Raw genomic sequence first — 919,911 nt, 5'->3', positions numbered from 1 at the left:
GGCTCGGCAGCGCCTGGAGACCGTGAACGATATCATGCTCAACGGAAGCATCTTCGCCTTTCAGGCGCGCCAGCTTCGCCACCAGCATCAGCAGAACGGTCAACTGAGTGGTAAACGCTTTGGTGGAGGCGACGCCGATTTCGGTGCCCGCTTTAGTCATCAGCGCCAGATCGGATTCACGCACCAGCGAGGAGCCCGGTACGTTACAGATGGCCAGCGAACCCAGGTAACCCAACTCTTTAGACAGACGCAGCGCCGCCAGGGTATCGGCCGTTTCTCCAGACTGGGAAAGAGTGATCATCAGGCTGTTACGGCGCACAGCGGATTTACGATAGCGGAACTCAGATGCGATTTCGACGTCACACGGCACGCCCGCCAGGGATTCAAACCAGTAGCGAGAGACCATACCGGAGTTGTAAGAGGTACCGCAGGCCACGATCTGAATGTGCTCGACTTTGCTCAGCATTTCGTTGGCATTGGCGCCCAGCTCGCTCAGATCCACTTCACCATGGCTGATGCGCCCGGTCAGGGTGTTTTTAATGGCGTTTGGCTGTTCGTAGATCTCTTTCTGCATGTAGTGACGATAAGCACCTTTGTCGCCCGCGTCGTATTGCAGGTTTGATTCGATTTCCTGGCGCTTAACCTGCTCGCCTTTCGTGTCGAATACGGTCACGCTGCGACGTGTCACCTCGGCAATGTCGCCCTCTTCCAGGAAGATAAAGCGACGGGTAACCGGCAGCAGCGCCAGCTGGTCGGAAGCGATAAAGTTTTCACCCATGCCAAGACCAATCACCATCGGACTACCGGAACGCGCGGCCAGCAGCGTGGACGGGTCGCGGGAATCCATGATCACCGTACCGTAAGCACCACGCAGCTGAGGGATAGCGCGCAGCACCGCATCACGCAGTGTACCGCCCTTTGCCAGCTCCCAGTGCACCAGGTGAGCAATCACTTCGGTGTCGGTTTCAGAGACGAAGGTATAGCCGCGCGCTTTCAGTTCTTCACGCAGCGGTTCGTGGTTTTCGATAATGCCGTTATGCACGACCACGATGTGTTCAGACACATGCGGGTGTGCGTTGCCTTCAGATGGCTCACCGTGGGTCGCCCAGCGGGTATGCGCAATACCGGTGCCACCGTGCAGCGGATGTTCCTCCGCCGCCTGGGCCAGCATCTGCACTTTACCGAGACGACGCAGACGGGTCATATGACCTTCTGCATCGACGACAGCCAGACCGGCTGAGTCATAACCACGGTATTCCAGACGACGTAAACCTTCGAGAAGGATTTCAGCAATATCACGCTGCGCAACTGCGCCAACAATTCCACACATAGTTAGATTTCCTGATTATGGCGTTATGCCATGCGTTGTCGCTGACCTGTATTTGCCCTTTCCGGGCCCCCCGAGCCTTGTAGAGAGTGGGGTTATTTTTATGGGTACTGCTGGTGGGGGGAGGATTATGTTATCCCCTCACCCCAGCCCTCTCCCCATAGGGGAGAGGGTGAAAACCGCACCATTCAGTTCCCCTCTCCCCTATGGGGAGAGGGTCAGGGTGAGGGGTGTGTATTGTCGTTACTTTTTCTTCACCGGGCGTTTCCAGCCCTGCTTGCTGACCTGCGGAACGCGGCTTAACACCAGCTCGTTCTCGGCCACATCGCGCGTAACGGTTGTCCCGGCGGCAATGGTCACGCCTTTGCCCACGGTAACAGGCGCCACCAGCTGGGTATCGGAACCTACAAACACGTCATCACCGATGATGGTTTTAAACTTATTGGCACCGTCATAGTTACAGGTAATCGTCCCTGCACCGATGTTTACGTTGTCGCCAATTTCCGCATCGCCCAGATAGGTCAGATGACCGGCTTTCGAGCCTTTACCGAGACGTGCTTTTTTCATTTCCACGAAGTTACCTACATGAGCGCCTTCCAGCAGCTCAGCGCCCGGACGCAGACGCGCAAACGGGCCGATGGTACAGGCGGGATCCAGACGCGCATCTTCTACCACGCTGTACGGGCTGATTTCGCAGTCGTCACCGATCACGCTGTTTTTAATCACACAGCCGGTGCCGATTTTGACGCGGTTGCCCAGCGTGACGTTACCTTCCAGGATAACGTTAGTATCTATTTCAACGTCGCGCCCGTGGGTCAGCGTGCCACGCAGATCGAAACGCGCCGGATCGCGCAGCATAACGCCCGCCAGCAACAGTTTTTCTGCCTGCTCGGACTGGTAAATACGCTCCAGGCGTGACAGCTGTAGACGGTTGTTTACCCCGTCCGTTTCGCTGATACGCGCCGGATGAACGGCGGCAATCTCACGCCCTTCCTGGTACGCCATCGCAATGATGTCGGTGATGTAGTATTCACCCTGCGCGTTGTTATTATTGAGTTTGGACAGCCAGCGCTTCATATCCGCACCGTTCGCAATCAGGATGCCGGTGTTGATCTCCTGAATCTGACGCTGTTCGTCAGTGGCATCTTTATGCTCAACAATCCCGGTTACCTTGCCGTTTTCACGCGTAATGCGGCCATAGCCGGTTGGATCGTCCAGCACGACGGTTAACAACCCAATGCCACCCTGCGGTTTGGCTTCACGCAGGCGAGTGAGGGTTTCAACGGAGATCAGCGGGACGTCGCCGTAGAGCATCAGGATGTCTTCATCATCAGCGAAGAAGGGTGCAGCCTGCTGCATTGCATGACCCGTACCCAGCTGTTCTGCCTGTAGCACCCAGTTGAGATTGTCGTCACGCAGCGTTTTTTTCAGCAGATCGCCGCCATGTCCATAAACCAGATGCACCTGGCTGGCGCCTAATTCATTAGCTGCATCAATAACATGCTGCACCATTGGCTTTCCTGCCAGTGTGTGGAGCACTTTAGGCAGATCGGAATACATGCGGGTACCTTTGCCTGCGGCAAGGATCACCACGCTCATCGCACTGTTTAACATACGCATCCTGACGGTAGTTTGTGTGAGAAGTAAAAACGTTTGATGCTTAAAATTCTACATCTTTTTCATCATGAATTAAGGCCGAAAAAAAAAGCCAGCCTGGGATCCAGACTGGCTTTTGTGCTTTTCAAGCCGGTGTTACATCGCTTTTTTGGTCAACTCGATAACGCGCAGTTTCGCGATCGCTTTGGCCAGCTCCGCAGACGCCTGAGCGTAATCCACGTCACCATGAGAGCTGCTAATGTGCTCTTCAGCCTTACGCTTCGATTCCAGGGCTCGCGCTTCGTCGAGATCCTGGCCACGAATAGCGGTATCGGCCAGAACGGTCACACTGCCTGGCTGCACTTCAAGAATGCCGCCGGACAGATAGATAAACTCTTCATGACCGAACTGTTTAACGATGCGGATCATACCAGGCTTAATGGCGGTGAGCAGCGGTGCGTGACCCGGGAAAATACCCAGTTCACCTTCACTACCCGTTACCTGGATTTTCTCGACCAGACCAGAGAACATTTGTTGCTCTGCGCTGACGACGTCCAGGTGGTAAGTCATTGCCATATCACCCTCCGATTAAGGCGTTAAAGTTTTTTGGCTTTTTCCACGGCTTCTTCGATGGAACCAACCATGTAGAACGCCTGCTCTGGCAGGTGATCGTATTCGCCTTCCATGATGCCTTTAAAGCCACGGATGGTGTCTTTCAGGGAAACGTATTTACCTGGAGAACCGGTGAATACTTCCGCAACGAAGAACGGCTGGGACAGGAAGCGCTGGATCTTACGCGCACGTGCTACCACCAGTTTGTCTTCTTCAGACAGTTCATCCATACCCAGGATGGCGATGATGTCTTTCAGTTCCTGGTAACGTTGCAGCAGGGACTGTACGCCACGCGCGGTGTCGTAGTGTTCCTGGCCAACAACCAGTGGATCCAGCTGACGGCTGGTAGAGTCCAGCGGGTCAACGGCCGGGTAGATACCCAGAGACGCGATCTGACGGCTCAGTACCACGGTTGCATCTAAGTGAGCAAAGGTGGTGGCTGGAGATGGGTCAGTCAAGTCATCCGCAGGTACGTATACCGCCTGAACGGAGGTGATAGAACCAGTTTTGGTAGAGGTGATACGTTCCTGAAGAACACCCATCTCTTCCGCAAGCGTAGGCTGATAACCTACCGCTGAAGGCATACGACCCAGCAGTGCAGATACTTCAGTACCGGCCAGGGTGTAACGGTAGATGTTATCAACGAACAGCAGAACGTCACGGCCTTCGTCACGGAACTTCTCAGCCATCGTCAGGCCAGTCAGCGCAACGCGCAGACGGTTTCCTGGTGGCTCGTTCATCTGGCCGTAAACCAGGGATACTTTATCCAGAACGTTGGAGTCGGTCATTTCGTGGTAGAAGTCGTTACCCTCACGAGTACGTTCACCAACACCCGCAAACACGGAGTAACCGGAGTGCTCGATCGCGATGTTACGGATCAGCTCCATCATGTTTACGGTTTTACCTACACCCGCACCACCAAACAGACCAACTTTACCGCCCTTCGCGAACGGGCACATCAGGTCGATAACTTTGATGCCGGTTTCCAGCAGTTCCTGAGAGCTGGACAGCTCTTCGTAGGAAGGTGCCGCGCGGTGGATAGCCCAACGCTCTTCTTCACCGATGTCGCCTTTCATGTCGATTGGTTGACCCAATACGTTCATGATACGACCCAGTGTTGCTTTACCTACCGGGACTTCGATCGGGTGCTCAAGGTCTTTCACTTCCAGACCACGACGCAGACCGTCGGAAGAACCCATGGCGATGGTACGCACGATACCGCCGCCGAGCTGCTGCTGAACTTCCAGCACCAGGCTCTCGTTACCATTTTGTACCTCAAGCGCGTCGTACACGCGTGGTACGGCGTCCTGAGGGAACTCGACGTCCACCACGGCGCCGATTACCTGGACAATCTTTCCAGTAGCCATCTTGAATCCTCTACGTAATTCGTAAACCTGGTTAAACCGCGGCGGCCCCCGAGACGATCTCGGTGAGTTCCTGAGTAATGCTGGCCTGACGAGCTTTGTTGTAAACCAACTGCAGCTCTTTAATCAGGCTGCCGCCATTATCGGTCGCGGCTTTCATCGCCACCATTCGTGCGGCCTGCTCGCTGGCCAGGTTTTCTACAACGCCCTGATAAACCTGAGATTCAACGTAACGACGCAGCAGGGTATCCAGCAGCGGTTTCGGATCGGGTTCATACAGGTAATCCCAGGCTTTCTGTTTCAGCTCGTCATCTTCTGATGCCGGTAACGGCAGCATCTGAGTGAGCGTAGGCACCTGAGACATGGTGTTAATAAATTTGTTGCTGACAACGTACAGTCTGTCCAGACGGCCTTCATCGTAGGCCTGCAACATCACTTTAACCGGGCCGATCAGTTCGGACAGGGACGGGTTATCACCCATACCGGTCACCTGAGCGACAATGTTGCCACCAACGGAGTTAAAGAAAGAGACGCCTTTAGAGCCAATCAGTGCCAGATCGCACTGAACGCCTTTATCGGACCAGCCTTTCATATCCGCCAGCAGTTTTTTGAACAGGTTAATGTTCAAGCCGCCACACAGACCACGGTCAGTCGACACCACCAGGTAGCCCACGCGCTTAACGTCGCGTTCTTCCAGGTAAGGGTGCTTATATTCCAGATTACCGTTTGCAAGGTGACCAATCACTTTGCGCATGGTCTCTGCATAAGGACGGCTGGCCGCCATGCGATCCTGCGATTTACGCATTTTGGAAGCGGCGACCATCTCCATCGCTTTAGTGATCTTTTGCGTGTTCTGGACGCTTGCGATCTTACTACGTATCTCTTTTGCGCCGGCCATGAGCTTCTCCTCAATGCCAGACGGCTTGTCCTGAGACAAGCCGCCGGACGATTACCAGGATTGGGTTGCTTTGAAGGAATCGAGGATAGCTTTCAGCTTGCCTTCGATTTCGTCGTTATAGCCACCGGTCTGGTTGATCTCTTGCATCAGCGGAGCGTGATCACGGTCGACGTAAGCCAGCAGAGCGGCTTCGAAGCTACCGATTTTCGCCAGTTCCACATCTTCGAGGTAACCGCGTTCAGCCGCGAACAGTACCAGGCCCTGCTGAGCAACAGACATTGGCGCGTACTGTTTCTGCTTCAGCAGCTCGGTCACTTTCTGACCGTGGCTCAGCTGTTTACGGGTTGCTTCGTCCAGATCGGATGCGAACTGAGAGAACGCAGCCAGTTCACGATACTGTGCCAGCGCGGTACGGATACCACCGGACAGTTTCTTGATGATCTTGGTCTGAGCAGCACCACCCACACGGGATACGGAGATACCCGGGTTAACCGCCGGACGAATACCGGAGTTAAACAGGTTGGTTTCCAGGAAGATCTGACCATCGGTAATGGAGATTACGTTGGTCGGAACGAACGCAGAAACGTCACCCGCCTGGGTTTCAATGATCGGCAGAGCGGTCAGAGAACCTGTTTTACCCTTCACTTCACCTTTGGTGAAGTTCTCGACGTATTCCGCGTTAACGCGGGAAGCACGCTCCAGCAGACGAGAGTGGAGGTAGAATACGTCGCCCGGGAATGCTTCACGTCCTGGTGGACGACGGAGCAGCAGGGAAACCTGACGATAAGCAACAGCCTGTTTAGACAGGTCATCGTATACGATCAGCGCATCTTCACCGCGGTCACGGAAGTATTCGCCCATTGCGCAACCAGCGTATGGTGCCAGGTATTGCAGTGCAGCAGATTCAGACGCGGTAGCTACCACAACGATGGTGTTAGACAGTGCGCCGTGCTCTTCCAGTTTACGAACCACGTTGGAAATGGTGGACGCTTTCTGGCCGATAGCCACGTACACACATTTGATGCCGGAATCACGCTGGTTGATGATGGCGTCGATTGCCATCGCGGTTTTACCGGTCTGACGGTCACCGATGATCAGTTCACGCTGACCACGACCGATTGGGATCATGGCATCAACGGACTTATAACCCGTCTGCACTGGCTGATCAACGGACTGACGGTCGATAACGCCTGGTGCGATAACTTCGATTGGAGAGAAACCATCGTGCTCAACCGGACCTTTACCGTCGATTGGCGCACCCAGGGTGTTAACAACGCGACCCAGCAGGCCACGGCCAACCGGCACTTCCAGAATACGGCCAGTACACTTAACCTTCATGCCTTCGGCAAGGTCAGCGTATGGACCCATCACAACGGCACCTACGGAGTCGCGCTCCAGGTTCAGTGCGATAGCGTAACGGTTACCCGGCAGGGAAATCATCTCACCCTGCATACAATCGGCCAGGCCGTGGATGCGGATAACACCGTCACTTACAGAAACAATAGTACCTTCGTTGTGAGCTTCACTCACAACACTGAACTGAGCAATGCGCTGCTTGATCAGTTCGCTGATTTCGGTGGAATTCAGTTGCATGCTCCAGTCCCCTTAAGACTGCAAGACGTCTGCAAGGCGCTCAAGACGGCCGCGTACGCTGCCATCAATGACCATATCACCCGAACGGATGATTACGCCTGCCATTACAGACTTATCGATTTTGCAATTCAGCTTAACTTTGCGTGACAGACGTTTTTCCATCGCGGCGGTGATTTTCGCAAGCTGTTCATCACTCAGTTCAGTCGCGGAAGTTACTTCAACTTCAGCGGTAGCTTCACTAAGGGCACGTAAGTGCTCAAACTGCTCGAGAACATCCGGGAGCACACGGAGACGACCATTTTCCGCCATCACCTTAATCAGGTTCTGGCCGTTGGCATCCAGTTGCTCTCCGCACACGGCGATAAACGACGCGGCGAGGGTTTCAGGCGCTAACGCACCAGAAAGCAACTCGGCCATTTGTTCGTTTTTCGTCACCTCAGCGGCAAACGCCAGCATATTCTGCCAGCGATCGACATTTTGGTGTTCGACAGCAAAGTCAAAAGCTGCTTTGGCGTAGGGGCGAGCTACCGTAACAAATTCAGACATCAGCCCCTCCCTCCTTACAGTTCAGCGACAAGTTTGTCCACGATGTCGCTGTTAGCAGCTTCATCCACGGAACGTTCGATGATCTTCTCGGCGCCAGCAACAGCCAGAATCGCAACCTGCTTACGCAGTTCTTCACGAGCACGTTTACGCTCAGCTTCAATTTCAGCCTGAGCCTGTGTCACGATCTTAGTACGTTCCTGTTCTGCTTCAGCTTTGGCTTCGTCCAGGATCTGAGAACGGCGTTTGTTAGCCTGTTCAATGATTACCTGAGCTTCAGCTTTCGCTTTTTTCAGCTGGTCTGTCGCGTTGGCCTGTGCAAGGTCCAAATCTTTCTTAGCGCGTTCTGCGGAAGCCAGACCGTCAGCAATTTCTTTCTGACGTTTTTCGATGGCAGCCATTAAAGGCGGCCATACATACTTCATGCAGAACCAGACAAAGAGAATAAACGCGATGGCCTGGCCGAGGATTGTTGCGTTCATGTTCACAGCACAATACCTCTTAAATTTCTGTGGCTTGGGGTTTTAAAACAACTACTACGCGACAGCAAACATCACGTACAGACCCAGACCTACAGCGATCATTGGGATTGCATCCACCAGACCCATAACGATAAAGAACTGAGTACGCAGCAGAGGAATCAGATCAGGTTGACGCGCTGCGCCTTCCAGGAATTTGCCCCCGAGGATGCCGATACCGATCGCAGCACCGATAGCCGCCAGACCCATCATCACAGCGGCAGCCATGTACAGCAGATCCATATTCAGGTTTTCCATGACAGTCTCCAGTTTGTTTCAATTAAAACGTAGTAGTGTTGGTAAAAAATCAGTGCTCTTCAGACGCCATCGACAGATAGACGATCGTCAGAACCATGAAGATAAAGGCTTGCAGCGTAATGATCAGGATGTGGAAAATGGCCCATGGCACATTCAGAATCCACTGTGACCACCACGGCAGAAGACCCGCGATCAGAATGAAAATCAGCTCACCCGCATACATGTTGCCGAACAGTCGCAGACCCAGTGAAACAGGTTTGGACAGCAGGCTAACGCCTTCCAGGATCAGGTTGACCGGAATAAACGCCCAGTGGTTGAACGGCTGCAAGGTAAGCTCTTTCACAAAGCCGCTTACGCCTTTCATTTTGATGCTGTAGAAAAGAATCAGGATAAATACGCCCAGCGCCATCGACAGGGTGATGTTCACGTCGGCAGACGGAACCACGCGCAGGGCAGGCAGACCGAAGACATGCTCGCCGATCCACGGCAGGAAATCGATAGGCAGAAGGTCCATCAGGTTCATCAGGAAGACCCAAACGAACACGGTCAGGGCCAGCGGAGCAATCAGCTTGCTCTTACCATGGTACATGTCTTTGACGCTGCCATGGACAAAGCCGATGATCATCTCGATGAACGTCTGGAATTTCCCTGGAACACCGCTGGTCGCTCGTTTAGCAACACCGCGGAACATGGCCAGGAACAGAAGACCCAAAACCACCGAGAAGAACATGGAGTCGATGTTGATCGTCCAGAAGGTGGCCGGGGGGTTATGTGGATCCACCAGCGAGAATGTACGCAGGTCCAGCTGAAGGTTATTCAGATGGTGACCTATGTAATCCTGCGGCGTCATATTTTCTGAAGCCATGATGCCTTTTACCCTTTGTTATTGATTACAGCTGGAGCCAGAACTTGTACCACCAGCACCAAAACCCACGTTGCTATCAGCGGCATGAATACCACTTTCAAAACCGCCAGCGCCATCACCAGTAGAGCAAAGGTCAGCAACACCTTACACACTTCGCCGAGAGCGAAGGACCAGGCCACGCGGCCTTTGGCGGGTGTATGCGCCTGATGACGCCAGGCAAAAATCATAAACAACACGTTTGGCAGAACCACCGCCAAACCTCCGCACGCGGCGGAGATGCCCCAGAAGGGGTCTTTGAGGCTAAACAGCAGTCCACTTGCTATCACAGCCAGAAACTGAATGAACAGAAGCTTACGAGCAACGTTTCTACTCAAGAGCGACACAGACATCACGTTTTTACTCCTGCTCCCTTCGAGGTATGCCGCGTGTCGTATAAAACGTCCTTTAAGGCTCAGAGTCAAGCATCAAAAAGCGGTCAAATTATACGGTGCGTACCCGTGATTTCAAACATTAAGTAGCGAAAAGGTGAATAAATGTTTAAATATTTTTCCCCAGTCCTATTTTTCAACTTTTGAACTCAGTGCCAACCTTCAGGCAAAACTGCAAACAGCGCGGAAACGTTGGTGATAAAGCGTGCACGAGATCACAAAATACACATTTGCGATAAAGTGGTATTTATCAAAGACGTAAAACGATTTATTTCATCCGATTGAAATTAAAGCAAAAAAATCGCAACTATTTTTAAAACAGAGCCGTATACAACAAAAACCTTTTATTGACATTCTTAATAAATATTTAACATCTCATTCTTGTTGCCTTTACCCATTTTTAGCAGGCTGATATTTTCATGGTTGACTATCTTCAGGGTGAACGAATCACTTCAGGTTAACCATAAGAAAATCCATGGTGACAACAAGGTTAAATTAACTACGGCCAAATCAGACTGGATGTGCTGCTTTTTAACACCATCAGAACAGCACAAATTCCACATTTTTTATTAATTTTTTAAAATGTGTTTGGCTTAATTATCACCAGATGACGCTCACCTTCGAGCTGAGGGATCTGGAGTTTTTCAATGGATTCCACTGCAAAACCGTCCGGAAGCTGCTCTATTTCGTCCCCCGGAAGTTGTCCTTTCAGCGCATAAAAACGGCCCTTATCCGCCGGCAGGTGTTTGCACCAGCTCACCATGTCATTGAGTGAGGCAAATGCGCGGCTGATAACGCCGTCAAACGGTGGCTCTGCCGGGAACTCCTCTACCCTGCTCTGCACGGGCGTGATGTTTTCCAGCTTCAGCTCATGCTGAACCTGTCGTAAAAAGCGTACGCGCTTGCCCAGACTGTCCAGCAGCGTGAAATGACTCTCCGGTCGAACAATAGACAACGGAACGCCCGGCAAGCCCGGACCGGTGCCCACGTCGATAAAACGTTCACCGGTAAGATACGGCGCCACAACGATGCTATCGAGAATATGGCGAATCAGCATCTCGTTGGGATCGCGTACGGAGGTGAGGTTGTACGCTTTATTCCATTTGTTCAGCATATCGACATAGGCCACCAGCTGATTTTTCTGGTGATCGGTGAGCGAAATACCTGCCTGTTCCAGCAGACGAGAGAGTTTATTGAGCACGGTGGATACCTGTTGAGAGATTTTTCGCCCGGTGGCACTGCCGCTTACCGGGCCTACGATTAAGTAGGGCGGGTAAGCGAAGCGCCACCCGCCAAAAGCAATGTTAATTACGCGCTACGGCGCAGCATACCCTGCTTTTTCAGCCACACCAGCAGAATCGAAATCGCGGCAGGTGTGACACCGGAGATACGTGAGGCCTGGCCAATCGACACAGGTTTGTGATCGTTCAGCTTAGCGATCACTTCGTTGGAAAGCCCCGTCACCTGACGATAGTCCAGCATTTCCGGCAGCAGCGTATTTTCGTTGCGCTGCTGTTTTTCGATCTCATCCTGCTGACGCGCGATGTAACCTTCGTATTTCACCTGAATCTCGACCTGTTCAGCCGCTTCAGCGTCTTCAAGGCCCGGTGCGAACGCGGTCAGTTTGACCAGATTCTCGTAGGTGACTTCAGGACGGCGCAGCAGATCTTCACCACTGGCTTCGCGCGAAAGCGGCGCAGTTAAGTGAGCGTTCACTTCAGCAGCAGTTTCCGCCTGCGGATTCACCCAGGTGGTTTTCAGGCGCTGACGTTCCTGTTCGATACGCTCCAGCTTCTCGTTGAAGCGCGCCCAGCGTTCGTCATCCACCAGACCCAATTCGCGGCCCACCTCGGTCAGACGCAGATCGGCATTGTCTTCGCGCAGCATCAGGCGATATTCCGCACGAGAAGTAAACATGCGGTACGGTTCTTTGGTCCCCAGCGTGCAGAGATCGTCGACCAGAACGCCCAGGTAAGCCTGAGAACGCGCCGGTGCCCAGCCCTCTTTCTCGGCAGAGAAGCGAGCGGCGTTCAGACCGGCCAGCAGCCCTTGTGCGGCAGCTTCTTCGTACCCGGTGGTGCCGTTAATCTGGCCTGCGAAGAACAGACCCTGGATGAATTTGCTTTCCAGCGTCGGCTTCAGGTCACGCGGATCGAAGAAATCGTACTCAATAGCGTAGCCAGGACGAACGATCTTCGCGTTTTCCATCCCCTGCATTGAACGCACAATCTGCATCTGCACGTCGAACGGCAGGCTGGTGGAGATGCCGTTCGGGTAAATTTCGTTCGAGGTCAGCCCTTCAGGTTCGAGGAAGATCTGATGCTGGTTACGATCGGCAAAGCGCATCACTTTATCTTCGATCGACGGGCAATAACGTGGGCCGATCCCTTCGATCACGCCGGCGTACATTGGGCTGCGATCGAGGTTGCTGCGGATCACGTCATGGGTTTTTTCATTGGTGTGCGTGATGTAGCACGGCACCTGCTGCGGATGTTGCGCCGCATTGCCCATGAACGAGAACACCGGCATCGGGTTATCACCGTGCTGCTGTGCCAGTACGCTGAAATCAATGGTACGCGCATCGATTCGCGGCGGCGTACCGGTTTTCAGGCGGCTTACGCGCAGCGGCAGCTCACGCAGACGACGAGACAGCGGAATCGACGGCGGATCGCCCGCACGGCCACCGCTGTAGTTGTCCAGACCAATATGGATTTTACCGTCCAGGAATGTCCCGACCGTCAGCACCACCGCTTTTGCGCGGAACTTGAGACCCATCTGGGTCACGGCGCCAACAACACGATCGTTTTCCACGATAAGATCTTCTACAGCCTGCTGGAAGATCATCAGGTTCGGTTGGTTTTCCAGCGCGGTGCGCACAGCCTGACGGTAAAGCACGCGGTCTGCCTGTGCACGGGTGGCGCGAACAGCCGGACCTTTACTCGCGTTTAGTATCCTAAACTGGATGCCCGCATGATCGATCGCTTTCGCCATCAGGCCGCCAAGTGCATCCACTTCTTTTACCAGGTGTCCTTTCCCAATGCCGCCAATCGCCGGATTACAGGACATTTGTCCCAGCGTGTCGATATTGTGTGTCAAAAGCAGGGTCTGCTGACCCATTCGCGCTGCGGCCATTGCGGCCTCAGTGCCTGCGTGACCCCCGCCAATGATGATGACGTCAAAAGGATCCTGATAAAACATGGTGGTCTGCCTCGCGTAAAGCGGTATGAAAATGGATTGAAGCCCGGGCCGTGGATTCTACTCAACTTTAGTCTTTCGAGAAAGCATTGGGATCCTGGGCTATTAAAAAGAAGATCTTTTTATTTAGAGATCTGTTCTATTGTGATCTCTTATTAGGATCGCAGACCTTTGTGGATAAGTCCGATCCCATAAATAAGATCATGCAGTTAGGAAGGATCGTTTGCTGTGAATGATCGGTGATCCTGGACCGTATAAGCTGGGATCAGATCGCCACTTTATACACAGGTCAAAAACTAAACTAACGTTGTTCTTTGGATAACTACGGGTTAATACGAGCTTTTAACCAGAGTTATCCACATCTGATCGCACGATCTTTAATCGTTTTTGAGTAAATTTTTCCATTCCGCGAGCCAGATCTCGGCTGGATCTTCGGGAATATCATGATCGAGGATGTTGATCTTCAGCGTTTCACCCAGCTGTTTTGCTCCGCAGGCGGTCACCGCAGCTTCTACTTTCTCTATGGCGCCACAGAAAGTGTCATATTCACGGCTGCCGATCCCCACAGCGCCAAACCGGACGTTTGACAGATCGGGCTGTTGTTCCAGCAGTTCGTCATATAAAGGTTGCAGGTTATCCGGCAGATCGCCCGCGCCGTGCGTGGAGGTGATCAGCAGCCAGACCCCGTCAGTCGGGAGATCTTCCAGCAGCGGTCCGTGCAGCGTTTGTGTAGAAAAGCCCGCGTCTTCCAGCTTCTCAGCCAGATGTTCCGCTACATATTCCGCACCGCCCAGGGTGCTGCCGCTGATAAGAGTAATGTCCGCCATTGATCGCTCGCTCAGATAAAGAGGCGGCCATTGTACGCTGTGAACGAGCTGGGATCTACCTGTGGAAAATGTGGGAATGAAATTGCCCGATCACGGGCGGATAGTACGCATGATCGGGTTTTGCAGGGAGATCAGGGTTTCGGTGGACTGAATTTCATCGATTGTTTGGATCTTGTTGATAAGTACCTGCTGGAGGGCGTCGATGGATCGGCACATGACCTTTATAAAGATGCTGTAGTGCCCGGTGGTGTAGTACGCCTCAGTGACTTCATCCAGCGCGTTCAGCTTCTCCAGCGCGGAGGGGTAATCTTTGGCGCTTTTCAGAATAATGCCAATGAAGCAGCAGACGTCGTAGCCGAGTTGCTTCGGGCTGACATCAATGCGTGCGCCGGTGATGATCCCGGCCTGCTTCATTTTCTCTACGCGAACGTGAATGGTCCCCGGGCTGACGCCAAATTGTTTCGCCAGTTCGGCATACGCGGTGCGTGCGTTGGCCATGAGCGCTTCCAGAATGCCGCGGTCCAGATTGTCGATCTGATAATTTTCCATAGGTTTTTCTTATGAAGATTAATGATTCCTTCTATTCTAGCGTCTTATTTTAACGAATCAAAAGTGAAGGTGGCTTTTTGTTGATAGGTTATTGAATTAAGCGCCTGTTCTGTTGCTTAATCAGTATCAACAGGACGCAGGAGTATAAATAATGAAAACCGCTTACATCGCAAAACAACGCCAGATCAGTTTCGTTAAATCCCATTTTTCTCGCCAGCTGGAAGAGAAGCTTGGCCTTATTGAAGTGCAGGCGCCGATTCTGAGCCGCGTGGGTGACGGGACGCAGGATAACTTGTCTGGTTGCGAAAAAGCGGTACAGGTAAAAGTGAAAACACTGCCAGACGCCCAGTTCGAAGTGGTTCACTCCCTGGCGAAGTGGAAGCGTCAAACCCTGGGACAACACGACTTCAGCGCGGGCGAAGGGCTTTACACGCATATGAAAGCCCTTCGCCCCGATGAAGACCGCCTCTCCCCCATTCACTCTGTCTACGTTGACCAGTGGGACTGGGAGCGCGTAATGGGTGACGGCGAGCGTCACGTCGGTACGCTGAAATCTACCGTTGAGGCGATCTACGCCGGGATCAAAGCGACCGAAGCGGCCGTGAGCAAAGAGTTTGGTCTGGCACCGTTCCTGCCGGAAACGATCCACTTTGTTCACAGTCAGGAGTTGCTGAGCCGTTTCCCGGATCTGGATGCCAAAGGCCGTGAACGCGCGATCGCCAAAGAGCTGGGCGCGGTATTCCTGATCGGCATTGGCGGGAAATTGTCTGATGGTAAACGTCACGACGTCCGTGCGCCGGATTACGATGACTGGAGCACCGTGGGCGAGAGCGAATATGCCGGTCTGAACGGCGATATTCTGGTCTGGAACCCGGTTCTGGAAGATGCGTTTGAACTCTCTTCGATGGGGATCCGCGTGGATGCTGAAGCACTGAAGCGTCAGCTGGCCGTGACCGGTGATGAAGATCGTCTGCAACTGGAATGGCACCAGGCGCTGCTGCGCGGTGAAATGCCACAGACCATCGGCGGTGGTATTGGCCAGTCTCGTCTGACCATGCTGCTGTTGCAACTGTCCCATATCGGTCAGGTGCAGTGTGGGGTCTGGCCGCAGCAGGTACGTGAGAGCGTCGGTTCTCTTCTTTAATTAACGTCGCCAGCGTCTGAGCAGGCGGCTACGCAACCCGGTATCAAAGCGCCAGATGTGATCGAAGATGCGCATGATGCCGGGTTTTCCATGTGCAGACATCGCCACGGCATGGAAACGGTGCTGGTGCACGCGCTGCATCTCCTTCACTTTATTCACGACGTCGTCCGGCAGCCGCTGGGCAATAAAATCGGAAATCACCACCGCATCCGCGTCGTACCAGTCTCCGCCCTGCATGCGCTCAATGATGCTGCGAAAACAGCTGGCCAGATCGGTGCCGCCGCGAAAGCGCTGGCTTAAAAAGCGGATCGCCTGCTCCAGCCCCTGTGGGCTGGTCAGTTCATACCCCACCACTTCGCTGGAAAATAACATGATGTAGCAGCGACGACGATCGGCGAGCGCCACGCGCATCAGAGCCAGGCAGAACGCTTTTGCACACTGCTCGTTAAATCCACCCATCGATCCGGACGTATCTACGCAAACAATGAATGGACCGCGCGGTTGCTCATCAAAGTCCTGATGCACCACCGGGCGCTGGCTGATTTTTTCGCGCCAGGCTTCGCCATGCAACCGATAGGTAAGAAGCTGTTTTTCCACCAGACGGCGATAAAACTCATACTCCAGTTCGGTCATTCCCAGCGTGCTGAGTTCCGTAGGCAACAGGCGCAGGATATCATCGCTTTGCTGTAAGCCGTCCACCTGCTCCGGTACGGTGGAGGGCTCGCGTACCAGCGTACGAAAGGTTTCCATCGGCGCATCTTTCTTTGGAATTGACCTGGCCTCCCGGGATCGACCAAGCTGTTCTGCAAGCTTCATCAGCTCCGGCTGTTGTGCCAGAAAGTCGCCGTACTTCACGATCAACTGATAATCGCCACGTTTTAACTGACCGGCACTCATATCCCAGAGTCGACCGGCGGCGTTTTCATTCTCCACCAGCACCTGTTCTAGCTGGCCGCTTAACGTCATCCGCTCCTGAACTTCGCTTAACAGCTGTTCGCGCTCTTCGTCCAGCAACTGCTGGTTGAGAGAGGTGGCCTGAACGACAAGACTGAGCCGCCAGCGCTGTAAAAACAGCGTATGCAGGGCGGGAGTAAAGCTGGGGTTGTCCGTGACCAGCGCTCTGGCCTGGCTGGCAAACGGGGAGTGAACGTTATCTAGCAGCGTCAGGGTTTGCTGTAGCTGGGCAATAAACTGCGGCGTTGAAAGCCGCTGGCACTGCTGGTAACCAGCCACTTCCTCTGTCAGTTCCGGCGGGACTTCCGTCTCCTTAAACCGCTGGCGCAGATTATCGCGCCAGCGGGGAAGATCGTCCGTCATTGCTTTTCTGAGCTTCGGAAATTTTTCAAAGAAGGCCGCCAGCTGCGGTGAAGCGAGCAGGGTAATGACGACCTCTTCGATCAACCCTTCCTCGCTAACCGCCAGCATGACGTTAAGCGTGTCCAGCGTTAGCATTGACGCGCCTGTTTAATCTGCGCGCTGACATCCTGCAAGCTGGCTTCAATGCGACCTAACCAGTCGCTATGGATAAAGAGGCATTTCTGCTGCTCGCTGAAGCGCGTGTGCTGCTGATGCCATTCGTTATCCAGCGCTTCGAGCTGCTGTTTGATCTCCTCCGGAAGACTGTCAGAGGCCGTGCCCGGCAGCGCCAGGCGCGATCCCTGAAGGCTGACGTCGCGGATCACAAGGTGCTGGCTGCTGTCGACTTCCATCGACAGCGGCTGTGCAAAGCCGATACCGTTGAGTTTACCGCGGATCTCGCCGCCCTTATCCAGCCACTGAACCAGCGCAACGCGTTCGATCGTCACGTGCACCACCTGCATATCATGAAGCTTCAGCGGCTGCTGAAGAAGAAGCGTGAGCGAGGCGTCAGTCAGCTCGGCTGGCAGTTCATAGTGCGGTTTACGGGCAAACATCCCGCCAAGACGGTTCACCTTCAGCGCGGTTTTGTCACTTTGCTGCTGCTGAAGCTGAAGACGACGTTGGGCAATCGCCCCCAGTTGATTAAGCATGGATTGCTGACCCCACGCGTGCCCGGTCATCAAAACGTCCAGCTGCTGCTGCATCAGATTCATCCCTTCTGCGTCGTGCCACAGACAGTCTTTCAGCAGGATTAGGTCGATGGGGGCGACAGCATCGCGGCCGCTGAACAGGGCGCTTGCCTGAAGCAGACGAATGGCTTTTTTCCAGCGACGGTCGGAGACGTACGGCGCGGAGGGCAATAAATCAAGCTGCTGGCGCAGCATGAAGATCAGCTCAAAGACGGCATCGGGCAGCTTAATTTTGCCTATCTCTTCCTGCCACTGGTCATACTCTTCGTCCGTGACCTGTAATGATGGTGCCACCGGATTTTCGTTTTCGTCCTGCTGGCTTACCAACATTGAGCGGAAGTTCGATTTGTCCTGGACTTTATCCAGCCACAGGCGGATCAGCATGCGGTCATACAGTGCTTCCAGGCTGCTGTCGGCTTCGGGAAGTTCGTTAGACGCGGCCACCAGCAACCGCATGGGGATCTTCTCTTCGCTCGCGCCGTTGCGGAAGCGGCGTTCGTTGATTGCCGTCAGCAGGGTATTCAGAATGGCCGGGCCGGCTTTCCAGATCTCATCAAGAAAGACGATTTCCGCTTCCGGGAGATAGCCCGCCGTCAGACGTTCATAGCGTCCCTCATCTTTTAACGCCTGAATGGAGAGCGGGCCGAAAACTTCTTCCGGCGTGGAGAAACGCGTCATCAAATACTCGAATGCACGAGCGTTCTGGAAAGCGAATTTGAGGCGGCGTGCGATCAGACTTTTGGCAATGCCCGGCGGACCCAGCAGAAACACGCTTTCCCCGCTCAGCGCCGCCAGTAAACAGAGGCGAATGGCGTGGCTACGCTCGTAAAGGCCTTTCTCCAGCGCACTGCTGAGGCGGGAAATTCTTTCTGCTAATAAATGTGAGTGAGCCATAATAGTTTTGCATCCTTTCGCCGTCGTGGCGGCTAATTGAAGCGAGTATAGACGTTTCGGTCTGGCCTAGTAATAGGCTGAAGTGCGGCGCTATTTTCTTTGCGCTACATTAATGCGGCTGCATTTAGGGGTACGATTTTGCATTGAATCGTGCATACTGTGCGCTTTTTGTGGGCCAAGGGACTAAGCACACATTTGTTATTCAAACGAAAAGACTAGTCTATGAGCACTGATAATAAGCAATCATTACCCGCAGTAACGCTTGCAGCGATCGGGGTTGTCTACGGTGATATCGGCACCAGCCCGCTTTATACGCTTCGTGAATGTTTGTCCGGTCAGTTTGGTTTTGGTGTAGAGCGTGACGCCGTATTTGGTTTCCTCTCGCTCATCTTCTGGCTGCTGATCCTGGTGGTCTCCCTTAAGTATCTCTCTTTCGTTATGCGGGCTGATAACGCGGGCGAGGGCGGTATTCTGACCCTGATGTCCCTTGCTGGGCGCAATACGTCTGCAAGAATGACCTCCGTGCTGGTCATCATTGGCCTGATTGGCGGCAGCTTCTTCTATGGGGAAGTCGTGATTACGCCAGCGATTTCGGTGATGTCGGCCATAGAGGGGCTGGAGATTGTCGCGCCTCAGCTTGATACGTGGGTGGTGCCACTCGCTATTATCGTGCTGACGTTGCTGTTTGCTATACAAAAACACGGTACCGGGCTGGTGGGTAAGCTGTTCGCGCCTATTATGCTGGCCTGGTTCCTGATCCTGGCGGCGCTGGGCTTACGCAGTATTATTGCCAACCCGGATGTCCTGCACGCGCTGAACCCAATGTGGGCGGTGCATTTCTTCCTGGAATATAAAGTGGTGTCGTTTGTGGCGCTGGGCGCGGTAGTGCTTTCCATTACCGGTGTTGAAGCGCTGTATGCAGATATGGGCCACTTCGGGAAACTCCCAATTCGCGTCGCCTGGTTTAGCGTTGTTCTGCCTTCACTGGTGCTGAATTACTTCGGCCAGGGCGCGCTGCTGCTTGCCCATCCTGAAGCGATTAAAAACCCGTTCTTCCTGCTGGCGCCGGACTGGGCGCTGGTTCCGATGCTGATCCTGGCGACGCTGGCGACGGTCATTGCCTCTCAGGCTGTTATTTCCGGCGTATTCTCCCTGACGCGTCAGGCCGTGCGTTTGGGTTATCTCTCCCCAATGCGCATTATCCATACCTCTGAGATGGAGTCAGGCCAGATCTACATTCCGTTCGTCAACTGGCTGCTCTATTTCGCGGTGGTGATTGTTATCGTCAGCTTCGAGCACTCCAGTAACCTGGCGGCGGCGTACGGTATCGCGGTAACCGGAACGATGGTGTTGACCTCTATTCTCTCCACCACCGTGGCGTACCGTAACTGGCACTGGAATAAGTTCCTGGTGGGGCTGATCCTGGTTGGCTTCCTCTGTATCGACGTACCGCTGTTCTCTGCGAACCTCGATAAGATTGTCTCCGGTGGCTGGCTGCCGCTGACGCTGGGTCTGGTGATGTTCATCGTGATGACGACGTGGAAGAGCGAACGTTTCCGCCTGCTGCGTCGTATGCATGAGCACGGTAATTCTCTGGAGGCGATGATCGCCTCGCTGGAGAAATCCCCGCCGGTGCGTGTGCCGGGTACGGCGGTGTATATGTCTCGTGCGCTGAACGTGATCCCGTTTGCGCTGATGCATAACCTTAAGCACAACAAAGTGCTGCACGAGCGCGTGATCCTGCTGACGCTGCGTACCGAAGATGCGCCGTATGTTCACAACGTGCGACGCGTACAGATTGAGCAGCTGTCGCCAACCTTCTGGCGCGTGGTGGCAAGCTACGGCTGGCGCGAAACGCCGAATGTGGAAGAGGTATTCCACCGCTGCGGTCTGGAAGGGTTGAGCTGCCGCATGATGGAGACATCGTTCTTTATGTCCCACGAGTCGCTGATCATCGGCAAGCGCCCATGGTATCTGCGTCTGCGCGGTAAGCTGTATCTCATCCTGCAACGTAACGCCCTGCGTGCGCCTGACCAGTTTGAGATCCCGCCCAATCGCGTGATTGAGCTGGGGACGCAGGTCGAGATTTAATTCTCAGTGCGGCCTGATGCCCTCACCCAGCCCCTCTCCCACAGGGCTGAGGGATCCCCAGTAATTTTTTTATGCAGAAGCAATAAAGTTGCTTTCTAAATGACTGAGGGCTGTCAGCGATGCCCTGGTCCGGCTGTAAATCGCTGAGGCGTTTCCTGCAGGCCGGGGCGAGGCGCAGGGATGCGCCGAGAGGGCGGCTTTACAGGGACGTTGCCTCCGCCCGTACCCGATAAGCCGGAAGGAATAAGCCGAGGGCACCGCGAAGCGGCGATTTACCGCCGGGAGCCCGGGTCGCCAGGGTGGTGGCGACTGAGCCACCCTGGCACGTTCACCGGTCATGTCGTTACAGAGTAGCAAGGAACATAAAGTGAACGGAATGACCACCACCGCCGTATGTTCCCCTCACCCTAACCCTCTCCCCGGAGGGGCGAGGGGATTGCTCAGTGCTCGCATTAATTTGTGGGGAACCCTCAGCCCACAGGGAGAGGGCGCAAACATAAAAAACGGTAAGCTGACGGTTACCGTTTTGCATTTACCTCCTTTGCATTTCACTTAGCGAAACGTTTCGACGCCGATCACAAATCCGTTACGTCATGATGGTTTTCTGAACACTTCTGCGGCTACACTGTTTTTAGCGAAACGTTTCGCTAGTGGAGCAAAAAATGAAGAAAGGCACAGTACTCAACTCAGAAATATCATCGGTGATTTCCCGTCTTGGGCATACCGATACGCTGGTGGTTTGCGATGCAGGCTTACCGGTTCCGCGCAGCACAACCCGTATCGATATGGCGTTAACGCAGGGCGTACCCTCGTTCATGCAGGTACTGGAAGTCGTGACGGCGGAGATGCAGGTTGAGGCGGCCATTCTCGCGGCGGAAATCAAACAACATAATCCGCAACTCCACGAAACGTTGCTCAGCCACATTGAGCAACTGCAACAGCACCAGGGAAACACCATAGAAATTCGTTACACAACGCACGAGCAGTTCAAACAACAAACCGCAGACAGTCAGGCGGTGATTCGCAGCGGGGAGTGTTCCCCGTATGCGAATATCATTCTCTGTGCTGGCGTCACCTTCTGAGGCCATCATGGACGCATTACTGCAACTCAAAGGGATCGATAAGTCGTTCCCGGGCGTTAAAGCCCTCTCCGGCGCGGCGCTGAACGTCTATTCCGGGCGCGTAATGGCGCTGGTGGGCGAAAACGGCGCCGGTAAATCCACCATGATGAAAGTGCTGACCGGGATCTATCAACGCGATGCCGGTTCGCTGCTGTGGCTGGGTAAAGAGACCACCTTCAACGGCCCGAAATCCTCTCAGGAAGCGGGCATTGGCATCATCCACCAGGAGCTGAACCTGATCCCGCAGCTCACCATTGCGGAGAACATCTTCCTCGGCCGTGAGTTCGTGAACCGGTTTGGCAAAATCGACTGGAAAACCATGTATGCCGAAGCGGACAAACTGCTGGCGAAGCTGAATCTGCGCTTTAAGAGCGACCGACTGGTGGGCGACCTTTCCATCGGCGATCAGCAGATGGTGGAGATCGCGAAGGTGCTGAGCTTCGAGTCGAAGGTCATCATTATGGATGAACCGACCGACGCCCTGACCGATACCGAAACCGAATCCCTGTTCCGCGTGATCCGTGAGTTGAAATCCCAGGGGCGCGGCATTGTCTATATCTCTCACCGCATGAAAGAAATTTTCGAGATCTGCGACGACGTCACCGTCTTCCGCGACGGGCAGTTCATTGCCGAGCGTGAAGTGGCCACGCTGACCGAAGATTCGCTGATTGAAATGATGGTGGGACGTAAGCTCGAAGACCAGTATCCGCGTCTGGACAAAGCGCCAGGAGAGATCCGCCTGAAGGTGGATAACCTCTGCGGGCCGGGTGTGGATGACGTCTCCTTTACCCTGCGCAAGGGCGAGATCCTTGGCGTCGCGGGCCTGATGGGCGCGGGACGTACCGAACTGATGAAAGTGCTCTATGGCGCACTGCCGCGCACCAGCGGCTACGTTACCCTTGACGGCCATGAGGTGGTCACCCGCTCGCCGCAGGATGGCCTGGCGAACGGCATTGTCTATATCTCCGAAGACCGTAAGCGTGACGGCTTAGTGCTGGGCATGTCGGTAAAAGAGAACATGTCCCTGACCGCGCTACGCTATTTCAGCCGCAGCGGCGGCAGCCTGAAACACAAAGATGAGCAGCAGGCGGTCAGCGATTTTATCCGTCTCTTTAACGTTAAAACCCCATCGATGGAGCAGGCGATTGGCCTGTTGTCCGGCGGTAATCAGCAGAAAGTGGCGATTGCCCGCGGGTTGATGACGCGCCCGAAAGTACTGATCCTCGATGAGCCAACTCGCGGCGTTGACGTGGGCGCGAAAAAAGAGATCTATCAGCTGATTAACCAGTTCAAGGCCGACGGTCTGAGCATCATTCTGGTCTCTTCCGAGATGCCAGAAGTATTAGGCATGAGCGATCGCATTATCGTCATGCATGAAGGGCATCTCGGTGGTGAATTCACTCGCGAGCAGGCCACCCAGGAAGTTCTGATGGCTGCCGCTGTGGGCAAGCTTAATCGCGTGAATCAGGAGTAAGAAGATGACTACCCAGGCTGTTTCTGGTCGCCGCTATTTCACAAAGGCATGGCTGATGGAACAAAAATCGCTGATTGCCCTGCTGGTGCTGATCGCGATTGTCTCGACCATGAGCCCGAACTTTTTTACCGTCAATAACCTGTTCAACATTCTTCAGCAGACCTCCGTCAACGCCATTATGGCGGTGGGGATGACGCTGGTGATTTTGACCTCGGGTATCGATCTGTCCGTCGGTTCCCTGCTGGCGCTCACCGGTGCGATTGCCGCGTCGATTGTCGGTATTGAGGTCAACGCGCTGGTGGCCGTTGCTGCTGCGCTGGCGGCAGGTGCGGCAATTGGCGCGGTAACCGGCGTGATTGTGGCAAAAGGCCGCGTACAGGCGTTTATTGCCACGCTGGTGATGATGCTGCTGCTGCGCGGCGTCACCATGGTGTACACCAACGGTAGCCCGGTGAATACCGGCTTTACCGAAAACGCCGATCTATTTGGTTGGTTTGGTATCGGACGCCCTCTGGGTATCCCGACGCCAGTCTGGATCATGGCTATCGTCTTCCTGGCGGCATGGTACATGCTGCATCATACCCGTCTGGGTCGTTATATTTATGCGCTGGGCGGTAACGAATCGGCAACGCGTCTGTCCGGTATTAGCGTCAACAAAGTTAAAATTATCGTTTACTCCCTGTGCGGTCTGCTGGCATCTCTGGCGGGCATCATCGAAGTGGCGCGCCTCTCTTCCGCGCAGCCAACGGCGGGTACGGGCTATGAGCTGGATGCCATCGCGGCAGTGGTTCTGGGTGGTACGAGCCTTGCGGGCGGTAAAGGTCGCATTGTTGGGACATTGATCGGCGCACTGATCCTCGGTTTCCTGAATAATGGTTTGAATTTGTTAGGTGTTTCCTCCTATTACCAGATGATCGTTAAGGCAGTGGTGATTTTGCTGGCGGTACTGGTAGACAACAAAAAACAGTAACTGACGACACTACAGGACATCTTAGATATGAACATGAAAAAACTGGCTACCCTGGTTTCTGCTGTCGCGCTGAGCGCAACCGTAAGTGCTAACGCCATGGCGAAGGACACCATCGCGCTGGTTGTCTCTACCCTGAACAACCCGTTCTTCGTCTCCCTGAAGGATGGCGCGCAGAAAGAAGCAGACAAACTGGGTTACAACCTGGTGGTGCTGGATTCTCAGAACAACCCGGCGAAAGAGCTGGCTAACGTTCAGGACTTAACCGTTCGTGGTACCAAAATCCTGCTGATCAACCCAACCGATTCCGACGCGGTCGGTAACGCCGTGAAGATGGCAAACCAGGCGAAGATCCCGGTAATCACCCTGGACCGTCAGGCGACCAAAGGCGACGTTGTTAGCCATATTGCGTCTGATAACGTACTGGGCGGCAAAATCGCCGGTGACTACATCGCGAAGAAAGCAGGTGAAGGCGCGAAAGTGATCGAGTTGCAGGGTATCGCCGGGACTTCCGCGGCCCGTGAACGTGGTGAAGGTTTCCAGCAGGCTGTAGCGGCGCACAAATTTAACGTGCTGGCGAGCCAGCCGGCAGACTTCGACCGTACAAAGGGTCTGAACGTCATGCAGAACCTGCTGACCGCGCATCCTGATGTGCAGGCGGTATTTGCACAGAACGACGAAATGGCGCTCGGTGCGCTGCGTGCGCTCCAGACTGCGGGTAAATCAGATGTGATGGTTGTCGGATTTGACGGCACGCCGGATGGTGAAAAAGCAGTAAATGATGGCAAACTGGCTGCGACCATTGCTCAGCTGCCTGAGCAGATTGGCGCGACTGGCGTGCAAACTGCCGATAAAGTGCTGAAGGGCGAAAAAGTTCAGGCCAAATATCCTGTTGACCTGAAACTGGTCATTAAGCAGTAAAAGCGATTCAGGCAGTCGCTGGCTGCCTGAGGGACACCAAATAAAAGAAAAGTGTGGCATACGCCACCGGGTAATACCGGTGGCGCTCTCAGATGGACACCTTAATACATGAAAACCGCAGGCAACCTCGTCGTCCTTGGCAGTATCAATGCCGATCACATTCTTAACCTTGAAACGTTCCCCACTCCGGGCGAAACCGTCACCGGCAATCAGTATCAGGTCGCGTTCGGCGGTAAGGGTGCAAACCAGGCAGTTGCCGCCGGACGCAGCGGGGCAAATATCGCGTTTATCGCCTGTACGGGTGATGACGATACCGGCGAGCGCGTACGCAAACAGCTGGCAAGCGACAAAATCGACATCGCACCCGTCAGCGTGGTTGCAGGGGAATCTACCGGCGTGGCGCTGATTTTTGTCAATGCGGAAGGTGAGAATGTCATCGGTATTCATGCGGGGGCTAATGCCGCGTTAACGACTGAACGCGTCGAAGCGCAGCGTGGGATCATCGCCGGAGCGGAAGCTCTGCTGATGCAGCTAGAGTCACCGGTTGAAAGCGTGCTGGCCGCTGCGAAAATTGCGCATGAAAATCATACGTCTGTCGTACTTAACCCGGCGCCTGCCCGTGTATTATCAGACGAGCTGCTGGCGCTGGTGGATATCATCACCCCGAACGAAACCGAAGCGGAAAAGCTGACGGGTATCCGTGTCGAAAATGATGACGATGCCGCGCGTGCCGCGCTTGCGCTGCATGATAAAGGCATCGGCACCGTGATCATCACCCTCGGCAGCCGTGGGGTGTGGGCTAGCGTCAATGGCGAAGGCCGTCGCGTACCGGGCTTTAAGGTCAAAGCCATTGATACCATCGCCGCAGGTGACACCTTCAACGGTGCGCTGGTAACGGCGCTGCTGGAAGGAAAAGCAATGGATGACGCGATTCGCTTCGCGCATGCCGCCGCCGCGATTGCGGTGACGCGTAAAGGCGCTCAGCCTTCTGTTCCATGGCGTAAAGAGATTGATGAATTCTTAAGTCAGCAGGGGTAACGCTTGGCCACAATGAAAGATGTCGCCCGTATGGCGGGCGTTTCTACCTCGACTGTCTCCCACGTTATCAATAAGGATCGCTTCGTCAGCGAGGCGATTCGGGAGAAAGTTGACGCTGCAATTAAAGAACTCAACTATGCGCCGTCTGCGCTGGCCCGCAGCCTGAAGCTTAACCAGACGCGCACCATCGGCATGCTGATCACCGCCAGTACCAACCCTTTTTATTCTGAACTGGTGCGCGGCGTGGAGCGCAGCTGCTTCGAGCGCGGCTACAGCCTGGTGCTGTGCAATACCGAAGGCGATGAGCAGCGCATGAACCGAAACCTGGAGACGCTGATGCAAAAACGCGTCGACGGGCTGCTGCTGCTCTGTACCGAAACGCATCAACCCTCGAAAGAGATTATCCAGCGCTACCCTTCTATTCCTACGGTCATGATGGACTGGGCGCCGTTCGACGGCACCAGCGATCTGATCCAGGATAACTCGCTGCTGGGTGGCGATATGGCGACTCAGCATTTGATCGACAAAGGTCATACCCGCATTGCCTGTATTACCGGCCCGCTGGATAAAACCCCGGCGCGCTTGCGTCTGGAAGGCTATCTTTCGGCCATGGAACGGGCGGGGCTTGCCATTCCTGATGGCTATCGCATCACCGGCGATTTCGAATTTAATGGTGGATTTGAAGCTATGCAGAAACTGCTGGCGCAAGAGCCGCGCCCGCAGGCGGTGTTTATCGGTAACGATGCGATGGCATTCGGAGCTTATCAGGCGTTGTATCAGGCGGGATTACGTGTTCCGGACGACATGGCGATCGTCGGTTATGATGATATCGAACTGGCGCGCTACATGACGCCGCCGCTGACCACCATTCATCAGCCGAAGGATGAACTGGGTGAGCTGGCCATCGATGTGTTGATCCACCGCATGGCTCAGCCCACGCTGCAACAGCAACGTTTGCAGCTTACTCCTGTTCTGATGGAACGCGGTTCGGTTTAGCCTTATCTTTATGACGCTCTTTAATCAGGTTCCGGCCGTCTTTTGGTTTTAACAACATAAAGACCACCGCCGATACCACGGTAAGCGCGCCCATGGTGATAAAGGTATAGTGGAACTGCTCAACGGTATTTGTACCGTCAAACCCTTCATAAAACCGCAGTACCGCCGCGCTCACGGCAACCCCGAGGCTGATCGACAGCTGTTGAGTGACCGCCAGTACGCTGTTGCCGCTGCTGGCATTCTCGTCGGTGAGGTCCCCAAGGGTGATGGTGTTCATCGACGTAAACTGCGTCGACATGGCCATACCCAGCACAAACAGCGGCAGGATCAGCATCCAGATGGGTAACGCCGCAGATTGCAGGGAGAACTGCGCAATCATCAATCCAATAAATATCGTCACGCCAACCAGCGTCTTACGATAGCCAAACCAGCGCAGCACCTGCGTGACCGTCGATTTTGCCAGAATTGAGCCCATCGCTGTGGGGGCCATCATGCAGCCAGCAATCAGGGCCGGATAGCCGAAACCGACCTGGAGCATCAGCGGCATCAGGAACGGTACGCAGCCCGTGCCCAGACGCGAGGCAATATTGCCCGCGATCCCGACGGAAAACGTTCGGGTGTTAAACAGAGATAAAGAGATAAGCGGTGTCGGATGGCGACGCGCATGACGGATATATAGAAGGAACAGCAGAATACCGCTAAGAATAATGGCCAGCGCCAGCCACGTCGCTACGATTTTCTCGCCAAACAGCTCCATCCCGCTGGAGAACAGGACCAGGCTCAGGCCAAACAGGAAGAAGCCGCCCATATCGAAGCTGCGTCGTGGTGTGGTGAAGTTCGGCATATATTTGCGGGCATAGATTAGCCCTGCCACACCAATCGGAATATTAATCAGGAAGATCCAGTGCCAGCTTGCCCAGGTCACCAGTACGCCGCCGAGAACCGGGCCAAGTATCGGGCCGACCAGCCCCGGCATAGTCACAAAGTTGAGCACCGGGAGCAGTTCGCTGCGCGGATAGGCGCGCAATAACGCCAGACGCGCGACGGGCATCATCATCGCGCCGCCTATCCCCTGTAGAACGCGGAAGATAACCAGTTCCGTCAGAGAGGTAGAAAGGGCGCAAGCCAGAGAACCGAGGGTGAACAGCGTCACCGCCAGCATAAACACTTTGCGCGTGCCGAAACGATCGGCCAGCCAGCCGCTGACCGGAATGAGCATCGCCACCGTCAGGGTATAACTGATGATGGCGGATTGCATCGCCAGTGGGGAGCGGTTAAGGCTTTGGGCTATTGCGGGAAGGGCGGTATTGAGGATAGTGGCATCCAGTGCCTGCATAAAGAACGCCATGGCTGCAATCCACGGCAATCCGGCCATACTGCGTGCTTTTTTCTCTGTCATTTATTTACCTGCTGGTGGGTTGGCGCGGCCAGCAACGCCTGGCACGCACTCAGGGCTCGCTGCCCCTCGCTTTCCTGAATGGCATCGACTATCGCCTGATGCAGATCCAGCTTCACCACCTCATCCTGTGTGATAGAGGCAAAGTAAGTGTGGTACACAGAATGGAATAAAGAAGCAAAGGAGGTCAGGAAAGGATTTCCGCTCATATTATAGATATGTTCATGCCAGGCCATATCGACCTCTATCCAGCGCTCGCGGTTAAAGTGCTTTTTCAGATCCACCATCTCTTCCATAAAAGTATTGAGCTGCGCTTTTTGCTCTGCTGTGCCGAGCGTGGCGGCAAGCAGACAGGCCTGAGGCTCAAGACTGCTGCGCATGACCAGAAAGTGATCGACGACCTGATTAAAGTTATCTTCGGTCATCCACCAGGTGAGTAACTCCTGATCGAGAAAGTTCCAGTTCCCCTGAGGCATAACGCGGGTGCCAATGCGCGGGCGTGGAAGCACCATCCCTTTCGCCGTTAATGTTTTTACCGCTTCGCGAACGGCGGTACGGCTTACACCAAACTGATCCCCCAGCTCCATCTCGCTGGGCAGGATGCTACCTGGGGCATATTTACCCGCTAAGATCAGCTGAGCCAGCTTTTCTGCCAGCACATAGGACAGGTTTTTTTGAGCTGCCAGCTGTTGTGCGCTTAATGGCATCGCTTTTATTCCTTAAATATTGATGCGGCTAATTATGCCATCTCAGGGGTGATTGTGGTTGCAGATACATCAATTAGAACAATTTGTAGCTTGATCTCATCGCTTTTGGTGAAAAAAAACACGGTCAGAAACTTTTTTTAAATTACCTCTTGTCACTTCAGAAGAACTCCCTATAATGCGCCTCCACTGACACGGAACAACGGCACGCAAGCCGCCGGGTCAGCAGAGAAAAGCAAAATAAACGCTTGACTCTGAAGCGGGAAAGCGTAATATGCACACCCCGCGCCGCAGCGAAAACGTAGCGGCACTGCTCTTTAACAATTTATCAGACAATCTGTGTGGGCACTCAAAGTGACATGGATTCTTAACGTCCTCGGACGAAAAATGAATACCAAGTCTCTGAGTGAACATACGTAATTCATTACGAAGTTTAATTCACGAGCATCAAACTTAAATTGAAGAGTTTGATCATGGCTCAGATTGAACGCTGGCGGCAGGCCTAACACATGCAAGTCGAACGGTAACAGGAAGCAGCTTGCTGCTTCGCTGACGAGTGGCGGACGGGTGAGTAATGTCTGGGAAACTGCCTGATGGAGGGGGATAACTACTGGAAACGGTAGCTAATACCGCATAACGTCGCAAGACCAAAGAGGGGGACCTTCGGGCCTCTTGCCATCGGATGTGCCCAGATGGGATTAGCTAGTAGGTGGGGTAACGGCTCACCTAGGCGACGATCCCTAGCTGGTCTGAGAGGATGACCAGCCACACTGGAACTGAGACACGGTCCAGACTCCTACGGGAGGCAGCAGTGGGGAATATTGCACAATGGGCGCAAGCCTGATGCAGCCATGCCGCGTGTATGAAGAAGGCCTTCGGGTTGTAAAGTACTTTCAGCGGGGAGGAAGGCGACAGGGTTAATAACCCTGTCGATTGACGTTACCCGCAGAAGAAGCACCGGCTAACTCCGTGCCAGCAGCCGCGGTAATACGGAGGGTGCAAGCGTTAATCGGAATTACTGGGCGTAAAGCGCACGCAGGCGGTCTGTCAAGTCGGATGTGAAATCCCCGGGCTCAACCTGGGAACTGCATTCGAAACTGGCAGGCTAGAGTCTTGTAGAGGGGGGTAGAATTCCAGGTGTAGCGGTGAAATGCGTAGAGATCTGGAGGAATACCGGTGGCGAAGGCGGCCCCCTGGACAAAGACTGACGCTCAGGTGCGAAAGCGTGGGGAGCAAACAGGATTAGATACCCTGGTAGTCCACGCCGTAAACGATGTCGACTTGGAGGTTGTGCCCTTGAGGCGTGGCTTCCGGAGCTAACGCGTTAAGTCGACCGCCTGGGGAGTACGGCCGCAAGGTTAAAACTCAAATGAATTGACGGGGGCCCGCACAAGCGGTGGAGCATGTGGTTTAATTCGATGCAACGCGAAGAACCTTACCTACTCTTGACATCCAGAGAACTTAGCAGAGATGCTTTGGTGCCTTCGGGAACTCTGAGACAGGTGCTGCATGGCTGTCGTCAGCTCGTGTTGTGAAATGTTGGGTTAAGTCCCGCAACGAGCGCAACCCTTATCCTTTGTTGCCAGCGGTTAGGCCGGGAACTCAAAGGAGACTGCCAGTGATAAACTGGAGGAAGGTGGGGATGACGTCAAGTCATCATGGCCCTTACGAGTAGGGCTACACACGTGCTACAATGGCGCATACAAAGAGAAGCGACCTCGCGAGAGCAAGCGGACCTCATAAAGTGCGTCGTAGTCCGGATTGGAGTCTGCAACTCGACTCCATGAAGTCGGAATCGCTAGTAATCGTGGATCAGAATGCCACGGTGAATACGTTCCCGGGCCTTGTACACACCGCCCGTCACACCATGGGAGTGGGTTGCAAAAGAAGTAGGTAGCTTAACCTTCGGGAGGGCGCTTACCACTTTGTGATTCATGACTGGGGTGAAGTCGTAACAAGGTAACCGTAGGGGAACCTGCGGTTGGATCACCTCCTTACCTTAAAGAACCTGCCTTTGCAGTGCTCACACAGATTGTCTGATGAAAAGTAAATAGCAAGGCGTCTTGCGATTGAGACTGTACGTCCCCTTCGTCTAGAGGCCCAGGACACCGCCCTTTCACGGCGGTAACAGGGGTTCGAATCCCCTAGGGGACGCCACTTGCTGGTTCGTGAGTGAAAGTCACCTGCCGTCATATCTCAAAACTGACTTGCGAGTCATGTTTGAGATATTTGCTCTTTAAAAATCTGGATCAAGCTGAAAATTGAAACGACACACAGCTCATGTGTGTTCGAGTCTCTCAAATTTTCGCAATCGGAAGTGAAACATCTTCGGGTTGTGAGGTTAAGCGACTAAGCGTACACGGTGGATGCCCTGGCAGTCAGAGGCGATGAAGGACGTGCTAATCTGCGAAAAGCGCCGGCGAGGTGATATGAACCTTTGACCCGGCGATGTCCGAATGGGGAAACCCAGTGCAATTCGTTGCACTATCGTTAACTGAATACATAGGTTAACGAGGCGAACCGGGGGAACTGAAACATCTAAGTACCCCGAGGAAAAGAAATCAACCGAGATTCCCCCAGTAGCGGCGAGCGAACGGGGAGCAGCCCGGAGTCTGAATCAGCTTGTGTGTTAGTGGAACGGTCTGGAAAGTCCGACGGTACAGGGTGATAGTCCCGTACACGAAAGCACACTTGCTGTGAACTCGAAGAGTAGGGCGGGACACGTGGTATCCTGTCTGAATATGGGGGGACCATCCTCCAAGGCTAAATACTCCTGACTGACCGATAGTGAACCAGTACCGTGAGGGAAAGGCGAAAAGAACCCCGGCGAGGGGAGTGAAAAAGAACCTGAAACCGTGTACGTACAAGCAGTGGGAGCCTCTTTATGGGGTGACTGCGTACCTTTTGTATAATGGGTCAGCGACTTATATTCTGTAGCAAGGTTAACCGTATAGGGGAGCCGAAGGGAAACCGAGTCTTAACTGGGCGTTAAGTTGCAGGGTATAGACCCGAAACCCGGTGATCTAGCCATGGGCAGGTTGAAGGTTGGGTAACACTAACTGGAGGACCGAACCGACTAATGTTGAAAAATTAGCGGATGACCTGTGGCTGGGGGTGAAAGGCCAATCAAACCGGGAGATAGCTGGTTCTCCCCGAAAGCTATTTAGGTAGCGCCTCGTGAACTCATCTTCGGGGGTAGAGCACTGTTTCGGCTAGGGGGCCATCCCGGCTTACCAACCCGATGCAAACTACGAATACCGAAGAATGTTATCACGGGAGACACACGGCGGGTGCTAACGTCCGTCGTGAAGAGGGAAACAACCCAGACCGCCAGCTAAGGTCCCAAAGTCATGGTTAAGTGGGAAACGATGTGGGAAGGCACAGACAGCCAGGATGTTGGCTTAGAAGCAGCCATCATTTAAAGAAAGCGTAATAGCTCACTGGTCGAGTCGGCCTGCGCGGAAGATGTAACGGGGCTAAACCATGCACCGAAGCTGCGGCAGCGACGCTTAGGCGTTGTTGGGTAGGGGAGCGTTCTGTAAGCCGTTGAAGGTGTGCTGTGAGGCATGCTGGAGGTATCAGAAGTGCGAATGCTGACATAAGTAACGATAAAGCGGGTGAAAAGCCCGCTCGCCGGAAGACCAAGGGTTCCTGTCCAACGTTAATCGGGGCAGGGTGAGTCGACCCCTAAGGCGAGGCCGAAAGGCGTAGTCGATGGGAAACAGGTTAATATTCCTGTACTTGGTGTTACTGCGAAGGGGGGACGGAGAAGGCTATGTCAGCCGGGCGACGGTTGTCCCGGTTTAAGCATGTAGGCGGAGGTTCCAGGTAAATCCGGTACCTTATTAACGCTGAGGTGTGATGACGAGGCACTACGGTGCTGAAGTGATAAATGCCCTGCTTCCAGGAAAAGCCTCTAAGCATCAGGTAACACGAAATCGTACCCCAAACCGACACAGGTGGTCAGGTAGAGAATACCAAGGCGCTTGAGAGAACTCGGGTGAAGGAACTAGGCAAAATGGTGCCGTAACTTCGGGAGAAGGCACGCTGATATGTAGGTGAAGTCCCTGCGGACGGAGCTGAAATCAGTCGAAGATACCAGCTGGCTGCAACTGTTTATTAAAAACACAGCACTGTGCAAACACGAAAGTGGACGTATACGGTGTGACGCCTGCCCGGTGCCGGAAGGTTAATTGATGGGGTTAGCGGCAACGCGAAGCTCTTGATCGAAGCCCCGGTAAACGGCGGCCGTAACTATAACGGTCCTAAGGTAGCGAAATTCCTTGTCGGGTAAGTTCCGACCTGCACGAATGGCGTAATGATGGCCAGGCTGTCTCCACCCGAGACTCAGTGAAATTGAACTCGCTGTGAAGATGCAGTGTACCCGCGGCAAGACGGAAAGACCCCGTGAACCTTTACTATAGCTTGACACTGAACACTGGTCCTTGATGTGTAGGATAGGTGGGAGGCTTTGAAGCGTGGACGCCAGTCTGCGTGGAGCCAACCTTGAAATACCACCCTTTAATGGCTGGTGTTCTAACGTAGACCCGTAATCCGGGTTGCGGACAGTGTCTGGTGGGTAGTTTGACTGGGGCGGTCTCCTCCCAAAGAGTAACGGAGGAGCACGAAGGTTGGCTAATCCTGGTCGGACATCAGGAGGTTAGTGCAATGGCATAAGCCAGCTTGACTGCGAGCGTGACGGCGCGAGCAGGTGCGAAAGCAGGTCATAGTGATCCGGTGGTTCTGAATGGAAGGGCCATCGCTCAACGGATAAAAGGTACTCCGGGGATAACAGGCTGATACCGCCCAAGAGTTCATATCGACGGCGGTGTTTGGCACCTCGATGTCGGCTCATCACATCCTGGGGCTGAAGTAGGTCCCAAGGGTATGGCTGTTCGCCATTTAAAGTGGTACGCGAGCTGGGTTTAGAACGTCGTGAGACAGTTCGGTCCCTATCTGCCGTGGGCGCTGGAGAATTGAGGGGGGCTGCTCCTAGTACGAGAGGACCGGAGTGGACGCATCACTGGTGTTCGGGTTGTCATGCCAATGGCACTGCCCGGTAGCTAAATGCGGAAGAGATAAGTGCTGAAAGCATCTAAGCACGAAACTTGCCCCGAGATGAGTTCTCCCTGAGACTTTAAGTCTCCTGAAGGAACGTTGAAGACGACGACGTTGATAGGTCGGGTGTGTAAGCGCAGCGATGCGTTGAGCTAACCGATACTAATGAACCGTGAGGCTTAACCTTACAACGCCGAAGCTGTTTCGGCGAAGAGACAGACACGATTTTCAGCCTGATACAGATTAACAGAATTTGCCTGGCGGCTTTAGCGCGGTGGTCCCACCTGACCCCATGCCGAACTCAGAAGTGAAACGCCGTAGCGCCGATGGTAGTGTGGGGTCTCCCCATGTGAGAGTAGGGAACTGCCAGGCATCAAACAAGTGAAGAGGCCATCCGGAAGGATGGCCTTTTTGCGTTTGTTTGCTGAAAAACGGCAGGCCGGGTAAGGCGAAGCCATCACCCGGCAACTCAGACTGCACACCACGCCAAAATAAACTCTGCAATCCCCTCCACATTATTCAAATCCAGAACCGGTACTTCCAGCGTCAACGCAGCGTCACTGGCCACAGCAATCACATGTTCATCCAGCGTTAACTCACTTACATCATGCCCGGCACCGTTTCTGAACAGCAGGATCTTCGCAACAGCCTCGTGCTTAAACCCCTCAACCAGCACCAGATCCAGCGTGGAATGATCCATCCGGCTGACAAGATAAGCGAGATCCAGCGGTGCTTCATCCGGAGTTTCTGTCATTAACGCCCAGCGCTGGTTACTCGCCACCATCGTTTGTGCAGCGCCAGCCTTACGCAGCTCATAGCTATCTTTCCCCGGCTTATCGACATCCATGTTATGGTGCGTGTGCTTAATCAATCCGGGACGAATACCTTTAGCGCAAAGTGCAGGTATCAGCTTTTTTAGCAGCGTAGTCTTCCCGGTGCCGCTCCAGGCAGAGATCGCTAATACGGGTATCATTTCTTCTCCTGCATCATCTGCAAATCTTCCGTCGTGTTTACATTCACAAACGCCGATTTCATGTCGCTGAAATCAACGGAATGCCCTCCCGACTGGCGCATAAATACCATGACGCGTCGCTCTCCTGCGGCCAGGTAATCTTCCAGCGCAGATATTAACGAGCGATTAATCAATGCGATCGTCGGATGGTCGCGTTCGCCGTCGTGTACCCAGACGACGGGAGCACCCTCGCACCGCTGCACCAGACGTTCAACCAGACAGGACGGGATGAAGGGCGTATCACATGAACAAAAGAGAAACCACTCTCCGTGCGACTGCTGCATAACGGAAAGCATTCCCGCCAGCGGGCCGGGGTAGTCCACAAGCTTATCCTGATAAACCGGATATCCACTGCGCTGATAAATATCAACATGTCGGTTAGCGCTGATCGCCATCGACGACACCTGATTTGCCAGGGTATCAGCAACATGCTGCCATAAGGGGGTGTTGTTCAGGAGCTGAAGACCTTTATCTTTTCCGCCCATTCGCGTTGCCCTGCCTCCGGCAAGAACGACCCCGATGATTTCCTGGCATTGATTCACGAATATCGCCTCTTTTATTGTGGGATTGACCCTGCTAACGTGTCTCTCTAAATGAAAGGAGCACTACCATGAAATGTAAACGTCTTAATGAAGTCATTGAGCTTCTCCAGCCGGCCTGGCAAAAAGAGCCAGAGCTGAATCTGATGCAATTTTTACAGAAACTGGCGAAAGAGTCAGGTTTTGATGGCGAACTGGCAGACCTTTCTGACGACATCCTGATCTACCACCTCAAAATGCGTGACTCGGCTAAAGATGCTGTTATTCCTGGTATTCAGAAAGATTATGAAGAGGATTTTAAAACCGCATTACTGCGCGCCCGAGGCGTAATTAAAGAGTAAAAGCTTGTAAGCGGAGCCACCGAAATCGCCACAAGATGATATCCTGAATCATTCGTATAATTTCCGGATGATCGGATGAACGACCAGGCTTTTACTTTCCAGACACTACACCCGGATACCATTATGGATGCGCTGTTCGAGCAGGGTATTCGGGTGGATTCCGGGTTAACCCCTTTAAACAGCTACGAAAACCGTGTCTACCAATTTCAGGACGAAGAGCGCCAGCGCTTTGTCGTAAAGTTTTACCGGCCACAGCGCTGGTCCGCAGAACAAATTCAGGAAGAGCATCAGTTTGCCCACGATCTGCTGGATGACGATGTTCCCGTTGCGGCACCGCTCAAATTTAATAACCAAACGCTGCTGACCCATCAGGGTTTTTACTACGCGGTATTTCCGAGCCTGGGCGGAAGACAGTTTGAGGCAGATAATATCGATCAGATGGAATGGGTTGCCCGTTATCTGGGGCGCATTCATCAGACGGGACGTAAAAAATCGTTTGTTGCCCGACCGACGATTGGTGTTCAGGAATATCTTATTGAGCCGCGAGAGGTATTCGAAACATCGGCGCTGATCCCAAAGGCGCTTAAGGATAATTTCCTCACGGCGACCGATAAGCTTATTGATGCTGTAAAAGCCTGCTGGCGGGATGATATTACCGCTCTACGCCTGCACGGTGACTGCCACGCCGGGAATATTCTCTGGCGCGACGGCCCGCTATTTGTCGATCTTGATGACGCTCGTATGGGACCTGCGGTGCAGGATCTGTGGATGCTGCTTAACGGTGATAAAGCCGAGCAGCGCATGCAGCTTGAGACCATAATTGAAGCTTATGAAGAATTTAGCCCCTTTAATTCAGACGAAATTGCCCTGATAGAGCCTTTACGTGCGATGCGATTTGTTTATTATCTCGCGTGGTTAATCAGGCGTTGGGAAGACCCGGCTTTTCCCCGAAATTTCCCCTGGCTTACCGGGGAGGATTACTGGCGCAACCAGATATCCACATTTACCGAGCAGGTTAAGGTTCTACAGGAACCCCCTCTGCAATTAACGCCGATGTATTAATTGGACACACCCAGGAGAGAGTTAATCATGAAAAAAATTTGGCTGGCGCTGGCTGGTATGATTCTGGCATTTAGCGCAACTGCTGCGCAGTTTACCGACGGCAAGCAGTACATTACGCTGGACAAGCCTGTAGCTGGCGAGCCTCAGGTGCTGGAGTTCTTCTCCTTCTACTGCCCGCACTGCTACGAGTTTGAGCAGGTACTTCATGTTTCTGACAACGTGAAGAAAAAGCTGCCGGAAGGCACCAAAATGACGAAATACCACGTTGAGTTCCTTGGCCCATTGGGTAAAGATCTGACTCAGGCATGGGCGGTTGCGATTGCGCTGGGTGTGGAAGATAAGATCACCGCGCCTATGTTTGAAGCCGTACAGAAAACCCAGACCGTACAAACTACGGCAGATATCCGTAAAGTGTTTGTTGATGCCGGTGTGAAAGGTGAAGACTACGACGCTGCCTGGAACAGTTTTGTGGTGAAATCTCTCGTGGCACAGCAGGAAAAAGCTGCCGCTGACTTCCAGTTGCAGGGCGTGCCAGCGATGTATGTTAACGGTAAATACCAGGTAAATATGCGTGGTATGGACACCACCAGTATGGATATCTTCGTACAACAGTACGCTGATACCGTGAAACACCTGGTTGAGATGAAGTAACAAACATAAAGAAAACGCCGGTCATTGACCGGCGTTTTTGTATGAAGATTTTAACTCCGCTATCTGTTCGTCTTTCTCTTTCCAGAGTGTATTGAGCCAAAGCTGGAAACGACGTTTGAAGTTTTTATCGTTAACGTAATCACCGTGCAGTTCCGTATCGATGGGCAACAGATCAACGCGGACTACGATACGCGTCAGCTTGCCGCTGAGCATATCGTAGAACGGCGTCCTGTCGTTTTCCGGATAGCAGAGCGTTACGTTCAACAATTTATCAAACTGCTCACCCAGCACGTTGAGGGCCATTGCGATACCCGCTGCCTTTGGCGGCAACAGGTGCTGATACGGAGAGCGAGTCTGCTGGCGCTTCTCTTCGGTAAAGCGCGAACCTTCGACGAAATTAACTATGGTGGTGGGATGCGCGCGAAACTTCTCGCAAGAACGGCGCGTAGTTTCCACGTCCATACCGCGGCGTTCCGGATGACGAATCAGATAGCTGCGTGAATAGCGTTTCATAAACGGCATATCCAGCGCCCAGCAGGCCAGACCAATGAAAGGCACCCATGCCAGTTGCTGTTTCAGAAAGTATTTGTTCATCGGAATATGTTTGCGAAACAGCACGCACAATACAACGATGTCGGCCCAGCTGTGATGATTGCAGATCAGCAGATACCAGTTCTTTTTATTCAGCTTCTCAAGGCCCTGAACGTCCCACTTTAACCAGGGGTTCAGATACAACAGGATCGCCAGCCCTTCACACCAGCAGTACATCATAAAATTACAAAAAGCAGACACTGCACGCCATACCGGAGGGACGGGCAGCAGGAGCTTAATTATTCCGGCAACGATGATTGGCACAGAACAGGCGATGGTAACCAGAATAGTTAAAATGACGCTTAGCAATAAGGTTATCGCAGCGAGTATTTTCGACATAATGAATTTTTTCAGATAGTTAGCTGTAATTAAGCAGCCGGCTATCCGGTGCTGGGCGCCGATCTTATCAGATATTGGCCCAGACCAGGGCGCTTTCGCACGAAGAGGCTGCGGCTTTTCCTGCCATGCAGCGAAATTTTCTATATAGACAGGGTGCTTACGTCTTATATCCACATAGACTAAATAACCATCAGCGGGGTGGGATCTTAAGTGATCTAATTTCAACTAATTGATTTTATTTGATAAATAAGTTTTCAGTATCAGTTTTATAGAACTGTTATTCACCTGTATTAAAAATATGCACAAACTTATCCACAGTTTGTTTTTGCGATCGATCTTCACGATCGCAAAATCTTTTTCTGTATAAAGCGCTAAAACCTGATGTTTTCATCCTTCTGTGGCATCCTTTACCCATAAATTAATTAAAGGCACGGACATTATGGTTCAGATCCCAGAAAACCCACTTATACTCGTCGATGGCTCTTCTTACCTTTATCGGGCGTATCATGCGTTTCCTCCTCTGACCAACAGCGCAGGGGAACCTACCGGCGCAATGTACGGCGTGCTGAATATGCTACGCAGCCTGATTCTGCAATACCACCCAACCCATGCGGCCGTGGTGTTTGATGCGAAGGGGAAAACCTTCCGCGATGAATTATTTGAGCATTACAAATCTCACCGTCCTCCCATGCCTGACGATCTGCGTGCGCAGATTGAACCGCTGCACGCTATGGTCAAAGCGATGGGGCTGCCTTTGCTGGCTGTCTCGGGCGTTGAGGCTGACGACGTTATTGGCACCCTGGCGCGCGAAGCTGAAAAGGCTGGCCGCCCGGTGCTGATCAGTACCGGTGATAAAGACATGGCGCAGCTGGTAACACCTGGGATCACGCTGATTAATACCATGACCAATACCATTCTTGGCCCGGAAGAAGTGGTTGCCAAATATGGCGTGCCGCCAGAACTCATTATTGATTTCCTCGCCCTGATGGGGGATTCCTCGGATAACATCCCTGGCGTGCCGGGCGTGGGCGAAAAAACAGCTCAGGCGCTGCTGCAAGGGTTAGGTGGGTTGGATACGCTGTACGCTGAGTCCGACAAAATTGCCGGACTTACCTTCCGTGGTGCAAAAACCATGGCCGGAAAGCTCGCCGATAACAAAGAGGTGGCTTACCTCTCTTATCAGTTAGCCACCATCAAAACCGACGTCGAGCTGGAACTTACCTGCGACCAGCTTGAAGTGCAGGAACCCGCCGCAGAAGAACTGCTTGGCCTGTTCAGAAAATACGAATTTAAACGCTGGACCACGGATGTCGAAGCCGGGAAATGGCTTCAGGCGAAAGGGGCAAAAGCTGCGGCGAAGCCGAAAGAAACTATTGTTGTCGATGCCGAAGAGCAGGCAGAAGAAGAAGCGGCAGCGCTCTCATTCGATAACTATGAAACCATCCTTGAAGAGTCGCAGCTCGTCGCCTGGATTGAAAAGCTGAAAAAAGCACCGGTATTTGCGTTCGATACCGAAACGGACAGTCTCGATAACATATCTGCCAATATGGTGGGCCTGTCATTCGCGACGGAGCCGGGTATGGCAGCCTATGTTCCGGTAGCGCATGACTATCTGGATGCGCCGGAGCAGATCTCGCGCGAGCGCACCTTAGAACTGCTGAAGCCGATTCTGGAAGACGAGAAAGCGCTGAAGGTCGGGCAAAACCTGAAGTACGACCGCGGTATTCTGCAAAACTACGGCATTGAACTGCGTGGTATCGCTTTTGACACCATGCTGGAATCTTACATTCTGGACAGCGTGGCGGGCCGCCATGATATGGATTCCTTATCCGATCGTTGGCTGAAACACAAAACCATCACCTTTGAAGAAATTGCCGGTAAGGGCAAAAATCAGCTGACCTTTAACCAGATCGCGCTGGAAGAAGCAGGCCGCTACGCCGCGGAAGACGCTGATGTTACGCTACAGCTGCATCTCAAAATGTGGCCGAAATTGCAGAAGCACGAAGGGCCGCTGAATGTTTTCCAGAACATTGAGATGCCGCTGGTGCCTGTGCTGTCCCGCATTGAGCGTAACGGCGTCAAAATCGACCCAACGGTGCTGCATAATCACTCTGGCGAGCTGGCGCAGCGCCTGACCGAGCTTGAACAGAAAGCGCATGAGCTTGCTGGAGAGGCATTTAACCTGTCGTCACCGAAACAGCTGCAAACCATCCTGTTTGAAAAGCAGGGTATTAAACCGCTGAAGAAAACGCCGGGCGGCGCGCCTTCAACCTCTGAAGAGGTGCTGGAAGAGCTGGCGCTGGACTATCCGCTGCCAAAAGTTATCCTGCAGTACCGTGGTCTGGCGAAGCTGAAATCGACCTATACCGACAAACTGCCGTTGATGATCAACCCGAAAACGGGTCGCGTGCACACCTCCTATCACCAGGCTGTAGCGGCGACCGGGCGGCTTTCGTCAACCGATCCTAACCTGCAAAACATTCCGGTGCGTAATGAAGAGGGCCGCCGTATACGCCAGGCTTTCATTGCGCCAGAGGATTATCTGATTGTCTCCGCAGACTACTCGCAAATCGAACTGCGTATTATGGCGCACCTGTCGCGTGACAAAGGCCTGCTGACGGCATTTGCTGAAGGGAAGGATATCCACCGGGCGACAGCTGCCGAAGTGTTTGGCCTGCCGCTGGACAGCGTGACAAACGAACAGCGTCGTAGCGCTAAAGCGATTAACTTTGGCCTTATTTACGGCATGAGCGCATTTGGCCTTTCACGCCAGCTCAACATTCCGCGTAAAGAGTCGCAGAAGTATATGGATCTCTACTTTGAGCGCTATCCGGGCGTGCTGGAATATATGGAGCGTACCCGCGCGCAGGCGAAAGAGAAAGGCTACGTTGAAACGCTGGATGGCCGTCGTCTTTACCTTCCGGACATCAAATCCAGCAACGCCGCGCGCCGTGCTGGCGCTGAACGTGCTGCTATCAATGCCCCGATGCAGGGCACTGCGGCAGATATCATCAAACGCGCGATGATCGCCGTTGATGCCTGGCTGGAAAAAGAGAAACCGCGCGTGAAAATGATCATGCAGGTACACGATGAACTGGTATTTGAAGTCCATAAAGACGACCTGGAAAAGGTCTCTCAGAAGATCCATGAACTGATGGAAAACAGCATGAAGCTGGACGTTCCGTTGCTGGTGGAAGTGGGTAGCGGCGAAAACTGGGATCAGGCTCACTAAGCGTTATCGGAATAACGCGCGTTTTATGTAAGTAAGCAACATAAGTACGCGCGTTTTGTGACGATCATTAGAATTCCCTATGTAAAGAATGAAAAAAAACTACAAAAAGTGCTTTTTCAAGAGACAAAAAAAGAGTAGAGTTAACGACGTAGGGTACAGAGGTAAGATGTTCTATCTTTCAGACCTTTTACTTCACGTAATCGGATTTGGCTGAATATTTTAGCCGCCCCAGTCAGTAATGACTGGGGCGTTTTTTATTGCGGGAAGGAAAGTTTCGGGCGAAAAAAACGCGGTCATCGCCGCGCCTGTTGTTACTCTGCTTCCGCTTCTGTCGCCGGTTCCAGATCGTTAAACCAGCTGTCTAGCTTCTGTCGCAGTTTGTCCACACCCTGCTTTTTCAGCGAGGAGAACGGTTCAACCTGTACATCACCGTTGAATGCCAGCACCGCTTCACGCACCTTGTTCACCTGCGCCTTGCGCGCGCCGCTCGCCAGCTTATCCGCTTTTGTCAGCAGCACCAGCACCGCAATATCGCTTGCCACCGCCCAGTCAATCATCTGCTGGTCGAGATCTTTTAGCGGGTGTCGAATATCCATCAGCACCACCAGACCTTTCAGACACATTCGTTTTTCCAGGTATTCACCCAGCGCACGCTGCCATTTGATCTTCATCTCTTCCGGTACCTGCGCGTAACCGTAGCCCGGTAAATCGACCAGGCGTTTGCCTTCAGCCACTTCAAACAGGTTAATCAGCTGAGTACGGCCAGGTGTTTTTGAGGTACGCGCCAGGTTTTTCTGATTGGTCAGCGTATTCAGGGCGCTGGATTTTCCCGCATTGGAGCGGCCAGCAAATGCCACTTCAATCCCTGTGTCTGAGGGCAGGTGGCGAATATCGGGCGCACTGGTGACAAAATGCGTCTGTTGGTAGTTCCAGGTAGTCACGTGGTCGTCTCCAAAAATCGTAATCTGCGGGGGATTATACCTGAATGCGGGCAAAAGGCTTTTCCCTTCGTCATTGACGTGTAAGTGAAAGCCCTACGGAATGTAAGAGATCTGCCCTTAAGCGTATGAGAAATTTAAGAGAAATCGCAGGCGCTAAAAAACTCAAAATATTAAAATTCAAAGAGTTATTAATGAGTAATTATCTGAAAATCCGGTTTAGTACCTTTTCGTTGCTTGTTAGTTTAAGAGAACAAGGTAAAGTGTGCGTCAAGGCGAGGATGCCAGCAGGAAAACGACTTAAGGATAAGGGTCAGGAGCGCCAGGAGGCGAAGACTCAGGATTGTCAGGACGACCGGCGCCTGGAGGCGTTTTTAACAGGAAACGGAACCGTATCACGGACGGTAGTAGCCAAGGGATAAACAGGGTTTGTTGAAGGCAAACAGGGAATGTCTGACCCGTTAAGGGTTGTGAGTCAGGAAAAAAGGCGACAGATTGCTCTGTCGCCTTTTTTCTTTGCTTGCTTTCTGCTAGATTTCGCCGCAATTCTATACTGAAGAAAACGACTTAAAGATAAAACATCATGAAAAAACCGACCTCCGCTGCGGGCGCGAAACGCCCTGCAAAAGCACGCCGCAAAACGCGCGAAGAACTGAATCAGGAAGCGCGCGATCGCAAACGCGATAAAAAGCATCGTGGCCATACTGCGGGTAGCCGTGCTAACGGTGGCGGTGCCGCAGGCGCTTCTGCAAAAGGTAAACAGCAGAAAGATCCTCGTATCGGCAGTAAAACTCCCATTCCACTGGGCGTGACAGACACGCCGGTCACTAAGCAGCACAAACCAAAGAGCGAGAAACCTATGCTTTCACCGCAGGCTGAGCTGGATATGCTGGAGAACGATGAGCGCCTGGATGCGCTGCTGGAACGTCTTGAAGAGGGTGAAACCCTGACCGCTGAAGAGCAGTCCTGGGTAGATGCCAAACTGGATCGCATTGATGAACTGATGCAGAAGCTGGGTCTGTCCTACGATGATGAAGAAGACGAAGAGGAAGACGAAAAGCAGGAAGATATGATGCGTCTGCTGAAAGGTGGAAACTAACATTTGCACCCGGCAGGTACACTCGTCCTGCTTATAACCCTTCCGGTTATATGTTATCTGGTGTGGTTATTCGTTAAACTACGGCGGTTGTCGCGGCGACAGAAGTGGCTGCGCACCCGAATGATGGCCCGCAACGGGACCAGAACGGGCCGCCGTATACGAACGCGACACCAACGGAAGGAGTGAGCATGTCTGTACCATCTATCGACTGGGATTTGGCCCTGATCCAGAAATATAACTATTCCGGGCCGCGTTATACCTCATACCCCACCGCGCTGGAGTTTTCTGACGCTTTCGGCGAGGCGGATTTTCAGCATGCTGTGGCGCGCTATCCCGAGCGCCCGCTGTCGCTCTACGTCCATATTCCGTTCTGCCACAAGCTCTGCTACTTCTGCGGCTGCAATAAAATCGTTACCCGCCAGCAGCACAAAGCCGATCAATACCTCGATGCGCTTGAACAGGAAATTCTGCACCGCGCACCGCTGTTTAAAGGCCGTCACGTCAGCCAGCTTCACTGGGGCGGCGGTACGCCAACCTATCTGAATAAAGCGCAGATCAGCCGCCTGATGGCGCTACTGCGCGGCAATTTCAGTTTTAACGACGACGCTGAAATTTCGATCGAGGTCGATCCGCGTGAAATCGAGCTGGATGTGCTGGATCATTTACGCGCCGAAGGCTTCAACCGCCTGAGTATGGGCGTACAAGACTTCAACAAAGAAGTGCAGCGCCTGGTCAACCGCGAGCAGGATGAAGCGTTTATCTTTGCCTTACTCAACCATGCGCGTGAAATCGGCTTTACCTCAACGAATATAGACCTGATTTACGGCCTGCCGAAGCAGACGCCGGAGAGCTTCGCCTACACGCTTAAACGCGTGGCTGAGCTCAACCCGGACCGTCTGAGCGTCTTTAACTATGCGCACCTGCCGACGCTGTTCGCCGCGCAGCGCAAAATCAAAGATGCGGATCTGCCTTCCGCCCAGCAGAAGCTGGACATTTTGCAGGAGACCATCGCCTCGCTGACCGAAACCGGCTATCAGTTTATCGGGATGGATCACTTTGCCCGCCCTGACGACGAACTGGCGATTGCTCAGCGCGAAGGTGTTCTCCATCGTAACTTCCAGGGATACACCACCCAGGGAGATACCGATCTGCTCGGAATGGGTGTCTCCGCTATCAGCATGATTGGCGACTGCTACGCCCAGAACCAAAAAGAGCTGAAGCTGTATTACCAGCAGGTTGATGAAACGGGCAACGCGCTGTGGCGCGGCATTGCGTTAACGCGCGACGACTGCATCCGTCGTGATGTGATTAAGGCGCTTATCTGCAACTTCCGTCTCGAATTCCGCGAGGTGGAGTCGCAATGGGATCTGCAATTCAGCGATTACTTTGCCGAAGACCTGAAGCTTCTGGCGCCGCTGGCGAAGGACGGGCTGGTGGATGTGTCGGAGAGCGCGGTGGTCGTCACGCCGAAGGGGCGTCTGTTGATTCGTAATATCTGCATGTGCTTCGATGCCTATCTGCGCCAGAAAGCGCGTTTACAGCAGTTCTCGCGCGTGATTTAAGTTGCAATGCCGGATGGCGCTTCGCTTACCAGGCCTACAACTCGCAACTATGTAGGCCGGGTAAGGCGAAGCCGCCACCCGGCTTTTCATCGACAGCTCGTTAGCTAAACAGCCCAACCAGTGCCGCACACAATACCGCCGCAAAGGCAGTTTGTGGCGTGTGGCTTTCTGCTGCACCGCTCGAAAGCAAGGTCACTAATGATTCCAGCATGATGCTCCCCCCAGTTTCCGGGCACGATCATACAAAACTCATCGGAACAGTAAAGCGCAAAATAACGGCACTTTGCGCTCAATTAGTAACCTTTACACAGCGGAGTAAGATCACTCCATTCCCAGCTCTTTCAGCTTGCGCGTGAGGGTGTTTCGACCCCATCCCAACAGGCGAGCCGCTTCCTGTTTGTGGCCCTGGGTATGACGAAGCGCGGTGGTCAACAGCGTGCGCTCCATTTCAGGCTGTGCTTCAGAAAGCAAGTTTTGATGACCGGAACGCAGCGCGCGATCTGCCCACTGCGCCAGCAGCGTCGCCCAGCTATCCGGCAACGTATGTCCTGCGGTGCTCTCGGGCACGGTGGCTTCAAACAGTTCTGCCGGTAAATCCTGAATCAGCACTTCCTGGCCGGCGGCCATCACCGTCAGCCAGCGACAGGTGTTTTCCAGCTGACGCACGTTGCCCGGCCACGCCAGACGGGTGAGGGCGGCATCCGTTTCCGGATGAAGCTGCTTGGCTTCCACGCCCAGCTCGCGGGCCGCCACCTGCAGGAAATGGCGCGCCAGACGCGGGATATCTTCCCGACGCTCGCGCAGCGGCGGCAGGTGGACGCGGATCACGTTCAGACGATGGAATAAATCCTCACGGAATTTCCCCTCCTGTACGCGCAGCTCCAGGTTCTGATGCGTCGCGGCGATAATGCGTACGTCCACCTTCACCGGCGCATACCCGCCCACGCGGTAAAACTGTCCATCTGCCAGCACGCGCAACAGTCGGGTCTGTACATCCAGCGGCATATCGCCGATTTCATCCAGGAAAAGCGTGCCGCCGTCAGCCTGTTCAAAGCGTCCCTGACGAATGGTATTGGCTCCGGTAAACGCCCCTTTTTCGTGGCCGAACAGCTCAGATTCAATTAAATCCTTAGGGATCGCTGCCATGTTCAGGGCGATAAAGGGGGCTTTCGCCCGCGGGCTGTGGCGATGCAGGGCGTGTGCGACCAACTCTTTACCGGTCCCTGATTCACCGTTAATCAAGACGCTGATAGACGAACGCGACAGACGCCCGATGATGCGAAACACGTCCTGCATGGCCGGCGCTTCACCGATGATGTCCGTCGTCGGTCCAAAGTCGGGGGCATTGCGGGGCTGCTGTTGCTCCTGATAGTGGCTGATAGCGCGCTCAACCAGCGCAACGGCTTCGTCGATATCAAACGGTTTTGGCAGGTAATCAAACGCGCCCTGCTGGTACGCGCTGACGGCAGCATCCAGGTCGGAGTGGGCGGTCATTATGATGACCGGAAGCATAGGGTGGCGCTGTTTGATCTGCTTTAAGAGCGCCAGTCCGTCCATTCCCGGCATGCGAATATCCGAGAGCAGAACGTCCGGCGTTTTGGTGGTGAGTGCGTCGAGCACCTCGCTGCCACTCTCAAACGTCGTGCAGCTTAATCCCGCTCCTGTGAGCGCGCGTTCAAGCACCCAACGGATGGAGCTATCGTCATCGACTACCCAGACTATCCCTCGTTGCATAAACGTCACCTTTATTTTTTAATCGGCAGGAAAACCGAAAACTCGGTATGTCCCGGCCAACTGGTAAATTCAATTTTGCCGGAGTGTTGGTCAATCAAATTTCGGGCTATGGATAACCCCAGCCCGGTGCCGCCTTCGCGACCGCTGACCATCGGGTAGAACAGGGTGTCCTGGAGATGCGGCGGGATCCCCGGTCCGTTATCTTCCACATCAATACGTGCTGCCAGACGATAACGTACGCCGTGCAGCGTCAACTGGAACGCGGTGCGGGTACGCAGAATAATTTCGCCACCCTCCGGGCCCAGCGCCTGCAACGCGTTACGCACAATGTTCAACAGCACCTGTTCAATCTGGTCCGGATCGTGCGCCAGCTCCGGCAGGCTTGGGTCATAGTCACGCACCAGCGTGACGTTATCCGGCAGCTCCATCGAGACGAGTTTCACCACCCGCTCCGCGACCTTGTGAATGCTTTCTGAAACGTGCATCCCTGGCTGCTGCGGCCCGAGCAGGCGATCGACCAGATTACGCAGACGGTCCGCCTGCTCAATAATGACGTTGGTATACTCCGCCAGGGCAGGGTCAGGCAGCGCTTTGGTCAGAAGCTGTGCCGCACCGCGTAAGCCGCCCAGCGGGTTTTTGATCTCATGGGCCAGCCCGCGCACCAGGTCGCGCGCCGCAATCTGCTGCGCATGCTGAAGCTGCTCCTGGCTGAGACGACGCTGGTTATCCATCGGCGCCATTTCCAGCAGAATCATGCCATCTGGCAGGCGCTGTGCGGTGAGGGACAAAATATGCGAGCGTCCGTCAATCACCAGCGTCACTTCGTTATCGGTGAAGCCCTGACCCGCCTGCAAACTCTCCTGCATCAGGCCAATATTCAGCGAGAAATAGCTCAGCAGTTCTGGCAGCGGCGTGCCAAACAGTTTACGGGCGCTTTGGGCGAGCAGCTGCTGCGCCGCCGGGTTGGCGTAATGCACCGCCAGCTCGTCGTCGACCAGCAAAATACTGTTAATTAAAGAATTGAGGATCTGCCCAGCATCGGGCAGCGTGCCAGTTGCCATTCAGCAGTCTCCTGGAGTCGTTGCACTATTTTAGTGCAGTATAGCGTTTTAGAGGTAAAAAGCGCGTGAGATCAGGTTGTTGGTGGAGAAAAAAGCCCATCCGAAGATGGGCTAAAGTTTCCACGGCAACGACTCCCGACGCGTATGCGCCGGGTAAAACAAATCAATTAAACGCTGTAGTACAGTTCGAACTCAACCGGGTGCGGCGTCATGCGAACGCGGTCGTTTTCTTCGGTACGCAGCGCGATGTAAGCGTCGATAGCTTCATCGGTGAACACGCCGCCAGCGGTCAGGAACTCGCGGTCTGCGTCCAGCGCCTGGAGGGCTTCTTCCAGAGAGCCGGCAACCTGTGGGATCTCTTTCGCTTCTTCTGGCGGCAGGTCGTACAGGTTTTTGTCCATGGCTTCGCCCGGGTGGATCTTGTTCTTGATACCGTCCAGACCGGCCATCAGCAGTGCTGCGAAGCACAGGTATGGGTTAGCCGCCGGGTCCGGGAAGCGCACTTCGATACGACGCGCTTTCGGAGACGCAACCACCGGGATACGGATAGAAGCAGAACGGTTACGGGCAGAGTACGCCAGCATTACTGGTGCTTCGTAGCCAGGGACCAGACGCTTGTAGGAGTTAGTGGTTGGGTTCGCCAGGGCGTTGATCGCTTTAGCGTGTTTGATAACACCACCGATGTAGTGCAGCGCCTGCTCGGACAGACCCGCGTACTTGTCGCCAGAGAACAGGTTAGTGCCGTTCTTGGACAGGGACATGTGGCAGTGCATGCCGGAACCGTTGTCGCCAAACATTGGTTTTGGCATGAAGGTCGCGGTTTTACCGAAACGGTGCGCAACGTTGTGTACAACGTATTTGTAGATCTGAATCTCATCCGCTTTTTTGGTCATGGTGTTGAAGCGGGTAGCGATCTCGTTCTGGCCAGCCGTTGCCACTTCGTGGTGGTGCGCTTCAACAACCAGGCCCATCTCTTCCATGATCAGACACATGGTAGAACGGATGTCCTGAGAAGAATCGACCGGAGGAACCGGGAAGTAACCGCCTTTCACGCCCGGACGGTGACCTTTGTTACCACCTTCGTACTTGGTGGAAGAGTTCCATGCGCCTTCGATGTCATCGATAGCGACGTGGGAACCAGAAATGGAAGCACCAAAACGGATGTCGTCGAACAGGAAGAACTCTGGCTCTGGCCCGAACAGAACGGTGTCTGCAATACCGGTAGAACGCAGGTACTCTTCAGCGCGTTTTGCGATGGAGCGTGGGTCACGGTCATAGCCTTGCAGCGTGCCAGGTTCCAGGATATCGCAGCGGATGATCAGCGTAGGTTCTTCGTAGAACGGGTCAATGAGCGCAGTGGTTGCATCTGGCATCAGAACCATGTCGGATTCGTTAATGCCTTTCCAGCCGCCAATGGAGGAGCCGTCAAACATTTTGCCTTCTTCAAAGAATTCGGCGTTCACCTGATGAGCAGGGATCGTGACGTGCTGTTCTTTACCTTTGGTATCGGTGAAGCGCAGATCAACAAACTTCACTTCATGTTCGTTCAGCATCGTCAAAACGTGTTCAGCGGACATACTTAACTCTCCAGATTGGTCATTGTCGTCGTGGTAACGAGGTCTTCAAATCGGCTGGGCTGCCATATTTTTACTGTATTTCTGTAAAGCGAAATCTGTGCCAACTTTTAAAACACCCCAAAAAGGCGTTATCATGCGCACCATAGTGCAGAAGGGCTGCACCACATTGGATTCGTTGCACCATTATAGTGCTTCAGTGTGAACATTGAGCACCATATTGGTGCAATTTACGTTAAAGTGCCCTTTTACCGCTCCGTGAAAGCGATCACAAAGCATCTCTGCAATACTTGTTTGCGGGGGATGTTTGTGATCCTGTTTTGTAGTGCGATTAATCCGTGTACAATAACGCGCTATTTCTAAATGCCTGAGGCAAAGTTGTGATCGAAAAATTGCGTAATATCGCCATCATCGCGCACGTCGACCATGGTAAAACTACCCTGGTTGACAAGCTGCTACAGCAGTCCGGTACGTTTGATGCTCGTGCCGAAACTCAAGAGCGTGTGATGGACTCCAACGATTTGGAGAAAGAGCGTGGGATTACCATCCTCGCCAAAAACACCGCTATCAAATGGAATGACTACCGTATCAACATCGTTGATACCCCAGGGCACGCCGACTTCGGTGGTGAAGTTGAGCGCGTGATGTCCATGGTGGATTCCGTGCTGCTGGTGGTTGACGCATTTGATGGCCCTATGCCGCAAACGCGCTTCGTGACCAAAAAAGCATTTGCCCACGGCCTGAAACCTATCGTTGTGATCAACAAGGTTGACCGTCCTGGCGCGCGTCCTGACTGGGTTGTTGACCAGGTCTTCGACCTGTTCGTTAACCTCGACGCGACTGACGAACAGCTGGACTTCCCTATCGTTTATGCGTCTGCGCTGAACGGTATCGCCGGTCTGGATCACGAAGACATGGCGGAAGACATGACTCCGCTGTACCAGACGATTGTTGACCGCGTTCCTGCGCCAAACGTTGACCTGGAAGGCACCCTGCAAATGCAGATCTCCCAGCTCGACTACAACAACTATGTTGGCGTAATCGGCATTGGTCGTATCAAGCGCGGTAAAGTGAAGCCTAACCAGCAGGTCACTATCATCGATAGCGAAGGCAAAACCCGTAACGGTAAAGTCGGTAAAGTACTGACTCACCTGGGTCTTGAGCGTATCGAGAGCGACATCGCTGAAGCGGGCGACATCATCGCTATCACCGGTCTGGGTGAACTGAACATCTCCGATACCATCTGCGATCCGCAGAACGTCGAAGCGCTGCCAGCCCTGTCCGTTGATGAACCAACCGTATCCATGTTCTTCAACGTCAACACCTCTCCGTTCTGTGGTAAAGAAGGTAAGTTCGTTACCTCTCGTCAGATCCTTGACCGCCTGAACAAAGAGCTGGTGCACAACGTTGCGCTGCGCGTTGAAGAAACCGAAGACGCTGATGCATTCCGCGTTTCCGGTCGTGGTGAGCTGCACCTGTCTGTTCTGATTGAGAACATGCGTCGTGAAGGTTTCGAGATGGCGGTATCCCGTCCGAAAGTTATCTTCCGCGAAATCGATGGCCGTAAACAAGAGCCGTTCGAAAACGTCACGCTGGACGTTGAAGAGCAGCACCAGGGTTCTGTCATGCAGGCACTGGGTGAGCGTAAAGGCGACCTGAAAAACATGAATCCAGATGGCAAAGGCCGCGTACGTCTCGACTACGTGATCCCAAGCCGTGGCCTGATCGGCTTCCGTTCTGAGTTCATGACCATGACCTCCGGTACCGGCCTGCTGTACTCCACCTTCAGCCACTATGACGACATCCGTCCTGGCGAAGTGGGCCAGCGTAACAACGGCGTACTGATCTCCAACGGTCAGGGTAAAGCGGTTGCGTTTGCGCTGTTCGGTCTGCAGGATCGCGGTAAGCTGTTCCTGGGTCACGGTGCTGAAGTTTACGAAGGCCAGATCATCGGTATTCACAGCCGTTCTAACGACCTGACGGTAAACTGCCTGACCGGTAAGAAACTGACCAACATGCGTGCGTCCGGTACTGACGAAGCGACGGTTCTGGTTCCACCGATCAAGATGACGCTGGAGCAGGCTCTGGAATTCATCGATGATGACGAACTGGTAGAAGTGACGCCTCAGTCAATTCGTATCCGTAAACGTCACCTGACCGAGAACGATCGTAAACGTGCTATGCGCGGTGCGAAAGAAGAGTAATTCGGTTATGCCGTAGGCCGGGTAAAGCGCAAGCGCCACCCGGCAACGAAAAGCCGCTGAGCGATCAGCGGCTTTTTTATTAGAAGGAATAACGTAACCCTAACCGAATCCGGTACTGCTCGCGGTTGTAATCATTCCATCGGTCCAGCCACTGGAGTTCGAAGTACGGCAGCCAGTTTCTGTCGATTTTATAGCTGAACTTGTTGGTAATTTCCCAGTGATGATCTTTGCCATTTTTGCTGTGGTAATCATTCACCCGCTGGAAAAAGTGCGGCTCAAAGGTGTAGAAAAACGCATCCGTCACTTTGAAATTCCAGTAGTTGGCGAATTCGTGCGTGTCGTTTTTATCCATCTGTCCGTTATAGTCCGGCGTATCGTAATTGTTATGGTTATAGCGATAGCGGAACGTCAGATTAAACCAGTCCGTAAATTTATAGTTAGTATCTAAATAGAGTGCTCCACCCGATCCTGCGCTGCTGTCGTTAATTAACCCGCCGGGCTGGAAGGTGAGTTTGTCGGTCGGTTTGAAGAGCGGATACCAACCCTCGATTTCGTTATAGCTGTGCTTCAGTTCGTCCCATTTCCCCACGTTATAAGCGTTGGTGAACATCAGCCCCGCGCCCATATCGAAGTTATAGCCCGCACGCAGGATCACCTCGTGCAGCTCAGAGGCCGTATTGTACGCTTCGCGCGTTTCGACATAGGCCCCGGCAAAAACCGGGCAGGACACAGACGACACGATCAGTACGGTGATGATTCTATTCATAATTTGTCCATGTATCAGGTACAGAAAGGCCTCCCTCCTGATTAACAGGAAGGACATATTGGCCGGATTTATAGTTATAAAGTGACTGCTGACGCTTTATTGTTGGTGGTTATCTCAGGGGTATTTGCTGTCTGTTTTTTCCGTTTTCCAATCTCCTCGATAATAAAGGCGAAGCGCGCTTCGTTGAGTTTATAAAACAGCCCCATGGTCACGGCAGCAACGATCGCCAGGCCGCACGGCCAGAGGAAAATCAGCTGACGCAAACCCAGCAGCGTGCCCGCGCTCTGCACGGCATGGGGAACGTAGCCAATCTGGGTCAGCATGATGCCGGGCAGAAAACCGGCGAGCGCAGCGGAGATTTTGCGCGAGAAGGTATAGCCGGTATACACCGACCCTTCGGCGCGAATCCCGGTTTTCCACTCGCCGTAATCAACCGTATCCGGCACCAGCGCCCAGTTCAGGCTGTTCACAAACGCCGTGCCGAAGAAGGCCATGCAGGAAAAGAGCACAAACAGCAGGGAGCTGGTCCCCCAGAAGAAATTCAGCACGTCGCCCACCGCCCACAGCGCCAGCCCGCCCAGATAGACCGGTTTCTTGCCAAAGCGCTTTACCGCACCGGGCACCAGAAACACGCCAATCAGAATGCAGCCCATGCTGAAAAAGCCCATCCACGACAGGAGATGCAGATCGTTCAGCACATACTGGGTGTAATAGACCTGAATCGCCAGCTTGATGTTAAACGCGGCGAGGGTACAGAGGTTGGCGATGCACAGCACCAGCAGCGGCGGATTGCGGAAAATTGCGCAGAATGATTTCAGAATGCCGGGCTTATGGTGATCGGGCGTAAGCTCGACGTAGCGCTCTTTCACCCCGCTGTAGCACCACCACATGCAGAACAGCCCCCCGGTGACGAACACCAGCGCGGCCACCAGATAGCCGAGTGAGGGCTGGCTGACGAACAGCGCCTGAATCGGCATAAAGCCGACGGTGCAGAGCAACAGTCCTACCGTTGCGCCGCCCTGACGCCACGCCGCAAGCTGCGCGCGCTCGTTCGGGTTTTTGGTGATGGCCGGAACCATTGCACCGTAGGCGCAGTTCATCAGGCTGTAGCAGAGGCCAAACATCATGAAGAGCACGGTGGCGAGGGCCGTTTTCACCGTCAGGCTAAAGTCGTTGGCCATAAACTGCGCCGTGGCCACCAGCGCCACCGGGACGGAGGCGTAGAGAATGAATGGCCGGAATTTCCCCCGCGCGCCGATATTACGCCGGGAGTCCAGCAGCACCCCGGTCAGCATGTCGGTAAACGCGGTAAAGAACTTGGCGACCAGAAAAATGATGCCGCCGTAGAATGCGGGCATGCCCAGCTCGTCCGTGTAAAACTTCAGCAGATACAGCGTGCCAATACAGAGCATCAGGTTCGAGCCAAAATCGCCCATCCCGTAGGCGCACTTCTCTCGCAGGCTCAATTTCAGGGTTAACGGATCAGTATTGTGTGTCATGGTCGATCCTCAAAGCGCCCCGCAGGGCGCTCAATCACGTCATTTATGCCGTACGTTTGCGCAGCTCAATTTCTTCCACGATGCGCACATACATCTTCTCGTTGAGGTTGTAGAAGCAGCCCATCGCCACGATGGTGATGACCGCCAGCAGGCTCGGGTAGATAAATATCAGCTGCCGCAGCCCTTCAACCGTGCCGGCGGATTGCACCACGTTGGGCACATAGCCAATCTGCGTAAGCATGATCCCCGGGAAGAAGCCCGCCAGCGCCTGCGATACCTTGCGGAAGAAGGTAAAGCCGGTATAGACCGTCCCCTCGGAGCGTACGCCGGTGCGCCACTCGCCGTACTCCACGGTATCGGAGACCAGCGCCCAGTTCAGGCTGTTCACGAACGCGGAACCGAAGAACGCCAGACAGGAGAACGCCACAAAGCTCACCGAGCCGCCGCCGAAGAAGTAGTTAAGCAGATCGCCTGCCACCCAAATTGCCAGCCCGCTGATATAGACCTTTTTCTTACCAAAGCGCCGCACCGCGCCAGGCATCATAAAGACGCCGATAAAAATACAGCCCATGCTGAAGAAGCCCATGTACGACAGCAGGATCGGGTCGTTCAGCACGTACTGCGTGTAGTAGACCTGAATGGCGAGTTTGACGTTAAAGGCACCCAGCGTGCACAGGTTAGCGATGCACAGGATAAACAGCGGACGGTTCCCGGCGATGGCGCGAAACGACTGCAACAGCCCCGGTTTCTGCGCCGGGTTAGCAGGTTGCGTCTCAACGTAACGCTCGGTTACGCCCTTATAGCACCACCACATAAAGAACAACCCGAATAGCGAGAAGAGGGTGGCGGCAAAGATGTAGCCAAGCTGGTCATTGCCCTCAATGAGGTTCATCACCGGTACAAAGCCCACCGTACAGAGCAGCAGGCCGAGCGTGGCGCCGCCCTGACGCCAGGCCGCCAGCGAGGCTCGCTCGTCCGGGTTTTTGGTAATGGCGGGCACCATCGCGCCGTAAGAGCAGTTCATCATGCTGAAGAACAGGCCGTACAGCATGAACAGCACCGTTGCCATCACCGTTTTGCCGGTCATCTCAAACGGTGTGCCGACGAAGTTGGCAATCGCCAGCAGCGTCACAGGGAAGGCTGCATACAGCACGAACGGGCGGAATTTCCCTTTCGGGCCAATCTTGCGCCGGGAGTCGAGCATGATCCCGGTGCCCATATCGGTGAAGGCGGTAAAAAACTTCGCAATCAGGAAGATAATCCCCCCGTAAGTACCGGGCAGTCCCAGCACGTCGGTGTAGAACTTCAGCAGATACAGCGTGCCGATATCCAGCAGGATGTTAGAGCCGAGATCGCCCATCCCGTAGGCGAGTTTTTCTTTAAACGGCAGGCGCAGGGTTGCCGGGTCAGAAGTATGTTGACTCATTATTGTTCTCCGTCTGCCCGCAGGTTTCCCCGCGGGCGAGCCTTATCAGATATGACGTAAGGTGCTAAACAGATCTGCCCATTCGCTTTGCTGGCGATAGAAGACCGGCGGTTTGCCGAGCGGGGCATCAACGGTCACGTCACCGCCCTGGCAGGTTTCCCCCGTCCACGCATTGACCCAGCTGTCCTGCGGCAAATAGAGCGACCAGTCGCGGCGTCCCTCTTCATGAACCGGCGCCACCAGCAGATCGCGGCCAAACAGGTACTGGTATTTCAGCGTGTAGGCGCGCGCGTCGTCCTCGTAGTGCAGAAACAGCGGACGCATCACCGGCAGGCCGCTTTTCGCGTTCTGCGCAACCGCAGCTTTGATGTACGGCTTCAGAGTGGTGAACACGGTGGTCATGCGCGCGAAGTGCGCGATGGTTTCGGCGTCGCTGTCGAACTGCCAGTTGTCGCCAGGGCGATTGCCCTCGTGGGTACGCATCATCGGCGTAAAGGCGCTGAAATCGCACCAGCGCAGCAGCAGCTCTTTGCTGCGCTTCATCTCGAACAGCGTCGTATAGCCGCCAATGTCGCTGTGGTGCAGCCCGTGCCCGGTCATCGCCAGAGACAGCGCCGCCGGTACGACGGACGCCAGACCGTCGTCCAGGCTCCAGTCGACGTTCTGATCCCCCGCCCACATCATCACCGAGTGCTTCTGGCTGCCGGTGTAGCCCGCGCGCATGAAGAACAGGATCTCCCCGAGCTTGCCGGTCTCCTCCAGTGCTTCGTAGTTACATTTCGCCCACAGGGCAGGCCAGGCGTTATGCATGATCTCCGCGCTAACGCCGTTGTGCAGGAAGGTATCGGTCGGCAGATATTCCCCGAAATCGGCCATCCAGCCGCCGCAGCCCAGTTCGATCAGGTTCTTTTTGATGACCTCTTTGTACCAGCCGTAGGCTGCCGGGTTGGTCAGGTCGATAACGCCTGCGTAGAACTCGCCGAACTCAACGTGGTAATCCTCGCCGTTGGCGTTTTTGGTCAGATAGCCGCGTTTCGCCGCCTCTTCGCAGAGATCTTTATCGCTGGCGACGTACGGGTTGATATAGGAGAGGAACTGCACGCCCTCCTGTTTCCACTGCGCAATCCGCTCATCAAGCTGCGGATAGAGCGCGCTGTTCCACTTCCAGTTCCACATCACGCGTTTGCCGAAGGAGGTCATCCGGATGCCGGACCAGTCCTGCGCCCAGATGCCGTTGACCTTCACACCGCCCTCGCGCATGGCGTCGAGCTTCTGCTGACACACCTCGGTGCCACCCTGAATACCCAGCGTCACGCCGTCGTAAACCCAGTCCGGCAGTTCAGGCTGACGCCCCAGCAGGCCGGTCAGTTTTTCCAGCAGATCGACGTAGGTTTCTGCGCATTCGAAGCGCAGCGTGGCGTTATCTTCCCAGAACGCCAGCTCGTGGAAGTCCGGCGCGCTGAAGTCGAAGTTCATATAACAGCTGTTATCCACGTGGCAGTAGTACTTCTGGGTGCTCACGAAGGTAGGCTGCGGGAAGAAGGTCCAGTAGTAATCGCCGCCCGCGTTCTCTTTGCAGTCGGCCTGCCAGGTGACATAGGTCTGCTTATTGCGGCCCACGCCCTGCTCGCTGGTCCACAGCGGAAACGGCTTGCCGCGCAGATCGAAATACGAGAACTGCTCGCCGCAGCCGTAGATATGATCGTCAGGCTGAGCTGCCAGCCGCAGCCAGATGCGGTTATGGCTGGCGGCGTCATTTTTCAGCTTCAGCTCCAGACGGCCTTCACCATCCACGCCCACCAATAACGTCGCGCTCACCGCGTCGCCGCGGGTAAAGCGGATTGCCCAGCCCGTGCTTTGCTGCGTAACGGTCGCGTTCGTCAGGGCAATCTTTTCGTTGAGCTTGTCTTTGATGCTGAAGTTGCCGCGAAACATCTCGATATCCGCCTCACCTGCGCCGATCCACAGGCAAGGGGCATCCGCAGAGTGGGATAAAATCAGACGGTCCTGCCAGCGCAGGGTAAAACCACTTTCGTTATTTTTCAGGTCAATATTGTGTAGGGTACGCATAAAAACTCCGTCTTTATTATTTGGCCAGGCTATCCAGTAATCCGGCGGCTACGGCAGGCGCTAAGCCCGGCGCCAGCGGCAGGCGGGGGATCACCAGGCAGTGCAGCAGATGGTAAATATCCTGCTTGCCGTCCCAGACTTTGGTGGTCACTTCGTTATTGGTGTCCAGCTCCTGCCACCATGAACCGTTTTCGTAATCCATCAGGTACTTGATGCAGTAATCCCACCACTTCTGATACCAGGCTTCGTACTGCGCCTCACCGGTGACGGTGTAGAGCGCGTAAGCCGTACCCATCGCTTCGACGATTGGCCAGCGCACGCGTTCGCGGACGATTGGCTTGCCGTCCCAGCCCACGGAGTAGACAAATCCATCGGCCCCGTCGGGTGCCCAGGCGTCCCGGATGGTGGCGTGGAACAGGCCTTTCGCATCTTCCAGCAGCCATTCCGGCGGGGTTTCAAAGCGCGCTTCCAGGGCGGCGCGCAGGTGCAGCATCAGGCGACCCCACTCAATCCAGTGCCCCGGCGTGCCGCCGTAGGCGCGGAAGCGGTGGGCGGGATTATCAATGTTGTAATCGCGGATCGGGTTCCAGTTGGTGTCGAAATGCTCGTTAACGCGGTACTCCCCTTTGCGCGCCACGTCGTGAATAATCACCGAGGCGATGCGCAGGGCGCGGTCGAGCCATTTACGGTCGTGGGTCACGTCATAAACGATCAGGAAGGCTTCCACGGCGTGCATGTTGGCGTTACCGCCGCGGTAATCTTCCGTTTTGCTGAAGGCTTCATCCCAGGACTCCAGGCACATCTGCTCCTGTTCGCTCCAGAAGTAGCGCTCAATCACCTCGATGGCGTCGTCCAGCAACTTGCGTGCCTGCGGATGGCCGGTGGTGACGGCGCTCGCCGCGCCCAGCAGGACGAAGAAATGCTGATAGCCCTGCTTGGAGGCATCAATTACGCCTTCATCGTTTACGCAGGCGTACCAGCCGCCGTGCTGTTTGTCGCGCAGCGGACCGTTCAGGGCATTAATGCCGTGCTCAACCAGGGCGTACGCACCAGGACGTCCCATGTTCGCCGCCACCGCGTACACGTGCAGCATGCGGGCTGTGATCCACAGATGGGTGCCCATATCGCTACGCACCTGCCCGTTATTGCCCAGCCAGCCAAAGCCGGTCGGTACGGCGGCGTTTTTACCGAAATCGAGAATGCGGTCGGTCTCTTGTTCGAGCCAGCGGTTATGGCTCAGGGTATTAAACCATTTCATGTTCGGATCCTTTCTTAACGGCGAGCCATCATTTCGTCGACGATCTCACCCAGACGCTGAAGTTTTGGTACGGAAATATCACGCAGCATCAGCTCGGTGTCCGGCAGGCCAATCACAGAGGACCAGACGGCGCGACCGGCTAAAAAGCCCGATGCCCCCGCCTGCATCGCCACGCTCACCGCGCGCGGGAATAACTTATCGTCCACGCCGGAGGAGAGGATCACCCACGGCATGGCGATGTTCTCGTTCAGCTTCTGCGAGGCCGCCAGCAGCTCCTGCTGCGTGCCCTTACCAAACAGCGGCATTTCCACTTTGTAGAGGTCGGCACCGCTGTCGCCCAGCTCTTTGGCCGCATCGATAATCGCCTGCTCGCGGTCAAACGCGGCGCCGCGGCGCGGTGGACGCACAACCGGCTCGATAATGCTCAACAGACCGTTATCGTGGCACAGCGTATTGAACGCTTTCACCATCTCCAGGCGCTGCTGCGGATCTTCATCGCTGCGCCACAGCACCAGCAGCTTCAGCGCCTTGCCGCCGTCGCGTTTGACCGCCTGCGCGTCAATGCTCTTGTCGATCACCACGCTGTCGACCGGAATACCGTTCCCCGGAATAAACTCGTCGGCTGCCACAATCATCGCGCAGCTTTTGGCCACGGCCTGCTGCTCGACAATCTGGCGATAGCAGAACTGCTGGTCGACGAGGATCGCAGAGGCGTACGGCGACAGAATTTTTGCCGCGTTGACTTTAAAATCCGTCAGGTGCTGGTCGGTTACCGGTACCGGCGCGCCTGCCGCCGCAAACATCAGGCGCATCGCTTCGCGCTGATCCACGGCCAGCATCGCAAAACCGCCGGAAGGTCGGGTGATATCTTTCAGGGTGTACATCGTCATTCCTCAGTCCTTTCGTATCAGTGTGATTTTTTCAGCCCGGCAGATGCGCGAACCTGTTCAAGAATGGCTGTCCAGTCTTCGCGCCCGCGCCCGGCGGCGCGTGCCTGGTTGTAAACTTCGCGTGAAGCCGCGCCCAGCGGCATTGGGACATGCAGCTGGTTGGCCACGTCGAGGGCTATCCCCAGATCCTTATGCGCAAGGTCGATCATGAAGGCGGGTGAAAGATCCCCTTTCAGCACCTTGTTCGGCCATGACGTGGTGAAGTGGCCTTTGCCCGCAGGTGTGCCGCTCATCACCTTGAGCGCCACGTCAAAGGAGAGGCCAAGCGCTTCGCACAGAACGGCGGCCTCGGCGGAAAGGGCGTTCAGGGCGATGCTCATGTAGTTATTGATGAGCTTGACGCGGATGCCCATTCCCGGCCCGCCGGCGTTAATCAGTTCATTACCCATCGCCATTAAGACGGGGGTGGCACGCTCAACCTGCTCTGCCGTGCCGCCTGCCAGCAGGAGTAGCGTACCGGCGATGGCATGATCAGAGGTGCGCCCGACGGGCACGTCCATCAGGCTGAAGCCTTGCTCAGCCATGTCGCGGATCAGCGCGTCGGTTTGCAGCGGGTGAATGGTGGACATATCAATGACCAGCGCGTCGCGGGATAATCCTTCGCACACGCCGTGCTCGCCGAACAGCACGCTGCGCACCAGGTCGCCGTTTGGCAGCATAGTGATCACGAATTCGGCATCCGTTGCTGCCTGTGCGGGCGTTGCCGCCGCCCGGGCGCCGCTCTCTACCAGCGCCTGAACCGCCTGCGGGTTCACATCAAAAACGTTAAGCTGGTGGCCCTGTTTCAATAGATTCTTCGCCATGGGCGCGCCCATCTGTCCTAAGCCGATAAATGCGATTGCTGACATGCCTCTCTCCTGTCACATCGTGTCAATTTTTGCGCGTTTGTGGTGTCTGTTTTTGATCGTATTTGTAATTTATAGTCAAAAAATTGACACGGGTCACTTTTTAAACATTTGGTGAAATTAAAATGAAGGCATCAGAAATCGCAGAAGGAATCACCATGACTCGCATCGTTTGTGTCGGCATTACCGTGCTGGATCGCATTTGGTATCTCGATGATTTACCAAAAGAAGGTGGGAAATATGTCGCAAAAGACTACACGGAAGTGGGCGGCGGCCCGGCGGCAACGGCGGCAGTGGCAGCCGCGAAACTGGGCGCGGAAGTGGATTTTATTGGTCGGGTGGGGGACGACGATACCGGCAGACGGTTGCTTGCGGAGCTGGAATCCCTGGGGGTGAACACCCGCTATACGCGCGTAGTTAAGGGAGCCCGATCGTCGCAATCGGCGGTGCTGGTGGACGCAGGTGGGGAAAGAGTGATTGCCAACTACCCCAGCCCCGATCTGCCCGCCGAGGCAGGCTGGCTGCATGAAATCGACTTCTCTCAGTGGGATATTGTCTTAGCCGACGTGCGCTGGCATGACGGGGCAAAACAGGCATTTACACTGGCCCGTCAGCAGGGCGTTCCGACGTTGCTGGATGCGGATGTTACCCCGCAGGATATCGCGGAGCTGATCGCCTTAAGCGATCACGCGGCCTTCTCTGCGCCTGGGCTGCGGCGTTTAACGCAGTTGGATGAAACAGAAGACGCATTAAAAAAAGCACAAATGCTCACAAATGGACATGTGTATGTCACGCAGGGGCGAGACGGCTGTTTTTGGCTGGAAAACGGCGCGCTATGTCATCAGCCTGGTTTTGAAGTGAACGTCATTGATACCACCGGCGCGGGCGACGTGTTCCACGGTGCGCTGGCGGTCAGCCTGGGGCAGAAATTGCCCGCCGCAGACGCCGTGCGTTTTGCCAGCGCCGTCGCAGCACTGAAATGCACAAAGCCCGGCGGGCGCGCGGGTATACCCGACTGTGATCAAACCCGCTCTTTTTTGTCACTTTTTGTATAAAATGCGGGGCGTGATGGTTTTCAGAGGACAGCCCATGAGCCTTACCGAACTGACCGGCAACCCGCGTCACGATCAGCTGCTGACGCTGATTGCCGATCGCGGCTATATGAACATTGATGAACTGGCGCAGCTGTTGGATGTGTCGACGCAAACCGTGCGCCGGGATATCCGCAAGCTCAGCGAGCAAGGGCTGATCACCCGTCATCACGGCGGCGCGGGCAGGGCATCCAGCGTGGTCAACACGGCGTTCGAACAGCGTGAAGTCTCGCTTACCGAAGAGAAACGGGCGATTGCCGAAGCGATTGCGGACTATATCCCGGATGGCTCGACCATCTTTATCACTATCGGCACAACGGTGGAGCACGTTGCACGGGCGCTGCTTAATCATAATCATCTGCGCATTATCACCAACAGCCTGCGGGTGGCGCACATTCTTTATAAGAACCCGCGTTTTGAGGTGATGGTACCTGGCGGTACGCTGCGCCCGCATAACGGCGGCATTATCGGGCCTGCGGCAACGGCGTTTGTGTCTGGCTTCCGGGCGGACTACCTCGTGACCAGCGTGGGGGCGATAGAGCACGACGGCGCGATGATGGAATTTGACGTTAACGAAGCCAGCGTGGTGAAAACCATGATTGCCCACTCCCGTCACATTTTACTGGCGGCCGATCATACGAAATACCACGCCTCCGCGGCGGTTGAAATTGGCAACGTGGCGCAGGTGACGGCGCTGTTCACCGATGAGCTGCCCGGCCCGGCGCTGCAAAGTCACCTAAAATCCAGCAAGGTTGAGGTTGTCGAAGTGAATTCCGGAGAAGAGCAGCAGGCTGGCTGATCGTCTTATGGCCCGATATTGCGATTCGGGCCTTTCCTTTCTCTAAGCTGAATCTGGCGCATAGCTAAACTTTCTCTTTCCCGCTACAGTTACTTTTCCACGGCGAAAGGAGATAAACATGCTTTATATCTTTGACTTAGGAAATGTAATCGTCGATATCGATTTTAACCGGGTGCTGGGCGCATGGAGCGATTTTAGCCGTGTTCCGCTGGCGACGTTAAAGCAGAATTTCGCGATGGGTGAGACTTTCCATTTGCACGAGCGCGGTGAGATCAGCGACGAAGCGTTCGCAGAGCGTTTCTGTCAGGAAATGGGTCTCTCGTTAAGTTACGAGCAATTTTCCCACGGCTGGCAGGCCATATTTGTCGCGATCCGCCCCGAAGTGATCGACATCATGCACAAGCTGCGCGAGCAGGGGCATCGCGTTGTCGTGCTGTCTAATACCAACCGCCTGCATACCACCTTCTGGCCGGATGAATACCCTGAAATTCACGCGGCGGCAGATAACGTGTATCTCTCCCAGGAGATGGGGATGCGTAAACCTGAGGCGCGCATCTATCAGGCGGTATTGCAGGAAGAAGGATTCACGGCAGCGGATGCGGTCTTTTTTGACGACAACGCCGATAATATAGAAGGGGCTAATCAGTTAGGTATCACCTCCATTCTGGTGACCGGAAAAGAGACGATACCGAACTACTTTGCGAAGCAGTTATGCTAAAAACCGTTCATCAAAAAGCCAATCACCACACGCGCCCGCTGAGGGCGTGGCTGAAACTCCTCTGGCATCGCATTGATGAGGACAACATGACCACGCTGGCGGGCAATCTCGCTTACGTGTCCTTGCTCTCGCTGGTTCCGCTGGTGGCGGTGATTTTTGCGCTTTTTTCGGCGTTTCCGATGTTTGCCGATGTGAGCATGCAGCTTCGCCATTTTGTTTTCGCAAACTTTATTCCTGCCACCGGCGATGTGATCCAGAACTACATTGAACAGTTTGTCGCTAACTCCAGCAAGATGACGGCGGTGGGGGCGTGTGGGCTTATTGTTACCGCGCTGCTGCTGATGTACTCCATCGACAGTGCGCTCAACACTATCTGGCGGAGCAAAAAAGTCCGCCCAAAGATCTATTCCTTTGCCGTCTACTGGATGATTTTAACCCTCGGCCCCTTGCTGGCGGGGGCTAGCCTGGCGATCAGTTCCTACCTTCTTTCGCTGCGCTGGGCGAGCGATTTAAACAGCGTGATCGATAACGTGCTGCGCATCTTCCCGCTGATTTTATCGTGGCTTTCGTTCTGGCTGCTTTATAGCGTGGTGCCAACTACGCGCGTACCCAACCGGGATGCCGTGGTGGGTGCGCTGGTCGCGGCGTTGCTCTTTGAGTTGGGCAAGAAAGGATTCGCGCTTTATATCACCATGTTCCCCTCTTATCAGCTGATTTACGGCGTACTGGCGGTGATCCCCATTTTGTTTGTCTGGGTCTACTGGACGTGGTGCATCGTCTTGCTTGGCGCCGAAATAACTGTCACTCTCGGGGTCTACCGCGAACTTAAAAAAGCAGCAGAAGCTGAAAAACAACAAGAAGCAGACCAACCATGATTGCATTGATTCAGCGCGTAACCCGTGCCAGCGTCACCGTGGCGGATGAGGTGACGGGTGAAATCGGCCCAGGACTTTTGGTGCTCCTGGGTGTCGAAAAGGATGATGACGAACAAAAAGCCAACCGCTTGTGTGATCGCGTGCTGGGCTACCGCATTTTCAGCGATGCGGAAGGCAAGATGAACCTGAACGTTCAGCAGGCGGGCGGCAGCGTGCTGGTGGTGTCCCAGTTTACGCTGGCTGCGGATACCGAACGCGGCATGCGGCCGAGTTTTTCGAAGGGCGCGGCACCGGATCGCGCAGAAGCCCTTTACGAGTACTTTGTTGAGCGCTGTCGCCAACAGGACATGAATACACAAACCGGACGATTCGCTGCGGATATGCAGGTTTCGCTGGTGAACGATGGCCCCGTCACATTCTGGCTCCAGGTATGAGCCAACTGGCGGCCTGGCCGCGGGTAACAAGAGAGAGTACAGCTATGTATCACCTTCGAGTACCGCAAACGGAAGAAGAGTTAGAGGTTTATTACCATTTCCGCTGGGAAATGCTGCGCAAGCCACTGCATCAACCTAAAGGGTCTGAACGCGACGCCTGGGACGCGATGGCGCACCACCAGATGGTGGTTGATGAAGAGGGCAATCTGGTTGCCGTGGGGCGTCTGTATATCAATGCCGACAACGAAGCTTCAATCCGCTTTATGGCCGTTCACCCCTCCGTGCAGGACAAAGGCCTCGGAACGCTGATGGCCATGACGCTGGAATCCGTCGCCCGTCAGGAAGGGGTCAAGCGCGTCACCTGTAGCGCCCGTGAAGATGCCGTTGAGTTCTTTGCCAAGCTTGGTTTCGTGAATCAGGGGGAAATCACCGCCCCGCAAACTACGCCGATTCGTCACTTTTTGATGATCAAACCCATCGCCACCCTGGACGATATTCTCCATCGTGCCGACTGGTGCGGGCAGCTCCAGCAGGCGTGGTATCAGCACATTCCGCTCAGTGAAAAAATGGGCGTGCGTATTCAGCAATATACCGGGCAAAAATTTATTACCACCATGCCGGAAACCGGCAACCAGAACCCACACCATACCCTGTTTGCCGGTAGCCTGTTTTCACTCGCCACGCTCACCGGCTGGGGACTGATCTGGCTGATGCTGCGCGAACGTCATCTCGGCGGCACCATTATTCTGGCCGATGCCCATATCCGCTACAGCGCGCCGATCAGCGGCAAGCCGAGCGCGGTAGCTGACCTGGGCGCACTGGGCGGCGATCTCGACCGTCTGGCGCGTGGGCGTAAAGCACGCGTACAAATGCAGGTTGAGCTGTTCGGCGATGAAACGCCGGGCGCGGTGTTTGAAGGCACCTATATCGTTCTGCCTGCGAAGCCGTATGGCGCGTATGAAGAGGGCGGGAATGAGGAGGAGTAGCAGTCGTCTGGAAAGCGGCTCGCAAATACACAACGTAGCAGGAATTATACTTCGCTTTATTCAGCGTATCCCATTAACGTAATCAGCTAGGGGTACGTCATTGACGTACATTGGATGTTTGCTACTATAAGCCAATGGCGTACGATATATGCTATTCATTGAAACGGATATTTTTACAGAAGACGTCAAAACGTTACTGGATGACGACGAATATCATAGGTTCCAAATATTCCTGGCAACGCAACCGGATTACGGCGATCTGATCCAGAATACGGGAGGCTTGCGAAAGATTCGCTGGCTTGCTGGCGGTAAGGGAAAGCGTAGTGGAGTCAGAGTTATCTATTTTCACCGTACGCGTGAGTGTGAAATCAGGTTGCTGCTCATCTATCGCAAAGGGATCAAAGATGACCTCTCCGCGGGTGAAAAAGCCATACTGAAAAAGATGATTGAGAGGTGGTAAATGGATAAGGCGCTGTTTGAGCGATTAACCCAAAGCATTGCGCAAATCAACGAAATTGCCGAGGGCCAACGAGAGCCGTCGCGTACGTTTCAAATTGATGCGATGAAAATAAAAGAAATTCGTCAGGCGTCCGGGTTGTCGCAGAGTAAATTCGCGAACTTAATCTCAGTTAGCGTTGATACGTTGCGTAACTGGGAACAAGGCAGACGCTCACCTACAGGCCCCGCTAAAGCGCTATTGCGCGCCATTGCTAACGACCCTCAACATGTCATCCCAGCCCTAACGCAGTAAATAGCCCGGTTGCACAGAGGCTCGCCGGGCTTTAGTGGAGATTACTCCCCTTCCCCCGGGAACAGGAACGGGTTGATCGAGCTACGGGCAAAGCCCTCCTGCTCCATCTTCGCGTCCAGGATCAGCGAGGCGAGATCGTCGGCTACCGCTTCGACTTTCGGGTCTTTTTCCTGATACAGAATCTTCAGGTAGGTCCCGCAGTCGCCGCAGCTTTCGGCTTTCACCGCCGCGTCTTCGTTTTCCAGCGACCAATAGTTCAGATCGCGGGTCTGTTCGCAGTTGCTGCACTTGATGCGCACCACGTGCCACTCGGTTTCACACAGGTTGCAGTGCAAGTAGCGCAGCCCCTGCGTCGTACCAATCTGTACCATGCTGGAGACCGGCATTGAGCCGCACACCGGGCAAAACTGGCGCGCTTCGCCATATTCAGCGCGGGCTTTACCCGGGATCAGGCTCGCCATTTGCGCCCAGTAGAGCGACAGCGCAGCCCAGATGAACGGCGCTTTATCGCTGCTCACCAGCGAGAAGTCGGAGGCAAACAGCGCGCTCGCCATCTCTTCCAGCTCTTGCTCTGAGGCTTTTTCCAGGTTCTCAATGACCGCCAGCGCCGTGCCGCTCATTTCGGGCTTCAGCTCGGCAATCAGTGAATGCAGCAGCTTATGCCAGTGCTTGTCGCGCGGCAGAACGTGAATGTCCAGCGGCGGCTTGCCCTGCGCGTTGGCTTCTTTGATGCGTGCGGTCAGATCCATTTGCAGCGGGTGGTCGTATAGCACCACTTCCTGCGCATGGGCGACCAGCGCGGCAAAACGCAGAAAATCGCCCAGCGGGTTGTTCTCTGCCAGCTCGCGCAGACGCTCTGCGCGGCGGTTGTAGAGGTTCTTGAGTCTGGGGAACAACAACGGCGGAATATAATCCGCCGTGCGTTTCTCGCTCGACCCCAGCTCATCTTGCGGGATTATGCGAATACTCATTCAGATGACTTTTCCTGTTTCTGGCGGACTTCACGGTACCAGCGCGGGTGATGTTTCTTCGCCCACGTACTGGTTACCCATCCTTCCACCATCGCGGTAATGGTGCCTTTCACCCAAAGGGCGGCGTAGATATGCACCATGATAACCACAATTAACGCCACTGCGGCAAATGAATGCAGCATCAGCGCAAATCGGATCACCGGGATTGAGAAAGCAGGCGCAAAGTACGGACGCCAGATGATCACGCCGCTCACCAGCAACAGGACCAGGAAGATAATCGCCGCCCAGAATACGCATTTCTGGCCGAAGTTATAACGCCCGGTATCACCCACTTCCTCGTTGACGACGATCTTACGAATATTCTTCGCCCAAAAGATATCATCCCGATTGATTAGGTTATGGTGCCAGTAGCGGAAAAACATGATGATAAACGAGGCAAACATCACCACACCCACGAACGGGTGCAGGATGCGCGCCAGCTGCGGCGTGCCCAGTATCTGCATCAGCCAGTTGAAGGAGGGGAAGAAGAACCCCAGCCCGCTTATCGCCGCCAGCATGAAGCAGAAGGCGGTGACCCAGTGGTTGATGCGTTCCGGCGCGGTGTAGCGCACGATGGTGTCACGTTTTCTCATTTGCGCACCTCGTCTTTCTCTTCATGCAGGTTATCGTCTTCCTCTTCCGCGCGGTTCGGACCAACGCCGACGTAGTGGAAGATGCTCGCTGCAAAGGTGGCCGCAAAACCGACCGCGGCCAGCGGTTTCCAGATACCTTTCCAGAACTTCACGGTGGCGCTGATTTCCGGGTTCTCCGGCAGGCCATGGTACAGATTCGGCTTGTCGGCGTGGTGCAGCACGTACATCACGTGCGTACCGCCAACCCCGGCCGGATCGTACAGGCCCGCGTTATCGTAACCACGGGTTTTCAGCTCGCCCACGCGCTCTGCCGCCAGCGTTTTCATATCCTCTTTAGAGCCAAAGTGGATAGCGCCGGTTGGGCAGGTCTTCACGCAGGCTGGCTCCTGACCGACATTTACGCGGTCAACGCACAGCGTACATTTGTAGACGCGGTTGTCTTCCGGGTTCATGCGCGGCACGTCGAACGGACAGCCCGCGATGCAGTAGCCGCAGCCAATACACTGCTCAGACTGGAAGTCGACGATGCCGTTGGCATACTGAATGATAGCCCCTTCTGACGGACACGCCTTCAGGCAGCCCGGATCCGCACAGTGCATACAGCCGTCTTTGCGGATAAGCCATTCCAGTTTGTCGTTCTGTTCCACTTCCGAGAAACGCATTACCGTCCAGGACTTGGCGGTCAGGTCCGCCGGGTTGTCGTACACCCCGACGTTGTGACCCACTTCGTCACGGATGTCGTTCCACTCTGAACAAGCCACCTGACAGGCTTTACAGCCGATACAGGTGGTCACGTCGATAAGCTTCGCCACTTCCTGCTGGTGGTCCCGCGCCTGAGGCGCGGGCGTGAAACCGTTAGTCGCGGAACGACGGATAATGTCTTGAGATTGATAAGCCATAAGTCGTCTCCGTTACACCTTTTCCACGTTCACGAGGAAGGCCTTAAATTCCGGCGTCTGCGTGTTCGCATCACCGACGAACGGCGTCAGGGTATTCGCAATGAACCCTTTCTTCGCCACGCCCTCATAACCCCAGTGAATTGGGATGCCGATGGTATCCACCTGCTGACCATGAACGTTCAGCGTGCGAATACGCTTGGTCACCACCGCCTTGGCTTTGATGTAGCCGCGGTTAGAGGAGACCTTCACGGTATCGCCATGGGCGATGCCGAGCTTGCCCGCCAGCTTCTCGCCGATCTCCACAAACTGTTCCGGCTGCGCGATGGCATTCAGCAGCGCGTGCTTGGTCCAGTAGTGGAAGTGCTCAGTCAGACGGTAAGTGGTGCCGACATACGGGAACTTGTCCTTTTTACCCAGCGCTTCAAAATCGCCCTTGAAGATACGGGCTGCCGGGTTAGAGACCACGTTCGGGTGCAGCGGGTTAGTACCCAGCGGCGTCTCAAACGGCTCATAGTGTTCCGGGAACGGACCTTCCGCCATCTTATCGATAGCAAACAGGCGCCCCATCCCTTCAGGCTGCATGATAAACGGCCCGACATCGCTGCCTGGTGCGGCAGTGCTGTAGTCCGGAATATCCACGCCGCCCCATTTCGCGCCGTCCCACTTGAGTAGCTGACGCTTCGGATCCCACGGGTTGCCCTGCGGGTCAGCAGAGGCACGGTTATAGAGGATGCGGCGGTTAAGCGGCCATGCCCATGCCCAGCCCAGCGTATTACCGAGGCCCGACGGGTCGGCGTTATCGCGGTTGGCCATCTGGTTGCCTTTCGGCGTCCAGCTACCGGCAAAGATCCAGCAGCCGCTTGACGTCGTACCGTCGTCACGCAGGTGTGCGAAGGTGCTGAGCTGATCGCCTTTCTTCGCCAGCACGGTGCCGGTCGCCGGGTCGATAACGTCCGCCAGCGCCTTACCGTTGCTCTCCATGGCCACTTCTTCCGGCGCAGGGTTTTCCGGCGTCGAATAGTTCCAGGTCATGTTCAGCACCGGCTCAGGCGTTGCGCCGCCTTCAGCCGCGTACATTTTACGCAGGCGTAAGAAGATACCGGCCAGGATCTCGCCGTCGTTCAGGGCGATGCCCGGGGCGTCCGCGCCTTTCCAGTGCCACTGCAACCAGCGGCCAGAGTTGACGATAGAGCCGTTCTCTTCCGCGAAGCAGGTGGACGGCAGACGGAACACTTCGGTCTGAATCTTCGACGGGTCGACATCGTTCGACTCACCGTGGTTCTGCCAGAACGTCGAGGTTTCGGTATTGAGCGGGTCAATTGTCACCAGATACTTCAGTTTCGACAGAGACTCGACAACCTTGTTCTTGTTCGGGAACGACGCCACCGGGTTAAAGCCCTGGCAGATATAGCCGTTGACCTGGCCCTGGTGCATCATTTCGAAGTACTGGAGGACGTCGTACCCTTTGTCCCACTTCGGCAGCCAGTCAAAGCCCCAGCTGTTTTCCGCCGTCGCCTTGTCGCCGTAGAAGGCTTTCATCAGCGAGACGAAGAACTTCGGATAGTTGCCCCAGTAGTTTACCTGGCCTTCGAGCAGCGGTTTTGGCGTGCTGGCCGTCAGATAGGTTTGCAGGTCAGTCTGTTTCTCGCTCGGCAGGTTCATGTAACCCGTCAGGCTCTGAGACAGCAGGCCAAGGTCGGTCAGGCCCTGGATGTTGGAGTGACCGCGCAGGGCGTTAACGCCGCCGCCTGCCATCCCCATGTTGCCGAGCAGCAACTGAACCATCGCCATGGTGCGGATGTTCTGCGCGCCGATGGAGTGCTGCGTCCAGCCGAGTGCATACAGGAACGACGCGGTTTTATCTTTGGCGCTGGTTTCGGCGATAAGCTCGCACACCTTCAGGAAGTCCGCCTTCGGCGTCCCACAGATGTTTTCGACAACCTCTGGCGTATAGCGGGACACGTGCTCTTTCAGCAGGTTCCACACGCAGCGCGGGTGTTGCAGGGTGGTGTCGCGCTTCGCAAAGCCGTTTTCGTCCAGCTCGTAGTTCCAGCTGGTTTTGTCGTACCTGCGTTTTTCGGCGTCATAACCGCTGAACAGGCCATCTTCGAAGTGGTAATCCTCACGCACGATCAGGCTGGCGTTGGTATAGGCTTCGGTGTACTCGCGGTTATATTTTTCGTTGGTCATCAGGTACAGCAATACGCCTGACAGGAAAGTGATGTCAGTACCTGAACGAATAGGGGTGTAGAAATCCGCCACTGACGCTGTACGCGTAAAGCGGGGATCGATCACAATCAGCTTCGCGCCGTTGTGGATTTTGGCTTCCATCGCCCAGCGGAACCCGACAGGGTGCGCTTCAGCGGCGTTACCGCCCATCACCACAATAAGGTTGGCGTTCTTGATGTCGACCCAGTGGTTGGTCATCGCACCGCGACCAAATGTTGGAGCAAGACTTGCTACCGTTGGTCCGTGTCAGACACGCGCCTGGTTGTCGACCGCGAGCATACCGAGTGCGCGCGTAAATTTCTGGGTTAAATAGCCGGTTTCGTTACTGGACGCTGAAGCACACAGCATGCCGGTGGAGAGCCAGCGGTTAACGGTGGTGCCTTCGGCATTCTTCGCAATAAAGTTGGCATCGCGGTCTTCTTTCATCAGCTTAGCGATGCGATCGAACGCCTCTTCCCAGCTGATTTGCTGCCATTTGTCAGAGCCGGGAGCGCGGTACTCAGGAAACTTCAGGCGGCTTTCGGAGTGGATAAAATCTACCAGACCGGCCCCTTTCGGACACAGCGCACCACGGTTGACCGGATGATCCGGATCGCCTTCGATGTGGAAAATAGATGCTTTGGCGTTTTTCGCACCGTCGCCGAGGCTATACATTAACAGCCCACAGCCGACGGAGCAGTACGTACAGGTGTTACGGGTTTCGCGGGTGCGCAGCAGTTTATACTGCCGAGTTTCCGCCAGCGCTACACCGGGCGCAAAGCCCAGTGCCGCCGCCGTGGTGCCTGCCATACCGCCAGCGCAGATCTTAAAGAACTGCCTTCTGCTGACCTGCATGGGTCACTCCTTGGTTCATTACGACATTGCTATGTAGTTTTACTTTGCGGTTGAGAATTAACCGCAAAGGAGAAAAATTTGCGTTAATCCCTCATTTCTCCGAGGGATAAGCCCAGAATACCACAATGTCGGTACGCCTGTTCCAACGGCGTTAAAACAAAGTGAACGTATTATCACGGCATTGATTATAAAGTGTGATATCAATCACATTTCTCTCTGCGGATGTTAAGGGTGTGTAGCAGATGACCGGTTGCACCCCTCCGAATTGAGTAGGAGAATGGATGCTGAAAAGTTGATCCATACTATGCGTAAGGTCCGCTGTTTGTGGTGCAATAGCAGGCTCACTTCCGTGGTTGTTCAGGAATACCGTCGTGTTTAAACAAAACCGTGCTACCCACACGTCGCCACTGCCTGCGGGCATTGTGGAACTGTCGGTACACAGACCGCCTCACATTTCACATGCCACGCCGGATTTTCTGGCGGAAGAGGTCCCCGTTGCCCTGGTTTACAACGGGATTTCGCATGTGGTGATGATGGCCTCGCCGAAAGATCTCGAGCTGTTCGCCATCGGTTTCTCCCTCTCGGAAGGCATCATTGCGCATCCGCAGGAGATCTACGGCATGGACGTCGTACCGGCCTGTAACGGTCTCGAAGTGCAAATCGAACTCTCCAGCCGCCGCTTTATGGGGCTGAAAGAGCGCCGCCGGGCGCTGGCCGGACGTACCGGCTGCGGCGTGTGCGGTGTTGAACAGCTTAACGATATCGGCAAACCCATTATCCCGCTGCCGTTCACCCAGACGTTCAATCTGGCGCATCTTGATCGGGCGCTTGAGCACCTGAATGACGTTCAGCCCATCGGCCAGCTCAGCGGTTGTACGCATGCGGCGGCGTGGGTATTGCCGTCGGGGAGCATTGCAGGCGGGCATGAAGATGTTGGCCGCCACGTCGCGCTGGATAAGCTGCTGGGCCGTCGCGCTCGGGAAAACAACGTCTGGCTGCAAGGGGCCGCGCTCGTTTCCAGCCGCGCCAGCTACGAGATGGTGCAAAAATCCGCCATGTGCGGCGTGGAAATTTTGTTTGCGGTGTCAGCGGCAACCACGCTGGCGGTTGAAGTGGCGGAGCGCTGCAACCTGACGCTGGTGGGGTTCTGCAAGCCAGGCAGGGCGACAATTTACACCCATCCGCAGCGATTAATTGTTAATCAGTAATTTTGAATGAGTATAGCAAATCCTTCCGCTTTTAGTTGTTCATGATGAGGTCTAGTATTTATCTCATCAAGGCCCGGTGCCTTATCTAAACAACTTAACGAAAGGGTTTATCTCATGAAAAGCATCAAAACTTTTGTCGCAGTAATCGCTCTTGCTACATCTTTCGGTTCTTTCGCTGCGCAGACTGTGACCGCATCCGCCTCTACGCTGGACGGTGCTGAAGCTAAAATCGCCGCACAGGCTCAGGAAGCGGGCGCGTCATCCTACAAAATTACCCAAGCATTCACCGGTAACCGCGTACACATGACCGCTGAACTGAACAAATAATTTCGCAGTACCGTCGAAAGAGCGCCCCTGGGGCGCTTTTTTAGTTTATGCCCGCCAGACGCAGTAGCGCCGTCACCACCGCCGCCGCGACGATCACCACAATTAACGGCATTTTGCGCCAGGCCAGAAACACCGCGAACCCCACCCCCAGCACGCGCGCCATCCCGGCAAAATGGTCCCCTTCATAAAACGTTGTCGCCAGCGCGACGGAGAACAACAAAACGGTAGCCGCGTCTGAAAGCAGCGCCTGCGACCGTTCAGAAAGCGCCAGCCGGCTGCCGAGTTTTGCCCCGCCGAGACGCATCAGATAGGTTCCGGCAGAAAGAATGGCGATGCCGAGAATAAAGACCGTCATGTTTTCCATTATTTTTTCCTCGCGGCAAGGCCGAGCAAAGAGAGCAGCACCGGCAGGCCCACCGGTGCGAACGGCACGGCGGCCAGCGACAACAACGCGCCGCTACAGGCGCGGATCAGCGTGGTGCGGTTTTTAAATGCCGGCACCACTAACGCCAGCAGGATCGCCGGGAACACCGCGTCCAGCCCGATGGTTTCCGGGTCTGGCAGTAGCTTGCCGACCATCGCCCCCAGCACCGCGCCCAGCGGCCAGATGATTGCCACGCCTAACCCGCACAGCCAGTAGGCCGCTTTACGCTGCTCGGCGGTTTTTTGCGACAGGCCAAACACCACGCTTTCATCGTTCATGATATGACAGCCCAGAAAGCTCAGGCCGCGCTTGCCCACCAGGTCACGCACCGTCACGCCGAACGGCACATGGCGCGCGTTTACCAGTAAACCGGCTGCGGCCGCCGCCAGCGGATTGCCGCCGCTCGCCACGATGCCGATGAACATAAACTCGGATGCGCCTGCCAGCACCGTGAGGGAGAGAACAAACGGCACCCACAGCGGGAAGCCGTAGGCCATCGCCAGTGAGCCATAAGACATGCCGACCACGCCCACCGCGAGGCAGACCAGGACGATCGCTTTTATCGTGTCGCCTTTCAGGCAAGAGAGGTGATTCTTCATACCATTTTAGCCATATCGAACGTATTTCCATTATAATGAACGCATCAAAAACGTTTTACAAGGCGAACGATTCGTTCGTTATAGAGACAATGAGGCCGTTATTATGACGCAGCCAATCAGCGTAATCGCCAGAAGCCTGGTGCGAGAACGCCTGCGAACCGGGCTATCACTGGCGGAAATTGCCCGCCGTGCCGGGATCGCCAAATCCACGCTTTCACAACTGGAGTCTGGCAACGGCAACCCTAGCCTGGAAACGCTCTGGTCGCTTTGCGTGGCGCTGGATATTCCGTTTGCCCGGTTACTGGAGCCACAGCAGCCCGTCACGCAGGTGATCCGCCGCGGCGAGGGCACAAAAGTTGTCGCCGGGCAGGCGAACTACGAGGCGATTTTGCTCGCGGCGTGTCCGCCGGGGGCGCGTCGTGATATCTACCTGCTGCTGACTCAGCCGGGGGCAGACCGTATTTCCCAGCCGCATCCGCCTGGGTCGGTTGAGCATATTATCGTGACCCAGGGGCGGGCGATGGTCGGCCTGATCGACGCGGCAGAAGAGCTCGGCCCGGGAGATTACATTTGCTATCCCGCTGACCAGCCGCATATCTTTAAGGCGCTGGAGCCAGATACGCACGCGCTGCTGGTGGCGGAACAAAGCTAAACAGCGGCAAACCCGCTGCCGGTAAGACGACAGCGGGGCGATAAAATGAGACTAAGATCATAAAACAAAATATCCATATTAAATATATTCGACCATTAAATCATTTATGGCGTGAATTGTTCTTTGTACTTTAATTTAAGTTTAATACAGTTTTTAGAATATTTAATCATTTGGATTATAAATGAATATGAAAGACTAATTGTTCGTTTATGCGAGAATTCATTGGGTTAGGTGGGAGACGTCACGTTTAATGGCGATACTTTATCCTGTTAACCTATTTTTGTTATTCATATAATTTATGTGTGATTACCTTGTTTTTTCGCAGGGTTGCTTATTTTTATGATTTGTTAACCTCTGAAATATATTTACACATAATTTTTATAGGGGTATGTTTGTTCTAAGAAATAATCATTATTCGCGCATTGGCTCTTATAACGATAAGGGCATGTAAAGGAGACAATAAAAATGAAAAAAAGAGTGCTGGTAGCATTTATTGTATCTGTCGGAGTAAGTGGCGCTGTCTATGCAAATAATACCGTACGTTTTTTAGGAGAAGTTACCGATCAAACCTGTACCATAAAAATTAATGGCACCGATTCTTATCCGGTTGTCCTGTTGCCTGCCGTTAGTAAAAGCGAGCTGACGGCCGCGGGGTCCAGCGCAGGGCAAACGCCTTTCACTGTGACGTTGAGCGGCTGCGATGTTACTGCGACGTCGTCATCTTCGGCAGGCGTACGTTTTGTCAGTAATTATCTGGACGGTAACAACCTAAAAAATATCGCGGCGGCAAGCCCGGCGACGAACGTTGCTATTCAGCTACTTGAAGGCACGACCGAGCTGGACTTCACCAGCGGCATAGCAAAAACGTCTATGCAGACGGTAGGTGGAACGAGCGGTCCAGACTCTGTCTCCTTTGATATGGCTGCACGTTACTACTCTTCTGCTGGCGGGGCTACGGCCGGAGCAGTAGAAGCGCAAGCACAGTTCGCAATTACCTATTTGTAACTCTTTTAGGCGCTACTTAACGTAGCGCCATTTATTCCCTATTAATTAGGGAGGTGTATATGCTGTACACTAATAAATGCTGTTTTATTGCTGTAATGGCATTTTTGTCTTCTATTTTTATATCGAACATAGCATCTTCCAGTGTTATTCTTAAAGGTAATAGAATAATTTATTCTGCTGATGCAAAAGATAAGGTTGTAGAATTTTCTAACAATGGTGATACACCGATGCTGGTGCAGGTGTGGCTGGATAAAAATAACCCAGATTCAACGCCAGACACAGCGGATGCACCTTTTATCGTCACGCCACAAATATTTCGGATTAATGCGCTGAATGGTCATGCGCTGCGGCTAAAATTTACAGGGCAGACCCAACAACTCCCACAGGATCGCGAGTCCGTGTTCTGGTTTAATTATTTGCAATATCCCGCCATTAAATCGTCCGATCTTGCACAGAATCGCCTGGCATTGATTGTAAAAAGCCGGCTCAAAGTATTTTATCGCCCGCCCGGTCTGCGCGGCGACGCCAGTCAGGCTCTGACGCAACTTCAGGTGCAGCGTAAAGGAAATATGCTGACGTTACAAAACCCTACGCCATGGCATATTTCACTGCGCAACGCGCTGTTAACCCGAGGTGAGAAATCTACGGCGGTTGGCCAATCGGTGATGATTCCACCATTTGGCGACACACGCTGGGTTTTAACCGATCCGGTGGCCACATCTGTCACGGTTTACGCCATGAATGATTATGGCACGGCGGTGAGCCACACCTTCACGCTGCCTCGCTAGAAGTCGACATGGAAAGAGTGGGCAGGGAGGGTTTTATGCTCCGACATCGCGCGTATCCCCGGTGTTGTCTGTTTGTCTCGACGCTGACGTTAATCAGCGCCTCTTTCGTGCAAGCGCAAGAAGCGTATGTCTTTGACGCGTCGCTACTTCGCGGGTCTGGCCTGAATAAGGTTGATATTGAACAGTTAAACCAGGATTCAATGATCAAGCCCGGCAGTTATACACTGGATCTATATGTTAACGGTACGCTGGCCGCGAGGGATGACATCGTATTTACAGCCGTGGAACATCGCGTAATGCCGTGTTTTAGCTGGGGTACCTTAAAAAAGATTGGGCTGAAATCGTTGCCGGAAGAGCCTGGAGAAGGCTGCTATCGTCCGGACAATGCGCTTTTTTCCGGCATCACGGTGAGCAGCGTGATGTCGCAAATGCGTGTTGATTTTTCGGTACCACAAACCCTGCTGGATAAACTGCCGCGAGGAGGAATACGTGAAGAGAGCCTGGAGTCCGGAGAAAGTATGCTCTTTCTCAACTACATGGCTAACCAGTACCACGTCACGCAAAAGCAGGATGGCGGTGGCACGACAGACTCCACTTACCTGAACCTGAATGGCGGGTTAAATCTGGGACTGTGGCGCTATCGTCAGCAGTCTGCGCTCAACTATGACAGCGATCTGGGCAGCCATTGGACAACAACGCGGCGCTATGTCCAGCGAGCGATTGTGCCGCTGCGCAGTGAAATGATGATTGGCGAAGGCTACACCGACGGCAGATTTTTTTCCGGGATCAGCTTTCGCGGCGTGCAGCTCACCTCCGATACCCGAATGCGTCCGGAATCTCAGCGCGGCTACGCGCCAGTGGTGCGTGGGATTGCGCGAACCAACGCCAAAGTGACCATTCGCCAGGGCAACAACACGCTCTATGAAACCACGGTCGCGCCCGGTGCGTTTGCGATTGACGATCTTTATCCCACTAATTACGCAGGTGATCTGAACGTCATTGTCACGGAAGCGGATGGGAATGAAAGTACGTTTAACGTACCCTTTTCCGCGCTGGCGGAATCCATGCGCGCGGGGTTTTCGGAATACAGTGCGACAGTGGGGCGCGTGCGGGACGTGGGCAACAATGACGAATTCAGTGAAATTGTCTGGCAGCACGGGGTAACGAATGCGCTCACTATCAATGCGGGCAATCAACTGGCAAACGGCTATCAGGCGTTTATGCTCGGCGGCGTTTACAGTTCCACGCTGGGCGCATGGGGGATGGACAGCACTTTCTCGCGCGCACGGCTGAACAGCGACGATTACCAAACCGGCTGGATGTCCAGGCTCAACTACAGTAAACATTTTCCACAGACGGGGACGTCGGTTGCGTTGGCGGGCTACCGCTACTCTACAGGCGGCTATGCTGAGCTGTACGATGTGCTCGGTTCACGCGCTGCGCATAATGAGGAGTGGCAATCCTCCACCTGGCGGCAGCGCTCCAGGGTTGAGCTTTCGGCCAGCCAGGCGCTGGACTGGTTGGGTAATATTAATCTTTCCTTCTCTTCACAGGACTATCGCGACCAGAAAAGCCGCGATAAGCAGCTTCAGGCCAGCTGGAGTAAGGCATTTGCCTACGGCATATCGGTGAACCTTACGGCGGCGCGCACCCGACGAATCACCCCATCTTCACAAAACGGCATGGGGAACGCCGTCGACTGGAGCGACGCCTGGCAGGCAAAAACGCAAACGCTGTGGTCATTATCGTTTTCTATTCCGCTTGGGCAGAGTCGCTACTCGCCAATGCTTTCGATTAGCGCTAACCATAGTGATGATGACGGCGGAGATTATCAGTCGACGCTTAGCGGGGTGATGGGTGAGCGCGATCCGCTGAGCTACAGCCTCAACTACGCCACAAACGATCGCGGGGAGCAGTCCGTCTGGGGAGCAAATTTTCAGAAGAATTTCCCTTGGGCCAGCGGCGGCGCGTCGTGGTCTTCCTCCAGCGATTACTGGCAGGCGTCGGCATCGTTACAGGGGGCACTGGTATTGCATCGTGGAGGTATCACGCCGGGACCGTATCTTGGTGACACCTTCGCATTAATTGAAGCACCCGGTGCGGATGGCGCACGGATATCCGGCGGGCAAGGGGCACAGGTGAACGCGTTTGGCTATGCGCTTGCACCATCGTTGGTGCCTTATCAGTTCAATACTGTCAGCCTGGACCCGCAAGACATGGCCGACGATGTGGAACTCCAGATATCGGTTCAGCGTGTTGCGCCATTCGCCGGGGCGATGGTTCGCCTGCGCTACACCACGCTTCAGGGACAGGCCATGTTGATCACTGCGCAGAGGCTGAAAGGTGAGGTTATCCCGATGGGGGCCGCCGTTTACGATGAGTATGACAACAGCATTGGCATGATGGGGCAGGCGAGTCAGCTTTATTTTCGCGCCAGCGACGAGAAAGGCATATTGCGGATTAAGTGGGGGGAGGCCCAGCAGGAAAGCTGTCGAATAGCCTGGCAAAATACGCAGCCGTCGGAACCGTTACGGGTATTAACGTTGCCTTGCCGTTAAGCCCACCAGGGAGGAAATCATGAACAGACTACGTTTTGTCGTCGCGGCATTTTGCCTGATGAGCGTGGCGGCGTTTGCCCAGTGCGAAAAAGGGCCAAAATTCGAGCACACCGAAGAGGACGCAATGGGGACAGGGCTTGCGCTGGGGCGTATCAATGTCAGCAGCATTGACGTTCAGCCGGAAGGTACAGTTTTGGCTAGTAGCGTGGTGCGCTTCTCTGATAATCCGCTCTATAGCAGCCCCGATAATATTTTGTGGGTCTGCGATATTAGCGATAAAAATAACATCTTCGAAATCATTGCCACTAACGGAGATGACCGTTACGGCGGCTACTGGGATATGGGGCAGGCAAGCGGTAATCCGAATGTTTACGGCACCTTATTTAAAAAAGTCGGGGTGCGTTTAACGCACCTTAACTCAGGCACTGTGTTTACCCGAAATTATCAACGGATACCGATGACCCGTTACGCGGTCTCAGACGATGGCAAAAAAATTTATATTCGGGTCAAGGATTTTAGCCCCATTCGCGCCGAGGCGATTCGTCTCAGCGCAGATGTTCCCACCAACACGGGAGCCGGAACCTGGTGTGGCGCTCCGGTGAGTAGCGGCAGCTATAGCTGTAATCAGCCCAATGGCTACGTCAGTTTTTGTTCGCCGGGCAGTAAAAATAACGATGCTTACTGTGATTCCGGAGACTCGGCAACCAGTTACACCGGGTGGGGTTACGATAACTGGATGGCGTTAAACATGGGAACGGCACCTGTCTCAACGCTGACCACCATCGCTACGTGCGTGGCGAAAAACGTCACGCCTGTGGTCGTGTTCCCTTCTATTTCGCGAACTGAGCTGGAAAGCGGCAAAGCGGCGCAAGCCAATTTCAGCGTGACGGTTCGTTGTGAAAATACAGCCGTCGGCGGTGTGGCGCAAAACCAGACGGCGCTGGGGTTACAGGTGCCTTACGAAAGCTTTCTCGCCGCGCAAACTCTTGGGCTGGTAAACAGCAGCGGCGGGGTGAGCCATCTCCTTTCCGAGAATTACGGACAAACCGGTATGGCAAGGGGAGTAGGGATACAGATTGCTAATGCCAGCGACGGTATAGTTCGCCAGTTCCTCGGTTGGGATCGCTGTACGACCACCAGTTGCGCAACGGGCAATAGCGGTGGCTGGTATCCCGTCAATGTAGGGGCAACCCGAATTGCAGGATCAGGGAATACCCAGGACTACCTGATTAACTTTAATGCTTCACTGGTGCGTTTACCTGACGAGGCGATCGCTGCCGGTAAGGTAGATGCCAGGGCGTATGTTTGGGTGAAAGTGCAATGATGCGTATTTCTCTGTTATTGCTATGGATGCTTGTGTCCTGGCCCTGCGCAGCGGGCATTATTGCCTCCGCAACGCGTGTGATTTTTCATGAAGGCGAAGCGCAACAGAGTCTGATGCTGGTGAATACCAATCCGTGGCCGGTAGTCGTGCAAACCTGGGTGGATGATGGCGATATCAATCGCGAACCGGGAAGTGTTAAAACGCCATTTGTTGCGGTGCCGCCGTTGTTTCGTCTGGAGCCTAAGGGCGTACAAGGGCTACGTATCATGCACAACAAAGCGCGTATGCCCACTGACCGGGAATCGGCATTCTGGCTGAACATCTATGAAATCCCGCCTACCGGAAGTGTTGCCACACAACAACAAAGCATGGTGCTGACGATGAATACACAGATGAAAATATTCTGGCGTCCGGCGTCGCTCAACAATCCAGAAAGCGCGTGGGCGCGATTAACCTTTCATCGCGAGGGTTCTGTGCTGGTTTGTCATAATGATTCGCCTTACTTTGTCTCTTTTGCGGGCATTAACTTTAAGGCAGGCGAAAAGCTGTATCCGGTGACACAACTACCCGACATGATGGTTGCCCCCTTCGGGGAGAAGCGCTACGCCTTTGCCGCCAATGCCCCCTTCTCCGGGCAGGTGCAGGGGGAGTTAATCGACGACAACGGTAATAGCGCTGTTTATAACTGGCCGGTTAAATAACGCGACCCGACACAATATGCCGGGCCATGGCTCAGTCCAGGTAAAACACCTCGTTCAGCTCCGCACTCACCGGGCTGTTGTCCGGGTTAGACGGCATAACGTCAGCCATATGTTTCCACCAGCGCTGGCAGACGTCGGTGTTTGCCACCGCGTTCCAGCGCTCTTCCGATTCAATCTCCACTGTCGCAAACAGCAGGTTGCGGGCTTTGTCGAGGTAAATGGCGTAGTGGTGCGCGCCGTGGGCTTTCAGCACCGCTTCCAGCTCAGGCCAGATCGGGTTGTGGCGGCGCGCATACTCCTCGTGCGCATCCGGGTTTACCTGCATCACAAACGCTTTGCGGATCATAATGCCTCCAGGTACAGCTCGCGGACCTCATCGCGGCTGGCGGTACGTGGGTTGCACGGCGCGCACGGGTCAGCGAGCGCTTTATCCAGCCAGCCTTCAATATCGGCTTTGGTCACGCCAAGCTGGCTAAATCCGGACGGAATGCCGACCCGGGCGCTTAGATCGCGAATCGCCTGAATGGCGGACATGCTGGCCGCTTCGTCGCTCATGCCGCGCGTGTCAACGCCCATCGCCTGCGCCACACGGGCGAATCGGGCGACCGCGTTCGGGCGGTTAAAGTTTTCGATGATCGGCAGCAGGATGGCGTTGCAGACGCCGTGCGGCAGGTTGTGCGTCGCGCCCGGCTGGTGCGCCAGAGCATGCACCAGCCCCAGCCCGGCGCTGTTAAACGCCATGCCCGCCAGATACTGCCCAAAAGCCATCTGCTCGCGCGCTTCCAGGTTGTGACCGTCGTCGACCGCTTTCGGCAGCCAGAGGTTGATCAGACGAATGGCTTCCAGCGCGTTGGCATCGGTCAGTGGGTGCGCGCCCACGGAGACGTAAGCTTCAATGGCGTGGGTTAGCGCGTCCATGCCGGTTGCGGCGGTCACGGAGGCCGGAATATCGAGCATCACGCTGGCATCGTCCACGGCGATATCCGGGATGATGTTCGGGTCGATGATCACCTCTTTCACCTGCCGCGCGGAGTCGATGATCACCGCGTTGCTGGTCATCTCCGCTGCCGTGCCTGCGGTGGTGTTGATCGCCACCAGCGGCACGCCCGCGTTTTTCACCTTGCCGACGCCGGAATAATCGGTTGACGGACCGGGGTTGGCGGTGAGGATTTTGATTGCCTTGGCGGTATCAATCGGGCTGCCGCCGCCAAAGGCAATCAGGTAATCACACTCTGCATCCTGATATGCCGCATAGCCTTTTTGCACCAGCGCTTCCGTCGGATTCGGGAATACTTCATCGAACAGGTGATACGACATCTGATGGGCGTCGAGCGCGGAAAACAAACTGTCGAGCAGGCCCAGCTTCACCAGCTGGCCGTCGGTGACAATCAGCGCTTTTCCCCACTGCTTGTTTGCCACCAGATTGACCATATCGCCGATCGCGCCCGCGCCGTGCAGGCTGATTTTGGGGAGTGCCAACATAAAGCTCATGATAATTCTCCTTAATATGCTTTTGAGGTAATCCGTTCCCCTCACCCTAACCCTCTCCCCGGAGGGGAGAGGGGACTGCTTGGTGCGGCTTTTCACCCTCTCCCCTCAGGGGAGAGGGCAGGGGTGAGGGGCAATTTAATTCCGTCTTCGCTGCATCATCCGGCGGGTAATAATCGGCAGCGAAATCACCACGATCAGCATCGCGCCGATAATCACCGACATCACAATGCCGGGCACGTTGAGCAGGCTCAGGCCGAAGGTCACCAGCCCCATCAGGAAGGCGGCGATAATCACGCCCACCATGCTGCCGGACCCACCGAGAATATTGACGCCGCCGAGCACCGCCATCGTCACCACCGCCAGCTCCCAGCCCATCGCGATGGTCGGGCGGGTGCTGCCCAGACGCGAGGTAAGCAGCACCGACGCCAGGCCGGACATCAGCCCAACCAGTGCGAAGAGGATCAGGTTGTGGCGCTTCACGTTGATGCCGGAGTACCACGCGCCGGTCGGGTTGTTGCCGATGGCGTAGGTGCGGCGGCCAAAGTTGGTGCGGTGCAGCACAAAGGCAAACAGAGCGGCCAGCACGATAAACAGCGCGAATTCAAACGACAGCGCGCCCCAGACGTAGCCCTGGCCGAACCAGGCGAAGCTCTCAGGGTAGCTGTTCAGCGCCTGGTCCCCGAGCAGAATGTAGGTGATCCCGCGGTACAGGCTCATCGTGCCGATGGTGATGACGATGGACGACAGGTTAAAGCGCGTCACCAGAATGCCGTTGAACAGCCCGCACAGTAGCCCGACGCCTAATCCGACGCAGACCAGCAGCGGCGTATCGACGCCCGCCGCCGCGCAAAAGCCCATCACCGTGGAGCTGAGCGCGATGGTGGAGGCTACCGACAGGTCAATTTCCCTGGCGATAATCAGCATCGCCATCGGCAACACGATGATCGCTTTTTCGGTGAAGTTGAACGTCGCGTCGGAGAGGTTCCAGATATTGAGAAAGTAGGGTGAGGCGAGCGCGTTCACCAAGAACACCGCCAGCGTCACCGCCAGCAGGAACCCCTCCCAGCACAGCAGACGCTGGAAGATGCCCGGCGCAGAAGTGGGTTTGATTGCTTCAGATGTCATCATTTTGCTCATGATTTCACCGCCAGTTTCTGACGTGCCAGCGCCGCATCGCGCAGTATCAATCGGCCTTTACGTTTATTGCCGCGCTCGTTCAGCAGCACCGCTATCACAATTACCGTGCCGGAAATCGCCATCTGCCAGAACGGTGAGACGCCGATCACCGGCAGGGCGTTGTTAATCACCCCGAGGAACAGTGCGCCAAACAGACAGCCGAGCACGCGCCCGGTGCCGCCCATGGTGCTGATCCCCCCAATCACACAGGCTGCCACCACCTGCAATTCAAAACCGTTAGCGACGTCAACATACGCAACGGCAAAGCGCGATATCCACAGGTAGCCGCAGAACCCGGCCAGCAGACCGGAAAGGCAGAAACTAATGAACTGCATTTTTCCGGCGTTGATCCCGGTGTAGTACGCTGCCGTGGCATTACCGCCTGCGGTGTAGAGCGCTCGTCCGGTGCGGCTGTAGCGCAGGAAGTAGCCCACCAGCAGCAGCGCGGCGATGGCGCACCAGCTCAGCACCGGCAAGCCCAGCACTGACGCACGTGGCAGGCCGAGGAAATCTGTACCCATCTGGTTTGAGTTCACCCAGCCGCCGCCGGAGAGCAAAAAGATCATTCCGCGGTAGATGCTCATAGTGCCGAGCGTTACCACAATCGCCGGAATGCCCAGCTTCCACACCAGCAGGCCGTTTATCGCGCCCATCAGCAGCCCAAGCACGCTGGCAAGGATCAGCAGCGCCCAGACGGGCACGTCCGGGTAATGGAAATTAATCAGGGCGACAATCATCCCGGTCAGGGCCAGATTGGCCGCCATCGACAGGTCGATGCCTTTCGTGAGCAGCACCATCATCTGCCCGAGCGCGAGGACGATCAGAATGGCGGTGTCGTTAAACATCTCCACCAGGTTGTCCGGCGCGATAAACGATGGCACGCGGCTACCAATGGCGACGATCATCAGGATAATCACCGCGCCCAGCAGGGCTTCGCGGTGTTTTAAGAGTGAGCTAAGCATTATGCCGCCTCCTGTTTTGCACCGCTGGCGGCGCTGACGATGGTTTCCGCCGTCGCGTCTCCCGCCCGGTACTCGGCCACCATCAGCCCCTCGTGCATGACGATAATGCGATCCGCCATGCCCATCACTTCCGGCAGTTCGGACGAGACCATAATTACCGCCAGCCCCTGACTGACCAGCTCGGACATAAACTGATGCACGGCTGCTTTTGAGCCGATATCGATGCCTTTTGTCGGCTCATCGAGGATAATCACGTCAGGGTGCGTCGCCAGCCATTTGCCGATCACGACCTTTTGCTGGTTGCCGCCAGAGAGGGTCTCCACCGCCTGCTTCCAGCTGAAGGCTTTCACTTGCAGGCGTTTGGCGTATTCGTCCGCCAGCTTCCATTCACGGTCGTCATGCAGCACACCGTTCGGATTGAGCTTGCTGAGCTGAGGCAGGCTGATGTTCTGGGCAATCGGCAGGGCGATAATCGCCCCCTGTTTCTGTCTTTCTTCCGGCACGCAGACGATACCGGCTTTGATCGCATCCGCAGGCTGGCGGAAGCGCCGGGGCTGTCCGTTGAGGATAATTTCCCCGGACGATGGCCGCGTGACGCCGGAAAGCGCCTGCATCAGCTCGGTACGCCCGGCCCCCACCAGCCCGTAAAAGCCGAGGATTTCTCCTTTACGCAGGGAGAACGAGATATGCGCAAACTCGGTCGGATGGCAGAGGTTTTTCACCTCCAGCACCGTCTCGCCTTTTTCGCAGTCTATTTTAGGGAAAGTTTGGGTAATGGCGCGCCCGACCATCATCGACACCATGCGCTCCTCGGTGATCTCATTTATTGCACCTGCGCCGACGAACGCGCCGTCGCGCAAAATAGTGTAGTGATCGGCCAGCTCAAAAATCTCGTCGAACTTGTGGGAAATAAACAGGATGGCTTTGCCCTCCTGCTTTAAGCGCTCCACAATCTGGTAAAACTCGAGGATTTCATGCTGCGACAGCGCCGCCGTCGGTTCATCGAGGATCACCACCTGCGCCTCAAACGACAGCGCGCGGGCAATCGCCACCATGTGACGCTGGGCGATGCTCAGGGTTTTCAGCGTCGCGCGCGGGTCGATTTGCACTTCCAGCCGCGTGAGGATCGCCTGCGCCCGGCGGTGCATTTCCGGCCAGTCGAGCTTTTTCAGGAAGCCTTTGTGAAGGTACTGACCGACAAAAATATTCTCGGTGACCGAGAGTTCATCAAACAGCACGGTTTCCTGGTGAATGGCGGTGATGCCCATTTTATGCGCCGACTCCGGCGTCGGGAGATGAACGGGGATCGCTTTATAGAGAATTTCGCCCTCGTCGGGCTGGTAAATGCCGGTCATCACTTTGACCAGCGTCGACTTGCCCGCGCCGTTTTCGCCGATAAGCGCCGTCACTTTGCCGGGCCACAGCGCAAGCTGCACGTTCTCAAGAGCACGCACGCCGGGGAACACCTTGGTGATGCCAGAAAGCTGTAGCAATGGGGTCATGATAGTTCTCCTGGACAGAGGAATTTGTAGGGCGGGTAAGCGGCAGCGCCACCCGCCTTTTGCCGGATGGCGCTACGCTTATCCGGCCTACAAATTGCATCAAAAGATTTTCGAGAACTTATCAATATTGCTGGCATCGTAGACGAACGGCTCGGCCATCGCGCCGTTGCCGTCAGCATCCAGCTTCACTTTGCCCAGTCTGCCCATGCTGGCCTCACCTTTCGTGGCCGTGCCTTTCACCAGGTCATCCGCCAGGTAGGTTACCGCATAGCCGAGGTCAATCGGGTTCCAGATGGCAAAGCTCTTGCTCGCGCCGGACTTCACCGCGCCCGCCATCTCGGACGGCAGGCCTAAACCGGTGACGTACACTTTGCCAATCTTGCCCTGGTCCTTCACCGCCTGCGCAGCGGCCACGATGCCCACGGACGATGGCGAAACAATCACTTTCAGTTCGGGGTAGGTTTTCAGCAAGCCGACCGCTTCGCGGTAGCTTTTGTCAGAGAGATCGTCTCCGTAGGCCACGGTCACCAGATTGACGGACGGGTACTTCGGCAGCACCTTTTTCATCTCCGCAATCCAGGTATTCTGGTTGGTGGAGGTTGGCGTGGCACTCAGCACCGCCACGTCGCCCTTCTCCACGTTCAGCGCTTTCAGCGCGTCGGCGGCGAGCTTCACGTTGGTTTCGCCAATCAGGGCATTATTGGACGGGTTGAGGTGGATCTGGCGTCCGGCTTTCGCCACCCCGGAGTCCCACGACACAACCTTAATGCCGCGCTGCATCGCTTTTTTCAGCACCGGCACGACGGCGTCCGGATCGTTTGCGGAAATCGCGATCGCATCCACGCCCTGGGCGATCAACCCGTTCAATACCTCGATCTGCGCTTCCGCCGTGGTGGTGGTCGGGCCGGTATAAATCACTTTCACATCGCCTAACTCTTTGGCCGCCTCCTGCGCGCCGACGTTCGCTGCCTCGAAGAATCCATTTCCTAAGGACTTCGCCACCAGGGCGATTTTCACTTCTGCTAAAGCGGAACCGGACAACGCCAGAGCGGCAACGGTGAGGATCAAGCTTGCTTTTATTTTCATTGCTTTTACTCCACTGACTTGAGTTAGTTGTAGGGATTGCAGGTGGTTTTCGCCCCGTCTCAATGAGCGGGGCGCGATGTTGTTATTGGTACAGATCTAACGCCGACTGCATGGGGGTGACGCCAAAGCGTTTGCCCAGGGCGATCAGCTCTTCCCGGGTGATGGTCTGCTTCATGCCGCCCATGGAATAGACCTTCACCAGCACTTCCGCGGATTTCTCGGCGGTGTCGATCAGGCCGAAGGTTTCATCCAGCGTCGGGCCGCTGCCGAAGACGCCGTGGAACGGCCACAGCACCAGTGAGTGCTTCTGCATGTCCGTTGCGGTCGCCTGGCCGATTTCGTCGGTGCCCGGCACCATCCACGGCAGAATGCCGACGCCGTCCGGGAACACCACCAGACACTCGGTACTGCCTTCCCACAGTTTGCGAGTGAAGAAATCAGAATTATTTTCCAGCACGTAGGTCAGGGCGATCAGGTTGGTGGCGTGGCAGTGCATGATTACGCGGTCCTTGCCATTGGTCGCCTTGATGCGCTCGCAGTGGGAGAGGAAGTGTGCCGGGAGTTCGGATGTCGGTACCGCGTCGTCCGTCAGACCCCAGAGAATGTGGTAGCCCGCACCGTCGCTGTCCACTTTAACCACGCCAAGGTTGGCCTGCGGGTCGAGCTGGACGTTGCGGAAGAACTTCCCGGAACCGGTGACGATAAACGGCGTGTTGGCGAGCAGCGGCATCGGCTGGCTCAGGGCGATATAGCGCGGCTTCTGGTGGAAATCGGCGGCAAATGGCTCGATATCTGCGTCGTCCAGGCGTAGCGTCAGGTTGCCGCCGTTGCGCTCATCCCAGCCTTTGAGCCAGGCGTCAGAGGTGGCTTTGATCATGCCCTGGACGAACCAGGAAGTGGTGATGGTCTGCATAGTTTTCATTTCCAGTTATCGCGGTGAGGTTGAACCCCTCACCCTAACCCTCTCCCCAAAGGGGAGAGGGGATGGTTTGCTCCCTCTCCCCTTTGGGGAGAGGGCAGGGGTGAGGGGGCAGTTACCCGCGCTGACTCAACACGTCTTCCTCATATGCCCGCACGTTGTCCAGCCACTGGCTGCCCGCAGGCGCATCGTGACGCTGGCAGTACATCTCCCACACCGCCTGCCACGGCAGGGATTTCTGCTCTTCCAGCAGCGCCAGGCGCGCGGTGTAGTCGCCGTTTTCTTCCAGCTGTTTCAGGGCGGCGACAGGCTCCAGCAGCGCGCGCAGCAGGGCTTTCTTCATGTTGCGGGTGCCGATAACCCACGCCGCGATGCGGTTGATGGAGGCGTCGAAGAAGTCGAGGCCAATGTGTACGCGGTCAAAGAGGTCGTGGCGGATGATTTCGCTGGCAATGGCCTGGGTTTCGTCATCCAGCAGCACCACGTGGTCGCTGTCCCAGCGCACCGGGCGGCTGACGTGCAGCAGCAGACGCGGCACGTAGAGCATGGCGGCGGAAATTTTGTCGGAGATCACCTCGGTTGGGTGGAAATGGCCGGCATCCAGGCACAGCGCGGTCTGGCGGCTGGTGGCGTAACCCATGTAGAACTCGTTTGAGCCCACGGTGTAGCTCTCTGCGCCAATGCCGAACAGCTTGCTTTCGACGGCGTCGATGTGGTGCGCCGGGTCCAGTTTTTCGCTGATAGCTTCATCCAGCGCGGCCAGCAGACGCTGACGCGGGGCCAGTCGGTCTACGGTGATGTCTTTCATGCCGTCCGGGATCCAGATATTCATTACCGACGGCGTGCCAAGCTGCTCGCCGAAATACGCCGAGACCCGGCGGCTGGCTTTGACATGGTCGATCCAGAACTGGCGGATTTCGTCGTTGGCGTGCGCAAGGGTAAACCCGTCCGCGCTCAGCGGGTGCGAGAAGCAGGACGGGTTAAAATCCAGACCCAGCCGGTTGGCCTTCGCCCACTCCACCCAGTTCTTAAAGTGTTCCGGTTTGATTTCGTTACGCGCGACCGGCTCGTCGGATTCGAGATAAATGGCGTGCAGGTTCAGGCGCTTTGGCCCGGGGATCAGGCTCAGCGCCAGCTCCAGATCCGCACGCAGTTCGGTGGCGTTGCGCGCTTTGCCCGGGTAGTTACCCGTGGCCTGAATACCCCCCGTCAGGGAACCGCCCGGGTTCTCGAAACCGGCGACGTCATCACCCTGCCAGCAGTGCATGGAGACGGGCAGACGGTCGAGCTGGCGCAGCGCCTCTTCGACATCCACGCCGACGGCGGCGAAACGCTGTTTAGCCAGGTCCCAGGCTTGTTCAAGTTGAGTGGTCATGCGCAAAGCTCCTTAGTCAGTCGTTTTTGCTGAAACTGCGCCCGGTAGCGGGCAATTTCATGGCAGGGATGGGGGGTGAAGGTGGTCAGGCTGTTATTCGCCGTCACCACCGAACGGAAATCGTCGACGTTTGAAAGTTCGTCCAGGGTCATCAGCTGAATGCCGATATTGCCGAGCGTGGAGGCTTCAATCGGACCTGCCACCACGGTAATGCCGCAGGCATCCGCGCAGAGCTGGTTCAGCAGCTGGTTCTGGCAGCCGCCGCCCACGATATGCAGTTGTGTGAACGGTTTGCCGCGAAGGTCAGCCAGCTCGCTCAGGATGTCGGCATACAGCAGGGCGAGGCTGTCAAAAATGCAGCGTGCCAGCTCGGCGGGGCGGGAAGGTACCGGCTGCCCCGCTTCAAAACAGGCGGCCTGGATTTCGGCACTCATGTGCACCGGGTTGATAAAGCGATCGTCGTTCGGGTTGATCAGGAAGGTGCAGGCCTTCAGCATTTCGGTTTCCGCGATAAGCGCGGGCAGGTCGGTGATGTTCTGCTCTTTCAGCACCCGCTGGAGCAGCCACAGCCCCATAATGTTCTTCAGTACCCGGTAGCGGCCTTCGGCACCGCCTTCGTTGGTGATGTTCGCCGCCATCGCGGCATCGCTGGTGTACGGGGTTTTGCTCTCGAAGCCCATCAGCGACCAGGTGCCGGAAGAGAGATAGGCCGCATCTTTGTCGGCGAGCGGCGAGGCAATGACCGCGCTCGCGGTGTCGTGACTGGCGACGGCGACAACAGGGATTTCATTCCCCTGCGGGCAAAGCCAGTGGCCGATCACATTGCCCGGATGGGTTGGCGCGCCGAACCAGGACGGCGAGGCGCCCGTCCAGGCCAGCAGATGTTCATCCCAGTTATCGGTGTTGATGTTGACCAGCTGCGTGGTGGTGGCGTTGGTGTATTCCCAGTTCATATTGCCGGTCAGACGGTAGCTTAAGTAGTCCGGGATCAGCAGCGCATGCGCCACCTTTTCGACCAGCTCAGGCTGTTGCTCAACCAGCGCACGTAGCTGATACAGCGTGTTAAACGGCAGGAACTGGATGCCACTGCGACCATAGATGTTCTCCTTGCCAAGCTGCGCGATGGCGTGCGCCATCAGCCCATCGGTGCGGCTGTCGCGGTAGGAGACCGGCAGGCCGACGCGTTCGCCGTGACTGTCCAGCAGCACGTAATCCACACCCCAGGTATCAATGCCGATACTGTCGATGCGAATACCGTCTTCGCAGACGTTGTGAAGTCCGGTGCGGATCTCTGCTTCCAGGGCGTCGATATCCCAGGTAACAAAACCGTCCTGTTTTTGCAGACAATTGGCGAAACGGTGCATTTCGCGAAGCGTAAGGGTGTGCAGGTCGCAGTCCCAGGTGGCGAGCATTACACGGCCGCTGGATGCGCCTAAATCGACAGCCACACAATGGCGAAAAGTCATGGTCGGGTCCTTTCTTAAGTCATTAGCGAGGAGTGTAAGAAAGGGAAGAAATAGCCACCTTCTCGCCACTGACAGCCCAAATCTCGCGCTGGCAAGAAAGCAAAGATGAACGTGAGGGAGTTCACAGTTTCCAGTAATCGCGGGGTTTGCAGGCAGTGTGACGCTGACCGCATTTCCCGATCTTTCCGCCTGTTTCTTGAAAAACCGGCAGCTTTTGCGCGGTTTGCTGTCAAAAATTTAAGGTGAGCGGGGAAGGCCTTAATTACTATTTTGAGAACTTTTCTCATTGGTAGAGGCCGTTATGACCGTACTGCACAGCGTCGATTTTTTTCCTTCGGGGGCTTCGCCGGTTGCGATTGAGCCACGGCTGCCTCAGGCTGCGTTCCCGGAACATCATCATGATTTTCATGAAATTGTGATTGTTGAGCACGGAACGGGCATCCACGTGTTTAACGGTCAGCCGTATACCATCAGCGGCGGTACGGTGTGCTTCGTGCGCGATCACGACAGGCACCTGTATGAACATACCGATAACCTGTGCCTGACCAATGTGCTCTATCGTTCTCCGGATGCGTTTCAGTTTCTCTCCGGGCTGAATCAGCTGTTGCCGCAGGAGAAGGACGGCCACTACCCGTCGCACTGGCGGGTGAATCAGTCCACGTTGCAGCAGGTGCGTCAGCTGGTAAGCCAGATGGAGCAGAGCGAGGATGGACAGGAGACGCACGCCATTGCTACCCGCGAGATGCTGTTTATGCAGCTGCTGGTGCTGCTGCGGCGCAGCAGCCTGGTGGAAGGGCTGGAAAATAACGATGCGCGCCTGAATCAGCTGATGGCCTGGCTGGAAGATCATTTTGCCGAAGATGTCTGCTGGGAAACGCTGGCGGATGACTTTTCGCTCTCGCTGCGCACGCTGCATCGTCAGCTCAAGCAGCATACCGGGCTGACGCCGCAGCGCTACCTCAACCGTCTGCGCCTGATCAAAGCGCGTCACCTTTTAAGGCACACGGATGAAAGCGTCACGGATATCGCCTATCGCTGCGGTTTCGGCGACAGTAACCACTTTTCAACGCTGTTTCGTCGGGAATTTAGCTGGTCGCCGCGCGATATCCGTCAGGGGAAAGACGCGTTGCTTCAGTAACGCGAGGGCAGTCACCGTTTTTTTACCGCAGAAAGGCTAATAATGTCCGGTTATTCGCCGTCGAGGTTGTGGTGTGGCTGCTCAGTTAATTCTTCGTAAAGATGATTTTTTTGCCTCCGCGAGTCAGGCCGTCGCGGTGGCGGACCGCTATCCGCAAAACGTCTTTGCCGAGCATACCCACGAGTTCTGCGAGCTGGTGCTGGTGTGGCGGGGCAACGGCCTGCACGTCCTCAACGACCGTCCCTACCGCATCACGCGCGGAGACCTGTTCTACATCCGCGCCGAAGATAAACACTCTTACGCCTCGGTTAACGATCTGGTGTTGCAGAACGTCATCTACTGCCCTGACAGGCTTAAACTGAATGTCGACTGGGCGGGCAATATCCCCGGTTTACATGATGCCAGAGGCGAACCGCACTGGCGCTTAAGCAGCAACGGCATGGCTCAGGTGCGCCAGACGATTTCCCAGCTGGAGCAGGAGAGCCAGAAGAGCGATCCGGTGGCAAACCAGATGTCGGAGCTGCTTTTTGCCCAGCTGGTGATGACCCTGAAGCGCCATCGTTACGCTACGGATAATCCCTCTGCCACCACGCAGGAAGCGCTGCTGGATAAGCTCATCACCCGGCTTGCGGGCAGTCTTAACAAGAGTTTCGTGCTGGAAAAATTCTGCGAGCAGGAGCAGTGCAGCGAGCGCGCGCTGCGCCAGCAGTTCCGCACCCAGACGGGGATGACGGTAAACCACTATCTGCGCCAGCTGCGCATCTGCCACGCTCAGTATCTGTTACAGCATACTGAGCTGATGGTGAGTGAAGTGGCGATGCGCTGCGGCTTTGAGGACAGTAACTACTTTTCGGTGGTGTTTAACCGTGAGGTGGGGATGACGCCGGTTCAGTGGCGTCATCGCAGTCGAAAGGCAGCGTAATCAGTTCGCCATGCCGAGGCCGACGATATTGGCCGCAATAATTATCACCACGCAGCCCAGGCTCAGCACGCCAACCGGACGACGCCCGGCGTTGTTCCACTCTTTCAGCACCAGCCCAACCAGCCCGCCGCACAGCACGTAGAAGCTCATGTGCAGCATCCAGCTCATGTAGTCATACTGCGCCGGAATACTGGCGTGACCCCAGGCGTAAAAGAAGAATTGCAGATACCACATCAGACCGCCGAGGGCGGAAAGCAGGACGTTGGTGACGATCAGCGGTTTTGCCAGCGAGAAGTCGGCTTTTACCGACAGATTCTTCACTTTTGCCAGACGAATGAAGCAAAAGCCGAGGTTTACCAGCGCGCCGCCGCCCATGATCACCACGTAGCTTGGCAGGGCAACGTACAGCGGGTCGACGCCCAGCGCTGCAGCGGCGTCGTGCATCGGTTTGGCGGCGTTCATCGCGAACGACATGCCCGCCGAGAAGACGCCGCACATCACCGCCAGTAGCAGCCCTTTCTTCAGGTTGAACTCTTCGGCTTTGATGCCCATCTTGCGTTCTTTCAACTGGCCCGCGCGGGTGACAATTCCCACGCCGATCACCGCTACCAGCACGCCCAGCAGCGTCATTCGCCCACCCTGGGTGTTGATCAGCACATCGAAGTTGCCGTTGAGGATTGGCGTCATCAGGGTGCCAACAATCAGCGTAATGCCGATCGCGATGCCAATCCCCATCGACATGCCGAGGTAGCGCATGGTGAGGCCGTAGTTGATATTACCGATACCCCACATCGCGCCGAACAGGAATACCGGCAGCAGGGTGGAGGCGTTGAAGGAGGAGAAGTAGCCCCAGAAATCGGGCAGCAGCATGGCGCTGATTGTCCACGGCAAAATCAGCCAGGACACGGTACCGCCAACGGACCACATGGTTTCCCATGACCAGCCTTTCACCTTTTTAAACGGGGCATAGAAACAGGCTGCACTGGCCGCGCCTATCAAATGCCAGAAAATACCCATCGTAATCGCATGATTCATTTTTACATCCTCATCGTTTTTATAGCCGGAGGCTTCCCGCCGACTTGATGAGTGTAAAAATTAGGCGGTTTGGGAACCTTCAGAAGGTTGCCGCACTTTTGTTTTGAATGGCAATCAGCTCGTTAACCGCGTGAGCAGACTCACAATTCCTTCATTTCTCAAAAACCGAATAACCTTATAAAAACTACGGCATTGATAATCATTTTCAATATCATTTAATTAACTATAATGAACCAACTGCTTACGCGGCATTAACAGCTGTGCCGCCCGACAATAATGGAGAGGATTATGAGTTATACACTGCCATCCCTGCCGTATGCCTACGACGCACTGGAACCGCATTTCGACAAGCAGACGATGGAAATCCATCACACTAAACATCACCAGACCTACGTGAATAATGCGAATGCTGCGCTGGAAAGCCTGCCAGAGTTCGCTAATCTGCCTGTTGAAGAGCTGATCACCAAACTGGACCAGCTGCCAGCAGACAAGAAAACCGTGCTGCGCAACAACGCGGGCGGTCACGCTAACCACAGCCTGTTCTGGAAAGGCCTGAAAACCGGCACCACCCTTCAGGGCGACCTGAAAGCGGCTATCGAGCGTGACTTCGGTTCCGTTGACAACTTCAAAGCGGAATTCGAAAAAGCCGCTGCAACCCGTTTCGGTTCTGGCTGGGCGTGGCTGGTCCTGAAAGGTGACAAACTGGCGGTCGTTTCAACCGCAAACCAGGACTCCCCGCTGATGGGTGAAGCTATCTCTGGCGCATCCGGCTTCCCAATTCTGGGTCTGGACGTGTGGGAACACGCTTACTACCTGAAGTTCCAGAACCGTCGCCCTGACTACATCAAAGCCTTCTGGGATGTAGTGAACTGGGACGAAGCAGCAGCGCGTTTCGCCGCTAAAAAATAAGGTTGCATTGACGCCTGTGAGAAGCGAGTCTGATGACTCGCTTTTTTTGTATCTGAAGGAGTGGAGATGCATTACCCGGTGAATGTGTTTACAGGCAAGGTAAGGGAGTACGAAGGCAGTCGCTCGAGCGCTATAGCCAAAGTGCAGGTCGACGGTGAGCTGACGCTTACCGAGCTTGGTCTGGCGGGTGACCAGCAGGCCGAAAAGAAAATCCACGGCGGGCCCGATCGTGCGCTGTGCCACTATCCGCGCGAGCACTATCAGCACTGGAAAACCGAATTTCCTGAACAGGCGGACCTTTTCGTCGCCCCCGCGTTTGGCGAAAATCTCTCAACGGAAGGGCTGACGGAGAAGAACGTCTTTATTGGCGATATTTATCGCTGGGGCGATGCTCTGATTCAGGTCACCCAGCCGCGCTCGCCGTGCTTCAAGCTTAACTACCATTTTGGCATTCAGGATATGTCGGCCCAGCTGCAAAACGCGGGTAAAACCGGCTGGCTGTATCGCGTTGTGCAGGCGGGACAGGTTTCGGCGGATGCGCCGCTTGAGCTGGCTTCGCGCCTGAGTGAGGTGTCGGTATACGAGGCCTGTGCCATTGCCTGGCATATGCCCTTCGACGATGAACAGTTTCACCGCCTGCTGTCAGCGGCAGGATTATCCACTAGCTGGACCAGAACGATGCAGAAGCGGCGGATAAGCGGCAAGATCGAGAGCAGTTCGCGGAGATTGTGGGGGAAATAATTGCCCCTCACCCCGGCCCTCTCCCCAAAGGGGCGAGGGTGAAAAGACCGCACCGAGCCGTCCCCTCTCCCCTATGGGGAGAGGGTTAGGGTGAGGGGATTACGAACGCTTATACAGCGGCAGCCACAGCGTTAGCCGCAGCCCGCCCAGCGGGCTGTCATCGGCTTTCACCCAGCCACGGTGCTGCTGCATGGCGGTTTCAACAATCGCCAGACCCAGCCCCGTACCGCCAGATTCACGGTCGCGCGCCTCGTCGGTACGGTAGAACGGACGGAAAATCTGCTCGCGATCTTCCGGGCTGACGCCTGGACCGTCGTCGTCCACGATGATAGTGATCCCGTCTTTATCCACCGAAAACGCCACTTCAATCTTCGTGTGCGAGTAGCGCAGGGCGTTACGCACGATATTCTCCAGCGCGCTTTCCAGCGTGTTGGGGTTACCGTACAGCGGCCACGGGCCCGGCGGGAAATTGACGGTGAAGGATTTGCCCATCTGTTCCGCTTCGAAGGCCGCGTTGTCCAGCACCTCATGCCAGAGGTGATTGGCTTTCACCGTTTCGCTCACCAGCGCGTTTTTCTGCTGATTGCGCGACATCACCAGCAGATCGTTGATCATGCTGTCCAGGCGATGCGCTTCCGTCTCAATACGCTCCAGCTCTTTGCTCTCACCGCTGCGACGGCGCAGCAGGGCGGTACCCAGCTGTAAACGCGTGAGCGGCGTACGCAGCTCGTGGGAGATATCCGACAGCAGACGTTGCTGGGCCGTCATCATTCGATCAAGCGCGCTCACCATCTGGTTAAAACTGGTTCCGGCGGCCAGGAACTCCTGCGGCCCGGATTCCAGCTCCGGATGCTGCCTCAGGTTGCCCTGCGCCACTTCGTCCGCCGCGTTTTTCAGCTTACGCGCCGGTTTCGCCAGGCTCCACGCCAGCCATAACAGCAGTGGGGAACTAACCAGCATGGTGACAATCAACAGCAACAGCGGACGGTCAAATAGCAGGTTGATGAAGTCGGACTGGGAACTGCTCGCGGGGCGAATCAGGTAGAGCTGGTAGTTATCTTCCCCATCCCGCACCGAGAAAGGGCCCACCATTTCTACCCGACCATATTTCTTTTTCTGCGGGTGATCGGCGTTATCCGCCTGGCCAATAAAGTTGCGGATAATCTGCATTTCATTGCGATCGGCCCCAATCACGCGGCCTTCACTGGTGACCAGTAAAAGACGTTGTCCGGGGGGCGCCCACTTGTCGATAGCGCGAAACAGCCTGCGCCACCACATTAAATCGTTCGGCGGATCGTTTGCCAGCTCCGCTTCCACGTGCTGCTCGATCATCACGCCCTGACGTTGCTCGCTGTCGAGCAGCTCCGTCATCTGGCGTGAGTCGAGTTTTGGCAACATCAAAACGAGCATTAAAACCAGTGCCAGCGTCAGCCAGAAGATGGCGAAGATGCGGGCGGTTAAGCTGCCTATCATGAAGCGGAAACCATCAGATAACCGCGACCACGCAGGGTTTTAAACCAGGGGTGACCGTCTTTACGTTCTGGCAGCTTACGGCGCAGGTTCGAGATATGCATATCGATGGCGCGGTCAAACGGGGTGAGGCGTTTGCCCAGCACTTCCTGGCTCAAGTGTTCACGCGACACCACCTGGCCGAGATGCTGCGCCAGCAGATACAGCAGGGTGAACTCGGTGCCGGTTAGCTCCAGCGTTTCACCGTCGAAGCTCGCTTCCTGGCGGCCCGGGTTCAGGCTCAGGGAGTCCACTTCCAGCGTAGGTGAGCTGTTGTCGGTATTCTGCTGCTGCTCGCTCCAGTGAGAGCGGCGCAGGATCGCGCGAATACGGGCCACCAGTTCACGGTCGTTGAACGGCTTAGGTAAATAGTCATCCGCACCCAGCTCAAGGCCGAGTACGCGGTCAAGCTCGCTGCCGCGCGCGGTCAGCATAATGACGGGGGTCTGGTGTGTCTGGCGAAGTTCTTTCAACGTATCAATACCGTTTTTCTTCGGCATCATGACGTCGAGCAAAAGTAAATCGATGCTGTCGTCAAGGAGACTCAGCGCCTGTTCCCCATCATGGGCAACCAGGACGTTGAAACCTTCCATGTCGAGCAACTCCTTTAAAAGAGATGTGAGCTCTCGGTCATCATCAACTAACAGGATTTTATTCATTGTTTAAATACCTCCGAGGCAGAAATTACGACATCAAGGCTATCTAATCCATGACTTTACGTTGTTTTACACCCCCTGACGCATGTTTGCAGCCTGAATCGTAGACTGTCTCTCGTTGAATCGCGAAACGAAAGATTTTGGGAGCAAGTGATGCGCAAAGTTACCGCTGCCGTCATGGCCTCAACGCTGGCCTTCTATGCGTTTAGCCAGGCTGCTGTAGCTATCAACAGCGATAACGGTTCCTCAGTAGAGGGCGCAACGCAGCACAGCAGCCAAAGCCATATGTTTGACGGCATAAGTTTAACCGAACATCAGCGTCAACAGATGCGAGATCTGATGCAGAGGGCACGACACGACCAGCCCCCTGTTAATGTTAGCGAAATGGAGACAATGCATCGCCTTGTCACCGCAGAAAATTTTGACGAAAGCGCTGTACGCGCTCAGGCAGAAAAAATGGCGCAGGAACAGGTTGCCCGCCAGGTAGAAATGGCGAAGGTTCGCAACCAGATGTTCCACCTGCTAACGCCCGAGCAGCAAGCGGTTTTGAATACCAAACATCAGCAACGTATGAACCAGTTGCGTGAGGTTGCACGGATGCAGCGAAGCTCAGATATGACGCTTTTCAGTAGCAATAGCAGTACCCGTAGTAACCAGTAAACCCTGTTTTCCTTGCCATAGACACCATCCCTGTCTTCCCCCACATGATGTGGGGGTTTTTTTTGCCCATCGTTCAGTGTTGTTAACGCTTTATTCATCCTTTCACTCCACCGCCATCCGTTATACTAGCGCCATGGCATGACAGGAGTGTTTATGAATCAATCCTATGGACGGCTGGTAAGCCGGGCCGCAATAGCCGCGACGGTGACGGCGTCGTGTTTGCTGATCATTAAAATTTTCGCGTGGTGGTACACCGGCTCGGTCAGTATTCTGGCGGCGCTGGTGGATTCGCTGGTGGATATTGCCGCCTCGCTGACCAACCTGCTGGTGGTGCGCTACTCGCTGCAACCGGCGGATGAAGAGCATACGTTTGGCCACGGCAAAGCGGAATCGCTGGCCGCGTTGGCACAAAGCATGTTTATTTCGGGCTCTGCGCTTTTCCTGTTTTTGACCGGCATTCAGCATCTTGTTTCGCCGTCACCAATGAACGATCCGGGCGTTGGCGTGGTCGTAACGGTAGTTGCACTTATAAGCACACTTGTTCTTGTAACGTTCCAGCGCTGGGTTGTACGCAAAACACAAAGCCAGGCTGTACGGGCCGATATGCTTCATTATCAGTCTGATGTTATGATGAATGGGGCTATTCTTATTGCGCTCGGTCTGGCCTGGTATGGCTGGCATCGTGCCGATGCGTTGTTTGCGTTAGGGATAGGGATCTATATTTTATACAGCGCGTTGCGGATGGGGTATGACGCGGTACAGTCGCTTCTTGACCGTGCGCTTCCGGATGCAGAACGTGATGAAATTTATGCCATCGTGACCCACTGGCCTGGCGTCAGTGGTGCTCACGATCTTCGTACGCGGCAGTCAGGGCCGACCCGCTTTATTCAGATTCATTTGGAAATGGAAGACAACCTGCCACTGGTTCAGGCGCATATGGTCGCTGAACAGGTGGAGCAGGCGATTTTGCAGCGTTTCCCTGGGTCAGACGTCATTATTCACCAGGATCCGTGCTCTGTCGTCCCCAGAGCGTTTTGAGCTTTCGTAATTCGTTGTAAAAAAGTGAGCCAGACCAGCATTTTGTGGATAAATTACCACCATATGGCCTGACCTGAATCAATTCAGCTGGAAGGGATTGATATACTATTTGCAGTATTCGACGGTTGAACAGTTTCTTCCGGCAGCAGATTTCAATTTTGCATTCCTAAGTTCAGAGGTAGTCATGATTAAGAAAATCGGTGTGTTGACAAGCGGCGGTGATGCGCCGGGCATGAACGCGGCAATCCGTGGGGTTGTCCGTGCAGCGCTGACGGAAGGTCTGGAAGTTTTTGGTATCTATGACGGTTACCTGGGTCTGTATGAAGACCGCATGGTTCAGCTCGACCGCTACAGCGTGTCTGACATGATCAACCGTGGCGGTACTTTCCTCGGTTCCGCGCGCTTCCCGGAATTCCGTGACGAACACATCCGTGAAGTGGCTATCGAAAACATGAAAAAACGGGGTCTGGATGCGCTGGTGGTTATCGGCGGCGACGGCTCGTACATGGGTGCAAAACGTCTGACTGAAATGGGCTTCCCGTGCATCGGCCTGCCTGGCACTATCGACAACGACATCAAAGGCACTGATTACACCATCGGTTACTTCACCGCGCTGGGTACCGTTGTGGAAGCGATTGACCGCCTGCGTGACACCTCTTCCTCTCACCAGCGTATTTCCATTGTTGAAGTGATGGGCCGTTACTGCGGTGACCTGACCCTGGCAGCGGCCATTGCCGGTGGCTGTGAGTTCGTGGTAGTTCCGGAAGTAGAGTTCAGCCGTGAAGATCTGGTCGCAGAGATCAAAGCCGGCATCGCGAAAGGTAAGAAACACGCCATCGTTGCTATCACCGAGCACATCTGTGACGTTGACGAGCTGGCGAAGTACATCGAAACCGAAACCAAACGCGAAACCCGCGCGACCGTTCTGGGTCACATTCAGCGTGGCGGTTCCCCAGGCCCGTACGACCGTATCCTGGCGTCCCGCATGGGTGCGTACGCGATCGAGCTGCTGCTACAGGGCCACGGCGGCCGCTGCGTCGGTATTCAGAACGAGAAACTGGTTCACCATGACATCATCGACGCCATTGAAAACATGAAGCGTCCGTTCAAAGGTGACTGGCTGGACTGCGCGAAAAAACTGTACTGATCGGCTCTGTTGCCCGGTGGCGGCAAGGTAAATGCAAAACGGTAACCCTTGGGTTACCGTTTTTTATGGTTGCTCCCTCTCCCGTGGGAGAGGGTTGGGGTGAGGGCATCAGGCCGCTCATTCACTTTTTTTATTCCTCCACGTTATAGCCAATCTTTTTTTATTCTTTAATCATCGGTTAGCTTTCTGGCACGCTGCATTCATCAAAACACTACACAAGAGAGCCGGGCGATGAATAAATGGGGCGTGGGGTTAACATTATTGCTGGCATCGACCAGCGTTCTGGCAAAGGACATTCAGTTACTGAACGTGTCGTACGATCCGACGCGTGAACTGTACGACCAGTACAACAAAGCTTTTGCGGCGCACTGGAAACAGGAAACCGGCGATAACGTGGTGGTTCGCCAGTCTCACGGCGGTTCAGGTAAGCAGGCGACATCGGTGATCAACGGCATTGAAGCCGATGTGGTTACCCTGGCGCTGGCTTATGACGTGGACGCGATCGCGGAGCGTGGCCGTATCGACAAAAACTGGATCAAGCGCCTGCCGGACAACTCTGCGCCATACACTTCGACCATCGTCTTCCTGGTGCGCAAAGGCAACCCGAAACAGATTAAAGACTGGAACGACCTGATTAAGCCGGGCGTGTCTGTCATCACGCCGAACCCGAAAAGCTCCGGCGGCGCACGCTGGAACTACCTGGCGGCCTGGGGCTACGCCCTGCACCACAACAACGGTGACCAGGCTAAAGCGCAGGAATTCGTGAAAGCGCTGTTTAAAAATGTCGAAGTGCTGGACTCCGGCGCGCGCGGCGCAACTAACACCTTCGTCGAGCGCGGCATCGGCGACGTGCTGATTGCCTGGGAAAACGAAGCCCTACTGGCGACCAACGAGCTGGGTAAAGACAAATTCGAGATCGTGACCCCGAGCGAATCCATCCTGGCTGAGCCGACCGTCTCCGTCGTCGATAAGGTTGTTGATAAGAAGGGCACCAAAGCGGTGGCGGAAGTCTACCTGAAGTACCTCTACTCACCGGAAGGGCAGGAAATTGCGGCGAAAAACTTCTACCGCCCGCGCGATGAGGCCGTCGCGAAGAAATACGAAAATGCCTTCCCGAAACTGAAGCTGTTCACTATCGATGATGTTTTTGGCGGCTGGACCAAAGCGCAAAAAGAGCACTTCTCTAACGGCGGCACCTTCGACCAGATCAGCAAGCGCTAAGCGTTTTACAAAGAACGACACGGTAACCCGGTGTGAGAAATCCACCGGGTTTTTTATTTGGTCATCATTTTGCGTTACTCTTTTGCCTCTATTGAAAACAGGGAACGCGTTGTGAAAAAAATTATCTTACTGATTCTGATCGTTATCGCCCTTGCCGCAGGCGGCGTGTACTGGATGAAAGCGGGTAATCCGAATGCGTTGCGCCATATCGTGCTCGACCAGTGTGTGCCCAACCAGCTGCATAACCGTAACCCGGCACCGTGTGCGCAGGTGATGCCAGATGCGGGCTACGTGGTGTTCAAGGACCGCAACGGACCGCTGCAATACCTGCTGATGCCCACGTACCGTATCAACGGCACCGAAAGCCCGCTGCTGACTGAGCCTCAGACACCGAATTTCTTCTGGCTGGCATGGCAGTCTCGTCATTTTATGAGCATGAAACGGGGAGCCGACGTGCCTGACAGCGCTGTTTCTCTGACCATCAACTCCCCGACCGGGCGCACGCAGAACCATTTTCATATCCACATCTCCTGCCTGCGCCCGGACGTGCGCGAGAAGCTGAACGCGGCGCAGGGGCAAATCAGCACCCAGTGGCTACCGCTTCCGGGCGGGCTGGAAGGGCATGAGTACCTTGCCCGTCGGGTGACGGAGAACGAACTGGTGCAGCGCAGCCCGTTTATGATGCTGGCGGAAGAGCTGCCGGAAGCGCGCGACCATATGGGACGCTTCGCGCTGGCGATGGCGCAGCAGTCGGACGGCTCATTTGTACTGCTGGCGACGGAGCGTAACCTGCTGACCTTTAACCGTGCGTCGGCTGAGGAATTGCAGGATCATCAATGCGATATCCTGAAGTGACCCCACCATAAATAGCGTTTACTCGCCCTGCCTGTCGCCGTAGACTTGCTGAAAAATTCTACAGGAGACAGGTATGTCGCTCTGGTTAACGCATCCTCTGCTGCTTCCCTCGCTGATCGTCGGCGTCACCATCGTGCTGTGGGCGACGTCGCTGTTGCCGGAATTTATCACCGCGCTGCTGTTCTTTACGGCGGCGATGACCGCCAGAATCGCCCCGCCGGAAGTGATCTTTGGCGGCTTCGCCTCGTCTGCCTTCTGGCTGGTGTTCAGCGGCTTTGTGCTGGGCGTGGCGATTCGGAAAACCGGCCTGGCGGACAGGGCCGCCCGGGCGCTGTCGGCAAAGCTTACCGACTCCTGGGTGCTGATGGTGGCAAGCGTTGTGCTGCTGAGCTATGCCCTGGCATTCGTGATGCCGTCGAACATGGGACGTATTGCGCTGCTGATGCCGATTGTCGCCGCGATGGCGAAGCGGGCCGGCATTCCTGATGGCTCGCGGGCCTGGTTTGGCCTGGCGCTGGCGGTCGGGTTTGGCACTTTCCAGCTCTCGGCCACTATTTTGCCCGCTAACGTGCCAAACCTTGTGATGAGCGGCGCGGCGGAAGGCTCATACGGTATCCACCTCAACTATGTCCCGTATCTGCTGCTGCACACGCCGATGCTGGGTATTCTCAAAGGCCTGATTCTGATTGGCCTGATCTGCTGGCTGTTCCCCGGTAGCCCGAAACCAGCGAAGGATCTGACGCCGTCTGAACCGATGGGGCGTGACGAAAAACGACTCGCCTGGCTGCTGGCGGTGGTGTTGACGATGTGGGTAACGGAGAGCTGGCACGGCGTGGGCCCAGCGTGGACAGGGCTGGCGGCCTCGGTCATCGTTATGCTGCCGCGCATCGGATTTATCACCGGCGAGGAGTTCTCGGCGGGGGTGAATATGCGCACCTGTATTTACGTCGCGGGTATACTCGGGCTGGCCATTACGGTGACGCAGACCGGTATCGGTGCGGCCGTAGGCGAGGCGTTGCTCCATATCATGCCGCTGGATGCAGACCGCCCGTTTACCAGCTTCCTGGCGCTGACGGGGATCACCACGGCGCTCAACTTCATTATGACCGCCAACGGCGTTCCGGCGCTGTACACCACGCTGGCGCAGAGCTTCTCCGACGCGACCGGCTTCCCGCTGCTGTCGGTGATCATGATTCAGGTGCTGGGGTATTCCACGCCGCTGCTGCCGTATCAGGCGTCGCCGATTGTGGTGGCGATGGGCTTAGGGAAAGTGCCTGCGAAGGCGGGGATGCTGCTCTGCCTGGCGCTGGCGATTGCGACGTATCTGGTGCTGCTGCCGCTGGATTATTTGTGGTTTAGCGTATTAGGACGTTTGTAGTGGTTTTGTAGGGCGGGTTAGCGAAGCGCCACCCGCCCCAAAGGCAATTACGCCTGCTTAGCCGCTTCTGCCGCTTTAACGATCACCGCGAAAGCGTCTGCTTTCAGGGATGCGCCGCCAACCAGCGCGCCATCGATGTCTGGCTGGGTGAACAGCTCAGCTGCGTTTGATGCGTTAACGGAACCGCCGTACTGGATGATGACCTGCTCAGCCACTTTCGCGTCTGCTTTTGCAATGTGGTCACGGATGAACTTGTGCACCGCCTGTGCCTGCGCTGGAGTTGCAGATTTGCCGGTACCGATCGCCCAGACTGGCTCGTAAGCAATAACCGCTCCTTCGAACGCTGCCGCGCCCTGGGTTTTCAGCACAGCGTCGATCTGACGTGCGCACACTTCTTCGGTTTTACCCGCTTCGTTTTCTGCTTCGGTTTCACCGATGCACAGAACCGGGATCAGACCCTGCTCTTTCAGCACAGCGAATTTCTTCGCGATGAACTCGTCAGATTCTTTGTGGTAGGTGCGACGCTCAGAGTGGCCGATGATGATGTATTTCGCGCCGATGTCTTTCAGCATTTCAGCGGAGGTTTCACCGGTAAACGCGCCAGACAGGTTAACGTCAACGTTCTGCGCGCCCAGAATGATGTGGCTGCCGTCAGCGGCACGTTTAGCCAGATCCAGGTACATATCCGGCGGAGCGATAGCAACCGCGCAGCCGGTCACGCCAGCCAGCTCTTTACGCAGGTTAGCAACCAGTTCGTTTACCATGTGGCGGCTGCCGTTCAGTTTCCAGTTACCCATCACTAAAGGATGTCGCATTTCAATTCTCCACGCTCAATAAGCGAATTAAGGAATATGGCCACCCTTAAGGGCAGCATGGTCTGTGAATCAGTATAGAGATTTTCCCTCGAAAGGCTTTGCTTTTTGTCATTAATTCGCCCCCTCGAGTGCGTCTGATAGGGCCAGCTTAATCGGTTCAACCGCGAAGGTCAGCCCCTTTTCGCCGTTATCTGCGACGACATAGCGAACGGCACCTTCCGTATCGGCGTAATAGCGTTTGTTTTTCCCGGCGGTAAGCAGTTTTTGCAGCTTTTGCTGGCTTTGCGCTTTCGTGAAGGTGGGGGTAAAGGCGCGCAGAATAGCGCTCATATACTCCAGCGCTTTCGCTTTCGCCGCTTTCTGCTCTGGGCCCTGAATCGGCAGCCAGGTGATCTGCATGCTTTTGATTTTTAACGTTCCGCGCTCAAGGGCAGTGGAAGCATATAGATTCTCGTTAATTTTGCTGGCAGCGCGGGTCAGGGTTGGCGTATCGCGGGCACCGTCAATCGCACGGAACTCCCCCAGCGCAAGCGAGGGGTTTTCTTTATTGAAGGCTTCGCGGAACTGGCTGATAGATTGATCGAAAGAGGGGGCGCCCGCCAGAAGGTAGGGGGCGGTGACCGGGGAAGCCGGTTCCGCGGCGTGCAGAGAAAAACTGGCGCTCAGCATCGCTAAACACAAATAAAGAGAGTGTGCCGAACTTTTCATCAACATTGCCCCTGGCCGTTATTGCCCATGATTAAAACGATATCTGGTCGGCTTGTCAAAAGGTCACAACTCCAGGGTAAAATGCGGGCTAAACAATAATAAGGAACCTTACATGACCATACAGCAGTGGTTGTTTTCATTCAAAGGGCGTATTGGACGCCGTGACTTCTGGATCTGGATGGCAGCGTGGGTTGTCGCCATGCTGCTTCTGTTTTTTGTTGCCTATAACGCCTGGCTGAGCACGCAAACTGCGGCTTTTGCGCTGGTCTGTTTACTGTGGCCAACCGCCGCCGTGGTGGTGAAACGTCTGCACGATCGCGGTCGCTCCGGCGCTTGGGCTTTTTTGATTATTCTGGCGTGGATGCTGGTGGCGGGGAACTGGTCAATGCTGCCCTCCATCCTCCCGTGGGTGGTGGGCAGACTGCTGCCGACGGTTATCTTTGTGATGATGGTTGTCGAACTGGGTGCGTTTATTGGCACCCAGAGCGAGAACAAATACGGAAAAGATACCCTTGAGGTGAAGTACCGCTGATCACCAGTAGTGTTCGGCGGTCATATGGCCCGGTCGGCGGCGAAGGTGTTTCGTCATCTGCCGGGTATCCTTCAGCAGTTGCTGCGTATCGCGCACCATTTGCGGGTTACCGCACAGCATCACGTGGCTGGTTTCGGTATTCATCGGTAAACCCACCGCCTCTTCCAGCGCGCCGCTTTCAATCAACGCCGGAACGCGGCCGGTTAACGAGCCAGCTGCGGTTTCGCGGCTGACCACCGTCTGAATTTTTAACTTCCCGCCATATCGCTGTTCCAGCGCCTGCATCTGCGGCAAATAGCTCAGGTCTGCGGCGTAGCGCGCGGCGTGAACCAGCACGATATTCTTAAAGCGCTCCAGATCTTTGCCGTACTCCAGGATAGAGAGATACGGGCCGATGGCCGTGCCGGTCGCCAGCATCCAGAGCGTGTCACAGTCGGGGATTTCATCCAGCACGAAGAACCCCGCCGCGTCGGAGACAATCTGCACCTCATCGCCCGGTTTCAGCGCGGCGAGGCGCGGGCTGAGCTTACCGTCCGGGACGGTGACCAGATAGAACTCGAGATCCGGGTTATCAGGCGCGTTAACGTAAGAGTAGGCGCGCTGTACGCGTTCACCGTCGATATCCAGCCCGAGCTTGGCAAACTGCCCGGCGGTAAACGGATGAACGGGAGCGTGCAGCGTGAGGCTAAATAGCGCATCGGTCCAGAACTGTACCTTTGTGACTTTACCTGTTACCCAGTCCGCCATGATCTTCTCCTGTGCTGTTTCTCTCTTCTATCTTCCGTACTTGTGGGAAACATTTCCAGCCCATTCGGGCCGGAAAGCTCTATCGATCAAACGGTTTTACAGAATGTACGTCTGTACGTCCGGGTCTTTGCGGTCGAGATAATGAATGGACTGAATGCGGCGAATGGTGCGGGATTTGCCGCGGATCAGCAGGGTTTCAGTGGTGGCCATGTTTCCCTTGCGGGTGATGCCATCCAGCAGATCGCCTTTGGTGATGCCGGTTGCGGAGAAGACCACGTTATCGCTGCGAGCCATCTCGTTCAGCGCGAGCACTTTATAGGCCTCGATGCCCATCGCCGCACAGCGCGCCAGTTCGTCTTCACCAATGCGAAGGTTCTCGTCGCTGTCGCCTTTGACCTCATGGCGTGGCAGCAGACGCGCCTGCATATCGCCGTCCAGCGCGCGGATCACTGCCGCAGAGACCACACCTTCCGGCGCGCCGCCGATGCCGTAAAGCACGTCGACCTCGCTGTCCGGCATGCAGGTCAGAATAGAGGCGGCAACGTCGCCATCAGGAATGGCAAATACGCGCACGCCGAGTGCTTGCAGATAAGCGATGGTGGCGTCGTGGCGCGGTTTCGCCAGGATGGTCACGGTGAGTTCGTTGAGCGGTTTACCCAGCGCCGCTGCGATATTGCGCAGGTTGGCATCCAGCGGCAGGCTAAGGTCGATAGCGCCTTTAGCACCAGGACCGACAATCAGCTTTTCCATGTACATATCTGGCGCGTTGAGGAAGCAGCCCTTATCGCCCACCGCCAGCACCGCCAGCGCGTTGGCCTGGCCCATCGCCGTCATGCGCGTGCCTTCGATCGGGTCGACCGCGATATCCACCGCATCGCCTTTGCCCGTCCCGACTTTTTCACCGATGTAGAGCATCGGGGCTTCGTCGATTTCGCCTTCGCCAATGACGATAGTGCCATCGATATTGACCTGATTAAGCACAATGCGCATGGCGTGGACGGCTGCGCCGTCTGCGGTATTTTTGTCGCCACGGCCCAGCCACTTGTAGCCTGCGAGGGCGGCAGCTTCGGTGACGCGGGAAAACTCGATAGCAAGTTCACGTTTCATGAGGTACTCGTACAATCAAAAGGAATTGCACGAAGTTTATCACAGAGTGGGGAGGGGGAGGGGTGGTGCGGTCTGAGCCCCTCCCCCCGGCCCTCTCCCCAAAGGGGAGAGGGTTAGGGTGAGGGGTGAGTCTGTCTTACTCGTCGTGCTCTTCCCATGCCAGGGCTCGTTTCACCGCTTTCTTCCAGCCGCTGTAGCGGTAGTTGCGCTCGGTGGTTTCGATGCCTGGACGGAATTCGCGTTCGATCACCGCTTTTTCCTGAAGCTCGTCGAGGTTTTGCCAGAAGCCAACCGCCAGACCTGCCAGATACGCCGCGCCCAGCGCCGTCACTTCTCGCACCTCAGGACGTTCAACGCGGGTACCCAGAATGTCGGACTGGAACTGCATCAGGAAGTTGTTTGCTACCGCACCGCCGTCCACGCGCAGGGCGTGCAGACGAATGCCGGAGTCCGCCTGCATCGCTTCCAGCACGTCGCGCGTCTGGTAGGCGATAGATTCCAGGGTCGCACGAATAATGTGGTTTGAGTTCACACCGCGCGTCAGGCCGAAAATCGCGCCGCGGGCGTACGGATCCCAGTACGGTGCGCCCAGACCGGTAAACGCTGGCACCACGTATACGCCGTTGGTGTCTTTCACTTTGGTCGCGAAGTATTCGGAGTCAAACGCATCGCTGATCAGCTTCATCTCGTCGCGCAGCCACTGAATGGAGGCGCCCGCCATGAATACCGCCCCTTCCAGGGCATAGTTCACTTCACCGCGTGGGCCGCATGCGATGGTGGTCAGCAGACCGTTTTCTGATTTCACCGCTTTCTCGCCGGTGTTCATGAGCATAAAGCAGCCGGTGCCGTAAGTGTTCTTCGCCATCCCTTCCTTGACGCACAGCTGGCCGAACAGCGCCGCCTGCTGGTCACCGGCAATACCGGCGATAGGAATACGGGTGCCGCCTTTACCGCCGATGTTGGTCTGGCCGTAAACTTCTGAAGATTTGCGCACGTCTGGCAGCATCGCACGCGGAATGTCCAGCGCGTCCAGCATCTTGTCATCCCACTCCAGGGTGTTGATGTTGAACAGCATGGTGCGCGAGGCGTTGGTGTAGTCGGTGACGTGAACGCGTCCCTGAGTCATCTTCCAGATAAGCCAGGTATCGACGGTGCCAAACAGCAGCTCGCCGCGTCGTGCACGCTCGCGTGAACCTTCCACGTGGTCGAGGATCCACTTCACTTTGGTGCCGGAGAAATACGGGTCAATGACCAGACCGGTTGTACTGCGCACGTACTCTTCCATTCCGTCGCGCTTCAGTTTTTCGCAGATCTCTGAGGTGCGGCGGCACTGCCAGACAATGGCGTTGTAGATGGGCTTACCGGTTTCGCGCTCCCAGACAACGGTGGTTTCACGCTGGTTGGTGATACCGATAGCGGCAATCTCGTCAGAACTGATGTCGGCTTTCGCCAGCACTTCCACCAGCGTGGAGCTTTGTGACGCCCAGATCTCCATCGGGTCGTGTTCAACCCAGCCTGGACGCGGATAGATTTGCTCAAATTCGCGTTGAGACACGCTGACAATGTTCGCGTCATGATCCATTACGACAGCGCGGGAGCTGGTAGTGCCCTGGTCGAGCGCAACGATATATTTTTTTTCGGTCATGGTATGTGTCCCGTAGTCAGATTACAGCGAAGCTTTTTGTTGTGTGGTGGAAGTCGACTCTTTTTCCTCTTCCACACAGGTGTCGCACGGTAAGTGGCGACCAATTAATTTGCGATAGCCGAATGCGCCCAGCGCCGCCCCTACGATTGGCCCGAACAGCGGAACCAGGAAGTAAGGAATGTCTTTGCCGCCGGTAAAGGCGACATCGCCCCATCCTGCAAAGAAGGCGAAGGTTTTTGGACCCAGGTCACGCGCCGGATTCATCGCAAAGCCGGTCAGCGGACCCATTGATGCGCCAATTACCGCAATCAGAAGGCCAATCAAAAGTGGTGCCAGCGGGCCGCGCGGAATGCCGTTTCCGTCGTCGCCCAGCGCCATAATGACGCCCATCAGAATAGCGGTAATCACCATTTCAACTGCGAACGCCTGCACAAAATTAATATGCGGATTCGGATACGTTGAGAAAATGCCTGCCAGATCCAGACTTTCGACACTGCCACGCACCATATGATGCGTCTGTTCGAAGTCGGTGAAAAGATTGTAATAAAGCCCGTAAACTAACGCCGCTGCGCAAAAGGCGCCGGCAAATTGTGAAATGATGAAAGGGACAACTTTGCGTCCGTCAAAGCACGCGAATAGCCACAACGCGATGGTCACCGCCGGGTTAAGATGTGCGCCGGAAACCCCTGCGGTCAGGTAGATGGCCATCGCCACGCCCAAACCCCAGATAATACTGATTTCCCACTGACCAAAACTGGCACCTGCCACTTTCAGTGCAGCGACACAGCCTACTCCGAAGAATATCAACAACCCGGTACCCAGGAACTCGGCAATGCACTGGCCTTTTAAGGTTGATGTCTGACTCATAATCGGAATCCTGCAAAAGAGTAATGTTTATTGTTTGCGTGACCGCCCGTGACAGCCACGATGCCCTGTAGACATAGTGTTAATTTATCGTTAACGAGCACAAACGAGAAATATCGAAATCAAAATGTGTGGTCTGTGTCAATAAAATGAGCGTTTTCGCGCCATAAAGCGCGTTTTTGCATCAACGGTATAATGTGAGCTGAATCATTTCATTAACTAAAGAGTTAACAATTTAGGGGTATATGCCGCGAACGCACCAGGACCAGACCTAAAAGTGTTGCAAACCGCGATCTGCGCGGTGTGTCGCTGGACACAGAGCGCCGCGCTCCATACAATCGACGGTATATGTCGTGCGCGTTTACGTTAAAGCGTCGCCTTGCAATTCAGGAGAGGTAGCATCATGTCTTTAGAAGTGTTTGAGAAACTGGAATCGAAAGTACAGCAGGCGATCGACACCATCACCCTGCTGCAGATGGAAATTGAAGAGCTGAAAGAGAAAAACAACTCCCTGTCCCAGGAAGTTCAGAATGCTCAGCACAGCCGTGAAGAACTGGAGCGCGAAAACAACCAGCTGCGCGAACAGCAGAACGGCTGGCAGGATCGCCTGCAGGCACTGCTGGGACGTATGGAAGAAGTTTAATTCCGGTGGGGTTAACTGATTAGGCCGGGTAAGGCGAAGCCGCCACCCGGCTTTTTTATGGTTATTGCTCACGGATTTCAACCATAAAAAAGGCCGCCAGAGGCGGCCTTAACGCTACTTGTCCTGCGCTGTCGTAGCAAAAGCAACAAACCCAACAGGTTCATCGCTCTTTACAACGAGTACGCTGGCGACAATGAACGCGATACATAAATAGCGTTTCATTATGCGGTCCCTGCTGCTTACCGCTCCACCGTTCACCACCGGTGATAAGTCGGTGGACACAAGCCCGGTTAAAGGTTGCTTTACGGTTGTGAATACACCTTTCCCTGGACCGGCGCCCATTTGCGAGATGGCGGAAAGGGACACAGCATCATAATGAGCAACACCTGCGGAGTTAAGGTTCCCACACATAATTAGGAATTCATAAAGGGTCGACAGGGGTTACCTGAGGAATGAATCAGGGTAAGATAAAAATCCTGGTTAAAGGTTGCAATATCACCCAACGGACCGCGAATCCCGAGGGACAAAAAAACCGCCACATTGCTGTTGGCGGTTTTTTTATGCATCTCGCTTACCGATTAACTACTCAATATCCAGCGCATCCTCAGAAAGGATAATGCCGGTATTGTCAGCATAAAGGTGGTCGCCCGAGAAGAAGGTCACGCCGCCGAAATTGACGCGCACGTCGCTTTCGCCGATGCCGTCGCCCGCTGCGCCTACCGGTATGGCCGCGATGGCCTGAATCCCGATATCCATGTCTTCGAGATCGTCCACCTGACGCACGGAACCGTACACCACAATGCCTTCCCACTCGTTCTGGACGGCAATTCCCGCCAGTTCAGCATCAATCAATGCACGGCGCACGGAACCGCCGCCGTCGACCACCAGAACGCGGCCACGGCCGTTCTCTTCGAGCAGATCGTACAGCAACCCGTTGTCCTCGAAACATTTCACCGTGATGATTTGTCCGCCAAACGACGACCGTCCACCAAAGTTGGAGAACAGGGGTTCAACGACGTTGACATCTTCCTGGTAGATGTCACAAAGCTCGGAGGTATCGTATTTCATAGGTTTAACGCTCTGTTGCTGCGAATGTGTTCAGTATATCGTGCGAAATGCCTTGTTGGCAAAATCATCAATTGTTAATTGATATTTGTCAGCTAACTCAGCGTCTGGCTTAAGACAATCCCGATGACGAACAGCAGGTTAGTCAGCAACGCGCCTTTTACCGTGCGCTCCAGCATCGGCGGCATGGCAGCCGGGCTGAGTTCACGTATGACATAGCGGGCCTGCTTGACCAGCAGCGGTGCGGCGAGCACAAACAGCCAGCCCCACAGGCTGTGCAGAGAGATCAGATTGAACAGCGCCAGGCAGACCAGCGCGCCGATGAGCAGGCAGGCGTGATAGCGGCGGGCATTCACCGGGCCCAGACGCACGGCCAGCGTGTTCTTACCGTTCTCACGGTCGCTGTCGATGTCGCGCAGGTTATTGATATTCAGCACCGCCGTCGCCAGCAGACCGCAGGCGGTCGCGGGCAGGAACAGGGCGGGGATCACCGTATGCGCCTGCAAGTACCAGCTTCCCATGACGCTCAGCCAGCCGAAGAACACCAGTACGGAGATGTCGCCCAGACCAATATACCCGTAAGGACGCGTCCCAACGGTATAGGTAATTGCTGCAATAATGGCGAGCAAGCCCAGCACCAGGAAGCCAATGAAATCGCTGGTGGTTTTCGAGGCGACCGTCACCAGCGCCAGGCCGGACAGGCAAATCAACACCACGGTGATAATCAGCGCCCGCTTCATCTGTGCCTGGGTAATCACCCCTTTTTGCATCCCGCGCAGCGGCCCGATACGATCAGGTTTATCGCTGCCTTTTACCGCATCGCCGTAATCATTGGCGAGATTAGAGAGGATTTGCAGTAGCCCGGCGGTGACAAGCGCCAGACCAGCCACCAGGGGATCGAAATGCCCCTGCCACCAGGCAAGTGCGGTACCGACGATAATGGCGGCAAAAGCCAGAGGAAGCGTTTTTGGACGCAGACTTTCGAGCCACGCCTGCGTACGGCTGATATCAGTCATAGTTATTTAGCCAATAAAAATGGGGGCCATAGCCCCCATCAACAGTGATGAAAATGCATTGAACGCGATTATAGAATAAAACGGCTCAGATCTTCATCTGCCACTAACGCATCCAGGTGTTTGCCCACATACTCTGCGTCAATGGTAATGGTTTGACCGTTAAGGTCGCTCGCATCGTAAGAGATATCTTCCACCAGGCGTTCCAGCACGGTGTGCAGACGACGCGCACCGATGTTTTCGGTGGTTTCGTTGACCTGCCATGCGGCCTGAGCGATGCGTTTGATCCCATCGTCGGTGAACTCGATATTCACGCCTTCGGTCGCCATCAGCGCTTTGTACTGTACGGTCACAGAAGCGTTTGGCTCAGTCAGGATACGTTCGAAATCTTCAGTGGTCAGCGCCTGCAGCTCAACGCGGATTGGCAGACGACCCTGCAGTTCCGGAATGAGATCGGATGGGCTGGCAACCTGAAACGCACCTGACGCGATAAACAGAATGTGGTCAGTTTTCACCATGCCGTGCTTGGTAGAGACGGTGCAACCTTCCACCAGCGGCAGCAGGTCGCGCTGAACGCCTTCGCGGGAAACATCCGGGCCGGAGCTGTTGCCGCCGCGCTTACAGATTTTGTCGATTTCGTCGATAAACACGATACCGTGCTGCTCAACCGCGTCGATAGCGTCCTGTTTCAGCTCTTCCGGGTTAACCAGCTTCGCTGCTTCTTCTTCAATCAGCAGCTTCATCGCGTCTTTGATTTTCAGCTTACGCGCTTTCTGCTTCTGCCCGCCCAGGTTCTGGAACATGGACTGCAACTGGCTGGTCATCTCTTCCATGCCCGGAGGGGCCATGATTTCCACGCCCATTGGCGCGGCAGCGAGATCGATCTCAATCTCTTTGTCGTCCAGCTCGCCTTCACGCAGTTTTTTGCGGAATGCCTGACGCGCAGCAGAAGGTTCAGGCTGCTGTTCAGCCTGTCCCCAGTTATTTTTTGCCGGTGGGATCAGCACGTCGAGAATACGCTCTTCGGCCATCTCTTCGGCGCGATAGCGGTTTTTCTCAATCGCCTGGACACGCACCATCTTAATCGCTGAATCGGTCAGGTCGCGGATGATGGAGTCCACTTCTTTACCCACATAGCCCACTTCGGTGAACTTGGTGGCTTCAACTTTGATGAACGGCGCGTTAGCCAGTTTGGCCAGACGACGGGCGATTTCGGTTTTACCCACCCCGGTCGGGCCGATCATCAGAATATTTTTTGGTGTCACTTCGTGGCGAAGCTCTTCGTCGAGCTGCATGCGACGCCAGCGGTTACGTAGTGCGATAGCCACGGAGCGCTTGGCGTTGTCCTGGCCGATAATGTGTTTGTTCAGTTCGCTGACAATTTCGCGTGGGGTCATTTCAGACATGGGCGATCCTTACGCTTTGGAGGTCAATTCTTCGATGGTGTGATTGTGGTTGGTATAGATGCAGATATCACCTGCAATATCCAACGCTTTCACCGCGATATCGCGCGCGTTCATGTCGGTATTTTCCAACAGCGCACGGGCTGCGGCCTGGGCGTACGGGCCGCCAGAGCCGATGGCAATCAGGTCGTTTTCAGGCTGAACCACGTCGCCGTTACCGGTGATGATCAGCGAGGCGTTTTCGTCAGCCACGGCCAGCAGCGCTTCGAGCTTGCGCAGCATGCGGTCGGTACGCCAGTCTTTTGCCAGCTCAACGGCGGCTTTCACCAGATGACCCTGATGCATTTCCAGTTTGCGTTCAAACAGTTCAAACAGCGTGAAGGCATCAGCCGTGCCGCCTGCGAAACCGGCGATCACTTTGTCGTTATAAAGACGACGTACTTTCTTCACGTTGCCTTTCATGACGGTATTACCCAGCGTGGCCTGGCCATCACCGGCAATTACCACCTGGCCGTTACGGCGTACACTTACTATTGTTGTCACGAGCAGACCCCCTGGTTACAGATTCGGGAAACAGAAGCCCTGAGCCTGTGCTCAGGGCTGAATTAAATGATAGATGGGGGGGATTTTGGGGGTTTCAACCCCCGGAGGCGAGTCGAATGCAGTTTGTGTGGCCAGCCACTTTCAAACGGGAAATGGTGCCGTCTGCGTTTTCTTTGCCTTTGACCGGTCCAATCACCACGCGATTCCAGCCGTTATTGGTGGTAATGCGTGAGTCAAATCCTTCAAATGCCAGCTGAGCTCGCACCGTTTCTGCCTGCTCAGCGCCTTTAAACGAACCGCACTGAACCATCCAGCGGCGTTCATCTTTTTTCTCAGCCGTCTGCTTTGGTGCCTCGGTCTCTTTAGTGACCGGCGCAGCCTGCTGCGTTTTTGGCTGTTGCGCAGTGGTATGTGCAGGCGTCTGCAACAGATCCTGATACGGCTGTGCTGTTTGCTTCTGCGGCTGGGCTTTCGGCTGCTGCTGAACAGGCTGCGTTTGTACAGTACGCGTCTGCTGCTGCGGTTGTGTACGCGGCTGTTGTACCGGCTGCGTCTGCGTCCACTGCTGCTGTTGCGTTTGCTGCTGTGCCTGACGCTGGCGCTGCAACGTTTGCTGACGCTGCGCCGGGGTTTGTTCGTTCCACGGTACTTCGTTCAACTGTGTAGGCTGCTGGCGCATGTCCGCCTGCATCTGAGCGAGCAACTGGCGCTGTTCGTCCGTCAGCTGATCGGCATTCTTCACTTCACCCCCGGCAGAAGGCTCGGTAGGCGCACGTACGCCAGGCTGGCGGCTTTCCAGCTCTTTAATGTAGCGCCAGCGCTCTTCAGGCTTCGGAGGAAGGCCGTTGCCGACGACCTTGTTACCCTGAAGGGCTTCAGACTCTTCTTTTTTATGATGCGTAATGAAGTAGAGGCCGCCAATAAAGGCCACCAGCACAGCCGCAGCAATGGCGACCATGGCTGGGGAGACAGCAGACAGGCTACGTTGCTTGCTTTTTGAACTACTCTTTTTGCGTCGCGAAGGTGCCGGCTGGCCGCGACGTACATAATCTCGTTGTGCCACTATCGTTTCGCTGTATTTATTCGTTCGTCAGCCCGCCATGTTACTTAAGCGACGGGGCTTTGACCAGATAAGGGTGTCGAAAGGTATTTACTTTAAGTTAATGCCTGGGTAGAGCCGCGCACAATCAGCTCACAATCCAGTAGTCGTGACCCACTGCTAACTGTTTGACCGTGCAGCTGATCCAGCAAAAGCAGCATCGCTTCCCGGCCAATGTCATACCGCGGCTGCGAAACAGTCGAAAGCGGCGGATCGCAAAACTCCGAAAGCGAAATATTATCAAAACCGATTATCGACAGGTCCTTCGGCACGCGCAGGCCGTGACGTTTGGCGTAGGATAACGCCCCCAGCGCCATCACGTCGCTGTGGCAGAAGACCGCGGTAGGCGGTTCTGGTAAGGCAAGCAATTTTTCCAGCGCCTGCCCGCCCGCTTCAAAGGTGAAATCACCGCGCGCAATGTAGTGCGGATCGACAACAGCCCCGGTACGGCGAAGCGCCTGAACGTAGCCCTGCAACCGGTAATGACACAGCGGCATCTCTTCTGGTCCGGCAATACAACCGATACGCTTATGCCCCAGCTCCTGAAGATAGTTCACGGCGTTGAACGCGGCGGTGAGGTTATCGATATGAACGGTCGGCAGCTCCAGCTCCGGCGCGAATTCGTTCGCCATGACCATTGGCGGTAAATTGCGCTGTTCTTCAATGCTGGCATCAAACGGCAGGCGTGAGCCAAGCAGCAGCATGCCATCAATCTGCTTGGTGATGATCAGGTCGATGAACGTTTTTTCCTGCTGGTTCTGGTGGGCACAATCACCAATCAGCACCAGATAGCCCTGGGCGGCGGCCGTGACCTCAATGCCGCGGATGATTTCGCTGAAGAAGGGATCGCAGATGTCCGGCACGATCACCAGGATGGTGCGGGATTCGTTGCGTTTAACGTTGCGCCCCATGGCTTGCGGGAAATAACCGACCTCAAGCGCCGCCTTTTCAACCCGGTTTCGGGTCGCCTGGGAGACTTTGTCAGGGTTCATCAATGCGCGGGACACGGTTGCTGTTGAGACTTGTGCTTTCTCGGCAACGTCTTTCATGGTCGCCGAGGCAACCTCTTTCCTGGACTTCAACGTCTTCTCCTCGCCTGAACACCGAACTGCGGACCGCACCATTTTTACAGATAGTTAATGGAATCGGTTACAGAATTTTCATAAAAAGTGTGAGGCGCATTAAATTTTTCGATCCGTCTTCAGCCTTCAATCGGATCGACGTCCAGAACCCACTTCACTTTTCGCGCTTCCGGCAGGGTATTAATCAGCGCCAGCGTGCCGCTGACGATCTGCTGTAAACGGATACGCGAAGGGTGCTGAAGTAAGAGTTGCCAGCGGAAACGGCCGCCGCGTTTCGGGGCGAGCGCTGGTACCGGGCCTAAAATCCACAGCTGATTATCCACCAGTGGGCTGGCCTGCAGGAGATTTCTCAGCTGTTGCAGGAATAGCGGCGCCTGCTGGTTGTTATGATCTTCCGCACGGATGATGACGTGGCTGGTCCACGGAGGAAGCTGCATCGTCTGACGTTCGGCCAGCGCCTGGTCCGCGAAGGCGTCATAGCCTTTGTGCAGCAGCGTTTGCAGCAGCGGGTGCTCAGGATGGTGCGTTTGCAGCACTACTTCGCCCTGCTTACCCGCTCGACCGGCGCGACCAGCAACCTGGGTATAAAGCTGTGCGAAACGCTCGGCGGAGCGAAAATCCGCGGAGAACAGCGCGCCGTCGACGTCCAGCAGGGCGACCAGCGTCACGTCCGGGAAGTGATGCCCTTTCGCCAGCATTTGAGTGCCAATCAGGATGCGCGCGCCGCCGCGATGCACTTCCGCCAGCTGCTGCTCCAGTGCCCCTTTGCGGCTGGTGGTATCCCTGTCGATACGCGAAATGGGCACATCAGGGAAGAACGGCGCCAGCGCCTGTTCGAGCTGCTCCGTCCCCAGACCCACCGGCACGATGTGCGTTGAGCCGCAGGACGGGCACTGACGGGGTACCGGACGCTGGCTGTCGCAGTGGTGGCAGCGTAAATGGCGCTGAGCCTGGTGGAAGGTGTAGTAGTGATCGCAGCGCGGGCACTCGGCAATCCAGCCGCAGTCGTGGCACAGCAACGCAGGCGCGAAGCCGCGGCGGTTCAGAAACAGGATCACCTGGTTGCCCGCCTGCAAATGTTGGCGCATGCGGCTAATCAGCGCAGGCGCTAACCCGGCCTGCACCTGCTGGCCTTTCAGATCCAGCACATGCTGAATGGCCGGACGGGCATTCCCCGCGCGGCGCGTCAGGCGCAGCATGTGGTATTTACGCTGGCGAACGTTGTGCAGCGTTTCAAGCGCGGGGGTGGCGGACCCCAGAATAATGGGGATTTGCTCGCTGTGGGCGCGGTACACGGCTAAGTCGCGGGCGTGATAGCGCCAGCCTTCCTGCTGTTTATAGGAGCTGTCATGCTCTTCATCGATCACGATAACGCCGAGATTTTTAAACGGCGTAAAGAGTGAGGAACGGGTGCCAATCACAATCGCCGCTTCGCCGTTTTTCGCTTTCAGCCAGGCGCTGAGGCGCTCGCTGTCGTTCAGGCCGGAGTGCAGAACCTCAACGGGCGCATTAAAGCGTTCACGGAAACGGGCGATGGTTTGCGGCGTCAGGCCGATTTCCGGCACCATTACCAGCGCCTGTTTGCCCTGTGCGAGCACGTTTTCCAGTACGCTCAGATACACTTCGGTTTTACCGGAGCCGGTGACGCCCGCCAGCAGCCAGGCGGAGAAACGATCGGCGGCGCTGTGAATCGCGCCCACGGCGGTGGCCTGCTCGGTATTCAGACGCAGGCGATCGCCCGAGACGGAAAAGCCGTCGCGCCAGTCGTGAAGGGCAGGTGCTTCGCTGGCCAGCTCGCTCAGCCCTTTCTTCCTTAATGCCTGCAACGCGGTTTCGCTCACCTCGAGCTCGTCGACCTGATGGCGCCAGATTTTCCCCTGGCGTAGCGCGGCCAACGCCTGCTGTTGTTTTTGCGAGCGCTTCAGGCTGTTAATGTCGACCGCCTGACCCTGCTCGGTGGCAAACCAGTACCACATTGGCGCATGGCTGGCGCGCTTACCCTGACGCAGCATAATCGGCAGGGCGTGGAACAATACGTCGCCAATAGGATGGTGATAATAATCTGCCGCCCACAACAGCAGTCGCCAGGTGCTTTGAGAGTAAACAGGTTCATCGTCCAGCACTTCAACGATCGATTTCAGCTCGGTAAGCGGCAGCTCGCTTTTATCGCTGATGGAGACGACGATCCCCACGCGCTGCTGTTTACCGAACGGCACGGTCACGCGACAGCCCGCTTTGGCGCTCATGCTGTCGGGCAGCAGGTAGTCAAAGGTGCGGGGAAGCGGAACGGGCAGGGCAACGTGAGCGACGGGCATCGAATCTTCCTGACTTGAAAAGTGGCGCGTTAGTATACACATTAGTGAAAGCGGCGTGCGGATCAGTTTGCATACGTTGGTTAAATTCTGTATGATTCGCCGCCTTTGGTGTACTTTACGCCAAAGAACTTACATTCAACATCGCGTGGTGTCTGGCGTTAGGGCTGGAAGAGCGACGCGGCCTTAACTGAGGTTCTCCCATGAAAAAAGATATTCACCCGAAATACGAAATGATTACTGCAAACTGCTCTTGCGGTAACTCTATCCAGATCCGCTCTACCGTGGGTCACGATCTGAACCTGGACGTGTGCGGCAAATGCCACCCGTTCTACACTGGTAAGCAGCGTGATGTTGCAACCGGTGGCCGTGTTGACCGCTTCAACAAGCGTTTCAGCATCCCGGGCGCTAAATAAGTTTCCCGAAAAAAAGGCACCGCAAGGTGCCTTTTTTGTATCCGCTTATCAGTATTCCCACGTATCCGGGTCGATACCCAGTTCACGCATGATCACCTTCGCCTCTTCTGGAATTTCGTCACTGCGCTCTTTGCGCAGATCGTCATCGTTCGGCAACGGTTGGCCGGTAAACGCATGCAGGAACGCTTCGCACAGCAGTTCGCTGTTAGTGGCGTGACGCAGGTTGTTCACCTGACGACGCGTACGTTCATCGGTGAGGATCTTCAACACCTTCAGAGGAATGGACACCGTGATTTTCTTGACTTGCTCACTCTTCTTACCGTGCTCAGCGTATGGGCTGATATATTCGCCGCTCCATTCAGCCATGAGATACCTTTAATCCTCTCAGTCATTAATCTAAAGGTGCAAAACCGGTAACCATCAGTTTTGAACCGTAATCTTGCGTAGTTTACCGTAGAGACGATACCGAGGCACGGATATTGCCGCTGTAGCGTGTCCTAAAGCATATAATTTTAACGGCTATTTGCGCATTGCTCAATCTATACGCAAAGAAGTTTAGATGTCCAGATGTATTGACGTCCATACTTTCAATGTTTACTCTGGTGCCTGACTTTTCACCTCATTCGCCAGGAAGCCTCACCATGACGCGTAAACAGGCCACCATCGCAGTGCGTAGCGGATTGAATGATGACGAGCAGTACGGCTGCGTTGTCCCGCCAATTCATCTCTCCAGCACCTATAATTTCACCGGATTTAATGAACCTCGCGCGCATGACTACTCGCGTCGCGGCAATCCTACGCGTGACGTCACCCAGCGCGCGCTGGCGGAACTGGAAGGCGGCGCAGGTGCGGTATTAACCAATACCGGCATGTCTGCCATTCATCTGGTGACCACGGTGTTCCTGAAACCTGGCGATCTGCTGGTGGCGCCGCACGACTGCTACGGCGGCAGCTATCGTCTGTTTGATAGCCTGGCGAAACGTGGCTGCTACCGCGTGTTGTTTGTCGATCAAAACGACGAACAGGCGCTGAAACAGGCGTTAGCCGAACAGCCAAAGCTGGTTCTGGTGGAAAGTCCAAGCAATCCATTGTTGCGCGTAGTCGATATTGCGAAAATTTGTCAGCTCGCAAGGGATGCGGGAGCGATAAGTGTAGTGGATAATACGTTCCTCAGTCCGGCCCTTCAGAACCCACTGGCACTGGGTGCCGATCTGGTGTTGCATTCATGCACGAAATATCTGAACGGCCATTCTGACGTGGTAGCGGGTGTGGTGATTGCCAAAGATCCTGATGTTGTCACTGAACTGGCATGGTGGGCCAATAACATTGGCGTCACCGCGGGCGCGTTCGACAGCTATTTGCTGCTGCGTGGTATCCGCACCCTGTCACCGCGTATGGACGTGGCGCAGCGTAATGCCCAGGCGATCGTGGATTTCCTGAAAACCCAGCCGCTGGTGAAGAAGCTTTATCACCCGTCGCTGCCGGAAAACCAGGGGCACGAGATTGCCGCGCGCCAACAGAAAGGATTTGGCGCGATGTTAAGTTTTGAACTGGACGGTGACGAGCAAACGCTGCGTCGCTTCCTGAGCGGGTTGTCATTGTTTACGCTGGCGGAATCCTTAGGGGGAGTTGAAAGCTTGATCTCCCACGCCGCAACCATGACGCACGCAGGTATGGCACCCGAAGCACGTGCCGCCGCCGGGATTTCCGAGACGCTGCTGCGTATCTCGACCGGTATTGAAGATTCTGAAGATTTAATTGCCGATCTGGAAAATGGCTTCCGGGTCGCAGCCAAGGGGTAATCATGAGTGTGATAGCGCAGGCAGGGGCGAAGGGTCGTCAGCTGCACAAGTTTGGTGGTAGTAGTCTTGCTGATGTGAAATGTTATCTGCGTGTCGCAGGGATCATGACCGAGTATTCACAGCCGGGGGACATGATGGTTGTCTCTGCGGCGGGCAGCACCACCAACCAGCTGATTAGCTGGCTGAAACTGAGCCAGACCGATCGCCTCTCTGCGCATCAGGTGCAACAGTCCTTACGTCGTTACCAGAGTGAACTGATTGCCGGTTTGCTGCCTGCGGACGTGGCGGACGGACTGATAAGCGCCTTTACTCACGACCTTGAGCGTCTGGCAGCTCTGCTGGACAGCGGCATTACCGATGCGGTGTATGCGGAAGTGGTTGGCCATGGTGAAGTGTGGTCTGCGCGCCTGATGGCCGCCGTGCTGCAACATCTTGGCGTGGAAGCCGCCTGGCTCGACGCGCGTGATTTCCTGCGTGCCGAACGCGCCGCACAGCCGCAGGTAGACGAAGGGTTGTCCTACCCGCTGCTGCAACAGCTGCTGGTGCAACATCCGGGTAAACGTATTGTAGTGACCGGCTTTATCAGTCGCAGCAACGCAGGTGAAACCGTACTGCTGGGCCGTAACGGCTCTGACTACTCGGCAACGCAGATTGGCGCCCTGGCGGGCGTGTCCCGCGTCACCATCTGGAGCGACGTGGCCGGTGTCTACAGCGCGGACCCGCGCAAAGTAAAAGATGCCTGCCTGCTGCCGCTGCTGCGTCTCGACGAAGCGAGCGAGCTGGCGCGTCTGGCGGCACCAGTGTTGCACGCGCGCACGCTACAGCCGGTTTCCGGCAGCGACATCGACCTGCAACTACGCTGTAGCTACACGCCGGATCAGGGTTCCACTCGCATCGAGCGCGTGCTGGCATCCGGTACGGGCGCGCGCATTGTCACCAGCCACGATGACATCTGCCTGATTGAGTTCCAGGTGCCTGCGGGCCAGGATTTCAAACTGGCGCACAAAGATATCGACACCATCCTGAAACGTGCCCAGGTGCGTCCGCTGGCCGTTGGCGTGCATAACGATCGCCAGCTGTTGCAGTTCTGCTATACCGCTGAAGTGGTGGACAGCGCCCTGAAGATTCTGGATGAAGCGGGACTGCCGGGCGAGCTTCGCCTGCGTCAGGGACTGGCGCTGGTGGCAATGGTGGGCGCGGGCGTCACCCGTAATCCGCTGCACTGCCACCGCTTCTGGCAGCAGCTGAAAGGGCAGCCGGTGGAGTTCACCTGGCAGTCGGAAGAGGGCATCAGCCTGGTTGCTGTTCTGCGCAAGGGGCCAACCGAAAGCCTGATTCAGGGCCTGCACACCTCCCTGTTCCGCGCGGAAAAACGCATCGGCCTGGTACTGTTCGGGAAAGGGAATATCGGTTCCCGCTGGCTGGAGCTGTTCGCCCGCGAGCAGGTAACGCTTTCGGCGCGTACCGGGTTTGAATTTATTCTGGCTGGGGTGGTGGACAGCCGCCGCAGCCTGCTGAACTACGAAGGGCTGGACGCCAGCCGGGCGCTGGCCTTCTTTAACGATGAAGCGGTTGAGCAGGACGAAGAGTCGCTGTTCCTGTGGATGCGCGCGCACCCGTACGACGATCTGGTGGTGCTGGACGTTACCGCCAGCGAACAGCTGGCCGATCAGTATCTGGATTTCGCCAGCCACGGTTTCCACGTCATCAGCGCCAACAAACTGGCGGGCGCGAGCAGCACTGATAAATACCGTCAGATCCATGACGCATTCGAAAAAACGGGCCGTCACTGGCTGTATAACGCCACCGTTGGCGCGGGCCTGCCGGTGAACCATACCGTGCGCGACCTGATTGAAAGCGGCGACAGCATTCTGGCGCTGAGCGGGATCTTCTCCGGCACGCTCTCCTGGCTGTTTTTGCAGTTTGACGGCACCGTTCCGTTCACCGACCTGGTGGATCAGGCGTGGCAGCAGGGCTTAACCGAGCCGGATCCGCGCGTTGACCTTGCCGGTAAAGACGTGATGCGCAAGTTGGTGATCCTGGCGCGTGAAGCGGGCTACGACATTGAGCCGGGTCAGGTACGCGTTGAGTCTCTGGTGCCTGCGGGCTGCGAGGAAGGATCTGTCGATCACTTCTTTGAGAACGGCGACGAGCTGAACGAGCAGATGGTGCAACGTCTCGAAGCGGCAAACGAGATGGGCCTGGTGCTGCGTTACGTGGCGCGCTTCGAGGCGAACGGTAAAGCGCGCGTGGGCGTGGAGGCGGTACGTCCTGAACATCCGCTGGCGGCGCTGCTGCCGTGCGATAACGTCTTCGCCATCGAAAGCCGCTGGTACCGCGATAACCCGCTGGTGATCCGTGGCCCGGGTGCGGGGCGCGATGTGACCGCCGGAGCCATTCAGTCCGACATTAATCGCCTGGCTAAGCTACTGTAACCCCTCACCCTAACCCTCTCCCCTTAGGGGAGAGGGGACTGCTCGGTGCGGTCTTTCCCCCCTCGCCCCTTTGGGGAGAGGGCTGGGGTGAGGGGCCTTCTCACCCCCCATCATGAACGCCCTTCATCTTCCCTGAACAAACCTCACCGTTAATGTTGATTATTTCTGTTGACGTCATCCCGCTTTTCCGTCATTTTTACATCTGGACGTCTAAACGTATAGAAGTTCACAACACAACAAACAATGACACGCGAAAGATAGAGGTAAGGTATGAGCTTTTTTCACGCCAACCAGCGGGAAGCCCTGAATCAGAGCCTGGCCGAAGTAAACGGCCAGATTAACGTCTCTTTTGAATTTTTCCCGCCGCGCACCAGTGAAATGGAGCAAACCCTGTGGAGCTCTATCGATCGCCTGAGCAGCCTGAAGCCGAAATTCGTCTCCGTAACCTACGGCGCCAACTCCGGTGAGCGTGACCGCACGCACAGCATCATTAAGGGCATTAAAGACCGAACCGGTCTGGAAGCGGCACCGCACCTCACCTGTATCGACGCCACTCCTGATGAACTGCGCGCGATTGCTCAGGACTACTGGAACAACGGCATTCGTCATATCGTTGCCCTGCGCGGCGACCTGCCGCCGGGGAGCGGTAAGCCGGACATGTACGCCACCGATCTGGTTGCCCTGCTGAAAGACGTTGCTGACTTTGATATTTCCGTTGCCGCTTACCCGGAAGTTCACCCGGAAGCGAAAAGCGCCCAGGCGGATCTGCTTAACCTGAAGCGTAAGGTGGACGCAGGTGCCAATCGCGCCATTACTCAGTTCTTCTTTGATGTGGAAAGCTATTTACGCTTTCGCGACCGCTGCGTCTCGGCGGGTATTGATGTCGAAATCATCCCTGGCATTCTGCCGGTCTCGAACTTCAAACAGGCGAAGAAATTCGCGGATATGACCAACGTGCGCATTCCGCTGTGGATGTCCAAAATGTACGAAGGTTTGGACGATGACCCGGAAACACGCAAGCTGGTGGGGGCCAATATCGCGATGGATATGGTGAAGATTTTAAGCCGTGAAGGGGTGAAGGATTTCCACTTCTATACGCTTAACCGCGCGGAGATGAGTTACGCCATTTGCCATACGCTGGGTGTCCGCCCGGCGTTATAAAGTAAAAAACCCTCATAAAGTGAGGGTTTTTTACTCGAACAGAAAGTTAAAAGGTATTAGCTATCGAATCTGTGGATTAATTCAACTATCTCTTATCGCTAGTGGTGTATATCGTAACGGTAACACTGTAAAGGGAGCATAGCGATGAGCATGTCAGACGAGACCAATAACGCGGCATCCGCCGGCAAATGTCCGTTCCACCAGGGCGGCGTCGATCACAGCGCGGGTGCAGGTACCGGCAGCAAAGAGTGGTGGCCTAAACAACTCCGCATCGATTTACTTAATCAACACTCCAGCCGTTCAAACCCTCTGGGTGAAGACTTCGACTACCGCAAAGAATTCAGTAAGCTCGACTATTCCGCCCTTAAGGGCGATCTCAAAGCACTGTTAACCGACTCACAACCGTGGTGGCCTGCCGACTGGGGCAGCTATGCGGGCCTGTTTATCCGTATGGCCTGGCACGGTGCGGGTACCTATCGCTCCGTTGATGGTCGCGGCGGTGCCGGTCGCGGTCAGCAGCGTTTTGCGCCGCTGAACTCCTGGCCTGATAACGTCAGCCTGGATAAGGCTCGCCGTCTGCTGTGGCCAATTAAGCAAAAATACGGACAAAAAATCTCCTGGGCCGACCTGTTTATCCTCGCGGGTAACGTGGCGCTGGAGAACTCCGGCTTCCGCACCTTTGGTTTCGGTGCCGGGCGTGAAGACGTCTGGGAACCGGATCTGGACGTGAACTGGGGCGATGAAAAAGCCTGGCTGACTCACCGTGACCCGGAAGCGCTGGCGAAGCGCCCGCTGGCCGCCACAGAAATGGGCCTGATTTACGTTAACCCGGAAGGGCCAAACGCCAGTGGTGAACCGCTGTCTGCGGCGGCGGCGATCCGCGCTACCTTTGGCAACATGGGCATGAATGACGAAGAGACCGTTGCGCTTATTGCAGGCGGCCATACGCTCGGTAAAACGCACGGTGCAGGCGAAGCCACGCACGTGGGCACTGACCCTGAAGCGTCGCCTATTGAAGCGCAGGGCCTGGGCTGGGCCAGCACGCACGGCACCGGTATTGGCGCTGACGCCATCACCTCCGGGCTGGAAGTTATCTGGTCTCAAACCCCAACCCAGTGGAGCAACTATTTCTTCGAGAACCTGTTCAAATACGAATGGGTGCAGACGCGTAGCCCGGCGGGCGCAATTCAGTTTGAAGCCGTGGATGCGCCGGAAATTATGCCTGACCCGTTCGACCCGTCGAAAAAACGCAAGCCAACCATGCTGGTCACCGACCTGACGCTGCGTTTTGATCCGGAATTCGAGAAAATTTCCCGTCGTTTCCTGAACGATCCGCAGGCCTTCAACGAAGCCTTTGCGCGCGCGTGGTTCAAGCTGACCCACCGCGATATGGGGCCAAAAGCGCGGTACATCGGCCCGGAAGTACCGAAAGAAGATCTGATTTGGCAGGATCCGCTGCCTCAGCCGGTGTTCCATCCGACGCAGGAAGATATTGAAAGCCTGAAAGCGGAAATCGCGGCCTCTGGTCTCTCCGTGAGCGAGCTGGTTTCCGTGGCCTGGGCGTCGGCATCGACCTTCCGCGGCGGCGACAAGCGTGGCGGCGCTAACGGCGCGCGTCTGGCGCTGGCACCTCAGCGCGACTGGGACGTTAACGCCGCGGCGGTGCGGGCATTACCGGCTCTGGAAGCGATCCAGCGCACCACCAACAAAGCGTCACTGGCCGATATCATTGTGCTGGCGGGTGTCGTGGGCGTTGAGCAGGCGGCGAAAGCGGCAGGCGTTTACGTCAACGTACCGTTCACTCCAGGTCGTGTGGATGCGCGTCAGGATCAGACGGATATCGAGATGTTTAACCTGCTCGAACCGATTGCCGACGGTTTCCGTAACTATCGCGCACAGGTGGATGTGTCCACCACGGAGTCGCTGCTGATCGACAAAGCCCAGCAGTTGACCCTGACCGCGCCGGAACTGACGGTGTTGATCGGCGGTTTGCGCGTGCTGGGTGCAAACTTCGATGGCAGCAAGAATGGCGTGTTTACTAACCGCGAGGGCGTGCTGAGCAACGACTTCTTCGTCAATCTGCTGGATATGAACACCCAGTGGAAAGCGACCGACGACTCAAACGAGCTGTTTGCCGGTAGCGATCGCGCCAGCGGGGAAGTGAAATATACCGCCACCCGCGCCGATTTGGTCTTCGGTTCCAACGCTGTCCTCCGCGCGCTGGCCGAAGTTTACGCCAGCAGCGATGCACAAGAGAAGTTCGTCCGCGACTTCGTTTCCGCATGGGCGCGAGTGATGGATTTGGATCGGTTTGACGTGAAGTAACCCTTGTGCCGGGTGGCGGCTACGCCTTACCCGGCCTACAAATTAAAGTGCCATGTAGGCCGGGTAAGGCGTAGCCGCCACCCGGCTTTTCTATTACTCCCACTCCTGCAAGAATCGCTGTCCATACTGGTCCGCCACCAGCAGCGCCGCATAGACCTGATCCGGCGTTACGCCGCCAGGCATGTTGTGAATGGTTTCCCCTTCGGCACAGGACGCCTCCGCGATCAGCCGCATTTTAGCCGGAATATCCTCTTTGATATTCAGCTGCGCCAGCGTAATTGGCAGCCCGACGCTATGGCACAGCGCCGCAACGGTTTCGATTTCTTCTACCGGCGCGTTCTCCAGTACCAGTTGCGTCAGCGTACCAAATGCCACTTTTTCACCGTGGTAGAAATGGTGCGCATCCGGCACCGCCGTCATGCCATTGTGAATGGCGTGTGCCGCCGCCAGCCCGCCACTTTCGAAGCCCACGCCGCTCAGATAGGTGTTGGCTTCAATAATGCGTTCCAGAGCAGGCGTCACCACGTGTTGTTCCGCCGCCAGCATCGCTTTCTCGCCCTCTTCAACCAGCGTGTTGTAGCACAGCTCAGCCAGCGCTAACGCTGCCTGCGTGCACTTGCCACCCGCCATGGTCGTGGCGCCGCTGCGCGAACAGGCGCGCGCTTCAAACCAGGTTGCCAGGGCATCGCCAATCCCGGCGGCCAGCAGGCGCGCAGGTGCGCCCGCCACCACCCTGGTATCGACAATCACCATGTTCGGGTTGTGCGGCAGCATCAGGTAGCGATCGAACTCGCCGCTGTCGGTATAAATCACGGAAAGGGCACTGCACGGCGCATCGGTGGAGGCAATGGTCGGGGCAATAGCCACCGGCACGTCCATAAAGTGCGCCAGCGCTTTGGCGGTATCCAGCGTTTTTCCGCCCCCGATACCCAGCACCGCCAGGCAGTCGGTACTGTCGGCCTGTTTTTTCAGGCGATCGATTTCATTTTGCGAACATTCGCCGCCAAACGGTGCAATTTCGGCATGGAGTCCGGCTTTTTTAAAACTCTGACGCAGGGTTTCTTCGGCAAAACCCAGCACAAATTTATCGCCTACCACCAGCCAGCGAGTCGCCAGCGGCTTCAGGTAGTCGCCGAGACGAGTAAGAACATCAGCGCCCTGGATGTACTTCCCCGGCGATTGAATGATACGGTCCATAACATTTCTCCCTTAGAGGTTGAGGTTACCAAACGCGTTTTTCCAGTCCTGCTCGAACTTCTCTATGGCTGACTCTACCGCTGGCGTGCCGAGCATTTGTTGCGCTACGTCTAAGGGAAGCGTGATTGCCTCACATCCTGCCAGCAGGCAATCCAGCGCCTGGCGCGGCGTTTTAAAGCTGGCAGCCAGCACCATGCTCTCTGGCGCATGCTGTTCCAGCAGGGATTGCAGTTCCTGTACCGTGCGAATGCCGTCACCGCCCTGCGCATCGACGCGGTTTACATACGGTGCGACATATTTCGCTCCTGCCAGCGCGGCCAGTAACCCCTGAGCGGCGCTGTAAACGGCGGTTCCCAGCGTGGTAATTCCCTCTTTCTTCAGCGCTTTAATCGCGATGAGCCCCTGTGCAGTGACGGGAATTTTTACCACGATGTCCGGCAGGGCATTGTTCAGCCGTTTTGCTTCCGCCACCATTCCTTCGGCGTCGCGGCTCATGGTTTGGGCAAACAGCCTGCCCTCCGGGCCGATAGCATGCTGCAGGCGCGGCAACACCTCCCAGACAGATTCGCCGCTGGCGGCTACGATGCTTGGGTTGGTGGTCACGCCCGCAATGGGAAAAATGCGCGCCAGGTGTTCAACTTCTGCCACGTTGGCGGTATCCAGGTACAGTTCCATTATTTTTCCTTAAGTCAGAAAGGTTGAATAAAGGATACGGCGCACCCAGTCGCGGCGAATACAGGTCAATTTTGCCAAATACTGGATAAATGTAATGTCCCTGGCGAAGTGAGAGAGCGATCACAAGGCTACTTTTTGGCGATCAGCTGGCTGTGATACTGGCGTCGATATTCGGAAGGGGAACGTTCAGTGTGCTTGCGAAAGAGACGGCAAAAGTAGTTACTGTCCGTAAATCCACAGCTTGCAGCGATATCTTTGATTTTAAACTCGTAGCCTTTAAGAAGCTGACGCGCGTGCTCGAGGCGTGTTTGCGTAAGATATTCGTTGAACCCCACGCTGCCTGTTTTTTGAAAAAGATGAGAAAGGTAGTTCGGTGAAATATAAAACGCCTGCGCCACCGATTCACGGGTCAGTGCAGAGGCGTGATGTTCTTCGATGTAGTGACGAATCGCTTCAAATAATGCACGGCTGCGGCTGGCGGTATGGATATCGCTGCCCAGCAGATCGCGACAGTGGCTGAGCAAACTTAATACCACCAGTCTGGCCGTTTCCCGATCGTCTGGCTGCATTTGCAATTCAGCGAGCGTCTGCAAAAGGAATGCGCCCACTCGCGGCCCGCGTCTGGCAACCTGTTGCTGTTGCAAAAGCGTGTTGTCGCGCTCGAGCTGAAGAGTCAGTTGTTGCTTGCCGAAGCTGATGTTGAGCGAAAAGGCGGGTTGAAGCGGAATATTACCGGATGAAAAAAATAACGCTTCGCAGGCCGTATCAAAGCTAAGCACGAGGCAAGGTGACGTTCGGGGGAGCGGTTTAGCCGAAGGGGGGAAATGCACCTGACGCAGCGGCAAGGTGCCGTTGATCAGGTCATTCAGGATGTGGGTAATGTCGTGGTGCATGGTGTGGATACCAGGGTATTGCCCGGCGACGCTGGCGCTTGCCGGGCCTACGAAAAGCCTATTGTAGGCCGGGTAAGCGTAAGCGCCACCCGGCAAAACCGATCAACCGGTGTTACGCATCCCCGCCGCAACGCCCGCAATCGTCACCATCAGCGCCTGTTCAACGCGCGGATCCGGCTCTTTACCTTCCTCTTCCGCCAGACGCGAACGGTGCAGCAGTTCAGCCTGTAAAACGTTCAGCGGGTCGGTGTAGATGTTACGCAGTTGGATAGACTCGGCGATCCACGGCAGGTCTTCCATCAGGTGGGAGTCGTTAGCGATATCCAGCACCACTTTGATGTCGCCTTCCAGCAGCTCGCGTAGCTCTTTACCCAGCGCCCACAGCTCGGGTTTCACCAGACGCTGATCGTAGTATTCCGCCAGCCACAGGTCGGCTTTCGAGAAGACCATCTCCAGCATGCCCAGACGGGTAGAGAAGAATGGCCAGTCGCGGCACATGGTTTCCAGTTCGCTCTGCTTACCGTCTTCCACCACTTTTTGCAGCGCCGCACCGGCACCCAGCCAGGCTGGCAGCATCAGACGGTTTTGCGTCCAGGCAAAGATCCACGGAATGGCGCGCAGGGATTCAACGCCGCCAGTAGGACGACGCTTGGCCGGGCGCGAGCCGAGCGGCAGTTTACCCAGCTCCTGCTCAGGCGTGGCTGAGCGGAAGTAAGGCACAAAGTCTTTGTTTTCACGCACGTAGCCGCGATACAGATCGCAGGAGATGTCAGACAGCTCGTCCATAATCCGGCACCAGGATTCTTTTGGCTCCGGCGGCGGCAGCAGGTTGGCTTCCAGGATCGCACTGGTATAGAGCGACAGGCTGCTGATGGTCACTTCCGGCAGGCCGTACTTGAAGCGGATCATCTCGCCCTGCTCGGTCACGCGCAGTCCGCCTTTCAGGCTTCCTGGTGGTTGGGAGAGCAGCGCCGCGTGTGCAGGCGCACCGCCACGACCAATTGAGCCGCCGCGTCCGTGGAACAGGGTCAGTTCAATACCGGCTTTTTCGCAGGTTTTGATTAGCGCATCCTGCGCCTGATACTGCGCCCAGGAGGCTGCCATCACGCCCGCATCTTTCGCGGAGTCGGAATAGCCAATCATCACCATCTGCTTGCCCTGAATAAAGCCGCGATACCAGTCGATGTTCAGCAGCTGGGTCATCACGTCGTTGGCGTTGTTCAGGTCGTCGAGAGTCTCAAACAGCGGTGCTACCGGCAGAGCGTAGTCGATGCCCGCTTCTTTCAGCAGAAGGTGAACGCCCAGCACGTCGGACGGGGTCTTCGCCATGGAGATCACATAGGCGGCCACCGATCCTTTCGGGGCATCCACGATCGCTTTACAGGTGTTGAGCACTTCGCGGGTGTCATTGCTTGGCTCCCAATTGCGCGGCAGCAGCGGGCGCTTGGAGTTCAGCTCGCGGATCAGGAACGCCTGTTTGTCGGCTTCGGACCAGCTTTCATAGTCGCCAATGCCGAGATAACGGGTCAGCTCGCCCAGCGCTTCGGTATGACGGGTGCTTTCCTGACGGACGTCGATACGCACCAGCGGCACGCCGAAACACTTCACGCGGCGCAGAGTGTCGAGCAGTTCGCCATTGGCAATGATGCCCATCCCGCAGGCCTGAAGCGATTTATAACAGGCGTACAGCGGTTCCCAGAGCTGTTCGTTCTGGCTCAGCAGACCTTCCGGCTTCGGCAGGCGCTGGCCTTTCAGGCGCGCTTCCAGCCAGGCCTGCGTGGCCATCAGCTGACCGCGCAGTTTTTTCATCAGGAAACGGTACGGCTCACTGGCACCTTCTTCACCGGCCAGCGCGCGCAGTTCCGGCGTCGCTTCTACCATCGACAGCTCGGAGATCAGCACCTGAATATCTTTCAGGAACAGATCGGTTGCTTTCCAGCGGCTCAACAACAGGACGTGACGGGTGATTTCCGCCGTCACGTTCGGGTTGCCGTCGCGGTCGCCGCCCATCCAGGAAGTGAAGCGAACCGGCACAAAGTCGACCGGCAGGCGATAGCCCAGATTTTCTTCCAGCTGTTCGTTCAGCTCGCGCAGGTAGTTTGGCACCCCTTCCCACAGGCTGTTTTCCACCACCGCAAAGCCCCATTTGGCTTCGTCGACCGGGCTTGGGCGATGCTTACGAATTTCATCGGTGTGCCAGGACTGAGCAATCAGCTGGCGCAGGCGGCGCATAAGCTGGTTACGTTCGTAGTCGGCAATGTCTTTGTTATCCAACTGCTTCAGACAGTTGTTCACTTCCACCATTTTGTGGATCAGCGTACGACGCGTGATTTCGGTTGGGTGTGCGGTCAGCACCAGCTCCAGCGAAAGGGATTCCACCGCTTTTTTGATGGTCGCTTCGTTGAGGTTGGGCTGATCTTTGAGTTTACGAAGGGTGCGGGCAATGACTTCCGGGTTGCTGGCCGCTTCGCCTTTTGGCGAAATGCTGTGGTATTGCTCAGCGGTGTTTGCCAGGTTCAGAAACTGGCTGAAGGCGCGGGCAACGGGCAGTAGCTCATCATTAGAGAGGTTCTGCAAGGTGGTGAGCAGCTCCTGACGATTGGCCTCGTTACCGGCGCGGGAAGATTTGGACAGCTTGCGGATGGTTTCAACACGGTCGAGGATGTTCTCCCCCAACGCATCTTTGATGGTATCTCCAAGCACTTTGCCGAGCATACTGACATTACTACGCAACGCGGAATATTGTTCGTTCATAAAAACCCAGTCACCCCATCATTTTTGTTTATGCCCAGGCGAAAATTTTCTGGACATTATTTTGTCATCTCCCTTTATAAAGCCACGTAAAACCCCCGTCGTCAATTGCTGCGAAAACGGTTCAGCAGATGAATAAATGCGGGCAATTTACGAAATTTAATTCGTATTGCGTCAGATAAGAGATGCTTATGGGAATGTGACGGAGATCGCGGGATTTACTCCCCTCACCCTAACCCTCTCCCCAAAGGGGAGAGGGTACTTGAACACCCTCTCCCCTTTGGGGAGAGGGTTAGGGTGAGGGGCCGTTTTAATGCCAGCAGAAGTGATGCACAACCTGGGTAATGAGTTCGCGGGTGGGCTTGATGAAGCGGGTTTCGAGATATTCGTCCGGCTGGTGGGCCTGGTTGATGGAGCCAGGGCCCAGAACCAGCGTCGGGCACAGGGTCTGAATAAACGGCGCTTCGGTACAGTAGTTCACCACGTCGGTTTTCTCCCCGAGCAGTTTTTCCACCACCTGAACCAGCTGGTGGTCAGGCGGGCATTCGTAGCCTGGAATCGGCGGATGCAGTTCGGAGACCGTCAGACGTCCCGGCCAGCGCTCGCTGACCGGGGCCAGCGCTTCGTTCAGTAAGCCATCCAGATCGCTCAGCGTCATGCCCGGCAGAGGACGGATATCCATATGCAGTTCGCAGCAGGCGCAGATACGGTTGGACGCATCACCGCCGTGCAGGCTGCCGAGGTTCAGCGTCGGATACGGCACGGTGAACGCCTCGTAGTGATAGCGCTCTTTCAGATCGTCGCGCAGGGTCATGATGCGGCCAATCGCGTCATGCATCAGCTCAATGGCGTTCACGCCGCGCGCCGGATCGCTGGAGTGACCAGACTGGCCCAGCACGCGCACTGCGGTAGAAATATGGCCTTTGTGCGCCCGAATCGGTTGCAGAGAGGTAGGTTCACCGATGATCGCGCAGTCCGGGCGAATCGATGTGTTTTCAGAGAAATACCGTGCGCCCGCCATGCTGGTCTCTTCATCGGCGGTCGCCAGAATGTAGAGCGGCTTTTTCAGCGTTGTCACGTCCACGTCACGCAGCGCGTCGAGGATAAAAGCAAAGAAGCCTTTCATGTCCGCCGTGCCGAGACCGTAGAGCTTGTTGTCGTGCTCTGTCAGGGTGAACGGATCGCGGGTCCAGCGGCCATCGTCAAACGGCACGGTGTCAGTGTGACCAGCCAGCAGCAGGCCGCCAGCGCCATGTCCGGTGCTGGCGAGCAGGTTAAATTTGTGACGTGTTCCGGGGACGGGCTGAACCTCAACGTTAAACCCAAGATCGCTAAACCAACCCGCCAGCAGATTGATTAAAGACTCATTGCTCTGATCCAGCGCTTCTTCCGTTGCGCTGATGGACGGTGTGGCAATCAGGGCGCGGTAAATCTCGATAAATGGCGGTAAGTTCATTTTCATTGTTGACACACCTTAGGTCATGATAGTATCAATATTCATGCAATAAATGTGAATAAAAATACATTAACGTTGAGCATAAAGGAACCCGATGTTGAATACGCTGATTGTAGGCGCTAGCGGTTATGCGGGCGCAGAGCTTGTAAGCTACGTGAATCGCCACCCACATATGACCATAACCGCTTTGACCGTGTCAGCGCAAAGCAATGATGCCGGAAAGTTAATTTCCGATTTGCATCCACAACTTAAGGGCGTGGTTGATTTGCCTTTGCAGGCCATGTCTGACATCAGCGAGTTTACCGACGGCGTTGACGTGGTGTTTTTAGCCACCGCACACGAGGTCAGTCACGACCTGGCGCCGCAGTTTCTGGCAGCCGGTTGCGTGGTCTTCGATCTCTCCGGCGCGTTTCGCGTTAACGACAGCGCGTTCTACGAAAAATATTACGGCTTCACCCATCAGCACCCGGAACTGCTCGAAAAAGCGGTGTACGGCCTGGCGGAGTGGAGCGCAGATAAACTGAAAGAAGCGAATCTGATTGCCGTGCCTGGCTGTTACCCGACGGCGGCGCAGCTCTCCCTTAAGCCGCTGATCGACGCGGGTCTGCTGGATCTTGACCAGTGGCCGGTGATCAACGCCACCAGCGGCGTGAGCGGCGCCGGGCGCAAGGCCGCGATCTCCAACAGTTTCTGCGAAGTGAGCCTTCAGCCGTATGGCGTGTTTAATCACCGTCATCACCCTGAAATCACCACCCATCTGGGCGCGGAGGTGATCTTCACCCCGCACCTCGGTAGCTTCCCGCGCGGGATCCTCGAAACCATTACCGGCCGCCTGAAGCCGGGTGTGACCAAAGACCAGGTGAGCGAAGTCTTCACGCAGGCGTATGCGGATAAACCACTGGTGCGTCTGTATGACAAAGGCGTACCAGCGCTGAAAAACGTGGTCGGCCTGCCGTTCTGCGACATCGGCTTTGCCGTGCAGGGCGAGCACCTGATTGTGGTCGCCGCGGAAGATAACTTACTCAAAGGCGCTGCCGCACAGGCAATGCAGTGTGCAAATATTCGTTTCGGCTTCCCTGAAACGCAGGCTCTTATTTAAGGTGTGATGATGAACCCATTAATTATCAAACTCGGTGGTGTACTGCTGGACAGCGAAGAAGCGCTGGAGCGCCTGTTTACCGCGCTGGTGAACTATCGTGAATCACATCAACGTCCGCTGGTGATTGTCCACGGCGGCGGCTGTGTGGTGGACGAGCTGATGAAAGGGCTCAACCTGCCGGTGATTAAGAAAAATGGCCTGCGCGTCACGCCTGCCGACCAGATTGACATTATTACTGGTGCGCTGGCGGGGACGGCGAACAAAACGCTGCTGGCGTGGGCGAAGAAGCACCACATCGCGTCCGTTGGTCTCTGTCTGGGCGATGGCGATAGCGTGAAAGTGACCCAGCTCGACGAAGCGCTTGGCCATGTTGGACTGGCGCAGCCAGGTTCGCCTAAGCTGATTAACACCCTGCTGGAAGGTGGTTTTCTGCCGGTGGTGAGCTCAATCGGCGTGACCGAAGAGGGCGAGCTGATGAACGTCAATGCGGACCAGGCGGCAACCGCGCTGGCGGCCACGCTGGGCGCAGACCTGATCCTGCTCTCCGACGTGAGCGGTATTCTGGACGGCAAAGGCCAGCGTATAGCGGAAATGACCGCCGCAAAAGCCGAACAGCTGATCGATCAGGGCATTATCACCGACGGCATGATCGTTAAGGTGAACGCGGCGCTGGATGCCGCGCGCACGCTGGGTCGTCCGGTGGATATCGCCTCCTGGCGTCACGCGGAGCAACTCCCGGCGCTGTTTAACGGTACGCCGATTGGTACGCGTATTCTGGCTTAAGATTCTGTGCCGGATGGCGCTTCGCTTATCCGGCCTACGTGAATTTTGTAGGCCCGGTAAGCGCAGCGCCACCGGGCAAAAATATCATCATTAAGGAAATTCGTTATGGCACTTTGGGGTGGGCGTTTTACACAGGCAGCGGATCAGCGGTTCAAACAGTTCAACGACTCTTTGCGCTTCGACTACCGCCTGGCCGAACAGGATATTGTCGGCTCTGTGGCCTGGTCCAAAGCGCTGGTGACCGTGGGCGTGCTGACCGCAGAGGAACAGCAGCAGCTGGAAGAGGCGCTGAATAATCTGCTGGAAGAGGTGCGTCTGGATCCGCAGCAAATCCTCCAGAGCGATGCCGAAGATATTCACAGCTGGGTGGAAGGCAAACTCATCGACAAAGTCGGCCAGCTGGGTAAAAAACTGCATACCGGCCGTAGCCGTAATGACCAGGTGGCGACCGACCTGAAGCTGTGGTGCAAAGAGACCATAGGCGAACTGCTGGCGGCAAATCGTCAGTTGCAGGGCGCGCTGGTGGACACTGCGCAGAACAATCAGGATGCGGTGATGCCGGGTTATACCCACCTGCAACGCGCGCAGCCGGTGACGTTCGCGCACTGGTGTCTGGCCTACGTTGAGATGCTGGCGCGTGATGAGAGCCGTTTACAGGATACCTTAACGCGTCTGGACGTCAGCCCGCTGGGCAGCGGCGCGCTGGCCGGTACGGCTTATGAAATCGACCGTGAGCAGCTGGCAGGCTGGCTGGGCTTTGCTTCCGCCACCCGCAACAGCCTGGACAGCGTCTCTGACCGTGACCACGTGCTGGAGCTGCTGTCGAATGCCTCTATCGGGATGGTGCACCTGTCGCGCTTTGCCGAAGACCTGATCTTCTTTAACTCTGGCGAAGCGGGCTTCGTCGAGCTGTCCGACCGCGTGACGTCCGGCTCCTCCCTGATGCCGCAAAAGAAAAACCCGGATGCGCTGGAGCTGATCCGCGGCAAATGTGGCCGCGTGCAGGGCGCGCTGACCGGCATGATGATGACCCTGAAAGGGCTGCCGCTGGCATACAACAAAGACATGCAGGAAGACAAAGAGGGGCTGTTCGACGCGCTCGACACCTGGCTGGACTGTCTGCATATGGGCGCGCTGGTGCTGGACGGCATTCAGGTGAAACGTCCGCGCTGCCAGGAAGCGGCGCAGCAGGGCTATGCTAACTCTACCGAGCTGGCAGACTACCTGGTGGCGAAAGGTGTACCGTTCCGCGAGGCGCACCATATTGTGGGTGAAGCGGTAGTGGAAGCGATTCGTCAGGGTAAAGCCCTTGAAGAGCTGGCGCTTGCCGACCTGCAAAAATTCAGTGCGGTTATTGGGGAGGATGTCTACCCGATTCTGGCCCTGCAATCCTGCCTGGATAAGCGTGCAGCGAAAGGCGGAGTCTCGCCGAAGCAGGTAGCGCAGGCGATTGCGGACGCGAAAAACCGGTTGGTTTGATTTGTGCGGGCTGGTGCCCTCACCCCGGCCCTCTTCCACAGGGAGAGGGAGAAAAACGGAGCCTGGCTTAGTGCCGGGCTTTTTTATACGCAAAAAAAAGCGGACCACGGGGTCCGCAAAAGTTCACGTTGGCTTTAGTTTTTCGAGTTTTGAGAGAAACTCGCTGACGGTGCGGGGTCGTTTTGGGTCAAACACGTGCCGCCTCGTCTATGTGATGTATTATTCAACAGAATGCTTGATAGGGATAATCGTTCGTTGCTATGCTATCTATCGCCATGAACTATCGTGGCGACGGAGGATGAATAATGAATATTCGTGATCTTGAATACCTGGTAGCGTTAGCTGAGCATCGCCATTTTCGCCGCGCGGCAGACTCCTGCCACGTCAGCCAGCCAACGCTGAGCGGTCAGATCCGCAAGCTGGAAGATGAGCTGGGCGTGATGCTGCTGGAGCGCACCAGTCGTAAGGTACTGTTCACGCAGGCAGGTCTGCTGCTGGTGGATCAGGCGCGCACCGTACTGCGCGAGGTCAAAGTGCTCAAGGAAATGGCAAGCCAGCAGGGGGAGGCGATGTCCGGCCCGCTGCATATTGGCCTGATCCCAACCGTTGGCCCGTATCTGTTGCCGCAAATCATTCCGCTGCTGCACCAGACGTTCCCGAAACTCGAAATGTACCTGCATGAAGCGCAAACCCATCAGCTGCTGGCGCAGTTAGACAGCGGCAAGCTCGACTGCGCGATCCTGGCGCTGGTCAAAGAGAGTGAAGCCTTTATTGAAGTACCGCTGTTCGATGAGCCGATGATGCTGGCGATCTATGAAGATCACCCGTGGGCGAACCGCGATCGCGTGCCGATGGCCGATCTGGCCGGAGAAAAGCTGCTGATGCTGGAAGACGGCCACTGTCTGCGCGATCAGGCGATGGGCTTCTGCTTCGAAGCGGGTGCAGATGAAGATACCCATTTCCGCGCAACCAGCCTGGAAACGCTGCGTAACATGGTCGCGGCGGGAAGTGGCATTACGCTGCTGCCTGCGCTGGCCGTGCCGCGCGAGCGTAAGCGTGATGGCGTGGTCTATCTGCCGTGTATTAAGCCAGAGCCGCGTCGCACGATCGGCCTGGTTTATCGTCCGGGTTCACCGCTGCGCAGCCGCTATGAGCAGCTGGCAGAGGCCATCCGTGGTGCAATGGATGGCCATTTCGACAACGCGTTAAAACAGGCGGTTTAAGCCGTTCAGCGCAGCTACCCGATAGGCTTCCGCCATGGTCGGGTAGTTAAAGGTGGTGTTAACGAAGTACTCGATGGTGTTGCCACCACCTTTTTGCTCCATGATCGCCTGGCCGATATGAATGATTTCCGCGGCACGTTCACCAAAGCAGTGAATACCGAGGATCTCTTTCGTCTCGCGATGGAACAGGATCTTCAGCGTACCCACGCTCATCCCCACAATTTGTGCGCGCGCCAGGTGTTTAAACTGGGCACGACCCACCTCGTAAGGCACCTTCATGGCCGTCAACTGCTGCTCGGTTTTGCCGACAGAACTGATTTCCGGGATGGTGTAGATGCCCGTCGGGATGTCCTCGATCAGATGCGCCGTCGCTTCACCTTTCACCAGCGCCTGTGCGGCGATGCGGCCCTGATCGTAAGCAGCGGAGGCCAGACTTGGGTAACCAATAACGTCGCCCACCGCGTAAACGTGCGGCAGCGCAGTCTGGTACATGCTGTTGACCTTGAGCTGACCGCGGCTGTCGGTTTCAAGCCCGATATTCTCCAGCTGCAATGAATCCGTGTTGCCGGTACGGCCGTTGGCGTACAGCAGGCAGTCCGCCTTCAGCTTCTTACCAGATTTCAGGTGCATGATCACACCGTCGTCGCAGCCTTCGATTTTCTCGTACTCTTCGTTGTGGCGAATCACCACGCCACTATTCCAGAAGTGGTAGGAGAGGGAATCTGACATCTCCTGATCGAGGAACGCCAGCAGCCGGTCGCGGGTGTTGATCAAATCGACTTTGACCTCCATGCCGCGGAAGATCGACGCATATTCACAGCCAATCACGCCCGCGCCATAGATGATCACATGGCGTGGCTCGTGGTGCAGGCTGAGGATGGAGTCGCTGTCGTAAATGCGTGGATGAGAGAAGTCCACGTCTGCCGGATGATATGGGCGCGATCCGCAGGCAATCACAAATTTTTCAGCGGTGAGCGTCTCAACCGAACCGTCGTGGCACTCCAGCGCCAGGGTGTGTTCATCCACAAAATGCGCGTTACCCTGCAGAATTTCACAGTGGTTGCGCTCATAGAAACCCTGACGCATGCGCGTCTGCTGGTTAATGACCGTGTCTGCGTGATTCAGGATATCGGCAAAAGAAGAACGAAGAAGTCGGGAGTGGTCGCTGTAAAGAGGGTTCTGGTTAAATTCGATAATGCGGCTAACGGCGTGGCGGAGGGCTTTCGAAGGGATGGTGCCCCAGTGGGTGCAACCGCCGCCGACATTATGGTAGCGCTCAATAACCGCTACTCTGGCTCCCTGTTTTACCAGACCCATAGCAGCACCTTCGCCGCCGGGGCCGGAACCAATAACTATTGCGTCGTAATCGTAGGAATGTGGCATGGCAAGGCTTACCTGTTCTTATACATAAAAGCAACAGAATCATAACATCATTGCCTGGGTAACCCAATTATCGTTGTGCTTTTTTCGGGCAGTGGAGCACAAACCGCGCGTAAACAATCATTCACAAAGCCAGGTAAACAGATTAATTTTATTCTCTGGTATAGTGCCAACGGGCCTTTGGAAGGATTCAACTATCGTGATGGGCGTAAGAGCACAACAAAAAGAGAAAACCCGGCGTTCGCTGGTGGAAGCCGCATTCAGTCAACTGAGTGCTGAGCGGAGTTTTGCCAGTTTAAGCCTGCGCGAAGTGGCGCGCGAGGCCGGGATTGCGCCAACGTCCTTCTATCGTCATTTCCGTGATGTGGATGAACTGGGCCTGACCATGGTCGACGAGAGCGGTTTGATGCTGCGCCAGCTTATGCGTCAGGCGCGTCAGCGTATTGCCAAAGGCGGCAGCGTGATCCGCACCTCCGTGTCGACATTTATGGAATTTATCGGCAATAACCCTAACGCGTTTCGCCTTTTGCTGCGCGAGCGCTCTGGCACGTCGGCGGCGTTTCGTGCCGCCGTCGCGCGTGAAATTCAGCATTTCATCGCGGAACTTGCCGACTATCTTGAACTCGAAAACCATATGCCGCGTGCGTTTACTGAAGCACAGGCCGAGGCGATGGTGACCATTGTTTTCAGTGCGGGTGCCGAAGCGCTGGATGTCAGCATTGAACAACGTAAGCAACTCGAAGAGCGACTGGTATTGCAGCTGCGAATGATTTCTAAAGGTGCGTACTACTGGTATCGCCGTGAACAAGAGAAGTTGGCACATCAAAACGATGAGTGAAGGTGAGTAATGAAACAGTCAGGTCAGGATAAAGGAACGCTGTTGCTGGCATTGATCGCTGGCTTATCCATTAACGGTACGTTTGCGGCGGTTTTCAGCTCAATTGTACCGTTCTCGATTTTCCCGATTATCGCGCTGGTGCTGACGGTGTATTGCCTGCATCAACGTTATCTGAACCGCACCATGCCGGTTGGGTTACCGGGGCTGGCCGCAGCCTGTTTTATTCTGGGTGTACTGTTGTACAGCACCGTGGTGCGTGCAGAGTATCCGGATATCGGTTCTAACTTCCTGCCTGCGGTGCTGTCTGTGGCGCTGGTGTTCTGGATTGGCTCGCGCATGCGTAGCCGCAAGAGCCAGTTACCAGAGTAAAGGGTTTTGTCATTGTAGGCCGGATAAGCGAAGCGCCATCCGGCTTTTTTGGCAGGTGGCGCTTCGCTTACCTGCCCTACAAGGCCCACATTACTTCGCCGTGAGCAGTACGCCGCACTCCATATGGTGCGTATATGGGAACTGATCGAACAGCGCCAGACGTTCAACCTTGTGCGTCTGGCTTAATGTTTCCAGATTCTTGCACAGCGTCTCCGGGTTACAGGAGATGTACAAAATACGCGGGTACGCCTGCACCATCTTCTCGGTTTCGCTGTCCAGGCCACTGCGCGGCGGATCGACAAAAATTGTCTCACACTGGTAGCTCTTCAAATCAATCCCTTGCAGGCGGTTAAACTTACGTACGCCGTTCATCGCCTGGGTAAACTCTTCTGCCGCCATACGAATGATCTGCACATTATCAATATGGTTAGCGGCGATGTTGTACTGCGCGGCGGCCACCGACGGTTTGGCTATTTCCGTCGCCAGCACGCGTTCGAAGTTACGCGCCAGCGCCAGCGAGAAGTTGCCGTTACCGCAGTAGAGCTCCAGCAGATCGCCCGTCGACCCTTCCGTCGCATTCAGCGCCCACTCCAGCATCTGCACGTTCATTGCCGCATTCGGCTGGGTGAAGCTGTTCTCCACCTGACGGTAAACCATCTCTTTTCCTGCCACCGGCAAACGCTCGTCGATGTAATCCTGGTCCAGCATGATTTTGGTTTTGGTCGCGCGGCCAATCAGGTGCACGTTGATGTTCTGCGCGCGCAGCGCATCGCGCAGGGCTTCTGCCTGCTCGCGCCACTCGTCGGTCAGCGCTTTGTGATAGAGCAGAGAGACAATGGCCTGATTGCTTTGGGTGGTCAGGTAGTCAATCTGGAACAGCTTGTTGCGCAGCACCGGATTAGTGCGCACACCGTCGATCATCAGCGTCATTAGCTGGTTGATAAGCTCACTCGCCGCCGGGAAACTGTCTACGCGAATCCGGGATTTCGTCTGCTGATCGAAAATGATGTGGTACAGGTCATCGCCATCGTGCCAGATGCGAAACTCAGCGCGCATACGGTAGTGGCTGACCGGAGAACGAAACACCTCGGGAACGGGCGCGTTGAAAGGCGTCATCATACTTTGCAGGCGGACAACTTTTTCTGCCAGCTGTGCGTCGTACTGTTCTGTCGGGAGGTGTTCGGGGGTCATGATGCGTCCTGAGTGATAAAGAATTACGCGGGGATTGTAGGGATTGTGCAGTGGATGTCCAGATTTAATGGCTAATAGCTATCTGGACATCTATACGTGTCTAATTGTAGCATTCTGTTTCCGGTCTCCTGAGAGTGAAAAGGGAATCCAGTGCAAATCTGGAGCTGACGCGCAGCGGTAAAGACTGGCGGGATGAGAGTTGTAGACACTGTGAAAACGGGAAGTCTTCATCCGTATAACGCCACCCAGCCCGAAGACCTGCCGGGATCACGTCGCATTTGGTTTCATCATCGCGTGCTATCGATGAGGCCTGCGGCATCCTTCTTATATTGTGGATGCTTTAACAATGATTAAAAAAGTATCGCTGTTGACGGCGTTTTCCGTCACGGCATTTTCGGGCTGGGCGCAGGAAAGCGCCGACTCGTTGGTGGTGACAGCAAACCGTTTCGAACAACCTGAAAAATCTGTTCTGGCTGCGACTTCTGTCGTGACGCGGGCCGATATCGACCGCTGGCAATCCACCACGGTTCTGGATGTCATGCGTCGCCTGCCTGGCGTAGATACGGCACAAAATGGCGGGATGGGGCAGCTCTCTTCTCTCTTTATACGCGGTACGAACTCCAGCCATGTCCTGATTCTCGTCGACGGGATCCGTCTTAACCAGGCGGGCGTCACGGGGTCGTCCGATCTCAGCCAGTTTCCGATCTCCCTGGTGCAGCGCATCGAATATCTTCGTGGACCGCGTTCGGCGGTGTACGGCTCGGATGCGATCGGTGGTGTAGTCAACATTATCACTACGCGTGCGAAGGATGGCACAACGCTGAATGCTGGCGTTGGGACACACGGCTTCCAGAATTATGGTGGCAGCACCCAGCAAACATTGGGTGAAAGTACGCGCGTTACGCTGGCGGGGGATTACACCTACACAAAAGGCTTTGACGTCGTTGCTGACGGTAATAACGGCGGCCTTGCCCAGACCGATCGCGACGGCTTTATGAATAAAACGCTCTACGGCGCACTGGAGCATGCTTTCTCTGAGCAATGGAGTGGTTTCGTTCGCGGCTATGGTTACAGCAACCGTACCGCCTATGACGGCTATTACAGTTCATTTACCCCTGATGTGCTGGTTGATACCCGCCAACTCTATAGCCAGACCTGGGATGCCGGATTGCGGTTTAACCGGGATGTTTTCCATTCACAGTTGCTCTCCAGCTACAGTCACAGCAAAGACTACAATTACGATCCGCACCTTGGACGCTATGACTCCACAGCAACCCTGGATGAAATCAAACAGTACAATGTTCAGTGGACCAACTCAGTTGACGTGGGACATGGCAACATCGGCGCGGGCGTTGACTGGCAGAAACAGAGCACCGAGCCGGGTACCAACTACGTAACCAACGCCTATGACCTGCGTAACACTGGCGTCTACCTGACTGGGTTGCAGCAGTTTGGAGATTTCACTCTGGAGGCGGCAGCCCGCAGCGATGACAACTCTCAGTTTGGTCGCCATGGTACCTGGCAAAGTAGCGCAGCCTGGGAGTTCGTTGACGGTTACCGCTTCATAGCCTCTTATGGCACGGCCTATAAAGCGCCGAATCTGGGTCAGCTCTATGGCTTCTACGGCAATACCCATCTTGATCCTGAAGAGAGCAAGCAGTGGGAAGGGGCGTTTGAAGGCCTGACGGCAGGCGTAAGCTGGCGCGTATCCGGCTATCGTAATGACGTTGATAATCTCATCGACTTCAACAATAACCTGCAGCAATATTACAACGTCGGCAAAGCACGCATTAAAGGTGTAGAAGCGACAGCGTCGTTTGATACGGGTCCGTTGACGCATACTGTGGGCTACGACTATGTGGATGCCCGCAATGCGGCAACCAATCAACTTCTGGACCGTCGTGCTAAACAGCAGGTGAAATATCAGCTTGATACGCAGATCTATGATGTTGACTGGAGCCTGACGTATCACTATCTCGGCACGCGCTACGACACCGACTTTGGAACCTATCCGTCAGAGAAAGTTAAAATGGGCGGCGTCAGCCTGTGGGACGTCGCGGTTTCATATCCTGTCACCTCACATCTCACAGTTCGTGGTAAAATAGCCAACCTGTTCGATAAAGATTACGAGACAGTTTATGGCTATCAAACTGCAGGACGGGAATACACCTTGTCTGGCAGCTACACCTTCTGATCCGCGTCCCACCGTGCTGGTGTTTGATTCCGGCGTCGGTGGGCTTTCGGTCTATGATGAGATTCGGCAGCTCCTGCCGGATCTCCATTACATCTACGCCTTCGATAACGTCGCGTTCCCGTATGGGGAAAAGAGTGAAGACTTTATCGTTGAGCGTGTGATTGAAATCGTCACTGCGGTACAAAAGCGCTATCCCCTGGCGCTGGCGGTTATTGCCTGTAATACGGCAAGCACGGTCTCTCTTCCTGCCCTGCGCGAAAAATTCCCGTTCCCGGTTGTGGGCGTTGTCCCGGCAATCAAACCTGCGGCGCGTCTGACGGCGAACGGTATCGTGGGGTTGCTGGCGACACGCGGTACGGTAAAACGTCCTTATACGCGTGAGCTTATTGAGCGCTTTGCCAATGAATGCCAGATCGCCATGCTCGGCTCCGCGGAGCTGGTGGAAATGGCGGAAGCGAAACTGCACGGCGAGACGGTATCGCTTGAAGAGCTGCGTCGCATTCTGCGTCCATGGCTGCGGATGCAGGAACCACCGGATACGGTTGTTCTCGGCTGCACCCATTTCCCGCTATTACAGGAAGAGCTGTTAAAGGTTTTGCCTGAAGGGACCCGGCTGGTGGATTCCGGTGCTGCGATTGCGCGTCGGACGGCCTGGCTACTGGAGCACGAGGCGCCGGATGCGAAATCAGCGGATGCGAACATCGCTTTCTGTATGGCGATAACAAAAGAAACCGAACAACTTTTGCCCGTTTTACGTCGTTATGGCTTCGAAACGCTCGAAAAACTGGCGCTGTAGCACGGTTTTGAGCAAAAAAGAGACGGTTGAACGTTTTTTTTCAAAGAGGGGTTGTCAACGTCTGAGAACTCCCTATAATGCGCCTCCACTGACACGGAACAACGGCTTACAAGCCGCCGGGACAGCGGGGTTCAGAGATGAACGCCAACAGAGAAAAGTGAAAATAATTGCTTGACTCTGAATGAGGAAAACGTAATATACGGGACCTCGCAACGGTGAGCGAAAGCCGCGTTGCACTGCTCTTTAACAATTTATCAGACAATCTGTGTGGGCACTCAAAGTGACATGGATTCTTAATGTCCTCGGACACTAAATGAATACCAAGTCTCAACGAGTGAACACGTAATTCATTACGAAGTTTAATTCATTGAGCATCAAACTTTTAAATTGAAGAGTTTGATCATGGCTCAGATTGAACGCTGGCGGCAGGCCTAACACATGCAAGTCGAACGGTAACAGGAAGCAGCTTGCTGCTTCGCTGACGAGTGGCGGACGGGTGAGTAATGTCTGGGAAACTGCCTGATGGAGGGGGATAACTACTGGAAACGGTAGCTAATACCGCATAACGTCGCAAGACCAAAGAGGGGGACCTTCGGGCCTCTTGCCATCGGATGTGCCCAGATGGGATTAGCTAGTAGGTGGGGTAACGGCTCACCTAGGCGACGATCCCTAGCTGGTCTGAGAGGATGACCAGCCACACTGGAACTGAGACACGGTCCAGACTCCTACGGGAGGCAGCAGTGGGGAATATTGCACAATGGGCGCAAGCCTGATGCAGCCATGCCGCGTGTATGAAGAAGGCCTTCGGGTTGTAAAGTACTTTCAGCGGGGAGGAAGGCGACAGGGTTAATAACCCTGTCGATTGACGTTACCCGCAGAAGAAGCACCGGCTAACTCCGTGCCAGCAGCCGCGGTAATACGGAGGGTGCAAGCGTTAATCGGAATTACTGGGCGTAAAGCGCACGCAGGCGGTCTGTCAAGTCGGATGTGAAATCCCCGGGCTCAACCTGGGAACTGCATTCGAAACTGGCAGGCTAGAGTCTTGTAGAGGGGGGTAGAATTCCAGGTGTAGCGGTGAAATGCGTAGAGATCTGGAGGAATACCGGTGGCGAAGGCGGCCCCCTGGACAAAGACTGACGCTCAGGTGCGAAAGCGTGGGGAGCAAACAGGATTAGATACCCTGGTAGTCCACGCCGTAAACGATGTCGACTTGGAGGTTGTGCCCTTGAGGCGTGGCTTCCGGAGCTAACGCGTTAAGTCGACCGCCTGGGGAGTACGGCCGCAAGGTTAAAACTCAAATGAATTGACGGGGGCCCGCACAAGCGGTGGAGCATGTGGTTTAATTCGATGCAACGCGAAGAACCTTACCTACTCTTGACATCCAGAGAACTTAGCAGAGATGCTTTGGTGCCTTCGGGAACTCTGAGACAGGTGCTGCATGGCTGTCGTCAGCTCGTGTTGTGAAATGTTGGGTTAAGTCCCGCAACGAGCGCAACCCTTATCCTTTGTTGCCAGCGGTTAGGCCGGGAACTCAAAGGAGACTGCCAGTGATAAACTGGAGGAAGGTGGGGATGACGTCAAGTCATCATGGCCCTTACGAGTAGGGCTACACACGTGCTACAATGGCGCATACAAAGAGAAGCGACCTCGCGAGAGCAAGCGGACCTCATAAAGTGCGTCGTAGTCCGGATTGGAGTCTGCAACTCGACTCCATGAAGTCGGAATCGCTAGTAATCGTGGATCAGAATGCCACGGTGAATACGTTCCCGGGCCTTGTACACACCGCCCGTCACACCATGGGAGTGGGTTGCAAAAGAAGTAGGTAGCTTAACCTTCGGGAGGGCGCTTACCACTTTGTGATTCATGACTGGGGTGAAGTCGTAACAAGGTAACCGTAGGGGAACCTGCGGTTGGATCACCTCCTTACCTTAAAGAACCTGCCTTTGTAGTGCTCACACAGATTGTCTGATGAAAAACAGCAGTAAAAAATCTCTGCAGGCTTGTAGCTCAGGTGGTTAGAGCGCACCCCTGATAAGGGTGAGGTCGGTGGTTCAAGTCCACTCAGGCCTACCAAACTCCTTTTAAAGGATGAGCGGTACAGAGATTACAAACGATGGGGCTATAGCTCAGCTGGGAGAGCGCCTGCCTTGCACGCAGGAGGTCTGCGGTTCGATCCCGCATAGCTCCACCATCCTTTACTGCGAACACAAGAAAACTTCAGAGTGAACCTGAAAAGGTGCACTGCGAAGTTTTGCTCTTTAAAAATCTGGATCAAGCTGAAAATTGAAACGACACATCTTTAATGGTGTGTTCGAGTCTCTCAAATTTTCGCAATCGGAAGTGAAACATCTTCGGGTTGTGAGGTTAAGCGACTAAGCGTACACGGTGGATGCCCTGGCAGTCAGAGGCGATGAAGGACGTGCTAATCTGCGAAAAGCGCCGGCGAGGTGATATGAACCTTTGACCCGGCGATGTCCGAATGGGGAAACCCAGTGCAATCCGTTGCACTATCGTTAACTGAATACATAGGTTAACGAGGCGAACCGGGGGAACTGAAACATCTAAGTACCCCGAGGAAAAGAAATCAACCGAGATTCCCCCAGTAGCGGCGAGCGAACGGGGAGCAGCCCGGAGTCTGAATCAGCTTGTGTGTTAGTGGAACGGTCTGGAAAGTCCGACGGTACAGGGTGATAGTCCCGTACACGAAAGCACACTTGCTGTGAACTCGAAGAGTAGGGCGGGACACGTGGTATCCTGTCTGAATATGGGGGGACCATCCTCCAAGGCTAAATACTCCTGACTGACCGATAGTGAACCAGTACCGTGAGGGAAAGGCGAAAAGAACCCCGGCGAGGGGAGTGAAAAAGAACCTGAAACCGTGTACGTACAAGCAGTGGGAGCCTCTTTATGGGGTGACTGCGTACCTTTTGTATAATGGGTCAGCGACTTATATTCTGTAGCAAGGTTAACCGTATAGGGGAGCCGAAGGGAAACCGAGTCTTAACTGGGCGTTAAGTTGCAGGGTATAGACCCGAAACCCGGTGATCTAGCCATGGGCAGGTTGAAGGTTGGGTAACACTAACTGGAGGACCGAACCGACTAATGTTGAAAAATTAGCGGATGACCTGTGGCTGGGGGTGAAAGGCCAATCAAACCGGGAGATAGCTGGTTCTCCCCGAAAGCTATTTAGGTAGCGCCTCGTGAACTCATCTTCGGGGGTAGAGCACTGTTTCGGCTAGGGGGCCATCCCGGCTTACCAACCCGATGCAAACTACGAATACCGAAGAATGTTATCACGGGAGACACACGGCGGGTGCTAACGTCCGTCGTGAAGAGGGAAACAACCCAGACCGCCAGCTAAGGTCCCAAAGTCATGGTTAAGTGGGAAACGATGTGGGAAGGCACAGACAGCCAGGATGTTGGCTTAGAAGCAGCCATCATTTAAAGAAAGCGTAATAGCTCACTGGTCGAGTCGGCCTGCGCGGAAGATGTAACGGGGCTAAACCATGCACCGAAGCTGCGGCAGCGACGCTTAGGCGTTGTTGGGTAGGGGAGCGTTCTGTAAGCCGTTGAAGGTGTGCTGTGAGGCATGCTGGAGGTATCAGAAGTGCGAATGCTGACATAAGTAACGATAAAGCGGGTGAAAAGCCCGCTCGCCGGAAGACCAAGGGTTCCTGTCCAACGTTAATCGGGGCAGGGTGAGTCGACCCCTAAGGCGAGGCCGAAAGGCGTAGTCGATGGGAAACAGGTTAATATTCCTGTACTTGGTGTTACTGCGAAGGGGGGACGGAGAAGGCTATGTCAGCCGGGCGACGGTTGTCCCGGTTTAAGCATGTAGGCGGAGGTTCCAGGTAAATCCGGTACCTTATTAACGCTGAGGTGTGATGACGAGGCACTACGGTGCTGAAGTGATAAATGCCCTGCTTCCAGGAAAAGCCTCTAAGCATCAGGTAACACGAAATCGTACCCCAAACCGACACAGGTGGTCAGGTAGAGAATACCAAGGCGCTTGAGAGAACTCGGGTGAAGGAACTAGGCAAAATGGTGCCGTAACTTCGGGAGAAGGCACGCTGATATGTAGGTGAAGTCCCTGCGGACGGAGCTGAAATCAGTCGAAGATACCAGCTGGCTGCAACTGTTTATTAAAAACACAGCACTGTGCAAACACGAAAGTGGACGTATACGGTGTGACGCCTGCCCGGTGCCGGAAGGTTAATTGATGGGGTTAGCGGCAACGCGAAGCTCTTGATCGAAGCCCCGGTAAACGGCGGCCGTAACTATAACGGTCCTAAGGTAGCGAAATTCCTTGTCGGGTAAGTTCCGACCTGCACGAATGGCGTAATGATGGCCAGGCTGTCTCCACCCGAGACTCAGTGAAATTGAACTCGCTGTGAAGATGCAGTGTACCCGCGGCAAGACGGAAAGACCCCGTGAACCTTTACTATAGCTTGACACTGAACACTGGTCCTTGATGTGTAGGATAGGTGGGAGGCTTTGAAGCGTGGACGCCAGTCTGCGTGGAGCCAACCTTGAAATACCACCCTTTAATGGCTGGTGTTCTAACGTAGACCCGTAATCCGGGTTGCGGACAGTGTCTGGTGGGTAGTTTGACTGGGGCGGTCTCCTCCCAAAGAGTAACGGAGGAGCACGAAGGTTGGCTAATCCTGGTCGGACATCAGGAGGTTAGTGCAATGGCATAAGCCAGCTTGACTGCGAGCGTGACGGCGCGAGCAGGTGCGAAAGCAGGTCATAGTGATCCGGTGGTTCTGAATGGAAGGGCCATCGCTCAACGGATAAAAGGTACTCCGGGGATAACAGGCTGATACCGCCCAAGAGTTCATATCGACGGCGGTGTTTGGCACCTCGATGTCGGCTCATCACATCCTGGGGCTGAAGTAGGTCCCAAGGGTATGGCTGTTCGCCATTTAAAGTGGTACGCGAGCTGGGTTTAGAACGTCGTGAGACAGTTCGGTCCCTATCTGCCGTGGGCGCTGGAGAATTGAGGGGGGCTGCTCCTAGTACGAGAGGACCGGAGTGGACGCATCACTGGTGTTCGGGTTGTCATGCCAATGGCACTGCCCGGTAGCTAAATGCGGAAGAGATAAGTGCTGAAAGCATCTAAGCACGAAACTTGCCCCGAGATGAGTTCTCCCTGAGACTTTAAGTCTCCTGAAGGAACGTTGAAGACGACGACGTTGATAGGTCGGGTGTGTAAGCGCAGCGATGCGTTGAGCTAACCGATACTAATGAACCGTGAGGCTTAACCTTACAACGCCGAAGCTGTTTCGGCGAAGAGACAGACACGATTTTCAGCCTGATACAGATTAACAGAATTTGCCTGGCGGCTTTAGCGCGGTGGTCCCACCTGACCCCATGCCGAACTCAGAAGTGAAACGCCGTAGCGCCGATGGTAGTGTGGGGTCTCCCCATGTGAGAGTAGGGAACTGCCAGGCATCAAATTAAGTAGTAAGCCGGTGCATTAATCCGGTGGTTACAGAAGTATTCGGTGGAGCGGTAGTTCAGTCGGTTAGAATACCTGCCTGTCACGCAGGGGGTCGCGGGTTCGAGTCCCGTCCGTTCCGCCACTTATTAAGACATTAAGCCTGCCCAAAGGGCAGGCTTAATGGCAAAAAAATTTAGGGGCGTAGCTCAGTTGGTAGAGCACCGGTCTCCAAAACCGGGTGTCGCGAGTTCGAGTCTCTCCGCCCCTGCCATATAGAATCCTTTGCTTCGGCAAAGGATTTTTTTTTGCCTGCAAAACGGCTCAACACCTTCCTGAAGAATAATCAGCCTGCGTTTCCGCAGGCTTTTGCGTTAATCCAGTATGCTGGTTTTTAACAGATCTTTTATCTGCGACTGCTTATCGCTGTTTTGCAGCCAAATGGCATACAGCGGCCTGGAGAGCGTTGTTGAATCGGTGACAACATGGAGTGCAGGTTTATTATCCGCCCAGCGAACAGGTAACCATGTACAGCCTTTCAGTGTGGGAAGATGCTGGCATGCGATCTCCGCAGAGCTTGTCGTGAGTTGCGGGATATCATCGCTGGCAATTAACCCCGTCTCGTGCTGCTGAAAATCAGGCCCCCATTCCAGGCGTAAATAATTCAGGTCGGCCTTCATCATTGCAGGCTCGGATGCATAGAGCGCCAGGCTAAACTGTCCAACAATCTGGCTGCTAAATTCATCCATCTTGGGGGCTTCTGTGGTGATCAGCAGATCAAGCTGCCGCTCGTGGAGTTGCTTAACCAGCGACTGGCGTTGCGCAATCCTCGCCTCAAATTGCAGATGATTGTGTGTGCGATATAGCCGCATAAGCCACTGGCTGAGCATGCATTCCCATAGTGAAGCGCTGGCACCGATCGAGAATTCATTATGCCGGGATGTGTGCGCAACCTCCTTTCGCGCTGCCTGCCAGGTATTCATCAGGGTTTCTGCATAAGGCAATAGCTTTTCACCGGCCGGGGTTAGACGAATATTGTTGCGATGGCGGGTAAAAAGGTTCACACCCAGTTGATTTTCCAGCTGTCGAATACGAAAACTGACTGCTGACTGCGTCAGGTAGAGGGCTTCAGCTGCTCGCCCAAAGTGTCGCGTTCTGCTCACTTCGAGGAAAGTTTTTAGCAATTCCGTATCCACATCTTTCTCCACAAAATTATTTGTCGTTATGATTTAAATGTTTTGTTTTACACTCTGTCAAGCGTAACTAATACTCCGCGCCATAAATAGCTCGGCCAAAGAATTAGGAGCGTGTAGGATGGCGGAAAGCTTTACGACGACTAATCGTTTTTTCGATAATAAACATTATCCGCGCGGGTTCTCTCGTCACGGCGATTTCACTATCAAAGAAGCTCAACTTCTTGAGCGCCATGGTTATGCCTTTAACGAGCTGGATCTGGGTAAGCGCGAACCGGCAACCGAAGATGAAAAACAGTTTGTCTCTGTTTGTCGTGGTGAGCGTGAGCCGCAGTCTGATGCAGAACGTGTATGGATCAAGTATATGGCTCGCATTAAGCGTCCTAAGCGTTTCCATACGCTGTCTGGCGGCAAGCCGCAGATGGAAGGTGCAGAAGACTACACCGAGTCTGACGATTAAGAAGAGAAGGGGCTACGGCCCCTTTTTTATGCCAGCATTTTTTGCAGATGCAACAGCAGCCGATCGATCGCACGGTAGCTTAATGCCTCCTGCAAATGTCGCCTCTCTATTCCGGGGCAGCCCTCCACGTCAGCGACCGTGCGCGCAACTTTCAACAAACGCTGCCACGCGCGAATGGATAACCCAAACCGCGTCAGTGTCTCTTCCAGCCAGCCTGCATCTTCGGCGTTGAGAGAGCAAAACTGTCGGATCCCGCTGTTATCCAGCCGGGCATTCAGCCTGTTCTGACGAGCATACTGCCGCGCCTGAGCCGCAATAACCCGTTCTCGCACCACTGCTGAGCTTTCGCCTTTGATACCGGTTTGCCTCAGCAGACCGGGCGGTGGCAGGGGGATCTCGAGAGATAAATCAAAACGGTCGAGGAAGGGGCCGGACAGCTTACTCAGATAGCGCAGCGTCTGCTCCGGCGTACAGCGGTTATGGTTGCCCTGATAATGGCCCGTTGGGCTAGGATTCATCGCGGCGACCAGCTGAAACTGCGCAGGGTAGCTTATTTTGGCGCGTGTACGAGACAGATGGATTTCGCCGGATTCAATCGGCTCCCGCAACGCATCCAGCACGCGGCGTTCAAACTCTGGCAATTCATCCAGGAACAGAATGCCGTTGTGTGCCAGTGAGATTTCACCCGGTCCGGGAATTGAGCCCCCGCCCACCATCGCGGTAAGAGACGCACTGTGGTGTGGCGAGCGGAAAGGACGGCGGCGCCACTGTTTATGCAGCGATATTGAACTGACCAGGCTAAATATCGCGGCGCTTTCCAGCGCTTCGTGATTATTGAGGGGGGGCAGCAGGCCGCTCAACCTGCTCGCCAGCATCGTTTTCCCCGTGCCTGGCGGACCTATCAGTAGCAGGTTATGCCCACCCGCGGCCGTTATTTCTAACGCCCGCTTACCCTGTTCCTGACCCATAATATCGCTGAGGTCATCGGGTGAATCTGCCACTACCTCCTCATTCTCCTGCGGCTCGGCAAGCTCGTGTCGGCCTTCCAGCCAGGCGCAAACCTCCTGCAAATGTCCCGCGACAAGACACCCCTTTTCGGCGATAAGGCTGACTTCAGAGGCATTTTCATTGGCCACAATGATTTGCCTTCCCGCGCGTATGGCTTCAAGCGCACCCGAGATTGCTCCGGGAACGCCTCTTAACGCGCCTGTAAGCGCTAATTCACCCACGAACTCGCACGAGCTTAACCCTGGCGTATTGAGCTGTTCAGAAGCCGCGAGAAGCGCTATAGCAATAGGTAAATCATATCGCCCTCCCTCCTTTGGCAAATCGGCGGGCGCAAGGTTGATGGTGATCTTCTTCGCCGGAAAAGCATAACCGCTATTAATAATTGCGCTGCGCACGCGATCCCTGGCCTCCTTAACGGTCGTTTCGGGTAAGCCGACCAGCGTCAGTCCGGGCAGTCCATTACTTAAATGAACCTCTACAGAAATAAGCGGTGCCTTCACGCCGATGGCCGCGCGTGTATAAACAACTGACAGTGACATAAGCCCCTCCTTGGCGGTGACTATGCCAGCATCATTTTTTCCTGTTTAGCGCTAATTCCCTGAAATACGGCGCTCGTTCCAGCCTTTTAGCGGCTAAATGTAATCATTACATGTCGGTGGAATCGGCCTCGCAGAAAAGAAATCATGCGCGCCTTGCCTGATGAAACAGGACAAAAAAATGAAAAATCTTCATTTCTATTTTTTCCCTATATAAAACAACGATTTTGAAAGAAATAGTTCGCCTGCTACAGAAGTGGGTCATAAAAAAATCTTGTGTCAGATGAAATATCTGTGGTAACTCTTTAGGTATTCCTTCGAACAAGATGCAAAAAGAACTGAAAATGACAGCCCTTCTACGAGTGATTAGCCTGGTCGTGATTAGCGTGGTGGTGATTATTATCCCACCGTGCGGGGCTGCACTTGGACGAGGAAAGGCTTAGAAATCAAGCCTTAACGAACTAAGACCCCCGCACCGAAAGGTCCGGGGGTTTTTTTATGACTAAAAAACTTAAATGAGGAGCAGAGAATGACGACTAGCACAAAATTCTGTTTCTCCAGATTTATGACGGGGAACTAACTATGAATGGGGCACAATGGGTAGTACATGCGTTGCGCGCGCAGGGAGTCGAAACCGTATTCGGTTATCCGGGTGGCGCGATTATGCCGATTTACGATGCACTGTATGACGGCGGCGTGGAACACCTCTTGTGCCGACACGAGCAGGGCGCAGCGATGGCCGCCATCGGTTATGCCCGTGCGACCGGTAAAACCGGCGTCTGTATGGCCACCTCCGGTCCGGGCGCAACGAACCTGATCACCGGCCTGGCTGACGCGCTGCTCGATTCCGTACCCGTGGTGGCGATCACCGGCCAGGTGGCCTCTCCGTTCATCGGCACCGATGCCTTCCAGGAAGTGGATGTGCTCGGTTTATCGCTTGCCTGCACCAAACACAGCTTCCTCGTTCAGTCTCTCGAAGAGCTGCCGCGCGTGATGGCCGAAGCGTTCGAGGTTGCCAGCTCTGGCCGTCCTGGTCCGGTTCTGGTAGATATCCCGAAAGATATTCAGGTTGTACTCGGCGATCTGGAACCGCACTTCTCCACCGTTGAAAGCGACGACGTGTTTCCCCATGCGGAGGTTGAAGAGGCTCGCCAGATGCTGGCGCAGGCGAAACAGCCGATGCTGTATGTAGGCGGCGGCGTGGGCATGGCGCAGGCCGTTCCTGCCCTGCGCGAATTTATCGCAGTAACGCAAATGCCCGCCACCTGCACGCTGAAAGGATTGGGCGCGGTCGACGCGGACTATCCATACTATCTGGGCATGCTGGGGATGCACGGCACCAAAGCGGCAAACCTGGCGGTGCAGGAGTGTGACCTGCTCATCGCCGTCGGCGCCCGTTTTGACGACCGCGTCACCGGCAAGCTGAACACCTTTGCGCCGAACGCCAAAGTGATCCATATGGACATCGACCCGGCGGAGATGAACAAACTGCGTCAGGCGCATGTCGCGTTGCAGGGCGATCTCAACGCGCTTTTACCGGCGCTGGAGCAGCCGCTGGATATCAACCCATGGCGTCAGCACACCGCAGATATGCGCGCTGAACACGCCTGGCGTTACGATCACCCCGGCGAGGCCATCTATGCGCCGCTGTTGTTGAAACAGTTGTCCGACCGCAAACCCGCAGACAGCGTGGTGACGACGGATGTCGGCCAGCATCAGATGTGGTCAGCCCAGCACATGACCTACACCCGCCCGGAAAATTTCATCACCTCGAGCGGCTTAGGCACGATGGGCTTCGGCCTGCCCGCTGCCGTGGGCGCACAGGTTGCCCGCCCGAACGATACCGTTATCTGTATCTCCGGTGACGGCTCCTTCATGATGAACGTCCAGGAGCTCGGCACCGTGAAGCGTAAGCAGTTACCGCTGAAAATCGTTTTGCTCGATAACCAGCGTTTGGGAATGGTTCGCCAGTGGCAGCAGCTGTTCTTCCAGGAGCGTTACAGCGAAACGACCCTGACCGACAACCCCGATTTCCTCACCCTGGCCAGCGCCTTCGGCATTCCTGGCCAGCACATCACCCGTAAAGACCAGGTTGAAGCGGCACTCGACACCATGCTGTCAAGCGAAGGGCCATACCTGCTTCATGTCTCAATCGACGAGCTTGAGAACGTCTGGCCGTTGGTACCGCCCGGTGCCAGTAACTCACAAATGCTGGAGAAATTATCATGATGCAACATCAGGTCGCCGTGCAGGCTCGCTTCAACCCGGAAACGTTAGAACGCGTATTGCGTGTGGTCCGTCACCGTGGTTTTCAGATTTGCTCTATGAATATGGAAACGGCCACGGATGCACAAAATATCAGTATCGAATTAACCGTTGCCAGCCCGCGGCCGGTCGACTTACTGTTTAGTCAGTTATCAAAACTGGTAGACGTTGCCCATGTTGCCATCTGCCAGAGCACAACCACATCACAACAAATCCGCGCTTAAGCGTGACAGGACGAAAAAATGACGATAAAAAAAGCTGATTACATTTGGTTCAATGGTGAGATGGTTCGCTGGGAAGACGCGAAAGTTCACGTGATGTCCCACGCGCTGCACTACGGCACCTCCGTGTTTGAAGGCATCCGTTGCTACGATTCTCACAAAGGACCAGTGGTGTTCCGCCATCGCGAACACATGCAGCGTCTGCATGACTCAGCCAAAATTTATCGTTTCCCGGTCTCCCAAAGCGTTGATGAGCTGATGGAAGCCTGCCGCGAGGTGATCCGCCAGAACAAACTGACCAGTGCCTATATTCGTCCGCTGGTCTTCGTGGGTGATGTCGGCATGGGTGTCAATCCGCCCGCTGGCTATAACACCGATGTGATCATTGCTGCGTTCCCGTGGGGCGCCTACCTGGGCGCGGAAGCACTGGATCAGGGGATCGACGCAATGGTTTCTTCCTGGAACCGCGTGGCACCAAACACTATCCCGACCGCGGCTAAAGCGGGCGGTAACTACCTCTCCTCACTGCTGGTTGGCAGCGAAGCGCGCCGTCACGGTTACCAGGAAGGTATCGCGCTCGATGTAAATGGCTACATCTCCGAAGGTGCGGGCGAAAACCTGTTTGAAGTGAAAGACGGCATTCTGTTCACCCCGCCGTTCACCTCGTCCGCGCTGCCGGGCATCACCCGCGACGCCATCATCAAGCTGGCAAAAGATCTGGGTATCGAAGTACGCGAGCAGGTGCTGTCCCGCGAATCCCTGTACCTGGCTGACGAAGTGTTCATGTCCGGTACCGCGGCTGAAATTACACCGGTGCGTAGCGTCGACGGCATTCAGGTGGGCGAAGGCCGCTGTGGTCCGGTCACCAAACGCATTCAGCAAGCCTTCTTCGGCCTGTTCACCGGCGAAACAGAAGACAAATACGGCTGGTTGGATCAGGTTAATCACTAAATATAAATTTGGGACGGCACGCACCGTCCCATTTAATAGTCAGACGGGAGTAAATAAAGCATGCCTAAGTATCGTTCAGCCACCACCACCCACGGCCGTAATATGGCGGGTGCCCGCGCACTGTGGCGCGCCACCGGAATGACCGACGCCGATTTCGGCAAGCCAATTATCGCCGTGGTGAACTCCTTTACCCAGTTTGTGCCGGGCCACGTGCACCTGCGCGATCTCGGTAAGCTGGTTGCCGAGCAAATCGAAGCCTCCGGCGGCGTGGCGAAAGAGTTCAACACCATTGCGGTGGATGACGGTATCGCAATGGGCCACGGGGGGATGCTCTATTCACTGCCGTCGCGCGAGCTGATCGCCGACTCGGTGGAGTACATGGTTAACGCCCACTGCGCCGATGCGATGGTCTGTATCTCCAACTGCGACAAAATCACCCCGGGGATGCTGATGGCCTCCCTGCGCCTGAACATTCCGGTGATCTTCGTTTCCGGCGGCCCGATGGAAGCGGGTAAAACCAAGCTTTCCGACAAAATCATCAAGCTCGACCTGGTCGATGCGATGATCCAGGGCGCGGACCCGAAAGTCTCTGACGAGCAGAGCGACCAGGTGGAACGCTCCGCGTGTCCGACCTGCGGCTCCTGTTCCGGGATGTTCACCGCCAACTCCATGAACTGCCTGACCGAAGCGCTGGGCCTTTCTCAGCCGGGTAACGGCTCGCTGCTGGCGACCCACGCCGACCGTAAGCAGCTGTTCCTTAACGCGGGCAAGCGCATCGTTGAGCTGACCAAACGCTACTACGAGCAGGACGATGCCAGCGCGCTGCCGCGCAACATCGCCAGTAAAGCGGCGTTCGAAAACGCCATGACGCTGGATATCGCCATGGGCGGTTCCACCAACACCGTTCTGCACCTGCTGGCCGCCGCGCAGGAAGCCGAAATCGACTTCACCATGAGCGACATCGACAAGCTCTCCCGCAAAGTGCCGCAGCTGTGTAAAGTCGCGCCGAGTACCCAGAAGTACCATATGGAAGACGTGCATCGTGCTGGTGGTGTCATCGGTATTCTCGGCGAGCTGGATCGCGCAGGGCTGCTGAACCGCAACGTGAAAAATGTGCTCGGCCTGACGCTGCCGGAGTCGCTGGACCAGTACGACGTGATGCTGACCAAAGACGACGCGGTGAAAAAGATGTTCCGCGCCGGTCCGGCAGGTATTCGCACCACGCAGGCGTTCTCGCAGGATTGCCGCTGGGACACGCTGGATGACGATCGCGCCGAAGGCTGCATCCGCTCGCTGGAACATGCCTACAGCAAAGACGGCGGTCTGGCCGTGCTGTACGGTAACTTTGCGGAAAACGGCTGCATCGTGAAAACCGCAGGCGTGGACGACAGCATTCTCAAATTCACCGGTCCGGCAAAAGTGTATGAAAGCCAGGACGAGGCGGTAGACGCTATCCTCGGTGGCAAAGTGGTGGAAGGCGACGTGGTGGTCATTCGCTACGAAGGGCCGAAAGGCGGTCCGGGCATGCAGGAGATGCTCTACCCGACTACCTTCCTGAAATCGATGGGCCTCGGCAAAGCCTGCGCGCTGATCACCGACGGTCGTTTCTCTGGCGGCACGTCAGGCCTCTCCATTGGCCACGTCTCCCCGGAAGCGGCAAGCGGCGGCAATATCGCGATCATCGAAGATGGCGACCTGATCGAAATCGACATTCCGAACCGCGGCATTCAGCTGAAGCTGAGTGACCAGGAGATTGCGGCCCGTCGTGAAGCGCAGGAAGCCCGCGGCGACAAAGCCTGGACGCCGAAAGACCGCCAGCGTGAAGTCTCCTTCGCCCTGCGTGCCTATGCAAGCCTTGCCACCAGTGCAGATAAAGGCGCGGTGCGCGATAAATCTAAACTTGGGGGCTAATGATGGCCGAGTCACAACCCTTATCCGCCGCCCCCGAGGGGGCGGAATACCTGAGAGCGGTGCTGCGCGCGCCGGTCTATGAAGCCGTGCAGGTCACGCCCCTGCAAAAAATGGACAAACTCTCCTCGCGCCTCGACAACGTCATTCTGGTGAAGCGCGAAGACAGGCAGCCGGTGCACAGCTTCAAGCTGCGCGGCGCCTACGCGATGATGGCCGGGCTGACGGATGAGCAGAAAGCGCGCGGTGTCATTACCGCGTCGGCGGGCAACCACGCGCAGGGCGTGGCGTTCTCCGCGGCCCGTTTAGGGCTGAAAGCGCTGATCGTGATGCCGGTTGCCACGGCGGATATCAAAGTCGACGCGGTGCGCGGTTTTGGCGGGGAAGTGCTGCTCCACGGCGCGAATTTTGACGAAGCGAAAGCCAAAGCGATTGAGCTGGCGCAGCAGCAGGGCTTCACCTGGGTCCCGCCGTTCGACCACCCGATGGTGATTGCCGGGCAGGGCACGCTGGCGCTGGAGCTGCTGCAGCAGGATGCCCATCTTGACCGCGTCTTTGTCCCGGTGGGCGGCGGCGGTTTAGCCGCAGGCGTGGCGGTGCTGATCAAACAGCTGATGCCGCAGATCAAAGTCATTGCCGTGGAAGCGGAAGACTCCGCCTGCCTGAAAGCGGCGCTGGATGCCGGGCATCCGGTAGACCTGCCGCGCGTCGGGCTGTTTGCCGAGGGCGTGGCGGTGAAGCGCATTGGCGACGAAACCTTCCGCCTGTGCCGGGAATATCTCGACGATATCGTCACGGTGGACAGCGATGCGATCTGCGCGGCGATGAAAGATCTGTTCGAAGACGTTCGGGCGGTGGCGGAACCGTCCGGCGCGCTGGCGCTGGCGGGCATGAAAAAATACATCGCGCAGCACAACATCCGCGGCGAGCGTCTGGCGCACGTGCTTTCCGGTGCCAACGTGAACTTCCACGGCCTGCGCTACGTTTCCGAGCGCTGCGAGCTGGGCGAACAGCGTGAAGCCCTGCTGGCGGTGACCATTCCGGAAGAGAAGGGCAGCTTCCTGAAGTTTTGCCAGCTGCTGGGCGGCCGTTCGGTAACGGAGTTTAACTACCGTTTTGCCGACTCCAAAGACGCCTGCATTTTTGTCGGCGTGCGTCTGAGCCGTGGCGTGGAGGAGCGCAAAGAGATCCTCAGCCTGCTGCATGACGGCGGCTACAGCGTGGTCGATCTCTCCGACGACGAAATGGCGAAGCTGCACGTGCGTTACATGGTCGGCGGCCGTCCATCCAAGCCGCTCAAGGAACGCCTGTTCAGCTTCGAGTTCCCGGAATCGCCGGGCGCGTTGCTCAAGTTCCTGCACACGCTGGGCACCCACTGGAACATTTCTCTGTTCCACTACCGCAGCCACGGTACCGACTACGGCCGCGTGCTGGCGGCGTTCGAGCTGGGCGAGCACGAGCCGGATTTCGAAACGCGCCTGAACGAGCTGGGCTATGAGTGCCATGACGAAACCCACAACCCGGCGTTCCGCTTCTTCCTCGCGGGCTAAGGGTTGAGCTGCGTGTAGGCCGGGTAAGCGCAGCGCCACCCGGCTTTAGTGGTTCGGCAATATCTTCCAGAACGCATCAATAAGCGGCTCATGCAGCCGCTTTTTTTGTGCGCACACGCCAAGCTCGAACGGCGTTTTTTCGTCGCTGCGTTCTAAAATCATTACGCGATTGCGCACTGGCTCCGGGCTGTTTTCCAGCACCACTTCTGGCAGCAGCGCCACGCCGCAGCCGAGCGCTACCATCGACACCATCGCCTCATGGCCGCCGACCGTGGCGTAAATCGACGGGTTGCTGATTTTCTGGCGGCGGAACCACAGCTCAATGCGGCGGCGCACCGGCCCCTGATCGGCCATGATAAACGGCACCGTCGACCAGTCCGGTTTCTCCACCGAGACCTGGTTGCGCACCGGGCAGGGCAGCGCCGGGGCAATCAGTACTACCGCCAGATTCTCCAGCATTGAGAACGCTACCGCGCCCGGCAGGGTTTCCGGCTTCCCGGCAATCGCGAGATCCGCTTCGCCCGTGACCACTTTTTCCATCGCGTCGGCGGCATCGCCGGTGGTGAGCTTAATTTCAACCGACGGATGTTCCGCGCGGAAGCGGTCGAGAATGGGGGGAAGATGGCTGTAGGCGGCGGTCACGGAGCAGAAAATATGCAGCTCGCCGGAAAGCGACGGCCCCTGCTGGTCGATGGTGTGCCGCAGCTGCTGGTACTGCAACAAGGTTTGCTGGGCAAAGATGCGCAGCTCTTCACCGGCTTCCGTGAGGGTGACGGTGCGGTTATCGCGCACGAACAGCGGCTGGCCGAGGTCTTCCTCAAGGCGCTGGATCTGGCGCGACAGCGTGGAAGGACTGACGTGCATCGCCCGGGCGCTGCGGCCAAAGTGACGGCTTTCCGCCAGATGCAGGAACATTTTCAGATCGCGTAAATCCACCGATTCCACTCCCTCTTTTTACATTGCATAAATTGCAATGTGACGTTGTGAATATATCAATTTCCGCAATAAATTTCCTGTTGTAATGTGGGTACATTCTCGCTAAAACGCGAACCGAACAATAAGACGCACAACATCACGAGGTATCACCCATGGCTAACTACTTTAATACACTGAACTTGCGCCAGCAGCTGGCGCAGCTGGGCAAATGCCGCTTCATGGCGCGCGATGAATTTGCTGATGGCGCGAGCTACCTTCAGGGTAAAAAAGTGGTCATTGTTGGCTGTGGCGCACAGGGTCTGAACCAGGGCCTGAACATGCGTGACTCCGGGCTGGATATCTCCTACGCCCTGCGCAAAGAAGCGATTGCTGAAAAGCGCGCTTCCTGGCGTAAAGCGACCGAAAACGGCTTCAAAGTAGGTACCTACGAAGAGCTGATCCCGCAGGCGGACCTGGTGGTTAACCTGACGCCAGACAAGCAGCACTCAGACGTTGTGCGTTCCGTACAGCCGCTGATGAAAGACGGCGCCGCGCTGGGTTACTCCCACGGCTTCAACATCGTTGAAGTGGGCGAGCAGATCCGTAAAGACATCACCGTAGTGATGGTGGCACCGAAGTGCCCGGGCACCGAAGTGCGCGAAGAGTACAAACGTGGTTTCGGCGTACCGACGCTGATCGCCGTTCACCCGGAAAACGATCCGAAAGGCGAAGGCATGGCGATTGCCAAAGCCTGGGCAGCGGCCACCGGCGGCCATCGTGCGGGCGTACTGGAATCTTCCTTCGTTGCGGAAGTGAAATCTGACCTGATGGGCGAGCAGACCATTCTGTGCGGCATGCTCCAGGCTGGCTCCCTGCTGTGCTTCGACAAGCTGGTGGAAGAGGGCACCGACCCGGCATACGCGGAAAAACTGATTCAGTTCGGCTGGGAAACCATCACCGAAGCGCTGAAGCAGGGCGGTATTACGCTGATGATGGACCGTCTGTCCAATCCGGCAAAACTGCGCGCGTTCGCACTCTCTGAACAGCTGAAAACCATCATGGCACCGCTGTTCCAGAAACACATGGACGACATCATCTCCGGCGAGTTCTCTTCCGGCATGATGGCGGACTGGGCGAATGACGATAAGAAACTGCTGACCTGGCGCGAAGAGACCGGTAAAACCGCGTTCGAAACGGCACCACAGTTCGAGGGTAAAATCAGCGAGCAGGAGTACTTCGATAAAGGCGTACTGATGATCGCGATGGTGAAAGCGGGCGTTGAGCTGGCGTTCGAAACCATGGTGGATTCCGGCATCATTGAAGAATCTGCGTACTATGAATCGCTGCACGAGCTGCCGCTGATCGCAAACACCATCGCCCGTAAGCGTCTGTATGAGATGAACGTGGTGATCTCCGATACCGCCGAGTACGGTAACTATCTGTTCTCTTACGCCTGCGTACCGCTGCTGAAAGAGTTCATGACTACCCTGCAAGCAGGCGATCTGGGTAAAGCGATTGCGGAAGGTGCGGTTGATAACGCGCAGCTGCGTGACGTAAACGAAGCGATTCGCAGTCACGAAATCGAGAAAGTGGGCCAGAAACTGCGTGGCTACATGACCGATATGAAACGTATCGCAGTAGCAGACTAAAAAGACAATCGGGTGGCGCAAGCCACCCGAACTGTTTTAGCTACGCAGTATCGCGCCGGGATAACCCAGCTGGCGCCACGCCTCATACACCACCACCGACACCGCATTCGACAGGTTCATGCTGCGGCTGTCCGGCATCATCGGAATACGAATTTTTTGCTCAGCGGGCAGGGCATCCAGAATGGTGGCCGGCAGGCCGCGGGTTTCCGGACCAAACATCAGATAATCTCCGTCCTGATAGCTTACGGCGCTATGCGCTGGCGTGCCTTTGGTGGTCAGGGCGAACATGCGCTGCGGCTTCTCTGCGTCCAGAAACGCGGCGTAATCGTGATGACGAACGACGGCAGTAAACTCATGGTAGTCCAGCCCCGCGCGGCGCAGACGTTTGTCGTCCCACGTAAAGCCCATCGGCTCAATGATGTGCAGACGAAAACCGGTGTTGGCGCACAGGCGGATGATATTGCCGGTATTGGGTGGGATTTCTGGTTCGAATAAGACGATGTTAAGCATGCTGCCCCCTTAATTGCGGGGGGCAGAATAGCAGAAAAGAGAGGGACTAGGCGACGCCCGGCTCCTGCGAGCGGCTATACAGCATTTTGTAGACGGTTGCCGCCGCGGCCACGAGAGCAGGCACGCTGAGGATCATCAAAATACTGTCCGCCTGCCACTGCATGGAAAGAAGCTGGGCGCTGGTCATGGTGCCCGCCACGCCGCCGAAGCGGCCGATCCCCTGCATCCAGGCGATACCCGTCGCGCGGCACTCGGTAGGGTAAAAGGTGGCGGCCAGGGTCTGCATCCCCGACTGCGCGCCGTTCATCGCGATCCCCATCAGGAAGATTAACCCGCCAAACAGGGCGATATGATTATGCTCAATGCCGAGTAAAAGAATCAGGCCCATCGTCAGCACGAAACCACACGCGACCACCTTGTGCGCTTCCCAGCGGTCCATCATCCAGCCCGCGAGCAGAATGCCAGCGGTGCCGCCGAAGGTGAACAGCGAGGTGAGCCAGGCGGATTCCGCCAGCGCATACCCCATCCCCTGCATCAGCGTTGGCATCCAGCTCAGCAGGACGTAATAAATCACCAGTCCCATAAAGTAGGTGACCCACAGCATCAGGGTGCCGGGCAGCCAGGGCATGGAAAACAGCTGCGACACGCTGCCTTTTTTCGACGCGACCTTCTCCTCCGCCAGGAAAAAGCCTGTGACGCTATCCAGCGTGCTGCGGGCGAACCGGCTGGCGATGCGGCGAACCTGCGCGACGTCTTTCCCGCGCTGCACCAGAAACTTCACCGACTCCGGCAACAGCAGCGCCAGCAGCACCGTTAAAATCAGCGGCGCAATCGCGCCGGTCAGCAGCACGCTTCGCCAGCCATGGTGAGGGATAAGCCAGGACGAGATCGCCCCGCCGCCCGCCGCACCCAGCGGAAAGCCGCAGTACATGGTGTTAATTGCCATGGCGCGGCAGCGCTGGGGGGCAAACTCTGAGATCAGCGTGATGGCGTTAGGCATCGCGGCGCCCAGCCCGAGACCGGTCAGAAATCGCCACAGCGTCAGGGTATTCAGACTTTGCGCCCAGGCCGTGCCCAGGCTCGCCAGGCCGAAGAACAGGCATGAAAAGACCAGTACGCGCTTGCGTCCCATACGGTCCGATACCGGACCTGCAATAAGAGCTCCCAGCGACAGCCCCAGTAGCGCCGCACTCAACACCGGCCCCAGATCCTGTTTATGTATTCCCCACTCCGCCGACAGCGTAGGCGCAATGTAACCCATCGCGGCGGTATCGAAACCATCGATCGCCAGCACCAGAAAGCCCAGCACAATAAGAAGCCAGTGAAACCCTGAAAAAGGACTCTCATCGATCACCTGCTGAATATCCACCCGACCTGAATACGTCATACGTTCCCCTCCGATGTGATGTTGTTTTTGTGATCTTGTATTTGCTTGTCTATACAATTGCGGAGGGGCGGGGCATGTCAAATTTTCTTATCCAGAATGTTACGCAGGTGTTATTTTCGACAAAAAAAAGCGCCCGAGGGGGAAGTCGGGCGCGGAAGAAGGGGAGGCTAACCGGGGGAGATCAGGCCGCGTTTCCCTGAGAAAGGGGGGCCAGCGCCGCAGGCAGCTTACTGAGCTCCTGCACCAGAGAGTCTTTGCTGATTTCACCGATTGTTTTCGCACCGGTCAGGGTCATCGCCACCTTCATCTCTTTCTCGATCAGGTTCAGCAGATTCGCCACGCCCGCCTGGCCGCTGGTGGCCAGCGCGTACAGGTAAGCACGGCCCAGCAGCACACTGTCTGCGCCCAGGGCAATCATGCGCACCACGTCCAGCCCGTTACGGATGCCGCTGTCGGCCAGAATCGCAATATCGCCTTTCACCGCATCGGCAATGGCAGGCAGCGCCCGGGCGGAGGAGAGCACCCCGTCAAGCTGGCGGCCACCATGGTTAGAGACCACGATCCCATCGGCGCCAAAACGCACCGCGTCGCGGGCATCTTCCGGGTCGAGGATCCCTTTGATCACCATCGGGCCGTCCCAGAATTCGCGGATCCACTCCAGGTCTTTCCAGGAGATGGATGGATCGAAGTTGTTCGCCAGCCAGCCGATGTAATCTTCCAGCCCGGTCGGTTTACCCAGGTAGGCCGAAATATTGCCCAGATCGTGCGGACGGCCATTCACGCCGACATCCCACGCCCACTGCGGGTGCGTCACCGCCTGCCAGTAGCGGCGCATCGCGGCGTTCGGACCGCTCATGCCGGAGTGCGCATCACGGTAGCGGGCGCCGGGCGTGGGCATATCGACGGTAAAGACCAGCGTTGAGCAGCCTGCCGCTTTGGCGCGCTCCAGCGCGTTACGCATAAAGCCGCGATCGCGCAGGACGTACAGCTGGAACCACATCGGGCGCTTGATGGTCGGGGCGACCTCTTCAATCGGGCAGACGGACACGGTGGAAAGGGTAAACGGAATGCCTTTGGCATCTGCTGCGGCGGCGGCCTGCACTTCGCCCCGGCGGGCATACATGCCGCATAAGCCGACGGGCGCAAGCGCTACCGGCATGGAGAGCGTCTCGTTAAACAGCTTCGTCTCAAGGCTCAGGTCAGACATATTCTTCAGCACGCGCTGGCGCAGGGCCACTTCCGACAGGTCCTCCACGTTGCGGCGCAGGGTATATTCGGCGTACGCCCCGCCGTCAATGTAGTGGAACAGGAATGGCGGCAAAATGCGCTGTGCCGCGGCGCGATAGTCACTGGCTGCGGAAATAATCATGCTTTGTTCTCCCTGGAAATATCACTCTCGCCAGGCAGACGGGTAATACGCGCCTGTCGGGCCTGATCTTCATCGAATCGTTTAATGGTGGTATGCACGAAGCCGAGATGCGCCATCATCGCCTTGCGCGCGGCCTCGGCATCACCGGCCAGAATGGCGTTGAGCACCGCCTCGTGCTGTTCGGTCAGCTGGGCAAACACCGGCGGCACCAGATACATGCGCTGGCGGCTCTGCTTCACGGAGGATTGCAGCAGGTCGAAGAACCCGCGCATGGTTTGCAGCAGGACCACGTTGTGCGAGGCCTCGGCAATCGCCAGATGGAACCGCACGTCCGCCTGGGAGGCGATGTCCGGGTCGCTGCTTTGCGTGGCTTCAAAACAGGCTTTGAGCTTCTCTTTGTCGGCGTCGGTTGCCCGCATCGCCGCGTGCCACGCGGTGCTGGTTTCGATGGCGTGACGCGCTTCGAGGATGTCGAAGCTGTAGTCCGGGTCGTTTTCCATCAGCGTCTTCAGCGGCTGCACGATGTTTTGTTCAGACCAGTCGTCATGCTGCCAGCGCACGAAGGTGCCGCCGCCTCGACGGCTCAGCAGCACCCCTTCGCTGACCAGCGTCGCCAGCGCCTCGCGCAGTGAATTGCGCGACACGCCAAGCTGGGCGGCAAGCTGACGCTCGGCGGGCAATCTCATGCCCGCTTCCAGCTGTTGTTCTTCTATCAGCGCCCGTACGCGAGTGGCAATCTCGTCGGACAGGCGTCTGGGCATCACTATCATGGAATCATCCAGGTTAAGACATAGGCCTGCAATGTGGTGATCACGCCCACCATGCAGGTAAATATCAGGCTGTGTTTAACGGTAAAGCGGAACAGATCCGACTCTTTGCCTACCAGCCCCACCGCGGCACAGGCAATGGCGATGGACTGCGGTGAGATCATCTTCCCGGTCACGCCGCCGGTGGTGTTCGCGGCGACCAGCAGCACGTCCGAGACGCCAATCTGCTGCGCGGCTGTGGCCTGTAGGGCGGCAAACAGGGCGTTAGATGACGTATCTGAACCGGTCAGGAACACCCCCAGCCAGCCGAGGAACGGCGAGAAGAAGGTAAACGCGTGGCCGGTATGCGCCAGCGCTAACGCCAGCGTCGACGACAGGCCGGAGTAGTTCGAAATAAACGCGAACGCCAGCACCATGCCGATGGAGTAAATCGGCAGCATCAGCTCTTTAATCGTCGCCGCAAAGGTCTGCACCGCGGCGGCAGGCTTCATGCGCAGCCACACTACGGAAAGGATAGCGGCAAACAGGATGGCCGTGCCGGTGGCTGAGAACCAGTCAAACTTAAACACTGCCGCATACGGCGTGGCGTCGTGTACCACCGGCGGCATACGGGCGACCATTTTGTCGAGGAACGGCACGGAGATATTAATCACCATGTCGTACAGCGCGCCGCCCGGGGCGAACAGGGCTTTAAACGGCGGAATACTCCACAGCGTCACGGTGGCGGTCAGGAACAGGAACGGTGACCACGCGCGCACAATCTGTCCGGCGGTATAGCCGGTGCGCGCCAGCGTCTGATCCACGTGCGATGCGCCCATGTCAGCAAAGCGGAAGATACGTACCGGCTGCCAGCGTTTCAGGAACAGCGTCAGACAGACCAGCGACACCAGGGAAGAGATGATGTCCGGCAGTTCCGGGCCGAGGAAGTTGGAGCTGAGATACTGGGCAATGGCGAACGAACCGCCCGCTACCATCACCGCAGGCCAGGTCTCCTTCACGCCGCGCCAGCCGTCCATAATCGCCATGATCCAGAACAGCACGATAATGGTCAGGAACGGCAGCTGGCGGCCCACCATCTGGCCGATCTCGAAGCTGTCCAGCCCGGTCACCTGGCCCGCCACCAGAATAGGAATGCCCATCGCGCCAAACGCCACCGGCGCGGTATTCACAATCAGGCACAGGCCAGCGGCATACAGCGGGTTAAAGCCCAGACCGACCAGCAGGGCGGCGGTGATGGCCACCGGTGCGCCGAATCCTGCCGCCCCTTCCAGAAATGCTCCGAAGGAGAAGCCGACGATCAGCATCTGCAAACGCTGGTCCGGCGTGATGGAGAGAATCGACGAGCGAATAATGTCGAACTGCCCGGTTTTGACCGAGATTTTGTAGACAAAGACGGCGGCGATGATGATCCACGCAATCGGCCACAGTCCGTAGAAGAAGCCATAGACGACGGAGGCCAGCGCGCGATCGACCGGCATTTTGTAGAAGAACAACGCCACCATCAGGGCGATGGCAACGGTATACGTCGCGGCGAGGTAGCCCTTCAGCTTGAGCTTAATTAGCGCAAAGAAGAAAAACAGGATCGGTAGCGATGCGATCAGGCTCGACAGCCAGATATTTCCGGCCGGATCGTAGTTTTGTTGCCAGAGGCTCATGCAGGTCTCCTGAGGACCACACAGGTGTTCGTCGGGTGAGTCTCTGCTCATCTCTGCGTCACACTTAGTGTAAAAGTGGTCCTTCCAATATTGTGATGTAGGGTTAATGACAACAAATGGTTAACCAAGTGTTGCTATTCAGCAATTGTTTTGTGAAGTGGAGCATCGAAATTGTGAACGATGGATAGCTTTGTGCGCGATTGGTAGGACCAAAACCGCAAAATCAAATCACCGTGTGCGTTGGGAGCGGTGGTCAGGTGGAGAGCCTTACACTCGCCTTTTAAGCAGATACGGCGCGTAAAAGAGGTTATATAAAAAGGAGAGGTGATAATGTTTCGTGAATTGAATGAGGTTTGTTTGTTTTATTTGTGTTTTTGAGAAGCTGTATATGTGTGAGCAGAGTGATATATTTCCTATAAATAAAAATTTTTTTTGGTTAAAAATGCGAAATCTAAGCTGTAGCAAAAAATTTTAATTAAGGTAAATTTCACATATAGATTTTAACAGTGTATTACAAACGATCAATTGATGATCGATAAAGAAATATCCTGTTCAATTGTGGTTTTTCAGGATAAAGGGTAAGAATTTTGCGCTGAACAGACATTTTTTGGCTAATAATATTCTGAAATAAATTGATCAAACAATGATCAGTTAACTCTCTTGTAATTTAGTTGCGGTATTAAAAGCAGATTAATAATTATTAGGGCAATCGAAAGGGGTTAAATTTGTTAGCTGAGTGTTAATTTCTGAGTGTTTACAGACGCGGCATATTGCTTTTCAATGCGTAGACGTTAAAAGGCATTTGATTTACTATTTATTCAGAAGCAACGTAACAGAAGATTTTAAATTTATTACTAACCACAACGTATTCAGTGTTATTTTCGGCCAGAAGTCATTCCTCAGTTGAAGGATATCTGTGTATGGCCTTCTGAAAATATACGGATTATCACCATGGGATGGACCCTGCTTTATTCTATAAGGTCGCGTCACCCATTCTGCTAAAAACCTTTCGGTGGCGTTTTTAAATCCTTATAGCGGTTATTGTACCTGGTACAACAAGTCTATATCTGTTTAATTTACAGAGGGGAAAGTGTTCCAAATGAAAATCAAAAATGTGGCGCTGGCGATTGCCGCGGCGGGGCTGCTGTTATCTTCTCAATCAGTACTGGCAAGCAGTGATTCTGGCGTTAATGCTTCTCTGGATACCGGTGCGGGTTCGCAAAGTACGGGCGGGGTGATCAATTTTACCGGGAAGATTACCCTTATTTCCTGTGATATTACTCCGGCCTCTAAAAACAAAACGGTAGACCTTGGGGCGTGGGCAAAAAGCTACTTTGACGATCACAACGAAACGACGCCGCGCGAGTTCAAAATCAACGTGGAAAACTGCCCGGAGACGGTTGAATCGGTTGCGGTACTGTTTGACGGAACCAAAGATACGGTGAATGACACACTGCTTCAGGTTACGCCAGGTGAAGGTATGGCGACGGGTGTCGGCGTGAAGCTTTATAACAGCGATCGCAGCACGGCGATTAAACCGGGTACGGTATCTGAAACAACCGCACCGGATGATCAAGGCAATGCTGAATTAACTTTCTATGCCGCACTTGACAAAGATGGCACGGAAATCAACGCCGGCGATGTTAACGCCGTATCCAACTTCCTGATGGTTTATAACTGATTTCACTGTCAGCCACCTCCAGAGATAATAATGATGAAACGTTTATCGTATATTATGCTCACTGCATTAATGGTTAGTTCTGCGTCAGTTTCTGCTGGCGTTGTAATGGGGGGAACACGGATCGTATACCCGCAAAACAGCAAGGAGGTGGCATTTTCTGTTTCTAATATGGAAAGTGCGGTTCCCTATCTTATTCAGTCGTGGGTTGAAGGCGATGGGCCGGATAAAAATAACGCTGCGCCATTTATTGTCACACCACCTCTGTTCAGACTTGATCCGGAGCAGACCAACACGCTGCGTATTCAATATACCGGCGCTCCGCTGCCCACAGATCGTGAATCTGTATTCTGGCTCGATATTAAAGCGATAGCGCCAAAGCCAAAAGAGAGCAGCAACGAATTACAGGTAAACGTCAAATCGAAATTTAAAATCTTCTACCGCCCGGACAACCTGAAAGGGGACGCCGCCACGGCCTGGCAGAAAATAACGTTTTCGCGAACGGGAAAAGGGCTTAAGGCCGCTAACCCGACGCCATACTACGTCTCTTTTTATCGTCTGACCGTTGGCGGGCATAAAATTGAGCAGCCGGGCATGATCGGTCCAGGGGAAACCCGGGAATGGCCTGTGTCCGCCTCCGGGGGCGTAAGCTGGTCGGCTATTAATGATTTTGGTGCCATCACCGCCACCCACACCCAGCCTCTTTAAGACCATGCCTTTTCGCCTGTTTTGTTACGCGCCGCTTTCGGTGTTGCTGCTTAGCTTCAGCCGCACGGGGATGGCCGAGGATTACTTTGATCCCGCCGCGCTGGAGCTTTCCTCTACTGAACAGAAAACGGCGGATCTGCACTATTTCTCTGAAAAGGGCGGGCAGATGCCAGGCACCTGGCTCGTGACGCTGGAGATTAACGGACGCGAGGAGCGGCATCAGGAGATCACCTTCGTCAATGAGAAAGGCAGCCTGCAACCCGTTTTTAGCGTATCGCTGCTGGAAGCGCTTGGCGTAAATGTAGGGGCCATTCCTGCATTCTCCCGGTTGCAGGAGGGAGAAACGTTCACGCACCTCGAGGATTTTATTCCGGCAGCGCGAACCTCTTATGATTTCAACCAGCAGCGTCTCTTTCTCAGCCTGCCGCAGGCGGCAATGAAACACCGCAGCCGTGGCTACGTGCCGCAGTCGCAGTGGGACGATGGTATCCCGGCGGCATTTACTGATTACAGTCTGTCGGGCGGTCAGGCCCGTCATCAGAGCGGGGTCACAACATCCAGCTATCTGAGCCTGCGTAACGGCATCAATCTGGGGGCGTGGCGGCTGCGTAACACCTCGGCCTGGAGCCACAGCGACGCGGGCGGCGACCATTTTCAGTCGCAAAGTAGCTGGCTGACCCGGGATATTCGCCGTCTTAACAGCCAGCTACGGATCGGTGATGCCTGGACCGCAGGCGACGTCTTCGATAGCGTGGCGTTTCGCGGGGTACAGCTCTCATCAAGCGAAAGCATGTTGCCCGACAGCCAGCGCGGCTTCGCACCAACCATCCGCGGCGTCGCACACAGCTTCGCTAAAGTCTCCGTTTCGCAAAATGGCTATGTGATCTATGAAACCTGGGTGGCCGCCGGGCCATTTATCATTAACGATCTGTTTCCGGGCGCACAAAGTGGCGATCTACAGGTTACGGTCACGGAAAGTGACGGCTCTACGCGCGTCTTTACCCAGCCCTATTCTGCGGTGCCGTTTATGCGACGCCAGGGCAGCCTGAAATACAGTCTCAATGCAGGACGATTTCACTCCGGCTCCGGTGATGCGCGTTCGCCCGAATTTGTTGAAGGCGCTTTCTTCTACGGTCTGCTCTCCAGGATGACGGTGTATGGCGGCTTTCGTACGGCGAGCAACTATCAGGCCGGTGCAATTGGCGTAGGCAGAGGGTTTGGCGCATTTGGCTCGCTGGGTATTGACGATACGCTGGCAAAAAGCCGTTTACCCGACGGCAAAAGCGCGATGGGACAGGCGTGGCGCATTCAGTACCAGAAAGATTTCAGCGCTACCGGCACCGCCTTCAACCTGGCGAGCTATCGCTATGCCTCGCGCAATTACTACGAATTTAGTGAACTGAATCAGTCTGACAGCCAACAGCTGCAACTCAATAATCGCCGTAGCCGCTCGCAGGTCACTTTTTCACAGACGCTGGGTCAGTTCGGCAGCCTCAGCGTCTCGGCATGGATGCAGGATTACTGGCATACGTCCGGGCAGGATAAAACCATCCACATTGGCTGGTACACCAGCTGGCGGGGTATTTCCTGGGGCGCGGGGTATGACTACACCGACTCAGCGCTTGAGCAGCATCCCGATCGCACCGTATCGTTTAACGTCAATGTTCCGCTTGGCAACTGGCTGCCGGGCAGTTCGGTCAGTTACTACGCCAACCACAACAATCGTGGGATGACCACGCAGCAGGTGTCACTCAACGGCAGCGCGCTGGCGAACCGCAACCTGAATTACAGCGTTCAGCAGAGTAAGACCAGTGAGGGAGAGGCCGACAGCACCAGCCTGGCGCTGCAATACAACGGTGGCTACGGCAACGTCAGCCTCGGTTATGACCACAGCCGAAACGGTAGCAACGCGAGTCTTGGACTCGCCGGAGGCGTTGTCGCCACGCAGTATGGCGTCACGCTTAGCCAGCCGCTGGGCGATACCGTCGCCCTGCTGCGCGTGCCCGGCGCGGCGAACGTTGAGCCGGAGGGCTACAACGGGATCCATACCGACAGCCGCGGCTATGCGGTCATGCCAACGCTCTCGGCGTATCGCAAAAATACCGTCAGCCTTGATACGGCGACGCTGGGTGAGAACGTCGACATTGAGCAAAGCGGTCTGACGCTCATTCCCACCAGCGGCGCGGTGGTGCTGGCCAATTACACAACCCACATTGGTTATCGCGTTCTGTTTTCCCTGCGCTACCACGGCGAACCGTTGCCGTTTGGCGCGCAGGCTGAAGTGGTGGAGCAGAACCGCCATTCTGCAAACCGAAGCATGGTCGCTGACGGCGGTCAGGCCTACCTGAGCGGAGTACCCGAGCGCGGCACCCTGCGCGTCACCTGGTATGAAAACGGGGAGCAGCAGCAATGCCAGACACCTTTCAGACTGGGGAAAGCTCATATGGCCCCCGGCATCGCTACGCTGTCTCTTGAGTGCCACTAGAGGAATATCATGCGTCACTTTATTCACTGGTTTTTCTATCTGAGCCTTCTTTCGCTTTTTGGCATGCTGAGTTTTCATGCGCACGCTCAGGCCTCGCCCTGCCGCACCACGCGCGATCAGTGGGTTGTCCAGGTACCCTACGCCATTGGATATGCTCCCGGCACCGCGGATTGGACGCCGGTTTCCGCGCCGATACAGTCTACCGGGCAAGACTTCTACAACTGTGATGGCGGTAGTGACCCCTGGCGTAGTATCGGATTTGTCGAGCTGGATAACCCCGTCGGCACCGTGGTGGGGGAAGACGGTGCGTCGCGGCACGTCTACAAAACCCAGATTGACGGCATCGGCTACGCGCTCGGGTTCCGCGAGCAGCAGTACTGTGGTGCGGATGCCGTACAGTATATTGACGGCACCAGCCCGGTAGACGGCAACGAGTCCCGGCGTATCTGCGATGCCTCACAGAATCCTGCCTTTGCCAGCGCCCCAACGTATAAATTGCAGTTCTGGGTGGTGTTTTACAAAATCCCGACGACCAGCCCCATGCCTGACGATAACGCCAACTCCCAGGAGCAAAATGTCGGATCGCTGATATTGCAGGCGGGAGAAAATCAAGCCAGCGCCACCAACGTGGCGACACCAGTACAGATTCATCTCGCCAGCTTCACCGTCAGGCGTACCAGCTGCTCAGTGGGCTCTCGCAGCATTCTTGTTCCCATGGGGAGCGTGAGCCAGCGTGAATTTCACGGCATCGGCTCCCGTGCCGGAGGCGGACGCTTCAGCATTCCGGTGACCTGTGAAAATAACACGGCGGTTAAGATGGGTTTCTTTGGCGATACCACGCCGGGCAACGATCGGGCGCTGGCGTTGACGAAGCAGGAGGATAGCGCCAGCGGTGTCGGGATCGAACTGCTTTACGGTGACAATACCGGTTCGGTTCAGGGGCAGGTGGTATCGTGGAACACCCCGCAGGTGTCAGCGCTTGGCCAGGTGGGGGATAACCAGACGCAGACCTTCTGGTTTGATGCGCATTACATTCAGACGGAAGAGAACGTAACGGCGGGAAAAGCGGATGCGATGGCCACGTTTAACCTGATTTACAACTGAGTTTCCCCTGCGCAGCGGCAGGGGAGAGCGATCAGAACGCGGTCTTACTAAAACCCGTCATCTCTTTCAGGCCCATTTCGCGGCCAAGCTCAGTCATCGGGTGCACCACCACCAGGCCACGGACGCTTTTCTTCAGCTTGCCCATGTCGGCCTGCTCTTTTTTGGTGATCGCGCGGCGATGCGGCATGTTCATCAGCTTCTGCGCCTCTTTACTCAGCTTCTGGCCTTTCACATCGCGCAGGCGCTCAATTTCCGCCTCCAGCTTCACGGACTCTTTTTCCAGCTCGGCATATTTCTCGGCGGAATCAACAAGGGAGAGGCCAGCCATCTGATGGCGGATCAGATCCAGACGGTCGCTCAGGCGTTTAATTTCGTTCTTTTCGACTTCTTTCATGACAAATAACTCTGAAAACGGGGAATTTACAGGGAAGGATACACCAATGTGTGCGGGCTTACTTCTGAAACGCTTTTTTTAAGCTGATTTTAGAAATCAGCTCAGTCAGGGAAAGCACCATGGTGGAGCGGACAACTTGTTGATAACGCAGCTTTTGCATCATGTACAGCTCAGGGTCGCTGTCATCAAAATGAGGTGCGGGAGGGAGCGCGGCTACGCAGTGCAGTTCGCCGAAGGGCCCGAGTATCTCATCATCGGTGAAGGTGTACTCATTGCCGTCATGATTGAGCTCTTCGCGCAGCGCCATTAACAGCTCGGCGTCTTCATACTCCTGACGGTTGAGCACGCCAAGCCCGTAGATCAGCTTCAGCCGTACCGATAAATCGCCCAGCGGTCCGTCTCCGTCCAGTAACGGTTCTACAGCATACTTTACCGCGTAGTCGTCTTTGCGAAACACCTGAAGCACCAGAATGTTCACCGCCTCGGTTAACAGCTCGACGGCGGCGATCAGGAAACTTCGTACGGTTTTGCCAGCATTCAGACGCTCAAGCACACGATTTTCAAAGGCCTGGGTTTGTTCCATTATTGCCTGCATATCTGACAATCTGTTATTCGGGCGCAGGCTAACCTGCGCCGGACTCTGCATCATTTGGTTGCGTTGTATGCGCTGACCGCCTCCGCAACCACGTCACTGTTGGCATCCAGACCGGAAATCTGCGCCAGCGCAGCCTGTGCGCCTTTGTCATCAATCAGCTGAGCCAGCTCAATCGCCTGCGGGTCCTGCTCGCTGCGGTAGTGCATTGCGGCAGCAATCCCTTTCACCAGGTTAGCGTGCGGCAGACCGTATTCCAGCGTGCCCAGCAGCGGTTTAATCAGGCGGTCGCCCGCGCTCAGTTTACGCAGCGGCTGACGACCCACTCGCTCAACGTCATCTTTCAGATACGGGTTTTCAAAACGACCGAGGATTTTCTGGATGTATGCTGCGTGTTTATCAGCATCAAAACCGTAGCGTTTGATCAGCACCGCGCCGCTCTCTTCCATTGCCCCTTTGACCACCGCACGGATGTTCTCATCGAGGATCGCGTCACGAATCGTCTGATGACCGGCCAATTTCCCGAGGTACGCGGTTATAGCATGCCCGGTGTTCAGCGTGAAGAGTTTACGTTCGACAAATGCCATCAGATTATCGGTTAATTCCATTCCCGGAATGGTCGGCAGCGCGCCTTTAAACTGAGTTTTATCAACGATCCACTCGCTGAAGGTTTCCACCGTCACTTCCAGCGGGTCGTTGGTGGCGGATTCTGATGGCGGAACGATGCGGTCAACGGCGGAATCCACAAAACCAACGTGCGCTTCAACCCAGGCTTTATCTTCCTCAGCCACAGCGGCCAGAACGTGGCCTTTCAGCTGCGTGGTGCCGCGCACCATGTTTTCACAGGCGATGATGTTCAGCGGCGTTTCAACGCCTTGTGCTTTACGCTTCGCCAGGCCTTTCGCGACCGCCGGGGCGATACGCTCAAGCACCACCGGACCCACGGCTGTGGTGACCAGATCAACGCTCGCGATGAGGTCAATCACGTCGTCGCCAATGCTGCTTACCGCGTTGACGCCAGAGACCGTTTCAACCTGTTCGTTTTCACCCACCACGTGAACCTGATAGCTATGACGGGCATTCAGGGCATCAAGAACCACCTGATTCACATCGGCGAATGTCAGGGTAATGCCTGCGTCTGCCAGCAGTTTACCGATAAAGCCACGTCCGATATTACCTGCGCCAAAATGTAATGCTTTCATAGTGTTAACCTTCATCAATGTTTTTACCCGAGAGGGCTGGGGTGAGGAACGTTTTCCCCCTCACCCTAGCCCTCTCCCCGGGGGGAGAGGGAAGAGGCGCTGTTACTTGTTAAGCAGAGCCAGAACTTCTTCAACGCTGGTGGTATTGGCCAGACGCTCAATAACCGTTTCGTCATCCAGCGCGTTGGTCAGGCTGGTAATCACCTGGATATGCTCGTTATTGCGAGCGGCGATACCAATCACCAGACGGGCGATGTCGTCCTCTTCTTCACCGAAGCGCACGCCATCAGGATACTGACAGAACACCACGCCGGTTTTCAGCACGCGGTCTTTCGCTTCAACCGTACCGTGCGGAACCGCGATGGATTCACCCAGGTAGGTTGGGGTCAGCTTTTCACGCTCCAGCATCGCCTCAACGTACTCAGGCTGAACGTAGCCGCCTTTCACCAGCTGCTCACCGGCGAAGCGAATGGCCTCTTCTTTATTGGTCGCCGTGCGGCCAAGGAAGATATTTTCTGCGCCCAGTTTGAACAGATGCGCGTTGCTCTCGTCGAAGCTGTCTTGCAGGCTGGTGCGCACTTTCACTTCGTTATCTTCATGGCGCTGGGCCGCAACCAGACGTTCGGTCAGGCTGGTGTACAGGCCGCTGTCGAGGAAGTTGGTCAGGGAAATGTGCTGCGCCTGCGGCACCTGACGCATGGCGCGCTCGGTCAGATCGCGGTGCGTGATCACCAGGTCAACGTCCGGCGGCAGGTTGTTAATCGCGCTGTTGGTCACGGAGATGTTGGTCAGACCCGCATCCTGCACTTTCTTACGCAGCACGCCCGCACCCATTGCGCTGGAACCCATACCGGCATCACAGGCCACGATAATTTTACGCACGTGGCTCAGGTCGTTAGAGACATCACCCGCCGCCAGCGGTGTTGCGCCTTTGGATTCGGCTTTCATGTCATGCATACGACGGGTTGCCGCTTCGATATCGTCGTCTTCTTTCACCTTGCTGGTTTTCAGCAGGATAGCGGAGACCACGAAGGAGACGGCCATGGCCGCACAGATCGCCGCGATGTTCGCGAAGTAGGCGCCTTTCGGGGTCATCGCCAGCACCGCCAGAATAGAGCCTGGAGAAGCAGGAGACACCAGACCACCGCCCAGTACGCTCAGGGTGAACACGCCGGTCATACCGCCAAGGATAACGGCCAGGATCAGACGTGGGTTCATCAGCACATACGGGAAGTAAATTTCGTGAATACCGCCCAGGAAGTGAATGATCGCCGCGCCGCCAGCAGACTGTTTCGCGCTGCCGCGACCAAAGAACATGTACGCCAGCAGAACGCCCATACCCGGACCCGGGTTCGCTTCAATCAGGAAGAAGATGGACTTGCCGAGATCGTGTGACTGCTGGATACCCAGCGGTGAGAAGATACCGTGGTTGATGGCGTTGTTCAGGAACAGGATTTTCGCCGGTTCAACGAAGATAGACGCCAGCGGCAGCATGTCGTGCGCCACCATGAAGTTAACGCCCGCCGCCAGCAGCTTGGAGAGCACTTCAACCGCAGGGCCAATGCCGAGGAACGCCAGAATCGCGAGGATCATCCCGATGATGCCCGCGGAGAAGTTGTTCACCAGCATTTCGAAGCCGGATTTGATCTTGCCATCAACCCAGACGTCAAATTTCTTGATCGCCCAGCCGCCCAGAGGACCGGCAATCATCGCACCGAGGAACATCGGCATATCCGCACCGACAATCACCCCCATGGTTGTGATGGCACCCACGACACCACCACGGTCACCGCCCACCAGACGACCACCGGTATAACCGATGAGCAGCGGCAGCAGGTACGTAATCATTGGGCCAACAAGTTTCGCCAGCGTTTCGTTAGGCAACCACCCTGTCGGAATAAATAATGCGGTGATAATACCCCACGCGATAAACGCGCCGATATTTGGCATCACCATGTTGCTGAGGAAACGACCAAAGCTTTGCACTTTGATCTTGAAATCGGATGACATAAAACACCCCTTCTTATGTTTACGCTTAGGCTTGTGGCCCGAGGTTTATCGTTAATGTGCGGCGGCAGAGGTAGCCGGGCCCTGTTCTGATGCTGTGAAATCTGGCACTGAATCGTTCAACTGTCCAGACAGTGGAATTTTGTGTGATCTGAATCACATGAATGTAGGGGGTGAGGATATTAATGAAGTGATCGCGATCACATAATGGGTGTGTAAAAAAAATACATTGCTCAGAATTACGCCAAAATGAGGGCTGTTTTGTGATTAATATCACAATGTTAAGTTGGCTGTTTGTTTCCAGATTGTGATTTGATTCACAAAATATTTTTATGCAGATTTCTCCCGTATCCCCTCACGGCAGGAATGCGATACGTACACCTGCCTTTTTTCACGGCTTGATCCATACTGACCTCTTTATGGGCATTAAGGATAAGCAATGAAACTCATCGGCAGTTATACCAGTCCTTTCGTGCGTAAGATTTCGATTCTCCTGCTGGAGAAAGGGATTGAATTTGAATTCGTAAATGAACAACCGTACAACGCAGAGAACGGCGTTGCGCAGTACAACCCGCTGGGGAAAGTCCCGGCGCTGGTAACGGACGAGGGCGACTACTGGTTTGATTCCCCGATCATTGCGGAGTCCATCGAGCTGCTTGGCGTTGCGCCAGCCATGCTGCCGGCGGATCCAAAAGCAGCGCTGGCGATGAAGCAAATTGAAGCCCTGGCGGATGGCATTATGGATGCGGCATTAACGTCCGTACGCGAGCAGGCAAGGCCCGCCGCCCAGCAGTCAGAAAATGAGCTGCTGCGCCAGCGCGAAAAAATCAGCCGCAGCCTGGATATGTGCGAACAGCTGATCCGCGACGGGAAAATTCAGAGCGATAGCCTGAATCTGGCGACGATCGCCATCGCCTGCGCCATTGGCTACCTTAATTTCCGCCGCGTCTCGCCGGGCTGGTGCGTGGATCGTCCGCTGCTGGTCAAACTGGCGGAGACGCTCTTCCAGCGCGAAAGTTTCGCCCGGACTGAACCACCAAAGGCTTGATGCGGGTTATAACACTTCCTGGCGGGAGGCGGTACAATCCCCCCACATGTTAACTCCCTCTCCCGTCGGGAGGGGGGAAGATATTTACTCGCCAGGCGCATTCATGACTACTCATCATTCCCTCTACAGCCAGATCCCCGCTACCGATCGTCTGCTTCGTGATCCGCGCATCACTGCGGTGCTGGAGCAGTTTGGCCATACTGCAACGGTCGACATGCTACGCCAGCTTCAGGACGATGCGCGTCGTCATATTCAGGCTGAAAACGCGCTACCCGGCTGGTGCGAGGCATGGGCGCAGGAAGTTGAATGGAGGCTGAGCAAGCACGCGCAAAGCGCGTTGCGCCCCGTTATTAACCTGACAGGCACGGTTCTGCACACCAATCTGGGCCGGGCACAGCAGGCAGAAGAAGCAATAGAGGCCGTCACCCGGGCCATGCGCTCGCCGGTGACGCTGGAGTACGATCTGGACGGCGCCGGGCGCGGGCATCGCGATCGCGCACTGGCGGATCTTCTCTGCCAGATCACCGGCGCGGAAGATGCCTGCATTGTGAATAACAACGCGGCGGCGGTGCTGTTAATGCTGGCGGCCACCGCGAGCGGAAAAGAGGTTGTCGTCTCTCGCGGCGAGCTGGTGGAGATCGGCGGGGCGTTTCGTATTCCGGATGTCATGCGCCAGGCGGGCTGCACGCTGCATGAAGTGGGCACAACCAACCGTACCCATGCAAAAGATTATCGCGCGGCGGTGAATGAAAACACTGCCTTGCTGATGAAAGTGCATACCAGTAATTACCACATTGCGGGGTTCACCAAAACGGTGGAAGAGGCCGAACTGGCCGCCATCGGGCGCGAGCTAAACGTGCCGGTGATTGCCGATCTCGGCAGCGGGTCGCTGGTGGATATGCGCCAGTACGGTCTGCCGAAAGAGCCAATGGTGCAGGAAATGGTTGCTGCGGGCGTAAGCCTGGTCAGTTTCTCCGGCGACAAACTGCTGGGCGGGCCGCAGGCGGGGATTATCGTCGGCAAGCGCGAACTGATTGCGCAGCTACAGCAGCACCCACTGAAGCGCGCCCTGCGTGCCGATAAAATGACGCTGGCCGCGCTGGAAGCCACGCTGCGGCTCTATCTCCACCCGGAGAAACTGGCTGACCGCCTGCCCACGTTGCGTTTGCTGAGCCGTGATGAAGCCTCTGTTCGCGCGCGGGCGGAAGCGCTACTGCCGCAGGTTGCTCCCCATTACCCTGAGTTTGAAGTTCGTATCGAGCCTTGCCTGTCGCAAATTGGCAGCGGCTCGCTGCCCGTGGACAGGTTACCGAGCGAAGCGCTGACGTTCACCCCGCGCGACGGACGCGGAAGCCAGCTTGAGGCGCTGTCGGCGCGCTGGCGTGCATTACCGACGCCAGTGATTGGCCGGATCGGTGATGGTCGTATGTGGCTGGATTTACGCTGCCTGGAAGATGAAGGGCGGTTTCTGGAGATGATGTTGAAATGATTATTGCCACCGCCGGTCACGTTGACCACGGCAAAACCACGTTATTGCAGGCCATTACGGGCGTGAATGCCGATCGCCTGCCGGAAGAGAAAAAGCGCGGCATGACCATTGACCTGGGTTACGCCTACTGGCCACAGCCCGACGGTCGCGTGCTGGGCTTTATCGATGTGCCCGGCCACGAGAAGTTTCTTTCCAATATGCTCGCGGGCGTGGGCGGGATCGATCACGCTCTGCTGGTTGTCGCGTGCGATGACGGGGTGATGGCGCAAACGCGCGAGCATCTGGCGATCCTGCAACTGACGGGAAACCCGCAGTTGACCGTCGCCCTTACCAAAGCGGACCGTGTGGATGAGGTGCGTATCAACGAGGTGCGTGAAGAGGTGCTGGCGGCGCTGAGTGAATATGGTTTTAAGGATGCCGCTCTGTTTGTCACCGTGGCGACAGAAGGCCGCGGTATCGACGCTCTTCGCGACCATTTGCAGCAGATCCCGTCTCGTGAACATGCCAGCCATCACCGCTTCCGTCTGGCGATCGACAGGGCGTTTACCGTGAAAGGGGCTGGGCTGGTGGTGACCGGTACCGCGCTGAGTGGCGAAGTTAACGTGGGCGATACCCTGTGGCTGACGGGCGTGAACAAACCCATGCGCGTGCGCGGGCTTCACGCGCAAAACCAGCCGGTGGAACAGGCCCACGCCGGGCAGCGTATCGCCCTGAATATTGCTGGTGATGCCGAAAAAGACCAGCTTAACCGCGGCGACTGGCTGCTGGCCGACGCGCCGCCGGAGCCTTCTAAACGGATTATCGTTTCTCTACAGACCCACACGCCGCTGACCCAGTGGCAGCCGCTGCATATCCATCACGCGGCCAGCCACATCACCGGACGCGTGTCGCTGCTGGAAAACGATCTCGCCGAACTGGTGTTCGACTCCCCGCTCTGGCTGGCGGATAACGACCGCCTGGTTCTGCGCGACATCTCCGCGCGCGAAACCCTGGCGGGCGCCCGCGTGGTGATGCTGAATCCGCCCCGTCGCGGCAAGCGTAAGCCCGAGTATTTAGCGTGGCTGGCCTCGCTGGCCCAGGCTCGTGACGACAAGTCTGCGTTAGATATCCACCTTGAGCGTGGTGCGGTGGATCTGGCTGCGTTCGCCTGGGCGCGCCAGCTCAGCGGTGAAGGATTGCGTCTTCTGACGCAGGAGCCGGGTTTTATTCAGGCTGGCAACAGCCTGCTGAACGCGCCGGTGGCGGCGCGCTGGCAGCGCAAAGTGCTGAGCACGCTGGCGACCTATCATGAACAGCATCAGGATGAGCCAGGCCCGGGCCGTGAACGTCTGCGGCGCATGGCGTTGCCCATGGAAGACGACGCACTGGTGCTGTTGCTGATTGAAAACATGCGTGAAAGCGGCGTGATTGCAAGTCATCACGGCTGGCTGCACCTGCCGGAACACAAGGCCGGTTTTACCGCTGAGCAGGACGCGGTCTGGCAAAAAGTGGCGGCGCTGTTTGGCGATGAACCCTGGTGGGTGCGCGATCTGGCGCGTGAAACCAATACCGATGAGCAGCTGATGCGTCAGGTACTGCGGCATGCGGCACAGCAGGGCATGATTGTGGCGATCGTGAAAGATCGTTATTACCGCAACGATCGGATCGTGGCGTTTGCGAACCTGATCCGGGAGCTGGATCAGGCGCGCGGATCAACCTGCGCCGCAGACTTCCGCGATCGGCTGAATGTTGGACGCAAACTGGCGATTCAGATCCTGGAGTATTTCAACCGCATCGGGTTTACGCGTCGTCGTGGCAATGACCATGTGCTACGCGACGCGCAGTTATTTCCGTAAGCGTTAAGCGCTGCGCGCCTGCTTCTGCTTAGCCAGCCAGACCGCGCCCAGCCTTCCCGCCTGGTTACCCAGCTCGCAGGGAAGGATGGGCACCCGGAGCGCTTCCCACTCCTCGAATCGCTGTAAATATTTATCCAGCAGGAGATAGATTTTCTCCTGCTCACTAATGCCGCCGCCAATCAGCACCGCCTGCGGATCAAACATAGAGATCACGCTGTAAATACCGCGCGACAGACAATGCGCCCACGCTTCAATGGCCTCGCGCAGATGCACGTCGCTGTCCATGCGTTTAAACAGCTCCTCACCATCAGGCATCTCATCTTCCGACACGGCCAGCGCGCGGCGGCAGGCTTTCATCAGGCCACTGGCGGACGCCACTTCATGCATCGGTTCGCCCTCATTGCCTACGGGTAGCACGCCAAACTCACCCGCCCGGTAGTGCGACCCGCGGTAGAGATCGCCCTCCATGACGATACCGCCGCCGATGCCGGTGCCGATGGTGATGCAGACGAAATGCTCATAGTCCTTGCCCGCGCCCTGCCAGCGCTCGCCTAGCGCCGCGCAATTGGCATCGTTTTCGATTGTCACGGGGAGATCGGTCAGCTGTGCGAACAGTTCGCACAGGTTTTCGCCGTCAAGATAGTCCAGCGCCCCGGCTTTGGCCGCTTCGCCGGTATGGTGATTGATATGTCCTGGAAAACTCACGCCAATACTGGCGATCTCGTGCTCCTGGCAGTATTTATCCACTACCGTTTTCCACTTCTCTTTGAAGGTGCTTTCATCGTCCGGCGTATCATATTCATCGGATGTCAGTTCTTCGCCGTTTTCATTAATTACGCCGTGTTTGATGTGGGTTCCACCCACGTCAAAGCCGATAAATAGCTGCATTGCATCGTTCCTCATGAGCCCTTGAGCTATTAAGTATGGCTGCGGCGGCAGAAACGAAACGTAAAGTACGGTAATCCGTGATGCGGCTCGTAAACCCGCTACCCGCTGGCGAGAAAATCACCAGCCGGAACTACCCTTGTTGTACAACAACAGCAAGGAGACGGTCATGACAAACAATCCTCCCTCATCGCGTATCCAGCCTGGCGAGTATGGTTTTCCCCTTAAGCTGAAGCCCCGCTATGACAACTTTATCGGCGGCGACTGGGTGGCGCCCGTCGACGGTGAATACTATTCCAACCTGACGCCCGTTACCGGCCAGCCGCTGTGTGAAATTGCCAGTTCGGGCAAACGGGATATCGATTTAGCGCTGGATGCGGCGCATAAGGCGAAAGATAAGTGGGGGCAAATGTCCGTTCAGGACAGAGCGGCCATTTTGTTCAAAATCGCCGATCGGATGGAGCAGAATCTGGAGCTGCTGGCGACCGCAGAAACGTGGGACAACGGCAAGCCGATCCGCGAAACCACGGCGGCGGACGTGCCGCTGGCGATCGACCATTTCCGCTATTTTGCGTCCTGCATCCGTGCCCAGGAGGGGGGAATAAGTGAAGTTGACAAAGATACCGTGGCGTATCACTTCCACGAGCCGCTCGGCGTGGTGGGGCAAATTATTCCGTGGAACTTCCCGCTGCTGATGGCGAGCTGGAAAATGGCGCCCGCGCTGGCGGCGGGTAACTGCGTTGTGCTGAAACCTGCACGCTTAACGCCGCTTTCGGTACTGCTGCTGATGGAGGTAATTGGCGACCTGTTGCCGCCGGGGGTCATTAACGTGGTCAACGGGGCCGGGGGAGAGATCGGCGAATATCTGGCTACTTCAAAGCGTATCGCCAAAGTGGCGTTTACCGGCTCAACGGAAGTGGGTCAGCAGATTATGCAGTACGCGACCCAGAACATCATTCCGGTCACCCTGGAGTTGGGCGGGAAATCGCCGAACATCTTCTTTGCCGACGTGATGGATGAAGAGGATGCCTTCTTCGACAAAGCGCTGGAAGGGTTTGCGCTGTTTGCGTTTAACCAGGGCGAAGTCTGCACCTGTCCGAGCCGCGCGCTGGTGCAGGAATCCATTTATGAGCGCTTTATGGAGCGGGCGATCCGGCGCGTGGAGTCGATTCGCAGCGGTAATCCGCTGGATAACGTTACCCAGATGGGGGCGCAGGTATCGTATGGCCAGCTGGAAACCATCCTCAACTATATTGATATCGGTAAAAAAGAGGGGGCCGATGTGTTGACCGGCGGTCGTCGTAAGGTGCTGGGCGGCGATTTGCAGGAGGGCTACTACCTTGAGCCGACTATCCTGTTCGGTAAGAACAACATGCGCGTTTTTCAGGAGGAAATTTTTGGACCGGTGCTGGCCGTCACCACGTTTAAAACCATGGACGAGGCGCTGGAGCTCGCTAACGACACGCAGTATGGCCTGGGGGCGGGCGTCTGGAGCCGTAACGGTAACCTTGCCTATAAAATGGGCCGCGGCATTCAGGCCGGACGCGTATGGACAAACTGCTATCACGCCTATCCGGCTCATGCGGCGTTTGGCGGCTACAAACAGTCGGGCATCGGGCGCGAAACCCATAAAATGATGCTGGAGCACTACCAGCAAACGAAATGTCTGTTAGTCAGCTACTCCGATAAACCGCTGGGGCTGTTTTAATCTCCCGGGCGGCCTGAGCCGGGTTAAAGCCGGGTGGCGGCTTCGCCTTACCCGGCCTACTTTTTACTCCCTCTCCCGTGGGAGAGGGCTGGAGTGAGGGCAACAGGCCGCAGTTATTCAGCCTTCATCCACCCATATCCGCATTTCCCCTTCTCCCCGGTTTGCCCAGCTGAACCATGGAATAAAGGTCAGCGTCTGGGGCTGACGTTCTACCGGCGAGTGGTCGTACTGCCACAGGGCATCAGTGTCCTTCGCCTGACACCCAATCCCTTCCGCCTGTATCAGCATCTTGTGCGCGAAAATGCCTTTGCCTTCAAATACCCGAAACGCGCTGTCTTGCGGCAAAGAAAGGTTATGCAGATTTGCGCCGTTATCGGCTTCTTCCAGGCAGTAAACCAGCGGCCCACGCTGCAATGCGACTTTCCCCGCCTGCTGGCGCACCTGCGGGTTGCCGTACACGCGGCGGACCGGCATCGGTAACGTCAGCGTCAGCGTGTCGCCTTCCTGCCAGCGGCGGTTGAGGTATAAATATCCACGGGAGACCTCGCCTGTAATGGCTTGACCATTGAGCGAAACAGCCGGTTCCGCACACCAGTCCGGCAGCCTCAGGGCCAGCGTGTGAGTCACCGGAACAGGTGAGGTTATCTCGATTTTCACCTGCTCATGCCACGGATAGTTTCCGCTAATCCACAGCTGGAGGGTGTGTTCCCCCACCGGAATGGCGACGTCGTTCCCCACGTACAGGTTGATCAACAGCGCGTCCGGGCGAACGGTATAAATATAGTGCCCCAGCGAGGTCAGCACGCGCGCAATATTCGGCGGGCAACAGGCGCAGCCGAACCAGCGCTGGCGCACCGGTTTCACGTGGTCATAGATATGGTTAAAGGCCAGTGTTTTCGGGTGCACTTCCAGCGGATTCACATAAAAGAAATGCTTACCGTCCAGCGCCATGCCACCCAGCACCGTGTTGTATAGTGCGCGCTCCATCACGTCGGCGTAGTGGCCGTCCGCCTCCATCTCCAGCATTCGGCGGGCAAACATCATCAGGCCGATGGAGGCGCAGCTTTCGGCATAGACCGTATCGTTGGGCAGATCGTAATCGCTGCTGAATGCCTCGCCGCTGCTTTGCGAGCCAATCCCGCCGGTGATGTACAGCTGGCGCTGTGCCATGTTGTTCCACAGCCGCAGGCAATCCTGACGTTTCCCTTCGTCGTTGCTCAGGCGCGCCAGATGCGCCATGCCCGCCATCAGATAGACAAAACGCACGGCGTGGCCGATGGCCGTTTGTTGTTCGGCAAGGGGCTGATGCGCCTGGCTGTAGGCTTTGTCCTTGACCATCCACGCCGGGCCATAGGTGTTCCAGTATGACGTTCTGCCGCGCTTCTCATATTCGATATCGTAGAAGTGAGGCTGTGTGCCGCGTTCCTCAATAAAGTATTTCACCAGATTGAGATAGCGTGGCTCCTGCGTGACGTCGTACAGCCGCATCAGCGCCAGCTCGATTTCCGGGTGGCCCGGATAGCCGTGCAGCTGGTTTTCGCCCGGGCCAAACACGCTGTCGATATGATCCGCCAGCCTGCACACCACGTCCAGCAGGCGGCGCTTTCCGGTTCCCTGGAAATACGCCACGCCCGCTTCAATCATATGTCCGGCGCAGTACAGTTCGTGGCATTCGGCCAGATTGGTCCAGCGCTCGGCCGGTGCTTTCACCGTGAAATAGGTATTGAGATAGCCATCTTCACACTGCGCCGCTGCGACCAGCTCGATCACCTCGTCGGCGGTTTTTTCCAGTTCGGCATCCGGCTTCTGGCACAGCGACCACGCTACGGCTTCGAGCCATTTCGCCACGTCGCTGTCCTGAAAGACCATCCCGTAAAACTCCCCCTGTTCCAGACCGGCCGCGATGCGGAAGTTGGCGATGGCGTGGCTGGGTTCAGCCTCCGCCACGCGATCGTTAAGCGCATCCCACTGGTAGGGGATTACCACATCGCGGACCAGCCGTTGGTACTGACCAAGAAACGGGTCGTTGATTTTCAGCTGATGCAGGTCGGCTTCCATTATGGTCATATCGTTCTCCTCAGGACTGTACATGACGCTGGCGCAAATCGGTGGCAATGCGCGACATCACGGGATTGTTAAGCCTGCACCAGCGGATAGCGACCGCCAGCAGCAGGTGGAAAAGGGCAGGGAGCAGCGTCTCCATGGCGGTGATGCCCTGCAATGAGGCGGGTGTCTGGTTGCCCGCGCCTGGCTGATAGGCCACGGCAATAAACACCAGGCTGATGATCCCGGCGCTGGATGCCCACGCGAGCTTGATGAAAAATAGATTGAAGGCGAAATTCATCCCCGAGGAGCGCACGCCGGTTTTCCATTCGCCGTAGTCATCGGCAAAGGCCATTAGCGAGAAGTGAAGCGGCAGGGTGAAGCCCAGGATCACGCCGTTACTTAAAATCACGATAAGCCAGAGCGTCTGGTGCGCCGGGCCACCTGGCAGGAACCACATTCCCATAGCAAGCGCAGCGAGCACCAGGTTGGTGTAGTAGTAGAGTTTGACGGTATCAATCCGCCGCGACAGCGGGTTGACGATCACCGCGCCCAGAATGGCGGCAAAGGTCACCATGGTGAAAAACAGCGAGGTGTACGCCGTGCTGCCCTGAAGCACGTAGGTGATGAAGTACATGTACCCGCCGCCGCGAATGTTGAAGACGTTGATCAGCAGAAACGACATCACCAGCATCAGCAGCAGCTGATCGTTTTTACGCAGGCCCGCCAGGTGCTCGCGCAGGGTGAATTTCCCCATCAACGCAAGCGGGACGCGCTCGCGCACCCAGAAGAAGCAGCACAAGAACATCACCACAGCGATGGCGCACAGTACGCCGACGCCCAGCTGATAACCCCGGGCGGTATTGCCCTGTCCCAGCTCTGACACCAGCCACGGCAGGCCAACGGAGACCAGAAAGCCCGCCACGCCGCACAGTACGAAGCGCCAGGACTGGCAGGATATTACCTCGTTGTGGCGGGTGGTCATGGTGTTGATCAGCGCGCAATATGGCACGTTGATGGCGGTATAGCCCACTGAAAGCAACAGATAGGTGCCGAACGCCCAGGCGATTTTCACGCCCATGCTGGCGTCCGGGACGGTGAAGGTCAGCACGCCGACGATCCCGATGGGAAGCGCGACCCACAGCTGCCACGGACGAAAACGCCCCCAGCGGCTCTGCGTGCGGTCGGCAATCACGCCCATCACTGGATCGGAAATCGCGTCAAATACCCGAAGGGCAATAAACAGCGTGCCCACCAGCGCGGGCGTCAGGCCAAATACATCGGTATAGAAAAAGGTCAGGAAGTTCATGATCAGGCAGGTAATTACCGTGCCGCCCGCGTCGCCCAGGCCGTAGCCAATTTTCTCGCGGACTGACAGTCGGTCATCGGCTGCCTGTTTTGCAACTTCTGCGTCTGTAATCGGTGTGGAAGTCATGGGGTAACTCCTCGATAAACGATTTTTTATCGTATTTGTGCAAGGTACCTCATTTATTCTGCATTCAACGGGCAGACCAACAAGGGAAGGGAAAAGTATAAAAAGGTGACGATTCCGACCTGATGGTAAAACTGTGAGTTTGATCGAGCTGTTCTGCTGATATTTATTAATAATCAAACAATAAACGCAATATTAGCCACCATAAAAGCGGGAAATTGAATATCCATGCTTGAATTATCCATAGCACTTCCGATTAAGGTTCAAAATGGCGGGTTATTTATCTCCCGGGGTGTGGGTCGTCATCCCGCACGAAAATTATCTTCGTGGGAGATAATCTTTGTCGAAAAAGGGACATTAACGATCCAGGAGGAAAATACGCTGTTTGAGGTAAACGCCGGCGAGAGTTTATTACTTTGGCCGAAGCGGCGGCATGTCGGCGTGGAAGATTTTCCGGGCGATCTCAAATTTTACTGGCTGCATTTTGAGGTGGATGAAGGCTTGCCTGCGTTGCCAGGTGCGACGCCACTGTCGATTGAGCAACACTGTAGCGTGCGGGATCCGCAATATGTTATTGCGTTATTCCGTCAGTTTTTAAGCGAGCAGGAAAAATTACAGCGTAGCCAGGCGCTGGAGATAATTTTGCTGTTAATTTTGCAGCAGATATCGCTCTCGCCGGGATATGAAGATAAAGCGGATGATGCGGGCGCAGCAATGGCGTGGAAGGCCAAACAGCTTATCCGCACTCACTTTCATTTGCCCATATCCACTTCACAGCTGGCGAAAGAGCTGCACTGCAACGCAGATTACCTGGGGCGAGTATTTCGCCGGACGTTTCATTTAACCCTGACGGAGGCAATACACCGCCAGCGCGTCAGGGCCGCTGAAAAATTGTTGCTGAACGATGCGGCCTCATTAACTGAAGTGGCCACCCGGTGCGGTTTTAATGACGTGGGTTATTTCCGGCAGATATTCTCGAAACATACCGGGTTAACGCCCGCCGTCTGGAAACGGCGGTACTGTAAAGAGCATATTAATTCCGGATGAGCGCATCCTCTTTGACCCATCACACCTTCGCTGCCTCGGACGTTATGTATGATGTGCTCAGAACCGGGTTTTAATGCACGCGAGGCGTAACTGATGAACCGATTTATTCTGACGGATCCTGAAAAATGTATCGGGTGCCGCACCTGTGAGGTGGCGTGCATGATGTCGCATCAAAGCAGCGCCACGCCAGAAGCGTTTACGTCACGTATCCGCGTGGTTAAGGGGGGAACCTTCACCACGGCCGTGGGCTGCCATCAGTGTGAAGATGCGCCCTGCGCGAATGTCTGCCCGACGGGGGCCATTTACCGTGCTGCGGGAGCCTGGCTCGTTGAGCAGGCTCGCTGTATCGGCTGCAAAAGCTGTATGGTGGCGTGCCCGTTCGGGGCAATGCAGGTTCGGGTTGTGGGAGATCGCGTTCAGGCGCTGAAATGTGATTTGTGCATGCATCGCGAGGGCGGTCCCGCCTGCGTCGAAGCCTGTCCCACCCACGCGCTGCGCTGCATAGAACCCGCCAGACTACGCGCGGAACGGCTGCGTAATCTGGCCTGAGGTTTTATTAACCGGCCTCGCGCCAGGCGTTCTCAATCTCTTCGGCGAGAATTTTCACACCCGCTTCGATTTTTTCCGGGTCCGGGACGTAGTTCATGCGCATGCACTGGTGCGTATGCGGCCACGGCTTATCCAGACCCGGGAAGAAGTAATCCCCCGGGACCATCAGCACGCCACGCTTTTTCAGACGCTGATAAAGCAGCTCTGTCGTAATGGGCAGATCCTTAAACCACAGCCACAGGAAAATTGCCCCTTCCGGTTTATGGATCAGGCAGCGTTCCTCCGGTAAGTAGCGGCGAAGGATGGCGATAGTTTCCTGAACGCGCTGAGAGTAAAACGGCTTGATCACCTCATTTGACAGGCGCAGCAGGTCGTTACGCCTGATCATCTCGCACATCATCGCCGGGCCGATGCCGCCAGGGGAAAGGCTGATAATGCCGTTCATGTTGGTAATGGCGGTGATGATTTTCTCGTTAGCAATGATAATGCCGCAGCGGCTGCCCGGCAGGCCCAGCTTGGAGAGGCTCATGCAGAGGATGATGTTCGGGTTCCACAGCGGACGCGCTTCGCTGAAGATGATCCCCGGGAACGGTACGCCATAGGCGTTATCGATCACCAGCGGGATGCCGTGCTGATTCGCCAGCGCATCCAGCTTCATCAGCTCGTCGTCGGTGATCACGTTCCCCGTCGGGTTGGTGGGACGAGATACGCAGATCATGCCCGTCTCTTCACCGATATGCAGATGTTCAAAATCGACGTGATATTTGAACTGGCCCTCTGGCAACAACTCGATATTCGGACGTGCGGAAACAAACAGGTCTTCTTCGAGGCCGGCATCGGCATAGCCGATATACTCCGGTGCCAGCGGGAACAGCACTTTTTTCGTGGTGCCGTCGGCGCGGCGTCCGGCGAACAGATTGAATAAGTAGAAAAACGCGCTCTGACTGCCGTTTGTCAGTGCAATGTTCTGTGGTTCGATATCCCAACCCAGCGCTTCCCGCAGCATTGTCGCCAGAAGCGTCAGTAGTTCTGTTTTACCCTGAGGGCCGTCGTAATTACATAGCGCATCGGTTGCTTTACCGTTTTCCAGCATGTCTGCCAGCAGCGTCTGGAAGTAGGTGTTCATCTCCGGAATTTGAGCCGGGTTTCCGCCGCCAAGCATGATAGCGCCTGGGGTGCGCAGCCCGTCGTTGAGGTCCTCCATCAGGCGGGTAATGCCTGAATGGCGGGTAAATTTGTCGCCGAATTGTGAAAACGTCATAGCAGGTGATCTGTCGGGCTTAATATGAAAGGCAGTAACCATAACGCCAGCACCGTGTTGGTGCAAATCGGCGGATGTGGTCGGATTTGTTGTTTTGTATGGTGGAGAGGGATTATTGCAGTGAATCGTTCTGATGAATGTACCCCTCACCCCGACCCTCTCCCCAAAGGGGCGAGGGTGAAAGACCGCACCGTGCAATCCCCTAGCCCCTTAGGGGAGAGGGTTAGGGTGAGGGGGCTGTTCTACTGATTACCCGCCCACACCACCATCACCTTATCGCCCTTGTGCTCGCGCACAAAGCCGTAGCCTTCTTTCATTGACAGCGTTGTTTGCTTGCCTTCACCCACAGCCGGATGACGGGCGCGGAACTGCCCCAGAAGCTGCCAGTGGGCGACAGTTAACGCCTGTTTACCCGTGACGTCCTGCCAGTTCATATCCGAACGGGTTCCCTGTAGCGGATCGGAGCCCGTCGGACCAAATGGACGCTCTGATTCATCGCCGTAATAGATCTGCACGCTTCCCGGCGCCAGCAGCAGTAACTCAGCGGCGCGCTGACCCCCTTCACGGAACAGACGCGTATCGTGGGAGGAGAGATAGCTCAGCACGTTAAAACTTTGCAGCTTTTCTGCCATTTGCTGCCAGGTCAAATCCATATCTGCCAGACAGTCCACTGCTTTCGCCGCCTGCTCCTGATAGTCAAAGTTGATCATCGCATCGAAGCCGTGGCGGTAATAATCGCTGTGCATCACGCCGTGGCCCCAGGATTCACCGGTCATCCAGAACGGCGCATCGTCGAGTTTTTTGTCCGGGTTGGCTGCCTTCCACGCGGCCAGCGCCTGGCTGGCCTGGTCTTTCAGTTGCTGCCAGGCTTCATGCTCAACGTGTTTGGCGGTATCGACCCGGAAACCGTCGATGCCGTAGTCACGTACCCACTGGCTAAGCCAGTGGGTCAGGTAATCTCGCGGCGTGAAATTCGTCATCACTTTCGCGTTGGTGTCGGGCTTGTGTTGATAAAAGTTCGGCAAACCTGACGGGGTTTTTGATTCCGTTTTCAGATCCGGCAGGAAGGCCAGGGACATGGTCAAGTCGTCAAAGCCCGGGTTGTCGTAATCACCGATATCGGTACGGATCCATTTTTTACCCCACCATTTTTCCCATGCGGCTTTGTCACTGAAGTTGATGTAATCGTTGAAGCTGTGCCAGCTTTGACCCGCGCCTGGCTTCCAGTCAGTCCAGCGTTCGCCGAGCGTTTTTTTCAGCTCATCTCCCTGTAAATAGAGTGCGCCAAACTGATATTGCTGCATATCTGCAAGCGTCGCATAGCCCGCGTGGTTCATGACAACGTCAAACAGGACGCGGATACCGCGCCTGTGCGCGTCGTCGACAAGCTGGCGTAAATCATCTTCGTTGCCCATGTTGGCGTCGAGTTTCGTCCAGTCCTGGGTGTAATAACCGTGATACGCGTAGTGGGGGAAATCCCCTTTGGTGCCGCCGCCAACCCAGCCGTGGATCTGCTCCAGCGGGGAGCTTATCCAGAGCGCATTCACGCCCAGTTGCTGAAGGTAATCCAGTTTGCTGGTAAGCCCTTTCAGATCGCCGCCGTGGAAAGTACCTATCTCCTGCATACCATCTTTATGGCGGCCATAGCTGTTGTCGTTGGTGGGGTCGCCATTCACGAAGCGATCGGTCAGCACGAAATAGACGGTGGCGTTTTGCCAGCTGAACGGCGCGGGTTTGTCCGTTTCGGCGCGCTCAAGCAGCAGCAGGCCATTGCTGTTGGCGGCTGGCTGAAGAGTCACTTTGCCATTTTGAACGGTCGCGGTCTGTTTGCTGTAAAAATCACGCACCACCGTGCCTTCCGGGAACGTGTTAACGACGTCGATCGTGAGCGGTTTGCCGTCCCACTTCGGGCACTGGCGGGTAACGTTTGCGACAGGCTGTGGCGCCGCACTTTGTACCGTCAGCATCAGCGTCGGCGTTCCAGAGCGCGTATCAATACGCATCTGATAAACGCCGTCACGGAATAATCGCCACTGCGGTGGCGTGCCTTCGCACGGTTTGAGCGACAGCATCTCGTTGAGCTTAATGGCCTTTGTCGGCTGCCAGCACGCGTTGTCAAGACTCAACGTCAGTGGACGGGTACCCTTCGCAAGCGTTGCCTGGCTGGTAAAGACGCCGGTACCTTCAGCGTTGAATGCGTCAAAACCCGGCGATGACCAGTCGGCATGCGCGAATGCGGGTAACATCAGAACAACTAATGCAGTGCGTTTCATTCCATTTTCCTGTCGCGGCATTTTTGACCAGTGTGCCATTCGGCTCAGGGGAAAAACTCCTCCTCTGAGGCTTTCTGCCAGGAGGACGCGTAGGGATGAGTGATCCCGCGCAAAATTAGGCAGTTATCTGCGATATCGCGCACATTTTTCCAGTGTTGGTGCTTTAATGAGCATGTTCCGGATGACATAGTTTCGGAATTGGACTATTTATAGACGTGCTCTTGAAGACTATTTTTGGTACGATTTGAGATTCCGCTCTCAAATTTTGAAGAAAATAAGGTGTTGGAATGCTTACATCCGACCAGGAGACCTAATGATATCGACTCCCATTCGACGATATGGGGCCGCGATACTCATGTTACTCACCATGGCATTTTCAGGTGAGGTGCTTGCAAAGACGCACACGGATACAACGAGTAAGAAAGCCCACGTAATAAAGACGACAAGCAGTAAGGTTAGCAGTAAACAAGAGTATTCTCGCAATAGTGCAAAGAGTAGTTCACTTCCTGATTTGCGAAAATACCCTTCCGGGACACCAAGGAAAAAAGCGTTTCTCCGGACGGTAATGCCTTACATTAAAAGTCAAAATGCCGCGATTACTGCGGATCGTAACTGGCTGATCGCCAAACAGTACGATAGCCGCTGGTCGCCGTCTGAGCGCACTCGCCTGAAAGACATCGCCAAACGCTATAAAGTGAAGTGGAGCGGGAACACGCGTCGTGTGCCGTGGAACACTCTGTTAGAGCGTGTGGACATTATTCCAGGCAGTATGGTCGCGACAATGGCCGCCGCCGAAAGCGGTTGGGGCACCTCGAAGCTGGCGCGCAACAACAACAATCTGTTTGGCATGAAATGCGCAAAAGGTCGTTGTACTAATGCACCCGGCAAGGTGAAGGGCTATTCACAGTTTGAATCGGTGAAAGATTCCGTGAATGCCTATGTGGTGAATCTGAACACCCACCCGGCCTACTCTTCGTTCCGTAAGTCACGCGCGCAGCTGCGTAAGGCGGATCAGGAAGTGACGGCCACGGCGATGATCCACAAGCTGAAAGGTTATTCCACCCAGGGACAGCGCTACAACAACTACCTGTTCTCCATGTACCAGGATAACCAGCGTCTGATTGCCGCACATATGTAATAAAAAACGCCTTCCACTGGAAGGCGTTCTTTTTTCTAGAGCAGGGCTTCACTGTACCGTTCCCGGTACTCCTTCGGCGTGGTGTCATACTCTTTCCTGAACACCGAATAGAAATACTGAAGCGACGGATAGCCGCACATCTGTGAAATCTCGTTGATCGACAGCGAGGTGGAGATCAGCAGACTGCGCGCTTTCTCCAGCTTTTCCGCATGGATCACGGCGTGGATCGTCTCACCGACTTCCTCTTTAAACCGCTTCTCCAGATTCGAACGTGAAATGCCGACCGAATCCAGCACCTGATCGACCTTAATCCCTTTGCAGGCATGATTGCGAATGTAGTGCATCGCCTGAATCACGGCCGGATCGTTTAAGGAACGGTAGTCAGTTGAGCGACGCTCGACCACGCGAACGGGCGGAACCAGCAGACGCTGGAGCGGCAGGGATTCGTTGTCTAACAGTCTGTGCAGCAGCTTTGCGGCCTGATAGCCCATCTGACGGGTACCCTGCGCCACGGATGAGAGCGCCACGCGCGACAGATAGCGCGTAAGCTCTTCGTTATCAATACCAATCACGCACAGCTTTTCAGGCACAGGAATATGCAAATGTTCGCACACCTGTAATACGTGGCGGGCGCGGGCGTCCGTCACGGCGATAATCCCTGTCTGGGGCGGCAGTGTTTGCAGCCAGTCAGCCAGGCGATTCTGTGCGTGCTGCCAGTTTTCTGGCGCGGTTTCCAGCCCCTGATAAACGACGCCGCGATACTTCTCCTGGGCAACCAGCTGGCAGAAGGCATACTCACGCTCCATCGCCCAACGCTTTCCGCTGGTGGCGGGCAATCCGTAAAACGCAAAACGATGGACGCCTTTCTCCTTTAAATGGAGGAAGGCGGTCTCAACCAGGGCATGGTTATCCGTGGCGATGTAGTGAACGGGGGGGTAATGTTCCGCTGAATGGTAAGAGCCGCCAACGCCCACGATAGGTACGTCGACGCCACTCAGCAACTGTTCAATCACGGGGTCGTCAAAGTCAGCGATAACCCCGTCTCCCAGCCAGTCTTTGATGTTCTCCAGACGGGTACGGAAATCTTCTTCGATGAAAATATCCCATTCGGATTGCGACGCCTGCAAATATTCACCAACCCCCTCAACCACCTGACGGTCATAGGCTTTGTTGGCATTGAATAACAACGTAATGCGGTGACGCTTTTCAAACATGGCTCACTTTCCCAAATTAGTCACGATACGGTTCTCAGGCGCGCCGCTTGGTGGCAGAGTCCATCCAGACTGCCAGCAAAAGAATGGCCCCTTTGACGATATACTGCCAAAACGTCGGCACGTCCATCATACTCATCCCGTTATCCAGCGAAGCCATAATAAATGCGCCCATCACCGCCCCCGCCACGCTGCCAATGCCTCCGGCGAGGCTGGTCCCGCCAATCACGCAGGCGGCGATGGCGTCCAGCTCGGCAATATTACCGGCAGACGGGGAACCCGCACCCAGACGTGAGCTGAGGATCAGCCCCGCGATGGCTACCATCAGGCCGTTGATGGCAAAGACGGCGAGTTTGGTGCGCTCGACGTTGATACCAGATAAACGCGCGGCTTCAAGATTGCCGCCGATAGCATAAATACGGCGACCGAATGCGGTACGTGTGGCCATAAACATCCCACCTAACAGCAACAGCGCCAGCAGCAGAACGGGCGTTGGGACACCGCGATAATCGTTTAGCAGCCAGATGGCCCCCAGCACAATCACCGCAGTAAGCGCCTGACGGCCGACAACCGAGGTTGAGGCAGGCGAGGCCAGCCCCAGCGCCTGGCGACGCATGCGTCCTCGCCATTGCCACACGACAAACGCCATCAGCCCAACCACACCGATCGTAAAACCGACGCCATCAGAGAGGTAGCTTTGGCCAATCTGGGACATCGAGGCGCTGGTCGGGGAGACGGTAGTGCCGTTGGTGATCCCAATCAGAATACCGCGGAAGGCCAGCATCCCTGCTAAGGTGACAATAAACGACGGGACTTTACGGTAGGCCACCCACCAGCCGTTCCACGCACCCAGCAGCAGACCCAGTACCAGCGTGACCGCAATCGTCAGCGGCAGCGGCCAGCCGAGCCAGACGTCAAAAATTGCCGCCACGCCGCCGAGCAGACCCATCATCGACCCTACCGACAGGTCAATTTCCGCTGAGATAATCACAAAGACCATCCCCACCGCCAGGATCCCGGTGATGGCGGTCTGACGCAGCAGGTTAGAGACGTTACGTGCGCTCAAATAGGAGCCATCGGTCATCCAGGTAAAGAACAACATGATGACGATAATGGCGGCAATCATTACAAAAACTTGCAGATTCAGCGATTTAAGTCCTGCGAACGCACCGGGCGTCGGAACAGCGACTTTGATATCAGACGGGTTGCTTTTCGACATGGCGTTCGCTCCTTAAGGCAGCTTCCATCACCTGCTCTTGCGTCAGGTTCTGGTTGTTCAGGTTGGCTTTGAGTTTCCCTTCATGCATGACCAGCACGCGGTCGCTCAGCCCCAGCACTTCAGGCAATTCGGACGAGATAACAATGACGGCAATCCCTTGCTGCACAAGCTGGTTGATCAGCTTGTAGATTTCATACTTCGCGCCGATATCGATCCCGCGCGTGGGTTCGTCCAGAATTAAAATGCGCGGATTAAGCAACAGGCAGCGTGCCAGAATCGCTTTCTGCTGGTTGCCGCCGCTCAGGCGACCTATCGCCAGTTCCGGCGAGGAGGTTTTCACCTTGAGCCTGGCAAGTGACTGAAGAATACACTGCTGTTCTGCGGCATCATCCAGGCTGCTCAGCGCGCCGGAAAACTGGCTGAGCGCCGCCAGCGTGATATTTTTTCCCACCGCCATGACCGGCACGATGCCGTCTTTTTTGCGGTCTTCGGGCACCATAGCAATGCCTTTGGCAATGGCCTGCTGGCAGTTGTCGATTTTTACCGGCTGACCGTCGATATAAATTTTGCCTTCCCAGCGCCCCGGCCAGACGCCAAACAGACACTGCACGGCCTCGGTTCTTCCGGCACCCACTAAACCCGCAATACCGAGAATTTCGCCGCGGTGCAGCGAGAAGGAGAGGTTATCCACGCGCTTGATGTGGCGGTTAACGGGATGCCACGCCGTCAGGTTTTCCACGCGCAGGAGTTCTTCTCCTATGGTGTGTGGTTCGTTGGGATACAGTGCGGTGAGTTCGCGACCCACCATCATGGTGATGATGTCATCTTCGCTCATGCCTTCTGCTTCACGCGTGCCAATGTGCTGCCCGTCGCGGATGACGCAGATGGTGTCGGAAATAGCTTTCACCTCATTGAGCTTGTGCGAAATATAGATGCAGGCGATACCGTGGTTTTGCAGGTCGCGGATGATATTGAGCAGAACGGCGGTTTCCTGTTCGGTGAGCGAGGCGGTTGGCTCGTCGAGGATCAGCAGGCGTACCTGTTTATTTAGCGCCTTGGCGATCTCCACCAGCTGCTGCTGGCCCAAACCTAAGTCGCCCACGCGCGTATCCGGTGAGATAGCGAGACTCACCTGGGCCAGCAGTTTTTCGCAGCGCAGCGTCATGGTGTCGTAATCCAGTACGCCGTGGCGCGAGAGTTCGGCCCCAAGAAAGATATTTTCCAGCACGGTAAGGTGCTTCACCAGCGCCAGCTCCTGGTGAATGATAGCGATGCCTTTGCGTTCGGTATCACGAATGTGCGTGGCCTGAAGCACCTCACCGGCAAAGACGATTTCGCCCTCGTAGCTGCCGTGCGGATAGATCCCGCACAGCACCTTCATCAGCGTGGATTTCCCCGAGCCGTTTTCGCCGCACAGCGACATCACTTCGCCGGGGTTCAGCCGCAGGCTTACGTTGTCGACCGCTTTCACCGCCCCGAAGGCTTTGGTGATGCTTTTCATTTCAAGTAAATAAGACATAACTGCTCCGCATAGCCCGACAGATGAACAGGGCAGGTCGATGCGCCCCCGCCGGGCAGGGGCTGCGCTGGATTACAGTTCACTCTTCTTATGGAAACCGTCTTTCACCACCGTGGCGTCAATATTCTCTTTGTTGACTTCGATAGGGGTAAGCAGGCGAGCTGGCACGTCTTTCAGGCCGTTATTTAACGTCGCGTCTGCTTTAGGTTGCTGGCCATTGCCCAGCTCAACGGCAATTTCGGCGGCGGTATTGGCAAGCTCGGTAATGGGCTTATAGACCGTCATAGTCTGGGTACCCGCGATAATGCGTTTTACACCCGCAAGGTCGGCGTCCTGTCCGGAAATAGCGACTTTCCCGGCCAGACCCTGCGCGCTCAGCGCCTGAATGGCGCCCCCCGCAGTGGCGTCGTTAGAGGCCACCACTGCATCGATTTTGTTGTTATTTGCGGTCAACGCGTTTTCCATAATTTTCAGCGCGTTTTCCGGTAACCAGCCGTCAGCCCACTGGTCGCCGACGACTTTAATTTTGCCCTCGTCGATATACGGCTTCAGCACTTTCATTTGTCCCTGACGGAACAGTTTGGCGTTGTTATCCACAGGTGAGCCGCCCATCAGGAAATAATTCCCTTGAGGCACTTTTGCGATCAAGCTTTTAGCCTGTAATTCACCCACCTTTTCATTGTCGAACGAAATATAATAATCAATATCCGCATTATTAATCATGCGGTCATAAGCCAGGACTTTTATGCCTTCCTGTTTTGCTTCTTTCACCACGTTGCTTAATACCTGGCCGTTATACGGGATAATGACCAGCACATCGACGCCACGGTTGATCATATTCTCAATTTGCGACATTTGCGTCTCTTCGTTGCCGTTAGCGGACTGAACGAACACCTCCGCGCCGAGAGATTCCGCTTTTTTAACAAAGATATCGCGATCTTTTTGCCAGCGCTCCAGGCGTAAGTCATCAATCGCCATGCCGATTTTGACCTCTTTGGCGTGGCCGGCAAAGCTTGCAAGCAGGAGAGTAGTGCAGAGCGTTAGGGTCAGGTTCTTTATCTTCATAATTATTAGGCCTTTTTGTAGGGGTATGTGTAGCTGAGATAAAAGAAACATTCACTGCTGAGACGCAGCAAATTTTTAACGTGGAAAGGCCTGCTGGCAATTACAGATTTTTATCTTCTCATTACGATATTTGGTTTATTTCTGAATTTATGACCGCGATCGGATTTTATAAAACGTAACCTATTAATTACATTTGATTCTGGAATGCGCGCCGAAAAATAGTTTGTCTGCACATTATTTTGCGAGCCAGCGCACAATTGCGCATTCTCTCAATAGCAGTGTGAAATAACGTAATTGAGCAACCTCCAATGTCTATTCACTATTACTCCAGAAGCAAGACCACGCCGCATACCCTGATTATGGAGCTCAATATGCAAGCTTATTTCGACCAACTCGATCGCGTTCGTTTCGAAGGCACGAAAACGACCAATCCTTTAGCATTTCGTCACTACAACCCGGATGAGCTGGTGCTGGGTAAGCGCATGGAAGATCACTTGCGCTTTGCCGCCTGCTACTGGCACACCTTCTGCTGGAACGGTGCCGATATGTTCGGCGTGGGCTCTTTTGACCGTCCATGGCAACAGCCGGGCGAGGCCATTGAGCTGGCGAAGCGTAAAGCCGACGTCGCGTTCGAGTTCTTCCATAAGCTGAACGTACCGTATTACTGTTTCCACGATGTGGACGTGTCGCCGGAAGGGGCGTCGCTGAAAGAGTATCTGAACAATTTTGCGCAGATGGTCGACGTGCTGGCTGAAAAACAGCAGCAAAGCGGCGTGAAGCTGCTCTGGGGTACGGCTAACTGCTTTACCAACCCTCGCTATGGCGCGGGCGCGGCAACCAACCCGGACCCGGAAGTCTTCAGCTGGGCGGCAACCCAGGTGGTGACTGCGATGAACGCCACGCATCAGCTGGGTGGCGAGAACTACGTTCTCTGGGGCGGTCGTGAAGGCTATGAAACGCTGCTGAATACTGACCTGCGCCAGGAGCGTGAGCAGATTGGCCGCTTTATGCAGATGGTGGTGGACCACAAGCACAAAATCGGCTTCCGCGGTACGCTGCTGATTGAGCCAAAACCACAGGAGCCAACCAAGCATCAGTACGACTACGATGTCGCCACCGTGTATGGCTTCCTGAAGCAGTTTGGTCTGGAAAAAGAGATCAAAGTGAATATTGAGGCTAACCACGCCACGCTGGCGGGCCACTCGTTCCATCACGAAATCGCCTCTGCGATTGCGCTGGGCATCTTCGGATCGGTGGATGCGAACCGCGGCGATCCGCAGCTGGGCTGGGATACCGACCAGTTCCCGAATAGCGTCGAAGAGAATGCGCTGGTGATGTACGAAATCATCAAAGCGGGCGGTTTCACCACCGGCGGCCTGAACTTCGACGCCAAAGTGCGTCGCCAGAGCACCGACAAATACGATCTGTTCTACGGGCATATTGGCGCGATGGACACCATGGCGCTGGCGCTGAAGGTGGCGGCCCGTATGATTGAAGACGGTGAGCTGGATAAGCGCGTGGCGAAGCGCTACAGCGGCTGGAACAGTGAGCTGGGCCAGCAAATTTTGAAAGGTCAGTTATCGCTTGCGGAGATCGCGAAGTACGCTGAACAGCATCAGTTGGCACCGCAGCATCAGAGCGGCCATCAGGAACTGCTGGAAAACCTGGTCAATCACTACCTGTTCGATAAATAACAGCATTCATGCCCGGTAAGCGCAGCGCCGCCGGGCATTTCTGTCAAAGGAGTCACCACATGTATATCGGGATCGATCTTGGCACGTCGGGGGTGAAAGCCATCCTGTTAAGCGAGCAGGGCGATGTGTTAGCCACGCAGACTGAAAAGTTGCAGGTTTCACGCCCGCAGCCACTTTGGTCGGAACAAGATCCGGAGCAGTGGTGGCAGGCGACGGACCGCGCGATGAAAGCCTTAGGTGAGCAGCACAGCCTGCGCGACGTGAAAGCGCTGGGCATTGCCGGGCAAATGCATGGCGCCACGCTGCTGGATAGCCAGCATCGCGTTCTGCGCCCGGCTATTCTCTGGAACGATGGCCGCTGTGCGGAAGAGTGCGCGATCCTTGAGGAGCGTGTGCCTGCGTCCCGCGAGATTACGGGCAATCTGATGATGCCCGGTTTTACCGCGCCAAAACTCCTGTGGGTGCAGCGCCATGAGCCTGAGATTTTTCGTCAGGTGGCGAAGGTTCTGTTGCCGAAAGACTACCTGCGTTTTCGCATGACGGGGGATTTTGCCAGCGACATGTCTGACGCCGCGGGCACGATGTGGCTCGACGTGGCGAAACGGGACTGGAGCGAAGCGATGCTGGATGCCTGCCAGCTGACGCGCGATCATATGCCTGCGCTGTTTGAAGGCAGTGATATCACGGGCGCTTTGCAGCCTTCTGTTGCTGAACGCTGGAATATGCCAGCCGTACCTGTCGTTGCCGGCGGCGGCGATAATGCGGCGGGTGCGGTCGGCGTGGGGATGGTGGAGACAGGACAGGCCATGCTTTCGCTCGGCACTTCCGGCGTCTATTTTGCCGTCAGTGACGGCTATCGTAGTAACCCTGAAAGCGCCGTACACAGCTTCTGCCACGCGTTGCCGGGTAAATGGCATTTGATGTCGGTGATGCTGAGCGCGGCTTCCTGCCTCGACTGGGCGGCAAAGCTGACCGGAATGGCGGATGTCCCGGCGCTTATCGCAGCGGCACAGCAGGCGGATGATACTGCCGGTGCGGTCTGGTTTTTACCGTACCTTTCCGGCGAGCGGACGCCGCATAACAACCCGGAAGCGAAAGGGGTCTTCTTCGGCCTTACCCATCAGCACGGCCCGGCAGAGCTGGCGCGCGCGGTGCTTGAAGGGGTCGGTTATGCGCTGGCGGACGGCATGGATGTCGTGCATGACTGTGGCCTGACGCCATCCAGCATTACGTTAATTGGCGGCGGGGCACGAAGCAGCTACTGGCGGCAAATGCTTTCCGATATCAGCGGGTTGCAGCTGGACTATCGTACTGGGGGAGATGTTGGTCCGGCGCTCGGTGCGGCACGGCTGGCGCAAATTGCGCTGAACCGGGATAAACCACTGCCCCAGCTTTTGCCCCAGCTGCCGCTTGAACAGCAGCATCGTCCTGATGCGAAAAATCATGCTCGCTACGCTGAAAGACGAGACGTTTTCCGCAAAATCTATCAGCAGCTTTTACCGCTAATGTCATAAACAGGAGCCGGGTGGCGCTAACGCTTACCCGGCCTGCCAGCCTTCAACCGGGTTAGCTCACAAACCTGCGTGTATCGATGCGTTGCAGCAGCATTGAGAGCAGCAGGCTGACAACCAGCGTAACGGTAAATATCCAGACAATATCCAGCACCGGCCAGCTTTTAAGCTCAACGCCGCGGGTGCGCAGGGCGTGGATCACCAGCGCGTGAAAACCGTAAATGCCCAGCGAGTGGCGAGAGATAAACCCCAGCACCGGAAGCGGGCGGGCATTCAGGGTGTTTTTAAACAGGGTCAGCAGCGAAACCGCGCAGATAAAGACCATCGGCCCGCAGTAGAGATACCAGGTATCGGCAAAGTTTCCGCGCCATTGCAGCTCGTGCAGCGTCCCTCGAGAGATAATAAACACACCGGCGATAAATGCTGCCGCGCAAAGCCAGTTTATTCCTCTCTTTTGCGTCTCCATCATGCCGATGGCGCGCCCCAGCATGCCGTACAGCACGTAATAAAACGTATCGCCGTTGATATAGAGGTTAACGGGCAGCCATTCAAAGCCATCAATTTTCTGTGAGACGGTATTCGGGTTTGCCACGATCCCGATTATTACCATCAAGGCCAGCAGCATTTTACCGCTAACGTTTTTTACCTGAATTAACGGCGAAACCAGATAGATAACCATTATCGCGAAGAAAAACCACAGATGATAGAACACCGGTTTTTGCAACAAATTGAGCAGGGAACGTTCAGCATTAATTGAAGTGAACAGGATGATATAGAGCAGCGAAATGGCGCTGTAAAACAGCAAACAGGAGACAATACGGATGAAATGTCTCGGCTGCGCGCTACGCTCGCCAAAAAAGAGAAAACCGGAAATCATAAAGAACAGCGGGACGCTCACGCGTGAGGCTGAGTTCAGAATATTGGCGACATCCCAGTTAACAGGGCTGATACTGTGCGCGTTCGTGACATACCAGGTCGTAGTGTGGATCATCACCACCATCAGACAGGCTATTCCCCGCAGGTTATCAATCCAGTTAATTTTTGACTGCATCAGTTCCTCTGTATTCCTGATAAAGAAAGTGTGACTGCGATTGCGTAAAACTTTTCCCTTGGAAAATTCTGAGTTTAGCCAGGCTGTCTTGTCGGGAGCTGGCGAGATTCGCAGAATGTTGAACATTAATCTATAAACGTGTTGCTACTAAAAATAACAGCCACTGACCAGGGCGGTAATAAAAATGATGATGAAGCGTGGGGCGTCACTCTTTCTGCTGCTTTTATTAGCAGGGTGCAGTGCTTCTCAGGAGGCTCCAGTCCAAAAAGCGCAGCAGGGGAAAATGAGCCCGGAGCGTTCCCTGAATATGGAACAGCTGTGCAGGGATCAGGCGGCTCACCGCTATAATTCCGAAGCACAGAAAATTCATATTAACGGCTTCGAGCGCTTTCAGGGCAGCTATGAACTGAAAGGCTATACGGCGCGTAAAGAGGGCTTTGTCTGCTCTTTTGATGCAGACGGCCAGTTTTTACATCTCTCAATGCGCTAAATTGCTCGTATAAGCAGCAACCAGAGCCTTCGCAGGTTCTGGCTGTAGGGCTTATTCCCCAATTTTCCCTAAACAACCCCGTTTCGTACTGTATATCTTGCAGCCAGCGGGTATACTGATCCCTTCCATTTAAAACCACACGTATCCAGCACGAAATACTATGCAAAAGTTTGATACCAAGACCTTCCAGGGCCTGATCCTGACCTTACAGGATTACTGGGCTCGTCAGGGCTGCACCATTGTTCAACCTTTGGACATGGAAGTTGGCGCAGGCACCTCACACCCGATGACCAGCCTGCGCGCGTTAGGGCCAGAGCCGATGGCGACCGCCTATGTTCAGCCATCCCGTCGTCCGACCGATGGCCGTTACGGCGAAAACCCGAACCGTTTGCAGCACTACTATCAGTTCCAGGTGGTGATTAAGCCATCACCTGACAATATTCAGGAACTGTACCTCGGGTCACTGAAAGAGCTGGGTATGGATCCGACCATTCACGACATTCGTTTCGTGGAAGATAACTGGGAAAACCCAACGCTGGGTGCCTGGGGTCTGGGTTGGGAAGTGTGGCTGAACGGCATGGAAGTGACCCAGTTCACCTACTTCCAGCAGGTTGGCGGTCTGGAATGTAAACCGATCACCGGCGAAATCACCTATGGTCTGGAACGTCTGGCCATGTACATTCAGGGCGTAGACAGCGTTTACGACCTGGTCTGGAGCGACGGCCCGCTGGGTAAAACCACCTACGGCGACGTGTTCCATCAGAACGAAGTGGAGCAATCCACCTATAACTTCGAATACGCGGACGTGGACTTCCTGTTCACATGCTTCGAGCAGTACGAGAAAGAAGCCCAGCAGCTGCTGGCGCTGGAGACTCCGCTGCCTCTGCCTGCCTACGAGCGTATTCTGAAGGCTGCCCACAGCTTCAACCTGCTGGATGCCCGCAAAGCGATCTCCGTGACTGAACGTCAGCGCTACATTCTGCGTATTCGTACCCTGACCAAAGCCGTTGCTGAAGCTTACTACGCGTCCCGTGAAGCCCTTGGCTTCCCGATGTGCAACCGAAACAAATAAGAGGCGGCCATGTCTGAGAAAACTTTCCTGGTGGAAATCGGCACTGAAGAGCTGCCACCAAAAGCCCTGCGCAGCCTGGCTGAATCTTTCGCTGCGAACGTCACTGCTGAGCTGGATAACGCTGGCCTGGCGCACGGTAAAATTGAGTGGTTTGCTGCACCGCGTCGTCTGGCGCTGAAAGTGGCAAACCTGGCGGCGTCTCAGCCGGATCGCGAAGTTGAAAAACGTGGCCCGGCCATTGCCCAGGCGTTCGACGCGGAAGGCAAGCCGAGCAAAGCGGCTGAAGGCTGGGCGCGCGGCTGCGGTATCACCGTCGATCAGGCCGAACGTCTGACCACCGACAAAGGTGAATGGCTGCTGTATCGTGCCCATGTGAAAGGCGAAAGCGCGGAAGCGCTGCTGCCAGATATGATTGCGACCTCGCTGGCTAAGCTGCCGATTCCTAAGCTGATGCGCTGGGGCGCGTCTGACGTTCACTTTGTGCGTCCGGTTCACACCGTGACCCTGCTGCTGGGCGATACCGTTATTCCGGCGACCATTCTGGGCGTGGCGTCCGATCGCGTGATCCGCGGCCACCGCTTTATGGGCGAGCCGGAGTTCACCATCGACAATGCTGATCAGTACCCGCAGATCCTGCTGGAGCGCGGTAAGGTCATTGCTGACTACGAACAGCGTAAAGCCAAAATCAAAGCTGACGCCGAAGAAGCGGCGCGCAAAATTGGCGGTAATGCCGATCTGAGCGATAGCCTGCTGGAAGAAGTGACCTCTCTGGTCGAATGGCCGGTTGTGCTGACCGCGAAATTCGAAGAGAAATTCCTGGCCGTTCCGGCTGAAGCGCTGGTGTACACCATGAAGGGTGACCAAAAGTACTTCCCGGTTTACGCCAACGACGGCCAGCTGCTGCCAAACTTCATCTTCGTCGCGAACATCGAATCGAAAGATCCGAGCCAGATTATCTCCGGTAACGAGAAAGTGGTGCGTCCACGTCTGGCGGACGCCGAGTTCTTCTTCAACACCGACCGTAAAAAACGTCTGGAAGATAACCTGCCGCGTCTGCAAACCGTACTCTTCCAGCAGCAGCTGGGTACGCTGCGCGACAAGACTGACCGTATCGCGGAGCTGTCCGGCTGGATTGCCCGTGAAATTGGCGCCGACGTTAACCACGCTACCCGCGCGGGCCTGCTCTCCAAGTGCGACCTGATGACCAACATGGTGTTCGAATTTACCGACACCCAGGGCGTGATGGGCATGCACTACGCGCGTCATGACGGCGAAGCGGAAGACGTGGCTGTGGCCCTGAACGAGCAGTATCAGCCGCGCTTTGCCGGTGACGATCTGCCGTCTAACCCGGTTGCCTGCGCCGTGGCGATTGCCGATAAGATGGACACCCTGGCGGGTATCTTCGGTATCGGTCAGCATCCGAAAGGCGACAAAGACCCGTTTGCGCTGCGTCGTGCTGCGCTGGGCGTGCTGCGCATCATCGTAGAGAAGAACCTCAATCTCGATCTGCAAACGCTGACCGAAGAAGCGGTCCGTCTGTACGGCGATAAGCTGACCAACGCGAAGGTTGTGGATGATGTTATCGACTTTATGCTCGGTCGTTTCCGCGCGTGGTATCAGGACGAAGGTTACTCCGTTGATACCATTCAGGCGGTGCTGGCGCGTCGTCCGACCCGTCCGGCAGATTTCGATGCGCGTATGAAAGCGGTATCCCACTTCCGTACGCTGGAAGCGGCGTCTGCGCTGGCCGCGGCCAACAAGCGTGTATCCAATATCCTCGCGAAATCCGACGAGACGCTGAACGAACGCGTAAACGCTGCAACCCTGAAAGAGCCGGAAGAGATTTCTCTGGCGATGCAGGTTGTGGTGCTGCGCGACAAGCTGGAGCCGTATTTCGCGGAAGGTCGCTACCAGGAAGCACTGGTGGAGCTGGCGGAGCTACGTGACGTCATCGATGCCTTCTTCGAGAAGGTGATGGTGAATGTGGAAGATAAAGAGCTGCGTATTAACCGTCTCTCGATGCTTGAGAAACTGCGTGAGCTGTTCCTGCGCGTGGCGGATATTTCGCTGCTGCAATAATGTAAAAAACCCGCCCCTGACAGGCGGGAAGAACGGCAACTAAACTGTCTCTCTTCGCCAATGGCGCCATAACTGCGTTGGCTGCGCTCGTTCACCCGAATCACTTACTAATGTAAGCTCATCGGGATTCGCTCGCTTGCCGCCTTGTTCTGACGTCATTGGCTTTAAGATACTTTTCCTTATTTACATTTACACTCTCTCAAACACCGTCGCGATCCCCTGACCCAACCCGATACACATCGTCGCTAGTCCGAACTGGGCATCTTTGCGTTCCATCAGGTTGATCAGCGTGGTGCTGATACGCGCCCCGGAGCAGCCCAGCGGGTGACCGAGGGCGATCGCGCCGCCATTGAGGTTAATCTTCTCGTCGATCTGATCCATCAGCCCCAGATCTTTAATGCACGGCAGGATCTGCGCGGCGAACGCTTCATTCATCTCGAAAAGGTCGATATCACTTGCGCTCAGCCCCGCTTTTTTCAGCGCCAGTTTTGACGCCGGGACCGGACCGTAACCCATGATGGAAGGATCGCAGCCCACGACTGCCATCGAACGCACGCGGGCGCGTGGCGTCAGGCCTAATTCGCGGGCGCGGCTTTCGCTCATCACTAACATGGCGGCGGCACCGTCGGACAGGGCAGACGAGGTGCCCGCCGTTACCGTGCCGGTGACCGGATCAAACGCCGGACGCAGGGTAGAAAGCGCTTCAACAGTGGTTTCAGGACGGATAACTTCGTCGTAGGTGAACTGCTTCAGTACGCCGTCTGCGTCGTGACCGCCGGTTGGGATGATCTCATTCTTAAAGGCACCAGACTGCGTGGCGGCCCAGGCGCGGGCATGCGAGCGCGCGGCAAAGGCATCCTGCATTTCACGGCTGATGCCGTGCAGACGGGAGAGCATCTCGGCGGTCAGGCCCATCATACCGGCGGCTTTCGCCACGTTGCGGCTCATGCCCGGATGGAAATCGACCCCGTGGCTCATCGGCACGTGGCCCATGTGCTCCACGCCGCCCACCAGACAGGCCTGCGCATCGCCGGTCATGATCATCCGTGCCGCGTCGTGCAGCGCCTGCATCGACGAACCGCAAAGACGGTTGACGGTGACCGCCGGAACCGAATGCGGGATCTCCGCCAGCAGAGACGCGTTACGGGCGATGTTGAAACCCTGCTCCAGCGTCTGCTGGACGCAGCCCCAGTAAATATCGTCCAGCGAAGCAGGGTCCAGCGCCGGATTACGCGCCAGCAGGCTACGCATCAGGTGCGCGGAGAGATCTTCCGCACGCACGTTACGGAATGCACCGCCTTTTGAACGGCCCATCGGGGTGCGAATCGCATCAACAATGACAACCTTTTCCATTGTGACTCCTTAAGCCGTTTTCAGCGCGCCAACCGGACGGGCTGGCTCAACTGCTGGGTAGTAGGGTTCGTTATGGCGCGCTTTGTTACGCAGACCTTCCGGCACCTCATAAAGCGGGCCGAGGTGCTGGTACTGCTGAGCCATATCGAGATAGCGGGCGCTGCCGAGCGTATCCAGCCAGCGGAACGCGCCGCCGTGGAACGGAGGGAAGCCGAGGCCGTACACCAGCGCCATATCCGCTTCTGCCGGGCTGGCGATAATGCCTTCTTCGAGGCAGCGCACTACTTCGTTGATCATCGGGATCATCATCCGGGCGATGATCTCATCGTCAGTGAAGTCGCGTTTTGGCTGACTGACGTCGGCCAGCAGGCCATCCACCGCCGGATCTTCTTCTTTCTTCGGTTTGCCTTTGCTGTCTTCTTTATAGCGCCAGAAGCCCAGACCGTTTTTCTGCCCAAAGCGGTTGGCGTCGAACAGGGCGTCAATGGCGTCGCGATAATCTTTCTGCATGCGCTGCGGGAAGCCCGCCGCCATCACCGCCTGCGCGTGATGGGCAGTGTCGATGCCGACAACGTCCAGCAGGTACGCCGGGCCCATCGGCCAGCCGAACTGTTTTTCCATCACTTTGTCGATTTTGCGGAAGTCTGCGCCGTCGCGCAGCAGCTGGCTGAAACCGGCGAAGTACGGGAACAGCACGCGGTTAACGAAGAAGCCCGGGCAGTCGTTAACGACGATTGGCGTTTTGCCCATCTTGCTCGCCCACGCCACCACTTTGGCGATGGTTTCGTCGGAGGTTTTTTCCCCACGAATCACTTCGACCAGCGGCATGCGATGCACCGGGTTAAAGAAGTGCATCCCGCAGAAGTTTTCCGGACGCTTCAGCACGCTCGCCAGTTCGCTGATAGGAATGGTGGAGGTGTTAGAGGCCAGCACGGTTTCCGGACGCACCTTGTCTTCGGTTTCGGCCAGCACCGCTTTTTTCACTTTCGGGTTCTCGACGACCGCTTCAACCACCACGTCCACACGGTCGAAACCGCTGTATTCCAGCACTGGCTGGATGGTGGAGATCACACCTGCAAGCTTCAGACCATCAATTTTGCCGCGCTCAAGCTGTTTATTCAGCAGCTTGGCCGCTTCGGTCATGCCCAGCGTCAGGGATTTCTCGTTGATGTCCTTCATCACCACCGGCACGCCTTTCCAGGCAGACTGATAGGCGATGCCGCCCCCCATAATGCCCGCGCCGAGTACCGCCGCGTGTTTTGGCGTTTCAACGTTTTTGGTGAGTTGTTTGGCTTTGCCTTTCACGAACTGATCGTTAAGGAAGATACCAACCAGCGCGCGGGCTTCGTTGGTGTGCGCCAGCGGGACAAAGCTCTGGTTTTCAAGCTTCAGAGCGTCATCACGGCCCAGACGGGCTGCCGCTTCAATGGTTTTCACCGCCGTGATCGGCGCCGGGTAGTGTTTACCCGCCGTCTGCATCACCATGCCTTTGGCGATGGTGAAGCTCATGGTGGCTTCAATTTTGCTGAGCTTCAACGGCTCCAGCTTCGGCTGACGTTTGGCTTTCCAGTCGAGGTCGCCGTTAATGGCCTGACGCAGAATGGCGAGTGCGCCTTCAACAAGCTTCTCAGGTTTTACAACGCCGTCGACCAGGCCAATTTTCTGCGCCTGTTCTGCGCCGACGTCTTTACCCGCGGCAATGATCTCCAGCGCGCTGTCGGCGCCCAGCATGCGCGGCATACGCACCGAGCCACCAAAGCCCGGCATAATGCCCAGTTTGGTTTCCGGCAGGCCGATGCGCAGGTCTGGGGTCGCCAGACGGTAATCAGTGGCTAACACGCATTCGCAGCCGCCGCCCAGCGCGTAACCGTTAACGGCAGAAAGGGTCGGGACAGGCAGATCTTCCAGACGATTAAAGACGCTGTTCGCAAAGTGCAGCCACTGGCTCAGCTGTTCTTCGGGCACCAGGAACAGCGACAGGAATTCGGTGATATCCGCGCCAACGATAAAGGCCGCTTTGTTGGAGCGCAGCAGCAGCCCTTTCAAATCTGATTGCTTTTCAAGTACATCCAGCGCCTGGCCAAGACTGGCCACCGTCGCGGTATCAAGCTTGTTCACTGAGCCGGGGGCATCGAACACCAGTTCGGCAATGCCATCTTCCAGCCAGTCTACGTACAGGGTGTCGCCTTTGTAGAGCATGTCGGTCTCCTGAATCCAGCAATTGGATCTGGTCATACCAGATGAAACGGAGTGTGGAATTTATGTTAATAAAATGCAAATTAGTCATTAAGAAATTGCTGCGCTGATCACGGTCGGTGGAAATCACGCAGCCGGAGTGAGGTGTGCTAAGATGCGATGACTTGAGGTCAAAAAAACGAAAGGAAGAATGATGGACTCACTGGCTTCGCTTTATAAAAATCATATCGTTACCCTACAGGAACGTACCCGCGATGTACTGGCCCGCTTCAAGCTGGATGCCCTGCTGATCCACTCCGGCGAGCTGATGAATACTTTTCTTGATGACCACGCTTATCCCTTCAAGGTTAACCCGCAGTTTAAAGCCTGGGTGCCTGTCACGCAGGTTCCAAATTGCTGGCTGCTGGTGGATGGCGTGAACAAGCCGAAACTGTGGTTCTACCTGCCGGTCGATTACTGGCACAACGTGGAGCCGCTGCCGACCTCATTCTGGACCGAAGAAATTGACGTGATTGCGCTGCCAAAAGCAGACGGCATTGGCAGCCAGTTGCCAGCGGCGCGTGGGAACATCGGCTACATTGGTCCGGTTCCTGAGCGTGCGCTGGGTCTGGATATTCCGGCAGATAAACTCAACCCGAAAGGCGTGCTGGATTATCTGCACTACTATCGCGCCTACAAGACCGACTACGAACTTTACTGCATGCGTGAAGCGCAAAAAACGGCGGTGAATGGCCACCGTGCGGCGCACGAAGCGTTCCAGTCCGGTATGAGCGAGTTCGATATCAATCAGGCCTACCTGACGGCGACCGGCCACCGCGATACCGACGTGCCGTACAGCAACATCGTGGCGCTGAATGAACATGCCTCGGTTCTGCACTACACCAAACTGGATCATCAGGTTCCGGCTGAGATGCGCAGCTTCCTGCTGGACGCGGGGGCTGAGTACAATGGCTATGCGGCAGACCTGACCCGTACCTGGGCGGCGAATGCGGATACTGATTTTGCGCAATTGATCAAAGACGTGAACGATGAACAGCTGGCGCTGATTGGCACCATGAAGGCCGGAACCAGCTATGTGGATTATCACATCCAGTTCCATCAGCGCATCGCTAAACTGCTGCGTAAGCATCAGATTGTCAAAGACATGAGCGAAGAGGCGATGGTTGAGAACGATTTGACCGGGCCATTTATGCCGCACGGTATCGGCCACCCGCTGGGTTTACAGGTTCATGACGTCGCGGGCTTTATGCAGGATGATACCGGTACGCACCTGGCGGCACCGTCTAAATATCCTTATCTGCGCTGCACCCGCGTTCTGGCGCCGCGTATGGTATTGACCATTGAGCCGGGCATCTACTTTATTGAATCCCTGCTGGCGCCGTGGCGGGAAGGGCAGTTCAGCAAGCACTTCAACTGGGAGAAAATTGAAGCGCTGAAGCCGTTTGGCGGCATTCGTATCGAGGATAACGTGGTTATTCACGAGAACAGCATTGAGAACATGACGCGAGATCTGAAGCTGGCCTGATGGAAAGCTGGCTGATACCGGCCGAGCCGGTCACCTTTGTTGAGGAAATCAAGAAAAGCCGCTTTATCACGCTGTTGGCGCATACTGACGGCGTGGAGGCGGCGAAGGCGTTCGTCGAGTCCGTCCGCGCGCAGCACCCCGATGCCCGCCATCACTGTGTGGCGTGGGTCGCAGGGCCGCCAGACGACTCACAGCAGCTCGGGTTTTCTGACGACGGTGAACCGGCGGGTACGGCCGGAAAACCGATGCTATCCCAGTTGATGGGCAGCGGCGTGGGTGAAATCACCGCCGTCGTGGTCCGCTACTACGGGGGCATTTTGTTAGGCACCGGAGGGCTGGTGAAAGCCTACGGAGGGGGTGTCCAGCAGGCGCTTAATCTGCTGATAACAACCCGCAAAACGCCACTTACGGAATATACTTTGTTATGCGATTACGCCCAGCTATCGGGTATCGAAGCACTGCTTAAACAGTTTAACGGCGTCATCGCACACAGTGATTATCAGGCAATGGTGCAATTACGCGTGGCGCTTCCTCAGGCGGAACTGGCTGCTTTTTCAGCAAAACTCGCTGATTTTAGTCGCGGTTCATTGCAATTACTGCCGATTGAAGAATAATCCCCACCTCACAATTTTGATTACCTAAGGAAGCGGCAGAGATGCATTTTCGTGCCATTACCCGAATCGTTGGATTGCTGGTCATACTTTTCTCCGGGACAATGATCATTCCCGGACTGGTGGCGCTCATCTACCGGGACGGCGCGGGGCGTGCATTTACACAAACCTTTTTTGTCGCGCTGACGATTGGCTCCCTGCTGTGGTGGCCAAACCGCCGTGAGAAAGGTGAACTGAAATCCCGGGAGGGTTTTCTGATCGTGGTCCTGTTCTGGACGGTACTGGGAAGCGTGGGTGCGCTGCCGTTTATCTTCTCTGAACAACCGAATCTCACCGTCACGGATGCGTTTTTTGAATCGTTCTCCGGATTAACGACCACCGGGGCCACCACGCTTGTGGGGCTGGATTCACTCCCGCATGCAATTCTCTTTTACCGGCAGATGCTCCAGTGGTTCGGCGGTATGGGGATCATCGTGCTGGCGGTGGCTATCCTGCCGATTCTGGGCGTCGGGGGGATGCAGCTTTACCGGGCTGAAATGCCTGGCCCGTTGAAAGATAACAAGATGCGCCCGCGTATTGCGGAGACGGCGAAAACCCTTTGGCTTATTTATGTCCTGCTGACGGTGGCCTGCGCGCTGGCGCTGTGGTTTGCCGGGATGCCTGCGTTTGATGCCATCGGGCACAGCTTTGCCACTATCGCTATCGGCGGGTTCTCCACCCACGATGCCAGCGTTGGGTACTTCGACAGCCCGACGATCAATACCATCATTGCCATCTTTTTGCTGATCTCAGGCTGTAACTACGGTCTACACTTCTCGTTGCTTAGCGGCCGGAGCCTGAAGGTGTACTGGCGCGACCCGGAATTCCGGATGTTTATTGGCGTCCAGTTGACCCTGGTGATCATCTGTACCCTGGTACTATGGTTCCACGATGTCTATAACTCGGCGGTCACGACCCTGAACCAGGCCTTCTTCCAGGTGGTATCGATGGCGACAACCGCCGGTTTCACCACGGACAGTATTGCGCGTTGGCCGCTGTTCCTGCCGGTGCTGCTGTTGTGCTCTGCGTTTATCGGCGGCTGTGCCGGGTCGACGGGCGGCGGCCTGAAGGTGATCCGTATTCTGCTGCTGTTCAAGCAGGGGAACCGTGAACTTAAACGTCTCGTCCACCCGAATGCGGTTTACAGCATCAAGCTGGGCAATCGTGCACTGCCGGAGCGTATCCTCGAAGCGGTGTGGGGATTCTTCTCCGCTTATGCGCTGGTCTTTATTGTCAGTATGCTGGCGATTATCGCCACGGGCGTGGATGATTTCTCTGCCTTCGCCTCTGTGGTGGCAACGTTAAACAACCTGGGGCCGGGGCTGGGTGTCGTGGCGGATAATTTCGCCAGTATGAACCCGGTGGCAAAGTGGATCTTAATCGCCAATATGCTGTTTGGTCGTCTTGAGGTCTTTACGCTGCTGGTGCTGTTTACCCCAACATTCTGGCGTGAGTAAGGAGACATTGGTGAAAACGTTAATTCTATTCTCAACGCGTGATGGGCAAACGCGTGAGATTGCTTCATATCTGGCTTCTGAACTCAAAGAGCTGGGCATTTATTCTGATGTGGTGAACCTGAATCGCACTGAACAGATTGCCTGGCAGGATTACGACCGTGTGGTCATTGGCGCTTCAATTCGTTACGGTCATTTCCATCCGGCGCTGGATCGCTTTGTGAAAAAGCATACGGCGGAGCTCGCTAAGCTGCCCGGCGCGTTTTACTCGGTCAACCTGGTTGCCCGTAAAGCAGAGAAGCGTACACCGCAGACTAACAGCTATACGCGCAAGTTTTTGCTGAGCTCGCCATGGCAGCCCGATATCTGTTCTGTCTTTGCGGGCGCGCTGCGTTACCCGCGTTACCGCTGGTATGACCGCTTTATGATCCGCCTGATCATGAAGATGACGGGCGGGGAAACGGATACGCGTAAAGAAGTGGTTTATACCGACTGGGATCAAGTGGCCAGTTTTGCCCGTGAAATTGCACGTTTAACGGACGATTCGCGGGTTAAATAAGCGTTGAGTTTGAAAAGTGAGCGAACGAAAAGTTTTTTGTATTTAGTGCTTGTCACTTCAGAAGAACTCCCTATAATGCGCCTCCACTGACACGGAACAACGGCATACACGCCGCCGGGTCAGCAGAGAAAAGCAAAATAAACGCTTGACTCTGAAGCGGGAAAGCGTAATATGCACACCCCGCGCCGCAGCGAAAACGTAGCGGCACTGCTCTTTAACAATTTATCAGACAATCTGTGTGGGCACTCAAAGTGACATGGATTCTTAACGTCCTCGGACGAAAAATGAATACCAAGTCTCTGAGTGAACATACGTAATTCATTACGAAGTTTAATTCACGAGCATCAAACTTAAATTGAAGAGTTTGATCATGGCTCAGATTGAACGCTGGCGGCAGGCCTAACACATGCAAGTCGAACGGTAACAGGAAGCAGCTTGCTGCTTCGCTGACGAGTGGCGGACGGGTGAGTAATGTCTGGGAAACTGCCTGATGGAGGGGGATAACTACTGGAAACGGTAGCTAATACCGCATAACGTCGCAAGACCAAAGAGGGGGACCTTCGGGCCTCTTGCCATCGGATGTGCCCAGATGGGATTAGCTAGTAGGTGGGGTAACGGCTCACCTAGGCGACGATCCCTAGCTGGTCTGAGAGGATGACCAGCCACACTGGAACTGAGACACGGTCCAGACTCCTACGGGAGGCAGCAGTGGGGAATATTGCACAATGGGCGCAAGCCTGATGCAGCCATGCCGCGTGTATGAAGAAGGCCTTCGGGTTGTAAAGTACTTTCAGCGGGGAGGAAGGCGACAGGGTTAATAACCCTGTCGATTGACGTTACCCGCAGAAGAAGCACCGGCTAACTCCGTGCCAGCAGCCGCGGTAATACGGAGGGTGCAAGCGTTAATCGGAATTACTGGGCGTAAAGCGCACGCAGGCGGTCTGTCAAGTCGGATGTGAAATCCCCGGGCTCAACCTGGGAACTGCATTCGAAACTGGCAGGCTAGAGTCTTGTAGAGGGGGGTAGAATTCCAGGTGTAGCGGTGAAATGCGTAGAGATCTGGAGGAATACCGGTGGCGAAGGCGGCCCCCTGGACAAAGACTGACGCTCAGGTGCGAAAGCGTGGGGAGCAAACAGGATTAGATACCCTGGTAGTCCACGCCGTAAACGATGTCGACTTGGAGGTTGTGCCCTTGAGGCGTGGCTTCCGGAGCTAACGCGTTAAGTCGACCGCCTGGGGAGTACGGCCGCAAGGTTAAAACTCAAATGAATTGACGGGGGCCCGCACAAGCGGTGGAGCATGTGGTTTAATTCGATGCAACGCGAAGAACCTTACCTACTCTTGACATCCAGAGAACTTAGCAGAGATGCTTTGGTGCCTTCGGGAACTCTGAGACAGGTGCTGCATGGCTGTCGTCAGCTCGTGTTGTGAAATGTTGGGTTAAGTCCCGCAACGAGCGCAACCCTTATCCTTTGTTGCCAGCGGTTAGGCCGGGAACTCAAAGGAGACTGCCAGTGATAAACTGGAGGAAGGTGGGGATGACGTCAAGTCATCATGGCCCTTACGAGTAGGGCTACACACGTGCTACAATGGCGCATACAAAGAGAAGCGACCTCGCGAGAGCAAGCGGACCTCATAAAGTGCGTCGTAGTCCGGATTGGAGTCTGCAACTCGACTCCATGAAGTCGGAATCGCTAGTAATCGTGGATCAGAATGCCACGGTGAATACGTTCCCGGGCCTTGTACACACCGCCCGTCACACCATGGGAGTGGGTTGCAAAAGAAGTAGGTAGCTTAACCTTCGGGAGGGCGCTTACCACTTTGTGATTCATGACTGGGGTGAAGTCGTAACAAGGTAACCGTAGGGGAACCTGCGGTTGGATCACCTCCTTACCTTAAAGAACCTGCCTTTGTAGTGTCCACACAGATTGTCTGATGAAAAACAGCAGTAAAAAATCTCTGCAGGCTTGTAGCTCAGGTGGTTAGAGCGCACCCCTGATAAGGGTGAGGTCGGTGGTTCAAGTCCACTCAGGCCTACCAAATTTTTGCTGATGCTGCGTTGCGGCGACACTCACATACCTGAGTATGCTTCGTGTCACCACGCCTTGCCTCAACAAAAATTACCGGTAGAGAGATAACTACGATGGGGCTATAGCTCAGCTGGGAGAGCGCCTGCCTTGCACGCAGGAGGTCTGCGGTTCGATCCCGCATAGCTCCACCATCCTTTACTGCGAACACAAGAAAACTTCAGAGTGAACCTGAAAAGGTGCACTGCGAAGTTTTGCTCTTTAAAAATCTGGATCAAGCTGAAAATTGAAACGACACACAGCTCATGTGTGTTCGAGTCTCTCAAATTTTCGCAATCAGAAGTGAAACATCTTCGGGTTGTGAGGTTAAGCGACTAAGCGTACACGGTGGATGCCCTGGCAGTCAGAGGCGATGAAGGACGTGCTAATCTGCGAAAAGCGCCGGCGAGGTGATATGAACCTTTGACCCGGCGATGTCCGAATGGGGAAACCCAGTGCAATCCGTTGCACTATCGTTAACTGAATACATAGGTTAACGAGGCGAACCGGGGGAACTGAAACATCTAAGTACCCCGAGGAAAAGAAATCAACCGAGATTCCCCCAGTAGCGGCGAGCGAACGGGGAGCAGCCCGGAGTCTGAATCAGCTTGTGTGTTAGTGGAACGGTCTGGAAAGTCCGACGGTACAGGGTGATAGTCCCGTACACGAAAGCACACTTGCTGTGAACTCGAAGAGTAGGGCGGGACACGTGGTATCCTGTCTGAATATGGGGGGACCATCCTCCAAGGCTAAATACTCCTGACTGACCGATAGTGAACCAGTACCGTGAGGGAAAGGCGAAAAGAACCCCGGCGAGGGGAGTGAAAAAGAACCTGAAACCGTGTACGTACAAGCAGTGGGAGCCTCTTTATGGGGTGACTGCGTACCTTTTGTATAATGGGTCAGCGACTTATATTCTGTAGCAAGGTTAACCGTATAGGGGAGCCGAAGGGAAACCGAGTCTTAACTGGGCGTTAAGTTGCAGGGTATAGACCCGAAACCCGGTGATCTAGCCATGGGCAGGTTGAAGGTTGGGTAACACTAACTGGAGGACCGAACCGACTAATGTTGAAAAATTAGCGGATGACCTGTGGCTGGGGGTGAAAGGCCAATCAAACCGGGAGATAGCTGGTTCTCCCCGAAAGCTATTTAGGTAGCGCCTCGTGAACTCATCTTCGGGGGTAGAGCACTGTTTCGGCTAGGGGGCCATCCCGGCTTACCAACCCGATGCAAACTACGAATACCGAAGAATGTTATCACGGGAGACACACGGCGGGTGCTAACGTCCGTCGTGAAGAGGGAAACAACCCAGACCGCCAGCTAAGGTCCCAAAGTCATGGTTAAGTGGGAAACGATGTGGGAAGGCACAGACAGCCAGGATGTTGGCTTAGAAGCAGCCATCATTTAAAGAAAGCGTAATAGCTCACTGGTCGAGTCGGCCTGCGCGGAAGATGTAACGGGGCTAAACCATGCACCGAAGCTGCGGCAGCGACGCTTAGGCGTTGTTGGGTAGGGGAGCGTTCTGTAAGCCGTTGAAGGTGTGCTGTGAGGCATGCTGGAGGTATCAGAAGTGCGAATGCTGACATAAGTAACGATAAAGCGGGTGAAAAGCCCGCTCGCCGGAAGACCAAGGGTTCCTGTCCAACGTTAATCGGGGCAGGGTGAGTCGACCCCTAAGGCGAGGCCGAAAGGCGTAGTCGATGGGAAACAGGTTAATATTCCTGTACTTGGTGTTACTGCGAAGGGGGGACGGAGAAGGCTATGTCAGCCGGGCGACGGTTGTCCCGGTTTAAGCATGTAGGCGGAGGTTCCAGGTAAATCCGGTACCTTATTAACGCTGAGGTGTGATGACGAGGCACTACGGTGCTGAAGTGATAAATGCCCTGCTTCCAGGAAAAGCCTCTAAGCATCAGGTAACACGAAATCGTACCCCAAACCGACACAGGTGGTCAGGTAGAGAATACCAAGGCGCTTGAGAGAACTCGGGTGAAGGAACTAGGCAAAATGGTGCCGTAACTTCGGGAGAAGGCACGCTGATATGTAGGTGAAGTCCCTGCGGACGGAGCTGAAATCAGTCGAAGATACCAGCTGGCTGCAACTGTTTATTAAAAACACAGCACTGTGCAAACACGAAAGTGGACGTATACGGTGTGACGCCTGCCCGGTGCCGGAAGGTTAATTGATGGGGTTAGCGGCAACGCGAAGCTCTTGATCGAAGCCCCGGTAAACGGCGGCCGTAACTATAACGGTCCTAAGGTAGCGAAATTCCTTGTCGGGTAAGTTCCGACCTGCACGAATGGCGTAATGATGGCCAGGCTGTCTCCACCCGAGACTCAGTGAAATTGAACTCGCTGTGAAGATGCAGTGTACCCGCGGCAAGACGGAAAGACCCCGTGAACCTTTACTATAGCTTGACACTGAACACTGGTCCTTGATGTGTAGGATAGGTGGGAGGCTTTGAAGCGTGGACGCCAGTCTGCGTGGAGCCAACCTTGAAATACCACCCTTTAATGGCTGGTGTTCTAACGTAGACCCGTAATCCGGGTTGCGGACAGTGTCTGGTGGGTAGTTTGACTGGGGCGGTCTCCTCCCAAAGAGTAACGGAGGAGCACGAAGGTTGGCTAATCCTGGTCGGACATCAGGAGGTTAGTGCAATGGCATAAGCCAGCTTGACTGCGAGCGTGACGGCGCGAGCAGGTGCGAAAGCAGGTCATAGTGATCCGGTGGTTCTGAATGGAAGGGCCATCGCTCAACGGATAAAAGGTACTCCGGGGATAACAGGCTGATACCGCCCAAGAGTTCATATCGACGGCGGTGTTTGGCACCTCGATGTCGGCTCATCACATCCTGGGGCTGAAGTAGGTCCCAAGGGTATGGCTGTTCGCCATTTAAAGTGGTACGCGAGCTGGGTTTAGAACGTCGTGAGACAGTTCGGTCCCTATCTGCCGTGGGCGCTGGAGAATTGAGGGGGGCTGCTCCTAGTACGAGAGGACCGGAGTGGACGCATCACTGGTGTTCGGGTTGTCATGCCAATGGCACTGCCCGGTAGCTAAATGCGGAAGAGATAAGTGCTGAAAGCATCTAAGCACGAAACTTGCCCCGAGATGAGTTCTCCCTGAGACTTTAAGTCTCCTGAAGGAACGTTGAAGACGACGACGTTGATAGGTCGGGTGTGTAAGCGCAGCGATGCGTTGAGCTAACCGATACTAATGAACCGTGAGGCTTAACCTTACAACGCCGAAGCTGTTTTGGCGAAGAGAGACAGACACGATTTTCAGCCTGATACAGATTAACAGAATTTGCCTGGCGGCTTTAGCGCGGTGGTCCCACCTGACCCCATGCCGAACTCAGAAGTGAAACGCCGTAGCGCCGATGGTAGTGTGGGGTCTCCCCATGTGAGAGTAGGGAACTGCCAGGCATCAAACAAGTGAAGAGGCCATCCGCAAGGATGGCCTTTTTGCGTTTCTGCACCTGCTTCCTTTCCATAAACTAATCACCCATCCCTTCGTATATACGGTAAACTATCCCGGTTTTTGCATCAGGATAGCGTCTATGAATCACTCCCTTAAGCCCTGGAATACCTTTGGTATTCAACGGAATGCTAATCAAATTGTACGTGCCGACAGTGCTCAGCAGTTGCTGAATGCCTGGCAAAACGCAACAGAAAACGGTGAACCCGTACTTATTCTGGGCGAAGGAAGTAATGTCCTGTTTCTCGATGATTTTGCGGGGACGGTAATCGTTAATCGCATCATGGGGATTGAGCGTAAAGAGAGCGCTGACAGCTGGCATTTACACGTGGGTGCTGGCGAAAACTGGCACCATCTGGTGCAATATACCCTTGAAAAAGGGATGCCCGGACTGGAAAACCTGGCCCTGATCCCGGGCTGTGCAGGATCATCTCCTATTCAAAACATCGGTGCCTACGGCATCGAACTGAAAAACGTCTGCGAATATGTCGACTGCATCGAACTGGCTACGGGAAATGCTCAACGCTTAACCGCAGAGCAGTGCCGCTTTGGCTATCGCGACAGCATTTTCAAGCACGACTATCAGGATCGTTTTGTCATTGTGGCCGTTGGCCTGCGTCTGCCGAAAGCATGGAAACCCGTTCTGACTTACGGCGATCTGGCCCGTCTCGATCCGGCTACCGTCACACCGCGTGAGGTTTTTGATTCCGTTTGCCACATGCGAATGACCAAGCTACCGGACCCGAAAGTGAATGGAAATGCGGGCAGTTTCTTCAAAAATCCGGTGATCGGCAGCGAAAATGCGAAAGCGTTTCTCGCAGGCTGGCCAACGGCCCCGCATTATCCTCAGGCGGATGGCAGCGTGAAGCTGGCCGCAGGCTGGCTTATCGATCAATGTGAATTAAAAGGTACTACGCTTGGTGGCGCTGCTGTTCATCGTCAGCAGGCGCTGGTACTGATCAACCAGTCCAACGCGACAAGTGAGGATGTCGTCAACCTGGCGCACCATGTTCGCCAGCGTGTGGGCGAAAAATTTAACGTCTGGCTGGAGCCTGAAGTTCGCTTTATTGGCCGAACGGGCGAAGTGAATGCCGTGGAGACCATTGCGTGAAGGACAATACTATTCCGTTAACTCTCATCGGTATTCTTGCTGATGGCGAGTTTCATTCTGGCGAGCAGCTGGGCGAACAGCTGGGCATGAGCCGCGCTGCCATCAATAAACATATTCAAACGCTCCGCGACTGGGGCGTGGATGTGTTTACGGTGCCGGGAAAAGGCTACAGTCTGCCGGAACCAATCCAGTTACTGAATGAAGAGATCATCCGCAGCCAGATTGGACACGGTAACGTCGCGGTATTGCCGGTCATTGATTCGACGAACCAGTATCTGCTGGATCGCCTGAGCGAGCTGAAATCCGGTGATGCCTGCGTTGCCGAGTACCAACAGGCAGGACGTGGCCGCCGGGGGCGTAAGTGGTTTTCGCCATTTGGTGCCAACCTCTACCTTTCCATGTACTGGCGGCTTGAACAGGGGCCAGCTGCGGCCATCGGGCTGAGCCTGGTCATCGGCATTGTGATGGCAGAGGTGCTGCATGATTTGGGTGCCGATCAGGTGCGGGTAAAATGGCCCAACGATCTGTATCTCAACGATCGAAAGCTGGCGGGGATCCTGGTCGAACTGACAGGAAAAACAGGCGATGCCGCACAGATCGTCATTGGGGCGGGGCTGAACATGGTGATGCGAAACGTGCAGAACGATGTCGTGAACCAGGCCTGGACCAACCTACAGGAAGCGGGGATCACCATCGATCGCAATACGCTTGCCGTCCGCATGATCAATGAGTTGCGTAGTTCGCTGACGCTCTTTGAACAAGAGGGGTTAGCGCCATTCCTTTCCCGCTGGGAAAAGCTGGATAACTTTATTAACCGACCGGTGAAGCTGCTGATTGGGGATAAAGAGATTTACGGCACATCACGCGGCATTGACGCGCAGGGCGCGTTGCTGCTTGAACAGGATGGCGTGATTAAGCCCTGGGTGGGCGGTGAAATTTCGTTACGAAGTGCAGAGTAACCCTCTCCCCCACAGGGGAGAGGGTGTAGCAGGTCACTGCGGATACGGCACCCAATCCCCGGCATTCAGTCGGACATAAGGCTTATTCTGATACTGGATCACCACCGCATTGGCGTTTTCCGATACCTCCGCCGTCTGCGGCAGCCCGCTGGTGAGCTGACCCCAGTTCACGCTATCTTCCACAAACAGCTTACCGTCTACAGCGCGAGCAACCAGTTCCGAGATGGCCAGATAGCTGCTTGGCTGGGTGATCTCAACTGGCGCGCCCTGATGCGGTGCCTTCATGCCAAAGAACTTAATCCCGGCCGGAACGTTTGTGATGGACGGGCTTGGGATATCGCGCAGACCAGACACCTGCATCCTGTCGCCTTTCAGCGCTCCACCATGTTCCGGGACCACCACCACCATCACTTTACGACCTGATTTTTCCAGCTCGTTAAAGAACGCGTTCAGCTCGTCAAAGAACTTCTGCGCACGGGCCTTGTAATCGGCCGTTTTGCTTACGCCCGGATAATGGTTCCCGTCGTGAAGCGGCAGCGTATTATAGAACGTCGCGCTACGCGTCCCTTCCTCTTTACCGACGGTGTCGAACCAGCGCTGAAGTACGGCGGTATCGTCATAGACCGGCGAGCCATCGAAGCCCAGTAACGTCACTGGCAGCCCTTTCTGGTCCATCAGTGGGGCCTGCATGCCACCCTGTTCACGCACTTCTTTCAGGAAGTTACCGAACTGACCGTTATGGCCCATCATCAGGTGTTGGGTAAAGCCCAGTTTTGCCAGGTTATCAAACAGGTAACACTGGTTAGCTGCCGGCTGGTAGAGGTTCTTATGCGAGGGCTGCCCACAGCTCGCGCGCAGCAGGCGGATAGCCGCCGGGCCGCTGTACGACGTGGCCGAGTTGAAGTCTTTGAACTGAATATCGAAATGCGACCACAGCGGGTGCGACATCAAACCAGCCGCATCAACGTCAGCCCAGGACAGAGAACAGATGTTAATGACCAGCAACTCAAACGGCTGAGCATCAGCAGGCAGCGCGTCCGGGAATTTCGTCTGACGCTTATCTTCCGCAGCGTAAAAACTGGAGAGCCACGCGTTCAGGTTCGTGGATGTAGGCGGCGCCGTCTGCGCTGGAATATCCCCAACCACAGGCGTATCCCCTGCTGTTGCGACGGTAGCGGCGGCGGAACCGCCCGTGGTGGTTACGGTTGTCGTCGGCTGACCGGCTGGCCACAGCGAGAAGCTCGGGCCCGTCAGCGTCAGTACGTTTAGCCAGATCATAATCGCGACGACAAACACCGTCACCCGGATCCACTGAGACAGGAACAGCCAGGCAACCAGCAGGACAAATACCGCGCCAATCATCTGCCAGTTAATAAAGCGCTCAACCAGATCGAGCATATAGTCCGCACTGAAACCTGCGACCTGGGAACCCTGGCTCATAATGCTTTCGGGGCCGGGTAGCCAGGTATCATGCCAGAACAGGGCGAAACCGATAGGGATAGCAATCCAGTGACGTATACGGTGCAGCCTGAGATTCGGGATTGGCATCAGCAGGAATGCCATAAACACCAGATTAAGCAGCGGGTGGAAATTAAGATAGCCTGCCCACAGCAGACCAAACTTCACCAGAAAGTAGAAATTCCAGCCGGACAGACCGCGCCAGTATTGCCAGAGTGGCGATGGCGCTGAAGAGGTATAGGTAGAATTAGTCATGTTTTCGGTTTGCCTTGACGTTTGAAGCGCGAGTCAGTGTTCCGGCGGGTTTAATATAGCGAGGTTTGACGAACAGTAATCTGATCGTATCGCGAATACGGCGCAGGGAATGGCGTGCATAGTAGCCAAGCGGCAAAAAAATCAGCGCGCACAGAACAACCAGTTGGATGATATCGCTGATATTCATAATGGAACGCTCTCCTTGTTCTCATCCATTAAGCGTAGCGGCTCAGGAACCCGACGCCATACGTGCCCATCATGTTTCGCGTTCAGAACCGGTTTGGCACCACTTGTAACAGGCAACGGTTTGGCCCATTTTTCAGGTGCCAGGGCTCGCATCTGGACAAGCTCAGCGCTGATCAAATTATCTTCAAACCAGACCATGCGGTTCGAGAAAATATCCCCGGTAGGCAGCGGGAAGATATGGTTCAGGGCGGTATCCAGATCGTTCACCCGACAGAAGGAGAGGAACAGCACCAGGCGATTATCGCCAATGGTCATGATATCCCCGATACGATTAGGGCGGCACAAGGTGAGCGCCTGCTCAACGCGAATGCCCGGCACAGGACGCAGGGCAACCATCACCCCTTTTCCGTCTGCCGGTAAAAGCGTATTGCTCATCATGTTGCCCACCGCATCGCAGAAGGTGTCCCATTTCTGGTAGCCGCGCAGTTTCATCGGCTGCGTCATTGAAAGCAGGGTGCTGATATCTTCCGGAACATATCGATTAAACTGCTGGCCCTGAATGCTTTCGATCAGCGTCAGACAGCGCGACAGGGGAGCATTCCAGGGAATGACCATATTCGCGCCGCAGCCCAGTAATAAGCGCTCATCGGTGGCGCGCAGGCTGGTATTATTTTCACGTACCACGATTTTTAACGCGCTGCCGCGCTGGCGACGTAATGTGTGAATGTGCCGTGCCAGCGTTTCGATTTGGTTATTCTGGATCAACGAGAAGATAATGGTCGCCGCCTGCGTGGTGCGCGCCTCATCAAATAAGGCCTCGTTGGTTTCGAACAGTGACCAGTGCTCAGACAGTGCAGGCGCACCTTCCAGTACCGCAATATGACTCAGAACGCGCTTTTCATCACTGCGTGGCTGAACCACCGTCTCTTCCTGTTGAGCAAGATGCCACTCGTCCCCGACATTTTTGAGGGTAAGCTGCTGTCGGGAGCTCACCCCTTTTTCATTGCACCAGAAAGCCACGTCGTAAAGATGGCTGTCAGTCTGGACACGAATACTGGCCAGGCCATAGAGGGAACGGTATTCACTCATTAAAAGTGAAAAAAGTTTGTCGTTATTACTGCCCGGGTTAACAACCAATAAGGTGCAATTTTGATTTTTTGCCCATCTGCTGATTCTTCCCAGCCATTTCAGCAGTTTTTCAGACGGGATATTTTGTAGACCGTTTTGAGAACATTTAAGAATCAGTAAATAGTGTTCAGGAACAATAGAGCACTGAATATCGCGGGGCAAAAAGTATAAACTGTCGGCCTCCGCTGGCATGGAAAATAATCGTACTGTCTGGGGTCCACGGTCAGTTTCGAGCCTGATGATTGACTTTGGCTCATCGCCCATCGTAATGACGGCCACGCGGTAATCCTTACCCTGCGCCGCTATCGTCTGGTTTACCAGACTGATGGCATCTTCATTACGATCCGTATTAACCCACCAGACTCCTCCGACTGGCATGTGGCGCAATTCGTCCCATAATGACTGGATGCCAATAGAAAATATGGAGTCCACGGTGTCCCTCTTTTCGTCGAATTTCTATGTCTCTCAGTTTACTAGCGAAAGCGTAGAAATAAACCTAACATTGAAATTAAAGAACATCAGATTTAGCATGTAAATGAAATTTCGTGGGCAGGACGCCTCGCTGCATCTGAATCTTATGATTTTACTCAAAGGGATGAAATAAGAATGCAAAATAACGAACCCGCAACTCCAGTCGACCCAAGCCTGGGTTACACATTCCAAAACGATTTTCTGGCGCTCACGCAGGCTTTTTCATTGCCTGAAATAGATTACACCGATATTTCCCAGCGGGAACAGTTGGCTGCGGCTATTAAACGTTGGCCGTTATTAGCTGAGTTTGCCCAACAACAATAAGGAAGCCATTGATGGCCGTACTAGGATTACAGGGCGTCCGTGGTGGAGTGGGTACAACTTCCGTAACCGCGGCGCTGGCGTGGTCATTACAGGTTTTAGGTGAATCAGTACTGGTTATTGATGCCTGCTCCGATAATTTGCTGCGCATGTCTTTCAATGTCGACTTTACGCATGAAAACGGCTGGGGGCGCGCGCTTCTGGACGATAAAGACTGGCGGGATGCGGGTTTGCGCTATACCTCCCAGCTCGATTTGCTTCCCTTTGGTCAGATGACGGAAACCGAACGCGGGAATGAAGCTGCGTTTCAGCGCCTGTTCTCTCGCTTCACCACCGCTTTGCAGAGTCTGAAAGAGAGCGGACACTATCAGTGGATCCTGCTGGACCTGCCGCACGGCGCCGCGTCGCTGACCCGCCAGCTTCTGTCGCAGTGCGACCATGTGCTCTCCATTGCGAACGTAGATGCGAATTGTCATATCCGTCTGCATCAACAGGCAATGCCTGCCAATGCCCATATTCTGATTAACGATCTGCGCATTGGCAGCCAGATCCAGGACGATCTGTACCAGGTCTGGCTCCAGAGTCAGCGCCGCCTGTTGCCAATGGTTATTCATCGTGACGAATCGTGACGAAGCGATGGCGGAGTGCCTCGCTTCCAAACAACCGCTTGGGGAGTACCGTAGTGATTCACTGGCGGCAGAAGAGATCCTGACGCTGGCCAACTGGTGTCTGCTGCACTTTGCGAAACGGCCGGAGCCTGCCGGGAGTTCAGTATGAGCCGCCTGACCAACTGGTTGCTCATCCCGCCGGTCAGTTCGCGCTTAAGTGAACGCTACCGCCATTACCGTCATCACGGCGCCTCATCGCTGAGCGCTGCGCTGGGCTGCTTATGGATGATTCTGGCGTGGATGTTCATCCCCCTCGAACATCCACGCTGGCAACGTATTCGTGCGCGCCACGGTGAACTCTATCCGCATATCAACCCTGACAAGCCGCGTCCGCTCGATCCCGCGCGCTACGCTATACAGTCCATCTGGCTTCTGGCGACCTCAACGGGTGCGGAGAAAAAAACGTCCCGCTGGCGCAGCTTCGATCGCGTGCAGAACTTACGTGAACACTATCACCAGTGGCTTAACCGGCTACCCGACCGGGTTGGCGATAGAACAGGTCATTTAGATAATCACAAAGAGCTCGGGCACCTTCACCCGGGCTTACGGCGTTTTATTCTCGGCGTGGTGGTGGTGTTCTCGCTCATACTGGCGCTGGTCTGTATTACCCAGCCCTTCAACCCGCTGGCACAGTTTACCTTCCTGATCCTGCTGTGGGGCGTGGCGCTGCTGGTGCGGCGCATTCCGGGGCGTTTTTCTGCCCTGATGCTGATCGTGCTGTCGCTGACCGTTTCCTGCCGCTACATCTGGTGGCGATATACCTCAACGCTGAACTGGGACGATCCGGTCAGCCTGGTGTGTGGGTTAGTGCTGCTGTTTGCTGAGACCTACGCCTGGATCGTGCTGGTGCTGGGTTACTTCCAGGTTATTTGGCCGCTGAATCGACAGCCGGTGCCGCTGCCAAAAGACACGACCCAGTGGCCAACGGTGGACCTCTTCGTGCCGACCTACAACGAAGACCTGTCGGTGGTGAAAAACACCATTTACGCCGCGCTGGGTATCGACTGGCCGAAGGATAAAATCAAAATCTGGATCCTCGATGACGGTGGCCGCGCCGAGTTCCGCCAGTTCGCGGACGAAGTGGGGGTAGAGTACATCGCCCGTACCACGCATGAACACGCGAAAGCCGGTAACATCAACAATGCGCTGAAATATGCCAAAGGGGAGTTCGTCTCTATTTTCGACTGCGACCACGTGCCAACGCGCTCGTTCCTGCAAATGACCATGGGCTGGTTCCTGAAGGAGAAAGAGCTGGCGATGATGCAGACGCCGCACCACTTCTTCTCGCCGGACCCGTTTGAACGTAACCTCGGTCGTTTTCGTAAAACCCCGAACGAGGGCACACTGTTCTATGGTCTGGTGCAGGACGGGAACGACATGTGGGACGCAACATTCTTCTGCGGCTCCTGTGCGGTGATCCGCCGTAAACCGCTGGATGAAATTGGCGGGATCGCCGTCGAGACGGTCACGGAAGATGCGCACACTTCGCTGCGTCTGCACCGTCTTGGCTATACCTCCGCCTACATGCGCATTCCTCAGGCGGCGGGGCTGGCCACGGAATCCCTGTCGGCGCACATCGGCCAGCGTATTCGCTGGGCGCGCGGCATGGTGCAAATTTTCCGCCTCGATAACCCGCTGATGGGTAAAGGACTGAAACTGGCGCAACGGCTGTGCTACGTCAACGCCATGTTCCACTTCCTGTCGGGTATTCCACGGCTTATCTTCCTCACTGCGCCGCTGGCGTTCCTGCTTCTTCACGCTTACATCATCTATGCGCCTGCGCTGATGATTGCCCTGTTCGTTCTGCCGCACATGATCCACGCCAGCCTGACGAACTCGAAGATTCAGGGGAAATATCGCCATTCGTTCTGGAGTGAAATCTACGAAACGGTGCTGGCCTGGTATATCGCGCCGCCAACCATGGTGGCGCTGATTAACCCGCATAAAGGGAAATTCAACGTCACCGCGAAGGGCGGGCTGGTGGAAGAGGAGTATGTCGACTGGGTGATCTCCCGGCCCTATATCTTCCTGGTGCTGCTGAATATTGTGGGCGTGATTGTTGGGGTCTGGCGCTACTTCTACGGCCCGGAAAACGAAATTCTGACGGTCTTCGTGAGTATGGCGTGGGTGTTTTATAACCTGATTATCCTCGGTGGCGCGGTGGCGGTATCGGTGGAGAGCAAACAGGTTCGCCGCGCGCATCGCGTCGAAATCAGCATGCCAGCGGCCATTGCCCGCGACGATGGACATCTCTTCTCCTGTACCGTACATGACTTTTCGGATGGCGGTCTGGGTATCAAGATTAACGGTCAGGCGAAGGTGCTTGAGGGGCAGAAGGTCAACCTATTGCTTAAGCGCGGCCAGCAGGAGTATGTCTTCCCGACGCAGGTGGTGCGTGTGAGAGGAAATGAAGTGGGTCTGCAACTGATGCCGCTGACTAAAAAGCAACACATTGATTTTGTGCAGTGTACGTTTGCCCGCGCGGATACGTGGGCTCTCTGGCAGGACAGCTTCCCTGAGGATAAGCCTCTGGAAAGCCTGCTGGATATTCTTAAGCTGGGGTTCCGTGGCTATCGTCACCTTGCAGAATTTGCCCCGTCGTCGGTGAAATTAATTTTCCGGTCACTTACTTCACTGGTTTCCTGGGTCGTGTCGTTCATTCCGCGTCGACCTGAGCGAGATGAAGCGAAGCAGGCGGACCCGGTTATGGCTCAACAATGATGATAACGCGATGAAAACAAAACTTTCCTGGTTATGTGCAGTGGCAATGGGGATGAGTGCGCTCCCTGCAACAGTGGCTAACGCGGCGCCTGATAACGCAGCGACCACACCCGCGCCAACGGTGCCTGTCGTCGCGCAAGCGACCGATCCGGTAGTGACGGCGGCGCCGGGGCAGACGGAAAACGTCGTCCCGAATCAGCCGACGACGGGGAATACGCTGCCCGCCGACAACCCGGTGGTTGGGCAGGTTATGCCTGGCGTGCCGGGAGCCAGTGCACCGGTGGTTGCGGAAAATACGCCGTCGCGTGACGTTAAGCTGACGTTCGCCCAGATCGCGCCTCCTCCGGGCAGCATGGTTCTGCGCGGCATCAACCCAAATGGCGGTGTCGAATTCGGTATGCGTAGCGATGAAGTCGTGTCGAAAGCGATGCTCAACCTGGAATACACGCCATCGCCGTCGCTGCTGCCGGTGCAATCCCAGCTTAAGGTCTATCTGAATGATGAGCTGATGGACGTCCTGCCCGTCACCAAAGAGCAACTGGGTAAGAAAACCCTGGCTCAGGTGCCGATTAACCCGCTGTTTATCACCGACTTTAACCGCGTGCGTCTGGAATTTGTCGGCCATTACCGCGATGTCTGTGAAAACCCGGCCAGCAGCACCCTGTGGCTGGATGTTGGTCGTAACTCTTCGCTTCAGATGACCTATCAGCCGCTGGCGTTGAAAAACGATCTCTCCGCCTTCCCGGTGCCGTTCTTCGACCCGCGTGATAACCGTCCACTGAACCTGCCAATGGTGTTTGCGGGCTCTCCTGATGTGACCGAACAGCTGGCGGCCTCTATCGTGGCATCCTGGTTTGGTTCCCGCTCCGGCTGGCGTGGCCAGAGTTTCCCGGTTATGTACGACAAAATGCCGGACAAAAACGCGATTGTGTTTGCCACCAACGCCAAACGCCCGGCATTCCTGCGGGACCATCCAGAGGTGAAAGCGCCCACCATCGAGATGATCAGCCATCCCGACAATCCGTACGTGAAGCTGCTGGTGATCTTCGGGCGTGATGATAAAGATCTGGTGCAGGCGGCAAAAGGCATTGCGCAGGGCAATATCCTGTTCCGCGGTAATAGCGTCGTGGTGGATGAGGTGAAACCGCTGCTGGCACGTAAGCCTTATGATGCGCCGAACTGGGTCCGCACCGACCGCGCGATTACCTTCGGCGAGCTGAAAACCTATGAAGAGCAATTGCAGTCAACCGGGCTTGAACCTTCTCCTGTCAGCCTGTCGCTGAACCTGCCGCCGGATCTCTATCTGCTGCGCACCAACGGTATTGATATCAACCTGAACTACCGTTACACCGCGCCGGTAACCAAAGACAGCTCGCGCATGGATATCAGCCTCAACAACCAGTTCCTGCAATCCTTCAGCCTGACCAGCAGCCAGGAGACAAACCGGTTGATGCTTCGTCTGCCTGTATTGCAGGGGCTGCTGGATGGTAAAACCGATGTGTCGATCCCGGCGCTGAAGCTCGGTGCGGTGAACCAGCTGCGGTTTAACTTCCAGTACATGAACCCGATGCCGGGTGGATCGGTGGAAAACTGTATTACCTTCCAGCCGGTGCAAAACCACGTGGTGATTGGTGATGATTCCACAATCGACTTCTCGAAGTATTACCACTTTATCGCGATGCCGGATCTGCGTGCGTTTGCTAACGCCAGTTTCCCGTTCAGCCGCATGGCTGATCTCTCTGAATCGATTGTCGTGATGCCAAAAGCGGCCAACGAAGGCCAGGTTGCCACGCTGCTGGACACCATGGGCACCGTCGGGGCGCAAACCGGCTTACCGGCTATCAACGTGACGGTGACGGATGACGGTAGCCAGATCCAGAACAAAGATGCCGATATCATGGTCATCGGCAACATTCCGGACAAGCTGAAAGACGAGAAGCGCGTCGATCTGCTGGTGCAGGCGGCTCAGTCATGGGTCAACACGCCGCTGCGTCAGACCGAGTTCCCGAGCATCATGCCGGACAGCGGCGATCGTCAGGCCAATATCAGGACGACCGTAAGCTCAACGGGTCCAATGGCTGCGATTGTCGGTTTCCAGTCTCCGTATAACGACCAGCGCAGCGTGATCGCCCTGCTGGCGGACAGCCCGCGCGGCTATGAGCTGCTCAACACGGCCATGAACGACAGCGGTAAACGGGCGGCAATGTTCGGTTCCGTCTCGGTCATCCGTGAGTCGGGGGTAAACAGCCTGCGCGTGGGGGATGTCTACTACGTCGGTCATCTGCCGTGGTTCGAACGCCTGTGGTACGCCCTCTCTAACCACCCGGTGCTGCTGGCTGTGCTGGCTGCGCTCAGCGTTGTATTGCTGGCGTGGGTATTGTGGCGTCTGCTGCGAATCATCAGCCGTCGTCGTCTTAACCCGGACCATGAGTAAGCCGTGATGAAAATCTTTCGCGGGTGTGTAGTCGCAGCGTTGATGCTGACGGCGGCGAATCTTCACGCCGCCTGTCGCTGGCCTGCCTGGGAGACGTTCAAACAGGATTATATGAGCGAAAGTGGGCGCGTCATTGATCCCAGTGACGCGCGCAAAATTACCACCTCCGAAGGGCAAAGCTACGGACTGTTCTTTGCCCTGGCAGCAAACGATCGCAAGACGTTTGATCTGCTGCTGACATGGACGCGCGATAACCTTGCCGAGGGGGATTTAGCCCAACATCTCCCGGCGTGGCTATGGGGAAAAAAGGACGACAACACCTGGGCGGTTATCGACCCTAACTCCGCGTCCGATGCCGATATCTGGATTGCCTGGTCGCTGCTGGAAGCCGGGCGGCTGTGGAAAAATCCCGATTACACGCGCACGGGTAAGGCGCTGTTGACGCGCATTGCCAGTGAGGAAGTGGTGAAGGTGCCGGGGCTGGGTTCTATGCTGCTGCCGGGTAAAGTCGGTTTTGCCGAAGAGAGTGTCTGGCGCTTCAACCCCAGCTACTTGCCGCCGCAGCTTGCGAGCTATTTCACCCGTTTCGGCGCACCGTGGACAACGCTCCGTGAAACCAACCTGCGTCTGCTGCTGGAGACCGCGCCAAAAGGATTTTCCCCGAACTGGGTGAAATACCAGAAAAAGGGCGGCTGGCAGTTGAAGCAGGATACGACCCTGATCGGCAGTTACGATGCGATTCGCGTCTATCTGTGGGTAGGGATGATGAACGATAACGATCCGCAGAAAGCCCGGCTACTGGCGCGTTTCAAGCCCATGGCGACCACCACAATCAAACAAGGCTTACCGCCGGAAAAAGTGGACGTAGCGACCGGGAAACGTACCGGAGATGGGCCGGTAGGGTTTTCTGCCTCCCTGCTTCCATTTTTACAAGAACGGGACGCGCAGGCGGTGCAACGCCAGCGTGTCGCCGATCGTTTTCCCGATAACAAAGCTTATTACAGCTACGTTCTGACCCTCTTTGGACAAGGGTGGGATCAGCATCGTTTTCGTTTCACCGCGCAAGGTGAATTACTACCGGATTGGGGCCAGGAATGCGCACGTTCACACTAAATCTACTCGCCTTATCGCTTGGCCTGGCGCTCATGCCCCTGGCCCAGGCCGCCAACTCCCCGCAGCAGAGACAGCTGCTGGAACAGGTTCGTCTGGGGGAATCCACCCAGCGTGAGGATTTGGTGCGCCAGTCGCTCTATCGCCTTGAGCTGATCGACCCCAACAACCCGGACGTGATTGCCGCTCGCTTCCGCTACCTGTTACGACAGGGGGATACGGCGGGCGCGCAAAAAGAGCTGGATCGCCTGAAAGGAATGGCACCCGATTCCAGTGCGTACCAGTCTTCCCGTACGACCATGCTGCTCTCCACGCCGGATGGTCGCCAGGCCCTCCAGCAGGCTCGTCTGCTCGCCACCACCGGGCACACGCAGGAAGCTATTGCCGCGTATGACAAACTGTTTGACGGTAATCCGCCCAGCGGCGACATCGCGACGGAGTACTGGAACGTGGTGGCGAAAGAGCCTGCCCGCCGCAATCTGGCCATTAATCAGCTGAAGAAAATCAACGCCAGCAGTCCGGGCAACGCCCCGCTACAGGCTTCGCTGGCGCAGCTTCTGTTCCAGAGCGGACGGCGTGATGAAGGGTTTGCGGTGTTACAGGAGATGGCCAAATCGAACAATGGCCGCAGTCAGGCGTCGGACATGTGGTACCAGCAGATCAAAGATCAGCCGGCCAGCAGCGCCAGCGTTACCGCGCTGCAACAATACCTGAGCGTGTTCAGCGATGGCGATAACGTGACGGCGGCGCGCGCCCAGCTTGAAGCGCAGCAAAAACAGCTCGCCGATCCGGCGTTTCGCGCCAAAGCCGAAGGGTTAGCCGCAGTGGATGCCGGGCAGGGCAGTAAAGCGGTAACGGAGTTGCAGAAAGCAGTCAGCGCCAACCACGCCGACAGTGAAGCCGTAGGCGCGCTGGGGCAGGCCTATTCGCAGAAAGGCGATCGCGCCCGCGCGGTTGCGCAGTTTGAAAAGGCGATCGCCCTCGATCCGCAGAGCGACAACCGGGGCAAATGGGACAGCCTGCTGAAGGTTAACCGATACTGGCTGCTGATCCAGCAGGGTGATAACGCCCTGAAAGCCAACAAGACAGCCCAGGCGGAACGCTATTATCAGCAGGCGCGCAACATTGACAATACGGACAGCTACGCGGTCCTGGGGCTGGGTGACGCGGCGGCGGCGCGGAAAGATAACGACGCGGCTGAACGCTATTATCGCCAGGCATTGCGGATGGACAGCGGCAACAGCAACGCGGTACGCGGTCTTGCCAATATTTATCGCGAGCAGTCTCCGGAGAAGGCGACGCAGTTTATTCAGTCGCTCTCTGCCAGCCAGCGCCGCAGCATTGATGATATTGAACGTAGCCTGACGAACGAGCAGCTCTCGGCTCAGGCTGAACAGCTGGAAAGCCAGGGAAACTATGCGCAGGCCGCAGAAATTCAGCGCCGACGCCTTGCGCTTTCCCCGGGCGACGTGTGGATCACCTACCGACTGTCACGCGATCTGTATAGCGCGGGTCAGCGCAGCCAGGCGGATAACCTGATGCGTCAGCTGGCAAGCCAGAAACCGGGCGATCCGGATCAGGTTTACGCCAGCGGGCTGTACCTGTCCGGTAACGATCGGGACCGGGCCGCGCTGGCGCATCTGAACACGCTGCCGCGCGACAAGTGGAACGGCAACATCCAGGCGCTGGCGGACCGCCTGCAAAGTAATCAGGTGCTGGAAACCGCCAACCGCCTGCGCGACAGTGGAAAAGAGCAGGAAGCGGAAGCGCTGCTTCGCCAGCAGCCCCCGTCCACCCGTATTGACTTAACGCTGGCAGACTGGGCTGAACAGCGTGGCGATCACGAGGCCGCGAAAACCGCCTACAACACCGTCCTGCAACGGGAACCGCAGAACGAAGACGCAATTCTCGGCCTGACCGAAGTCAATCTTGCTCAGGGCAACAGGGACGCCGCTCGCGCTGAGCTGGCGAAACTGCCCGCGGCACAAAACGGCGAACCGCTCTCCCTCAATATGCAGCGCCGGATCGCCATGGCGCAGGCCGGTCTGGGTGATCCTGCCGCGGCAGAAAAGACCTTCAACGCCATTGTTCCTCAGGCAAAATCGCAGCCGCCTTCTATGGAAAGCGCGCTGGTGATGCGTGATGCCGCCCGTTTCCAGGCGCAAAACGGCCAGCCTCAGCAGGCGCTGGAAACCTGGAAAGATGCGATGGTCTCATCGGGCATCACGACGACCCGTCCGACCGATAACGACAGCTTTACGCGTCTTACGCGTAACGATGAGAAAGATGACTGGCTGAAGCGCGGCGTGCGCAGCGATGCAGGCGATCTTTATCGTCAGCAGGATCTGAACGTCACGCTGCAACACGACTACTGGGGATCCAGCGGCACGGGGGGCTATTCCGACCTGAAAGCGCACACCACTATGCTCCAGGTGGATGCGCCGCTATCGGATGGCCGCATGTTCTTCCGTAGCGATCTGGTCAATATGAACGCCGGTTCCTTTGATACGGACAATGGAACCTACGATCCAACGTGGGGTACCTGCGCCGAAACGCCATGTCACGGCAGCACGAACCAGTCGGCCAACGGCGCCAGCGTGGCCGTCGGCTGGCAGAACCAGACCTGGGCGTGGGACATAGGTACAACGCCGATGGGCTTCGACGTGGTCGATGTGGTGGGCAGCCTGAGCTACAGCAACGACTTAGGGCCGATTGGCTACACCCTGAACGCCCATCGCCGTCCGATTTCCAGCTCCGTGCTGGCCTTCGCCGGGCAAAAAGATCCTAATACCGACACCACCTGGGGCGGCGTGCGTGCTACCGGTGGCGGCGTGAGCATGAGCTACGACAAAGGCGAAGCTAACGGGATCTGGTCAAGCCTGAGTGCCGACAGCCTCACCGGGAAGAATGTCGAAGATAACTGGCGGGTCCGCTGGATGACCGGCTATTACTACAAGCTTATCAATCAGAACAACGAGCGTCTGACGGTCGGTGTGTCCAACATGCTCTGGCATTACGATAAGGATTTAAGTGGCTATTCGCTGGGCCAGGGCGGTTACTACAGTCCCCAGGAGTATGTGTCGTTTGCCTTACCGGTGAACTGGCGTAAACGCACAGAGAACTGGTCATGGGAACTGGGCGGTTCCGTCTCATGGTCCCATTCAAAAACAAAAGATGTGATGCGTTATCCGTTGCAGGGGCTGATCCCGGACAATGAGCCAGGCCGTTATACCGATAAAGGTGTGATGGGAACCGGAAGTAGCTCGTCAGGGACGGGTTATACCGCAAGGGCGATTGTTGAACGCCGTGTGACGTCCAACTGGTTTGTCGGTCTGGGCGTCGATATTCAGGAAGCGAAAGACTATACCCCGAGCCATGCGCTGCTCTATGTTCGGTATTCTGCCGCTGGCTGGCAGGGTGATATGGACTTACCGCCGGAACCGCTGGTGCCTTATGCAGACTGGTGATCGGATTTTTGCTTAATCTAATTGTAAGTCTCTCTTAAAAGTGCAGCTATCGGGTATACTCGGGCGCACCAGGTTTACGCCCTGGTGCGCCCTGCGCTTCGAGTTTTGTGGAGAGTCATTTTGCGTGTCAGCCGTTCCTTAACGATCAAACAGATGGCGATGGTGTCTGCCGTCACAATGCTGTTTGTCTTCATCTTCTGCGTCATTTTGCTGTTTCATTCCGTACAGCAGAATCGCTATAACACGGCTTCGCAACTGGAAAGTATTGCCCGCTCGGTGCGGGAACCCCTGTCGGCCTCGATCCTGAAAGGGGATATCCCCGAGGCGGAATCTATCCTGAAGCGCATTCAGCCCGCCGGTATCGTGAGCCGCGCCGACGTCGTGCTGCCGAACCAGTTCCAGGCGCTGCGGATGAGCTTTATCCCGGAGCGTCCCGTCCCGATGATGGTGATGCGCCTGTTTGAACTGCCGGTGCAGATTTCCCTGCCTCTCTATTCCCTGGAAAGACCGGCTAACCCGCAGCCGCTGGCCTATCTGGTACTACAGGCGGACTCGTACCGCATGTATAAATTCGTCATGAGTTGGGTTGCTACGTTAGTGACTACTTACTTACTTTTGACCTTAATGTTGAGCGTGGCGCTGACGTGGTGCATCAACCGGTTAATTGTGCATCCGTTGCGCCGCATAGCCCGGGAGCTGAATGACCTCTCTCCGCAGGAGCACATGGGGCATCAGCTTCCCTTGCCGCGTCTGCATCACGACGATGAAATCGGCATGCTGGTCCGCAGTTACAATATCAACCAGCAGCGTGTCCTGCGTCAGCAGGAAGAGGTCAGTAATAACGCCACCCGTTTCCCGGTTTCCGACCTGCCGAACAAAGCGTTTTTAATGGCCCTGCTGGAGCAGACCGTCGCTCGCCAGCAGACCACCGCGCTGATGGTGATTGCCTGCGAGACCTTGCAGGACACGACGGGCGTGCTGAAAGAGAGCCAGCGCGAGATGCTATTACTGACGCTGGTGGAAAAAATCAAATCTGTGCTGGCGCCGCGCATGGTACTTACCCAGGTCAGCGGCTATGACCTGGTGGTGATTGCGCACGGTGTAAAAGAGCCGTGGCACGCTATTACGTTAGGTCAGCAAGTACTCACTGTCATAAATGAGCGGCTACCTATTCAGGGTATCCAGCTTCGCCCAAGTGCCAGCATTGGTATCGCAATGTACTACGGTGGTCTGACCGCCGAGCAGTTATACCGTCGGGCTTTCTCAGCAGCGTTTACCGCGCGCCGAAAAGGCAAAAACCAGATCCAGTTCTTTGATCCGGAGCAAATGGAAAAAGCCCAGCAGCGCCTGACGGAAGAGAGCGACATTCTGACGGCGATGGACAATCGCCAGTTTGCGCTCTGGCTACAGCCGCAGGTGGATTTGCGCACGGGTGAAGTGACCAGCGCCGAAGCGTTGCTGCGCATGCAGCAGCCGGACGGCACGTGGGAGCTGCCTGAGGGGATGATCGAACGTATCGAGTCCTGCGGCCTGATGGTCACCGTCGGATACTGGGTGCTGGAAGAGTCGTGCCGCCAGCTTGCGGCCTGGCAACAACGGGGCATCACGCTGCCGCTGTCGGTGAATCTTTCTGCGCTACAGCTGATGCACCCGACTATGGTGCCGGATATGCTCGAGTTGATCCATCGCTACCGCATCCAGCCCCACACGTTGATCCTGGAAGTCACCGAGAGCCGTTGTATTGACAATCCTGACGACGCTGTCGCCATTCTGAAACCGCTGCGTAATGCCGGGATCCGCATTGCGCTTGACGATTTTGGTATGGGGTATTCCGGCCTGCGTCAGCTCCAGCACATGAAAACCCTGCCGGTGGACGTCCTGAAAATCGACAAAACCTTTGTGAAAGGGCTGCCGGAGGATTGCAGCCTGGTGCAGGCCATTATCCAGATGGCGCACAGCCTGAACCTGCACGTGACTGCCGAAGGTATTGAGGCCGAAGCCCAGCGCGAGTGGCTGGCTGCGGCGGGTGTGGAGAGCGGTCAGGGCTTCCTGTTTGGCCGCGCCGTGCCGACGGATACCTTTGAGCGACGCTATCTCGCCGACGATGGCAATAACGCAAAAGTGTAATTTTGTTGCTGGCTTGTGCGAGCCAGCTCAAAGTTCTTAACATTTGTGTTTCAAATTTGAACCCCGTTTATTTCTGTCCTGTTATGTGGGTGTTATTTTAAAGCCGCAGGTTAACCATAACCTTACAAAGCCTGTAGTTATTCTTTCCAGGGACACCCTATGAAAACCTCACTCTTCAAAAGTCTTTACTTCCAGGTCCTGACAGCCATCGCCATCGGTATTCTGCTCGGTCACTACTACCCGGAGCTGGGCGCGCAAATGAAACCGCTTGGCGACGCGTTCGTTAAACTCATCAAAATGATCATCGCGCCGGTCATCTTCTGTACCGTGGTGACCGGTATCGCCGGCATGGAAAGCATGAAGGCGGTCGGGCGTACGGGGGCGGTTGCCCTGCTGTACTTCGAGATTGTCAGTACCATCGCGCTGATTATCGGCCTGATTATTGTCAACGTGGTACAACCTGGCGCGGGCATGAACGTTGACCCGGCCACGCTGGATGCGAAAGCGGTGGCGGTTTACGCTGAACAGGCGAAAGATCAGGGGATTGTTGCCTTCCTGCTGGACGTGATCCCGAGCAGCGTGATTGGCGCGTTCGCCAGCGGAAATATCCTCCAGGTACTGCTGTTTGCCGTGCTGTTTGGCTTTGCCCTGCACCGTCTTGGCAGCAAAGGTCAGCTGATTTTTAACGTCATTGAAAGCTTCTCGCAGGTTATCTTCGGCATCATCAACATGATTATGCGTCTGGCCCCGATTGGTGCCTTTGGCGCGATGGCCTTCACCATCGGGAAATACGGCGTCGGCACGCTGGTACAGCTTGGCCAGCTGATTATCTGCTTCTACATCACCTGTATTCTGTTTGTGGTGGTGGTGCTCGGCTCCATCGCTCGTGCGACCGGCTTCAGCATCTTCAAATTTATCCGTTACATTCGTGAAGAGCTGCTGATTGTCCTCGGCACATCCTCTTCTGAGTCCGCGCTGCCGCGTATGCTCGATAAAATGGAAAAGCTGGGCTGCCGTAAGTCAGTGGTGGGGCTGGTTATTCCTACGGGCTACTCCTTTAACCTGGACGGCACCTCGATTTACCTGACGATGGCGGCGGTCTTTATTGCTCAGGCCACCAACAGCCACATGGATATCTTCCATCAGATTACGCTGCTGGTCGTCCTCCTGCTCTCCTCGAAAGGGGCGGCGGGCGTAACGGGTAGCGGATTTATCGTGCTGGCGGCCACTATTTCAGCGGTTGGCCATCTGCCGGTGGCGGGTTTGGCCCTGATCCTCGGTATCGACCGCTTTATGTCTGAAGCCCGCGCGTTAACCAACCTGATTGGTAATGGTGTGGCGACGGTTGTGGTGGCGAAGTGGGTAAAAGAGCTGGATCACAAGAAACTTAACGATACGCTGAATAATCGCACATCTGAGGACAAAACCCCCGGTTTATCCTCTTAATCCCTCATAAATGCCCGTATTCCCTTGTGGGGATGCGGGCACCTGCGCATAATAACCGCTCATACCTGTCATATTTCGACAAAATTTTTTTGGGTATATTTCGCTTCCGCCCGTGACGTTTAGCTGAACACGCTGTCTAATCGGAAGGTTTTCATCGTCATCTTTGAGTGCTCACGTCGCGAGACACTCTCTTTAACCAGGAATGTTGATCAGGGGTTCACATGCAGGGCACAAAAATTCGACTCTTAACCGGCGGTTTGCTGATGATGGCAGCAGCCAGTTATGTGCAGGCAGATGCGCTCCAGCCAGACCCGGCCTGGCAACAGGGAACACTGGCGAACGGATTCCAGTGGCAGGTGTTATCCACTCCGCAACGTCCGAGCGATCGCATTGAAATTCGTCTGGCTGTGAATACCGGCTCCCTCACTGAAAGCACCCAGCAGACCGGCTTAAGCCATTTTATTCCTCGACTGGCGCTCACCCAGAGCGGCAGTTTGCAGGCGGTTCAGGTGCGTTCTTTATGGCAACAGGCCATCGATCCTAAACGTCCGCTGCCCCCGGCTGTGGTCTCCTATGACTACACCATGTTTAATCTGAGCCTGCCCAACAACCGTAACGATCTGCTTAAAGAAGCGCTTACCTATCTATCCGATGCCACCGGCAAACTGGCGATTACGCCTGAGACCGTAAACTATGCGTTGAGCAACAGCGACATGGTGGCGACCTGGCCGACGGATACCAAAGAAGGCTGGTGGCGCTACCGCCTGAAAGGGTCCACGCTGCTTGGCCACGACCCGGCAGAACCGCTGAAACAGCCGGTGGATCCAGAGCAGGTGAAATCTTTCTACCAGCAGTGGTACACCCCGGATGCCATGACCCTCATTGTAGTGGGCAACGTGGACAGCCGTGCGGTGATAGAGCAGATCAACAAAGCCTTTGGCGATCTAAAAGGGAAGCGTGAAACGCCCGCCCCTGTTCCTACTTTGTCCCCGCTGCGTCCTGAGACGGTCAGTATCATGACGGATACCGTGCGTCAGGATCGTCTTTCGATGATGTGGGATACCGCCTGGCAGCCGATCCGCGAGTCCTCGGCGCTGTTGCGTTACTGGCGTGCGGACCTGGCGCGTGAAGCGCTGTTCTGGCATGTTCAGCAGACGCTCAGCAAGAACAACGTGAAAGACATTGGTCTGGGCTTTGACTGCCGCGTGCTGTTCCAGCGCGCCCAGTGCGCCATTAACGTCGAATCGCCGGGTGATAAGCTGAATGCCAATCTCGGCGTGGTGGCGAAAGAGCTGGCTAAAGTGCGTAAAGAGGGCCTGTCTGAAGAGGAATTTAACGCGCTGGTGGCGCAGAAATCCCTCGAATTGCAGAAACTGTTTGCCACCTATGCCCGCGCCGATACCGATATCTTAATCAGCCAGCGCATTCGCTCCTTACAGAATCAGGTCGTGGACATCGCGCCGGAGCAGTATCAGAAATTGCGTCAGGATTTCCTGAACGGTCTGACCGTGGAGATGCTGAATCAGGATCTGCGGCAGCAGCTGTCTCAGGATATGGCGTTGATTCTGTTGCAGCCGAAAGGTGAGCCGGAATATGACATGAAAGAGTTAAAGGCCACCTGGAACGCCATCATGGCGACGCCGTCGCAGCCAGTACAGGCGGCGGCCGATGATTTGCACCAGGATGCGAGCGATATTCCGCAGGGCCAGTAAGGCCCTGCGTTCCCTCTCCCTGTGGGCTGAGGGATTTTATGCAGAAGCAATAAAGTTGCTTTCTAAATGACTGAGGGCTGTCAGCGATGCCCTGGTCCGGCTGTAAATCGCTGAGGCGTTTGCCTTCCGGCCGGGGCGAGGCGCAGGGATGCGCCGAGAGGGCGGCTTTACAGGGACGTTGCCTCCGCCCGTACCCGATAAGCCGGAAGGAATAAGCCGAGGGCACCGCGATGCGGCGATTTACCGCCGGGAGCCCGGGTCGCCAGGGTGGTGGCGACTGAGCCACCCTGGCACGTTCACCGGTCATGTCGTTACAGAGTAGCAAGGAACATAAAGTGAACGGAATGACCACCACCGCCGTATGTTCCCCTCACCCTACCCTCTCCCCGGAGGGGCGAGGGGATTGCTCAGTGCTCGCATTAATTTGTGGGGAACCCTCAGCCCTGTGGGAGAGGGTTAGGGTGAGGGCATCAGCCCGCCCATTCCTTAAGCAGGCATCGCCTCGCGCGGAATAATCGCTCCGCGATACTGAATCACCGTGCTGGCCGTCAAGTGTCCGCGCTGCGCTGCCGCTTCTGGCGTACCTCCCGTCAAACGTACCGCCAGATACCCCGCGCTGAAAGAATCGCCCGCCGCAGTGGTATCGATCACTTTCTCTTTCGCCAGCTTCACCGCCGGCACCTCTGTCACGGCTTCACCCGCCACCGCCACCAGGCAAGACTCCGCCCCGCGCTTAATCACCACTTCGCTGACCCCAGCGGCCTGCGTCCGGGCGATGACCTCATCAACCGGCTTTTCACCCCACAGGGCATCTTCATCGTCCAGCGTCAGGAAGGCGATATCGGTGCATTCCAGCATCTGCTGATACACCTGCTGCGTCTCTTCGCGGCTGGCCCAGAGGCGCGGACGGTAGTTGTTATCGAAAATCACCTTACCGCCGTTGGCACGGCATTCGCGCAGCAGTGACAGCAGCTTTTCACGGCTCTGCTGGCTCAGGATCGCCAGGCTGATCCCGCTCAGGTAGAGGTAATCGAAGGTGGCCAGCTCTTCGCAAATCGCAGCGGCGGCATCGCTTTCCAGCCAGAATTTGGCAGCCGCTTCATTACGCCAGTAATAGAAGGTGCGCTCGCCGGTACTGTCGGTTTCGATGTAGTACAAACCCGGCAGACGGTTTTCCATTCGCTGGATCAGCGAAGTTTCAACGTTTTCACCCTGCCAGGCCTCCAGCATCTGCTGGCTGAAGCTGTCCGTTCCCAGCGCGGTAACGTAGCTCACGCTCAGCGCGTCGGGGGCGACCTGACGGGCAATGTAAACGGAGGTGTTCAATGTATCGCCGCCAAAACCGCGGCTGACTTCCGCGCCTTTCTGGGACAGCTCAATCATGCATTCGCCAATCACGGCAATTTTCTTAGACATAGTCGTGAACCTGAACAGAGTAATTAAGAGTAGTGTGCGCTGTGTGTTTTTTACGGTCAACTATATTAAAACGACGTTCCATTATTTTTTTGAGCCAGCGCGTGTTCCGGCATATTTCTGTCATCTTAATTTCATTTTCCCGCTGAATTGAACATAAAGTTCTCACCTGGCGGGCCGATAACTCAGTGACGAGTCCAGAAAGGCTATCCCATACAACAGGACATCCGAAATGAAGTCAGAGCAGGTTATCCAGCGGCTGAGCACTACGCCTGAGGCAAGTATTGAGAACTTGCAGGAGCATCGCTACTGGCTGCAATGTGAGCGAGCGTACACCTATCAGCCTATCTACCGTACTGACGGTCGGTTAATGGCAATTGAGGTGTTAACGGTCGTCACTCATCCATCGAACCCTTCGCAGCGTATCGCGCCGGACCGCTATTTTGCGGAGGTTGCCGTGCGTCAGCGCATCGACGTGCTGGAAGAGCAGTTGAGAATGCTGGCGACGAAGCAGGCGTTCTTCGAGCAGCACGGTATTCTGGCTTCGGTGAACGTGGATGGTCCAACCCTGATGGCGTTACGTCAGAATGCGACGCTGCAGGCGCTGATTGCCACCTTGCCGTGGATGCGCTTCGAGCTGGTGGAACATGTTCAGCTGCCGCAGGACTCCTCATTTGCCTCGATGTGTGAGTTTGGCCCGCTGTGGCTGGATGATTTCGGTACCGGTATGGCCAACTTCTCCGCCCTGAGCGAAGTGCGTTATGACTACATCAAAGTGGCCCGCGATCTGTTTATCATGCTGCGCCAGACACCGGAAGGACGGAACCTGTTTACGATGCTCCTGCAACTGATGAACCGCTATTGCCAGGGCGTCATTGTGGAAGGCGTAGAGACGCTGGAAGAGTGGCGCGACGTGCAAAATTCTCCGGCAGCGGCAGCACAGGGTTATTTCCTCTCTCGTCCTGTCCCCATGGATACCCTGGAAAAGGTGATAACCACCCTCTGATCTGCCCGCTTCCCTTTGTCTGAACTATAGTTTTAAAGGCAAGTTCATCAGGAAAGGGGACAACAATGACAAAAACAACCAGGGTGATTTCCTGGACAGCAGGGATTTTCTTGTTGCTGATCGTGGTCTTAATCATCATTATCGCCACGTTTGACTGGAACCGCCTCAAACCGACCATCAACCAGAAAGTCTCGACCGAGCTAAACCGCCCCTTCGCAATACGTGGCGATTTGGGGGTCGTGTGGGAGCGTCAGAAAGAGGAAACCGGCTGGCGAAGCTGGGTGCCCTGGCCGCACGTTCACGCTGACGACATCATTCTTGGCAACCCGCCGGACATCCCCGAAGTGACCATGATCCACCTGCCGCGCGTGGAAGCCACGCTGGCGCCGTTAGCCCTGTTAACCAAAACGGTGTATCTGCCGTGGATCAAACTTCAGCAGCCCGACGCGCGGCTGATTCGCCTGTCGGAGAAAACCAACAACTGGACGTTCGATCTCGCCAGCAGCGGCGATAAAGATCCGAATGCGCAGCCCTCTTCATGGTCCTTCCGCCTCGACAATATTCTGTTCGATCGGGGGCGGATCGCCATTGACGATAAAGTAAGTAAGGCTGACGTGGAGATCCTCGTCGATCCGCTGGGCAAGCCGCTGCCGTTTAGCGAAGTGACGGGCAGCAAAGCCAAAGGCGATGACAGCAAAGCTGGCGATTACGTCTTCGGCCTGACAGCGAAAGGGCGCTACAACGGCCAGCCACTGACCGGTAAAGGCAAAATCGGCGGTATGCTGGCGCTCAGGAGCGAGGGTACGCCATTCCCGGTGCAGGCGGACTTCCGCTCGGGCAATACCCGCGTGGCGTTCGTGGGCACGGTTAACGACCCGATGAACATGGGCGGCGTCGACCTCCAGCTTAAGTTTGCCGGGGATTCGCTGGGTGAATTGTACGATCTCACCGGCGTGCTGCTGCCGGATACCCCGCCGTTTGAAACGGACGGGCGGCTGGCCGCAAAAATCGACGCTGAAAAATCGTCCGTCTTTGACTACCGGGGGTTCAACGGCCGCATCGGCGATAGCGATATACACGGCACGCTGACCTACACCACCGGAAAACCGCGCCCGAAACTGGAGGGGGACGTTGAATCCCGCCAGCTGCGTCTGGCCGATCTTGGTCCGCTGATTGGCGTAGATTCGGGTAAAGGCACGAAGTCAAAAGAGGTCAAAAAGGACGCTCAGCCTGCGGGTAAAGTGCTGCCCTATGACCGCTTCGAAACCGACAAGTGGGACGTAATGGATGCGGACGTGCGCTTCAAAGGACGTAAAATTGAGCATGGCAGCACGCTGCCGTTGAGCAACCTCTCGACCCATATCATCCTGAAAAACGCCGATCTGCGCCTGCAACCGCTGAAGTTTGGCATGGCCGGGGGAACCATTTCCTCGAATATCCACCTGGAGGGGGATAAAAAGCCGATGCAGGGAAGGGCGGAGATCCAGGCGCGTCGTCTGAAGCTGAAAGAGCTGATGCCGGACGTGGAGTTGATGCAGAAAACCCTCGGTGAGATGAACGGCGATGCGGACATTCGCGGCACGGGTAACTCTGTGGCCGCGCTGTTAGGCAGCGGAAACGGCAACCTGAAGCTGCTAATGAACGACGGGCTGGTGAGCCGTAACCTGATGGAGATCCTGGGGCTGAACGTCGGTAACTTCATCGTCGGACAAATCTTCGGAGACGATGAAGTGCGCGTGAACTGCGCGGCGGCAAACGTGGACCTGGTCAACGGTGTGGCGCGTCCGCAGATTTTCGCATTCGACACGGAAAACGCGGTTATCAACATCACCGGTACCGCCAGCATGGCGTCCGAGCAGCTGGATTTAACCATCGATCCGGAAAGTAAAGGCATTCGCATCATCACCCTGCGCTCGCCGCTCTACGTTCGCGGGACCTTCAAAGATCCGCAGGCGGGCGTGAAGGCCGGACCGCTGATTGCGCGCGGTGCGGTTGCCGCCGCCCTCGCCACGCTGGTCACCCCTGCGGCGGCGCTGCTGGCGTTGATTTCGCCGTCAGAAGGCGAAGCGAATCAGTGTCGGACGATTTTGTCGCAGATGAAGAAGTAAGGTGTGGCCTGTTCTTGCCGGGTGACGCTGCGCTTACCCGGCCTACATGTGAATCGTAGGCCGGGTAAGGCGTAGCCGCCACCCGGCATTCGCTTACAGAGTCTGATGCTTAGTTTCGTGCGTCAGCAGCAGCGCAATCAGCGTCAACGCTGCCATGGCCGCCAGATAGACACCCACATAGAACAGACCATAGTTCGCCTGAAGCCACGTGGCGATATACGGGGCCACCGAGGCGCCCAGAATAGACGAAACGTTATAGGAGAACGACGCGCCGGTATAACGCACTTCAGTCGGGAACAGCTCCGGCAGCAGCGCGCCCATTGGGCCAAAGGTCAGCCCCATCAGGCTCAGACCAATCAGCAGATACGCCATCACCAGCGCAGGGCTACCTGAACCCAGCAGCGGCGGGAAGACAAACAGTGCGAACAGGATGATCAGCGAGGTGATGACGATCATGCTTGAACGACGGCCAAATTTATCTGCCAGCAGGCCCGCGATGGGCACCATCACGCCAAATCCAATAACCGCCATCATCAGCATCCACAGCACTTCGTTACGCGGCAGGCCCAGTCCGACCGGTACGGCGGCGGTACTGTAGGTCATGGAGTACACGGTCATGATATAGAACAGCGTGTAGGTCGCCAGCATGATGAACGTACCCAGCACGGTCACGCGGAGGTGTTTGGTCAGCAGCGTCCCCAGCGGAACTTTAACCTGCTTTTTCGCCGCGGCGACTTTAGCGAAGACCGGCGTCTCGTGCAGCGACACGCGCACGTACAGGCCAATCAGCACCAGCACGGCAGAGAAAACGAACGGAATACGCCAGCCCCAGCTCATGAACTGTTCATCGGTCAGCAGCCAGGAGAGGAGCAGGAAGGTGCCGTTCGCGAAGAAGAAGCCAATCGGCGCGCCGAGCTGTGGGAAAGAGCCATACAGGGCACGCTTACGCGCCGGGGCGTTCTCGGTCGCCAGCAGCGCCGCGCCGCCCCATTCCCCGCCCAGCCCCAGGCCCTGACCAAAGCGCGCCAGCGCCAGCAGCACAGGCGCCAGAATGCCGATAGTTTCATAGGTCGGCAGCAGGCCGATGGCGACGGTGGAGATCCCCATCGTCAGCAGCGAGGCAACCAGCGTCACTTTACGACCGACGCGATCGCCAAAGTGGCCAAAGACCGCTGAACCTATAGGACGCGCAACGAAGGCGATAGCAAAGGTAGCTAAAGACTGTAGCGTGGCTGCCGTCGGGTCGCCCTGTGGGAAGAAAATATGCGGAAAGACAATGACCGCAGCGGTGGCGTAAATATAAAAGTCGAAGAACTCAATGGCGGTGCCAATCAGCGATGCGACGACGACTTTATTGCGGGAGTTGACCGGAACGTGTTCCGCCCCTTCGTTAAGTGTGGTGGCTGTTGCTTGCATAATATTTTCTTATTTTTGGACGAACGAAGGGCCATATTAGGCACAGCAAAAGCGACATTTCAATCTGTAACAAAGGCGTGACATGGTCATAAAAGCAACAAAAAGCGGATAATTTTCAGGCCAGCGAAAACACTTCCATGAAATGCTTCACACATTTTAAATATCAGTCATTAAAACTGGTTTTGAGTTAAATAAAAGTTACGGTCTGGATTTATATGCTGAAATGATGAATCGGGCTGAAATATCAGCCCGACAGGACATCAGTGGTGGGTTTTTCCCGGCATGCGCGGGTCGTCTTTATACTCTGCGGTGGCGATCCACGCGGCACAGAACAGCGTCAGGCGTGCGAAGAAATAGAAGAAGGCCATCAGCCCCAGCACCGAACCAAAGGCCGCGCCGGAGGGGGACTTCACCAGCGATGGCAGCGTATAGGTCATCACAATTTTGATCACCTCAAAGCCAATGGCGGCAATCAACGTCCCACGGATCAGCGCCTTCTTGCGCGGCCGATGGCGGGGCAAACGCCAGAAGATCCAGAAGAACAGCAGGTAGTTAGCAAAGATGGAGATAGCAAGCCCTATACCGCGCCAGGCCGGTTTCAGCCATTCAATGTAGTCCAGATACAGCGCGGAGATAATCATCTGCTGCGCAGAACCGGCGACCGAGGTGATAGAGAGCGTGATGACCAGCGCCACCAGCAGACCAATCAGCGAGATAAAGTCGCGCAAATACTTCACCCATATCTTCTCTTGATCCTGCGGCGTACGCTCCCAGACGTCACGCGACTGGGCGCGAATGGCTTCACGCAGGTTGCCCATCCAGTTAACCCCGGAATAGAGCGCAATCAGCAACCCGACGATACCCACGGTGGTACGCTGCTGCACGGCGGTATTGATGGTGCTTTTGAGCGTCGTGGCGAGCGTCTGGTCGCTGACGTTGGTCAGGATCTTATTGAAGATGTCCTGCAACAGCGTCGGGTGAGACGCCAGAACAAAACCGGCGGCAGCAAACGACACCATCAGGATGGGGATCATCGACAGGAAAGAGAAGTAGGTGATCGCCGCGCCAAACTGATTTCCCATGCGGTCGTTAAAGCGCTCAGCGGCGCGGATCAGGTGAGCAATCGCGGGTATCTGCTGAATTTTTTCGGCTATGCCGGTCACGGTGCCCAGCGCTTTGCTGGTCGTTCCAGGCTCCTTCGGCGCTTCAGGCTCGTTATCCATCTTTTTGATGGGTTCATAATCTAAATGTTGAGTCGGTCGTTGCGGGTTATTTTCCGGCGTCACGCGCATTTTCCTTTTCGTTGAGCTGGATGTTACTGAATTATAGCTTGCGACTAGTCCACGTAACTTTTTGTGAGTTCGGTAAGCCACTCCATAAACACATGCACCCGACGGGAGAGGTTACGGCGGTGGGGATAAATGAGGGAGACGGGCATTGGTTCAGCCCGATATTGCGGCAGGATCTCAACGAGTTTTTTCGTGCGCAGGGCATCACGCACCCCGACGCGCGGGACCTGAATAATGCCAAGCCCGGCGATACAGGCGGCCTGGTAGGTTTCCGTGCTGTTAACCGTCAAAACGCCTCCCGTTTTTATCCACTGGGTCGCGCTGCCGTTGAAATACTCAAAACCCAGAGGACGGGTGCCCAGCGTGGCGGAGTAATGAATGAGGGCGTGTGAGCCCAAATCATCCAGCGTCTCAGGGTAGCTGAATCGCGTGAGATAATCCGGGCTGGCGCAGTTAATCACTGAAAGCTTCCCAAGCGGGCGGGCGATAAGCCCGGAGTCCTTCAAGTTTCCCACGCGAACCACGCAGTCAAATCCTTCGCGGATGACATCGACCAGACGATCGCTGCTGCTTAGCTCAAGCTCAATGCCGGGAAACTGTTGTAAAAATGCAGGCAGTTTCGGAATGACGACATTTCGTGCAATGGCAACGGGCATATCCACACGTAGCCGACCGCTGATGGTGGAAGGGTCGTGCAGAAACATGCCGTCCAGTTCGTCCAGATTCATCAGCAGATCTTTTGCGCGTTCGTAATAAACCATGCCGTCCTGCGTCAGGCTGACGCGGCGGGTAGTGCGGTGCAGCAGTTGAGTGCCAAGCGCGTTCTCCAGCGCCTGGATCTGCCGCGAGACACTCCCCTTCGGCAGGCTTAACGTCTCCGCCGCGCGGGTAAAACTCTCCAGTTCCGCGACGCGAAGGAAAAGCTGCATTGCGTATATTTTATCCATAGATATGGGTCATTGTTGTTTGAAATGAAACAGTGAAGCGTTGGCGGCACTATTTATTGATTTTCTACCATCTAATAAGCTCATTCTCAATCTTCATCGCAGTCGAAACGAGGTGAATTATGCGTGAACGTATTGCATTAGTGACGGGCGGTAGCCGCGGCCTGGGTAAAAATGCGGTTTTGAAGCTTGCTGCGGAAGGGACAGATATCATCCTGACCTGGAACAGCAGTCAGCAGGAGGCGCAGGAAGTTGTACACAAAATTGAGGGAATAGGTAAAAAAGCGGCAGCATTGCAGCTTAACGTCGGCGATACGGCAAGTTTTGCGCGCTTCGCTCAACAGGTGAAGGAAACCCTTACACACGTCTGGCAACGTGACACCTTTGACTATTTAGTGAACAACGCAGGTACAGGGTTATACGCACCCTATACCGAGACGACAGAAGCGCAGTTTGATGATGCGGTGAATATTCACTTCAAAGGTCCGTTTTTCCTCACACAACAGCTGCTGCCGCTCATAAAAGACGGAGGACGGATCCTGAATGTCTCAAGCGGACTGGCCCGTTTTACTCAGCCAGGTTCAGGGACTTACGCGGCAATGAAAGGGGCGATGGAAGTGCTGACCCGCTATCAGGCAAAAGAGCTTGGCGTGCGCGGAATTTCCGTCAATATCATCGCGCCTGGCGCGATTGAAACCGACTTTGGAGGCGGACGCGTAAGGGATAATGCGGAGCTTAACCAGCTGCTGGCCTCGCAGACGGCGCTGGGACGGGTGGGCCTGCCCGATGATATCGGTGACGCCATTGCGGCGTTGCTCAGTGACAAACTGGGCTGGATGAATGCGCAACGTATTGAAGTTTCAGGCGGTATGTTCCTGTAATGTTCAGACTTAAGGGGGAGGGAACCCTCTTAAGGAAATCCTTAAAGCAGGTGTGTCTAAATGATGAAAGATATAAAGAGAGCTGGGTGAATTGTAACCTCTCCATTCATTGAGTTTTTTCTTAAAAAATGCCTCTGTAGAATCCCCCTTCGCTATTCTCAGAGGAGTAATACGATGCGAGTAATCATGTTTGACAGGCAGTCATTATTTATTCATGGAGCGAAGTGCAGTTTGCAGAAATTAATTCCGGAAATAGATTTGACAGGAACTCGTCAGACTGATGAATTATGGGCACACTTATCCGCGTCACCTTCCGCTATCGTCATGATAGATGGGTATTTAATTCATGATAACGGTGTGGCTTTACCGGAAGAGATTATGAATCGTTTTCCAACAGCGCGCGTGGTGCTGGTGTTAACGAAAAAAGAGCCTCGCTGGGTTGAGCAAATGCTACAGCGCAACGTGGTAGCAATAATCCCTCGTAATGCGAATCCCGAACGCTTTTCCGCCGTGCTGGATTCTGTATCGCGAGGGATGGTCTGTTTTCCCGGCGAGTGGATGAACCAGCACTCCTCTCATGATGAGCTGTCATTGTTAAGTGAGCGCCAGCGTGAGGTATTGAAATTACTGGCGGCCGGAGAGTCAAATAAAGAGATAGGTCGTAATCTCAATATCAGTGCGGCAACGGTAAAAGCCCATCTTGAGACGCTTTTCCGTCGTCTTGATGTCAAAAACCGGACGCAGGCCGCGATGTACTATACCCGGGCGACGGCCTGAAGGATCTTCTCTGGCAGAGGGGAATCTTCCCCAAAACTGAAGAGCGTTAATACCAGTGCATCATGCTGCTGTTGGGTTAATGGGCGTTTGTTCATTTCCCGCAGCAGCGACTCACATAAATGAATATCATTGAAAAGCAAATTCTCCGCCTCAGTCGGCGTGATGAGGCCGTTAAACTTTTCCCACTGGCGAATCACGTGACCGTAACCTATAACCCATATTCCCTTTTCGTCACGGTATTTCTCCAGGGAAAGACCCTGCTGTTTTTTAATTAATGCGATTGCAGCAGAAGATATCTGCATTGCATAACCCGTCATAAGCGTTTCCTCTTTATGGCGGAACTATAAAGGGAAAACAGCCCGGGGAATATCCGCCAAATGGCCGTTGATCAGGTTTTACTGAACGGATATTCCTTTTTCAGTAAACCGAATAGCCAGTCGTTATGCCATTGCCCTGAAAGGAAATAACTCTCGCGCAACTCACCTTCCAGCTGAAAACCTGTTTTTTCCAGCAGTCGCCTTGAGGCGATATTTCCCGCCGTCACGGTCGCGGTGAGCCGACGGATATTGCCCTGGGTCAGCGCGAAATCACACACCGCCCGCAGAGATTCAAAGCCGTAACCTTTCCCCTGCGCAGAGGGCGCAAAGAGAAAACCGACTTCGGCACAATCTGCTTCCCGGTGCACATAGCCGGTTACGCCCAGCGGCGTCTGGCTGGCCGTCTCACGCACCACAAGGCAGAGCCAGTGCGAGCTGCCCGGTGCCCACGGCAACAGACGAGACACAAAGGCCTCCCGAATGTCAGCCTCGCTACGCTCATGGGCGACAAAACGCATCACGTCAGGATTTTGCTGTAGCGACAGAAAAAAGGGCCAGTCTTGCTCTTGCAGCGGCAAGCAGGTGAGACGCGCGGTGGTTAAGGCGGGCATGACGATCCTCCGGAGACATTGCAAATGATTATAGGGTTGTCACTTTATTTCAACAGAAAGTCAGGTATGTTTAACCTCCTATAAATAAAAAGAAAAACGACTTTTAATGCCGCTTTGGCGGTACTCATTGTCTCTCAAGGAAAACAATGATGATTAGCTCATCGCATCATACCCGCGAACAGTTTGAACACTGTCTGGCGGCGATCCGCCAGGCGTCTGTTGAAATCTTACTTCTGTTGAATGTACATGTTTCTGAAGGAAAAGATCCACGCTGGTTTCTGGAACAACTGGATAGCGCCCGCCTGGGGCTGGGCGGGTGGGGTGCCGTAGCCAGAAAGCTGAACCTGAATGATGCGGAAATGACGGCCTTTACGCTGCAATTACGCTTGCTTCAGCAGCGCGTTCCCCAGTATGAAAGCGGGCAGGATGTCAGCGAAAACCAGCTGATTGCGGCGATGCGCTTCGTCACATCCCTTGAATATCTGCGTCTGCAACAGCCCCTTCTGACCTACGATACCGGGAGGGTGCCAGACAAGGCGAGCCAGCTCCAGGCGCAGAAACAGGTGCGTGCCATTGAGCTGATGATAAAAGGATTGATACAGCAGGCATGGCCCGATCCGGTGCGGCTGAATAATCATCTTAAGACCTTGTTTAATGCTGAACGTGTGCGTCGCTGGCTGAAAAACGGTGAAATTAATGATGTTCTGAGCGGCATGTTATTTAGTGAGCTGGCCCAGCTGCTGGTGGATAAGAAAGAATTTAGCCGCTACTACGCGTCGCTGTTTAACGCCCCGGACATGCTGACGCTGCTGGTAGAACCCCGCAAAACCCTGCAAACCTTCCTCGAAGATATCCGTCAAATCCGCAACAGCATCACCGTGCAGCAGCCGTTGAGCGGGGCGCAAATCCAGCTGCTCGACAGCTATTACACGCAGATCACCCGCTCCGTTCAGCGCGCGTTTGAGGAAGGGCGGACACGCGTTAACCCGGCGGCGCTGATGGCGGTGGATGAAAGCGAGCTGCATGCATTCTGGGAAAAGGCGCAAAAAATAGACCGCACAACAGGCGGCGATCTGTTTGAAGTGCGTGACAGCATAGAGAAACCGACTCAGCGCGCCGCGCGTACGCCAGAGCAGCGCGAACAGCTGATTTCCGGCGTGCTGTGGGGAGCGGTTGGCGTGATGGTTATCGCGATTGTCGTGGGAGGAGCCTGGCTGGTAACCAGCAGTAAACCGCAGCCGACTGTGGCCAGCACGGCATCTCCCGCGCCGGTGCAGGAGATGCGCGAAACGCCTTCCTCGCGAGAAACGCTGACGCGCATGGGTGTCACCTGGGATGAGAACAACTTCCGTTCAGCGATTAGCCGCAATGATACCCGCGTGGCGCTCCTGTTCTTGCAGGGTGGCATGGACTGGAAAATGTCATGGACGGAGGAGGCATTGTCGGCAGGCTACGATGACGTGCTGGAAGTGATGTTGCGCTACCGCCTGCAAATGACAGAGCAAAAGCCCTGCCGACGCTTTATTAATACGCTTAGCCATGCGATGGCGAACGGCGAATCGCTGACGTCTATGCGTAAGCAGTACCTGAAAGCATTCTGTACCGTCCCGGCGGTAGTGAAACGTCAGCAGCACGACGCCGATACGGCAACGCGCCGCGCGAAGACACAGCCCGATGCCAGTACAAAAAAATGGCAGTCCATCCAGACTGCCATTTATGAGGTGATCCGCTGATTATTTTTCCCCCTCACCCCGGCCCTCTCCCCAAAGGGGCGAGGGAGAAAAGGCCGCACCGTTAAGTCCCCTCTCCCCTCAGGGGAGAGGGTCAGGGTGAGGGGTGAGACTCAGGGCTCCCCATACAGCCCAATCAACCGCCGCACCACCCCATTCGTCCAGCCGAAGCCATCCTGCAACGGATACTCCCCCCCGCCACCTTCGCGTGGCGTGCTGCTGGCGATGTGGTACTTCTCAATCAGCTTATGATGGGTTTTGTAGTAATGGTTTACCGTGTGCAGCCAGCTCCAGGCGATCTCATCCCCCAGCGAGTCGTTGCCGTACTGCTTGAACCCCTGGATCGCCATCCATTGTAGCGGTGCCCAGCCGTTCGGCTTATCCCACTGCTCACCTGTTTCATATTCGGTGGCGAGAATACCGCCCGGCGTGAGCAGACGGGCTTTAACGGCATCGGACAGCCGTTCAGCCTGCTCATGGGTCGCCATGCCCACATACAGCGGCACAATGCTGGCCGCAGAGAACAGCGCCAGGGCTTCACGGCGCCAGTCGTAATCACGATAACAGCCGTTCTCTTCGTCCCACAGATAGCGGTTCACTGCCGCGCGCCGGTCGCTGGCTTTCTGGCGGAATAGTTCAGCCGTCTCTTTATCCCCTTTCGATGCTGAGATATTGGCGATAGCGCTCTCCAGTTTGAACAGGAATGCGTTCAAATCGATGGGGATAAATTGCGTCGTACGGATGCTGGCCAGCCGCGCAGGATCGCGCAGCCAGCGGGACGAGTAATCCCATCCTGAGGCTGCCCCGGCGCGCAGGTCGCGATACACCTCGTTCGGCGGACGACCGGAATGACGGGCGGTTTCAACGTCCTCAATCCAGGATTCATCCCGTGGCGTATCACGATCGTCCCAGTAGCGGTTGAGCAATGAGCCATCCGGCATGCGCACCGCACTGCGATAGGCCTGGTTGAGCAGCAGCGATTCCGCCCCGTCCATCCAGAAGGCGTACTCCATCTTGAGATGCTCAAGATAGCGCTTCGCCCCGCGCACGCCGTCCTCTTCAAACAGCTCCACCATCAGGGCAAAAACCGGCGGCTGGGAGCGGCTGAGGTAGTAGGTGCGGTTGCCGTTCGGGATATGTCCGTAGCGCTCAATCAGCCAGGCGAAGTTATCGGCCATGCATTTCAGCAGATCGTTACGACCGCTTTCTGCCAGCCCCAGCATGGAGAAATAAGAATCCCAGTAGTAGGTCTCGCTGAATCGCCCGCCGGGCACAATATAGGCCTGCGGCAGCGCCAGCAGCGACGACCACGGGATATGATCCTGCGGCTCGCGCGTCAGCACCGGCCACAGGTTATCAATGTGTTCTTTCAGGGAGAAGCCGGGATCAGAGACATACTCTTTACTGTAGTCCTCCGGCAGCCAGAAGTGATTCTCCACAAAGCGCGCCAGGTCAAAATCCCGATGACGACGCACTTTACGGTAGCGGATCAGGATATCCAACGGGTCCATTTTCGGCGCGCAGTCTGGGAAAGTTTTGCTGTCCGCAAACAGCCGTGTCGACTGCACATGTTCGAACAGTTCAAGATAACGATCGGCAGGCGTCAGGGCATCGGAGGCAGGTAGCCCCTCGATCATTTCGGGTTCCGGCTCCGCCTCAATCATTTCATCCAGTTTCAACTCGCAGGGATCGGTCTCGTAGCGCAGCTCTTCTGCAATCTCGAACTCGATGTTCTCGGTAGCCTGTAGTTTCTGGTTGAACATGGTGATAAGGACCTCCGGTTGTGTGTTCTAAAAGACAGGTTTTTCCGGGCGTCTTATAAGCGTAGACATTCGCTTCGGTGGATGTGGAGGGATATGTGCGTTAGATCACGATTTTCGGAGCATTCGTTTTGCAACGATTTATGAATGTTAAAAAAATGCCCCTTTGAAGAGGGGCATCAATATCAACGCATTGTTACAAACTCTTCTGCCGCAGTGGGGTGGATCGCCACGGTGTTATCGAAGTCTTTTTTCGTTGCGCCCATCTTCAGCGCCACTGCGAAGCCCTGCAGGATCTCGTCCATGCCAAAGCCTATGCCGTGGATGCCGACGATCTTCTCGTCCGGGCCCACACAGACCAGCTTCATGCGGCACGGCTGACGGTGCGAGGTGACCGCGGTATACATCGCGGTAAACGCCGATTTATACACTTTCACCTGATCGTCGCCGTACTGCTCGCGCGCCTGCGGCTCGGTTAAGCCGACGGTGCCGATTGGCGGGTGGCTGAAGACCACGGTCGGGATGTTGCTGTAATCCAGATGTTCGTCCGGCTTGTTGTTAAACAGACGCTCGGAAAGACGACGCCCCGCGGCCACGGCAACCGGCGTCAGTTCTACGGCACCTGTGTTATCACCAACGGCATAAATACCCGGTACGCTGGTGTTCTGGAACTTATCAACGACGATGTAGCCTTTTTCATTGGTTTTCACCCCGGTTGCGGCCAGGTTGAAGTTGTCGGTGGCCGGTTCACGACCAATCGCCCAGATCAGGCAATCAACGGTCTGGCTGCGGCCATCTTCCAGCTCCAGGGTCAGGCTACCGTCCGCATTTTTAACCACCGCTTTTGGCACGGCGTTGGTGTGCAGGGTTGGGCCTTCGGCGTTCATCACCTCGACCAGCGTGTCGACGATTAGCGGATCAAAGCTACGCAGCGGCGCGTGTTTACGCACAAACAGGTGCGCTTCCGCCCCAAGGCCGTTAATCACGCCGGCCAGCTCAACCGCGATGTAACCCGCGCCTACAATAGCAACGCGCTCTGGCAGAGCAGGCAGCTCGAAGAACCCGTCGGAGTCGATGCCGTATTCCGCGCCCGGAATGTTCGGATGGCTCGGACGGCCACCGGTGGCGATCAGGATGTGATCGGCGGTGATCGTCTCGCCGTTCACTTCGATCGTCTTCGCATCCACGAAACGGGCGAAGCCGCGGATCACGTCGACGTTATTCTTGCCCAGCACGTTATCGTACGAGGTGTGAATACGGTCGATATAGGCGGTACGGCTGGCGATCAGCTTATCCCAGTCGAAGTGGTTAATGGTGGTGTCAAAGCCGTAGTCCGGGCCATACATATGGATAGCTTCACGGATTTGCGCGGCATGCCACATCACTTTCTTCGGTACACAACCCACGTTTACGCAGGTGCCGCCGAGTTCTTTGGCTTCAATCAGCGCACACTTCTGGCCGTACATGGCCGCACGGTTGATGGAGGCGATGCCGCCGCTGCCGCCGCCGATTGCGATGTAGTCATAATGCTTAGTCATAGCTTTTGTCCTTAATCGTGAATTGCCGCGATTGTATACCTGAAATCAATAGGTTCCACCGATGGCTGCGATTACTCCGGCACGATCCAGCTTACGGTGGCGTGGCCCGTACCGGCTGGCACCAGCGTTTTGTGCAGCCACGGCAGCACATTGTTCATCTGCGCTTCGAGCTTCCACGGCGGGTTAATCACAATCATGCCGGACGCGGTCATGCCGCGCTGGTCGCTGTCGGGACGCACCGCCAGCTCAATCTGCAGGATTTTGCGGATGCCGGTCGCCTCCAGATCCTTGATCATGCGTTTAATTTGCGCGCGTAGCACTACCGGATACCACAGGGCATAGGTTCCGGTCGCAAAGCGTTTGTAACCTTCGTTGATACCGGCCACCACCGCCTGATAGTCGGTTTTGATTTCGTACGGCGGGTCGATCAGCACCAGGCCGCGACGCGAAACCGGCGGTAGTTTGGCTTTTAGCTGCTGGTAGCCATCGGCTTTGTCCACGCGGGCGCGGTTATCTTTCTGAAACTCAGCGCGCAGCAGCGGGAAGTCGCTTGGGTGCAGCTCGGTCAACTGGAGGCTGTCCTGCTCGCGCAGCAGCTGGCGGGCAATCAGCGGAGAGCCAGGGTAATAGCGCAGCTGGCCGTTGCGGTTGAAATGATTCACCACGCCGATGTACGGCTCCAGTTCGGCAGGCAGATCGTCCTGCTGCCAGATACGGGCGATGCCTTCCAGATATTCACCGGTACGCTCGGCATGTTCGCCGCTCAGCTGATAACGGCCCGCCCCCGCGTGGGTGTCCAGGTAGAGAAACGGCTTGTCTTTCTCTTTAAGCGCTTCAATGATCAGGCTCTGAACGGTGTGTTTAAGGACGTCGGCGTGGTTGCCAGCGTGGAAGCTGTGGCGATAACTGAGCATGGGTAATGATTTTCCGCTGAATTGACGATTTGCCACAGTTTACAGCAGAACGGCACAGATTACCCGTAGGCCCGGTAAGCGCAGCGCCACAGGGCGTTTTTCGACAACCTCCGGCATTGAAATCCTCTACACTTAACCCCATTACAGAAAACAATATGCACAGCGCCGGATGCGCGCTTCATTCATCTATTTCAACAGGACAGCGTTTATGACCAATCCATTACTGACGCCTTTTTCGTTGCCACCGTTTTCTAAAATCCTCCCTGAGCATGTGGTTCCAGCCGTTACCCAGTCGCTGGAAAACTGCCGCGCGGCGGTAGAGAACGTGGTCGCGCAGGGCGCGCCGTACACCTGGGAAAATCTGTGTCAGCCGCTGGCCGAAGTGGACGACGTGCTGGGGCGCATTTTCTCCCCGGTGAGCCACCTGAACTCGGTGAAAAACAGCCCGGAGCTGCGTGAAGCCTACGAACAGACCCTGCCGCTGCTCTCCGAGTACAGCACCTGGGTCGGCCAGCACGAGGGGCTCTACAAAGCCTACCGCGACCTGCGCGACGGCGACCATTATGCCGAACTGAACACGGCGCAGAAAAAATCGGTCGATAACGCGCTGCGTGATTTCGAACTGTCCGGGATTGGCCTGCCAAAAGAAAAACAGGTTCGCTACGGCGAAATCGCTGCGCGCCTGTCCGAGCTGGGCAACCAGTACAGCAACAACGTCCTCGACGCCACCATGGGCTGGACGAAGCTGATTACCGATGAATCCGAACTGGCCGGTATGCCGGAAAGTGCGCTGGCGGCGGCAAAAGCCCAGGCCGAAGCGAAAGAGCAGGAAGGTTTCCTGTTAACGCTGGATATCCCAAGCTATCTGCCGGTGATGACCTACTGCGACAACCAGGCCCTGCGCGAAGAGATGTACCGCGCCTACAGCACCCGCGCCTCCGATCAGGGGCCGAATGCCGGTAAGTGGGATAACAGCCCGGTGATGGCGGAGATCCTCGCCCTGCGCCACGAGCTGGCACAGCTGCTGGGCTTCGACAGCTACGCGGATAAATCCCTCGCCACCAAAATGGCCGAGAACCCACAGCAGGTGCTCGACTTCCTGACCGATCTGGCGAAACGCGCCCGTCCTCAGGGTGAAAAAGAGTTAGCTCAGCTGCGCGCCTTTGCGAAAGCGGAGTTCGGCGTGGACGAGCTTCAGCCGTGGGATATCGCATACTACAGCGAAAAACAGAAACAGCACCTCTACAGCATCAGCGACGAACAACTACGTCCGTACTTCCCGGAAAACAAAGCCGTCAACGGTCTGTTCGAGGTAGTAAAGCGCATCTACGGCATTACCGCGAAAGAGCGTACCGATATCGACGTCTGGCATCCGGACGTGCGCTTCTTCGAGCTGTATGACGAGAACAACGAGCTGCGCGGCAGCTTCTATCTCGATCTCTACGCGCGTGAGAACAAGCGCGGCGGGGCGTGGATGGACGACTGCGTGGGCCAGATGCGTAAAGCGGATGGTACCCTGCAAAAACCTGTCGCCTACCTGACCTGTAACTTCAACCGTCCGGTGAGCGGCAAACCTGCGCTGTTTACCCACGATGAAGTGATCACCCTGTTCCACGAGTTCGGTCACGGCCTGCACCACATGCTGACCCGCATCGAAACCGCTGGTGTCGCCGGTATCAGCGGTGTGCCATGGGATGCGGTCGAGCTGCCAAGCCAGTTTATGGAGAACTGGTGCTGGGAGCCGGACGCGCTGGCGTTTATCTCTGGTCATTACGAAACGGGCGAACCGCTGCCGAAAGAACTGCTGGATAAAATGCTGGCGGCGAAAAACTACCAGGCGGCGATGTTTATCCTGCGTCAGCTGGAGTTCGGCCTGTTCGACTTCCGCCTGCACGCCGAGTTCAGCCCGGAGCAGGGGGCGAAAATCCTCGAAACCCTGGCTGAGATTAAAAAGCAGGTTGCCGTCATTCCAGGCCCGACCTGGGGACGCTTCCCGCACGCGTTCAGCCATATCTTCGCAGGCGGGTACGCCGCAGGCTACTACAGCTACCTGTGGGCCGACGTGCTGGCGGCGGATGCCTTCTCGCGCTTCGAAGAAGAGGGGATTTTCAACCGCGAAACCGGTCAGTCGTTCCTCGACAACATCCTGACGCGCGGCGGTTCAGAAGAGCCTATGGAGCTGTTCAAACGCTTCCGTGGCCGCGAGCCGCAGCTGGATGCGATGCTGGAGCATTACGGAATCAAAGGCTGATTGCTACGTGAAGATCTGCTTAGTAGATGAAACAGGCGCCGGTGACGGCGCCTTATCTGTTCTGGCGGCCCGCTGGGGGCTGGAACATGATGAAGAGAACCTGATGGCGCTGGTGATGACGCCGGAACATCTGGAGCTGCGCAAGCGCGATGAGCCAAAGCTTGGCGGGATTTTTGTCGATTTTGTCGGCGGCGCGATGGCGCACCGGCGTAAGTTCGGCGGCGGTCGCGGCGAAGCGGTGGCCAAGGCGGTTGGCATTAAAGGGAGCTATCTTCCGGACGTGGTGGACGCCACGGCGGGGCTGGGGCGCGATGCGTTTGTGCTGGCCTCGGTGGGCTGCCGTGTGCGGATGCTGGAGCGTAATCCGGTTGTCGCCGCGCTGCTCGACGACGGGCTGACGCGAGGCTATGCGGACCCGGAAATCGGCTCGTGGTTACAGGAACGTTTGCAACTTATTCATGCCTCCAGCCTGACGGCGCTGACCGATATCACCCCGCGCCCGCAGGTGGTCTATCTCGACCCCATGTTCCCGCATAAGCAGAAAAGCGCGCTGGTGAAGAAAGAGATGCGGGTGTTTCAGTCGCTGGTGGGGCCAGATTTAGATGCCGATGGCCTGCTGGAGCCGGCTCGTCAACTGGCGACGAAGCGGGTGGTGGTGAAACGTCCTGACTATGCGCCGCCGCTGGCGGACGTTGCGACCACTAACGCGGTGACCACCAAAGGGCATCGCTTTGATATCTACTCAGGTACGCCGGAATAAAAAAAGCCGGGTGGCGGCTTCGCCTTACCCGGCCTACATTCAGTGCCGCTTGTAGGCCCGGTATGCGTTAGCGCCACCGGGCTTTTTTGCACTTACTCGTCTTCTTCGTCACGCAGTGGAACAATCAGCATATCCACGTGTACGGTGTTAATCAGCTGACGTGCGGAAGACATCAGTTTGCTCCAGAAGTCCTGATGGTGACCACATACCACCAGGTCCATATCGTATTTCTTAATCGCATCAACCAGCACCTGGCCCAGATCGCCGCTACCGCTTAAGGTTTCAGTAATTGGATAGCCCGCGTTGGTAGAAAGCTCGCTCAGCGCGTGGTGAGTCTCTTCGGAGATGCGTTTCTGCATATCGCCGAGATTCACGTCGATCAGACCGGTGTAGAGGTCGGAGTAATTCACATCAACGTGAATCAGCGAAACTTTCGCGTTGTAGGGACGTGCCATGGATACTGCTTTATCAACCAGCACTTTACTCTCCGGGGAGAGGTCTACCGCGATAAGAATGTGTTTGTAAGCCATAGTGTTACTCCTTCCTTAAGTTATCGATGACTAAATGGGAAAGCCGTCGTCTGATGCTTTCATTACGGCCCAGTTAAACATATTTTTCAAGCTTTGGTGTTGATAACGATTAACCTTGTGGCAAAAAAATTAACGGATCTCCTACACTATTTAATGAGCCGTTCGGATATTAAAACGCGAACCGGATCGACTTTTAGTCATTCTTTCACTGAACTGTCTGTCAGGGCATTGGGGTGCGGTAGCTCAGGAGCCTTGCTTCGTGGGTGGACGCCGGGGAGGATGTATGATTAGCACCGTCGCATTGTTTTGGGCGTTATGCGTGGTTTGCATAGTGAATATGGCGCGCTACTTCTCATCGTTACGTGCGCTGTTAGTGGTACTTCGTGGTTGCGATCCGTTGCTTTATCAATATGTGGACGGTGGAGGGTTCTTCACCTCGCACGGACAGCCCAGCAAGCAGATGCGTCTGGTGGGGTATATCTACTACCAGCGCTACCGCGATCACCACGATGAAGAGTTTATCCGTCGCTGCGAGCGCCTGCGTCGTCAGTTCATTTTGACCAGCGCCCTGTGTGGTCTGGTTGTGGTGAGTATGATTGCGCTGATGATATGGCACTGAGCATAAAAAAAGCGGGCCAGTTTCCTGACCCGCTTTTTTGTCGCCTTCAGCCGATTAAATTAGCTTCAGCGAAATCCAGTACAGACCGCCAGACAGCAGGATGGACGCCGGGAGGGTGAACACCCAGGCCATCAGAATGTTGGTCACGGTTTTACGCTGCAAACCGCCGCCGTCAACAATCATGGTACCTGCCACGGACGAAGAGAGTACGTGGGTGGTGGAGACTGGCATACCGGTGTAGCTCGCCAGACCGATAGACACTGCCGCCGTCATCTGCGCGGACATGCCCTGAGCATAGGTCATGCCTTTCTTACCGATCTTCTCACCGATGGTGGTCGCCACACGACGCCAGCCAATCATCGTACCGATACCCAGCGCCAACGCGACCGCCATGATGATCCAGATTGGCGCGTACTCAATGGTGTTGAGCATATCGCCTTTCAGTTTCTTCAGCAGACGCTTATCGTCAGCATTGACCTCTGGCAGCTTCGCGACTTTATCGGTCACGTCGGAGATACAGAGCATGATACGACGCAGCTGACCACGCTGTTCTACAGCCAGTTTGTCGTAGCTTTCGATATCGGCCAGCATGCCTTTCGCACGTTCCAGCGCGTTAATCGCGTTTGCCGGGTGGCAATGGAACTCGCCCGGTGCAGTCAGTGCGCCAGAGTCAGGAGAAGGGATCAACTGGTCTACGCCGGTCGCTTTCTTCAGCAAATCAGGATGCTGCTGGAAGTAAGTCTCAACGTTGTTTACCGCATCACGGGTACGGGTGATCTCATAGCCAGAGGCGTTCATGTTAACCACGAAGCCTGCCGGTGCGACGCCAATCAGAACCAGCATCACCAGACCGATACCTTTCTGACCATCGTTCGCGCCATGAGAGAAGGCGACGCCGATAGCGGAAATGATCAGCGCGATACGCGTCCAGAACGGCGGCTTTTTCTTGCCGTCTTTCTTCTCACGCTCTGCTGGCGTCAGGTGGATACGTGCACGTTTCTTCGTGTTGCTCCAGTAGCGACGCAGGATGAAAATCAATCCACCTGCTACCACCAGACCGACGATAGGGGAGATGATCAGAGAGCCGAAAATACCCAGTACTTTAGGAAGGTTCAGCGCATCAACAACCGATGTACCGGTCATCAGGGCGTTAGTTAAACCGATACCGATAATCGCGCCGATAAGGGTGTGAGAGCTGGATGCCGGCAGGCCGAAATACCAGGTACCGAGGTTCCAGATAATCGCAGCAAGCAGCATTGAGAACACCATGGCCAGGCCATGACCGGAACTCACATTAAGCAGCAGATCCGTTGGCAGCATATGCACAATGGCATAGGCAACGCTCAGTCCGCCCAGGAGGACACCAAAAAAGTTAAATACCGCCGCCATAACGACCGCAAGCTGCGATCGCATTGCGCGAGTGTAGATAACCGTTGCAACTGCGTTTGCAGTGTCGTGGAAGCCATTGATCGCTTCGTAAAACAGCACAAAAACCAGAGCAAGCAATAATAAAAGCCCGGTATGTAAATCCAGGCCGGCAAACAAATGTAGCATAGGACGTTACGCCATTTTGAGGACATGAACGCGGCGCATTATCCAGGACAAATGCGCAACGGGCAAAGTGAAATATAGACTTTTTTTGACATACCACCTGATTTGAGAAATGTGCCTGAATAGATAATCTTTAAATATCAATGAAATGGCTTTGTAATATCTTTTTACGCTGGTGCGACCACTGAGGAAACTTTACAATCCGCGGCAGTTAACGAAGAGGATTTTGACGTGGAAAGGTTTGATGCCGTAGTAATTGGCGCCGGTGCGGCGGGTATGTTTTGTGCGGCAATGGCCGGACAAGCGGGTCGTCGTGTGCTGCTGCTGGATAACGGAAAAAAGCCTGGCCGCAAGATCCTGATGTCCGGTGGCGGGCGCTGCAATTTCACTAATCTTTATGTCGAGCCTGCGGCCTATTTGAGCCAGAACCGTCATTTTTGTAAATCTGCGCTGGCGCGCTACACGCAGTGGGATTTCATCGAACTGGTGGGTAAACACGGCATCGCGTGGCATGAAAAGACGCTGGGACAACTGTTCTGCGACGACTCTGCCCAGCAAATCGTGGATATGCTGGTGGCCGAGTGCGAGAAAGGCGGCGTAGTCATGCGCCTGCGCACCGAAGTGCTGGACGTCGCCCGTAACGAGCAAGGGTACACGCTGCAACTCAACGGCGAAACCGTCAGCGCCGATAACCTGGTGATCGCCAGCGGCGGCCTCTCGATGCCGGGGCTGGGTGCCTCACCGTTCGGCTACAAAATCGCCGAGCAGTTTGGCCTGAAAGTATTACCCACGCGCGCCGGGCTGGTGCCGTTCACGCTGCATAAGCCGCTGCTGGAACAGCTTCAGACGCTCTCCGGCGTGTCTGTACCGGCGGTCATTACGGCCGAAGACGGCACGGTGTTCCGCGAAAACCTGCTCTTTACCCATCGCGGTCTCTCGGGGCCAGCGGTATTGCAGATCTCCAGCTACTGGCAGCCGGGGGAGTTTGTCTCCGTAAACCTGGTGCCGGACTGCGATCTGGACGCCTTCCTCAATGAGCAACGCGCCGCGCACCCGAATCAAAGCCTGAAAAATACCCTGGCGATGCAGCTGCCGAAGCGTCTCGTGGAGTGCTTGCAGGTGTTAGGGCAAATTCCGGATGTTGCGCTTAAGCAGCTCAACAGCCGCGAGCAGGACACGCTGGTGGAGACGCTGACGAACTGGCGCGTGCAGCCAAACGGCACCGAAGGCTACCGCACGGCGGAAGTGACGCTGGGCGGCGTGGATACAAACGAACTCTCATCCCGCACGATGGAAGCCCGCAACGTGCCGGGTCTTTATTTCATTGGTGAAGTGATGGACGTGACCGGCTGGCTCGGCGGGTATAACTTCCAGTGGGCGTGGGCCAGTGCCTGGGCATGCGCGCAGGCACTCGCTGATGTCCGAGGACAATAAAGTTGTACACAAAGCACTAAAGTTGTAACCATTCTCAAAAAACGACGCTAATGTTGTATACTTACTGAATGTGTGGTTATAGGGTTGGAGACTATAAAATGCACATATAGGTACGTATCAATGTCGTTTTTAGGGTACGATCATGGCTAGGGGTAGGCGTCTCAAATCCTATTTGGATTATGAAAATGCGCTAGGTGACGGCATAGGAGTGGGCTATGGCCAAAGTTATCAGCCCTGGCTTAGAGCTCAGGACGTTAAATCCCGTGGAAACCGTTCGATAGTCTTTGGCCTTAAGACGTTTCGAAACCATCATCTCCTTTCTTCTGTCGAAAGTAACTTTTTCTATCTGGCTGAGTTTAATGACTCGGTGATTGATATCCGGGAACAATTCCCACTCTTTCCTCTCCGGCTTACCCAACAAATAGCAAATCATCTACATTTTCAACATCCTATGGTGAGGGGAGTAAGAGGAGTACCTGTCGAAGTTCTGAATGTTATGACAACCGATTTTTTACTGACCTTGAGAACTCCTGAAGGCGGACTTCGATACAAAGCTATAGCAGTAAAACATAACGAGAGCATACCTGAACGCGAAGCCCAAAAACTTGAAATAGAGAGGATGTTTTGGCAGTTGATTGATGTTGAGTTTCAAATTTATGTTGGCTCGGAACTCAATAACGTCGTCGGTAAAAACATTTGCTGGGCTACTTCTGTATTAAGAGATGGTTCTGAATTTTATGATAAATATCCTCTTGATAAAATCCTATGGAAGCTTAAACCAGATGTTTATCCCATAGTAGGACTACGTGCAATGATTTCATCAATCTTTGGGGTAGATGCACAAGAAGCGATGATGTTATTGCAGGCAATGATTGGATTAAAAATGATAAATGTTGATTTATCATATCCAATACTCGAAACCGGTCTGATAAAGATAATTTCCAATGACCACTATATAGGACTGAACGCAAATGGATATTATTAGGAATTCAGTCTGGCTCTCTCAAGGCACTGATTTGCTTGCAGAGGGACTTTACCGTGTTTTGGATTTTGACAGAAAGGTCGATTTGTTAATTTTGTTTAAAATAAAATCAGAAAGAACGGGTAAGCCAATCCCTTTCTCATTTTCAATGTTTAAATATTATATTGAATCAAATAGCATAACTTGTAAAGATTATATATATCCTTCATATATGTTAGTAGATGAGAAAGAATTAACAGATAAAGACAGAGGAAGGCGAGATGAAAATTACAATATCATTAAAGATCTTGTAGATGACAGAATGTTTCTGTTCGACTATGCATTACATAAAAAGTCGCACCTTTTAATGGATTACTCCAGAAATAAAAAAATATCACAATATACTATCAGAACGCTTCTGGCGTTGTATTGGCGACATGGGCAGGATATTTATGCATTGCTACCCGCATTCTCGAACTGTGGCGCCGCTGGGAAAAGTAGAATCAAACATGAAATTAAACTTGGGAATTCCAAAAAAAACAGAGCATTACCTAATGAACGATCACGTGTTTTCATTCTTAATGAAAGAGATATAAATAATATTAGAAAATCTCTCATTACGTATCATTATAAAGTTAACGGAGATACGATAAAGAAAACATTAGAGAGACATATTGATTTGTATTTTAGGGATGAAATTAAAACAGCAAACCTAGAAAATAGAGCTCCATATGTTCCTTCTTTAAAACAATTTTCATACTGGAATAAAAAACTCTTCACTAAAGATTTCTCGATAAATAAGAAGAACACGAAAAAAGAAATAGACCTCAAAATGCGGGCGCTTTTAGGTAGTGTGGCTAATACAACTGTTTTGCCGGGTGATGTTTTCGAAATAGACTCAACTGTCGCTGATGTACATCTTATTTCGAGTTTAAACAGACGAAAAGTCATTGGGCGTCCTACTATTTATACAGTGGTGGATCGTGCAACAAGAATGATTGTTGGCCTTCATGTTTCTTTATACCATGCTTCATGGCGAGCCGCCCGACAAGCGTTAGCAAATTGCTTTATGCCAAAAAAAGAATATTGTAGATTATTTGGAATCTCTATTACTGATGATGATTGGCCTTGTTCTCACATTCCATTAACATTGATGTGTGACAACGGGGAGATGATTGGTCTTAAACCTCAGGAAGAGATGACCCCCCTGACAAAACTTGAGTTTGCGCCAGTCGGTAGAGGCGACAGAAAAAGCATTGTTGAACGCTGTTTCGGCATTCTGAATGATGAGGTTATTCATAGGCTTATTGGAACAACACGAAGGGGAAAGATTGTTAAAGGAGAGCCAACACCGCAATCCAGGGCTTGTTTAACGATTCAGGAGGTCACGTCTTTACTGATTCGGGAGATACTTGCACATAATCAGAGAACGTATGAGGAACTGGCTTATATCAATCCCTTACTGATTGAAAATGATCTCGTAATATCACCAAAAAATAGTTGGATGATAAGCTTAAAGCACGGGAGATTCAGCGCAAGAGCCGTTGGGGCCGACGAAGTGATCGCACGATTGTTAATCCCTGTGAACGCTAACATTACCGCCGGTGGGATTCAGTACAATAATCTTTTTTATGAATGTGATCCTGAAATTGCATCAGGTGTCAGAGTATTTGGAAGAACCACTTGTGAAGCAAGAATAGATGACAATTGCGTAGATTATATATATGTAAGATTTGACAAAAATAGCATTTTCAAAAAACATTACCTACTTAAGAAAAGAGATGTATTTAAAGGGAAAGCTCATCTTGATACAGATGTAATGGCTGATTGGGTAGATACTCAAAAAGAAATTAATTTATTTACTCTGGATTCGCTCAGCAATATCAATAATAAAGATGAATTTAACAGGAAAGGTAACGAAAGATTAAATGAAATATACGAATCTCGTCGGGTACATGGTAAAGATATTAAAAAAAACAGGAAAAATGAACTTGATTCATTAGGGCGAACTCATGTTGCTAATGGAAGATCTGAACCCCTACTTCCTTCATCCAGTAATGTTCTGCTTTTGCCTGGCCGGGAGGAGAAACAAAGATGGTTAAAAGGTAAGAAGAAGACTGAGGACGCAGAATAATGAACCTTATACGGCGCGTTTCAGCGATATATAAAGAACAGGAGTTACCTGAGTATCGTGGCAATCCCTTAATTGAAGCACTTCCTGAAGCGCTTACGGAAGATGAAGTACTTCTGGAAATGAGTTATTTCCCCGAAATTGACGAAAAAATCCGCTGGACTGCCCCGGCGAATGTTAGAGAGCAGTATGTCGAACGTATAAAGAAATTCCGTTGCCCTCAAACCAATCTTATCCAGGCTTATAAGATGATCTTACGGGCACTTAGGGAAAGCTATGCAGCTCGTAATCCTTTAAAAAGCGGAACAATTCAATATCTTCATTACTATGGAAATGAGCGTCCTGATATTGAGCCAGAAAGTGGATATTTTAAATCCCAGGCTGAAACTATTACGATAGTTGGAATGAGTGGTTCTGGAAAAACTACCATGATTGAGCAAGTCATGGATCATTTCCCTCAGATTATAGAACACAGCAGCTATAAAGGAGTTTTTCCCGGCTTCAGTAAGCAAATTGTATGGGTAAAGATTAATTGTCCATACAATTCAAGTGTGAGAGACCTTTGTGAAGAGATTTTACAAAAATTAGATGATGCAATTGGTATTGAACGAACTACACCTGAGATTAGAAATGGTGCTCTGGCTCGCCAGATTGCACAAAGAATTAAATCATCATTTTTGGGTATCCTTGTTATTGATGAAATGCAGAGGCTTAAATTTTCAAGAACCGGGGGTGAGAGTAAGTTGATTGATTTTTTACATGAAATTGTAGATTCCATGGGGGTATCTATGGTTTTTTGTGGAAATCATCCTTTTGACGAGACGCTGACAAAGAAAATGAGAATTGCCAGGCGGGCAGAGTCTGGTGGTTACATGAAAATTAAGAATGTTAGATACGATTCACAAGACTGGCAATCGTTTATTCATTATTTATGGCCATTACAATGGACAAATGTTGAAACTCCATTAAATGATGAGTTAAACGAAAAATTATTCATTTTATCTAAAGGCAATATTGGATTGGCTCAGATGATTTATCGGGGGGCACAATTAAAGGTTATCGGTAGCGGCAATGAAATCATCACTGGCGCAGTCTTGTCGGCCTCTGTACCGGTACTCGTGAGTCATACGGAGGAATATAAGGATACTCCACTCCCGGGGGCCGCGACTGAAGATGAGGAAGCTAAATGGCTCTCTGCATCTAATGAGGGTGATGCTTCGGCTAAAATCATGGCAGAGAAGTCCCTAAAGTCTTTGATCCCTGGGGATATAGACAGGCCACAGCACAAGGAATTCGTAGGAAAAATAGACGAGGTTTTGCGCAATTTCGACGAGAAAATACTGTCTCTTGACCACGATCTTGTTATCAACAGAACAGCTGAAAAGAAAAATACCTACGATGCTCTTCAGCGTTGCGGGCTTATAAATATAGATCCACTTAATAAATTGTAATGAGGTAACAGTTCGTAACGGTCAAAGAGAGGTGTGGGAAATGAGAATGTTGCCTGTTTTGCCTGATGAATCCTTGTTCAGCCGGTTTTGTCGGACAACTACCGTGTACGGTATGTCCCCATCTTCTCTGTTAACGATCATTTTCAACAAACCTGATATGAACGTCCATCCAATTCTCAATTCAGGATTAAAGGCTATTTCTCTTCATACATCCGAAAGTGCAGATCAGCTCTGGCATGAACAGACTTTACTCCCTCTTTTTGCCTGGGCACTACCAATCAGTCGTAATGAAATTATGGATTTCAACACGACCCCTGCCAGGCTTAATCGATTGTGCCGCCTTAGTAATTTTTCACTAGGGCAGCGCACACTATTGAAGTTTTGCCCGGTTTGCGCTCGTGAAGATACTTTTCATTATGGTGTTACTTATTGGCATCTGGCGCATCAGCTTCATGGGGTTACAACCTGCCATCGGCATCCGGTAGCGCTTGAAAGCATCCATGTCCCTTCTTCACCGCACATACGTATTGGACTGATGCCTCCTGTTTCGTATACAGAACAACTTAGCAATGAGATAGACTTCGATTTTGCTAAGTTTTGTTATGAGTCCCTAAATATAATCAGAAGAAAAGATATTACACACCCCAATTACATGGATGTACTTAAAAAGTTGAATTTATTATCATTGGATGGAAATTTAAAGAAAAATGTATTCTACGCACATGTTTATGCTAAGTGCCAGTTATTTGGGGAGGGTTCATCGGGACTTATACCAACATCCCTAACTGATTATCATTACTGGGAGCCTATACTCAAAGACAAATGTTGTCAGCATCCCACAAAGCATCTTTTGCTTTGTTATTGTTTGTTAAATACTTGCTGGCCAACGTATGCAGGAAGTCGTACTAATAAAAAGAAAGAAATCTTTAAAAGTCATAAGAAATACAGTTTTCATATAGTTGAAAATAATACTAGTGTTAGCAACCTTGGGAAGGAATTTAGTCGCAGCAGATGTTACATTAAAACACTTATTTATAAAAAATACCTGAGGGCGTTTAAGCGAAACACAAAAATTAATATATTCACTGAATTGCTTATCAAGTCTATGGCTGTAAGGGGGTTTAGTCTGGCATCCATAGCTGAGAAAAACTCATTATCGGAAGGAGCTGTATCCTCTGTAATTTCATCTTGTTACGGTTTATGCTCATGGCGTAAAAAATGTAAAAAAGATTCTTTAAGACGGCGTCATAAGCAGAAAATATTAAGATTTATACATAATCAATCCGTTTCTATAACACGAAAGTTAGTCAAAGAAAGTTGTTATGCAAGTTTCTATTGGCTAAATAAACATGAATGTGACTGGCTTAATTCCTGTCTTCCTAAAACAATACGATGCTATAAAAATAAAAGAGTAGACTGGAGCGAGAGAGATATTATCTCATCATCATTAATAAATGATGTTTTATCTCAGGGGCAGTACTCGATGTCACTTACAAGTCTAGATGCTTTACTGGGAGGGCATGGCTGGCTTTTGAAATACAGAGATAAACTACCAATGACAATGATACTTCTCAGAAAAATGGAACTAATTAAATAAGAGGGAGTTATATGGTTTACGAAAATGAATTGTGGCACAGTTTTCTTCTGCGTTCACAGATAATGTATAACTTATCCAATTGCAGGAACATAATATCAAAGCATGGCGCACTAAGGTACGATGCCTTTCCTCGTTTCGAACTGATTGATATGTACAAATTGCATAGCTTGCAGGATATATATGACATTCTTGCCACTAGAAATGGTTATATACTAACTTCCAATATAGTGTCGTTATCTTCTGGTGTTTACGGGTATTTTAACGCTGTTGAAGATGCCTGTCGGAAAAATTTTCACATAACTAATTCATATCCATTGGTAAACATCTCAAACATTCGTTACTGTCACAAATGTATTGTTGAAGATATACACTCTAAAGGCATTGGTTATCTGCGTCATAGATGGTTGTTTGAATCTAAATGTGCAGTTCATAGTACCAGTTTATATGAGGTTTGTTTTGATAACTATTTGAATGCAGTGAAAGGACTTAGTGACTTAATTATAAGTGGAATAAATCCTCATGGTTATTGTTCCCTTGTGGTTGACGTTTCAAACCCTTTCAAAAATCCAGTGTATATATTACCATGTGCACGTAATAAAATTTTAAAATGGATTTCGGACAATAAAAATATGCTGATTTACTTTCTCTTTGATCTCTTCAAATGTAAGTCGCATTCAAGTTTATCTAAGGTTATCGAAGTCAAGATAATGCATGATAGATATATTTCTGCGGTGTTCAAGATGTTAAGTGAAGTTAATTTTTGTAATTTCAACTCATTTATTTCTGATATTTTTGAGGACGTAAGTTATGCCTCTATCGGACTTGATGATTATTCTGTTAATGTGCATTTTCTCAGGCTAAGGGCTGCAGATTGTAAATTTTGCCAGTTGAATGGTAAATATTTTTGCTCACTTTACAATGTAAAACTTCTTCGCTAATTTCACTTCATTTATAAAATACTAAGAAAGCTAGTTAGATAAGGTTTTATATTTTGATTGGGGCAGGAATAAATTATCACTCATAGAGTTTCCCTGGGGGTTACCACCTGTGTATGATGCCGGTTAGCAACAACGTCTAAAAGACCTGCGATCACGTGGGTCCCTCTCCAGCAAAGGGGCAAGGGGTGCTATATAACGGTGTACTGCTTACCCAATACGGCCTTGTATTTGAAAGATGCCGCATCTTGGCAAGATTCGTATTACAGCCTATAGTCTGTTAATGAGCATTACAGCCTATATGCTGTAAATCCCTGCGTTATGCTTGTTAACCCGTCGATACGGAAGGTCACTTATGAACACTCAATACGCTTTGAAGACTTTGAATCAGTTACGTCCTGTTTTAATCGGCTTTCGCAAAGCCAATGGACTGACGCAAAAAGATGTTTCTGAACGTTTGGGTATAACACAGCAAACTTATGCCCGACTAGAGGCCAACCCTGCAAGTGCGGGTTTTGAGCGTTTGTTTAGGGTGTTCAGCGTCCTTGGAGTGGAGATCGTACTTTCATCCAGGGAACCATTGTCAGATGCAAAGCCCGAATACGGAGCTATGCACAATTATTCTTCACTTCCAGCCAGGCGGGAGAAATGGTGACGCCTGGCGCTTCCCGGTCTAATTTTTCTTCAACAAGATTAACCCCTTAGCGGCCTGAAGTATCAGGTTGCGATAGAGCCTTTCATTTCTTCTGTTATGTTAAATACACCATTTTGAGCTATTTCGCTCGGCCTTAAATTATCTCTTCATTCTTCAGTGAAAATTTTATGTCGATCACATTATCGATGAATTTAGGAAATAATCCGTAAATGAAAATCTATCTTCTTTTAAATTCATCAGTGTCAGTAGCAAATATTACGCATAAAAGAATGGTTATTATTATCATTTAAATTATAAAGCTCATGAGTCAATTCCAAAAAATATAATAAGCATTGAAATCATTACCCGTGATTCTGGAGTTTTAACTTTGCCATGTAACCAACCACAAGTTAGTTTCCGGTGTTTTGAGGGGCAGTAAAGTTCTGAAAGCGCGACCAGATCATAATCCCGAAATGTCGTTAAGATATTCTGAATAACGGTTATCCCTGCTTGTTGGCAGGCATTTGAAAATATATTTTGTATTCAGGTTGCAGCAAAACGCTTTCTTACACACAGGACTTCATATGCGGCTCAGAAAATTAAAACTGAAAAACTTCAGAGGCTACAAAAACTCTACTGAAATCATTATTGATGAAAGCATGACGGGTATTGTCGGTCGTAATGACTTTGGGAAATCAACGCTTCTGGAAGCGCTGGCTATTTTTTTTGAAACAGAAGGAATGAAGGCTGACAAGAATGACATGAACTGTTTCAGCCTAAGAGAAGGGGACGGCCGTTTTGAAATAGCCTGTGAATTTGATGACCTGCCCGATTTTATCATGATCGACGACAGGGTGCAGACCACGCTCGCCTCAGAACATCTGCTGAATGAGGACGGCAATTTTGAAATCGTCAAAACGTTTAAAGCAACGACCTCAGGAAAACCGGAGCAGACCTGCATCCGCTGCATCCACCCGGATGAGGAGCCCCTGAGAAATTTACTGGGCATGAAAATTTCTGAGCTCAAGGCGGTGGGAAAAGAAGTTGAAAAAAATGTGGCGGATAAACGCACTGCATCGTTATGGCGTCAGGCCATCAGGGAAGCCGCAGCCCCCTATACCTGTTCGGAAATTATGCTGGATGTCGATAAAGAGTTCGGAACCGACACAAAATCATTATGGGGTAAGATCCTCGATTTGCTGCCCACGTATGCGATTTTCAAAGCCGACAGGGAAAGCAGCGACGGGGATTCCGAAGCTAAAAACCCCTTACAGCAGGCCGTAAAAGACGCTCAGGCTGCGCTGCAGGACAAAATTACAGCGCTGGAAAATGAGATTCAGGACAGCGTCCTGGATGTCGCACAGAGAACGCTGGATAAATTACGTGAAATGGCCCCCGAACTCGCCAGTGAACTGACTCCACGATTTAAGGAGAAACCCAAGTGGACCTTCAATTTCACCCTGGACGGGGAAAATGGCATCCCCATCAATAAGCGCGGCAGCGGGATAAGGAGGCTTATCCTGTTGAATTTTTTTCGGGCTGAGGCTGAAAAGAATGTCGCGGGGACGCCCAGAAATGTGATTTATGCCATAGAGGAGCCTGAAACGTCACAGCATCCGAACTATCAGATGATGCTGATGAAAGCGTTACTGGCACTGGCAGGCCAGCCGCACCGTCAGATTATCGTCACCACCCATGTCCCGGCGCTGGCCGGATTAATCCCTGTCGAAGGCGTACGTTATGTTACCCGAAATGAGGCGGGTGAACCCGTAGTAAAAATGCCGGATGACGCAGTGCTGAAGGAAGCCACTGAAAGCCTGGGGGTGCTGCCAGAGACCGGTATGGAAAGGGCGCAGGGGATTGTTCTGGTAGAGGGAAAGTCGGATGTTACTTTCCTGAGGCATGCGGCCAGTTCATTAAAACAGTCAGGTGCGCTGCCAGCCTCTCTGGAGGACGTGAAAATAGTGCCAGTCCTCATAGGAGGGTGTGGTAGCGTCAAACACTGGGTTACATTGAATCTGGCCAAAGATCTGGGGCTTCCCTGGTGCGTATTTCTGGACTCCGATATTGGGGGAGACCCTGCACAGGTTCTGTCCATCCAGAAGCGTAAAAAAGAAGTAGAGGAGGCCGGTAAGGTATTTTTCGCTACGCGCAAACGTGAGATAGAAAACTATCTGTGCCCGGATCTTATCGAGGAAATTACTGGTGTAGCCGTCACGTTTACGGACACCTGTGACGCTAAAAAAATAATCGGCCGGGCTGTGGGAATGAAACCCGATAATGTACTAGATAAATTCTGGCCTCAGATGACATCAGAAAGAATCATCTCAAGATCAACCTATCATGACGGAACGCAGGAGAGAAGCGAGCTGGTTGAGATCCTGAGCGACATTGTATCCATGACGAGATAATGTATTAAATAAGCATCTCAGGTGCTTATATTCCGGTCCTCAACAAAGGACCGGAGTACAGAGTAGTAAAAACCCGCAATTAATCGGGTTTGAATTATATAAAGATTAACCGACTCCCGCGCCCAGGAACGATGTAAAATCACGCTTGTCGTGACATTTCTACAATGTTTACTTTTGACTATCAAGCCATTTATTCATCTGCTCAATTTCACCTTTTTGAGCTTTAATGATGTCCTGCGCGAGCTTTCTCATTTTCGGATCTTTTCCGTATTTGAGCTCGGTCTCAGCCATTGCTATTGCCCCTTCATGGTGCGCTACCATGCCTTTCGCAAAAGCCTTGTCGGGATCGGACTCATTTACGGCAGCCATCATTTTGTCATGCATGTCTTTCATGCCAGCCATATATTCCTGTGACGAAGCCGAGGTAGACATATCAGTCATTTTCATTTCTGAATGTTCTGCTGAAATCGCTGGCAGGGATAACATTAATACTGCAAATAAAGTGTTTCTGGCTTTCATAAAAAATATCCTTTTAGCGTTGATGCCCGTTAACTGTAGCAGAATCTGATAAAAATGCCCCCTGTAGGGGGCAAAGATGTTGCCATATATCCGGTTACGGAAAAATCTATCAAGGAAATAAGGACAGCACAGATACTTCCCTCGCCGTCAGCCTGCACTGAGCATGCGACGATGCGCTTCGGCCATGGCCTGATGTGGGCCAGACTGACCGTTATTCATAAATTCATGGGCAACTGCAGCTCTTTCATGCTCATTCATTGCCGCTAATGACTTCGACGGCCCGGTAGGGGAAACGGTCTGACTTCCCATCATCCTCTGATGACTTTCCACCATTTTCTGGTGCGCATCCGCCGACCCGTTCGTCATGGTTTCATGAGCAATAATGGCCTGTTCATGCTGGTCCATACCGGCCATACGAGGTGCAGTCCCCTGGATCCCGACAGGAGCCGCAGCAGACTGCATCTGGTGAGCAGGTGCCTGTGCATTGTTGACCCGCTCATGGATATTCACGGTTTCAGTGGCCCAGGCCGAAGAAATTAAGCCAAAGCCCAGCAAGGATGCTAATACGATATTTTTCATGATAACTCTCCATTTCTTAATTAGTGATGTCCGGGGGAGTACAACCGGTGTTTTCAGTTCCATAACTGAAACAGGTTCGGAAGTGTTTATTTCTCCGGGAGAGGACTGGATATTCATTTCCTGGCGTCCACTGACGCCGGATATTGATAAAGCAATCCAGCCTTCCTGATAAGTTGCACTAATTATATCGAATGGCTTCTGTTTGCTGCATGACAGGCTAATGACATCTTTGTCATTTAAATCTTTATTCCCAGCACTGGGTGTCCGGAATCATTTTCTCCAGTCTGGGCACGGATAAGATAAAACGCGTTGAGTGTACGTCCGATTCCACCTGCACTCTTCCGTGATGTGCTTCCACGATTGACTTCACAATCGCAAGGCCGATGCCGCTGCCTTCTCCTTTTCGTTGTCTGGACGGATCCACCCGATAAAAACGGTCAAACAACCTTGATAAATGCTCTTCAGGGATTGGTTTCCCCGGATTTTCAATCACAAGGTCAAAAAAGCTCTCCTGCTCTCTTATTGAGACGGTGATTGCCTGTCCCTCTGGGGTATAACGCAGGGCGTTGGATAACAGATTATTGATCGCTCTTCTGAACATTTGTGGATCTCCCTCAACCAGGCAGGGCATCCCGTTAAATTTGAGCATAATATTGCGTTCTTCGGCCCAGGCTTCGAAAAACTCGAAGACTTTCATGACTTCTGCTCTGAGGTCAAACCGAACCCTGTCAGGTATCAGCTGATTATTGTCCGCCTGTGCCAGGAACAGCATGTCGCTGACCATTTTGGTCATCCGGTTATACTCTTCAAGGCTGGAATAGAGGACATCCTCAAGTTCCTTCTGCGTTCGATCCTGACTCAGAGCGATTTCAGTCTGCGTCACCAGATTGGTGATGGGTGTTCTGATCTCGTGCGCGATATCGGCAGAGAAATTGGCCTGGCGGGTAAAAACATCCTCAATCTTTCCAATCATATGATTGAACGAGATAACCAGCTGCTCCAGCTCAATGGGAACGCGTGTCGGTTCCAGCCGCGCATCAAGATTCTCGGAGGTGATGTTTTTAATGGCATTGCTGACATTACGAAGGGGCAGGTGCCCCTGACGGACAGCAATGCGAATGATCAGAACAATCAGCAGGCTTATCACGACGGCAATCGCAATCAGATTTTTTTTCAGCGCATCGAGGTAATGGAGATGGAAATTAATGGAGAGGCCAGTCAGCATGACATAGTTCTGCTGTTTGCCCTGAAATGTCGCCTGGCCAGAGGAGGCGATAATCCGGTACGTTTCCATCTTCATTCCGGACCCGGTATCCATCGCTCTCGCAGTATCCTCCACCGTCCAGAGAAAGACATCCCGTGCGCGGCTGTGCTCGCTAAAATCGGCTGAATTCACGGCCGGGCGTAGTGCTGCCCCCTGCGCAGAGCTGTACAGCACCTCACCCCGGGGATTGAGGAGCAAAAGGGCAACGTTGCGGTAGCTGGCGATCGATTCCTTTATTTTGCTTACTTTTTTTTCATCCGGATCTGCCGGGGACTGGAGTATACGGCTCAGTGTGGTGCTGATTTGTTGCAGATCGCTGACATCCTGCTCGGCAAAATGCTTTTCAACAGAATGCAGCATAAACCAGGTGAAGGCGATAAACGCCAGTATTGTGGACAGGCTGATAAAAAAGGTCAGCCGCAGAGCGAGTGAGAAAGGTCGTCTGGACGGTTTGCTATGCATCCGGGATCTCCAGCATGTAGCCCACGCCCCGCACTGTCTGGATCAGTTTTGTCCCGTAATCGTTGTCTATTTTAGCGCGGAGTCGCTTTACTGCGACATCAATCGCGTTAGTGTCGCTGTCAAAATTCATGTCCCAGACCTGAGAGGCAATCAGGGAGCGGGGAAGAACTTCTCCCTGATGGCGAATGAAGAATTCCAGCAAGCTGAACTCTTTACTGGTGAGCACAATGCGGTTCCCGGCGCGGCTGACTTTTCTGGATACGAGATCAACCGAGAGGTCAGCCACTTTAAGCTGGCTTTCCGTGATCATCGTGTTTCCCCGCCTGAGGAGGGTTCTTACCCGGGCGAGCAGTTCAGCAAACGCAAAGGGCTTCACCAGATAATCGTCCGCACCCAGCTCAAGTCCTTTGACCCTGTGTTCAATCGTGCCAAGGGCCGTCAGCAGTAATACCGGCATCCCCTTTCCGGCACTGCGCAGCATACGGATGATATCCCAGCCGTTTACATCAGGCAGCATGATATCCAGGATGGCTAAATCATACTCGGCTGTCATGGCAAGATGATATCCGGTCAGACCATTATCAGCGTGATCCACGACGAACCCCGCCTCTGTCAGCCCCTTGCTGAGATATTCACCTGTTTTAATTTCGTCTTCAACGATTAATATTTTCATCATGCTCCCCGGCTGGCTGCTAATGTCATTTTATTGCGCCCACGATCGTTATCAACGGATTACAGCAAAAATGACAACATTGTCATTATCCTGTCACCCGGCAAACAGAGAGCGTTCGGTAAAGTATCCCTATCAATACTCTGGACTTCGTTTGAACCATTTACCAGGTCTGCCTGTACGAGAAGCGTTATGTTCAAATTAAAATTACTCAGCATCAGTACCATATTCATCCTGGCTGGTTGTGTTTCTCTGGCACCTGAATATCAGCGTCCGCCAGCTCCGGTTCCCCAGCAGTTTTCATTGTCTAAAAACAGTCTGACGCCTGCGGTAAACAGCTATCAGGATACGGGCTGGCGAAACTTTTTTGTCGATCCCCAGGTCAGCAGGCTTTTCGGTGAAGCCCTGAATAATAACCGTGATTTGAGAATGGCTGCCCTGAAGGTTGAAGAGGCCCGGGCCCAGTTCAACGTCACGGATGCAGATCGTTATCCCCAACTGAATGCCTCATCCGGGATCACATACAACGGTGGTCTGAAAGGTGACAAGCCGACCACACAGGAGTACGACGCGGGTCTGGAGCTCAGCTATGAGCTCGATTTTTTTGGCAAACTTAAGAACATGAGTGAGGCTGATCGCCAGAACTACTTTGCCAGCGAAGAAGCCCGTCGTGCCGTACACATCCTGCTGGTCTCCAACGTTTCACAGAGCTATTTCAGCCAGCAACTGGCGTACGAACAACTCCGTATTGCGCGGGAAACGCTGAAAAATTATGAACAGTCTTATGCATTCGTTGAGCAACAACTGGTGACCGGGAGTACGAACGTTCTGGCGCTTGAACAAGCCAGGGGGCAAATCGAAAGTACCCGCGCCGAAATAGCCAAACGAGAAGGCGATCTGGCTCAGGCAAACAATGCCCTGCAACTGGTGCTGGGAACGTACCGCGCAGTTCCGTCAGAAAAAGGGATTAAAGGTGGGGAGATCGCACCAGTAAAATTGCCACCAAATCTGTCGTCACAAATATTGCTGCAGCGTCCGGATATTATGGAAGCGGAATACCAGTTGAAAGCGGCTGATGCCAATATTGGCGCAGCGCGAGCGGCTTTTTTCCCGTCCATTACCCTGACCAGTGGTCTCTCCTCAAGCAGTACGGAGCTGTCCAGCCTCTTTACGTCAGGAAGTGGAATGTGGAATTTTATTCCTAAAATTGAAATTCCTATATTTAATGCTGGCAGGAACAAAGCCAATCTGAAGCTGGCTGAAATTCGCCAGCAACAGTCCGTGGTTAATTACGAACAAAAAATTCAGTCAGCCTTTAAGGATGTTTCCGACACGCTTGCGCTGCGCGACAGCCTTAGCCAGCAACTTGAGTCACAGCAGCGTTATCTTGATTCACTTCAGATAACTCTACAGCGTGCCAGAGGATTGTATGCAAGTGGTGCTGTCAGTTACATCGAAGTGCTGGATGCAGAACGTTCCCTCTTCGCGACGCAGCAAACCATTCTCGATCTTACCTATTCCCGACAGGTTAACGAAATTAATCTGTTTACCGCGCTGGGTGGCGGTTGGGTAGAGTAAATTTATTCAATTAATCAGGAAATTAAAATGCGTAATTCACTTAAAGCCGTTTTATTTGGTGCCTTCTCTGTCATGTTTTCTGCCGGTCTTCATGCTGAAACACATCAGCATGGCGATATGAATGCTGCCAGTGATGCTTCGGTACAGCAGGTTATCAAGGGCACCGGTATCGTTAAAGACATTGATATGAATAGTAAAAAGATTACCATTTCGCACGAAGCAATCCCGGCGGTGGGCTGGCCTGCAATGACCATGCGCTTCACTTTTGTTAATGCAGACGACGCTATCAATGCCCTGAAAACCGGCAACCATGTCGATTTCTCGTTTATTCAGCAGGGCAATATCTCCTTACTCAAAAGCATTAACGTTACGCAATCCTGATTAACAGTCCGGAGCGAATACATCCAGTGCGCCTGAACATTCATTATGGGATTACTGTGAATGAATAATCGTGCGCATATGCCAGGTGTTTTGATTTTTCAGCGAGAAATTGTATGGCTTCTTTAAAGATAAAATATGCTGCAATAATTATCAGCAGCCTCATAGCAGGGGGGCTGATATCGGTTACTGCCTGGCAGTATTTAAACTCATCACAAAAAACAGTACCAGCAGAACAAAAGGCACCGGAGAAAAAGGTACTTTTCTGGTATGACCCTATGAAACCGGATACCAAATTTGATAAACCCGGAAAATCGCCTTTTATGGATATGGACCTTGTGCCGAAATATGCTGATGAAAGTGGCGATAAAAGCAGTGGCGGGATCCGTATCGATCCAACTCAGGTTCAGAATCTGGGATTAAAAACGCAAAAAGTCACGCGAGGAATGCTGAATTATTCTCAGACAATCCCGGCTAATGTCAGTTACAACGAATATCAGTTTGTCATTGTGCAGGCGCGTTCTGACGGTTTCGTCGAAAAAGTGTATCCCCTGACGATTGGCGATCATGTGAAGAAAGGCACTCCGCTTATCGATATCACCATTCCTGAATGGGTTGAGGCACAAAGTGAGTTTCTGCTGTTATCCGGTACAGGCGGTACGCCAACCCAGATAAAAGGGGTTCTGGAGCGACTTCGTCTGGCTGGTATGCCGGAAGAGGATATTCAAAGGCTGCGTTCAACCCGCACAATCCAGACCCGTTTTACCATTAAAGCACCTATTGATGGTGTCATTACTGCATTTGACCTGCGCACCGGCATGAATATTTCCAAAGATAAGGTGGTGGCTCAGATTCAGGGGATGGACCCGGTCTGGATCAGCGCTGCAGTGCCAGAATCTATCGCCTATCTGCTGAAAGATACGTCGCAGTTTGAAATTTCGGTACCGGCTTATCCGGATAAAACATTCCATGTCGAAAAATGGAACATTCTTCCCAGCGTGGATCAGACAACCCGCACGCTTCAGGTCCGCCTCCAGGTTACTAACAAGGATGAGTTTCTCAAGCCGGGCATGAATGCCTATCTCAAACTGAATACCCAAAGTCAGGAGATGCTGCTGATAACAAGCCAGGCCGTTATCGATACCGGCAAAGAACAGCGCGTGATTACTGTTGATGATGAAGGCAAGTTTGTGCCGAAACAGATCCACGTTCTGCATGAATCACAGCAACAGTCCGGCATTGGCTCCGGTCTTAATGAAGGCGATACCGTGGTGGTCAGTGGCCTGTTCCTCATTGACTCCGAAGCCAATATTACGGGCGCGCTGGAACGTATGCGCCACCCTGAAAAAACAGAAAACAGTATGCCAGCAATGTCTGAGCAGCCTGTAAATATGCATTCAGGGCACTGAGGAGACGACGATGATTGAATGGATTATCCGGCGCTCTGTCGCCAACCGTTTCCTGGTCATGATGGGCGCACTGTTTCTCAGCATCTGGGGCACATGGACGATAATTAACACGCCGGTCGATGCGCTGCCTGACCTGTCAGATGTGCAGGTCATTATTAAAACCAGCTATCCCGGACAGGCTCCGCAGATTGTAGAAAACCAGGTCACCTATCCGCTTACCACCACCATGCTGTCCGTACCTGGCGCAAAAACCGTGCGTGGCTTTTCACAGTTCGGTGATTCGTATGTGTATGTCATTTTTGAAGACGGGACCGATCTGTACTGGGCCCGTTCGCGCGTGCTGGAATACCTGAATCAGGTTCAGGGCAAACTGCCTGCGGGTGTGAGCTCTGAAATCGGTCCGGACGCCACGGGAGTGGGCTGGATATTTGAATATGCCCTGGTCGATCGCAGCGGAAAACACGACCTTTCAGAACTGCGTTCTTTGCAGGACTGGTTTCTGAAATTTGAACTGAAGACCATCCCGAACGTGGCTGAGGTAGCCTCGGTTGGTGGCGTGGTGAAGCAGTACCAGATTCAGGTCAATCCGGTAAAACTGTCCCAGTATGGGATCAGCCTGCCCGAAGTGAAACAGGCTCTTGAATCGTCTAACCAGGAGGCCGGTGGTTCATCCGTTGAAATGGCCGAAGCGGAGTATATGGTCCGTGCCAGCGGTTATCTTCAGAGCATTGATGATTTTAATAACATCGTCCTGAAAACAGGTGAGAACGGCGTGCCGGTTTATCTGCGGGATGTTGCCCGCGTGCAGACCGGGCCCGAAATGAGGCGTGGTATTGCCGAGCTGAACGGCCAGGGAGAAGTCGCTGGCGGCGTGGTGATCCTGCGGTCGGGTAAAAATGCGCGCGACGTTATCACGGCAGTGAGGGATAAACTGGAGACGCTGAAGGCCAGCCTGCCGGAAGGCGTTGAAATCGTGACCACCTACGATCGCAGCCAGTTAATCGACCGGGCGATTGATAACCTCAGTTCCAAACTTCTGGAAGAGTTTATCGTGGTGGCCATCGTCTGTGCTCTGTTCCTGTGGCACGTACGTTCTGCCCTGGTGGCGATTATCTCTCTGCCGCTTGGCCTGTGTATCGCCTTTATCGTCATGCACTTCCAGGGACTGAACGCCAATATCATGTCGCTGGGAGGGATAGCGATTGCCGTCGGTGCGATGGTGGATGCCGCCATTGTGATGATTGAAAATGCGCACAAACGGCTTGAGGAGTGGGATCATCAGCATCCGGGTGAGCAGATTGACAACGCCACCCGCTGGAAGGTGATTACCGACGCCTCCGTGGAAGTGGGACCCGCGTTGTTCATTAGCCTGCTGATCATCACCCTGTCCTTTATTCCTATCTTTACCCTGGAAGGGCAGGAAGGTCGTCTGTTTGGCCCGCTGGCATTCACGAAAACGTACTCCATGGCGGGAGCGGCCGCACTGGCCATCATCGTCATTCCTATTCTGATGGGATTCTGGATCCGGGGGAAAATTCCTGCAGAGACCAGTAACCCCCTGAACCGGGTGCTGATCAAAGCGTATCATCCTTTGCTGCTGCGGGTCCTCCACTGGCCAAAAACAACCCTGCTGGTTGCGGCCTTGTCCATTTTCACGGTTATCTGGCCACTGAGTCAGGTGGGCGGTGAATTTCTGCCGAAGATTAACGAGGGCGATCTGCTGTATATGCCGTCGACCTTGCCTGGCGTCTCTCCGGCAGAAGCTGCAGCGCTCCTGCAGACAACAGACAAGTTAATCAAAAGCGTTCCTGAAGTGGCTTCTGTATTTGGCAAGACCGGTAAAGCAGAGACCGCAACGGATTCCGCGCCGCTCGAAATGGTGGAAACCACGATCCAGCTCAAACCTGAGGATCAGTGGCGTCCCGGCATGACAATTGACAAGATTATTGATGAACTCGACAGGACAGTCCGTTTACCGGGTCTGGCAAACCTCTGGGTGCCGCCTATCCGTAACCGTATTGATATGCTCTCAACCGGGATCAAAAGCCCGATAGGTATCAAAGTGTCCGGGACTGTTCTGTCCGATATCGACGCGACGGCGCAGAGTATCGAGGCGGTAGCCAAAACCGTGCCTGGCGTGGTGTCTGTCCTGGCTGAGCGACTTGAGGGCGGGCGCTACATCGATATCGATATCAACCGGGAGAAAGCCTCCCGCTACGGGATGACGGTAGGTGATGTCCAGCTGTTCGTCTCTTCAGCAATCGGAGGTGCTATGGTGGGTGAGACAGTTGAAGGGGTGGCCCGGTACCCTATTAACATTCGCTACCCGCAGGATTACCGGAACAGTCCGCAGGCGCTGAAACAGATGCCGATCCTGACCCCGATGAAGCAGCAGATCACGCTGGGCGATGTCGCGGATATTAACGTCGTTTCTGGACCAACCATGCTGAAAACCGAAAATGCCCGGCCAGCCAGCTGGATTTATGTTGATGCCCGCGGCAGGGACATGGTGTCGGTGGTTAACGACATTAAGACGGCCATCAGCGAGAAAGTGAAACTGAGACCGGGAACCAGTGTGGCATTCTCCGGACAGTTTGAACTGCTTGAGCATGCCAACAAGAAACTGAAGCTGATGGTGCCGATGACGGTGATGATCATTTTCATCCTGTTGTATCTGGCATTCCGCCGGGTTGACGAAGCCCTGCTGATCCTGATGAGCCTGCCGTTCGCCCTAGTTGGCGGAATATGGTTCCTGTACTGGCAGGGCTTCCATATGTCAGTGGCGACCGGAACCGGGTTTATCGCCCTGGCCGGGGTGGCAGCAGAGTTTGGCGTGGTCATGCTGATGTATCTGCGTCATGCCATTGAAGTGCACCCGGAATTGTCCCGTAAAGAGACGTTCACACCGGAAGGTCTTGATGAAGCCCTTTATCATGGTGCCGTGCTGCGTGTCCGGCCGAAAGCCATGACCGTGGCGGTGATCATCGCGGGTCTGCTGCCGATACTCTGGGGAACCGGCGCAGGTTCAGAAGTCATGAGCCGTATTGCGGCCCCCATGATTGGCGGGATGATCACAGCTCCGCTGCTGTCCCTGTTCATTATTCCTGCCGCCTATAAACTCATCTGGCTGCGCAGACATAAAAAGAGCGTGTCATAACCCTGAAAGGACACCCCTGCGGGTGTCCTTTTGCATAAATTCACCCTGACGTCAGGGTTTACATCGATAACATACAGAGGTGAGTATGAAAAAAATAATTTTAATGGCCCTGGCTTTTGGCCTTTCACTTCCGGCAATGGCAGGTGAAAAAGTAATAGACATGTACAAGTCTGAAAACTGTGGTTGCTGTTCCCTGTGGGGCAAGGCGATGGAAAAGGACGGGTTTGAGGTACGGACCCACGTCATGAATGATCAGGCTCTGTCAGCCCTGAAAGAAAAATATGCTGTTCCTGCTGAGCTGAGAAGCTGTCATACCGCAGTTACTGGTAATTTGATCATTGAAGGTCATGTGCCTGCCACAACGATACATAAGGCAATGCAGTCTGGTTCAGGGATTTATGGCCTTGCCACCCCCGGTATGCCTGCGGGAAGCCCGGGAATGGAGATGGGGGCCCGTAAAGAGGCTTACGATGTTATCGCATTCTCTCCGGAGGGCAGTAAAAAGATCTTCCAGCGAATCGAATAGTCAGCGGAACGGCTGATAACGGGACGCCGGTAGCAGGCACTCCTGTGCCGGCGACATTCGTGGTAATCGCATCCATGACATAACCTGAATACAGAAGACGCTTCAGGTTTGCATAAGGAGAGTTACTGTGAAAAATGACAATGCAGTGCAACACAACAACCAGACTGCCTCTGAACAGACATTATCCCCGGACGAGAGTCACGTATTGCATAAGGTGAGAGATCCCGTGTGCGGGATGACAATCATGCCCGATAAGGCGCACAGCAGCATTCGATACCAGGAGCATCAGCTTTATTTCTGCTCCGCCAGCTGTGAGAGCAAATTTAAAGCTCATCCCGATCATTATCTTACAGAAGATGCCAGTGAACATTCCCATCACCACCATCACCACCATCACCACCATCACCACGAGGTCATCCCTGATCAGATAAAACAGCCTCACCACCAGGCGGAGAACGATATTTCTGAAGGTGTGTGGACATGCCCGATGCACCCGGAGATACGCCGTCGTGGTCCAGGAAGCTGTCCTGTCTGTGGAATGGCACTGGAACCACTCGTAGCCACGGCATCCACGGGGCCAAGCGATGAACTTCGCGACATGACAAGACGCTTCTGGCTGGGGTTGTTGCTGGCGTTTCCGGTTCTGATACTCGAAATGGGATCTCATCTGTTTCCCGCCTTGAGAAATATAGTATCGCCACAGTACAACACATGGCTGCAGCTGCTTCTGGCCTCTCCTGTCGTGTTGTGGTGTGGCTGGCCATTTTTCGCCCGGGCCGGGATGTCGTTACGTAACCGTTCCCTGAATATGTTTACCCTTGTTGCTATGGGGACCGGCGTAGCCTGGGTTTACAGCGTCATTGCAACTGTCTTCCCCTCCTGGTTTCCTGCATCGTTCAGAAACATGGATGGCCTGGTGGCCGTTTATTTTGAAGCCGCGGCAGTAATTACGGTGCTTGTACTGCTGGGACAGGTTCTTGAGCTGCGGGCACGGGAACAAACCTCAGGTGCCATTACTGCGCTTCTGAACCTTGCCCCCAAAACCGCCAGGCGGCTGGACCATGACGGTCATGAAACGGATATTAATGCGGAAGATGTCCTGCCTGGCGATAAGCTCCGCATCAGACCTGGGGAGAGTATTCCGGTCGACGGTATCGTGGTCGAAGGCACAACAACCGTTGATGAATCGATGGTGACCGGGGAGTCTATGCCGGTTACCAAAACGGAGGGTGCCCCTGTCATTGGGGGGACGATTAATCAGACAGGTAGTCTTATCATCCGTGCAGAGAAAGTCGGAGATGAAACGATGCTCTCACGAATTGTTCAGATGGTCGCTGATGCACAGCGTTCGCGAGCCCCCATCCAGAGAATGGCTGACAGCGTTTCAGGCTGGTTTGTTCCTCTGGTGATACTTATCGCGGTTGTTGCTTTCGTGATCTGGTCTGTCTGGGGGCCCGAGCCCAGGATGGCGCACGGTCTGATTGCGGCTGTGTCGGTCCTGATTATTGCCTGTCCCTGCGCGCTGGGGCTGGCCACGCCGATGTCGATAATGGTGGGGGTGGGCAAAGGAGCCCAGGCCGGGGTGTTAATCAAAAATGCCGAAGTCCTTGAGCGTCTTGAAAAAGTGGACACGCTGGTTGTCGACAAAACAGGCACGCTCACGGAAGGTTCGCCTACGGTGACAGGAATTATCAGTCTCAGTCCGGGTGGGGAAGCCTCTCTTTTGCGTGTAACGGCCGCAGTGGAAAAAGGCTCGCAGCATCCGCTGGGTATGGCAGTCGTCAGAGCAGCACAGGAAAAGGGGATCGCAATACCCGCAGTCACTCATTTCGATGCGCCGTCGGGTAAAGGTGTCACAGGCGATGTCGAAGGTCAACGGATTGTTATTGGTAATGAACTGGTTATGCAGGAAAACAGTATCGTTGTTGATAATCAAAAGGCCGTTGCGGATACGTTGCGGATGGAAGGCGCTACCGTTATCTATGTGGCCACGGACGGGGACCTTGCAGGCCTGATAGCTATTTCGGATCCCGTGAAAGCAACCACGCCGGATGCACTTAAAGCGTTGCGTCAGGCGGGGATCCGCATCGTTATGCTCACCGGGGATAACCAGCTTACCGCTGAAGCAGTCGCACGGAAACTGGGAATAGATGAGGTTGAAGCCGGGATTCTGCCGGATGGCAAAAAAGCAGTGATAACCCGACTGAAAGCGTCTGGCCATGTGGTTGCGATGGCCGGAGACGGTGTGAATGATGCCCCGGCGCTGGCAGCGGCTGACGTGGGAATAGCCATGGGAACGGGTACAGATGTGGCAATTGAAAGTGCCGGAGTCACCCTTCTCAAAGGCGACCTGATGATACTGAACAGGGCCCGTCATCTGTCAGAGATCACCATGAAAAATATCCGACAGAATCTGTTTTTTGCATTTATCTACAACGCACTTGGTGTGCCGGTGGCTGCAGGCCTGCTTTATCCTGTGTATGGAATACTGCTGTCGCCAGTTATTGCGGCGGCGGCCATGGCTCTTTCTTCCGTCAGCGTCATTGTGAATGCGTTGCGTCTGAAAAGTGTCAGGCTCGGGAAATAACACTGAGTGAAGGGTCTGTTATGAACAGAAGGAGTCCAGTATGAAAAGTACCACCTATGCGCTTATTGCTGTCGCCGCGATCGCGGCATTTGCCCTCCTGCGAGAACACTGGTCACATGTGGCAGGTTACTGGCCATATCTGTTATTGCTGGTCTGCCCGCTAATGCATCTTTTCCACGGCCACGGAGGGCATGGGGATCACCAACATCACGGAAGTGAAAACGATAAAAAAAATTAATCCGGCAAACGGGGCCGCGTCGCGGTCCCGTTATCAGTCCAGGTATCGTTCGTAGTCTCTGGCATGCGCAAAGGCATGCTGTTCGAGTTTGTTATCAGCGGGTGCCGATGCCCGGAACGCCAGTGAATTAACAGGATTGTTATTGATGACCAGCTCGTAATGTAAATGAGGACCGGATGAACGTCCGCTGTTACCGGATAACGCAATAGCACCTCCCCGGGTAACTCTGGCCCCTTTAGTAACGAGTATTTTATTGAGGTGGAGATAGCGAGTTTTAACACCGGCTTTTCCCGTTACTTCAACAAAATATCCCATGGTACTGTTGTATTCGGCCCGGGTGATTTTTCCGTCGATGACGCTGACTATTTTCGTGTTCATGGGCATGGAATAATCAATGCCATTATGGGGACTCACTTTTCCCGATACCGGGTTAAGTCTTGCAGGATTGAAAGGTGAACTGAGTCTTGCTGTGGCTGGTAACGGATAATCGAGACTGCCTTTCCCGGAAGTATCGGAAAGATTATAGAACTTTTTGTCTGATATACGATACGCCGTGTAATTAAATGAGCCGGACGTAAATTTATAAGCCACTACACGTGATTTTCCCGCTTTCTTTTGCAGTACGAGTTTTAATGATTCATTTTTTTTCAAATGCCGAAGATTAAAGCGGGAAGGCAAAGAGCGCTGAAGGATAGCGATCTCGTTCGATTCCAGCCCCGAGCGGGTGGCTGAAAGGTAAGCATTTTCTTTTACGACATCGGTAGAATACATTTACTGGAATTCGCCGTTAGCATGAACACTGCGGCGTATGCTAGGGGTTTTCAGGAGGCGTGTCATCTGCCAGTTAATCGGGAGTACCGTTGATGGTCGTCATTTTTGTAACATATCTTGTTTCCCGTTTGCTCCTGAAGATCTGGGAACTGTATGACCAGCCTGACGGTGATGATTAACGGGACTGAAACAGGTTACGGCAGAGCAATATGGGGCTCATGTCCTGCTACGTAACCCGTCAGTAAAGCCCTGCTAAGCACTAACCCGCCTGCAGTTACCTGGAGGAATACAGGCCGCGAAGCTTTCTTGCCTGTGTCTGATGAGCTTCCGCACCGGCATTATTGACCTGCTCATGCACGAGGGCGGCTTTCTCTCCGGCATTCAGTTCGTTAAAAGAAGAAGAGGAGGTCTTTGAATTTGCACCACTGTCGGACAGCATTTTTTTATGTTCCTCAATCATTTTCTGATGTGCATAGGACGCGCTGTTGTTCATAAATGAATGAGCAACAATGGCCCTTTCATGTTCATTCATTTCAGAGAATGAGGGCGTGTTGTTTTTATTAACCCTGTCCGGTAAGTTTTCATGCGTCGAGGAATTCACATGACTGACGGCTGAGGCATTATTAACAAATCGATGTGCTTCATGGGCAATATCACTGGACTGAGCAAAAGCTGCCCCACAAAATAAAGCTGTAAACGCAGTGGCCGTGATTAATATATTCATGTGTAATTACCTTCTGAGGTACATAAAAGATGTCCTTATGATCATATATAAAAATAATCAACCTGTGGGGAAGATGACGTAAATGTAATACAGCTATGTACATTACACGATTGTAATGAATTTGTTTCTTAAGGTGTGCTAGATTCATTTCATTGTAAGTGGATGAACCAGTAATTTAATTTAAATCGGTTCTCGAATTCTGTCAGTAACCATACTTTAAATAAGGGAATGCGCATGCTGTTGAAAACGTCTCGACGAACTTTCCTGAAGGGGTTAACCCTCTCTGGCGTAGCCGGAAGTCTTGGCGTATGGAGTTTCAATGCGCGTTCCAGTCTGAGCCTGCCAGTTGCCGCATCCCTGCAGGGTACTCAGTTTGACCTGACCATTGGTGAAACGGCCGTCAATATCACGGGCAGTGAGCGTCAGGCCAAAACAATCAATGGAGGCCTGCCGGGGCCCGTTCTTCGCTGGAAAGAAGGTGACACCATTACCCTGAAGGTCAAAAACCGTCTTAATGAACAGACGTCCATTCACTGGCACGGCATTATTCTTCCGGCCAATATGGATGGTGTTCCGGGGCTGAGTTTTATGGGCATAGAGCCTGATGATACCTACGTTTACACCTTTAAGGTTAAGCAGAACGGGACTTACTGGTACCACAGCCATTCCGGTCTGCAGGAACAGGAGGGGGTATACGGTGCCATTATCATCGATGCCAGGGAGCCAGAACCGTTTGCTTACGATCGTGAGCATGTGGTCATGTTGTCTGACTGGACCGATGAAAATCCTCACAGCCTGCTGAAAAAATTAAAAAAACAGTCGGATTACTACAATTTCAATAAACCAACCGTTGGCTCTTTTTTCCGCGACGTGAATACCAGGGGGCTGTCAGCCACCATTGCCGATCGGAAAATGTGGGCTGAAATGAAAATGAATCCGACTGACCTCGCGGATGTCAGTGGCTACACCTACACCTATCTCATGAACGGGCAGGCCCCGCTGAAAAACTGGACCGGACTGTTCCGTCCCGGTGAAAAGATACGCTTACGGTTTATCAACGGCTCGGCAATGACCTATTTCGATATCCGTATCCCCGGGCTGAAAATGACGGTCGTGGCTGCAGATGGCCAGTATGTAAACCCGGTTACCGTTGACGAATTCAGGATTGCCGTTGCCGAAACCTATGATGTCATTGTGGAGCCTCAGGGTGAGGCCTATACCATCTTCGCACAATCCATGGACAGGACCGGTTACGCTCGAGGGACACTGGCCACGAGAGAGGGGTTAAGTGCTGCCGTTCCCCCCCTCGATCCCCGTCCTCTGTTGACCATGGAAGATATGGGTATGGGGGGAATGGGACATGATATGGCAAGAATGGACCACAGCCAGATGGGAGGCATGGATAACAGCGGAGAGATGATGTCTATGGACGGTGCTGACCTTCCGGATAGCGGGACATCCTCCGCGCCCATGGATCACAGCAGCATGGCCGGTATGGATCATTCCCGGATGGCCGGAATGCCGGGTATGCAAAGTCATCCTGCGTCAGAAACGGATAACCCACTGGTTGATATGCAGGCGATGAGCGTCTCTCCGAAATTAAATGATCCGGGTATTGGTCTTCGAAATAACGGAAGAAAGGTTCTCACGTACGCGGATTTGAAAAGCCGCTTTGAGGATCCTGACGGACGTGAACCTGGCCGTACCATAGAACTGCATTTAACCGGCCACATGGAAAAGTTTGCCTGGTCATTTAACGGAATCAAGTTTTCAGATGCCGCACCGGTGCTGCTGAAATACGGTGAGCGGCTCAGGATCACGCTGATCAACGATACCATGATGACTCACCCCATTCACCTGCATGGTATGTGGAGCGATCTGGAAGATGAAAACGGTAATTTCATGGTTCGTAAACACACAATAGATGTTCCCCCTGGTACAAAACGCAGTTACAGAGTGACAGCAGATGCGCTTGGCCGCTGGGCGTATCACTGCCATTTGCTCTATCACATGGAAATGGGAATGTTTCGTGAAGTCCGGGTGGAGGAATGATGCGAATGAAGAGAAATTTGAAGGCCATACCTGTTCTGGTCGCCGGTTTGTTTACCTCACAGCTTTCTATTGCGGCGGGCTCCGTCTCTGCAGATCCCCACGCCGGGCACGACATGTCTGCCATGCAGATGCCAGCAGATGAGAATTTCACTGAGATGACGTCAATGGAGCCCATTGTAACTGAGAGCAGAACGCCAATTCCGCCTGTTACCGATGCCGACCGGAAGGCTGCATTCGGCAATTTACAGGGGCATGCGATTCACGACAGTGCGATTAATTATCTGGTTCTGCTGGATCAACTGGAATGGCAACGGTCGGATAACACCAACAATTTCAGCTGGAGTGTTAACAGCTGGATTGGAGGCGACACAGATCGGATTTGGCTAAAGAGTGAAGGTGAACGAAGCAATGGGGAAACGGAGGCGGCTGAAGCGCAGTTACTCTGGGGACATGCGGTTGGCCCATGGTGGGATTTGGTTACGGGTGTCAGGCAGGATTTCAGACCTGCTTCTGCCCGGACCTGGGCTGCTGTCGGTTTTCAGGGGCTGGCACTCTATAATTTTGAGTCTGAAATTACGGGTTTTGTCAGTAATGGCGGAAAAGCAGCCCTTCGTCTGGGAGGAGAATACGACGTTTTACTGACTAACCGGCTCATACTCCAGCCATCCTATGAGGTGAATTTCTACAGTCAGGATGATGAATCGCGGGGTCGCGGCAGGGGACTGACTGACACAGAGCTGGGGCTCCGGCTGCGCTATGAAATACGCCGTGAGTTTGCACCCTATATAGGCGTTTCCTGGAATCAACTTTACGGGAAAACATCCGATATGGCGAAAAGAGAAGGTGAGAAAGACCATCAGGTAGTATTCCTGGCGGGAGCCAGAATCTGGTTTTAACGCACTGATATAAAACACTCAACTAAACAGGTAAATAAAATGTCGATTTTAAATAAAGCCATTCTTACAGGTGGCCTCGTTATGGGCGTTGCTTTCTCTGCTATGGCCCATCCGGAATTAAAAAGCTCTGTGCCACAGGCTGATTCAGCCGTAGCGGCCCCGGAAAAGATTCAGCTTAATTTCTCGGAAAATCTGACCGTGAAATTCTCAGGTGCAAAATTAACGATGACGGGTATGAAAGGCATGTCATCACATTCTCCGATGCCGGTCGCGGCAAAAGTGGCGCCAGGCGCTGACCCTAAATCGATGGTCATTATTCCGCGAGAGCCTTTACCCGCTGGCACTTATCGTGTTGACTGGCGCGCGGTTTCTTCAGATACGCACCCTATTACCGGTAATTACACCTTTACAGTGAAGTAATATTATGAACGACCTGATTATGATTGTTATTCGTTTTCTTCTTTATCTGGATTTGATGGTAATATTTGGATTGCCATTTTTTCAGATATATGGAATAAGCGGTGTCAGACATGAAACCTATAACCTGACTAATTTCAGGTCGTTTATAACCTTTGCTGTTGTTACAGGCATCATTCTTACTGGCATTAATATGCTCCTGGTATCTAATGCCATGAGTGGAGTAACTGACCTCAGAGAATTATCCATCCATGTTATCGAGATGGTGATAGAAGAAACTGATGTGGGTATTAGCTGGATTGTCAGGCTCTGTGCCCTGTTTACCACACTCGGTGCTTTGTTCCTTTACACTAATAAGAGAGTATTGTCCTGCCTGCTGATGACGATGAGTGGGGGCGTGGCGCTGGCTACACTTGCCTGGGGAGGACACGCCGTTATGCATGACGGTCTGCATTACTATCTCCATTTACTGAGCGATCTGACCCATCTCGGCGCTGCAGGTGCCTGGACAGGTGCTCTGGTTGCATTTGCTATCCTGCTGATGCGCAGAAACGAGCATAATGCACAGAGCGTCATTGTGATATCTGACTCCCTGGCAAAATTTGCCACGGCAGGAACGGTGATTGTTGTAGCCCTGATCCTGAGTGCGCTGGTCAACTATCTGTATATTGCTGAGGGTAACTTAACTCCCTTATTCAACAGTTCCTGGGGGAGGATATTGCTTGCCAAGACGGCTCTGTTTGTTCTGATGCTTCTTCTGGCTGCAGCAAACCGGTTTCACCTGGGTCCCCGGCTTGAAGTTATGGTCAGGGAAGGGAATTATGATCGCAGCGTTGCCCTGATGCGAAACAGCATCCTGACAGAATTCGTTGTTGCGATTATCATTCTGGGCGCCGTAGCGTGGCTCGGAATGCTTGCTCCGTCTCAGGTCAGCTAGGGGACAGCCAAAGCTCATGCGTGAGATTTTTACTTTCATATCAGCGAGTTGACCATGCAGCGTATTTTAATCGTTGAAGACGAACAAAAAACAGGTCGTTACCTGCAGCAGGGACTGGTTGAGGAAGGCTATCAGGCCGATCTCTTTAATAATGGCCGCGATGGTCTCGGGGCCGCGTCGAAGGGACAGTATGATTTGATAATACTGGACGTGATGCTGCCTTTCCTCGACGGGTGGCAAATCATCAGCGCACTGAGGGAGTCCGGGCACGAAGAACCGGTCCTGTTTTTAACCGCAAAGGACAACGTGCGGGACAAAGTGAAAGGACTGGAGCTTGGCGCAGATGACTACCTGATTAAGCCCTTTGATTTTACGGAGCTGGTTGCACGTGTAAGAACCCTACTGCGCCGGGCACGCTCGCAGGCCGCAACAGTCTGCACCATCGCCGATATGACCGTTGATATGGTGCGCCGGACCGTGATCCGTTCGGGGAAGAAGATCCATCTCACCGGTAAAGAATACGTTCTGCTTGAGTTGCTGCTGCAACGCACCGGAGAAGTGTTACCCAGGAGTCTTATCTCGTCCCTGGTCTGGAACATGAATTTTGACAGTGATACGAATGTGATTGATGTCGCCGTGAGACGTCTGAGAAGTAAAATTGATGATGACTTTGAGCCAAAACTGATCCATACCGTTCGCGGTGCCGGATATGTCCTGGAGATCAGAGAAGAGTGAGGTTCAAAATTTCCCTGACCACACGCCTGAGCCTGATTTTTTCTGCGGTGATGCTTACGGTATGGTGGTTATCAAGTTTTATCCTGATTAGCACCCTTAATGGCTATTTCGATAATCAGGACCGCGATTTTCTGACAGGTAAACTTCAGCTCACCGAAGAGTTTCTTAAAACAGAGACGTTCAGGAACAAAACGGATATTAAGTCATTATCAGAAAAAATAAACGATGCGATGGTGGGGCACAATGGCTTATTCATTTCTATAAAAAACATGGAAAATGAAAAAATTGTTGAACTCTATGCCAAAAATTCTGTTGTTCCAGCGGTCCTGCTTAATAAGTCGGGTGATATTCTCGACTATATGATCCAGACGGAAGAAAATAACACCGTGTACCGCAGTATCTCGCGGCGGGTTGCCGTGACGCCGGAACAGGGTAAAAGCAAACATGTCATCATTACGGTTGCCACGGATACTGGGTATCACACCCTGTTTATGGACAAACTCAGTACCTGGCTGTTCTGGTTCAATATCGGTCTGGTCTTTATTTCTGTTTTTCTGGGCTGGCTGACCACACGTATTGGTCTGAAACCGCTACGGGAAATGACCAGTCTGGCTTCCTCCATGACCGTACACAGCCTGGATCAGCGTCTAAATCCCGATCTGGCTCCGCCGGAAATCTCTGAGACCATGCAGGAGTTCAATAATATGTTTGATCGCCTGGAGGGGGCATTCCGGAAACTGTCAGATTTCTCGTCTGACATCGCGCATGAGCTGCGCACACCAGTCAGTAATCTGATGATGCAGACGCAGTTTGCACTGGCTAAGGAAAGGGATGTTTCGCATTACCGCGAAATTTTATTCGCTAACCTGGAAGAACTGAAAAGGTTGTCACGAATGACCAGTGACATGCTTTTTCTGGCACGTTCAGAGCATGGTCTGCTGCGGCTGGATAAACATGATGTGGATCTGGCAGCCGAACTGAATGAATTACGTGAGTTGTTCGAGCCCCTGGCAGACGAAACAGGAAAGACAATCACGGTTGAAGGAGAGGGCGTTGTTGCCGGAGACAGCGATATGCTCCGACGTGCTTTCAGTAACCTGCTTTCCAATGCAATCAAGTATTCTCCCGATAACACCTGTACAGCGATACACCTTGAGCGTGACAGTGACTGTGTGAACGTGATGATTACGAATACGATGTCCGGCCAGGTTCCCGCTAATCTGGAACGTTTGTTTGACCGGTTCTATCGCGCAGACTCATCAAGGTTCTACAACACGGAAGGCGCGGGGCTGGGATTATCAATTACAAGGTCGATCATTCATGCTCACGGCGGCGAGCTGTCAGCAGAACAGCAGGGGCGTGAAATTGTGTTCAAAGTGCGCCTGTTAATGGATTAATCCCGTTGTTCAGGAGAAACCTGGAAGGTGACAAAATTGTCATCATTCAGTCACGCGATAAACAGAGGCGGTTTTTTATAATTATTCATAAATCAGGAGCAGCGTGATAACACAATCACCTGGTTCCTGGAGTGATGATTAACCCGCCCTGAGATCAACTGCTTTCTCTGTTATAAGCCATTGATTGTTTGGGTATGTAAACACCGGAGACCCAACCATGAAAAAGATTCTCGTATCATTTGTTGCCATTATGGCTGCCGCTTCATCTGCCATGGCTGCAGAGACAATGAACATGCATGACCAGGTAAATAATGCACAGGCACCTGCCCACCAGATGCAGTCATCTGCTGAAAAAAGTGCAATTCAGGGAGACAGCATGACAATGATGGATATGAGCAGTCACGATCAGGCCGCAATGTCCCATGACATGATGCAAAACAGCAATTCTGCTGCCCACCAGGACATGGCTGAAATGCATAAAAAAATGATGAAAGCTAAACCCGGAGCTACCAACGAAACAGCAAAGTCATTTTCTGAAATGAGCGAGCATGAGAAGGCCGCAGCTGTACATGAGAAGGCGAATAATGGTCAGTCTTCCGTTGTTCACCAGCAGCAGGCTGATAAGCATCGCAGTCAGATCACCCAGAATTAACCCGCAGCTCCACTTGTTAGACCCTCATTTGACGCCGAAGTCACTGGCTTACGCTCCCGTCCGGGAGCGTTTTTTTTTCCCATATATCAAACTTTAACTCTGAAGAGGTGGAAGTATCTGACCAACACTGTCACGTAACGCCAGATAACTACAAAAACACCTTTTTCCTCCTGTAAATTGCAGTTCCTGCAAGAACATCAAGGCATAATGTTGGAACAGCGTGTGATACACACTTAGCATCATGTTTTGTATGTGTTTTTTTTAAAACTTTACAACTTTAAAGTCTTTTTCAGGTTAAAGGATACAACTTTAATGTCTCTACACAGCTGAGGGTAAATGACAAGCGGGCGCGGTCATTCATCATTGCATTTCAGGGGCTGACGGCGACGTCAGCCAGGTGTACAACGTCCAGAATATTGCTGGCGGCCACGGTTCCCATCTTGATGTATGACGCTGCGCTGACGCCGCCAATGTGCGGCGAAATGATGACGTTATCGACGGTCTGCCACAGGTTCGGGGCGGTCAGTGGCTCGCTGGTAAAGCTGTCGAGTGCTGCGCTGTGCAAGGTTCCATCCTTCAGCGCGTGTAACAGGGCTTCATCGTTAATTAACCCGCCGCGCGCTGTGTTCACCAGAATCGCGTTACGTTTACAGTGCGCGAGCGTGTCTGCGTTGATCATTCCTCTGTTGTCGTCAGTGAGCGGACAATGCAATGAGATAACATCGGCACGGGATAAAAGGTCGGGTAAGGTGTTTGCCCGTTCACAACCAGATGGCATCGTTTTAGCGTAAGGATCATACGCCACAATCTGCATGCCGAATGCCTGCCCCACCAGCGCAACCCGCGAGCCAATCGCCCCCAGACCGATAAGCCCCAGCGTCATGCCTTCCAGCTCGATAGATTTGTGCGTGGCTTTATCCCAGTGCCCGTCGCGCAGACGTTTATCGAGGGTGACCACGGATTTGGCACAAGCCAGAATCAATCCCCAGGTATGTTCTGCAACCGCTGCCGCATTGGCGCCGGGGGCGGAACGAACGGCGATATTACGCGCCGCTGCCGCTGGCTGGTCTATCACGTCAATGCCGCTTCCGTGTTTCGATATAACCTGTAATGCAGGGGCTGCATCCATGATCCTTGCGGTTATTTTGCCGTAACGCACCAGGATGGCCACAGGATTGTGCCGTTCGCACAGCGTAACCAGCTGATCTTCTGTGGGCTGGTGACCGGCATACACCACGTCAAAGTCTCGCAGCATGCTGACAGCCTGGTCCGCCAGGTCGCATCCCGTGACCAGTACAACGCGTTTATCTTCCATTACAGCGTCTCCCCGTCAGATAACATGCCTGCCTTACGCAGCGCGTCGTTAAGCCAGTGTGGACGTAAATCGCCCTCACGAATAGCAGCAAGACGTCGGGTCTCTGTTTCGAGTTTCCCTTTGGCCATGGCGATAACGGCCTGCACTTCATCACGCGGGATCACCACCACGCCGTCGATATCCGCGACCACCAGATCCCCGGCTCGTACCGTTGCACCAGCGATAGAGATGGGGTGATTAACCCGGCCAGGAATTGATTTTGTCGGGCCACAGGGGTTAAGACCGGCGGCGAAGACGGGGTAGTGCCCTTTACTCAGGGTATCGGCATCACGTACCGCCCCGTCAATGATGATGCCCGCAATACCGCTTGCCTGGGCCTGCGTCGCCATAATCTCACCGAGCAGCGCACAGGTCAGGTCGCCTTTCCCGTCAACAACCAACACATCGCCAGGCTGTGCTACGGCCATTGCGGCATGGATGGCCAGATTATCTCCCGGGCGCACCTCCACGGTGACTGCCGGGCCCGCAACGGCCATGTGAGGCGCGAGCGGTTTGATACGACCATGGAGTGTACCGCGGCGACCGGCAACATCCGCCAGAATGGCGGCCTGATACTCGGCAGCCTGGTGAACCTGTTCAGCCGATACGCGTTCGACCTGACGATTAATCAATGATTTTTCAGAAACGGACATATATGCCTCCATATTGTTTTACTGTGTACAATGCAGGTGTACAATACAAAACAACTATAGCGGTGTTACTTTCCCATTAGCCAGATCTGCGATGGCGTTTGTGATGTAAACACGAAGTGACTCACAAAAATTGAGGTACACTCACTGCCGAGCAGAAAAGGAGATGATGATGGGTAACGAAGGCGTTGTAGCGGTCGAAAAGGCGCTGGCTTTACTGGATTGCTTCCGTCCCGGCGATGAGAGCCTGACGCTGACCGCGCTGGCGCAGCTATCGGGTTATCACAAAACCACGGTTTACCGGTTAATGAATTCGCTTGAGCGAATGAACTATGTCGTCAGGCATGATGACGGCAATTATGCGCTTGGCCCACGTCTGCTTTACCTTGGCAAACTTTATGAACAATCTTTCCATCTTTCCCGGGTGGTGCAGCCTGAGCTTCAGGCGTTATCACAGGCCTCTCAGGAGAGCGCCAGCTGGTATGTGTTAGAAGGCGGGCAACGTCTGTGCCTGTTCCGGGCAGAAGCATCGCACGGGTTGCGTCACAGCAATCTGCCGGGTACTCAGTTTCCGCTGGACGATTCTGCCATCAGTAAAGTGCTTCGCCACTGGGGCCTTAATGACGCGCTGCCAGAGGGGGAGCCCGCTGTTCCGCTCTATACCGCAGGCGCCCGTGACCCGCATACTGCGGCGTTCGCAATGCCCGTCTTCGGCGTCAATGACAAGCTGATTGCGGCGCTGGCGTTGACCGGGCCCATCTCCAGACTGATTGAAGATCGCCGTGAACAGGGGATCAGCCAGCTAATGCATGCCACCGCCAGCCGCCTGTCACAGAAAATGGGGGCCAGTAAGCCTTTTTGCCAGCAGTTTTATGGGGAAACGCAGGATACTGCGGAAGAGAGTCTCTAAGCATAAAGCGGGACGTGCGTCCCGCTTTTGTTATGTCTAATGGGTGACCTGCTTTTCATGCAACTGAGCATTGCTGGCCTGGCGTCCCATCACCAATACCGCGATACCCCCCGTGACGCATAACGCCGCCAGAGGAAGCATGGCCAGCGTGTGGCTACCCGTCCGTTCGTTGATAATACCGTAAGCGTTGACCATCACCGCACCGCCGATAAGGTTAGCGATGGCGCCAATTGCAGCCAGCCCCGCAGCCGCCGACGTGCTGCTCATCCAGCCTGACGCCAGCGCCCAGAAAGGCCCCTTCATTGAATACGCCCCTATCAGCATGATGCTCAGGATAACAATGGTGGCGGAAAGAGAGACGCTGACAAAGGCGGCAAATACGCCTGCGGCAATAATGAAAAGGGTCAGAGCGGTATGCCAGCGGCGTTCGTTGGTTCGGTCCGAACTGCGTCCCCACACAATCATCAGTACGGATGCCAGACCGTAAGGAATGGCGTTGAACAGACCCGTCTCCAGATTATCAAGGTGGAACGATTTCAGCAGCTGCGGTGACCAGACGCTGATGGTGGTGCCCGCTGATGACGCGCCTGCGTAAATCAGCGCCAGCAGCCAGATTTGACGATGCCTGAGCAGCTGCCATGTCGTCTGGTGTCCGATATTTTTTTGCTGTTGACGCTCGGTTTCAAGCGTCGTTTCCAGCCATTTTTTCTGTTCCGCGTTAAGCCAGTTAGCCTGGTGCGGACGATCGCGAAGAACAAACCAGGCGGCAATACCCAGCAGGACGGCGGGTAAACCTTCAATGATAAACAGCAGATGCCAGCCGCGCAGACCCAGCCATCCATCCAGCGACAGAATCAACCCGGACAGCGGCGAGCCAATAAAATTGGCCAGCGGGATCGCGACCATAAAGGACGCGATAATTCGCGCACGGTAGCGGGAAGGGATCCACCAGGTCAGAAAGAGTACGACGCCGGGGAAGAAGCCCGCCTCCGCGGCACCCAGCAGAAAACGCACGATATAAAGCGACGTCGTGTTTTGTACCAGTGCCATACACATGGATACCACCCCCCAGCTGATCATAATGCGGGGGATCCACAGACGTGCGCCAACTTTCTGCATTGCCAGATTGCTTGGAACTTCAAACAGAAAATACGCCACGAAATAGAGGCTACTGGCGAAGCCAAACGCCGCTTTGCTGAGACCGAGATCCTCATTCATCTGTAGCGAAGCCATGCCGATATTGCCGCGATCGATAATGGAGACCAGATAACTGACTATCAGAAACGGGAGGATACGCCAGATCACCTTGCGCATAGTCTCTCTTTCTATGTCCTCAGTGGCGGCAGTGCCATTACGAATATGTTCTGTCATGTGTTCCTCGCAGGGTCTGTTCTTGGTTTTATCAGGTACAACTCTGTTTTATTAAACAAAACCACTATAGCGTCGGCGCCTTCTTTTTATCCAGTTAATGGAAGGTTTAAATGATGTAAATAAGACGTGACTCACAGTTAACGGGCTTTACCTCGTGAGCCTAAACGACAGATGCGCCACCCCCCGTTGTGAGGTAAAGTACACACCTTGCGCAGCCAAAGAGCTGCGGTTTTGTGGGGTATAGGCGAATAACACGTTCCCCCATTCTCACTTCTGGTTTACGCCAGCCTGCATGGTGTTGTGTTTTGTCTTCTTAAAAGGGTTGTCTATGTCTGCTGCTCATCTCGGTTTCCCGACGGAAACCGTTGTTGTCTTTGTGGTGATGGCCGTTGGGGCGATGTTTATCGACCTCTTCATGCACCGTCACGATAAACCGATCTCGCTGAAAAGCGCGGCCATGTGGTCCATCTTCTGGGTCATGATGGCGATGGCGTTTGCTGGCTTCTTATACGTGCACCACGGCGCGGAGATGGCCAGTCTTTTCCTCACCGGCTATGCACTGGAAGAGGTGCTCTCCGTCGACAACCTGTTTGTGATGATGGCGATCTTCGCCTGGCTCGGCGTGCCGGATAAGTATCGTCACCGCGTGCTCTACTGGGGCGTGCTGGGGGCGATTGTGTTCCGCGGTATTTTTGTTGCCATCGGCACCAGCCTGCTGAGCCTGGGGCCATACGTTGAGGTGATTTTTGCGCTGGTCGTCGGCTGGACGGCGGTGATGATGCTGAAACGCAATGAAGAGAGTGATGAAGTCGAGGATTACTCCAACCATCTGGCGTACCGCCTGGTAAAACGCTTCTATCCGGTCTGGCCAAAAATCAGCAGCCACGCGTTTATCCTGACCCAAAAAGAGGTGGACGCCGAGCTGGAGAAGCCTGAAAACAAGGATGTGATGGTAGGTCGCGTGAAGAAGGCGAAGCGCTACGCGACGCCGCTGCTGCTCTGCGTGGCGGTGGTAGAGCTGTCCGACGTGATGTTCGCCTTCGACTCCGTTCCCGCGATCATTGCCGTCAGCCGCGAGCCGCTGATTATCTACAGCGCCATGATGTTCGCGATCCTCGGCCTGCGTACCCTCTACTTCGTGCTGGAAGCGCTGAAGCAGTATCTGGTGCATCTTGAGAAAGCGGTAGTGTTACTGCTGTTCTTCGTGGCGTTCAAGCTGGGGCTGAATGCGACCGATCACTTCTGGCATCACGGTTATAACATCGGTGCCACGGCAAGCCTGTTTGTGGTGCTGGGGGTTCTGGCGCTGGGGATTATTGCGAGCGTGATGTTCCCGGGGAAACGTGAGGCCTGATGTATCGCTTTTCTCCCTCTCCCTGTGGGAGAGGGCCGGGGTGAGGGCACCGGGCCGCACCTAACCCTTAATTGGTGAGTTTCGGCGCTTGCGCGGATGATGGAAATGGCGCCAGTGCGGATCCTGCGCCGCCGCCAGCAGCTCGTGGTCGCCACGTGTGTCGCCCCAGGCGCGCAGGTGATATGCGTTCAGATCGCCATACACCTTTTCCAGCCTCGCCACTTTCTGCGCGCAGCGGCAGTTGTTGCCGGTGATCCGCCCGGTCAGCTTGCCGTCTTTCACTTCCAGCTGCGTGCCAATCAGCTTAATGCCGAGCTTATCGGCCCACGGCTGCAATACCAGCGCCGGGGAGGCGGAGCAAATCGTCACTTCCGCACCGGAATTAACTTCGTTGGCGACAGCCATGACCCCTTCCGGGCGCATCAGCTTGTTCCAGTATTTTTCACAGAAGGCCTCTGCCTGCTGACGTAACCAGTGCTCATCCACCCCCGTCAGGAAGGTTTTGATCAACACCTCTTTCAGCTCATCACGCGTCAGCTTGCGACGCACGCAGTGCAGCGTGGGCAGGGCCATGCGCACCAGGCGACCCGCAAAGTAGCGCTTGCCAAAGGCAAAGCGCAGGAACGGAATAAAACTGTCGTGGTGCGTCAACGTACCATCAAAGTCAAAGACAGAGAGCACGCTGGACTTCGCCACGGCTTCGTCGGCAATCATATTGGTCATAAATACGTCTTAGCTGAAATACACATTCTGTTCACTAGTTTACCTGCTTTACCTTCACAGTCCTTCTATCCGATCTCATTTTTTCTCGAACCTGTGGCCTGACGTGTCAAACTATGTCATCCACCACGCCACCGTCAACGCGCAGCGCCGCGCCGGAAGTCGCGGAGGCCTGCATGGAACAGACATACACCACCATATTCGCCACTTCTTCTACCGTTGCGGCGCGCTGAATAACCGAGCTGGGGCGATTCTCCATCACGAACGCTTTCGCCAGCTGCTCCAGCGATTTGCCGGTTCTCTCCATCTCGTCTTTCATCATTGCGGCAAAACCGTCCGACATTGTCGGGCCCGGCAGCACGCTGTTCACCGTGACGCCGCTGCCTGCCACGAACTTCGCCAGACCGCGCGCCAGCGAGAGCTGGGCGGTTTTTGTCACGCCATAGTGGATCATATCCGCAGGAATATTGCAGGCCGATTCTGACGAGATAAACACTACCCGACCCCAGCCTTTTTGTACCATACCGGGCAGCAGGGCACGGGAGAGGCGCACGCCGGACATCACGTTGGTTTGCCAGTAGCGTTCCCAGGTCTCGTCGTCGGTGGAATAAAAATCCTGCTGGCCATAGATCCCGGCGTTATTCACCAGAATATCGACGTGCGTGGCGACCCTGAGCAGTTCGTCAACGCCCTCCTGCGAGCTCAGGTCGGCGATGGCGGCACGGACCTGTACGCCTGGCACCACCTGCTGGAGCGCCTGAATGCCTTTGTTCACCGAGTCGACGCTGCGCCCGTTGACGATCACTTCCGCACCGCTCTCCGCCAGTCCGCGGGCGATGGCAAACCCAATACCGCCGGTGGACGCGGTCACCAGCGCTACTTTCCCCGTTAAATCGATTTTCATCGTTCACTCCTTGTCGTTTTATGGTTCAAAACTTAAAGCGTAGCAGTTGACGATGACGGCTCCTGTTTAAAAAGGCGCAACAGCGTCTCAACCTGCTCGTCCAGCGGGCTGAGGGAGCGTTTAACGATGAGGTGCAGCGGCGTGGCGCGTCGAACGCCGTGGCTGAGGGGCAGGATTTGGAGGATGCCCTGCTGGAGCGGGGTCTGAATGCGTTCTTCCGGTAACCAGCCATATCCAACCTGATACATCACTGCTTCGATCGCGGCATCGATGGTGGAGAATGTCCACGACTCCCCGGTGGGGCGAACGGTGGGCTGGCTGTCTGCGATCTGAATGCGCGGCCACGGTCGAAGCATCTCGTCGTTAAGCGGTGTATCCAGCGCAAACAGCGGGTGCGCGTGATGCGCGACGGCAACAAAATCGATATTCATCAGCCATTCGCCCAGGCCGGTAATGTCCTGGCGGCGGGTTAAGACCATCACGTCGGCCTCATCATTGAGCGCATCTGCGCGGCTGTTTTCCAGTACCTCGGTAAGCCGCACCTGCGTTTGCGGGTACAGCTGCTGAAACTGGCGCAAAATCGCGAACAGCCGGCTGCGCGGAAAAATACTGTCTACCATCAGGTCGATACGGGTTCGCATCCCGCTGCGCAGGGTCGCAGCGCGCGTTTCAACATAGGCGAAGGCTTTCAGCAGCGGTTTAACCTGGTTCAGCAACAGCTCACCCGCCGGGGTCAGCACGGCACGGCGTCCCTCTGTCATCAGGAGCGCTACGCCCAGCCGCTCCTGCAAAAGCGACAGGTTATAGCTGACCGAGGACTGGCTGCGATGGGTCTCTTCCGCCGCCTTAGCGAAGCTGCCAGCCTCGATGACTCTTTCCAGCAAGGCCCACTGTTCGAGCGTCGTCTTGTGCATGATTAATCTAAATTTTGGATGAATTTGATTCAAACATAGCGTTATTCATTCATTTTTTGAAGGGGTACGATCGTCTCATCAAAACAAAGGAGACATCTTATGAGCACCTTCGATAAACATGATTTAAGCGGCTTCGTCGGCAAACATCTGGTATATACCTACGACAATGGCTGGAACTACGAAATTTACGTTAAAAACGAGAACACGCTCGACTACCGTATTCACAGCGGTCTGGTGGGCAATCGTTGGGTGAAAGATCAGCAGGCCTACATTGTCCGCGTCGGGGAAAGCATCTATAAAATTTCCTGGACGGAGCCAACCGGTACCGACGTGAGCCTGATTGTGAACCTGGGCGACCGCCTGTTCCACGGCACCATCTTCTTCCCACGCTGGGTCATGAATAATCCGGAAAAAACCGTCTGCTTCCAGAACGATCACATTCCGCTGATGAACAGCTACCGTGATGCCGGGCCAGCGTATCCAACCGAAGTGATTGATGAATTTGCGACGATTACTTTTGTACGCGACTGCGGTGCGAATGACGATAGCGTTATTGCGTGTGCTGCCAGCGAGTTGCCAAAAAACTTTCCAGATAATTTAAAATAAGCTTAGCAACGCATTAAATGTACAACGGCCATTTCGGTTTTAACCCGAATGGCCGTTTTTTATGCTGCAGAAATACCGGAGTAAGTCACCGATTCCGCCGTTAAGGTGAAAGGCGTAGGAGTACAGACCGCCAGGCTCAGCGAGCCGAAGCGCAGCTGGCTGACCGGGAGCGACTGGGCGGTGCTGTCAATGCTGACAATCTGCCACGCGCTGCCGCCACGCTGTTTGACGATCGCCTCTTTGCGCGTCCAGATGCGCCAGAATGCGGAAAGCTGCTCTTCCGGTGCTTCACGCTCCAGCTCGTCATGCTCGGTGAGGCTGAAAACGGCATTCGCCAGCGCCTGCCAGTTCTCCCGCGGGCGGATCACTTCGATATCGCAGCCAACCTCGCCTTCATCGCTTATCAGCATGGCAATATCGTCCCCGCTGTGGCTCAGGTTAAACCACAGCGGATGGCCGTTAGCGAAGGCCGGTTTTCCCTGCTCGCCGTAGATTATCTCGGGAAGCGGTGAGGGGGATAAAGTTCTGGCGAGCAGCGTCCGGCCTGCAAGCCAGGAAGCGTATCGCGCACCCTGAGGTGCCATGTCTGCGAGCGTTGACGCCAGCGGGTCCGCGCTAAGGGTGGAGATCTTTCCCAGTACAAACTGGTACATAGTTACGCCCAGCGTTTAATGATTATCGAGGTATTAATGCCGCCAAAGGCAAAGTTATTGCTCTGAATAAATTCGCAATCAATCGGGTGGATTTCCCCCATAATATAATCTAAAGCGCCGCATTGCTCATCCGGTTGTCTTAAATTGAGCGTCGGCGTGAACCAGCCCTCCCGCATCATATGCAGACTCAGCAAGGCTTCCAGCGCGCCGCAGGCACCCAGGGTATGGCCGAAATAGCTCTTTAAGGATGAAATGGGCACGCTGTCGCCGAAAATAGCGGCGGTCGCCTGACTCTCGGCGATATCCCCGCGATCGGTTGCCGTGCCGTGGGCAGAAATGTAGCCAATGTCCTGCGGGCTAAGACCCGCCATCGCCAGCGACTGCTCCATACACACCTGCATGGTTTCACGCTGGGGCTGGGTGATGTGCGCCGCATCGCAGTTGGTGGCAAAGCCCACGATCTCGCCATAGATTGTCGCCCCGCGTGCTCTGGCGTGATCCAGCGCTTCCAGCACCAGCGTGCCCGCCCCTTCGCCAATCACCAGGCCATCGCGCTGAACGTCAAACGGCGACGGCGTGGTTTTGGGCGCGTCGTTACGCTGGCTGGTGGCAAACAGGGTATCGAAAACCGCCGCTTCCGACGGGCACAGCTCTTCCGCGCCGCCTGCCACCATCACGGTCTGGTAGCCGTGACGAATCGCTTCCCAGGCGTAGCCAATCGCCTGGCTGCCAGAGGTACAGGCGCTTGAGGTGGGGATCACCCGTCCGCGCAGGCCAAAGAACAGTCCGGTATTCACCGCCGTGGTGTGCGGCATCATCTGCACGTAGGTGGTGCCGGTGATGTTGTGGGTGTGCTTTTCGGTGAGCATGGAGGCAAACTCGCTGACCGGTCCGGTGCTGCCCGTCGACGAGCCGTAGGCGATGCCGGTCTGACCGTTGGTCAGTACCGCGTCGTCGATCAGGCCCGCCTGCTCCAGCGCCAGCTCGGTGGCGCGGGTTGAGAGCAGCGACACGCGGCCCATGGCGCGAATGCGCTTACGGGTATAGTGAGCGGGCAGAGTGAAATCTTCAATCGGCGCGGCGAGCAGGGTTTGCAGGCCGTCATACGCCTGCCACTCCGTCATGGTACGTACCGCATTTTCATACTCGCGCAGACGGCGCGAGATGGTCGGCCAGTCCTCGCCGAATGCGGTGATGCCGCCCATGCCCGTAATCACTACCCGGCGGGTCATAGCATGCCTCCGTTGATCGATATCACCTGTCGCGTCACATAGCCTGCTTTATCCGACATCAGGTAGCTCGCCAGCCCGGCCACTTCCTCGGCCTGGCCCATACGCTGCATCGGGATCATCGACATCGCCGCGTTCAGCGCGGCTTCATCCATCTCGCTCATACCGGTATCAATCAGCCCCGGCGCGATGCAGTTGACGGTGATTTTGCGTTTTGCCAGCTCGGTGGCGAGCGCTTTGGTGGCGCCGATGATCCCGGCTTTCGCCGCGCTGTAGTTCACCTGCCCACGGTTGCCCATAATGCCTGACACCGACGACAGGGTGATGATCCGCCCGCCCTTGCGGGTGCCGATCATCGGCATAATGCAGGGATGAATGACGTTATAAAAACTGTCGAGATTGGTGTGGATCACGCTGTCCCAGTCATCGTCGCTGAGCGCCGGAAATGCGCCGTCGCGGGTAATACCGGCGTTACTGACCACGCCATACCACGCGCCGTGGTCAGCGATCGCCTGTTCCAGCACCGTACGGCACTGCTCGCGGTTGCCCACGTCAAAGGTGAGTAAACGGCCTGCGCCGCCTGTCTGGACAATCGCCTCAAGCGTCTCCTGCGCGCCCGCTTCATCACGATGGTAATGCACGCCGACGGTGAAACCGTCCGCCGCAAGCTGAAGGGCGATAGCGCGGCCAATGCCTTTGCTGGCGCCGGTGACCAGTACGGATCTCATGATGGTGTTCCCTGGTTAAAAAGTGTGGTTAATTCTTCCTCGCTCGGCTGGAAGGTGTTTACGCGGCCCGTGGCGAGGGAAATATTATCCGCATGAATTGTGCACTCGAAGCTGCCAAAGCGCTCATCCTGCATCAGACGTTCGATGGTGATGATCAGCGTGCTGCCTGCGGCAAAATGCCCTGCGTCGCACACCAGCTCGCGCGCGCCCAGCACCATACCCAGCGCACAGTGCGGCAGCCCTTTTTGCATCCGGTGCCATTCAGACCAGACGCCCACGGTCTGAGCCATCAGCTCCAGCGCAAACCAGCCGGGCAGGTTGCCGCCTGCGTCCAGAAACGGCGCCAGAACGCCCCGTTCGTTCACCGTCACGTTGCAAATGGCGCGGTCATCGGTGACGCTTTCCACGCTCTCAAGCAGCAGCATCGGCGTGTCGTGAGGAAGATAATCCCCGGGTGGTAAGTAGCGCATCATACTCTCCCCAGCAGAAGGCTGGCGTTGTTGCCGCCAAACGCGAAGGAGTTTGACAGGATCACCGCTTTTTTCAGCGGTACGCTCTGGTGCAGTAGGCCGAAGGCGGGCAGGGTGTCGTCCGGCGCGTAGCGGGAAAAATCCTGCGGCGGCAGCGGCAGGTCTCGGGTCAGGATCAGCCAGCTCAGGGCGGCCTCGGTGATCCCGGCGGCACCCAGCGTGTGGCCGGTAAGATGTTTCGTGGAGCTGCACGGCACTCGGTCGCCAAAGAGATCGTGGATCACCTGCGCCTCAATGCGATCGTTCAGCGGCGTGGCGGTGCCGTGCAGGTTGATATAACCGACGTCCGCCGCCGTCATGCCCGCCTCGTTCAGCGCCTGGGTGATGGCGCGGATCGCCCCTTCGCCCTGCGGATGTGGGGCGGAAATATGGTACGCATCGCTGGATTCCCCCGCGCCCAGGAGCGCAATCTCACCCGGCTCGCGGGTCAGTACCATCAGTGCTGCCGCTTCGCCAATGGTGATCCCCCGACGGTTGCGGCCAAACGGTTCGCACAGGGTCGGGGAGAAGGATTCCAGGCTGTTGAAGCCGTTGACCGGCATGCGGCTCAGGCTGTCGGCCCCGCCGACGATGGCGACGTCCACCAGACCGGCGTCGATCAGGCGACGGCCGCTGATGATCGCCCGTGCGCTGGAGGAGCAGGCGGTCGAGATGGTATTCGCCGGGCCGTCCAGCGCAAGCCAGCTGGCGAGAAAGCGCGACGGATCGCCCAGCTCCTGCTGCGGATATTGCCACTGCGGACTGCGCTCGCCGTTCTGCGTGCGGCGCACGTACTCATCACCCTCGTCCAGTCCGGAGGTGCTGGTGCCCAGCACCACCGCCACGCGGTCGCGCCCCACGCGCGCAATGGCCGCATCGACGGCGGGCCGGATTTGCGCCAGCGCCGCCAGCAGCAGCTGGTTGTTGCGACTTCGATGCGCAGAAAAAGACCCGGGAACAGGGGGAAGATCACCCTCCACCCCGCCCAGCACGGCCTCGGGTAAGCCCTGTAGCCAGCCCGCACGCTGGCGCATCCCGGGGGCCACGCCAGCGTTCAGGTTTGCCGCTATTTCATCAGCCGAGTTGCCGAGCGCGTTGACCATGCCAACGGCAGAAAGGTAAATCATCTCAGTCACCCAGATATTGAATGGTGATGTGGTAGTGAAAAGCGTGCTGCACAATGCTAATCGGTTCGCGCCTGCCGTTACGGTTCAGGTAGGCAATTTCCGTGACCAGCTTGCCATCGGGGTTGCGCAGTTCGCGTCTGGTGTCAGTATCGTTCAGCGTCCAGCCTTTCGGCAACTGCGGCTGCCAGGCGCTGAGCGGCCAGTGGCTGAGCATCACGTCGGCCAGCACCTGGCTGGCGGGCGGCAACTGCGGCATCACAACCGACTGCTCGGTGTGGATCCCGGTGTCGTCGTAGGTGGCGAGGAACAGGCGGATCCCGACGGAGGAGAGGCCGGCAAGCGTCACTTTATTTCCATCGGCGTTCAGCATCACCAGCAGCGACTGGGTCTGGCCTTTAAAACTGCCGGTAAGCAACTGCTGCGCGCGGATGGCAGGCGTGATGCCCGGCGGTGGCAGCGTGACGCGGGTACCGGGCTGGAGCCAGGCCTGAGGACGCGCGTCATCGTGGTTCGTCGTATGGCTACACCCCGCCAGCAACAGGGTCATCATCACTGCCGCCAGGCGAATGAAACGGGTCATGGTAAGTTCTCTTTGTTAGTCGGCATCGCCAGCGGGGCGAGCAGGAACGCGGTGAAGATACCGCTCACCAGCACAATGCCAAAGCTGCTGATGGCCTGAGTGGTGCTGAACACCAGCATCCCCAGCGTCAGTAGGGTGGTCATCATGGCGAGGGTAATCGCCAGCATGGAGGTCAGCGGCGTGCCGCGCGGGTTGCTGAAAAACAGCGTGTAGTTGATGCCAATGCCGAGGACCAGCACCAGCGCCAGCAGGGAAAACAGGTTCACCGGATGGCCCGTCACGGCCAGCGCCGCCAGCCCGCCGCCCAGCGACAGCACGGACGGCACCAGCGCCACCAGCCCTTTTCGCCAGCCGAGGCGCACCACCGCGCCGCAGGCAATCACCGCCAGCGCCACGCCCAGCAGCCCCGTCAGCAGCGCGCGGTAGAGTGCAAACAGGCTGTCGAAGCTGGCCTTACGGTCAACCCAGACGACTCTGGGATGGCGGGCGGCCAGCTCACCGAGCGCAGCGCTGTTTCTGACGCCATCGACCGGGACCAGCACACCGCTTTTGCCGTCCGGCAGCGTCAGCCACAGCAAACGCCAGCCCTCGCTGGCCGGACTGGCAAGCCACGCCTCCACGCTGACAGGCATGGCGTTCAGATTCGGGGCGACGGCATTCAGCCCCGTGCTTTGCAGCATTTTCGTCACCGTCGGCGCGGCGTTACGCAGAAGTTGCAGATCGCTGTTCTGCCGCGCCAGCGAGTTCAGCGGCAGGGTGCGCCAGCGGGTTAATTCTCCGGCTTTTTGCGCCTGCGCCAGCGCCGGGGTAAACGCCTCCAGCCGCTCCAGCGTTTCCTGAGCCGACTCGCCATACACCACGAACCACTTCTGATCGACATTTTGCCCGGTCAGGGCGGTGATGGTTTTTTCCTGCGCCAGAATGTCCTGCGGCAGCGCCTGAAGCCGGGCGATATCGTCATCCACCCGCAGGCTGGCGATCCCGATGGCGGAGAGCAGCGCCAGTGCTACCGGCAGCCCGACGGAGAGGGTTTTGCTGTCGCGCCAGGCGTTCAGCCAGCGCTGCATCATCCCTCTCAGGGGGATCGGGCGAACCGGCAAGCCACGGCACAACCACGGGTGCCAGAAAATTACCGTCAGGCACGAGGCGCTCAGCCCTGCGGCGGCGAACACCGCCATCTGACGAATGCCGGGGAAGGGGGCCAGCATCATGAAGAGATACGCCACGACGGTGGTCAGCAGCGCCAGCAGCAGCGCGTTACGCACTTTTGCCAGGCTTTGCCAGGGCGAGTGTTCCGCGCCGTGCACCATCCGCTCCGTGAGGTAGTAAATCGTATAGTCCGCCGAGATGCCGATGATGCTCATGCTCATCACCAGCGTCATCAGGTGCAGCTCACCGAACAGCAGGAGCGTCACGACCGTCCCCGCCAGCGCGCCGATGGCAATAGAGAGCAGGCTCAGCAGCAGCGGACGCACGGAGCGAAACACCGACACAATCAGCAGGATCACCCCGAGCACCGTGGCGACGCCAAGCGTGGAAATATCTTTTTTAGCCTGCTGGCTGGCGTAATCGCTGTAGAACACCGTCCCGCGCGAGAGCAGCTGCGCCTGTGGATACTGGCTTTTCAGCGTCTGCTGCATCGCGTTGAGGGTGGTCACCAGCTCGTGGGTTTGCTGCATGTCAAACGACGAGCCTGCCAGCTCGCCGTGCAGCAGATACCAGTAGTTCCCGGCCGCATCTTTTGTCACCAGCCAGCCGTCCATCAGCTGCATCTTCTGGCTGTTCTTCGCCAGCGCGAGCTGCGCGCCGCGCATCAGCATCAGCGGATCGTTTTGCAGCTCCTTGCCGCTCACGCCGGAAAAGGCGGAGTAGAGCTGGGACAGGATCCACTGAGCCTGCGCTTCACCGCCGTTTTGCAGGCGGGCGCGGGTGGCCGGATCGACCAGGCCATTGCGGTGCTGCCAGAAGAAATCTCCCCAGGCCTGTTGCCCGGCGGCATCCAGCGGACCTTTTACGACACTCAGCGCCTGGCTGCGTTGCAGCAGGGTTAACCACTGCTGCGCCACGCGCGGGTCCGGCTGTTTACCAGGGCTGACCAGCCAGATGAGCTGGCGGTCGAGGCGCTGCATAAATCCGTCGTTGAGGGCGGGAGGGATCGCGCCGAGCGTCTGTTTCGGCAGCATGGCGAGCACGCTGCTGTTCAGCCGCGCGCCAGGCAGCAGCGACAGCAGCACGCCCAGCAGGATCAGGCATACCGCGGCCCACAGCAGCGCCGGGCGCAGGGCGTTACGGTGCGGCAAAGCGCTGGCGTTCTGCATCGGTCAGGCGGGCGGGCGTCAGTTGGTGGCGGGAGAGGGCGATATCCGTCGTGTCGCCCTGCTTATCGTTCAGGCGAATGGATTCCAGATAGATCGCGCCCTTCAAATCAAGGGTGGAGAAAATCTTGTCCAGCGGCGTGGTAACGGGCGTCAGCACCAGCGACCAGCGGCCTTCACCCAGGTCTTTGAAATCGACGCGGAAGTTCTCTTCCAGCACCTTGCGGTCGGCCTGGAACAGCGCCCGCAGCAGATGGTTGAACTGGAACATCTGCGGGTTAGTGTCGGCGGTAATGGTCTGCGGCGGCTGACCGTTGACGATTTGCACCATCCGTTTGTCATCCAGCAGCAGCGTCATCGGGAACGGCGCTTTTTGATCCCACAGCAGGCCATTGTCACGGGCGATCAGCATCTCCCCCTGCGAGCGCAGGGGCTGAGGCATGTCCTTGATCGTGCGGATCTGTTCGAAGTGTGCGCGCACCACCGGTTGCTCTGCAAACCGCTGTTGCAGTTCATCCAGCGTGACCGCGTTCACCAGCGGGCTTACCAGCAGCGCGAGTAGCGTTATCCACTTCATGGCGCGATCCCCATGCGTTCGAACAGAATGGCCGGGCTGACAAAGCACATCTCCCGGCTTGCTTCCTCCACGGCCACCTGAATGGTGTAGCCGGTGGTGGTGCGTTTCCCGGTTGGCGCGTCGAAGATTTGATAGGCGATGCGCAGACGGTTTTCAACCTCTTCAATGTGGGCGCGGACGCGAATGCGCTGCTCGAAGGTCACCGCGTCGCGGTATTTCACCCGGGTATCCACCACCGGCCAGACGTAGCCGGACGCTTTCATCTGGCGATAGCCGTAATCAAACTGGTTGAGCAGCGCTTCGCGGGCAATCTCAAAATAGCGGAAATAGTTGCCGTGCCACACCACGCCCATCATATCGACGTCGTGGAACGGAACGGTGATTTCAACTTCAGCCGTAAAGCGGGGATCGGTCAGCACCCTTTACTCCTTCTCGTTGACCTCTGGCAGCTGCCAGAAATCGAAAAAATTAAACCAGTCGAGCGGCGACAAGAGCGCGTAATGCTCCAGCCGCTGCGCATAGCGATCGACGGTCTGCTGTAGCGCCTGCTGGCGTTCGCCGCGCGGCAGCAGCAGCGGGTCGGCAAACGGCTCGCAGTGCAGGGTCAGCTTTCCCTGCTGGCAGAGGGCAAAAATCAGCACCACCGGGCAGCGCAATAGGGACGCCAGGATAAACGGTCCCTGCGGGAACGGCGCGGGCTGGCCCATAAATTCGCTCCATATCACCCGCCAGCTGCCGCCGCGCTGCGGGGTGACGGCGATCCGATCGCCCACGATCGCCACCCATTCGCCGCGATCCAGCTTCTCTTTAATGAGGATGGCGGTCTCCGGGCCAATGTCGGTGACCGGCATCAGGTGAATGCCCGCCTGCGGCGCCATCTCCTCCATCACCTGTTTAAAACGCTGAGCATTGTCGCTAAAGACCAGCGCGTTGATGGTTTTCGCCCCTTCGCGCTGGGCCAGCGCCCGGCAGGCTTCCACATCGCCAAGATGCGACGCGAGCAGCAGTTTGCCCTGAGGATCGTCAAGACCCAGCGCCTCCTGCGCGCCTGGCGCAAAGACCAGATCGCGATGAAGCTTCATTTCGCCGCGCCAGCTGGCCACTTTGTTCAGCATGGCATGACCGAAGCGCAGGAAGTGGGAAAAACTGTTAAGCCGTACGGGTTGCGGCATTTGCCGCTGTGCCATCACCGTTTTAACCCGCGTCAGCCACTGCTGCGACGCCTGACGCGCAGCGCGGGCGGTCAGCCAGTAGACGGCCGTAACCGGCCACAGCAGGATGGTAAACGCCTTTCGCCCCAGCAACTGCCAGACGCGCAGCATCAGGCGCATGCCCCATAATCCTTTCACCTCCTGCTGCTGCGCCCAGTGCTGCGAGCGGCGACGCATCAGCAGGGAAGGAATGCGCGGCAGCATGCCGAGAAACAGACGGGTATGCATCAACGAGATGCGCACGTTGTCTTTCAGGGCATCGAAATGGGATACCCCGTCCGGCGGATAGGTCACGCGGGTGGGCAGAAAATAGCTGGTGTTGCCCTGCCAGTAGAGGCGCACCATCACTTCAGTATCAAAATCCATCCGCCTGCCGAGCGGCGTGCCCGCCGCCAGGCGCATTACCGGCGCTATCGGGTAAACGCGAAACCCGCACATGCTGTCTTTCAGTTGCAGGGAGAGGGTTTCAATCCAGACCCAGACGTGTGTTATCCAGCGCCCGTACAGGCGCGAACGGGGGATCGAGTCATCATAAACGGGCTGACCGGAAATGAGCGCATCGGGATGGCGTTCGGCCAGCGCCAGCAGTTTGGGGATGTCTTCAATAGCGTGCTGGCCGTCAGCGTCCACCTGAACGGCGTGGGTGAAGCCGCGATCGGCACAGGCTTTCAGCCCCTGCATCACCGCCGCGCCTTTGCCGCTGTTTTCGGCGAGGCGCAGCAGCGTGACCTGCGGACGATCCGCCGCCAGCGCTTCAAGCGTGCGGCGCGTGGTTTCATCACTGCCGTCGTCCACCACCAGACAGGGCAGATCGAAAGGCGCCAGGCGCGCCAGCACCGAAGCCATCATCGCCCCGTGGTTGTAGCACGGGATCAGGACGCAGGGACGGAAGGTTACTGACATAGGCGAATCTTCCCGCTGCTGGCGGTGTGGCGCTCGTTACCCGCATGGCGCTGGTAGCTAAAGGTCAGCATCTGGCGTTCGGGCTGCCAGGCAAGGAGCAGCGTGACCGTGTTCTCCGGCAACAGCGGGGCGGCGAACTTTACGTTCTGAATACTGTGAAAACGGTAGCCCGGCGCCAGCGCGGCGGCGTAATGCATCACCCGGTCGAGCTGGGCCACGCCCGGCAGCAGCGGCTGTACGGCGAAATGTCCCTTAAACCAGAGCAGGTCAGGATCAAGATAAAGGGTTATCTCCAGATACCCGGGGCCAGGCTCGCGGCGTTCGATTTCAGGGATTTTCATGAAACAACTCCTGTAGCTGCGCAGTTACGCGCTTGTTCATGCTGTTGACCGGAATTTCATCAACGATCCGCCAGTAGCGCGGCACGGCAACCGGTTCAAGCCAGGGGCGAAGGGCGCGACGCCAGGCGAGCTCCTGCGCTTTTTTGCTCTGTTCGTGTTGCTGACGCACCGCTTCATTCAGCACCAGCAATACGCCAATACCCTGACGCCCGCCGCGCGTCACCGTCAGCGCGGCGGCTTCGCGGATGCCGTCCAGCGCCAGCAGGCGGCGCTCAATGTCATCGAGCGAAATGCGCTTATCTTCAATTTTGACCACCCGACCGCGGCGCCCGACGAGGCTGAACTGCCCGTCAGCCGTGAAGTGCAGGATATCATCCAGCAGGACCCCCTCCGCCTCGGGGATCAGCGGCGACGTCACGCGATCGCCGTGAAACGTCACGCCGGGGAAAGGCTGCCAGCGGATGCTTTCCTCCTGACGGTAGCGCCAGGCCATAACCCCCGTTTCTGTGCTGCCGTATATTTCATCCGGCCAGACGTTGAGCCAGGCCTGAACCGCGGCGACCTCCTGCCAGGGCAGCGCGCCGCCAGCGGAGAAGAGCAGGTTGACGGGGGGCGGCGTCAGCGACGCGTCCAGCCGCTTGAGAAACGCCGGACTGCTGATGAAAAGATAGCGTTTATCGTCGGGAAGGGCAGAGAGCTGCTCGGCATAGTTGAGCAGGCTGGCGTGCAGCGGCAGGCCGAGCGCCATGGGTAAGACGACACGAAACGTCAGGCCATACAGGTGGTGCAGCACCACGGAAGCGACGACGTGACAGCCTGCCAGACGCTCGCCAAAATGTTCCGCCAGCAGACGAGCCTCACGATCCAGGCTGACCACCGGCTTACTCACCCGCTGCGGCGTGCCGGTCGAGCCGGAGGTGTAAAGCTCGATCGTGCGCATCTCATCGATGGCAGGCAGCGGTGAAAAGGGATGGCCTGCCCGCTGAGCGGAAGCAACCCGCAGCTGTCGCCCCTGAAAATCGAGCGTGGTGTCGCTCAGGACGCCGCTGAACAGCGCCCGCTGTTCGTTAAGCTGTGCCGCCCGGCTGTGCCCGGGGAGGACCGGCGTTTTACCCGCATGCAGCGTCGCCAGCAGCGCGACAATAAACAGATAGCCGTTTTCGATGCACAGCGCCCAGCGCTCGCCTTCTTCATCACGCAGCGTGTCGACCAGCTGAGTGACGTCGTGGCGCAGATCGCCAAGCGTCCAGAGATGGTTGTCCTGCCAGGCGACAGGGGTGTCGTCAGGGCGGGGGGCACTGAGCCACTGGCTAAGCGGGAGAGGGTTAAGCATCGTTTTTCATCACCCGTTGTCGCACCAGCCACTCGCCGGCCATCAGCGTGCCCATCAGGAGATAGGCAATCATCCCGTTCCACAGCGTCCACAGACGGATATCGGCGTGTACTACGGTAAACAGCGCGATCGCCCCGTTAATAATAAAAAAGCCGCACCAGACCCGGGTAACCCGGCGCGTGTAACGTACCCCGACGGGGGAGAGATCCGGTTCACGCAGGCGCGCCAGCCGTTCGACGACAGGCATTGCCGTCCACAGCGAACCGCCAAACACCACCAGCATCACCAGATTCACCACCACCGGATAAAACAGCACCCACTGGTGCGCGTGCAGGACGTAGCTCGCCGCGCAAAGCGCTATGCCAGCCAGCGCCACGCTCACGAAAAGATAACGCAGGGGACCGCCCTGCCGACGGGCCTGGCAGACGCGTAACAGCAGCACCAGCGCCATCACGGGCAGTATCCCGTGCAGGCTATTATTCGCCAGCCCGAAGCCGATCAAAAACGGCCATGCCAGCAGCATCAGCCCCGTCAGGGCGGGAAGAACTGGAATCGAACGCACGTTACGCGTCGCGCTGAAGCTGTTCCACAACGTCCACGACGTCCTGCACCGTGCGCACCGCTTTGAAGGTTTCGGGCTTAATTTTATGGCCCGTTTTCTTTTGCAGGTGCACTACCATATCGACGGCATCAATGCTGTCGAGATCCAGATCCTCGTAAAGACGTGCCTCAGGGGTAATATCCTCCGGAGCGACTTCAAACAGCGTAATAAGAAGCGCAGAGACTTCCTGATAAATCGTTTGTTGTTCTGTCATAGCGGTCATTCTCAGGCGCGTTGTTGATGAATAAAAGCCGCGAGCGTGGCAACGGAATAGAAGTGCTGACGCATCTCGTCACTTTCGGCAGAAAGCACTACGCCGTACTGATTTTTTACCGCCAGCCCCAGCTCAAGGGCGTCGATTGAGTCCAGACCGAGGCCGTCGCCAAAGAGCGCGGCGTCTGTATCAATATCCTCTGGGGTAAGTTCTTCCAGATTCAGCGTAGAGATAATGAGATTCTTAATTTCAAGATAGAGCGCTTGCATCTTTCGTTCCTGACAAAGATTGAAGACCGGTTGTTAACTGATGCTGCATATGCCGGTTTAACTGCCTTGCCGCCAGCGCGGGTTCGTGCTGACTCGCATCATAAAAATCATGAATGTTGATGCGTTCGCGAACATCCACGGTGAAAACAGGTTTGTTGGGGGGCACGTTATACCAGCTGCTCTGTTTATCCAGCATCCGTTCGCTACAGTGGATCACCACCACGCGCACGGCGCTGTTGCAGCGAACGGCGATATTCGCCGCCCCACGTTGCAGGGTCATGGCTTCTCCCACCCGGGTGCGGGTGCCTTCAGGGAAGATAAGCAGGGTGTCGCCCTGGGCCAGACGCTGCTGGCTTGCGGCAAGCAGCGTGTCGGCTTCGCTGTTAATCAGATAGTCCGCCGCGCGGATCACGCCGCTGACGAACGGGTTACGCAGCAACGCGCTTTTCACCAGACAGTCAGTTTCGTTCATCACCGACGCCAGCAAAACGTAGTCCAGCAGCGAGGGATGGTTCGCAATCACCAGACAGCCTCGCTCGGCGCGCAAAACGTCCAGGTTGTTGAAATGGTAATCCAGTACCCCTACACCGCGTACCACCGCGAGGAACAGGCGGAAACTGGCAGAAATAGTGCGGCGTGCCAGGCGGCGACGTTGAGTGCGGTCACGCTGGAAAATCAGCAGCAGGTTAAACCACACCAGCGACAGCGTCAGCCCGCCGAGGCCGAACAGGGCGAAGCACAATCCGGTCATCAGCATGCGCCATACCCGATCGAGGCGGGAACGTAACCCTCTCATTGGCGCGTCCATTGCCACAGCAGGCGCTCGCCCGGCAGGGTAAACTGGCGCTCGTCCCGCAGGTAATGGCGCAGGAACTGCAGGCTTTGCGGCAGCGAGGGCTCTTCAGGCCTGCGATTGGCGTGCGTTTCACAGCTGAGCGTATTTCCGGCCTCAATTACCAGCGCCAGCGCGTAGGGCCAGACGGGCATCTGCGGCGGCAGCCCGGCGTGATAAAACTCCGGCAGCAGACCGTCGAAATCTACCAATAACACGCGTGAGTAGCCCGCATGCAGCAGGCTCAGCACCTCGCATAAGCTCTGCTGGAAGGTATCCATACCGGCGGAAACCGACGAAGAGACAACCGGCTGACGCGCGGCGATAGTGAGATTGCCGACCGCCGAGTTGTGTACCGACATGGCAAAATCGGTGGGGGAAACGGGCTGATCTGCCGCCAGGGCCTGGAGAATACGAAAATTGCGTTCCAGCTCCCCGTGACGGCTGCTGTAGACGACGGCGTCGATGCGGTGTTTGCGCAGCATCATCAGGCCGAGATCAACGGCCAGCTTGCTGCCTGAATTCAGGCGGCGGGCGGTCATCATCGGCAGATCGGTCAGTTTCGCCAGCGGTGCATCAGGATCGATGGCGTCAGACCGGCGTGACCATGCCTGCCATTCGTCGGCATCGCTGAGTCCTGGCGCTCTTGCCTGCCAGTCGATAAGGGTAAGTGTAAATTTCATCTACGCGCGTCCGCGATAAACCTGTTTCTGTGACTTTTTCTTCGCCAGCGCGATTTGCTGCGCACATCGTACAATGTTGTCGTCGCGCTGGCGAATAAACGTCACTTTTAACCCTTTCCACCCGGTTATCCCGGCAAACGGCTTTTTGGCCGACCCGGACCCAGCAGGATGGCGAGTTTACTGCCTCCTTTCGTGGTTTCCATCCAGATTTTACAGACGCTGGTGAGCGGCACGGAGAGCAGCATGCCCACCGGTCCCAGCAGCCATCCCCAGATCAGTAAAGATAAAAACACCACCATCGTCGACATGCCCAGACGGTGACCCATCATGCGCGGTTCGAGAATATTGCCCAGCACCATATGCACGACGAGGAACAGCGCTCCTACCAGCATGCACTCATAAAAACCGTTAAACAGGAACGCCTGGATCATCGGCGGAACGGCAGAAAGCACCGCGCCGATATTGGGCACGTAGTTCAGTAAAAACGCCAGCACGCCCCACATCAGCGCGAACTGCACGTCCAGCAGCACCAGCCCCAGCCAGACGATCACGCCGGTCCACAGGCTTAACAGCGTTTTCAGCGCCAGATATTTGGACACACCCTTCAGCGCGCGATGCAAGCCGGCAATGTGGATCTGCGGATTGTTCAGGGCAAAACGCAGCTTATACGGCACGTGGCGCACTTCGAACAGCATAAACACCACCGTCATCACCAGCAGCAGAATGCTGGCCATTGCCCCGGAAAGCCCGGTCATCAACGTGGTGGCGTAGGTCATCACCTTCTCGGAATCCATCCGGCGCAGCATCCGTTCCGGTGAGATATGCAGATTCACGAACGGCAACATGCGCTGGAGATCGACCAGCTTGCGCGTCAGCTCTTTATTGTACTGCGGCAGCATGGTGGAAAATTCGCTCAGCGAGGCGGCGAGCACGCCGAACAGCGCCGTCAGGACAACCAGCATCACCATCACCACAATGGTAATCGCGACCGGGCGGCTGATGCCCCGGCGTAAAAACCACGTCACCAGCGGGTTGAGGACGATGGCGAAAAACAGCGCCAGCAGAAGCTGAACAATGATATCCGCCGCCGCATGGATACCCGCAAGGATAACCACCAGGCAGGCGAGTTTTAATAAAATATGAAGTCCGGCTTTGTCGGGCGGGCTGGCAGTCATAAGAATTCCTTTTTCCGGGGGGCTTGCTAATTGTAGTGCGCCGGATTCGCTTCGTCTGGAGCGTTAGTCTTAAAGTCATGGAAAAAAAATGGCCCCCGGCGCAAGCGACGGAGGCCACGTCATCCTGGTGAACGATTACTGGATCACGAGGGTGTTAATGATGTTTTCAGCGGTTGCCTGCGCTTTTTGCTGATTATCTGCAGGCAGAGTGATCTGCATGGTCAGCAGTTTATTATCTACCTTGCCGAGAACCACGGAGGAGTAAGCGGTCTGGCCTTTGGCGGAGATGATGCTGTCCAGCTGTTGCAGCGTGTGGCCTTTCAGCTCGATAGACTTATTGGTCACCACCTGAAGCTGCGGGTCGCGGCTGCGCTGCTGATCTTCCAGACGTTTGGACAGCACACCCAGATCTTCGCTGGTATCGTCACCGACAATCACAATGACTGCTTTTTGCCCGGTGGCATCGGAGTAGACGTGCATGTTGTTCGCCTGGGTGCCCAGCTTACCGCTCTGATCGGTCATGTCCGCGGGCAGAGAGAAACTGAGTTTGCCATCCATCAGGCTCACCGGCTGACCGGTGGCGTTGCTTTCTGCTGACGCGCCCTGAGCAGGCGTTTTGGTGTCGCTGTTATCACAGGCTGCAAGGCCAACAACCAGCAGGCCAATCCCGACATATTTAACCAGATTGCGCATTGACTTCTTCCTTTCGATAAACGGCCATAGCGGCTCATTCGTTCATCTTATCACAACTGATAAAGCGAACCCTTAACCTGCCTGCAATGCGGAGATTTCAGATTTATCTGCCAGTCTTTTCAGCAGCATATTCAACAGCACGCCGTACATCGGCAGGAAGAAGACCAGGCTGATAAGCACCTTAAAGGCGTAGTCCACCAGAGCGATTTCCATCCAGTGTTCTGCCATGAAGGCGTCCGGGCTGCGCCAGAAGGCAATGAAGAAGAAGGCCAGCGTATCGCTCACGTTACCGAACAGCGTGGAAGCCGTTGGAGCCATCCACCAGCGATGGTTCTGACGCAGGCGGTTAAACACGTGGACATCGAGGATCTGCCCCAGGGCATAGGCCATAAAGCTGGCGGCGGCAATACGCGCGACGAACAGGTTGAAGTGCGTCAGCGCTTCGAAGCCCTGCCAGCTTCCCATGTAAAACAGCGAGGAGATGGCGTAGGAGACAAACAGTGCCGGGATCATCACCGCAAAAATAATCCGCCGCGCCAGCGGTGCGCCAAAAATACGCACGGTTAAATCCGTCGCGAGGAAAATAAACGGGAAACTGAACGCGCCCCAGGTGGTATGGAAACCAAAAATGGAGATGGGGAGCTGTACCAGATAGTTACTGGAGATGATCACCAGCAGATGAAATAGCGAAAGCCAGAACAACGCCTTGACGCGCTGCGATTGTGTAAAGGAGTTCATATTGTACCTTTTTGATTAATATTTGGGGTGAGGGAACCCAATAAAGCCGCCGCATGATACTGCTTTAACGACACTTTGCAATGGCTAATTTTCACGCAATCGTTAACCTGGTTTGCATTGGCGATAGCGGGGCGTAAACTACATCCGTTTTTACCTGAACGAGAAGAACATGACCGACCTGTTTTCCAGCCCAGACCACACGCTTGATGCTCAGGGCCTCCGTTGCCCGGAGCCGGTAATGATGGTGCGTAAGACCGTCCGTAACATGCAGAGCGGCGAAACGCTGCTGATCGTCGCCGATGACCCGGCTACCACCCGTGATATCCCCGGCTTTTGTACCTTTATGGAACATGAGCTGGTGGCGCAGCAAACCGAGACCTTGCCGTACCGGTATTTGATTCGTAAGGGGTAAGTGCGGCCTGACGCCCGGCGGCGCTTCGCTTGCACGGGCCTACGGGTGTAGTAGGTCGGGTAAGGCGCAGCCGCCACCCGACAAGTACTCATCACAATTTCGAACCATCGTTTCAAAATTTCGCGCTTTTTGTGAGGCGCTTCACCCTCCTTTTTCCAGCCGTAGTCTAATTTTTAAACGTCAAAAACTAAAACATCGTTTTAACGCTTATTTCACTACCCTGGAGTTGACTCAATGAAAACGACCCTCAAGCCGTTACTGGCTGCTCTGTGCCTGTCTGCTTTTGCCTGCACCGTTTCTGCCCAGACCATCAAAGCCGCCGATGTGCATCCTGAAGGCTACCCGAACGTGGTGGCGGTTCAGCAGATGGGTGAAAAACTCAAACAACAAACCGATGGCAAGCTGGAGATTAAGGTCTTCCCCGGCGGCGTGCTGGGGGATGAAAAGCAGATGATTGAGCAGGCGCAGATGGGGGCGATAGACATGATCCGCGTCTCTATGGCGCCGGTTGCCGCCATCCTGCCGGATATCGAAGTGTTTACGCTGCCCTACGTATTCCGCGATGAAGACCACATGCACAAGGTGATCGACGGGGATATCGGCAAGCAGATTGGCGACAAGCTGACCGCCAACCCGAAATCGCGCCTGGTCTTCCTCGGCTGGATGGATTCCGGCACCCGCAACCTGATCACCAAAGAGCCAATCGTTAAACCGGAAGACCTGAAAGGGAAGAAGATCCGCGTCCAGGGTAGCCCGGTGGCGCTGGCCACGCTGAAAGCGATGGGGGCGAACTCGGTGGCGATGGGCGTCAGCGAGGTTTACAGCGGCATGCAGACCGGGGTGATCGATGGCGCGGAGAACAACCCGCCAACCTTTATCGCCCACAACTACATGCCGATCGCCAAAAACTACACGCTGAGCGGCCACTTTATCACTCCGGAAATGCTGCTCTACTCCAAAGTGAAATGGGACAAGCTCAGCGCTGACGAACAGCAAAAGATCCTGACGCTGGCCCGCGAAGCGCAGTTCGAGCAGCGCAAGCTGTGGAATGCGTATAACGACCAGGCGCTGGCAAAAATGAAGGCTGGCGGCGTGAAGTTCCACGATATCGACAAAACGGTGTTCATCAAAGCCACTGAGCCGGTGCGCGCGCAGTATGGCGACAAGCATCAGGATCTGATGAAAGCCATCGCTGACGTTCAGTAATCCGGAGTACGTATGTCCGAACTCTACCTGAAGTGGATGGACCGTCTGTACCTGCTCGCAATGGTGGTGGCGGGTCTCTCGCTACTGGTGATGACGATTGTGATCCCCATTGGCATCTTCTCTCGCTATGTGCTCAATCGCGGCGAATCCTGGCCGGAGCCGATCGCCATTATCTGCATGGTGACGTTTACCTTTATCGGCGCGGCGGTGAGCTATCGCGCCGGGTCGCATATCGCGGTCAACATGCTCACCGACCGCCTGCCCGCGTCGCTGCAAAGAGTATGCGCGCGAGTGGTGGATCTGCTGATGCTGCTCATCTCCGGCCTGATGTGCTGGTACAGCTACTGGCTTTGCGTCGAGCTGTGGGAGCAGCCGGTGGCGGAGTTTCCGCTCCTGACCTCCGGCGAAAGCTATCTGCCGCTGCCTGTCGGGTCGGCCATTTTGATCCTGTTTGTGCTTGAACGCCTGCTGTTTGGCTCGCAGGAAAACCGTCCGGTCGTGCTGATCGGCAATCACAGTTAAGGGGTGAACAATGGATGCTTTTGTTTTGTTATTCACCCTCGCCATTTTGCTGGCGCTGGGGATGCCGGTGGCCTTCGCCGTCGGCTTAAGCGCCGTGGCGGGCGCGCTGTGGATTGACCTGCCGCTGGAGGCGCTGATGATCCAGATCACCAGCGGGGTCAATAAATTTACCCTGCTGGCAATCCCGTTCTTCATTCTTGCCGGGGCGATCATGGCGGAAGGGGGCATTGCCCGACGGCTGGTGAATTTCGCCTACGTGTTCGTCGGCTTTATCCGCGGTGGGCTGTCGCTGGTGAACATTGTCGCCTCGACGTTCTTCGGCGCGATTTCCGGCTCGTCGGTGGCGGATACGGCGTCTATCGGCAGCGTGATGATCCCGGAGATGGAGAAGAAGGGTTATCCGCGCGAATACGCGGCGGCGGTGACGGCCAGCGGGTCGGTGCAGGCGATTCTGATCCCGCCCAGCCACAACTCGGTGATTTACTCCCTGGCGGCGGGGGGAACGGTCTCCATCGCCACACTGTTTATCGCGGGCGTGCTGCCGGGCCTGCTGCTGGGCGTGAGCCTGATGGTGCTCTGCCTGTGCTTCGCCCGCAAGCGCGGCTACCCGAAGGGGGACAAAATCCCGTTCAGGCAGGCGCTGAAAATCATGCTCGATGCCCTGTGGGGGCTGATGACGGTGGTGATTATCCTCGGCGGGATCTTGTCCGGGATATTCACGGCGACCGAATCTGCCGCCGTGGCCTGCCTGTGGGCGTTTTTCGTCACCATGTTTATCTACCGCGACTACAAGTGGAGCGAACTGCCGAAGCTGATGTGCCGCACGGTGAAAACCGTCACCATCGTGATGATTTTAATCGGCTTTGCCGCGGCGTTTGGGGCGGTGATGACCTACATGCAACTGCCGATGCGCATCACCGAATTCTTCACATCGCTCTCCGATAACAAGTACGTGATCCTCATGTACCTCAACATCATGCTGCTGCTGATTGGCACGCTGATGGACATGGCGCCGATCATCCTCATCCTGACGCCGGTGCTGCTGCCGGTGACCAATGCACTGGGTATCGACCCGGTGCATTTTGGGATGATCATGATGGTTAACCTGGGGATTGGGCTGATCACGCCGCCGGTCGGATCGGTGCTGTTTGTGGCGAGTGCGGTGAGTAAGCAGAAGATCGAACACGTGGTGCGGGCGATGCTGCCGTTTTATGGTATGTTGCTGGTCGTGCTGGGGATGGTGACGTACATTCCGGCGATTTCATTGTGGTTGCCGGGGCTGTTAGGAATGCAGTGACGCGTGCGGCCTGATGCCCTCACCCCGGCCCTCTCCCGCGGGGAGAGGGGGCAAACACGAGAAACGGCAACCCGGTTGCCGTTTCACTTTTACCTTTGACGCAACAGCCGCAACGCGTTCGCCGTAACCAGCACCGTCGCCCCCGTATCCGCCAGTACCGCCAGCCACAGTCCGGTCATGCCGAGCAGCGTGGTGACCAGGAAAATCCCCTTCAGACCCAGCGCAATGGCGATGTTCTGCCGAATATTGGCGCGCGTCGCCCGCGCAAGTTCTATCATCTGCGCCAGCCCGGTCAGGCGGTTGTGCGTCAGCGCCGCGTCGGCGGTCTCCAGTGCCACGTCGGTGCCGCTGCCCATCGCAATGCCGATGGTGGAAGCTTTCATTGCCGGGGCATCGTTTATTCCGTCCCCGACCATCGCCAGCGGGGCGTTGCTGTTCAGCTCGGTTACCGCGCTGACTTTATCCGCAGGCAACAATCCGGCCTTAAACTCCAGCCCCAGCTCGCCTGCAATCGCCGCCGCCGCGCGCGGATTATCGCCGGTCAGGATCACGCCCTGTACTCCCAGCCTGTGTAGCGCGTCGACGGCCTCTTTCGCATCGTCACGCAGGGTGTCGCGCAGCGCCAGCATGCCCATCGGCACACCGTCCTGCATCACGGTAACGACCGTCTGCCCGGCCTGCTCCAGCGCCTCAACCTGTGGAGTAGAGCGCGCGTCCGCCGCGGCGATCAGCACTTTTTTGCCTTCGACCACAGCTTCAATCCCTGACCCGACCAGCGCTCGCTGGGCCGTTGCCGGAGGGATGTTCAGCCCGCGGCCCTTCGCTTCACGCACAATCGCCTGCGCCAGAGGGTGGGTGGAGCCCAGCTCCACGGCAGCGGCCAGCGTCAGCAGGGCGTCTTCACTGATGTCCTGCGGATACACGCCGGTCACCTGCGGCTTGCCGACGGTCAGCGTGCCGGTTTTATCGAAGGCGATGTGCTGAATCTGGCTCAGCTGTTCCAGCGCCGCGCCGCCCTTAATCAGCGCCCCGCGACGTGCCGCCGCCGCCAGCCCGGAGGTAATCGCCGCCGGGGTGGAGATCACCAGCGCACACGGACAGCCGATCAGCAGCAGCGTCAGCCCTTTGTAAATCCAGCCCTCCCACGGCGCGCCGAAGAACAGCGGCGGGACGACGGTGACCAGCAGCGCCACCAGCATGATGGCGGGGGTGTAAATCCGGCTGAAGCGATCGATAAAGCGTTCTACCGGCGCGCGGCGCTCCTCGGCCTCTTCAATCAGCCTGAGGATGCGGTCGATGGCGCTGTCGCCCGGTTCGGAAATGACCGTCAACTGCACCAGTCGGTCGACGCTGGTGGCGCCCGCAGGCACCTTTTCACCCGCCGCGCGCGCAACCGGGATGGATTCCCCGGTCAGGGCACTTTCGTCAAAACTTGCGGTGGCGGTAACGAGGGCCCCATCGGCTGGCAGACGTCCGCCTGCGGGCACTTCAATCACGTCACCCGGTCGCAGGGTGTTGATGGCGACCGTTTCACGCTGACCATCAATAACCCGCGTGGCGGTTTCCGGCTTTAGCGCCATCAGCGCGCTCACCCCTTTACGCGCCCGGCTCGCCGCCCAGCCCTCAAGGCGTTCGCCAATTAAGAACAGCAGCAGCACCATCGCCGCTTCCGCCGTCGCGCCAATAAACAGCGCCCCGATAGCCGCCACGCTCATCAGCGTTTCGATGGCAAACCAGCTGCCGCTTCTCATCAGACGCAGCGCCTGACGGGCAATCGGGAACAGGCCAACCAGCGTGGTGGCGATAAACGCCAGGTTGCCGAACGGGTGGTTGATCTGCTCCAGCCCCCAGCTCAGGGCCATCATCATGATGAGGGTGATAAGGGGCAGGTTTTCTTTTAGCGGGGACGTTTTTTCTGCGGGCGCCGTTTCGCTGCGCAGGGTATAACCCGCTTTGCTGACGGCGGCTTCAACCTGTCTGCTGACGTCGTTTTCGGCGCTGACCAGCAGCTTTTCGGTAGCGAACAGCACCTGAACGTGGCTCACGCCCGGCACCTGCTTCACCGCGTTTTCCACTTTGCGGGCGCAGGCCGCGCAGTCCATGCCGTTGACGACCCAGCTGTAGTGATTGCCGCTTTCAGGCAGCGTTTGAGTTTGCGTTTCGCATGCGCCCTCGCAGCAGCAGTCCTCTTTTGGCGGAACCGGGCTGAGCTTAAGTGCCGAGAATTGGGGAACTTTTTTAGGTATTTCTGGAGTCGACATGGCAGTCTCCGGTAATGATAATTTTCTCATTAACCGCAGCATACACTCTGGAGTCGACTCCAGAGTCAAGCGTTATTTAGATATACAGTGAACGCACAATCAGGAAGTGTCCGGCAAAGTAACAGGCGGCAGAAATCGCATTATCCGCACGGAAGCGGCGGCGATAGTGGCTGCCCAGCCAGACGATGTTACCCAACAACAACAGTGCGGCACCGAAGAACGCGGACATCGCAGGCGCTGTCGGACGGAAGAACCACAGCTCGCCCGCCAGCCACACCATCACCAGCGTCATGGCGATAAACGTACACACCGGCAGACGCATCTCTTCCAGACGCGACCAGATCACCGCGATCAGCAGGGCGCCAATCACCAGCAGCACCAGCGGCAGCGGCCAGAAGATGGAGAGCGTCATCTGGCTGGCAAAGTAGATGGTATAGAGCAGATGCGACAGGAAGAATGCCCCCACGGCGTACAGCAGACGCTGGCGCGGCAGCAGGGTTAAGGCATCGCCAATCAGGGACGCACACAGCCCCGCGAGGACAAGATAGCTGATGGCGTTAAACATCGGTGCCTGCCAGGCAAGCAACAGCAGGAGCAATAGCGTGACGGGTTTAAACAACCAGCGCTGCCAGGCTGGGCCACGGTAAGACGCATCGACGTAAAGCCATGCGGAAAAACAGACAGCGATAAATGACCAAAGCATATTAACTCCCTGTAACTGTTGAGGCTGAATGATCAGTTTCTGATCCAGTGTAGTGACGCGAGCGGGCGTTTGGCAATGCCGGGGCAGGCGAGGTATCCTGAATTCCGCATAATCTGATGGGATTTTTCAATGAGCAAGATGCCGCTGTTTTTTATTGTCGTGCTGGCGATTATCGTCATTGCCGCCTCGTTTCGCTTCGTGCAGCAGCGCCGTGAGAAGGCCGACAACGATGCCGCGCCGCTGATGCAAAAGCGCGTGGTGGTGACGAACAAGCGCGAGAAACCGCTTAATGACCGCCGATCCCGCCAGCAGCAGGTGACGCCTGCGGGCACAACGATGCGCTATGAAGCGAGCTTTAAGCCGGAAACCGGCGGGCTGGAGATGACCTTCCGACTGGAGGCGCAGCAGTACCACCAGCTGACGGTGGGGGAGAAAGGCACGCTGAGCTACAAAGGGTCGCGGTTTGAAGGGTTTGAACCGGAGCAGTAATTTTCCCCTCACCCCGGCCCTCTCCCCGAAGGGGAGAGGGTGTAAGCGTCCCCTCTCCCTGTGGGAGAGGGTTAGGGTGAGGGCATCAGGCCGCACCTTACTTCTTCACCTGCGCCTTAAACTTCTTCATCCACACCAGCAGCTCAAATACGCCGAAAATAAACACCCGCAGCTGCTGCCAGCCGGTCATCGGTGGGCTATCTTTCGGCAGTCCGTTTTTCAGCATCACCATCTGTAAGGCATGCATGAACGCGGTAAAAATCAGCGCCACGTTAATGAAGATATTCAGCGGACGCGGGAACGGGTGCACCAGATTCAAAATCAAAAAAGCCCAGACGCCCAGCATCAGCAAGCGCCCTACGTTAATCAGTACTGGCATCGGATCCTCCTTGTGCCTGACGGTGATACAGACGATAAGCCACCTGGCCGGCGACCTTCTCGCGGTGCAGATCCCAGTGAACGGGAACGGGCGGTAGACCATTTTCCACTTCGCTTTCAACGTAAATCAGCGCGTCGTCTGCCAGCCAGCCATTTTTTTCCAGCAACGATAATGTCTCTTCCAGCAGCCCTTTACGGAACGGCGGGTCAACAAAGACCACGTTGAACGGCGTCCCCTGTTGCGCGAGGAAGCTCAGCGTGTTGGTATTCACCACTTTGGCGTTGGTTGCTTTCAGCGTAGCCAAATTTTGCTGCAACGTCTGCGCGACGCCGCGCTCCATCTCCAGCAGCGTGGCGCTCGCAGCATAGCGCGACAGCGCTTCCAGCCCTAATGCACCGCTTCCGGCGAAGCAGTCCAGGCAATGGGCGTCTACCATTGACGGGGCGAGCCAGTTAAACAGCGTCTCGCGAACGCGGTCCGTGGTAGGGCGTAAACCGGGGCTGTCCGGCACCGGTAATTTCCGGCCTCGCCACTGACCGCCGATAATGCGAATTTGACCGGCCGGGGCGCGGGTGGGTTTCTTCATCTCAGGAAAGCTCTGTTAACAATGCCCTGCGATTGCGGGCGGTGATGTCAATTAAGTAAAGTGTTAGACTATTTCATCATTTTTTTAGCTTCCCTGTATATAGCGCCGCGAGGAGTGTAGTCGCAGATGGCAAAACAAAAAAAACGTGGCTTCTTTTCCTGGTTGGGTTTCGGTGAAAAAGAGCAAGAAACAGAACAGAAAACCGAAGAACAGCAGGTTGTAGAAGAGCAGTCACAGCCTGAAACGCCTGTCGAAACCGCTGCGGTTGTCGAAGCGGAAGAGCCAGCCCACAGCAAAGAAGAGATTGAATCCTTTGCCGAAGAGGTGGTTGAGGTTACCGAACAGGTTCAGGAGAGCGAAAAACCAGAGCCGGTTATCTTTGAAACCCTTACCGAAGCGCCGCAGGCCGCTATCGAACACGAAGCGCTGCCGCTGCCGGAAGAGGTGAAAGCTGAAGAGGTTTCTGCCGAAGAGTGGCAGGCCGAAGCGGAAACCGTTGAAATTGTTGAGGCGGTGGAAGAAGAAGCGGCCCTTGAGCCAGAGCTGACCGACGAAGAGCTGGAGGCCCAGGCGCTGGCGGCGGAAGCGGCTGAAGAAGCGGTCATCGTCGTGCCGGTGGAAGAGCAGGCCGAAGAAGAGATCGTTCAGGAGCAGGAAAAACCGACCAAAGAAGGTTTCTTCGCGCGCCTGAAGCGCAGCCTGCTTAAAACCAAAGAAAACTTAGGTTCCGGATTTATCAGTCTGTTCCGCGGCAAGAAGATCGACGACGATCTGTTTGAGGAGCTGGAAGAGCAACTGCTGATTGCGGACGTGGGCGTGGAAACCACCCGGAAAATCATCGCCAACCTGACCGAAGGGGCGAACCGCAAACAGCTGCGTGACGCCGAGGCGCTGTACGGCCTGCTGAAAGACGAGATGGGTGAAATTCTCGCAAAAGTTGACGAACCGCTTAATATTGAAGGCAAAATGCCCTTTGTTATTCTGATGGTTGGCGTCAACGGCGTGGGTAAAACCACCACCATCGGCAAGCTGGCGCGCCAGTTTGAGCAGCAGGGCAAATCGGTGATGCTGGCGGCGGGCGATACCTTCCGTGCGGCAGCGGTGGAACAGCTCCAGGTGTGGGGCCAGCGCAACAATATTCCGGTCATTGCCCAGCACACCGGCGCGGATTCCGCGTCCGTGATTTTCGATGCCATCCAGGCGGCGAAGTCGCGTAACGTGGACGTGCTGATTGCAGATACCGCAGGGCGTTTGCAGAACAAATCGCACCTGATGGAAGAGCTGAAGAAAATCGTTCGCGTCATGAAGAAGCTGGACGAAGATGCACCGCATGAAATTATGCTGACTATCGACGCCAGCACCGGACAGAACGCCATCAGCCAGGCGAAGCTGTTCAATGAAGCGGTAGGACTGACCGGGATCACGCTGACCAAGCTGGACGGCACCGCGAAAGGCGGGGTGATCTTCTCCGTGGCCGACCAGTTCGGCATTCCTATCCGTTATATCGGTGTGGGCGAGCGTATTGAGGATTTACGTCCGTTTAAAGCGGACGACTTTATTGAGGCACTATTTGCCCGAGAGGACTAACAATGATTCGCTTTGAACACGTCAGCAAGGCCTATCTCGGCGGGAGACAAGCGCTGCAGGGGGTAACATTCCACCTCCAGCCAGGCGAGATGGCATTCCTGACCGGCCATTCCGGCGCGGGGAAAAGTACCCTGCTCAAGCTGATCTGTGGGATCGAGCGGCCAAGTGCCGGGAAAATCTGGTTCAGCGGCCATGAAATTAGCCGTCTTAAGAACCGTGAAGTGCCGTTCCTGCGTCGTCAGATTGGCATGATTTTCCAGGATCACCACCTGCTGATGGATCGCACGGTTTTCGATAACGTCGCGATCCCGCTGATTATTGCCGGCGCCAGTTACGATGATATCCGCCGTCGCGTTTCGGCGGCGCTGGATAAGGTCGGGCTGCTGGACAAAGCGAAGAACTTCCCGATCCAGCTCTCCGGCGGTGAGCAGCAGCGCGTGGGCATCGCCCGTGCGGTGGTGAACAAGCCTGCCGTCTTGCTGGCGGATGAACCGACCGGTAACCTGGACGATGCCCTCTCTGAAGGGATCCTGCGTCTGTTTGAGGAATTTAACCGCGTGGGGGTCACGGTACTGATGGCGACGCACGACATGGGGCTTATCTCACGCCGTTCGTACCGCATGCTGACCCTGAGCGACGGGCATTTGCACGGAGGCCACGGTGAATAAGCGTGATGCAATGAACCAGATACGGCAGTTCAGCAACCGGTTTGACCGTTTCCGCAAGCCTCAGGGCGGCGGAGACGGCAATCGCCATGCGCCTAAGCGTGCCAAAGCGACACCGAAACCGAACTCCCGTAAAACCAACGTCTTCAACGAACAGGTGCGCTACGCCTTCCAGGGCGCGTTGCAGGATCTAAAAAGCAAACCGCTGGCGACGTTCCTGACGGTGATGGTGATTGCCATCTCCCTGACGCTGCCGAGCGTCTGCTACATGGTTTACAAAAACGTAAACCAGGCGGCGTCCCAGTACTATCCGTCGCCGCAGATTACCGTTTATCTGGATAAAGCCCTCGACGATAACGCTGCGGCTCAGGTAGTGGGGCAGATTCAGGCCGAGCAGGGCGTGGAGAAAGTGAACTATCTTTCCCGCGATGAAGCGCTGGGCGAATTCCGCAACTGGTCCGGGTTCGGCGGCGCGCTGGATATGCTGGAAGAGAACCCGCTGCCCGCCGTGGCGGTGGTGATCCCGAAGCTCGATTTCCAGGGCACCGATTCGCTCAACACCCTGCGCGACCGCATTACCCGCATCAATGGGATTGATGAAGTGCGCATGGACGACAGCTGGTTTGCCCGTCTTGCCGCCCTGACCGGGCTGGTGGGGCGCGTATCGGCGATGATCGGCGTGCTGATGGTGGCGGCGGTGTTCCTCGTCATCGGTAACAGCGTGCGCCTGAGCATCTTCGCCCGTCGCGATACCATCAACGTGCAGAAACTGATTGGCGCAACGGATGGTTTCATCCTCCGCCCGTTCCTCTATGGCGGCGCGTTATTAGGTTTTTCTGGTGCATTTCTTTCATTGATTTTGTCAGAAATTTTGGTGATGCGGCTGTCGTCTGCCGTCACCGAGGTGGCGCAGGTTTTCGGAACGAAGTTTGATATCAGTGGCTTAGGGTTCGATGAGTGCCTGCTGTTGCTGCTGGTCTGCTCCATGATCGGCTGGGTGGCGGCATGGCTGGCAACGGTTCAACATTTACGCCACTTTACTCCCGACTAATAAAAGCGTGATATAATCTTTCCCTGCACCGAGATGTTCGCTTGCAGGGAAAGCGTCCCTGTTGTCTCTTCCCCTGTAATCATCTTCATGTCACATTTTGTGCGTAATTTATTCACTGTTGCACCTGGAACTTGTGGATAAAATCACTGTCTGATAAAAGAGTGAATGCTAATCTCGTTGCTCAAACGCTTTGGCATGGTTGTTGCCTGACGGGGACAACCTGGACCAGAAGAAACATTGAGAGGAATGAATGACCAAAGAAATGCAAACTTTAGCTTTAGCCCCTGTTGGTAACCTGGAATCTTACATCCGGGCTGCGAACACCTGGCCGATGTTAACGGCTGAGGAAGAAAAGGAGCTTGCTGAAAAGCTGCATTACCAGGGCGATCTGGAAGCAGCTAAAACGCTGATCCTGTCTCACCTGCGCTTTGTTGTTCACGTTGCTCGTAATTATGCGGGCTACGGCCTGCCGCAGGCGGACCTGATTCAGGAAGGTAACATTGGCCTGATGAAGGCGGTACGTCGCTTCAACCCGGAAGTGGGTGTGCGACTCGTCTCCTTCGCCGTGCACTGGATCAAAGCGGAAATTCACGAATACGTCCTGCGTAACTGGCGTATTGTGAAAGTCGCCACGACGAAAGCGCAGCGCAAACTGTTCTTCAACCTGCGTAAAACCAAGCAGCGTCTGGGCTGGTTCAATCAGGATGAAGTGGAAATGGTGGCGCGCGAGCTGGGCGTTTCCAGCAAAGACGTCCGCGAGATGGAATCCCGTATGGCCGCGCAGGACATGACGTTTGATATGTCTGCCGACGACGATGCCTCCGACAGCCAGCCGATGGCCCCGGTCCTGTATCTGCAGGATAAAACCTCTAACTTTGCTGACGGCATTGAAGAGGATAACTGGGAAGACCAGGCGGCAAACAAGCTGACCTTCGCGATGGAAGGCCTCGACGAGCGTAGCCAGGATATCATCCGTGCCCGCTGGCTGGACGAAGATAACAAGTCCACGTTGCAGGAACTGGCCGACCGCTACGGCGTCTCCGCTGAACGTGTGCGTCAGCTTGAGAAGAACGCCATGAAAAAACTTCGCGCCGCTATCGAAGCGTAATTTCCTCGAAGTACACCGAGAACCCCTGGATGAGAGTCTGGGGGTTTTGTTTTTTTAGCGCCCGCTCTGGCGAATTTCTCCCCCCTGGCAAACACTTACTGATGCGCTAAGCAGGCGACTTTCAGAGGGTGACAGGGTGAAAAATAACGAACTGAACGACCGGCGTTTACAGGCGACGCCGCGCGGTATCGGCGTCATGTGTAACTTCTATGCCGATAAAGCCGAAAACGCCACGGTGTGGGATGTAGAAGGTAACGAGTATATTGATTTTGCCGCCGGGATCGCCGTGCTGAATACCGGGCATCGCCATCCTAAAGTTATCGCCGCCATCGAAAAACAGCTTCATGCCTTTACCCATACCGCTTACCAGATCGTCCCCTATGAAGGTTATGTGGCGCTTGCCGAGCGCATCAACCAGCGCGTACCCATAGAGGGGCCAGCCAAAACCGCCTTTTTCTCAACCGGTGCAGAAGCGGTCGAAAACGCGGTGAAAATTGCCCGGGCGTACACCAGTCGTCCCGGCCTTATCACCTTCGGCGGCGCGTTCCACGGCCGTACCTTTATGACCATGGCGCTGACCGGCAAAGTGGCGCCCTATAAGCTCGGCTTCGGCCCGTTCCCCGGCTCGGTGTACCACGCGCAATTCCCCAACAACCTGCACGGCGTCAGTACCGCCGAAGCGTTAAAAAGCCTGGAGCGCATCTTCAAAGCCGATATCGCGCCCGATCAGGTGGCGGCAATCATTATTGAACCGGTTCAGGGCGAGGGCGGGTTCAACGTCGCGCCCGCTGATTTTATGCAGGCGCTGCGTGCCCTGTGCGATACCCACGGGATTTTACTGATTGCCGACGAAGTGCAAACCGGCTTCGCCCGTACCGGCAAGCTATTCTCCATGGAAAACCACTGCGTGAAGCCCGATCTGATCACCATGGCGAAAAGCCTGGCGGGCGGAATGCCGCTCTCTGCCGTCTCTGGCCGGGCAGAGGTGATGGACGCGCCCGCTCCGGGCGGACTGGGCGGCACCTACGCGGGTAACCCGCTGGCGATTGCGGCGGCCCATGCGGTGCTGGACGTGATTGACGAGGAAGATCTCTGCACGCGCGCGTCTCATCTCGGCCATCATCTTGTCGAGGTGCTGAATAAAGCGAAGGATGGCTGTCCCTGGATCGCCGATATCCGTGGGCAGGGCTCGATGGTGGCGGTGGAATTTACCGATCCGCAAACCGGACAGCCGTCGCCGGAATTTACCCGTCAGGTTCAGGAGCGCGCGTTGAACGAAGGGCTGCTGCTTTTGAGTTGCGGCGTCTACGGCAACGTTATCCGCTTCCTCTACCCGCTCACCATCCCCGAAGCGCAGTTCCGTAAAGCGCTGGATATTATTTCCGCCTCGCTGACACGATAAAGCCAAAAGCCCGGCTGAAATGACAGTCGGGCTTATCATATTTTCATTTCAAATTAGCTATTCCAAAATCATAAAAATGGGGTATGTTTTAGCAGAGTATGCTGAAAAAGCGCGAACAGCACGCCTATAATTGAAATAAAGCGCTACACAACAACATCACAACAATCGTTATAACCATAATAATGGGGAATCTCAGGATGAACATGAAGGGTAAAGCGTTACTGGCAGGATGTATCGCGTTGGCATTCAGCACTATGGCGCAGGCCGATATTAAAGTGGCCGTGGTGGGCGCGATGTCCGGTCCGGTAGCACAGTACGGCGACCAGGAATTTACGGGCGCGGAACAGGCGGTTGCAGACATTAATGCTAAGGGCGGCATCAAGGGCGAAAAGCTGCAAATCGTAAAATATGACGATGCCTGTGACCCGAAACAGGCGGTCGCGGTGGCGAACAAAGTGGTAAATGACGGGATCAAATACGTTATCGGTCACCTGTGCTCCTCTTCCACCCAGCCCGCGTCTGACATCTACGAAGACGAAGGCATTCTGATGATCACGCCGGCTGCGACGGCACCAGAGCTGACCGCGCGCGGCTATAAGCTGATCCTGCGTACCACCGGTCTGGACTCGGATCAGGGGCCAACCGCCGCGAAATACATTGTTGAAAAAGTGAAGCCGCAGCGCATCGCGATTGTTCATGACAAACAGCAGTACGGCGAAGGCCTGGCCCGTGCGGTGCAGGATAACCTGAAAAAAGCGAATGCCAACGTGGTGTTCTTTGACGGTATCACCGCCGGTGAGAAAGACTTCTCGACTCTGGTAGCGCGTCTGAAGAAAGAGAATATCGACTTCGTTTATTACGGCGGCTACCACCCGGAAATGGGGCAGATCCTGCGTCAGGCGCGTGCGGCGGGTCTGAAGACACAGTTCATGGGGCCAGAAGGCGTGGCGAACGTTTCCCTGTCTAACATCGCGGGTGAGTCTGCTGAAGGGCTGCTGGTGACCAAACCGAAAAACTACGACCAGGTGCCTGCGAACAAACCTGTTGTAGATGCCATCAAGGCGAAGAAACAGGATCCAAGCGGTGCGTTCGTCTGGACCACTTACGCAGCGTTGCAGTCTCTGCAAGCGGGCCTGAACCAGTCAGCCGATCCGGCGGAGATTGCCACCTGGCTGAAAGCGAACTCGGTGGAAACCGTGATGGGGCCGCTGTCCTGGGATGAGAAGGGCGACCTGAAGGGCTTCGAGTTCGGCGTGTTTGACTGGCATGCCAACGGCACGGCGACAGACGCCAAATAAAAGCAAAAAGGCAACATAAGTTGCCTTTTTTAATGTTTTCTCCCTCTCCCCGTGGGAGAGGGCCGGGGTGAGGGCATCAGGCCGCAGAGCCCCGCTTTTGCCCGGTGGCGCTTCGCTTACCGGGCCTACAATCAGCCTGGGAAAATGCGGCAGATAATGCGGCAGACAATGTAGGCCGGGTAAGGCGCAGCCGCCACCCGGCTTTCTTTTAGCGCTTCTCCCACCCGTTCGCCTGCGCCGTAAACCCTAACGCCTGCATAAACGCCGCCATTACGCCGCGATCCTCCACGCCCACGTCGGCCATCCACCAGGAGGTCACGCTCGGGTTTTCGCGGATCACCTCTTCAATCAAATACTGCCCGACCCCGCGACGACGGGTCACGTCGCGCACGCGCAGGGAGTCCAGCGCCCCTTCCGTGCCGCTCAGCGTTACGCGGACGGCGGCCAGCAGGCGCTCGTTAAAGCGCGCGGCATAGATGCGGTGGTTCTCATCGACGGCCAGCGATGAAGAAGAATATTCCGGCCAGATCTTGCCCAGGTCGATATGATCCTGGTCGCTAAAGGTCACCAGACGCACGATAGTCAGTTTCATTAGCTGCTTGTCCAAATCAAAAAGAGTACGGCCAGTGTACTCAATTTAATTGCTCAGGCACTTTCTCTTTTTCTTCCCATTTACCAGGTGATTAGTTTTTTGGCAACGCGATGGGCAGTTTGAAAACACATGGATCGAAAAATAAGCAGAATTTTAACCTGAATGGTAGTGATTTATTCGGCGCTTTGTACCGTTATTTTATGCTGCAAACTGCGCTTTTATTTGTTTATCTCCGTCTGATTTCAGAATATTATCTTTGCTTAATCGCCTGAAAAATAGAGATATTAGTCTGGTTTTTGTTAAAAACCTGCGCTAAACCATTAAAGGCACTGGTAAAAATAGCGTTGTTCATTAAAAGTACAGAATGCTTTTTAACCATAATAAAACAAAATATATACATCACTTCACGAATGGGGATTCTGAGATGAAAAGGAACGCGAAGACGTTAATCGCGGGGATGGTCGCACTGTCGATCTCGCATGCCGCTATGGCAGACGACATTAAAGTTGCGGTAGTGGGTGCGATGTCCGGCCCCGTTGCCCAGTGGGGCGATATGGAGTTCAACGGCGCGCGTCAGGCCATCAAAGATATCAATGCTAAAGGCGGCATCAAAGGCGACAAGCTGGTGGGCGTGGAGTATGACGACGCCTGCGATCCAAAACAGGCCGTCGCGGTCGCCAACAAAATCGTTAACGACGGTATCCAGTACGTCATCGGGCACCTGTGTTCCTCCTCCACGCAGCCTGCGTCTGATATCTACGAAGACGAAGGCATCCTGATGATCACCCCGGGCGCCACCAACCCGGAACTGACCCAGCGGGGTTACCAGCACATTATGCGTACCGCCGGTCTGGACTCCTCGCAGGGGCCAACCGCCGCCAAATACATCCTCGAAACCGTTAAGCCACAGCGCATTGCCATCATTCATGACAAACAGCAGTACGGTGAAGGCCTGGCGCGCTCCGTACAGGACGGCCTGAAAAAAGGCGGGGCGAATATCGTCTTCTTCGACGGCATTACCGCCGGTGAGAAAGACTTCTCCGCGCTGATCGCCCGCCTGCAAAAAGAGAATATCGACTTCGTTTACTACGGCGGCTACTACCCGGAAATGGGGCAGATGTTGCGCCAGGCGCGCGCCACCGGTCTGAAAACCCAGTTTATGGGGCCTGAGGGCGTCGGTAATGCCTCCCTGTCGAACATCGCGGGCGATTCTGCCGAAGGCATGCTGGTGACGATGCCAAAACGCTATGACCAGGATCCGGCGAATAAAGCTATCGTGGATGCGCTCAAGGCACAGAAGAAAGATCCGAGTGGCCCATACGTCTGGATCACCTACGCGGCCGTGCAGTCGCTGGCCACGGCCATGGATCGCACCGGCAGCAAAGAGCCGCTGGATCTGGTGAAAGATTTAAAAGCACACGGGGCGAACACCGTGATTGGGCCGCTGAACTGGGATGAGAAAGGCGATCTGAAGGGATTTGAATTTGGTGTCTTTAAGTGGCACGCCGACGGTTCGTCCTCGGTCGCCAAATAATAATCCCACCGCCCGGTTTACCGGGCGGATATAAAAAGGTTTGCATATGTCCGAGCAGTTTCTCTACTTTTTGCAGCAGATGTTTAACGGCGTCACGCTGGGAAGCACCTACGCGCTGATCGCCATCGGCTACACGATGGTTTACGGCATTATCGGCATGATCAACTTCGCCCACGGCGAGGTGTACATGATCGGTAGCTACGTCTCCTTTATGATCATCGCCGCGCTGATGATGATGGGCATCGACAGCAGCTGGTTGCTGGTGGCCGCCGGGTTTGTCGGCGCGATTGTGATTGCTAGCGCCTACGGCTGGAGCATCGAACGGGTGGCCTACCGGCCGGTGCGCAGCTCCAAGCGCCTTATTGCGCTGATCTCCGCCATCGGTATGTCCATCTTCCTGCAAAACTACGTCAGCCTGACAGAAGGTTCGCGTGACGTGGCGCTGCCAAGCCTGTTTAACGGCCAGTGGATTGTGGGGGCCAGCGAAAACTTCTCTGCCTCTGTCACCACCATGCAGCTGGTTATCTGGATTGTGACCTTCCTGGCGATGCTGGCCCTGACCGTTTTCATCCGCTACTCCCGCATGGGACGCGCCTGCCGCGCCTGCGCGGAAGACCTGAAGATGGCGAGCTTGCTCGGGATCAACACCGACCGCGTGATTGCCCTGACCTTCGTGATCGGTGCAGCGATGGCGGCGGTGGCGGGCGTGTTGCTCGGCCAGTTCTACGGCGTAATCAACCCGTACATCGGCTTTATGGCCGGGATGAAAGCCTTCACCGCCGCGGTACTGGGCGGTATCGGCAGCATTCCGGGCGCGATGATTGGCGGCCTGATTTTGGGCGTGGCCGAAGCGCTCTCCTCGGCGTACCTGAGCACCGAATATAAAGATGTGGTGTCGTTTGCCCTGCTGATTCTGGTTCTGCTGGTGATGCCTACCGGTATTCTGGGCCGTCCGGAGGTAGAGAAAGTATGAAACCGATGCATTTTGCGATGGCGCTGCTTTCTGCCGCCATGTTCTTCGTCCTGGCGGGCGTCTTTATGGGCGTTCAGTTAGGGCTGGACGGCACGAAGCTGGTGGTGGATACCGCCCCCGATATCCGCTGGCAGTGGGTGTTTATCGGTACTGGCGTGGTGTTCCTGTTCCAGCTGCTGCGTCCGCTGTTCCAGAAGACGCTGAAGAACGTCTCCGGGCCGAAATTCGTCCTTCCGGCGATCGACGGTACAACCGTAAAGCAGAAGCTGTTCCTTGTGGCGCTGCTGGTGGCTGCCGTGGCGTGGCCGTTTATGGTATCGCGCGGGACGGTGGATATTGCCACCCTGACCATGATCTACGTGATTCTGGGGCTGGGTCTGAACGTGGTGGTGGGGCTGTCTGGCCTGCTGGTGCTGGGCTACGGCGGGTTCTACGCCATCGGCGCGTACACCTTCGCGCTGCTGAACCATTATTACGGCCTCGGCTTCTGGACCTGTTTGCCGCTGGCGGGGCTGGTCTCTGCCGCCGCGGGCTTCCTGCTCGGCTTCCCGGTGCTGCGCCTGCGCGGTGACTACCTGGCGATTGTGACCTTAGGCTTCGGCGAAATCGTCCGTATCCTGCTGCTCAACAATACCGAAGTGACCGGCGGTCCGAACGGCATCAGCCAGATCCCGAAACCGACCTTCTTCGGCCTGGAGTTCAGCCGTACCGCCCGCGAAGGCGGCTGGGATACCTTCAGCAACTTCTTTGGCATCAAATACGACCCGTCCGACCGCGTGATCTGGCTCTACCTGGTGGCGCTGCTGCTGGTGGTGATTACCCTGTTTGTGATCAACCGTCTGCTGCGCATGCCGCTGGGCCGCGCATGGGAAGCGCTGCGTGAGGATGAGATCGCCTGCCGTTCCCTGGGCCTGAATCCGACCCGTATCAAGCTGACCGCGTTTACCATCAGCGCCGCGTTTGCCGGTTTCGCCGGAACGCTGTTTGCCGCGCGTCAGGGCTTCGTCAGCCCGGAATCGTTCACCTTTGCCGAATCGGCCTTCGTGCTGGCGATTGTGGTGCTCGGCGGGATGGGTTCCCAGTTCGCCGTGATCCTCGCGGCCATCCTGCTGGTGGTCTCGCGCGAGCTGATGCGCGACTTTAACGAATACAGCATGCTGATGCTGGGTGGCTTGATGGTGCTGATGATGATCTGGCGTCCGCAGGGCTTGCTGCCGATGACGCGTCCACAGCTGAAGCTTAAGAGCGCGGAAGCGAAAGGAGAGCAGGCATGAGTCAGCCATTATTATCCGTTAACGGTCTGATGATGCGTTTTGGTGGCCTGCTGGCGGTCAACAACGTGAATCTGGATCTGCATAAGAAAGAGATTGTCTCCCTGATTGGCCCGAACGGCGCAGGGAAAACCACAGTATTCAACTGCCTGACCGGTTTTTACAAGCCGACAGGTGGCACCATCATGCTGCGCGACCAGCACCTCGAAGGGCTACCGGGCCAGCAGATTGCCCGCATGGGCGTGGTGCGTACCTTCCAGCACGTGCGTCTGTTCCGTGAGATGACGGTGATTGAGAACCTGCTGGTGGCGCAACATCAGCAACTCAAAACCGGCCTCTTTTCCGGCCTGCTGAAAACCCCGGCCTTCCGCCGCGCGCAGGAGGAGGCGCTCGATCGCGCCGCCACCTGGCTCGACCGTATCGGCCTGCTCCAGCACGCCAACCGTCAGGCGAGCAACCTCGCCTACGGTGACCAGCGTCGCCTTGAGATCGTGCGCTGCATGGTGACCCAGCCGGAGATCCTGATGCTCGACGAACCGGCGGCGGGCCTTAACCCGAAAGAGACCAAAGAGCTGGACGAGCTGATTGCCGAGCTTCGCGATCATCACGACACCACCATCCTGCTGATTGAGCATGACATGAAGCTGGTGATGGGCATTTCGGACCGTATCTACGTGGTTAACCAGGGCACGCCGCTGGCGAACGGCACGCCGGAAGAGATCCGCAGCAACCCGGACGTGATCCGCGCATACCTTGGTGAGGCATAAGATGGAAAAAGCGATGTTAACGTTCGACAAGGTCAATGCGCACTACGGCAAGATCCAGGCGCTGCACGACGTCAGCCTGCATATCAATCAGGGCGAAATCGTCACCCTGATTGGCGCCAACGGCGCGGGGAAAACCACGCTGCTCGGCACCCTGTGCGGCGATCCGCGCGCCACCAGCGGGCGGATTGTGTTTGACGGCAAAGATATTACCGACTGGCAGACGGCTAAAATTATGCGTGAAGCGGTAGCGATCGTCCCGGAAGGGCGTCGCGTGTTCTCGCGCATGACGGTCGAAGAGAACCTGGCGATGGGCGGTTTCTTCGCCCACCGGGATGAATACCAGACCCGCATCAAATGGGTATACGAACTCTTCCCGCGCCTGTGGGAGCGGCGAATTCAGCGCGCGGGCACCATGTCCGGCGGGGAGCAACAGATGCTGGCGATTGGCCGCGCGCTGATGAGCCAGCCGCGTCTGCTGCTGCTGGATGAACCGTCGCTCGGGCTGGCGCCTATCATCATTCAGCAGATTTTCGACACCATCGAGCAGCTGCGCAAAGAGGGGATGACCATCTTCCTCGTCGAGCAGAACGCCAACCAGGCGCTGAAGCTCGCTGACCGTGGCTACGTGCTGGAGAACGGCCGCGTGGTGCTCTCCGATACCGGCGATGCGCTGCTGGCGAACGAAGCGGTGCGGAGCGCGTATTTGGGCGGCTAAGCCGTCTGTATCGCCCGGTGGCGCTGCGCTTACCGGGCCTACGGATACCATGTAGGCCGGGTAAGGCGAAGCCGCCACCCGGCTTTTTTTCATATTAACCCCTTCACACAACCATCATCCCTCTGACGCCTGGCTGTCACCTATCTGTAAACAAAAAGTTATTTTTCTGTCATTCGAGCATGTCATGTTACCTCGCGAGCACAAAACGCGTGATATCGCGCATCCGGCATAATAAGAGAGATGACAATGACATCGTTACGACACACAGCTTTGGGACTGGCAATCGGTCTGGCTTTTGCGACGAACGCAATGGCTGTGACCACCATTCCGTTCTGGCATTCTATGGAAGGGGAGTTGGGTAAAGAGGTTGACTCCCTGGCGCAACGTTTCAACGACACCCACCCGGACTACAAAATTGTGCCGGTGTACAAAGGCAACTACGAGCAGAGCCTGAGCGCGGGCATCGCCGCCTTCCGTACCGGCAATGCGCCAGCCCTGTTACAGGTTTATGAAGTCGGCACCGCGACCATGATGGCCTCCAAAGCCATCAAGCCGGTCTATGAAGTGTTCAAAGACGCGGGCATCAACTTTGACGAATCCCAGTTTGTGCCGACCGTCTCCGGTTACTACACCGATTCCAAAACCGGCCACCTGCTGTCTCAGCCGTTTAACAGCTCCACGCCGGTGCTGTACTACAACAAAGATGCCTTCAAAAAAGCCGGTTTAGATCCGGAACAGCCGCCAAAAACCTGGCAGGATCTGGCGGAGTACACCGCGAAGCTGAAAGCGGCGGGGATGAAGTGCGGCTACGCCAGCGGCTGGCAGGGCTGGATCCAGATTGAAAACTTCAGCGCCTGGCACGGCCTGCCGGTTGCCACCAAAAACAACGGCTTCGATGGCACCGACGCGGTTCTGGAATTTAACAAGCCGGAGCAGGTGAAGCACATCGCGCTGCTGGCCGATCTGAACAAGAAGGGCGACTTCAGCTATTTCGGGCGCAAAGACGAATCCACCGAGAAGTTCTACAACGGTGACTGCGCCATTACTACCGCGTCTTCCGGTTCGCTGGCGGACATCCGTCACTACGCCAAATTCAACTACGGCGTGGGCATGATGCCGTACGACGCTGATGTAAAAGGCGCGCCGCAGAACGCCATCATCGGCGGGGCGAGCCTGTGGGTGATGCAGGGTAAAGACAACGGCACCTACAAAGGCGTGGCCGAGTTCCTCGACTTCCTGGCGAAGCCGGAAAACGCCGCCGAGTGGCACCAGAAGACCGGCTACCTGCCGATCACCAAAGCCGCGTACGACCTGACCCGGGAGCAGGGCTTCTACAGCAAGAACCCGGGCGCGGACATCGCGACGCGTCAGATGCTGAACAAGCCGCCGTTGCCGTTCACCAAAGGCCTGCGTCTGGGCAACATGCCGCAGATCCGCACCATCGTTGATGAAGAGCTGGAAAGCGTCTGGACCGGGAAGAAAACGCCACAGCAGGCGCTGGATTCAGCGGTAGAGCGCGGCAACCAACTGTTACGCCGCTTTGAGCAGTCGACGAAATCGTAATTAAAACCTTACCCCTCACCCTAACCCTCTCCCCATAGGGGAGAGGGGACTGCACGGAGCCGTCTTTTCTCCCTCGCCCCTATGGGGAGAGGGCCGGGGTGAGGGGCGAAAACCTACTTGAGCTAACCTATGTCATCATCCCGTCCGGTGTTCCGTTCCCGCTGGCTGCCGTACCTGCTGGTCGCGCCGCAGCTGGTCATCACCGTTATCTTCTTTATCTGGCCTGCGGGCGAAGCGCTGTGGTACTCGGTACAAAGCGTCGATCCGTTCGGGCTTTCCAGCCAGTTTGTCGGGCTGGACAACTTTACCGCGCTGTTCCATGACAGCTACTACCTGGACTCCTTCTGGACGACGATCAAATTCAGCGCGCTGGTCACCGTCAGCGGTCTTGTCGCGTCGCTGTTCTTCGCCGCGCTGGTGGATTACGTAGTGCGCGGCAGCCGTCTGTATCAGACCCTGATGCTGCTGCCTTACGCTGTGGCTCCCGCCGTGGCCGCCGTGCTGTGGATCTTCCTGTTTAACCCGGGGCGCGGGCTGATTACCCACTTCCTGGGCGAGTTTGGCTACGACTGGAACCACGCCCAGAACAGCGGTCAGGCGATGTTCCTGGTGGTGTTCGCCTCGGTGTGGAAGCAGATCAGCTATAACTTCCTGTTTTTCTTCGCCGCGCTACAGTCTATCCCGCGTTCGCTGGTGGAGGCCGCCGCGATTGACGGCGCAGGGCCCGTTCGTCGCTTCTTCAAACTGTCGCTGCCGCTGATCGCCCCGGTGAGTTTCTTCCTGCTGGTGGTCAACCTGGTGTACGCCTTCTTCGACACCTTCCCGGTGATCGACGCCGCCACTGCGGGCGGTCCGGTACAGGCGACGACGACGCTGATCTACAAGATCTACCGCGAAGGCTTTGCCGGGCTTGATCTCTCTGCCTCTGCCGCCCAGTCCGTGGTGCTGATGTTCCTCGTCATCATCCTGACGGTGGTGCAGTTCCGCTATGTTGAAAGTAAGGTGCGCTACCAATGATTGAGAACCGTCGCGGGCTGACGATTTTCAGCCATACCCTGCTGATCCTGGGCATCCTCGTCATCCTGTTTCCACTGTACGTGGCCTTCGTCGCCGCCACGCTGGACACCAAAGCGGTGTTCGACACGCCGATGACGCTCGTCCCCGGCGGGCATCTTTTCGAGAACATGAAAACTATCTGGACCCAGGGCGTGGGGGCCAACAGCGCGCCGTTCTGGCTGATGATGCTCAACAGTTTCATCATGGCGTTCGGCATCACCATCGGCAAAATCACGGTGTCGATGCTTTCGGCCTTCGCCATCGTCTGGTTCCGCTTTCCGCTGCGTAACCTGTTTTTCTGGATGATTTTTATCACTCTGATGCTGCCGGTGGAGGTGCGTATCTTCCCGACGGTGGAGGTGATCGCCAACCTGAAGATGCTCGACAGCTACGCGGGCTTAACCCTGCCGCTGATGGCTTCGGCGACCGCCACCTTCCTGTTCCGCCAGTTCTTTATGACCCTGCCGGATGAGCTGATTGAAGCCGCGCGTATTGACGGCGCCTCGCCGATGCGCTTCTTCCGCGACATCGTGCTGCCGCTGTCGAAAACCAACCTTGCGGCGCTGTTTGTGATCACCTTTATCTACGGCTGGAACCAGTACCTGTGGCCGCTGCTGATCGTTCAGGACGTCAACCTCGGCACCGCCGTGGCAGGCATCAAAGGCATGATCGCCACCGGCGAAGGCACCACCCTCTGGAACCAGGTAATGGCGGCGATGCTGCTCACCCTTATCCCCCCGGTCGTTATCGTTTTAGCCATGCAGCGTGCGTTTGTGCGTGGTTTAGTGGACAGTGAGAAATAAGATGGCAGGTTTAAAATTACAGGCAGTAACCAAAAGCTGGGACGGCAAAACCCAGGTCATTCAGCCGCTGACGCTCGACGTGGCGGACGGGGAATTTATCGTCATGGTCGGTCCGTCCGGCTGTGGGAAATCCACGCTTCTGCGCATGGTGGCGGGGCTGGAACGCGTGACGTCCGGGGATATCTGGATTGACCGCCAGCGCGTTACCGAGATGGAACCCAAAGATCGCGGCATCGCGATGGTGTTCCAGAACTACGCCCTCTATCCGCACATGAGCGTGGAAGAGAACATGGCCTGGGGGCTGAAAATTCGCGGCATGGGCAAAGGCCATATCGAGGAGCGCGTGAAAGAAGCCGCGCGCATTCTGGAGCTGGACGGCCTGCTCAAGCGCCGCCCGCGCGAGCTTTCCGGCGGCCAGCGTCAGCGCGTGGCGATGGGGCGCGCCATCGTGCGTGACCCGGCGGTCTTTCTGTTCGACGAACCGCTGTCAAACCTCGACGCCAAGCTGCGCGTGCAGATGCGCCTTGAGCTACAGCAGCTGCATCGCCGCCTGAAAACCACGTCCCTCTACGTGACCCACGATCAGGTAGAGGCCATGACTCTCGCCCAGCGCGTGATGGTGATGAACAAAGGCATCGCCGAGCAGATTGGCACCCCGGTGGAAGTCTACGAAAAACCGGCCAGCCGTTTTGTGGCGAGTTTTATCGGCAGCCCGGCGATGAACCTGCTGGACGGGCGGATCAATGCTGCAGGAACCCATTTTGAGCTGGAAAGCGGGATGGCGTTGCCGATCAACTGGTACTATCGTGGCTACGCCGGGCGTAAGATGACGCTCGGTATCCGCCCGGAGCATATTGGTTTGACGTCTCAGGCGGACGGCGGCGTGCCGCTGGTGATGGACACGCTGGAGATGCTGGGCGCAGACAACCTGGCGCACGGACGCTGGGGCGAACAAAAGCTGGTGGTGCGCCTGCCGCATCAGGAGCGCCCGAAGGCAGGCAGCACGCTGTGGCTGCATATGCCGGAAAATCACCTGCACTTATTTGACGGTGAAACAGGACAACGAGTATGAGCAACTGGCCTTACCCCCACATTGTCGCCCACCGTGGCGGCGGTAAACTGGCGCCGGAAAACACCCTGGCGGCAATTGACGCTGGCGCGCGCTACGGCCACACGATGATCGAGTTCGACGCCAAGCTGTCGAAGGACGGCGAAATTTTCCTGCTGCATGACGACAACCTTGAACGCACCAGCAACGGCTGGGGCGTGGCGGGCGAACTGCCGTGGCGCGATCTGCTGAAGGTGGACGCCGGAAGCTGGTTCAGCGGTGAATTCAAAGGCGAACCATTGCCGCTGCTGGCGGAAGTGGCGGACCGCTGCCGACAGCACGGCATGATGGCTAACATCGAAATCAAACCGACCACCGGCACCGGGCCGCTGACGGGCAAAGTCATCGCGCTGGCCGCGCGTGAGTTGTGGGAAGGGATGACGGTACCGCTGCTGTCGTCGTTTGACATCGACGCGCTGGAAGCGGCACAGGCGGCCGTACCAGAGCTGCCGCGCGGGCTGCTGCTGGATGAGTGGCGAGAAGACTGGCGCGCGCTGACTGCCCGCTTAGGTTGCGTGTCGATCCACCTCAACCATAAGCTGCTGGATGAAGCGCGCGTGATGCTGTTAAAAGAGGCCGGTCTGCATATCCTGGTCTACACCGTCAACAAACCCCAGCGTGCAGCCGAGCTGCTGCGCTGGGGCGTGGACAGCATCTGTACCGATGCGATTGACCAGATCGGGCCGAACTTTATTTATTAAGCATACTGCCGTTCTGCTGGGTCGGCAGCATATGCTGCTGACCGCTGCTTTGCGACACCCCGCCCCTTAACATCCCACCGTTTGAGTTTGACAGCGGCTGCTCGCGCATCTGGCCCTGCTGCACGCGCTGGGTATTAGCGTTCATCTGGTTTTGCAGGTGCTGCTGCTGCACCTGGGTCTGCGTCTTTAACTGCTGATTAAGCATCCCTTTCTGCTGCTGTTGCTGGCTCATCATCTCCGTCTGCATACGCTGCTGGCTCGGAATGACATAGCCCTGCTGGTTCGGGTTGTTCAGCGTGTTTATCGGCTGTGCGAGCGCGGCGAACGGAAGCAGCGCGATCAGGATCGGTAATCGTTTCATGGTTATCTCCTCCTTTGAGGCTTCTCTTAAGTTTATCCTGATTCCGACATAACGATGATTTTTTAAGAGTTGTGAACCAGGCTTAAGCGGGGAATATAGGCCCCTTCACCTGGAGAACAATAATGATGAAACCAACCTTTTTGCGCTGGGTCGCCATCGCTGCGCTGATGGCAGGCGGCACATTTACCGTGGCGGCCAATCCGCCCGCCGCTCCTCCGGTCTCTTACGGCGTGGAGGAGGATGTTTTTCATCCCGTGCGGGCGACGCATGGCATGGTGGCCTCGGTTGACGCGCTGGCAACTCAGGTGGGCGTCGATATTCTTAAACAGGGCGGTAACGCGGTGGATGCGGCGGTCGCGGTCGGGTACGCACTGGCGGTAACGCATCCACAGGCGGGGAACCTGGGCGGCGGCGGGTTTATGATGCTGCGCACGAAAGACGGTAAAACTACGGCCATCGACTTCCGTGAGATGGCACCGAATCAGGCCTCCCGCGATATGTTCCTCGACGATCAGGGCAATCCGGACAGTAAAAAATCCCTGACCTCGCACCTTGCCTCCGGCACGCCGGGCACCGTTGCGGGGTTCTCGCTGGCGCTGGAAAAATACGGCACGCTGCCGCTGAATAAAGTGGTACAGCCTGCCATCAGGCTGGCGCGCGACGGCTTCGTCGTCAACGACGCGCTGGCGGACGACCTCAAAACCTACGGCAGCGAAGTTATTCCCAATCATGAAAACAGCAAGGCTATCTTCTGGAAAGACGGCGAGCCGCTGAAGAAGGGCGATAAGCTGGTGCAGAAGAACCTCGCAAAAAGTCTCGAACTGATTGCCGAAAACGGTCCGGACGCCTTCTATAAGGGGCCGATTGCCGATCAGATTGCCGATGAGATGCAGAAGAACGGCGGGCTGATCACCAAAGCGGATCTGGCGGAATATAAGGCGGTGGAGCGCGAGCCGATCAGCGGCACCTATCGCGGCTACGAGGTCTTCTCCATGCCGCCGCCGTCCTCCGGGGGCATTCACATTGTGCAGATCCTCAATATTCTGGAAAACTTCGATATGCACAAGTTCGGCTTCGGTAGTGCCGATGCCATGCAGGTGATGGCGGAGGCGGAAAAGCGCGCCTACGCGGACCGCTCGGAATACCTTGGCGATCCGGATTTCGTGAAGGTGCCGTGGCAGGCGCTGACCAACAAAGCCTATGCCAAATCGATTGCCGATGAGATCGACATCAACAAGGCTAAACCGTCCAGCGAGATCCGCCCGGGCAAGCTGGCGCCGTATGAAAGTAACCAGACCACCCACTTCTCGGTCGTGGACAAAGACGGAAACGCGGTGGCGGTGACATACACGCTCAACACCACCTTCGGCACCGGGATTGTGGCGGGCAGTAGCGGTATTTTGCTGAACAACGAGATGGATGACTTCTCGGCCAAGCCGGGCGTGCCGAACGTCTACGGGCTGGTCGGCGGCGATGCAAATGCGGTCGGGCCGAAGAAGCGCCCGCTGTCGTCCATGTCGCCCACCATCGTGGTGAAAGACGGCAAAACCTGGCTGGTGACCGGCAGCCCGGGCGGGAGCCGGATTATCACCACCGTGCTGCAAATGGTAGTGAACAGCATCGACTTTGGGATGAACGTCGCCGAAGCGACCAATGCGCCGCGTTTCCATCACCAGTGGCTGCCGGACGAGTTGCGCGTGGAGAAGGGCTTTAGCCCGGATACCCTCAAGCTGCTTGAGCAGCGCGGGCAGAAGGTGGCGGTGAAGGAGGCGATGGGCAGCACCCAGAGCATTATGGTCGGGCCGGACGGGGCACTGTTTGGCGCGTCGGATCCGCGGTCGGTGGATGATTTAACGGCGGGGTATTGAGGGCTCCCCTCACCCTAACCCTCTCCCCATAGGGGAGAGGGGATTGCACGGTGCGGTCTTTTCTCCCTCGCCCCTTCGGGGAGAGGGTCGGGGTGAGGGGTTACTTCATACGCGCCATATAATACGCATCCACGTACTCGCCGTTGCGCAGGGCGTAGCGCCTGCCGGTGCCTTCAATCTCAAACCCGTGCTTTTTGTACACCGCGATTGCCGGTTCGTTATCGACAAACACCGTTAACTCGATGCGGTCGACGCGCAGCCAGTTATCGCACATATCAATCATGGTGCGTATCAGCGCGCTGGCGACGCCCCGGTTTTGCCACTGCGCACCTACACAAATTCCAAAATCGGCAACGTGGCTGCGGCGCGGACGCTGGGCTACGGCAATGCACAGATGCCCGGCGACGGTATCATCAATACAGGCGACAAGCTGCTTGATACCGGGCTGATCGGTTAGCCGGTCATGCCACATCTGCTCTGAGGGATGAGGAACCTGTAGCGTGTTGTGGTACACCTCCGGCTGGGCGTGGATCTGACGAATGGCGTCGTAATCTTTCGGTTCAGCGTGGCGTATCACTATCTCACTCATTCCTTGTTCCTCAGTCAGTTAAAAGTCCCTTCCAACATCAGTGACTTTAAAAGTTGAGTCAATCGCTATTTTTTGCAAAAAGTGTTGGACAAGTGCGAATGAGAATGATTATTATTGCTCTGCATTCAGGAAGACCTCCTACGGGAACCTGAAAGCACGACATTGCTCACATTGCTTCCAGTATTACTTTAGCCAGCTTCTCGCTGGCTTTTTTTTTGTTATGGTTAGACTCAGTAACCTTCCAAAAGGACTGAGCCATGACACTACATTGTGCATTTATTGGATTTGGCAAAAGCACCACGCGTTACCACCTTCCGTATGTTCTTAACCGAAAAGAGACCTGGCACGTGGCCCATATCTATCGCCGCCGCGCGAAGCCAGAAGAGCAGTCTCCGCAGTATTCCCATATTCATTTCACCAGCGATCTTGATGAAGTGTTAAATGATCCGCAGGTGAAGCTGGTGGTGGTCTGTACCCACGCCGACAGCCACTTTGACTACGCAAAACGCGCGCTGGAAGCAGGTAAAAACGTGCTGGTGGAAAAACCGTTCACCCCGACCATCGCCGAAGCGAAGGAACTCTTTGCGCTGGCGAAAAGCAAAGGGCTGACCGTCACGCCGTACCAGAACCGTCGCTTTGACAGCTGCTTCCTGACGGCAAAAAAGGCAATCGAAAGCGGCAAGCTCGGCGAGATCGTTGAAATCGAAAGCCACTTCGATTACTACCGCCCTGTGGCAGAAACCAAACCCGGCCTGCCGCAGGACGGTTCGTTCTACGGTCTGGGCGTACACACCATGGACCAGATCATCTCCCTGTTTGGCCGCCCGGACCACGTGGCGTACGACATCCGCAGCCTGCGCAATAAGGCCAATCCGGACGATACCTTCGAAGCACAGCTGTTCTACGGCGACCTGAAAGCCATCGTCAAAACCAGTCATCTGGTGAAAATCGACTACCCGAAATTTATCGTTCACGGCAAGAAAGGCTCATTTATCAAGTACGGCATCGACCAGCAGGAGACGAGCCTGAAGGCCAACATCATGCCGGGCGAACCGGGCTTTGCGGCAGATGATTCCGTGGGCGTGCTGGAGTACGTGAACGACGAGGGCCTGACGGTCAGGGAAGAGCTGAAGCCGGAAACGGGCGATTATGGACGCGTCTACGATGCGCTGTATGAAACCCTCTCCAGCGGCACGCCGAATTACGTCAAGGAATCTGACGTTCTGACGAACCTGGAAATCCTTGAACGGGCCTTCGAACAGGCTTCCCCTGCCACGGTAACCCTCGCAAGATAAGCAAAAATGGCTCCTTTGTGCTTGTTCTAAATTTTTGAACAGAGGAGTCAATTTTCACCCTCTATGATCCCTGAGCGTTTGCGTCCACACTTACTCCATCGAAACGAACTGAGGGTGAAAACAATGATCTACTTACGCAAAGCAAACGAACGTGGTCACGCGAATCATGGCTGGCTGGACTCATGGCATTCATTCTCGTTTGCCGACTACTACGACCCGAACTTCATGGGCTTCTCCGCGCTGCGCGTCATTAACGACGACGTGATTGATGCAGGCCAGGGCTTCGGTACCCACCCGCACAAGGACATGGAAATCCTGACCTATGTGCTTGAAGGGGCGGTTGAGCACCAGGACAGCATGGGCAATAAAGAGCAGGTTCCGGCGGGCGAGTTCCAGATTATGAGCGCGGGGACCGGGGTGCGTCACTCTGAGTACAACCCGAGCAAAACGGAAAAACTGCACCTGTATCAAATCTGGATCATTCCAGAAGAGACCGGCATCACGCCACGCTACGAACAGCGCCGCTTCGATGCGAAACAGGGTAAACAGCTGGTGCTCTCCCCGGATGCGCGTGAAGGTTCCCTGAAAGTGCATCAGGATATGGAGCTGTACCGCTGGGCGCTGGCGAAAGATGAACAGTCTGTGCACCAGATCGCCGCCAACCGCCGCGTCTGGATCCAGGTGGTGAAAGGCGAGGTGTCCATCAATGGCACCAAAGCCACCACCGCCGATGGCCTGGCAGTCTGGGATGAGCAGGCGCTCTCCGTGCATGCCGACAGCGAAAGTGAAATTCTGCTGTTTGATCTGCCGCCGGTCTAAATAATTTCTCAACCTTCCCTTTAAACGGGGAAGGTTGAGCTTTGTCCGTGATAAACTGAGCAAATCTCTCACTTCAAGATTTCTCAGGACGATGAAAAAGAAACGCCCCGTACTTCAGGATGTCGCCGATCGCGTCGGTGTGACCAAAATGACGGTCAGCCGTTTTTTACGTAACCCGGAGCAGGTTTCCGTGGCGTTGCGTGGCAAGATTGCCGCCGCCCTTGATGAACTGGGTTATATCCCCAACCGCGCGCCCGATATTCTCTCTAATGCGACCAGCCGTGCGGTGGGCGTCCTGCTTCCTTCCTTAACCAACCAGGTTTTCGCTGAAGTGCTGCGTGGCATCGAAAGCGTGACCGATGCCTTTGGTTATCAGACCATGCTCGCCCACTATGGGTACAAGCCGGAACTGGAAGAGGAACGTCTTGAATCGATGCTTTCCTGGAACATTGACGGCCTGATTTTAACGGAACGTACTCACACCCCGCGCACGCTGAAAATGATTGAAGTGGCAGGCATTCCGGTGGTGGAGCTGATGGACAGCCAGTCGCCGTGCCTCGACATCGCCGTGGGGTTCGATAACTTTGAAGCGGCGCGTCAGATGACGGCGGCGATCATCGCCCGCGGTCATCGCCATGTGGCCTATCTGGGTGCGCGTCTGGATGAACGTACTATCATCAAACAGAAGGGATACGAGCAGGCGATGCTCGACGCCGGTTTAACCCCGTACAGCGTGATGGTGGAGCAATCTTCCTCTTATACGTCGGGTATTGAGCTGATGCGTCAGGCGCGACGCGAGTATCCGCAACTGGACGGTATTTTCTGTACCAACGATGACCTTGCGGTCGGCGCCGCGTTTGAGTGTCAGCGCCTGGGTTTAAAAATCCCGGATGATATGGCGATTGCCGGCTTCCACGGCCACGACATTGGCCAGGTGATGGAGCCGCGTCTGGCAAGCGTCCTGACCCCGCGTGAACGCATGGGCCGCATTGGTGCAGAACGCCTGCTGGCGCGCATTCGTGGTGAGGCAGTTACCCCTAAAATGTTAGATTTAGGTTTCACCTTGTCACCGGGTGGATCTATTTAATCCGACAAATTTGAAGTAGCTCACACTTATTCACTTCACGCACGTTTGGATATTGCTTCTCTTATGCCCCGGCAGGACAATGTTACCGATAACTGTTACCCGTAACAATTGACTGAGGGACACCCTTTGAGCACGACTAATCACGATCACCACGTTTACGTCCTGATGGGCGTGTCCGGTAGCGGTAAATCTGCCGTGGCGAGCGAAGTGGCGCATCAACTCCAGGCTGCGTTTCTTGATGGTGACTTCCTCCATCCGCGCAGCAACATCATGAAAATGGCTTCCGGCGAGCCGCTGAATGACGACGACCGCAAACCCTGGTTGCAGGCGCTGAATGATGCCGCGTTCGCGATGCAGCGCACCAATAAAGTCTCCCTGATAGTCTGTTCCGCGCTGAAAAAAACCTATCGCGACCTGCTGCGCGATGGCAACCCGAACCTCTCTTTCATCTACCTGAAAGGCGATTTCGGGGTAATTGAAAGCCGCCTGAAGGCGCGTAAAGGCCACTTCTTCAAAACCCAGATGCTGGTAACGCAGTTCGAAGCGTTGCAGGAGCCGGGGGCTGACGAACAGGATGTCTTAGTGGTTGATATCGATCAGCCGCTGGAAGGTGTTGTTGCCAGCACCATCGAGGTTATTAATAAAAGGCAGTAAGTTTTGAGTACATTAACGCTAGTTTTGACAGCAGTGGGTTCCGTATTGCTGCTGCTGTTTTTAGTGATGAAGGCACGTATGCACGCCTTCGTTGCTTTGATGGTGGTTTCTATTGGTGCCGGTCTCTTTTCCGGAATGCCGCTCGACAAAATTGCGGCGACGATGGAAAAAGGGATGGGCGGCACGCTCGGCTTCCTGGCCATCGTAGTCGCGCTCGGCGCGATGTTTGGCAAGATTTTGCACGAGACGGGCGCGGTCGATCAGATTGCCGTCAAGATGCTGAAATCCTTCGGACACAGCCGTGCGCACTACGCGATTGGTCTGGCCGGTCTGATTTGCGCGCTGCCGCTGTTCTTTGAAGTGGCGGTGGTGCTGCTCATTAGCGTGGCGTTCTCCATGGCACGCCATACCGGTACCAACCTCGTGAAGCTGGTCATACCGCTGTTTGCGGGCGTGGCGGCGGCGGCGGCGTTTCTGCTGCCGGGGCCTGCGCCGATGCTGCTGGCTTCCCAGATGCATGCTGACTTTGGCTGGATGATCCTGATTGGCCTGTGTGCGGCGATCCCGGGGATGATTATCGCCGGTCCGCTGTGGGGCAACTTCATTAGCCGTTACGTTGAGCTGCACATTCCGGATGACATCTCCGAGCCGCACCTGGGCGAGGGCAAAATGCCGTCCTTCGGCTTCAGTCTGTCGCTGATCCTGCTGCCGCTGGTGCTGGTGGGCCTGAAAACCATCGCTGCGCGTTTTGTGCCGGTGGGGTCAACCGCTTACGAATGGTTCGAATTTATTGGCCATCCGTTCACTGCGATCCTGGTGGCGTGTCTGGTCGCGATTTACGGCCTGGCGATGCGTCAGGGCATGCCAAAAGATCGCGTGATGGAGATATGCGGTGCCGCGCTACAACCGGCGGGTATTATTCTGCTGGTGATCGGGGCGGGCGGCGTGTTCAAGCAGGTGCTGGTGGATTCCGGTGTGGGTCCGGCGCTGGGCGAAGCGCTGACCGGAATGGGCCTGCCGATTGCGGTCACCTGCTTCGTGCTGGCCGCGGCGGTGCGTATCATTCAGGGCTCCGCGACCGTGGCGTGCTTAACCGCGGTGGGGCTGGTGATGCCGGTGATTGAACAGCTGAACTACTCCGGCGCGCAGATGGCGGCGCTCTCTATCTGTATCGCGGGCGGTTCGATTGTGGTTTCTCACGTGAACGACGCAGGCTTCTGGCTGTTCGGTAAATTTACCGGCGCAACCGAAGCGCAAACCCTGAAAACCTGGACGCTGATGGAAACTATCCTCGGCACGACGGGTGCGGTTGTCGGGATGATTGCGTTTACGCTGCTGAGCTAACGAGACCGTATTTTGTCGGGTGGCGGCTTCGCCTTACCCGACCTACAAAAAAATCAGGTCCCGTAGGCCGGGTAAGCGTAAGCGCCACCCGGCTTTTTTACATCTTCACCCTTTCATCCATGCCCGGATCCCATCCAGGAACATCTGCGTCGCCATCATCACCAGAATCAGCCCCATCAGGCGCTCGAGGGCGTTCACGCCTTTCTCGCCCAGCAGGCGCAGGAACAGCGACGACTGCAGCAGAATAATAAATGTCCCGCCCCAGGCGATCAGCAGGGCAATGACCAGATGGCTCATCTGATTCGGATACTGATGCGACAACAGCATCAGCGTTGCCAGAATCGTTGGCCCGGCGACCAGCGGAATCGCCAGCGGCACGATAAACGGTTCTTCACCCGCAGGCAGGCCGCTGCTGCTGCCTTCCGCGCTCGGGAAAATCATCTTTATGGCAATCAGGAACAAAATGATCCCGCCGGAAATGGAGACCGTTTCGGCGCGTAAGTTCAGGAAAGCGAGGATTTTTTCACCGGCGAACAGGAAGATAAACATCACCAGCAGGGCGATGAGCAGCTCGCGGATCATGATCGCCCGACGGCGCTTCGGCTCGGTGTGCTTCAGCACCGACATGAAGATCGGCAGATTACCGAGCGGATCCATAATCAGGATCAATAAAACCGCTGCGGAAATGATTTCACTCATCTTAAATTATCCCTGATACTTATTGTGGTCATTGCGATGATTAGCACTTTTTCTGATTGCCGGGCAATCATCGATTAATTTCGCTTGCGACTTTGGCAGCATTTTGTAATGTGAAGCATATCCCAGTTCAATACTGGCTTGCACAATCAGCACACACCCCTTGCAGGAAAAAAATGCTATGAAAAACGTTGGTTTTATCGGCTGGCGCGGTATGGTCGGCTCTGTACTCATGCAACGCATGGTTGAAGAGCGCGATTTCGACGCTATCCGCCCGGTCTTCTTCTCCACTTCCCAGCTCGGCCAGGCTGCACCGTCCTTTGGTGGTACCACAGGCACGTTGCAGGATGCTTACGATCTGGAAGCGCTGAAGGCACTCGACATTATTGTGACCTGCCAGGGCGGCGATTATACCAACGAAATTTATCCGAAGCTGCGTGAAAGCGGCTGGCAGGGCTACTGGATTGACGCGGCCTCTTCGCTGCGTATGAAAGACGATGCCATCATCATTCTCGACCCGGTTAACCAGGATGTCATCACCGACGGCCTGAACAACGGCGTGAAAACGTTTGTTGGCGGTAACTGCACCGTCAGCCTGATGCTGATGTCCCTCGGCGGCCTGTTCGCACAGGATCTGGTGGAGTGGGTCTCCGTAGCGACCTATCAGGCGGCGTCCGGCGGCGGCGCGCGTCATATGCGCGAGCTGCTGACCCAGATGGGCCAGCTGCACCAGAGCGTCGCGACCGAGCTGGCAAACCCGGCGTCCGCGATCCTCGATATCGAGCGTAAAGTCACTCAGCTCACCCGCAGTGGCGAATTGCCGGTGGATAACTTTGGCGTACCGCTGGCCGGCGGCCTGATCCCGTGGATCGACAAACAGCTGGATAACGGCCAGACCCGCGAAGAGTGGAAGGGCCAGGCTGAGACCAACAAAATCCTCGCCACCGCGAACACCATTCCGGTTGACGGTCTGTGCGTGCGTATCGGCGCGCTGCGCTGCCACAGCCAGGCTTTCACCATTAAACTGAAAAAAGATGTGTCTATTCCGACCGTGGAAGAGCTGCTGGCCGCGCACAACCCGTGGGCGAAAGTGGTGCCAAACGATCGCGATATCACCATGCGCGAACTGACCCCGGCAGCCGTTACCGGCACGCTGACCACCCCGGTTGGCCGCCTGCGCAAGCTGAACATGGGACCGGAGTACCTCTCCGCGTTCACCGTTGGCGACCAGCTTCTTTGGGGTGCCGCCGAGCCGCTGCGCCGCATGCTGCGCCAGCTGGCGTAATAATTTGTTAAACACCGGGGGTGAATGTCACCCCCTTTTTTTGCGTACTACATGGAGTAAAACGCAGATGTCTTATTTTTTATCAGGAGGGCCCACGACGTTGGCTATGCTTTAAGGAAGATTTATTTCTCACCTGAGGGTAGGGCGGAGCAGAGAGGATTAACTGCACCGTTTAGGTCACATTAAAAGTCGTCCCGGAGCGCGTAAAAAGGGCGACATAAAAAAACAGGATGAATACCATGTCCGATCGTATTTCGAGAGACGTGATTAATGCGCTTATTGCGGGTCACTTTGCCGACCCCTTTTCTGTGCTAGGGATGCACCGTACAGAGGCCGGACTGGAAGTTCGGGCGCTGTTACCGGATGCAACAGAAGTGTGGGTTATCGAACCCAAAACCGGCCGCAAGGTGGGTAATCTGGAATGCCTCGACTCGCGTGGCTTCTTCTCGGGCGTCATGCCCCGCCGTAAAAATCCTTTTCGTTATCAGCTTGCCGTTATCTGGCACGGTCAGCAAAACCTGATTGATGATCCCTATAGCTTCGGCCCGCTCTTAAAAGAGATGGACGCCTGGCTGCTGTCCGAAGGGACCCATTTACGCCCCTACGAAACGCTGGGTGCCCATGCGGATACCATGGACGGTATCACCGGCACGCGCTTTGCCGTATGGGCGCCAAACGCCCAGCGCGTCTCCGTCGTCGGGCAGTTCAACTACTGGGACGGTCGTCGTCACCCCATGCGCCTGCGCCGGGAAACCGGTATCTGGGAGCTGTTTATCCCCGGCGCGCACAACGGTCAGCTCTACAAATTCGAGATGATCGATGCCAACGGCAAGCTGCGTATTAAATCCGACCCGTACGCCTTTGAGGCCGAACTGCGCCCGAATACCGCCTCGCTGATTTGCGGCCTGCCGGAGAAGGTTGTCCAGAGCGAGGAGCGCAAGCAGGCCAACCGCTTTGATGCGCCGATCTCCGTCTATGAAGTGCATCTCGGCTCCTGGCGTCGCCACACCGATAACAACTTCTGGCTGAGCTATCGCGAGCTGGCGGACCAGCTGGTGCCGTACGCCAAATGGATGGGCTTTACCCATCTGGAGCTGCTGCCAATCAACGAACACCCGTTCGACGGTAGCTGGGGCTATCAGCCGACCGGGCTATATGCGCCTACGCGCCGCTTCGGCACGCGCGATGACTTCCGCTATTTCATTGATGCCGCGCACGCCGCCGGACTGAACGTGATCCTCGACTGGGTGCCGGGCCACTTCCCGTCGGATGATTTTGCGCTGGCAGAGTTTGACGGTACGAAGTTGTACGAGCACAGCGATCCGCGCGAAGGCTATCACCAGGACTGGAACACGCTGATCTACAACTACGGTCGCCGTGAAGTGTCAAACTACCTGGTCGGGAACGCGCTGTACTGGATCGAACGTTTCGGCATTGATGCCCTGCGCGTCGATGCGGTGGCGTCGATGATCTACCGCGACTACAGCCGCAAAGAGGGTGAGTGGATCCCAAACGAGTATGGCGGGCGTGAAAACCTCGAAGCGATTGAGTTTCTGCGCAACACCAACCGCATCATCGGCGAGCAGGTGGAAGGCGCCGTGACTATGGCGGAAGAGTCAACCGACTTCCCGGGCGTTTCCCGTCCACCGGCAATGGGCGGCCTGGGCTTCTGGTACAAGTGGAACCTCGGCTGGATGCACGACACGCTCGACTACATGAAGCTTGACCCGGTTTATCGTCAGTATCACCACGATAAGCTCACCTTCGGGCTACTCTACAACTACACCGAAAACTTCATGCTGCCGCTGTCGCACGATGAAGTGGTACACGGCAAGAAATCCGTTCTCGACCGCATGCCGGGGGACGCGTGGCAGAAGTTTGCCAACCTGCGCGCCTATTACGGCTGGATGTTCGCCTTCCCGGGCAAAAAGCTGCTGTTTATGGGCAACGAATTTGCGCAAGGGCGCGAATGGAACCACGACACCAGCCTTGACTGGCATCTGCTGGAAGGCGCGGACAACTGGCACCATGGCGTGCAGCGTCTGGTCCGCGACCTGAACCTGACCTATCGCCACCACAAAGCGCTGCACGAGCTGGACTTCGATCCGTACGGCTTTGAGTGGCTGGTGGTGGACGGCCACGAGCGCTCGGTGTTTGTCTTTGTACGACGTGATAAAGCCGGTAACGAGATCATCGTCGCCAGCAACTTCACGCCGATACCGCGCGAACACTACCGCTTCGGCATAAACCAGCCGGGCAAATGGCGCGAAATCCTTAACACCGACTCCATGCACTACCACGGCAGCAACGCCGGTAACGGCGGGCTGGTACAGAGCGACGCCATCGAAAGCCACGGTCGTCCGAACTCCCTTGGCCTGACGCTGCCGCCGCTGAGCACAATCTGGCTGGTGCGGGAGGGAGAATGACGCAGCTCTCGGCAGGTAAACCCGAACCGCTCGGGGCGAGTTTTGACGGAAAGGGGGTGAACTTTACGCTCTTTTCTGCCCACGCTGAGCGGGTGGAACTCTGTGTGTTTGACGGGGAAGGTAACGAACACCGTTACGATTTACCGGCGCGCACGGGGGATACCTGGCATGGCTACCTGCCCGGAGGACGGCCGGGGATGCACTACGGTTTTCGCGTACACGGCCCCTGGGAGCCCTCTCAGGGGCACTGGTTTAACCCGGCGAAGCTGCTGATTGACCCATGTGCGCACCGCGTGGACGGCGAGTTTAAAGACGGCCCGCTGTTCCACGTTGGCTACGGCGAACCAGACCACCGCGACAGCGCACCCGTCGCGCCCAAAAGCGTGGTGGTACACGATCTCTACGACTGGGAAGACGATGCCCCTCCGCGCACGCCGTGGGGCAACACCGTTATTTATGAAGCCCACGTCAAAGGGCTGACGTATCTGCATCCGTCAATCCCCAAAGAGATGCGCGGTACCTACAAAGCGCTTGGGCATCCGACGATGGTCGCGTACCTGAAGCACTTAGGGATCACCGCCCTGGAGCTATTGCCCGTGGCGCATTTTGCCAGCGAGCCGCGGCTGCAGCGTCTTGGGTTAAGCAACTACTGGGGCTACAACCCGCTGGCGATGTTCGCCCTCGACCCGCGCTACGCGGTGCATCCGGAGAAGGCGCGGGATGAGTTTCGCGATGCGGTGAAGGCGCTTCACGCGGCGGGTATCGAGGTCATTCTGGACGTGGTGTTGAACCACAGTGCAGAAAGCGATCTTGATGGCCCGACGCTCTCACAGCGCGGAATCGATAACCGTAGCTATTATTGGATCAGGGACGACGGCGATTACGAGAACTGGACCGGGTGCGGTAACACCCTCAACCTCAGTCATCCGGCCGTTACGCATTACGCGTACGCGTGCCTGAAATACTGGGTTGAGACGTTCCACGTGGACGGTTTTCGTTTCGACCTGGCGCCGGTAATGGGGCGCACCCCGGCGTTCAGCCAGCAGGCGCCGCTGTTTGAGGCCATCAAAAACTGTCCGGTGCTTTCAAAGGTGAAGCTGATTGCGGAGCCCTGGGACATCGGCGAGGGCGGTTATCAGGTGGGGAACTTCCCGCCGCTGTTTGCCGAGTGGAACGACCACTTCCGCGATGCCGTCCGCCGCTTCTGGCTGACGCGCGATCTGTCGCTGGGGGAGTTTGCCGGTCGCTTTGCCGGCTCCAGCGATCTCTTTAAGCGTGACGGCAAACGTCCGTCGGCCACCATTAATCTGGTGACGGCGCACGACGGTTTTACGCTGCGCGACTGCGTTTGTTTCAATCAGAAACACAATGAGGCAAACGGCGAAGAGAATCGCGATGGGACTAACAACAACCATAGCTTTAACCATGGTATAGAAGGGTTAGGCGGAAGTCTGGATGTGATCGAGCGGCGACGCGCCAGCGTTCATGCGCTGCTGACGACGCTTTTGTTGTCGCAGGGCACGCCGATGCTGCTGGCGGGCGATGAGCACGGTCACAGCCAGCACGGCAACAACAACGCCTATTGCCAGGACAACACCCTGACCTGGCTCAACTGGGAAGAAGCGAACAGCGGGTTGACCCATTTCACCGCGGCGCTGATCCATCTTCGCCAGCACATCCCCGCGCTCACCGCCGACTGCTGGTGGGAAGAGGGCGACGGCAACGTTCGCTGGCTGAATAAAGACGCGCAACCGTTAAGCGCGCAAGAGTGGCAACACGGCATACCCTGTCTGCAAATCCTGCTTTCGGATGCGTGGCTGGTGACGCTGAACGCGACGGATGACGTCGCAGAGATTGTTTTACCTGACGGGGAATGGCGAGCCATTCCTCCCTTTGCCGGAGCGGATAATCCGGTTGTTATGGCTGTCTGGCACGGGCCTGCGCACGGAGTGTGCGTATTCCAAAGATGATAAAAAAGGAGTTAGTCATGGTTAGATTAGAGAAGAACGATCCGTTAATGTTGGCGCGCCAGCTACCATTAAAAACAGTTGCCCTGATCCTCGCGGGCGGGCGTGGTACCCGTCTGAAAGATTTGACCATCAAGCGCGCCAAACCGGCCGTTCACTTTGGTGGTAAGTTCCGTATTATCGATTTTGCACTCTCCAACTGCCTGAACTCAGGCATTCGCCGTATTGGCGTCATTACCCAGTATCAGTCGCACACGCTGGTGCAGCACATTCAGCGCGGCTGGTCATTCTTCAGCGAAGAGATGAACGAGTTTGTCGATCTGCTCCCGGCGCAGCAGCGCGTTCACGGGGAGAACTGGTATCGCGGCACGGCGGATGCCGTGACCCAGAACCTCGACATCATTCGCCGCTACAACGCGGAATACATCGTTATCCTCGCCGGGGACCACATCTACAAGCAAGATTACTCCCACATGCTGATCGACCACGTCGAAAAAGGTGCGCGCTGCACCGTGGCGTGTCTGCCGGTGCCTGTTGCAGAAGCAACCGCGTTTGGCGTGATGCATGTAGATGGCGATGACAAGATTATCGACTTTGTCGAAAAACCGGCGAATCCGCCAACCATGCCGGGAGACGACACCAAATCGCTCGCCAGCATGGGGATCTATGTCTTTGATGCCGATTATCTTTATGAGCTGCTGGAAGAAGACGACAAAGACGAAAACTCCAGCCACGACTTCGGTAAAGACATCATCCCGAAAATTACCAAAGCTGGCATGGCGTATGCACATCCTTTCCCATTGTCCTGCGTGCAGTCCGATCCGAATGCGGAACCTTACTGGCGCGACGTCGGCACGCTGGAAGCGTACTGGAAAGCCAACCTCGATTTGGCATCTGTGACGCCTGAACTGGATATGTACGACCAGAACTGGCCGATTCGCACCCATATGGAATCGCTGCCGCCGGCGAAGTTCGTCCAGGATCGCTCCGGCAGCCACGGTATGACGCTGAACTCGCTGGTCTCTGGCGGGTGCATTATCTCCGGTTCGGTGGTGGTGCAGTCCGTGCTGTTCCCGCGCGTGCGTATAAACTCATTCTGTAATATCGATTCGGCAGTCCTGCTGCCGGATGTCTGGGTAGGGCGCTCATGTCGTCTGCGTCGCTGCGTTATCGACCGTGCCTGCGTCATTCCCGAAGGGATGGTGATTGGGGAAAACGCGGAAGAAGATGCACGTCGTTTCTACCGATCGGAAGAGGGGATCGTGTTAGTAACACGGGAAATGTTGCGGAAGCTGCAAATCAAACAGGAGCGATGATGCAGGTTTTACACGTATGTTCTGAGATGTTCCCGTTGTTAAAAACGGGCGGACTGGCGGATGTTCTTGGTGCATTACCGGCGGCGCAAATTGCCGGAGGGGTGGATACCCGCGTGTTGTTACCCGCTTTTCCGGATATCCGGCGTGGTATTCCCGATGCGAAGGTTGTTACCCGCCGCGAGACCTTCGCGGGACGTATCACCCTGCTGTTTGGACATTACAATGGCGTAGGTATTTACCTGATTGATGCGCCGCATTTATACGACCGACCCGGCAGCCCGTATCACGATACCAACCTGTACGCCTATACCGATAACGTGCTGCGCTTTGCCCTGCTCGGCTGGGTGGGGGCGGAGATGGCCGTCGGGCTGGATCCGTTCTGGCGTCCGAACGTGGTGCACGCGCACGACTGGCATGCGGGGCTGGCTCCTGCGTATCTGGCGGCGAAAGGACACCCGGCGAAATCGGTGTTTACGGTGCACAACCTGGCGTATCAGGGCATGTATTACGCGCATCATATGAATGACATCGATCTGCCATGGTCGTTCTTTAACATGCACGGACTGGAGTTTAACGGACAGATTTCGTTCCTGAAGGCCGGTCTGTACTACGCCGACCACATCACGGCGGTCAGCCCAACCTACGCGCGGGAAATTACCCAGCCGGAGTTCGGTTACGGTATGGAAGGGCTACTGCAACAGCGCCACCGTGAAGGTCGTCTGTCGGGCATTCTGAACGGCGTGGATGAACAGATCTGGAATCCGGAAACGGACCTCCTGCTGGCAGCGCGCTATGGTCGCGACTCCGTGGAGGACAAAGCGGAGAACAAGCGTCAGCTACAGATTGCGATGGGGCTGAAGGTCAACGACAAGGTACCGCTGTTTGCGGTGGTCAGCCGCCTGACCAGCCAGAAAGGGCTGGATCTGGTGCTGGAAGCGCTGCCGGGATTACTGGAGCAGGGTGGGCAGCTTGCGCTGCTCGGCGCGGGCGACCCGGTATTGCAGGAAGGTTTCCTCGCGGCCGCGGCGGAACATCCGGGGCAGGTGGGCGTGCAGATTGGCTATCACGAAGCGTTCTCGCACCGCATCATGGGCGGCGCAGACGTGATTCTGGTGCCGAGCCGTTTCGAGCCCTGCGGCCTGACGCAGCTCTATGGTCTGAAATACGGCACGCTGCCGCTGGTACGCCGCACGGGCGGGCTGGCGGATACGGTGTCTGACAGCTCCCTGGAAAACCTGGCGGATGGTATCGCCAGCGGGTTTGTTTTCGAGGACAGTAATGCCTGGTCGCTACTTCGGGCGATCCGGCGTGCTTTCGTCTTGTGGTCCCGTCCATCCCTGTGGCGTTACGTACAACGTCAGGCGATGTCCATGGACTTTGGCTGGCACGTTGCGGCGCAGTCCTACCGCGACCTTTATCAACGCTTGATGTAACGAGGCGAAGTTACTGATATGAATGCTCCATTTAGCTACTCTTCCCCCACGCTCAGCGTTGAGGCGTTGAAACACTCCATCGCCTATAAGCTGATGTTTACCATTGGGAAAGATCCCGTTATTGCCAACAAACATGAGTGGCTGAACGCCACGCTGTTTGCGGTGCGTGACCGTATGGTCGAACGCTGGCTGCGCTCCAACCGCGCCCAGCTCTCGCAGGAGACGCGACAGGTGTATTACCTGTCGATGGAGTTTTTGATTGGTCGCACCCTCTCCAATGCGCTGTTATCGCTCGGGATTTATGACGACGTCAAAAACGCACTGGAAGAGATGGGGCTGGACTTAGAAGAGCTGATTGACGAAGAGAACGACCCGGGGCTGGGTAACGGTGGTCTCGGGCGTCTTGCCGCCTGCTTCCTCGATTCACTGGCGACGCTGGCGCTGCCGGGACGCGGGTACGGTATTCGCTACGACTACGGCATGTTCAAGCAGAACATCGTTGATGGCCGTCAGAAAGAGTCGCCGGACTACTGGCTGGAGTACGGTAACCCGTGGGAGTTCAAGCGCCACAACACGCGCTACAAGGTGCGTTTTGGCGGGCGTATTCAGCAGGAAGGGAAAAAATCCCGCTGGGTGGAAACCGAAGAGATCCTCGCCGTGGCCTATGACCAGATTATCCCCGGCTACGACACCGATGCGACCAACACGCTGCGCCTGTGGAACGCGCAGGCCAGTAGCGAGATCAACCTCGGTAAATTCAATCAGGGTGACTACTTCGCGGCGGTGGAAGATAAAAACCACTCTGAGAACGTGTCCCGCGTCCTGTATCCGGATGACTCGACCTACTCGGGCCGCGAGCTGCGTCTGCGTCAGGAGTATTTCCTCGTCTCGGCAACGATTCAGGATATCCTTAGCCGTCACTATCAGCTGCACAAAACCTATGCGAATCTGGCGGAGAAAACGGCGATTCACCTCAACGATACCCATCCGGTGCTGTCGATCCCTGAGCTGATGCGCCTGCTGATTGACGAGCATAAGTTCAGCTGGGATGACGCGTTTGAAGTGACCTGCCAGGTGTTCTCGTACACCAACCATACGCTGATGAGTGAAGCGCTGGAGACGTGGCCGGTGGATATGCTCGGCAAAATTCTGCCGCGCCACCTGCAAATCATCTTCGAGATCAACGACTACTTCCTCAAGACCTTGCAGGAGCAGTACCCGAACGATACCGGCCTGCTGAGCCGCGCCTCGATCATTGATGAATCCAATGGTCGCCGCGTACGCATGGCCTGGCTGGCGGTGGTGATCAGCCATAAGGTTAACGGGGTTTCAGAGCTGCATTCGAACCTGATGGTGCAGTCGCTGTTTGCAGACTTTGCGAAGATCTTCCCGACGCGTTTCTGCAACGTGACCAACGGCGTCACCCCGCGCCGCTGGCTGGCGCTGGCGAACCAGCCGCTGTCTGACGTGCTGGACGAAAATATCGGCCGCACCTGGCGCACCGATTTGAGCCAGCTGAGCGAGCTTGAGCAGCACATTGATTTTCCGACGGTGAACAAAGCCGTACGGGAAGCCAAGCTGCTGAACAAGAAACAGCTGTCAGTCTGGCTGGCGATGCATCTCAACGTGGTGGCGAACCCGAAAGCGCTGTTCGACGTGCAGATCAAACGTATCCACGAGTACAAGCGTCAGCTGATGAACGTCCTGCACGTCATCACTCACTACAACCGCATTAAGGCTGACCCGACGGCGGAGTGGGTGCCGCGCGTGAAAATCTTTGCCGGTAAGGCGGCCTCCGCGTACTACATGGCGAAGCACATCATTCATCTTATCAACGATGTGGCGAAGGTAGTGAACCAGGATCCGGACATTGGTGACAAGCTGAAAGTGGTGTTTATCCCGAACTACAGCGTAAGCCTGGCGCAGCTGATTATTCCGGCGGCGGATCTCTCTGAGCAGATTTCCACGGCGGGGACGGAAGCATCCGGCACCAGCAACATGAAGTTTGCCCTGAACGGCGCGCTGACCATCGGCACGCTCGACGGCGCAAATGTCGAAATGCTGGAGCATGTGGGCGCGGAGAATATCTTTATCTTCGGGAATACGGCGGAAGAGGTAGAGGCGCTGCGCAAGCAGGGCTACTCGCCGCGTGAGTATTATGAAGAGGATGAAGAGTTACGCCAGGTGCTGACGCAAATCGCCACCGGGGTGTTTAACCCTGAGGAGCCTGGGCGCTATCGTGACCTGGTGGACTCGCTGATTAACTTTGGCGATCACTATCAGGTGCTGGCGGATTACCGCAGCTACGTGGATTGTCAGGATAAGGTGGACGAACTGTACCGTCAGCAGGAGAAGTGGACCAGCGCCGCGATGCATAACATCGCCAACATGGGATACTTCTCGTCAGACAGGACCATCAAAGAGTATGCCGAGAATATCTGGCATATTGATCCGGTGAGGTTGTAAAACAAAGCCGGGTGGCGGCTCCGCCTTACCCGGCCTACTCGATCCTGTAGGCCCGGTAAGCGCAGCGCCACCGGGCATTTTTTGTCACCCTCAGGACGCCAGTGACAATTCACGCTTTCCCGCATGCTGTTGCAACCATTGCGCCACGCGAGACTGCTGCTCGGCATTCAGCCACATCCCTTCTTTAGTACGACGCCAGATGGCATCGTCCAGACGGCGCACCCACTCGTGTTCCACCAGGTAGCGCAGTTCCGCTTCGTACAGCTCATGGCCAAAATGCTCGCCCAGATCGGCAATCTCTTTCGCGTCGCCGAGGAACAGTTCGGTATTGCTGCCGTAGGTGCGGGCGTAGTGGCGCGCCATTCCTTCGGTAATGAACGGGAAGCGGCGACGCAGCTTCGCGGCGTAATCGTCGCGGTTATTGCCGATATCGCCGCCAGGCAGCACGGCGCCTTTCGTCCACGCCGGGCCGATGCCTTTGTAATACGGCGCCAGTTTCTCCAGCGCATGCTCCGCCAGTTTACGGTAGGTGGTGAGCTTACCGCCAAACACCGACAGCAGCGGCGCCTGACCGTCCACGTCATGAATATCAAGCGTATAGTCACGGGTGATGGCCTGCGGTGAGTCAGACTCGTCATCACACAGCGGACGCACGCCGGAGTAGGTCCAGACCACGTCATCGCGCGCCAGCTGTTTTTTAAAGTGCGCGTTGTACACTTTCAGCAGGTAGCTGACTTCGCTCTCTTCAATCTCAACGTTTTTCGGATCGCCCTTGTACTCCACGTCAGTGGTGCCGATGATGGAGAACTCGTCCATCCACGGGATCACAAACACGATGCGCTTGTCTTCGTTTTGCAGGATATAAGCCTGCTTCTGGGTATGCACGCGCGGCACCACAATGTGGCTGCCCTTGATCAGGCGGATGCCGTACGGAGAAGGCAGGTGCATACCGTCATCGAAGAACTGTTTCACCCACGGGCCGGTGGCGTTCACCAGGCCGCGCGCTTTCCAGCTAAACTTCTCGCCGGTATCCACGTCTTCCGCTTCCACGATCCACAGGCCGTTTTCGCGGCGCGCGGCGATCGCGCGGGTACGGGTTTTCACCTCGCCGCCTTTCTTCTCGACCATCTGCGCGTTAGCCAGCACCAGACGCGCATCGTCCACCCAGCAGTCGGAATATTCGAAACCGCGCACGATTTCAGGCTTAAGGACCGATTCTGAGCCAAAACGCAAACCGGTCGAACCCGGCAGGCTGGTGCGTTTACCCAGATGATCGTACATGAACAGGCCGATGCGGATCATCCACGCCGGACGCAGGTGCGGGCGGTGGGGCAGGCGGAAGCGCATCGGGATCGCCAGATGCGGAGCCATTTTCAGCAGCACTTCGCGTTCGGCCAGCGCTTCGCTGACCAGGCGGAATTCGTAGTGTTCCAGGTAGCGCAGGCCTCCGTGGATCAGCTTGGAGCTGGCGGACGACGTCGCGCAGGCGAGATCGTTAGCTTCCAGCATCAGCACGGATAAACCGCGTCCTGCGGCATCAACCGCAATACCGGCACCGTTGATGCCCCCGCCTATCACAATCAGATCTTTGGTTTCCATAACACCCTCATGCACTTTCGTTAAAGCTCAAAAATGTTCGATATCGCTCATAATAGCAAAGGAACGCGCTTTTGGTAACATCAAAAAAACAATTTAGAGTGATATGGATAACATAATGGCGTTTACCCGCCGCCAGGACGTACACTACGGGGTAAAATGGTGCGACTAACTTTTCTCCCTCTCCCTGTGGGAGAGGGCTGGGGTGAGGGCACCAGAGCGCACCCAACCAGAACAACAGAAAGAGAACACCATGGATCAGTTTGAATGTATTAACGTAGAAGAAGCCCATCAGAAGATGCACCAGAAAACCGCGGTGCTGGTGGATATCCGCGATCCGCAGAGCTTTGCGATGGGCCACACGCCGGGCGCGTTCCATCTCACCAACGACACGCTGGGCGCGTTTATGCGCGATAACGACTTCGACACGCCGGTGATGGTGATGTGCTATCACGGCAACAGCAGTAAAGGCGCGGCGCAGTATCTGCTCCAGCAGGGTTACGACGCGGTATACAGCGTCGATGGCGGCTTCGATGCATGGCATCGTCATTTCCCGGCAGAAGTTGAATACGCGTTTGAGCGCTGATCCCGCTATACTGTCCCCTTTTGTGTGGAAATAAGCGACCACTGCCCATGTTGATGATCACCTCTTTTAGCAACCCGCGCGTCGCCCAGGCGTTTGTCGACTATATGGCGACGCAGGGCATTATCCTGACTATTCAGCAGCATACACAGACGGATGTCTGGCTGGCAGACGAAAGCCAGGCTGGGCGCGTGAACGCCGAGCTGGCGCGTTTCCTGGAAAACCCGGGCGACCCGCGTTATCTGGCAGCAAGCTGGCAATCCGGCCAGACCGACAGTGGCCTGCACTATCAACGTTTTCCGTTTCTCGCCACCCTCCGCGAGCGCGCAGGACCGTTTACGCTGCTTTTGATGGCAGCCTGCATCATCGTCTTCATTATTATGAGCGTGGTGGGCGACCAGAGCGTGATGATTGCCCTCGCATGGCCGTACGATCCCTCCCTGCAATTTGACGTCTGGCGCTACTTCACGCATGCGCTGATGCACTTCTCGGTAATGCATATCCTCTTTAACCTGCTGTGGTGGTGGTATCTCGGCGGGGCGGTGGAGAAGCGGCTCGGCAGTGGCAAGCTGATTGTGATCACCCTTATCAGCGCCCTGTTAAGCGGCTATGTGCAGCATAAATTCAGCGGTCCGTGGTTTGGCGGGTTATCCGGCGTGGTGTACGCCCTGATGGGTTACGCCTGGCTCAGAGGCGAGCGCGACCCGGAAAGCGGCATCTATTTACAACGTGGATTAATAACCTTTGCGTTAATATGGCTTATTGCCGGATGGTTTGATCTGTTTGGTATGTCTATCGCCAATGGTGCGCACGTTACCGGCCTGGCGGTCGGGCTGGCGATGGCGCTGGCCGATACGCTCCATGCGCGAAAACGAACATAATTCCCAGGGATATTTCATGAAACAAACACAACGTCATGACGCCATTATCGAACTGGTAAAAAAACAGGGATACGTCAGTACTGAAGAGCTGGTGGAGCAGTTTGCCGTCAGCCCGCAAACCATCCGTCGTGACCTCAACGACCTGGCCGATCAGAACCGTATTCTGCGCCATCACGGCGGCGCGGCGCTGCCGTCCAGCTCGGTGAACACCTCATGGCATGATCGTAAGGCGACGCAAACGGCAGAGAAAGAGCGTATCGCCCGTAAAGTGGCGAGCCAGATCCCGAACGGCGCGACGCTGTTTATTGATATCGGCACCACGCCGGAAGCGGTCGCCCATGCGCTGCTGAATCACGAGAACCTCCGCGTGGTGACCAACAACCTGAACGTGGCCAACACGTTGATGCAGAAAGACGATTTTCGCATCATCCTCGCGGGCGGCGAACTGCGCAGCCGCGACGGGGGCATTATCGGCGAAGCGACGCTCGATTTTATCTCTCAGTTCCGCCTCGATTTCGGCATTCTGGGGATCAGCGGCATCGACACCGACGGCTCGCTGCTGGAGTTTGATTACCACGAGGTGCGCACCAAGCGCGCGATTATTGAGAACTCGCGCCACGTGATGCTGGTGGTGGATCACTCGAAATTTGGCCGCAATGCGATGGTCAACATGGGCAGCATTAGCATGGTGAATGCGGTCTACACCGACGAGATGCCGCCGGCGGGCGTGTTGCAGGTGATTAAGGATAACAATTTGCAGCTGGAATTGTGCTAGCGGTTGTGTCGGGTGGCGCTGCGCTTACCCGACCTACAAATTGTTCTCCCTCTCCCTGTGGGAGAGGGCCGGGGTGAGGGCATCAGGCCGCACAAAACTAAACTCCGTACCCCATCATCTTCAACAACTGCTGCGCATGCTGCACCGCGTCCTGACGGTGCGCCACGCCCAGCTTCTGATACAGATTGCGAATGTGCGTTTTGATGGTGGTTGCCGCCACCGCCAGCTCACCGGCTATCTGCTCGTTGCTGTAGCCTGAATAGATCAGCCCCAGCACCTGCCATTCACGCTGTGTGAGCGGGCTGGTGCGGATAAGCTCCGGCACTTCCGGATGGTTCAGCAGACGTTCAACAAAGTTCTCATCGAAGTGCGCAAACTTGTGGCGATGGTGCTGGTTGATCTCGCGCAGAATGCGCTGGGCGCGATGCTGATCGAGTTCCGGCAGCGTGTTGAGCTGAATCAGCTGGCGCAACTGCTGGGCCATCACTTCACCCTCAATCACAAAGTGGCTGATAAACCCGGTGCGGTTCGCCAGCTGCAACGCTTCCAGCAGCACGCGCTGGGCATCGTTTTTACGTCCCGCCTGCCAGTAAAGCTGGTTTAACAGCAGCAGGTTGCGGTTTAAATCGCTCATCAGGCGCAGGCTACGGGCGTTTTCGTTTAACTCTTCCAGCACGATTTCGGCAGGCTCGAAGTCACCCAGCAGGATCTGCACGCGGGCAATATTGCGCCACTGGCTTTGCAGGAAGTGGTTATTGGCAAATTCTGGTTTAGGCGTGTGACGCAGCCAGTTGGCGGCTGACTTTTTATCGCCGGTCATCTGCCAGTAAATCACCCGGACCTTATCGGCGTTGGAGACCCAGTCGCTATGGTACTGCCCGTTGCCGAGCAGGTTTTCCAGACGGTTAAGGTGGTTGCGGGCATTATCCAGGTCGCCGCGTGCCAGCGAGCACTGCACCAGCAGGGCCAGGCACTGGAGTTGCTGCTGCGGCTGGAAGCTCGAAAGCACATTCAGGCCCTGGCGGGCGCAGCTTTCTGCTTCATCCAGACGCGACCATGCCCAGAGCAGCTGAGCGCGAATACGCAACAGGAACTCGTGCATCGGCAGCTGTTCCAGATGCTGTTCACGGATCAGCTGGAACGCTTTCTCCTGGTTTTCCCAGGCGGCCTGCAGGAACCCCTGAGCAAATAAAATCTCGCTTTGCTGGATCAGGCTCCAGAGGGCGTAATGCCAGACATCGTGGCGGCGGGCCATCTGTTCGGTTTGCTGCATGAGCGAAAGCGAACGCGTGAGGTCGCCCTTACAATGCAGCACTTCGCCGTGTACCGAGGTGGCCACAATACGGCTGTAGAAATTCGCCAGCGGCAGCTCATCCAGCGCGACCATCGCCAGCCGTTCGGCTTCTTCCGGGTCGCCGTCGTTAATCGCCACCTGCGCACGCAGGGCGTTAAATTCGCCGTGCAGGGTGGCATCCATCTCGCTTTCCATTTCCTGCTCGGCGCGCGCCAGCAGGGTGTTCACTTCGCTGTAGCGATGCTGGCTCTGCATCAGCCAGGCCTGGAGCAGCACCAGACGCGGATTCTCCAGCAGGCTCTCCCACGGCAGCGCTTTTAACGACTCTTCCAGCAGCGTCAGTTCGCTGTGGTTGAACAGTCCCCACGCGTGGTTGAGCAGAATATCGCGCAGCATACCGGCATCTCCGGCGGCCAGCGCATGGTGGATAGCCTCGCTCGGGAAACCTTGCGCCATCCAGCTTTCGGCGGCGGCGCGGTGAATTTCTGGCAGCTCTGCGGCCATCTCCCACTGGCAACGCTGGCGCAGGAAGCTGCCAAACAGCGGATGGTAGCTAAACCATTCGCCGGGATCGTCCATTCGCGTCAGGAACAAACCCTGACGTTCAATCTCTTCGAGCTGAAGCTGCCCGTTTTCAATACCGGTGACGCGCACAATCAGCGCATCGTTCATCGAACGTAGCAGGGAGCTTTTCAGCAGGAAATGGCGGGTAGTGAGGTCTACGCTGTTGAGTACCTCATCCACCAGATAATCCGACAGGTGGCTGGCGTTGATGCCCGCCAGGCGGCGCGCGGACTGGTGCGTTGGGCTATTGTTTTGCCGCGCGGAAAGGGCAATCAGCTGAAGCGCCGTGGCCCAGCCTGCAACGTCATCACACAGGCGGCTGCTTTCTGACGCCTCAATCGGAGAAGTCAGACGGCAGTCAAAGAACTGTTTCGCTTCCTGATGGGTAAAGGCCAGCTGCTGACTGCCAATTTCCAGTAGCTGATCGCGCACCCGCAGGTTGGCAATGCCCAGCTGCGGAAGGTTGCGCGACAGGACGACCAGCGTCAGGTTTTCCGGCTGATGGCGCAGGAAGAACCGCATCGACTCGTGAATAACCGGGTTGGTGATCAGATGATAATCATCAATCACCACATACAGCGGGCGATGCCATTCGGCCAGTTCGATAAACAGCTGGGAGAACAGAGAGGACAGGCTGGCGTACTGGCGCTTTTGCACCATCACCTCGCTGGTGACGCAGTGTCCGTTGGTTGCCTGCTGAATCGCGGCAATTAAATAGCTGGCAAAACGCTCCTGCTGGTTATCACCTTCATCCAGGGAGTACCAGCCAAGATCGCTTTTACCTGCCGCCCATTGCGAAATGAGCGTTGTTTTTCCATAACCCGCAGGACTCGTAACCAGCGCCAGTCGGAAATTATGCGCACCGGAAAGTTTAGCCAGCAGGCGCTCGCGGACCACAGTATGGTCAAGACGAACCGGGCGACTTAATTTGGACGGAATCAACATAGTTTTCACTTCACTGTGGGGAACGAGAGAATTTATTTTTTTTGCGCTTCGTAATTAATATCTATAAGTTCGGCCAATAGAGGAACTATTGCAAGTTATGTCTGGGTTTGGAGGCTCTGAATTTGCACTCTGTCACAAAACATTCTCATCATTGGTGGAACTTTTCATAAATGGCTGGATGCCGCGCTGTTACTGGCTTGTCTGCATGGCGTGCGGTTGCGCTGAAACTGGTTTCAGAAAGAGATAATGACGGTGAAGTTAATTAACTTTGGGGAAAGTTGCTCTGGCTTAATAGTGTTGCTGGAAAGCCGCTGTACGTGAGAAATATTATTCTACGTAAGTAATCATTTCAGCGATGATTAATTTCCTCCGAAACTGCATTTCATTTCTTTGACGCTCTTCCGGGATCGCTTTTTCAGCGAAGCGCACACTTACACAGTGGCCTCGATCACACTTTTATGCTCATCCCCGCTACTCCTCCCTGCCTAATCCCCGACAGGAGGAGGAAGAGGCGCAATGAGCCAGGCACACTAGCGCCAAATGTGTTTTCTCTCTACAGGATGCCGATTCCCTATGTCACAGCCTACTTTCAACAAAGCTCAATTCCAGGCTGCCCTGACGCGTCAGTGGCAGCGTTTTGGCCTTCATGCTGCAAACGAGATGACGCCTCACCAGTGGTGGCAGGCGGTGAGCGGGGCGCTCGCAGAGCAGCTGGACGCTCAGCCCGCGACGAAGCCTGTGAAAGGCCAGCGTCACGTCAACTACATTTCGATGGAGTTCCTGATTGGCCGTCTGACGGGTAACAATCTGCTGAACCTTGGCTGGTATCAGGACGTCGGCGATGTGCTGAAAGAACACGACATCAACCTGACCGATCTGCTGGAAGAAGAGATTGATCCGGCGCTGGGTAACGGCGGTCTGGGACGTCTGGCAGCCTGCTTCCTGGATTCCATGGCAACCGTGGGCCAGTCGGCCATTGGCTATGGTCTGAACTACCAGTACGGTCTGTTCCGCCAGTCGTTCGCTGACGGCCACCAGATGGAAGCGCCGGACGACTGGCATCGTAATACTTACCCGTGGTTCCGCCACAACGCACAGCTGGATGTGCAGGTCGGGATTGGCGGGAAAGTCACGAAGCAGGGGCTCTGGGAACCAGCGTTCACCATTACCGGTGAAGCCTGGGATCTGCCGGTGCTCGGCTACCGTAACGGCGTGGCGCAGCCGCTGCGTCTGTGGCAGGCGAAGCACGCGCATCCATTCAACCTGACTAAATTCAATGACGGTGATTTCCTGCGCGCCGAGCAGCAGGGTATCGACGCCGAGAAGCTGACCAAAGTGCTCTACCCGAACGACAACCATCTGGCGGGTAAAAAGCTGCGCCTGATGCAGCAATACTTCCAGTGCGCCTGCTCCGTGGCGGACATTCTGCGCCGCCACCACCTGGCGGGCCGCAAGCTGGCGCAGCTGCCGGACTTCGAAGTTATTCAGCTCAACGACACGCACCCAACCATTGCCATCCCGGAACTTCTGCGCGTGCTGATCGACGAGCATCAGCTGAGCTGGGACGACGCCTGGGCCATCACCAGCCGCACCTTCGCCTACACCAACCACACCCTGATGCCGGAAGCGCTGGAGTGCTGGGATGAGAAGCTGGTGAAAACGCTGCTGCCGCGCCATATGCAGATCATCAATAAGATTAACGACCAGTTCAAAACGCTGGTGGAGAAAACCTGGCCGGGCGATAAGGCCGTTTGGGCGAAGCTGGCCGTGGTACACAACAAACAGGTGCGCATGGCGAACATGTGCGTGGTAAGCGGCTTTGCGGTGAACGGCGTGGCCGCGCTGCACTCGGATCTGGTGGTGAAAGATCTCTTCCCGGAATACCACCAGCTGTGGCCGACCAAATTCCACAACGTGACCAACGGCATTACGCCGCGTCGCTGGATCAAACAGTGCAACCCGCTGTTGGCCGGCCTGCTGGACAAGACCCTGAAGAAAGAGTGGGCCAACGATCTGGACCAGCTCATCAACCTGGAAAAATACGCTGACGACGCGAAGTTCCGCGAGCAGTACCGCGCCATTAAGCTGGAGAACAAGGTACGTCTGGCCGAGTTCGTGAAAATGCGTACCGGAATTGAAATTAACCCAAATGCGATTTTCGATATCCAGATCAAACGCCTGCACGAGTACAAACGTCAGCACCTGAACCTGCTGCACATTCTGGCGCTGTACAAAGAGATCCGCGAGAACCCTCAGGCCGACCGCGTCCCGCGCGTGTTCCTGTTCGGTGCGAAAGCGGCGCCGGGCTACTACCTGGCGAAAAACATTATCCTTGCCATTAATAAAGTGGCGGCGGCGATCAACAACGATCCGAAAGTGGGCGACAAGCTGAAGGTGGTGTTCCTGCCGGACTACTGCGTCTCTGCGGCTGAAATGCTGATCCCGGCGGCGGATATTTCCGAGCAGATCTCTACCGCCGGTAAAGAAGCGTCCGGCACCGGCAACATGAAGCTGGCCCTGAACGGCGCGCTGACCGTCGGCACGCTGGACGGTGCGAACGTTGAAATCGCCGAGAAGGTCGGTGAAGAGAACATCTTTATCTTCGGCCATACTGTTGAAGAAGTGAAAGCCATCAAAGCCAAAGGGTATGACCCGGTGAAATGGCGTAAAAAAGACAAAGTGCTGGATGCGGTGTTGAAAGAGCTGGAAAGCGGGAAGTACAGCGACGGCGACAAGCACGCGTTTGACCAGATGCTGCACAGCATGGATAAACAGGGCGGCGACCCGTACCTGGTAATGGCGGACTTTACCGCTTACGTTGAAGCGCAGAAGCAGGTCGACGTGCTGTACCGTGACCAGGATGCCTGGACTCGCGCATGTATCCTGAACACCGCGCGCTGCGGTATGTTCAGCTCTGACCGCTCAATCCGTGATTATCAGGCTCGTATCTGGCAGGCAAAACGCTAAGGAAGCGCGATGGAGAGTAAACGTCTGGACAGTGCCGCGCAGGCGGCGGGAATTAGCCTCAGTTACATCAATGCGCACGGCAAACCGCAGTCTATTGGTGCGGACACCAAAAGACGTTTGCTGGATGCCATGCACAAAACCGACGCGAAAGCGTCGGGAGCGCCGGTGCCGAACGTGAAGGTCTTTACCGCGGGCAAGAAGATGCCGCTGGCGGTGGAAGGGCGCGGCGAGTTCAGCTGGCTGCTCACCACCGAAGAGGGGCATCAGCATAAAGGCCATGCCACCGGCGGCAAAACCCTCACCCTTCCGGCGAAGCTGCCGGAGGGCTATCACAGCCTGACGCTCACCCAGAATGACAGCCGCTTCCACTGTCGGGTGATCGTCGCGCCGAAGCGCTGCTATGAGCCGCAGGCGCTACTCGAAGGCAAAAAGCTGTGGGGCGCCTGTGTGCAGCTTTACACCTTGCGTTCAGACAACAACTGGGGCATTGGCGATTTTGGCGACCTGAAAAAGATGCTGGCATCTGTTGGTGAGCGCGGCGGGGCATTTATCGGCCTCAACCCGATCCACGCCCTCTATCCGGCGAATCCGGAAAGCGCCAGCCCGTACAGCCCGTCTTCCCGCCGCTGGCTGAACGTGATCTACATCGACGTTAACGCGTTAGACGATTTCAAAAACAGCAAAGAGGCGCAGGCGTGGTGGAAGCTGGACACCACCCAACAGATGCTGAAACAGGCCCGCGATGCGGACTGGGTCGATTATGCCTCCGTGACCGCGCTGAAAATGGCGGCGCTGCGTCTGGCCTGGAAGGGCTTTGCGAAGCGTGACGACGAGCAGATGGCAGCCTTCCGCCAGTTTGTGATGCAGGAAGGCGAGAGCCTTTACTGGCAGGCTGCGTTTGATGCGCTGCATGCGTATCAGGTCCAGGAGGATGAGATGCGCTGGGGCTGGCCGGTGTGGCCGGAAGCGTATCAGTCCGTGGATACCCCGGAAGTGAAGGCGTTCTGTGAGACGCATGCCGACGAGGTGGATTTCTATCTCTGGTTGCAGTGGCTGGCGTACAGCCAGTTTGCTGCCTGCTGGCAGGTGAGCCAGGGCTATAACATGCCGATCGGTCTGTATCGCGATCTGGCCGTCGGCGTGGCGGAAGGTGGGGCGGAGACCTGGTGTGACCGTGAACTTTACTGTCTGAAAGCCTCCGTCGGTGCGCCGCCGGATATTCTGGGCCCGCTTGGTCAGAACTGGGGCTTGCCGCCGATGGATCCACACGTGATGGCGGCGCGTGCCTACGAGCCGTTTATCGATCTGCTGCGCGCTAACATGCAGAACTGCGGCGCGTTGCGTATCGACCATGTCATGTCTGTGCTGCGTCTGTGGTGGATCCCGTACGGTGAAACGGCCGATCACGGGGCGTACGTGCAGTATCCGGTGGACGATCTGCTCTCAATCCTCGCGCTGGAGAGTAAACGTCATCAGTGCATGGTGATTGGCGAAGATCTCGGTACCGTGCCGGTTGAGATTGTCAGCAAGCTCCGCGACAGCGGGGTTTACTCCTACAAAGTGCTCTATTTTGAAAACGACCATGAGAAAACCTTCCGCGCGCCGAAAGCGTACCCTGAACAGTCAATGGCAGTCGCGACGACGCATGATCTTCCTACGCTCAGAGGCTACTGGGAAAGCGGCGACCTGACGCTCGGCAAAACGCTGGGTCTCTACCCGGATGAAGAGGTTCTGCGTGGGTTGTATCAGGATCGCGAGCTGGCGAAACAGGGGCTGCTGGATGCGCTGCATAAGCATGGCTGTCTGCCGAAGCGCGCCGGGCATAAGGCGGCGCTGATGTCGATGACGCCAACGCTTAACCGTGGCTTACAGCGCTATATTGCCGACAGCAACAGCGCGTTGCTCGGTCTGCAACCGGAAGACTGGATTGATATGGCGGAGCCGGTAAACATACCCGGTACCAGCTATCAGTACAAAAACTGGCGTCGCAAGCTGTCCACTACGCTTGAAGCGATGTTCGCCGATGACGGGGTGAACAGGCTGATTAAGGATTTGGATAAACGGCGAAAAGCAGCCGCGAAGAAATGATAAAAAACCCGCCAGTGGCGGGTTTTTTATTGCCCGGTGGCGCTAACGCTTACCGGGCCTACAGGTATCGAGTAGGCCGGGTAAGGCGTAGCCGCCACCCGACTTAGGGCATCAGACCACCATATTCAACAGCAGCACCCCGACCAGACCGCACACCGAAATAATGGTTTCCAGCGCGGACCAGGACTTGATGGTTTCACCGATGGTCAGGTTGAAGTACTCCTTGAACAGCCAGAAGCCCGGATCGTTCACGTGGGAGAAAATCACGCTACCGGAACCGACCGCGATAACCATCAGCTCAGGGCTGACGCCCGTCGTGGCAATCAGCGGTGCAACGATGCCGCCCGCGGTGATCGCCGCAACGGTCGCAGAACCCAGCGCAATACGCAGAACGGCGGCGATAGACCACGCCATCAGCAGCGGGGAGACGTTGGTTTCGTGCATCATGGCAGCAATGTATTTATCCACGCCGCTGTCGACCAGCACCTGCTTAAACGCGCCGCCACCGCCGATGATCAGCAGCATCATGGCAATGATTTTGATGGAAGAGGTCAGCGTGTCGTTGATCTGATCCATGGAACGACCACGGTTAAGACCGAAGGTGAACATGGCGATCAGGACCGCAATCAGCGTTGCCATCACCGGGTCGCCCAGGAACTCCGCAACGGACAGGAACGCGTGACCTTTCGGCAGAACCATCTCTGCTACGGCACGCATTGCCATCAGGATCACCGGCACCAGAGAGGTCCAGACGCTGACGCCAAAGCCAGGCATCTCTGCATCTGTGAAGGTTTTGGCGCTGTACAGGCCTTCCGGGATGGGCTTATCAATGCCTTTCAGGAAGCGTGCATAAACAGGACCGGCCAGGATAACCGTTGGGATCGCCAGAATCGTACCGAACAGCAGGGTTTTACCCATGTCGGCATGGAAGATGGTGGCGATAGCCGTTGGACCCGGATGCGGCGGCAGGAAGCCGTGGGTGACGGACAGCGCCGCAGCCATCGGTACGCCTACGAACAGCAGCGGGATGTTGGCGGCAGCGGCGATGGTGAACACCAGCGGCAGCATCAGGACGAAGCCCACTTCATAGAACAGTGCGAAACCGACGGTAAAACCGGTTAACACCACCGCCCACTGGATGTGCTGCTTGCCAAATTTATCGATAAGGGTAGTGGCAATACGCTGCGCGCCACCGCAGTCCGCGAGCATTTTACCGAGCATGGCGCCGAAGCCCATGATCAGCGCCAGGCTGCCGAGCGTACCGCCGACACCGGCTTTAATGGAGCTGATAACTTTAACCAGCGGCATTCCCTGCATCAGACCGACTGCAAGTGCCACCAGAACCAGAGCGATAAATCCGTTCATTTTGAAGCGGATCATCAAGAGCAGTAATAACACAACACCGATAGCGACGATGACTAATGGCATGATTGACCTGGCCTTTGAATTGTTATGGGTAACGTCATTGTTTCAACGACAAATTCCGGTTGTCCCAACTGGGAACAGAGTAGTAACGGCACTCATACTGATGCCTGCGAAAACGATAAGTTTAGTCGGCTGTTATAAGGGTGTTGAGTGCCCATGGGAATGATACGGGTAACATGATGTGATTGAGAATCACCCAGGGAGGCAAAATTTGAATTATGAGACGCAGGTCAACATATAGAGGGGGAGGCAAGAAAAAGCAGGCCCGGTAAGCGCAGCGCCACCGGGCAATACAGACGGGCACTGAATTAGTAGTAAGAGTGCTCGCCGCGCTGGTGTTCGGTCAGATCGCGCACGCCTTTCAGTTCCGGGAATTCGTTCAGCAGCTGCTTCTCGATCCCTTCTTTCAGGGTTACATCGACCATGGAGCAGCCGTTACAGCCGCCGCCGAATTGCAGGATCGCCAGACCATCTTCGGTGATTTCCATCAGGGAAACACGTCCACCGTGGCCGGCCAGCTGCGGGTTGATCTGCGATTGCAGCAGATATTCCACACGCTCCATCAGCGGGGCATCGTCAGAGACTTTACGCATCTTCGCGTTTGGCGCCTTCAGCGTCAGCTGAGAACCCAGCTGGTCGGTGACGAAATCAATCTCCGCATCTTCAAGATACGGCGCGCTCAGCTCATCAACGTATGCGGTGAGCTGTTCAAATTTAAGGGCAGTGTCAGTTGCTTCCACAGCATCCGGAGGACAATAAGAGACACCACATTCTGCATTCGGAGTGCCTGGATTGATCACAAACACGCGGATCTGCGTCCCTTCTTCCTGATTTGCCAGCAGTTTGGCAAAGTGCGCTTGTGCAGAATCGGAAATACGGATCATAGCTTTGGCCTAATAGTTGACTAAATTACCTGGGTATAATCATACGCCCATTGAAGAAGGGCTACAAGGTACGGCACAGACACCATACCTGAACTGACGCGGCGCCGCTTTGCAAAAGCAGTCGGGAAAGTTCAGCCACGGTACTGCCCGTGGTGACGACATCATCCACAATCGCGATATGGAGACCGTTGACCGGCAATTCAAGGCGAAAGGCGTTTTTCAGGTTTCTTTGGCGCGACCGTGCGTTGAGCCGGTGCTGAACGGCAGTGGCATGAATACGTTTCAGCGCAGAGGCGGGGTACCGGCAACCCAGCCAGCGGGCGAGCGGACGGCACAGCAGGTCGCTCTGATTGTATCCCCGCCGCCAGTGCCGACGCTGAAAGAGTGGCACGTTCACGAGCGTGTCGACCGACGGTAGCCCGCGCGTTCTTCGCGCCTGCAATACCGCCAGTAATAACAGGCGTGCCAGTGGCTGCGCCAGCGCGAACTGGCTGGAAAACTTAAACTGATGAACCAGACGACTCAGCGGCAAAACGTAATCATCCACCGCCACCAGCGCGCTCCACGGCGGCGCTTTTTTCAGGCATCGACCACAGGGGAGCGTCTGGCTTACGGCAGGCAAGCCGCATTGCGGACAGCCCTTCAGGTAACCCAGCGCTCCCGTGCAAACGGAACAGACGCCCCACGCGCTCAGCGCAAGTGGCATTCGGCATAGCCAGCACAAGCCGGGCACTGTTAGCATACGCAACCTCCATGTGAAAAAAGAGAACGTTAACTGATGAAGACGCTGTGGTGGCAGACCGTTGGGACGGGAAATTGTCATCTTGTGCTGCTGCACGGATGGGGACTGAACGCCGAAGTGTGGCGTTGCATAAGTGAGGAACTGGCCTCGCAATTTACGGTACACCTGGTGGATCTGCCGGGGTATGGCCGTAGCCACGGCTACGGCGCGATGACGCTCGAGGACATGGCGGAGCAGGTTCTGGAAGCGGCGCCGCAAAAAGCCGTCTGGCTCGGCTGGAGCCTGGGCGGGCTGGTGGCAAGCCAGATTGCGCTGCGCCATCCTGAGCGGGTCCAGGCGCTGATCACCGTTGCCTCATCACCCTGTTTCAGCGCCCGCGAGGCGTGGCCGGGCATCAAACCTGAGGTGCTGGCCGGGTTCCAGCACCAGTTGAGCAAAGATTTCCAGCGGACGGTGGAGCGTTTCCTGGCGTTGCAGACGATGGGAACAGAAACCGCCCGTCAGGACGCGCGGATGCTGAAGCAGACGGTGCTTTCCCTGCCGATGCCGGAGGTTGAGGTGCTGAACGGTGGACTGGAGATCCTGAAAACGGCCGATCTGCGTGAGCCGCTGGCGTCACTGACGGTGCCGCATCTGCGTATTTATGGCTATCTGGATGGGCTGGTCCCGCGCAAGGTTGTTCCGCTGCTGGATGCGCTGTGGCCGGAGAGTGAATCAATGGTGGTTGCCAAAGCGGCACATGCGCCGTTCATCTCTCATCCTGCTGAGTTTTGTTCGGCGCTGACCGGTTTTATCAGCGAAGCGTCCACCACTCCCTGAGGCAGGCTTTACCTTCCGGACAACTTTTACAACTGCCGGACAGACAACTGTCCGGCTCTTCCTGAATTCGCACGGCTTTCCCCATCGCCTCCAGCCTTTCCAGCATGGCATCGATCATCGGCTGCGGCGTATGCAGGCTGAGGCTGAGCTGCTTCGCCTCCATTCGTCCCTGTAACGCCAGTAAGTCACGGACCTGAATCAACGATGCCATCTTTTTTTCCCTCAGTGACAGTCGCCCGCAGGGCTACTACAGCAGGTCGTTGGGGTTTTGCGCGTTGCCAGCAGGTTAACGTCAACGCGGCTACGTGCCCGGCGCAGCAGGCCAATCACCATCACGTTAAACAGGATCACCGCGAGGATACAGACCAGGCTGTAGCGCGGATGCTGGCTGTAATTGACGGTTTGATAAAACACGGTCGCCAGCGAGTAGGCAATGTTCAGCCCCCACAGAATGGAGAAGCCCATCCAGCCGCGGCTGGACTCACGGGCAATGGCGCCCATGACCGAGATGCACGGAATATAGAGCAGGACGAAGATCAGGTAGCTGTAGGCCGCCGACGCGCTGCCAAATTTCTGGCCCATCACGCCCATTGCTCCGGTCGCCATTACGCCGTCGCCTTTGCTGGCTTCAATCGGGTTCGCCAGCACGCTCAGGCTGAAGGTGTCTTTCAGGCTCTGCCAGGTCTCTTCTACTGCACCCAGAAGTTCGTCACCGAGGCTGAACTCTGCCGGGTTGAACTCCTCTTCCTGGATGTTTTCCGCGGTGTAGAGCGTGTTCAGGGTGCCGACAACCACTTCTTTTGCCATCGCGCCGGTGAACAGGCCCACGGTTGCCTGCCAGTTGTCTTCCTGTACGCCAATCGGTTTGAAGACCGGCGTAATGATCCGGCTGACGGAGGCAAGGGCAGAGTCATTAATGTTGTCCGCGGCCTGGCCGCTCAGGGTGAAGCTGTTCAGGGCGCTCAGGAAAATGCTGACCACTACAATCACCTTACCGGCGCGCAGAACAAAGCCCTTCAGGCGCTGCCAGGTTTGAATAATCAGGCTTTTCAGATGCGGAACGTGATAAACCGGCAGTTCCATCACGAACGGCGACGCTTCGCCACGCATGATGGTGTGCTTCAGCATCAGGCCGGTGAGAATAGCCATCACGATACCCAGCACATACAGGGAGAAGACGGCAAGCGCCCCTTCCTGACCAAAGAACGCCGCGGCAAAGACCGCGAAGATCGCCAGACGTGCGCCGCAGGACATGAACGGCGCCATCATGATGGTCATCAGGCGTTCGCGCGGTGCGTCCAGCGTACGCGCGCCCATGACTGACGGCACGTTACAGCCAAAACCGACAATCAGCGGCACGAAGGATTTCCCCGGCAGCCCCAGCGCCTGCATCAGGCGGTCCATCACGAAGGCGGCGCGTGCCATGTAACCGGAATCTTCAAGGAAGGAGAGGAACAGGTACATCATGCCGATCTGCGGCACCAGCGGCAGGACGGTGTTGATCCCGCCGCCGATCCCCTGCGCAAGGAAGATGGTCAACCATTCCGGGAAGTGGAGGGTGTAGCCCAGCCACTGAATACCGTGCACGAAGATAGCGACTGAGCCGCCATCAAAGATGGGTTGTAATGCACCGCCGATGTTTATAGCGAGCAGGAACATTACGTACATCACCAGTAAAAAGATTGGCAAACCGAGGAAGCGGTTGAGCACAATCTTATCCACGGCGGCGGTGAAGCGGCTGGGTTCAGCGGTTAATGCATTGCTGACCACGTCACAGATAGCGGCGATGGCCTGATAGCGCGCATCCGCAATGTGCAGGGCCGGGTCATCCAGCTCGTCGCTCAGGCGAGCCTGTGCAACGCTCAGTTTATCCGCCGCATCGCCTGCGTAGGCGCGGCTGTAGATATCGCCTTCCAGCATTTGCAGGCCAAGCCACAGGCGCTGTCTGGCGGGCATGGCGTTGTCCATCTCCTGCGCCAGCTGCCCGGCCTCGCGCAGCAGCGGCTGGGCGTAGTGCACCAGTTCGACGTCGGCATTGCCCGTGTGGCGGTCAATTGCCAGCTTCAGGGCGTCAATGCCGCGCGCGCGGGTAGAAACCAGCGGAACCACCGGGCAGCCCAGACGGGCGGAGAGGGCGTCGACGTCGATGCGCAGCTTTTGCTTCTCGGCGATGTCGAGCATGTTAAGCGCCACGATGCAGGGGATCCCCAGCTCCAGCAGCTGTAGCGTGAGGTACAGATTTCGTTCGAGATTGGAGGCATCCACCACATTGATGAGCAGATCCGCGTCGCCGCTCAGAATATAGTGGCAGGCAATTTGCTCATCGAGAGAGGTCTGAGATGAAATTGTGGTGAGTGAATAGGTCCCCGGTAAATCAACCAGCGTGACCTGATTATCTGTCGTTGTGAACTGGCCTTCTTTGCGTTCAACCGTTACGCCTGCCCAATTTCCCACACGCTGGCGTGCGCCGGTTAACTGATTAAATAAGGTTGTCTTGCCGGAATTAGGATTGCCAATTAAGCCAATAGTTAATTTTTTCATTGTTTTAGACTCACTGAAACCGCTGGCTTGTTAACGGGATAAAGATTCAACTTCAATTAATGCGAGGTCTTTTTTACGCAGAACCAGATTAACGCGTCGGGTTTCGATATGAACAGGATCGCCCAACGGCGCCACGCGCACCACCTGGAATGATGAGCCGGGTAGCATGCCCAGTGACAGTAGCTTCTGCCGATAGGCCGGGCTTATCTCACGGGTAAAACCGATAATTTTCCACGCACTTTCTGGAGTGAATTGCATAGCGCCTGATTCCACGAGAGGTTAAATAATCAACACTGCGATGATAATGAGAATAGTTTTTATCAGCAATAATAAAAATGTGACGGGATGTTGTTAATCGTATTAATTTGCGGTCTGCTTGACCTTGCTCAATATTTGCGGGAATACCCGGGAAGGAATAAAAAGCGTATTTGTTAATGGAGTGATAAATAGCGGTTTAAATATGGATATGCAATCGGTTTCATATTTTACGATATAATTTTTCCCCTCACCCCGGCCCTCTCCCCAAAGGGGCGAGGGTTAGGGTGAGAGGCATTTACAGGATTAGCGTTTCTTACCCATCGCCGCTGCCAGAGCATCCATCATCGCGCTGTTGCCTGCTGGCTGTGCGTCACGTCCGCGTGGCTTCGCGGCTTTCGCTGCCGGACGCTGCTGTTCACGGCCACCGCCATTACCGCCACGGCGCGCGTTAGTGTCGCCCGGCTGCTCGTCCAGACGCATGGTCAGGGCGATACGCTTGCGCTGAAGATCCACTTCCAGCACTTTCACCTTCACGATGTCGCCCGCTTTGACCACGGTGTGCGGATCTTCAACGAACTTGTCGGCGAGGGAAGAGATATGCACCAGACCGTCCTGATGCACGCCGATATCCACAAACGCGCCAAAGTTGGTGACGTTGGTTACCGCCCCTTCCAGCACCATGCCCGGCAGCAGGTCGTTCATGGTTTCCACGCCGTCAGCAAAGGTCGCGGTTTTAAACTCAGGACGCGGATCGCGGCCCGGTTTTTCCAGCTCTTTGATGATGTCAGTGACCGTCGGCACGCCGAACTGTTCGTCGGTAAAATCCACCGCTTTCAGGTTACGCAGCGCGCTGCTGTCGCCCATCAGGTCTTTCAGCGCCTGCTGGGTGGCGGCCAGGATACGCTCGACAACCGGATAGGCTTCCGGGTGAACGGTAGAGGCATCCAGCGGGTTATCGCCGTGGTTGATGCGCAGGAAGCCCGCGCACTGCTCAAAAGCTTTCGGCCCCAGACGGCTCACCTTCAGCAGCTGCTGGCGGTTCTGGAACTGACCGTTCTCATCACGCCAGGCGACGATATTCTGCGCCATCATACGGGTCAGGCCTGCTACGCGGGTCAGCAGCGGAACGGAAGCGGTGTTCAGGTCCACGCCGACGGCGTTAACGCAGTCTTCCACCACCGCATCCAGCTTGCGCGCCAGCTGCGTCTGGCTCACGTCGTGCTGATACTGGCCCACGCCGATGGATTTCGGGTCAATTTTCACCAGCTCCGCCAGCGGATCCTGCAAACGACGGGCGATAGAGACCGCACCGCGCAGGGAAACGTCCAGTTCCGGGAACTCCTGCGCTGCCAGCTCAGAGGCGGAATAGACAGATGCCCCCGCTTCGCTGACGATCACTTTCTGCGCCGTCACTTTCGGGAACTGCTTCTGCACGTCGAGATAGAAACGTTCGGTTTCGCGGGACGCCGTACCGTTACCGATGGCAACCAGCTCAACGTTGTACTTCTCGCACAGCGCGGCGACCACGACAGCCGCTTTCGCTGCCTGACCGGTATGCGGGTAAATGGTGTCGGTGGCAACCAGCTTGCCGGTGCCGTCAACCACGGCCACCTTCACGCCGGTGCGCAGACCCGGATCGAGACCCATGGTGGCGCGCAGGCCAGCCGGCGCAGCCATCAGCAGGTCGTGCAGGTTACGGGCGAAGACGTTGATCGCTTCGTCTTCGGCGCGCTCGCGCACGGTGCCCATCAGCTCGGTTTCGAGGTGCATGAGCACCTTGATGCGCCAGGTCCAGCTCACCACGCCTTTGCGCCAGCTGTCCGCCGGGGCGTTGTTCAGGCGCAGGCCCAGATGGTCGATTATGATCTGCTCACAGTGGCTCTCTTTAGGCGGCTCGTCAAACTGCGGATCGGCATTCAGGGAGAGTTGCAGCACGCCTTCGTTACGACCGCGGAACATCGCCAGCGCGCGGTGAGACGGCGCGGTAGAAATGGGTTCGTGGTGATCGAAGTAGTCGCGGAATTTCGCGCCTTCGTCCTCTTTGCCGGACACCACGGTGGAGACGATATGGGCGTTCTTCCACAGGTAATCACGCACTTTGGCCAGCAGCGCCGCGTCTTCGGCGAAGCGCTCCATCAGAATGTAGCGAGCGCCGTCCAGCGCGGCTTTGGTGTCCGCTACGCCTTTTTCGGCGTCGATAAATCTGGCGGCTTCGGTTTCCGGATCGTGAGACGGCTCGTTCCACAGCAGGTCGGCCAGCGGCTCAAGGCCGGCTTCGATCGCAATCTGCCCGCGCGTGCGGCGCTTCGGTTTGTACGGCAGATAGAGATCTTCAAGTTCGGTTTTGCTCAGGGTACCGTTAATGGCTTTTTCCAGGTCACTGGTCAGCTTGCCCTGCTCGCCGATAGATTTGAGGATCGCCTGACGTCGGTCTTCCAGCTCGCGCAGATAGCCCAGACGGGTCTCAAGGTTACGCAGCTGCGTGTCATCCAGACCGCCGGTGACTTCCTTACGATAACGTGCAATAAACGGCACGGTGTTCCCTTCATCAAGCAGACGAACGGCAGCTTCTACCTGTTCGGCTCTGGCCTGAATATCACCCGCAATAATGCGGCAGAGCGACTCTTTCATCATGGTCAGTTCATCTTGTGGATCGAAAATCAGGGGGATAGTTATACGGGCTGACACCAAAAAATGCCAGCCGGGGAGGGCGCTCTCGGACTATTTAACATACTCGATTTCGTTGACGTACCAGCTTGCTTCACCCGCGGGCGTCTGGACAACGGCTAAATCGCCCACCTCTTTTTTCAGCAGGGCGCGGGCCATGGGTGAATCGATAGAAATGTAATCCTTACGACCGAAAATTTCATCATAGCCAACGATACGAAAACGCAGGGTGTCGCCGTTGTCGTTTTCAATTTCGACCCACGCGCCGAAAAACACTTTACCTTCCTGCTGCGGGGAGTAATCGACAATTTTGAGATTCTCGAGGCATTTCGTCAGGTAGCGTACCCGGCGATCGATTTCGCGCAGTCGCTTTTTATTGTACTGATAGTCCGCATTCTCGCTGCGGTCGCCCAGACTTGCGGCCCAGGTGACTTTTTTGGTCACTTCCGGACGCTCTTCGCGCCACAGGTAATCCATCTCTTTTTTGAGTTTCTCGTACCCTTCGCGGGTGATCAGAGGCGTTTTCATGGTGCTGCCTTTAATGCCGGTTAACTGTCTTTGCGCACAATACGTAGCGCACAGTGTAACAGACAAGATTAATAATGATTTATGTGATGAAATGAACAGATAAGCTGCTGTTAAATATGCTTTGTAACAATTTCGTCTAGAATTTATACCAGAATTTGCTGGTCGAACCCGTGCACTTTTTTAGAATACGCTGTTCCAGGCTTATCCGAACCTTTGGGAGTACACACAATGCAAGAGAACTACAAAATTCTGGTCGTAGATGACGACATGCGCCTGCGTGCGCTGCTGGAACGTTATCTGACCGAGCAGGGCTTCCAGGTTCGTAGCGTCGCGAACGCGGAACAGATGGATCGTCTGCTGACGCGTGAATCCTTCCACCTGATGGTGTTGGACCTGATGCTGCCTGGCGAAGATGGGCTCTCTATTTGCCGTCGTCTGCGTAGCCAGAGCAACCCGATGCCAATCATCATGGTGACGGCGAAGGGTGAAGAAGTTGACCGTATCGTCGGCCTTGAGATTGGCGCTGATGACTACATTCCTAAGCCGTTCAACCCGCGTGAACTGCTGGCGCGTATTCGCGCCGTGCTGCGTCGTCAGGCGAACGAGCTGCCGGGCGCGCCGTCTCAGGAAGAGGCCGTCATTGCATTCGGTAAGTTCAAGCTGAACCTCGGCACCCGTGAAATGTTCCGTGAAGATGAGCCAATGCCGCTCACCAGCGGCGAGTTTGCGGTACTGAAAGCGCTGGTCAGCCACCCGCGTGAACCGCTTTCACGTGACAAGCTGATGAACCTGGCGCGCGGCCGTGAATACTCCGCAATGGAACGTTCTATCGACGTGCAGATCTCTCGTCTGCGCCGCATGGTGGAAGAAGATCCGGCGCATCCTCGTTATATTCAGACCGTGTGGGGTCTGGGCTACGTGTTTGTCCCGGACGGCTCTAAAGCATGAGGCGAATGCGCTTCTCGCCGCGAAGTTCGTTTGCCCGCACGCTGTTATTGATCGTCACCCTGCTGTTTGTCAGCCTGGTGACGACCTACCTGGTGGTGCTGAACTTTGCGATCCTGCCGAGCCTTCAGCAGTTTAATAAGGTGCTGGCATACGAAGTGCGTATGCTGATGACCGACAAACTGCAACTGGAGGACGGCACGCAGTTGGTTGTCCCCCCGGCGTTCCGTCGGGAAATCTACCGTGAGTTGGGCATTTCTCTCTACTCGAACGAAGCGGCGGAAGATGCCGGCCTGCGCTGGGCGCAGCACTATGAATTCCTTAGCCAGCAGATGGCGCAGCAGCTTGGCGGCCCGACGGAAGTGCGCGTTGAGGTCAATAAAAGCTCGCCGGTTGTCTGGCTGAAAACCTGGCTGTCACCCAACATCTGGGTGCGTGTTCCGCTCACCGAGATTCATCAGGGCGACTTCTCACCGCTGTTCCGATACACCCTGGCGATCATGCTGCTGGCCATCGGTGGCGCATGGCTGTTTATTCGTATCCAGAACCGACCGCTGGTCGACCTGGAGCATGCGGCATTGCAGGTTGGTAAAGGTATTATCCCACCGCCGCTGCGCGAGTATGGCGCATCGGAAGTGCGCTCGGTAACGCGTGCTTTTAACCACATGGCGGCAGGCGTTAAACAGCTGGCTGACGACCGTACGCTGCTGATGGCGGGGGTTAGCCATGACCTTCGCACCCCGCTGACACGTATCCGGCTGGCAACAGAGATGATGGGCGAGCAGGATGGTTATCTTGCAGAGTCCATCAACAAGGATATCGAAGAGTGTAACGCCATCATCGAGCAGTTTATCGACTACCTGCGCACCGGGCAGGAGATGCCGATGGAGATGGCGGATCTGAACGCGGTTCTGGGCGAAGTTGTTGCCGCCGAAAGCGGCTACGAACGTGAAATTGCGACCGACCTTCAGGCGGGCGAGATTCAGGTACGTATGCACCCACTCTCCATCAAACGCGCGGTAGCGAATATGGTGGTCAACGCGGCGCGCTACGGCAACGGTTGGATCAAAGTCAGCAGCGGTACGGAACTCAACCGCGCCTGGTTCCAGGTGGAAGACGATGGCCCGGGCATCAAGCCTGAGCAGCGTAAGCACCTGTTCCAGCCGTTTGTGCGCGGCGACAGCGCGCGCAGCACCAGCGGAACCGGCTTAGGCCTGGCGATTGTGCAGCGTATTGTTGATAACCATAACGGACTGCTGGAAATTGGCACCAGCGAACGGGGTGGTTTGAGCATTCGCGCATGGTTACCGGTGCCGGTTTTACGGGGGCAGGTGAAAGAGAGTTAAAAAAGGGTGGGGCCTGATGCCCTCACCCCGGCCCTCTCCCACGGGGCTGAGGGTTCCCCACAAATTAATGCGAGCACTGAGCAATCCCCTCGCTCCTCCGGGGAGAGGGTTAGGGTGAGGGGAATATACGGCGGTGGTGGTCATTCCGTTCACTTTATGTTCCTTGCTACTCTGTAACGACATGACCGGTGAACGTGCCAGGGTGGCTCAGTCGCCACCACCCTGGCGACCCGGGCTCCCGGCGGTAAATCGCCGCTTCGCGGTGCCCTCGGCTTATTCCTTCCGGCTTATCGGGTACGGGCGGAGGCAACGTCCCTGTAAAGCCGCCCTCTCGGCGCATCCCTGCGCCTCGCCCCGGCCGGAAGGCAAACGCCTCAGCGATTTACAGCCGGACCAGGGCATCGCTGACAGCCCTCAGTCATTTAGAAAGCAACTTTATTGCTTCTGCATAAAAAAATTACTGGGGATCCCTCAGCCCACGGGGAGAGGGAGAAAACATTAAAAAAGGCAACTTTCGTTGCCTTTTTGCTTTTACCTTGGTCCCGCACTCACCAGCGCAGCACCCGCCGGGGTGTCGGTATACTTCTCGAAGTTTTCGATAAACAGTTTCGCCAGCGATTCTGCCTTCTCGCGCCACTGTTCCGGTGAACCGTAGGTGTTGCGCGGGTCAAGGATACGCGTATCCACGCCCGGCAGCTCGGTTGGGATCGCCAGATCGAACATCGGCAGCGTAAAGGTCTCGGCGTTATCCAACGAACCATCCAGAATCGCGTCGATGATGGCGCGTGTATCTTTGATGGAGATACGTTTGCCCGTCCCGTTCCAGCCGGTGTTCACCAGGTATGCCTGTGCGCCGGATGCCTGCATGCGTTTCACCAGCACTTCCGCATACTGCGTTGGGTGTAGCGACAGGAACGCCGCGCCGAAGCATGCGGAGAAGGTTGGGGTTGGCTCGGTCACACCGCGCTCGGTACCCGCCAGCTTAGCGGTAAAGCCAGAGAGGAAGTGGTACTGCGTCTGGCTGGCGGTCAGGCGGGAAACCGGTGGCAACACGCCGAACGCGTCTGCGGTCAGGAAAATCACCTTCGTGGCGTGGCCCGCCTTCGACACCGGCTTCACGATGTTGTCGATGTGGTAAATCGGGTAAGAGACGCGGGTGTTTTCGGTTTTGGACGCATCGTCGAAGTCGACAGAGCCATCGGCACGCACGGTGACGTTTTCCAGCAGCGCATCGCGGCGAATCGCGTGGTAGATATCCGGCTCTGCCTCTTCAGACAGGCGAATGGTTTTCGCGTAGCAGCCGCCTTCAAAGTTAAACACACCGTCGTCGTCCCAGCCGTGCTCGTCGTCGCCAATCAGACGACGTTTTGGATCGGTGGACAGAGTCGTTTTACCGGTGCCGGAAAGGCCGAAGAACACCGCCACGTCACCTTTTTCACCGACGTTCGCCGAGCAGTGCATGGAGGCGATACCGCGCAGCGGCAGCAGGTAGTTCATGACCGAGAACATCCCTTTCTTCATTTCGCCGCCGTACCAGGTACCGCCGATCAGCTGGATACGCTCGGTCAGGTTGAAGGCGATGAAGTTTTCGGAGTTCAGACCCTGTTCTTTCCACTGCGGGTTGGTGCATTTCGCGCCGTTCATCACGATAAAGTCAGGGGTGAAGTTTTGCAGTTCTTCATCGGTCGGACGAATGAACATGTTCTTCACGAAATGCGCCTGCCAGGCCACTTCAGTGATAAACCGAACGGAGAGACGGGTGTCGGCGTTAGCGCCGCAGAAAGCATCGACGATGAACAGACGCTTGCCGGAAAGCTGATGGGTGACGAGCCCTTTCAGATGCTGCCAGGTTTCAGGAGAGAGCGGTTTGTTATCGTTCTTCCCTTTGCCTTTATCGGCCCACCACAGCGTATCGCGGGTGGTATCATCTCGGACGATGTATTTATCTTTCGGCGAACGGCCGGTAAAAATACCGGTATCGACGGCGATAGCACCAAGATTCGTCAACACACCTCGATCGTATCCTTCCAGTGCCGGATTGAGCTCTTCCTGATACAGCGTATCGTAATCGGGGTTGTAGACCACTTCCTGGACGTCGTGAATACCATAAGCCTTGAGATCTTGCGGGGTTAAACCATTAACACGCATATCACTGCTCCTTAGCCAATATGTACTGCCTGAAATTGTAGGGTTTTTCTGGGGATGTTAACCGCGACGGGGCTCATAGATTTACGTATCTGGTCAAAACCCTTACTAACGGAAAACGCTGCGACTCCAGTCACAGGGCGGGCAGATTATCGCAGGAATCGCTTTTTGGTTGGGGAAAATGTTCTTAAAAGGTTAATCTCTGGTGAATTTATCCAGAAGAATGTGAATGTAATCGCATACATGAAAGAAAATTACGTAAGAGTTACATTGGGAAAACGATTCAGGTCTCTTGGGTCAGCTATTTTCAGAGTTTGAGGTGGGGGCCAGAGTTTTGCCTTGATGAGACAATAGATTTTTCATGAACAAGGGATGAGAAATGGAAAACCGTGAGACGTTATCTCCTTCAACGCGCGTAGCCGTCGTGCTGGCGGGGGCTCTACAGGGCGTAATTTGCTATGTAATTACGTGGTATATCGAGTACGCAAAATTGCCATCGGATACGCTGTGGCTGATGTGTGTAGTACCTGCCACCGTGATAATGACAACCACGTTGTCTCTTGCCATGACGTCATTCAGAAAGCCATTTTTGTGGCTGTCACTCGGGATGATCGGCGCGGCAGTCGCGGGTATGGGCGGCTGGCTTAAGTGGAGCGTTGCAGGACTCGAAAGCTGGAATCTCAGAGATGAGATGCTCGTTTTCGGTTTTCATCTGCTGCTGATGACGCTGTTCGTGTTGCCATGGCTTCAGCGGCGTCTGGATCCCGTCCCGACTACCTCGTTCTACAGCGACTTTTATCAACGAAACTGGCATAACGCGCTGACGCTGCTCATTATTTTTGTTTCGAATGGTCTCTTCTGGCTGGTGCTTTTCCTCTGGGCCGAGCTTTTCGAACTTATCGGCATCGGCTTTTTTGATCGGCTTTTCTTTCATTCTGACGGATTTATTTCAGTGGCGATTGGCGTGGTTTCAGCCAGTGCGGCCGTGCTCACGCGCATGCAGGTAAGGTTAATCCTTGCCCTGCAAAATCTGCTGACCCTCATAGCCACCGGTCTGCTTCCCCTGATGGCGGCGCTGGCGCTGCTCTTTATTGGCGCGTTGCCTTTTGTCGGCTTTGAATCCATTTCAGCCAGAATATCCGCCGCGGGCTTGCTGACCACCTTAGCGCTGCTGCTGTTATTCCTGGTGACGATAGTGTGGCATCCACAGCGTCAAACGCTGCCTTACTATGCCCCGCTGCGAGGGATGATTCGCCTTGCTGTGGCTATCGTACCCGCGTACCCGGTTCTGGCGGGGTGGGCGCTGTGGCTACGCATTTCGCAATACGGCTGGTCACCCGAGCGTCTGTACGGGGTATTGATAACCATCGTGGCGCTGGTCTGGGCGGTCGGTTTTTGCGCCAGCGTTCTGATTCAGCGCCGTGAACCGCAGAAGATCCATGCGTACGTCATCCCGACGACCGGGCTGCTTTCCCTCATCTTCCTGGCGTTGATCCATACCCCCGTGCTGGATCCGTGGCGAATAAGCGTTGCAAGCCATATGGCCCGCTATCAGGACGGCAGAATAACGGCGGATCAAGTCAGCCTGTATATGCTCAGTAACGCTGGACGAAAGGGGCGGGAGGCGATGCTCACGCTGCAAAACGATCCGCAGTTTATCTCTAACCCAAAACGCCAGCGTGAAATAAATGGTCTTCTCTCCAGGAACGCTGGCGGAGCAGGTAAGATGACCGCCGCGATGCTGGAAAAACAGGTCCAGCTCGCACCGGGAATGGCTCGTCCTGATAAGACATTGTGGCAAGCCATGCTCAGCAATCAGTATCGCTTTGAGAGCTGCGATAGCGCCCAGAGTAACTGTTTACTCATGCCGCTGGATCTTAACGGCGACGGCAAGCCTGAGGCCGTGCTATTTCAATTTACCGATCGCACGATTGTGGCTTACACACAAACCAACACGGGCTGGAGGATCGCCGGGGACGCGTGGAAAATGCCGGAGGCATTGACCAGAGAAGAACTTGATCGCGCATTAAGGCAGAGGAAAGTGAAATCTGTCGTGAAGCCCTGGGCGGATATTGATATTTTTGGGGAGCGTGTCGATATGAGCTACGACAGTTACAATAATGCGCAGCGGCGTTAGTGCTCTTTCTTGCCGGGTGGCGCTACGCTTACCCGGCCTACAATTAGCAATCATATCAAAAAATTGCACAATTCATTGTAGGCCCGTGAGAGCATAGCGCCGCCGGGCAACAGGCTCAGAGCTTAGTGAACCTGCGGATCCGCCGGAGAGGCGTTATTGCGGATCTCCGCGATATCCATCGAATTGAACACGTAGTGCGTACCGCAGTAGTCACAGTGCATATCGATTTCACCGTCTTCCGCCATGATGCTGTCGATCTCTTCATCCGGCAGCGTTTTCAGGGCGCCAGCACAACGCTCGCGGGAGCAGGTGCACTTAAATTCCACCGCCTGCGGATCGTAAACCGTCACTTCTTCTTCGTGGTAGAGACGCCACAGCACGTCGGTCGCCGACAGGGTGAACAGCTCTTCCGCTTTGATGGTTTCCGTCAGCGTTGCCAGATGTTCGAAATCATTGGTCTGCGCATCCTGCGCAGGCAGAACCTGAAGCAGCATACCACCGGCAGCAGGCTGGCCATCCACTTCACCGGTGCGGATGAACAGACGGGTTGGCAGCTGTTCGGAACGCATGAAGTAATCTTCCAGGCAGGCGGCAAGCGTATCGCCTTCGAGACCGACAACGCCCTGATAGCGCTCACCTTCTTCAGGCGAGATCGTGATAACCAGGTAGCCGTTACCGACCAGCGTTTTCAGATCCGCATTTTCAGGGATATCGCCCTGAACGCGCGCCACGCCGCGCATCTGCTGCTGGTTATTGCCGTTGATCACCGCCAGCGACATTGGGCCATCGCCCTGCAACTGGACGGTAATATCGCCAGCAAACTTCAGCGTGGCGGTCAGCAGGCTGGTGGCAACCAGCAGTTCGCCCAACAGGGTTTTTACCGGCAGCGGGTAGTTGTGGTTTTCCAGAATCTGTTTCCAGGTTTCGGATACGGTGACCAGCTCGCCGCGCACGGCGAATTGTTCAAACAGATAGCGGTGTAATTGGTCGTGTTGGGCCATTTTCATCTCTCATGCAGGTGAGGGTTACTCGCTCTCACCGTGTTTAAATTTCATCAGATCGCGGCGCTCTTTTTTATCCGGTCGCCGGTCCGGGTGAGGCATCGTCAGCGCGTTCATTTTGCGCGCCAGCGCGGTTTTCTCGCGCTTCTCTATGCTTTCGGCCGTCTCTTCATACAGCAAAACGGCTTCGGTTGCGGGCCGCCGCTGTTCGGTAATGGCTTTCACCACCACCGTTTTCTCATCGTTGCCCTGGCGAAGCGTTAACGTGGCATTCAGTTCAACCAGCTTGCTCGGTTTGCTGCGCTGACCGTTGTAATGCACCTTTCCGCCGTCAACCATTTCACGGGCAAGGGCGCGCGTTTTGTAAAAACGGGCGGCCCACAGCCATTTATCCAGTCTTACCCCATCAGAGGGTTTTTCTTTCATGGCGTCTCCTTCACGGTGAGTGAGGGGATCATCCGGCGATAGTCGTTCAGCCCCGGATGTCGCAGATAGCTTTTTTCAGCCAGGCCGGAATCAGGATTGGTCACGCCCAGACAATAGCGAATGCCAAATGCGGCCGCAGAATCCAGAATCGGCTCGCTGTCGTCAATGAACAGCGTGCGTTCCGGCTGTAAACCGGTCTCTTCCACCACGGCATGCCACAACCGCTGATCCTCTTTCGGATAACCAAATGTGTGGGTGGAAAGCAATAAATCAAGGTGCGAAGCAAGACCGGTATGTTCCAGCTTCACGGCCAGGTTATGGGGATGCGCATTTGTCAGCAAAATACGGCGCTTACCGCAGGCTTTCAGCGCGTCCAGGAACGGGACCGTATCTTCGCGCAGAACGGCGCGTGCGCCCTGGGCGGTGGTCATGGCGCAAATATCCAGACCGAGTCGCTCGCTCCAGTAGTCAAGACAGTACCAGTTTAGCGTATGCTGCACCGCGCTATATTGCGAACGAATGAATTCCTGCGCTTCCGCCGGGGAGATCCCCTGCTGTTCACCGTACGTTTCCGGAACCAGCTTTTGCCAGAAATAGTTATCAAAGGCGAGATCAAGCAGCGTGCCGTCCATATCAAGCAGGACGGTATCGACCGCCTGCCAGTCGATATTAAGATGCATAAGGGGGAACTCCAGCCAGAAGAAACGTGCGCGACAGGGTAGCACAACTTGTCGCGCAGGGACGTTATCCGATCAGGCTCTCAGAAGAGGAGATCAGTTTCGGGTTTAGACAATTTTCGTAGTAGGCCTGGATTTCTGCCAGTCGCGTGCGGGAGCGCTGATAGCGGCGTACGGCCTGATAACCGTTCCAGATAATACACGCCAGCATCGCAATCAGCAGCAGGGATGTCCCTACATAGCGCCACAGGCCAGCGCTATCCGGCATACGGTGCAGGCCAATATGACGCGTGCCGTTGGCGTCGGTAAAGAGGGTGGTGACGATCCCTTCCGCGCTGAATGGCGTCTGCATCAGCATCTGCGCCAGACGCTGGAATTCGCTCCACTGCTCCTGGGCAGGATAGTCATACAGCGAAACCTGCGGATAGGGTTGATCCACCAGGTCGCTGCCTTCATCGCTGGCAATCACAAAACCGCCAGGCGCCGGGCTGTTAAGCGCCTGGGCGGCACGGGTGGTTTCACGCATCACGAAGGGGGCGGTAGAGGTCGCCACCAGGTTATCCAGCGACTCGGCGCTGACCGGACGCAAAAGCACATTCACACCATCGAGGCGTCCCGCTTCGGCGCGTTTCACCAGCGCGTCCCAGTCTTTGCTGTTGCCGAGGTTGACCAGCGCGTTCTTCAGCCGGATACAGTCATCCTGAGCTGAGCAGAGATCTTCTGTTTTCAGGACGATTTCGCCAAAGTCATCCAGCAGCACCATGCCGGACTTCTGAATGGCCGAACGCAGGGCAGGGCTGACGCGAGAATCATCATCCGGTTTTGGATGGAGCTGGCGATTAATCGTCTGGGTGAGCGCGGTGGCCTTATTGACCACATCCGATTCCGGAAGCGGCAGCGGAGAGGCGTCATTCCAGATGATCTGAGAGCAGTCGAACGGCGCGAACGGCGAGTTCTGGCGCGTGTTCCAGGCGCCCGGTGAGTGGATATTACACATCCCGGTGCCTTTCAGCCGCAACGTATCCCCCACGCGTACACCCGCTTCTTCGAGCTGCTGTACGCTGGTGGCTTCCACGGTTTGCGCCCCTTTGATCCATGACAGGGTAAATTTAATCGGCATATCCAGCGGCACGAAAAGCAGCAGCATGAGGAAGATTAACGCGGCGCCACCGGCAATCACCGCGCTGCGAAGCCAGTGCTGAAGCGGGAAGTTTTTCACTTCGTCGTGCAGGGATAAGTAACGTCCCTGGCGTACAACGTGGCGGTCGAGATAGATATCAATATCCGTTTTGTGGCCCAGGTCCTGCGCAATCCACGGCTGCCAGTGGCGCGGATAGATGAGATCGATGATCCCGAGCGAGATATTGTTGATATGTTCCTGATCGTTTTCGCCGAACAGTCCCCAGCGTTTTGGGGTTCCGCGCAGGCAGTGAATTTCGCGTAATGACGTTTTTGCCGGCGGGGCAAATATGCCACACAGCCCGGCGACCAGAAGCAGTACTGCGCCGCCCGCGAGCCACGGAACAAACACGTCCGGCGTCAGCAGGCAGATGAAAAAGAGCAGGAACGAGACGACAATCAGCACCGCTTCGCGAATGCCATCCGGGCGGCTCAGGACGTACTCTTCATGCGTTTCCTGGCGGATGTTGAGCAGTTCAATCTGCTCTGTCTCTTCACCACGAATAGAGGCCTGCGTTCCGCTCGCGCGTTCCAGCGCAAAGCGTGGCGCTTCCTGAACATATTCGCTCAGAGTATGACCATTAAGGGAGATAACCAGCGGCAGCGTATCGGTATGGATGAGCTCGACGCTGTTTTCGTCGTTGATATACTGCTCCCAGAAGGGAGGCAGGTGCACTTCAACAGAGTCGAGATAGTAACGCCATTTGTTGGGATCGTCGGTTGTGATGCCGTAGCGGGTAATGGAGCGCGTTACGCACAAAACGGTGTCGCTTTGTGCGTTAAGGTTGAGCGATACGGGGGCGGCGCTGGCGCCGGTAGGGCCAGGCGAAAGCCGGGATCGGTTCAGCGTGTCGAGATACTGCTCAACGGTGCTGCGTTCCTCTGGCGAAAGCTTGCGCGTGTTTGCCCCGGCAAACGCGTTCAAAAAGGGCAGCCGATAACGGCGATGTACGCGGCGCCTGAATACCCACACCGCAATCGACGCGCAGGCCAGCACAGCAGCGAGAAAAATCAAAATGGTGCTCATGCTTTCCCCATCTTACTTATCTTCTTACAGGTGTTGTCAGTCGCACCTTTTGTACAATGAATGAGATTCTGTGGTCGGCTATCGGCAAGTATGGAGTCTAACTTGAGCATGTTGACGCGCATCCCAGTGACCGGTAATGATAACAAAGCCTGTTCCGGCGCGATATCAGCAAATTCCTGGAAACTTTTCAACCTCTTGACATTTGTTTTGAAATGAGAATTGCCTACAGTTACGTTGCATAAATGTAAATAAAGAGCAATTGACATTGCCGAAACCGTGCGGCGTATCGCACAATAAAGCCAGTTCACCCAGCAAAGACCCGTCAAGATGACCAAACCCTTACAAAAGCCCACCATTCTGAATGTTGAAACCGTCGCAAAATCGCGTCTGTTTAATGTTGAAAGTGTGGATCTGGAGTTCAGCAACGGTGTGCGTCGTGTTTATGAGCGTATGCGCCCCTCCTCGCGTGAAGCGGTGATGATAGTGCCTATCGTCGACGAGCACCTGATCCTCATTCGTGAATACGCCGTGGGCACTGAATCCTACGAGCTGGGCTTCTCCAAAGGACTGATCGATCCGGGCGAAACGGTGTTTGAAGCGGCAAACCGGGAGCTGAAAGAAGAGGTCGGCTTTGGCGCGAAAGAGCTGACGTTCCTGAAAAAGCTGAGCATGGCGCCGTCCTATTTCTCCAGCAAAATGAACATTGTTGTCGCGGAAGATCTCTATCCTGAATCGCTGGAAGGAGACGAGCCGGAACCGCTGCCGCAGGTTCGCTGGCCGCTGGCTCATCTGATGGATTTGCTGGAAGATCCTGACTTTAACGAGGCACGCAACGTGAGCGCACTGTTCCTGGTGCGGGAGTGGCTGAAGGGGCAGGGGCGTTTGTAGCGCCACCATTAAAAACGGCAACCGATGGTTGCCGTTTTGCATTACGCTGTAGGCCGGGACAGGCGTCGCCACCGCCCGGCTTTTTTGTTGGCGTCAGAACAGTTCGTGCGTTTCGCCGTTATCAATGATTTCGGTACCCACCTCATGCACCGCCTGCGTGGTTGGCTGCGTACCCTCGATGAAATACTCGGCACGGCTGTTGCCGCCATTCGCGAGCTGTCCGGTGCTGCGGTCAATATTGATCGTGACAATGCCCGGTGGAGGCGTTAGCGGCTGCTCCGGCACGCCCTCGAGAGCGGCCTTCATGTAAGCATCCCAGGCCGGTTGCGCACTCTTAGCCCCACCCTCGTAACCGGAAATCTGATCTTTAATTGCGCCAGAAGCGGTTGTGCGTCCCAGAGTGCGGCGGTGATCGTCAAAACCAATCCAGACCGAGGTGACAACGCCCGGGCCATAACCTGAGAACCAGGCATCTTTTGAGCTGTTGGTTGTGCCTGTTTTGCCGCCGATATCGCGGCGCTGCAAATCGCGGCCCGCTCGCCAGCCGGTGCCTTGCCAGCCCGGTTCGCCAAAGATGTTGGTGTTCAGCGCGCTCTTAATCAGGAACGACAGCGGCGTGCTGATCACGTGCGGAGCATACTCCTGCGCGCCACTCTGGGCGACCAGCGCCTGATTGGCCTGTTCCAGCTGAGGCTGCGGCACCGCCAGATTCTGACGTTCCTGAGAGATGGCAACATCTTCCATATCCTTGTTTTCAAGGACATTGGATTTTGGCGTGTCGCCGTAAATCACCGGAATATCGCATTCAGGGCAGGCAATTTTCGGCTTCGCTTCAAACAGTACGCCGCCCTGATCGTTCTCGATTTTGCTGATGAAATACGGATCGACCAGGAAGCCGCCGTTTGCCATAACCGAGTAGCCACGCGCGACCTGGAGCGGTGTGAAGGACGCGGAGCCGAGCGCCAAAGATTCGGTATGAACGATGTTTTGCGCCGGGAAGCCGAAGCGTTGCAGATACTCTGCCGCATAATCAACGCCCATCGCACGCATCGCGCGAACCATGACCACGTTCTTCGACTGGCCAAGGCCCTGACGCAGACGGATAGGGCCAGCGTATTGCGCCGGAGAGTTCTTCGGCTGCCAGTCAGAGCCCGCACCGGCATCCCATCGGGAAATTGGCACGTCGTTGAGAATGCTGGCGAGCGTTAGCCCCTTGTCCATCGCCGCGGTATACAGGAACGGTTTGATGTTCGAACCGACCTGACGCAGCGCCTGGGTTGCGCGGTTAAATTTGCTCTGGTTGAAATCGAACCCGCCAACCAGCGCCATCACGGCACCGTTCTGCGGATTGATGGAGACCAGGGCAGAGTTGACGTCCGGCACCTGTGCCAGCCACCAGGCATCGCCTACCTGACGCACCCAGATTTGTTGTCCGGTTTGTACCACATCCGTCACTTTACGTGGAGTAGGCCCCTGAAGGGTGTCAGAACGGTACGGACGCGCCCAGCGGATACCCTCCATACGCAGCGAAACGGATGTACCATCGGCCATCATCGCCACCGCTTCCTGCGGATCGGCCTGGATGACCACCGCCGGACGCAGCGGGCCATAGGTCGGCAGCGCTTTCAGGGAATCAGTGATTTTTTTGCTGTCCCATGCGCCTTCGCCCACTCTCCACAGCACGTTGGACGGGCCGCGATAGCCGTGACGCATATCGTAATCCATCACGTTATTACGCACCGCCTGCTGGGCAGCCTGCTGCACCTTGCGGGTCACGGTGGTATAAACGCGATAGCCGTCTTCATATGCTTTGTCGCCGTAGCGGCGCACCATCTCCTGGCGAACCATTTCCGTCAGATACGGCGATGAGAAAGCAATTTCCGGTGCATGGTAATTGGCATCAATCACATCGCTGCGTGCCCGATCGTACTCATCCTGGCTGATGTAGCCTTCGCTCAACATACGCGATAGCACAACGTTACGGCGCGCGGTGGCGCGGTCCAGCGAGTAGAGCGGGTTAAACGTTGATGGCGCTTTTGGCAGGCCGGCAATGGTCGCCATTTCGCTCAGCGTGAGCTGATCGATCGACTTACCGAAATAGACCTGAGCCGCAGCCCCTACACCATAGGCGCGGTAGCCCAGATAGATCTTGTTGAGGTAAAGCTCAAGGATCTCGTCTTTGCTCAGCAGTTGCTCAATGCGGATCGCGAGGAACACTTCTTTGATCTTACGTATCAGCGTCTTTTCCGGGCTGAGGAAGAAGTTACGCGCCAGCTGCTGGGTAATGGTACTTGCCCCCTGAGAGGCATGACCGGAGAACAGCGCCACGCTTGCCGCACGGAAAATACCGACCGGATCGACACCGTGGTGCTCGTAAAAACGGCTATCCTCGGTGGCGATAAAAGCCTTCACCATCACGGGTGGAATTTGATTTAAGGTCAGTGGGATACGACGTTTCTCGCCGTATTGCGCCATCAGTTCACCATCGGCGCTATAGACCTGCATAGGGATCTGAAGCCGCACATCACGAAGTGTGGCGACATCAGGGAGTTGCGGCTCGACATATTTGTACAAACCAATAATCGAGCCTGCTCCCAGCAGAATGCAACAGACTGCAAGGATCAATAAATACTTTACGAACTTCACCGGAGATTTCCCATTTGGTTTAGCCTGGGCAGTTTCTAAACAATCGCGCGGTAGTATAAAGGCAAGCCTGATTCATTGATATAGCCGTCACTCCGACGGGCGATAAGGAGATCGTGAAGTATGGCTTTTAAAACGTGGCAAACAGGCGTTCATATTCAACAGGATAAGGTGATTGCCGTGGCGCTGACCAGAGAGCGGGCCGGCTGGCGTTTACGGCGCTGGTGGGCGGTGCCGCTGTCGGACGGGGTTATCGGTGAAGGCAAAATACTTAAGCCAGAACAACTGGTTAACGCATTACGTGGCTGGCGGAAAACATTGCCGCACTCGCATCGGGTATTTCTCTCATTTCCGGCAACGCGCGTTCTGCAACGCGCGTTGCCCCGTCCATCCGTTACCTTGCGTGACAGCGAACAGCTCACCTGGGTAGGCGCCGCATTAGCGCGTGAGCTGGAGATGCCTCCCGATACGCTCTGCTTTGACTACGCGCAGGATACGTTCAGCAACACTTTTCAGGTTACCGCCGCGCAAAACAGAGAGGTCGATACCCTGTTGTCGCTGGCGAAAGCGCTGCGTTTGCGCCTGGCCGCAATCGTCCCGGATGCCGGCGCACTGGCTAATCTTCTCTCTGCTGTTGCCCCCGTCCGGTGCGTAGCCTGGAGGGATAAACACCAGTGGCTGTGGGCGATGCGTCACCAGTGGGGGCGGCGCTACACCACAGAAGCGGCGACGGTGAATGAGCTGGCGGCGTTGCTTGCGCTTTCTCCTTCTGATATCGCCGTGTTTGATGCTGCCCGCGATCCGTGGGAAGCGGTGACGCTGTGTCAGCCGCCGTTGCCAGAATGTGGTGCTGATTACACCGTCGCCCTGGCGCTGGCCATGAGCGAGGCGCCGTAATGAGCATGCCCAATCTTTTACCCTGGCGTCGGCAGCAACGTAATCAGCGCCTGCGTTTTTGGGGGCTGCTGTTTACCGCCTCATTGTTGGTGATGCTGGCGGGAGGCGTCAGCCTTCGGGCGACGCAGACTCTCGCGTCACAGGCGTTGCAGAGCGATCTGGCGGGAACGCGTGCGGTGCAGAAGGTATTGAAAGCCCGTCAGCCGCAGTCTGCGGGGCTGGAACCCCCTTCGCAGCCGCCCGAGACGGTGGCATGGCAACCCGCGCTTGAATCCCTTGCCAGTGCAATGCCCCGGCAGGCGTGGCTGACGGCGCTGCGTTATCAGCCACCCTCGCTGATCCTGACGGGCTATACCACCTCACTCCCAACGCTCTCCGCCATGACCGATGCGCTGAAAAGGGTGACGGGGTTTAACCCCGGACCGGCAGGCGAATTGCAACAGGATAGCCAGGGGCGATGGATGTTCTCTTTTCAACTGCATAGCCGGAGGTAGCCAGTGGGCATCTGGTATCAACGCTGGACAGATGCACGTCCTTCCCGGCGCGTCCTTTGCTGGTTGATCGCGTCGGGGATCGTTGCGTTTGCGATTTGGGGAGCGCTGCTCAGACCCGCTGCTCTGTGCTACGCCGATATTCAGGTGCAGGCCAGCAGTGCGAAGCGAATCAACGCCTCGCTGTGGCCGAAGGCCGGGCGGCGACCTGTGGTTACGCAAGTGAAGCCGGTGCAGCCCTTTTCTCCGCTGGCATTTCAGCGTGAGGACGCAAGGCTGGTGTACTGGAAACCGCAGCAGAGTGGGGGAGAGCTGGCGCTGGATGCCTTGTGGGGCGCAGTTCCGGCGCTCTTTTCCCGGCTGGCGCTTGAGAACGTGCGGGTGAGCGCGTTTTCCATCACCCCACAGGGAAAACAGCTACGCCTTAGCCTGCAACTGGAGATAGGTCATGCGCAGTAAAACCCGTTTGCTGATCCTGCTTTCTCCGCTTTTCCTGACCGGGATGCGGGATCCCTTCTCCGTGCCGGAAGAACGTTGCGCAGCAGGGCAACTCAGCCAGTGGCGGTATCAGGGAGTCGTCAGCGGCAGCAGGGATATCGGCCTTATGCAGGACGGGCAGAACCGCTGGCACCGGGTAAAAACGCAGATGCGGTTACCGCCAGGCTGGCGGGTGAGTGCGATAGATACACAACAACTGACCGTTGATGTCGGCGAGATGTGCGAGCCGAAGCGATGGACATGGCAGCGAGAAGGAACGAAAAAAAGTGAAGATATGGATAGGGCTGTTACTGGCGGCACTCAGCCAGCCCCTGTGGGCCGCGACGCCAAAACCGGTCACCCTGCTGGTGGATGATGTCCCGGTGGTGCAGGTATTACAGGCGATGGTAGCGCAGGAGGATCGCAATCTGGTGGTGTCGCCGGATGTCAGCGGTTCGCTTTCGCTGAATCTAACGCGGGTGCCCTGGAGGCAGGCGCTTCAGACGGTAGTGAACAGTGCCGGGCTGGTATTGCGGGAAGAGGGCGGCATTTTTTATGTGCATACGGCGGCCTGGCAGCGGGAGCAACAGACGCGTAAAGAGCAGGAGCGGGCCCAGCGTCTGCTCGACGCTCCGCTGCTCTCTCACAGCATTCCGTTTGCTTATGCGGATGCGGCCGAATTGCAAAAAGCGGCGGAAAAGCTCTTAAGCCCGAAAGGCAGTCTCTCCGTCGACAAGCGCACCAACCGTCTCCTGGTCAGGGATAACAAGTCGGTGGTGGATATGCTCCAGCGCTGGGCAGCGCAGATGGATCTGCCCGTCGAGCAGGTAGAACTGGCGGCGCAGATTGTGACCATCAGTGAAAAATGCCTGCGTGAACTGGGGGTGAAATGGAACCTCGCTGACGCAACGGAGGCCGGTAAGGCGGGTCAGGTCACGACGTTGGGCGCTGACCTGTCGGTGGCCAGTGCAACCACACACGTTGGGTTTAATATCGGGCGCATCAACGGCAGGATGCTGGATCTTGAGTTGTCGGCGCTTGAGCAAAAGCAGCAGGTGGATATCATCGCCAGCCCGCGGCTACTGGCGTCACACATGCAGCCGGCCAGCATCAAGCAGGGCAGCGAAATCCCGTATCAGGTTTCCAGCGGCGAAAGCGGGGCGACCTCCGTTGAGTTTAAAGAGGCGGTATTAGGCATGGAGGTCACGCCGGTGGTGCTTCCGGGCGGCCGCGTTCGTCTGAAGCTGCATATCAGTGAAAATATGCCTGGCCAGGTGCTGCAACAGGCGGACGGCGAAACGCTGGCGATTGATAAGCAGGAGATCGAAACGCAGGTAGAGGTAAAAAGTGGGGAAACGCTCGCGCTGGGCGGGATCTTTTCGCAAAAGAATAAAACCGGACGCGACAGCGTGCCCGTGCTGGGCAACATTCCGTGGCTGGGTCAGTTGTTCCGCCATGACGGAAAAGATAACGAACGGCGCGAGTTAGTGGTGTTTATCACGCCACGTCTGGTCAGTATTCATTAATGGGTAACGATCCCCGCAATGATTTTGCATTCAGTTTGTTGCAGATGTTTGACGTGGGGCATGAATTAGCATACAAGGAGTACCGATTTGAGTTGGACTTACGTCTTATTTCCTTATGCGCCGGGAACGGTGATTTAATCAGTTGCCAAACAAGCCGGAGTATTGAGATAATTTTTCGTCTGACTCTCGCTCTATTGCAAATGAGGTTTCAGTTCATGTCCTGCTACGCCGGGTGTCTGCGCAGCGGGGATTACCATTAACGAATAGTCTTAGTAGTACCGAAAAAATGGCAGAGAAACGCAATATCTTTCTGGTTGGGCCTATGGGTGCCGGCAAAAGCACTATTGGGCGTCAGTTAGCTCAACAACTCAATATGGAATTTTACGATTCTGATCAAGAGATTGAGAAACGAACCGGAGCGGATGTGGGCTGGGTCTTCGACGTAGAAGGCGAAGAAGGTTTCCGTGACCGAGAAGAAAAAGTGATCAACGAACTCACGGAAAAACAGGGCATTGTGCTGGCAACAGGCGGCGGCTCTGTAAAATCTCGCGAAACCCGCAACCGTCTCTCCGCCCGTGGCGTAGTGGTCTATCTTGAGACGACCATCGAAAAACAGCTGGCACGCACGCAGCGTGATAAAAAGCGCCCGTTGTTGCAGGTTGAAACACCGCCACGTGAAGTTCTGGAAGCTTTGGCCGATGAACGCAATCCTCTGTACGAAGAGATTGCTGATGTGACCATTCGTACTGACGATCAAAGCGCTAAAGTGGTTGCAAACCAGATTATTCATATGCTGGAAAGCAACTGATTCTGGCTTTATATACACTCGCCTGCGGGTAAAAGCATTTAAGGTGGATGTCGCGTCATGGAGAGGATTACAGTTACTCTCGGGGAACGTAGTTACCCTATCACCATCGCGGCTGGTTTGTTTAACGATCCAGCTTCCTTCTTACCACTGAAAGCGGGTGATCAGGCGATGCTGGTCACCAACGAGACGCTGGCTCCGCTTTATCTCGACCGTGTACGCCACCTGCTTGAGCAGGCGGGCGTGAAGGTCGACAGTGTGATTCTGCCCGATGGCGAGCAGTACAAAAGCCTGACGGTACTGGATACCGTCTTTACCGCACTTCTGCAAAAACCGCACGGTCGTGATACAACACTGCTTGCCCTGGGCGGCGGCGTTGTGGGCGATCTGACCGGTTTTGCAGCCGCCAGCTACCAGCGCGGTGTGCGCTTTATTCAAATTCCAACCACGTTGCTCTCACAGGTCGATTCTTCTGTGGGCGGTAAAACGGCGGTTAACCATCCGCTCGGCAAAAACATGATTGGCGCGTTCTACCAGCCTGCATCGGTGGTGGTGGATCTCGACTGTCTGCAAACCTTGCCAGCGCGCGAACTGGCGTCCGGCCTTGCAGAAGTGATCAAATACGGCATTATTCTTGACGGTGAGTTCTTCACCTGGCTGGAAGAGAATATGGATGCGCTGCTGCGCCTCGATGGGCAGGCAATGGCCTACTGTATTCGCCGTTGCTGTGAGCTGAAAGCAGAAGTCGTTGCCGCAGATGAGCGTGAAACCGGCTTACGTGCTTTACTGAATCTGGGGCATACGTTTGGTCATGCGATCGAAGCCGAAATGGGCTACGGTAACTGGCTTCACGGTGAAGCTGTCGCTGCCGGAATGGTCATGGCGGCCCGTGCCTCTGAACGTCTGGGGCAGTTCAGGCCGGAAGAGACAGCACGTATCATCACGTTGCTTAAACGTGCTGGCTTGCCGGTGAGTGGTCCGCAGGAAATGTCTGCGCAGGCGTACCTTCCCCACATGATGCGCGATAAAAAAGTATTGGCAGGTGAGATGCGTCTGGTACTCCCGCTTGCAATAGGGAAAAGTGAAGTGCGCGGCGGAGTGCCGCACGAAGTCGTACTTGGCGCTATTGCTGATTGTCAGCAGGCGTAACAACTAGAAAGGTCAGGCTGCTGTAACAGGTGGTCGTTTTAGCTTCAGGTAAATGCAGAGTCGTTGGCAGAAGCCTTTGAGTGGGGTGTTAAATGGATGAATTCAAACCAGAAGACGAGCTGAAACCCGATCCCAGCGATCGTCGTACTGGTCGTTCTCGTCAATCTTCAGAACGTGATAACGAGCCGCAGATCAACTTTGACGATGTCGATCTGGATGCAGACGATCGTCGCCCTTCGCGTAGCCGTAATGCGCGAAATGAGCGTGAAGACGAGGAGTATGAATCCGAAGAAGAGTTAATGGATGAACAGCCTGTTGAACGTCGTCCGCGCAAACGTAAAAAAGCGGTAGCGGCAAAACCGGCCTCCCGTCAGTACATCATGATGGGCCTTGGCGTTTTGGTTCTGGTATTGCTGATTGTCGGCATTGGTTCCGCGCTAAAAGCACCTTCTACCCATTCTACCGAGCAGACAGCGTCTGCCGAGAAGAGCATCGACCTGTCTGGTAACGATGCGAGCAACCAGGCGAATGGCGCTCAGCCAGCGCCGGGCACCACTTCCGCAGAGCAGACCGCAGGTAACACCAGTGCCGGTCAGGATATCTCTCTGCCGCCCGTCTCTGCGACCCCAACTCAGGGCCAGGCGCCTGTTACGCCGGAGGGCCAGCAGCGTGTTGAAGTTCAGGGCGATCTGAATAACGCGCTGACGCAGCCGCAGAATCAGGAGCAGGTTAACGCTGCCGTGGTGAACTCCACGCTGCCTACTGAACCTGCCACCGTTGCGCCAGTTCATGGCAGCAATGCCCAGCAGCAAACGGCGGCAACGGAAACCAAACCGCGCCATACCCAGACTGCGCCGCGTCAGGAGCGTAAGCAGGCTGTGATTGAGCCGAAGCGTGAGACGAAACCGCAGACCGTGGCAAAAGCGCCAGAAACGAAAGCGCCAGCGCAGACAAAACCTGCGGTGAGCCAACCGGTTAAAGCGCCAACGCCTGCGGCAACCGCTGCACCTAAAGCAACGGCGACCACAACCGCGCCTGCTGCAACTGCGGCACCGGCTGCTACGCCAACCGCTAGCGCATCCAGCACCGCGGCAGGTAAAACGACGGGTAACGTGGGTTCTCTGAAATCCGCATCATCCAGCAACTACACGTTGCAGCTGAGCAGTTCGTCTAACTACGACAACCTCAACGCCTGGGCGAAGAAATCGAATCTGAAAAACTATGTGGTTTATCAGACGACCCGTAACGGACAGCCTTGGTACGTTCTGGTAAGCGGAGTTTATGCCTCAAAAGATGAAGCAAAACGAGCCGTCTCCACGCTGCCTGCCGATGTGCAGGCGAAAAACCCGTGGGCGAAGCCAATTCATCAGGTGCAGGCCGATCTGAAGTAATGTTTAAAGCGCAGGATGCTGTCGGAGCTTTCTCCACAGCCGGAGAAGGTGTAATCAGTTAGTCAGCATGAAAAAAAATCGCGCTTTTCTTAAATGGGCAGGGGGGAAATACCCCCTGCTCGACGATATTAAAAAGCACCTGCCGAAAGGCGAGTGTCTTATCGAGCCCTTCGTGGGTGCTGGATCGGTATTCCTGAATACCGATTTTTCTCGTTATATCCTGGCGGATATTAACAGCGACCTTATCAGCCTCTATAACATCGTCAAACTGCGTACCGATGAGTATGTGGAAGAGGCGCGGAAGCTGTTTACGCCAGAGAACAACAACCCGGACATTTACTATCAGTTCCGCGCTGAGTTTAATCAGAGCCAGGACCCGTTCCGTCGCGCGCTGTTGTTTCTTTATCTCAACCGCCATGGCTACAACGGTCTGTGCCGGTATAATCTGCGTGGCGAGTTTAACGTGCCGTTTGGCCGCTATAAGCGTCCCTATTTCCCGCAGGACGAGCTGTATCACTTTGCTGAAAAAGCGCAGAATGCCGAGTTCTACTGTCTCTCCTATGAAGAGTGCATGGAGCTGGCGGGCGTAAACTCGGTGGTCTACTGCGACCCGCCTTACGCGCCGCTGTCTGCCACGGCAAATTTCACCGCCTACCACACCAACAGCTTCAGCCCGGCCGAGCAGGCGCGTCTGGCTGAGATGGCGGAAAAGCTGGTCAGCAAAAGAATTCCGGTGTTAATTTCGAATCACGACACGCCTGATACGCGCGAATGGTACAAAGCCGCGAAGCATTTTCAGGTAAAAGTGCGGCGTAGCATTAGCAGCAACGGCGGCACACGTAAAAAGGTGGACGAACTTCTGGCGCTTTATCGACCCTGAGCCTTTGCCCGCCGGTAAACACATTTCAAGGAGATGCGGATGAAACAGTTTTTGATTGCCCCCTCAATTCTGTCGGCCGATTTTGCCCGCCTGGGTGAAGACACTGCCAAAGCTCTCGCGGCTGGCGCAGATGTCGTCCATTTCGACGTTATGGATAACCACTACGTTCCCAACCTGACCATCGGTCCGATGGTGCTTAAAGCGCTGCGTAACTACGGGATCACCGCGCCCATTGACGTGCATCTGATGGTGAAACCGGTTGATCGCATCGTGCCTGATTTCGCCGCGGCGGGTGCCAGCATCATCACTTTCCACCCGGAAGCCTCCGAACACGTTGACCGCACGCTACAGCTGATCAAAGAGAACGGCTGTAAGGCGGGGCTGGTCTTTAACCCGGCGACCCCGCTGAGCTATCTCGACTACGTGATGGACAAGCTGGACGTGATCCTGCTGATGTCCGTCAACCCGGGCTTTGGCGGCCAGTCGTTTATTCCTCAGACGCTCGACAAGTTGCGTGAAGTGCGCCGCCGCATTGATGAGTCTGGCTATGATATTCGTCTGGAAGTGGACGGCGGCGTGAAGGTCAATAACATCGGTGAGATTGCGGCGGCAGGGGCGGATATGTTCGTCGCAGGCTCCGCCATCTTCGATCAACCGGATTACAAAAAAGTCATTGATGAAATGCGCCGTGAACTGGCGAAGGTAAGTCATGGATAAATTGCAGGCTATTCGGGGGGTAGCATTTGACCTCGACGGCACGCTGGTCGACAGCGCGCCAGGATTAACCCGCGCCGTCGATCAGGCGCTGTATGCCCTTGAACTCCCCGTTGCGGGCGAAGAGCGCGTCGTGAGGTGGATTGGTAACGGTGCAGACGTGCTGATGGAGCGCGCGCTGACCTGGGCTCGTCAGGAACGTGCCTCTCAGCGTTCTGCGCAAGGGAAACCGAGTGTTGACCACGCGGATATTCCCCAGGATGAGCAGCAGCGTATTCTGCGCAAACTGTTCGACCGTTTCTACGAAGAGACCGTCGAAGAGGGCAGCTTCCTGTTCCCGGATGTCGCTGAAACGCTGAGCGCGCTACATGCGAAAGGCATCCCGCTGGGGCTGGTGACCAACAAGCCAACACCGTTCGTTGCGCCTCTGCTGGAAGCGCTGGATATCGCGAAATACTTCTCCGTAATTGTGGGCGGCGATGACGTGCAGAATAAAAAGCCGCATCCGGAACCGCTATTGCTGGTGGCAGGAAAATTATCCTTAGCGCCTGCGGAGCTGCTCTTTGTCGGGGATTCCCGCAATGATATTCTGGCTGCCAGAGCGGCAGGTTGCCCGTCTGTTGGTTTGACCTACGGCTACAACTACGGTGAAGCCATTACGCTGAGTGAGCCGGACGTTGTGTTCGACCACTTCAAAGATTTGTTGCCCGCACTCGGGCTCTCGCACAGTGAACATCAGGAATTGAATAATGACTAAGCCCATCGTTTTTAGTGGCGCACAGCCTTCAGGTGAACTGACCATTGGTAACTACATGGGTGCGTTACGTCAGTGGGTGAGCATGCAGGATGACTACCACTGCATTTACTGCATCGTGGATTTGCATGCTATCACCGCGCGTCAGGATCCCGAGAAGCTGCGCAAGGCGACGCTCGATACGCTGGCGCTGTACCTGGCGTGCGGTATCGATCCCGAGAAGAGCACCATTTTTGTTCAGTCTCACGTGCCAGAGCACGCGCAGCTGGGCTGGGCGCTGAACTGCTACACCTATTTCGGCGAGCTGAGCCGCATGACCCAGTTCAAGGATAAATCTGCGCGCTACTCTGAAAACATCAACGCCGGTCTGTTTGATTATCCGGTGCTGATGGCGGCAGATATTCTGCTGTACCAGACCAACCAGGTACCAGTGGGCGAAGATCAGAAGCAGCACCTGGAGCTGAGCCGCGATATCGCCCAGCGCTTCAATGCGCTTTACGGCGACGTGTTCAAAGTGCCTGAGCCGTTTATTCCGAAATCCGGCGCGCGCGTGATGTCGCTGCTGGAGCCGACCAAAAAGATGTCCAAGTCTGACGATAACCGCAACAACGTTATCGGCCTGCTGGAAGATCCAAAATCGGTGGTGAAAAAGCTCAAGCGTGCGGTGACCGACTCCGACGAGCCGCCAGTGGTGCGCTACGACGTGCAGAACAAAGCGGGCGTATCCAACCTGCTGGACATTCTCTCCGGTGTGACCGGACAGAGCATCCCTGAGCTGGAAAAACACTTTGAAGGCAAAATGTACGGCCACCTGAAAGGCGAAGTGGCAGACGCCGTTTCCGGCATGCTGACCGAGTTGCAGGAGCGCTATCACCGTTACCGTAACGACGAAGCTTTCCTGCAAAAAGTGATGAAAGAGGGCGCGGAAAAAGCCAGCGCGCGCGCCTCCGAAACCCTGAAAGCGGTGTACGACGCGATTGGGTTTGTGGCGAAACCTTAAGCCGCTTTGCCGGGTGGCGCTTACGCTTACCCGGCCTACGGGACCGTGTAGGTCGGGTAAGGCGGAGCCGCCACCCGACAAAACTGACGAAAAAAAACCGGGAAATCCCCGGTTTTTTTACGCCTGAAAAACGCTTACTGCTGTGCCGCCGGGCCGCAACCGCCAATGATCTTCGAAATGGAGATCGCCGGGTGAAGCAGGTAATCGTAGCTGCAATTATTTTTAGTATTTTGAACGTGACCGGTGCAGGCCGTCAGAGTTGTTAACAGGCCGACCAGAACGGCAGCTTTTGCCAGTTTGAACATACGCATTCCTTGTCAATAAAATCAAAAAATTGGATGTAACACGAGGGAATAAATGGAAAAGTTCCATTACGCGGGCGGTATGTTATCGACTGAGGTAAGAAGGGAGTAGTCCGCTTCAAGACTACTCCCGGGAGAGAGATTGTGCGTTAGTGGCTGGAGAACCAGTTCAGTTTTTCACGCAGTGCTACCACGCGGCCCACCACGATCAGCGCCGGGCTTTCAACCTGCTGCGCCAGCTCGCCCAGCTGCGTCAGTACGCCATCGACCACGCGCTGCGTAATGGCGGTACCGTTTTCTACCAGTGCGACCGGCATATCTGCTTCCATGCCGTGCTCCAGCAGTTTCGCCTGAATCGTGGCTGCCTGATTTAGCCCCATATAGAAGACCAACGTCTGCTTTTCAGCGGCCAGATTATGCCAGTCCAGTTCGCTGCCGGTTTTCAGGTGGCCTGTCACCAGGCGCACGCTCTGGGCATAGTCGCGATGGGTTAACGGAATGCCGGAATAGGCAGAACAGCCGGATGCCGCCGTAATGCCCGGCACCACGGAGAACGGAATGCCCGCGTTGCAGAGAGTTTCCAGCTCCTCGCCGCCGCGACCAAAGATAAACGGATCGCCCCCTTTCAAACGCACCACGCGCTTACCTTTTTGCGCTTCCCGCAGCAGGATCTGGTTGATCTCCTCCTGCGGTACGCAGTGATAACCTGCCCGTTTGCCGACGAATACGCGGTCAGCATCGCGGCGCACCAGATTCATGATGTCATCAGAGACCAAACGGTCATACACCACGATGTCCGCCTGCTGGATCTGCTGGAGACCCTTCAGCGTCAGCAAGCCCGCATCGCCGGGACCTGCGCCCACCAGTACCACTTCACCGCGATGATCCAGCGGTTCAGAGAGGAGTTGCTCGGTCGTCTCTTCAACCGCTTTGGCGTCCTGATTGGCCAGCGACTGCGCCAGCCTGTCGTTGACAAAGAACTTCTCCCAGAAGCGACGGCGTTCGCCCACGGTTGCGAAGGTTTGCTTCACGCGGGAACGCAGCTGCCCGGCGTAATGGGCAATCTGACCAAGGTGTTGAGGCAGCACGGCTTCCAGTTTTTCCCGCAGCAGACGGGCAAGAACGGGCGAGCGGCCACCGGACGACACCGCAATCATCAGCGGCGAGCGGTCGATAATGGATGGCATGATAAAGCTCGCCTCTTTCGGCGCATCCACCACGTTACAGAAGATGCGGCGCGCTTCGCAGGCGTCGCTGACGCGCTGGTTAACGTCATCGTTATCCGTTGCGGCGATGGTCAGCCAGCAGGTATCCAGCAGGGATTCATCAAATTCGCCCTGCACCTGCGTGAGCATCCCTTCCTGCGCCCAGACGTCAAACTGTGGGGCGAAGGTGAGGGCGTTAACGGTCAGTCTGGCGCCCGCCTCTAACAGCAGGCGCGCCTTGCGTTCAGCCACATCGCCGCCGCCCACGAGCAGGCAGTCGCGGTTGCGTAATTGACAAAAAATCGGCAGGTGATCCACGACGTTACCTCACAGCATTCATGGCGGGGGAAGAATTGACGTCAGGATAACAGCAGGAATCGTACAGAACATACGGTTTTTCCTGCCGTTACCCATAAGGGGTCATAAGCCTTTCCTATTGAAAAGGCGAGGGGTTACGCTTTCAGCTGCACCTCGCCGTCCTTCACGCGGACGTCGTAGTGTTTGACCGAGAAGCTTTCATCTTCCATGCAGCGCCCGTCGGTTAAGCGGAAGCGCTGCTTTTTCAGCGGGCTGGCAACCCACAGTTCGCCCTGGTGCTCCGCAATCAGACCGCGGGAGAGCACGCTGGCCTCGAAGAACGGGTCGATATTGCTGATGGCAAAGACCTGTTCATCGTGGCGAGGGCGGAAAATCGCTACCTGCTCGTTGCCCAGCAGGGCACAGACGCCGGTTGCTGGCAGAATGTCGTTAATGTTGCAGATGTTTACCCACTGGCTCATGCGTTTTCCTCCACCAGCATCACCGGAATACGTTCATACGGGGTCGCTGGACGATGCTGTTCACGCTCCGGCACCACCTGCACGTTCGGGTCGCGCTGGGTGCTGTTGATAAAGTGTTTGAAGCGCGTCTGCGCCGCTGGCGTGTTCACGGTTTCGGTCCACTCGCAGATTACCGCCTCGCGCAGGCGAGTCATCTCGGATTCCAGCTGTTCATTCAGGCCCAGCTTGTCGTCGATAATGACTGACTTCAGGTAGTCGATGCCGCCTTCGAGATTATCCAGCCAGGACGCGGTACGGGTCAGCTTATCGGCGGTACGAATGTAGAACATCATGAAGCGGTCGAGGTATTTGATCAGCGTATCGCGATCGAGATCGGCAGCCAGCAGATCGGCGTGGCGAGGTTTCATCCCGCCGTTACCGCACACGTACAGGTTCCAGCCTTTCTCGGTGGCGATAATACCCACGTCTTTACCCTGTGCTTCCGCACATTCACGGGTACACCCTGAGACGCCGAACTTCATTTTGTGCGGCGTACGGATACCTTTGTAGCGGTTTTCCAGCTCGACGCCGAAGCCCACGCTGTCGCCCACGCCGTAGCGGCACCAGGTGCTGCCCACGCAGGTTTTCGCCATGCGCAGCGCCTTGGCGTACGCGTGACCGGTTTCGAAGCCCGCCTCAATCAGCTGACGCCAGATTTCCGGCAGATCATCTTTCTGTGCACCAAACAGGCCGATACGCTGGGAACCGGTGATTTTGGTGTACAGATTAAACTCACGGGCGATACGGCCCACGGCGACCAGCCCTTCAGGGGTAATTTCTCCCCCGGCAGAACGCGGGATCACCGAGTAAGTCCCGTCTTTCTGAATATTGGCCAGGAAGTTATCGTTGGTGTCCTGAAGCGGAGTGTGTTCTGGTTTGAGCACATATTCGTTCCAGCAGGACGCAAGCAGGGAACCGACGGTAGGCTTACATACTTCACAGCCATAGCCCTGGCCGTGTTTCTCCAGCAGTTCGTCGAAGGACTTAATGCCTTCCACGCGGATCAGGTGGTACAGCTCCTGGCGAGAGTAAGCGAAGTGCTCGCACAGGTTGTTGTTCACTTCAATGCCCTGTTTTGCCAGCTCGGCGTTCAGCACCTGGGTGACCAGCGGGATACAGCCGCCGCAGCCGGTCCCGGCTTTGGTTTCCGCCTTCAGCGCCGCAACGGTGTGGCAGCCTTTGTTAATGGCGGAGATCAGCATGCCTTTGGTGACGTCGAAGCAGGAGCAGATTTGCGCGCTGTCCGGCAGTTTATCCACGCCAATGGACGGCTTACCGCTGGAGGCGTGCGCCGGGAGGATCAGCGCATCCGGGTTTTCCGGCAGCTCAATGGCGTTCAGCACCAGCTGGAGCAGGTTGCCGAAGTCGCTGGTGTCGCCCACCAGCACCGCCCCGAGCAGGGTTTTGTTGTCCTGGCTGACGATAAGACGTTTGTAGACTTCTTTGCTTTCGTCCAGATAAACATAGCTGCGGGAGTTCGGGGTGCGACCATGCGCATCGCCAATACCGCCCACGTCCACGCCCAGCAGCTTCAGCTTCGCGCTCATGTCTGCGCCGGTGAAGGCGTTTTCGCTGCCGAGGATATGGTCAACGGCGACCTGCGCCATTTTGTACCCAGGTGCAACCAGACCGTATACGCGGTTATTCCAGCTGGCGCATTCGCCGATGGCGTAGATGTCCGGATCGGAGGTCTGGCAGGTGTCGTTGATCATGATCCCGCCGCGCTGCGCAACGGCCAGACCGCACTGAGTAGCCAGCTTGTCGCGCGGGCGAATGCCGGTGGAGAAGACGATGAAATCCACTTCCAGCTCGCTGCCGTCGGCAAAGCGCATGGTTTTACGCGCTTCAGTGCCTTCCTGCACGATCTCTTTGGTGTTCTTGCTGGTGTGAACCTTCACGCCCATGCTTTCGATTTTACGGCGTAACTGGTCGCCACCCATATGGTCCAGCTGCTCCGCCATCAGCATCGGGGCAAATTCGATGACGTGGGTTTCAACGCCGAGGTTTTTCAGTGCGCCTGCCGCTTCCAGACCCAGCAGACCACCGCCGACAACCGCGCCACGTTTGCTTCGACGTGCGCAGGATTCAATGGCGTTGAGGTCTTCAATGGTACGGTAAACGAAGCAATCCTGGGTTTCCGAACCTTTAATCGGCGGGATCCACGGATACGAGCCTGTCGCCATGATCAGCTTATCGTAAAAAACCGTGCGTCCGGCGCTGGAGTGGATCACTTTCTCCTGACGGTTGATGGTGATAGCGCGTTCGCCCACCAGCACTTTTACGCCATGCTTCTCGTAGAAACCTTCGCGCACCAGAGAGAGTTCTTCGGCGGTATGGTGAGAGAAGTAGGAAGACAAGTGCACACGGTCGTACGCCTTGCGGGGTTCTTCACAGAACACGGTAATATCGAACTGGTTAGCATCGGCTTTATCGAGAAGATCCTCAATAAAGCGGTGGCCGACCATGCCGTTACCGATGATAGCGAGTCTGACTTTGCTCATTTTTGCCTCGATTTCTTTTCTATTACTGCCTACCTTAACGATTCAGCAGGGGCACTTATTGATGCAAATCAAATACGCCTTCACCTACCCCTTAGGGGGTATATCTATGATTTGTCAGGATTTTTATAAGTGACGGATATTGTTTGATTTTTGTGCTTGCTTGTTTTTCGCACAATTTTGGTGGGGTTTTTTACCCATCGGCGGGCGGGGCGGGTGAGCAGGGGAAAACCCCTTTGCAGTACGCAAAGGGGTTACGGCGATTAGTGGGTAGCTGTTGCCGGGTTGTGTTGACGGTGACGGGTCACAAAGCCCAGCACGAAACACATGATGAACACCACGGCGTACAGACCGTTAGCGGTATGCAGCGCCGCCAGCGGGCCGCTGTGCGCCACAATTGGGCCCGTGACCACGAAGGTCAGCATGGTGCCGATGGTGCCGCAGGTCAGCACGAAGTTCACCAGCTTTGGCGAGGCCACTTTGGTCTGAAGAGAGCCAAGGGTGATGATCGAGGTATAAATCGCGCTGGAGAAGAAGCCCAGGGTCAGGATGAACCACGGCATATGCTCCGGGGAACCGTTGATGAACAGATACATCAGCACGGTTGCCAGACCCGCCAGAACGGTCAGGATCCGTTGCAGGTCGAAGAAGCGCAGGATAAAGCTAAACGCCCACATGCCGAACATGTAAGACATCCAGAAATCGCTCACCAGTTTACCCGCGTCGTTCAGACTCATGCCCAGACCTTTCGCATACTCAGGAACCCAGGAGATAAAGCCCAGCTGGCCCAGGATGTAACACAGCGCGGCGATGGAAAGGAACAGTACGCCGATACCCCATTTTTCTTTCGCAACTGGCTCAGACGTGGTCTGCGCTTTTTTGCCCAGCACCGGGAACTCGCAGCCGAAGGTGAGAATAAAGATCGCGACATAGACCAGACCAATGCAGGCGTACACCCAGTACCACTCAATGCTGCGCGCCAGAAGATACGCGGCGACCATCGGGAAAATCATCCCGGCCATGCTGAAGAAGGAGTCGGTGAACAGCAGACGCGCGCCGCGCTGGCGGCCTTCATACATATGGGTGATCAGGAACGTACCGATCGACATGGTGATCCCGCTTACCAGGCCCAGCACGAACATGGCGGCAGAGAAGAGGGCGATGCTGTGGCTCAGCACCAGGCCCGCCACGGCGGCAACCATCAGCACGAAGCCGAAGCGCAGCTGGGTTTTCAGCGGCACGATTTCCATCAGCCAGGCATTAAGGAAAATAGAGATCAGGATCCCCGCGTTCAGGAAAGTGAAGGTATTGCTCATGCTGGAAACGGGCAACTGGAAGTAGTCTGCGATATTTCCCATCACCATCCCGGTGACGATCACCAACGCGCCGGTCAGGGCGTAGGAGAAGAAGCTGATCCATGTGAGCTTGATGCGATTGCTGTTAGTCATGTCTGGCCTGTTAAAAGTAAAGAAAAACGCAATGACTGCGTTTGAGCGGGCAGATTTTAGTCGCGAAAGTGATCTAATTAAATCTTTTCAGAAAATATTGAGCACAATTGCAGGCTTTAACGTGATGGAGATCACATTATATCGCGGGGTGAACAATCGTTTGCGCGGTAATAATTGTTTCAATTTCGTAAAATTAGGTAAAAGACTGGTCTGGGGTCATACTGCTCTTTAGAATCAAGCCATTCGCTTTTTATACTGCGCTTTGTTAAGGAATTCTCATGCTCAAATCAACACTGGCGGCTGTCGCAGCTGTGTTTGCTCTTTCTGCCGTTTCCCCTGCTGCGCTGGCAGCCAAAGGAGACCCTCACGTCCTGCTGACTACCTCTGCGGGGAATATTGAGCTGGAGCTGGATAGCCAGAAAGCCCCTGTTTCCGTGAAAAACTTCCTCGACTACGTGAACAGTGGTTTTTATAACAACACCACGTTCCACCGCGTGATCCCGGGCTTTATGATTCAGGGCGGCGGTTTCAACGAGCAGATGCAGCAGAAAAAGCCTAACCCGCCAATCAAAAATGAAGCGGATAACGGCCTGCTGAACAAGCGCGGCACCATTTCTATGGCGCGTACGGCGGATAAAGACAGCGCCACCAGCCAGTTCTTCCTCAACGTGGCGGATAACGCCTTCCTGGACCACGGCCAGCGCGACTTTGGCTACGCGGTGTTCGGTAAAGTGGTGAAAGGCATGGACGTGGCGGACAAGATCTCTCAGGTTCAGACTCACGATGTCGGTCCATACCAGAATGTGCCGTCTAAGCCAGTGGTGATTCTCTCCGCGAAAGTGCTGCCGTAATCGTTCCCTCACACGGGCACATCCTGCCCGTGTCTTTCCGCCCTCCCTGCGAAAGCGCGTTTTGCTGCTTATACTTGTGGCAAACGGACTATTCAGGGAGGCGTAGTGAAAAAACTCACCGACAAGCAAAAATCCCGACTCTGGGAGCAACAGCGTAGCGCCAATCTTCAGGCCAGTTGCCTCCTTGAAAAAGGCAAGGGTCCCGCTGAACCCGATATCGAGATGCTGGCACTGGGGCCTTCTGCACCGGGTTTACCCCATCTGTGCCTTATTCACCGCCATTTATTCCGCAACGAAATGAAAGGCGCTGGCGAGCTGCGCACCGCCGATATCTCCAAGGGCGACATTCCATTTTGCCATTTCGAGTACATCGAGAAGGTGGGTAATGAGCTGATGGCTTCGCTGGAAAGCGATAAATATCTGGTGGGCCTTCAGAAAGAAGAGTTTACAGACGGAATCAGTCATTACTACTGTGAAATCAACATGCTACATCCGTTTATGAGCGGTAATGGCGTGGCTCAGCGGATCTTCTTTGAACAGCTGGCGATCCATGCGGGCTACGTGCTGAACTGGCAGGGGATCGACCCGGACGACTGGGCATCTGCCAACCAGAGCGGGGCGATGGGTGATCTGACCGCCCTGAATGCTATCTTTGCCAAAGTTGTGAGCGAAGCGCGGGGATCTGAGTAAAATAGGGCTGCCATTTTTTCAGGAGCCGCCATGATTCTGCTGATTGATAACTACGATTCCTTTACCTGGAACCTTTACCAGTATTTTTGTGAGCTGGGGGCAGAGGTGGTTGTCCGCCGTAACGATGAGATCGCGCTGGCTGACATTGACGCGCTGGCGCCCCAGAAAATCGTGATTTCGCCCGGGCCGTGTACGCCGTCGGAGTCCGGTATCTCGCTGGAGGTAATCCGCCACTATGCGGGCAAGCTGCCGATTCTGGGCGTCTGCCTGGGTCACCAGGCCATTGCGCAGGTCTTTGGCGCCAGCATTGTCCGTGCCGCGAAAGTCATGCACGGCAAAACCTCACCGATCACGCACACCGGTACCGGCGTATTCCTGGGGCTAAACAATCCGTTAACCGTGACGCGCTACCATTCTCTGGTGATTGATCCGCCGACCCTGCCCGCAGACTTTGAAGTGACCGCCTGGAGTGAGACCCGGGAAATCATGGGCATTCGCCACCGCGAGTACGATCTGGAAGGGGTGCAGTTCCACCCGGAAAGCATTCTCAGCGAACAGGGGCACGCACTGCTGGCCAATTTCCTTAATCGCTGAATATCTGTTGCCTTGTTGTGATTTTTTATGCATATTTTGTGATTATATTTTCACAATCACTGTGACATAAAAATGGATGGTCATGACATGGCAACTGAACAACCAGCAATTACCCGCGCGACATTCGATGAAGTGATCCTGCCGATTTATGCACCGGCTGAGTTTATCCCGGTGAAAGGGAGAGGCAGCCGCGTCTGGGATCAGCAGGGCAATGAGTATGTTGATTTCGCAGGCGGTATTGCGGTGACGGCGCTGGGCCATTGCCATCCTGCGCTGGTGGACGCGCTGAAAACGCAGGGCGAAACGCTGTGGCACACCAGCAACGTGTTCACTAACGAACCGGCGCTGCGTCTGGGGCGTAAGATCATCGATGCCACCTTCGCCGAACGCGTGCTGTTTATGAACTCCGGCACCGAAGCCAACGAAACCGCCTTTAAGCTTGCGCGCTACTACGCAACCACGCGTCATAGTCCGTACAAAACCAAAATCATCGCCTTCCATAACGCCTTCCACGGTCGCTCGTTCTTTACCGTTTCCGTTGGCGGCCAGCCGAAGTATTCCGACGGCTTTGGTCCGAAACCTGCGGATATCATCCACGTGCCGTTTAACGATCTGCACGCCGTTAAAGCGGTGATAGACGATCACACCTGTGCCGTGGTGGTCGAACCCATTCAGGGGGAAGGCGGCGTCACGGCGGCCACCCCGGAATTTCTGCAAGGTCTGCGTGAGCTGTGCGACGAGCACCAGGCGCTGCTGGTGTTTGATGAAGTGCAGTGTGGGATGGGGCGTACCGGAGACCTGTTCGCTTATATGCACTACGGCGTAACGCCGGATATTCTGACCAGCGCGAAAGCGCTCGGCGGCGGTTTCCCGGTCAGCGCGGTGCTCACCACCCAGGATATTGCTTCCGCATTTCATGTGGGCTCACACGGCTCCACTTACGGCGGTAATCCGCTGGCGTGCGCCGTGGCGGGAGCGGCGTTCGACATCATTAATACGCCGGACGTCCTGAATGGCGTGAATGCGAAACGCGCCCTTTTTGTGAAACATCTTCAGCAGATTGACGAACAGTTTGATGTCTTCAGTGAAATCCGCGGGATGGGACTGCTGATCGGCGCCGAGCTGAAGCCTCAGTACAAAGGCCGCGCGCGCGATTTCCTGCACGCCGCCGCGCACGAAGGCGTCATGGTGCTCAACGCCGGGCCGGACGTGATGCGCTTCGCGCCGTCGCTGGTGGTGGAAGACAAAGACATCGAAGACGGGTTAACCCGTTTTGCTGCGGCGGTGGCGAAGATCGTCAGAGGCTAATACGCGGTTCGTTTTAACCGGCGCGTTAACCAAATCCCGTGATGCGGACGCTGACGCCATGCCACCGACGAAATGGTGTGCATGGTGTTGAGATGCCCGAGAACGCGCTGTAAATGCTGCTCAAGGGTGCTCATCGGCCCGTGGGTCAGCGTCTCCGGCGCTTCCAGAATGTTCGAATCCCCTGACTCGCCCGGAGCGTCGTACTCCAGACGCTGCTGACAGCGCTGGAGGGCAATTTCACACGACTGCAAATAGCGCTGCGCCAGATCCGGCGTCAGCATGGTGTGCTCGCGCGCCAGCGTGGTCATGGCATTGATGTGTTCGACGATAAACTGGCTGTGCGTGACCCACAGCTTCATGTCTGCCAGATAGTGCGAGTTGAAGCCCGGCTCCTGCATGGCCTGGTTAAGGGAGTTGAACAGGGCATTATGCGCCTGGTTGACCTTCATGCGCTCGTAGGCCAGCGGAGACGGCTGCGGGTCGTCGCTCAGGATCAGGCGAATGGCCTGCTGATCCGCCTCCAGCGCGTCGTGGGCGTTTTGCCTCAGTAATCCACTTTGCCACTGCGGCCACAGCCAGACCATGCCGCCAAAGGCGATCAGGCAGCCAATCAGGGTATCGACCAGGCGGGCAATAATTAACTGATCGGCGTTGAGCGTAAGCAACTGCAGGGTGTACACCGCCGTTACCGTAAAGCCCACCGTCGCCCAGCCGTAGTTTTTACGGATGATCAGATAACTCACCATCGTAATCGCCAGCATGCCGACCAGCGTATACCCTTCCGGCACGTGGAAGTGCAACGTTACGCCCGCGATAATCAGCCCCGCCATCGTGCCGCCCGCCCGATGCAGAATGCGCACCCGCGTGGCGCCATAGCCGTTCTGGGTGACAAACAGCACGGTCATTAAGATCCAGTAGGGTTTCGGCAGGTGCAGGGCCATTCCCATCAGGCTGGCGATGCTGAGCATGACGCTAATTCTTGCGGCGTTGCGCAGGGCGGAAGACTTCAGTGACAGGTAGCTTTTGAGCGCAGGCAGCAACGGCAGTCGTTTTTGCTTATCGGCCATCAGGTCCCGGGTATAAAGCGGGCGCTGGGTGCGCAACACCCGGGCGATGCGGCTGAAATGCCAGGCGGCAAACTGCCCGACCGGGTTATCCGCGTGCTGACGCGCAATCTTTTCCAGCGCGCCGAGCTGTTTGTCCATGTTAAAGCGCGTCGGATAGCGGTGATAGAGGATATCGTCAGCCAGCACCCGCAGGCGCGCCGCGACGGTCTGCGCGTTCCAGCGGATCACCGCTTCCGCATGGCTGCGCTCCACCAGCTTTTGCACCTCTTCCGGATTATGAAGGCTGACGGAAATATGCTCCTGCAAATCCAGCCCGACCTGGAAGGTACGCAGCAGCCGCTTATATTCATGATTTTTGTTGGCGGCAAGCATGTGCAACTGCTGATAGCACTGGCTGATCAGATCCACCACTTTTTGCTGGCGTGCCAGCAGCGGCGGCAGGGATTTTTCCGGGTCGGTATGTTGCGTGAGCAGGGTGTATTTTGCTTCGCAGTATTCAGCAAGCTGCACGTAGAGCAGGCTCAGGGATTCGCGAAGCGGCTGTTCCCGCCACAACCAGAACCAGAACCAGTTAAACAGCCCGTACCACAGCGTGCCGAGGGCGTAGATCAGCAATGGCTCCCACACCGGCATATTGCCCGCAAGGCTTAAGGTGAAGATGGCGGCAATCAGCGACGCGGGAAGCAGGCGGGCGTGCAGCGAGCTGATTTCAGCGGTTACGCCAAGCGTCATCGCCAGCACGGTCAGGATCAGCGGCAGAGGAATGTCGCGGGCCAGTAAGAGTTGCACGGCAAGGCTACAGCCGGCAAACAGGCAGCCGCCAATAATCAGGCGTTTGAAAAAGCGTTTATGCGGGGTGTCCAGACCGGCAATGTTGCAGCAGGCGGGCACGAGGGAAAACAGCAGGCCTTGCTGAAGATGTCCGAGGATCAGGCCCACGGCCACGGGAAGACACAACACCAGCGTTTGTCGCAGTGCGTAGTTAACTTCCGGGTGATAGATCAGCCTGCGCCACATAAGGAGTAGAGACAAAAACGGCGTGCCACCCTGCGGCGGCACGCCGTTTTACCGGAATTAACGGGTCCCGTAAACCACGATGGTTTTACCGTGGGCGGAGATCAGGTTCTGGTCTTCCAGCATCTTCAGGATACGGCCCACTGTTTCACGGGAGCAGCCGACGATCTGACCGATTTCCTGGCGGGTAATTTTAATTTGCATACCGTCAGGGTGGGTCATGGCGTCTGGCTGTTTCGCCAGGTTCAACAGAGTCTGCGCGATACGACCGGTCACGTCCAGGAAGGCGAGGTTACCCACCTTCTCAGAGGTCACTTGCAGACGGCGTGCCATCTGGGAAGAAAGACGCATCAGGATGTCAGGGTTGACCTGAATCAGCTGACGGAATTTCTTGTAAGAAATTTCAGCCACTTCACATGCTGTTTTTGCACGAACCCAGGCGCTACGTTCCTGGCCTTCTTCAAACAGGCCCAGTTCACCGATAAAATCGCCCTGGTTCAGATAAGAAAGGATCATCTCTTTCCCTTCTTCATCTTTGATCAGCACGGCCACCGAGCCTTTAACGATGTAATACAACGTTTCCGCTTTTTCACCCTGGTGAATCAGCGTGCTCTTTGATGGGTACTTATGAATGTGGCAATGAGACAAGAACCATTCGAGAGTCGGGTCTGTTTGCGGTTTGCCAAGCACCATGCGCTGTTATCCTCTGTTATAAGCTGTCACCAGAGTCATAAGATGCATCCGGACTCTGGGGTTGCAATCGAATTCTTACCCATACCTGGGAAGTCGGCTGTCGTAACGTTTCGCAGCCAGTAAAGTTTGATGTCCTCTGCATACATGTGTAACGTCAATGTATTACTGTAGCATCCAGAGTGTTTTAGCATAGCTTTCGCCGCGTGTCTCCTGGTGTCTCGCTTCAGCATGACGCAGGTCGCCTTCCGTTGCGAGAAATGTAACGTACACGTAATCTGTCATAAAAAATGCAACGTTGGAGTGAGTGAATATGCAAGCGCGTGTGAAATGGGTTGAAGGGTTAACGTTCCTGGGCGAGTCTGCTTCCGGGCACCAGGTTTTGATGGATGGGAACTCCGGCGATAAAGCTCCAAGCCCGATGGAAATGGTGCTGATGGCGGCAGGTGGATGCAGTGCGATCGACGTGGTGTCGATCCTGCAAAAAGGCCGTCATGACGTGACCGATTGTGAAGTGAAGCTGACGTCAGAACGTCGCGAAGAGGCGCCACGTCTGTTCACGCATATTAATCTGCACTTTATCGTCACCGGCAAAGAACTGAAGGATGCGGCGGTCTCGCGTGCGGTTGACCTGTCAGCGGAGAAATACTGCTCTGTGGCGCTAATGCTGGAGAAAGCGGTAAACATCACCCATTCGTATGAAGTGATCGAGGCTTAATTTTTGGCGGGTGGCGCTTCGCTTACCCGCCCTACAAAAGCACGCCCGTAGGCCCGGTAAGCGCAGCGCCACCGGGCAAAACAACTCACGCGATTTGCTTTCCTTCCATCAGCCGCTGCACCAGCGGTGTCATGATCAGCTCCATTGCCAGCCCCATTTTTCCCCCGGGCACCACTAACGTATTCATGTGCGAAATAAACGAACCCTGTAGCATCGCCAGCAGCCAGGGGTAATCAATGCCTTCCAGGTTGCGGAAGTGGATCACCACAAAGCTCTCGTCCAGGGAAGGGATGCTTTTTGCCGCGAACGGGTTGGAGGTGTCCACGGTGGGGACGCGCTGGAAGTTAATGTGGGTTCGGGAGAACTGCGGCGTCAGGAAGTTGATGTAATCTTCCATGGAGCGCACCACCGAGTCCATGACCGCCTCTCGCGAATGGCCGCGCTCGCTCATGTCACGCGTCAGCTTCTGGATCCACTCAAGGTTAACAATCGGCACCACCCCCACCAGCAAATCCACGTGGCGCGCCACGTCGTGCTGAGGCGTCACCACGCCGCCGTGCAATCCTTCGTAAAACAGCACGTCAGTCGGTTCCGGCAGCGGCTGCCAGGGCGTGAACGTGCCGGGGACCTGGTTCCAGGGCACGGCTTCATCGTAGGTGTGGAGATACTTGCGGGACTGCCCGGTACCGCTTTGCCCGTATTCACGGAAGGTTTGCTCCAGCAGGCCGAAGTCATTCGCCTCCGGGCCAAAATAGCTGATGTGTTTACCCAGATCGCGCGCCTTGCGGATGGCCATATCCATCTCCGGGCGCGTGTAGCGGTGAAAGCTGTCGCCCTCTACCTCTGCCGCCCGTAAGTTAAGCTGGGCGAAAATCTTGCGGAAGGCGAGGCTGGTGGTAGTGGTTCCCGCCCCACTCGAACCCGTAACGGCAATAACCGGATGTCTGGCAGACATAGCAACTCCCTGACTGGAAAAGTGTAAAGATCAGCCGTGAAACGCGTTGCGTGGCATGATATTGACCGTCTCATGCAGTTCGGACCATACCAGCACCACGTCGCCGCTTTTAAGCTGGCGCTTCACATCGCTGACCTTTTGTTCAAGCGAACGTTCATGTTCACCATAATCGGTGCCTTCGCGCAAGACAAAGCTTTCAATCAGATTATCGAGCGTGTCGGGAGAGAGATCCTGCCAGGGAATAATCATTTTTTACCGTCCAGATAGGCCGTTAACCAGTCGGGTATACGCGTCTCAAGCCACATTTTTGGCCGACGCAGCGTGCCGCCAACAAAGCCCACGTGCCCGCCGAACTCAGTGAGCTGATACTCCACGTTATCCGGCAGATAGTCAGGGGCGGGGATCGAGTGATGATCCATAAACGGATCGTCTTTGGCGTGGATAATCAGCGTGGGTTTCGTGATTTGATTCAGTAAAGGCATGGCGCTGCACTGACGGTAATAGTCAATCGCATCGGCAAAGCCGTGAATTTTAGAGGTGATCAAATCATCAAACTCGCGCAGGCGCTTCACGCGTTTGAGCTGTTGCAGCGTCACAGGCAGCGTATCCGGATAGGCCTTAAGTTTACGTGCGGCGTTGGCTTTCAGCAGGTTGAGCAGGTAGCGCTGATAGACCCGCGAAAATCCCTTTTCCATATGATAACTGCACTGCTCCAGCATAAAGGGCGCAGAGACAATCACCGCCGCATCCAGCGGCACCGCGTCGCTCTCCTTCGCCAGCAGGCAGGCCAGCATATTCCCGCCCAGCGAATACCCCACCGCTGCCGTTGGTGCCTCGCCGAAATTGTCTCTTAGCCAGCGCAGGAACCAGGAGCCGTCCTCGGTTTCACCCGAGTGATAAATGCGTTTCTGACGGTTAGGCTCGCCGCTGCATCCGCGAAAATGCATCACCACCCCAAGCCAGTCGCGGGCTTTCGCCGCCTCAATGAGACCGTGTGCGTAAGGGCTGTGCAGGCTGCCTTCCAGGCCGTGAAACACCACCAGACGGGGTTTATGTCTGGCCCGATCCGGATCTTCGCTCCAGGCGAGATCCAAAAAGTCACCGTCCGGCAGGTCAATGCGCTGCCAGTGGGGGTTGAACTGCACCTTGCGGCGGATCAGGCGCGGCAGCATGGTTTGCAGGTGAGGGTTAGCCACACCGCGCATGGGCACGAACTCTGCGCTCTCTTCGGCTGCAATGTCGAAGTCTGAGGGAATGATTTGGGTCATAAGGGCGATGCTGATTCTTGTCAGAAATTAACTATACCTTCCGAATTGTACCCCGTTTAGCCCGTTTTTCCGAAACATGAACTGATCCCGATCACATTTCTTTACCTTGATTATTACTCTCAGGCTAATGATTACGTCCTACGCTTAATTGATGCCTTTCTCACCAGAGCGCACACTTTACTCAACGTTAAGCAAATCAGAATGATGTGCTGAATCAGGAGGTTAATAATGTTATCTGGGCAAACACCCACCCGGCAATGGAACACCCGACGCAGCGAGAAAGCGCGTCGTCTGGCGTCCGTACCGGTGCAGGGCAAGGTACTGCCAACCGGCGATCTTGTCGCCATGCTGGAAAAACTGATCGCACCAGGCGACAAAGTCGTTCTGGAAGGCAACAACCAGAAGCAGGCGGATTTCCTTTCCCGTTCACTGGCCGAAGTGAACCCGCAAATCGTGCACGATCTGCATATGATCATGCCGAGCGTGGGCCGCAGCGAACATCTGGACATCTTTGAGAAAGGCATTGCCCGCAAGCTCGACTTCTCCTTCTCCGGTACGCAAAGCCTGCGCATTTCGCAGCTGCTGGAGGATGGTCAGCTCGAAATCGGGGCGATTCACACCTACATCGAACTCTACTCACGTTTATACGTCGACCTTTCGCCAAACGTGGCGCTGATTGCCGGTTTTAAAGCGGACCGTAAAGGTAACCTCTACACCGGGGCGAGTACCGAAGATACCCCGGCGCTGGTGGAAGCCGCCGCGTTCCACGACGGCATCGTCATCGCACAGGTGAACGAGCTGGTGGACGACGAGTGCGACCTGCCGCGCGTCGATATTCCGGGCTCGTGGATCGATTACGTGGTGGTGGCGGACAAGCCGTTCTTTATTGAACCGCTCTTCACCCGCGACCCGCGCCTGATTAAACAGGAACACATCCTGATGGCGATGATGGCGATTAAAGGCATCTACGCTGAACACCAGGTGCAGTCACTGAACCACGGGATTGGCTTTAATACCGCAGCGATCGAACTGCTGCTGCCAACCTACGGCGAACAGCTCGGACTCAAAGGCAAAATCTGTAAACACTGGACTTTGAACCCGCATCCAACGCTGATCCCGGCCATCGAAAGCGGCTGGGTGGAGAGCGTCCACTGCTTCGGCGGCGAGCTGGGGATGGAAGAGTACATCCGCGCCCGTCCGGACGTGTTCTTTACCGGTGCTGACGGCTCCATGCGCTCTAACCGCGCCTTCTGTCAGCTGGCTGGTCAGTACGCGGTCGATATGTTTATCGGCTCCACGCTACAGGTTGATGGTTACGCTAACTCCTCAACCGTGACCCGCGGCCGTCTCTCCGGCTTCGGCGGCGCACCAAACATGGGCCACGATCCGCACGGTCGTCGCCACGCCACACCGGCCTGGCTGAACATGATCACCGAGCCTGACCCGATGCAGCGCGGTAAAAAGCTGGTTGTGCAGATGGTGGAAACCTTCCAGGCGGGCGTGAAGCCAACCTTCGTGGAGAAACTCGACGCCGTAGACGTGGCGAAAGCCTCCGGCATGCCGCTGGCGCCGGTTATGATTTACGGCGATGACGTCACCCACGTGCTGACGGAAGAGGGGATTGCTTACCTCTACCGGGCAAAAGATCTGGAAGAGCGTCGCGCCATGGTCGCCGCCGTGGCGGGTATCACCGATATCGGTCTGGGCGTTGATGCCAAACGCGTGGCGGAACTGCGCCAGAGCGGCAAGGTTGTGTATCCGGAAGATATTGGCATTCGTCGTACCGATGCCACCCGCTCTCTGCTGGCTGCGGGCAGCGTGGCTGACCTCGTTGAGTGGTCCGGCGGCCTGTATAACCCACCTGCGAAATTCCGGAGCTGGTAATGAAACTTCTGCCCCAGATCCAGGTTGAAGGCGGTGCCGAATGGCTGGCGCGAACCGCCACGCAGTGTCTGATTGACGAAGCACGTTTAAGCCCGAAGCCCGGTCTGGTGGACAGCCGGGGGAACGGCGCGCATCACGATTTATCGCTTGCGCTGATGGAGCGCTCCGCTCACAGCCTGACCCCCACGTTTCAGGCGCTGGCGCAACAGAGCTGGCAGCGTCCGGCGGATATTGCCCTCAGGCAAACCGTTGGCCGCCTGGGTCGTGAAGGCGAACGGCAGATGATGGCCGCTACCGACGGCGTGAACACACACCGTGGCGCGATCTGGGCGCTGGGATTGCTGGTGAGCGCGGTGGCGATGCTGGGCGGCGATGCCCGGGCGCAAACCGTCGCGAACACCGCCGCTCAGCTGGCGAAACTGCCGGATGACGCGGCGCCGAAAGTATTCAGCAAGGGGTTACGCGTCACGCACCGCTACCGTGTACCGGGCGCGCGTGAAGAGGCTCAGCAGGCGTTTCCGCACATCATGCAGCGCGCGCTGCCGCAGCTTCACCTCAGCCGTCTCAACGGCAGCAGCGAAACGCAGGCCAGACTCGACGCGCTGATGGCGATCATGACCTCGCTCACCGACACCTGCGTGCTGTCGCGCGCCGGCATGGAGGGGCTGGATGCCATGCAGAACGGCGCCCGTGCGGTGCTGAACGCGGGAGGATGCGCAACACTTGCGGGGCAGCAGGCGCTGGCGCGGTTAGACCGTCAGATGCTGACGCTTAACGCCTCGCCGGGCGGAGCCGCAGACCTGCTTGCCGCCACGCTGTTTCTTGACCGCGTCGAAACGCCCTATTCAAAGCATTAAGAGGATGTTATGGAAAAAATCACATTGACCGTGCCCGCCAGCCGCGAAGTAAGCGGCAGGGCGCTGGCAGGGGTAGTCGGTTCCGGGGATATGGAGGTGCTTTTCACCGCCGAACCGGGCCAGACCTTAATCATTGATATCACCACCTCCGTCGACAACAGCCGTGGGCGCTGGGAGGCGTTGTTCAATCGCCTGCAAACCGTCAGCAGCCTGCCCGCAGGTAAGCTGACCATCCACGACTTCGGCGCGACGCCGGGCGTGGCACGCATTCGTATCGAACAGGTTTTTGAAGGGGTGAACCATGCGTGATGACAGCAGCTTTATCGAATTAAAAGCGCGCCAGCGTGCGCAGGCGCTGCTCGACGACGGCAGCTACCGCGAACTACTGGATCCGTTTGAAGGCATTATCTCTCCGTGGCTTGGGCCACAGGGGATTGTTCCTCAGGCCGATGACGGCATGGTAGTCGCGAAAGGGACTATCAACGGCCAGCCTGCAGTGGTGGTGGCGATTGAAGGCACCTTCCAGGGCGGCAGCATGGGCGAAGTGTCCGGTGCCAAAATGGCGGCGGCGCTGGAGCTGGCTGCGGAAGATAACCGCAACGGCATTCCGACTCAGGCGGTACTGTGCCTCGAAACCGGCGGCGTACGTTTGCAGGAAGCCAACCTCGGCCTGGCGGCGATTGCCGATATCCACGCCGCGATCGTTGACCTGCGTCGCTATACCCCGGTTGTCGGGATTGTCGCCGGGACCGTGGGCTGCTTCGGCGGGATGTCTATCGCCGCGGCGCTGTGCAGCTACCTGATTGTGACCCGCGAAGCGCGTCTTGGCCTCAACGGCCCGCAGGTTATTGAGCAGGAAGCGGGCATTGAAGAGTATGACTCCCGCGACCGTCCGTTTATCTGGAGCATGACCGGCGGCGAAGTGCGCTATGAAAGTGGGCTGGTGGACGCGCTGGTGGGCGACGGCGTGAACGCGGTGAAAGCCGCGATGAACGAGGCCATCGCCAAAGGCGTACCGGCGAAACATCGCACCGATAACTACGACGATTACCTGAACCGTCTGACGAATTTCGACACCCGCAAACAGGCCGATGCCGAACAGATTAAAGCGCTTTTTGCCCGGGAGGTGAAATGATGACTAACTCAATTAGCCGTGGCGAACTCTGGCTGGAAACTCTGGCCCCGAACGCGAAACGTCTGGAGGGGTTATGCCCGTCCGTGCAGGCGGCAGACGGCGAGCTGAACGGTGAAACGGTGCGCTTTGTCGCCGTGGTGCCGGACGCCAACAACCACTTCCCGCGCGCGGCGCAGGGTGAAGTCGGCCTGCTGGAAGGATGGACGCTGGCAAAAGTGGTCAGCGAAACCGTCGCCGCTGACGCCGATAAAGCCGTGAAGCGCCCGATTGTGGCGGTGATCGATGTCCCAAGCCAGGCCTATGGCCGTCGCGAAGAGGCGTTTGGTATCCACCAGGCGCTGGCCGGCGCCGCTGCCGCCTATGCCAATGCGCGGCTGGCGGGGCATCCGGTGATTGGTCTTATCGTCGGTAAGGCCATGTCCGGCGCGTTTCTGGCGCACGGCTACCAGGCCAACCGCCTGATTGCCTTCAACGATAAAGGCGTGCTGATCCATGCCATGGGCAAAGAGTCTGCGGCGCGCATTACGCTGCGTACCGTGGAGGCGCTGGAAAAACTGGCGGCAACCATTCCGCCAATGGCGTACGACATCAGCAACTACGCCACGCTGGGGCTGCTCTCCGACCTGCTGGATATCAGCAACCCGGATGCCCCTTCCGAAAGCGATCTGACGCGGGTGAAAACTACCCTGCAACAGGCCATCAGCGACGCTCGTCAGGACACCACGTTGAAAAACCGTCTGGGTGCTGACAACCGCCGCAGCTCGGCGCTCGTACGTGAACGTATGCGAGCCAGCTGGTAAGTAAAAAGAGACCTGCCAGATGCATTACCCCGTGGGCGCGCCCGTTGCGTCCACGCGGGAACCTGCATCCTGAAAATAATAAACATCGCGCCAGTGCTTAAACTTTTTTACTACAGGTGATTTATGACTTACGTAATTGTTCATGCTCTTGCACCGATTTTCGTCATCATGCTGCTGGGATTCTGGGCCGGTAAAGCAAAGATGGTCGATAACAAAAATGTTTCCCTGCTGAATATCTTCGTTATGGATTTTGCACTCCCTGCCGCGCTGTTCAGCGCCACCGTGCAAACCCCGTGGACCGGCATTGTGGCGCAGTCGCCGCTGATCCTGGTGCTCACCCTGGCGATGTGGATCACCTATGCGGCCATCTACTTCCTCGCCACCAAAGTCTTTAAAAAATCTCCGCAGGATGCGGCCGTACTGACGCTGACCGTCGCTCTGCCAAACTATGCGGCGCTCGGCCTGCCGATTCTGGGCAGCGTGCTGGGTGAAAGTTCTTCTACTTCACTCTCCGTGGCGGTCTCCATCGCCTGTGGTTCGGTGCTGATGACCCCGTTCTGCCTGCTTATTCTGGAGCGTGAAAAAGCGCGCGCCGAGGGCAATAACTCCGGTTCAACGCTTTCCATGCTGCCGGTGCTGATGTGGCGCTCCATTAAAAAACCGATCGTGATGGGCCCGCTGCTGGGGGTGATCCTGTCCGCTATCGGCATCAAAATGCCAGAGCTGGTACTGGCGGCGATTAAACCTCTGAGACTGTCCGCGACCGCTGCGGCGCTGTTCCTGACCGGGGTGATCCTCTCCGCGCGTAAGCTTCAGATCAACACCATGGTGATCACTTCCACTATCGCCAAGCTGCTGGTCCAGCCAGCGATTGCCTGGGGTATCGTTTTAATCTTCGGTCTGCACGGCTCCGTGGCGATCACCGCCATCCTGATGATTGCGCTGTCTGCGGGCTTCTTTGGCGTGGTGTTCGGTAACCGCTTTGGCGTGCAGTCGCCGGATGCTGAAGCCGTGCTGCTGTTGAGCTCCATACTGTGTATTCTGTCGCTGCCGCTGTTTATCTCGCTGACTTCAGGAATGTAATTATGACCACAACATTACGCCCACACGACCTCATCTGGCTTACCGCGCGCGACGCTCTGGAAGGGATTACCGAATCCTGGGTAGACGCGGCCTGGCATACCGGGCTACCGGTAGTGGTGCGGCGTGATGTTGATAATGAAGGCCGTATTCCCGTTGGCGTGCGCGGATTGCGCCGCGACCAGCGGGCGGCCGGATGGGTGAAGCCTGAGAACGCGTTGCGCGTGGTGTCGCCCGAAGAGTTGAGCGTTGCCGCCGACCTGCTGCGTTCGCCGTTTGTCACTCAGCCGCCGGTTCAGGTGGCACTTCAGCTTGCGCAGCAGTCGTGGCCGTGGACGTGGGGGATAACCGGTAGTACGGGTTACGCGCTGGCGACCGGCATTCCGGTGATCCACGCCGATAGCGATCTCGATCTGCTGATCCGCGCCCCGCGTACCGTTTCCCCTGAGGCGTTTACTGACTGGCAGGCTCAGCTCAACCGTGCGTTGTGCCGGGCGGATACGCAGGTGGACACGCCCGAGGGCGGATTCGCGCTGGCAGAATGGTTACGCGACGGCAAAACGCTGCTAAAAACGCAATGTGGACCGCGCCTGGTAGCGGATCCATGGCACAGGGAGGAGTAATGAAAATACTGTTTACCTTTCCGGGGCAGGGCACACAGCACGAAGGTATGCTGCAAAACCTGCCGGGAACGGAGCTGGAGCAGGCCCGTGCTGTGCTGGGGGCGGAAGTCGATACCCTGGACAGCGCATCCTCGTTAACCCACACCCGTGCGGTTCAGCTTTCACTGCTGATTGCCGGCGTGGCCTGGGCGCGCGAGCTGGAACGTCGCGGCGTGTCGCCGGATATTGTCAGCGGTCTGTCCATTGGCGCTTATCCTGCGGCGGTTATCGCAGGCTCGCTGGACTTTACGGATGCGCTGAAGCTGGTGGCGCTGCGCGGTGATTTGATGGAGCAGGCGTATCCGCACGGCTACGGCCTGACGGCGATTATGGGGTTGACCCTGCCGCAGGTGGAAAACCTGATTCAGGGGACTGGAACCTATATCGCTAACCTGAACGCCGAAACGCAGATCGTGATTGCCGGAACCGATGACGGTATGGCGCAGGTGGCGGAGCGCGCGCTGGCGAAGGGTGCAAGCAAGGCCAAACGGCTGGCGGTGAGCGTGCCATCGCACTGCGCGCTGCTGGCGGAACCGGCGAAGAAGCTGGCAGCGGCGTTTGAATCGGTCACGCTTTCCCGTCCCCGCTGCGCGTACCTGAGCGGCAGTACCGGACGCGTGCTCTGGCAGCCGGAGAAAATTGCCGACGATCTGGCAATGAACATGGCGCGAACCGTGCGCTGGCAGGAGGCGGTGATTTCCGCTAACGAGCGTGAAGCGCGGCTGGCGATTGAGATGCCGCCGGGAGGCATATTAACCTGCCTGACGCGGCAGGCGGCGTGGGAAGGCGAATCCATTTCGCTGGAGCGCAGCGGGGTGGACGTGGCGGTGCATCTGGCGGGTCGACTGCGTGCGTGAGTTTTTTTGCCCGGTGGCGGCTGCGCCTTACCGGGCCTACGGGTTCGGTTGTATTATTTTGTAGGCCGGGTAAGACGCAACGCGTCGCCACCCGGCAAGGCCTCAGGCTCCGTCCTGCAAACTTCTGGCGTACATCCGCCCTTCCGCGGCCAATGCTCGCAGGCTCGGATCCTGCTCGCGGTTGCGGGCAAAGACGATCGCAATCAGCTGCTGCATCTGGTACGGCTGTGCCAGCTTCAGTAGCTGCACCGAATTTTCGTACACTTTCTTCATCCTGCCCGGCATCAGCGTAAACCCGACCCCCGCCTGCACCAGGCTCAGCATCGAGAAAATATCGTTTACCCGCGTCACAATCTCCGGCTCGAAACCGGCAATATGAAACGCTTCCTGAAACCCGGCGTAAGTGGCGAACCCTTCCGCGAGGGCGACAAACTTCTGATCTTTATAGTCACGCAGATCGGCGGGACCGCTGGTATTCAGCGTGGCAGAGGCCGGTGCGGCAAGGAAAATATCGTCATGGAACAGGGGCAGCACTTCGAGGCTGTTACGGTCGATATCGCTCTCGGAGATAGAGATTAAAATCGCATCCAGCGACCCCTCATCCAGCATATGGAGCAGGGTTTCGTTCGAGCCCATCGTCAGATCCATCTCCAGATCCGGACGGCGCAGCTTCATGCCCATTATCAGGCGCGGCACGGTTTCCAGCGTCAGCGAGTAAAGCGTACCGACGCGCAACCGTCCCTGGCCGATACCGGCAATCTTGCGCGACTCTTCCAGCCCGCGCTCCATCACCTGCATCACCTCCTGACAATACTCCAGCAGCGTCCACGCGGAGGGGAGGGCAATCAGGTTACGCCCTTTGTGAGCAAAGAGCGGGCAGCGGACGTTCTCTTCGAGGGTATGCAGCGCGCGGTGCACGCTGACACCGCTCAGGCCGAGCGTTTCGGCGGTACGTGCGATATTGCCCTTGTCCATGAACGTCATGAAGATGCTGAGCTTACGGAATGTAATCTCGCTCGTGGTATCGAAGCCCATAACCCTCCCGGCGTGTTAGTCGGCTTGCAGCATCGCTTCCAACTGTTCCTGCGCGTCCAGCCATGCCATTTCGCACTCTTCGAGGCTGGATTTGGCTTTCGCCTGCGTTTGCAGACAGTCCGTCAGCTCCGCTTTGCGGCTCTGATCGTACAGTTCGCTGTCGCCCAGCTTCTCTTCGACGGCAGCAAGCGTGGCGTTGAGCTTTTCCATCTCTTTTTCGAGACGGGCAATCTCTTTACGCAGCGGCTGCGTCTGGGTGCGCAGTTCCGCTTCACGGCGCTTCTGATCTTTACGCGCCTGGGCGCTGTTGGCGTTGTCTTTCGCTGACTCTTCCGGCTGGTTTTCCTGCTTCTGCACGTCCGTCAGCCACTGCTGATAATCTTCCAGATCGCCGTCGAACGGCTCCACTTTGCCGCCGTGCACCAGGTAGAGATCGTCGGTGGTGGAGCGGATCAGGTGGCGGTCGTGCGATACGACAACCAGCGCCCCTTCGAACTCTATCAGCGCTTCGGTCAGCGCCTGGCGCATGTCGAGATCGAGGTGGTTGGTCGGTTCATCAAGCAGCAGCAGGTTCGGGCGCTGCCAGACGATCAGCGCCAGCACCAGACGGGCTTTTTCGCCCCCGGAGAAGCGCTCGGTGTTTTCCGTCACCTTATCGCCCTGGAAGCCAAAGCCGCCGAGGTAGTCGCGCAGTTTCTGCTCCATCTCCTGCGGCGCCAGGCGCGCCAGGTGCTGGATCGGCGATTCATCCGCGCGTAAAAATTCCAGCTGATGCTGGGCGAAGTAGCCAAGCTTGATGCCTTTCGCCAGGCCGATTTCGCCGCTGACCGGGTTAAGCTCGCCCGCCAGCAGCTTGATCAGCGTCGATTTACCGGCGCCGTTACGTCCCAGCAGACCAATGCGTGAACCTGGCACCAGGTTGAGCTTGATAGAGTCGAGGATAATGCGATCGCCATAGCCCGCGCTCACTTTTTCCATTTTCAGCAGCGGGTTCGGCAGGCTCTCCGGCTCGCGGAAGCTGAAGTGGAACGGGTTATCCACGTGCGCGGGGGCAATCATCTCCATGCGTTCCAGCATTTTGACGCGGCTCTGCGCCTGCTTGGCTTTTGACGCCTTGGCCTTGAAGCGATCCACAAAGCTTTGCAAGTGCGCCACGCGCTGCTGCTGGCTTTCATACATCGCCTGCTGCTGGGCGAGGCGCGTCGCGCGCTGGCGCTCGAAAGAGCTGTAGTTGCCGGTGTACTCGAACAGGCTTTGCTGTTCGATATGAATGATTTTATCCACCACCGGGTCGAGGAAGTCGCGGTCGTGGGAGATCAGAATCAGAGTGCCCTGATAGCTCTTGAGCCACTTCTCCAGCCAAATAACCGCATCGAGATCGAGGTGGTTGGTCGGTTCATCGAGCAGCAGGAGGTCAGAGCGGCAGATCAGCGCCTGCGCCAGGTTAAGGCGCATACGCCAGCCACCCGAGAAATCGCTCACCGGGCGTTCAAGCTGTTCGTTGCTGAAGCCCAGGCCGTGCAGCAGGCTGGAGGCGCGGGAGCGAATGGTCCAGGCGTCGATGGCGTCCAGCTTGCCGTGGACGGTGGCGATGGCGTGGCCGTCGTTGCGTTCGTTGGCGGCGTTGAGCTCCGCTTCGAGCTTGCGGTATTCACGGTCGCCGTCGATAACATAGTCGAGCGCCGGTTCGCTCAGCGCGGGGGTCTCCTGGTTTACCCAGGCGAGCTGCCAGTTGCCCGGGAAGGTAAAGTTCCCGCCATCCGCGCTTATCTCGTTTTTCAGCAGTGCCAGCAGGGTGGATTTACCGCAGCCGTTTTTGCCGACCAGCCCCACTTTCTGGCCCGGGTTGATGGTAGCAGTCGCGTTATCCAGCAGGACGCGCACGCCGCGACGAATTTGTAACGAGGAGAAAACAATCATAGAAGCGCCGTATGTTCCGACTATGTTAATTTGTCATTATGATAATGTAAGGTGTGGGCCAATTTCCCCACCGGGCCGCCATGGTAGCCCAAAACGACAACAATACACAAAAACAGAACCGGGAGGGGAGTGATGTCTCAGACAGCGAAAGTGCTGCTGCTGTATGCCCATCCGGAATCACAGGACTCGGTGGCAAACCGGGTGCTGCTTAAGCCGGCCACACAGCTCAGTAACGTAACGGTGCACGATCTCTACGCGCACTATCCCGATTTCTTTATTGATATTCCTTACGAGCAGGAACTGCTGCGTCAGCACGACGTGATTGTGTTCCAGCATCCGCTTTATACCTATAGCTGTCCGGCGCTGCTGAAAGAGTGGCTGGACCGCGTGCTGAGCCGGGGCTTTTCCAGCGGGGTGGGGGGCAACCAGCTGGCGGGAAAGTACTGGCGGAGTGTCATCACCACCGGTGAGCCGGAAAGCGCTTACCGTCACGACGGGCTGAACCGTTACCCCATGAGCGACATTCTGCGGCCGTTTGAGCTGACGGCGGCGATGTGCCGTATGCACTGGATGAGCCCGATTATTATCTACTGGGCACGGCGGCAGGATCCGAAAGCGCTGGCGAGCCATGCCAGGGCCTATGGCGAATGGCTGGCGTCACCGATTCCGGCGGGAGGACGCTAATGGACGGTTCGAATTTACTCCTCGCCGGGGTGCTGTTTTTGTTCGCCGCCGTCGTCGCGGTCCCCCTTGCCGCGCGTCTCGGCATTGGCGCGGTGCTGGGCTATTTGCTGGCGGGGATAGCCATTGGTCCCTGGGGGCTTGGGTTTATCAGCGATGTGGATGAAATTCTCCACTTCTCCGAGCTGGGCGTGGTGTTCCTGATGTTTATCATCGGGCTTGAGCTTAATCCGTCCAAGCTGTGGCAACTGCGGCAATCTATTTTTGGCGTCGGGGCGGCGCAGGTATTGCTCAGCGCCGCCATTCTGGCGGGCCTGCTGATGCTGACGCAGTTTTCCTGGCAGGCCGCGGTGATTGGCGGGATCGGTCTTGCGATGTCGTCGACGGCGATGGCGCTTCAGCTGATGCGCGACAAAGGGATGAACCGCAACGAGGCGGGGCAACTGGGCTTTTCGGTGCTGCTGTTCCAGGATTTAGCGGTGATCCCGGCGCTGGCGCTGGTGCCGCTGCTGGCAGGCTCCGGAGACGATCATTTCGACTGGATGAAGATCTCCATGAAGGTGCTGGCCTTCGCGGGGATGCTGATCGGCGGACGGTTTTTACTGCGTCCAGTGTTCCGGTTTATTGCCGCATCCGGCGTACGCGAGGTCTTCACCGCCGCAACGCTGCTGCTGGTGCTTGGTTCAGCGCTGTTTATGGATGCGCTGGGGCTGTCGATGGCGCTCGGGACGTTTATCGCCGGGGTGCTGCTTGCGGAAAGCGAGTACCGCCACGAGCTGGAGACCGCCATCGATCCGTTTAAGGGGCTGCTGTTAGGGCTGTTCTTTATCTCGGTGGGTATGGCGCTTAATCTTGGCGTGCTCTATACCCATCTGCTGTGGGTTATTGCGAGTGTCGCCGTGCTGGTGGCGGTCAAAACGCTGGTGCTTTATCTCCTCGCGCGGATTTACGGGCTGCGCAGCTCGGAAAGGATGCAGTTTTCCAGCGTGTTAAGTCAGGGCGGAGAGTTTGCGTTTGTGCTGTTTTCCACTGCGTCGTCTCAGAAGCTGTTCAAAGATGACCAGATGGCGCTGCTGCTGGTGACGGTCACGCTGTCGATGATGACCACGCCGCTGCTGATGAAGCTGGTGGACAAACTGCTGTCGCGCCGCCTGAATCCCGCAGACGATGAAGACGAAGCGCCGTGGGTGGAAGATGATAAACCGCAGGTGATCGTCGTGGGCTTTGGCCGCTTCGGACAGGTGATTGGTCGCCTGTTGATGGCAAATAAAATGCGCATTACGGTGCTGGAGCGCGATATCAGCGCCGTCAACCTGATGCGCAAATATGGTTATAAGGTGTACTACGGGGATGCGACGCAGCTTGAGCTGTTGCGCTCGGCGGGCGCAGAGGCTGCGGAGTCCATCGTCATCACCTGTAACGATCCGGAAGACACAATGAAGCTGGTGGAGCTGTGCCAGCAGCATTTCCCGCATCTGCATATTCTGGCGCGTGCGCGCGGACGTGTTGAGGCTCACGAACTTTTGCAGGCGGGTGTGAAACACTTCTCCCGCGAAACCTTCTCCAGCGCGCTGGAGCTGGGGCGCAAGGCGCTGGTTTCGCTGGGTATGCATCCTCACCAGGCGCAACGCGCCCAGATGCATTTCCGCCGGCTGGATATGCGAATGCTGCGTGAACTGATGCCTGTGCACAGCGACACGGCGCAGATCTCCCGCGTGCGGGAAGCGCGTCGCGAACTGGAGGAGATCTTCCAGCGTGAGATGCAACAGGAACGACGCCAGCTCGACGGCTGGGATGAATTTGAATAAAGGGTAACGAAAGATGGCTTTACGTAAACGCTTTATCGCGGGCGCAAAATGCCCGTCTTGCCAGGCGCAAGATACGCTGGCCATGTGGCGGGAGAATAATATCGATATTGTTGAATGTGTTAAGTGCGGTCACCAGATGCGTGAGGCCGACAAAGAAGCCCGCGATCACGTTCGCAAAGAAGAGCAAGTGATCGGCATTTTTCATCCAGACTAGCGATATGCTCTGAGTTTTTTTAAGCTTAAGGGTACACGGGTGCAGAATTCCGCTACAATCTGCGCCAGCAATTTTCCCACGCTCAGGAGATATCATGAAAGTAGCAAAAGACCTGGTGGTCAGCCTGGCCTATCAGGTACGTACAGAAGACGGTGTGTTGGTTGATGAGTCTCCGGTGAGTGCGCCGCTGGACTACCTGCATGGTCACGGTTCCCTGATTTCCGGCCTGGAAACGGCGCTGGAAGGTCATGAAGTTGGCGACAAATTCGACGTTGCTGTCGGCGCGAACGACGCTTACGGTCAGTATGATGACAACCTGGTTCAGCGCGTTCCTAAAGACGTGTTCATGGGCGTTGACGAGTTGCAGGTTGGCATGCGCTTCCTGGCTGAAACTGACCAGGGTCCGGTTCCGGTTGAAATCACAGAAGTTGAAGACGACCACGTTGTGGTTGACGGCAACCACATGCTGGCTGGTCAGAACCTGAAGTTCAACGTAGAAGTTGTTGCTATCCGTGAAGCGACCGAAGAAGAGCTGGCTCATGGCCACGTTCATGGTGCGCACGGTCATGACCACGATCACGGCCACGACGGCTGCTGCGGTGGTCACGGCCACGATCATGGTCATGACCACGGCCACGGTAAAGGTGGTTGCGGTAACGGCGGCTGCGGCTGCCACTGATTCCGTACTGCGGAAAATAAAAAAGCGGGATAATCCCGCTTTTTTTACGCCTCAATAATGAGGTGGTGGCGTCTCTTCAGCCTGAGAGGCGATGTGCGACGACTGCGTTGCCTTCACTTTTTCAGTGAGAAGTCGCATCAAATCGCGCATTTTTGCCATTTCAAGCTCATGAGCCGTCACGGTCTGGTTCAGTTCTTCGATGGTGATGTCCTGAAAAGCCAGGCGGCTTTCCAGCTCAGCCAGTCTCGCTTCGAGCGTTGTATCCTTCATCATTCACCTCGTTTATCTCTCATGCGCCATAATGGACCAGCGGCGGCGAAGTTTATCTGACTTTTTCCTTAAGTACAGTATCCATCTCCCTGACAAGAAACTTATTTAAACAAAAATAGTCTGAAAAGAAGCGACATTCGGGGGAGTCTGTCTGTAGATTTCTTCCACAACGTTTTATAGTACGTCACTCATTTACGTTTAACACTGGGGTGAGAGACCTCAGGTCCTGGAGATATGGATGAAATCACTGTTTAAAGTTACGCTGCTGGCGACCACTATGGCTGTAGCGCTCAATGCGCCGCTGTCTTTCGCTGCTGATACTGCTGCGAAGCCTGCTGCGACTACAGACAGCAAAGCGGCATTCAAGAATGACGACCAGAAATCCGCCTACGCACTTGGCGCGTCTCTGGGCCGTTACATGGAAAACTCTCTGAAAGAACAAGAGAAACTGGGCATCAAACTGGACAAAAACCAGCTGATCGCAGGGGTTCAGGATGCGTTCGCAGACAAGAGCAAACTGTCTGACCAGGAAATCGAGCAGACTCTGCAAGCGTTTGAAGCGCGCGTGAAAGGCGCCGCTCAGACCAAGATGGAAGCAGACGCTAAAGATAACGAAGCGAAAGGCAAAGCCTACCGCGATAAGTTCGCTAAAGAGAAAGGCGTTAAAACGTCTTCTACTGGCCTGATCTATATAGTTGAGAAAGAAGGTACCGGCGACGCGCCTAAAGACAGCGACACCGTTGTAGTTAACTACAAAGGTACGCTGATCGACGGTAAAGAGTTCGATAACTCTTATACTCGCGGTGAGCCTCTCTCCTTCCGTCTGGACGGTGTGATCCCGGGCTGGACCGAAGGCCTGAAGAACATCAAGAAAGGCGGTAAAATCAAGCTGGTCATCCCACCGGATCTGGCTTACGGCAAAACCGGCGTTCCGGGTATCCCGGCTAACTCTACGCTGGTATTTGATGTAGAACTGCTGGACATCAAACCGGCGCCGAAAGCGGATGCGAAAACAGACGCACCGGCTGACGACAAAGCCGCAGCAGCTAAGAAGTAATGCTGAAAAAAACCGCCGCCTTTACAGGCGGCGGTTTTTTTATTGTGGGGCAGATATAATTAACACTGGAAAGCGTTATACACGCTGTATTAATTTAGTTGTCCGTGTAGATAATGAGCCTGCCCTGAAAACCTAACGACAGGCTCCTGAAAAGGAGTGTTTTTTTCATGTCCAGGTCGCTTTTAACCAACGAAACCAGTGAACTTGATTTGCTGGATCAACGTCCATTTGACCAGACCGACTTCGATATTCTGAAATCCTACGAAGCGGTAGTGGACGGGTTAGCGATGCTCATTGGTTCCCACTGCGAAATCGTATTGCATTCCCTGCAAGATCTTAAGTGTTCCGCTATCCGCATTGCGAATGGTGAGCACACTGGCCGTAAAATTGGTTCGCCAATCACCGACCTTGCATTGCGTATGTTGCATGACATGACCGGCGCGGACAGCAGCGTCTCAAAATGCTATTTCACCCGCGCCAAAAGCGGCGTGCTGATGAAATCAGAAACGATCGCGATTCGAAACCGCGAACACCGGGTGATCGGTTTGCTGTGCATCAACATGAACCTTGATGTGCCATTCTCGCAAATCATGAGCACTTTCATTCCGCCAGAAACGCCGGACGTGGGCTCATCGGTGAACTTTGCCTCTTCTGTTGAGGATCTCGTGACACAGACGCTGGAGTTCACCATTGAAGAGGTGAATGCCGATCGCAACGTATCCAACAACGCCAAGAATCGTCAGATCGTCCTGAACCTCTATGAGAAAGGGATTTTTGATATCAAAGATGCCATCAACCAGGTGGCCGATCGCCTGAATATCTCCAAACACACGGTTTACCTCTATATTCGCCAGTTCAAAAGCGGCGACTTCCTGGGGCAAGACAAGTAATGCGTTTTGCGTTAATGGTGACGGGCCCGGCGTACGGTACCCAGCAGGCCAGCAGCGCGCTACAGTTTGCCCATGCGCTGCTTGATGCCGGTCATGAACTGGCAAGCGTCTTCTTCTATCGTGAAGGGGTCTATAACGCGAACCAGTTTACGTCCCCGGCGAGCGATGAGTTTGACCTTGTGCGCGCCTGGCAAAAATTAAACGAAACGCAGGGCGTCGACCTGCATATCTGCGTCGCGGCGGCACTGCGTCGCGGCGTGACGGATGCGACTGAAGCCGAACGCCTTGGTCTGGCAGGGGCTAACCTGCAACCGGGCTTTTCGCTCAGCGGATTAGGCGCATTAGCACAGGCGGCGTTGACCTGCGACAGAGTGGTGCAATTTTGATGAAGCGCGTAGCGTTTGTTTTTACTTCTGCCCCGCATGGCAGCGCTTCAGGCCGGGAAGGGCTGGATGCATTGCTGGCGACCTCGGCTTTAACCGAAGATATTGGCGTCTTCTTTTTAGGCGATGGCGTATTCCAGCTTCTGGCAGGCCAACAACCGCAGGCTATTCTTGCGCGCGACTACATTGCGACCTTTAAAGTTCTGCCGCTCTATGACATTGAAACCTTCTATGTGTGCGCCGACTCGCTGGCCGCTCGTGGGTTAAATGAGAAAATACCGGTCGTGCTGGACGTGACGATCCTGACATCTTCTGCGCTGCGCGAACAACTTTCTCACTACGATACCGTTCTGACTTTCTGAGGCTGTCATGCTCCATACCCTGAGCCGTTCACCGTGGCAATGCGATATCGACACGTTACTGAGCATGCTGCGCGAAGGCGATGATCTGCTGCTGATTCAGGATGGCGTGCTCGCGGCGCTTGATGGCAGCCGTTTTGTTGAAATCCTCGCTAATGCCCCCATAACAGTCTCTGCGCTTAAAGAGGATCTGGATGCGCGGGGTCTTTCTGGTCAAATTTCAGCCAAAATTGACGTGGTTGGCTATACTGATTTCGTCAATCTTACTGTGACGCACGCCAGTCAAATGAACTGGTGATTTGAGATCGCTGTATATTTCTTGACACCTTTTCGACGTAGCCCTAAAATTTCGCGTCCTCATATTGTATGAGGTCGTTTTATTACGTGTTTACGAAGCAAAAGCTAAAACCAGGAGCTATTTAATGGCAACAGTTAACCAGCTGGTACGCAAACCACGTGCACGCAAAGTTGCAAAAAGCAACGTGCCTGCGCTGGAAGCCTGCCCGCAGAAACGTGGCGTATGTACTCGTGTATATACCACCACTCCTAAAAAACCAAACTCCGCACTGCGTAAAGTATGCCGTGTGCGTTTGACTAACGGTTTCGAAGTGACTTCCTACATCGGTGGTGAAGGTCACAACCTTCAGGAGCACTCCGTGATCCTGATCCGTGGCGGTCGTGTTAAAGACCTTCCGGGTGTTCGTTACCACACCGTTCGTGGTGCGCTGGACTGCTCAGGTGTTAAAGACCGTAAGCAGGCTCGCTCCAAGTACGGCGTGAAGCGTCCTAAGGCTTAATGGTTCTCCGTTAAGTAAGGCCAAACTGATTTATCTTAATGTCAAACTAAACTCGTAGAGTTTTGGACAATCCTGAATTAACAACGGAGTAATCCCATGCCACGTCGTCGCGTCATTGGTCAGCGTAAAATTCTTCCAGATCCGAAATTCGGATCAGAACTGCTGGCAAAATTTGTAAATATCCTGATGGTAGATGGTAAAAAATCTACTGCAGAAGCAATCGTATACAGCGCGCTGGAGACCCTGGCTCAGCGTTCTGGTAAAAATGAACTGGAAGCTTTCGAAGTCGCTCTCGACAACGTGCGCCCGACTGTAGAAGTTAAGTCTCGCCGCGTTGGTGGTTCTACTTATCAGGTTCCAGTTGAAGTTCGTCCGGTTCGTCGTAATGCTCTGGCAATGCGTTGGATCGTTGAAGCTGCTCGTAAACGCGGTGATAAATCCATGGCTCTGCGTCTGGCGAACGAACTTTCTGATGCTGCAGAAAACAAAGGTACTGCAGTTAAGAAACGTGAAGACGTTCACCGTATGGCAGAAGCCAACAAGGCGTTCGCACACTACCGTTGGTAATCCCTTCGGAGTCGTAGTCACCAGGCGGGCGCTTCAGAGAAGCCGCCCGCTCTGGGTAACTTAACTGAACGCCTAAAGATATAAACGAGGAATCAAATGGCTCGTACAACACCCATCGCACGCTACCGTAACATCGGTATCAGTGCGCACATCGACGCCGGTAAAACCACTACTACCGAACGTATTCTGTTCTACACCGGTGTAAACCATAAAATCGGTGAAGTTCATGACGGCGCAGCCACCATGGACTGGATGGAACAGGAGCAGGAGCGTGGTATTACTATCACCTCCGCAGCGACTACTGCTTTCTGGTCAGGTATGGCTAAGCAGTACGAACCGCATCGCGTAAACATCATCGACACCCCAGGGCACGTTGACTTCACCATCGAAGTAGAACGTTCCATGCGTGTTCTTGACGGCGCGGTAATGGTTTATTGCGCAGTTGGTGGTGTTCAGCCACAGTCTGAAACCGTATGGCGTCAGGCTAACAAATATAAAGTTCCACGCATCGCGTTCGTTAACAAAATGGACCGTATGGGTGCTAACTTCCTGAAAGTTGTTGGCCAGATCAAAACCCGTCTGGGCGCGAACCCTGTTCCGCTTCAGCTGGCAATTGGTGCTGAAGAAGGCTTCACCGGTGTTATCGACCTGGTGAAAATGAAAGCCATCAACTGGAACGAAGCAGATGCGGGCGTTACCTTCGAATACGAAGATATCCCGGCAGAGATGCAGGACCTGGCTGACGAATGGCACCAGAACCTGATCGAATCCGCAGCAGAAGCTTCTGAAGAGCTGATGGAGAAATACCTGGGTGGTGAAGAACTGACTGAGCAAGAGATCAAATCTGCTCTGCGTCAGCGTGTTCTGAACAACGAAATCATCCTGGTAACCTGTGGTTCTGCGTTCAAGAACAAAGGTGTTCAGGCAATGCTGGATGCGGTAGTTGACTACCTGCCATCCCCGGTTGACGTTCCTGCGATCAACGGCATCCTGGACGACGGTAAAGATACTCCGGCTGAGCGTCACGCAAGTGATGACGAGCCGTTCTCTGCGCTGGCGTTCAAAATTGCTACCGACCCATTCGTGGGTAACCTGACCTTCTTCCGCGTTTACTCTGGTGTGGTTAACTCCGGTGACACCATCCTGAACTCCGTGAAATCGGCGCGTGAACGTTTTGGCCGTATCGTACAGATGCACGCTAACAAACGTGAAGAGATCAAAGAAGTTCGTGCGGGCGACATCGCTGCTGCTATCGGTCTGAAAGACGTGACTACTGGTGACACCCTGTGTGACCCGGATCACCCGATCATTCTGGAGCGTATGGAATTCCCTGAGCCGGTAATCTCCATCGCGGTTGAACCAAAAACCAAAGCTGACCAGGAAAAAATGGGTCTTGCTCTGGGCCGTCTGGCGAAAGAAGACCCATCATTCCGCGTATGGACTGATGAAGAATCTAACCAGACCATCATCGCTGGTATGGGTGAACTGCACCTGGACATCATCGTTGACCGTATGAAGCGTGAATTCAACGTTGAAGCGAACGTGGGTAAACCTCAGGTTGCTTACCGCGAAGCGATTCGCGCGAAAGTTACCGATGTTGAAGGTAAACACGCTAAGCAGTCTGGTGGTCGCGGTCAGTACGGTCACGTTGTGATCGACATGTACCCACTGGAGCCGGGCTCTAACCCTAAAGGTTACGAGTTCATCAACGACATCAAAGGTGGTGTAATTCCTGGCGAATACATCCCTGCCGTTGATAAAGGTATCCAGGAGCAGCTGAAAGCTGGTCCTCTGGCTGGTTACCCGGTTGTAGACATGGGTGTTCGTCTGCACTTCGGTTCTTACCACGACGTTGACTCCTCTGAACTGGCGTTTAAACTGGCTGCGTCTATTGCCTTTAAAGAAGGCTTTAAGAAAGCAAAACCAGTTCTGCTTGAGCCAATCATGAAGGTTGAAGTAGAAACTCCGGAAGAGAACACCGGTGACGTTATCGGTGACTTGAGCCGTCGTCGCGGTATGCTGCGTGGTCAGGAATCCGAAGTAACTGGCGTTAAGATCCACGCTGAAGTTCCGCTGTCTGAAATGTTCGGATATGCAACTCAGCTGCGTTCTCTGACCAAAGGTCGTGCATCATACACTATGGAATTCCTGAAGTATGATGATGCGCCGAACAACGTTGCTCAGGCCGTTATCGAAGCCCGTGGTAAGTAATCCACAGGATTAAAACCTAAGTCCCGTGCTCTCTCCGAAGGGGAGAGCACTATAGTAAGGAATATAGCCGTGTCTAAAGAAAAATTTGAACGTACAAAACCGCACGTCAACGTTGGTACTATCGGCCACGTTGACCATGGTAAAACTACCCTGACTGCTGCAATCACTACCGTACTGGCTAAAACCTACGGCGGTGCTGCTCGTGCTTTCGACCAGATCGATAACGCACCAGAAGAAAAAGCTCGTGGTATCACCATCAACACCTCTCACGTTGAGTATGACACCCCGACTCGCCACTACGCACACGTAGACTGCCCAGGCCACGCCGACTATGTTAAAAACATGATCACCGGTGCTGCGCAGATGGACGGCGCGATCCTGGTTGTTGCTGCGACTGACGGCCCTATGCCTCAGACTCGTGAGCACATCCTGCTGGGTCGTCAGGTAGGCGTTCCTTTCATCATCGTGTTCCTGAACAAATGCGACATGGTTGATGACGAAGAGCTGCTGGAACTGGTAGAGATGGAAGTTCGTGAACTGCTGTCTCAGTACGATTTCCCAGGCGACGACACTCCAATCGTTCGTGGTTCCGCGCTGAAAGCGCTGGAAGGCGACGCAGAGTGGGAAGCGAAAATCATCGAACTGGCTGGCTTCCTGGATTCTTACATCCCAGAACCAGAGCGTGCGATTGACAAGCCATTCCTGCTGCCAATCGAAGACGTATTCTCCATCTCCGGTCGTGGTACCGTTGTTACCGGTCGTGTAGAGCGCGGTATCATCAAAGTTGGTGAAGAAGTTGAAATCGTTGGTATCAAAGAGACTGCGAAGTCTACCTGTACTGGCGTTGAAATGTTCCGCAAACTGCTGGACGAAGGCCGTGCTGGTGAGAACGTTGGTGTTCTGCTGCGTGGTATCAAGCGTGAAGAAATCGAACGTGGTCAGGTTCTGGCGAAGCCAGGCTCAATCAAGCCACACACCAAGTTCGAATCTGAAGTGTACATTCTGTCCAAAGACGAAGGCGGCCGTCATACTCCGTTCTTCAAAGGCTACCGTCCACAGTTCTACTTCCGTACAACTGACGTGACCGGTACCATCGAACTGCCAGAAGGCGTAGAGATGGTAATGCCAGGCGACAACATCAAGATGGTTGTGACTCTGATCCACCCAATCGCGATGGATGACGGTCTGCGTTTCGCAATCCGTGAAGGCGGCCGTACCGTTGGCGCGGGCGTTGTTGCTAAAGTTCTGGGCTAATTAATTATCCCTGAAATAAAAAGGACGCTTCGGCGTCCTTTTTTGTTTTCTGCCGTTGGGCATTGTCATAAAAATTCGCATTTTTTGCTTTCTCCCGCCACGTATTCCGACGCCCGTGCTATTGTAATCATAACCATTCTCACTTACACTTTGCGCATATTTTGAACGGGAGTCTTTATGTACGTTTGTTTATGTAATGGTGTAAGCGACAAAAAAATTCGTCAGGCCGTTCGCCAGTTTCAACCACAATCTTTCCAGCAGCTTCGTAAGTTTGTTCCGGTGGGAAATCAATGCGGTAAATGCGTTCGCGCAGCGCGTGAGATCATGCAGGACGAACTGATGCAGATCCCGGAATTCAAAGAGATCGCGTAAGCCTCCATCTTTTTTTTGACATCCCCGTAGCCCGATCTACGCTTCAATGAGTGGAAGCGGAGGGACTATATAATGAAAGGTGATGTTAAAATCATAAGTTATCTCAATAAATTATTGGGAAATGAGCTTGTCGCAATCAATCAGTATTTTCTCCATGCAAGAATGTTCAAAAACTGGGGACTGACTCGCCTCAACGATGTTGAATACCATGAGTCCATTGATGAAATGAAACACGCCGATAAATATATTGAGCGTATTTTATTCCTCGAAGGCATTCCTAACCTACAGGATCTCGGAAAACTGGGCATCGGAGAAGATGTTGAAGAGATGCTGCGTTCTGATCTCCGGCTAGAGCTGGAGGGTGCAAAAGACCTGCGTGAAGCCATTGCCTATGCAGACAGCGTACATGACTACGTCAGTCGGGATATGATGATCCAGATCCTGGCCGATGAAGAAGGGCACATCGACTGGCTTGAGACCGAACTGGATCTCATTAGCAAAATTGGCCTACAGAACTACCTTCAGTCTCAGATCAAAGTGGAAAGTTAATCAGGCTTTCCCAGCCAACGCATAAACCCGCTGCCGCCAGAAATGGCCCAAAAGGCAGTGGGTTTTTTAATGCCTGCTTATCAGGGTTGAACAACGAGAAACCAACCAGATACAGCAGAGCCATTAACGCGGCCACTAATGCCAGTACTGGCAGTACACACCAGCCATGCCATGCTCCCAGCGCCGCCAGATATTTTATGTCGCCATACCCCATCCCTTCACATCGGCAGATGAGTCGATATCCCCAATAGATAACGGCGAATCCGGCGTATCCTGCCGTCGCACCCACTACCGCGCTCGGCAAAAAATCAGGATGAAGACAAAGCTGGTAGAGCAGGCCCGTCCATAGCAGCGGGCAAAGGAATTTATCGGGAAGCAGCCCCGTGCGAATATCGGTGCGTACAAGCAAGGCCGATAACGCAAAATAGATCAGCAGAAAGGGGAGGGACATTAGCATAGCGAGAGCCTCAAAATGGTTTGAGCGCATACTCGTAATAATCAGCATGCCCGGCAATGTGTAAAAACACCAATTGCGCAGCGGCTTCAGACAAAGAGTTGAGAAGGGATACTTTGCATAAAAAATTGCGATGCCTTACGCAGAGTACGACTTTGGCGCTTAATTTCTAAACGGCACTTGCGTCTTTCGCTGATTTACGTATAATGCGCGGGCTTGTCGTAATTGACGGCGGGTTCAATCTGAACCAGAGTAGCTCACTTTGTTACTCAACAATGCTCCCAATTGGGGAGCTACGTAAGAACGGTTACACTCTCCCATCAATCGTAATGGGTTTGAGGAGTAATCATTTTCGTTTATAAAATAATTGGAGCTCTGGTCTCATGCAGAACCAAAGAATCCGTATCCGCCTTAAAGCGTTTGATCATCGTCTGATCGATCAATCAACCGCGGAAATCGTCGAGACTGCTAAGCGCACTGGTGCGCAAGTCCGTGGTCCGATCCCGCTGCCGACCCGCAAAGAGCGCTTTACCGTTCTGATCTCTCCGCACGTTAACAAAGATGCGCGTGATCAGTACGAGATCCGCACTCACAAGCGTCTGGTTGACATCGTTGAGCCAACTGAGAAAACCGTTGATGCTCTGATGCGTCTGGATCTGGCTGCCGGTGTAGACGTGCAGATCAGCCTGGGTTAATCAGGTCATCGAGCGATTGAGAGGTTGATACAATGATTGGTTTAGTCGGTAAAAAAGTGGGCATGACCCGCATCTTCACTGAAGATGGCGTTTCAATCCCAGTAACCGTAATCGAAGTTGAAGCAAACCGCGTTACCCAGGTTAAAGATCTGGCTAACGATGGCTACCGCGCTGTTCAGGTGACCACTGGTGCTAAAAAAGCTAACCGTGTAACCAAACCAGAAGCGGGTCACTTCGCTAAAGCTGGCGTAGAAGCTGGCCGTGGTCTGTGGGAATTCCGTCTTGCTGAAGGCGAAGAGTTCACCGTAGGTCAGGACATTAGCGTTGAGCTGTTTGCTGACGTTAAAAAAGTTGACGTAACCGGTACCTCTAAAGGTAAAGGTTTTGCTGGTACCGTTAAGCGCTGGAACTTCCGTACCCAGGACGCTACTCACGGTAACTCCTTGTCTCACCGCGTTCCGGGTTCTATCGGTCAGAACCAGACTCCGGGCAAAGTGTTCAAAGGCAAGAAAATGGCAGGTCAGCTGGGCAACGAACGTGTAACCGTTCAGAGCCTGGACGTAGTACGTGTTGACGCTGAGCGCAACCTGCTGCTGGTTAAAGGTGCGGTCCCGGGTGCAACCGGTAGCGACCTGATCGTTAAACCAGCTGTGAAGGCGTAAGGGGATAGCAATGGAATTAGTATTGAAAGACGCGCAGAGCGCGCTGACTGTTTCCGAAACTACCTTCGGTCGTGATTTCAACGAAGCGCTGGTTCACCAGGTTGTTGTTGCTTATGCAGCTGGTGCTCGTCAGGGTACTCGTGCTCAGAAGACTCGTGCTGAAGTAACTGGTTCAGGCAAAAAGCCATGGCGCCAGAAAGGTACCGGCCGTGCGCGTTCAGGTTCTATCAAGAGCCCGATCTGGCGTTCAGGTGGCGTGACCTTCGCTGCGCGTCCACAGGACCACAGTCAAAAAGTTAACAAAAAGATGTACCGCGGCGCGCTGAAAAGCATCCTGTCCGAACTGGTACGTCAGGATCGTCTGATCGTTGTCGAGAAGTTCTCTGTTGAAGCGCCTAAAACTAAGCTGCTGGCACAGAAACTGAAAGACATGGCTCTGGAAGATGTGCTGATCATCACCGGTGAGCTGGACGAGAACCTGTTCCTGGCCGCGCGTAACCTGCACAAGGTTGACGTACGCGACGCGACTGGTATCGACCCGGTTAGCCTGATCGCCTTCGACAAAGTCGTAATGACTGCTGATGCTGTTAAGCAAGTTGAGGAGATGCTGGCATGATTCGTGAAGAACGTCTGCTGAAGGTGCTGCGCGCACCGCACGTTTCTGAAAAAGCGTCTACTGCGATGGAAAAAACAAACACCATCGTTCTCAAAGTTGCTAAAGACGCGACCAAAGCAGAGATCAAAGCTGCTGTGCAGAAACTGTTTGAAGTCGAAGTCGAAGTCGTTAACACCCTGGTAGTTAAAGGGAAAGTTAAACGTCACGGACAGCGTATCGGTCGTCGTAGCGACTGGAAAAAAGCTTACGTCACCCTGAAAGAAGGCCAGAACCTGGACTTCGTTGGCGGCGCTGAGTAAGTCGGAGGAGTAATACAATGGCAGTTGTTAAATGTAAACCGACATCTCCGGGTCGTCGCCACGTAGTTAAAGTGGTTAACCCTGAGCTGCACAAGGGCAAACCTTTTGCTCCGTTGCTGGAAAAAAACAGCAAATCCGGTGGTCGTAACAACAATGGCCGTATCACCACTCGTCACATCGGTGGTGGCCACAAGCAGGCTTATCGTATTGTTGACTTCAAACGCAACAAAGACGGTATCCCAGCAGTTGTTGAGCGTCTTGAGTACGATCCGAACCGTTCCGCGAACATCGCGCTGGTTCTGTACAAAGATGGCGAACGCCGTTACATCCTGGCCCCTAAAGGCCTGAAAGCTGGCGACCAGATTCAGTCTGGCGTTGATGCTGCAATCAAAGCAGGCAACACCCTGCCGATGCGCAATATCCCGGTTGGTTCTACCGTTCATAACGTAGAAATGAAACCAGGTAAAGGCGGTCAGCTGGCGCGTTCCGCGGGTACTTACGTTCAGATCGTTGCGCGTGACGGTGCTTATGTCACCCTGCGTCTGCGTTCTGGTGAAATGCGTAAAGTCGAAGCAGACTGCCGCGCTACTCTGGGCGAAGTTGGCAATGCTGAGCATATGCTGCGCGTTCTGGGTAAAGCTGGTGCTGCACGCTGGCGTGGTGTTCGTCCTACCGTTCGCGGTACTGCGATGAACCCAGTCGATCACCCACATGGTGGTGGTGAAGGTCGTAACTTTGGTAAGCACCCGGTAACTCCGTGGGGCGTTCAGACCAAAGGTAAGAAGACCCGCAGCAACAAGCGTACTGATAAATTTATCGTACGTCGCCGTAGCAAATAATTTTAGAGGATAAGCCATGCCACGTTCTCTCAAGAAAGGTCCTTTTATTGACCTGCACTTGCTGAAGAAGGTAGAGAAAGCGGTGGAAAGCGGAGACAAGAAGCCCCTGCGCACTTGGTCCCGTCGTTCAACGATCTTTCCTAACATGATCGGTTTGACCATCGCTGTCCATAATGGTCGTCAGCACGTTCCAGTCTTTGTTACCGACGAAATGGTTGGTCACAAACTGGGTGAATTCGCACCGACTCGTACTTATCGCGGCCACGCTGCTGATAAAAAAGCGAAGAAGAAATAAGGTAGGAGGAAGAGATGGAAACTTTAGCTCAACATCGCCATGCTCGTTCTTCTGCACAGAAGGTTCGCCTTGTTGCTGACCTGATTCGCGGTAAGAAAGTGTCGCAGGCCCTGGACATCCTGACCTATACCAACAAGAAAGCTGCGGTATTGGTCAAGAAAGTACTGGAATCTGCCATTGCTAACGCTGAACACAACGATGGCGCTGACATCGACGATCTGAAAGTCGCGAAAATTTTCGTAGATGAAGGCCCAAGCATGAAGCGCATTATGCCGCGTGCGAAAGGTCGTGCAGATCGCATCCTGAAGCGCACCAGCCACATTACTGTGGTTGTGTCCGATCGCTGAGACTCTGGAGACTAGCAATGGGTCAGAAAGTACATCCTAATGGTATTCGCCTGGGTATTGTAAAACCATGGAACTCTACCTGGTTTGCGAACACCAAAGAATTCGCTGACAACCTGGACAGCGATTTTAAAGTACGTCAGTACCTGACTAAGGAACTGGCTAAAGCGTCTGTATCTCGTATCGTTATCGAGCGTCCAGCTAAGAGCATCCGTGTGACTATTCACACTGCTCGCCCTGGCATCGTTATCGGTAAGAAAGGCGAAGACGTAGAAAAACTGCGCAAGGTCGTAGCGGATATCGCTGGCGTTCCTGCACAGATCAATATCGCTGAAGTTCGTAAGCCTGAACTGGACGCTAAATTGGTTGCTGACAGCATCACTTCTCAGCTGGAACGTCGTGTTATGTTCCGTCGTGCTATGAAGCGTGCTGTACAGAACGCAATGCGTCTGGGCGCTAAGGGTATCAAAGTTGAAGTTAGCGGCCGTCTGGGCGGCGCGGAAATCGCACGTACCGAATGGTACCGCGAAGGTCGCGTACCGCTGCACACTCTGCGTGCTGACATTGACTACAACACCTCTGAAGCGCACACCACTTACGGTGTAATCGGCGTTAAGGTATGGATCTTCAAAGGTGAGATCCTGGGTGGTATGGCTGCTGTTGAACAACCGGAAAAACCGGCTGCTCAACCTAAAAAGCAGCAGCGTAAAGGCCGTAAATAAGGAGCGTCGCTGATGTTACAACCAAAGCGTACAAAATTCCGTAAAGTGCACAAAGGCCGCAACCGTGGTCTGGCGCAGGGTACGGATGTTAGCTTCGGCACTTTCGGTCTGAAAGCTGTTGGCCGTGGTCGTCTGACTGCACGTCAGATCGAAGCAGCACGTCGTGCAATGACCCGTGCAGTTAAGCGTCAAGGTAAGATCTGGATCCGTGTATTCCCGGACAAACCGATCACCGAGAAGCCACTGGAAGTTCGTATGGGTAAAGGTAAAGGTAACGTGGAGTACTGGGTTGCCTTGATCCAACCGGGCAAAGTCCTTTATGAAATGGACGGTGTTCCGGAAGAGCTGGCCCGTGAAGCCTTCGGCCTGGCAGCAGCGAAACTGCCTATCAAAACCACCTTTGTAACTAAGACGGTGATGTAATGAAAGCAAAAGAGCTGCGTGAAAAAAGCGTTGAAGAGCTGAACGCTGAGCTGCTGAACCTGCTGCGTGAGCAGTTCAACCTGCGTATGCAGGCTGCAAGTGGCCAGCTGCAACAGACTCACCTGCTGAAGCAAGTGCGTCGCAATGTTGCGCGCGTTAAGACTTTACTGACTCAGAAGGCGGGTGCGTAATGACCGATAAAATCCGTACTCTGCAAGGTCGTGTTGTTAGCGATAAAATGGAGAAATCCATTGTTGTAGCTATCGAACGTTTTGTGAAACACCCGATCTACGGTAAATTCATCAAGCGTACGACCAAACTGCACGTACATGACGAGAACAACGAATGTGGTATCGGCGACAAGGTTGAAATCCGTGAATGCCGTCCACTGTCCAAGACTAAGTCCTGGACGCTGGTTCGCGTTGTAGAGAAAGCGGTTCTGTAATAGAGTACGCATTCTCAATACGAATAAACGGCTCAGCAATGAGCCGTTTATTTTTTCTACCCATATTGCAGAAGCGGTGTTATAATGCCGCGCCCTCGATATGGGGCTTTTTAACGGCTCTGATTTTAGAGTCTCAGGTAGTAGTTGACATTAGCGGAGCACTAAAATGATCCAAGAACAGACTATGCTGAACGTCGCCGACAACTCCGGTGCACGTCGCGTAATGTGTATCAAGGTTCTGGGTGGCTCGCACCGTCGCTACGCAGGCGTAGGCGACATCATCAAGATCACCATCAAGGAAGCAATTCCACGTGGTAAGGTCAAAAAAGGTGATGTGCTGAAGGCGGTAGTGGTGCGCACCAAGAAGGGTGTTCGTCGCCCTGACGGTTCTGTCATTCGCTTCGATGGTAATGCATGCGTTATTTTAAACAATAACAGCGAGCAGCCTATCGGCACGCGTATCTTTGGGCCGGTAACTCGTGAACTTCGTACTGAGAAGTTCATGAAAATTATCTCTCTGGCACCAGAAGTACTCTAAGGAGCGAATCATGGCAGCGAAAATCCGTCGTGATGACGAAGTTATCGTGTTAACCGGTAAAGATAAAGGTAAACGCGGTAAAGTAAAAAATGTTCTGTCTTCCGGCAAACTCGTCGTTGAAGGTATCAACCTGGTTAAGAAACATCAGAAGCCGGTTCCGGCCCTGAACCAACCAGGCGGCATCGTTGAAAAAGAAGCTGCTATTCAGGTTTCTAACGTTGCAATCTTCAATGCGGCTACCGGTAAGGCTGACCGTGTAGGCTTTAGATTCGAAGACGGCAAAAAAGTCCGTTTCTTCAAGTCTAACAGCGAAACTATCAAGTAATTTGGAGTAGTACGATGGCGAAACTGCATGATTACTACAAAGACGAAGTAGTTAACAAACTCATGACTGAGTTTAGCTACAATTCTGTCATGCAAGTCCCTCGGGTCGAGAAGATCACCCTGAACATGGGTGTTGGTGAAGCGATCGCTGACAAGAAACTGCTGGATAACGCAGCAGCTGACCTGACAGCAATCTCCGGTCAAAAACCGCTGATCACCAAAGCACGCAAATCTGTTGCAGGCTTCAAAATCCGTCAGGGCTATCCGATCGGCTGTAAAGTAACTCTGCGTGGCGAACGCATGTGGGAGTTCCTTGAGCGCCTGATCACTATTGCTGTTCCACGTATCCGTGACTTCCGTGGCTTGTCCGCTAAGTCTTTCGACGGTCGTGGTAACTACAGCATGGGTGTCCGTGAGCAGATCATCTTCCCAGAAATCGACTACGATAAAGTCGACCGCGTGCGTGGTTTGGATATTACCATTACCACTACTGCGAAATCTGATGAAGAAGGCCGTGCTCTGCTGGCTGCCTTTGACTTCCCGTTCCGCAAGTAAGGTAGGGTTACTGAATGGCTAAGCAATCAATGAAAGCACGCGAAGTAAAGCGCGTAGCTTTAGCTGATAAATTCTTCGCTAAACGCGCTGAACTGAAAGCGATCATTTCTGATGTGAACGCTTCCGACGAAGATCGTTGGAATGCGGTTCTCAAGCTGCAGTCTCTGCCGCGTGATTCCAGCCCGTCTCGTCAGCGTAACCGCTGTCGTCAAACAGGTCGTCCACATGGTTATGTGGGCAAGTTTGGGTTGAGCCGTATCAAACTGCGTGAAGCCGCCATGCGCGGTGAAGTACCAGGCTTGAAAAAGGCTAGCTGGTAATTACCAATTGAATCACGGGAGTAAAGACAGATGAGCATGCAAGATCCGATCGCGGATATGCTGACCCGTATCCGTAACGGTCAGGCCGCGAACAAAGTTGCGGTCACCATGCCTTCCGCCAAGCTGAAAGTGGCAATTGCCAACGTGCTGAAGGAAGAAGGTTTTATCGAAGATTTTAAAGTTGAAGGCGACACCAAGCCGGAACTGGAACTTACTCTCAAGTATTTCCAGGGTAAAGCTGTTGTAGAAAGCATTCAGCGTGTCAGCCGCCCAGGCCTGCGCATCTATAAGAAAAAAGATGAGCTGCCAAAAGTAATGGCTGGTCTTGGTATCGCAGTTGTTTCTACCTCTAAAGGTGTTATGACTGATCGTGCAGCGCGCCAGGCTGGTCTTGGTGGCGAAATTATCTGCTACGTAGCCTAATCGGAGGAAAGAATGTCTCGTGTTGCTAAAGCACCGGTCGTTATTCCTGCCGGCGTTGATGTCAAAATCGACGGTCAGGTTATTACGATCAAAGGTAAAAACGGCGAGCTGACTCGTACCCTCAACAAAGCTGTTGAAGTTAAACATGCAGATAACGCTCTGACCTTCGGTCCACGTGATGGTTTCGTGGATGGATGGGCTCAGGCTGGTACCGCGCGTGCCCTGCTGAACTCAATGGTTGTTGGTGTTACCGAAGGCTTCACTAAAAAGCTTCAGCTGGTTGGTGTAGGTTATCGTGCAGCTATCAAAGGGAATGCAGTAGGCCTGTCTCTGGGCTTCTCACACCCTGTTGAGCATCCGCTGCCGGCCGGAATCACTGCAGAATGCCCGACTCAGACTGAAATCGTGCTGAAAGGCGCTGATAAACAGCTGATCGGTCAGGTTGCAGCAGATCTGCGCGCCTACCGTCGTCCTGAGCCTTATAAAGGCAAGGGTGTTCGTTACGCCGACGAAGTCGTGCGTACCAAAGAGGCTAAGAAGAAGTAAGGTAACACTATGGATAAGAAATCTGCTCGTATCCGTCGTGCGACCCGCGCACGCCGCAAGCTCAAAGAGCTGGGTGCAACTCGCCTGGTGGTACATCGTACCCCGCGTCATATTTACGCACAGGTAATTGCACCGAACGGTTCTGAAGTTCTGGTAGCTGCTTCTACTGTAGAAAAAGCTATCTCAGAACAATTGAAGTATACCGGTAACAAAGACGCCGCTGCAGCTGTAGGTAAAGCTGTTGCAGAACGCGCTCTGGAAAAAGGCATCAGCAATGTTTCCTTTGACCGTTCCGGGTTCCAATATCATGGTCGTGTCCAGGCACTGGCAGATGCTGCCCGTGAAGCTGGCCTTCAGTTCTAAGGTAGAGGTGTAAGATGGCTCACATCGAAAAACAGGCTGGCGAACTGCAGGAAAAGCTGATCGCGGTAAACCGCGTATCTAAAACCGTTAAAGGTGGTCGTATTTTCTCCTTCACAGCTCTGACTGTAGTGGGTGATGGTAACGGTCGCGTTGGTTTTGGTTACGGTAAAGCGCGTGAAGTTCCAGCAGCGATCCAGAAAGCGATGGAAAAAGCCCGTCGCAATATGATTAACGTCGCGCTGAACAACGGTACCCTGCAACACCCAGTTAAAGGTGTTCACACGGGTTCTCGTGTATTCATGCAGCCAGCTTCCGAAGGTACCGGTATCATCGCCGGTGGTGCAATGCGCGCCGTTCTGGAAGTTGCTGGAGTTCATAACGTTCTGGCTAAAGCATATGGTTCCACCAACCCGATCAACGTGGTTCGTGCAACTATTGATGGCCTGGAAAATATGAATTCTCCAGAAATGGTCGCTGCCAAGCGTGGTAAATCCGTTGAAGAAATTCTGGGGTAATTGACCATGGCAAAGACTATTAAAATCACTCAAACCCGCAGTGCAATCGGTCGTCTGCCGAAACACAAGGCAACGCTGCTTGGCCTGGGTCTGCGTCGTATTGGTCATACCGTTGAGCGCGAGGATACTCCTGCTGTTCGTGGTATGGTCAACGCGGTTTACTTCATGGTTAAAGTTGAGGAGTAAGAGATGCGTTTAAATACTCTGTCTCCGGCCGAAGGCTCTAAAAAGGCGGGTAAACGCCTGGGTCGTGGTATCGGTTCTGGCCTCGGCAAAACCGGTGGTCGTGGTCACAAAGGTCAGAACTCTCGTTCTGGCGGTGGCGTACGTCGCGGTTTCGAGGGTGGCCAGATGCCACTGTACCGTCGTCTGCCGAAGTTCGGCTTCACCTCTCGCAAAGCAGCGATTACAGCGGAAATCCGTCTGTCTGACCTGGCGAAAGTTGAAGGCGGCGTTGTAGACCTGAATACGCTGAAAGCAGCTAACATTATCGGTATCCAGATCGAGTTCGCGAAAGTGATCCTGTCTGGTGAAGTTTCTACTCCGGTAACTGTTCGTGGCCTGCGTGTTACTAAAGGTGCTCGTGCTGCTATCGAAGCTGCTGGCGGTAAAATTGAGGAATAAGTAGCAGATGGCTAAGCAACCGGGATTAGATTTTCAAAGTGCCAAAGGTGGATTTGGCGAGCTGAAACGCAGACTGCTGTTTGTAATCGGCGCGCTGATTGTGTTCCGTATTGGCTCTTTTATTCCGATCCCTGGTATTGATGCCGCTGTACTTGCCAAACTGCTTGAGCAACAGCGAGGCACCATCATTGAAATGTTCAACATGTTCTCTGGTGGTGCTCTCAGCCGTGCTTCTATTTTCGCACTGGGTATTATGCCGTACATTTCGGCATCGATTATTATCCAGCTGCTGACGGTCGTTCATCCGGCCCTGGCAGAGTTGAAGAAAGAAGGGGAGTCTGGACGTCGTAAGATTAGCCAGTACACCCGTTACGGCACTCTGGTGCTGGCAATATTCCAGTCGATCGGTATTGCTACCGGTCTTCCGAATATGCCTGGTATGCAGGGCCTGGTATTAAACCCAGGCTTTGCATTCTATTTCACCGCTGTTGTAAGTCTGGTCACAGGGACCATGTTCCTGATGTGGCTCGGCGAACAGATTACTGAACGAGGTATCGGTAACGGTATCTCAATCATTATCTTCGCCGGTATCGTTGCGGGTCTCCCGCCGGCCATCGCCCATACTATCGAGCAAGCGCGTCAAGGCGACCTGCACTTCCTCCTGTTGCTGTTGGTTGCAGTATTAGTATTTGCAGTGACGTTCTTTGTTGTCTTCGTTGAACGTGGTCAACGCCGCATTGTGGTGAACTACGCTAAACGTCAGCAGGGTCGTCGTGTCTATGCTGCACAGAGCACACATTTACCGCTGAAAGTGAATATGGCGGGGGTTATCCCGGCTATCTTCGCTTCCAGTATTATTCTGTTCCCGGCAACCATCGCGTCATGGTTCGGGGGCGGTACTGGTTGGAACTGGCTGACAACAATTTCGCTGTATTTGCAGCCTGGGCAACCACTTTATGTGTTACTCTATGCGTCTGCGATCATCTTCTTCTGTTTCTTCTACACGGCGTTGGTCTTCAACCCGCGTGAAACAGCAGATAACCTGAAGAAGTCCGGTGCATTTGTACCAGGAATTCGTCCGGGAGAGCAAACGGCGAAGTATATCGATAAAGTAATGACTCGCCTGACTTTGGTTGGTGCGCTTTATATTACTTTTATCTGCCTGATCCCGGAGTTCATGCGTGATGCAATGAAAGTACCGTTCTACTTCGGTGGGACCTCACTGCTTATCGTTGTTGTCGTGATTATGGACTTTATGGCTCAAGTGCAAACTCTGATGATGTCCAGTCAGTATGAGTCTGCATTGAAGAAGGCGAACCTGAAAGGCTACGGCCGCTAAATGGTCGTCTGAGAAGTTACGGAGAGTAAAAATGAAAGTTCGTGCTTCCGTCAAGAAATTATGCCGTAACTGCAAAATCGTTAAGCGTGATGGTGTCATCCGTGTGATTTGCAGTGCCGAGCCGAAGCATAAACAGCGCCAAGGCTGATTATTTCGCATATTTTTCTTGCAAAGTTGGGTTGAGCTGGCTAGATTAGCCAGCCAATCTTTTGTATGTCTGTACGTTTCCATTTGAGTATCCTGAAAACGGGCTTTTCAGCATGGTGCGTACATATTAAATAGTAGGAGTGCATAGTGGCCCGTATAGCAGGCATTAACATTCCTGATCAGAAACATGCTGTGATCGCATTAACTTCGATCTACGGCGTCGGCAAGACCCGTTCCAAAGCCATTCTGGCTGCAGCGGGTATCGCTGAAGATGTTAAGATCAGTGAGCTGTCTGAAGAACAAATCGACACGCTGCGTGACGAAGTTGCCAAATTTGTCGTTGAAGGTGATCTGCGCCGTGAAATCAGCATGAGCATCAAGCGCCTGATGGATCTTGGTTGCTATCGCGGTTTGCGTCATCGTCGTGGTCTGCCAGTGCGCGGTCAGCGTACTAAGACCAACGCACGTACCCGTAAGGGTCCGCGCAAACCGATCAAGAAATAATCGGGGTGATTGAATAATGGCAAAGGCACCAGTTCGTGCACGTAAACGTGTAAGAAAACAAGTCTCTGACGGCGTGGCTCATATCCATGCTTCTTTCAACAACACCATCGTTACTATTACTGATCGTCAGGGTAACGCATTGGGTTGGGCAACAGCCGGTGGTTCCGGTTTCCGTGGTTCTCGCAAATCCACTCCGTTCGCAGCTCAGGTTGCAGCAGAGCGTTGCGCTGAAGCCGTAAAAGAATACGGCATCAAGAATCTGGAAGTTATGGTTAAAGGTCCGGGTCCGGGTCGTGAATCTACTGTTCGCGCTCTGAACGCCGCTGGTTTCCGCATCACGAATATTACTGATGTGACTCCGATCCCTCATAACGGTTGTCGTCCGCCGAAAAAACGTCGCGTATAACGCTCGTTTTTTAGGTTAGTTGGAGATAGAAAATGGCAAGATATTTGGGTCCTAAGCTCAAGCTGAGCCGTCGTGAGGGCACCGACTTATTCCTTAAGTCTGGCGTTCGCGCGATCGATACCAAGTGTAAAATTGAACAAGCTCCTGGCCAGCACGGTGCGCGTAAACCGCGTCTGTCTGACTATGGTGTGCAGTTGCGTGAAAAGCAAAAAGTTCGCCGTATCTACGGTGTGCTGGAGCGTCAGTTCCGTAACTACTATAAAGAAGCAGCACGTCTGAAAGGCAACACAGGTGAAAACCTGCTGGCTCTGCTGGAAGGTCGTCTGGACAACGTTGTATACCGTATGGGCTTCGGCGCGACTCGTGCTGAATCACGCCAGTTGGTTAGCCATAAAGCAATCATGGTAAACGGTCGTGTTGTTAACATCGCTTCTTATCAGGTTAAAGCGAATGACGTTGTTAGCATTCGTGAGAAAGCGAAAAAGCAATCTCGCGTGAAAGCCGCTCTGGAGCTGGCTGAGCAGCGTGAAAAGCCAACCTGGCTGGAAGTTGATGCTGGCAAGATGGAAGGTACGTTCAAGCGTCAGCCTGAGCGTTCTGATCTGTCTGCGGACATTAACGAACACCTGATCGTCGAGCTTTACTCCAAGTAAAGCTTAGTACCAAAGAGAGGACACAATGCAGGGTTCTGTGACAGAGTTTCTAAAACCGCGCCTGGTAGATATCGAGCAAGTGAGTTCGACGCACGCCAAGGTGACCCTTGAGCCTTTAGAGCGTGGCTTTGGCCATACTCTGGGTAACGCACTGCGCCGTATTCTGCTCTCATCGATGCCGGGTTGCGCGGTGACCGAGGTTGAGATTGATGGTGTACTTCATGAGTACAGCACCAAAGAAGGCGTTCAGGAAGATATCCTTGAAATCCTGCTCAACCTGAAAGGGCTGGCGGTGAGAGTTCAGGGTAAAGATGAAGTTATTCTTACTCTGAATAAATCTGGCATTGGCCCTGTGACTGCAGCCGACATCACCCACGACGGTGATGTTGAAATCGTCAAGCCGCAGCACGTGATCTGCCACCTGACCGATGAGAACGCAGCTATTAGCATGCGTATCAAAGTTCAGCGCGGTCGTGGTTATGTGCCGGCTTCTGCCCGAATTCATTCGGAAGAAGATGAGCGCCCAATCGGCCGTCTGCTGGTCGACGCATGCTACAGCCCTGTAGAGCGTATTGCCTACAATGTTGAAGCAGCGCGTGTAGAACAGCGTACCGACCTGGACAAGCTGGTCATCGAAATGGAAACCAATGGCACAATCGATCCTGAAGAGGCGATTCGTCGTGCGGCAACCATCCTGGCAGAACAACTGGAAGCTTTCGTTGACTTACGTGATGTACGTCAGCCGGAAGTGAAAGAAGAGAAACCAGAATTCGATCCGATCCTGCTGCGCCCTGTTGACGATCTGGAATTGACTGTCCGCTCTGCTAACTGCCTCAAGGCAGAAGCTATCCACTATATCGGTGATCTGGTACAGCGTACCGAGGTTGAGTTGCTGAAAACGCCGAACCTGGGTAAAAAATCTCTTACCGAGATTAAAGACGTGCTGGCTTCACGTGGTCTGTCTCTGGGCATGCGCCTGGAAAACTGGCCACCAGCAAGCATTGCTGACGAGTAACCGGATCACAGGTTAAGGTTTTACTGAGAAGGATAAGGTCATGCGCCATCGTAAGAGTGGTCGTCAACTGAACCGCAACAGCAGCCATCGCCAGGCTATGTTCCGCAACATGGCAGGTTCACTGGTTCGTCATGAAATCATCAAGACGACCCTGCCTAAAGCGAAAGAGCTGCGTCGCGTAGTTGAGCCGCTGATTACTCTTGCCAAGACTGACAGCGTTGCTAATCGTCGTCTGGCATTCGCCCGTACTCGTGATAACGAGATCGTGGCAAAACTGTTTAACGAACTGGGCCCGCGTTTCGCGAGCCGTGCCGGTGGTTACACTCGCATTCTGAAGTGTGGCTTCCGTGCAGGCGACAACGCGCCGATGGCATACATCGAGCTGGTTGATCGTTCAGAGAAAGCAGAAGCTGCTGCAGAGTAATCTGTAGTAACGTAAAAAAACCCGCCTCGGCGGGTTTTTTTATATCCGCAGAATCTCCACTTATCTACAATGTCTGTATCTTTTCTGCTCATCCCCTGGAGTTCATTATGTGGTTGCTCGATCAGTGGGCTGAACGCCATATTAGCGATGCCCAAAACAAAGGCGAGTTTGAAAATCTCCCCGGTAGCGGTGAGCCACTGGTGCTGGACGATGATTCACACATTCCCCCTGAATTACGAGCCGGTTATCGCTTACTGAAAAACGCAGGTTGTTTACCCCCTGAACTTCAGCAACGCAATGAAGCCGTCGAGCTTGCCGATCTGCTTAAAGGCATTCATAAGAATGACCCGCGGTACTCCGAAATCAGCCGTCGATTAGCGCTCATCGAAATAAAACTGCGCCAGACGGGAATGAATACTGACTTTTTGCATGGTGAGTACAGTGAAAGGTTAATGCAAAAAATAAACGAGGAGTAGCCATGTACCGCATAGGTGAACTTGCGAAGCTTGCTAACGTAACGCCGGATACTATCCGCTACTACGAAAAGCAGCAGATGATCGATCATGAGGTCAGAACAGAAGGTGGATTTCGCCTTTATACGGATAACGACCTGCAACGCCTTCGTTTTATCCGCTATGCCCGGCAACTCGGCTTCACGCTGGAGTCGATCCGTGAACTGCTGTCGATCCGTATCGATCCTGAACATCATACGTGTCAGGAATCTAAAAGCATCGTTCAGGCCCGGCTGGATGAAGTTGAAGGACGAATTCAGGAGCTGCAGGCCATGCAACGATCTCTACAAAGGCTGAATGACGCGTGCTGCGGTACTGCTCACAGCAGTGTTTATTGCTCAATACTGGAAGCCCTTGAACAGGGCGCCAGTAGTGAAACTCAGGGTTGTTGATTTTTTATCAGCCACGGACTAGACTCCCGCCGACATTAACTATGCTCAGGAGAAATGATGAGCCGCTATCAGCATACTAAGGGACAAATTAAGGATAACGCCATTGAGGCATTGCTTCACGACCCGCTTTTTAGACAGCGTGTTGAGAAGAACAAGAAGGGAAAAGGGAGTTATTTGCGTAAAGGTAAACATGCACAACGTGGTAACTGGGAGGCCAGTGGCAAGCAAGCTAATCGCTTTTTTACCACTGGCCTTTCTGTTTCTCTCGCCTGATTAAACGCGGTTATTCTGCTCTTTTAACAGATCGCGAATTTCAGTCAGTAAGACTTCTTCTTTAGTTGGTGCTGGCGGGGCAGCAGCCGGTTCTTCTTTTTTACGGTTAAGTCTGTTGATAAGTTTGATCGCCATGAAAATGGCAAATGCCACGATCACGAAATCAAATACGTTCTGAATGAATACGCCGTAGTGCATTACAACCGCAGGGATATCGCCCTGAGCTTCCCGAAGGGTGAAGGCGAATTGTTTGAAATCAATGCCTCCAATCAACAGTCCTAACGGCGGCATAATAATGTCGGCGACTAATGATGAAACGATCTTACCGAACGCCGCACCAATAATGACACCCACAGCCAAATCCACCACATTCCCGCGCATCGCAAATTCGCGAAATTCTTTAATAAAACTCATTATGTTCTCCTTGTGCCAGCTGACGCCTATAAGTTTAACAAATGATTAGCTAATTGCCATTGGGGATAAATAATCGTTATGAAAAATAAAAGGCATGAAAATTAGAAGGTTAATATTTGGGTGCCCTCGTCTGAGCACCCAAATCATTACAGGAAGAACGGGCTTGGCTGGAATAAACGCTCGACGTCGGTAATAAATTTTTTATCGGTCAGGAACATAATAACGTGGTCACCCTGCTCAATACGTAAATTATCATTGGCGATCATCACATCATTACCTCGCACTACTGCGCCGATAATGGTGCCTGGTGGAAGTTTAATTTCATCGATTGCGCGACCAACAACGCGTGACGTCGTTTCATCCCCGTGAGCGACGGCTTCAATGGCTTCAGCAACACCACGACGAAGAGATGACACGCCGACAATATCCGCTTTACGCACATGGCTTAGCAGGGCAGAGATGGTGGCTTGCTGGGGTGAAATAGCAATATCAATTACGCTACCCTGTACCAGATCGACATAAGCCTTACGCTGGATAAGCACCATAACTTTTTTCGCCCCCATACGTTTAGCGAGCATGGCGGACATAATATTCGCTTCGTCGTCGTTGGTGACGGCAATAAAAAGATCAACCTGATCGATATGCTCTTCGGCCAGCAATTCCTGATCCGAAGCATCGCCATAAAACACGATGGTATTCTGAAGTTTTTCAGCCAGCTCTGACGCGCGTTGTTGATCCCGTTCGATCAGCTTCACGCTGTAGTCTTTTTCCAGCCGTCTCGCCAGACCTGCGCCAATATTACCGCCGCCAACCAGCATAATACGTTTATACGGTTTTTCGAGACGCTGTAGTTCACTCATCACCGCACGGATATGCTGAGAAGCCGCAATAAAGAAGACTTCATCCCCGGCTTCTACAATGGTGGAACCTTGCGGACGAATAGGTCTGTCGTGACGGAAAATCGCCGCAACACGCGTATCGATATGTGGCATATGCTCGCGCATTGTCGACAGGGCATTACCAATCAGCGGGCCCCCGTAATAAGCCTTCACGACCGCCAGGCTTACTTTCCCTTCAGCAAAGTTCACAACCTGCAACGCGCCCGGGTACTCAATCAGACGATAAATACTGTCGATAACCAGCTGTTCAGGCGCAATAAGATGGTCGATGGGTACCGCTTCGGAATTAAACAGCTTTTCCGCATCCCGGACATAGTCCGGAGAACGAATGCGGGCGATGCGGTTTGGGGTGTTGAAAAGCGAGTAGGCCACCTGACATGCAACCATGTTGGTTTCATCAGAACTGGTTACTGCAACCAGCATGTCGGCATCGTCCGCGCCCGCTTCCCGAAGCACACGTGGATGAGAGCCGTGCCCCTGAACAACGCGGAGGTCGAACTTGTCCTGCAAAACGCGCAGGCGATCGCCATTGGTATCCACAATGGTGATATCGTTGTTTTCGCCCACGAGATTTTCCGCCAGCGTTCCGCCAACTTGCCCTGCGCCCAGAATGATAATTTTCATCTTTTGTGACCTGTTCTCAACATCACTCTTTAATTAGCTTAGCGTAAAAGAAACCATCACCCTCTTCTGCGCCCGGCAGGTTTTGCAGACCCGGGTGCTCAGGCGTTCCCGTATCGTGCAGCGTAGCGTCCGGGGTGCGTTTCAGGAAAGCCGCAATTTGCTGACTGTTCTCTTCCGGGAGAACAGAGCAGGTTGCATACACCAGGGTTCCGCCGGGTTTGAGATGCGGCCAGATGGCATCCAGAATTTCGGATTGCAACTGGGCAAGCTCCTTGATATCACGATCGCGACGCAGCCATTTGATATCGGGATGACGACGAATCACGCCGGTTGCTGAGCAGGGGGCGTCCAGCAAAATGCGATCGAACCGGGTATCACCACACCAGTCAGCGGGTTTGCGTCCATCGCCTTGCTTAACCTGTGCTTTCATACCCAGACGCTTAAGGTTGTCATAGACGCGTGAAAGGCGCTGCTCATCAACATCCACGGCCATCACGCTGGCCTGCGGCGCCACTTCCAGGATGTGCGTTGTTTTCCCCCCTGGCGCCGCACAGAGATCGAGGATTTGCTCCCCGTCTTTCGGCTCAAGCCAGGTCATGCAGCCCTGAGCAGATGCGTCCTGTACCGTTACCCAGCCCTCTTCAAAACCGGGTAATGCATGTACCGGTGCAGGGGAGGCTAAACGAACCGCATCAGGATAAGCAGCGTGTGTGAAGCCGCTCATTCCGGCCTCTTCCAGCAGGGCCAGCCATGCGTCGCGTGTATGATGGTTACGATTGACGCGTAACCACATCGGCGGACGTTGATTATTGGCATCCACAATGTCTTGCCATTGCTGTGGGTAGGCTTTTTTAAGGCGATTCAGCAGCCATTCAGGGTGAAGGAAGCGCGCTTCGCTTTGCGCAAATTCTGCCAGCAGTTCGTCCTGCTGACGCTGGAACTGACGCAGCACGCCGTTGATCAATCCTTTTAGCTGAGGACGTTTAATCGCAACGGCACCCTCCACTGTCTCGGCCAGCGCAGCATGAGGTGGAATGCGGGTATGAAGAAGCTGGTAGAAACCGACCATGATCAAATAATGCACGGTACGCTGCTTGCCGCTCATCGGGCGTGACATCAGCTTGTTAATCAACCACTCAAGCTGAGAGAGGGTGCGCAGCACGCCAAAGCACAGCTCCTGAAGCAGGGCTTTGTCTTTATCGGAAACCTTTTGTTGCAGTGGAGGCAGGACATTACTCAGTGACTGGCCCTGCTCGATAACCTGCTCAACGGCCTGAGCCGCCATAGTGCGTAGATTTTGTCTTTTCATAACCGTAAAAATAAAAATGCCCGGAAACACCGGGCCTTAAGAATAAATTTGTTCAGGCAAGGCGATTGCCAGGGATGAACCATTCACGACGAGAATTTAATAGATCCTGCGCGCTCATTGCCTTTTTACCGGCCGGTTGCAGCGATTCAAGATTCAGTATCCCTTCTCCGGTCGCAACCTGGATACCGTTTTTGCTGGCGTCGATAATCGTACCGGGCTCTGCCGATGCATTGCCGTTAATAACTGAAGCTTTCCAGACTTTCACTGGCTGCTCATCAATCATCAACCAGCTCATCGGCCATGGATTAAAGGCGCGAATGCAGCGTTCGAGTTGAGCTGCTGACAGGGACCAGTCGATCCGGGCTTCTTCTTTACTCAGTTTCTCAGCATAGGTCACCTGTGCCTCATCCTGCACTTCAGGTGTCGCTGTATTGTCAGCAAGCTGTTGCAGCGTCTCAATCAGCCCCTGCGGGCCGAGATCCGCCAGCTTGTCATACAGCGTGGCGCTGGTATCTTCTGCGGTGATGGGACACGCCAGTTTATACAGCATGTCGCCCGTGTCTAAACCTATGTCCATCTTCATGATTGTCACGCCAGTTTCAGCATCGCCTGCCCACAGAGCACGCTGAATAGGAGCTGCACCACGCCAGCGTGGGAGCAAAGAACCATGAACGTTCACACAGCCCAGGCGGGGCATATCGAGTACCGCTTTCGGCAGAATGAGGCCGTAAGCCACAACTACCATCACGTCCGCGTTCAGGTCTGCCACTAACTTCTGGTTTTCCTCAGGTCGTAATGACGCAGGCTGGAAAACCGGTACACCATGTGTTTCTGCCAGTACCTTAACCGGGCCAGGCATCAGTTTTTTACCGCGGCCAGCCGGACGGTCCGGCTGAGTAAATACGCCAACAATCTGATGGCCAGACGTTAACAGCGCGTCGAGATGACGCGCTGCAAAATCAGGGGTACCCGCGAAGATTATACGTAGTGATGTAGACACGTTATTCCTTGTATCCGGGGGCGTTAAGCGCGAGAACGCAAACGATCCAGTTTCTCAACTTTCTGACGAATACGCTGTTGCTTCAGAGGTGAGAGGTAATCGATAAACAGTTTACCGACCAGGTGATCCATCTCATGCTGAATGCAAATTGCCAGCAGATCGTCGGCTTCCAGCTCAAACGGATTGCCGTCACGATCCAGTGCGCGGATTTTAACTTTTTCGGCACGTGGCACCAAAGCGCGCTGTTCAGGGATAGACAGACAGCCTTCCTCAATACCTGTTTCGCCGCTTTTTTCCAGCAGCTCAGGGTTGATCAGCACCAGGCGCTCATCACGATTTTCAGAAACGTCGATCACAATAATACGTTTGTGAATGTCTACCTGGGTCGCGGCAAGGCCAATGCCTTCTTCAGCGTACATGGTATCGAACATATCATCGACGATACGCTGAATTTCTGCATTCACTTCTTTAACCGGTTCCGCGACGATGCGAAGGCGCTCGTCAGGAATATGTAACACTTGCAAAACTGCCATAAATTTCCAGAGTCGTGTTCAGGAGTTGATAAGAATATTACTTCTATTCTAGACAAATCCCCGGTCGATTGACAGCATCAGTGACCAATCGCAAAGATTGCTGAGGCTGCTTATGGCAGGGAAAAGGATGACGTCCACAGAGATATGGTTACGGCTTATAAACATCGGGTCGTTATACGGTGATGCGATGCTGGAGATTGCGCAGAGGCTGCTTCGCCAGGCAACCGTCGATGCTGAAGCTGTCAACGCGTCAGGGCTTTCGCCCAAACATGCCGTAAAGTTTTTTTCGTTCAGTGAGAGTGAGCTTGAACGTAGTCTGGAATGGCTGGAACACGCCGACAACCACCTTCTCACGGCGGATGATCCTCGCTTCCCGCCATTGTTGCGTTCTATCCCTGATTTTCCCGGGGCGCTATTTGTGCGAGGCCGCGTTGACGTGCTTAATAGCATGCAGCTTGCGGTTGTGGGCAGCCGTGCGCCCTCGTGGTATGGCGAGCGTTGGGGGAAAATGCTGAGCGAACAGCTGTCCCAATGTGGCTTTACGATCACCAGTGGTCTGGCTTGCGGCATCGACGGTGTAGCACATCATGCGACGTTGTCTGCAAAAGGGCGAAGTGTCGCCGTGCTTGGCAATGGTCTTTTTAGTCTCTATCCGCGTCGTCATCACATTCTGGCTGAGCAACTTATCGCTTCAGAGGGGGCAATAGTGTCTGAGTTTTCACTCTCAACACCGCCCAGACCGGGTAACTTTCCACGGCGTAACCGGATCATCAGTGGGTTAAGCCAGGGTGTGCTGGTGGTCGAAGCTGCGATTCGGAGTGGATCGTTGGTTACCGCAAGGTGCGCACTGGAGCAAGGGCGTGAAGTTTTTGCGCTGCCCGGCCCGTTGGGGAACCCCGGCTGCGAAGGCCCTCACTGGCTGATAAAACAGGGGGCGACGCTGGTGACCTGCAAAGAAGATATCCTTGAAAATTTGCAGTATGGACTGCATTGGTTGCAGGATGATCTCCAAAAGCGACATATTTCATCGGATCAGGAGGCAGTAGCATTGCCATTTCCCAAGCTCCTGGCTAACGTAGGAGATGAGGTAACACCTGTTGACGTTGTCGCTGAACGTGCCGGCCAACCTGTGCCAGTAACGGTAGCACAGCTACTCGAACTGGAGTTAGCAGGGTGGATCGCAGCTGTACCCGGCGGCTATGTCCGATTAAGGAGGGCATGCCATGTTCGACGTACTGATGTATTTGTTTGAGACTTACATCCACAACGAAGCAGAAATGCAGGTGGATCAGGACAAATTAACACGGGATCTGACCGACGCAGGTTTTGAGCGGGAAGATATATATAATGCGTTGATGTGGCTGGATAAGTTGGCTGATTATCAGGACGGCCTCGCCGAACCGATGCAGCTTGCTTCTGACCCATTGTCTGTGCGCATCTATACAGCTGAAGAGTGTGAAAGGCTGGATGCCAGCTGCCGGGGATTCATTTTATTCCTCGAGCAGATTCAGGTGCTAAACCTCGAAACGAGAGAGATGGTGATAGAGCGCGTCATGGCGCTGGATACTGCTGAGTTTGAACTGGAAGATCTGAAATGGGTGATCCTGATGGTTCTGTTCAACATTCCAGGCTGTGAAAATGCCTATCAGCAAATGGAAGAATTACTCTTTGAAGTGAATGAAGGTATGCTGCATTAATTCTATGTGCAGCAACAAGAGTTGTTATGGCCAAATCAGCACTCTTCACGGTGCATAAAAACGAGCCCTGCCCACAGTGCGGGGCAGAACTTGTTATTCGGTCCGGGAAACACGGTCCGTTTCTCGGTTGTTCAAACTATCCGGAATGTGATTATGTCCGTCCCCTGAAAAGCCAGGCGGATGGACATATCGTCAAAATTCTGGAGGGACAGCTTTGTCCTCTCTGTGGCGGTGAACTGGCGCTGCGGCAGGGGCGGTTCGGGATGTTTATCGGATGCAGCCGCTACCCGGAGTGTGAACATACGGAACAAATTGATAAGCCAGATGAAACGGCAATTGCCTGCCCTCAGTGCCAGCGTGGCCAATTGGTGCAGCGGCGCTCTCGTTATGGCAAGACCTTCCATTCGTGCGATCGCTATCCTGAATGCCAGTTCGTCATCAATTTCAAACCAGTAGCGGGCGTCTGCTCTCATTGCGATTATCCGTTACTTATAGAGAAGAAAACCGCGCAAGGCTTGAAACGCTTTTGCGCCAGTAAACAATGTGGAAAGCCGGTTTCGGCGGATCAAATCAGTGAATAATAACCTGCCATCAGGCTCCATCGCGCAGGCGGTGGAAATCCTGAAAAAAGAAGAAGTCATCGCCTATCCAACAGAAGCCGTTTTCGGGGTCGGGTGTGATCCTGACAGCGAAGTCGCCGTTAACCGTCTGCTGGCGCTAAAACAGCGGCCTGTCGAAAAAGGATTGATTTTGATCGCTGCGAACTACGAGCAGCTTAAGCCTTATATTGATGATTCCATGCTGACACCTGCACAGCGGGAAACCATTTTCTCTGCGTGGCCTGGTCCCGTGACGTTTGTTTTTCCTGCACAGCCGACAACGCCGCGCTGGTTAACCGGGCGTTTCGATTCACTCGCGGTACGCGTCACCGACCATCCGCTGGTGGTGGAGTTATGCCAGGCATTTGGTAAACCTCTGGTTTCAACCAGCGCCAACCTGACCGGGCTTCCCCCTTGTCGGACAACCGAAGAAGTTCTGGCGCAGTTCGGGAATGATTTCCCGGTAGCCGTGGGTGAAACCGGTGGTCGTCTTAACCCGTCAGAAATTCGCGATGCCTTGACCGGCGAACGTTTTCGCCAGGGATAATGTGATGGAAACCTATGCTGTTTTTGGTAACCCGATCGCGCACAGCAAGTCGCCTCTGATCCATCGGCTGTTTGCGGAGCAATTGCATATAGATCACCCGTATGGTCGGGTTCTTGCGCCTGTTGATGCATTTATACCGACGCTGAATAGCTTTTTTGATGCGGGTGGTAAAGGTGCGAACGTCACGGTGCCTTTTAAAGAAGAGGCTTTCGGGCGCGCGGATGAACTGACCGAACGTGCGTCGCTCGCTGGCGCCGTCAATACTCTTAAGCGGCTTGAAGATGGTCGCCTTCTGGGCGATAACACCGATGGGATTGGTTTACTCAGCGATCTGGAGCGATTGTCGTTTATTAAACCAGGCTTTCGGATCCTGCTGATCGGCGCGGGTGGCGCCTCGCGCGGCGTATTGCTTCCTCTTCTTTCGCTGGATTGTGCGGTGACAATCACCAACCGTACTTTCTCCAGAGCAGAAGAGCTGGCGGCGTTGTTCGCACACACAGGCAGCGTAGCTGCGGTAGCACCTGACGATCTCGCGCGTCACGAATTTGATCTTGTGATTAATGCCACCTCAAGCGGTATTAATGGAGAGATCCCGGCGATTCCTGCATCCCTGATTCATTCCCACATCTACGCCTATGACATGTTTTATCAAAAAGGGAAAACGCCCTTTCTGACCTGGTGCGAACAACAGGGGGCAAAACACGTGGCTGATGGTCTGGGAATGCTGGTGGGGCAGGCGGCTCATGCGGTGCTACTCTGGCATGGCGTGTTACCCGCTGTAGAACCGGTGATTGAAAAGCTGAAACAGGAACTGACGGCGTGAATCAGGCGATTCATTTTCCCGACAGAGAAATCTGGGATGAAAACAAGCAAGCGGTTTGTTTCCCGGTGTTGGTGCATGGAATGCAGCTCACCTGTGCGATTAAAGGGGAAACGTTGCTTCAGCGCTTTGGGGGGGCAGATCCGTTAGCGGTCTTTTGCGAAAATCGCTGGGACCTGGAAGAGGATGCCAGCGATTTGATCCGCGATCAGCAGGAAGACGATCAGGGTTGGATCTGGTTATCCTGATCCAGATAGTCATTTTTCCATTTAACGTAATTGTTCGCTGAGTATTTCAATCCTTCGATCTCCGTCTCTTTTAGGGGGCGGATCTGTTTAACCGGGCTGCCTAAATAGAGATACCCACTTTCAAGACGCTTGTTTTGCGGAACAAGACTCCCTGCGCCAATCATTACGTCATCTTCTACAATGACGCCATCCAGCAAAATCGATCCCATCCCAACGAGAACCCTGTTACCGATCGTGCAGCCGTGGAGCATCACTTTATGGCCGACGGTAACATCTTCCCCAATAATGAGCGGGTTGCCCTCAGGGTTATAAGATGACTTATGAGTCACATGCAACACGCTGCCGTCCTGAATATTGGTGCGTGCACCGATTGCAACGTAGTTAACATCGCCCCGGATCGCGACAAGTGGCCAGATGCTGACATCATCGGCCATGCGAACATCACCAATGACCACGCTGCTGGCATCGATCATCACGCGATCGCCTTTTTGGGGGAACAGATGTTTATAAGGACGTAATACTGCAAACATATCTACCTCGATACAGATGAGCGTTATTAAAGAAGACTTTGATCGTATTCCTGGAGCGAGGCAAGGCAAAATGCGTCAATTTTTAAGCGGATCGGGTGGGTTTTCAGCGAAAAGCACGGAAAATCATCAGTTGGAAAAAAAGATCTAAAAAATACTTGTGCTAAAAACTGGGATCCCTATAATGCGCCTCCATCGACACGGCAGATGTGAATCACTTCACAGACAACCCGGTCGGTTGAAGAGAAAAATCCTGAAATAACGGGTTGACTCTGAAAGAGGAAAGCGTAATATACGCCACCTCGCGACAGAGCGCTGAAGCGCGTCGCAACTGCTCTTTAACAATTTATCAGACAATCTGTGTGGGCACTCAAAGTGACATGGATTCTTAACGTCCTCGGACGAAAAATGAATACCAAGTCTCTGAGTGAACATACGTAATTCATTACGAAGTTTAATTCACGAGCATCAAACTTAAATTGAAGAGTTTGATCATGGCTCAGATTGAACGCTGGCGGCAGGCCTAACACATGCAAGTCGAACGGTAACAGGAAGCAGCTTGCTGCTTCGCTGACGAGTGGCGGACGGGTGAGTAATGTCTGGGAAACTGCCTGATGGAGGGGGATAACTACTGGAAACGGTAGCTAATACCGCATAACGTCGCAAGACCAAAGAGGGGGACCTTCGGGCCTCTTGCCATCGGATGTGCCCAGATGGGATTAGCTAGTAGGTGGGGTAACGGCTCACCTAGGCGACGATCCCTAGCTGGTCTGAGAGGATGACCAGCCACACTGGAACTGAGACACGGTCCAGACTCCTACGGGAGGCAGCAGTGGGGAATATTGCACAATGGGCGCAAGCCTGATGCAGCCATGCCGCGTGTATGAAGAAGGCCTTCGGGTTGTAAAGTACTTTCAGCGGGGAGGAAGGCGACAGGGTTAATAACCCTGTCGATTGACGTTACCCGCAGAAGAAGCACCGGCTAACTCCGTGCCAGCAGCCGCGGTAATACGGAGGGTGCAAGCGTTAATCGGAATTACTGGGCGTAAAGCGCACGCAGGCGGTCTGTCAAGTCGGATGTGAAATCCCCGGGCTCAACCTGGGAACTGCATTCGAAACTGGCAGGCTAGAGTCTTGTAGAGGGGGGTAGAATTCCAGGTGTAGCGGTGAAATGCGTAGAGATCTGGAGGAATACCGGTGGCGAAGGCGGCCCCCTGGACAAAGACTGACGCTCAGGTGCGAAAGCGTGGGGAGCAAACAGGATTAGATACCCTGGTAGTCCACGCCGTAAACGATGTCGACTTGGAGGTTGTGCCCTTGAGGCGTGGCTTCCGGAGCTAACGCGTTAAGTCGACCGCCTGGGGAGTACGGCCGCAAGGTTAAAACTCAAATGAATTGACGGGGGCCCGCACAAGCGGTGGAGCATGTGGTTTAATTCGATGCAACGCGAAGAACCTTACCTACTCTTGACATCCTGAGAACTTTCCAGAGATGGATTGGTGCCTTCGGGAACTCTGAGACAGGTGCTGCATGGCTGTCGTCAGCTCGTGTTGTGAAATGTTGGGTTAAGTCCCGCAACGAGCGCAACCCTTATCCTTTGTTGCCAGCGGTTAGGCCGGGAACTCAAAGGAGACTGCCAGTGATAAACTGGAGGAAGGTGGGGATGACGTCAAGTCATCATGGCCCTTACGAGTAGGGCTACACACGTGCTACAATGGCGCATACAAAGAGAAGCGACCTCGCGAGAGCAAGCGGACCTCATAAAGTGCGTCGTAGTCCGGATTGGAGTCTGCAACTCGACTCCATGAAGTCGGAATCGCTAGTAATCGTGGATCAGAATGCCACGGTGAATACGTTCCCGGGCCTTGTACACACCGCCCGTCACACCATGGGAGTGGGTTGCAAAAGAAGTAGGTAGCTTAACCTTCGGGAGGGCGCTTACCACTTTGTGATTCATGACTGGGGTGAAGTCGTAACAAGGTAACCGTAGGGGAACCTGCGGTTGGATCACCTCCTTACCTTAAAGAACCTGCCTTTGCAGTGCTCACACAGATTGTCTGATGAAAAGTAAATAGCAAGGCGTCTTGCGATTGAGACTGTACGTCCCCTTCGTCTAGAGGCCCAGGACACCGCCCTTTCACGGCGGTAACAGGGGTTCGAATCCCCTAGGGGACGCCACTTGCTGGTTCGTGAGTGAAAGTCACCTGCCGTCATATCTCAAAACTGACTTGCGAGTCATGTTTGAGATATTTGCTCTTTAAAAATCTGGATCAAGCTGAAAATTGAAACGACACATCTTTAATGGTGTGTTCGAGTCTCTCAAATTTTCGCAATCGGAAGTGAAACATCTTCGGGTTGTGAGGTTAAGCGACTAAGCGTACACGGTGGATGCCCTGGCAGTCAGAGGCGATGAAGGACGTGCTAATCTGCGAAAAGCGCCGGCGAGGTGATATGAACCTTTGACCCGGCGATGTCCGAATGGGGAAACCCAGTGCAATCCGTTGCACTATCGTTAACTGAATACATAGGTTAACGAGGCGAACCGGGGGAACTGAAACATCTAAGTACCCCGAGGAAAAGAAATCAACCGAGATTCCCCCAGTAGCGGCGAGCGAACGGGGAGCAGCCCGGAGTCTGAATCAGCTTGTGTGTTAGTGGAACGGTCTGGAAAGTCCGACGGTACAGGGTGATAGTCCCGTACACGAAAGCACACTTGCTGTGAACTCGAAGAGTAGGGCGGGACACGTGGTATCCTGTCTGAATATGGGGGGACCATCCTCCAAGGCTAAATACTCCTGACTGACCGATAGTGAACCAGTACCGTGAGGGAAAGGCGAAAAGAACCCCGGCGAGGGGAGTGAAAAAGAACCTGAAACCGTGTACGTACAAGCAGTGGGAGCCTCTTTATGGGGTGACTGCGTACCTTTTGTATAATGGGTCAGCGACTTATATTCTGTAGCAAGGTTAACCGTATAGGGGAGCCGAAGGGAAACCGAGTCTTAACTGGGCGTTAAGTTGCAGGGTATAGACCCGAAACCCGGTGATCTAGCCATGGGCAGGTTGAAGGTTGGGTAACACTAACTGGAGGACCGAACCGACTAATGTTGAAAAATTAGCGGATGACCTGTGGCTGGGGGTGAAAGGCCAATCAAACCGGGAGATAGCTGGTTCTCCCCGAAAGCTATTTAGGTAGCGCCTCGTGAACTCATCTTCGGGGGTAGAGCACTGTTTCGGCTAGGGGGCCATCCCGGCTTACCAACCCGATGCAAACTACGAATACCGAAGAATGTTATCACGGGAGACACACGGCGGGTGCTAACGTCCGTCGTGAAGAGGGAAACAACCCAGACCGCCAGCTAAGGTCCCAAAGTCATGGTTAAGTGGGAAACGATGTGGGAAGGCACAGACAGCCAGGATGTTGGCTTAGAAGCAGCCATCATTTAAAGAAAGCGTAATAGCTCACTGGTCGAGTCGGCCTGCGCGGAAGATGTAACGGGGCTAAACCATGCACCGAAGCTGCGGCAGCGACGCTTAGGCGTTGTTGGGTAGGGGAGCGTTCTGTAAGCCGTTGAAGGTGTGCTGTGAGGCATGCTGGAGGTATCAGAAGTGCGAATGCTGACATAAGTAACGATAAAGCGGGTGAAAAGCCCGCTCGCCGGAAGACCAAGGGTTCCTGTCCAACGTTAATCGGGGCAGGGTGAGTCGACCCCTAAGGCGAGGCCGAAAGGCGTAGTCGATGGGAAACAGGTTAATATTCCTGTACTTGGTGTTACTGCGAAGGGGGGACGGAGAAGGCTATGTCAGCCGGGCGACGGTTGTCCCGGTTTAAGCATGTAGGCGGAGGTTCCAGGTAAATCCGGTACCTTATTAACGCTGAGGTGTGATGACGAGGCACTACGGTGCTGAAGTGATAAATGCCCTGCTTCCAGGAAAAGCCTCTAAGCATCAGGTAACACGAAATCGTACCCCAAACCGACACAGGTGGTCAGGTAGAGAATACCAAGGCGCTTGAGAGAACTCGGGTGAAGGAACTAGGCAAAATGGTGCCGTAACTTCGGGAGAAGGCACGCTGATATGTAGGTGAAGTCCCTGCGGACGGAGCTGAAATCAGTCGAAGATACCAGCTGGCTGCAACTGTTTATTAAAAACACAGCACTGTGCAAACACGAAAGTGGACGTATACGGTGTGACGCCTGCCCGGTGCCGGAAGGTTAATTGATGGGGTTAGCGGCAACGCGAAGCTCTTGATCGAAGCCCCGGTAAACGGCGGCCGTAACTATAACGGTCCTAAGGTAGCGAAATTCCTTGTCGGGTAAGTTCCGACCTGCACGAATGGCGTAATGATGGCCAGGCTGTCTCCACCCGAGACTCAGTGAAATTGAACTCGCTGTGAAGATGCAGTGTACCCGCGGCAAGACGGAAAGACCCCGTGAACCTTTACTATAGCTTGACACTGAACACTGGTCCTTGATGTGTAGGATAGGTGGGAGGCTTTGAAGCGTGGACGCCAGTCTGCGTGGAGCCAACCTTGAAATACCACCCTTTAATGGCTGGTGTTCTAACGTAGACCCGTAATCCGGGTTGCGGACAGTGTCTGGTGGGTAGTTTGACTGGGGCGGTCTCCTCCCAAAGAGTAACGGAGGAGCACGAAGGTTGGCTAATCCTGGTCGGACATCAGGAGGTTAGTGCAATGGCATAAGCCAGCTTGACTGCGAGCGTGACGGCGCGAGCAGGTGCGAAAGCAGGTCATAGTGATCCGGTGGTTCTGAATGGAAGGGCCATCGCTCAACGGATAAAAGGTACTCCGGGGATAACAGGCTGATACCGCCCAAGAGTTCATATCGACGGCGGTGTTTGGCACCTCGATGTCGGCTCATCACATCCTGGGGCTGAAGTAGGTCCCAAGGGTATGGCTGTTCGCCATTTAAAGTGGTACGCGAGCTGGGTTTAGAACGTCGTGAGACAGTTCGGTCCCTATCTGCCGTGGGCGCTGGAGAATTGAGGGGGGCTGCTCCTAGTACGAGAGGACCGGAGTGGACGCATCACTGGTGTTCGGGTTGTCATGCCAATGGCACTGCCCGGTAGCTAAATGCGGAAGAGATAAGTGCTGAAAGCATCTAAGCACGAAACTTGCCCCGAGATGAGTTCTCCCTGAGACTTTAAGTCTCCTGAAGGAACGTTGAAGACGACGACGTTGATAGGTCGGGTGTGTAAGCGCAGCGATGCGTTGAGCTAACCGATACTAATGAACCGTGAGGCTTAACCTTACAACGCCGAAGCTGTTTCGGCGAAGAGACAGACACGATTTTCAGCCTGATACAGATTAACAGAATTTGCCTGGCGGCTTTAGCGCGGTGGTCCCACCTGACCCCATGCCGAACTCAGAAGTGAAACGCCGTAGCGCCGATGGTAGTGTGGGGTCTCCCCATGTGAGAGTAGGGAACTGCCAGGCATCAAATTTAGCGTGCTGATATGGCTCAGTTGGTAGAGCGCACCCTTGGTAAGGGTGAGGTCCCCAGTTCGACTCTGGGTATCAGCACCACTTTATACTTAGGTTAAAGTTCGGCAAGAAGTAAAAGAATTTGTCTGGCGGCTTTAGCGCGGTGGTCCCACCTGACCCCATGCCGAACTCAGAAGTGAAACGCCGTAGCGCCGATGGTAGTGTGGGGTCTCCCCATGTGAGAGTAGGGAACTGCCAGACATCAAACAAGCAAAAAGGCCATCCGAAAGGATGGCCTTTTTGCGTTATGCCCTCAGCTAAACCAATTTCCTTATCAGATATTCCAACGAGTGCCGTTAATACCTTACTGACGTATTAAAGCGTCTTAACCCAGCTATAAATGAATTCACGGAATGCATAATGCTTACTCGCAGCAGCGTTAAATCAATTCAGTGATTCAGACTGAGGTTGTATAGGTAAGGAAATAGGGCTATAAAAAAAACAGGATACTGAATCTAAAAATTATCTGATGATATCTGAGAGGGGAAATATACATCCCTTTGATTAGATAAAATAAAAGCGCGGCGATGGCCGCGCTTTTAAAAGTATTATTTAGTCAGGGCGACAATACCGAGAGTCAGGCCAGCTATTGCTGCGGCGCCACCGGCAATCGCACCTGCTGTTTCCCAGTTATCCTGGGTAGTCCCCTTCATACAGGTATTGGTGTGAACCAGTCGCCCCTGATCGTCGTATATCGGTACACAGGGAGAGTCGTGCGCGCAACCAGCAAGCAGCGCAGCGAGAAGTGCAACGGAAAGGAATCTTTTCATGATGTTACCTCAATATGATCGCTTATTCGCTTAAGAGCCGATGCGGCAATTTACGAATTGATGATTATTTTACCACCGCACTAATACCATACAGCACGGGGAATAATCTCAAATTGTGTGGATTGTAAAAATCATGGAGAAAAAAGAGGGGCGTTGATTATTTATGGAGGAAATGTGAAGAGATGTCTTTTTATTAGAATGCTGACAGGAAATTAAAAAGGCACCAGAGGTGCCTTTATGATTTTCATTAATCCTTATGCTTTGTAAACCGTCTCCGGACAACAACGAAGAAAACAGGAACAAAGAAAATGGCCAGCAGAGTGGCTGACAGCATCCCTCCCATCACGCCCGTCCCGACAGCGTTTTGTGCCCCACTACCTGCGCCACTACTGATGACCAGAGGCATAACACCAAGGATAAATGCCAGAGAGGTCATCAGGATAGGGCGCAGACGCATACGTGAGGCTTCCAGCGTGGCTTCAATAATCCCTTTGCCTTCTTTATCCATAAGATCCTTGGCGAACTCAACGATCAGTATGGCGTTTTTGGCTGATAAACCAATTGTCGTAAGCAGACCAACCTGGAAGTAAACGTCATTGTTCAGCCCACGTATTGATGCAGCCAGAAGCGCGCCGATCACCCCCAGGGGCACAACCAGCATGACCGAGAATGGAATTGACCAGCTTTCATAGAGAGCCGCCAGACACAGGAACACCACAATCAGTGAAATGGCATACAGTGCTGGAGCCTGATTTCCGGAAAGACGTTCCTGATAAGACATCCCCGTCCAGTCGTAGCCAATTCCGGAAGGCAGTTTCGACGCAAGGCTTTCCATCATCTCCATTGCCTCACCGGTACTTTTGCCTGGCGCAGACTCACCGAGGATCTCCATTGATGGCATCCCATTGTAACGTTCCAGACGAGGTGAGCCGTACACCCAGTGAGAGCTGCTAAAGGCAGAGAAAGGCACCATTTCGCCGTTAGCACTACGCACATACAGGTCGTTAATATCTCCTGGTAACATACGGAAGCGAGCATCAGCCTGGACATAAACTTTTTTCACGCGTCCATGATCGATAAAGTCGTTCACATAAGTGCCACCCAATGCTGTTGAGATGGTCTGATTGACATCAGATATGCTCACACCCAGCGCCTGGGCCTTCTCCTGGTCGACATCCAGTTTGTACTGTGGCGTATCTTCCAGTCCGTTAGGACGCACGCGGACCAGTAAGTCAGGATGTTCCCTTACCATGCCAAGCAGTTGGTTACGTGCCTGCGTGAGCTGCGTATGTCCCAGGTTTGCCTGGTCAATCAGTTCAAAGTCAAAGCCTGTTGCGGTACCCAGTTCAATAATGGCAGGGAGGTTAAACGGAAATACAAGACCATCTTTGATCTGGCTAAACGCTTTCGTTGCGCGGCTGACAATCGCCTCAACGCCGTTTTCCTTGCCCGGGCGTTCTTCCCATGGCTTCAGGCTGACGAAAGCGATACCGGAGTTCTGCCCCTGCCCGCTAAAGCTAAATCCGTTTACGGTAAAGACCGATTCAACGTTCGCTTTCTCTTTCGTCAGATAATAGTCCTGAACCTGATCGAGTACCTGCTGGGTACGCATCTGCGTCGCCCCTGCCGGCAGCTGAACCATCGTCATAAACACCCCCTGATCCTCTTCCGGCAGGAAGGAGGAAGGCAGGCGCAGGAACAGTACTGCCATGCCGCCGACGATGATGACGTAAACCAGCAGATAGCGTCCAGTCTTACGTAAAATGCCGCTCACGCTGTTGCTGTAGTGCTCCACGCTCTTATCAAAAAGCGCGTTAAACCAGCCGAAGAATCCACCTTTCTTTTCATGATGGTCGCTGGAAACCGGTTTGAGCAGCGTTGCACATAAAGCAGGCGTTAATATCAACGCCACCAGCACCGATAAGGCCATCGCGGAGACAATGGTCAGCGAGAACTGGCGATAGATAGCCCCGGTTGAACCTCCAAAAAATGCCATCGGAATAAACACCGCTGAAAGCACCATGGCAATGCCCACCAGAGCGCCCTGGATTTGCTCCATCGACTTCTGGGTCGCCTCTTTTGGCGGCAGCTTGTCCTCAACCATGACGCGTTCTACGTTCTCAACCACCACGATGGCATCATCGACGAGCAAACCTATCGCCAATACCATCCCGAACATCGTCAGGGTGTTAATGGAGAAACCAAACGCAGCCAGTACTGCAAAGGTACCCAGTAGCACCACGGGCACGGCAATAGTCGGAATAAGGGTTGCCCGCAGGTTTTGCAGGAACAAGTACATCACCAGGAACACGAGAACGATCGCTTCAAACAGCGTCTTCACCACTTCATGGATTGAGATCTTCACGAAAGGTGTGGTGTCGTACGGATAAACGACTTTCAGGCCCTGAGGGAAGAAGGGCTGCAACTGCGCCAGTTTACTCTTAATGGCGGCAGCGGTATCCAGCGCGTTTGCGCCAGTCGCCAGCTTGATCCCGAGCCCCGTTGCTGCCTGGCCATTGATTTTGGTGACCATGTTGTAGTTTTCGCCACCCAGCTCAATGCGGGCCACATCTTTCAGGTGGACCATTGAACCGTCCTGGTTCACCTTCAGCGTCACACGGCCAAACTCCTCCGGCGATTTCAGGCGCGTTTGAGCAATAATTGAGGCGTTCAGTTGCTGCCCTGGTACGGACGGCGTACCTCCCAACTGGCCCGCAGCAATCTGGTCGTTCTGCGTTTTCAGTTGGTTAATGACATCCAACGGCGTGAGCTGATATTTATTCATCGCGTTGCTGTCCAGCCAGATGCGCATTGCATACTGCGCACCGAACAGCTGCACATCACCGACGCCGGAAGTACGGCTGATCGCATCTTTTACGTTAGAAGCGACATAGTCGGAGATATCATCCTGAGTGAGGTTTTTATTATCCGACACAAATCCCGCGACCAGCAGGAAGCTGCTGCTGGATTTTTCCACGCCGATCCCCTGTTGCTGTACTTCTTGCGGTAGCAGCGGCATAGCGAGCTGGAGTTTGTTCTGAACCTGCACCTGCGCGATGTCAGGATCCGTACCCGACTCGAACGTCAGGGTGATGGTGACGTTACCGGCAGAATCACTGGTGGACGACATGTACATCAGATTGTCGATTCCGTTCATGTTCTGTTCGATAACCTGCGTCACGGTATCCTGGACCGTCTGGGCATCAGCGCCAGGGTAGGTCGCTGTCACCGCAACTGCTGGCGGCGCAATGGTTGGATATTGCGCCACCGGCAGTTTTAAAATGGCCAGCCCGCCCGCAATCATCAGAATGATGGAGAGCACCCAGGCGAAAACAGGCCGTTGAATAAAGAAATTAGCCATCTCGTTATCCCTTAACTGGCTGGAGTCGCGGCGGTATCAGGAATAGCCACGGCGGTGACGCCAGGGCGAACTTTTTGCAGGCCGCTGATAATGACGCGGTCGCCATTTTTCAGACCTTCCGTGATCAACCACCGATCGCCAATCGCCTGCGGTGCAACGACAGTGCGAGATTCCACCTGGTTTTTATCGTTTACCACAAGCACGGTTGCATCACCGCGAGGTGTACGGGTTACCCCCTGCTGGGGAACAAGGATGGCATCAGGCTGTGTGCCTTCGTCAATGCGTGCACGGACAAACATACCCGGTAACAGCATATGCTGAGGGTTAGGGAAGAGAGCGCGAAGGGTGATTGAGCCGGTACTTTCATCTACCGTGACATCAGAGAACTGGAGCGTTCCTTTCAGCGGATAAGGCTGGCCATTTTCCATCAGCAACTCAACGCTGCTGGTGTCTCCCTTTTGCAGGCTCGTCTGCTGCTTCAGACGCATAAAATCGCTGCTGGATTGCGTTACATCGACATAAATGGGATCGAGCTGCTGAACTGTCGCCAGTGCGGTTGACTGACCATTAGTGACTAACGCCCCTTCAGTGACGCTGGATTTGCCAATGCGCCCGTTGATTGGCGATGTGACTTTCGTATAAGCAAGATTGATCCGCGCGCTCTCAACGCCAGCTTTCGCGGCAACGACGCTTGCATCCGCCTGCTGGGCGGTTGCCACCGCCTGATCATACTCCTGCTTGCTCACATATTGCGTACCGACCAGCGGAAGGTAACGTTTTACCGTCAGATGGGCTATGTTTGCCGCAGCCTGCGCTTTTACCAGTTCACCTTTCGCATTGTCGTAGGCTGCCTGATAGGTGGCCGGATCGATCTGATAAAGTGATTCACCCGCTTTGACGTCGCTGCCTTCGGTAAAATTACGGTGCAGAATGATACCACTTACCTGGGGACGAACCTCCGCCACACGATAAGCGTCAGTTCTGCCTGGCAATTCCGTCGTTACGGCCAGTGGCGCGCTTTTGACAATATGAACACTGACCTGAGGAGCTTGCCCATGCTGCTGTGGGTTTTCTTGCCCATCGCACCCGGCGAGCAGTGCAGCACAGACAATGAAACCGGATAAGGGTAAGCGTCTGAAGTGATTCGTCATTACTGTTCCTTAAACTACCCTTGAACCGATATATGCCATAAGTCGGTGAAAGGGTGTGAGGCAAAAAAAGAAATGTAGCTGCGTATAATAATGAGGGTATTCAAGGTTTTTTAATTTATAAGTGCTGATGGAGGTAATAAAAAGCAAAATCAGATTCTGAACCAGTGTATTCGAAATCCGGCTTCTGTCAGGATAATCAACGGAATACTTATGAGTAAATACAAACTATTTATTTAATGAATTTGATTCGCTCAATTTATTCGTATGAATTATAAATTAAATGAATTGACTTTTTTTGTGCAAAACTAAAACGGGTTATGGTGAATACTTTGACTTACACGACCCTTTAATAACGTTTGATGTCGTATCAACCGTATAAGTAATGAGTAGCAGGCTATGGCGCGTAAAAAGAAAGAAGAGGCTCAAAAGACCCGGCAGCAGCTGATTGAAGCCGCTATCGGGCTATTCGCGACACGTGGCGTGGCTAATACCACGCTTACCGACATCGCCGATGCTGCACAACTTACTCGCGGGGCGGTTTACTGGCATTTTTCGAGTAAAGCGGAAATATTTAACGCCATCTGGGAACAGCAATTGCCGCTGCGTGAAATGATTCGTGACAGGTTAATACTTTCTGAAAAAGATGACCCTTTGTTAATGCTTCGTGAACAGTTTATTGTCGCACTGCAATATATTGCGAGCGAGCCACGTCAGTATGCTCTTTTACAAATTCTGTATCATAAGTGTGAATTTCATGACGATGTGATTTCAGAATGTGAAATACGCAAGCGGATCGGTTTAAACGATACTTATCTTCGCAGGACGTTGAGACAATGCGTTGCGCGTAGCATTATTTCTTCCCAAACTAATATTGAACTGGCGCTGATTGTTTTCCACGCATTTTTTAGCGGAGTCATTAAAAACTGGTTAATGGATAGCAACAGTTTTAATCTGTACAAACAGGCGCCGGCGCTGGTGGATAATATTCTTGCGACACTAAATATCACTCGAGTGGCGCCAGTGTTCTACGATACAGCCTCATGATTGCATACGGGATGGTGACATCTCCCCGTGCTGGCACTGTTCCATAATAGCCTGCGCGGTAATCGGTTTGCCCAGCAGATAACCCTGTAGCGTATTGCATCCCAGTTCTGTCAGAAAGGTCTGCTGCGCTGCGGTTTCGACCCCTTCTGCCACGACCTTCAGATTCAGCGTTTTTGCCAGGGCAATAATCGCCGAGACGATCGTCGCATCTTCACTCTCTCCACTTAACTCTTTTACAAAAGCACGATCGATTTTCAACTCGCAGGCAGGGAGTCGCTTAAGATAAAGAAGGCTTGAATAACCTGTACCAAAATCGTCTATCGAGGCTTTTACGCCCGCATCCGTCAGCGCTGTCAGGACACGAACGCTTTCGTCCGGATTGCTCATCGCCGTGGTTTCGGTCACCTCCAGGATCAACATGCCGGGCGGTACGCTATGGCGCGTCAGACAATCGAGAACCGTTTTAACCAGCGACGGCTGTTCGAACTGCAACGTAGAAAGATTCACCGCCATTGACCAGTCCGTGTGGCCCTGAAGGTGCCATTCTCGCAGCTGGCGGCAGGCCTCGTCGATTACCCAGTTTCCAATTGGAATAATCAGCCCGGTTTTCTCTGCAAGCGGTAGAAACAGGTCGGGGGGCAGTAATCCCTGTTTGGGATGCTGCCAGCGTAACAGCGCTTCGAATCCGATGACCGGCCCGGCAGGGGCGTGGAATTTAGGTTGATAAAGCAGACGTAACTCATTACGGTCGATGGCCTGCCACAGATCATTCATCAGCTGAAGATGCGTCTGCGCCAGCGTATTCATTGACGGCTGAAAGAAGTGATAACCGTTACGACCCATATGTTTCGTGTGGTACATCGCAGCATCAGCGTTAAACATCAGTTCACGATCGGTTTTGCCATCGTGTGGATAGAGCGCAATGCCAATGCTCAGGGTGACCATCAATTCGTAAGGATCGAAATGGAACGGGCTATCAATGACGCGTACCAGTGAATTTGCCAGTGAGGCAGCATCATCCGGGGTAGTGGTTTCGGCCAGCAGGACAAATTCATCCCCACCGATACGCGCCAGCGTGTACTGACCTTTCAACTGCAACAGCAAACGCTGAGTCACCGCAACCAGAAGATTGTCACCGACATCATGGCCATAGGCATCGTTGACGGTTTTAAAGCCATCAAGATCCATAAACATCAGCGCGAAAGGGCTTCCTTCGCGATCGGCCTTGCTGATGGCCTGATCGAGGCGATCCTCAAGCAGAATACGATTGGGTAAGCGCGTCAGCGTATCATGCAACGCCAGCTGTGCGAGTTCACGGTTAGCTTCTGCCAGGGATGAGGCCAGCAGCGAGGTACGAGCCTGAAGGCGGGCATCGAACATCGACACCAGCAGCGTAATCCCCAGAATAGCGAGCGCGACCACGCTAACCAGTATCGCCAGCCAGCTCCCGTTAATACCATGATGGTGGACCATCGTCGACATTGGAAATTGTGCTGCTTCCATGCCGGCGTAATGCATGCCAGCGATAGCGATGCCCATGGTGATCGCCGCCCCCAGACGCATCAACGCCATTCGTGCAGCTTCCTGACGTAAACGGAACGTCAGCCAAAGAGCGGCCAGTGAAGCGGCAAGGGCTATGCCCACAGAGATAGCCATCCACGTTTTATCCCAGACAATACCCGGAGTGACCTCCAGGGCAGCCATACCGGTGTAGTGCATGGTAACTATGCCTGCACCCATCACGACGGCGCCAGGCAGCAGTCGGCGCAAATGTAGCTGCTCGCCGCTAACGAGCCACAGGGCGAACATTGACGAGCTGATGGCGATAATCATCGAAAGCACGGTCAGGGTCGCGTTGTAACTCATGCTCATGGAAAGATCCATCGCCAGCATACCGATGAAATGCATCGCCCACACGCCAATCCCCATCGAAACTCCGCCACCTGCCAGCCAGACGCGTGCAGCGACGCCCTGGCTTCCGGCAACGCGCGCAGCCATATTCAGCGCGGTATAGGCGGCAAGAATGGCGACAATAAAGGAGATGACGACGAGGATTTGGTTGTATTGGCTAACCAGCATGGTCTGTTCACTCGTTGTGAGACGTTAAGCAAGAGCGGTTGGAAAGGGCACAGACATTATCATCGTCAGGAAATGACGAAAAGTGATTTAAGCCCCTGTTTTTATTGGGTGATAACAGAGGGGTACAGGATGGAAGAGGCTAGTCCAGCTCTGAGCAGTTGACCAGTTTTAGCGGGTTCACGGAATTCATATTGCGACATTTATCGGTTTCGGTGCTCATCAGTTCAATCCACTGCATCAGCAGCGCATCGAAAATGAAAACAGAGACAGCAAAAACGACCAGCCACCAGTATTTACGAATCATGTGTCATTCCGCGAAAAGAGAGCCTGTAAGGTGGTGGAAATATACACGAAAAGCGGGCGTTGAAAAGTGGGGAAGGAGAAGGTTTACAAAGCGTTGACGGTCGCTCATCCGGGCAATAAAAAAGGCGCTTCCCCATGCCGAAGAGCGCCTTTTTAAACAAGCAGTTAGCTAATCGAAATTAGTTCATGCCGTATTTTTTCAATTTCTTACGCAGGGTACCACGGTTGATGCCCATCATCAGGGCAGCGCGGGTTTGATTACCACGGGTGTATTGCATCACCATGTCCAACAGTGGCTGTTCAACTTCAGCCAGTACCAGCTCATACAGGTCATTAACATCCTGACCGTTCAGTTGAGCAAAATAGTTCTTCAGTGCCTGTTTAACCGAGTCACGCAGGGGCTTTTGAGTCACCTGATCCTGAGAGTTAACGGTAGAAACGGTCAGTACGTCAGAATTTACGCGTTGTTCGAACATAGTTCTGTCAGCTCTTTATTTCATTACGCAAGATTTTCGAAGTATGCCTCCAACGCCTCCAGCTGTTCGCTGGCATCCTCAATGGCGTTGAATGTGCGCCGAAACTGGTCATTTGGAGCGTGCTCCTGGAGATACCAGGATACGTGTTTACGCGCAATTCGGTACCCTTTTGCCTGGCCGTAGTGGTCATGCAGTTCCCGAACATGCGAACAAAGCAAGCGCTTAACCTCTGCCAGAGGCAGCGGGGCAAGCAGCTCCCCAGTGTCCAGATAATGCTGGATTTCCCGAAAGATCCAGGGTCTTCCCTGAGCGGCACGTCCTATCATCAGAGCATCAGCTCCCGTATAGTCGAGCACAGCTCTGGCTTTAAGCGGGTCAGTTATGTCGCCATTCGCGATAATCGGAATGGAAACTTTCTGCTTAACTGCCCGAATGCTGTCGTATTCAGCTTCACCGTTGAACAAACAGGCGCGAGTGCGTCCATGAATGGTCAGGGCCTGAATGCCACAGTCTTCGGCCAGTTGGGCAATCTCTACACAGTTACGGTGTTCCGGCGACCAACCCGTGCGAATCTTCAACGTAACAGGAACGTCCACTGCGCTGACAACCGCCGTCAGGATTGACTTCACCTGGTCGGGGTATTGCAGAAGGGCTGAACCTGCAAGCTTGCGATTCACCTTTTTGGCCGGGCAACCCATATTGATATCAATAATCTGGGCGCCACTTTCCACGTTAATACGCGCGGCATCTGCCATCTCTTCAGGCACGCTTCCGGCAATTTGCACGGTGCGGATACCTGGCTCATCCACGTGCACCATCCGAAGGCGGGACTTGTCGCTTTCCCAAACCTGCGGGTTAGACGACATCATCTCGGAAACGGTTAATCCTGCTCCCATCTCGTAGCACAGCGTCCTGAACGGCCGGTCGGTAATACCTGCCATTGGGGCTGCGATCAGGCGATTTCTAAGCTGGTGGTGTCCGATGCGCATGAGTTAAGAAATGACCATACTGTGACTGCAAGGCGGCGTATATTACGCATTTTTTGCACGAGATGAAAGGCCAAACTTTGAACAATCCTCTGTTGTAGATCAAGGAATCGCCAGTCATTCTTTTCGGATAAGATTATTCGCTATTTAAATCATTGTGTTATGAAGAAATGAACATTTTGTGGGCGCTTACAATTTCCCGTAACTTCTCATCATTTCTGAATAAATGAATCAATTGGCCGGGATAATCTGCTGCGATATGCAGCAGATTATGGCGCTTCTTTGCGATCTGCGTCGCATTTCAGCACAGGATATCAGCGCAAAAAATCGGCTTATTCAACAACCAGACGGCCATGAAGCGGCTGAACCGGGCGGCTGTTTTCGTGGTGCATAGTGTGAGTGAATTTTTGCAGCTGTTCAGCAGAGACGGTCAGCGGATGCTTGAGCACCAACCATGTCACCCCTTCTGAGCACGGTGGCGTGGTCAGGGAGCCGCTAAAACGCCAGTAGGTTTTATCCGCAGGCAGTAATTTATTCATATAGAGGGTTGGCTTAATTGTAACGTTCTGGTCAACCTGTCCTGGCATCACGCCCCAGAGTTTATCCAGTGCAGCGTTTGCCGCGCCCTGATCGAACATAACGGCAACGACCGTCAGTTCGCCGTCAGCGTTTTTATGGACCAGATGCATTTCCATTGCGTATTTTTTACCGTGCACCGTGTTTTCGGAAGGCGCATGGAAATGGAACTGCTGTAATGTCCAGGTCTGTTTATCAAGCGTGATGCTGTCGCGTGTATCGGCATTTTCACTCGCCTGGATAGTATGGCCGTTGTTTGTCAGTGTGACCGGGCCGTCGATATAGTGCGTTTCCAGCGGAGAGATGTGAGCTTTGACCGTATTATCAATGTTAACCGGCGACTGATACATCCCGCTTTTACACGTCTTGTACGCCTCGTCCAGTTCGCCCCAGTGTTCCGGTGCGCCTTCTCCTTGATAGCTCCAGTGTGAGGCGTAAGTTGAAGCCGAAATCACGCTCAGCGCCAGCAGCGCTGCCTTGCCTGAAATGTGTTTCATCGTATTCTTCCTGTGAATTTTATTATACAAATCAATGATTAACATTGTGATTTGTGTGGTTATTTTATCGAAGAAAGGATGAAGGGGGGAGAAAAAACCGAAGGAAAAAGGCGTGGTCAGACGACCACGCCAAAGGCTTATTTTTTACGACCGGTGATGCGACACCACTCTTCTTTCTCGACAACCGGGTCGAGCGCAAAGAGATCGGCGTAGGCTTCACAGACGCTGTCTGCCTGGCTGGCAAGGATACCGGACAGGCCCAGCAGACCGCCTTCAACCGGCAGCACGCTGATTAACGGCGCCAGCTCGCGTAACGGGCCAGCCAGGATATTCGCGACCACCACATCGGCTTTCATGGCCTCTGGCTGTGCATCGGGCAGATACAGTTCAAGGCGATCGGAAACGCCATTACGCTCGGCGTTATCACGGCTGGCCTGAATCGCCTGCGGATCGATGTCGATCCCGATGGCTTTTGCCGCGCCCAGTTTCAGCGCCGCGATAGCGAGGATCCCGGATCCGCAACCGAAGTCGATCACGGTTTTGCCTTCCAGATCCAGGCCATCCAGCCATTGCAGGCACAGGGAGGTTGTCGGGTGGGTACCGGTGCCGAACGCCAGACCCGGATCCAGCATTACGTTGACCGCATTTTCATCGGGAACGTCGCGCCAGCTTGGGCAGATCCACAGACGCTGACCAAACTGCATTGGATGGAAGTTGTCCATCCACTCGCGTTCCCAGTCTTTGTCTTCCAGCTGTTCGATTTTATGCGCGAAACCCGCGCCCAGCAGCGGATGGTTTTCCAGAATCGCCACGACCTCTTTCATGTCGGTTTCTGCATCGAACAGGCCGATAACGTCCGTATCACCCCACAGGCGCGTTTCGCCTGGTAGCGGCTCAAAGACCGGCGTGTCATGCGTGTCCTGGAACGTGATAGAGACCGAACCGGCCTCCATCAGCGCATCACTCAGTTCTTCGGCGTTCGCGCCGGTTGTGTTCAGTTTCAATTGGATCCACGGCATGGCAAAACTCTTTATTTATCAGTAGAAATCAGGGTGGCGGGTGGAACGGGACGGCCAAAACGGTTACCCACCACAAACGCCAGTAAACTTAACAGTAACGAAGGCACGATCGGGTGAAAGCCAAGATACTGAATTTTCAACGTGGCGAGAACGGCATACAGGACGCCCCCGACAATCATGCCGCTTAATGCACCCGCGGCATTCGCGCGTTCCCAGTACAGCCCCAGCACCAGCGGCCACAGGAAAACGGCTTCCAGCCCGCCAAAGGCGAGCAGGTTCAACCAGATGATCATCTCCGGTGGACGCCACGCGGCCAGCAGCAGCAACGCCCCCAGCACCAGGGTAATCACCGCCGACATGCGCTTGAGGCGTCGCTCATTTTCGACCTGTTCAGGGCGCAAATTCAGATAGAGATCTTTAATGATCGTAGCGGAACTTTGCAGCAACTGAGCGTTGATGGTCGACATAATGGCCGCCATGGGTGCGGCGAGGAAAATTCCGGCGGCAAACGGCGGAAGTACTTTCACCATCAGGGTTGGAATGACCAGATCCGGTACGGTAAGGTCAGGGATCACCGCGCGTCCCAGCGCGCCCGCCAGGTGCATACCAAACATCAGGATTGCCACCACAATTGTCCCGATAATAATCCCGCGGTGTACCGCTTTGCTGTCTTTATATGAGATGCAGCGCACGGCGGTATGCGGCAGGCCAATCACGCCAAAGCACACCAGCACCCAGAACGAGGTCATAAAGGTTGGCGAGAGGATGTCATCCGCCCCCTGCGGCGAGACCAGTTTCGGATCGATCGCTTCCAGGGTTTCAACCGCATGGCTCAGGCCCCCTGCGGCATGCACGATACCCACCAGCAGAACGAGAGTGCCAATGAGCATCACCATCCCCTGCATCGTGTCGTTGAGTACGCTGGCGCGGAACCCGCCAAACGCGGTGTACAGCGCGATACTCACACCGAAAATGACCAGACCCGTCTCGTAGGGGATCCCGGCTGCCGTTTCCAGCAGACGTGCGCCGCCGATAAACTGCACCGTCATCGCACCAATAAACGCCACCAGCAGACTCAGGCTTGCCAGCCATACCAGCAAGCGACTCTGATAGCGGGCAAACAGCATATCGTTCAGCGTCACGGCATTGTAGCGACGGGCCAGAATGGCAAACTTTTTACCCAGTATGCCCAGAGAGAGCCAGATGGCAGGCAGCTGGATCATGGCCAGCAGTACCCAGCCCAGTCCGTACTTATAAGCGGCGCCCGGGCCACCGATAAACGAGCTGGCGCTGATGTAAGTAGCGGTCAGCGTCATGGCCAGCACGACGCCACCCATTGAGCGGCTCCCGAGGAAATACTCGTTCAGAAAGGTGCCGGTCGAACGTTTACGCATCGCATAAACCGACAGGCCAAACACCAGGAACAGGTAAGCGACAAGCGGCAGAATGACTTCAAGCTGCATCATCGTCCTCCAGGGAGATATCGCGATAGATGAATTTCACCATCGCCCAGCACAGCACAATAAACACCAGCGGCAGCAGCAGGCAGGCCATTTCAAACCAGTGCGGGAGGCCGGTAATGCCAATCGCTGAATCAGGTAAGTAAGCAGTTACTAACCATGCAGCGAGATAGAGAAGGGTCAGCCACAGCGCCCAGCGCGCTTCTTTATGGGCCTGAACAAAACGTTTGTCCATTTTTTGTCCCTTGTGGATGAAGAAAGCGGGGATTGTACATGATGGGGCTTTGCGATCCCCAGAAATAAAAAAGGCCGGATAATCCGGCCTTTTAGCAACACTGGTCTCTTACTTCTCGTTCAGACCGAGTTTTTTCTCCAGGTAGTGGATGTTAGTACCACCATTCTGGAAGTGCTCGTCGCTCATGATGCGCATCTGGAGATCTACGTTGGTTTTGATCCCGTCGATGATCAGCTCCTGAAGGGCGTTCTTCATGCGGGCAATGGCCACGTCACGGTTTTCGCCGTAGCAGATCAGCTTACCGATCATTGAGTCATAATACGGCGGTACGGTGTAACCGGCGTAAATATGGGACTCCCAGCGCACACCAAAGCCACCCGGCGCGTGGAAACGCGTGATTTTACCCGGGCTTGGCAGGAAGGTGTTCGGGTCTTCGGCGTTGATACGGCACTCTACCGCATGGCCTTTAACCACAACTTCTTCCTGTTTGATGGACAGCGGCTGACCGGCTGCGATACGCAGCTGTTCTTTGATCAGGTCAACGCCGGTGATCATTTCGGTAACCGGGTGTTCAACCTGAATACGGGTGTTCATTTCAATGAAGTAGAACTCGCCGTTTTCGAACAGGAACTCAAAGGTACCCGCCCCGCGATAGCCGATATCGACACACGCTTTGGCGCAACGCTCACCGATGTAGCGACGCAGTTCCGGCGTAATGCCCGGCGCTGGCGCTTCTTCGACGACTTTCTGGTGACGACGCTGCATGGAGCAGTCACGTTCAGCCAGATAGATCGCGTTGCCCTGACCGTCAGCCAGCACCTGAATTTCGATGTGGCGTGGGTTTTCCAGGTATTTTTCCATGTACACCATGTCATTGCTGAAAGCCGCTTTCGCTTCCGCTTTGGTCATGGAGATGGACTGCGCCAGTTCAGCATCGCTGCGTACAACGCGCATACCGCGACCGCCGCCGCCGCCGGACGCTTTGATGATCACCGGGTAGCCAATGCGTTTAGCATGGGCGCGGTTAGCATCCATATCGTCGGTCAGCGGGCCGTCAGAGCCCGGTACGGTTGGCACGCCAGCTTTTTTCATCGCGGTGATGGCAGACACTTTGTCACCCATCAGGCGAATGGTGTCGGCTTTCGGGCCAATGAAGATAAAGCCAGAGCGTTCAACCTGCTCAGCAAAGTTGGCGTTCTCAGAGAGGAAACCATAACCCGGGTGAATCGCGACCGCGCCAGTGATTTCGGCGGCGCTGATGATCGCCGGGATGTTCAGATAGCTTTTTACGGACGGAGCCGGACCGATACAGACCGTCTCATCCGCCAGCAATACGTGTTTTAAATCGCGATCCGCGCTTGAGTGCACGGCCACGGTCTTGATGCCCAGTTCTTTACAGGCACGAAGAATACGCAGTGCAATCTCGCCACGGTTGGCGATAACAATTTTATCCAGCATGTTCGCCTCGTTACTCGATGACGACCAGCGGCTCGTCAAATTCTACCGGCTGACCACTTTCGACCAGAATCGCTTTCACAGTACCTGATTTGTCTGCTTCGATCTGGTTCATCATTTTCATGGCTTCAACGATGCACAGGGTATCGCCTACGTTGACTTTCTGACCCACTTCGATGAACGCTTTCGCGTCCGGGCTCGGGGTGCGGTAGAAAGTACCAACCATTGGGGAACGTACGATGTGACCACTGATTTCTGCAGCTGCTGCAGGTGCGGCTTCTGCTGCTGGTGCAACGGCTGCGGAGAGCGCAGGCTGCTGCACTGGCGCAGCATAAGCTTGCTGCATTACCGGGAAGCTAGCGGCTGGGGCTGCACGGCTGATGCGTACAGACTCTTCGCCTTCAGAAATTTCCAGTTCGGAGATGCCTGATTCTTCAACCAGCTCGATCAGTTTTTTAATCTTACGAATATCCATGAGTGGGTTCCGTACTCTTGTTTAGTGTGATTGTGACAAGCGTTTTACCGCTGTCTGTAAAGCGTATGAATAGCCGTCTGCACCCAGCCCACATATCACGCCAGCGGCGATATCTGACAAGTAGGAATGGTGGCGGAACGGCTCTCGGGCGTGCACGTTACTCAGATGGATCTCGATAAACGGGATACTCACCGCGAGCAGTGCGTCGCGTATAGCAACACTGGTGTGCGTAAACGCGGCCGGATTGATCAGGATATAGTCCACAGTGTCTTTAGCCTGATGAATACGGTCGATGATTGCGTACTCCGCGTTTGACTGAAAATGGTCCAAATCCACATTCAGCGAGGCTGCTTCCGTACCCAGACGGTTAACAATTTCGCTCAATGTCAGCGTGCCGTACTTCTCTGGCTCACGGGTGCCGAGCATGTTCAGGTTCGGTCCGTTCAATACTAAAATTTGGAATTTGTCAGCCATTGTGCCGCTATCTCCTGCGATTTTCGGGTAAAAAACAACATATACCCTCAACACGCAATTGTCACCCTTTCAGAGGCCAAAAACCCCTGTCCGGAAAACCGAAGTCGCACATTATAACGATTTCGTAGCATTTGGCAGCTAAATACTGGTCTTATCAGGGAAGATTATCAACCGCTATCAGAAAAAGATTCGCGGCTGATAAATAATCTGCGGGAAAACGCACAGTTTCGTGGACTATCGTACCCACTGGCGGAACTTCTTGTAACGCCATGCTAAAAGGGCCAATGCCAGCAGGGCGTAGATGACCGGCTGAGGAGATAATATCTTCACCGACCACAGGTAATGGATGGGCGCGAGGATCGCGACAAGATAGACGAAGTTGTGCAGCAGTTGCCAGCGCCGTCCCATTTTTCGCTGCGCGTACTGCGTGGATGTCAGTGTCAGCGCCAGTAAAACCAGCCAGCTTACGATACCCAGCGTCAGATAAGGACGCGTAACCAGTTCGCTGCCAAGGAGTGCCAGGTTGTTAATGCCCAGTTCCAGCAGGGCGTAACTGGTGAGATGCAGCGTCGCCCAGGCAAAACACCATAGCCCCAAAAGCCGACGGGTACGTATTAGCAATGGCTGTTTAGCGTAGCGCGCAAGCGGTGAGACGAGCAAGGTCGCCAGCAAAAATTTCAGAGCCATCCGACCCGTAAAATGCTGAATATCTTTAGCCGGATCGGCACTGAACTGTCCCTGGCTGGCTGCCCAAAAGAGCCAGATAAAGGGGAGCAATCCGGCTAAATGCAGGAGTACCTTCAGCCAGGTTATCTGCTTTGCCGTTAAACGCACTTAGAAGTTCTCCCGTAAATTCAGCCCACGATAGAGGGATGCCACCTCATCTGCATAGCCGTTAAACAGCAGCGTTGGCTTGCGTTTAACATCCAGCGCGCCGCCGGAACCGATAAAACGTTCCGTCGCCTGCGACCAGCGTGGATGATCAACGTGCGGGTTAACGTTGGCAAAAAAACCATACTCATCTGGCGCTGCGAGGTTCCAGGTGGTGGGTGGGCGTTCACGGGTGAGCTTAATGCTGACGATCGATTTGATGCCCTTGAAACCGTATTTCCACGGTACGGTCAGGCGAATGGGCGCCCCGTTTTGCGGCGGCAGCGCTTTGCCGTAAACCCCGACGGTGAGCAGCGTAAGCGGATGCATGGCTTCGTCGAGACGTAAACCTTCAACGTAGGGATACTCCAGCCCGCCGCCGATAAACCGATCCTTCTGGCCTGGCATCTCGTCCGGGGCATAGCGCGTCTGGAAGGAAACATACTTCGCGTTGCTGGTGGGCTCAACCAGCGCCAGCAGTTTATGCAAAGGGAAACCTACCCACGGCACCACCATCGACCAGGCTTCCACACAGCGCATACGGTAAATGCGTTCTTCAAGTGGGAAGCGGGTGGTGAGGTCATGATGATCCAGCGTCAGCGGCTTTGCCACTTCGCCATCAATCTTCAGCGTCCAGGGATCGGTTTTCATGCTCCCGGCGTTGGCGGCAGGATCGGCCTTATCAAGGCCAAACTCATAGAAGTTGTTATAGCCGGTGACTTTATCTTCCGGCGTCAACGTCAGTTTATTCTGCCATTGCGCCGGTTTGGTGAAGTTAAGCGGTGCGCCAGAGGGGGCTTTCGGGCGGTCATTGCCCTTAAACCAGTCGAGCAGATCGGCGTGGGCCGCAGGGGTGAGCGTCAGGGCAGTGGCGCTGATGCCAAGCATTTTCAGGATCTGGCGACGCTGTAGCATAAAGACAGACTCGGACGTTACGTCGGCTTCCGTCAGTTTTCGGGTTTTCATGGCATCCTCCGTCAGGCGTTTTTCTAAGCATGACGGAGGAGGAGGGTTAGCGCGAATATGTCACGGAAATTTGAATATTAGGCGATTTTAACCAGCGCACGACCGTGGAACTGGTTGCCCATGATTTTATTGGCGTACTCTGGCGCCTGGCTCAGGGTGATCTCAGTGGCGCTCTGCTCATAGAATGAGGCTGGCAGATCCCGCGCCAGACGTTCCCAGGCCTCAGCCCGCCGCTCGGCTGGGGTCATGACCGAATCGACACCCTGAAGACGCACGTTACGCAGAATAAATGGCATCACCGTCGTCGGCAGGGCAAAACCACCCGCCAGACCACAGGCCGCCACGCAGCCACCGTAATTCATTTGCGCCAGCACCTTCGCCAGCACTTTGTCGCCGACGGTATCTACAGCGCCAGCCCAGACCTGTTTTTCCAGCGGACGGGTCTCGGCGAATTCGTCGCGGCTCAGAATACGGCTTGCGCCCAACTGACGTAGATAATCATGCGTACTTTCGCGGCCAGAGACGGCGGCGACCTGGTACCCCAGCTTGTGCAGCAGCGTGACGGCCGTGCTGCCCACGCCACCGCTGGCGCCGGTCACGACAATTTCGCCAGAGTCAGGACGGATCCCGGCCTCTTCCAGCGCCATCACGCAGAGCATGGCGGTGAAACCTGCCGTGCCGACGATCATCGCCTTACGGCCGTCCAGGCCTTTCGGCATCGGGACCAGCCAGTCACCTTTTACGCGCGCCTGCGCTGCCAGTCCTCCCCAGTGGTTTTCACCTACGCCCCAGCCGGTGAGCAGCACCTGCTGTCCGGCGTGAAAACGCGGATCTTCACTGGTATGCACGCGGCCAGCCAAGTCGATGCCTGGCACCATTGGGAAATTTCGGATGATTTTACCTTTTCCCGTAATGGCCAGTGCATCTTTATAGTTCAGGCTTGACCAGTCGATATCTACGGTCACGTCGCCCTCCGGCAGGCGGCTCTCGTCAATGGCTTGCACCGAGGCAACGGTTTTGCCGTCCAGCTGTTCTAAGATCAAAGCCTGCATACAGGGTCCTCACTAGGATTGATGATGGGAAAATATGTACTGAAGACTATACTCGCTCAATGAAACGCAGTGCCGATTTAACGCAATAAATTGCCAGATACACCAGGTTTGGTAGTATGCCGCATTTGAAATGCAAGTTAGCGCTCACTTGCGACCCCTTCAACCCACGGAGTAATCTCAAGGATGCGATTAACGACGAAGTTCTCAGCTTTTATCACCTTGCTGACGGGACTGACCATATTTGTCACGCTAATCGGCTGCTCGCTGAGCTTTTATAATGCCATCCAGGATAAGCTGGTTAACCGGGTAGAATCGGTTGCATCGGTTATCGACACTCGCCTGATTACAACCTCCTTCCCGGCACTTTCGCGTGAACTGGATGAGTTAATGGTGCCTGTGGATATCGTGCAGATCGACATTAAACAGGGGAAGCAGACCGTTTTCAGCCATACCCGTCAGGGCAGCTACCGTCCTGCCGGCACGGTAGATCAGTATCGGGACATAACGGTACGCTCACTTAAACATCCGGGTATGACAATCCATCTGATGTACCAGGATCCGATGAGCAACTATTTACGCTCGCTCATGACCACCGCGCCCTTAACCATCGCCGTTGCCTTGATCGTCCTGCTGATTTTCCTCGCCGTTCGCTGGCAGCGTCGTCAACTTTCCGGCCAGGAACTGCTGGAAACACGCTCGGTGCGAATACTGAATGGCGAGCGGGGTCCGCAGGTACGGGGATCGGTTTATGAATGGCCATCACGTACCAGTAGCGCCCTGGACGTGCTGCTCTCCGAAATCCAGTTTGCCAGCGATCAGCGTAGCCGTATGGACACGTTGATTCGCTCCTACGCCGCGCAGGATAACAAAACGGGCCTTAACAACCGGCTCTTCTTTGATAATCAGCTGGCTACGCTTCTTGATGACCCCGAAAAGGTGGGGACGCATGGCGTGGTAATGATGATTCGCCTGCCCGACTTCGATCTGCTCCGTGATACCTGGGGCCAGCGCGTGGCGGAAGAGAATCTCTTCACGCTGATTAACCTGCTATCCACCTTTATTATGCGCTACCCCGGCGCGTTACTGGCACGCTACCACCGCAGCGACTTTGCCGTCTTGCTGCCGCATCGCACCTTAAAGGAGTCCGAGAGTATCGCCAGCCAGCTGTTGAAAGCCGTCGATGCGCTACCCCAGAGCAAAATGCTCGACCGCGACGACATGGTGCATATGGGCATCTGTGCCTGGCGCGGCGGTCAGTCGACGGAGCAGGTGATGGAACATGCAGAAGCGGCCACGCGCAACGCCGTATTGCAGGGGGCGAACGGCTGGGCGGTCTATGATGATACGCTACCGGAAAAAGGGCGCGGCAACGTACGCTGGCGAACCCTGATTGAACAGATGCTGAGCCGGGGTGGACCGCGCATCTATCAAAAACCGGCGGTCATAAAAAATGGTCATGTCCATCATCGTGAGCTGATGTGCCGTATTTTTGATGGGACCGAGGAGGTTATCTCCGCAGAGTATTTGCCGATGGTGCTGCAATTCGGATTGTCCGAAGAGTATGACCGCCAGCAAATCACCCGCCTCATTCCGTTCTTATCGTACTGGCCTGAAGAAAATCTGGCTTTACAGGTGACCGTCGAATCGCTGATCCGTCCGCGTTTTCAGCGTTGGTTACGTGACACGTTAATGCAATGCGAAAAATCGCAACGCAAACGCATTATTTTTGAACTTGCAGAGGCAGATGTAGGTCAACACATCAGCCGGTTGCGCTCGGTTGTGCGTTTAATCAATGCGCTTGGGGCTCGCGTGGCGGTAACACAGGCGGGTCTTACCCTGGTCAGCACCAGCTGGATCAAAGAGCTGGATGTCGAATTATTGAAGCTGCATCCGGGTCTGGTAAGGAATATCGAAAAGCGCACGGAAAACCAGCTGCTGGTACAAAGCCTGGTGGAGGCGTGCAAAGGAACGCAAACGCAAGTATTTGCCGCAGGCGTACGTTCACGCAGTGAATGGCAGATGTTGACAGAGCGCGGCGTGACGGGCGGTCAGGGGGATTTTTTTGCCGCCTCTCAGCCGCTTGACACCAATGTGAAAAAATATTTGCAAAGATACTCTGTTTGACCTGCCGTTTACTTTGTTTTCACGTAGAATATCGCGCCTGTAGCTTTGAGTAAGACGAGCATAAAAGCCAGTGAACGACCTTTTATAGGTTACAAGTGAAAGTGAGGGACGCTGCTGTTTACTCAGCCCTGAGGGATTCAGGGGATGAATTTGTAACAAAGGAAACGTGCTGCACTAATTTTCACCGTAGCAGACGATTTTTGCGCCTTGTCGCTGCTGCGTGTGGTTGGTAAAGTAAGCGGATTTTGTTTTCCGCCCCAGCTTTCAGGATTATCCCTTAGTATGTTGAAAAAATTTCGTGGCATGTTTTCCAATGACCTGTCCATTGACCTGGGTACCGCGAATACCCTTATCTATGTAAAAGGACAAGGCATCGTATTGAATGAGCCTTCCGTTGTGGCCATTCGTCAGGATCGTGCTGGTTCGCCAAAAAGCGTGGCCGCAGTAGGCCATGATGCGAAGCAGATGCTGGGCCGTACGCCGGGCAACATTGCCGCGATCCGCCCAATGAAAGATGGCGTTATTGCTGACTTCTTCGTGACCGAAAAAATGCTTCAGCACTTCATCAAGCAGGTTCACAGCAACAGCTTCATGCGCCCAAGCCCGCGCGTACTGGTGTGTGTGCCGGTTGGCGCAACCCAGGTTGAACGCCGTGCAATCCGTGAATCCGCTCAGGGTGCCGGTGCGCGTGAAGTGTTCCTGATTGAAGAACCGATGGCTGCGGCAATTGGTGCGGGTCTGCCGGTTTCTGAAGCAACTGGTTCTATGGTGGTGGATATCGGTGGCGGTACCACTGAAGTGGCCGTTATCTCCCTGAACGGCGTGGTGTACTCCTCTTCCGTGCGTATCGGCGGCGACCGTTTCGACGAAGCCATCATTAATTACGTTCGCCGTAACTACGGCTCTCTGATCGGTGAAGCGACCGCAGAGCGCATCAAGCATGAAATCGGTTCTGCCTATCCGGGTGATGAAGTTCGCGAGATCGAAGTTCGCGGTCGTAACCTGGCAGAAGGCGTGCCACGCGGATTCACCCTGAACTCCAACGAAATCCTGGAAGCGTTGCAGGAGCCGCTGACCGGCATCGTGAGCGCGGTGATGGTAGCGCTGGAACAGTGCCCGCCAGAGCTGGCCTCCGATATCTCCGAGCGCGGTATGGTTCTGACCGGTGGTGGTGCGCTGCTGCGTAACCTCGACCGCCTGTTAATGGAAGAGACAGGTATTCCTGTCGTAGTTGCAGAAGATCCACTGACTTGCGTCGCCCGTGGTGGTGGCAAGGCGCTGGAAATGATCGACATGCACGGCGGCGACTTGTTTAGCGAAGAGTAGTCGGGTGTGAGAGGGTAGCAAATGGCTACCCTTTCTCTCTGACGCGAGAATACGCATAGCCTATGAAGCCAATTTTTAGCCGTGGCCCGTCGCTACAGTTTCGCCTGATCCTGGCGGTTCTGGTGGCGCTCGGGGTCATTATTGCCGATAGCCGCCTCGGTACGTTCAGCCAGATCCGAACGTACATGGATACCGCCGTCAGTCCTTTCTACTTTATTTCAAATGGTCCCCGTGAACTGCTCGACTCCGTGTCGCAAACGCTTTCATCGCGTGACCAGCTCGAACTCGAAAACCGTGCATTACGCCAGGAACTGCTGCTGAAAAACAGCGAGCTACTGATGCTGGGGCAATATAAGCAGGAAAACGCGCGTCTGCGGGAACTGCTTGGCTCGCCGCTGCGCCAGGATGAACAGAAAATGGTCACCCAGGTGATCTCCACCGTAAACGATCCATACAGCGATCAGGTGGTGATTGATAAAGGCAGCGTGAACGGCGTATACGAAGGTCAGCCTGTCATCAGCGATAAAGGCGTTGTGGGCCAGGTCGTGGCGGTTGCCAAACTGACCAGCCGTGTGCTGCTGATTTGCGATGCCACCCATGCACTGCCGATTCAGGTGCTGCGTAACGATATTCGCGTAATTGCCGCCGGTAATGGTTGTACGGACGATCTGCAACTGGAACACCTGCCCGCCAACACGGATATCCGCGTGGGTGACGTGCTGGTGACGTCTGGTCTGGGCGGTCGTTTCCCTGAAGGCTACCCGGTTGCGGTTGTCTCTTCCGTGAAGCTCGACACTCAACGTGCCTACACCGTGATCCAGGCGCGTCCAACGGCTGGCTTGCAGCGTTTACGCTACCTGCTGCTGCTATGGGGCGCCGATCGCAACGGCGCTAACCCGATGACGCCGGAAGATGTGCATCGCGTGGCCAATGAGCGCCTGATGCAGATGATGCCGCAGGTGCTGCCTGCGCCGGATGCAATGGGGCCACCTGCGCCCGTACCGGCTCCGGCGACGGGGTTAACGCAGCCGCTACCGGATGCGCCGCCACCGCCGCAAGTCTCGGGTGGAGGGCAGTAGTGGCCAGTTATCGTAGCCAGGGGCGCTGGGTAATCTGGCTCTCATTCCTCGTTGCATTGTTGCTGCAAATTATGCCCTGGCCGGACGACATTCTTGTTTTCCGGCCAAACTGGGTATTACTCATTTTGCTCTACTGGATCCTTGCCCTGCCGCACCGCGTAAATGTCGGCACAGGTTTTGTGATGGGTGCCATACTGGATCTTATCAGTGGCTCTACGCTTGGCGTCCGCGCCTTATCCATGAGCATTATTGCGTATCTCGTTGCACTCAAATTCCAGCTCTTTCGTAACCTTGCGCTCTGGCAACAGGCGCTGGTGGTGATGTTGTTGTCGCTCGCTGCGGATATCGTTGTTTTCTGGGCAGAGTTTTTAGTGATCAACGTCTCTTTCCGACCGGAAGTGTTCTGGAGTAGTGTAGTAAACGGTGTGCTCTGGCCGTGGCTGTTCCTGCTGATGCGTAAAATTCGCCAGCAGTTTGCCGTGCAATAAAAGGTTTCTATGACGTCTTTGTATCTTGCCTCCGGTTCTCCGCGTCGCCAGGAACTGCTCGCGCAGTTGGGTGTATCCTTCGAACGCATCGTTACCGGTATCGAAGAAAAACGTGCTGAGGGCGAAAGCGCTCAGCAGTATGTCTCCCGTCTGGCGCGTGAAAAAGCGCAGGCGGGCGTTGCATGCGTGCCGCGTGACTTACCGGTGCTGGGGGCCGATACCATCGTCATTCTCAATGGTGAGGTGCTTGAGAAACCCCGCGACGCAGACCATGCTGCGCGGATGCTGCGTAACATGTCCGGGCAAACCCATCAGGTGATGACGGCGGTAGCGCTGGCAGACAGCCAGTACGTTCTGGATTGCCTTGTGGTAACGGAAGTGACGTTCAGAGTCCTCACCGACGAGGAGATCGCCGGCTATATCGCCAGCGGTGAACCTATGGATAAAGCAGGTGCATACGGTATTCAAGGGTTGGGTGGCTGTTTTGTCAGGAAGATAAATGGCAGCTATCACGCCGTAGTCGGCTTACCGCTGGTGGAAACGTATGAGTTGCTGAGCAATTTTAACTCACTGCGTGAGGGAAGGGATAATTATGACGGCTGAATTGTTGGTAAACGTAACGCCATCGGAAACCCGTGTGGCCTACATTGATGGTGGCATTCTTCAGGAAATTCATATTGAGCGTGAAGCGCGGCGCGGAATCGTAGGCAATATCTACAAAGGTCGTGTCAGTCGTGTACTGCCGGGTATGCAGGCGGCTTTTGTAGATATTGGGCTCGATAAAGCGGCGTTTTTGCACGCCTCCGACATCATGCCGCATACCGAATGCGTGGCAGGCGAAGAGCAAAAGCAGTTTGCCGTGCGCGACATCTCTGAGCTGGTGCGTCAGGGCCAGGATCTGATGGTGCAGGTGGTAAAAGATCCGCTGGGCACCAAAGGCGCGCGTCTGACCACCGACATCACCCTTCCTTCACGTTATCTGGTCTTTATGCCGGGGGCGTCGCACGTCGGCGTGTCACAGCGTATTGAGAGCGAAAGCGAGCGTGAACGCCTGAAAAAGGTGGTCAGCGCCTACTGCGACGAGCAGGGTGGGTTTATTATCCGTACCGCAGCGGAAGGGATCAGCGAAGAAGACCTGGCCTCGGATGCGGCCTATCTGAAGCGCGTCTGGACCAAAGTGATGGAGCGTAAAAAACGCAACCAGACCCGCTACCGGCTGTACGGTGAGCTGGCGCTCGCTCAGCGCGTATTACGTGATTTCGCCGATGCGCAGCTCGACCGAATCCGCGTGGACTCGCGTCTGACGTACGAAGCCTTACTGGAGTTCACCGCCGAGTACATCCCGGAAATGCCGGGGCTGCTGGAGCATTACACCGGACGCCAGCCGATATTTGATCTCTATGACGTTGAAAACGAGATCCAGCGTGCGCTGGAGCGTAAGGTTGAGCTGAAATCGGGTGGCTATCTGATTATTGATCAGACCGAAGCGATGACCACCGTCGACATCAACACCGGCGCGTTTGTCGGCCATCGCAACCTCGATGACACCATCTTTAATACCAATATAGAAGCGACGCAGGCCATCGCACGCCAGCTTCGCCTGCGTAATCTGGGCGGTATTATCATCATCGACTTTATCGATATGAATAATGAAGACCACCGCCGTCGCGTGCTGCACTCCCTGGAGCAGGCGCTGAGTAAAGATCGCGTGAAAACCAGCATCAATGGCTTCTCGCAGCTCGGTCTGGTGGAAATGACCCGGAAACGGACCCGCGAAAGCGTGGAACATGTCCTGTGTAATGAGTGTCCAACCTGCCATGGACGCGGAACGGTAAAGACGGTGGAGACGGTCTGCTACGAGATCATGCGTGAGATTGTCCGTGTCCATCATGCCTACGACTCAGACCGTTTTCTGGTCTATGCTTCCCCTGCGGTGGCGGAGGCCCTGAAAGGGGAAGAGTCGCACGCGCTGGCGGAAGTGGAAATCTTTGTCGGCAAACAGGTAAAAGTGCAAATTGAGCCGCTCTATAACCAGGAGCAGTTTGACGTCGTCATGATGTAAACGCAGTTCGCTGCGAGATTTAAGGCTGACAAGGAGAGACGCGTGAGGCGATTGCCGGGGATTTTACTGCTTACAGGGGCAACGCTGGTCGTGATTGTCGCGTTGCTCGTGAGCGGGCTGCGTCTCGCCTTGCCGCATCTGGACAGCTGGCGGCCGCAGATCCTGGCAAAAATCGAATCTGCCACCGGTCTGCCGGTGGACGTGAGCCATATCGAGGCAAGCTGGCAGAACTTTGGCCCGACGCTTGATGCGCGGGATATCAGCGCCAGCCTGAAAGATGGCGGCCATCTTAAAATCAAACGCGTCACCCTGGCGCTGGATGTCTGGCAAAGCCTGCTGCATCTGCGCTGGCAGTTTCGCGATCTCACCTTCTGGCAACTTCAGCTGATGACCAACACGCCGCTGCAAAGCGGCGACAGCGATCGTGGGCTGGAAACCAGCCGTATCAGCGATCTCTTCCTGCGTCAGTTCGATCATTTCGATCTCCGCGACAGCGAAGTGAGCTTTATAACCCTTTCCGGACAGCGCGCTGAGCTGGCGATCCCACAGCTGACCTGGCTAAACGGGAAAGATCGCCACCGCGCCGAGGGGCAGGTGAATCTCTCCAGCCTGAACGGGCAGCACGGCGTTATGCAGGTGCGGATGGATCTGCGCGACGACAATGGCCTGCTGAACAACGGCAGGGTGTGGCTACAGGCGGACGATGTGGACGTGAAGCCGTGGCTGGGTGAGTGGCTACAGCAGAACATGCAGCTGGAAACCGCGCGCTTCAGCCTGGAAGGCTGGATGACCCTGACGAACGGGGCGTTCGCCAGCGGCGATATCTGGCTTAAGCAGGGGGGCGCGAGCTGGAAGGGGGAAAACCATCAGCATCAGCTTTCCGTCGATAACCTCACCGCACACGTGACGCAGGATAAAGGCGGCTGGCAGTTCGCTATTCCGGATACGCGCATCTCCATGGATAACAAACCCTGGCCGCGCGGCGCACTGACGCTGGCGTGGATGCCGGAGCAGGACGTCGGCGGTATAAACGGTAAACGCAGCGATGAGCTGCGTATCCGCGCCAGTAACCTGGATCTGACGGCGATCGAAGGGTTGCGTTCAATGGCCGCAAAACTCTCCCCGGAGCTGGGCGAAATCTGGCTGGCGACGCAGCCGAGCGGGCAGATAAACCGGCTGGCGCTGGATATTCCGCTCCAGGCCACGGAAAAGACGCGTTTTCAGGCGGCATGGAAAAATCTCGCATGGAAACAGTGGAAGCTGCTGCCGGGTGCCGAGCACTTCAGCGGTAAACTGGAAGGAAGCGTGGAAAACGGCAGGCTGACGGCAGAAATGCAGGAAGCAAAAATGCCGTACGAAACGGTCTTCCGTGCGCCACTGGAGATCGAAAAGGGAAACGCCACCCTCAACTGGCTGAAGAATGACAAAGGTTTTCAGCTCGATGGTCGCGATATTGATGTAAAAGCCAAAGCGGTACATGCCCGCGGTAATTTCCGTTATCTACAGCCTGAAGGCGATGAGCCGTGGCTGGGCATTCTGGCGGGCATCAGCACGGATGATGGTTCGCAGGCGTGGCGCTACTTCCCGGAAAACCTGATGGGGAAAGCGCTGGTAGACTATCTCAGCGGCGCCATTCAGGGCGGTCAGGCGGATAACGCCACGCTGGTCTACGGCGGCAATCCGCACCTGTTCCCGTATAAGCATAACGAAGGCCAGTTCCAGGTTCTGGTGCCGCTACGCAACGCCACCTATGCCTTCCAGCCGGACTGGCCCGCGCTGAAGAATCTGAATATCGAACTCAACTTCCTGAATGACGGCTTGTGGATGAAGACGGACAGCGTTGCGCTGGGCGGCGTAACAGCAAGCAACCTGACGGCAAACATCCCGGATTACTCCAAAGAGAAACTGCTGATTGATGCGGATATTAAGGGGCCGGGTAAAGCGGTTGGCCCATATTTTGAAGATACGCCGCTGGATGACTCCCTGGCAGCCACTCTCCAGCAGTTGCAGTTAGATGGTGATGTGAATGCTCGCTTACATCTGGATATCCCGCTCGACGGTGAAATGACCACCGCCAAAGGCGACGTTCGTCTGAACAATAACAGCCTCTATATCAAGCCGCTGGACAGCACGCTGAAAAACCTTAGCGGTCAGTTCAGCTTTGTTAACGGCAATCTGAAAAGTAAGCCGCTGAAAGCGACCTGGTTCAATCAACCCGTCAATATCGATTTCTCCACCACCGAGGGCGATAAAGCCTACCAGGTGGCGGTCAATATGGACGCGAACTGGCAGCCGTCACGCATGGATGTTCTGCCGAAGCCGATTGAGAATGCGGTGGACGGCGCGGTGTCATGGAATGGCAAGGTCGCCATCGACCTGCCTTATCATGCCGGTGCGCGCTATAACGTCGACATTACGGGCGATCTAAAAAACCTCAGTAGCCAGCTTCCCGCACCGCTGAACAAGAAAAGCGGTGAAGCACTGCCCGTCAACGTTAAGGTTGCGGGCAACCTTAACAGCTTCGATTTAACCGGAAACGCTGGCGGAACAAACCACTTCAACAGCCGCTGGCTGCTTAACCGCAAGCTGACGCTGGACAGGGCGATCTGGACGACGGACAGCCGTACCACGCCGCCGCTGCCGGAGCAGGCGGGCATTGAACTGAATCTCCCGCCGATGGATGGCGCAGAGTGGCTGGCACTGTTTCAGAAAGGTGTCGGGCAAAACGTCGATCAAACGGCGCAGTTCCCGCAGTCCATTACCTTGCGCACGCCTGCGCTGACGCTGGGTGGGCAGCAGTGGAACAACCTGAGTATTGTCTCCCGGCCGACGGTGAACGGCTCAAAGGTCGAGGCGCAGGGGCGTGAAATTAACGGTTCGTTGACGATGCGCGATAACGCGCCATGGCAGGCGGCTATCCGTTATCTCTATTACAACCCGACCTTTACGGCGTCTAAAACACAGTCGACAAGTACGTCTCCTTTCAGCAGCAGTGGAACGTCGCGCGTGGATTTCAGCAACTGGCCCGATCTCCAGCTGCGCTGTGCGGAGTGCTGGCTGTGGGGACAGAAATATGGCCGTATCGACGGTGATTTTGCTATTCAGGGCAATACGCTGAGCCTCTCTGGTGGGCTGGTGGATACCGGCTTTGGCCGCATGACCGCCGCTGGCGAGTGGGTGAACAAACCGGGTGAACAGCGCACCTCGCTGAAGGGCGATATTAAAGGCAACAAGCTGGACGCAGCGGCTAACTTCTTTGGGATCAGCACGCCGCTTCGCGGATCGTCCTTCGATGTGAATTACGATCTGCACTGGCGCGCGGCACCGTGGCAGCCGGACGTTGCCTCGCTGAACGGTATCCTCAGAACCCGTTTTGGTAAGGGACAAATTGCCGATGTTAGCACCGGTCATGCAGGGCAAATACTGCGCCTGCTGAGCTTTGACGCGCTGCTGCGCAAGCTGCGCTTCGATTTCAGCGATACCTTCAACGACGGTTTCTATTATGACTCCATTCGCGGAACGGCCTGGATCAAGGACGGCGTGATGCATACCGATGATACGCTGCTGGACGGCCTGGAAGCGGACATCGCCATGAAAGGATCAGTGAACCTCGTGCGCCGGGAGCTGGATATGGAAGCGGTTGTTGCCCCGGAAATCTCCGCTACAGTGGGTGTTGCTACCGCTTTTGTGGTCAATCCGATAATCGGCGCGGCGGTATTTGCCGCCAGCAAAGTGCTGGGGCCGCTCTGGAGCAAAGTCTCGATTCTGCGCTACCGCATTACGGGCCCAATCGATAAACCGCAGATTAATGAAGTGCTGCGCCAGCCGCGCAAAGAAGCACAGCAATGATTTGACGTGGGCAGGTAATTGCCTCACTCTCAATAATATTGATTTTATACCGCCACTGGCGGCAACGAACGAGTAGCAATACGATGAGTCTGAACCTGGTAAGTGAACATTTGCTCGCAGCGAACGGCCTGAGCCATCAGGACCTGTTCTCCATTCTTGGTCAACTGACCGAACGCCGCCTCGACTACGGCGATCTCTATTTCCAGTCGAGCTATCACGAATCCTGGGTTTTAGAAGACAGCATCATTAAAGATGGTTCTTATAACATTGACCAGGGCGTCGGCGTGCGCGCCGTCAGCGGCGAAAAAACCGGTTTTGCTTATGCAGACCAGATAAGCCTGGCCGCGCTGGAGCAGAGCGCGCAGGCGGCGCGAACCATTGTGCGTGATACCGGCGACGGTCGCGTGAAAACCCTGGGTGAAGTGCAGCACGCTGCGCTTTATACCAGCATCGACCCACTGCAAAGCATGAGCCGCGAAGAGAAGCTGGACATCCTGCGTCGCGTGGACAAAGTGGCTCGCGCGGCGGACAAACGCGTGCAGGAAGTCTCTGCCAGTCTGAGCGGGGTCTATGAGCTGATTCTGGTGGCGGCGACGGACGGTACGCTGGCCGCCGACGTGCGTCCGCTTGTGCGCCTCTCTATCAGCGTGCAGGTGGAAGACGACGGCAAGCGCGAGCGCGGCTCAAGCGGTGGCGGCGGTCGTTTTGGCTACGACTGGTTCCTCGGCGACGTTGACGGCGAAGCGCGCGCGGATGCGTGGGCAAAAGAAGCCGTGCGCATGGCGCTGGTCAACCTGTCTGCCGTGGCGGCACCTGCCGGTACGCTGCCGGTGGTTCTGGGCGCAGGCTGGCCTGGCGTGCTGCTGCACGAAGCGGTCGGTCACGGCCTGGAGGGGGATTTCAACCGTCGCGGGACGTCCGTATTCAGCGGTCAGATGGGGCAGCTTGTCTCCTCCGAGCTGTGTACCGTGGTGGATGATGGCACCATGCTCGACCGTCGCGGCTCGATTTCTATCGACGATGAAGGCACGCCGGGCCAGTACAACGTGCTGATCGAAAATGGCGTACTGAAAGGTTACATGCAGGACAAGCTTAACGCGCGTCTGATGGGCGTTGCGCCAACGGGTAACGGTCGTCGCGAATCCTACGCGCACCTGCCGATGCCGCGCATGACCAACACCTACATGCTGCCGGGTAAATCCACGCCGCAGGAGATTATCGAATCCGTTGATTACGGTATCTTCGCGCCAAACTTTGGCGGCGGCCAGGTGGATATCACCTCCGGTAAATTTGTCTTCTCTACCTCAGAGGCGTATCTGATTGAGAAGGGCAAAGTGACCAAAGCGGTGAAGGGCGCAACCCTGATTGGCTCTGGCATTGAGGCCATGCAGCAGATTTCCATGGTGGGTAACGACCTGAAGCTGGATAACGGCGTGGGCGTTTGCGGCAAAGAGGGTCAGAGCCTGCCGGTAGGCGTGGGCCAGCCAACCCTGAAGGTCGATAACCTGACGGTGGGCGGCACGGCGTAATTTTTTCATTTTCCCCTCACCCTAACCCTCTCCCCAACGGGGAGAGGGGACTGCTCCGTGCCGTCTTTTCTCCCTCGCCCCTTTGGGGAGAGGGCCGGGGTGAGGGGGGAGGCCTACTCTTTCCTTCTTCCCCGCATCCCCTGAAACAGCTCTGCCACTTCCACAAAATAGTCCGTCAGATAGTTAATACAGACCTGCACCTTCAGCGGCAGCTTGTCCTTTTCGGTATAGAGCGCGTACACCGGGCGCGGATCCGACTGGTAGCGCGGGAAGAGGATCTCCAGTTCGCCGCTGTTGATCTCGTTGATCACCCACATCAGCGGCACGTAGGCGATCCCGGCCCCGGCCACCAGCCAGCGTGAGATGGTCATCGGATCGTTGGTCACGAAGCGGCCTTCAGGCAGCAGTTTGGTGGAAAGCCCTTCTGGCGCGATCAGTTCAAATTCGTTATCTGGGCGAACGCTGTATTCCAGCCACGAGTGGTTGCTCAGGTCAGCAGGTTTTTCCGGTACGCCATACTGTGCCAGATAGCTTTTCGAAGCGCAGACCACCATCGGCATGCTGCCCAGTCGACGCGAGAACAGGCTCGAGTCCTGCAATGCGCCAACGCGGATCACCACGTCTAACCCATCGGCAATCAGATCCGGTGCCGGAATACCCGTTACCAGATTAACGGTTAAACCGGGATACTCTTTCAGCATTTCCGCCGTCATGGCAGCGAGAACATTTTGTGCCATAGTTGAAGAACACCCGATACGCAGCGTGCCGATAGGCGTGTTGTTAAAGGCGTAGAGCTGCTCGTGAACATCCTGCACTTCATGCAGCATTCGACGGCAGCCCTGATAGTAAATTTTACCCGCTTCCGTCAGCCCAATGCTGCGGGTGCTGCGGTTGAGCAGCTTTACCTGGAGCTCATCTTCCAGTTTTGACACTGTCTGGCTAATGGATGAGACGCTCATTTGTAGCTGACGTGCTGCGGCGGTAAAAGAGCCTTGCTCAACCACTTTCGCAAAGACGGACATGCGTTTTAGACGTTCCATTGTTCACTCTGGCTTAAAAGTGATTTAGATCACATATGATAGATAACAGCATAACAGTTACGTTAATATATTATTAATTACATAACGGCTGCGCCACTCTCGCCCGGCAATTCATGCTCTCCTGCGGCGGCGTGAGCTTAATAATCCAGTAACCTGCATCTCTTTAATCAAGGTCAACATGAGTCTGTTTCCCGTTATCGTGGTGTTCGGTCTGTCGTTCCCACCGATATTTTTCGAGCTTCTTTTATCACTGGCGATCTTCTGGCTGGTGCGCAAGGTGCTGGTCCCTACCGGGATTTATGATTTCGTCTGGCATCCTGCATTGTTCAATACCGCGCTGTATTGCTGCCTGTTCTATTTAATATCGCGCATGTTTGTCTGAGGTTGATGTGAAAACGCTAACAAGAAAAATCTCCCGCACTGCCATCACTATGGCGCTGGTCATCCTGGCGTTCATCGCTATTTTTCGCGCCTGGGTTTATTACACCGAATCCCCGTGGACGCGCGATGCGCGTTTCAGCGCGGAGGTGGTCGCGATAGCACCCGATGTCGCCGGTCTCATTACGGCGGTCAATGTCCACGATAACCAGCTGGTGAAAAAAGATCAGGTACTGTTCACTATCGACCAGCCGCGCTATCAAAAAGCGCTGGAAGAAGCGGAAGCCGACGTAGCGTATTACAACGCGCTGGCCGCTGAAAAACGCCGTGAAGCAGGACGTCGTAACAAGCTGGGCATCCAGGCCATGTCCCGGGAAGAGATTGATCAGTCCAATAACGTGCTGCAAACCGTGCTGCATCAGCTGGCAAAAGCGCAGGCGACGCGCGATCTGGCGAAGCTCGATCTGGAACGTACCGTTATCCGCGCCCCGTCCGATGGCTGGGTAACCAACCTCAACGTCTATGCGGGTGAGTTTATCACGCGCGGCTCTACGGCCGTGGCGCTGGTGAAACAGAACTCTTTCTACGTCCTCGCCTATATGGAAGAGACCAAGCTGGAAGGCGTGCGTTCGGGCTATCGCGCCGAAATCACGCCGCTCGGCAGCAACCGGGTCCTGAAAGGAACCGTGGACAGCGTGGCCGCGGGGGTGACCAACGCCAGCAGTACCAATGATTCAAAAGGGATGGCGACCGTCGATTCTAACCTCGAGTGGGTTCGTCTGGCGCAGCGCGTACCGGTACGCATTCGTCTGGATGAGCAGCAGAGCAACCTCTGGCCCGCAGGCACCACGGCGACGGTAGTGATCACCGGTGAAAAAGACCGTGATGCCAGCCAGGATTCTATCTTCCGTCAAATCGCCCATCGCCTGCGCGAGTTTGGTTGATCGCTATGGGCATTTTTTCCATCGCCAGCCAGCACATCCGCTTCGCCGTGAAGCTGGCATGCGCCATTGTGCTGGCGCTGTTTGTTGGCTTCCATTTCCAGCTTGAAACGCCGCGCTGGGCCGTTCTGACCGCCGCGATCGTCGCCGCCGGCCCTGCCTTCGCGGCGGGTGGCGAGCCTTACTCCGGGGCAATTCGCTATCGCGGGATGCTGCGTATTATCGGCACCTTTATCGGCTGTATCGCCGCCCTGACCATTATCATCCTGATGATCCGCACGCCGCTGCTGATGCTGATTGTATGCTGTATCTGGGCGGGTTTTTGCACCTGGGTCTCTTCGCTGGTGAAGGTGGAGAACTCGTACGCCTGGGGCCTGGCGGGATATACCGCGCTGATTATTATCATCACCATTCAGAGTGAACCGCTGCTTGCTCCGCAGTTCGCCGTGGAACGTTGTAGCGAGATTGTCATTGGTATCGTCTGCGCGATTGTCGCCGATCTGCTCTTCTCTCCGCGATCCATCAAGCAGGAAGTCGATCGTGAGCTGGACGCGCTGATTGTTGCCCAGTACCAGCTCATGCAGCTGTGCATTAAGCACGGCGACAGCGAAGAGGTCGACAAGGCCTGGAGCGCGCTGGTGCGCCGCACGCAGGCGCTGGAAGGGATGCGCAGTAATCTCAATATGGAGTCTTCCCGCTGGGAGCGTGCCAATCGTCGACTGAAAGCGATCAATACCGTCTCGTTAACGCTGATCACCCAGGCGTGTGAAACCTACCTGATTCAGAACTCTCGCCCCGAAGTGGTAACGGATACCTTCCGCGAACTGTTTGATGAGCCTGTGGAGACGGTGCAGGACGTGCATCGACAGCTTAAACGCATGCGTCGTGTGATTGCCTGGACGGGCGAACGGGATACGCCAGTCACCATTTATACCTGGGTTGGCGCCGCAACGCGCTACCTGCTTCTGAAACGCGGCGTGATTAGCAACACCAAAATCAGTGCGGCGGAAGAAGAGGTGTTACAGGGCGAAGTGGTGATCAAACCGGAATCCGCCGAGCGTCATCATGCGATGGTTAACTTCTGGCGTACCACCCTGGCCTGTATACTCGGCACGCTGTTCTGGCTGTGGACCGGCTGGACGTCCGGCAGCGGCGCGATGGTGATGATTGCCGTCGTTACCGCGCTGGCGATGCGTCTGCCCAACCCGCGCATGGTCGCTATTGATTTTCTGTACGGCACCATTGCGGCGTTACCCATTGGCGCGCTCTACTTCCTGGTAATCATCCCCTCGACGCAGCAAAGCATGCTTTTGCTCTGTATCAGCCTGGCGGTGATGGCGTTCTTTATCGGGATTGAGGTACAAAAACGCCGTCTGGGATCGTTAGGTGCGCTGGCGAGTACGATTAACATCCTCGTGCTGGATAACCCGATGACCTTCCATTTCAGCCAGTTCCTGGATAGCGCATTAGGCCAGCTGGTGGGCTGTTTCCTGGCGATGATGGTGATCCTGCTGGTGCGGGATAACTCTCAGGCGCGGACAGGGCGCGTGCTGCTCAATCAGTTTGTGTCGGCCGCCGTATCGTCCTTGACCACCAACACCGCGCGGCGCAAGCAGAACCACCTTCCGGCCCTTTACCAGCAACTGTTCCTGCTGTTGAATAAATTCCCGGGCGATGTCGCTCGCTTCCGTCTGGCGTTAACCATGATTATCGCGCACCAGCGTCTGCGGAACGCGCCAGTGCCGATCAACGACGATTTGTCCGCTTTCCACCGCCAGCTACGGCGAACGGCGGACCATGTGATATCGGCATCCAGTGATGACAAACGTCGCCGCTACTTTAAGCAACTGCTGGAGGAGCTGGATATCTACCAGGAGAAACTGCGAGTCTGGGAAGCGCCGCCGCAGGTTACCGAGCCGGTAGAGCGGCTGGTGTTTATGCTGCACCGCTACCAGAATGCGCTGACAGACAGCTAACGAAGAGAAAACCGACGCCAAAAGCGTCGGTTTTTTTGTGGCTATACTTATTCTTGCAGGTTCAAACATTCAGGAAGGGAGGACACATGACAACCCAGGCTCTTCAGGACAGTATTCTTTTTCAGACCGGGTATCTGGTTAACGGTATCTGGAAAACACTCGACACCACGTTTGATGTGCTAAACCCGGCCACGGGCGAGGTGGTTGCGAAAGTGGCGAAAGCAGGGAAAGCCGAAACCGAAGAGGCCATTGCGGCCGCGACGAAAGCCTTTCCCGCATGGCGCGCAAAAACGGCAAAAGAGCGTTCCGCGATCCTCTATCGCTGGTATGAACTGATTATCGAGAACAAAAGCTGGCTCGGGCGGCTGATGACCACCGAGCAGGGCAAGCCGCTGAAAGAGGCTGAGGGCGAGGTGGACTACGCTGCCAGCTTTATTCAGTGGTTTGCGGAGCAGGCCAAGCGCGCTAACGGTGAAATCATTCCTCCGGTTAAACCCGGCTCCCGTATTCTGGCCACTCGTGAACCTGTTGGGGTGGTTGCTGCTATCACGCCATGGAATTTCCCGATGGCTATGCTCACCCGTAAGCTCGGCCCGGCGCTGGCAGCAGGATGTACCGGCGTCATCAAGCCTGCAAACAACACGCCGCTGAGCGCCTTTGCGCTGCTGACGCTGGCGAAGCAGGCCGGTGTGCCGGATGGTGTGCTGAATGCGGTCGCGGGGAGCACCTCAGAAATTAGCGACGCCATTATGGCCAGCCATGACGTGCGCAAAATCTCGTTTACGGGGTCAACCGCCGTCGGGAAAACGCTGGTTCGCAATTCCGCTGAGACCATGAAAAAGGTATCGATGGAGCTGGGCGGCAATGCGCCGTATATCGTTTTCGAGGACGCGGATATTGAGGCCGCCGTCAAAGGCGCCATCGCCAATAAATTCCGTAACGCCGGGCAGGTCTGCGTCAGCGTAAACCGTTTCTATATTCAGGAGACGGTCTATGACAAGTTTGTCAATCAGCTTGCCGATGCGGTGAAGGCGCTGAAGGTGGGTAACGGTCTGGACGAGGGCGTCGTTGTCGGCCCGCTGATTGAGCCTTCGGCTGTCGAGAAAGTCCGTGAGCACGTCGAAGATGCGGTAGCGAAGGGGGCCACGGTGCTGGCTGGGGGTAAACCGCACGAACTTGGCGGCAACTTCTGGATGCCAACCGTACTCGGTGACTGCCATGAAGGCATGAAGCTGGCAGAAGAGGAGACCTTTGGTCCCGTTGCCGCCTGCTTCCGCTTCACGTCGGAAGACGAAGTGGTTATGCGCGCTAACAATACGCCTTACGGGCTGGCGGCCTACTTTTATACCCAGAATCTCTCGCGCGTGTTCCGCGTCTCACAGGCCATTGAGAGCGGCATGATCGGAATTAATGAATGTGCGGTCTCGACCGAGCTGGGTCCGTTTGGGGGCGTAAAAGAGTCCGGGCTGGGGCGCGAGGGGTCCGTGCTGGGGCTGGAGGAGTTTCTGGAAGTTAAAACCCTGCATATCGGGGGCTTATAATAGACAGGGCGGCATCTGCCGCCCGCCTGTACCGGGTGGCTGGCAATGAAAATTTATACCTTTGATTTTGACGAAATTGATAGTCAGGAAGACTTCTACCGCGAGTTTATCCGGGCGTTCGACCTGGAGCGGGGCAGCGTAAACAATCTTGATATGCTATGGGATGTGGTTACCGGCGACAGGCTGCCGTTACCGCTGGAGATCGAATTTACCCATCTGCCTGAAAAACTGCGCAGACGCTTTGGCGCATTGATTTTATTGTTTGATGAAGCGGAGGAGGAGCTGGAAGGGCAACTGCGTTTCAACGTGCGCCAGTGATAAAAAAGCCCCTGACCGGGAGGTCAGGGGCAAGTCGTATGATGAGATACGACGAGGGTTTATTTGTACAGTTCTGCGGTAGCGTGCCAGTGGTCGCCACTGCGCGCTTCGATGATGCGATAAGATGACGCACCCTGTTCTTCCGCTTTTTTGTTCAGCATTTCGTGCATGTCCATCGGAGAAGTACCGATGGCACCAACAGAAACGGTCCCGATAGCCTGACGGGATTGTGCCTGTTCGGCGTTAATAGTGTCGGCTGCAAACGCACCGAATGACAGGACTGACAGTACGCTCAGGGCAGCTACAGTGGTTTTAATTTTCATGATTATTTACCTCGTCAATTATTTTACTGGGGTCTTTGTTCTGTGACCCTCATCACAAAATCAAGTATACACTAATCACGGAAAAAATTAATACCAGACTAATGGTTTCGCCTGTTATTACGTGTTAAAAACATCATTTTTTATAACGGGAATGAATAAAAAAGGGCGTTACTCTGCAGGTGTTATGATTTTTTATTATGTAAATCAATTGGATAGGCGGCTTTGATTTTTAGTGCGATTTTACGGCAGATCATTCACTGAATGAATGTTAACAGGCGGTAAAAAGCACTATTTGCAAAAGCAGCAGGCAGAGAAAAGCAGGGTAAAACGAGGCGGCCGCAGAATGATCCCCGCAGCCAGGCGCTACGGGGCAGAAGATTACAGCTCCTGTTCGAACAGGACCAGAATCGCTTCGTAGAGGTCTTTCACCGAGAAACCATTTGCCGGGGTCGTAAAAATGGTGTCATCGCCGGCGATGGTCCCGAGGATCCCCTCTGCTTTACCCAGCGAGTCCAGCAGGCGGGCAATCAGCTGGGCTGCACCCGGGCTGGTGTGGATCACGACCACGGCATCGTTATAGTCAATGTCCAGAACCAGGTTTTTCAGCGGGCTGGAGGTCGTTGGCACGCCAAGTTCAGCAGGCAGGCAATAAACCATCTCCATTTTGGCGTTGCGCGTACGCACTGCACCAAACTTGGTTAACATGCGGGAGACCTTCGACTGGTTGATGTTGTCGAAGCCTTGCTCCTGCAACGCCTGAACAATTTCTCCCTGAGAACTGAATTTCTCTTCTTTGAGTAGCGCTTTAAACGCTTTCACTAATTCTTCTTGCTTAGACGAGCTTCGCATAAGTCACCCGGAATATAACGATAGAAACAACATTATTATGCATGTGGATGAATTTTTATGCAAATTATCTACCTGGCACCAGGCTGAAATAATGTTATGAAAGGGAGAGATTTTATCAGATTTCGTTATCAGAAAACATGCCTGGGTCACGCCGCGCAAATAAGCTTAAAAGTAAATTAAATGTTATCAAAATGATGTTGTTTTGGTGGCGTGGCAGGGTGTATTGTAACCCCCTCTTAATTCGTTGTTGCCCACAGCCTGATAGCATTCGGGTGAAGGTCAAAGACGTGCGACCTCAAATTCTTTAGCGATGAAAATTGTAATTAATGACGTGCTGAATTATGGTCGCCGCAACGGAGTTACAGATACTTAAGTTAACCATAATAAGGAGTTTAGGATGAAAGTCGCAGTCCTCGGCGCTGCTGGTGGTATCGGCCAGGCGCTTGCCCTACTACTGAAAACCCAACTGCCTTCAGGCTCAGAACTCTCCCTGTACGATATTGCTCCGGTAACCCCAGGTGTGGCGGTTGACCTGAGCCACATCCCGACAGCTGTGAAAATCAAAGGCTTCTCCGGTGAAGATGCGCGTCCTGCGTTGCAGAATGCCGATGTGGTGCTGATCTCCGCGGGTGTTGCACGTAAACCGGGTATGGATCGTTCAGACCTGTTCAACGTCAACGCGGGCATCGTGAAAAACCTGGTTCAGCAGATCGCTGAAACCTGCCCGAAAGCGTGCATCGGTATCATCACCAACCCGGTGAACACCACCGTTGCCATCGCAGCAGAAGTGCTGAAGAAAGCGGGCGTTTACGACAAGAACAAACTGTTCGGCGTAACTACGCTGGATATCATCCGTTCCAATACCTTCGTGGCTGAGCTGAAAGGCAAGCAGCCAACGGAAGTGGAAGTGCCGGTTATCGGCGGACACTCTGGCGTGACCATCCTGCCTCTGCTGTCGCAGATCCCGGGCGTGAGCTTCACCGAGCAGGAAGTGGCTGACCTGACCAAACGTATTCAGAATGCAGGCACCGAAGTGGTGGAAGCGAAGGCGGGTGGCGGTTCTGCAACCCTGTCTATGGGCCAGGCGGCGGCGCGTTTCGGCCTGTCTCTGGTTCGCGCGCTGCAGGGCGAGAAAAACGTGGTTGAATGCGCTTACGTAGAAGGCGACGGTGAACACGCGCGCTTCTTCTCTCAGCCGCTGCTGCTGGGTAAAAACGGCGTTGAAGAGCGTAAGTCTATCGGCACGCTGAGCGCGTTTGAGCAAAACGCGATGGAAGGCATGCTGGATACGCTGAAGAAAGACATCACGCTGGGCGAAGAGTTCGTTAACAAGTGATCTTGTCCCGGTAAAAAAAACGGAGCGCTAAGCTCCGTTTTTTTATGCCCGTCAGTTAGTGGCCGGGTATTCCTGGATGGTGACCTGAATCGTGAGCTTCTTGTCATTACGCATGACTTCTACGGGGATGATAGAGCCCGGTCGAATTTCCGCCACCTGGTCCATCGTTTCAAGCGCAGAGACCGCCGGCGTGCCGTTGACGGAAAGAATAACGTCGTTCACCTGGATACCTGCATTGGCCGCCGGGCCGCCAGGTGCCACTTCGTTGACCACAATCCCCTGGATCTGATCGATACCACCGCCCTGCGTATGCATCGGCGCGATTTCACGCCCGCCAATACCGATGTAGCCACGGATCACGCGGCCATCGCGGATCAGCTTGTCCATGATCTTGGTCGCCAGCTGGAACGGAATGGCAAAGCCAATCCCTTCCGGTGTTTCACCATCGTTGCTCTTGTCGAAGGAGAGGGTATTAATGCCCATCAGTTCGCCCAGAGAGTTCACCAGCGCACCGCCGGAGTTACCGTGGTTGATCGAGGCATCGGTTTGCAGGAAGTTCTGCCGCCCTGACGGGTTCAGTCCAATTCGACCTGTCGCGCTGATGATCCCCTGAGTGATGGTCTGGCCCAGGTTGTACGGGTTACCGATCGCCAGCACCACATCGCCGATGTGCGGCGTTCGTTTGCGATTAATCGGGATAGTCGGCAGACCGCCCGTGGCGTTGATCTTCAGCACCGCCAGATCGGTCAGGCTGTCCGACCCCACCAGCAGGGCTTCAAACACGCGGCCATCCTGCAAGGCGACGATAATCTGGTCGGCATCGTTGATCACGTGTTTATTGGTGATGATGTAACCCCGGTCATCCATGATCACACCGGAACCGAGCGTGCGGATCTCCAGCTGGTTATGAGCGGAACTGTTAAGCCCGCGGTTATAGACGTTAACCACGGCGGGGGCGGCACGGCGTACCGCCTGATTGTACGTTGCAGGCGTTTCATCCGTGCTGTCGAACTGAGGAGCCGACAGTTTGTTGAACTGGCGTAAAGATGGCATAGCCACCAGCAGCAGACCGGCAACGATCAAACCAATGACAATTGAACGAAAGAGCTTTAAAAGCATGATGCGTGTGTCGTTAAAAAAGGAACGGTTTGCAGCATAACATGAGTTATCCGGACATCACACGCAGCGGCGATGCCCGGAGTCGCAAATGGTTAACGCAGTAAAATGTAGAGGGTGTCGTTGCCACGGATAATTTGCAGGGCAATGACCGCCGGTTTACTCTCCAGCACCTTGCGCATTTCGGCAATAGACTGCACGCGAGTGCGGTTCACGCCCACGATCACGTCGTCCTGATGTAAACCTGCCTGCGCGGCCGGGCTGCTCTTCTCAACGGCAGTGACAGAAATGCCTTTCGTGCCGTCTTTAAGCTGACCGTCGCTCAGCGTTGCGCCCTGTAGCGCCGGGGAGATCTGTTCTGCACTGGCGGAAGAGGAGGTGCTCTTGTCCAGTGTCACTTCCACGGTCAGCGGTTTGCCCTCGCGGATCAGGCCCAGCTTCACTTTAGCGCCAGGCTCCGTGGTGGCAATACGCGAACGTAATTCAGCGAAGCTGCTCAGCGGTTTATCGTTCAGGCTGACAATAACGTCACCGGATTTCACGCCCGCTTTCGCAGATCCTGAGTTGGGCAGCACTTCGCTGACAAACGCCCCGCGCTGGACGTTGAGCTTAAAGGCTTTGGCGATATCGGCGCTCATCTCCATGCCTTTAATGCCCAGCAGCCCGCGCTTAACCTCGCCAAACTGTATCAGCTGTTGAGACAGGGTTTTCGCCATGTTACTCGGAATGGCAAAACCAATCCCGATGCTGCCGCCGCCTGGTGCGAGGATAGCGGTATTAATGCCGATCAGTTCGCCGTTCAGGTTAAGCAGCGCACCGCCGGAGTTGCCCCGGTTGATGGAGGCATCGGTCTGGATGAAATTTTCCAGCCCTTCGAGATTCAGGCCGCTGCGCCCCAGGGCAGAGACAATCCCGGAGGTGGCGGTCTGCCCTAAACCGAACGGATTACCGACCGCGACGGCAAAATCACCCACGCGCAGCTTATCGGAATCGGCGATGGCGATCTGGGTCAGGTTGCTGGGGTTTTGCACCTGTAGCAGGGCGATATCACTCTGATCGTCACCGCCGATCAGTTTGGCGTCAAACTCCCGGCCATCGTTCAGCTGAACGCTGATTTTATCAGCCTGGCTGATCACGTGGTTATTGGTCAGGATATAGCCTTTGGCCGCGTCGATAATCACGCCTGAACCAAGGCCTTCAAACGGCTGAGCCTGCTGATCCGGCGCCTCTTCGCCAAAATATTTCTTCAGCTCTTCGGGAATACGCTGGCTTTGGCGTGCCGTCCCTTCCACCTGAACGCTGACTACCGCAGGCAGGACTTTTTCAAGCATCGGCGCAAGGCTGGGAATGGCTTCTTGTCCTGGCACCTGCGAAGGTAGTGCCGCACTGGCGGGGAAGGACGCCGAGAGAGATAACCCGACACTTAACGCTAAGGCGCTCAACAGCTGGTTTTTTTTCTTCATCGATGCTGACTCTCGTATCCTGGAATGAAAAAGAACGGCCCCAAAAACATCTTGATGTTATTGAATTTTCAACCGCTGAACAATGAGGTGTTTGACTAAATAATAGCTGGGGACGGGAAGAAAGGACGGGCGCATAAGGTGCGCCCGTAAAATTTATTCAGGTTGTGCGATTAATCGCGCTTTACGCCACCGCGCAGCAGGCCGGACGCGCCGTCTGAATAGTCGCGTGGCATCTGAACCGGTGCCTGATCGTTACCGGCCTCAGAGTCCGCCAGACGATTGCGGAAGGGGTTGCTCTCCGCGGTCATTTCCGGCAGCAGGCTGCTGGAGCTTTTCGCCATGTGCTGGTAGAGCTGGCGATAATCTGTCGCCATGTTGTCCAGCAGCTCAGCGCTACGGGCAAAGTGGCTGACCAGCTCTTCGCGGTATTCTTCCAGTTCGGCTTTGTTCTTTTCCAGTTCGTATTGCAGTGACTGCTGCTGACGCAATTTGCGGTTACCGAAACGCATGGCCACAGCACCAATGATGATGCCGACGACTAAACCGATTAGCGCATATTCCCAGGTCATGAACTTCTCCCGTTGTCTTGTTGTTCCGTAGGGTGTTGGCTCGGCTCCTGCCTGTGCCTGATTATGCCACTATAACCGCTATTTCCGCAGAAGTGGAATCCTGACGTATCATCGCGTAGTGTAGAACGGCCTTTTTTTCATCAGCCACGCGCGCTGATGAGGTTTAACTAAAGGAATAACAATAACATCATGCAAAACCTGTCCCCATCATCGCGTTACCAACTCGCCCTGAGTGAGGGCACACACCAGCCGGATGATGTCCAGCGTGAAGCGGTAAACCGCCTGGACACGATTTACCAGGAGCTTCTGGCGAAACCCGCCGATGCGGTGCAGAGCAGTGGGCTGAAGGCGGCATTCGGCCGTTTACTGGGCAAAAAAGAGCCCACGGTAAACGCACCGGTTCGTGGCTTATATATGTGGGGCGGCGTTGGACGGGGTAAGACCTGGCTGATGGACATGTTCTACCAGAGCCTGCCCGGCACGCGTAAGCAGCGTCTGCACTTTCACCGTTTTATGCTCCGGGTCCATGAAGAGCTGACGGCGCTCCAGGGCGAAACCGACCCGCTGGAAATCGTGGCGGACCGCTTCAAGGCGGAAACGGACGTACTCTGCTTCGACGAATTCTTTGTTTCCGATATTACGGACGCGATGCTGTTGGGGGGGCTGATGAAAGCGCTGTTTGCGCGTGGGATCACCCTGGTGGCGACCTCAAATATCCCGCCGGATGAGCTTTATCGCAACGGTCTCCAGCGGGCGCGTTTCCTGCCAGCAATAGATGCCATTAAGCAGCACTGCGACATCATGAATGTCGACGCTGGCGTCGACTATCGTTTGCGCACGCTGACGCAGGCGCACCTGTGGCTTTCACCGCTGAACGCCGACACAGCCAGCGAGATGGATAAACTCTGGCTGGCGTTGGCAGGGGCGCCGCGGGATAACGCACCAGCGCTGGAGATTAATCATCGTCCGTTGCCGACGCTTGGCGTAGAGAACCAGACGCTGGCCGTCTCGTTTGCAACGCTCTGCGTGGACGCCCGCAGCCAGCATGACTACATTGCGCTTTCGCGTCTGTTCCATACCGTTATGTTATGGGATGTGCCCGTCATGACCCCACTCATGGAGAGCGAAGCGCGCCGCTTCATCGCGCTGGTGGACGAGTTTTATGAGCGCCACGTCAAGCTGGTAGTCAGTGCCGAGGTGCCTTTATATGAGATCTATCAGGGCGAGCGCCTGAAGTTTGAGTTCCAGCGCTGCCTGTCGCGCCTGCAAGAGATGCAGAGCGAAGAGTACCTCAAGCGTGAGCATATGCCATAAATGCTACCCTCTCCCCGTGGGCTGAGGGATCCCCAGTAATTTTTTTATGCAGAAGCAATAAAGTTGCTTTCTAAATGACTGAGGGCTGTCAGCGATGCCCTGGTCCGGCTGTAAATCGCTGAGGCGTTTCCTGCAGGCCGGGGCGAGGCGCAGGGATGCGCCGAGAGGGCGGCTTTACAGGGACGTTGCCTCCGCCCGTACCCGATAAGCCGGAAGGAATAAGCCGAGGGCACCGCGAAGCGGCGATTTACCGCCGGGAGCCTGGGTCGCCAGGGTGGTGGCGACTGAGCCACCCTGGCACGTTCACCGGTCATGTCGTTACAGAGTAGCAAGGAACATAAAGTGAACGGAATGACCACCACCGCCGTATGTTCCCCTCACCCTAACCCTCTCCCCTGAGGGGCGAGGGGATTGCTCAGTGCTCGCATTAATTTGTGGGGAACCCTCAGCCCCGTGGGAGAGGGGCTGTGGGTGAGGGCACCAGGCCTTAACAAACGCTACCCTCTCCCCGTGGGAGAGGGGCTGTGGGTGAGGGCACCAAGCCTTAACAAACGCTACCCTCTCCCTGTGGGAGAGGGGCTGGGGGTGAGGGCACCAGACCTTAACAAACGCTACCCTCTCCCTGTGGGAGAGGGGCTGGGGGTGAGGGCACCAGACCGCACAATACGTAGCCCCGAAAAACCCATCCCAAATCACATTTAAGGGTCGATCTTTGACCTCAACTTCTCTATAATCTTGCGACCCCACGTTACGAGAAGGTTTTTTTCCCGAAACTTTCTATGTGTCGGCATGTGCTATTCGAAGGGGTAGGTTTGCCGGACTTTGTCGTGTGAACCTCAACTGACTAAACGTTTGGGTGTTCACCAACGTGTAACTTATTATTTGGGTAAGCTTTTAATGAAAACTTTTACAGCTAAACCAGAAACCGTACAGCGCGACTGGTATGTTGTTGACGCGACCGGTAAAACTCTGGGCCGTCTGGCTACTGAACTGGCTCGTCGCCTGCGCGGTAAGCATAAAGCGGAATATACTCCGCACGTTGATACCGGTGATTACATCATCGTTCTGAACGCTGACAAAGTTGCTGTTACCGGCAACAAGCGTACTGACAAAATGTACTACCACCACACCGGCCACATCGGTGGTATCAAAGAAGCGACCTTTGAAGAGATGATTGCCCGCCGTCCTGAGCGTGTGATTGAAATCGCGGTTAAAGGCATGCTGCCAAAAGGCCCGCTGGGTCGTGCTATGTTCCGTAAACTGAAAGTTTACGCAGGCAACGAGCACAACCACGCGGCACAGCAACCGCAAGTTCTTGACATCTAATCGGGATTATAGGCAATGGCTGAAAATCAATACTACGGCACTGGTCGCCGCAAAAGTTCCGCAGCTCGCGTTTTCATTAAACCGGGCAGTGGTAAAATCGTAATTAACCAGCGTTCTCTGGAACAATACTTCGGTCGCGAAACTGCCCGCATGGTAGTTCGCCAGCCGCTGGAACTGGTTGATATGGTAGAAAAACTGGATCTGTACATCACCGTTAAAGGTGGTGGTATCTCCGGTCAGGCAGGTGCGATCCGTCACGGTATCACCCGCGCGCTGATGGAGTACGACGAATCCCTGCGTTCTGAACTGCGTAAAGCTGGCTTCGTTACTCGTGACGCTCGTCAGGTTGAACGTAAGAAAGTGGGTCTGCGTAAAGCACGTCGTCGTCCACAGTTCTCCAAACGTTAATCTATTCTGCTTACGCAGAACGATTGGCGAAAAACCCGCTTCGGCGGGTTTTTTTATGGATAATGCGCAGGTTATCCACAGTAACATTTCATATATCTTCTCTTTTTCCACATTTCCGGCATCCCCTCACCACAAAGCCATCAAAATCTGGTAAACTATCATCCAATTTTATGCCCAAATATCGGTGAATACTCGATTTTTGTTCGATTCTTGAACAATGTGTTTTCTCTGGGATGGGCGATACATCATCTGGCTGGCCCCGTTGGGCTGGTAGCAGTAAAAATTCTGAATATACCTGGAGGTTTTCATGGCTGTCGCTGCCAACAAACGTTCGGTAATGACGCTGTTTTCTGGTCCTACTGACATTTATAGCCATCAGGTTCGTATCGTGCTGGCCGAGAAGGGTGTCAGTTTTGAGATCGAGCATGTGGAAAAGGATAACCCGCCTCAGGATCTGATCGATCTCAACCCGAGCCAAAGCGTACCGACGCTGGTGGATCGTGAGCTGACCCTGTGGGAATCCCGTATCATTATGGAATACCTGGATGAGCGTTTCCCGCATCCGCCGCTGATGCCTGTTTACCCTGTTGCGCGTGGTGAAAGCCGCCTGTACATGCAGCGTATCGAGAAAGACTGGTACTCGCTGATGAACGTTATCGTTAACGGTTCCTCTTCAGAAGCGGATGCTGCGCGTAAACAGCTGCGTGAAGAGCTGCTGGCGATTGCGCCGGTATTTGGTCAAAAACCTTTCTTCCTGAGCGATGAGTTCAGCCTGGTAGATTGCTACCTGGCACCGCTGCTGTGGCGCCTGCCAACCCTGGGCGTAGAATTCAGCGGTCCTGGCGCGAAAGAGCTGAAAGGCTACATGACTCGCGTATTCGAACGCGACTCTTTCCTGGCATCCTTAACTGAACCGGAGCGCGAAATGCGTCTCGGCCGAGGCTAATGACTGTGGAAATGTCACAACTTTCACCACGCCGTCCGTATCTGCTGCGCGCCTTCTATGAATGGCTGCTGGATAACCAGCTCACGCCGCACCTGGTTGTGGATGTGACGTTGCCGGGCGTGCAGGTTCCAATGGAATACGCACGCGACGGACAGATTGTACTGAATATTGCGCCACGTGCAGTGGGTAACCTGGAACTGGCGAACGACGAAGTGCGCTTTAATGCGCGTTTCGGCGGCGTGCCGCGTCAGGTTTCCGTTCCGCTGGCTGCGGTTCTGGCTATCTACGCCCGTGAAAACGGTGCAGGTACCATGTTCGAACCGGAAGCGGCTTATGATGAAGAGGTCGCCAGCCTGAACGATGATGGGACATCCGATGAACGTGAAAGCGACACGGTAATGTCTGTGATTGATGGCGATAAACCCGACCATCACGACGACAATGACCCTGATGACGATCCGCCTCCGCGCGGTGGTCGTCCGGCACTCCGTGTCGTCAAATAAACTTCATAAAGCACAATATTTTTTCCGAACCTGCACAACTGTGCAGGTTTTTTTATTTTCTGCATAAAATTACTCTCTAAAAAACTTGTGTCTTTGCAAAAGATATCGGTCTATTAATTGGCATGGGATTAATCTTGTTGGGTTATTTTCTGTAGGACAGTTAAATTTATCTTCAATAATGTTTTATTTTAATTTGATTGTATCCGATATCACCCTGTGAAAATATATATGTGCGTTAACAAAAACGGATTTTCTTTTAAGGACAAATTATGAATATCACTTTTAAAAAATTATTTTCATCTGCTGCTATTTGTGCAGCCCTCGCCATGTCAAATGCACACGCTGCTAATGATGTGACGTTGAAAGTTATTGGTAATATCGTTCCTGGTTCCTGCGTACCCTCACTGCCAAACGGTGGAGTGGTAGATTATGGCACAATGCCAGCTTCTACCATCAATCCAACTGGCACGGCGAATACACTGGTTCAGTTGGGGGCTAAAAGTATTACTCTCACTATTACCTGTGATAGCGATACCAGCGTTGGGGTGACTTCTACGGATAACCGCCATGATACTCGTGTGGGCCTGGGGAGCGCCGCTTATATTGAAAATGGGTTTTTCGATAATGTAAATGCTAACGCTTCAGGAAACGCCTATGGCTTGGGTAAAACGAGTGCGGGTGTGAATATTGGCTCCTATGTAATTGCAGCAGATCCCGTTAATACAACAACAGATGGTGTTGTCGCTGATCTCATTGCAGCCACAGGTACCGATACATCAAATTATACCTGGGTAAAATCCAGTACGGGTGCTTTTGCACCAGTTAACAGTGGCACAGGCCAGACACGTGTCTTTACGGCTGCTGCATCGGGAACCACCACACCAAAAGCTTTTAAAGTTATGAATATGCCGTTACGCATTACAACTGCGCTTCAGGACAACACTGTATTGGGTACAGGCGATACTATCACGCTTGACGGTAATGCCACGCTGAGCCTTGTTTATCTTTGATATTCGTTATTGCTAAATGCTGTAGAAAATAAATCGGGAAATGAAAATAATGGAATTTAAAAAAGTACTCTCGGCAGCAACCGTCGCCGTAGCCTTCGGTTTATCCGCTTTTGCTGCCCAGGCCGCTAACGATGTTACGCTGAAAGTTGTCGGTACGATTAACCCGGCTGCATGTACGCCGACCCTGCCTGATGGCGGCGTTGTAGATTATGGAACGGTACTGAACCAAAATATTGCACCGACCGGTGCGACAAACAAGCTGGTACAATTGGGGCAGAAAAGCATCACGCTAAATATCAGTTGCGAAAGCAACATGAGCGTTGCTTTTACCTCCACCGATAACCGCCTGGACAGTCGCGTTAACCTGTCTTCAACCGCGTTTATCGCAGGTAGCGGTACGGATAAATCAGACTTCAGCAACACCGCTGGTGCCTTTGGTCTGGGTAAAACCACCGCTGGCGTGAGCATTGGTGCTTACACCGTTGCCATCAATACTGAAGCGGTCACAGCGGATGGCGCGAATGTTGACACCCTGGTAACAGGGAGCATCACTGAAGGCCAGCGTTCCTGGGAGAAAGTTGCGCCAGGCCTGGGTTACCTCTGCTCGCTTAATGGCTGCACGGGCTACCAAAAAGCGAATACCGTAGCAACAGCCGGTACCACGCAGCCAAAAGCCTTCAAACAGCTTAGCGTGCCGTTGCTGGTTACCTCTGCAGTGCAGGATAACTCGGTATTAGGTACGACTGACGTAATTACGCTGGACGGTAACGCAACCATTAGTCTGGTATATCTCTAATAATTTAACGCTTAATTAACGTGGCAATGGTTAGAGTATTTAAAAGCCATTGTCACGCTTTTTTTGCATTAAAATAGCTTTCTCTGCCGCAAGAATAATAAAAATAATGCCGGTATGATTTTTATTTATTTATGTGAGTGGAAAGTCATGAAGAAAATTCTATATCTTGCGTTGTTGGCTGTAGCGACAAAGTGTTGTGCCACCGGTATGGTTCCAGAAACATCGGTTTTATTAGTCGATGCACAAAAAGGCGAAGCCAGTATGAATGTTAAAAATACGGATTCGCAACCTGCATTGCTTTATACAAACATTGTAGATTTACCTGATAGCGATAAATCTATTCGTTTAATCGTTTCTCAACCTGTAGTCCGTGTCGACGCCGGGGAAACACAGCGAATGCGTTTTCTGCTGCAAACCAGCAAACCCATGAAGTATGAAGAACTTAAACGCGTCACGTTCGAAGGCATTCCTCCAAAGGAGAAAGGAGAAGATAAAGTTGCGTTGACTATCCGCCAGGATCTTCCTGTTGTAATTCATCCTGCGGGTCTACCTGAGGAGACGCAGCCATGGAAATTTTTGACATGGAACAAAAAGGGTGATGGCCTGGTTATCAACAATCCCAGCGATTACGTTGTTCGTATAACGGCATCCTTTAAAACATTACCCTCAGGAAAAGCGGGTGTGCTGGATAAGACCTACATCCTTCCTCACACCTCGATAAAAACAACATTACCAAATTTCTCTGATAATAAAGTTGAATTCTATCCGGCGAGTCGTTACGGCTATAAAGGGGATCGCTTTACTACAGATTTGAAGTAAGCCTCTATAAGGACAGCAAAGGATATGCAGCAAAAAACGTTACTCGCCTGTCTCATTGGCCTGGTCTGTTCTGGCCAGGCGATGGCTCAGCAGATGGAGACTGCTGCCATTAATTTTGATCAGGAAACGCTTCGTTCACTGGGGATAAACCCGGACGTATCAAATTATTTCTCTCGCAAGACGAAGTATTTACCGGGTAGCGTTTCCGTCGCCCTGAAGGTGAATGGTGATAATAAAGGCAACGTTATTGCTCGTTTCGACAACAACGGCGATCTCTGTTTCGACAAACCTTTTATGGAGCAGGCAGGATTAAAAGTTCCCTCTGACTATGAGCTCGGCTGCTACGATTATACCGGTCATATCCCGAGCGCTATTGTGGAGGCTTCGCCTGCGCAAGAATCTCTAAGTCTGGTTGTACCGGCGGATCGGATAGCAAACAGCGAATCGGATATCGGAGCTTATACTTCCGGTGGCACTGCTGCGCTGTTGAATTATTCTCTTCTCTCCTCGCGCAATGAGTTTGGTGACGGGCACTCTGACTATTCACAGGCCATGCTGGACGGTGGGGTCAATTTCGACGACTGGATCTTACGTACTCAGCAACTGCTGAGCCGGAGCGACGGAGAATTCGAGAGTAATAACTCGTCGACCTATTTGCAGCATACTTTTGTCCCCCTGAAAAGTACCCTGAGGGCGGGCGAGGTCAATATCAATAACTCCCTTCTTCAGGGAACGGGAATCTATGGTATCGAGCTTTCACCGGAGAGCGCCTTACAACAGGGCGGTAGCGGAGTGAGCGTGTCCGGTATCGCCAATACGCCTCAGGCCCGTATTGAAGTGCGTCAGCAAAATGTTCTGGTGTACAGCACACTGGTGCCGGTCGGGCCGTTTAATCTCACCGATGTGCCGGTACGTAACGGCGTTAGCGATCTGAACGTGACGGTAGTGGAAACCGATGGCAGCCAGCACAGCTATGTGGTGCCCGCAGCGCTGTATAACCAGAGCGCAGGGGCGCCTTCAGGATATCACTTCGCGCTGGGACGAGTGAGCGATAGCTATAGTGAAACGCCATGGGTAGCCAGCCTTTCTGGAGGCTGGAAACTAAGCGAACGGGTGAATGTCAACGCAGGCTCAATCGTAGGCGAAGATTACCAGGCTGTCGCCACCAGCCTTGATACAGTGCCGCTACCAGCCTGGCTTGTTTCACTCCAGGCGAACCAGTCCAACGATTCGAAAGATTCACTGAAAGGGCAGAGGTACACGCTATCGGCAACATGGAGTTCTGACCCCGCATTTGGCATGGGGGCTAACGCCTCTGTTACGCATAAATCGCAAGACTATCGCGAACTTTTTGAAGCACTGGATGATGATTTCGACAGCGGTAATAAAAATGAGTATTCCGCCGGGCTGACCTGGAGTGTGCCCTACTTAGGCACGCTTAGCACCAGCTACTACCAAACGCAGGGTTATGATAAGTCAGATGATTCCCGCTTCATCTCTGCGGGTTGGAACAAGTCATTCAAGTACGCCACGATTTCCATGAACTGGCAACATCAGTTGAGTGCAGATGAGGAGAATGAGGATGATGGCGATCTGTTCTACGTCAACCTCAGTATTCCTTTTGGTGCCAGCAATAGCGTTAGCCTGTACAGCCGTCATGATGACCATAAAACGCGGTATGGCGCCTCTGCGCTTGGCGTCGTAAGTGATACCACATCCTGGTCGCTGGGAGCTGAACACGATCAGGCCACGAATCGCGATAATGTAAACGGTGGGATAAGCAGCAACCTTCACTATACGCAGCTTGGCCTGAGCGCCAGTTCGGATAACGAGAATAGCCGCAGCTATTCAGGATCGCTACAGGGGGGCATCGCGGTTCATGGACAAGGCGTTACGTTCTCTCCATGGGCGATCCGCGACACGTTCGCGATCGCTGCTCTGGATAAACCCGTCTCCGGTGTGAGGATTGACACGCCCCAGGGGCCGGTATGGACCGACTTCCGTGGTCAGGCAGTGGTACCGTCAGTGGGAGCCTGGCGCCCAGCGCGGGTAGAAGTGGATACGGAAACATTGCCGAAAAATATGGATATCGGGAATGGAACCCGTGTCGTCACGCTTGGCAAAGGAGCGGTAGGGCATCTTGATTTTACTGCGTTAACCCAGCGACGTGCACTGGTGAACGTTACCCTGGCAAACGGTAAAAAGCTGCCGAAAGGGATCGCCCTTGAGGATTCGCACGGAAATTATCTTACGACCTCAGTGGATGACGGCGTGGTCTTTTTTAACGATGTTGAACCTGCTCAACAGGTGGTGGCAAAACTGGATAACGGCACCTGTGCATTTGGTCTGAAGCTTCCGAAAGAGGCAAATACCGATACATTCTATGAAACTGTCAATGAGGTGTGTAAATGAAGGCGCTTTTTTTAGCCGTGTGCGCAATGGCGTTTTCTCTGCATGCTATGGCTGACTGCCAGTTAGTATCAAGCCAGCAAAAACTCAGCTATGGCCGTATGAGTGCCGCAGAGCGCCAGGCGGAAGGGAACAGGTTGATTGAGATGCCGGAGAAACAGATTGTCCTGAACGTGATATGCGATGAACCGTCGCGTATTCGTCTCTTTCTGGGAAGTAACGTACCGAAAGGGCATGAATTTGGTTTTGGTGATAACGGCGTCATGCGCGTTACTGCCGCGCAGGCAACGGTGGACGATCGTACAGTCAATCTGGCGGCTATCCATGCCGGTGACCCGTGGGTTACCAATGGCGGCGTGAGAGAGATCGCGCCAGCGCTTAACGAAGGGATTGCGTTTATCAACGGTCAGGAGCTGCGGGGAAAAACGGCGTCTGTCACGCTTACCATCAAACCGCGCTTCAAAAGTAACCATATTACGGACAGAGAAGTGTGGCGCGGAAATTTACGCGTAAGGATGGATGTACAATGAAAAAGCGTATAGCGCTATTACTCTGCGGAATGTCTGCCGCTTCAGCGGTATGGGCAACTGATACGGTCAATATTGATGTGGATGTCACCGTTGACGCTGCCGCCTGTACACCGGCGTTGAGCAATGGCGGTGTGGCAGATTTCGGCACGCGCTATGCGGGGTCGCTCTCCTCCAGCGCATTCACACAGCTTGGTACTCGCGATCTTACACTATCGGTGACGTGTGAATCTTCTACGGGAGTTGCGATTACCGCGCGTGATACCCGCGCCAGTTCCGTGGTCGTTGGCAAAGATAAATCCGGGCAAGAAGGGGTAAAATTCCAGATAAATAACGGTGCCTATGTGCGTGATACGACCCGCCTGTTTGGTTTAGGATTGACCAGCGAGCAGAAGCCGATTGGCAGTTATGGGGTGCAAATTAACGCGGCAGGCGTGACGGCAGCCGACGAAAGTGCCGCTGTTCAGGTGGAGATCGCCGGGGCCGCGACCAAAAATGGTCCATGGACGCGCACGACGCTATTGCCCTTGCCGACCCAGCAGGACTTTTTCTATACGTTTGTGCAAAAAGGCACGGATATTCCGCAGCCGATCTCATCGGCGGTTGTTCCGCTACAGGTGAGCGCCGCTGTCGCCAACGGGCTTGGCAGCGGGCAAGAGATCAAGCTGGACGGCGAGGCGGTGATTACGCTGGTCTATTTATAATCTCTTTTCTGTAAAAGAATATCGAAAATAGACGCGCCAGTTCACCACTGGCGCCGCGCTTACCAGGTCTGCAAAGAGGCTGCGATTTGTAGACCTGATAAAGCGTAAACAGGCTGATACGTCTCCGGATGAGATTTCCTGAAGCGATAATTACCGTTTAAAGGTCACCGCTTCCGGCTGCGTCAGATGCAGCGTTGTCTGGCTGGGTACCGTCTCGGCGATAACCCGCCCGTGACGAACAGAATAACGCGCAGGCGTCTGGCGACGAACCGCATCAAAGCCATTTTCGGCCGGTAAAACAACCAGGTTCGCAGAATTACCCACCTTCACGCCGTAGTCCTGCAGGTGGAGCGTTTTCGCGCTGTGGGTGGTGATCAGATTCAGCCCGTCGTTAATCTGCCCGTACCCCATCAGCTGGCAGACGTGTAAACCCATATGCAGCACCTGCAACATATTGGCGGTGCCCAGGGGATACCACGGATCGAAAACGTCATCATGCCCAAAGCAGACGTTGATCCCCGCCTCCAGCATCTCTTTCACGCGCGTTACGCCGCGGCGCTTAGGATAGGTGTCGAAACGGCCCTGAAGGTGGATGTTCACCAGCGGATTGGCGACGAAGTTGATGCCCGACATTTTCAGCAAACGAAACAGGCGGGACGCGTAGGCGCCATTATAGGAGTGCATCGCTGTGGTATGGCTGGCGGTAACGCGCGCGCCCATCCCGTCACGGTGCGCCAGCGCGGCGACGGTTTCCACGAAGCGCGACTGTTCATCATCGATTTCGTCGCAGTGTACGTCGATCAGCCTGTCGTACTTCTGCGCCAGTGCGAAGGTTTTGTGCAACGACTCCACACCATACTCGCGGGTAAATTCAAAGTGCGGAATTGCGCCAATAACGTCCGCCCCCATACGCACCGCCTCTTCCAGCAACGCTTCACCGTTGGGATAAGAAAGAATGCCCTCCTGGGGGAACGCCACGATTTGCAGATCGACCCACGGGGCGACCTCCTGCTTCACTTCCAGCATCGCTTTCAGCGCCGTCAGCGTGGGATCGGAGACGTCAACGTGAGTACGCACATGCTGAATGCCGTTGGCCATCTGCCACTTCAGCGTCTGCATTGCGCGGGTCTTAACATCTTCGTGGGTGAGCAGCGCCTTACGTTCAGCCCAGCGCTCAATCCCCTCGAATAAGGTACCAGACTGGTTCCAGCTCGGTTCACCAGCCGTTTGAGTGGTATCCAGATGGATATGCGGCTCAACGAAAGGGGGAATGATCAGCCCGCCTTCAGCATCAAGCACCTGGCCCACAGGTGACGATGCCGCGTCCTGCGGTTCAATACGGCTAAAGCGCCCGTTTTCAATTGCGATCTGCCATAACCCCTCTTGCCCCTGTAAACGGGCCTGACGAATGGTGAGGGTATTATTCTGCATGTGGAGCCTCCGGGGCGGTAGCAAAGGTACGTCTGACTAAGGGGGTTAACAGAAGGTAGCTGAATACGCCGCCGAGGACCGCATTCACCGGCACTATACCGGGAATAATATTCCCGGCAGCCACGCCGAGCGCGACCGAAAGAATGGCTACCCAGTTGACCGGCACAAAGGTAGCGCTATGGAAGCTGGCGTAGCGGCGGCGGTTGATCAGATAGTCGGCGATAATCACCCCACCGACGGGAGGGATCGCCGCCGACAGAAAGGTGAGCCAGCCGACAAAGTTATTGTACAGCCACAGCGCGCAGAGCGTGCCGATAATACCGTTAACCACCGACAGCGTGCGGCTGGAAAGGCCGGTCACGTTGGCAAAGCCCAGACCCGACGCATAGAGCGCGTTGTCGTTGGTTGTCCAGATGTTCAGGCCGAGAACGATAATGGCGGGCAGCAGTAGCCCCTGAGCGATCATCACGTCCGAGATATCCGCCTGTCCAACTGCCGCGGCGCCTGCCGCACCGAAGATAAACATCAGCGAGTTGCCAAGGAAAAACGCCACCATTGCCACCACCACGGCGCCTTTCGCGTTACGCCCAAAGCGGACGAAGTCGGCGGTCAGCGTTCCGGCGCTGATGAAGGAGCCGACGACCAGCGCCAGCGCGCCTGAAAAATTGAGCGGGGTCTGTGGCACCATCGCTTTAAAATGATCCAGCCCGCCCACGCCGTCCACCGCCAGCCAGACGGAGTAGCTACCGAGGATAACTATCGCGGGAACGGCGATGATCGAAAGAATCGTCAGCGCTGAGATACCAAAGAAGATGGTCATGGTCATCAACAGACCGGATACCGCGATCAGGATATTGACGTCGATGCCCGTGGCTTTACTCACCGGGATGGCAAACATCGCTACGCCGACGCCAAACCATCCTACCTGCGTACCGCCTAAAAGCATGGAGGGAAGCCAGGAACCTTTTATACCGAACGAGTAACGCGCAAGAAGATGGGTTGAGAGGCCGGTTTGTGCGCCAATGTAGCCAAGAAAAGCAGTGTAAATACCGAGGAGGAGATTGCCGAAGAGAACTGCGAGGAAGAAATCATTATAGGAAAGACCGGTACCGAGCGTACCTCCGGTCCACATACTGGCGGAAAAAAAGGTTAACCCTAACATCACAAAAGTGAGTGGAACCACGCCTTTCCGCGCCGCCAGAGGGACGGGGCCCTGGCTATAATTGTTATCTTGCGACACAACGCCTCCTTGAATTTTGGCCAAAAAATCCGCCGCATAATATACATTTTTTTCATGAAAGCAAACGTTTACGTCAGGATCTACGCTGCTTTTTTGCTTAAAAAGGTATCATTAACTTAAGGGCAGGCTACTGAAAACAGGCTCCCCAGCGTTCCGCTTTATGCTTCTGCCGGGGAGTCAGAGGGGCTTACACTTCCAGGAAGTTCATGATCCCGTCAGCCGCTTTACGGCCTTCGGCAATCGCCGTCACCACCAGGTCAGAGCCGCGAACGATGTCGCCACCGGCGAAGATTTTCGGGTTGCTGGTCTGGAACGCGTTGTCGCTGCCTTCCGGCGCAATTATGCGGCCCTGAGAGTCCAGCTCTACGCTGTGCTTCGCCAGCCACTCCATGCTGTGAGGACGGAAACCAAACGCCATCACCACGGCGTCAGCCGGGATCACGTGTTCAGAACCGGCCACGATCTCCGCGCGACGACGGCCTTTCGCATCCGGCGCGCCCATCTCCGTGCGCGCCATCTTCACGCCGCTCACTCTACCGTTGGCATTCACCTCAATACCCAGAGGCTGGATGTTGAACTGGAACTCCACGCCCTCTTCACGCGCGTTTTTCACTTCGCGCTTAGAGCCCGGCATGTTCTCTTCGTCACGACGGTAGGCGCAGATGACGTGCGCCGCGTTCTGACGAATGGAGGTACGCACGCAGTCCATCGCGGTATCACCGCCGCCCAGCACCACCACGCGTTTGCCTTCCATGCTGACGAACGGCTCATCGGCGGTCTCACCGTAGCCCATGATCTGCCTGGTGTTGGCAATCAGGAACGGCAGCGCGTCGTACACGCCCGGCGCATCTTCGTTCTCCAGGCCACCGCGCATGGACTGATAAGTACCCACGCCCAGGAACACGGCGTCGTAATCCTTCAGCAGGTCGTCGAGCTGCACGTCACTGCCCACTTCCACGTTCAGTTTGAACTCAATGCCCATGCCGGTGAAGATTTCGCGGCGGCGGGTCATCACCTCTTTCTCCAGCTTGAAGGCCGGGATACCGAAGGTCAGCAGGCCGCCAATCTCAGGGTGGCGATCAAAGACCACCGCCTTCACGCCGTTACGGGTCAGCACGTCCGCACAGGCCAGGCCTGCCGGGCCCGCGCCGATAATCGCCACGCGCTTGTCGGTTTGACGCACGCCGGTCATATCCGGACGCCAGCCCATTTCGAACGCTTTATCGTTGATATAACGTTCGATGTTGCCGATGGTCACCGCGCCAAACTCGTCGTTCAGCGTACAGGAGCCTTCACACAGACGATCCTGAGGGCACACGCGGCCGCACACTTCCGGCAGAGTGTTGGTCTGATGAGACAGCTCGGCGGCTTCAAAAATACGCCCTTCGTTGGCCAGCTTCAGCCAGTTCGGGATGTAGTTATGGACCGGACACTTCCATTCGCAGTAAGGGTTACCGCAGGACAGGCAGCGGTCTGCCTGTGCTTTGGCCTGGCCTTCTGAAAACGGCTCGTAGATTTCAACAAATTCAATTTTACGGATCTTCAGCGGTTTCTTTGGCGGATCAACACGCTGAAGGTCGATAAACTGGTAAACGTTCTGGCTCATCTGAATTCCTTACTGCGCCTGCACGCGCAGCTCTGCTGCGCTACGACTACGGTGACCCAACAGGGCTTTAACATCGCTGGACTTCGGCTTAACCAGCGCAAATTTCGCAGAGAACGCCGGCCAGTTGGCCAGGATCTCTTCGCCGCGCGAAGAACCGGTATGCTGCACGTGTTCGGTAATTAAGCCGCGCAGGTGTTCTTCGTGGATGGCCAGCGTATCAACGTCCAGCACTTCCACCAGTTCCGGGTTCACGCGTTTGCGGAACTCACCGTCTTCATCCAGGACGTAGGCAAAACCGCCCGTCATGCCCGCGCCAAAGTTCACGCCGGTTTTACCCAGGACGCACACAATTCCGCCCGTCATGTATTCACAGCCGTTATCGCCGATGCCTTCCACCACGGTGATGGCACCGGAGTTACGCACCGCAAAACGCTCGCCCGCACGGCCCGCGGCAAACAGACGACCGCCGGTTGCACCGTACAGACAGGTATTGCCGATGATGCTTGCTTCATGGCTGCGGAAGGCTGAACCAACCGGAGGACGCACCGCCAGCAGACCGCCCGCCATGCCTTTTCCGACGTAGTCGTTGGCATCACCGGTCAGGTATAACTCAACGCCGCCCGCGTTCCACACACCGAAGCTCTGACCCGCGGTACCGCTGAAGTGCGCGGTAATCGGATCCGACGCCAGGCCCTGGTCACCGTGCGTTTGCGCGATGTAACCGGAGAGGGATGCACCCACGGAACGATCGGTGTTGCGGATATCAAACCAGAACGTTTTGCTCTGCTTCTCATCCACGTACGGCTTCGCCTGTTGCAGCAGCTGCGCGTTCAGCACGCCGTTGTCGAACGGCGGGTTGTTCTCGGTGCAGTAAACCGCTTTGCCAGGATGCGGCTGAGCGGTTTCCAGCAGCTTAGACAGCTCCAGCTTCTGCTGCTTGGCCGTGAAGCCCTCAAGCTCTTTCAGCAGGTCGGTACGGCCAATCAGATCCACCAGACGCTTCACGCCCAGCTGCGCCATCAGCTCGCGGGTTTCACGGGCGATGAAGTCAAAGTAGTTAGTCACTTTGAACGGGAGGCCGTGATAGTGATTCTTACGCAGCTTTTCGTCCTGGGTAGCAACGCCCGTTGCGCAGTTGTTCAGGTGGCAAATACGCAGGTATTTACAGCCGAGCGCAACCATCGGGCCGGTACCGAAGCCGAAGCTTTCCGCACCCAGAATCGCCGCTTTGATGATGTCGAGGCCGGTTTTCAGCCCGCCGTCTACCTGCAAACGGATTTTGTGACGCAGGCCGTTGGCGACCAGCGCCTGCTGGGTTTCCACCAGACCAAGCTCCCACGGACAACCCGCGTATTTTACGGAGGAGAGCGGGCTTGCGCCGGTGCCGCCGTCGTAGCCGGCGATGGTGATCAGATCCGCATAGGCTTTCGCCACGCCGGTGGCGATGGTGCCAACGCCCGGCTCGGAAACCAGCTTCACGGAGATCATCGCTTTCGGGTTGACCTGTTTCAGGTCGAAAATCAGCTGCGCCAGATCCTCGATAGAGTAAATATCGTGGTGCGGCGGCGGGGAGATCAGCGTCACGCCCGGCACCGAGTAGCGAAGCTTAGCGATGTACGGGGTGACTTTATCACCCGGCAGCTGACCGCCTTCACCCGGTTTCGCACCCTGCGCGACCTTAATCTGGATCACGTCGGCGTTAACCAGGTACGCAGGCGTTACGCCGAAACGGCCGGACGCTACCTGCTTGATACGGGACACTTTATTGGTGCCGTAACGGGCAGGATCTTCACCGCCTTCGCCGGAGTTGGAGTTGCCGCCGATGCTGTTCATGGCTTCCGCCAGCGCTTCGTGGGCTTCCGGGCTCAGCGCGCCGATGGACATCGCCGCGGTATCGAAACGTTTGAACAGCTCAGATGCGGGTTCAACCTCGTCAATGCTGACCGCTTCCTCACCCGGATTGAGGGCAATGAGATCGCGCAGCGTCGCCGCCGGACGGTTGTTCACCAGCTCAGCATACTGCTGATAATCGCTGTACTCGCCGCTTTGCACCGCCTGTTGCAGTGTGCGCACCACGTCCGGGTTATAAGCGTGATACTCACCCCCGTGAACGTATTTCAGCAGACCGCCCTGTTCCAGCGGCTTACGTGCCAGCCAGGCGCGTTTCGACAGGTTCACCAGATCCTGCTGGAAGTCAGCAAAGCCTGCGCCACCAATACGGCTGATCACGCCCTGGAAGCAGAGGTTGGCAACGTCGTCATGCAGACCGACCGCTTCAAACAGCTTCGAGCAGCGGTAAGAGGCGATGGTCGAGATGCCCATTTTGGACATGATCTTGTACAGACCTTTGTTGATGCCGTTACGGTAGTTCAGCATCACAGCACGGTAGTCTTTATCGATCGCGCGGGTATCCACCAGGCGGGCCAGCGTTTCGTAGGCCAGATACGGGTAGATCGCCGTGGCGCCAAAGCCTAACAGCACCGCAAAGTGGTGCGGGTCGCGCGCGCTCGCAGTTTCAACGATGATGTTGGCATCGCAGCGCAGGCTCTTGTCCACCAGACGCGTCTGGATAGCCCCCACCGCCATGGGTGCAGGCACCGGCAGACGGTTTTTCGCGATGTTGCGGTCAGACAGCACCAGCAGAACGGTGCCGTTACGCACCATCTGTTCGGCTTTGTCGCACAGCGCGTTCACCGTCTCTTCGAGGCTCGTTTCGGTCACGTCGAAGGTGATATCGAGCGTGTCGGCGCGATAGTGCTCCTCGGTCATGGTGGTGAGCTGTTTGAAATCGGAGTACAGCAGGATCGGTGATTTAAAGGTCAGACGGTGCGCCTGGCCTTCGGCTTCACAGAATACGTTCATCTCACGGCCGATGCTGGTGGCCAGCGACATGACGTGGGCTTCGCGCAGCGGATCGATTGGCGGGTTGGTGACCTGCGCAAACTGCTGACGGAAATAGTCGTAAATAATGCGTGGCTGGCTGGAGAGCACAGCAAACGGGGTATCGTCACCCATTGAGCCGACCGCTTCCTGGCCGTTTTCGCCGAGCACGCGAATAACCGAGTCCAGCTCTTCCGCGCTGTAGTTAAACTGCTTCTGGAAGCTCGCGAGGGTGTCATCGTCCAGCTCGCGGCTACCCACTTCTTCGTCCGACAGATCTTCAAACGGCACCAGACGACGCACGTTTTTCTCCATCCACTCTTTGTACGGATGGCGGCTCTTCAGATCGTTGTCGGTTTCAGCAGAGTGCAGAATACGCCCACCGCGGGTGTCAATCACCATCAGCTCGCCCGGTCCGACGCGGCCTTTCTCGACCACTTCGTCTGGCTGGTAATCCCAGATACCCACTTCTGAGGCACAGGTGATGAGCTTGTCTTTGGTAATGACATAGCGCGCCGGACGCAGACCGTTACGGTCCAGGTTACAGGCGGCAAAACGTCCGTCGGACATAACGATGCCTGCCGGGCCATCCCACGGCTCCATGTGCATGGAGTTAAAGTCAAAGAACGCGCGCAGCTCAGGGTCCATATCCGGGTTGTTCTGCCAGGCCGGCGGTACAAGCAGACGCATGGCGCGTACGATATCCATACCGCCCGCCAGCAGCAGTTCCAGCATGTTATCCATTGAGCTGGAGTCCGAGCCGGTTTCGTTCACGAACGGCGCGGCATCGTGCAGGTCCGGGATCAGCGGGGTCTGGAACTTATAGGTACGGGCGCGGGCCCACTGGCGGTTACCGGTGATGGTGTTGATCTCACCGTTGTGCGCCAGGTAGCGGAACGGCTGAGCCAGCGGCCAGCGTGGAACGGTGTTGGTGGAGAAGCGCTGGTGGAACAGGCAAATGGCCGATTCCAGACGCAGATCCGCCAGGTCCAGGTAGAAGCGCGGCAGGTCAGCCGGCATGCACAGACCTTTATAGATGTTCACCAGGTTAGAGAGGCTACAGACGTAGAACTCTTTATCGTCCTGAAGACGTTTTTCAATGCGGCGGCGGGCAATAAACAGACGGCGTTCCATATCACGCGGACGCCAGCCCGCAGGCGCGTTGACGAAAATCTGTTCAATACGAGGCAGCGAGGAGAGGGCGATTTCACCGAGCACCCCTTCGTTGGTTGGCACATCGCGCCAGCCGACAATCGACAGGGTTTCACGCTGAAGTTCTTCTTCAACGATGCGGCGTGACGCGGCAGCTTTTTCAGGATCCTGATTCAGGAACAGCATACCGACAGCGTAGTTTTTAGCTAAACGCCAGCCGCGCTCTTCCGCCACGATGCGGAAGAAACGATCCGGTTTTTGCAGCAGCAGACCGCAACCGTCGCCGGTTTTACCATCGGCAAGGATGGCGCCACGGTGCTGCATACGGGCCAGTGCGTGAATAGCAGTACGCACTACCTTGTGGCTAGGTTCGCCTTCTATGTGGGCGATCAGGCCGAAACCACAGTTATCCTTCTCAAGGGATTTATCGTACAACATATCAGTGAACCTCCCCAGGCTCGTCGGGCTTCCCACTGAACTTTACCGTGGCGCACAGGCGCAGAAAGAGCATGGCGACGGGGTTAGCGTTTCATACGCGGACCTCGCATTCGCCCTCTTTTTCATCCTTTCGCGCAGGTAAACAAGTTTGAGGACTTGCTTCAGAGGGAATCTCAATTACTGCATAAATATGATGAGCAGGCCGCTCATCCAGAAAGCTTCCAGCGGATTTCCAACTTATCGGGAATTGGTACACAGGTCAAATGGCAATCTTATTTATACAAAAATGTGCTAAAGAGTGCTCATATTGTTGTTTTTATTGATTATTTCACTATTTTTACAACCACTTAAAGCGCCGGGAAGGTGCAGGGGAGTGTGATCTGACTCACTATATGAAAGCGGTATTATCAATGCAGCGTGCTGAAATGCAGATTTATAGCAGAATAATAATCTGGGGTGGCATTCAAACCCGCATAAAATCACTATTTTTCAGACCTGGCGCTATAAATGAAAAAAACCATCAGAACATAAGGAAAAGTAATTACGTGCAGGGTGAATGAAATCTCGGTAATCGTGATTATTTATTCAAATAGATAAAGGCCGTCCAGGGCGATTGATCCAGGTCATCGCCGACAGAGGCTAAAAATGGCAGGCTTGTCCCCTTTCTTCGGGACGGTCTATCAGATTATGCAGTTACAGAAATTAGTCAATATGTTTGGTGGGGATCTTTTGCAGCGCTACGGACAAAAGGTTCACAAACTGACGCTGCACGGCGGCTTTAGCTGTCCGAACCGCGATGGCACCATCGGGCGTGGTGGCTGCACCTTCTGTAACGTGGCCTCGTTTGCTGATGAAGCTCAACAGCATAAATCTATCGCTGAACAACTCGCCCATCAGGCGAGTCTGGTGAACCGCGCGAAGCAATATCTGGCCTATTTCCAGGCCTACACCAGCACGTGGGCGGAGGTGCAGGTGCTGCGCGCTATGTATCAACAGGCGGTTGCTCAAGCGAACATTGTCGGGCTGTGCGTGGGGACGCGTCCGGACTGCGTGCCGGACGCCGTGCTGGATTTACTTAGCGAGTACAAAGAGAAGGGCTACGAGATCTGGCTGGAGCTGGGCTTGCAGACCGCGCACGACAAAACCCTGCACCGTATCAATCGCGGGCATGATTTTGCCTGCTACCAGCGCACCACGCGTCTCGCCCGCGAGCGTGGTTTAAAAGTCTGCTCGCATCTGATTGTCGGCTTGCCGGGAGAAGGGCAGCAGCATGGCCTTGAAACGCTGGAAAAAGTTGTTGAGACCGGCGTGGACGGCATTAAGCTGCACCCGCTGCATATCGTTACGGGAAGCATTATGGCGAAAGCCTGGGAAGCGGGGCGGTTAAGTGGCATCGAACTCGACGACTATACGGTGACGGCGGGGGAGATGATTCGCCACACGCCGCCGGAGATTGTTTACCACCGCATCTCGGCAAGCGCCCGCCGCCCAACGCTTCTGGCACCGCTCTGGTGTGAGAACCGCTGGACGGGGATGCTGGAAATCGACCGCTATCTACAGGAGAACGGCGTACAGGGGTCGGCGCTTGGCCGCCCGTGGGTTCCACCGCTACCGGCGACGGCCGCCTAACAGACTTCCCAGCATGCCGCGCACTATCTGGTTGGTAATCTGACGCGTCGCGCTTTTTGCCATGGTCTGCACCACGCCATCGCGTTTGCCGCCGCGCGGCCCGGTGCTGCCGAACAGAATATCTTTCAGCCCGCCGAGAATGCCGTCGTCCACGGCTACAGATTGCCCTTTGGCGGCAGGCGCATTCTGCGATTCGGCAGTCGCCTGCACCCCTTTTTGTAGCATCTCGAACGCGGATTCGCGATCCACCTCGTCTTCATACTTCCCGTACACCGGGGAGTGGTTGATCAGGCCGTTGCGTTCATCGTCCGTTACTGGCCCCATGCGCGAGCAGGGCGCAATCACCATCGCGCGCTCGACAACTGTCGGGCTGCCTTTTGCATCGAGGAACGAAATCAGCGCTTCACCGGTGCCCAGCGCCTGAATGGCGGTTTCGGTATCAAAGGCCGGATTGGCACGCATGGTTTGCGCCGCGGCTTTCACCGCTTTTTGATCTTTCGGCGTAAAGGCGCGCAGGGCGTGCTGCACGCGGTTACCCAGTTGCCCCAGTACGTTGTCCGGAATATCCGACGGGTTTTGCGACACAAACCAGACCCCGACGCCTTTGGAGCGGATCAGGCGGATAACCTGTTCAATTTTATCCAGCAACACCTGCGGCGCGTCGTTAAACAACAGGTGCGCTTCGTCAAAGAAGAACACCAGTTTGGGTTTTTCCAGATCGCCTGCTTCCGGCAGTTGTTCGTAGAGTTCAGAGAGCATCCACAGCAGGCTGGCGGCGTAGAGCTTCGGCATCTGGTAGAGCTTCTCTGCGCTCAGAATGTTGATGATGCCTTTGCCGCTGCTGTCGGTGCGCATCCAGTCTTTGATATCCAGCATTGGCTCGCCGAAGAAATGCTCGGCGCCCTGTTGCTCCAGCGTCAGGAGCCCGCGTTGAATGGCGCCCACCGAGGCGCTGCTGATATTGCCGTACTGGTTCTGGAAGGATTTGGCGTTATCGCCAATGTACTGGGTGATGGCGCGCAGATCTTTGAAGTCGAGCAGCAGTAAGCCCTGATCGTCGGCGATACGGAAAATAATGTTCAGCACCCCGGACTGCACGTCGTTAAGATTAAGCAGACGGGCCAGCAGCAAAGGGCCGAGGTCGGAGACGGTGGCGCGCACCGGATGCCCTTTTTCGCCGAAGATATCCCAGACCACCACTGGATTACCGTGCGGCGTCCAGTCCGTGATGCCGATATTTTTCAGGCGCTCGAGCAGTTTTTCTGACGCCGTGCCTTCCTGAGCCACCCCGGTTAAATCGCCCTTCACGTCAGCCATAAAAACCGGCACGCCAGCCTCGGACAACGACTCAGCCAGCTTTTGCAGGGTGACGGTTTTTCCCGTCCCGGTCGCGCCGGTGATCAGGCCATGACGGTTCGCCATCGCGGGCAGTAAAAACAGCTCTTTTTCCAGCGTCCTGGCGATTAACAATGGTGTACTCATGATGCACGTCCTCTCGTAGTCCTGGGTGGAGTATAGGCAACCTGACGGCAAAATGTCTGCGTAAATTCCTCACTTTGCGGCGCATTATCCAGTGCGGACTATGCTTTTGCATACGGTAAACAAAATTTTGGGAAACTATGTCCAGATTCTTTTTTAACGACCGCAAACAGCTTGTCAACGATGCCATTGAAGGCATACTTCTCTCCGCGCCGCACGGTAATCTCGTCAAACTGGATATCGATCCGGCCATCCGCGTGGTGGCACGCGGCGACTGGGATAAAAGCCGCGTGGCGGTGATCTCCGGTGGCGGCTCCGGCCATGAACCGGCACATGCCGGGTTCGTCGGTAAAGGCATGCTTACCGCAGCGGTGTGTGGCGATTTGTTCGCCTCCCCAAGCGTGGATGCGGTCCTCAATGCCATTGTGGCGGTGACGGGCGATCGTGGCTGCCTGCTGATTGTGAAAAACTACACCGGCGACCGGCTTAACTTTGGCCTGGCGGCGGAAAAAGCCAAACGCTACGGCCTGAAGGTGGAGATGGTTATCGTCGCGGATGATATTGCCCTGCCGGATAACAAGCAGCCGCGTGGTATCGCGGGAACGGCGCTGGTGCATAAGATTGCGGGATATGCGGCAGAGCAGGGGAAATCGCTAAACGACGTGCGGGATATAGCGCAACAGGCCTGCGATAACCTCTGGAGCCTGGGCGTGGCGATGCAAACGTGCAACCTGCCGGGCAGCGATGATGAAGAGGGGCGCATAAAACAAGGCCATGTCGAGCTGGGTTTGGGCATTCACGGCGAGCCGGGGGCATCGGTGGTGGATACGCAAAACAGCAAAGCCATTATCGACACGCTGGTGACGCCGTTACGCGCGCAGGCGGGGGACGGGCGCTTTGCGGTGCTGATCAACAACCTCGGCGGCGTGTCAGCGCTGGAGATGGCTCTGCTCACCAAAGAGCTGGCGCATTCGGCGCTGAAAGAGAACATAGCGTATCTGATTGGCCCGGCGCCGCTGGTGAGTGCGCTGGATATGAAAGGGTTTTCTCTGACGCTGCTGAAGCTCAACGATTTCTTCGAGAAGGCGATTCACGCCGAGGTCGAGACGCTGGGCTGGCAGAAGCCCGTCGCGTTCGCGCCCCTGCGTACCGTCCCCCATAGCGCCCTTCGTGACCGCGTGGAATATACCCCATCGGACAATCCGCAGGTGAGCGAGGCCGTCGCTTCGGTAACGAAGACATTGATCCAGCTGGAAAACCGCCTCAACGCGCTGGATGCCAAAGTAGGCGATGGCGATACGGGCTCCACCTTTGCGCAAGGGGCGCGGGATATTGCGCAGCGACTTGAGGAGAACAACCTGCCCCTTAACGACGTGCCGACATTACTCCTGCTGGTGGGGGAGCGGCTGGCTACGGTAATGGGCGGGTCGAGCGGGGTGCTGACGTCGATCTTCTTCACGGCGGCAGGACAAAAGCTTCACGATGGACAGCCGCTACCAGAAGCATTGTTGAGCGGACTGGCGCAGATGAAGCAGTATGGCGGTGCAGATCTTGGGGATCGCACGCTGATCGACGCCCTGCAACCGGCGCTGGAGGCGTTAAGGGATAGCGATCTGCGGACGGCGGCGCAGGCTGCGCAGCAGGGCGCCGAAGCAACGGCAAAAATGGCGAAAGCCGGCGCGGGACGCTCGTCGTATGTCAATAAAGAGAACCTGGATGGGGTGATGGATCCGGGAGCGGTCGCGGTAGCGGAAGTATTTAACGTATTGGCGCAGCAGTGAAAGTAGGCCGGGTCAGGCGAAGCCGCCACCCGGCAAACTCACATCAGAAATCCGCTTTCAACACTACGCGGTAGCGGGCTTTACCGTCGCGCACGTGCTGGATTGCTTCGTTGATTTTTGACATCGGATACAGTTCGGTGGTCGGCGCCACTTTTGTGCGTCCGGCAAACTTCATCAGCTTGCGTAACTCATATGGCGTGCCGGTAGCAGATCCGGATACGCTGCGATCGCCGCCGATCAGGGTAAACGCCGGAACCGGCAGCGGCTTCATCACCGCACCCACGGTGTGGAAGTTACCGCCGTAGGCCAGGGCCTCAAAGTACGGCTGCCAGTCGAGATCGACGTTGACGGTGTTGATGATCAGGTCAAACTGGCCTGCCAGGGCTGTGAGCGCCTCGGGATCGCGACTGTTCACCACTTTATCCGCACCCATCGCCAGCACTTCCTGCTCTTTCGCCGGGTTAGAGCTGAACGCCGTCACTTCACAGCCCATCGCGTGCAGCAGTTTGATGGCAATATGCCCCAGCCCGCCAATACCGATCACGCCCACGCGGCTGGTGGCAGTTACGTGATGCATCAGCAGCGGTTTAAATACGGTGATACCGCCACACAGCAGCGGACCTGCTGATTCAATATCAATGCTGTCCGGCAGCGGGATAACCCATTGCCAGTCGGCGCGTAGTTTATCGGCGAAACCACCCTTGTTCAGGATGGTCGGCGTAGCGCCCTCAAGGCAGTTGATCTGGTTACCGCTAATACAGGCGTCGCAGTGGCCGCAGCTGCGTGCCGTCCAGCCGATACCCACGCGCTGGCCCACTTTCAGCCCTTTGTCCTGCGCGGCGCTGCCGAGCGCCACGACGCGGCCAATGACTTCGTGCCCGGCAACCAGCGGATAGCTGGAAAAGCCCCATTCATTGTCGATCATCGAGAGGTCTGAATGGCAGATCCCGCAGTAATCCACCTGTACTTCGACGTCTTCCGCTTTTAGTTCGCCCGCATCGTACTCGTACAGCTCAAGTTCTGCACCCGCCTGCGGTGCGGCGTAGCTTTTTATCTTCGACATCGCGTTTCCCCTGTTTTGGTGTGAACTGTGAGTGTAGAGCATTCAGTTTACAGACGCTTAACAGAAGACGGCAGGAACAAAACTTACAGACTTTTCAGCATCCTGACTTCGCAGTCCACGTGGCCCGTGCAGCCCAGTGGGGCATCGATATGCTCAAAGCCCAGATGCTCATACAGGCCAATGGCCTCTTTAAGGAAAGCGGTGGTTTCAAGGTAGCAACGTTTAAAGCCCTGTGAGCGTGCATGTTCCAGGGCGACCAGCGCCAGCTTTTTCGCCAGGCCTTGTCCGCGTATCGTTGGCAGGAAATACATTTTCTGGAGTTCACAGATATCCGGCTCGCTGCAGAGCAGGGGGGCAATGCCGCCGCCGCCCACGACCTGGCCGTCCTGCTCGATGACCCAATAGGCATGGCCCGGCTGGTTGTACAGCTGAAAAAGTTCGTCCAGATTGGGATCGGCCACGGTGTAGCCTTTGTCGGCGGTCAGGCCATATTCGGCCGATACCGTGCGGATAACGGCGGCGATAGCCGGGTTGTCCTGCTCAGTGATCCGACGCATTGTCGTCGCGACGGGGGTAATCACGCTCATAGCATTACTCATGACAAAAATTGACACACAACCGCTGTTAATAGCACCGCAGAAAGGGGAGTGCAAGCGAGGAGTTTTCAGGAAGGATACCCCTTACGCCCTGAAGCGTAAGGGGTAAAAGCATTACAGGGCTGCGATAACCGCCTGCTGCTCGATCAGTTTGGTCTTCGCATCGGCGAAGGCAACCAGACGCTCACGCTCTTTGGCGATGACCGCTTCCGGCGCGCGGGCCACAAAGCCTTCGTTCGCCAGTTTGCTTTCGATTTTGCCGATTTCCACGTCGACTTTCGCCACTTCTTTCGCCAGACGAGCCAGCTCAGCGTCTTTGTCGATCAGGCCCGCCATCGGGATCAACAGCTCCGCGCCATCGATAATTTTGGTGACGGAAACCGGACCTTTATCATCGGCAGGCAGCACGGTGATGCTTTCCAGACGCGCCATGGTTTTCAGGAAGGTGTTGTTCTCGGTGACGCGACGAACGGCAGCTTCGCTGCAACCGCGCAGCAGCAGCTCCAGTGGTTTACCCGGAGCGATATTCATTTCTGCACGAATGTTACGTACCGCAACGATCGCCTGTTTCAGCCACTCGGTATCCGCAGACGCGGCTTCATCCACTTTCGCGGCATCGAATGCCGGGAACGGCTGGAGCATGATGGTATCGGCGTTAATACCGGCAATCACCTTCACGCGCTGCCAGATGGTTTCGGTGATGAACGGAATGATCGGGTGCGCAAGGCGCAGCAGACCTTCCAGGACGGTAATCAGCGTATTACGCGTACCGCGCAGCTCCGCCTCAGTGCCGCCGTTCATGACCGGCTTCGCCAGCTCCAGATACCAGTCACAGAACTGGTTCCAGGTGAATTCGTACAGGATGCCTGCCGCGATGTCGAAGCGGTAGCTGTCCAGCGCGTCGCGGAACGATTTCACCGTCTGGTTAAATTCCGCCAGGATCCAGCGGTCTGCCAGAGACAGGGTCATTTCGCCGCCGTTAAAGCCGCAATCCTGATCTTCGGTGTTCATCAGCACGAAGCGGCTGGCGTTCCACAGCTTGTTACAGAAGTTACGGTAACCTTCGAGACGCTTCATATCCCAGTTGATGTCACGACCGGTGGAGGCCAGCGCCGCCAGGGTGAAGCGCAGGGCGTCGGTACCGTGAGATTCGATCCCGTTCGGGAACTGCTTCTCGGTACGCTTGCGGATTTTCTCCGCCAGCTGCGGCTGCATCATGTTGCCGGTACGTTTTTCCAGCAGCTCTTCCAGAGAGATACCATCAACCATGTCCAGCGGGTCGATAACGTTACCCTTGGATTTGGACATCTTCTGGCCTTCGTCGTCGCGGATCAGGCCGGTCATGTAGACGGTATGGAACGGAACCTGCGGCTTGCCATCTTCGTCTTTGATGAAGTGCATGGTCATCATGATCATGCGGGCGATCCAGAAGAAGATGATGTCGAAGCCGGAGACCATCACGCTGGTAGGATGGAACTGACGCAGCGCGTCGGTGTTTTCAGGCCAGCCGAGGGTAGAGAAGGTCCACAGCGCGGAGGAGAACCAGGTATCCAGCACGTCTTCGTCCTGGCGCAGGGCCACGTCAGCGCTCAGGTTGTTTTCCTGACGCACTTCCTCTTCGGTGCGGCCAACGTAGACGTTGCCTTCATTGTCGTACCACGCCGGGATACGGTGACCCCACCACAGCTGACGGGAGATACACCAGTCCTGAATATCGCGCATCCAGGAGAAGTACATGTTTTCGTACTGCTTCGGCACGAACTGAATGCTGCCGTTCTCAACCGCTTCCACAGCCGGTTTCGCCAGCACGTCGGCACGCACGTACCACTGATCGGTCAGCATTGGCTCGATAACTACGCCGCCACGGTCGCCGTACGGCACGGTCAGATCGTGAGGTTTAATCTCTTCCAGCAGGCCGAGCGCGTCAACGGCGGCTACGACGGCTTTACGCGCGGCAAAGCGCTCCAGCTTCTGGAACTCAGCCGGGATGTCGCTGGAATAAACGTCGGATTCGTTGCCTTTGGTGTCGTACACTTCTGCGCTTTCGCGGATATCGCCGTCGAAGGTCAGAATGTTGATCATCGGAAGTTGATGGCGACGACCGACTTCATAGTCGTTAAAGTCATGCGCCGGGGTGATTTTCACGCAGCCGGTGCCTTTTTCCATGTCGGCGTGTTCGTCGCCCACAATCGGAATACGGCGGTTCACCAGCGGCAGCACCACAAATTTGCCGATCAGATCTTTATAGCGCGGATCTTCCGGGTTAACGGCCACGCCGGTATCGCCCAGCAGGGTTTCCGGACGGGTGGTCGCCACCACCAGGTAATCTTTACCGTCTGCGGTTTTTGCACCGTCGGCCAGCGGATAGCGGATGTGCCACATGGAGCCTTTAGACTCGCGGTTTTCCACTTCCAGGTCAGAGATGGCGGTACGCAGTTTCGGGTCCCAGTTGACCAGGCGTTTGCCACGGTAAATCAGGTCTTCTTTGTACAGGCGCACGAAGACTTCTTTCACGGCGTTGGACAGGCCTTCGTCCATGGTGAAGCGCTCACGCTCCCAGTCCACGGAGTTGCCGAGACGGCGCATCTGACGGGTAATAGTGCCGCCGGATTCCGCTTTCCACTGCCAGATTTTGTCGATAAACGCGTCGCGACCGTAGTCGTGGCGGGTTTTACCCTCTTCAGCGGCAATTTTACGCTCAACCACCATCTGGGTCGCGATACCCGCGTGGTCAGTCCCCGCCTGCCACAGGGTGTTTTTACCCTGCATACGCTGGTAGCGGATCATGGTATCCATGATGGTCTGCTGGAAAGCATGCCCCATATGCAAACTGCCGGTGACGTTCGGCGGCGGGATCATGATGCAGAAGGACTCTTTGCTTTCGTCGCCGTTAGGCTTGAAATAGCCCTGCTGTTCCCAGTGCTCGTAAAGCGGCTGTTCGATATCGCGTGGGTTATATGTCTTTTCCATTATTTCCAGGTTGCCGTATTCAGGTTAAAACCGGCCAGGCGGTACGCTTTGTAGCGTTCGCGCGCCAGCTGTTTCAAAGATTCTTCGTAAGGGACAAAGTCTACCACTTCTGTGAAAGCGGTGGCAAAATCTGCAAAGTCTGTCCGCAGGCTAATGAGAATGTCGCGCGCGCTGCTGTTGCGTTTTTGCGGCCAGGCAATCTCCACCGGTGCCCCGCCGCGTGGACCTTCGCCCGACAGGTTATGCGGAACAAAACTCTCCGGCGGGCGCGCCCATAGCGCTTCATCCAGACGAATCGCCTGCTGCTCATCTTCACAGGCAATCAGGACGCGTTTACCTGCGCGCCAACGTTCTGCGGCAATTTCACACACCAGTTGTTCAACGGCGCTGAGGCCATCCTGATGGGTGTCATTGTCCAGAAGGTAGAACGTTGCATTCTTCATATATGGGGTTTCTTGTCGTGGATTTAAATGCAAAGCCGGGTGGCGCTACGCTTACCCGGCCTACGGTTGAGTGACGTTGTAGGCCGGGTAAGGCGAAGCCGCCACCCGGCGTTTTTCATCACTCGTCGCCGTTAAAACCCGCGCGATTGAGCAGGAACTGCGACAGCAGGGCCACCGGACGTCCGGTCGCGCCTTTGGCTTTACCGGAGCGCCATGCGGTCCCCGCGATGTCCAGGTGCGCCCAGTTGTACTTGCGGGTGAAGCGCGCCAGGAAGCAGCCTGCGGTAATTGCGCCGCCAGGACGGCCACCAATGTTCGCCATGTCCGCGAAGTTAGACTCCAGCTGTTCCTGGAACTCGTCCCCCAGCGGCAGACGCCATGCGCGGTCGCCAGCCTGCTCGGACGCGCCGATCAGCTCATGCGCCAGCGGATTGTGGTTCGACATCAGGCCGGTGATGTGATGCCCCAGCGCAATCACGCAGGCGCCGGTCAGGGTAGCTACGTCGATAACCGCTTCAGGTTCGAAACGCTCAACGTAGGTCAGCACGTCGCACAGCACCAGACGGCCTTCGGCGTCGGTGTTCAGCACTTCAACGGTCTGGCCGGACATGGTAGTCAGCACATCACCCGGGCGATAAGCGCGGCCGCCAGGCATGTTTTCGCAGCCCGCCAGCACGCCGATCACGTTGATGGGCAACTGAAGTTCCGCGACCATGCGCATGACGCCGTAAACCGCCGCCGCGCCACACATGTCGTACTTCATCTCATCCATGCCTTCTGAAGGCTTGATGGAGATACCGCCGGAGTCGAAGGTCAGCCCTTTGCCAACGAGCACGATCGGACGCGCGTCTTCAGACGGATTGCCTTTGTATTCGATGACCGACATCAGGGATTCGTTCTGGGAGCCGTTACCGACCGCCAGATAAGAGTGCATCCCCAGCTCTTTCATCTGCTGTTCGCCGATAACGCGGGTGATGACGTTCTTGCTGTAGGCGTCAGCCAGCTGGCGCGCCTGTGACGCCAGGTACGCGGCGTTACAGATGTTTGGCGGCATATTGCCAAGATCTTTTGCCGCTTTAATACCGGCAGCAATCGCCAGACCGTGCTGAATGGCGCGCTCGCCGCTGGTCAGCTCGCGACGGGTCGGCACGTTAAAGACCATTTTACGCAGCGGGCGACGCGGCTCGCTTTTGGTGGTCTTCAACTGATCAAAGCTGTAGAGGCTCTCTTTTGCGGTTTCGACGGCCTGGCGTACTTTCCAGTACGTGTTGCGGCCCTTAACGTGCAGCTCCGTGAGGAAGCAGACGGCTTCCATCGAACCAGTATCATTCAGTGTATTAATGGTTTTCTGAATAACCTGCTTGTACTGGCGCTCATCAAGCTCACGTTCTTTACCGCAGCCAATCAGCAGAATACGCTCGGACAGGACGTTTGGAACGTGGTGCAGCAACAGGGTCTGCCCTGGTTTGCCTTCCAGTTCGCCACGGCGCAGCAGGGCGCTGATATAGCCGTCGCTGATTTTATCGAGTTGCTCGGCGATCGGGGAGAGTCGGCGTGGTTCAAAGACGCCCACAACGATGCAGGCACTCCGCTGTTTCTCCGGGCTACCGCTTTTTACACTGAACTCCATGCACTACGCTCCTGAATCTTAAAGACAACGGCGGCGGCTACGGATAGAATTGAAACCTTTCGTAACTCATGTCCGCCGTTGTGGTGACTTCGTGTTAATCTTACGTTACTACGGTTTCGACACGTCAATAAATGTCATGAAGCGCGAATCCGCCGGGTTTTTTAATCTTAGCGATGATTTCGACGACTCAAGAGAATAAATGACGTTTAAGCCATGAAACAAGCTAAATTCCTGCATAAGACGAGTTTTAACGGGCGTATTTAAAGTGATAATCATAAGATATCTGGTTCGGGAGACGCTGAAGAGCCAACTGGCGATCCTCTTTATCCTCCTTCTGATCTTTTTCTGTCAGAAGCTGGTCAGGATCCTCGGCGCGGCAGTTGATGGCGAAATCCCAACGAATCTGGTGCTTTCCCTGCTCGGGCTTGGCGTGCCGGAAATGGCGCAGCTTATCCTGCCGTTAAGCCTGTTCCTTGGTCTGCTGATGACCCTGGGTAAGCTCTATACCGAAAGTGAAATCACCGTGATGCATGCCTGCGGCCTCAGTAAGGCCGTATTGGTAAAGGCAGCCATGGTGCTGGCGCTGTTTACGGGCATTGTTGCCGCGGTTAACGTCATGTGGGCGGGGCCGACCTCGTCCCGTCATCAGGATGAGGTGCTGGCGGAAGCAAAAGCTAACCCGGGGCTGGCGGCGCTGGCGCAGGGGCAGTTCCAGCAGGCGACCGACGGTAACTCCGTGCTGTTTATCGAAAGCGTCGATGGCAGCCGCTTCAATGACGTGTTTCTTGCTCAACTGCGCCCGAAAGGTAACGCTCGCCCTTCTGTGGTAGTGGCGGATTCCGGTCAGCTGGCGCAGCGTAAAGACGGCTCTCAGGTTGTCACGCTGAACAAAGGAACGCGTTTCGAAGGCACGGCTATGCTGCGTGACTTCCGTATCACCGATTTCCAGAACTACCAGGCCATCATTGGTCATCAGGCCGTCGCGCTCGATCCAACGGATACTGAGCAGATGGATATGCGCACCTTAATGAATACTGATACCGATCGTGCGCGTGCTGAACTGCACTGGCGTATCACGCTGGTATTCACCGTATTTATGATGGCGCTGATGGTAGTGCCGCTGAGCGTGGTAAACCCGCGCCAGGGCCGCGTGCTGTCGATGCTGCCAGCGATGCTGCTGTATCTGGTGTTCTTCCTGCTGCAAACCTCAATCAAGTCTAACGGCGGGAAAGGAAAAATTGACCCGATGATCTGGACCTGGGTCGTGAATGGTTTGTATCTGCTGCTGGCAGTCGGACTCAACTTGTGGGACACGGTGCCTGTGCGTCGTCTTCGTGCCCGGTTTACGCGTAAAGGAGCCATCTAATGCAGGCGTTTGGCGTACTTGACCGCTATATCGGTAAAACAATTTTTACCACCATCATGATGACCCTTTTCATGCTGGTGTCGCTCTCGGGCATTATCAAATTTGTCGACCAGCTGAAAAAAGCCGGGCAGGGGAGTTACGACGCGTTGGGCGCCGGGATGTACACCCTGCTCAGCGTACCAAAAGATGTGCAGATCTTCTTCCCGATGGCGGCCCTGCTGGGTGCGCTGCTGGGCCTGGGGATGCTGGCTCAGCGTAGCGAACTGGTGGTGATGCAGGCATCGGGCTTTACCCGTATGCAGGTTGCGCTGTCGGTGATGAAAACCGCGATCCCGCTGGTGCTGCTGACCATGGCGATCGGCGAATGGGTCGCGCCGCAGGGCGAACAGATGGCGCGTAACTACCGTGCTCAGGCGATGTACGGCGGTTCTCTGCTCTCCACGCAGCAGGGATTATGGGCGAAAGATGGCCAGAACTTCGTCTATATCGAACGCGTGAAAGGGGATGACGAGCTGGGTGGCGTGAGTATCTATGCTTTCAATAACGATCGTCGTTTGCAGTCAGTGCGTTATGCCGCCTCTGCTAAATTTGATGCAAACAACAAGCTGTGGCGGTTATCCCAGGTTGATGAATCTGACCTGACTAACCCGAAACAGATCACCGGTTCGCAGACCGTTAGCGGTACCTGGAAAACCGACCTGACGCCGGACAAGCTTGGCGTCGTGGCGCTTGATCCCGATGCGCTCTCCATCAGCGGTCTGCATAACTACGTGAAGTATCTGAAATCGAGCGGGCAGGATGCGGGGCGTTACCAGCTCAACATGTGGAGCAAAATCTTCCAGCCGCTGTCCGTGGCGGTGATGATGCTGATGGCGCTGTCGTTCATCTTTGGACCGCTACGTAGCGTGCCGATGGGGGTTCGCGTGGTAACCGGTATCAGCTTTGGCTTCGTGTTCTACGTCCTCGATCAGATTTTTGGTCCGCTGACGCTGGTGTATGGCATTCCGCCAATTATCGGCGCGCTGTTGCCGAGCGCCAGTTTCTTCCTGATCAGCCTCTGGATGCTGCTAAAACGCTCCTGATAAACCTTCTTCCTCGCTCCCGCTTGCCCGGGGGCGAGGCTAATCTCCTGTTTCACCCCGCACTTTTTCTCACAACCTTCAACGCCTCGCCGTGAATTTGAGTATTATTGAGCGATAAAGTCGTGAAGGGATCCTCTATGAAGCAAATTCGAATGCTGGCCCAGTACTACGTCGACCTGATGATGAAGCTCGGGCTGGTGCGTTTTTCCATGCTGCTGGCGCTGGCGCTGGTCGTTCTGGCCATCGTCGTGCAAATGGCCGTGACCATGGTTCTGCATGGTCAGGTCGAGAGCATCGACGTGATCCGCTCTATTTTCTTTGGCCTGCTGATCACCCCATGGGCGGTCTATTTCCTCTCCGTGGTGGTTGAGCAGCTGGAAGAGTCCCGACAGCGTTTATCGAAACTGGTGGATAAGCTGGAAGAGATGCGCGAGCGCGATCTTAAACTCAACGTTCAGCTCAAGGACAACATTGCCCAGCTGAATCAGGAAATTTCAGACCGTGAGAAGGCGGAAGCCGAGCGTCAGACCACGCTGGAGCAGCTGAAAATTGAGATGAAAGAGCGTGAGGTCACGCAGATCCAGCTTGAACAGCAATCCTCTTTCCTGCGCTCGTTCCTCGATGCGTCGCCGGATCTGGTGTTCTACCGTAATGAAGATAAAGAGTTCTCCGGCTGTAACCGGGCCATGGAACTGTTGACCGGGAAAAGCGAAAAGCAGTTGATACACCTGAAACCTCAGGATGTCTATTCCGAAGAGGCGGCGGCAAAAGTGATGGAGACGGATGAAAAGGTCTTCCGCCATAACGTCTCGTTGACCTATGAGCAGTGGCTGGATTATCCCGACGGGCGCAAAGCCTGCTTTGAAATCCGCAAAGTGCCTTATTACGATCGGGTGGGCAAACGTCATGGTCTGATGGGCTTTGGCCGTGATATCACCGAGCGTAAGCGATATCAGGATGCGCTGGAGCGCGCCAGTCGTGACAAGACCACCTTCATCTCCACCATCAGCCATGAGCTTCGTACGCCGCTAAACGGTATCGTGGGGCTGAGCCGTATTCTGCTGGATACCGACTTGACCAGCGAGCAGGAAAAATACCTCAAAACGATCCACGTTTCGGCGGTCACGCTGGGCAATATCTTCAATGATATTATCGACATGGATAAGATGGAGCGCCGTAAGGTTCAGCTCGACAACCAGCCGGTTGATTTTACCGGCTTCCTCGCGGACCTGGAGAACCTGTCAGGTTTGCAGGCCCAGCAGAAAGGATTGAGCTTCGTGATGGAACCGACGCTGCCGCTGCCGCATAAAGTGGTGACGGACGGCACGCGTCTGCGTCAGATCCTGTGGAATCTCATCAGCAACGCCGTGAAGTTTACCCAGAAGGGACAGGTTGCGGTGCGCATTCGCTATGATGAGGGGGACATGCTGCACTTTGAAGTTGAGGACTCGGGTATCGGCATTCCTCAGGATGAGCAGGATAAGATCTTCGCCATGTATTATCAGGTTAAAGACAGCCACGGCGGTAAACCGGCGACCGGCACGGGCATTGGCCTGGCGGTGTCGAAACGTCTGGCGAAAAGTATGGGTGGGGATATCACCGTTGCCAGCCAGCCGGGTAAAGGCTCCACCTTTACGCTTACCGTCCACGCCCCTGCTGTTGCTGAAGAAGTGGAAGATACGTTTGAGAACGACGATATGCCGCTTCCAGTCCTGCACGTCCTGCTGGTTGAAGATATTGAGCTGAACGTCATTGTCGCCCGGTCGGTACTGGAAAAACTCGGTAACAGCGTGGATGTCGCGATGACCGGCAAAGCCGCGCTGGAGATGTTCACGCCGGGCGAGTACGACCTGGTGCTGCTCGATATTCAGCTACCGGACATGACCGGGCTGGATATCTCCCGCGAGCTGACGCACAAATATGCTCCTGACGAGCTGCCGCCGCTGGTTGCGTTGACCGCAAACGTGTTGAAAGATAAAAAAGAGTACCTCGAGGCCGGTATGGACGATGTGCTCAGCAAGCCGCTGGCAGTACCTGCCCTGACGGCGATGATCAAGAAGTTCTGGGATACCTGTGATGAAGAGGAGAGCACCATGACGTCTGTTGATAGCGCTAAAACCCAAACGATACTGGATACCGCCATGCTGGAGCAGTATATCGATCTGGTGGGACCCAAACTGATCACCGATGGCCTGGCCGTGTTCGAAAAAATGATGCCGGGCTATCTGAACGTGCTCGAATCCAACCTGACGGCGCGTGACCAGAAGGGCATCGTCGAGGAGGGACATAAAATCAAAGGCGCAGCTGGTTCAGTCGGGTTACGCCATCTCCAGCAACTGGGCCAACAGATTCAGTCGCCTGATTTACCTGCCTGGGAAGATAACGTAGGTGATTGGGTTGAAGAGATGAAACAAGAGTGGCAAAACGATGTTGCAGTGCTGAAAGCCTGGGTAGAATCCCGAAAAAAATGACCCCGGCTATACCGGGGTGCGCGAATACTGCGCCAACACCAGGGAAATCGTGGCTGCGCCTGATTTTTATGGGTTGTTTTCGCATGGACGCCGCCTGAAAATTAAGGCCGCACGCAGATAAGATAGCAAATCTTAAACAGTTTGTTACATGAATCAGTGAAATGTGTGAAGCATAGCGTTTTAATCAGAATTTTTAATGTGCTTCAGCGAGTTGCATAGAAGGATCGTCAGAATGAAGAAAGTGGGTGTCGTGCTGAGCGGATGTGGCGTTTACGATGGTTCAGAGATACATGAAACCGTGTTAACGCTGCTGGCATTATCGCGCCAGGGGGCCGACGTTATCTGCTTCGCTCCGGATAAAACGCAGGCAGACGTGGTTAATCATCTTACCGGCGAGCCAATGGCGGAAAGCCGTAACGTGCTGATTGAAGCGGCGCGTATTGTGCGCGGGGATATTCATCCGCTGGTACAGGCCGATGCGGCTGAGCTAGATGCGCTCATCGTGCCGGGCGGCTTTGGCGCGGCGAAAAACCTGAGCACGTTTGCAACGCAAGGCGCGGCGTGCCATGTCGATCCCGATTTGAAAGCGCTATCGCTGGCGATGCATGCGGCAGGTAAGCCGCAGGGCTTTATCTGCATTGCGCCAGCCATGCTGCCGAAAATTTTTGATTTCCCGCTGCGGCTCACGATCGGAACCGACATTGATACTGCTGAAATTGTCGAAGATATGGGCGGCGAACACGTGCCATGTCCGGTAGACGACATTGTAGTGGATGAGGACAATAAAATCGTCACCACGCCGGCGTATATGCTGGCGCAGAACATTGCCGAGGCTGCTGCAGGCATTGAAAAGCTGGTGGACAGAGTGCTGGTTCTTACCGAATGAGCCGTAAATTATCCCCTGGCGGGTGGTTAAAACGGATCCTGCTGCGTATTGTGCTGGTCCTGGCCGTTTTTTGGGGCGGAGGCATTGCGCTGTTCAGCATCCTGCCCGTCCCGTTCTCGGCCGTGATGGCAGAGCGGCAGATTAGCGCCTGGCTCTCGGGTGATTTTGGCTATGTTGCCCACTCAGACTGGGTCGGCATGGATGAAATCTCCCCGTGGATGGGGCTGGCGGTCATTGCGGCAGAAGATCAGAAATTCCCGGAGCACTGGGGTTTTGACGTGGCGGCTATCGAGAAGGCGCTGGATCATAATGAACGTCATGAAAACCGCGTCCGCGGTGCGTCGACGCTTTCTCAGCAGACGGTAAAAAATCTGTTCTTATGGGACGGTCGCAGCTGGGTGAGAAAAGGGCTGGAGGCCGGGCTGACGCTGGGCGTCGAGACGGTGTGGAGCAAAAAACGCATTTTGACCGTCTACCTGAATATCGCGGAGTTTGGTGACGGCGTGTTTGGCGTCGAATCGGCATCGCAGCGCTATTTTGGCAAGCCCGCCAGCAGGCTGACTATGTCCGAAGCGGCACTGCTTGCCGCCGTGCTGCCGAACCCGCTGCGTTTTAAGGCCAGCGCGCCGTCAGGCTACGTGCGAAGCCGCCAGGCGTGGATTATGCGCCAGATGCGTCAGCTGGGTGGGGAAGGGTTTATGGAGCGAAATAATCTTATGTAAAGCGGGTAAGCGCAGCGCTACCCGCCGACGTGGCGAACGTTAATCTTCGTCAAACCCGGCGTTAAACAGGGCAATCACTGCCGCCAGCGCTTCTTCTTCCTGCGGGCCGGTGGCTTCAACTTCAATCTGGCGGCCTTTGGCAGAATCCAGCATCAGCAGCGCAATCACGCTGTTGGCTTCTGCCTCGGTTCCCTCATCGTTGCGCAGCAGCACCTCAGCATCAAAACCCTGCATCAGTTCAAACAGCTTCATCGCCGGGCGCGCATGCATGCCCAGCTTATTGGTGATTTCGACGGTCTGTTTTACGGTCATGTTTTACGTTTTTCCAGCGTGCGATGACGGGACTGAACGTTCTTCCCGCGTGAGCGGAAGTAATCGGCCAGCTGTTCGGCAATGTAGACCGAACGATGTTTACCGCCGGTACAGCCAATCGCCACCGTCAGATAGCTACGATTGTTTGTCTCCAGCATAGGTAACCATAGCTCAAGGTAGCTTCGCGTCTGGTAGATAAAATTGTGTACTTCTGTGTGTCGGTCGAGGAACGCCGCCACCGGCTTATCCAGACCGGTCATCGGACGCAGTTTCGGATCCCAGTGTGGGTTCGGCAGGAAACGCACATCAAAAACGTAATCCGCATCGATAGGGATACCGTGCTTAAAGCCGAAGGATTCAAACACCATCGTCAGTTCGCGCTCGCGCTTGCCGAGTAAGCGAGTACGCAGCATTTCCGCCAGCTCGTGGACGGACATTTCTGAAGTGTCGACAATCAGGTCGGCCCGGGAACGCAGCGGCTCAAGCAGATCGCTCTCTTTATCAATGGCGCTTTCCAGCGAAAGATTTTTACTCGAGAGCGGATGCAAACGACGTGTATCGCTGTAACGGCGGATCAGCGTGTTGCGGTCAGCATCCAGGAACAAGAGCTGAGGCGAGAAGCACTCCGGCAGACTGTTCATTGCCTGCTCGAAGATTTCCGGCGATTCCGGCATGTTACGCACGTCAATACTGACGGCGGCAGAGATTTGCCTGTCCGCCAGCGTCCGCGCCAGATCGGGTAACAGCACTACCGGCAGGTTATCTACGCAGTAAAATCCCATGTCTTCCAGCGCGCGCAGGGCCACGGACTTCCCGGACCCCGAACGACCGCTGACGATCATCAGCACCATTTTCCGTTTCTCCTCAGGGCTGCCGTTCTGAAGGCCCTTTCCCGATTATGCCTCATCCTGATTGCCTTCTGCTTCAGTGATAATTTGATAAAGCTCTTCATCACTTTGAGCTGAGCGCAGTCGACGACAAATGGTTTTATCCGCCAGACGTTTGGCAACCAGCGACAGCGTGTGCAGGTGGGTTTTGGTCTGATCGGCAGGAACCAGCAGCGCGAAGAGCAGATCCACAGGCTGGTTATCGATGGCGTCAAAAGCGATAGGCGTTTCCAGTTGCACAAACACCCCCACGGCACGCAGCGTATCTTCTTCCAGCTTGCCATGCGGGATCGCAATGCCATTGCCGATGCCGGTACTGCCCATTTTTTCACGGGTCAGAATGGCTTCAAACACGATCTGCGGCGGCAGACCCAGCTGTTTTGCGGCCAGCTCACTGATGATTTCCAGCGCACGTTTTTTGCTCTGGCAGTGAACGCCACTGCGGGTACAATCCTGGTTAAGGACATTGCTCAGTTGAAGAGCGGAATCGTTGTTTATCATAATTTCACCTAAGCGCTAACTGTACAAATGGCCTGTTGTGTTTCACAACAGGCCGTCCTGCACCCGTTAACTGCCCGGACAATTAGTGTTGTTTCAGTTTATCTTTATGTTTATTGAGCTGTCTCGCAAGCTTATCAATCAAGCCGTCGATAGCCGCGTACATGTCTTGCCCTTCCGCACTGGCATGAAGTTCCCCTCCGTTGACGTGCAGGGTCGCATCCGAGATATGCGTCACTTTCTCCACTTTCAACACAACATAGACCTGGTTGATCCTCTCGAAATACTGCTCGAGTTTCGCGAACTTAGCGTTTACAAAATCGCGTAAAGCCTCAGTAATTTCGACGTTATGTCCGGTGATATTGAGCTGCATAGTGTCTTCCTTATCGGTTGTGTCAAACCAGTTGTTTACGCTGGTTAGACGGCGGAATGGATAAAGACTCTCGATACTTCGCGACAGTACGGCGTGCCACCATAATACCCTGATCGGACAGCATGGTGGTTAACTTACTGTCACTGAGTGGCTTCGCGGGGTTCTCCGCGGCGATCAACTTCTTCACCAGTGCGCGAATAGCTGTTGACGAGGCTTCGCCGCCGCCTTCGGTGTTCACGTGGCTGGAGAAGAAATACTTAAGCTCAAAAATACCGCGTGGGCTGTGCAGATACTTCTGCGTGGTCACGCGGGAAATGGTTGATTCATGCATCTCGACGGCCTGGGCGATGTCCGCCAGCACCATCGGTTTCATAAATTCTTCGCCCTGCTCAAAGAATGCCTGCTGCTGTTCGACAATACAGCGGCTGACGCGCAGCAGCGTGTCATTACGGCTTTCCAGACTCTTAATCAACCAGCGTGCTTCCTGAAGGTTGCTGCGAATGTATTGATTATCAGCGTCGTTACGGGCGCTGGTGCACATGGAGGCGTATTGCTGGTTGATTTGCAGGCGAGGAATGCTGTCGGCGTTCAGTTCAACGACCCAGCGGCCATTGTGTTTTCTCACCAGCACATCAGGAATAACGTATTCCGGTTCGCTGGTCTGGATAGATTGCCCCGGACGCGGATCGAGTGACTGGATCAGATTCACCGCTTCCTTCAGCACCTCTTCTTTGAGGCGCGTGACGCGCATCAGGGTGCGGAAGTCGTGATTTGCCAGCAAATCCAGATGCTCGCTGATGATGAGCCGGGCTTCGTCAATCCACGGTGTCTCTTTGGCAAACTGCGAAAGCTGGATCAGAAGGCAGTCGCGCAGATCTTTCGCGGCGACGCCAATCGGGTCGAAACGCTGAACGCGTTTCAGGACGGCTTCGATCTCTTCCAGTTCAATCTCGTCATCGCCGATGCTTTCCAGAATCTCGTCCAGCGTCACGGTCAAATAGCCCGTGTCGTCAACGGCATCGACAATCGAGGTGGCAATGGCGCGATCGGTATCGGAGAAAGGCGTCAGCTCCACCTGCCACATCAGGTAGTCCTGAAGCGACTGGGTAGTTTCGCCCTGGTAGACCGGGAGTTCATCGTCCTGGTAATCTGCACGCGTCCCGGAAGGGGTACCCGCGGTGTAGATTTCATCCCAGCTGGCATCCAGCGGCAGTTCCTCCGGCATCTCTTTCTGTTCGAGCGCATCTACGGAGTCGAGCGTTTCTGTGTCCTGCGTCTGCTGAGCGTCTACCTCGTCATGAAGATCGGTTTGCTCCAGCAGCGGATTGCTGTCCAGCGCCTGCTGGAGCTCCTGCTGGAGTTCTAACGTGGACAGCTGCAACAGACGGATTGCCTGTTGTAGCTGCGGCGTCATGGCCAGTTGCTGGCTGAGCCGTAATTGCAAACCTTGCTTCATGTTCAGAGCGTTTTTCTCCGGTTCGGCGTGACTTAACCTCTACCCTATCAGAGTCTGAAGTCTTCCCCAAGGTACACGCGCTTAACATGCTCATCTTCGAGGATTTGCTGCGGCGTACCGTGGGCAATCAGATGGCCCTGGCTCACTATGTAGGCGCGCTCACACACGGCCAGCGTTTCACGAACGTTGTGGTCCGTGATCAGCACGCCAAGCCCGCTGTCGCGCAGGTGCTCAATAATACGTTTGATATCGATAACGGAGATGGGGTCAACGCCCGCAAACGGTTCATCCAGCAGGATAAATTTCGGGTTTGCTGCCAGCGCGCGCGCAATCTCAACGCGGCGGCGTTCACCACCTGACAGCGCCTGACCGAGGCTGTCACGCAGATGTTCGATATGAAACTCTTCCATCAGCTCGTTCGCACGGTCAGTGCGCTGCTCGCTGGTCAGATCGTCACGGATCTGAAGCACGGCCATTAGGTTGTCGAACACGCTTAAGCGGCGGAAGATGGAGGCTTCCTGCGGCAGATAGCCGATGCCACGACGCGCGCGGGCATGCAGTGGCAGCAGGCTGATATCTTCATCATCGATGATGATGTTGCCGGCGTCACGCGGGACGATGCCCACCACCATGTAGAAGGTCGTGGTTTTACCCGCCCCGTTAGGGCCAAGCAAACCCACGATTTCGCCGGAGTTGACGGTCAGACTGACATCTTCGACGACGCGGCGGCCCTTATACGCTTTCGCGAGGTTTTTTGCAGTTAAAGTTGCCATAACGAATTAGTTACTCTTTTTCTGTGCCGGAGCCTGGCCGTTGTTCTTGTCCTGCAATTGCGAAGGCACAAGAACGGTCGTGACGCGTTTGCCTTTTTCACTGGAGGCCTGCATTTTCTGCTCTTTCACCAGATAAGTGATCTTGTCGCCTTTGATATTGCTGTCCAGCTGTTCCAGGTAAGCATTACCGGTCAGGATGACCAGATCCTTCGCCAGTTCATAGTGCATATGCGAGGCATGGCCTTTCACCGGCTTGCCGTTGTCCTGCATCTGGTAGAAGGTGGCCGGGTTGCCATAACCATCGATAATCTCTTTGCCCTGCTCGCCGCCCGGTCGGGTAACGACCACTTTGTCGGCGTTGATTTTGATGGTGCCCTGGGTCATGACCACGTTGCCGGTAAAGGTGACGACGTTACCCTGCATATCCAGAGACTGGGTATCGGATTCAATATGAATCGGCTGTTCGGTGTCGCCAGTCACAGCAAGCGCGGGAAGACTGGCCGCCAGCAGCGCGCTGGCGATAACAACTTTAAGGCTGAGTTTGTTTGTTTTGAATTTCATAGGAGGTTCTAACCTTTTCAATCAGCTCGGCGTTTTTGCTGCGTAAGTTCCCGCGCATTCTTAAACCGCTGGAATTAAATGTTGTGCCATACAGGGTGACTAAATCCTGCGACGTGACATCCTGGGTGACCAGGTTGATCTGGGCGTTATCCGTCGTAATTTTTCGCAGTTGCGCGTCAGCGGTCAGGGCGTTGACTTCAACGTGACCATACAGGTAAAGCATACGGTCATTTGTCAGTTTTGCCCGGTCAGACTTGATAGACCACGTCGGCACTTTGTCCGTATCAAAGGTGGTCATGACCGGTTGGGTAAACCACGAAGTACCGTCATCTGAAAAATATTCTACATGCTGAGCAACGAGGCGATAGTTCAGCGCGCCTTCCGGGCTATAGACCACGGTGTCGCTGTGATCGCTTTTATAGGTCGGGTCGCTCGTGTTAACCACTTCCGCTTGCGTATCTTCGCGGTCAGCGAGGTTTACGCCAATCAGTACCAGGGCGACAAGCGCAAGCAGAATGATAACCCAACGTCTGGTTTTACTCATATCGATTGCCCTTTCGCCTCATCAAGCTTGCCCTGCGCCAGCAGAAGCAGATCGCAGACTTCGCGGACGGCGCCGCGGCCACCGTGAATATGGGTAACATAATCAGCACGCGGGATCAGCAGCGGGTGCGCGTCAGCCACGGCGATGCTCAGACCCACCTCCGCCATGACTGGCCAGTCGATCAAATCATCCCCGACGTATGCCACATTCTCTGGTGCAATGGCCAGTTTTCCCAACAGATCCCGGAAGGCTACCATCTTATCAGACTGCCCCTGATAGAGATGGGTAATGCCCAGCGTTTCACACCGATCTTCTACCAGTTTAGCTTTCCGCCCGGTGATGATTGCAACTTCAATACCGGACGTGAGCGCACAGCGGATACCGTAACCGTCGCGAACGTTAAAGGCTTTCAGCTCTTCGCCGTTATTGCCCATATAAATCAGACCGTCGGAGAGCACACCATCCACATCGAGGATCAGCAGGCGGATATTTTCCGCCTTTGCCATCATGTGGGCGCTCACCGGGCCATAACAGGTTGCAAGGGATGCACCCGCATTACTCATTGTCTTATCCTTCATTACACTACGCCAGCGCGCAGCAGATCATGCATATGTACCACACCCAGCAGTTGGTCGCCATCGGCAACCATCACTGAGGTAATATGACGGGACTGCATCAGGTTCAGTACATCTACCGCCAGCGTGCCCGGACGGACGCGGATCCCGCCTGGTGTCATTACATCAGCGATGCCCAGCGTTCGGACATCCACACCCATATCGAATACCCGGCGCAGGTCGCCGTCGGTGAAAATGCCCTGAATCTTCATCAGATCGTCGCAGATAACCGTCATGCCCAGGTTTTTACGGGTGATCTCCAGTAACGCGTCGCGCAAAGAGGCCTCTTTGCTGACGTGCGGGATCTCATCCCCGGTGTGCATAATATCGTTGACCCGCAGCAGCAGTTTGCGCCCGAGCGCGCCGCCGGGGTGAGACAGAGCGAAATCTTCAGGCGTAAAACCGCGGGCTTCCAGCAGCGCAACGGCAAGGGCATCGCCCATCACCAGCGCGGCGGTTGTGCTGGAGGTCGGCGCCAGCCCCAGCGGACAGGCTTCTTTCGGCACCTTCACGCACAGGTGAATATCTGCCGCACGCGCCATGCTGCTTTCCGGGCGGCTGGTCATGCAAATCAGCGGTACGTGCAGACGCTTCAGCACCGGGATCAACGCCAGGATTTCATTCGATTCCCCGGAGTTGGACAGCGCAATAACCACGTCCTGCGGCGTAACCATGCCGAGGTCACCGTGCGCGGCTTCACCGGGATGAACGAAGAATGACGACGTGCCGGTACTGGCAAAGGTCGCCGCCATTTTGCGCCCGATATGGCCGGATTTGCCCATCCCCATCACCACGACTTTACCGGCGCAGTAGAACATCTTCTCACAGGCCAGACTAAAATCCTGATTAATGTACTGATCTAACTGCGCCAGACCTTCACGTTCAATCTCCAGAACGTTTTTGCCTGCTTTCTGAAAGTCAAAACCCGGCTGCAATTCTATTTGCGACATAATGCGTTTCCGTTTACCCAGAGAGAAGTGGCGAGAGCCAGTACAGCATCGCCAGCCATACGATAAATCCACCCGTCAGCAGCGCGCCCGCGCCTTTGCCGATCTGCTCTTTTCGCCGCCAGCAGAGCAGGGCGAAAATTACGCTGACCAGTAGCATCACACCGTAATCGCGCGTGAAGACCATAGGGTTAAACGGCCCCGGTGAGATTAATGCCGGCAGCCCCGTCACGATCGCGATATTGAAAATATTCGAACCAATGATATTGCCAATGGCGATATCATCTTCCCCTTTACGCGCCCCGGCGATGGCGGTAGCCAGCTCTGGCAGGCTGGTGCCGATGGCGATGACCGTCAGACCGATTGTCAGTTCGCTCATCGCAAACGCGTTCGCCAGCACCGTCGCGTTATCGACCACCATCCGCGTGGCCATTGGCATTATAATCAGCGCGACGCCCAGCCACAGCAGGGCGACGGGTAAGGTCCCTTCCCGTGGCAGCTCGGCGAGATGCTCACGCGTGAGGCTATCATTACCCTGTTTTTCCGCCAGACGTGCGATCTTCACGCTGTAAAGCAACCAGATCACGGCCAGGGCGAGCAGGAATATACCGTCACCGACGCTCAGCACCCCGTCATAAAGCACATAGCCTGCCAGCAGACTGACGACTAACATTAGCGGCAATTCACGACGCAAAACATCGGAATGTACGCGAAATGGATGCAGTAATGCGGCTAAGCCTAAAATCAGCAAGATATTGACGATGTTAGAGCCAATCGCAGTGCCAATAGCGAGGTCAACCTGGCCATGCAACGAGGCTGAAACAGAAACGATGATTTCAGGAAGCGATGTGCCTACACTGACCACCGTCATCCCAATAATGATGGGCGGCATGCCAATGAGTCGACAGAGAATGGATGCGGCAAAGACCAAACGGTCAGCACTGTAGACCACCAACAGTAAACCAATTATTAACAGTGCTGTTGCTAAAAGCATCAAAAGTCCTTTCTTCAGGTATACTCGCTGGTCCACTGCGCACGAATTTTAGCGCCAGATGAAGTCTGAGACGTGACGAATTCCTAATTTTGACTTTATGCGCCGGAAAAGTAAAACAAATGCCAGCTTTCGCTAACCCCAATAGTGAATATTCTGTAAAAATGCGGGGTTTAGGGCTGATTTACGCTTCATGCCAGCAGTGAAGCAAGGTAAGTAAGGAACCATAAATGAGCCAAACGATGGCGAATATAGTCGATGTCCGGGGCGTCAGTTTTTCTCGCGGCAACCGGGTGATATTTGATGATATTTCGCTGACCGTGCCGCGCGGTAAAATCACCGCCATCATGGGGCCGTCAGGGATCGGTAAAACGACGTTGCTGCGTCTTATCGGCGGGCAAATCCCCCCTGATAGCGGCGAAATTCTCTTCGACGGTGAAAACGTCCCGGAGATGTCTCGCTCGCGCCTCTACACGGTTCGCAAACGGATGAGCATGCTCTTTCAGTCGGGTGCGCTGTTCACCGATATGAACGTATTTGACAACGTGGCCTATCCGCTGCGTGAGCACACCCATCTTCCTCCTGCGCTGTTGCACAGCACGGTGATGATGAAGCTCGAAGCTGTGGGGTTGCGGGGGGCTGCGAAACTTATGCCGTCCGAACTCTCGGGTGGGATGGCGCGCCGCGCCGCGCTGGCGCGTGCTATTGCCCTGGAACCCGATTTAATCATGTTCGATGAACCGTTCGTCGGGCAGGACCCTATCACCATGGGCGTGCTGGTGAAGTTAATCTCGGAGCTGAACAGCGCCCTTGGCGTCACCTGCGTGGTGGTTTCCCACGACGTGCCGGAAGTGCTGAGCATTGCTGATTATGCCTATATTGTGGCTGACAAAAAGATCGTCGCCCACGGCAGCGCTCAGGCGTTGCAGGAGAATGGCGATCCGCGCGTGCGGCAGTTCCTGGACGGTATCGCAGATGGGCCGGTGCCTTTCCGCTATCCGGCGGGCGACTATCATGACGATTTACTGGGAATAGGGAGTTAATCCACTCATGCTGTTAAATGCGTTGGCGGGTCTTGGACACCGTGGCCTAAAAACCATCAGTACGTTCGGGCGTGCCGGATTAATGTTGTTCAACGCGCTGGTTGGCAAACCGGAGTTCCGCAAGCATGCGCCGTTACTGGTGCGGCAGCTTTATAACGTCGGCGTGCTGTCGATGCTTATCATCATCGTGTCGGGTCTGTTTATTGGCATGGTGCTGGGGTTGCAGGGGTATCTGGTGCTGACAACCTACAGCGCGGAAACCAGCCTTGGCATGCTGGTGGCGCTCTCGCTGCTGCGTGAACTCGGGCCGGTTGTAGCAGCGCTGCTGTTCGCCGGGCGTGCCGGATCAGCGCTGACGGCTGAAATTGGCCTGATGCGCGCCACAGAGCAGCTCTCCAGTATGGAGATGATGGCGGTCGATCCGCTGCGCCGGGTGATCTCGCCGCGCTTCTGGGCCGGGGTTATCTCCTTACCGTTACTGACTATCCTCTTTGTGGCGGTAGGTATCTGGGGAGGCGCGCTGGTTGGCGTCAACTGGAAAGGCATTGATGCCGGGTTCTTCTGGTCTGCCATGCAGGACGCCATCGATCTGCGGATGGATCTGGTGAACTGTCTGATCAAGAGCGTGGTTTTCGCTGTGACGGTTACCTGGATTGCGTTGTTTAATGGTTACGATGCCATTCCGACGTCGGCGGGCATTAGCCGTGCAACGACGCGTACTGTCGTACATTCGTCGCTGGCCGTTTTAGGTCTGGATTTTGTGCTCACCGCACTGATGTTTGGGAATTGAGTTCATGCAAACGAGAAAAAATGAAATTTGGGTTGGCGTGTTTTTGCTTCTGGCGCTGCTGGCCGCGCTGTTTATCTGCCTGCGCGCGGCGGACATCACCTCTGTTCGCACCGAGCCGACGTATCGCGTCTACGCGACTTTCGATAATATCGGCGGCCTGAAGGCGCGCTCACCGGTCCGTATTGGTGGCGTCGTTATTGGACGTGTCGCTGACATTACGCTTGATGAGAAAACCTATCTGCCGCGCGTCGCAATGGATATCGAAGAACGCTATAACCACATTCCGGACACCAGCTCGCTCTCTATCCGCACCTCTGGCCTGCTGGGGGAGCAATATCTGGCCCTTAACGTTGGTTTTGAAGATCCTGAGCTGGGAACGTCTATCCTTAAAGACGGTAGCGTAATCCAGGATACCAAGTCAGCGATGGTGCTGGAAGATATGATTGGTCAGTTCCTTTACAACAGTAAAGGGGATGATAAAAAGTCTGACGATGCCCCTGCGCAGAGTGAAGACCACACCAACGTCGAACCGACGCCAGGCGCGACGAATTAATTTCAGGAGAAGTCATTCATGTTTAAACGACTGTTAATGGTTGCCATGCTGGTCATTGCCCCTCTAACCGCGGCGCACGCTGCGGATCAGAGTAACCCGTACAAACTGATGGATGAGGCCGCGAAGAAAACCTTCGACCGTCTTAAAAACGAACAGCCCAAAATCCGTTCTAACCCTGATTATCTGCGCGATGTGGTGGATCAGGAGCTGCTGCCGTATGTGCAGATCAAGTACGCGGGCGCACTGGTGCTGGGCCGTTACTACAAAGACGCGACCCCGGCGCAGCGCGAGGCTTACTTTGCGGCGTTCCGTGAATACCTGAAACAGGCTTACGGCCAGGCGCTGGCGATGTACCACGGGCAGACCTATCAGATTGCCCCTGAACAGCCGCTGGGCGATGCCACCATCATTCCTATCCGCGTGACGATTATCGATCCAAACGGTCGTCCACCGGTACGCCTGGACTTCCAGTGGCGTAAAAACAGCCAGACCGGAAACTGGCAGGCGTACGACATGATCGCTGAAGGCGTCAGCATGATCACCACTAAACAGAACGAGTGGAGCGATCTGCTGCGCACCAAAGGCATCGATGGCCTGACGGCTCAGCTTCAGTCCATCTCTCGTCAGAAAATTACCCTGGACGAGAAGAAGTAATGTCACAGCAGCTTAGCTGGGCGCGTGACGGCGAGACGTTGACGCTGACGGGAGAGCTGGATCAGGATCTGCTTAACCCGCTGTGGGACGCTCGCCATAACGCGATGCAGGGCGTGACGTTGATTGATCTCCATGGCGTCACGCGGGTAGATACCGCCGGTATCGCCCTGCTGGCGCACCTGGTGGCCACGGGCAAAAAGCAGGGGAGTAGCGTCACCCTGACGGGGGTAAGCGATAATGTCGTAACCCTTGCACAGCTTTACAATTTGCCTGAAGACGTATTACCTCGCTAACTTTTTCAGTACGTTACTTCCGAAAGCCCCGACAGTTTACGCGTCGGGGCTTTTTGCTTGTTTAAGACCGCGCCACTTTGCTCTAAGATGTTGAGCTTGTTTTCACTATCAGATGATGTAGACCCCATGGAAAATAATGAAATCCAGACAGTGCTGATGAATGCACTCTCCCTTCAGGAAGCCCACGTCTCTGGCGATGGCAGTCACTTCCAGGTTATTGCTGTGGGTGAGATGTTCGACGGAATGAGTCGCGTGAAGAAACAGCAGGCTGTGTACGCGCCGCTGATGGAATACATTGCGGATAACCGCATCCACGCCCTGTCGATTAAAGCGTTCACCCCACAGGAGTGGGCACGCGATCGCAAACTAAACGGTTTTTGAGCTGAGGGCGAAGCGCCCGCAGCACGGTTGAATTTATAAGAGAGCAAACGATGGATAAATTTCGTGTACAGGGACCCACGCGTCTCCAGGGCGAAGTCACAATTTCTGGCGCTAAAAACGCCGCGCTGCCCATTCTTTTCGCTGCGCTGCTCGCAGAAGAGCCGGTAGAGATCCAGAACGTACCGAAGCTGAAAGATATCGACACGACCATGAAGTTGCTCGGCCAGTTGGGCACCAAAGTGGAGCGTAACGGTTCCGTCTGGATCGATGCCAGCAACGTGAACAACTTCTCAGCGCCGTATGAGCTGGTGAAAACCATGCGTGCTTCCATCTGGGCGCTTGGCCCGCTGGTTGCGCGTTTCGGTCAGGGACAGGTTTCACTGCCGGGCGGATGCGCTATCGGCGCCCGTCCAGTCGACCTGCATATCTTCGGTCTGGAAAAACTGGGCGCGGAGATCAAGCTGGAAGAGGGGTACGTTAAAGCGTCCGTCAATGGTCGCCTGAAAGGCGCGCACATTGTCATGGACAAAGTGAGCGTGGGCGCAACGGTAACCATCATGTCGGCTGCTACGCTGGCAGAAGGCACTACCATCATCGAAAACGCCGCCCGAGAGCCGGAAATCGTGGATACCGCGAACTTCCTGGTCGCGCTGGGGGCGAAGATCAGCGGGCAGGGCACAGACCGTATCACCATCGAAGGCGTTGAACGTCTGGGTGGTGGTGTGTACCGCGTACTGCCAGACCGTATCGAAACCGGTACTTTCCTGGTAGCGGCTGCCATTTCTGGCGGTAAGATTGTTTGTCGTAACGCACAACCGGATACCCTGGATGCGGTGCTGGCGAAACTGCGCGATGCGGGTGCGGACATTGAAATTGGTGAAGACTGGATCAGCCTCGATATGCACGGGCAGCGTCCTAAAGCCGTTAACGTGCGCACTGCGCCACATCCGGCATTCCCGACGGATATGCAGGCACAGTTCACCCTGTTGAACCTGGTGGCCGAAGGCACAGGCTTCATCACGGAAACTATCTTCGAAAACCGTTTCATGCACGTACCGGAACTGATCCGTATGGGTGCGCATGCTGAGATTGAAAGCAACACGGTCATTTGCCACGGCGTTGAAAAACTGTCCGGTGCGCAGGTGATGGCGACCGATCTGCGCGCGTCTGCGAGCCTCGTACTGGCAGGTTGTATTGCAGAAGGGACTACCGTTGTCGATCGTATCTACCACATCGATCGTGGTTACGAGCGTATTGAAGACAAACTGCGCGCGCTGGGTGCGAATATCGAGCGTGTGAAGGGCGAGTAATCGTTCCGGCACCCCCCTGCCAGAACAGGCCGGGGGATTGCTGTTCCTGTAAATCCGGGTGCATCAGTCCTGATGTGCTTTCTTCGCTTTGCTCTGGCGCATCATGCGCGTTCTGTCGATAAATTCATGAGTAATGGGATCGTGATAGCGTGACGGCCATATCACCCACGGATGCGTATCCAGCGCCGTCGCAATAATCAGTTCCCCCTTCGGCCATGGGCGGGTCAGGGCGTTTGCCAGCGTCGACGAGCTCAGCCCATGACGGCGTGATTCGGCAGCCAGCGATGTCCCTTTTTTACGCAGTGCCGCAATAATGTCAGCAGAATGCCAGTCGATGAATTTTGTATCCATAATGCTGTCCTTGTGTTCGTTATCGTCCACGTCGTTTCGTGTGAAAAGACAGCATTACTATACTCACTTCGAACATCTGTTCTAAAAAGTTCATGTTACGAGAAGCAATATTCAGAATAAGGCACGGCTTTATACATACGGCCTGTAACCTGATGAGCTTACGCGTAAATGTAATTTATTGGTGCGTACTGGAACCCCCCTACGAGATCGCAGGGAGATGAGGAGGGGATTAACGGTCGCGCTGGACGGCGATGTGCGCGAGGCCGATTAACGCATCACGCCATGGGCTGTCGGGAATGACCTGAATTGCGGCGATGGCTTTGTCTGCTTCTTCTTCAGCACGCTGACGCGTCCATTCAAGGGAACCACAGATGGCCATTGTTTCCAGTACCGGTTCCAGAAGATGGCGACCATTTCCCTGCTCGATAGCCTCCCGGATCATTTTCGCCTGCTCTGGTGTGCCATTGCGCATCGCGTGGAGCAGCGGCAGCGTTGGCTTGCCTTCGTTCAGGTCATCGCCAACGTTTTTACCGAGCGTTTCGCCATCCGCGCTGTAGTCCAGCAAATCATCAATCAGCTGGAACGCGGTGCCGAGGTAACGGCCGTAGTCCTGAAGCCCTTTTTCCTGAGCTTCGCTACAGCCTGCCAGAATGCCGGAGCACTGCGCGGCGGCTTCAAACAGACGTGCGGTCTTGCTGTAAATCACCCGCATATAGTTTTCTTCGGTGATATCCGGGTCGTTGACGTTCATCAACTGTAGGACTTCGCCTTCAGCGATAACGTTTACGGCTTCTGACATCACTTCCAGCACCTTCAGCGAGCCAAGGCTGGTCATCATCTGGAAGGCTCGGGTATAGATAAAATCCCCTACCAGAACGCTTGCCGCATTACCAAACGCGGCATTGGCGGTGGCTTTGCCACGACGCATGTCTGATTCATCCACAACATCGTCATGAAGCAGGGTGGCGGTGTGGATAAATTCGATCAGCGCCGCGATCGTGACGTGGGCATTTCCCTGATAGCCAACCGCGCGTGCGGCCAGAATGGCAATCATCGGACGAATACGTTTACCGCCGCCGCTGACGATGTAATAGCCCAACTGATTGATCAGCTGAACGTCAGAGTTGAGTTGCTCCAGGATTGCTGCATTCACACCCGCCATATCTTGCGCGGTTAACTCATTGATTTTTTCTAAATTCATCGCAAAAGCCGGGCTTTTTATCCTGTTTATCCCACACGAGATGGGTACACAAAGGGTTTCGGTTTATAAATAGTATTGCTGATTGTACTGAAAAAATGGCTCAGATAAACGTTACCGTACGTGTTGTGTTTTTTTTCTTCATGTATTGATGGTAGCACTTGTCAAAGGCTCGCGTTTTGCGTAATATTCGCGCCCTATTGTGAATATTTATAGCGCACTCTGAATCATACGAGGATGTGCGCGGAAGCGGAGTTTATATGTACGCGGTTTTCCAAAGTGGTGGTAAACAACACCGAGTAAGCGAAGGTCAGACCGTTCGCCTGGAAAAGCTGGACATCGCAACTGGCGAATCTGTTGAGTTCGCTGAAGTTCTGATGATCGCAAACGGTGAAGAAGTCAAAATCGGCGTTCCTTTCGTTGATGGCGGCGTTATCAAAGCTGAAGTTGTTGCTCACGGTCGTGGCGAGAAAGTTAAAATCGTTAAGTTTCGTCGTCGTAAACACTATCGTAAGCAGCAGGGCCACCGTCAGTGGTTCACTGATGTGAAAATTACTGGCATCAGCGCCTAAGACCTGAGGAGAGATTTAAATGGCACATAAAAAGGCTGGCGGCTCCACACGTAACGGTCGCGATTCAGAAGCTAAACGCCTGGGCGTTAAGCGTTTCGGTGGCGAATCCGTTCTGGCGGGTAGCATCATCGTTCGTCAGCGTGGCACCAAGTTCCACGCGGGTACCAACGTAGGTTGCGGTCGTGACCACACTCTGTTTGCTAAAGCAGACGGTAAAGTGAAATTTGAAGTTAAAGGCCCGAACAACCGTAAATACATCAGCATCGTTGCTGAGTAAGGTTTTCTCGGTCCGGTAACGGATTAAAGCCCCGCAACGTGTTGCGGGGCTTTTTACATTGGAAACCCGGAAAATTTTCTGTAGGGAAAACGGGCATGAAGCAGCAGGCCGGCATTGGTATTCTTTTGGCGCTCACTACCGCGATGTGCTGGGGTGCACTGCCAATTGCAATGAAGCAGGTACTGGAAGTGATGGAACCGCCCACGGTGGTGTTTTATCGCTTCCTGATGGCAAGTATAGGCCTGGGCGCCATTCTGGCCGTCAAAGGTAAGCTGCCACCGCTGCGCATCTTCCGAAAACCGCGCTGGCTGGTGTTATTGGCTATCGCGACGGGCGGTCTGTTCGGTAACTTCATTCTGTTCAGCTCTTCCCTGCAATATCTTAGCCCTACAGCGTCTCAGGTGATTGGTCAGCTATCACCGGTCGGCATGATGGTCGCCAGCGTATTCATCCTCAAGGAGAAGATGCGCGGTACGCAGATCATCGGGGCAAGCATGTTGCTTTGCGGTCTGGTGATGTTCTTTAACACCAGTCTGATCGAGATTTTTACCCGCCTGACGGATTACACCTGGGGTGTCATTTTTGGGGTGGGTGCAGCAACGGTCTGGGTGAGTTATGGCGTCGCGCAAAAGGTGTTATTGCGTCGTCTTGCCTCACAGCAGATCCTCTTTTTGCTGTACACTTTGTGTACACTGGCATTATTGCCGTTAGCTAAGCCGGGGGTGATTACCCAGCTCAGCGACTGGCAACTGGCGTGCCTCATTTTTTGTGGGCTGAACACGCTGGTCGGTTATGGCGCGCTGGCTGAAGCTATGGCGCGCTGGCAGGCAGCACAGGTTAGCGCCTTAATCACGCTTACCCCGCTGTTTACGCTGTTATTTTCAGATTTGTTATCAATGGCCTGGCCCGATGTCTTCGTCAAGCCGATGCTCAACCTGTTGGGTTATCTCGGTGCGTTTGTCGTGGTTGCGGGCGCGATGTATTCCGCCATTGGTCATCGTCTCTGGGGGCGTTGGCGCAAAAATGAAGCGGTTGTAATAGTCCCCCGCTCAGGCGAATGAGTTACGGAGAGTAAAATGAAGTTTGTTGATGAAGCGACGATTCTGGTCGTGGCAGGTGATGGCGGTAACGGTTGTGTAAGCTTCCGCCGTGAAAAATATATTCCTCGTGGCGGTCCTGACGGCGGTGACGGTGGGGACGGTGGCGACGTGTGGCTGGAGGCGGATGAAAACCTCAACACGCTGATCGACTACCGTTTCGAAAAATCTTTCCGCGCCGAACGTGGGCAGAATGGCCAGAGCCGCGACTGTACCGGTAAACGCGGTAAAGACGTGACGATCAAAGTGCCGGTAGGTACGCGTGTCATCGATCAGGGCACGGGCGAAACCATGGGTGATATGACCAAACACGGTCAGCGCCTGATGGTGGCGAAAGGCGGCTGGCACGGTCTGGGTAACAGCCGTTTCAAATCTTCCGTTAACCGTACCCCGCGTCAGAAAACCATGGGTACCCCGGGTGATAAGCGCGACCTGCAACTGGAACTGATGCTGCTGGCGGATGTGGGGATGCTGGGTATGCCAAACGCCGGTAAATCGACGTTTATCCGTGCGGTCTCTGCGGCGAAACCAAAAGTGGCAGATTATCCGTTTACGACGCTGGTACCGAGCCTGGGCGTTGTCCGTATGGATAACGAGAAGAGCTTCGTGGTCGCTGACATCCCGGGTCTGATTGAAGGGGCAGCAGAAGGCGCCGGTCTGGGGATTCGCTTCCTGAAGCACCTTGAGCGTTGTCGCGTACTGTTGCACCTCATCGACATCGATCCAATCGACGGTTCCGATCCGGTTGAAAACGCCCGTATCATTATCGGTGAGCTGGAGAAATACAGTGAAAAACTGGCGCAAAAACCGCGCTGGCTGGTATTTAACAAGATCGACCTGATGGATAAAGCGGAAGCTGAAGCGAAAGCTAAAGCGATTGCCGAAGCGATGGGTTGGGAAGATAAGTACTACCTGATCTCTGCCGCCAGCCAGGTTGGCGTGAAAGATCTCTGCTGGGATGTGATGACCTTTATCATCGAGAATCCGGTTGTTCAGGCAGAAGAGGCAAAACAGCCTGAAAAAGTCGAATTCATGTGGGATGACTACCACCGCCAGCAGCTCGAAGAGCTGGAAGCGGAAGAAGATGATGAAGACTGGGACGATGACTGGGATGAAGACGACGAAGAAGGCGTCGAGTTCATCTACAAGCACTAACCTCAGTATAAAGCCCCTTAACGGGGCTTTTTTTTATCCTATTTTCGCCGGTAACCAACAGCTGGCGATGAGGCCGCCCTCAGCGCCGTTCTCCAGCGTTAAATAGCCATGATGGAGCTGTACGATACGCTGTACGATGCTCAGCCCAAGGCCGCTGCCGCCGTAGCGCTGGTCGAGACGTCGGAAAGGTTCGGTGATCGACTGGCGGTGTGCCTCATCAATACCCGGCCCCTGATCGGTAACGCTCACCTGGGTACCGCTTTCCGTCGCTGTTAATGCCACTTCAATGGTTGTGCCTGCCGGGCTGTAGCGGGCGGCATTCTCCAGAAGGTTCCTTAGCATCAGACGTAACAGGACGGCGTCGCCCTGTACCGTCAGCGGGCTGTGAGCAGGCCATATCACCGTATGCTCTCTGGCTTCATGCTCCAGGCTGAGCGGTGCAATGATCGTCTCAGTCCAGTTCACGGTATCGTAATGGCCACTGGCCATCGCCTGTCCGGCACGCGCCAGCATCAGCAGCTGTTCCACCGTGTGCATCAACTGATCGATCCGGTTTATCAGTGGCGTGGCCTGCGGGGAGCCGGACTGAGCCATCAGTTCCAGATGGAGCCTGATCCCCGCAAGCGGCGTACGTAACTCGTGTGCCGCATCGGCGGTAAACAGGCGTTCCTGTTGAATAGTGTGGTCCAGCCGGGCGAGGAGTTGATTGAGCGATGTGGTCACAGCGCCTATCTCTTCCATATCAGAATACATCGGCAGAGGAGTCAGATTATCCGCCGAACGGTTCGCAAGGCTGGCGCGAAGTTTGTTGAGTGGTCGGGTGATCCAGGTGACGGCCCAGAATGAGAAGAGCAGGGTAAAACCGACCATCACCAGAGAAGGGACCAGCAGGGAGGCAATGGCTTCGCGGATCTCTTTTTCGACATGGTTGTTGCGCGCTTTCGCAGACAATGTTTCGTTCACCAGAAAACCGATTTGCTCGCGGCTCTCATGCCACAGCCAGACTACGCTAACCAGTTGAAAAAATAGCAGTATAACCGCCAGCAACACCATTAATCGCCGGCGCATACTGTTCATTTCTGGCTCTCCAGACGGTAACCCACGCCACGTACGGTTTTGATGCGATCTTTACCGAGCTTGCGGCGCAGATTATGAATGTGAACTTCAAGCGTGTTTGATCCTGGATCGTCCTGCCAGGAGTAGATGTCCTGTTGCAGCGTTTCACGGTGCACGGTCTGCCCGCTGCGCATGATCAGACGCGTCAGCAGAGCGAACTCTTTTGGGGTCACTTCCACAGGCTGAGACTGGCGCAGCACCTGCTGAGTTTGCAGATTGAGGGTGATATCCCCGTCCGTCAGCAGGTTGTCGCTGTGGCCCTGATAGCGGCGGATTAACGCCCGTACGCGAGCCTGTAGCTCGGCAAGGGCGAAGGGTTTTACCAGATAATCGTCAGCGCCAGAATCCAGCCCGTTAATTCTGTCTTCAATGGCATCGCGGGCGGTAAGAATCAATACGGGATTCTCCACTCCGCGACGACGCCACTGGCAGAGCAGCGTCGCGCCGTCTTTATCCGGCAGTCCCAAATCCAGGATCACAAGGCTGTATTCTCCGCTCTGGATCAAGGCATCTGCTTCAGCCGCCGTGGCGGCACAATCCAGGGCGTAGCCCTCATTCTCCAGTGCCAGCGCTAACCCTTCCTGTAATAACAGATCGTCTTCAACTATCAGTAGTTTCATCGCTAGTTATTCTGGTAGATGTCCTTATAGAGCCTGCTTTCGAAACGCACCAGTGGAATACGACGATTGCGCTGGTCAGCCGGTTCGACGGCATAGCCGGACAGATACTGCACAAAGGCCATGCGTTGCCCGCTGGCTGTCGTGATAAAACCGGCAAGGTTGTAAACGCCCTGCAGGGAACCCGTTTTGGCTGACACTTTGCCATCCACGCCTGCAGCGTGAAGGCCCGCACGGTACTGAAGTGACCCATCGTGTCCGGCGAGCGGCAGCATTGTAATAAAGTTTAGCTCAGCGTCATGCTGAGCGATGTACTGCAACACCTGCATCATGGTGGCCGGTGAGATCAGGTTATGGCGCGATAAACCGGAACCGTCGACAGCGATCGTATTGCCCAGATCGATACCCGCCTGCTGGCGCAGGATCTGACGTACGGCATCAGAACCGGCCCGCCAGGTTCCTGGCACACCAAAGCGCGCGTGCCCAATCATACGGAACACCGTGTCGGCAATCATGTTATCCGACTTTTTCAGCATAATCTTAAGCAAATCATGCAGTGGCGCGGACTGTTTACTGGCAATCACCGTGCCTGGTTCATTCACCTGCGTCTGGCGCAGCAGCGTTCCGGTGTAGGTTATGCCCGCCTGCTTCAGTTCATCTTTAAAAATGGCACCGGCATAGCCTGCGCCATCCTGAATGGCAAAGGCCAGCGGGAGGGGATCGGCCCGCTGGGTCAGGCAGCCGGTGAGCGTATAGCGATTGAGATCGCCCGGTACCACGTCGAGCTCACAATACTGTGCCTCCGGGGAGCCTTTCGCCAGCGTCCGCACCTGGCTGAACATCGTGACCGGGTAGTAAGACGCCACGCGGATAAACGCTAAGTCATTGGGTTTTGGCGCGCTGTAAAGCGATACGGAGAAGCAGTTACGGTCAACGATGGCGGCGGCTGGCGGGGCGCTAAAGCACTGCGTCATGTCGTTCCATGGCCAGCCAGGCGCTTTATCGTGGCTGGCGAAAATGGAGGTGTCGATCAGCACGTTGCCATCAATTTTTGTTACGCCGGATTTTTTCAGTACCGCCACCATGTTGCGGACATCCTGGCGCTTAAAGGTGGGATCGCCACCAAAACGGGCGATAAGATCGCCTTTCAGTTCGCCACCCTCAACGTTACCTCTGGTTTCAAGGGTGGTAGTAAAACGGAAGTCAGGCCCGAGCTGGAGCAGGGCGGCGAGGGCAGTGATCACCTTCTGGGTACTGGCAGGCAGCGCCATCTGTTGACTGTGATAGTCAATCTCGGGAGCCTGCGCGCCAACCTTCTGCACCATCAGGGCAAGGTTCGCGCCGGCGGGCAGTTGATTAATGTACTCATCAACATTCGCGGCCTGAACGGTGAACGTTATACTGGTAGTCAATCCGATGATAAAACTGGAAAATCGCATAATCTCGCGCTAACAACCCGAAAACAAACCGTCATACTACGGTGCATGGCACTGTAAAGTAAACGATGACCCATAGTGAACTTCGCGGTAAAATGCGTATCAAATTGAAAAATTGCTGCTGACCTGGGGCGTTGCTCCCGGGTCGGTTTTCTTTTTGCTTCTGGCCTGTTCAGGTGGGCTGGAGCAGGGAACACTGCTCCCAACAGGAATGTTTAAGAGGTATAACAAATGCAAGCTATTCCGATGACCTTACGTGGTGCCGAAAAACTGCGCGAAGAGCTGGATTTTCTGAAATCCGTACGTCGCCCTGAAATCATCGCCGCTATCGCGGATGCGCGTGAGCATGGCGACCTGAAAGAGAATGCTGAATACCACGCGGCGCGTGAGCAGCAGGGTTTCTGCGAGGGGCGCATCAAAGATATCGAAGCGAAACTGTCCAATGCGCAGGTTATCGATATCACTAAAATGCCAAACAACGGTCGCGTGATCTTCGGCTCTACCGTCACCGTCCTGAATCTGGACAACGACGAAGAGCAAACCTATCGCATCGTGGGTGATGATGAAGCGGACTTCAAACAGAACCTGATTTCGGTGAACTCCCCGATTGCTCGCGGCCTGATTGGCAAAGAGCAGGATGATGTTGTGACTATCCGCACCCCGGGTGGCGAAGTGGAATACGAAATTATTAAGGTTGAATACCTGTAATTCGCTTCTCTTCTAAGATGTTGATACATTGTAAAGAAAAGAAAAAGGCCGCATAGCGGCCTTTTATCAACTCAAGGAGCATGGCATTTTGCTCGCCTGCTGAAAGAAATCCCTCGTTTCACACAGAAAATGTGTTTGATTCAGGATATCCTTAACGTGGCAGCGAGATTTTGCGCTCTTTAGATGGGCGATAGAGCACCAGCGTTTTACCGATGACCTGTACATTACAGGCGCCGGTTTCGCGCACGATGGCTTCCACGATCAGGTTTTTAGTGTCTCTGTCTTCAGAGGCGATTTTCACCTTGATCAGCTCGTGGTGTTCCAGCGCTTGTTCAATCTCGGCAAGCACCCCTTCGGTCAAACCATTGTTGCCAAGCATCACTACAGGCTTGAGCGGATGTGCCAGACCTTTAAGGTGCTGTTTTTGTTTAGTACTCAGATTCATCGTATATTTTTGCTTACGTTAGGATTGAAAACGGTTCATTCTACCGCCATCTCCCTAATATCGCCAAATAGCTGCGTAGAAATTTACGTCACAGGCAAGTAACGATGAACCAGGACGGAAATGTTAAATGACAGGTAAAAAGCGTTCTGCCAGCTCCAGCCGCTGGCTTCAGGAACACTTTAGCGATAAATATGTTCAACAGGCGCAGAAAAAGGGGTTACGTTCCCGTGCCTGGTTTAAACTTGATGAAATACAGCAAAGTGACAAACTTTTTAAACCGGGAATGACGGTGGTCGACCTCGGTGCGGCACCTGGCGGATGGTCTCAGTATGCGGTTACGCAGATCGGCGGAACGGGCCGAATCATCGCATGCGATCTTTTACCAATGGATCCCATCGTCGGTGTCGACTTCCTTCAGGGCGACTTTCGTGATGAATTAGTGCTTAAAGCATTACTTGATCGTGTAGGTGACAGTAAGGTCCAGGTTGTCATGTCGGATATGGCACCAAATATGTGTGGAACACCGGCGGTGGATATCCCCCGCGCCATGTATCTGGTGGAACTAGCGTTAGAAATGTGTCGTGATGTACTAGCGCCTGGTGGTAGTTTTGTTGTGAAGGTGTTTCAGGGCGAAGGTTTCGAGGAGTATCTTAAGGAAATTCGCTCCCTGTTTGCGAAGGTCAAAGTTCGTAAGCCGGACTCTTCCCGGGCCCGTTCCCGTGAAGTGTATATTGTAGCGACCGGGCGAAAATGATAACCGGTAGATTTCAGGCGAAAGTTTGAATGAAACTGGATATAGAGTATCCTGACGCTGTTTTTAACACAGTTGTAATATGAGGTTAATCCCTTGAGTGACATGGCGAAAAACCTAATACTCTGGCTGGTCATTGCCGTTGTGCTGATGTCAGTTTTCCAGAGCTTTGGGCCCAGCGAGTCGAATGGCCGCAAGGTGGATTATTCTACCTTCCTGCAAGAGGTCAATCAGGACCAGGTTCGCGAAGCGCGTATCAACGGACGTGAGATCAACGTTACCAAGAAAGATAGTAACCGTTACACGACTTACATCCCGGTGAACGATCCTAAGCTGCTTGATAACCTTCTGACCAAAAACGTCAAAGTGGTAGGCGAGCCGCCGGAAGAACCAAGCCTGTTGGCTTCTATCTTCATTTCCTGGTTCCCGATGCTGCTTCTTATCGGTGTCTGGATCTTCTTTATGCGCCAGATGCAGGGCGGTGGTGGCAAAGGTGCCATGTCGTTCGGTAAGAGCAAGGCGCGTATGCTGACGGAAGACCAGATCAAGACCACCTTTGCTGACGTAGCAGGTTGTGACGAAGCAAAAGAAGAGGTGGGTGAACTGGTTGAATACCTGCGCGAGCCGAGCCGTTTCCAGAAACTGGGCGGTAAGATCCCGAAAGGCGTCCTGATGGTCGGCCCTCCGGGTACCGGTAAAACCCTGCTGGCAAAAGCCATCGCGGGTGAAGCGAAGGTCCCGTTCTTTACTATTTCAGGTTCTGACTTCGTTGAAATGTTCGTGGGTGTCGGTGCATCTCGTGTGCGTGACATGTTCGAGCAGGCTAAGAAGGCAGCACCGTGCATCATCTTCATCGATGAAATCGACGCCGTTGGCCGCCAGCGTGGCGCAGGCCTGGGCGGTGGTCACGATGAACGTGAGCAGACCCTGAACCAGATGCTGGTTGAAATGGACGGCTTTGAAGGTAACGAAGGTATCATCGTTATCGCGGCAACTAACCGTCCAGACGTACTCGACCCTGCGCTGCTGCGTCCAGGCCGTTTCGACCGTCAGGTTGTGGTCGGTCTGCCGGATGTTCGTGGTCGTGAACAGATCCTGAAAGTGCATATGCGTCGCGTACCGCTGGCGCCAGATATCGACGCGGCAATCATCGCGCGTGGTACTCCAGGCTTCTCCGGTGCGGATCTGGCTAACCTGGTCAACGAGGCAGCACTGTTTGCCGCTCGCGGTAACAAACGTGTAGTGTCCATGGTGGAATTTGAGAAAGCGAAAGACAAAATCATGATGGGTGCGGAACGTCGCTCCATGGTGATGACGGAAGCGCAGAAAGAGTCCACGGCATATCACGAAGCGGGCCACGCGATTATCGGTCGTCTGGTGCCGGAACACGATCCGGTACACAAGGTGACGATCATTCCACGCGGTCGTGCGTTGGGTGTGACCTTCTTCCTGCCTGAAGGCGACGCGATCAGCGCCAGCCGTCAGAAGCTGGAAAGTCAGATTTCAACCCTGTACGGCGGTCGTCTGGCAGAAGAGATCATCTACGGTGCGGAACATGTTTCCACCGGTGCGTCGAACGATATTAAAGTGGCGACAAACCTGGCACGTAACATGGTGACCCAGTGGGGCTTCTCCGACAAACTCGGTCCGCTGCTCTATGCAGAAGAAGAGGGCGAAGTATTCCTGGGCCGCTCCGTGGCAAAAGCGAAACATATGTCCGATGAAACGGCTCGTATCATCGACCAGGAAGTGAAAGCGCTGATTGAGCGTAACTACGCTCGCGCCCGTCAGATCCTGAATGACAATATGGACATCCTGCATTCGATGAAAGATGCGCTCATGAAATATGAGACCATCGATGCTCCGCAGATTGACGACCTGATGGCTCGCCGCGAAGTGCGTCCGCCAGCAGGCTGGGAAGACCCAGGCGCGTCTAACAATTCTGACAACAATGGCACCCCGCGTGCACCGCGTCCGGTCGATGAACCGCGTACGCCAAACCCGGGCAACACCATGTCAGAGCAGTTGGGCGACAAGTAAGTCACTGCTGTTGAAGCGTTTGTCTGTACATCAAACCCTGGAGCGTGCTCCGGGGTTTTTCTTTTTTATATAACCATGCAAATAACAGGGATTTAGCCATGAAACTCTTCGCCCAGGACTCGCATCTCGACCTTTCACATCCGCATGTGATGGGGATCCTGAATGTCACGCCTGATTCCTTCTCTGACGGCGGCACGCATAACTCGCTTATCGACGCGGTTAAACACGCGAATTTAATGATCAACGCGGGTGCCACCATCATTGACGTTGGAGGGGAGTCAACGCGGCCTGGCGCGGCGGAGGTTTCGGTGGAAGAAGAGCTGGCGCGCGTGGTGCCGGTGGTGGAGGCTATCGCCCGGCGCTTTGAAGTGTGGATCTCCGTTGATACCTCCAAACCCGAAGTGATCCGTGAAGTGGCGAGAGTGGGCGCTCACATTATCAATGATATCCGCTCGCTGATCGAGCCGGGCGCAATTGAAGCCGCCGCTGAAACCGGGCTACCGGTGTGTCTGATGCATATGCAGGGCCAGCCTAAGACAATGCAGGAGGCGCCAAAATATGAAGATGTGTTTGCCGACGTCACCCGCTTCTTTATTGAGCATATCGAACGCTGTGAACGTGCGGGTATCGCAAAAGAGAAATTGCTGCTCGACCCGGGCTTCGGTTTCGGTAAAAATCTCTCACACAATTACGCGTTGCTTGCGCGCTTATCAGAGTTTCATCAGTTCGGCCTGCCACTGCTAGTGGGAATGTCGAGAAAATCGATGATTGGTCAGTTGTTGAATGTCGGGCCGAACGAACGTCTGAGCGGCAGTCTGGCCTGCGCGGTGATTGCCGCGATGCAAGGTGCACACATCATTCGCGTCCATGACGTAAAAGAAACAGTAGAAGCCATGCGTGTGGTGGAAGCCACACTGGCAGCGAAGGAAAACAAACGCTATGAGTAATCGTAAATATTTTGGTACCGATGGCATCCGTGGGCGCGTAGGCGATGCGCCAATTACCCCTGACTTTGTCCTGAAGCTGGGCTGGGCGGCGGGTAAGGTACTGGCGCGTCATGGCTCCCGTAAGATCATTATTGGTAAAGATACCCGTATTTCGGGTTATATGCTGGAGTCCGCGCTGGAAGCCGGGCTGGCGGCGGCGGGGCTTTCAGCTTCCTTTACGGGGCCAATGCCGACCCCTGCTGTTGCCTATCTGACTCGTACCTTCCGTGCGGAAGCGGGCATCGTCATTTCAGCTTCTCATAATCCGTTCTATGACAACGGTATCAAATTCTTCTCCATCGACGGCACTAAACTGCCGGATGACGTGGAAGAGGCGATTGAAGCGGAAATGGAGAAAGAGATCACCTGTGTCGACTCCGCTGAGTTGGGTAAAGCCAACCGTATTGTCGATGCCGCAGGCCGCTACATTGAATTCTGCAAAGGCACGTTCCCGAATGAACTGAGCCTGGCACACCTCAAAATTGTGGTGGACTGTGCAAACGGTGCGACCTATCACATTGCGCCGAATGTTTTCCGCGAGCTGGGTGCGAAAGTGATCACCATCGGCTGCGAGCCGGACGGTCTGAACATCAATGAAGAAGTCGGCGCGACAGACGTGCGTGCCTTGCAGGCGCGTGTACTGGCTGAAAAAGCCGATCTGGGTATTGCCCTGGATGGCGATGGCGATCGTGTGATCATGGTTGACCACGAAGGTAACAAGGTCGATGGCGATCAGATCCTCTACATCATTGCGCGTGAAGGCCTGCGTCAGGGGCAACTGCGCGGTGGCGCGGTGGGCACGCTGATGAGCAATATGGGTCTGGAGCTGGCGCTGAAACAGCTGGGCATCCCGTTTGTTCGCGCGAAAGTGGGTGACCGCTACGTGCTGGAAAAACTTCAGGAAAAAGGCTGGCGCATTGGCGCGGAAAACTCCGGCCACGTGATCCTGCTCGATAAAACCACCACCGGTGACGGCATTGTGGCGGCGCTTCAGGTTGTTGCCGCGATGGCGCGTAACCATATGAGCCTGCACGATCTGTGCAGCGGCATGAAAATGTTCCCGCAGATCCTGGTGAACGTGCGTTTCACCGCTGGTAAAGGCGACCCGCTGGAAAATGATAACGTGAAAGCGGTGATGGCAGAGGTGGAAGCGACGCTTGGCAGCCGTGGACGCGTCCTGCTGCGTAAGTCGGGTACCGAGCCGCTGATCCGCGTGATGGTGGAAGGTGAAGACGAAGCGCAGGTAACTGAATTTGCGCACCGCATTGCGGATGCAGTGAAAGCTGCATAATCTTTCAGAATAAGTGTTTAAAAAGGCGGCGTTTGCCGCCTTTGTTTTAAGCAATTAATCGCTTTTTGCTGTTTTTTTCCGCAGTTGATACAATGCCTCGAAAATGCCCTTGCGAAGGTGATTCGCTTTGGTTAGTATTCACACCCGCTTCAGTGGGAAACAAAATCCTGCTAATTGGTCGAAGCATTGGTATGCGGCAAATCCGCAAGGAACAGGTTGATTATGTACGAAGCTCTTTTAGTTATTTTCCTTATTGTAGCCATCGCTCTCGTAGCGCTGATTATGCTGCAGCAAGGTAAAGGCGCTGATATGGGAGCCTCCTTCGGAGCAGGCGCTTCCGGTACGCTGTTCGGTTCAAGTGGTTCTGCGAACTTCATGACCCGTACGACGGCGATTCTGGCTACGCTGTTCTTCATCATCAGTCTGGTGCTGGGCAATATCAACAGCAACAAGACCAGTAAAGGAAGCGAGTGGGAAAATCTGAGCGCGCCAGCAAAAAGTGAGCAAACTCAGCCAGCTGCACCGGCTAAGCCAACCAGCGATATCCCGCAGTAAGTATTCAGTACCGAGGTGGTGGAATTGGTAGACACGCTACCTTGAGGTGGTAGTGCCCTAACGGGCTTGTGGGTTCGAGTCCCATCCTCGGTACCAATATTCCAGAAGAAAGACGTCGCAAGACGTCTTTTTTTTCGTCTGTACATTCTGTGTTTCCGATCTATTGTAGGGCGGGTAAGCGCAGCGCCGCCCGCCGTTTTGCCCGGTGGCGCTGCGCTTACCGGGCCTACGAAGACCACAAAAAAGGCGCCCATTGGGCGCCTTTTGCATGTCTTGCTGTCGATTACTTCTTATCGCTGTGTTCCAGATTCTCAACCTGCGGCAGACCATTACCGGAATTCGCGGAGAGCAGGCCATTCTCAACATAGTTGAACAGCTTCTCACGGGTATCGGTGATGTCCAGGTTACGCATGGTCAGCTGGCCAATACGATCGTCCGGAGAGAATACTGACTCACCTTTCTCCATGGTCAGACGCTCTGCTTTATAGGTCAGGTTGTCAGACACGGTATTGAGGATGGAGTAATCATTGCCGCGACGCAGTTCCAGCGTCACTTCGCCGGTGATTGCGCTCGCCACCCAACGTTGCAGGGCGTCACGCAGCATCAGCGCCTGTGGATCAAACCAGCGACCCTGATACAGCAGTTTGCCCAGCTGACGGCCATGAGCGTGATACTGCTCAATGGTGTCTTCGTTGTGAATACCGGTCAGCAGACGCTCGTAAGCGATGTGCAGCAGCGCCATCCCCGGAGCTTCGTAAATGCCACGGCTTTTCGCTTCGATGATACGGTTTTCGATCTGATCGCTCATACCCAGACCGTGACGACCGCCGATGCGGTTCGCTTCCAGCATCAGTTCAACATCGTCTGAGAAGGTTTTACCGTTCAGGGCAACCGGATGGCCGCGTTCGAAACGCACGGTCACTTCTTCCGCCGGGATCTTCACGTTCTCATCCCAGAATTTTACGCCCATGATCGGGTTAACAATTTTTACGCTGGAGTTCAGGAATTCCAGGTCTTTCGCTTCGTGCGTCGCACCCAGCATGTTGGAGTCGGTTGAGTAGGCTTTCTCAACGGACATCTTATAGTCAAAGCCGCAGGCAATCATAAACTCAGACATTTCATGACGGCCACCCAGTTCGTCGATGAAGTCGGTATCCAGCCACGGTTTGTAGATCTGCAACTCAGCGTTGGTCAGCAGACCGTAACGATAGAAACGTTCAATATCGTTGCCTTTATAGGTACTGCCATCACCCCAGATGTTCACGCCATCTTCTTTCATGGCGGCGACCAGCATGGTGCCGGTGACAGCACGACCCAGCGGAGTGGTATTAAAATAGGTCAGGCCGCCGGTAGTATTATGAAAAGCACCGCACTGGATAGCGGCAATGCCTTCAGCGACCAGTTGCTTACGGCAGTCAATCAGACGTGCGTTCTCTGCGCCATACTCCATGGCACGACGAGGGATCGCGTCATAATCTTCCTCGTCCGGCTGACCCAGGTTCGCAGTATATGCATACGGAACCGCTCCCTTCTGGCGCATCCACAGCAGTGCAGCGCTGGTATCCAGGCCGCCTGAGAAAGCGATGCCAATACGTTGTCCTACCGGAAGATGCTTGAGAATCGTCGTCATAGAATAAAACCCTGCTTGATTGACTGATTAGAGACCGCTTTCGCTCTCTTGTGCATTTTTATGCAAAATAAGTGAGTATTCATTTAATCATCTTTTGTCGAAGACCGGAAGAGACTCGTGCGTTTTTTGTAAAAAAATTGGTCTGTTCTGTCTGGCAGAAGCTGGGTTGACAGGTGGGGTCAACTATCAATATACTAAACGCCGATTTTACGTCCCGTCTTCGGTACCAAATCCCAGCATTATTTGCAAATTCTGTCCAAAACGCGTAGAATTTGCCACGTTTCAGGCGCGGGGTGGAGCAGCCTGGTAGCTCGTCGGGCTCATAACCCGAAGGTCGTCGGTTCAAATCCGGCCCCCGCAACCACTTTCCTGTAAAGTTCTTTTTCAAATATACTGTGAAGACTTAGAGCCTTCGTAGCTGGATTTGAAAAAATTCTTTCGGAAAGTGCTCCAGGCCACAGTTGTGGCTATAGGGTTCAGTTATCTAAAGCCCCGATTTATCGGGGTTTTTTGTTATCTGACTACAGAATAACTGGGCTTTACGCCCTTTTTTTATGTCTTGGGGGTGGGCTTGTCCACATTAGAGCAAAAATTAACAGAGATGATTACTGCACCGGTCGAAGCACTGGGCTACGAACTGGTCGGCATCGAATTCGTTCGCGGCCGCACATCGACGCTGCGCATCTATATTGATAGTGAAGATGGCATCAATGTTGATGATTGTGCTGATGTCAGCCACCAGGTGAGTGCGGTTCTTGATGTTGAAGATCCGATTACCGTTGCGTACAACCTGGAAGTTTCCTCACCTGGCCTCGATCGTCCGATGTTCACGGCCGAGCACTATGTGCGCTTTACCGGTGAAGAAGTGGCTCTCGTTCTGCGTATGGCCGTACAGAACCGCCGTAAATGGCAGGGAATTATCAAAGCCGTTGATGGTGAAATGATCACGGTGACAGTCGAAGGCAAAGATGAAGTGTTCGCGCTGAGTAATATCCAGAAGGCGAACCTGGTTCCCCACTTTTAACAGTCTGGATTGAGGTGAAAAGCCCGCGATGAACAAAGAAATTTTGGCTGTTGTTGAAGCCGTCTCCAACGAGAAATCACTGCCGCGTGAGAAGATTTTCGAAGCGCTGGAAAGTGCACTAGCTACAGCAACCAAGAAAAAATACGAACAAGAGATCGATGTTCGCGTAGAAATCGATCGTAAAAGCGGTGACTTCGATACATTCCGTCGTTGGGTAATCGTTGAAGAAGTGACCCAACCGACCAAAGAGATCACCCTGGAAGCGGCACGTTTTGAAGACGAAAGTCTGAACGTGGGTGACTACGTTGAAGATCAGATTGAATCTGTCACCTTCGACCGTATCACCACCCAGACCGCGAAGCAGGTTATCGTGCAGAAAGTTCGCGAAGCCGAGCGCGCGCTGGTTGTCGATCAGTTCCGCGATCAGGAAGGCGAAATCATCACTGGCGTGGTGAAGAAAGTGAACCGCGATAACATCTCTCTGGAGATCAAATCCGAAGGGCTGCCGGGTAACGCTGAAGCTGTTATCCTGCGTGAAGACATGCTGCCGCGTGAAAACTTCCGCCCAGGCGACCGTATTCGTGGTGTGCTGTATGCCGTACGTCCTGAAGCACGTGGTGCACAGCTGTTCGTGACGCGTTCTAAACCAGAAATGCTGGTTGAACTGTTCCGTATCGAAGTGCCGGAAATCGGCGAAGAAGTTATCGAAATCAAAGCGGCGGCCCGCGATCCGGGTTCCCGTGCGAAAATTGCGGTGAAAACCAACGACAAGCGTATCGACCCGGTCGGTGCTTGCGTCGGTATGCGTGGCGCACGTGTTCAGGCGGTTTCTACCGAACTGGGCGGCGAGCGTATTGATATCGTTCTGTGGGACGACAATCCGGCGCAGTTCGTGATCAACGCAATGGCACCGGCCGATGTGGCGTCTATCGTTGTTGACGAAGACAAACACACCATGGATATCGCTGTAGAAGCGGGCAACCTGGCGCAGGCGATTGGCCGTAACGGTCAGAACGTACGTCTGGCGTCACAGCTGAGCGGCTGGGAACTCAACGTGATGACCGTTGATGACCTTCAGGCCAAGCATCAGGCTGAAGCCCACGCGGCGATCGATACCTTCACCAAATACCTGGACATTGACGAAGACTTCGCCACTGTGCTGGTTGAAGAAGGTTTCTCTACGCTGGAAGAACTGGCCTACGTGCCAATGAAAGAGCTGCTGGAAATTGACGGTCTGGATGAACCAACCGTTGAAGCCCTGCGTGAACGCGCTAAAAACGCACTGACCACCCTGGCGCTGGCTCAGGAAGAAAGCCTTGGCGATAAGAAGCCGGCTGATGACCTGCTGAATCTGGAAGGTCTTGATCGTGCGATTGCGTTCAAGCTGGCTGCCCGTGGTGTTTGTACGCTGGAAGATCTCGCTGAGCAAGGCGTTGATGACCTGGCTGATATCGAAGGTTTAACCGACGAGAAAGCCGGCGAACTCATCATGGCCGCACGTAATATTTGCTGGTTCGGCGACGAAGCGTAATAAACTGTAGCAGGAAGGAACAGCATGACTGATGTAACTGTAAAATCGCTGGCTGCTGAGATTCAGACCTCCGTGGACCGCCTGGTACAGCAATTTGCTGATGCAGGGATCCCGAAGGCCGCTGATGACTCGGTGACCGCGCAAGAAAAACAAACCTTGTTAGCGCACCTGAACCGTGAACACGGCTCTACGCCTGACAAGTTAACGCTGCAGCGCAAAACGCGTAGCACGTTGAACATCCCTGGTACCGGTGGCAAAAGCAAATCGGTACAAATTGAAGTCCGCAAGACGCGCACCTTTGTAAAACGTGATCCGCAAGAGGCAGAACGCCTTGCTGCGGAAGAGCAGGCACAGCGTGAAGCGGAAGAACAAGCTCAGCGTGAGGCAGAAGCCACTGCTAAACGCGAAGCAGAATTAAAAGCTGAACGTGAGGCCGCAGAAAAAGCGAAACGCGACGCCGGTGAAAAAGCGAAGCGTGACGCTGCGGAAAAAGACAAAGTGAGCAATCAACAGACCGACGAAATGACCAAAACTGCCCAGGCTGAAAAAGCCCGCCGTGAAAATGAAGCTGCCGAGCTGAAGCGTAAAGCGGAAGAAGAAGCCCGCCGAAAGCTTGAAGAAGAAGCTCGCCGCGTCGCCGAAGAAGCGCGTCGCATGGCAGAAGAAAACGAGAAGAACGGTGTGAATACCGCTGAACCAACTGAAGACAACAGCGATTATCACGTAACCACTTCTCAGCATGCGCGCCAGGCAGAAGACGATAACGACCGTGAAGTTGAAGGTGGTCGTGGCCGTACTCGCAGTACAAAAGCGGCGCGTCCTGCGAAAAAAGGTAACAAGCACGCTGAATCTAAAGCTGACCGTGAAGAAGCACGTGCAGCGGTTCGCGGTGGTAAAGGCGGTAAGCGTAAAGGTTCCGCTCTGCAGCAGGGCTTCCAGAAGCCAGCTCAGGCCGTTAACCGTGACGTTGTGATCGGCGAAACCATCACCGTTGGCGAACTGGCTAACAAGATGGCGGTGAAAGGCTCTCAGGTCATCAAAGCGATGATGAAGCTGGGCGCAATGGCCACCATCAACCAGGTCATCGACCAGGAAACCGCACAGCTGGTTGCCGAGGAGATGGGCCACAAAGTTATCCTGCGTCGTGAAAACGAGCTGGAAGAAGCAGTAATGAGCGACCGTGATACGGGCGCAGCGGCTGAACCGCGCGCACCGGTTGTGACCATCATGGGTCACGTTGACCACGGTAAAACCTCTCTGCTTGACTACATTCGTTCTACTAAGGTTGCCTCCGGCGAAGCGGGTGGTATTACCCAGCATATCGGTGCTTACCACGTAGAAACCGAAAACGGCATGATCACCTTCCTGGATACCCCAGGCCACGCAGCGTTTACCTCAATGCGTGCTCGTGGTGCTCAGGCAACGGATATCGTTGTTCTGGTTGTTGCTGCCGATGATGGCGTGATGCCACAGACCATTGAAGCTATCCAGCACGCGAAAGCGGCGCAGGTGCCTTTGGTTGTTGCAGTCAACAAAATCGATAAGCCAGAAGCCGATATGGATCGCGTTAAGAACGAACTGTCACAGTACGGCGTTATGCCGGAAGAGTGGGGCGGTGAAGCGCAGTTCATCCCTGTATCTGCAAAAGCAGGTACCGGTATCGACGACCTGCTGAACGCTATCCTGCTTCAGGCTGAAGTTCTGGAGCTGAAAGCGGTTCGTAAAGGTATGGCGAGCGGCGCGGTAATCGAATCCTTCCTGGATAAAGGTCGTGGTCCGGTTGCAACCGTTCTGGTTCGCGAAGGTACTCTGCACAAGGGCGACATTGTTCTGTGTGGTTTCGAATACGGTCGCGTTCGTGCGATGCGTAACGAACTGGGTCAGGAAGTGCTGGAAGCGGGTCCGTCCATCCCAGTGGAAATCCTCGGCCTGTCCGGTGTTCCGGCTGCCGGTGACGAAGTAACCGTGGTACGTGACGAGAAGAAAGCACGTGAAGTGGCGCTGTATCGTCAGGGTAAATTCCGTGAGGTGAAACTGGCTCGCCAGCAGAAATCTAAACTCGAGAACATGTTCGCCAACATGACTGAAGGCGAAGTTCACGAAGTGAACATCGTTCTGAAAGCGGACGTACAGGGTTCTGTGGAAGCGATCTCCGACTCCTTGCTGAAACTGTCTACCGACGAAGTGAAAGTGAAGATCATCGGTTCTGGCGTAGGTGGTATCACCGAAACCGACGCAACCCTGGCAGCCGCGTCCAACGCTATCCTGGTTGGCTTCAACGTTCGTGCTGACGCATCTGCGCGTAAAGTTATCGATGCTGAAAGCCTGGATCTGCGTTACTACTCCGTCATCTATAACCTGATTGACGAAGTGAAAGCAGCGATGAGCGGCATGCTGTCTCCTGAGCTGAAACAGCAGATCATCGGTCTGGCTGAAGTACGTGACGTGTTCAAATCACCGAAATTCGGTGCGATCGCGGGCTGTATGGTTACCGAAGGGACCATTAAGCGTCACAACCCAATCCGCGTACTGCGCGACAACGTGGTTATCTACGAAGGTGAGCTGGAATCCCTGCGCCGCTTCAAAGATGACGTTAACGAAGTTCGTAACGGCATGGAATGTGGTATCGGTGTTAAGAACTACAACGACGTTCGCGTTGGCGATATGATCGAAGTGTTCGAGATCATCGAAATTCAGCGTACCATCGCGTAATCTTCGTCAACTGAAGATTAGTTAGCGTAGGCCGGGTAAGCGAAGCGCCACCCGGCAGTAATTTTAAAAAGGGGCTTAAGCCCCTTTTTTGTCTGGAGAATTTATTATGGCGAAAGAATTTGGTCGCCCACAGCGCGTCGCGCAGGAGATGCAGAAAGAGATCGCTCTCATTCTGCAACGTGAAATCAAAGATCCACGCGTGGGGATGATGACCACCGTGTCTGGCGTGGAAATGTCCCGCGACCTGGCGTACGCCAAAGTGTTTGTGACATTCCTGAATGACCAGGATGAAGACGCCGTGAAGAACGGCATTAAAGCGCTGCAGGAAGCCTCTGGTTTCATCCGCTCTCTGCTTGGCAAAGCGATGCGTCTGCGTATTGTGCCGGAGCTGACCTTCTTCTACGACAACTCGCTGGTTGAGGGTATGCGTATGTCCAACCTGGTGACCAGCGTGGTGAAACATGACGATGAGCGTCGTGTTAACCCGGCGGACGACAGCAAGGAGGACTGATGAGTCGTCCTCGTCGTCGCGGTCGTGACGTGCATGGCGTGCTGTTGCTGGATAAACCACATGGCGCATCCAGCAACGACGTGCTGCAAAAAGTAAAGCGTATTTATAACGCCAATCGCGCGGGGCACACCGGCGCGCTGGATCCGCTGGCAACCGGGATGCTCCCGATCTGCCTGGGTGAAGCGACAAAGTTTTCCCAGTATCTGCTGGATTCCGATAAGCGCTACCGCGTGATTGCCAAACTGGGCCAGCGCACGGACACTTCCGATGCGGATGGTCAGGTGGTTGAAGAGCGCCCGGTAACCTTCAGCGCAGAGCAACTTGATGCGGCGCTGGAGAGCTTCCGGGGCGACACAATGCAGGTGCCGTCGATGTATTCGGCGTTGAAATATCAGGGCAAGAAGCTTTACGAATATGCGCGTCAGGGCATTGACGTTCCGCGTGAAGCCCGTCCGATTACCGTGTATGAGCTGTTGTTCATTCGCCACGAAGGTGATGAGCTGGAGCTGGAAGTACACTGTTCGAAAGGGACCTACATCCGCACCATCATTGACGACCTCGGTGAAAAGCTGGGCTGCGGCGCGCATGTGATTTATCTGCGTCGTCTGGCGGTCAGCAAGTATCCGGTCGAACGTATGGTAACGCTTGAGCATCTGCACGCCCTGGCTGAACAGGCGCAAGCGCAGGGAATTGCGCCGGCAGATCTGCTGGATCCGCTGCTGATGCCAATGGACAGTCCGGCAGCAGATTTCCCGGTTGTTAATCTTCCTTTAACATCGTCCGTTTACTTTAAGAACGGAAACCCGGTCCGCACAACGGGGGCGCCGCTTGAGGGCCTGGTCCGTGTGACGGAAGGGGAGGAAGGCAAGTTTATCGGGATGGGCGAAATGGACGGTGAAGGGCGCGTTGCCCCGCGTCGTCTGGTCGTCGAATACCCGGTCGAAGCGTGACGGTGATAACGCCTCACCTTGCGATAAGCAGGGGAGACGAGTAGAATATCGCCGCTTAACGCCTGGTAAATTGTTTAACAATCTGCGGGGCGTACATGGGATAGCTGAATTAGAGATCGGCATCCTTACATTCTTTATACTTTGGAGTTTGAAAATGTCTCTAAGCGTTGAAGCTAAAGCTAAAATCGTTTCTGAGTTTGGTCGTGGTACTAACGACAGCGGTTCTACCGAAGTTCAGGTTGCACTGCTGACTGCACAGATTAACCACCTGCAGGGTCACTTTGCAGAGCACAAAAAAGATCACCACAGCCGTCGTGGTCTGCTGCGTATGGTTTCTCAGCGTCGTAAACTGCTCGACTACCTGAAGCGTAAAGATGTTGCACGCTACACCGCGCTGATCGAGCGTCTGGGTCTGCGTCGCTAATTCTTGCGAGTTTCAGAAAAGGGGGCCTGATGGCCCCTTTTTTCAACCAGACGGCAGCAATTCAGGGGAAACTATTGTATTGTTGCTATAAATGATCTTCATTGCAGAGGTTCGCGCGGCTAATGAGAGGCTTCACCCATGGGGGTGTCGGTTGTCATTAGTCGCGAGGATGCGAAGAGGGTCGGGTTAAATCGTCAGCACACCTGAGGTGTGCTTTCAAACATTTAAGAAAGGACAGAATTTTGCTGAATCCGATCGTTCGTAAATTCCAGTATGGTCAGCATACCGTCACGCTGGAAACCGGCATGATGGCTCGTCAGGCTACTGCTGCCGTAATGGTAAGCATGGATGACACTGCTGTATTCGTTACCGTAGTTGGCCAGAAAAAAGCTAAACCAGGTCAGGACTTCTTCCCACTGACCGTTAACTACCAGGAGCGTACCTACGCTGCCGGTAAAATCCCGGGTGGCTTCTTCCGTCGTGAAGGCCGTCCAAGCGAAGGCGAAACCCTGATCGCGCGTCTGATTGACCGCCCGGTTCGTCCGCTGTTCCCGGAAGGCTTCGTCAATGAAGTGCAGGTTATCGCAACCGTTGTTTCCGTTAACCCACAGGTTAACCCGGACATCGTAGCGATGATCGGTGCGTCTGCTGCCCTGTCACTGTCTGGTATCCCATTCAATGGCCCAATCGGTGCCGCGCGCGTCGGTTACATCAACGACCAGTACGTGCTGAACCCAACTCAGGAAGAGCTGAAAGAGAGTAAGCTGGACCTGGTTGTTGCCGGTACTGAAGCAGCAGTTCTGATGGTTGAATCTGAAGCAGAACTGCTGAGTGAAGACCAGATGCTGGGCGCAGTGGTCTTCGGCCACGACCAGCAGCAGATTGTTATCCAGAACATCAACGACCTGGTGAAAGAAGCCGGTAAACCACGTTGGGACTGGCAGCCAGAAGCGGTAAACGACGCGCTGAACGCACGCGTAGCTGCACTGGCAGAATCTCGTCTGAGCGATGCATATCGCATTACAGACAAACAGGAGCGTTATGCTCAGGTTGACGTGATCAAAGATGAAACCATCGCAACCCTGATCGCGGAAGACGAAACGCTGGACGCTAACGAGCTGAGCGAAATCCTGCACGCTATTGAGAAAAACGTTGTTCGTAGTCGCGTACTGGCAGGCGAGCCGCGTATTGATGGCCGTGAAAAGGACATGATCCGTGGTCTGGATGTGCGTACTGGCGTGCTGCCACGTACTCACGGTTCCGCGCTGTTCACCCGTGGTGAAACCCAGGCGCTGGTTACCGCTACCCTGGGTACTGCACGTGACGCACAGAACATCGATGAACTGATGGGCGAGCGCACTGACAGCTTCCTGTTCCACTACAACTTCCCTCCGTACTCTGTGGGCGAGACCGGTATGGTTGGCTCACCGAAGCGTCGTGAAATTGGTCACGGTCGTCTGGCGAAGCGCGGCGTGCTGGCAGTAATGCCAGAAGCAGACAAATTCCCGTACACCGTACGTGTCGTGTCTGAAATCACTGAATCCAACGGTTCTTCTTCCATGGCTTCCGTGTGTGGTGCCTCTCTGGCGCTGATGGATGCAGGCGTGCCGATCAAAGCCGCCGTTGCGGGTATCGCAATGGGTCTGGTGAAAGAAGGCGACAACTTCGTTGTTCTGTCTGACATTCTGGGTGACGAAGACCACCTGGGTGATATGGACTTCAAAGTGGCGGGTTCCCGCGACGGTATCTCTGCCCTGCAGATGGATATCAAAATTGAAGGTATCACTAAAGAGATCATGCAGGTTGCTCTGAACCAGGCTAAAGGTGCGCGTCTGCACATCCTGGGCGTGATGGAACAGGCTATCAACGCACCACGCGGTGATATCTCTGAATTCGCTCCGCGTATTCACACCATCAAGATCAATCCAGACAAGATCAAAGATGTTATCGGTAAGGGCGGTTCTGTTATCCGTGCACTGACCGAAGAAACGGGCACCACCATCGAAATCGAAGATGACGGTACTGTGAAAATCGCAGCAACCGACGGTGAGAAAGCGAAATATGCTATCCGCCGTATCGAAGAGATTACAGCAGAAATCGAAGTGGGCCGTATCTACAATGGTAAAGTGACCCGTATCGTTGACTTTGGCGCATTCGTTGCCATCGGTGGCGGTAAAGAAGGTCTGGTACATATCTCTCAGATCGCTGACAAGCGCGTTGAGAAAGTGACCGATTACCTGCAAATGGGTCAGGAAGTACCGGTGAAAGTTCTGGAAGTTGACCGCCAGGGCCGTATCCGTCTGAGCATTAAAGAAGCAACCGAGCAGTCTCAGCCTGCTGCGGCGCCGGAAGCTCCGGCTGCCGAACAGCAAGGCGAGTAAGGTTGCCATTTGCCCTCCGCGCAGGCGGAGGGCTTATTATCAGGCAGGACGCCTTGTTAAGCCGCCGGGGGACAGGACGTTCATCCAATAGTTGTCTTCGGGAGTGGGAAATGAAGCCTTTTTTGCGCTGGTGTTTCGTTGCGACAGCTTTAACGCTGGCAGGATGCAGCAACTCTGCCTGGCGTAAGAGCGAAGTCCTCGCAGTGCCATTGCAACCGACTTTGCAGCAGGAAGTGATTCTGGCACGCATGGAACAAATACTTGCCAGTCGGGCTTTAACCGATGACGAACGCGCACAGCTTTTATATGAGCGCGGAGTGTTGTATGATAGTCTCGGTCTGAGGGCATTAGCGCGAAATGATTTTTCACAAGCGCTGGCAATTCGACCTGATATGCCTGAAGTATTCAATTACTTAGGCATTTATTTAACGCAGGCAGGCAATTTTGATGCTGCCTATGAAGCGTTTGATTCTGTACTTGAGCTTGATCCAACTTACAACTACGCGCACTTGAATCGCGGTATCGCATTGTATTACGGCGGTCGTGATAAGTTAGCGCAAGATGATCTGCTGGCGTTTTATCAAGACGATCCTAATGATCCTTTCCGCAGCCTGTGGCTTTACATCGTTGAGCAGAAGCTCGATGAGAAGCAGGCCAAAGAAGCACTGAAACAGCGCTTCGAGAAATCGGACAAGGAACAGTGGGGATGGAACATTGTCGAGTTCTACCTGGGCAACATTAGCGAAGCAACGCTGATGGAACGCCTCAAGGCGGACGCAACGGATAACACCTCGCTCGCTGAGCATCTCAGTGAAACCAACTTCTATTTAGGTAAGTACTACCTAAGTCTGGGGGATATGGACAGCGCTACGGCACTGTTCAAATTAGCGGTTGCTAACAACGTACATAACTTCGTTGAGCACCGTTATGCATTGTTGGAATTATCGCTCTTGGGCCAGGAGCAAGACGACCTGGCAGAATCGGACCAGCAATAGCTGACGACATAAACATCAGCCCGTAATCTTTTGATTGCCATCACCTTCACTGGTGAGGGCGTTGTTGTTCGTCAATACACCTAATTTGAGCCGGTTCACACTTTTCAATGAAAATTGCTAATCATTTTCACGATGAGCTAAGTAGACTGGCCGCCATTAATATCGAGGCACTTGTACTACATGGCTGAATTCGAAACCACTTTTGCAGATCTGGGCCTGAAGGCTCCTATCCTTGAAGCCCTTAACGATCTGGGTTACGAAAAACCATCTCCGATCCAGGCTGAGTGTATCCCACACCTGCTTTCTGGTCGTGACGTGCTGGGCATGGCCCAGACCGGTAGCGGTAAAACCGCAGCATTCTCGCTGCCGCTGCTGAACAACATTGATCCGGACCTGCGTGCACCGCAGATCCTCGTCCTGGCTCCAACCCGTGAACTGGCTGTTCAGGTTGCTGAAGCAATGACGGAATTCTCTAAACATATGCGCGGCGTAAACGTGGTAGCCCTGTACGGCGGCCAGCGTTATGACGTGCAGTTACGCGCCCTGCGCCAGGGCCCACAGATTGTTGTCGGTACGCCGGGCCGTCTGCTGGATCACCTGAAGCGCGGTACCCTGGACCTCTCTAAGCTGAGCGGCCTGGTACTGGATGAAGCAGACGAAATGCTGCGTATGGGCTTCATCGAAGACGTTGAAACCATCATGGCGCAGATCCCGGAAGGTCATCAGACCGCTCTGTTCTCTGCAACCATGCCAGAAGCGATCCGTCGCATTACCCGCCGCTTCATGAAAGAGCCGCAGGAAGTGCGTATTCAGTCTAGCGTGACCACTCGCCCGGACATCAGCCAGAGCTACTGGTCTGTATACGGCATGCGCAAAAACGAAGCGCTGGTCCGTTTCCTGGAAGCGGAAGATTTTGATGCGGCGATTATCTTCGTACGTACCAAAAACGCGACCCTGGAAGTGGCTGAAGCGCTGGAGCGTAGCGGCTATAACAGCGCAGCGCTGAACGGCGACATGAACCAGGCGCTGCGTGAGCAGACTCTGGAGCGTCTGAAAGACGGTCGTCTGGATATCCTGATTGCAACCGACGTGGCAGCACGTGGTCTGGACGTTGAGCGTATCAGCCTGGTTGTAAACTACGATATCCCAATGGACTCCGAGTCTTACGTTCACCGTATCGGCCGTACCGGTCGTGCGGGTCGTGCGGGCCGTGCGCTGCTGTTCGTTGAGAACCGCGAGCGTCGTCTGCTGCGTAACATTGAACGCACCATGAAGCTGACCATTCCAGAAGCTGAGCTGCCAAACGCAGAACTGCTGGGCAAACGCCGTCTGGAAAAATTCGCCGCGAAAGTACAGCAGCAGCTGGAAAGCAGCGATCTGGATCAGTACCGTGCGCTGCTGTCCCAGATCCAGCCTGTCGCTGAAGGCGAAGAGCTGGACATGGAAACCCTGGCCGCAGCACTGCTGAAAATGGCGCAGGGCGAACGTAGCCTGATCGTGCCACCTGATGCACCGATGCGTCCTAAGCGTGAGTTCCGTGACCGTGACGATCGTTTCGAACGTCGTGGCGACCGTAACGACCGTGGTCCACGCGGTGACCGTCCAGAGCGTGGTGGTGAAGACCGTCCACGTCGCGAGCGTCGTGACGCTGGCGAAATGGAACTGTATCGCATTGAAGTGGGCCGTGATGATGGTGTTGAAGTTCGTCACATCGTTGGCGCGATCGCTAATGAAGGCGACATCAGCAGCCGTTACATCGGTAACATCAAGCTGTTCGGTTCACACTCAACGATCGAGCTGCCAAAAGGCATGCCGGGCGAAGTACTGCAGCACTTTACTCGCACCCGCATTCTGAACAAGCCAATGAACATGCAACTGATGGGTGATGCACAGCCTCGCTCTGACCGCGGTGGCGAACGCCGTGGCGGTGGTCGCAGCTTCGGTGGCGAGCGTCGTGAAGGCGGTCGTAGCGAAGGTCGCACTGGCGAACCTCGTCGTTTCTCCGGCGAGCGCCGTGAAAATCGTGGCCCACGCCGCGAAGAAGGCACCAGCCGTCGTCGTTTCGGTGACGCGTAAGCCTTTTCGCTTTTGACGTAAAGTAAAATATACAGCCCCGATAGTTGTTATCGGGGCTTTTTTTATTCCTTTTGTACTCTTGTACTGGTACAGTGCATCACATTAAAATGCACACCACATTTTTGACTGGAGATAAGGCCGCATGGCAACACTAACCACCACCCAAACGTCACCTTCGCTGCTTGGCGGCGTGGTGATCATCGGCGGAACCATTATTGGTGCCGGGATGTTCTCCCTGCCAGTGGTTATGTCCGGTGCGTGGTTCTTCTGGTCGCTGGCGGCGCTGGTTTTCACCTGGTTCTGCATGCTCCATTCCGGGCTGATGATCCTTGAAGCAAACCTGAACTACCGCATTGGCTCCAGCTTCGACACCATCACCCGAGATCTGCTGGGCAAAGGCTGGAACATGGTGAACGGGTTGTCCATCGCGTTTGTACTCTATATCCTGACCTACGCGTACATTTCAGCGAGCGGATCGATTCTCCATCACACCTTCTCCGAGATGTCGCTGAACGTTCCGGCGCGTCTGGCGGGTCTCTGCTTCGCGCTGGGCGTGGCGTTTATCGTCTGGATGAGCACCAAAGCGGTCAGCCGCATGACGGCGATCGTGTTGGGCGCCAAGGTCATCACCTTCTTCCTGACCTTCGGCAGCCTGCTGGGGCACGTCACGCCGGCCACGCTGTTTAACGTTGCGGAAGTGAACACCTCCTACACGCCATACCTGCTTATGACGTTGCCATTCTGTCTGGCGTCGTTCGGCTACCACGGCAACGTACCGAGCCTGATGAAGTACTACGGCAAGGATCCGCGCACCATCGTGAAATGCCTGATTTACGGCACGCTGCTGGCGCTGGGGCTGTATGTGATCTGGCTGCTGGGGACGATGGGTAACATCCCGCGTCCGGAATTTATCGGCATTGCGCAGAAGGGCGGTAACATTGATGTGCTGGTACAGGCGCTGAGTGGCGTGCTGAACAGCCGCAGTCTGGATCTGCTTCTGGTGGTCTTCTCTAACTTTGCGGTGGCGAGCTCATTTCTCGGCGTGACGCTGGGCCTGTTTGACTACCTGGCAGATCTGTTTGGTTTTGATGACTCTGCGATGGGGCGCTTCAAAACGGCGCTGTTAACCTTCCTGCCGCCGATTGTGGGCGGCCTGCTGTGGCCGAACGGTTTCCTGTACGCCATCGGCTATGCAGGACTGGCGGCTACCATCTGGGCGGCGATTGTACCGGCGCTGCTGGCGCGTAAATCACGTAAGCGCTTCGGCAGCCCGAAATTCCGCGTCTGGGGCGGAAAACCGATGATTGCGCTGATCCTGGTATTTGGTCTCGGCAATGCGGTTGTGCACATGCTGTCGAGTTTTAATCTGTTGCCCGTGTATCAGTAAACAGAAAGCCCGGTGGCGCTACGCTTACCGGGCCTACAGGGATCGCGTAGGCCGGATAAGGCGAAGCCGCCATCCGGCAAAAAACTACCCCACCAACTCCTCTTTCACCTGCATCGCCAGATCAAATGAATGCAAACGCGCCTGATGATCGAAAATCTGGCCGTTGACCATAATTTCATCCGCCTGCGTTTCTCGTAGCACTGCCTCCAGACCGTGACGCACCTTCGCCTTATCACCCACCAGCGACATGCTCAGGGCCTGCTGCACGCCATACTGCTCGGAGGCCGACCACAGCTGATGCATATTTTCTACCGGTGGTGGCAACTGGCCCGTCTCGCCGCGACGCAGCTTCACAAACGCCTGCTGCATGGAGGTAAACAGGAATTCCGCGTCGCGGTTGCTGTCGGCGGCAATGATATTGATGCACACCATCGCATACGGCTTCTCAAGACGCTCGGAAGGCTTGAAGTTTGTGCGGTAGAGATGCAGAGCCTGATGCAGCATATCCGGTGCGAAGTGGGAAGCGAACGCGAACGGCAGCCCCAGCTGTGCGGCAAGCTGTGCGCTGTACAGACTTGAGCCTAACAGCCACACCGGGATTTTCTCGCCGTAGCCCGGCACCGGGCGCACGTGCGGGTTAGGATCGCTCGCATCGAACCAGTCTACCAGCTCCGCTACATCACGCGGGAAGTTGTCGATATCGCCGCTCATATGGCGACGCAGGGCGCGCATGGTCGGTTGGTCGCTGCCCGGCGCGCGACCAAGACCCAAATCAATGCGACCGGGGTAGAGTGTATTCAGGGTGCCAAACTGCTCGGCAATCACCAGCGGGGCATGGTTCGGCAGCATCACGCCACCGGAGCCAAGGTGCAAAGTAGTGGTATTCGCCGCCAGATAGCCAATCAGCACTGAGGTGGCAGCGCTGGCGATGCCCACCATGTTATGGTGCTCCGCCAGCCAGTAGCGGTGATAGCCACGTTTTTCGGCAAGCTGAGCCAGATCCAGAGAGTGCGAAAAGGCTTCTCTTGCCGAGGAGCCTTGTGGAATCGGTGCCAGATCCAGCACCGAAAACGGAATGGTTTTGTCAGTCATAACAGCTCACTTTGTCGACGGTCAATCTTTAATACTGCATTAAAAAATGATAACCGTTGTTAACAAAGTGAGCTTTTTTACCCCTGCAATTCCAGCCCGGCGAGACGTTTCCAGTAACCGTTGCAGTCGCTGTTTGCCGTCAGCGGCAGCGGCGAGGTGCCGTTTTCGTTGGCACGGAAGGCGTCCAGCATGGCGAACACGCCGGTATCGAGCGGCGAAAGACGCACCATATCCACCAACCCATGCATTGACGCCAGCTCGTTGCCGAGGTTATAGACGTAACCGCTCATAGTCTGAATGCCGTTGAGGACAAACACCTGCTGATTCTCCTGCGACAGCATGCTGCGTCCGTTCGGGTACTTAATGCAGCAGGTTTCACACTCGTCTTTCGGGCGATCTTCGGAACGCGCGGTGAAGCAGCGGGCAGAGTAGGCCAGCGGCAGATGGCCGTAGCTCAGCACTTCGACTTCAAACTGATTGCGAATGCCCAGCTCGTCACACTGATTTAGCAGGTTGACCAGCCAGTCGCGGGAGAGCTCAACCGGCATGCACCAGCGTGTCATCCCCTGTTTGAGCAGCAGGCGCAGGGTCACCGCGTTATAGCAGTTCAGCGCATGTCCGGCGACAAACGGCAGCTTACGCTCGGCGCACATGTTCACCACGCCCAGGTCGCTCGCCTCCAGCAGGAACTCACCGTTTTCGACGTAGCGCTTCAGCTCGCCCAGTTCAGAGGACGCCTGCACCAGCGCCAGCGTCGAGAGCACCACCTGCTTGCCGCTGCCGGCCAGGCTTTTCGCCATATCCAGCCAGTCGCCCACTTTGGTGGCACGGCGCTTGCTGCACACCGCTTCGCCGAGGTAAATCACATCGGCGCTGCTGTTAGCCGCCTGCTGGTAAAAATCTTCCAGCGTCTCTTTTGGCCAGTAGTAAAGCACCGGCCCTAATGAATATTTCATGATTATCTCACTGCCATTTACGGTGATACGCGCCGAGCGTGGTTTGCGTGCCTTCGGACATCGCGCCGAGCGTCTCCATCCAGGCCGCCTGCGGGGCGTAGTTTTGCGGGTCCGCCATGCAGCGGTCGATGGCCTGACGCCACACCTTCGCCACCTGGCTCACGTAGGCCGGGCTACGCTGGCGGCCTTCGATTTTCACCGAGGCAATGTTGGCGGCCAGCAGTTCCGGCAGCAGCTCCAGCGTGTTGAGACTGGTGGGCTCCTCCAGCGCGTGGTAGCGCTCGCCGTCCACCAGATAGCGGCCTTTGCACAGTGTCGGGTAGCCCGCGTTTTCACCGTCCTGATAGCGGTCGATTAACACGTTATTCAGGCGCGACTCCAGTCCCTGCGGCGTTTGCTGCCAGCGAACGAAGCGGGCAGGCGAGCAGGCACCGACGGTGTTTGGCGATTCCCCGGTAAGATAGGAAGAAAGATAGCAGCGGCCTTCGGCCATGATGCACAGGCTGCCGAAGGCAAAAACCTCCAGCGGCACTGGCGTGACGCGCGCCAGTTGCTTAACCTGATGAATAGAGAGCACGCGCGGCAGCACCACGCGGGCTACGTCAAAGTGTCGATGATAAAAACGCACGGCCTCTTCATTGGTGGCCGATGCCTGAACAGAGACGTGGCGCTCAATATGCGGATAACGTTCTGCCGCATACTCAAGCATAGCGAGGTCGGCCAGGATCAACGCATCGGCGCCCAGCTGGGCCGCCATATCCACGGCGCGCTGCCAGCGGGCGTAGCCATCAGGATGGGCAAAGGTATTGATGGCGATGTGCAGTTTGCGCCGGTGCTGGTGAACGAAGTTAACGGCTTCCTGAAGCTTTTTCTCCGTAAAGTTAAGACCCGCAAAATGGCGGGCATTGGTATCATCTTTCAGCCCGATATAGACCGCATCGGCCCCATTTTCGATGGCCGCCTTAAGCGCCGGAAGGTTTCCGGCAGGGCAGAGCAGCTCCATAATTTATCCCGATGTTGTCGATCGCAGGGATCGTAAAAAATGTTAACGAGCTGGGATTTTAATTAACCCATACGCGACAATTTTTGATTTAAGGCAGCTAATGGCGTATTGATGGCACCAATAATGAGGTATACCGGGCAACGGTTTGTTGATTTACGCCGCTATCTTCTTGTCGGGATATGGCAAAATAGCAGGACTATAGCTATCAGGGAGTAAAGCTCGTGCTGGATAAACTGCGTTCACGTCTCGTACAATTTGGCCCATCAATGCTGAGCGTGCCGGTAAAACTGGCGCCGTTCGCGCTTAAACGCCAGGTGCTGGAACAGGTACTGAGCTGGCAGTTCCGCCAGGCGCTACAGGACGGTGAGCTTGAGTTTCTGGAAGGCCGCTGGTTAAAGATTGAAGTACGCGATATCGGGTTGCGCTGGTTTACTTCCGTAGAGAACGATCGGCTTATCGTCCGTGAAACCGCCGAGGCGGATGTCAGCTTTAGCGCGGATGCCAGCGATCTGCTGATGATCGCCGCGCGCAAACAGGATCCGGACACCCTCTTCTTCCAGCGTCGTCTGGTGATTGAAGGCGACACGGAGCTCGGTCTGTACGTCAAAAATTTAATGGATGCCATTGAGCTGGAGCAGATGCCGAAAGCACTGCGTATGATGTTGATGCAAATGGCAGATTTCGTTGAGGCCGGGCTAAAAACCCCGCCGGACAGTAAACACACTTCAGTAGGTGAACCATGCTGATTCGAGTCGAAATTGGGATTGATGCGCCGGGTATCGATGCGTTGTTACGCCGCTCTTTTGCAGGCGACGCCGAAGCTCAACTGGTTCACGATCTTCGCGAAGATGGCCTGATTACGCTGGGCCTGGTTGCCACCGACGATGAAGGGCAGGTAGTCGGCTACGTGGCGTTCAGCCCGGTGATTGTGCAGGGTGAAGAGTTGCAGTGGGTCGGCATGGCGCCGCTGGCGGTGGATGAAAACTACCGTGGACAGGGCCTGGCACGCCAGCTGGTCTATGAAGGGCTGGATTCCCTGAATGAATTCGGCTATGCCGCTGTCGTCGTTCTGGGCGATCCGGCGTTCTACGAGCGTTTAGGCTTTGAGCCAGCGTCCAGATACGATCTGCGCTGCCACTGGCCAGGCACGGAAACATCTTTCCTGGTCCATCCTCTGGCGGACGATTCGCTCGATGGGGTTACCGGTCTGGTGGAGTACCACGATCATTTCAATCGTTTTTAAGCAGGCTTTCGCGTAGCGCCTCGAAAGAGCCGTCCCCGTTGACGAGACGCTCTTTCTGGCGCTTCGTCAGCTGCTTGATGCGGTATTCCAGCCTGAGCGCCAGGGATCTGTCGCCCACGGCGGCTGAAAACGCCAGCTGAAGTTCACCTTTCCCCCGCAGTGCTTTCGCCCCTTTTCCCGTTTGATGTTGTAAAAAACGCCGTGCCACATCGGTAGTGATCCCGGTGTAGAGTGCGTTATCAGCGGTTCGGACAAGATAGAGAAACCAGCACACGGTAAACAGATTCAGTATGTTAAGGTGAACGCACCATAGCATGAGAGAGAGCGAAAATGGAAACACTGGCCGCCATTAACCGCTGGCTGGCAAAGCAGCATGTTGTGACCTGGTGCGTCTGTAAAGACGAGGAGATGTGGTGCGCAAATGCCTTTTATTACTACGATCCCGAGCGCGTGGCCTTTTACGTGATGAGCGAAGACAAAACGCGGCATGCGCAGATGACGGGCCAACAGGCAAAAGTGGCGGGCACGGTAAATGGTCAGCCTAAAACCGTTGCGCTGATCCGCGGGGTCCAGTTCAAAGGCGAAATTCGTCGCCTGGAAGGTGAGGAAAGCGACGCCCAGCGTAAACGCTATACGCGCCGCTTCCCGGTGGCCGCAGCGCTAAAAGCCCCGGTGTGGGAAATCCGCCTCGATGAGCTGAAATTTACCGACAACACCCTGGGCTTTGGCAAGAAGCTGCACTGGTTACGCACCGAGCAGGCGTAGCGCTTCGCGGTTAAACGCTGGAAGATCGTCCGGCGTACGGCTGGTGATCAGCTGATCGTTATCGTTCACCACTTCCTGATCGTAGAACTCGGCACCGGCGTTTTTCAGATCGATAACGATCGGTTTCACCGCGGTGAGCTTACGCCCGCGTACCACCTCGGCGCTGATGAGCAGCTGTGGACCGTGGCAAATGGCAAACACCGGTTTACCGGTGCCGACGAAGTCACGGGTAAAGGTGACGAAACGCTCGTCCCCGCGCAGGGAATCCGGTGAATGGCCGCCCGGTAACAGCAGGGCGTCGAAATCCGACGGGCTGACGTTATCAATGGATTCGTCAATGGTCACGCTGGCTTCACCCTTGTGGCCCTTCACGGTTTTACCCGCTTCTTTTTCGATGGTGACCACCTCGTGGCCCGCCTTGCGGAATGCCTCTGCTGGCGACGTAAATTCTGAATCTTCAAACTCGTCGGTAATCAAGACTGCGATTTTTTTACCCATGCTTCCTCCGTTGTTTTCGCTTCAGACTGTTTTTTTCCCGTTTGTGGTAAATACTTACCGGTAACAGACTTTTAAGTGTGGTAGAGCAGGCCCAGATCGCAAACGGACAATTCTGTAAAGGGGACAAGATGAGTCAGGTACTGATTACCGGCGCAACCGGGCTGGTGGGTGGACATCTGCTGCGGCTGCTGATCCAGGATCGGCATATCAACTATATCGCCGCCCCGACGCGTCGCCCGCTGTTGGATATCACCGGCGTCTATAACCCGCACGATCCCCAGCTTACCGACGCGCTGGCGCAGGTGCAGGATCCCATTGATATCGCCTTTTGCTGCCTTGGCACCACCCGACGGGAAGCGGGCAGTAAGGAAGCCTTTGTCCATGCAGATTACACGCTGGTGGTAGATACCGCCCTGACGGCCAAAAAGCTGGGTGCAAAGCATTTCCTGGTGGTCAGCGCGCACGGCGCGAACGCAGGCTCGCCGTTTTTTTACAACCAGGTGAAGGGCAAAATGGAAGAGGCGTTAATCGCGCAGCAATGGGAGCGCCTGACCATCGTGCGGCCTTCCATGCTGATGGGCCACCGCGACGAACGGCGTTTTAACGAGTCTTTTTTCGCTCCGCTGTTTCGCATCCTGCCAGGTAACTGGAAGTCCATCGAGGCGCGGGATGTCGCGCAGGCGATGCTGAAAGAGGCACTGGCTCCGTCGCAAGAGGGGGTTAATATTATCCCTTCGGCAAAACTGCGTGAAATCGCGCAGGGCGAGGCGTAAACTTCCCCGGCTTATTAAATAACACTTTCCGGGGAATGGTATGACTGGTCAGTCTTCATCTCAGGCGGCAACACCTGTTCAGTGGTGGAAGCCCGCACTCTTCTTTCTCGTGGTCATCATTGGCCTCTGGTATGTGAAATGGCAGCCGTACTACGGTAAAGCCTTCACCGCCGCCGACACCCACAGCATCGGTAAATCGATTCTCGCGCAGGCCGATTCCAGCCCGCTTCGCGCGGCGTGGGATTACGCAATGGTCTATTTTCTTGCCGTCTGGAAAGCGGCGGTATTGGGCGTATTGCTGGGCTCGCTGATTCAGGTACTTATCCCGCGTAACTGGCTGATAAAAACCCTGGGACAACCGCGCCTGCAGGGCACGCTGCTGGGAACGATTTTCTCCCTGCCGGGCATGATGTGCTCCTGCTGCGCTGCACCGGTGGCGGCGGGTATGCGCCGACAGCGCGTGTCGATGGGCGGCGCGCTTGCCTTCTGGATGGGTAACCCCCTGCTGAACCCGGCAACGCTGGTGTTTATGGGCTTCGTTCTCGGCTGGCATTTCGCGTTTATCCGTCTGGCGGCTGGCCTGCTGACGGTGGTGCTTGTCGCTACGCTGGTGCAGCACCTGGTGAAAGACAACGAGGCCGGGCCTGCCTCCGTTGAGCTGGACCTCAGCGATCCGCAGGGCAGTTTCTTATCTCGCTGGGGCAAAGCGCTGTGGCAGCTTTTCTGGAGCACAATCCCGGTCTATATCCTGGCCGTACTGGTGCTGGGGGCGGCGCGCGTCTGGCTGTTCCCGCATGCGGATGGCGCTATCGACAATACGCTGATGTGGGTGATTGCGATGGCGGTGGCCGGTTGCCTGTTTGTGATCCCAACCGCGGCGGAGATCCCGATTATTCAGACCATGATGATGGCTGGCATGGGTACCGCACCGGCGCTGGCGCTGCTCATCACGCTGCCGGCGGTGAGCCTGCCGTCGCTGATCATGCTGCGTAAGTCATTCCCGGCGAAAGCGCTGTGGCTGACGGCGGGGCTGGTGGCGTTGAGCGGAGTGATTGTGGGGAGTATGGCGCTTGTGTGAAAGAAAGCCCGGTGGCGCTGGCGCTTACCGGGCTTACAGTCAGGTGTGAATTACTTGATATAAGTAAAGGCGGTGGTGACGTGCTTCACGCCGCTCACCCGGCTGGCGATATCCGCCGCCGCTTTCCCTTCACGTTCTGTCACCAGGCCCAGCAGGAACACTTCGCCGTTCTCCGTGGTTACTTTCACGTTTGAGGATTTCACCTGGTCGGTACCCAGCAGCTGGGAACGCACTTTGGTGGTGATCCAGGTATCAGATGACGCGGTGCCGAGACCAATCGGCTGGCCCTGGCGGATCTCGTTAAACACTTCCGCCGTACCTTCTACGCCCATCGCGATCTGTTTGGCGCGCGAGGCGAGTTCAGGGGTTGGCGCCTGGCCTGCCAGCAGAACTTTACCCTGATAAGCCGTCACGTTAATGCGTGCTTCCTTCTTGATCTGTTCGTCTTTCGACAGCGCACTGTTTACGCGCAGCTCAAGCGTACCGTCATCCACCTGCGTCCCAACGGTACGCGGATCGGTCGCTGCTTTGGTGCCGACCGCTGCGGTACCGACTACAGCGGCAGCGATGCATCCCTGAAGCAGTAATGCAGACATCACGACTGCAAGGGCCGATAAAACCTTCATGAGAACTCCTTAATCATCCTGGTGAGGGAAAAGCGTGTTATCGATCAGATCGCATAAGCAGTTCACCGTGAGCATATGCATCTCCTGGATGCGGGCGCTACGGTGCGAAGGAATGCGGATCTCCACATCCTGCGGCCCCAGCAGGCCAGCCAGCTCACCGCCGTCGTAACCGGTCAGGGCGACAATCGTCATGTCCCGGGTTACTGCCGCTTCAACCGCCTTAACGATATCCCGGCTGTTACCGCGCGTGGAGATCGCCAGCAGCACGTCTCCGGCATGGCCTAAGGCGCGCACCTGCTTGGCGTAAATTTCGTCATGCAGACGATCGTTGGCAATCGCAGTTAAGACCACGTTATCGGTGTTTAGTGCAATGGCAGGTAAACTCGGTCGCTCGGTTTCGAAGCGATTGATCATGCTGGCAGCAAAATGCTGTGCGTTGGCGGCGGACGTGCCATTGCCACAACAGAGGATTTTGTTGCCGTTGAGCAGCGACTGAACCAGCGTCATCGCTGCACGCGAGATCGCGTCCGGAAGGGCTTCCGCTGCGGCAATCTGCGTTTGAATGCTTTCTGTGAAGCACACTTTTATTCGTTCGAGCACGGTATCCCTTTAAAATCTTATTTATGCGTCTTCGCCAAACGCGTTTTTAAGCCAGTCGATCGCATTTCCGGTGAAGGCTACCACATCGAAACGGCAATCCACAGTATCAAAACTCCCATTATGGCGGGCAAGCCACAAGTGGGCAGTCTGTAATAATTTTTGTTGTTTGGCGAGCGTCACGCTGGCGGCAGCACCGCCAAAACGGGACGACTGTCGGTAGCGTACTTCAACAAACACGATGGTTTGACCGTCTTTCATAATCAGGTCAATCTCGCCGCCGCGCCCGCGAACGTTGGCGGCGACAAAGCGCAGTCCTTTGCCTTCAAGCCAGCGGCGCGCTTTTAGCTCCCACGCGTCGCCGGTCTCTTTGCGGCTTAACTGGCCGGGACGATCTGCCCCTGCTGGTATTTGAGCCATGATAACTTCCTGTTAATCACACAATCCTGATCGGCGGTCAGATCGCCGGTATTCCCGTTAAGCTCAAAGCCCGGTACCTGGCGCATCTGGGTAAAGTGGTTTGCCAGCGCCCAGGCATCGACGCCCATCGCGTACAGGCGCGCCAGGGAATAATCATTGCGCACCGCGCCCAGCGCCTGCTGCATCAACTGCGGGTTGCTGCCTGCCAGCATAGGGATCTCGCTGTATTGCAGTCCTTCCATTTCCAGACGGAAATCCGGGCCTGCGGTACCCTGTGCGCTGCGGGAGCTGGCGTAGAGCGTTGCGCCGCTCTGGCTGCCGTTACGCATGGCGATCATTGGTTTGATAAAGGCGATCTCTTCCGGCGTAGCGACGATGTATGCCGAATCCACTTTACCGCCGCCGCTGATTTGCGCGTCGGTAGGGGGGGCTGGGATCGTCAGACCGCCGATGGTGACGCTCTGCTGCTGCGGCAGGCTGGCGGATACCGGGCTACCGTTGAGGGCAATACCTGCCCCGCCGTTCACGCCCGCTCTCAGTTCGGAAGCTGAGCCAAATTTCTGCTGCAACACCACGCCACCGCCAAGGGTCTGCCACTCTTGCGCAAAGGCGTTGGCAACGCGGTCGCCCAGCGTGCTGCGTGGGATCAGCAGCAGCGGCGCCTGCTTGCCCTGCTCGTGAATATGACGGGCCGCATCGCGGGCTTCATCCTCCGGAGAGAGGGCGAAGTAACAGATATTGGCGCGGTTCTGAACCTGCTCAGGCTGGTTAAGCGCCAGCACGTTCAGCGTGGTGTTGCTCTTCATCAGCGCTTCCACGTTGTTTTTCAACAGCGGGCCGACAACGATGCTGGCCCCGTCCTGCTGAACCTGCGCCAGCACCTGGTCAAGCGGCTGGGCGCTGGTGTCGTAGATTTTCAACTCTGCACCAGGGTTAGCGCTGGTGGTGGCCACAGCCTGCGGCTGGGCTGCTGGCTGCTGTTCCGGCTGCGCGGTTTGCGGCTGAGGTTGTTCTGCCGTCGCGGGCGCCGGGGTTTCAGCCGGGGCCTGTGTTGCCGCAGGCGCTGAGGTAGCGGGTTGCGTCGTTGGGGCGGTAACCGGATTCTGCATGGTGCCCTGGGCAGGGGTTTGCGCGGTGGTCAGGTCGCTGGTTTCGGCGGCTGACGGACTGACGACGTCATTCACATTCGCCGCCTGTGCTGCCTGCGCCGGAACGGCGCTGCCGGTGACGGCGGTAGTGCCGTTTTTCGCGGCTTCAAAACCTTGCTGAATGGCGCGGCCAAACACCGCTGCCTGGCCGTTTAACGGCAGCAGCAGGGCGATTTTGCTGGTGGAGGCGGGCTTAAAGTTTTGCACGTTCACCAGCTGCGTTGGCAGCATTTTTGCTCCCGGGTTTTGCGGGTAGCGCTTTTGCCAGTCGGTAATGCCGGCTTTCAGCATGTTCGGATCGCTGCGGTTGTTGAACCACATCTGTTGCAGATCCAGCCAGCCTTGCAGGACATTTTCATCGGCGTTGATCACCAGCGCTCTGGCCTGATCCTGGGTCATGGAGGCGAGTGCCTGCCAGGTTGCGTCAATATTTTTCTGCTTGTCCGCACCCGCAAGCAGAGGCTCCTGGGCAATCAGCGCGCGGAGAAGCGTCAGGGAGGGGCGACCCTGCTCAGCGGTGATACCGGCCTGCCAGAAACGGGCCTGCTGATTCTTATCCAGCGCGCTCAGTTCGATAGTGCCGAGGATCTTCTTCGCGCCGTCGAAATCTTTCAGCGCGACCTTCAGTTCTGCCGACAGCAGCGTCTGCTCATGGTGCTGATCGTCGTTAAGATCCTGCGGCAGCTGGCTGAACAGCTCGGCGGCCTGCTGGGTTTTTCCTTCCTTCAGCAGTGCACGAATGGCGAGTAATTGCCAGTTGATCCTGGTATCATTTGAACTCTGCGACATTTGTTGCAGATAAAAGCCAGAATCAGCCTGAGCGGATCCCTGCATATGAGCAGTGCTCTGGTCGGGTGCCTGAGTGCCGCAGCCGGTAAAGATCAGAGCTGCCAGCAGGAGGGGCACGCTGTGCGCGGCTTTTTTACGAAGAAACGTTAACGGTACCATACTGTATCCAGTGATTTTTTTACGCAATGCTCAATATTAAATCGGCAATACGGACGAAACAATGAAACAACACGAAACGGCAGATAATTCTCAAGGCCAGCTTTATATTGTACCTACTCCTATCGGGAATTTGTCTGATATTACCCAACGTGCACTCACTGTATTGCAAGCTGTTGATTTAATTGCTGCTGAAGACACCCGTCATACCGGTTTACTGCTGCAGCACTTTGCCATTAACGCCCGTCTGTTTGCCCTGCACGATCACAATGAGCAACAAAAAGCCGAAACGCTGGTGGCGAAGCTGAAAGAAGGGCAGAACATCGCGCTGGTCTCCGATGCGGGTACGCCGCTTATCAACGATCCGGGTTACCATCTGGTGCGCACCTGCCGTGAAGCAGGGATCCGCGTTGTGCCGCTGCCGGGGCCGTGTGCTGCTATTGCCGCATTAAGTGCGGCGGGCCTGCCGTCCGATCGTTTCTGCTACGAAGGTTTCCTGCCTGCTAAATCCAAAGGCCGTCGCGACGTGTTAAAGGAGCTGGAAGCAGAGCCGCGTACCCTGATTTTTTACGAATCAACCCACCGCCTGCTGGAAAGCCTGGACGATATGGTTACCGTCTGGGGCGAATCCCGCTACGTGGTGCTGGCGCGCGAGCTGACCAAAACCTGGGAAACCATTCACGGCGCGCCGGTTGGCGAACTGCTGGCGTGGGTGAAAGAGGATGAGAACCGCCGCAAGGGCGAAATGGTGCTGATTGTCGAAGGGCATAAAGCGCAGGAAGACGCCCTGCCTGCCGATGCGCTGCGTACGCTGACCCTGCTACAGGCTGAACTGCCCCTGAAAAAAGCGGCGGCGCTGGCGGCGGAGATCCACGGCGTGAAGAAAAATGCGCTGTATAAATATGCGCTGGAGCAGCAGGGGGAGTAAGCCCCTGCCGCCTGTTTTGCCGGGTGGCGGCTTCGCCTTACCCGGCCTACACCGTGTCAAAGCCTTACTATTTTCCCGGAATCGCCTCAAACACCAGCGTTTCCAGCGGTTGCAGCGTAATCACCACAGCGTTTTTATATTCCTCTGGTACGGTCGAATTACTGCCGTACACGGCTTTCAGGGTAAACTGCGAGCGCTCTCCTGCCGGGATCTCAAAATCTTTGGTTAAATCCAGGTAGTAACGTTGCGGCTTATCCGACGGGTTGCGTAAACCAAAAATCGCTTTGTCTTTACTCCATGAGGCCCAGCCGTAAACCTCAAGCGAAGTTGGGTCACCGCCAATCCAGTGCGTATCCACCAGCACGCTGGCATTCTCACGCGACCACTTCGCCGCCTGTGCCAGGGTGTCCCACTTCGCCTTGTTAAGCATGGACGGCGTGATGTACAGCTCCTGAAGTTGAGTTCCGGTCGCGAAGTAGCTCCAGACCTGATCGGCAAAATCACCGTCCGTTTGTACTTTCTCCAGTCCATAGTAAGCGTTCTCTGCACTGACGATCCCGTGGTACATCAGGGAGTTCAGCGGGAACAGCGGGCCTTTGCGTACGATGGAGCGATAAGTTTCGGCATCCCGGTAGGTCATCCACTGCTGCACTGGCGTGCCGGGACCGTACAGGTTGATATCATCGCCCTGACGCCAGATTGAATCAGCATAGAACAGCCAGGACGGGCTCGCGTCGGTCCCGGTGGTCAGGTTGATAAACAGGTTCGGGTTTGCGCTGCGCATGTTGTGCAGCAGGGCAATGGACGCGTCAAAATCCGATGCAAATGGGCTGTCCTTGATATGCGAATTGGCGTTACCCATTCCGTCGAGCTTGAACGAGGTAATGTGCTCGTTTTTGATCAGCTTAATGATCTGATCGTTAAAGTTTTTAAAGTAGTTCGGCCCCGACAGCGCCAGCTTGCCGTCTACGGTTTCGAAACCATACTCTTTTGCATACGAGACGCGAATATCGCGCGGCTTGTTGTAACCGCCCCACGGTGAAAGCCACAGCCCAACCGAGCTATGCAGGCTATCGGCTTTTTCCCTGACTTTGCCAAAACCGTTGCTGAATGCCGGGCCAAACAGCCAGCGTCCGGTGCGATCGTCCCAGCCATCGTCCAGCAGGAACGCGTCCAGCGCCACCCCGCGTCCGGCAATAAATTCTTTATTCCATTCGTCCATCCGTCCAATGACATCCTGCTCGGAGTAAGGAGTAAAGAAGCCGATGTCCATCCAGCTGTTGTAGTGCAGATAAGGCTTATAAGGCCGCGGGCGCACGGCATCGATAAACTGGTTTACGCTTCGCCGCAGCTGATTAGTTTCCGGGAAAGTGCCGAACCAGGTGGTAAAACTGACCGGTGTCTCAGGCAGAATTGGCGTTTTCAGCTCCACGTTGAGGTTCGTGGTGGCTTCATAAGCGTAAGTATTCACAATCGGTTTGTCTGGCAGGATGAAGAACGAGTCGGCCACGATTGGCGAGCTGTTAATCGCCCCGTCAACGTAAGGTGCCTGAGACTGCTTCTTCGTCGGGAAGAAGGTCATTTTCGCTACGTCCCGCGGCTGCCCGACGGCGGCGATGGTGTAGCCGATGCTGGCGTATTTTCCCTTCACCAGGTTCAGTTTCACCGTTACGTTAAAATCCGGATGCGTAAAGTCGATGACTATCGCGTTGCCCTGCTTTTCGACGTGCTTGATTTTGAAATCAGCGGTGTGGATTTTTGTTTCATCCGGCAGCGTCAGAAAGAACAACTCCTGGGGCGTGAGCGGATGGTTAGCTTTGCTGTCCGTTACCACTACCGTTGCATTTGCATCATCAAACGAAAGGGCAATATTGTTGTTACTGAGCGCGTAGTTTGCTGCCGCCGCGCCATGAGAAACACAGAGAGCCAGCAGTGAGAGAGTGAGCCTTTTTTTCATCGGGGTAAGATCCTTATCAGTAATGCTTCAGCATTCGGTTGATGGACTGTTCCAGCCAGTAGCGCTGGGTGCCGAAGTTAATACGCAGGTAGTTTTCGCCGTTTTGTACGTAGTGGCTGCCATCTTCGATGACCACGCCAGCCTGTTTGGCGAAATGTTGGGTTAGCGCCGTCGCACTGCGATCGTCTGCACTGACGTCTATCCAGGCGAGATACGACGACTCCGGGTTCATCATCTTCCATGCAGGGAAGTGGGTCTGGATGGCATCTGCAAGGTAGCGGGCATTGCCGCGCAGATAACCATTCAGCGCGTCGAGCCATGGCAGACCTTGCCGATAGGCCAGAATAATTCCCCACACGCCGAAGATATTGGGCGAGGTAATGGAGTTCTTCTCCAACTGCTGGCGGAAACGCTGGCGCAGCGAATCGTCTGGAATCATTGAGTAGGATGTTTTTAGCCCGCCAAGGTTGAAGGCTTTATTGGGGGAGGTCAGCACAATCAGGTTGTCCTGGGCGGCACAGCCCGAAGTCAGACAGCTGACGAATGTACCGTCCAGAATGTGCTCGGCGTGAACCTCATCAACCACCAGAATCGTGCCGTAGCGCTTACAGAGATCGGACACCTGGCGTATCTCATCCGCGCGCCAGATGCGGCCCGAGGGGTTATGCGGCGAGCAGAAAAACCACAGTTTTGGACGGTGAGTTTTGAGCTGAACTTCAATCAGATTAAAATCCAGCTGATAGCGGTTTTCCTTCACGCTCAGCGGATTTGCAAGCACCCGCACGCCCTGTCGCTGTGTCGCCATCGCAAACGGGTCATACACCGGGGTGTTCATCATCACGCAGTCGCCGGGATTGCAGAACGCCTGAACCGTATAGTGCAGCGTAGAAACGGTGCCGTAGGTCAGGGTGATCCATGACTTATGCACCTCAACCTGATGACGGGTGCGCTGGAAGGCGATGACCGCATCGTAGAATTCGTCGAAGCACCAGGTGTAACCGAAGGTGCCATGCTCCACGATGCGCTGAAAGCCTTCAATCACGGCGGGTGGCGAGGTGAAATCCATGTCTGCTATCCACAGCGGGATAAATCCCTCCGGGACATCACCGAAACGCGAACACACAAACGCATGATCCCATTTACGGCATTTATCGCTTTTACGCTCAATGATTCTGTCGAAATCAAACACAACGACCCCCTGTTAAATTAAGGCTTCAATGCCGGATTTGACGCTCTGCACCTGCGGGCCGATGATCACCTGAACGCTGTGGGCATCAAGCACCACGACTGACAAGGCGCCAGCGGCCTTCAGCGCCTGCTGGTCGATAAGCCCCATATCTTTCACCACCAGACGTAAGCGGGTAATGCAGTTGTCGAGCGACTCAATATTCTCTTTACCGCCAAGCGCGCGAAGAATAAGCCCATGATCGTATTTTGATTTTCCACGTGCCCGGGTATTGGCTTCCACCGCCTGGAGCGCACCCTGCGCGTCAACCTCACGGCCTGGCGTTTTTATATCGTGCTTGAGGATGTACCAGCGGAAGACGAAGAAGTAGATAGCAAACCAGGCAATACCCACCGGGAACAGCAGATACCATTTGGTCGACATCCCCTGCATGACGCCGAAGATCAGCAGATCCAGAATACCGCCGTCAGTGTTGCCGATGGTGACGCCGAGCAGCGCCATCACCATCAGCGCCAGGCCAGACATAACGATATGAAACGCGTAAAGCACAGGGGCAATAAACAGGAACAGGAACTCAATCGGCTCTGAAATACCCGTGACAACTGAAACCAGCACGCCTGAAAGCAGCAGCCCTTTAATCACCGGACGGTTTTCCGGGCGCGCGGTGCGGTAGATAGCGTAAGCCACGGCAGGCAGGCCGAAGATAAAGGTCGGCATAAACCCTTGCGATAAAAATGCCGTAACGTGCGGGCTAAACGGCAGACCCGCTTTCAGCTCGGCGTAGAAAATGTTCAGCGCACCGGCCACTTCCTGGCCGTTAACCATCTCAATGCCGCCCGCCGGGGTGAAGCGCACCATCGCCAGCAGAATGTGATGCAGGCCAAAAGGTTTGAGTAGCAGCACGCCCACGCCATACAGGAACGGCCCAAAGACGCTGGTGCTCTGGATGATATGACCAATCCCGGCAATGCCCATTGCCACATATTCCCACAGCAGGGGGATGACCAGGCCGACCAGCGACAGGGTGAGGGCGGTAACAATCGGAACAAAACGAATGCCGCTAAAGAAGGCAAATGCGTCGTGCAGCACCGTGTCCTGGAAGCGTTCGTGCAGGAAGTAGGTGATCACCCCTACCACAATGCCGCCGAGCACGCCCATCTCCAGCGTTTGAATGCCAAGCACGATGGATTGTCCCACCTGTCTCATGGTGGCGGCATCCGCAAGCTGGTGGGTGGCGGTCAGGTAGTAGTTGATGCTCATGTTCATCAGCATGTAGCCAACGAATCCGGCAAAAGCGCCCACCGCTTTATTACGCCTGGCAAGGCCCATTGGGATCGCCATGGCAAACATCAGCGGCAGATAGGTAAATGCAAAGCCGCCGACCATGGCGATAAAACCAAAGGTGAGCTGCGTTAACTCGCCGCCCAGAAAGGGAAAACTTTTGATGGTGGAAGGGCTGGTGACAGAACTACCGATACCTAACAACAACCCCATAAAGGCCAATAGCGAAACCGGGAACATAAACGTCTTTCCCAGGCTCTGGAAAAACTCCCACGCTTTCGATTTAAACGACTTTTCCTGTGTCATGTAGGGACTCCTCGGATTTTTAGGATAATGGAAGGCGCTGTCCGGCTTAAGGACGCGCCTTCATATTTGCGAGGCTTATAGTTATTTTTTAGGTACTAACGTTATGCGCGATGGGTTCAGGCTTCAGCCGGAAGCAGCAGCCGGTTCGCCGAGCCGCAAACGGTGATTTTGCTTCTGACCACCTCTTTCATGGCATCCATGCCGACGCGCATGTAGAAGCGCGGATCGTTGCCCTGTGGGTTCTCGGCAAACCAGGCTTTGACTGCGTCAGAGAAGGCGATTTTCAGCTCTGTTGCGACGTTAACTTTGCAGACGCCCAGCTCAATGGTGCGGCGCACATCCTCATCCGGAACATCGCTCGCACCGTGCAGTACCAGCGGCACTGTCACTACCTCGCGGATCTCGGCCAGCCGCTGGAAGTCGATTTTTGGGCGTTTGGTATAGAGGCCGTGCGCGGTTCCGATGGCAACGGCGAGGCTGTCCACGCCTGTCAGTTCGACAAAGCGTTTTGCTTCCTGCGGGTCGGTCAGGAACGCGCTTTCGGCGTCGACGCTCATGTCATCTTCCACTCCACCCAGTCGGCCCAGTTCGGCCTCGACGCTACAGTCGTTGAGGTGACAGAAATCGACGACCGATTTCACCAGCTTGACGTTTTGTTCGAAGGGGTAATGGCTACCGTCGATCATTGCGCTACGTACGCCGGCATGGACTTTGCGGCGAATGTCATCCAGCGATTCGTGGTGATCGAGGTGTAGCGCCAGCGGCATGTCATAAGTAAGGGAATATGCGCTGCACAAGGCGTAGATCTCTTCCAGCGCAATATGTTTAAACGTCCCCGGCGTACCCGCGAGGATCACCGGGGATCGCATTTCGCTACAGACTTCGAGGATCGCCTGGATCGTCTCGGCGTTATGAATGTTAAAGGCCGGAACGGCATAGCCCTTTGCCTGTGCGTCCTGCAAAAGATATTTGGTGGTAATAATACTCATGAGCCTGTCCTCTTAAGCCTGCCACGGATGAATAACGACGCCCTGGACCACACGGTTAACCGTACCGCTGGCGGATGGCGTATCTGGCGTATTGCCAACGTGCAGAGACTGGGTCAGTGCGAAGACCTGGGCGTACATCAGGAAGCAGAACGCCTGCTCCATATCGTTAAATGAACGAGAAGGCGGCAGCAGGATATGCGGGCCAGCTTCAATGACCGGATCCGTTTCGGCTGCAATGGCTACTACCCGCATAGCCTGACGATCGCGACGTAGCTCGGCGAGCAGATCCAGATCGTACTGACGCGTGTACGGATGGCTGGAGACAAACACGACGACCAGCGTTTCGTTGTCCACCAGCGACTTAGGCCCGTGACGGAAACCCGTTGGCGAATCGTAGAATGCCGCCAGCTTGCCGGCGGTCAGCTCCAGCACTTTCAGCGCAGACTCCCGTGCGGCGCCCTGTAATCCACCGCTGCCCAGATAAACAATGCGTTTCCACGGTTCGTTACCAAAGACGCCGGGGCTGAAATCGCCAAGCGATGTGAGGATCGCCTGACAGCGATCGGACACGTCGCGGAACGTTTTGCTGTTGATCGTTTCCGGTGCGAATACCGCCAGGCAGCTCGCCATCATGGTGGTGATGCTGCTTGTCATCGCGAACCCGCGATCGTGCGTTTCGGCTGGCATGAGCAGAGCGCAGGCGTTATCGCTGTCGACGGCATTCTGATACAGGCTGCCCGCTTCATTACAGGTGATCGACAGGTGGTAGCACTCCGGTACGAACTGATTCGCCAGCTCAACGGCGGCGACGCTCTCCGGGCTATTGCCAGAACGGGCGAAAGAGACCAGAAGCAGCGGGTGCGCAGGGCTGAAATAATCCATCGGGTTGGTGACCAGATCGGTCGTAGGTATCGCGGTGATGTTTTTCCCCGTGTGGCTGGCAAGCCATGGCGCAATGATGTCGCCGATAAAAGCGGACGTACCCGCACCGGTCAGAACGATCCGCAGATCGGGCTTGCGCAACAGTGGCGTCAGAAAACTGTCGATCGACGCGCGCAGATTATCAATATTGTTGAGCGAGCGAAGCCAGCTGGCTGGCTGCTGGCGGATCTCTTTTTCGGTCCAGGTGCCGGTGGTGGCGGTAGTGGTTTGTGGCATAACTCAGTCCTTAGTCGTGTGAATTCCACATCAGACGCTGGCAAACGTGTCGCTATCTTTCGTTTCGTTTCACTTGTTCACTTTAGCAGTTAAATAAAATCTATAGAAAAGAAATCGAAAGTTCAATGGCGTAAAAGAAATAAAACGAAAAGTGTGATCGCGAAAGGAAAGGAGAAAGTCAAGGAAAGGAAAAGAAAGGCCTTACGATCGTCTTCCGTAAGGCCAACAGGGCACACTGTGAAAGGGCTACAGGGAAAGAGCCTGACCCTGGATCCAAATCTGCCGGAGGTGTAAACCCGCATCCAGCGCAATAATATTGGCGCGTTTGCCCGGCGCTAACGATCCCAGCAGGTGATCCATACCAAGCAGACGGGCGGGATGCAGTGAAGCCATATGGATAGCTTGCTCTGGGGCGACCCCCGTATGCTCCACCATATTTCGCACGGCGGCATCCAGCGCGAGCGTGCTGCCCGCAAGCCCGCCTGAGGCCGTGCGGACAACGCCGCCCTGCATCTCGACACTTTCACCACACAACGTATAGCCCCCATCAGGCATACCCGCCGCCTGCATGGCATCGGTAATCAGCACCGTACGATCCTTCGCGCAGCAACAACACAGCCGCATGGCTCCAGGATGAACGTGATGCCCGTCGGCAATAAGCTCCAGCCACGCGCGTGGGTCCGTAAGGCCAGCGCCAACCATGCCGGGCTCCCGGTGGTGTAACCCCGTCATGCCGTTGTAGCAGTGCACCAGCCCGGCTGCGCCTGCATCAAATGCGGCCAGGGTTTGCGCGTATGTAGCGGCGCTGTGGCCCAGCATGACGCGTATCCCTTTTTGCTTGAGGTGATGGATCGCCTTCAGGGCTTCCGCTTTTTCCGGAGCAAGCGCCACTACCCGCAGCGTGTTCTGCGAAACCGCAATCAGATCATCAAGTTCCGCGAGATCCAGTTCGCGAAACAGTTCTTGCGGATGTGCCCCTTTGTTCTGCGGCGTAAAGTACGGGCCTTCCAGATAGCTGCCCAGGACCTGCGCACCGGGGCCACCGACATGACAGCGTCGGGCAATGCGCCGTAACGCGCCATGGATCGCCTCCAGCGGAGCGGTGACGGTGGTAGGCAGAAACGCCCCCACGCCTTCACGCGCTTTATGCATGGCTAACCGGTCCAGCACGTCGGGGGCATCATCCATCACATCCACACCCGCGCCGCCGTGGACGTGGATATCAATGTATGCCGGGCAAAGCAGGTCTGCCTCGCGGGTGTTAATCCCTGCCGGAATCGGCTCGATGGCGGTGATGACGCCTCTATCCATGCGCAGCTGATGGTCATCCAGCCAGCCCTGCCCGGTAAGCAGACGACGCGCGCGCAGCAGCTGGCTCATATCCCTTCCTCGGCGGGCGCTTCCTCGCGACAGCGTGCAAGCTCATCCACCAGGCTGGTCAGGCCGCGATGGCCGCACTCCAGCGCCTGCAAACGAAATGCTTCACTGCTTAACCCTTCGCGCTCCAGAACCATCTCCAGCAAAAGCTGGAGATTGGTGCCGGTGATCACTTCGCTGCCGGGGTGTTGCATCGCGAGGGTAGAGGCCACACGAAACGGCGTACCGCCGAGAAGATCGGTGAGAAACACGATATCGTGCTCTGCATCCAAATCATTCACTGCCTTCTCAAGCTGCGCGGTCAGCTGCGCAGTGGTGGAGCTTTCCGGAAAATCGATGGCGATAAACTGCGGCTGTTCGCCGAGGATTTGCTTCATCGCCTGTTCCAGCCCGCTGGCAAAACCGCCATGACCCGTCAAAATAATGCCTAACATCGCAACCTCTTTGCTTTTACAGGAAGTGACAGAATTTACCGACAACGCCCAGCACCACGGTGATACCAATCAGGCGCAGCGGGCTCCAGCCACGGCGTACCAGCCAGAACATGGTCAGGGTGTAGACCAGCGGCAGAAAGGCGGGCATCAGTTTGTCGATCACGTCGGTTTGCAGTTTGACGACCGCATCCCCGGCTTTAATCTCAAGTGTGGTATTCAGGCGCACATAGGTTGCCACCAGCGCACCAATCACCGTCATCCCGACAATGGACGCAGCATGACCAACCTTTTTGGTGTTGGCCTTGATCAGCGGGATCGCGGCGACACCCATCCGGTAGGCATAGTGCGCCAGACCAAAACGCAGGCCGAGATGCACCACGTTAAACAGCACGATAAAGACCACGGCGCCAAGAATGGATCCCTGTAGCGCCAGGCTGGCGCCAATCCCCCCGCAAATAGGCAGCAGGGTTAGCCAGAACATGGCGTCACCAATGCCACCGAGCGGTGCACCGACGGCAATTTTAGTGCTCTGGATGCTGTTCACATCCTGCTTGGAACGCTCCATTGCCAGAATAATGCCGATGACGAAGGTCACCAGGAACGGGTGGGTGTTAAAGAAGCCCATATGGCCTTTCATGGCGCGCGCCAGGTCCCGCTTATTGGTGTGGATCTTTTTCAGCGCGGGCAGTAGCCCATACAGCCAGCCGGAGGCCTGCATTCGCTCGTAGTTGAACGAGGCCTGTAGCAGCATGGAACGCCAGGCGACACGGTTAATATCCTTTTTCGTTAGCTCAGCGCCAATACTCTGGTCTTCGTAGACGTTTTCATTCACGCCGGTCAGCAGCGTCTCTTCACTTTCAGACACGCCCGGCAGGGTGGTTGGATTAGATGCCATCTTCAAATTCCTCTTTCTGGGCCGCAGGCGCCGTCGGTTCAGGCGATTTGCGCAGCAGGTCGATCAGCGCCATCGCCAGCGCAGCCGCGGCAATCGCCAGCACCGGCAGTTTCAGCCAGGCCGCGGCGACAAAGCCGATAATGAAGTAAGGGATGTAGACGTTTTTCATCATGATCTTCAGCAGCACGGCGAAGCCGATCGCTGGCATGATGCCGCCCGCGACGCCCAGACCGTCGATCAGACGTTCCGGCAGGACATCAATGGCGGTTTTCGCGTGTTCAGCCCCGAAGTAGATGGGCAGAAACGCACACAGGAAGTAGAAGACGCCGAGCGCCAGCAGTGCCAGATAGTTGACCCGTTCAATACCACGGGTGTCTGCGTTAGCCGCCATGCGATCGCAGCGGGACATCACGCCGGACATCACCGAGAAGAGGAAAGTGATCCCCATCTGAACCGCCACGGCAAACGGCACGGCGACCCCAACCGCGACATCCGGCTTCACGCCTGTGGTAATGGCAAATGTGGTGCCAACGATGGTGCCGATAATCACGTTTGGCGGCTGCGCGCCCGCCAGCGGCGCGAGACCCATCCAGACCAGTTCTAACGTACCGCCGGTCAGAATTCCGGTGTGCAGATCGCCCAGAATCAGGCCAACCAGTGGCCCGAGCACCACCGGACGGTGCATGTGTGTTAAGCCGTTAAACATATCCAGGCCCGCGATAAAGGCGAGAAGCCCCAGCGCGAAAGCCTGCAACAGACTGATTTCCATTGTGAATCCCTCAGAGCAGTTTAAAGAGATCCAAAGCAGTCTCTGTTGGAACGCCCTGAACGAAGCATTCCACTCCGGCCGCCTTCAGGCCGTTAAACGCGGCGATATCGTTCGCGTCTACAGATACCGTTTTGGCAATTTGCTGTTTGCCACTGGCGTAATGCATATTTCCGACGTTAATACGGGTGATGGGCACGCCGCCCTCGACCAGCGTTAAAAAATCAGCCGGTGTTTTACAAACCAGCAGAATTTTCTGCCGGTCGGCGGCGCGATGAATGTTGTCGATCACTTTTTGCAGGGACCAGAAACGCACGGCGATGCCTTCCGCAAGCACCATCTCCATCAGGTTTTGCTGAACCGGATCGTCTGCAACCTCGTCATTTGCCACCAGCACCAGGTTCGCCCCCGCAAACCCCACCCACTGTACGCCCACCTGACCGTGGATCAGGCGTTCATCAATGCGGCATAAGACAATGTTTGGCATAGCGTTTTCCTCTTTTTTAATTATGCGTGTTGAGTCGTTACGCCTTCGCAGGCGGTATGGTACTGCTGGAGTATGTCCTGAATGTGGTCGAGAATGAGCTCCCGTGGTATGGACCTGAGAGCACCCTCGCGAACTTTGCTGTACTGCAACGGCAGATACTGGCTGATCAGCGGCAGTGGGATCGGTTCATCCGCCAGGTTGCGTACCAGTCGCTCAAAAGCCTCGTCAATCTGGCTGTCTGGCCAGTAATAGCGCACGCGGTCGGAATAGCTGTAACCGCGGGCCAGGCGACGGGCATTGCCGTCGCCGTGATAGTGGCTTTGCCAGTATTCCGGGCGATCGAGCATCACGTTTTCCAGGACGTGACGCAGTCCTGAGCAGGCTTTTGCCGGCAAAAGCTCTTCTTCAATTGCAGCCAGTGAGAACAGCGCTTCGCGCAGCGCGAAGGTTAGCGCAGGGCCGACTTTCAGAATGGCGAAGTGATCTTTCACCAACTGGCGCAGCGCCTGCGGCGTCTGGTAATCGGTAGAGTGTGCTTCAAATACGAGCGTGTCGTAGGCTTCAACCATTTTGCTCAGTGCGACGGCTTTATGCGGTTGATAGTCACAAACGTGCGCATGGTCAAACTCAACGCCAGGCTGAACCACCAGGCCAATAATGCGCGGCCAGATGTCGCTTAACCCTTCCTTCTCGAATGCGTGGCGGTGTGCCTCAAGCGTGGCACGTGCCGCCTCTGGTGTGGTGACCTCAAGCTCGGTCAGCGTTTCGTGTGCCCCACCGGGAACCGGAACTTCCGTGCCGATAACGTAGACCAGATCCGCTACGCCAAATTGCTCGAGACAGGTGGTTTCGGCAATTTTAGCCAGCCGAGCGGCACGCCCGGCAACGATTGCATCGGTTAAAGGAACCGGATCGTCTTCGCAGGACATGCTGCAATCGAGGTGAATTTTTTTAAATCCGGCCGCCACGTAGCTCCTGATCAGATCGTCGGCATTCGCCATCGCCTGCAAAGCTGGCAGGTTTTGCCAGCGGTTAGGACCTAAATGATCGCCGCCAAGGATCAGCTGTGAGGTGGGGAAACCGAGGGATCCCGCCAGATTGCAGACAAACCCATAAAAATCGGCGGGCGTCATACCGGTATAGCCGCCAAACTGATCCACCTGGTTTGAGGTGGCTTCAATCAGCAGAGGCGTCTGTTGTGAATGGGCGTAACGAATTGCAGCTTCAAGTACCAATGGATGTGCGGAACAGACGGCGTAAATCCCGTTTGTATTCCCCCGTTTATGTTGTTCCACCATTTCTGTCAGATGTTTCACTTTCCTCTCCATTTCGGATGGTGTTGGTATTCATCTTTCGTTTTGTTTCATTTGATACTGCATTATGGTGGGGTAAAAATAAAACGAAAGATAATAGTTTTCCGATCTGTTTCACAAAAGAAACATAATGAAAGGTTTCAGCGGCGGTTAAGCTTGCGTCTGCTCACCATACAGGGCTTGCATTCCCTCAAAAGAAAGGCGTTAATAAGCAAAACGAAATGAAACGAAAGTTTATTTACTAAGGAGCTCGTATGAGCAGCACCGATTCATCCGCAGAGAAGCGCATCACCGGCACCAGTGAAAGGCGAGAGCAGATCATTCAGCGGTTGCGGGCGCAGGGAAGCGTGCAGGTTAACGATCTTTCTCTTTTATACGGCGTGTCGACGGTGACGATCCGTAACGATCTGGCCTTTCTGGAAAAGCAGGGGATTGCCGTTCGCGCTTACGGCGGCGCGCTGATTTGCGAAGGCAATGCCCCCGGCGTGGAGCCGTCCGTTGAGGACAAAAGTTCCCTTAATACGGCTGTGAAGCGCAGCATCGCGCAGGCGGCGGCTGAACTGGTGAAGCCGGGTCATCGCATTATTCTGGACTCCGGCACCACAACCTTTGAAATTGCCCGCATGCTGCGCCAGCATACCGATGTCATTGCCATGACCAACGGGATGAACGTGGCAAACGCGCTGCTGGAAGCGGAGGGAGTGGAGCTGCTGATGACCGGCGGGCACTTGCGCCGTCAGTCGCAGTCCTTCTATGGTGACCAGGCGGAGCAGTCCTTACAGAATTACCATTTTGACCTGCTGTTCCTGGGCGTCGATGCCATCGATCTCGATCGGGGGGTGAGTACGCACAACGAGGATGAAGCCCGTCTGAACCGGAAAATGTGCGAGGTGGCGGAGCGTATTATCGTTGTCACTGATTCCAGCAAGTTTAACCGTTCAAGCCTGCATAAAATCATTGATACTCAGCGGATCGACATGATTATCGTTGATGAAGGTATTCCGGCGGAAAGCCTGGAAGGGTTACGCAAAAGCGGGATCGATGTGGTGCTGGTCTAAAGAGGCTTTTCCCCTCACCCTAACCCTCTCCCCATAGGGGAGAGGGGACTGCTCGGTGCGGTTTTTTTACCCTCTCCCCGGTGGGGAGAGGGCAGGGTGAGGGGCCATCACGTCACCGGTGCCGGGTTAAACACCGCCAGCGAGTTATGCAATCCCCATTGATCGGAGAAGGTTTTCTTCCGTCCGCTTGCCACATCCAGAATGAAGTGGAACAGCTTCCAGCCCACCTCTTCAATACTCTCTTCCCCGGTGGCGATGGTGCCCGCGTTGATATCCATTAAGTCATACCAGCGGTTTGCCAGCTCGGTGCGGGTCGCCATTTTGATCACCGGTACCGCAATCAGGCCGTACGGCGTGCCGCGTCCGGTGGTAAAGACCTGTACCGTAATGCCGGATGCCACCTGCTGGGTGCCGCACACGAAATCACTGGCAGGCGTTGCCGCGTAGATCAGACCGCGTTTGGTTGGTCGCTGGCCAGGTGAGAGCACTTCCACAATCGCGCTCTGGCCGGATTTGGCAATCGACCCGAGGGCCTTTTCCACCACGTTCGCCAGGCCGCCTTTCTTGTTACCCGGAGACGGGTTGGCGCTGCGGTCGGTTTTGCCCATGTCGAGATAGTTATCGTACCAGGCCATCTCCTCCAGCAGGCGTTTACCCACCTCCTCGTTGACGGCGCGCGGCGTAAGCAGGTGGATGGCGTCACGCACTTCGGTGACCTCGGAGAACATCACCGTGGCGCCGCAGCGCACGAACAGATCGGAGGCATAACCTACCGCCGGGTTAGCGGTGACGCCGGAAAACGCATCGCTGCCGCCACACTGTGTCCCAACCACCAGTTCAGAGGCCGGGCAGGTTTCACGCTGGCGTTTGTTCAGCTTCTCCAGATGGCGCTCTGCCACCTGTAAAATGTCGTCGACCATCGATCTGAAGCCGACATGGTGTTCATCCTGAAGACGCACAATACTGGCCTCGTCAACCGGAATGGCTTTCACATCCTCAGTACCCTGCAACAGGCGTTCTGGCTGCAATTTTTCACAGCCGAGGCCAATCACCATCACCTCGCCGCCAAAGTTTGGGTTAAGGGCGATATTGTGGATCGTGCGGATCGGCACGACCGCTGCGGGCGCGTTGATCGCCACGCCGCAGCCGTACAGGTGGTTAAGCCCCACCACGCCGTCAACGTTGGGGTATTTCGGCAGCAGATCGCGCTCAATAATTTTCACCACGTAATCCACGACACCCGCCACGCAATGCACGCTGGTGGTGATGCCAAGCAGGTTTTTGGTTCCCACACTGCCATCCGCGTTGCGGTAACCTTCGAAGGTATAACCCTCCAGCGGAGGTAACGGCTCAGGGACGCGGGTAGCCAGCGGCAACGTCTCCAGCGGCGGGGCGGTGGGCAGCTCAACCAGCGACTCCTCAATCCAGCTACCCTGCGGGATAGCGCGCACCGCATAGCCGATGACTTCGCCGTAGCGCACGATTTCGCCCTGCGCCGGGATATCGACCAGTGCGACTTTGTGCCCCTGCGGAATGTGCTCAATCAGCTCCAGCCCGTCCGGAAAGCGGGTACCCGCTTTTAAGCCATTGTCGTTGACAATAATCGCCACGTTATCGGTATCGTGCAATTTTATATAGAACGCCGTCGGCGACGCCTGTCGAATTTCAATATCGGCCATTGTTCACTCATCTCCAGCAAAATATCTGATACTAAATATAGCCAGATGGTTAATCGTTTCTTATTGAGGAAATAAAGAATGTCAGGAGAGGAAAAGTGAGAATGTGATCGCGATCGCTCCCGACACACTAATCGTTGATTCTGTGCATCAGCGCCCACTGCATTGGGCATATGCTCAAAATAGCGTGCTAACCCCGTTGGATAATTGAGCATTGAGACAATGTGCTGCCGGGTGGTGACGATTATACTGAATGACGATTTTATAACGCCAAAATTCAGTCAGTAAATAAATATAACGCTGACGCTGAGTCGGAATAAATAAGAAAAGCTACTGGCTAAAACTGCGGAATTAAAAAAGGTATACGTAATGAGTAACGACATCTTCCCGAATAAATTTAAAGCGGCCCTTGCGGCGCATCAGATTCAGATTGGCTGCTGGTCTGCGCTGGCCAACCCCATCAGCACCGAAGTGCTGGGCCTGGCCGGATTCGACTGGCTGGTGCTGGACGGCGAACATGCGCCAAACGATATCAACACGTTTATTCCGCAGCTGATGGCGCTGAAAGGCAGCCACAGCGCGCCGGTGGTGCGTTTACCTACCAACGAGCCGGTGATCCTCAAGCGTCTGCTGGATATCGGCTTCTACAACTTCCTGATCCCGTTTGTTGAAACGGAAGAAGAAGCGGTGCTGGCCGTAGCTGCCACCCGCTATCCGCCGGAAGGGATCCGCGGCGTGTCTGTCTCTCACCGCGCCAACATGTTTGGCACCGTGCCGGACTATTTCGCCCAGTCCAACAAGAACATCACCATTCTGGTTCAGATCGAGAGCCAGCAGGGGGTCGATAACGTCGACGCCATTGCCGCGACCGAAGGTGTCGACGGTATTTTCGTCGGCCCGAGCGATCTGGCGGCCGCCTTTGGTCATCTGGGCAACGCCAGCCACCCGGACGTGCAGCGGGCAATCCAGCACATTTTTGCCCGTGCCAAAGCGCACGGTAAACCGTGCGGCATTCTGGCGCCGGTGGAAGCCGATGCCCGCCGCTACCTGGAGTGGGGCGCAACGTTTGTCGCCGTCGGCAGCGACCTCGGCGTATTCCGCGCCGCCACGCAGAAATTAGCAGACGCTTTTAAAAAATAACCATCATTGAGGAAACAGATTATGACGCTGAAAGTGGGTTTTATTGGCCTGGGTATCATGGGCAAACCAATGAGCAAAAACCTCATCAAAGCAGGTTACTCACTGGTGGTTTTAGATCGTAATTCAGACGCGGTGGCAGAAGTGATTGCGGCTGGCGCAGAAACGGCGACAACTGCAAAAGCGATCGCCGAGCAGTGCGATGTCATTATCACCATGCTGCCAAACTCCCCGCACGTGAAAGAGGTGGCGCTGGGTGAGAACGGCATTATCGACGGCGCGAAGCCGGGCCTGGTGGTGATCGACATGAGTTCTATCGCACCGCTGGCGAGCCGCGAAATTAGCGAGGCGCTGAAAGCGAAAGGCGTGGAGATGCTGGATGCGCCGGTCAGCGGCGGCGAACCGAAAGCCATCGACGGTACTCTGTCGGTGATGGTGGGGGGTGATAAAGCCGTGTTCGACAAATACTACGACCTGATGAAAGCCATGGCTGGCTCCGTGGTGCATACCGGTGAAATTGGCGCAGGCAACGTCACCAAGCTGGCAAACCAGGTGATTGTGGCGTTGAACATCGCGGCCATGTCCGAAGCACTGACGCTGGCCACCAAAGCGGGCGTTAATCCGGATCTGGTCTATCAGGCCATTCGCGGTGGTCTTGCGGGCAGCACCGTGCTGGATGCCAAGGCACCGATGGTGATGGATCGTAACTTCAAGCCGGGCTTCCGCATCGATCTGCACATTAAAGATCTGGCGAATGCGCTGGATACCTCCCACGGCGTGGGCGCGCAGTTGCCGCTGACTGCCGCCGTCATGGAGATGATGCAGGCGCTGCGTGCGGACGGTCTGGGCACCGCCGATCACAGCGCGTTAGCGTGCTATTACGAAAAGCTGGCGAAGGTTGAAATTGCTCGCTAATGACGTCCCGCCCGGTGGCGTTACGCTTACCGGGCCTACGGCTCAGGCATACAACTATGAAAATCGTAATCGCGCCAGACTCTTATAAAGAAAGCCTGTCTGCCACTGAGGTGGCGCAGGCGATAGAAAAAGGATTTCGGGAAATTTTCCCCGACGCTCATTACGTGTCTGTTCCCGTTGCTGACGGCGGAGAAGGTACGGTTGAAGCGATGATCGCCGCGACGCAGGGCACCTGGCAGCAGGCTGTCGTCACCGGCCCGTTAGGGGAAAAGGTGAAGGCCAGCTGGGGGATCTCGGGCGACGGTACCACCGCGTTTATCGAGATGGCCGCCGCCAGCGGCCTGGTACTTGTTCCTCCCGCGCAGCGTAACCCGCTGGTCACGACGTCGCGCGGGACGGGGGAGCTGATCCTCCGCGCGCTGGATAAAGGCGCGCGCAACATCATTATCGGTATCGGCGGGAGCGCAACCAACGATGGGGGCGCGGGTATGATGCAGGCGCTGGGCGCGAGGTTTACGGATGCGAACGGGACGGAGATCGGCTACGGCGGCGGCAGCCTGATGGCGCTGAACCGTATTGATATTTCTGATCTTGATCCGCGTCTTCAGGGGTGCGCAATCCGCGTCGCCTGTGACGTGACGAATCCGCTGGTCGGTGAAAGCGGCGCGTCGCGTATCTTTGGCCCGCAAAAAGGCGCCACGGAGGAGATGATCCTCGAACTCGACGCCAGTCTTAGCCACTACGCCAACGTGATCAAAAAATCGCTGCGCATTGACGTCAACCCGGTTCCGGGGGCAGGAGCGGCGGGCGGCATGGGCGCGGCGCTGATGGCCTTCCTGGGCGCTGAGCTGAAAAGCGGCATTGAGATTGTCACTCAGGCGCTCAATCTTGAAGAACATATTCACGACTGCACGTGGGTGCTGACGGGAGAAGGGCGCATCGACAGCCAGAGCATTAATGGCAAAGTGCCCGTCGGCGTGGCGAGCGTCGCCAAAAAATACCATAAGCCGGTGATAGGGATTGCCGGAAGTCTGACGCAGGATGTGGGTGTGGTGCATCAGTACGGCATCGACGCGGTGTTCAGCGTATTGACCCGCATCGGTTCACTGGAAGAGGCGTTCCAGGGAGCGTACGACAACATTTACCGCGCCTCGCGCAATATCGCGGCCACATTGCAGGTAGGCATGCGTAGCCAGGGGTGACAGCGGCGCGCAAACCCTCTATACTGCGCGCCGAAGCTGACCAGACAGTCGCCGCTTCGTCGTCGTCCCTTTCGGGGGAGACGGGCGGAGGGGAGGAAAGTCCGGGCTCCACAGGGCAGGGTGCCAGGTAACGCCTGGGGGGGAAACCCACGACCAGTGCAACAGAGAGCAAACCGCCGATGGCCCGCGTAAGCGGGATCAGGTAAGGGTGAAAGGGTGCGGTAAGAGCGCACCGCGCGGCTGGTAACAGTCCGTGGCACGGTAAACTCCACCCGGAGCAAGGCCAAATAGGGGTTCACATGGTACGGCCCGTACTGAACCCGGGTAGGCTGCTTGAGCCAGTGAGCGATTGCTGGCCTAGATGAATGACTGTCCACGACAGAACCCGGCTTATCGGTCAGCTTCAACTTCTTACGAAACCCCGCTTCGGCGGGGTTTTTGTTTTCTGAAGGTTGCAGGCCGGGTAAGCGAAGCGCCAAACAACATCAATTCTCAGTTTTGCGACGCTAAGCGCATTTCACTGTTTTACCGACTATGCATTCCTTTCATCTGCTGCGCATGATCGTAATCACAAAATTTAACGCTATAAAATTAGAAAATTTTAGTGTTGAACAGATGTTGTTAATGTTGACTCAGTGATGCTGAATGTTATTCATTTGATAATTTAATATTGAATCTAAAAACATTCTTCTGGTGAATGTGTGATATATCCCACTCTTTAACCGGAAGCTGAGAAAATATTCCTGATAAAGTTGATAAACCACAAAAAAGTTTTAAAAGAATAATGATGGTTTATTAACCTTTAATTGCCTGAAAGATAGTCTTTATTAATATTGTTAAGGCAGAAAAATTCATGCTGGTTATTGCCATAAAATAAATTTATTACCGCGGATTTTGTTGATCAATATCAGCGTAATTGCGTATTTTTAGCTATCTAACTGTTTGAATAATAAGATTATAAATCGATTTTAAATGTGGTTGTAAAAATGGCATCCTGGCAAATTGTGAGTAACAGCACATACCCCCTTAAACAATATTGGGTAGAATCCGCTGCGTCATAGGGAAATAAGCGCAGAATATTATGAATACTATTATTCTACCGAAAACACAGCACCTCGTGGTATTTCAGGAAGTCATCAAAAGTGGCTCTATAGGTTCTGCTGCAAGACAACTGGGGCTGACGCAACCTGCCGTCAGCAAAATCATCAGCGACATCGAATCCTACTTTGGGGTGGAAGTGATGGTGCGTAAAAACACCGGCGTAAAACTCACTGCCGCCGGTCAGGTGCTGCTGTCCTACGCTGAGTCGATCACCCGCGAAATGAAAAACATGGTGAGCGAGATCAACAGCCTCAGTTTCAGTACCGTCATGGACGTCTCCTTCGGCTATCCGTCGCTGATTGGCTTCACCTTCCTGTCCGGGATGATCAAAAAATTCAAGGAAGTGTTCCCGAAGGCGCGCGTCTCAATGTATGAAGCGCAGCTCTCTTCATTCCTGCCCGCCATTCGCGATGGCCGGCTGGATTTCGCCATCGGCACGCTGAGCGATGGGATGTTGCTCCAGGATCTTCACGTTGAGCCACTCTTTGAATCTGAGTTTGTGCTGGTGGCGAGTAAATCACGAACGTGCACCGGCCCGACCAGACTGGCATCGCTCACGCACGAGCAGTGGGTGATGCCGCAAACCGATATGGGCTACTACAACGAACTCCTGACCACCCTGCAAGATAACCACATCAGCATTGAAAACATCGTCCAGACCGATTCCGTCGTCACCATCTATAACCTTGTTCTCAATGCCGATTACCTGACGGTGATCCCCCGTGACATGATTGCGCCATTCGGCTCGGACCAGTTTATTGTCCTGCCGGTGGAAGATGAATTACCCGTGGCGCGTTATGCTGCCGTGTGGTCAAAAAATTACAGTATTAAAAAATCGGCGTCAGTATTAGTTGAACTGGCAAAACAATATTCGTCGATGAATATCGAAAAACGACGATAGAAATAATGATGATTTAAAATACCCGGAGCGACGATTTTTAACGCTCTGATACCCTGACTTTGCCTGAAAACAATGAATTATTATAACGAGGATATTATGCACATTACTTACGATCTCCCGGTGACCATTGACGATATTCAGGACGCCAGAAAAAGACTGGCGGGAAAGATCTATAAAACCGGTATGCCGCGCTCAAATTATCTGAGCGAACGGTGTAAGGGGGAGATATTCCTGAAATTTGAAAATATGCAGCGTACCGGTTCGTTTAAAATACGTGGGGCGTTTAATAAATTAAGCTCGCTGACCGATGCGGAAAAACGCAAGGGCGTGGTTGCCTGTTCCGCAGGGAACCACGCGCAGGGGGTGTCGCTATCCTGCGCCATGCTCGGCATCGACGGCAAAGTGGTAATGCCTATGGGCGCGCCGAAATCCAAGGTGGCCGCCACGCGCGACTACTCCGCCGAAGTGGTGCTGCATGGCGAGAACTTTAACGACACTATCGCCAAAGTGAGCGAAATCGTCGAGATGGAAGGGCGCATATTTATCCCGCCTTACGACGATCCGAAAGTGATCGCCGGTCAGGGCACCATCGGCCTGGAAATCCTCGAAGATTTATACGACGTGGATAACGTGATTGTTCCCATCGGCGGTGGTGGTTTAATTGCCGGTATTGCGACAGCAATTAAATCCATCAACCCAACTATCAATATTATCGGCGTGCAGTCTGAAAACGTGCACGGAATGGCGGCGTCGTATCAGACCGGTGAAATAACGAACCACCGTATTACCGGCACATTAGCGGACGGCTGCGACGTGTCTCGCCCGGGTAATTTAACCTTCGAAATCGTTTGTGAACTGGTTGACGACATTGTGCTGGTCAGCGAAGACGAGATTCGCAACAGCATGATCGCGCTTATTCAGCGAAATAAAGTGGTTACGGAAGGTGCTGGCGCGCTGGCGTGCGCGGCGTTATTAAGCGGCAAGCTGGACCACTATATTCAGGGCCGTAAAACCGTCTGCATTATTTCCGGTGGCAATATTGATCTCTCCCGTGTTTCCCAAATTACCGGCTTCGTTGACGCATAAAGGTGACCTATGAGCAACACAGAAAGCATTATCGTTGGCCAGACAAAAACGTCCTCCTGGCGTAAATCGGATACCACCTGGACGCTCGGCCTGTTTGGTACCGCCATTGGCGCTGGCGTGCTGTTCTTCCCCATCCGCGCAGGCTTTGGTGGCCTGATCCCTATTCTGCTGATGCTGGTTCTGGCGTTCCCCATTGCCTTTTACTGCCACCGCGCGCTGGCGCGTCTGTGTTTGTCCGGCAGTAACGTCTCCGGCAACATCACCGAAACGGTGGAAGAGCATTTTGGTAAGACCGGCGGGGTGGTGATCACCTTCCTCTACTTCTTTGCTATTTGCCCGCTGCTGTGGATTTACGGCGTCACCATTACCAACACCTTTATGACCTTCTGGGAAAACCAGCTCCAGATGCCTGCCCTGAACCGCGGCGTGGTAGCGCTGTTCCTGCTGCTGCTGATGGCCTTTGTGATCTGGTTCGGTAAAGACCTGATGGTGAAGGTGATGAGCTACCTGGTGTTCCCGTTCATCGCCAGCCTGGTGCTGATTTCTCTCTCGCTGATCCCGTACTGGAACTCAGCGGTGATCGACCAGGTTAACCTGAGCGATATCGCCTTCACCGGTCATGACGGCATTCTTGTCACGGTGTGGCTGGGGATTTCCATTATGGTCTTCTCCTTCAACTTCTCGCCTATCGTCTCCTCGTTTGTGGTCTCCAAGCGCGAAGAGTACGAGCCGGAGTTTGGTAAAGAATTCACCGAGCAGAAATGTTCCAAAATCATCGGTCGCGCCAGCCTGCTGATGGTGGCGGTGGTGATGTTCTTCGCCTTTAGCTGCCTGTTTACGCTCTCTCCGCAGAACATGGCGGACGCCAAAGCGCAGAACATTCCGGTGCTCTCTTACCTGGCGAACCACTTTGCGTCGATGTCAGGCAGTAAATCCACATTCGCCACGGTGCTGGAGTACGGCGCGTCCATCATCGCGCTGGTCGCTATCTTTAAATCCTTCTTCGGCCACTACCTGGGCACGCTGGAGGGGCTGAACGGCCTGATCGTTAAGTTCGGCTACAAGGGCGACAAGAAGAACGTCTCCGTGGGCAAGCTGAACACCATCAGCATGGTCTTCATCATGGGCTCCACCTGGATTGTGGCCTATGCCAACCCGAACATTCTCGACCTTATTGAAGCCATGGGCGCGCCAATTATCGCCTCTCTGCTGTGCCTGCTGCCGATGTACGCCATCCGCAAAGCACCGGCGCTGGCGAAATACAAAGGCCGGACCGAGAACATCTTCGTAACCGTGGTCGGCCTGCTGACCATTCTGAACATCGTGTACAAACTGTTTTAAACCAAAGCTCAGGAAGAGCGGAGCCATACCATGATTGAGTTTCCGGTAGTACTGGTCATTAACTGCGGATCGTCCTCTGTTAAGTTTTCGGTGCTGGACGCCGCAGGCTGCGATGCCCTGCTGACGGGCATTGCGGACGGCATCAACACAGAAAAAGCCTTTATTTCCGTGAATGGGGGTGAGCCAGTCAGACTGGCTCATCAGGACTACGAAGGGGCGCTGGCCGCCATCGCCCTGGAGCTGGAGAAGCGCGACCTGATGGGCAGCGTGGCTTTGATTGGCCATCGCATTGCCCACGGCGGCGATCTCTTCAGCGAGTCGACCCTGATCACGGAAGAGGTGATGGAGCAGATCCGCCAGGTCTCCCCGCTGGCGCCGCTGCATAACTACGCTAACCTGAGCGGCGTGGAAGCCGCAGAGCGACTCTTCCCCGGGGTGCAGCAGGTGGCGGTATTTGATACCAGCTTCCACCAGACCATGGCGCCGCAGGCGTATCTGTACGGCTTGCCGTACCGCTATTTTGAAGAGCTGGGCGTGCGCCGCTACGGCTTCCACGGTACCTCTCACCGCTACGTGGCGGCGCAGGCGCACGCGCTTCTCGGGCTCTCCGCCGAAGACAGCGGCCTGGTGATTGCCCATCTCGGCAACGGGGCGTCCATTTGCGCGGTGCGTAACGGCAGAAGCGTGGACACGTCCATGGGGATGACGCCGCTTGAAGGACTGGTGATGGGCACGCGCTGTGGCGACGTAGATTTTGGCGCGATGGCGTGGATTGCCCGGCAGACCGGCCAGACGTTCGAGGATCTGGAGCGCGTGGTCAACAAAGAGTCCGGGCTGCTGGGGATCTCCGGCATCTCCTCCGATTTGCGCGTGCTGGAGAAAGCCTGGCATGACGGCAACGAGCGGGCGCGGCTGGCGATAAAGACCTTTGTCCACCGCATAGCGCGGCATATCGCCGGTCATGCCGCATCCCTGCACCGTCTGGATGGCGTGGTGTTTACCGGCGGGATCGGTGAGAACTCCGTGCTTATCCGCGCGCTGGTGGTGGAGCACCTGAAGGTGTTTGGCATCATCCTCGACGAGTCCAAAAATGCCCTGCCGGGCAGCGCGGGTGAGCGCGTGATCTCCACCGAGTCGTCCCGCGCGGCCTGCGCGGTGATCCCTACCAATGAAGAAAAAATGATCGCGCTGGACGCCCTCCGTCTTGGGAAGGTCACCCCGGCTGCGGCTTACGCCTGATAAAGCGAGAATCTGATGAAAGTAACAATCGATACGGGCGTCGCGCCTTACAGCGACGCATGGGCCGGGTTTTGCGGTGAAGAATGGAAAAACGCCGTTAACGTGCGCGATTTTATTCAGCATAACTACACCCCTTATGAAGGCGATGAAGCTTTCCTCGCGCAGGCGACGCCAGCAACGACGGCGCTGTGGCAGAAGGTGATGGTCGGCATTCGCCAGGAGAATGCTACTCACGCTCCGGTGGATTTTGACACCAACATCGCCACCACCATTACCGCGCACGGGCCGGGCTATATTGACCAGGAGCTGGAGACGATCGTCGGCCTGCAAACCGACAAGCCGCTCAAGCGGGCCCTGCATCCGTACGGCGGGATCAATATGATCCGCAGCTCGTTCGAAGCCTACGGTCGCGAGATGGATCCGCAGTTTGAATATCTCTTCACCGACCTGCGCAAAACCCACAACCAGGGCGTATTTGACGTTTATTCCCCGGAGATGATGCGCTGCCGAAAATCTGGCGTGCTCACTGGTCTGCCGGACGGCTACGGGCGCGGACGCATCATCGGCGACTACCGCCGCGTGGCGCTATACGGTATCAGCTATCTGGTGCGCGAGCGTGAACTTCAGTTCGCCGATCTCCAGGGGAAACTGGAGCGCGGAGACGATCTGGAGGCCACGATCCGCCTGCGCGAGGAGCTGGCGGAGCATAAGCGTGCGTTGCTCCAGATCCAGCAGATGGCGGCGAACTATGGCTTTGATATTTCACGTCCGGCGATGAATGCGCAGGAAGCGGTGCAGTGGGTCTACTTTGCCTACCTTGCCGCAGTGAAATCCCAAAACGGCGGGGCGATGTCGCTGGGGCGCACGGCCTCGTTCCTCGATATCTACATTGAACGCGACATGCAGGCAGGAAGGCTGAACGAGGTGCAGGCCCAGGAGCTGATCGACCACTTCATCATGAAGATCCGCATGGTGCGCTTCCTGCGCACGCCGGAGTTCGACACGCTCTTCTCCGGCGATCCGATCTGGGCCACGGAAGTGATCGGCGGCATGGGGCTGGACGGGCGCACGCTGGTGACCAAAAACAGCTTCCGCTATCTGCATACCCTGCACACCATGGGGCCTGCGCCGGAGCCAAACCTGACGATCCTCTGGTCCGAACAGCTGCCGATCGCGTTCAAGAAATACGCCGCGCAGGTCTCGATCGTCACCTCCTCGCTGCAATACGAGAACGACGATCTGATGCGTGCCGACTTCAACAGCGACGACTACGCCATTGCCTGCTGCGTCAGTCCGATGGTGATCGGCAAGCAGATGCAGTTCTTCGGCGCACGCGCCAACCTGGCGAAAACGCTGCTGTACGCGATTAACGGCGGGGTGGATGAGAAGCTGAAGATCCAGGTGGGGCCGAAAACCGAGCCGCTGCTGGATGAGGTACTGGATTACGACACCGTAATGGCGAGCCTCGATCACTTCATGGACTGGCTGGCAGTGCAGTACATCAGTGCGCTGAATCTCATTCACTACATGCATGATAAATACAGCTACGAAGCCTCGCTGATGGCGTTGCACGACCGGGACGTTTACCGCACCATGGCCTGTGGCATTGCCGGGCTGTCGGTGGCGGCGGATTCCCTGTCGGCCATCAAGTACGCCACGGTAAAACCGGTGCGCGACCACACCGGTCTGGCGGTCGATTTCGTCATCGAAGGCGACTATCCGCAATACGGCAACAACGACGATCGCGTGGACAGTATCGCCTGCGATCTGGTTGAGCGCTTTATGAAGAAAATCCAGGCGCTGCCGACGTACCGCAACGCCGTGCCGACGCAGTCGATCCTGACCATCACCTCCAATGTGGTTTACGGGCAGAAGACCGGCAACACGCCGGACGGACGTCGCGGCGGTACACCGTTTGCGCCTGGCGCCAACCCGATGCACGGGCGCGACAGAAAAGGGGCGGTGGCGTCGTTGACCTCGGTCGCCAAGCTGCCGTTCACCTATGCCAAAGACGGGATCTCCTACACCTTCTCCATCGTGCCGCAGGCACTGGGCAAGGACGAGCTGGTGCGCAAAACCAACCTTGTCGGGCTGCTGGACGGGTACTTCCACCACGAAGCGACCATCGAGGGCGGGCAGCACCTGAACGTCAACGTGATGAACCGGGAGATGCTGCTGGATGCCATCGCCCATCCGGAGAACTATCCGAACCTGACGATCCGCGTTTCAGGCTATGCGGTGCGGTTTAACGCTCTGACGCGCGAGCAGCAGCAGGACGTGATTTCGAGGACGTTTACGCAGGCAATATAACACAGGCCCCATCTTCAGCCTCCTCAGATGAGGAGGCTTTTAATTTTGTGAACACCGTCAATTTTAGAAAACTCGCTCTCTTTTCTGCTATCCCGAAGTAATATTTTCCTCTCGCCTAAGGAAATCCCTATAAAAGTTGTGACTTTTTTCTCCCGCGCTCCGGATATGATCTCCCCATACCAATAACTCACACCTGCACCCTCTGACTCGCAATCGCTGGCGATCGGAACCTTATAAAAACAAATCGTTACCCTACAAAATAAGCGAGTGCCCAATGAATATGGCAACAAACAGCAGTGTGATTGTGAGTGATTCCCCTGCGGCAAGGCGGGCGGGAATGAGCGAAAGCGAATGGCGAGAGGCGATTAAATTCGACAGCACCGATACGGGCTGGGTCATCATGAGTATTGGGATGGCTATCGGCGCGGGCATTGTTTTTCTTCCGGTGCAGGTTGGATTAATGGGGCTATGGGTATTTTTACTCTCGTCGATAATTGGTTATCCGGCCATGTACCTGTTCCAGCGCCTGTTTATTAATACGCTGGCGGAATCACCGGAATGTAAAGACTATCCGAGCGTTATTAGCGGATATTTAGGCAAAAACTGGGGCATCTTATTGGGTGCACTTTATTTCGTGATGCTGGTGATCTGGATGTTTGTCTATTCGACGGCCATTACCAACGACAGCGCATCCTATTTACACACCTTCGGCGTAACCGACGGTTTGCTCTCGGAAAATCCGTTCTACGGCTTATTCCTGATCTGCATTCTGGTCGCCATTTCGTCGCGCGGTGAAAAGCTGCTGTTTAAAGTCTCCAGCCTGATGGTGCTGACCAAATTATTTGTGGTGGCGGCGCTGGGGCTTTCGATGATTGGCCTCTGGCATTTAGCCAACGTCGGTATGCTGCCGCCAATGGGGCTGCTGATTAAAAACGCCATTATTACGCTGCCTTTCACCTTAACCTCCATTCTGTTTATTCAGACATTAAGCCCGATGGTGATTTCCTATCGTTCAAGGGAAAAATCCGTTGAGGTGGCGCGGCATAAAGCGCTGCGGGCAATGAATATCGCCTTTGGCGTGCTGTTTGTGACGGTCTTTTTCTACGCTGTCTCCTTCACCCTGGCGATGGGGCACGACGAGGCGGTAAAAGCCTACGAGCAGAATATTTCCGCCCTGGCAATCGCAGCACAGTTTATCAGCGGTGACGGCGCGGGCTGGGTCAAAATTGTCAGCGTAATCCTCAATATTTTCGCTGTGATGACCGCGTTCTTTGGCGTCTATCTCGGCTTTCGTGAGGCGACGCAGGGCATTGTGATGAACATCCTGCGCCGCAAAATGCCGGCGGAGAAAATCAATGAAAATGCCGTCCAGCGCGGGATTATGCTGTTCGCCATCCTGCTGGCCTGGAGCGCGATTGTGTTAAACGCGCCGGTGCTGAGCTTCACTTCCATCTGTAGCCCTATTTTCGGGATGGTGGGCTGCTTAATTCCGGCGTGGCTGGTCTACAAAGTGCCCGCACTTCATAAATATAAAGGCGTATCGCTGGTGATTATTGTGATTACCGGGCTGCTGCTTTGTGTTTCTCCTTTCCTCGCCTTCTCATGAGGTTAAATAAGGTCGTAACGATGTCTGAGCAAATTAATCCTTTATGGAACCATTTTATTCGCGCGGTGCAGGAAGAGGTAAAGCCTGCGCTGGGCTGTACCGAACCCGTCTCGCTGGCGCTGGCGTGCGCGATGGCTGCCGGACAGCTTGACGGTGAGGTGACGCGTATCGAGGCGTGGGTATCGCCGAACCTGATGAAAAACGGGCTTGGCGTAACGGTGCCCGGTACCGGTATGGTCGGTTTACCCATCGCGGCCGCGCTGGGGGCGACAGGCGGTAATGCACACGCCGGGCTGGAGGTGTTGAAAGACGCGTCGTCCGAGGCGCTAACGCGCGCCAAAGCACTGCTGAACGCGGGTCTGGTGCAGGTAAAATTGCAGGAGCCGTGCGATGAGATCCTCTATTCACGTGCCTGCGTTTACGTCGGTGAATCCTCGGCGATGGTGACCATCGCTGGCGGGCACACTCGCGTGGTGGAGGTAGTTTGTCAGGGCGAAACGCGCTTCAGGCTTGACGATAATCAGAGCCAGAACAGCGACGATCCGCTGGCGGTGCTCTCGACCACCACGCTGTCGCAGATCCTTGAGTTTGTGGAACAGGTGCCGTTCGACGCGATCCGCTTTATCCTCGATGCGGGACGGCTGAACGATGCGCTCTCCCGCGAAGGTTTACGTGGCAACTGGGGGTTGCATATTGGTGCGACGCTCAATAAACAGCGCACACGCGGATGGATGGCGCAGGATCTGGGGTCAGACATTGTTATCCGCACCAGCGCAGCCTCGGATGCCCGCATGGGGGGCGCGACACTGCCGGCGATGAGCAACTCGGGTTCCGGGAATCAGGGCATCACCGCCACCATGCCGGTGGTGGTGGTGGCTGAGCACGTTCAGGCCGATGACGAACGGCTGGCGCGGGCGCTGATGCTCTCGCACCTGTCGGCGATCTATATCCATTACCAGCTTCCGCGCTTGTCCGCGCTGTGTGCGGCGACAACGGCCGGAATGGGGGCTGCGGCGGGGATGGCGTGGCTGATGGGCGGATCTTACCAGACTATTGCCATGGCGATCGGCAGTATGATCGGCGACGTCAGCGGGATGATCTGTGACGGGGCGTCTAACAGTTGCGCAATGAAGGTCTCGACCAGCGTCACCAGCGCCTGGAAAGCCGTGATGATGGCGCTGGATGATACTGCCGTGACGGGCAACGAGGGGATTGTGGCCCACGACGTGGAGCAGTCGATCGCGAACCTGTGCGCGCTGGCGTGCCGCTCGATGCAGGCAACGGACCGGCAGATTATTGAGATTATGGCGAGTAAGGTGTAAAAATTTCCCCTCACCCCAACCCCTCTCCCCATAGGGGCGAGGGCTCGATCGTTCCCTCTCCCCTTTGGGGAGAGGGCTAGGGTGAGGGGCGAGTCTGTTCTTTAAACCGGCAAATCAATCAGCAGCGCGCGCAGCGGCGTATCCGCCACCAGGGTGATATTCGCTTCATCACGAATAAACGCGCCGTCGCCGCAGGTGAGCGCCTCTTTCTCTTCCGCGTGCGTCACCGCATGCACCGTTCCGTGAATGGACTGCAGATAGGCGCGCGGGCCATGAAGCTGGAAGCTTGCCTGTTCACCTTTTTTCAGTTCGATATGGTGCAGCCACACCTGCTGGCGTAACTGCAGGCTGCCTTTGCTGCCGTCTGGCGAGGCAATCAGCTGCTGTTTATCGCCCTTCAGATCGATTTTTTGCACCAGCGGATTTTCCCGCTCCGGACAGGCATCCAGCCACAGCTGCATGCGGGTCAGCGTTTTGTCTTTGCTGAGGTTATGCTCGCTATAGCTAATACCCGGCTGCGTGGAAATTAACAGCGCCTCGCCAGCCTTCGCCTGGACATGATTGCCCTCGCTATCGCGGTATTCTGCCTCGCCTTCCAGGATCAGGTTCAGGATATCGACTTTCGGGTACGTGCGCGGCTGGAAGGACGCGCCCGGGGCGAGCACTTCCTGGTTCAATACGCGCAGTGAAGCGTAACCGAGAAGTTTAGGGTCAAAGTAGTGTCCAAAGGAAAAGGTGTAGCGGGCCTGCAACCAACCGAAATCGGCTTGTCCGCACTGTTTCGCTGTTCTTGTCGTAATCATAAACTTGACCTCTCTTTACACTAAATCAATGGTAAAGGTATGGACGCTGCATTGTTAGCCAGATATTCTGCCCGGTATGTTCAAATTTCCTGAATGAGAACGAGATGGCTAAAGAGAGAGCATTGACGCTTGAGGCGCTTCGCGTCATGGACGCGATTGACAGGCGCGGCAGTTTTGCCGCGGCGGCAGATGAACTGGGGCGCGTTCCGTCTGCGCTGAGCTATACCATGCAAAAGCTGGAGGAGGAGCTGGATGTTGTGCTCTTCGATCGCTCCGGCCATCGAACAAAATTCACCAACGTTGGGCGGATGCTGCTGGAGCGCGGCCGCGTATTGCTGGAAGCGGCGGATAAACTGACGACCGATGCCGAAGCGCTGGCCCGCGGCTGGGAAACCCATCTGACGTTAGTGACCGAAGCGCTGGTGCCCACCGAGGCGCTGTTCCCGCTGGTGGACAGACTGGCCGCGAAAGCCAATACCCAGCTGTCGATCATCACCGAGGTACTGGCCGGGGCGTGGGAGCGTCTTGAGACGGGCAGGGCGGATATCGTCATTGCGCCGGATATGCATTTCCGCTCCTCGTCAGAAATTAACTCGCGCAAACTGTATAGCGTGATGAACGTCTACGTCGCTGCGCCGGGTCACCCGATCCATCAGGAGCCGGAACCGCTCTCTGAGGTCACGCGCGTGAAATACCGCGGCGTGGCGGTGGCGGATACCGCGCGCGAGCGCCCGGTGTTAACGGTGCAGTTGCTGGATAAACAGCCGCGTCTGACGGTGACGTCGCTGGAAGATAAGCGTCAGGCGCTGCTGGCGGGGCTGGGCGTGGCGACCATGCCGTATCCGTTCGTCGAAAAGGACATTGCAGAGGGACGGCTGCGCGTTGTCAGCCCGGAATACACCAGCGAAGTGGATATTATTATGGCGTGGCGTCGTGACAGCATGGGCGAAGCCAAATCATGGTGTTTACGCGAAATTCCGAAGCTTTTCACGCAATATAATAAATAAAATCGTAATTTGTAGGCCCGGTAAGCGAAGCGCCACCGGGCTTTTTTTTATGCGCAGATCTTCGGATCCGGACCAAAGCGGTTTTCTCCCGGCGTTCCGCTCTGACAGTTGAAAATCAAAATCACGATCCAGCCGATAAGCGGGATCAACAGCAACAGCAGCCACCACGCCGAACGATCGGTGTCGTGAAGACGACGAAACAGTACGGCCCATGAAGGCAGCAGAACCAACACACCATAAATGGTGGTGAGAATGCCTTCGCCCCCCTCGCGTTCCCAGCCGAGGATTTTGTCCACAATACCCAGCACCATAATCAGGACGAAGTTCACCAGAACGAACATCCAGTACTCTTTACGGCGGGCACGGCCACCAAATCCAACGTAGTTGCGCAGTACTTTTAAATACCAGTCCATTTTTCCTTGCCTCTTAGTCAGTCAATCACTTGTTTTCTAAGCGATCGAGGTAAGGATAGATGTATGCCGTGAATTAAAAAAGGGAATCAATTGATTCCCTAAATAATTATCCGAAACGCACGTCGCGCCCGTGTGGTTCATCCAGATCCTGCCACGGACCAATGGAGATAATGCCCGTTGGGTTGATGGTCTTATGACTGCGGAAATAATGGGTGCGAATATGGTCAAAATTGACCGTCTCCGCAATACCCGGCATCTGATAGATGTCGCGCAGGAAACCGTGCAGGTTCAGATAATCGCTGATGCGATGCTTGTCGCACTTGAAGTGGGTGACATACACCGGATCGAAGCGGATCAGCGTCGTCCACAGGCGGATGTCTGCTTCGGTGAGGCGATCGCCCGTTAAATAACGATGCTGGCCGAGGATCTGCTCCAGACGTTCCAGGGATCCAAACACGTTGCCGACCGCTTCGTCGTACGCTTCCTGACTGGTGGCAAAACCGGCTTTATAGACGCCGTTGTTGACGTTGTCGTAGATCCAGCCGTTCAGCTCGTCAATTTTCTCGCGCAGCTCAACCGGATAGTAATCCCCGGCGCGGGCGCCGTGCGCGTCAAACGCGGTATTGAACATGCGAATGATTTCAGCGGATTCATTGCTGACGATCGTCTGGTTTTTCTTGTCCCACAGCACAGGCACCGTTACGCGTCCGGTGTAGTGCGGATCGGCGCGCAGATAGAGCTGATACAGGAAATCGTGATGATAAAGCTCATCACCCGTCGCGGCCGGGAAGTCACTGTCGAACGTCCAGCCGTTTTCCAGCATCAGCGGGTTGACCACCGAAACCGGAATTAGCGATTCGAGACCTTTAAGTTTGCGCACAATCAGCGTGCGGTGCGCCCACGGACAGGCGAGAGAAACATACAGATGATAACGATCTTTCTCCGCCGCAAAGCCCCCTTCGCCACTCGGGCCGGGCGCGCCGTCGGCGGTCAGCCAGTTACGGAAGGCCGAAACAGAGCGCTTAAAGCGTCCACCGGTGGATTTGGTGTCATACCAGACATCCTGCCAGACGCCGTCTACGAGTTGTCCCATTTTTTACTCCTCCGTCAGATAGCAAAAGCGAGGAGATGTCTCCTCGCTTTGAATTTAATCAGTATAGCGTGCTTACCACTTCTTATTCAGAAGACGGTCGATGCTGTAGGCGCCCGGACCCGTGATAGCCAGCAGCAGGAAGCCACCTGCGATGGTCAGGTTTTTCATGAACATCAGAGAGTTCACGCCTTCCGCAAAGTTGCTGTGGAAGATGAACGCGGTCAGCAGGGTAAAGCCTGCGGTGAACAGCGCCGTGGTGCGGGTCAGGAAACCGAACAGCACTGCCAGGCCGCCGCCGAACTCAAGCAGGATGGTCAGTGGCAGCAGGAAGCCCGGCACGCCCATCGCTTCCATATACTGCTGAGTGCCCGCATAGCCGGTAATTTTGCCCCAGCCTGCGGTGATGAACAGCACAGGTATCAGAATACGCGCTACCAATACACCAACATCTTCTAATTTTTTCATTTTACTCTCCAGGAAACCACATCAGCGGCTAAACGTTATTTGCGTGCAAATTCGGGTAGATACCGCGTCTTTGCTGTCGATGGAGAGGAGTGTAAACGGGGCGGATGGCAATTGTTAGCAAGGAAAACTGTCAATCTTTTTCAAAGATATTGAGTAAGGGAGCATAGAGAGATTTTGCCGGGTGACGGCTACGCCTTACCCGGCCTACTTTTTTACCGTAGGCCGGGTAAGCGCAGCGCCACCCGGCGAGAAGGCTAGCGCAGCTGCTGCTGACGAATCGTTGCTTTCACCAGACGCCATGCGCTCCAGACACCAAAGCCACGGCGTGCCCAGCGAATCAGCATGTTTGGATGACGAATCGTCCAGATCGCCATCACGCTGCTACCCACCAGCGCCCACGAACGCAGGCTCAGAAGAGTATTCCAGCCGCGATCGTAACGCTGGGTCAGCTCCAGCCAGTCGCGACGGCTGGCGGACAGGTCCAGCCGCTGCTGCTGGATCTGGCTCAGCAGATACGCTTTCCGCTTTTGACGTTCGGCTTTGTCGCTCACGACTTATCATCCTCCAGCAGGGCGCGGTCGTTGGCCAGCTCCTGGCGCGTATGGCGCAGGAAGGTCGACGTGCGCGCTTTATGCAGGGTCCAGATACCGCCTATCAGCGCCGCCACCAGCAGAACCACGGTAGTCGCAATCATCGCGTTCAGTCGATACTGTGGATCGATAGCCCAGATGATTAACACCATCAGGCTCATCAGACCAAACGCGGCAAAGAGCATCGTAAGCCCAAGCATGAGCAGCATCTGGAAGAGATTGGCTTTCTCCTCTTCCAATTCCACTACCGCAAGCCGGACGCGCGTTTCGGCAATCCCGACCAGCGTCGTAAGAATACGCTGGCCGATGCCGAGGACGTTTTTAGCAGGCCCTTGTGCGTGACGTGGATCTTCCATAATCAACGACGCGTCAGCAGGACACCCAGCACCACACCCACTGCGGCACCAATACCAACGCCTGTCCATGGATTGTCACGTACATATTCGTCTGCGCGCGCAGCCGCTTCGCGGGTCTGTTTCGCCAGTGCATCACCGGTTTCACCCAGACGGTAACGGCTCTCTTTCAGTGCCTGCTCCGCTTTGCTGCGCAGTTTGCTGACTTCTTCTTTCGATTTATCGGCAGAAGAGTTCAGCACCTCTTCCAGGGTGTCCGCCAGGGATTTCAGCTCAGCGCGCAGATGTTCTGAAGTTGTATCTTTTGACATAATTCTCTCCTGTTGAGATTTCCGTTAACTCAATAATCGCGAGCTTCCAGCGCTTTCAGTTCGTCCTGCGCCTCTTGCAACTTCCTCTCGCGCTTGGCAATTTTTTCCGCATCACCTTTCTCTTTCGCTTCTTGCAGGTCTTGACGGCGCTCGGCTATCTCGTCCTTCTGTTCAGCGATTTTTTCCTGATGATCGGCACGCAGCTTGCTGTCCGTACAATTGTCTTTCACTTCGCTCAGCGCTTTTTTCAGTCCGTCGATCCGGTGCTGATTGTTATGCTTTTCGGCATAACTGATTTCGCGTTGAATATCCTGTTCTTTCTCCTGACAAAGAGACATAGCGAAGGAAGCTGTGCTTAAAGAAAAAAGGGCCAGAGCCAGGGTGATGCGGTATTTCATTATAGAAACCTTCCATTGTGTTACGGCGTTAGCCGTGTTCCAGAACTATGCGGAGAACATCTGAGGGGTGCTCCGCGTACTTAAGCATAGTAAGTAAACGGGAGTTTCACCAAAGTGGGTGAAAATATTCGGAATATTAGTCGTTAGCCAAATCGATGCGACGTGTCGCGTAACCGTGACATCCAGGAGGCTACGTGGCTGTCATCATCCTGTTGCGCGATGATGTAACCCTGCGGCAACGTGCGGTCCAGCACCGCTTTCGCCGCGGCGCTTTGCGCACTGGAGTCAAATTTTATCAGCAGCACATCGTCTTGCGGCGTGATGCTCTTAAAGCGGATCCCGTTAGCGTCCAGATGATGCCAGATGGAAAAACCATCCGGCACGCTGGTTCCTTGACTCACAGGACGGATAGTCAGCGTCGACTCCTGGTGCTGTAGGGCAGACCATAGCAGGATGAGAGCGCTGAACATCATTAGCGCGACGATGGCGTAAGAGAAGCGGCGCAGCGCGAGCGGGGAGATAACCATCGTTAACCCCTGGCTCCGTATTTCTTTTTCCACAGTACGACCAGTGAACCGACCAGGCCAAACACCAGCAGGACGACGGGCAGCAGCATCAGGCAAGACATCAGCTGGTCTTCATATTTCATAAAGACCGGCGTTTTACCGAGCGCGTAGCCGAGCGTGGTCAGGATCAGAACCCACAGCAGGCCGCTCATCCAGTTAAAGAACTGGAAGCGCGCGCTGCTCAGGCCGGACAAGCCCGCAATGGTCGGCAGCAGGGTGCGTACGAATGCGATAAAGCGGCCAATCAGCAAGGCGGAGAGCCCGTGCTTATGGAAAAGGTGGTGCGCTCGCTGGTGATAATGTGCCGGAAGATGCGAAAGCCAGTTCTGAACGATTCGCGTGTTGCCCAGCCATCGCCCCTGAATATAACTCACCCAGCAACCCAGGCTGGCGGCAATGGTCAACAGCAGAACCGTTTGTGGGAAAGCCATCGCCCCTTTTGCACAAAGCACCCCGACCAGCACCAGCAGGCTGTCGCCCGGTAAAAAGGCAGCAGGCAGCAGACCGTTCTCTAGGAACAGGATCATAAATAATACAAAGTAGAGCATGCCAATCATGGACGGGTTGGCCAGCGTTTCGAAATCCTGAGCCCAGAGGGCGTTCAGTAGTTGGGTCAAAAGTTCCATTCAGTGTTCCTGGAAATCGGTTAACGTCACGCCTGTAATTCGGGAAATACAGCACGGCGACATTGTTATGATTTCATTATGGTCGCTCGCGGACACATTGATGTGTGGCCAACACTGTTCCCTGTTAATTGGCTGGTTAGCAAGCACTAACTTACAAAATAACGAAGTGAATCCAATTGTAACAAAGCCCGACGTTCTGCGTCACAGAATTTGAGGGGAAACACGATTTTGGCGTAAGCCACGGAGGGGAGCGAGAAATTTTACAAAGGCTGACACTATAGAGGTTTTCTTACCCTGTCTGGCCGGAAGGCGCGGCGGTGCGCCTGCCAGCAGTTCGGGGCGTTATTTTGCGAGATTGGTCGCGGTATCGAGGTGAACCACCGGATTATCAGCAAAAAGATAGCGGTCAGCGTTAAATTCAAAGTCATCACTCGTTTCATTAAAAAGCATCTGTTTAGTGTTCTCCAGATGCTGCCACATTGCCAGTTTCGCCGCATGCGGATCTTTACGAATCAGGGCCTTAAGAATCTGGTCGTGGTCGTCACACCAGTTGTCTACCGTGCGGGAATCAATGTGATCGTGCAGTTTCTTCCAGTACGGGTTGTGAACGCGCTGAGTCCACATTTTTTCAACGATTGCCGCCAGCGCTGTGTTCTGAGTCGCAAGGGCGACCTGAACGTGGAATTGCAGGTCCCATTCGGAATCGCGGAAACATTTTTCTTTACGCGCATGATCCTGGATTTCCATCAGCTTCATGATGTCCTGCTTGGTGACCTGCGTCGCTGCGAATTCTGCGATATTGCTTTCAATCAGCTGGCGAGCCTGGAGAAGCTCAAACGGACCGTAGCTGGCAAATTCCAGACTTTCGTCCGGCGTGGGGGAGTGTTTCGCCTGGCTGGAAATCACGTGAATACCGGAACCTTTGCGTACCTCAACATACCCTTCAACTTCCAGCATGATGATGGCTTCGCGGACCACCGTGCGGCTGACGCTTTTTTCATCCGCAATAAAACGCTCAGCGGGAAGTTTATCACCGACAAGATAGACCCCTTGCTCGATGCGATCTTTCAGCTCGGCGGCAAGTTGTTGATATAAACGACGTGATTCGGTGATTTCCATATGCGCTCCAGGCAGGGTACGGCGAATGATTTGTTATACCACTTTTGCGTGCCACTCTCCAGATTTCGCCATTAAAAAAGCCGCCCGGAGGCGGCTTTTGCGACGTTTTTGCCGGGTGGCGCTACGCTTACCCGGCCTACGGTTTTATCGGGTGTTGTAGGCCGGGTAAGGCGAAGCCGCCACCCGGCACAACAAGCTAACTCTGCGTCGCCGGTCCCCCAAGGGACTCTTTCGCCAGTTCCTCGGCGGATTTACTCTTCAGCACCGTCCAGATAACCACCGCGCCCAGCAGGTCGAAGATGGCCAGTACCGCGAACAGCGGGCTGAAGCCGATGGTGTCTGCCAGCGCGCCGACCACGAGGGCGAACAGGGTACTTGCGGTCCAGGCGGCCATCCCGGTCAGACCGTTGGCGGTGGCAACTTCGTTACGACCAAACACGTCGGACGAGAGCGTAATCAGTGCGCCAGACAGAGACTGGTGAGCAAAGCCCCCGATACACAGCAGGGCGATAGCCACGTAAGGACTGGTGAACAGGCCAATCATGCCAGGGCCAATCATCAGCAGGGCACCCATGGTGACCACCATCTTACGGGACACAATCAGGTTCACGCCAAACCAGCGCTGGAACAGCGGTGGCAGGTAGCCGCCGACGATACAGCCCAGGTCTGCAAACAGCATTGGCATCCAGGCGAACATCGCGATCTCTTTCAGGTTAAAGCCGTAGACTTTGAACATGAACAGCGGGATCCAGGCGTTGAACGTACCCCAGGCCGGTTCCGCCAGGAAGCGTGGCAGGGCGATACCCCAGAACTGACGGGTACCCAGGATCTGCCAGACGGACATTTTCTTGCCGTTGTCGGTCTGATGATGAGATTCCTGACCATTGATAATGTAGTCACGTTCTTCGGTAGACAGCTTTTTCTGGTCGCGCGGGTGTTTATAGAAGATCAGCCACGCCATGGCCCAGGCAAAACTCAGCACACCGGAGATGATGAACGCCATTTGCCAGCTGTGCATCACAATCGCCCACACCACCAGTGGCGGAGCGATCATCGCCCCGATGGAGGAACCCACGTTGAAGTAACCGACAGCGATTGAACGTTCTTTTGCCGGGAACCATTCAGAGCTGGCTTTCAGACCCGCAGGGATCATCGCCGCTTCGGCAGCACCTACCGCACCACGCGCCAGCGCCAGCCCGCCCCAGCTGCCAGCCAGCGCCGTCGCCCCGCAGAAGACGGCCCATGCTACAGCGAAGAAGGCATAACCAATTTTTGTACCCAGAATATCGAGAACATAACCTGCAACAGGCTGCATTACGGTGTAAGCGGCAGAATACGCCGCAATGATGTAAGAGTATTGTTGTGTGGAGATATGTAACTCTTCCATCAACGTTGGCGCCGCTGCTGCCACGGTGTTACGTGTCAGGTAGCCCAGCACGGTGCCGAGCGTCACCAGTGCGATCATGTACCAACGTAACCCTTTAATTTTACGCATGTAAAACCTCATCGTTATGTTATTTCCGTGTCGGGACACGGCAACAACTCAACCGTTGCCGGGAGCTGTTCTGTAACGGGAGGGGCGTAACCGGGAACCTGTCCCGGAACGGCCCGAACCTTGCCATAAGTCATCGTGCTAAGTCGGCTTCCGTACCGTTAAATCCGATGTAACAAACACCGGTAATGCATTCCGTCGGCTTATAGTTTGCGACGGCGAAAAGATAACTTGTCATACAACTTTAAAAGGTGAGTGACATCACAAAAGAGTGAATCTTTGTAGGGATATTATGCGGCGTGCGTAAAGCCAGATCTGGCGCGGCCTGCAAGAAGGTTTACCCCTTTGAGGGTAATTTATTTGTCGACGTTTATTGATCTAACTCACGAAAAAAACGTCGGACTCTGGAAATTGGTGTGATAACTTTGCAGCATCTGAACATAAGCTTTCTGACGCTCCCGTAATGAGGAAGACGATAATGACACCGTTTATGACCGAAGATTTCCTGTTAGATACCGAATTTGCTCGCCGCCTGTACCACGACTACGCAAAAGATCAGCCGATTTTCGACTACCACTGCCATTTACCGCCGCAACAGGTTGCCGAAAATTACCGTTTCAAAAACCTGTATGATATCTGGCTGAAGGGTGACCACTATAAGTGGCGCGCGATGCGCACCAACGGCGTGGCCGAGCGCCTGTGTACCGGCGACGCGACCGATCGCGAGAAGTTTGACGCCTGGGCCGCTACCGTTCCCCACACCATCGGTAACCCGTTATACCACTGGACGCACCTCGAACTGCGTCGTCCTTTTGGTATCACCGGCAAGCTGCTCTCTCCCGCCACGGCGGATGAGATCTGGGATCAGTGCAACGAACTGCTGGCGCAGGATAGCTTCTCGGCGCGCGGCATCATGCAGCAGATGAACGTGAAGATGGTGGGCACAACCGACGATCCGATCGACTCCCTGGAGCACCACGCGGTTGTCGCGAAGGACAGCACCTTTGACGTCAAAGTGCTGCCAAGCTGGCGTCCGGATAAAGCCTTCAACATTGAGCTGCCGACCTTTAATGACTACATGACGAAGCTGGCGGAAGTATCGGATACCGATATCCGTCGTTTCGCCGATCTGCAATCCGCGCTGACCAAACGTCTGGATCACTTTGCCGCACACGGCTGTAAAGTGTCTGACCACGCGCTGGACGTGGTGCTGTTCGCGGATTCCAGCGAAGCCGAGCTGGACAGCATCCTGGCGCGTCGTCTCTCCGGCGAAGCCCTGAGCGAGCATGAAGTCGCCCAGTTCAAAACCGCGGTGCTGGTGTTCCTCGGTGCGGAATATGCCCGTCGCGGCTGGGTTCAGCAGTACCATATCGGCGCGCTGCGTAATAACAACCAGCGTCAGTTTAAACTGCTGGGCGCGGACGTAGGCTTTGACTCCATCAACGACCGCCCTCTGGCGGAAGAGCTGTCAAAACTGCTGAGCAAACAGAACGAGCAAAACCTGCTGCCGAAAACCATTCTCTACTGCCTGAATCCGCGCGATAACGAAGTACTGGGCACCATGATCGGCAACTTCCAGGGCGAAGGGATGCCGGGCAAGATGCAGTTCGGTTCCGGCTGGTGGTTTAACGATCAAAAAGACGGCATGGAGCGTCAGATGACGCAGCTGGCGCAGCTCGGCCTGTTGAGCCGCTTCGTTGGCATGCTGACTGACAGCCGCAGTTTCCTCTCCTATACCCGCCATGAATATTTCCGCCGCATTCTGTGCCAGATGATTGGCCGCTGGGTGCACGCGGGTGAAGCACCAGCGGATATCCAGCTGCTGGGCGAAATGGTGAGAAACATCTGCTTTAACAATGCGCGTGACTACTTCGCCATTGAACTGAACTAAGGCCGTTTGAGGTTGATATGCAATACATCAAAATCCATTCGCTGGATAACGTTGCCGTCGCGCTGGCAGATTTAGCCGAAGGGATGGAAGTGACCTTCGACAACCAGTCGGTGACGTTACGCCAGGCCATTGGACGTGGACATAAGTTTGCCCTGATCCCCATTGCGAAAGGGGAGAACGTGGTGAAGTACGGTTTGCCCATCGGTCATGCGCTGGCGGATATTGCGCCGGGTGAATACATTCATTCCCACAATACCCGCACCAATCTCAGCGATCTGGACGAGTACAGCTATCAACCTGACTTCCAGCCAGAAGAAGGACAGGCGGCCGATCGTGAGGTACAGATTTACCGCCGCGCCAGCGGCGAGGTGGGGATCCGCAATGAGCTGTGGATCCTCCCGACTGTCGGCTGCGTGAACGGGATCGCGCGTCAAATTCAGACGCGTTTCCTGAAAGAGACTAATGATGCTGAAGGCACCGACGGTGTGCATCTGTTCAGTCACACCTATGGGTGCTCCCAGCTGGGTGACGACCACATCAATACCCGCACCATGCTGCAAAACATGGTGCGCCACCCGAACGCGGGCGCGGTGCTGGTGATCGGCCTCGGCTGCGAGAACAATCAGGTCGACGCCTTCCGCGACACGCTGGGCGAATTTGACCCTGAGCGCGTGCACTTTATGGTGTGTCAGCACCAGGACGACGAAGTGGAAGCGGGCGTTGAACAGCTGCATCAGCTGTACGAGGTGATGCGTCACGACAAGCGCGAGCCGGGCACGCTGAGCGAACTGAAGTTTGGCCTGGAGTGCGGCGGATCTGATGGCCTTTCCGGCATTACCGCTAACCCAATGCTGGGTCGCTTCTCGGATTACGTGATTGCCAACGGCGGCACTACGGTGCTGACCGAAGTGCCGGAGATGTTCGGCGCAGAGCGCATTCTGATGAGCCACTGCCGCGACGAAGAGATCTTTGAGAAGACCGTCACCATGGTCAACGACTTCAAACAGTACTTCATCGCCCATAACCAGCCGATATACGAGAACCCGTCGCCGGGGAACAAGGCGGGCGGGATCACCACGCTTGAAGAGAAATCCCTGGGCTGCACTCAAAAAGCGGGCGCCAGCCAGGTGGTGGACGTGCTGCGTTATGGTGAACGGCTGAAAACGCACGGCCTGAACCTGCTCAGCGCACCGGGCAACGATGCGGTCGCCACCAGCGCGCTAGCGGGAGCGGGCTGTCATATGGTGCTGTTCAGTACCGGGCGCGGTACGCCGTACGGCGGGTTTGTGCCGACGGTGAAAATCGCCACTAACAGCGAACTGGCGGCGAAGAAAAAGCACTGGATCGACTTTGACGCGGGCCAGCTGATCCACGGCAAAGCGATGCCGCAGCTGCTGAGCGAATTCGTGGACACGATTGTGGAATTTGCCAGCGGCAGGCAGACCTGCAACGAGAAGAACGACTTCCGCGAGCTGGCGATCTTTAAGAGTGGTGTGACGCTATAAGTCGGGTGCGGGCTGGTGCCCTCACCCCGGCCCTCTCCCACAGGGAGAGGGTGCAAACACTAAAAACGGCAACACATGTTGCCGTTTTGCATTTACCTTGTAGGCCCGGTAAGGCGTAGCCGCCACCGGGCTTTTCTTTTTAACCTCGCAGGGCGTTCTTCGCTAAACGCGCATCTTCCGCCTGACAGGCTGCGGCGGTAAACAGCACGTCGGTAGAGGAGTTCAGCGCGGTTTCGCAGGAATCCTGCAATACGCCGATAATGAAACCGACCGCGACAACCTGCATGGCAATCTCGTTCGGAATACCGAACATGTTACAGGCCAGCGGGATCAGCAGCAGAGAGCCGCCCGCCACGCCGGATGCGCCACAGGCACACAGCGATGCAACGACGCTCAGCAGCAGCGCGGTTGGCAGATCTACCGGAATACCCAGCGTATGCACCGCCGCCAGCGTCAGCACGGTGATGGTAATCGCCGCACCGGCCATGTTCACGGTTGCACCCAGGGGAATCGACACCGAATAGGTATCGCGGTCCAGGTTCAGCTTCTCCGCCAGCGCCATGTTCACCGGTATGTTCGCCGCTGAGCTGCGGGTGAAGAAGGCATACACGCCGCTCTCGCGCAGGCAGGTCAGCACCAGCGGATACGGGTTGCGGCGGATCTGCCAGAACACCAGCAGCGGGTTGATCACCAGCGCCACCAGCAGCATACAGCCGACCAGGACGACCAGCAGCTGCGCGTAGCCCCACAGTGCGTCGAAACCGGTGGTGGCCAGCGTCGAAGAAACCAGACCAAAGATACCGACTGGTGCAAAGCGAATCACCAGCTTCACCATGAAGGTCACTGCATTGGACAAATCGTTAACCAGGTTTTTCGTGGTCTCGTTGCCATGACGCAGCGCGAAGCCCAGACCAATCGCCCAGACCAGGATGCCAATGTAGTTTCCGTTCATCAGTGCGGTGATGGGGTTAGAGACCATGCTCATCAGCAGGCCGCGAAGGACTTCCACAATCCCGGACGGCGGGGTGATATCACCGGCCGCGCTGGTCAGGTGCAGCGTGGACGGGAACAGGAAGCTAAACACAACGGCCGTTAAGGCAGCAGAGAAGGTTCCCAGCAGATACAGGAACAGAATAGGGCGAATGTTGGTTTTTTGTCCGTGCTGGTGGTTGGCAATCGACGCCATCACCAGCATTAGCACCAGTACCGGGGCGACGGCCTTCAGTGCGCCAACGAAAAGGGTGCCGAGCAGTCCCGTCGCTTCCGCCGCAGGTTTTGACACCATCGCCAGCAGAATACCCAGTACCAACCCGACCAGAATTTGTTTTACAAGACTGCCCTGCGCCAGGCGCGCAAGCAGGCCCTTAGATTGTGTGCTCATACGTTATTCCTGAGTGAAATTGCGTTCCATCCTGGATGTGCTCTAAGTCACATTTGTATCCGGATGTAAGTATTTGTTTGCCTGGTTGAGTATCAGGGAAAGCAGCGAAAGGCGGAAGCGTAAAATGCTGGATTTTACGTGTTGCGTCATGTTTTTTAACTATTGGTTAACGAAAGTGCCGGGTGGCGCTGCGCTTACCCGGCCTGCATTGCATTTCCCCCTCTCCCTGTGGGAGAGGGGTGGGGTGAGGGCATCAGCCCGCACCGAACGTTGCACTAAGCCTGCTGCTTCTTATCGTGCTGGCGGTTAACCCAGGTATTGATAATCAGCGTCACCAGCAGAATGCCAAACACCACGCCGAGCGAAATGGCGATCGGGATATGGTAGAAATCAACAATCAGCATCTTGATACCGATAAAGACCAGAATCACCGACAGACCGTACTTCAGCATTGAGAAGCGCTCTGCCGCGCCCGCCAGCAGGAAGTACATCGCACGCAGGCCGAGGATCGCGAACAGGTTCGAGGTCAGGACGATGAACGGGTCGGTGGTAACCGCGAAGATAGCCGGGATACTGTCCACCGCGAAAATCACGTCGCTCAGCTCGACCAGAATCAGCACCAGCAGCAGCGGGGTGGCGAACAGCAGGCCGTTCTTACGCACGAAGAAATGCTCGCTCTCGATCTTGTCCGTCATGCGCAGATGACCCCGGATCCACTTCACCAGCGGCTTATCACCGATACCGGTATCGTCTTCTTTCGCCAGCGCCATTTTGACCCCGGTGAACAGCAGGAACGCACCAAACACGTACAGCAGCCATTCGAACTGGGTAATCAGCCAGCTACCGGCGAAGATCATGATGGTACGCAGGATGATGGCGCCCAGCACGCCGTATACCAGCACGCGGCGTTGCAGGGCCGCAGGCACGGCGAAGTAACTGAACAGCATCAGCCAGACGAAGACGTTATCAACCGCCAGCGCTTTTTCAATCAGATAGCCGGTGAGGAAGGCGAGTGCCTGAGGATCGGCCACCGCGCGACCTTCGGTTGAGGCCAGATACCACCAGAAGGCGGCGCAGAAAAGAAGTGAGAGGGTAACCCATACCAGCGACCAGACGGCGGCTTGCTTAACGCTCATGCCGTGTTCGCCGCGACGACCCTGCAAAAAGAGGTCGATCGCCAGCATGATGAGCACGACAACCGCGAATCCGCCCCACAGCATTGGAGTGCCGACAGAATGCATACTATTTTCCTTACACATAAAAAAACAAAAACGGCTATGGTCAGAAGACGATAGCCGTTAGCTTTTTATGCATAGACCTCGCCTTCCGGCAAGGTCTCACTTACAACCACGAAGGTTGCCCGGCGACCGGATGCGGTTTTGCACACATCGTAATGACGATCCACCGGCGAAGAAGTTACTCCCCTTTGCAGGTAACAAATTATGTCAGACCATTGATTTCGTCAATGGTCTGCACGATTTCATTACACAGCTTTACGCGACGGCTTCCACATTCACGCCGTCTGCGGGGAAGATTACGCCGGTCTGTCGGCGGATCTCCGTTTGCAGCTTCGCCGTGGTGCGGCTGATCGCCAGTCCCGGGTGGTTCACTTCGTTGTCTTCTACCAGACGGGCGAAGACCTCTGCCTCATAAAGCATAGTGTTAATATGCTGAGGCTGCGTCAGCTCCTGCGCTTTTCCGCCGCGCGGAACGATGCTGAGCTTCTGGCATTCGGAGATTTTTTCGATCACCAGCGAGCCGTCTTCGCCCTGAATTTCGCTTGGCAGCACGGAGTCGCTGACCTTCGAGTGCTGCAACGTCACGCTGAAATCACCGTAGTCCAGCACCACAACGCCGTGTGCATCCACGCCGCTCTCCAGCAGGCTGGCGGTGGCCGTCACGCCGTGTGGTTCCCCCCACAGCGCAACCGCAGAGGCCAGGCAGTAAAAACCGATATCCATAATCGAGCCATTCGAGAAGGCCGGGTTAAAGGTGTTCGGGTTTTCGCCGTCCAGATAGCGCTGGTAGCGCGAGGAATACTGGCAGTAGTTGATAAAGGCTTTACGCACTTTGCCAATTTTCGGCAGGGACTGCTGCAACAGCAGGAAGTTGGGCAGGCTGGCGGTTTTGAACGCTTCAAACAGCACCACCTGGTTTTCGCGGGCAAGCGCAATGGCGGCTTCCACTTCGTGGATATTCGACGCCAGCGGCTTCTCGCAGATCACATGCTTTTTATGGCTGAGGAACAGCTTCGTTTGCGGGAAGTGCAGAGCATTCGGGCTGGCGATATAGACCGCGTCAATGGCGTCGCTTTGCGCCATCTCATCGAGTGAGGTGAACAGATGTTCAACCAGGTAGTCATTCGCAAAACTTTGCGCCTGCTCAAGGCTGCGGGAATAGACTGCGGTGAGCTTATATTTGCCGGTTTCGTGGGCGGCGTCGACGAACTGGCGCGTGATCCAGTTCGTACCGATGACTGCGAAACGTATCATAAACGTTTACGTACTCCGTAGCAGGGAACCTAAAGCCACTGTAGCACGTCCTCATGACATTTCGCGTGCGCTACTGCGCATTACTCTTTAACGATAAATGCGTCAGCCACAAACGGGTATCAAACTCCAGCTGGTGGTACTGCGGCTCCATATGGCAGCACAGGGAATAGAACGCTTTGTCGTGATCTTTCTCTTTCAGGTGCGCCAGCTCGTGCACCACGATCATCCGCAGAAAGGCTTCCGGCGCATTGCGAAAGATGGTCGCGACGCGGATCTCCGCCTTAGCCTTCAGCTTGCCGCCCTGCACGCGGGAGATGGCGGTATGCAGGCCGAGCGCGTTTTTCAGCACGTGGATCTTGTTGTCGTACATCACCTTATTGATCGGCGGGGCGCTCTTCAGATACTGGCTTTTCAGATCCTGCGTATACTGCCAGAGGGCTTTGTCAGTCGCGAAATCATGCGTGCCCGGGTAGCGTTTTTCCAGCACCGCGCCGAGCTTTCCCGCGGCGATCAGGTCGCGAACCTGGGATAGTAATTGCTCCGGGTAGCCCTGGAGATAAGTCAGCTGGTTCATCAAAACCCCAAAATAGTGTGAAAACGGGTATACTCACGCACCCTTTTCAGGGATACGCCAAATTTTACCATTCAGGAGGGCCGATGAGCCACTTAGACAACGGTTTCCGTTCACTCAACCTTAAACGTTTCCCGGAAACGGACGACGTGAACCCGCTTCAGGCGTGGGAAGCGGCGGATGAATATCTGCTGCAGCAGTTGGATGAGACTGAAATCCGCGGCCCGGTACTGATCCTGAATGACGCGTTTGGCGCGCTGGGCTGTGCGCTCGCGGAACATGCGCCTTACAGTATCGGCGATTCTTACTTAAGCGAGCTGGCGACGCGTGAAAACCTGCGTCACAACGATATCGACGAATCCAGCGTGAAGTTCCTCGACAGCACCGCGGACTACCCGCAGGCGCCAGGCGTGGTGCTGATTAAAGTGCCCAAAACCATGGCGCTGCTGGAGCAGCAACTGCGCGCGCTGCGTAAAGTCGTGACGCCAGAAACGCGCATCATCGCGGGCGCCAAGGCGCGTGATATTCACACCTCGACGCTGGAACTGTTCGAGAAAGTGCTCGGCCCGACCACTACGACGCTGGCCTGGAAAAAAGCGCGCCTGATCAACTGTACCTTCAGCGCGCCGGAACTGGCCGACGCGCCAGAGACCCTGAGCTGGAAGCTGGAAGGGACCGACTGGACCATCCACAACCACGCGAACGTCTTCTCCCGTACCGGTCTGGATATCGGCGCACGCTTCTTTATGGAACATCTGCCGGAAAACCTGGAAGGGGAGATTGTCGATCTCGGCTGCGGTAACGGCGTGATTGGCCTGACGCTGCTGGCGAAGAACCCGGAGGCCAGCGTGGTGTTCAGCGACGAATCGCCAATGGCGGTGGCTTCAAGCCGTCTGAACGTGCAAACCAATCTGCCGGAGGCGCTGGATCGCTGCGAGTTTATGATCAATAACGCGCTGTCCGGCGTAGAGCCTTTCCGCTTCAACGCGGTGTTTTGCAATCCTCCGTTCCACCAGAAGCACGCCCTGACGGATAACGTCGCGTGGGAGATGTTCCACCACGCGCGCCGCTGCCTGAAAATCAACGGCGAACTATACATCGTGGCGAACCGCCATCTGGACTACTTCCACAAGCTGAAGAAGATTTTCGGTAACTGCGTCACCATTGCGACAAACAACAAGTTTGTGGTGCTGAAGTCGGTGAAGCTGGGGCGTCGTCGATAAGATCGTTTTGCCTGGCGGCGTTTCGCTTGCACAGGCCTACGGTTTTGTAGGCCCGGTAAGCGCAGCGCCACCGGGCAAGAAATCAAATCGCTAATGCCAATGTTGTCCCCTGCGCTATTGCCCGCCGCGCATCCAACTCCATCGCCACGTCGCACCCGCCAATCAAATGCACCGTTTTCCCCGCCTCACGCAGCGGATCGGCCAGATCGCGCTTTGGCTCCTGTCCGGCGCACAAAATCACATGATCCACGCGCAGCAGCTGCGGTTCACCACCGATCAGCACATGCAGCCCGTCGTCGTCGATCTTCTGGTAGCTCACCGCCGGGATCATCTTCACCCCGCGCGAGAGCAGGGTGGCGCGGTGGATCCAGCCTGTGGTTTTCCCCAGCCCTTCACCCGGCTTGCTGGCTTTACGCTGGAGCATCACGATCTGACGCGGGCTTTTCGGCAGCTGCGGACCTTCCGGGCGTAAACCGCCGGACTGACTGAGACTGGTATCAATGCCCCATTCCACGCAGAACTCAGCGATGTTCTGGCTGGTGGCTTCGCCCGGCTGGCTTAAATACATCGCGGTATCAAAACCGATCCCACCGCAGCCGATGATCGCCACCTTCTCGCCAACCGGCGCTTTGTCGCGCAGCACGTCCAGATAGCTCAATACCTTCGGATGATCGATGCCTTCGATCGCAGGGGTGCGCGGGGCGATCCCACTCGCGAGGATCACCTCGTCGAAACCGATCAGATCCGCCGCGCTGACAACCTGATTGAGCCGCAGATCGACGCCCGTCACCTCGATCATCCGGCGGTAATAGCGCAGCGTTTCATAGAACTCCTCTTTGCCGGGGATCTGTCTGGCGATAGTAAACTGCCCGCCGATTTCCGCCAGCGCATCAAACAGCGTCACGCTGTGCCCACGCGAGGCGGCATTGACCGCAAACGCCAGGCCAGCGGGTCCTGCGCCCACCACGGCCAGACGCTTCTTGTTGGTCGCAGGAACGATCGGCATTTTGGTTTCATGGCAGGCGCGGGGATTCACCAGGCAGGAGGTGACCTTGCCGACGAAGATCTGATCCAGACACGCCTGGTTACAGCCGATACAGGTGTTGATCTCATCCGCACGGCCGCTTTGCGCTTTGGAGAGCAGTTCGGCATCCGCGAGGAACGGACGCGCCATCGACACCATATCGGCGTCGCCGCGGGAGATCACATCGTCCGCCACCTGCGGATCGTTAATGCGGTTAGTGGTCACCAGCGGAACGGAGACTTTGCCTTTCAGCTTGCGCGTTACCCAGCTGAACGCCGCACGCGGCACCGGCGTGGCGATGGTGGGGATGCGCGCTTCGTGCCAGCCAATCCCGGTGTTGATAATGGTGGCACCAGCGGCTTCAATCGCCTGCGCCAGCTGTACGGTTTCGTCGAAGGTGCCGCCGCCTTCCACCAGGTCGAGCATCGACAGGCGGAAGATGATAATAAAATCCGCACCGGCACGTTCACGCACCGCGCGCACCACCTCCACGGCAAAACGCATGCGGCGGGCATAGTCACCACCCCATTCGTCGTCGCGCTGGTTGGTGCGTGCGGCGAGGAATTCGTTGATCAGGTAGCCTTCTGAGCCCATCACCTCCACGCCGTCGTAACCCGCTTCCCGCGCGAGCGCGGCGCAGCGAGCAAAGTCATCTATCAGCGCCAGGATCTCGTCATGGCTGAGGGCATGGGGAGTAAAGCGGTTAATCGGTGCCTGAATAGCCGAGGGGGCAACCAGGTTCGGCTGATAGCTGTAGCGCCCGGTATGCAGAATTTGCAGGGCGATTTTGCCGCCCTCGTTGTGAACCGCGTCGGTCACAATGCGGTGGTGCGGCAACTGTGTCGCATCGTTCAACACCGCGCCGCCCTCCATCGTCACCCCGGAAGGGGCAGGGGCTACGCCGCCAGTGACAATCAGCGCCACCCCGTGGCGCGCGCGCTCGGCATAGAAGGCTGCCAGACGTTCAGCCCCGTCCGGACGCTCCTCCAGCCCGGTGTGCATTGAGCCCATTAACACGCGGTTTTTGAGGGTAGTGAACCCCAGATCGAGAGGGGCGAATAACGACGGGTAGCGGCTCATAGTCTCTTCCAGTGTAAAATTATTGTTATGTGGTCGGATGAGTTACTAATTTAGCCAGCGGCGGCAGAAAGGTAAAAGCGGGATCGAATGATTGTGATAGATCTCAAAGAACTTCACCCCTCACCCCGGCCCTCTCCCCAGAGGGGAGAGGGTGAAAGGCCGCACGGAGCAGTCCCCTCTCCCCAGAGGGGAGAGGGTGAAAGGCCGCACGGAGCAGTCCCATCTCCCCAGAGGGGAGAGGGTGAAAGGCCGCACGGAGCAGTCCCCTCTCCCCTCTGGGGAGAGGGTTAGGGTGAGGGGCGTGTGTCGCGCATCAGGCCCGGCGCCTGCCACATCGAGGTTGTCAGCCCGCTGTCCACCAGCCCGAGCTGGTCCGCGTACACCGCCTGCCATTTCTGCATCATGCCGTCGTACAGCTCGCGGTGCGCCGGGTTTGGCGTGAACTCGCGGCTCCACTTCACCAGCCGCTCGCCCGTCGAGGCCATATCCGCGAACAGCCCCGCGCCAGCTCCTGCGGCAATGGCGCAGCCGAGCGCCGTTGCCTCTTTGACTTCTGGCACGCGCACCGGCAGGCCGGTGACGTCGCTTAAAATCTGGCTCCACAGGGCGCCTTTCGAACCGCCGCCCGCAAACACCAGGCTCTCAAACGTCACGCCGGAGAAGCGCGAAATCTGCGCCAGGTTGCAGGCCGAGACGATCGCCGCGTTCTCCTCCAGCGCGCGGAACAGCGTCGCTTTGTTGCACTTTTCCGGGTCAATGGAGAGGTTAATAAACGACGGCGCGGCGTGGTACCACTGTTTGAAATGCATCGCGTCGGAGAAGATAGGCATCACCCCGTGGGAGCCCGGCGGGACGCGGCTCGCCATCTCTTCGAGCAGGGAGTAGGGGTCCATTCCCATGCGTTCGGCAATCAGCTTCTCTTCGGCGCAGAAGGCGTCGCGGAACCAGCGCATGGTCAGCCCGGTAAAGAAGCTGATCGACTCTGCCTGCGCCATGCCGGGGATAACGTGCGGGTTTACGCGGATGTTCATCTCAGGGTCGGTGCGCACCTGCGGCAGGTTCACCACCTGTTGCCAGAAGGTGCCGCCCAGCACCGCCGTTTGTCCGGCGCGCACCACGCCCAGCCCCAGACAGCCCAGCTGCACGTCGCCGCCGCCCATCACCACCGGGGTGCCCTCGCGCAGGCCGCTCTGTTGTGCGGCTGCTTTGGTGATGGCCCCCAGCACGGTGCCGGTCTCTTTTACCGGGGAGAGGATATCGGCGCGTAGCCCGGCCATGTCGAGCAGCGCCGGACGCCAGTCGCGGGAGAAGAGATCCAGCATGCCCGTCGTGCCCGCATTAGACGGGTCCACCGCCAGCTCGCCGGAGAGCTTCGCCGCCAGCCAGTCGCTGATCATGGTGATGGTGGCGGCTTTACGATAAATATCCGGACGATGGTGCGCCAGCCACAGCAGGCGCGGCATGGCGCTGAGGGCAAGCGTCTGGCCGGAAACGTCATACACTTCGGATTCAAACCGGTAGTCGTGGATCTCTTTGAGTTCAGCTACCTCTCGGCTGGCGCGGGCGTCGACGTTGGCGCAGGCCCAGATAGCCTCGCCGTTGCGGTCGTACAGCACAATCCCTTCGCGCATCGAACAGCAGGCGACGGACTGAATATCCGCCGCGCTCAGGCGCGCGCGCTCCAACGCCTGATGAATACACCGGCAGGCCAGCTGCCAGTTGGTGTCGAGGTCGAACTCCATTGAGCCCGGCACGTTCTCGACGCTCAGGTGTTTCCACTCGGCCTGGCCAACGGCAATCTGGTTGCCCTGCAAATCGAAAACAACGGCGCGAACGCTGCCTGTCCCTGCATCTAACGCTAAAAGGTAACTCATGAGCATGCCTCATTGTTAGCGCAGGGAGGGCTCTTAAATGGCCAGAGCCAGCACCGCGCGGGCTGTCGTCTCTTCCGTCACCAGGCCATTAATACGGCGGCCCTTCAGTGCGGCATAAATCGCATCGGCTTTCTCTTCCCCCCCGGCCACGCCTACGATGGTGGGCAGCTGTGCCAGTTCATCGAGCGTGACGCCCAGTAGTTCTTTGTGGATCTCCAGCTCCTCGACGCATTCCCCTTCGGCATTGAGGAAATAGCCAAGGATATCGCCGACCGCGCCCTTGCGGGCGTACATCAACTGTTCACCTTCGCTGATATAGCCGGAGCGCAGTATCGTCGCGTCACGGCGCTGGTTCACCGAGCCAATGCCGACCACCGCCACGTCAGCGGCGGTGGCGGCGAGGATCACGTCCCGCACGCTGGTTTCGCGCTTTAAGATCCCGGCGACTTCAGCGGATGACACGCGAAGCGGGGCAGGGATCATGCTGACGCTACAGGCCGCATCCAGCTGGCCGATACCGGTCATATACGGCCCCACGCCGCCGGAGAGCGTCACCAGGCGGATCTGCTGTGAGCTGATAAAGCCGCTCAGGTGTTGCAGGCTGCTCATGGTGGTTTCACCGAAGCCCACCGCTAACAGCTGGCCGGGCTCCAGCACGCCCATCAGCGACTGGGCCGCGCCAATGCCTAACCGCACGTTCATCGGCGGCGTATTCAGGGCGGGCATCACGCGCACCAGCTTCAGGCCAAATCGTTGTTGCAACTCGGTTTCCAGCGCCAGGCAGCCCTCGTAGCGGGAGTTTATCTGTACGCGGATCACCCCGGACTGACGGCCTTTCTCCAGCAGGCGGGAGATCTTCAGGCGCGGCAGCCCGAGCCGCTCGCCGATGTCGTTCTGGGTCAGCCCGTCGTGGTAGTAGCACCAGGCCACGCGCGCCACCAGCTCCTCTTCCGCCAGTGCCAGCCCGGCAAACCGTCCTTCTTCCGCAGTGCGTTTATCGCTCATAGTTGAACTCTTATAAAAATTTAGATCATATGTTCGTGATGGTGCGGCGTGAAAATGTGAGCCACGCGACAAAACAGATCTTTTCGATCCTTTCCGGTTTATCTGAATCTCAATCGATAAAACTGTGATCCCTGCACGGTTGTAAATATAGTTCCCGTCTACGCTTTTGAACATTATTAAATCTAAAAATCATTTGTTCAATAGCGGAGCGATGATGACACCACTTCTCGAGGCACGTGACATCTGCAAACAGTTCTCTGGCGTGCCTGTGTTAAAAGGCATTGATTTCACGCTGCTTGCTGGGCAGGTGCATGCGCTGATGGGCGGTAACGGCGCGGGAAAATCGACGTTGATGAAAATCATCGCCGGGGTTGAAACGCCGGATCGCGGTGAGCTTTCGGTTGCGGGCGAGTCTTTTGCACGGCTTACCCCGACGCAGGCGCACCGGTTAGGCATTTATCTGGTGCCACAGGAGCCGCTGCTTTTCCCCAACCTGACGGTGCGGGAAAACATCCTGTTTCGTCTGCCGCGCGAACGAGATCGGGAAAAGCGGCTGGCGGAGAAACTCCAGCAGCTGCAATGTCAGCTTAATCTCGATGCCGCTGCCAGCACTCTGGAAGTCGCGGATCAGCAGATGGTGGAGATCCTGCGCGGGCTGATGCGCAACGCCAGAATTCTGATCCTCGACGAACCCACGGCATCGCTCACGCCGGGCGAAACCGAACGCCTGTTTCGCCAGATCCGCGCGCTGCAGGATCTCGGCGTTGGCATTGTTTTTATCTCGCACAAGCTGCCGGAAATTCGCATGCTTTCGAGCCACGTCTCGGTGATGCGCGACGGCGCGGTGGTGCTGAGCGGCGAAACCGCGCACTTTGACGATAACGCCCTGATCGCCGCCATGACGCCGGTCAGCCGGGAAAAGTCGCTAAGCGATACGCAAAAGCTGTGGCTGGCGCTGCCGGGCAACCGCCGAACCCAGGCGCAGGATTTCCCGGTGCTGCGGGTGGAGGATCTCACCGGGGAAGGGTTTATCGATCTCAGCCTTGAGATTTACGCCGGGGAGATCGTCGGTCTGGCCGGGCTGGTGGGGTCCGGGCGTACCGAGTTTGCCGAAACGCTTTACGGCCTGCGTCCGGTACGCGGCGGGCGGGTGTGGCTGGAGAACCAGGAGATCACCGCCGTTCCGGTCAGTTCCCGTCTGGAAAAAGGGCTAGTTTATCTGACGGAAGACAGGCAGGTGTCCGGCCTGTTTCTCGACGCGCCTGTCCGCTGGAACACGGTGGCGCTGAACGAGCCGTCGCTCTGGCAGCAGCGAAAGCGGGAGTCTGCGGTGGTGGAGCGTTACCACCGGGCGCTGGGGATCAAGCTCAACCATGCGGATCAAACCGTGCGCACGCTCTCCGGTGGTAATCAGCAGAAGGTGCTGCTGGCGCGCTGTCTTGAGGCCAATCCGCTGCTGCTGATCGTCGATGAACCGACGCGCGGCGTGGACGTATCGGCGCGCGCCGATATCTACCAGCTGCTGAAAAGCGTGGCGGCGCAGAACGTGGCAGTGCTGATGATCTCAAGCGATCTCGATGAGTTTCCCGGCCTCGCGGATCGGGTGCTGGTAATGCATCAGGGCGTGATCAGCGGCGAGCTGCCGCGCCACGCCGTCAGTCTCGACCGGATGATGGCGCTGGCGTTTGGAGGGCAATCATGAAGATCTTACTGAAAAACCGCGAGCTGAGCGCGTTTCTCGCCATTCTGGCCCTGTTCGCCGTGCTGGTGGCGCTGAACCCGTCCTACCTTAGCTTACAGACCCTGGGGATGATCTTCGCCAGTTCGCAGATCCTGATTTTGCTGGCCATCGGCGCGGCGCTGGTGATGCTGACCCGTAATATCGACGTCTCCGTCGGCTCCACCGTCGGGCTGTCCGCCATTGCCGTCGGCGTGGCGCTAAACAGCGGCTACAGTCTGCCCGTTTCCATTCTCTTCGCGCTGACGATTGGCGCGCTGGCGGGGGCGTTCAACGGTTTTCTGGTGGTGGGGCTGCGCATTCCAGCGATTGTCGCCACCCTCGGCACGCTGGGGCTGTATCGCGGAGCGATGCTGCTGTGGACCGGCGGGAAGTGGATTGAAGGGCTGCCGCCGGGGCTGAAATCCCTCTCTGAGCCTGCCGCCGTCGGCATTTCGCCGCTCGGCATTGTGGTGTTGATAATCGTGGTCACAGGCGCGTGGATACTGTCGCGCACCGCCTTTGGCCGTGATTTCTACGCCGTGGGGGATAACCTCGCCGCCGCGCGTCAGCTGGGCGTGGCGGTGAACCGCACCCGTATGATCGCCTTTACCCTCAACGGCATGCTGGCGGCCTGCGCCGGGATCGTCTTTGCCGCGCAGATTGGCTTTGTGCCCAACCAGACCGGCAGCGGGCTGGAGATGAAGGCCATTGCCGCCTGCGTGCTCGGCGGCATTTCGCTGCTGGGCGGTACCGGCACGCTGGTCGGTGCGTTCCTCGGCGCGTTTTTCCTGACCCAAATCGATACCGTGCTGGTGCTGTTCAGGCTCCCGGCGTGGTGGAACGACTTTATCGCCGGGCTGGTGCTGCTGGGCGTGCTGGTGCTCGACGGGCGGCTGCGTCAGGCGCTCTCACGGCATCAGCGGGCGCTGAAATACAGCCGTTTCCAGCCGGGTAACAGAGGGGGAAAGCACGTCACCCCGTTTCCCAAACGCAACAAAGAGGTGGCGTAAATGAGGCTTAACTGGGAAAGCGCGCTGCTGATTTTACTGGTGCTGGAGATCCTGCTCTTCGGCGCCATCAACCCGCGCATGCTTGATATCAACATGCTGCTGTTCAGCACCAGCGACTTTATCTGCATTGGCATCGTGGCGCTGCCGCTTACGCTGGTGATTATCAGCGGCGGGATCGACATCTCCCTCGGCTCAACCATCGGCCTGTGCGCCATCGCGCTGGGGGTGATGATGCAGGCCGGGTGGCCGATGGCGGTTGCCATCCCGCTGACGCTGCTGCTCGGCCTGCTGTGCGGGCTGGTGAATGCGGCGCTGATCCACTACACCGGCATCAGCCCGTTGGTCATTACCCTCGGCACGCTCTACCTCTACGGCGGCGGGGCGCTGCTGCTCTCCGGCATGGCGGGGGCGACGGGCTACGAGGGGATCGGCGGCTTCCCGGACAGCTTTACCGCCTTCGCTAACCTCACGGTGATGGGCCTGCCGATCCCGCTGGTGCTGTTCGCGGTGATTACCGCTTTCTTCTGGCTGATTACCCATCGCGGGCGCTTTGGTCGGCATCTGTTTTTAATTGGCCAGAATCCGCGCGCGGCGCGCTATGCGGCGCTGTCGGTGAACGGTATGCCGTATGCGCTGTACGGCCTGGTGGGCGTGGCCTCGGCGATTGCCGCGCTGGTGATGGTCTCCTATTTCGGCTCCGCGCGTTCGGATCTGGGGCGCGATTTACTGATGCCTGCGCTCACCGCCGCCGTGCTCGGCGGAGCGAATATCTACGGCGGCTCAGGTTCGGTTGTCGGTACGGCGCTGGCGGCGCTGCTGGTGGGGTACCTGCAACAGGGTTTACAGATGGTTGGCATCCCCAACCAGGTGTCGAGCGCGCTGTCAGGGGCGCTGCTGGTTGTGGTGGTGATGGGGCGTTCGCTGAGTCTGCACCGTGAATGGGTGCGTTCTCTCTTCAGAAAACTATCCGGAGCGTAAGATGAAAACAAAACTGCTCGTCCTGGCAATGGCCCTCAGCTTCGCTTCAGCGCAGGCGGCGGACCGCATTGCCTTTATCCCGAAACTGGTGGGTGTGGGATTCTTCACCAGCGGCGGCAACGGCGCGAAAGAGGCGGGGAAAGATCTTGGCGTGGACGTGACTTACGACGGCCCGACCGAGCCGAGCGTCTCCGGCCAGGTGCAGCTGATCAATAACTTCGTCAACCAGGGCTATAACGCCATCATCGTCTCTGCCGTGTCGCCGGACGGTCTCTGCCCGGCGCTGAAGCGCGCGATGCAGCGCGGCGTGAAGGTCCTGACCTGGGATTCCGACACCAAACCGGAGTGCCGCAGCATTTACATCAACCAGGGCACGCCGGAACAGCTGGGCGGCCTGCTGGTGGAGATGGCAGGCAAACAGGTCACCAAACCGAACGCTAAAGTGGCGTTCTTCTACTCCAGCCCCACCGTCACCGACCAGAACCAGTGGGTGAAAGAGGCGAAGGCCAAAATCGAGAAAGACCATCCCCAGTGGCAGGTCGTCACCACGCAGTTTGGCTATAACGACGCCACTAAATCCCTGCAAACCGCCGAGGGGATCTTAAAAGCCTATCCGGATCTAGATGCGATCATCGCCCCGGACGCCAACGCCCTGCCGGCGGCGGCACAGGCGGCGGAAAACCTGAAGCGGGAAGGGGTGGCGATTGTCGGCTTCAGCACGCCAAACGTGATGCGTCCGTACGTTGAGCGCGGCACGGTGAAAGCCTTCGGCCTGTGGGACGTGGTGCAGCAGGGCAAAATTGCAGTCAATGTCGCCGATCGTTTGCTGAAAAAGGGCGATCTTAACCCTGGCGACATCGTGGAGGTGAAAGATATCGGGACGCTGAAGGTCGAGCCGAACAGCGTGCAGGGCTACCAGTATGAGGCGAAGGGCAACGGCATCGTGCTGCTGCCGGAGCGGGTGGTGTTCACCAAAGAGAACATCAACAAATACGATTTCTGACGGGGGAGCAAATGGCTGATTTAGACGACATCAAAGACGGCAAGGATTTTGGCATCGGTACGCCGCAGCAGAATGTGCCGTACACCCTGAAGGGCTGCGGTTCGCTCGACTGGGGCATGCAGTCCCGGCTTTCGCGCATCTTCAATCCGCAGAGCAACCGCACGGTGATGCTGGCCTTTGACCACGGTTACTTTCAGGGACCGACCACCGGCCTTGAGCGTATCGATCTCTCCATCGCGCCGCTGTTTGGCGAAACCGACGTGCTGATGTGTACCCGCGGCATCCTCAGGAGCCAGGTACCTGCCGCGACGAACAAACCGGTGGTGCTGCGCGCCTCCGGCGGTAACTCGATTCTGGGCGAGCTGTCTAACGAGTGCGTGGCGGTGGCGATGGAAGACGCGCTGCGCCTGAACGTCTGCGCGGTGGCGGCGCAGGTCTATATCGGAAGCCCGTTTGAACATCAGTCAATCAACAACATCATCAAGCTGGTGGATGCGGGGGCGCGTTACGGCATGCCGACGCTGGCGGTGACGGGCGTGGGTAAAGAGATGGCGCGCGACGCGCGCTATTTCTCGCTCGCCAGCCGCATCGCTGCCGAAATGGGGGCCCAGTTCGTCAAAACCTACTACGTGGACGAGGGCTTTGAAAAAGTGACCGCCAGCTGTCCGGTGCCGATTGTTATCGCGGGCGGCAAAAAGCTGCCGGAGCATGAGGCGCTTGAGATGTGTTGGCGGGCGATTGACCAGGGCGCGTCCGGCGTGGATATGGGGCGCAACATCTTCCAGTCCAGCGCGCCGCTCGCCATGCTGAAGGCGGTGAAGAAAGTGGTTCACGAGAACATGAGCGCCCGTGAGGCGTTCCAGTTCTGGCAGGAAGAGAAACAGGGAGAAGCAAAATGAACGTGACGCTGGTGGAAATCAACATCAAACCCGAGCGGGTGGATGAGTTTCTGGAGGTATTTCGCGCCAACCACGAGGGAGCGATCCAGGAGCCGGGCAACCTGCGCTTTGACGTCTTGCAGGACCCGAGGGTGAAAACCCGGTTCTTTATCTATGAGGCCTATAAAGACGAAGAGGCGGTGTTGGCGCATAAGCAAACGCCACACTATCTGGCGTGCGTGGACAAGCTCGAAGAGTTGATGTCAGAGCCGCGCAAAAAACGCTGCTTTGTGGGGTTGTTGCCGGAGTAGCGTTTTGCCCGGTGGCGCTGCGCTTACCGGGCCTACGGGGGCGAGAGGGGGCGGTGTTTGCCCGGTGGCGCTACGCTTACCGGGCCGACATCTGCAGTATGTTGTAGGCCGGGTAAGCGTAGCGCCACCCGGCGTTTTTTATGCCTCTTCCACGCTCACCCGCAGCGCCGCCAGCGCCTTACGCGCCGCCTTCAGCACCTGCTCACACTGCTCAATGGTGAGCGTCAACGGTGGCTCAATGCGGATGGTTTTCGAGTTGTTGAGCGTTCCCGCCACCAGTACCCGCTGGCGGAACATCTCGCTTGCGAAGCTATAACCGGTTTCGTTATCAACGAACTCAATCGCCATCAGCATCCCTTTCCCGCGCGCATCCTGTACCAAATCCGGGTATTCCCGGCCCAGCTGACGGAAGCCGTCCAGCAGCATGTCGCCTTTCTGCTCCGCCTGCGCAGGCAGGTTTTGCTCCAGCAGCACGTTGATGGTGGCCAGCGCTGCCGCACAGGCCAGCGGGTTACCGCCAAAGGTGGTGGTATGTAAGAACGGGTTGTCGAATAGCACCGAGAAGACCTCCTCAGTGGCGACCGTTGCGCCAATCGGCATCACGCCGCCGCCGAGCGCTTTCGCCAGGCATAAAATGTCTGGCTGAACGTTCTCATGCTCGCAGGCGAACATCCTGCCGGTACGCCCCATCCCGGTCTGAACTTCGTCGAAGATCAGCAGCGCGCCAAACTCATCGCACAGCTGACGCACGGCGGGCAGATAGCCCTGCGGCGGGAGGATCACGCCGCCTTCGCCCTGAATCGGCTCCAGGATCACCGCCGCCACGTCGTCGCCGGTTTTACGGCATTCACTCAGCATGGTGCGCATGGCGTTGATGTCGCCGAACGGTACGTGGCGGAAGCCCGGCAGCAGCGGCATAAACGGTTTGCGGAAGGTGGATTTGGCGGTAGCAGACAGTGCGCCCAGGGATTTCCCGTGGAACGCGCCGCTGGTGGCGATAAAGGTGAATTTCCCGCGCGGCGACTGGTACGCTTTGGCGAGTTTAATCGCCGCTTCGACCGATTCGGTGCCGCTGTTGCTGAAGAAGCTGTATTTCAGCTTACCGGGCGTTAAGGCTGCCAGCGTTTTCGCGAGCATGGCGCGAAGCGGATCGAGCAGTTCCTGGCTATGGAGAGGTTGTTTCGCAAGTTGATTCTGTACGGCGGAAACCACAACTGGATTACGGTGCCCCACGTTGAAAATACCAAAACCACCCAGGCAATCGATAAACTCCTGTCCCTGGGTGTCGACAAGCGTATTCAGACTCCCCGCTTGCCACTCTACGGCTCCGTAATCCCCGCCGGCGGTAACAGATTTGCGATACTCCAGAAAACCAGGATTCACATGCTCTTTAAAGTAATCAATGACCTCGCGGTTAAGTTGTTTCATCTCCTCATGATCAAGCGTTCGCTTTTCAATGAGATTCAGTGCGTGCGCGGTACAGGCAAGAGCCGAGGCGCTGGAAGGTAACCTGTTCAAAATATGCTCCCGGGGATCGCGTATCACATGATACTGAGTTAAGTATTGCAGGGATTACGCCACCTCAGATGCCTTAACAAAAATCGGGATAAACGCCAAGTGAAATCAAAGTTGCACAATATTTAATCATGCCATCGCGCGCCGCACGGGATAAGGGATAACGAGCCGGGGATTGGGTTTCGTCAATTGCACTGCTCCAGGGCAGGAAATGCGCCTTAAGTGTGCGCCGGAGGATCATGCTTTGTAGGTAGTTTCGTGTCGAAAGTATTTTAAATCAATTAATTAGAAAAGCGTACGAAAAGTGCGGTTTAACCGAGATTTGCGATCTCAATCATATTTAACAACTAAAGATAAATTTTTTATCGCCGAAAAAACATAAGCCACAAAATTAACATTCAAATAACCTGCAAGGGATGCTCACTATGTCCTCTCCTGACTATGTCACCCAGAATGAATATCCGCTGGACGATGACACCACGCTTATGTCGACCACCGACCTCCACAGCTACATGACCCACACTAACGACACCTTTGTGCAAGTGAGTGGCTTTACGCTTCAGGAGTTGCTCGGGCAGCCGCACAACATTGTGCGCCACCCCGATATGCCGAAAGCGGCTTTTGCCGACATGTGGTACACGCTGCAAAAGGGCGAGCCCTGGAGCGGGATTGTCAAAAACCGACGTAAAAATGGCGATCACTATTGGGTACGCGCCAATGCGGTACCAATGGTGCGTAACGGTCAGATGACGGGCTATATGTCCATTCGTACCCGCGCCACCGAGGACGAGGTCGCCGCGGTGGAGCCGCTTTATAAGGCGCTCAATGAAGGACGTAGCAAAAAACGCATTCATAAAGGGCTGGTGGTGCGCAAAGGCTGGCTCGGCAAATTACCGGCGATGCCGCTGCGCTGGCGAGTGCGTAGCGTAATGGCGGTACTTTTTGCGGTGATGGCCGCAACGCTGGTTGCCAGTGCCGCAGGCTGGGCTTCGCTGGTGGCGGCAGCCGTGGTGATGCTGCTTGGCACCCTGGTGTTTGAGCAACAGATTGTCCGCCCGGTGGAAAACGTCGCACGGCAGGCGCTCAGGGTCGCTACCGGCGAGCGTAACAGCGTGCAGCATCTTAACCGCAGCGATGAACTGGGGCTGATGCTGCGGGCCGTCGGACAACTGGGGCTGATGTGCCGCTGGCTTATCAACGACGTCTCCAGCCAGGTGGTGAGCGTGCGCGACGGCAGCGACAGGCTGGCGCAGGGTAATGAAGATCTCAACGACCGCACGCGCCAGACCGTGGCTAACGTGCAGCAGACCGTGGCAACAATGAACCAGATGGCGGCGTCGGTGCAGAGTAACTCTGAGACCGCAGCCGAAGTCGACAAGCTGTCGATGGCTGCCAGCAGCGCGGCCACGCAGGGCGGCACCGTGATGCAGACCGTGGTGAAAACCATGGATGACATTGCCGACAGTACCCAGCGCATTGGCTCTATTACCTCGCTTATCAATGACATCGCCTTCCAGACCAATATTCTGGCGCTGAACGCCGCGGTTGAGGCGGCACGCGCGGGCGAACAGGGGAAAGGCTTTGCGGTGGTGGCGGGCGAAGTGCGTCATCTTGCCAGCCGCAGCGCGAACGCGGCTAACGATATTCGCAAGCTGATCGACGCCAGCGCCAGCAAAGTGCAGTCGGGCGCCGATCAGGTCCACGCCGCGGGACGTACCATGGATGATATTGTCGAGCAGGTGAAAAACGTCACGCAGCTTATCGCGCAGATCAGCCACTCCACCTCCGAGCAGGCGACAGGCCTGACAGAGCTGACCCGTGCCGTGGCAGAACTGGACAGCATTACGCAGAAAAATGCTGACCTGGTCGAAGAGAGCGCGCAGATTTCCGCGATGGTTAAGCACCGGGCCGGACGTCTTGAAGATGCGGTTACCGTGCTGCATTAAGAAATGCATGCTTCGATAAAGCCGTTTATTCCTCCGGGGTAAACGGCTTTTTTGTTTTTCAGAATAAGTTATGTTGTTAATGAAATATTAAGTAACTAAAAAAAGTACCCGATTTTTAATTGCTACGCCCCGGATTCATTGAAAGTGAGAAATAAAAAAACGATCAAAGTCATAAAGTTAGCGAGTTTCCTACCGATAACAGCGATCGTCTGAGAAATAATCACATCGATGGGGTAAATATGTTCATACATGACGTAAAGATCGGCACGAAATTATTTCTGGCGTTTGGATTATTTATTGTCCTGATGGTCGTCAGCGCAAGCTTGTCTCTGATGAGCCTGAATCGGGCAAACAATGGAATGCAAACCATTCTTACCAGCGACTATCCAACTACGGTAAAAGCGAACCAGTTAATCGACAACTTCCAGGAATTTATAAGCACACAGCAGCTCATGCTGCTGGACGAACAGGGAATGTACACGACGCAATCAGAACAGCGTTTGAAGGCGATAAGCGAGCGCATCACCGCAATCCTGAGCGAGCTGGACAACGCTCTCAAGGATAAAAAATCCCAACAGGTGCTGGCGGACATCCACGGCGTACGCCAGCAATATCTTGACTCGCGCTACCGCATTTTGCAGGCCGTGCAGAATAACGACCGTGCAGGCGCGATAAACGAGATGATGACCAACACCCTGGACCTGCAACAGTCTTATAAAGCGAAAGTGCAGGCGCTGATTGCGATCCAGGATCATGAAATGCAGAGTGCGGGCGAGCAGGTGGAAGGCGATTTCCGCACTAATCGTCTGCTGCTGATCCTGATTACGCTTTTCAGCGTCGCGGCAGCCAGCCTGACTGGCTGGTTCATTGTGCGATCCATTACCCGCCCGCTGAACGACGCGGTGAATTTTGCGGAGGCCATCGCCGATGGCGATCTCACCGGCAGCATTACCTCGCACGGTAAAGATGAAACCGGACTGCTCCTCACCGCACTGATGGAGATGAAAACGCGCCTGCTGGAGATTGTGCAGCAGGTGCAAACCGGATCGGAAAACATCTCCAGCGCCGCCGCGCAGATTGTCGCGGGCAACCAGGATCTGGCTGCCCGCACGGAGGAGCAGGCCAGTTCCGTTGAACAGACGGCCGCGTCGATGGAGCAGATTACCGCCACGGTGAAGAACACCGCGTCCCACACCGGAGAAGCGACGAACCTGTCTGCCGATGCGGCTGCCGTGGTCAAAAACAACGGCGAGATGATGAAGCAGGTCACCAGCAAAATGCGCCTGATTAACGAAACATCGAACAGGATGTCCGACATTATCGACGCCATTGCCTTCCAGACCAACATTCTGGCGCTGAACGCGGCGGTCGAAGCGGCGCGCGCAGGTGAGCATGGTCGCGGCTTTGCGGTGGTGGCGGGTGAGGTACGCCAGCTCGCGCAGAAAAGTGCAACATCTGCGAGTGAGATCCGCCAGCTGATTGAAAGCTCCACAAGCCAGACGCAGGACGGCATGAACCTTGTGGAGAAAGCCAGCGGGCTTATCAACGGCATGGTCGGCAACGTGGAAGAGATGGACGTCATCCTGCGTGAAATTCGCCAGGCCAGCCATGAACAGACGGAAGGTATCTCGCAGATCAACAGCGCGATTGGCCTGATAGACGCCACCACCCAGCAGAACTCCGCGCTGGTGGAGGAGTCCGTTGCGGCGGCGGCATCCCTTAACGAACAGGCGATGCACCTGAAAGAGCTGGTCCGCGTGTTCCGCGTGAGCGACGGCGTGCTGGCTTAATCCAGCTGGGAGATCTCCAGTGCCGCGCGGTCAATCACGCCGATAATCTGTTTTAACTGCGCGTCGCTGAGTTCTCCCTGATTAACTTTCAGATCCAGAACCGCTTTGAAGTTATCCAGCGCCCGCTTCATCTGTGGGTTTTTGCGCAGCTGGAACCCGACGGAGCGCGCCTTGATACGCGTCTGGATCTGCTCCAGCTGTTCCCGATTGTCATCCAGCCATTGCTGCCCGGCGGCGTTAATCGCAATCCGCTTACGGCCGTTCTCTTCTTCGGTAATGGTGATCAGCGCCTGATCCTGCAAGTAATCCAGCGTCGGGTAGATCACGCCAGGGCTTGGCGTGTAATGTCCCTGCGTCAGGTTCTCGATCTCTTTAATCAGCTCATAACCATGGCTCGCGTTGCGGGTCAGGATATCCAGGATCACCAGCCGCAAATCACCATGGCCAAAAAATCGTGGCCGGCGTCCGCCGCCGTCGTGTTCGTGTCGCATGTTTCTTCCTCAATTTGATATATCTAAACTATATCTAAGATATATTCAGATGCAATCTAAAAGATCTTGATTTCTGAGTTAATAGCAATCATTATCATTAAAAATTCATTCCGATATATCGTATTCACCTGAGAAGGGCATCAACATGGCATCTACCCGTTACCCTCAACGTGTCCGCAATGACCTGCGTTTTCGTGAGCTGAACGTGATGCGCACTGAGCGAGTCAGCGCAGGATTTCAGCGCATTGTACTAGGCGGCGAGGCGCTGGAGGGCTTTAGCTCTCGCGGCTTTGACGACCATACCAAAGTCTTTTTCCCGGCACCGGGCACCCCTTTCGTGCCGCCTGTGGTGACCGATGAAGGCATCGACTGGGGCGACGGGGTGCGTCCGCAGGCGCGTGACTACACCCCGCTGTACGATGACGAAAAACACGAGCTGGCGCTCGATTTTTTCATGCATGATGGCGGCATTGCCAGCAACTGGGCGGTAGAGGCGAAGGTGGGCGACAAGCTGACCATCGGCGGTCCGCGTGGTTCGCTGGTGGTGCCGGAAGATTACGCCTGGCAGTTGTACGTGTGCGACGAGTCGGGTATGCCCGCGCTGCGCCGCCGTTTAGAAAGCATCGCAAAACTGCCTGTTCCCCCGGCGATCCACGCCATCGTCACCGTGGGCGATGCGGCGTACCAGGACTATCTGGCGCACCTGAGCGGGTTCAACATCACCTGGGTTATCGGCCACAACGAGCAGGCGGTAGCCGACCAACTTGCAGCGCTGGCCGTGCCGGAAGAGGATTACTTTATCTGGCTGACCGGAGAGGGGAAGGTGGTGAAACGCCTGAGCCGTCAGTTTGAAACCGACGCAATTGACCCACAGCTGGTACGTGCCAGTGCGTACTGGCACGCCAAATAATCAGGCTGCGGGATCCAGCTGCGCTTCGCTCACCTGATGTTCGAGCGAGGCGCATACCTCTCTCAGCGCTTTCTCCTGCTGGGCAAAGTAGGCTTCCATATTGCTGAGCGACGAGACGAGCAGCCAGGACTCTTCCTTCTCCAGCTCTGCCAGCTCGTTCACCAGGGTGTCGATTTGCTCACGCACCTGCGCCATTTTTTTGCGAATACGTTCCAGGTCGTTCAGCCTGTCGCTCGCCATCATCGGTTCAAACCCTTGTTGCAGACGGGCGACCAGCGAGCGAATGGCCTTCACGTCGCCGCGCTGTTTGGCCTGGTTGAGTTGCACCATCATCCTGTTGGCTTCCTCTTTTAAATCATCGGCAACCAGATCCGGGTGGCATAGCTTGCTCGCCTGACGCCAGAGCCGCTTCAGCTCGTTCCGATCCTCTTCAGAGAGATCCTTGCCTTTACGCAGGCGCACCTCGGCATCATGATGCTGTTCTCGATACTTTTTGTACTCTTCGTTGGCCTCATCGCGCGCCTGACGTGCTGGCTCTTCTTCACGCGTTAAACCGGTCTCCAGCTCCATCGCTTCGGCCAGTAGGTTGGCAATCAGATTACTTTGCTGCTGAAGATGCTTGCGCGCCTCTGCCGCCTGAACGGAATCCGCAGGCAGATCTCGCCAGCGCCGGGTGAGCGTTGTCAGAACCTCTACGGCCTGCGCCATATAGCCCTGGCAGCGGCGGTAATCCTCTTCCCGACGACGCGTCTCCGCCTGCTGACGACGCAGGTTAAGCTCCGCCAGCGTTTTACGCAGGGCGAGGATCTGCTGCATCAACGGCCCGAGGCGGGAGAAATAGAGATCGTTGAACTCATCAAGCTGCTGTACCCGGGCGTTACGGCGATCAATCAGATCGCGCAAGCGCTCTTCCAGAGCTTTCAGCTCCAGCTTGCTGGCCGCCAGCTGCGGGTCACGCCACGGGGTAACGGCGCGCTGGCTTTGCAGCCAGGCGGTGATAGCGCGAAGGGCTGCGGTGTAATTTTTCTGCTCAAGCGCCGCGACGATGGACAGGAGATTATCGTCAAAGGCTTCCTCTTTGAGACGTTTCAACTGGCTCCGGATGATGTCGTCATCTTCCAGCTCAATGGCATTTTTAATGATTTCTAGCCGTTTGATCGGTGTGCTCATGATGCCTTTCGCTCTGGCGCTTAAGTATTTGAGTTAAGGTTAGTTGTTGTAAAAGCTACTGGAAATAATACACACGGATGATGATCGGCGCGATGGGGGATTTCTTTAGAATTGCAGAATGTGAAGATGGGCGCGTAAAAGATGAAATGAGCAGGTTGCTTTTGATGATAAGCGCTAATCCGTTGAAATAACTAGCAATCGCTTTAAAACCAAGACCAGTCCCTACTTAAAATTACCAGGTAAAACGCGTATTCCCCCGAATAGTTTGCCCTTTCGGGAGTGCTTACGCTTCGTGTCACTGACTTTTACTGACACCGGCAGACGATGGTTCGCCGTGCGGAATGCTTTTCCAAAGGAGTGTTGATGAAGATGAAAGCTATTGTAGTCGCCCTGCCGATCGCGATGATCCTGGCTACCGTTCTGGCGGCAAACAGAAAGAGCACTTAGGCGGTGAGCGTCTGTATGTCGACCGGGGCACTATTTCGATATGGGTAAGATCGACAGTGGATATAACAACTATGCGAACATGCGTGGCTTAAAGGATGAGCAGATGAAGGCGCATATTGTCTCTAACGAATTTACGCTGGGCATGTGTTACGTGTTTTAACCTGTTGTGAATATCACTGCTTTAAAGCAAGGCCAACACCGTGGGAGTGTGGGGCTGGCTTTTTTCTTGTGCGCATGTGGCATGTGGGGTTCCTGATTTCCATCAAAACCAACGATTATGTTTTACATAAAAATAGGTAACGATGATGATCCATGTCAGGGTAAGAATACCAAAATAGTCAGGGATGAAACGCGCAAAAAGATAAGCACCAGCAACGATGAGCGCTATAGGGATATAATAAATATATGATTGCAAAAACCATAATATTGCTCGTTTCATCTTCTTAATAACTCATATAAAGCATCGCCGATTATTTCCTCATTGTTGCCACCTGATTCAATTTGATAAATTATTTTTGTCATTTGCGGTTCAATAAGAAAGTAAAGCATCTCCAGATTCTGTTGGTACAATGCCTGGTAATATGCAGAGTCCTGAAATTTGAGCTTATTAGCTGCTAGCGCCGCCACCTGTGCTTTGGAATAGATTATAGCACCGTTAACATACATTGATGATAAAGAATTAACCATTCTGATATGCGACTCGTGAAAATCGCCGCTACTGATTATCAGCTTTGCAATAGTTAAGGACAGCGCTAGTTTGCTAGATTTCTCAGCGTACTCATAAGCCTTATCGCCTAATTCCTTTTTAAGAAATGCAGCGAGATTGTTACTTTTTTGCTCTCCCAGTCTTTTGAGAGTTTTCTGAAAGTAAATCTCAACCATATCAAGAGCAACATCGTTTCGGTTATAGATTTCGGCAAGTGCTAATGTGAGACGGCGGTCTTCATTTATTAGCTCGCGACAGGTATTGCGGTAGTAATCGTCTGGTATCAGGCACGAACCATAGTTAATTATACGTTGTGTACCAAGCTTTAGATTTTCGATAGCACTCATATTGGTAGCTTGTATTTCTCGCAATGCTTTGGTTAGCGCCAGGGCTAGATTCCTTTCTGATTGCAACTTCATTTTTGCATAGCCGTCTGCCATTGTAATTTCCCTTGTTGTAACATTACCCTGTCAATAATTGATCATCATTGTCATAGGGGGCAAGGAAGAAAATGAAAAAAAGCGGTAGAGTGGCAATTTATGTTCTAGTGGTGATTATTTTCTTTCTAACTATTCCAGAGATCGTCGTTCGTGTACTCACTCCGGAGCAGTTTGCTCGATTGGGTGATTTTACAAGCTTTGGTGGCTTGTTTAGTCATATCCTTTCTTTATTGATTTTCCTTGGCTTAGCTTCAATTCTGCTGGGCATACTCGCCATTTTTGTAACGAAAAAAATTTACCGCCATGTCACTCGATACAAAAGCTAATCTTCAAAACTGATCCACAAGGCGGCAGGTGAGGGGGAGTTAAGTGTGTTCTGATCTGCGTCATACAATTGGGGTCTGGATCGAGATCGGGTTCAGTTAAGATGCCATGTAACGATAATGGAACACTGTCAGTTACATAGAAAAAGCCACTCGTTAGAGTGGCTTAATTATATGATTCTAAAGCTAAAATTTGGTGGCCCCTGCTGGACTTGAACCAGCGACCAAGCGATTATGAGTCCGAACTATATTTCAATAAAAACAATTATTTACTGTTAAATCAAGCGCATAGAATTTCGTATATTGTCGAAAAGTATTGCATAGTGGTGCGCTGTGCTGCCATTTTGCTGCCACCTATCAGGTTTAAAGGGTTGAGTTGAACCGCTTCTGTCAGGTGGTCAGGTGCAAAGTGGGCATAACGCATTGTGACTTTAATATCTGTATGTCCAAGGATGCGTTGTAAGACGAGAATATTGCCGCCGCCCATCATGAAATGGCTTGCAAAAGTATGTCGTAGAACATGTGAAAGCTGACCATCTGGTAGCTCTATCCCCGCGCGCTTAATGGCGCTCCTGAATGCTGAATAACATCCGGTAAAGAGTGGTTTAGAAGTTCGGTTTTTGGGTAGCAACTCGTACAGCTCATCACTGATTGGAACTGCGCGGTTTTTTTTACCTTTCGTTTTGATGAAAGTGATTTTGCCGGGGCTTATCTGTTTACCCGTTAATCCTTCCGCTTCTCCCCATCTTGCGCCGGTCGCAAGGCAGATTTTAACAATTGTGGTTAAATCCCCAGCTTTGCTTTTCTCGCACTCTTCAAGCAAGCGCGTCGCTTCCTCAACCGTCAGCCAGGCCAGTTCAACTTCTGCGATCTTAAACTCTCTGACGTTTTCGAGAGGGTTTGGCGCTGTCCAGTCATCAAGTCTTTTCAGCTCATTGAACATAGCCCGAAAGTAAGCCAGTTCGAGGTTTACCGTACGAGGAGTTACGGACTTAACGCGATCAGAGCGGGTTATTTTCCCGCTTAACCGTTGTTCTCTATACGTTGAGAACAGTTTAGCGTTGAACTCAGTTGCGAGGGGATCACCCATAGCGAGACAGGCAAACTCCATTGCACCTTTGCGCTTTTCACCATCAGCAAGCGTCACACCATGGGCGTTATACCAGGCTGTAACCAAATCCCTAACACGGCGTTTGTCCGTTTTTTCACCCAGCCACGGCTTGTCCTGGGCTTGTTCCTTAACATGGCGCTCGAACGCCAGGGCTTCCCCCTTTGTGGCGAACTGGCGCCGGATGCGTTTCCCTTCGCGGCCGTTTGGGAAGACTTGCGCTTGCCACTTACCGTTACTTAATTTGCTTACTGCCATCGTTACACCTCTGGAAGTGGATAAAGCAGCGTAATCCAGTCGTATACGTTGATGACTTCGCCAGAGTCGCGGATAACAATTTCTTGCCCCTCAATCCTATCTATACGGAATGTGCGCAACTGTCTGCGTAAATAGCAATAACCAGTAATATGCACCTCATCTACTTCTTTCACATCGACTTCTCTGTAGCTTTTTTCGTTAGAGGCATTGAGGTAACTAAAAGAAATAAGTTGATAGTTAGATGAATTCAACGATGCAGGAGTTTGAATTTGTTGGTCTATTGCTGATGGCTCAGGCGCTGCATTGGAAGGTTTGGTCTTGTTATCAAAAAGTATTCCCATAGTTCCGAATAAAGCAAATCCGGTAAAAATATGAGCGGCAATGATATGCAAAGACCTGAATATAAAATAAAGGCCGATAAAAAATACAGCAACAATCACGCAATTAATCAAAGTGCTGTTTGTCTTTTTTTTATTTCCCATATTCATTCCTACGACAACGCCGCAGGTAATTATTAGGATTACTTCCATTGCTAAAAGCATCTATTAATCCATGAATTCAGTTTTACTGATGATTTTCCCCAAAACTTTAACGTCTGTTACAGCACATTCAAAAGATGCCTTTCCATTCTCTATACGTACACGTCCAGCTGGAAAGCGGTACACCTCGCGAACGCTGGCAATGCCATCGATCTCAATAAACCAGAAACCATCTACTAACTCGCCGTCATAGCTATCAGCCATATAGCTGGTTTTGTCATACGTCAAAATGAAAGGTGAATTCAATCCCTCAGGAATGGTTGAAACGTCAACTATCACGTCGTTCTGGGTTGTTAAGTTCCCATTTGTGATGTCGATGCGTTTCAGATGGATGGAGCGGTCATCTCTGTTATCTACAAATTTGCTTCCAGAACCGGTGCTAAGCCAGATTAACGAGGCTCCCGTTTCAAGATGACAGACAATTACCCAATCCGCAGGGAAGGTATCACGCGCATACCTGTTAGCCATTGTGCTTTGAGACACGCCGAGCTGCCTGCAGAGAGTGATTCGAGTGGTAAACCCATACGCCTCAAGTATGCGGGCGATGACTTCTTTCCCGCCGCGATTCTGTGCGATGCAATCTCGAATCAGGTTTAAATCATCCTGTTTTGCGAAGTTGTTTGTTGACATAATGGTTTTGTGATCCTAACATCTCGATTCAAGAAGTATTGAATAGCGTTAAACAGTGCTGAATAGTGAGTTCAGCGCTCAAACTGAGGAATAGTGCATCATGAGTCGACAACTTTCAATGCGGCCAAGCATCAACCTTGTGATATCTGAGCCATTCATCACGCTTGATGAGTTCTGCCGCCGTACAGGTTACAAGCCAAGCTATGCCCGCCAAATGATCCGTGAAAACCGACTTCCTATCAGGAAGAAGGCCGGAGTTAACAGCCTTATCGAAGTAAACATGTTCGCCTTGACGATGGAAGCAGCCCAGGGCTGTGAAGTCGCAATGCAAGCCTGATAGTTCCATTTTGGGATAAAAAAGGATTTACAACATGTTTGATTATCGCGTTTCCAAACATCCTCACTTTGATGAAGCCTGCCGCGCTTTCGCACAGCGTCACAATATGGCGAAGTTGGCAGACCGGGCAGGCATGAATGTCCAGACGCTGCGCAACAAGCTTAACCCTGAGCAGCCCCATCAGCTCACGCCGCCGGAAATCTGGCTGCTGACGGATATCACTGAAGACTCCACGCTGGTTGATGGTTTCCTTGCTCAAATTCATTGCCTGCCGTGCGTACCTACGAACGAAGTGGCAAAAGAAAAACTCCCGCATTACGTCATGAGCGCGACAGCTGAAATTGGTCGTGTGGCTGCCGGTGCTGTGTCGGGGGAAGTTGGTACAACAGCTGGACGCCGCGATGTGATCAGCAGCATCAATTCTGTCACCCGCCTTATGGCGTTGGCTGCGATATCCATGCAAGCGCGTCTGCAGGCTAACCCAGCCATGGCTAGCACTATTGATACGGTTACAGGTATCAGTGCGACTTTCGGGTTTATGTGAGGTGGTCATGCTGAAAAACGAACCTTCTTTCGCCTCGCTCCTGGTAAAGCAAAGCCCGGCAATGCACTACGGCCACGGCTGGATTGCAGGAGATAACGGCAAGCGCTGGCACCCGTGCCGCGATCAGTCCGAATTATTAAACGGGCTGAAAACAAAAGCGGCTAAGCCGTCAGCTTTTTTAATTATTCGCATTGCTCGTTTGATTATTAAAGGAGTGAAACATGTCTCGTAATGAGCTGAGAATTATTCTGGGCGTGATCATCCCAAATATGGCGGAAGGTTTTGAAATTAAAACCCGTGATGGTGCTGTTTTGCGTGTCGATCCTGAATGGGAGTGCTGCAAAGAATTTAAAGAAGGTTTGCAGGCTGAAATTATTAACCAAATTAAAAGTAAGCCTGTTCCAGTTGCCGGTTATATCTAATTTGACGCCTGCCTAATGCTCATAACGTGGGCATTGTGAAGACAGTCAACTAAAAATGAGGAAATAACAATGTTTGGAATCTTTAAAAAGAAAGCTCGTAAAGCCGTTGTAGAAGTAAAAAAAATGGAAAACCGCGACGCGGTAGAGGCCACTGTTTGGGGCGCCTATTCCATTGCGTACGCTGACGGAACCTGTGACGCGAAAGAAATCGGCGTGCTGGAAAAAACAATTTCAGCCCTGCCAGCCTTTGCGCCTTTTGCCGGTGAAATTGCGCAGATGAGCAGTAATATCCGCGCCCGTTATGAAGCATCACCGCGTAGCGCTAATGCTCAGGCTCTGCGTGAACTGGCGGATGTTGCGGGAACTGACGACGCGGTGAACGTGTTGTGCCTGTGTCTTGATATTGCTGACCAGGACGGTATCGGCAGCGAGGAAGAAGCGCAGCTTAAGAAAATTGCGCAGGCTCTCCAGTTGCCACTGGACCAGTACCTGTAATGGGAAAGCTGCGTTGTCTCATTATCTGTGTGCTGCTGTTCCTGGTTGTTGCAGTAGATTTCACGGGCCGTCTTATGTCGATGTTGGCTGATGGTGTTTTGGTAGCGGGGATTATTGCAGTAGCGCTTCCAATGTTTAAGAAAGCCTGATTCTTACAGCCCGCGTTGCGCGGGCTATATCCGAGTAAATAACCCTTTTTTTTGGCGTAAACCCGCCGGGCATTTTTTTGCCCGAATTCTGAGGAAATGAATATGAAAAATACTAAAACCCACTCAACGAAAACAGGCCCAGACGATGCTGGCCTGTTCGCTTTGTTAAATGAAACGCGCATGGATGAGCGCCGTTGCCGTGCTGATGCAATGGCGGCTCGTCTGGATAGTCTGGCCGTGCGCATCGTTTCCCGTCAGTTGAGCCATATCGAGGCGGCCGAACTGCTTCGCGTTGAAGCGGTACGCATCCAGAACGAAGCGCAGGAGCTGCATTAATGGCTGATTCAATGGACCTCGCCCAGCTGCGCGAACAGGAAGATCGTGAGCGCCATATCAACAATGCCCGCGCCAAAGTGCCGGGCGTTTCCCGTGTTCTCTGTGCGGAGTGTGATGCTCCGATCCCGCCAGCGCGCCGCCGCGCTATTCCGGGCGTGCAGTGCTGTGTGACCTGTCAGGAAATCGCAGAGTTAAAAGGCAAGCACTACAACGGAGGCGTTGTATGAGCACTATCCTGAAATGGGCGGGAAACAAAACCGCCATTATGTCCGAACTGAAAAAGTATCTCCCAGCTGGCCCGCGATTGGTTGAACCTTTCGCGGGCTCCTGCGCTGTGATGATGGCAACAGACTATCCTCATTATCTTGTCGCAGATATCAATCCAGATTTAATTAATCTGTATCGTACTATTGCGGAAGATACAGAAAACTTTATTAACCTTGCTAAAGCAGTTTTTGAAAGTTTTATCGTGGCTGAAAATTATTATCGTGTACGAGAAGCTTTTAACCACGATTCGCAATTAGACCGCCTGCACCGCGCAGTATATTTCCTTTATCTGAACCGCCACTGTTATCGTGGATTGTGCCGTTACAACTTAAGCGGTGTTTTTAATGTCCCGTACGGTAATTATAAAAAGCCGTATTTTCCAGAAAATGAGATCCGCGCATTTGCAGAGAAAGCAAAACGCGCCAATTTCGTTTGTGCAAGTTATGAAGAAACGCTGGCAATGGTTAAGCGTGACGATGTTATTTATTGCGATCCTCCATACGACGATACGTTTACGGCCTATCACACAAAAGGATTTAATGAGGATAACCAGTACCACCTTGCCTCAATCCTTCTTCATCTTTCCTCGCTGGGGCACAGCGTTGTTGTATCCAACAGTGACACCCAGCTAACGCGCTCTCTTTATCGTGATCTTAAAATTTATGAACTAGACGCGAAACGGAGCATGGGCGTAGCGGGTGGAGAAGGTAAATCCGCCAGGGAAATTATCGCTGTATCTGAACCAGTGCGTGCTAGCTGCAATGAGTGGCAATGGTATGGCGTTGATTATGCTGCAGGGGAAGGTAATAAGGCGGCCAATAAGCTCTCCATGATGGGTAGCAGGAATGTCTGATACTGCTTTTCCCTATAGCTGGAATGCTCCGCGTCCTGCAATTGGCGGTTTTAAGCAAGCTGATGCGGCGCCGGGGATCATGTATCTGACGCCAGACGGCAATCGCAAGCGTTTGTCGATTGCCGAACTGGCAGAAACGGATGAAGCACCAGACCGGAGCCGGGCGGTTCGCCGCCGCCTGGCTTCGCTGCCTCATTTTGTCCGTCGTATGTATGCTCAAAAACTTGAACAGGTAGACCGTAAAGGCAAACAAGCGGCTGATGCCTGGCTTATCAATACCTTTGAGCGATTCGTTCTTAGTCGTATAGATCAGGTCAATGAGCAGTATCTGCCGCAGGGGGTGATGCCTGCGGCTTTGTTGCCTCTGCGTGAACAATTCTGGCGCCTGCTTTGGGCTGGAAAAAAAGAGCTGAAACGGCTGGCGCATAATCTTGCTGACCTGTTGGGTAGCGAGTTTAACCGCGAGTTTGATTTCCAGATGGCCCGCACGTCCGATCCTCATTTCGCCACCTTGTCAGGTTATGGCCGCATGGGATTTCTTGCCAATCACCTCAAAACACCGGTTCCGTGCTGGACGGCCTACTGCAAAGAAGATCTGGAGGCGGAAGACGCACTGAAAGCAGTGGCCCGCCTGCAGTCTCCGCAGTGGTGGCTTAATCGTCTGCGCCGTATGCACGCTCGCTGGCGTGAGCATCTGATGGTTGCGGCCGGGTATGTACACAAAAAATCCGCACCGTACTGCAGTGATCCATGTTTGCAGGAGTGGACGGCTCAAAAGAAAGCCAACCGCGAATTTCTGAAAGCGATGGAGCTGGAAGATGAGGACACCGGAGAACGTGTATCGCTGATTGATAAAGTGGCCGGCAGCGTTGCCAACCCAGCTAACCGACGCCGTGAACTGATGGCGCGAATGCGTGGGTTCGAAGATTTAGCGAATGAGGCCGGGCTGGCCGGGGCGTTCTTCACGCTTACCGCTCCATCAAAGTATCACTCAATGCAGTACGACGGGCGCCGGAACAACAAATACAGCGGCGCGTCACCGCGTGAGACACAGAAATATCTTTGTAAAGTATGGGCGCGCACGCGTGCGGCCTGGCTGCGCAACGGTATTCGCGTGTTTGGTTTCCGTGTTGTCGAGCCTCACCACGATGAAACCCCGCACTGGCACCTCCTACTTTTCATGCGCCCGGAGCATATCGAACCGGCAACAGCGATCTTTCGTAAGCACGCCATGCGTGAGGATGGAAATGAGCCTGGCGCCGCTGAAAACCGCTTCGAAATGAAACCCATCGAGAAAGAGAAAGGCAGCGCAACGGGCTATATCGCCAAATACATTTCAAAAAATATTGATGGCTATCAGCTTGATGACGATCTGGATGATGAAACCGGCAAGCCTCTGAAAGAGATGGCGCGCCGCGTAAGTGCCTGGGCGTCTCGCTGGGCGATCCGTCAGTTCCAGCAGATAGGCGGCGCACCGGTAACAGTGTGGCGTGAATTGCGCCGCCTCGGTGATCGTGAGCTGGTCCTGCACCCCGAAATTGAGCCAGTGCGTCAGGCCGCCGACAGCAGCGCGTGGGATTTGTACGTGAGTGCTCAGGGTGGCCCGCTGGTTCCCCGCGATCTCCTGCGCGTGCGCCTCAGCTATGAAGTCACCGAAAACGGCAATCTCTACGGGGATGACGTCTCCAAAATTTCCGGCGTTTACTCCCCAATCCGTGGGCCGGAATCGCTGATTCATACGCGCACTACCAAATACAAAATTGTGCCGAAACGTCAGGCCGACGGCGTTTCAGGTTTTGACCTTGATTTTTCAGGCGGCCCCGCCGCCCCTCGGAGTTCTGTCAATAACTGTACGCGGGAGCCGCGGGAGGTTGAAAAACGCGCCGATCCTGGCGGCACGGTCATTAATGACTGTGCCAGCTGGGCGGATATTGGCTCTTTATCCCGGAAAGAAAAACGGGTGATTGCGCAGCGGCTGAGCGACGCGGCAAGGGTAACTAACAAGCGCGTCAAAGTGAGGCCAAAAGCCAGCCCTATGACGGAGCAGGAAAAGCAAATGAGTGAGCTGCTGTCTCTGCGTGGTGTGGATGCCAGTGCCGGAATGGTCCGTTCGTTGATTTCTGGCGCGGTGGTTGCCTTTGGCGATCAGGTGTTAACGGTTGAAGAAGGGCGCCTTACTGTCCGAAACCGTACAGCGGCAGGTGTTCAACGTCTGCCGTCCCAAATTGTGGAGATTAAACAGCAGGCGGATGACCTTTTGAACCGAATGAAGCGTGCATTTTCAGCGCGTGAATAGCCCGTGACCAACATGGTCAGGTCTGACGGTGTGGTACCGCGTTCCGTCATTCACCGTCAGAAATGACAGTGCTGGCCATTCATCGAGTAACGTCATTTTCGACTGTGCTGCAGGTGAATTAAAACGAAATCAGGAGTTGAGGAAAACAGAAATGACCTATCTGGGAAGCAAGGCCGCAAGCGGTGTTTTTCAAAAAATTATTGCGGAAATGCCGCCGCATGATACCTACATTGAGACGCACCTGGGCGGTGGCGCTGTCATGTTGCGTAAGCCACCGGCCCGCCGCAATTGGGGCATTGATATTGATCCCCTGACGGTTGAGGCGTTCTGCCAGGGCAATGTTGATTTCCTTGATACCGTGGGCGATAGCCTTTTTATCGATGTTGCCGATGCGGTGCAGTTTTTAAGGGGCTTCGATTTTTCCTCTGCCGGTCGTGTGCTGGTTTACGCAGACCCTCCCTATCTGCATGAAACGCGCACCAGTGCCGCGCGTTATCGCAATGAATATACCGTTGCCGATCATGAGCGGCTGCTGGCCTGCCTTAAAAGCCTGCCAAAAAATGCCAGTGTAATTTTGTCCGGCTACCCATCAGCGCTTTATGACGAACTGTTAACGGGCTGGCGTCAGAAAGAATTTCAGGCCATGACACGTGGCGGTGTACGCACAGAGAAAATCTGGATGAATTACCCGGAGGGGAGAGCCTACTCGCACGCTTTTGCGGGTAAGGATTACAACGACAGGGAGCGCATCAAACGCAAGGCGAAGCGCTGGCGCGAGAAGTTCGCAGCTTTGCCCCATGCTGAGCGACTGGCAATAATGACGGCGCTGAGTGAAGTTAATGATTAACCTCAGCAAACAGACTCATCTGATTGATTGATAAAAAATATTTTACAACCCCGAAATCCTCCTATACTGTATATATAAACAGTGGATATGCATACAGTTGCCAGCATCTCTTCCTGGGGATGCTGGCTGGTTTATCCCGTAGTGAGGATAGGAGGGAAAATGCAGGACTATCTTTTGGAGTCGTTGAAACTCCAGCGTATTGATTTTTTTATCAAGCTTGTAGCGGCTAGTGAGTGTAGCGAAGAAGAGAAACGCCTTGCGATCCAGTGGGTGTCGGAACTGACGGACGAGCTGATGGCGAAAATTCGTAACCATGATTACGGCCAGGCAATGGACGTTATCAACTAAAGGGGGCTTTATGCGCATTGAAATAATGATCGATAAAGAGCAGAAGATAAGCCAGGCAACACTGGAAGCCCTTGAATCCGAGCTTTACCGAAATTTGCGCCCTCTCTATCCAAAAACGGCAATCCGCATACGTAAGGGAAGCGCTAACGGCCTGGAGCTGAGCGGCTTAAAACTGGACGAAGATAAAAAGCGGGTAATGGAGATTTTACAGCAGGTCTGGGAGGACGACAGCTGGCTACATTAGGAAACGTTGTGAGTGTCAGAATATTGTTCTGTCACTCACAAGGTTGAACAACGAGCAATGCGAGGCGTTAGCTATGGGTTCTAAAGACTTCAAATACCAGATTGTCTATCGCGGCGATATGCTTGAGACAATCATCCCTGGTCAGTGGGTTTTCTTCCAGCGTCTCAAAGAGTATGGCGGCGGTTATTGGTTAGGGAAGACTTATCATGATTGCTTCTGGTTTGAACTTGATCGCCCGGTATCGTTATCCGATGGGCTTGATTATTTAATGCTGCTGACAAAAGTCGAAGCGACAAGCCACGAATTCGACGCCAATTATTCTCTTTTTGAATAGATTTAGGGGGGGGTGGGGTAAGGTGGTTCAAAACTGATATTAAGAAGTTAGCGAACCACCATAGCCTCTCATTATTGTTTGAATTTCTCACTTAATCTCTTAGTCAGAATTTCAATCGATTCCTTTCGCCCCGAAAATAAATCATTTACCACGTGGTCCATTATTTCAAACGCATCTTCAATATCTTTCAATTTGACCTTATCGTAATCATGGCTTCCAGCATCACCTAGAAATTTTATTGCCATAAGTTGTCCTGAATATGCTGCATAGATTTCTGGTAAATTTTCAAGTCGCTCTTTGAGTCCGATGCGCCAGCCTGTTTTTTTATGCTCTGGCACCCCCATTGCTGTCAGCATCCTTTCCACTGAGATTCTGATAAGGTTGGCGGCAGCGCTTGGTTGCATAAGAAATATAGAAAAAGAAGCCAATAGAGGATCGGTTATTTCCTCGGGGCACTTGGCCGGTAGTTCAAAAGGATGTAATGAAGGGAAAAAGGTTTTAGGGTGAAACCACTGGTAATATTCTTCATCATCATCCGGATCGTCCCATCCTCTCCGCTCCCACCCACTATCACCAGAACAGGCCACAATTTCACCACATTGTCTCCTTGAGCAGCGAGCTGTACAGCTAAAAATTGCTCGATGCATTTCAGGCTCGAACCAATCTTCTCGGCTGTGTTTATTGGTGTCATGCGTGTCATTAACAAAGAAAGTTTCTTGGATGATCTCTAGAGTCTTCTGACCACATTCTGGGCAAGGCCATTCAACCTGCATATCTTTGAAAAATGCTCCAGAAAATTTATGGAGAGGCATCTTCGTGCTCCTAATCTCTTTTTGCGTACATTCTTTAATCTACGCTTCCGTTTTGGGGTCGGTCTAAAATATGCCATAACAGGTTGTTTAAAAAGATCCATACGTCAGGACTTACGACATGTCGTGCATTTTTCACTATCCAGTACCCTTTGCATGTCTATGCTGCATGAATTCGCATGATCGTTTGAGGATCGTTTTAGGTAAGGTTCGCCAGAGATGGCGGGCTAATGCTCAAGTCTTGCAGGTGCATGAAAACCACTGCGTAAAGCGGGCAGGCGTGGCGGGGCTACGAGCGCGCGGTTTTGGGGTTAATCGCGGTTTTGGCGCCTCAATGTTGGGCGGGCATGGTCATTTTTTGGGGCTGGTCGTGCGCGCCTGCGTCGTGGTGATGCGCTGCGTTTAATTGTGAGGCGTCATGTGAGTGAAGGGCAAGAGCGCGCAGCGAGGCGCTGAGGCGCTCTGATGGTGGGGCAGGGCGTAAGGGAATAAAAAAACCGCCCGGAGAAGGGCGGTTGATATCAAAGGCTGACCAGCTGCGCGTCAGTCTTCATCGGTCAGGTATGGGTTAAAGCGTATCACTTCATCACCCAGCCACTCGTTAACTTCTGTGATGCGGCCCTGCAGGGGGGTAAGTTCGTTGCGAACGAAAACGCGCGCCGCTTTTTCAACATCACCGAACCCGCCGGTATTCGTTGGAATAATCCCCATCAGCTGCGGCGGCACGCGGTGAGCTGCCAGCATGTCATCACGGCTCACATTCTTGATGTTAAGAAACTCATCTTTCGCTGCGACTTCTGACAGCGGGATGATCTGAATGCCGTCTTTCTTGCCGTTCGGGCTGTACATAAACAGGTTGCGGAAGTTGCCTGGCCCTTTCGATTTTTTCAGCGCTTCGCGTATGTTGTCCACGTCTTTCTGATCGGCGGCGGGGTCGCTCATGTACATGATGAAACCAGCATGGCTACCGTTAAGGTAATACTTACGGCGAAAGAGCGTGGCCGATTCATTCAGCAGGGCGGAGGGAATGGCGGAGAGGTATTCCGGCATTCCGTAAAGCTCCTGGTTAACGTCGGGTTCCATCAGGTGAAACACGCTTCCCTCATCGAACTGATAGGGCTGTGAGTTGTAGCCATACTGTGCAAACCAGTAGGTGTCCGGGTCAATGCCACGACGGGTATATTTGGCAAGCGAGGCGCGCAGCTCCATGATCTGCCCTAACCGGTTCATGCGTTTTTCAAGGTAGGCATTACCGAATACCAGAAAGTCCTGGGCGAACCGGGAAAAGGCTTGTTTAGACAGCCAGCGGTGAGGGATGAAGGTACTGGTAAGAATATTGCGTTTTACCTGAATAGCGCTGGAGTGATGCACGGCGGCGCGGTAAGTTCGCGCCAGGCCATCCATGCTGATCGGTGGTTCGTACCAGCGGTCTACCTGCACGCACTCCAGGTAATCAAATAACTCCCGGCGGTCCATCACGGGGATCGGATCGCCAAACGTAAACGCCTCCGCATGTGCATTACTGACCATGTTGGCCGTATCGGTGGCGGTCTGGCCGCGCGGTGCCTTGCTGCGGTTTTTGCGGTTAGCCATTAAAAAATCTCCACGATGTTGCTGGTACTGGCGGAAGCTCCTGCCAGTGGTTCGTTATAAAGTGCGTGCATGGTTGCCCAGGCTAAATCCGCGTGGCTGGCTTCCTCTGTGCGGGCTGCTTCGTAGGTTGGCCGGTTGCCGCTGGCGGTGGTTGAACGGCGAATGGACATAAAGGACTGCGCTATATCCAGCATCCCCGCGTCAAACTCCAGACGGCGCCCGCTGATGATGTCGTAGGCTTTAAGCACCAGGGCATTTTTTACGGTCGGGTTGTAGACAAACTCACGCGCGGCAGGGAAAAACTGCTTAACCGTTTTGTAAACGCCATCGCCAACGCCGGTCGAGTCAATGCCGATGTAGGTCACGTTGTAGCGTCTGGTGATTTCCTCAATCGCTGAGGCCTGGGCGCGAAAGTCCATCCCGCGCCACTGGTGACGCTCAAGGATACGGAATTTACCGCCGGGGACGACGGGAGGCGCGATGACCACGCAACCGGCGCTGTCACCGTTCTGCGTTCCTTTTGCCGGGTCATAGCCGATCCAGACAGGGTGGTATGCAAACGGCCGTAGTAAAAGCGGTTCGAAATCGTCCCACACATCCCAGCTGTCAACCATGCAGGACTGCAGCAACGCCAGCGGGAACACGGACGCCAGATCGTCAACAAACTGACACATCAGCAGGTTGTTATATTCGTCCGGGCTGTACTCCAGGCGCAGCTGGTCCAGGTCGAAAAGGTTACACCCGCCGTTTACGGCATCTTCAATGGTGACTATCTGGCGGTACTGGCCGTCAGGGCATAAAACGCCGTGCGCCAGGCTACTGTGAGAAAGGTCAAACTCTACCCTGTCGGCTTTCGGGCGCCCTTTATTGAACAGGGCGCCGGACCAGAACGGGTAGGCGCTGTGCGTCAGGCTTGAAGGTGTTGAAAAATAGGTCTGACGCCATTTTTTGTGCAGCGCCATACCGGAGGCCACCTTGCGCAGCTCCTGGAATTTCGGTATCCAGAAATACTCATCAAGATACAGATTGCCGTGATAGCTCTGCGCGGTACGGGCATTTGTACCGAGGAAGTAAAGACAGGCGCCGTTAGGCAGCACCATCGGATCGCCTTTCAGCTCAACGTCCACCTCTTTTGCGAAGTCGATGATGTACTGTTTAAAAACGTGCGCCTGCGCTTTACTCGCTGACAGAAAGATTTGATTTCGCCCCGTGGTCAGGGCGTCTATTAACGCTTCACGGGCGAAATAGTAGGTTGCACCGATCTGGCGTGACTTTAAGAGGTTGCGGATACGGTGTTTGATACCAGCGTCCCACCAGTGGCGCTGGTACTCGAACATACCGGCGCGGAAAATCTCTTCCAGCTTTTCGACCTGTTCGTCGGTAAACAGGTTTTTTTCCGGCGGTTTGCGCGGGCCTTTATTGCGGTTGGCCACGTTGGGGTTCAGGTCTGCTTCATTCCCGCCATTGTTAAATTTACCGATCCTGGCCTGTCGTTCGGACTGACGCGCCAGCAGGTCAATTTCTTTAAAATCCTTTCCTTCCTTCTGCTCCTTCATGACGAGCTGGCAATAACGTGCGGCGGTGGTGAGCTGCATCTGATCCAGTGGGCCATATTCGCCCCACTTATCGCGTTTTTTCCAGCTGTGAACGGTTGCAACTTTCTCGCCCAGCATTTCAGCAATGCGGGCTACGCGGTATCCCTGAAAGTACATCAGCATTGCCTGACGACGGGGATCGAGGTCTGCGGGGGTCAGTGTTGTCATGGCACAAACATACGGCCTCAAATCAGCACTTTCCCCGGCTTCGCATTGTGTGGGAGTTCGCACAAGCCCAACGCGTTGTTTACACGCGCCTATCACCGCAAACATAAGGCTCTGAACGTGTTACGAACTAACTAACCGGAGCCGGACCGATGGCAAAAAAATCTAAGCGTTTTCGTATTGGGGTCGAAGGGGCCACCACTGACGGGCGCGTTATTGAACGTGACTGGATCACCCAGATGGCGGCGAGCTATAACCCGCAGGTATACACCGCGCTGATCAATATGGAACACATCAAGGGTTTTACCCCTGATGGTCCTTTCCGTCGTTTTGGCATGGTGGAAAAACTGGAAGCGGAAGAAATCACCGAAGGGGCTTTGTCCGGGAAGATGGCGCTGTATGGCTGGATTGCCCCGACGGACGATCTGGTCACCATGACCGGTAACTGGCAGAAGCTTTTCACCTCAATGGAAGTTAACACCAGCTTTGCCGATACCGGCTCCGCTTATCTGGTTGGTCTGGCGGTTACTGACGATCCGGCAAGCCTCGGCACTGAAATGCTGCAGTTCAGCGCCAGCGCAGAACATAACCCCCTGGCGCGCCGCAAGCTGGACAAAGACAACCTGTTTACCGCTGCTCTTGAAACGCTGATCGAGTTTGAGGACGTGCCGGAAAAAACCAGCCTGTTTACCCGCGTGAAAGAGCTGCTGTCCCGCAAAGGCGCCGATGATAACGCCCGCTTTGCTGATGTTAATCAGGCTGTTGAAACCATCGCGCGTGAGCATCAGACGCTGGCGGAGCAGGTCAGCACCCATCAGGCCGATTTCAGCAACAAGCTGAGCGATATGCAAAAGGTTGTTGATGAGACAACCAGCGCACTCTCCACCCTGCGTGAGCAGCTTTCCACCCAGGACAGCCGCAGCGAACGCCGCCCTAATGCGACCGGCAATAACGGCGCAGAACAAACCACCGATTGCTGACGGAGCAAAAGCACAATGAAAAAAGAGACACGTTTTAAATACAACGGCTATCTGACGCAGCTCGCCAAACTCAACGGCGTATCTGTGAGCGATATCGCCTCGAAATATACGGCTGAGCCGTCAGTGGCGCAGACGCTGGAAACGAAAATCCAGGAGTCTTCCTCGTTCCTGCAGAAAATCAACATTATCCCGGTTGATGAGCAGTCCGGCGAGCGTCTGGGGCTGGGTATTGGTTCCAGTATTGCCGGAAATACTGATACCACCCAGAAAGACCGTGAACCCGTTGATCCGACTTACATCGACGGTGAAGGGTACAAGTGTACCCAGACCAACTCTGATACGGCGCTGCCCTATGCGAAGCTGGATTTATGGGCCAAATTCCAGGACTTCCAGACGCGCATCCGTGACGCCATCATTACCCGCCAGGCGCTTGACCGCATCATGATCGGCTTCAACGGCGTGAAGCGTGAAAAAACGTCAGACCGCGCGACCTATCCACTGCTGCAGGATGTGAATATCGGCTGGCTGGAAAAAATCCGCCAGGAGAAACCCGTTCAGGTGATGGATAAGATCGTGTCCGAAGGCGAGGTAGTTTCTCAGACTATCCGTGTCGGTAAAGGCGGTGATTTCCTGAATCTGGACGCGCTGGTTATGGGCGCCGTGAATGAGAAAATCGCGCCGTGGTATCAGGAAGATACGGAGCTTGTGGTTATCGTCGGGCGCCAGTTGCTGGCGGATAAATATTTCCCGATCGTCAACCGTGACCAGCCAAACAGCGAAACGCTGGCGGCAGATCTTATCGTCAGCCAGAAGCGTATCGGCAACCTCCCGGCCGTTCGTGCGCCGTTCTTCCCGGCGAATGCCATGCTGATCACCCGCCTGGATAACCTGTCTATTTACTGGCAATCAGGCTCCCGCCGCCGTTCGGTCATCGACAATCCGAAGCGTGACCGCGTGGAGAACTTCGAGTCCGTTAACGAGGCGTATGTTGTCGAAGATTACGACGGCGTTTGCCTGGTTGAGAATATCGAACTGTTGCCCGTGCAGGCAGGTGGCAATGCCAGCCCGGCGCTGACAACTGAAACCATCCAGGAAATCGTCACGGCAGCGGTGAAAGGCGCGCTTGATGCGCAGGCAGCTGGCGGTGCTGGCGCCGGAGCGTGATAAATGAATCCGTTCCGTGCTCACACTCAGTATGTACAGGCACAGGATGCCGCCCGGCAGGGCGGCAGTAATGCCAGCCTGACGGGCTACAACCAGATGCTGTTACAGCTGACAGAACACCGCAGGCGCCTTAAAACCGTCCAGTCAAATGAGCGCAAGGCTCAGCTCAAACGTGAGTTTCTTCCCGCTTATGCCTCATGGATTGCCGGTTTACTGGATGCTGACGCGTCAGGCCAGGACGACGTGGCGATGTACGTCATGATCTGGCGCATTGATGCCGGAGACTATACCGGCGCGCTGGACATTGCCCGCCATGCCATTAAACACGGCTGGGTCCTGCCGCAGCGATTCAACCGGACCTGCGGGACCGCTGTTGCGGAAGAGTTTGCCGACGCGGCAATGCGCGCTTTTTCTGCCGGTGAATCATTCAGTGCCGCCATTCTTACCCAGGTGCTCGATATCGTTGAAGGTCAGGATATGCCGGATCAGTCACGCGCCCGACTTCATAAGGCGATGGGCTACGCGCTGCGGGATAACGATCAGGCAGTGGCGGCACTTAACCATCTGAAGCGTGCCCTGCAGCTGGATAACAGTTCTGGCGTCAAAACCGAAATCAACAAGCTTGAAAGCCGATTGCGACAGGCAATGTCGGCTTAACGAATCGTGCCAACGCGCGGGGCGGCACGGGGTGGCGACAGGCTTTATGCCGCGTCAAAACCCCGTCCACCGCCCAACTATTTGGGAGTGCCAGAAATATGCAATTCGTTTCGCCGGAACAGGCCGGGGAAAGTACCCAGGACGTTATTAAAAACACCAGTTTCTGGCCTGATGTCAGGGTTTCAGAGTTCCGCCGTGATATGCGCATGGATGGGAGTGTCACCGATCCGCGCCTGCGTCTGGCGTTGCTGACAGCGATTGCTGAAGTTAACGCCGATCTTTATGAGTTCCGCGAGAAACAACGGGCGCAGGGGTATGCGAGCCTGGCCGACGTCCCTGCAGATGTGATCGACGGCGAAAGCCAGCGGCTCATGCTGTATCGCCGTGCGGTGTTTTGCTGGGCAAAAGCAAACCTGGTTGAGCGCTATCGCGATTTTGACGCAACCGGCGACGGAAGCAAGAAAGCTGAAGATATCGAAAAAACCTTAGGCGAGCTGTGGCGCGATGTGCGCTGGGCGGAGTCCCGCCTGCGCGATATGCCGCATATGACGGTGGAGCTGATTTGATGAAAGTGCGTGCGCATCAGTATGACACGGTGGACGCACTCTGCTGGCGCCATTACGGGCGCACGCAGGGAGTCACTGAACAGGTGCTGCAGGCGAATCCGGGGCTGGCTGAGTATGGCCCCTTTTTACCGCACGGGCTGCAGGTGGAGCTGCCGGACATTACGGCGTCAACCACTGCGCAGACTGTCCAGTTATGGGACTGAACTATGACGCTTGAACGAATCAGCGCCTTTATCACTTACTGCGTTGCCCTGCTTCTGGCATGGCTCGGCGATTTGTCTCTTAAAGATGTGTCGACCATCACCGGTCTTGCGCTGGGGATTATTACTGCAGCGGTGACCTGTTATTTACGCTGGAAAGCCTACCAGCTGCTGCGGGACGGCAGAATATCCAGGGGGGAATATGAGTCCTTCAATCGTTAAGCGTTGCCTGGTCGGCGCGGTGCTGGCGATTGCCGCCACGCTGCCGGGCTTTCAGTCGCTTCATACCTCCGTCGAGGGGCTGAAACTGATTGCTGATTTCGAAGGGTGTCGCCTCCAGCCATACCAGTGCAGCGCCGGGGTATGGACTGACGGGATCGGCAATACGTCCGGGGTAGTACCGGGCAAAACCATAACGGAGCGACAGGCCGCGCAGGGGCTGATTAATAACGTGTTGCTGACGGAAAAAAGGATTGAAGCCTGCCTGCAGGTTAAGCCACCTCAGCATGTTTACGATGCCCTGATCAGTATCGGTTTTAATGTCGGAACGGGGGCCATCTGCCGGTCAACAATGGTTTCTTACATCAATCGCCAGCAATGGTGGCAGGCGTGCAACCAGCTCCCCCGCTGGATTTATGTAAATGGTCAACGGAATAAAGGGCTGGAAAACAGGCGCGCCCGTGAGCTTGCCTGGTGTCTTAAAGGGGCAGGGGCATGACGCGCGCGCTGGCGGTGATCCTGGCTCTGGTGCTGGCATTGCTGGGCTGGCAGTCATGGCGGCTTAACAATGCCGGTCACACCATCGGGACGCAGGCTGAGGCGCTTAAAAAGAACAAGCAGGAGCTGGCGAAGAAAAACAGCCAGCTCATCAGCCTGTCCATTCTTACCGAAACCAACAGCCGGGCGCAGATGCAACTTTATGCTGCAGCGGAGGAGACTTCCTCGCTGTTGCGGAGTCGCCAGCGCCGGATCGAGGAGCTAAAACGTGAAAACGAGGATTTACGCCGCTGGGCTGACACTCCTTTGCCTGCTGACATTATCCGGCTGCGGGAGCGCCCGGCCCTCGCCGGAGGTGCAGCTTACCGTGAGTGGTTGTCCAAAAGTGACGCAATGCCGCCTGGACAGGTCAGCGCCGCGCAGTAATGGGGATTTGAACCAGGTGCTGGATGAGACTGAGGCCGCCTGGGCAGTATGTGCCGACAAAGTGGACACGATCATAGCGTGTCAGGAGCGAGACAGTGAACAAGCCGCAGTCCTTACGCAACGCCCTGAATAAATCGGTGGCGTATGTCCGTGACAGCCCGGACAAACTGCACCTTTTTGTTGATAACGGTTCGCTGGTCGCAACCGGCGCCCGTTCAATGTCATGGGAATATCGCTACACCCTGAATGTGGTGATTGAAGACTTTAGCGGCAACCAGAATTTAGTGATGGCGCCCGTATTGCTCTGGTTAATGACCAATCAACCGGACGCTATCAACAACCCGGAGCTGCGCGAAAAACTTTTTACCTTTGACGTCGATATCCTGAGCAACGATCTGTGTGATATCAGCCTCAATCTGCAGCTCACGGAGCGCGTGATTGTCAGCACAGACGGCACCGTATCGAGCGTTGAAGCGGTGCCGGAACCCGACGTACCCGAAGAAATGTGGACGGTGAAACGTGGATGACCTGCAGAGGGTGGATGACTGGCTGGCGGCCCTGCTGGCGAATCTGGAACCGGCAGCCCGCAACCGTATGATGCGACAGCTGGCGCAGGAGCTGCGCCGGTCGCAACAGCAAAATATCAGGCTGCAGCGTAATCCTGACGGCAGCGGCTATGAGCCGCGCCGGGTGACAGCCCGCAGCAAGAAGGGGCGCATCAAACGCCAGATGTTTGCAAAGCTTCGCACCACAAAATACCTGAAAACCACCGCCAGTGCGGACTCCGCCAGCGTGCAGTTTGATGGCAAGGTGCAGCGCATTGCCCGTGTTCACCATTACGGCCTGCGGGATCGCGTCAGCCGAAAAGGCCCGGAGGTCCGCTACGCAGAGCGCCGCCTTTTGGGCGTGAATGATGAGGTGGAAACCATCACCCGTGAAGCTCTGCTGCGCTGGCTGGCGGGGTGATCTTTGTGCCACCGCTGGTACAAGCGCCCGCACTGCCTCCCTTTTCCCTCTGATGGCAACCTTTCGTTATGAATGCACAACTGACCGAAATTATGCGCCTTATCACCAACCTGATCCGCACCGGCACCGTGACCGAAGTGGACCGGGAAAACTGGCTGTGCCGGGTGAGAGTGGGCGAGCTTGAAACCAACTGGATTAACTGGCTGACGCTGCGTGCCGGTGGTGCCCGTACATGGTGGTGCCCGTCGCCGGATGAGCAGGTGGTGGTGCTGAGCATGGGCGGCAATCTGGAAACCGCTTTTGTGCTGCCCGCCATCTACTCCAATCAGTTTGCGCCGCCGTCGGACTCCGTGGACGGTTGCGTGACGGAGTACCCGGACGGGGGCTGGTTTGAGTATGAACCCGCCACCGGGCGGTGGCATGTCCGGGGCATCAAATCCATGGTGATCGAAGCGGCGGACAATATCACTCTCAAAACCAGTGAGTTTGTGGTGGAGGCTGACACCACGCGCATTAACAGCGAGATGGTGATCAATGGCGGCGTCACCCAGGGCGGCGGCGCGATGAGTTCCAACGGGATCGTGGTGGATAAACACGGTCACACCGGCGTGAAGTCAGGCGGCGATACGTCAGGAGGCCCGGTATGACGCTGTATATCGGCATGAGCCAGGGCAACGGCAAGGCTATTACTGATACGGACCATCTGCGCCAGTCAGTGCGGGATATTCTGCTGACTCCCCAGGGCAGCCGGATCGCCCGCCGGGAATATGGTTCCCTGCTGTCCGCCCTGATTGACCAGCCGCAGAACCCGGCGCTACGCCTGCAGGTCATGTCTGCAGTCTATGTGGCCCTGAGTCGCTGGGAGCCACGGCTTACGCTGGATTCCATCACCATCAGCAGTAATTTTGACGGCTCCATGGTGGTTGAGCTTACCGGCCAGCGCAACAACGGCGCGCCCGTTTCCCTTTCGGTATCAACAGGAGCAGACAATGGCAGTGATTGACCTTTCCCAGCTGCCCGCGCCGCAGATAGTGGACGTGCCGGATTTTGAGACGCTGTTGGCTGAGCGTAAGGCCGCTTTTGTGGCCCTTTATCCGGCGGATGAGCAGGACGCCGTACGGCGCACGCTGGCGCTGGAATCTGAACCCGTCACCAAGCTGCTGCAGGAAAGCACCTACCGCGAAATCCTGCTACGCCAGCGTATTAACGAGGCTGCGCAGGCGGTGATGGTGGCCTATTCGGTGGGAAATGATCTTGAGCAGCTGGCAGCCAACTGCAACGTGAAACGCCTGACGGTAGTGCCTGCTGATAATGATGCAGTACCGCCGGTCGCCGCCGTGATGGAAGATGATGAGGCGCTGCGCCAGCGCATCCCTGCTGCGTTTGAGGGGCTGTCGGTTGCTGGCCCGACGGGAGCCTATGAATTTCACGCCAGAAGCGCGGACGGGCGCGTGGCAGATGCCAGCGCAACCAGCCCGGCACCGGCGGAGGTGGTGCTTACCGTACTGAGCCGTGAGGGTGACGGTACGGCAGAGGCTGATCTGCTGGCGGTGGTGGAGCAGGCGCTTAACAGCGAGAACGTGCGTCCGGTGGCAGACCGCCTGACGGTGCGCAGTGCCGAAATAATCCCGTACAGCGTGGATGCGACGATTTTTCTTTACCCGGGGCCGGAAGCTGAGCCGGTGATGGCGGCGGCAAAAGCCAGCCTGCAAAAGTACATCGCCAGTCAGACACGGCTGGGCCGTGATATCCGTCGCAGCGCGATTTATGCCGCGCTGCACGTTGAGGGCGTCCAGCGTGTGGAGCTGGCCTCCCCGCTGGCAGATGTTGTGCTGGATAAGACGCAGGCGGCGTCCTGTACGGAATGGAGCGTGACCAACGGGGGCACGGATGAATAGCCTTCTGCCGCCCGGTTCATCTCCGCTTGAGCGCCGACTGGCGCAGACCTGCAGCGGTATTTCCGATCTGCAGGTGCCGCTGCGCGATTTGTGGAACCCGGCAACGTGTCCGGTCAGCTTTCTGCCGTATCTGGCGTGGGCGTTTTCCGTTGATCGCTGGGACGAAAGCTGGGCGGAAAACGTCAAGCGCCGCGTGGTGCAGGATGCTTTCTACATCCATCAGCACAAGGGGACAACCAGCGCCGTGCGGCGCGTGGTGGAGCCGTTCGGCTTCCTGATCCGCATCATTGAGTGGTGGCAGACCGGCGAGCAACCGGGCACGTTTCGCCTGGACATTGGCGTGCAGGATCAGGGCATCACGGAAGAAACCTATCTGGAACTGGAGCGCCTGATCGGTGACGCCAAGCCGTGTAGCCGCCATCTGATCGGCATGTCCATCAACCTGCAGACCAGCGGTCCCTATTTTGTGGGGGCAGCCACCTACACCGGCGAGGAAATCACGATTTACCCGTATATCAACGAAACCATTATTTCTGGCGGCACCGCTTACGAGGGCGGGGCGGTCCATGTTATTGACACAATGAGAGTGAATCCATGAGCGCAAAATTTTATACCCTGCTGACGGATATCGGCGCGGCGAAACTGGCAAGCGCCGCCGCGCTCGGTGTCCCGTTGAAAATTACCCAGATGGCGGTGGGCGACGGTGGCGGCGTGCTGCCGACTCCAAGCGCGCAGCAGACAGCGCTGGTTGCTGAAAAACGCCGCGCTTCCCTCAATATGCTGTACATCGATCCGCAGAACAGCAGCCAGATTATTGCTGAGCAGGTGATCCCCGAAACTGAGGGCGGTTGGTGGATTCGTGAGGTAGGTCTGTTTGATGACACCGGCGCTCTGATTGCCGTCGGTAACTGCCCTGAGAGCTACAAGCCGCAGCTGGCGGAAGGGAGCGGGCGCACGCAGACCGTGCGAATGGTACTGATTACCAGCAGCACCGATAACATCACCCTGAAAATTGACCCCGCTGTGGTTCTGGCAACCCGCAAATATGTGGATGACAAGGTGCTGGAACTTAAGGTGTATGTGGATGACCTGATGGCAAAGCATCTTGCTGCTGTTGATCCTCATTCGCAGTATGCACCAAAAGACAGTCCGACTCTGACAGGCATGCCTAAAACGCCAACGCCACCGGCAGGAAACAACAGCACCCTGATTGCCAGTACAGCCTTTGTACAGGCCGCTATTCTTGCCCTGATAGGTGGCGCACCGGCAACGCTGGATACGCTGAAAGAAATTGCGGCAGCTATCAATAATGATCCGGATTTCAGTACCACCATTAACAATGCGCTGGCACTGAAAGCACCGTTGGCAAGCCCGGCCCTGACCGGAAAGCCAACGGCTCCTACTGCTGTTCAGTCAACGAATAATACGCAGATTGCCACTACCGCGTTTGTGAAATCTGCCATTGCGGGGCTGGTCGGTTCGTCGCCGGAGGCGCTGGATACACTCAATGAACTGGCGGCAGCGCTGGGAAATGATCCTAACTTTGCGACAACGGTGATGAACGCGCTGGCGGGGAAACAGCCTCTCGATGCCACTTTGACTAACCTCAGCGGGAAAAGCGTTTCAGCCCTTCTACAATACCTTCAATTGGAAGAAACGGTAAAAAAAGCTGACGGTGCTATTCAGAAGTCCGGTGGCAACATGGAAGGACCGCTTGGTCTGACACGAACATCTTCATTTGGTGTGGCTACCGAGAACACGCTCGGTGGAAATTCCATTGCCATCGGTGACAGCGATTCAGGGTTTAAGTCAAATGGTGACGGTAACATTGCGCTGATGGCAAATAGTGTTCTTGCCGGGTATTTTTCGGAAAATGAATTACAGCATCACGAAAAGGTACTGACAAAAATCTTTCAGGCTATTTCAACCGGAAACGCGACAGAGGGGGCTGGAGGGTTTGGTTCTCAACTTACCAGCGGAGCACCATTTTATAGCCCGGCAATAGTGCGTCAAAATAATGATAACAATTACTTTCCTTTATGGAAGCAAATTGTAAGCCTTCAATCGGGTTATCCGGTAGCTGTGTCAATGGGATTACTCACTACAGGTGAGCCGAATTTCCCACAGATTGTGCTCCATGCGAAAACAGATTTTGAGGTTAACGATAAACTTTGGGTTTTTGATGTTGCAACAGGTGAGCTGCGCTCTCCGGCATTAATTAAAGCTGGAGAGGCTGTTTTAAACACAAACGGAGATATTAGTGGCTCCGCATGGGGTGGGGCGCTAACAAACTGGCTCAATAGTCAACTCGCTACTCGCGACGCAAATATTAATGCGCGTGCCACGGTAGACTGGGTTAACAGTCAACTCGCTACTCGCGACGCAAATATTAATGCGCGTGCCACGGTAGACTGGGTTAATAGTCAACTCGCTACTCGCGACGCAAATATTAATGCGCGTGCCACGGTAGACTGGGTTAATAGTCAACTCGCTACTCGCGACGCAAATATTAATGTGCGTGCCACGGTAGACTGGGTTAACAGCAATTTTAATAAGAAAAACACGGCTACATTAGGTTTCTCAGGCTGGAGTCGTGATGAGTCAACGGGGCTGATTATGCAGTGGGGTAATGTGGATAATGCCAGGGGAACCTACTCGTTCCCACGGGCATTCAATGACACCTGCTTTGCCGTCTTTGCCACAAATAAGGATGGGCAGGGCGGCGCGATTGATAACGCTTATGGTTATCCGGTAAACAAAACGCAATTCTATCTGGCCAGCAAAGCGAACTCTGGCGCTGATACCGCATACGGCATTTCATGGTTTGCACTGGGGTACTGATAATGACTGGACAATATTACTACAGCTATTCGGCAAAAGGTTTTTTCTGGCTGAGTACAGATGAACTTAAGGGAAACGATATTCCCGCTGACCTGATACCCGTCAGCGAGGAAGAGCACGCCGCACTGTTCCTCGGTCAGGAGCGGGGAAAATACATTAACCATACTCCTGCTGGCCCTGTACTAATAGATCAGCCCGACTATACACCTGAGGAACTCGTTGCGCAGGCGGAAAGCAAAAAGTTACGTCTGATGCAGATGGCTAATGCTGAGATTGCTCCATTGCAGGATGCAGTTGATTTGGGGATTGCGACGACAAAAGAAACTGTCGCACTCACCGAGTGGAAGAAATACCGCGTCCTGCTTAACCGTGTGGATACCAGTAAAGCGCCGGATATTAACTGGCCTGAACCTCCCGAAGATTAATCCTGTCCCCGCACCTGCGGGGATTTTTTTACCCCTTCCATTGTACCATTCACCACACATAGCCCGGCGCGTGCGCCGCACGCATATCAACCAGAACATAGGCGTACCCCCTGTAAACCGGAGAGACTGCCTTATGGCTCAGGATTACCACCACGGGGTGCGCGTTGTTGAAATCAACGAGGGCACCCGATCCATTACCACGGTGAGCACCGCCATCGTGGGCATGGTCTGCACCGGCGATGATGCTGATGCGTCTATGTTTCCCCTCAACAAGCCGGTTCTGCTGACCGATGTGCTGACCGCCAGCGGCAAAGCGGGAGAGTCCGGCACGCTGGCCCGTTCGCTGGATGCGATTGCAGACCAGGCTAAACCCGTGACCGTCGTTGTGCGCGTGGCGCAGGGCGAAACCGAAGCGGAAACCACCTCCAACATTATCGGCGGCGTGACCGCTGACGGTAAAAAAACAGGCATGAAAGCGCTGCTTTCGGCGCAGTCGCAGCTCGGCGTCAAGCCGCGTATTCTCGGCGTGCCGGGACACGACACGCAGGCGGTTGCTACTGAGCTGCTGAGCGTGGCGCAGAGTCTGCGCGGGTTTGCCTACCTGTCCGCCTACGGCTGCAAAACGGTGGAAGAAGCGATTGCCTACCGTGACAATTTCAGCCAGCGCGAGGGGATGCTGATCTGGCCTGACTTCATCAACTTTGACACCGTGCTGAATGCAGATGCGACGGCTTACGCCTCCGCCCGTGCGCTCGGCCTGCGCGCCAAAATTGACGAGCAGACCGGCTGGCACAAAACCCTGTCCAACGTGGGCGTGAACGGCGTCACCGGCATTTCTGCTGATGTGTTCTGGGATTTGCAGGACCCGGCAACCGATGCGGGGCTGCTGAACCAGAACGATGTCACCACGCTGATCCGCAAAGACGGCTTCCGCTTCTGGGGTTCCCGTTGCCTCAGTGACGATCCACTGTTTGCCTTTGAAAACTACACCCGCACCGCTCAGGTACTGGCTGACACCATCGCCGAAGCGCATATGTGGGCGGTGGATGGCGTGCTTAACCCGTCACTGGCCCGCGACATTATCGAAGGTATTCGCGCCAAACTGCGCAACCTGAAAACGCAGGGCTACATCATCGGCGCCGACTGCTGGCTGGATGAGTCCGTAAACGATAAAGATTCCCTGAAAGCCGGGAAGCTCACTATCGATTACGACTATACGCCGGTACCGCCTCTGGAAAACCTGATGCTGCGCCAGCGCATCACCGATCAGTATCTGCTGGATTTCTCCAGCCAGGTCAGCGCGTAAGGGGACAATATGGCTTTACCACGCAAGTTAAAACACCTGAACCTGTTTAACGACGGGAATAACTATCAGGGGATTGTTGAGTCCCTGACCCTGCCTAAATTCGGCCGCAAGTTTGAAAAGTATCGCGGCGGCGGTATGCCCGGTTCGGCTGATGTTGATCTGGGGCTGGATGATGGCGCGCTGGACACGGAATTTTCAATCGGTGGCACCGAACTGCTGTTATTCAAACAGATGGGTAAAGCCACCGTTGACGGTATCCAGCTGCGTTTCACCGGCTCCATTCAGCGTGACGATACCGGCGAAGTGCAGGCCGTTGAGCTGGTTGTGCGCGGGCGACATAAAGAAGTCGATTCCGGCGAATGGAAAACCGGGGAGAGCAACACCACAAAAGTCAGCAGCACAAACAGCTACGCGAAGCTGACCATTAACGGCGAGGTGCTCTATGAGGTTGATGTGATCAACATGATTGAAATCGTTGATGGCGTGGACCTGATGGAAGAGCACCGCAACGCCCTGGGCCTCTGATCTACTTTAAAGGCGCGGGCAGCCGCGCCAGTACCTTATTAACAGGAAATGACAATGAGCGAACAACTGACTGAAAAAACCGTACAGCTGGACACCCCAATCAAACGCGGTAAAACCGAAATTGCCGAAATTGTGCTGCGCAAGCCGCAGTCCGGCGCGCTGCGTGGCACTCGTCTGCAGGCGATCATGGATATGGACGTCGGCGCGATGATGACGATTATTCCCCGCATCTCCACGCCCGCGCTGACCGCTCAGGAAATGGCTGAAATGGACCCCGCCGATCTCACCGCGCTGTCGGTTGAGGTGGTCACTTTTTTGTTGAAGAAATCGGTGCTTGCCGGTTTGCCGACAGCCTGACGGTAGAAGACCTGGTGGCTGATATCGCCACCATTTTTCACTGGCCGCCGTCCGTCACTGACGTTATGCCGCTGACCGAAGTGCTGGAGTGGCGGCATAAAGCGATTCAGAGAAGCGGGGCCAGCGATGAGTGACACTAACCTGCGTTTGCAGGTAATTCTAAATGCGGTTGATAAACTCACCCGCCCATTCCGATCAGCGCAGGCCAGTTCTAAAGAGCTGGCTACCGCCATTCAGCAAAGCCGCGCAAGATTAAAAGAACTGGACGCCCAGGCGGGCCGTATTGACGGTTTCCGCAAGGCAAGCGCGCAGCTGGCCGTCACCGGCAACAGTCTTAAAGCCGCACGCGAAGAAGCGGCGAAGCTTGCCACGCAGTTCTCGGCCACTAACCGGCCGACGGCGGCGCAGGCGCGTCTGCTGGAGCAGGCAAAAAACCGCGTTAACGAGCTGCAGAGCAAATACAACGGCCTGCGTCAGTCGGTGCAGCGTCAGCGTCTTGCGCTCAATGAGGCCGGGCTGGACACCAAAAAGCTGAGCAGTGCGCAGCGGGAGCTGCGGCAGAATGCCGACGAAACCCGGCAGGCGCTGGACCGACAGCAGAAATCCCTTAAACGCCTGGGCGAGCAGCAGGCCCGTATGAACGCCGTCCGCGATCAGTATTCGCGGCGCCTTGAGGTGCGGGATCGTATTGCGGGCGCCGGAGCAACGACGACTGCCGCCGGGCTGGCGATGGGTGCGCCGGTGATGGCTGCCGTTAAAAGCTATGCCAGCATGGAAGATGCGATGAAAGGCGTGGCAAAGCAGGTTAACGGGCTGCGGGACGACAACGGCAACCGCACAAAGCAGTTTTATGACATGCAGGATGCCATCAAGGCCGCCAGTGAACAGCTGCCGATGGAGAATGGCGCCATCGACTATGCCGCGCTGGTTGAAGGTGGCGCCCGCATGGGCGTGACAAACCAGAACGATTCTTACGAAGACCAGAAGCGTGACCTGCTGGCCTTTGCATCCACTGCAGCAAAGGCCGCAACGGCATTCGAGCTGCCCGCTGATGAGCTGGCGGAGGGGCTGGGGAAAATCGCGCAGCTCTATAAAGTGCCGACCCGCAATATTGAACAGCTTGGCGATGCCCTGAACTACCTGGACGATAACGCCATGTCTAAGGGCGGCGATATCATCAATGTGCTGCAGCGCATGGGCGGCGTGGCTGACCGGCTTGATTTCCGCAAGGCGGCCGCGCTGGGTTCCACCTTCCTGTCTCTGGGCGCCGCGCCTGAAATTGCCGCCAGCGCATCAAATGCGATGGTGCGCGAACTGTCGATTGCAACCATGCAGAGCAAGCGGTTCATGGAAGGTATGGATCTGCTGAAACTCAATCCAGAAGAGATTGAAAAGCAGATGACAAAGGACGCAATGGGGACCATTCAGCGTGTGCTGGAGAAGGTTAACAAACTGCCGCAGGACAAGCGCCTGTCCGCCATGACGATGATATTTGGCAAGGAGTTTGGCGACGATGCGGCGAAGCTGGCAAATAACCTGCCGGAGCTGCAGCGACAGCTGAAACTTACCTCAGGCACTGAGGCTAACGGCTCCATGCAGAAAGAATCCGATATCAATAAGGATTCACTTTCCGCGCAGTGGTTGCTTGTTAAAACGGGCGCGCAGAACGCTTTCAGTAGCCTGGGTGAAACCCTGCGCCAGCCGCTGATGGATATCATGGGGTACGTCAAAAGCGTTACCGGGGCACTGCGTCGATGGGTTGAGGCTAACCCGCAGCTGGCGGGCACGCTGATGAAAGTGGCGGCTGCCACTGCTGCGATAACCGTTGTACTCGGCACGCTGGCGGTGGCCGTGGCTGCCGTGCTGGGGCCGCTGGCGGTGATCCGTTTAGGCCTGTCCGTGCTGGGTGTAAAAACACTCCCATCCGTTATGTCTGCAGTGACCCGCACCGGCGGTGCGCTGTCCTGGCTGGCAAATGCGCCGCTTTCCCTGTTGCGCCGTGGCCTGGCGGCATCCGGCAGCAGCGCCGGATTGCTGACGTCTCCCCTTAACTCCCTGCGCCGTTCTGCCGGGCTGGCTGGCAATGCGCTGAAAGCGCTGGCCGGTGCGCCGCTTGCTGTCCTTCGCGGCGGAATGTCTGGTATTCGCAACATTATCGGCATGGTAATGAATCCGCTGGCCGCGTTGCGCGGGGGATTATCCGCAGCCGGTGGCGTGCTTCGTTTTCTGGCGTCCGGCCCGCTGGCTCTCCTTCGCGTTGCGCTGTACGGGATTTCTGGATTGCTGGGCGCCCTGCTTAGTCCGATAGGTCTGGTCGTGGCGGCGCTGGCTGGCGTGGCGCTGGTTGTCTGGAAATACTGGCAGCCGATAAGCGCATTTTTAGGTGGAGTGGTTGAAGGATTCAAAGCTGCAGCTGCGCCTATCAGTGCGGCGTTTGAGCCACTGCAGCCTGTTTTCCAGTGGATAGGTGACAAGGTCCAGGCGTTGTGGGGCTGGTTTACTGATCTGCTGACGCCGGTTAAATCCACCTCTGCAGAACTGCAAAGCGCGGCGTCGATGGGGCGGCAGTTTGGCGAAGCGCTGGCGGCAGGGCTGAACATGGTCATGCACCCGCTGGATTCGCTTAAATCGGGCGTGTCCTGGCTGCTTGAAAAACTCGGCATTGTCAGCAAGGAGGCGGCCAAAGCGAAGCTTCCTGAACAGGTCACGCGGCAGCAGCCAGCTACGGTCAACAGAGACGGTAAAGTGGTGCTGCCGCCTGGCGGATTCCCGACGATGGGTTTTGCTGGAATGTACGACAGTGGCGGTACCATTCCGCGCGGCCAGTTCGGCATCGTGGGTGAGAATGGCCCAGAGATTGTTAACGGACCCGCCAATGTCACCGGCAGGAAACGGACTGCTGATCTGGCGAGGGTGGCGGCAACGCTCAATCCTTCCCGGACGGAACCGGCCAGCGCTAAACAACGTCCTGAACGCGGGATAGTTCTGCCGCCTGATAGTGTGAACGGTCCGGCAAATATTCCGGTAATCAATCGCACTACTGAACTGGTGAAACTGGCGGCAACAGTAAGCCCCGTTCGTGATGTAACAGCCAGCCCGGATCAACGGCCTGAAAGCAGGTTAATACTGCCTCCTGAGATTGTTAACGCCCCGGTAAAACTTCCTGGTCGGGATCGTGCTGCGGAGCTGGCTGATATCGCTGCTGCCGTCATGCCAGCACCGGCCATTACGGAAATCACGGATAACAGGGTTGACCCGATGGCTATGCGCCAGAAGGTGTTCGCTTCCGTGGTCGCTGGCGTAATGGGCCTGGCGGCTGCCCCGGCAGAAGCCGCACCACTTCATCCGTACAGTGTGCCTGTCAGGACGCAACCGGCGCCGTCGCCGAAGGAAGAGAGACAGCCGCAGGTAATTAAGTACGAGATAAGCGCGCCAATTCATATTGTCGCGCAGCCAGGGCAAAGCGCGCAGGATATCGCCCGCGAGGTGGCCCGGCAGCTTGATGAGCGTGAGCGCAGGGCCAGGGCAAAAACACGCAGTAATTTCAGTGATCGAGGGGGTTACGAATAATGATGATGGTGCTGGGGTTGTACGTATTCATGCTGCGAACAGTGCCCTATCAGGAGCTGCAGTATCAGCGCAGCTGGCGGCACGCAGCCAACAGCCGGGTTAACCGGCGCCCGTCAACGCAGTTTCTTGGACCGGATAACGATACGCTTACTCTGTCCGGCGTCCTGCTGCCGGAGATTACCGGCGGCAGGTTGTCTTTGCTGGCGCTGGAGCAGATGGCGGAGCTGGGAAAAGCCTGGCCTCTGATTGAGGGGAGCGGGACGATTTACGGCATGTTTGTGATCGAGAGTCTGAGCCAGACAAAAACAGAATTTTTTGAGAGCGGTATGCCCCGGCGCATCGAATTTTCGCTGAGCCTGAAACGGGTGGATGAGTCGCTGTCTGATATGTTCGGCAGCCTCAGCGACCAGCTCAGTAATTTGCAGGAATCTGCCACCTCTGCGATAAGCAATATGAAAAATACGGTTGGAGGGTTACTGCAGTGAATTTCAGCTCTGATCTCCTGAACCTGAACAGCAAAACTCCCGGTTTCAGTATCATCATTGAAGGTAAAGATGTGACTACCGTGCTGGATGCGCGCCTGATGAGTCTGACGCTGACGGATAACCGGGGCTTTGAAGCGGACCAGCTTGATCTGGAACTGGACGACTCGGACGGGCTAATCGTTCTGCCGCGTCGGGGGGCCATTATTCAGTTTGCGCTGGGGTGGAAAGGTCAGCCGCTTTTTCCGAAAGGGGCGTTTACTGTCGATGAGATTGAGCACAGCGGCGCGCCTGACCGTCTCACAATCCGCGCGCGTAGTGCAGATTTCCGTGAAACCCTGAATACGCGGCGTGAAAAGTCCTGGCACCAGACAACGGTGGGCGAAGTTGTGAAGGAAATCGCTGGCAGGCATAAATTAAAGATGGCGCTGGGAAAGGACCTGTTGGACAAGCCTGTCGATCATCTTGACCAGACTAATGAAAGCGACGCCAGCTTTTTGATGAAGCTGGCGCGGCAGTATGGGGCGATAGCCTCAGTTAAGGACGGCAATCTGTTGTTTATCCGCCAAGGGCAGGGCAGAACGGCAAGCGGTAAGCCGCTGCCGGTTATCACCATAACCCGCCAGGCCGGTGACGGTCATCGTTTTACTCTGGCTGATCGCGATGCCTATACGGGGGTAATTGCCAGCTGGCTCCATACCCGTGAGCCAAAGAAAAAAGAGACTGCAAAGGTTAGGCGCCGTCGAAAAAAAACCACTGCGGCAAAGGAGCCGGAAGCAAAACAGGGAGATTACCTGGTTGGAACGGATGAAAACGTGCTTGTACTCAACAGAACTTATGCAAACCGCAGCAATGCAGAGCGAGCGGCAAAGATGCAGTGGGAGCGCCTGCAGCGCGGGGTGGCAACATTCTCCCTGCAGCTCGCAGAGGGAAGGGCTGATCTGTATACCGAAATGCCGGTGAAGGTGAGCGGCTTTAAACAGCCCATTGATGATGCCGAATGGACCATTACCACCCTGACGCATAGTGTCAATGCAGATAATGGTTTCACTACGACTCTGGAGCTTGAGGTAAAGATAGATGATTTAGAAATGGAATGATAATGTTCACAAAATGGATGTTCGTGTATCATTATGGGATTGCGGGTAATGACTTGGGGAGAAACGGTTATGATGAATTGTCCGAAATGCGGACACGCGGCACATACTCGCAGTAGCTTTCGTGTATCAGATAATACGAAAGAGCGTTATTGCCAGTGCCAAAACATAAACTGTGGAACCACTTTTGTTACTCATGAAACCGTAGTGCGCTTTATCGTAACACCCGGACAGGTCGATCATGTGCCTCCGCACCCTTTAAACAGTGGTCAGGGACACATGAATTTTTGACAAACTAACCCGCTTCGGCGGGTTTTTTATTGGTGGCAGCTTATTCCCTGCTGCCATTTTGCTGCCAATGATGAAACTATAAACAAAAAAGCCACTCGCGAGAGTGGCTTAATTATATGATTCTAAAGCTAAAATTTGGTGGCCCCTGCTGGACTTGAACCAGCGACCAAGCGATTATGAGTCGCCTGCTCTAACCACTGAGCTAAGGGGCCGTGGCGGTGAATTATAAAGTAACTCCCCTCATCAATCCAGCCATTCACACCTGCCTGCTGTTTTTATAAACAACGCATAATCAATCCTTTATACTTATCTTAAGATGCATAGACAGGAGTAGAGATGATCAACGATATTCTGGCCCCTGGCCTGCGGGTGGTGTTCTGCGGAATCAACCCGGGCAAGTCCTCGGCGCACACCGGTTTTCACTTTGTTCATCCGGGAAATCGCTTCTGGAAGGTGATCCACCAGGCCGGTTTTACCGACAAACAGCTTAAGCCGGAAGAAGAGCAGCAGCTGCTGGATACGCGCTGTGGCATCACCATGCTGGTCGAGCGTCCAACGGTGCAGGCGAGCGAAGTAAATCTGCATGAGCTGCGTACTGGCGGGCGGGAACTGGTGAAGAAGATTGAAGACTACCAGCCCGCGGCGCTGGCGATCCTCGGCAAACAGGCGTACGAGCAGGCGTTCAGCCAGCGCGGTGCGAAGTGGGGTAAGCAGAACATTACCATTGGCGTAACGCAGGTTTGGGTGTTGCCGAATCCGAGCGGGCTGAACAGGGCGACGCTGGACAAGCTGGTGGAGGCGTATCGGGAACTTGATGAAGCGCTGGTGGTGAGGGGGCTTTAGCTCCTCTGCGGCCTGATGCCCTCACCCTCACCCTGACCCTCTCCCACAGGGAGAGGGAATAAACAAAAAAAGCTCCCGATTGGGAGCTTTTTCATTTCAGGACCGATTAATCGTCCAGGAAGCTACGCAGTACTTCAGAGCGGCTCGGATGGCGCAGCTTACGCAGCGCCTTCGCTTCGATCTGACGGATACGTTCGCGGGTCACGTCAAACTGTTTACCCACTTCTTCCAGCGTGTGGTCGGTGTTCATATCGATACCGAAACGCATACGCAGCACTTTCGCTTCACGGGCGGTCAGGCCAGCCAGCACGTCGTGCGTAGCGGCACGCAGGCTCTCGGTGGTGGCAGAGTCCAGCGGCAGCTCGAGGGTAGTATCCTCGATGAAATCACCCAGATGCGAATCTTCATCATCACCGATTGGCGTTTCCATGGAGATTGGCTCTTTAGCGATTTTCAGCACTTTACGGATCTTGTCTTCCGGCATCAGCATGCGTTCAGCCAGCTCTTCCGGCGTCGGCTCGCGGCCCATCTCCTGCAACATCTGGCGAGAGATACGGTTGAGTTTGTTGATGGTCTCAATCATATGCACCGGAATACGGATGGTGCGCGCCTGGTCTGCGATAGAGCGGGTGATCGCCTGACGGATCCACCAGGTAGCATAGGTGGAGAACTTGTAACCACGACGGTATTCAAACTTATCTACCGCTTTCATCAGACCGATGTTGCCTTCCTGAATCAGATCCAGGAACTGCAGGCCACGGTTGGTGTATTTCTTGGCGATAGAGATAACCAGACGTAAGTTCGCTTCAACCATCTCTTTCTTAGCACGGCGGGCTTTCGCTTCACCGATAGACATACGACGGTTGATGTCTTTCACCTGCTCGATGGTCAGGCCGGTCTCTTCTTCAATCTGATGCAGCTTTTGCAGGCCGCGCTGTACGTCTTCTTTCACGTCGTGCAGCTTTTCAGACCACGGCTTGTTCATCGCGATAGCGGCGTTGAACCAGGTTTCGCTGGTTTCATTGCCGGTGAAGAGGGTGATGAAATTCTTCTTCGGCATTTTGCACTGTTCAACACACAGCTTCATGATGATACGTTCCTGGGTACGTACGCGATCCATCATCACGCGCATGCTGTTCACCAGGTAGTCGAACTGTTTTGGCACCAGGCGGAACTGTTTGAACACTTCCGACAGCTTCAGGATCTCTTCCTGAGCGGCAGCATGGCTGCGGCCTTTCGCTTTGATGGTGTCACGCGTCACTTCGTACTGAGTACGCAGCTCGGCAAACTTCTCGCGCGCCAGTTCAGGGTCGATGCTGTTGTCGTCGTCGCTGCTGTCGTCGTCTTCTTCTTCATCTTCGTCTTCGTCGTCATCCATCTCTTCCTGAGACAGCTCAGAACCGACGTGAGTGGCGGTTGGCGCCATATCTTCTTCAGCGTTCGGGTCGACAAAGCCAGTGATCAGATCGGACAGACGCGCTTCTTCCGCTTCAACGCGATCGTACTGCTCCAGCAGATAGGTAATCGCTTCCGGGTATTCGGCAACAGAGCACTGAACCTGGTTGATCCCGTCTTCGATGCGTTTTGCGATGTCAATTTCGCCTTCGCGGGTCAACAGTTCAACGGTACCCATTTCACGCATGTACATGCGGACCGGGTCAGTGGTACGCCCGATTTCAGATTCCACGCTGGACAGTACCTGTGCAGCAGCTTCTTCCGCATCTTCGTCAGTGTTGTTGGAGGTTTCAGCCAGCAACAGATCATCGGCATCCGGTGCTTCTTCCATCACCTGAATGCCCATGTCATTGATCATTTGGATGATATCTTCGATCTGATCTGAATCGACGATATCTTCCGGCAGATGGTCATTGACCTCGGCATAGGTCAGATAGCCTTGCTCCTTACCGCGTTGGACAAGAAGTTTCAGCTGTGACTGCGGGTTTTGCTCCATAAGACGGTATCCACACTTAATTCGTTTGATTGGTGTCGGCGATAGGGCTGCCAACCTTTAAAGCGAGGGCGTACTTATATTTTTGCCGCTGCCTCTCAGTGCGGCTGCCGGGGGCTTCCCGATCGATATTCGGCACTTAAGCCGTTAAATTTTTTATTTCTTCGCCAGTTCCTGGTTAATCATCCAGAGCTCCCGGCGTTCTTCGCTGCTTAAGCCATGGGTGCGCTCGCGAGCTATCAACTCTTCCTGGCGCAACTCAAGCATCGAATCAAACATATGGTTGAGTGAGTCGGTGAACGTTTTTTCTGCGATATCCTTATCTGCTATATCGTCCCACATCGACAGTTTTTCAAGGGTAGCGGCCTCTTTTGTGCCGCGATAATGCTCTAAAAGTTGTCCGGTGGTCAGACCTGGCTGCGACAAACAAGTGTTGACCAATTCTGAAAATAAGCCAAGTCCGGGCAATTTTTCGTGGTTCAAACCCGCCAGTGACGGCACTTGCGGAGCAAGTTCGGGGTTTTGCACCAGCAACCCTATCAGTATACGCATGGTTGTGCGTTTTAGCTGAGGCGCGGGGCGTACCGTGCCGTTTTCAGCCTGTTTAGGCATTAAACGTTCAAGCTGGCTGTCATCCAGAATGCCGAGCTTGTTGCCTAACTCCTGACGCAGATAGATGCGCAGCGTTTCGCCGGGCACCTGGCTGATTAACGGCAACGCCAGCGTGCTGAGCTGCGCGCGCCCGTCAGGGGTACTCAAATCCACCTGCGGCATCAGGCTGTTAAACAGAAACGTAGAGAGCGGCTGAGCCTGCTCCATCCGCGCTTCAAATGCCGCTTTGCCCTCTTTACGCACCAGCGTATCCGGGTCTTCACCGTCGGGCAGGAACATAAAGCGTAGCTGACGCCCGTCGGTCATATACGGCAACGCGGTTTCCAGCGCTCGCCAGGCGGCGTCGCGTCCTGCGCGGTCACCGTCGTAACAGCAAATCACGTTGTTGGTGACGCGGAACAGCAACTGGATATGGTCCGCCGTGGTGGACGTTCCCAGCGACGCAACGGCATAGTTAATGTCGTACTGCGCCAGCGCAACAACATCCATATAGCCTTCGACGACCAGAAGACGCGGAGGTTCCGCATTATCCTGCTGTGCCTCATAAAGACCGTAAAGCTGGCGGCCCTTATGGAAAATATCGGTTTCCGGGGAGTTAAGGTATTTCGGCAGGGCATCACCCAGCACGCGACCACCAAAACCTATCACCCGGCCACGCTTGTCGCGGATCGGGAACATCACCCGTTCACGGAAGCGGTCGTAGCTTCGTCCCTGGTCGTTGGTGACCAGCATGCCTGCGTCGATGAGGGATTTACGATCTTCGCTATTGCCGCCAAAACGCTTTAACACGTTGTCCCAGCCGGGCGGGGCGTAACCAATAGCGAAACGCGCAATCACATCGTCGCTCAGTCCGCGCTTGTTCAGATACTGACGCGCAGGCTCAGCCGCAGAGTGCTTAAGAGACTGTTGGTAAAACGAATTCAGGCCATCCATCAACTGATATAGCGTTTGCCGCTGATGGCGCTCGATCTGACTTGGCCCACTGCCTGCTTCATACGGCACTTCAAGGTTATGCATCGCCGCCAGCTCTTCGACGGTTTCAACGAACTCGAGCTTGTCGTAGTTCATCAAAAAATCGACGGCATTACCGTGTGCGCCACAGCCGAAGCAATGGTAGAACTGCTTTTCACCGTTTACGGTGAAAGAGGGGGTTTTTTCGTTATGGAACGGACAGCACGCATGGTAGTTCTTGCCCTGCTTTTTTAGCTTCACCCGCGCGTCGATGAGATCGACGATGTCGGTTCTGGCAAGCAGGTCATTGATGAAAACGCGTGGGATTCTTCCGGCCATATGCCCCAAAAATTTAAGCGACTTATAAACGAAAACAAGCCGCGCATTCCTTCCGGAAGCACGGCCTTACGACTACAACTCTGTCTGTCAATTGAGGGCTGTGGCCCTCAACAGATTAGTACAGACGAGTACGGCGTGCGTTTTCGCGAGCCAGTTTCTTCGCGTGACGTTTCACAGCGGAAGCTTTAGCGCGCTTACGTTCGGTCGTTGGTTTTTCATAAAACTCACGACGACGAACTTCAGCCAGAACACCTGCTTTCTCGCATGAACGTTTGAAGCGACGCAGTGCTACGTCGAACGGCTCGTTTTCACGTACTTTAATTACCGGCATGTAACTCTCACCTTTAATAAATTCGGTTTGCCGCTGGCATCAACGCCAGCTTATTTCAAAATGGTGCGGAATTTTACTGCAAATGCTGCTGCTTTGTAAAGCACCGATGCGATTTTGAAAGGGACTTTTATAAGGGGGAAGAGTATACACGAGGCTTCTTCCTGGGGCGAACAAAGTTTTACATCAACCCGCCCAGGCTCTACACTGCGCGGTATTGAAACGAGGTAAAACAAGTCATGCGTGTACTGGGTATTGAAACATCCTGCGATGAAACCGGCATCGCGATTTACGACGACGAAAAAGGGCTTCTGGCCAACCAACTGTATAGTCAGGTGAAATTGCACGCTGACTACGGCGGCGTCGTGCCTGAACTGGCCTCTCGTGACCACGTGCGTAAAACGGTTCCCCTGATTCAGGCGGCACTGAAAGAGGCCGGGTTAAGTGCAAAAGATATTGATGCCGTGGCCTATACTGCAGGACCGGGCCTGGTTGGCGCGCTGCTGGTCGGCGCAACGGTAGGGCGTTCGCTGGCCTTCGCGTGGGACGTTCCGGCCATTCCGGTTCACCATATGGAAGGACATCTTCTGGCTCCGATGCTGGAAGCCAATCCGCCAGCGTTCCCGTTTGTGGCGCTGCTGGTCTCCGGCGGTCATACGCAGCTGATTAGCGTAACGGGCATTGGCAAGTATGAGCTGCTGGGCGAATCGATCGACGACGCGGCCGGTGAAGCCTTCGACAAAACCGCCAAGCTGCTGGGCCTGGATTATCCTGGCGGCCCGATGCTGTCGAAAATGGCCGCGCAGGGAACGGAAGGGCGCTTTGTCTTCCCGCGTCCGATGACCGATCGTCCGGGGCTGGATTTTAGTTTCTCCGGTCTGAAAACCTTCGCGGCGAACACCATTCGCAATAACGACGACAGCGAGCAGACGCGTGCCGACATCGCCCGCGCGTTCGAAGATGCGGTGGTGGATACGCTGATGATCAAGTGCAAGCGTGCGCTGGATCAGACGGGCTTTAAGCGCCTGGTGATGGCCGGTGGCGTGAGCGCCAACCGTACGCTGCGCGCGAAGCTTGCCGAAATGATGCAAAAGCGTCGTGGGGAAGTGTTCTACGCGCGTCCGGAATTTTGTACCGATAACGGGGCGATGATCGCCTACGCCGGGATGGTGCGCCTGAACGCTGGCGCCACGGCTGACCTGAGCGTGTCCGTGCGTCCGCGCTGGCCGCTGGCGGAGCTGCCTGAGGCGTAAGTCTTTTGCCCGGTGGCGCTGCGCTTACCGGGTCTGCAAAAATCGTAGGCCGGGTCAGGCGAAGCCGCCACCCGGCAATAAACCGCACTACATCCGCAGCATCCCTTTCTCTTCCAGAAACGCAATGATCGTCGCCAGCCCGTCACCCGCCTTCAGGTTGGTAAAGGTCCACGGACGCTCGCCGCGCATGCGATTAGTGTCGCGCTCCATTACCTCCAGCGACGCCCCCACGTACGGCGCGAGGTCGGTTTTATTGATCACCAGAAAATCGGATTTGGTGATCCCCGGCCCGCCTTTGCGCGGGATTTTTTCCCCCTCGGCCACGTCGATCACGTAGATGGTGAGGTCCGCCAGCTCCGGGCTGAAGGTCGCGCTCAGGTTATCCCCGCCGCTTTCGACGAAGATCATATCCAGATTGCCGAACTTCTCGCTCAAGGCTTCCACCGCTGCCAGGTTCATTGAGGCATCTTCGCGGATGGCGGTGTGCGGACAGCCGCCCGTTTCCACCCCTACGATGCGCTCTGGCTCAAGCGCACCCGCCTCGGTCAGGATGCGCTGATCCTCTTTGGTGTAGATATCGTTAGTCACCACCGCAAGATGATAGGTGTCGCGCATCGCCTTGCAGAGCGCTTCCAGCAGGGCGGTTTTGCCCGACCCTACCGGGCCGCCCACGCCAACGCGCAGGGGATGTTTGTAATCAGCCATATTGACTCCTCAGGAACGGAATAGTCGTGAATATTGGGTTTCGTGGCGTGCGGAGGCGATGGCGGACAGCGGCGTAGCTGCCCCCAGCGCGTCGTCGCCACGTAAAAATGCCTGTTCAAACCCGGCGGCAAAATGGTCGCTCAGGTCGATAATCAGCTGTTGTGCGGCCTGCTGCCCAAACGGCACCAGCTTGACGCCCGCCATCACCGCGCTCTCAATCCAGCTGTAGCCGAGGCTCAGCGCCAGCTCGCGCGCGCTAATGCCCCAGCGCACGCCGAGCCACGCCATACCGCCGAGCTGGCTCTGCATCAACAGCGGCAGCCATTCTGGCGGGCAGGCGGGTTCCCAGCTTTTAACCAGGCGCGTAAAGGCTGCGCCGCGGTTGCGTTCTTCCTCGCGCAGTTCGCGCGTTTCCCGACAGGCGAGCAGGTATGCCGTCCAGCGTTTTGCTGCCGCGACGTCCTGCTGCTCGCAGGCACAGTACAGGCGGATAAACAGCGGCAGGTCGACGCAGAAAAAGCTCTGCTCCATCTGCTGGATCTGCCAGCGCCTGAAGGCCTCAGCGTCCGTGATCCACTCGGCCTCGACAGCCCACTCCAGCCCCTGTGACCAGGTATACGATCCGACCGGCAGGCTACTGCTGGAGAGCTGCATCAGGCGCAGCCGCTGGCGGGCGTGCTCCATCAGCTCATCAGCGCCAGCAGGGCAGAGACGATCAGCCCGCCGCCGAAGGTTTTACGCAGGCCGTCGTGACGGCGCAGCAGCAGCCCTGCCGCGAAGCTGGCGCACAGCACCGTGGCACTGGCTAACATAAATCCGCTGGTAAAGAGCCAGAAGCTGTGGCCGGACATCTCCACGCCGTGCGCCCAGCCATGGAACATCGCCAGGGCTGGCACTGCCAGCAGCAGGCGATTTTCAGTCTTAAACATCATCACGCCGCAGACCGCCAGCGAGGCGATAATCAGCATCTCCATGCCGCTAAAGCCGCCGAGCAGGCTGCCCGCAACGGCGCCAGCCAGCATCATGCCGAGCGTTGCTAACGGCAGCAGCAGCTTGCGGCCGCTCAGGGCGGACAGCACGCCAGCCCCCGTCAGCATCAGCAGGTGATCCAGCCCGGTCAGCGGATGGAGAAAACCTGCCTGAAAGCTGTCGGTCCCGTGACCGGGATGGGCAAACGCCGGAACGGAAAAGGCCAGCAGAAACAGCGGTAAATACTTACGCATGATGAGTCCTTAATGTGAATGAGCGTGGGAGTGACCATGGCTGTGGGCATCGCTGGTGTAAGCGCCCGCTTCCGGTTCAAAGGGCAGGCTGGCGAAGGCCACCTCCAGCCCGAACTGACGTAGCATGTCGTCGAGAACGTGATCGTGGTGGTAGCGCAGTTCGCCGGGCATGATTTGCAGCGGTACGTGGCGGTTGCCCAGGTGATAACAGGCGCGGGCGAGCAGGAACGGGTCGGCGCAGCGCACCACGGAAACCGACTCCGGGGCGGCGATCACTTCGATCACTTCGCTGCCGTCGTCGGTAGTCAGCAGGTCGCCCCCACGCAGCAGCAGGCCGCGCGGCAGCATTAGCCCGGCTTCGCGGCCGTCGTTCAGCGCCACGCGGGCGCGGCTTTTTACCCGCACGTCAATCGGCAGCGTAACGCTGGCGGTGACGGGGTGCGCGTGGTCCAGGCGTTGGGTTAAATAAATCATCATCACTCCTCAAAACAGAAAATAGCGTTGCGCCATCGGCAAAACTTCTGCCGGTTCGCTGGTGATCAATTCGCCGTCGACGCGAACCTCATAGGTTTGCGAGTCAACGGTGATATTCGGCTGTAAATCGTTGTGGATCATGTCGGCCTTTTTCACCGTCCGGCAGCCTTTCACCACCGCAGTGGCGCTTTGCAATCCGAGCCGCTGTGGAATGCCGCTGGCATCAGCGGCCTGCGAGACAAACGTCAGCCGCGTGGCGTGGCGTGCGGCACCAAGTGCACCAAACATCGGGCGGTAATGCACTGGCTGCGGCGTGGGGATCGAGGCGTTGATGTCGCCCATCGGCGCGCAGGCGATCATCCCGCCTTTGACGATGGTGGCCGGTTTGACGCCAAAGAAAGCGGGGGACCAGACCACCAGATCCGCCAGCTTGCCCGCCTCAATAGAACCGACCTCATGGGCGATGCCGTGGGTAAGAGCCGGATTAATGGTGTATTTGGCGACATAGCGCTTCACGCGGAAGTTGTCGTTCTCGCCGGTCTCTTCCGGCAGTGCGCCGCGCTGCACCTTCATGCGGTGCGCCACCTGCCAGGTGCGGATAATCACTTCCCCCACGCGGCCCATGGCCTGTGAATCTGACGAGGTGAGCGAGAACGCGCCGATATCGTGCAGCACGTCTTCGGCGGCGATGGTTTCCCGACGAATACGGGATTCCGCAAACGCCACGTCCTCGGCGATATCCGGGTCGAGATGGTGACAGACCATCAGCATGTCCAGGTGCTCGTCGATGGTATTCACCGTGTAGGGCAGCGTCGGGTTGGTGGAGGAGGGCAAAATATTCGGGTGCGCGCAGGCGGTGATGATATCCGGCGCATGGCCGCCGCCCGCCCCTTCGGTGTGGAAGGTGTGGATGGTGCGCCCGGCGATGGCAGCCAGCGTGTCTTCGACAAAACCGGACTCGTTCAGCGTGTCGCTGTGCAGCGCCACCTGAATATCCATCTCTTCAGCGACCTCCAGCGAGCAGTTGATTGCCGCAGGCGTCGCGCCCCAGTCTTCGTGGATCTTAAGCCCGATAGCGCCAGCCGCGATCTGCTCGCGCAGCGCGTCCGGGTTTGAACCGTTCCCTTTGCCCAGCAGGCCAATATTCACCGGCAGCGTATCGGCGGCCTGCAGCATGCGGGCGATATACCACGGCCCCGGCGTGCAGGTGGTGGCGTTTGTACCTGCCGCAGGGCCGGTGCCGCCGCCGATCATGGTGGTGACGCCAGAGACCAGCGCCTCTTCCGCCTGCTGCGGACAGATCCAGTGGATGTGGGTGTCGATCCCGCCAGGGGTGACGATCTTCCCTTCGGCGGCGATCACTTCCGTTGCCGCGCCAATCGGGATCGTCACGCCGGGCTGAATGTCCGGGTTTCCGGCTTTGCCGACGGCGAAGATCCGCCCATCTTTTATGCCGATATCCGCTTTCACAATCCCCCAGTGATCGACAATCAGCGCGTTGGTGAGCACCAGATCCACGCAGTCGTCGGCGGTCATCTGCCCCTGTCCCATGCCGTCGCGGATCACTTTTCCGCCGCCGAATTTAACCTCTTCGCCGTAGATCGTGAGATCGTCCTCCACTTCGATCCACAGCTCGCTGTCGGCCAGCCGCACTTTATCCCCGGTAGTGGGGCCGAACATATCGGCATACGCCTGGCGTGAAATCTCAGCCATGTTTCACCTCGCCCATGACCTCGCCGCGAAAACCAAAAATGCGCTGCGCGCCCGTCACCTGCACCAGCGCCACTTCCCGCTTCTGGCCGGGTTCGAAGCGCACGGCAGTACCGGCCGGGATGTTGAGTCGGTAGCCTCGGGTGGCTTCGCGATCGAATTTCAACGCCGGGTTGACCTCGTAAAAGTGGTAATGCGAGCCGACCTGGATCGGCCTGTCGCCGTGGTTTTCCACGATCACACTTCGGGTTTCGCGCCCGACGTTGAGCGCAATGTTGCCGGACTGGATCCGGTATTCGCCTGGGATCATCACGCGCTCCTTACACGATCGGATTGTGGACGGTGACGAGCTTGGATCCGTCCGGGAAGGTGGCTTCCACCTGTATATCCGGGATCATCTCCGGCACGCCCTCCATCACCTGATCGCGCGTCAGGACGTGGCGGCCGGCTTCCATCAGCGAGGCGACGGTTTCGCCATCGCGCGCGCCTTCCATAATAAAGGCGCTGATCAGCGCGACCGATTCCGGGTAGTTGAGCTTTACCCCGCGCGCGAGGCGGCGTTCGGCAACCAGCGCGGCGGTGAACAGCAACAGCTTGTCTTTTTCTCTGGGAGTCAGTTCCATAGCGTTTCTCTTATGTCTGCCAGATACGCGGCGAACAGGCGGTTTTGGGGGTTAAAAGCGGGCGAAGCGACTGCCAGATATCGCGCATCACCCGCTGGCAAATGAGGTTGTCGTGGGAGAGAAAACGCACCGACAGCAGGTCGTCGGTGAGCGTCGCCCCGCCAAAGTTTTCCAGCGGGGCGAGCCGCTCGCGCACTGTATCAAGATGAGCTTCCCGGGCCGGGTAGAACAGCAGCGTGCCGACCCACGGATGGCCTGCGACGGGCGACAGATCGCCATCGTTAAGATGCAGTCGCTCAATCAGACGCGGCTCGCCATCCACCCACACCTCAAGGCGGCTCTCCAGCGTGCCGTGGCTGAAGGATTCGTTTATCACCGGACGGCCCAGACAGTACAGCTCCCACGCCAGCAGCGTGCTGGTGGCCTTAAGATGGAAGACGGAACGCAGCGCGGCGTTAGCGCCGGGGAAAATTATGGTGTCCTGCGGCAGCCACTCCAGCGTGGCCTCTTCGTCGAGGTAAAAATGCTGATTCAGACAGGCCTGCGGGCCGCTGCTGCGATAGAACTTGCTGGCGCCGGGCATGGTGATGAGGGCATGGCTTTTGGCGTCGAGCCGTACGGAAATATCCAGCGTATCCCCGCCCACAATCCCGCCTGGTGGATGCAGCAGGTAAAGGTGACAGGTTTCCCCTTCGGGATAAAACGGGCGCTGAACGGTGAGCGGCCCGGTGTGACGCGCGGAATGGAGGAGGGTTTTCTCAGGGGTATAACAAAACTGGAGGGCAAGCGTGGCCTGCCAGCCTTTGTATGAATTATCAGTGACCTGAGTTGCTAACATGGTGCTTCCATTTCCACACTATCGGGGTACGTTTCAGTATGCCCTGGCGGAAATGAAGGCTGTCATATGAGTCGCTTATGGATAAAAAACCGGCTCATGTGAGCCGGTTTCAGTAGTGTAGGCCGGGTAAGCGCAGCGACACCCGGCAAGAAAGGCTAGCGATAATCCTCTGCATCCACATCATACCCCGACGGCTCCCAGCGGATCGCCAGCAGCGATACCAGGCCGATAAACGGCGCCAGCGCAATCACCCAGAACACGGCGGTATCCAGCGATGCGACCAGTAGCGGGAACAGAAACAGTGACAGCGTTGAACTGCTGCGCATCAGCGTCTGGTTAAGCCCCACGCCCACGCCGCGCAGCGAGGTCGGGTAGCTCAGGGAGGCAAACGTCATGGTGTGCGCACCTGGACCAAAACCCTGGCCAAACAGGAACAGCGCCAGCATCGCGACGGCGACCACGCCTTCCGTGGCCCCGTCAGGGCGGCCAATCAGCGCCAGACCGAGCAGCGCCACCAGCTGGCAGGCGTAACCCGCCAGTGACATCCGCCACGCGCCGAAGCGCGGAACATAGCGCACTGCCAGCAGCCCGCCGACAAACGCAAACAGCAGGTTAAGCGCCAGCGAGATCAGAATGGTGGTCAGCATCGACTGAACAAAGAAGCTGGAGATGATCACCGGCAGGCCAAAGGCTACGGCGTTATAGGCGAACGAGGAGACAACCGACAGCAGCGTGGCGAGCGTGGTACGCCGCAGGTAGATACCGCGGAACAGATTCAGGTAGTTCGACCATTTTGCCTTATTGACCACCGGCGCGGGCTGGTCAAGCGCATCCTGCGGCACGTGGGCATTAATGTTGTACGACTGTCGCAGGATGGACGCCGCCTCCTTCAGATTGCCCTGATTCGCCGCCCAGACCGGGGATTCGCTCATATAGCGGCTGCGGATGGCGATAATCACCAGCGCGGGCACCGCGCCGAAGCCAAGGATCAGACGCCAGAGCCAGTCGCTGTGGCCTTCCGGCAGCACGGCGTAGAAGAAGAGCACCAGAAGATAAGAGATGCTGATGGCCGCATACCAGGTGGGGCACCACATTGCCACGCTGGAGGCTTTATTCCCCGGGCCTTTCAGCCTGGCGAACTCGCTGAGAAACGCCATCGCCACGGGAAGGTCGATCCCGACGCCAAGACCCATCACAAAGCGCGCGCCCGCCAGCACATATTCGTTCGGAGCCAGCGCACAGGCGATGGCGGCGACGACAAAGAACACCATGTCGGCCATAAAGACGCGGTAGCGCCCGATTTTATCCGTAAGATAGCCGCCAAGCAGCGCCCCGACAATGGCACCAAGGGTAATGGCTGAAGCCACCATGCCGGTACCAGCGGGCGTCAGGTTAAATTCGCGGGTGATGTCTTTGATGCCAAATGCCAGCGCGCCGAGATCGTAGGCATCGAGAAAAATTCCCCCGAGCGCGATACCGACCACGATGCGGGCATTGGCCCGGCCCTGAGAGCCGTCATTAACGAGACGTGAAACGTCCGATGCGCTGCGTACCCACTTGATGTCGCCATCCGGGGTGTTTCCTGCCGTTGGGAGGGGAGTTGTGTCTGTGATTTCTGCCATTTTCTTTTATGTGGTTGTGTTGTGTACCTAACAGTTACCACAGGCAGAAGGGGACAAAAATCACATTTGGTTATAAGGCATAACGAACGGTTTACTGAGCGTCTTTCTTTTTACGCTTGAGCTTCGTCCAGATTTTGGTTTCCTGGCGACGCCACAGGCGCTGAATGTTGTCATGATGACGCAGCAGGATCAGGCACGAGAGCATCGATACCGGGAAGGTAAACTGCGGTTTGAACCACCAGACATAAAACGGAGCGATCAGCGCGCTGACGATGGCGCCCAGCGATGAATAGCCGCTCAGCAGGATGGTCAGCAGCCAGGTGCCCGCCATCACGCCAGTGAGATCCCAGCCGATCGGCGCAATCGCGCCAAACGCGGTTGCAACGCCTTTACCGCCTTTAAAACCAAAGAAAACGGGCCAGATATGGCCGACGCAGGCGGCGATAGCAATCAGCCCCAGCCAGAAGGGTGTGACGCCCAGCGCATACGCACCCCAGACGGGGAGCATTCCTTTCAGAACATCAAAAATCAAAACCGCTACGGCTGCTCCCTTGCCGCCAATTCGTAGTACATTGGTCGCCCCCGGATTTCCGGAACCACTTTCACGCGGGTCAGGCAACCCGGCGATGCGGCAGACCAGAATGGCGCTGGAGATTGAGCCGCAAAGGTAGGCGAGGATAATCATTCCAGGCGCGATTGCACTCATAACGCTGTTCCGTTTTGAAAATGTATCTGTATTCTCAGCATCTGTGGATAATACGCATAATTCGCCGGAAGTGGTATCCGGTTTAGCCAAAAAGCAGGCAGGTCGTGATGGATATTGTATTTATAGAGCAACTTTCGGTAATCACCACAATTGGTGTTTACGACTGGGAACAGACCATCGAGCAGAAACTGGTGTTCGATATCGAAATGGGCTGGGATAACCGCAAGTCAGCAAAAAGCGATGATGTGAATGACTGTCTGAGCTACGCCGACATCAGTGAAGCGGTAGTTGGCCACGTGGAAGGGCAACGATTTGCGCTGGTGGAACGCGTGGCGGAAGAGGTAGCGGACCTGCTACTGAGCAAATTTAACTCCCCGTGGGTGCGCATCAAACTAAGCAAGCCGGGAGCGGTGGCGCGCGCCGCCAATGTGGGCGTGATTATCGAGCGTGGCACAAATCTGAAAGGAAAGATTTAACGTCATAATTGCTAAACCATTTTAGGTTATATCGGTCTTAAAGCTGTATCTTTCACGGTTGTCCGCGTGGGACACCGTTTTTTTATATCTTTTTAGGGGTTTATAGATGAGCGATATGCACTCGCTGCTGGTGGCGGCAATTCTGGGTGTGGTCGAAGGATTGACGGAGTTTTTGCCGGTGTCCAGTACGGGCCATATGATTATCGTTGGCCATCTCCTGGGCTTTGAAGGCGATACCGCAAAGACGTTTGAGGTGGTGATTCAGCTGGGCTCTATTCTGGCGGTGGTCGTCATGTTCTGGCGTCGTCTGTTTGGTCTGATCGGCATCCACTTCGGGCGTCTACCGCAGCGTGAAGGAGAGGGCAAGGGGCGCCTGACGCTGATTCATATTCTGCTGGGGATGATCCCGGCGGTGGTGCTGGGGCTGGTGTTCCATGACACCATAAAATCGCTTTTCAACCCGATTAACGTGATGTACGCGCTGGTTGTCGGCGGCTTCCTGCTGATTGCCGCCGAAGTGCTGAAGCCAAAAACCCCGCGTGCAGAAGGTCTGGACGATATGACGTATCGCCAGGCGTTTATGATTGGCTGCTTCCAGTGTCTGGCGCTGTGGCCGGGCTTCTCCCGTTCAGGGGCAACCATTTCCGGCGGGATGCTGATGGGCGTGAGCCGTTACGCGGCGTCTGAGTTCTCGTTCCTGCTGGCGGTACCGATGATGATGGGCGCCACCGCACTGGATCTCTACAAAAGCATCGGCTTCCTGACCGTAGGCGACATTCCGATGTTCGCCGTGGGCTTTATCACCGCCTTTATCGTGGCGCTGATTGCCATCAAAACCTTCCTGCAACTGATTAAGCGTATCTCGTTTATTCCGTTCGCGATCTACCGCTTTATCGTCGCGGCTGCCGTGTACGTGGTCTTCTTCTGATGACCGACCGCCCTCAGTCTTTCGGCTGAGGGCAACGTTTTTCCTTCCACGCCGCAACCGCATCAATCCGCCGTTTCGTCAGCTCTTCGCGGATCTCCGGGCCTTTAAACCCTGCCTCCACCACCTCTTTCGTTGGCACTGCTTTTGCGATTTCCCACGCCTCGCGCAGCAAACGACCCTGCGGATAATCGGACGCTTCAAACCCGGTACGGCCGCGCACGTCCGCTTCGCTGGTCAGCGCAATTTGCTCCACGCGCTGCGGCTTGCGCCAGGCGTCGATGTTATCGAACAGCCTGACGATGGTGGCGGGTTTCAGGATCGGGAAGGTGTGGATCAGGTCGTGAAACTCGGCCACCAGTTTTGCCAGATCGCGAATGTCATTCGGCACGCGCAGGCGCTGGCAAAGCCCTTCAACCAGCTTCACGCCAGCCGGACCGTGCCCGTGGTGGCGTGGCCACAACTCCTTTGGCGTTAACCCTTTGCCGAGGTCATGGCAGAGGGTAGAAAAGCGCACGTCCACCTCCGGGCTGAGCATGGCGGCCATGCTCAGCGTCATCAGGGTGTGAATGCCGGTATCAATTTCCGGGTGCCATTTCGCCGGGGCGGGCACGCCAAACAGCGCGTCTATTTCCGGGAACAGCACTTTCAGCGCCCCGCAGTCGCGCAGAACCTGGAAAAAGACCTGTGGATTGCGGGTAGTCAGGGCGTTTTCGGTCTCTTTCCAGACGCGTTCTGGCGTCAGATGTTCCAGCTCGCCCGCGTCGGTCATGGCCGTCATCAGCGCCATCGTCTCGTCGGCGATGCGGAAGCTGAGATGGGCATAACGGGCGGCAAAACGCGCCACGCGCAGTACGCGTAACGGATCTTCAGAAAAGGCGGGGGAAATATGGCGTAAAAGACGGTCGCGCAGATCGTTCTGGCCGCCGTAGACGTCGATAATATGGCCGTTTTCGTCCTGCGCCAGGGCGTTAATGGTGAGATCGCGGCGCAGTAAGTCCTGCTCCAGCGTGACATCCGGCGCGGCATAGCAGGTGAAGCCGGTATAACCGGAACCCGATTTCCGTTCGGTACGCGCCAGGGCGTACTCTTCGCGGCTTTTCGGATGGAGGAACACAGGAAAATCGCGGCCTACCTGCTGGTAGCCCGCGTCAATCATCGCTTCGGGCGTGGCACCGACCACGACCCAATCTTTATCTTTGACCGGCAGACCTAATAACGCATCACGTACCGCACCACCGACCAGATAACTCTTCACGCCAACACTCCCGTTTTCTCTTTTCGCAAGATGATACGTAAGTGTGGCAGAGAAGACGAGTTAGTTCATCCAGCGGTCTTTACGTTTACGGCTTGGGATAAGGTGAGGAAGCACCAGACCCAGCACCAGACCGACGCCCAGTACGCCGCCGCCATACATAAACCACTGCATGATGATGGTGCGTTGTTTGTCATCCAGCTGTAGATTAGCGGCGTTTACTTTCTTCTGTGCGACGATCAGCTCGTTTTTCAGCTTCTGATTTTCGTCTTTCAGACCGGCGATCACGCTGTCGCTTTGCGCCACTTTCTGCTGCATCTCTGCGGTGCGCTGGTTCCAGGTACCGTCAATGTTGTTCAGCTTATCGGTCAGGGTTTTCACCTGATTTTCCAGATTCGGCACGCGGGTGCGCAGGCTTGGCACTGTGCTTAGCTCTTTCAGCGGGATCCATGAGGTGCGGCCAGAGCTGTCACGAACCTGACCGTAATTGGTGTCTGCGTTAGTTTGCAGCAGAGTCACTTCCTCGCCGGCATTTACCGTACCCACGAGGCGATAATTGTCTCCAGGGCCGCTGCGTACCCAGGTATTCAGTTCATCAGAAACGTAACGTTTCTCTTCAGCGTGGACCGCGGTTGCGGCGCTAAAAGCGAGTAAAGTAAGTCCAATCAGGCGTAATTTAAGCATATCAGTCGTTATTTTCATAAAAAGTGGAACGATAGTAGTGGTATCAGTGTCGCTACGCAAAGGATTCATCATCAATCGGAATCATCTGTGTCATGATTTCCACCGCTTTAAACTTTTACGCCCGTCAAATTGCTCATTGCGTGGCAATTTGGCGCAAAATACTATGTACTGACAAACAAATGGCGAGGAAGTTCGCCTTCATCGACGCGTCTGTGACGCACGCAAAAGTACAAGGCTATGGCACAAGAGATCGAATTAAAGTTTATCGTCGAAAAAGACAGCGCTGACGCGCTCCGCCAGCATCTGAATACGCTGTCCGGCGAGCACCATGAACCCGTACAGCTGCTCAACATCTATTACGAAACGCCGGACAACTGGCTGCGCAGCCACGATATGGGCCTGCGCATCCGTGGTGCGAACGGGCGCTACGAGATGACGATGAAAATCGCCGGTCGCGTGGTGGGCGGTTTGCACCAGCGTCCGGAATACAATATCGACATCAGTAAGCCAGAACTTGAGCTGGATCGTTTTCCGGCGGAAGTGTGGCCGGAAGGGACGCTGCCCGCAACGCTGTCGGCAGAGGCGCAACCGCTGTTCAGCACCGATTTCTGGCGCGAGAAATGGCTGGTGACGGAAGGCAAGAGCCGCATTGAGATTGCGTTTGATCGAGGTGAAATTAAGGCTGGTGAAGAGCAGGAGCCGATCTGCGAATTGGAACTCGAACTGCTGGAAGGCGACGCGAGCGACGTGCTGAAGCTGGCGCACAAGCTGGTGAACCAGCCTGGCCTGCGTCAGGGCAGCCTGAGTAAAGCGGCGCGCGGCTATCACCTGGCCGCCGGGAATGCGCCGCGCGTGCTGCGAGAAACCCCGATTCTGCGCGTTGTGCCGAAAGCCTCCGTTGAGCAGGGCATGGAAGCGGCGCTGGAGCTGGCGCTCTCTCAGTGGCAGTACCACGAGGAGCTGTGGGCGCGTAACGTGAAAAATGCCAAAAAACAGGTGCTCGCTGCTATGGGGCTGGTGCGTCACACCCTGGCGCTGTTCGGCGGTATTGTACCGCGTAAAGCCAGCGCTCACTTACGTGATCTGCTCACTCAAACCGAAACGCTGATGCTTTCTGACGTGTCGGCACAAACGGCGATCTACAGCTCGCAAAACGCCAGCGCGAAACTGGCGTTGACCGAATTTCTGGTGACGCGCGGCTGGCGCATTTTCCTCGATGCGAAAGGGCAGACTAAAATCGCGGAAAACTTCAAACGTTTTGCGGATATCCACCTCTCCCGTCACGCGGCCGAGCTGCGAACCACCTTCGCGCATCCGCTGGGCGACCAGTATGGCGATCAGCTTCCCCGCCTGGCGCGTAACATCGACAGCATGTTGCTGCTGTCAGGTGCGTATGAGGGCGTGAAGGCGCAGGCCTGGCTGGAGAACTGGCAGGGGCTTAAGCATGCCATCGAGACCCGTCAGCAGATTGAGATCGAGCATTTCCGCAACGAGGCCATTTCGCAGGATCCGTACTGGCTGCACAGCGGAAAACGTTAATTCTGGCAAGGAACCCCTGATATGCCGCTTTCTTCGCAGTTACAGCAGCACTGGCAGACCGTTTGTGAACGCCTGCCTGAGTCGTTACCCGCGTCATCGTTAAGCGAGCAGGCGAAAAGCGTGCTCACGTTCAGTGATTTTGTGCAGGAGAGCGTCAGCGCTAACCCGGACTGGCTGGCAGCGCTGGAAAGCGCGCCGCCGCAGGCTGACGAGTGGCGGCATTATGCTGGCTGGCTGCAAACCGCGCTGGCAGAGGTGGCAGATGAACCCACGCTGATGCGCGTTCTGCGTCAGTTCCGCCGCCGGGTGATGGTACGCATTGCCTGGGCGCAGGCGCTGGAGCTGGTGAGTGAAGAGAGCACCTTGCAGCAGTTGAGCGAGCTGGCGCAGACGCTGATCGTCGCCGCGCGGGACTGGCTCTACGCCGCCTGCTGTAAAGAGTGGGGCACGCCGTGCAGCGAAGACGGGGTTCCGCAACCGCTGTTGATACTGGGGATGGGCAAGCTGGGCGGCTGCGAGCTCAATTTTTCCTCAGACATCGACCTGATTTTTGCCTGGCCGGAGAACGGCACCACGCGCGGCGGTCGTCGCGAGCTGGACAACGCCCAGTTCTTTACCCGCCTCGGCCAGCGGCTGATTAAGGCGCTGGATCAGCCCACCCAGGATGGTTTTGTCTACCGCGTGGACATGCGTCTGCGTCCGTTTGGCGACAGCGGGCCACTGGTGCTGAGCTTTGCCGCGTTGGAAGATTATTACCAGGAGCAGGGGCGCGACTGGGAGCGTTACGCGATGGTCAAAGCGCGGATCATGGGCGACAGCGACGATGCCTACGCCAACGAGCTGCGCGCCATGCTGCGCCCGTTCGTGTTCCGCCGCTACATCGACTTCAGCGTGATCCAGTCTCTGCGAAATATGAAAGGGATGATTGCCCGCGAGGTGCGTCGCCGTGGCCTGAAGGACAACATCAAGCTCGGCGCGGGCGGTATTCGTGAGATCGAATTTATCGTCCAGGTCTTCCAGCTGATACGCGGCGGGCGCGAACCTTCTCTGCAATCCCGTTCGCTGCTGCCAACGCTCAGCGCTATCGATCAGCTGCATCTGCTGCCGGAAGGCGACGCGCAAACGCTGCGTGACGCTTATCTCTTCCTGCGTCGTCTGGAAAATCTGCTGCAAAGTATCAACGACGAACAGACCCAGACGTTACCGGGCGATGAGCTGAACCGGGCGCGTTTGGCCTGGGGGATGCGGGTGGATGACTGGGCGGCGCTGACGGAACGGCTGGAAGCGCATATGGCGGGCGTGCGCCGCATCTTTAACGATCTGATCGGCGACGACGAAAGTGAATCGCAGGACGATGCGCTCTCCGAGCACTGGCGCGAACTGTGGCAGGACGCGCTTCAGGAAGATGACACCACGCCGGTGCTGGCGCACTTAAGCGACGATGCCCGCCATCGCGTGGTGGCGTTAATCGCCGACTTCCGCCTCGAACTGAACAAACGCGCCATTGGCCCGCGCGGTCGTCAGGTGCTGGATCATCTGATGCCGCATCTGCTGAGCGATGTCTGCTCCCGCGAGGATGCGCCGGTGCCGCTGTCGCGCATGATGCCGCTCCTGAGCGGGATCGTCACGCGTACCACCTACCTTGAACTATTAAGTGAGTTTCCCGGCGCGCTGAAGCATCTGATTTCCCTTTGCGCCGCCTCCCCGATGGTGGCGAACAAGCTGGCGCGTTATCCGCTGCTGCTCGACGAACTGCTCGACCCGAATACGCTCTATCAGCCGACGGCGACGGATGCTTACCGCGACGAGCTGCGTCAGTATCTGCTGCGCGTGCCGGAAGAGGACGAAGAGCAACAGCTTGAGGCGCTGCGTCAGTTTAAGCAGGCACAGATGTTGCGCGTGGCGGCGGCAGATATCGCCGGTACTCTGCCGGTAATGAAAGTGAGCGATCACTTAACCTGGCTGGCGGAAGCGATCATCGACGCGGTAGTCCACCAGGCGTGGGTGCAGATGGTGGCCCGCTACGGGCAGCCGAAGCACCTTGCTGACCGTGAAGGCCGCGGTTTTGCGGTGGTGGGTTACGGCAAGCTGGGCGGCTGGGAGCTGGGCTACAGCTCCGATCTGGATCTGATTTTCCTCCACGACTGTCCGGTTGACGTGATGACCGACGGTGAGCGTGAAATCGACGGGCGGCAGTTCTACCTGCGCCTGGCCCAGCGCATCATGCACCTGTTCAGCACTCGCACCTCATCCGGCATTCTGTATGAAGTGGATGCGCGTCTGCGCCCGTCCGGCGCGGCAGGCATGCTGGTTACCTCCACGGAGGCTTTTGCCGACTATCAGAAGAACGAAGCCTGGACGTGGGAGCATCAGGCGCTGGTGCGCGCCCGCGTGGTGTACGGCGATCCGCAGCTCAAAACGCAGTTCGATGCGATCCGCAAGGCGGTCATGACGACCCCGCGCGAAGGCTGTACGCTGCAAACCGAAGTGCGGGAAATGCGTGAGAAAATGCGCGCGCACCTTGGCAACAAACATCGCGATCGCTTTGATATCAAAGCTGATGAGGGCGGGATTACCGATATTGAGTTTATCACTCAGTATCTGGTGCTGTTGCACGCGCACGATAAGCCGAAGCTGACCCGCTGGTCGGATAACGTGCGCATACTGGAACTGCTGGCGCAGAACGACATTATGGATGAGCAGGAGGCGCAGGCATTAACCCGCGCCTACACCACGCTGCGTGACGAGCTGCACCATCTGGCCTTACAGGAACAGCCGGGCCATGTGGCGCTGGACGGTTTCACCGATGAACGCGCGCAGGTGACCGCAAGCTGGCAGAAGTGGCTGGTGGAACCGTGCGTAACAAAACAAGTGTGATATTATCGCGCGCAAATTGTGAATCTTTCTGGAGTCAGGAATGAAAGTAACACTGCCAGAGTTTGAACGTGCTGGAGTTATGGTTGTCGGGGATGTGATGCTGGATCGCTACTGGTATGGGCCGACCAGCCGTATCTCTCCGGAAGCGCCGGTGCCGGTAGTTAAGGTCGACACCATTGAAGAACGTCCAGGCGGCGCGGCAAACGTGGCGATGAACATAGCCTCGCTGGGCGCGCATTCGCGTCTGGTGGGCCTGACCGGCATTGACGATGCGGCGCGTGCGCTGAGCCAGTCGCTGGCGGACGTGAACGTGAAGTGCGACTTCGTTTCTGTTCCGACCCACCCAACCATCACCAAGCTGCGCGTGCTGTCGCGTAACCAGCAGCTGATCCGCCTCGACTTTGAAGAAGGGTTCGAAGGCGTTGATCCTGAGCCGCTGCATGAGCGCATTAGCCAGGCGCTGGGCAATATCGGCGCGCTGGTGCTGTCTGATTATGCCAAAGGCGCGCTGGCGAGCGTGCAGACCATGATCCAGCTGGCGCGCAAAGCCAGCGTTCCGGTGCTGATCGACCCGAAAGGCACCGATTTTGAGCGCTATCGCGGCGCAACCCTGCTGACGCCCAACCTCTCTGAGTTCGAAGCGGTGGCGGGCAAGTGCAAAACTGAAGAAGAGCTGGTTGAGCGCGGCATGAAAATCATCGCTGATTTCGAGCTGTCTGCGCTGCTGGTGACCCGTTCCGAACAGGGCATGACGCTGCTGCAACCGGGCAAGGCGCCGCTGCATATGCCAACCCAGGCGCAGGAAGTGTACGACGTGACCGGTGCCGGTGATACGGTGATTGGCGTGCTGGCGGCGACGCTGGCGGCGGGGAACTCCCTGGAAGAAGCGTGCTACTTCGCGAATGCCGCGGCGGGCGTGGTCGTCGGTAAACTCGGAACCTCCACCGTTTCGCCAATCGAGCTGGAAAATGCGGTGCGTGGGCGTGCGGATACCGGCTTTGGCGTCATGACCGAAGACGAGCTGAAAGTGGCCGTTGCCGCCGCGCGCAAACGCGGTGAAAAAGTGGTGATGACGAACGGCGTGTTCGACATCCTGCATGCGGGTCATGTCTCGTATCTGGCGAATGCGCGCAAGCTGGGCGACCGCCTGATTGTGGCGGTCAACAGCGATGCCTCAACCAAACGTCTGAAGGGTGAAACGCGTCCGGTGAACCCGCTGGAGCAGCGCATGATAGTGCTCGGCGCGCTGGAAGCGGTGGACTGGGTGGTCTCATTTGAAGAAGACACCCCGCAGCGCCTGATTGCCGGAATTCTGCCTGACCTGCTGGTGAAGGGCGGTGATTACAAGCCAGAGCAAATCGCAGGTAGCGAAGAGGTCTGGGCGAATGGCGGTGAAGTGATGGTGCTCAACTTTGAGGACGGGTGTTCAACCACTAACATCATTAAGAAGATCCAGAAAGACAGTCAGTAAAAAACGGGCCAGTTGGCCCGTTTTTTTATGTCGGGTGGCGGCTGCGCCTTACCCGACCTACGCGTTCATGTAGGCCCGGTAAGGCGTAGCCGCCACCGGGCACAACAGGCCGCACTATGCCTGGTCATCCACCGGTGGAATAGCTGGCGCTGGCTTCACCTCTTCCGGCGCATTGCGGCTCTCCAGCTCGCTCAGACGCTGTTCCAGCAGCGCCAGCTTCTCGCGGGTGCGCAGCAGCACCTGCGTCTGCACGTCAAACTCTTCGCGGCTGACTAAATCAAGGCGAACCAACTGTGCCTGCAACGTCTGGCGAATTTTCTTCTCAACGTCATCACCAAACTCACGAATACCTTTCGGCATGGACTCATGAACCTGACGCGCGATCTGCTCAATTTTCTTTGGGTCAATCATTGTCGTTTCCCTTGATGAAAAGGTGTTAGTGCCTATTGTAGCGCGTCATGCCGCGGGTTAAACAAAATTGTTTGAAGCTTATGCATTGCCCAGGGTAATCAATAGCGTTATAGTTATCTCGCTTATTCTCAGGGCGGGGCGAAATTCCCCACCGGCGGTAAATCAGCTTAACGCTGAAAGCCCGCGAGCGCTTTGGGTGAATTCTCAAAGGTCAGCAGATCCGGTGTAATTCCGGGGCCGACGGTTAGAGTCCGGATGGGAGAGAGTAACGATCCAGTCGGGCAAGGCCCGCTCACGTTATTTTTTTGCCGCTTGTACGGCGCTCCTAAGACTGCCCTGATTCTGGTAACCATAAAGTTAATGAGGTTTTTTTACCATGAATCAGACGCTACTTTCCTCTTTTGGCACTTCAACTCAACGTGTTGAACATGCACTGGATGCACTGCGCGAAGGCCGCGGTGTGATGGTGCTTGACGATGAAAACCGTGAAAACGAAGGCGACATGATTTTTGCCGCCGAGAACATGACCGTTGAGCAGATGGCGCTGACCATCCGTCACGGTAGCGGCATCGTATGCCTGTGCATCACCGAAGACCGTCGCCAGCAGCTTGATCTGCCGATGATGGTTGAAAACAACACCAGCGCCTTTGGTACCGGCTTCACCGTGACCATTGAAGCGGCACATGGCGTCACCACCGGGGTGTCGGCGGCTGACCGCCTGACTACCGTGCGTGCAGCGATTGCTGATGGTGCAAAACCCTCCGATCTGCACCGCCCTGGTCATGTCTTCCCGCTGCGCGCGCAGCCGGGCGGCGTGCTGACCCGTGGTGGTCATACCGAAGCGACCATCGATCTGGTGACGCTGGCTGGCTTCAAACCCGCAGGCGTGCTGTGCGAACTGACCAACGATGATGGCACCATGGCGCGCGCGCCGGAGTGCATCACCTTTGCGCGTCTGCACAATATGCCAGTGGTGACGATTGAAGACCTGGTTGAATACCGCCGGGCGCATGAGCGTAAAGCCAGCTGAACATGCTGATGTGAAAAAGCCGGGGAAACCCGGCTTTTTTGTTTCTAGTGGTAGTTAATTTTGAACAGTACCACGGTTTCAAACGGCCCGGACTGAATCGCTTTTCCTTCATCCCGCGAAAGTTCAGCCGTGTAGTTTTGCTCAAGATTCATCATATCGCCCGTAAAATCGGCGTATTCCTTGTACTGGTTGAATGTGTAAGGCTCCGTTCCGTTAAGAATACGCAGCTTTAACCCATTCCCTATCAGTACCGCGGTGTCGTCTGCGCTGAGCGTTTCGGTTGTGTAAAATGACGAGTCCATCTTAAATCCGTCCGAGCACTGGGCATCCTGCACTTTGGTGGTTCGAATTGAAAACGTGCGAATACGCTTCTGCTGATTCACAATGTCGCGCGCACTGAAGGTGCCGAAGTCGATCTCCTGATTCTCAGGGTAAATGCTAAACGTCGCCCCGCAATCAAGGACCGTAATGTTTTGCAGCCCGTTGATGTGATACTTCAGGTTCTTCGCGTCGGCCATCTGATTAACGCCACCCTTACCGTCAAATTGCACAACGATGTAATCGCTGAGCGAACTGACATAGCCATGCGGCGGCACAGCCTTTATTCTCACGAAAAGTCGTAATCGGGCGACGAACGTGCGCGAAATATGGATATCATCCGGATTACCAGAGCAAATGCGATTCTCCCAACCCATCTGGCGGATTTGAGCAGGGGTGTAAATAGTGATGTTATTGTTGTCCAGACACTGGCGGGTATCCACGCCGTTGGGCTGACCTGTAGCATCGTAATCTATGCCTTCATAGGTGACGCCCAGCTCATAATAGGGATCGGTTGCGACAGGATAAGGATTTACCCAGGCAAAGACATCTTCCGGCTTAAAATTGCTCGAGACGTTGTTGTCACACGTCACCGGAATCCTAATGTCATCAGACTCCCATATTTTTTGGCCAATTTGGGCGTTGCTGGGTATGGCAAAGGGGGAGATCGTTTTTGTCTCCTCGACGGAACCGCCAGAGCCACCCAGATAACAGTTAAGCGCCATCGCATCTTCCAAAGGTAGCGCTGAAAGCAGCAATGTAAGCAGGACACTAGCGAGCTTTCGCATCTTTATCGATTTTCCGTTCGGTAAGTTTACATTGCGCCGTTCCGGTGCACTGCACGTCGACTTTTTTCAGGGCACCGTAATCGTCGATATAGCCGATGCTGTAATAACTACCGTGGTAATCGCCGGTAGACGCGGTTGCCGTGGCGAAAGGCGCAATCATCAGACTGTCAAAACCCGGCAGCATGGTTTTAGCATTTTTGCTCAGCCACGCCAGCGTGATGTAGTACGGCGTAGGGTTGTGGACCGTGAGCCCATCCGCGTTGGCGGAAATTTCCATTCGCATTTCAGTCAGTTCGCCGGATTTTTTGCTAATCGCTTCTGGACGCCAGAACAGCTTAATTCGGCTCTGCATTGCTACCTGCATCACGCTGCGCTCCTCGCTGGCGCTGGTGTTTTTTGGCGGTACTTCACGCAGGTTGAAATAAAACAGCGATTCCCTGTCTCCTGGCAGCTGGCGAGTAGCGGCTTGTTTAACAATCCTTATCTGCGACGAGGTGCCCGCTTCGATACGTTGAATGGGGGGAAGCGCCATAAAGTGCGTATCTTCTTTTTGTCCCTTTTCATCTTCAATCCAGGAGAGCGCCAGATAAGGCAGCACCTTGCTCTGATTGTCCACTTTCAGGCTGCTGGCCTTGTCGCTTTCTGGAAAAACAATGCGCGTGCGGTCCAGATTAATGGCTGCGTGGGTAGCAAATGCTGTGCTGGTTAGCATCAGGCACAGGCTTTTAAACGGCGTTAATTTCATGATGATTTCTTACTGACACGGCAGTATCAACTGCATACTGTTTTCTAAGTGAGAAGGTAACGAGAAGCGACACTGTTGGTTGTCGCCCCATGTCACGCGAAACTGCTGTTCTGGCTCAACGGCGGCCAGCCAGACGCGGCCTTCATCGGCCACCATCCCAACCTGCAAATTGCTTGCTTCCAGGCGAACAATCGCCCCGAGAGGTGGCGCTCCTGATGACATTCGCAGAACGCCTGTCACGTCCTTACCTGCGCGCGTGGCAATCTGACGATAACCAATGGCTCCCTCAGTCCAGGTTGAGGTCACGACGCGGTTGTCTACGTCCACGCCATCAGGGAGGTTGTTCAGATTGACCTGCACGCTGGAGGGGGAATAGCTGGAGAATGACGGTAAAACGCCGATGCCAAAACGGTTGGTCTCATCTCGCGACATGTTCAGCGGGATATTGCCTACCCCGTCGGTGCTGACCATCACACGAGGTTCATTACCGTAGCTGCGCCGGTGCAGCGCGGCGCCTTTCGCCGTTGAGGTGAAGGAACCACTCCAGCTCGCGCTGAGGGAGTTATATTCGTCAGCTTTATAGCTGCCTGAGAGATTGAGATCGCCGTACGTAGAATAATGCTGATAATTCCCGCTGACCTGCGCGCCGGAATCTGGCTTCCCGCTCTCCGCGCCTGCGGAAACGCCCCAGGTATTATTGCGATCCGACGTGTCATACCACGACACGTTATGACTCAGCGTGTCGCTGTTACGCAGGTCATAGTTAAGACGATGGTCGGGATCGAGCGGTACGCTGAGCGAGAGATAGAACTGAGTATCGTCACTTTCGTCTTCCTCATCGTAATGCGTTTTACTCCAGGACAGGGTTACGCCGAGGTTCTTCCAGCGGCCCATATCAAAGTTGTAGCCCGCCGTGATGCTGCCGGTCGTGGAAGGTGAATCATTCCACCATGTCTGACGCAGCATGTTGACGTACAGGTTCAGGGATAACGCTGAAATGTACTGGCTTGCCGTCACGCTCAGGGTTTGTTTCTCCGACTGGCGGTCACCGTCGTCATAATCAAGGTAGCGGGCGTAGCTCAAAAACTGGGGGTCTGAGTAGCGGTAGCTGGCAAGCGTAAGCTGACTGCCGGTGGTATCGAAACGCTTGCTGTAGTTAATGCGATAGCTGTAACCCGTCTGACTGCGCTGGTGTGGCAGCTGGCTGGTGGCCTGCGTGACGTCAAAAGAGAGCGCCCCCAGCCAGGCCATATTCTGGCCGATCCCGGCAGCGACTGAACGATAACCGTCGCCATCAGTCAGCGTGCCGCCATACAGGGAGGTGTGTGACAGCATGCCCCAGGAAAATTCGCCGCTCATGAAGGCGTTATCTTCGACGTCATGGGAGGCACCCTGGCGCGCTTTACCCGCCGCGAACTTGTAGCGAACCTGACCCTTGCGCGTTAAAAACGGCACGGACTCGGCAGAGACCTGGAAGGTGCTGACGCGGCCGTCCTCTTCCGTGACTTTGACGTCCAGCGTGCCCTGAACCGACTGGTTAAGATCCTGAATAACAAACGGGCCTGGTGGCACTTTACTTTGGTAAATCACGCGATCGGCAAGGCTTACGGTCACCGTGGCGTTGGTTTGCGCTATCCCGGTAATCTGCGGAGCATAGCCGCGCAGCGACCATGGCAGCATACGTTCTTCGCTGATTAGCGATGCGCCGGTATAGGTAAAGGCGTCAAAAATTGCGGACTGGAAATCCGTTTCACCCAGCGTCAGTTTCGCTCCGATTGAGGGCAGAGGGCGGAACATATAAACGCGTGAAAAACGGCCATCCTGCTCTGAGCTTGCTTCAGTATCGCTTCGCGTGTACTGGTAATCGCTTCGCAGGCGCCACGCGCCCATGTTCGCACCGACGGTGCCATAGGTATTGGCGTTGTTATTGCTGCTGCCGCTATTGGGCTGATAATGGCTGGCAAAAAGATTGTAATCCAGCAGTACGCCCGGCACGCCGTTGTCCCAGGTGGATGGCGGCATCCAGTCCACCGCACGGTATTGCAGCCATGCCTGGGGGATCGTCACATTCAGGGATTGGCTATCTTGCTCAAACGTAAATCTGATGTCTGGTCTGGCGGCGAAATCAACGCATCCCTCTTTTTCTGGCAAAGCGTGACGAACCTCATCCTGTAACGCAAATGTATCGGCCAGTTCGGGAGGAATACACACTTGAACTGCATTATTTATTTCTCTCCAGCGAAGGAGCCAGCCATTTGCCAGCGGAATATCATTAACTGAAACGGTAACGAAATAGCTTCCCGGCGTAACCGATATTTGATCTTTAAAACGTGATAAATCGACGCTGCCGCGCTGATCTTTATCAATGGCGTTTATATTAAATTCAGTGGCAGAGGTAAGTCTCGTCATTAACAGGGATGCAATGATGATTATCCATTGTAATTTGTATGTCATCATCCTGTTACTCGAATATATAAAGGATGCCGACCGGTATGAATTACCAGTCGGCTAATACTGTTACGTAACAGAACTATTTGTACAACAGGACGTAGTTAGCCGTGGCTTCAACCTGGCCTGCCGTCGCAGTTTTACCCGTGGGGACTTCCATAACCGCTTTGAAATGCAGCGTCTGGGTGGTTGATCCTGCCAGCAACTCAACCTCGTTGGATTCTCCCAGCGTGATAGCAGCCTCCGCATTATCCAGCAGACGTACACCCACGTTCTGCGCACCACTTGCATAGGTGTTACTCATCAGGCTGGTGTCTGTCGCGTCTGTCGCTGCGCTGGTGAAGGTGACATCCACTTTGGTAATTGGCGTGTCGGTTTCGTCTGCCGGATCGTCAAGCTGGCAGTTTTCCAGATTAATATCGACCGGAACCGGCGTGGATTTTTTGTTGGCGTTGATAACGGCCGTAGTCACTTCACCCAGATCGACTTCTTTATCAACGCTGTCTGGTGCGATGCTGCACGGTGCGTCAATAACAACACCTTTGAATTTGATTTTGCCAGAGCCTTGATCTTCAGCAAAAGCAGAACCCGACACAATGCCAGCCATAGCCGCTGCTAACAGTAATTTCTTACCCATATACATGGAAATATCCTTTTTCAGAGTGATTCATAATGTGAATATTAATTTCAGAATACTTGCAAAGTATACGGATTGGGGTGGGAATACGCGATTAACGTGACTTAAATATATTTGTAGGTGCTTTTAATTAATATTTTCAGGCTATCTTAAGAGACGCCTTTTTTTGAAATTCTAATGGGTTTATATTTGGTGAGTTATTATAGGATAAATATATAGGATTGTTATTTTGAATAGTATAATGCCTCCGTATGAAACGGAGGCATTAATTCTTAACCAATACCTGCCGTTTGTAGCAGAACCAGACTCATCCCCATCACTGACATTCCACACAGCACGCCGTAGCTTGGGTTATTGTTGGGATCGATCTCTTTTGCCAGCGGCATCAGCTCATCGACAGAGAGCGCGACCATAATCCCGGCCACGGCAGCCATAATTGCAGCCATTACAACCGGGGATACGAGGCTACCGAGGATCAGCCACGCCAGCACGCCGCCGAGAATTTCAGCCATCCCGGAGATACCCGCCCAAAAGACAGCTGTACGTTTTGAACCCGTGGCGGCATAAACGGGCCCGGCAACGGCAAGTCCTTCAGGAATATTGTGCAAAGCAACGGCCAGCGCGACACCAAAACCCATTTCCAGGTTGCTGCTGGCCGTGACATAGGTGGCGATACCTTCCGGAAAGTTATGCAGGCTGATACCCAGCGTCAGCAGAATGGCCGTGCGTTTGATATTGCCAGGGATGGGGGCAACGCTTTTTTGCATTAGATCCTGCGGGTGCGCGTGAGGAAGGATACGGTCGAGTGCAAAATAACCCAGCAGGCCAATGATAAACATGCCATAGCCTAGAACAGGCGACATCCCTTCGGCGTGAAGCGCGGCGGGCAGCATCTCCATCAGCGAGATAAGCAGCATAATCCCGGCGGCGAAACCCAGAGAGAAGGCCAGCAGGCGATTAGAGGGTTTTTGACCGAGTACCCCAAGGAACGCACCGATAAAGGTCGCGGCGCCCGCAAGTAAGGTCAAAATCAACGGTACTGACATGCATTCTCCTTAAGCGATATCTGGCATTCAAATTTCCTGATGATGATCTTCACGGTTATCTACGTTCATCTTCACCTGAATGCGCGTAATGTAGGCCCATCACTTTGTCACTTCCTCTAAGGATATCACCATGTCTCCTTCTCGTATGCCAGCACTGTTTTTAGGCCATGGCAGCCCCATGAACGTTCTGGAAGATAACGTCTATACCCGCGCCTGGTGTCAACTGGGTAAGACGTTACCGCGTCCGAAGGCAATTGTGGTGGTCTCTGCGCACTGGTTTACCCGGGGTACCGGCGTGACGGCCATGGAAGCGCCAAAAACGATCCATGATTTTGGCGGTTTTCCGCAGGCGCTATACGATACGCATTATCCGGCCCCCGGTTCGCCTGAGCTGGCGCAGCGGCTGGTTGATCTGCTCGCCCCTGTTCCGGTTGCGCTGGACAAAGAAGCCTGGGGCTTTGACCATGGCTCATGGGGCGTGCTGATTAAGATGTATCCTGATGCGGATATCCCGATGGTGCAACTGAGTATCGACAGCACCAAACCGGCTGCCTGGCACATGGAGATGGGGCGTAAGCTGGCTTCGCTTCGTGATGAGGGCATCATGCTGATTGCCAGTGGCAACGTGGTGCATAACCTGCGTACGGTACGCTGGCACGGTGAAAATACGCCGTACCCTTGGGCAACAGCCTTTAATGACTATGTAAAAGACAACCTGACCTGGCAAGGGCCGGTAGAAACACATCCGCTGGTGAACTATCTGGATCACGACGGCGGTTCGCTCTCTAACCCGACGCCGGAACACTTCTTGCCATTGCTGTATGTATTAGGCGCATGGGACGGTCAGGAGGTTATTACAACACCGGTCGACGGTATTGAGATGGGGAGCTTGAGTATGCTGTCGGTGCAGGTGGGGTAAAACATGCCCGGTGGCGCTGCGCTTACCGGGCCTACGCTCAACATGTAGGCCGGGTAAGGCGAAGCCGCCACCCGGCAAGTCTTATTCAATAAAAATATGCGGGTAGAAACGCGACAGATCCTGCGTAATCAGCGCGCGATCTTCGCGAATACCAATCCCGGCAGGCTGATCGTTAATAAGCCAGCTGCCGATCAGCGTATAGCTGTCGCCAAACTTCGGCAGTTGATAAAACGCCTGGACGATCATCCCTTCCTCACCGTACGGCCCTTCAACCGCTTCCAGCGTTTTACCGTTTTCGATAATCGAGACGTTCGCGCCTTCACGGGAGAAGATTGGCTTAACGACGTATTTCTCCATCGGCGGGAAATCATCTTCGGCAAAGTAAGCAGGCAGCAGGTTCGGGTGGTTCGGGAACATCTCCCACAGCATTGGCAGCAGGGCTTTATTGGAGATAATGCTCTTCCAGGCTGGTTCCAGCCAGCGCACACCGGCGTCTTCCAGCTTGGTAGAAAACATTTCGCGCAGCATGTATTCCCACGGGTAGAGCTTGAACAGGTTGCTGATCACCTGATCCTGCGTGTCCGTAAACTGACCTTTTTCACCTAAACCGATCTCTTCGATATAGAGGAATTCCGTCGCCACTTCCGCTTCGGCTGCGCAGTCCTGCAAATACTGAACCGTACCGCGATCTTCTTCGGTATCGCGACAGCAGGCGAGGTGCAACAGGTTGAAACCGTGCTGTTCACGCAGTTCGGCGAAACGCTCAATCAGTTTTTCCTGAAGGCTGTTGAACTGGTCGCTGCCTTCCGGCAAGTTTCCGGCATTCGCCTGATCTTCCAGCCAGATCCACTGGAAGAACGCGGCTTCGTACAGGGAGGTTGGCGTATCTGCGTTGTTTTCTAAAAGCTTCGGTTCACCCACGCCATCCCATGCCAAATCGAGGCGAGAGTAGAGCGAAGGCTGGTTCGTTTTCCAGGACTGACGAACAAAGCTCCAGGTGTGCTTCGGAATGCGGAATTTGGTCATCAGCTCATCGCTGTCGATGACTTTCTCTACCACCTTCAGGCACATCTGGTGCAGTTCTGCGGTCACCTCTTCAAGCTTTTCGACCTGCGCGAGCGTGAGCTTATAGTAAGCGTCTTCACACCAGTACGGCTCGCCGTACATGGTGTGAAAGTTGAAACCGTATTCGGTGGCTTTTTCGCGCCAGTCCGGGCGCTCGACAATACTGACTCGTTCCATGATCAGCCGCCCATTGAGCGAGTCGAAGAGCCGGTCGCACTACGCTGCATGGTGGTTTGTTTCGCCACAGACTCACCGAAGCCGCCACGGGTAATGGTGCTGGTAGTGGCTGGTTTCGGTGCCATCGCGGTTTTCGGTACGGTCATCGTACGGCCAGGCGTTGCAGCACCGTAACCCTTGCCGGTGGCATCGGTGTATTTACCGTACGCCGGGCTGTTTGGGTTTTTAGAACTAAACAGTGGTTGCTGCTGGTAGCCCGCGCCGCCGCTCATCAGACGGCCCATCATATAACCCGCCATCAGAGGCATCCAGAAGCTACCGCTGGACTGTGCCTGCGCCTGGTTTTCCGGTGCCATACCTGCCTGAGCAGGAGCCTGCTGGCACTGGCCTTCGCCGAATTCGGCTACACAGTCTTCGCGTGAGGCATATTTCGGCGCGGTACGTTCTGCCTCTTTCAGGGCGTTGTTATAGGCCGTCGTACACTCGGCGGCTTTACCGGTTGCGCTCGCACAATCGTCAGCGTTTTGATAGAGCGACACCGTTTCGTCGCTTTGCTCACAGCCTGCCAGCATAAAGACGGCGGTGACCGCCAGCGCGACAGGTGTCAGGTGGCGTGCGTTCCAGCTTTTGCGGAACGACGCGTGATTCATCGTTTTTGTCCGTTTCATATTTGTCTTCCAGGACCCAGGGGTATTAACGCTCAGGATAGAGGATGAGTGGTTGAAAATGAAGCGAAGAGGGGCGAAATCCGGGGGATCTTTACGTTGGCTTACGTTCGGGGGGGGATTAATGTGCTCCCTCTCCCTGTGGGAGAGGGCTGGGGTGAGGGCATCAGGCCGCATTGGGCCTGATGACACACTTAGTTGCGGAACGGATTCGTGCCGCTGCTGGCAGGTGAGGTGCTGCGTGCTGCCGCTGGCTGTGCAACCGGGGCGCTGCCGTTAGCGTTGAAGTTATCAACCGCGGCATCCTGCTCTGGATTTTCCGGCGCCACGCTGTCAGGCGACGTGGATACCGGTTTACCCAGCGTACTGTTCAGCATTTGCAGATCCTGCTCGTTCAGCGTACCCAGCGCCTGCTTGATGTTCAGCTGGTTAATCAGGTACTGGTAACGTGCGCTGGAGAGCTGCTGTTTCGCGTTATACAGTGTGGTCGTTGCGTCTAACACGTCAACGATGGTACGCGTACCGACGGAGTAGCCTGCTTCCATCGCGTCCAGAGAGCTTTGCGCAGAGACAACGGCCTGTTTGTAAGCGTTGATGCTACTGATAGAGGCATTGACGTTGTTAAAGGAAGAACGCACGGTCTGCACCACGTTGCGGTGCGCGCTTTCCAGCTGCTCGCTGGCACCCACAAAGTTGTATTGCGCCTGTTTCACCTGAGAGTTAACCATCCCGCCCTGGTACAGCGGCAGAGAGAAACTAAGGCCCACTTTGTTCTGGCCAACGTTGCTGTCGTCATAGGCCTGAGACGTCGTTTTAGACCCGCTGTAGCTGGTATCCGATACGCCGGTAGAGGCGCTCAGGCTCAGGGTTGGCAGGTGACCATCCTGTGCAAGGCGGATCTGCTCGCGTGCCAGATCCTGGCTCAGGCGCGCCTGCAATAAGGTCAGGTTACGGTTTTCCGCTTCTTTCAGCAGAGCATTAACCGCCTGCGGTTTGTCCGTTTTGAAACTGTCCACGTTCAGAGAGGCCAGCTCAGGATAGTAGTTACCGGTGACCTGACGCAGTGCTTCCAGTGCGTTGTCGAGGTTGTTACGTGCGGTCACTTCGTTAGCCAGTACGGTATCGTACTGTGAACGGGCGTTCTGCACGTCAGTGATCGCAACCAGACCAACATTAAAACGCTGGGTGGTTTGATCTAACTGGCGGTAAATCGCCTGTTTCTGCGCTTCGGTATAGGAGAGCGCGTCAATCGCGCTCAGCACCTGGAAATAGGCGGTCGCGGTATTCAGGATCAGCGTTTGCTGATCGGTCTGATAGGTGACATCCTGAATGCCTGCGCTCTTTTCCTGCAAACTCAGTTCACGCCATTTGGACATGTCGAACAGGGTCTGTGTAAGCTGTAAAGAGGCGCTGGTGGCATTCGAGTCGATGCCATTGTTATCGCGAAAACCGTTAGTGTAGGTATAATCTGCACCTAAGCCTAACTGCGGCAGCAGTGGACTACGTGCTTCGTTAATCTTTTCAAACGCAGCATCACGATCGGCCGCTGATTTACGTAAATCAGGGTTGCCCAGACGTGCCTGCTGGTAGACCTGTAACAGGTTCTCTGCCTGGCTCATTGCACTGAAGCCCGTCAGGCTCAGGCCGATAAGGATGGGGAGCAATTTCTTCATTTGCATTCCTTGTTGTGAAGCAGTATTAGCGCTGATCTAATTAAAAATAATTGCCGATTCTAACAGAATCATCCACACCAAAAGGTTGGCGTAACGTGCCATCTGGCGGTAATTTGCTCCAATCTACCATATAGCCATACAAACGGCAGCCAAACAGCCTTGAAATTCACAATTTCATCACCATTGCTACCAGGACTCGACCGATGCAAAAACCAGAAAACGTGCCTGTCACCTTCGCCAAAAACGATGTAGAAATTATTGCACGAGAAACGCTTTATAGCGGTTTTTTTTCAATGGAACTTTACCGTTTCAGGCATCGCCTGTTTAACGGTGAAATGAGCGGTGAAATCAAACGCGAAATTTTTGAGCGCGGGCATGCGGCAGTCTTGCTACCCTTTGACCCAGTGCGTGATGAAGTCGTGCTGGTCGAGCAGGTCCGTATTGCGGCGTATGATACCAGCGAAACGCCGTGGTTGCTGGAGATGGTGGCCGGGATGATCGAGGAGGGTGAGTCGGTCGAAGACGTCGCTCGCCGCGAGGCGCTGGAAGAGGCAGGCCTGGCGATCGGTCGGACGAAACCGGTGTTGAGCTACCTGGCAAGTCCGGGGGGAACAACGGAACGCTCATCTATTATGGTGGGCGAAGTGGACGCCACGACAGCGAAAGGGATCCACGGTCTGGCAGATGAAAACGAAGATATTCGGGTTCATGTGGTGAGTCGGGAGCAGGCTTACCAATGGGTAGAAGAGGGTTTAATCGACAACGCAGCGTCTGTCATCGCCTTGCAATGGCTGCAACTGCATCATCAGAATTTACGAAACGAGTGGAAAAAATGAAGCGCTATACACCTGACTTCCCAGAAATGATGCGCCTGTGCGAAACCAATTTCGCCCAGCTGCGCCGCCTGCTGCCGCGAAACGACGCGCCCGGCGAAACGGTAAGCTATCAGGTGAGCAACGCGCAGTATCGGTTAACGATAACAGAATCAACGCGCTACACTACGCTGGTGGAGATTGAGCAAACGGCGCCGAGCATCAGCTACTGGAGCCTGCCGTCGATGACGGTACGTCTTTATCATGATGCGATGGTCGCTGAAGTGTGTTCAAGCCAGCAGATCTTTCGCTTCAAAGCGCGGTATGATTATCCGAATAAAAAGTTGCATCAACGCGACGAAAAGCATCAAATTAACCAGTTTTTAGCCGACTGGCTAAGATATTGTTTAGCACATGGAGCAATGGCGATTCCGGTTTGTTAGCGTCATAAACCTACCTAAGGACACCATTTGGAAAGCCTGTTGAACCTGACTGTTGCTGGTGGGGCGCCAGTCAGGATATTACAAATCACCGACACCCACCTTTTTGCCGAAAAGCATGAGACGCTTCTGGGCGTGAACACCTGGGAGAGTTATCAGGCGGTTCTTGACGCGATCCATGCTGAAAAGCGGCCATGCGATCTGATCGTCGCGACAGGCGATCTGGCGCAGGATCAATCCTCCGCAGCCTATCAGCATTTCGCCGAAGGAATTGCGAGCTTTAGTGTGCCTTGCGTCTGGCTACCGGGCAATCACGATTTTCAGCCCGCCATGTACAGTTCGCTTCAGGAGGCGGGGATTTCGCCGGCAAAATGTGTCTTTACGGGGGACCAGTGGCAAATTCTGCTCCTCGACAGTCAGGTGTTTGGCGTTCCGCACGGTGAGTTGAGCGACTATCAGCTTGACTGGCTGGAGACAAAACTGGCCGCCGAACCGAATCGTAATACGCTGCTGTTACTGCATCATCATCCGCTGCCGGCGGGCTGTAGCTGGCTTGATCAGCACAGCTTACGCAACTCTGCGGCGCTGGATAGCGTGCTGGCGAAATTCCCGCGCGTGAAAAATTTGCTGTGTGGGCACATTCACCAGGAACAGGATCTTGACTGGAACGGTCGCCGCCTGCTCGCGACGCCGTCCACCTGCGTGCAGTTCAAGCCCCATTGCGCTAACTTCACGCTGGACACCATCGGACCGGGCTGGCGCTGGCTGGACCTGCATGCCGACGGCTCGCTGACCACCGAAGTGTGCCGTCTGGCTGGCGCGCAGTTCCGCCCGGATACCGCTTCAGAAGGCTATTGATGTCGACGCTCCTCTATCTGCACGGGTTCAACAGTTCTCCGCGTTCCGCAAAGGCGACGCAGTTTCGCCAGTGGCTGAGCGAACATCATCCGCACGTGGAGATGATTATTCCGCAGCTGCCCCCTTATCCGGCGGACGCGGCAGAAATGCTGGAATCGATTGTGCTTGAACACGGCGGCGAATCGTTTGGCGTTGTCGGCTCGTCCCTCGGCGGCTACTACGCCACCTGGCTGTCGCAATGCTTTATGGTGCCCGCTGTCGTCGTTAACCCGGCGGTCCGGCCATTTGAGCTGTTAAGGGACTTTCTTGGCGAAAACGAGAACCCCTACACCGGCCAACAATATGTGCTAGAGTCACGCCATATTTACGATCTCAAAGTTATGCAGGTCGACCCGCTTGAAGCGCCCGATCTTATCTGGCTGCTGCAACAGACGGGAGATGAAGTGCTGGATTACCGCCAGGCAGTGGCGTATTACGCATCCTGCCGCCAGACTGTAGAAGAGGGCGGAAACCATGCTTTCACGGGCTTTGAAGATCATTTCACCCAGATTGTCGATTTTCTTGGACTGCACAGCCACTGACAATCAATGCGAATTGCTAGCTTAAATCATGACGCAAACCTATAACGCTGATGCCATTGAGGTACTCACCGGGCTTGAGCCGGTTCGCCGCCGCCCGGGGATGTACACCGATACGACGCGCCCAAACCACCTGGGCCAGGAAGTAATTGATAACAGTGTGGACGAAGCGCTGGCAGGTCATGCCAAACGCGTGGACGTTATCCTGCACGCCGATCAGTCGCTGGAAGTCATCGACGATGGCCGCGGCATGCCGGTGGATATTCACCCGGAAGAGGGGGTTCCTGCCGTTGAGCTGATCCTCTGCCGTCTGCATGCGGGCGGTAAGTTCTCCAACAAAAACTACCAGTTCTCTGGCGGCTTGCACGGCGTGGGGATCTCCGTGGTTAACGCCCTGTCAAAGCGCGTGGAAGTGAACGTCCGTCGCGACGGCCAGGTGTATAACATCGCGTTTGAAAACGGCGAAAAAGTGCAGGATTTGCAGGTCGTCGGGACGTGCGGTAAACGCAACACCGGCACCAGCGTCCATTTCTGGCCTGACGAAAGCTTCTTCGACAGCCCACGCTTTTCTGTTTCCCGCCTGACGCACCTGCTGAAAGCCAAAGCGGTGCTGTGCCCAGGCGTAGAAATCACCTTTAAAGATCACGTTAACAACACCGAACAGAGCTGGCGCTACGAAAAGGGTCTGAACGACTACCTGTGCGAAGCGGTTAACGGCCTGCCGACCCTGCCGGAAAAACCGTTCGTCGGGAATTTCGAAGGTGATACCGAGGCGGTGGACTGGGCGCTGCTGTGGCTACCTGAAGGCGGTGAGCTGCTGACGGAAAGCTACGTCAACCTGATCCCAACGCTGCTCGGTGGGACGCACGTCAACGGCCTGCGTCAGGGTCTGCTGGATGCGATGCGCGAGTTCTGCGAATACCGCAACATTCTGCCGCGCGGCGTGAAGCTTTCCGCAGAAGATATCTGGGACCGCTGCGCCTACGTGCTTTCCGTGAAAATGCAGGATCCGCAGTTTGCCGGTCAGACTAAAGAGCGCCTGTCGTCACGCCAGTGTGCGGCGTTTGTTTCCGGCGTGGTGAAAGATGCGTTTACCCTGTGGCTGAACCAGAACGTTCAGGCCGCAGAAATGCTGGCTGAAATGGCGATCTCCAGCGCCCAGCGTCGTCTGCGCGCGGCGAAGAAAGTGGTGCGTAAAAAACTGACCAGCGGCCCCGCGCTGCCGGGCAAGCTGGCGGACTGTACCGCCCAGGATCTCAACCGCACCGAGCTTTTCCTGGTGGAAGGGGACTCGGCGGGCGGATCGGCCAAGCAGGCGCGCGATCGTGAATATCAGGCGATCATGCCGCTCAAGGGTAAGATCCTGAATACCTGGGAGGTCTCTTCTGATGAAGTGCTGGCCTCGCAGGAAGTACACGATATCTCGGTGGCGATCGGCATCGATCCGGACAGCGACGATCTGAGCCAGCTGCGCTACGGCAAGATCTGCATTCTCGCGGATGCGGACTCCGATGGTCTGCACATCGCCACGCTGCTGTGCGCGCTGTTCGTGAAGCACTTCCGCGCGCTGGTGAAAAACGGTCACGTCCACGTGGCGCTGCCGCCGCTGTACCGTATCGACCTTGGCAAAGAAGTCTACTATGCGCTGACGGAAGAAGAGAAAGCGGGCGTGCTGGAACAGCTGAAGCGCAAGAAGGGCAAACCGAACGTGCAGCGCTTTAAAGGGCTGGGCGAGATGAACCCGATGCAGCTTCGCGAAACGACGTTGGATCCGAACACGCGCCGTCTGGTGCAGCTGACGATCAGCGACGAAGACGAACAGCAAACCAACGCCATGATGGATATGCTCCTTGCCAAGAAACGTTCGGAAGACCGACGTAACTGGCTGCAGGAGAAAGGCGATATGGCGGATATTGAGGCCTGATGCTGAAAAAGCCCTGCGATGCAGGGCTTTTTTTTGCCCGGTGGCGCTGCGCTTACCGGGCCTACGATCGATCCCCTCGCCCCTCTGGGGAGAGGGTTAGGGTGAGGGGAACGCCTCGCTCTGACGTCAAAACTCCATCTTCACCGTAAACTGCACTTCACGCGGGTCGCCAATCTGGTTGCCCAGGTTATTGGTCGCAATCGACGACGTGTAGTAGGTCTTATCAAACAGGTTTTTCACGTTCACCTGTAGCGTCACCGGATATTGCAGCTTCATTTTGTACGCCGCAAATGCATCCGCCACGAAATAGCCCGGCAGATAATAATCCGCACCGTTAGTCGCTGAACGACGGCTCACGCCGTGCCCGCCGCCGCCAATTGTCAGCGTATTCCCGGCAAACGCATTGTGAATATCGTACGTCAGGAACAGGGAGCCGGTATGGCGCGGCACGTTCGGCAGCGGTTTGCCCGCGTAGTCCGGGTCTTCCAGCACCTTCGCATCGGTATAGCCGTAGCTGGCGATAATGTTGGTGTTCTCGGTCAGCGATCCGGCGAGATCCACTTCGACACCCTGCGAGCGCACGCGGCCCGCGGTTTTGGCGACGGTTTTATCACCGATGCTCTCGGTGTACAGCACGTTGCGCTTGTGGATATCAAACAGCGCGATGTTGGCAGTAATGCCGTCGAACAGGTCGAATTTAGCGCCTATTTCATACGCGTTCGACGTTTCCGGCGGCAGGTCGCCGATGTAGCTCGCAATGGACGACTGCGGCATAAACGTCTGGGAATAGTTAGCAAACAGGGAGACTGCCGGCGTGAGCTTGTATACCAGGCCCAGCTTCGGCGTCCACTGGTCGTCGCGGCTGTCGGTGTTGACGTTAAACGGACGGCCTTTGCCCGCGTACTGGGTGTAATACTGGTAGCGCAGTCCGGCAACGGCGATCCATTTATCGGTCAGGTACAGCGCGTCCTGCGCGTAAGCGGAGTAGCTCTCCTGCTTGATGGTTTGATCGCTGTCGGATGCCGAGACGGTGGTGCACTTGCCGAGGCTGCCATAGCTCGGGTTGTAAATATTGAAATCCTTAACGTTCTTACAACGGATCATGTCCGTACGCAGCAGATCGTAATTCTCATACGACACGCCGGTCAGGATCTCATTGTAAAAGCCCGCGATGTCCACGTTCCCCTGCAAATCTGCCCGCGTTGTGTGCATACGCTGGGTCGAACCCTGGGTCGCATCCACGCGGCGGGTCAGGTTGCCGGTTTTTGAATCGTAGGCCATCACGCGAGCCTGGTTATCGCTGTACTTATCCTGGCTGTAGCTGTAGTCGAACTTCGCGGTCCACTGGCTGTTAAGGCGATACTCCGCGTTAAGCTGAGCGAGGTCGGACTGACCGTCGGTCACGTTAAATGGCTCATCAAAGCGGGTTTTGCGATCGACGTCGACGGCCTTTTTGGTGTTGAGATCGAAGATCGTTCCGCGATCGAACGGCGTTTTATAGTCGCGATGCGAATAGAGCACGGTCACGGTGGCATCATCGCCGAACCAGGTCAAAGACGGGGCAATAAAGGTGCTGCGTTCGGTGCCGAAATTACGCCAGTAATCCTCGTCCTGATACTCCCCGGTCAGGCGATAGGCCAGACGCGTACCTTCAATCGGACCGGTGACGTCAAACTGTCCGGTACCGCCGCCAAAGCTGGTTGATGTGGCAGAAATCGAGCCGCCGAGGGTTTTCTCCGGGCGTTTGGTCACTACGTTAATCAGGCCGCCGGGGTCAAGAATACCGTAAAGGGTCGAGGCCGGGCCTTTTAGCACCTCCACGCGCTCGGTTGCGGCATTGAAGCTGCGCGGCAGCACGGTGCGCAGGCCGTTGGTCATGATCGAGCCATCGCGGTTTGCGCCGAAGCCACGGCGCACGAAGGCATCCTGCGTGCCGCCCAGGGTGTTGGTCTGCACCACGTTGCTGACGTTATACAGCGCCTCGTCGAGCGTGGTCGCGTTTTGGTCTTCCAGCACTTTATCGCTGACGGTATTGACCACCTGCGGGATGTCCAGCATCGGCATGTTGGTCAGCGTGGCGGTGGAGGTGTTCAGGGGCTGATAGCCGCTGGTGGCGTCGGTGGAAGCGTAAGGGTCGGCAGTGACGGTAAGCGTCTCACCGTCTTTTGCTGCTGCGTGCACCAGAGGCGCCATGAACAGGAGTGAAAAGAGCGCGCGCCCTTTTACCCCGGCGAATGAAGGTGTGAACTTAGCCATTACATCTGTTTTCCCAAAATATCCTGCGATGAAATGCTCGCGGAAGAATGTGTGAGTCATTGCCCTTACGGTCTGTCCGTTAGCCTCTACGGCATCGGACTTGTAATTGAGAATCATTCAAGCATGAGGGAATGTAGTAGTAAATGGAATAAATAAAAATTTCGCTACAGAGGTTTCTCTCTGGCTAATACGCGTTTATTTCTTGTTTAAGACATTGAAAATAATTGATAAAAAAGAATTATAATTTGTGAAGCGATGCTCAGTTATCCCTGGGGTTTACAGGGTATATCTTCGCTTGACTACTACATGGCGCGGCGGCAAACTCACAAAAGAGAATGAGTTTTATTTTTATTTGTTGGTTTTTTTTCTTACGTTGGCGTTCACGTGGCTCACTACATTAAAAAACCGGGACTGGTTCTTGAGAACCTCTCCGCGGGTTACCAGAAAAAAATCATCGTTGATGATATCTCCCTTGCGATCCCCCAGCAGAAAATGACTGTTCTGGTGGGCGCAAACGGCTGCGGAAAATCGACGCTGTTAAGTACCCTCGCGCGGCTGCTTCAGCCGCTCGGCGGCAGCGCGGTGCTGGACGGCAAAGCCATCCACTCGCAGCCAACCAAAGCGGTCGCCCGCCAGCTCGGGATCCTCCCGCAGTCTCCGCTGCTTCCAGAAGGGTTAACCGTATTTGAGCTGGTCTCGCGCGGACGTTTCCCCTGGCAGAACGTGATGCGCCAGTGGAGCGAGGAAGACGAGCGGGCCGTGGAGGAGGCGTTACGCCTGACCGGGACGGCAGAGTTTGCCCATCATCTGGTTGAAAGCCTGTCCGGCGGCCAGCGCCAGCGCTGTTGGATCGCCATGGTACTGGCGCAGCAAACGCCCTATATCCTGCTGGATGAACCCACGACGTACCTCGATCTTCGCTACCAGGTGGAGATCCTCGAACTGCTGCACACGCTGACGCGCCGGCACGGGCGCACCGTGGTGGTGGTTCTGCACGATCTCAACTTCGCCGTGAACTACGGTGATTCGCTGGTCTTTTTACGTCAGGGAAAGGTTGAGGGGGTACTGCATGAGGGCGACGCCTGCACGCCGGAGCTGATCAAAGCGGTGTTTGATGTCGACGTGCATATGTCGGTTAACCCGCTGACCGGCAAGCCGTTCTTTATGCCGTTCCGTCAGGCTGACGACAAACCATGATGCGCACGTCTGTGGCCTTTATTCTCTTTACGCTGCTGCTTCTGGCAGGCGCGATTGCGCACCTGAGCATCGGGGCGCGCGTTATCGCCCCCCGGACGGTAGTAGACGCATTTTTCCACTTCGACCCGCGCAATTTTGAGCATAGCGTGATCGTCAGGCTGCGCTTGATGCGACTGTGCGCCGCCCTGGTGACGGGCGCGGCGCTCGGCGTCGCGGGCGTGCTGCTGCAGTCAGTGATCCGCAACCCGCTCGGCGAGCCGCATATCCTGGGGCTTAATGCAGGGGCGGCGCTGGCGGTGGTGCTGACGAGTGCCCTCGGGCTGTCGCTGCCGTTTGGCCGCCCTCTGATAGCCGCAGCCGGCGCCGCCGCGCTCTTTTTGCTGGTGCTAACGTTCTCCTCATCCGGGCGTACCGGTCTCACGCCGATGAAAGTCACTCTGTGCGGCGTGGCGATGTCGGCATTTGCCTCATCGATAACCGCCACGGTGTTGATTCTGGATGAACAGACGCTGCTGGCCATGCGGACCTGGCTTGCGGGGGATGTGGCGGGAGTCATCGGCGAGACGACCGCTAGCGCCGCGGGGGCCGCTGCCGTGGGCTTTGCGCTGGCGCTCTGGCTGTCGCCGTCGCTGAACATGCTGGCGCTGGGGGACAGAATGGCGCAGGGGCTTGGCGTGTCGCTGCTGAAAACGCGCCTGCTCGCGCTGCTGGCCATCGCCCTGCTGTGCGGCGCGGCGGTTTCAGTTGCCGGACCGATCGGATTTATCGGACTCGTGGTGCCGCAGCTGATTCGCCGTCTGGTATCGGTGGACCTGCGCGTGATGGTGCCGCTCTCAGCCCTCTGCGGGGCGCTGGTTCTGCTGATGGCGGATATCGCCGCCCGCACGCTGTTTACGCCGTATGAGCTGGCAACCGGCGTGATGACTGCGCTGGTCGGCGCGCCGGTCTTTATCCTTATGGCGTCAAGGATGTTCAAATGAACCGGGCTGGATTGAGGGCAGTACGATTTTCCTCCTTCTCGGCGCTGGTTCGCCCGAGGGCGCTGCTGTATCTGACCGTTTTAACCCTTGCCGTTTTACTGCTGCTAAGTTTTGGCCTGACGCACGGCTCGCTGCCCATTCCTGCTTCCGCCATCGGACGTGCGCTGTTTTATCCTGAACGTCTGATGGCGGATGCGCATTACATTGTGATGGATATCCGCCTGCCGCGCCTGCTGATGGCGGTGCTGTGCGGCGCGATGCTCGGCATGGCGGGGGCGGCCATGCAGTCCATTACCCGCAACGGCCTTGCTGACCCCGGACTTATCGGCGTGAAAGAGGGCTGTAGCGCGGCGGTGCTGCTGCTGATTTTTCAGTTTCCGGGATTGGGGCCGTACTGGCGTCCACTTATCGGCATGGCCGGTGGGCTGCTGACCGCGCTGCTGGTAGTGGCGCTGGCGCGTGATATCTCGCGCCCGCGATTCATCCTGATCGGCATCGGCGTGTCATGGGCGTTTGCCGCCGCGATGGGGGTCTTTATGACGACCGCCGACGTGCGCGACGTCCAGACGGCGATGCTGTGGCTGGCGGGGAGTCTGCATGCGGCAAGCTGGACGCTGGTCAGCATCGCTGCTGCCTGGACAGTGCCGGCGTTTGCGCTGCTGCTCTTTACCGCGCGCGCCGCAGACGTAGCCTTGCTCGGCAACCACACTGCGACGGGGCTGGGCGTGCGGACTTCACACCTCGCGCTGCTGCGCGTGTTTGCCCCCGTGGTGCTCACCGCGGCCTGCGTCTCCTGCGTGGGGAGTATCGGCTTTGTCGGGCTGATTGCCCCGCACATGGCGCGCCTGCTGCTGCGCGGAGGGCAAACGGCACTGCTGACGGGAAGTGCCGTACTGGGCGCGCTGCTGGTGCTGCTGGCGGATAACGTCGGGCGGCTGGCATTTCTCCCGTTGCAGCTGCCGGCGGGAATTGTCATTTCACTGATTGGCGGACCGTTTTTCCTGCTGCTGCTCTGGCAGCGTCGGGATCGATTTTAGGGGATAGAAATGCGCGTATTTTTTGCAATGCTGGTGCTGGTGGGTTTTGCTGCAGGAGCCGCAGAGCCAACGCAGACGTTTACTGACGACCTGAACCGCAAAGTGGTGGTGCCGGTTAACCCGAAGCGGATTGTGTCCCTGCACGACCTGGATATCACCATTCCGCTGATCGAGCTTGGCGTACCGCCGGTTGCCAGCCATGGCCGTACCCGACCGGACGGCAGCCATTTTCTGCGCTCCAGCGGCATGCTGACGGGCATCGATTTTGATAATTCCGACATCACATTCATCGGCACCGCCGATATCGATATTGAAGCCATCGCCGCGGCGAAGCCGGATCTTATCATCACCGAGCCGACCCGCAACACGCCGGTCGAACAGCTGGAAAAAATTGCCCCGACGGTGAGTATCGATCACCTCGACGGCGGCGCGCCGGAGATCTACCGCAAGCTGGCGCAGCTTACCGGGACAGAGGCGCGGCTGAAGATTCTGGAGCGTCGCTATCAGGAGCAGATCGAGGCGCTAAAGGCGACCATCGATACGAGCAAACTGACCGTCTCGGTGATTCAGGCCAATCAGGGCAAAATCAACGCCATGCACAGCTACCACTCGCTTGGGCGCGTGCTGCGCGACGCAGGGTTCAGATTCCCGCCGCTGTTTGAGAGCATCCCGGAGGGCGGGCGCATCGACGTCAGCGCCGAGCGCCTGCCGGAGCTGGATGCTGATTTTGTCTTTGCCACCTGGCGCGGGGACACCGGCGGAAAACCGCAGGACGAGCTGGCGGCGATGGATGCGGTGATGCCGGGCTGGTGTCAGTTTCTCAACGCCTGCCGAACCGGGCATTACGTGCTCATCTCCCGCGAGGAAGCGATCTCAAATTCATTTGCCTCGCTGGGGCTGATGGCCGCGCAGGTGCAGTCGCAGATAGCGGGCCGTCCGCTGCCGGAGGCCGCTCGATGATCCGAAAAATTGATGTCTACGGCGACCGCCTCCGCTCGCGGGCGCACCAGCTGACGCCGCGCCTGCTGCAGGTGGCGAGCTATATCAATGAAAATCGTGAAGCGGTTATGGAGCAGACGGCAATGGAGATTGCCGCTGTGCTACACACCTCGGACGCCACCGTGGTGCGTGCCATTCAGGCGCTTGGGTTTGGCGGGCTGCGGGATCTCAAGCAGACCCTGGAGCAGTGGTTTGGCCCGGTGGTCACCTCCAGCGAGAAGATGTCCACGACGGTAAACACGCTTACCAGCGACGTCGACGCGAGCATCGATTTTGTGCTGGAAGGCCATCAACACACCTGCGCGGTGTTGTCCGAACCGGGCAACCGCTACGCGATGGCGCAGGCGGTGTCGCTGCTGGCGCAGGCGAGACAGGTCGCTATTTTTGGCATTGGCGCATCCGGCATTCTGGCTGAGTACACCTCGCGACTGTTTAGCCGTATAGGCCTGCCTGCGATCCCGCTCAACCGCACCGGTATTGGCCTCGCCGAACAGCTGATTGCCCTACAGCGCGGTGACGTGCTGGTAATGATGGCGCAAAAATCCGCGCACCGGGAGGGACAGACCACGCTGCGCGAAGCGAAGCGCCTGGGTATTCCCACCATTTTGCTGACCAACGCCACTGACTCGCGCTTTAGCAAAGAGGCAAGCGTAGTGATCCACGTCCCGCGCGGCGGCGAGAAGGGCAAAATCCCGCTGCATGGCACGGTGCTGCTGTGCCTGGAGATGATTATTCTGTCCGTCGCCTCCACCGAGCCGCAGCGCACCATCAAGTCGATGAAGCGCATCAACGAGTTACACCGCGGATTAAAGCCGGGCAAGAAGAGCGGTTGATTTTCCCCCTCTCCCCGTGGGCTGAGGGATCCCCAGTAATTTTTTTATGCAGAAGCAATAAAGTTGCTTTCTAAATGACTGAGGGCTGTCAGCGATGCCCTGGTCCGGCTGTAAATCGCTGAGGCGTTTGCCTTCCGGCCGGGGCGAGGCGCAGGGATGCGCCGAGAGGGCGGCTTTACAGGGACGTTGCCTCCGCCCGTACCCGATAAGCCGGAAGGAATAAGCCGAGGGCACCGCGAAGCGGCGATTTACCGCCGGGAGCCCGGGTCGCCAGGGTGGTGGCGACTGAGCCACCCTGGCACGTTCACCGGTCATGTCGTTACAGAGTAGCAAGGAACATAAAGTGAACGGAATGACCACCACCGCCGTATGTTCCCCTCACCCTAACCCTCTCCCCGGAGGGGCGAGGGGATTGCTCAGTGCTCGCATTAATTTGTGGGGAACCCTCAGCCCCGTGGGTGAGGGCGTCAAACCGCACGATGGTTCTTCCTGTACTGCAGCGGCGTCTCGCCAATCCCTTTTTTAAACGCGCTGATAAACCACGTCACGTCGGAAAAACCCGTCTGTGCGGCAATGTCACGCACGCTCGAATCAGTGTGGAGTAAACACTCACACGCCTTACGCAACCTTAGCGTATTCAGGTAGTCGTGAATTTTTTCGCCCGTTTCTGCATGGAATTTTCGCGATACGTAGCTGCGGGATTTTCCCAGCTCATTGGCCAGCGCATCCAGACGAAATTTCTCCTGATAATGCTCGTCGAGCCAAAACATCACCTGGCTGGCGATCCCCTGGCTGTTTCCCGGCTCGCCGTCGCGATCGTCGGGCAGCATCGCGAACAGGCCTATCAGCAGGCTGGCGATGCTCTCGCCGTTCATCGGCGGTTTATAGCAGCTAAACAGATGGTCGATATGGTGATGGAAGTGGGCTAAATCGGCGACCCACGCTTCGCCGCCACGGCGTGACAGCCGCTCCAGACGCTGCCGGGTCTGGGGAAAATCCCGCAGGATCTTCAGCACCGCGTGCTGGTCGAGATGAATAATGGTGCGGCGGTAAATTGCCTCCGCCTGTTCGTCCACCATGACCTTGTGCAGCGTAAAAGGCGGGAAGAAAAACAGCCGTCCGGGGCGCATGGTGTAGTGACGATTATCGACAATCGCCACGCCAAAGCCCTCTTCCACATAGAGGATCTCCAGACACTGGTGCCAGTGATGGTAGCGCACGGTATTGGCAAACAGGCGGCTGAACGAGGCCACTGTATCGTTCAGGGCGATCAGTTCCAGAAGATCGGATGTCGGCGTGTCGCGCATAGTGCAATAAAACTCAACTTTTTCCTGTCTGACCGTCTTTATAAACCACCTTTTTAAATTTTCTCAACTGGAGGTTTATTCATCGTTCATGCCTGTGACACGGCTAACATTTCTGCCCCTTGCGGATTCACTATGCTTTGCCGCAGTTGATTACGAGGGCGAACCGATGTGGGCGGCAAACAAAGAAAAATCAAATCCGTTGTCTTCACGCCAGGAGGTAGTGGCGTCGTTGAATGCACTTTTACAGGCGCTGGATACGCAATTTCCGGCGAACCGTTCACGATTCTCGCTGGGTGATACCTGCGCCCATTACACAGCGGATATTGCGCAGATGGAGGGACTTTCCCGCGCGCTGTGGGGGCTGTTTCCGCTGATGGCATCCGGCGAAAGCACGCCGTTCAACGAGAAGTACCTTACTGCCATTAAGCTTGGTACCGACCCGCAAAGCACCGGCTACTGGGGTGAAACCGGCCCGTACGATCAGCGTCTGGTGGAGATGGCGGTCTACGGTCTGGGGCTCGCTCTGCTGGGAGATAAACTCACCGCGCACTTGACCGGGCGCGAGGTGATTAACCTGCACGCGTGGCTCAACCAAATCACCGACGCGCAGATGCCGGACAGCAACTGGAACTATTTTGCCATTATGGTCCAGCTCGGCTTTAAGCGCGCCGGCCTGCCGTACGATCAGGCCGCCATTGACCACCGCTTTGCGCTGATGGATGCCTACTATCTCGGCGACGGCTGGTACTCCGACGGTCCCGGCCGCCCGAAAGACTATTACATCTCCATGGCTTTCCATTTTTACGGCCTGATTTACGCCACCCTGAGTGACGACGAGGCGAGGGCGAAGGTGCTGCGCGAGCGCTCGCGTCTGTTCGCGGAAGACTTTATCTACTGGTCCGCCGCCGATGGTGCCTCGGTGCCGTTTGGCCGCAGCCTGACCTACCGCTTTGCCATGGTTGCCTTCTGGAGCGCGGTGGCTTTTTCTCAGCTGGACGTCTTCACCCCGGGTATCGTGAAGGGCATTGTGCTGCGGCATCTGCGCTGGTGGCAGCAGCAGTCGATTGTCGATCGCGACGGTATTCTTACCCTGGGGTTTGCGTATCCGAACCTGGCGATGTGCGAGGATTACAACTCCCCCGGTTCACCGTACTGGGCGCTGAAAACCTACCTGATCCTGGCGCTGCCGGAGGCGCATCCGTTCTGGCAGGCCGACGAGCAGCCGCTGCCCGCGCTTGCTGAAAAACATGTGATCCCGCATGCGCAGCAGATCCTGATGCATTCGAAAGCTTCGCAGCACGTCGTCATGCTCACAGCTGGTCAGCTGGAGCTGAATAACTACGTCAACACCGAAGCGAAATACACCAAATTTGCCTACTCCAGCCGCTTCGGATTCACCATTGAGCGTGGACGATTTGGCCTGAAGCATGCAGCCTGCGATTCCATGCTGCTGCTGGCGGACGAAGATGACTATTTCCGCGGTCGTCGCGAGTGCGAAGAGGTTCGGGTGGATGAACATTACATTTTCTCGCGCTGGTCGCCGTGGCGCGACGTGCAGATTGCGACCTGGCAGATCCCGTTCGGGGAGTGGCACCTGCGCCTGCACCGTATCAACAGCGCGCGCACTCTGCAAACCGTCGAGGGCGGCTTTGCGGTGATGAAAACCGCCCACCAGGTGCGCGATCGCGGTTGTTATCTGATGGCTGAAAACGGCAGCAGCGTCATTGTCGATCTTTCGCCGGTCATTCACCGCCAGCCAGACAGCATCGTCACGCCGCCGAACAGCAGCATTATGTTTGCGGAGTGCGCTTCCATTCCGTTGTTAAAGGCCGACCTCCCGCAAGGGGAAAGCTGGCTCTGTTGCGCCGTTCTGGCTGGCGGAAAACAGCCCGTTGCGGCGACGCCGCAGCTGAATATAACCCATAGCCGGGTCGTCATTAGCGAACCCGGAAGCGAACGTAAGCTGTCGTTCACATTATAAAAATCTGGCCCTACACGTCGGCGAGGATGATATGAAAAGCACATCGACAACTAACAGAACTGAATATTACAAAATCAGTAGCTTTATCTTTCTCTATTTCTTTACCTGGTCTGCCAGTATTGGACTGCTGGCGATCTGGCTTGGCCAGAAAGCCAATCTCAGCGGCTCGGTGATTGGAACCGTTTTTGCGGTGAACGGGATATTCTCCGTTATTCTTAAACCGATCTACGGCTATATTCTCGATAAGATCGGCATGAGCAAATACCTGCTCTATTTTGTGGTGATCATGTCGGCCCTGATGGCGCCGTTCTTTATTTACGTATACCAGCCGCTGTTAATGTCTAATACCCTGCTGGGGATTATTATCGGCGCGCTCTATTTAAGCTTTGCCTGGTACGCGGGTGTGGCGGCGTGTGAATCCTATTCCGACCGCTTTAGCCGCTTAAACGGCATGGAGTTCGGGCAAATTCGCATGTGGGGTTCGCTCGGCTGGGCGGTGGCATCGTCCTTCTCCGGCCTGCTGTTTAACCTCTCACCGGCGTATAACTTTATTCTCGGCAGCGTGGCGTCGGTGGTGATGCTGATCGTCCTGCTGAGCCTGAAAGTGAACACTAACTCCATTCACGCGGGCGAGGTGCTGACGAAAGAGAAAATCGCCCCGTCAGACGTTTACGCCCTGCTGCGAAACCGCAAATTCTGGGCCTTCTGCCTGTACGTGGCGGGCGTGGCGTGGATGATGTTTATCGCCGAGCAACAGTTCTCGCGCTATTTCGTCACCTTCTTCGATGATATTCATGAGGGCAACGCGGTATTCGGTTATCTCGGGACCGTGCAGTCGGGCATGGAATTTGTCATGTATATGGTGGTCCCGCTGTTTGTGAACTTTATTGGCGCCAAACGCGGGCTATTAATTGTCGGGCTGGTGGTCGGGGCGCGTCTGATTATTTCCGGCATGTGTGATTCTCACCTGTTAATTTCAGTGCTTAAGCCGCTGTACGGTCTGGAAATTTGTCTCCTGCTGGTGTCGGTATTTAAATATATCGCCGAGCATTTCGACAAGCGCGTCAATGCCACTATGTATTTACTCGGCTATCAGGCGATGCTCTACGTTGGCAACGTGGTGGTCTCTTCCCCTGCCGGCTATATGTATGACCGTATTGGCTTTGAGCACACCTATATCATCATGGGCGCAACGGCGCTGACCTTTACCCTTATTTCTGCTTTTACGTTATCCGCCTGTCAGAGCAAATGGCGCGGGGCTCGTGCGCTGAACGTAGCAGAAACGTCAACACGATAAATTACGCCGTCAAAGAAGGAACCGAAATATGTTAAGTCGTATCAAAGAAGAACGTCTGCCTGTTATCGCTGCGCCCGTTGACTCCCGCGCATTCAGCGATGAACTGAATTCGGCGCGCAGCCACGTTCTGGACCTGATTAGCCGTCATTTAACGGAGTTCGGCAACAAATTCCCGGCGGAAACCTGCCAGAACGGTTTTTATCCGCTGACTGACAACGTGGAGTGGACCACCAGCTTCTGGACCGGGCAGCTATGGCTGGCATGGGAGATGAGCGGCGAGGAAAAATTCCGCGCGATGGCGGAAAAACACGTGCGCTCGTTTGGCCTGCGCATCGCCGGGCGCAACGACACCAACACCCACGATTTAGGCTTCCTCTACACGCTCTCCTGCGTAGCCGCGTGGCGGCTGACCGGAAACCGCGAGGCGCGCGGCTTCTCGCTGCTGGCGGCGGAAGCTCTGCTGGAACGCTTCCACGAGAAGGCGAAGATCATCCAGGCGTGGGGCGATCTCTCCGATCCGGACCAGGCCGGGCGAATGATCATCGACTGCAACATGAACCTGCCGCTGCTCTACTGGGCAACGGAGCAGACGGGCGATCCGCGCTTTGCCGACGCCGCAAAAGCGCACGTCATGCAGGCGGCGACGTACCTCATTCGTGACGATGCCTCCACCTTCCACACCTACTATATGGATGTGACAACCGGCGCACCGCGCTACGGCAACACCCAGCAGGGCTACGCCGACGACTCCTGCTGGTCACGCGGGCAGGCGTGGGGAATTTACGGCTTCCTGCTGAGCTATATCTATACCGGCGACGAGACGATGATCGCCCTGTCAAAACGGCTGGCGAACTACTTCCTCAATCGCCTGCCCGACGACTACGTCTGCCACTGGGATCTGGCGCTGGTGGGCACCGACGCGCTGCGTGATTCTTCCTCGGCGGCGATTGCGGTATGTGGGCTGCTGGAGCTGGTGAAACACCTGCCGGTCACGGATCCGGATCGCGAGCGCTATATGGAGTGGGCTAAAGGCATTATGTCGTCACTGACGAAACACTATCTGATGGGGAGAGAAGAAAAGGGCAACGGGCTGCTTAAACACTCGGTTTACCACCTCGGGAGCAACAAAGGCGTGGATGAGTGCGCAAGCTGGGGAGATTACTTCTACGTTGAGGCGCTGGTGCGTTTCACCCGGAGCTGGAAACTGTACTGGTAACTGGCCGGGGGATTACCATCCAAGCACGTCTTTAATGACGCGCCGGTAGGGCGTATCAAGCTGGGCAGGCACGCGGCAAATATAGTCCTGCGCATGGCTGCGGGTCTCTCCGCTGAGGCCGTCGAGATAAGCGATGGCTTCGTCCACGGCAGGAACCCTGCCTTCCTGTGACGCGCTTCTCGGCGGGAGCCCGGTCCAGATGATCGCTTCAATACCTTTCTCCCTGGCCCATGTTGTCAGGATACCCGTGTCGCGTCCGGTGATTAGCAGCGAGCCAATACCATCGCAGCGATCCTCGGGAATGGCTTCGCGCTCACGCAAAGCGCGGCAGGCCACGCTCAACGTTGTGGCCTCCAGCCATGCCCAAAGCACCGGCACGGCAGGGGCATTCATACAGATGGCGGTCGCCAGTTCACCGCCATCGCTGACCCGACAGAACTCGACGGGCAAAGAAGGCCCGTCGGTCTGCCACTCACCGGCTACCGGTAACGCGCCGCTTTTCCAGATTAACGAACCCCAGCCAAGACAAGCTATTTTCATTCTGTTCCTCTGCGCGACGTGAACCGACTGTTTTAGACGTTATGCTTTAGGAATACGCAGCGTCTGGCCGGGATAGATTTTATCGGGGCTGGAGAGCATAGGGCGGTTAGCCTCAAAAATCTTGTTGTACTGGTTAGCATCGCCGTACACGGTTTTAGAGATCGCGCTCAGGGTATCGCCGGATTTCACCGTATAGTAAGTAGCTTCATCTTTGGCATCTGTCGCGGTGATGTTGTTCTCCACCTCGCTGACGCCTGCGATGTTGCCGACGGCGACCTGGATTTTTTCTTTCTGCTCCTGCGTCAGCCCGTCGCCCGTCACGCTGGCTTTGCCGTCGGTGACGTCAACCTGAACCTTATCGGAACCGGGAATGTTGAGTTTCTTGAGGTGTTCGGTGATTTTGTCGCTCTGACCCTTATGATCGGTCAGATTGTCCCACAGCTTTTCGCCTGCTTCTTTTACGAAATTAAAAAGACCCATTCCATCCTCCTGTTTAACATGAAGTCAGAATAAGCATAGCAGTTGAGTGTTAAGGTGATAAAAAAAGCCCGGTGGCGTTAACGCTTACCGGGCCTGGGAGGGAAGTTGTAGGCCGGGTAAACGCAGTGCCACCCGGTAAATTTCACAGAACTTAAACCCCTTGCTCCAGAATACGAATATGGGTTTCCAGAACGTCCCCTTTCACCGCGTCGCTCCACGCTTTCATATGCGCGGTCTGCAAATGCGCTTCAAGGTGCGCGACGGTTTCCCACTGCTCAACCATGATGATCGAGTCTGGCGCGGTCGCCTGGAAGCTTGCGCTGGTGGCGGCGTCCACCATTGGCGCGTAGCCGTGGCAGCCTTCTTCTTTCAGTACGGTCGGGATGATCTTTGCGAACTCATCCAGCACCGCCTGGCGGTGATGTTGGCCAGGACGCGTACGGATTTCAGCAATAACGGTAAGCATAATTAACTCCTTCTAATTCCAGGCTACCAGTTAAGCAAAAATTTCCGCGAGATGCTTGCGATATTCTGCGATATAGCGTGGGACGTCCGGCATTTTAATTACGTCATTGACGATAAAGGTCGGCAGCGGCTCCATAGCCAGGAACTGATTCGCCTTGTGGAATGGCAGATACGCGCCGTCTACGCCTACGCCTTCAAAGAACTGATCTTGCTCGGTGAACGCTTCAAGCGGGGCATTCCAGGTCAGGGAGAGCATGTATTTCTTGCCCTGCAACAGGCCGCCGGAACCGTATTTTTTAGACGCGTCTGAGCGGGTGCGGCCGTCGCTGGCATACAGCGAACCGTGACCTTCGGTAAACACATCGTCCATGTATTTTTTCACGGTCCACGGTGCGCCCATCCACCAGCCCGGCATCTGCCAGATAACCACGTCGGCCCACAGGAAGTTCTGCACTTCGGCCTTCACGTCGTAATCGCTGTCCGCGCGCACGACCTTAACATCATGTCCGGCGTCGCGCAGGAAACCATCCGCGACCTCGGTCAGGGTGTCATTGAGCTGGCCTTTAGAGTGCGCAAATTCTTTCGCGCCGTTGATAATCAGAATGTTGCTCATTATTTGTCCTCGATGCTGAGAGTATGCCAGGTATTCTACGCGCGAGGACGGAGCGGAAAAATAAGCAAAATGTGCAAAGTCTTTTGCGCTCAGCGCAATAATGGCTACCAGCTGACGGTCACCTCAAAGCCCCCTTCAGGCGCATTGCCCAGCGAGGCGCGCATCCCGTGTAACGCCGCGATGCGCTTCACGATAGACAACCCCAGACCGCTGCCGGTGGCGTCCTGGCCCGGTGGACGATAAAAGCGCTCGCCGAGACGCGCCAGCGCATCGGTTGAAATGCCCGGGCCGTTGTCGCGCACGGTAAAGCTTTGGGTGTTCAGCGTCACGTCCACCACGCTGCCGCGCGGGCTGTAACGAACGGCGTTGTCCAGCAGGTTACGCGCCAGCAGGCTCAGCAATAGCGGCTGTCCGTGACGCATCACCTCGGGCGCGTTGACGTTGAGCCGAATATCAATGCCCGCCTGCTGCGCCGGATGCCAGATATCCAGCACCGCGGATTGCAGCAAATCGGCCATCATCACGGGTTCGACGTCATCAAGATTATCCAGTGAATCCAGGCGCGACAGGGTGAGAAGCTGATCCACCAGCCGGGAGGCGCGGTCGATGCCCGCATGCAATTGCCCCAGCGCTTTAGACTGCGCCTCGGGATCGTCAAGGGAAAGCTGCGCCACGTCGGTTTGCACCTTCAGCGCGGCAAGCGGGCTGCGCAACTCATGAGCGGCATCCGAGGTGAAGCGGCGCTCGCGGGCCATCATCTCCTGCGTACGGGCGAAAAGATGGTTAAGCGCATCAAGCAGCGGGCGAACCTCCGTCGGCACGCCGTGGGTGGGCAGCGTATCGGTCGCATCCGGCGAGCGTGAACGCAGGGTCTGCGCCAGGTTTTTCAGCGGTTTCAATTCCCGGCTCAGCAGGACAATCAGCAACAGAAGCATTACGGGCAGCGCCACCAGCCACGGCGTCAGCTGCGAGCTGACCACGTCCAGCGCCATATCCTGTCGGTACTCCCACTCCTGGCCAACCACCACGCGGTATTTCCCGTCCGGGGAGGTCAGCCACAGGAAACGCCATTCGTCGTTATCATCCTGCAACCGACCGTCATCAAATCCGTCCCGGCGGTAGTGATAAGGTATGTCGCGCCCGTTCTCACCGTCGTTAAGCACCATGCTGCCGTCTGCGGTGAAGATTGCGAAGGCCAGCGCATCGTCGTCAAGATGGCCGTGTTTGGCTTTTTTCGGCACCTCGCGCATGCGTTCCGGGGCGCGGAGTTCGTCCACGTCCATCGTCAGCAGCCGTTTGGCAAACAGCATCTGCTGGGTATCGAACAGCTTATCGAGCTTGTCGGTCGTCTGGTGCCAGGCCACCACGCTTGCGGCAAACCAGGCCGCCAGGGACAGCAGCAAAAAGAGGAGCGTCAGGCGCAGCTTCAGGCTCAGGCGTTGGGTCAGTTTCATGCGTCACCCAGGGTATAACCGATGCCGTGCACGGTGCGGATAAATTCGCTGCCGAGCTTGCGGCGTAAATGATGAACGTGGACTTCGACGGCGTTGCTGGAGACGTCATCATCCCAGTTGTAGAGTTTCTCTTCGATGGCCTTGCGCGGCAGCACGCGGCCCGCGTTGCGCATCAGCAGTTCCAGCAGGGCGAACTCTTTGGGTTTGAGCACCAGCGTTTCGCCCTCCAGCGTGGCGACGAGACTTGCCGGATCGAGCGTGACCTTGCCGTGACGCAGCTCGCTGCGCGCCTGCCCGTGGCTGCGGCGCACCAGCGCTTCGAGGCGGGCTGCCACTTCAATCAGCGCGAACGGCTTACACAGGTAATCATCCGCCCCCAGGCGTAACCCTTCGACGCGCTGATTCAGCGCATCCCGCGCGGTGAGGATCAGCACCGGTTCGCTCTTACCGCTTTCGCGCCAGGCGCGCAGGATCTCAAGCCCGTCGATTTCCGGCAGCGTCAGGTCCAGCACCACGGCATCGTACGGCGCGGTGTACAGGGCCGCCTGCCCGGTTTTACCGTCGGTAAACCAGTCCACGTTAAAGCCCATTTTGCTTAAGCCCGCTTTGATGCCATCGCCGATGAGTTTGTCGTCTTCTACCAGTAAAATGCGCATATTTCCTCCTTGATGCCGTCAGTAAACCTTCTGCAAGCGCCTGCTGTACAGTAAAAATAAATAAATTTTCCCCTTAAGAAGTTGTTAAGGTTTACCCTGTTTAATGGATTGTGAAACGACATTAAAGGGAGAGATTAAGATGAAAAAATACGCTGCAATTGCTGCCATCATGATGATGACCACTGCCCCTGTTTTTGCTGCACAGGGTGGCTTCTCTGGCCCATCTGCGACACAGACCCAGACGCAAACCCAGCAGGGTGGCTTTGTCGATAATAACGCCAACCTCACTACCGCGGCTAAAGTCAAAGATATGAAGGACGACAGCTGGGTGAAGCTGCGCGGTAATATTACCGAGCGCCTGTCCGATGACCGTTACACCTTCCGCGATGAAAGCGGCACGGTGGTGGTGGAGATCGACCACAAGCGCTGGAACGGCGTGACGGTGACGCCACAGGATAAAGTCGAACTGCAGGGTAAAATCGATAAAGACTGGAACGAGTTTGAAATCGACGTGAAGCAGGTTATCAAGCTGAACAAATAACCCGGAAAGGGCCGCATGAGCGGCCCTTTTTCTTTGTGACTCAACTCGCCAGATGAGGTAGTATCTGCGGCAATATTGCCTGAAACCCATCGGTTTCTGAGTTGAGGAATCACACGTAATGAGCGATATGGCAGAGCGCCTCGCGCTACATGAATTCACGGAAAACGCCTACCTGAACTACTCCATGTACGTCATCATGGACAGGGCGTTGCCGTTTATCGGGGATGGCCTGAAGCCCGTTCAGCGCCGCATCGTCTATGCGATGTCCGAACTGGGGCTGAATGCGACCGCCAAGTTCAAGAAATCCGCCCGTACCGTCGGCGACGTGCTGGGGAAATACCATCCGCACGGTGACATCGCCTGCTATGAAGCGATGGTGCTGATGGCCCAGCCGTTCTCTTACCGCTATCCGCTGGTGGATGGTCAGGGGAACTGGGGGGCGCCGGACGATCCGAAATCCTTCGCGGCAATGCGTTATACCGAATCCCGTCTGTCTAAATATGCCGAAGTGCTGTTGGGCGAACTGGGGCAGGGTACGGTCGACTGGGTGCCAAACTTCGACGGTACGATGCAGGAGCCGAAAATGCTGCCTGCGCGTCTGCCGAACATCCTGCTGAACGGCACGACCGGTATCGCCGTGGGCATGGCGACGGACATTCCGCCGCACAACCTGCGTGAAGTGGCGAAAGCGGCCATCACCCTGATTGAGCAGCCAAAAACCTCGCTGGACGATCTGCTGGATATCGTGCAGGGGCCGGACTATCCGACCGAAGCCGAGATCATCACCTCGCGTGCGGAAATCCGTAAAATCTACCAGAACGGCCGAGGCTCCGTGCGCATGCGCGCGGTATGGACCAAAGAGGATGGCGCCGTGGTGATCACCGCGCTGCCGCACCAGGTCTCCGGCGCGAAGGTGCTGGAGCAGATTGCCTCCCAGATGCGCAATAAAAAGCTGCCGATGGTGGACGACCTGCGTGACGAATCGGACCACGAAAACCCGACCCGTCTGGTGATTGTGCCGCGTTCTAACCGCGTGGATATGGAGCAGGTGATGAACCACCTGTTCGCCACTACCGATCTGGAAAAAAGCTACCGCATCAACCTGAACATGATTGGTCTGGATGGTCGCCCGGCGGTGAAAAACCTGCTGGAGATCCTCACCGAATGGCTGGCCTTCCGCCGCGATACGGTGCGCCGCCGTCTGAACCATCGGCTGGAGAAAGTGCTTAAGCGCCTGCATATCCTCGAAGGTTTGCTGGTGGCGTTCCTCAACATTGACGAAGTGATTGAGATCATTCGTACCGAGGACGAACCTAAGCCTGCCCTGATGTCGCGCTTTGGCATCAGCGAAACCCAGGCCGAAGCGATCCTCGAACTGAAGCTGCGCCATCTCGCTAAGCTGGAAGAGATGAAGATCCGCGGCGAGCAGAACGAGCTGGAAAAAGAGCGCGATCAGCTTCAGGCGATTCTGGCGTCCGAGCGCAAGATGAACACCCTGCTGAAGAAAGAGTTGCAGGCCGATGCCGACGCCTTTGGCGACGACCGTCGTTCTCCGCTGCATGAGCGCGAAGAAGCGAAGGCGATGAACGAGCACGACATGCTGCCGTCCGAGCCGGTGACCATCGTGCTTTCCCAGAGCGGCTGGGTGCGTAGCGCCAAAGGCCACGATATCGACGCGCCGGGTCTGAGCTACAAATCCGGTGACAGCTTCAAGGCGGCGGTGAAGGGCAAGAGCAACCAGCCGGTGGCGTTTATCGACTCCACGGGCCGCAGCTACGCTATTGATCCGATCACGCTGCCATCCGCGCGCGGGCAGGGCGAACCGCTGACCGGCAAGCTGACGCTGCCGCCGGGCGCCACGGTTGACCATATGCTGATGGAAGCCGACGATCAAAAACTGCTGATGGCGTCTGATGCTGGCTACGGCTTTATCTGCACCTTTAACGATCTGGTGTCGCGTAACCGCGCCGGTAAAGCGCTGATCAGCCTGCCGGATAACGCCCACGTCATGCCGCCGCTGATCATCGAGAACGAAAGCGATATGCTGCTGGCGATCACCGCTGCCGGACGCATGCTGATGTTCCCGGTCAGCGATCTGCCGGAGCTGTCGAAAGGGAAGGGCAACAAGATCATCAGTATCCCGTCAGCGGAAGCGGCAAAAGGCGAAGATAGCCTGGCGCATCTCTTCCTGCTGCCGCCGCAGAGCACGCTGACCATTCATGTCGGCAAACGTAAGATCAAACTGCGTCCGGAAGAGTTGCAGAAGGTGGTTGGCGAGCGCGGACGTCGCGGCTCACTGATGCGTGGCCTGCAGCGCATCGACCGCGTGGAGATCGACTCGCCGGCGCGCAGCAAAGCGGACGACAGCGAAGAGTAACCTGTTTCATCCCCCCCCCTCTTTCCGGAGGGGGATTACCATAAAATTTCCCGTAAAAACGTTGTTAATTCGTGCGTTGCGATTAACAATACGCGCTCGTAATAAAGTCCTTACCTGGCCACAGGTGAAGTATAATTGTCAGCTGTCAGGGCTTCAGAGGTCGCTATGCTATACATTGTTCGTCTTATTCTTACCGTTATTTACTGCATTCTGGTCTGTATTTTCGGATCGATTTATTGCCTGTTCAGCCCGCGTAACCCAAAACATGTCGCGACGTTCGGGCACATGTTTGGTCGCCTTGCGCCATTGTTCGGCCTGAAGGTTGAAAAGCGTCTGCCTGAAGGGGCGGAGAATTTCGGTAACGCCATCTATATCGCTAACCATCAGAACAACTACGATATGGTGACGGCCTCAAATATTGTTATTCCGCCGACCGTAACCGTCGGGAAAAAGAGCCTGCTGTGGATCCCGCTTTTCGGCCAACTGTACTGGCTCACCGGTAACTTGCTGATTGACCGCAACAACCGTGCGAAAGCGCATGGCACCATTGCGGAAGTGGTGGATCAGTTTAAAAAGCGCCGGATCTCAATCTGGATGTTCCCGGAAGGGACGCGCAGCCGCGGTCGCGGCCTGCTGCCGTTCAAGACCGGCGCGTTTCATGCTGCAATTGCGGCAGGCGTTCCAATTATTCCCGTGTGCGTTTCCAATACATCGAATAAGATTAATCTTAACCGTCTGAAAAACGGACTGGTCATTGTCGAAATGCTACCGCCGGTGGATACCTCCAAATACGGTAAAGACCAGGTGCGCGAGCTGGCCACGCACTGCCGCGAGCTGATGGCTCAGCACATTGCACAGCTCGATAAAGAAGTTGCAGAGCGAGAAGCCGCCGGTAAGATTTAACCCGATTTCGTTCAAGGGAAAACGAATTCCCGCGTTGTTAGTCGTTTCAGATGGAGCTTATATGTCACTCAGTCGGCGTCAGTTTATTCAGGCTTCGGGTATCGCCCTTTGTGCGGGTGCGATGCCGCGGACAGCCAGCGCCGCCGGGCAGCAACAGCCGCTGCCTATTCCGCCGTTGATTGAATCCCGTCGCGGACAGCCGCTATTCCTCACGCTTCAGCGTAGCCACTGGTCCTTTACCCAGGGAACGCGCGCGCAGGTATGGGGCATTAACGGACGCTACCTCGGGCCGACCATTCGCGTGTGGAATGGGGATGACGTCAAGCTCATCTACAGTAACCGGACGACGGAAAATGTCGCAATGACCGTCAGTGGGTTGCAGGTGCCGGGGCCGCTGATGGGCGGCGCGGCGCGCATGATGTCGCCGAATGCCGACTGGGCGCCCGTCCTCCCGATTCGTCAGAGCGCGGCGACATTGTGGTATCACGCCAACACCCCGAACCGCACCGCCCAGCAGGTCTATAACGGCCTGGCCGGGATGTGGCTGATTGAAGATGAGGTCAGTAAAACGCTGCCGATCCCGAATCACTACGGTGTTGATGATTTCCCGATCATTATTCAGGACAAGCGTCTGGATAACTTCGGTACGCCGGAGTACAGCGAGCCGGGCAGCGGTGGCTTTGTGGGCGATACGCTGCTGGTTAACGGCGCGCAAAGCCCGTATGTCGAAGTGTCTCGTGGCTGGGTGCGCCTGCGTCTGTTGAATGCCTCTAACTCGCGCCGCTACCTGCTGCAAATGAGCGACGGCCGTGCCCTGCATGTGATTTCAGGCGATCAGGGGTTATTACCTGCGCCGGTGTCGGTGAAACAGCTGGCGCTTGCGCCGGGCGAACGTCGTGAAATCCTCGTGGATATGACCAACGGGGATGAAGTGTCCGTGACCTGCGGCGAAGCGGCAAGCATTGTTGACCGCATACGCGGCTTCTTTGAACCGTCGAGCGTTCTGGTCTCCACGCTGGTGCTGACGCTGCGCCCGACCGGCCTGTTGCCGCTGGTGACCGACAGTCTGCCGATGCGCCTGCTGCCGCAGGAAATTGTGACCGGCCCTGCAGTACGCAGTCGCGATATCAGCCTTGGCGACGATCCGGGCATCAACGGCGCGCTGTGGGACGTAAACCGTATTGATATCACCGCCCAGCAGGGAACCTGGGAGCGCTGGACCGTCCGCTCGGAGATGCCGCAGTCGTTCCATATTGAAGGGGTGTCATTCCTGATCCGCAACGTCAACGGGGCGATGCCGTTCCCGGAAGACAGGGGCTGGAAAGACACCGTCTGGGTGGATGGGCAGGTAGAAATGCTCGTCTACTATGGACAGCCGTCATGGCCGCACTTCCCGTTCCTGTTCCACAGCCAGACGCTGGAGATGATGGACAGGGGGTCGGTAGGGCAGATGCTGGTGAATCCGGCACCGTAAAACGAGTCGGGTGGCGGCTTCGCCTTACCCGACCTACAGGCCCGTAGGCCCGGTAAGCGTAGCGTCACCGGGCAATAAATACCCCTTCATTTCCCCCGATAAACCAGCGTATAATCCCGCTCCTTTTGTCTATTTTTTCTTCGGAAGCATTATGAGCGCAATTTCCCTGATCCAGCCGGATCGCGACCTCTTCTCCTGGCCCCAGTACTGGGCAGCCTGCTTTGGACCGGCGCCGTTCCTGCCGATGTCCCGGGAAGAGATGGATCAACTGGGCTGGGACAGCTGCGATATCATTCTGGTGACGGGTGATGCGTATGTCGATCACCCGAGCTTTGGCATGGCGATCTGCGGCCGTATGCTGGAAGCTCAGGGTTTCCGCGTGGGGATTATTTCTCAGCCTGACTGGAACAGCAAAGACGACTTTATGCGTCTGGGTAAACCTAACCTGTTCTTTGGCGTGACCGCGGGCAACATGGACTCGATGATCAACCGCTATACCGCGGACCGTAAGCTGCGCCATGACGACGCTTATACGGCAGATAACGTGGCGGGTAAACGTCCCGATCGCGCGACCCTCGTCTACACCCAGCGATGCAAAGAAGCATGGAAAGACGTGCCGGTGATCCTGGGCGGCATCGAGGCGAGCCTGCGCCGCACCGCGCACTACGACTACTGGTCTGACACCGTGCGCCGTTCGGTGCTGGTGGATTCGAAAGCCGACATGCTGATCTTCGGCAACGGCGAGCGTCCGCTGGTGGAAGTGGCGCATCGCCTGGCGCAGGGTGAAGCGGTCAGCGAGATCCGCGACGTGCGCAACACCGCGATCATGGTGAAAGAGGCGCTGCCGGGCTGGAGCGGGGTGGATTCCCGCATTATCGATATGCCGGGCAAAATCGACCCTATCCCGCATCCGTACGGTGACGATCTGCCGTGCGCGGATAACAAACCAGTTGAGCCGAAGAAAGCGGAAGCAAAGGCCGTGGTGGTGCAGCCGCCGCGTCCGAAGCCGTGGGAAAAGACCTATGTGCTGCTGCCGTCATATGAGAAGGTCAAAGCTGACAAGGTGCTCTACGCACACGCCTCCCGTATTCTGCACCATGAAACCAACCCGGGCTGTGCCCGCGCGTTGATGCAAAAGCACGGCGAGCGTTATATCTGGGTTAACCCGCCGGCGATCCCGCTCTCTACCGAAGAGATGGACAGCGTTTTTGCCCTGCCGTACAAGCGTGTGCCGCATCCGTCATATGGCAACAGCCGTATTCCGGCGTACGAGATGATCCGCTTCTCGGTCAACATCATGCGCGGCTGCTTCGGCGGGTGCTCCTTTACTCTTGTTTTTATGTATTTAGAGTTAAACTCTACTTTTCTATTTTTAGAATTCAAGCTATTCATCGTAATTGAGAGATATCCTTTTAATGTTCAGCAAGCCTGTTAAAAGCACTTTATCTGAACCGCGTTTTGCCTAAATCCTGCTCAATATATACTCTCCCTGAGTTCTGAAATCCTCAAATTCCCCAATCTTAAAGCATTGATACATAGATGATGTCAGATAATGCGCAATCATCTCACCGCCAATATGGATCCGTTCCGGGTGTGGGTATGTCGCCTGTATAGCCCTTTGTTCATTCATCATTACAGGAATTGTCTGCAACAAATCCCCATCCAAGATTTGGCACTCAGGTTTTACTCCTGTTCCGTATTGTAATTGCTCTGATTCGAAATCATGGACTGAGCGATAGGCGAACGAAACGATATTTCCTGTTTCCTCGCAAATTGCGAACTGATAAACACTGGTTGTCACCGTTGAAGAAGAGGGAATTGCATGGTCATGCTTGTATTGTTTCCACAGCCTCCTTAGACAGGCCGATGTATGATAATTGAGATTTTGTATACCTGATACGACCATTCTGGTTGATGCTTCAAGCAACCAGGTGTTAGAAAATCCACCTGCCCCCGTTCCTGCTATGATGGTTCTTAGCTGGGGGATGTAACCTGCTTTGGAAACAAAAGATAACGGCTCCCCATTATCGGTGACGGCAAGGGTATCTGTTACAATCAGTGCTTGTGCTTCGTCTGTATAAAATATCAGTGATGACATATTTTCCTCATCCAGAAAAGACATTACATGAATCACAGAACAGGTCACTACAACCACGTGAAAGGGAGTCAGACCATTTTCCAGAGGTAAATATATTCTTGTGTTTGGACGCGTTGCGGTTCTCTGTAAAAAATATATAGCACAAACAAAAGTCCCCGCAGGGATAAATATAGTTATATGCGCTTTTTCTGCTGGCTTTTACAATTGAAAGTGACAGGTAAACGAAATGTGTTACAGGTTTCTTTTGCTTTTCGTTGGGTTCTGTATATGCGAATTTACCCTGTGTGTTATTTTTGCAATGGACTCAGGCTGTATTCAATCAATTAAGGTTTACTTCTGGCATTAAGATGTATCCGTTGCCTGTTTTTTAAGGGCACGGTTTGTGCCGGGAAATGAAAATCACATCTTAAGTTCTTCACTCAAAGGATTTGTGATGTTTATCACGTATGGTCCGGGTAACGTGTTGAGGTCAATGTATTGCATCGTGATGGTGTCGTTACATCTTTTACTTTCCTCCTGATTTGCATATTCACTCCCGGCAACCTGGTTGTTTGTTTTTTCTTCTTCCGGATTTATAGTGTAGGCATGAGGTGGCGTTTCAGGGCGACAGACTGTGAGGATAATCACTAACATTCATGCGCGTTATGGGCGTGTCAGCAAACTGGATGCAACAGAGCCGAAACTGAAATTTGAACCCGGATTTCTGTATGCTGAAATACCTTATATTAGCGGCATCCAGAATCGAAAACTGAGCCGATATGTACACTTTTATCTTATGGATAAAGCTATCCTGCAGGCCAGGGATTTAAAGCCTTTAGCCCGGGCATTTTTACGCTGGATAAGGTGGCTGGAGGATAACGGACTTGACCCTTTCACCCCGGGAACGTTGAAATACCAAAGCCCTACATATGGCTTCAGGGAGTATCTTCTGGGGGCCGTAAGGCAGGGGCGCATCGCCTCATCCACCGCGGCGGTGTACATCAGCGTTATCCGACGGTTTTACGTATTTCTGGGCAAGTGTGGTGAGCTGGCTGCCAGCTCATTTTTTACGTTGGTCGAAAAAGTCGTTGACGGGCGACGCAAGGTGATAAGTTCGGATCTTGCCATCAGGATAACCAGCACAACAAAAAGGACAATCAACCCACTGAATGATGCAGAGGTTCATATCCTGGATGAGGCACTGAAATCTGAGTCCGGGTTGTTCAGTTTAATGATTGTGCTGATGAAAAATTGTGGGCTACGGCTGGATGAAATGCTGACCCTGCCGTCGTCACTCTTTACTGAAGAGTACCTTGCCAGTGTCCCTGTATCTGAGTTGACCATCAGGGGGCTTCATATTGGTCCGAGATGCGGAGTTCATACGAAGTTTGGGATGACGCGAGAACTCTTCATCACCAGACGATTGTACGAGCAGGTTCTGGATTATCTGGCGGATGAGGAGTATGAAAAGAAGATCCAAAAATGGCGTGCACGACAGGGTGGGGAAGGGCGGCACGAGCCTTTATTTTTAATGGCAAACGGGAAACGGATGTCTGAAAAAGCCTTTTACTCCCGCTGGTACAGTTTTCGCCATCGCCTGGCCCGGTCTGCTCCGGGAAATGTGTTCAGACATAAACCCCATGATTTGCGGGCAACGTTTGCGACCCATTTTTTACGCTCGGCACTGAGTTGCTATCCCGATCAGGCCGCAAATGCGCTGGGTACAGTAAAATACTGGATGGGCCATAAAAGCGAAAATACGACGATGAAATACATCGTCTTTCTTCAGCAAAACCAGATTTCTGATGCAGTCGCCGGGGTCATGGACGCATTGATTGACGGTGCTGCAGGTCGCGATGGAGCCATATATGAGCCGGAGTGAAACGCAGATAACGTGGATGGCCGAAAATGTGCTGTCATGGGAGACGGTCAGCGGACACATCACTCAGCGGGATCTGAACCGATATTATTTACTTGACGTTTATCTTCAGGCTCATTTTTCAGATTATGTGTTGCTCCCCGGATGGTTTAGTGAACATTCGCATCTTGCCCGCCCTGAAAAACGCGATTTTATTGCCTCTCTGAAACGATTTCTTCTGTCTTACCGTCCCGCCGGAAGGTTAACCATTTTCCGTTATCTCAATATGTTTTTTATATGGCAGTCAGTCAATCAGTATGACTATGGCACGGCTGAAGGCGTTGAAATGTATATTAAACATCTCATGAACGATATTCGTCGGCGAAAAATTTCAGTCAGGATGGCAAGACACTACTTGTCCGTGGTCAACCGGTTTTTGCTTACGGGCGGGCAGATTCAGAGGCGGTATGAATATGAATTCTTACCGAAAGGAACGTATCAGCAGCAGGGAAGGGATAGCTATACCAGGAATGAACTTTCCGAGATCCTGAGGCAGTTGTCATCCATGAATGAGTTCCTTGCGGGATGTATCCGGGAGCATATCGCTAAATCGGAAAAAGGGGTGCGGCATTTCTCACCGTCTTTGCTGGCACCTGTTTATGAAGCGTATTTCCGGTATCCGGGAGAGAACGGGGTCAGCAGGGCAGAGATCATCATCAGGGACGTTCTGGAAAATTACTTTCTTACTTCTTTTTTTCTGTTCTGTTACCACACATGGGGAAACACCTCTCAGGTTCTGGGTCTGACGCGGGATGATATACATCTGGATGAAAAGGGTATCAGCACTGATTATGTTTATAAGGGGAGAGCGAATAAGTATATACGTCTGACGATAGGTAAATCGGAGTATGTGACCAAACGTGCGGGCTATTACTGGTTTCTGTCTTTTATCAGGCTCAGGGACGACATCGTTAACTATCTGGTTTCCGCAGATAACTTCCCTCCGGTACAGGCGCTGTTTCTGAGTGAGCCGCAGGTGAAATTCCGTAAGCTTTATTCTCTTAATCCCAGTCATCTGACTAAATTTTCTAACTCTGAGGGGGCGTGGGCCACGATGCGGCAGCTTAATCCCTCGCTTCCATCAATTACCGTTTCTGGCTTGCGCAAAACGTCTGAGCAGTATACGGACAGAACATTAAAGAATGGTCTGATTACGGCGGAAAAAGCACAGCATAACTGGGGCACTTACAGGCGGAATTATGCTGCAGGTAACCCACAGGGGGCGAAGGAAAACTTCAGTGCTGCACTTGATACGCTTATGAATCAGGGGATTGCGACACGTGCGTTATCCGAGCGGGTAAAAGTTGCTGATGAGCTGGGGATCGATCTGCGTGGAAGCGATGAGGGTGTGGATCTTTTATTGAATGGCCTGGGATGTCGATCGCAGGAGCCGCCTACAGATATTGAATTGCGCTTTATAAAAAAGCAAAAACGATTTGGCCGGACACCAAAGGCTTGTGCGGATTTTTCTCATTGTGTCGAATGTTCAAAAAGTTGCGTTGTGGAAACGCTGGAGTCTGTATGGCTCCTGCTGTCATTCAGGCATGCTATCGAGTATGGAAAACCGTTGTACATCGGTTCGGTCAATGCTGTGGAGCGTTATGAAACGTTACTCCTGAAGATTGATTTACGGCTTGGGCTGGTAGATGAGGCGACCCTGAAAAAAGCGCGCGTTAAACTTCAGCGAGAAGGTGTGGCTCCGGTATGGCAGATTTGAAGAAAAAAGAGGTAAGCCGTAGTCGAATGGCGGAGTTTCCTGCCGGAACGCCGCTTCGTTCAGGGGATGAGTTTCCGACTGAGGATATCATCTGTGAGGCACTAGAAAACAAAAGCTTTGAACGTCTGAATAACTGCCTGGTTATCGCCAGCTCAGATGAACATGATATGCGTTTTATCAATGAGGAGACGCTGAATATTTATTTCAGGGATGATGTCTGGACCAATCGCTATGTCAGAACCCATATTGGTGAAACGTTAAGAACCGTTAATTTTTCAGGCATACGGGATCCTGAACTGCGTCTTGAAGCCAAAATCATCTCAGCCAGCCTGCTCTGGATTGTCGGCAGGACCGCGAAGACGCAGTCACTGATCCGGAAATGTGCAAACATTGTGGCGGGAGCCCGTATTATTGAGTCTATGGGGTATCGCAGTCTGTTTCAGCTTCGTTTTCCGCTTGTCCGGAATGCTTTCATTGTAAAGATGAAGGAGGAGGATGAGCACGGCAGGAAGCGTTCTGAAAGAACATTACGTAATTACTTTATGGACCTGGCGGATATCTCGCTGACAGGTCATACCCGTCTTCGAAAATACGGTTACTTTCCTGATATTAGCTTCGACAGTTACAACAGTGTGGATGATTCAAACCAGACATATTGTATGCCTTTCAGTCTTATGATGTCTGTCTGGGAAGGGCTGATTACTGAACTGGATGCTGAAATCAGTGATTTCGATTTTGACGGGTTTTCCCGGCTGTGCGCTATCATAAACGGTTTTTATGATTCGCCTTACTATACGTCGATGCTGGAAGCCCGTAAAAGAGGGACAGCAAAAAGCATACCGGATTACCGGGCCGCGTATTACTACAATATTGTTGCCGGGGAAATTCGGGCGCTTTTCGCGACACTTGGCCCCGGGATGCAGGGCTGGTTCTCGGTACATAAAAATAAGCGCTGGAGATCTGATTTTATTGGCGTTGATCACATAAAGCTGAACACCTGGCATTTTGAGCTGACGTTAAAAGTCATGAATGTGATACAGGCCATGTCGGGGATGAGACACAGCGAAGTGCTTGGCGTGATGCACGGTTCACTGATTTATGATGGTGATATCCTGGGACTTCGTTCGGTGTTGCATAAGTTCGCCCCGGAAGGTGGAAGTCACGAAGACTGGGTTGTTTGTCGCTATGTGGAAAAGCCTTTTCAGCATTTACGCAGAATTAATCAAATCATGACAGGCCTGGACGGGAAGACGCTGGACAATGTTCCATTGTCTTTAAATATCAGGTCGTGGTTCTCGGAGCAAAAACTCTCTTTTATGGGGACGCAGCGCCAGACTGAGTGGGCAAAGAAATTTGTGAAAAGACACCATCTGTTCATCCGACGTGACCATATTGATGAGTTCAGGCTTTTAAATCCAAACATACGTGATGATGAACGCGTTGCGATGGAGATTCGGGAGGGGGCTTTCTGGCCATTGCGAACCCATCAGTTTCGCCGTTCACTTGCTGTACACCTCAGGCGTCTTGATCTGATTTCTACTAATGATCTTATCCGGCAGTTTAAGCACTTAATCAGAGGCATGACGGAGTGGTATATGTCCGGTGCACTCAACGCTTCGCATTTTAGCCGGGCGATCCCTCAGGCATTCGCTGCCGAGATTGAAAGGGTTGATACCGAACTCTCAGCTTCCAGGGCTGTTTCTTATCAGCATGAAGGCCTGCTTTATGGCGAAGGCGGGAAGTTACTGATGTCCCAGAGAGGTGGGCACTTACATCAGATGACGTTTCCTACACTGAAAAAAGCGATGAGCATGGCTAAACGAGGCGGGCAAAAACTGGTATCTCTTGGAAACGGTTTTTATTGCATGAATGGCCATGACTGCGAGTTTAAGGCGGTTGTTCAGTCAGCGTCCTGCAATCCGGGATGTGAGAACATGCTGGCCGGAGCTGATTCTGTTCCCGTGTGGAAACGCAGGATGGCTCATTATGACAACCTTCTGGAGATTGCCGTGCGAAATAATGCTCCTCAGGCTGACAGGGATTTTCTGATGCTTGAGAGAGATTTTTATGCAGATGCTGTCCGCTTTTTTGAAAAGGATGAATAGAGCATGACGAACGAACAGTCGGGGGTTAAAAAAACACAGGCAAGAGCAGAGCAGGCCCTGAGGGAACTGATGTTATCAGGGGAGCGTATCAGCCAGTATGCTGTGGAAAAACGAGCGGGGCTGGCAAACGGCACCCTGAATTATAACTGTCCTGAGTACAGGCAGGTCAGGGAGGCTATCCGCAGTCTGAAAAAAACGTGCCAGGGCACCGCGCCGGTTGATGAGCAGGGCATTGAGCAGCAGATCAAGCTGAAAGAAAAGTATCGCCGTCAGAGAAATGAGCTGAGGGAAGAAATCAAAAAGATGATGGCTGAAAATGTAGAGCTGTTACATAACCTTATACTTTTACAGCAGTATGTCAGGGAGCTTGAACGCAACACCGGGAGGGAGAAAGGGGACGTCATTCCGTTCTCGGGTGGTGTCAGGGACTGAGGCTATACTGAACGGAAGGACGCGAGGTGAATCGCCACGGGTTTAACAGACACCTCAGAGTCATTTAAGATGGCTTAAAGAGAGGTGCCCATGAGCGGTAAGCGTTATCCCGAAGAGTTTAAAATTGAAGCAGTCAAACAGGTTGTTGATCGCGGTTATTCTGTTGCCAGCGTTGCAACGCGTCTCGATATCACCACCCACAGCCTTTACGCCTGGATAAAGAACTACGGTCCGGATTCTTCCACTAATAAAGAACAGTCAGATGCTCAGGCCGAGATCCGCCGTCTTCAGAAAGAGCTGAAGCGGGTTACCGACGAACGGGACATATTAAAAAAAGCCGCGGCGTACTTCGCAAAGCTGTCCGACTGAGGTACGCCTTTATTCGTGACAACACCTGTTGCTGGCCTGTTCGCCTGCTCTGTCGGGTGCTGGATGAACATCCCAGTGGTTTTTACGCCTGGCTTCAGCAGCCGCATTCACAACGCCATCAGGCAGACCTGAGACTGACAGGACAGATTAAACAGTTCTGGCTGGAATCGGGATGCGTCTATGGTTATCGCAAAATCCATCTGGATCTGCGGGACAGCGGGCAACAGTGCGGAGTGAACAGAGTCTGGCGACTGATGAAACGTGTCGGGATAAAGGCTCAGGTCGGATACCGGAGCCCGAGGGCATGTAAAGGCGAGGCCAGTATCGTGTCGCCCAACAAGCTCCAGCGACAGTTCAATCCGGATGCTCCGGATGAGCGTTGGGTAATCACAGCGTGGTTTCCTCAAACCCTCGCTGTGAATTAACTGAAATACTTCATTGAAGCTGTAACCAAACAGTTAACTGAAACAATGAGCCCGCAGAGCATTGCACAGCGATGACACCATTTGTTGAGCTTCACCGTTTTCGCATACAACCGTCCGGGATTTGGAAAAGCACTGTCTTTTTGTACTGACCGATCATGATTAAGTGACACCTCTTCGAAAAAGAGAGCGCGATGAGCGATTAATATATGGCTCGAAAGACAATTATGTTGGGCTTTTATGACCGCTGTCAGAGGTATTATCTTACCCGGACGGCAACAGGGTCGGAATGTCATCAGCGGCACTGTAACAAGCTATCCGCCATCTTAAATATCTGCAGGTCCTTTCACCGAGTATGCACACCAACCGACAGAGTGATTTGACCCAAACTGGTGGATATTTTGCAAAACTATTAGCCTCTTATGACCGGTCTGCAGCCTGATATTGAGGAATTAGTGCGCTTTCATGGAATGCCTGCCGGGATCGCAAGTACGAACCCCCGGTACTGTTACACTGAATGTGCTCAGTCCTGTATCAGATTGTATTTTTCAGCAACTCAAGAACAACCCTTATTTTATCATTGTCACGTTTGTAGTACGTCCAGGGACCGATGCGCTGAGAAGTAACAAGTTGTGCCCGTTGAAGAGCTGAGAGGTAAAGAGAAACGGTAGACTGTGAGAGCCCGACCTTTTCCTGAATGATACTGACACACACACCGAACTCGTCCGCATCAGCATAAGGCTGATGGAAGTGTATTTTCGGTTCCTTGAGCATATACAGAATTTTTCTTCTAACAGGGTTTCCCAGCGCCTTAATCACGTCATTCAAATCAATATCAGGCATAAACTCTGTCACTTGTCGCATTGAGGAATTGCAATGTTACGATACTTCTCTACGTTAAGCATCAGCTTTTGAAAAGCTGATGCTCATAAGAATGGTTAGCCAAAGGCGGGATAATCTGTGTAGCCTTTTGCCGTTCCACCATACATGGTTGTTGGATCGACCGGATTCAGTGGCCATTCATGATAAAGGCGCTGCGGTAAATCCGGATTAGCTATGAACGGGCGGCCAAATCCGATAATGTCTCCCCAGCCAGCACCGATAATCCGTTCGGCTTTTTCTTGCGTATATCGCCCGGCATACATAATTACACCGCTGAATAATTTACGGACTTCAGCTCTGAATGCTTCAGGCAATTCGGGAGCATCATCCCAGTCGGCTTCAGCAAGAGAAATATAGGCTATTCCGATTTCTTCAAGAATTTTAACGGCTTCGGTATAGGTTTCATGGGGATCATCTTCCACCAGGCCAAGATAGACCCTTACTTCATCCGTGGTCTGAAAGAGCGGAGCAAAACGGACTCCCACACGGTCTTTACCGACCACATCAGCGACAGCCTGCGTCACTTCGCGCAGAAACCGCAGCCGGTTATGTAATGAGCCACCATATTCATCCTCTCTTTTGTTGCTATGGGATGACATGAACTGGTTAACCAGGTATCCATTTGCACAGTGAATTTCCACACCGTCAAAACCGGCATCAAGGGCGTTCTGAGCTGCCCCGGCGTACATCCTGACAATCTCACTAATTTCCTCTTTTTCCAGTGCGCGGGGGCAGGAAGCGGTAGCCAGCGCCCCCTCTCCCGGCCCGGTTTCGATGAATACCTTAACGTTTTCCCCTGCCGGTATCGCCGACGGAGCGACAGGCGAGGCGTTACCTGGCTGCAGGGAGTTATGGGATACTCTTCCGACATGCCAGAGCTGGGCAAAAATGATGCCTTCTTTTTCATGCACTGCCCGCGTCACTTTCTTCCAGCCTTCCACTTGCCGTGAGCTGTAGATCCCCGGGGTCCACGCATAACCCTGCCCACGAGGTTCGATTTGTGTTCCTTCGGTCACCATAAACCCGGCACTGCTGCGCTGTGCGTAATATTCAGCCATCAGTTCGTTCGGAATATCACCCGGTTGTGAGCTCCGTGAGCGGGTTAAAGGCGGAAGTACAACACGATTCTTCAGGGTGTAGGGACCTAGTCTGGTGGGAGAGAACAGGTTTTTCGTCTTCATTACATATCCTGATATAGCGAATTTTCAATATCACTGAAACGCCATGTCTCAGCATTTACGACCTGGCATGTCGTCGTTCGGCCGATGTAGCCGCAGAACCACGACACTTTATTCCACATATTGAGATTTATCAATATCTAGATTTATAAAAATTATGATCGGATGAGCGGAACGGGGGGTTGCCTGATGGCTCACAGAATCGGCATCATGAACCTAAATGGTTCTGATAATGTTATCGGAGATCCTGAACGGGAACGGTATGCGTCACGATTTTAATGACTATGTTGCATTCATGGCAGTAGCACAGGAGTGCAGTTTTTCACGGGCTGCTGTCCGCCTCGGGATTTCGGCATCCACGCTTTCACACACGATACGTCGTCTCGAGGAGCGCGTTGGCATGCCGTTACTTATGCGTACAACCAGGCGGGTGGCTGTCACCGAAGCCGGTAAACAATTATTACTGACGCTTGAACCCGGTCTTGCGCGCATTGAAGCGGGCGTGACAGCTCTTCAGAGACTGCGCCATACACCGGCTGGGCTGGTCAGACTTACGGTATCAGATCACATGATTCATGAATGTCTCTGGCCACGATTGTCACCGTTACTAAAAAAAATATTCGGATATCAAGGTGGAAATGTCGCAGCAGAACGGTTTTGTCGACATTGTTGAGGGCAATTTTGATGCCGGAGTCCGAATTGGTGATGACATATTAAAGGATATGGTGGCCGTCCGAATCGCACCGGACATACGGTTTGTCGTCATTGGATCGTCCACCTATCTTGCAGAAAGAGGTCTGCCGCTACATCCCTCTCAGCTGGAAAAACATGACTGCATCAATATACGTCTGTCACCCACAGGCCCGCTGTATGGCTGGGAATTTGTCAGGCAGGGGGAGAATATTGTGAAAAAAGTGGACGGGCAGCTTACTTTTTCAAGCATTTATCCAATGCTTCATGCAGTAAAAGATGGCTACGGCCTGGCCTACCTGCCGGAGTCTTCTGCCCTGGCGGGGATTGAGGCGGGACACTATTGTCGGGTGCTTGAGGACTGGTCAGAGGCTTTTCCCGCCGACATGATAATTCCAATAATGTCCATTACAGGCTCCGGTAAAGATAATACCGACACCTTACATGAGAAAGGCAAAAGCAATATAACCTGCTGTGCTCCGGATTTTAAGAATGAGCGGTTTACGTAGCAGGATGAGCAGTTCGAACCAGAAATTTCGTTACTATTGCTAAAGTAAAACCTGATGACCTCTAATCGTAACGGAGACCAATATGACTTCACAACTGAACTGGCAGGCCCCGGCTATCAATCGCAAAAAAGTAGGTGACATGACTGTGACCATGCTGAGTGATGGCTATCTGGACGTATCTTTTGAGCTGCTGTCTGGTATTGACGGCTCACGTGCCGAGGATTTACTGCAGAAGCGCGGTGTGCCAGCAGTACCCCGTATTAATATCAACGTCTACGTTATCCAGACGCCTGAGCGAACCATCCTGATTGACAGTGGTGCCGGAGGTATTAATGGCTGGGGCGGTCGGCTTCAGGTAGCCCTGGCCGCGGCAGGCATTGACCCGCTTCAGATTGATACCCTTCTCCTGACTCACGCGCATCCTGACCATATCGGCGGGCTTGCAGGCCCCCTGCAGACTCCCGTTTTCCGCAATGTTCAGCAGTTGTTTGTGCATGAGAAAGAACTCGCTTTCTGGCGTGATGAAACCATTTCCGCTGGCGCGCCTGACGCATTCAAGCCGTTCTTTGAAGTAGCAAGGAACGCCTTCAGCGCTTATGACGACAAACTGGTGCCATTCCGCGAGGAAGCGATTTTACCAGGTATTCAGACTGTACCGCTGTTCGGCCATACGCCAGGACATACCGGTTATCTGCTGGGTGATGAAAAAGAGTCGCTGCTCATCTGGGGTGATATTGTTCACTTCCCACACATTCAGGTTGCTCAGCCTGACGTTACTATCGCGTTCGACAGCGATCCTGCGGCGGCGGCGGCCATCCGTAGCAAAGTGCTTGACCGCGCAGCGAGCGATAACCTGGCTGTCAGTGGTATGCACTTCAACCTGCCTACTACCGGTAAGGTTATCCGTGAAGGTAACAGCTTCGCACTGAATTACGACCTGTGGTCACCCGCAGTCTGATCACCTTCCTTCCCGGTGCACACAATAGTGACCGGGAAGAGATCCCCTTTCATATCGCCCGACAAGAACCCACCTGCAATACTATGAATATCACTGCCTCACAAAAAAAATGGCTCATTACTCTTGCGCCCTGGCTTTTTGTATTCCTCTGGAGTCAGGGTTTGTCGCAGCCAAATTTACCGTGCAGTACAGCGCGCCGTTTCATCTTTTATTCCTGCGTGGCGCATTTTCCTGTCTGGTCCTTCTGCTGCTTACACTGGGGTTCAGGGCCCGTTTTCCGTCCGGCAGAGGAATGGTTCGCAACCTGATTGTCGGACTTTTCCTGCAGAGCTTCTTTCTGGGCGGATGCTTTTATGCCATCCATCGTGGCATGCCGTCAGGCATTGCGGCGCTCATCACCGGCCTGCAGCCGGTACTGACTGCAATACTGGTTTCACTCATGCACCGTCAGTCCCTGCATCCCCGGAAATGGCTGGGTATTGCGATTGGCTTTGCGGGCGTTTTCTTGGTGCTATCGCCAGGGCAGCATAGTTTTGCACTGGATCCTGTGGCTTTTGGGTCGGTCATGCTGGGGTTATTTGGCGTAACGATCGGAGCGCTTTATCAGCGCCGTGCTCAGGGAGATGGACATATCTTTGCGAACACGTTTTTACAGTACGTCACTTTGACAATATCGATGGGTGCAATTAGCCTGATGTTCGAATCTGCTCCGACGCAGTGGAGCTTATCATTTGCGCTGGGTCTGGGCTGGCTGGTTATTGGCGTATCGGTTCTGGCGATTATGTTGCTGATTTTTATGATACGAAGCGGTGAAGCAACCAAAGTCGCTACTTACTTTTACCTGGTTCCCATTCTCACGGCAGCTGAAGCGTGGTTGCTGTTTGGAGAGGCCATTACATTGCCTATGCTTGTGGGTATGGCAGTAACTATAATCGGCCTGATTTTTGTCATCCGGGAATAGACAACCGCACGCGTCGCTGTATGCTTTTGTATATGGCGACGTATAATAGCGGTCAAAGTCAAATTCCGGATGAATATGCAAACAGTCAGCTTTTCCGATTCTCCCGTTGATGATCTCCTCGCTGAGCTTCTTACCCTGGCACGCTCCCGTTTTCCACTTCCCTGCGATTGCCTTCGCGCAGAACAGACGCATCAGGTAAAGAAGTTCGAGGTGGAAGGTGCGACCCTTTCCTTCCCGCTGGAAGGAGAATTCCGGTATCGTGAAAATGAGAAATGGCACCGGGTGATCCCGGGCGAGATTATGGTCGTCCCGAATGCCCGTAGCATCGATATAGAATATGCCCCTTCAGAACAAAGTGGTGAGTTTGTCGCCCTGAGCGTGGTGCTCGCGGAGGAACAGCTTGAAGCAGCCAGGCTGTTACTTGCCGCACCACCACCACAGGACACCGGCAGCATCGCAGCCATTTCCGTATCAGCTCTTCTTTCACCCCTTAACCGCTGGACAGCCGCAATGCGGGAAGGGAAGCGTCCGCTTTCCCTGCACGCCATGGTTGAAGTGGTGCTCTGGCTTTATGGCATGGGATACCATGCTTTGCTGCGAGCCCGGCAGCCAAGTCTGGCCATGAAAATCCGTCAGATGGTAGCGGACAAACCGGCTCATCCCTGGAGTGCTGCTGAAATTGAAGATCTGACGGGACTCAGTGGCCCCACGCTTCGGCGCCACCTGGCCAGTGAGTCAACCAGCTTACGCTCAGTTATCGCCGATGCACGTATCGCGGAGGCTCTCCGCCTGCTGATGACATCGACGCTGCCGGTAAAAACGGTCGCGGGGCGGGTGGGTTACAATTCAGTATCGAGCTTCAGCAGGCAGTTTTCTGAACGCTATGGAATCGAACCTTCAGGGTTCCGCTGACTTCAGTTCGTTCAAGGTACACATTGCGTCCCTCGCACTTCAGTAACTTGCGTGGATCTTTCGAATATAACGGAAGATATTGGCCGGCATTGCGTGTAACCGGTTCAGGAGTTCTCATCGTGACGGGAGAGCTAAATCGGTACGGCTGTTGTTCTCAGCTATAAGAACAACTGAGTATCTGACCAGCTGTCTGGTGCTGGCAGCAGCATGCAGTGCAATCGGTCAGGCTCAAAGGAACTGACCTGATGTCAGGTTATAATTTCGGACACATCATAACCCCAGAAGGAGACAACTGTGGTTCATGTTTTCATTATCGGTGGTGCAGGCAAAATCGGCCAGCGTCTGTGCAGGATCCTTTCAGGAAGGGGGCATGCTGTTCGTGCCCTCTACCGTAAGCCAGAGCAGCAGGCATTGCTAGGCGAGCTGGGTGCTGAGCCCGTCAGTGGGAGCCTGACAGAGCTGGATGCAGCTGCGCTGGCGATGCACTTTGCAGGTAGTGATACAGTGGTGTTTACTGCCGGTGCCGGCGGTAAGGGGGGGCAGGAGATGACCAATGCGGTCGACGGCGAAGGGCTGAAAAAGTCGGTAGCTGCCGCCCTCAGTGCCGGTGTGTCTCGCTTTCTGCTCGTTTCTGCATTCCCGGAGTCCGCACGGGGAGAAACCACTTCTGAATCATTCGAAAATTATATGCGTGTTAAAAAAATGGCCGATGTGGAACTAGCACAAAGCGAGCTTGACTGGGTGATCCTGCGCCCCGGCGCGCTGCAGGATAAGACTGGTACGGGTTATGTACGTGCCGGCCTGGCCATCCCGTATGGTAACGTGCCCCGTGATGACGTGGCGGCTACGCTGGCTGAACTCATTGAGCAACCTGCCGTCAGCCGCGTCATCATTGAGCTGACGTCTGGCGATGCTCCTGTCCGTGAAGCCATACAGAAGCTGGCGGGCCGATAAAAGGCAGCGCACGTACCAGCAGGCTGCAGGCCCCCAGGCGTTTACAATAAACTTTCCAGCCAGTCGGTAAACGCCCGTACTTTTCGGGAGAGATGGCGGTGCGGATACAGAAGTTACAGTTTGCGATTCGGGGACGGATTATCTGGCAGAACCTCTACCAACAGCCCGCGATCGAGATAAGGCTGCAAAAAAATATTCATGCCCTGTAGTATTCCCAGCCCCGCCAGGCCTGCTGCAATGTAGGCTTCTGAGTTATCCACGACAAGCCTGCCTGGAAGTTCAATTTCGGTGGAGCCCTCTGACGTCCCGAATGTCCAGGGCATAACTTGTCTGTTGCTGCTGTTAATCCAGTTGACGGCCTGATGCTGCTGCAACTCGTCCATTGTTTCCGGGGTGCCGTGTTGATCAAGATACGCAGGACTGGCGCAGGTCGTCATTTTAACGGTTCCCACCTTCTTTGCGATATAGTCGCCATCGTCCAGCTCCCCTACCCTCAGTATGCAGTCCAGGCCATCATGCAGCATATTCCGTCGGCGGTCTGAGCTGCTCAGGATAATTTCAATTCCGGGATGCTGGCGATAAAAATCAGGCAGGTTGGGTATAACAAGTAAAGCCGCAAACGCGACAGGCATATCTATGAGCGAATAGCGGACGTCAAAATGATAGCGACAGGAAAGTTCTGCCATATTAAACATAACAACCCTTGGGCGCGCCGCCGCAGGCGCCCTCAGCACGTTTCTGCGGCCTCCCGCCTGTTTCCGGCACCTTTCCTGCCCCAACCCCTGAAAAACGCCCCTGATGATTTCTGCGCGTCTGCATGGCTATGCAGTGAGATCTGCTCTCCACCGATTAGTGCATGCAGATTTTGGAAACGTCCAATTCTGGCACGAAGCGGTCACCCCGGCGGGGTGCAGTCCGCTGTCAGCGAAAACGGACATTGAGCCAATCAAATAATCTGTGCCAGAATTTGTCATTGAGGCTAGTACTTTCGAGTAGATCTATTTCCCGCCCGTACTCTTAAACTCATCTATCTCATCCTTCTACGACTTATTACCGGGAATATAAAACCCCGCCGAAGCGGGTTTGGTAATTTGAGTTTTTCTCAGGCGGCCATCTTTCTGCATTGTTCGGCGCAGTGATGACAAGCGCTTGAGCAATCCTGACAATGGTCATGTTCATGCTTTCCACACTCGTCACCGCACTTCTGACAAACATCAGCGCAAAGACGGCAAAGATCCTGGGCAGACCCGCTATTTAGTGTCATGAATTGAGCTGCAAGACGGCAGATATTTGCACACTGCATATCCAGTTTTATGCACTCGCGCATCATCTCCAGATTCTCTTCGTCGAGACACGAAGCCGCACAGTTATCACATGCCGTTGCACATAGATAACAGGCTTCGATGCATTTTTTGTATTCGTCTAACATAATTTCTCCTTAGCTAAGGTTACGTATTAAGCATGGAAGAGATAACTGATTATTCAAATTTTGAATTAGTTAATAACCTTTTCAGCATTTCATATCATTGATTCAAAGTGCATCTCTAGGGTTACCTAATTCACCTATGTCTACTTCTGGCACAATGCAGAAATGAGATAGATTTACTTTATCCGCTTCTCGCTCAAAGCTGTCCGTAATCCCCTGCCTGCTTAAAAAAACCGGATTAACGTGTGATGTTTTTACGTTTTCCAGGCAGCCTTCATCGGTAAGTACCTGTCTTACAGACTTCAATGCACTTAGTTAAGAAACATCCTAATCGTCCTTTCGCCGATCGCGAGATCTGTTATGGCAGCTAAACTCGATTGATACCCCAATCCGCCGGGCAGCATTTCCTTTCCGCACGCAAGAAGGAGAAGATCATGAAAGCAGTAATTTACAACGGTCCTTATGATGTAAAAGTAAAAGACGTACCGGATGCGAAAATTGTCCGCCCCACGGATGTACTCGTCCGCATCACCACCACCAACATTTGTGGGTCGGACTTGCACATGTATGAGGGCCGGACCAGCTTTGAACAGGGACGGATTCTGGGTCACGAAAACCTGGGTGAAGTGGTCGAAATTGGCTCAGGCGTTGAACGTATTAAGGTGGGCGACTATGTTTGTCTGCCGTTTAACGTGGGATGTGGTTTTTGCGAAAACTGTGAAAAAGGTCTGACCGGCTTTTGTCTCACTACCAATCCGGGTTCGGCAGGCGCAGCTTATGGTTTTGCTGAAATGGGTCCCTGGGAGGGGGGGCAGGCGGAACTGCTTCGGGTGCCATTTGCCGACTTTAACTGCCTTGTTCTTCCCCCTGATGCGGCAGAAAAAGAAGATGATTATGTGATGCTCTCTGACATTTTTCCTACCGGCTGGCATGCAACAGAACTTGCCGGATTGAAGCCTGGTGAAAGCGTGGCCATTTATGGCGCGGGGCCGGTCGGTTTGATGGCAGCTCATTCGGCGATCATTAAAGGTGCTTCACAGGTGTTTGTGGTTGATACGCACACAGACCGGTTGGCTCTGGCTGAAAAAATGGGGGCGACGGGCATCAATGCTACTGGCGATGAAGCTGTACAAAAAATTCTCGACCTGACGGATGGACGCGGTACGGATTGTGGCTGCGAATGTGTTGGCTATCAGTGCTGTAACAAACATGGCCATGAAGATAACTCTGTCACCATGAACAGTCTTGTTGCGTCGACGAAAGCAACCGGGGGAATTGGTGTGGTTGGCGTCTTTATTCCTCAGGATCCGGGGGCTGAATCGGAGCTTGCCAGAGAGGGTAAGATGCCATTTGATTTTGGGAGTTTCTGGTTTAAAGGACAGGCAATCCGTACCGGCCAGGCGAACGTTAAGGCCTATAACCGTCAGCTGTCTCGCCTCATCCATCACGATAAAGCCAGTCCGGGCAAAATAATTTCTCATCGTCTTTCGCTTGAAGAGGCTCCTGCCGGATATAAGCACTTCGATGAGCGGGATGAAGGATGGACGAAGGTTATCCTTAAGCCTTAAATAGAGTTATCCGGTATGAGAAAGCAAAAACCGGGAAAGAATGTATGACTTTTGACAGGGTGCAATAAAATATCCTGTCAGGGCGTTATTATTCATACTTTCAGCTGCCAGGTGATGCTGCCAACTTACTGATTTAGTGTATGATGGTGTTTTTGAGGTGCTCCAGTGGCTTCTGTTTCTATCAGCTGTCCCTCCTGTTCAGCTACTGACGGGGTGGTGCGTAACGGCAAAAGCACCGCCGGACATCAGCGCTATCTCTGCTCTCACTGCCGTAAAACATGGCAACTGCAGTTCACTTACACCGCTTCTCAACCCGGTACGCACCAGAAAATCATTGATATGGCCATGAATGGCGTTGGATGCCGGGCAACCGCCCGCATTATGGGCGTTGGCCTCAACACGATTTTCCGCCATTTAAAAAACTCAGGCCGCAGTCGGTAACCTCGCGCATACAGCCGGGCAGTGACGTCATCGTCTGCGCGGAAATGGACGAACAGTGGGGATACGTCGGGGCTAAATCGCGCCAGCGCTGGCTGTTTTACGCGTATGACAGGCTCCGGAAGACGGTTTGCGCACGTATTCGGTGAACGCACTATGGCGACGCTGGGGCGTCTTATGAGCCTGCTGTCACCCTTTGACGTGGTGATATGGATGACGGATGGCTGGCCGCTGTATGAATCCCGCCTGAAGGGAAAGCTGCACGTAATCAGCAAGCGATATACGCAGCGAATTGAGCGGCATAACCTGAATCTGAGGCAGCACCTGGCACGGCTGGGACGGAAGTCGCTGTCGCTCACAAAATCGGTGGAGCTGCATGACAAAGTCATCGGGCATTATCTGAACATAAAACACTATCAATAAGTTGGAGTCATTACCCTTTTTTCAACTTCTGATGGATGCGAGTGATTGAACTCATACATTAATGTTTTCCCACGAAGTCTTTTTTCAGGTAAGCCTTCGCACATATCGGTAAATAGCTTGCCTGCTTTTATTTTTTCTGTCATCGACATGTTCATTTTTAACATTCCGTCCTGATAAGTTGGTCGGATAAGGCGCTCGCGCCGTATCCGACATTAATTTCTTAAGCGACTTCATTCACCTGGCGACGCAGCAGAGAAAGTGGGCCGGGGCCGCTAAGCGTGAACACGGAAATTAAGGTGAAGCCCAGCGCCACCAGACCCAGCACCAGGTAAGCGCCCTGGAAACCGATGCTTTCATACATATTGCCCGCCAGAATAGACATAAAAATCATCGCCAGTTGCTTAAAGAAGCAGAAACAGACCAGATAAATCGTCGCTGAAAAACGCACTTCAAACTGGCTGGTAATATATTTAAAGCAGCCCACCAGCAGGAACGGTACTTCAAACATATGCAGCGTTTTCAGAATAACCACTTCCAGTGCTGAGGTAGCGAACGATGAGCCAATAATACGTACTGACATAATAGTGCCAGCCAGCAGCAGGGCGTTTTTCCCACCGATGCGATTAATGATCAGTGGCGCAAAAAACATAATCGAGGCGTTAAGTAATTCGCCCATTGTCGTTACGTAGCCAAATACCCGCGTACCCTGTTCACCGGTAGCAAAGAACGAAGTAAAGAAATTAGCAAACTGTTGGTCAAAAACATCGTAGGTGCAGGAAACGCCAATAACATACAGTGACAAAAACCACAGTTTTGGCTGTCTGAACAGTTCCAGCGCCAGCTTAAGGCTAAATGCCGAATGGTTGGCACCTACCGCATTGGCAACCGTGGCAGAAGAGGGCGCATCCGTTTTGGCGAAAAAGAGTAAAACGGCGAGGATGAATGCACAGCCAGAACCCAGCCAGAAAACAAACTGATTATTGATGGTGAACATGATGCCGACAATCGAGGCACACAGCGCCCAGCCAACACAGCCAAACATCCGCGCGCGACCATATTCGAAATTACTGCGACGGCTGACTTTCTCGATAAATGCCTCTACTGCTGGCGCACCGGCGTTAAAACAAAAGCCTAGATAAATACCACCAACAATCGATCCTACTAAAATGTTGTATTGTAACAGTGGCCCGAAGATAAAAATAAAGAACGGCGCAAACATCACTAACATGCCGGTAATAATCCACAGCAGGTATTTGCGCAGCCCGAGTTTGTCAGAAAGCAGACCAAACAGCGGTTGGAATAATAGCGAGAACAGAGAAATAGCGGCAAAAATAATACCCGTATCACTTTTGCTGATATGGTTGATGTCATGTAGCCAAATCGGGAAAAACGGGAAGTAGGCTCCCATGATAAAAAAGTAAAAGAAAAAGAATAAACCGAACATCCAAAAGTTTGTGTTTTTTAAATAGTACATAATGGATTTCCTTACGCGAAATACGGGCAGACATGGCCTGCCCGGTTATTATTATTTTTGACACCAGAGCAACTGGTAATGGTAGCTACCGGCGCTAAGGTGGAATTCCGCCGACACTGACGGGCTCCAGGAGTCGTCGCCACCAATCCCCATATGGAAACCGTCGATATTCAGCCATGTGCCTTCTTCCGCGTGCAGCAGATGGCGATGGCTGGTTTCCATCAGTTGCTGTTGACTGTAGCGGCTGATGTTGAACTGGAAGTCGCCGCGCCACTGGTGTGGGCCATAATTCAATTCGCGCGTCCCGCAGCGCAGACCGTTTTCGCTCGGGAAGACGTACGGGGTATACATGTCTGACAATGGCAGATCCCAGCGGTCAAAACAGGCCGCAGTAAGGCGGTCGGGATAGTTTTCTTGCGGCCCTAATCCGAGCCAGTTTACCCGCTCTGCTACCTGCGCCAGCTGGCAGGTCAGGCCAATCCGCGCCGGATGTGGCGTATTGCTCGCCACTTCAACATCAACGGTAATCGCCATTTGACCACTTCCATCAATCCGGTAGGTTTTCCGGCTGATAAATAAGGTTTTCCCCTGATGCTGCCACGCGTGGACCGTGGTAATCAGCACCGCGTCGGCAAGCGTATCTGCCGTGCACTGCAACAACGCTGCTTCGGCCTGGTAATGGCCCGCCGCCTTCCAGCGTTCGACCCAGGCGTTAGGGTCAATGCGGGTCGCTTCACTTACGCCAATGTCGTTATCCAGCGGTGCGCGGGTGAACTGATCGCGCAGCGGCGTCAGCAGTTGTTTTTTATCGCCAATCCACATCTGTGAAAGAAAGCCTGACTGGCGGTTAAATTGCCAACGCTTATTATCCAGCTCGATGCAAAAATCCGTTTCGCTGGTGGTCAGTTGCGGGATGGCGTGGGGCGCGGAGGGGAGTGTCACGCTGAGGTTTTCCGCCAGACGCCACTGCTGCCAGGCGCTGATGTGTCCGGCTGCTGACCATGTGGTCGCGTTCGGTTGCACTACGTGAACCGTTAGCCAGAGTTGTCCGGCGCTCTCCGGCTGCGGTAGTTCAGGCAGTTCAATCAACTGTTTACCTTGTGGAGCGACATCCAGAGGCACTTCACCGCTTGCCAGCGGCTTGCCATCCAGCGCCACCATCCAGTGCAGGAGCTCGTTATCGCTATGACGGAACAGGTATTCGCTGGTCACTTCGATGGTTCGCCCGGATAAACTGAACTGGAAAAACTGCTGCTGGTGTTTTGCTTCCGTCAGCGCCGGATGCGGCGTGCGGTCTGCAAAGACCAGACCGTTCATGCAGAACTGGCGATCATTCGGCGTATCGCCAAAATCACCGCCGTAAGCCGACCACGGATTGCCATTTTCATCATATTTAATCAGCGACTGATCCACCCAGTCCCAGACGAAGCCGCCCTGTAAACGGGGGTACTGACGAAACGCCTGCCAGTATTTAGCGAAGCCGCCAAGACTGTTACCCATCGCGTGGGCGTATTCGCAAAGGATCAGCGGGCGCGTCTCTCCAGGCAACGAAAGCCATTTTTTGATGGACCATTTCGGCACAGCCGGGAAGGGCTGGTCTTCATCCACGCGCGCGTACATCGGGCAAATAATATCGGTTGCGAAGGTGTCGGCTCCGCCGCCTTCATACTGTACCGGGCGGGAAGGATCGACAGATTTGATCCAGCGATAGAGTGCGTCGTGATTAGCGCCGTGGCCTGATTCATTCCCCAGCGACCAGATGATCACACTCGGGTGATTACGATCGCGCTGCACCATTCGCGTTACGCGTTCGCTCATCGCGGGTAGCCAGCGCGGATCATCGGTCAGACGATTCATTGGCACCATGCCGTGGGTTTCAATGTTGGCTTCATCCACCACATACAGGCCGTAGTGGTCGCACAGCGTGTACCACAGCGGATGGTTCGGATAATGCGAACAGCGCACGGCGTTAAAGTTGTTCTGCTTCATCAGCAGGATATCCTGCACCATCGTCTGCTCATCCATGACCTGACCATGCAGAGGATGATGCTCGTGACGGTTAACGCCGCGAATCAGCAACGGCTTGCCGTTCAGCAGCAGCAGACCATTTTCAATCCGCACCTCGCGGAAACCGACATCGCAGGCTTCTGCTTCAATCAGCGTGCCGTCGGCGGTGTGCAGTTCAACCACCGCACGATAGAGATTCGGGATTTCGGCGCTCCACAGTTTCGGGTTTTCGACGTTCAGACGTAGGGTGACGTGATCGGCATAACCACCACGCTCATCGATAATTTCACCGCCGAAAGGCGCGGTGCCGCTGGCGACCTGCGTTTCACCCTGCCACAAAGAAACCGTCACCCGCAGCTCATCGCGCAGCTCGCCGTACATCTGAACGTCTGCCTCCAGTACAGCGCGGCTGAAATCATCATTAAAGTGAGTGGCTACATGGAAATCGCTGATTTGCGTGCTCGGTTTATGCAGCAACGAGACGTCACGGAAAATGCCGCTCATCCGCCACATATCCTGATCTTCCAGATAACTGCCGTCACTCCAGCGCAGCACCATCACCGCGAGGCGGTTTTCTCCGGCGTGTAAAAATGCGCTCAGGTCAAATTCAGACGGCAAACGACTGTCCTGTCCGTAACCGACCCAGCGCCCGTTGCACCACAAATGAAACGCCGAGTTAACACCATCAAAAATAATTCGCGTCTGGCCTTCCTGTAGCCAGCTTTCATCAACATTAAATGTGAGCGAGTAACAACCCGTCGGATTCTCCGTGGGAACATACGGCGGATTGACCGCAATGGGATAGGTCACGTTGGTGTAGATAGGCGCATCGTAACCGTGCATCTGCCAGTTTGAGGGGACGATGACAGTATCGGCGTCAGGAAGATCGCGCTCCAGCCAGCTTTCTGGTACCGCTTCTGGTGCCGGAAACCAGGCAAAGCGCCATTCACCATTCAGGCTGCGCGACTCTTGGGAAGGGCGATCGGTGCGAGCCTCTTCGCTATTACGCCAGCTGGCGAAAGGGGGATGTGCCGCAAGGCGATTAAGTTGGGTAACGCCAGGGTTTTCCCAGTCACGACGTTGTAATACGACGGCCAGTGAATCCGTAATCATTGTCATAGTTGTATCCTGCGTGAATTGTTATCCGCTCACATTTTCGCATAACATACGAGCCGGACACATAGAGTGTAAAGCCTGGGGTGCCTAATGAGTGAGCTGACTCACATTAATTGCGTTGCGCTCACTGCCCGCTTTCAAGTCGGGAAACTTGTCGTGCCAGCTGCATTAAGGAATCTGCCAACGTGCGGGGAGAGGTGGTTTGCGTATTGGGCGCCAGGGTGGTTTTTCTTTTCACCAGTGAGACGGGCAACAGCTGATTGCTCTTCACCGCCTGGCCCTGAGAGAGTTTCAGCAAGCGGTCCACGCTGGTTTGCCCCAGCAGGCGAAAATCCTGTTTGATGGTGGTTAACGGCGGGATATAACACGAGCTGTCTTCGGTATCGTCGTATCCCACTACCGAGATATCCGCACCAACGCGCAACCCGGACTCGGTAATGGCGCGCATTGCGCCCAGCGCCATCTGATCGTTGGCAACCAGCATCGCAGTGGGAACGATGCCCTCATTTAGCATTTGCATGGTTTGTTGAAAACCGGACATGGCACTCCAGTCGCCTTCCCGTTCCGCTATCGGATGAATTTGATTGCGAGTGAGATATTTATGCCAGCCCGCCAGACGCAGACGCGCCGAGACAGAACTTAATGGGCCCGCTAACAGCGCGATTTGCTGGTGACCCAATGCGACCAGATGCTCCACGCCCAGTCGCGTACCGTCTTCATGGGAGAAAATAATACTGTTGATGGGAGTCTGGTCAGAGACATCAAGAAATAACGCCGGAACATTAGCGCAGGCAGCTTCCACAGCAATGGCATCCTGGTCATCCAGCGGATAGTTAATGATCAGCCCACTGACGCGTTGCGCGAGAAGATTGTGCACCGCCGCTTTACAGGCTTCGACGCCGCTTCGTTCTACCATCGACACCACCACGCTGGCACCCAGTTGATCGGCGCGAGATTTAATCGCCGCGACAATTTGCGACGGCGCGTGCAGGGCCAGACTGGAGGTAGCAACGCCAATCAGCAACGACTGTTTCCCCGCCAGTTGTTGTGCCACGCGGTTGGGAATGTAGTTCAGCTGCGCCATCGCCGCTTCCACCTTTTCCCGCGTTTTCGCAGAGACGTGGCTGGCCTGGTTCACCACGCGGGAAACGGTCTGATAAGAGACACCGGCATACTCTGCGACATCGTATAGCGTTACTGGTTTCACATTTACCACCCTGAATTGACTCTCTTCGGGTGCTATCATGCCATACCACGAAATGTTTTGCGCCATTCGGAGGGGGCACGCCGAAGTGAGATTCAAAATGCCGACGTCAGTTCACAGGTGGGTAATGATACCAACGTGTTGATTTCGTATTTTCACTGACACCAGGATCATCCTGATGTTACAAGGATTGAATGACTACAGATTAAAATAGTCATCAACAGGTTGACAGCATTACCCAGCGCCCGCTTTCCGCGTATTTTTCGATTTGCACTGCCGGGGGCACTGGCGGGTATCGCGTTCCGCACACTTTTACATTTATTTATCTGGTGACTGACCTTTTTAAGGAGACAGAATGAAAGCCGTTGGTTTCTGGCAACCCGGGAAAGTACATCCGTTATTGAAGATTTGTCGCTTCCCCACCCATCCATGCCCAAGGGGCGTGATCTTTTGATCAGAGTCAGGGCGGTCGCGGTTAACCCACGGGACCTGAAAAGCCGGCGAAACATCAGTCCCTCTGCAGGCAATCCGGTAGTTATGGGATACGACGCTTCCGGTGTTGTTGAAGCAACCGGACCAGAGGTGACGCTGTTCAGGCCAGGTGACCACGTTTTCTATGCCGGTGTGCTCGATCGCCAGGGAGCCAACGCAGAGTTTCAGCTGGTTGACGAACGCATTACGGGGATAAAGCCGGCAGCACTAAGTTTTGAAGCTGCAGCGTCGGTTCCTCTGACCGGTCTGACAGCCTGGGAAATGTTATTTGATCGTCTGCAGTTGTCAGTGAACGGAGATGCTGATCAGACCCTGTTGATGCTTGGCGGTGCGGGCGGAGTCCCTTGTATGGCTATACAGCTTGCCCGCACTCTGAGTCGGGTGAACATCATCGGGACTGCCTCCCGGCAGGAGAGTGTCAGAGCGGTTCGCGGGTTTGGTGCGCATTATGTCCTGGATCATTCATGTGCGCTTGCGCCACAGGTTGCCAGCCTTGCTGGACTCCCTCCCATTACCCGGATTTTCTCAACGTACACCACGCCATCTGCCTGGGAAAATATGGCCGAAATTATTGCCCCACAAGGCCGTATCGGACTCATCGACGACCCTGAACCACTGGATCTGCGTTTGATCAAATTTAAGAGCGTTTCTGTTCACTGGGAGGCAATGTTTACCCGCCCCATGCATGCTACTGCGGACATGTCTAAACAGCATGATATTCTTAACAAACTCTCATGCATGCTGGATTCCGGTAAGCTCAAACCTCCGTTGCTGGCAGAGTATGGCAGGCTGAATGCTAAAGCACTTCGCCGGGCTCATGAGGACATGGAAAATAAAAATGTGAACGGGAAAATTGTTTTTTCAGGGTTCTGATGAACAGGCCTGTCAGAGTAAAAAAAGATTCGGGTTCAGCACAATGCTGAATTCTGTCTGGCTATAGAGTAAGAATCGTACCGGAATTGAGCATTTACCCTCAGTACCTGCGGATGAAAAAGCAGTCTGCCCTGACATACTGAACAATCCCTTCTCATAAGATGCCTCTCTTTTGCTGTTTAAAGAGCTGAGCAGTCCGGGCGGAGACTGACCTCGTTCCGCTTTCCAAGCGACCCCCTTGTTGAAAGTGCGACAAAAGAGATAGGGCGAATGACTATACTTCGCTCATAGCTGCCCGCCATGCCAGCTCAAAAAACAGGCTTAACGTAGGATATTTAATGAGATGGTCACTCCCTCCTTCCCGGTACTATGCTGAGGACAGGCTTTCATTCGGAGAACTATCATGGAAAACATTGCGCTCATTGGTATCGATCTGGGTAAAAACTCTTTCCATATTCATTGCCAGGATCGTCGCGGGAAGGCTGTTTACCGTAAAAAATTTACCCGGCCAAAGTTGATCGAATTTTTGGCGACATGCCCCGCTACAACCATCGCAATGGAAGCCTGTGGCGGTTCTCACTTTATGGCACGCAAGTTGGAAGAGTTGGGGCATTCCCCAAAGCTGATATCACCACAATTTGTCCGCCCGTTCGTTAAAAGCAATAAAAACGACTTTGTCGACGCCGAAGCTATTTGTGAAGCTGCATCGCGTCCGTCTATGCGTTTTGTGCAGCCCAGAACGGAATCTCAGCAGGCAATGCGGGCTCTGCATCGTGTCCGTGAATCCCTGGTTCAGGATAAGGTAAAAACAACCAATCAAATGCATGCTTTTCTGCTGGAATTTGGCATTAGCGTTCCCCGAGGAGCTGCCGTTATTAGCCGACTGAGTACCATTCTTGAGGATAATAGTTTGCCTCTTTACCTCAGCCAGTTATTGCTGAAATTACAACAGCATTATCACTATCTTGTTGAGCAGATTAAAGATTTGGAATCCCAGTTGAAACGAAAGTTGGACGAAGATGAGGTTGGACAGCGCTTGCTGAGCATTCCCTGCGTCGGAACACTGACAGCGAGTACTATTTCAACTGAGATTGGCGACGGGAAGCAGTACGCCAGCAGCCGTGACTTTGCGGCGGCAACAGGGCTTGTACCTCGGCAGTACAGCACGGGAGGTAGGACGACATTGCTGGGAATTAGTAAGCGAGGTAATAAAAAGATCCGAACTTTGTTGGTTCAATGTGCCAGGGTATTCATACAAAAACTGGAACACCAGTCTGGCAAATTGGCCGATTGGGTCAGGGATTTACTGTGCCGGAAAAGCAACTTTGTCGTCACTTGTGCTCTGGCAAACAAGCTGGCCAGAATAGCCTGGGCCCTAACGGCACGACAGCAAACTTATGTAGCATAACGGCAGAAATACACCGGTTTAAAGAATTACTGATCTGGTTTTGCGAATACTGATATTGATGATACTAACGGCCCACCGGCCTGTTGAGGAACCTGTAAAACGGAAAGGCTCATTGAAGCCGTATATTTTCTGGAGGTTCATCAGGCGCGGAACTCATCAAGGCGCGGGAATAAAATCCCATTCAGACGCCGGATAGATTCAAGCAAGCCAACTTGTCGTCAAAATCGGTGTTGCAAAAACGGGAGTGACCATAGATTCCGTTTTCCAAGCGGCCCCCTTTTAGGGTGAGGGAGCATGCCATAAACCAGATCGCCAAAAGGGGATGCTGCTGAAGGGACACTGTTATCCAGCGGGGTAATTTTCACGCCTTTATCCGATATATCAACATCGGGTAAATCACCGGCCAGCGCCATCGCGTTAACTTCTTCCAGACGCGATGCAAGAAGCGTCAAACGGCTCTTGATGTATTCATGGCAATCGGCCGGAACAGCAAGGGGTAACTGGTTATCCCGGAGTGATTTTTCAAAATCGTCTGACGGGATCAGATAATCATCGAAATTCCTGTAGCGGCGTGACCCCTTTACCCAGGTGTCACCTGAACGTAAGGCTCCCTTCAGTTCATTCAGCACGCAAAATTCGTAATATTTTCGGTCAATGCCGGTGGGGGTGATCACAACCTTTCTCCAGCTTTCCGGGATGAACCCGATTGGCGCGGAAGGCGGTACTTTTCGGAGTTGTTTTCTATACATATCTCTGACGGTATCCAATGCGTCACTGAGCTGCATTGCGGCGGGTGCAGCCCTGAACTGCAACACGGACAGCATCCGGGGGGCGTATTTACGCAACGTACTGTATTTTTCTGTGATCAGATGCAACGGGTCGAAGTTGTCCTTACGTGACAGGAACCGCGTCTCTTCCACGCTGTTGATGAATTCCTGCCAGGGAAGGACGTCTTCTATTGCGGCCCAGGGATCTTCCCCGGACTCTCTGGCGTTAAGTAATGCCTGTCCGACGGTAACGTATTGCTTCAGTTTACTCTGAATCAGCTTTCCCGTTTGCTGGAGCCGCTCGGCCTGAGTACGTTTTGCCCTGCTGAACAGACTACTCAGAATACGCTCGTGCAGATCAATAACTTCGTCAGTCAGGGTGGATCTGGCCTCCGATATGATACAAACCAGCGAGGCATAACGGCGAACATCCGTGAATCTTGCCAGATCCCGGCTACTCATTTTCCTGCCTTCGCGTGCGAGTTTCAGGAGTCGGTTCTGGTGAACGGAAAGTGCAATGCCGTCAGGGAGTGCCAGCGACTCAATCGCATTTAACCGGTCGATATGTTGCAGGACATTTTTACCATTAATTTTTCCCGGAGGCTGGAGCAGCCAGGCCAGCCGTGAAGGTTGCTCACCCTCAGATACCAACAGACGGTCCAGTGCCGCTTTATGCCCTGGTTCAAGCTGCGCGGTAAGCGCAGAAAAAACCGCCCTGTCGGCAAGTGTTGTTGCTTCGGCCAGGGTTCGTTCGATCACTTCAACAGAGGGGAAAATAACCTTATTATTGTGGAGCCAGGAGAGCATTTCCTCCGCAAGTAAAAAACCTCTGTCTGTCCGCATGGCGTGGGGATAAAGGTGGCGAATACAGGTTTTTTGCAGCGCCCGGTTAAAAGGGGATAATTCCAGGTAGCGGTAGAGTTCAGCCAGATGTTCCCAGCGGGTGACCTCTCTTGATGCATACTCGGCCCACAAATCAGACTGGACTTTCAAATGAGCCGCCAGCCTGAAGACAACACAGTCGTGAGGTGAAATACTTTTGTCGGGAGGAAACCCTAGTCCTCGCAAATAACAGAGTAAAACTGCAAAGCCCAGACGGTTAGCTGGCCTGCGGTGTTAATTAATGAGCGCGAGGTCATGTTCACTCAGAAAGCACATGCGCGTCAGAAATACGTCATCATCTGGCACAATCAACAAGCGTTCTTTTTCTTCACTACTGAGTATTTGTCTCCGTGGCATAAATGCTTCCCCTGCACATAGTTCATTAAAGTTATCATTCGCACTGACCGAAACCGGTCGGTTTCGTACGCCTCGCAAACAATATGTCCGAAAGTCAGCGAAATTTGTTTCGTACATACGTTATAATTCGGACACCCTTTGCGTACGGAAAGTTTCCTATGTCACGAGTTTTTGCCTACTGTCGGGTCTCCACTCTGGAACAGAATACAGAAAATCAGCGCCATGAAATTGAAGCGGCGGGTTTTGCCATCAGACCCCAGCGGCTGATTGAGGAACATATAAGTGGTTCGGTTGCTGCCAGCGAAAGACCAGGGTTCATCCGGTTGCTTGATCGAATGGAAAGCGGTGACGTATTGATTGTCACCAAACTTGACCGACTCGGCCGTAATGCGATGGATATCCGAAAAACAGTTGAACAACTGGCTACTTTAGATATCCGTGTTCATTGTCTCGCTCTCGGAGGTGCGGATTTAACCAGCCCGGCCGGAAAAATGACTATGCAGGTGATTTCAGCTGTGGCTGAGTTTGAGAGGGATCTGCTGATTGAACGCACACATTCAGGGATTTCTCGGGCAAGATCAGCCGGGAAACGCTTCGGTCGTCCGCCCATCTTGAGCGAGGAGCAAAAAAAAATAGTGTCAGAGCGCCTTAATTCCGGGGCCAGTATCAGTGCGGTTGCCAGAGAATTTAATACCACCCGGCAAACCATACTCCGGGTAAAAGCAGGACAGCAATAATACTGAATGTGAATAAAGCCCATAACTGGCCAGGCAGTTGAAACTGTTCTTGAAGTAAACATCTGGAAAGCATGAAACATCATTCTATCCACAGGGAGCAGTGGCTATTATAATCGAATTTCGATAACGAAATTCGATTATAATAGCCACTAAAACCAGCAATCAGGATCTGACCATGAACGATACTGCCAGGAATGATCACAGCCCCTGGGCTGTCTTTCTGATTTTCTTCCGACTTGGCCTGACATCCTTCGGCGGCCCAATTGCCCATCTGGGTTACTTCCGCGATGAGTTTGTGACGCGACGGCAGTGGTTGACCGAGCGCAGCTATGCAGATTTGGTCGCTCTGTGCCAGTTCCTTCCGGGACCAGCAAGCAGTCAGGTTGGTATAGCGCTCGGGCTGTCCCGGGCCGGTTATACCGGGGCGCTGGCAGCATGGGCCGGCTTCACGCTACCGTCAGCAGTTGCACTGATCCTGTTTGCGCTGGGGATGACCAGTTACGGGGATGTGATGCCCTCTGGTGTATTGCATGGGCTGAAAGTGGTAGCCGTTGCGGTGGTCGCGCAAGCTGTATGGGGCATGGCCCGAAATCTTTGCCCGGATATACCGCGTATTACTGTCATGGCAGTGGCAACCTGCTTTGTGCTTCTTGTGCCATCGGCCTGGGGACAGGTGGGAGTAATCGTCACTGCGGCTGTCACTGGCATGTTACTGTTCAAACCTCAGCAGACGACGGTACATGATCCGCTGCCCGTTTCAATACGGCGTCGCGTCGGATTGTTCTGGCTCACGCTGTTCTTTGTGCTACTGACAGGGTTACCATTGCTGACGGCGATATTCCCAAATCCGACGCTGTTAATGGTAGAAACTTTCTACCGGACCGGATCACTGGTTTTTGGTGGCGGGCATGTCGTGCTGCCATTACTGCAGACTGAAGTCGTTCCTTCTGGCTGGGTCAGCACTGATACATTCCTGGCTGGCTACGGCGCTGCCCAGGCCGTTCCTGGACCGTTGTTCACTTTTGCAGCCTTTCTCGGGGCTTCGATGAACCAGGTGCCTTCTGGCTGGCTGGGTGGTCTGGTTTGTCTGCTGGCAATTTTCGCACCGTCCTTCCTTCTGATTGTGGGAGCATTGCCGTTCTGGGAAAGTCTGCGCCGCAATATCCGTACACAAGCAGCGTTGCAGGGTATTAATGCAGCCGTAGTTGGCCTTCTGCTGGCAGCTCTCTATCAACCAGTATGGACGAGCGCAGTTCTCGCTCCGCAAGATTTCGGCCTTGCCCTTGTGGCACTGGTCGCTCTGATGTTCTGGAAACTGCCGCCGTGGCTGGTCGTAGTGAGTTGCGGTGTTGCGGGTTGGTTGTTGAGTTTAGCACTGTGAGGTTCCGGGCGTGACCGACAAAGATCTTTACGGCGGGATGATCCGTTTGCACATCCTGCATCATGCAGCCAAAGAACCCGTCTTTGGTCTGGGCATCATTGAGGAATTGCGACACCACGGTTATCAACTCAGCCCGGGTACCCTGTATCCGATGCTGCACGGTATGGAAAAGAAGGGGTATCTCACCTCACGACATGTTCAGGCCGGTCGACGAAGTCGGCGAGTATATGAAATCACCGGACAAGGGCACATAGCGCTAACGGACGCCAGAAACAGGGTGAAAGAGCTGTTCGGTGAACTTGTTGAAGGCAAATGATATGCCTATGGTTTTAGTCCGGTCTGCCGTCTTCTGAAAACGACAGACACATGTAAGATTATCCGCTGCCTGGCAGAAGGAGACTTTGTGAAAACGCTCATGGTGTGTATTTATACGATCAGAAGGCGTTATATTTTTTCCTGATTGACGCGGTACGAAAGTTCCTGATGACTCTCTTTTCGTTCGCTGTAGCGATCTGCAAGGTAGCTGGTTTGTCCCCTGAGCAGCAACGTAATTTTAAACAACTCCTCTGCGACATCTACGATACGGTCGTACCATGAGGACGGCTTCATCCTTCCGTTCTCATCAAATTCCTGCCAGGCTTTCGCCACCGAGGACTGGTTGGGAATTGTGAACATCCGCATCCAGCGGCCCAGAATGCGCATCTGGTTCACGGCATTGAAGGACTGCGAACCGCCGCAAACCTGCATCACTGCAAGTGTCTTGCCCTGCGAAGGACGAACCGCGCCTTCACTCAACGGTATCCAGTCGATCTGCGCCTTCATCACCGCGCTCATAGCCCCGTGCCGTTCCGGCGAGCTCCACACCATCCCGTCACACCATCTGACCAGCCCGCGTAGCTCGGAGACTTTAGGGTGCGTATCCGGGGCATCATCCGGCAGGGGTAAACCGGAGGGGTTAAAGAATTTCACCTCCGCGCCCATCGCCGTCAGCAGGCGACCTGCTTCCTCCGCGGCAAAGCGACTGTAGGAGCGCTCCCTTAATGAGCCATACAGGATCAGAATCCGTGGGGGCTCCTGCAGGTGCAGACGTTCGGCAATATGTTGATCAAAACAGTCAGTATTCAGGGCTGGAAATTGTTCCATTTTTCTCCTCCGGAGAGAACAGGTGATTTTAAAGTTAATATATATGATCTAACATATGTGTATTCTAAAGGGAACGGAGTGAAAAATGCTACAACCTGTTCAGCTTTTCAAAATCCTGTCGGATGAAACACGGCTAGCCATCGTCATGCTTCTCCGTGAGTCCGGAGAATTGTGCGTCTGCGATATCTGCGTTGCCACCTGCGAATCGCAGCCCAAAATTTCGCGACATATGGCTATCCTTCGCGAGGCTGATCTGGTTCTTGACCGTCGGGAAGGCAAATGGATCCACTATCGTCTGTCACCCCATATTCCGGCGTGGGCAGCAGAGACAATCACGACGACCTGGCAGTGTCTGCGCGAGGATGTACGTGAATGGCTGGACAAATCAGCCTGCACCTCCTGCTGAGGCAGGAAAACATATTTACAAAATCATATATGATGGGGTCTGAGATGCTTTTGGCAGGGAGTATATTTTTACTGACGCTGGTACTGGTGATCTGGCAACCCAGAGGCCTGAGTATTGGCTGGAGCGCGAGTATCGGGGCTGTGCTGGCGCTGGGAACCGGTGTCATCCATATCTCTGATATTCCCGTTGTCTGGAATATCGTCTGGAACGCGACAGCGGCATTTATTGCGGTCATCATCATCAGCCTGCTGCTCGATGAGTCCGGCTTCTTTGAATGGGCCGCACTGCACGTCTCCCGCTGGGGTAACGGACGTGGCCGCCTGCTGTTCACCTGGATAGTCTTGCTCGGTGCCGCTGTTGCTGCTTTGTTCGCCAATGATGGCGCCGCGCTGATCCTGACGCCGATTGTGATTGCGATGCTGCTCGCACTGGGGTTCAGCCAGGGCACGACACTGGCCTTTGTCATGGCTGCAGGATTTATTGCAGATACGGCCAGCCTGCCACTCATTGTTTCTAACCTGGTGAATATCGTCTCGGCGGACTTCTTCGATCTGGGCTTTACGCAGTACGCCTCCGTTATGATCCCCGTGGATGCGGCAGCGATTGCGGCCACGCTGATCATGCTGCATCTCTTCTTCCGCAGGGATATTCCGGCAACGTATGACGTTTCGCTGCTGAAGACGCCTGCCAGTGTGATAAAGGATGCGGCAACGTTCAGGGCGGGCTGGATTGTCCTGTTATTGCTGCTTGTCGGTTTCTTCGTTCTGGAGCCGCTGGGGATCCCTGTCAGCGCGATAGCAGCTGCTGGCGCAGCAGTACTGTTTATCGTGGCGAAAAGAGGTCATGGCATCAACACAGGGAAAGTCCTGCGCAGTGCGCCATGGCAGATCGTGATTTTTTCGCTGGGCATGTACCTGGTGGTCTATGGCCTGCGCAATGCCGGGCTCACGGAGTATCTGTCTGGTGTACTGAACCTGCTGGCAGAAAAGGGGTTATGGGCAGCAACGTTCGGCACCGGCTTCCTGACCGCGTTCCTGTCGTCGGTGATGAACAATATGCCGACGGTGCTGATTGGCGCGCTGTCGATTGACGGGAGTACGGCGACTGGCGTCGTCAAAGAGGCAATGATTTATGCCAACGTGATTGGCTGCGATTTAGGCCCGAAAATCACCCCGATTGGCAGTCTGGCAACCCTGCTTTGGCTGCATGTGCTTGCCCAGAAAAATATAACGATCACCTGGGGTTATTACTTCCGCACGGGCATTATCATGACTCTGCCCGTGCTGTTTGTCACTCTGGCCGCGCTGGCGTTGCGGCTTTCCATCACTTTGTAATGAGATAAAGATATGAGCAACATTACCATCTATCACAACCCGGCCTGCGGCACTTCACGCAACACGCTGGAGATGATCCGTAACAGCGGTAACGAACCGACCATTATTTATTATCTCGATACGCCACCGACCCGTGATGAGCTGATTAAACTTATTTCAGATATGGGAATTACGGTGCGTGCATTGCTGCGTAAGAATGTTGAGCCTTATGAACACCTGGGCCTTGATGAAGAGAAATTCAGTGATGAGCAGTTGATTGATTTTATGCTTCAACATCCGATCCTGATTAATCGGCCGGTAGTCGTTACGCCGCTTGGCACTCGTCTTTGCCGCCCTTCAGAAATAGTGCTGGATATTCTACCTGAAGGTCAGAAAGGAGCGTTTACCAAAGAGGACGGCGAAAAGATCATTGACGAAACGGGGAAGCGGGTTAAGTAACCTGTTTTTTTCGTCTCATTTTTATCGTATTCGGGTGTCTGTCTGTACCATGCAGACGCTCGCTTTTTGTAATGCCAGCTAAAGAAACAGGCTTAACGTAGGATATTTAATGAGATGGTCACTCCCTCCTTCCCGGTACTATGCTGAGGACAGGCTTTCATTCGGAGAACTATCATGGAAAACATTGCGCTCATTGGTATCGATCTGGGTAAAAACTCTTTCCATATTCATTGCCAGGATCGTCGCGGGAAGGCTGTTTACCGTAAAAAATTTACCCGGCCAAAGTTGATCGAATTTTTGGCGACATGCCCCGCTACAACCATCGCAATGGAAGCCTGTGGCGGTTCTCACTTTATGGCACGCAAGTTGGAAGAGTTGGGGCATTCCCCAAAGCTGATATCACCACAATTTGTCCGCCCGTTCGTTAAAAGCAATAAAAACGACTTTGTCGACGCCGAAGCTATTTGTGAAGCTGCATCGCGTCCGTCTATGCGTTTTGTGCAGCCCAGAACGGAATCTCAGCAGGCAATGCGGGCTCTGCATCGTGTCCGTGAATCCCTGGTTCAGGATAAGGTAAAAACAACCAATCAAATGCATGCTTTTCTGCTGGAATTTGGCATTAGCGTTCCCCGAGGAGCTGCCGTTATTAGCCGACTGAGTACCATTCTTGAGGATAATAGTTTGCCTCTTTACCTCAGCCAGTTATTGCTGAAATTACAACAGCATTATCACTATCTTGTTGAGCAGATTAAAGATTTGGAATCCCAGTTGAAACGAAAGTTGGACGAAGATGAGGTTGGACAGCGCTTGCTGAGCATTCCCTGCGTCGGAACACTGACAGCGAGTACTATTTCAACTGAGATTGGCGACGGGAAGCAGTACGCCAGCAGCCGTGACTTTGCGGCGGCAACAGGGCTTGTACCTCGGCAGTACAGCACGGGAGGTAGGACGACATTGCTGGGAATTAGTAAGCGAGGTAATAAAAAGATCCGAACTTTGTTGGTTCAATGTGCCAGGGTATTCATACAAAAACTGGAACACCAGTCTGGCAAATTGGCCGATTGGGTCAGGGATTTACTGTGCCGGAAAAGCAACTTTGTCGTCACTTGTGCTCTGGCAAACAAGCTGGCCAGAATAGCCTGGGCCCTAACGGCACGACAGCAAACTTATGTAGCATAACGGCAGAAATACACCGGTTTAAAGAATTACTGATCTGGTTTTGCGAATACTGATATTGATGATACTAACGGCCCACCGGCCTGTTGAGGAACCTGTAAAACGGAAAGGCTCATTGAAGCCGTATATTTTCTGGAGGTTCATCAGGCGCGGAACTCATCAAGGCGCGGGAATAAAATCCCATTCAGACGCCGGATAGATTCAAGCAAGCCAACTTGTCGTCAAAATCGGTGTTGCAAAAACGGGAGTGACCATAGATTCCGTTTGCCAAGCGGCCCCCATATTGAATGGCTGACGGTACTGGATTTCGATGAGATAAAAATAGACCGTATTTTTATTGCCAATATTGATGACCCGGTGAAGCGAGCGCTACTTGTTTCTGTGGTGAAAGGGTTACGTGGTACTGGCAAACCACTGGTGTTTGAAGGGGTGGAAACGCCAGGACAGTTTGAATTCGTCCGTTCTCTTGGCCCCGGTTACCTAGTTCAGGGCTGGTATACCGGAAAACCCGAAACAATATCTGCGATGAATATTCAGGGTTAAAACGATACGGGGCCCGGCCCGTATCGGCAACCCGACCCGTCAGCGTATCGCTTTCTGTCTGAAGCCGGTTCAGGTCGGCTTCTATCTGCGCGATGCGGCGGGAGATTTATTCAGAACGACTGCCGAAGTTCATCCGGCGAAGCTTATCCAGCTGCGCCTGCAGATGGTCTATTTCGCGCTCCCGGTCGGCCTGCTTTTCCAGCAGGGCGCGGTTCAGCGCTTCCTGTTCGGACAGGCGCTGTTTCAGCAGAAGGATGTCGTCAGGGGGAGGTGTTGTTCATAAGCCCGCATTTTACCAGGCTTATTCAACGACAACCAGGATAAAGAGGCCTACAACATGGTCAGGGACGTAAGCAGTCTTTTAGGCTGCCGCCAGTCGATGCCTTCCAGAAGCATTGCCAGCTGCGCCGGGGTCAGGAACACTTTGCCATCGCGGGCAGAGGGCCAGGCGAAGCGGCCGCGTTCCAGCCGTTTGGTCAGCAGGCACAGCCCGTCGCCGGTGGACCACAGCAGTTTGACCTTACTGCCGCTGCGGCCCCGGAAGATGAAGACATGGCCGGATATCGGGTCATCTTTCAGCATCGTCTGCACCTTTGCGGCGAGACCATTGAAGCCGTTGCGCATGTCGGTGATACCGGCAACCAGCCAGATTTTGGTGCCTGTTGGCAGGTGGTTATCACTTCCTTTATCTGTCCTGTGATGATCCTTATGACTTCGCCAGACTACTTCACCACACACATGGGTCTGCCAGATACCGGTTCGGGATGGATTTCCGCTTCTACGCTGAACACCGTCTTTATAAGCTCTGGTTTCATCACTGCTTCCGGAGCACCTTGCGCCATCACGCGACCGCTTGCCAGTACCACCAGATGATCGCAATAGCGGCTGGCCTGATTCAGATCGTGGAGTACCGTCACTACGGTTTTCCCCTGCCTTTTGAGTTCAACCATCAGGCGCATCAGTTCAACCTGATGATTGATATCGAGGTAGGTCGTAGGCTCATCAAGAAGAATGAGTGGCGTATCCTGTGCCAGCACCATCGCCAGAAACGCACGCTGGCGCTGGCCGCCGGAAAGCTGGGTTAACCTGCGGTCAGCCAGATTGCGCGTCCGGGTCTGACTCATTGCCACGTTGACCCGCTCGTTGTCTTCCGCGGAGAGTCGCCCCCACAACGACAGCCACGGGCTGCGGCCGTAGGAAACCAGTTCCCGTACAGTGATCCCCTCGGGGGATAAATGGTGTTGCGGCAGTAAAGCCAGGCGGCGAGCCAGCTGGCGGGCGGAAAAACCGGCTATGGGTTTTTCATCAAGCAATATCTCGCCAGAGTCTGGTGTTAACAGGCGAGAAAAACAGTTCAACAGCGTCGATTTCCCGCAACCGTTAGGGCCGAGCAGGGCCGTGATTTTTCCGGCAGGCAGGGCGAGAGAAAGTCCATCCAGCACGGTTTGTGCGCCATAGCTGACGGTCAGATTTTCAGTACGTAATCTCATTTATCGCATTCTCACAAGCAGCCAGACAAACCACGGTGCGCCGATAATGGCGGTCAGCACGCCTGCCGGAAGCTCCAGCGGCGGATGAATGATTCGTGCCAGCAGATCGGCAATGACCAGCAACAACGCGCCCGTCAGGGCCGAAACGGGCATCAGCCAGCGGTGACGCCCGCCGGCGATCCTGCGCACCATGTGCGGCACGACGAGACCAATAAAACTTATCGGGCCACAGACGGCCACGCCGGTTGCTGTCATCGCGACAGCCAGCATCAGCCCCTGGAACCGGGTGCGCTGAACCGACACGCCGAGCGTGGCTGCTCGTGCATCGCCCAGCGCCAGCAGGTCGAGATCGCGACAAAAGCGCAGGCTCAGCGGCAAAAACAGAATGAGCAACGGCACGGCAATCTTCACAAAGTGCCAGTCGCGCCCCCATAAGCTACCCGTCAGCCACAGCAGGGCACTGTTTACATCCTGCGGGTGCAGGAGCATCAGGTAATCCGTCAGGCTCGCCCAGCAGGCGGAAAGCGCCACGCCGGTGAGCGCCAGCTTCATCGGCTGGTGGGTCTTTGCCAGCATCTTCAGCAAGATCAACCCCGCCATACCGCCCGCAAAGGCCAGCAGCGGCAGCACCATCACGGATAGTGATGGCATAAGAAGCAGTGCTCCCACAGAGGCAAGGCTGGCGGCATGGTTAATGCCGAGAATATCCGGTGATGCTAGCGGGTTACGCACAATCCCCTGTACCAGCACGCCCGCCACGGCGAGGGCTGCACCGACAAACAGTGCCAGCAGCAAGCGCGGCAGTCGGTACTCCATCAATACATAATAATGCTCGCGTCCGTCCTGCCAGTCGGTCAGCAGCGCGCGCCACGGCACGGGGATCACCCCCATATGGAGTGATAACAGCGCACAACCTGCCAGGGCAAGGGTGATGAAAATGACCAGCGCAATTTTCATCCTCGCCTCCTCACCAGCCAGACAAAGCAAGGACTGCCAATCAGCGCCAGCACTGCGCCTGCGGGCAGATCGCCGGGGAAGGCCAGCGCGCGTGCGAGTACATCTGCCATCAGCATCAGCGTGGCCCCCAGCAGCATGCTCACCGGCAGTACGTTGCGCTGATCGAAGCCTGCCCAGAAGCGCGCCAGATGTGGCACCAGCAGGCCGATAAACGCCACCGGACCTGCCACACTGACGCACGCGCCAACCAGAAGCAGCACTAACATATTGATGATCAAACGTAGTCTCGGCAGGTTCACTCCCAGCGTATGGGCGGTACTGTCGCTGACGTTGAGCAGGTTCAGTTGATTCGCCAGCAGCAACACGACAGGGACTGCAGTGACCACCACCGGCAAGAGCTGCCAGACATCCTGCCAGTGGGCGTGGGACACTCCGCCTGCCAGCCAGTAAAAGATGCCGTAAGCATGATCTTCGGCCAGCAGCAGGGTGATGCGGGTCAGGGCCATACAAAAGGCCGACAGCGCGATACCCGCGAGGATCAGTTTGTTTCTGTCCTGGGTATGACGAAACCCGCCTCCTGCGGTCATGACCAGCAGCCAGCTCACGCCGCCCCCGCATGCCGCGATGAACGACAGGGAATAGCCTGCAACCGGCGTCGGACTCAGCGCGCTGGTAAGCGCCATAGCCAGCGCCGCGCCGCTGTTAATGCCGAGCAGTGAAGGAGAGGCCATTGGGTTGTGGGTCAGGGTTTGCAGCAGCGTGCCCGCGAGCGCCAGGCTTGCGCCGATCAGAACGGCGACCAGGCTTCGCGGCAAACGAAGGTTTTGCACCAGCGCTTCTGGTAGCGTTGGCGTGTGTCCAGGCAGCAGGGCGCGGATTGCGTCTGCTCCGGAAACAGGAATGGCCGAGTAGCAAAACAGACTCAGCCAGAAAATAATAATAAGTACTGCAACGGGAAGCCCCCACAGCAGCACCGGGTGTTTTAGCGCGGTCATTTCACATCGGTAAGCGGCTGATGGTGGAAGATTTTTACCGTGTCAGCGGCAATACGCTCTGCGGCAAAAATACCGCGCATCCGCGCCCAGGCGTTACTGTCGACTGAAGCAACCTGCTGCTTCTGCGCGGCGGTTAATATCTGCCAGAGCGGATCTTGTTGCCAGCGTTTAACAATGCTCTCTTCGCGATAGTGGGCAACCAGCAGCCAGGCAGGATTGACCGCCAGCAGTTGCTCCAGGCCGATGGACGGCATGGACGCGCCCGCCATCGCAGCGGGAACGTTCAGCCCCAGAGAAGCCAGCACGCTGCCGGTCCAGGTCTCCTGGGTATGCAGGTTGAATAGCTGTTCGCGTGATGTGCCAAAGGCCACGCGTGTCCCTGTGGGAAGCTGGCTGGACCACTGCGCCATCTTCTCTTTATGTTGTTCCAGACGCGCCTGCATCTCTCGTTTTTTACCTACCACTTCGCCGATGATAGCCGCTGAGTGCAAATTTTCAGCGTAGGTTTCGTTGCGGGACTTAAGCAGCAGTACCGGCGCGATTTGCTGCAAGGCAGTGTAAATCCCCGCATGGCGACTGCTGTCGGCAATGATCAGGTCTGGTTTCAGGGCAGCAATGGCTTCCAGGCTCGGCTGCGCGCGCGTTCCGACGGACTGCCACGGTTTCAGGTGCGCACGCACTTCGGGCAGGATGCGTTTTGCATCGTTATCGTCGGCAATACCGATCGGGCTGACGTCCACGGCGGCCAGCGCATCGGCGAACGAGAGTTCCAGCACCACAATCCGTTGTGGCGTTTTATCGAGTGTAAACGTGCCGTGTTCGTCCTGAACCGTGGCGGCAAAGGCGTGGCCGATCACCAGCAGCAGGCCTGCAAAAAGAAAACGGATAAATGCCAACATAGTCACATTCCAGCTAAAAGCCCGGCAAGCCGGGCGTTAACACATCAGAACTTCAACGACCCCTGCATATACAGCGTGCGCGGCTGGCCTGCGTAGATGCCTTTGTTGTTGTCGTCATAAGAGCGGATGAAGTAGTCCTGGTCGAAGATGTTTTTCACACCGAACGCCAGGTTCAGATCTGCCATCTGCGGGCCAAAGTCATACGCCACGCGTGCGCCCCAGAGCATGAAGCCGGGAATGCGGCCGGTACTGCCGTCGGCGCTCTCTTTCACCGTATTGGCGTTATCCGCAAACTGGCTGGACTGGAAATCGCTGTTCAGATTGAACGTCCAGTTGCCCGGCTTGTAGTCCACGCCCAGCGTGCCTTTATGTTTCGGGGAGAATGGCACCTGATTGCCATAGGTGTCGCCTTTCTCGCGGATTTCCGCGTTCACATACGCATAGCTGGCGTAGACGGAAACGTTATCAAGCGTTGGCGTTAGCGTACCCAGGTCGTAACGTGCCTGCGTTTCCAGCCCGGTATGGCGCGTTTTGCCACGTGCAGTGACGGTGTCGTTGGTCTGGTTGGAGTCGTACTGATTGTTAAAGTTAATCAGGAACAGCCCCATTTCCGCCGTCAGCGCGCCGTCATCGTAGCGGGTACCGAGTTCCCAGGTTCGCGCTTTTTCCGGTTCCACATTGCCGCTTTGCACAGCCTTGCCAATCTGGCTGTACTGTACGGTGCCGAACGAGCCTTCAGTGTTTGCATAAAGATTCCAGCTATCAGTCAGGTGATAGAGCACGTTCAACGCCGGAAGCGGTGCGTTATAGCTCACCTCTTCGTGCGTGCCTTTGATGGCGTTGTTCTGGTATGACTCGATATGTTCGAAACGCATACCCGGCGTGATGGTCCAGTTGCCGATGTCGATTTTGTCATCCAGATACCAGGCGTGCGCCTCGGTGCCGGAACGCGTGTCGCGGTCGTAAGGGCTTGAGCCGGACGGCAACTGCCCGCTGCTGGTGGCGGTGTAGTAACGCATTTCATGCGTTGATTCATTCACATAGCGATAGCCCACGCCCACTTCGTGCGCGGAAGGGCCGATCATAAAGCTCTGGCTGTAGCGTGGCTCAATACCGCGCACCCAGTAGTTACGCGGCGAGAGGGTGATGCGTTTGCCTTGCTCCAGGTAGCCGCTGCGCAGGGTTTGGGTGTAGAACCCCTGAATGTTGAATTTATGCTGGCTGTCCGGCTGGAACTGGTAGCCCAGGCTCGCCAGCTTGCGACGGCCCCAGAAGCGGTCATACGGGCGGGTGGATTGCCAGCGATCGGCGTCGTAATCCGCGCGGGACAGGCCGCCGGGCATGTCGGCTTCACCATCGTAATATTGCAGCAGGCTGTTGAAGGTGTGCACCTCATTCGGCGCATATTTGCTTTTCAGCATCAGGTCGTCGATGCGGGTGGCGCTGTGCTCGCGCCAGTCACTGCCGCGCGTGCCGGAGTAGAGCAGCGCGGTGCCAAAACCGTTGTCCGCTGTGCCGCCCACCATCAGGTTGTGCGTCTCTTTCGGGTTGTTTTGTGAAGAGGTTGGGCTGAGCTGACCTTCCACCCCCGCCTCGATACCAAAGTCCTGCGGAATGGCGCGGGTAACAAAGTTCACCACGCCGCCCACGCTCTGCGGTCCGTAACGCACCGCACCACCACCGCGCACCACGTCAATGGCATCCATGTTGCCGAGCGAAACGGGAGCCAGTGAAAGCTGCGGCTGACCGTAAGGGGCAAAGGGGACGGGGATGCCGTCCATCAGGACGGTCGAGCGGCTGGCGAGGCGTGGGTTCAGGCCCCGGATGCCAAAGTTCATCGCCAGGTCGTGGCTGCCGGTGCCGTTGTTTTCCGGCGCGCTGACGCCAGGGATGCGGTTAAGCACCTCACGCATGGTGGTTGCGCCGGTTTTGGCGAAATCCTCACGGCGGATCACGTCACGCGCGCCAGCATGTTCAAATACGTCGTTTTCACGCGCATCGCCCAGCCAGTCGCCGACCACGGTCAGGGCATCTTCTTTTGGCGCGGGCGCGGTCTCCAGCGTCCAGCTGTTATTTCTCAGCGGTTTTACCTGCAGTCCGCTGCCGTCCAGCAGTTGTTGCAGGCCGCTCTCGACGTCGTAATCTCCGTGCAGGCCGTTGCTCTGCTTGCCGCGCGTCAGGCTGGCGTCAACCGAGAGGGTAATTCCGCTGTGTGCGGCATACTGATTGAGCGCTTTGTCGAGCGATCCCGGTGCGATATCAACCTGTGCAGCAAAAGCGGAAAACGAGAGACCGGCCAGCGGCAGCAGGCTCAGGCGAATGGCGTTAACCAAAGGTGTTGTTTTACGAAAAACGCGTAACGGCGTCATACCTTCTCCATCATCATTTTTGTTGTGTTCAGCTATGAGTCGAACGAGAAGGGTAAAAAGGACAATCGAAATGAGAATTATTTTTCTTACAGCGGTGAAATGTTTATCCAGTACCGCGTAATAGACTGAATTTTAACGGGAAGCGTTTGAGCGATAACGTTCAGGATCGCATCGGTATTTTTCAGCGGGAACGTCCCGCTCAGGCGCAGCCCGGCAACGGCGGGATCGCAGCGCAGCACGCCGTTGCGGTAACGGCTTAGCGTGGCTATCACCTCACCCAGCGGTTTATCGCTGAAGCTCAGGATGCCCTTCGTCCAGCTTGTACTCTCGTCATCCAGCGGTTTCACTGCGCCAAACTCAGAGGCGCTGAACTGCAGGCTTTCACCAGCGTTCACGATGCGTTTTTGCGCGGGGGCACTGGCGAGAAGCACTTCCACGGCGTGCTGCTGCACGTCAAGCTGCGTGAAATTATCCTGCTGGCGGACGGTAAATTCTGTCCCTAAAGCGGTGAGTTGGCCCTGACGGGTCAGGACGCGGAAGGGGCGTTGCTGCGCATCTTTCGCGGTAGTAATGGCGATTTCACCGTACCAGAGCCGGACGGTGCGCTGATGCGCATCAAAACGCACATCCGCCGCGCTTTGGGTATTCAGCGTGAGCAGGGAGCCATCTTCCAGTTGCTGACGGCTGACTGCGCCTTTGGCGGTGCGGTAATCTGCCCGCAGACCTTCGCCGGTTTCCGACTGCCAGAGTTGCCAGCCTCCGCCAGCGCCGAGCAACAGCAGTAATCCTTTCATCACGTGACGGCGGGTGAGGCGGGTATCGTGCAGCGCCCGGCTGGCAACGTCGCCAGGCACACCGCCAAGCTGGTTGCGCAGGTTTTCAACCTGCTGCCAGGCCCACTGGTTATCCTGATCCTGTTCATACCACTGTTGCCAGCGCGCTTCCTGTTGTGGGCTGACGCGCTCGCCGCTTAGCACGGCATACCAGTGGGAAGCTGAACGCAGCGCCTGACGGCGGGAATCGGTTAACGAAGGATTCATAACCCATGCTCCAGACGAAACAGCAGGCAGTGCTCGACGGCTTTCGCCACGTATTTTTTCACGGAGCTGACGGAAACACCGAGTTTGTGCGCAATCTCGCTGTATGTCAGGCCATCCAGTTGCGAAAGCAGAAACGCTTCACGTGTTTTTCCGTTTAGCCCGTCCAGCATGCTGTCGACGAGTTGTAGGGTCTCGAGCTGGCTTTCGCGTTCCTCAGGTGAAGGCGCTACCCCCTCCGGCATAAGCGCCAGCATCTCCAGATACGCTTTTTCCAGCGCGTTTCGGCGAAACAGGTCCACCATCACGCGTTTGGCGATAGTGCACAGGAAAGAGCGAGGATCGCGGATCGTCGAGAGCGTTTCGCTGCTCATTACCCGCAAAAAAGTGTCCTGGGCAATGTCATCTGCATCAAAGGCAGACTGGAGTTTGCGCGTCAGCCAACTTTTCAACCAGCCGTGATGGGTGCCATAAAGCGACTCGAACGTTAAGGAAGCTGTGGAAGTGGCACGGTCAGACATGCGGAGTGCATCAAAAGTTAATTATCACGTAGCCATATTAATATGAGAATGGTTATCATTACAATTGGAAATAAAATTGTTTCCAATAAACATTTTTAACATGTTGTTTTTCTAAGTGTTATAAGGTAGGTATAAAATGGGATGGATCCTCTGCTTCTGGCATCTGTCGGTCAGAATGACATCATGATGTGGTCTGCTATTATTGACATCCTCCCCGCCCTTTAGGGCGGGGAGGATGTCAACTATGAGTGTTGCCTGAAATGTCGCCAGCCCCCGGTACAGCAGAAGTATCTCGGGCTTTCTGCGTTTGCTCCTGGTGGGTATGGCCCCCGCAAGCGGGGGTTATTGCTAACTGGGTAATGACTCAAAATTATTGATAGTGTTTTATGTTCAGATAATGCCCGATGACTTTGTCATGCAGCTCCACCGATTTTGTGAGCGACAGCGACTTCCGTCCCAGCCGTGCCAGGTGCTGCCTCAGATTCAGGTTATGCCGCTCAATTCGCTGCGTATATCGCTTGCTGATTACGTGCAGCTTTCCCTTCAGGCGGGATTCATACAGCGGCCAGCCATCCGTCATCCATATCACCACGTCAAAGGGTGACAGCAGGCTCATAAGACGCCCCAGCGTCGCCATAGTGCGTTCGCAAACCGTCTTCCGGAGCCTGTCATACGCGTAAAACAGCCAGCGCTGGCGCGATTTAGCCCCGACGTATCCCCACTGTTCGTCCATTTCCGCGCAGACGATGACGTCACTGCCCGGCTGTATGCGCGAGGTTACCGACTGCGGCCTGAGTTTTTTAAGTGACGTAAAATCGTGTTGAGGCCAACGCCCATAATGCGGGCGGTTGCCCGGCATCCAACGCCATTCATGGCCATATCAATGATTTTCTGGTGCGTACCGGGTTGAGAAGCGGTGTAAGTGAACTGCAGTTGCCATGTTTTACGGCAGTGAGAGCAGAGATAGCGCTGATGTCCGGCGGTGCTTTTGCCGTTACGCACCACCCCGTCAGTAGCTGAACAGGAGGGACAGCTGATAGAAACAGAAGCCACTGGAGCACCTCAAAAACACCATCATACACTAAATCATTAAGTTGGCAGCATCACCGATTTTTTAAACATATAAAATACCATCAATGAAGTGATTAAGAAGTTATAGAGTAACAGAGAATTAATAAGATTCTTTTCTCTGAGACGCCAGAATATTTGTTCTGGCGTCTGATTTTGAGTTTATTTGACTAATGAAAATAGATCATTGAGTGATTCGCTCATCGACGGATGAGTAAATATCTGATCGCGTAATATGCTATAAGGCAGCCCGGCATCCATCACCATTTTCACTATATTGATCATCTCGTGGGAGTCAATACACAGCAGTGATGCCCCTAATATACGTTGGGTTTTATTATCAACAATCGCTTTTAATACCCCACGGGTATCGTTCATCACTCTGGCGCGCGGAATTGCAGCTACAGGCAATGTCACCACCTGAATATCAGCACCACTCTCTCTGGCTTGTTCTTCTGTCATACCAACCCTGGACAGGGGCGGTGTCATAAATACGGAATAAGGCACATTTTTCCGATCATCAGTACTACGTTTGCCTTCACCCAGTAACTCATCACGTACAATGCGGTAATCATCCAGTGATATGTAAGTAAATTGCAGCCCGCCGGTAACATCTCCCATCGCCCAAATATTGTCTGCGGTGGTATGTAATCGCTTGTCAACGACAATTGCCCCGCGCTCGTTTACTGCGATACCGGCATTTTCTGGATGTAACGAAGCGGTAGCCGGTTGACGACCGGAAGCTATTAACAGTGCATCCACCGCCAGTTGGGCGTGCTCGCTATGCACTTGCACTTGATTTTCATGGTGACTGATTCGCTCCACATGGGCATTGAGGATAATATCGACGCCCTGATCGCGTAAAATCGTCGCGATATTATCAGCAATATCCCGATCTTCCCGAGGCAAAAACAGCGAAGCTGCCTCTAAAATGGTTACTTTGCTGCCAAAATTAGCGAACATAGAGGCGAACTCAACGCCAATATATCCGCCGCCCAAAATACCTAAATGCCCAGGCAATTCTTTTAGATTAAGTAATCCGGTGCTGTCATATACACCAGGCGTGGTGGTAATTCCAGGAATTGGCGGAACCACGGCTTGTGCACCGGTATTAATAAAAATTTTCTCGCCATGAATCTCCAAATTTCCCTCAGGCCGATGAACACGCAGGCTATGATTATTGATAAACTCCGCCTGGCCGTCGATCACGTCGATATTGGGCATATCCGCAAGATTATGAAAATTCTTATTACGTAAAAAATTAACCACTTCATTTTTACGCTGTATGGCACGGACAAAATCTGTGTGCTGCTGTGCGTCATGAACCAATGTTTTGGTTGGGATACAGCCGATATTAATACAGGTCCCGCCATACATTGCATTTGATTGTTCGATGAGAGCCACACGCCAACCTGCTTTTGCCAGCGTGACGGCTAATGTTTTTCCAGCCTTGCCAAAACCAATAATAACTGCCTGATATTTATTCATGATGATTTCCTGTCGAAACGCGTTCATTTGACATCATGACTATAGACGCAAAAGGTGATGCTGCCAACTTACTGATTTAGTGTATGATGGTGTTTTTGAGGTGCTCCAGTGGCTTCTGTTTGGCTTTGTTGAATAAATCGAACTTTTGCTGAGTTGAAGGATCAGATCACGCATCTTCCCGACAACGCAGACCGTTCCGTGGCAAAGCAAAAGTTCAAAATCACCAACTGGCCCACCTACAATAAAGCCCTCATCAACCGTGGCTCCATAACTTTCTGGCTGGATGATGAAGCTATTCAGGCCTGGTATGAGTCGGCAACGCCTTCATCACGGGGAAGACCTCAGCGCTATTCTGATCTCGCCATCACCACCGTTCTGGTCATTAAACGCGTGTTCAGGTTGACCCTGCGGGCTGCACAGGGTTTTATTGATTCCATTTTTACACTGATGAATGTTCCGTTGCGCTGCCCGGATTACACCAGTGTCAGCAAGCGCGCAAAGTCGGTTAATGTCAGTTTCAAAACGCCCACCCGGGGTGAAATCGCGCATCTGGTGATTGATTCCACCGGGCTGAAGGTCTTTGGTGAAGGCGAATGGAAAGTCAAAAAACATGGCCAGGAACGCCGCCGTATCTGGCGAAAGTTGCATCTGGCAGTTGACAGCAACACACATGAAATCATCTGTGCAGACCTGTCGCTGAACAATGTGACGGACTCAGAAGCCTTCCCGGGTCTTATCCGGCAGACTCACAGAAAAATCAGGGCAGCATCGGCAGACGGCGCTTACGACACCCGGCTCTGTCACGATGAACTGCGGCGTAAGAAAATCAGCGCGCTTATCCCGCCCCGAAAAGGCGCGGGTTACTGGCCCGGTGAATATGCAGACCGTAACCGTGCTGTTGCGAATCAGCGGCTGACCGGGAGTAATGCGCGGTGGAAATGGACAACAGATTATAACCGTCGCTCGATAGCGGAAACGGCGATGTACCGGGTAAAACAGCTGTTCGGAGGTTCACTGACACTGCGTGACTACGATGGTCAGGTTGCAGAGGCTATGGCCCTGGTACGAGCGCTGAACAAAATGACGAAAGCAGGTATGCCTGAAAGCGTGCGTATTGCCTGAAAACACAACCCGCTACGGGGGAGACTTACCCGAAATCTGATTTATTCAACAAAGCCGTATAATGAATAACTCGGAGATTTTTCCTCTCATCTGCAGGAATTCACAGTATATTAAAAACAGAATGTTACCAGAGAAAGCGGACGTTACAGAAGATAGTGATACGTTTCCGGACTGAGTTCGTTCTTTAAATCCTATACCTGAAGACCACAGCGGTGGTCTTTGGGAGTTTTTTTATTGCCTGATATACATTAAGCATGTTATATCTTGCTAAGAAATAATCATTCAGGGATTAATCATAACTACTGAAGTTATGTTGTGTTCTTTTCTTTTAAAAATAAATTATTCAGATTTATTTTCTATTGATTTAATGAGGTAGGGAATGACAGAAAGTGCTTTGCTTTTGCGAGAGGCATTTAATGAATCGGTTAACTATATGACATGGTCTTTTTATTCACTGATAACTGCTTACGTTTCGATGGCTTTTTATGATAGAGTTGAGGTTAAGACCCGAATAAATAATTATCTGAATAAGTTACTTTTCGTGATTGCTATGTCCGTTTTTATCCCAAATATGTACTTTGTTTCAATGGTGTTCAGTCAGAAGTTAGGCACCGCAGCTGGCGTTGCGTCATTCATTATTGGGCTACTTTTCATGATGTTAAACTCGGCACCTGTAATTACTGGTATCGTACAGCAGCGCAAAGATTGAGTTTTATGAGTATAGTCAGTTGGGTTTTCATCTGTTTTATCAGACTTAGAAAAATGAAATCTTTCAATTCATTGATTTTAAACGCAAAAAAATTTCTAAATGATCAGAATTATAGGGTGCTCGCTCTGTTCGATCACCGAACACGAAGGTCGTATTATTCAGAGCCGTTCCGAAGAGTCGATTGTTAACGAGATCGAAGCGATTCGCGACACGGTCCCGGGCTTTACCGGCGTAATCTCCGATTTGGGTGGTCCAACGGCTAACATGTACATGCTGCGCTGCAAATCGCCGCGCGCTGAGCAGACCTGTCGTCGTCTCTCCTGCGTCTATCCGAGCATTTGCGAGCATATGGACACCAACCACGAGCCGACGATCAACCTTTACCGTCGCGCCCGTGACCTGAAAGGCATCAAGAAGATCCTGATCGCCTCCGGCGTGCGTTACGACATTGCGGTGGAAGATCCGCGCTACATCAAAGAGCTGGCGACGCACCACGTTGGCGGTTATCTGAAGATCGCCCCGGAGCACACCGAAGAGGGCCCGCTGTCCAAAATGATGAAGCCGGGCATGGGCAGCTATGACCGCTTTAAACAGCTGTTTGATACCTTTTCAAAACAGGCGGGGAAAGAGCAGTATCTGATCCCATACTTCATCTCCGCGCACCCCGGCACCCGTGATGAAGACATGGTGAACCTGGCGCTGTGGCTGAAGCAGCGTCGATTCCGTCTGGATCAGGTGCAGAACTTTTACCCGTCGCCGCTCGCCAACTCGACGACCATGTATTACACCGGCAAAAACCCGCTAAGTAAGATTGGCTATAAGAGTGAAGACGTGGTGGTGCCGAAAGGGGATAAACAGCGCCGTCTGCACAAAGCGCTGCTGCGCTATCACGACCCGAAAAACTGGCCGCTGATCCGTCAGGCGCTGGAAGAGATGGGGAAAAAGCACCTGATCGGCTCGCGTCGTGATTGTCTGGTGCCAGCGCCAACGCTGGAAGAGATGCGCGAAGCGCGCCGCCAGAACCGCAATACGCGCCCGGCGCTGACCAAGCACACGCCAATTGTGCATCAGCGTTCGAACGGTGGGGCTTCGGGGACGAAAAAAACGGGAAAACGTAAGATCGGATAACGATGATGCCCTCACCCCGGCCCTCTCCCACAGGGAGAGGGTGGAAAGCATTCCCTCTCCCTGTGGGAGAGGGTTAGGGTGAGGGGAAACTACCCGCCAAACTGATCCGGATCCGGCCCAAGCCGCTTGCCCTGATCCAGCTTCGCAATTTCACTCAGCTCGTCTTTATCCAGGCGGAAATCCCAGACGTCGAAGTTCTCGGCGATACGCGATGGCGTGACCGATTTCGGGATCACCACCAGACCGCTATCCAAATGCCAGCGAATGACGATCTGCGCCGGCGTTTTGCCGTACTTATCCGCCAGCTCGCGGATAATTTTCTGGTCAAACACCCCTTCGCCGCCCTGAGCCAGCGGGCTCCAGGATTCGGTCTGGATCTTGTGCGTGGCGTTCCACGAATGAAGCTGGCGCTGCTGCATCAGCGGGTGTAGCTCAATCTGGTTAATCACCGGCGCGACGCCCGTTTCATCAATCAGGCGTTGCAGGTGATGAACCTGGAAATTACAGACGCCGATGCTTTTAATCAGCCCCTCTTTTTGCAGCTCAATCATCCCTTTCCAGGCATCAACGTAATGGTCGATAGCCGGTACCGGCCAGTGCATGAGATAAAGATCGACGAAATCGAGCTGGAGTTTCTCCAGGCTCTCCTGCAACGCTTCGCGTGGACGCTTTTGATCGTCGTTCCACAGCTTGGTGGTGATGAATAACTCATCGCGGGGAATGCCAGCGCTGGCAAGCGCGGTCCCCACGCCGTCCTCGTTTTTATAGGCGGCGGCGGTATCGATGGATCGATAGCCGACTTCCAGGGCTTTATGAATGGCGGAGACGACCTCGTCGTTACCGGCTTTCCATACACCTAGCCCCAGCTGGGGCATCACGTTGCCGTCCTGTAGCTTGATTACGGTTTGGTTTGCCATTTTTCCTCCTTCAGGTGCTCATCGCCGGAGGGAACCTCCGACGATGTGATGTGCATTAAGTCTGGACGAAATGTCAAAAAACGAAAGTCAGGATCCTAAAAACGCTTAGCGTGCCGCTTCGTAAATGCGACGGCTGACGTCCAGGGTGATGTCGCCATGCTCGCCGATCTGCGTCATACCGTGTGCTTCCAGCTTCGCCAGCAGGGCAGGGATGGAGCTGCCGTCCAGGCCGTAGTCAGAGAGACGCGTTGGCACGCCCAGGCTTTCAAAGAAGTGACGGGTGGCTTCAATTGCGGCATCAATACGCGCATCGTCGGAACCCTCGGTGATGTTCCAGACGCGTTCGGCGTACTGGAGCAGTTTGGCGCGTTTAGCGTCACGTTTTTCATTCCACAGCGCAGGCAGAACCACCGCCAGCGTCTGGGCGTGATCCAGGCCGTGCATCGCCGTCAGCTCGTGACCGAGCATATGGGTCGCCCAGTCCTGTGGCACGCCTGCACCGATAAGGCCATTCAGTGCCTGTGTTGCAGCCCACATCACGTTAGCACGCACGTCATAGTTTTCAGGTTCTTTCAGCGCTTTCGGACCTTCTTCAATCAGCGTCAGCAGAATGCCTTCCGCGAAACGATCCTGAATTTTGGCGTTCACCGGGTAAGTGACGTACTGCTCAACGGTGTGAACAAAGGCGTCGACCACGCCGTTCGCCACCTGACGCGCAGGCAGGGTATAGGTGTAAACCGGATCGAGGATCGCGAACACGGGCTGAACATGTTCGTTCATAAAGGCCTGCTTGTCACCGGTGGTTTTACGGGAGATGACCGCGCCTTTGTTGGACTCAGAGCCGGTGGCCGGCAGCGTCAGCACGGAGCCCATCGGGATCGCACTGCTGATGTCGCTGCCGCCCGTTTCCAGAATATGCCACGGGTCGATGCCGTCAGCGTAATGCGCTGCCGCCGCGATGAATTTGGTGCCGTCCAGCACGGAACCGCCGCCCACCGCCAGCAGGAAAGTGATCTGCTCCTCACGGGCGATTTTTACCGCGTTCATCAGCGTTTCATAAGACGGGTTAGGCTCGATACCGCCGAACTCGCGTACGTCCAGCCCTTCCAGAGCGCTGTAAACCTGATCCAGTACGCCGGTTTTTTTCACGCTGCCGCCGCCGTAGGTAATCAGGACGCGGGCGTCCGTCGGGATTTGCGCGCGCAGGTCAGCGATAGCGTCTTTACCAAACAGAATGCGGGTTGGGGTGTGAAGATTAAAGTTGTTCATGGCTTGTTCCCTGTAGTGGGTAAAAAATCGTGGTGGCGCAGAAGGCAACCTGATGCTGCACATTGTGGCGGGCAGGCGCTATCCTCTCAATGCACATTCCTGCCGATGTCTTGCCCATTTCTACAGCGCTCTGGAGAAACGGTAAGAAAATGCGCACACTGTTAGCGTCGGAAACCGTACCCGGAGTAACTGAAAATGAACCGTGATGCCATCTGCCGCCAGCTAACGTCGCAGATTAAAAGACTGATAGATAACGGAAATGATTCGGCTGAGCTGTTGCCGGATATCCGATTGCTCTACGGTACCCAGCCCGGAACGCGCACCCCGGTGATGTATCAGCCCGGCATCGTGTTTCTCTTTTCTGGCCATAAGATTGGCTATATCAATGAGCGCGTGTTCCGTTACGACACCAATGAATATCTGCTTCTGACTGTACCTTTACCCTTCGAATGTGAAACTTTCGCGACAGAGGAGGTACCGCTGGCCGGGATCCGCGTCAACGTCGACATTCTCCAGTTGCAGGAGTTGCTGATGGAGATTGGGGAGGACGAACTTTTCCGGCCGTCGATGGCGGCAAGCGGTATCAACTCCGCGACCTTATCGGAGGAAATTCTCTGCGCGATTGAACGCCTGTTAGACGTGATGGAAAGGCCTCTGGATGCGCGTATTCTCGGAAAGCAGATTATCCGCGAAATTCTTTACCATGTGCTGCTGGGACCGGGCGGCGGGGCGCTGCTGGCGCTGGTAAGCCGGCAAACGCACTTCAGCCTCATTAGTCGCGTGCTGAAGCGCATCGAGAGCCAGTACACGGAAAACCTCAGCGTTGATCAGCTGGCGGCGGAAGCCAATATGAGCGTCTCGGCGTTTCACCATAACTTTAAATCCGTCACCAGCACGTCGCCGTTGCAGTACCTCAAAACTTACCGTCTGCATAAGGCGCGGATGCTGATGATCCACGATGGCATGAAGGCCAGCGCCGCGGCGATGCGGGTCGGGTATGAAAGCGCTTCGCAGTTTAGTCGGGAATTTAAGCGTTACTTCGGCGTCACGCCGGGGGAAGATGCGTCACGTATCAGAACCATGCAGGGAGCGTGAGGGGAAACGGAGGCCGGGTAAGCGGTAGCGCCACCCGGCTTTTATTTATGCGCTGCAATACTTTTTCTTGATCACCACCGCAATGGTCCCCACCAGCCCTGCAACCAGCAGGAAAATCGGCAGGATCATCAGGAAGGTCATCACCTGGTCTTCATGGCGCTTAACAAAGGGGATCATATTCAGCGCGTAGCCGAGTGTGGTAACCACGCCCACCCAGAGCAGGGCGCTCAGCCAGTTGAAGAACTGGAAGCGGCGGTTAGAGAGGCCTGAAATACCCGCCATGGTAGGCAACAGGGTGCGAACGAACGCCAGAAAACGCCCGGCAAGCAACGCCAGCAGGCCGTGACGGTCAAACATGCAGGTCGCGCGCTGATGATATTTATGCGGCAGCTGCGCCAGCCAGCCTTTCACCACGCGGGTGTTTCCAAGCCAGCGCCCTTGCAGGTAGCTCAGCCAACAGCCGAGACTGGCCGCAGAGGTGAGGATCACCATTGTTGGTGCGAAGTCCATCACGCCCTTGCCGATTAACGCCCCTGCGAGCAGGAGCAGGCTGTCACCGGGTAAAAATGAGGCTGGCAGTAATCCATTTTCCAGAAACAGCGTCGCGAACATCACGAAATAGACAATCCCGACGACATGTGGGTCCGCCAGCGCGGCAAAATCGTGTTGCCAGAGCGCCGTGATGATATTTTGAATAACAGCCATGGACTTTCCTGTGGAACAGCAGATATAACGCTATTGTACTCCCAATTTTGCCTGTCGGGGTTGATCGCAGGCGCATCTCATACAGACTTTTCTGCTTGCGGTGTTCAGAATAGCGTCCAGGGAGTACATGTCAGCCAGCACTTTACACGATGCGCTCAAATCCTGCCGATAAATCCGCAATTAAATCGTCCACATTTTCCAGCCCGATATGCAGGCGGATTAAGGTCCCCTCGAAGTCCACCTCGCCGCCCGGGCGCAGGGCCGCAATCTGCTCCGGCTGATTGGGCAGGATCAACGATTCAAACCCACCCCATGAATAGGCCATGCTGAAGAGGGTAAAGTTATCCAGATAGCTTGCCAGCTCGGCGTCATTCAGGCGCTTCTTAAGAACAAATGAGAACAACCCGCTGCTGCCCGTAAAGTCACGTTGCCAGTATTCGTGGCCCTTGCTGCCAGGCAGCGCCGGATGGTTAACGCGCTCCACCTGTGGATGCAGCGCCAGCCACTGTGCAATTTGCATGCTGCTTTCGTGATGCTGACGCAGACGCACGCCGAGCGTACGGATGCCCCGGCTGGTCATGTAGGCGGTATCGGCATCCACCATCTGGCCCATCAGGTAGGCGTTTTCACGCAATTGCTCCCAGCAGCGGGCATTAGATACCGCCGTACCGATCATGCCGTCTGAGTGGCCAATCAGGTATTTGGTCGCCGCCTGAATGGAGATATCGATGTCAAATTCCAGGGCTTTAAACAGCACACCTGCCGCCCAGGTGTTGTCGATCATGATGATCGCTTCCGGCGCTATGCTGCGCACCGCCTTCACGATGGCCGGGACATCATGCACTTCCATGGTGATGGAGCCGGGAGATTCCAGGAACACAACGCGCGTGTTGGGCTGAATAAGCCCGGCAATACCGGCCCCAATCAGCGGATCGAACCAGCTGGTAGTGACGCCGAGCTTGCTGAGTATTTTGGTGCAGAAGTCCTGGCTTGGCTCGTAGGCGGTATTGGTCATCAGGATGTGGTCACCCTGTTCAACAAACGCCAGAATGGTATTGGCGACCGCCGCCGCACCGCACGGGAACAGCGCGCAGCCCGCGCCGCCCTCCAGTTCGCACATGGCTTCCTGCAACGAGAAATGGGTTAACGTGCCACGGCGACCGTAAAACAGCCCGCCCTTCGCGCGATTACGCGTGGCGATTTTTTTATCTTCGACGGTATCAAACACCAGCGAGGAGGCACGCTGGATCACGCTGTTGACCGAGCCCTGGGTGTATTTTTTACTGCGTCCTGCCTGCACCAGCGTGGTCTCAAGCTGCTTTTTAGTCATGTTCGCTAACCCTATTTTTATACGTCTGGACGTCCAGACTACCACGATTGTCAGGATGTGCATCCGGATGCTTATCGAATAAGCAGAAAATATTATCAAATATTCGCATAAGAAATTTTTACTGCGTAAGCGCAAGGAAAGTGAGCGAAAATTACGGCACTATGTAAATACTAATGAGAACTACTATCAATTCGACGACGTTTTGATATTATTACGTTCAGATTGTGTGATTTGCGTCCTGGAGATACAGAGTGGGTAATAATTTGATGCAGACGGATCTCTCCGTTTGGGGCATGTATCAACATGCTGACATCGTCGTTAAGGTTGTGATGATCGGCCTGATTCTGGCGTCCGTGATCACCTGGGCTATCTTCTTCAGCAAGAGCGCCGAACTTCTTTCACAAAAACGCCGCCTCAAGCGTGAGCAGAAGCAGCTGGCGGAAGCCCGCTCTCTGGATCAGGCTTCTGATATCACCTCATCCTTCCATGCGAAAAGCCTGACTACCCTGTTAGTGAACGAAGCGCAGAACGAGCTGGAACTCTCCGCAGGCAGTGAAGATAACGAAGGCATTAAAGAGCGTACCGGCTTCCGTCTGGAGCGTCGCGTTGCGGCCGTGGGTCGTCATATGGGCCGCGGTAACGGCTACCTGGCGACTATCGGCGCTATCTCCCCGTTCGTCGGCCTGTTCGGTACCGTCTGGGGCATCATGAACAGCTTTATCGGTATCGCCCAGACGCAGACCACTAACCTTGCGGTCGTCGCGCCGGGTATCGCAGAAGCGCTGCTGGCAACGGCTATCGGTCTGGTTGCCGCTATCCCTGCGGTAGTTATCTATAACATCTTCGCGCGCATGATTGGCAGTTACAAAGCCACACTGGGTGACGTTGCCGCGCAGGTTCTGCTGCTGCAAAGCCGCGATCTGGACCTGAACGCCAGCGCCGTTAAACCGGTGCATGCGGCGTCCAAACTGCGCGTAGGTTGATTGTATGGCAATGCGTCTTAATGAAAATCTGGACGATAACGGTGAAATGCATGAGATCAACGTGACGCCGTTTATCGACGTCATGCTGGTTCTGCTGATTATCTTTATGGTTGCCGCGCCGCTGGCGACGGTGGACGTGAAGGTGAATCTGCCAGCGTCCTCCAGCCAGCCGCAGCCGCGTCCGGAAAAGCCTGTCTACCTGTCCGTGAAGGCCGATAAGTCCATGTTCCTGGGCAACGATCCGGTGACGGATGCCTCGGTTATTCCGGCGCTGGACCAGCTGACCGGCGGCAAGAAAGACACCACCGTCTTCTTCCGCGCGGATAAAACCGTCGATTATGAAACCATGATGAAGGTAATGGACACGCTGCATCAGGCGGGATACCTGAAGATTGGTCTGGTCGGCGAAGAGAAAGCGGCCGCGAAGTAAAACGAAGGCGAAGCCGCCTTCCGTGCCGGGTGGCGGCTTCGCCTTACCCGGCCTACAATCTCAGGCTAGCGCCGCCGGGCGAACCACGTTGTCAGCAGTTAGAAGATGTTGTTGACGCCTCTTCATCGAGCGCCACGCAGGTGACGTTTGATGTGCGATAGTTGCCCTCCGAGAGTTTTCGGGTCAGGCGCAGGGTGGCTGTCTCGCGTGCCAGCAGGTACTGATAGTTCGTCTCCAGTCGCCCAAGGATCTTCTCTTTAAGCTCAGGGCGCTGCTCAATAATAGCGTTCATCACCGCGCCGTAAATCTCCTCTTTGGCCTGCAAGGCATAAATTTCCCGACGGTTCTGCCATTTCAGGCGCACCAGCGTGGCCGGAATCGAAACCAAGTCCTGCGTTATTCGCGTCATCTCGTCATTTTTTATCTTTTTCAGGGCGTCAAGATTCTGCTTTAAGATAAATTCATCGCTTTTCTTATCATCTAAAGTCAAATAAACGTTATTACCGCTATCATCATTCACGTTAATCATCCCCCAGGTTATAAAAAATGGGATTGCTTTTTTCACGCGTAATTAAGTTAAGCCAAATTTCATTGCCAGCTTCATTTATTTGCTGTGTTTTCTCGGCCATTATTTGACTTAGAGCCTGGGCATCTATTTCCCCTTCGGCCTGTAAATCATTTAGCAGATGAACTAAGGCTTCAATCTTGATGGCACGAAATAACCGTTCTTTTAAATGGCGATCGTGCTCTTCCAGCACCATATTACGGGATTTGCCGGTGCGTGAAACACCAATTAATATATCGGCTTCATAGTCGGAGAGTTTTCTTTTTCCTTGAGTGAAATTCGCCTCTTTATCTGCTTCCGTCGAAGGCTGTTCCACAGGCGTAATGTGGTACTTTGCCGGGACAAGATTGTCGGGCAGCATTTTAATTTCCTTTAATTTCAAAAGGGTGGGGTTGGAAAAAGGGTGAGATTCGTTGACAATATCATGAGGCAATTTTAAAATCAAAAAAAATGGAGCCTACCCATGAACAGCATTTTCTTCACGGTCGTAACGTTACTATTACTGACCGCTGGCGTGCTTTTATTGATGCAAGAGTTCAATAAAACGAAAGTGTCAAATGACGCCAGTGAACCATCGCAGCCTGAATTGATGTCCAAAGAGGAGGGGGAAGATCATTTCTCCGTCTTGATGAACGCTGTGACGCCAGTCTGGTACTGGCGGGTGAATCACGAATATATCGATTTCCTCCATGCGACAATTAAGCGAATGAAAATGGCCGAAATTAATGATACGCCCGGCCTGTTCGACGCGCAGCGCCGCTGTAGCGACCTTAATTCGGCGGTCTATAAATATTACGACAATATCAAAAAGCGCTGTTTGAATGGCGAGAAGGTGTCGTATTCCGATTTAGACGTATTAAATCTGCGCCAGTGTTTTCGCGAGTTTAGCCTGGAAGCCTACCCGGAACTGGTCGCACTGGTCTGGCCGGAGTATGCGCGTCCGGATGTAGATCCCAACGAGGTATAGTTGAGATATACTGAGCGCTGGTTTCGTTTGCAGACAGGATTTTATGGAACGCTTCTTTGAAAACGCAATGTATGCCTCTCGCTGGCTGCTCGCACCCGTCTATTTTGGTCTCTCTCTGGCGCTGGTCGCCCTGACGATCAAGTTCTTCCAGGAGATATTCCACGTCCTGCCAAACATTTTCTCCGTGGCAGAAGCCGATTTGATTCTGGTTCTGCTGTCGCTGGTGGATATGACGCTGGTAGGAGGATTACTGGTGATGGTGATGTTTTCCGGTTATGAGAATTTCGTCTCTCAGCTTGATATCGCCGAGCACAAAGAAAAGCTCAACTGGCTGGGGAAAATGGACGCCTCATCGCTGAAAAATAAAGTCGCGGCGTCGATTGTGGCGATTTCGTCTATTCACCTGTTACGTGTCTTTATGGATGCTAAAAACGTCCCGGATAATAAGCTGATGTGGTATGTGATTATCCACCTGACGTTTGTACTGTCGGCGTTTGTAATGGGGTATCTGGATAAGATCAGTAAGAAATAATTTTACAGCGCCCCTCACCCTGCACTCTCCCCAGAGGGGAGAGGGTGTTCAAGTTCCCTCTCCCCTCTGGGGAGAGGGTTAGGGTGAGGGGCGAAAGCATCGGACCGCACTATTTATCCGACGACGCCTGCCACAAATTCAGCTCACCATCCGCCACGTGCTGGTCAATCCGCGTCAGTTCATCTTCGGTAAAGCACAGGTTATTCAGCGCCTGAACGTTCTCTTCCAGTTGCTCCGGGCGGCTCGCGCCGATGAGCACTGACGTTACACGTGTATCTTTCAACAGCCAGCTTAGCGCCATCTGCGCCATCGTCTGCCCGCGCGCGTGCGCCATCTCGTTCAGCAGACGAAGGCTGCTCAGGTTGGCTTCGGTCAGCATTTTCTCCGTCAGGCCGCGCACTTTTTTCCCTTCGCGCTGCATACGTGAACCGTCCGGAATACCGTTCAGGTATTTTCCGGTCAGCAGGCCCTGCGCCAGCGGGGTAAAGGCGATACAGCCCGTTCCGTTTTTCTCCAGTGCGTCCAGCAGACCAGTCTTGTCGACCCAGCGGTTAAGCAGATTGTAAGACGGCTGGTGGATCAAAAGCGGGATCTTCCACTCGCGCAGCAATTCGGCCATCACCGTCGTGCGTTCCGTGGAGTAGGACGATATGCCGACGTACAGCGCTTTTCCGCTCTGCACCGCGTGTGCCAACGCGGCGGCGGTCTCTTCCATCGGCGTGTTTTCGTCTACGCGGTGAGAATAGAAAATATCCACATACTCCACGCCCATGCGTTTAAGGCTCTGGTCGAGGCTGGCGAGCAGATACTTACGTGAACCACCCGAACCATACGGTCCTGGCCACATGTCGTAGCCCGCTTTGGTGGAGATGATCAGCTCGTCGCGATACCCGGCAAAATCTTCTCGCAGCAGGCGGCCAAAATTTTCTTCAGCGCTGCCTGGAGGGGGGCCGTAGTTGTTGGCAAGGTCAAAATGGGTAATGCCGAGATCGAAGGCCTTACGCAGCAGCGCGCGCTGGGAATCGAGCGCCTGAATGTGGCCAAAGCTGTGCCACAGACCCAGCGACAGCGCCGGTAAGCGCAGGCCGCTTTTGCCGCAGTATCGGTACTGCATGTTTTCGTATCGGCCGGTGTAAGGGTGCCAGGACATGATGTCTCCTTTCTTATCGGTGAATTTTCGAAACAGCGTTTTTATTCTAAGCTTATCAAATCATAAATCATGGAGATAAGCGATGACGCGCCTGACTGCCAAAGATTTTCCGCAAGAGCTGCTTGATTACTATGACTATTACGCCCACGGTAAAATCAGCAAACGCGAATTTCTGAATCTCGCGGCGCGCTATGCCGCAGGCGGCGTAACGGCGCTGATGCTGTTTAATATGCTTAAACCCAACTACGCCCTCGCGGAGCAGGTTAAATTCACCGATCCCGATATTCTTCCGGAATACATCACTTATCCCTCGCCCAATGGTCACGGCGAAGTGCGCGGTTACCTGGTGAAGCCGGCCAAAGCTACCGCGAAAATGCCCGCGGTAGTGGTCGTGCATGAGAACCGGGGGCTTAATCCGTATATTGAAGACGTGGCACGACGCGTGGCGAAAGCGGGATATATCGCGCTGGCTCCCGACGGCCTGAGCTCGGTGGGGGGATACCCCGGCAACGACGACGAAGGAAAGGTTTTGCAGCAGAAGGTCGACCCGACAAGGCTGATGAACGACTTTTTTTGCCGCCATAGAGTTTATGAAAAATCATCCGGAAGCCACCGGTAAGGTGGGGATTACCGGTTTTTGCTACGGCGGCGGCGTATCGAATGCCGCCGCCGTAGCGTATCCGGAACTCGACTGCGCGGTGCCCTTCTATGGTCGTCAGCCGCGGGTGGAGGATGTGCCAAAAATTAGCGCGCCGCTCCTGCTTCATTATGCCGAGCTGGACAAAAATATTAACGAGGGCTGGCCTGCCTACGAAGCCGCGCTGAAATCAAATAATAAGGTTTATGAAGCGTATATCTACCCCGGCGTAAACCATGGATTTCACAACGATTCTACCCCACGCTATGACCAGCCCGCAGCCGAGCTGGCCTGGTCGAGAACGTTAAGCTGGTTTAAAAAATATCTGGAATGATAAGCCCTGCTTAAATAAATCATCACAAAGGGTTATCTTTTCCCCTGTCCCTGCCGATAACGAGGGTAGTACTCGCCTCTGGGCGAATTCACCCTCACGGCAAGGAATACTCAATGAAGATGCTTCGTAATTTCACCATCCGTTTCGTCATGCTGACGGTACTGGGGATCTTTTGTGTCATGTGGGCAGGCGTGGGGCTTTACAGCACCTGGTCTCTGTCTCGTGTTTCTGATGGTAATGACGTTGACCGCCAGCTGGTCAGGCAAATGACGGTGCTGAGCCAGGGCAACGATCAGTATTTCCGTTTCGTCACCCGCCTGAGCCGGGCGATGGAAGCTAAAGCAGCGGGCGGCACGCCAGACCTGGCTCCTGCTCAGCAGGCGCTGGATAACATGAGTAAAAAGCTGGCAGAGATGAAAGCTATCTCCCCGGGCCCGATGGATGAAAAGGTCTCTGCGCAGGTGATTTCCACCTGGCAGGCGCTGCTCGATCGGGGCGTTACGCCTCAGATGGTGCAGGCAAAGCAGGCGACGCTCGAAGGCTATCGTCAGCATGCCAACAACGTTACGCCGCCGCTAAGCCGCGCGTTTGGCGCCGCGGTTGAGAACTTTAACAATTCTGCGGTGAAGGCGCTCGACAGTACGCGCGTTGTGGTCGACAGCCTGACCAGCATGACCCGGACGGTGATTATCACCGCCACGATCGTGGGTCTGCTGATCCTGCTGTTCACCGACCGCTACCTGGTGGCGCTGCTGGTAAAACCGCTGGAGCGTATCCGTCAGCAGTTCCGCCAGATTGCGCAGGGCGATCTCAGCCAGCCGATTGAGCCCATTGGCCGCAACTGCGTGGGGCAACTGGTTCCGCTGCTGAGCGCCATGCAGGACAGCCTGCGGGAGGCGGTCAGCACGATTCGTTCCGGCAGCGAGAATATCTGGCGCGGGGCAACGGAGATCTCCAGCGGGAATAACGATCTCTCTTCGCGTACCGAAGAGCAGGCCGCTGCGCTGGAAGAGACCGCGGCCAGCATGGAGCAGCTTACCGCAACGGTGAAGCTGAACGCCGAAAGCGCGCGCCAGGCCAGCCAGCTTGCGGATGTCGCCTCCAGTACGGCCAGCCGCGGCGGGTCGCTGGTAGACGATGTGGTCACGACCATGAGCGGCATTTCGGACAGCTCGAAGAAAATTGCTGAAATCACTACCGTTATCAACAGCATCGCCTTCCAGACCAATATTCTGGCGCTGAACGCCGCGGTGGAAGCGGCTCGGGCCGGGGAGCAGGGGCGCGGTTTTGCGGTCGTGGCGGGTGAGGTGCGTAATCTGGCCAGCCGCAGCGCGAATGCGGCAAAAGAGATCGAAGGGCTGATTGCGGATTCCGTTGCCCGCGTGGAGCAGGGGGCGCAGCTGGTGAACGATACCGGCACGACGATGGAAGCTATCCTGCGCGACGTGACGGAGGTGACCGTCATTATGAAGCAGATCGCCACCGCGTCAGAGGAGCAGAGCAAAGGTATTTCTCAGGTCGGCGTAGCCATCACGCAGATGGACGGCGTGACCCAGCAGAATGCCTCGCTGGTGGAGCAGGTTTCCGCCGCTGCGGCCGCACTGGAACGGCAGACCGAAGAACTCCAGCGCTCAGTGCAGAAGTTCCGTCTCTCCGCGTAACATCATCGCGTCAGGCCGTCTCTGGCGGCCTGACATTTATCGCTCTGAATAATCTGTGTCACCTGCGACAGCTGACCGATTTTCACTTCGCTTGCCCGCATAAATTTACTTTTGTCGATCAGCAGCAGCGACTGGCTGGCCCGGTTTAACAGCAGCGCCTTAAAGCCCGCGTTGTGCTCGGACGGATCCCAAAGGACGCCATGCTCATCAACCCCTTCACACGAGAAGATAAACAGATCGATCTCCAGCCCTTTAAGCTGCGTCACCAGCGCCGGATTAACATAGCAGCGATACTTACGCTCAAGCGTTCCGCCGGAGCAGATAAGCGTGATCCGCTCGCGCTTTGCCATCTCGTGGCAGACAGGCAGGCTATTGGTAAACACGGTGAGTTCGATATCCGGAAGCTGGCGCGCCAGATGAAAGCAGGTCGAGCTGGCGTCGAGGGCGATGGTCATCCCTTCGCTGATCCAGCCCAGCGCGTGTCGGGCAATATCGGCTTTGTCGGCATAATGGCTTTTCAGGCGTGCGCCAAAGGGTTCACCGCTGTCGCGGCTGTCCGGGTGAATCAGACGCGCACGCCCGTGCTGGCGCAGAAGTTTCCCCTGCTGCTGTAACGACTTCAGATCCCGGCGGATCGTCTCTTTGCTGACGGAGAGCTTTTCAGCCAGGGCATCGGTGGTCAGCCAGTCACTTTTACTCAGCAGGGTGATGATGCTCTGCTGTCGGGTCGCTTTTAGCGTCTGGTCTGACATTCGAGGATCCTTGCGCACGCGTGCTGACTCATTTTTCTCATCGCAGAAGAGGGCGGCGAACCGCCCGGTCATGGGTCAACCCTGACGTTTATCTTCCGTCTGGGTATCGAAGTCGCTCGCTGAATGGCGCTCATGCAGCTGCTCGTTCAGCTCGCCGTTGGTGCGGTTAACAATGCGCCCGCGTTTAACGGCCGGGCGATTCGCCACATCTTTTGCCCAGCGCTGCACGTTGGTGTACTTCCCGGCGTCGAGGAATTCGGCGGCGTTGTAGACGCTGCCCAGCGCCACGCAGCCAAACCACGGCCAGATCGCCATATCGGCGATGGTATATTCCTCACCCGCTACATAACGACCGCGCCCCAGCTGCTTGTCCAGCACGTCGAACAGGCGTTTAGCCTCCATGGTGAAGCGATCGATAGCGTACTCAATCTTCACCGGCGCGTAGTTATAGAAGTGGCCAAAACCGCCGCCGAGGAACGGGGCCGCGCCCTGTAACCAGAACAGCCAGTTCAGGGTTTCCGTACGTCCAGCCGGATCTTTTGGCAGGAAGTGACCAAATTTCTCGGCCAGATAGAGCAGGATATTGCCGGATTCAAAGACGCGCGTCGGCGGGGTGGTAGAGTGGTCACGCAGTGCCGGGATCTTCGAGTTCGGGTTCACGTCGACAAAACCGCTGGAGAACTGATCGCCCTCACCGATGCGGATTAACCATGCGTCGTATTCCGCGCCCGTCACGCCCAGCGCCAGCAGCTCTTCCAGCATGATGGTAACTTTCTGTCCATTCGGCGTACCCAGAGAGTACAGCTGGAGCGGGTGCTCGCCCACAGGCAGCTCTTTCTCGTGCGTAGCGCCCGAGACGGGACGGTTGATATTGGCGAACGCGCCGCCGTTATTCTGTTTCCATTCCCACACTTTCGGTGGCTGATAGGTGTTATCTGACATGTTGGCCTGCCTTTTTGGTGTTGTGTTGAGGCAGTGTAGCAGGAGATAGGGGAACCGTTTAACGATGCGAGCGTAATGGGCAGGGCGGGTGTATGATAACGCCACCTCTGTCAGTTAATTACAACGTGCAGACGACGACAACCCCACAAAAAAATTGCCGCCTGCCTGTTTTAGGTTGGACACATGCGTAAAGGAACGTTAAGCAGTGACGCACCCTTCGGGACGTTATTAGGCTATGCGCCGGGTGGCGTGGCGATTTACTCTTCAAATTACGGCAGTCTCGATCCGCGTCACTATCCGGAAGACGCGGAATTCCGCAGCTATATCGGCAACGAATACATGGGCCATAAATGGCAGTGCGTAGAGTTTGCGCGCCGTTTCCTGTTTCTCAACCACGGGTTTGTCTTTACCGACGTCGGGATGGCGTGGGAGATCTTCTCCCTGCGTTTTTTACGCCAGGTGGTAAACGACAATATCCTGCCGCTACAGGCCTTTGCTAATGGCTCAAAACGCGCGCCGCAGGCCGGTGCGCTGCTCATCTGGCAAAAGGGCGGTGAGTTTCAAGAGACCGGCCACGTCGCCGTCATCACCCAGTTGCTGGACGACAGAGTGCGCATTGCCGAGCAGAACGTTATTCACTCCCCGCTGCCGATGGGGCAGCAGTGGACGCGCGAGCTGCGTCTGAGCGTTGAGAACGGTTGCTATACGCTTCATGATACGTTCAGCGATACCGAGATCCTCGGCTGGATGATCCAGACGGAGGAGACGGAACACAGTATACCTCAGCCGGAGATCGACGGTGAGCTGCTGAAAATCAGCGGCGCGCGGTTGAAGAACAACCGTCAGTTCGACGGAAAATGGCTCAATGAAAACGACGCCCTGCAACAGGCGTACGTTCGCGCGAACGGCCACGTTATTAACAACGATCCCTGCCAGTACTTCACCATTACCGAAAGTGCCGAGCAGGAGCTTATCAAAGCCACCAACGAACTGCACCTGATGTACCTTCATGCCACCGACAAGGTGCTGAAAGACGACAGCTTACTCGCGCTTTTCGACATCCCGAAAATTCTCTGGCCGCGTCTGCGCCTCTCGTGGCAGTGGCGTCGTCACCATATGATCACCGGTCGTATGGATTTCTGCATGGATGAGCGCGGCATTAAGGTTTACGAGTACAACGCGGATTCCGCCTCCTGCCATACCGAGGGCGGGCTGATTCTTGAAGAGTGGGTGAAAAACGGCTATCGCGGCACCGGCCACAATCCGGCGGAAGGCTTGCTGGAGGAGCTGACCGGCGCCTGGAAGCACAGCCACGCGCGGCCGTTCGTCCATATCATGCAGGACAACGATATCGAAGAGGATTACCACGCGCTCTTTATTCAGCGCTCGCTGATCCAGGCCGGGTTTGAAACCAAAATCCTGCATGGACTGGGCGCGCTGAGCTGGGATGCTGCCGGGCAACTGATTGATGATGAAGGCCGTCACGTCAACTGCGTATGGAAAACCTGGGCGTGGGAAACGGCGATCGAGCAGATCCGCGAGGTGAGCGAAACCGAGTACGCCGCCGTGCCCATCCGTACCGGTCACCCGAAGGGTGAAGTGCGCCTGATTGACGTCCTGCTGCGCCCGGAAGTGCTGGTCTTTGAACCGCTGTGGACGGTGATCCCAGGTAACAAGGCGATCCTGCCGGTGCTATGGCAGCTGTTCCCGAACCACCGTTACCTGCTGGATACCGATTTTGAGGTGAATGCGCTGCTGAAACGGACAGGCTATGCCGTTAAACCGATAGCCGGACGCTGCGGGAGCAATATCGATCTGATCGGCGCCCAGGATCAACTGCTGGACCAGTCCAGCGGCAAGTTTGTTGACCGCAAAAATATCTACCAGCAGCTATGGTGCCTGCCAAAGGTTGACGGCAGATACATACAGGTCTGCACCTTTACCGTGGGCGGAAACTATGGCGGAACCTGTCTGCGTGGGGATGACTCGCTGGTGGTGAAGAAAGAGAGCGATATTGAACCGCTGATTGTGGTGAAGGATAAATAACGTCTCCCTGTTATAAAAAAGCCCCCGCAGGGTATGCTGCGGGGGCTTTTTATTACTCTTCTTCCTCGACCTGCTGCTCGCTGATCTTCAGATCAATGATCCGGCCGATCTGGTCATGATAGACCGTCAGCAGGTTGTACTGGCTCATCTCGGACATAATTTGCGGCGTGAGGTTAAAACTTTGGGCAAGCTCGTCATGGCGCAACATTTGCGGATGACGCCGCCTCACATGCGCGCGGCGGCGATTGTACTGATACCACAGGATCAGCAGCCAGCCGTTGAACGCGGCAATCAGCAGATAGACCAGTACTGTATTAAAAGAGGCGATAATCACGCTCCAGCGGTGATCGCTCTCCTCGGTTAACTGCATCCACAACCTGGCATACAGGAAAAACAGGAATCCTCCCCAGGCTATCAGCGTTAATGCGGCATCGAAAAGACGCGGTGCCAGCCGATGTTCAGTCAAAATTAACGTATTCTCGTTCATTGAATGCTCCCTTTTCCCCGGTCCGGACTGATCCAGCGCGCGCGGGCGCGTTTACGTTTAAGCATGACTTTCGGAAATGCCACGAGGGTGGTAAACAGGCCAATCATCCAGTACACCATCGGGAACCAAATCACCCAGAACAGCGAGCCTGCCACTTTCCGCTCGTAGCGCCGCTCGATATACAAACTGACGAGGAATTGCAGCAGGCACATCACCCCCAGCAGCAGCCCGGTAAACGCCGGGGGAAACAGACTCGCAACGGCCAGGTTCGCGGGAAGAGGGATAATATGGCTAAGAATGAACAACACCACGGTCGCTCCATAGGCAAACGCCCACAGCGTTGACAGCGCGTACTCGAGAAACAGGGGCCACATCCGATGATGCTCCCAGCGGGCCATTTTGCGCAGGTTAACCAGAAACACCTCTGCACCGCCCTGAGCCCAGCGCAAACGCTGTTTCCACAGCCCCTTGAGCGTCTCCGGCATCAGGATCCAGCACAGCGCCCGCGGCTCGAAAAAGATATCCCAGTGGCGCAGCTGAAGCTTCCAGCTTATGTCAATGTCCTCTGTGATCATATCCGGGCTCCAGTACCCGACATCCGCCAGCGCCTGTCGGCGAAAGGCGGCGATGACGCCGGAGACCGTAAAGACCCGGCCATAGATCCGCTGCGTTCGCTTGATAAGACCAATAATGGAAGAAAACTCGCCCACCTGAATACGACCAATCAGCGTTGAGCGCGTGCGAATACGCGGATTTCCGGTGACGGCCCCAACGTGGGGATACTGAATCAGCGGTGCCACCAGATACGCGGCCGTATCGCGATCGAGCAGGGCGTCGCCGTCAATGCAGACCAGCAGATCGCCCCGGGCCGCCGCCGCACCAGCCTTGAGCGCCACGGCTTTCCCCTGATTCTCCGCGAGATTAATCACCCGCAGGCGCGGCTGCTCCTGCGCCAGTTGATGCAGCACCTGCGCGGTATTGTCCGAAGAGCCGTCGTTGATGGCGATAACCTCAACATTCCAGTACCGCTGACCCAGCGCGGCGCTAATGGTCTCCCGTGCGTTGCGTTCCTCATTAAAGCAGGGAATAAGAATCGAGATTAACGGTTCACCGGCTAAGGCGGGCGCGGGTGTTGCGTTATCCCACGACCAGTGCCGTTCAAGCTGAAACCAGAAATAGAGGCCGCCGGTTACCCAGAGCACGGACATAAACAGCGGCCAGAAAAAGACAAAGTCCAGAATCAGTTCTCCGGTAAACAGCGCGGCTACGCCTAACGGCAACCCGAATACCAGACACAAAATAGAGAAGGCGATAATGCGATCAGTCATTGTCAGGATACCAGTACGAAGAAAATTCAGGCCTGATACGCGAAATATCAGGTTGGTTGTTGAGAAAGTCGTCGGGGTAATAACCGTAATTTTTGATGCCGTTCAGCTGGAGCACCTGCATCCACCCCACCAGACGTTCATCGGCTACGGCACGCTGCGGTTTCTGCGCCCAGTCCCTGGCCTGTAGCTCAAAAATCGTTTTATTCAGCGCGCCGGGGCGTGCGGCGACGGCGTTGACTAAACGCGTCAGCCAGGCATTGCTCTCTTCTGCCGGGACGGACTCCATCAGTGGCATTGCCATCGGCACCGTCCAGTCGTAGGCCGACAGAAAATCATCCAGATTTTGCGCGAACCACGCTTCGCTTTCGGGCTGCAGAATGGGGAGGGCGAACATATTGCGCGCGGTTTTGATCTGCGGGCCACGGATGTTTTTCACCGCCTGGCTCAGGGTGCGGGTAAAGCCGATAAGCTGCTGGCTCTTCTGCCGGGTCGTCTCCTGTCCGGCATCATCAACGTCCGTCAGCACCGCGTCGTCATGGAACAAGATCCCGTTGAAGCTGGCATAGCGGGCCAGATCTTCATAGATCTCCGTCACCTGTTGGCGAACCTGTGGACTCCAGGGGGAGAGCCGGATATAGGGCTCGGCGGCCACGGTCAACTCTCCCGTTTGGCGATCCCGGCGCTGCACGCGCGGCAGGGCTGGACTGAGATCGAAAGAGAGGACCGGCATCCACGCAAAGACTTTCACTCCCGCGCGGGTTTGTAGCTGCCAGGCGACAAAATTAAAGAGATCGGCCCGGACCGGAAGCCGGCGGTTGGGGAAATAGAGCGCGCCGATCCTGCCGTCGCCCCGCGGATCCGAAAACGCCTGGAGAAACACATGGCTGATTTTCATGTCGTAGACCCGCTGGACGAGTTTGTTGATGTTTTTCGTCTGCTGGGCCGGATCGGGATCGTAGACATAATCGAGATCAACATGCATGACGCGCACCGGGTCAAACTCCTGAACGCGGCTAACCGTGTTGGCAAAGGTTTTTATCGACGGATTTCCGGCAATCAGCAGGCGCGGGATGTTGCCGAGGTCGCGCACGTTTGCCAGCCCGTCCTCCAGGGTAAAGGCCAGCTGATAGCCCTGTTTCTGGGCGATAGCGAGCGATGTACCGTTGGCAGCCCCATAGGGCCACACCCAGGCACGCGGCGCTTTTCCCGTCACCTGGGTGATTTTTTCGGTGACTTTCCGTACGTCTGCGGCGATCCGCTGGTTGAAGTGTTCATCGGTTTCGTAATGCCCCGTCGCGTTATCGAAAAAACGGTTGGCGATAGCGGGTTCACGGCTTCCCTGCGGGTTGGCCGGGATGCCGTAATGCGAGGCCCAGGTATGCGAGCCAATTTCAACCAGCGGGGAGCGGCTTAACTCGCGCACCATGTCCCATGTCGCGAACCGATCGCGGGGCGTCATCAGACCGCCGAAGTTAACTTTTTGATTTGCCGGCGTATCCAGCCAGCTGCCCACCGGCGCCCACAGCGCAGGAACGTTCCATGCCTGAAGCAGGGGCCAGACGCGGGTGTAAAAGCTGCTGTAGCCGTCGTCGAAGCTGAGCAAAACGGCTTTCGGCGGCAGCGCTTTTTTTCCTTCATGCGCATCCACAATGTCCTGCACGCTGATGGCGTGATAGCCGTTGTGCAAAAGCCAACTTATCTGCTCGTTTAACGCGCTGGTGCGAACGGAGAGGTAGCGCTGATCGGCAGCATCATCTTCGACGTCGTGGTAGGCCAGGACCAGAAACTGATTCTCCGGCCAGGGTTTGCTGGCCTCCAGCTGCGGCCTCTCTTCAGGAGCCATAAAGGAGAGCGGCTGCGCGCAGAGACTCGCGCTGAGGCAGAGCCAGCCGATGACGATCAGGCTTACAGAAAAACGTGTATTCAGCATATTCATCCTTAAAAGCGTAAAGTCGCATCTAACGTGACGGAGAGATTGCTCTCGCGTTTGCCGTCGTAAGGGCGTTTATTCCAGTTCAGCATCACGCCAGTATCGACAACGTTGTTCCACTGAATGCGTTGCCCGTAACCCAGCAGGGTAATGGCGCCAGGCGACTGATTTTTCTGCCAGTAGCTGCCGCCGCCTGCCACGAACTGCTGGTTCCAGAGGGTGTCGTAGTGGCGGTACATCTCATGGTCAACGGACAGGGCTGCCGTCACGGACAGATCCCGTGCCGGGTTGTAATAGAGCGTATTCCGCAGGCTGTTTTTACTGGCGGCGATCCCCGGTTCGAGATCCAGCGTCAGGGTCGGGGTCTGCCAGAGACGCTCTTTCCCAGAGAGGGTGTATTCCTGACGGCGGTTGTGGTCTGAGAAGCGGCTGACGGCGGCGTTGAACTGGTATTCACGTCGCTCGTTTTGATACCAGCGCACCCCACCTTCACCCCGGTTGGCGCTGATCCCATTGCGTAATGCCCGTAAGGGTGTCGCGCGTGATAAGCGCTCGAGGCTACCGCTGACCTGCCAGTTATCACTCAGGCTGTAGGTTGTTGAGAGCCGTGCACCCGGCCTGTTTGTGCCGTGATAGCGGTTGCTGGAGAGCTCGGCTTCGAGCGTGAGGTCACGTGGGCGCCACTCAACGCCGCCCAACAGGTGGCGGCTGATGCCTTTACCTTCGTCGAAATTCCCCTGTGCATAGCGGGCGCCAGCAAATAGCCGCCAGTTATCCGCCACGGGTGGGCCATAGAGCGTGGCGTCCCAGCTCATGTCGTGGCTACCGCTGACGGGGTTATCTGAATGCAATCCTTTACCCGCGTTCAGACGCAGCTCTGACATATGGTGGACCGCTCTGAGCCTGTCCAGGCGACGGGCGCTGCGATCGGCGGGGGCGCGAGCAATTACGTCATCAGCCAGTAAATCCATCTGGCGCCACTCCTGAAGGTCCATTGCGACGTAAGCCTGCTGTTTTTCAAGCTCCAGATTCGTGGGTTCGAGCGCCTCTGCTCGTTTAAGCTTTTGCTCGGCCGCGCGCGGCAGGCCCCTGGCCTGAAGCAGGGCGGCATAATCAATCTGTAACCCCTGATTTCCCGGCGCCGTTGATGCCAGACGATACGACAACTTTTCGGCCTCCGGCAGGGCGTTGGTCGCCAGCAAATAGTTAAGTTTGAGTGACTGTCCGGTGAGCCACCGATCGTTCGGCTGAGCGGTCGGGGACCCGAAATCGTAGCGGGTCCAGGGAACGCTGCGGGTCTCGCGCTCAACGTAGCGGCGGGCGGTCTGATACTGCCCCGTATCCAGCCAGGCGTAGAAAAGCGCATGTTCCTCGTCCTGCGGATCGGAGGCGTAGTGTGGATAGCGTTGCACAAGCGAGAAGGCGGCGACGGCATTTTTCTCCTGCAAATATGCAGAGATCACCCAGCCGATGGCCCAGTCCGGCACCGGATGCTGGGCGGTCGTCAGCGCCTCGTATTCGCTAATGACCTGCCGGTAATCACCCTTCGCATACAGCGCGCCAAGCCGATCGATACGGGCAAGGATGACGTCTTCAGCCGCCTGCGGTTCGTTTTGCCAGCGGGAAAGCAGGACGTGATAGCGATCTAATGCGTTTTGTGCCAGCCGCAGGCGCTCTTTCTCCGTTCTGCCAGGCACATCCGCCAGGCGTACCTTTTCAGCCGCGGCGTTACGCTCAAGGCGGCGACGCTCCGCGGGGGACATTGCTGCGCTTTGCGACAGCCAGAGTGCGGGTGTGCTTACCCGGTTATCCGTTAACGCATCGATCGTCTCGCGAAGAAGGGCGTTATTCCCTGGTGCGGCGTTTAGCGCGCGCATGTCCGCCAGCAGCCGGTCCCCGTTTTTTCCCTGGCGCATCCAGACATAGGAGAGCGTCTCAAGGTGCGCGGGAGAAGGATTGTCCTTAACCAGCTGCCGGGCTTCCGAAAGCGCGAGGCGATCTCTGCGGGCATCGGCCAGGGTCTTAACATAGCCGATGCGGTAATCGTCGTTATCCGGCGCAAGGCTGAGCGCCTCTTTCCACAGCGATAAGGCGGATGGCCAGGCTTTTTGGTTTCTTCTGGACTGGGCGACAGCAGCGATGGCGCGAGCGGGCAGCGGCATATAAATACCATAACGCTGCCAGACTCGAATAACCTCATCATCGCGTCCTGCCCAGGAGGCTACCTGTAACCAGTCCGCAACCTGTCCAGGTGTTAAAGCATGCTGTTGCTCATAGCGCTGTAGGTAATCAAGAAACAGAGCGTAATTACCGTTACGTGCCTGTTGTATCTGATGCTCATAAACGGATTCATCAGCCTGAACCAGAACAGGAAAGAGTAAAAGCAGGAACAATAATATTGTGGTGCGATAAAAGAATAACGTAGTGAAGCTAAGCGATCTTTCCATATCTATTTGCCATTTGTTTATCGTGAATCCATTGCATAACACGGCCGCCTTTTAACTCTGCGTTAAAGGGCATAAAGGAGAACATTAAATCTGAATGATGCTACGTTATGGGGTACTTACTTAAAGGTAATTATGCGCCCTCAACTCAGTGGTCTGATTGGACTTAATGTACACCCGATGTGTTGGGGGATAAATAAGTTGAAAAGCGGCCGGGAGGTTTTGAGATAATTCTGGAAGAAGTAAGTTTTTTAGATAATTCAGTGCAGGGTTGTTCTTTTTAACTGATTGATATTAAATGTTTTTCCTTTTGCTGTTTGCAGTTTTTTTATATTTGGAATGAAGTTCTGCTGAGTTAATTAAAGTACTTTCTGGGGCATGTTTGGGAAGTTTCATGACAAAAATTCTTAATGTTCAGAGAAGTGACTTTTCTGAAATTCTTTTTTATTTATAATTAACGACAGGCATTGAGTGATAGTCTGCAAAAAGTCTAGCTCACCAATGTCATATTGAGGGATGATCAAAGCCAGAAAACATTTGCCGTTAATGTAAAGCGCTATAAACGAAAGCGTCCTTGTTTCTTAAGAGGCGGGCTTGCTTTAATCTAAAAGGGATGATTAGTGGCGACTTCAATAGTGTTAGTGACTCAGGATTGTTTCCTTGTCAGGGGGATGCGGCTATTTTTCCCGGATATAATTTGCCTCTGTTCGATAGACAGAAACATATTTGATACCGACGCAAATGAATATACTGTACTGATTGATAGCCGTACGCCGCTCCGTTTATATGATTACCTGATACGCCATCCGGCCAGAACGAGAAAAACCATCTGCTGCGTTATGCTGGATATGCGCCCTCGAGAGGAGGATCTGCACAGTATGAAGCTGTTTATGAACACGTCGCTTACGCCTCCGGATATGGCGTCGTTATTCAATCTGGTGCTTGATATGAAAGGCTGGCGTCTGACAACCAAATGGCTGCTTAACTTACGGCTGAGTAGACATGAAGCGATAATGCTCCGGTTGCTGAAGGCAGGGAGGTCAATGGACGAGATTGCAGATAAGCTGAATATGTCGGTTAAAAGCCTCTATCGCAAGCGAACGGCGCTATCGGAGCGGTTAGGGGCAGGGAACTTCAACGAGGCGTGTTTGTTTATCTTTAAAAACAAACTGCTGGACGCGGCTGGGAACGATCCCTAGCTTCGTCAGAAGCCAAAAGCACAAACCCGCCACGAGGGCGGGTTCTTTTAATGGAAATAATTCAGAACGACCAGCGCAGATTGGCGTTCACCGAGTTGACGCGGGTATCCGCACCATATTGTCCCTGATAACCCACATCCAGCGTCGCAGCACGCGACAGCTGTACGCTCACGCCGATATCACCCACCATTACGTCCTCATCCACGGCTTGCCCCTGAGTAATGAACGCGTCGCTGCCCGCAAACGCCATACGCGAAGAGGTATTCTTATCGCCATAAGCGTGCTGCCAGCCCAGCGAACCGTAGAGGTTAACGTTCTTCGGCAGCTCGGTCACACCGCGCACCCCGAGTGTGGAATAGAAGGTGTTCATCGTTTCGTTACGGACGCTCAGCGCAGCGGCACCGCCGTCTTCCCTGAAGCTGTCGGTATGCAGCCGGATGTACGATAAATTGACGAACGGCTCAATATTCCTGTCTGGCTGGCCGAAACGGTAGCCCGCTTCGGTAAACGCCAGCAGCGAGTTAGCGTCGTAATCTGACTTCAGCCGATCCGAGAAGCCGCTGAAATCAACATTGCGCTCGCCCTCGATCTTGTGCCAGGTGTAACCCAGCGCGCCGCGAAGGGAGAACGCATCCTGTTGACCCGCCGCATACAGGCCAAGGTGATAGTTGTCGGTATCCGTTGAGGAGCGACGGCTGTCGACGTCGTAATCACCCCGGCTGTAGCCGAAGTAGCCGCCGACACGCACGTTATGATCCGCCAGCTTGCGATCTGCCCCCAGCAGGAAGCCGGTGGTGTTGCCGTCCAGCTTGCCCACGTTTCCGTCGCCGCTGTTTCGGCTCCAGGAGCTGAAGGTCTGGCCCCAGACGCCATTGTTTTGCGGCTCCGGCTGCTGCACCAGCGACATGGCTAACGGTGGGATCGGCAGGCTGTCGTTATCAAACGCGCGCTGCATACGCTGGTTTAACACGTTAAACACCTGCGTGCTGCCAGCGATCAGGTTGGACTGCATTGATGGATAAACTTCGCCAGACAGCTGGTTGAACGCCTCGCGCGCTTCCGGCGCGCTCAGCACCAGCAGCGAGTTATACAGCGCCAGCGACGGGCCGCTTTGCGTCAGCGTGGAGAGCGCGCCAGCGGTATTCCACTGGTTGCTGCTTTGGGCCACGGTCTGGAAAATGCCCGGCTTGCCGCTGCCCGGGTTTTCTCCACCCGGGTTCTCACCACCCGGGTTTTCGCCGCCAGGATTCTCACCGCCCGGGTTCTCGCCTCCGGGATTTTCACCGCCCGGGTTCTCGCCTCCGGGATTCTCACCGCCCGGGTTCTCGCCCCCAGGATTTTCGCCTCCGGTCTCTTTCTGCGCGATGGTCAGATCGACGGCGTTGGTGCTTTGCTCAAGCGCCACGTCCAGGAAGGCGGATTTGGAAATCGCTCCTGCGAACTCACCGTCAATTCCCCCGTCGGAGGTCAAAATGCGGTAGCTTTGGCCCGTTTTATAGCTGGTTTGCGGATCCAGCGCGGTGACCTGTACCTTAGCCCGATCGCTGATGGTGGTTTTGCCCGATACCAGTAGCTGGTCGCTGCTGCCATCGCCCGCGATATCCACGTCATAGAAGGATTCGCCGATAAAGTTCAGATAGCGTTTCAGCGTCAACGTACCGATATTGCCGTCGCCAGGCGAGATATGCCCGCCAGACAGGATCTCGGTCTGGCCCAGCGTGCCGTTGCCGCCCAGCGTGCCGCCGGACTTGATTGACGCGGCGCTGCTGTAACCGACCCCGTCGCTGACGTCTGAACCCGCCGTCGCGTTGAGGATCAGCGTACCGCCGTTCTCGGCGCTAAGCGTCTGAACATCAAAAATATCGTCTTCTGGCTGGGTATTAATATTGCTGGCAATGATAACTTTACCGCCCCGCGCGGTTACGTTCGCCTTGAGTGCGGAAAGATCGCCGTTCAGCGTCGTTTGCCCGGAGGTGTTGATCACATCACCTTCACCGCTCATCGTGTTGCTGAAGATGTAATTTCCGTCGGTATGGTTGAAGTAGACATAGCTGCCGAACAGTCCGCCACGCAGGCTGATTGCCGTCTTCGCATCGAGGGTACCTGCGCCGCCCGCCGTGCCAGGCGTTGGCTCAGTTAAACCCGTGCCGGTGTCCATATTGCCGCGGCTGCCGATGATGAGCGCACCCCGGTTCGAGCCGGAACCCGATGTCCCCACGATCAGCGCATTGCTGCCAGCGGAAAATGAACCGCCGTCAATCACAGACAGCACGCCATTGCCGTAATCGCCCACGCTCACGCTGCTGCCGCTGGTAAAGCGCGAGTCCTTGCCCGCAATAACCAATTCGGCGGTTTTCCCTGCGCCGGAGACGCCCGCCACCTGCACGCCGCCAACGTTAACCGCTCCGCCGTTCAGTACGTCCAGGTCGCCATAAAGCGTCAACGTACGGCCAACGTTCCACTGTGAGCCACTCCCCGTGACGGTGGCTTTCGGGCTCAGCGTGTCGGTTTCACCCGGTCCGGTACCATTCCCGATGCGCGCATCGTAGGCGGTATTGAGCGCCGCGCCGTCCTCAATTGCCAGCGTGGAGCGTGCGCCCAGATCGGTGCCTACGCTCAGAAAATTACTGGTCACGCGAGAGCCGGCACCCGTGGCGATAAGGTGGCTGTCGTAGCCCCGGGTGGTGCCGACAACGATCTCCTTTGCGCTCGCCAGCGCGCCCTCTTCGACTCGCAGGGTGCCGAGGCCAAGATTCAGGTCGCCGCGCAGGACGTACCGATCGTTCACCGCGTTAAGCTCAGCGTCTGGCCCACGGACCGTGACAACGCTTTCATAAATTTTGCCGTCGAACAGCCGACCGATATTGATGTTATAGGCGGTGATTTTGCCATTATCGATCAGCAGGTTTCCGCGTTGATTACGTCCAACATAAACATCTCCGGTGTAACCCAGCGTTTCGGTAATACGCGAGTCGCCATCAAAAAAGGCATCGGCTGCACGCGCGATATCGGCAGGTAAAAACAGTAACAGCGGCGCGGAAAATAGAGCGAGGTAAAGTCTGGAAAGCGGCGTCTTAACCGCTAAAGCATGCGATGTAGAGTTATTCACGGGCTATCTCCGTACTCATTAGCGTGATGTCTGGAAAATCGTTTTTATGAAAACTCAGATACGTCAGAAAATGTAAAAGGCGTTATTTATGTACGCCTTTTGATGCGGCGTTAATTATTTATGTGTGACAACAGGTGTACAGGTTGGCGCGCTTAGCGTCGGTGCGGATCCTAAAATCCCCGGCATCATCATTGATGAACAATCGAAAATACGCCCTTTTTCTGTCGTGGCGCGATAAGATAGTTTTTGTCCTCCCAGTGCGTCCGGCTGGGCGCCATTAACGTTGGTCACGGTTATTTCATCCGATGAGCCCAGTCCCAGCATTTTAGCGGTCTCCGCTTGCAGGAGTGGAATAGCCTGATCGGTTTTCAACGTGGAACAACCGGCTAGCATCAACGTAACGGTTAAAACGATTAGTGGTTTTTTCATAAATTATCCTTGATATCCAACCAGTTAATTTCACTGATTGTATTTATGTTTTCTTTTACCCAAATCAGCGAATAATATATTTCTCTTTCCTAATCGAAAAAACCCTCCTAAAGTAGGGTGGGTAGATAATAATTCATCTGTACTCTAAGATATGCGAAGGTAAAAGGAGGCTCCTTTGGGACAGAATTATGCGTTAGTCGTTGATGACCATCCATTGGTAGCAAGCGGCATCGCCAATTTTCTGATTACACATTGCCAGTTTAAACAGGCGTGTGTGGTGACGAATGAGGATGATTGCTACCGCCAAATTAGGGATCATGGCCCGCCACGTTTGCTGGTAATCGATTTTTGGCTCTCTTCCGGAACGGCCCTGAAATTACTCAAAGAAGTAAAACAATTTTACCCACAGGTACGACTCCTGGTGGTCAGCGGGGATGACAATAATGATATCTGGCGCAAAGTTAATGCCGCCGGGGGCCACGGTTTTGTATTGAAAAGCGAGCCACCTGAGATGTTCTCGCGGGCCGTTTTCGCACTCAGTGATAATCAGACCTGGTTTCCTGAGGGAAACGAAATTTCCGTTAAGGCAAATAATGAGAAGTTAAGTAAATTTAACTTAACGCCGCGACAAATAGACGTATTAAATATGATTATGCGCGGCCTGCCAAATAAACGAATCGCCGCGCAGCTTTCAATTTCTGAGCCCACGGTCAAAGAACACATCAGCAATATATTGAAAAAGATAGGTGTTAACAGCCGGGTCGAAGCCATCACGCTTCTGCACGGCAAGCAGGAACCGTCGGAATGAGGTTTTTCCAGAGCTTACAAAACGAAGGTATCTCTGCTCCGGCGCAGATCCGTTTGCTAAACAACACCTTTCTGCGGCTGGTATTTAGCTTTAGTGCTGTGCCCTTTGTGGGTATTCCTTTCGCCATCTGGATTTATATGCTTGGGGACGACCTCGGCCCAACGATTATCTGGATAATTATTTATCTGCTATGTGCCGTGGCGATACGACTATTGCACCGACGCTATCAGCGTGAAGCGAAAGAAAACGGTGATAGGGACGTCCTGCGACGCTGGCTTCCGCGTATTAATAATATCGCCTTTATTCACGGGCTGGGCATTTCTTCGCTCTATTTAATTACTCCACAGACGCAGAATTTTGACTTTTTCCTGTTACTTAATATCAGCATCGCCGCTATCGTCGCCGCCAATGCGACGCATCTGACGCCGGTCATCAGCACCTTTACGCGTTTTTTCTTCGCCTCATGGGGGGTGCTGAACCTCGGTATTATCTGGCGGCTGGATGAGTTGATGTTCATCGTGCTCATGCTGAATCTGCTTTACGGCTTCGCAATTTACCGCCATGCGTTAACTTCCCATGCGTTCTTTATTCAGCAGGCACTGCTTGAGGAAAAAAGCTCACGCCTGGCGGAACAGTTTCGTCAGGCCAAAGAGGACGCGGAGCAGGCACTGCTGGATAAAAATCAGTTTCTGACCACCGCCAGCCACGATCTGCGCCAGCCCGTACACGCTATGGGCTTTCTGATCGAAGCCATCCTCCACCGAAACCGGGACGACAGCCTGACGCCACAGCTTCTTGACCTGCAGCAGAGCGTTCGCTCGGTACATTTAATGCTCAACTCTCTGCTCGATCTCAGCAAAATAGAATCCGGGAATGTCCTCTCTGCCCCGGCCAAAGTGGATATCGGTGCTCTGCTCGACTCGGTCATCACGCTGTTTCGCGAAGAGGCCAACAGCCGCGCGCTTAGGCTGTGCATCCGGCGGCCTAAACGCCGTATCTACGTGATGGGCGATTCGCTGCTGGTGCGACAGTCCCTGATTAACCTGATTCAAAACGCCCTTCGTTACACGCTCCAGGGCGGGGTGCTGGTCGCCATCCGACCGCGCGGTGACGAGTGTATGGTGGAGGTGTGGGACACGGGAGTCGGTATCGCCGATGAAGAGAAGGGCAAAATCTTCTCACCTTACTACCGCCCCGAGCTGGCATGGAAGATCGACAGCGCCGGACACGGGCTGGGACTGGCCGTAGTCGCCCGCTGTGCCAAGCTGATGAAGGTGAAATACGGGATGCAATCCATTGAAGGTAAAGGCTCACGCTTCTGGATGCGCTTTACCCAATACGTTGGTGAAGACATTGCGCCGGATATCCCGCCCGCCGCTGACAACACCGCCACGCCGGTACGCTATGCGCCCCTGCACGGTTCCTGCCTGGTCGTCGATGACGACCCGCTGGTGACGTCTGCCTGGGAGAGCCTGATGAGCGTCTGGGGAATCGACGTACGCTGTGCGGCCTCGGCTGAAGAAGCGTTTGCCATAATCGACGACGGCTTTACGCCGTTCGCCGTGCTGTGCGACCAGCGTCTGCGATCCGGCGAAAGCGGCTTCGATATCCTGAAAGCGCTTTTTGACCGTCTGCCGGATATGAGCGGCGCGATAGTTAGCGGCGAATTTAATTCACCGGTTCTGCTGGAGGCGGAGCAGGAAGGGTATCTGGTGCTCCGCAAGCCTCTGGAGCCAGCTAAACTGCATGCGCTGCTGGCGCAGTGGTCAGGGTGTCGTGGATATAAATAAGTTGAAGTCCTTTCGGTTCGGTGCCTTTTAAAGCGTTGTAATGACATCTGCGTTACGCGTGTTGTATACTTAATATCCATTGAACAGAGGAGGACAACACCATGCCAGCTGCAAACACTATGGCGGTGAAACGCGAAACCCTTAACCTGCGCATCAGGCCTGCCGAGCGGGATCTTATCGATCGGGCAGCGAAAGCGAGAGGGAAAAACCGTACTGACTTTGTGCTGGAAGCAGCCCGCGCAGCTGCGGAAGAGGCACTGATCGAACAACGCATCATAATGGCCGATCCAGAGGCTTATCAGGAATTTCTGACCCGTCTGGATCAGGCTCCAGCACCTAATGCCGCACTGCGTAAAACTATGCAGACCCTTGCGCCGTGGGAGCAGGAAAAATGATCTCTGCCCCAGTGCCCCTTCGAGCCGGGCATATTCTTACTCCATTTTGCTGTGGGGTAGATTCGATGGATAACTGGCTTAAGCAGCGGGCGATGAAAAATCAGGCCAGTGGTGCATCGCGTACATTTGTCTGTTGTGGCGGAGATTCTAACGTACTGGCTTATTACGCGCTGGCGTCCAGCGCGGTCACAACGAATACGGTACCCGGCCGCTTTCGTCGCAATATGCCCGATCCCATCCCTGTTGTAGTGCTGGGACGCCTGGCGGTAGATCAGTCTCTTCATGGGCAGGGCGTTGGTCGGGCGCTGGTACGCGACGCCGGGCTGCGGGTGATCCAGGTGGCGGAGAGCATCGGCATCCGCGGAATGCTGGTTCATGCCCTGTCGGATGAAGCGCGGGAATTTTATCTGCGGGTGGGGTTTGAGCCATCGCCGATGGATCCGATGATATTGATGGTGACGTTGGGGGATTTGGTGGCGAGTATTTAGCAGAGATATAGAACTCTTTCGTATTGAATGAAGAGCACTTCCAGTTCGTGCAGGCAACACCATGAATCAAAAGGTACTTCAAAAGGGACCAATGGGCTTTAAGATAACGCCCATTGGTGAAGCATGATATAAAACCGAAAAACGTAATTTATCACTCTGTTTTTTTTTGCATGCCATACCAAAGTACAGCGGGTACAGGAGTTCTAAAATGTCTGCAGGCAATAAAATCGAGTATAATTAAACCTGCCTGTGTCGCACTTGACTCTTTAAAAATATTATATCTTTTGTTTTTACGTAGTTCATCCATTCTCTTCTTGTAATCATTCATATTATCCGGAAAAGCTATTGGTGCCTCGGTCTCACCAGTGAAGGATTGAGCTGGATGAAAGTAAAGGTGTCTATAAAGGTCATTCGTTGGGTGCCATAGCTGGGAGCATATATTTTTATATGAATCTTTTATTCCAGTTAATAATGCGGAATATCCTTCTTCTTTTTCCAGTATCACACACCATCCCATTAAAGTGGGGATAATCCAGGACATGTTTGTTGTTTTTTCTTTTAAATATGCATCATCGCTATTGCATTCCATGCTAATAAGATCGTCAATAGAATCTGTTGATATCGGATGTTCTCGTCCAATCCTGAGTACGTAGTCCAACCTCCAAATTAGTTCTCTAAGCCATTTTTCGACAGCATCCTTTCTCCCCATCAGCGAAAGAAATATTAATCCAAGAGCAATTTCAATGGCATTCTCATCAAGACGTGGCGAACCAGATGCGGGATTGTTTATAATTAACGCACACAAGCTATCGGCAACGATATCGGCATTATGAATCTGAAGCGCACCACCATTATTATCTTTCCTATGGGCGAGGAAAAAATTATTTAATCCGAGAGTTGCAAGTATACCAATTTGTTCAAATACAGTTATGTTGACCAGTGAACTTTCAGTTGAATATGAAGAAAGAATATATTTTCCATGGAAATATGGTTGAACTTTGGAAAAATATTCAGCTGAAATGTTAATGTAACTTTGCCATATAACTTCAAACGCAGGGAAGTATTTTTCTGGATCTTTTTCAAGATTGATGCGGTGCCATACCCATAGTAGACATCGTTCAGATACAAACAAAGCTTGCTTAGTGTTGCCATCCTGTATTGCCCAGTAAGCTAATATATTAGCCGCGAGATAGCAGGTGCGGATTGACTTCTCCAGTTCTACTTTATTGATCTCTTTAGTTTTTCTCCCCTCATCATCAAGCATCAGGATTCTTAGTAGTAACCGATGATAATCAATCCGTGAATAATCATTTTCACTAATCAATGATAGCGACTTTCTTAAATCGGTTCTGTCAATATCGTTAAATATATGCTCGTTTAACATGTATTTTTCGATAAAAGTGGAAAGCTTATCTGCTCCCCAGAAATCAAACTCATGGGGTTTATGATCATCAAGATATCCGGCCCAATTTTGATTTATCTCTTCTTTCATATCACCACTGGTGGATAAAATTATTTTCTTGGGCAGTTTTTCGTGTTTTGGTTGTAAATGATTTCTAAGGTAAACATCAAAAACTTCATTTAAACTTTGTCGTATGGACTGTGGCCCGGAATCCCATTCAGATCTACCAAGATCTTTTTGCTTAATTACAAATATAAATAGTTTTTTTTCCCCATCATCAGGATCTTTACCTATTGCAGCAATATCGACACCATATTGTCTTGTTCCCGTTTGTGTAGTAAATAAAGGGACGATACTCATTGATAATAATAAATTAGGCAATAGCCTGTCGAGCTCATTTCTCTCTTTCAATGTTCGAATATATTGAGAAATTAGTACTTTCATATTGTATCCTTTTTTGCTGTCTTGAACATTGCCAAGCGTAATTCATACCCAACATTGTCCATGACGTACCTTCGCGGAAGAGAATAGCTACTCGAAAATGGGTACAGATATGATGGTTCACTATAGCCAGTACCAAAGTTATCATTGTAATAAAAAGAGCCTATTCCTGCTTTTAGTTGTATGCGGGTAGCTATTTTAAATACAAGCGAATCTTCATTTATAGCCTCTTGGTTTTTGGTCATAACTTTATTCCGTTCTTTTTGAAAGGACAGTACATATGCTGAAGGTGGTTCGAATTCTTTTACTCTTGGATATATTTTTAGAGAGTTAAGATAGTCTTCCGTACGAACAAGTATTTCGTCATATATTTTTAATAAGCGATTTCTTTTGTTCCTGATTTTATTTTTGCATTCTCGTATTACATCAATAACATAGTTTGGATAATCAATGGCTATTTCATTTGATATGACAGATATTACAATTTTATCGGTTCTTTTATTTGCGTTATCAATATTCAGTAATGAAAGTATGGAAGACATTAAATGTTTCTCATTAGTAATATAACCCAAAGTTCTACGCACCAAAAAAATGAAATCTCTTTCAGTGAAATTATTAATAATGGGAAGGCTATAACTTAATGAATTACTACTATCATTAACCATTAAATATGTGGATAGTAATTGTGAAAACTCAGAGATTTCTGGAGTGTCATCTATAAGTGCCAATGTGAAAATTTCATTCATTAATTCAGTGGATTTTGTAGCATGATATAAAAAACTCTCTAATTCCTGAGATTTTCTTACTATAGAAGCATTCTTTATCATTACAAAGAGGCAGTTAATCAATAAATGATGTTTGGTTTCATCTTCAGTGAGTGATGATAAAATATGGAGTATTAACCCTCTGAGTTCGATATCATCTCCTGAGTTAATACAGATGATATTTATCCAGTCAGGAAAGTCAGCATGAGATTGTAACTTTTTAGCTGTTGCTATTTTTTGGCAAAGCAACGCTATTGCTTTTATATTTTTATCCTTGAGCAAATTAAGGATGACTTCACAAAATTCAGGTATTTTATCTACCGTATTTACGATTGCTTGTATAGCAGCATTGGAAATATCTGTAACCGGAGAAGCGATTTTTTCTTGGATGATTAATTTTATTTCATTGTTACGATATTCTATATTATTCACCTCAACATATCTGCCAAGTATCCACAAGGCTTGAGGAGACAAGATAACATCATTTTCTTCTATGTCAGCGAGCAAAATATCAATAGCTGATGTATAGTTTTCTTTTCTTAGTGAAAATAAGGCAATATTATAGAGGTGAAGAGTTTCTTTTTTTATATCTGAATGAAATTTATTAATTATCTTATAACATTCTTGAGGGTTATTGGCTAGTCGTTCTCCTAACAATGTAAATACTCCAGGATATTGATTGTATTTATTGTGAATGGTGGAGAAAAAATTAAACAAAGTATTTATATCTAGATGTTTAGAATGTTTTACAAATTGATCGGACAGAGACGTAACTTCATATTGGTTACGTTCAGATGCGAGCAGCATATGCCAAATATTGATTTTATCTTCATATAAACTGAGAAATATACCTGCGGTTGAACGATCATCACGCAAAGTCTTACCCCATATGCAAAAAGCAGTCTGAAGTATGATTTTCTCTGCATCAATGCAATCACTGTCTATTTCTGAGAAATAATGATGGGCAACATAATGATCTCTGTCTTCATAAGATGAAAAGATTAATTTACCGTCCTTTAGACAGTAGCCTTCAGATTTCTCTACGTTTAGAAATGAGAGCTCCTGTTCAGTGAGTTCATACTCCATTTCATCTGAGTTTGACAAAAAGAGTTTATAAGCAATATCTTGAACAAGATTATCCTTCATTATCATACCTCCAATAAAGGCAGGATTATGCCTGTAAAGTTTAACTCTATGCTTTATACCAGAAAAATGGGCTTGACCACCCTCATCAAATCAATGTCCGTGTTTTTTACCGTAAGCATAGTTATGTTTTGTATGCAGTGGAAGAGGAGAGACTTGGTTTAATGAACGGGTTGATACATAGAGAACTTGCTTCACCAGCTGTTTTTTTATTTTCTACGAGCTATCTTCCATAACCTCGCTTGCTGCTATTGGCTAATTACAGTATCTTTTACCCGCACCTGCAAAATCAGGTGTCGGGCTTGACCTCCTGAAAATTGTTACAGGCGACATATGACGCGCCAGCGTCTTTTTTATGTCGTACGCACGGCTATACCTCAATGGCGGGCCGGGCGGGGGCGTCGTAAGGCGCGCCGGTTTCCTGTAACGCCGGTAAGGTCAACCCTGCTCGGTTCCGCCACCCGTGAGATTGACCTCTCCAGTGACGGAAATATAAACGTTACAGGAGGATGCCACTATGGCTACTATCCCAACATCGATTCACCCTTTATTTACCGTTTCCTTCAATCACAAAACCGACTTCACGGAACTCGCGGACAACTGCGAGCGTTTTAGTGAAGCGCTGGTGGAGTGCCATGATCCTGTGCAGAAAATGGCGTTGTGCGGGCGGCTTTGTGCCTGTCTGGCCTTATTACAACCGACGTTGATGGAACCTGTGCCGGAGTTTTTAAAAGAGAGCCTGACGGTGGATGAAATACCATTGCATGTACCTGCTTTTGAAGTGGAAGCGGACCAGGTGGGGCATTACTGCCAGGTACTGACACAATTGATAGTGAGTGGGTCTCTGACGGTGGAAGCCGAAAGAGTCATCAGTGATTTACTGTATGAACTGGTGGGATATTACGCCGAAACGTTAAAAGCGCCGCGTTGGCTAAGAACAAAAGAAGGAAGCATTGAGCTGTTAGACTAGCCCAAAAGCAAAAACCCGCCTTTTGGGCGGGTTCTTTAAATAGTGGTGCCCGGACTCGGAATCGAACCAAGGACACGGGGATTTTCAATCCCCTGCTCTACCGACTGAGCTATCCGGGCAACGGGGCGCATTAAACCCGATCCGCCCTCCGACGTCAACGAAATTTGTTGTTTTCGTTGCAGACTGCACACTCTCTCACCATTTCGTCGCAAACTTAAGCGAAAAAGTGCGTCCAGAGCGCGGAAAGCGGCATCGCGAGCAGCAGGGCTGGGAGCATGTTCACCACTGCAAACATCTTGATGCCACAGATGCGCAGCCCTGTCGCCAGCAGCAGCAGGCCGCCGACGGCGGTAAAGTCCGCCATCATCGCAGGCGTCGTCAGCGGCAGGATCAGCGTGGCGCAGGTGGCCAGCGCCAGCTGAATAAGCAGCATCGGTACACAAATCGCCGCCACGGCGATGCCGAGGGTAGTGGCAAAGATGGTGGCAGTAAAGAAATCCAGAAACGCTTTCGCAATCAGTATGCTGGGATCGCCGGTCATCCCTTCCTGCATCGAACCGAATATCCCCGTGCCGCTGGCACAGAACAGAATAATGATCGCAACGTAGTTCTGAATAAACGACTCGTGCGTGCCGTGCTTTGCCTTGCCCGGTCGGGCAATCAGATTTTTGGCTTTGCCTACCGCGTGATTAATGCCTTTTTCCAGATAGCAAAACTCGCCGATCAGCGCGCCGAGCAGTGTCGCCAGTACCATCACCGGCAGGTTGGCGCATTTCACCACTAAAAGGATACCAATCCCTAACGACGCCAGGCCAAAAATGGAGGGCATGGAGACGCGAATACGCTCCGGCAACCGCTGGCTTAATACTGCCCCAAGTACACCGCCCAGCAATACGGCTCCCGCATTGATAAAGGGTCCAATCACCACGTTTAACTCCTGTTATTTAAGCACTGGCATTGCATGATTATGGCACGTCCGTCCCTGATTATGCTTAGCTTTGGGAGGCGTAACGCATACTGATTCCTTCTTGCACCTGAAAATAAAAGGTGACATGATTGCGCGAATTTTCTCCTTCCTGTCTCACCGTTCGGTGAGGGTATTTGCGCTTATGAAAACCATGAAAATTGCCGTCAGCCGTGAGCTGGTATCCAAAGTTTCTACGCATCGCGAAAAGGTTATGCTGGATAACACCGATTTCACCGATGTGGCGGCAGTCGTCATTACGGTTGTTGAAAGCTACAGCGGCATTCTTGCGTTGCTGAAGCGTACGGGCTTTCAGCTACCGGTATTTATGTTCTCAACAGAGCCAGGAGAGGTGCCAGAGGGTGTCACGGCGATCATCTCGGGTAAAGCACAAGAATTGCTGGAACTGGAATCTGCCGCCTGCCGGTATGAAGAGAACCTGCTGCCACCCTTTTTTGACACCCTGAGCCAGTATGTGGCGATGGGAAACAGCACCTTTGCCTGTCCGGGTCACCAGCACGGCGCCTTTTTCAAAAAACATCCCGCCGGGCGGCAGTTTTACGACTTCTTCGGTGAAAACGTGTTTCGTGCCGATATGTGCAATGCCGACGTGAAGCTCGGTGATTTGCTGATCCACGAAGGTTCTGCCAAGCACGCGCAAAAGTTCGCGGCGAAAGTGTTCAACGCGGATAAAACCTACTTCGTGCTGAACGGCACGTCGGCGGCCAATAAAGTGGTGACCAATGCGCTGCTGACCCGTGGCGATCTGGTGCTGTTCGATCGTAACAACCATAAGTCCAACCATCATGGGGCGCTGATCCAGGCCGGGGCAACGCCTGTCTATCTTGAGGCAGCCCGTAATCCGTTTGGTTTTATCGGCGGGATCGATGAACACTGCTTTGATGAGGCCTGGCTGCGGGAACTGATCCGTGACGTCGCGCCGCAGAAAGCCGCCGAGGCGCGCCCGTTCCGTCTGGCGATCATTCAGCTCGGCACCTACGACGGCACGATCTACAACGCCCGTCAGGTGATCGACAAGATCGGTCACCTTTGCGACTACATCCTCTTTGACTCCGCCTGGGTCGGCTACGAGCAATTTATCCCGATGATGGCGGAAACGTCTCCGCTTCTGCTGGAACTGAACGAGAACGATCCGGGAATTTTCGTGACCCAGTCGGTCCACAAACAGCAGGCTGGGTTCTCGCAAACCTCACAGATCCATAAAAAGGATAACCATATTCGCGGTCAGTCGCGCTTCTGCCCGCACAAGCGGCTGAACAATGCGTTCATGCTGCATGCCTCCACCAGCCCGTTTTACCCGCTGTTTGCGGCGCTGGACGTGAACGCCAAGATCCACGAGGGTGAGAGCGGACGCAGGTTGTGGGCTGAGTGCGTCGAGCTGGGCATTGAAGCGCGCAAAGCCATTATCGCCAACTGCAATATGATCAAACCCTTTATCCCACCGGTGGTGGCGGGGCGGCCATGGCAGGATCACCCCACGCAGGCTATCGCCAGCGAGCGTCGCTTCTTTAGTTTTGAACCGGGTGCAAAATGGCACGGTTTTGAAGGCTATGCCCGTGAACAGTATTTCGTCGATCCGTGCAAGCTGCTGCTGACCACGCCGGGCATTGATGCGGAAACAGGGCACTATACCGATTTCGGCATTCCGGCGACCATTCTCGCCCACTACCTGCGCGAAAACGGCATTGTGCCGGAGAAGTGCGATCTCAACTCCATCCTGTTCCTGCTGACGCCAGCCGAGAGCGCGGAGAAGCTAATGCAGCTGGTGGCGATGCTGGGGCAGTTTGAACAGCATATTGAAGACGATACGCCGCTCGTGGATGTGCTGCCGACCATCTATCAGAAATACCCGGTGCGTTACCGCGACTATACGATCCGTCAGCTGTGCCAGGAGATGCACGATCTCTACGTCAGCTTTAACGTGAAGGATTTACAGAAGGCGATGTTCCGCCAGGAGAGCCTGCCTGCCGTGGTGATGAACCCGCAGGATGCCAACCAGGAGTACATTCGCGGGAACGTCGAACTGGTGCGTATTCGTGACGCCGAAGGACGCATTGCCGCCGAAGGTGCGCTGCCATACCCGCCGGGCGTGCTGTGCGTGGTACCGGGGGAAGTCTGGGGTGGAGCAGTACAGCGCTACTTCCTGGCGCTGGAAGAGGGCATTAATATGCTGCCGGGTTTCTCGCCAGAGTTGCAGGGCGTTTACAGCGAGAAGGATGCCGACGGGATCAAGCGACTGTATGGGTACGTGTTAAAGTAGGGCCCCTCACCCTAACCCTCTCCCCAAAGGGGAGAGGGGATTGCACGGAGCCGTCTTTTCACCCTCGCCCCTTTGGGGAGAGGGCCGGGGTGAGGGGAGTTAAGTCGCACTACGCCGGTACATCCTTCTCGGATGCCCAATCTTCCCGTACAGCATCTCCACCGTCAGAAAACCCACCTCCACGCAGTGTTCCAGATAGCGCCGGGTGGTGGTTTTACTCAGTCCCGTCTCGCTCACCACCTCATCCACCGTAAAGCAGTGCGCCGCCTTGTTGTTAAACAACGTTTGCACCCGCGCCAGCGTGTTCTCCTCTATCCCTTTGCTGCCGTTGTCCAGTCGATAATTTTTCGCCTGTAGCTGATAGAGTGAATCCACGTTCTGTTGGTCGACAATCTTCCAGACGCGCTGCTGTTCGGCAAACTGCACAAAACGTTCCAGCGACTGGCTCAGGCGTTTCCAGGAAACCGGCTTGAGGATGTAGTCGAACGCGCCGTTACGAATGGCCTGGCTACAGGTGTCCATATCGCTGGCGGCGGTGATGAAAATCACCGAGCAGTTGGCGCGGGTGAGCATCGGGTTGCTGATAAGGGTGATGCCTTTGCCGTCCGGCAGATAGTTATCCAGCAGCATCAGCTTCGGCTGTTTGCTCTCCAGTTGTACCTGCGCGTCGGCCAGTGACGCGGCAATCCCCACCAGCCTCAGGCGCGGATGTTTACCGATAAGCTCCGCGTGCAGTTGCGCCAGTTCGTTCTCGTCTTCAACAATCAGTACGTCGATAAGTTCATGTTGCATAGTCGGTATCTTCCAGTTCCTGTACGGGGTGCCGGACCGTTCCCGTGGCGGGAATAAACAGTGAGAAAATGGCACCGCGTGGGGTGTTATCGGCAACTTCAATTGCACCGCCAGCCTGCGTGACGTAGCTTTCAATCAGATACAGGCCAATACCGTGATCGCCGCGCGTTTTGGTAGTGATGCCGCGCTCAAAGATCCGGTCGCGGATCTCCGGTGTGATGCCGACGCCCTGGTCGGCGACTTCAATAATCAGTTCCTGCTCGTTCAACTTTATTAGCACGTCTACCGGGGCATGCGGGAGCGGGGCGCGCTGGGTCGCTTCGATGGCGTTATCCAGCAAGTTCCCGATGATCGAGACTAGTTCCGATTCGAGCAGCGGCAGGAAGGGTTTGTCCACCCGGCAGGCCGGATCGAAGCTCAGCTCAACGCCTTTTTCACGCGCGCGGGCGGCCTTTCCAAGCAGCAAACCGCACAGCGTCGGGGAGCTAAAGCGGGACGAGATAAAGTCCAGCAGCTCCTGAGCGTGTTCCGACTGCGCCTGTATGTAGCGGATCGCCTCGTCATAACGGCCCATATGCAGCAGGCCGGACAGCGTGGTCATGCGGTTCAGCTGTTCATGGCGCATAATGCGCAGGTTATCAACATAGCGCTTCACCTGGCTGAGCTGGGCGCTGAGCGAGTCGATCTCGTTGCGATCGCGAAAGGTGATCACCCAGCCCTGCAACGCATCTTCCAGCATGATCCGCACCCGGCTGGCAATGACCGTGAGATCGTTAAAGCGACAGATCTCATCGTGGGTGTCTTTCGCAAGCATGGTTTGCGCGTTAAAGAACGGGACGGGCGCGATCACCTGGCTGATGAGTTGACCCCGCAGTTCGCGGGCGGGCTGGCGTAAGCCTAATAATTTACGCGCCGCCTGGTTAATCACCTCAATGCGGAGATCGTCGTCGATGGCAATCACCCCTTCATAAATGGATTCCATCATCGCCTTTTGCTGACGCACCAGCAGGCCGATTTCGCGCGGCTCCAGAGAGAATATCTGCTTCTTGATGCTGCGGGTGAAGAACCAGGAGAAAATAAACAGGGCGATAAGCAGCAGCACGGCGGCAATCAGGATATTAACCACCTTGCTGACGGTGATGGTGTCCAGATAGCTTGTGAGATAGCCTACCGAAACAATCCCTACCACCTGCCCGGCATCATTAAAAATGGGCGCTTTGCTGCGCAGCGAAATGCCTAACCCGCCCTTGCGGATGGTGATGGTGCTTTTGCCGTGTAATACCTCGTCGTTGTCTCCGCCAACCAGCGTTTTGCCTACCCGGTCGGCAAACACGGAATGGAAAAGATGCAGCCCTTTATTGTCACCAATCACAATAAAACTGGCGTCGCTGCGGGCGGCTATTTTCTGCATAAAGTCATGGATGCCCTGGATATCCTTTTGTTCGACTTCTTTTCGCAGAGAAGGAATAAGCGCAATTTCTTCGGCCTGTATTTTTGCGCGCGCGCTCATTTCCTGATAAAGCTGCCTGCCGACATCGACATAATAATATCCGCCCAGTAATGCGAACAGCACTGAGAAAAAGGCGACCAGCGAAATAAACAGCTTGATCTGAAACGATACTTTCATAACTATCACGCGAGATATCAACAGGTCGGCTGAATATATCATCTTTTAAGGCCAGGATGCCCGCTTTGCCGAAAACTTGTGATCCCTTGCACAGCGCAGCCTGTAAAAGATTTTTCCGAAAGTCTCATCCTCTTAAGGCTAAATGAATAAATGTTATTTCTTTGTTCAGTTAAGAAAAGAAACCATAAAAACCACGGCAATAAATAAGGCATAAATCACATTAAATAAAAGAAACCATTAAAACCATAGCGGCCATTAAAACTTCGCTTTTAATATGCCATCCCTCACATAAAGTAAGCCTTTGTGACTCTAAGCTGGACGCACAAAATAACTAAGGGGCTTATTATGAGCACAACTGACGATTCATTCTCTGTTACCCACGACCCGATTGATATTCAGCGGCCATCGCTCAAAGAGCGCTGGTGGCATATTATGGATACCTGGAAAATCGGCATTATTCCTCTGCCACTGTTCGTTCTGGCGGGCGCGCTGATTGCGATAGATTGCCTGGGCGGAAAACTGCCGAGCGACATCGTGGTCATGGTGGCCACGCTGGCCTTCTTCGGCTTTGCCTGCGGCGAGTTCGGCAAACGCCTGCCGATTGTCGGCAAGCTCGGCGCGGCGGCAATTTGCGCCACCTTTATCCCTTCCGCGCTGGTCTATTACGGCCTGCTGCCGGACGTGGTGGTCGAGTCCACGACCAAATTCTATAAATCCACCAATATTCTCTACCTCTATATCTGCTGCATTATTGTCGGCAGCATCATGAGCATGAACCGCACCGTGCTGATCCAGGGCTTCCTGCGCATCTTCTTCCCGATGCTGTGCGGTGAAATCGTCGGCATGATTGTCGGCATGGGCGTTGGACTAGCGCTGGGCCTTGAGCCGTTCCAGATCTTCTTCTTTATCATTCTGCCGATCATGGCGGGCGGCGTCGGAGAAGGGGCGATCCCGCTCTCTATCGGCTATGCCACCCTGCTGCACATGGATCAGGGCGTGGCGCTCGGCCGCGTGCTGCCGATGGTAATGCTCGGCGGCCTGACGGCGATCATCATCTCCGGTTGCCTCAACCAGCTCGGTAAACGCTATCCGCACCTGACCGGTGAAGGCCAGCTGATGCCTAACCGCGCCAACGCCGATGCCACCGTCTCTCAACCCGCGTTCTCCGGCAAAGCGGATGTGACCACCATCGCCTCCGGCGCGCTGCTGGCGGTGCTGCTGTACATGCTGGGCATGCTCGGTCACAAGCTGATTGGTCTGCCAGCGCCGGTGGGCATGTTGTTTATGGCGGTGCTGGTGAAGCTCTGTAATGGCGCCTCTCCGCGTCTGCTGGAGGGGTCTCAGGTGGTGTACAAATTCTTCCAGACCTCCGTGACCTACCCGATTCTCTTCGCCGTTGGCGTGGCGATTACCCCATGGCATGAACTGGTGGCGGCGTTCACCGTCAGCAACCTGCTGGTGATTATCAGCACCGTTTCCGCGCTGGTGGCAACCGGATTCTTCGTTGGCAAAAAGATTGGTATGCACCCGATTGATGTCGCCATCGTCTCCTGCTGTCAGAGCGGGCAGGGCGGTACCGGTGACGTGGCGATCCTGACCGCAGGCAACCGCATGAGCCTGATGCCATTCGCCCAGATTGCTACCCGTATCGGCGGGGCGATTAACGTCTCTGTCTCACTGCTGATTCTGGGCAACTTCCTCGTTTAAGTTTTCAGGAAAGAACAATGAAACTCGCAAGCTTTTTATACCAGGGTAAACGCAGCTACGGCATCGTTCAGGCCGGGGGCGTGATTGATTTAGGCCGCCGCCTGGGCGACCACTATGGCGACCTTAAAGCGCTGTTGCAGGGGAACGGGCTGGCGCAGGCCACCCGTTTTCTGAACGACGCGGTGGATGTACCGCTGAACGCCATCACCTTCTTACCGGTGATTGTCCAGCCGGAAAAAATTCTCTGCGTGGGCATGAACTATGCCGACAAGCGCAAGGAGTTTGACCAGCACAACCCGGCCCCGACCCTGTTTGTCCGCTTCCCGGATTCACAGACCGGCCACAACGAGCCGGTGCTGAAGCCGCGCCACTCCAGCGAGTTCGACTACGAAGGCGAGCTGGCGGTGATCATCGGCAAAGGCGGGGAGAACATCAGCCGCGACGACGCCCTGCGCCACGTGGCGGGCTACAGCTGCTACATGGACGGCTCCGCCCGCGACTGGCAGCACACCTGGTTCACCGCCGGGAAAAACTGGCGGCAGACCGGGGCGTTCGGCCCGTGGATGGCGACGGCGGATGAGATCCCGGACCCGCACAGCCTGGCGATCCGCACCTGGCTGAACGGCCGCATGGTGCAGGAGGACAACACCAGCAGCATGATCCACAAGGTGGCGGAGCTGATCGAGTACATCAGCACCTTCACCCGTCTCAGCCCGGGCGACGTGATCATCACCGGCTCGCCTGGCGGGGTAGGTAAAAAGCGCAACCCGCCACTGTTTATGAAGGAGGGGGATCGCATTGAGGTGGAGATCGAACATATCGGTCATCTGAGCAACGTGATCGTGGAAGCGCCAGCCGTCGGGCTCGCGGCAGCGCACTGAGTAAGGCGGCAGCATGCAATCGCAACCCATTGATTTTCGCCACACCGTTGTGGCGAAACACCCGGAACGCTTAAGCCAGATCCGCTACCTGCTGGCAGACAGCGGCCTTGGCCTGGACAACGACATCACGCTGTTTGTTGAAGCCTGGTCCGGCGCGCAGCTGGTGGGTTGCGCCGGACTTGCTGCCAACGTCATCAAGTGCGTGGCGGTCAACGAGCAGCTTCGTGGGGAAAACCTCAGCGCGCGTCTGCTGGCAGAGGTGGAAAATGCGGCGCTGGAGCGCGGCCATTTTCACCTCTTCCTCTGCACCCGTCCGTGTAATAAGGAGCGCTTTGGCCGCAGCGGTTTCTGGCCGGTTGCCCAGAGCGGGAACAACGCGGTGCTAATGGAGAACACTCCGCAAGGGATCGTGCGCTACTGCCGATCCCTGCGCGCTAGCCGCAAGTGTGGGGAGAAGATTGGTGCCATCGTGATGAACGCCAACCCATTCACCCTCGGTCACCGTCATCTGGTGGAGCAGGCGGCGGCGCAGTGCGATGCTCTGCATCTGTTCGTGGTGCGTGAAGACGCCTCGTTCTTCCCGTTCAGCGCGCGCCTTGAGATGGTGCGCGCGGGCGTGGCGCATCTGCCGAACGTGGTGGTGCATGAAGGCTCGCAGTACATCATCTCCCGCGCCACGTTTCCGGCCTACTTCCTGAAGGAGACCGGCAAAGTGCAGCAGGCGTGGAGCGAGATCGACGTGCTGATCTTCCGGGACTTTATCGCCCCGGCGCTGGGCATCACGCACCGTTTTATTGGTTCGGAACCGTTCTGCGATATCACCCGCCAGTACAACCAGACGCTGCACGATCTGCTGGCCTCGCACATCGACGTGGTGGAGATGCCGCGCATCAAAGCCACCGGCAACGCCATTTCGGCCTCGGAAGTGCGCCGTTTACTCAAGACACAGCAGTTTTCCCGGATCCGGGAGATTGTCCCGGACTCCACCTTCGCGCACCTCGAAGCACATTATCGTGCGAGTGCGGAAGTCGCATAACTATCAGGAATTTATCATGAATATTGTAAGGGAGGCGCTGGCCGGAACGCAGGAGTCCAGCGACCTGATGGTGAAAATCGCCCCCGCTCACGGTGAGCTGGAGATTGTCATCCACAGTGAAGTGATTAAGCAGTTTGGCGAGCAAATACGCCAGGTGGTCAACGACACATTGCGCGCCATGAACGTGCACCAGGGATTAATCATTATTGAAGACAAAGGGGCGCTGGACTGTGTGATCCGCGCCCGCCTGCAAAGCGCGCTTCTGCGTGCCGCCGATGAACAGGCCATCAACTGGGGGGCGCTGAAATGAGCAAACTCCGCCGCAGTATGCTGTTCCTGCCGGGCGCCAATGCCGCCATGCTCTCCACCGCCTTTATCTACCGCCCCGACTCCATCATGTTTGACCTTGAGGACGCCGTGGCCCTGCGCGAGAAAGACACCGCACGCATGCTGGTGTTCCACGCGTTGCAGCACCCGATGTATCAGGATATCGAAACCGTGGTGCGTATTAACCCGCTGAGCACGCCGTTTGGCCTGCTGGATCTGGAGGCCGCCGTGCGCGCGGGCGTAGACGTGATTCGCCTGCCGAAAACCGACACCCCGGACGATATCTACGAGCTAGAAGGCCACCTGGAGCGCATTGAACGTGAATGCGGACGCGAGATTGGTTCCACCCGCGTGATGGCGGCGATTGAATCGGCCATTGGCGTCATCAACGCCGTGGCGATTGCCCGCAGCTCCCCGCGCCTGATCGGCATCGCGCTGGCCGCCTTTGACTACGTAATGGACATGCAGACCGAGCGCGGCGACGGCACCGAGTTGTTCTACGCCCGCTGCGCCGTGCTGCACGCCGCCCGCGCTGCGGGCATCGACGCTTTCGACGTGGTGTGGTCAGACGTTAATGACGAAGCCGGGTTCCTGCGCGAGGTCGATCTGATCCGCAAGATGGGCTTTAACGGCAAATCGCTGATTAACCCGCGCCAGATTGACCTGCTGCACAACGCCTACGCCCCGACACGGGAAGAGGTGGAGCACGCCAAACGGGTGATTGAAGCGGCAGAAGAGGGCGAGCGTAACGGCCTGGGCGTGGTCTCGCTCAACGGCAAAATGGTGGATGCACCGATTATTAACCACGCGCAGGTGGTGCTGGAGCGCGCGGCGGCCTCCGGCGTGCGTCGGTAAGGATGACATAATGAATCAGACAGAACTTCTCCATGTGAATTTCCCCCATCTGCGGGATCTGAAGCCTTTTGATACCGCCCACAGCGCGACGCCGTGGCTGGCGGACAGCGAGGCGAAACACAACCGTAAGCTTTGCGCCTCCCTCGAAGAAGCCGTCATGCGCAGCGGCTTGCAGGACGGGATGACCATCTCTTTCCACCATGCCTTTCGCGAAGGCGACCGGGTGATCAACACCGTTGTGGCGCTGCTGGCGCGGATGGGTTTTAAAAATTTGACCCTGGCCTCCAGCTCGCTGATGACCTGCAACGACGCGCTGATCGAGCATATTCAAAGCGGCGTGATCGCCCGAATTTACACCTCCGGTATGCGCGGCAGGCTGGCGGAGGCCATCTCCCACGGGCTGATGGACGAGCCGGTACAAATTCACTCCCACGGCGGGCGCGTGAAGCTGCTCCAGGATGGCGAGCTGAATATCGACGTGGCATTTCTTGGCGTGCCGTGCAGCGATGAGTTTGGCAACGCCAACGGCACGCAGGGCAAATCGTGTTGCGGTTCGCTGGGCTACGCCATGGTGGACGCACACTTTGCCCGTAAGGTGGTGCTGCTGACCGAAGAACTGGTGCCGTTCCCGAATATGCCCGCCAGCCTGGTGCAGGATCAGGTGGACTACATCGTGCAGGTGGAGAGCGTGGGCGACCCGGCGAAAATCAGCGTCGGTGCGGCGCGCGTCACCAGCAACCCGCGCGAGCTGATGATTGCCCGCTATGCGGCGGACGTGATTGAACACTCTGGTTACTTTAAAACGGGCTTCTCGATGCAGACCGGCTCCGGCGCGGCGGCCACCGCCTGCACCCGCTTTATGGAAGAGAAGATGGAGCGCAGCGGCGTGAAGGCGCGCTTTGCGCTCGGGGGTATTACCGGCAGCCTGGTGGATCTGCACGAGAAGGGGCTCATCGAAAAGCTGCTCGACACCCAGTGCTTTGACGGCCAGGCAGCGGCCTCGCTGGCGCGCAACCCGAACCACGTGGAGATCTCCACCAACGTCTACGCCAACCCCGGCAGCAAGGCGGCAAGCTGCGACCAGCTCGACGTGGTGATCCTCAGCGCGCTGGAAATCGACGTCGATTTTAACGTCAACGTCATCACCGGATCCGACGGCGTGATGCGCGGCGCATCCGGCGGGCACTGCGACGTGGCGTCGGCAGCCAACCTGACCATTGTGGTCGCGCCGCTGCTGCGAAGCCGCATCCCGACCGTCGTGAAGCGCGTTACCACGCGCCTCACGCCGGGGGAGAGCATTGACGTGCTGGTCACCGACCACGGTATTGCGGTCAACCCGGCGCGCCCGGAGATCCGCGAACGACTCATGGAAGCAGGCCTGAAGGTTGTAGATATCAACGCGCTCTATGAGCGGGCGATTTCCCTGACCGGCGTACCGAAACCGATTGAGTTCACCGACAAAATTGTCGGGGTGATCCGCTACCGCGACGGCAGCGTGATCGACACCGTTCGACAGGTAAAGGAGTGAATATGACTATTGCGACACCCGTGCGGACGGGTGTCAGCCTGGACGCGCTGCTGGCGGCGAAAGAGCGCCGCGCAGCCCGTCAGGCTGACTGGCTTACGCACCATCAACAACCGGTGATCTCCCTAACGCTGGTCACGCCCGGGCAAATCAAAGACAGCCTGCGCTATCGCAACACCATGGGCGTGGCGTTACAGATGTGTGACCAGCTGCTGTGGGAAAACCGCTGGCAGGTGCTGGACCGCCAGGTGCTCTGGCTACCCACCGGACCTGAAGCGCTGTGGTGCGTCGCGCATCCGGCGGCGGAAATTAAAGCGCACTGTGCTGAACTGGAGCAGACGCACCCGCTCGGCAGACTGTGGGATCTGGATGTGATCTGCCCTGAAAACGGCCACGTTGGCCGTCAGTCGTTGGGTTCACACCTCAGGCGCTGTCTGATTTGCGACGAGCCTGCCCACGCCTGTTCCCGTTCTCGGCACCATCCCGTTGAGCAGGTGGTTTCCCGCGTGGAGAAGATGATAGATGACTGGTTTGCTCGCGACTAAACCGCGCCCGGTTGATGTTCCTGCGCTTGCCGCAGAGGCGCTGTGGCAGGAGCTGGAGCTGACGCCCAAACCGGGGCTGGTGGACAGGCTCAATAACGGCTCCCATCGCGATATGGACCATACCTTATTCCTCCGCAGCATTGCGGCGATTACGCCGTGGTTTGCCCGTTTTGCGGAACTGGGTGAAGCACATGCGGCCAAACCTGCCGATCAGCAGTTGCGGATTATCCGCCCGATGGGAATGGCCTGTGAGCAGGCAATGTACGCCGCCACGGGCGGGGTGAACACGCACAAGGGCGGGATTTTTGCCCTTGGTTTGCTCTGCTTCGCCGCCGGACGTGTAAAAAATATCTCTGCGGATAGCCTCTGTTGTGAGGTAAGTAACATCTGTCGTGGGCTGGTGGCGCGGGAACTGGGCGGGCGCAGCGGGCAGGCAACGGCGGGAGAGCGACAGTTTCAACAGTACGGTTTAACCGGCGCGCGCGGTGAGGCAGAAAGCGGCTTCAGCACGGTGCGTAAGGCGTTGGCTCAGTGGAAGGGAAACACCCTTCATGACCTGTTATTGCGCCTGATGGCCATCAACCAGGACAGTAATCTCGTTTCGCGCGGCGGCACTGAAGGGCTGCGCTACGTCCAGGGTTATGCGCAGGAGCTGCTGGCGAACGGCTGGGATCAGGATGCGTTACTTAGGATGGATAACGCGTTGATTGAACGAAACCTGAGTCCGGGCGGCAGCGCGGATTTGCTGTCGGTGGGGTGGGTGCTGTCTGGAATAAAATAGCCGGGTGGCGCTAACGCTTACCCGGCCTACGGTTTGCGGTTTGTAGGCCCGGTAAGGCGAAGCCGCCACCGGGCACAACAATCAATGCGCGATCGGCTGCGCACCGTGTGGTTCGCGTACGTGCTTGTACTTGAACAGCACGATGAACGCGAAGAACAGCACCAGTGAGTACCCGGCGAAGATCAGCCACACTGGCTGCCAGTTGGTGATGCCGTTGGTGGTATACATCTCAACCACTTTACCGCTCACCACGCCGCCCAGAATACAGCCGAAGCCGTTGGTCATCATCAGGAACATGCCCTGCGCGCTGGCGCGAATTTCAGGTTTCACCTCTTTTTCTACAAACACCGAGCCGGAGATGTTGAAGAAGTCGAAGGCGCAGCCGTAAACAATCATCGACAGAACCAGCAGCACGGTGCCGAACGCGCTTGGGTCGCCGTAGGCGAACAGACCGAAGCGCAACATCCAGGCAGCGATACTGATCAGCATGACGTTCTTGATGCCGTAGCGGCTCAGGAAGAACGGGATGGTCAGGATGAACAGCGTCTCAGAGATCTGCGAGATGGACATCATCACCGACGCGTGTTCGACGATAAAGCTCCCGGCAAACAGCGGATCGTTATCGAAGCTGTGCAGGAAGGTATTACCGAACATGTTGGTGATTTGCAGTTCCGCGCCCAGCAGCATGGAGAAGATAAAGAAGATCGCCATGCGCTTGTTTTTAAACAGTGCGAAGGCGTCCAGGCCAAGCATGGTGCTCCAGCTCTGGTTTTTCTGCTGGTTAGAAACCGGAATGGTGGGCAGTGTCAGGGTGAACAGCGCCAGCAGTACGGAGAGCGCCGCGCCGATGTAGAGCTGCATATGGCTCAGCTCGAAGCCCGCGAAGCTCACGCCCCACATCGCCATGATAAAGCCGATGGTGCCCCAGATACGGATTGGCGGGAAGTCGGTGACGATATCCAGACCGGCAGATTTCAGGCGATAGTAGGAGATGGTGTTGATCAGGCCAAGCGTTGGCATATAGGCCAGCGAGTTAAGCAGGATCACCATGAACATCGCCCCCGGCGTGGTCACTTCGGCCGCCATAAACAGCGTCCCCGCACCCACCAGGTGGCAAAGCATATACAGCCATTTCGCACTTAACCATTTATCCGCCACGATACCGAGCAGCGTTGGCATGAAAACAGCCGCAATACCCAGCGAGCTGTAGACGGCACCGATTGACGCACCATCGAACTTGAGCGTCACAAACATATAGGAGCCGAGTGTAGTCAGCCAGCTACCCCACAGGCAGAACTGCAGAAACGACAAGATTTTAAGCTGCAGCTTAAGGTTCATGTTACTTTCCTCACAAGTGAGCGGGAGATATGTTGTTATAGGAACATTCAGGGTTGTTATTTGATGCAATTCTATCAGTTGGCAAGGATATGTTTTGTTACCTCCCGCAAAAAAATGCAATCCACATTAATTTGCAGTTTGGATTGTGATGCAAATAGCATTTTTGTATGGGTGGGATGAGATGGGTGCGGTCTGATGCCCCCTCACCCTAACCCTCTCCCCAAAGGGGAGAGGGAACTTGAACACCCTCTCCCCTTTGGGGAGAGGGCAGGGTGAGGGGTGGTGTTGGTTTCTAGCGGCGACGGTAGTTCTTCTGCGCCGTATTCACCTTATACAGATAGCGGCGGGATTCCGCAGACGGGTGGCGAGTGGTCAGCGTGGAGTACACGTCCCCCGGCGCCATGCTGTTGATGATGTTCGCGGCCTGAACTTTATCGTTCGAGAAGACGCGCAGGACGCTGCCCGCTCCGCCGTTGTAGGCGGTGATCACCGCATAGCGACGTGAAGTCGGGTTATCAATCCCGCCGAGATAAACATTGTTCAGCATCGCCAGATATGCGGTACCGGTATCAATGTTGCTTTGCGGGTCAAACAGGTAGCTGCGGCTCGGCGTACCGGATTTCCCCTGCGCGCGGAACACGTCTTTACCGGCGCTGTGCTGCACAACCTGCATCAGCCCCAGCGCGTCGGAACGGCTCACCGCATACGGGTTGAACGAGGATTCGGTCTGCATAATCGCCAGGATCAGCGACTCATCCACGCCATACTTACGCGACGCCTGACGCACCATGCCCAGATACTTATGCGCACGCTTGTCGAGGTGGTTCGGCACCAGGTTGATCGTAACGCTATAGATCACCTTCAGGCCATTGGTGCGGCTTTTCAGGCGCGTTTGCAGCAAATAGTCTGCGAAGTTCGTCGCGCGACCTTCCCAGCGAATCGGCTGACCGGTCTGGTCAACGACCTGCCCATACAGGAATGGCTCTTTGGAGATAGTGATGTCATCGGCATCAGAGTAGAGATCGATAGATCCCGGATCGTCGCCCATCAGCAGGGTTTTGATGATGGCCTGACGTAAATGCGCCGCAGGTTCAGTCCCCGCGATGGTTTCAATCGTAATCGTACCGTCATCGAAGTTGATGTGGCTACGGGTCTGATAGGCGTCGGTATACTTAACGTAGTCCTTCGGTCCGGCAATAAGAACTTCGTTAAATCCCCATATGTTCTCGATGTTATGGGCAAACTGCCCCATCAAAATGTCAAAACCGTTGGTGTCCTTAACCCAGGCTTCGTTATAGCTATCGCCCTTTTTGGAAGAACAAGACACAAGCAACGGCGCAACAAGTGCTAGCGCTAATAGTTTTTTCATCATTCCGGGAGTGCGTGTTGTGTTTGCTTTGAGGTTGCTGTTGCCGGGTGGCGCTGCGCTTACCCGGCCTACATAACCGTAGGCCCGTGCAAGCGCAGCGCCGCCGGGCAGCAGCCGCAGAGTATTATTTTTCCGGTGGCGTATAGCCTTCGATGTGGACGTCTTTACCCTCGAACAGGAAGTTCACCATCTCCTGCTCCAGCAGCTTGCGGTGTTCCGGGTTCATCATGCTGAGCTTTTTCTCGTTGATCAGCATGGTCTGTTTTTTCTGCCACTGTCCCCAGGCTTCTTTGGAGATCTCGTTGTAAATGCGTTTACCCAGGTCGCCCGGGTAGAGCTGGAAATCCTGGCCTTCAGCGTCGCGCTGCAGGAAAGTACAAAAAATGGTTCTGGCCATACTCATTCCTCTTTGTCTTGCCGATGCTAAACCATTGCACCGACACGTAATTGCTGTAACAGGCGCTCCACGGGAGCCGCCAGCCCGACTGATGGCGGTTGCGCTAAGTTATACCAGAGAGCGGTGCCTTCATCCATGCAGGAGGTGAATGAGGACACGGGAAGCCACATAGGCACAATATCCAGATGGAAATGGCTGAAGGTATGACGGAACGCGTTCAGCTGCGTCAGGGTATCGGCCGCAATGCCGCGCTGTTCAAGCCATGCCCGAAGCGAAGCTTCATCCTCAAACTGTGGGAAGCAGTATAGACCACCCCACAGGCCACTCGGCGGGCGCTGGGCGAGAAACACCTCGTCGCCATGCTGCATCAGCAGCATGTACCCGGTGCGTTCAGGCAGCGTCTGCTTCGGTTTTTTCCCCGGATACTGCGCCCAGGAGTGGTTCGCATAGGCCACGCAGAGGTTATTTACCGGGCAGAGTTCGCACTTCGGTTTTGAACGGGTGCAGACTATCGCGCCCAGATCCATCATCGCCTGGTTAAAACGCTCCACCCCTTTCGCCGGAGTGACCGCTTCACTGATCTCCCACAGGCGCTTCTCAACCTCTTTCTTGCCCGGCCAGCCTTCTACGGCGTAGCAGCGTGCCAGCACGCGCTTGACGTTGCCGTCGAGAATAGGGAAATGCTTGCCTAAAGACAGGGAAAGGATTGCGCCTGCGGTTGAACGCCCGACGCCGGGCAAATCCGCCACCTCGTCAAAGGTCTCCGGGAATTTACCGTTGTGGCGGGTGGCGACCTGCTGTGCGGCTTTGTGCAGGTTGCGCGCGCGGGCGTAATAGCCGAGGCCTGTCCACAGGTGCAATACCTCGTCTAACGGCGCGTTGGCCAGATCGGTGATTGTCGGGAAGCGCGCCATAAAACGCTCGAAGTAAGGAATGACCGTCGCGACCTGCGTTTGTTGCAACATCACCTCGGAGAGCCATACTTTGTAAGGCGTTTTTTCAATTTGCCAGGGCAGGGTTTTACGCCCGTATTTGTCGTACCAGTCCAGCACCTGGGCTGAAAATTGAGAGGCTTGCATGGTCATCGATTCGCTTAATCAGGGAGGCAGATTGCAGCACAGCGTCAATCTGCTGTAAACCGGATCTTTCCCATGCTTGCATAGAAGCCTTAACTTTGGATAATGCCCGTTTCCCGTACACTCTCACAAGCAGACAACTCTTTTATGAAAAACGACGTCATTTCACCGGAATTTGATGAAAACGGTCGCCCGCTGCGCCGTATTCGCAGCTTTGTCCGCCGTCAGGGCCGCCTGACAAAAGGGCAGCAACACGCGCTGGACAACTACTGGCCGGTGATGGGCGTTGAGTTCAGCGAGCAGCCGCTCGACTTTACCGAGCTGTTTGGCCGCGATGCGCCAGTGACGCTGGAGATCGGTTTCGGTATGGGCACCTCGCTGGTCACTATGGCGAAAGCGCGCCCGGAGCAGAACTTCCTCGGTATTGAAGTGCACTCGCCAGGCGTCGGTGCGTGTCTGGCAACGGCCCACGAGGAGGGCGTTGAGAACCTGCGCGTTATGTGTCACGACGCGGTGGAAGTGCTGCATAAAATGATTCCTGACAATTCTTTGAACATGGTTCAGCTCTTTTTCCCTGACCCGTGGCACAAAGCGCGTCATAATAAACGCCGTATCGTTCAGGCGCCGTTTGCCGAGCTGGTGAAAAGTAAGCTTAAGCTGGGCGGCGTCTTCCACATGGCGACCGACTGGGAACCTTATGCGGAACACATGCTGGAAGTGATGTCGTCGCTGGACGGGTATAAAAACCAGTCTGAAAGCAACGACTACGTACCGCGTCCGGATTCACGTCCGGTGACAAAATTTGAACAGCGTGGCCATCGTCTTGGTCACGGCGTATGGGACTTAATGTTCGAGAGGGTGAAATAATGGCAAAGAATCGTAGCCGTCGTCTGCGTAAAAAGATGCACATCGAAGAATTCCAGGAAGTGGGTTTCTCCGTTGCCTGGCGTTTCCCGGAAGGCACCAGCGTTGAGCAGATCGATCAGGACGTTGATGCGTTCATCAACGAGGTGATCGAACCCAACAAGCTGGCCTTCGACGGTAGCGGCTATCTGGCGTGGGAAGGTCTGATTTGCACCCAGGAAGTGGGGAAATGCACCGAAGAACATCAGGCGCTGGTACGCAAATGGCTTGAAGACCACAAACTGGAAGATGTCCGCGTCAGCGAACTTTTCGACGTTTGGTGGGACTAATAAAGCAAGAACGGGGCCAGCATTAGCTGGCCCATTTTGTCTGAGGGAGTGTTGAAGATGCGTAAAACGTTGCTGGCGGTTGCTTTACTGGCAATCGGAACCACCGCCCATGCGGAGTATAAATGTAGCGTCACCCCGCGTGACGACGTGGTATTAAGCCCGCAAACCGTGCAGGTTAAGGGCGAGAATGGCAATCTGGTGATCACGCCGGATGGCAACGTGACGTTTAACGGCAAACAGCAAAACCTGACGGCCGCCCAGCGCGAGCAGGCGATGGACTACCAGGCCGAGTTGCGTACCGCGCTGCCATGGATAAACGATGGCGCGCTGACCCGCGTTGAGAAGGGCCGCGTGGCGCTGGATAAAATCATCACCAAAGAGGTGGGGGAGAGCAGCAATATGCGCACCCGCCTGACGAAGCTGGATAAACAGCTGAAAGAACAGATGAACCGCATTATTGAGACGCGCTCTGATGGCCTGACGTTCCACTATAAGGCGATCGATCAGGTGCGAGCCGACGGTCAGCAGCTGGTGAACCAGGCGATGGGCGGCATTCTCCAGGACAGCATCAACGAGATGGGCGCCAAAGCGGTGCTGAAAGGCGGCGGTAATCCGTTGCAGGGTGTACTGGGTAGCCTGGGCGGACTGCAAACCTCGATTCAGAACGAGTGGAAGAATCAGGAAGCCGATTTCCAGCAGTTCGGCAAAGACGTGTGTAAACGCGTGGTGTCCCTGGAAGACAGCCGGAAGGCGCTGGTGGGGACGCTGAAGTAACGCCTCTGCGCGTAGGGCCCCTCACCCCGGCCCTCTCCCCAGGGGAGAGGGAGTAACCAGTTCCCTCTCCCCTGGGGAGAGGGTTAGGGTGAGGGCATCAGGCATTGCAATCGTTGCAGAATAGCCATCAGCATCTCCTCCTCATTAGCCCTGAATTCATGATTCCAGAACCGTAAGACTTCCCAGCCGTTCGCATTCAAAAACTCGGTGCGACGAGAGTCATAGGCCTCTTTATCCTGATGTTGCCCCCCGTCCAGCTCAACAATCAGTTTCGCCTTAAAGCAGGCAAAATCCACGATGTACGGCCCAACCGGCATCTGTCGGCGAAACTTATACCCAAAGAAGCGGCGACCTCTGAGCAGATACCAGAGGCGTAATTCTTCGGGTGTCATTTGTTTGCGGAGTTGTTTTGATTTTTCCATCCCCACACTCTGCCAGCCTTTCCCTCAACCAGCAGAACGGGATGTAAAATCCTGAATCAGCCTTCAGGATTTTCAGCGAGGAACAGCTCAAGAAGGGAGTTTAGGAACAGCTTACCGTGCTCGGTGATCTGCCAGTACTCATCACACTCGGTCAGATACCCCTGCGCCAGCGCCTCGTCAATCTGCGGACGAATCACCGACTCTGACAACCCGGTGTAGAGCGCAAACTCCGCGCGCGGTGCGGCTTCCAGCAGACGGAAGCGGTTCATAAAGAACTCAAACGGCTTATCCACCGCCTCGACGTCATGCTGACGCTCCAGGTAGCGGCCTTCCATAAACCCGCGCGGATGACGCGTTTTTGCAGTGCGCAGAATGCGCCCGTCCGGGAAGGTCACTTTGCCGTGTGCCCCGCAGCCAATCCCCAGATAATCACCAAAGCGCCAGTAGTTCAGGTTGTGCTGACACTGATAGCCCGGCTTCGCATACGCCGAGGTTTCGTATTGCTGATACCCCGCCGCGGTCAAAAGCTGGTGGCCCTGCTCGAAGATATCCCACAGCGCGTCATCGTCCGGCAGCACCGGAGGACGGGAACCAAACAGGGTGTTCGGTTCAATGGTCAACTGATACCACGACAGATGCGGCGGGTTCAGTTCAATTGCCTGACGCAAATCGTCCAGCGCTTCTTCCAGCGACTGATCCGGCAGGCCGTGCATCAAATCGAGGTTAAAACTGCGCAGCCCAAGCCCCGTTGCCAGGTTCGCCGCGCGCTTTGCCTCTTCCGGGCCATGAATGCGCCCCAGGCGCTTCAGCTTTGGCTCGCTAAAGCTCTGCACGCCGATGGAGATACGGTTCACGCCCGCGCGCTGATACTCGACAAAACGGTCGGCCTCAACGGTGCCCGGGTTGGCTTCCATCGTAATTTCAGCATCCGCTGCCAGGTTCAGGCGTGCGCGCACACCGTCCAGCAGCGTCTGCATCGCCGGGCCTGAAAGCAGGCTCGGCGTACCGCCACCAATAAAAATGGTCTTCACTTCACGTCCCTGTGCGTACGGTACATCGGCATCCAGATCGGCCAGCAGATGCGCGACGTAATCATCGTGCGGCACTTCGCCCTTCAGCGCGTGCGAGTTGAAATCGCAGTACGGGCATTTCTGCACGCACCATGGGATGTGAATATAAAGACTCAGAGGCGGCAAATTAGCCATTACGCAGTGCTTCCAGTAACAGTTTCAGGGCGCGTCCACGGTGGGAGATCGCGCTTTTCTCTTCGCGGGTGAGTTCCGCAGCGGTTTTGCCCTCGGTCGGGACAAAGAAAATCGGGTCGTAACCAAAGCCGCCGTTGCCCGCCGCTTCACGGGTGATCACGCCCGGCCAGCTGCCGTGACAGACAATCGGCGTGGGATCTTCCGCGTGACGCATGTAGACCAGCACGCAGTGGAATTGCGCGGTACGCTGTTCGTCAGGGACGTCGTTCAGGGCCACAAGCAGCTTTTCCAGGTTCTGCTGGTCGGTGGCGTCCACCCCGGAATAGCGGGCGGAGTAAATCCCCGGCGCACCGCCCAGAAAATCCACGGCCAGACCGGAGTCATCGGCAATCGCGGGCAGCCCGGTGATCTGCGCCGCATGGCGCGCTTTCAGAATGGCGTTTTCGATAAACGTCAGGCCGGTCTCTTCGGCGGAGTCCACGCCCAGCTCGGTCTGAGCCACCACGTCCAGCCCAAAATCATGTAATAGCGAGGCCAGCTCGCGCACTTTACCGGCATTACCGGTGGCGAGAACAACTTTCTGCATGGTTTAGTCCTGTTTTGTCAGAGCCGCGACTTCCGTCGGGATAGATTGCGGGTTAAGGATTTTTACCTGTTTATGCCGGCCAAGTTCACCTTTCTCAATGATGACCTGGCTTTTAGCGACGCGAAACTGTTTTGCCAGATATTTGGTCAGATGCGCATTCGCCTGGCCGTCAACGGGCGGGGCAGTGATGGCGACTTTTAGCTCGTCGCCATGCAGCCCAACAATGCTGTCGCGGCTGGCTTTCGGCTGAATGTACAGCCGTAAAACCAGCCCGTCGGCGCAGGGGCTAACTGCACTCATAACGCCATCCACAGCCCCGGCAGCAGCATATTACCCGTCGCCTGTAACAGTTCCGCGATACCCATATTCAGCACGTACAGCAGCAGAACGAGAAGCATCGGGGAGAAGTCGATTCCGCCCATCGCAGGCAGCAGGCTACGGATCGGACGCAGCAATGGTTCAGTCAGCTGAATCAACGCGTACTCCACCGGGCTACGGCCCCGGCTTACCCAGCTCATAATCGCCATCACCAGCAGGACCCAGAAGATCAGCGAGCCGACGGTTTTAACCAGGATCAGAACGGCTGAAATCCAGATAATCGGCTGGAAAGTGATGACCATAAACAGCACGATCGCTTTGATAACGCTCAGAATAAACGCCATCAGCAGAGATGAACTGTCAATCGGCCCCATTGCCGGAATGATGCGGCGAAGCGGCCCCACAATGGGCTGCGTGATTTTCACGATAAATTGTGAGAATGGATTGTAAAAATCACAACGGGCCCACTGCATCCAGACGCGCAGTAGCAGCGCCATCGTATACAGTTCAATGACCGTTGAAAGCAGGAAAGTCAACGTCTTCATGGCGTTCCTCAGGTTTCCTTATTATTGGGTGTAATCGCGCGCACCGAAAATTGCTGTGCCGATGCGCACCATGGTGCTGCCTGCCGCGATGGCGGCTTCCATATCGTCCGACATGCCCAGAGAAAGCGTGTCTACCGTGTCATAGCGCGCTTTAAGCGCCTCAAATGCTACAGCCATTTGCTGTGCTACGGCAAACTGCCTTTCATAACTTGACTCTGGTGCCGGAATGGCCATCAGTCCGCGCAGGGTTAAGCGCGGCAGCGCCGCCACGTCCGCCGCCAGCGCATCCAGTTCGCTCAGCGTAATGCCGGACTTGCTGTTTTCATCACTGATGTTGATTTGAATCAGCACGTTAAGCGCTGGCATCTCCATAGGGCGCTGGTCGCTCAAACGGGTAGCGATACGCAGACGATCGATGGTGTGACACCAGTCGAAGTGCTCTGCTACCAGACGGCTTTTGTTCGACTGTAGCGGACCGATAAAGTGCCACTGCAGGTCTGTATTTCCCCGCTCCCGGAAAACGCGAATCTTATCTACGCCTTCCTGCACATAGTTTTCACCAAAGGCACGATGACCGGCGGCTATCGCTTCTGCGATGGCGCTCGCAGGCTTGGTTTTGCTGACTGCAAGCAACGTAATTTCTTCTGAAGCACGGCCGCAACGCGTTGCCGCGGCTGAGATTTTGTCCCGGACCTGTGCCAGGTTATGCGCAATGTCGTTCATTTTCCGAGGAGTTGTCTATGGATGTGGAAGAAATTGTGGCCCTTAGTGTAAAGCATAACGTCTCCGATCTACACCTGTGCAGTGATTCACCACCGCGCTGGCGCAGGTCAGGCCGTCTTGAACCTGCGCCGTTTCCGCCCCCCGATGTGGAGGCGTTATTAAAAGCGTGGCTCAACGACGAGCAGCAGGGTGCCTGGTGGGCAAACGGGCAGGTAGATTTTGCCGTTACCCTCACAGGCGGTCAGCGGCTGCGCGGCAGTGCGTTTAAGCATATGCACGGCGTTTCGATCGCGCTACGCCTGTTGCCGCTGACGTGTCCGCAGCTCTCTGCGCTAGGCGTGCCGCGCGCGATCCCGGAGCTTTTGTCCAATGACAATGGCCTGATTCTGGTCACCGGCGCCACCGGCAGCGGGAAATCGACCACCCTGGCCGCGATGGTCGATTTTCTCAATCACCATACGGACGGGCACATTCTGACCCTGGAAGATCCGGTGGAGTTTATGTACCAGAGTGAACGTTGCCTCATCCGGCAGCGGGAGATAGGCCAGCATAGCCCGTCCTTTGCCGAGGCCCTGCGCAGTGCGCTGCGTGAAGATCCGGATGTGATTCTGCTTGGTGAGCTGCGCGACAGCGAGACGATACGCCTGGCGCTGACGGCGGCTGAGACTGGCCATCTGGTGTTGGCCACGCTGCACACGCGCGGTGCGGCGCAGGCGATCGAGCGCCTGGTCGATACCTTCCCGGCGCAGGAGAAAGATCCGGTTCGTAATCAGCTGGCGGGAAGCCTGCGTGCGGTACTGGCGCAGAAGCTGCGTCAGGATGTCCAGGGCGGGCGCGTGGCGCTGTATGAGCTACTGGTGAATACGTCGGCGGCGGCAAACCTGATCCGCGAAGGCAAAACCTGGCAACTGCCGGGCATTATTCAAACGGGGCAGCAGGCGGGGATGCAGAACTTTGAGCAGAGTCTGGCGGAGCGACGGGCGCAGGGGCGGCTGTAGGCCCCGGCGCTCAGTAACCCTGTTCGAAATAGCTTTCGAGGATAATGACGGCTGAAGCTGAATCCACGCTGCCTTTGTTCAACGCCCGGAAGCCACCGTGCTCGAACAGGCCAGCGCGTGCCTCGACGGTGCTCAAACGTTCATCGTGCAGCTTAACGGAGACACCAAAGCGGCCATGAATTTTGTTCGCGAACTTGCGTGCGCGGGCGGTAAGCGGCTGCTCGGTGCCGTCCATGTTCAACGGCAGACCGACAATCACGTCGTCCGGCTGCCACTCTTTGAGCAAGCGCTCAATAAGGTTCCAGCCCGGCGTGCCGTCGTTAGCTTTCAGCGCTGTGAGCGGGCGGGCGGTGCCGGTGATCCGTTGACCCACAGCGACGCCGATGCTTTTGGTGCCGAAGTCAAAGGCGAGAAGGGTGCCGCTCATTACGCGTGCCCCGCAACGCCAGGCATGGTCAGAATATCAATGCCAATCAGTTTTGCCGCGTCACGCCAGCGATCGGCGATAGGGGTTTTAAACAGGATATTCATATCCGCAGGGGCCGTCAGCCAGGCGTTATCCAGAATTTCTTGTTCCAGCTGCCCTTTTTCCCAGGAAGCGTAGCCGAGCGCAACCAGCACCTCAGAAGGCTGATTTGCCGTGCCCAGTGTTTCGAGCACATCGCGAGAGGTGGTGACGACGGTGTTATCGGAGATACGAATGCTGGACGAGAAAACCGGCGGGGTATGCAGGATAAAGCCACGATCTTCTGCAAGCGGTCCGCCGAGCATCACCGGTTTATCAAGACGGATTTCCGGCAGCCGCGCTTCAGCAGGGATTTTCAGCTTGTCCAGAATGCCTTCGACCTGAAGGTTTTCCAGCGGCTTATTGATGATAATCCCCATTGCGCCGTCTTCGTTGTATTCGCAAATATAGACCACGGCGCGGCGGAAAATCGGATCCTGGAGAGCAGGCATGGCAATAAGAAAGTGATGCTGTAAATTCATTGTCAGAGGTACTGTTTCCTGGTTTAAAAAGCGACAGCGCCCAGTATGGGGATAAACACAGGCGCTGTCACAGGTTATTTCTGTAAACGTTTTTCGATAGCGTCCATCAGCATTCCGGTGATCGAGATCGGGAATTCCGCTTCGATTTCACGAATGCAGGTCGGGCTGGTGACGTTCACTTCGGTCAGACGATCGCCGATGATATCGAGGCCAACGAAGATCAGGCCTTTGGCTTTCAGCGTAGGGCCGACGCGGCGGGCAATTTCCCAGTCGCTTTCGCTTAACGGACGCGGTTCGCCACGGCCTCCGGCCGCCAGGTTGCCACGGGTTTCACCACCCTGCGGGATACGCGCCAGGCAGTAAGGCACCGGCTCGCCGTCTACAACCAGCACACGCTTGTCACCGTCTTTAATGGCCGGCAGATAGTTTTGCGCCATGCAGTAGCGGGTCCCCAGCTCGGTCAGCGTTTCGGCAATTACGCCAATGTTCGGGTCGCCCTCTTTCACGCGGAAGATCGATGCGCCGCCCATGCCGTCCAGCGGCTTCATGATGATGTCGCCGTGCTTCTGCCAGAATTCTTTCAGCTGCGTTTTGCTGCGGGTGACCAGCGTTTCCGGCGTCAGGTCAGAGAACCATGCGGTATAGAGCTTCTCGTTGCAGTCGCGCAGGCTCTGCGGCTTATTGACGATCAGCGTGCCTTTCTCTTCGGCACGCTCAAGGATATAGGTGGAGTAAATGTATTCGGTGTCGAACGGCGGATCTTTACGCATCAGGATGACGTTAAGGTCGGCCAGGGCAATATCCTGCTCGGTGCCGAATTCGTACCATTTTTCGTAGTTCTGCTCGACGTTAACGATGCGGGTACGTGCGCGGGCTTCACCGTTGATCAGGTACAGATCGTTCATCTCCATATAGTGGAGTTCATAGCCGCGACGCTGCGCTTCCAGCAGCATAGCGAAGCTGGAATCTTTCTTAATGTTAATGTTTGCGATGGGGTCCATCACGATGCCGAGCTTAATCATGTTCTTCTCCGGTTATGGGTCAGGCTTTGCTTCAACCCAGATCGCCAAATCGCACCTGTAGGGCGGTAATGGCGGTGAGTGCCGTTGTCTCAGTGCGCAGAACGCGAGGTCCCAACAGAATATCAGTAAACTGGTAACGCGCCGTCATGGCGATTTCGTCAGCCGACAGGCCGCCTTCCGGGCCAATCAGCAGGCGTACGCGCTCAACGGGCAGCGGCAGCGTATTGATGCTGGCGCTGGCGCGCGGATGAAGATTAAGCTTAAGCCCGCTTTCCTCTTCTGCACACCAGTCCTCCAGATCCATCGCCGGGCGGATCTCCGGGATGCGGTTGCGGCCACTCTGTTCACAGGCTGCAATGGCAATTTTCTGCCACTGCTGGATCTTTTTGTTCAGACGTTCCGCATCCAGTTTAACGCCGCAGCGCTCAGAAAAAAGTGGCGTAATGAGGCTTACACCCAGTTCAATGGATTTCTGAATGGTGAACTCCATCTTTTCCCCGCGCGACATCACCTGGCCAAGGTGAATGTGCAGCGGGGATTCCCGGTCGTCCACGTCGCCACGCAGCACCTTCACGTGCACGCTTTTTTTATCGGCGCGCGTAATTTCAGCGTCAAAAATCTGATTTGAGCCGTCAAAGAGCTGAATCGCCTGGCCTGCGCCCATGCGCAGCACGCGGCCTACGTGGTTTGCGGCATCATCAGACAGGGCGATTTCGCCGCCTGGGGTAATCAGTTCAGGGTGATAGATGCGAGGGATGCGCATAGTCAGAAATTCCATGTGTCATGCGATATAAGCGAATTGCCGTAGTGTAGGTTAGCTCTTTTGCGCCTGGCAAGCCCGCTGGACGTAAGGGTTGTGATTCCCCTGGACTTTGGCGATACGTTCGTCGCGCTGGCATTCCCAGTCCGTCACCGGGTAGAGCTTGTCCCAGGCATTGAAGAGCTGCGTCTGCTGGCGGGAAAGGTTGAGATCGTAGCGGTCGCGCATATAGAAGTAAGTGCGGGCGATGCTGCCGCGCGCGCGGGCAGGCGGTTCGGCGAGTTTCTCTTTGAAATCGACCTTCATGGCGCACTGACCGTACTGGCCTTCGCCACCGTTCCACTGGCTGTACATGAAGTTTCCGCGGTCGCCATTGACTTCACCCACGGCGGGTTGCAGGTTGTGCATATCGCTTTCCATCTGGCGGTAGACCGGATCTTTTGCGCAATTTTTACGTCCACCGTCCTGCCAGCACTGGCGCTGGTGGCCAAACTGCCAGGCCGGAACAACGTGTTCCCATTCGATTCGGCTGGCGCGGTTCTCGTTCTTGCGCACCTTATAGCCGCAGGATCCCAGATCCACGACCCCTTTCTTACCCTGCCAGTTAATTTTACAGCCGCAGTAGAAATCACCCGGTACGTCGGCGTTAATCTTTACGCCTGCGGTTTTTGCCTGTGAGAAACTGTGAATTCCGTCGGCCAGAGCATGGCCGGAGAGCGCCGTCGCCAGAAAAGCGACTGCGAGAGAAACATTACGGGACATCTTACACTCCGTGTCAAAACGAGCCCGCAACGTAACGAATGTTGTTCCCGTATGCAATCAGTCAGATCAGGAAAGTTCCTGAAAGTTCGAGTGATTATTCCGCCACCAGTGGTTCGCCGCACTTTACGCAGCGATAGGTCGCCTCGCCGCGCACCACGCGGTTGTGACGGCGGACGGTAAGCTGGTGCTGCTGGCACTGGCAGCGGTAGGGAAACGTATTGCGGCGTACCGATTCCAGCTCGAACTGGTGGGTGCGGCGAGCCGGAACGCCGAGCACCGCCTCCATCATCCATTTCCACTCTTTGCCGTGCGGCGCGACGCGGCCAAAGTGTTTCCACACCAGAAGGTGGGCCAGCTCGTGCGGCACCACTTCTTCGATAAACGCCTGCTGATTTTCCATCATCAACACCGGATTCAGGCGGATCTCATACGATTCCAGCCACGCGGTGCCTGCCGCGGTGCCACGCTGCTGATAGACCAGCTTCGGTTCAGGATAATCGCGGCCGAGCTTCAGGTTGGCCTGGGCGAGTTTTTCCCGCAGGCTGCGCATAACGGCTTGCTGAATGGCGATGGGGAGACGGGGAGATTTCATAGGGGCAGAGCATAAAGCGGGAAGCGGGGAGGCGCAAGAGGCGCCTCCCCGCAGGAGGATCAGTCGTGTGCGCCGATTTCGCGCAGAGGACGACCTTTCATCAGGTTACGTTCAATGTGTTCCAGTGAAACATGTTTGGTTTCAGGAACCAGCCAGATCGTGAGAACAATAAAGAACAGGTTAAGACCGGCGTAGACCCAGAAGGTATTGGCATTACCCAGGGTATTGAGCATGGTCAGGAACGTTGCGCCGACGATCATGTTGGCAATCCAGTTGGTTGCGGTAGAGCAGGTGATACCAAAATCACGCCCTTTCAGCGGCTGGATCTCAGAACACAGCACCCAAATCAGCGGACCGGCGCTCATCGCAAACCCAATGATAAACATCAGCAGCATCGCCACGGCGAAGTACTGTGCCGTCGAGGAGTGAATGCCCATGTGCATCATGGTACCCAGTACGCCCATCCCGATGGCCATCACCAGGAAGCCCAGCGTCAGGGTTGGTTTACGCCCCCAGCGGTCCACCAGACCGATAGCGATAAAGGTCGCCAGCACGTTGGTCAGGCCGACGATCACGGTGCCCCACATCTGTTCGGTGGTGTTGGTGTAGCCCGCCAGTTCGAAGATTTTCGGCGCGTAATACATGATGACGTTCATCCCGGTGAACTGTTGCATGATCTGTAACAGCACACCGAGGAACACCGCGCGGCGGAAGTTGCTGTTCTCTTTGAACAGCGCCCAGCCGGACTGTTTGACCTTCAGGCTTTCGCGGATCTCTTCCAGCTCGTTTTTGGCTTCGGCGCTGGTATCACGCAGGCGTAAGAGCACGCGTTCGGCATCGTGGAAGCGGCGTTTGGCGGCGAACCAGCGCGGGCTGTCCGGCAGGAAGAAGACACCAATCAACAGCAGAATGGCCGGAATGATGATGACGCCCAGCATCCAGCGCCATGCGCCGCTGTAGCTGAAGGCGGTATCGGAAAGATAAGCCCCCAGAATACCGATGGTGATCATCAGCTGGTACATGGAAATCATGCTGCCGCGGATTTTTTCCGGTGCGATTTCAGACAGGTACAGCGGGGCAGTATAAGACGCCACGCCCACTGCCAGACCGAGCAGCACGCGGGAGAGGATCAGCACTTCAACGTTAGGCGCAGCGGCAGAGAACAGTGAGCCGGCAACGAACAGGATCGCACCGATCATCAGGCTCTTTTTACGCCCGAGCTTAAAGGAGAGCCAGCCGCTGCCGACCGCGCCGACGGCGGCACCGAACATCATGGAGCTGACCACCCATTCCTGAGTGTGTGCGCTAATCTGGAACTCATCGGTGATGAAAGGTAATGCACCGGCAATTACGCCAATATCCAGGCCAAAGAGTAATCCTGCCAGAGCGGCGAGGAAGCAGACGAAGAACGTCATTGCCTTATTGGACGTACGCCCCTGTTTATTATTGTCAGGCATTATGCCCTCCAGTTGGGTTATCAGTTTTTACGATATTAAGAGTAGGTGAGCGGCTCATAAAAATATGTGAGTCAAATCACAACGGTGTAATCGGTTACACTAGTTTGTAACCGTAAAAATAATTAAAGCTTTGAAAATATAGAGGTAAATTAATTGATATGCATCGCGTTTGCACAAATTTCAGACTTAACTGAAAGGGAATGTAACAGCAGAAGAAATGCGATCATGCAAAGAGAATATTCTGAAAGCGGGGTATAGAGAGTGAGGTGTAAACGGTTCCAAACATTGCCGGGTGGCGGCTGCGCCTTACCCGGCCTACAAAAATTCACTACCCGTAGGTCGGGTAAGGCATAGCCGCCACCCGACATAAAAAAGGCCAGCACAAAGGCTGGCCTGTTTAAGCTGCTGGCAGTCGTTTATTTCAGACCGGCAGCATCACGCAGCAGGGCGGCTTTGTCGGTTTTTTCCCAAGGGAAATGTTCGCGACCAAAGTGACCGTACGCTGCGGTTTCCTGGTAGATTGGGTGCAGCAGATCCAGCATCTGAATCAGACCGTATGGACGCAGGTCGAAGAACTCACGCACCAGCAGGGTTAGCTGTTCAGAAGGCACTTTTTCAGTACCGAAGGTTTCCACCATGATGGAGGTTGGCTCAGCCACGCCGATGGCGTAGGAAACCTGAATTTCACAGCGGTCAGCCAGGCCCGCAGCAACGATGTTTTTCGCCACATAACGTGCAGCGTACGCCGCAGAACGGTCCACTTTAGACGGGTCTTTACCGGAGAACGCGCCGCCACCGTGGCGCGCCATGCCGCCGTAGGTATCTACGATGATTTTACGACCGGTCAGACCGCAGTCACCCATTGGGCCGCCGATAACGAAGCGTCCGGTTGGGTTGATGAAGAATTTGGTCGCAGAGCTCAGCCATTCAGTTGGCAGAACCGGCTTGATGATCTCTTCCATCACCGCTTCCTGCAGGGATTTCTGGTCAATATCTTCAGCATGCTGCGTGGAAAGAACCACGGCATCAATGCCGACGATTTTCCCGTCGTCATACTGGAAGGTCACCTGGCTTTTCGCATCCGGACGCAGCCACGGCAGGGTGCCGTTTTTACGCACTTCAGCCTGACGCTGCACCAGACGGTGTGCGTAAGTCACCGGCGCTGGCATCAGCACGTCGGTTTCGTTGGTCGCGTAGCCGAACATCAGGCCCTGGTCGCCCGCGCCCTGTTCCAGCGGATCGGCACGGTCAACGCCCTGGTTGATGTCCGGGGACTGTTTGCCGATAGCGCTCAGTACGGCGCAGGAGTTGGCATCAAAGCCCATATCAGAATGTACATAACCGATCTCACGCACCGTGTTACGGGTGATCTCTTCGATATCAACCCATGCGCTGGTGGTGATCTCACCGCCAACCAGAACCATGCCGGTTTTGACATAGGTTTCACACGCTACGCGCGCCTTTGGATCCTGCGCGAGGATCGCATCCAGCACCGCATCGGAGATTTGGTCAGCAATTTTATCAGGATGTCCTTCTGATACGGACTCGGACGTAAACAGGTGTTTTGCCATGTTTTATTTCACCTAAAAGGAATTTGGTTAGCTCGAACTGCTGTGTGGAATAGCCAAAGGAGATAATTCTACCAAGGCCTGCAGGATTTTGACACTGGCAGTCTGAGTGTTAATCGGTATGGATGGATTAACATCTGGACGTCTATTTTAGGTCACTTCTTCACCCGATTTCCAGTTTTTTTTGACTCACCTCTCACTGCGTTGAAAACACGGCTGGAAATTTTTCCTGACGGCGCTGGCAACCTGCGCATTTTTGTTTTGCTTTTTAGCGACCTTCTCGGTATAAAACGCGGCGCGCGGCTCATATAAAATAAGCGCTCGATGAACACATCGTGTCGCCACTTCCAGCCGGGTTAAGCAGTGAACTTTTAGCTTTGGCTTGTGGTCCGTTTCAGCAGAGGCGGCCGTGGAGGTGATACGAGATAATGAACCATTGTTTTCCGCTCATTCAGCGCAGTCGTTCTGGCGCGCATTTGATTCCCACCCGCACTTCTGGTCTAAACACCTGCCGATGTTATACCCATCTCGGTGCTTCTCAGGATTCCAGAGCCGGTCACGCTTTGTGAAAACTGAACAAGGGCGCTCTTGTTAATACAGGAGTTTTCTCGTGGTTTCGCCGAACCTTGTCATACAGAGTTCGGATACGTGTTTTACAATGATATGAATAAGAAACCGGTCGCACGGTCTGGATTTCAGCATACTCTGCTGGGAAATGGAGCCGTTAATGGGTTGTTATCGCCGTATAACGCTGCGATAGTAGTCAACTGTTTTACACTTAATACAAAGAGTTGAGGTTCGCTATGTCTGACGACATGTCTTCGCTTTCGCCTTCGTCAGCAGGCGAACAGGGTGTACTACGTTCTATGCAGGAGGTTGCGATGAGCTCCCAGGAAGCCAGCAAGATGCTGCGCACTTACAATATTGCCTGGTGGGGCAATAACTACTACGACGTTAACGAGCTGGGCCACATCAGTGTCTGCCCGGATCCGGACGTCCCGGAAGCGCGCGTGGATCTCGCTAAGCTGGTGAAAGCCCGTGAAGCCCAGGGTCAGCGCTTGCCTGCACTGTTCTGCTTCCCGCAGATCCTGCAACATCGCCTGCGTTCTATTAACGCCGCGTTCAAACGCGCGCGGGAATCGTATGGTTATAACGGCGACTATTTCCTCGTTTACCCGATCAAGGTAAACCAGCACCGTCGCGTGATTGAGTCCCTGATCCACTCCGGCGAACCGCTGGGCCTGGAAGCTGGCTCCAAAGCGGAGCTGATGGCGGTTCTGGCGCACGCGGGCATGACCCGGTCGGTGATCGTCTGTAACGGCTATAAAGACCGCGAATACATTCGTCTGGCGCTGATTGGCGAGAAGATGGGCCACAAGGTCTATCTGGTGATCGAGAAGATGACCGAAATCGCGATCGTGCTGGAAGAGGCCGAGCGTCTGAACGTGATCCCACGCCTTGGCGTGCGTGCGCGACTGGCGTCGCAGGGTTCCGGTAAATGGCAGTCTTCCGGCGGTGAAAAATCCAAGTTCGGCCTCGCGGCGAACCAGGTGCTTCAGCTGGTGGAAATTCTGCGTGAGCGCGGTCGTCTGGACAGCATTCAGCTGCTGCACTTCCACCTTGGCTCGCAGATGGCCAACATTCGCGACATCGCCACCGGCGTGCGTGAATCGGCACGTTTCTACGTTGAGCTGCACAAGCTTGGCGTAAATATTCAGTGCTTTGACGTGGGCGGTGGCCTGGGCGTGGATTACGAAGGGACACGCTCGCAGTCTGACTGCTCGGTCAACTACGGCCTGAACGAATACGCCAACAACATTATCTGGGCGATTGGCGATGCCTGCGAAGAGCACGGCCTGCCGCACCCGACGGTGATCACCGAATCCGGCCGCGCGGTCACTGCGCACCATACGGTGCTGGTCTCTAACATCATCGGCGTTGAGCGCAGCGAAATCACTGAAGCCACGCCTCCGGCAGACGATGCTCCACGTTCCCTGCAAAGCATGTGGGAAACCTGGCAGGAGATGCACGAGCCGGGCACGCGTCGTTCTCTGCGCGAATGGCTGCACGACAGCCAGATGGATCTGCACGACATTCACGTCGGTTATTCTTCAGGCACCTTTAGCCTGCAGGAACGCGCGTGGGCGGAGCAGCTCTATCTGAACATGTGTCATGAAGTGCAGAAGCAGCTCGATCCGAGCAACCGCGCACACCGTCCGATTATCGACGAGTTGCAGGAACGTATGGCGGACAAAATGTACGTCAACTTCTCCCTGTTCCAGTCGATGCCGGATGCCTGGGGTATCGACCAGCTGTTCCCGGTTCTGCCGCTGGAAGGGTTGAATCATGCGCCGGAACGCCGCGCGGTGCTGCTGGACATTACCTGTGACTCAGACGGCGCGATTGACCACTACGTCGACGGTGACGGTATCGCAACGACCATGCCAATGCCGGAGTACGATCCGGAGAACCCGCCAATGCTGGGCTTCTTTATGGTGGGTGCGTATCAGGAGATCCTCGGCAACATGCACAACCTGTTCGGCGATACCGAAGCGGTTGACGTGTTTGTCTTCCCTGACGGCAGCGTGGAGGTTGAGCTGTCCGACGAAGGGGACACCGTGGCGGATATGCTCGAATACGTTCAGCTGGATCCGAAAAAACTGCTCACCCAGTTCCGCGATCAGGTCAAAAACACCGGTCTGGACGATGCGCTGCAGCAGCAGTTCCTGGAAGAGTTTGAAGCGGGTCTGTACGGGTATACGTATCTGGAAGACGAGTAGTAAAACCTCCCTCTCCCGGTGGGAGAGGGTTGGGGTGAGGGCATCAGACCGCACGATGCCCTATACTCACTTGAACCCGTATGAATTAACGGCGATAATTCGCCCCACTATGCGATTTACGAATCAATCCCTTCCTCGTCGGGTTTAACGACGCGGAGGGGATTTTTTTTCATCTGTTTTTAATGTATCGACTTTATAAGAGGTCAGGACATGAGCACTTTAGGTCATCAGTACGATAACTCTCTGGTATCTAACGCGTTTGGTTTTTTACGCCTTCCGATGAACTTCCAGCCTTACGACAGCGATGCTGACTGGGTGATCACCGGCGTACCGTTCGACATGGCAACGTCCGGTCGTGCGGGTGGACGTCATGGCCCGGCGGCAATTCGTCAGGTTTCCACCAACTTGGCCTGGGAGCACAACCGCTTCCCGTGGAACTTCGACATGCGCGAGCGCCTGAACGTGGTGGACTGCGGTGATCTGGTGTACGCCTTCGGTGACGCGCGCGAAATGAGCGAAAAATTGCAGGCGCACGCCGAGAAGCTGCTGGCGGCCGGTAAACGCATGCTCTCCTTCGGCGGTGACCACTTCGTGACCCTGCCGCTGCTGCGCGCCCACGCGAAGCACTTCGGTAAAATGGCGCTGGTGCACTTTGACGCGCATACCGACACCTACGCGAACGGCTGCGAATTCGACCACGGCACCATGTTCTACACCGCGCCGAAAGAAGGCCTGATCGATCCGAACCACTCCGTGCAGATCGGCATCCGCACCGAGTTCGACAAAGACAACGGCTTCACCGTACTCGACGCGGGCCAGGTGAACGATCGCGGCGTGGACGATATTCTGGCTCAGGTTAAGCAGATCGTCGGCGATATGCCTGTCTACCTGACCTTCGACATCGACTGCCTGGATCCGGCATTCGCACCGGGTACCGGTACGCCGGTGATCGGCGGCCTGACCTCAGACCGCGCCATCAAGCTGGTGCGCGGCCTGAAGGATCTGAACATTGTCGGGATGGACGTGGTGGAAGTGGCTCCGGCCTATGACCAGTCCGAGATCACCGCGCTAGCCGCGGCGACCCTGGCGCTGGAAATGCTCTACATCCAGGCAGCGAAAAAAGGCGAATAAGCCTTACGCGCTGATTGCTGCTGCGCGCCGCATGCGCAGCAGCAACATTCCCCAGGCCAGCGTGAAGGTGTGGACAAACCCCGGTTATTTCGCGGGCGATGACCATTCCCGTCAGCGAGCCTAACAAAGGCGAAACCGCGCAGACCGCGGCCCAAAGCGCAATGCTGCTTAATAATCCCTGCCGATAATGAAGTTTGCTTTCAATAACCGACGTTAATAATAGAGCGGAAAAACCATAACCCAGAAGAAAACAGTCATGAGTAGGCCCTGTAACATTCTTTTTTCATTTAACTGAAAATGTTCGGCAAATTCCGGGTTTAAAATCATTACCGAGATATTTATCCGATCGACGTACGAAATAATAATGAGTAATAAAAGCGCAATCGTGCCTTGCCATCTTGCCGTCATCATGTCCGCCTTACGTTTTTTGTAACTTATATTTTTCATCAATGTGATTGTCACGGAGCTAAAATGGTTCACCTGTGAAACTCATTGTTTATTAAAGATAAATTAAAAATCAGTTTCACCGGTGAAACGCGAAAGAGGTGACGTTAATTTATTTTTAAAGAGTAAAAAGAAAGGAAGTCAATATCTTTTATTCAAAATAAGAGACCATTAAAAAAACGTATTTCTCACGCTGTAATAATGAAAATTTCATATCGCTGCATTTTTTCGTGATCCCTTGCACACTTAGTTAATTAATTGCCGATCGATTAACAAATTCGTCACATTGTCGCTTGACGAAACATTCATCGCTTTTATATTGACCGTATTAAATAAGAAACAGAGTTTCATATATGAAACAAAAGCCTGGAGGATCGTGATGAGCTGGATAGGCGTATGTGACGCAGAACAAGTACAGGAAGATTTCCCTTTTAGCGGCAACGTCGACGGGAAAGAGATCGGCGTTTACCTGATCGACGGTGAATATTACGCGCTGGAAGACGTATGCCCCCACGCCTATGCCCTGCTGAGTCAGGGCTTCGTAGAAGACGGCAAGGTGGAATGCCCGCTGCACGAGGCGGTGTTCGACGTCAAAACCGGCCAGTGTCTGCACGGCCCCGGAGGACGCAACCTCAACCGTTACCCGGTTCGGGTCTTTGAAAATCAGATTCAGATTACCTTTGTTGAGGAGACCGTGGCATGAGCGACACGCTGAACTACAACCCGGCGCTGCCGGAAAGCCGCCAGTTTACCCCGCCGGCAGAGGGCGGTAATGGCGCCATTCACAAGCCGGGCGAGTACCAGAACCTGATCTGGCAGACCCGCAGCCGCGAGCCGGAAAGCTGGGAGGTGAAGCTGATTGCGACGCTGGAAGAGCTCTTCGAACAGGGCGTTGAAACCCTGCCGGAGCTGGTAAACGGGCTGAACGCGGTGCGCATGCACGACCAGCAGGGCGAGCCGTGGAGCGACGCCAGCTTCCAGGCATTCTTACAGGTTAACGGCTACTGAGGGCAACGCGATGACGACGACCGTACAACACTATCTGGATAAAGGCCTGCGCGGCCTCTGGTATCCGGTGCTGGCGAGCTGGGAAGTGCAGTCTGCGCCGGTGGGCATCACCCGCCTGGGCGAGCAGATTGTGGTCTGGCGCAACAAAGACGGCCAGGTGCAGGCGCTGGAGGACCGCTGTCCGCACCGCGGCGCGCGCCTGTCGATGGGCTGGAACCTCGGCGACCGCATCGCCTGCTGGTATCACGGCGTAGAGGTGGCGGGCAACGGCGAGGTGAAAGACGTGCCCGCTGTGGATAAATGTCCGCTGGTCGGCCAGCAGTGCGTGCGCAGCTATAACGTGCAGGAGGCGCACGGCGCCATCTTCCTCTGGTTTGGCGTCACCGCGGATCAGCAGCCGGACGAACTGACCTTCCCGGATGAACTCGCCGACACGGACAGCTTCAGCAACTTCCTCTGCACCGCCGCGTGGAAATGCAATTACCAGTACGCGCTGGAAAACGTGATGGACCCGATGCACGGCACCTATCTGCACTCCTCCTCGCACTCGATGGCGGAAGGGGATCGCAAGGCCGACATGGTGCTCCAGCTGACCAAAACCGGCTTTATCTTTGAGAAGAAAGGGCAGAGCGGCGTCAACTTCGACTGGGTGGAGCTGGGCAACAGTGGCACCTGCTGGATGCGTCTCTCCATTCCGTACAAGAAGCGTTTCGGGCCGGGCGGCCACTTCTTTATCGTCGGCATGGTGGTGCCGGAAGATAACGACAACTGCCGCGTCTTCTTCTGGCGCATCCGCCGCGTGCAGGGCTGGCAGCGCGATATGTGGCGCTTCATGTACCGCAACCGGCTGGAAAAACTGCACTGGGAAGTGCTGGAGCAGGACCGCGTGGTGCTGGAGAGCCTGGCGCCAAACGCCCGCGATCATGAATACCTGTATCAGCACGACGTTGGCCTCTCGCGCCTGCGTCGCATGATGCAAAAGGCCGCCAAAGAGCAGCTGGCGATGCGTGAAGCACAGCAGGGGGCCGCCTGATGAACGGGCTGCTGAGCGGTAAGCGCATCGTCATAACCGGCGCCGCGCGCGGGCTGGGCTTTCACTTTGCCAAAACCTGCGCGGAGCAGGGCGCGGCGGTGGTGATGTGCGACATCCTCAAAGGCGAGCTGGCCGAGAGCGCCCACCGGCTGCGTGAGCAGGGATATGCGATCGAATCGCACGTTATCGATCTGGCCGATCCGCAGTCCATTGAGCAGGTGTTCAGCGCGATTGGCGAGCAGGGGCAGATTGACGGTCTGGTGAACAACGCGGCGATGGCGACGGGCGTCGGCGGCAAAAATATGCTCGATTACGATCCGGATCTCTGGGATCGGGTGATGAGCGTCAACGTCAAAGGCACCTGGCTGGTAACGCGCGCCGCCGTACCGCTGCTACGCGAGGGGGCGGGCATCGTGAACGTCGCGTCCGACACCGCGCTGTGGGGCGCGCCGCGCCTGATGGCCTACGTCGCCAGCAAGGGCGCCGTGATTGCCATGACCCGGTCAATGGCGCGCGAACTGGGTGAAAAGCGTATACGCATTAACGCCATCGCGCCGGGGCTAACCCGCGTCGAGGCGACGGAATATGTCCCCGCCGAACGGCATCAGCTCTACGAAAACGGCCGCGCGTTAACGGGCGCGCAGCAGCCGGAAGACGTCACCGGCAGCGTGGTCTGGCTGTTAAGCGATCTGTCGCGGTTCATCACCGGACAGCTGATCCCGGTCAACGGCGGTTTTGTCTTTAACTAAGGTAGGGCGATGATGGCAAACGATCAGGAAGTGAAGTATCTGGTGCCGGGGCTGGAGCGCGGTTTACAGCTGCTGTTGGCCTTTGGCGAGCAGCATCGCGATCTGACCTTTGCCGAACTGCATCGGCTGGTGGATATGCCGAAGGCCACCGCCTATCGCGTGGTACAGACGCTGGAGTACATGGGATTTCTGGAGCGCAACACGCGCACCAATACCTTTTCGCTGGGCATGAACGTGCTGCGTCTTGGCTTTGAGTACATCGCCTCGCTGGACGTGGCGCAGGTCGGCCAGCCGGTGATCGAGCAATTGCGCGACGTGAGCCAGTGCAGCAGCCATCTGGCGATCCGCGACGGGCGCGACATTATCTATATCGCCCGCGTCAGCGCCCGCGGGTCGCGTATCAACCAGGTCAGCATTGGTACCCGTCTGCCGGTGCACTGCACCTCGCTGGGCCGCATGCTGTTGACCGATATTTCCCGCGCTGATTTCGAACAGCTGTTCCCGCATGAGCGCCTGCCGGGCAACACGCCGGGGCAGCTTCACGACCGCGAAGCCCTGTGGCAGATGGTGCAGCAGGACAAAGCCCGCGGGTATGTCATTGGCGAATCCTTCTTCCGCCACGGCATCTCTTCCATCGTCTACCCGGTGTATGACCGAAGCGGCCGCGTGGCGGCGGTGGTCAGCATTCTGGTGCCGTCGGAGGAGATCCCACTGAGCGACCGCGAGCGCCTGCAAAACGAGGTTCGCCTTGCGGCGGATAAAATTTCTGGCTTCTTAGGGTATCTGTCACAGGCCAGTTAAATCAGTGAGTTAACGTCAGGCGCTTGACTGCGTCGGGCATGTTTTACGCCCAATCTGGGCCAGATGAGGCAACGAACGATGAGTATAACCGGAATTGAAAAGCTGGAATTTGGTGTGGAAGACCTGACGCACTGCGCCAAATTTATGCGTGATTTTGGCCTGACGGGCGATGCCAGCGGCCAGCGTTTCACCACCCTGAGCGGCGCGCGCGTGGAGCTTAACCCGATCAACAGCCCCGACCTGCCGCCCGCGTTTGAAGCGGGCAACACTCTGCGCCGCATGACCTGGGCGGTTGCCAGCCAGTCTGAGCTGGATGCGCTGCGCCCGAAGCTGGCGCAACAGCCAGGTTTTCGTGAAGTGGGCGACGCGCTGGAATGCCTGGATCCGAACGGCATGACGCTGCGCGTGCAGGTGACCCAGCAGACCGACGTGGAGCTTAACGTCGAGCCAATAAACCAGTGGGGCGACGCCCGCCGTATCGACACACCCAGCCCGGTTTACGATCGCGCCCAGCCGATCAACGTGGGGCATGTGGTGTTCTTCGTGGAAGAGCTGGCGGCAGTAGAGAAATTCTACCGCGAGGTGCTCGGCTTCCAGGTCTCGGATCGCTATATCAACCGCGCCGTGTTCCTGCGCTGCGGGGCGCGTGGCGGCCATCACAACCTGTTCTTGCTGCAACTGCCGAACCGCAAGCGCGGCCTCAACCATGTGGCCTTCACCGTGCGCGACATCCACGAGGTGATCGGCGGCGGTATCGCGATGAATAAACATGACTGGAGCACCTTTATCGGGCCGGGCCGTCATCCGGTGTCGTCGGCGTACTTCTGGTACGTCAACAGCCCGACCGGCGGCGCGTTTGAGTATTACACCAACGACGACTACCTGACCGAAAACTGGCAGCCGCGCGAGCTGGAGCACTCCCTGGTCTCCTTTACCGAATGGGCGGTGGAGGGCGGGATTGACCACGACACGCGCCGTCAGCAGAAAAAGCCGGAGGCGGTATGACATCGCGCATTGTCATTATCGGCGGCGGCCAGGCGGGCGGCTGGGCGGCGAAAACCCTGCGTGACGAGGGCTTCGACGGCGAGATTTGCGTGGTGGCGGAAGAGGAATGGGATTTCTACGAGCGGCCGCCGCTGTCAAAAGCGTCTCTGCTGGAGCCGGACTCCGCGCTTCCGCGGCTGTTTAGCGAAGAAGCGCAGCAGGCGCTGAACCTGATCTGGTACCGCCCGCTGCGTGCTGAATCAGTCGATCGTGAAGAGAAAATCGTGCGTTTAAGCAACGGCGAATGTCTTAGTTACAACATCCTTTTAATCGCTACCGGCGGGCGGGCGCGCCTGCCTTCGCAGGCGTGGGCCAGCCATCCGCAGGTCTACACCCTGCGCCACTGGCAGGACGCGCAGCGCCTGAAAAGTCGCCTGTCGGAAAGTCACAAACTGGCGATTATCGGCGGCGGCTGGATTGGCCTTGAGATTGCCGCTTCCGCGCGGAAAAGCGGCGTGGCGGTCACGCTGTTCGAGCAGCAGCCTGCCCTGTGCATGCGCTCGGTGAGCGGCGAGGTGTCGCAGCGCCTGGAGGCCATCCACCGCGAGCAGGGAGTGGAGATCCGTACCGGCTGCGGCGCGCTGGAGCTGGAGGACGACGGCGGCCTGCCGGTCATCCACTGCGACGGCCAGCGTGAAACCTTTGATGCGGTGGTGGTGGGGATCGGCGTCGATCTCAATCTGGAGCTGGCGCGCGATGCGGGGCTGAAAACCGGGCGCGGGATCGTGGTGGATGCCCAGGGGCGCACCTCGGATCCGTTCATCTTTGCCGCAGGCGATGTCGCCCAGCACCATCACTACGGCCTGTGCATCCAGTCCTGGGCCTTCGCCCAGAATCAGGCGGTGGCGACGGCGAAAGCGATGCTCAATCCCGATGCGCCAGGCTACGACGACGCGCCGTGGCTGTGGTCGGATCAATACCAGCACAACATTCAGATCCTCGGTATTCCGCAGCCGGAGAGTAAAACGATAGTGCGTGAAGATGCGCTGTTCTTCTCGCTGGATGAAAACGGGCGGCTGACGCAGCTGGTGGCGTTCAACGATGCGCGCACCGTCAAGCTGGCGAAGCGCTGGATGGCGGCGGGGCGGGATCTGTCGAACGTACCGCTTGCCGACCCGACATTTTCACTGATGTCACTGCGATAGCTAACCCGCACCCGTAGGGGGAGAGATGACCACACTAGAGACGAACACCGCGCCGGTTGAGGCGAGCGGTGAGGGGACCCGCACGCCCGAAAAAGCGGTGCGCTGGGCCATCCCGTTGTCGCTGCTGGCCTGCGTGCTGCTGGCGTTTTTCGACAAAATCAGCATCGCGGCGCTCTTTTCGGATACCCATTTCCAGCAGGCGATGGGCATTGATTTCGACACCACGCGCCTCGGCATATTGATGAGCGCCTTCCTGCTGAGCTACGGCTTTTCGTCGGTATTTTTGAGCGGTTTAGGCGACAAAATCGCGCCGCTGCGCCTGCTCACCGGGATGATGGCTGTGTGGTGCGTGCTGATGGTGGCGATGGGCTTTACCCATAACTACACGCTGATGATCGTCCTGCGCATCCTGCTGGGCGTGGCGGAAGGGCCGCTGTTCCCGCTGGCTTTCGCCATCGTGCGCCACAACTTCCCGCAGCATCTGCAGGCGCGCGCCACCATGCTGTGGCTGCTGGGTACACCGGTAGGGGCGGCAATTGGCTTCCCGCTCTCCCTCTGGCTGCTGAACACCTTCGGCTGGCAGAGCACCTTCTTTGTCATGGCCATGCTTACCGTGCCGGTGCTTATCTTTGTACGCATCGGCCTGCGCGGGATCCGTCTGGAGGCTAAACCCGGCACTTCTCAGGCGTCACAGGACGAGCGGCGTGCCGCGCGGCGCGAGCTGTTCGTCAGCCCGCACTTCTGGATCATCTGCATCTTTAACATCGCGTTCCTGACCTACCTGTGGGGCATCAACGGCTGGCTGCCGGGCTACCTGATCAAAGGCAAAGGCATTCACCTTGAGCATGCAGGCTGGCTGTCGTCTATGCCGTTCATCGCCATGCTGGCGGGGGAAGTGATTGGCGCGTGGCTCTCGGACAGGGTCGATAAGCGCGCGGCGGCCTGCTTTATCTCGATGGCGGGGGCGGCGGTGGGGCTGGCGGCGGTGATGCACCTCGATACCCCGCTCGCCGTCATCGCGGCGATGAGCTTCAGCACCTTTATGTGGGGCACCGGCGCGCCCAACATTTTCGCCCTGCTGGCCAAGGCCACCCATCCCCGGGTGAGCGCCACGGCGGGCGGCATTTTCAACGGGCTGGGAAACTTTGCAGGCGCGCTGTCGCCGGCGGTGATGGGCGCGCTTATCGCCTTCACCCACAGCATGGATTCCGGGCTGATTTTTCTGGCGGTGATGGCGGCGGTGGGCTGCGTCCTGTTACTGCCGCTGCTGAGACGTTACTGAGGAGAGTGTCATGACTGATTCAACCGTAACCCACAAAACGGGCATCAAACCTGACCATCTGACGATGGAAGAGTGGGTCGAGTCGCGCATCGCGCGCTTCGAAGGCCGTAAATACGACTGGAACGCGCTGAAGTTCCAGGCCGATTTTGACCCGAAATACCGCCGGGCGCAGATGCGCTACATCGGCACCGGCGCAACCGGCGTGGCGAACGACACCAATACCGTGCAGGCGGACCATTTCACCTTCTCCACCATGGTACTGCCGTCGAAGTGCGAAGGGCCGCTGCACCTGCACGACGACGTGGAAGAGGTGTTCTTCATGCTCAAGGGGCAAATCACGCTGATGATCCAGGATGGCGACAACTACACCGAAACGGTGCTGCGCGAGCGTGACCTGATCTCCGTCCCGCCGGGCATCTATCGCGGCCTGTTTAACCACGGGGAAGAGGAGGCGCTGATGTGCGTCATGCTGGGAACCAACAAGCCGGAAATCCCGACCTATCCGTCCGACCATCCGCTCTCGAAAGTGAAGCGGAACTAAGGGGGCGCCATGACGGGTTTTCGTGAACAGGGAAGCGGCATTCCGCTGATGCTGCTACACGGGATCAGCTCTGGCGCTGCGTCCTGGCACAAGCAGATGGCGCTGAACGGTTTTCGCGTGCTGGCGTGGGACATGCCCGGTTATGGCGAAAGCCCGATGCTGGCCGTAGCGCGGGCAAACGCGGGGGATTACGCCGACGCGCTGGCGGCGATGCTCGACCGCGCCGGTGTCTGGCAGGCAGTGCTGGTTGGCCATTCCCTGGGGGCACTGGTCGCAAGTGCCTTTGCGGCGAAGTTCCCGGATCGCGTCATTCATCTTGTACTGGCCGACGCTGCGCAGGGCTACGGCAATGCCGCGCCGGAGCAGCGGGAGCAGGTCTGGCGCAACCGCGAGCAGCAGATGGCGTTGGGCGGCGAAATCCTCGCCCAGACCCGTGCCGCGAAGCTGCTGCGCCCCGGCGCGCGCGCGGAAGATATCGCCACCGTCGCGGCGGGCATGCGCACGCTGCGCCCGGAAGGCTACCTTGCCGCCGCGTGGATGCTGGCGCATGACGACATTCACGGCTGGCTTAAACGATACGCCGGCACGTTTGAAGTCTGGTGTGGCGAGCAGGACGCGATAACGCAGCCCGAACTGGTGCAGGGGCTGGCGCTGCGCTACGGCATGCCGTTTACCGCAGTTCCGCAGGCCGGGCACGCCAGCTATCTCGATAACGACGTGTTTTTCAACCAACAGCTTTTACGCATTAACGAAGAGGTGCGCGATGAATGCACAAATTGACGGGCGCGTAGCGGTAGTCACCGGCGGTTCTTCTGGCATTGGCTTTGAAACGCTGCGCCTGCTGCTGGGTGAAGGGGCGAAAGTCGCCTTCTGCGGCCGTGACCCGGATCGGCTCGCCAGCGCCCATGCGACGCTGCAAAACGAATTCCCCCACGGGGAGATTTTTTCTTACCGCTGCGACGTGCTGAACGCCGACGAGGTTAAGGCCTTTGCGGATGCGGTGCAGGCGCGCTTTGGCGCGGCTGATCTGCTGATCAACAACGCCGGGCAGGGCTACGTGGCGCACTTCCATGACACCCCGCGCGAGGCGTGGCTGCACGAGGCAGAGCTGAAGCTGTTTGGCGTCATCAATCCGGTGCAGGCGTTTCAGCCGCTGCTGGAGCAGTCAGACATTGCCTCTGTTACCTGCGTCAACTCCCTGCTGGCGCTACAGCCGGAGGAGCACATGATCGCCACCTCTGCCGCTCGTGCCGCGCTGCTGAACATGACGCTGACGCTCTCGAAAGAGCTGGTGGGTAAAGGCATTCGCGTCAATTCCATTTTGCTCGGCATGGTGGAGTCCGGGCAGTGGCTGCGCCGCTTTGAAAATCGGGCGGACAAAAGCCAGAGCTGGCCGGAGTGGACGGCGGATATCGCGCGCAAGCGCGGCATTCCAATGGCGCGCCTCGGCAGACCGCAGGAGCCCGCGCAGGCGCTGCTGTTCCTCGCCTCGCCGCTGGCCTCGTTTACCACCGGCGCCGCGCTGGACGTTTCCGGCGGCTTCTGTCGCCATCTGTAAGGACGCATCATGAAAAAGGTAATGTTGATTGGTTTTGGCGCCATGGCGCAGGCGGTGATTGAGCGCCTGCCCGCCGGTGTGGCTATCGGCTGGATCGTGGCTCGCCCGTCTCACCATGCCGCCATTCACGACCAGTTTGGCGATGCGGTCGAGGCGCTGACGTCGCCGATGGCGTGCGCGCAAACGCCGGATCTGGTGCTGGAATGCGCCAGCCAGCAGGCGGTGGCCCAGTACGGGGAAGAGATCCTGCGTCGCGGCTGGCATCTGGCCGTCATTTCCACCGGCGCGCTGGCGGACAGCGCGCTGGAGCAGCGCCTGCTCGCGGCGGGCGGAAAACTGACTCTGCTTTCCGGTGCAGTGGCCGGTATCGACGGGCTGGCGGCAGCGAAAGAGGGTGGGCTTGAGCGCGTCACCTATCAGTCGCGCAAAAGCCCGGCCAGCTGGCGCGGCAGCTATGCCGAGCAGCTTATCGATCTGAATTCAGTGGCTGAGGCAAAGGTCTTTTTTGAAGGCAGCGCTCGCGAGGCGGCGCGCCTGTTCCCGGCGAACGCCAACGTGGCGGCGACCGTGGCGCTTGGCGGCGTCGGGATGGATGACACTCGCGTGCAGCTGATGGTTGACCCGGCAACGAAACGTAACACCCACACGCTGCACGTCGAAGGGCTGTTTGGCGAATTCCATCTGGAGCTGAGCGGGCTGCCGCTGGCGTCTAACCCTAAAACCTCCACCCTGGCGGCACTGAGTGCGGTGCGCGCCTGCCGCGAGCTGGCCCTGAGCTGAGGAGTGACGATGGACGATCTGAAGATTTTTATCGGCGGCCAGTGGCGACACGGCGGAGGTAACCCGATGCAGAGCCACTTCCCGGCAGACGGGTCGATCAACGCGACGCTGAACGCCGCCAGTCTGGATGACCTGGAGGAGGCGGTAGACGCCGGAGAGCGCGCGTGGCGCGATCCCGCCTGGCGTAACAGCCTTCCGCACGTGCGGGCGAAGATCCTGCACAAGGTGGCGGATCTTATTGAATCCCGTGTGGATGAACTGGCGCAGATGCAGAGCCGGGATAACGGCAAGCCGCTGGCGGAAGCGTGCGGGCTGGTGATGAGCGCGGCGGGAACGGCGCGCTACTTTGCCGCCGCCTGCGAGCTGCTGGAAGGGGAACTTCCGACACCGCGCCAGCCGGATCTGCTGACGCTGAGCCGCTACGAGCCCCTTGGCGTGGTAGCGGCCATCACGCCGTGGAACTCGCCGATTGCCAGCGAAATGCAGAAGGTCGCACCGGCGATTGCCGCCGGGAACGCGGTGATCCTCAAGCCCGCCGAAGCCACGCCGCTGATGGCGCTGGAGCTGGCGCGGATTTTTGAACAGGCCGGGCTGCCCGCCGGGCTGCTGAGCGTCCTGCCGGGCAAAGGCTCGGTGATTGGCGATGCGCTGGCGCGTCATCCTCGCGTGCGCAAAATTTCCTTTACCGGCGGAACCACTACGGGCCGTCATCTGGCGCACGTGGCGGCGGAAAAACTGATCCCGGCCTCGCTGGAGCTGGGCGGCAAATCGCCGACTATCGTGCTGGAGGATGCCGATATCGAACAGGCGGCGCGTGGGATCTG

Annotated in this window: 846 protein-coding genes, 13 tRNA genes, 13 rRNA genes, 1 other RNA gene, 13 pseudogenes and 2 riboswitches (2 of these 888 cut by a window edge); of the genes and pseudogenes, 503 read left to right on the top strand and 383 right to left on the bottom strand. The window is 55.2% G+C overall.

What is annotated here, in order from left to right:
• From glmS to asnC, 15 genes are all read right to left on the bottom strand, one after another.
• On the bottom strand, positions 1-1,330 hold the 5' portion of the coding sequence (gene glmS / locus L2Y28_RS22515) for a glutamine--fructose-6-phosphate transaminase (isomerizing) (protein ID WP_022649875.1). Its footprint begins 500 nt before the window's first position; only the first 1,330 of its 1,830 coding nucleotides appear in the window; its start codon is at positions 1,328-1,330; its stop codon lies beyond the left edge, outside the window.
• A 240-nt stretch (positions 1,331-1,570) separates the two neighbouring features.
• Positions 1,571-2,941: a bifunctional UDP-N-acetylglucosamine diphosphorylase/glucosamine-1-phosphate N-acetyltransferase GlmU gene (gene glmU, locus L2Y28_RS22510; RefSeq protein ID WP_022649874.1), complete on the bottom strand. Its 1,371-nt coding sequence runs from the start codon at positions 2,939-2,941 to the stop codon at positions 1,571-1,573.
• Positions 2,942-3,079: 138 nt separating this feature from the next.
• Entirely contained in the window at positions 3,080-3,499 is a 420-nt protein-coding gene (locus tag L2Y28_RS22505) for a F0F1 ATP synthase subunit epsilon (protein WP_006177560.1), read from the bottom strand.
• Between the two features lie 20 nt (positions 3,500-3,519).
• Positions 3,520-4,902, bottom strand: a complete 1,383-nt coding sequence (atpD, locus tag L2Y28_RS22500) for a F0F1 ATP synthase subunit beta (RefSeq protein WP_003862362.1) — start codon at positions 4,900-4,902, stop codon at positions 3,520-3,522.
• 31 nt (positions 4,903-4,933) lie between these two features.
• Positions 4,934-5,797, bottom strand: a complete 864-nt coding sequence (atpG, locus tag L2Y28_RS22495) for a F0F1 ATP synthase subunit gamma (RefSeq protein WP_003862364.1) — start codon at positions 5,795-5,797, stop codon at positions 4,934-4,936.
• A gap of 51 nt (positions 5,798-5,848) precedes the next feature.
• On the bottom strand, positions 5,849-7,390 hold the full coding sequence (gene atpA, locus L2Y28_RS22490; RefSeq protein ID WP_006808751.1) for a F0F1 ATP synthase subunit alpha: 1,542 nt from the start codon (positions 7,388-7,390) through the stop codon (positions 5,849-5,851).
• A gap of 12 nt (positions 7,391-7,402) precedes the next feature.
• Entirely contained in the window at positions 7,403-7,936 is a 534-nt protein-coding gene (gene atpH / locus L2Y28_RS22485) for a F0F1 ATP synthase subunit delta (protein ID WP_003862369.1), read from the bottom strand.
• Between the two features lie 14 nt (positions 7,937-7,950).
• Entirely contained in the window at positions 7,951-8,421 is a 471-nt protein-coding gene (gene atpF, locus L2Y28_RS22480; protein WP_003862370.1) for a F0F1 ATP synthase subunit B, read from the bottom strand.
• Between the two features lie 48 nt (positions 8,422-8,469).
• The gene (atpE, locus tag L2Y28_RS22475) at positions 8,470-8,709 is read right to left on the bottom strand and encodes a F0F1 ATP synthase subunit C (RefSeq protein ID WP_000429386.1); all 240 of its coding nucleotides are present in this window, start codon (positions 8,707-8,709) and stop codon (positions 8,470-8,472) included.
• A gap of 49 nt (positions 8,710-8,758) precedes the next feature.
• Positions 8,759-9,574 carry a F0F1 ATP synthase subunit A gene (gene atpB / locus L2Y28_RS22470; protein ID WP_022649873.1) on the bottom strand — a complete coding sequence of 272 codons (816 nt, stop codon included), beginning with the start codon at positions 9,572-9,574 and terminating at the stop codon, positions 8,759-8,761.
• Between the two features lie 8 nt (positions 9,575-9,582).
• Positions 9,583-9,963, bottom strand: coding sequence for a F0F1 ATP synthase subunit I (atpI, locus tag L2Y28_RS22465; RefSeq protein WP_003862375.1), 381 nt, complete (start codon positions 9,961-9,963; stop codon positions 9,583-9,585).
• Positions 9,964-10,579: 616 nt separating this feature from the next.
• Positions 10,580-11,203, bottom strand: a complete 624-nt coding sequence (rsmG, locus tag L2Y28_RS22460; RefSeq protein WP_022649872.1) for a 16S rRNA (guanine(527)-N(7))-methyltransferase RsmG — start codon at positions 11,201-11,203, stop codon at positions 10,580-10,582.
• A gap of 107 nt (positions 11,204-11,310) precedes the next feature.
• Positions 11,311-13,200: a tRNA uridine-5-carboxymethylaminomethyl(34) synthesis enzyme MnmG gene (gene mnmG / locus L2Y28_RS22455; protein ID WP_022649871.1), complete on the bottom strand. Its 1,890-nt coding sequence runs from the start codon at positions 13,198-13,200 to the stop codon at positions 11,311-11,313.
• Between the two features lie 374 nt (positions 13,201-13,574).
• Positions 13,575-14,024, bottom strand: a complete 450-nt coding sequence (mioC, locus tag L2Y28_RS22450; protein ID WP_003862381.1) for an FMN-binding protein MioC — start codon at positions 14,022-14,024, stop codon at positions 13,575-13,577.
• Between the two features lie 90 nt (positions 14,025-14,114).
• The gene (asnC, locus tag L2Y28_RS22445; RefSeq protein WP_003862383.1) at positions 14,115-14,573 is read right to left on the bottom strand and encodes a transcriptional regulator AsnC; all 459 of its coding nucleotides are present in this window, start codon (positions 14,571-14,573) and stop codon (positions 14,115-14,117) included.
• Between the two features lie 151 nt (positions 14,574-14,724).
• Between asnC and asnA the strand changes: the two genes are divergently transcribed.
• Positions 14,725-15,717 carry an aspartate--ammonia ligase gene (gene asnA, locus L2Y28_RS22440; RefSeq protein WP_003862385.1) on the top strand — a complete coding sequence of 331 codons (993 nt, stop codon included), beginning with the start codon at positions 14,725-14,727 and terminating at the stop codon, positions 15,715-15,717.
• On the opposite strand, the gene viaA is transcribed toward asnA, so the two are convergent.
• Together viaA and ravA are read right to left on the bottom strand one after the other, a co-directional pair.
• Entirely contained in the window at positions 15,718-17,169 is a 1,452-nt protein-coding gene (viaA, locus tag L2Y28_RS22435) for an ATPase RavA stimulator ViaA (protein ID WP_022649870.1), read from the bottom strand.
• Positions 17,163-18,659, bottom strand: coding sequence for an ATPase RavA (gene ravA, locus L2Y28_RS22430; RefSeq protein WP_022649869.1), 1,497 nt, complete (start codon positions 18,657-18,659; stop codon positions 17,163-17,165). Before ravA ends, viaA begins: the two co-directional genes overlap by 7 nt.
• A gap of 222 nt (positions 18,660-18,881) precedes the next feature.
• On the opposite strand from ravA, the gene kup reads away from it, so the two are divergent.
• The 7 genes from kup (at position 18,882) to rbsR (ending at position 27,267) form a co-directional block, all read left to right on the top strand.
• Positions 18,882-20,750, top strand: coding sequence for a low affinity potassium transporter Kup (gene kup, locus L2Y28_RS22425; RefSeq protein WP_006808744.1), 1,869 nt, complete (start codon positions 18,882-18,884; stop codon positions 20,748-20,750).
• A gap of 662 nt (positions 20,751-21,412) precedes the next feature.
• On the top strand, positions 21,413-21,832 hold the full coding sequence (gene rbsD, locus L2Y28_RS22420; protein ID WP_003862392.1) for a D-ribose pyranase: 420 nt from the start codon (positions 21,413-21,415) through the stop codon (positions 21,830-21,832).
• 7 nt (positions 21,833-21,839) lie between these two features.
• On the top strand, positions 21,840-23,345 hold the full coding sequence (gene rbsA / locus L2Y28_RS22415; protein ID WP_022649867.1) for a ribose ABC transporter ATP-binding protein RbsA: 1,506 nt from the start codon (positions 21,840-21,842) through the stop codon (positions 23,343-23,345).
• Between the two features lie 4 nt (positions 23,346-23,349).
• Positions 23,350-24,315, top strand: a complete 966-nt coding sequence (rbsC, locus tag L2Y28_RS22410) for a ribose ABC transporter permease (RefSeq protein ID WP_022649866.1) — start codon at positions 23,350-23,352, stop codon at positions 24,313-24,315.
• A 27-nt stretch (positions 24,316-24,342) separates the two neighbouring features.
• Entirely contained in the window at positions 24,343-25,233 is an 891-nt protein-coding gene (rbsB, locus tag L2Y28_RS22405; RefSeq protein ID WP_003862397.1) for a ribose ABC transporter substrate-binding protein RbsB, read from the top strand.
• Positions 25,234-25,341: 108 nt separating this feature from the next.
• On the top strand, positions 25,342-26,271 hold the full coding sequence (rbsK, locus tag L2Y28_RS22400; RefSeq protein ID WP_022649865.1) for a ribokinase: 930 nt from the start codon (positions 25,342-25,344) through the stop codon (positions 26,269-26,271).
• Positions 26,272-26,274: 3 nt separating this feature from the next.
• The gene (gene rbsR, locus L2Y28_RS22395; protein ID WP_072202236.1) at positions 26,275-27,267 is read left to right on the top strand and encodes a ribose operon transcriptional repressor RbsR; all 993 of its coding nucleotides are present in this window, start codon (positions 26,275-26,277) and stop codon (positions 27,265-27,267) included.
• Here rbsR and mdtD read toward each other — a convergent pair.
• Positions 27,233-28,666 (bottom strand): multidrug transporter subunit MdtD, encoded by a 1,434-nt coding sequence (mdtD, locus tag L2Y28_RS22390; protein ID WP_022649863.1) that lies wholly within the window; start codon positions 28,664-28,666, stop codon positions 27,233-27,235. The two genes, rbsR and mdtD, sit on opposite strands and share 35 nt — an antisense overlap.
• Positions 28,663-29,370, bottom strand: a complete 708-nt coding sequence (locus L2Y28_RS22385) for a FadR/GntR family transcriptional regulator (RefSeq protein WP_022649862.1) — start codon at positions 29,368-29,370, stop codon at positions 28,663-28,665. The genes mdtD and L2Y28_RS22385 overlap by 4 nt, the downstream gene beginning before the upstream one ends.
• Positions 29,371-29,822: 452 nt before the next feature.
• On the opposite strand from L2Y28_RS22385, the gene L2Y28_RS22380 reads away from it, so the two are divergent.
• The 4 genes from L2Y28_RS22380 (at position 29,823) to rrf (L2Y28_RS22365) (ending at position 34,797) form a co-directional block, all read left to right on the top strand.
• Positions 29,823-31,364 (top strand): 16S ribosomal RNA (locus tag L2Y28_RS22380).
• A gap of 84 nt (positions 31,365-31,448) precedes the next feature.
• Positions 31,449-31,524 (top strand) — tRNA-Glu (locus tag L2Y28_RS22375).
• A gap of 182 nt (positions 31,525-31,706) precedes the next feature.
• Positions 31,707-34,612, top strand: a 23S ribosomal RNA gene (locus tag L2Y28_RS22370).
• 69 nt (positions 34,613-34,681) lie between these two features.
• Positions 34,682-34,797, top strand: a 5S ribosomal RNA gene (rrf, locus tag L2Y28_RS22365).
• The 16S, 23S and 5S rRNA genes sit together here with 1 tRNA gene alongside, the layout of an rRNA operon.
• A 97-nt stretch (positions 34,798-34,894) precedes the next feature.
• On the opposite strand, the gene mobB is transcribed toward rrf (L2Y28_RS22365), so the two are convergent.
• Together mobB and mobA are read right to left on the bottom strand one after the other, a co-directional pair.
• Positions 34,895-35,398 (bottom strand): molybdopterin-guanine dinucleotide biosynthesis protein MobB, encoded by a 504-nt coding sequence (gene mobB, locus L2Y28_RS22360; RefSeq protein WP_022649861.1) that lies wholly within the window; start codon positions 35,396-35,398, stop codon positions 34,895-34,897.
• Positions 35,395-35,979 carry a molybdenum cofactor guanylyltransferase MobA gene (gene mobA / locus L2Y28_RS22355; protein WP_022649860.1) on the bottom strand — a complete coding sequence of 195 codons (585 nt, stop codon included), beginning with the start codon at positions 35,977-35,979 and terminating at the stop codon, positions 35,395-35,397. Before mobA ends, mobB begins: the two co-directional genes overlap by 4 nt.
• Positions 35,980-36,047: 68 nt before the next feature.
• Here mobA and L2Y28_RS22350 point away from each other — a divergent pair, with 68 nt between their 5' ends.
• The 3 genes from L2Y28_RS22350 (at position 36,048) to dsbA (ending at position 38,030) form a co-directional block, all read left to right on the top strand.
• Positions 36,048-36,317 carry a YihD family protein gene (locus L2Y28_RS22350; RefSeq protein ID WP_003861904.1) on the top strand — a complete coding sequence of 90 codons (270 nt, stop codon included), beginning with the start codon at positions 36,048-36,050 and terminating at the stop codon, positions 36,315-36,317.
• Positions 36,318-36,392: 75 nt separating this feature from the next.
• A complete protein-coding gene (locus tag L2Y28_RS22345; protein WP_022649859.1) occupies positions 36,393-37,379 on the top strand; it encodes a serine/threonine protein kinase in 987 nt (328 codons plus the stop codon).
• 27 nt (positions 37,380-37,406) lie between these two features.
• On the top strand, positions 37,407-38,030 hold the full coding sequence (gene dsbA / locus L2Y28_RS22340; protein WP_022649858.1) for a thiol:disulfide interchange protein DsbA: 624 nt from the start codon (positions 37,407-37,409) through the stop codon (positions 38,028-38,030).
• Between the two features lie 21 nt (positions 38,031-38,051).
• On the opposite strand, the gene L2Y28_RS22335 is transcribed toward dsbA, so the two are convergent.
• On the bottom strand, positions 38,052-38,960 hold the full coding sequence (locus tag L2Y28_RS22335; protein WP_022649857.1) for an acyltransferase: 909 nt from the start codon (positions 38,958-38,960) through the stop codon (positions 38,052-38,054).
• Between the two features lie 439 nt (positions 38,961-39,399).
• On the opposite strand from L2Y28_RS22335, the gene polA reads away from it, so the two are divergent.
• Positions 39,400-42,192 (top strand): DNA polymerase I, encoded by a 2,793-nt coding sequence (polA, locus tag L2Y28_RS22330; protein WP_022649856.1) that lies wholly within the window; start codon positions 39,400-39,402, stop codon positions 42,190-42,192.
• A 311-nt stretch (positions 42,193-42,503) separates the two neighbouring features.
• Here polA and yihA read toward each other — a convergent pair whose 3' ends face one another.
• Positions 42,504-43,133, bottom strand: coding sequence for a ribosome biogenesis GTP-binding protein YihA/YsxC (gene yihA / locus L2Y28_RS22325; RefSeq protein WP_003861913.1), 630 nt, complete (start codon positions 43,131-43,133; stop codon positions 42,504-42,506).
• A gap of 191 nt (positions 43,134-43,324) precedes the next feature.
• Between yihA and L2Y28_RS22320 the strand changes: the two genes are divergently transcribed.
• The 3 genes from L2Y28_RS22320 to hemN all read left to right on the top strand — a co-directional run bounded on the left by L2Y28_RS22320 (position 43,325) and on the right by hemN (position 45,791).
• Positions 43,325-43,552, top strand: a complete 228-nt coding sequence (locus tag L2Y28_RS22320) for a hypothetical protein (RefSeq protein ID WP_022649855.1) — start codon at positions 43,325-43,327, stop codon at positions 43,550-43,552.
• Between the two features lie 161 nt (positions 43,553-43,713).
• On the top strand, positions 43,714-44,229 hold the full coding sequence (gene yihI / locus L2Y28_RS22315) for a Der GTPase-activating protein YihI (protein WP_022649854.1): 516 nt from the start codon (positions 43,714-43,716) through the stop codon (positions 44,227-44,229).
• Positions 44,230-44,417: 188 nt separating this feature from the next.
• Complete coding sequence (gene hemN / locus L2Y28_RS22310) at positions 44,418-45,791, top strand: oxygen-independent coproporphyrinogen III oxidase (protein ID WP_022649853.1); 1,374 nt, start codon at positions 44,418-44,420, stop codon at positions 45,789-45,791.
• Positions 45,792-45,891: 100 nt separating this feature from the next.
• Here hemN and L2Y28_RS22305 read toward each other — a convergent pair whose 3' ends face one another.
• The 4 genes from L2Y28_RS22305 to glnA all read right to left on the bottom strand — a co-directional run bounded on the left by L2Y28_RS22305 (position 45,892) and on the right by glnA (position 50,163).
• Complete coding sequence (locus tag L2Y28_RS22305; RefSeq protein ID WP_032622020.1) at positions 45,892-46,002, bottom strand: YshB family small membrane protein; 111 nt, start codon at positions 46,000-46,002, stop codon at positions 45,892-45,894.
• A 110-nt stretch (positions 46,003-46,112) separates the two neighbouring features.
• On the bottom strand, positions 46,113-47,525 hold the full coding sequence (gene glnG, locus L2Y28_RS22300) for a nitrogen regulation protein NR(I) (protein ID WP_022649852.1): 1,413 nt from the start codon (positions 47,523-47,525) through the stop codon (positions 46,113-46,115).
• Positions 47,526-47,536: 11 nt separating this feature from the next.
• A complete protein-coding gene (glnL, locus tag L2Y28_RS22295; protein WP_003861923.1) occupies positions 47,537-48,586 on the bottom strand; it encodes a nitrogen regulation protein NR(II) in 1,050 nt (349 codons plus the stop codon).
• Positions 48,587-48,753: 167 nt separating this feature from the next.
• Positions 48,754-50,163 (bottom strand): glutamate--ammonia ligase, encoded by a 1,410-nt coding sequence (glnA, locus tag L2Y28_RS22290; RefSeq protein WP_003861925.1) that lies wholly within the window; start codon positions 50,161-50,163, stop codon positions 48,754-48,756.
• A gap of 377 nt (positions 50,164-50,540) precedes the next feature.
• Between glnA and typA the strand changes: the two genes are divergently transcribed.
• Positions 50,541-52,364 (top strand): ribosome-dependent GTPase TypA, encoded by a 1,824-nt coding sequence (typA, locus tag L2Y28_RS22285; RefSeq protein WP_022649851.1) that lies wholly within the window; start codon positions 50,541-50,543, stop codon positions 52,362-52,364.
• A 79-nt stretch (positions 52,365-52,443) separates the two neighbouring features.
• Here the strand turns inward: typA and ompL are convergent, their stop codons facing one another.
• The 7 genes from ompL to yihU form a co-directional block, all read right to left on the bottom strand.
• Positions 52,444-53,130, bottom strand: a complete 687-nt coding sequence (ompL, locus tag L2Y28_RS22280) for a porin OmpL (protein ID WP_032622016.1) — start codon at positions 53,128-53,130, stop codon at positions 52,444-52,446.
• 74 nt (positions 53,131-53,204) lie between these two features.
• Positions 53,205-54,629, bottom strand: a complete 1,425-nt coding sequence (locus L2Y28_RS22275; protein ID WP_022649849.1) for an MFS transporter — start codon at positions 54,627-54,629, stop codon at positions 53,205-53,207.
• A 43-nt stretch (positions 54,630-54,672) separates the two neighbouring features.
• Positions 54,673-56,055 carry an MFS transporter gene (locus tag L2Y28_RS22270; protein WP_022649848.1) on the bottom strand — a complete coding sequence of 461 codons (1,383 nt, stop codon included), beginning with the start codon at positions 56,053-56,055 and terminating at the stop codon, positions 54,673-54,675.
• A 45-nt stretch (positions 56,056-56,100) separates the two neighbouring features.
• A complete protein-coding gene (locus L2Y28_RS22265) occupies positions 56,101-58,125 on the bottom strand; it encodes an alpha-glucosidase (protein ID WP_022649847.1) in 2,025 nt (674 codons plus the stop codon).
• Positions 58,126-58,141: 16 nt separating this feature from the next.
• Positions 58,142-59,383 (bottom strand): sulfoquinovose isomerase, encoded by a 1,242-nt coding sequence (yihS, locus tag L2Y28_RS22260; RefSeq protein WP_022649846.1) that lies wholly within the window; start codon positions 59,381-59,383, stop codon positions 58,142-58,144.
• Positions 59,384-59,397: 14 nt separating this feature from the next.
• Entirely contained in the window at positions 59,398-60,273 is an 876-nt protein-coding gene (gene yihT, locus L2Y28_RS22255; protein WP_022649845.1) for a sulfofructosephosphate aldolase, read from the bottom strand.
• Between the two features lie 17 nt (positions 60,274-60,290).
• Complete coding sequence (gene yihU, locus L2Y28_RS22250) at positions 60,291-61,181, bottom strand: sulfolactaldehyde 3-reductase (protein ID WP_022649844.1); 891 nt, start codon at positions 61,179-61,181, stop codon at positions 60,291-60,293.
• Positions 61,182-61,336: 155 nt separating this feature from the next.
• On the opposite strand from yihU, the gene L2Y28_RS22245 reads away from it, so the two are divergent.
• The 8 genes from L2Y28_RS22245 to nadS all read left to right on the top strand — a co-directional run bounded on the left by L2Y28_RS22245 (position 61,337) and on the right by nadS (position 66,832).
• On the top strand, positions 61,337-62,233 hold the full coding sequence (locus L2Y28_RS22245; RefSeq protein ID WP_022649843.1) for a sugar kinase: 897 nt from the start codon (positions 61,337-61,339) through the stop codon (positions 62,231-62,233).
• Between the two features lie 34 nt (positions 62,234-62,267).
• Positions 62,268-63,068, top strand: a complete 801-nt coding sequence (locus tag L2Y28_RS22240; protein WP_022649842.1) for a DeoR/GlpR family DNA-binding transcription regulator — start codon at positions 62,268-62,270, stop codon at positions 63,066-63,068.
• A 118-nt stretch (positions 63,069-63,186) separates the two neighbouring features.
• Positions 63,187-63,786 (top strand): glucose-1-phosphatase, encoded by a 600-nt coding sequence (yihX, locus tag L2Y28_RS22235; protein WP_022649841.1) that lies wholly within the window; start codon positions 63,187-63,189, stop codon positions 63,784-63,786.
• Entirely contained in the window at positions 63,780-64,661 is an 882-nt protein-coding gene (locus tag L2Y28_RS22230) for a virulence factor BrkB family protein (RefSeq protein ID WP_022649840.1), read from the top strand. Before yihX ends, L2Y28_RS22230 begins: the two co-directional genes overlap by 7 nt.
• On the top strand, positions 64,658-65,095 hold the full coding sequence (gene dtd / locus L2Y28_RS22225) for a D-aminoacyl-tRNA deacylase (protein WP_022649839.1): 438 nt from the start codon (positions 64,658-64,660) through the stop codon (positions 65,093-65,095). The genes L2Y28_RS22230 and dtd overlap by 4 nt, the downstream gene beginning before the upstream one ends.
• 44 nt (positions 65,096-65,139) lie before the next feature.
• Positions 65,140-66,081 carry a fatty acid biosynthesis protein FabY gene (gene fabY / locus L2Y28_RS22220; RefSeq protein WP_022649838.1) on the top strand — a complete coding sequence of 314 codons (942 nt, stop codon included), beginning with the start codon at positions 65,140-65,142 and terminating at the stop codon, positions 66,079-66,081.
• Between the two features lie 148 nt (positions 66,082-66,229).
• The gene (locus L2Y28_RS22215; RefSeq protein ID WP_022649837.1) at positions 66,230-66,541 is read left to right on the top strand and encodes a hypothetical protein; all 312 of its coding nucleotides are present in this window, start codon (positions 66,230-66,232) and stop codon (positions 66,539-66,541) included.
• Entirely contained in the window at positions 66,542-66,832 is a 291-nt protein-coding gene (gene nadS / locus L2Y28_RS22210; RefSeq protein WP_022649836.1) for a NadS family protein, read from the top strand.
• A 41-nt stretch (positions 66,833-66,873) separates the two neighbouring features.
• Here nadS and fdhE read toward each other — a convergent pair whose 3' ends face one another.
• The 4 genes from fdhE to fdnG are packed head-to-tail and all read right to left on the bottom strand — an operon-like array spanning position 66,874 to position 72,397.
• The gene (fdhE, locus tag L2Y28_RS22205) at positions 66,874-67,803 is read right to left on the bottom strand and encodes a formate dehydrogenase accessory protein FdhE (RefSeq protein ID WP_022649835.1); all 930 of its coding nucleotides are present in this window, start codon (positions 67,801-67,803) and stop codon (positions 66,874-66,876) included.
• Positions 67,800-68,435 carry a formate dehydrogenase cytochrome b556 subunit gene (gene fdoI / locus L2Y28_RS22200; protein WP_006808711.1) on the bottom strand — a complete coding sequence of 212 codons (636 nt, stop codon included), beginning with the start codon at positions 68,433-68,435 and terminating at the stop codon, positions 67,800-67,802. Before fdoI ends, fdhE begins: the two co-directional genes overlap by 4 nt.
• Positions 68,432-69,334, bottom strand: coding sequence for a formate dehydrogenase subunit beta (fdxH, locus tag L2Y28_RS22195; RefSeq protein ID WP_003861960.1), 903 nt, complete (start codon positions 69,332-69,334; stop codon positions 68,432-68,434). The genes fdoI and fdxH overlap by 4 nt, the downstream gene beginning before the upstream one ends.
• Before the next feature lie 12 nt (positions 69,335-69,346).
• Positions 69,347-72,397 (bottom strand): formate dehydrogenase-N subunit alpha, encoded by a 3,051-nt coding sequence (gene fdnG, locus L2Y28_RS22190; protein WP_087878250.1) that lies wholly within the window; start codon positions 72,395-72,397, stop codon positions 69,347-69,349.
• A gap of 371 nt (positions 72,398-72,768) precedes the next feature.
• On the opposite strand from fdnG, the gene fdhD reads away from it, so the two are divergent.
• The gene (gene fdhD, locus L2Y28_RS22185) at positions 72,769-73,605 is read left to right on the top strand and encodes a formate dehydrogenase accessory sulfurtransferase FdhD (RefSeq protein ID WP_022649833.1); all 837 of its coding nucleotides are present in this window, start codon (positions 72,769-72,771) and stop codon (positions 73,603-73,605) included.
• Positions 73,606-73,719: 114 nt separating this feature from the next.
• Positions 73,720-73,932: a DUF1471 domain-containing protein gene (locus L2Y28_RS22180; protein WP_003861966.1), complete on the top strand. Its 213-nt coding sequence runs from the start codon at positions 73,720-73,722 to the stop codon at positions 73,930-73,932.
• A gap of 40 nt (positions 73,933-73,972) precedes the next feature.
• Here L2Y28_RS22180 and L2Y28_RS22175 read toward each other — a convergent pair whose 3' ends face one another.
• Together L2Y28_RS22175 and L2Y28_RS22170 are read right to left on the bottom strand one after the other, a co-directional pair.
• Entirely contained in the window at positions 73,973-74,296 is a 324-nt protein-coding gene (locus L2Y28_RS22175) for an AzlD domain-containing protein (RefSeq protein ID WP_022649832.1), read from the bottom strand.
• Positions 74,296-74,955, bottom strand: a complete 660-nt coding sequence (locus tag L2Y28_RS22170; protein ID WP_022649831.1) for an AzlC family ABC transporter permease — start codon at positions 74,953-74,955, stop codon at positions 74,296-74,298. Before L2Y28_RS22170 ends, L2Y28_RS22175 begins: the two co-directional genes overlap by 1 nt.
• 103 nt (positions 74,956-75,058) lie before the next feature.
• Between L2Y28_RS22170 and L2Y28_RS22165 the strand changes: the two genes are divergently transcribed.
• The 6 genes from L2Y28_RS22165 (at position 75,059) to L2Y28_RS22140 (ending at position 81,983) form a co-directional block, all read left to right on the top strand.
• Complete coding sequence (locus L2Y28_RS22165) at positions 75,059-75,607, top strand: helix-turn-helix domain-containing protein (protein WP_022649830.1); 549 nt, start codon at positions 75,059-75,061, stop codon at positions 75,605-75,607.
• 465 nt (positions 75,608-76,072) lie between these two features.
• Positions 76,073-76,612, top strand: coding sequence for a fimbrial protein (locus L2Y28_RS22160; RefSeq protein ID WP_022649829.1), 540 nt, complete (start codon positions 76,073-76,075; stop codon positions 76,610-76,612).
• Between the two features lie 59 nt (positions 76,613-76,671).
• Entirely contained in the window at positions 76,672-77,400 is a 729-nt protein-coding gene (locus tag L2Y28_RS22155) for a molecular chaperone (protein WP_022649828.1), read from the top strand.
• Positions 77,401-77,435: 35 nt separating this feature from the next.
• Positions 77,436-79,958 (top strand): fimbria/pilus outer membrane usher protein, encoded by a 2,523-nt coding sequence (locus L2Y28_RS22150; protein WP_022649827.1) that lies wholly within the window; start codon positions 77,436-77,438, stop codon positions 79,956-79,958.
• 19 nt (positions 79,959-79,977) lie between these two features.
• Complete coding sequence (locus L2Y28_RS22145; protein ID WP_022649826.1) at positions 79,978-81,282, top strand: fimbrial protein; 1,305 nt, start codon at positions 79,978-79,980, stop codon at positions 81,280-81,282.
• Positions 81,279-81,983 carry a molecular chaperone gene (locus tag L2Y28_RS22140; RefSeq protein ID WP_022649825.1) on the top strand — a complete coding sequence of 235 codons (705 nt, stop codon included), beginning with the start codon at positions 81,279-81,281 and terminating at the stop codon, positions 81,981-81,983. Before L2Y28_RS22145 ends, L2Y28_RS22140 begins: the two co-directional genes overlap by 4 nt.
• Before the next feature lie 31 nt (positions 81,984-82,014).
• Here the strand turns inward: L2Y28_RS22140 and rhaM are convergent, their stop codons facing one another.
• The 9 genes from rhaM to rhaB form a co-directional block, all read right to left on the bottom strand.
• Complete coding sequence (gene rhaM, locus L2Y28_RS22135) at positions 82,015-82,329, bottom strand: L-rhamnose mutarotase (protein WP_022649824.1); 315 nt, start codon at positions 82,327-82,329, stop codon at positions 82,015-82,017.
• Positions 82,326-83,474: a lactaldehyde reductase gene (gene fucO, locus L2Y28_RS22130; protein ID WP_022649823.1), complete on the bottom strand. Its 1,149-nt coding sequence runs from the start codon at positions 83,472-83,474 to the stop codon at positions 82,326-82,328. The genes rhaM and fucO overlap by 4 nt, the downstream gene beginning before the upstream one ends.
• Before the next feature lie 135 nt (positions 83,475-83,609).
• Positions 83,610-84,611 (bottom strand): ABC transporter permease, encoded by a 1,002-nt coding sequence (locus L2Y28_RS22125; RefSeq protein ID WP_032622004.1) that lies wholly within the window; start codon positions 84,609-84,611, stop codon positions 83,610-83,612.
• Positions 84,608-85,612, bottom strand: a complete 1,005-nt coding sequence (locus L2Y28_RS22120) for an ABC transporter permease (protein ID WP_022649821.1) — start codon at positions 85,610-85,612, stop codon at positions 84,608-84,610. Before L2Y28_RS22120 ends, L2Y28_RS22125 begins: the two co-directional genes overlap by 4 nt.
• The gene (locus tag L2Y28_RS22115) at positions 85,612-87,114 is read right to left on the bottom strand and encodes a sugar ABC transporter ATP-binding protein (RefSeq protein ID WP_022649820.1); all 1,503 of its coding nucleotides are present in this window, start codon (positions 87,112-87,114) and stop codon (positions 85,612-85,614) included. The genes L2Y28_RS22120 and L2Y28_RS22115 overlap by 1 nt, the downstream gene beginning before the upstream one ends.
• Positions 87,115-87,213: 99 nt before the next feature.
• Positions 87,214-88,200, bottom strand: coding sequence for a rhamnose ABC transporter substrate-binding protein (gene rhaS / locus L2Y28_RS22110; RefSeq protein ID WP_022649819.1), 987 nt, complete (start codon positions 88,198-88,200; stop codon positions 87,214-87,216).
• Positions 88,201-88,282: 82 nt separating this feature from the next.
• On the bottom strand, positions 88,283-89,113 hold the full coding sequence (rhaD, locus tag L2Y28_RS22105; RefSeq protein ID WP_022649818.1) for a rhamnulose-1-phosphate aldolase: 831 nt from the start codon (positions 89,111-89,113) through the stop codon (positions 88,283-88,285).
• 121 nt (positions 89,114-89,234) lie between these two features.
• Positions 89,235-90,494: an L-rhamnose isomerase gene (gene rhaA, locus L2Y28_RS22100; protein WP_022649817.1), complete on the bottom strand. Its 1,260-nt coding sequence runs from the start codon at positions 90,492-90,494 to the stop codon at positions 89,235-89,237.
• Positions 90,491-91,960 (bottom strand): rhamnulokinase, encoded by a 1,470-nt coding sequence (rhaB, locus tag L2Y28_RS22095; RefSeq protein ID WP_022649816.1) that lies wholly within the window; start codon positions 91,958-91,960, stop codon positions 90,491-90,493. Before rhaB ends, rhaA begins: the two co-directional genes overlap by 4 nt.
• A 301-nt stretch (positions 91,961-92,261) precedes the next feature.
• Here rhaB and rhaS (L2Y28_RS22090) point away from each other — a divergent pair, with 301 nt between their 5' ends.
• On the top strand, positions 92,262-93,098 hold the full coding sequence (gene rhaS / locus L2Y28_RS22090; RefSeq protein WP_022649815.1) for an HTH-type transcriptional activator RhaS: 837 nt from the start codon (positions 92,262-92,264) through the stop codon (positions 93,096-93,098).
• Between the two features lie 73 nt (positions 93,099-93,171).
• Entirely contained in the window at positions 93,172-94,020 is an 849-nt protein-coding gene (rhaR, locus tag L2Y28_RS22085; protein ID WP_022649814.1) for an HTH-type transcriptional activator RhaR, read from the top strand.
• Here the strand turns inward: rhaR and rhaT are convergent, their stop codons facing one another.
• Complete coding sequence (gene rhaT / locus L2Y28_RS22080; RefSeq protein ID WP_022649813.1) at positions 94,021-95,055, bottom strand: L-rhamnose/proton symporter RhaT; 1,035 nt, start codon at positions 95,053-95,055, stop codon at positions 94,021-94,023. It lies immediately after the preceding gene.
• 288 nt (positions 95,056-95,343) lie between these two features.
• Between rhaT and sodA the strand changes: the two genes are divergently transcribed.
• Both sodA and yiiM read left to right on the top strand, forming a co-directional pair.
• Complete coding sequence (gene sodA / locus L2Y28_RS22075) at positions 95,344-95,964, top strand: superoxide dismutase [Mn] (RefSeq protein WP_003861999.1); 621 nt, start codon at positions 95,344-95,346, stop codon at positions 95,962-95,964.
• A 66-nt stretch (positions 95,965-96,030) separates the two neighbouring features.
• Positions 96,031-96,705 (top strand): 6-hydroxyaminopurine reductase, encoded by a 675-nt coding sequence (yiiM, locus tag L2Y28_RS22070; RefSeq protein WP_022649812.1) that lies wholly within the window; start codon positions 96,031-96,033, stop codon positions 96,703-96,705.
• Positions 96,706-96,804: 99 nt separating this feature from the next.
• Here the strand turns inward: yiiM and cpxA are convergent, their stop codons facing one another.
• Together cpxA and cpxR are read right to left on the bottom strand one after the other, a co-directional pair.
• Complete coding sequence (gene cpxA, locus L2Y28_RS22065) at positions 96,805-98,178, bottom strand: envelope stress sensor histidine kinase CpxA (RefSeq protein WP_022649811.1); 1,374 nt, start codon at positions 98,176-98,178, stop codon at positions 96,805-96,807.
• On the bottom strand, positions 98,175-98,873 hold the full coding sequence (cpxR, locus tag L2Y28_RS22060) for an envelope stress response regulator transcription factor CpxR (protein WP_003862004.1): 699 nt from the start codon (positions 98,871-98,873) through the stop codon (positions 98,175-98,177). The genes cpxA and cpxR overlap by 4 nt, the downstream gene beginning before the upstream one ends.
• A 150-nt stretch (positions 98,874-99,023) precedes the next feature.
• Between cpxR and cpxP the strand changes: the two genes are divergently transcribed.
• From cpxP to L2Y28_RS22030, 6 genes are all read left to right on the top strand, one after another.
• Positions 99,024-99,530 carry a cell-envelope stress modulator CpxP gene (cpxP, locus tag L2Y28_RS22055; protein WP_022649810.1) on the top strand — a complete coding sequence of 169 codons (507 nt, stop codon included), beginning with the start codon at positions 99,024-99,026 and terminating at the stop codon, positions 99,528-99,530.
• Between the two features lie 153 nt (positions 99,531-99,683).
• Entirely contained in the window at positions 99,684-100,568 is an 885-nt protein-coding gene (gene fieF, locus L2Y28_RS22050; protein WP_022649809.1) for a CDF family cation-efflux transporter FieF, read from the top strand.
• Between the two features lie 184 nt (positions 100,569-100,752).
• On the top strand, positions 100,753-101,715 hold the full coding sequence (pfkA, locus tag L2Y28_RS22045; RefSeq protein WP_003862009.1) for a 6-phosphofructokinase: 963 nt from the start codon (positions 100,753-100,755) through the stop codon (positions 101,713-101,715).
• 231 nt (positions 101,716-101,946) lie between these two features.
• The gene (locus tag L2Y28_RS22040; protein ID WP_022649808.1) at positions 101,947-102,936 is read left to right on the top strand and encodes a sulfate ABC transporter substrate-binding protein; all 990 of its coding nucleotides are present in this window, start codon (positions 101,947-101,949) and stop codon (positions 102,934-102,936) included.
• 111 nt (positions 102,937-103,047) lie between these two features.
• Positions 103,048-103,791: a CDP-diacylglycerol diphosphatase gene (locus L2Y28_RS22035; RefSeq protein ID WP_022649807.1), complete on the top strand. Its 744-nt coding sequence runs from the start codon at positions 103,048-103,050 to the stop codon at positions 103,789-103,791.
• Between the two features lie 73 nt (positions 103,792-103,864).
• Positions 103,865-105,169 (top strand): SLC13 family permease, encoded by a 1,305-nt coding sequence (locus tag L2Y28_RS22030; RefSeq protein ID WP_022649806.1) that lies wholly within the window; start codon positions 103,865-103,867, stop codon positions 105,167-105,169.
• A gap of 47 nt (positions 105,170-105,216) precedes the next feature.
• Here L2Y28_RS22030 and tpiA read toward each other — a convergent pair whose 3' ends face one another.
• Complete coding sequence (gene tpiA, locus L2Y28_RS22025; RefSeq protein WP_003862019.1) at positions 105,217-105,984, bottom strand: triose-phosphate isomerase; 768 nt, start codon at positions 105,982-105,984, stop codon at positions 105,217-105,219.
• Positions 105,985-106,095: 111 nt separating this feature from the next.
• Positions 106,096-106,692, bottom strand: coding sequence for a DUF1454 family protein (locus L2Y28_RS22020; protein WP_022649805.1), 597 nt, complete (start codon positions 106,690-106,692; stop codon positions 106,096-106,098).
• Between the two features lie 112 nt (positions 106,693-106,804).
• Here L2Y28_RS22020 and L2Y28_RS22015 point away from each other — a divergent pair, with 112 nt between their 5' ends.
• Complete coding sequence (locus tag L2Y28_RS22015; protein ID WP_022649804.1) at positions 106,805-107,224, top strand: DUF805 domain-containing protein; 420 nt, start codon at positions 106,805-106,807, stop codon at positions 107,222-107,224.
• Here the strand turns inward: L2Y28_RS22015 and fpr are convergent, their stop codons facing one another.
• From fpr to L2Y28_RS21995, 4 genes are all read right to left on the bottom strand, one after another.
• Positions 107,225-107,971 (bottom strand): ferredoxin--NADP(+) reductase, encoded by a 747-nt coding sequence (gene fpr, locus L2Y28_RS22010; protein WP_022649803.1) that lies wholly within the window; start codon positions 107,969-107,971, stop codon positions 107,225-107,227.
• A 96-nt stretch (positions 107,972-108,067) separates the two neighbouring features.
• Complete coding sequence (gene glpX / locus L2Y28_RS22005) at positions 108,068-109,078, bottom strand: class II fructose-bisphosphatase (RefSeq protein WP_022649802.1); 1,011 nt, start codon at positions 109,076-109,078, stop codon at positions 108,068-108,070.
• A gap of 136 nt (positions 109,079-109,214) precedes the next feature.
• Positions 109,215-110,723, bottom strand: coding sequence for a glycerol kinase GlpK (gene glpK / locus L2Y28_RS22000; protein WP_022649801.1), 1,509 nt, complete (start codon positions 110,721-110,723; stop codon positions 109,215-109,217).
• A gap of 21 nt (positions 110,724-110,744) precedes the next feature.
• Positions 110,745-111,590, bottom strand: coding sequence for an MIP/aquaporin family protein (locus tag L2Y28_RS21995; RefSeq protein WP_022649800.1), 846 nt, complete (start codon positions 111,588-111,590; stop codon positions 110,745-110,747).
• Positions 111,591-111,990: 400 nt separating this feature from the next.
• Between L2Y28_RS21995 and zapB the strand changes: the two genes are divergently transcribed.
• Complete coding sequence (gene zapB / locus L2Y28_RS21990) at positions 111,991-112,230, top strand: septal ring assembly protein ZapB (RefSeq protein ID WP_022649799.1); 240 nt, start codon at positions 111,991-111,993, stop codon at positions 112,228-112,230.
• Between the two features lie 582 nt (positions 112,231-112,812).
• On the opposite strand, the gene rraA is transcribed toward zapB, so the two are convergent.
• The 7 genes from rraA to priA form a co-directional block, all read right to left on the bottom strand.
• Entirely contained in the window at positions 112,813-113,298 is a 486-nt protein-coding gene (gene rraA, locus L2Y28_RS21985; protein WP_022649798.1) for a ribonuclease E activity regulator RraA, read from the bottom strand.
• A gap of 92 nt (positions 113,299-113,390) precedes the next feature.
• Complete coding sequence (gene menA / locus L2Y28_RS21980; protein ID WP_087878459.1) at positions 113,391-114,317, bottom strand: 1,4-dihydroxy-2-naphthoate polyprenyltransferase; 927 nt, start codon at positions 114,315-114,317, stop codon at positions 113,391-113,393.
• 62 nt (positions 114,318-114,379) lie between these two features.
• A complete protein-coding gene (gene hslU / locus L2Y28_RS21975) occupies positions 114,380-115,714 on the bottom strand; it encodes an HslU--HslV peptidase ATPase subunit (RefSeq protein ID WP_022649796.1) in 1,335 nt (444 codons plus the stop codon).
• A 9-nt stretch (positions 115,715-115,723) separates the two neighbouring features.
• Positions 115,724-116,254 (bottom strand): ATP-dependent protease subunit HslV, encoded by a 531-nt coding sequence (hslV, locus tag L2Y28_RS21970; protein ID WP_022649795.1) that lies wholly within the window; start codon positions 116,252-116,254, stop codon positions 115,724-115,726.
• A 94-nt stretch (positions 116,255-116,348) separates the two neighbouring features.
• Complete coding sequence (ftsN, locus tag L2Y28_RS21965) at positions 116,349-117,317, bottom strand: cell division protein FtsN (RefSeq protein ID WP_017383099.1); 969 nt, start codon at positions 117,315-117,317, stop codon at positions 116,349-116,351.
• A gap of 92 nt (positions 117,318-117,409) precedes the next feature.
• A complete protein-coding gene (cytR, locus tag L2Y28_RS21960; RefSeq protein ID WP_022649794.1) occupies positions 117,410-118,435 on the bottom strand; it encodes a DNA-binding transcriptional regulator CytR in 1,026 nt (341 codons plus the stop codon).
• Positions 118,436-118,554: 119 nt separating this feature from the next.
• Complete coding sequence (priA, locus tag L2Y28_RS21955; RefSeq protein WP_022649793.1) at positions 118,555-120,750, bottom strand: primosomal protein N'; 2,196 nt, start codon at positions 120,748-120,750, stop codon at positions 118,555-118,557.
• 200 nt (positions 120,751-120,950) lie between these two features.
• Here priA and rpmE point away from each other — a divergent pair, with 200 nt between their 5' ends.
• A complete protein-coding gene (rpmE, locus tag L2Y28_RS21950) occupies positions 120,951-121,163 on the top strand; it encodes a 50S ribosomal protein L31 (protein ID WP_003862040.1) in 213 nt (70 codons plus the stop codon).
• 48 nt (positions 121,164-121,211) lie between these two features.
• Here the strand turns inward: rpmE and metJ are convergent, their stop codons facing one another.
• Entirely contained in the window at positions 121,212-121,529 is a 318-nt protein-coding gene (metJ, locus tag L2Y28_RS21945; protein WP_006179183.1) for a met regulon transcriptional regulator MetJ, read from the bottom strand.
• 275 nt (positions 121,530-121,804) lie between these two features.
• Between metJ and metB the strand changes: the two genes are divergently transcribed.
• The 4 genes from metB to katG all read left to right on the top strand — a co-directional run bounded on the left by metB (position 121,805) and on the right by katG (position 128,886).
• The gene (metB, locus tag L2Y28_RS21940; RefSeq protein WP_017383102.1) at positions 121,805-122,965 is read left to right on the top strand and encodes a cystathionine gamma-synthase; all 1,161 of its coding nucleotides are present in this window, start codon (positions 121,805-121,807) and stop codon (positions 122,963-122,965) included.
• A gap of 2 nt (positions 122,966-122,967) precedes the next feature.
• Complete coding sequence (locus L2Y28_RS21935) at positions 122,968-125,400, top strand: bifunctional aspartate kinase/homoserine dehydrogenase II (RefSeq protein WP_003862044.1); 2,433 nt, start codon at positions 122,968-122,970, stop codon at positions 125,398-125,400.
• Between the two features lie 270 nt (positions 125,401-125,670).
• Entirely contained in the window at positions 125,671-126,561 is an 891-nt protein-coding gene (metF, locus tag L2Y28_RS21930) for a methylenetetrahydrofolate reductase (protein ID WP_022649792.1), read from the top strand.
• Between the two features lie 144 nt (positions 126,562-126,705).
• Entirely contained in the window at positions 126,706-128,886 is a 2,181-nt protein-coding gene (katG, locus tag L2Y28_RS21925; RefSeq protein WP_022649791.1) for a catalase/peroxidase HPI, read from the top strand.
• Between the two features lie 93 nt (positions 128,887-128,979).
• On the opposite strand, the gene L2Y28_RS21920 is transcribed toward katG, so the two are convergent.
• The 5 genes from L2Y28_RS21920 to argE all read right to left on the bottom strand — a co-directional run bounded on the left by L2Y28_RS21920 (position 128,980) and on the right by argE (position 135,864).
• Positions 128,980-130,083: a glycerol dehydrogenase gene (locus tag L2Y28_RS21920; RefSeq protein WP_022649790.1), complete on the bottom strand. Its 1,104-nt coding sequence runs from the start codon at positions 130,081-130,083 to the stop codon at positions 128,980-128,982.
• A 12-nt stretch (positions 130,084-130,095) separates the two neighbouring features.
• Positions 130,096-130,758, bottom strand: a complete 663-nt coding sequence (gene fsa / locus L2Y28_RS21915; protein ID WP_022649789.1) for a fructose-6-phosphate aldolase — start codon at positions 130,756-130,758, stop codon at positions 130,096-130,098.
• 128 nt (positions 130,759-130,886) lie between these two features.
• A complete protein-coding gene (locus tag L2Y28_RS21910) occupies positions 130,887-131,651 on the bottom strand; it encodes a helix-turn-helix transcriptional regulator (RefSeq protein WP_022649788.1) in 765 nt (254 codons plus the stop codon).
• A 102-nt stretch (positions 131,652-131,753) separates the two neighbouring features.
• Entirely contained in the window at positions 131,754-134,405 is a 2,652-nt protein-coding gene (gene ppc / locus L2Y28_RS21905; protein ID WP_022649787.1) for a phosphoenolpyruvate carboxylase, read from the bottom strand.
• A 307-nt stretch (positions 134,406-134,712) separates the two neighbouring features.
• Positions 134,713-135,864, bottom strand: coding sequence for an acetylornithine deacetylase (gene argE / locus L2Y28_RS21900; RefSeq protein ID WP_015569956.1), 1,152 nt, complete (start codon positions 135,862-135,864; stop codon positions 134,713-134,715).
• Positions 135,865-135,952: 88 nt separating this feature from the next.
• Here argE and argC point away from each other — a divergent pair, with 88 nt between their 5' ends.
• The 4 genes from argC (at position 135,953) to oxyR (ending at position 140,442) form a co-directional block, all read left to right on the top strand.
• On the top strand, positions 135,953-136,957 hold the full coding sequence (gene argC / locus L2Y28_RS21895) for an N-acetyl-gamma-glutamyl-phosphate reductase (RefSeq protein WP_022649786.1): 1,005 nt from the start codon (positions 135,953-135,955) through the stop codon (positions 136,955-136,957).
• A gap of 6 nt (positions 136,958-136,963) precedes the next feature.
• Positions 136,964-137,740 carry an acetylglutamate kinase gene (gene argB, locus L2Y28_RS21890; protein WP_094948456.1) on the top strand — a complete coding sequence of 259 codons (777 nt, stop codon included), beginning with the start codon at positions 136,964-136,966 and terminating at the stop codon, positions 137,738-137,740.
• Positions 137,741-137,845: 105 nt separating this feature from the next.
• On the top strand, positions 137,846-139,219 hold the full coding sequence (gene argH / locus L2Y28_RS21885) for an argininosuccinate lyase (protein WP_023330103.1): 1,374 nt from the start codon (positions 137,846-137,848) through the stop codon (positions 139,217-139,219).
• A 305-nt stretch (positions 139,220-139,524) separates the two neighbouring features.
• On the top strand, positions 139,525-140,442 hold the full coding sequence (gene oxyR, locus L2Y28_RS21880; protein ID WP_022649783.1) for a DNA-binding transcriptional regulator OxyR: 918 nt from the start codon (positions 139,525-139,527) through the stop codon (positions 140,440-140,442).
• On the opposite strand, the gene sthA is transcribed toward oxyR, so the two are convergent.
• Positions 140,425-141,825 (bottom strand): Si-specific NAD(P)(+) transhydrogenase, encoded by a 1,401-nt coding sequence (gene sthA, locus L2Y28_RS21875; protein WP_003862057.1) that lies wholly within the window; start codon positions 141,823-141,825, stop codon positions 140,425-140,427. The two genes, oxyR and sthA, sit on opposite strands and share 18 nt — an antisense overlap.
• Positions 141,826-142,021: 196 nt before the next feature.
• Here sthA and fabR point away from each other — a divergent pair, with 196 nt between their 5' ends.
• Together fabR and L2Y28_RS21865 are read left to right on the top strand one after the other, a co-directional pair.
• Positions 142,022-142,660 (top strand): HTH-type transcriptional repressor FabR, encoded by a 639-nt coding sequence (gene fabR / locus L2Y28_RS21870; RefSeq protein WP_003862059.1) that lies wholly within the window; start codon positions 142,022-142,024, stop codon positions 142,658-142,660.
• Positions 142,661-142,669: 9 nt separating this feature from the next.
• Complete coding sequence (locus L2Y28_RS21865; protein ID WP_017383113.1) at positions 142,670-143,029, top strand: YijD family membrane protein; 360 nt, start codon at positions 142,670-142,672, stop codon at positions 143,027-143,029.
• A 90-nt stretch (positions 143,030-143,119) separates the two neighbouring features.
• Here the strand turns inward: L2Y28_RS21865 and trmA are convergent, their stop codons facing one another.
• Positions 143,120-144,220, bottom strand: coding sequence for a tRNA (uridine(54)-C5)-methyltransferase TrmA (gene trmA / locus L2Y28_RS21860; protein ID WP_022649782.1), 1,101 nt, complete (start codon positions 144,218-144,220; stop codon positions 143,120-143,122).
• Positions 144,221-144,324: 104 nt separating this feature from the next.
• A riboswitch (cobalamin riboswitch) is annotated at positions 144,325-144,501 on the top strand.
• 65 nt (positions 144,502-144,566) lie between these two features.
• Between trmA and btuB the strand changes: the two genes are divergently transcribed.
• The 9 genes from btuB to L2Y28_RS21815 all read left to right on the top strand — a co-directional run bounded on the left by btuB (position 144,567) and on the right by L2Y28_RS21815 (position 152,924).
• On the top strand, positions 144,567-146,414 hold the full coding sequence (gene btuB, locus L2Y28_RS21855) for a TonB-dependent vitamin B12 receptor BtuB (RefSeq protein ID WP_023330102.1): 1,848 nt from the start codon (positions 144,567-144,569) through the stop codon (positions 146,412-146,414).
• Positions 146,359-147,210 carry a glutamate racemase gene (murI, locus tag L2Y28_RS21850; protein WP_023330101.1) on the top strand — a complete coding sequence of 284 codons (852 nt, stop codon included), beginning with the start codon at positions 146,359-146,361 and terminating at the stop codon, positions 147,208-147,210. Before btuB ends, murI begins: the two co-directional genes overlap by 56 nt.
• A gap of 384 nt (positions 147,211-147,594) precedes the next feature.
• A 16S ribosomal RNA gene (locus L2Y28_RS21845) occupies positions 147,595-149,136 on the top strand.
• Positions 149,137-149,206: 70 nt separating this feature from the next.
• A tRNA-Ile gene (locus L2Y28_RS21840) sits at positions 149,207-149,283 on the top strand.
• A 42-nt stretch (positions 149,284-149,325) separates the two neighbouring features.
• Positions 149,326-149,401, top strand: a tRNA-Ala gene (locus L2Y28_RS21835).
• A 171-nt stretch (positions 149,402-149,572) separates the two neighbouring features.
• Positions 149,573-152,478, top strand: a 23S ribosomal RNA gene (locus L2Y28_RS21830).
• A 69-nt stretch (positions 152,479-152,547) separates the two neighbouring features.
• Positions 152,548-152,663, top strand: a 5S ribosomal RNA gene (rrf, locus tag L2Y28_RS21825).
• Positions 152,664-152,718: 55 nt separating this feature from the next.
• A tRNA-Asp gene (locus tag L2Y28_RS21820) sits at positions 152,719-152,795 on the top strand.
• A 53-nt stretch (positions 152,796-152,848) separates the two neighbouring features.
• A tRNA-Trp gene (locus L2Y28_RS21815) sits at positions 152,849-152,924 on the top strand.
• A gap of 100 nt (positions 152,925-153,024) precedes the next feature.
• Here the strand turns inward: L2Y28_RS21815 and hdfR are convergent.
• Complete coding sequence (hdfR, locus tag L2Y28_RS21810; protein WP_022649779.1) at positions 153,025-153,846, bottom strand: HTH-type transcriptional regulator HdfR; 822 nt, start codon at positions 153,844-153,846, stop codon at positions 153,025-153,027.
• Between the two features lie 118 nt (positions 153,847-153,964).
• On the opposite strand from hdfR, the gene L2Y28_RS21805 reads away from it, so the two are divergent.
• Positions 153,965-154,303, top strand: a complete 339-nt coding sequence (locus L2Y28_RS21805) for a DUF413 domain-containing protein (RefSeq protein WP_006808641.1) — start codon at positions 153,965-153,967, stop codon at positions 154,301-154,303.
• Between the two features lie 26 nt (positions 154,304-154,329).
• Here L2Y28_RS21805 and L2Y28_RS21800 read toward each other — a convergent pair whose 3' ends face one another.
• Positions 154,330-155,850, bottom strand: coding sequence for a YifB family Mg chelatase-like AAA ATPase (locus tag L2Y28_RS21800; protein WP_022649778.1), 1,521 nt, complete (start codon positions 155,848-155,850; stop codon positions 154,330-154,332).
• A gap of 341 nt (positions 155,851-156,191) precedes the next feature.
• Between L2Y28_RS21800 and ilvL the strand changes: the two genes are divergently transcribed.
• The 7 genes from ilvL to ilvA all read left to right on the top strand — a co-directional run bounded on the left by ilvL (position 156,192) and on the right by ilvA (position 162,742).
• Complete coding sequence (ilvL, locus tag L2Y28_RS21795) at positions 156,192-156,290, top strand: ilv operon leader peptide (RefSeq protein ID WP_001311244.1); 99 nt, start codon at positions 156,192-156,194, stop codon at positions 156,288-156,290.
• An 86-nt stretch (positions 156,291-156,376) separates the two neighbouring features.
• Positions 156,377-156,427 (top strand): peptide IlvX, encoded by a 51-nt coding sequence (gene ilvX / locus L2Y28_RS21790; RefSeq protein ID WP_166792073.1) that lies wholly within the window; start codon positions 156,377-156,379, stop codon positions 156,425-156,427.
• A 2-nt stretch (positions 156,428-156,429) separates the two neighbouring features.
• Positions 156,430-158,076 (top strand): acetolactate synthase 2 catalytic subunit, encoded by a 1,647-nt coding sequence (gene ilvG / locus L2Y28_RS21785; RefSeq protein WP_022649777.1) that lies wholly within the window; start codon positions 156,430-156,432, stop codon positions 158,074-158,076.
• Positions 158,073-158,336, top strand: coding sequence for an acetolactate synthase 2 small subunit (gene ilvM, locus L2Y28_RS21780; RefSeq protein WP_003860184.1), 264 nt, complete (start codon positions 158,073-158,075; stop codon positions 158,334-158,336). Before ilvG ends, ilvM begins: the two co-directional genes overlap by 4 nt.
• A gap of 18 nt (positions 158,337-158,354) precedes the next feature.
• Positions 158,355-159,284: a branched-chain-amino-acid transaminase gene (gene ilvE, locus L2Y28_RS21775; protein ID WP_022649776.1), complete on the top strand. Its 930-nt coding sequence runs from the start codon at positions 158,355-158,357 to the stop codon at positions 159,282-159,284.
• A 60-nt stretch (positions 159,285-159,344) separates the two neighbouring features.
• Positions 159,345-161,195, top strand: coding sequence for a dihydroxy-acid dehydratase (ilvD, locus tag L2Y28_RS21770; RefSeq protein WP_022649775.1), 1,851 nt, complete (start codon positions 159,345-159,347; stop codon positions 161,193-161,195).
• A gap of 2 nt (positions 161,196-161,197) precedes the next feature.
• Complete coding sequence (ilvA, locus tag L2Y28_RS21765; RefSeq protein WP_087878281.1) at positions 161,198-162,742, top strand: threonine ammonia-lyase, biosynthetic; 1,545 nt, start codon at positions 161,198-161,200, stop codon at positions 162,740-162,742.
• A 45-nt stretch (positions 162,743-162,787) separates the two neighbouring features.
• On the opposite strand, the gene ilvY is transcribed toward ilvA, so the two are convergent.
• Positions 162,788-163,678, bottom strand: a complete 891-nt coding sequence (gene ilvY / locus L2Y28_RS21760; RefSeq protein ID WP_017382574.1) for an HTH-type transcriptional activator IlvY — start codon at positions 163,676-163,678, stop codon at positions 162,788-162,790.
• Positions 163,679-163,830: 152 nt separating this feature from the next.
• On the opposite strand from ilvY, the gene ilvC reads away from it, so the two are divergent.
• Positions 163,831-165,306 carry a ketol-acid reductoisomerase gene (gene ilvC / locus L2Y28_RS21755; RefSeq protein WP_022649773.1) on the top strand — a complete coding sequence of 492 codons (1,476 nt, stop codon included), beginning with the start codon at positions 163,831-163,833 and terminating at the stop codon, positions 165,304-165,306.
• A gap of 36 nt (positions 165,307-165,342) precedes the next feature.
• Here ilvC and trmL read toward each other — a convergent pair whose 3' ends face one another.
• From trmL to lldP, 5 genes are all read right to left on the bottom strand, one after another.
• On the bottom strand, positions 165,343-165,816 hold the full coding sequence (trmL, locus tag L2Y28_RS21750; protein WP_022649772.1) for a tRNA (uridine(34)/cytosine(34)/5-carboxymethylaminomethyluridine(34)-2'-O)-methyltransferase TrmL: 474 nt from the start codon (positions 165,814-165,816) through the stop codon (positions 165,343-165,345).
• 46 nt (positions 165,817-165,862) lie between these two features.
• Positions 165,863-167,203 (bottom strand): aromatic acid/H+ symport family MFS transporter, encoded by a 1,341-nt coding sequence (locus L2Y28_RS21745; RefSeq protein WP_022649771.1) that lies wholly within the window; start codon positions 167,201-167,203, stop codon positions 165,863-165,865.
• Between the two features lie 181 nt (positions 167,204-167,384).
• On the bottom strand, positions 167,385-168,572 hold the full coding sequence (gene lldD / locus L2Y28_RS21740; RefSeq protein WP_022649770.1) for an FMN-dependent L-lactate dehydrogenase LldD: 1,188 nt from the start codon (positions 168,570-168,572) through the stop codon (positions 167,385-167,387).
• The gene (lldR, locus tag L2Y28_RS21735; protein WP_006808630.1) at positions 168,569-169,342 is read right to left on the bottom strand and encodes a transcriptional regulator LldR; all 774 of its coding nucleotides are present in this window, start codon (positions 169,340-169,342) and stop codon (positions 168,569-168,571) included. Before lldR ends, lldD begins: the two co-directional genes overlap by 4 nt.
• A complete protein-coding gene (lldP, locus tag L2Y28_RS21730) occupies positions 169,339-170,994 on the bottom strand; it encodes an L-lactate permease (RefSeq protein WP_022649769.1) in 1,656 nt (551 codons plus the stop codon). The genes lldR and lldP overlap by 4 nt, the downstream gene beginning before the upstream one ends.
• Before the next feature lie 1,099 nt (positions 170,995-172,093).
• Between lldP and L2Y28_RS21725 the strand changes: the two genes are divergently transcribed.
• Genes L2Y28_RS21725 through L2Y28_RS21710 form a run of 4 tightly spaced genes read left to right on the top strand, consistent with a single transcriptional unit; the run spans position 172,094 to position 176,969 of the window.
• Positions 172,094-172,675, top strand: coding sequence for a fimbrial protein (locus tag L2Y28_RS21725; protein WP_032621994.1), 582 nt, complete (start codon positions 172,094-172,096; stop codon positions 172,673-172,675).
• Between the two features lie 30 nt (positions 172,676-172,705).
• Positions 172,706-173,380, top strand: coding sequence for a molecular chaperone (locus L2Y28_RS21720; protein ID WP_022649767.1), 675 nt, complete (start codon positions 172,706-172,708; stop codon positions 173,378-173,380).
• Positions 173,337-175,865: a fimbria/pilus outer membrane usher protein gene (locus L2Y28_RS21715; protein ID WP_232936470.1), complete on the top strand. Its 2,529-nt coding sequence runs from the start codon at positions 173,337-173,339 to the stop codon at positions 175,863-175,865. Before L2Y28_RS21720 ends, L2Y28_RS21715 begins: the two co-directional genes overlap by 44 nt.
• Before the next feature lie 9 nt (positions 175,866-175,874).
• The gene (locus L2Y28_RS21710) at positions 175,875-176,969 is read left to right on the top strand and encodes a fimbrial protein (RefSeq protein WP_022649765.1); all 1,095 of its coding nucleotides are present in this window, start codon (positions 175,875-175,877) and stop codon (positions 176,967-176,969) included.
• Between the two features lie 31 nt (positions 176,970-177,000).
• Here L2Y28_RS21710 and L2Y28_RS21705 read toward each other — a convergent pair whose 3' ends face one another.
• The 4 genes from L2Y28_RS21705 to L2Y28_RS21690 form a co-directional block, all read right to left on the bottom strand.
• The gene (locus L2Y28_RS21705) at positions 177,001-177,363 is read right to left on the bottom strand and encodes a YibL family ribosome-associated protein (protein WP_022649764.1); all 363 of its coding nucleotides are present in this window, start codon (positions 177,361-177,363) and stop codon (positions 177,001-177,003) included.
• A 58-nt stretch (positions 177,364-177,421) separates the two neighbouring features.
• Entirely contained in the window at positions 177,422-178,012 is a 591-nt protein-coding gene (mtlR, locus tag L2Y28_RS21700) for a mannitol operon repressor MtlR (RefSeq protein WP_022649763.1), read from the bottom strand.
• Positions 178,009-179,172 carry a mannitol-1-phosphate 5-dehydrogenase gene (mtlD, locus tag L2Y28_RS21695; RefSeq protein ID WP_041907503.1) on the bottom strand — a complete coding sequence of 388 codons (1,164 nt, stop codon included), beginning with the start codon at positions 179,170-179,172 and terminating at the stop codon, positions 178,009-178,011. Before mtlD ends, mtlR begins: the two co-directional genes overlap by 4 nt.
• 87 nt (positions 179,173-179,259) lie before the next feature.
• Complete coding sequence (locus L2Y28_RS21690) at positions 179,260-181,167, bottom strand: PTS mannitol transporter subunit IICBA (protein ID WP_022649761.1); 1,908 nt, start codon at positions 181,165-181,167, stop codon at positions 179,260-179,262.
• Between the two features lie 436 nt (positions 181,168-181,603).
• Here L2Y28_RS21690 and L2Y28_RS21685 point away from each other — a divergent pair, with 436 nt between their 5' ends.
• From L2Y28_RS21685 to selB, 3 genes are all read left to right on the top strand, one after another.
• A complete protein-coding gene (locus tag L2Y28_RS21685) occupies positions 181,604-182,212 on the top strand; it encodes a glutathione S-transferase (RefSeq protein WP_022649760.1) in 609 nt (202 codons plus the stop codon).
• A gap of 103 nt (positions 182,213-182,315) precedes the next feature.
• The gene (gene selA, locus L2Y28_RS21680; RefSeq protein WP_022649759.1) at positions 182,316-183,701 is read left to right on the top strand and encodes an L-seryl-tRNA(Sec) selenium transferase; all 1,386 of its coding nucleotides are present in this window, start codon (positions 182,316-182,318) and stop codon (positions 183,699-183,701) included.
• Positions 183,698-185,536: a selenocysteine-specific translation elongation factor gene (gene selB, locus L2Y28_RS21675; protein ID WP_022649758.1), complete on the top strand. Its 1,839-nt coding sequence runs from the start codon at positions 183,698-183,700 to the stop codon at positions 185,534-185,536. Before selA ends, selB begins: the two co-directional genes overlap by 4 nt.
• Before the next feature lie 3 nt (positions 185,537-185,539).
• Here selB and L2Y28_RS21670 read toward each other — a convergent pair whose 3' ends face one another.
• The gene (locus tag L2Y28_RS21670; RefSeq protein ID WP_022649757.1) at positions 185,540-186,424 is read right to left on the bottom strand and encodes an ROK family protein; all 885 of its coding nucleotides are present in this window, start codon (positions 186,422-186,424) and stop codon (positions 185,540-185,542) included.
• 166 nt (positions 186,425-186,590) lie between these two features.
• Between L2Y28_RS21670 and aldB the strand changes: the two genes are divergently transcribed.
• The gene (aldB, locus tag L2Y28_RS21665) at positions 186,591-188,129 is read left to right on the top strand and encodes an aldehyde dehydrogenase AldB (RefSeq protein ID WP_022649756.1); all 1,539 of its coding nucleotides are present in this window, start codon (positions 186,591-186,593) and stop codon (positions 188,127-188,129) included.
• Positions 188,130-188,246: 117 nt separating this feature from the next.
• Here aldB and L2Y28_RS21660 read toward each other — a convergent pair whose 3' ends face one another.
• Both L2Y28_RS21660 and L2Y28_RS21655 read right to left on the bottom strand, forming a co-directional pair.
• The gene (locus tag L2Y28_RS21660) at positions 188,247-190,196 is read right to left on the bottom strand and encodes a glycoside hydrolase family 127 protein (RefSeq protein WP_022649755.1); all 1,950 of its coding nucleotides are present in this window, start codon (positions 190,194-190,196) and stop codon (positions 188,247-188,249) included.
• 10 nt (positions 190,197-190,206) lie between these two features.
• A complete protein-coding gene (locus tag L2Y28_RS21655) occupies positions 190,207-191,607 on the bottom strand; it encodes an MFS transporter (protein ID WP_022649754.1) in 1,401 nt (466 codons plus the stop codon).
• 225 nt (positions 191,608-191,832) lie between these two features.
• Here L2Y28_RS21655 and L2Y28_RS21650 point away from each other — a divergent pair, with 225 nt between their 5' ends.
• Together L2Y28_RS21650 and L2Y28_RS21645 are read left to right on the top strand one after the other, a co-directional pair.
• Positions 191,833-192,651 carry a helix-turn-helix domain-containing protein gene (locus tag L2Y28_RS21650; protein ID WP_022649753.1) on the top strand — a complete coding sequence of 273 codons (819 nt, stop codon included), beginning with the start codon at positions 191,833-191,835 and terminating at the stop codon, positions 192,649-192,651.
• 93 nt (positions 192,652-192,744) lie between these two features.
• Complete coding sequence (locus L2Y28_RS21645) at positions 192,745-193,200, top strand: 4Fe-4S dicluster domain-containing protein (protein ID WP_022649752.1); 456 nt, start codon at positions 192,745-192,747, stop codon at positions 193,198-193,200.
• 7 nt (positions 193,201-193,207) lie between these two features.
• On the opposite strand, the gene avtA is transcribed toward L2Y28_RS21645, so the two are convergent.
• The gene (gene avtA / locus L2Y28_RS21640) at positions 193,208-194,461 is read right to left on the bottom strand and encodes a valine--pyruvate transaminase (RefSeq protein ID WP_022649751.1); all 1,254 of its coding nucleotides are present in this window, start codon (positions 194,459-194,461) and stop codon (positions 193,208-193,210) included.
• A gap of 242 nt (positions 194,462-194,703) precedes the next feature.
• Complete coding sequence (locus L2Y28_RS21635) at positions 194,704-196,734, bottom strand: alpha-amylase (protein ID WP_022649750.1); 2,031 nt, start codon at positions 196,732-196,734, stop codon at positions 194,704-194,706.
• Between the two features lie 313 nt (positions 196,735-197,047).
• Between L2Y28_RS21635 and L2Y28_RS21630 the strand changes: the two genes are divergently transcribed.
• A complete protein-coding gene (locus L2Y28_RS21630) occupies positions 197,048-197,872 on the top strand; it encodes a protein bax (RefSeq protein WP_022649749.1) in 825 nt (274 codons plus the stop codon).
• A 35-nt stretch (positions 197,873-197,907) separates the two neighbouring features.
• Here L2Y28_RS21630 and xylR read toward each other — a convergent pair whose 3' ends face one another.
• The 4 genes from xylR to xylF form a co-directional block, all read right to left on the bottom strand.
• The gene (xylR, locus tag L2Y28_RS21625) at positions 197,908-199,086 is read right to left on the bottom strand and encodes a D-xylose utilization transcriptional activator XylR (RefSeq protein ID WP_022649748.1); all 1,179 of its coding nucleotides are present in this window, start codon (positions 199,084-199,086) and stop codon (positions 197,908-197,910) included.
• Between the two features lie 34 nt (positions 199,087-199,120).
• Positions 199,121-200,302, bottom strand: a complete 1,182-nt coding sequence (gene xylH, locus L2Y28_RS21620; RefSeq protein ID WP_022649747.1) for a xylose ABC transporter permease XylH — start codon at positions 200,300-200,302, stop codon at positions 199,121-199,123.
• A complete protein-coding gene (locus L2Y28_RS21615; protein WP_015572746.1) occupies positions 200,280-201,821 on the bottom strand; it encodes a xylose ABC transporter ATP-binding protein in 1,542 nt (513 codons plus the stop codon). The genes xylH and L2Y28_RS21615 overlap by 23 nt, the downstream gene beginning before the upstream one ends.
• Before the next feature lie 72 nt (positions 201,822-201,893).
• Complete coding sequence (xylF, locus tag L2Y28_RS21610; RefSeq protein WP_022649746.1) at positions 201,894-202,886, bottom strand: D-xylose ABC transporter substrate-binding protein; 993 nt, start codon at positions 202,884-202,886, stop codon at positions 201,894-201,896.
• Positions 202,887-203,257: 371 nt separating this feature from the next.
• Here xylF and xylA point away from each other — a divergent pair, with 371 nt between their 5' ends.
• On the top strand, positions 203,258-204,580 hold the full coding sequence (gene xylA / locus L2Y28_RS21605; protein ID WP_026080557.1) for a xylose isomerase: 1,323 nt from the start codon (positions 203,258-203,260) through the stop codon (positions 204,578-204,580).
• 59 nt (positions 204,581-204,639) lie between these two features.
• The gene (gene xylB, locus L2Y28_RS21600; RefSeq protein ID WP_022649744.1) at positions 204,640-206,094 is read left to right on the top strand and encodes a xylulokinase; all 1,455 of its coding nucleotides are present in this window, start codon (positions 204,640-204,642) and stop codon (positions 206,092-206,094) included.
• Positions 206,095-206,146: 52 nt separating this feature from the next.
• Here the strand turns inward: xylB and L2Y28_RS21595 are convergent, their stop codons facing one another.
• Positions 206,147-207,142 carry an acyltransferase gene (locus L2Y28_RS21595; RefSeq protein ID WP_022649743.1) on the bottom strand — a complete coding sequence of 332 codons (996 nt, stop codon included), beginning with the start codon at positions 207,140-207,142 and terminating at the stop codon, positions 206,147-206,149.
• Between the two features lie 184 nt (positions 207,143-207,326).
• On the opposite strand from L2Y28_RS21595, the gene L2Y28_RS21590 reads away from it, so the two are divergent.
• The 3 genes from L2Y28_RS21590 (at position 207,327) to glyS (ending at position 210,783) form a co-directional block, all read left to right on the top strand.
• A complete protein-coding gene (locus L2Y28_RS21590; protein WP_022649742.1) occupies positions 207,327-207,632 on the top strand; it encodes a YsaB family lipoprotein in 306 nt (101 codons plus the stop codon).
• 160 nt (positions 207,633-207,792) lie between these two features.
• A complete protein-coding gene (gene glyQ, locus L2Y28_RS21585) occupies positions 207,793-208,704 on the top strand; it encodes a glycine--tRNA ligase subunit alpha (RefSeq protein WP_003860141.1) in 912 nt (303 codons plus the stop codon).
• Positions 208,705-208,713: 9 nt separating this feature from the next.
• Entirely contained in the window at positions 208,714-210,783 is a 2,070-nt protein-coding gene (gene glyS, locus L2Y28_RS21580) for a glycine--tRNA ligase subunit beta (RefSeq protein ID WP_022649741.1), read from the top strand.
• A gap of 189 nt (positions 210,784-210,972) precedes the next feature.
• On the opposite strand, the gene fadA is transcribed toward glyS, so the two are convergent.
• Positions 210,973-212,136, bottom strand: a complete 1,164-nt coding sequence (gene fadA, locus L2Y28_RS21575) for an acetyl-CoA C-acyltransferase FadA (protein ID WP_022649740.1) — start codon at positions 212,134-212,136, stop codon at positions 210,973-210,975.
• Between the two features lie 9 nt (positions 212,137-212,145).
• The gene (fadB, locus tag L2Y28_RS21570) at positions 212,146-214,335 is read right to left on the bottom strand and encodes a fatty acid oxidation complex subunit alpha FadB (RefSeq protein ID WP_022649739.1); all 2,190 of its coding nucleotides are present in this window, start codon (positions 214,333-214,335) and stop codon (positions 212,146-212,148) included.
• 190 nt (positions 214,336-214,525) lie between these two features.
• Between fadB and pepQ the strand changes: the two genes are divergently transcribed.
• From pepQ to birA, 11 genes are all read left to right on the top strand, one after another.
• A complete protein-coding gene (gene pepQ / locus L2Y28_RS21565; RefSeq protein WP_022649738.1) occupies positions 214,526-215,857 on the top strand; it encodes a Xaa-Pro dipeptidase in 1,332 nt (443 codons plus the stop codon).
• On the top strand, positions 215,857-216,471 hold the full coding sequence (locus L2Y28_RS21560) for an IMPACT family protein (protein ID WP_015572737.1): 615 nt from the start codon (positions 215,857-215,859) through the stop codon (positions 216,469-216,471). The genes pepQ and L2Y28_RS21560 overlap by 1 nt, the downstream gene beginning before the upstream one ends.
• Positions 216,472-216,512: 41 nt before the next feature.
• The gene (trkH, locus tag L2Y28_RS21555; protein WP_022649737.1) at positions 216,513-217,964 is read left to right on the top strand and encodes a Trk system potassium transporter TrkH; all 1,452 of its coding nucleotides are present in this window, start codon (positions 216,513-216,515) and stop codon (positions 217,962-217,964) included.
• A gap of 10 nt (positions 217,965-217,974) precedes the next feature.
• Positions 217,975-218,520: a menaquinone-dependent protoporphyrinogen IX dehydrogenase gene (gene hemG / locus L2Y28_RS21550; RefSeq protein ID WP_022649736.1), complete on the top strand. Its 546-nt coding sequence runs from the start codon at positions 217,975-217,977 to the stop codon at positions 218,518-218,520.
• A 352-nt stretch (positions 218,521-218,872) separates the two neighbouring features.
• A 16S ribosomal RNA gene (locus L2Y28_RS21545) occupies positions 218,873-220,414 on the top strand.
• A gap of 70 nt (positions 220,415-220,484) precedes the next feature.
• A tRNA-Ile gene (locus L2Y28_RS21540) sits at positions 220,485-220,561 on the top strand.
• 105 nt (positions 220,562-220,666) lie between these two features.
• Positions 220,667-220,742 (top strand) — tRNA-Ala (locus L2Y28_RS21535).
• Positions 220,743-220,912: 170 nt separating this feature from the next.
• Positions 220,913-223,818: ribosomal RNA gene (locus tag L2Y28_RS21530) — 23S ribosomal RNA — on the top strand.
• A 71-nt stretch (positions 223,819-223,889) separates the two neighbouring features.
• Positions 223,890-224,005: ribosomal RNA gene (gene rrf / locus L2Y28_RS21525) — 5S ribosomal RNA — on the top strand.
• Positions 224,006-224,139: 134 nt separating this feature from the next.
• Positions 224,140-225,168: a UDP-N-acetylmuramate dehydrogenase gene (murB, locus tag L2Y28_RS21520; protein WP_022649735.1), complete on the top strand. Its 1,029-nt coding sequence runs from the start codon at positions 224,140-224,142 to the stop codon at positions 225,166-225,168.
• Complete coding sequence (gene birA, locus L2Y28_RS21515; RefSeq protein ID WP_003861169.1) at positions 225,165-226,127, top strand: bifunctional biotin--[acetyl-CoA-carboxylase] ligase/biotin operon repressor BirA; 963 nt, start codon at positions 225,165-225,167, stop codon at positions 226,125-226,127. The genes murB and birA overlap by 4 nt, the downstream gene beginning before the upstream one ends.
• A 33-nt stretch (positions 226,128-226,160) precedes the next feature.
• Here the strand turns inward: birA and bcsG are convergent, their stop codons facing one another.
• From bcsG to bcsE, 3 genes are read right to left on the bottom strand one after another with little or no spacing between them, the layout of a single operon-like run.
• Entirely contained in the window at positions 226,161-227,840 is a 1,680-nt protein-coding gene (bcsG, locus tag L2Y28_RS21510) for a cellulose biosynthesis protein BcsG (protein ID WP_022649734.1), read from the bottom strand.
• A complete protein-coding gene (gene bcsF, locus L2Y28_RS21505; protein ID WP_022649733.1) occupies positions 227,833-228,027 on the bottom strand; it encodes a cellulose biosynthesis protein BcsF in 195 nt (64 codons plus the stop codon). The genes bcsG and bcsF overlap by 8 nt, the downstream gene beginning before the upstream one ends.
• The gene (gene bcsE, locus L2Y28_RS21500) at positions 228,024-229,586 is read right to left on the bottom strand and encodes a cellulose biosynthesis c-di-GMP-binding protein BcsE (RefSeq protein ID WP_022649732.1); all 1,563 of its coding nucleotides are present in this window, start codon (positions 229,584-229,586) and stop codon (positions 228,024-228,026) included. Before bcsE ends, bcsF begins: the two co-directional genes overlap by 4 nt.
• A gap of 174 nt (positions 229,587-229,760) precedes the next feature.
• On the opposite strand from bcsE, the gene bcsR reads away from it, so the two are divergent.
• The 9 genes and pseudogenes from bcsR to L2Y28_RS21455 all read left to right on the top strand — a co-directional run bounded on the left by bcsR (position 229,761) and on the right by L2Y28_RS21455 (position 245,631).
• A complete protein-coding gene (gene bcsR, locus L2Y28_RS21495; protein ID WP_022649731.1) occupies positions 229,761-229,949 on the top strand; it encodes a cellulose biosynthesis protein BcsR in 189 nt (62 codons plus the stop codon).
• An 11-nt stretch (positions 229,950-229,960) separates the two neighbouring features.
• Positions 229,961-230,723, top strand: a pseudogene (bcsQ, locus tag L2Y28_RS21490) (cellulose biosynthesis protein BcsQ).
• A complete protein-coding gene (gene bcsA / locus L2Y28_RS21485) occupies positions 230,720-233,335 on the top strand; it encodes a UDP-forming cellulose synthase catalytic subunit (RefSeq protein ID WP_022649729.1) in 2,616 nt (871 codons plus the stop codon). The pseudogene bcsQ and the gene bcsA overlap by 4 nt, the downstream one beginning before the upstream one ends.
• A 10-nt stretch (positions 233,336-233,345) precedes the next feature.
• Entirely contained in the window at positions 233,346-235,769 is a 2,424-nt protein-coding gene (gene bcsB, locus L2Y28_RS21480; protein ID WP_071785220.1) for a cellulose biosynthesis cyclic di-GMP-binding regulatory protein BcsB, read from the top strand.
• Between the two features lie 6 nt (positions 235,770-235,775).
• Positions 235,776-236,882, top strand: coding sequence for a cellulose synthase complex periplasmic endoglucanase BcsZ (gene bcsZ, locus L2Y28_RS21475; RefSeq protein WP_022649727.1), 1,107 nt, complete (start codon positions 235,776-235,778; stop codon positions 236,880-236,882).
• Entirely contained in the window at positions 236,864-240,346 is a 3,483-nt protein-coding gene (gene bcsC, locus L2Y28_RS21470; RefSeq protein WP_022649726.1) for a cellulose synthase complex outer membrane protein BcsC, read from the top strand. The genes bcsZ and bcsC overlap by 19 nt, the downstream gene beginning before the upstream one ends.
• A 120-nt stretch (positions 240,347-240,466) precedes the next feature.
• Positions 240,467-242,473 (top strand): biofilm formation regulator HmsP, encoded by a 2,007-nt coding sequence (gene hmsP, locus L2Y28_RS21465; RefSeq protein ID WP_022649725.1) that lies wholly within the window; start codon positions 240,467-240,469, stop codon positions 242,471-242,473.
• Between the two features lie 159 nt (positions 242,474-242,632).
• Positions 242,633-243,919: a C4-dicarboxylate transporter DctC gene (gene dctA / locus L2Y28_RS21460; protein ID WP_022649724.1), complete on the top strand. Its 1,287-nt coding sequence runs from the start codon at positions 242,633-242,635 to the stop codon at positions 243,917-243,919.
• A 221-nt stretch (positions 243,920-244,140) separates the two neighbouring features.
• Positions 244,141-245,631 carry a pitrilysin family protein gene (locus L2Y28_RS21455; protein WP_022649723.1) on the top strand — a complete coding sequence of 497 codons (1,491 nt, stop codon included), beginning with the start codon at positions 244,141-244,143 and terminating at the stop codon, positions 245,629-245,631.
• A gap of 486 nt (positions 245,632-246,117) precedes the next feature.
• On the opposite strand, the gene L2Y28_RS21450 is transcribed toward L2Y28_RS21455, so the two are convergent.
• Positions 246,118-247,047, bottom strand: coding sequence for a sugar kinase (locus L2Y28_RS21450; RefSeq protein ID WP_022649722.1), 930 nt, complete (start codon positions 247,045-247,047; stop codon positions 246,118-246,120).
• 229 nt (positions 247,048-247,276) lie between these two features.
• On the opposite strand from L2Y28_RS21450, the gene pdeH reads away from it, so the two are divergent.
• Together pdeH and L2Y28_RS21440 are read left to right on the top strand one after the other, a co-directional pair.
• A complete protein-coding gene (gene pdeH / locus L2Y28_RS21445; protein WP_015571521.1) occupies positions 247,277-248,050 on the top strand; it encodes a cyclic-guanylate-specific phosphodiesterase in 774 nt (257 codons plus the stop codon).
• Between the two features lie 65 nt (positions 248,051-248,115).
• Positions 248,116-250,158 carry an AsmA family protein gene (locus L2Y28_RS21440; RefSeq protein WP_022649721.1) on the top strand — a complete coding sequence of 681 codons (2,043 nt, stop codon included), beginning with the start codon at positions 248,116-248,118 and terminating at the stop codon, positions 250,156-250,158.
• A 93-nt stretch (positions 250,159-250,251) separates the two neighbouring features.
• Here the strand turns inward: L2Y28_RS21440 and L2Y28_RS21435 are convergent, their stop codons facing one another.
• The 3 genes from L2Y28_RS21435 to L2Y28_RS21425 form a co-directional block, all read right to left on the bottom strand.
• Entirely contained in the window at positions 250,252-251,574 is a 1,323-nt protein-coding gene (locus tag L2Y28_RS21435) for an MFS transporter (RefSeq protein ID WP_022649720.1), read from the bottom strand.
• 260 nt (positions 251,575-251,834) lie between these two features.
• Complete coding sequence (yhjD, locus tag L2Y28_RS21430; RefSeq protein WP_022649719.1) at positions 251,835-252,860, bottom strand: inner membrane protein YhjD; 1,026 nt, start codon at positions 252,858-252,860, stop codon at positions 251,835-251,837.
• Between the two features lie 50 nt (positions 252,861-252,910).
• The gene (locus tag L2Y28_RS21425) at positions 252,911-253,810 is read right to left on the bottom strand and encodes a LysR family transcriptional regulator (protein ID WP_058655710.1); all 900 of its coding nucleotides are present in this window, start codon (positions 253,808-253,810) and stop codon (positions 252,911-252,913) included.
• Positions 253,811-253,929: 119 nt separating this feature from the next.
• On the opposite strand from L2Y28_RS21425, the gene L2Y28_RS21420 reads away from it, so the two are divergent.
• Together L2Y28_RS21420 and L2Y28_RS21415 are read left to right on the top strand one after the other, a co-directional pair.
• Positions 253,930-254,688, top strand: coding sequence for an SDR family NAD(P)-dependent oxidoreductase (locus L2Y28_RS21420; protein ID WP_022649717.1), 759 nt, complete (start codon positions 253,930-253,932; stop codon positions 254,686-254,688).
• Between the two features lie 174 nt (positions 254,689-254,862).
• Entirely contained in the window at positions 254,863-255,465 is a 603-nt protein-coding gene (locus L2Y28_RS21415) for a response regulator transcription factor (RefSeq protein WP_022649715.1), read from the top strand.
• On the opposite strand, the gene L2Y28_RS21410 is transcribed toward L2Y28_RS21415, so the two are convergent.
• Both L2Y28_RS21410 and L2Y28_RS21405 read right to left on the bottom strand, forming a co-directional pair.
• Positions 255,444-255,782 carry a lysozyme gene (locus L2Y28_RS21410; protein WP_022649714.1) on the bottom strand — a complete coding sequence of 113 codons (339 nt, stop codon included), beginning with the start codon at positions 255,780-255,782 and terminating at the stop codon, positions 255,444-255,446. The genes L2Y28_RS21415 and L2Y28_RS21410 overlap by 22 nt on opposite strands.
• A gap of 71 nt (positions 255,783-255,853) precedes the next feature.
• Positions 255,854-256,393, bottom strand: a complete 540-nt coding sequence (locus L2Y28_RS21405; RefSeq protein ID WP_022649713.1) for a GNAT family N-acetyltransferase — start codon at positions 256,391-256,393, stop codon at positions 255,854-255,856.
• Between the two features lie 146 nt (positions 256,394-256,539).
• Here L2Y28_RS21405 and L2Y28_RS21400 point away from each other — a divergent pair, with 146 nt between their 5' ends.
• Complete coding sequence (locus tag L2Y28_RS21400) at positions 256,540-258,126, top strand: STY4199 family HEPN domain-containing protein (RefSeq protein ID WP_022649712.1); 1,587 nt, start codon at positions 256,540-256,542, stop codon at positions 258,124-258,126.
• 110 nt (positions 258,127-258,236) lie between these two features.
• Here the strand turns inward: L2Y28_RS21400 and L2Y28_RS21395 are convergent, their stop codons facing one another.
• From L2Y28_RS21395 to L2Y28_RS21385, 3 genes are all read right to left on the bottom strand, one after another.
• Positions 258,237-259,886: an alpha,alpha-trehalase gene (locus tag L2Y28_RS21395; protein ID WP_022649711.1), complete on the bottom strand. Its 1,650-nt coding sequence runs from the start codon at positions 259,884-259,886 to the stop codon at positions 258,237-258,239.
• Positions 259,887-260,068: 182 nt separating this feature from the next.
• Positions 260,069-261,421 (bottom strand): glutathione-disulfide reductase, encoded by a 1,353-nt coding sequence (gorA, locus tag L2Y28_RS21390; protein ID WP_022649710.1) that lies wholly within the window; start codon positions 261,419-261,421, stop codon positions 260,069-260,071.
• Positions 261,422-261,492: 71 nt separating this feature from the next.
• Positions 261,493-262,335 (bottom strand): 23S rRNA (adenine(2030)-N(6))-methyltransferase RlmJ, encoded by an 843-nt coding sequence (locus L2Y28_RS21385; RefSeq protein WP_022649709.1) that lies wholly within the window; start codon positions 262,333-262,335, stop codon positions 261,493-261,495.
• 208 nt (positions 262,336-262,543) lie between these two features.
• On the opposite strand from L2Y28_RS21385, the gene prlC reads away from it, so the two are divergent.
• Positions 262,544-264,586, top strand: a complete 2,043-nt coding sequence (prlC, locus tag L2Y28_RS21380; protein WP_022649708.1) for an oligopeptidase A — start codon at positions 262,544-262,546, stop codon at positions 264,584-264,586.
• 7 nt (positions 264,587-264,593) lie between these two features.
• Positions 264,594-265,346 carry a 16S rRNA (guanine(1516)-N(2))-methyltransferase RsmJ gene (gene rsmJ / locus L2Y28_RS21375; protein ID WP_032621975.1) on the top strand — a complete coding sequence of 251 codons (753 nt, stop codon included), beginning with the start codon at positions 264,594-264,596 and terminating at the stop codon, positions 265,344-265,346.
• A 92-nt stretch (positions 265,347-265,438) separates the two neighbouring features.
• Here rsmJ and uspA read toward each other — a convergent pair whose 3' ends face one another.
• Positions 265,439-265,876, bottom strand: a complete 438-nt coding sequence (uspA, locus tag L2Y28_RS21370) for a universal stress protein UspA (RefSeq protein WP_003861223.1) — start codon at positions 265,874-265,876, stop codon at positions 265,439-265,441.
• Positions 265,877-266,159: 283 nt separating this feature from the next.
• Here uspA and uspB point away from each other — a divergent pair, with 283 nt between their 5' ends.
• Entirely contained in the window at positions 266,160-266,495 is a 336-nt protein-coding gene (uspB, locus tag L2Y28_RS21365; protein WP_003861224.1) for a universal stress protein UspB, read from the top strand.
• 54 nt (positions 266,496-266,549) lie between these two features.
• Here uspB and pitA read toward each other — a convergent pair whose 3' ends face one another.
• A complete protein-coding gene (pitA, locus tag L2Y28_RS21360) occupies positions 266,550-268,049 on the bottom strand; it encodes an inorganic phosphate transporter PitA (RefSeq protein ID WP_022649706.1) in 1,500 nt (499 codons plus the stop codon).
• A gap of 228 nt (positions 268,050-268,277) precedes the next feature.
• Between pitA and L2Y28_RS21355 the strand changes: the two genes are divergently transcribed.
• From L2Y28_RS21355 to L2Y28_RS21320, 8 genes are all read left to right on the top strand, one after another.
• Positions 268,278-269,480: an NAD(P)/FAD-dependent oxidoreductase gene (locus L2Y28_RS21355; RefSeq protein WP_022649705.1), complete on the top strand. Its 1,203-nt coding sequence runs from the start codon at positions 268,278-268,280 to the stop codon at positions 269,478-269,480.
• Positions 269,481-269,622: 142 nt separating this feature from the next.
• Positions 269,623-270,465 carry a TnsA endonuclease N-terminal domain-containing protein gene (locus tag L2Y28_RS21350; protein WP_000090707.1) on the top strand — a complete coding sequence of 281 codons (843 nt, stop codon included), beginning with the start codon at positions 269,623-269,625 and terminating at the stop codon, positions 270,463-270,465.
• A complete protein-coding gene (locus tag L2Y28_RS21345) occupies positions 270,452-272,575 on the top strand; it encodes a transposase (RefSeq protein WP_000351437.1) in 2,124 nt (707 codons plus the stop codon). Before L2Y28_RS21350 ends, L2Y28_RS21345 begins: the two co-directional genes overlap by 14 nt.
• Positions 272,575-274,023 (top strand): ATP-binding protein, encoded by a 1,449-nt coding sequence (locus L2Y28_RS21340; protein ID WP_001049180.1) that lies wholly within the window; start codon positions 272,575-272,577, stop codon positions 274,021-274,023. The genes L2Y28_RS21345 and L2Y28_RS21340 overlap by 1 nt, the downstream gene beginning before the upstream one ends.
• Positions 274,024-274,063: 40 nt before the next feature.
• The gene (locus L2Y28_RS21335; protein ID WP_001324699.1) at positions 274,064-275,620 is read left to right on the top strand and encodes a TnsD family Tn7-like transposition protein; all 1,557 of its coding nucleotides are present in this window, start codon (positions 274,064-274,066) and stop codon (positions 275,618-275,620) included.
• A gap of 11 nt (positions 275,621-275,631) precedes the next feature.
• The gene (locus tag L2Y28_RS21330) at positions 275,632-276,558 is read left to right on the top strand and encodes a hypothetical protein (protein ID WP_000262423.1); all 927 of its coding nucleotides are present in this window, start codon (positions 275,632-275,634) and stop codon (positions 276,556-276,558) included.
• A gap of 352 nt (positions 276,559-276,910) precedes the next feature.
• Positions 276,911-277,210 (top strand): helix-turn-helix transcriptional regulator, encoded by a 300-nt coding sequence (locus L2Y28_RS21325; protein ID WP_001097216.1) that lies wholly within the window; start codon positions 276,911-276,913, stop codon positions 277,208-277,210.
• A 563-nt stretch (positions 277,211-277,773) separates the two neighbouring features.
• Positions 277,774-279,600 (top strand): AAA family ATPase, encoded by a 1,827-nt coding sequence (locus L2Y28_RS21320; protein WP_001239413.1) that lies wholly within the window; start codon positions 277,774-277,776, stop codon positions 279,598-279,600.
• A gap of 168 nt (positions 279,601-279,768) precedes the next feature.
• Here the strand turns inward: L2Y28_RS21320 and L2Y28_RS21315 are convergent, their stop codons facing one another.
• From L2Y28_RS21315 to silR, 4 genes are all read right to left on the bottom strand, one after another.
• Positions 279,769-280,119, bottom strand: coding sequence for a DUF305 domain-containing protein (locus L2Y28_RS21315; protein ID WP_000647571.1), 351 nt, complete (start codon positions 280,117-280,119; stop codon positions 279,769-279,771).
• A gap of 147 nt (positions 280,120-280,266) precedes the next feature.
• Entirely contained in the window at positions 280,267-280,698 is a 432-nt protein-coding gene (silE, locus tag L2Y28_RS21310; protein WP_000790485.1) for a silver-binding protein SilE, read from the bottom strand.
• 244 nt (positions 280,699-280,942) lie between these two features.
• The gene (gene silS, locus L2Y28_RS21305; protein WP_000555733.1) at positions 280,943-282,424 is read right to left on the bottom strand and encodes a copper/silver sensor histidine kinase SilS; all 1,482 of its coding nucleotides are present in this window, start codon (positions 282,422-282,424) and stop codon (positions 280,943-280,945) included.
• Positions 282,417-283,097 carry a copper/silver response regulator transcription factor SilR gene (silR, locus tag L2Y28_RS21300; protein ID WP_000697966.1) on the bottom strand — a complete coding sequence of 227 codons (681 nt, stop codon included), beginning with the start codon at positions 283,095-283,097 and terminating at the stop codon, positions 282,417-282,419. The genes silS and silR overlap by 8 nt, the downstream gene beginning before the upstream one ends.
• Before the next feature lie 189 nt (positions 283,098-283,286).
• Between silR and silC the strand changes: the two genes are divergently transcribed.
• From silC to L2Y28_RS21265, 7 genes are all read left to right on the top strand, one after another.
• Positions 283,287-284,672, top strand: coding sequence for a Cu(+)/Ag(+) efflux RND transporter outer membrane channel SilC (gene silC, locus L2Y28_RS21295; protein ID WP_236919568.1), 1,386 nt, complete (start codon positions 283,287-283,289; stop codon positions 284,670-284,672).
• Between the two features lie 27 nt (positions 284,673-284,699).
• Positions 284,700-285,053 carry a Cu(+)/Ag(+) efflux RND transporter periplasmic metallochaperone SilF gene (locus L2Y28_RS21290; RefSeq protein WP_001246152.1) on the top strand — a complete coding sequence of 118 codons (354 nt, stop codon included), beginning with the start codon at positions 284,700-284,702 and terminating at the stop codon, positions 285,051-285,053.
• Between the two features lie 113 nt (positions 285,054-285,166).
• Positions 285,167-286,459 carry a Cu(+)/Ag(+) efflux RND transporter periplasmic adaptor subunit SilB gene (gene silB, locus L2Y28_RS21285; RefSeq protein WP_233336362.1) on the top strand — a complete coding sequence of 431 codons (1,293 nt, stop codon included), beginning with the start codon at positions 285,167-285,169 and terminating at the stop codon, positions 286,457-286,459.
• A 10-nt stretch (positions 286,460-286,469) separates the two neighbouring features.
• Entirely contained in the window at positions 286,470-289,616 is a 3,147-nt protein-coding gene (silA, locus tag L2Y28_RS21280; RefSeq protein WP_001759379.1) for a Cu(+)/Ag(+) efflux RND transporter permease subunit SilA, read from the top strand.
• An 85-nt stretch (positions 289,617-289,701) separates the two neighbouring features.
• Positions 289,702-290,142: a DUF411 domain-containing protein gene (locus L2Y28_RS21275; RefSeq protein WP_000720618.1), complete on the top strand. Its 441-nt coding sequence runs from the start codon at positions 289,702-289,704 to the stop codon at positions 290,140-290,142.
• 127 nt (positions 290,143-290,269) lie between these two features.
• Complete coding sequence (gene silP / locus L2Y28_RS21270; RefSeq protein ID WP_022649703.1) at positions 290,270-292,729, top strand: Ag(+)-translocating P-type ATPase SilP; 2,460 nt, start codon at positions 290,270-290,272, stop codon at positions 292,727-292,729.
• Between the two features lie 40 nt (positions 292,730-292,769).
• Positions 292,770-292,967, top strand: a complete 198-nt coding sequence (locus tag L2Y28_RS21265) for a DUF2933 domain-containing protein (RefSeq protein WP_000843494.1) — start codon at positions 292,770-292,772, stop codon at positions 292,965-292,967.
• Between the two features lie 33 nt (positions 292,968-293,000).
• Here L2Y28_RS21265 and L2Y28_RS21260 read toward each other — a convergent pair whose 3' ends face one another.
• Together L2Y28_RS21260 and L2Y28_RS21255 are read right to left on the bottom strand one after the other, a co-directional pair.
• The gene (locus tag L2Y28_RS21260; RefSeq protein WP_000287499.1) at positions 293,001-293,738 is read right to left on the bottom strand and encodes a peptidoglycan DD-metalloendopeptidase family protein; all 738 of its coding nucleotides are present in this window, start codon (positions 293,736-293,738) and stop codon (positions 293,001-293,003) included.
• Positions 293,739-294,012: 274 nt separating this feature from the next.
• Positions 294,013-294,462 (bottom strand): hypothetical protein, encoded by a 450-nt coding sequence (locus L2Y28_RS21255; protein ID WP_001023231.1) that lies wholly within the window; start codon positions 294,460-294,462, stop codon positions 294,013-294,015.
• 234 nt (positions 294,463-294,696) lie between these two features.
• On the opposite strand from L2Y28_RS21255, the gene pcoA reads away from it, so the two are divergent.
• The 7 genes from pcoA to pcoE all read left to right on the top strand — a co-directional run bounded on the left by pcoA (position 294,697) and on the right by pcoE (position 301,548).
• The gene (pcoA, locus tag L2Y28_RS21250; RefSeq protein WP_000925243.1) at positions 294,697-296,514 is read left to right on the top strand and encodes a multicopper oxidase PcoA; all 1,818 of its coding nucleotides are present in this window, start codon (positions 294,697-294,699) and stop codon (positions 296,512-296,514) included.
• A 5-nt stretch (positions 296,515-296,519) separates the two neighbouring features.
• The gene (gene pcoB / locus L2Y28_RS21245; protein WP_023063424.1) at positions 296,520-297,410 is read left to right on the top strand and encodes a copper resistance outer membrane transporter PcoB; all 891 of its coding nucleotides are present in this window, start codon (positions 296,520-296,522) and stop codon (positions 297,408-297,410) included.
• A 39-nt stretch (positions 297,411-297,449) separates the two neighbouring features.
• Positions 297,450-297,830, top strand: a complete 381-nt coding sequence (gene pcoC, locus L2Y28_RS21240; protein ID WP_000025662.1) for a copper resistance system metallochaperone PcoC — start codon at positions 297,450-297,452, stop codon at positions 297,828-297,830.
• Between the two features lie 55 nt (positions 297,831-297,885).
• Positions 297,886-298,764, top strand: coding sequence for a copper resistance inner membrane protein PcoD (gene pcoD, locus L2Y28_RS21235; protein WP_229692861.1), 879 nt, complete (start codon positions 297,886-297,888; stop codon positions 298,762-298,764).
• 54 nt (positions 298,765-298,818) lie between these two features.
• Positions 298,819-299,499 carry a copper response regulator transcription factor PcoR gene (pcoR, locus tag L2Y28_RS21230; protein WP_001188930.1) on the top strand — a complete coding sequence of 227 codons (681 nt, stop codon included), beginning with the start codon at positions 298,819-298,821 and terminating at the stop codon, positions 299,497-299,499.
• Positions 299,496-300,896, top strand: a complete 1,401-nt coding sequence (gene pcoS / locus L2Y28_RS21225) for a copper resistance membrane spanning protein PcoS (protein WP_001211180.1) — start codon at positions 299,496-299,498, stop codon at positions 300,894-300,896. The genes pcoR and pcoS overlap by 4 nt, the downstream gene beginning before the upstream one ends.
• Before the next feature lie 217 nt (positions 300,897-301,113).
• Positions 301,114-301,548 carry a copper resistance system metallochaperone PcoE gene (gene pcoE, locus L2Y28_RS21220; protein WP_000723069.1) on the top strand — a complete coding sequence of 145 codons (435 nt, stop codon included), beginning with the start codon at positions 301,114-301,116 and terminating at the stop codon, positions 301,546-301,548.
• 370 nt (positions 301,549-301,918) lie between these two features.
• On the opposite strand, the gene L2Y28_RS21215 is transcribed toward pcoE, so the two are convergent.
• A complete protein-coding gene (locus L2Y28_RS21215) occupies positions 301,919-302,863 on the bottom strand; it encodes a hydroxyacid dehydrogenase (protein WP_022649702.1) in 945 nt (314 codons plus the stop codon).
• A complete protein-coding gene (locus tag L2Y28_RS21210; protein ID WP_022649701.1) occupies positions 302,863-303,555 on the bottom strand; it encodes an RraA family protein in 693 nt (230 codons plus the stop codon). Before L2Y28_RS21210 ends, L2Y28_RS21215 begins: the two co-directional genes overlap by 1 nt.
• A 169-nt stretch (positions 303,556-303,724) precedes the next feature.
• On the opposite strand from L2Y28_RS21210, the gene L2Y28_RS21205 reads away from it, so the two are divergent.
• Positions 303,725-304,462, top strand: a complete 738-nt coding sequence (locus L2Y28_RS21205) for an IclR family transcriptional regulator (protein ID WP_022649700.1) — start codon at positions 303,725-303,727, stop codon at positions 304,460-304,462.
• A 36-nt stretch (positions 304,463-304,498) separates the two neighbouring features.
• Here the strand turns inward: L2Y28_RS21205 and L2Y28_RS21200 are convergent, their stop codons facing one another.
• A complete protein-coding gene (locus L2Y28_RS21200; protein WP_022649699.1) occupies positions 304,499-305,833 on the bottom strand; it encodes an MFS transporter in 1,335 nt (444 codons plus the stop codon).
• A 328-nt stretch (positions 305,834-306,161) separates the two neighbouring features.
• Here L2Y28_RS21200 and L2Y28_RS21195 point away from each other — a divergent pair, with 328 nt between their 5' ends.
• Positions 306,162-307,187 carry a TerC/Alx family metal homeostasis membrane protein gene (locus L2Y28_RS21195; protein ID WP_022649698.1) on the top strand — a complete coding sequence of 342 codons (1,026 nt, stop codon included), beginning with the start codon at positions 306,162-306,164 and terminating at the stop codon, positions 307,185-307,187.
• A 60-nt stretch (positions 307,188-307,247) separates the two neighbouring features.
• On the opposite strand, the gene L2Y28_RS21190 is transcribed toward L2Y28_RS21195, so the two are convergent.
• The 3 genes from L2Y28_RS21190 to L2Y28_RS21180 all read right to left on the bottom strand — a co-directional run bounded on the left by L2Y28_RS21190 (position 307,248) and on the right by L2Y28_RS21180 (position 309,725).
• Entirely contained in the window at positions 307,248-307,910 is a 663-nt protein-coding gene (locus tag L2Y28_RS21190) for an HAD family hydrolase (RefSeq protein ID WP_022649697.1), read from the bottom strand.
• A 106-nt stretch (positions 307,911-308,016) separates the two neighbouring features.
• Positions 308,017-308,811: an SDR family NAD(P)-dependent oxidoreductase gene (locus tag L2Y28_RS21185; protein WP_022649696.1), complete on the bottom strand. Its 795-nt coding sequence runs from the start codon at positions 308,809-308,811 to the stop codon at positions 308,017-308,019.
• Between the two features lie 32 nt (positions 308,812-308,843).
• Positions 308,844-309,725 carry a LysR family transcriptional regulator gene (locus L2Y28_RS21180; protein ID WP_022649695.1) on the bottom strand — a complete coding sequence of 294 codons (882 nt, stop codon included), beginning with the start codon at positions 309,723-309,725 and terminating at the stop codon, positions 308,844-308,846.
• Between the two features lie 99 nt (positions 309,726-309,824).
• Between L2Y28_RS21180 and L2Y28_RS21175 the strand changes: the two genes are divergently transcribed.
• Complete coding sequence (locus L2Y28_RS21175) at positions 309,825-310,331, top strand: phenolic acid decarboxylase (RefSeq protein WP_022649694.1); 507 nt, start codon at positions 309,825-309,827, stop codon at positions 310,329-310,331.
• A gap of 59 nt (positions 310,332-310,390) precedes the next feature.
• Here L2Y28_RS21175 and acpT read toward each other — a convergent pair whose 3' ends face one another.
• The 20 genes from acpT to L2Y28_RS21075 form a co-directional block, all read right to left on the bottom strand.
• Entirely contained in the window at positions 310,391-310,984 is a 594-nt protein-coding gene (gene acpT / locus L2Y28_RS21170) for a 4'-phosphopantetheinyl transferase AcpT (protein WP_022649693.1), read from the bottom strand.
• Positions 310,985-310,986: 2 nt separating this feature from the next.
• Positions 310,987-312,216: a beta-ketoacyl-ACP synthase gene (locus tag L2Y28_RS21165; RefSeq protein WP_022649692.1), complete on the bottom strand. Its 1,230-nt coding sequence runs from the start codon at positions 312,214-312,216 to the stop codon at positions 310,987-310,989.
• Positions 312,213-312,944: a 3-ketoacyl-ACP reductase FabG2 gene (locus L2Y28_RS21160; RefSeq protein WP_236919597.1), complete on the bottom strand. Its 732-nt coding sequence runs from the start codon at positions 312,942-312,944 to the stop codon at positions 312,213-312,215. Before L2Y28_RS21160 ends, L2Y28_RS21165 begins: the two co-directional genes overlap by 4 nt.
• Positions 312,938-313,411 carry a dehydratase gene (locus tag L2Y28_RS21155; RefSeq protein WP_022649690.1) on the bottom strand — a complete coding sequence of 158 codons (474 nt, stop codon included), beginning with the start codon at positions 313,409-313,411 and terminating at the stop codon, positions 312,938-312,940. The genes L2Y28_RS21160 and L2Y28_RS21155 overlap by 7 nt, the downstream gene beginning before the upstream one ends.
• Complete coding sequence (locus L2Y28_RS21150; RefSeq protein ID WP_022649689.1) at positions 313,411-314,577, bottom strand: beta-ketoacyl-[acyl-carrier-protein] synthase family protein; 1,167 nt, start codon at positions 314,575-314,577, stop codon at positions 313,411-313,413. Before L2Y28_RS21150 ends, L2Y28_RS21155 begins: the two co-directional genes overlap by 1 nt.
• Position 314,578: 1 nt before the next feature.
• The gene (locus L2Y28_RS21145; RefSeq protein WP_022649688.1) at positions 314,579-315,157 is read right to left on the bottom strand and encodes a DUF3261 domain-containing protein; all 579 of its coding nucleotides are present in this window, start codon (positions 315,155-315,157) and stop codon (positions 314,579-314,581) included.
• Positions 315,154-317,475: an MMPL family transporter gene (locus tag L2Y28_RS21140; RefSeq protein ID WP_022649687.1), complete on the bottom strand. Its 2,322-nt coding sequence runs from the start codon at positions 317,473-317,475 to the stop codon at positions 315,154-315,156. Before L2Y28_RS21140 ends, L2Y28_RS21145 begins: the two co-directional genes overlap by 4 nt.
• Positions 317,444-318,049: an outer membrane lipoprotein carrier protein LolA gene (locus L2Y28_RS21135; protein WP_022649686.1), complete on the bottom strand. Its 606-nt coding sequence runs from the start codon at positions 318,047-318,049 to the stop codon at positions 317,444-317,446. The genes L2Y28_RS21140 and L2Y28_RS21135 overlap by 32 nt, the downstream gene beginning before the upstream one ends.
• Positions 318,046-318,468 (bottom strand): thioesterase family protein, encoded by a 423-nt coding sequence (locus tag L2Y28_RS21130; protein WP_022649685.1) that lies wholly within the window; start codon positions 318,466-318,468, stop codon positions 318,046-318,048. Before L2Y28_RS21130 ends, L2Y28_RS21135 begins: the two co-directional genes overlap by 4 nt.
• Before the next feature lie 3 nt (positions 318,469-318,471).
• Positions 318,472-320,163, bottom strand: a complete 1,692-nt coding sequence (locus L2Y28_RS21125) for a glycosyltransferase (protein WP_022649684.1) — start codon at positions 320,161-320,163, stop codon at positions 318,472-318,474.
• Entirely contained in the window at positions 320,154-320,504 is a 351-nt protein-coding gene (locus L2Y28_RS21120; RefSeq protein ID WP_022649683.1) for a (3R)-hydroxymyristoyl-ACP dehydratase, read from the bottom strand. The genes L2Y28_RS21125 and L2Y28_RS21120 overlap by 10 nt, the downstream gene beginning before the upstream one ends.
• Positions 320,491-321,837 (bottom strand): AMP-binding protein, encoded by a 1,347-nt coding sequence (locus L2Y28_RS21115; RefSeq protein WP_022649682.1) that lies wholly within the window; start codon positions 321,835-321,837, stop codon positions 320,491-320,493. Before L2Y28_RS21115 ends, L2Y28_RS21120 begins: the two co-directional genes overlap by 14 nt.
• Positions 321,830-322,429 carry a hypothetical protein gene (locus L2Y28_RS21110; RefSeq protein ID WP_022649681.1) on the bottom strand — a complete coding sequence of 200 codons (600 nt, stop codon included), beginning with the start codon at positions 322,427-322,429 and terminating at the stop codon, positions 321,830-321,832. The genes L2Y28_RS21115 and L2Y28_RS21110 overlap by 8 nt, the downstream gene beginning before the upstream one ends.
• Complete coding sequence (locus L2Y28_RS21105; protein WP_022649680.1) at positions 322,401-322,652, bottom strand: acyl carrier protein; 252 nt, start codon at positions 322,650-322,652, stop codon at positions 322,401-322,403. The genes L2Y28_RS21110 and L2Y28_RS21105 overlap by 29 nt, the downstream gene beginning before the upstream one ends.
• Positions 322,653-322,663: 11 nt before the next feature.
• Positions 322,664-322,921, bottom strand: a complete 258-nt coding sequence (locus tag L2Y28_RS21100) for a phosphopantetheine-binding protein (RefSeq protein ID WP_003861263.1) — start codon at positions 322,919-322,921, stop codon at positions 322,664-322,666.
• On the bottom strand, positions 322,902-323,717 hold the full coding sequence (locus L2Y28_RS21095) for a 1-acyl-sn-glycerol-3-phosphate acyltransferase (protein ID WP_022649679.1): 816 nt from the start codon (positions 323,715-323,717) through the stop codon (positions 322,902-322,904). Before L2Y28_RS21095 ends, L2Y28_RS21100 begins: the two co-directional genes overlap by 20 nt.
• Positions 323,714-324,436: a beta-ketoacyl synthase chain length factor gene (locus L2Y28_RS21090; protein WP_022649678.1), complete on the bottom strand. Its 723-nt coding sequence runs from the start codon at positions 324,434-324,436 to the stop codon at positions 323,714-323,716. The genes L2Y28_RS21095 and L2Y28_RS21090 overlap by 4 nt, the downstream gene beginning before the upstream one ends.
• A 125-nt stretch (positions 324,437-324,561) precedes the next feature.
• Positions 324,562-325,611, bottom strand: coding sequence for an AI-2E family transporter (locus tag L2Y28_RS21085; protein ID WP_003861270.1), 1,050 nt, complete (start codon positions 325,609-325,611; stop codon positions 324,562-324,564).
• A 135-nt stretch (positions 325,612-325,746) separates the two neighbouring features.
• Positions 325,747-326,304 carry a DcrB family lipoprotein gene (locus L2Y28_RS21080; RefSeq protein ID WP_022649677.1) on the bottom strand — a complete coding sequence of 186 codons (558 nt, stop codon included), beginning with the start codon at positions 326,302-326,304 and terminating at the stop codon, positions 325,747-325,749.
• A gap of 72 nt (positions 326,305-326,376) precedes the next feature.
• On the bottom strand, positions 326,377-327,042 hold the full coding sequence (locus L2Y28_RS21075; RefSeq protein WP_022649676.1) for a 7-cyano-7-deazaguanine/7-aminomethyl-7-deazaguanine transporter: 666 nt from the start codon (positions 327,040-327,042) through the stop codon (positions 326,377-326,379).
• A gap of 169 nt (positions 327,043-327,211) precedes the next feature.
• Here L2Y28_RS21075 and tusA point away from each other — a divergent pair, with 169 nt between their 5' ends.
• From tusA to L2Y28_RS21055, 4 genes are all read left to right on the top strand, one after another.
• A complete protein-coding gene (gene tusA / locus L2Y28_RS21070) occupies positions 327,212-327,454 on the top strand; it encodes a sulfurtransferase TusA (protein WP_000130627.1) in 243 nt (80 codons plus the stop codon).
• Between the two features lie 234 nt (positions 327,455-327,688).
• Positions 327,689-328,660: a TRAP transporter substrate-binding protein gene (locus L2Y28_RS21065; RefSeq protein WP_022649675.1), complete on the top strand. Its 972-nt coding sequence runs from the start codon at positions 327,689-327,691 to the stop codon at positions 328,658-328,660.
• Positions 328,661-328,672: 12 nt separating this feature from the next.
• The gene (locus tag L2Y28_RS21060; RefSeq protein ID WP_003861278.1) at positions 328,673-329,182 is read left to right on the top strand and encodes a TRAP transporter small permease; all 510 of its coding nucleotides are present in this window, start codon (positions 328,673-328,675) and stop codon (positions 329,180-329,182) included.
• A 10-nt stretch (positions 329,183-329,192) separates the two neighbouring features.
• Positions 329,193-330,479: a TRAP transporter large permease gene (locus tag L2Y28_RS21055; RefSeq protein ID WP_022649674.1), complete on the top strand. Its 1,287-nt coding sequence runs from the start codon at positions 329,193-329,195 to the stop codon at positions 330,477-330,479.
• A gap of 89 nt (positions 330,480-330,568) precedes the next feature.
• Here the strand turns inward: L2Y28_RS21055 and zntA are convergent, their stop codons facing one another.
• A complete protein-coding gene (gene zntA / locus L2Y28_RS21050) occupies positions 330,569-332,740 on the bottom strand; it encodes a Zn(II)/Cd(II)/Pb(II) translocating P-type ATPase ZntA (protein ID WP_022649673.1) in 2,172 nt (723 codons plus the stop codon).
• A gap of 76 nt (positions 332,741-332,816) precedes the next feature.
• A complete protein-coding gene (locus L2Y28_RS21045; RefSeq protein ID WP_022649672.1) occupies positions 332,817-333,443 on the bottom strand; it encodes a lysoplasmalogenase in 627 nt (208 codons plus the stop codon).
• 129 nt (positions 333,444-333,572) lie between these two features.
• On the opposite strand from L2Y28_RS21045, the gene L2Y28_RS21040 reads away from it, so the two are divergent.
• Positions 333,573-333,932, top strand: coding sequence for a DUF2500 domain-containing protein (locus L2Y28_RS21040; protein ID WP_022649671.1), 360 nt, complete (start codon positions 333,573-333,575; stop codon positions 333,930-333,932).
• Between the two features lie 97 nt (positions 333,933-334,029).
• On the opposite strand, the gene L2Y28_RS21035 is transcribed toward L2Y28_RS21040, so the two are convergent.
• A complete protein-coding gene (locus L2Y28_RS21035) occupies positions 334,030-334,311 on the bottom strand; it encodes a DUF1145 family protein (protein ID WP_022649670.1) in 282 nt (93 codons plus the stop codon).
• A complete protein-coding gene (gene rsmD, locus L2Y28_RS21030; RefSeq protein WP_022649669.1) occupies positions 334,295-334,897 on the bottom strand; it encodes a 16S rRNA (guanine(966)-N(2))-methyltransferase in 603 nt (200 codons plus the stop codon). The genes L2Y28_RS21035 and rsmD overlap by 17 nt, the downstream gene beginning before the upstream one ends.
• A 126-nt stretch (positions 334,898-335,023) precedes the next feature.
• On the opposite strand from rsmD, the gene ftsY reads away from it, so the two are divergent.
• The 6 genes from ftsY to livJ all read left to right on the top strand — a co-directional run bounded on the left by ftsY (position 335,024) and on the right by livJ (position 342,008).
• The gene (gene ftsY / locus L2Y28_RS21025; protein WP_022649668.1) at positions 335,024-336,484 is read left to right on the top strand and encodes a signal recognition particle-docking protein FtsY; all 1,461 of its coding nucleotides are present in this window, start codon (positions 335,024-335,026) and stop codon (positions 336,482-336,484) included.
• 2 nt (positions 336,485-336,486) lie between these two features.
• The gene (gene ftsE, locus L2Y28_RS21020; RefSeq protein WP_006812284.1) at positions 336,487-337,152 is read left to right on the top strand and encodes a cell division ATP-binding protein FtsE; all 666 of its coding nucleotides are present in this window, start codon (positions 336,487-336,489) and stop codon (positions 337,150-337,152) included.
• A complete protein-coding gene (gene ftsX / locus L2Y28_RS21015; RefSeq protein WP_022649667.1) occupies positions 337,145-338,200 on the top strand; it encodes a permease-like cell division protein FtsX in 1,056 nt (351 codons plus the stop codon). The genes ftsE and ftsX overlap by 8 nt, the downstream gene beginning before the upstream one ends.
• Positions 338,201-338,450: 250 nt before the next feature.
• Positions 338,451-339,308, top strand: coding sequence for an RNA polymerase sigma factor RpoH (rpoH, locus tag L2Y28_RS21010; protein WP_000159624.1), 858 nt, complete (start codon positions 338,451-338,453; stop codon positions 339,306-339,308).
• A gap of 136 nt (positions 339,309-339,444) precedes the next feature.
• Positions 339,445-340,710, top strand: a complete 1,266-nt coding sequence (locus L2Y28_RS21005; protein ID WP_022649666.1) for a 4-aminobutyrate--2-oxoglutarate transaminase — start codon at positions 339,445-339,447, stop codon at positions 340,708-340,710.
• A 197-nt stretch (positions 340,711-340,907) separates the two neighbouring features.
• Positions 340,908-342,008 carry a branched chain amino acid ABC transporter substrate-binding protein LivJ gene (gene livJ / locus L2Y28_RS21000; RefSeq protein ID WP_015571474.1) on the top strand — a complete coding sequence of 367 codons (1,101 nt, stop codon included), beginning with the start codon at positions 340,908-340,910 and terminating at the stop codon, positions 342,006-342,008.
• Positions 342,009-342,216: 208 nt separating this feature from the next.
• Here the strand turns inward: livJ and panM are convergent, their stop codons facing one another.
• Complete coding sequence (panM, locus tag L2Y28_RS20995; RefSeq protein WP_022649664.1) at positions 342,217-342,600, bottom strand: aspartate 1-decarboxylase autocleavage activator PanM; 384 nt, start codon at positions 342,598-342,600, stop codon at positions 342,217-342,219.
• A 424-nt stretch (positions 342,601-343,024) separates the two neighbouring features.
• Here panM and livK point away from each other — a divergent pair, with 424 nt between their 5' ends.
• From livK to ugpQ, 10 genes are all read left to right on the top strand, one after another.
• Positions 343,025-344,134: a high-affinity branched-chain amino acid ABC transporter substrate-binding protein LivK gene (livK, locus tag L2Y28_RS20990; protein WP_022649663.1), complete on the top strand. Its 1,110-nt coding sequence runs from the start codon at positions 343,025-343,027 to the stop codon at positions 344,132-344,134.
• Between the two features lie 46 nt (positions 344,135-344,180).
• Positions 344,181-345,107, top strand: coding sequence for a high-affinity branched-chain amino acid ABC transporter permease LivH (livH, locus tag L2Y28_RS20985; RefSeq protein ID WP_022649662.1), 927 nt, complete (start codon positions 344,181-344,183; stop codon positions 345,105-345,107).
• A complete protein-coding gene (locus L2Y28_RS20980; protein WP_006812275.1) occupies positions 345,104-346,381 on the top strand; it encodes a high-affinity branched-chain amino acid ABC transporter permease LivM in 1,278 nt (425 codons plus the stop codon). Before livH ends, L2Y28_RS20980 begins: the two co-directional genes overlap by 4 nt.
• Entirely contained in the window at positions 346,378-347,145 is a 768-nt protein-coding gene (gene livG / locus L2Y28_RS20975) for a high-affinity branched-chain amino acid ABC transporter ATP-binding protein LivG (protein ID WP_022649661.1), read from the top strand. The genes L2Y28_RS20980 and livG overlap by 4 nt, the downstream gene beginning before the upstream one ends.
• A gap of 1 nt (position 347,146) precedes the next feature.
• Positions 347,147-347,860 carry a high-affinity branched-chain amino acid ABC transporter ATP-binding protein LivF gene (gene livF / locus L2Y28_RS20970; protein ID WP_023298801.1) on the top strand — a complete coding sequence of 238 codons (714 nt, stop codon included), beginning with the start codon at positions 347,147-347,149 and terminating at the stop codon, positions 347,858-347,860.
• Positions 347,861-348,106: 246 nt separating this feature from the next.
• On the top strand, positions 348,107-349,423 hold the full coding sequence (gene ugpB / locus L2Y28_RS20965; protein ID WP_022649659.1) for a sn-glycerol-3-phosphate ABC transporter substrate-binding protein UgpB: 1,317 nt from the start codon (positions 348,107-348,109) through the stop codon (positions 349,421-349,423).
• Positions 349,424-349,552: 129 nt separating this feature from the next.
• Positions 349,553-350,440: a sn-glycerol-3-phosphate ABC transporter permease UgpA gene (gene ugpA, locus L2Y28_RS20960; RefSeq protein WP_022649658.1), complete on the top strand. Its 888-nt coding sequence runs from the start codon at positions 349,553-349,555 to the stop codon at positions 350,438-350,440.
• Positions 350,437-351,282: a sn-glycerol-3-phosphate ABC transporter permease UgpE gene (gene ugpE, locus L2Y28_RS20955; protein ID WP_022649657.1), complete on the top strand. Its 846-nt coding sequence runs from the start codon at positions 350,437-350,439 to the stop codon at positions 351,280-351,282. The genes ugpA and ugpE overlap by 4 nt, the downstream gene beginning before the upstream one ends.
• A gap of 1 nt (position 351,283) precedes the next feature.
• Complete coding sequence (locus L2Y28_RS20950; protein WP_022649656.1) at positions 351,284-352,354, top strand: sn-glycerol-3-phosphate import ATP-binding protein UgpC; 1,071 nt, start codon at positions 351,284-351,286, stop codon at positions 352,352-352,354.
• Positions 352,351-353,091 carry a glycerophosphodiester phosphodiesterase gene (ugpQ, locus tag L2Y28_RS20945; protein ID WP_022649655.1) on the top strand — a complete coding sequence of 247 codons (741 nt, stop codon included), beginning with the start codon at positions 352,351-352,353 and terminating at the stop codon, positions 353,089-353,091. The genes L2Y28_RS20950 and ugpQ overlap by 4 nt, the downstream gene beginning before the upstream one ends.
• Here ugpQ and L2Y28_RS20940 read toward each other — a convergent pair.
• Positions 353,081-353,452, bottom strand: a complete 372-nt coding sequence (locus L2Y28_RS20940) for a DUF2756 family protein (RefSeq protein ID WP_022649654.1) — start codon at positions 353,450-353,452, stop codon at positions 353,081-353,083. The genes ugpQ and L2Y28_RS20940 overlap by 11 nt on opposite strands.
• 122 nt (positions 353,453-353,574) lie before the next feature.
• Between L2Y28_RS20940 and ggt the strand changes: the two genes are divergently transcribed.
• Complete coding sequence (gene ggt, locus L2Y28_RS20935) at positions 353,575-355,320, top strand: gamma-glutamyltransferase (protein WP_022649653.1); 1,746 nt, start codon at positions 353,575-353,577, stop codon at positions 355,318-355,320.
• A 100-nt stretch (positions 355,321-355,420) separates the two neighbouring features.
• Here the strand turns inward: ggt and yhhY are convergent, their stop codons facing one another.
• On the bottom strand, positions 355,421-355,909 hold the full coding sequence (gene yhhY / locus L2Y28_RS20930; protein ID WP_022649652.1) for an N-acetyltransferase: 489 nt from the start codon (positions 355,907-355,909) through the stop codon (positions 355,421-355,423).
• A 257-nt stretch (positions 355,910-356,166) separates the two neighbouring features.
• On the opposite strand from yhhY, the gene L2Y28_RS20925 reads away from it, so the two are divergent.
• The 5 genes from L2Y28_RS20925 to gntU all read left to right on the top strand — a co-directional run bounded on the left by L2Y28_RS20925 (position 356,167) and on the right by gntU (position 361,108).
• Entirely contained in the window at positions 356,167-357,204 is a 1,038-nt protein-coding gene (locus tag L2Y28_RS20925; protein WP_022649651.1) for an oxidoreductase, read from the top strand.
• Between the two features lie 123 nt (positions 357,205-357,327).
• Complete coding sequence (locus L2Y28_RS20920; RefSeq protein ID WP_003861565.1) at positions 357,328-358,023, top strand: pirin family protein; 696 nt, start codon at positions 357,328-357,330, stop codon at positions 358,021-358,023.
• 91 nt (positions 358,024-358,114) lie between these two features.
• Positions 358,115-359,110 carry a gluconate operon transcriptional repressor GntR gene (gntR, locus tag L2Y28_RS20915; protein WP_003861567.1) on the top strand — a complete coding sequence of 332 codons (996 nt, stop codon included), beginning with the start codon at positions 358,115-358,117 and terminating at the stop codon, positions 359,108-359,110.
• A 126-nt stretch (positions 359,111-359,236) separates the two neighbouring features.
• Entirely contained in the window at positions 359,237-359,764 is a 528-nt protein-coding gene (gene gntK, locus L2Y28_RS20910) for a gluconokinase (RefSeq protein ID WP_003861569.1), read from the top strand.
• 3 nt (positions 359,765-359,767) lie between these two features.
• On the top strand, positions 359,768-361,108 hold the full coding sequence (gene gntU, locus L2Y28_RS20905) for a gluconate transporter (RefSeq protein WP_017693851.1): 1,341 nt from the start codon (positions 359,768-359,770) through the stop codon (positions 361,106-361,108).
• Positions 361,109-361,213: 105 nt separating this feature from the next.
• On the opposite strand, the gene yhgN is transcribed toward gntU, so the two are convergent.
• The gene (gene yhgN, locus L2Y28_RS20900) at positions 361,214-361,807 is read right to left on the bottom strand and encodes an NAAT family transporter YhgN (protein ID WP_003861574.1); all 594 of its coding nucleotides are present in this window, start codon (positions 361,805-361,807) and stop codon (positions 361,214-361,216) included.
• 178 nt (positions 361,808-361,985) lie between these two features.
• Here yhgN and asd point away from each other — a divergent pair, with 178 nt between their 5' ends.
• The 6 genes from asd to glgP all read left to right on the top strand — a co-directional run bounded on the left by asd (position 361,986) and on the right by glgP (position 372,697).
• Positions 361,986-363,089 carry an aspartate-semialdehyde dehydrogenase gene (gene asd / locus L2Y28_RS20895; RefSeq protein WP_022649649.1) on the top strand — a complete coding sequence of 368 codons (1,104 nt, stop codon included), beginning with the start codon at positions 361,986-361,988 and terminating at the stop codon, positions 363,087-363,089.
• A 239-nt stretch (positions 363,090-363,328) separates the two neighbouring features.
• Positions 363,329-365,515 (top strand): 1,4-alpha-glucan branching enzyme, encoded by a 2,187-nt coding sequence (gene glgB / locus L2Y28_RS20890; protein ID WP_022649648.1) that lies wholly within the window; start codon positions 363,329-363,331, stop codon positions 365,513-365,515.
• Positions 365,512-367,485: a glycogen debranching protein GlgX gene (glgX, locus tag L2Y28_RS20885; protein ID WP_022649647.1), complete on the top strand. Its 1,974-nt coding sequence runs from the start codon at positions 365,512-365,514 to the stop codon at positions 367,483-367,485. Before glgB ends, glgX begins: the two co-directional genes overlap by 4 nt.
• A 17-nt stretch (positions 367,486-367,502) precedes the next feature.
• Positions 367,503-368,798 (top strand): glucose-1-phosphate adenylyltransferase, encoded by a 1,296-nt coding sequence (gene glgC / locus L2Y28_RS20880; RefSeq protein ID WP_003861582.1) that lies wholly within the window; start codon positions 367,503-367,505, stop codon positions 368,796-368,798.
• A complete protein-coding gene (glgA, locus tag L2Y28_RS20875) occupies positions 368,798-370,231 on the top strand; it encodes a glycogen synthase GlgA (RefSeq protein WP_022649646.1) in 1,434 nt (477 codons plus the stop codon). The genes glgC and glgA overlap by 1 nt, the downstream gene beginning before the upstream one ends.
• Positions 370,232-370,249: 18 nt before the next feature.
• Positions 370,250-372,697: a glycogen phosphorylase gene (gene glgP, locus L2Y28_RS20870; protein ID WP_022649645.1), complete on the top strand. Its 2,448-nt coding sequence runs from the start codon at positions 370,250-370,252 to the stop codon at positions 372,695-372,697.
• Positions 372,698-372,787: 90 nt separating this feature from the next.
• Here the strand turns inward: glgP and glpD are convergent, their stop codons facing one another.
• Positions 372,788-374,296, bottom strand: coding sequence for a glycerol-3-phosphate dehydrogenase (gene glpD, locus L2Y28_RS20865; protein ID WP_022649644.1), 1,509 nt, complete (start codon positions 374,294-374,296; stop codon positions 372,788-372,790).
• A gap of 250 nt (positions 374,297-374,546) precedes the next feature.
• Here glpD and glpE point away from each other — a divergent pair, with 250 nt between their 5' ends.
• The 3 genes from glpE to L2Y28_RS20850 are packed head-to-tail and all read left to right on the top strand — an operon-like array spanning position 374,547 to position 376,532.
• Positions 374,547-374,879 carry a thiosulfate sulfurtransferase GlpE gene (gene glpE / locus L2Y28_RS20860; RefSeq protein WP_022649643.1) on the top strand — a complete coding sequence of 111 codons (333 nt, stop codon included), beginning with the start codon at positions 374,547-374,549 and terminating at the stop codon, positions 374,877-374,879.
• A gap of 47 nt (positions 374,880-374,926) precedes the next feature.
• The gene (gene glpG, locus L2Y28_RS20855; RefSeq protein WP_022649642.1) at positions 374,927-375,757 is read left to right on the top strand and encodes a rhomboid family intramembrane serine protease GlpG; all 831 of its coding nucleotides are present in this window, start codon (positions 374,927-374,929) and stop codon (positions 375,755-375,757) included.
• A gap of 16 nt (positions 375,758-375,773) precedes the next feature.
• Positions 375,774-376,532, top strand: coding sequence for a DeoR/GlpR family transcriptional regulator (locus tag L2Y28_RS20850; RefSeq protein ID WP_022649641.1), 759 nt, complete (start codon positions 375,774-375,776; stop codon positions 376,530-376,532).
• Positions 376,533-376,629: 97 nt separating this feature from the next.
• On the opposite strand, the gene malT is transcribed toward L2Y28_RS20850, so the two are convergent.
• Positions 376,630-379,335 carry an HTH-type transcriptional regulator MalT gene (gene malT, locus L2Y28_RS20845; protein WP_022649640.1) on the bottom strand — a complete coding sequence of 902 codons (2,706 nt, stop codon included), beginning with the start codon at positions 379,333-379,335 and terminating at the stop codon, positions 376,630-376,632.
• A gap of 573 nt (positions 379,336-379,908) precedes the next feature.
• On the opposite strand from malT, the gene malP reads away from it, so the two are divergent.
• Both malP and malQ read left to right on the top strand, forming a co-directional pair.
• The gene (gene malP / locus L2Y28_RS20840; RefSeq protein ID WP_022649639.1) at positions 379,909-382,302 is read left to right on the top strand and encodes a maltodextrin phosphorylase; all 2,394 of its coding nucleotides are present in this window, start codon (positions 379,909-379,911) and stop codon (positions 382,300-382,302) included.
• A 9-nt stretch (positions 382,303-382,311) separates the two neighbouring features.
• Complete coding sequence (gene malQ, locus L2Y28_RS20835; protein ID WP_022649638.1) at positions 382,312-384,390, top strand: 4-alpha-glucanotransferase; 2,079 nt, start codon at positions 382,312-382,314, stop codon at positions 384,388-384,390.
• A 111-nt stretch (positions 384,391-384,501) separates the two neighbouring features.
• Here the strand turns inward: malQ and gntT are convergent, their stop codons facing one another.
• The 3 genes from gntT to gntX form a co-directional block, all read right to left on the bottom strand.
• Positions 384,502-385,818, bottom strand: coding sequence for a gluconate transporter (gene gntT, locus L2Y28_RS20830; RefSeq protein WP_022649637.1), 1,317 nt, complete (start codon positions 385,816-385,818; stop codon positions 384,502-384,504).
• A 305-nt stretch (positions 385,819-386,123) separates the two neighbouring features.
• Positions 386,124-386,699: a Fe-S biogenesis protein NfuA gene (gene nfuA / locus L2Y28_RS20825; protein WP_003861601.1), complete on the bottom strand. Its 576-nt coding sequence runs from the start codon at positions 386,697-386,699 to the stop codon at positions 386,124-386,126.
• A gap of 61 nt (positions 386,700-386,760) precedes the next feature.
• On the bottom strand, positions 386,761-387,441 hold the full coding sequence (gene gntX / locus L2Y28_RS20820) for a DNA utilization protein GntX (RefSeq protein WP_022649636.1): 681 nt from the start codon (positions 387,439-387,441) through the stop codon (positions 386,761-386,763).
• 36 nt (positions 387,442-387,477) lie between these two features.
• On the opposite strand from gntX, the gene bioH reads away from it, so the two are divergent.
• Entirely contained in the window at positions 387,478-388,260 is a 783-nt protein-coding gene (gene bioH, locus L2Y28_RS20815) for a pimeloyl-ACP methyl ester esterase BioH (protein WP_022649635.1), read from the top strand.
• On the opposite strand, the gene feoC is transcribed toward bioH, so the two are convergent.
• From feoC to greB, 5 genes are all read right to left on the bottom strand, one after another.
• The gene (feoC, locus tag L2Y28_RS20810) at positions 388,235-388,471 is read right to left on the bottom strand and encodes a [Fe-S]-dependent transcriptional repressor FeoC (protein ID WP_015571443.1); all 237 of its coding nucleotides are present in this window, start codon (positions 388,469-388,471) and stop codon (positions 388,235-388,237) included. The two genes, bioH and feoC, sit on opposite strands and share 26 nt — an antisense overlap.
• An 11-nt stretch (positions 388,472-388,482) precedes the next feature.
• Entirely contained in the window at positions 388,483-390,801 is a 2,319-nt protein-coding gene (gene feoB / locus L2Y28_RS20805) for a Fe(2+) transporter permease subunit FeoB (protein ID WP_022649634.1), read from the bottom strand.
• Between the two features lie 30 nt (positions 390,802-390,831).
• On the bottom strand, positions 390,832-391,059 hold the full coding sequence (gene feoA / locus L2Y28_RS20800) for a ferrous iron transporter A (protein ID WP_022649633.1): 228 nt from the start codon (positions 391,057-391,059) through the stop codon (positions 390,832-390,834).
• A gap of 303 nt (positions 391,060-391,362) precedes the next feature.
• Positions 391,363-393,693, bottom strand: coding sequence for a Tex family protein (locus tag L2Y28_RS20795; protein WP_022649632.1), 2,331 nt, complete (start codon positions 393,691-393,693; stop codon positions 391,363-391,365).
• 87 nt (positions 393,694-393,780) lie between these two features.
• Positions 393,781-394,254 (bottom strand): transcription elongation factor GreB, encoded by a 474-nt coding sequence (gene greB, locus L2Y28_RS20790; RefSeq protein ID WP_022649631.1) that lies wholly within the window; start codon positions 394,252-394,254, stop codon positions 393,781-393,783.
• Positions 394,255-394,482: 228 nt separating this feature from the next.
• Between greB and ompR the strand changes: the two genes are divergently transcribed.
• Positions 394,483-395,202: a two-component system response regulator OmpR gene (ompR, locus tag L2Y28_RS20785; RefSeq protein WP_001157751.1), complete on the top strand. Its 720-nt coding sequence runs from the start codon at positions 394,483-394,485 to the stop codon at positions 395,200-395,202.
• The gene (gene envZ, locus L2Y28_RS20780) at positions 395,199-396,545 is read left to right on the top strand and encodes a two-component system sensor histidine kinase EnvZ (protein ID WP_003861615.1); all 1,347 of its coding nucleotides are present in this window, start codon (positions 395,199-395,201) and stop codon (positions 396,543-396,545) included. Before ompR ends, envZ begins: the two co-directional genes overlap by 4 nt.
• A 531-nt stretch (positions 396,546-397,076) precedes the next feature.
• Here the strand turns inward: envZ and pckA are convergent.
• Positions 397,077-398,693, bottom strand: coding sequence for a phosphoenolpyruvate carboxykinase (ATP) (gene pckA, locus L2Y28_RS20775; RefSeq protein ID WP_058655713.1), 1,617 nt, complete (start codon positions 398,691-398,693; stop codon positions 397,077-397,079).
• Positions 398,694-399,069: 376 nt separating this feature from the next.
• Here pckA and L2Y28_RS20770 point away from each other — a divergent pair, with 376 nt between their 5' ends.
• Entirely contained in the window at positions 399,070-400,827 is a 1,758-nt protein-coding gene (locus tag L2Y28_RS20770; protein ID WP_022649629.1) for a DUF4153 domain-containing protein, read from the top strand.
• 122 nt (positions 400,828-400,949) lie between these two features.
• Here the strand turns inward: L2Y28_RS20770 and hslO are convergent, their stop codons facing one another.
• From hslO to L2Y28_RS20750, 4 genes are all read right to left on the bottom strand, one after another.
• Positions 400,950-401,834: an Hsp33 family molecular chaperone HslO gene (hslO, locus tag L2Y28_RS20765; protein WP_006812239.1), complete on the bottom strand. Its 885-nt coding sequence runs from the start codon at positions 401,832-401,834 to the stop codon at positions 400,950-400,952.
• Positions 401,835-401,852: 18 nt separating this feature from the next.
• On the bottom strand, positions 401,853-402,254 hold the full coding sequence (gene hslR / locus L2Y28_RS20760) for a ribosome-associated heat shock protein Hsp15 (RefSeq protein ID WP_003861618.1): 402 nt from the start codon (positions 402,252-402,254) through the stop codon (positions 401,853-401,855).
• On the bottom strand, positions 402,251-402,934 hold the full coding sequence (gene yrfG / locus L2Y28_RS20755) for a GMP/IMP nucleotidase (RefSeq protein WP_003861619.1): 684 nt from the start codon (positions 402,932-402,934) through the stop codon (positions 402,251-402,253). The genes hslR and yrfG overlap by 4 nt, the downstream gene beginning before the upstream one ends.
• A 64-nt stretch (positions 402,935-402,998) precedes the next feature.
• A complete protein-coding gene (locus L2Y28_RS20750; protein ID WP_022649628.1) occupies positions 402,999-405,137 on the bottom strand; it encodes an intracellular growth attenuator family protein in 2,139 nt (712 codons plus the stop codon).
• Between the two features lie 327 nt (positions 405,138-405,464).
• Between L2Y28_RS20750 and nudE the strand changes: the two genes are divergently transcribed.
• Positions 405,465-406,025 carry an ADP compounds hydrolase NudE gene (gene nudE / locus L2Y28_RS20745; protein ID WP_003861622.1) on the top strand — a complete coding sequence of 187 codons (561 nt, stop codon included), beginning with the start codon at positions 405,465-405,467 and terminating at the stop codon, positions 406,023-406,025.
• A 93-nt stretch (positions 406,026-406,118) separates the two neighbouring features.
• On the opposite strand, the gene mrcA is transcribed toward nudE, so the two are convergent.
• Positions 406,119-408,671 (bottom strand): peptidoglycan glycosyltransferase/peptidoglycan DD-transpeptidase MrcA, encoded by a 2,553-nt coding sequence (mrcA, locus tag L2Y28_RS20740; RefSeq protein ID WP_022649627.1) that lies wholly within the window; start codon positions 408,669-408,671, stop codon positions 406,119-406,121.
• A gap of 120 nt (positions 408,672-408,791) precedes the next feature.
• Between mrcA and pilM the strand changes: the two genes are divergently transcribed.
• The 12 genes from pilM (at position 408,792) to trpS (ending at position 418,752) form a co-directional block, all read left to right on the top strand.
• Positions 408,792-409,565, top strand: coding sequence for a pilus assembly protein PilM (gene pilM / locus L2Y28_RS20735; protein WP_022649626.1), 774 nt, complete (start codon positions 408,792-408,794; stop codon positions 409,563-409,565).
• On the top strand, positions 409,565-410,059 hold the full coding sequence (locus L2Y28_RS20730; protein ID WP_022649625.1) for a PilN domain-containing protein: 495 nt from the start codon (positions 409,565-409,567) through the stop codon (positions 410,057-410,059). The genes pilM and L2Y28_RS20730 overlap by 1 nt, the downstream gene beginning before the upstream one ends.
• A gap of 3 nt (positions 410,060-410,062) precedes the next feature.
• Complete coding sequence (locus L2Y28_RS20725) at positions 410,063-410,515, top strand: hypothetical protein (protein WP_022649624.1); 453 nt, start codon at positions 410,063-410,065, stop codon at positions 410,513-410,515.
• Positions 410,505-410,909 (top strand): HofP DNA utilization family protein, encoded by a 405-nt coding sequence (locus L2Y28_RS20720; RefSeq protein WP_032621951.1) that lies wholly within the window; start codon positions 410,505-410,507, stop codon positions 410,907-410,909. The genes L2Y28_RS20725 and L2Y28_RS20720 overlap by 11 nt, the downstream gene beginning before the upstream one ends.
• A complete protein-coding gene (hofQ, locus tag L2Y28_RS20715; RefSeq protein WP_022649623.1) occupies positions 410,821-412,059 on the top strand; it encodes a DNA uptake porin HofQ in 1,239 nt (412 codons plus the stop codon). Before L2Y28_RS20720 ends, hofQ begins: the two co-directional genes overlap by 89 nt.
• Positions 412,060-412,345: 286 nt before the next feature.
• Positions 412,346-412,867: a shikimate kinase AroK gene (gene aroK, locus L2Y28_RS20710; RefSeq protein WP_003861630.1), complete on the top strand. Its 522-nt coding sequence runs from the start codon at positions 412,346-412,348 to the stop codon at positions 412,865-412,867.
• 57 nt (positions 412,868-412,924) lie between these two features.
• Positions 412,925-414,013: a 3-dehydroquinate synthase gene (aroB, locus tag L2Y28_RS20705; protein ID WP_022649622.1), complete on the top strand. Its 1,089-nt coding sequence runs from the start codon at positions 412,925-412,927 to the stop codon at positions 414,011-414,013.
• A gap of 92 nt (positions 414,014-414,105) precedes the next feature.
• Positions 414,106-415,404 carry a cell division protein DamX gene (gene damX, locus L2Y28_RS20700; RefSeq protein WP_022649621.1) on the top strand — a complete coding sequence of 433 codons (1,299 nt, stop codon included), beginning with the start codon at positions 414,106-414,108 and terminating at the stop codon, positions 415,402-415,404.
• A gap of 67 nt (positions 415,405-415,471) precedes the next feature.
• Entirely contained in the window at positions 415,472-416,284 is an 813-nt protein-coding gene (dam, locus tag L2Y28_RS20695; RefSeq protein ID WP_022649620.1) for an adenine-specific DNA-methyltransferase, read from the top strand.
• 39 nt (positions 416,285-416,323) lie between these two features.
• Complete coding sequence (gene rpe, locus L2Y28_RS20690) at positions 416,324-417,001, top strand: ribulose-phosphate 3-epimerase (RefSeq protein ID WP_003861634.1); 678 nt, start codon at positions 416,324-416,326, stop codon at positions 416,999-417,001.
• Complete coding sequence (gph, locus tag L2Y28_RS20685) at positions 416,994-417,755, top strand: phosphoglycolate phosphatase (RefSeq protein WP_022649619.1); 762 nt, start codon at positions 416,994-416,996, stop codon at positions 417,753-417,755. Before rpe ends, gph begins: the two co-directional genes overlap by 8 nt.
• Positions 417,748-418,752: a tryptophan--tRNA ligase gene (gene trpS / locus L2Y28_RS20680; protein WP_015571430.1), complete on the top strand. Its 1,005-nt coding sequence runs from the start codon at positions 417,748-417,750 to the stop codon at positions 418,750-418,752. The genes gph and trpS overlap by 8 nt, the downstream gene beginning before the upstream one ends.
• A gap of 134 nt (positions 418,753-418,886) precedes the next feature.
• On the opposite strand, the gene L2Y28_RS20675 is transcribed toward trpS, so the two are convergent.
• The 5 genes from L2Y28_RS20675 to tsgA form a co-directional block, all read right to left on the bottom strand.
• Positions 418,887-419,057 (bottom strand): YhfL family protein, encoded by a 171-nt coding sequence (locus tag L2Y28_RS20675; RefSeq protein WP_003861638.1) that lies wholly within the window; start codon positions 419,055-419,057, stop codon positions 418,887-418,889.
• 146 nt (positions 419,058-419,203) lie between these two features.
• Positions 419,204-420,577: a siroheme synthase CysG gene (gene cysG, locus L2Y28_RS20670; RefSeq protein WP_022649618.1), complete on the bottom strand. Its 1,374-nt coding sequence runs from the start codon at positions 420,575-420,577 to the stop codon at positions 419,204-419,206.
• 134 nt (positions 420,578-420,711) lie between these two features.
• Complete coding sequence (gene nirD, locus L2Y28_RS20665) at positions 420,712-421,038, bottom strand: nitrite reductase small subunit NirD (RefSeq protein ID WP_022649617.1); 327 nt, start codon at positions 421,036-421,038, stop codon at positions 420,712-420,714.
• Positions 421,035-423,578: a nitrite reductase large subunit NirB gene (nirB, locus tag L2Y28_RS20660; RefSeq protein ID WP_022649616.1), complete on the bottom strand. Its 2,544-nt coding sequence runs from the start codon at positions 423,576-423,578 to the stop codon at positions 421,035-421,037. Before nirB ends, nirD begins: the two co-directional genes overlap by 4 nt.
• A gap of 260 nt (positions 423,579-423,838) precedes the next feature.
• Positions 423,839-425,023 (bottom strand): MFS transporter TsgA, encoded by a 1,185-nt coding sequence (gene tsgA, locus L2Y28_RS20655; protein ID WP_022649615.1) that lies wholly within the window; start codon positions 425,021-425,023, stop codon positions 423,839-423,841.
• Between the two features lie 278 nt (positions 425,024-425,301).
• On the opposite strand from tsgA, the gene ppiA reads away from it, so the two are divergent.
• The 4 genes from ppiA (at position 425,302) to L2Y28_RS20635 (ending at position 428,466) form a co-directional block, all read left to right on the top strand.
• Complete coding sequence (gene ppiA / locus L2Y28_RS20650) at positions 425,302-425,874, top strand: peptidylprolyl isomerase A (protein WP_022649614.1); 573 nt, start codon at positions 425,302-425,304, stop codon at positions 425,872-425,874.
• Positions 425,875-425,979: 105 nt separating this feature from the next.
• Positions 425,980-426,564: a putative adenosine monophosphate-protein transferase Fic gene (locus L2Y28_RS20645; protein WP_022649613.1), complete on the top strand. Its 585-nt coding sequence runs from the start codon at positions 425,980-425,982 to the stop codon at positions 426,562-426,564.
• 30 nt (positions 426,565-426,594) lie between these two features.
• Positions 426,595-427,158, top strand: a complete 564-nt coding sequence (gene pabA / locus L2Y28_RS20640) for an aminodeoxychorismate synthase component 2 (protein ID WP_022649612.1) — start codon at positions 426,595-426,597, stop codon at positions 427,156-427,158.
• 87 nt (positions 427,159-427,245) lie between these two features.
• On the top strand, positions 427,246-428,466 hold the full coding sequence (locus L2Y28_RS20635) for an aspartate aminotransferase family protein (protein ID WP_022649611.1): 1,221 nt from the start codon (positions 427,246-427,248) through the stop codon (positions 428,464-428,466).
• On the opposite strand, the gene L2Y28_RS20630 is transcribed toward L2Y28_RS20635, so the two are convergent.
• The gene (locus L2Y28_RS20630) at positions 428,463-430,550 is read right to left on the bottom strand and encodes a YccS/YhfK family putative transporter (protein ID WP_022649610.1); all 2,088 of its coding nucleotides are present in this window, start codon (positions 430,548-430,550) and stop codon (positions 428,463-428,465) included. The genes L2Y28_RS20635 and L2Y28_RS20630 overlap by 4 nt on opposite strands.
• Positions 430,551-430,607: 57 nt before the next feature.
• Positions 430,608-431,240, bottom strand: coding sequence for a cAMP-activated global transcriptional regulator CRP (gene crp, locus L2Y28_RS20625; RefSeq protein WP_000242758.1), 633 nt, complete (start codon positions 431,238-431,240; stop codon positions 430,608-430,610).
• Between the two features lie 310 nt (positions 431,241-431,550).
• Here crp and L2Y28_RS20620 point away from each other — a divergent pair, with 310 nt between their 5' ends.
• Positions 431,551-431,955 carry an OsmC family protein gene (locus tag L2Y28_RS20620; protein ID WP_022649609.1) on the top strand — a complete coding sequence of 135 codons (405 nt, stop codon included), beginning with the start codon at positions 431,551-431,553 and terminating at the stop codon, positions 431,953-431,955.
• Between the two features lie 85 nt (positions 431,956-432,040).
• Here L2Y28_RS20620 and L2Y28_RS20615 read toward each other — a convergent pair whose 3' ends face one another.
• Genes L2Y28_RS20615 through L2Y28_RS20605 form a run of 3 tightly spaced genes read right to left on the bottom strand, consistent with a single transcriptional unit; the run spans position 432,041 to position 434,178 of the window.
• Positions 432,041-432,910 (bottom strand): phosphoribulokinase, encoded by an 870-nt coding sequence (locus tag L2Y28_RS20615; RefSeq protein ID WP_003861663.1) that lies wholly within the window; start codon positions 432,908-432,910, stop codon positions 432,041-432,043.
• Positions 432,911-432,940: 30 nt separating this feature from the next.
• Positions 432,941-433,159 (bottom strand): YheU family protein, encoded by a 219-nt coding sequence (locus tag L2Y28_RS20610; protein ID WP_022649608.1) that lies wholly within the window; start codon positions 433,157-433,159, stop codon positions 432,941-432,943.
• A complete protein-coding gene (locus tag L2Y28_RS20605; protein ID WP_022649607.1) occupies positions 433,156-434,178 on the bottom strand; it encodes a hydrolase in 1,023 nt (340 codons plus the stop codon). The genes L2Y28_RS20610 and L2Y28_RS20605 overlap by 4 nt, the downstream gene beginning before the upstream one ends.
• Positions 434,179-434,406: 228 nt before the next feature.
• Between L2Y28_RS20605 and mdcA the strand changes: the two genes are divergently transcribed.
• The 8 genes from mdcA to mdcH all read left to right on the top strand — a co-directional run bounded on the left by mdcA (position 434,407) and on the right by mdcH (position 441,453).
• Complete coding sequence (mdcA, locus tag L2Y28_RS20600) at positions 434,407-436,062, top strand: malonate decarboxylase subunit alpha (RefSeq protein WP_023330194.1); 1,656 nt, start codon at positions 434,407-434,409, stop codon at positions 436,060-436,062.
• Positions 436,062-436,919, top strand: a complete 858-nt coding sequence (locus tag L2Y28_RS20595; protein WP_022649605.1) for a triphosphoribosyl-dephospho-CoA synthase — start codon at positions 436,062-436,064, stop codon at positions 436,917-436,919. Before mdcA ends, L2Y28_RS20595 begins: the two co-directional genes overlap by 1 nt.
• Before the next feature lie 9 nt (positions 436,920-436,928).
• Positions 436,929-437,228 carry a malonate decarboxylase acyl carrier protein gene (gene mdcC, locus L2Y28_RS20590; RefSeq protein ID WP_022649604.1) on the top strand — a complete coding sequence of 100 codons (300 nt, stop codon included), beginning with the start codon at positions 436,929-436,931 and terminating at the stop codon, positions 437,226-437,228.
• Complete coding sequence (locus L2Y28_RS20585; RefSeq protein ID WP_003861672.1) at positions 437,221-438,054, top strand: biotin-independent malonate decarboxylase subunit beta; 834 nt, start codon at positions 437,221-437,223, stop codon at positions 438,052-438,054. The genes mdcC and L2Y28_RS20585 overlap by 8 nt, the downstream gene beginning before the upstream one ends.
• Positions 438,054-438,854 (top strand): biotin-independent malonate decarboxylase subunit gamma, encoded by an 801-nt coding sequence (gene mdcE / locus L2Y28_RS20580; protein WP_003861675.1) that lies wholly within the window; start codon positions 438,054-438,056, stop codon positions 438,852-438,854. Before L2Y28_RS20585 ends, mdcE begins: the two co-directional genes overlap by 1 nt.
• Before the next feature lie 123 nt (positions 438,855-438,977).
• The gene (locus L2Y28_RS20575) at positions 438,978-439,937 is read left to right on the top strand and encodes an AEC family transporter (protein ID WP_022649602.1); all 960 of its coding nucleotides are present in this window, start codon (positions 438,978-438,980) and stop codon (positions 439,935-439,937) included.
• 2 nt (positions 439,938-439,939) lie between these two features.
• A complete protein-coding gene (locus L2Y28_RS20570) occupies positions 439,940-440,557 on the top strand; it encodes a malonate decarboxylase holo-ACP synthase (RefSeq protein ID WP_022649601.1) in 618 nt (205 codons plus the stop codon).
• On the top strand, positions 440,557-441,453 hold the full coding sequence (mdcH, locus tag L2Y28_RS20565) for a malonate decarboxylase subunit epsilon (RefSeq protein WP_022649600.1): 897 nt from the start codon (positions 440,557-440,559) through the stop codon (positions 441,451-441,453). The genes L2Y28_RS20570 and mdcH overlap by 1 nt, the downstream gene beginning before the upstream one ends.
• Positions 441,454-441,555: 102 nt before the next feature.
• Here the strand turns inward: mdcH and L2Y28_RS20560 are convergent, their stop codons facing one another.
• A complete protein-coding gene (locus L2Y28_RS20560; RefSeq protein WP_022649599.1) occupies positions 441,556-442,488 on the bottom strand; it encodes a LysR substrate-binding domain-containing protein in 933 nt (310 codons plus the stop codon).
• A 15-nt stretch (positions 442,489-442,503) separates the two neighbouring features.
• The gene (locus L2Y28_RS20555) at positions 442,504-444,408 is read right to left on the bottom strand and encodes an ABC transporter ATP-binding protein (protein WP_022649598.1); all 1,905 of its coding nucleotides are present in this window, start codon (positions 444,406-444,408) and stop codon (positions 442,504-442,506) included.
• Between the two features lie 132 nt (positions 444,409-444,540).
• On the opposite strand from L2Y28_RS20555, the gene kefG reads away from it, so the two are divergent.
• The 4 genes from kefG to slyD all read left to right on the top strand — a co-directional run bounded on the left by kefG (position 444,541) and on the right by slyD (position 447,790).
• Positions 444,541-445,092 carry a glutathione-regulated potassium-efflux system ancillary protein KefG gene (kefG, locus tag L2Y28_RS20550; RefSeq protein WP_003861686.1) on the top strand — a complete coding sequence of 184 codons (552 nt, stop codon included), beginning with the start codon at positions 444,541-444,543 and terminating at the stop codon, positions 445,090-445,092.
• Entirely contained in the window at positions 445,092-446,897 is a 1,806-nt protein-coding gene (gene kefB / locus L2Y28_RS20545) for a glutathione-regulated potassium-efflux system protein KefB (protein ID WP_003861688.1), read from the top strand. Before kefG ends, kefB begins: the two co-directional genes overlap by 1 nt.
• A gap of 13 nt (positions 446,898-446,910) precedes the next feature.
• A complete protein-coding gene (locus tag L2Y28_RS20540) occupies positions 446,911-447,111 on the top strand; it encodes a YheV family putative zinc ribbon protein (RefSeq protein WP_022649597.1) in 201 nt (66 codons plus the stop codon).
• 94 nt (positions 447,112-447,205) lie between these two features.
• Complete coding sequence (slyD, locus tag L2Y28_RS20535; RefSeq protein WP_022649596.1) at positions 447,206-447,790, top strand: peptidylprolyl isomerase; 585 nt, start codon at positions 447,206-447,208, stop codon at positions 447,788-447,790.
• A gap of 51 nt (positions 447,791-447,841) precedes the next feature.
• On the opposite strand, the gene L2Y28_RS20530 is transcribed toward slyD, so the two are convergent.
• Positions 447,842-448,060: a protein SlyX gene (locus L2Y28_RS20530; RefSeq protein WP_022649595.1), complete on the bottom strand. Its 219-nt coding sequence runs from the start codon at positions 448,058-448,060 to the stop codon at positions 447,842-447,844.
• Between the two features lie 238 nt (positions 448,061-448,298).
• Here L2Y28_RS20530 and fkpA point away from each other — a divergent pair, with 238 nt between their 5' ends.
• The 11 genes from fkpA (at position 448,299) to bfr (ending at position 456,499) form a co-directional block, all read left to right on the top strand.
• The gene (fkpA, locus tag L2Y28_RS20525; RefSeq protein ID WP_022649594.1) at positions 448,299-449,117 is read left to right on the top strand and encodes an FKBP-type peptidyl-prolyl cis-trans isomerase; all 819 of its coding nucleotides are present in this window, start codon (positions 448,299-448,301) and stop codon (positions 449,115-449,117) included.
• Between the two features lie 167 nt (positions 449,118-449,284).
• Positions 449,285-450,007 carry a transcriptional regulator gene (locus L2Y28_RS20520; RefSeq protein ID WP_003861697.1) on the top strand — a complete coding sequence of 241 codons (723 nt, stop codon included), beginning with the start codon at positions 449,285-449,287 and terminating at the stop codon, positions 450,005-450,007.
• On the top strand, positions 450,007-450,393 hold the full coding sequence (gene tusD / locus L2Y28_RS20515; protein WP_003861699.1) for a sulfurtransferase complex subunit TusD: 387 nt from the start codon (positions 450,007-450,009) through the stop codon (positions 450,391-450,393). The genes L2Y28_RS20520 and tusD overlap by 1 nt, the downstream gene beginning before the upstream one ends.
• Positions 450,393-450,752: a sulfurtransferase complex subunit TusC gene (tusC, locus tag L2Y28_RS20510; RefSeq protein WP_022649593.1), complete on the top strand. Its 360-nt coding sequence runs from the start codon at positions 450,393-450,395 to the stop codon at positions 450,750-450,752. Before tusD ends, tusC begins: the two co-directional genes overlap by 1 nt.
• 7 nt (positions 450,753-450,759) lie before the next feature.
• Positions 450,760-451,047 (top strand): sulfurtransferase complex subunit TusB, encoded by a 288-nt coding sequence (tusB, locus tag L2Y28_RS20505; RefSeq protein WP_022649592.1) that lies wholly within the window; start codon positions 450,760-450,762, stop codon positions 451,045-451,047.
• 124 nt (positions 451,048-451,171) lie between these two features.
• Positions 451,172-451,546, top strand: a complete 375-nt coding sequence (gene rpsL / locus L2Y28_RS20500) for a 30S ribosomal protein S12 (protein ID WP_000246815.1) — start codon at positions 451,172-451,174, stop codon at positions 451,544-451,546.
• 96 nt (positions 451,547-451,642) lie between these two features.
• On the top strand, positions 451,643-452,113 hold the full coding sequence (gene rpsG, locus L2Y28_RS20495; protein ID WP_003861706.1) for a 30S ribosomal protein S7: 471 nt from the start codon (positions 451,643-451,645) through the stop codon (positions 452,111-452,113).
• Between the two features lie 96 nt (positions 452,114-452,209).
• Complete coding sequence (fusA, locus tag L2Y28_RS20490) at positions 452,210-454,324, top strand: elongation factor G (protein WP_022649591.1); 2,115 nt, start codon at positions 452,210-452,212, stop codon at positions 454,322-454,324.
• A 69-nt stretch (positions 454,325-454,393) separates the two neighbouring features.
• Entirely contained in the window at positions 454,394-455,578 is a 1,185-nt protein-coding gene (gene tuf / locus L2Y28_RS20485) for an elongation factor Tu (protein ID WP_022646700.1), read from the top strand.
• Positions 455,579-455,755: 177 nt separating this feature from the next.
• Positions 455,756-455,950: a bacterioferritin-associated ferredoxin gene (gene bfd / locus L2Y28_RS20480; RefSeq protein WP_003863268.1), complete on the top strand. Its 195-nt coding sequence runs from the start codon at positions 455,756-455,758 to the stop codon at positions 455,948-455,950.
• Between the two features lie 72 nt (positions 455,951-456,022).
• On the top strand, positions 456,023-456,499 hold the full coding sequence (gene bfr, locus L2Y28_RS20475) for a bacterioferritin (RefSeq protein WP_003863270.1): 477 nt from the start codon (positions 456,023-456,025) through the stop codon (positions 456,497-456,499).
• Here the strand turns inward: bfr and L2Y28_RS20470 are convergent.
• Positions 456,483-456,956 (bottom strand): A24 family peptidase, encoded by a 474-nt coding sequence (locus L2Y28_RS20470; RefSeq protein ID WP_022649590.1) that lies wholly within the window; start codon positions 456,954-456,956, stop codon positions 456,483-456,485. The genes bfr and L2Y28_RS20470 overlap by 17 nt on opposite strands.
• A gap of 380 nt (positions 456,957-457,336) precedes the next feature.
• On the opposite strand from L2Y28_RS20470, the gene rpsJ reads away from it, so the two are divergent.
• From rpsJ to L2Y28_RS20315, 31 genes are all read left to right on the top strand, one after another.
• Entirely contained in the window at positions 457,337-457,648 is a 312-nt protein-coding gene (gene rpsJ / locus L2Y28_RS20465; protein ID WP_001181005.1) for a 30S ribosomal protein S10, read from the top strand.
• Positions 457,649-457,680: 32 nt separating this feature from the next.
• Complete coding sequence (rplC, locus tag L2Y28_RS20460) at positions 457,681-458,310, top strand: 50S ribosomal protein L3 (protein ID WP_006178923.1); 630 nt, start codon at positions 457,681-457,683, stop codon at positions 458,308-458,310.
• Between the two features lie 10 nt (positions 458,311-458,320).
• Complete coding sequence (gene rplD / locus L2Y28_RS20455) at positions 458,321-458,926, top strand: 50S ribosomal protein L4 (protein WP_000424395.1); 606 nt, start codon at positions 458,321-458,323, stop codon at positions 458,924-458,926.
• Positions 458,923-459,225 (top strand): 50S ribosomal protein L23, encoded by a 303-nt coding sequence (gene rplW / locus L2Y28_RS20450; RefSeq protein ID WP_000617546.1) that lies wholly within the window; start codon positions 458,923-458,925, stop codon positions 459,223-459,225. The genes rplD and rplW overlap by 4 nt, the downstream gene beginning before the upstream one ends.
• 17 nt (positions 459,226-459,242) lie before the next feature.
• The gene (rplB, locus tag L2Y28_RS20445) at positions 459,243-460,064 is read left to right on the top strand and encodes a 50S ribosomal protein L2 (RefSeq protein ID WP_000301859.1); all 822 of its coding nucleotides are present in this window, start codon (positions 459,243-459,245) and stop codon (positions 460,062-460,064) included.
• A 16-nt stretch (positions 460,065-460,080) separates the two neighbouring features.
• Positions 460,081-460,359, top strand: a complete 279-nt coding sequence (gene rpsS, locus L2Y28_RS20440) for a 30S ribosomal protein S19 (RefSeq protein ID WP_001138117.1) — start codon at positions 460,081-460,083, stop codon at positions 460,357-460,359.
• 14 nt (positions 460,360-460,373) lie between these two features.
• Positions 460,374-460,706: a 50S ribosomal protein L22 gene (rplV, locus tag L2Y28_RS20435; RefSeq protein ID WP_002919773.1), complete on the top strand. Its 333-nt coding sequence runs from the start codon at positions 460,374-460,376 to the stop codon at positions 460,704-460,706.
• 17 nt (positions 460,707-460,723) lie between these two features.
• The gene (gene rpsC / locus L2Y28_RS20430) at positions 460,724-461,425 is read left to right on the top strand and encodes a 30S ribosomal protein S3 (RefSeq protein ID WP_000529945.1); all 702 of its coding nucleotides are present in this window, start codon (positions 460,724-460,726) and stop codon (positions 461,423-461,425) included.
• 12 nt (positions 461,426-461,437) lie between these two features.
• Positions 461,438-461,848 (top strand): 50S ribosomal protein L16, encoded by a 411-nt coding sequence (rplP, locus tag L2Y28_RS20425; RefSeq protein WP_002919759.1) that lies wholly within the window; start codon positions 461,438-461,440, stop codon positions 461,846-461,848.
• Entirely contained in the window at positions 461,848-462,039 is a 192-nt protein-coding gene (rpmC, locus tag L2Y28_RS20420) for a 50S ribosomal protein L29 (protein ID WP_003863282.1), read from the top strand. Before rplP ends, rpmC begins: the two co-directional genes overlap by 1 nt.
• Positions 462,039-462,293 (top strand): 30S ribosomal protein S17, encoded by a 255-nt coding sequence (gene rpsQ, locus L2Y28_RS20415; protein ID WP_002438707.1) that lies wholly within the window; start codon positions 462,039-462,041, stop codon positions 462,291-462,293. Before rpmC ends, rpsQ begins: the two co-directional genes overlap by 1 nt.
• 166 nt (positions 462,294-462,459) lie before the next feature.
• Complete coding sequence (rplN, locus tag L2Y28_RS20410; protein ID WP_002919748.1) at positions 462,460-462,831, top strand: 50S ribosomal protein L14; 372 nt, start codon at positions 462,460-462,462, stop codon at positions 462,829-462,831.
• Between the two features lie 10 nt (positions 462,832-462,841).
• Positions 462,842-463,156, top strand: coding sequence for a 50S ribosomal protein L24 (rplX, locus tag L2Y28_RS20405; RefSeq protein ID WP_003863287.1), 315 nt, complete (start codon positions 462,842-462,844; stop codon positions 463,154-463,156).
• A gap of 14 nt (positions 463,157-463,170) precedes the next feature.
• Positions 463,171-463,710, top strand: coding sequence for a 50S ribosomal protein L5 (rplE, locus tag L2Y28_RS20400; protein WP_022649589.1), 540 nt, complete (start codon positions 463,171-463,173; stop codon positions 463,708-463,710).
• A gap of 14 nt (positions 463,711-463,724) precedes the next feature.
• The gene (gene rpsN, locus L2Y28_RS20395) at positions 463,725-464,030 is read left to right on the top strand and encodes a 30S ribosomal protein S14 (protein ID WP_003863291.1); all 306 of its coding nucleotides are present in this window, start codon (positions 463,725-463,727) and stop codon (positions 464,028-464,030) included.
• Between the two features lie 30 nt (positions 464,031-464,060).
• Positions 464,061-464,453 carry a 30S ribosomal protein S8 gene (gene rpsH / locus L2Y28_RS20390; RefSeq protein WP_006178918.1) on the top strand — a complete coding sequence of 131 codons (393 nt, stop codon included), beginning with the start codon at positions 464,061-464,063 and terminating at the stop codon, positions 464,451-464,453.
• A gap of 12 nt (positions 464,454-464,465) precedes the next feature.
• The gene (rplF, locus tag L2Y28_RS20385; RefSeq protein WP_003863296.1) at positions 464,466-464,999 is read left to right on the top strand and encodes a 50S ribosomal protein L6; all 534 of its coding nucleotides are present in this window, start codon (positions 464,466-464,468) and stop codon (positions 464,997-464,999) included.
• A 9-nt stretch (positions 465,000-465,008) separates the two neighbouring features.
• The gene (gene rplR, locus L2Y28_RS20380; protein ID WP_003863297.1) at positions 465,009-465,362 is read left to right on the top strand and encodes a 50S ribosomal protein L18; all 354 of its coding nucleotides are present in this window, start codon (positions 465,009-465,011) and stop codon (positions 465,360-465,362) included.
• A 14-nt stretch (positions 465,363-465,376) separates the two neighbouring features.
• Positions 465,377-465,877 (top strand): 30S ribosomal protein S5, encoded by a 501-nt coding sequence (rpsE, locus tag L2Y28_RS20375; RefSeq protein WP_003863299.1) that lies wholly within the window; start codon positions 465,377-465,379, stop codon positions 465,875-465,877.
• Positions 465,878-465,883: 6 nt separating this feature from the next.
• A complete protein-coding gene (gene rpmD, locus L2Y28_RS20370; RefSeq protein WP_003863301.1) occupies positions 465,884-466,063 on the top strand; it encodes a 50S ribosomal protein L30 in 180 nt (59 codons plus the stop codon).
• 3 nt (positions 466,064-466,066) lie between these two features.
• Positions 466,067-466,501, top strand: coding sequence for a 50S ribosomal protein L15 (gene rplO, locus L2Y28_RS20365; protein ID WP_014885468.1), 435 nt, complete (start codon positions 466,067-466,069; stop codon positions 466,499-466,501).
• Positions 466,502-466,508: 7 nt separating this feature from the next.
• Positions 466,509-467,840, top strand: coding sequence for a preprotein translocase subunit SecY (secY, locus tag L2Y28_RS20360; RefSeq protein WP_003863305.1), 1,332 nt, complete (start codon positions 466,509-466,511; stop codon positions 467,838-467,840).
• A gap of 31 nt (positions 467,841-467,871) precedes the next feature.
• On the top strand, positions 467,872-467,988 hold the full coding sequence (gene rpmJ / locus L2Y28_RS20355; protein WP_000868187.1) for a 50S ribosomal protein L36: 117 nt from the start codon (positions 467,872-467,874) through the stop codon (positions 467,986-467,988).
• Between the two features lie 146 nt (positions 467,989-468,134).
• Positions 468,135-468,491: a 30S ribosomal protein S13 gene (gene rpsM, locus L2Y28_RS20350; RefSeq protein WP_003863308.1), complete on the top strand. Its 357-nt coding sequence runs from the start codon at positions 468,135-468,137 to the stop codon at positions 468,489-468,491.
• 16 nt (positions 468,492-468,507) lie between these two features.
• Complete coding sequence (gene rpsK / locus L2Y28_RS20345; RefSeq protein ID WP_003863312.1) at positions 468,508-468,897, top strand: 30S ribosomal protein S11; 390 nt, start codon at positions 468,508-468,510, stop codon at positions 468,895-468,897.
• A gap of 32 nt (positions 468,898-468,929) precedes the next feature.
• A complete protein-coding gene (rpsD, locus tag L2Y28_RS20340) occupies positions 468,930-469,550 on the top strand; it encodes a 30S ribosomal protein S4 (RefSeq protein WP_003863314.1) in 621 nt (206 codons plus the stop codon).
• Between the two features lie 25 nt (positions 469,551-469,575).
• The gene (rpoA, locus tag L2Y28_RS20335) at positions 469,576-470,565 is read left to right on the top strand and encodes a DNA-directed RNA polymerase subunit alpha (protein ID WP_002919219.1); all 990 of its coding nucleotides are present in this window, start codon (positions 469,576-469,578) and stop codon (positions 470,563-470,565) included.
• A gap of 40 nt (positions 470,566-470,605) precedes the next feature.
• Positions 470,606-470,989, top strand: coding sequence for a 50S ribosomal protein L17 (gene rplQ, locus L2Y28_RS20330; RefSeq protein ID WP_001216368.1), 384 nt, complete (start codon positions 470,606-470,608; stop codon positions 470,987-470,989).
• 107 nt (positions 470,990-471,096) lie between these two features.
• Positions 471,097-471,465 (top strand): DUF1992 domain-containing protein, encoded by a 369-nt coding sequence (locus L2Y28_RS20325; protein WP_022649586.1) that lies wholly within the window; start codon positions 471,097-471,099, stop codon positions 471,463-471,465.
• A gap of 2 nt (positions 471,466-471,467) precedes the next feature.
• On the top strand, positions 471,468-471,893 hold the full coding sequence (zntR, locus tag L2Y28_RS20320) for a Zn(2+)-responsive transcriptional regulator (protein ID WP_003863328.1): 426 nt from the start codon (positions 471,468-471,470) through the stop codon (positions 471,891-471,893).
• A gap of 57 nt (positions 471,894-471,950) precedes the next feature.
• Positions 471,951-472,166 carry an alternative ribosome-rescue factor A gene (locus L2Y28_RS20315; protein ID WP_022649585.1) on the top strand — a complete coding sequence of 72 codons (216 nt, stop codon included), beginning with the start codon at positions 471,951-471,953 and terminating at the stop codon, positions 472,164-472,166.
• Here the strand turns inward: L2Y28_RS20315 and mscL are convergent, their stop codons facing one another.
• From mscL to def, 5 genes are all read right to left on the bottom strand, one after another.
• Positions 472,167-472,580 carry a large-conductance mechanosensitive channel protein MscL gene (gene mscL, locus L2Y28_RS20310; RefSeq protein WP_003863335.1) on the bottom strand — a complete coding sequence of 138 codons (414 nt, stop codon included), beginning with the start codon at positions 472,578-472,580 and terminating at the stop codon, positions 472,167-472,169.
• Positions 472,581-472,726: 146 nt separating this feature from the next.
• Positions 472,727-474,103: a Trk system potassium transporter TrkA gene (gene trkA, locus L2Y28_RS20305; protein ID WP_003863337.1), complete on the bottom strand. Its 1,377-nt coding sequence runs from the start codon at positions 474,101-474,103 to the stop codon at positions 472,727-472,729.
• A 22-nt stretch (positions 474,104-474,125) separates the two neighbouring features.
• Positions 474,126-475,412 carry a 16S rRNA (cytosine(967)-C(5))-methyltransferase RsmB gene (gene rsmB / locus L2Y28_RS20300; protein WP_026080642.1) on the bottom strand — a complete coding sequence of 429 codons (1,287 nt, stop codon included), beginning with the start codon at positions 475,410-475,412 and terminating at the stop codon, positions 474,126-474,128.
• Positions 475,413-475,464: 52 nt separating this feature from the next.
• Entirely contained in the window at positions 475,465-476,412 is a 948-nt protein-coding gene (gene fmt, locus L2Y28_RS20295) for a methionyl-tRNA formyltransferase (protein ID WP_022649583.1), read from the bottom strand.
• 23 nt (positions 476,413-476,435) lie between these two features.
• Positions 476,436-476,945 (bottom strand): peptide deformylase, encoded by a 510-nt coding sequence (gene def, locus L2Y28_RS20290; protein ID WP_006812188.1) that lies wholly within the window; start codon positions 476,943-476,945, stop codon positions 476,436-476,438.
• A gap of 127 nt (positions 476,946-477,072) precedes the next feature.
• On the opposite strand from def, the gene dprA reads away from it, so the two are divergent.
• From dprA to L2Y28_RS20260, 6 genes are read left to right on the top strand one after another with little or no spacing between them, the layout of a single operon-like run.
• Positions 477,073-478,197 (top strand): DNA-protecting protein DprA, encoded by a 1,125-nt coding sequence (gene dprA, locus L2Y28_RS20285; protein ID WP_032621943.1) that lies wholly within the window; start codon positions 477,073-477,075, stop codon positions 478,195-478,197.
• Positions 478,169-478,642 carry a DUF494 family protein Smg gene (gene smg, locus L2Y28_RS20280; RefSeq protein ID WP_000460665.1) on the top strand — a complete coding sequence of 158 codons (474 nt, stop codon included), beginning with the start codon at positions 478,169-478,171 and terminating at the stop codon, positions 478,640-478,642. Before dprA ends, smg begins: the two co-directional genes overlap by 29 nt.
• Before the next feature lie 26 nt (positions 478,643-478,668).
• Positions 478,669-479,223, top strand: coding sequence for a type I DNA topoisomerase (locus L2Y28_RS20275; protein WP_022649581.1), 555 nt, complete (start codon positions 478,669-478,671; stop codon positions 479,221-479,223).
• The gene (tsaC, locus tag L2Y28_RS20270; RefSeq protein ID WP_022649580.1) at positions 479,216-479,788 is read left to right on the top strand and encodes an L-threonylcarbamoyladenylate synthase type 1 TsaC; all 573 of its coding nucleotides are present in this window, start codon (positions 479,216-479,218) and stop codon (positions 479,786-479,788) included. Before L2Y28_RS20275 ends, tsaC begins: the two co-directional genes overlap by 8 nt.
• A 4-nt stretch (positions 479,789-479,792) precedes the next feature.
• Positions 479,793-480,611 carry a shikimate dehydrogenase gene (aroE, locus tag L2Y28_RS20265; RefSeq protein WP_022649579.1) on the top strand — a complete coding sequence of 273 codons (819 nt, stop codon included), beginning with the start codon at positions 479,793-479,795 and terminating at the stop codon, positions 480,609-480,611.
• A complete protein-coding gene (locus L2Y28_RS20260) occupies positions 480,608-480,856 on the top strand; it encodes a DUF1488 domain-containing protein (protein ID WP_022649578.1) in 249 nt (82 codons plus the stop codon). The genes aroE and L2Y28_RS20260 overlap by 4 nt, the downstream gene beginning before the upstream one ends.
• Here L2Y28_RS20260 and L2Y28_RS20255 read toward each other — a convergent pair.
• Entirely contained in the window at positions 480,832-481,386 is a 555-nt protein-coding gene (locus L2Y28_RS20255; RefSeq protein WP_022649577.1) for a gamma carbonic anhydrase family protein, read from the bottom strand. The genes L2Y28_RS20260 and L2Y28_RS20255 overlap by 25 nt on opposite strands.
• A gap of 473 nt (positions 481,387-481,859) precedes the next feature.
• Between L2Y28_RS20255 and L2Y28_RS20250 the strand changes: the two genes are divergently transcribed.
• From L2Y28_RS20250 to rrf (L2Y28_RS20225), 6 genes are all read left to right on the top strand, one after another.
• A 16S ribosomal RNA gene (locus L2Y28_RS20250) occupies positions 481,860-483,401 on the top strand.
• A gap of 84 nt (positions 483,402-483,485) precedes the next feature.
• Positions 483,486-483,561 (top strand) — tRNA-Glu (locus L2Y28_RS20245).
• Between the two features lie 183 nt (positions 483,562-483,744).
• Positions 483,745-486,650 (top strand): 23S ribosomal RNA (locus L2Y28_RS20240).
• 69 nt (positions 486,651-486,719) lie between these two features.
• Positions 486,720-486,835 (top strand): 5S ribosomal RNA (rrf, locus tag L2Y28_RS20235).
• A gap of 14 nt (positions 486,836-486,849) precedes the next feature.
• A tRNA-Thr gene (locus L2Y28_RS20230) sits at positions 486,850-486,925 on the top strand.
• Between the two features lie 43 nt (positions 486,926-486,968).
• Positions 486,969-487,084, top strand: a 5S ribosomal RNA gene (gene rrf / locus L2Y28_RS20225).
• Positions 487,085-487,431: 347 nt separating this feature from the next.
• Here rrf (L2Y28_RS20225) and L2Y28_RS20220 read toward each other — a convergent pair.
• The 3 genes from L2Y28_RS20220 to L2Y28_RS20210 form a co-directional block, all read right to left on the bottom strand.
• Positions 487,432-487,653: a lipoprotein gene (locus L2Y28_RS20220; RefSeq protein WP_236919567.1), complete on the bottom strand. Its 222-nt coding sequence runs from the start codon at positions 487,651-487,653 to the stop codon at positions 487,432-487,434.
• 247 nt (positions 487,654-487,900) lie between these two features.
• Positions 487,901-491,014 (bottom strand): efflux RND transporter permease subunit, encoded by a 3,114-nt coding sequence (locus L2Y28_RS20215; protein WP_022649576.1) that lies wholly within the window; start codon positions 491,012-491,014, stop codon positions 487,901-487,903.
• A gap of 11 nt (positions 491,015-491,025) precedes the next feature.
• On the bottom strand, positions 491,026-492,165 hold the full coding sequence (locus tag L2Y28_RS20210; protein ID WP_022649575.1) for an efflux RND transporter periplasmic adaptor subunit: 1,140 nt from the start codon (positions 492,163-492,165) through the stop codon (positions 491,026-491,028).
• Between the two features lie 396 nt (positions 492,166-492,561).
• On the opposite strand from L2Y28_RS20210, the gene envR reads away from it, so the two are divergent.
• Positions 492,562-493,209, top strand: a complete 648-nt coding sequence (envR, locus tag L2Y28_RS20205) for an acrEF/envCD operon transcriptional regulator (RefSeq protein ID WP_022649574.1) — start codon at positions 492,562-492,564, stop codon at positions 493,207-493,209.
• Here the strand turns inward: envR and L2Y28_RS20200 are convergent.
• The 14 genes from L2Y28_RS20200 to L2Y28_RS20135 all read right to left on the bottom strand — a co-directional run bounded on the left by L2Y28_RS20200 (position 493,204) and on the right by L2Y28_RS20135 (position 506,132).
• A complete protein-coding gene (locus L2Y28_RS20200; RefSeq protein ID WP_022649573.1) occupies positions 493,204-495,288 on the bottom strand; it encodes a bifunctional diguanylate cyclase/phosphodiesterase in 2,085 nt (694 codons plus the stop codon). The two genes, envR and L2Y28_RS20200, sit on opposite strands and share 6 nt — an antisense overlap.
• A 139-nt stretch (positions 495,289-495,427) precedes the next feature.
• Entirely contained in the window at positions 495,428-495,592 is a 165-nt protein-coding gene (locus L2Y28_RS20195) for a DUF2556 family protein (protein ID WP_003860373.1), read from the bottom strand.
• 178 nt (positions 495,593-495,770) lie between these two features.
• A complete protein-coding gene (fis, locus tag L2Y28_RS20190; RefSeq protein ID WP_000462905.1) occupies positions 495,771-496,067 on the bottom strand; it encodes a DNA-binding transcriptional regulator Fis in 297 nt (98 codons plus the stop codon).
• A gap of 23 nt (positions 496,068-496,090) precedes the next feature.
• The gene (gene dusB / locus L2Y28_RS20185; RefSeq protein WP_006812176.1) at positions 496,091-497,056 is read right to left on the bottom strand and encodes a tRNA dihydrouridine synthase DusB; all 966 of its coding nucleotides are present in this window, start codon (positions 497,054-497,056) and stop codon (positions 496,091-496,093) included.
• A 329-nt stretch (positions 497,057-497,385) separates the two neighbouring features.
• Positions 497,386-498,126 carry a carbonic anhydrase gene (locus L2Y28_RS20180; RefSeq protein ID WP_022649572.1) on the bottom strand — a complete coding sequence of 247 codons (741 nt, stop codon included), beginning with the start codon at positions 498,124-498,126 and terminating at the stop codon, positions 497,386-497,388.
• 137 nt (positions 498,127-498,263) lie between these two features.
• Positions 498,264-499,145, bottom strand: coding sequence for a 50S ribosomal protein L11 methyltransferase (gene prmA / locus L2Y28_RS20175; RefSeq protein WP_022649571.1), 882 nt, complete (start codon positions 499,143-499,145; stop codon positions 498,264-498,266).
• A gap of 11 nt (positions 499,146-499,156) precedes the next feature.
• A complete protein-coding gene (gene panF / locus L2Y28_RS20170) occupies positions 499,157-500,608 on the bottom strand; it encodes a sodium/pantothenate symporter (protein ID WP_022649570.1) in 1,452 nt (483 codons plus the stop codon).
• Positions 500,598-500,840: a YhdT family protein gene (locus tag L2Y28_RS20165; RefSeq protein WP_022649569.1), complete on the bottom strand. Its 243-nt coding sequence runs from the start codon at positions 500,838-500,840 to the stop codon at positions 500,598-500,600. Before L2Y28_RS20165 ends, panF begins: the two co-directional genes overlap by 11 nt.
• 108 nt (positions 500,841-500,948) lie before the next feature.
• A complete protein-coding gene (accC, locus tag L2Y28_RS20160) occupies positions 500,949-502,298 on the bottom strand; it encodes an acetyl-CoA carboxylase biotin carboxylase subunit (protein WP_003860388.1) in 1,350 nt (449 codons plus the stop codon).
• A gap of 10 nt (positions 502,299-502,308) precedes the next feature.
• A complete protein-coding gene (accB, locus tag L2Y28_RS20155) occupies positions 502,309-502,770 on the bottom strand; it encodes an acetyl-CoA carboxylase biotin carboxyl carrier protein (RefSeq protein ID WP_010436174.1) in 462 nt (153 codons plus the stop codon).
• Between the two features lie 21 nt (positions 502,771-502,791).
• The gene (aroQ, locus tag L2Y28_RS20150) at positions 502,792-503,244 is read right to left on the bottom strand and encodes a type II 3-dehydroquinate dehydratase (RefSeq protein WP_022649568.1); all 453 of its coding nucleotides are present in this window, start codon (positions 503,242-503,244) and stop codon (positions 502,792-502,794) included.
• A 234-nt stretch (positions 503,245-503,478) separates the two neighbouring features.
• Complete coding sequence (msrQ, locus tag L2Y28_RS20145; RefSeq protein WP_022649567.1) at positions 503,479-504,078, bottom strand: protein-methionine-sulfoxide reductase heme-binding subunit MsrQ; 600 nt, start codon at positions 504,076-504,078, stop codon at positions 503,479-503,481.
• Entirely contained in the window at positions 504,079-505,080 is a 1,002-nt protein-coding gene (msrP, locus tag L2Y28_RS20140; RefSeq protein ID WP_022649566.1) for a protein-methionine-sulfoxide reductase catalytic subunit MsrP, read from the bottom strand.
• A gap of 77 nt (positions 505,081-505,157) precedes the next feature.
• Entirely contained in the window at positions 505,158-506,132 is a 975-nt protein-coding gene (locus L2Y28_RS20135; RefSeq protein ID WP_022649565.1) for an MDR family oxidoreductase, read from the bottom strand.
• Between the two features lie 183 nt (positions 506,133-506,315).
• Here L2Y28_RS20135 and csrD point away from each other — a divergent pair, with 183 nt between their 5' ends.
• The 8 genes from csrD to tldD all read left to right on the top strand — a co-directional run bounded on the left by csrD (position 506,316) and on the right by tldD (position 518,589).
• Positions 506,316-508,256, top strand: coding sequence for an RNase E specificity factor CsrD (csrD, locus tag L2Y28_RS20130; RefSeq protein WP_022649564.1), 1,941 nt, complete (start codon positions 506,316-506,318; stop codon positions 508,254-508,256).
• Positions 508,257-508,538: 282 nt separating this feature from the next.
• Positions 508,539-509,582: a rod shape-determining protein MreB gene (gene mreB, locus L2Y28_RS20125; RefSeq protein ID WP_000913396.1), complete on the top strand. Its 1,044-nt coding sequence runs from the start codon at positions 508,539-508,541 to the stop codon at positions 509,580-509,582.
• A gap of 62 nt (positions 509,583-509,644) precedes the next feature.
• A complete protein-coding gene (mreC, locus tag L2Y28_RS20120) occupies positions 509,645-510,661 on the top strand; it encodes a rod shape-determining protein MreC (protein ID WP_003860400.1) in 1,017 nt (338 codons plus the stop codon).
• Positions 510,661-511,149 (top strand): rod shape-determining protein MreD, encoded by a 489-nt coding sequence (mreD, locus tag L2Y28_RS20115; protein WP_003860402.1) that lies wholly within the window; start codon positions 510,661-510,663, stop codon positions 511,147-511,149. The genes mreC and mreD overlap by 1 nt, the downstream gene beginning before the upstream one ends.
• Positions 511,150-511,158: 9 nt before the next feature.
• Positions 511,159-511,752: a nucleoside triphosphate pyrophosphatase gene (locus L2Y28_RS20110; RefSeq protein WP_003860403.1), complete on the top strand. Its 594-nt coding sequence runs from the start codon at positions 511,159-511,161 to the stop codon at positions 511,750-511,752.
• On the top strand, positions 511,742-513,211 hold the full coding sequence (gene rng, locus L2Y28_RS20105; protein ID WP_003860405.1) for a ribonuclease G: 1,470 nt from the start codon (positions 511,742-511,744) through the stop codon (positions 513,209-513,211). Before L2Y28_RS20110 ends, rng begins: the two co-directional genes overlap by 11 nt.
• A gap of 42 nt (positions 513,212-513,253) precedes the next feature.
• Positions 513,254-517,060 carry an AsmA2 domain-containing protein YhdP gene (yhdP, locus tag L2Y28_RS20100; RefSeq protein ID WP_022649563.1) on the top strand — a complete coding sequence of 1,269 codons (3,807 nt, stop codon included), beginning with the start codon at positions 513,254-513,256 and terminating at the stop codon, positions 517,058-517,060.
• A gap of 83 nt (positions 517,061-517,143) precedes the next feature.
• Positions 517,144-518,589 carry a metalloprotease TldD gene (gene tldD, locus L2Y28_RS20095; RefSeq protein WP_022649562.1) on the top strand — a complete coding sequence of 482 codons (1,446 nt, stop codon included), beginning with the start codon at positions 517,144-517,146 and terminating at the stop codon, positions 518,587-518,589.
• A gap of 113 nt (positions 518,590-518,702) precedes the next feature.
• On the opposite strand, the gene aaeR is transcribed toward tldD, so the two are convergent.
• Entirely contained in the window at positions 518,703-519,629 is a 927-nt protein-coding gene (aaeR, locus tag L2Y28_RS20090) for an HTH-type transcriptional activator AaeR (RefSeq protein ID WP_022649561.1), read from the bottom strand.
• A 178-nt stretch (positions 519,630-519,807) separates the two neighbouring features.
• Here aaeR and aaeX point away from each other — a divergent pair, with 178 nt between their 5' ends.
• The 5 genes from aaeX (at position 519,808) to L2Y28_RS20065 (ending at position 524,783) form a co-directional block, all read left to right on the top strand.
• Positions 519,808-520,011: a p-hydroxybenzoic acid efflux pump operon protein AaeX gene (aaeX, locus tag L2Y28_RS20085; protein WP_003860416.1), complete on the top strand. Its 204-nt coding sequence runs from the start codon at positions 519,808-519,810 to the stop codon at positions 520,009-520,011.
• A gap of 7 nt (positions 520,012-520,018) precedes the next feature.
• Positions 520,019-520,951: a p-hydroxybenzoic acid efflux pump subunit AaeA gene (aaeA, locus tag L2Y28_RS20080; protein WP_022649560.1), complete on the top strand. Its 933-nt coding sequence runs from the start codon at positions 520,019-520,021 to the stop codon at positions 520,949-520,951.
• A gap of 5 nt (positions 520,952-520,956) precedes the next feature.
• Positions 520,957-522,924 (top strand): p-hydroxybenzoic acid efflux pump subunit AaeB, encoded by a 1,968-nt coding sequence (aaeB, locus tag L2Y28_RS20075; RefSeq protein WP_022649559.1) that lies wholly within the window; start codon positions 520,957-520,959, stop codon positions 522,922-522,924.
• Between the two features lie 86 nt (positions 522,925-523,010).
• Positions 523,011-524,465 (top strand): NAD-dependent succinate-semialdehyde dehydrogenase, encoded by a 1,455-nt coding sequence (locus L2Y28_RS20070; RefSeq protein WP_022649558.1) that lies wholly within the window; start codon positions 523,011-523,013, stop codon positions 524,463-524,465.
• Positions 524,466-524,510: 45 nt separating this feature from the next.
• Entirely contained in the window at positions 524,511-524,783 is a 273-nt protein-coding gene (locus tag L2Y28_RS20065) for a barstar family protein (protein WP_022649557.1), read from the top strand.
• A 59-nt stretch (positions 524,784-524,842) separates the two neighbouring features.
• Here the strand turns inward: L2Y28_RS20065 and yhcN are convergent, their stop codons facing one another.
• Together yhcN and argR are read right to left on the bottom strand one after the other, a co-directional pair.
• Entirely contained in the window at positions 524,843-525,106 is a 264-nt protein-coding gene (gene yhcN / locus L2Y28_RS20060; RefSeq protein WP_006812160.1) for a peroxide/acid stress response protein YhcN, read from the bottom strand.
• 378 nt (positions 525,107-525,484) lie between these two features.
• Positions 525,485-525,955: a transcriptional regulator ArgR gene (argR, locus tag L2Y28_RS20055; RefSeq protein WP_003860428.1), complete on the bottom strand. Its 471-nt coding sequence runs from the start codon at positions 525,953-525,955 to the stop codon at positions 525,485-525,487.
• A 397-nt stretch (positions 525,956-526,352) separates the two neighbouring features.
• On the opposite strand from argR, the gene mdh reads away from it, so the two are divergent.
• On the top strand, positions 526,353-527,291 hold the full coding sequence (mdh, locus tag L2Y28_RS20050; protein WP_022649556.1) for a malate dehydrogenase: 939 nt from the start codon (positions 526,353-526,355) through the stop codon (positions 527,289-527,291).
• Between the two features lie 51 nt (positions 527,292-527,342).
• Here the strand turns inward: mdh and degS are convergent, their stop codons facing one another.
• The 3 genes from degS to zapG all read right to left on the bottom strand — a co-directional run bounded on the left by degS (position 527,343) and on the right by zapG (position 530,439).
• Entirely contained in the window at positions 527,343-528,410 is a 1,068-nt protein-coding gene (degS, locus tag L2Y28_RS20045) for an outer membrane-stress sensor serine endopeptidase DegS (RefSeq protein ID WP_003860430.1), read from the bottom strand.
• A gap of 92 nt (positions 528,411-528,502) precedes the next feature.
• Positions 528,503-529,870, bottom strand: coding sequence for a serine endoprotease DegQ (gene degQ, locus L2Y28_RS20040; RefSeq protein ID WP_022649555.1), 1,368 nt, complete (start codon positions 529,868-529,870; stop codon positions 528,503-528,505).
• 170 nt (positions 529,871-530,040) lie between these two features.
• Entirely contained in the window at positions 530,041-530,439 is a 399-nt protein-coding gene (gene zapG / locus L2Y28_RS20035) for a Z-ring associated protein ZapG (RefSeq protein WP_022649554.1), read from the bottom strand.
• Positions 530,440-530,628: 189 nt separating this feature from the next.
• Between zapG and zapE the strand changes: the two genes are divergently transcribed.
• The 11 genes from zapE (at position 530,629) to L2Y28_RS19980 (ending at position 541,201) form a co-directional block, all read left to right on the top strand.
• Positions 530,629-531,753 carry a cell division protein ZapE gene (zapE, locus tag L2Y28_RS20030; RefSeq protein ID WP_022649553.1) on the top strand — a complete coding sequence of 375 codons (1,125 nt, stop codon included), beginning with the start codon at positions 530,629-530,631 and terminating at the stop codon, positions 531,751-531,753.
• Positions 531,754-532,650: 897 nt separating this feature from the next.
• The gene (gene rplM / locus L2Y28_RS20025) at positions 532,651-533,079 is read left to right on the top strand and encodes a 50S ribosomal protein L13 (protein ID WP_003860434.1); all 429 of its coding nucleotides are present in this window, start codon (positions 532,651-532,653) and stop codon (positions 533,077-533,079) included.
• Between the two features lie 15 nt (positions 533,080-533,094).
• The gene (gene rpsI, locus L2Y28_RS20020; protein WP_003860436.1) at positions 533,095-533,487 is read left to right on the top strand and encodes a 30S ribosomal protein S9; all 393 of its coding nucleotides are present in this window, start codon (positions 533,095-533,097) and stop codon (positions 533,485-533,487) included.
• Between the two features lie 307 nt (positions 533,488-533,794).
• Positions 533,795-534,433 (top strand): stringent starvation protein SspA, encoded by a 639-nt coding sequence (gene sspA, locus L2Y28_RS20015; RefSeq protein WP_003860438.1) that lies wholly within the window; start codon positions 533,795-533,797, stop codon positions 534,431-534,433.
• A 5-nt stretch (positions 534,434-534,438) separates the two neighbouring features.
• Positions 534,439-534,936 carry a ClpXP protease specificity-enhancing factor gene (gene sspB, locus L2Y28_RS20010; RefSeq protein WP_032622090.1) on the top strand — a complete coding sequence of 166 codons (498 nt, stop codon included), beginning with the start codon at positions 534,439-534,441 and terminating at the stop codon, positions 534,934-534,936.
• A 269-nt stretch (positions 534,937-535,205) separates the two neighbouring features.
• The gene (locus tag L2Y28_RS20005; RefSeq protein ID WP_022649551.1) at positions 535,206-535,946 is read left to right on the top strand and encodes a DUF1120 domain-containing protein; all 741 of its coding nucleotides are present in this window, start codon (positions 535,206-535,208) and stop codon (positions 535,944-535,946) included.
• A 49-nt stretch (positions 535,947-535,995) separates the two neighbouring features.
• Positions 535,996-536,742: a DUF1120 domain-containing protein gene (locus tag L2Y28_RS20000; protein ID WP_022649550.1), complete on the top strand. Its 747-nt coding sequence runs from the start codon at positions 535,996-535,998 to the stop codon at positions 536,740-536,742.
• A gap of 147 nt (positions 536,743-536,889) precedes the next feature.
• Positions 536,890-537,561 (top strand): fimbria/pilus chaperone family protein, encoded by a 672-nt coding sequence (locus L2Y28_RS19995; RefSeq protein WP_022649549.1) that lies wholly within the window; start codon positions 536,890-536,892, stop codon positions 537,559-537,561.
• Between the two features lie 24 nt (positions 537,562-537,585).
• Positions 537,586-539,973 (top strand): fimbrial biogenesis usher protein, encoded by a 2,388-nt coding sequence (locus L2Y28_RS19990; protein WP_022649548.1) that lies wholly within the window; start codon positions 537,586-537,588, stop codon positions 539,971-539,973.
• Entirely contained in the window at positions 539,970-540,500 is a 531-nt protein-coding gene (locus L2Y28_RS19985; protein ID WP_022649547.1) for a hypothetical protein, read from the top strand. The genes L2Y28_RS19990 and L2Y28_RS19985 overlap by 4 nt, the downstream gene beginning before the upstream one ends.
• Entirely contained in the window at positions 540,497-541,201 is a 705-nt protein-coding gene (locus L2Y28_RS19980; RefSeq protein ID WP_022649546.1) for a DUF1120 domain-containing protein, read from the top strand. Before L2Y28_RS19985 ends, L2Y28_RS19980 begins: the two co-directional genes overlap by 4 nt.
• 150 nt (positions 541,202-541,351) lie before the next feature.
• Here L2Y28_RS19980 and L2Y28_RS19975 read toward each other — a convergent pair whose 3' ends face one another.
• The 4 genes from L2Y28_RS19975 to gltB all read right to left on the bottom strand — a co-directional run bounded on the left by L2Y28_RS19975 (position 541,352) and on the right by gltB (position 549,948).
• Positions 541,352-542,632 carry a cytosine deaminase gene (locus L2Y28_RS19975; protein ID WP_022649545.1) on the bottom strand — a complete coding sequence of 427 codons (1,281 nt, stop codon included), beginning with the start codon at positions 542,630-542,632 and terminating at the stop codon, positions 541,352-541,354.
• A complete protein-coding gene (gene codB / locus L2Y28_RS19970) occupies positions 542,622-543,872 on the bottom strand; it encodes a cytosine permease (protein ID WP_022649544.1) in 1,251 nt (416 codons plus the stop codon). The genes L2Y28_RS19975 and codB overlap by 11 nt, the downstream gene beginning before the upstream one ends.
• 187 nt (positions 543,873-544,059) lie before the next feature.
• Positions 544,060-545,478 carry a glutamate synthase small subunit gene (locus tag L2Y28_RS19965; protein ID WP_022649543.1) on the bottom strand — a complete coding sequence of 473 codons (1,419 nt, stop codon included), beginning with the start codon at positions 545,476-545,478 and terminating at the stop codon, positions 544,060-544,062.
• Positions 545,479-545,487: 9 nt separating this feature from the next.
• Positions 545,488-549,948, bottom strand: coding sequence for a glutamate synthase large subunit (gltB, locus tag L2Y28_RS19960; protein ID WP_022649542.1), 4,461 nt, complete (start codon positions 549,946-549,948; stop codon positions 545,488-545,490).
• Positions 549,949-550,635: 687 nt separating this feature from the next.
• Here gltB and L2Y28_RS19955 point away from each other — a divergent pair.
• Positions 550,636-551,577 carry a TIGR01212 family radical SAM protein gene (locus tag L2Y28_RS19955; RefSeq protein ID WP_096147825.1) on the top strand — a complete coding sequence of 314 codons (942 nt, stop codon included), beginning with the start codon at positions 550,636-550,638 and terminating at the stop codon, positions 551,575-551,577.
• On the opposite strand, the gene L2Y28_RS19950 is transcribed toward L2Y28_RS19955, so the two are convergent.
• Positions 551,557-553,059 carry a helicase HerA-like C-terminal domain-containing protein gene (locus tag L2Y28_RS19950; RefSeq protein ID WP_022649540.1) on the bottom strand — a complete coding sequence of 501 codons (1,503 nt, stop codon included), beginning with the start codon at positions 553,057-553,059 and terminating at the stop codon, positions 551,557-551,559. The genes L2Y28_RS19955 and L2Y28_RS19950 overlap by 21 nt on opposite strands.
• A gap of 137 nt (positions 553,060-553,196) precedes the next feature.
• Here L2Y28_RS19950 and L2Y28_RS19945 point away from each other — a divergent pair, with 137 nt between their 5' ends.
• Positions 553,197-554,837 carry a dihydroxyacetone kinase subunit DhaK gene (locus tag L2Y28_RS19945; protein WP_022649539.1) on the top strand — a complete coding sequence of 547 codons (1,641 nt, stop codon included), beginning with the start codon at positions 553,197-553,199 and terminating at the stop codon, positions 554,835-554,837.
• Between the two features lie 43 nt (positions 554,838-554,880).
• Here L2Y28_RS19945 and L2Y28_RS19940 read toward each other — a convergent pair whose 3' ends face one another.
• The 5 genes from L2Y28_RS19940 to pepA all read right to left on the bottom strand — a co-directional run bounded on the left by L2Y28_RS19940 (position 554,881) and on the right by pepA (position 561,539).
• A complete protein-coding gene (locus L2Y28_RS19940; protein WP_022649538.1) occupies positions 554,881-555,900 on the bottom strand; it encodes an NAD(P)-dependent alcohol dehydrogenase in 1,020 nt (339 codons plus the stop codon).
• Positions 555,901-555,983: 83 nt separating this feature from the next.
• Positions 555,984-556,487, bottom strand: a complete 504-nt coding sequence (locus tag L2Y28_RS19935; RefSeq protein WP_022649537.1) for a GNAT family N-acetyltransferase — start codon at positions 556,485-556,487, stop codon at positions 555,984-555,986.
• A 123-nt stretch (positions 556,488-556,610) separates the two neighbouring features.
• On the bottom strand, positions 556,611-559,466 hold the full coding sequence (locus L2Y28_RS19930) for a valine--tRNA ligase (RefSeq protein ID WP_022649536.1): 2,856 nt from the start codon (positions 559,464-559,466) through the stop codon (positions 556,611-556,613).
• Positions 559,466-559,909, bottom strand: coding sequence for a DNA polymerase III subunit chi (holC, locus tag L2Y28_RS19925; RefSeq protein ID WP_003861884.1), 444 nt, complete (start codon positions 559,907-559,909; stop codon positions 559,466-559,468). The genes L2Y28_RS19930 and holC overlap by 1 nt, the downstream gene beginning before the upstream one ends.
• Positions 559,910-560,027: 118 nt before the next feature.
• Positions 560,028-561,539, bottom strand: a complete 1,512-nt coding sequence (gene pepA / locus L2Y28_RS19920; protein ID WP_003861882.1) for a leucyl aminopeptidase — start codon at positions 561,537-561,539, stop codon at positions 560,028-560,030.
• 265 nt (positions 561,540-561,804) lie between these two features.
• Between pepA and lptF the strand changes: the two genes are divergently transcribed.
• The 5 genes from lptF to mtgA all read left to right on the top strand — a co-directional run bounded on the left by lptF (position 561,805) and on the right by mtgA (position 568,066).
• Positions 561,805-562,905 (top strand): LPS export ABC transporter permease LptF, encoded by a 1,101-nt coding sequence (gene lptF / locus L2Y28_RS19915; protein WP_023307066.1) that lies wholly within the window; start codon positions 561,805-561,807, stop codon positions 562,903-562,905.
• On the top strand, positions 562,905-563,987 hold the full coding sequence (gene lptG, locus L2Y28_RS19910; protein WP_022649534.1) for an LPS export ABC transporter permease LptG: 1,083 nt from the start codon (positions 562,905-562,907) through the stop codon (positions 563,985-563,987). Before lptF ends, lptG begins: the two co-directional genes overlap by 1 nt.
• Before the next feature lie 137 nt (positions 563,988-564,124).
• Positions 564,125-566,458, top strand: coding sequence for an aerobic respiration two-component sensor histidine kinase ArcB (gene arcB / locus L2Y28_RS19905; RefSeq protein WP_022649533.1), 2,334 nt, complete (start codon positions 564,125-564,127; stop codon positions 566,456-566,458).
• Positions 566,459-566,690: 232 nt separating this feature from the next.
• Positions 566,691-567,344, top strand: coding sequence for an isoprenoid biosynthesis glyoxalase ElbB (gene elbB, locus L2Y28_RS19900; protein ID WP_022649532.1), 654 nt, complete (start codon positions 566,691-566,693; stop codon positions 567,342-567,344).
• Entirely contained in the window at positions 567,341-568,066 is a 726-nt protein-coding gene (mtgA, locus tag L2Y28_RS19895; protein WP_022649531.1) for a monofunctional biosynthetic peptidoglycan transglycosylase, read from the top strand. The genes elbB and mtgA overlap by 4 nt, the downstream gene beginning before the upstream one ends.
• A gap of 39 nt (positions 568,067-568,105) precedes the next feature.
• On the opposite strand, the gene npr is transcribed toward mtgA, so the two are convergent.
• From npr to L2Y28_RS19840, 11 genes are all read right to left on the bottom strand, one after another.
• On the bottom strand, positions 568,106-568,378 hold the full coding sequence (gene npr / locus L2Y28_RS19890) for a PTS phosphocarrier protein NPr (RefSeq protein WP_003861872.1): 273 nt from the start codon (positions 568,376-568,378) through the stop codon (positions 568,106-568,108).
• Entirely contained in the window at positions 568,375-569,229 is an 855-nt protein-coding gene (gene rapZ, locus L2Y28_RS19885; protein ID WP_003861870.1) for an RNase adapter RapZ, read from the bottom strand. Before rapZ ends, npr begins: the two co-directional genes overlap by 4 nt.
• A 45-nt stretch (positions 569,230-569,274) precedes the next feature.
• Entirely contained in the window at positions 569,275-569,766 is a 492-nt protein-coding gene (ptsN, locus tag L2Y28_RS19880; RefSeq protein ID WP_003861869.1) for a PTS IIA-like nitrogen regulatory protein PtsN, read from the bottom strand.
• Positions 569,767-569,848: 82 nt separating this feature from the next.
• Positions 569,849-570,136, bottom strand: coding sequence for a ribosome hibernation promoting factor (gene hpf / locus L2Y28_RS19875; protein WP_014171818.1), 288 nt, complete (start codon positions 570,134-570,136; stop codon positions 569,849-569,851).
• A 22-nt stretch (positions 570,137-570,158) separates the two neighbouring features.
• On the bottom strand, positions 570,159-571,592 hold the full coding sequence (gene rpoN / locus L2Y28_RS19870) for an RNA polymerase factor sigma-54 (RefSeq protein ID WP_022649530.1): 1,434 nt from the start codon (positions 571,590-571,592) through the stop codon (positions 570,159-570,161).
• A gap of 47 nt (positions 571,593-571,639) precedes the next feature.
• The gene (lptB, locus tag L2Y28_RS19865) at positions 571,640-572,365 is read right to left on the bottom strand and encodes an LPS export ABC transporter ATP-binding protein (protein WP_003861862.1); all 726 of its coding nucleotides are present in this window, start codon (positions 572,363-572,365) and stop codon (positions 571,640-571,642) included.
• Positions 572,366-572,371: 6 nt separating this feature from the next.
• Entirely contained in the window at positions 572,372-572,926 is a 555-nt protein-coding gene (gene lptA, locus L2Y28_RS19860) for a lipopolysaccharide ABC transporter substrate-binding protein LptA (RefSeq protein ID WP_006812136.1), read from the bottom strand.
• A complete protein-coding gene (lptC, locus tag L2Y28_RS19855; RefSeq protein WP_022649529.1) occupies positions 572,895-573,470 on the bottom strand; it encodes an LPS export ABC transporter periplasmic protein LptC in 576 nt (191 codons plus the stop codon). The genes lptA and lptC overlap by 32 nt, the downstream gene beginning before the upstream one ends.
• A complete protein-coding gene (gene kdsC / locus L2Y28_RS19850) occupies positions 573,467-574,033 on the bottom strand; it encodes a 3-deoxy-manno-octulosonate-8-phosphatase KdsC (protein ID WP_017382729.1) in 567 nt (188 codons plus the stop codon). The genes lptC and kdsC overlap by 4 nt, the downstream gene beginning before the upstream one ends.
• 14 nt (positions 574,034-574,047) lie before the next feature.
• Positions 574,048-575,034 carry an arabinose-5-phosphate isomerase KdsD gene (gene kdsD, locus L2Y28_RS19845; protein ID WP_022649528.1) on the bottom strand — a complete coding sequence of 329 codons (987 nt, stop codon included), beginning with the start codon at positions 575,032-575,034 and terminating at the stop codon, positions 574,048-574,050.
• Positions 575,035-575,047: 13 nt separating this feature from the next.
• Entirely contained in the window at positions 575,048-576,025 is a 978-nt protein-coding gene (locus tag L2Y28_RS19840) for a calcium/sodium antiporter (protein ID WP_003861852.1), read from the bottom strand.
• 227 nt (positions 576,026-576,252) lie between these two features.
• Between L2Y28_RS19840 and mlaF the strand changes: the two genes are divergently transcribed.
• From mlaF to murA, 7 genes are all read left to right on the top strand, one after another.
• A complete protein-coding gene (gene mlaF / locus L2Y28_RS19835; protein WP_022649527.1) occupies positions 576,253-577,065 on the top strand; it encodes a phospholipid ABC transporter ATP-binding protein MlaF in 813 nt (270 codons plus the stop codon).
• A gap of 7 nt (positions 577,066-577,072) precedes the next feature.
• Positions 577,073-577,855, top strand: a complete 783-nt coding sequence (gene mlaE / locus L2Y28_RS19830; RefSeq protein WP_003861848.1) for a lipid asymmetry maintenance ABC transporter permease subunit MlaE — start codon at positions 577,073-577,075, stop codon at positions 577,853-577,855.
• Positions 577,856-577,859: 4 nt separating this feature from the next.
• Complete coding sequence (mlaD, locus tag L2Y28_RS19825; protein WP_022649526.1) at positions 577,860-578,408, top strand: outer membrane lipid asymmetry maintenance protein MlaD; 549 nt, start codon at positions 577,860-577,862, stop codon at positions 578,406-578,408.
• An 18-nt stretch (positions 578,409-578,426) separates the two neighbouring features.
• On the top strand, positions 578,427-579,062 hold the full coding sequence (gene mlaC, locus L2Y28_RS19820) for a phospholipid-binding protein MlaC (RefSeq protein ID WP_006812130.1): 636 nt from the start codon (positions 578,427-578,429) through the stop codon (positions 579,060-579,062).
• A complete protein-coding gene (gene mlaB / locus L2Y28_RS19815; RefSeq protein WP_022649525.1) occupies positions 579,062-579,355 on the top strand; it encodes a lipid asymmetry maintenance protein MlaB in 294 nt (97 codons plus the stop codon). Before mlaC ends, mlaB begins: the two co-directional genes overlap by 1 nt.
• Positions 579,356-579,481: 126 nt before the next feature.
• Positions 579,482-579,736 carry a BolA family iron metabolism protein IbaG gene (ibaG, locus tag L2Y28_RS19810; RefSeq protein ID WP_003861840.1) on the top strand — a complete coding sequence of 85 codons (255 nt, stop codon included), beginning with the start codon at positions 579,482-579,484 and terminating at the stop codon, positions 579,734-579,736.
• 50 nt (positions 579,737-579,786) lie between these two features.
• A complete protein-coding gene (murA, locus tag L2Y28_RS19805; RefSeq protein WP_006812128.1) occupies positions 579,787-581,046 on the top strand; it encodes a UDP-N-acetylglucosamine 1-carboxyvinyltransferase in 1,260 nt (419 codons plus the stop codon).
• Between the two features lie 63 nt (positions 581,047-581,109).
• Here the strand turns inward: murA and sfsB are convergent, their stop codons facing one another.
• Positions 581,110-581,397 (bottom strand): DNA-binding transcriptional regulator SfsB, encoded by a 288-nt coding sequence (gene sfsB, locus L2Y28_RS19800; protein WP_022649524.1) that lies wholly within the window; start codon positions 581,395-581,397, stop codon positions 581,110-581,112.
• Positions 581,398-581,626: 229 nt separating this feature from the next.
• Positions 581,627-582,598 carry an octaprenyl diphosphate synthase gene (gene ispB / locus L2Y28_RS19795; protein WP_006812126.1) on the bottom strand — a complete coding sequence of 324 codons (972 nt, stop codon included), beginning with the start codon at positions 582,596-582,598 and terminating at the stop codon, positions 581,627-581,629.
• 257 nt (positions 582,599-582,855) lie between these two features.
• Between ispB and rplU the strand changes: the two genes are divergently transcribed.
• The 4 genes from rplU (at position 582,856) to cgtA (ending at position 585,696) form a co-directional block, all read left to right on the top strand.
• Complete coding sequence (gene rplU, locus L2Y28_RS19790) at positions 582,856-583,167, top strand: 50S ribosomal protein L21 (protein WP_003025032.1); 312 nt, start codon at positions 582,856-582,858, stop codon at positions 583,165-583,167.
• A 19-nt stretch (positions 583,168-583,186) separates the two neighbouring features.
• Positions 583,187-583,444, top strand: a complete 258-nt coding sequence (rpmA, locus tag L2Y28_RS19785) for a 50S ribosomal protein L27 (RefSeq protein WP_003861831.1) — start codon at positions 583,187-583,189, stop codon at positions 583,442-583,444.
• Positions 583,445-583,539: 95 nt separating this feature from the next.
• Positions 583,540-584,505: a DMT family transporter gene (locus L2Y28_RS19780; protein ID WP_003861826.1), complete on the top strand. Its 966-nt coding sequence runs from the start codon at positions 583,540-583,542 to the stop codon at positions 584,503-584,505.
• 15 nt (positions 584,506-584,520) lie between these two features.
• Positions 584,521-585,696 carry an Obg family GTPase CgtA gene (gene cgtA / locus L2Y28_RS19775; RefSeq protein ID WP_003861823.1) on the top strand — a complete coding sequence of 392 codons (1,176 nt, stop codon included), beginning with the start codon at positions 584,521-584,523 and terminating at the stop codon, positions 585,694-585,696.
• Positions 585,697-585,729: 33 nt separating this feature from the next.
• Here the strand turns inward: cgtA and pmrB are convergent, their stop codons facing one another.
• Genes pmrB through dacB form a run of 3 tightly spaced genes read right to left on the bottom strand, consistent with a single transcriptional unit; the run spans position 585,730 to position 588,868 of the window.
• Entirely contained in the window at positions 585,730-586,773 is a 1,044-nt protein-coding gene (gene pmrB / locus L2Y28_RS19770; RefSeq protein ID WP_022649523.1) for a two-component system sensor histidine kinase PmrB, read from the bottom strand.
• Positions 586,770-587,432 (bottom strand): two-component system response regulator PmrA, encoded by a 663-nt coding sequence (gene pmrA / locus L2Y28_RS19765; RefSeq protein ID WP_022649522.1) that lies wholly within the window; start codon positions 587,430-587,432, stop codon positions 586,770-586,772. The genes pmrB and pmrA overlap by 4 nt, the downstream gene beginning before the upstream one ends.
• A 2-nt stretch (positions 587,433-587,434) precedes the next feature.
• Positions 587,435-588,868 carry a serine-type D-Ala-D-Ala carboxypeptidase gene (gene dacB / locus L2Y28_RS19760; protein ID WP_003861817.1) on the bottom strand — a complete coding sequence of 478 codons (1,434 nt, stop codon included), beginning with the start codon at positions 588,866-588,868 and terminating at the stop codon, positions 587,435-587,437.
• A gap of 228 nt (positions 588,869-589,096) precedes the next feature.
• Between dacB and greA the strand changes: the two genes are divergently transcribed.
• Positions 589,097-589,573 (top strand): transcription elongation factor GreA, encoded by a 477-nt coding sequence (gene greA, locus L2Y28_RS19755; RefSeq protein WP_014171793.1) that lies wholly within the window; start codon positions 589,097-589,099, stop codon positions 589,571-589,573.
• 151 nt (positions 589,574-589,724) lie between these two features.
• Here greA and yhbY read toward each other — a convergent pair whose 3' ends face one another.
• Positions 589,725-590,018, bottom strand: coding sequence for a ribosome assembly RNA-binding protein YhbY (gene yhbY / locus L2Y28_RS19750; protein ID WP_003861814.1), 294 nt, complete (start codon positions 590,016-590,018; stop codon positions 589,725-589,727).
• Between the two features lie 127 nt (positions 590,019-590,145).
• On the opposite strand from yhbY, the gene rlmE reads away from it, so the two are divergent.
• From rlmE to L2Y28_RS19720, 6 genes are all read left to right on the top strand, one after another.
• Positions 590,146-590,772, top strand: coding sequence for a 23S rRNA (uridine(2552)-2'-O)-methyltransferase RlmE (rlmE, locus tag L2Y28_RS19745; protein ID WP_003861812.1), 627 nt, complete (start codon positions 590,146-590,148; stop codon positions 590,770-590,772).
• Between the two features lie 102 nt (positions 590,773-590,874).
• The gene (gene ftsH, locus L2Y28_RS19740; protein ID WP_003861810.1) at positions 590,875-592,809 is read left to right on the top strand and encodes an ATP-dependent zinc metalloprotease FtsH; all 1,935 of its coding nucleotides are present in this window, start codon (positions 590,875-590,877) and stop codon (positions 592,807-592,809) included.
• Positions 592,810-592,907: 98 nt separating this feature from the next.
• Positions 592,908-593,756: a dihydropteroate synthase gene (gene folP, locus L2Y28_RS19735; protein WP_236919566.1), complete on the top strand. Its 849-nt coding sequence runs from the start codon at positions 592,908-592,910 to the stop codon at positions 593,754-593,756.
• Positions 593,749-595,086: a phosphoglucosamine mutase gene (gene glmM, locus L2Y28_RS19730; protein WP_003861804.1), complete on the top strand. Its 1,338-nt coding sequence runs from the start codon at positions 593,749-593,751 to the stop codon at positions 595,084-595,086. The genes folP and glmM overlap by 8 nt, the downstream gene beginning before the upstream one ends.
• A 222-nt stretch (positions 595,087-595,308) precedes the next feature.
• On the top strand, positions 595,309-595,641 hold the full coding sequence (gene secG, locus L2Y28_RS19725; RefSeq protein ID WP_022649519.1) for a preprotein translocase subunit SecG: 333 nt from the start codon (positions 595,309-595,311) through the stop codon (positions 595,639-595,641).
• A gap of 9 nt (positions 595,642-595,650) precedes the next feature.
• A tRNA-Leu gene (locus tag L2Y28_RS19720) sits at positions 595,651-595,737 on the top strand.
• 187 nt (positions 595,738-595,924) lie between these two features.
• Here the strand turns inward: L2Y28_RS19720 and argG are convergent.
• On the bottom strand, positions 595,925-597,271 hold the full coding sequence (gene argG / locus L2Y28_RS19715) for an argininosuccinate synthase (protein WP_022649518.1): 1,347 nt from the start codon (positions 597,269-597,271) through the stop codon (positions 595,925-595,927).
• Between the two features lie 287 nt (positions 597,272-597,558).
• On the opposite strand from argG, the gene L2Y28_RS19710 reads away from it, so the two are divergent.
• From L2Y28_RS19710 to mtr, 12 genes are all read left to right on the top strand, one after another.
• A tRNA-Met gene (locus L2Y28_RS19710) sits at positions 597,559-597,635 on the top strand.
• 207 nt (positions 597,636-597,842) lie between these two features.
• On the top strand, positions 597,843-598,295 hold the full coding sequence (gene rimP, locus L2Y28_RS19705) for a ribosome maturation factor RimP (protein ID WP_014833432.1): 453 nt from the start codon (positions 597,843-597,845) through the stop codon (positions 598,293-598,295).
• 28 nt (positions 598,296-598,323) lie between these two features.
• The gene (nusA, locus tag L2Y28_RS19700) at positions 598,324-599,826 is read left to right on the top strand and encodes a transcription termination factor NusA (RefSeq protein ID WP_003861798.1); all 1,503 of its coding nucleotides are present in this window, start codon (positions 598,324-598,326) and stop codon (positions 599,824-599,826) included.
• A 24-nt stretch (positions 599,827-599,850) separates the two neighbouring features.
• Positions 599,851-602,538, top strand: a complete 2,688-nt coding sequence (gene infB, locus L2Y28_RS19695; protein ID WP_022649517.1) for a translation initiation factor IF-2 — start codon at positions 599,851-599,853, stop codon at positions 602,536-602,538.
• A gap of 106 nt (positions 602,539-602,644) precedes the next feature.
• Positions 602,645-603,049, top strand: a complete 405-nt coding sequence (gene rbfA, locus L2Y28_RS19690) for a 30S ribosome-binding factor RbfA (RefSeq protein WP_003861793.1) — start codon at positions 602,645-602,647, stop codon at positions 603,047-603,049.
• The gene (truB, locus tag L2Y28_RS19685; protein ID WP_022649516.1) at positions 603,049-603,999 is read left to right on the top strand and encodes a tRNA pseudouridine(55) synthase TruB; all 951 of its coding nucleotides are present in this window, start codon (positions 603,049-603,051) and stop codon (positions 603,997-603,999) included. The genes rbfA and truB overlap by 1 nt, the downstream gene beginning before the upstream one ends.
• Positions 604,000-604,153: 154 nt before the next feature.
• A complete protein-coding gene (gene rpsO / locus L2Y28_RS19680; RefSeq protein WP_003861789.1) occupies positions 604,154-604,423 on the top strand; it encodes a 30S ribosomal protein S15 in 270 nt (89 codons plus the stop codon).
• 242 nt (positions 604,424-604,665) lie between these two features.
• Positions 604,666-606,804, top strand: coding sequence for a polyribonucleotide nucleotidyltransferase (pnp, locus tag L2Y28_RS19675; RefSeq protein WP_022649515.1), 2,139 nt, complete (start codon positions 604,666-604,668; stop codon positions 606,802-606,804).
• A gap of 110 nt (positions 606,805-606,914) precedes the next feature.
• Positions 606,915-607,799, top strand: coding sequence for a lipoprotein NlpI (nlpI, locus tag L2Y28_RS19670; RefSeq protein ID WP_003861782.1), 885 nt, complete (start codon positions 606,915-606,917; stop codon positions 607,797-607,799).
• A 107-nt stretch (positions 607,800-607,906) separates the two neighbouring features.
• Complete coding sequence (yrbN, locus tag L2Y28_RS19665; protein WP_097397692.1) at positions 607,907-607,987, top strand: protein YrbN; 81 nt, start codon at positions 607,907-607,909, stop codon at positions 607,985-607,987.
• Positions 607,980-609,875 carry a DEAD/DEAH family ATP-dependent RNA helicase gene (locus tag L2Y28_RS19660; RefSeq protein ID WP_022649514.1) on the top strand — a complete coding sequence of 632 codons (1,896 nt, stop codon included), beginning with the start codon at positions 607,980-607,982 and terminating at the stop codon, positions 609,873-609,875. Before yrbN ends, L2Y28_RS19660 begins: the two co-directional genes overlap by 8 nt.
• A gap of 142 nt (positions 609,876-610,017) precedes the next feature.
• Positions 610,018-611,262 carry a tryptophan permease gene (gene mtr / locus L2Y28_RS19655; protein WP_022649513.1) on the top strand — a complete coding sequence of 415 codons (1,245 nt, stop codon included), beginning with the start codon at positions 610,018-610,020 and terminating at the stop codon, positions 611,260-611,262.
• Positions 611,263-611,346: 84 nt separating this feature from the next.
• Here mtr and L2Y28_RS19650 read toward each other — a convergent pair whose 3' ends face one another.
• The 3 genes from L2Y28_RS19650 to L2Y28_RS19640 form a co-directional block, all read right to left on the bottom strand.
• Positions 611,347-612,354 carry an LLM class flavin-dependent oxidoreductase gene (locus tag L2Y28_RS19650; RefSeq protein ID WP_022649512.1) on the bottom strand — a complete coding sequence of 336 codons (1,008 nt, stop codon included), beginning with the start codon at positions 612,352-612,354 and terminating at the stop codon, positions 611,347-611,349.
• A gap of 77 nt (positions 612,355-612,431) precedes the next feature.
• Entirely contained in the window at positions 612,432-613,310 is an 879-nt protein-coding gene (locus L2Y28_RS19645; RefSeq protein WP_022649511.1) for a U32 family peptidase, read from the bottom strand.
• 7 nt (positions 613,311-613,317) lie between these two features.
• Positions 613,318-614,313: a peptidase U32 family protein gene (locus tag L2Y28_RS19640; RefSeq protein WP_022649510.1), complete on the bottom strand. Its 996-nt coding sequence runs from the start codon at positions 614,311-614,313 to the stop codon at positions 613,318-613,320.
• A 221-nt stretch (positions 614,314-614,534) separates the two neighbouring features.
• Between L2Y28_RS19640 and L2Y28_RS19635 the strand changes: the two genes are divergently transcribed.
• Positions 614,535-615,059, top strand: a complete 525-nt coding sequence (locus L2Y28_RS19635; protein ID WP_003861771.1) for an SCP2 domain-containing protein — start codon at positions 614,535-614,537, stop codon at positions 615,057-615,059.
• Positions 615,053-615,556 carry a GNAT family N-acetyltransferase gene (locus L2Y28_RS19630; RefSeq protein WP_022649509.1) on the top strand — a complete coding sequence of 168 codons (504 nt, stop codon included), beginning with the start codon at positions 615,053-615,055 and terminating at the stop codon, positions 615,554-615,556. The genes L2Y28_RS19635 and L2Y28_RS19630 overlap by 7 nt, the downstream gene beginning before the upstream one ends.
• Here L2Y28_RS19630 and L2Y28_RS19625 read toward each other — a convergent pair.
• The gene (locus L2Y28_RS19625) at positions 615,543-615,872 is read right to left on the bottom strand and encodes a GIY-YIG nuclease family protein (RefSeq protein WP_003861768.1); all 330 of its coding nucleotides are present in this window, start codon (positions 615,870-615,872) and stop codon (positions 615,543-615,545) included. The genes L2Y28_RS19630 and L2Y28_RS19625 overlap by 14 nt on opposite strands.
• 14 nt (positions 615,873-615,886) lie before the next feature.
• On the opposite strand from L2Y28_RS19625, the gene L2Y28_RS19620 reads away from it, so the two are divergent.
• Entirely contained in the window at positions 615,887-616,321 is a 435-nt protein-coding gene (locus L2Y28_RS19620; protein ID WP_022649508.1) for a YhbP family protein, read from the top strand.
• Here L2Y28_RS19620 and L2Y28_RS19615 read toward each other — a convergent pair.
• Positions 616,301-616,819, bottom strand: a complete 519-nt coding sequence (locus tag L2Y28_RS19615) for a type 1 glutamine amidotransferase domain-containing protein (protein WP_015571965.1) — start codon at positions 616,817-616,819, stop codon at positions 616,301-616,303. The two genes, L2Y28_RS19620 and L2Y28_RS19615, sit on opposite strands and share 21 nt — an antisense overlap.
• A 128-nt stretch (positions 616,820-616,947) precedes the next feature.
• Between L2Y28_RS19615 and L2Y28_RS19610 the strand changes: the two genes are divergently transcribed.
• Positions 616,948-617,592: an NAD(P)H-binding protein gene (locus L2Y28_RS19610; RefSeq protein WP_022649507.1), complete on the top strand. Its 645-nt coding sequence runs from the start codon at positions 616,948-616,950 to the stop codon at positions 617,590-617,592.
• Positions 617,593-617,632: 40 nt separating this feature from the next.
• Positions 617,633-618,670, top strand: coding sequence for a permease (locus L2Y28_RS19605; RefSeq protein WP_022649506.1), 1,038 nt, complete (start codon positions 617,633-617,635; stop codon positions 618,668-618,670).
• Between the two features lie 50 nt (positions 618,671-618,720).
• Here L2Y28_RS19605 and dolP read toward each other — a convergent pair whose 3' ends face one another.
• Genes dolP through L2Y28_RS19585 form a run of 4 tightly spaced genes read right to left on the bottom strand, consistent with a single transcriptional unit; the run spans position 618,721 to position 622,409 of the window.
• Positions 618,721-619,296 carry a division/outer membrane stress-associated lipid-binding lipoprotein gene (gene dolP, locus L2Y28_RS19600; protein ID WP_022649505.1) on the bottom strand — a complete coding sequence of 192 codons (576 nt, stop codon included), beginning with the start codon at positions 619,294-619,296 and terminating at the stop codon, positions 618,721-618,723.
• A 9-nt stretch (positions 619,297-619,305) separates the two neighbouring features.
• Complete coding sequence (gene diaA, locus L2Y28_RS19595) at positions 619,306-619,896, bottom strand: DnaA initiator-associating protein DiaA (protein ID WP_003861754.1); 591 nt, start codon at positions 619,894-619,896, stop codon at positions 619,306-619,308.
• Between the two features lie 21 nt (positions 619,897-619,917).
• Positions 619,918-620,313, bottom strand: coding sequence for a YraN family protein (locus L2Y28_RS19590; protein WP_022649504.1), 396 nt, complete (start codon positions 620,311-620,313; stop codon positions 619,918-619,920).
• Positions 620,271-622,409, bottom strand: coding sequence for a penicillin-binding protein activator (locus L2Y28_RS19585; RefSeq protein WP_022649503.1), 2,139 nt, complete (start codon positions 622,407-622,409; stop codon positions 620,271-620,273). Before L2Y28_RS19585 ends, L2Y28_RS19590 begins: the two co-directional genes overlap by 43 nt.
• Positions 622,410-622,470: 61 nt before the next feature.
• Between L2Y28_RS19585 and rsmI the strand changes: the two genes are divergently transcribed.
• Positions 622,471-623,334, top strand: coding sequence for a 16S rRNA (cytidine(1402)-2'-O)-methyltransferase (gene rsmI / locus L2Y28_RS19580; RefSeq protein WP_022649502.1), 864 nt, complete (start codon positions 622,471-622,473; stop codon positions 623,332-623,334).
• 67 nt (positions 623,335-623,401) lie between these two features.
• On the opposite strand, the gene L2Y28_RS19575 is transcribed toward rsmI, so the two are convergent.
• From L2Y28_RS19575 to kbaZ, 11 genes are all read right to left on the bottom strand, one after another.
• Positions 623,402-625,291, bottom strand: a complete 1,890-nt coding sequence (locus L2Y28_RS19575; protein WP_022649501.1) for an enterotoxin — start codon at positions 625,289-625,291, stop codon at positions 623,402-623,404.
• 16 nt (positions 625,292-625,307) lie between these two features.
• Positions 625,308-626,480 (bottom strand): MalY/PatB family protein, encoded by a 1,173-nt coding sequence (locus L2Y28_RS19570; protein WP_022649500.1) that lies wholly within the window; start codon positions 626,478-626,480, stop codon positions 625,308-625,310.
• A gap of 12 nt (positions 626,481-626,492) precedes the next feature.
• Positions 626,493-628,064 carry a maltose/glucose-specific PTS transporter subunit IIBC gene (gene malX / locus L2Y28_RS19565; protein ID WP_022649499.1) on the bottom strand — a complete coding sequence of 524 codons (1,572 nt, stop codon included), beginning with the start codon at positions 628,062-628,064 and terminating at the stop codon, positions 626,493-626,495.
• Between the two features lie 116 nt (positions 628,065-628,180).
• Positions 628,181-629,053: a tagatose-bisphosphate aldolase subunit KbaY gene (gene kbaY / locus L2Y28_RS19560; protein WP_022649498.1), complete on the bottom strand. Its 873-nt coding sequence runs from the start codon at positions 629,051-629,053 to the stop codon at positions 628,181-628,183.
• 12 nt (positions 629,054-629,065) lie between these two features.
• Positions 629,066-630,211: an SIS domain-containing protein gene (locus tag L2Y28_RS19555; protein WP_022649497.1), complete on the bottom strand. Its 1,146-nt coding sequence runs from the start codon at positions 630,209-630,211 to the stop codon at positions 629,066-629,068.
• A gap of 246 nt (positions 630,212-630,457) precedes the next feature.
• Complete coding sequence (nagA, locus tag L2Y28_RS19550) at positions 630,458-631,591, bottom strand: N-acetylglucosamine-6-phosphate deacetylase (RefSeq protein ID WP_022649496.1); 1,134 nt, start codon at positions 631,589-631,591, stop codon at positions 630,458-630,460.
• On the bottom strand, positions 631,588-632,022 hold the full coding sequence (agaF, locus tag L2Y28_RS19545; RefSeq protein ID WP_022649495.1) for a PTS galactosamine/N-acetylgalactosamine transporter subunit IIA: 435 nt from the start codon (positions 632,020-632,022) through the stop codon (positions 631,588-631,590). The genes nagA and agaF overlap by 4 nt, the downstream gene beginning before the upstream one ends.
• 16 nt (positions 632,023-632,038) lie before the next feature.
• The gene (gene agaE, locus L2Y28_RS19540; RefSeq protein ID WP_022649494.1) at positions 632,039-632,917 is read right to left on the bottom strand and encodes a PTS N-acetylgalactosamine transporter subunit IID; all 879 of its coding nucleotides are present in this window, start codon (positions 632,915-632,917) and stop codon (positions 632,039-632,041) included.
• Positions 632,907-633,686, bottom strand: a complete 780-nt coding sequence (agaW, locus tag L2Y28_RS19535) for a PTS N-acetylgalactosamine transporter subunit IIC (RefSeq protein WP_003861730.1) — start codon at positions 633,684-633,686, stop codon at positions 632,907-632,909. The genes agaE and agaW overlap by 11 nt, the downstream gene beginning before the upstream one ends.
• Positions 633,687-633,696: 10 nt before the next feature.
• Positions 633,697-634,170 (bottom strand): PTS N-acetylgalactosamine transporter subunit IIB, encoded by a 474-nt coding sequence (agaV, locus tag L2Y28_RS19530; protein ID WP_003861728.1) that lies wholly within the window; start codon positions 634,168-634,170, stop codon positions 633,697-633,699.
• 20 nt (positions 634,171-634,190) lie between these two features.
• Positions 634,191-635,498, bottom strand: coding sequence for a tagatose-bisphosphate aldolase subunit KbaZ (gene kbaZ / locus L2Y28_RS19525; protein WP_032621928.1), 1,308 nt, complete (start codon positions 635,496-635,498; stop codon positions 634,191-634,193).
• 239 nt (positions 635,499-635,737) lie between these two features.
• On the opposite strand from kbaZ, the gene L2Y28_RS19520 reads away from it, so the two are divergent.
• The gene (locus L2Y28_RS19520; RefSeq protein WP_015571958.1) at positions 635,738-636,541 is read left to right on the top strand and encodes a DeoR family transcriptional regulator; all 804 of its coding nucleotides are present in this window, start codon (positions 635,738-635,740) and stop codon (positions 636,539-636,541) included.
• A gap of 107 nt (positions 636,542-636,648) precedes the next feature.
• Here L2Y28_RS19520 and garD read toward each other — a convergent pair whose 3' ends face one another.
• Positions 636,649-638,220 (bottom strand): galactarate dehydratase, encoded by a 1,572-nt coding sequence (gene garD / locus L2Y28_RS19515; RefSeq protein WP_022649492.1) that lies wholly within the window; start codon positions 638,218-638,220, stop codon positions 636,649-636,651.
• 366 nt (positions 638,221-638,586) lie between these two features.
• On the opposite strand from garD, the gene garL reads away from it, so the two are divergent.
• The 11 genes from garL (at position 638,587) to L2Y28_RS19460 (ending at position 652,377) form a co-directional block, all read left to right on the top strand.
• The gene (garL, locus tag L2Y28_RS19510; RefSeq protein WP_022649491.1) at positions 638,587-639,357 is read left to right on the top strand and encodes a 2-dehydro-3-deoxyglucarate aldolase; all 771 of its coding nucleotides are present in this window, start codon (positions 638,587-638,589) and stop codon (positions 639,355-639,357) included.
• A gap of 21 nt (positions 639,358-639,378) precedes the next feature.
• Positions 639,379-640,269 carry a 2-hydroxy-3-oxopropionate reductase gene (gene garR / locus L2Y28_RS19505; protein ID WP_022649490.1) on the top strand — a complete coding sequence of 297 codons (891 nt, stop codon included), beginning with the start codon at positions 639,379-639,381 and terminating at the stop codon, positions 640,267-640,269.
• Between the two features lie 56 nt (positions 640,270-640,325).
• Positions 640,326-641,471, top strand: a complete 1,146-nt coding sequence (garK, locus tag L2Y28_RS19500) for a glycerate 2-kinase (protein ID WP_022649489.1) — start codon at positions 640,326-640,328, stop codon at positions 641,469-641,471.
• A gap of 32 nt (positions 641,472-641,503) precedes the next feature.
• Positions 641,504-641,880, top strand: an RNA gene (rnpB, locus tag L2Y28_RS19495) — RNase P RNA component class A.
• Between the two features lie 672 nt (positions 641,881-642,552).
• Complete coding sequence (gene tdcA / locus L2Y28_RS19490; protein ID WP_022649488.1) at positions 642,553-643,473, top strand: transcriptional regulator TdcA; 921 nt, start codon at positions 642,553-642,555, stop codon at positions 643,471-643,473.
• Positions 643,474-643,569: 96 nt separating this feature from the next.
• The gene (tdcB, locus tag L2Y28_RS19485) at positions 643,570-644,559 is read left to right on the top strand and encodes a bifunctional threonine ammonia-lyase/L-serine ammonia-lyase TdcB (RefSeq protein ID WP_022649487.1); all 990 of its coding nucleotides are present in this window, start codon (positions 643,570-643,572) and stop codon (positions 644,557-644,559) included.
• 9 nt (positions 644,560-644,568) lie between these two features.
• Positions 644,569-645,900 (top strand): threonine/serine transporter TdcC, encoded by a 1,332-nt coding sequence (gene tdcC / locus L2Y28_RS19480; protein WP_022649486.1) that lies wholly within the window; start codon positions 644,569-644,571, stop codon positions 645,898-645,900.
• A gap of 30 nt (positions 645,901-645,930) precedes the next feature.
• Positions 645,931-647,139: a propionate kinase gene (gene tdcD, locus L2Y28_RS19475; protein ID WP_022649485.1), complete on the top strand. Its 1,209-nt coding sequence runs from the start codon at positions 645,931-645,933 to the stop codon at positions 647,137-647,139.
• A 15-nt stretch (positions 647,140-647,154) separates the two neighbouring features.
• Positions 647,155-649,449, top strand: coding sequence for a formate C-acetyltransferase (gene pflB / locus L2Y28_RS19470; protein WP_022649484.1), 2,295 nt, complete (start codon positions 647,155-647,157; stop codon positions 649,447-649,449).
• A gap of 274 nt (positions 649,450-649,723) precedes the next feature.
• The gene (locus L2Y28_RS19465; RefSeq protein ID WP_022649483.1) at positions 649,724-651,055 is read left to right on the top strand and encodes an amino acid permease; all 1,332 of its coding nucleotides are present in this window, start codon (positions 649,724-649,726) and stop codon (positions 651,053-651,055) included.
• Between the two features lie 20 nt (positions 651,056-651,075).
• On the top strand, positions 651,076-652,377 hold the full coding sequence (locus L2Y28_RS19460) for a serine dehydratase subunit alpha family protein (RefSeq protein WP_022649482.1): 1,302 nt from the start codon (positions 651,076-651,078) through the stop codon (positions 652,375-652,377).
• A 101-nt stretch (positions 652,378-652,478) separates the two neighbouring features.
• Here the strand turns inward: L2Y28_RS19460 and L2Y28_RS19455 are convergent, their stop codons facing one another.
• Complete coding sequence (locus L2Y28_RS19455; protein WP_022649481.1) at positions 652,479-653,180, bottom strand: pirin family protein; 702 nt, start codon at positions 653,178-653,180, stop codon at positions 652,479-652,481.
• 104 nt (positions 653,181-653,284) lie between these two features.
• Here L2Y28_RS19455 and yhaJ point away from each other — a divergent pair, with 104 nt between their 5' ends.
• Positions 653,285-654,187 carry a DNA-binding transcriptional regulator YhaJ gene (gene yhaJ / locus L2Y28_RS19450; RefSeq protein WP_022649480.1) on the top strand — a complete coding sequence of 301 codons (903 nt, stop codon included), beginning with the start codon at positions 653,285-653,287 and terminating at the stop codon, positions 654,185-654,187.
• 47 nt (positions 654,188-654,234) lie between these two features.
• On the opposite strand, the gene L2Y28_RS19445 is transcribed toward yhaJ, so the two are convergent.
• From L2Y28_RS19445 to L2Y28_RS19395, 11 genes are all read right to left on the bottom strand, one after another.
• Entirely contained in the window at positions 654,235-654,600 is a 366-nt protein-coding gene (locus L2Y28_RS19445) for a DUF805 domain-containing protein (protein WP_022649479.1), read from the bottom strand.
• Between the two features lie 106 nt (positions 654,601-654,706).
• On the bottom strand, positions 654,707-655,693 hold the full coding sequence (locus tag L2Y28_RS19440) for a glutathione S-transferase family protein (protein ID WP_003862653.1): 987 nt from the start codon (positions 655,691-655,693) through the stop codon (positions 654,707-654,709).
• 72 nt (positions 655,694-655,765) lie between these two features.
• Positions 655,766-656,158 carry a DoxX family protein gene (locus L2Y28_RS19435; RefSeq protein ID WP_022649478.1) on the bottom strand — a complete coding sequence of 131 codons (393 nt, stop codon included), beginning with the start codon at positions 656,156-656,158 and terminating at the stop codon, positions 655,766-655,768.
• A gap of 254 nt (positions 656,159-656,412) precedes the next feature.
• Positions 656,413-656,709, bottom strand: a complete 297-nt coding sequence (locus tag L2Y28_RS19430) for a YqjK-like family protein (RefSeq protein WP_022649477.1) — start codon at positions 656,707-656,709, stop codon at positions 656,413-656,415.
• A complete protein-coding gene (locus tag L2Y28_RS19425; RefSeq protein ID WP_003862647.1) occupies positions 656,706-657,104 on the bottom strand; it encodes a phage holin family protein in 399 nt (132 codons plus the stop codon). Before L2Y28_RS19425 ends, L2Y28_RS19430 begins: the two co-directional genes overlap by 4 nt.
• Positions 657,105-657,106: 2 nt before the next feature.
• A complete protein-coding gene (locus L2Y28_RS19420; RefSeq protein ID WP_008503141.1) occupies positions 657,107-657,412 on the bottom strand; it encodes a YqjD family protein in 306 nt (101 codons plus the stop codon).
• 29 nt (positions 657,413-657,441) lie between these two features.
• A complete protein-coding gene (locus L2Y28_RS19415; RefSeq protein ID WP_017382428.1) occupies positions 657,442-657,810 on the bottom strand; it encodes a DUF1090 domain-containing protein in 369 nt (122 codons plus the stop codon).
• 143 nt (positions 657,811-657,953) lie between these two features.
• Positions 657,954-658,337, bottom strand: a complete 384-nt coding sequence (gene mzrA, locus L2Y28_RS19410) for an EnvZ/OmpR regulon moderator MzrA (protein WP_022649476.1) — start codon at positions 658,335-658,337, stop codon at positions 657,954-657,956.
• A gap of 2 nt (positions 658,338-658,339) precedes the next feature.
• Positions 658,340-659,002, bottom strand: a complete 663-nt coding sequence (yqjA, locus tag L2Y28_RS19405) for a DedA family general envelope maintenance protein YqjA (RefSeq protein WP_022649475.1) — start codon at positions 659,000-659,002, stop codon at positions 658,340-658,342.
• A 342-nt stretch (positions 659,003-659,344) separates the two neighbouring features.
• Positions 659,345-660,121: a transcriptional regulator ExuR gene (gene exuR / locus L2Y28_RS19400; protein ID WP_003862635.1), complete on the bottom strand. Its 777-nt coding sequence runs from the start codon at positions 660,119-660,121 to the stop codon at positions 659,345-659,347.
• A 196-nt stretch (positions 660,122-660,317) separates the two neighbouring features.
• Positions 660,318-661,616 (bottom strand): MFS transporter, encoded by a 1,299-nt coding sequence (locus L2Y28_RS19395; RefSeq protein ID WP_022649474.1) that lies wholly within the window; start codon positions 661,614-661,616, stop codon positions 660,318-660,320.
• A 475-nt stretch (positions 661,617-662,091) separates the two neighbouring features.
• On the opposite strand from L2Y28_RS19395, the gene uxaC reads away from it, so the two are divergent.
• Positions 662,092-663,504: a glucuronate isomerase gene (uxaC, locus tag L2Y28_RS19390; protein WP_022649473.1), complete on the top strand. Its 1,413-nt coding sequence runs from the start codon at positions 662,092-662,094 to the stop codon at positions 663,502-663,504.
• A gap of 17 nt (positions 663,505-663,521) precedes the next feature.
• On the top strand, positions 663,522-665,009 hold the full coding sequence (locus tag L2Y28_RS19385; RefSeq protein WP_022649472.1) for a UxaA family hydrolase: 1,488 nt from the start codon (positions 663,522-663,524) through the stop codon (positions 665,007-665,009).
• A gap of 139 nt (positions 665,010-665,148) precedes the next feature.
• Here L2Y28_RS19385 and sstT read toward each other — a convergent pair whose 3' ends face one another.
• The 4 genes from sstT to L2Y28_RS19365 form a co-directional block, all read right to left on the bottom strand.
• On the bottom strand, positions 665,149-666,390 hold the full coding sequence (sstT, locus tag L2Y28_RS19380; RefSeq protein WP_022649471.1) for a serine/threonine transporter SstT: 1,242 nt from the start codon (positions 666,388-666,390) through the stop codon (positions 665,149-665,151).
• A gap of 275 nt (positions 666,391-666,665) precedes the next feature.
• The gene (locus L2Y28_RS19375; protein ID WP_022649470.1) at positions 666,666-667,631 is read right to left on the bottom strand and encodes a TerC family protein; all 966 of its coding nucleotides are present in this window, start codon (positions 667,629-667,631) and stop codon (positions 666,666-666,668) included.
• A gap of 252 nt (positions 667,632-667,883) precedes the next feature.
• Positions 667,884-668,882 carry a Gfo/Idh/MocA family protein gene (locus L2Y28_RS19370; protein WP_022649469.1) on the bottom strand — a complete coding sequence of 333 codons (999 nt, stop codon included), beginning with the start codon at positions 668,880-668,882 and terminating at the stop codon, positions 667,884-667,886.
• Between the two features lie 70 nt (positions 668,883-668,952).
• Positions 668,953-669,456 (bottom strand): M48 family metallopeptidase, encoded by a 504-nt coding sequence (locus L2Y28_RS19365; RefSeq protein WP_022649468.1) that lies wholly within the window; start codon positions 669,454-669,456, stop codon positions 668,953-668,955.
• An 83-nt stretch (positions 669,457-669,539) separates the two neighbouring features.
• On the opposite strand from L2Y28_RS19365, the gene rlmG reads away from it, so the two are divergent.
• Positions 669,540-670,676, top strand: a complete 1,137-nt coding sequence (rlmG, locus tag L2Y28_RS19360) for a 23S rRNA (guanine(1835)-N(2))-methyltransferase RlmG (RefSeq protein WP_022649467.1) — start codon at positions 669,540-669,542, stop codon at positions 670,674-670,676.
• A gap of 82 nt (positions 670,677-670,758) precedes the next feature.
• Here the strand turns inward: rlmG and L2Y28_RS19355 are convergent, their stop codons facing one another.
• The 3 genes from L2Y28_RS19355 to lsrR all read right to left on the bottom strand — a co-directional run bounded on the left by L2Y28_RS19355 (position 670,759) and on the right by lsrR (position 675,659).
• On the bottom strand, positions 670,759-672,780 hold the full coding sequence (locus tag L2Y28_RS19355) for an NADPH-dependent 2,4-dienoyl-CoA reductase (RefSeq protein WP_022649466.1): 2,022 nt from the start codon (positions 672,778-672,780) through the stop codon (positions 670,759-670,761).
• Between the two features lie 287 nt (positions 672,781-673,067).
• Positions 673,068-674,654 carry an autoinducer-2 kinase gene (lsrK, locus tag L2Y28_RS19350; RefSeq protein ID WP_022649465.1) on the bottom strand — a complete coding sequence of 529 codons (1,587 nt, stop codon included), beginning with the start codon at positions 674,652-674,654 and terminating at the stop codon, positions 673,068-673,070.
• A gap of 33 nt (positions 674,655-674,687) precedes the next feature.
• The gene (gene lsrR, locus L2Y28_RS19345) at positions 674,688-675,659 is read right to left on the bottom strand and encodes a transcriptional regulator LsrR (protein ID WP_022649464.1); all 972 of its coding nucleotides are present in this window, start codon (positions 675,657-675,659) and stop codon (positions 674,688-674,690) included.
• A gap of 214 nt (positions 675,660-675,873) precedes the next feature.
• On the opposite strand from lsrR, the gene lsrA reads away from it, so the two are divergent.
• Genes lsrA through lsrG form a run of 6 tightly spaced genes read left to right on the top strand, consistent with a single transcriptional unit; the run spans position 675,874 to position 681,559 of the window.
• A complete protein-coding gene (gene lsrA, locus L2Y28_RS19340; protein ID WP_236919596.1) occupies positions 675,874-677,361 on the top strand; it encodes an autoinducer 2 ABC transporter ATP-binding protein LsrA in 1,488 nt (495 codons plus the stop codon).
• Entirely contained in the window at positions 677,358-678,389 is a 1,032-nt protein-coding gene (gene lsrC, locus L2Y28_RS19335) for an autoinducer 2 ABC transporter permease LsrC (protein ID WP_022649462.1), read from the top strand. The genes lsrA and lsrC overlap by 4 nt, the downstream gene beginning before the upstream one ends.
• Positions 678,390-679,367: an autoinducer 2 ABC transporter permease LsrD gene (lsrD, locus tag L2Y28_RS19330; RefSeq protein WP_022649461.1), complete on the top strand. Its 978-nt coding sequence runs from the start codon at positions 678,390-678,392 to the stop codon at positions 679,365-679,367.
• Position 679,368: 1 nt separating this feature from the next.
• Entirely contained in the window at positions 679,369-680,370 is a 1,002-nt protein-coding gene (gene lsrB / locus L2Y28_RS19325) for an autoinducer 2 ABC transporter substrate-binding protein LsrB (RefSeq protein WP_022649460.1), read from the top strand.
• 11 nt (positions 680,371-680,381) lie between these two features.
• A complete protein-coding gene (gene lsrF, locus L2Y28_RS19320) occupies positions 680,382-681,269 on the top strand; it encodes a 3-hydroxy-5-phosphonooxypentane-2,4-dione thiolase (protein WP_022649459.1) in 888 nt (295 codons plus the stop codon).
• A complete protein-coding gene (lsrG, locus tag L2Y28_RS19315; protein WP_022649458.1) occupies positions 681,266-681,559 on the top strand; it encodes a (4S)-4-hydroxy-5-phosphonooxypentane-2,3-dione isomerase in 294 nt (97 codons plus the stop codon). The genes lsrF and lsrG overlap by 4 nt, the downstream gene beginning before the upstream one ends.
• Before the next feature lie 138 nt (positions 681,560-681,697).
• Here the strand turns inward: lsrG and ygjG are convergent, their stop codons facing one another.
• A complete protein-coding gene (gene ygjG, locus L2Y28_RS19310; protein ID WP_022649457.1) occupies positions 681,698-683,077 on the bottom strand; it encodes a putrescine aminotransferase in 1,380 nt (459 codons plus the stop codon).
• Between the two features lie 422 nt (positions 683,078-683,499).
• On the opposite strand from ygjG, the gene L2Y28_RS19305 reads away from it, so the two are divergent.
• Together L2Y28_RS19305 and L2Y28_RS19300 are read left to right on the top strand one after the other, a co-directional pair.
• Positions 683,500-685,020 carry a PAS domain-containing methyl-accepting chemotaxis protein gene (locus tag L2Y28_RS19305; protein ID WP_022649456.1) on the top strand — a complete coding sequence of 507 codons (1,521 nt, stop codon included), beginning with the start codon at positions 683,500-683,502 and terminating at the stop codon, positions 685,018-685,020.
• Between the two features lie 239 nt (positions 685,021-685,259).
• Positions 685,260-686,810: a methyl-accepting chemotaxis protein gene (locus L2Y28_RS19300; protein WP_236919565.1), complete on the top strand. Its 1,551-nt coding sequence runs from the start codon at positions 685,260-685,262 to the stop codon at positions 686,808-686,810.
• On the opposite strand, the gene L2Y28_RS19295 is transcribed toward L2Y28_RS19300, so the two are convergent.
• On the bottom strand, positions 686,807-687,301 hold the full coding sequence (locus tag L2Y28_RS19295; RefSeq protein ID WP_017382401.1) for a PadR family transcriptional regulator: 495 nt from the start codon (positions 687,299-687,301) through the stop codon (positions 686,807-686,809). The two genes, L2Y28_RS19300 and L2Y28_RS19295, sit on opposite strands and share 4 nt — an antisense overlap.
• Before the next feature lie 145 nt (positions 687,302-687,446).
• On the opposite strand from L2Y28_RS19295, the gene L2Y28_RS19290 reads away from it, so the two are divergent.
• A complete protein-coding gene (locus L2Y28_RS19290; protein ID WP_022649454.1) occupies positions 687,447-688,211 on the top strand; it encodes a siderophore-interacting protein in 765 nt (254 codons plus the stop codon).
• Here the strand turns inward: L2Y28_RS19290 and L2Y28_RS19285 are convergent, their stop codons facing one another.
• Positions 688,212-689,381 (bottom strand): molecular chaperone DnaJ, encoded by a 1,170-nt coding sequence (locus L2Y28_RS19285; RefSeq protein ID WP_022649453.1) that lies wholly within the window; start codon positions 689,379-689,381, stop codon positions 688,212-688,214.
• 452 nt (positions 689,382-689,833) lie between these two features.
• Here L2Y28_RS19285 and L2Y28_RS19280 point away from each other — a divergent pair.
• Positions 689,834-689,988 (top strand): annotated as a pseudogene (locus L2Y28_RS19280) (porin family protein); the annotation flags it as partial.
• A gap of 275 nt (positions 689,989-690,263) precedes the next feature.
• Here the strand turns inward: L2Y28_RS19280 and L2Y28_RS19275 are convergent.
• Entirely contained in the window at positions 690,264-690,974 is a 711-nt protein-coding gene (locus L2Y28_RS19275; protein WP_022649452.1) for a hypothetical protein, read from the bottom strand.
• A gap of 71 nt (positions 690,975-691,045) precedes the next feature.
• On the opposite strand from L2Y28_RS19275, the gene L2Y28_RS19270 reads away from it, so the two are divergent.
• Positions 691,046-691,300 carry a hypothetical protein gene (locus L2Y28_RS19270; protein WP_022649451.1) on the top strand — a complete coding sequence of 85 codons (255 nt, stop codon included), beginning with the start codon at positions 691,046-691,048 and terminating at the stop codon, positions 691,298-691,300.
• 277 nt (positions 691,301-691,577) lie between these two features.
• Here L2Y28_RS19270 and L2Y28_RS19265 read toward each other — a convergent pair whose 3' ends face one another.
• Genes L2Y28_RS19265 through L2Y28_RS19255 form a run of 3 tightly spaced genes read right to left on the bottom strand, consistent with a single transcriptional unit; the run spans position 691,578 to position 693,832 of the window.
• Complete coding sequence (locus L2Y28_RS19265) at positions 691,578-692,663, bottom strand: tyrosine-type recombinase/integrase (RefSeq protein WP_023307016.1); 1,086 nt, start codon at positions 692,661-692,663, stop codon at positions 691,578-691,580.
• A 2-nt stretch (positions 692,664-692,665) separates the two neighbouring features.
• Positions 692,666-693,205 carry a hypothetical protein gene (locus L2Y28_RS19260; protein WP_023307015.1) on the bottom strand — a complete coding sequence of 180 codons (540 nt, stop codon included), beginning with the start codon at positions 693,203-693,205 and terminating at the stop codon, positions 692,666-692,668.
• Positions 693,206-693,208: 3 nt separating this feature from the next.
• Positions 693,209-693,832 carry a phage repressor protein CI gene (locus L2Y28_RS19255; RefSeq protein WP_080338108.1) on the bottom strand — a complete coding sequence of 208 codons (624 nt, stop codon included), beginning with the start codon at positions 693,830-693,832 and terminating at the stop codon, positions 693,209-693,211.
• Positions 693,833-693,932: 100 nt separating this feature from the next.
• On the opposite strand from L2Y28_RS19255, the gene L2Y28_RS19250 reads away from it, so the two are divergent.
• The 14 genes from L2Y28_RS19250 (at position 693,933) to L2Y28_RS19185 (ending at position 701,304) form a co-directional block, all read left to right on the top strand.
• Complete coding sequence (locus tag L2Y28_RS19250) at positions 693,933-694,169, top strand: phage regulatory protein (protein ID WP_023307013.1); 237 nt, start codon at positions 693,933-693,935, stop codon at positions 694,167-694,169.
• A 34-nt stretch (positions 694,170-694,203) separates the two neighbouring features.
• Positions 694,204-694,713: a phage regulatory CII family protein gene (locus L2Y28_RS19245; RefSeq protein WP_023307012.1), complete on the top strand. Its 510-nt coding sequence runs from the start codon at positions 694,204-694,206 to the stop codon at positions 694,711-694,713.
• A 7-nt stretch (positions 694,714-694,720) separates the two neighbouring features.
• A complete protein-coding gene (locus L2Y28_RS19240; protein WP_023307011.1) occupies positions 694,721-694,945 on the top strand; it encodes a phage filamentation protein Fil family protein in 225 nt (74 codons plus the stop codon).
• A complete protein-coding gene (locus L2Y28_RS19235; protein WP_017382392.1) occupies positions 694,935-695,135 on the top strand; it encodes a hypothetical protein in 201 nt (66 codons plus the stop codon). Before L2Y28_RS19240 ends, L2Y28_RS19235 begins: the two co-directional genes overlap by 11 nt.
• Before the next feature lie 69 nt (positions 695,136-695,204).
• Entirely contained in the window at positions 695,205-695,630 is a 426-nt protein-coding gene (locus tag L2Y28_RS19230) for a tellurite resistance TerB family protein (protein WP_023307010.1), read from the top strand.
• Complete coding sequence (locus tag L2Y28_RS19225; RefSeq protein WP_017382390.1) at positions 695,630-695,779, top strand: DUF3927 family protein; 150 nt, start codon at positions 695,630-695,632, stop codon at positions 695,777-695,779. The genes L2Y28_RS19230 and L2Y28_RS19225 overlap by 1 nt, the downstream gene beginning before the upstream one ends.
• Positions 695,780-695,881: 102 nt before the next feature.
• A complete protein-coding gene (locus L2Y28_RS19220) occupies positions 695,882-696,115 on the top strand; it encodes a DUF2732 family protein (RefSeq protein WP_014884920.1) in 234 nt (77 codons plus the stop codon).
• Entirely contained in the window at positions 696,115-696,342 is a 228-nt protein-coding gene (locus L2Y28_RS19215) for a TraR/DksA family transcriptional regulator (RefSeq protein ID WP_023307009.1), read from the top strand. Before L2Y28_RS19220 ends, L2Y28_RS19215 begins: the two co-directional genes overlap by 1 nt.
• The gene (locus L2Y28_RS19210; RefSeq protein ID WP_023307008.1) at positions 696,339-697,235 is read left to right on the top strand and encodes a DNA adenine methylase; all 897 of its coding nucleotides are present in this window, start codon (positions 696,339-696,341) and stop codon (positions 697,233-697,235) included. The genes L2Y28_RS19215 and L2Y28_RS19210 overlap by 4 nt, the downstream gene beginning before the upstream one ends.
• Positions 697,228-699,531: a replication endonuclease gene (locus L2Y28_RS19205; protein WP_045265454.1), complete on the top strand. Its 2,304-nt coding sequence runs from the start codon at positions 697,228-697,230 to the stop codon at positions 699,529-699,531. The genes L2Y28_RS19210 and L2Y28_RS19205 overlap by 8 nt, the downstream gene beginning before the upstream one ends.
• Before the next feature lie 151 nt (positions 699,532-699,682).
• Entirely contained in the window at positions 699,683-700,378 is a 696-nt protein-coding gene (locus tag L2Y28_RS19200) for a DNA adenine methylase (protein WP_045265455.1), read from the top strand.
• A gap of 159 nt (positions 700,379-700,537) precedes the next feature.
• Entirely contained in the window at positions 700,538-700,726 is a 189-nt protein-coding gene (locus L2Y28_RS19195) for a hypothetical protein (RefSeq protein ID WP_014884914.1), read from the top strand.
• A gap of 10 nt (positions 700,727-700,736) precedes the next feature.
• Positions 700,737-700,970 (top strand): DinI family protein, encoded by a 234-nt coding sequence (locus L2Y28_RS19190; protein WP_017382383.1) that lies wholly within the window; start codon positions 700,737-700,739, stop codon positions 700,968-700,970.
• 73 nt (positions 700,971-701,043) lie between these two features.
• The gene (locus L2Y28_RS19185) at positions 701,044-701,304 is read left to right on the top strand and encodes a hypothetical protein (protein WP_045265456.1); all 261 of its coding nucleotides are present in this window, start codon (positions 701,044-701,046) and stop codon (positions 701,302-701,304) included.
• 71 nt (positions 701,305-701,375) lie between these two features.
• On the opposite strand, the gene L2Y28_RS19180 is transcribed toward L2Y28_RS19185, so the two are convergent.
• The 3 genes from L2Y28_RS19180 to L2Y28_RS19170 form a co-directional block, all read right to left on the bottom strand.
• Positions 701,376-702,116, bottom strand: coding sequence for a DUF4145 domain-containing protein (locus tag L2Y28_RS19180; RefSeq protein ID WP_045265457.1), 741 nt, complete (start codon positions 702,114-702,116; stop codon positions 701,376-701,378).
• A 540-nt stretch (positions 702,117-702,656) separates the two neighbouring features.
• Complete coding sequence (locus L2Y28_RS19175) at positions 702,657-703,706, bottom strand: phage portal protein (RefSeq protein ID WP_006777758.1); 1,050 nt, start codon at positions 703,704-703,706, stop codon at positions 702,657-702,659.
• Positions 703,706-705,469 carry a terminase ATPase subunit family protein gene (locus tag L2Y28_RS19170; RefSeq protein ID WP_023307000.1) on the bottom strand — a complete coding sequence of 588 codons (1,764 nt, stop codon included), beginning with the start codon at positions 705,467-705,469 and terminating at the stop codon, positions 703,706-703,708. The genes L2Y28_RS19175 and L2Y28_RS19170 overlap by 1 nt, the downstream gene beginning before the upstream one ends.
• A 149-nt stretch (positions 705,470-705,618) precedes the next feature.
• Between L2Y28_RS19170 and L2Y28_RS19165 the strand changes: the two genes are divergently transcribed.
• The 25 genes from L2Y28_RS19165 to L2Y28_RS19045 all read left to right on the top strand — a co-directional run bounded on the left by L2Y28_RS19165 (position 705,619) and on the right by L2Y28_RS19045 (position 723,934).
• A complete protein-coding gene (locus L2Y28_RS19165) occupies positions 705,619-706,446 on the top strand; it encodes a GPO family capsid scaffolding protein (protein WP_023306999.1) in 828 nt (275 codons plus the stop codon).
• A gap of 15 nt (positions 706,447-706,461) precedes the next feature.
• Positions 706,462-707,610, top strand: coding sequence for a phage major capsid protein, P2 family (locus L2Y28_RS19160; protein ID WP_023306998.1), 1,149 nt, complete (start codon positions 706,462-706,464; stop codon positions 707,608-707,610).
• Positions 707,611-707,613: 3 nt separating this feature from the next.
• Positions 707,614-708,267: a phage terminase small subunit gene (gene gpM, locus L2Y28_RS19155; RefSeq protein WP_006777754.1), complete on the top strand. Its 654-nt coding sequence runs from the start codon at positions 707,614-707,616 to the stop codon at positions 708,265-708,267.
• Positions 708,268-708,365: 98 nt separating this feature from the next.
• Positions 708,366-708,833 (top strand): head completion/stabilization protein, encoded by a 468-nt coding sequence (locus tag L2Y28_RS19150; protein WP_045265511.1) that lies wholly within the window; start codon positions 708,366-708,368, stop codon positions 708,831-708,833.
• On the top strand, positions 708,833-709,036 hold the full coding sequence (locus L2Y28_RS19145; protein WP_000868184.1) for a tail protein X: 204 nt from the start codon (positions 708,833-708,835) through the stop codon (positions 709,034-709,036). Before L2Y28_RS19150 ends, L2Y28_RS19145 begins: the two co-directional genes overlap by 1 nt.
• Before the next feature lie 3 nt (positions 709,037-709,039).
• Positions 709,040-709,255: a hypothetical protein gene (locus tag L2Y28_RS19140; protein WP_014884902.1), complete on the top strand. Its 216-nt coding sequence runs from the start codon at positions 709,040-709,042 to the stop codon at positions 709,253-709,255.
• A complete protein-coding gene (locus tag L2Y28_RS19135) occupies positions 709,236-709,751 on the top strand; it encodes a lysozyme (RefSeq protein WP_023306997.1) in 516 nt (171 codons plus the stop codon). Before L2Y28_RS19140 ends, L2Y28_RS19135 begins: the two co-directional genes overlap by 20 nt.
• Positions 709,748-710,176, top strand: a complete 429-nt coding sequence (lysB, locus tag L2Y28_RS19130; RefSeq protein ID WP_023306996.1) for an Rz-like lysis system protein LysB — start codon at positions 709,748-709,750, stop codon at positions 710,174-710,176. The genes L2Y28_RS19135 and lysB overlap by 4 nt, the downstream gene beginning before the upstream one ends.
• Entirely contained in the window at positions 710,061-710,309 is a 249-nt protein-coding gene (gene lysC / locus L2Y28_RS19125) for an Rz1-like lysis system protein LysC (RefSeq protein ID WP_223195361.1), read from the top strand. The genes lysB and lysC overlap by 116 nt, the downstream gene beginning before the upstream one ends.
• Positions 710,272-710,703: a phage tail protein gene (locus L2Y28_RS19120; protein ID WP_023306995.1), complete on the top strand. Its 432-nt coding sequence runs from the start codon at positions 710,272-710,274 to the stop codon at positions 710,701-710,703. Before lysC ends, L2Y28_RS19120 begins: the two co-directional genes overlap by 38 nt.
• Entirely contained in the window at positions 710,696-711,142 is a 447-nt protein-coding gene (locus L2Y28_RS19115) for a phage virion morphogenesis protein (RefSeq protein ID WP_023306994.1), read from the top strand. Before L2Y28_RS19120 ends, L2Y28_RS19115 begins: the two co-directional genes overlap by 8 nt.
• Before the next feature lie 68 nt (positions 711,143-711,210).
• On the top strand, positions 711,211-711,789 hold the full coding sequence (locus tag L2Y28_RS19110; RefSeq protein WP_023306993.1) for a phage baseplate assembly protein V: 579 nt from the start codon (positions 711,211-711,213) through the stop codon (positions 711,787-711,789).
• Positions 711,786-712,145, top strand: a complete 360-nt coding sequence (locus tag L2Y28_RS19105) for a GPW/gp25 family protein (protein ID WP_023306992.1) — start codon at positions 711,786-711,788, stop codon at positions 712,143-712,145. The genes L2Y28_RS19110 and L2Y28_RS19105 overlap by 4 nt, the downstream gene beginning before the upstream one ends.
• Positions 712,132-713,040: a baseplate assembly protein gene (locus L2Y28_RS19100; protein WP_023306991.1), complete on the top strand. Its 909-nt coding sequence runs from the start codon at positions 712,132-712,134 to the stop codon at positions 713,038-713,040. The genes L2Y28_RS19105 and L2Y28_RS19100 overlap by 14 nt, the downstream gene beginning before the upstream one ends.
• Positions 713,033-713,638 carry a phage tail protein I gene (locus L2Y28_RS19095; RefSeq protein ID WP_023306990.1) on the top strand — a complete coding sequence of 202 codons (606 nt, stop codon included), beginning with the start codon at positions 713,033-713,035 and terminating at the stop codon, positions 713,636-713,638. The genes L2Y28_RS19100 and L2Y28_RS19095 overlap by 8 nt, the downstream gene beginning before the upstream one ends.
• A complete protein-coding gene (locus tag L2Y28_RS25595) occupies positions 713,635-715,881 on the top strand; it encodes a phage tail protein (protein ID WP_309446550.1) in 2,247 nt (748 codons plus the stop codon). Before L2Y28_RS19095 ends, L2Y28_RS25595 begins: the two co-directional genes overlap by 4 nt.
• Positions 715,848-716,306: a tail fiber assembly protein gene (locus tag L2Y28_RS19085; protein ID WP_370875762.1), complete on the top strand. Its 459-nt coding sequence runs from the start codon at positions 715,848-715,850 to the stop codon at positions 716,304-716,306. The genes L2Y28_RS25595 and L2Y28_RS19085 overlap by 34 nt, the downstream gene beginning before the upstream one ends.
• A gap of 133 nt (positions 716,307-716,439) precedes the next feature.
• A complete protein-coding gene (locus tag L2Y28_RS19080) occupies positions 716,440-717,612 on the top strand; it encodes a phage tail sheath protein (protein WP_023306987.1) in 1,173 nt (390 codons plus the stop codon).
• A 9-nt stretch (positions 717,613-717,621) separates the two neighbouring features.
• Positions 717,622-718,137, top strand: coding sequence for a phage major tail tube protein (locus tag L2Y28_RS19075; RefSeq protein ID WP_007848874.1), 516 nt, complete (start codon positions 717,622-717,624; stop codon positions 718,135-718,137).
• A 54-nt stretch (positions 718,138-718,191) separates the two neighbouring features.
• Positions 718,192-718,494 carry a phage tail assembly protein gene (locus tag L2Y28_RS19070; protein ID WP_007848877.1) on the top strand — a complete coding sequence of 101 codons (303 nt, stop codon included), beginning with the start codon at positions 718,192-718,194 and terminating at the stop codon, positions 718,492-718,494.
• Positions 718,495-718,508: 14 nt separating this feature from the next.
• The gene (locus L2Y28_RS19065; protein WP_007848878.1) at positions 718,509-718,628 is read left to right on the top strand and encodes a GpE family phage tail protein; all 120 of its coding nucleotides are present in this window, start codon (positions 718,509-718,511) and stop codon (positions 718,626-718,628) included.
• Positions 718,621-722,064, top strand: coding sequence for a phage tail tape measure protein (locus L2Y28_RS19060; protein ID WP_045265510.1), 3,444 nt, complete (start codon positions 718,621-718,623; stop codon positions 722,062-722,064). The genes L2Y28_RS19065 and L2Y28_RS19060 overlap by 8 nt, the downstream gene beginning before the upstream one ends.
• Positions 722,064-722,549, top strand: coding sequence for a phage tail protein (locus tag L2Y28_RS19055; protein WP_023306985.1), 486 nt, complete (start codon positions 722,064-722,066; stop codon positions 722,547-722,549). The genes L2Y28_RS19060 and L2Y28_RS19055 overlap by 1 nt, the downstream gene beginning before the upstream one ends.
• Entirely contained in the window at positions 722,546-723,646 is a 1,101-nt protein-coding gene (locus L2Y28_RS19050; RefSeq protein ID WP_023306984.1) for a phage late control D family protein, read from the top strand. Before L2Y28_RS19055 ends, L2Y28_RS19050 begins: the two co-directional genes overlap by 4 nt.
• A gap of 69 nt (positions 723,647-723,715) precedes the next feature.
• Positions 723,716-723,934 carry a DNA-binding transcriptional regulator gene (locus tag L2Y28_RS19045; RefSeq protein WP_015386379.1) on the top strand — a complete coding sequence of 73 codons (219 nt, stop codon included), beginning with the start codon at positions 723,716-723,718 and terminating at the stop codon, positions 723,932-723,934.
• 136 nt (positions 723,935-724,070) lie between these two features.
• Here L2Y28_RS19045 and L2Y28_RS19040 read toward each other — a convergent pair.
• A tRNA-Ile gene (locus L2Y28_RS19040) sits at positions 724,071-724,146 on the bottom strand.
• A gap of 124 nt (positions 724,147-724,270) precedes the next feature.
• On the opposite strand from L2Y28_RS19040, the gene mug reads away from it, so the two are divergent.
• Positions 724,271-724,777 carry a G/U mismatch-specific DNA glycosylase gene (gene mug / locus L2Y28_RS19035; protein WP_022649450.1) on the top strand — a complete coding sequence of 169 codons (507 nt, stop codon included), beginning with the start codon at positions 724,271-724,273 and terminating at the stop codon, positions 724,775-724,777.
• 106 nt (positions 724,778-724,883) lie between these two features.
• Here the strand turns inward: mug and rpoD are convergent, their stop codons facing one another.
• From rpoD to rpsU, 3 genes are all read right to left on the bottom strand, one after another.
• On the bottom strand, positions 724,884-726,728 hold the full coding sequence (gene rpoD / locus L2Y28_RS19030; RefSeq protein WP_006812010.1) for an RNA polymerase sigma factor RpoD: 1,845 nt from the start codon (positions 726,726-726,728) through the stop codon (positions 724,884-724,886).
• A gap of 153 nt (positions 726,729-726,881) precedes the next feature.
• Positions 726,882-728,627: a DNA primase gene (gene dnaG / locus L2Y28_RS19025; RefSeq protein WP_003862574.1), complete on the bottom strand. Its 1,746-nt coding sequence runs from the start codon at positions 728,625-728,627 to the stop codon at positions 726,882-726,884.
• A 115-nt stretch (positions 728,628-728,742) separates the two neighbouring features.
• The gene (gene rpsU, locus L2Y28_RS19020; protein ID WP_001144069.1) at positions 728,743-728,958 is read right to left on the bottom strand and encodes a 30S ribosomal protein S21; all 216 of its coding nucleotides are present in this window, start codon (positions 728,956-728,958) and stop codon (positions 728,743-728,745) included.
• Between the two features lie 236 nt (positions 728,959-729,194).
• Here rpsU and tsaD point away from each other — a divergent pair, with 236 nt between their 5' ends.
• Positions 729,195-730,208: a tRNA (adenosine(37)-N6)-threonylcarbamoyltransferase complex transferase subunit TsaD gene (gene tsaD, locus L2Y28_RS19015; RefSeq protein WP_022649449.1), complete on the top strand. Its 1,014-nt coding sequence runs from the start codon at positions 729,195-729,197 to the stop codon at positions 730,206-730,208.
• 87 nt (positions 730,209-730,295) lie between these two features.
• On the opposite strand, the gene ureG is transcribed toward tsaD, so the two are convergent.
• The 10 genes from ureG to plsY all read right to left on the bottom strand — a co-directional run bounded on the left by ureG (position 730,296) and on the right by plsY (position 738,109).
• Positions 730,296-730,913, bottom strand: coding sequence for an urease accessory protein UreG (gene ureG, locus L2Y28_RS19010; protein ID WP_022649448.1), 618 nt, complete (start codon positions 730,911-730,913; stop codon positions 730,296-730,298).
• Between the two features lie 9 nt (positions 730,914-730,922).
• On the bottom strand, positions 730,923-731,597 hold the full coding sequence (locus L2Y28_RS19005; protein WP_022649447.1) for an urease accessory protein UreF: 675 nt from the start codon (positions 731,595-731,597) through the stop codon (positions 730,923-730,925).
• Positions 731,597-732,136, bottom strand: coding sequence for a HupE/UreJ family protein (locus L2Y28_RS19000; RefSeq protein ID WP_022649446.1), 540 nt, complete (start codon positions 732,134-732,136; stop codon positions 731,597-731,599). Before L2Y28_RS19000 ends, L2Y28_RS19005 begins: the two co-directional genes overlap by 1 nt.
• A 9-nt stretch (positions 732,137-732,145) precedes the next feature.
• Entirely contained in the window at positions 732,146-732,610 is a 465-nt protein-coding gene (gene ureE, locus L2Y28_RS18995; RefSeq protein WP_022649445.1) for an urease accessory protein UreE, read from the bottom strand.
• A gap of 9 nt (positions 732,611-732,619) precedes the next feature.
• Positions 732,620-734,323 (bottom strand): urease subunit alpha, encoded by a 1,704-nt coding sequence (gene ureC, locus L2Y28_RS18990; RefSeq protein ID WP_023306978.1) that lies wholly within the window; start codon positions 734,321-734,323, stop codon positions 732,620-732,622.
• Entirely contained in the window at positions 734,316-734,630 is a 315-nt protein-coding gene (locus L2Y28_RS18985; protein WP_022649443.1) for an urease subunit beta, read from the bottom strand. The genes ureC and L2Y28_RS18985 overlap by 8 nt, the downstream gene beginning before the upstream one ends.
• A 10-nt stretch (positions 734,631-734,640) precedes the next feature.
• Positions 734,641-734,943 carry an urease subunit gamma gene (locus L2Y28_RS18980; RefSeq protein ID WP_003862556.1) on the bottom strand — a complete coding sequence of 101 codons (303 nt, stop codon included), beginning with the start codon at positions 734,941-734,943 and terminating at the stop codon, positions 734,641-734,643.
• Between the two features lie 10 nt (positions 734,944-734,953).
• On the bottom strand, positions 734,954-735,781 hold the full coding sequence (locus tag L2Y28_RS18975; RefSeq protein WP_022649442.1) for an urease accessory protein UreD: 828 nt from the start codon (positions 735,779-735,781) through the stop codon (positions 734,954-734,956).
• Between the two features lie 155 nt (positions 735,782-735,936).
• Positions 735,937-737,403 carry an MFS transporter gene (locus L2Y28_RS18970; RefSeq protein WP_022649441.1) on the bottom strand — a complete coding sequence of 489 codons (1,467 nt, stop codon included), beginning with the start codon at positions 737,401-737,403 and terminating at the stop codon, positions 735,937-735,939.
• A 91-nt stretch (positions 737,404-737,494) separates the two neighbouring features.
• The gene (gene plsY / locus L2Y28_RS18965) at positions 737,495-738,109 is read right to left on the bottom strand and encodes a glycerol-3-phosphate 1-O-acyltransferase PlsY (RefSeq protein ID WP_022649440.1); all 615 of its coding nucleotides are present in this window, start codon (positions 738,107-738,109) and stop codon (positions 737,495-737,497) included.
• 107 nt (positions 738,110-738,216) lie between these two features.
• Between plsY and folB the strand changes: the two genes are divergently transcribed.
• Entirely contained in the window at positions 738,217-738,585 is a 369-nt protein-coding gene (gene folB / locus L2Y28_RS18960) for a bifunctional dihydroneopterin aldolase/7,8-dihydroneopterin epimerase (protein ID WP_022649439.1), read from the top strand.
• Positions 738,586-738,691: 106 nt separating this feature from the next.
• Positions 738,692-739,513: an undecaprenyl-diphosphate phosphatase gene (gene bacA, locus L2Y28_RS18955; protein ID WP_003862545.1), complete on the top strand. Its 822-nt coding sequence runs from the start codon at positions 738,692-738,694 to the stop codon at positions 739,511-739,513.
• A 13-nt stretch (positions 739,514-739,526) separates the two neighbouring features.
• Here bacA and L2Y28_RS18950 read toward each other — a convergent pair whose 3' ends face one another.
• Positions 739,527-740,768, bottom strand: coding sequence for a multifunctional CCA addition/repair protein (locus L2Y28_RS18950; RefSeq protein WP_022649438.1), 1,242 nt, complete (start codon positions 740,766-740,768; stop codon positions 739,527-739,529).
• 60 nt (positions 740,769-740,828) lie between these two features.
• Positions 740,829-741,449, bottom strand: a complete 621-nt coding sequence (locus tag L2Y28_RS18945) for a TIGR04211 family SH3 domain-containing protein (protein ID WP_023330192.1) — start codon at positions 741,447-741,449, stop codon at positions 740,829-740,831.
• Positions 741,450-741,686: 237 nt separating this feature from the next.
• On the opposite strand from L2Y28_RS18945, the gene L2Y28_RS18940 reads away from it, so the two are divergent.
• Genes L2Y28_RS18940 through hldE form a run of 3 tightly spaced genes read left to right on the top strand, consistent with a single transcriptional unit; the run spans position 741,687 to position 747,336 of the window.
• Positions 741,687-742,988 (top strand): inorganic triphosphatase, encoded by a 1,302-nt coding sequence (locus L2Y28_RS18940; protein WP_022649436.1) that lies wholly within the window; start codon positions 741,687-741,689, stop codon positions 742,986-742,988.
• Between the two features lie 21 nt (positions 742,989-743,009).
• Positions 743,010-745,865 carry a bifunctional [glutamate--ammonia ligase]-adenylyl-L-tyrosine phosphorylase/[glutamate--ammonia-ligase] adenylyltransferase gene (gene glnE, locus L2Y28_RS18935; RefSeq protein WP_022649435.1) on the top strand — a complete coding sequence of 952 codons (2,856 nt, stop codon included), beginning with the start codon at positions 743,010-743,012 and terminating at the stop codon, positions 745,863-745,865.
• Positions 745,866-745,905: 40 nt separating this feature from the next.
• A complete protein-coding gene (gene hldE, locus L2Y28_RS18930; protein WP_015571898.1) occupies positions 745,906-747,336 on the top strand; it encodes a bifunctional D-glycero-beta-D-manno-heptose-7-phosphate kinase/D-glycero-beta-D-manno-heptose 1-phosphate adenylyltransferase HldE in 1,431 nt (476 codons plus the stop codon).
• 114 nt (positions 747,337-747,450) lie between these two features.
• On the opposite strand, the gene ubiK is transcribed toward hldE, so the two are convergent.
• A complete protein-coding gene (gene ubiK / locus L2Y28_RS18925) occupies positions 747,451-747,747 on the bottom strand; it encodes a ubiquinone biosynthesis accessory factor UbiK (RefSeq protein WP_000566823.1) in 297 nt (98 codons plus the stop codon).
• 120 nt (positions 747,748-747,867) lie between these two features.
• A riboswitch (FMN riboswitch) is annotated at positions 747,868-748,018 on the top strand.
• A gap of 105 nt (positions 748,019-748,123) precedes the next feature.
• On the opposite strand from ubiK, the gene ribB reads away from it, so the two are divergent.
• Positions 748,124-748,777 carry a 3,4-dihydroxy-2-butanone-4-phosphate synthase gene (ribB, locus tag L2Y28_RS18920; protein ID WP_003862538.1) on the top strand — a complete coding sequence of 218 codons (654 nt, stop codon included), beginning with the start codon at positions 748,124-748,126 and terminating at the stop codon, positions 748,775-748,777.
• 44 nt (positions 748,778-748,821) lie between these two features.
• Here the strand turns inward: ribB and L2Y28_RS18915 are convergent, their stop codons facing one another.
• From L2Y28_RS18915 to zupT, 5 genes are all read right to left on the bottom strand, one after another.
• The gene (locus tag L2Y28_RS18915) at positions 748,822-749,883 is read right to left on the bottom strand and encodes a type 1 fimbrial protein (RefSeq protein ID WP_032621917.1); all 1,062 of its coding nucleotides are present in this window, start codon (positions 749,881-749,883) and stop codon (positions 748,822-748,824) included.
• Complete coding sequence (locus tag L2Y28_RS18910; RefSeq protein ID WP_022649433.1) at positions 749,867-750,628, bottom strand: molecular chaperone; 762 nt, start codon at positions 750,626-750,628, stop codon at positions 749,867-749,869. The genes L2Y28_RS18915 and L2Y28_RS18910 overlap by 17 nt, the downstream gene beginning before the upstream one ends.
• Positions 750,629-750,637: 9 nt before the next feature.
• Positions 750,638-753,082 (bottom strand): fimbria/pilus outer membrane usher protein, encoded by a 2,445-nt coding sequence (locus L2Y28_RS18905; protein ID WP_032623395.1) that lies wholly within the window; start codon positions 753,080-753,082, stop codon positions 750,638-750,640.
• 76 nt (positions 753,083-753,158) lie between these two features.
• Positions 753,159-753,719, bottom strand: a complete 561-nt coding sequence (locus tag L2Y28_RS18900) for a fimbrial protein (protein ID WP_022649431.1) — start codon at positions 753,717-753,719, stop codon at positions 753,159-753,161.
• 266 nt (positions 753,720-753,985) lie between these two features.
• A complete protein-coding gene (gene zupT / locus L2Y28_RS18895; protein WP_022649430.1) occupies positions 753,986-754,759 on the bottom strand; it encodes a zinc transporter ZupT in 774 nt (257 codons plus the stop codon).
• Positions 754,760-754,889: 130 nt separating this feature from the next.
• Between zupT and ygiD the strand changes: the two genes are divergently transcribed.
• A complete protein-coding gene (gene ygiD, locus L2Y28_RS18890) occupies positions 754,890-755,678 on the top strand; it encodes a 4,5-DOPA dioxygenase extradiol (RefSeq protein WP_022649429.1) in 789 nt (262 codons plus the stop codon).
• A gap of 81 nt (positions 755,679-755,759) precedes the next feature.
• Here ygiD and L2Y28_RS18885 read toward each other — a convergent pair whose 3' ends face one another.
• The 3 genes from L2Y28_RS18885 to tolC all read right to left on the bottom strand — a co-directional run bounded on the left by L2Y28_RS18885 (position 755,760) and on the right by tolC (position 759,258).
• Positions 755,760-756,920 carry a glutathionylspermidine synthase family protein gene (locus tag L2Y28_RS18885; protein WP_022649428.1) on the bottom strand — a complete coding sequence of 387 codons (1,161 nt, stop codon included), beginning with the start codon at positions 756,918-756,920 and terminating at the stop codon, positions 755,760-755,762.
• A 2-nt stretch (positions 756,921-756,922) separates the two neighbouring features.
• Positions 756,923-757,588 (bottom strand): DUF1190 family protein, encoded by a 666-nt coding sequence (locus tag L2Y28_RS18880; protein WP_006811983.1) that lies wholly within the window; start codon positions 757,586-757,588, stop codon positions 756,923-756,925.
• 191 nt (positions 757,589-757,779) lie between these two features.
• Positions 757,780-759,258 (bottom strand): outer membrane channel protein TolC, encoded by a 1,479-nt coding sequence (tolC, locus tag L2Y28_RS18875; RefSeq protein WP_022649426.1) that lies wholly within the window; start codon positions 759,256-759,258, stop codon positions 757,780-757,782.
• A 203-nt stretch (positions 759,259-759,461) separates the two neighbouring features.
• Here tolC and nudF point away from each other — a divergent pair, with 203 nt between their 5' ends.
• Genes nudF through parE form a run of 5 tightly spaced genes read left to right on the top strand, consistent with a single transcriptional unit; the run spans position 759,462 to position 763,870 of the window.
• Entirely contained in the window at positions 759,462-760,094 is a 633-nt protein-coding gene (nudF, locus tag L2Y28_RS18870; protein WP_022649425.1) for an ADP-ribose diphosphatase, read from the top strand.
• Complete coding sequence (locus L2Y28_RS18865; RefSeq protein ID WP_003862516.1) at positions 760,091-760,513, top strand: DUF1249 family protein; 423 nt, start codon at positions 760,091-760,093, stop codon at positions 760,511-760,513. The genes nudF and L2Y28_RS18865 overlap by 4 nt, the downstream gene beginning before the upstream one ends.
• 27 nt (positions 760,514-760,540) lie before the next feature.
• A complete protein-coding gene (gene cpdA / locus L2Y28_RS18860) occupies positions 760,541-761,368 on the top strand; it encodes a 3',5'-cyclic-AMP phosphodiesterase (RefSeq protein ID WP_022649424.1) in 828 nt (275 codons plus the stop codon).
• Positions 761,368-761,949, top strand: coding sequence for an esterase YqiA (gene yqiA, locus L2Y28_RS18855; RefSeq protein WP_022649423.1), 582 nt, complete (start codon positions 761,368-761,370; stop codon positions 761,947-761,949). Before cpdA ends, yqiA begins: the two co-directional genes overlap by 1 nt.
• A 28-nt stretch (positions 761,950-761,977) precedes the next feature.
• Positions 761,978-763,870, top strand: a complete 1,893-nt coding sequence (gene parE / locus L2Y28_RS18850) for a DNA topoisomerase IV subunit B (protein WP_022649422.1) — start codon at positions 761,978-761,980, stop codon at positions 763,868-763,870.
• A 126-nt stretch (positions 763,871-763,996) separates the two neighbouring features.
• Here the strand turns inward: parE and L2Y28_RS18845 are convergent, their stop codons facing one another.
• Entirely contained in the window at positions 763,997-766,126 is a 2,130-nt protein-coding gene (locus L2Y28_RS18845) for a TonB-dependent siderophore receptor (RefSeq protein ID WP_032621911.1), read from the bottom strand.
• Positions 766,127-766,510: 384 nt separating this feature from the next.
• On the opposite strand from L2Y28_RS18845, the gene L2Y28_RS18840 reads away from it, so the two are divergent.
• Genes L2Y28_RS18840 through L2Y28_RS18820 form a run of 5 tightly spaced genes read left to right on the top strand, consistent with a single transcriptional unit; the run spans position 766,511 to position 771,172 of the window.
• Positions 766,511-767,323, top strand: coding sequence for an ABC transporter ATP-binding protein (locus tag L2Y28_RS18840; RefSeq protein ID WP_017384046.1), 813 nt, complete (start codon positions 766,511-766,513; stop codon positions 767,321-767,323).
• Positions 767,320-768,303, top strand: coding sequence for an iron ABC transporter permease (locus L2Y28_RS18835; RefSeq protein ID WP_022649420.1), 984 nt, complete (start codon positions 767,320-767,322; stop codon positions 768,301-768,303). Before L2Y28_RS18840 ends, L2Y28_RS18835 begins: the two co-directional genes overlap by 4 nt.
• Complete coding sequence (locus L2Y28_RS18830; protein ID WP_022649419.1) at positions 768,300-769,340, top strand: iron ABC transporter permease; 1,041 nt, start codon at positions 768,300-768,302, stop codon at positions 769,338-769,340. Before L2Y28_RS18835 ends, L2Y28_RS18830 begins: the two co-directional genes overlap by 4 nt.
• 9 nt (positions 769,341-769,349) lie before the next feature.
• Positions 769,350-770,300, top strand: coding sequence for an iron-siderophore ABC transporter substrate-binding protein (locus L2Y28_RS18825; RefSeq protein WP_022649418.1), 951 nt, complete (start codon positions 769,350-769,352; stop codon positions 770,298-770,300).
• Positions 770,297-771,172: a MurR/RpiR family transcriptional regulator gene (locus tag L2Y28_RS18820; RefSeq protein WP_015571883.1), complete on the top strand. Its 876-nt coding sequence runs from the start codon at positions 770,297-770,299 to the stop codon at positions 771,170-771,172. The genes L2Y28_RS18825 and L2Y28_RS18820 overlap by 4 nt, the downstream gene beginning before the upstream one ends.
• Before the next feature lie 467 nt (positions 771,173-771,639).
• On the opposite strand, the gene L2Y28_RS18815 is transcribed toward L2Y28_RS18820, so the two are convergent.
• Positions 771,640-772,479: an AraC family transcriptional regulator gene (locus L2Y28_RS18815; RefSeq protein WP_022649417.1), complete on the bottom strand. Its 840-nt coding sequence runs from the start codon at positions 772,477-772,479 to the stop codon at positions 771,640-771,642.
• Between the two features lie 166 nt (positions 772,480-772,645).
• Between L2Y28_RS18815 and L2Y28_RS18810 the strand changes: the two genes are divergently transcribed.
• From L2Y28_RS18810 to L2Y28_RS18800, 3 genes are read left to right on the top strand one after another with little or no spacing between them, the layout of a single operon-like run.
• Positions 772,646-774,460 carry a DUF2264 domain-containing protein gene (locus L2Y28_RS18810; RefSeq protein WP_022649416.1) on the top strand — a complete coding sequence of 605 codons (1,815 nt, stop codon included), beginning with the start codon at positions 772,646-772,648 and terminating at the stop codon, positions 774,458-774,460.
• Between the two features lie 31 nt (positions 774,461-774,491).
• Positions 774,492-775,757, top strand: a complete 1,266-nt coding sequence (locus L2Y28_RS18805) for an oligosaccharide MFS transporter (RefSeq protein ID WP_022649415.1) — start codon at positions 774,492-774,494, stop codon at positions 775,755-775,757.
• A gap of 28 nt (positions 775,758-775,785) precedes the next feature.
• Entirely contained in the window at positions 775,786-776,973 is a 1,188-nt protein-coding gene (locus tag L2Y28_RS18800; protein ID WP_022649414.1) for a glycoside hydrolase family 88 protein, read from the top strand.
• A 12-nt stretch (positions 776,974-776,985) separates the two neighbouring features.
• Here L2Y28_RS18800 and L2Y28_RS18795 read toward each other — a convergent pair whose 3' ends face one another.
• From L2Y28_RS18795 to qseB, 6 genes are all read right to left on the bottom strand, one after another.
• On the bottom strand, positions 776,986-777,513 hold the full coding sequence (locus L2Y28_RS18795; protein WP_022649413.1) for a hypothetical protein: 528 nt from the start codon (positions 777,511-777,513) through the stop codon (positions 776,986-776,988).
• Between the two features lie 39 nt (positions 777,514-777,552).
• A complete protein-coding gene (lysM, locus tag L2Y28_RS18790; RefSeq protein WP_022649412.1) occupies positions 777,553-777,993 on the bottom strand; it encodes a peptidoglycan-binding protein LysM in 441 nt (146 codons plus the stop codon).
• Between the two features lie 151 nt (positions 777,994-778,144).
• Positions 778,145-778,459 carry a putative quinol monooxygenase gene (locus tag L2Y28_RS18785; protein ID WP_003862506.1) on the bottom strand — a complete coding sequence of 105 codons (315 nt, stop codon included), beginning with the start codon at positions 778,457-778,459 and terminating at the stop codon, positions 778,145-778,147.
• 30 nt (positions 778,460-778,489) lie between these two features.
• Entirely contained in the window at positions 778,490-779,071 is a 582-nt protein-coding gene (locus L2Y28_RS18780; RefSeq protein WP_022649411.1) for an NAD(P)H-dependent oxidoreductase, read from the bottom strand.
• A gap of 104 nt (positions 779,072-779,175) precedes the next feature.
• Positions 779,176-780,525: a quorum sensing histidine kinase QseC gene (gene qseC / locus L2Y28_RS18775; protein WP_022649410.1), complete on the bottom strand. Its 1,350-nt coding sequence runs from the start codon at positions 780,523-780,525 to the stop codon at positions 779,176-779,178.
• Complete coding sequence (qseB, locus tag L2Y28_RS18770) at positions 780,522-781,181, bottom strand: quorum sensing response regulator transcription factor QseB (RefSeq protein WP_022649409.1); 660 nt, start codon at positions 781,179-781,181, stop codon at positions 780,522-780,524. Before qseB ends, qseC begins: the two co-directional genes overlap by 4 nt.
• A gap of 139 nt (positions 781,182-781,320) precedes the next feature.
• Here qseB and L2Y28_RS18765 point away from each other — a divergent pair, with 139 nt between their 5' ends.
• The 5 genes and pseudogenes from L2Y28_RS18765 to L2Y28_RS18745 form a co-directional block, all read left to right on the top strand.
• Positions 781,321-781,722 (top strand): YgiW/YdeI family stress tolerance OB fold protein, encoded by a 402-nt coding sequence (locus tag L2Y28_RS18765; RefSeq protein WP_022649408.1) that lies wholly within the window; start codon positions 781,321-781,323, stop codon positions 781,720-781,722.
• Between the two features lie 118 nt (positions 781,723-781,840).
• Complete coding sequence (parC, locus tag L2Y28_RS18760) at positions 781,841-784,099, top strand: DNA topoisomerase IV subunit A (RefSeq protein WP_022649407.1); 2,259 nt, start codon at positions 781,841-781,843, stop codon at positions 784,097-784,099.
• 165 nt (positions 784,100-784,264) lie between these two features.
• On the top strand, positions 784,265-785,002 hold the full coding sequence (gene plsC / locus L2Y28_RS18755) for a 1-acylglycerol-3-phosphate O-acyltransferase (RefSeq protein WP_022649406.1): 738 nt from the start codon (positions 784,265-784,267) through the stop codon (positions 785,000-785,002).
• Positions 785,003-785,063: 61 nt separating this feature from the next.
• Positions 785,064-786,476 (top strand): cell division protein FtsP, encoded by a 1,413-nt coding sequence (gene ftsP / locus L2Y28_RS18750; RefSeq protein WP_022649405.1) that lies wholly within the window; start codon positions 785,064-785,066, stop codon positions 786,474-786,476.
• A gap of 151 nt (positions 786,477-786,627) precedes the next feature.
• Positions 786,628-787,803: pseudogene (locus tag L2Y28_RS18745) on the top strand (YgiQ family radical SAM protein); the annotation flags it as partial.
• Between the two features lie 135 nt (positions 787,804-787,938).
• On the opposite strand, the gene L2Y28_RS18740 reads toward L2Y28_RS18745, so the two are convergent.
• Entirely contained in the window at positions 787,939-788,574 is a 636-nt protein-coding gene (locus L2Y28_RS18740; RefSeq protein ID WP_012477419.1) for a hypothetical protein, read from the bottom strand.
• A 613-nt stretch (positions 788,575-789,187) separates the two neighbouring features.
• Between L2Y28_RS18740 and L2Y28_RS18735 the strand changes: the two genes are divergently transcribed.
• From L2Y28_RS18735 to L2Y28_RS18715, 5 genes and pseudogenes are all read left to right on the top strand, one after another.
• The gene (locus L2Y28_RS18735; RefSeq protein WP_007897923.1) at positions 789,188-790,435 is read left to right on the top strand and encodes a site-specific integrase; all 1,248 of its coding nucleotides are present in this window, start codon (positions 789,188-789,190) and stop codon (positions 790,433-790,435) included.
• Positions 790,422-792,188: a hypothetical protein gene (locus tag L2Y28_RS18730; RefSeq protein WP_007897920.1), complete on the top strand. Its 1,767-nt coding sequence runs from the start codon at positions 790,422-790,424 to the stop codon at positions 792,186-792,188. The genes L2Y28_RS18735 and L2Y28_RS18730 overlap by 14 nt, the downstream gene beginning before the upstream one ends.
• Positions 792,176-794,293: a hypothetical protein gene (locus tag L2Y28_RS18725; protein WP_017384059.1), complete on the top strand. Its 2,118-nt coding sequence runs from the start codon at positions 792,176-792,178 to the stop codon at positions 794,291-794,293. Before L2Y28_RS18730 ends, L2Y28_RS18725 begins: the two co-directional genes overlap by 13 nt.
• Positions 794,294-794,296: 3 nt before the next feature.
• Positions 794,297-794,725, top strand: coding sequence for a hypothetical protein (locus L2Y28_RS18720; protein WP_017384060.1), 429 nt, complete (start codon positions 794,297-794,299; stop codon positions 794,723-794,725).
• A 90-nt stretch (positions 794,726-794,815) separates the two neighbouring features.
• Positions 794,816-795,504: pseudogene (locus tag L2Y28_RS18715) on the top strand (IS3 family transposase); the annotation flags it as partial.
• Between the two features lie 546 nt (positions 795,505-796,050).
• Here the strand turns inward: L2Y28_RS18715 and L2Y28_RS18710 are convergent.
• Together L2Y28_RS18710 and L2Y28_RS18705 are read right to left on the bottom strand one after the other, a co-directional pair.
• On the bottom strand, positions 796,051-796,359 hold the full coding sequence (locus tag L2Y28_RS18710) for a helix-turn-helix transcriptional regulator (protein WP_032622084.1): 309 nt from the start codon (positions 796,357-796,359) through the stop codon (positions 796,051-796,053).
• Between the two features lie 95 nt (positions 796,360-796,454).
• Positions 796,455-797,579: an alkene reductase gene (locus tag L2Y28_RS18705; protein ID WP_017384063.1), complete on the bottom strand. Its 1,125-nt coding sequence runs from the start codon at positions 797,577-797,579 to the stop codon at positions 796,455-796,457.
• Between the two features lie 259 nt (positions 797,580-797,838).
• Between L2Y28_RS18705 and L2Y28_RS18700 the strand changes: the two genes are divergently transcribed.
• From L2Y28_RS18700 to L2Y28_RS18675, 6 genes are all read left to right on the top strand, one after another.
• Positions 797,839-798,249 (top strand): LysR family transcriptional regulator, encoded by a 411-nt coding sequence (locus L2Y28_RS18700; protein ID WP_157698488.1) that lies wholly within the window; start codon positions 797,839-797,841, stop codon positions 798,247-798,249.
• Positions 798,215-798,775 (top strand): LysR substrate-binding domain-containing protein, encoded by a 561-nt coding sequence (locus tag L2Y28_RS18695; RefSeq protein WP_022649403.1) that lies wholly within the window; start codon positions 798,215-798,217, stop codon positions 798,773-798,775. The genes L2Y28_RS18700 and L2Y28_RS18695 overlap by 35 nt, the downstream gene beginning before the upstream one ends.
• Positions 798,776-798,857: 82 nt before the next feature.
• A complete protein-coding gene (locus L2Y28_RS18690; protein WP_017384065.1) occupies positions 798,858-799,733 on the top strand; it encodes an MBL fold metallo-hydrolase in 876 nt (291 codons plus the stop codon).
• A 109-nt stretch (positions 799,734-799,842) separates the two neighbouring features.
• Positions 799,843-800,694 carry a DMT family transporter gene (locus L2Y28_RS18685; RefSeq protein ID WP_007897905.1) on the top strand — a complete coding sequence of 284 codons (852 nt, stop codon included), beginning with the start codon at positions 799,843-799,845 and terminating at the stop codon, positions 800,692-800,694.
• A gap of 75 nt (positions 800,695-800,769) precedes the next feature.
• Positions 800,770-801,606, top strand: coding sequence for a helix-turn-helix transcriptional regulator (locus L2Y28_RS18680; protein ID WP_017384067.1), 837 nt, complete (start codon positions 800,770-800,772; stop codon positions 801,604-801,606).
• Positions 801,607-801,900: 294 nt separating this feature from the next.
• Entirely contained in the window at positions 801,901-802,560 is a 660-nt protein-coding gene (locus L2Y28_RS18675) for an SDR family oxidoreductase (protein ID WP_007897903.1), read from the top strand.
• Positions 802,561-802,601: 41 nt separating this feature from the next.
• On the opposite strand, the pseudogene L2Y28_RS18670 reads toward L2Y28_RS18675, so the two are convergent.
• Both L2Y28_RS18670 and L2Y28_RS18665 read right to left on the bottom strand, forming a co-directional pair.
• Positions 802,602-803,198, bottom strand: a pseudogene (locus L2Y28_RS18670) (LysR substrate-binding domain-containing protein); the annotation flags it as partial.
• 464 nt (positions 803,199-803,662) lie between these two features.
• Positions 803,663-803,989: a four-helix bundle copper-binding protein gene (locus L2Y28_RS18665; RefSeq protein ID WP_022649401.1), complete on the bottom strand. Its 327-nt coding sequence runs from the start codon at positions 803,987-803,989 to the stop codon at positions 803,663-803,665.
• Positions 803,990-804,420: 431 nt separating this feature from the next.
• Here L2Y28_RS18665 and L2Y28_RS18660 point away from each other — a divergent pair, with 431 nt between their 5' ends.
• Both L2Y28_RS18660 and L2Y28_RS18655 read left to right on the top strand, forming a co-directional pair.
• Positions 804,421-805,554: a glutathione-independent formaldehyde dehydrogenase gene (locus L2Y28_RS18660; protein ID WP_017384068.1), complete on the top strand. Its 1,134-nt coding sequence runs from the start codon at positions 804,421-804,423 to the stop codon at positions 805,552-805,554.
• Between the two features lie 165 nt (positions 805,555-805,719).
• A pseudogene (locus tag L2Y28_RS18655) lies at positions 805,720-806,415 on the top strand (IS1 family transposase).
• Between the two features lie 14 nt (positions 806,416-806,429).
• Here the strand turns inward: L2Y28_RS18655 and L2Y28_RS18650 are convergent.
• The 4 genes and pseudogenes from L2Y28_RS18650 to lacI form a co-directional block, all read right to left on the bottom strand.
• A pseudogene (locus L2Y28_RS18650) lies at positions 806,430-806,570 on the bottom strand (maltose acetyltransferase domain-containing protein); the annotation flags it as partial.
• Between the two features lie 65 nt (positions 806,571-806,635).
• Positions 806,636-807,889 carry a lactose permease gene (gene lacY, locus L2Y28_RS18645; protein ID WP_003846917.1) on the bottom strand — a complete coding sequence of 418 codons (1,254 nt, stop codon included), beginning with the start codon at positions 807,887-807,889 and terminating at the stop codon, positions 806,636-806,638.
• Between the two features lie 51 nt (positions 807,890-807,940).
• Positions 807,941-811,015 carry a beta-galactosidase gene (gene lacZ, locus L2Y28_RS18640; protein WP_007894989.1) on the bottom strand — a complete coding sequence of 1,025 codons (3,075 nt, stop codon included), beginning with the start codon at positions 811,013-811,015 and terminating at the stop codon, positions 807,941-807,943.
• A gap of 121 nt (positions 811,016-811,136) precedes the next feature.
• Positions 811,137-812,219, bottom strand: coding sequence for a DNA-binding transcriptional repressor LacI (gene lacI / locus L2Y28_RS18635; protein WP_007851507.1), 1,083 nt, complete (start codon positions 812,217-812,219; stop codon positions 811,137-811,139).
• Between the two features lie 352 nt (positions 812,220-812,571).
• On the opposite strand from lacI, the pseudogene L2Y28_RS18630 reads away from it, so the two are divergent.
• Both L2Y28_RS18630 and L2Y28_RS18625 read left to right on the top strand, forming a co-directional pair.
• Positions 812,572-813,581, top strand: a pseudogene (locus L2Y28_RS18630) (zinc-binding alcohol dehydrogenase family protein).
• Between the two features lie 403 nt (positions 813,582-813,984).
• On the top strand, positions 813,985-814,989 hold the full coding sequence (locus L2Y28_RS18625; RefSeq protein ID WP_000427623.1) for an IS110-like element IS4321 family transposase: 1,005 nt from the start codon (positions 813,985-813,987) through the stop codon (positions 814,987-814,989).
• A 278-nt stretch (positions 814,990-815,267) separates the two neighbouring features.
• Here L2Y28_RS18625 and L2Y28_RS18620 read toward each other — a convergent pair.
• Positions 815,268-816,995: pseudogene (locus L2Y28_RS18620) on the bottom strand (Tn3 family transposase); the annotation flags it as partial.
• A 158-nt stretch (positions 816,996-817,153) separates the two neighbouring features.
• On the opposite strand from L2Y28_RS18620, the gene L2Y28_RS18615 reads away from it, so the two are divergent.
• The 3 genes from L2Y28_RS18615 to L2Y28_RS18605 all read left to right on the top strand — a co-directional run bounded on the left by L2Y28_RS18615 (position 817,154) and on the right by L2Y28_RS18605 (position 819,429).
• Positions 817,154-817,732: a recombinase family protein gene (locus tag L2Y28_RS18615; protein WP_016151342.1), complete on the top strand. Its 579-nt coding sequence runs from the start codon at positions 817,154-817,156 to the stop codon at positions 817,730-817,732.
• 175 nt (positions 817,733-817,907) lie between these two features.
• Positions 817,908-819,113, top strand: coding sequence for a chromate efflux transporter (gene chrA, locus L2Y28_RS18610; protein WP_004206572.1), 1,206 nt, complete (start codon positions 817,908-817,910; stop codon positions 819,111-819,113).
• Positions 819,114-819,123: 10 nt separating this feature from the next.
• Positions 819,124-819,429, top strand: a complete 306-nt coding sequence (locus L2Y28_RS18605; protein ID WP_004206574.1) for a PadR family transcriptional regulator — start codon at positions 819,124-819,126, stop codon at positions 819,427-819,429.
• 128 nt (positions 819,430-819,557) lie between these two features.
• Here L2Y28_RS18605 and arsH read toward each other — a convergent pair whose 3' ends face one another.
• A complete protein-coding gene (arsH, locus tag L2Y28_RS18600; protein WP_007898876.1) occupies positions 819,558-820,256 on the bottom strand; it encodes an arsenical resistance protein ArsH in 699 nt (232 codons plus the stop codon).
• A gap of 85 nt (positions 820,257-820,341) precedes the next feature.
• Here arsH and L2Y28_RS18595 point away from each other — a divergent pair, with 85 nt between their 5' ends.
• The 5 genes from L2Y28_RS18595 to L2Y28_RS18575 all read left to right on the top strand — a co-directional run bounded on the left by L2Y28_RS18595 (position 820,342) and on the right by L2Y28_RS18575 (position 824,153).
• Positions 820,342-820,662 carry a transcriptional regulator gene (locus tag L2Y28_RS18595; protein WP_022649397.1) on the top strand — a complete coding sequence of 107 codons (321 nt, stop codon included), beginning with the start codon at positions 820,342-820,344 and terminating at the stop codon, positions 820,660-820,662.
• Between the two features lie 44 nt (positions 820,663-820,706).
• Complete coding sequence (locus L2Y28_RS18590) at positions 820,707-821,996, top strand: arsenic transporter (RefSeq protein ID WP_007898880.1); 1,290 nt, start codon at positions 820,707-820,709, stop codon at positions 821,994-821,996.
• A gap of 12 nt (positions 821,997-822,008) precedes the next feature.
• Positions 822,009-822,434 carry a glutaredoxin-dependent arsenate reductase gene (gene arsC / locus L2Y28_RS18585; RefSeq protein ID WP_007898882.1) on the top strand — a complete coding sequence of 142 codons (426 nt, stop codon included), beginning with the start codon at positions 822,009-822,011 and terminating at the stop codon, positions 822,432-822,434.
• Positions 822,435-822,608: 174 nt separating this feature from the next.
• A complete protein-coding gene (locus L2Y28_RS18580; RefSeq protein WP_000427623.1) occupies positions 822,609-823,613 on the top strand; it encodes an IS110-like element IS4321 family transposase in 1,005 nt (334 codons plus the stop codon).
• A gap of 261 nt (positions 823,614-823,874) precedes the next feature.
• Complete coding sequence (locus tag L2Y28_RS18575; protein WP_007898884.1) at positions 823,875-824,153, top strand: EAL domain-containing protein; 279 nt, start codon at positions 823,875-823,877, stop codon at positions 824,151-824,153.
• 22 nt (positions 824,154-824,175) lie between these two features.
• On the opposite strand, the pseudogene L2Y28_RS18570 reads toward L2Y28_RS18575, so the two are convergent.
• From L2Y28_RS18570 to rclA, 11 genes and pseudogenes are all read right to left on the bottom strand, one after another.
• Positions 824,176-824,434, bottom strand: a pseudogene (locus tag L2Y28_RS18570) (IS66 family transposase); the annotation flags it as partial.
• 49 nt (positions 824,435-824,483) lie between these two features.
• Entirely contained in the window at positions 824,484-824,777 is a 294-nt protein-coding gene (tnpB, locus tag L2Y28_RS18565) for an IS66 family insertion sequence element accessory protein TnpB (protein ID WP_007898888.1), read from the bottom strand.
• A 98-nt stretch (positions 824,778-824,875) separates the two neighbouring features.
• Complete coding sequence (gene fecE / locus L2Y28_RS18560; RefSeq protein WP_022649396.1) at positions 824,876-825,643, bottom strand: Fe(3+) dicitrate ABC transporter ATP-binding protein FecE; 768 nt, start codon at positions 825,641-825,643, stop codon at positions 824,876-824,878.
• Complete coding sequence (fecD, locus tag L2Y28_RS18555; protein WP_004118246.1) at positions 825,644-826,600, bottom strand: Fe(3+) dicitrate ABC transporter permease subunit FecD; 957 nt, start codon at positions 826,598-826,600, stop codon at positions 825,644-825,646.
• Positions 826,597-827,595, bottom strand: a complete 999-nt coding sequence (gene fecC / locus L2Y28_RS18550) for an iron-dicitrate ABC transporter permease FecC (protein ID WP_004118243.1) — start codon at positions 827,593-827,595, stop codon at positions 826,597-826,599. The genes fecD and fecC overlap by 4 nt, the downstream gene beginning before the upstream one ends.
• Positions 827,592-828,494, bottom strand: a complete 903-nt coding sequence (gene fecB, locus L2Y28_RS18545) for a Fe(3+) dicitrate ABC transporter substrate-binding protein FecB (RefSeq protein ID WP_007898890.1) — start codon at positions 828,492-828,494, stop codon at positions 827,592-827,594. The genes fecC and fecB overlap by 4 nt, the downstream gene beginning before the upstream one ends.
• Positions 828,495-828,538: 44 nt before the next feature.
• Positions 828,539-830,863: a TonB-dependent Fe(3+) dicitrate receptor FecA gene (fecA, locus tag L2Y28_RS18540; RefSeq protein ID WP_007898891.1), complete on the bottom strand. Its 2,325-nt coding sequence runs from the start codon at positions 830,861-830,863 to the stop codon at positions 828,539-828,541.
• A gap of 86 nt (positions 830,864-830,949) precedes the next feature.
• A complete protein-coding gene (fecR, locus tag L2Y28_RS18535; RefSeq protein WP_004118237.1) occupies positions 830,950-831,903 on the bottom strand; it encodes a ferric citrate uptake sigma factor regulator FecR in 954 nt (317 codons plus the stop codon).
• A complete protein-coding gene (fecI, locus tag L2Y28_RS18530) occupies positions 831,900-832,421 on the bottom strand; it encodes an RNA polymerase sigma factor FecI (protein ID WP_016151347.1) in 522 nt (173 codons plus the stop codon). The genes fecR and fecI overlap by 4 nt, the downstream gene beginning before the upstream one ends.
• A 370-nt stretch (positions 832,422-832,791) precedes the next feature.
• Positions 832,792-833,474, bottom strand: a protein-coding gene (locus tag L2Y28_RS18520) for an IS1 family transposase (protein WP_232070526.1) whose coding sequence is annotated in 2 segments (ribosomal slippage) — positions 832,792-833,225 and positions 833,225-833,474 — 684 coding nt in all. Because the reading frame shifts where the segments join, the coding sequence is not laid out codon by codon here.
• A gap of 177 nt (positions 833,475-833,651) precedes the next feature.
• Positions 833,652-834,977: a reactive chlorine resistance oxidoreductase RclA gene (gene rclA / locus L2Y28_RS18515; RefSeq protein ID WP_007896426.1), complete on the bottom strand. Its 1,326-nt coding sequence runs from the start codon at positions 834,975-834,977 to the stop codon at positions 833,652-833,654.
• A 153-nt stretch (positions 834,978-835,130) separates the two neighbouring features.
• On the opposite strand from rclA, the gene L2Y28_RS18510 reads away from it, so the two are divergent.
• The 3 genes and pseudogenes from L2Y28_RS18510 to L2Y28_RS18500 all read left to right on the top strand — a co-directional run.
• Complete coding sequence (locus L2Y28_RS18510; protein WP_022649395.1) at positions 835,131-836,099, top strand: IS5-like element IS903B family transposase; 969 nt, start codon at positions 835,131-835,133, stop codon at positions 836,097-836,099.
• A 379-nt stretch (positions 836,100-836,478) separates the two neighbouring features.
• Positions 836,479-836,808 carry a hypothetical protein gene (locus L2Y28_RS18505; protein WP_000140246.1) on the top strand — a complete coding sequence of 110 codons (330 nt, stop codon included), beginning with the start codon at positions 836,479-836,481 and terminating at the stop codon, positions 836,806-836,808.
• Positions 836,809-836,922: 114 nt separating this feature from the next.
• Positions 836,923-837,936 (top strand): annotated as a pseudogene (locus tag L2Y28_RS18500) (radical SAM protein); the annotation flags it as partial.
• Between the two features lie 89 nt (positions 837,937-838,025).
• Here L2Y28_RS18500 and dkgA read toward each other — a convergent pair.
• A complete protein-coding gene (gene dkgA / locus L2Y28_RS18495; protein ID WP_023330191.1) occupies positions 838,026-838,853 on the bottom strand; it encodes a 2,5-didehydrogluconate reductase DkgA in 828 nt (275 codons plus the stop codon).
• Between the two features lie 105 nt (positions 838,854-838,958).
• A complete protein-coding gene (gene yqhD / locus L2Y28_RS18490; protein ID WP_023330190.1) occupies positions 838,959-840,122 on the bottom strand; it encodes an alcohol dehydrogenase in 1,164 nt (387 codons plus the stop codon).
• A 195-nt stretch (positions 840,123-840,317) separates the two neighbouring features.
• Here yqhD and L2Y28_RS18485 point away from each other — a divergent pair, with 195 nt between their 5' ends.
• Positions 840,318-841,217, top strand: coding sequence for an AraC family transcriptional regulator (locus L2Y28_RS18485; protein WP_017382749.1), 900 nt, complete (start codon positions 840,318-840,320; stop codon positions 841,215-841,217).
• Positions 841,218-841,262: 45 nt separating this feature from the next.
• Here L2Y28_RS18485 and yghB read toward each other — a convergent pair whose 3' ends face one another.
• Positions 841,263-841,922, bottom strand: a complete 660-nt coding sequence (gene yghB, locus L2Y28_RS18480; protein WP_015571869.1) for a DedA family general envelope maintenance protein YghB — start codon at positions 841,920-841,922, stop codon at positions 841,263-841,265.
• A 142-nt stretch (positions 841,923-842,064) separates the two neighbouring features.
• On the bottom strand, positions 842,065-843,252 hold the full coding sequence (gene metC, locus L2Y28_RS18475; protein ID WP_023330189.1) for a cystathionine beta-lyase: 1,188 nt from the start codon (positions 843,250-843,252) through the stop codon (positions 842,065-842,067).
• 251 nt (positions 843,253-843,503) lie between these two features.
• Here metC and exbB point away from each other — a divergent pair, with 251 nt between their 5' ends.
• Positions 843,504-844,235 (top strand): tol-pal system-associated acyl-CoA thioesterase, encoded by a 732-nt coding sequence (gene exbB / locus L2Y28_RS18470; RefSeq protein WP_023298602.1) that lies wholly within the window; start codon positions 843,504-843,506, stop codon positions 844,233-844,235.
• Between the two features lie 4 nt (positions 844,236-844,239).
• Positions 844,240-844,665, top strand: a complete 426-nt coding sequence (exbD, locus tag L2Y28_RS18465; protein WP_023298601.1) for a TonB system transport protein ExbD — start codon at positions 844,240-844,242, stop codon at positions 844,663-844,665.
• Positions 844,666-844,756: 91 nt separating this feature from the next.
• Here exbD and L2Y28_RS18460 read toward each other — a convergent pair whose 3' ends face one another.
• Both L2Y28_RS18460 and L2Y28_RS18455 read right to left on the bottom strand, forming a co-directional pair.
• Entirely contained in the window at positions 844,757-845,194 is a 438-nt protein-coding gene (locus L2Y28_RS18460; RefSeq protein ID WP_023330188.1) for a hypothetical protein, read from the bottom strand.
• A complete protein-coding gene (locus L2Y28_RS18455; protein ID WP_023330187.1) occupies positions 845,187-845,591 on the bottom strand; it encodes a hypothetical protein in 405 nt (134 codons plus the stop codon). The genes L2Y28_RS18460 and L2Y28_RS18455 overlap by 8 nt, the downstream gene beginning before the upstream one ends.
• 102 nt (positions 845,592-845,693) lie before the next feature.
• Here L2Y28_RS18455 and L2Y28_RS18450 point away from each other — a divergent pair, with 102 nt between their 5' ends.
• Both L2Y28_RS18450 and L2Y28_RS18445 read left to right on the top strand, forming a co-directional pair.
• Positions 845,694-846,197: an ESA_00282 family adhesion-associated protein gene (locus L2Y28_RS18450; protein ID WP_023330186.1), complete on the top strand. Its 504-nt coding sequence runs from the start codon at positions 845,694-845,696 to the stop codon at positions 846,195-846,197.
• A gap of 43 nt (positions 846,198-846,240) precedes the next feature.
• Positions 846,241-846,729 (top strand): TIGR00645 family protein, encoded by a 489-nt coding sequence (locus L2Y28_RS18445; RefSeq protein WP_006811956.1) that lies wholly within the window; start codon positions 846,241-846,243, stop codon positions 846,727-846,729.
• Between the two features lie 109 nt (positions 846,730-846,838).
• Here L2Y28_RS18445 and L2Y28_RS18440 read toward each other — a convergent pair whose 3' ends face one another.
• Entirely contained in the window at positions 846,839-847,879 is a 1,041-nt protein-coding gene (locus tag L2Y28_RS18440) for an aldo/keto reductase (protein ID WP_022649394.1), read from the bottom strand.
• Between the two features lie 82 nt (positions 847,880-847,961).
• Here L2Y28_RS18440 and yghX point away from each other — a divergent pair.
• Positions 847,962-848,850: pseudogene (yghX, locus tag L2Y28_RS18435) on the top strand (YghX family hydrolase).
• A 113-nt stretch (positions 848,851-848,963) separates the two neighbouring features.
• Positions 848,964-850,511 carry a methyl-accepting chemotaxis protein gene (locus tag L2Y28_RS18430; protein WP_022649391.1) on the top strand — a complete coding sequence of 516 codons (1,548 nt, stop codon included), beginning with the start codon at positions 848,964-848,966 and terminating at the stop codon, positions 850,509-850,511.
• 2 nt (positions 850,512-850,513) lie between these two features.
• Here L2Y28_RS18430 and fucR read toward each other — a convergent pair whose 3' ends face one another.
• Positions 850,514-851,263 carry an L-fucose operon activator gene (fucR, locus tag L2Y28_RS18425; RefSeq protein WP_023298593.1) on the bottom strand — a complete coding sequence of 250 codons (750 nt, stop codon included), beginning with the start codon at positions 851,261-851,263 and terminating at the stop codon, positions 850,514-850,516.
• A gap of 75 nt (positions 851,264-851,338) precedes the next feature.
• Positions 851,339-852,205 carry a glutathione-dependent disulfide-bond oxidoreductase gene (yghU, locus tag L2Y28_RS18420; protein WP_022649389.1) on the bottom strand — a complete coding sequence of 289 codons (867 nt, stop codon included), beginning with the start codon at positions 852,203-852,205 and terminating at the stop codon, positions 851,339-851,341.
• Positions 852,206-852,388: 183 nt separating this feature from the next.
• On the opposite strand from yghU, the gene gss reads away from it, so the two are divergent.
• Positions 852,389-854,251 carry a bifunctional glutathionylspermidine amidase/synthase gene (gss, locus tag L2Y28_RS18415; protein WP_022649388.1) on the top strand — a complete coding sequence of 621 codons (1,863 nt, stop codon included), beginning with the start codon at positions 852,389-852,391 and terminating at the stop codon, positions 854,249-854,251.
• 52 nt (positions 854,252-854,303) lie between these two features.
• Here gss and pgaD read toward each other — a convergent pair whose 3' ends face one another.
• From pgaD to pgaA, 4 genes are read right to left on the bottom strand one after another with little or no spacing between them, the layout of a single operon-like run.
• Positions 854,304-854,738, bottom strand: a complete 435-nt coding sequence (pgaD, locus tag L2Y28_RS18410) for a poly-beta-1,6-N-acetyl-D-glucosamine biosynthesis protein PgaD (RefSeq protein WP_022649387.1) — start codon at positions 854,736-854,738, stop codon at positions 854,304-854,306.
• Entirely contained in the window at positions 854,735-856,066 is a 1,332-nt protein-coding gene (gene pgaC, locus L2Y28_RS18405; protein ID WP_022649386.1) for a poly-beta-1,6-N-acetyl-D-glucosamine synthase, read from the bottom strand. Before pgaC ends, pgaD begins: the two co-directional genes overlap by 4 nt.
• Entirely contained in the window at positions 856,059-857,996 is a 1,938-nt protein-coding gene (gene pgaB / locus L2Y28_RS18400; RefSeq protein ID WP_022649385.1) for a poly-beta-1,6-N-acetyl-D-glucosamine N-deacetylase PgaB, read from the bottom strand. The genes pgaC and pgaB overlap by 8 nt, the downstream gene beginning before the upstream one ends.
• Positions 857,997-858,004: 8 nt before the next feature.
• Entirely contained in the window at positions 858,005-860,443 is a 2,439-nt protein-coding gene (pgaA, locus tag L2Y28_RS18395) for a poly-beta-1,6 N-acetyl-D-glucosamine export porin PgaA (protein WP_032621903.1), read from the bottom strand.
• A gap of 668 nt (positions 860,444-861,111) precedes the next feature.
• On the opposite strand from pgaA, the gene L2Y28_RS18390 reads away from it, so the two are divergent.
• Positions 861,112-861,639, top strand: a complete 528-nt coding sequence (locus L2Y28_RS18390; RefSeq protein WP_045261891.1) for a LuxR C-terminal-related transcriptional regulator — start codon at positions 861,112-861,114, stop codon at positions 861,637-861,639.
• 61 nt (positions 861,640-861,700) lie between these two features.
• Here L2Y28_RS18390 and L2Y28_RS18385 read toward each other — a convergent pair whose 3' ends face one another.
• Together L2Y28_RS18385 and L2Y28_RS18380 are read right to left on the bottom strand one after the other, a co-directional pair.
• Positions 861,701-864,748 (bottom strand): autotransporter domain-containing protein, encoded by a 3,048-nt coding sequence (locus L2Y28_RS18385; protein WP_022649382.1) that lies wholly within the window; start codon positions 864,746-864,748, stop codon positions 861,701-861,703.
• Between the two features lie 114 nt (positions 864,749-864,862).
• Positions 864,863-865,177 (bottom strand): lipoprotein, encoded by a 315-nt coding sequence (locus L2Y28_RS18380; protein ID WP_003862457.1) that lies wholly within the window; start codon positions 865,175-865,177, stop codon positions 864,863-864,865.
• A gap of 175 nt (positions 865,178-865,352) precedes the next feature.
• Here L2Y28_RS18380 and L2Y28_RS18375 point away from each other — a divergent pair, with 175 nt between their 5' ends.
• From L2Y28_RS18375 to L2Y28_RS18360, 4 genes are all read left to right on the top strand, one after another.
• Positions 865,353-865,985 (top strand): response regulator transcription factor, encoded by a 633-nt coding sequence (locus L2Y28_RS18375; RefSeq protein WP_022649381.1) that lies wholly within the window; start codon positions 865,353-865,355, stop codon positions 865,983-865,985.
• A complete protein-coding gene (locus L2Y28_RS18370) occupies positions 865,982-867,775 on the top strand; it encodes a hybrid sensor histidine kinase/response regulator (RefSeq protein WP_022649380.1) in 1,794 nt (597 codons plus the stop codon). Before L2Y28_RS18375 ends, L2Y28_RS18370 begins: the two co-directional genes overlap by 4 nt.
• A gap of 101 nt (positions 867,776-867,876) precedes the next feature.
• A complete protein-coding gene (locus tag L2Y28_RS18365) occupies positions 867,877-868,170 on the top strand; it encodes a DUF1778 domain-containing protein (protein WP_022649379.1) in 294 nt (97 codons plus the stop codon).
• The gene (locus tag L2Y28_RS18360; RefSeq protein ID WP_022649378.1) at positions 868,167-868,658 is read left to right on the top strand and encodes a GNAT family N-acetyltransferase; all 492 of its coding nucleotides are present in this window, start codon (positions 868,167-868,169) and stop codon (positions 868,656-868,658) included. The genes L2Y28_RS18365 and L2Y28_RS18360 overlap by 4 nt, the downstream gene beginning before the upstream one ends.
• Positions 868,659-868,809: 151 nt before the next feature.
• Here the strand turns inward: L2Y28_RS18360 and L2Y28_RS18355 are convergent, their stop codons facing one another.
• Positions 868,810-870,504, bottom strand: coding sequence for a hypothetical protein (locus tag L2Y28_RS18355; RefSeq protein WP_022649377.1), 1,695 nt, complete (start codon positions 870,502-870,504; stop codon positions 868,810-868,812).
• Entirely contained in the window at positions 870,501-872,411 is a 1,911-nt protein-coding gene (locus L2Y28_RS18350; RefSeq protein WP_022649376.1) for a hypothetical protein, read from the bottom strand. The genes L2Y28_RS18355 and L2Y28_RS18350 overlap by 4 nt, the downstream gene beginning before the upstream one ends.
• Before the next feature lie 514 nt (positions 872,412-872,925).
• Between L2Y28_RS18350 and L2Y28_RS18345 the strand changes: the two genes are divergently transcribed.
• The gene (locus tag L2Y28_RS18345) at positions 872,926-873,378 is read left to right on the top strand and encodes a hypothetical protein (RefSeq protein WP_022649375.1); all 453 of its coding nucleotides are present in this window, start codon (positions 872,926-872,928) and stop codon (positions 873,376-873,378) included.
• A gap of 43 nt (positions 873,379-873,421) precedes the next feature.
• On the opposite strand, the gene L2Y28_RS18340 is transcribed toward L2Y28_RS18345, so the two are convergent.
• Positions 873,422-873,497 (bottom strand) — tRNA-Phe (locus L2Y28_RS18340).
• Between the two features lie 95 nt (positions 873,498-873,592).
• Positions 873,593-874,306, bottom strand: a complete 714-nt coding sequence (locus L2Y28_RS18335) for a DUF554 domain-containing protein (protein ID WP_003862452.1) — start codon at positions 874,304-874,306, stop codon at positions 873,593-873,595.
• Between the two features lie 181 nt (positions 874,307-874,487).
• Here L2Y28_RS18335 and L2Y28_RS18330 point away from each other — a divergent pair, with 181 nt between their 5' ends.
• On the top strand, positions 874,488-876,623 hold the full coding sequence (locus L2Y28_RS18330; RefSeq protein WP_022649374.1) for an ornithine decarboxylase: 2,136 nt from the start codon (positions 874,488-874,490) through the stop codon (positions 876,621-876,623).
• Positions 876,624-876,722: 99 nt separating this feature from the next.
• On the opposite strand, the gene L2Y28_RS18325 is transcribed toward L2Y28_RS18330, so the two are convergent.
• Positions 876,723-877,415 (bottom strand): response regulator, encoded by a 693-nt coding sequence (locus L2Y28_RS18325; protein ID WP_022649373.1) that lies wholly within the window; start codon positions 877,413-877,415, stop codon positions 876,723-876,725.
• Positions 877,405-879,042: a sensor histidine kinase gene (locus tag L2Y28_RS18320; protein ID WP_022649372.1), complete on the bottom strand. Its 1,638-nt coding sequence runs from the start codon at positions 879,040-879,042 to the stop codon at positions 877,405-877,407. Before L2Y28_RS18320 ends, L2Y28_RS18325 begins: the two co-directional genes overlap by 11 nt.
• A 345-nt stretch (positions 879,043-879,387) precedes the next feature.
• Between L2Y28_RS18320 and L2Y28_RS18315 the strand changes: the two genes are divergently transcribed.
• Genes L2Y28_RS18315 through citG form a run of 8 tightly spaced genes read left to right on the top strand, consistent with a single transcriptional unit; the run spans position 879,388 to position 886,699 of the window.
• Entirely contained in the window at positions 879,388-880,749 is a 1,362-nt protein-coding gene (locus L2Y28_RS18315) for a 2-hydroxycarboxylate transporter family protein (RefSeq protein ID WP_022649371.1), read from the top strand.
• A gap of 17 nt (positions 880,750-880,766) precedes the next feature.
• Positions 880,767-881,630, top strand: a complete 864-nt coding sequence (locus L2Y28_RS18310) for a fumarylacetoacetate hydrolase family protein (protein WP_022649370.1) — start codon at positions 880,767-880,769, stop codon at positions 881,628-881,630.
• Positions 881,631-881,643: 13 nt separating this feature from the next.
• The gene (citC, locus tag L2Y28_RS18305; RefSeq protein WP_022649369.1) at positions 881,644-882,666 is read left to right on the top strand and encodes a [citrate (pro-3S)-lyase] ligase; all 1,023 of its coding nucleotides are present in this window, start codon (positions 881,644-881,646) and stop codon (positions 882,664-882,666) included.
• 16 nt (positions 882,667-882,682) lie between these two features.
• The gene (gene citD / locus L2Y28_RS18300; protein WP_017382935.1) at positions 882,683-882,976 is read left to right on the top strand and encodes a citrate lyase acyl carrier protein; all 294 of its coding nucleotides are present in this window, start codon (positions 882,683-882,685) and stop codon (positions 882,974-882,976) included.
• Positions 882,973-883,848, top strand: a complete 876-nt coding sequence (citE, locus tag L2Y28_RS18295) for a citrate (pro-3S)-lyase subunit beta (protein ID WP_022649368.1) — start codon at positions 882,973-882,975, stop codon at positions 883,846-883,848. Before citD ends, citE begins: the two co-directional genes overlap by 4 nt.
• A gap of 10 nt (positions 883,849-883,858) precedes the next feature.
• Complete coding sequence (gene citF, locus L2Y28_RS18290; RefSeq protein ID WP_022649367.1) at positions 883,859-885,376, top strand: citrate lyase subunit alpha; 1,518 nt, start codon at positions 883,859-883,861, stop codon at positions 885,374-885,376.
• Between the two features lie 2 nt (positions 885,377-885,378).
• Positions 885,379-885,918, top strand: a complete 540-nt coding sequence (gene citX / locus L2Y28_RS18285; protein WP_022649366.1) for a citrate lyase holo-[acyl-carrier protein] synthase — start codon at positions 885,379-885,381, stop codon at positions 885,916-885,918.
• Positions 885,896-886,699 (top strand): triphosphoribosyl-dephospho-CoA synthase CitG, encoded by an 804-nt coding sequence (gene citG / locus L2Y28_RS18280; RefSeq protein WP_022649365.1) that lies wholly within the window; start codon positions 885,896-885,898, stop codon positions 886,697-886,699. Before citX ends, citG begins: the two co-directional genes overlap by 23 nt.
• 81 nt (positions 886,700-886,780) lie before the next feature.
• On the opposite strand, the gene L2Y28_RS18275 is transcribed toward citG, so the two are convergent.
• The 4 genes from L2Y28_RS18275 to mutY all read right to left on the bottom strand — a co-directional run bounded on the left by L2Y28_RS18275 (position 886,781) and on the right by mutY (position 890,882).
• Positions 886,781-888,037, bottom strand: a complete 1,257-nt coding sequence (locus tag L2Y28_RS18275) for a nucleoside permease (RefSeq protein ID WP_022649364.1) — start codon at positions 888,035-888,037, stop codon at positions 886,781-886,783.
• A gap of 292 nt (positions 888,038-888,329) precedes the next feature.
• Positions 888,330-889,406, bottom strand: a complete 1,077-nt coding sequence (gene mltC, locus L2Y28_RS18270; protein WP_032621902.1) for a membrane-bound lytic murein transglycosylase MltC — start codon at positions 889,404-889,406, stop codon at positions 888,330-888,332.
• A 124-nt stretch (positions 889,407-889,530) separates the two neighbouring features.
• A complete protein-coding gene (locus L2Y28_RS18265; protein WP_003862425.1) occupies positions 889,531-889,803 on the bottom strand; it encodes an oxidative damage protection protein in 273 nt (90 codons plus the stop codon).
• Positions 889,804-889,829: 26 nt separating this feature from the next.
• Entirely contained in the window at positions 889,830-890,882 is a 1,053-nt protein-coding gene (gene mutY, locus L2Y28_RS18260) for an A/G-specific adenine glycosylase (RefSeq protein WP_022649362.1), read from the bottom strand.
• Positions 890,883-891,026: 144 nt separating this feature from the next.
• Between mutY and trmB the strand changes: the two genes are divergently transcribed.
• Genes trmB through L2Y28_RS18245 form a run of 3 tightly spaced genes read left to right on the top strand, consistent with a single transcriptional unit; the run spans position 891,027 to position 892,846 of the window.
• Entirely contained in the window at positions 891,027-891,746 is a 720-nt protein-coding gene (trmB, locus tag L2Y28_RS18255; protein ID WP_022649361.1) for a tRNA (guanosine(46)-N7)-methyltransferase TrmB, read from the top strand.
• Positions 891,746-892,072, top strand: coding sequence for a YggL family protein (locus L2Y28_RS18250; RefSeq protein ID WP_003862421.1), 327 nt, complete (start codon positions 891,746-891,748; stop codon positions 892,070-892,072). The genes trmB and L2Y28_RS18250 overlap by 1 nt, the downstream gene beginning before the upstream one ends.
• A gap of 57 nt (positions 892,073-892,129) precedes the next feature.
• Positions 892,130-892,846, top strand: coding sequence for a DUF2884 domain-containing protein (locus L2Y28_RS18245; RefSeq protein WP_022649360.1), 717 nt, complete (start codon positions 892,130-892,132; stop codon positions 892,844-892,846).
• A gap of 83 nt (positions 892,847-892,929) precedes the next feature.
• On the opposite strand, the gene L2Y28_RS18240 is transcribed toward L2Y28_RS18245, so the two are convergent.
• From L2Y28_RS18240 to L2Y28_RS18215, 6 genes are read right to left on the bottom strand one after another with little or no spacing between them, the layout of a single operon-like run.
• Positions 892,930-893,268: an endonuclease domain-containing protein gene (locus L2Y28_RS18240; RefSeq protein ID WP_022649359.1), complete on the bottom strand. Its 339-nt coding sequence runs from the start codon at positions 893,266-893,268 to the stop codon at positions 892,930-892,932.
• Positions 893,269-893,324: 56 nt separating this feature from the next.
• Positions 893,325-894,473, bottom strand: coding sequence for a radical SAM family heme chaperone HemW (gene hemW, locus L2Y28_RS18235; RefSeq protein WP_022649358.1), 1,149 nt, complete (start codon positions 894,471-894,473; stop codon positions 893,325-893,327).
• The gene (locus tag L2Y28_RS18230) at positions 894,466-895,059 is read right to left on the bottom strand and encodes an XTP/dITP diphosphatase (protein WP_022649357.1); all 594 of its coding nucleotides are present in this window, start codon (positions 895,057-895,059) and stop codon (positions 894,466-894,468) included. The genes hemW and L2Y28_RS18230 overlap by 8 nt, the downstream gene beginning before the upstream one ends.
• A gap of 3 nt (positions 895,060-895,062) precedes the next feature.
• On the bottom strand, positions 895,063-895,359 hold the full coding sequence (yggU, locus tag L2Y28_RS18225; protein WP_022649356.1) for a DUF167 family protein YggU: 297 nt from the start codon (positions 895,357-895,359) through the stop codon (positions 895,063-895,065).
• Complete coding sequence (locus tag L2Y28_RS18220) at positions 895,356-895,922, bottom strand: YggT family protein (RefSeq protein ID WP_003860024.1); 567 nt, start codon at positions 895,920-895,922, stop codon at positions 895,356-895,358. Before L2Y28_RS18220 ends, yggU begins: the two co-directional genes overlap by 4 nt.
• 21 nt (positions 895,923-895,943) lie before the next feature.
• A complete protein-coding gene (locus tag L2Y28_RS18215; RefSeq protein ID WP_022649355.1) occupies positions 895,944-896,645 on the bottom strand; it encodes a YggS family pyridoxal phosphate-dependent enzyme in 702 nt (233 codons plus the stop codon).
• A gap of 17 nt (positions 896,646-896,662) precedes the next feature.
• Between L2Y28_RS18215 and L2Y28_RS18210 the strand changes: the two genes are divergently transcribed.
• A complete protein-coding gene (locus L2Y28_RS18210) occupies positions 896,663-897,643 on the top strand; it encodes a type IV pilus twitching motility protein PilT (protein ID WP_022649354.1) in 981 nt (326 codons plus the stop codon).
• A 10-nt stretch (positions 897,644-897,653) separates the two neighbouring features.
• On the opposite strand, the gene ruvX is transcribed toward L2Y28_RS18210, so the two are convergent.
• The 8 genes from ruvX to metK all read right to left on the bottom strand — a co-directional run bounded on the left by ruvX (position 897,654) and on the right by metK (position 904,794).
• Positions 897,654-898,070: a Holliday junction resolvase RuvX gene (gene ruvX / locus L2Y28_RS18205; protein ID WP_236919564.1), complete on the bottom strand. Its 417-nt coding sequence runs from the start codon at positions 898,068-898,070 to the stop codon at positions 897,654-897,656.
• A complete protein-coding gene (locus L2Y28_RS18200; protein WP_022649353.1) occupies positions 898,070-898,630 on the bottom strand; it encodes a YqgE/AlgH family protein in 561 nt (186 codons plus the stop codon). The genes ruvX and L2Y28_RS18200 overlap by 1 nt, the downstream gene beginning before the upstream one ends.
• Before the next feature lie 74 nt (positions 898,631-898,704).
• Positions 898,705-899,652 (bottom strand): glutathione synthase, encoded by a 948-nt coding sequence (gene gshB / locus L2Y28_RS18195; RefSeq protein ID WP_003860032.1) that lies wholly within the window; start codon positions 899,650-899,652, stop codon positions 898,705-898,707.
• A 31-nt stretch (positions 899,653-899,683) separates the two neighbouring features.
• Positions 899,684-900,415: a 16S rRNA (uracil(1498)-N(3))-methyltransferase gene (rsmE, locus tag L2Y28_RS18190; RefSeq protein ID WP_003860033.1), complete on the bottom strand. Its 732-nt coding sequence runs from the start codon at positions 900,413-900,415 to the stop codon at positions 899,684-899,686.
• Positions 900,416-900,466: 51 nt separating this feature from the next.
• A complete protein-coding gene (endA, locus tag L2Y28_RS18185; RefSeq protein WP_022649352.1) occupies positions 900,467-901,174 on the bottom strand; it encodes a deoxyribonuclease I in 708 nt (235 codons plus the stop codon).
• Positions 901,175-901,268: 94 nt separating this feature from the next.
• Positions 901,269-901,766: a SprT family zinc-dependent metalloprotease gene (locus L2Y28_RS18180; RefSeq protein WP_032621896.1), complete on the bottom strand. Its 498-nt coding sequence runs from the start codon at positions 901,764-901,766 to the stop codon at positions 901,269-901,271.
• Positions 901,767-901,825: 59 nt separating this feature from the next.
• Positions 901,826-903,223 (bottom strand): galactose/proton symporter, encoded by a 1,398-nt coding sequence (gene galP / locus L2Y28_RS18175; protein ID WP_022649350.1) that lies wholly within the window; start codon positions 903,221-903,223, stop codon positions 901,826-901,828.
• A gap of 416 nt (positions 903,224-903,639) precedes the next feature.
• Positions 903,640-904,794, bottom strand: a complete 1,155-nt coding sequence (gene metK, locus L2Y28_RS18170; RefSeq protein WP_022649349.1) for a methionine adenosyltransferase — start codon at positions 904,792-904,794, stop codon at positions 903,640-903,642.
• Positions 904,795-905,454: 660 nt separating this feature from the next.
• Here metK and yqgB point away from each other — a divergent pair.
• The 3 genes from yqgB (at position 905,455) to speB (ending at position 908,702) form a co-directional block, all read left to right on the top strand.
• Positions 905,455-905,586 carry an acid stress response protein YqgB gene (yqgB, locus tag L2Y28_RS18165; protein WP_057979949.1) on the top strand — a complete coding sequence of 44 codons (132 nt, stop codon included), beginning with the start codon at positions 905,455-905,457 and terminating at the stop codon, positions 905,584-905,586.
• An 8-nt stretch (positions 905,587-905,594) separates the two neighbouring features.
• Positions 905,595-907,571: a biosynthetic arginine decarboxylase gene (speA, locus tag L2Y28_RS18160; protein ID WP_022649348.1), complete on the top strand. Its 1,977-nt coding sequence runs from the start codon at positions 905,595-905,597 to the stop codon at positions 907,569-907,571.
• A 210-nt stretch (positions 907,572-907,781) separates the two neighbouring features.
• On the top strand, positions 907,782-908,702 hold the full coding sequence (gene speB, locus L2Y28_RS18155) for an agmatinase (protein ID WP_017382921.1): 921 nt from the start codon (positions 907,782-907,784) through the stop codon (positions 908,700-908,702).
• Between the two features lie 76 nt (positions 908,703-908,778).
• Here the strand turns inward: speB and L2Y28_RS18150 are convergent.
• A pseudogene (locus tag L2Y28_RS18150) lies at positions 908,779-909,110 on the bottom strand (MFS transporter); the annotation flags it as partial.
• Between the two features lie 415 nt (positions 909,111-909,525).
• Between L2Y28_RS18150 and L2Y28_RS18145 the strand changes: the two are divergent.
• The 13 genes from L2Y28_RS18145 to L2Y28_RS18085 all read left to right on the top strand — a co-directional run.
• Positions 909,526-909,849: a non-heme iron oxygenase ferredoxin subunit gene (locus L2Y28_RS18145; RefSeq protein ID WP_003860044.1), complete on the top strand. Its 324-nt coding sequence runs from the start codon at positions 909,526-909,528 to the stop codon at positions 909,847-909,849.
• Positions 909,846-910,154, top strand: coding sequence for a recombinase-like helix-turn-helix domain-containing protein (locus tag L2Y28_RS18140; protein WP_022649346.1), 309 nt, complete (start codon positions 909,846-909,848; stop codon positions 910,152-910,154). Before L2Y28_RS18145 ends, L2Y28_RS18140 begins: the two co-directional genes overlap by 4 nt.
• A gap of 10 nt (positions 910,155-910,164) precedes the next feature.
• A complete protein-coding gene (locus L2Y28_RS18135) occupies positions 910,165-911,187 on the top strand; it encodes an aromatic ring-hydroxylating dioxygenase subunit alpha (protein ID WP_022649345.1) in 1,023 nt (340 codons plus the stop codon).
• Complete coding sequence (locus tag L2Y28_RS18130; protein ID WP_022649344.1) at positions 911,187-911,936, top strand: SDR family oxidoreductase; 750 nt, start codon at positions 911,187-911,189, stop codon at positions 911,934-911,936. Before L2Y28_RS18135 ends, L2Y28_RS18130 begins: the two co-directional genes overlap by 1 nt.
• 12 nt (positions 911,937-911,948) lie before the next feature.
• Positions 911,949-912,737: an IclR family transcriptional regulator gene (locus tag L2Y28_RS18125; RefSeq protein WP_032622395.1), complete on the top strand. Its 789-nt coding sequence runs from the start codon at positions 911,949-911,951 to the stop codon at positions 912,735-912,737.
• Positions 912,738-912,815: 78 nt separating this feature from the next.
• The gene (locus tag L2Y28_RS18120; RefSeq protein ID WP_022649342.1) at positions 912,816-913,742 is read left to right on the top strand and encodes a VOC family protein; all 927 of its coding nucleotides are present in this window, start codon (positions 912,816-912,818) and stop codon (positions 913,740-913,742) included.
• Complete coding sequence (locus L2Y28_RS18115; RefSeq protein ID WP_022649341.1) at positions 913,739-914,926, top strand: NAD(P)/FAD-dependent oxidoreductase; 1,188 nt, start codon at positions 913,739-913,741, stop codon at positions 914,924-914,926. The genes L2Y28_RS18120 and L2Y28_RS18115 overlap by 4 nt, the downstream gene beginning before the upstream one ends.
• A gap of 25 nt (positions 914,927-914,951) precedes the next feature.
• The gene (locus L2Y28_RS18110; RefSeq protein ID WP_022649340.1) at positions 914,952-916,208 is read left to right on the top strand and encodes an MFS transporter; all 1,257 of its coding nucleotides are present in this window, start codon (positions 914,952-914,954) and stop codon (positions 916,206-916,208) included.
• Between the two features lie 10 nt (positions 916,209-916,218).
• A complete protein-coding gene (locus L2Y28_RS18105; protein WP_022649339.1) occupies positions 916,219-916,749 on the top strand; it encodes a cupin domain-containing protein in 531 nt (176 codons plus the stop codon).
• A 9-nt stretch (positions 916,750-916,758) separates the two neighbouring features.
• On the top strand, positions 916,759-917,529 hold the full coding sequence (locus L2Y28_RS18100; protein WP_022649338.1) for an alpha/beta fold hydrolase: 771 nt from the start codon (positions 916,759-916,761) through the stop codon (positions 917,527-917,529).
• Positions 917,513-918,307, top strand: coding sequence for an SDR family oxidoreductase (locus L2Y28_RS18095; RefSeq protein ID WP_022649337.1), 795 nt, complete (start codon positions 917,513-917,515; stop codon positions 918,305-918,307). Before L2Y28_RS18100 ends, L2Y28_RS18095 begins: the two co-directional genes overlap by 17 nt.
• Before the next feature lie 9 nt (positions 918,308-918,316).
• Positions 918,317-919,087 carry an aspartate dehydrogenase gene (locus L2Y28_RS18090; protein ID WP_022649336.1) on the top strand — a complete coding sequence of 257 codons (771 nt, stop codon included), beginning with the start codon at positions 918,317-918,319 and terminating at the stop codon, positions 919,085-919,087.
• A gap of 9 nt (positions 919,088-919,096) precedes the next feature.
• Positions 919,097-919,911: the 5' portion of an aldehyde dehydrogenase gene (locus L2Y28_RS18085; RefSeq protein WP_022649335.1), read on the top strand. Its footprint extends 655 nt past the window's final position; 815 of the gene's 1,470 nt are visible here — the first part of the coding sequence; it begins with the start codon at positions 919,097-919,099; its stop codon lies beyond the right edge, outside the window.

The sequence above is a fragment of the Enterobacter sp. JH25 genome, from assembly GCF_021725435.1.
In the GTDB taxonomy this organism is placed as follows: Bacteria; Pseudomonadota; Gammaproteobacteria; order Enterobacterales; family Enterobacteriaceae; genus Enterobacter; species Enterobacter intestinihominis.
This window is presented reverse-complemented; position numbering and strand designations above follow the sequence as displayed.

Excerpts from the sequence above, each read along its gene's own strand:
- L2Y28_RS21175 (WP_022649694.1), top strand. The coding sequence starts at position 309,825 with ATGAGCACCTTCGATAAACATGATTTAAGCGGCTTCGTCGGCAAACAT.
- mreB (WP_000913396.1), top strand. The coding sequence starts at position 508,539 with ATGTTGAAAAAATTTCGTGGCATGTTTTCCAATGACCTGTCCATTGAC.
- L2Y28_RS18720 (WP_017384060.1), top strand. The coding sequence starts at position 794,297 with ATGACGAACGAACAGTCGGGGGTTAAAAAAACACAGGCAAGAGCAGAG.
- yihI (WP_022649854.1), top strand. The coding sequence starts at position 43,714 with ATGAAAAAACCGACCTCCGCTGCGGGCGCGAAACGCCCTGCAAAAGCA.
- qseC (WP_022649410.1), bottom strand. The coding sequence starts at position 780,525 with ATGAAACTGACCCAACGCCTGAGCCTGAAGCTGCGCCTGACGCTCCTC.
- L2Y28_RS19265 (WP_023307016.1), bottom strand. The coding sequence starts at position 692,663 with ATGGCAGTAAGCAAATTAAGTAACGGTAAGTGGCAAGCGCAAGTCTTC.
- yihX (WP_022649841.1), top strand. The coding sequence starts at position 63,187 with ATGCTTTATATCTTTGACTTAGGAAATGTAATCGTCGATATCGATTTT.
- rplV (WP_002919773.1), top strand. The coding sequence starts at position 460,374 with ATGGAAACTTTAGCTCAACATCGCCATGCTCGTTCTTCTGCACAGAAG.
- gorA (WP_022649710.1), bottom strand. The coding sequence starts at position 261,421 with ATGACTAAGCATTATGACTACATCGCAATCGGCGGCGGCAGCGGCGGC.
- mdcH (WP_022649600.1), top strand. The coding sequence starts at position 440,557 with ATGAAAATACTGTTTACCTTTCCGGGGCAGGGCACACAGCACGAAGGT.
- qseB (WP_022649409.1), bottom strand. The coding sequence starts at position 781,181 with ATGCGCATTTTACTGGTAGAAGACGACAAACTCATCGGCGATGGCATC.
- L2Y28_RS19780 (WP_003861826.1), top strand. The coding sequence starts at position 583,540 with ATGAAGCAGCAGGCCGGCATTGGTATTCTTTTGGCGCTCACTACCGCG.
- L2Y28_RS19575 (WP_022649501.1), bottom strand. The coding sequence starts at position 625,291 with ATGAAAAAAAGGCTCACTCTCTCACTGCTGGCTCTCTGTGTTTCTCAT.
- fadB (WP_022649739.1), bottom strand. The coding sequence starts at position 214,335 with ATGCTCTACAAAGGCGACACCCTGTACGTAGACTGGCTGGAAGATGGC.
- damX (WP_022649621.1), top strand. The coding sequence starts at position 414,106 with ATGGATGAATTCAAACCAGAAGACGAGCTGAAACCCGATCCCAGCGAT.
- L2Y28_RS20595 (WP_022649605.1), top strand. The coding sequence starts at position 436,062 with ATGAAACTTCTGCCCCAGATCCAGGTTGAAGGCGGTGCCGAATGGCTG.
- L2Y28_RS20065 (WP_022649557.1), top strand. The coding sequence starts at position 524,511 with ATGAAAATTTATACCTTTGATTTTGACGAAATTGATAGTCAGGAAGAC.
- tolC (WP_022649426.1), bottom strand. The coding sequence starts at position 759,258 with ATGAAGAAATTGCTCCCCATCCTTATCGGCCTGAGCCTGACGGGCTTC.
- L2Y28_RS21455 (WP_022649723.1), top strand. The coding sequence starts at position 244,141 with ATGCAGGGCACAAAAATTCGACTCTTAACCGGCGGTTTGCTGATGATG.
- L2Y28_RS19940 (WP_022649538.1), bottom strand. The coding sequence starts at position 555,900 with ATGTCGAAGATAAAAAGCTACGCCGCACCGCAGGCGGGTGCAGAACTT.
- L2Y28_RS22160 (WP_022649829.1), top strand. The coding sequence starts at position 76,073 with ATGAAAAAAAGAGTGCTGGTAGCATTTATTGTATCTGTCGGAGTAAGT.
- bacA (WP_003862545.1), top strand. The coding sequence starts at position 738,692 with ATGAGCGATATGCACTCGCTGCTGGTGGCGGCAATTCTGGGTGTGGTC.
- L2Y28_RS19415 (WP_017382428.1), bottom strand. The coding sequence starts at position 657,810 with ATGAAATACCGCATCACCCTGGCTCTGGCCCTTTTTTCTTTAAGCACA.
- L2Y28_RS21805 (WP_006808641.1), top strand. The coding sequence starts at position 153,965 with ATGGCGGAAAGCTTTACGACGACTAATCGTTTTTTCGATAATAAACAT.
- glnG (WP_022649852.1), bottom strand. The coding sequence starts at position 47,525 with ATGCAACGAGGGATAGTCTGGGTAGTCGATGACGATAGCTCCATCCGT.
- fecA (WP_007898891.1), bottom strand. The coding sequence starts at position 830,863 with ATGACGCCGTTACGCGTTTTTCGTAAAACAACACCTTTGGTTAACGCC.
- citE (WP_022649368.1), top strand. The coding sequence starts at position 882,973 with ATGAGCAAACTCCGCCGCAGTATGCTGTTCCTGCCGGGCGCCAATGCC.
- btuB (WP_023330102.1), top strand. The coding sequence starts at position 144,567 with ATGATTAAAAAAGTATCGCTGTTGACGGCGTTTTCCGTCACGGCATTT.
- xylA (WP_026080557.1), top strand. The coding sequence starts at position 203,258 with ATGCAAGCTTATTTCGACCAACTCGATCGCGTTCGTTTCGAAGGCACG.
- L2Y28_RS18460 (WP_023330188.1), bottom strand. The coding sequence starts at position 845,194 with ATGATTAACGTGAATGATGATAGCGGTAATAACGTTTATTTGACTTTA.
- L2Y28_RS18660 (WP_017384068.1), top strand. The coding sequence starts at position 804,421 with ATGAAAGCAGTAATTTACAACGGTCCTTATGATGTAAAAGTAAAAGAC.
- L2Y28_RS21995 (WP_022649800.1), bottom strand. The coding sequence starts at position 111,590 with ATGAGTCAGACATCAACCTTAAAAGGCCAGTGCATTGCCGAGTTCCTG.
- mtgA (WP_022649531.1), top strand. The coding sequence starts at position 567,341 with ATGAGCCGTAAATTATCCCCTGGCGGGTGGTTAAAACGGATCCTGCTG.
- bioH (WP_022649635.1), top strand. The coding sequence starts at position 387,478 with ATGAAGACGCTGTGGTGGCAGACCGTTGGGACGGGAAATTGTCATCTT.
- rpmA (WP_003861831.1), top strand. The coding sequence starts at position 583,187 with ATGGCACATAAAAAGGCTGGCGGCTCCACACGTAACGGTCGCGATTCA.
- L2Y28_RS18785 (WP_003862506.1), bottom strand. The coding sequence starts at position 778,459 with ATGCTTACCGTTATTGCTGAAATCCGTACGCGTCCTGGCCAACATCAC.
- parC (WP_022649407.1), top strand. The coding sequence starts at position 781,841 with ATGAGCGATATGGCAGAGCGCCTCGCGCTACATGAATTCACGGAAAAC.
- katG (WP_022649791.1), top strand. The coding sequence starts at position 126,706 with ATGAGCATGTCAGACGAGACCAATAACGCGGCATCCGCCGGCAAATGT.
- fkpA (WP_022649594.1), top strand. The coding sequence starts at position 448,299 with ATGAAATCACTGTTTAAAGTTACGCTGCTGGCGACCACTATGGCTGTA.
- L2Y28_RS20540 (WP_022649597.1), top strand. The coding sequence starts at position 446,911 with ATGGCTTTACGTAAACGCTTTATCGCGGGCGCAAAATGCCCGTCTTGC.
- bcsF (WP_022649733.1), bottom strand. The coding sequence starts at position 228,027 with ATGAATATCAGCGATATCATCCAACTGGTTGTTCTGTGCGCGCTGATT.
- exuR (WP_003862635.1), bottom strand. The coding sequence starts at position 660,121 with ATGGAAATCACCGAATCACGTCGTTTATATCAACAACTTGCCGCCGAG.
- L2Y28_RS21415 (WP_022649715.1), top strand. The coding sequence starts at position 254,863 with ATGCGAGTAATCATGTTTGACAGGCAGTCATTATTTATTCATGGAGCG.
- glgB (WP_022649648.1), top strand. The coding sequence starts at position 363,329 with ATGTCCGATCGTATTTCGAGAGACGTGATTAATGCGCTTATTGCGGGT.
- L2Y28_RS18220 (WP_003860024.1), bottom strand. The coding sequence starts at position 895,922 with ATGAAGACGTTGACTTTCCTGCTTTCAACGGTCATTGAACTGTATACG.
- L2Y28_RS19210 (WP_023307008.1), top strand. The coding sequence starts at position 696,339 with ATGAGCACTATCCTGAAATGGGCGGGAAACAAAACCGCCATTATGTCC.
- polA (WP_022649856.1), top strand. The coding sequence starts at position 39,400 with ATGGTTCAGATCCCAGAAAACCCACTTATACTCGTCGATGGCTCTTCT.
- feoA (WP_022649633.1), bottom strand. The coding sequence starts at position 391,059 with ATGCAATTCACTCCAGAAAGTGCGTGGAAAATTATCGGTTTTACCCGT.
- bcsG (WP_022649734.1), bottom strand. The coding sequence starts at position 227,840 with ATGACTAATTCTACCTATACCTCTTCAGCGCCATCGCCACTCTGGCAA.
- zapE (WP_022649553.1), top strand. The coding sequence starts at position 530,629 with ATGCAAAACCTGTCCCCATCATCGCGTTACCAACTCGCCCTGAGTGAG.
- fdxH (WP_003861960.1), bottom strand. The coding sequence starts at position 69,334 with ATGGCTTATCAATCTCAAGACATTATCCGTCGTTCCGCGACTAACGGT.
- rsmB (WP_026080642.1), bottom strand. The coding sequence starts at position 475,412 with ATGAAAAGACAAAATCTACGCACTATGGCGGCTCAGGCCGTTGAGCAG.
- rpoN (WP_022649530.1), bottom strand. The coding sequence starts at position 571,592 with ATGAAGCAAGGTTTGCAATTACGGCTCAGCCAGCAACTGGCCATGACG.
- mug (WP_022649450.1), top strand. The coding sequence starts at position 724,271 with ATGATCAACGATATTCTGGCCCCTGGCCTGCGGGTGGTGTTCTGCGGA.
- metF (WP_022649792.1), top strand. The coding sequence starts at position 125,671 with ATGAGCTTTTTTCACGCCAACCAGCGGGAAGCCCTGAATCAGAGCCTG.
- gpM (WP_006777754.1), top strand. The coding sequence starts at position 707,614 with ATGAATCCGTTCCGTGCTCACACTCAGTATGTACAGGCACAGGATGCC.
- silA (WP_001759379.1), top strand. The coding sequence starts at position 286,470 with ATGATTGAATGGATTATCCGGCGCTCTGTCGCCAACCGTTTCCTGGTC.
- tnpB (WP_007898888.1), bottom strand. The coding sequence starts at position 824,777 with ATGCGCAACGGCTTCAATGGTCTCGCCGCAAAGGTGCAGACGATGCTG.
- kdsC (WP_017382729.1), bottom strand. The coding sequence starts at position 574,033 with ATGAGTAATGCGGGTGCATCCCTTGCAACCTGTTATGGCCCGGTGAGC.
- L2Y28_RS19355 (WP_022649466.1), bottom strand. The coding sequence starts at position 672,780 with ATGAGCCGCTACCCGTCGTTATTCGCCCCTCTCGATCTGGGGTTCACT.
- L2Y28_RS21690 (WP_022649761.1), bottom strand. The coding sequence starts at position 181,167 with ATGTCATCCGATTTCAAGATCAAAGTGCAAAGCTTTGGTCGTTTCCTC.
- L2Y28_RS21685 (WP_022649760.1), top strand. The coding sequence starts at position 181,604 with ATGAAACTCATCGGCAGTTATACCAGTCCTTTCGTGCGTAAGATTTCG.
- rpmE (WP_003862040.1), top strand. The coding sequence starts at position 120,951 with ATGAAAAAAGATATTCACCCGAAATACGAAATGATTACTGCAAACTGC.
- L2Y28_RS19245 (WP_023307012.1), top strand. The coding sequence starts at position 694,204 with ATGTTTGATTATCGCGTTTCCAAACATCCTCACTTTGATGAAGCCTGC.
- parE (WP_022649422.1), top strand. The coding sequence starts at position 761,978 with ATGACGCAAACCTATAACGCTGATGCCATTGAGGTACTCACCGGGCTT.
- malQ (WP_022649638.1), top strand. The coding sequence starts at position 382,312 with ATGGAGAGTAAACGTCTGGACAGTGCCGCGCAGGCGGCGGGAATTAGC.
- L2Y28_RS19230 (WP_023307010.1), top strand. The coding sequence starts at position 695,205 with ATGTTTGGAATCTTTAAAAAGAAAGCTCGTAAAGCCGTTGTAGAAGTA.
- atpH (WP_003862369.1), bottom strand. The coding sequence starts at position 7,936 with ATGTCTGAATTTGTTACGGTAGCTCGCCCCTACGCCAAAGCAGCTTTT.
- silE (WP_000790485.1), bottom strand. The coding sequence starts at position 280,698 with ATGAAAAATATCGTATTAGCATCCTTGCTGGGCTTTGGCTTAATTTCT.
- L2Y28_RS18145 (WP_003860044.1), top strand. The coding sequence starts at position 909,526 with ATGAGCTGGATAGGCGTATGTGACGCAGAACAAGTACAGGAAGATTTC.
- agaE (WP_022649494.1), bottom strand. The coding sequence starts at position 632,917 with ATGGCATCTAATCCAACCACCCTGCCGGGCGTGTCTGAAAGTGAAGAG.
- L2Y28_RS21065 (WP_022649675.1), top strand. The coding sequence starts at position 327,689 with ATGAAAACGACCCTCAAGCCGTTACTGGCTGCTCTGTGCCTGTCTGCT.
- L2Y28_RS18810 (WP_022649416.1), top strand. The coding sequence starts at position 772,646 with ATGTGGGCGGCAAACAAAGAAAAATCAAATCCGTTGTCTTCACGCCAG.
- yhcN (WP_006812160.1), bottom strand. The coding sequence starts at position 525,106 with ATGAAAATTAAAACCACTGTAGCTGCCCTGAGCGTACTGTCAGTCCTG.
- L2Y28_RS19285 (WP_022649453.1), bottom strand. The coding sequence starts at position 689,381 with ATGAGCACACCGATCAAACGGCTAGAAATCATTAAAAATGCCATTGAG.
- pgaB (WP_022649385.1), bottom strand. The coding sequence starts at position 857,996 with ATGCTGAATACACGTTTTTCTGTAAGCCTGATCGTCATCGGCTGGCTC.
- L2Y28_RS19220 (WP_014884920.1), top strand. The coding sequence starts at position 695,882 with ATGAAAAATACTAAAACCCACTCAACGAAAACAGGCCCAGACGATGCT.
- L2Y28_RS22305 (WP_032622020.1), bottom strand. The coding sequence starts at position 46,002 with ATGCTGGAATCATTAGTGACCTTGCTTTCGAGCGGTGCAGCAGAAAGC.
- L2Y28_RS21215 (WP_022649702.1), bottom strand. The coding sequence starts at position 302,863 with ATGGAAGATAAACGCGTTGTACTGGTCACGGGATGCGACCTGGCGGAC.
- L2Y28_RS18690 (WP_017384065.1), top strand. The coding sequence starts at position 798,858 with ATGACTTCACAACTGAACTGGCAGGCCCCGGCTATCAATCGCAAAAAA.
- L2Y28_RS22320 (WP_022649855.1), top strand. The coding sequence starts at position 43,325 with ATGAGTAATTATCTGAAAATCCGGTTTAGTACCTTTTCGTTGCTTGTT.
- L2Y28_RS21440 (WP_022649721.1), top strand. The coding sequence starts at position 248,116 with ATGACAAAAACAACCAGGGTGATTTCCTGGACAGCAGGGATTTTCTTG.
- yiiM (WP_022649812.1), top strand. The coding sequence starts at position 96,031 with ATGCATTACCCGGTGAATGTGTTTACAGGCAAGGTAAGGGAGTACGAA.
- L2Y28_RS19930 (WP_022649536.1), bottom strand. The coding sequence starts at position 559,466 with ATGGAAAAGACATATAACCCACGCGATATCGAACAGCCGCTTTACGAG.
- L2Y28_RS19260 (WP_023307015.1), bottom strand. The coding sequence starts at position 693,205 with ATGCTTTTAGCAATGGAAGTAATCCTAATAATTACCTGCGGCGTTGTC.
- agaW (WP_003861730.1), bottom strand. The coding sequence starts at position 633,686 with ATGGAAATCAGTCTGTTGCAGGCTTTCGCGCTGGGGCTTCTCGCCTTT.
- L2Y28_RS18820 (WP_015571883.1), top strand. The coding sequence starts at position 770,297 with ATGATCCGAAAAATTGATGTCTACGGCGACCGCCTCCGCTCGCGGGCG.
- L2Y28_RS21420 (WP_022649717.1), top strand. The coding sequence starts at position 253,930 with ATGCGTGAACGTATTGCATTAGTGACGGGCGGTAGCCGCGGCCTGGGT.
- L2Y28_RS21650 (WP_022649753.1), top strand. The coding sequence starts at position 191,833 with ATGCTTGAATTATCCATAGCACTTCCGATTAAGGTTCAAAATGGCGGG.
- pcoA (WP_000925243.1), top strand. The coding sequence starts at position 294,697 with ATGCTGTTGAAAACGTCTCGACGAACTTTCCTGAAGGGGTTAACCCTC.
- aroK (WP_003861630.1), top strand. The coding sequence starts at position 412,346 with ATGGCAGAGAAACGCAATATCTTTCTGGTTGGGCCTATGGGTGCCGGC.
- L2Y28_RS19625 (WP_003861768.1), bottom strand. The coding sequence starts at position 615,872 with ATGCTATGGTGCGTTCACCTTAACATACTGAATCTGTTTACCGTGTGC.
- L2Y28_RS22240 (WP_022649842.1), top strand. The coding sequence starts at position 62,268 with ATGAGCCTTACCGAACTGACCGGCAACCCGCGTCACGATCAGCTGCTG.
- tldD (WP_022649562.1), top strand. The coding sequence starts at position 517,144 with ATGAGTCTGAACCTGGTAAGTGAACATTTGCTCGCAGCGAACGGCCTG.
- pabA (WP_022649612.1), top strand. The coding sequence starts at position 426,595 with ATGATTCTGCTGATTGATAACTACGATTCCTTTACCTGGAACCTTTAC.
- L2Y28_RS22040 (WP_022649808.1), top strand. The coding sequence starts at position 101,947 with ATGAATAAATGGGGCGTGGGGTTAACATTATTGCTGGCATCGACCAGC.
- L2Y28_RS21290 (WP_001246152.1), top strand. The coding sequence starts at position 284,700 with ATGCGTAATTCACTTAAAGCCGTTTTATTTGGTGCCTTCTCTGTCATG.
- L2Y28_RS20000 (WP_022649550.1), top strand. The coding sequence starts at position 535,996 with ATGGAATTTAAAAAAGTACTCTCGGCAGCAACCGTCGCCGTAGCCTTC.
- L2Y28_RS18805 (WP_022649415.1), top strand. The coding sequence starts at position 774,492 with ATGAAAAGCACATCGACAACTAACAGAACTGAATATTACAAAATCAGT.
- atpB (WP_022649873.1), bottom strand. The coding sequence starts at position 9,574 with ATGGCTTCAGAAAATATGACGCCGCAGGATTACATAGGTCACCATCTG.
- arsH (WP_007898876.1), bottom strand. The coding sequence starts at position 820,256 with ATGGAACAATTTCCAGCCCTGAATACTGACTGTTTTGATCAACATATT.
- L2Y28_RS19215 (WP_023307009.1), top strand. The coding sequence starts at position 696,115 with ATGGCTGATTCAATGGACCTCGCCCAGCTGCGCGAACAGGAAGATCGT.
- L2Y28_RS18325 (WP_022649373.1), bottom strand. The coding sequence starts at position 877,415 with ATGCAACATGAACTTATCGACGTACTGATTGTTGAAGACGAGAACGAA.
- trpS (WP_015571430.1), top strand. The coding sequence starts at position 417,748 with ATGACTAAGCCCATCGTTTTTAGTGGCGCACAGCCTTCAGGTGAACTG.
- speB (WP_017382921.1), top strand. The coding sequence starts at position 907,782 with ATGAGCACTTTAGGTCATCAGTACGATAACTCTCTGGTATCTAACGCG.
- sthA (WP_003862057.1), bottom strand. The coding sequence starts at position 141,825 with ATGCCACATTCCTACGATTACGACGCAATAGTTATTGGTTCCGGCCCC.
- L2Y28_RS21715 (WP_232936470.1), top strand. The coding sequence starts at position 173,337 with ATGATTTTGGTGCCATCACCGCCACCCACACCCAGCCTCTTTAAGACC.
- L2Y28_RS21405 (WP_022649713.1), bottom strand. The coding sequence starts at position 256,393 with ATGCCCGCCTTAACCACCGCGCGTCTCACCTGCTTGCCGCTGCAAGAG.
- crp (WP_000242758.1), bottom strand. The coding sequence starts at position 431,240 with ATGGTGCTTGGCAAACCGCAAACAGACCCGACTCTCGAATGGTTCTTG.
- mdcA (WP_023330194.1), top strand. The coding sequence starts at position 434,407 with ATGTTATCTGGGCAAACACCCACCCGGCAATGGAACACCCGACGCAGC.
- nadS (WP_022649836.1), top strand. The coding sequence starts at position 66,542 with ATGGATAAGGCGCTGTTTGAGCGATTAACCCAAAGCATTGCGCAAATC.
- ilvD (WP_022649775.1), top strand. The coding sequence starts at position 159,345 with ATGCCTAAGTATCGTTCAGCCACCACCACCCACGGCCGTAATATGGCG.
- L2Y28_RS19975 (WP_022649545.1), bottom strand. The coding sequence starts at position 542,632 with ATGCAGAATAATACCCTCACCATTCGTCAGGCCCGTTTACAGGGGCAA.
- L2Y28_RS20720 (WP_032621951.1), top strand. The coding sequence starts at position 410,505 with ATGCGCAGTAAAACCCGTTTGCTGATCCTGCTTTCTCCGCTTTTCCTG.
- bcsC (WP_022649726.1), top strand. The coding sequence starts at position 236,864 with ATGCGCACGTTCACACTAAATCTACTCGCCTTATCGCTTGGCCTGGCG.
- L2Y28_RS18095 (WP_022649337.1), top strand. The coding sequence starts at position 917,513 with ATGAATGCACAAATTGACGGGCGCGTAGCGGTAGTCACCGGCGGTTCT.
- atpA (WP_006808751.1), bottom strand. The coding sequence starts at position 7,390 with ATGCAACTGAATTCCACCGAAATCAGCGAACTGATCAAGCAGCGCATT.
- L2Y28_RS22335 (WP_022649857.1), bottom strand. The coding sequence starts at position 38,960 with ATGTCGAAAATACTCGCTGCGATAACCTTATTGCTAAGCGTCATTTTA.
- L2Y28_RS18800 (WP_022649414.1), top strand. The coding sequence starts at position 775,786 with ATGTTAAGTCGTATCAAAGAAGAACGTCTGCCTGTTATCGCTGCGCCC.
- L2Y28_RS19145 (WP_000868184.1), top strand. The coding sequence starts at position 708,833 with ATGAAAGTGCGTGCGCATCAGTATGACACGGTGGACGCACTCTGCTGG.
- rbsD (WP_003862392.1), top strand. The coding sequence starts at position 21,413 with ATGAAGAAAGGCACAGTACTCAACTCAGAAATATCATCGGTGATTTCC.
- L2Y28_RS22350 (WP_003861904.1), top strand. The coding sequence starts at position 36,048 with ATGAAATGTAAACGTCTTAATGAAGTCATTGAGCTTCTCCAGCCGGCC.
- hslR (WP_003861618.1), bottom strand. The coding sequence starts at position 402,254 with ATGAAAGAAAAACCCTCTGATGGGGTAAGACTGGATAAATGGCTGTGG.
- rpsH (WP_006178918.1), top strand. The coding sequence starts at position 464,061 with ATGAGCATGCAAGATCCGATCGCGGATATGCTGACCCGTATCCGTAAC.
- bcsR (WP_022649731.1), top strand. The coding sequence starts at position 229,761 with ATGCAAAATAACGAACCCGCAACTCCAGTCGACCCAAGCCTGGGTTAC.
- L2Y28_RS18090 (WP_022649336.1), top strand. The coding sequence starts at position 918,317 with ATGAAAAAGGTAATGTTGATTGGTTTTGGCGCCATGGCGCAGGCGGTG.
- L2Y28_RS22180 (WP_003861966.1), top strand. The coding sequence starts at position 73,720 with ATGAAAAGCATCAAAACTTTTGTCGCAGTAATCGCTCTTGCTACATCT.
- L2Y28_RS20795 (WP_022649632.1), bottom strand. The coding sequence starts at position 393,693 with ATGATGAAAGAGTCGCTCTGCCGCATTATTGCGGGTGATATTCAGGCC.
- L2Y28_RS18245 (WP_022649360.1), top strand. The coding sequence starts at position 892,130 with ATGCGTAAAACGTTGCTGGCGGTTGCTTTACTGGCAATCGGAACCACC.
- L2Y28_RS19250 (WP_023307013.1), top strand. The coding sequence starts at position 693,933 with ATGAGTCGACAACTTTCAATGCGGCCAAGCATCAACCTTGTGATATCT.
- trkA (WP_003863337.1), bottom strand. The coding sequence starts at position 474,103 with ATGAAAATTATCATTCTGGGCGCAGGGCAAGTTGGCGGAACGCTGGCG.
- smg (WP_000460665.1), top strand. The coding sequence starts at position 478,169 with ATGTTCGACGTACTGATGTATTTGTTTGAGACTTACATCCACAACGAA.
- L2Y28_RS19235 (WP_017382392.1), top strand. The coding sequence starts at position 694,935 with ATGTCTCGTAATGAGCTGAGAATTATTCTGGGCGTGATCATCCCAAAT.
- ugpB (WP_022649659.1), top strand. The coding sequence starts at position 348,107 with ATGACATCGTTACGACACACAGCTTTGGGACTGGCAATCGGTCTGGCT.
- fieF (WP_022649809.1), top strand. The coding sequence starts at position 99,684 with ATGAATCAATCCTATGGACGGCTGGTAAGCCGGGCCGCAATAGCCGCG.
- tdcB (WP_022649487.1), top strand. The coding sequence starts at position 643,570 with ATGCACATTACTTACGATCTCCCGGTGACCATTGACGATATTCAGGAC.
- nagA (WP_022649496.1), bottom strand. The coding sequence starts at position 631,591 with ATGAGCCAGCTGCTGCGCGCGCGTCGTCTGCTTACCGGGCAGGGCTGG.
- L2Y28_RS21705 (WP_022649764.1), bottom strand. The coding sequence starts at position 177,363 with ATGAAAGAAGTCGAAAAGAACGAAATTAAACGCCTGAGCGACCGTCTG.
- rapZ (WP_003861870.1), bottom strand. The coding sequence starts at position 569,229 with ATGGTGCTGATGATCGTCAGCGGTCGTTCGGGGTCCGGGAAGTCCGTG.
- L2Y28_RS19990 (WP_022649548.1), top strand. The coding sequence starts at position 537,586 with ATGCAGCAAAAAACGTTACTCGCCTGTCTCATTGGCCTGGTCTGTTCT.
- L2Y28_RS18310 (WP_022649370.1), top strand. The coding sequence starts at position 880,767 with ATGAAACTCGCAAGCTTTTTATACCAGGGTAAACGCAGCTACGGCATC.
- L2Y28_RS18680 (WP_017384067.1), top strand. The coding sequence starts at position 800,770 with ATGCAAACAGTCAGCTTTTCCGATTCTCCCGTTGATGATCTCCTCGCT.
- mdtD (WP_022649863.1), bottom strand. The coding sequence starts at position 28,666 with ATGACAGAGAAAAAAGCACGCAGTATGGCCGGATTGCCGTGGATTGCA.
- yqjA (WP_022649475.1), bottom strand. The coding sequence starts at position 659,002 with ATGGAACTTTTGACCCAACTACTGAACGCCCTCTGGGCTCAGGATTTC.
- lptA (WP_006812136.1), bottom strand. The coding sequence starts at position 572,926 with ATGAAATTCAAAACAAACAAACTCAGCCTTAAAGTTGTTATCGCCAGC.
- yrfG (WP_003861619.1), bottom strand. The coding sequence starts at position 402,934 with ATGCATCTTAATATCGACTGGCAGGCGGTCGATACCGTCCTGCTTGAT.
- L2Y28_RS22145 (WP_022649826.1), top strand. The coding sequence starts at position 79,978 with ATGAACAGACTACGTTTTGTCGTCGCGGCATTTTGCCTGATGAGCGTG.
- rpsJ (WP_001181005.1), top strand. The coding sequence starts at position 457,337 with ATGCAGAACCAAAGAATCCGTATCCGCCTTAAAGCGTTTGATCATCGT.
- bcsZ (WP_022649727.1), top strand. The coding sequence starts at position 235,776 with ATGAAAATCTTTCGCGGGTGTGTAGTCGCAGCGTTGATGCTGACGGCG.
- nirD (WP_022649617.1), bottom strand. The coding sequence starts at position 421,038 with ATGAGCCAGTGGGTAAACATCTGCAACATTAACGACATTCTGCCAGCA.
- yqhD (WP_023330190.1), bottom strand. The coding sequence starts at position 840,122 with ATGAACAACTTTAATCTTCACACCCCAACCCGCATTCTGTTTGGTAAA.
- L2Y28_RS18940 (WP_022649436.1), top strand. The coding sequence starts at position 741,687 with ATGGCACAAGAGATCGAATTAAAGTTTATCGTCGAAAAAGACAGCGCT.
- pfkA (WP_003862009.1), top strand. The coding sequence starts at position 100,753 with ATGATTAAGAAAATCGGTGTGTTGACAAGCGGCGGTGATGCGCCGGGC.
- aroE (WP_022649579.1), top strand. The coding sequence starts at position 479,793 with ATGGAAACCTATGCTGTTTTTGGTAACCCGATCGCGCACAGCAAGTCG.
- feoC (WP_015571443.1), bottom strand. The coding sequence starts at position 388,471 with ATGGCATCGTTGATTCAGGTCCGTGACTTACTGGCGTTACAGGGACGA.
- avtA (WP_022649751.1), bottom strand. The coding sequence starts at position 194,461 with ATGACGTTTTCACAATTCGGCGACAAATTTACCCGCCATTCAGGCATT.
- L2Y28_RS20940 (WP_022649654.1), bottom strand. The coding sequence starts at position 353,452 with ATGAAACGATTACCGATCCTGATCGCGCTGCTTCCGTTCGCCGCGCTC.
- rpsG (WP_003861706.1), top strand. The coding sequence starts at position 451,643 with ATGCCACGTCGTCGCGTCATTGGTCAGCGTAAAATTCTTCCAGATCCG.
- citD (WP_017382935.1), top strand. The coding sequence starts at position 882,683 with ATGAATATTGTAAGGGAGGCGCTGGCCGGAACGCAGGAGTCCAGCGAC.
- pflB (WP_022649484.1), top strand. The coding sequence starts at position 647,155 with ATGAAAGTAACAATCGATACGGGCGTCGCGCCTTACAGCGACGCATGG.
- rplW (WP_000617546.1), top strand. The coding sequence starts at position 458,923 with ATGATTCGTGAAGAACGTCTGCTGAAGGTGCTGCGCGCACCGCACGTT.
- L2Y28_RS22150 (WP_022649827.1), top strand. The coding sequence starts at position 77,436 with ATGCTCCGACATCGCGCGTATCCCCGGTGTTGTCTGTTTGTCTCGACG.
- aroB (WP_022649622.1), top strand. The coding sequence starts at position 412,925 with ATGGAGAGGATTACAGTTACTCTCGGGGAACGTAGTTACCCTATCACC.
- L2Y28_RS21195 (WP_022649698.1), top strand. The coding sequence starts at position 306,162 with ATGTCTGCTGCTCATCTCGGTTTCCCGACGGAAACCGTTGTTGTCTTT.
- L2Y28_RS18360 (WP_022649378.1), top strand. The coding sequence starts at position 868,167 with ATGATCTCTGCCCCAGTGCCCCTTCGAGCCGGGCATATTCTTACTCCA.
- mlaE (WP_003861848.1), top strand. The coding sequence starts at position 577,073 with ATGCTGTTAAATGCGTTGGCGGGTCTTGGACACCGTGGCCTAAAAACC.
- elbB (WP_022649532.1), top strand. The coding sequence starts at position 566,691 with ATGAAGAAAGTGGGTGTCGTGCTGAGCGGATGTGGCGTTTACGATGGT.
- L2Y28_RS19395 (WP_022649474.1), bottom strand. The coding sequence starts at position 661,616 with ATGCGTAAAATTAAAGGGTTACGTTGGTACATGATCGCACTGGTGACG.
- fsa (WP_022649789.1), bottom strand. The coding sequence starts at position 130,758 with ATGGAACTGTACCTGGATACCGCCAACGTGGCAGAAGTTGAACACCTG.
- plsY (WP_022649440.1), bottom strand. The coding sequence starts at position 738,109 with ATGAGTGCAATCGCGCCTGGAATGATTATCCTCGCCTACCTTTGCGGC.
- folP (WP_236919566.1), top strand. The coding sequence starts at position 592,908 with ATGAAACTCTTCGCCCAGGACTCGCATCTCGACCTTTCACATCCGCAT.
- lsrA (WP_236919596.1), top strand. The coding sequence starts at position 675,874 with ATGACACCACTTCTCGAGGCACGTGACATCTGCAAACAGTTCTCTGGC.
- sfsB (WP_022649524.1), bottom strand. The coding sequence starts at position 581,397 with ATGGATACAAAATTCATCGACTGGCATTCTGCTGACATTATTGCGGCA.
- L2Y28_RS21100 (WP_003861263.1), bottom strand. The coding sequence starts at position 322,921 with ATGCAAGCGCTCTATCTTGAAATTAAGAATCTCATTATCTCTACGCTG.
- hpf (WP_014171818.1), bottom strand. The coding sequence starts at position 570,136 with ATGCAGCTCAATATCACCGGACATAACGTCGAAATTACTGAGGCTTTA.
- gntR (WP_003861567.1), top strand. The coding sequence starts at position 358,115 with ATGAAAAAGAAACGCCCCGTACTTCAGGATGTCGCCGATCGCGTCGGT.
- L2Y28_RS18980 (WP_003862556.1), bottom strand. The coding sequence starts at position 734,943 with ATGGAACTGACTCCCAGAGAAAAAGACAAGCTGTTGCTGTTCACCGCC.
- lsrR (WP_022649464.1), bottom strand. The coding sequence starts at position 675,659 with ATGAGCGATAAACGCACTGCGGAAGAAGGACGGTTTGCCGGGCTGGCA.
- livG (WP_022649661.1), top strand. The coding sequence starts at position 346,378 with ATGAGTCAGCCATTATTATCCGTTAACGGTCTGATGATGCGTTTTGGT.
- mobB (WP_022649861.1), bottom strand. The coding sequence starts at position 35,398 with ATGATACCCGTATTAGCGATCTCTGCCTGGAGCGGCACCGGGAAGACT.
- L2Y28_RS19255 (WP_080338108.1), bottom strand. The coding sequence starts at position 693,832 with ATGTCAACAAACAACTTCGCAAAACAGGATGATTTAAACCTGATTCGA.
- rpsL (WP_000246815.1), top strand. The coding sequence starts at position 451,172 with ATGGCAACAGTTAACCAGCTGGTACGCAAACCACGTGCACGCAAAGTT.
- glpE (WP_022649643.1), top strand. The coding sequence starts at position 374,547 with ATGGATCAGTTTGAATGTATTAACGTAGAAGAAGCCCATCAGAAGATG.
- dprA (WP_032621943.1), top strand. The coding sequence starts at position 477,073 with ATGACGTCCACAGAGATATGGTTACGGCTTATAAACATCGGGTCGTTA.
- L2Y28_RS19455 (WP_022649481.1), bottom strand. The coding sequence starts at position 653,180 with ATGATTACGACAAGAACAGCGAAACAGTGCGGACAAGCCGATTTCGGT.
- bfr (WP_003863270.1), top strand. The coding sequence starts at position 456,023 with ATGAAAGGTGATGTTAAAATCATAAGTTATCTCAATAAATTATTGGGA.
- L2Y28_RS18115 (WP_022649341.1), top strand. The coding sequence starts at position 913,739 with ATGACATCGCGCATTGTCATTATCGGCGGCGGCCAGGCGGGCGGCTGG.
- tdcA (WP_022649488.1), top strand. The coding sequence starts at position 642,553 with ATGAATACTATTATTCTACCGAAAACACAGCACCTCGTGGTATTTCAG.
- L2Y28_RS18590 (WP_007898880.1), top strand. The coding sequence starts at position 820,707 with ATGCTTTTGGCAGGGAGTATATTTTTACTGACGCTGGTACTGGTGATC.
- csrD (WP_022649564.1), top strand. The coding sequence starts at position 506,316 with ATGCGATTAACGACGAAGTTCTCAGCTTTTATCACCTTGCTGACGGGA.
- L2Y28_RS19165 (WP_023306999.1), top strand. The coding sequence starts at position 705,619 with ATGGCAAAAAAATCTAAGCGTTTTCGTATTGGGGTCGAAGGGGCCACC.
- tsaD (WP_022649449.1), top strand. The coding sequence starts at position 729,195 with ATGCGTGTACTGGGTATTGAAACATCCTGCGATGAAACCGGCATCGCG.
- L2Y28_RS20920 (WP_003861565.1), top strand. The coding sequence starts at position 357,328 with ATGATCTACTTACGCAAAGCAAACGAACGTGGTCACGCGAATCATGGC.
- pitA (WP_022649706.1), bottom strand. The coding sequence starts at position 268,049 with ATGCTACATTTGTTTGCCGGCCTGGATTTACATACCGGGCTTTTATTA.
- trmL (WP_022649772.1), bottom strand. The coding sequence starts at position 165,816 with ATGCTTAACATCGTCTTATTCGAACCAGAAATCCCACCCAATACCGGC.
- L2Y28_RS21800 (WP_022649778.1), bottom strand. The coding sequence starts at position 155,850 with ATGTCACTGTCAGTTGTTTATACACGCGCGGCCATCGGCGTGAAGGCA.
- L2Y28_RS19075 (WP_007848874.1), top strand. The coding sequence starts at position 717,622 with ATGGCTTTACCACGCAAGTTAAAACACCTGAACCTGTTTAACGACGGG.
- folB (WP_022649439.1), top strand. The coding sequence starts at position 738,217 with ATGGATATTGTATTTATAGAGCAACTTTCGGTAATCACCACAATTGGT.
- rpe (WP_003861634.1), top strand. The coding sequence starts at position 416,324 with ATGAAACAGTTTTTGATTGCCCCCTCAATTCTGTCGGCCGATTTTGCC.
- L2Y28_RS19640 (WP_022649510.1), bottom strand. The coding sequence starts at position 614,313 with ATGGAGCTGCTCTGCCCTGCCGGAAACCTTCCGGCGCTTAAGGCGGCC.
- L2Y28_RS20315 (WP_022649585.1), top strand. The coding sequence starts at position 471,951 with ATGAGCCGCTATCAGCATACTAAGGGACAAATTAAGGATAACGCCATT.
- rsmE (WP_003860033.1), bottom strand. The coding sequence starts at position 900,415 with ATGCGCATCCCTCGCATCTATCACCCTGAACTGATTACCCCAGGCGGC.
- L2Y28_RS22215 (WP_022649837.1), top strand. The coding sequence starts at position 66,230 with ATGCTATTCATTGAAACGGATATTTTTACAGAAGACGTCAAAACGTTA.
- L2Y28_RS18330 (WP_022649374.1), top strand. The coding sequence starts at position 874,488 with ATGAAAACCATGAAAATTGCCGTCAGCCGTGAGCTGGTATCCAAAGTT.
- pdeH (WP_015571521.1), top strand. The coding sequence starts at position 247,277 with ATGAAGTCAGAGCAGGTTATCCAGCGGCTGAGCACTACGCCTGAGGCA.
- lsrC (WP_022649462.1), top strand. The coding sequence starts at position 677,358 with ATGAAGATCTTACTGAAAAACCGCGAGCTGAGCGCGTTTCTCGCCATT.
- msrP (WP_022649566.1), bottom strand. The coding sequence starts at position 505,080 with ATGAAAACCCGAAAACTGACGGAAGCCGACGTAACGTCCGAGTCTGTC.
- gntT (WP_022649637.1), bottom strand. The coding sequence starts at position 385,818 with ATGCCATTAGTCATCGTCGCTATCGGTGTTGTGTTATTACTGCTCTTG.
- citF (WP_022649367.1), top strand. The coding sequence starts at position 883,859 with ATGAATCAGACAGAACTTCTCCATGTGAATTTCCCCCATCTGCGGGAT.
- murB (WP_022649735.1), top strand. The coding sequence starts at position 224,140 with ATGAATCACTCCCTTAAGCCCTGGAATACCTTTGGTATTCAACGGAAT.
- glgX (WP_022649647.1), top strand. The coding sequence starts at position 365,512 with ATGACGCAGCTCTCGGCAGGTAAACCCGAACCGCTCGGGGCGAGTTTT.
- ugpE (WP_022649657.1), top strand. The coding sequence starts at position 350,437 with ATGATTGAGAACCGTCGCGGGCTGACGATTTTCAGCCATACCCTGCTG.
- ompL (WP_032622016.1), bottom strand. The coding sequence starts at position 53,130 with ATGAATAGAATCATCACCGTACTGATCGTGTCGTCTGTGTCCTGCCCG.
- tsgA (WP_022649615.1), bottom strand. The coding sequence starts at position 425,023 with ATGACTAACAGCAATCGCATCAAGCTCACATGGATCAGCTTCTTCTCC.
- L2Y28_RS21630 (WP_022649749.1), top strand. The coding sequence starts at position 197,048 with ATGATATCGACTCCCATTCGACGATATGGGGCCGCGATACTCATGTTA.
- ygiD (WP_022649429.1), top strand. The coding sequence starts at position 754,890 with ATGTCTCCTTCTCGTATGCCAGCACTGTTTTTAGGCCATGGCAGCCCC.
- L2Y28_RS21200 (WP_022649699.1), bottom strand. The coding sequence starts at position 305,833 with ATGACAGAACATATTCGTAATGGCACTGCCGCCACTGAGGACATAGAA.
- dsbA (WP_022649858.1), top strand. The coding sequence starts at position 37,407 with ATGAAAAAAATTTGGCTGGCGCTGGCTGGTATGATTCTGGCATTTAGC.
- L2Y28_RS18885 (WP_022649428.1), bottom strand. The coding sequence starts at position 756,920 with ATGGAACGAGTCAGTATTGTCGAGCGCCCGGACTGGCGCGAAAAAGCC.
- glgC (WP_003861582.1), top strand. The coding sequence starts at position 367,503 with ATGGTTAGATTAGAGAAGAACGATCCGTTAATGTTGGCGCGCCAGCTA.
- L2Y28_RS18215 (WP_022649355.1), bottom strand. The coding sequence starts at position 896,645 with ATGAACGACATTGCGCATAACCTGGCACAGGTCCGGGACAAAATCTCA.
- L2Y28_RS21325 (WP_001097216.1), top strand. The coding sequence starts at position 276,911 with ATGAACACTCAATACGCTTTGAAGACTTTGAATCAGTTACGTCCTGTT.
- L2Y28_RS19190 (WP_017382383.1), top strand. The coding sequence starts at position 700,737 with ATGCGCATTGAAATAATGATCGATAAAGAGCAGAAGATAAGCCAGGCA.
- L2Y28_RS19300 (WP_236919565.1), top strand. The coding sequence starts at position 685,260 with ATGTTCATACATGACGTAAAGATCGGCACGAAATTATTTCTGGCGTTT.
- yqiA (WP_022649423.1), top strand. The coding sequence starts at position 761,368 with ATGTCGACGCTCCTCTATCTGCACGGGTTCAACAGTTCTCCGCGTTCC.
- L2Y28_RS21315 (WP_000647571.1), bottom strand. The coding sequence starts at position 280,119 with ATGAAAGCCAGAAACACTTTATTTGCAGTATTAATGTTATCCCTGCCA.
- rpmJ (WP_000868187.1), top strand. The coding sequence starts at position 467,872 with ATGAAAGTTCGTGCTTCCGTCAAGAAATTATGCCGTAACTGCAAAATC.
- L2Y28_RS18370 (WP_022649380.1), top strand. The coding sequence starts at position 865,982 with ATGAGGTTTTTCCAGAGCTTACAAAACGAAGGTATCTCTGCTCCGGCG.
- mtr (WP_022649513.1), top strand. The coding sequence starts at position 610,018 with ATGGCAACACTAACCACCACCCAAACGTCACCTTCGCTGCTTGGCGGC.
- L2Y28_RS20635 (WP_022649611.1), top strand. The coding sequence starts at position 427,246 with ATGGCAACTGAACAACCAGCAATTACCCGCGCGACATTCGATGAAGTG.
- pepA (WP_003861882.1), bottom strand. The coding sequence starts at position 561,539 with ATGGAGTTCAGTGTAAAAAGCGGTAGCCCGGAGAAACAGCGGAGTGCC.
- ruvX (WP_236919564.1), bottom strand. The coding sequence starts at position 898,070 with ATGAGCGGCACCCTTCTCGCCTTTGACTTCGGCACCAAAAGCATCGGC.
- accC (WP_003860388.1), bottom strand. The coding sequence starts at position 502,298 with ATGCTGGATAAAATTGTTATCGCCAACCGTGGCGAGATTGCACTGCGT.
- greB (WP_022649631.1), bottom strand. The coding sequence starts at position 394,254 with ATGAAAACGCCTCTGATCACCCGCGAAGGGTACGAGAAACTCAAAAAA.
- L2Y28_RS18910 (WP_022649433.1), bottom strand. The coding sequence starts at position 750,628 with ATGAAATTAACGCCGTTTAAAAGCCTGTGCCTGATGCTAACCAGCACA.
- L2Y28_RS21120 (WP_022649683.1), bottom strand. The coding sequence starts at position 320,504 with ATGAAAATCCCTGAAATCGAACGCCGCGAGCCTGGCCCCGGGTATCTG.
- ftsY (WP_022649668.1), top strand. The coding sequence starts at position 335,024 with ATGGCAAAACAAAAAAAACGTGGCTTCTTTTCCTGGTTGGGTTTCGGT.
- dam (WP_022649620.1), top strand. The coding sequence starts at position 415,472 with ATGAAAAAAAATCGCGCTTTTCTTAAATGGGCAGGGGGGAAATACCCC.
- L2Y28_RS21210 (WP_022649701.1), bottom strand. The coding sequence starts at position 303,555 with ATGTCCGTTTCTGAAAAATCATTGATTAATCGTCAGGTCGAACGCGTA.
- L2Y28_RS21155 (WP_022649690.1), bottom strand. The coding sequence starts at position 313,411 with ATGCGCTACTTACCACCCGGGGATTATCTTCCTCACGACACGCCGATG.
- livK (WP_022649663.1), top strand. The coding sequence starts at position 343,025 with ATGAAAAGGAACGCGAAGACGTTAATCGCGGGGATGGTCGCACTGTCG.
- L2Y28_RS21060 (WP_003861278.1), top strand. The coding sequence starts at position 328,673 with ATGTCCGAACTCTACCTGAAGTGGATGGACCGTCTGTACCTGCTCGCA.
- L2Y28_RS19465 (WP_022649483.1), top strand. The coding sequence starts at position 649,724 with ATGAATATGGCAACAAACAGCAGTGTGATTGTGAGTGATTCCCCTGCG.
- rplR (WP_003863297.1), top strand. The coding sequence starts at position 465,009 with ATGGATAAGAAATCTGCTCGTATCCGTCGTGCGACCCGCGCACGCCGC.
- L2Y28_RS20750 (WP_022649628.1), bottom strand. The coding sequence starts at position 405,137 with ATGAGCACCATTTTGATTTTTCTCGCTGCTGTGCTGGCCTGCGCGTCG.
- L2Y28_RS21720 (WP_022649767.1), top strand. The coding sequence starts at position 172,706 with ATGATGAAACGTTTATCGTATATTATGCTCACTGCATTAATGGTTAGT.
- argR (WP_003860428.1), bottom strand. The coding sequence starts at position 525,955 with ATGCGAAGCTCGTCTAAGCAAGAAGAATTAGTGAAAGCGTTTAAAGCG.
- atpI (WP_003862375.1), bottom strand. The coding sequence starts at position 9,963 with ATGTCTGTGTCGCTCTTGAGTAGAAACGTTGCTCGTAAGCTTCTGTTC.
- rplN (WP_002919748.1), top strand. The coding sequence starts at position 462,460 with ATGATCCAAGAACAGACTATGCTGAACGTCGCCGACAACTCCGGTGCA.
- speA (WP_022649348.1), top strand. The coding sequence starts at position 905,595 with ATGTCTGACGACATGTCTTCGCTTTCGCCTTCGTCAGCAGGCGAACAG.
- garR (WP_022649490.1), top strand. The coding sequence starts at position 639,379 with ATGACGCTGAAAGTGGGTTTTATTGGCCTGGGTATCATGGGCAAACCA.
- L2Y28_RS19605 (WP_022649506.1), top strand. The coding sequence starts at position 617,633 with ATGACTGGTCAGTCTTCATCTCAGGCGGCAACACCTGTTCAGTGGTGG.
- malT (WP_022649640.1), bottom strand. The coding sequence starts at position 379,335 with ATGTTGATTCCGTCCAAATTAAGTCGCCCGGTTCGTCTTGACCATACT.
- acpT (WP_022649693.1), bottom strand. The coding sequence starts at position 310,984 with ATGTACCAGTTTGTACTGGGAAAGATCTCCACCCTTAGCGCGGACCCG.
- pcoB (WP_023063424.1), top strand. The coding sequence starts at position 296,520 with ATGAAGAGAAATTTGAAGGCCATACCTGTTCTGGTCGCCGGTTTGTTT.
- L2Y28_RS18625 (WP_000427623.1), top strand. The coding sequence starts at position 813,985 with ATGGAAAACATTGCGCTCATTGGTATCGATCTGGGTAAAAACTCTTTC.
- L2Y28_RS19005 (WP_022649447.1), bottom strand. The coding sequence starts at position 731,597 with ATGGAGCACGCCCGCCAGCGGCTGCGCCTGATGCAGCTCTCCAGCAGT.
- L2Y28_RS20110 (WP_003860403.1), top strand. The coding sequence starts at position 511,159 with ATGACGTCTTTGTATCTTGCCTCCGGTTCTCCGCGTCGCCAGGAACTG.
- L2Y28_RS18265 (WP_003862425.1), bottom strand. The coding sequence starts at position 889,803 with ATGGCCAGAACCATTTTTTGTACTTTCCTGCAGCGCGACGCTGAAGGC.
- glpX (WP_022649802.1), bottom strand. The coding sequence starts at position 109,078 with ATGAAACGTGAACTTGCTATCGAGTTTTCCCGCGTCACCGAAGCTGCC.
- L2Y28_RS18845 (WP_032621911.1), bottom strand. The coding sequence starts at position 766,126 with ATGGCTAAGTTCACACCTTCATTCGCCGGGGTAAAAGGGCGCGCGCTC.
- L2Y28_RS19135 (WP_023306997.1), top strand. The coding sequence starts at position 709,236 with ATGAGTCCTTCAATCGTTAAGCGTTGCCTGGTCGGCGCGGTGCTGGCG.
- L2Y28_RS18710 (WP_032622084.1), bottom strand. The coding sequence starts at position 796,359 with ATGCCTGATATTGATTTGAATGACGTGATTAAGGCGCTGGGAAACCCT.
- L2Y28_RS20570 (WP_022649601.1), top strand. The coding sequence starts at position 439,940 with ATGACCACAACATTACGCCCACACGACCTCATCTGGCTTACCGCGCGC.
- L2Y28_RS18130 (WP_022649344.1), top strand. The coding sequence starts at position 911,187 with ATGAACGGGCTGCTGAGCGGTAAGCGCATCGTCATAACCGGCGCCGCG.
- L2Y28_RS20950 (WP_022649656.1), top strand. The coding sequence starts at position 351,284 with ATGGCAGGTTTAAAATTACAGGCAGTAACCAAAAGCTGGGACGGCAAA.
- L2Y28_RS20215 (WP_022649576.1), bottom strand. The coding sequence starts at position 491,014 with ATGGCTAATTTCTTTATTCAACGGCCTGTTTTCGCCTGGGTGCTCTCC.
- endA (WP_022649352.1), bottom strand. The coding sequence starts at position 901,174 with ATGTCCCGTAATGTTTCTCTCGCAGTCGCTTTTCTGGCGACGGCGCTC.
- aaeR (WP_022649561.1), bottom strand. The coding sequence starts at position 519,629 with ATGGAACGTCTAAAACGCATGTCCGTCTTTGCGAAAGTGGTTGAGCAA.
- L2Y28_RS20605 (WP_022649607.1), bottom strand. The coding sequence starts at position 434,178 with ATGACCCAAATCATTCCCTCAGACTTCGACATTGCAGCCGAAGAGAGC.
- rplQ (WP_001216368.1), top strand. The coding sequence starts at position 470,606 with ATGCGCCATCGTAAGAGTGGTCGTCAACTGAACCGCAACAGCAGCCAT.
- cpxR (WP_003862004.1), bottom strand. The coding sequence starts at position 98,873 with ATGAATAAAATCCTGTTAGTTGATGATGACCGAGAGCTCACATCTCTT.
- rpsQ (WP_002438707.1), top strand. The coding sequence starts at position 462,039 with ATGACCGATAAAATCCGTACTCTGCAAGGTCGTGTTGTTAGCGATAAA.
- L2Y28_RS21165 (WP_022649692.1), bottom strand. The coding sequence starts at position 312,216 with ATGACCCGCCGGGTAGTGATTACGGGCATGGGCGGCATCACCGCATTC.
- L2Y28_RS19615 (WP_015571965.1), bottom strand. The coding sequence starts at position 616,819 with ATGGGTAAAAAAATCGCAGTCTTGATTACCGACGAGTTTGAAGATTCA.
- L2Y28_RS19060 (WP_045265510.1), top strand. The coding sequence starts at position 718,621 with ATGAGTGACACTAACCTGCGTTTGCAGGTAATTCTAAATGCGGTTGAT.
- accB (WP_010436174.1), bottom strand. The coding sequence starts at position 502,770 with ATGGATATTCGTAAGATTAAAAAACTGATCGAGCTGGTTGAAGAATCA.
- L2Y28_RS21105 (WP_022649680.1), bottom strand. The coding sequence starts at position 322,652 with ATGACAGAACAACAAACGATTTATCAGGAAGTCTCTGCGCTTCTTATT.
- dkgA (WP_023330191.1), bottom strand. The coding sequence starts at position 838,853 with ATGGCAAACCAAACCGTAATCAAGCTACAGGACGGCAACGTGATGCCC.
- glmM (WP_003861804.1), top strand. The coding sequence starts at position 593,749 with ATGAGTAATCGTAAATATTTTGGTACCGATGGCATCCGTGGGCGCGTA.
- L2Y28_RS19295 (WP_017382401.1), bottom strand. The coding sequence starts at position 687,301 with ATGCGACACGAACACGACGGCGGCGGACGCCGGCCACGATTTTTTGGC.
- L2Y28_RS18985 (WP_022649443.1), bottom strand. The coding sequence starts at position 734,630 with ATGATCCCAGGCGAATACCGGATCCAGTCCGGCAACATTGCGCTCAAC.
- rsmD (WP_022649669.1), bottom strand. The coding sequence starts at position 334,897 with ATGAAGAAACCCACCCGCGCCCCGGCCGGTCAAATTCGCATTATCGGC.
- xylF (WP_022649746.1), bottom strand. The coding sequence starts at position 202,886 with ATGAAGATAAAGAACCTGACCCTAACGCTCTGCACTACTCTCCTGCTT.
- L2Y28_RS19000 (WP_022649446.1), bottom strand. The coding sequence starts at position 732,136 with ATGCGTAAGTATTTACCGCTGTTTCTGCTGGCCTTTTCCGTTCCGGCG.
- L2Y28_RS21350 (WP_000090707.1), top strand. The coding sequence starts at position 269,623 with ATGGCTAGGGGTAGGCGTCTCAAATCCTATTTGGATTATGAAAATGCG.
- L2Y28_RS19180 (WP_045265457.1), bottom strand. The coding sequence starts at position 702,116 with ATGCCTCTCCATAAATTTTCTGGAGCATTTTTCAAAGATATGCAGGTT.
- atpD (WP_003862362.1), bottom strand. The coding sequence starts at position 4,902 with ATGGCTACTGGAAAGATTGTCCAGGTAATCGGCGCCGTGGTGGACGTC.
- rhaB (WP_022649816.1), bottom strand. The coding sequence starts at position 91,960 with ATGACTTTTCGCCATTGTGTGGCTGTCGATTTAGGCGCATCCAGCGGC.
- L2Y28_RS20255 (WP_022649577.1), bottom strand. The coding sequence starts at position 481,386 with ATGTTTGCAGTATTACGTCCTTATAAACATCTGTTCCCCCAAAAAGGC.
- L2Y28_RS22170 (WP_022649831.1), bottom strand. The coding sequence starts at position 74,955 with ATGAAGAATCACCTCTCTTGCCTGAAAGGCGACACGATAAAAGCGATC.
- L2Y28_RS20585 (WP_003861672.1), top strand. The coding sequence starts at position 437,221 with ATGCGTGATGACAGCAGCTTTATCGAATTAAAAGCGCGCCAGCGTGCG.
- silR (WP_000697966.1), bottom strand. The coding sequence starts at position 283,097 with ATGAAAATATTAATCGTTGAAGACGAAATTAAAACAGGTGAATATCTC.
- yhbY (WP_003861814.1), bottom strand. The coding sequence starts at position 590,018 with ATGAATCTGAGTACTAAACAAAAACAGCACCTTAAAGGTCTGGCACAT.
- npr (WP_003861872.1), bottom strand. The coding sequence starts at position 568,378 with ATGACCGTAAAACAGACCGTCGAAATCACCAATAAGCTGGGCATGCAT.
- lsrF (WP_022649459.1), top strand. The coding sequence starts at position 680,382 with ATGGCTGATTTAGACGACATCAAAGACGGCAAGGATTTTGGCATCGGT.
- L2Y28_RS19955 (WP_096147825.1), top strand. The coding sequence starts at position 550,636 with ATGCAGTTACAGAAATTAGTCAATATGTTTGGTGGGGATCTTTTGCAG.
- L2Y28_RS18345 (WP_022649375.1), top strand. The coding sequence starts at position 872,926 with ATGGCTACTATCCCAACATCGATTCACCCTTTATTTACCGTTTCCTTC.
- ppc (WP_022649787.1), bottom strand. The coding sequence starts at position 134,405 with ATGAACGAACAATATTCCGCGTTGCGTAGTAATGTCAGTATGCTCGGC.
- L2Y28_RS22015 (WP_022649804.1), top strand. The coding sequence starts at position 106,805 with ATGACCATACAGCAGTGGTTGTTTTCATTCAAAGGGCGTATTGGACGC.
- lysM (WP_022649412.1), bottom strand. The coding sequence starts at position 777,993 with ATGGGTCTTTTTAATTTCGTAAAAGAAGCAGGCGAAAAGCTGTGGGAC.
- L2Y28_RS21275 (WP_000720618.1), top strand. The coding sequence starts at position 289,702 with ATGAAAAAAATAATTTTAATGGCCCTGGCTTTTGGCCTTTCACTTCCG.
- rpsI (WP_003860436.1), top strand. The coding sequence starts at position 533,095 with ATGGCTGAAAATCAATACTACGGCACTGGTCGCCGCAAAAGTTCCGCA.
- degS (WP_003860430.1), bottom strand. The coding sequence starts at position 528,410 with ATGCTTTTAAAGCTCTTTCGTTCAATTGTCATTGGTTTGATCGTTGCC.
- livH (WP_022649662.1), top strand. The coding sequence starts at position 344,181 with ATGTCCGAGCAGTTTCTCTACTTTTTGCAGCAGATGTTTAACGGCGTC.
- L2Y28_RS20135 (WP_022649565.1), bottom strand. The coding sequence starts at position 506,132 with ATGCAGGCTTTGATCTTAGAACAGCTGGACGGCAAAACCGTTGCCTCG.
- bfd (WP_003863268.1), top strand. The coding sequence starts at position 455,756 with ATGTACGTTTGTTTATGTAATGGTGTAAGCGACAAAAAAATTCGTCAG.
- rpoA (WP_002919219.1), top strand. The coding sequence starts at position 469,576 with ATGCAGGGTTCTGTGACAGAGTTTCTAAAACCGCGCCTGGTAGATATC.
- xylB (WP_022649744.1), top strand. The coding sequence starts at position 204,640 with ATGTATATCGGGATCGATCTTGGCACGTCGGGGGTGAAAGCCATCCTG.
- rplB (WP_000301859.1), top strand. The coding sequence starts at position 459,243 with ATGGCAGTTGTTAAATGTAAACCGACATCTCCGGGTCGTCGCCACGTA.
- L2Y28_RS18120 (WP_022649342.1), top strand. The coding sequence starts at position 912,816 with ATGAGTATAACCGGAATTGAAAAGCTGGAATTTGGTGTGGAAGACCTG.
- livF (WP_023298801.1), top strand. The coding sequence starts at position 347,147 with ATGGAAAAAGCGATGTTAACGTTCGACAAGGTCAATGCGCACTACGGC.
- slyD (WP_022649596.1), top strand. The coding sequence starts at position 447,206 with ATGAAAGTAGCAAAAGACCTGGTGGTCAGCCTGGCCTATCAGGTACGT.
- mtlD (WP_041907503.1), bottom strand. The coding sequence starts at position 179,172 with ATGAAGGTTAACACTATGAAAGCATTACATTTTGGCGCAGGTAATATC.
- L2Y28_RS19290 (WP_022649454.1), top strand. The coding sequence starts at position 687,447 with ATGGCATCTACCCGTTACCCTCAACGTGTCCGCAATGACCTGCGTTTT.
- ugpQ (WP_022649655.1), top strand. The coding sequence starts at position 352,351 with ATGAGCAACTGGCCTTACCCCCACATTGTCGCCCACCGTGGCGGCGGT.
- kefG (WP_003861686.1), top strand. The coding sequence starts at position 444,541 with ATGTCTCAGACAGCGAAAGTGCTGCTGCTGTATGCCCATCCGGAATCA.
- L2Y28_RS21335 (WP_001324699.1), top strand. The coding sequence starts at position 274,064 with ATGAGAATGTTGCCTGTTTTGCCTGATGAATCCTTGTTCAGCCGGTTT.
- L2Y28_RS19650 (WP_022649512.1), bottom strand. The coding sequence starts at position 612,354 with ATGACTGACAAAACCATTCCGTTTTCGGTGCTGGATCTGGCACCGATT.
- tpiA (WP_003862019.1), bottom strand. The coding sequence starts at position 105,984 with ATGCGACATCCTTTAGTGATGGGTAACTGGAAACTGAACGGCAGCCGC.
- L2Y28_RS18905 (WP_032623395.1), bottom strand. The coding sequence starts at position 753,082 with ATGACATACAAATTACAATGGATAATCATCATTGCATCCCTGTTAATG.
- metB (WP_017383102.1), top strand. The coding sequence starts at position 121,805 with ATGACGCGTAAACAGGCCACCATCGCAGTGCGTAGCGGATTGAATGAT.
- prlC (WP_022649708.1), top strand. The coding sequence starts at position 262,544 with ATGACCAATCCATTACTGACGCCTTTTTCGTTGCCACCGTTTTCTAAA.
- rbsK (WP_022649865.1), top strand. The coding sequence starts at position 25,342 with ATGAAAACCGCAGGCAACCTCGTCGTCCTTGGCAGTATCAATGCCGAT.
- garK (WP_022649489.1), top strand. The coding sequence starts at position 640,326 with ATGAAAATCGTAATCGCGCCAGACTCTTATAAAGAAAGCCTGTCTGCC.
- kup (WP_006808744.1), top strand. The coding sequence starts at position 18,882 with ATGAGCACTGATAATAAGCAATCATTACCCGCAGTAACGCTTGCAGCG.
- L2Y28_RS18815 (WP_022649417.1), bottom strand. The coding sequence starts at position 772,479 with ATGCGCGACACGCCGACATCCGATCTTCTGGAACTGATCGCCCTGAAC.
- L2Y28_RS21435 (WP_022649720.1), bottom strand. The coding sequence starts at position 251,574 with ATGCAAGCAACAGCCACCACACTTAACGAAGGGGCGGAACACGTTCCG.
- dacB (WP_003861817.1), bottom strand. The coding sequence starts at position 588,868 with ATGCGATTTTCCAGTTTTATCATCGGATTGACTACCAGTATAACGTTC.
- dnaG (WP_003862574.1), bottom strand. The coding sequence starts at position 728,627 with ATGGCCGGAAGAATCCCACGCGTTTTCATCAATGACCTGCTTGCCAGA.
- bcsB (WP_071785220.1), top strand. The coding sequence starts at position 233,346 with ATGAAAACAAAACTTTCCTGGTTATGTGCAGTGGCAATGGGGATGAGT.
- fecB (WP_007898890.1), bottom strand. The coding sequence starts at position 828,494 with ATGTTGGCATTTATCCGTTTTCTTTTTGCAGGCCTGCTGCTGGTGATC.
- L2Y28_RS19055 (WP_023306985.1), top strand. The coding sequence starts at position 722,064 with ATGATGATGGTGCTGGGGTTGTACGTATTCATGCTGCGAACAGTGCCC.
- livJ (WP_015571474.1), top strand. The coding sequence starts at position 340,908 with ATGAACATGAAGGGTAAAGCGTTACTGGCAGGATGTATCGCGTTGGCA.
- L2Y28_RS19555 (WP_022649497.1), bottom strand. The coding sequence starts at position 630,211 with ATGCCACAAACCACTACCGCCACCACCGGCACCTGGACCGAAAAAGAG.
- L2Y28_RS19045 (WP_015386379.1), top strand. The coding sequence starts at position 723,716 with ATGATGAATTGTCCGAAATGCGGACACGCGGCACATACTCGCAGTAGC.
- gss (WP_022649388.1), top strand. The coding sequence starts at position 852,389 with ATGCGTAAAGGAACGTTAAGCAGTGACGCACCCTTCGGGACGTTATTA.
- L2Y28_RS18915 (WP_032621917.1), bottom strand. The coding sequence starts at position 749,883 with ATGCGAAAGCTCGCTAGTGTCCTGCTTACATTGCTGCTTTCAGCGCTA.
- nlpI (WP_003861782.1), top strand. The coding sequence starts at position 606,915 with ATGAAGCCTTTTTTGCGCTGGTGTTTCGTTGCGACAGCTTTAACGCTG.
- envR (WP_022649574.1), top strand. The coding sequence starts at position 492,562 with ATGGCGCGTAAAAAGAAAGAAGAGGCTCAAAAGACCCGGCAGCAGCTG.
- L2Y28_RS18595 (WP_022649397.1), top strand. The coding sequence starts at position 820,342 with ATGCTACAACCTGTTCAGCTTTTCAAAATCCTGTCGGATGAAACACGG.
- L2Y28_RS19610 (WP_022649507.1), top strand. The coding sequence starts at position 616,948 with ATGAGTCAGGTACTGATTACCGGCGCAACCGGGCTGGTGGGTGGACAT.
- ribB (WP_003862538.1), top strand. The coding sequence starts at position 748,124 with ATGAATCAGACGCTACTTTCCTCTTTTGGCACTTCAACTCAACGTGTT.
- L2Y28_RS18705 (WP_017384063.1), bottom strand. The coding sequence starts at position 797,579 with ATGAAGACGAAAAACCTGTTCTCTCCCACCAGACTAGGTCCCTACACC.
- L2Y28_RS19660 (WP_022649514.1), top strand. The coding sequence starts at position 607,980 with ATGGCTGAATTCGAAACCACTTTTGCAGATCTGGGCCTGAAGGCTCCT.
- L2Y28_RS18795 (WP_022649413.1), bottom strand. The coding sequence starts at position 777,513 with ATGAAAATAGCTTGTCTTGGCTGGGGTTCGTTAATCTGGAAAAGCGGC.
- L2Y28_RS22175 (WP_022649832.1), bottom strand. The coding sequence starts at position 74,296 with ATGGAAAACATGACGGTCTTTATTCTCGGCATCGCCATTCTTTCTGCC.
- L2Y28_RS21410 (WP_022649714.1), bottom strand. The coding sequence starts at position 255,782 with ATGACGGGTTATGCAATGCAGATATCTTCTGCTGCAATCGCATTAATT.
- cpxP (WP_022649810.1), top strand. The coding sequence starts at position 99,024 with ATGCGCAAAGTTACCGCTGCCGTCATGGCCTCAACGCTGGCCTTCTAT.
- L2Y28_RS20325 (WP_022649586.1), top strand. The coding sequence starts at position 471,097 with ATGTGGTTGCTCGATCAGTGGGCTGAACGCCATATTAGCGATGCCCAA.
- mioC (WP_003862381.1), bottom strand. The coding sequence starts at position 14,024 with ATGGCGGACATTACTCTTATCAGCGGCAGCACCCTGGGCGGTGCGGAA.
- rplD (WP_000424395.1), top strand. The coding sequence starts at position 458,321 with ATGGAATTAGTATTGAAAGACGCGCAGAGCGCGCTGACTGTTTCCGAA.
- exbD (WP_023298601.1), top strand. The coding sequence starts at position 844,240 with ATGGCAATGCGTCTTAATGAAAATCTGGACGATAACGGTGAAATGCAT.
- L2Y28_RS22505 (WP_006177560.1), bottom strand. The coding sequence starts at position 3,499 with ATGGCAATGACTTACCACCTGGACGTCGTCAGCGCAGAGCAACAAATG.
- L2Y28_RS19305 (WP_022649456.1), top strand. The coding sequence starts at position 683,500 with ATGTCCTCTCCTGACTATGTCACCCAGAATGAATATCCGCTGGACGAT.
- L2Y28_RS19200 (WP_045265455.1), top strand. The coding sequence starts at position 699,683 with ATGACCTATCTGGGAAGCAAGGCCGCAAGCGGTGTTTTTCAAAAAATT.
- pmrA (WP_022649522.1), bottom strand. The coding sequence starts at position 587,432 with ATGAAACTACTGATAGTTGAAGACGATCTGTTATTACAGGAAGGGTTA.
- panM (WP_022649664.1), bottom strand. The coding sequence starts at position 342,600 with ATGAAACTGACTATCGTGCGTCTGGTGACCTTTAGCGACCAGGATCAT.
- ptsN (WP_003861869.1), bottom strand. The coding sequence starts at position 569,766 with ATGATAAACAACGATTCCGCTCTTCAACTGAGCAATGTCCTTAACCAG.
- L2Y28_RS21660 (WP_022649755.1), bottom strand. The coding sequence starts at position 190,196 with ATGACCATAATGGAAGCCGACCTGCATCAGCTGAAAATCAACGACCCG.
- L2Y28_RS20220 (WP_236919567.1), bottom strand. The coding sequence starts at position 487,653 with ATGAAAAGATTCCTTTCCGTTGCACTTCTCGCTGCGCTGCTTGCTGGT.
- L2Y28_RS21725 (WP_032621994.1), top strand. The coding sequence starts at position 172,094 with ATGAAAATCAAAAATGTGGCGCTGGCGATTGCCGCGGCGGGGCTGCTG.
- lysB (WP_023306996.1), top strand. The coding sequence starts at position 709,748 with ATGACGCGCGCGCTGGCGGTGATCCTGGCTCTGGTGCTGGCATTGCTG.
- L2Y28_RS19160 (WP_023306998.1), top strand. The coding sequence starts at position 706,462 with ATGAAAAAAGAGACACGTTTTAAATACAACGGCTATCTGACGCAGCTC.
- argG (WP_022649518.1), bottom strand. The coding sequence starts at position 597,271 with ATGACGACGATTCTCAAGCATCTTCCGGTAGGACAACGTATTGGCATC.
- pepQ (WP_022649738.1), top strand. The coding sequence starts at position 214,526 with ATGGACTCACTGGCTTCGCTTTATAAAAATCATATCGTTACCCTACAG.
- L2Y28_RS21710 (WP_022649765.1), top strand. The coding sequence starts at position 175,875 with ATGCGTCACTTTATTCACTGGTTTTTCTATCTGAGCCTTCTTTCGCTT.
- dtd (WP_022649839.1), top strand. The coding sequence starts at position 64,658 with ATGATTGCATTGATTCAGCGCGTAACCCGTGCCAGCGTCACCGTGGCG.
- argE (WP_015569956.1), bottom strand. The coding sequence starts at position 135,864 with ATGAAAATGAACTTACCGCCATTTATCGAGATTTACCGCGCCCTGATT.
- L2Y28_RS19980 (WP_022649546.1), top strand. The coding sequence starts at position 540,497 with ATGAAAAAGCGTATAGCGCTATTACTCTGCGGAATGTCTGCCGCTTCA.
- L2Y28_RS21085 (WP_003861270.1), bottom strand. The coding sequence starts at position 325,611 with ATGACTGCCAGCCCGCCCGACAAAGCCGGACTTCATATTTTATTAAAA.
- L2Y28_RS18365 (WP_022649379.1), top strand. The coding sequence starts at position 867,877 with ATGCCAGCTGCAAACACTATGGCGGTGAAACGCGAAACCCTTAACCTG.
- L2Y28_RS20620 (WP_022649609.1), top strand. The coding sequence starts at position 431,551 with ATGCAAGCGCGTGTGAAATGGGTTGAAGGGTTAACGTTCCTGGGCGAG.
- hldE (WP_015571898.1), top strand. The coding sequence starts at position 745,906 with ATGAAAGTAACACTGCCAGAGTTTGAACGTGCTGGAGTTATGGTTGTC.
- L2Y28_RS18180 (WP_032621896.1), bottom strand. The coding sequence starts at position 901,766 with ATGAAATCTCCCCGTCTCCCCATCGCCATTCAGCAAGCCGTTATGCGC.
- L2Y28_RS21340 (WP_001049180.1), top strand. The coding sequence starts at position 272,575 with ATGAACCTTATACGGCGCGTTTCAGCGATATATAAAGAACAGGAGTTA.
- glnE (WP_022649435.1), top strand. The coding sequence starts at position 743,010 with ATGCCGCTTTCTTCGCAGTTACAGCAGCACTGGCAGACCGTTTGTGAA.
- arsC (WP_007898882.1), top strand. The coding sequence starts at position 822,009 with ATGAGCAACATTACCATCTATCACAACCCGGCCTGCGGCACTTCACGC.
- ugpA (WP_022649658.1), top strand. The coding sequence starts at position 349,553 with ATGTCATCATCCCGTCCGGTGTTCCGTTCCCGCTGGCTGCCGTACCTG.
- L2Y28_RS19435 (WP_022649478.1), bottom strand. The coding sequence starts at position 656,158 with ATGAAAAAATTAGAAGATGTTGGTGTATTGGTAGCGCGTATTCTGATA.
- rbsA (WP_022649867.1), top strand. The coding sequence starts at position 21,840 with ATGGACGCATTACTGCAACTCAAAGGGATCGATAAGTCGTTCCCGGGC.
- ppiA (WP_022649614.1), top strand. The coding sequence starts at position 425,302 with ATGCTCAAATCAACACTGGCGGCTGTCGCAGCTGTGTTTGCTCTTTCT.
- pcoE (WP_000723069.1), top strand. The coding sequence starts at position 301,114 with ATGAAAAAGATTCTCGTATCATTTGTTGCCATTATGGCTGCCGCTTCA.
- holC (WP_003861884.1), bottom strand. The coding sequence starts at position 559,909 with ATGAAGAATGCAACGTTCTACCTTCTGGACAATGACACCCATCAGGAT.
- garD (WP_022649492.1), bottom strand. The coding sequence starts at position 638,220 with ATGGCCGATATTGAAATTCGACAGGCGTCGCCGACGGCGTTCTATATA.
- glyS (WP_022649741.1), top strand. The coding sequence starts at position 208,714 with ATGTCTGAGAAAACTTTCCTGGTGGAAATCGGCACTGAAGAGCTGCCA.
- rlmE (WP_003861812.1), top strand. The coding sequence starts at position 590,146 with ATGACAGGTAAAAAGCGTTCTGCCAGCTCCAGCCGCTGGCTTCAGGAA.
- agaV (WP_003861728.1), bottom strand. The coding sequence starts at position 634,170 with ATGCCAAACATTGTCTTATGCCGCATTGATGAACGCCTGATCCACGGT.
- tusD (WP_003861699.1), top strand. The coding sequence starts at position 450,007 with ATGCGTTTTGCGTTAATGGTGACGGGCCCGGCGTACGGTACCCAGCAG.
- nudE (WP_003861622.1), top strand. The coding sequence starts at position 405,465 with ATGACCAAACCCTTACAAAAGCCCACCATTCTGAATGTTGAAACCGTC.
- mdh (WP_022649556.1), top strand. The coding sequence starts at position 526,353 with ATGAAAGTCGCAGTCCTCGGCGCTGCTGGTGGTATCGGCCAGGCGCTT.
- sodA (WP_003861999.1), top strand. The coding sequence starts at position 95,344 with ATGAGTTATACACTGCCATCCCTGCCGTATGCCTACGACGCACTGGAA.
- yihT (WP_022649845.1), bottom strand. The coding sequence starts at position 60,273 with ATGACGATGTACACCCTGAAAGATATCACCCGACCTTCCGGCGGTTTT.
- L2Y28_RS20470 (WP_022649590.1), bottom strand. The coding sequence starts at position 456,956 with ATGCTAATGTCCCTCCCCTTTCTGCTGATCTATTTTGCGTTATCGGCC.
- L2Y28_RS18100 (WP_022649338.1), top strand. The coding sequence starts at position 916,759 with ATGACGGGTTTTCGTGAACAGGGAAGCGGCATTCCGCTGATGCTGCTA.
- L2Y28_RS21040 (WP_022649671.1), top strand. The coding sequence starts at position 333,573 with ATGAGCAAGATGCCGCTGTTTTTTATTGTCGTGCTGGCGATTATCGTC.
- rhaM (WP_022649824.1), bottom strand. The coding sequence starts at position 82,329 with ATGATCCGCAAAGCGTTTGTGATGCAGGTAAACCCGGATGCGCACGAG.
- mscL (WP_003863335.1), bottom strand. The coding sequence starts at position 472,580 with ATGAGTTTTATTAAAGAATTTCGCGAATTTGCGATGCGCGGGAATGTG.
- mlaB (WP_022649525.1), top strand. The coding sequence starts at position 579,062 with ATGTCACAGCAGCTTAGCTGGGCGCGTGACGGCGAGACGTTGACGCTG.
- secG (WP_022649519.1), top strand. The coding sequence starts at position 595,309 with ATGTACGAAGCTCTTTTAGTTATTTTCCTTATTGTAGCCATCGCTCTC.
- L2Y28_RS22030 (WP_022649806.1), top strand. The coding sequence starts at position 103,865 with ATGTCGCTCTGGTTAACGCATCCTCTGCTGCTTCCCTCGCTGATCGTC.
- L2Y28_RS20630 (WP_022649610.1), bottom strand. The coding sequence starts at position 430,550 with ATGTGGCGCAGGCTGATCTATCACCCGGAAGTTAACTACGCACTGCGA.
- fpr (WP_022649803.1), bottom strand. The coding sequence starts at position 107,971 with ATGGCGGACTGGGTAACAGGTAAAGTCACAAAGGTACAGTTCTGGACC.
- L2Y28_RS19945 (WP_022649539.1), top strand. The coding sequence starts at position 553,197 with ATGTCCAGATTCTTTTTTAACGACCGCAAACAGCTTGTCAACGATGCC.
- ilvG (WP_022649777.1), top strand. The coding sequence starts at position 156,430 with ATGAATGGGGCACAATGGGTAGTACATGCGTTGCGCGCGCAGGGAGTC.
- mtlR (WP_022649763.1), bottom strand. The coding sequence starts at position 178,012 with ATGATGCAGAGTCCGGCGCAGGTTAGCCTGCGCCCGAATAACAGATTG.
- viaA (WP_022649870.1), bottom strand. The coding sequence starts at position 17,169 with ATGCTAACGCTGGACACGCTTAACGTCATGCTGGCGGTTAGCGAGGAA.
- L2Y28_RS19520 (WP_015571958.1), top strand. The coding sequence starts at position 635,738 with ATGAGCAGCACCGATTCATCCGCAGAGAAGCGCATCACCGGCACCAGT.
- L2Y28_RS19195 (WP_014884914.1), top strand. The coding sequence starts at position 700,538 with ATGCAGGACTATCTTTTGGAGTCGTTGAAACTCCAGCGTATTGATTTT.
- murI (WP_023330101.1), top strand. The coding sequence starts at position 146,359 with ATGGCTATCAAACTGCAGGACGGGAATACACCTTGTCTGGCAGCTACA.
- chrA (WP_004206572.1), top strand. The coding sequence starts at position 817,908 with ATGAACGATACTGCCAGGAATGATCACAGCCCCTGGGCTGTCTTTCTG.
- L2Y28_RS18615 (WP_016151342.1), top strand. The coding sequence starts at position 817,154 with ATGTCACGAGTTTTTGCCTACTGTCGGGTCTCCACTCTGGAACAGAAT.
- L2Y28_RS22385 (WP_022649862.1), bottom strand. The coding sequence starts at position 29,370 with ATGCCATTAAGCGCACAACAGCTGGCAGCTCAAAAAAACCTGTCCTAT.
- aldB (WP_022649756.1), top strand. The coding sequence starts at position 186,591 with ATGACAAACAATCCTCCCTCATCGCGTATCCAGCCTGGCGAGTATGGT.
- L2Y28_RS18765 (WP_022649408.1), top strand. The coding sequence starts at position 781,321 with ATGAAAAAATACGCTGCAATTGCTGCCATCATGATGATGACCACTGCC.
- L2Y28_RS18430 (WP_022649391.1), top strand. The coding sequence starts at position 848,964 with ATGAAGATGCTTCGTAATTTCACCATCCGTTTCGTCATGCTGACGGTA.
- rhaS (WP_022649815.1), top strand. The coding sequence starts at position 92,262 with ATGACCGTACTGCACAGCGTCGATTTTTTTCCTTCGGGGGCTTCGCCG.
- argC (WP_022649786.1), top strand. The coding sequence starts at position 135,953 with ATGTTGAATACGCTGATTGTAGGCGCTAGCGGTTATGCGGGCGCAGAG.
- L2Y28_RS21145 (WP_022649688.1), bottom strand. The coding sequence starts at position 315,157 with ATGACCCGTTTCATTCGCCTGGCGGCAGTGATGATGACCCTGTTGCTG.
- mdcE (WP_003861675.1), top strand. The coding sequence starts at position 438,054 with ATGACTAACTCAATTAGCCGTGGCGAACTCTGGCTGGAAACTCTGGCC.
- L2Y28_RS19585 (WP_022649503.1), bottom strand. The coding sequence starts at position 622,409 with ATGGTACCGTTAACGTTTCTTCGTAAAAAAGCCGCGCACAGCGTGCCC.
- L2Y28_RS18665 (WP_022649401.1), bottom strand. The coding sequence starts at position 803,989 with ATGTTAGACGAATACAAAAAATGCATCGAAGCCTGTTATCTATGTGCA.
- L2Y28_RS20610 (WP_022649608.1), bottom strand. The coding sequence starts at position 433,159 with ATGATTATTCCCTGGCAGGATCTCTCTCCCGACACGCTCGATAATCTG.
- ravA (WP_022649869.1), bottom strand. The coding sequence starts at position 18,659 with ATGGCTCACTCACATTTATTAGCAGAAAGAATTTCCCGCCTCAGCAGT.
- pgaA (WP_032621903.1), bottom strand. The coding sequence starts at position 860,443 with ATGGAAAGATCGCTTAGCTTCACTACGTTATTCTTTTATCGCACCACA.
- rbfA (WP_003861793.1), top strand. The coding sequence starts at position 602,645 with ATGGCGAAAGAATTTGGTCGCCCACAGCGCGTCGCGCAGGAGATGCAG.
- rplX (WP_003863287.1), top strand. The coding sequence starts at position 462,842 with ATGGCAGCGAAAATCCGTCGTGATGACGAAGTTATCGTGTTAACCGGT.
- L2Y28_RS22120 (WP_022649821.1), bottom strand. The coding sequence starts at position 85,612 with ATGCTTAGCTCACTCTTAAAACACCGCGAAGCCCTGCTGGGCGCGGTG.
- L2Y28_RS21425 (WP_058655710.1), bottom strand. The coding sequence starts at position 253,810 with ATGGATAAAATATACGCAATGCAGCTTTTCCTTCGCGTCGCGGAACTG.
- rbsC (WP_022649866.1), top strand. The coding sequence starts at position 23,350 with ATGACTACCCAGGCTGTTTCTGGTCGCCGCTATTTCACAAAGGCATGG.
- L2Y28_RS18210 (WP_022649354.1), top strand. The coding sequence starts at position 896,663 with ATGGATGTGGAAGAAATTGTGGCCCTTAGTGTAAAGCATAACGTCTCC.
- L2Y28_RS21265 (WP_000843494.1), top strand. The coding sequence starts at position 292,770 with ATGAAAAGTACCACCTATGCGCTTATTGCTGTCGCCGCGATCGCGGCA.
- L2Y28_RS19620 (WP_022649508.1), top strand. The coding sequence starts at position 615,887 with ATGGAAACACTGGCCGCCATTAACCGCTGGCTGGCAAAGCAGCATGTT.
- L2Y28_RS20555 (WP_022649598.1), bottom strand. The coding sequence starts at position 444,408 with ATGATTGTTTTCTCCTCGTTACAAATTCGTCGCGGCGTGCGCGTCCTG.
- atpE (WP_000429386.1), bottom strand. The coding sequence starts at position 8,709 with ATGGAAAACCTGAATATGGATCTGCTGTACATGGCTGCCGCTGTGATG.
- yghB (WP_015571869.1), bottom strand. The coding sequence starts at position 841,922 with ATGGCTGTTATTCAAAATATCATCACGGCGCTCTGGCAACACGATTTT.
- L2Y28_RS21450 (WP_022649722.1), bottom strand. The coding sequence starts at position 247,047 with ATGTCTAAGAAAATTGCCGTGATTGGCGAATGCATGATTGAGCTGTCC.
- panF (WP_022649570.1), bottom strand. The coding sequence starts at position 500,608 with ATGCAGCTTGAAGTCATTCTGCCGCTTGTCGCTTACCTGTTCCTGGTG.
- gltB (WP_022649542.1), bottom strand. The coding sequence starts at position 549,948 with ATGTTGTACGATAAATCCCTTGAGAAGGATAACTGTGGTTTCGGCCTG.
- mlaC (WP_006812130.1), top strand. The coding sequence starts at position 578,427 with ATGTTTAAACGACTGTTAATGGTTGCCATGCTGGTCATTGCCCCTCTA.
- nudF (WP_022649425.1), top strand. The coding sequence starts at position 759,462 with ATGCAAAAACCAGAAAACGTGCCTGTCACCTTCGCCAAAAACGATGTA.
- sstT (WP_022649471.1), bottom strand. The coding sequence starts at position 666,390 with ATGAGCACACAATCTAAGGGCCTGCTTGCGCGCCTGGCGCAGGGCAGT.
- dolP (WP_022649505.1), bottom strand. The coding sequence starts at position 619,296 with ATGAAGGTTTTATCGGCCCTTGCAGTCGTGATGTCTGCATTACTGCTT.
- L2Y28_RS21320 (WP_001239413.1), top strand. The coding sequence starts at position 277,774 with ATGCGGCTCAGAAAATTAAAACTGAAAAACTTCAGAGGCTACAAAAAC.
- rpsS (WP_001138117.1), top strand. The coding sequence starts at position 460,081 with ATGCCACGTTCTCTCAAGAAAGGTCCTTTTATTGACCTGCACTTGCTG.
- L2Y28_RS19370 (WP_022649469.1), bottom strand. The coding sequence starts at position 668,882 with ATGATACGTTTCGCAGTCATCGGTACGAACTGGATCACGCGCCAGTTC.
- L2Y28_RS20615 (WP_003861663.1), bottom strand. The coding sequence starts at position 432,910 with ATGTCTGCCAGACATCCGGTTATTGCCGTTACGGGTTCGAGTGGGGCG.
- glnA (WP_003861925.1), bottom strand. The coding sequence starts at position 50,163 with ATGTCCGCTGAACACGTTTTGACGATGCTGAACGAACATGAAGTGAAG.
- fdhE (WP_022649835.1), bottom strand. The coding sequence starts at position 67,803 with ATGAGTATTCGCATAATCCCGCAAGATGAGCTGGGGTCGAGCGAGAAA.
- L2Y28_RS19095 (WP_023306990.1), top strand. The coding sequence starts at position 713,033 with ATGAATAGCCTTCTGCCGCCCGGTTCATCTCCGCTTGAGCGCCGACTG.
- mreC (WP_003860400.1), top strand. The coding sequence starts at position 509,645 with ATGAAGCCAATTTTTAGCCGTGGCCCGTCGCTACAGTTTCGCCTGATC.
- L2Y28_RS19080 (WP_023306987.1), top strand. The coding sequence starts at position 716,440 with ATGGCTCAGGATTACCACCACGGGGTGCGCGTTGTTGAAATCAACGAG.
- lsrG (WP_022649458.1), top strand. The coding sequence starts at position 681,266 with ATGAACGTGACGCTGGTGGAAATCAACATCAAACCCGAGCGGGTGGAT.
- lsrD (WP_022649461.1), top strand. The coding sequence starts at position 678,390 with ATGAGGCTTAACTGGGAAAGCGCGCTGCTGATTTTACTGGTGCTGGAG.
- mlaF (WP_022649527.1), top strand. The coding sequence starts at position 576,253 with ATGAGCCAAACGATGGCGAATATAGTCGATGTCCGGGGCGTCAGTTTT.
- tdcC (WP_022649486.1), top strand. The coding sequence starts at position 644,569 with ATGAGCAACACAGAAAGCATTATCGTTGGCCAGACAAAAACGTCCTCC.
- L2Y28_RS21045 (WP_022649672.1), bottom strand. The coding sequence starts at position 333,443 with ATGCTTTGGTCATTTATCGCTGTCTGTTTTTCCGCATGGCTTTACGTC.
- rplF (WP_003863296.1), top strand. The coding sequence starts at position 464,466 with ATGTCTCGTGTTGCTAAAGCACCGGTCGTTATTCCTGCCGGCGTTGAT.
- L2Y28_RS20850 (WP_022649641.1), top strand. The coding sequence starts at position 375,774 with ATGAAACAAACACAACGTCATGACGCCATTATCGAACTGGTAAAAAAA.
- tusA (WP_000130627.1), top strand. The coding sequence starts at position 327,212 with ATGACCGACCTGTTTTCCAGCCCAGACCACACGCTTGATGCTCAGGGC.
- L2Y28_RS25595 (WP_309446550.1), top strand. The coding sequence starts at position 713,635 with ATGAGCGCAAAATTTTATACCCTGCTGACGGATATCGGCGCGGCGAAA.
- L2Y28_RS21080 (WP_022649677.1), bottom strand. The coding sequence starts at position 326,304 with ATGCGCAATCTGGTTAAATATGTCGGGATTGGCCTGCTGGTTGTTGGC.
- L2Y28_RS19440 (WP_003862653.1), bottom strand. The coding sequence starts at position 655,693 with ATGGGACAACTCGTAGACGGCGTCTGGCAGGATGTCTGGTATGACACC.
- L2Y28_RS21635 (WP_022649750.1), bottom strand. The coding sequence starts at position 196,734 with ATGAAACGCACTGCATTAGTTGTTCTGATGTTACCCGCATTCGCGCAT.
- feoB (WP_022649634.1), bottom strand. The coding sequence starts at position 390,801 with ATGAAAAAATTAACTATTGGCTTAATTGGCAATCCTAATTCCGGCAAG.
- L2Y28_RS19110 (WP_023306993.1), top strand. The coding sequence starts at position 711,211 with ATGAATGCACAACTGACCGAAATTATGCGCCTTATCACCAACCTGATC.
- ubiK (WP_000566823.1), bottom strand. The coding sequence starts at position 747,747 with ATGATTGACCCAAAGAAAATTGAGCAGATCGCGCGTCAGGTTCATGAG.
- L2Y28_RS21645 (WP_022649752.1), top strand. The coding sequence starts at position 192,745 with ATGAACCGATTTATTCTGACGGATCCTGAAAAATGTATCGGGTGCCGC.
- L2Y28_RS19365 (WP_022649468.1), bottom strand. The coding sequence starts at position 669,456 with ATGAACCAGCTGACTTATCTCCAGGGCTACCCGGAGCAATTACTATCC.
- ibaG (WP_003861840.1), top strand. The coding sequence starts at position 579,482 with ATGGAAAATAATGAAATCCAGACAGTGCTGATGAATGCACTCTCCCTT.
- L2Y28_RS18390 (WP_045261891.1), top strand. The coding sequence starts at position 861,112 with ATGCGGCTATTTTTCCCGGATATAATTTGCCTCTGTTCGATAGACAGA.
- L2Y28_RS18455 (WP_023330187.1), bottom strand. The coding sequence starts at position 845,591 with ATGCTGCCCGACAATCTTGTCCCGGCAAAGTACCACATTACGCCTGTG.
- L2Y28_RS20530 (WP_022649595.1), bottom strand. The coding sequence starts at position 448,060 with ATGAAGGATACAACGCTCGAAGCGAGACTGGCTGAGCTGGAAAGCCGC.
- L2Y28_RS22125 (WP_032622004.1), bottom strand. The coding sequence starts at position 84,611 with ATGAGCAAAATGATGACATCTGAAGCAATCAAACCCACTTCTGCGCCG.
- tusC (WP_022649593.1), top strand. The coding sequence starts at position 450,393 with ATGAAGCGCGTAGCGTTTGTTTTTACTTCTGCCCCGCATGGCAGCGCT.
- zntA (WP_022649673.1), bottom strand. The coding sequence starts at position 332,740 with ATGTCGACTCCAGAAATACCTAAAAAAGTTCCCCAATTCTCGGCACTT.
- L2Y28_RS19840 (WP_003861852.1), bottom strand. The coding sequence starts at position 576,025 with ATGCTTTTAGCAACAGCACTGTTAATAATTGGTTTACTGTTGGTGGTC.
- L2Y28_RS21140 (WP_022649687.1), bottom strand. The coding sequence starts at position 317,475 with ATGCAGAACGCCAGCGCTTTGCCGCACCGTAACGCCCTGCGCCCGGCG.
- mnmG (WP_022649871.1), bottom strand. The coding sequence starts at position 13,200 with ATGTTTTATCAGGATCCTTTTGACGTCATCATCATTGGCGGGGGTCAC.
- L2Y28_RS21385 (WP_022649709.1), bottom strand. The coding sequence starts at position 262,335 with ATGCTCAGTTATCGCCACAGCTTCCACGCTGGCAACCACGCCGACGTC.
- dusB (WP_006812176.1), bottom strand. The coding sequence starts at position 497,056 with ATGCGCATCGGACACCACCAGCTTAGAAATCGCCTGATCGCAGCCCCA.
- fucR (WP_023298593.1), bottom strand. The coding sequence starts at position 851,263 with ATGTCAGACCAGACGCTAAAAGCGACCCGACAGCAGAGCATCATCACC.
- gntX (WP_022649636.1), bottom strand. The coding sequence starts at position 387,441 with ATGCTAACAGTGCCCGGCTTGTGCTGGCTATGCCGAATGCCACTTGCG.
- ilvL (WP_001311244.1), top strand. The coding sequence starts at position 156,192 with ATGACAGCCCTTCTACGAGTGATTAGCCTGGTCGTGATTAGCGTGGTG.
- L2Y28_RS19270 (WP_022649451.1), top strand. The coding sequence starts at position 691,046 with ATGAAAAAAAGCGGTAGAGTGGCAATTTATGTTCTAGTGGTGATTATT.
- malX (WP_022649499.1), bottom strand. The coding sequence starts at position 628,064 with ATGACACAGGAAAAGTCGTTTAAATCGAAAGCGTGGGAGTTTTTCCAG.
- L2Y28_RS21670 (WP_022649757.1), bottom strand. The coding sequence starts at position 186,424 with ATGCAGCTATTTATCGGCTTTGACGTGGGTGGAACCCACATCAAACAC.
- rhaA (WP_022649817.1), bottom strand. The coding sequence starts at position 90,494 with ATGACCACTCAACTTGAACAAGCCTGGGACCTGGCTAAACAGCGTTTC.
- rpoD (WP_006812010.1), bottom strand. The coding sequence starts at position 726,728 with ATGGAGCAAAACCCGCAGTCACAGCTGAAACTTCTTGTCCAACGCGGT.
- secY (WP_003863305.1), top strand. The coding sequence starts at position 466,509 with ATGGCTAAGCAACCGGGATTAGATTTTCAAAGTGCCAAAGGTGGATTT.
- nusA (WP_003861798.1), top strand. The coding sequence starts at position 598,324 with ATGAACAAAGAAATTTTGGCTGTTGTTGAAGCCGTCTCCAACGAGAAA.
- kefB (WP_003861688.1), top strand. The coding sequence starts at position 445,092 with ATGGACGGTTCGAATTTACTCCTCGCCGGGGTGCTGTTTTTGTTCGCC.
- rhaD (WP_022649818.1), bottom strand. The coding sequence starts at position 89,113 with ATGCAGACCATCACCACTTCCTGGTTCGTCCAGGGCATGATCAAAGCC.
- arcB (WP_022649533.1), top strand. The coding sequence starts at position 564,125 with ATGAAGCAAATTCGAATGCTGGCCCAGTACTACGTCGACCTGATGATG.
- L2Y28_RS19995 (WP_022649549.1), top strand. The coding sequence starts at position 536,890 with ATGAAGAAAATTCTATATCTTGCGTTGTTGGCTGTAGCGACAAAGTGT.
- greA (WP_014171793.1), top strand. The coding sequence starts at position 589,097 with ATGCAAGCTATTCCGATGACCTTACGTGGTGCCGAAAAACTGCGCGAA.
- L2Y28_RS21035 (WP_022649670.1), bottom strand. The coding sequence starts at position 334,311 with ATGCCAGTACTGATTAACGTAGGGCGCTTGCTGATGCTGGGCGTCTGG.
- mlaD (WP_022649526.1), top strand. The coding sequence starts at position 577,860 with ATGCAAACGAGAAAAAATGAAATTTGGGTTGGCGTGTTTTTGCTTCTG.
- L2Y28_RS18350 (WP_022649376.1), bottom strand. The coding sequence starts at position 872,411 with ATGAAGGATAATCTTGTTCAAGATATTGCTTATAAACTCTTTTTGTCA.
- trmB (WP_022649361.1), top strand. The coding sequence starts at position 891,027 with ATGAAAAACGACGTCATTTCACCGGAATTTGATGAAAACGGTCGCCCG.
- L2Y28_RS18450 (WP_023330186.1), top strand. The coding sequence starts at position 845,694 with ATGAACAGCATTTTCTTCACGGTCGTAACGTTACTATTACTGACCGCT.
- rplO (WP_014885468.1), top strand. The coding sequence starts at position 466,067 with ATGCGTTTAAATACTCTGTCTCCGGCCGAAGGCTCTAAAAAGGCGGGT.
- L2Y28_RS21345 (WP_000351437.1), top strand. The coding sequence starts at position 270,452 with ATGGATATTATTAGGAATTCAGTCTGGCTCTCTCAAGGCACTGATTTG.
- ompR (WP_001157751.1), top strand. The coding sequence starts at position 394,483 with ATGCAAGAGAACTACAAAATTCTGGTCGTAGATGACGACATGCGCCTG.
- rplU (WP_003025032.1), top strand. The coding sequence starts at position 582,856 with ATGTACGCGGTTTTCCAAAGTGGTGGTAAACAACACCGAGTAAGCGAA.
- glgP (WP_022649645.1), top strand. The coding sequence starts at position 370,250 with ATGAATGCTCCATTTAGCTACTCTTCCCCCACGCTCAGCGTTGAGGCG.
- oxyR (WP_022649783.1), top strand. The coding sequence starts at position 139,525 with ATGAATATTCGTGATCTTGAATACCTGGTAGCGTTAGCTGAGCATCGC.
- pgaD (WP_022649387.1), bottom strand. The coding sequence starts at position 854,738 with ATGAACGAGAATACGTTAATTTTGACTGAACATCGGCTGGCACCGCGT.
- ftsH (WP_003861810.1), top strand. The coding sequence starts at position 590,875 with ATGGCGAAAAACCTAATACTCTGGCTGGTCATTGCCGTTGTGCTGATG.
- L2Y28_RS20675 (WP_003861638.1), bottom strand. The coding sequence starts at position 419,057 with ATGTTCAAACTGGCAAAAGCTGCCGTTCTGGTCGGCCTGTTAACAACT.
- fadA (WP_022649740.1), bottom strand. The coding sequence starts at position 212,136 with ATGGAAAAGGTTGTCATTGTTGATGCGATTCGCACCCCGATGGGCCGT.
- L2Y28_RS19205 (WP_045265454.1), top strand. The coding sequence starts at position 697,228 with ATGTCTGATACTGCTTTTCCCTATAGCTGGAATGCTCCGCGTCCTGCA.
- L2Y28_RS22275 (WP_022649849.1), bottom strand. The coding sequence starts at position 54,629 with ATGACACACAATACTGATCCGTTAACCCTGAAATTGAGCCTGCGAGAG.
- L2Y28_RS18975 (WP_022649442.1), bottom strand. The coding sequence starts at position 735,781 with ATGTTAGCAACTCAGGTCACTGATAATTCATACAAAGGCTGGCAGGCC.
- L2Y28_RS21190 (WP_022649697.1), bottom strand. The coding sequence starts at position 307,910 with ATGACCAATATGATTGCCGACGAAGCCGTGGCGAAGTCCAGCGTGCTC.
- selA (WP_022649759.1), top strand. The coding sequence starts at position 182,316 with ATGACTACTCATCATTCCCTCTACAGCCAGATCCCCGCTACCGATCGT.
- L2Y28_RS22115 (WP_022649820.1), bottom strand. The coding sequence starts at position 87,114 with ATGACCCCATTGCTACAGCTTTCTGGCATCACCAAGGTGTTCCCCGGC.
- L2Y28_RS21255 (WP_001023231.1), bottom strand. The coding sequence starts at position 294,462 with ATGAATATATTAATCACGGCCACTGCGTTTACAGCTTTATTTTGTGGG.
- zntR (WP_003863328.1), top strand. The coding sequence starts at position 471,468 with ATGTACCGCATAGGTGAACTTGCGAAGCTTGCTAACGTAACGCCGGAT.
- rpmD (WP_003863301.1), top strand. The coding sequence starts at position 465,884 with ATGGCAAAGACTATTAAAATCACTCAAACCCGCAGTGCAATCGGTCGT.
- argH (WP_023330103.1), top strand. The coding sequence starts at position 137,846 with ATGGCACTTTGGGGTGGGCGTTTTACACAGGCAGCGGATCAGCGGTTC.
- L2Y28_RS21865 (WP_017383113.1), top strand. The coding sequence starts at position 142,670 with ATGAAACAGTCAGGTCAGGATAAAGGAACGCTGTTGCTGGCATTGATC.
- fabY (WP_022649838.1), top strand. The coding sequence starts at position 65,140 with ATGTATCACCTTCGAGTACCGCAAACGGAAGAAGAGTTAGAGGTTTAT.
- ilvM (WP_003860184.1), top strand. The coding sequence starts at position 158,073 with ATGATGCAACATCAGGTCGCCGTGCAGGCTCGCTTCAACCCGGAAACG.
- L2Y28_RS18505 (WP_000140246.1), top strand. The coding sequence starts at position 836,479 with ATGACAGAAAGTGCTTTGCTTTTGCGAGAGGCATTTAATGAATCGGTT.
- L2Y28_RS21745 (WP_022649771.1), bottom strand. The coding sequence starts at position 167,203 with ATGACGTATTCAGGTCGGGTGGATATTCAGCAGGTGATCGATGAGAGT.
- rpoH (WP_000159624.1), top strand. The coding sequence starts at position 338,451 with ATGACCAAAGAAATGCAAACTTTAGCTTTAGCCCCTGTTGGTAACCTG.
- citC (WP_022649369.1), top strand. The coding sequence starts at position 881,644 with ATGCAATCGCAACCCATTGATTTTCGCCACACCGTTGTGGCGAAACAC.
- yrbN (WP_097397692.1), top strand. The coding sequence starts at position 607,907 with ATGAAAATTGCTAATCATTTTCACGATGAGCTAAGTAGACTGGCCGCC.
- L2Y28_RS19445 (WP_022649479.1), bottom strand. The coding sequence starts at position 654,600 with ATGGACTGGTATTTAAAAGTACTGCGCAACTACGTTGGATTTGGTGGC.
- silB (WP_233336362.1), top strand. The coding sequence starts at position 285,167 with ATGGCTTCTTTAAAGATAAAATATGCTGCAATAATTATCAGCAGCCTC.
- L2Y28_RS22230 (WP_022649840.1), top strand. The coding sequence starts at position 63,780 with ATGCTAAAAACCGTTCATCAAAAAGCCAATCACCACACGCGCCCGCTG.
- lldD (WP_022649770.1), bottom strand. The coding sequence starts at position 168,572 with ATGATTATTTCCGCAGCCAGTGACTATCGCGCCGCGGCACAGCGCATT.
- L2Y28_RS19935 (WP_022649537.1), bottom strand. The coding sequence starts at position 556,487 with ATGAGCGTGATTACCCCCGTCGCGACGACAATGCGTCGGATCACTGAG.
- glpK (WP_022649801.1), bottom strand. The coding sequence starts at position 110,723 with ATGACCGAAAAAAAATATATCGTTGCGCTCGACCAGGGCACTACCAGC.
- L2Y28_RS19100 (WP_023306991.1), top strand. The coding sequence starts at position 712,132 with ATGGCAGTGATTGACCTTTCCCAGCTGCCCGCGCCGCAGATAGTGGAC.
- rng (WP_003860405.1), top strand. The coding sequence starts at position 511,742 with ATGACGGCTGAATTGTTGGTAAACGTAACGCCATCGGAAACCCGTGTG.
- glpD (WP_022649644.1), bottom strand. The coding sequence starts at position 374,296 with ATGGAAACCAAAGATCTGATTGTGATAGGCGGGGGCATCAACGGTGCC.
- L2Y28_RS18485 (WP_017382749.1), top strand. The coding sequence starts at position 840,318 with ATGAACCGTGATGCCATCTGCCGCCAGCTAACGTCGCAGATTAAAAGA.
- L2Y28_RS22270 (WP_022649848.1), bottom strand. The coding sequence starts at position 56,055 with ATGAGTCAACATACTTCTGACCCGGCAACCCTGCGCCTGCCGTTTAAA.
- rpmC (WP_003863282.1), top strand. The coding sequence starts at position 461,848 with ATGAAAGCAAAAGAGCTGCGTGAAAAAAGCGTTGAAGAGCTGAACGCT.
- L2Y28_RS21090 (WP_022649678.1), bottom strand. The coding sequence starts at position 324,436 with ATGAAATTTACACTTACCCTTATCGACTGGCAGGCAAGAGCGCCAGGA.
- yghU (WP_022649389.1), bottom strand. The coding sequence starts at position 852,205 with ATGTCAGATAACACCTATCAGCCACCGAAAGTGTGGGAATGGAAACAG.
- L2Y28_RS21590 (WP_022649742.1), top strand. The coding sequence starts at position 207,327 with ATGATGATGAAGCGTGGGGCGTCACTCTTTCTGCTGCTTTTATTAGCA.
- mltC (WP_032621902.1), bottom strand. The coding sequence starts at position 889,406 with ATGAAAAAACTATTAGCGCTAGCACTTGTTGCGCCGTTGCTTGTGTCT.
- def (WP_006812188.1), bottom strand. The coding sequence starts at position 476,945 with ATGGCAGTTTTGCAAGTGTTACATATTCCTGACGAGCGCCTTCGCATC.
- infB (WP_022649517.1), top strand. The coding sequence starts at position 599,851 with ATGACTGATGTAACTGTAAAATCGCTGGCTGCTGAGATTCAGACCTCC.
- pmrB (WP_022649523.1), bottom strand. The coding sequence starts at position 586,773 with ATGAACAGTATGCGCCGGCGATTAATGGTGTTGCTGGCGGTTATACTG.
- L2Y28_RS19460 (WP_022649482.1), top strand. The coding sequence starts at position 651,076 with ATGTCTGAGCAAATTAATCCTTTATGGAACCATTTTATTCGCGCGGTG.
- L2Y28_RS18580 (WP_000427623.1), top strand. The coding sequence starts at position 822,609 with ATGGAAAACATTGCGCTCATTGGTATCGATCTGGGTAAAAACTCTTTC.
- L2Y28_RS18110 (WP_022649340.1), top strand. The coding sequence starts at position 914,952 with ATGACCACACTAGAGACGAACACCGCGCCGGTTGAGGCGAGCGGTGAG.
- uspB (WP_003861224.1), top strand. The coding sequence starts at position 266,160 with ATGATTAGCACCGTCGCATTGTTTTGGGCGTTATGCGTGGTTTGCATA.
- rplP (WP_002919759.1), top strand. The coding sequence starts at position 461,438 with ATGTTACAACCAAAGCGTACAAAATTCCGTAAAGTGCACAAAGGCCGC.
- ilvA (WP_087878281.1), top strand. The coding sequence starts at position 161,198 with ATGGCCGAGTCACAACCCTTATCCGCCGCCCCCGAGGGGGCGGAATAC.
- lptC (WP_022649529.1), bottom strand. The coding sequence starts at position 573,470 with ATGAGTAAAACCAGACGTTGGGTTATCATTCTGCTTGCGCTTGTCGCC.
- tdcD (WP_022649485.1), top strand. The coding sequence starts at position 645,931 with ATGATTGAGTTTCCGGTAGTACTGGTCATTAACTGCGGATCGTCCTCT.
- L2Y28_RS21935 (WP_003862044.1), top strand. The coding sequence starts at position 122,968 with ATGAGTGTGATAGCGCAGGCAGGGGCGAAGGGTCGTCAGCTGCACAAG.
- zapB (WP_022649799.1), top strand. The coding sequence starts at position 111,991 with ATGTCTTTAGAAGTGTTTGAGAAACTGGAATCGAAAGTACAGCAGGCG.
- L2Y28_RS21395 (WP_022649711.1), bottom strand. The coding sequence starts at position 259,886 with ATGTTCAACCAGAAACTACAGGCTACCGAGAACATCGAGTTCGAGATT.
- glmU (WP_022649874.1), bottom strand. The coding sequence starts at position 2,941 with ATGTTAAACAGTGCGATGAGCGTGGTGATCCTTGCCGCAGGCAAAGGT.
- lsrB (WP_022649460.1), top strand. The coding sequence starts at position 679,369 with ATGAAAACAAAACTGCTCGTCCTGGCAATGGCCCTCAGCTTCGCTTCA.
- L2Y28_RS22020 (WP_022649805.1), bottom strand. The coding sequence starts at position 106,692 with ATGAAAAGTTCGGCACACTCTCTTTATTTGTGTTTAGCGATGCTGAGC.
- lptG (WP_022649534.1), top strand. The coding sequence starts at position 562,905 with ATGCAGGCGTTTGGCGTACTTGACCGCTATATCGGTAAAACAATTTTT.
- L2Y28_RS21595 (WP_022649743.1), bottom strand. The coding sequence starts at position 207,142 with ATGCAGTCAAAAATTAACTGGATTGATAACCTGCGGGGAATAGCCTGT.
- aroQ (WP_022649568.1), bottom strand. The coding sequence starts at position 503,244 with ATGGCTGACAAATTCCAAATTTTAGTATTGAACGGACCGAACCTGAAC.
- priA (WP_022649793.1), bottom strand. The coding sequence starts at position 120,750 with ATGCCCGTCGCTCACGTTGCCCTGCCCGTTCCGCTTCCCCGCACCTTT.
- L2Y28_RS20770 (WP_022649629.1), top strand. The coding sequence starts at position 399,070 with ATGGAAAACCGTGAGACGTTATCTCCTTCAACGCGCGTAGCCGTCGTG.
- nirB (WP_022649616.1), bottom strand. The coding sequence starts at position 423,578 with ATGAGCAAAGTCAGACTCGCTATCATCGGTAACGGCATGGTCGGCCAC.
- mutY (WP_022649362.1), bottom strand. The coding sequence starts at position 890,882 with ATGCAAGCCTCTCAATTTTCAGCCCAGGTGCTGGACTGGTACGACAAA.
- cpxA (WP_022649811.1), bottom strand. The coding sequence starts at position 98,178 with ATGATAGGCAGCTTAACCGCCCGCATCTTCGCCATCTTCTGGCTGACG.
- glgA (WP_022649646.1), top strand. The coding sequence starts at position 368,798 with ATGCAGGTTTTACACGTATGTTCTGAGATGTTCCCGTTGTTAAAAACG.
- sspA (WP_003860438.1), top strand. The coding sequence starts at position 533,795 with ATGGCTGTCGCTGCCAACAAACGTTCGGTAATGACGCTGTTTTCTGGT.
- dctA (WP_022649724.1), top strand. The coding sequence starts at position 242,633 with ATGAAAACCTCACTCTTCAAAAGTCTTTACTTCCAGGTCCTGACAGCC.
- L2Y28_RS21075 (WP_022649676.1), bottom strand. The coding sequence starts at position 327,042 with ATGAACTCCTTTACACAATCGCAGCGCGTCAAGGCGTTGTTCTGGCTT.
- ftsE (WP_006812284.1), top strand. The coding sequence starts at position 336,487 with ATGATTCGCTTTGAACACGTCAGCAAGGCCTATCTCGGCGGGAGACAA.
- L2Y28_RS21205 (WP_022649700.1), top strand. The coding sequence starts at position 303,725 with ATGGGTAACGAAGGCGTTGTAGCGGTCGAAAAGGCGCTGGCTTTACTG.
- L2Y28_RS18250 (WP_003862421.1), top strand. The coding sequence starts at position 891,746 with ATGGCAAAGAATCGTAGCCGTCGTCTGCGTAAAAAGATGCACATCGAA.
- L2Y28_RS18685 (WP_007897905.1), top strand. The coding sequence starts at position 799,843 with ATGGCTCATTACTCTTGCGCCCTGGCTTTTTGTATTCCTCTGGAGTCA.
- argB (WP_094948456.1), top strand. The coding sequence starts at position 136,964 with ATGATGAACCCATTAATTATCAAACTCGGTGGTGTACTGCTGGACAGC.
- L2Y28_RS19590 (WP_022649504.1), bottom strand. The coding sequence starts at position 620,313 with ATGGCTCAAATACCAGCAGGGGCAGATCGTCCCGGCCAGTTAAGCCGC.
- L2Y28_RS20210 (WP_022649575.1), bottom strand. The coding sequence starts at position 492,165 with ATGACGAATCACTTCAGACGCTTACCCTTATCCGGTTTCATTGTCTGT.
- mzrA (WP_022649476.1), bottom strand. The coding sequence starts at position 658,337 with ATGGTTATCTCCCCGCTCGCGCTGCGCCGCTTCTCTTACGCCATCGTC.
- L2Y28_RS19185 (WP_045265456.1), top strand. The coding sequence starts at position 701,044 with ATGGGTTCTAAAGACTTCAAATACCAGATTGTCTATCGCGGCGATATG.
- ilvE (WP_022649776.1), top strand. The coding sequence starts at position 158,355 with ATGACGATAAAAAAAGCTGATTACATTTGGTTCAATGGTGAGATGGTT.
- rlmG (WP_022649467.1), top strand. The coding sequence starts at position 669,540 with ATGAGCCACTTAGACAACGGTTTCCGTTCACTCAACCTTAAACGTTTC.
- yqgB (WP_057979949.1), top strand. The coding sequence starts at position 905,455 with ATGAATAAGAAACCGGTCGCACGGTCTGGATTTCAGCATACTCTGCTG.
- ureC (WP_023306978.1), bottom strand. The coding sequence starts at position 734,323 with ATGGCTGAGATTTCACGCCAGGCGTATGCCGATATGTTCGGCCCCACT.
- fecR (WP_004118237.1), bottom strand. The coding sequence starts at position 831,903 with ATGAATCCTTCGTTAACCGATTCCCGCCGTCAGGCGCTGCGTTCAGCT.
- L2Y28_RS18230 (WP_022649357.1), bottom strand. The coding sequence starts at position 895,059 with ATGCAGAAAGTTGTTCTCGCCACCGGTAATGCCGGTAAAGTGCGCGAG.
- kbaZ (WP_032621928.1), bottom strand. The coding sequence starts at position 635,498 with ATGGAGAGGAAAGTGAAACATCTGACAGAAATGGTGGAACAACATAAA.
- asnC (WP_003862383.1), bottom strand. The coding sequence starts at position 14,573 with ATGGAAAATTATCAGATCGACAATCTGGACCGCGGCATTCTGGAAGCG.
- L2Y28_RS21655 (WP_022649754.1), bottom strand. The coding sequence starts at position 191,607 with ATGACTTCCACACCGATTACAGACGCAGAAGTTGCAAAACAGGCAGCC.
- L2Y28_RS22165 (WP_022649830.1), top strand. The coding sequence starts at position 75,059 with ATGACGCAGCCAATCAGCGTAATCGCCAGAAGCCTGGTGCGAGAACGC.
- bcsA (WP_022649729.1), top strand. The coding sequence starts at position 230,720 with ATGAGCCGCCTGACCAACTGGTTGCTCATCCCGCCGGTCAGTTCGCGC.
- xylH (WP_022649747.1), bottom strand. The coding sequence starts at position 200,302 with ATGTCGAAAAGCAACCCGTCTGATATCAAAGTCGCTGTTCCGACGCCC.
- L2Y28_RS19645 (WP_022649511.1), bottom strand. The coding sequence starts at position 613,310 with ATGAAATATTCATTAGGGCCGGTGCTTTACTACTGGCCAAAAGAGACG.
- nfuA (WP_003861601.1), bottom strand. The coding sequence starts at position 386,699 with ATGATCCGTATTTCCGATTCTGCACAAGCGCACTTTGCCAAACTGCTG.
- L2Y28_RS18700 (WP_157698488.1), top strand. The coding sequence starts at position 797,839 with ATGCGTCACGATTTTAATGACTATGTTGCATTCATGGCAGTAGCACAG.
- L2Y28_RS20730 (WP_022649625.1), top strand. The coding sequence starts at position 409,565 with ATGAGCATGCCCAATCTTTTACCCTGGCGTCGGCAGCAACGTAATCAG.
- mdcC (WP_022649604.1), top strand. The coding sequence starts at position 436,929 with ATGGAAAAAATCACATTGACCGTGCCCGCCAGCCGCGAAGTAAGCGGC.
- L2Y28_RS18240 (WP_022649359.1), bottom strand. The coding sequence starts at position 893,268 with ATGGAAAAATCAAAACAACTCCGCAAACAAATGACACCCGAAGAATTA.
- L2Y28_RS21920 (WP_022649790.1), bottom strand. The coding sequence starts at position 130,083 with ATGGACCGTATCATTCAATCGCCGGGGAAGTACATCCAGGGCGCTGAT.
- aaeB (WP_022649559.1), top strand. The coding sequence starts at position 520,957 with ATGGGCATTTTTTCCATCGCCAGCCAGCACATCCGCTTCGCCGTGAAG.
- L2Y28_RS18725 (WP_017384059.1), top strand. The coding sequence starts at position 792,176 with ATGGCAGATTTGAAGAAAAAAGAGGTAAGCCGTAGTCGAATGGCGGAG.
- truB (WP_022649516.1), top strand. The coding sequence starts at position 603,049 with ATGAGTCGTCCTCGTCGTCGCGGTCGTGACGTGCATGGCGTGCTGTTG.
- rclA (WP_007896426.1), bottom strand. The coding sequence starts at position 834,977 with ATGAATAAATATCAGGCAGTTATTATTGGTTTTGGCAAGGCTGGAAAA.
- lldP (WP_022649769.1), bottom strand. The coding sequence starts at position 170,994 with ATGAGCCTCTGGCAACAAAACTACGATCCGGCCGGAAATATCTGGCTG.
- L2Y28_RS18275 (WP_022649364.1), bottom strand. The coding sequence starts at position 888,037 with ATGAACCTTAAGCTGCAGCTTAAAATCTTGTCGTTTCTGCAGTTCTGC.
- L2Y28_RS18880 (WP_006811983.1), bottom strand. The coding sequence starts at position 757,588 with ATGAAACGGACAAAAACGATGAATCACGCGTCGTTCCGCAAAAGCTGG.
- L2Y28_RS21260 (WP_000287499.1), bottom strand. The coding sequence starts at position 293,738 with ATGTATTCTACCGATGTCGTAAAAGAAAATGCTTACCTTTCAGCCACC.
- tusB (WP_022649592.1), top strand. The coding sequence starts at position 450,760 with ATGCTCCATACCCTGAGCCGTTCACCGTGGCAATGCGATATCGACACG.
- rbsB (WP_003862397.1), top strand. The coding sequence starts at position 24,343 with ATGAACATGAAAAAACTGGCTACCCTGGTTTCTGCTGTCGCGCTGAGC.
- L2Y28_RS18695 (WP_022649403.1), top strand. The coding sequence starts at position 798,215 with ATGTCGCAGCAGAACGGTTTTGTCGACATTGTTGAGGGCAATTTTGAT.
- citG (WP_022649365.1), top strand. The coding sequence starts at position 885,896 with ATGACTGGTTTGCTCGCGACTAAACCGCGCCCGGTTGATGTTCCTGCG.
- L2Y28_RS21115 (WP_022649682.1), bottom strand. The coding sequence starts at position 321,837 with ATGCTTAACCCTCTCCCGCTTAGCCAGTGGCTCAGTGCCCCCCGCCCT.
- L2Y28_RS22345 (WP_022649859.1), top strand. The coding sequence starts at position 36,393 with ATGAACGACCAGGCTTTTACTTTCCAGACACTACACCCGGATACCATT.
- L2Y28_RS19175 (WP_006777758.1), bottom strand. The coding sequence starts at position 703,706 with ATGGCTAACCGCAAAAACCGCAGCAAGGCACCGCGCGGCCAGACCGCC.
- ureE (WP_022649445.1), bottom strand. The coding sequence starts at position 732,610 with ATGATTTATTTAACCCAACGCCTGGACCACGCGCACCCCGTCACCGCC.
- murA (WP_006812128.1), top strand. The coding sequence starts at position 579,787 with ATGGATAAATTTCGTGTACAGGGACCCACGCGTCTCCAGGGCGAAGTC.
- yhaJ (WP_022649480.1), top strand. The coding sequence starts at position 653,285 with ATGGCTAAAGAGAGAGCATTGACGCTTGAGGCGCTTCGCGTCATGGAC.
- prmA (WP_022649571.1), bottom strand. The coding sequence starts at position 499,145 with ATGCCGTGGATCCAATTGAAACTGAACACAACCGGCGCGAACGCCGAA.
- fecE (WP_022649396.1), bottom strand. The coding sequence starts at position 825,643 with ATGAGATTACGTACTGAAAATCTGACCGTCAGCTATGGCGCACAAACC.
- rplC (WP_006178923.1), top strand. The coding sequence starts at position 457,681 with ATGATTGGTTTAGTCGGTAAAAAAGTGGGCATGACCCGCATCTTCACT.
- rpsD (WP_003863314.1), top strand. The coding sequence starts at position 468,930 with ATGGCAAGATATTTGGGTCCTAAGCTCAAGCTGAGCCGTCGTGAGGGC.
- L2Y28_RS21135 (WP_022649686.1), bottom strand. The coding sequence starts at position 318,049 with ATGAAGTGGATAACGCTACTCGCGCTGCTGGTAAGCCCGCTGGTGAAC.
- L2Y28_RS21055 (WP_022649674.1), top strand. The coding sequence starts at position 329,193 with ATGGATGCTTTTGTTTTGTTATTCACCCTCGCCATTTTGCTGGCGCTG.
- L2Y28_RS21400 (WP_022649712.1), top strand. The coding sequence starts at position 256,540 with ATGATGATTAGCTCATCGCATCATACCCGCGAACAGTTTGAACACTGT.
- rpsN (WP_003863291.1), top strand. The coding sequence starts at position 463,725 with ATGGCTAAGCAATCAATGAAAGCACGCGAAGTAAAGCGCGTAGCTTTA.
- pcoR (WP_001188930.1), top strand. The coding sequence starts at position 298,819 with ATGCAGCGTATTTTAATCGTTGAAGACGAACAAAAAACAGGTCGTTAC.
- L2Y28_RS18970 (WP_022649441.1), bottom strand. The coding sequence starts at position 737,403 with ATGGCAGAAATCACAGACACAACTCCCCTCCCAACGGCAGGAAACACC.
- L2Y28_RS18125 (WP_032622395.1), top strand. The coding sequence starts at position 911,949 with ATGGCAAACGATCAGGAAGTGAAGTATCTGGTGCCGGGGCTGGAGCGC.
- L2Y28_RS18835 (WP_022649420.1), top strand. The coding sequence starts at position 767,320 with ATGATGCGCACGTCTGTGGCCTTTATTCTCTTTACGCTGCTGCTTCTG.
- L2Y28_RS19630 (WP_022649509.1), top strand. The coding sequence starts at position 615,053 with ATGCTGATTCGAGTCGAAATTGGGATTGATGCGCCGGGTATCGATGCG.
- pckA (WP_058655713.1), bottom strand. The coding sequence starts at position 398,693 with ATGCGTGTTAATGGTTTAACCCCGCAAGATCTCAAGGCTTATGGTATT.
- pilM (WP_022649626.1), top strand. The coding sequence starts at position 408,792 with ATGGCTTTTAAAACGTGGCAAACAGGCGTTCATATTCAACAGGATAAG.
- citX (WP_022649366.1), top strand. The coding sequence starts at position 885,379 with ATGACTATTGCGACACCCGTGCGGACGGGTGTCAGCCTGGACGCGCTG.
- L2Y28_RS19425 (WP_003862647.1), bottom strand. The coding sequence starts at position 657,104 with ATGGAAGATCCACGTCACGCACAAGGGCCTGCTAAAAACGTCCTCGGC.
- glpG (WP_022649642.1), top strand. The coding sequence starts at position 374,927 with ATGTTGATGATCACCTCTTTTAGCAACCCGCGCGTCGCCCAGGCGTTT.
- silC (WP_236919568.1), top strand. The coding sequence starts at position 283,287 with ATGTTCAAATTAAAATTACTCAGCATCAGTACCATATTCATCCTGGCT.
- L2Y28_RS18135 (WP_022649345.1), top strand. The coding sequence starts at position 910,165 with ATGACGACGACCGTACAACACTATCTGGATAAAGGCCTGCGCGGCCTC.
- pcoD (WP_229692861.1), top strand. The coding sequence starts at position 297,886 with ATGGTAATATTTGGATTGCCATTTTTTCAGATATATGGAATAAGCGGT.
- fusA (WP_022649591.1), top strand. The coding sequence starts at position 452,210 with ATGGCTCGTACAACACCCATCGCACGCTACCGTAACATCGGTATCAGT.
- L2Y28_RS19375 (WP_022649470.1), bottom strand. The coding sequence starts at position 667,631 with ATGCATTCTGTCGGCACTCCAATGCTGTGGGGCGGATTCGCGGTTGTC.
- L2Y28_RS21125 (WP_022649684.1), bottom strand. The coding sequence starts at position 320,163 with ATGTCAGTAACCTTCCGTCCCTGCGTCCTGATCCCGTGCTACAACCAC.
- malP (WP_022649639.1), top strand. The coding sequence starts at position 379,909 with ATGTCACAGCCTACTTTCAACAAAGCTCAATTCCAGGCTGCCCTGACG.
- L2Y28_RS20980 (WP_006812275.1), top strand. The coding sequence starts at position 345,104 with ATGAAACCGATGCATTTTGCGATGGCGCTGCTTTCTGCCGCCATGTTC.
- L2Y28_RS19140 (WP_014884902.1), top strand. The coding sequence starts at position 709,040 with ATGACGCTTGAACGAATCAGCGCCTTTATCACTTACTGCGTTGCCCTG.
- fecD (WP_004118246.1), bottom strand. The coding sequence starts at position 826,600 with ATGAAAATTGCGCTGGTCATTTTCATCACCCTTGCCCTGGCAGGTTGT.
- uspA (WP_003861223.1), bottom strand. The coding sequence starts at position 265,876 with ATGGCTTACAAACACATTCTTATCGCGGTAGACCTCTCCCCGGAGAGT.
- fecI (WP_016151347.1), bottom strand. The coding sequence starts at position 832,421 with ATGTCTGACCGTGCCACTTCCACAGCTTCCTTAACGTTCGAGTCGCTT.
- uxaC (WP_022649473.1), top strand. The coding sequence starts at position 662,092 with ATGACACCGTTTATGACCGAAGATTTCCTGTTAGATACCGAATTTGCT.
- asd (WP_022649649.1), top strand. The coding sequence starts at position 361,986 with ATGAAAAACGTTGGTTTTATCGGCTGGCGCGGTATGGTCGGCTCTGTA.
- yihS (WP_022649846.1), bottom strand. The coding sequence starts at position 59,383 with ATGAAATGGTTTAATACCCTGAGCCATAACCGCTGGCTCGAACAAGAG.
- L2Y28_RS18105 (WP_022649339.1), top strand. The coding sequence starts at position 916,219 with ATGACTGATTCAACCGTAACCCACAAAACGGGCATCAAACCTGACCAT.
- L2Y28_RS21330 (WP_000262423.1), top strand. The coding sequence starts at position 275,632 with ATGGTTTACGAAAATGAATTGTGGCACAGTTTTCTTCTGCGTTCACAG.
- hemN (WP_022649853.1), top strand. The coding sequence starts at position 44,418 with ATGTCTGTACCATCTATCGACTGGGATTTGGCCCTGATCCAGAAATAT.
- L2Y28_RS19150 (WP_045265511.1), top strand. The coding sequence starts at position 708,366 with ATGCAATTCGTTTCGCCGGAACAGGCCGGGGAAAGTACCCAGGACGTT.
- ggt (WP_022649653.1), top strand. The coding sequence starts at position 353,575 with ATGATGAAACCAACCTTTTTGCGCTGGGTCGCCATCGCTGCGCTGATG.
- L2Y28_RS22245 (WP_022649843.1), top strand. The coding sequence starts at position 61,337 with ATGACTCGCATCGTTTGTGTCGGCATTACCGTGCTGGATCGCATTTGG.
- hslU (WP_022649796.1), bottom strand. The coding sequence starts at position 115,714 with ATGTCTGAAATGACCCCACGCGAAATTGTCAGCGAACTGAACAAACAC.
- yhgN (WP_003861574.1), bottom strand. The coding sequence starts at position 361,807 with ATGAGTGAAATCATTTCCGCAGCGGTTTTATTGATCCTGATTATGGAT.
- L2Y28_RS18825 (WP_022649418.1), top strand. The coding sequence starts at position 769,350 with ATGCGCGTATTTTTTGCAATGCTGGTGCTGGTGGGTTTTGCTGCAGGA.
- lacZ (WP_007894989.1), bottom strand. The coding sequence starts at position 811,015 with ATGACAATGATTACGGATTCACTGGCCGTCGTATTACAACGTCGTGAC.
- L2Y28_RS19385 (WP_022649472.1), top strand. The coding sequence starts at position 663,522 with ATGCAATACATCAAAATCCATTCGCTGGATAACGTTGCCGTCGCGCTG.
- kdsD (WP_022649528.1), bottom strand. The coding sequence starts at position 575,034 with ATGTCGCAAATAGAATTGCAGCCGGGTTTTGACTTTCAGAAAGCAGGC.
- rpsO (WP_003861789.1), top strand. The coding sequence starts at position 604,154 with ATGTCTCTAAGCGTTGAAGCTAAAGCTAAAATCGTTTCTGAGTTTGGT.
- metJ (WP_006179183.1), bottom strand. The coding sequence starts at position 121,529 with ATGGCTGAATGGAGCGGCGAATATATCAGCCCATACGCTGAGCACGGT.
- yhhY (WP_022649652.1), bottom strand. The coding sequence starts at position 355,909 with ATGAGTGAGATAGTGATACGCCACGCTGAACCGAAAGATTACGACGCC.
- rraA (WP_022649798.1), bottom strand. The coding sequence starts at position 113,298 with ATGAAATACGATACCTCCGAGCTTTGTGACATCTACCAGGAAGATGTC.
- L2Y28_RS21615 (WP_015572746.1), bottom strand. The coding sequence starts at position 201,821 with ATGTCTTATTTACTTGAAATGAAAAGCATCACCAAAGCCTTCGGGGCG.
- L2Y28_RS18140 (WP_022649346.1), top strand. The coding sequence starts at position 909,846 with ATGAGCGACACGCTGAACTACAACCCGGCGCTGCCGGAAAGCCGCCAG.
- lldR (WP_006808630.1), bottom strand. The coding sequence starts at position 169,342 with ATGATAGTGATGCCCAGACGCCTGTCCGACGAGATTGCCACTCGCGTA.
- metK (WP_022649349.1), bottom strand. The coding sequence starts at position 904,794 with ATGGCAAAACACCTGTTTACGTCCGAGTCCGTATCAGAAGGACATCCT.
- L2Y28_RS21150 (WP_022649689.1), bottom strand. The coding sequence starts at position 314,577 with ATGATTTACCTTTCTGCCGTTGGCATGGTCAACGCGCTCGGCAACTCG.
- L2Y28_RS21180 (WP_022649695.1), bottom strand. The coding sequence starts at position 309,725 with ATGCACAAGACGACGCTCGAACAGTGGGCCTTGCTGGAAAGAGTCATC.
- L2Y28_RS18445 (WP_006811956.1), top strand. The coding sequence starts at position 846,241 with ATGGAACGCTTCTTTGAAAACGCAATGTATGCCTCTCGCTGGCTGCTC.
- yihU (WP_022649844.1), bottom strand. The coding sequence starts at position 61,181 with ATGTCAGCAATCGCATTTATCGGCTTAGGACAGATGGGCGCGCCCATG.
- kbaY (WP_022649498.1), bottom strand. The coding sequence starts at position 629,053 with ATGAGTATTATTACCACCAAATATCTTTTGCAGGACGCACAGGCAAAG.
- L2Y28_RS21560 (WP_015572737.1), top strand. The coding sequence starts at position 215,857 with ATGGAAAGCTGGCTGATACCGGCCGAGCCGGTCACCTTTGTTGAGGAA.
- L2Y28_RS22140 (WP_022649825.1), top strand. The coding sequence starts at position 81,279 with ATGATGCGTATTTCTCTGTTATTGCTATGGATGCTTGTGTCCTGGCCC.
- gshB (WP_003860032.1), bottom strand. The coding sequence starts at position 899,652 with ATGATTAAGCTCGGCATCGTGATGGACCCCATCGCAAACATTAACATT.
- rhaS (WP_022649819.1), bottom strand. The coding sequence starts at position 88,200 with ATGAAAATAAAAGCAAGCTTGATCCTCACCGTTGCCGCTCTGGCGTTG.
- ilvC (WP_022649773.1), top strand. The coding sequence starts at position 163,831 with ATGGCTAACTACTTTAATACACTGAACTTGCGCCAGCAGCTGGCGCAG.
- ispB (WP_006812126.1), bottom strand. The coding sequence starts at position 582,598 with ATGAATTTAGAAAAAATCAATGAGTTAACCGCGCAAGATATGGCGGGT.
- gph (WP_022649619.1), top strand. The coding sequence starts at position 416,994 with ATGGATAAATTGCAGGCTATTCGGGGGGTAGCATTTGACCTCGACGGC.
- garL (WP_022649491.1), top strand. The coding sequence starts at position 638,587 with ATGAGTAACGACATCTTCCCGAATAAATTTAAAGCGGCCCTTGCGGCG.
- glnL (WP_003861923.1), bottom strand. The coding sequence starts at position 48,586 with ATGGCAACTGGCACGCTGCCCGATGCTGGGCAGATCCTCAATTCTTTA.
- L2Y28_RS18900 (WP_022649431.1), bottom strand. The coding sequence starts at position 753,719 with ATGTATATGGGTAAGAAATTACTGTTAGCAGCGGCTATGGCTGGCATT.
- rsmI (WP_022649502.1), top strand. The coding sequence starts at position 622,471 with ATGAAACAACACGAAACGGCAGATAATTCTCAAGGCCAGCTTTATATT.
- rpsC (WP_000529945.1), top strand. The coding sequence starts at position 460,724 with ATGGGTCAGAAAGTACATCCTAATGGTATTCGCCTGGGTATTGTAAAA.
- fucO (WP_022649823.1), bottom strand. The coding sequence starts at position 83,474 with ATGAGCTTTATGTTGGCACTCCCCAAAATCAGCCTGCACGGCGCGGGC.
- metC (WP_023330189.1), bottom strand. The coding sequence starts at position 843,252 with ATGACTAAAAAGCAGCTTGAGACCACGCTGGTGCAGGCAGGACGCAGT.
- zapG (WP_022649554.1), bottom strand. The coding sequence starts at position 530,439 with ATGACCTGGGAATATGCGCTAATCGGTTTAGTCGTCGGCATCATCATT.
- L2Y28_RS19240 (WP_023307011.1), top strand. The coding sequence starts at position 694,721 with ATGCTGAAAAACGAACCTTCTTTCGCCTCGCTCCTGGTAAAGCAAAGC.
- galP (WP_022649350.1), bottom strand. The coding sequence starts at position 903,223 with ATGCCTGACAATAATAAACAGGGGCGTACGTCCAATAAGGCAATGACG.
- rplM (WP_003860434.1), top strand. The coding sequence starts at position 532,651 with ATGAAAACTTTTACAGCTAAACCAGAAACCGTACAGCGCGACTGGTAT.
- ureG (WP_022649448.1), bottom strand. The coding sequence starts at position 730,913 with ATGGCTGATTACAAACATCCCCTGCGCGTTGGCGTGGGCGGCCCGGTA.
- agaF (WP_022649495.1), bottom strand. The coding sequence starts at position 632,022 with ATGTTAGGCATTATTTTGACGGGTCATGGCGGTTTTGCCAGCGGGCTG.
- L2Y28_RS20070 (WP_022649558.1), top strand. The coding sequence starts at position 523,011 with ATGACAACCCAGGCTCTTCAGGACAGTATTCTTTTTCAGACCGGGTAT.
- hemW (WP_022649358.1), bottom strand. The coding sequence starts at position 894,473 with ATGGCTAATTTGCCGCCTCTGAGTCTTTATATTCACATCCCATGGTGC.
- L2Y28_RS20200 (WP_022649573.1), bottom strand. The coding sequence starts at position 495,288 with ATGCTGGTTAGCCAATACAACCAAATCCTCGTCGTCATCTCCTTTATT.
- cgtA (WP_003861823.1), top strand. The coding sequence starts at position 584,521 with ATGAAGTTTGTTGATGAAGCGACGATTCTGGTCGTGGCAGGTGATGGC.
- lsrK (WP_022649465.1), bottom strand. The coding sequence starts at position 674,654 with ATGAGTTACCTTTTAGCGTTAGATGCAGGGACAGGCAGCGTTCGCGCC.
- L2Y28_RS18780 (WP_022649411.1), bottom strand. The coding sequence starts at position 779,071 with ATGAGCAACATTCTGATTATCAACGGCGCGAAAGAATTTGCGCACTCT.
- L2Y28_RS20560 (WP_022649599.1), bottom strand. The coding sequence starts at position 442,488 with ATGGGCTTCGATACCACGAGCGAGATTACATTCCGTAAGCTCAGCATC.
- pcoC (WP_000025662.1), top strand. The coding sequence starts at position 297,450 with ATGTCGATTTTAAATAAAGCCATTCTTACAGGTGGCCTCGTTATGGGC.
- L2Y28_RS20575 (WP_022649602.1), top strand. The coding sequence starts at position 438,978 with ATGACTTACGTAATTGTTCATGCTCTTGCACCGATTTTCGTCATCATG.
- L2Y28_RS18380 (WP_003862457.1), bottom strand. The coding sequence starts at position 865,177 with ATGAAAAAACCACTAATCGTTTTAACCGTTACGTTGATGCTAGCCGGT.
- L2Y28_RS19275 (WP_022649452.1), bottom strand. The coding sequence starts at position 690,974 with ATGGCAGACGGCTATGCAAAAATGAAGTTGCAATCAGAAAGGAATCTA.
- L2Y28_RS18315 (WP_022649371.1), top strand. The coding sequence starts at position 879,388 with ATGAGCACAACTGACGATTCATTCTCTGTTACCCACGACCCGATTGAT.
- L2Y28_RS20520 (WP_003861697.1), top strand. The coding sequence starts at position 449,285 with ATGTCCAGGTCGCTTTTAACCAACGAAACCAGTGAACTTGATTTGCTG.
- L2Y28_RS22265 (WP_022649847.1), bottom strand. The coding sequence starts at position 58,125 with ATGCGTACCCTACACAATATTGACCTGAAAAATAACGAAAGTGGTTTT.
- L2Y28_RS18200 (WP_022649353.1), bottom strand. The coding sequence starts at position 898,630 with ATGAATTTACAGCATCACTTTCTTATTGCCATGCCTGCTCTCCAGGAT.
- rpsE (WP_003863299.1), top strand. The coding sequence starts at position 465,377 with ATGGCTCACATCGAAAAACAGGCTGGCGAACTGCAGGAAAAGCTGATC.
- L2Y28_RS18320 (WP_022649372.1), bottom strand. The coding sequence starts at position 879,042 with ATGAAAGTATCGTTTCAGATCAAGCTGTTTATTTCGCTGGTCGCCTTT.
- L2Y28_RS21095 (WP_022649679.1), bottom strand. The coding sequence starts at position 323,717 with ATGAGAGGGTTACGTTCCCGCCTCGATCGGGTATGGCGCATGCTGATG.
- glyQ (WP_003860141.1), top strand. The coding sequence starts at position 207,793 with ATGCAAAAGTTTGATACCAAGACCTTCCAGGGCCTGATCCTGACCTTA.
- L2Y28_RS19225 (WP_017382390.1), top strand. The coding sequence starts at position 695,630 with ATGGGAAAGCTGCGTTGTCTCATTATCTGTGTGCTGCTGTTCCTGGTT.
- L2Y28_RS20195 (WP_003860373.1), bottom strand. The coding sequence starts at position 495,592 with ATGATTCGTAAATACTGGTGGCTGGTCGTTTTTGCTGTCTCTGTTTTC.
- fdoI (WP_006808711.1), bottom strand. The coding sequence starts at position 68,435 with ATGAGAAAACGTGACACCATCGTGCGCTACACCGCGCCGGAACGCATC.
- lptB (WP_003861862.1), bottom strand. The coding sequence starts at position 572,365 with ATGGCAACTTTAACTGCAAAAAACCTCGCGAAAGCGTATAAGGGCCGC.
- L2Y28_RS18740 (WP_012477419.1), bottom strand. The coding sequence starts at position 788,574 with ATGTCATCACTGATATTTTATACAGACGAAGCACAAGCACTGATTGTA.
- L2Y28_RS18355 (WP_022649377.1), bottom strand. The coding sequence starts at position 870,504 with ATGAAAGTACTAATTTCTCAATATATTCGAACATTGAAAGAGAGAAAT.
- aaeX (WP_003860416.1), top strand. The coding sequence starts at position 519,808 with ATGAGTCTGTTTCCCGTTATCGTGGTGTTCGGTCTGTCGTTCCCACCG.
- lacY (WP_003846917.1), bottom strand. The coding sequence starts at position 807,889 with ATGTACTATTTAAAAAACACAAACTTTTGGATGTTCGGTTTATTCTTT.
- L2Y28_RS19950 (WP_022649540.1), bottom strand. The coding sequence starts at position 553,059 with ATGAGTACACCATTGTTAATCGCCAGGACGCTGGAAAAAGAGCTGTTT.
- fis (WP_000462905.1), bottom strand. The coding sequence starts at position 496,067 with ATGTTCGAACAACGCGTAAATTCTGACGTACTGACCGTTTCTACCGTT.
- L2Y28_RS18830 (WP_022649419.1), top strand. The coding sequence starts at position 768,300 with ATGAACCGGGCTGGATTGAGGGCAGTACGATTTTCCTCCTTCTCGGCG.
- L2Y28_RS20925 (WP_022649651.1), top strand. The coding sequence starts at position 356,167 with ATGACACTACATTGTGCATTTATTGGATTTGGCAAAAGCACCACGCGT.
- L2Y28_RS18440 (WP_022649394.1), bottom strand. The coding sequence starts at position 847,879 with ATGTCCTGGCACCCTTACACCGGCCGATACGAAAACATGCAGTACCGA.
- L2Y28_RS19985 (WP_022649547.1), top strand. The coding sequence starts at position 539,970 with ATGAAGGCGCTTTTTTTAGCCGTGTGCGCAATGGCGTTTTCTCTGCAT.
- L2Y28_RS19965 (WP_022649543.1), bottom strand. The coding sequence starts at position 545,478 with ATGAGCCAGAACGTTTACCAGTTTATCGACCTTCAGCGTGTTGATCCG.
- trmA (WP_022649782.1), bottom strand. The coding sequence starts at position 144,220 with ATGACCCCCGAACACCTCCCGACAGAACAGTACGACGCACAGCTGGCA.
- L2Y28_RS19070 (WP_007848877.1), top strand. The coding sequence starts at position 718,192 with ATGAGCGAACAACTGACTGAAAAAACCGTACAGCTGGACACCCCAATC.
- L2Y28_RS19105 (WP_023306992.1), top strand. The coding sequence starts at position 711,786 with ATGACGCTGTATATCGGCATGAGCCAGGGCAACGGCAAGGCTATTACT.
- trkH (WP_022649737.1), top strand. The coding sequence starts at position 216,513 with ATGCATTTTCGTGCCATTACCCGAATCGTTGGATTGCTGGTCATACTT.
- L2Y28_RS20165 (WP_022649569.1), bottom strand. The coding sequence starts at position 500,840 with ATGGACAAACGTTTTGTTCAGGCCCATAAAGAAGCGCGCTGGGCGCTG.
- xylR (WP_022649748.1), bottom strand. The coding sequence starts at position 199,086 with ATGTTTGAAAAGCGTCACCGCATTACGTTGTTATTCAATGCCAACAAA.
- L2Y28_RS18730 (WP_007897920.1), top strand. The coding sequence starts at position 790,422 with ATGAGCCGGAGTGAAACGCAGATAACGTGGATGGCCGAAAATGTGCTG.
- L2Y28_RS18945 (WP_023330192.1), bottom strand. The coding sequence starts at position 741,449 with ATGCTTAAATTACGCCTGATTGGACTTACTTTACTCGCTTTTAGCGCC.
- L2Y28_RS19420 (WP_008503141.1), bottom strand. The coding sequence starts at position 657,412 with ATGTCAAAAGATACAACTTCAGAACATCTGCGCGCTGAGCTGAAATCC.
- silS (WP_000555733.1), bottom strand. The coding sequence starts at position 282,424 with ATGCATAGCAAACCGTCCAGACGACCTTTCTCACTCGCTCTGCGGCTG.
- L2Y28_RS20275 (WP_022649581.1), top strand. The coding sequence starts at position 478,669 with ATGGCCAAATCAGCACTCTTCACGGTGCATAAAAACGAGCCCTGCCCA.
- rplE (WP_022649589.1), top strand. The coding sequence starts at position 463,171 with ATGGCGAAACTGCATGATTACTACAAAGACGAAGTAGTTAACAAACTC.
- zupT (WP_022649430.1), bottom strand. The coding sequence starts at position 754,759 with ATGTCAGTACCGTTGATTTTGACCTTACTTGCGGGCGCCGCGACCTTT.
- rhaT (WP_022649813.1), bottom strand. The coding sequence starts at position 95,055 with ATGAATCATGCGATTACGATGGGTATTTTCTGGCATTTGATAGGCGCG.
- pgaC (WP_022649386.1), bottom strand. The coding sequence starts at position 856,066 with ATGACTGATCGCATTATCGCCTTCTCTATTTTGTGTCTGGTATTCGGG.
- plsC (WP_022649406.1), top strand. The coding sequence starts at position 784,265 with ATGCTATACATTGTTCGTCTTATTCTTACCGTTATTTACTGCATTCTG.
- hslO (WP_006812239.1), bottom strand. The coding sequence starts at position 401,834 with ATGAAAATGGCCCAACACGACCAATTACACCGCTATCTGTTTGAACAA.
- rpsU (WP_001144069.1), bottom strand. The coding sequence starts at position 728,958 with ATGCCGGTAATTAAAGTACGTGAAAACGAGCCGTTCGACGTAGCACTG.
- L2Y28_RS22155 (WP_022649828.1), top strand. The coding sequence starts at position 76,672 with ATGCTGTACACTAATAAATGCTGTTTTATTGCTGTAATGGCATTTTTG.
- rpsK (WP_003863312.1), top strand. The coding sequence starts at position 468,508 with ATGGCAAAGGCACCAGTTCGTGCACGTAAACGTGTAAGAAAACAAGTC.
- atpG (WP_003862364.1), bottom strand. The coding sequence starts at position 5,797 with ATGGCCGGCGCAAAAGAGATACGTAGTAAGATCGCAAGCGTCCAGAAC.
- L2Y28_RS20005 (WP_022649551.1), top strand. The coding sequence starts at position 535,206 with ATGAATATCACTTTTAAAAAATTATTTTCATCTGCTGCTATTTGTGCA.
- L2Y28_RS19170 (WP_023307000.1), bottom strand. The coding sequence starts at position 705,469 with ATGACAACACTGACCCCCGCAGACCTCGATCCCCGTCGTCAGGCAATG.
- L2Y28_RS20180 (WP_022649572.1), bottom strand. The coding sequence starts at position 498,126 with ATGAAACACATTTCAGGCAAGGCAGCGCTGCTGGCGCTGAGCGTGATT.
- degQ (WP_022649555.1), bottom strand. The coding sequence starts at position 529,870 with ATGAAGAAAAAAAACCAGCTGTTGAGCGCCTTAGCGTTAAGTGTCGGG.
- L2Y28_RS21185 (WP_022649696.1), bottom strand. The coding sequence starts at position 308,811 with ATGAAAATCGATTTAACGGGGAAAGTAGCGCTGGTGACCGCGTCCACC.
- fecC (WP_004118243.1), bottom strand. The coding sequence starts at position 827,595 with ATGACCGCGCTAAAACACCCGGTGCTGCTGTGGGGGCTTCCCGTTGCA.
- L2Y28_RS21910 (WP_022649788.1), bottom strand. The coding sequence starts at position 131,651 with ATGCACCACGACATTACCCACATCCTGAATGACCTGATCAACGGCACC.
- ftsP (WP_022649405.1), top strand. The coding sequence starts at position 785,064 with ATGTCACTCAGTCGGCGTCAGTTTATTCAGGCTTCGGGTATCGCCCTT.
- yggU (WP_022649356.1), bottom strand. The coding sequence starts at position 895,359 with ATGAGTGCAGTTAGCCCCTGCGCCGACGGGCTGGTTTTACGGCTGTAC.
- selB (WP_022649758.1), top strand. The coding sequence starts at position 183,698 with ATGATTATTGCCACCGCCGGTCACGTTGACCACGGCAAAACCACGTTA.
- L2Y28_RS18865 (WP_003862516.1), top strand. The coding sequence starts at position 760,091 with ATGAAGCGCTATACACCTGACTTCCCAGAAATGATGCGCCTGTGCGAA.
- envZ (WP_003861615.1), top strand. The coding sequence starts at position 395,199 with ATGAGGCGAATGCGCTTCTCGCCGCGAAGTTCGTTTGCCCGCACGCTG.
- asnA (WP_003862385.1), top strand. The coding sequence starts at position 14,725 with ATGAAAACCGCTTACATCGCAAAACAACGCCAGATCAGTTTCGTTAAA.